The sequence below is a fragment of the Microbacterium sp. cf046 genome (genome assembly GCF_900114345.1).
In the GTDB taxonomy this organism is placed as follows: domain Bacteria; phylum Actinomycetota; class Actinomycetes; order Actinomycetales; family Microbacteriaceae; genus Microbacterium.
This window is the reverse complement of the sequence record NZ_FOZJ01000003.1, coordinates 1-920,892: the sequence shown is the minus strand read 5'-3', so window position 1 is coordinate 920,892 and position 920,892 is coordinate 1. Positions and strand designations below refer to the sequence as shown.

At 68.9% G+C, this 920,892-nt stretch carries 823 protein-coding genes, 10 tRNA genes, 1 other RNA gene, 2 pseudogenes and 1 riboswitch (1 of these 837 only partly in view); of the genes and pseudogenes, 341 read left to right on the top strand and 495 right to left on the bottom strand.

What is annotated here, in order from left to right:
- The 4 genes from BM349_RS16760 to BM349_RS16745 all read left to right on the top strand — a co-directional run.
- Positions 1–125 carry the 3' portion of a thiolase family protein gene (locus tag BM349_RS16760; RefSeq protein ID WP_091708524.1) on the top strand. The gene continues 1,078 nt to the left of window position 1, outside the view, so 125 of the gene's 1,203 nt are visible here — the last part of the coding sequence; the start codon falls outside the window, past its left edge; its stop codon occupies positions 123–125.
- A 14-nt stretch (positions 126–139) separates the two neighbouring features.
- Positions 140–2,308, top strand: coding sequence for a 3-hydroxyacyl-CoA dehydrogenase NAD-binding domain-containing protein (locus BM349_RS16755; RefSeq protein WP_091708522.1), 2,169 nt, complete (start codon positions 140–142; stop codon positions 2,306–2,308).
- Positions 2,305–3,357 (top strand): MBL fold metallo-hydrolase, encoded by a 1,053-nt coding sequence (locus tag BM349_RS16750; protein WP_091708520.1) that lies wholly within the window; start codon positions 2,305–2,307, stop codon positions 3,355–3,357. Before BM349_RS16755 ends, BM349_RS16750 begins: the two co-directional genes overlap by 4 nt.
- 112 nt (positions 3,358–3,469) lie before the next feature.
- Positions 3,470–4,657: a CaiB/BaiF CoA transferase family protein gene (locus BM349_RS16745; RefSeq protein WP_091708518.1), complete on the top strand. Its 1,188-nt coding sequence runs from the start codon at positions 3,470–3,472 to the stop codon at positions 4,655–4,657.
- A gap of 36 nt (positions 4,658–4,693) precedes the next feature.
- Here BM349_RS16745 and BM349_RS16740 read toward each other — a convergent pair whose 3' ends face one another.
- Positions 4,694–5,446, bottom strand: a complete 753-nt coding sequence (locus BM349_RS16740; RefSeq protein ID WP_091708516.1) for an SDR family NAD(P)-dependent oxidoreductase — start codon at positions 5,444–5,446, stop codon at positions 4,694–4,696.
- Between the two features lie 160 nt (positions 5,447–5,606).
- On the opposite strand from BM349_RS16740, the gene BM349_RS16735 reads away from it, so the two are divergent.
- Positions 5,607–6,533, top strand: coding sequence for an N-acyl homoserine lactonase family protein (locus tag BM349_RS16735; RefSeq protein ID WP_091708514.1), 927 nt, complete (start codon positions 5,607–5,609; stop codon positions 6,531–6,533).
- Between the two features lie 225 nt (positions 6,534–6,758).
- Complete coding sequence (locus tag BM349_RS16730) at positions 6,759–8,126, top strand: MFS transporter (RefSeq protein ID WP_217645685.1); 1,368 nt, start codon at positions 6,759–6,761, stop codon at positions 8,124–8,126.
- A 77-nt stretch (positions 8,127–8,203) separates the two neighbouring features.
- Here BM349_RS16730 and BM349_RS16725 read toward each other — a convergent pair whose 3' ends face one another.
- From BM349_RS16725 to BM349_RS16715, 3 genes are all read right to left on the bottom strand, one after another.
- Entirely contained in the window at positions 8,204–8,617 is a 414-nt protein-coding gene (locus BM349_RS16725) for a cupin domain-containing protein (RefSeq protein ID WP_091708510.1), read from the bottom strand.
- Between the two features lie 6 nt (positions 8,618–8,623).
- Positions 8,624–9,379 carry an SDR family NAD(P)-dependent oxidoreductase gene (locus tag BM349_RS16720; RefSeq protein WP_091708508.1) on the bottom strand — a complete coding sequence of 252 codons (756 nt, stop codon included), beginning with the start codon at positions 9,377–9,379 and terminating at the stop codon, positions 8,624–8,626.
- Positions 9,380–9,451: 72 nt separating this feature from the next.
- Complete coding sequence (locus tag BM349_RS16715; protein WP_091708505.1) at positions 9,452–10,486, bottom strand: alcohol dehydrogenase catalytic domain-containing protein; 1,035 nt, start codon at positions 10,484–10,486, stop codon at positions 9,452–9,454.
- 172 nt (positions 10,487–10,658) lie between these two features.
- Here BM349_RS16715 and BM349_RS16710 point away from each other — a divergent pair, with 172 nt between their 5' ends.
- Complete coding sequence (locus tag BM349_RS16710) at positions 10,659–10,991, top strand: hypothetical protein (protein WP_091708503.1); 333 nt, start codon at positions 10,659–10,661, stop codon at positions 10,989–10,991.
- Here BM349_RS16710 and BM349_RS16705 read toward each other — a convergent pair whose 3' ends face one another.
- Both BM349_RS16705 and BM349_RS16700 read right to left on the bottom strand, forming a co-directional pair.
- Positions 10,992–11,786 carry an N-acyl homoserine lactonase family protein gene (locus BM349_RS16705; RefSeq protein ID WP_091708501.1) on the bottom strand — a complete coding sequence of 265 codons (795 nt, stop codon included), beginning with the start codon at positions 11,784–11,786 and terminating at the stop codon, positions 10,992–10,994.
- Positions 11,779–12,522: an alpha/beta fold hydrolase gene (locus BM349_RS16700; RefSeq protein WP_091708498.1), complete on the bottom strand. Its 744-nt coding sequence runs from the start codon at positions 12,520–12,522 to the stop codon at positions 11,779–11,781. Before BM349_RS16700 ends, BM349_RS16705 begins: the two co-directional genes overlap by 8 nt.
- Before the next feature lie 166 nt (positions 12,523–12,688).
- On the opposite strand from BM349_RS16700, the gene BM349_RS16695 reads away from it, so the two are divergent.
- Entirely contained in the window at positions 12,689–12,979 is a 291-nt protein-coding gene (locus BM349_RS16695) for a carboxymuconolactone decarboxylase family protein (protein WP_254773960.1), read from the top strand.
- A gap of 37 nt (positions 12,980–13,016) precedes the next feature.
- Positions 13,017–14,222, top strand: coding sequence for an MFS transporter (locus BM349_RS16690; RefSeq protein ID WP_175525340.1), 1,206 nt, complete (start codon positions 13,017–13,019; stop codon positions 14,220–14,222).
- Between the two features lie 56 nt (positions 14,223–14,278).
- Here BM349_RS16690 and BM349_RS19105 read toward each other — a convergent pair whose 3' ends face one another.
- The 3 genes from BM349_RS19105 to BM349_RS16675 are packed head-to-tail and all read right to left on the bottom strand — an operon-like array spanning position 14,279 to position 15,965.
- Complete coding sequence (locus BM349_RS19105; protein ID WP_091708490.1) at positions 14,279–14,644, bottom strand: DUF2255 family protein; 366 nt, start codon at positions 14,642–14,644, stop codon at positions 14,279–14,281.
- A 17-nt stretch (positions 14,645–14,661) separates the two neighbouring features.
- A complete protein-coding gene (locus tag BM349_RS16680) occupies positions 14,662–15,069 on the bottom strand; it encodes a (R)-mandelonitrile lyase (protein WP_091708488.1) in 408 nt (135 codons plus the stop codon).
- Positions 15,066–15,965, bottom strand: a complete 900-nt coding sequence (locus BM349_RS16675; protein ID WP_091708486.1) for a helix-turn-helix transcriptional regulator — start codon at positions 15,963–15,965, stop codon at positions 15,066–15,068. The genes BM349_RS16680 and BM349_RS16675 overlap by 4 nt, the downstream gene beginning before the upstream one ends.
- A gap of 127 nt (positions 15,966–16,092) precedes the next feature.
- Between BM349_RS16675 and BM349_RS16670 the strand changes: the two genes are divergently transcribed.
- The 9 genes from BM349_RS16670 (at position 16,093) to BM349_RS19060 (ending at position 24,163) form a co-directional block, all read left to right on the top strand.
- The gene (locus tag BM349_RS16670) at positions 16,093–17,142 is read left to right on the top strand and encodes a zinc-binding dehydrogenase (protein WP_175525339.1); all 1,050 of its coding nucleotides are present in this window, start codon (positions 16,093–16,095) and stop codon (positions 17,140–17,142) included.
- A 73-nt stretch (positions 17,143–17,215) separates the two neighbouring features.
- Positions 17,216–18,784 (top strand): Na+/H+ antiporter, encoded by a 1,569-nt coding sequence (locus BM349_RS16665; RefSeq protein ID WP_091708481.1) that lies wholly within the window; start codon positions 17,216–17,218, stop codon positions 18,782–18,784.
- 85 nt (positions 18,785–18,869) lie between these two features.
- Positions 18,870–20,387 (top strand): MFS transporter, encoded by a 1,518-nt coding sequence (locus tag BM349_RS16660; protein ID WP_091708477.1) that lies wholly within the window; start codon positions 18,870–18,872, stop codon positions 20,385–20,387.
- 53 nt (positions 20,388–20,440) lie between these two features.
- The gene (locus BM349_RS16655; RefSeq protein ID WP_091708474.1) at positions 20,441–21,328 is read left to right on the top strand and encodes an aldo/keto reductase; all 888 of its coding nucleotides are present in this window, start codon (positions 20,441–20,443) and stop codon (positions 21,326–21,328) included.
- Between the two features lie 28 nt (positions 21,329–21,356).
- Complete coding sequence (locus BM349_RS16650) at positions 21,357–22,373, top strand: aldo/keto reductase (protein ID WP_091708472.1); 1,017 nt, start codon at positions 21,357–21,359, stop codon at positions 22,371–22,373.
- 132 nt (positions 22,374–22,505) lie between these two features.
- Positions 22,506–22,802, top strand: a complete 297-nt coding sequence (locus tag BM349_RS16645) for a hypothetical protein (RefSeq protein WP_217645684.1) — start codon at positions 22,506–22,508, stop codon at positions 22,800–22,802.
- Between the two features lie 20 nt (positions 22,803–22,822).
- Positions 22,823–23,605: an SDR family oxidoreductase gene (locus tag BM349_RS16640; protein WP_091708468.1), complete on the top strand. Its 783-nt coding sequence runs from the start codon at positions 22,823–22,825 to the stop codon at positions 23,603–23,605.
- Entirely contained in the window at positions 23,602–23,982 is a 381-nt protein-coding gene (locus tag BM349_RS16635) for a nuclear transport factor 2 family protein (RefSeq protein WP_091708467.1), read from the top strand. The genes BM349_RS16640 and BM349_RS16635 overlap by 4 nt, the downstream gene beginning before the upstream one ends.
- A gap of 46 nt (positions 23,983–24,028) precedes the next feature.
- Positions 24,029–24,163, top strand: coding sequence for a hypothetical protein (locus BM349_RS19060; RefSeq protein WP_302848258.1), 135 nt, complete (start codon positions 24,029–24,031; stop codon positions 24,161–24,163).
- A 606-nt stretch (positions 24,164–24,769) separates the two neighbouring features.
- Here BM349_RS19060 and BM349_RS18600 read toward each other — a convergent pair.
- The 8 genes from BM349_RS18600 to BM349_RS16595 all read right to left on the bottom strand — a co-directional run bounded on the left by BM349_RS18600 (position 24,770) and on the right by BM349_RS16595 (position 33,621).
- Positions 24,770–26,056, bottom strand: coding sequence for a hypothetical protein (locus tag BM349_RS18600; protein ID WP_139230956.1), 1,287 nt, complete (start codon positions 26,054–26,056; stop codon positions 24,770–24,772).
- 9 nt (positions 26,057–26,065) lie between these two features.
- The gene (locus BM349_RS16625; RefSeq protein WP_091708463.1) at positions 26,066–26,335 is read right to left on the bottom strand and encodes a hypothetical protein; all 270 of its coding nucleotides are present in this window, start codon (positions 26,333–26,335) and stop codon (positions 26,066–26,068) included.
- Positions 26,336–26,426: 91 nt separating this feature from the next.
- Complete coding sequence (locus BM349_RS16620) at positions 26,427–26,816, bottom strand: sulfate permease (RefSeq protein WP_254773959.1); 390 nt, start codon at positions 26,814–26,816, stop codon at positions 26,427–26,429.
- Between the two features lie 139 nt (positions 26,817–26,955).
- Positions 26,956–30,402, bottom strand: a complete 3,447-nt coding sequence (mobF, locus tag BM349_RS16615; RefSeq protein ID WP_254774012.1) for a MobF family relaxase — start codon at positions 30,400–30,402, stop codon at positions 26,956–26,958.
- 113 nt (positions 30,403–30,515) lie between these two features.
- Positions 30,516–31,661 (bottom strand): alpha/beta hydrolase, encoded by a 1,146-nt coding sequence (locus tag BM349_RS16610; protein WP_254773957.1) that lies wholly within the window; start codon positions 31,659–31,661, stop codon positions 30,516–30,518.
- A 46-nt stretch (positions 31,662–31,707) separates the two neighbouring features.
- On the bottom strand, positions 31,708–32,661 hold the full coding sequence (locus BM349_RS16605) for a DUF6545 domain-containing protein (protein ID WP_254773955.1): 954 nt from the start codon (positions 32,659–32,661) through the stop codon (positions 31,708–31,710).
- 8 nt (positions 32,662–32,669) lie between these two features.
- Positions 32,670–33,134, bottom strand: a complete 465-nt coding sequence (locus BM349_RS16600) for an ImmA/IrrE family metallo-endopeptidase (RefSeq protein ID WP_091708459.1) — start codon at positions 33,132–33,134, stop codon at positions 32,670–32,672.
- Between the two features lie 64 nt (positions 33,135–33,198).
- Entirely contained in the window at positions 33,199–33,621 is a 423-nt protein-coding gene (locus tag BM349_RS16595; protein ID WP_091708456.1) for a hypothetical protein, read from the bottom strand.
- A 331-nt stretch (positions 33,622–33,952) separates the two neighbouring features.
- On the opposite strand from BM349_RS16595, the gene BM349_RS16590 reads away from it, so the two are divergent.
- The 14 genes from BM349_RS16590 (at position 33,953) to BM349_RS16515 (ending at position 49,452) form a co-directional block, all read left to right on the top strand.
- Complete coding sequence (locus BM349_RS16590; RefSeq protein WP_139230955.1) at positions 33,953–35,083, top strand: ArdC-like ssDNA-binding domain-containing protein; 1,131 nt, start codon at positions 33,953–33,955, stop codon at positions 35,081–35,083.
- Positions 35,080–35,970: a bifunctional DNA primase/polymerase gene (locus BM349_RS16585; protein WP_091708451.1), complete on the top strand. Its 891-nt coding sequence runs from the start codon at positions 35,080–35,082 to the stop codon at positions 35,968–35,970. Before BM349_RS16590 ends, BM349_RS16585 begins: the two co-directional genes overlap by 4 nt.
- A 29-nt stretch (positions 35,971–35,999) precedes the next feature.
- The gene (locus tag BM349_RS16580; RefSeq protein ID WP_091708448.1) at positions 36,000–36,644 is read left to right on the top strand and encodes a DUF2637 domain-containing protein; all 645 of its coding nucleotides are present in this window, start codon (positions 36,000–36,002) and stop codon (positions 36,642–36,644) included.
- A gap of 533 nt (positions 36,645–37,177) precedes the next feature.
- Positions 37,178–37,924 (top strand): hypothetical protein, encoded by a 747-nt coding sequence (locus tag BM349_RS16570; RefSeq protein WP_254773954.1) that lies wholly within the window; start codon positions 37,178–37,180, stop codon positions 37,922–37,924.
- The gene (locus BM349_RS16565) at positions 37,921–38,976 is read left to right on the top strand and encodes a ParB/RepB/Spo0J family partition protein (RefSeq protein ID WP_091708438.1); all 1,056 of its coding nucleotides are present in this window, start codon (positions 37,921–37,923) and stop codon (positions 38,974–38,976) included. Before BM349_RS16570 ends, BM349_RS16565 begins: the two co-directional genes overlap by 4 nt.
- A gap of 265 nt (positions 38,977–39,241) precedes the next feature.
- Entirely contained in the window at positions 39,242–39,697 is a 456-nt protein-coding gene (locus BM349_RS16560) for a hypothetical protein (RefSeq protein WP_254773952.1), read from the top strand.
- A gap of 4 nt (positions 39,698–39,701) precedes the next feature.
- Positions 39,702–40,862 (top strand): M23 family metallopeptidase, encoded by a 1,161-nt coding sequence (locus tag BM349_RS16555; protein ID WP_091708432.1) that lies wholly within the window; start codon positions 39,702–39,704, stop codon positions 40,860–40,862.
- Positions 40,859–41,131, top strand: a complete 273-nt coding sequence (locus BM349_RS16550) for a DUF6112 family protein (protein WP_091708430.1) — start codon at positions 40,859–40,861, stop codon at positions 41,129–41,131. The genes BM349_RS16555 and BM349_RS16550 overlap by 4 nt, the downstream gene beginning before the upstream one ends.
- A 73-nt stretch (positions 41,132–41,204) precedes the next feature.
- Positions 41,205–41,474: a DUF6112 family protein gene (locus BM349_RS16545; protein WP_091708428.1), complete on the top strand. Its 270-nt coding sequence runs from the start codon at positions 41,205–41,207 to the stop codon at positions 41,472–41,474.
- Positions 41,475–41,505: 31 nt separating this feature from the next.
- The gene (locus tag BM349_RS16540; RefSeq protein WP_091708426.1) at positions 41,506–42,822 is read left to right on the top strand and encodes a TrbL/VirB6 family protein; all 1,317 of its coding nucleotides are present in this window, start codon (positions 41,506–41,508) and stop codon (positions 42,820–42,822) included.
- The gene (locus BM349_RS16535; protein WP_091708424.1) at positions 42,819–44,282 is read left to right on the top strand and encodes an SCO6880 family protein; all 1,464 of its coding nucleotides are present in this window, start codon (positions 42,819–42,821) and stop codon (positions 44,280–44,282) included. Before BM349_RS16540 ends, BM349_RS16535 begins: the two co-directional genes overlap by 4 nt.
- A 796-nt stretch (positions 44,283–45,078) precedes the next feature.
- Positions 45,079–46,557, top strand: a complete 1,479-nt coding sequence (locus tag BM349_RS16525) for a VirB4 family type IV secretion system protein (protein ID WP_091709454.1) — start codon at positions 45,079–45,081, stop codon at positions 46,555–46,557.
- Between the two features lie 44 nt (positions 46,558–46,601).
- On the top strand, positions 46,602–47,600 hold the full coding sequence (dprA, locus tag BM349_RS16520) for a DNA-processing protein DprA (protein ID WP_175525338.1): 999 nt from the start codon (positions 46,602–46,604) through the stop codon (positions 47,598–47,600).
- A 34-nt stretch (positions 47,601–47,634) separates the two neighbouring features.
- Complete coding sequence (locus tag BM349_RS16515; protein WP_091708419.1) at positions 47,635–49,452, top strand: type IV secretory system conjugative DNA transfer family protein; 1,818 nt, start codon at positions 47,635–47,637, stop codon at positions 49,450–49,452.
- An 84-nt stretch (positions 49,453–49,536) separates the two neighbouring features.
- On the opposite strand, the gene BM349_RS16510 is transcribed toward BM349_RS16515, so the two are convergent.
- Positions 49,537–49,869 carry a hypothetical protein gene (locus tag BM349_RS16510; protein ID WP_254773950.1) on the bottom strand — a complete coding sequence of 111 codons (333 nt, stop codon included), beginning with the start codon at positions 49,867–49,869 and terminating at the stop codon, positions 49,537–49,539.
- 113 nt (positions 49,870–49,982) lie between these two features.
- Here BM349_RS16510 and BM349_RS16505 point away from each other — a divergent pair, with 113 nt between their 5' ends.
- Together BM349_RS16505 and BM349_RS18985 are read left to right on the top strand one after the other, a co-directional pair.
- Positions 49,983–50,426, top strand: coding sequence for a single-stranded DNA-binding protein (locus tag BM349_RS16505; RefSeq protein WP_091708417.1), 444 nt, complete (start codon positions 49,983–49,985; stop codon positions 50,424–50,426).
- Positions 50,427–50,435: 9 nt separating this feature from the next.
- On the top strand, positions 50,436–51,008 hold the full coding sequence (locus BM349_RS18985) for a hypothetical protein (RefSeq protein WP_091708414.1): 573 nt from the start codon (positions 50,436–50,438) through the stop codon (positions 51,006–51,008).
- Between the two features lie 95 nt (positions 51,009–51,103).
- Here BM349_RS18985 and BM349_RS16495 read toward each other — a convergent pair whose 3' ends face one another.
- The 12 genes from BM349_RS16495 to BM349_RS16440 all read right to left on the bottom strand — a co-directional run bounded on the left by BM349_RS16495 (position 51,104) and on the right by BM349_RS16440 (position 62,061).
- Positions 51,104–52,309, bottom strand: a complete 1,206-nt coding sequence (locus tag BM349_RS16495) for a tyrosine-type recombinase/integrase (protein ID WP_175525337.1) — start codon at positions 52,307–52,309, stop codon at positions 51,104–51,106.
- Positions 52,299–52,523, bottom strand: coding sequence for a helix-turn-helix transcriptional regulator (locus BM349_RS16490; protein WP_091708409.1), 225 nt, complete (start codon positions 52,521–52,523; stop codon positions 52,299–52,301). The genes BM349_RS16495 and BM349_RS16490 overlap by 11 nt, the downstream gene beginning before the upstream one ends.
- A gap of 169 nt (positions 52,524–52,692) precedes the next feature.
- Positions 52,693–52,768, bottom strand: a tRNA-Thr gene (locus BM349_RS16485).
- Between the two features lie 83 nt (positions 52,769–52,851).
- Entirely contained in the window at positions 52,852–54,405 is a 1,554-nt protein-coding gene (locus BM349_RS16480; protein WP_091708407.1) for an alpha/beta hydrolase, read from the bottom strand.
- Positions 54,402–55,592 (bottom strand): DNA polymerase III subunit delta', encoded by a 1,191-nt coding sequence (locus tag BM349_RS16475; RefSeq protein ID WP_091708405.1) that lies wholly within the window; start codon positions 55,590–55,592, stop codon positions 54,402–54,404. Before BM349_RS16475 ends, BM349_RS16480 begins: the two co-directional genes overlap by 4 nt.
- A gap of 10 nt (positions 55,593–55,602) precedes the next feature.
- Positions 55,603–56,298, bottom strand: a complete 696-nt coding sequence (gene tmk / locus BM349_RS16470; protein ID WP_091708403.1) for a dTMP kinase — start codon at positions 56,296–56,298, stop codon at positions 55,603–55,605.
- On the bottom strand, positions 56,295–59,048 hold the full coding sequence (gene topA / locus BM349_RS16465; RefSeq protein WP_091708401.1) for a type I DNA topoisomerase: 2,754 nt from the start codon (positions 59,046–59,048) through the stop codon (positions 56,295–56,297). Before topA ends, tmk begins: the two co-directional genes overlap by 4 nt.
- A gap of 63 nt (positions 59,049–59,111) precedes the next feature.
- Positions 59,112–59,432: a helicase gene (locus tag BM349_RS16460; RefSeq protein ID WP_091708400.1), complete on the bottom strand. Its 321-nt coding sequence runs from the start codon at positions 59,430–59,432 to the stop codon at positions 59,112–59,114.
- Positions 59,432–59,767 carry a TadE family type IV pilus minor pilin gene (locus tag BM349_RS16455; protein ID WP_091708397.1) on the bottom strand — a complete coding sequence of 112 codons (336 nt, stop codon included), beginning with the start codon at positions 59,765–59,767 and terminating at the stop codon, positions 59,432–59,434. The genes BM349_RS16460 and BM349_RS16455 overlap by 1 nt, the downstream gene beginning before the upstream one ends.
- Positions 59,764–59,958 (bottom strand): DUF4244 domain-containing protein, encoded by a 195-nt coding sequence (locus BM349_RS16450; protein ID WP_091708395.1) that lies wholly within the window; start codon positions 59,956–59,958, stop codon positions 59,764–59,766. The genes BM349_RS16455 and BM349_RS16450 overlap by 4 nt, the downstream gene beginning before the upstream one ends.
- Positions 59,959–60,019: 61 nt before the next feature.
- Positions 60,020–60,952, bottom strand: a complete 933-nt coding sequence (locus BM349_RS16445; RefSeq protein WP_254773948.1) for a type II secretion system F family protein — start codon at positions 60,950–60,952, stop codon at positions 60,020–60,022.
- Positions 60,937–62,061 (bottom strand): TadA family conjugal transfer-associated ATPase, encoded by a 1,125-nt coding sequence (locus tag BM349_RS16440; RefSeq protein WP_091708393.1) that lies wholly within the window; start codon positions 62,059–62,061, stop codon positions 60,937–60,939. Before BM349_RS16440 ends, BM349_RS16445 begins: the two co-directional genes overlap by 16 nt.
- A 412-nt stretch (positions 62,062–62,473) precedes the next feature.
- Between BM349_RS16440 and acs the strand changes: the two genes are divergently transcribed.
- Positions 62,474–64,441, top strand: a complete 1,968-nt coding sequence (gene acs / locus BM349_RS16435; protein ID WP_091708390.1) for an acetate--CoA ligase — start codon at positions 62,474–62,476, stop codon at positions 64,439–64,441.
- Here acs and BM349_RS16430 read toward each other — a convergent pair.
- Positions 64,438–64,905, bottom strand: coding sequence for a RidA family protein (locus BM349_RS16430; protein ID WP_091708388.1), 468 nt, complete (start codon positions 64,903–64,905; stop codon positions 64,438–64,440). The genes acs and BM349_RS16430 overlap by 4 nt on opposite strands.
- Positions 64,902–65,123: a Sp36 family protein gene (locus tag BM349_RS16425; RefSeq protein WP_091708385.1), complete on the bottom strand. Its 222-nt coding sequence runs from the start codon at positions 65,121–65,123 to the stop codon at positions 64,902–64,904. Before BM349_RS16425 ends, BM349_RS16430 begins: the two co-directional genes overlap by 4 nt.
- A 97-nt stretch (positions 65,124–65,220) precedes the next feature.
- Between BM349_RS16425 and BM349_RS16420 the strand changes: the two genes are divergently transcribed.
- The 4 genes from BM349_RS16420 (at position 65,221) to BM349_RS16405 (ending at position 69,826) form a co-directional block, all read left to right on the top strand.
- Positions 65,221–67,923, top strand: coding sequence for a transglycosylase domain-containing protein (locus BM349_RS16420; protein WP_091708382.1), 2,703 nt, complete (start codon positions 65,221–65,223; stop codon positions 67,921–67,923).
- A complete protein-coding gene (locus BM349_RS16415; RefSeq protein ID WP_091708379.1) occupies positions 67,923–68,861 on the top strand; it encodes a metallophosphoesterase in 939 nt (312 codons plus the stop codon). Before BM349_RS16420 ends, BM349_RS16415 begins: the two co-directional genes overlap by 1 nt.
- A gap of 48 nt (positions 68,862–68,909) precedes the next feature.
- Positions 68,910–68,983: transfer RNA gene (locus BM349_RS16410), tRNA-Pro, on the top strand.
- 75 nt (positions 68,984–69,058) lie between these two features.
- Positions 69,059–69,826 (top strand): HAD-IIB family hydrolase, encoded by a 768-nt coding sequence (locus tag BM349_RS16405; RefSeq protein WP_091708376.1) that lies wholly within the window; start codon positions 69,059–69,061, stop codon positions 69,824–69,826.
- Between the two features lie 7 nt (positions 69,827–69,833).
- On the opposite strand, the gene BM349_RS16400 is transcribed toward BM349_RS16405, so the two are convergent.
- Positions 69,834–71,117 (bottom strand): alpha-hydroxy acid oxidase, encoded by a 1,284-nt coding sequence (locus BM349_RS16400; protein ID WP_091708374.1) that lies wholly within the window; start codon positions 71,115–71,117, stop codon positions 69,834–69,836.
- Between the two features lie 16 nt (positions 71,118–71,133).
- Entirely contained in the window at positions 71,134–71,868 is a 735-nt protein-coding gene (locus BM349_RS16395; protein WP_091708372.1) for a FadR/GntR family transcriptional regulator, read from the bottom strand.
- 79 nt (positions 71,869–71,947) lie between these two features.
- Between BM349_RS16395 and BM349_RS16390 the strand changes: the two genes are divergently transcribed.
- A complete protein-coding gene (locus tag BM349_RS16390) occupies positions 71,948–72,793 on the top strand; it encodes a DUF1295 domain-containing protein (RefSeq protein ID WP_091708370.1) in 846 nt (281 codons plus the stop codon).
- A gap of 4 nt (positions 72,794–72,797) precedes the next feature.
- Here the strand turns inward: BM349_RS16390 and galE are convergent, their stop codons facing one another.
- From galE to BM349_RS16350, 8 genes are all read right to left on the bottom strand, one after another.
- Positions 72,798–73,817 (bottom strand): UDP-glucose 4-epimerase GalE, encoded by a 1,020-nt coding sequence (galE, locus tag BM349_RS16385; protein WP_091708368.1) that lies wholly within the window; start codon positions 73,815–73,817, stop codon positions 72,798–72,800.
- 40 nt (positions 73,818–73,857) lie between these two features.
- A complete protein-coding gene (locus BM349_RS16380) occupies positions 73,858–74,517 on the bottom strand; it encodes a thymidine kinase (RefSeq protein WP_091708366.1) in 660 nt (219 codons plus the stop codon).
- Positions 74,518–74,565: 48 nt separating this feature from the next.
- The gene (locus tag BM349_RS16375; protein WP_091708358.1) at positions 74,566–76,554 is read right to left on the bottom strand and encodes a DUF2207 domain-containing protein; all 1,989 of its coding nucleotides are present in this window, start codon (positions 76,552–76,554) and stop codon (positions 74,566–74,568) included.
- Between the two features lie 46 nt (positions 76,555–76,600).
- Positions 76,601–78,073: a malate:quinone oxidoreductase gene (locus BM349_RS16370; RefSeq protein ID WP_091708356.1), complete on the bottom strand. Its 1,473-nt coding sequence runs from the start codon at positions 78,071–78,073 to the stop codon at positions 76,601–76,603.
- Positions 78,074–78,164: 91 nt separating this feature from the next.
- Positions 78,165–79,235, bottom strand: a complete 1,071-nt coding sequence (locus BM349_RS16365; protein ID WP_091708353.1) for an aspartate-semialdehyde dehydrogenase — start codon at positions 79,233–79,235, stop codon at positions 78,165–78,167.
- Positions 79,236–79,391: 156 nt separating this feature from the next.
- Entirely contained in the window at positions 79,392–79,970 is a 579-nt protein-coding gene (locus tag BM349_RS16360) for a DM13 domain-containing protein (protein ID WP_091708351.1), read from the bottom strand.
- An 80-nt stretch (positions 79,971–80,050) separates the two neighbouring features.
- Complete coding sequence (locus BM349_RS16355) at positions 80,051–81,355, bottom strand: aspartate kinase (RefSeq protein WP_091708349.1); 1,305 nt, start codon at positions 81,353–81,355, stop codon at positions 80,051–80,053.
- Between the two features lie 114 nt (positions 81,356–81,469).
- Positions 81,470–83,548, bottom strand: coding sequence for an elongation factor G (locus BM349_RS16350; RefSeq protein WP_091708347.1), 2,079 nt, complete (start codon positions 83,546–83,548; stop codon positions 81,470–81,472).
- A 144-nt stretch (positions 83,549–83,692) separates the two neighbouring features.
- On the opposite strand from BM349_RS16350, the gene BM349_RS16345 reads away from it, so the two are divergent.
- Entirely contained in the window at positions 83,693–84,184 is a 492-nt protein-coding gene (locus BM349_RS16345; protein WP_091708345.1) for a hypothetical protein, read from the top strand.
- Between the two features lie 6 nt (positions 84,185–84,190).
- On the opposite strand, the gene BM349_RS16340 is transcribed toward BM349_RS16345, so the two are convergent.
- From BM349_RS16340 to pta, 7 genes are all read right to left on the bottom strand, one after another.
- Positions 84,191–85,123: a DMT family transporter gene (locus BM349_RS16340; protein ID WP_091708342.1), complete on the bottom strand. Its 933-nt coding sequence runs from the start codon at positions 85,121–85,123 to the stop codon at positions 84,191–84,193.
- Complete coding sequence (gene recR / locus BM349_RS16335; RefSeq protein WP_091708340.1) at positions 85,123–85,716, bottom strand: recombination mediator RecR; 594 nt, start codon at positions 85,714–85,716, stop codon at positions 85,123–85,125. The genes BM349_RS16340 and recR overlap by 1 nt, the downstream gene beginning before the upstream one ends.
- 3 nt (positions 85,717–85,719) lie before the next feature.
- Entirely contained in the window at positions 85,720–87,828 is a 2,109-nt protein-coding gene (locus BM349_RS16330) for a DNA polymerase III subunit gamma and tau (protein ID WP_091708339.1), read from the bottom strand.
- A 43-nt stretch (positions 87,829–87,871) separates the two neighbouring features.
- A complete protein-coding gene (locus BM349_RS16325; protein ID WP_091708337.1) occupies positions 87,872–90,388 on the bottom strand; it encodes a glycoside hydrolase family 65 protein in 2,517 nt (838 codons plus the stop codon).
- A complete protein-coding gene (locus BM349_RS16320) occupies positions 90,385–91,179 on the bottom strand; it encodes an HAD family hydrolase (RefSeq protein WP_254773946.1) in 795 nt (264 codons plus the stop codon). Before BM349_RS16320 ends, BM349_RS16325 begins: the two co-directional genes overlap by 4 nt.
- Before the next feature lie 112 nt (positions 91,180–91,291).
- Positions 91,292–92,518 (bottom strand): acetate/propionate family kinase, encoded by a 1,227-nt coding sequence (locus BM349_RS16315; protein ID WP_091708332.1) that lies wholly within the window; start codon positions 92,516–92,518, stop codon positions 91,292–91,294.
- Positions 92,515–94,659 carry a phosphate acetyltransferase gene (gene pta / locus BM349_RS16310; protein ID WP_091708330.1) on the bottom strand — a complete coding sequence of 715 codons (2,145 nt, stop codon included), beginning with the start codon at positions 94,657–94,659 and terminating at the stop codon, positions 92,515–92,517. Before pta ends, BM349_RS16315 begins: the two co-directional genes overlap by 4 nt.
- A 94-nt stretch (positions 94,660–94,753) precedes the next feature.
- Between pta and BM349_RS16305 the strand changes: the two genes are divergently transcribed.
- Positions 94,754–95,443: an NUDIX domain-containing protein gene (locus BM349_RS16305; RefSeq protein ID WP_091708328.1), complete on the top strand. Its 690-nt coding sequence runs from the start codon at positions 94,754–94,756 to the stop codon at positions 95,441–95,443.
- Between the two features lie 21 nt (positions 95,444–95,464).
- Here the strand turns inward: BM349_RS16305 and ffs are convergent.
- The 3 genes from ffs to BM349_RS16290 all read right to left on the bottom strand — a co-directional run bounded on the left by ffs (position 95,465) and on the right by BM349_RS16290 (position 97,734).
- Positions 95,465–95,561: signal recognition particle sRNA small type (gene ffs, locus BM349_RS16300), an RNA gene on the bottom strand.
- A 32-nt stretch (positions 95,562–95,593) separates the two neighbouring features.
- Positions 95,594–97,279, bottom strand: coding sequence for a DUF5671 domain-containing protein (locus BM349_RS16295; protein ID WP_091708326.1), 1,686 nt, complete (start codon positions 97,277–97,279; stop codon positions 95,594–95,596).
- A complete protein-coding gene (locus BM349_RS16290; RefSeq protein ID WP_139230953.1) occupies positions 97,276–97,734 on the bottom strand; it encodes an LpqB family beta-propeller domain-containing protein in 459 nt (152 codons plus the stop codon). Before BM349_RS16290 ends, BM349_RS16295 begins: the two co-directional genes overlap by 4 nt.
- Positions 97,735–97,917: 183 nt before the next feature.
- On the opposite strand from BM349_RS16290, the gene BM349_RS16285 reads away from it, so the two are divergent.
- The 4 genes from BM349_RS16285 (at position 97,918) to BM349_RS16270 (ending at position 102,545) form a co-directional block, all read left to right on the top strand.
- The gene (locus BM349_RS16285; protein WP_091708321.1) at positions 97,918–98,919 is read left to right on the top strand and encodes an AAA family ATPase; all 1,002 of its coding nucleotides are present in this window, start codon (positions 97,918–97,920) and stop codon (positions 98,917–98,919) included.
- A gap of 7 nt (positions 98,920–98,926) precedes the next feature.
- Positions 98,927–100,174 (top strand): DUF58 domain-containing protein, encoded by a 1,248-nt coding sequence (locus BM349_RS16280; protein WP_091708319.1) that lies wholly within the window; start codon positions 98,927–98,929, stop codon positions 100,172–100,174.
- Positions 100,161–102,434: a transglutaminase TgpA family protein gene (locus BM349_RS16275; RefSeq protein WP_091708318.1), complete on the top strand. Its 2,274-nt coding sequence runs from the start codon at positions 100,161–100,163 to the stop codon at positions 102,432–102,434. The genes BM349_RS16280 and BM349_RS16275 overlap by 14 nt, the downstream gene beginning before the upstream one ends.
- Positions 102,435–102,460: 26 nt before the next feature.
- Positions 102,461–102,545, top strand: a tRNA-Ser gene (locus BM349_RS16270).
- Positions 102,546–102,787: 242 nt separating this feature from the next.
- Here BM349_RS16270 and BM349_RS16265 read toward each other — a convergent pair.
- The 3 genes from BM349_RS16265 to BM349_RS16255 all read right to left on the bottom strand — a co-directional run bounded on the left by BM349_RS16265 (position 102,788) and on the right by BM349_RS16255 (position 104,954).
- Positions 102,788–103,837 (bottom strand): DMT family transporter, encoded by a 1,050-nt coding sequence (locus BM349_RS16265; RefSeq protein WP_091708315.1) that lies wholly within the window; start codon positions 103,835–103,837, stop codon positions 102,788–102,790.
- A gap of 65 nt (positions 103,838–103,902) precedes the next feature.
- Positions 103,903–104,613, bottom strand: coding sequence for a cation diffusion facilitator family transporter (locus BM349_RS16260; RefSeq protein WP_091708313.1), 711 nt, complete (start codon positions 104,611–104,613; stop codon positions 103,903–103,905).
- A complete protein-coding gene (locus tag BM349_RS16255; RefSeq protein ID WP_091708311.1) occupies positions 104,610–104,954 on the bottom strand; it encodes an ArsR/SmtB family transcription factor in 345 nt (114 codons plus the stop codon). Before BM349_RS16255 ends, BM349_RS16260 begins: the two co-directional genes overlap by 4 nt.
- An 822-nt stretch (positions 104,955–105,776) precedes the next feature.
- Between BM349_RS16255 and BM349_RS18815 the strand changes: the two genes are divergently transcribed.
- Complete coding sequence (locus tag BM349_RS18815; RefSeq protein ID WP_175525335.1) at positions 105,777–105,926, top strand: hypothetical protein; 150 nt, start codon at positions 105,777–105,779, stop codon at positions 105,924–105,926.
- Between the two features lie 104 nt (positions 105,927–106,030).
- Here BM349_RS18815 and BM349_RS16245 read toward each other — a convergent pair whose 3' ends face one another.
- The 3 genes from BM349_RS16245 to BM349_RS16235 are packed head-to-tail and all read right to left on the bottom strand — an operon-like array spanning position 106,031 to position 108,374.
- Positions 106,031–106,852 (bottom strand): MIP/aquaporin family protein, encoded by an 822-nt coding sequence (locus BM349_RS16245; protein ID WP_091708306.1) that lies wholly within the window; start codon positions 106,850–106,852, stop codon positions 106,031–106,033.
- A 50-nt stretch (positions 106,853–106,902) separates the two neighbouring features.
- Positions 106,903–107,541: a hypothetical protein gene (locus BM349_RS16240; protein WP_091708303.1), complete on the bottom strand. Its 639-nt coding sequence runs from the start codon at positions 107,539–107,541 to the stop codon at positions 106,903–106,905.
- Positions 107,538–108,374 (bottom strand): tyrosine-protein phosphatase, encoded by an 837-nt coding sequence (locus BM349_RS16235; protein WP_091708301.1) that lies wholly within the window; start codon positions 108,372–108,374, stop codon positions 107,538–107,540. The genes BM349_RS16240 and BM349_RS16235 overlap by 4 nt, the downstream gene beginning before the upstream one ends.
- Positions 108,375–109,920: 1,546 nt before the next feature.
- On the opposite strand from BM349_RS16235, the gene BM349_RS16230 reads away from it, so the two are divergent.
- Positions 109,921–110,184, top strand: coding sequence for a hypothetical protein (locus tag BM349_RS16230; protein ID WP_139230952.1), 264 nt, complete (start codon positions 109,921–109,923; stop codon positions 110,182–110,184).
- A gap of 180 nt (positions 110,185–110,364) precedes the next feature.
- On the opposite strand, the gene BM349_RS16225 is transcribed toward BM349_RS16230, so the two are convergent.
- Genes BM349_RS16225 through BM349_RS16215 form a run of 3 tightly spaced genes read right to left on the bottom strand, consistent with a single transcriptional unit; the run spans position 110,365 to position 112,503 of the window.
- On the bottom strand, positions 110,365–111,084 hold the full coding sequence (locus tag BM349_RS16225; protein WP_091708297.1) for an aquaporin: 720 nt from the start codon (positions 111,082–111,084) through the stop codon (positions 110,365–110,367).
- A 55-nt stretch (positions 111,085–111,139) separates the two neighbouring features.
- Entirely contained in the window at positions 111,140–111,556 is a 417-nt protein-coding gene (locus tag BM349_RS16220) for an arsenate reductase ArsC (protein WP_091708295.1), read from the bottom strand.
- A gap of 38 nt (positions 111,557–111,594) precedes the next feature.
- The gene (locus tag BM349_RS16215) at positions 111,595–112,503 is read right to left on the bottom strand and encodes a metalloregulator ArsR/SmtB family transcription factor (protein ID WP_091708293.1); all 909 of its coding nucleotides are present in this window, start codon (positions 112,501–112,503) and stop codon (positions 111,595–111,597) included.
- Between the two features lie 160 nt (positions 112,504–112,663).
- On the opposite strand from BM349_RS16215, the gene BM349_RS16210 reads away from it, so the two are divergent.
- The 3 genes from BM349_RS16210 to BM349_RS16200 are packed head-to-tail and all read left to right on the top strand — an operon-like array spanning position 112,664 to position 113,850.
- Positions 112,664–113,086, top strand: coding sequence for an SRPBCC domain-containing protein (locus BM349_RS16210; protein ID WP_091708291.1), 423 nt, complete (start codon positions 112,664–112,666; stop codon positions 113,084–113,086).
- Positions 113,052–113,414, top strand: a complete 363-nt coding sequence (locus BM349_RS16205; protein WP_091708289.1) for an ArsR/SmtB family transcription factor — start codon at positions 113,052–113,054, stop codon at positions 113,412–113,414. The genes BM349_RS16210 and BM349_RS16205 overlap by 35 nt, the downstream gene beginning before the upstream one ends.
- Positions 113,407–113,850 carry an SRPBCC domain-containing protein gene (locus BM349_RS16200; protein ID WP_175525334.1) on the top strand — a complete coding sequence of 148 codons (444 nt, stop codon included), beginning with the start codon at positions 113,407–113,409 and terminating at the stop codon, positions 113,848–113,850. Before BM349_RS16205 ends, BM349_RS16200 begins: the two co-directional genes overlap by 8 nt.
- Before the next feature lie 107 nt (positions 113,851–113,957).
- Here BM349_RS16200 and BM349_RS18810 read toward each other — a convergent pair whose 3' ends face one another.
- Positions 113,958–114,113: a hypothetical protein gene (locus BM349_RS18810; RefSeq protein ID WP_175525333.1), complete on the bottom strand. Its 156-nt coding sequence runs from the start codon at positions 114,111–114,113 to the stop codon at positions 113,958–113,960.
- Positions 114,114–114,242: 129 nt separating this feature from the next.
- A complete protein-coding gene (locus BM349_RS16195; protein WP_139230951.1) occupies positions 114,243–114,548 on the bottom strand; it encodes a hypothetical protein in 306 nt (101 codons plus the stop codon).
- Between the two features lie 292 nt (positions 114,549–114,840).
- On the opposite strand from BM349_RS16195, the gene BM349_RS16190 reads away from it, so the two are divergent.
- The gene (locus tag BM349_RS16190) at positions 114,841–115,332 is read left to right on the top strand and encodes a DUF6194 family protein (protein WP_091708283.1); all 492 of its coding nucleotides are present in this window, start codon (positions 114,841–114,843) and stop codon (positions 115,330–115,332) included.
- A gap of 102 nt (positions 115,333–115,434) precedes the next feature.
- Here the strand turns inward: BM349_RS16190 and BM349_RS16185 are convergent, their stop codons facing one another.
- The 4 genes from BM349_RS16185 to BM349_RS16170 form a co-directional block, all read right to left on the bottom strand.
- Positions 115,435–116,868 (bottom strand): threonine/serine exporter family protein, encoded by a 1,434-nt coding sequence (locus tag BM349_RS16185; RefSeq protein ID WP_139230950.1) that lies wholly within the window; start codon positions 116,866–116,868, stop codon positions 115,435–115,437.
- Positions 116,869–116,955: 87 nt separating this feature from the next.
- Positions 116,956–117,225, bottom strand: coding sequence for a hypothetical protein (locus tag BM349_RS16180; RefSeq protein ID WP_091708279.1), 270 nt, complete (start codon positions 117,223–117,225; stop codon positions 116,956–116,958).
- Between the two features lie 215 nt (positions 117,226–117,440).
- Positions 117,441–118,610: an epoxide hydrolase family protein gene (locus BM349_RS16175; RefSeq protein ID WP_091708277.1), complete on the bottom strand. Its 1,170-nt coding sequence runs from the start codon at positions 118,608–118,610 to the stop codon at positions 117,441–117,443.
- A gap of 26 nt (positions 118,611–118,636) precedes the next feature.
- The gene (locus BM349_RS16170) at positions 118,637–119,029 is read right to left on the bottom strand and encodes a glucose-6-phosphate dehydrogenase (protein ID WP_091708275.1); all 393 of its coding nucleotides are present in this window, start codon (positions 119,027–119,029) and stop codon (positions 118,637–118,639) included.
- 236 nt (positions 119,030–119,265) lie between these two features.
- Between BM349_RS16170 and BM349_RS16165 the strand changes: the two genes are divergently transcribed.
- Entirely contained in the window at positions 119,266–120,600 is a 1,335-nt protein-coding gene (locus BM349_RS16165) for an ion channel protein (protein WP_254773944.1), read from the top strand.
- On the opposite strand, the gene BM349_RS16160 is transcribed toward BM349_RS16165, so the two are convergent.
- The 3 genes from BM349_RS16160 to BM349_RS16150 form a co-directional block, all read right to left on the bottom strand.
- Positions 120,597–121,916, bottom strand: a complete 1,320-nt coding sequence (locus BM349_RS16160; RefSeq protein WP_175525332.1) for a serine/threonine-protein kinase — start codon at positions 121,914–121,916, stop codon at positions 120,597–120,599. The two genes, BM349_RS16165 and BM349_RS16160, sit on opposite strands and share 4 nt — an antisense overlap.
- 66 nt (positions 121,917–121,982) lie before the next feature.
- The gene (locus tag BM349_RS16155; RefSeq protein ID WP_254773943.1) at positions 121,983–123,572 is read right to left on the bottom strand and encodes a molybdopterin-dependent oxidoreductase; all 1,590 of its coding nucleotides are present in this window, start codon (positions 123,570–123,572) and stop codon (positions 121,983–121,985) included.
- Positions 123,573–123,672: 100 nt separating this feature from the next.
- The gene (locus BM349_RS16150; RefSeq protein WP_091708269.1) at positions 123,673–124,518 is read right to left on the bottom strand and encodes a serine protein kinase RIO; all 846 of its coding nucleotides are present in this window, start codon (positions 124,516–124,518) and stop codon (positions 123,673–123,675) included.
- A gap of 182 nt (positions 124,519–124,700) precedes the next feature.
- Between BM349_RS16150 and BM349_RS16145 the strand changes: the two genes are divergently transcribed.
- The 6 genes from BM349_RS16145 (at position 124,701) to cydC (ending at position 131,916) form a co-directional block, all read left to right on the top strand.
- The gene (locus BM349_RS16145) at positions 124,701–125,264 is read left to right on the top strand and encodes a GNAT family N-acetyltransferase (protein WP_091708266.1); all 564 of its coding nucleotides are present in this window, start codon (positions 124,701–124,703) and stop codon (positions 125,262–125,264) included.
- Between the two features lie 20 nt (positions 125,265–125,284).
- On the top strand, positions 125,285–125,905 hold the full coding sequence (locus BM349_RS16140) for an ArsR family transcriptional regulator (RefSeq protein WP_091708264.1): 621 nt from the start codon (positions 125,285–125,287) through the stop codon (positions 125,903–125,905).
- A 98-nt stretch (positions 125,906–126,003) separates the two neighbouring features.
- Entirely contained in the window at positions 126,004–127,449 is a 1,446-nt protein-coding gene (locus BM349_RS16135) for a cytochrome ubiquinol oxidase subunit I (protein ID WP_091708262.1), read from the top strand.
- Between the two features lie 18 nt (positions 127,450–127,467).
- Positions 127,468–128,499 (top strand): cytochrome d ubiquinol oxidase subunit II, encoded by a 1,032-nt coding sequence (cydB, locus tag BM349_RS16130; RefSeq protein ID WP_091708260.1) that lies wholly within the window; start codon positions 127,468–127,470, stop codon positions 128,497–128,499.
- A gap of 58 nt (positions 128,500–128,557) precedes the next feature.
- Positions 128,558–130,228, top strand: a complete 1,671-nt coding sequence (gene cydD, locus BM349_RS16125) for a thiol reductant ABC exporter subunit CydD (protein ID WP_091708259.1) — start codon at positions 128,558–128,560, stop codon at positions 130,226–130,228.
- Positions 130,225–131,916 (top strand): thiol reductant ABC exporter subunit CydC, encoded by a 1,692-nt coding sequence (gene cydC, locus BM349_RS16120; protein ID WP_091708258.1) that lies wholly within the window; start codon positions 130,225–130,227, stop codon positions 131,914–131,916. The genes cydD and cydC overlap by 4 nt, the downstream gene beginning before the upstream one ends.
- A 99-nt stretch (positions 131,917–132,015) precedes the next feature.
- Here cydC and BM349_RS16115 read toward each other — a convergent pair whose 3' ends face one another.
- The 3 genes from BM349_RS16115 to fdhD are packed head-to-tail and all read right to left on the bottom strand — an operon-like array spanning position 132,016 to position 135,151.
- Entirely contained in the window at positions 132,016–133,581 is a 1,566-nt protein-coding gene (locus BM349_RS16115) for an SDR family oxidoreductase (protein ID WP_091708257.1), read from the bottom strand.
- Complete coding sequence (locus tag BM349_RS16110) at positions 133,520–134,221, bottom strand: GNAT family N-acetyltransferase (RefSeq protein WP_091709446.1); 702 nt, start codon at positions 134,219–134,221, stop codon at positions 133,520–133,522. The genes BM349_RS16115 and BM349_RS16110 overlap by 62 nt, the downstream gene beginning before the upstream one ends.
- A 9-nt stretch (positions 134,222–134,230) precedes the next feature.
- Positions 134,231–135,151: a formate dehydrogenase accessory sulfurtransferase FdhD gene (gene fdhD, locus BM349_RS16105; protein WP_091708256.1), complete on the bottom strand. Its 921-nt coding sequence runs from the start codon at positions 135,149–135,151 to the stop codon at positions 134,231–134,233.
- A gap of 108 nt (positions 135,152–135,259) precedes the next feature.
- Between fdhD and glp the strand changes: the two genes are divergently transcribed.
- Genes glp through BM349_RS16090 form a run of 3 tightly spaced genes read left to right on the top strand, consistent with a single transcriptional unit; the run spans position 135,260 to position 137,359 of the window.
- Entirely contained in the window at positions 135,260–136,507 is a 1,248-nt protein-coding gene (gene glp / locus BM349_RS16100; protein WP_254773941.1) for a molybdopterin molybdotransferase MoeA, read from the top strand.
- Between the two features lie 7 nt (positions 136,508–136,514).
- Complete coding sequence (locus BM349_RS16095) at positions 136,515–137,096, top strand: molybdenum cofactor guanylyltransferase (RefSeq protein WP_091708255.1); 582 nt, start codon at positions 136,515–136,517, stop codon at positions 137,094–137,096.
- Positions 137,093–137,359, top strand: coding sequence for a DUF6457 domain-containing protein (locus tag BM349_RS16090; protein WP_091708253.1), 267 nt, complete (start codon positions 137,093–137,095; stop codon positions 137,357–137,359). The genes BM349_RS16095 and BM349_RS16090 overlap by 4 nt, the downstream gene beginning before the upstream one ends.
- On the opposite strand, the gene BM349_RS16085 is transcribed toward BM349_RS16090, so the two are convergent.
- From BM349_RS16085 to BM349_RS16075, 3 genes are all read right to left on the bottom strand, one after another.
- Positions 137,360–139,816, bottom strand: a complete 2,457-nt coding sequence (locus tag BM349_RS16085) for an FdhF/YdeP family oxidoreductase (RefSeq protein ID WP_091708251.1) — start codon at positions 139,814–139,816, stop codon at positions 137,360–137,362. It lies immediately after the preceding gene.
- Positions 139,817–139,883: 67 nt separating this feature from the next.
- The gene (locus BM349_RS16080) at positions 139,884–141,824 is read right to left on the bottom strand and encodes a helicase HerA-like domain-containing protein (protein ID WP_091708248.1); all 1,941 of its coding nucleotides are present in this window, start codon (positions 141,822–141,824) and stop codon (positions 139,884–139,886) included.
- On the bottom strand, positions 141,821–142,495 hold the full coding sequence (locus BM349_RS16075) for a phosphatase PAP2 family protein (RefSeq protein ID WP_091708246.1): 675 nt from the start codon (positions 142,493–142,495) through the stop codon (positions 141,821–141,823). The genes BM349_RS16080 and BM349_RS16075 overlap by 4 nt, the downstream gene beginning before the upstream one ends.
- A gap of 68 nt (positions 142,496–142,563) precedes the next feature.
- Between BM349_RS16075 and BM349_RS16070 the strand changes: the two genes are divergently transcribed.
- Together BM349_RS16070 and BM349_RS16065 are read left to right on the top strand one after the other, a co-directional pair.
- Entirely contained in the window at positions 142,564–143,082 is a 519-nt protein-coding gene (locus tag BM349_RS16070) for a nitroreductase family deazaflavin-dependent oxidoreductase (protein WP_091708244.1), read from the top strand.
- Positions 143,079–143,567 carry a nitroreductase family deazaflavin-dependent oxidoreductase gene (locus BM349_RS16065; protein WP_091708242.1) on the top strand — a complete coding sequence of 163 codons (489 nt, stop codon included), beginning with the start codon at positions 143,079–143,081 and terminating at the stop codon, positions 143,565–143,567. The genes BM349_RS16070 and BM349_RS16065 overlap by 4 nt, the downstream gene beginning before the upstream one ends.
- Before the next feature lie 7 nt (positions 143,568–143,574).
- Here BM349_RS16065 and BM349_RS16060 read toward each other — a convergent pair whose 3' ends face one another.
- On the bottom strand, positions 143,575–144,858 hold the full coding sequence (locus BM349_RS16060) for a multidrug effflux MFS transporter (RefSeq protein ID WP_091708239.1): 1,284 nt from the start codon (positions 144,856–144,858) through the stop codon (positions 143,575–143,577).
- A gap of 389 nt (positions 144,859–145,247) precedes the next feature.
- On the opposite strand from BM349_RS16060, the gene BM349_RS16055 reads away from it, so the two are divergent.
- From BM349_RS16055 to BM349_RS16045, 3 genes are read left to right on the top strand one after another with little or no spacing between them, the layout of a single operon-like run.
- Positions 145,248–145,967: a DUF3105 domain-containing protein gene (locus BM349_RS16055; RefSeq protein ID WP_091708236.1), complete on the top strand. Its 720-nt coding sequence runs from the start codon at positions 145,248–145,250 to the stop codon at positions 145,965–145,967.
- A gap of 6 nt (positions 145,968–145,973) precedes the next feature.
- Positions 145,974–146,645, top strand: a complete 672-nt coding sequence (locus BM349_RS16050; RefSeq protein WP_091708233.1) for a DUF305 domain-containing protein — start codon at positions 145,974–145,976, stop codon at positions 146,643–146,645.
- Between the two features lie 43 nt (positions 146,646–146,688).
- Positions 146,689–147,126 carry a hypothetical protein gene (locus BM349_RS16045; RefSeq protein WP_091708230.1) on the top strand — a complete coding sequence of 146 codons (438 nt, stop codon included), beginning with the start codon at positions 146,689–146,691 and terminating at the stop codon, positions 147,124–147,126.
- On the opposite strand, the gene BM349_RS16040 is transcribed toward BM349_RS16045, so the two are convergent.
- Complete coding sequence (locus BM349_RS16040; protein ID WP_091708228.1) at positions 147,099–149,564, bottom strand: HAD-IC family P-type ATPase; 2,466 nt, start codon at positions 149,562–149,564, stop codon at positions 147,099–147,101. The genes BM349_RS16045 and BM349_RS16040 overlap by 28 nt on opposite strands.
- Positions 149,565–149,628: 64 nt before the next feature.
- Between BM349_RS16040 and BM349_RS16035 the strand changes: the two genes are divergently transcribed.
- Positions 149,629–151,866, top strand: coding sequence for an alpha-galactosidase (locus tag BM349_RS16035; protein ID WP_091708225.1), 2,238 nt, complete (start codon positions 149,629–149,631; stop codon positions 151,864–151,866).
- Positions 151,867–151,942: 76 nt separating this feature from the next.
- Here BM349_RS16035 and BM349_RS16030 read toward each other — a convergent pair whose 3' ends face one another.
- The 3 genes from BM349_RS16030 to BM349_RS16020 form a co-directional block, all read right to left on the bottom strand.
- Positions 151,943–152,896 (bottom strand): carbohydrate ABC transporter permease, encoded by a 954-nt coding sequence (locus BM349_RS16030; RefSeq protein ID WP_091708223.1) that lies wholly within the window; start codon positions 152,894–152,896, stop codon positions 151,943–151,945.
- On the bottom strand, positions 152,893–153,888 hold the full coding sequence (locus BM349_RS16025; protein WP_091708220.1) for a carbohydrate ABC transporter permease: 996 nt from the start codon (positions 153,886–153,888) through the stop codon (positions 152,893–152,895). The genes BM349_RS16030 and BM349_RS16025 overlap by 4 nt, the downstream gene beginning before the upstream one ends.
- 113 nt (positions 153,889–154,001) lie before the next feature.
- Entirely contained in the window at positions 154,002–155,333 is a 1,332-nt protein-coding gene (locus tag BM349_RS16020; RefSeq protein WP_175525331.1) for an ABC transporter substrate-binding protein, read from the bottom strand.
- Positions 155,334–155,586: 253 nt separating this feature from the next.
- Between BM349_RS16020 and BM349_RS16015 the strand changes: the two genes are divergently transcribed.
- Both BM349_RS16015 and BM349_RS16010 read left to right on the top strand, forming a co-directional pair.
- Positions 155,587–156,636, top strand: coding sequence for a LacI family DNA-binding transcriptional regulator (locus BM349_RS16015; protein ID WP_091709442.1), 1,050 nt, complete (start codon positions 155,587–155,589; stop codon positions 156,634–156,636).
- Positions 156,637–156,684: 48 nt separating this feature from the next.
- Positions 156,685–157,641: a glycoside hydrolase family protein gene (locus BM349_RS16010; protein ID WP_091708215.1), complete on the top strand. Its 957-nt coding sequence runs from the start codon at positions 156,685–156,687 to the stop codon at positions 157,639–157,641.
- 76 nt (positions 157,642–157,717) lie between these two features.
- Here BM349_RS16010 and rplL read toward each other — a convergent pair whose 3' ends face one another.
- From rplL to BM349_RS15995, 3 genes are all read right to left on the bottom strand, one after another.
- On the bottom strand, positions 157,718–158,104 hold the full coding sequence (gene rplL / locus BM349_RS16005; RefSeq protein ID WP_091708213.1) for a 50S ribosomal protein L7/L12: 387 nt from the start codon (positions 158,102–158,104) through the stop codon (positions 157,718–157,720).
- A gap of 41 nt (positions 158,105–158,145) precedes the next feature.
- Positions 158,146–158,661, bottom strand: coding sequence for a 50S ribosomal protein L10 (gene rplJ, locus BM349_RS16000; RefSeq protein ID WP_091708211.1), 516 nt, complete (start codon positions 158,659–158,661; stop codon positions 158,146–158,148).
- A 278-nt stretch (positions 158,662–158,939) separates the two neighbouring features.
- Positions 158,940–159,581, bottom strand: coding sequence for a 4a-hydroxytetrahydrobiopterin dehydratase (locus BM349_RS15995; protein ID WP_175525330.1), 642 nt, complete (start codon positions 159,579–159,581; stop codon positions 158,940–158,942).
- Positions 159,582–159,736: 155 nt separating this feature from the next.
- Here BM349_RS15995 and BM349_RS15990 point away from each other — a divergent pair, with 155 nt between their 5' ends.
- The 4 genes from BM349_RS15990 (at position 159,737) to BM349_RS15975 (ending at position 163,885) form a co-directional block, all read left to right on the top strand.
- Positions 159,737–160,402, top strand: coding sequence for a YqaJ viral recombinase family protein (locus BM349_RS15990; protein WP_091708209.1), 666 nt, complete (start codon positions 159,737–159,739; stop codon positions 160,400–160,402).
- Between the two features lie 135 nt (positions 160,403–160,537).
- Entirely contained in the window at positions 160,538–162,241 is a 1,704-nt protein-coding gene (locus BM349_RS15985; RefSeq protein ID WP_091708207.1) for an MDR family MFS transporter, read from the top strand.
- Between the two features lie 9 nt (positions 162,242–162,250).
- On the top strand, positions 162,251–162,706 hold the full coding sequence (locus BM349_RS15980; protein ID WP_091708203.1) for a MarR family winged helix-turn-helix transcriptional regulator: 456 nt from the start codon (positions 162,251–162,253) through the stop codon (positions 162,704–162,706).
- Between the two features lie 147 nt (positions 162,707–162,853).
- Complete coding sequence (locus BM349_RS15975; RefSeq protein ID WP_091708200.1) at positions 162,854–163,885, top strand: NADP-dependent oxidoreductase; 1,032 nt, start codon at positions 162,854–162,856, stop codon at positions 163,883–163,885.
- A 6-nt stretch (positions 163,886–163,891) separates the two neighbouring features.
- Here BM349_RS15975 and BM349_RS15970 read toward each other — a convergent pair whose 3' ends face one another.
- A complete protein-coding gene (locus BM349_RS15970; protein WP_091708197.1) occupies positions 163,892–164,794 on the bottom strand; it encodes a LysR family transcriptional regulator ArgP in 903 nt (300 codons plus the stop codon).
- A gap of 68 nt (positions 164,795–164,862) precedes the next feature.
- Between BM349_RS15970 and BM349_RS15965 the strand changes: the two genes are divergently transcribed.
- On the top strand, positions 164,863–165,552 hold the full coding sequence (locus BM349_RS15965) for a LysE/ArgO family amino acid transporter (RefSeq protein ID WP_091708195.1): 690 nt from the start codon (positions 164,863–164,865) through the stop codon (positions 165,550–165,552).
- Between the two features lie 6 nt (positions 165,553–165,558).
- On the opposite strand, the gene BM349_RS15960 is transcribed toward BM349_RS15965, so the two are convergent.
- Entirely contained in the window at positions 165,559–165,912 is a 354-nt protein-coding gene (locus BM349_RS15960) for an iron chaperone (RefSeq protein ID WP_091708192.1), read from the bottom strand.
- A gap of 59 nt (positions 165,913–165,971) precedes the next feature.
- Here BM349_RS15960 and BM349_RS15955 point away from each other — a divergent pair, with 59 nt between their 5' ends.
- Positions 165,972–166,241, top strand: a complete 270-nt coding sequence (locus tag BM349_RS15955; RefSeq protein ID WP_091708190.1) for an acylphosphatase — start codon at positions 165,972–165,974, stop codon at positions 166,239–166,241.
- A gap of 15 nt (positions 166,242–166,256) precedes the next feature.
- Here the strand turns inward: BM349_RS15955 and BM349_RS15950 are convergent, their stop codons facing one another.
- Positions 166,257–167,399, bottom strand: a complete 1,143-nt coding sequence (locus BM349_RS15950) for an acyl-CoA dehydrogenase family protein (RefSeq protein WP_091708188.1) — start codon at positions 167,397–167,399, stop codon at positions 166,257–166,259.
- A gap of 108 nt (positions 167,400–167,507) precedes the next feature.
- On the opposite strand from BM349_RS15950, the gene BM349_RS15945 reads away from it, so the two are divergent.
- Positions 167,508–168,206: a winged helix-turn-helix transcriptional regulator gene (locus BM349_RS15945; RefSeq protein ID WP_091708186.1), complete on the top strand. Its 699-nt coding sequence runs from the start codon at positions 167,508–167,510 to the stop codon at positions 168,204–168,206.
- Here the strand turns inward: BM349_RS15945 and BM349_RS15940 are convergent.
- From BM349_RS15940 to BM349_RS15905, 8 genes are all read right to left on the bottom strand, one after another.
- A complete protein-coding gene (locus BM349_RS15940) occupies positions 168,203–169,270 on the bottom strand; it encodes an NAD(P)H-dependent flavin oxidoreductase (RefSeq protein WP_091708184.1) in 1,068 nt (355 codons plus the stop codon). The genes BM349_RS15945 and BM349_RS15940 overlap by 4 nt on opposite strands.
- Positions 169,271–169,302: 32 nt before the next feature.
- Positions 169,303–169,635, bottom strand: a complete 333-nt coding sequence (locus tag BM349_RS15935) for a hypothetical protein (RefSeq protein WP_217645683.1) — start codon at positions 169,633–169,635, stop codon at positions 169,303–169,305.
- 142 nt (positions 169,636–169,777) lie between these two features.
- Positions 169,778–171,409 carry a helix-turn-helix transcriptional regulator gene (locus tag BM349_RS15930; protein ID WP_175525329.1) on the bottom strand — a complete coding sequence of 544 codons (1,632 nt, stop codon included), beginning with the start codon at positions 171,407–171,409 and terminating at the stop codon, positions 169,778–169,780.
- Positions 171,410–171,665: 256 nt separating this feature from the next.
- A complete protein-coding gene (gene rplA / locus BM349_RS15925) occupies positions 171,666–172,355 on the bottom strand; it encodes a 50S ribosomal protein L1 (RefSeq protein ID WP_091708180.1) in 690 nt (229 codons plus the stop codon).
- A 14-nt stretch (positions 172,356–172,369) separates the two neighbouring features.
- Positions 172,370–172,801 (bottom strand): 50S ribosomal protein L11, encoded by a 432-nt coding sequence (gene rplK, locus BM349_RS15920; protein WP_036302113.1) that lies wholly within the window; start codon positions 172,799–172,801, stop codon positions 172,370–172,372.
- A 136-nt stretch (positions 172,802–172,937) separates the two neighbouring features.
- Positions 172,938–174,413 carry a class I adenylate-forming enzyme family protein gene (locus tag BM349_RS15915; RefSeq protein ID WP_091708178.1) on the bottom strand — a complete coding sequence of 492 codons (1,476 nt, stop codon included), beginning with the start codon at positions 174,411–174,413 and terminating at the stop codon, positions 172,938–172,940.
- Positions 174,414–174,475: 62 nt separating this feature from the next.
- Positions 174,476–175,594 carry a DUF5938 domain-containing protein gene (locus tag BM349_RS15910; RefSeq protein WP_091708177.1) on the bottom strand — a complete coding sequence of 373 codons (1,119 nt, stop codon included), beginning with the start codon at positions 175,592–175,594 and terminating at the stop codon, positions 174,476–174,478.
- A 10-nt stretch (positions 175,595–175,604) separates the two neighbouring features.
- Positions 175,605–176,405, bottom strand: coding sequence for an SDR family NAD(P)-dependent oxidoreductase (locus BM349_RS15905; RefSeq protein WP_091708175.1), 801 nt, complete (start codon positions 176,403–176,405; stop codon positions 175,605–175,607).
- Positions 176,406–176,569: 164 nt separating this feature from the next.
- Between BM349_RS15905 and BM349_RS15900 the strand changes: the two genes are divergently transcribed.
- The gene (locus BM349_RS15900; RefSeq protein ID WP_091708171.1) at positions 176,570–177,184 is read left to right on the top strand and encodes a TetR/AcrR family transcriptional regulator; all 615 of its coding nucleotides are present in this window, start codon (positions 176,570–176,572) and stop codon (positions 177,182–177,184) included.
- A 58-nt stretch (positions 177,185–177,242) separates the two neighbouring features.
- Here the strand turns inward: BM349_RS15900 and nusG are convergent, their stop codons facing one another.
- The 3 genes from nusG to BM349_RS15885 all read right to left on the bottom strand — a co-directional run bounded on the left by nusG (position 177,243) and on the right by BM349_RS15885 (position 178,833).
- Complete coding sequence (gene nusG, locus BM349_RS15895; protein WP_091708169.1) at positions 177,243–178,385, bottom strand: transcription termination/antitermination protein NusG; 1,143 nt, start codon at positions 178,383–178,385, stop codon at positions 177,243–177,245.
- A 66-nt stretch (positions 178,386–178,451) separates the two neighbouring features.
- Positions 178,452–178,715 carry a preprotein translocase subunit SecE gene (secE, locus tag BM349_RS15890; protein ID WP_091709437.1) on the bottom strand — a complete coding sequence of 88 codons (264 nt, stop codon included), beginning with the start codon at positions 178,713–178,715 and terminating at the stop codon, positions 178,452–178,454.
- Between the two features lie 45 nt (positions 178,716–178,760).
- Positions 178,761–178,833: transfer RNA gene (locus BM349_RS15885), tRNA-Trp, on the bottom strand.
- A 178-nt stretch (positions 178,834–179,011) separates the two neighbouring features.
- Between BM349_RS15885 and BM349_RS15880 the strand changes: the two genes are divergently transcribed.
- Positions 179,012–179,638 carry a hypothetical protein gene (locus BM349_RS15880; protein ID WP_091708167.1) on the top strand — a complete coding sequence of 209 codons (627 nt, stop codon included), beginning with the start codon at positions 179,012–179,014 and terminating at the stop codon, positions 179,636–179,638.
- 64 nt (positions 179,639–179,702) lie between these two features.
- Here BM349_RS15880 and BM349_RS15875 read toward each other — a convergent pair whose 3' ends face one another.
- The 5 genes from BM349_RS15875 to gabT all read right to left on the bottom strand — a co-directional run bounded on the left by BM349_RS15875 (position 179,703) and on the right by gabT (position 186,357).
- A complete protein-coding gene (locus tag BM349_RS15875) occupies positions 179,703–181,067 on the bottom strand; it encodes an NAD-dependent succinate-semialdehyde dehydrogenase (RefSeq protein ID WP_091708165.1) in 1,365 nt (454 codons plus the stop codon).
- A gap of 35 nt (positions 181,068–181,102) precedes the next feature.
- Positions 181,103–182,671 (bottom strand): APC family permease, encoded by a 1,569-nt coding sequence (locus tag BM349_RS15870; RefSeq protein WP_091708163.1) that lies wholly within the window; start codon positions 182,669–182,671, stop codon positions 181,103–181,105.
- The gene (locus BM349_RS15865) at positions 182,668–183,555 is read right to left on the bottom strand and encodes a universal stress protein (protein ID WP_091708161.1); all 888 of its coding nucleotides are present in this window, start codon (positions 183,553–183,555) and stop codon (positions 182,668–182,670) included. Before BM349_RS15865 ends, BM349_RS15870 begins: the two co-directional genes overlap by 4 nt.
- Positions 183,552–184,910 (bottom strand): flavin monoamine oxidase family protein, encoded by a 1,359-nt coding sequence (locus BM349_RS15860; protein WP_091708158.1) that lies wholly within the window; start codon positions 184,908–184,910, stop codon positions 183,552–183,554. Before BM349_RS15860 ends, BM349_RS15865 begins: the two co-directional genes overlap by 4 nt.
- A 79-nt stretch (positions 184,911–184,989) precedes the next feature.
- Entirely contained in the window at positions 184,990–186,357 is a 1,368-nt protein-coding gene (gabT, locus tag BM349_RS15855) for a 4-aminobutyrate--2-oxoglutarate transaminase (protein ID WP_091708155.1), read from the bottom strand.
- Positions 186,358–186,455: 98 nt separating this feature from the next.
- On the opposite strand from gabT, the gene BM349_RS15850 reads away from it, so the two are divergent.
- The 6 genes from BM349_RS15850 (at position 186,456) to BM349_RS15825 (ending at position 193,999) form a co-directional block, all read left to right on the top strand.
- Complete coding sequence (locus tag BM349_RS15850; RefSeq protein ID WP_091708154.1) at positions 186,456–187,988, top strand: PucR family transcriptional regulator; 1,533 nt, start codon at positions 186,456–186,458, stop codon at positions 187,986–187,988.
- 151 nt (positions 187,989–188,139) lie between these two features.
- Entirely contained in the window at positions 188,140–189,513 is a 1,374-nt protein-coding gene (locus BM349_RS15845; RefSeq protein WP_091708152.1) for an NAD(P)/FAD-dependent oxidoreductase, read from the top strand.
- A gap of 155 nt (positions 189,514–189,668) precedes the next feature.
- Positions 189,669–190,967: a sugar ABC transporter substrate-binding protein gene (locus BM349_RS15840; RefSeq protein ID WP_091708149.1), complete on the top strand. Its 1,299-nt coding sequence runs from the start codon at positions 189,669–189,671 to the stop codon at positions 190,965–190,967.
- A 9-nt stretch (positions 190,968–190,976) separates the two neighbouring features.
- Positions 190,977–191,921: a carbohydrate ABC transporter permease gene (locus tag BM349_RS15835; RefSeq protein ID WP_091708146.1), complete on the top strand. Its 945-nt coding sequence runs from the start codon at positions 190,977–190,979 to the stop codon at positions 191,919–191,921.
- A gap of 19 nt (positions 191,922–191,940) precedes the next feature.
- The gene (locus tag BM349_RS15830) at positions 191,941–192,813 is read left to right on the top strand and encodes a carbohydrate ABC transporter permease (protein ID WP_091709435.1); all 873 of its coding nucleotides are present in this window, start codon (positions 191,941–191,943) and stop codon (positions 192,811–192,813) included.
- Positions 192,814–192,838: 25 nt separating this feature from the next.
- Positions 192,839–193,999: a glycoside hydrolase family 1 protein gene (locus BM349_RS15825; RefSeq protein WP_091708144.1), complete on the top strand. Its 1,161-nt coding sequence runs from the start codon at positions 192,839–192,841 to the stop codon at positions 193,997–193,999.
- 36 nt (positions 194,000–194,035) lie between these two features.
- On the opposite strand, the gene BM349_RS15820 is transcribed toward BM349_RS15825, so the two are convergent.
- Positions 194,036–194,728, bottom strand: a complete 693-nt coding sequence (locus BM349_RS15820) for a TetR/AcrR family transcriptional regulator (RefSeq protein WP_091708142.1) — start codon at positions 194,726–194,728, stop codon at positions 194,036–194,038.
- Positions 194,725–196,263 (bottom strand): glucoamylase family protein, encoded by a 1,539-nt coding sequence (locus BM349_RS15815; RefSeq protein ID WP_091708140.1) that lies wholly within the window; start codon positions 196,261–196,263, stop codon positions 194,725–194,727. Before BM349_RS15815 ends, BM349_RS15820 begins: the two co-directional genes overlap by 4 nt.
- 335 nt (positions 196,264–196,598) lie before the next feature.
- Between BM349_RS15815 and BM349_RS15810 the strand changes: the two genes are divergently transcribed.
- Positions 196,599–197,438 (top strand): endonuclease domain-containing protein, encoded by an 840-nt coding sequence (locus BM349_RS15810; protein WP_254773940.1) that lies wholly within the window; start codon positions 196,599–196,601, stop codon positions 197,436–197,438.
- Positions 197,439–197,594: 156 nt separating this feature from the next.
- Here BM349_RS15810 and BM349_RS15805 read toward each other — a convergent pair whose 3' ends face one another.
- Positions 197,595–199,073: a helix-turn-helix transcriptional regulator gene (locus tag BM349_RS15805; protein WP_091708138.1), complete on the bottom strand. Its 1,479-nt coding sequence runs from the start codon at positions 199,071–199,073 to the stop codon at positions 197,595–197,597.
- Positions 199,074–199,305: 232 nt separating this feature from the next.
- Here BM349_RS15805 and aceB point away from each other — a divergent pair, with 232 nt between their 5' ends.
- The 3 genes from aceB to BM349_RS15790 all read left to right on the top strand — a co-directional run bounded on the left by aceB (position 199,306) and on the right by BM349_RS15790 (position 203,067).
- Positions 199,306–200,946 carry a malate synthase A gene (gene aceB, locus BM349_RS15800; RefSeq protein ID WP_091708136.1) on the top strand — a complete coding sequence of 547 codons (1,641 nt, stop codon included), beginning with the start codon at positions 199,306–199,308 and terminating at the stop codon, positions 200,944–200,946.
- Positions 200,947–200,972: 26 nt separating this feature from the next.
- Positions 200,973–202,568 (top strand): isocitrate lyase, encoded by a 1,596-nt coding sequence (locus BM349_RS15795; RefSeq protein ID WP_091708133.1) that lies wholly within the window; start codon positions 200,973–200,975, stop codon positions 202,566–202,568.
- A gap of 160 nt (positions 202,569–202,728) precedes the next feature.
- Complete coding sequence (locus tag BM349_RS15790) at positions 202,729–203,067, top strand: YciI family protein (RefSeq protein ID WP_091708131.1); 339 nt, start codon at positions 202,729–202,731, stop codon at positions 203,065–203,067.
- A 66-nt stretch (positions 203,068–203,133) separates the two neighbouring features.
- Here the strand turns inward: BM349_RS15790 and BM349_RS15785 are convergent, their stop codons facing one another.
- A complete protein-coding gene (locus BM349_RS15785; protein ID WP_091708129.1) occupies positions 203,134–203,451 on the bottom strand; it encodes a hypothetical protein in 318 nt (105 codons plus the stop codon).
- 72 nt (positions 203,452–203,523) lie between these two features.
- Between BM349_RS15785 and BM349_RS15780 the strand changes: the two genes are divergently transcribed.
- Positions 203,524–204,726: a pyridoxal phosphate-dependent aminotransferase gene (locus tag BM349_RS15780; RefSeq protein WP_091708127.1), complete on the top strand. Its 1,203-nt coding sequence runs from the start codon at positions 203,524–203,526 to the stop codon at positions 204,724–204,726.
- A 96-nt stretch (positions 204,727–204,822) separates the two neighbouring features.
- On the opposite strand, the gene BM349_RS15775 is transcribed toward BM349_RS15780, so the two are convergent.
- The 14 genes from BM349_RS15775 to hemE form a co-directional block, all read right to left on the bottom strand.
- Positions 204,823–205,419, bottom strand: a complete 597-nt coding sequence (locus BM349_RS15775) for a PepSY domain-containing protein (protein ID WP_091708125.1) — start codon at positions 205,417–205,419, stop codon at positions 204,823–204,825.
- Between the two features lie 75 nt (positions 205,420–205,494).
- On the bottom strand, positions 205,495–206,835 hold the full coding sequence (locus BM349_RS15770; protein ID WP_091708123.1) for a HAMP domain-containing sensor histidine kinase: 1,341 nt from the start codon (positions 206,833–206,835) through the stop codon (positions 205,495–205,497).
- Positions 206,825–207,502: a response regulator transcription factor gene (locus tag BM349_RS15765; protein ID WP_091708120.1), complete on the bottom strand. Its 678-nt coding sequence runs from the start codon at positions 207,500–207,502 to the stop codon at positions 206,825–206,827. The genes BM349_RS15770 and BM349_RS15765 overlap by 11 nt, the downstream gene beginning before the upstream one ends.
- Before the next feature lie 63 nt (positions 207,503–207,565).
- A complete protein-coding gene (locus BM349_RS15760; RefSeq protein ID WP_091708118.1) occupies positions 207,566–208,702 on the bottom strand; it encodes a UDP-N-acetylmuramate dehydrogenase in 1,137 nt (378 codons plus the stop codon).
- 3 nt (positions 208,703–208,705) lie between these two features.
- A complete protein-coding gene (locus BM349_RS15755) occupies positions 208,706–209,104 on the bottom strand; it encodes a MaoC/PaaZ C-terminal domain-containing protein (RefSeq protein WP_091708116.1) in 399 nt (132 codons plus the stop codon).
- Positions 209,101–209,550, bottom strand: coding sequence for an FAS1-like dehydratase domain-containing protein (locus tag BM349_RS15750; RefSeq protein ID WP_091708114.1), 450 nt, complete (start codon positions 209,548–209,550; stop codon positions 209,101–209,103). Before BM349_RS15750 ends, BM349_RS15755 begins: the two co-directional genes overlap by 4 nt.
- A gap of 38 nt (positions 209,551–209,588) precedes the next feature.
- Complete coding sequence (locus BM349_RS15745) at positions 209,589–210,410, bottom strand: sulfite exporter TauE/SafE family protein (protein ID WP_091708112.1); 822 nt, start codon at positions 210,408–210,410, stop codon at positions 209,589–209,591.
- A gap of 4 nt (positions 210,411–210,414) precedes the next feature.
- Positions 210,415–211,752: a glutamate-1-semialdehyde 2,1-aminomutase gene (gene hemL, locus BM349_RS15740; protein ID WP_091708110.1), complete on the bottom strand. Its 1,338-nt coding sequence runs from the start codon at positions 211,750–211,752 to the stop codon at positions 210,415–210,417.
- Positions 211,749–212,747 carry a porphobilinogen synthase gene (hemB, locus tag BM349_RS15735; protein WP_091709431.1) on the bottom strand — a complete coding sequence of 333 codons (999 nt, stop codon included), beginning with the start codon at positions 212,745–212,747 and terminating at the stop codon, positions 211,749–211,751. Before hemB ends, hemL begins: the two co-directional genes overlap by 4 nt.
- Before the next feature lie 37 nt (positions 212,748–212,784).
- Positions 212,785–213,732, bottom strand: a complete 948-nt coding sequence (gene hemC, locus BM349_RS15730) for a hydroxymethylbilane synthase (protein ID WP_091709429.1) — start codon at positions 213,730–213,732, stop codon at positions 212,785–212,787.
- Positions 213,729–214,919 carry a ferrochelatase gene (locus tag BM349_RS15725; protein ID WP_091708108.1) on the bottom strand — a complete coding sequence of 397 codons (1,191 nt, stop codon included), beginning with the start codon at positions 214,917–214,919 and terminating at the stop codon, positions 213,729–213,731. The genes hemC and BM349_RS15725 overlap by 4 nt, the downstream gene beginning before the upstream one ends.
- The gene (gene hemQ / locus BM349_RS15720; RefSeq protein ID WP_091708106.1) at positions 214,916–215,587 is read right to left on the bottom strand and encodes a hydrogen peroxide-dependent heme synthase; all 672 of its coding nucleotides are present in this window, start codon (positions 215,585–215,587) and stop codon (positions 214,916–214,918) included. Before hemQ ends, BM349_RS15725 begins: the two co-directional genes overlap by 4 nt.
- Positions 215,584–216,921: a protoporphyrinogen/coproporphyrinogen oxidase gene (locus BM349_RS15715; protein ID WP_091709427.1), complete on the bottom strand. Its 1,338-nt coding sequence runs from the start codon at positions 216,919–216,921 to the stop codon at positions 215,584–215,586. The genes hemQ and BM349_RS15715 overlap by 4 nt, the downstream gene beginning before the upstream one ends.
- Positions 216,922–216,940: 19 nt before the next feature.
- Positions 216,941–218,026 (bottom strand): uroporphyrinogen decarboxylase, encoded by a 1,086-nt coding sequence (gene hemE, locus BM349_RS18595; RefSeq protein ID WP_139230947.1) that lies wholly within the window; start codon positions 218,024–218,026, stop codon positions 216,941–216,943.
- Between the two features lie 96 nt (positions 218,027–218,122).
- Between hemE and BM349_RS18590 the strand changes: the two genes are divergently transcribed.
- Entirely contained in the window at positions 218,123–219,403 is a 1,281-nt protein-coding gene (locus tag BM349_RS18590; protein ID WP_175525328.1) for a glutamyl-tRNA reductase, read from the top strand.
- A gap of 7 nt (positions 219,404–219,410) precedes the next feature.
- On the opposite strand, the gene BM349_RS15705 is transcribed toward BM349_RS18590, so the two are convergent.
- Entirely contained in the window at positions 219,411–220,379 is a 969-nt protein-coding gene (locus BM349_RS15705) for a DUF2510 domain-containing protein (protein WP_175525327.1), read from the bottom strand.
- A 131-nt stretch (positions 220,380–220,510) separates the two neighbouring features.
- Between BM349_RS15705 and cls the strand changes: the two genes are divergently transcribed.
- The gene (gene cls, locus BM349_RS15700; RefSeq protein ID WP_091708098.1) at positions 220,511–221,980 is read left to right on the top strand and encodes a cardiolipin synthase; all 1,470 of its coding nucleotides are present in this window, start codon (positions 220,511–220,513) and stop codon (positions 221,978–221,980) included.
- An 18-nt stretch (positions 221,981–221,998) separates the two neighbouring features.
- Here the strand turns inward: cls and BM349_RS15695 are convergent, their stop codons facing one another.
- Complete coding sequence (locus BM349_RS15695; RefSeq protein ID WP_091708096.1) at positions 221,999–224,365, bottom strand: arylsulfatase; 2,367 nt, start codon at positions 224,363–224,365, stop codon at positions 221,999–222,001.
- A 242-nt stretch (positions 224,366–224,607) separates the two neighbouring features.
- On the opposite strand from BM349_RS15695, the gene BM349_RS15690 reads away from it, so the two are divergent.
- Positions 224,608–224,982, top strand: a complete 375-nt coding sequence (locus tag BM349_RS15690; RefSeq protein WP_091708094.1) for an SHOCT domain-containing protein — start codon at positions 224,608–224,610, stop codon at positions 224,980–224,982.
- 54 nt (positions 224,983–225,036) lie between these two features.
- On the opposite strand, the gene BM349_RS15685 is transcribed toward BM349_RS15690, so the two are convergent.
- Both BM349_RS15685 and BM349_RS15680 read right to left on the bottom strand, forming a co-directional pair.
- Positions 225,037–226,392, bottom strand: a complete 1,356-nt coding sequence (locus BM349_RS15685; RefSeq protein WP_091709425.1) for a permease prefix domain 1-containing protein — start codon at positions 226,390–226,392, stop codon at positions 225,037–225,039.
- 2 nt (positions 226,393–226,394) lie between these two features.
- Entirely contained in the window at positions 226,395–226,766 is a 372-nt protein-coding gene (locus tag BM349_RS15680) for a PadR family transcriptional regulator (RefSeq protein ID WP_091708091.1), read from the bottom strand.
- 228 nt (positions 226,767–226,994) lie between these two features.
- On the opposite strand from BM349_RS15680, the gene BM349_RS15675 reads away from it, so the two are divergent.
- Positions 226,995–228,575 (top strand): biotin carboxylase, encoded by a 1,581-nt coding sequence (locus BM349_RS15675; RefSeq protein WP_091708089.1) that lies wholly within the window; start codon positions 226,995–226,997, stop codon positions 228,573–228,575.
- 26 nt (positions 228,576–228,601) lie between these two features.
- The gene (locus tag BM349_RS15670) at positions 228,602–229,813 is read left to right on the top strand and encodes a serine hydrolase domain-containing protein (RefSeq protein ID WP_254773939.1); all 1,212 of its coding nucleotides are present in this window, start codon (positions 228,602–228,604) and stop codon (positions 229,811–229,813) included.
- On the opposite strand, the gene BM349_RS15665 is transcribed toward BM349_RS15670, so the two are convergent.
- The 4 genes from BM349_RS15665 to BM349_RS15650 form a co-directional block, all read right to left on the bottom strand.
- Positions 229,810–230,802 (bottom strand): zinc-dependent alcohol dehydrogenase family protein, encoded by a 993-nt coding sequence (locus tag BM349_RS15665; RefSeq protein WP_254773938.1) that lies wholly within the window; start codon positions 230,800–230,802, stop codon positions 229,810–229,812. The two genes, BM349_RS15670 and BM349_RS15665, sit on opposite strands and share 4 nt — an antisense overlap.
- 99 nt (positions 230,803–230,901) lie before the next feature.
- The gene (locus tag BM349_RS15660; protein WP_091708085.1) at positions 230,902–232,251 is read right to left on the bottom strand and encodes a class I SAM-dependent methyltransferase; all 1,350 of its coding nucleotides are present in this window, start codon (positions 232,249–232,251) and stop codon (positions 230,902–230,904) included.
- A complete protein-coding gene (locus BM349_RS15655) occupies positions 232,248–233,627 on the bottom strand; it encodes an FAD-binding oxidoreductase (RefSeq protein WP_091708083.1) in 1,380 nt (459 codons plus the stop codon). The genes BM349_RS15660 and BM349_RS15655 overlap by 4 nt, the downstream gene beginning before the upstream one ends.
- Positions 233,628–233,736: 109 nt before the next feature.
- A complete protein-coding gene (locus BM349_RS15650; RefSeq protein ID WP_091708081.1) occupies positions 233,737–234,225 on the bottom strand; it encodes an Lrp/AsnC family transcriptional regulator in 489 nt (162 codons plus the stop codon).
- Between the two features lie 118 nt (positions 234,226–234,343).
- Between BM349_RS15650 and BM349_RS15645 the strand changes: the two genes are divergently transcribed.
- Both BM349_RS15645 and BM349_RS15640 read left to right on the top strand, forming a co-directional pair.
- A complete protein-coding gene (locus BM349_RS15645; protein WP_217645682.1) occupies positions 234,344–235,513 on the top strand; it encodes an amidohydrolase in 1,170 nt (389 codons plus the stop codon).
- Positions 235,510–236,580: a pyridoxal-phosphate dependent enzyme gene (locus tag BM349_RS15640; protein ID WP_091708079.1), complete on the top strand. Its 1,071-nt coding sequence runs from the start codon at positions 235,510–235,512 to the stop codon at positions 236,578–236,580. Before BM349_RS15645 ends, BM349_RS15640 begins: the two co-directional genes overlap by 4 nt.
- Before the next feature lie 80 nt (positions 236,581–236,660).
- Here the strand turns inward: BM349_RS15640 and BM349_RS15635 are convergent.
- The 4 genes from BM349_RS15635 to BM349_RS15620 all read right to left on the bottom strand — a co-directional run bounded on the left by BM349_RS15635 (position 236,661) and on the right by BM349_RS15620 (position 239,378).
- Positions 236,661–236,734: transfer RNA gene (locus BM349_RS15635), tRNA-Met, on the bottom strand.
- Positions 236,735–236,768: 34 nt separating this feature from the next.
- A tRNA-Thr gene (locus BM349_RS15630) sits at positions 236,769–236,840 on the bottom strand.
- A gap of 66 nt (positions 236,841–236,906) precedes the next feature.
- Complete coding sequence (locus BM349_RS15625; RefSeq protein ID WP_254773937.1) at positions 236,907–238,226, bottom strand: M23 family metallopeptidase; 1,320 nt, start codon at positions 238,224–238,226, stop codon at positions 236,907–236,909.
- A 351-nt stretch (positions 238,227–238,577) separates the two neighbouring features.
- Entirely contained in the window at positions 238,578–239,378 is an 801-nt protein-coding gene (locus tag BM349_RS15620) for an inositol monophosphatase family protein (RefSeq protein WP_091708075.1), read from the bottom strand.
- A 70-nt stretch (positions 239,379–239,448) separates the two neighbouring features.
- On the opposite strand from BM349_RS15620, the gene BM349_RS15615 reads away from it, so the two are divergent.
- Positions 239,449–241,029 (top strand): phytoene desaturase family protein, encoded by a 1,581-nt coding sequence (locus BM349_RS15615; RefSeq protein WP_091708074.1) that lies wholly within the window; start codon positions 239,449–239,451, stop codon positions 241,027–241,029.
- Between the two features lie 24 nt (positions 241,030–241,053).
- On the opposite strand, the gene BM349_RS15610 is transcribed toward BM349_RS15615, so the two are convergent.
- From BM349_RS15610 to BM349_RS15560, 11 genes are all read right to left on the bottom strand, one after another.
- The gene (locus BM349_RS15610; protein WP_091708072.1) at positions 241,054–241,974 is read right to left on the bottom strand and encodes a hypothetical protein; all 921 of its coding nucleotides are present in this window, start codon (positions 241,972–241,974) and stop codon (positions 241,054–241,056) included.
- A gap of 130 nt (positions 241,975–242,104) precedes the next feature.
- Positions 242,105–242,662, bottom strand: coding sequence for a YbaK/EbsC family protein (locus BM349_RS15605; RefSeq protein WP_091708070.1), 558 nt, complete (start codon positions 242,660–242,662; stop codon positions 242,105–242,107).
- A gap of 73 nt (positions 242,663–242,735) precedes the next feature.
- Positions 242,736–243,233, bottom strand: a complete 498-nt coding sequence (locus BM349_RS15600; RefSeq protein WP_091708068.1) for a hypothetical protein — start codon at positions 243,231–243,233, stop codon at positions 242,736–242,738.
- 204 nt (positions 243,234–243,437) lie between these two features.
- A tRNA-Tyr gene (locus BM349_RS15595) sits at positions 243,438–243,519 on the bottom strand.
- Positions 243,520–243,641: 122 nt separating this feature from the next.
- Positions 243,642–244,559, bottom strand: a complete 918-nt coding sequence (locus tag BM349_RS15590; RefSeq protein WP_091708066.1) for a PfkB family carbohydrate kinase — start codon at positions 244,557–244,559, stop codon at positions 243,642–243,644.
- Entirely contained in the window at positions 244,556–245,056 is a 501-nt protein-coding gene (locus BM349_RS15585; RefSeq protein WP_091708064.1) for an FBP domain-containing protein, read from the bottom strand. Before BM349_RS15585 ends, BM349_RS15590 begins: the two co-directional genes overlap by 4 nt.
- A gap of 156 nt (positions 245,057–245,212) precedes the next feature.
- Positions 245,213–246,004 carry a hypothetical protein gene (locus BM349_RS15580; RefSeq protein ID WP_139230945.1) on the bottom strand — a complete coding sequence of 264 codons (792 nt, stop codon included), beginning with the start codon at positions 246,002–246,004 and terminating at the stop codon, positions 245,213–245,215.
- Complete coding sequence (locus BM349_RS15575) at positions 246,001–247,884, bottom strand: glycoside hydrolase family 13 protein (protein WP_091708061.1); 1,884 nt, start codon at positions 247,882–247,884, stop codon at positions 246,001–246,003. Before BM349_RS15575 ends, BM349_RS15580 begins: the two co-directional genes overlap by 4 nt.
- Positions 247,885–248,015: 131 nt before the next feature.
- Complete coding sequence (locus BM349_RS15570) at positions 248,016–249,029, bottom strand: sugar ABC transporter permease (RefSeq protein ID WP_091708059.1); 1,014 nt, start codon at positions 249,027–249,029, stop codon at positions 248,016–248,018.
- A complete protein-coding gene (locus BM349_RS15565) occupies positions 249,029–250,627 on the bottom strand; it encodes an ABC transporter permease subunit (protein ID WP_175525326.1) in 1,599 nt (532 codons plus the stop codon). Before BM349_RS15565 ends, BM349_RS15570 begins: the two co-directional genes overlap by 1 nt.
- A 93-nt stretch (positions 250,628–250,720) precedes the next feature.
- A complete protein-coding gene (locus BM349_RS15560; RefSeq protein WP_091708055.1) occupies positions 250,721–251,971 on the bottom strand; it encodes a sugar ABC transporter substrate-binding protein in 1,251 nt (416 codons plus the stop codon).
- A 269-nt stretch (positions 251,972–252,240) separates the two neighbouring features.
- On the opposite strand from BM349_RS15560, the gene BM349_RS15555 reads away from it, so the two are divergent.
- On the top strand, positions 252,241–252,729 hold the full coding sequence (locus tag BM349_RS15555) for a YajQ family cyclic di-GMP-binding protein (RefSeq protein ID WP_091708053.1): 489 nt from the start codon (positions 252,241–252,243) through the stop codon (positions 252,727–252,729).
- A 28-nt stretch (positions 252,730–252,757) separates the two neighbouring features.
- Positions 252,758–254,152, top strand: a complete 1,395-nt coding sequence (locus BM349_RS15550; protein ID WP_091708051.1) for an amidohydrolase family protein — start codon at positions 252,758–252,760, stop codon at positions 254,150–254,152.
- A gap of 24 nt (positions 254,153–254,176) precedes the next feature.
- On the opposite strand, the gene BM349_RS15545 is transcribed toward BM349_RS15550, so the two are convergent.
- On the bottom strand, positions 254,177–254,668 hold the full coding sequence (locus tag BM349_RS15545; RefSeq protein WP_091708049.1) for a hypothetical protein: 492 nt from the start codon (positions 254,666–254,668) through the stop codon (positions 254,177–254,179).
- Positions 254,669–254,870: 202 nt separating this feature from the next.
- Between BM349_RS15545 and BM349_RS15540 the strand changes: the two genes are divergently transcribed.
- A complete protein-coding gene (locus tag BM349_RS15540) occupies positions 254,871–256,088 on the top strand; it encodes a hypothetical protein (RefSeq protein WP_091708046.1) in 1,218 nt (405 codons plus the stop codon).
- Positions 256,089–256,197: 109 nt separating this feature from the next.
- Positions 256,198–256,890, top strand: a complete 693-nt coding sequence (locus tag BM349_RS15535; RefSeq protein WP_091708044.1) for a hypothetical protein — start codon at positions 256,198–256,200, stop codon at positions 256,888–256,890.
- Between the two features lie 4 nt (positions 256,891–256,894).
- Here BM349_RS15535 and BM349_RS15530 read toward each other — a convergent pair whose 3' ends face one another.
- Positions 256,895–257,929: an alpha/beta hydrolase gene (locus BM349_RS15530; protein ID WP_091708042.1), complete on the bottom strand. Its 1,035-nt coding sequence runs from the start codon at positions 257,927–257,929 to the stop codon at positions 256,895–256,897.
- A 77-nt stretch (positions 257,930–258,006) separates the two neighbouring features.
- Between BM349_RS15530 and BM349_RS15525 the strand changes: the two genes are divergently transcribed.
- A complete protein-coding gene (locus BM349_RS15525) occupies positions 258,007–259,308 on the top strand; it encodes an MFS transporter (RefSeq protein ID WP_091708040.1) in 1,302 nt (433 codons plus the stop codon).
- 4 nt (positions 259,309–259,312) lie between these two features.
- Here the strand turns inward: BM349_RS15525 and BM349_RS15520 are convergent, their stop codons facing one another.
- From BM349_RS15520 to BM349_RS15505, 4 genes are all read right to left on the bottom strand, one after another.
- Positions 259,313–260,686 carry an FAD-dependent oxidoreductase gene (locus tag BM349_RS15520; RefSeq protein WP_091708038.1) on the bottom strand — a complete coding sequence of 458 codons (1,374 nt, stop codon included), beginning with the start codon at positions 260,684–260,686 and terminating at the stop codon, positions 259,313–259,315.
- A 74-nt stretch (positions 260,687–260,760) separates the two neighbouring features.
- A complete protein-coding gene (locus BM349_RS15515; RefSeq protein ID WP_091708036.1) occupies positions 260,761–261,816 on the bottom strand; it encodes a polyprenyl synthetase family protein in 1,056 nt (351 codons plus the stop codon).
- 28 nt (positions 261,817–261,844) lie between these two features.
- Positions 261,845–262,639, bottom strand: a complete 795-nt coding sequence (locus BM349_RS15510) for a demethylmenaquinone methyltransferase (protein WP_302848257.1) — start codon at positions 262,637–262,639, stop codon at positions 261,845–261,847.
- The gene (locus BM349_RS15505; RefSeq protein ID WP_091708034.1) at positions 262,636–263,226 is read right to left on the bottom strand and encodes a DUF402 domain-containing protein; all 591 of its coding nucleotides are present in this window, start codon (positions 263,224–263,226) and stop codon (positions 262,636–262,638) included. The genes BM349_RS15510 and BM349_RS15505 overlap by 4 nt, the downstream gene beginning before the upstream one ends.
- Positions 263,227–263,282: 56 nt before the next feature.
- Between BM349_RS15505 and BM349_RS15500 the strand changes: the two genes are divergently transcribed.
- Genes BM349_RS15500 through BM349_RS15485 form a run of 4 tightly spaced genes read left to right on the top strand, consistent with a single transcriptional unit; the run spans position 263,283 to position 267,176 of the window.
- Entirely contained in the window at positions 263,283–264,560 is a 1,278-nt protein-coding gene (locus BM349_RS15500; protein WP_254773935.1) for an isochorismate synthase, read from the top strand.
- Positions 264,557–265,804 (top strand): amidohydrolase family protein, encoded by a 1,248-nt coding sequence (locus tag BM349_RS15495; protein ID WP_091708032.1) that lies wholly within the window; start codon positions 264,557–264,559, stop codon positions 265,802–265,804. Before BM349_RS15500 ends, BM349_RS15495 begins: the two co-directional genes overlap by 4 nt.
- Positions 265,801–266,175 (top strand): TIGR04076 family protein, encoded by a 375-nt coding sequence (locus BM349_RS15490; protein ID WP_091708030.1) that lies wholly within the window; start codon positions 265,801–265,803, stop codon positions 266,173–266,175. The genes BM349_RS15495 and BM349_RS15490 overlap by 4 nt, the downstream gene beginning before the upstream one ends.
- Positions 266,172–267,176: an LLM class flavin-dependent oxidoreductase gene (locus BM349_RS15485; RefSeq protein ID WP_091708028.1), complete on the top strand. Its 1,005-nt coding sequence runs from the start codon at positions 266,172–266,174 to the stop codon at positions 267,174–267,176. Before BM349_RS15490 ends, BM349_RS15485 begins: the two co-directional genes overlap by 4 nt.
- A gap of 1 nt (position 267,177) precedes the next feature.
- Here BM349_RS15485 and BM349_RS15480 read toward each other — a convergent pair whose 3' ends face one another.
- The 8 genes from BM349_RS15480 to BM349_RS15445 all read right to left on the bottom strand — a co-directional run bounded on the left by BM349_RS15480 (position 267,178) and on the right by BM349_RS15445 (position 275,584).
- Entirely contained in the window at positions 267,178–268,854 is a 1,677-nt protein-coding gene (locus tag BM349_RS15480; RefSeq protein WP_091708026.1) for a DUF885 domain-containing protein, read from the bottom strand.
- A 30-nt stretch (positions 268,855–268,884) separates the two neighbouring features.
- A complete protein-coding gene (locus BM349_RS15475) occupies positions 268,885–269,700 on the bottom strand; it encodes an ABC transporter permease (protein WP_091708024.1) in 816 nt (271 codons plus the stop codon).
- Entirely contained in the window at positions 269,697–270,734 is a 1,038-nt protein-coding gene (locus BM349_RS15470; protein WP_091708022.1) for an ABC transporter ATP-binding protein, read from the bottom strand. The genes BM349_RS15475 and BM349_RS15470 overlap by 4 nt, the downstream gene beginning before the upstream one ends.
- 74 nt (positions 270,735–270,808) lie before the next feature.
- Positions 270,809–271,699, bottom strand: a complete 891-nt coding sequence (locus BM349_RS15465) for a permease prefix domain 1-containing protein (RefSeq protein WP_091708020.1) — start codon at positions 271,697–271,699, stop codon at positions 270,809–270,811.
- Positions 271,689–272,048, bottom strand: coding sequence for a PadR family transcriptional regulator (locus BM349_RS15460; protein ID WP_091708016.1), 360 nt, complete (start codon positions 272,046–272,048; stop codon positions 271,689–271,691). The genes BM349_RS15465 and BM349_RS15460 overlap by 11 nt, the downstream gene beginning before the upstream one ends.
- A gap of 262 nt (positions 272,049–272,310) precedes the next feature.
- Positions 272,311–273,174 carry a PPK2 family polyphosphate kinase gene (locus BM349_RS15455; protein WP_091709415.1) on the bottom strand — a complete coding sequence of 288 codons (864 nt, stop codon included), beginning with the start codon at positions 273,172–273,174 and terminating at the stop codon, positions 272,311–272,313.
- Between the two features lie 26 nt (positions 273,175–273,200).
- Positions 273,201–274,976 carry a 2-succinyl-5-enolpyruvyl-6-hydroxy-3-cyclohexene-1-carboxylic-acid synthase gene (menD, locus tag BM349_RS15450; protein ID WP_091709412.1) on the bottom strand — a complete coding sequence of 592 codons (1,776 nt, stop codon included), beginning with the start codon at positions 274,974–274,976 and terminating at the stop codon, positions 273,201–273,203.
- A 113-nt stretch (positions 274,977–275,089) separates the two neighbouring features.
- Positions 275,090–275,584 carry a PLD nuclease N-terminal domain-containing protein gene (locus tag BM349_RS15445; RefSeq protein ID WP_091708013.1) on the bottom strand — a complete coding sequence of 165 codons (495 nt, stop codon included), beginning with the start codon at positions 275,582–275,584 and terminating at the stop codon, positions 275,090–275,092.
- A 79-nt stretch (positions 275,585–275,663) separates the two neighbouring features.
- Here BM349_RS15445 and BM349_RS15440 point away from each other — a divergent pair, with 79 nt between their 5' ends.
- On the top strand, positions 275,664–275,960 hold the full coding sequence (locus tag BM349_RS15440) for a DUF4229 domain-containing protein (protein ID WP_091708011.1): 297 nt from the start codon (positions 275,664–275,666) through the stop codon (positions 275,958–275,960).
- 12 nt (positions 275,961–275,972) lie between these two features.
- Here the strand turns inward: BM349_RS15440 and BM349_RS15435 are convergent, their stop codons facing one another.
- Positions 275,973–276,953 (bottom strand): 1,4-dihydroxy-2-naphthoate polyprenyltransferase, encoded by a 981-nt coding sequence (locus BM349_RS15435; RefSeq protein WP_091708000.1) that lies wholly within the window; start codon positions 276,951–276,953, stop codon positions 275,973–275,975.
- A gap of 86 nt (positions 276,954–277,039) precedes the next feature.
- On the opposite strand from BM349_RS15435, the gene BM349_RS15430 reads away from it, so the two are divergent.
- A complete protein-coding gene (locus tag BM349_RS15430; protein WP_091707998.1) occupies positions 277,040–277,423 on the top strand; it encodes a VOC family protein in 384 nt (127 codons plus the stop codon).
- 23 nt (positions 277,424–277,446) lie between these two features.
- On the opposite strand, the gene BM349_RS15425 is transcribed toward BM349_RS15430, so the two are convergent.
- Genes BM349_RS15425 through BM349_RS15405 form a run of 5 tightly spaced genes read right to left on the bottom strand, consistent with a single transcriptional unit; the run spans position 277,447 to position 281,796 of the window.
- A complete protein-coding gene (locus BM349_RS15425) occupies positions 277,447–278,601 on the bottom strand; it encodes an AMP-binding protein (protein ID WP_091707996.1) in 1,155 nt (384 codons plus the stop codon).
- Between the two features lie 58 nt (positions 278,602–278,659).
- Complete coding sequence (locus BM349_RS15420) at positions 278,660–279,619, bottom strand: 1,4-dihydroxy-2-naphthoyl-CoA synthase (RefSeq protein ID WP_091707994.1); 960 nt, start codon at positions 279,617–279,619, stop codon at positions 278,660–278,662.
- A gap of 42 nt (positions 279,620–279,661) precedes the next feature.
- Entirely contained in the window at positions 279,662–280,459 is a 798-nt protein-coding gene (locus BM349_RS15415; RefSeq protein ID WP_091707992.1) for an LLM class F420-dependent oxidoreductase, read from the bottom strand.
- Positions 280,460–280,475: 16 nt separating this feature from the next.
- A complete protein-coding gene (locus tag BM349_RS15410) occupies positions 280,476–281,444 on the bottom strand; it encodes a permease prefix domain 1-containing protein (protein ID WP_091707990.1) in 969 nt (322 codons plus the stop codon).
- A gap of 1 nt (position 281,445) precedes the next feature.
- A complete protein-coding gene (locus BM349_RS15405) occupies positions 281,446–281,796 on the bottom strand; it encodes a PadR family transcriptional regulator (protein WP_091707988.1) in 351 nt (116 codons plus the stop codon).
- 103 nt (positions 281,797–281,899) lie between these two features.
- Between BM349_RS15405 and BM349_RS15400 the strand changes: the two genes are divergently transcribed.
- A complete protein-coding gene (locus tag BM349_RS15400; RefSeq protein WP_254773934.1) occupies positions 281,900–282,910 on the top strand; it encodes an o-succinylbenzoate synthase in 1,011 nt (336 codons plus the stop codon).
- A 30-nt stretch (positions 282,911–282,940) separates the two neighbouring features.
- Here BM349_RS15400 and BM349_RS15395 read toward each other — a convergent pair whose 3' ends face one another.
- Complete coding sequence (locus BM349_RS15395; protein ID WP_091707982.1) at positions 282,941–283,624, bottom strand: TetR/AcrR family transcriptional regulator; 684 nt, start codon at positions 283,622–283,624, stop codon at positions 282,941–282,943.
- A 147-nt stretch (positions 283,625–283,771) separates the two neighbouring features.
- Here BM349_RS15395 and BM349_RS15390 point away from each other — a divergent pair, with 147 nt between their 5' ends.
- Both BM349_RS15390 and BM349_RS15385 read left to right on the top strand, forming a co-directional pair.
- Positions 283,772–286,684, top strand: a complete 2,913-nt coding sequence (locus tag BM349_RS15390; protein ID WP_091707980.1) for an MMPL family transporter — start codon at positions 283,772–283,774, stop codon at positions 286,682–286,684.
- The gene (locus tag BM349_RS15385) at positions 286,681–288,675 is read left to right on the top strand and encodes a YhgE/Pip domain-containing protein (protein WP_091707977.1); all 1,995 of its coding nucleotides are present in this window, start codon (positions 286,681–286,683) and stop codon (positions 288,673–288,675) included. The genes BM349_RS15390 and BM349_RS15385 overlap by 4 nt, the downstream gene beginning before the upstream one ends.
- Positions 288,676–289,064: 389 nt before the next feature.
- On the opposite strand, the gene ccsB is transcribed toward BM349_RS15385, so the two are convergent.
- The 5 genes from ccsB to BM349_RS15355 are packed head-to-tail and all read right to left on the bottom strand — an operon-like array spanning position 289,065 to position 294,017.
- Positions 289,065–290,150, bottom strand: a complete 1,086-nt coding sequence (ccsB, locus tag BM349_RS15375; RefSeq protein WP_091707973.1) for a c-type cytochrome biogenesis protein CcsB — start codon at positions 290,148–290,150, stop codon at positions 289,065–289,067.
- A gap of 4 nt (positions 290,151–290,154) precedes the next feature.
- Positions 290,155–291,960, bottom strand: coding sequence for a cytochrome c biogenesis protein ResB (locus BM349_RS15370; RefSeq protein WP_091707972.1), 1,806 nt, complete (start codon positions 291,958–291,960; stop codon positions 290,155–290,157).
- Entirely contained in the window at positions 291,941–292,777 is an 837-nt protein-coding gene (locus tag BM349_RS15365; protein ID WP_091707970.1) for a cytochrome c biogenesis CcdA family protein, read from the bottom strand. Before BM349_RS15365 ends, BM349_RS15370 begins: the two co-directional genes overlap by 20 nt.
- Positions 292,774–293,349 (bottom strand): TlpA family protein disulfide reductase, encoded by a 576-nt coding sequence (locus tag BM349_RS15360; protein ID WP_368086682.1) that lies wholly within the window; start codon positions 293,347–293,349, stop codon positions 292,774–292,776. Before BM349_RS15360 ends, BM349_RS15365 begins: the two co-directional genes overlap by 4 nt.
- Positions 293,350–293,387: 38 nt before the next feature.
- The gene (locus BM349_RS15355) at positions 293,388–294,017 is read right to left on the bottom strand and encodes a histidine phosphatase family protein (protein WP_091707967.1); all 630 of its coding nucleotides are present in this window, start codon (positions 294,015–294,017) and stop codon (positions 293,388–293,390) included.
- 67 nt (positions 294,018–294,084) lie between these two features.
- Here BM349_RS15355 and BM349_RS15350 point away from each other — a divergent pair, with 67 nt between their 5' ends.
- Positions 294,085–295,074 (top strand): helix-turn-helix domain-containing protein, encoded by a 990-nt coding sequence (locus BM349_RS15350; RefSeq protein ID WP_368086681.1) that lies wholly within the window; start codon positions 294,085–294,087, stop codon positions 295,072–295,074.
- Positions 295,075–295,078: 4 nt separating this feature from the next.
- Here BM349_RS15350 and BM349_RS15345 read toward each other — a convergent pair whose 3' ends face one another.
- The gene (locus tag BM349_RS15345; RefSeq protein WP_091707963.1) at positions 295,079–295,624 is read right to left on the bottom strand and encodes a DUF4287 domain-containing protein; all 546 of its coding nucleotides are present in this window, start codon (positions 295,622–295,624) and stop codon (positions 295,079–295,081) included.
- A gap of 67 nt (positions 295,625–295,691) precedes the next feature.
- Complete coding sequence (locus tag BM349_RS15340; RefSeq protein WP_254773933.1) at positions 295,692–296,129, bottom strand: DUF6264 family protein; 438 nt, start codon at positions 296,127–296,129, stop codon at positions 295,692–295,694.
- A 45-nt stretch (positions 296,130–296,174) separates the two neighbouring features.
- Here BM349_RS15340 and aspS point away from each other — a divergent pair, with 45 nt between their 5' ends.
- The 3 genes from aspS (at position 296,175) to BM349_RS15325 (ending at position 298,599) form a co-directional block, all read left to right on the top strand.
- On the top strand, positions 296,175–297,518 hold the full coding sequence (aspS, locus tag BM349_RS15335; RefSeq protein WP_091707961.1) for an aspartate--tRNA(Asn) ligase: 1,344 nt from the start codon (positions 296,175–296,177) through the stop codon (positions 297,516–297,518).
- On the top strand, positions 297,515–298,336 hold the full coding sequence (locus tag BM349_RS15330) for a tyrosine-protein phosphatase (protein ID WP_091707959.1): 822 nt from the start codon (positions 297,515–297,517) through the stop codon (positions 298,334–298,336). The genes aspS and BM349_RS15330 overlap by 4 nt, the downstream gene beginning before the upstream one ends.
- A gap of 80 nt (positions 298,337–298,416) precedes the next feature.
- A complete protein-coding gene (locus BM349_RS15325; protein ID WP_091707957.1) occupies positions 298,417–298,599 on the top strand; it encodes a YegP family protein in 183 nt (60 codons plus the stop codon).
- Between the two features lies 1 nt (position 298,600).
- Here BM349_RS15325 and BM349_RS15320 read toward each other — a convergent pair whose 3' ends face one another.
- The 5 genes from BM349_RS15320 to BM349_RS15300 all read right to left on the bottom strand — a co-directional run bounded on the left by BM349_RS15320 (position 298,601) and on the right by BM349_RS15300 (position 300,721).
- Positions 298,601–298,864: a glutaredoxin family protein gene (locus tag BM349_RS15320; protein WP_091707953.1), complete on the bottom strand. Its 264-nt coding sequence runs from the start codon at positions 298,862–298,864 to the stop codon at positions 298,601–298,603.
- Positions 298,861–299,154 (bottom strand): rhodanese-like domain-containing protein, encoded by a 294-nt coding sequence (locus BM349_RS15315; RefSeq protein ID WP_091707951.1) that lies wholly within the window; start codon positions 299,152–299,154, stop codon positions 298,861–298,863. The genes BM349_RS15320 and BM349_RS15315 overlap by 4 nt, the downstream gene beginning before the upstream one ends.
- 102 nt (positions 299,155–299,256) lie before the next feature.
- The gene (locus tag BM349_RS15310) at positions 299,257–299,355 is read right to left on the bottom strand and encodes a 30S ribosomal protein bS22 (protein ID WP_003792170.1); all 99 of its coding nucleotides are present in this window, start codon (positions 299,353–299,355) and stop codon (positions 299,257–299,259) included.
- A 140-nt stretch (positions 299,356–299,495) separates the two neighbouring features.
- The gene (locus BM349_RS15305) at positions 299,496–299,687 is read right to left on the bottom strand and encodes a helix-turn-helix domain-containing protein (RefSeq protein ID WP_091707949.1); all 192 of its coding nucleotides are present in this window, start codon (positions 299,685–299,687) and stop codon (positions 299,496–299,498) included.
- Positions 299,688–299,776: 89 nt separating this feature from the next.
- Positions 299,777–300,721 carry a TetR/AcrR family transcriptional regulator gene (locus BM349_RS15300; RefSeq protein ID WP_254773932.1) on the bottom strand — a complete coding sequence of 315 codons (945 nt, stop codon included), beginning with the start codon at positions 300,719–300,721 and terminating at the stop codon, positions 299,777–299,779.
- An 81-nt stretch (positions 300,722–300,802) separates the two neighbouring features.
- Between BM349_RS15300 and BM349_RS15295 the strand changes: the two genes are divergently transcribed.
- The 3 genes from BM349_RS15295 to BM349_RS15285 all read left to right on the top strand — a co-directional run bounded on the left by BM349_RS15295 (position 300,803) and on the right by BM349_RS15285 (position 302,977).
- Positions 300,803–301,726, top strand: coding sequence for an ATP-binding cassette domain-containing protein (locus BM349_RS15295; RefSeq protein WP_091707944.1), 924 nt, complete (start codon positions 300,803–300,805; stop codon positions 301,724–301,726).
- Positions 301,723–302,535: an ABC transporter permease gene (locus tag BM349_RS15290; protein WP_091707942.1), complete on the top strand. Its 813-nt coding sequence runs from the start codon at positions 301,723–301,725 to the stop codon at positions 302,533–302,535. The genes BM349_RS15295 and BM349_RS15290 overlap by 4 nt, the downstream gene beginning before the upstream one ends.
- An 88-nt stretch (positions 302,536–302,623) precedes the next feature.
- Positions 302,624–302,977 (top strand): hypothetical protein, encoded by a 354-nt coding sequence (locus BM349_RS15285; protein WP_091707940.1) that lies wholly within the window; start codon positions 302,624–302,626, stop codon positions 302,975–302,977.
- A gap of 22 nt (positions 302,978–302,999) precedes the next feature.
- On the opposite strand, the gene BM349_RS15280 is transcribed toward BM349_RS15285, so the two are convergent.
- On the bottom strand, positions 303,000–303,410 hold the full coding sequence (locus BM349_RS15280; RefSeq protein ID WP_091707938.1) for an ArsR/SmtB family transcription factor: 411 nt from the start codon (positions 303,408–303,410) through the stop codon (positions 303,000–303,002).
- Positions 303,411–303,486: 76 nt separating this feature from the next.
- On the opposite strand from BM349_RS15280, the gene BM349_RS15275 reads away from it, so the two are divergent.
- Both BM349_RS15275 and BM349_RS15270 read left to right on the top strand, forming a co-directional pair.
- Positions 303,487–304,971, top strand: coding sequence for a TrkH family potassium uptake protein (locus BM349_RS15275; RefSeq protein ID WP_091707936.1), 1,485 nt, complete (start codon positions 303,487–303,489; stop codon positions 304,969–304,971).
- On the top strand, positions 304,964–305,635 hold the full coding sequence (locus tag BM349_RS15270; protein WP_091707934.1) for a potassium channel family protein: 672 nt from the start codon (positions 304,964–304,966) through the stop codon (positions 305,633–305,635). The genes BM349_RS15275 and BM349_RS15270 overlap by 8 nt, the downstream gene beginning before the upstream one ends.
- Before the next feature lie 94 nt (positions 305,636–305,729).
- On the opposite strand, the gene proC is transcribed toward BM349_RS15270, so the two are convergent.
- Complete coding sequence (gene proC / locus BM349_RS15265; protein ID WP_091709406.1) at positions 305,730–306,575, bottom strand: pyrroline-5-carboxylate reductase; 846 nt, start codon at positions 306,573–306,575, stop codon at positions 305,730–305,732.
- 68 nt (positions 306,576–306,643) lie between these two features.
- On the opposite strand from proC, the gene BM349_RS15260 reads away from it, so the two are divergent.
- The 5 genes from BM349_RS15260 to BM349_RS15240 all read left to right on the top strand — a co-directional run bounded on the left by BM349_RS15260 (position 306,644) and on the right by BM349_RS15240 (position 310,940).
- Positions 306,644–307,045, top strand: coding sequence for an ArsR/SmtB family transcription factor (locus tag BM349_RS15260; RefSeq protein ID WP_091707932.1), 402 nt, complete (start codon positions 306,644–306,646; stop codon positions 307,043–307,045).
- 1 nt (position 307,046) lies between these two features.
- On the top strand, positions 307,047–307,721 hold the full coding sequence (locus BM349_RS15255) for an SRPBCC domain-containing protein (protein WP_091707930.1): 675 nt from the start codon (positions 307,047–307,049) through the stop codon (positions 307,719–307,721).
- 128 nt (positions 307,722–307,849) lie between these two features.
- A complete protein-coding gene (locus tag BM349_RS15250; protein ID WP_091707928.1) occupies positions 307,850–308,962 on the top strand; it encodes an alpha/beta fold hydrolase in 1,113 nt (370 codons plus the stop codon).
- Between the two features lie 52 nt (positions 308,963–309,014).
- On the top strand, positions 309,015–309,980 hold the full coding sequence (locus BM349_RS15245) for a cation diffusion facilitator family transporter (RefSeq protein ID WP_091707926.1): 966 nt from the start codon (positions 309,015–309,017) through the stop codon (positions 309,978–309,980).
- Positions 309,981–310,010: 30 nt separating this feature from the next.
- Entirely contained in the window at positions 310,011–310,940 is a 930-nt protein-coding gene (locus BM349_RS15240) for an LLM class F420-dependent oxidoreductase (RefSeq protein ID WP_091707924.1), read from the top strand.
- 9 nt (positions 310,941–310,949) lie between these two features.
- On the opposite strand, the gene BM349_RS15235 is transcribed toward BM349_RS15240, so the two are convergent.
- Positions 310,950–311,696, bottom strand: coding sequence for a DUF2306 domain-containing protein (locus tag BM349_RS15235; RefSeq protein WP_091707921.1), 747 nt, complete (start codon positions 311,694–311,696; stop codon positions 310,950–310,952).
- Positions 311,697–311,778: 82 nt separating this feature from the next.
- On the bottom strand, positions 311,779–312,210 hold the full coding sequence (locus BM349_RS15230) for a nucleoside deaminase (RefSeq protein WP_091709404.1): 432 nt from the start codon (positions 312,208–312,210) through the stop codon (positions 311,779–311,781).
- A gap of 85 nt (positions 312,211–312,295) precedes the next feature.
- Between BM349_RS15230 and upp the strand changes: the two genes are divergently transcribed.
- Entirely contained in the window at positions 312,296–312,928 is a 633-nt protein-coding gene (gene upp / locus BM349_RS15225) for a uracil phosphoribosyltransferase (protein ID WP_091707919.1), read from the top strand.
- Positions 312,929–312,931: 3 nt separating this feature from the next.
- Here the strand turns inward: upp and BM349_RS15220 are convergent, their stop codons facing one another.
- From BM349_RS15220 to BM349_RS15205, 4 genes are all read right to left on the bottom strand, one after another.
- Positions 312,932–314,197: a type III PLP-dependent enzyme gene (locus tag BM349_RS15220; RefSeq protein WP_091707917.1), complete on the bottom strand. Its 1,266-nt coding sequence runs from the start codon at positions 314,195–314,197 to the stop codon at positions 312,932–312,934.
- Entirely contained in the window at positions 314,194–314,730 is a 537-nt protein-coding gene (locus tag BM349_RS15215) for a hypothetical protein (protein ID WP_091707915.1), read from the bottom strand. Before BM349_RS15215 ends, BM349_RS15220 begins: the two co-directional genes overlap by 4 nt.
- Positions 314,731–314,996: 266 nt before the next feature.
- Positions 314,997–315,320: a DUF3467 domain-containing protein gene (locus BM349_RS15210; protein ID WP_091707913.1), complete on the bottom strand. Its 324-nt coding sequence runs from the start codon at positions 315,318–315,320 to the stop codon at positions 314,997–314,999.
- 82 nt (positions 315,321–315,402) lie between these two features.
- The gene (locus tag BM349_RS15205; RefSeq protein ID WP_091707911.1) at positions 315,403–318,924 is read right to left on the bottom strand and encodes a TM0106 family RecB-like putative nuclease; all 3,522 of its coding nucleotides are present in this window, start codon (positions 318,922–318,924) and stop codon (positions 315,403–315,405) included.
- Between the two features lie 77 nt (positions 318,925–319,001).
- Here BM349_RS15205 and BM349_RS15200 point away from each other — a divergent pair, with 77 nt between their 5' ends.
- The 5 genes from BM349_RS15200 (at position 319,002) to BM349_RS15180 (ending at position 325,943) form a co-directional block, all read left to right on the top strand.
- A complete protein-coding gene (locus BM349_RS15200) occupies positions 319,002–321,068 on the top strand; it encodes an NAD(+) synthase (protein ID WP_091707908.1) in 2,067 nt (688 codons plus the stop codon).
- Between the two features lie 50 nt (positions 321,069–321,118).
- Entirely contained in the window at positions 321,119–322,333 is a 1,215-nt protein-coding gene (locus BM349_RS15195; protein ID WP_091707905.1) for a serine hydrolase domain-containing protein, read from the top strand.
- A gap of 82 nt (positions 322,334–322,415) precedes the next feature.
- Positions 322,416–323,879 carry a phytoene desaturase family protein gene (locus BM349_RS15190; RefSeq protein ID WP_091707903.1) on the top strand — a complete coding sequence of 488 codons (1,464 nt, stop codon included), beginning with the start codon at positions 322,416–322,418 and terminating at the stop codon, positions 323,877–323,879.
- 4 nt (positions 323,880–323,883) lie between these two features.
- On the top strand, positions 323,884–325,389 hold the full coding sequence (locus BM349_RS15185; RefSeq protein ID WP_091707901.1) for a lipase maturation factor family protein: 1,506 nt from the start codon (positions 323,884–323,886) through the stop codon (positions 325,387–325,389).
- Positions 325,386–325,943, top strand: coding sequence for a phosphorylase family protein (locus tag BM349_RS15180; RefSeq protein ID WP_091707899.1), 558 nt, complete (start codon positions 325,386–325,388; stop codon positions 325,941–325,943). Before BM349_RS15185 ends, BM349_RS15180 begins: the two co-directional genes overlap by 4 nt.
- Before the next feature lie 33 nt (positions 325,944–325,976).
- Here BM349_RS15180 and BM349_RS15175 read toward each other — a convergent pair whose 3' ends face one another.
- The 5 genes from BM349_RS15175 to BM349_RS15155 form a co-directional block, all read right to left on the bottom strand.
- Entirely contained in the window at positions 325,977–326,165 is a 189-nt protein-coding gene (locus BM349_RS15175; RefSeq protein ID WP_091707896.1) for a hypothetical protein, read from the bottom strand.
- A 30-nt stretch (positions 326,166–326,195) separates the two neighbouring features.
- Positions 326,196–329,195, bottom strand: a complete 3,000-nt coding sequence (locus BM349_RS15170) for an AAA family ATPase (RefSeq protein ID WP_091707893.1) — start codon at positions 329,193–329,195, stop codon at positions 326,196–326,198.
- A 10-nt stretch (positions 329,196–329,205) separates the two neighbouring features.
- Positions 329,206–330,360, bottom strand: coding sequence for an exonuclease SbcCD subunit D (locus BM349_RS15165; protein ID WP_091709402.1), 1,155 nt, complete (start codon positions 330,358–330,360; stop codon positions 329,206–329,208).
- 67 nt (positions 330,361–330,427) lie between these two features.
- Complete coding sequence (locus tag BM349_RS15160; protein WP_175525325.1) at positions 330,428–331,969, bottom strand: MFS transporter; 1,542 nt, start codon at positions 331,967–331,969, stop codon at positions 330,428–330,430.
- A 111-nt stretch (positions 331,970–332,080) separates the two neighbouring features.
- A complete protein-coding gene (locus tag BM349_RS15155; protein WP_091707891.1) occupies positions 332,081–332,494 on the bottom strand; it encodes a PNPOx family protein in 414 nt (137 codons plus the stop codon).
- A 186-nt stretch (positions 332,495–332,680) separates the two neighbouring features.
- Between BM349_RS15155 and BM349_RS15150 the strand changes: the two genes are divergently transcribed.
- The 3 genes from BM349_RS15150 (at position 332,681) to BM349_RS15140 (ending at position 335,927) form a co-directional block, all read left to right on the top strand.
- A complete protein-coding gene (locus BM349_RS15150; RefSeq protein ID WP_175525324.1) occupies positions 332,681–334,129 on the top strand; it encodes an HNH endonuclease signature motif containing protein in 1,449 nt (482 codons plus the stop codon).
- A 183-nt stretch (positions 334,130–334,312) separates the two neighbouring features.
- Complete coding sequence (locus tag BM349_RS18980; RefSeq protein ID WP_254773930.1) at positions 334,313–335,386, top strand: alpha/beta fold hydrolase; 1,074 nt, start codon at positions 334,313–334,315, stop codon at positions 335,384–335,386.
- A 313-nt stretch (positions 335,387–335,699) separates the two neighbouring features.
- Entirely contained in the window at positions 335,700–335,927 is a 228-nt protein-coding gene (locus BM349_RS15140; protein WP_091707887.1) for a hypothetical protein, read from the top strand.
- 175 nt (positions 335,928–336,102) lie between these two features.
- On the opposite strand, the gene BM349_RS15135 is transcribed toward BM349_RS15140, so the two are convergent.
- From BM349_RS15135 to BM349_RS15095, 9 genes are all read right to left on the bottom strand, one after another.
- Positions 336,103–336,423 carry a hypothetical protein gene (locus BM349_RS15135; RefSeq protein ID WP_091707885.1) on the bottom strand — a complete coding sequence of 107 codons (321 nt, stop codon included), beginning with the start codon at positions 336,421–336,423 and terminating at the stop codon, positions 336,103–336,105.
- Positions 336,423–336,695 carry a hypothetical protein gene (locus BM349_RS15130; protein WP_139230943.1) on the bottom strand — a complete coding sequence of 91 codons (273 nt, stop codon included), beginning with the start codon at positions 336,693–336,695 and terminating at the stop codon, positions 336,423–336,425. The genes BM349_RS15135 and BM349_RS15130 overlap by 1 nt, the downstream gene beginning before the upstream one ends.
- 78 nt (positions 336,696–336,773) lie before the next feature.
- Positions 336,774–337,211, bottom strand: a complete 438-nt coding sequence (locus BM349_RS15125) for a DUF1622 domain-containing protein (RefSeq protein WP_091707881.1) — start codon at positions 337,209–337,211, stop codon at positions 336,774–336,776.
- Positions 337,212–337,346: 135 nt separating this feature from the next.
- The gene (locus BM349_RS15120; RefSeq protein ID WP_091707878.1) at positions 337,347–337,637 is read right to left on the bottom strand and encodes a GNAT family N-acetyltransferase; all 291 of its coding nucleotides are present in this window, start codon (positions 337,635–337,637) and stop codon (positions 337,347–337,349) included.
- Between the two features lie 115 nt (positions 337,638–337,752).
- A complete protein-coding gene (yicI, locus tag BM349_RS15115) occupies positions 337,753–339,984 on the bottom strand; it encodes an alpha-xylosidase (protein ID WP_091707876.1) in 2,232 nt (743 codons plus the stop codon).
- Positions 339,984–340,811, bottom strand: a complete 828-nt coding sequence (locus tag BM349_RS15110; RefSeq protein ID WP_091709396.1) for a carbohydrate ABC transporter permease — start codon at positions 340,809–340,811, stop codon at positions 339,984–339,986. Before BM349_RS15110 ends, yicI begins: the two co-directional genes overlap by 1 nt.
- Positions 340,812–340,894: 83 nt before the next feature.
- Complete coding sequence (locus BM349_RS15105) at positions 340,895–341,860, bottom strand: carbohydrate ABC transporter permease (RefSeq protein ID WP_091707873.1); 966 nt, start codon at positions 341,858–341,860, stop codon at positions 340,895–340,897.
- Between the two features lie 61 nt (positions 341,861–341,921).
- Positions 341,922–343,238, bottom strand: a complete 1,317-nt coding sequence (locus BM349_RS15100) for an ABC transporter substrate-binding protein (protein ID WP_091707871.1) — start codon at positions 343,236–343,238, stop codon at positions 341,922–341,924.
- Between the two features lie 114 nt (positions 343,239–343,352).
- Entirely contained in the window at positions 343,353–344,411 is a 1,059-nt protein-coding gene (locus tag BM349_RS15095; RefSeq protein WP_091709393.1) for a LacI family DNA-binding transcriptional regulator, read from the bottom strand.
- Between the two features lie 557 nt (positions 344,412–344,968).
- Between BM349_RS15095 and BM349_RS15090 the strand changes: the two genes are divergently transcribed.
- From BM349_RS15090 to BM349_RS15070, 5 genes are all read left to right on the top strand, one after another.
- Positions 344,969–345,706, top strand: coding sequence for a winged helix-turn-helix domain-containing protein (locus BM349_RS15090; RefSeq protein WP_091707869.1), 738 nt, complete (start codon positions 344,969–344,971; stop codon positions 345,704–345,706).
- A 112-nt stretch (positions 345,707–345,818) separates the two neighbouring features.
- On the top strand, positions 345,819–346,778 hold the full coding sequence (locus tag BM349_RS15085) for a DNA-3-methyladenine glycosylase family protein (protein WP_091707867.1): 960 nt from the start codon (positions 345,819–345,821) through the stop codon (positions 346,776–346,778).
- A 39-nt stretch (positions 346,779–346,817) separates the two neighbouring features.
- A complete protein-coding gene (locus BM349_RS15080; RefSeq protein ID WP_091707864.1) occupies positions 346,818–347,195 on the top strand; it encodes a SpoIIAA family protein in 378 nt (125 codons plus the stop codon).
- A gap of 89 nt (positions 347,196–347,284) precedes the next feature.
- Entirely contained in the window at positions 347,285–347,698 is a 414-nt protein-coding gene (locus BM349_RS15075; protein WP_091707862.1) for a VOC family protein, read from the top strand.
- 43 nt (positions 347,699–347,741) lie between these two features.
- Positions 347,742–348,746 (top strand): sugar-binding transcriptional regulator, encoded by a 1,005-nt coding sequence (locus tag BM349_RS15070; protein ID WP_254773929.1) that lies wholly within the window; start codon positions 347,742–347,744, stop codon positions 348,744–348,746.
- A 64-nt stretch (positions 348,747–348,810) separates the two neighbouring features.
- Here BM349_RS15070 and BM349_RS15065 read toward each other — a convergent pair whose 3' ends face one another.
- Complete coding sequence (locus BM349_RS15065; RefSeq protein ID WP_091707860.1) at positions 348,811–349,473, bottom strand: aspartate/glutamate racemase family protein; 663 nt, start codon at positions 349,471–349,473, stop codon at positions 348,811–348,813.
- A gap of 144 nt (positions 349,474–349,617) precedes the next feature.
- Here BM349_RS15065 and BM349_RS15060 point away from each other — a divergent pair, with 144 nt between their 5' ends.
- From BM349_RS15060 to BM349_RS15035, 6 genes are read left to right on the top strand one after another with little or no spacing between them, the layout of a single operon-like run.
- The gene (locus BM349_RS15060; RefSeq protein WP_091707858.1) at positions 349,618–351,609 is read left to right on the top strand and encodes a glycoside hydrolase family 127 protein; all 1,992 of its coding nucleotides are present in this window, start codon (positions 349,618–349,620) and stop codon (positions 351,607–351,609) included.
- Positions 351,555–352,880, top strand: coding sequence for a RuBisCO large subunit C-terminal-like domain-containing protein (locus BM349_RS15055; protein ID WP_091707856.1), 1,326 nt, complete (start codon positions 351,555–351,557; stop codon positions 352,878–352,880). Before BM349_RS15060 ends, BM349_RS15055 begins: the two co-directional genes overlap by 55 nt.
- Positions 352,881–352,910: 30 nt before the next feature.
- A complete protein-coding gene (locus BM349_RS15050) occupies positions 352,911–354,170 on the top strand; it encodes a four-carbon acid sugar kinase family protein (RefSeq protein WP_091707854.1) in 1,260 nt (419 codons plus the stop codon).
- Positions 354,171–354,201: 31 nt separating this feature from the next.
- Complete coding sequence (locus BM349_RS15045) at positions 354,202–354,426, top strand: hypothetical protein (protein ID WP_091707852.1); 225 nt, start codon at positions 354,202–354,204, stop codon at positions 354,424–354,426.
- 2 nt (positions 354,427–354,428) lie between these two features.
- On the top strand, positions 354,429–355,394 hold the full coding sequence (locus BM349_RS15040) for a DMT family transporter (protein WP_091707850.1): 966 nt from the start codon (positions 354,429–354,431) through the stop codon (positions 355,392–355,394).
- A complete protein-coding gene (locus BM349_RS15035) occupies positions 355,391–356,155 on the top strand; it encodes an SDR family oxidoreductase (RefSeq protein WP_091707848.1) in 765 nt (254 codons plus the stop codon). The genes BM349_RS15040 and BM349_RS15035 overlap by 4 nt, the downstream gene beginning before the upstream one ends.
- On the opposite strand, the gene BM349_RS15030 is transcribed toward BM349_RS15035, so the two are convergent.
- Positions 356,104–357,279, bottom strand: coding sequence for an ABC transporter permease (locus tag BM349_RS15030; protein ID WP_175525323.1), 1,176 nt, complete (start codon positions 357,277–357,279; stop codon positions 356,104–356,106). The genes BM349_RS15035 and BM349_RS15030 overlap by 52 nt on opposite strands.
- A 64-nt stretch (positions 357,280–357,343) precedes the next feature.
- Between BM349_RS15030 and BM349_RS19055 the strand changes: the two genes are divergently transcribed.
- A complete protein-coding gene (locus tag BM349_RS19055) occupies positions 357,344–357,922 on the top strand; it encodes a TetR/AcrR family transcriptional regulator (protein ID WP_091707846.1) in 579 nt (192 codons plus the stop codon).
- A gap of 27 nt (positions 357,923–357,949) precedes the next feature.
- Here BM349_RS19055 and BM349_RS15020 read toward each other — a convergent pair whose 3' ends face one another.
- Positions 357,950–358,783 carry an aldo/keto reductase gene (locus BM349_RS15020; RefSeq protein ID WP_091707844.1) on the bottom strand — a complete coding sequence of 278 codons (834 nt, stop codon included), beginning with the start codon at positions 358,781–358,783 and terminating at the stop codon, positions 357,950–357,952.
- Positions 358,784–358,812: 29 nt separating this feature from the next.
- On the opposite strand from BM349_RS15020, the gene BM349_RS15015 reads away from it, so the two are divergent.
- The 5 genes from BM349_RS15015 to BM349_RS14995 are packed head-to-tail and all read left to right on the top strand — an operon-like array spanning position 358,813 to position 362,793.
- Complete coding sequence (locus BM349_RS15015) at positions 358,813–359,571, top strand: VOC family protein (protein WP_091707841.1); 759 nt, start codon at positions 358,813–358,815, stop codon at positions 359,569–359,571.
- 24 nt (positions 359,572–359,595) lie between these two features.
- Positions 359,596–360,513, top strand: coding sequence for an ROK family protein (locus tag BM349_RS15010; protein ID WP_091707839.1), 918 nt, complete (start codon positions 359,596–359,598; stop codon positions 360,511–360,513).
- A 34-nt stretch (positions 360,514–360,547) separates the two neighbouring features.
- Entirely contained in the window at positions 360,548–361,939 is a 1,392-nt protein-coding gene (locus tag BM349_RS15005) for a DUF2252 domain-containing protein (RefSeq protein ID WP_091707837.1), read from the top strand.
- A 57-nt stretch (positions 361,940–361,996) separates the two neighbouring features.
- The gene (locus BM349_RS15000; protein ID WP_091707834.1) at positions 361,997–362,332 is read left to right on the top strand and encodes an ArsR/SmtB family transcription factor; all 336 of its coding nucleotides are present in this window, start codon (positions 361,997–361,999) and stop codon (positions 362,330–362,332) included.
- On the top strand, positions 362,329–362,793 hold the full coding sequence (locus BM349_RS14995) for an SRPBCC family protein (RefSeq protein WP_091707832.1): 465 nt from the start codon (positions 362,329–362,331) through the stop codon (positions 362,791–362,793). The genes BM349_RS15000 and BM349_RS14995 overlap by 4 nt, the downstream gene beginning before the upstream one ends.
- A 65-nt stretch (positions 362,794–362,858) precedes the next feature.
- Here BM349_RS14995 and BM349_RS14990 read toward each other — a convergent pair whose 3' ends face one another.
- The 9 genes from BM349_RS14990 to BM349_RS14950 all read right to left on the bottom strand — a co-directional run bounded on the left by BM349_RS14990 (position 362,859) and on the right by BM349_RS14950 (position 377,862).
- Positions 362,859–364,604, bottom strand: coding sequence for a DUF5605 domain-containing protein (locus BM349_RS14990; protein WP_091707830.1), 1,746 nt, complete (start codon positions 364,602–364,604; stop codon positions 362,859–362,861).
- Between the two features lie 2 nt (positions 364,605–364,606).
- On the bottom strand, positions 364,607–367,420 hold the full coding sequence (locus tag BM349_RS14985) for an alpha-L-rhamnosidase (RefSeq protein WP_091707827.1): 2,814 nt from the start codon (positions 367,418–367,420) through the stop codon (positions 364,607–364,609).
- Complete coding sequence (locus tag BM349_RS14980; protein ID WP_091707824.1) at positions 367,417–368,931, bottom strand: glycoside hydrolase family 43 protein; 1,515 nt, start codon at positions 368,929–368,931, stop codon at positions 367,417–367,419. Before BM349_RS14980 ends, BM349_RS14985 begins: the two co-directional genes overlap by 4 nt.
- A 29-nt stretch (positions 368,932–368,960) precedes the next feature.
- On the bottom strand, positions 368,961–370,094 hold the full coding sequence (locus BM349_RS14975; protein ID WP_254773928.1) for a serine hydrolase domain-containing protein: 1,134 nt from the start codon (positions 370,092–370,094) through the stop codon (positions 368,961–368,963).
- Complete coding sequence (locus tag BM349_RS14970) at positions 370,091–372,382, bottom strand: beta-glucosidase (RefSeq protein ID WP_254774009.1); 2,292 nt, start codon at positions 372,380–372,382, stop codon at positions 370,091–370,093. Before BM349_RS14970 ends, BM349_RS14975 begins: the two co-directional genes overlap by 4 nt.
- Before the next feature lie 211 nt (positions 372,383–372,593).
- Positions 372,594–373,436: an ATP-binding cassette domain-containing protein gene (locus BM349_RS14965; RefSeq protein WP_091707819.1), complete on the bottom strand. Its 843-nt coding sequence runs from the start codon at positions 373,434–373,436 to the stop codon at positions 372,594–372,596.
- A complete protein-coding gene (locus BM349_RS14960; RefSeq protein ID WP_091707816.1) occupies positions 373,433–375,304 on the bottom strand; it encodes a dipeptide/oligopeptide/nickel ABC transporter permease/ATP-binding protein in 1,872 nt (623 codons plus the stop codon). The genes BM349_RS14965 and BM349_RS14960 overlap by 4 nt, the downstream gene beginning before the upstream one ends.
- Positions 375,301–376,242: an ABC transporter permease gene (locus BM349_RS14955; RefSeq protein ID WP_091707814.1), complete on the bottom strand. Its 942-nt coding sequence runs from the start codon at positions 376,240–376,242 to the stop codon at positions 375,301–375,303. Before BM349_RS14955 ends, BM349_RS14960 begins: the two co-directional genes overlap by 4 nt.
- A gap of 87 nt (positions 376,243–376,329) precedes the next feature.
- A complete protein-coding gene (locus tag BM349_RS14950) occupies positions 376,330–377,862 on the bottom strand; it encodes an ABC transporter substrate-binding protein (RefSeq protein WP_091709386.1) in 1,533 nt (510 codons plus the stop codon).
- Positions 377,863–378,073: 211 nt separating this feature from the next.
- On the opposite strand from BM349_RS14950, the gene BM349_RS14945 reads away from it, so the two are divergent.
- Positions 378,074–378,793 carry a TetR/AcrR family transcriptional regulator gene (locus tag BM349_RS14945; protein WP_254773926.1) on the top strand — a complete coding sequence of 240 codons (720 nt, stop codon included), beginning with the start codon at positions 378,074–378,076 and terminating at the stop codon, positions 378,791–378,793.
- A 1-nt stretch (position 378,794) separates the two neighbouring features.
- On the opposite strand, the gene BM349_RS14940 is transcribed toward BM349_RS14945, so the two are convergent.
- The 6 genes from BM349_RS14940 to BM349_RS14915 all read right to left on the bottom strand — a co-directional run bounded on the left by BM349_RS14940 (position 378,795) and on the right by BM349_RS14915 (position 390,091).
- Positions 378,795–379,811 carry a zinc-binding metallopeptidase family protein gene (locus BM349_RS14940; RefSeq protein WP_091707810.1) on the bottom strand — a complete coding sequence of 339 codons (1,017 nt, stop codon included), beginning with the start codon at positions 379,809–379,811 and terminating at the stop codon, positions 378,795–378,797.
- A gap of 34 nt (positions 379,812–379,845) precedes the next feature.
- Positions 379,846–380,742 (bottom strand): transglutaminase family protein, encoded by an 897-nt coding sequence (locus BM349_RS14935; protein WP_091707808.1) that lies wholly within the window; start codon positions 380,740–380,742, stop codon positions 379,846–379,848.
- Between the two features lie 16 nt (positions 380,743–380,758).
- On the bottom strand, positions 380,759–383,278 hold the full coding sequence (locus BM349_RS14930; RefSeq protein WP_091707807.1) for a circularly permuted type 2 ATP-grasp protein: 2,520 nt from the start codon (positions 383,276–383,278) through the stop codon (positions 380,759–380,761).
- Positions 383,275–386,538: a transglutaminase family protein gene (locus BM349_RS14925; protein ID WP_091707804.1), complete on the bottom strand. Its 3,264-nt coding sequence runs from the start codon at positions 386,536–386,538 to the stop codon at positions 383,275–383,277. The genes BM349_RS14930 and BM349_RS14925 overlap by 4 nt, the downstream gene beginning before the upstream one ends.
- A 144-nt stretch (positions 386,539–386,682) precedes the next feature.
- A complete protein-coding gene (locus BM349_RS14920) occupies positions 386,683–388,788 on the bottom strand; it encodes a S9 family peptidase (RefSeq protein ID WP_091709384.1) in 2,106 nt (701 codons plus the stop codon).
- A 52-nt stretch (positions 388,789–388,840) separates the two neighbouring features.
- Positions 388,841–390,091, bottom strand: coding sequence for a trans-sulfuration enzyme family protein (locus tag BM349_RS14915; RefSeq protein ID WP_091707802.1), 1,251 nt, complete (start codon positions 390,089–390,091; stop codon positions 388,841–388,843).
- A 113-nt stretch (positions 390,092–390,204) separates the two neighbouring features.
- Between BM349_RS14915 and BM349_RS14910 the strand changes: the two genes are divergently transcribed.
- Together BM349_RS14910 and BM349_RS14905 are read left to right on the top strand one after the other, a co-directional pair.
- Positions 390,205–390,678, top strand: coding sequence for an Lrp/AsnC family transcriptional regulator (locus BM349_RS14910; protein WP_091707799.1), 474 nt, complete (start codon positions 390,205–390,207; stop codon positions 390,676–390,678).
- 20 nt (positions 390,679–390,698) lie between these two features.
- Entirely contained in the window at positions 390,699–391,775 is a 1,077-nt protein-coding gene (locus BM349_RS14905; RefSeq protein ID WP_091707797.1) for a methyltransferase domain-containing protein, read from the top strand.
- A gap of 3 nt (positions 391,776–391,778) precedes the next feature.
- Here BM349_RS14905 and BM349_RS14900 read toward each other — a convergent pair whose 3' ends face one another.
- Entirely contained in the window at positions 391,779–392,405 is a 627-nt protein-coding gene (locus tag BM349_RS14900) for a TetR/AcrR family transcriptional regulator (RefSeq protein ID WP_091707795.1), read from the bottom strand.
- Positions 392,406–392,478: 73 nt separating this feature from the next.
- Between BM349_RS14900 and BM349_RS14895 the strand changes: the two genes are divergently transcribed.
- From BM349_RS14895 to BM349_RS14885, 3 genes are read left to right on the top strand one after another with little or no spacing between them, the layout of a single operon-like run.
- Complete coding sequence (locus BM349_RS14895) at positions 392,479–394,017, top strand: purine-cytosine permease family protein (protein ID WP_091707793.1); 1,539 nt, start codon at positions 392,479–392,481, stop codon at positions 394,015–394,017.
- The gene (locus tag BM349_RS14890) at positions 394,014–395,042 is read left to right on the top strand and encodes an agmatine deiminase family protein (RefSeq protein WP_091707791.1); all 1,029 of its coding nucleotides are present in this window, start codon (positions 394,014–394,016) and stop codon (positions 395,040–395,042) included. The genes BM349_RS14895 and BM349_RS14890 overlap by 4 nt, the downstream gene beginning before the upstream one ends.
- A complete protein-coding gene (locus tag BM349_RS14885; protein WP_091707789.1) occupies positions 395,039–396,751 on the top strand; it encodes an amidase in 1,713 nt (570 codons plus the stop codon). The genes BM349_RS14890 and BM349_RS14885 overlap by 4 nt, the downstream gene beginning before the upstream one ends.
- Before the next feature lie 6 nt (positions 396,752–396,757).
- Here the strand turns inward: BM349_RS14885 and BM349_RS14880 are convergent, their stop codons facing one another.
- The 4 genes from BM349_RS14880 to BM349_RS14865 all read right to left on the bottom strand — a co-directional run bounded on the left by BM349_RS14880 (position 396,758) and on the right by BM349_RS14865 (position 401,679).
- Entirely contained in the window at positions 396,758–397,720 is a 963-nt protein-coding gene (locus BM349_RS14880) for an SCO family protein (RefSeq protein WP_139230942.1), read from the bottom strand.
- Positions 397,721–397,725: 5 nt separating this feature from the next.
- Positions 397,726–398,625 carry a hypothetical protein gene (locus BM349_RS14875; protein WP_091707783.1) on the bottom strand — a complete coding sequence of 300 codons (900 nt, stop codon included), beginning with the start codon at positions 398,623–398,625 and terminating at the stop codon, positions 397,726–397,728.
- Positions 398,625–399,878, bottom strand: coding sequence for a tyrosinase family protein (locus BM349_RS14870; protein WP_091707782.1), 1,254 nt, complete (start codon positions 399,876–399,878; stop codon positions 398,625–398,627). Before BM349_RS14870 ends, BM349_RS14875 begins: the two co-directional genes overlap by 1 nt.
- A 97-nt stretch (positions 399,879–399,975) precedes the next feature.
- Positions 399,976–401,679 (bottom strand): long-chain-fatty-acid--CoA ligase, encoded by a 1,704-nt coding sequence (locus tag BM349_RS14865; protein WP_091707779.1) that lies wholly within the window; start codon positions 401,677–401,679, stop codon positions 399,976–399,978.
- A gap of 93 nt (positions 401,680–401,772) precedes the next feature.
- Between BM349_RS14865 and pgi the strand changes: the two genes are divergently transcribed.
- Entirely contained in the window at positions 401,773–403,455 is a 1,683-nt protein-coding gene (pgi, locus tag BM349_RS14860; RefSeq protein ID WP_091707775.1) for a glucose-6-phosphate isomerase, read from the top strand.
- Positions 403,456–403,586: 131 nt separating this feature from the next.
- Here the strand turns inward: pgi and BM349_RS14855 are convergent, their stop codons facing one another.
- From BM349_RS14855 to BM349_RS14845, 3 genes are all read right to left on the bottom strand, one after another.
- Positions 403,587–404,210, bottom strand: coding sequence for a DUF1684 domain-containing protein (locus BM349_RS14855; RefSeq protein WP_091707773.1), 624 nt, complete (start codon positions 404,208–404,210; stop codon positions 403,587–403,589).
- Between the two features lie 9 nt (positions 404,211–404,219).
- Positions 404,220–404,591, bottom strand: coding sequence for an HNH endonuclease (locus BM349_RS14850; RefSeq protein ID WP_091707770.1), 372 nt, complete (start codon positions 404,589–404,591; stop codon positions 404,220–404,222).
- An 85-nt stretch (positions 404,592–404,676) separates the two neighbouring features.
- Positions 404,677–405,009, bottom strand: coding sequence for a cupin domain-containing protein (locus BM349_RS14845; protein ID WP_091707767.1), 333 nt, complete (start codon positions 405,007–405,009; stop codon positions 404,677–404,679).
- Positions 405,010–405,216: 207 nt separating this feature from the next.
- Here BM349_RS14845 and BM349_RS14840 point away from each other — a divergent pair, with 207 nt between their 5' ends.
- On the top strand, positions 405,217–406,137 hold the full coding sequence (locus tag BM349_RS14840) for an aggregation-promoting factor C-terminal-like domain-containing protein (RefSeq protein ID WP_091707765.1): 921 nt from the start codon (positions 405,217–405,219) through the stop codon (positions 406,135–406,137).
- Between the two features lie 94 nt (positions 406,138–406,231).
- Here the strand turns inward: BM349_RS14840 and BM349_RS14835 are convergent, their stop codons facing one another.
- Positions 406,232–407,833 (bottom strand): alpha/beta fold hydrolase, encoded by a 1,602-nt coding sequence (locus BM349_RS14835; protein ID WP_175525322.1) that lies wholly within the window; start codon positions 407,831–407,833, stop codon positions 406,232–406,234.
- 357 nt (positions 407,834–408,190) lie between these two features.
- Entirely contained in the window at positions 408,191–409,999 is a 1,809-nt protein-coding gene (locus BM349_RS14830; RefSeq protein ID WP_091707761.1) for a DUF2207 domain-containing protein, read from the bottom strand.
- An 89-nt stretch (positions 410,000–410,088) separates the two neighbouring features.
- On the opposite strand from BM349_RS14830, the gene BM349_RS14825 reads away from it, so the two are divergent.
- The gene (locus tag BM349_RS14825; RefSeq protein ID WP_091707758.1) at positions 410,089–410,529 is read left to right on the top strand and encodes a MarR family winged helix-turn-helix transcriptional regulator; all 441 of its coding nucleotides are present in this window, start codon (positions 410,089–410,091) and stop codon (positions 410,527–410,529) included.
- A gap of 11 nt (positions 410,530–410,540) precedes the next feature.
- Here the strand turns inward: BM349_RS14825 and BM349_RS14820 are convergent, their stop codons facing one another.
- The 4 genes from BM349_RS14820 to BM349_RS14805 all read right to left on the bottom strand — a co-directional run bounded on the left by BM349_RS14820 (position 410,541) and on the right by BM349_RS14805 (position 413,148).
- A complete protein-coding gene (locus tag BM349_RS14820) occupies positions 410,541–411,275 on the bottom strand; it encodes an ABC transporter permease (RefSeq protein ID WP_091707756.1) in 735 nt (244 codons plus the stop codon).
- Positions 411,272–412,120 carry an ABC transporter ATP-binding protein gene (locus BM349_RS14815; protein WP_091707754.1) on the bottom strand — a complete coding sequence of 283 codons (849 nt, stop codon included), beginning with the start codon at positions 412,118–412,120 and terminating at the stop codon, positions 411,272–411,274. Before BM349_RS14815 ends, BM349_RS14820 begins: the two co-directional genes overlap by 4 nt.
- A 75-nt stretch (positions 412,121–412,195) precedes the next feature.
- Positions 412,196–412,486 carry a DUF4287 domain-containing protein gene (locus BM349_RS14810; protein WP_091707752.1) on the bottom strand — a complete coding sequence of 97 codons (291 nt, stop codon included), beginning with the start codon at positions 412,484–412,486 and terminating at the stop codon, positions 412,196–412,198.
- On the bottom strand, positions 412,483–413,148 hold the full coding sequence (locus BM349_RS14805) for a TetR/AcrR family transcriptional regulator (protein ID WP_091707751.1): 666 nt from the start codon (positions 413,146–413,148) through the stop codon (positions 412,483–412,485). The genes BM349_RS14810 and BM349_RS14805 overlap by 4 nt, the downstream gene beginning before the upstream one ends.
- Before the next feature lie 77 nt (positions 413,149–413,225).
- Between BM349_RS14805 and BM349_RS14800 the strand changes: the two genes are divergently transcribed.
- Positions 413,226–414,410 (top strand): low temperature requirement protein A, encoded by a 1,185-nt coding sequence (locus BM349_RS14800; protein WP_091707748.1) that lies wholly within the window; start codon positions 413,226–413,228, stop codon positions 414,408–414,410.
- A gap of 6 nt (positions 414,411–414,416) precedes the next feature.
- On the opposite strand, the gene BM349_RS14795 is transcribed toward BM349_RS14800, so the two are convergent.
- Both BM349_RS14795 and BM349_RS14790 read right to left on the bottom strand, forming a co-directional pair.
- Complete coding sequence (locus BM349_RS14795; protein WP_091707746.1) at positions 414,417–416,048, bottom strand: L-serine ammonia-lyase, iron-sulfur-dependent, subunit alpha; 1,632 nt, start codon at positions 416,046–416,048, stop codon at positions 414,417–414,419.
- A 36-nt stretch (positions 416,049–416,084) separates the two neighbouring features.
- Positions 416,085–416,450: a VOC family protein gene (locus tag BM349_RS14790; RefSeq protein ID WP_091707743.1), complete on the bottom strand. Its 366-nt coding sequence runs from the start codon at positions 416,448–416,450 to the stop codon at positions 416,085–416,087.
- A 78-nt stretch (positions 416,451–416,528) separates the two neighbouring features.
- Between BM349_RS14790 and BM349_RS14785 the strand changes: the two genes are divergently transcribed.
- Positions 416,529–418,424, top strand: coding sequence for an amylosucrase (locus tag BM349_RS14785; RefSeq protein WP_091707741.1), 1,896 nt, complete (start codon positions 416,529–416,531; stop codon positions 418,422–418,424).
- Positions 418,425–418,463: 39 nt separating this feature from the next.
- On the opposite strand, the gene BM349_RS14780 is transcribed toward BM349_RS14785, so the two are convergent.
- Positions 418,464–419,207: a CDP-alcohol phosphatidyltransferase family protein gene (locus BM349_RS14780; RefSeq protein ID WP_217645680.1), complete on the bottom strand. Its 744-nt coding sequence runs from the start codon at positions 419,205–419,207 to the stop codon at positions 418,464–418,466.
- Between the two features lie 83 nt (positions 419,208–419,290).
- On the opposite strand from BM349_RS14780, the gene BM349_RS14775 reads away from it, so the two are divergent.
- From BM349_RS14775 to BM349_RS14745, 7 genes are read left to right on the top strand one after another with little or no spacing between them, the layout of a single operon-like run.
- Positions 419,291–420,271 carry a zinc-dependent alcohol dehydrogenase gene (locus BM349_RS14775; RefSeq protein WP_217645679.1) on the top strand — a complete coding sequence of 327 codons (981 nt, stop codon included), beginning with the start codon at positions 419,291–419,293 and terminating at the stop codon, positions 420,269–420,271.
- A complete protein-coding gene (locus BM349_RS14770) occupies positions 420,268–420,669 on the top strand; it encodes a 6-pyruvoyl trahydropterin synthase family protein (protein ID WP_091707734.1) in 402 nt (133 codons plus the stop codon). Before BM349_RS14775 ends, BM349_RS14770 begins: the two co-directional genes overlap by 4 nt.
- Positions 420,666–421,706 (top strand): glycosyltransferase family 4 protein, encoded by a 1,041-nt coding sequence (locus tag BM349_RS14765; RefSeq protein ID WP_217645678.1) that lies wholly within the window; start codon positions 420,666–420,668, stop codon positions 421,704–421,706. The genes BM349_RS14770 and BM349_RS14765 overlap by 4 nt, the downstream gene beginning before the upstream one ends.
- Positions 421,703–422,512 (top strand): class I SAM-dependent methyltransferase, encoded by an 810-nt coding sequence (locus BM349_RS14760; protein ID WP_091707730.1) that lies wholly within the window; start codon positions 421,703–421,705, stop codon positions 422,510–422,512. Before BM349_RS14765 ends, BM349_RS14760 begins: the two co-directional genes overlap by 4 nt.
- Positions 422,509–423,489 (top strand): lysylphosphatidylglycerol synthase transmembrane domain-containing protein, encoded by a 981-nt coding sequence (locus BM349_RS14755; protein WP_139230941.1) that lies wholly within the window; start codon positions 422,509–422,511, stop codon positions 423,487–423,489. Before BM349_RS14760 ends, BM349_RS14755 begins: the two co-directional genes overlap by 4 nt.
- Positions 423,486–424,211 (top strand): RibD family protein, encoded by a 726-nt coding sequence (locus BM349_RS14750; RefSeq protein WP_091707724.1) that lies wholly within the window; start codon positions 423,486–423,488, stop codon positions 424,209–424,211. Before BM349_RS14755 ends, BM349_RS14750 begins: the two co-directional genes overlap by 4 nt.
- On the top strand, positions 424,171–425,856 hold the full coding sequence (locus tag BM349_RS14745) for a sulfatase-like hydrolase/transferase (protein ID WP_175525321.1): 1,686 nt from the start codon (positions 424,171–424,173) through the stop codon (positions 425,854–425,856). The genes BM349_RS14750 and BM349_RS14745 overlap by 41 nt, the downstream gene beginning before the upstream one ends.
- Positions 425,857–425,867: 11 nt before the next feature.
- On the opposite strand, the gene BM349_RS14740 is transcribed toward BM349_RS14745, so the two are convergent.
- Positions 425,868–426,278 (bottom strand): hypothetical protein, encoded by a 411-nt coding sequence (locus BM349_RS14740; protein WP_091707718.1) that lies wholly within the window; start codon positions 426,276–426,278, stop codon positions 425,868–425,870.
- A 172-nt stretch (positions 426,279–426,450) separates the two neighbouring features.
- Between BM349_RS14740 and BM349_RS14735 the strand changes: the two genes are divergently transcribed.
- Positions 426,451–427,950 (top strand): carboxylesterase/lipase family protein, encoded by a 1,500-nt coding sequence (locus BM349_RS14735; protein ID WP_091707716.1) that lies wholly within the window; start codon positions 426,451–426,453, stop codon positions 427,948–427,950.
- Positions 427,947–428,873, top strand: coding sequence for an alpha/beta hydrolase (locus BM349_RS14730; protein ID WP_091709381.1), 927 nt, complete (start codon positions 427,947–427,949; stop codon positions 428,871–428,873). The genes BM349_RS14735 and BM349_RS14730 overlap by 4 nt, the downstream gene beginning before the upstream one ends.
- Here the strand turns inward: BM349_RS14730 and BM349_RS14725 are convergent.
- Positions 428,850–429,722 carry an alpha/beta fold hydrolase gene (locus BM349_RS14725; protein WP_091709378.1) on the bottom strand — a complete coding sequence of 291 codons (873 nt, stop codon included), beginning with the start codon at positions 429,720–429,722 and terminating at the stop codon, positions 428,850–428,852. The genes BM349_RS14730 and BM349_RS14725 overlap by 24 nt on opposite strands.
- A gap of 60 nt (positions 429,723–429,782) precedes the next feature.
- Positions 429,783–431,000 (bottom strand): TetR/AcrR family transcriptional regulator, encoded by a 1,218-nt coding sequence (locus tag BM349_RS14720; RefSeq protein ID WP_091707713.1) that lies wholly within the window; start codon positions 430,998–431,000, stop codon positions 429,783–429,785.
- Between the two features lie 146 nt (positions 431,001–431,146).
- Here BM349_RS14720 and BM349_RS14715 point away from each other — a divergent pair, with 146 nt between their 5' ends.
- The 6 genes from BM349_RS14715 to BM349_RS14690 are packed head-to-tail and all read left to right on the top strand — an operon-like array spanning position 431,147 to position 436,323.
- A complete protein-coding gene (locus BM349_RS14715) occupies positions 431,147–431,608 on the top strand; it encodes a MaoC family dehydratase N-terminal domain-containing protein (RefSeq protein ID WP_091707711.1) in 462 nt (153 codons plus the stop codon).
- Positions 431,605–432,006, top strand: coding sequence for a MaoC/PaaZ C-terminal domain-containing protein (locus tag BM349_RS14710; RefSeq protein ID WP_091707709.1), 402 nt, complete (start codon positions 431,605–431,607; stop codon positions 432,004–432,006). The genes BM349_RS14715 and BM349_RS14710 overlap by 4 nt, the downstream gene beginning before the upstream one ends.
- Positions 432,007–432,028: 22 nt before the next feature.
- Positions 432,029–432,853, top strand: a complete 825-nt coding sequence (locus tag BM349_RS14705; RefSeq protein WP_091707706.1) for an SDR family NAD(P)-dependent oxidoreductase — start codon at positions 432,029–432,031, stop codon at positions 432,851–432,853.
- Positions 432,853–433,998: an acyl-CoA dehydrogenase family protein gene (locus BM349_RS14700; RefSeq protein WP_091707704.1), complete on the top strand. Its 1,146-nt coding sequence runs from the start codon at positions 432,853–432,855 to the stop codon at positions 433,996–433,998. The genes BM349_RS14705 and BM349_RS14700 overlap by 1 nt, the downstream gene beginning before the upstream one ends.
- Positions 433,999–434,035: 37 nt before the next feature.
- Positions 434,036–435,574 carry a long-chain-fatty-acid--CoA ligase gene (locus BM349_RS14695; protein WP_091707702.1) on the top strand — a complete coding sequence of 513 codons (1,539 nt, stop codon included), beginning with the start codon at positions 434,036–434,038 and terminating at the stop codon, positions 435,572–435,574.
- On the top strand, positions 435,574–436,323 hold the full coding sequence (locus BM349_RS14690) for an alpha/beta fold hydrolase (RefSeq protein ID WP_091707700.1): 750 nt from the start codon (positions 435,574–435,576) through the stop codon (positions 436,321–436,323). The genes BM349_RS14695 and BM349_RS14690 overlap by 1 nt, the downstream gene beginning before the upstream one ends.
- Here the strand turns inward: BM349_RS14690 and BM349_RS14685 are convergent.
- The gene (locus BM349_RS14685; protein WP_091707697.1) at positions 436,302–437,513 is read right to left on the bottom strand and encodes a lipid-transfer protein; all 1,212 of its coding nucleotides are present in this window, start codon (positions 437,511–437,513) and stop codon (positions 436,302–436,304) included. The two genes, BM349_RS14690 and BM349_RS14685, sit on opposite strands and share 22 nt — an antisense overlap.
- Before the next feature lie 89 nt (positions 437,514–437,602).
- On the opposite strand from BM349_RS14685, the gene BM349_RS14680 reads away from it, so the two are divergent.
- Positions 437,603–438,853 (top strand): MFS transporter, encoded by a 1,251-nt coding sequence (locus BM349_RS14680; protein ID WP_139230940.1) that lies wholly within the window; start codon positions 437,603–437,605, stop codon positions 438,851–438,853.
- The gene (locus tag BM349_RS14675; protein ID WP_091707693.1) at positions 438,850–440,316 is read left to right on the top strand and encodes an AMP-binding protein; all 1,467 of its coding nucleotides are present in this window, start codon (positions 438,850–438,852) and stop codon (positions 440,314–440,316) included. The genes BM349_RS14680 and BM349_RS14675 overlap by 4 nt, the downstream gene beginning before the upstream one ends.
- A 117-nt stretch (positions 440,317–440,433) precedes the next feature.
- Here BM349_RS14675 and BM349_RS14670 read toward each other — a convergent pair whose 3' ends face one another.
- The 9 genes from BM349_RS14670 to BM349_RS14630 all read right to left on the bottom strand — a co-directional run bounded on the left by BM349_RS14670 (position 440,434) and on the right by BM349_RS14630 (position 449,671).
- The gene (locus tag BM349_RS14670) at positions 440,434–441,555 is read right to left on the bottom strand and encodes a peptidoglycan-binding domain-containing protein (RefSeq protein WP_091709377.1); all 1,122 of its coding nucleotides are present in this window, start codon (positions 441,553–441,555) and stop codon (positions 440,434–440,436) included.
- Between the two features lie 23 nt (positions 441,556–441,578).
- Positions 441,579–442,871 carry an APC family permease gene (locus BM349_RS14665; RefSeq protein WP_091709375.1) on the bottom strand — a complete coding sequence of 431 codons (1,293 nt, stop codon included), beginning with the start codon at positions 442,869–442,871 and terminating at the stop codon, positions 441,579–441,581.
- Between the two features lie 25 nt (positions 442,872–442,896).
- On the bottom strand, positions 442,897–444,252 hold the full coding sequence (locus tag BM349_RS14660) for a M20/M25/M40 family metallo-hydrolase (RefSeq protein ID WP_091707691.1): 1,356 nt from the start codon (positions 444,250–444,252) through the stop codon (positions 442,897–442,899).
- Between the two features lie 61 nt (positions 444,253–444,313).
- Positions 444,314–445,765 (bottom strand): SLC13 family permease, encoded by a 1,452-nt coding sequence (locus BM349_RS14655; protein ID WP_091707689.1) that lies wholly within the window; start codon positions 445,763–445,765, stop codon positions 444,314–444,316.
- 522 nt (positions 445,766–446,287) lie between these two features.
- Positions 446,288–447,538, bottom strand: a complete 1,251-nt coding sequence (locus tag BM349_RS14650) for a TolB-like translocation protein (RefSeq protein ID WP_175525320.1) — start codon at positions 447,536–447,538, stop codon at positions 446,288–446,290.
- 165 nt (positions 447,539–447,703) lie between these two features.
- Positions 447,704–448,306: a DUF998 domain-containing protein gene (locus tag BM349_RS14645; protein ID WP_091707683.1), complete on the bottom strand. Its 603-nt coding sequence runs from the start codon at positions 448,304–448,306 to the stop codon at positions 447,704–447,706.
- Between the two features lie 198 nt (positions 448,307–448,504).
- Positions 448,505–448,577, bottom strand: a tRNA-Arg gene (locus BM349_RS14640).
- Between the two features lie 67 nt (positions 448,578–448,644).
- On the bottom strand, positions 448,645–449,046 hold the full coding sequence (locus BM349_RS14635) for an MmcQ/YjbR family DNA-binding protein (RefSeq protein ID WP_091707682.1): 402 nt from the start codon (positions 449,044–449,046) through the stop codon (positions 448,645–448,647).
- A gap of 10 nt (positions 449,047–449,056) precedes the next feature.
- The gene (locus BM349_RS14630) at positions 449,057–449,671 is read right to left on the bottom strand and encodes an asparagine synthase (RefSeq protein ID WP_254773925.1); all 615 of its coding nucleotides are present in this window, start codon (positions 449,669–449,671) and stop codon (positions 449,057–449,059) included.
- A gap of 99 nt (positions 449,672–449,770) precedes the next feature.
- On the opposite strand from BM349_RS14630, the gene BM349_RS14625 reads away from it, so the two are divergent.
- On the top strand, positions 449,771–450,610 hold the full coding sequence (locus BM349_RS14625; RefSeq protein WP_091707678.1) for an SDR family NAD(P)-dependent oxidoreductase: 840 nt from the start codon (positions 449,771–449,773) through the stop codon (positions 450,608–450,610).
- A 40-nt stretch (positions 450,611–450,650) separates the two neighbouring features.
- On the opposite strand, the gene BM349_RS14620 is transcribed toward BM349_RS14625, so the two are convergent.
- Complete coding sequence (locus tag BM349_RS14620; RefSeq protein WP_254773924.1) at positions 450,651–451,748, bottom strand: fatty acid desaturase family protein; 1,098 nt, start codon at positions 451,746–451,748, stop codon at positions 450,651–450,653.
- Positions 451,749–452,109: 361 nt separating this feature from the next.
- Between BM349_RS14620 and BM349_RS14615 the strand changes: the two genes are divergently transcribed.
- Positions 452,110–453,636, top strand: a complete 1,527-nt coding sequence (locus BM349_RS14615) for a DEAD/DEAH box helicase (protein WP_091707675.1) — start codon at positions 452,110–452,112, stop codon at positions 453,634–453,636.
- Positions 453,637–453,700: 64 nt separating this feature from the next.
- Here BM349_RS14615 and BM349_RS14610 read toward each other — a convergent pair whose 3' ends face one another.
- Complete coding sequence (locus BM349_RS14610; RefSeq protein ID WP_091707672.1) at positions 453,701–454,114, bottom strand: DUF5684 domain-containing protein; 414 nt, start codon at positions 454,112–454,114, stop codon at positions 453,701–453,703.
- A 41-nt stretch (positions 454,115–454,155) separates the two neighbouring features.
- Complete coding sequence (locus tag BM349_RS14605; RefSeq protein WP_091707670.1) at positions 454,156–454,587, bottom strand: YdeI/OmpD-associated family protein; 432 nt, start codon at positions 454,585–454,587, stop codon at positions 454,156–454,158.
- A gap of 117 nt (positions 454,588–454,704) precedes the next feature.
- Here BM349_RS14605 and BM349_RS14600 point away from each other — a divergent pair, with 117 nt between their 5' ends.
- From BM349_RS14600 to BM349_RS14590, 3 genes are all read left to right on the top strand, one after another.
- Positions 454,705–454,902, top strand: a complete 198-nt coding sequence (locus BM349_RS14600) for a hypothetical protein (protein WP_091707668.1) — start codon at positions 454,705–454,707, stop codon at positions 454,900–454,902.
- Positions 454,903–455,088: 186 nt separating this feature from the next.
- Positions 455,089–455,508, top strand: a complete 420-nt coding sequence (locus BM349_RS14595; protein WP_091707666.1) for a DUF4383 domain-containing protein — start codon at positions 455,089–455,091, stop codon at positions 455,506–455,508.
- Positions 455,509–455,543: 35 nt separating this feature from the next.
- Positions 455,544–456,095, top strand: a complete 552-nt coding sequence (locus tag BM349_RS14590) for a hypothetical protein (protein WP_139230938.1) — start codon at positions 455,544–455,546, stop codon at positions 456,093–456,095.
- Positions 456,096–456,273: 178 nt separating this feature from the next.
- Here BM349_RS14590 and BM349_RS14585 read toward each other — a convergent pair whose 3' ends face one another.
- The 4 genes from BM349_RS14585 to BM349_RS14570 all read right to left on the bottom strand — a co-directional run bounded on the left by BM349_RS14585 (position 456,274) and on the right by BM349_RS14570 (position 461,545).
- The gene (locus BM349_RS14585; RefSeq protein ID WP_091707662.1) at positions 456,274–457,218 is read right to left on the bottom strand and encodes an aldose 1-epimerase family protein; all 945 of its coding nucleotides are present in this window, start codon (positions 457,216–457,218) and stop codon (positions 456,274–456,276) included.
- 23 nt (positions 457,219–457,241) lie between these two features.
- Positions 457,242–458,753, bottom strand: a complete 1,512-nt coding sequence (araA, locus tag BM349_RS14580) for an L-arabinose isomerase (protein ID WP_091709373.1) — start codon at positions 458,751–458,753, stop codon at positions 457,242–457,244.
- A gap of 43 nt (positions 458,754–458,796) precedes the next feature.
- Positions 458,797–460,416 carry a xylulokinase gene (locus BM349_RS14575; protein ID WP_091707659.1) on the bottom strand — a complete coding sequence of 540 codons (1,620 nt, stop codon included), beginning with the start codon at positions 460,414–460,416 and terminating at the stop codon, positions 458,797–458,799.
- 106 nt (positions 460,417–460,522) lie between these two features.
- A complete protein-coding gene (locus tag BM349_RS14570) occupies positions 460,523–461,545 on the bottom strand; it encodes a LacI family DNA-binding transcriptional regulator (protein WP_091707656.1) in 1,023 nt (340 codons plus the stop codon).
- A 276-nt stretch (positions 461,546–461,821) separates the two neighbouring features.
- On the opposite strand from BM349_RS14570, the gene BM349_RS14565 reads away from it, so the two are divergent.
- The 7 genes from BM349_RS14565 to BM349_RS14535 all read left to right on the top strand — a co-directional run bounded on the left by BM349_RS14565 (position 461,822) and on the right by BM349_RS14535 (position 471,722).
- A complete protein-coding gene (locus BM349_RS14565) occupies positions 461,822–462,808 on the top strand; it encodes an ABC transporter substrate-binding protein (RefSeq protein WP_091707653.1) in 987 nt (328 codons plus the stop codon).
- Positions 462,809–462,894: 86 nt separating this feature from the next.
- Positions 462,895–464,430, top strand: a complete 1,536-nt coding sequence (locus BM349_RS14560) for a sugar ABC transporter ATP-binding protein (RefSeq protein WP_091709371.1) — start codon at positions 462,895–462,897, stop codon at positions 464,428–464,430.
- Entirely contained in the window at positions 464,427–465,467 is a 1,041-nt protein-coding gene (locus BM349_RS14555) for an ABC transporter permease (protein ID WP_091707651.1), read from the top strand. Before BM349_RS14560 ends, BM349_RS14555 begins: the two co-directional genes overlap by 4 nt.
- Positions 465,464–466,486 (top strand): ABC transporter permease subunit, encoded by a 1,023-nt coding sequence (locus BM349_RS14550; RefSeq protein WP_254773923.1) that lies wholly within the window; start codon positions 465,464–465,466, stop codon positions 466,484–466,486. Before BM349_RS14555 ends, BM349_RS14550 begins: the two co-directional genes overlap by 4 nt.
- Before the next feature lie 67 nt (positions 466,487–466,553).
- Entirely contained in the window at positions 466,554–468,140 is a 1,587-nt protein-coding gene (locus BM349_RS14545; protein ID WP_091707648.1) for a sugar ABC transporter ATP-binding protein, read from the top strand.
- A complete protein-coding gene (locus tag BM349_RS14540; protein ID WP_091707646.1) occupies positions 468,137–469,153 on the top strand; it encodes a LacI family DNA-binding transcriptional regulator in 1,017 nt (338 codons plus the stop codon). Before BM349_RS14545 ends, BM349_RS14540 begins: the two co-directional genes overlap by 4 nt.
- A 121-nt stretch (positions 469,154–469,274) precedes the next feature.
- A complete protein-coding gene (locus tag BM349_RS14535; protein WP_091707643.1) occupies positions 469,275–471,722 on the top strand; it encodes a glycoside hydrolase family 2 TIM barrel-domain containing protein in 2,448 nt (815 codons plus the stop codon).
- Positions 471,723–471,741: 19 nt separating this feature from the next.
- On the opposite strand, the gene BM349_RS14530 is transcribed toward BM349_RS14535, so the two are convergent.
- The 7 genes from BM349_RS14530 to BM349_RS14500 form a co-directional block, all read right to left on the bottom strand.
- Positions 471,742–472,203 carry a DUF3237 domain-containing protein gene (locus BM349_RS14530; RefSeq protein ID WP_091709367.1) on the bottom strand — a complete coding sequence of 154 codons (462 nt, stop codon included), beginning with the start codon at positions 472,201–472,203 and terminating at the stop codon, positions 471,742–471,744.
- Entirely contained in the window at positions 472,200–473,879 is a 1,680-nt protein-coding gene (locus BM349_RS14525) for a CocE/NonD family hydrolase (protein WP_091707642.1), read from the bottom strand. Before BM349_RS14525 ends, BM349_RS14530 begins: the two co-directional genes overlap by 4 nt.
- Complete coding sequence (locus BM349_RS14520; protein ID WP_175525318.1) at positions 473,879–474,397, bottom strand: MarR family transcriptional regulator; 519 nt, start codon at positions 474,395–474,397, stop codon at positions 473,879–473,881. The genes BM349_RS14525 and BM349_RS14520 overlap by 1 nt, the downstream gene beginning before the upstream one ends.
- 205 nt (positions 474,398–474,602) lie before the next feature.
- Positions 474,603–475,652, bottom strand: coding sequence for a rhamnose ABC transporter substrate-binding protein (gene rhaS / locus BM349_RS14515; RefSeq protein ID WP_175525317.1), 1,050 nt, complete (start codon positions 475,650–475,652; stop codon positions 474,603–474,605).
- A gap of 49 nt (positions 475,653–475,701) precedes the next feature.
- On the bottom strand, positions 475,702–476,778 hold the full coding sequence (locus tag BM349_RS14510; protein WP_091707636.1) for an ABC transporter permease: 1,077 nt from the start codon (positions 476,776–476,778) through the stop codon (positions 475,702–475,704).
- The gene (locus BM349_RS14505) at positions 476,775–477,761 is read right to left on the bottom strand and encodes an ABC transporter permease (RefSeq protein WP_254774008.1); all 987 of its coding nucleotides are present in this window, start codon (positions 477,759–477,761) and stop codon (positions 476,775–476,777) included. Before BM349_RS14505 ends, BM349_RS14510 begins: the two co-directional genes overlap by 4 nt.
- A gap of 50 nt (positions 477,762–477,811) precedes the next feature.
- A complete protein-coding gene (locus BM349_RS14500) occupies positions 477,812–479,341 on the bottom strand; it encodes a sugar ABC transporter ATP-binding protein (RefSeq protein WP_091707631.1) in 1,530 nt (509 codons plus the stop codon).
- 135 nt (positions 479,342–479,476) lie between these two features.
- On the opposite strand from BM349_RS14500, the gene BM349_RS14495 reads away from it, so the two are divergent.
- A complete protein-coding gene (locus BM349_RS14495; RefSeq protein WP_091707630.1) occupies positions 479,477–480,484 on the top strand; it encodes a LacI family DNA-binding transcriptional regulator in 1,008 nt (335 codons plus the stop codon).
- A gap of 101 nt (positions 480,485–480,585) precedes the next feature.
- Here BM349_RS14495 and BM349_RS14490 read toward each other — a convergent pair whose 3' ends face one another.
- From BM349_RS14490 to BM349_RS14460, 7 genes are all read right to left on the bottom strand, one after another.
- Entirely contained in the window at positions 480,586–480,804 is a 219-nt protein-coding gene (locus BM349_RS14490) for a hypothetical protein (protein WP_091707628.1), read from the bottom strand.
- Between the two features lie 36 nt (positions 480,805–480,840).
- Entirely contained in the window at positions 480,841–481,389 is a 549-nt protein-coding gene (locus tag BM349_RS14485; RefSeq protein ID WP_091709361.1) for a gluconokinase, read from the bottom strand.
- Between the two features lie 64 nt (positions 481,390–481,453).
- On the bottom strand, positions 481,454–481,693 hold the full coding sequence (locus tag BM349_RS14480; protein WP_091707626.1) for a hypothetical protein: 240 nt from the start codon (positions 481,691–481,693) through the stop codon (positions 481,454–481,456).
- Between the two features lie 43 nt (positions 481,694–481,736).
- Complete coding sequence (locus BM349_RS14475; protein WP_091707625.1) at positions 481,737–482,300, bottom strand: Dps family protein; 564 nt, start codon at positions 482,298–482,300, stop codon at positions 481,737–481,739.
- A 64-nt stretch (positions 482,301–482,364) separates the two neighbouring features.
- Positions 482,365–482,745: a DUF2255 family protein gene (locus tag BM349_RS14470; RefSeq protein ID WP_091707624.1), complete on the bottom strand. Its 381-nt coding sequence runs from the start codon at positions 482,743–482,745 to the stop codon at positions 482,365–482,367.
- Between the two features lie 14 nt (positions 482,746–482,759).
- On the bottom strand, positions 482,760–483,728 hold the full coding sequence (locus BM349_RS14465) for an aldo/keto reductase (RefSeq protein WP_091707623.1): 969 nt from the start codon (positions 483,726–483,728) through the stop codon (positions 482,760–482,762).
- A 63-nt stretch (positions 483,729–483,791) separates the two neighbouring features.
- Positions 483,792–484,691 carry a helix-turn-helix transcriptional regulator gene (locus BM349_RS14460; protein ID WP_091707622.1) on the bottom strand — a complete coding sequence of 300 codons (900 nt, stop codon included), beginning with the start codon at positions 484,689–484,691 and terminating at the stop codon, positions 483,792–483,794.
- A 92-nt stretch (positions 484,692–484,783) separates the two neighbouring features.
- On the opposite strand from BM349_RS14460, the gene BM349_RS14455 reads away from it, so the two are divergent.
- Positions 484,784–485,851, top strand: coding sequence for an NAD(P)-dependent alcohol dehydrogenase (locus tag BM349_RS14455; protein ID WP_091707621.1), 1,068 nt, complete (start codon positions 484,784–484,786; stop codon positions 485,849–485,851).
- On the opposite strand, the gene BM349_RS14450 is transcribed toward BM349_RS14455, so the two are convergent.
- The 3 genes from BM349_RS14450 to BM349_RS14440 are packed head-to-tail and all read right to left on the bottom strand — an operon-like array spanning position 485,832 to position 490,669.
- Positions 485,832–486,875 carry a DUF2235 domain-containing protein gene (locus BM349_RS14450; protein ID WP_091707620.1) on the bottom strand — a complete coding sequence of 348 codons (1,044 nt, stop codon included), beginning with the start codon at positions 486,873–486,875 and terminating at the stop codon, positions 485,832–485,834. The genes BM349_RS14455 and BM349_RS14450 overlap by 20 nt on opposite strands.
- Before the next feature lie 39 nt (positions 486,876–486,914).
- Positions 486,915–487,976 carry a ComEC/Rec2 family competence protein gene (locus BM349_RS14445; protein ID WP_091707619.1) on the bottom strand — a complete coding sequence of 354 codons (1,062 nt, stop codon included), beginning with the start codon at positions 487,974–487,976 and terminating at the stop codon, positions 486,915–486,917.
- The gene (locus tag BM349_RS14440) at positions 487,976–490,669 is read right to left on the bottom strand and encodes a hypothetical protein (RefSeq protein ID WP_091707618.1); all 2,694 of its coding nucleotides are present in this window, start codon (positions 490,667–490,669) and stop codon (positions 487,976–487,978) included. The genes BM349_RS14445 and BM349_RS14440 overlap by 1 nt, the downstream gene beginning before the upstream one ends.
- A 260-nt stretch (positions 490,670–490,929) precedes the next feature.
- On the opposite strand from BM349_RS14440, the gene BM349_RS14435 reads away from it, so the two are divergent.
- Positions 490,930–491,409, top strand: a complete 480-nt coding sequence (locus BM349_RS14435; protein ID WP_091707617.1) for a DUF6325 family protein — start codon at positions 490,930–490,932, stop codon at positions 491,407–491,409.
- 34 nt (positions 491,410–491,443) lie between these two features.
- Here BM349_RS14435 and BM349_RS14430 read toward each other — a convergent pair whose 3' ends face one another.
- Complete coding sequence (locus BM349_RS14430; RefSeq protein WP_175525316.1) at positions 491,444–492,142, bottom strand: polyamine aminopropyltransferase; 699 nt, start codon at positions 492,140–492,142, stop codon at positions 491,444–491,446.
- Between the two features lie 94 nt (positions 492,143–492,236).
- Between BM349_RS14430 and BM349_RS14425 the strand changes: the two genes are divergently transcribed.
- From BM349_RS14425 to BM349_RS14415, 3 genes are read left to right on the top strand one after another with little or no spacing between them, the layout of a single operon-like run.
- On the top strand, positions 492,237–493,121 hold the full coding sequence (locus BM349_RS14425; protein ID WP_091707616.1) for a hypothetical protein: 885 nt from the start codon (positions 492,237–492,239) through the stop codon (positions 493,119–493,121).
- Between the two features lie 38 nt (positions 493,122–493,159).
- Positions 493,160–493,750, top strand: a complete 591-nt coding sequence (locus tag BM349_RS14420) for a TetR/AcrR family transcriptional regulator (protein WP_091707615.1) — start codon at positions 493,160–493,162, stop codon at positions 493,748–493,750.
- Positions 493,751–493,776: 26 nt separating this feature from the next.
- Positions 493,777–495,447, top strand: a complete 1,671-nt coding sequence (locus BM349_RS14415) for an MDR family MFS transporter (protein ID WP_091707614.1) — start codon at positions 493,777–493,779, stop codon at positions 495,445–495,447.
- Positions 495,448–495,450: 3 nt separating this feature from the next.
- Here the strand turns inward: BM349_RS14415 and BM349_RS14410 are convergent, their stop codons facing one another.
- Positions 495,451–497,160 carry a glycoside hydrolase family 13 protein gene (locus tag BM349_RS14410; RefSeq protein WP_091707611.1) on the bottom strand — a complete coding sequence of 570 codons (1,710 nt, stop codon included), beginning with the start codon at positions 497,158–497,160 and terminating at the stop codon, positions 495,451–495,453.
- A gap of 104 nt (positions 497,161–497,264) precedes the next feature.
- Here BM349_RS14410 and BM349_RS18805 point away from each other — a divergent pair, with 104 nt between their 5' ends.
- The gene (locus BM349_RS18805; RefSeq protein ID WP_175525315.1) at positions 497,265–497,417 is read left to right on the top strand and encodes a hypothetical protein; all 153 of its coding nucleotides are present in this window, start codon (positions 497,265–497,267) and stop codon (positions 497,415–497,417) included.
- Between the two features lie 41 nt (positions 497,418–497,458).
- On the opposite strand, the gene BM349_RS14405 is transcribed toward BM349_RS18805, so the two are convergent.
- Together BM349_RS14405 and BM349_RS14400 are read right to left on the bottom strand one after the other, a co-directional pair.
- Positions 497,459–497,752 carry a Dabb family protein gene (locus BM349_RS14405; protein WP_091707609.1) on the bottom strand — a complete coding sequence of 98 codons (294 nt, stop codon included), beginning with the start codon at positions 497,750–497,752 and terminating at the stop codon, positions 497,459–497,461.
- Positions 497,753–497,792: 40 nt separating this feature from the next.
- A complete protein-coding gene (locus BM349_RS14400; protein WP_091707607.1) occupies positions 497,793–499,112 on the bottom strand; it encodes an aspartate aminotransferase family protein in 1,320 nt (439 codons plus the stop codon).
- Between the two features lie 60 nt (positions 499,113–499,172).
- Here BM349_RS14400 and BM349_RS14395 point away from each other — a divergent pair, with 60 nt between their 5' ends.
- On the top strand, positions 499,173–500,252 hold the full coding sequence (locus BM349_RS14395) for a DNA polymerase IV (protein WP_175525314.1): 1,080 nt from the start codon (positions 499,173–499,175) through the stop codon (positions 500,250–500,252).
- Positions 500,253–500,270: 18 nt separating this feature from the next.
- Here the strand turns inward: BM349_RS14395 and BM349_RS14390 are convergent, their stop codons facing one another.
- Genes BM349_RS14390 through budA form a run of 3 tightly spaced genes read right to left on the bottom strand, consistent with a single transcriptional unit; the run spans position 500,271 to position 503,315 of the window.
- On the bottom strand, positions 500,271–500,603 hold the full coding sequence (locus tag BM349_RS14390) for a CU044_2847 family protein (RefSeq protein ID WP_091707605.1): 333 nt from the start codon (positions 500,601–500,603) through the stop codon (positions 500,271–500,273).
- Between the two features lie 9 nt (positions 500,604–500,612).
- Positions 500,613–502,535 (bottom strand): CHAT domain-containing protein, encoded by a 1,923-nt coding sequence (locus tag BM349_RS14385; RefSeq protein ID WP_175525313.1) that lies wholly within the window; start codon positions 502,533–502,535, stop codon positions 500,613–500,615.
- 42 nt (positions 502,536–502,577) lie between these two features.
- On the bottom strand, positions 502,578–503,315 hold the full coding sequence (gene budA, locus BM349_RS14380; RefSeq protein WP_091709354.1) for an acetolactate decarboxylase: 738 nt from the start codon (positions 503,313–503,315) through the stop codon (positions 502,578–502,580).
- Positions 503,316–503,458: 143 nt separating this feature from the next.
- On the opposite strand from budA, the gene BM349_RS14375 reads away from it, so the two are divergent.
- Together BM349_RS14375 and BM349_RS14370 are read left to right on the top strand one after the other, a co-directional pair.
- The gene (locus BM349_RS14375) at positions 503,459–504,166 is read left to right on the top strand and encodes a head GIN domain-containing protein (protein WP_091707601.1); all 708 of its coding nucleotides are present in this window, start codon (positions 503,459–503,461) and stop codon (positions 504,164–504,166) included.
- A gap of 165 nt (positions 504,167–504,331) precedes the next feature.
- Positions 504,332–505,255: a patatin-like phospholipase family protein gene (locus BM349_RS14370; protein ID WP_091707599.1), complete on the top strand. Its 924-nt coding sequence runs from the start codon at positions 504,332–504,334 to the stop codon at positions 505,253–505,255.
- A gap of 39 nt (positions 505,256–505,294) precedes the next feature.
- Here BM349_RS14370 and BM349_RS14365 read toward each other — a convergent pair whose 3' ends face one another.
- On the bottom strand, positions 505,295–505,792 hold the full coding sequence (locus BM349_RS14365) for a winged helix-turn-helix transcriptional regulator (protein WP_091707597.1): 498 nt from the start codon (positions 505,790–505,792) through the stop codon (positions 505,295–505,297).
- A 72-nt stretch (positions 505,793–505,864) separates the two neighbouring features.
- On the opposite strand from BM349_RS14365, the gene BM349_RS14360 reads away from it, so the two are divergent.
- From BM349_RS14360 to BM349_RS14350, 3 genes are read left to right on the top strand one after another with little or no spacing between them, the layout of a single operon-like run.
- Positions 505,865–506,452: a dihydrofolate reductase family protein gene (locus BM349_RS14360; RefSeq protein WP_091707595.1), complete on the top strand. Its 588-nt coding sequence runs from the start codon at positions 505,865–505,867 to the stop codon at positions 506,450–506,452.
- Positions 506,449–507,276 (top strand): MBL fold metallo-hydrolase, encoded by an 828-nt coding sequence (locus tag BM349_RS14355; RefSeq protein WP_254773921.1) that lies wholly within the window; start codon positions 506,449–506,451, stop codon positions 507,274–507,276. Before BM349_RS14360 ends, BM349_RS14355 begins: the two co-directional genes overlap by 4 nt.
- Complete coding sequence (locus BM349_RS14350) at positions 507,277–508,317, top strand: aldo/keto reductase (protein ID WP_091707592.1); 1,041 nt, start codon at positions 507,277–507,279, stop codon at positions 508,315–508,317. It begins immediately after the preceding gene.
- Between the two features lie 21 nt (positions 508,318–508,338).
- On the opposite strand, the gene BM349_RS14345 is transcribed toward BM349_RS14350, so the two are convergent.
- Positions 508,339–508,803, bottom strand: coding sequence for a MarR family winged helix-turn-helix transcriptional regulator (locus BM349_RS14345; protein ID WP_091707590.1), 465 nt, complete (start codon positions 508,801–508,803; stop codon positions 508,339–508,341).
- 89 nt (positions 508,804–508,892) lie between these two features.
- Between BM349_RS14345 and BM349_RS14340 the strand changes: the two genes are divergently transcribed.
- From BM349_RS14340 to BM349_RS14325, 4 genes are all read left to right on the top strand, one after another.
- Positions 508,893–509,846 carry an SDR family oxidoreductase gene (locus BM349_RS14340; RefSeq protein ID WP_091707589.1) on the top strand — a complete coding sequence of 318 codons (954 nt, stop codon included), beginning with the start codon at positions 508,893–508,895 and terminating at the stop codon, positions 509,844–509,846.
- A gap of 34 nt (positions 509,847–509,880) precedes the next feature.
- Complete coding sequence (locus BM349_RS14335; RefSeq protein WP_139230991.1) at positions 509,881–510,795, top strand: amidohydrolase family protein; 915 nt, start codon at positions 509,881–509,883, stop codon at positions 510,793–510,795.
- The gene (locus BM349_RS14330) at positions 510,792–511,244 is read left to right on the top strand and encodes a MaoC family dehydratase (RefSeq protein ID WP_091707588.1); all 453 of its coding nucleotides are present in this window, start codon (positions 510,792–510,794) and stop codon (positions 511,242–511,244) included. Before BM349_RS14335 ends, BM349_RS14330 begins: the two co-directional genes overlap by 4 nt.
- A gap of 99 nt (positions 511,245–511,343) precedes the next feature.
- Positions 511,344–512,867, top strand: coding sequence for an acyl-CoA synthetase (locus BM349_RS14325; protein WP_091707586.1), 1,524 nt, complete (start codon positions 511,344–511,346; stop codon positions 512,865–512,867).
- Positions 512,868–512,957: 90 nt separating this feature from the next.
- On the opposite strand, the gene BM349_RS14320 is transcribed toward BM349_RS14325, so the two are convergent.
- From BM349_RS14320 to BM349_RS14295, 6 genes are read right to left on the bottom strand one after another with little or no spacing between them, the layout of a single operon-like run.
- On the bottom strand, positions 512,958–513,422 hold the full coding sequence (locus tag BM349_RS14320) for a DUF3237 domain-containing protein (RefSeq protein ID WP_091707584.1): 465 nt from the start codon (positions 513,420–513,422) through the stop codon (positions 512,958–512,960).
- Complete coding sequence (locus tag BM349_RS14315) at positions 513,419–514,855, bottom strand: amidase (RefSeq protein ID WP_091707583.1); 1,437 nt, start codon at positions 514,853–514,855, stop codon at positions 513,419–513,421. Before BM349_RS14315 ends, BM349_RS14320 begins: the two co-directional genes overlap by 4 nt.
- The gene (nikE, locus tag BM349_RS14310; RefSeq protein WP_091707582.1) at positions 514,852–516,546 is read right to left on the bottom strand and encodes a nickel ABC transporter ATP-binding protein NikE; all 1,695 of its coding nucleotides are present in this window, start codon (positions 516,544–516,546) and stop codon (positions 514,852–514,854) included. The genes BM349_RS14315 and nikE overlap by 4 nt, the downstream gene beginning before the upstream one ends.
- The gene (locus BM349_RS14305) at positions 516,543–517,406 is read right to left on the bottom strand and encodes an ABC transporter permease (RefSeq protein ID WP_091707581.1); all 864 of its coding nucleotides are present in this window, start codon (positions 517,404–517,406) and stop codon (positions 516,543–516,545) included. Before BM349_RS14305 ends, nikE begins: the two co-directional genes overlap by 4 nt.
- Entirely contained in the window at positions 517,403–518,362 is a 960-nt protein-coding gene (locus BM349_RS14300) for an ABC transporter permease (RefSeq protein ID WP_091707580.1), read from the bottom strand. Before BM349_RS14300 ends, BM349_RS14305 begins: the two co-directional genes overlap by 4 nt.
- 48 nt (positions 518,363–518,410) lie before the next feature.
- Complete coding sequence (locus tag BM349_RS14295) at positions 518,411–520,048, bottom strand: ABC transporter substrate-binding protein (RefSeq protein WP_091707579.1); 1,638 nt, start codon at positions 520,046–520,048, stop codon at positions 518,411–518,413.
- 95 nt (positions 520,049–520,143) lie between these two features.
- Here BM349_RS14295 and BM349_RS14290 point away from each other — a divergent pair, with 95 nt between their 5' ends.
- Positions 520,144–520,716, top strand: a complete 573-nt coding sequence (locus tag BM349_RS14290) for a TetR/AcrR family transcriptional regulator (protein ID WP_091707578.1) — start codon at positions 520,144–520,146, stop codon at positions 520,714–520,716.
- Between the two features lie 8 nt (positions 520,717–520,724).
- Here the strand turns inward: BM349_RS14290 and BM349_RS14285 are convergent, their stop codons facing one another.
- Positions 520,725–521,180: a DUF3237 domain-containing protein gene (locus BM349_RS14285; RefSeq protein WP_091707577.1), complete on the bottom strand. Its 456-nt coding sequence runs from the start codon at positions 521,178–521,180 to the stop codon at positions 520,725–520,727.
- Positions 521,177–522,829 (bottom strand): CocE/NonD family hydrolase, encoded by a 1,653-nt coding sequence (locus BM349_RS14280; RefSeq protein ID WP_254773919.1) that lies wholly within the window; start codon positions 522,827–522,829, stop codon positions 521,177–521,179. The genes BM349_RS14285 and BM349_RS14280 overlap by 4 nt, the downstream gene beginning before the upstream one ends.
- Before the next feature lie 164 nt (positions 522,830–522,993).
- Between BM349_RS14280 and BM349_RS14275 the strand changes: the two genes are divergently transcribed.
- The 3 genes from BM349_RS14275 (at position 522,994) to BM349_RS14265 (ending at position 525,069) form a co-directional block, all read left to right on the top strand.
- Entirely contained in the window at positions 522,994–523,584 is a 591-nt protein-coding gene (locus BM349_RS14275) for a TetR/AcrR family transcriptional regulator (protein ID WP_091707576.1), read from the top strand.
- A gap of 89 nt (positions 523,585–523,673) precedes the next feature.
- Positions 523,674–524,657 carry an AraC family transcriptional regulator gene (locus tag BM349_RS14270; RefSeq protein ID WP_091707575.1) on the top strand — a complete coding sequence of 328 codons (984 nt, stop codon included), beginning with the start codon at positions 523,674–523,676 and terminating at the stop codon, positions 524,655–524,657.
- On the top strand, positions 524,635–525,069 hold the full coding sequence (locus tag BM349_RS14265) for an SRPBCC family protein (RefSeq protein WP_091707574.1): 435 nt from the start codon (positions 524,635–524,637) through the stop codon (positions 525,067–525,069). The genes BM349_RS14270 and BM349_RS14265 overlap by 23 nt, the downstream gene beginning before the upstream one ends.
- A 43-nt stretch (positions 525,070–525,112) precedes the next feature.
- Here the strand turns inward: BM349_RS14265 and BM349_RS14260 are convergent, their stop codons facing one another.
- Positions 525,113–526,909 (bottom strand): DUF5605 domain-containing protein, encoded by a 1,797-nt coding sequence (locus BM349_RS14260; protein WP_091707573.1) that lies wholly within the window; start codon positions 526,907–526,909, stop codon positions 525,113–525,115.
- Positions 526,910–527,091: 182 nt separating this feature from the next.
- Between BM349_RS14260 and BM349_RS14255 the strand changes: the two genes are divergently transcribed.
- Together BM349_RS14255 and BM349_RS14250 are read left to right on the top strand one after the other, a co-directional pair.
- Positions 527,092–528,567, top strand: a complete 1,476-nt coding sequence (locus BM349_RS14255) for an APC family permease (protein ID WP_091707572.1) — start codon at positions 527,092–527,094, stop codon at positions 528,565–528,567.
- A complete protein-coding gene (locus tag BM349_RS14250; RefSeq protein WP_091707571.1) occupies positions 528,564–529,460 on the top strand; it encodes a universal stress protein in 897 nt (298 codons plus the stop codon). The genes BM349_RS14255 and BM349_RS14250 overlap by 4 nt, the downstream gene beginning before the upstream one ends.
- A 30-nt stretch (positions 529,461–529,490) precedes the next feature.
- Here BM349_RS14250 and BM349_RS18970 read toward each other — a convergent pair.
- The 4 genes and pseudogenes from BM349_RS18970 to BM349_RS14230 form a co-directional block, all read right to left on the bottom strand.
- A pseudogene (locus BM349_RS18970) lies at positions 529,491–529,683 on the bottom strand (N(G),N(G)-dimethylarginine dimethylaminohydrolase); the annotation flags it as partial.
- A gap of 2 nt (positions 529,684–529,685) precedes the next feature.
- A complete protein-coding gene (locus tag BM349_RS14240; RefSeq protein ID WP_175525312.1) occupies positions 529,686–530,963 on the bottom strand; it encodes a serine hydrolase in 1,278 nt (425 codons plus the stop codon).
- A 79-nt stretch (positions 530,964–531,042) separates the two neighbouring features.
- Positions 531,043–532,671, bottom strand: a complete 1,629-nt coding sequence (locus tag BM349_RS14235; RefSeq protein ID WP_091707569.1) for an amidohydrolase — start codon at positions 532,669–532,671, stop codon at positions 531,043–531,045.
- Entirely contained in the window at positions 532,668–534,098 is a 1,431-nt protein-coding gene (locus tag BM349_RS14230; protein WP_091707568.1) for a purine-cytosine permease family protein, read from the bottom strand. Before BM349_RS14230 ends, BM349_RS14235 begins: the two co-directional genes overlap by 4 nt.
- 72 nt (positions 534,099–534,170) lie before the next feature.
- On the opposite strand from BM349_RS14230, the gene BM349_RS14225 reads away from it, so the two are divergent.
- Both BM349_RS14225 and BM349_RS14220 read left to right on the top strand, forming a co-directional pair.
- Positions 534,171–534,818: a TetR family transcriptional regulator gene (locus BM349_RS14225; protein WP_368086679.1), complete on the top strand. Its 648-nt coding sequence runs from the start codon at positions 534,171–534,173 to the stop codon at positions 534,816–534,818.
- A 96-nt stretch (positions 534,819–534,914) separates the two neighbouring features.
- On the top strand, positions 534,915–535,277 hold the full coding sequence (locus BM349_RS14220) for a cupin domain-containing protein (protein ID WP_091707566.1): 363 nt from the start codon (positions 534,915–534,917) through the stop codon (positions 535,275–535,277).
- A 232-nt stretch (positions 535,278–535,509) separates the two neighbouring features.
- Here BM349_RS14220 and mmsB (BM349_RS14215) read toward each other — a convergent pair whose 3' ends face one another.
- The 5 genes from mmsB (BM349_RS14215) to BM349_RS14195 form a co-directional block, all read right to left on the bottom strand.
- Positions 535,510–536,739 (bottom strand): multiple monosaccharide ABC transporter permease, encoded by a 1,230-nt coding sequence (mmsB, locus tag BM349_RS14215; protein WP_091707565.1) that lies wholly within the window; start codon positions 536,737–536,739, stop codon positions 535,510–535,512.
- A gap of 23 nt (positions 536,740–536,762) precedes the next feature.
- Positions 536,763–538,289: a multiple monosaccharide ABC transporter ATP-binding protein gene (gene mmsA, locus BM349_RS14210; RefSeq protein WP_091707564.1), complete on the bottom strand. Its 1,527-nt coding sequence runs from the start codon at positions 538,287–538,289 to the stop codon at positions 536,763–536,765.
- Between the two features lie 105 nt (positions 538,290–538,394).
- Positions 538,395–539,519 (bottom strand): multiple monosaccharide ABC transporter substrate-binding protein, encoded by a 1,125-nt coding sequence (gene chvE, locus BM349_RS14205; protein WP_091707563.1) that lies wholly within the window; start codon positions 539,517–539,519, stop codon positions 538,395–538,397.
- 66 nt (positions 539,520–539,585) lie between these two features.
- Positions 539,586–540,293 (bottom strand): L-ribulose-5-phosphate 4-epimerase, encoded by a 708-nt coding sequence (locus tag BM349_RS14200; RefSeq protein ID WP_091709345.1) that lies wholly within the window; start codon positions 540,291–540,293, stop codon positions 539,586–539,588.
- 157 nt (positions 540,294–540,450) lie between these two features.
- Positions 540,451–541,470 (bottom strand): LacI family DNA-binding transcriptional regulator, encoded by a 1,020-nt coding sequence (locus BM349_RS14195; protein WP_091707562.1) that lies wholly within the window; start codon positions 541,468–541,470, stop codon positions 540,451–540,453.
- A gap of 192 nt (positions 541,471–541,662) precedes the next feature.
- Between BM349_RS14195 and BM349_RS14190 the strand changes: the two genes are divergently transcribed.
- On the top strand, positions 541,663–542,211 hold the full coding sequence (locus BM349_RS14190; RefSeq protein WP_139230936.1) for a hypothetical protein: 549 nt from the start codon (positions 541,663–541,665) through the stop codon (positions 542,209–542,211).
- Here BM349_RS14190 and BM349_RS19050 read toward each other — a convergent pair.
- From BM349_RS19050 to BM349_RS14175, 4 genes are all read right to left on the bottom strand, one after another.
- A complete protein-coding gene (locus BM349_RS19050; protein WP_302848256.1) occupies positions 542,208–542,336 on the bottom strand; it encodes a hypothetical protein in 129 nt (42 codons plus the stop codon). The two genes, BM349_RS14190 and BM349_RS19050, sit on opposite strands and share 4 nt — an antisense overlap.
- A gap of 49 nt (positions 542,337–542,385) precedes the next feature.
- Positions 542,386–543,120 carry a hypothetical protein gene (locus tag BM349_RS14185; RefSeq protein ID WP_139230935.1) on the bottom strand — a complete coding sequence of 245 codons (735 nt, stop codon included), beginning with the start codon at positions 543,118–543,120 and terminating at the stop codon, positions 542,386–542,388.
- A 79-nt stretch (positions 543,121–543,199) separates the two neighbouring features.
- Positions 543,200–543,715, bottom strand: a complete 516-nt coding sequence (locus BM349_RS14180; protein ID WP_091707559.1) for a heme-degrading domain-containing protein — start codon at positions 543,713–543,715, stop codon at positions 543,200–543,202.
- Positions 543,715–544,629 (bottom strand): TolB family protein, encoded by a 915-nt coding sequence (locus BM349_RS14175; protein ID WP_091707558.1) that lies wholly within the window; start codon positions 544,627–544,629, stop codon positions 543,715–543,717. Before BM349_RS14175 ends, BM349_RS14180 begins: the two co-directional genes overlap by 1 nt.
- A gap of 160 nt (positions 544,630–544,789) precedes the next feature.
- On the opposite strand from BM349_RS14175, the gene BM349_RS14170 reads away from it, so the two are divergent.
- The 9 genes from BM349_RS14170 to BM349_RS14130 all read left to right on the top strand — a co-directional run bounded on the left by BM349_RS14170 (position 544,790) and on the right by BM349_RS14130 (position 568,758).
- The gene (locus BM349_RS14170; RefSeq protein WP_139230934.1) at positions 544,790–547,663 is read left to right on the top strand and encodes a metallophosphoesterase family protein; all 2,874 of its coding nucleotides are present in this window, start codon (positions 544,790–544,792) and stop codon (positions 547,661–547,663) included.
- Positions 547,660–551,214 (top strand): DUF6603 domain-containing protein, encoded by a 3,555-nt coding sequence (locus tag BM349_RS14165; RefSeq protein WP_091707556.1) that lies wholly within the window; start codon positions 547,660–547,662, stop codon positions 551,212–551,214. Before BM349_RS14170 ends, BM349_RS14165 begins: the two co-directional genes overlap by 4 nt.
- Before the next feature lie 19 nt (positions 551,215–551,233).
- Complete coding sequence (locus tag BM349_RS14160; RefSeq protein WP_139230933.1) at positions 551,234–554,122, top strand: hypothetical protein; 2,889 nt, start codon at positions 551,234–551,236, stop codon at positions 554,120–554,122.
- Positions 554,122–558,435 carry a hypothetical protein gene (locus BM349_RS14155; RefSeq protein WP_139230932.1) on the top strand — a complete coding sequence of 1,438 codons (4,314 nt, stop codon included), beginning with the start codon at positions 554,122–554,124 and terminating at the stop codon, positions 558,433–558,435. Before BM349_RS14160 ends, BM349_RS14155 begins: the two co-directional genes overlap by 1 nt.
- Before the next feature lie 9 nt (positions 558,436–558,444).
- Complete coding sequence (locus tag BM349_RS14150; RefSeq protein WP_091707553.1) at positions 558,445–560,199, top strand: hypothetical protein; 1,755 nt, start codon at positions 558,445–558,447, stop codon at positions 560,197–560,199.
- Positions 560,200–560,661: 462 nt separating this feature from the next.
- On the top strand, positions 560,662–562,995 hold the full coding sequence (locus BM349_RS19100) for a WD40 repeat domain-containing protein (RefSeq protein ID WP_091707552.1): 2,334 nt from the start codon (positions 560,662–560,664) through the stop codon (positions 562,993–562,995).
- 249 nt (positions 562,996–563,244) lie between these two features.
- Positions 563,245–565,482, top strand: coding sequence for a WD40 repeat domain-containing protein (locus BM349_RS19095; protein ID WP_368086689.1), 2,238 nt, complete (start codon positions 563,245–563,247; stop codon positions 565,480–565,482).
- 8 nt (positions 565,483–565,490) lie between these two features.
- Positions 565,491–566,894: a lipase/acyltransferase domain-containing protein gene (locus tag BM349_RS14135; RefSeq protein ID WP_175525311.1), complete on the top strand. Its 1,404-nt coding sequence runs from the start codon at positions 565,491–565,493 to the stop codon at positions 566,892–566,894.
- Positions 566,887–568,758, top strand: a complete 1,872-nt coding sequence (locus BM349_RS14130) for a hypothetical protein (protein ID WP_091707549.1) — start codon at positions 566,887–566,889, stop codon at positions 568,756–568,758. Before BM349_RS14135 ends, BM349_RS14130 begins: the two co-directional genes overlap by 8 nt.
- A gap of 255 nt (positions 568,759–569,013) precedes the next feature.
- Here BM349_RS14130 and BM349_RS14125 read toward each other — a convergent pair whose 3' ends face one another.
- The 8 genes and pseudogenes from BM349_RS14125 to serS all read right to left on the bottom strand — a co-directional run bounded on the left by BM349_RS14125 (position 569,014) and on the right by serS (position 577,433).
- Complete coding sequence (locus tag BM349_RS14125) at positions 569,014–571,299, bottom strand: WD40 repeat domain-containing protein (RefSeq protein ID WP_091707548.1); 2,286 nt, start codon at positions 571,297–571,299, stop codon at positions 569,014–569,016.
- 164 nt (positions 571,300–571,463) lie between these two features.
- Positions 571,464–571,577 (bottom strand): annotated as a pseudogene (locus tag BM349_RS19090) (IS3 family transposase); the annotation flags it as partial.
- Between the two features lie 669 nt (positions 571,578–572,246).
- Positions 572,247–572,335 (bottom strand) — tRNA-Ser (locus BM349_RS14115).
- A 72-nt stretch (positions 572,336–572,407) separates the two neighbouring features.
- A complete protein-coding gene (locus BM349_RS14110) occupies positions 572,408–573,682 on the bottom strand; it encodes an LCP family protein (RefSeq protein WP_254773918.1) in 1,275 nt (424 codons plus the stop codon).
- Between the two features lie 6 nt (positions 573,683–573,688).
- A complete protein-coding gene (locus tag BM349_RS14105) occupies positions 573,689–574,960 on the bottom strand; it encodes an LCP family protein (protein WP_254773916.1) in 1,272 nt (423 codons plus the stop codon).
- A 57-nt stretch (positions 574,961–575,017) separates the two neighbouring features.
- A tRNA-Ser gene (locus BM349_RS14100) sits at positions 575,018–575,102 on the bottom strand.
- A 116-nt stretch (positions 575,103–575,218) separates the two neighbouring features.
- Entirely contained in the window at positions 575,219–576,127 is a 909-nt protein-coding gene (locus tag BM349_RS14095; protein WP_091707546.1) for an HAD family hydrolase, read from the bottom strand.
- 25 nt (positions 576,128–576,152) lie between these two features.
- Positions 576,153–577,433 carry a serine--tRNA ligase gene (serS, locus tag BM349_RS14090; protein ID WP_091707545.1) on the bottom strand — a complete coding sequence of 427 codons (1,281 nt, stop codon included), beginning with the start codon at positions 577,431–577,433 and terminating at the stop codon, positions 576,153–576,155.
- A 74-nt stretch (positions 577,434–577,507) separates the two neighbouring features.
- On the opposite strand from serS, the gene BM349_RS14085 reads away from it, so the two are divergent.
- Entirely contained in the window at positions 577,508–578,542 is a 1,035-nt protein-coding gene (locus BM349_RS14085) for a diacylglycerol/lipid kinase family protein (RefSeq protein ID WP_254773915.1), read from the top strand.
- 24 nt (positions 578,543–578,566) lie between these two features.
- Here BM349_RS14085 and BM349_RS14080 read toward each other — a convergent pair whose 3' ends face one another.
- The 5 genes from BM349_RS14080 to BM349_RS14060 all read right to left on the bottom strand — a co-directional run bounded on the left by BM349_RS14080 (position 578,567) and on the right by BM349_RS14060 (position 585,030).
- Entirely contained in the window at positions 578,567–579,550 is a 984-nt protein-coding gene (locus BM349_RS14080) for a carbohydrate ABC transporter permease (protein ID WP_091707543.1), read from the bottom strand.
- Complete coding sequence (locus BM349_RS14075) at positions 579,547–580,518, bottom strand: carbohydrate ABC transporter permease (RefSeq protein ID WP_091709339.1); 972 nt, start codon at positions 580,516–580,518, stop codon at positions 579,547–579,549. Before BM349_RS14075 ends, BM349_RS14080 begins: the two co-directional genes overlap by 4 nt.
- A 113-nt stretch (positions 580,519–580,631) precedes the next feature.
- Positions 580,632–582,002 (bottom strand): ABC transporter substrate-binding protein, encoded by a 1,371-nt coding sequence (locus BM349_RS14070; RefSeq protein WP_091709337.1) that lies wholly within the window; start codon positions 582,000–582,002, stop codon positions 580,632–580,634.
- A 41-nt stretch (positions 582,003–582,043) separates the two neighbouring features.
- A complete protein-coding gene (locus BM349_RS14065; protein WP_091707542.1) occupies positions 582,044–583,786 on the bottom strand; it encodes a glycoside hydrolase family 13 protein in 1,743 nt (580 codons plus the stop codon).
- A 236-nt stretch (positions 583,787–584,022) separates the two neighbouring features.
- Positions 584,023–585,030, bottom strand: coding sequence for a LacI family DNA-binding transcriptional regulator (locus tag BM349_RS14060; protein WP_091707541.1), 1,008 nt, complete (start codon positions 585,028–585,030; stop codon positions 584,023–584,025).
- A gap of 205 nt (positions 585,031–585,235) precedes the next feature.
- Between BM349_RS14060 and BM349_RS14055 the strand changes: the two genes are divergently transcribed.
- From BM349_RS14055 to BM349_RS14045, 3 genes are all read left to right on the top strand, one after another.
- A complete protein-coding gene (locus BM349_RS14055) occupies positions 585,236–586,618 on the top strand; it encodes a cryptochrome/photolyase family protein (protein ID WP_254773914.1) in 1,383 nt (460 codons plus the stop codon).
- 104 nt (positions 586,619–586,722) lie between these two features.
- The gene (locus tag BM349_RS14050; RefSeq protein WP_091707539.1) at positions 586,723–587,025 is read left to right on the top strand and encodes a TM2 domain-containing protein; all 303 of its coding nucleotides are present in this window, start codon (positions 586,723–586,725) and stop codon (positions 587,023–587,025) included.
- 53 nt (positions 587,026–587,078) lie between these two features.
- Positions 587,079–588,137, top strand: coding sequence for an MsnO8 family LLM class oxidoreductase (locus BM349_RS14045; RefSeq protein WP_091707538.1), 1,059 nt, complete (start codon positions 587,079–587,081; stop codon positions 588,135–588,137).
- 6 nt (positions 588,138–588,143) lie between these two features.
- Here BM349_RS14045 and pheA read toward each other — a convergent pair whose 3' ends face one another.
- Positions 588,144–589,097 (bottom strand): prephenate dehydratase, encoded by a 954-nt coding sequence (pheA, locus tag BM349_RS14040; protein WP_091709335.1) that lies wholly within the window; start codon positions 589,095–589,097, stop codon positions 588,144–588,146.
- Between the two features lie 74 nt (positions 589,098–589,171).
- Here pheA and pgm point away from each other — a divergent pair, with 74 nt between their 5' ends.
- Positions 589,172–590,818: a phosphoglucomutase (alpha-D-glucose-1,6-bisphosphate-dependent) gene (pgm, locus tag BM349_RS14035; RefSeq protein ID WP_091707537.1), complete on the top strand. Its 1,647-nt coding sequence runs from the start codon at positions 589,172–589,174 to the stop codon at positions 590,816–590,818.
- Positions 590,819–590,935: 117 nt separating this feature from the next.
- On the opposite strand, the gene BM349_RS14030 is transcribed toward pgm, so the two are convergent.
- The 19 genes from BM349_RS14030 to BM349_RS13940 form a co-directional block, all read right to left on the bottom strand.
- Positions 590,936–592,483: a carboxylesterase/lipase family protein gene (locus tag BM349_RS14030; protein WP_091707536.1), complete on the bottom strand. Its 1,548-nt coding sequence runs from the start codon at positions 592,481–592,483 to the stop codon at positions 590,936–590,938.
- 58 nt (positions 592,484–592,541) lie between these two features.
- Positions 592,542–594,065: an arabinosylfuranosidase ArfA gene (locus tag BM349_RS14025; protein WP_091707535.1), complete on the bottom strand. Its 1,524-nt coding sequence runs from the start codon at positions 594,063–594,065 to the stop codon at positions 592,542–592,544.
- 48 nt (positions 594,066–594,113) lie between these two features.
- Positions 594,114–595,232 (bottom strand): glycerate kinase, encoded by a 1,119-nt coding sequence (locus tag BM349_RS14020; RefSeq protein ID WP_091709333.1) that lies wholly within the window; start codon positions 595,230–595,232, stop codon positions 594,114–594,116.
- A 56-nt stretch (positions 595,233–595,288) separates the two neighbouring features.
- Entirely contained in the window at positions 595,289–596,335 is a 1,047-nt protein-coding gene (locus BM349_RS14015) for a LacI family DNA-binding transcriptional regulator (protein ID WP_091707534.1), read from the bottom strand.
- A complete protein-coding gene (locus BM349_RS14010; RefSeq protein ID WP_091707533.1) occupies positions 596,332–597,219 on the bottom strand; it encodes a sugar phosphate isomerase/epimerase family protein in 888 nt (295 codons plus the stop codon). Before BM349_RS14010 ends, BM349_RS14015 begins: the two co-directional genes overlap by 4 nt.
- Entirely contained in the window at positions 597,216–598,388 is a 1,173-nt protein-coding gene (locus BM349_RS14005) for a dihydrodipicolinate synthase family protein (protein WP_091707532.1), read from the bottom strand. Before BM349_RS14005 ends, BM349_RS14010 begins: the two co-directional genes overlap by 4 nt.
- A gap of 4 nt (positions 598,389–598,392) precedes the next feature.
- The gene (locus BM349_RS14000; RefSeq protein ID WP_175525310.1) at positions 598,393–599,613 is read right to left on the bottom strand and encodes a Gfo/Idh/MocA family protein; all 1,221 of its coding nucleotides are present in this window, start codon (positions 599,611–599,613) and stop codon (positions 598,393–598,395) included.
- Between the two features lie 101 nt (positions 599,614–599,714).
- The gene (locus tag BM349_RS13995; RefSeq protein WP_254773912.1) at positions 599,715–600,374 is read right to left on the bottom strand and encodes a hypothetical protein; all 660 of its coding nucleotides are present in this window, start codon (positions 600,372–600,374) and stop codon (positions 599,715–599,717) included.
- Complete coding sequence (locus BM349_RS13990; RefSeq protein WP_091707531.1) at positions 600,371–601,315, bottom strand: carbohydrate ABC transporter permease; 945 nt, start codon at positions 601,313–601,315, stop codon at positions 600,371–600,373. The genes BM349_RS13995 and BM349_RS13990 overlap by 4 nt, the downstream gene beginning before the upstream one ends.
- The gene (locus BM349_RS13985; protein WP_091707530.1) at positions 601,312–602,307 is read right to left on the bottom strand and encodes a carbohydrate ABC transporter permease; all 996 of its coding nucleotides are present in this window, start codon (positions 602,305–602,307) and stop codon (positions 601,312–601,314) included. Before BM349_RS13985 ends, BM349_RS13990 begins: the two co-directional genes overlap by 4 nt.
- Before the next feature lie 81 nt (positions 602,308–602,388).
- A complete protein-coding gene (locus BM349_RS13980; RefSeq protein WP_091707529.1) occupies positions 602,389–603,693 on the bottom strand; it encodes an ABC transporter substrate-binding protein in 1,305 nt (434 codons plus the stop codon).
- A 233-nt stretch (positions 603,694–603,926) separates the two neighbouring features.
- Complete coding sequence (locus tag BM349_RS13975; RefSeq protein ID WP_091707528.1) at positions 603,927–604,862, bottom strand: family 43 glycosylhydrolase; 936 nt, start codon at positions 604,860–604,862, stop codon at positions 603,927–603,929.
- Positions 604,859–605,953 carry a Gfo/Idh/MocA family protein gene (locus BM349_RS13970; RefSeq protein WP_091707527.1) on the bottom strand — a complete coding sequence of 365 codons (1,095 nt, stop codon included), beginning with the start codon at positions 605,951–605,953 and terminating at the stop codon, positions 604,859–604,861. Before BM349_RS13970 ends, BM349_RS13975 begins: the two co-directional genes overlap by 4 nt.
- A 61-nt stretch (positions 605,954–606,014) precedes the next feature.
- Positions 606,015–608,267 carry a beta-galactosidase gene (locus tag BM349_RS13965; protein WP_175525309.1) on the bottom strand — a complete coding sequence of 751 codons (2,253 nt, stop codon included), beginning with the start codon at positions 608,265–608,267 and terminating at the stop codon, positions 606,015–606,017.
- A gap of 84 nt (positions 608,268–608,351) precedes the next feature.
- Complete coding sequence (locus BM349_RS13960) at positions 608,352–609,260, bottom strand: family 43 glycosylhydrolase (RefSeq protein ID WP_091707525.1); 909 nt, start codon at positions 609,258–609,260, stop codon at positions 608,352–608,354.
- Positions 609,261–609,276: 16 nt separating this feature from the next.
- The gene (locus tag BM349_RS13955) at positions 609,277–609,990 is read right to left on the bottom strand and encodes a cupin domain-containing protein (RefSeq protein WP_091707524.1); all 714 of its coding nucleotides are present in this window, start codon (positions 609,988–609,990) and stop codon (positions 609,277–609,279) included.
- Positions 609,990–610,901 (bottom strand): DUF6807 domain-containing protein, encoded by a 912-nt coding sequence (locus BM349_RS13950; RefSeq protein ID WP_091707523.1) that lies wholly within the window; start codon positions 610,899–610,901, stop codon positions 609,990–609,992. Before BM349_RS13950 ends, BM349_RS13955 begins: the two co-directional genes overlap by 1 nt.
- The gene (locus BM349_RS13945; RefSeq protein WP_091707522.1) at positions 610,898–612,013 is read right to left on the bottom strand and encodes a Gfo/Idh/MocA family protein; all 1,116 of its coding nucleotides are present in this window, start codon (positions 612,011–612,013) and stop codon (positions 610,898–610,900) included. Before BM349_RS13945 ends, BM349_RS13950 begins: the two co-directional genes overlap by 4 nt.
- A 23-nt stretch (positions 612,014–612,036) precedes the next feature.
- A complete protein-coding gene (locus BM349_RS13940; protein WP_091707521.1) occupies positions 612,037–613,818 on the bottom strand; it encodes an ABC transporter ATP-binding protein in 1,782 nt (593 codons plus the stop codon).
- 132 nt (positions 613,819–613,950) lie between these two features.
- Between BM349_RS13940 and BM349_RS13935 the strand changes: the two genes are divergently transcribed.
- The 7 genes from BM349_RS13935 to BM349_RS13905 are packed head-to-tail and all read left to right on the top strand — an operon-like array spanning position 613,951 to position 622,417.
- Entirely contained in the window at positions 613,951–615,285 is a 1,335-nt protein-coding gene (locus tag BM349_RS13935; protein WP_091707520.1) for a Gfo/Idh/MocA family protein, read from the top strand.
- On the top strand, positions 615,285–616,199 hold the full coding sequence (locus BM349_RS13930; protein WP_091707519.1) for an NAD-dependent epimerase/dehydratase family protein: 915 nt from the start codon (positions 615,285–615,287) through the stop codon (positions 616,197–616,199). The genes BM349_RS13935 and BM349_RS13930 overlap by 1 nt, the downstream gene beginning before the upstream one ends.
- Positions 616,196–617,095 (top strand): 5-dehydro-4-deoxyglucarate dehydratase, encoded by a 900-nt coding sequence (locus BM349_RS13925; protein WP_091707518.1) that lies wholly within the window; start codon positions 616,196–616,198, stop codon positions 617,093–617,095. The genes BM349_RS13930 and BM349_RS13925 overlap by 4 nt, the downstream gene beginning before the upstream one ends.
- A gap of 26 nt (positions 617,096–617,121) precedes the next feature.
- The gene (locus BM349_RS13920; protein ID WP_254773911.1) at positions 617,122–618,198 is read left to right on the top strand and encodes a mandelate racemase/muconate lactonizing enzyme family protein; all 1,077 of its coding nucleotides are present in this window, start codon (positions 617,122–617,124) and stop codon (positions 618,196–618,198) included.
- A complete protein-coding gene (locus tag BM349_RS13915; RefSeq protein WP_091707517.1) occupies positions 618,195–619,649 on the top strand; it encodes an aldehyde dehydrogenase (NADP(+)) in 1,455 nt (484 codons plus the stop codon). The genes BM349_RS13920 and BM349_RS13915 overlap by 4 nt, the downstream gene beginning before the upstream one ends.
- Positions 619,646–621,427, top strand: coding sequence for a glycoside hydrolase family 35 protein (locus tag BM349_RS13910; RefSeq protein WP_091707516.1), 1,782 nt, complete (start codon positions 619,646–619,648; stop codon positions 621,425–621,427). Before BM349_RS13915 ends, BM349_RS13910 begins: the two co-directional genes overlap by 4 nt.
- A 12-nt stretch (positions 621,428–621,439) precedes the next feature.
- On the top strand, positions 621,440–622,417 hold the full coding sequence (locus BM349_RS13905) for a serine hydrolase domain-containing protein (protein ID WP_091707515.1): 978 nt from the start codon (positions 621,440–621,442) through the stop codon (positions 622,415–622,417).
- Between the two features lie 92 nt (positions 622,418–622,509).
- On the opposite strand, the gene BM349_RS13900 is transcribed toward BM349_RS13905, so the two are convergent.
- Positions 622,510–623,475, bottom strand: a complete 966-nt coding sequence (locus tag BM349_RS13900) for a LacI family DNA-binding transcriptional regulator (RefSeq protein WP_091709323.1) — start codon at positions 623,473–623,475, stop codon at positions 622,510–622,512.
- A 137-nt stretch (positions 623,476–623,612) separates the two neighbouring features.
- On the opposite strand from BM349_RS13900, the gene galT reads away from it, so the two are divergent.
- The 3 genes from galT (at position 623,613) to BM349_RS13885 (ending at position 626,937) form a co-directional block, all read left to right on the top strand.
- The gene (galT, locus tag BM349_RS13895) at positions 623,613–624,782 is read left to right on the top strand and encodes a galactose-1-phosphate uridylyltransferase (RefSeq protein ID WP_091707514.1); all 1,170 of its coding nucleotides are present in this window, start codon (positions 623,613–623,615) and stop codon (positions 624,780–624,782) included.
- 8 nt (positions 624,783–624,790) lie between these two features.
- On the top strand, positions 624,791–625,969 hold the full coding sequence (galK, locus tag BM349_RS13890) for a galactokinase (RefSeq protein WP_091709321.1): 1,179 nt from the start codon (positions 624,791–624,793) through the stop codon (positions 625,967–625,969).
- A 131-nt stretch (positions 625,970–626,100) separates the two neighbouring features.
- The gene (locus BM349_RS13885) at positions 626,101–626,937 is read left to right on the top strand and encodes an alpha/beta fold hydrolase (protein ID WP_091707513.1); all 837 of its coding nucleotides are present in this window, start codon (positions 626,101–626,103) and stop codon (positions 626,935–626,937) included.
- A gap of 135 nt (positions 626,938–627,072) precedes the next feature.
- Here BM349_RS13885 and BM349_RS13880 read toward each other — a convergent pair whose 3' ends face one another.
- Positions 627,073–627,912: a tryptophan-rich sensory protein gene (locus BM349_RS13880; protein WP_091707512.1), complete on the bottom strand. Its 840-nt coding sequence runs from the start codon at positions 627,910–627,912 to the stop codon at positions 627,073–627,075.
- An 80-nt stretch (positions 627,913–627,992) separates the two neighbouring features.
- Here BM349_RS13880 and BM349_RS13875 point away from each other — a divergent pair, with 80 nt between their 5' ends.
- Positions 627,993–628,334: a DUF2834 domain-containing protein gene (locus BM349_RS13875; RefSeq protein ID WP_091707511.1), complete on the top strand. Its 342-nt coding sequence runs from the start codon at positions 627,993–627,995 to the stop codon at positions 628,332–628,334.
- A gap of 27 nt (positions 628,335–628,361) precedes the next feature.
- On the opposite strand, the gene BM349_RS13870 is transcribed toward BM349_RS13875, so the two are convergent.
- Both BM349_RS13870 and BM349_RS13865 read right to left on the bottom strand, forming a co-directional pair.
- Entirely contained in the window at positions 628,362–630,644 is a 2,283-nt protein-coding gene (locus BM349_RS13870) for a glycoside hydrolase family 3 C-terminal domain-containing protein (protein ID WP_091709318.1), read from the bottom strand.
- Between the two features lie 42 nt (positions 630,645–630,686).
- On the bottom strand, positions 630,687–632,006 hold the full coding sequence (locus tag BM349_RS13865; protein WP_091707510.1) for an MFS transporter: 1,320 nt from the start codon (positions 632,004–632,006) through the stop codon (positions 630,687–630,689).
- Positions 632,007–632,106: 100 nt separating this feature from the next.
- Here BM349_RS13865 and BM349_RS13860 point away from each other — a divergent pair, with 100 nt between their 5' ends.
- Both BM349_RS13860 and BM349_RS13855 read left to right on the top strand, forming a co-directional pair.
- A complete protein-coding gene (locus tag BM349_RS13860) occupies positions 632,107–632,724 on the top strand; it encodes a TetR/AcrR family transcriptional regulator (protein ID WP_091707509.1) in 618 nt (205 codons plus the stop codon).
- Positions 632,721–634,196 carry a carboxylesterase/lipase family protein gene (locus tag BM349_RS13855; RefSeq protein ID WP_091707508.1) on the top strand — a complete coding sequence of 492 codons (1,476 nt, stop codon included), beginning with the start codon at positions 632,721–632,723 and terminating at the stop codon, positions 634,194–634,196. The genes BM349_RS13860 and BM349_RS13855 overlap by 4 nt, the downstream gene beginning before the upstream one ends.
- A gap of 15 nt (positions 634,197–634,211) precedes the next feature.
- Here BM349_RS13855 and BM349_RS13850 read toward each other — a convergent pair whose 3' ends face one another.
- Positions 634,212–635,417 carry an FAD-dependent oxidoreductase gene (locus BM349_RS13850; protein WP_091707507.1) on the bottom strand — a complete coding sequence of 402 codons (1,206 nt, stop codon included), beginning with the start codon at positions 635,415–635,417 and terminating at the stop codon, positions 634,212–634,214.
- Between the two features lie 68 nt (positions 635,418–635,485).
- Here BM349_RS13850 and BM349_RS13845 point away from each other — a divergent pair, with 68 nt between their 5' ends.
- Complete coding sequence (locus tag BM349_RS13845) at positions 635,486–635,959, top strand: MarR family winged helix-turn-helix transcriptional regulator (protein WP_091707506.1); 474 nt, start codon at positions 635,486–635,488, stop codon at positions 635,957–635,959.
- A gap of 10 nt (positions 635,960–635,969) precedes the next feature.
- Positions 635,970–636,692, top strand: a complete 723-nt coding sequence (locus BM349_RS13840; RefSeq protein ID WP_091707505.1) for a hypothetical protein — start codon at positions 635,970–635,972, stop codon at positions 636,690–636,692.
- An 18-nt stretch (positions 636,693–636,710) separates the two neighbouring features.
- Here the strand turns inward: BM349_RS13840 and BM349_RS13835 are convergent, their stop codons facing one another.
- The 5 genes from BM349_RS13835 to BM349_RS13815 form a co-directional block, all read right to left on the bottom strand.
- Positions 636,711–637,592, bottom strand: a complete 882-nt coding sequence (locus tag BM349_RS13835; protein ID WP_091707504.1) for a DNA-methyltransferase — start codon at positions 637,590–637,592, stop codon at positions 636,711–636,713.
- Positions 637,571–638,620: a lipoate-protein ligase LplAB gene (locus tag BM349_RS13830; protein ID WP_091707503.1), complete on the bottom strand. Its 1,050-nt coding sequence runs from the start codon at positions 638,618–638,620 to the stop codon at positions 637,571–637,573. Before BM349_RS13830 ends, BM349_RS13835 begins: the two co-directional genes overlap by 22 nt.
- A gap of 36 nt (positions 638,621–638,656) precedes the next feature.
- Positions 638,657–639,835, bottom strand: a complete 1,179-nt coding sequence (locus tag BM349_RS13825) for an ROK family transcriptional regulator (RefSeq protein ID WP_175525308.1) — start codon at positions 639,833–639,835, stop codon at positions 638,657–638,659.
- Positions 639,836–639,961: 126 nt separating this feature from the next.
- The gene (locus BM349_RS13820; protein WP_254773910.1) at positions 639,962–641,029 is read right to left on the bottom strand and encodes an ABC transporter permease; all 1,068 of its coding nucleotides are present in this window, start codon (positions 641,027–641,029) and stop codon (positions 639,962–639,964) included.
- Positions 641,026–642,501 (bottom strand): sugar ABC transporter ATP-binding protein, encoded by a 1,476-nt coding sequence (locus BM349_RS13815; protein WP_091709313.1) that lies wholly within the window; start codon positions 642,499–642,501, stop codon positions 641,026–641,028. The genes BM349_RS13820 and BM349_RS13815 overlap by 4 nt, the downstream gene beginning before the upstream one ends.
- A gap of 303 nt (positions 642,502–642,804) precedes the next feature.
- On the opposite strand from BM349_RS13815, the gene BM349_RS13810 reads away from it, so the two are divergent.
- The 3 genes from BM349_RS13810 (at position 642,805) to BM349_RS13800 (ending at position 646,230) form a co-directional block, all read left to right on the top strand.
- Positions 642,805–643,857, top strand: a complete 1,053-nt coding sequence (locus BM349_RS13810; RefSeq protein WP_091707501.1) for a substrate-binding domain-containing protein — start codon at positions 642,805–642,807, stop codon at positions 643,855–643,857.
- A 122-nt stretch (positions 643,858–643,979) separates the two neighbouring features.
- Positions 643,980–645,143 (top strand): Gfo/Idh/MocA family protein, encoded by a 1,164-nt coding sequence (locus BM349_RS13805; protein WP_091709311.1) that lies wholly within the window; start codon positions 643,980–643,982, stop codon positions 645,141–645,143.
- An 85-nt stretch (positions 645,144–645,228) separates the two neighbouring features.
- Positions 645,229–646,230, top strand: coding sequence for a sugar phosphate isomerase/epimerase family protein (locus tag BM349_RS13800; RefSeq protein ID WP_091707500.1), 1,002 nt, complete (start codon positions 645,229–645,231; stop codon positions 646,228–646,230).
- A 15-nt stretch (positions 646,231–646,245) separates the two neighbouring features.
- On the opposite strand, the gene BM349_RS13795 is transcribed toward BM349_RS13800, so the two are convergent.
- Positions 646,246–647,109, bottom strand: coding sequence for an alpha/beta hydrolase (locus BM349_RS13795; RefSeq protein WP_091707499.1), 864 nt, complete (start codon positions 647,107–647,109; stop codon positions 646,246–646,248).
- A gap of 111 nt (positions 647,110–647,220) precedes the next feature.
- Between BM349_RS13795 and BM349_RS13790 the strand changes: the two genes are divergently transcribed.
- The 3 genes from BM349_RS13790 to BM349_RS13780 all read left to right on the top strand — a co-directional run bounded on the left by BM349_RS13790 (position 647,221) and on the right by BM349_RS13780 (position 650,297).
- Entirely contained in the window at positions 647,221–647,664 is a 444-nt protein-coding gene (locus BM349_RS13790) for a MarR family winged helix-turn-helix transcriptional regulator (RefSeq protein WP_091707498.1), read from the top strand.
- 5 nt (positions 647,665–647,669) lie between these two features.
- A complete protein-coding gene (locus BM349_RS13785; protein ID WP_091709309.1) occupies positions 647,670–649,013 on the top strand; it encodes an MFS transporter in 1,344 nt (447 codons plus the stop codon).
- Between the two features lie 300 nt (positions 649,014–649,313).
- Positions 649,314–650,297 carry a hypothetical protein gene (locus tag BM349_RS13780; protein ID WP_139230931.1) on the top strand — a complete coding sequence of 328 codons (984 nt, stop codon included), beginning with the start codon at positions 649,314–649,316 and terminating at the stop codon, positions 650,295–650,297.
- A 196-nt stretch (positions 650,298–650,493) separates the two neighbouring features.
- Here the strand turns inward: BM349_RS13780 and BM349_RS13775 are convergent, their stop codons facing one another.
- Positions 650,494–651,744 (bottom strand): D-arabinono-1,4-lactone oxidase, encoded by a 1,251-nt coding sequence (locus BM349_RS13775; protein ID WP_091707496.1) that lies wholly within the window; start codon positions 651,742–651,744, stop codon positions 650,494–650,496.
- A gap of 32 nt (positions 651,745–651,776) precedes the next feature.
- The gene (locus BM349_RS13770) at positions 651,777–652,514 is read right to left on the bottom strand and encodes a FadR/GntR family transcriptional regulator (RefSeq protein WP_091707495.1); all 738 of its coding nucleotides are present in this window, start codon (positions 652,512–652,514) and stop codon (positions 651,777–651,779) included.
- 141 nt (positions 652,515–652,655) lie between these two features.
- Between BM349_RS13770 and BM349_RS13765 the strand changes: the two genes are divergently transcribed.
- The 8 genes from BM349_RS13765 to BM349_RS13730 all read left to right on the top strand — a co-directional run bounded on the left by BM349_RS13765 (position 652,656) and on the right by BM349_RS13730 (position 660,855).
- A complete protein-coding gene (locus BM349_RS13765) occupies positions 652,656–654,377 on the top strand; it encodes a dihydroxyacetone kinase family protein (protein WP_091707494.1) in 1,722 nt (573 codons plus the stop codon).
- A gap of 1 nt (position 654,378) precedes the next feature.
- Positions 654,379–654,849, top strand: coding sequence for a ribose-5-phosphate isomerase (locus tag BM349_RS13760; protein ID WP_091707493.1), 471 nt, complete (start codon positions 654,379–654,381; stop codon positions 654,847–654,849).
- Entirely contained in the window at positions 654,849–655,766 is a 918-nt protein-coding gene (locus BM349_RS13755; RefSeq protein ID WP_091707492.1) for a triose-phosphate isomerase family protein, read from the top strand. The genes BM349_RS13760 and BM349_RS13755 overlap by 1 nt, the downstream gene beginning before the upstream one ends.
- A complete protein-coding gene (locus BM349_RS13750) occupies positions 655,763–656,557 on the top strand; it encodes a sugar phosphate isomerase/epimerase family protein (RefSeq protein WP_091707491.1) in 795 nt (264 codons plus the stop codon). The genes BM349_RS13755 and BM349_RS13750 overlap by 4 nt, the downstream gene beginning before the upstream one ends.
- Positions 656,554–657,417: a phosphogluconate dehydrogenase C-terminal domain-containing protein gene (locus BM349_RS13745; protein ID WP_368086678.1), complete on the top strand. Its 864-nt coding sequence runs from the start codon at positions 656,554–656,556 to the stop codon at positions 657,415–657,417. Before BM349_RS13750 ends, BM349_RS13745 begins: the two co-directional genes overlap by 4 nt.
- Positions 657,418–657,428: 11 nt before the next feature.
- Entirely contained in the window at positions 657,429–658,184 is a 756-nt protein-coding gene (locus BM349_RS13740; RefSeq protein WP_091707490.1) for an SDR family NAD(P)-dependent oxidoreductase, read from the top strand.
- Positions 658,185–658,200: 16 nt separating this feature from the next.
- The gene (locus BM349_RS13735; RefSeq protein WP_091707489.1) at positions 658,201–659,925 is read left to right on the top strand and encodes a D-apionate lactonase family protein; all 1,725 of its coding nucleotides are present in this window, start codon (positions 658,201–658,203) and stop codon (positions 659,923–659,925) included.
- 72 nt (positions 659,926–659,997) lie between these two features.
- On the top strand, positions 659,998–660,855 hold the full coding sequence (locus BM349_RS13730) for a hypothetical protein (RefSeq protein ID WP_091707488.1): 858 nt from the start codon (positions 659,998–660,000) through the stop codon (positions 660,853–660,855).
- A 7-nt stretch (positions 660,856–660,862) separates the two neighbouring features.
- On the opposite strand, the gene BM349_RS13725 is transcribed toward BM349_RS13730, so the two are convergent.
- Entirely contained in the window at positions 660,863–661,666 is an 804-nt protein-coding gene (locus tag BM349_RS13725) for a class I SAM-dependent methyltransferase (RefSeq protein WP_091707487.1), read from the bottom strand.
- A gap of 96 nt (positions 661,667–661,762) precedes the next feature.
- A complete protein-coding gene (locus tag BM349_RS13720; RefSeq protein ID WP_091707486.1) occupies positions 661,763–662,272 on the bottom strand; it encodes a methyltransferase family protein in 510 nt (169 codons plus the stop codon).
- An 81-nt stretch (positions 662,273–662,353) separates the two neighbouring features.
- On the opposite strand from BM349_RS13720, the gene merB reads away from it, so the two are divergent.
- A complete protein-coding gene (gene merB, locus BM349_RS13715) occupies positions 662,354–663,022 on the top strand; it encodes an organomercurial lyase (protein ID WP_091707485.1) in 669 nt (222 codons plus the stop codon).
- Positions 663,023–663,073: 51 nt separating this feature from the next.
- Here the strand turns inward: merB and BM349_RS13710 are convergent, their stop codons facing one another.
- Positions 663,074–663,943: an SAM-dependent methyltransferase gene (locus tag BM349_RS13710; RefSeq protein ID WP_091707484.1), complete on the bottom strand. Its 870-nt coding sequence runs from the start codon at positions 663,941–663,943 to the stop codon at positions 663,074–663,076.
- Positions 663,944–663,958: 15 nt separating this feature from the next.
- The gene (locus BM349_RS13705) at positions 663,959–665,332 is read right to left on the bottom strand and encodes a pyridine nucleotide-disulfide oxidoreductase (RefSeq protein WP_091707483.1); all 1,374 of its coding nucleotides are present in this window, start codon (positions 665,330–665,332) and stop codon (positions 663,959–663,961) included.
- A gap of 15 nt (positions 665,333–665,347) precedes the next feature.
- Between BM349_RS13705 and BM349_RS13700 the strand changes: the two genes are divergently transcribed.
- Complete coding sequence (locus BM349_RS13700) at positions 665,348–665,590, top strand: GNAT family N-acetyltransferase (protein WP_091707482.1); 243 nt, start codon at positions 665,348–665,350, stop codon at positions 665,588–665,590.
- A 27-nt stretch (positions 665,591–665,617) separates the two neighbouring features.
- On the opposite strand, the gene BM349_RS13695 is transcribed toward BM349_RS13700, so the two are convergent.
- Both BM349_RS13695 and BM349_RS13690 read right to left on the bottom strand, forming a co-directional pair.
- Positions 665,618–666,460: a YhjD/YihY/BrkB family envelope integrity protein gene (locus tag BM349_RS13695; protein ID WP_091707481.1), complete on the bottom strand. Its 843-nt coding sequence runs from the start codon at positions 666,458–666,460 to the stop codon at positions 665,618–665,620.
- Between the two features lie 89 nt (positions 666,461–666,549).
- On the bottom strand, positions 666,550–667,347 hold the full coding sequence (locus tag BM349_RS13690; RefSeq protein ID WP_175525307.1) for a bestrophin-like domain: 798 nt from the start codon (positions 667,345–667,347) through the stop codon (positions 666,550–666,552).
- Between the two features lie 213 nt (positions 667,348–667,560).
- On the opposite strand from BM349_RS13690, the gene BM349_RS13685 reads away from it, so the two are divergent.
- A complete protein-coding gene (locus BM349_RS13685; protein WP_091707479.1) occupies positions 667,561–668,016 on the top strand; it encodes a GNAT family N-acetyltransferase in 456 nt (151 codons plus the stop codon).
- A gap of 8 nt (positions 668,017–668,024) precedes the next feature.
- Here the strand turns inward: BM349_RS13685 and BM349_RS13680 are convergent, their stop codons facing one another.
- Positions 668,025–668,591: a dihydrofolate reductase family protein gene (locus tag BM349_RS13680; RefSeq protein ID WP_091709304.1), complete on the bottom strand. Its 567-nt coding sequence runs from the start codon at positions 668,589–668,591 to the stop codon at positions 668,025–668,027.
- 145 nt (positions 668,592–668,736) lie between these two features.
- Between BM349_RS13680 and BM349_RS13675 the strand changes: the two genes are divergently transcribed.
- Positions 668,737–669,129: a DUF5684 domain-containing protein gene (locus tag BM349_RS13675; RefSeq protein ID WP_175525306.1), complete on the top strand. Its 393-nt coding sequence runs from the start codon at positions 668,737–668,739 to the stop codon at positions 669,127–669,129.
- 91 nt (positions 669,130–669,220) lie between these two features.
- On the opposite strand, the gene BM349_RS13670 is transcribed toward BM349_RS13675, so the two are convergent.
- Together BM349_RS13670 and BM349_RS13665 are read right to left on the bottom strand one after the other, a co-directional pair.
- The gene (locus BM349_RS13670) at positions 669,221–670,228 is read right to left on the bottom strand and encodes a LacI family DNA-binding transcriptional regulator (RefSeq protein WP_091707478.1); all 1,008 of its coding nucleotides are present in this window, start codon (positions 670,226–670,228) and stop codon (positions 669,221–669,223) included.
- Positions 670,225–671,274 carry a LacI family DNA-binding transcriptional regulator gene (locus BM349_RS13665; RefSeq protein ID WP_175525305.1) on the bottom strand — a complete coding sequence of 350 codons (1,050 nt, stop codon included), beginning with the start codon at positions 671,272–671,274 and terminating at the stop codon, positions 670,225–670,227. Before BM349_RS13665 ends, BM349_RS13670 begins: the two co-directional genes overlap by 4 nt.
- Positions 671,275–671,375: 101 nt before the next feature.
- On the opposite strand from BM349_RS13665, the gene BM349_RS13660 reads away from it, so the two are divergent.
- The 12 genes from BM349_RS13660 to BM349_RS13605 all read left to right on the top strand — a co-directional run bounded on the left by BM349_RS13660 (position 671,376) and on the right by BM349_RS13605 (position 686,754).
- A complete protein-coding gene (locus BM349_RS13660) occupies positions 671,376–672,641 on the top strand; it encodes an MGH1-like glycoside hydrolase domain-containing protein (protein WP_091707476.1) in 1,266 nt (421 codons plus the stop codon).
- Positions 672,642–672,767: 126 nt separating this feature from the next.
- Positions 672,768–674,087 (top strand): ABC transporter substrate-binding protein, encoded by a 1,320-nt coding sequence (locus BM349_RS13655; RefSeq protein ID WP_091707475.1) that lies wholly within the window; start codon positions 672,768–672,770, stop codon positions 674,085–674,087.
- Positions 674,088–674,183: 96 nt separating this feature from the next.
- Entirely contained in the window at positions 674,184–675,065 is an 882-nt protein-coding gene (locus BM349_RS13650; protein WP_091707474.1) for a carbohydrate ABC transporter permease, read from the top strand.
- A 14-nt stretch (positions 675,066–675,079) separates the two neighbouring features.
- Positions 675,080–675,988 (top strand): carbohydrate ABC transporter permease, encoded by a 909-nt coding sequence (locus BM349_RS13645; RefSeq protein ID WP_091707473.1) that lies wholly within the window; start codon positions 675,080–675,082, stop codon positions 675,986–675,988.
- Positions 675,989–676,043: 55 nt separating this feature from the next.
- Positions 676,044–676,862, top strand: a complete 819-nt coding sequence (locus BM349_RS13640; RefSeq protein ID WP_254773908.1) for an NAD-dependent epimerase/dehydratase family protein — start codon at positions 676,044–676,046, stop codon at positions 676,860–676,862.
- A 94-nt stretch (positions 676,863–676,956) separates the two neighbouring features.
- Positions 676,957–679,563, top strand: a complete 2,607-nt coding sequence (locus BM349_RS13635) for an alpha-L-rhamnosidase (RefSeq protein ID WP_091707472.1) — start codon at positions 676,957–676,959, stop codon at positions 679,561–679,563.
- 102 nt (positions 679,564–679,665) lie between these two features.
- Positions 679,666–680,034, top strand: coding sequence for an L-rhamnose mutarotase (locus BM349_RS13630; protein WP_091709297.1), 369 nt, complete (start codon positions 679,666–679,668; stop codon positions 680,032–680,034).
- Positions 680,031–681,197 (top strand): L-rhamnose isomerase, encoded by a 1,167-nt coding sequence (rhaI, locus tag BM349_RS13625; RefSeq protein WP_091707471.1) that lies wholly within the window; start codon positions 680,031–680,033, stop codon positions 681,195–681,197. The genes BM349_RS13630 and rhaI overlap by 4 nt, the downstream gene beginning before the upstream one ends.
- Positions 681,198–681,267: 70 nt before the next feature.
- Positions 681,268–682,224 carry an alpha/beta hydrolase fold domain-containing protein gene (locus tag BM349_RS13620; protein WP_091707470.1) on the top strand — a complete coding sequence of 319 codons (957 nt, stop codon included), beginning with the start codon at positions 681,268–681,270 and terminating at the stop codon, positions 682,222–682,224.
- Positions 682,224–684,260 (top strand): bifunctional aldolase/short-chain dehydrogenase, encoded by a 2,037-nt coding sequence (locus tag BM349_RS13615; protein ID WP_091707469.1) that lies wholly within the window; start codon positions 682,224–682,226, stop codon positions 684,258–684,260. The genes BM349_RS13620 and BM349_RS13615 overlap by 1 nt, the downstream gene beginning before the upstream one ends.
- A gap of 13 nt (positions 684,261–684,273) precedes the next feature.
- The gene (locus tag BM349_RS13610; protein ID WP_091707468.1) at positions 684,274–685,689 is read left to right on the top strand and encodes a rhamnulokinase; all 1,416 of its coding nucleotides are present in this window, start codon (positions 684,274–684,276) and stop codon (positions 685,687–685,689) included.
- A gap of 75 nt (positions 685,690–685,764) precedes the next feature.
- On the top strand, positions 685,765–686,754 hold the full coding sequence (locus BM349_RS13605; protein ID WP_091707467.1) for a class I mannose-6-phosphate isomerase: 990 nt from the start codon (positions 685,765–685,767) through the stop codon (positions 686,752–686,754).
- 209 nt (positions 686,755–686,963) lie between these two features.
- On the opposite strand, the gene BM349_RS13600 is transcribed toward BM349_RS13605, so the two are convergent.
- Genes BM349_RS13600 through BM349_RS13590 form a run of 3 tightly spaced genes read right to left on the bottom strand, consistent with a single transcriptional unit; the run spans position 686,964 to position 690,575 of the window.
- The gene (locus BM349_RS13600; RefSeq protein ID WP_091707466.1) at positions 686,964–687,809 is read right to left on the bottom strand and encodes a transglutaminase family protein; all 846 of its coding nucleotides are present in this window, start codon (positions 687,807–687,809) and stop codon (positions 686,964–686,966) included.
- 37 nt (positions 687,810–687,846) lie between these two features.
- Positions 687,847–688,779, bottom strand: coding sequence for an alpha-E domain-containing protein (locus tag BM349_RS13595; protein WP_091707465.1), 933 nt, complete (start codon positions 688,777–688,779; stop codon positions 687,847–687,849).
- Entirely contained in the window at positions 688,773–690,575 is a 1,803-nt protein-coding gene (locus BM349_RS13590) for a circularly permuted type 2 ATP-grasp protein (protein ID WP_254773907.1), read from the bottom strand. Before BM349_RS13590 ends, BM349_RS13595 begins: the two co-directional genes overlap by 7 nt.
- 116 nt (positions 690,576–690,691) lie before the next feature.
- Here BM349_RS13590 and BM349_RS13585 point away from each other — a divergent pair, with 116 nt between their 5' ends.
- Positions 690,692–692,323, top strand: a complete 1,632-nt coding sequence (locus BM349_RS13585; RefSeq protein WP_091707464.1) for a molybdopterin-dependent oxidoreductase — start codon at positions 690,692–690,694, stop codon at positions 692,321–692,323.
- A gap of 116 nt (positions 692,324–692,439) precedes the next feature.
- Here the strand turns inward: BM349_RS13585 and rocD are convergent, their stop codons facing one another.
- Together rocD and ddaH are read right to left on the bottom strand one after the other, a co-directional pair.
- Entirely contained in the window at positions 692,440–693,663 is a 1,224-nt protein-coding gene (rocD, locus tag BM349_RS13580) for an ornithine--oxo-acid transaminase (RefSeq protein ID WP_091709295.1), read from the bottom strand.
- A 2-nt stretch (positions 693,664–693,665) separates the two neighbouring features.
- A complete protein-coding gene (gene ddaH, locus BM349_RS13575; RefSeq protein WP_091707463.1) occupies positions 693,666–694,550 on the bottom strand; it encodes a dimethylargininase in 885 nt (294 codons plus the stop codon).
- Between the two features lie 180 nt (positions 694,551–694,730).
- Here ddaH and BM349_RS13570 point away from each other — a divergent pair, with 180 nt between their 5' ends.
- A complete protein-coding gene (locus BM349_RS13570) occupies positions 694,731–696,788 on the top strand; it encodes an MDR family MFS transporter (RefSeq protein ID WP_254773906.1) in 2,058 nt (685 codons plus the stop codon).
- A 1-nt stretch (position 696,789) separates the two neighbouring features.
- Here the strand turns inward: BM349_RS13570 and BM349_RS18580 are convergent, their stop codons facing one another.
- The 4 genes from BM349_RS18580 to BM349_RS13555 all read right to left on the bottom strand — a co-directional run bounded on the left by BM349_RS18580 (position 696,790) and on the right by BM349_RS13555 (position 701,488).
- Positions 696,790–696,921 carry a zinc-binding dehydrogenase gene (locus BM349_RS18580; RefSeq protein WP_139230930.1) on the bottom strand — a complete coding sequence of 44 codons (132 nt, stop codon included), beginning with the start codon at positions 696,919–696,921 and terminating at the stop codon, positions 696,790–696,792.
- Positions 696,918–697,139 (bottom strand): helix-turn-helix transcriptional regulator, encoded by a 222-nt coding sequence (locus tag BM349_RS13565; RefSeq protein WP_091707462.1) that lies wholly within the window; start codon positions 697,137–697,139, stop codon positions 696,918–696,920. The genes BM349_RS18580 and BM349_RS13565 overlap by 4 nt, the downstream gene beginning before the upstream one ends.
- Positions 697,139–697,573, bottom strand: a complete 435-nt coding sequence (locus tag BM349_RS13560; protein WP_091707461.1) for a hypothetical protein — start codon at positions 697,571–697,573, stop codon at positions 697,139–697,141. Before BM349_RS13560 ends, BM349_RS13565 begins: the two co-directional genes overlap by 1 nt.
- Before the next feature lie 177 nt (positions 697,574–697,750).
- Complete coding sequence (locus BM349_RS13555; RefSeq protein ID WP_091707460.1) at positions 697,751–701,488, bottom strand: proline dehydrogenase family protein; 3,738 nt, start codon at positions 701,486–701,488, stop codon at positions 697,751–697,753.
- Positions 701,489–701,591: 103 nt separating this feature from the next.
- Here BM349_RS13555 and BM349_RS13550 point away from each other — a divergent pair, with 103 nt between their 5' ends.
- Positions 701,592–702,503 (top strand): LysR family transcriptional regulator, encoded by a 912-nt coding sequence (locus tag BM349_RS13550; protein WP_091707459.1) that lies wholly within the window; start codon positions 701,592–701,594, stop codon positions 702,501–702,503.
- Between the two features lie 24 nt (positions 702,504–702,527).
- Here the strand turns inward: BM349_RS13550 and BM349_RS13545 are convergent, their stop codons facing one another.
- Positions 702,528–703,181 (bottom strand): hypothetical protein, encoded by a 654-nt coding sequence (locus BM349_RS13545; protein WP_091707458.1) that lies wholly within the window; start codon positions 703,179–703,181, stop codon positions 702,528–702,530.
- A 134-nt stretch (positions 703,182–703,315) separates the two neighbouring features.
- Between BM349_RS13545 and BM349_RS13540 the strand changes: the two genes are divergently transcribed.
- From BM349_RS13540 to BM349_RS13530, 3 genes are read left to right on the top strand one after another with little or no spacing between them, the layout of a single operon-like run.
- Complete coding sequence (locus BM349_RS13540) at positions 703,316–703,960, top strand: hypothetical protein (protein WP_091707457.1); 645 nt, start codon at positions 703,316–703,318, stop codon at positions 703,958–703,960.
- On the top strand, positions 703,957–704,502 hold the full coding sequence (locus BM349_RS13535) for a hypothetical protein (protein ID WP_091707456.1): 546 nt from the start codon (positions 703,957–703,959) through the stop codon (positions 704,500–704,502). The genes BM349_RS13540 and BM349_RS13535 overlap by 4 nt, the downstream gene beginning before the upstream one ends.
- Positions 704,499–705,017 (top strand): hypothetical protein, encoded by a 519-nt coding sequence (locus BM349_RS13530; protein WP_139230929.1) that lies wholly within the window; start codon positions 704,499–704,501, stop codon positions 705,015–705,017. The genes BM349_RS13535 and BM349_RS13530 overlap by 4 nt, the downstream gene beginning before the upstream one ends.
- Positions 705,018–705,024: 7 nt before the next feature.
- Here BM349_RS13530 and BM349_RS13525 read toward each other — a convergent pair whose 3' ends face one another.
- Positions 705,025–706,275 carry a hypothetical protein gene (locus tag BM349_RS13525; protein WP_091707454.1) on the bottom strand — a complete coding sequence of 417 codons (1,251 nt, stop codon included), beginning with the start codon at positions 706,273–706,275 and terminating at the stop codon, positions 705,025–705,027.
- Between the two features lie 16 nt (positions 706,276–706,291).
- Positions 706,292–706,852 carry an acyl-CoA thioesterase gene (locus BM349_RS13520; protein WP_091707453.1) on the bottom strand — a complete coding sequence of 187 codons (561 nt, stop codon included), beginning with the start codon at positions 706,850–706,852 and terminating at the stop codon, positions 706,292–706,294.
- A 151-nt stretch (positions 706,853–707,003) separates the two neighbouring features.
- Here BM349_RS13520 and BM349_RS13515 point away from each other — a divergent pair, with 151 nt between their 5' ends.
- Both BM349_RS13515 and cofE read left to right on the top strand, forming a co-directional pair.
- Positions 707,004–707,510, top strand: a complete 507-nt coding sequence (locus tag BM349_RS13515) for a GNAT family N-acetyltransferase (protein ID WP_091707452.1) — start codon at positions 707,004–707,006, stop codon at positions 707,508–707,510.
- A gap of 31 nt (positions 707,511–707,541) precedes the next feature.
- Positions 707,542–708,309 carry a coenzyme F420-0:L-glutamate ligase gene (gene cofE, locus BM349_RS13510; RefSeq protein ID WP_254773905.1) on the top strand — a complete coding sequence of 256 codons (768 nt, stop codon included), beginning with the start codon at positions 707,542–707,544 and terminating at the stop codon, positions 708,307–708,309.
- A gap of 88 nt (positions 708,310–708,397) precedes the next feature.
- Here cofE and BM349_RS13505 read toward each other — a convergent pair whose 3' ends face one another.
- From BM349_RS13505 to BM349_RS13495, 3 genes are read right to left on the bottom strand one after another with little or no spacing between them, the layout of a single operon-like run.
- Positions 708,398–710,152, bottom strand: a complete 1,755-nt coding sequence (locus BM349_RS13505; protein ID WP_091707451.1) for a cytochrome b/b6 domain-containing protein — start codon at positions 710,150–710,152, stop codon at positions 708,398–708,400.
- A 6-nt stretch (positions 710,153–710,158) separates the two neighbouring features.
- Complete coding sequence (locus BM349_RS13500; RefSeq protein WP_091707450.1) at positions 710,159–711,127, bottom strand: electron transfer flavoprotein subunit alpha/FixB family protein; 969 nt, start codon at positions 711,125–711,127, stop codon at positions 710,159–710,161.
- A gap of 9 nt (positions 711,128–711,136) precedes the next feature.
- On the bottom strand, positions 711,137–711,913 hold the full coding sequence (locus tag BM349_RS13495) for an electron transfer flavoprotein subunit beta/FixA family protein (protein WP_091707449.1): 777 nt from the start codon (positions 711,911–711,913) through the stop codon (positions 711,137–711,139).
- Positions 711,914–712,021: 108 nt separating this feature from the next.
- Here BM349_RS13495 and BM349_RS13490 point away from each other — a divergent pair, with 108 nt between their 5' ends.
- Entirely contained in the window at positions 712,022–712,558 is a 537-nt protein-coding gene (locus tag BM349_RS13490) for a MarR family winged helix-turn-helix transcriptional regulator (protein WP_091707448.1), read from the top strand.
- Positions 712,559–712,579: 21 nt separating this feature from the next.
- Here the strand turns inward: BM349_RS13490 and BM349_RS13485 are convergent, their stop codons facing one another.
- The 3 genes from BM349_RS13485 to BM349_RS13475 form a co-directional block, all read right to left on the bottom strand.
- Positions 712,580–713,356 (bottom strand): enoyl-CoA hydratase, encoded by a 777-nt coding sequence (locus BM349_RS13485; protein WP_091707447.1) that lies wholly within the window; start codon positions 713,354–713,356, stop codon positions 712,580–712,582.
- A 77-nt stretch (positions 713,357–713,433) separates the two neighbouring features.
- A complete protein-coding gene (mmsB, locus tag BM349_RS13480) occupies positions 713,434–714,333 on the bottom strand; it encodes a 3-hydroxyisobutyrate dehydrogenase (protein ID WP_091707446.1) in 900 nt (299 codons plus the stop codon).
- Positions 714,330–715,526, bottom strand: a complete 1,197-nt coding sequence (locus BM349_RS13475) for an acyl-CoA dehydrogenase family protein (RefSeq protein ID WP_254773904.1) — start codon at positions 715,524–715,526, stop codon at positions 714,330–714,332. Before BM349_RS13475 ends, mmsB (BM349_RS13480) begins: the two co-directional genes overlap by 4 nt.
- A 181-nt stretch (positions 715,527–715,707) precedes the next feature.
- Between BM349_RS13475 and BM349_RS13470 the strand changes: the two genes are divergently transcribed.
- The 4 genes from BM349_RS13470 (at position 715,708) to BM349_RS13455 (ending at position 723,643) form a co-directional block, all read left to right on the top strand.
- A complete protein-coding gene (locus BM349_RS13470; protein ID WP_091707445.1) occupies positions 715,708–717,450 on the top strand; it encodes a choice-of-anchor I family protein in 1,743 nt (580 codons plus the stop codon).
- A 162-nt stretch (positions 717,451–717,612) separates the two neighbouring features.
- The gene (locus BM349_RS13465) at positions 717,613–720,606 is read left to right on the top strand and encodes an FtsX-like permease family protein (RefSeq protein ID WP_091707444.1); all 2,994 of its coding nucleotides are present in this window, start codon (positions 717,613–717,615) and stop codon (positions 720,604–720,606) included.
- Between the two features lie 2 nt (positions 720,607–720,608).
- Positions 720,609–722,750: an FtsX-like permease family protein gene (locus BM349_RS13460; RefSeq protein WP_091707443.1), complete on the top strand. Its 2,142-nt coding sequence runs from the start codon at positions 720,609–720,611 to the stop codon at positions 722,748–722,750.
- A complete protein-coding gene (locus BM349_RS13455; RefSeq protein WP_091707442.1) occupies positions 722,747–723,643 on the top strand; it encodes an ABC transporter ATP-binding protein in 897 nt (298 codons plus the stop codon). Before BM349_RS13460 ends, BM349_RS13455 begins: the two co-directional genes overlap by 4 nt.
- Here BM349_RS13455 and pulA read toward each other — a convergent pair.
- Positions 723,637–729,699, bottom strand: coding sequence for a pullulanase-type alpha-1,6-glucosidase (gene pulA / locus BM349_RS13450; protein ID WP_254773903.1), 6,063 nt, complete (start codon positions 729,697–729,699; stop codon positions 723,637–723,639). The genes BM349_RS13455 and pulA overlap by 7 nt on opposite strands.
- A gap of 373 nt (positions 729,700–730,072) precedes the next feature.
- Between pulA and BM349_RS13445 the strand changes: the two genes are divergently transcribed.
- A complete protein-coding gene (locus BM349_RS13445; RefSeq protein ID WP_091707440.1) occupies positions 730,073–731,422 on the top strand; it encodes an HNH endonuclease in 1,350 nt (449 codons plus the stop codon).
- A gap of 216 nt (positions 731,423–731,638) precedes the next feature.
- Here BM349_RS13445 and BM349_RS13440 read toward each other — a convergent pair whose 3' ends face one another.
- The 5 genes from BM349_RS13440 to BM349_RS13420 all read right to left on the bottom strand — a co-directional run bounded on the left by BM349_RS13440 (position 731,639) and on the right by BM349_RS13420 (position 737,219).
- Positions 731,639–732,814: a thiolase family protein gene (locus BM349_RS13440; protein ID WP_091707439.1), complete on the bottom strand. Its 1,176-nt coding sequence runs from the start codon at positions 732,812–732,814 to the stop codon at positions 731,639–731,641.
- A 58-nt stretch (positions 732,815–732,872) separates the two neighbouring features.
- On the bottom strand, positions 732,873–734,042 hold the full coding sequence (locus tag BM349_RS13435) for a bifunctional 2-methylcitrate synthase/citrate synthase (protein WP_091707438.1): 1,170 nt from the start codon (positions 734,040–734,042) through the stop codon (positions 732,873–732,875).
- Between the two features lie 86 nt (positions 734,043–734,128).
- The gene (gene prpB / locus BM349_RS13430) at positions 734,129–735,028 is read right to left on the bottom strand and encodes a methylisocitrate lyase (protein WP_091707437.1); all 900 of its coding nucleotides are present in this window, start codon (positions 735,026–735,028) and stop codon (positions 734,129–734,131) included.
- Complete coding sequence (locus BM349_RS13425; RefSeq protein WP_091707436.1) at positions 735,028–736,569, bottom strand: MmgE/PrpD family protein; 1,542 nt, start codon at positions 736,567–736,569, stop codon at positions 735,028–735,030. Before BM349_RS13425 ends, prpB begins: the two co-directional genes overlap by 1 nt.
- Positions 736,566–737,219 carry a GntR family transcriptional regulator gene (locus BM349_RS13420; protein ID WP_091707435.1) on the bottom strand — a complete coding sequence of 218 codons (654 nt, stop codon included), beginning with the start codon at positions 737,217–737,219 and terminating at the stop codon, positions 736,566–736,568. The genes BM349_RS13425 and BM349_RS13420 overlap by 4 nt, the downstream gene beginning before the upstream one ends.
- A 151-nt stretch (positions 737,220–737,370) precedes the next feature.
- Between BM349_RS13420 and BM349_RS13415 the strand changes: the two genes are divergently transcribed.
- Genes BM349_RS13415 through BM349_RS13400 form a run of 4 tightly spaced genes read left to right on the top strand, consistent with a single transcriptional unit; the run spans position 737,371 to position 741,345 of the window.
- Entirely contained in the window at positions 737,371–738,363 is a 993-nt protein-coding gene (locus tag BM349_RS13415; RefSeq protein ID WP_091707434.1) for an ABC transporter ATP-binding protein, read from the top strand.
- On the top strand, positions 738,360–739,979 hold the full coding sequence (locus BM349_RS13410; protein WP_091707433.1) for an ABC transporter permease: 1,620 nt from the start codon (positions 738,360–738,362) through the stop codon (positions 739,977–739,979). The genes BM349_RS13415 and BM349_RS13410 overlap by 4 nt, the downstream gene beginning before the upstream one ends.
- A gap of 5 nt (positions 739,980–739,984) precedes the next feature.
- A complete protein-coding gene (locus BM349_RS13405) occupies positions 739,985–740,443 on the top strand; it encodes a MarR family transcriptional regulator (protein WP_254773902.1) in 459 nt (152 codons plus the stop codon).
- Between the two features lie 38 nt (positions 740,444–740,481).
- The gene (locus BM349_RS13400; protein ID WP_091707431.1) at positions 740,482–741,345 is read left to right on the top strand and encodes a hypothetical protein; all 864 of its coding nucleotides are present in this window, start codon (positions 740,482–740,484) and stop codon (positions 741,343–741,345) included.
- Between the two features lies 1 nt (position 741,346).
- Here BM349_RS13400 and BM349_RS13395 read toward each other — a convergent pair whose 3' ends face one another.
- From BM349_RS13395 to BM349_RS13385, 3 genes are all read right to left on the bottom strand, one after another.
- Entirely contained in the window at positions 741,347–741,826 is a 480-nt protein-coding gene (locus BM349_RS13395; RefSeq protein ID WP_091707430.1) for an NUDIX hydrolase, read from the bottom strand.
- A 16-nt stretch (positions 741,827–741,842) separates the two neighbouring features.
- A complete protein-coding gene (locus tag BM349_RS13390) occupies positions 741,843–742,853 on the bottom strand; it encodes an aldo/keto reductase family protein (RefSeq protein WP_091707429.1) in 1,011 nt (336 codons plus the stop codon).
- Positions 742,854–742,916: 63 nt separating this feature from the next.
- Entirely contained in the window at positions 742,917–743,846 is a 930-nt protein-coding gene (locus BM349_RS13385; protein ID WP_254773901.1) for an aldo/keto reductase, read from the bottom strand.
- A gap of 102 nt (positions 743,847–743,948) precedes the next feature.
- On the opposite strand from BM349_RS13385, the gene BM349_RS13380 reads away from it, so the two are divergent.
- The gene (locus BM349_RS13380; protein WP_091707427.1) at positions 743,949–744,863 is read left to right on the top strand and encodes a LysR family transcriptional regulator; all 915 of its coding nucleotides are present in this window, start codon (positions 743,949–743,951) and stop codon (positions 744,861–744,863) included.
- Between the two features lie 44 nt (positions 744,864–744,907).
- Here BM349_RS13380 and BM349_RS13375 read toward each other — a convergent pair whose 3' ends face one another.
- The gene (locus BM349_RS13375) at positions 744,908–746,872 is read right to left on the bottom strand and encodes an ABC1 kinase family protein (RefSeq protein WP_091707426.1); all 1,965 of its coding nucleotides are present in this window, start codon (positions 746,870–746,872) and stop codon (positions 744,908–744,910) included.
- An 82-nt stretch (positions 746,873–746,954) separates the two neighbouring features.
- A complete protein-coding gene (rlmN, locus tag BM349_RS13370; RefSeq protein WP_254773900.1) occupies positions 746,955–748,235 on the bottom strand; it encodes a dual-specificity RNA methyltransferase RlmN in 1,281 nt (426 codons plus the stop codon).
- 113 nt (positions 748,236–748,348) lie between these two features.
- On the opposite strand from rlmN, the gene BM349_RS13365 reads away from it, so the two are divergent.
- Both BM349_RS13365 and BM349_RS13360 read left to right on the top strand, forming a co-directional pair.
- Positions 748,349–749,188: a hypothetical protein gene (locus BM349_RS13365; protein ID WP_091707424.1), complete on the top strand. Its 840-nt coding sequence runs from the start codon at positions 748,349–748,351 to the stop codon at positions 749,186–749,188.
- Between the two features lie 50 nt (positions 749,189–749,238).
- A complete protein-coding gene (locus BM349_RS13360) occupies positions 749,239–749,877 on the top strand; it encodes a LysE family translocator (protein WP_091709284.1) in 639 nt (212 codons plus the stop codon).
- Positions 749,878–749,991: 114 nt separating this feature from the next.
- Here the strand turns inward: BM349_RS13360 and BM349_RS13355 are convergent, their stop codons facing one another.
- The 3 genes from BM349_RS13355 to BM349_RS13345 form a co-directional block, all read right to left on the bottom strand.
- Positions 749,992–750,828 (bottom strand): SDR family oxidoreductase, encoded by an 837-nt coding sequence (locus BM349_RS13355; protein ID WP_091707423.1) that lies wholly within the window; start codon positions 750,826–750,828, stop codon positions 749,992–749,994.
- Positions 750,829–750,946: 118 nt separating this feature from the next.
- The gene (locus BM349_RS13350; RefSeq protein WP_091707422.1) at positions 750,947–751,726 is read right to left on the bottom strand and encodes an enoyl-CoA hydratase/isomerase family protein; all 780 of its coding nucleotides are present in this window, start codon (positions 751,724–751,726) and stop codon (positions 750,947–750,949) included.
- Between the two features lie 66 nt (positions 751,727–751,792).
- Positions 751,793–752,557 carry an SDR family NAD(P)-dependent oxidoreductase gene (locus tag BM349_RS13345; protein WP_091707421.1) on the bottom strand — a complete coding sequence of 255 codons (765 nt, stop codon included), beginning with the start codon at positions 752,555–752,557 and terminating at the stop codon, positions 751,793–751,795.
- A 167-nt stretch (positions 752,558–752,724) separates the two neighbouring features.
- Between BM349_RS13345 and BM349_RS13340 the strand changes: the two genes are divergently transcribed.
- Positions 752,725–753,450 (top strand): aminoglycoside 3'-phosphotransferase, encoded by a 726-nt coding sequence (locus tag BM349_RS13340; protein WP_091709282.1) that lies wholly within the window; start codon positions 752,725–752,727, stop codon positions 753,448–753,450.
- An 18-nt stretch (positions 753,451–753,468) separates the two neighbouring features.
- Here BM349_RS13340 and BM349_RS13335 read toward each other — a convergent pair whose 3' ends face one another.
- The 3 genes from BM349_RS13335 to BM349_RS13325 all read right to left on the bottom strand — a co-directional run bounded on the left by BM349_RS13335 (position 753,469) and on the right by BM349_RS13325 (position 756,399).
- Complete coding sequence (locus BM349_RS13335; protein ID WP_091707420.1) at positions 753,469–754,263, bottom strand: energy-coupling factor transporter transmembrane component T family protein; 795 nt, start codon at positions 754,261–754,263, stop codon at positions 753,469–753,471.
- Complete coding sequence (locus BM349_RS13330; RefSeq protein WP_217645676.1) at positions 754,260–755,753, bottom strand: ABC transporter ATP-binding protein; 1,494 nt, start codon at positions 755,751–755,753, stop codon at positions 754,260–754,262. The genes BM349_RS13335 and BM349_RS13330 overlap by 4 nt, the downstream gene beginning before the upstream one ends.
- Positions 755,754–755,766: 13 nt before the next feature.
- Positions 755,767–756,399: an ECF transporter S component gene (locus BM349_RS13325; RefSeq protein WP_091707419.1), complete on the bottom strand. Its 633-nt coding sequence runs from the start codon at positions 756,397–756,399 to the stop codon at positions 755,767–755,769.
- A riboswitch (TPP riboswitch) is annotated at positions 756,394–756,502 on the bottom strand. Its footprint overlaps the gene before it by 6 nt.
- 38 nt (positions 756,503–756,540) lie before the next feature.
- On the opposite strand from BM349_RS13325, the gene BM349_RS13320 reads away from it, so the two are divergent.
- Positions 756,541–758,184 carry a D-alanyl-D-alanine carboxypeptidase family protein gene (locus BM349_RS13320; RefSeq protein ID WP_091707418.1) on the top strand — a complete coding sequence of 548 codons (1,644 nt, stop codon included), beginning with the start codon at positions 756,541–756,543 and terminating at the stop codon, positions 758,182–758,184.
- A 7-nt stretch (positions 758,185–758,191) separates the two neighbouring features.
- Here the strand turns inward: BM349_RS13320 and BM349_RS13315 are convergent, their stop codons facing one another.
- A complete protein-coding gene (locus tag BM349_RS13315; RefSeq protein ID WP_091707417.1) occupies positions 758,192–758,869 on the bottom strand; it encodes a hypothetical protein in 678 nt (225 codons plus the stop codon).
- A 134-nt stretch (positions 758,870–759,003) separates the two neighbouring features.
- Here BM349_RS13315 and BM349_RS13310 point away from each other — a divergent pair, with 134 nt between their 5' ends.
- Positions 759,004–760,449: a DUF2252 domain-containing protein gene (locus tag BM349_RS13310; RefSeq protein WP_091707416.1), complete on the top strand. Its 1,446-nt coding sequence runs from the start codon at positions 759,004–759,006 to the stop codon at positions 760,447–760,449.
- Positions 760,450–760,451: 2 nt separating this feature from the next.
- A complete protein-coding gene (locus BM349_RS13305; protein ID WP_091707415.1) occupies positions 760,452–762,323 on the top strand; it encodes an alkyl/aryl-sulfatase in 1,872 nt (623 codons plus the stop codon).
- A gap of 7 nt (positions 762,324–762,330) precedes the next feature.
- Here BM349_RS13305 and BM349_RS13300 read toward each other — a convergent pair whose 3' ends face one another.
- Positions 762,331–762,957: a hypothetical protein gene (locus BM349_RS13300; protein ID WP_091707414.1), complete on the bottom strand. Its 627-nt coding sequence runs from the start codon at positions 762,955–762,957 to the stop codon at positions 762,331–762,333.
- A gap of 31 nt (positions 762,958–762,988) precedes the next feature.
- Here BM349_RS13300 and BM349_RS13295 point away from each other — a divergent pair, with 31 nt between their 5' ends.
- The 3 genes from BM349_RS13295 (at position 762,989) to BM349_RS13285 (ending at position 766,412) form a co-directional block, all read left to right on the top strand.
- Entirely contained in the window at positions 762,989–764,767 is a 1,779-nt protein-coding gene (locus BM349_RS13295) for a SulP family inorganic anion transporter (protein ID WP_091707413.1), read from the top strand.
- Between the two features lie 14 nt (positions 764,768–764,781).
- Positions 764,782–765,453 carry a GAP family protein gene (locus BM349_RS13290; protein ID WP_091707412.1) on the top strand — a complete coding sequence of 224 codons (672 nt, stop codon included), beginning with the start codon at positions 764,782–764,784 and terminating at the stop codon, positions 765,451–765,453.
- A 74-nt stretch (positions 765,454–765,527) separates the two neighbouring features.
- Positions 765,528–766,412, top strand: a complete 885-nt coding sequence (locus tag BM349_RS13285; protein WP_091709278.1) for a formylglycine-generating enzyme family protein — start codon at positions 765,528–765,530, stop codon at positions 766,410–766,412.
- 10 nt (positions 766,413–766,422) lie between these two features.
- Here BM349_RS13285 and BM349_RS13280 read toward each other — a convergent pair whose 3' ends face one another.
- From BM349_RS13280 to BM349_RS13265, 4 genes are read right to left on the bottom strand one after another with little or no spacing between them, the layout of a single operon-like run.
- A complete protein-coding gene (locus BM349_RS13280) occupies positions 766,423–768,069 on the bottom strand; it encodes a SulP family inorganic anion transporter (RefSeq protein WP_091707411.1) in 1,647 nt (548 codons plus the stop codon).
- Positions 768,070–768,093: 24 nt separating this feature from the next.
- On the bottom strand, positions 768,094–769,035 hold the full coding sequence (locus tag BM349_RS13275; protein ID WP_091707410.1) for an HAD family hydrolase: 942 nt from the start codon (positions 769,033–769,035) through the stop codon (positions 768,094–768,096).
- 34 nt (positions 769,036–769,069) lie between these two features.
- Complete coding sequence (locus BM349_RS13270; RefSeq protein ID WP_091707409.1) at positions 769,070–771,154, bottom strand: ABC transporter ATP-binding protein; 2,085 nt, start codon at positions 771,152–771,154, stop codon at positions 769,070–769,072.
- Positions 771,151–772,878, bottom strand: coding sequence for an ABC transporter ATP-binding protein (locus BM349_RS13265; RefSeq protein ID WP_091709276.1), 1,728 nt, complete (start codon positions 772,876–772,878; stop codon positions 771,151–771,153). Before BM349_RS13265 ends, BM349_RS13270 begins: the two co-directional genes overlap by 4 nt.
- A 145-nt stretch (positions 772,879–773,023) precedes the next feature.
- On the opposite strand from BM349_RS13265, the gene BM349_RS13260 reads away from it, so the two are divergent.
- On the top strand, positions 773,024–773,374 hold the full coding sequence (locus BM349_RS13260; protein ID WP_091707408.1) for a VOC family protein: 351 nt from the start codon (positions 773,024–773,026) through the stop codon (positions 773,372–773,374).
- Positions 773,375–773,377: 3 nt separating this feature from the next.
- On the opposite strand, the gene BM349_RS13255 is transcribed toward BM349_RS13260, so the two are convergent.
- The 6 genes from BM349_RS13255 to BM349_RS13230 all read right to left on the bottom strand — a co-directional run bounded on the left by BM349_RS13255 (position 773,378) and on the right by BM349_RS13230 (position 781,712).
- Positions 773,378–775,732: an arylsulfatase gene (locus BM349_RS13255; RefSeq protein WP_175525304.1), complete on the bottom strand. Its 2,355-nt coding sequence runs from the start codon at positions 775,730–775,732 to the stop codon at positions 773,378–773,380.
- Between the two features lie 85 nt (positions 775,733–775,817).
- Positions 775,818–778,172, bottom strand: coding sequence for an arylsulfatase (locus tag BM349_RS13250; protein ID WP_368086677.1), 2,355 nt, complete (start codon positions 778,170–778,172; stop codon positions 775,818–775,820).
- 105 nt (positions 778,173–778,277) lie between these two features.
- Positions 778,278–779,219, bottom strand: a complete 942-nt coding sequence (locus BM349_RS13245) for a DnaJ domain-containing protein (protein ID WP_091709271.1) — start codon at positions 779,217–779,219, stop codon at positions 778,278–778,280.
- A 53-nt stretch (positions 779,220–779,272) separates the two neighbouring features.
- The gene (locus BM349_RS13240) at positions 779,273–779,806 is read right to left on the bottom strand and encodes a hypothetical protein (protein WP_091707406.1); all 534 of its coding nucleotides are present in this window, start codon (positions 779,804–779,806) and stop codon (positions 779,273–779,275) included.
- Entirely contained in the window at positions 779,803–780,630 is an 828-nt protein-coding gene (locus BM349_RS13235) for an LssY C-terminal domain-containing protein (RefSeq protein ID WP_091707405.1), read from the bottom strand. Before BM349_RS13235 ends, BM349_RS13240 begins: the two co-directional genes overlap by 4 nt.
- Before the next feature lie 11 nt (positions 780,631–780,641).
- Complete coding sequence (locus BM349_RS13230) at positions 780,642–781,712, bottom strand: enoyl-CoA hydratase/isomerase family protein (protein WP_091709268.1); 1,071 nt, start codon at positions 781,710–781,712, stop codon at positions 780,642–780,644.
- Positions 781,713–781,875: 163 nt separating this feature from the next.
- On the opposite strand from BM349_RS13230, the gene BM349_RS13225 reads away from it, so the two are divergent.
- A complete protein-coding gene (locus BM349_RS13225) occupies positions 781,876–783,951 on the top strand; it encodes an ATP-binding cassette domain-containing protein (RefSeq protein WP_091707404.1) in 2,076 nt (691 codons plus the stop codon).
- Complete coding sequence (locus BM349_RS13220; RefSeq protein WP_091707403.1) at positions 783,948–784,769, top strand: ABC transporter permease; 822 nt, start codon at positions 783,948–783,950, stop codon at positions 784,767–784,769. The genes BM349_RS13225 and BM349_RS13220 overlap by 4 nt, the downstream gene beginning before the upstream one ends.
- Positions 784,770–784,788: 19 nt before the next feature.
- Here the strand turns inward: BM349_RS13220 and BM349_RS13215 are convergent, their stop codons facing one another.
- Positions 784,789–785,253, bottom strand: a complete 465-nt coding sequence (locus BM349_RS13215; RefSeq protein WP_091707402.1) for a hypothetical protein — start codon at positions 785,251–785,253, stop codon at positions 784,789–784,791.
- 103 nt (positions 785,254–785,356) lie between these two features.
- Here BM349_RS13215 and cofG point away from each other — a divergent pair, with 103 nt between their 5' ends.
- The 4 genes from cofG to cofC are packed head-to-tail and all read left to right on the top strand — an operon-like array spanning position 785,357 to position 790,948.
- Positions 785,357–787,747, top strand: a complete 2,391-nt coding sequence (gene cofG / locus BM349_RS13210; protein ID WP_254773898.1) for a 7,8-didemethyl-8-hydroxy-5-deazariboflavin synthase CofG — start codon at positions 785,357–785,359, stop codon at positions 787,745–787,747.
- Positions 787,744–789,267, top strand: a complete 1,524-nt coding sequence (locus tag BM349_RS13205; RefSeq protein ID WP_091707401.1) for a flavin-containing monooxygenase — start codon at positions 787,744–787,746, stop codon at positions 789,265–789,267. The genes cofG and BM349_RS13205 overlap by 4 nt, the downstream gene beginning before the upstream one ends.
- Positions 789,264–790,295 (top strand): glucose-6-phosphate dehydrogenase (coenzyme-F420), encoded by a 1,032-nt coding sequence (gene fgd / locus BM349_RS13200; RefSeq protein ID WP_091707400.1) that lies wholly within the window; start codon positions 789,264–789,266, stop codon positions 790,293–790,295. The genes BM349_RS13205 and fgd overlap by 4 nt, the downstream gene beginning before the upstream one ends.
- Entirely contained in the window at positions 790,292–790,948 is a 657-nt protein-coding gene (gene cofC / locus BM349_RS13195; RefSeq protein WP_175525302.1) for a 2-phospho-L-lactate guanylyltransferase, read from the top strand. The genes fgd and cofC overlap by 4 nt, the downstream gene beginning before the upstream one ends.
- Here cofC and BM349_RS13190 read toward each other — a convergent pair.
- From BM349_RS13190 to BM349_RS13140, 11 genes are all read right to left on the bottom strand, one after another.
- Complete coding sequence (locus BM349_RS13190; protein ID WP_091707399.1) at positions 790,933–791,673, bottom strand: sulfite exporter TauE/SafE family protein; 741 nt, start codon at positions 791,671–791,673, stop codon at positions 790,933–790,935. The two genes, cofC and BM349_RS13190, sit on opposite strands and share 16 nt — an antisense overlap.
- 1 nt (position 791,674) lies before the next feature.
- Complete coding sequence (gene cofD, locus BM349_RS13185) at positions 791,675–792,679, bottom strand: 2-phospho-L-lactate transferase (protein WP_254773897.1); 1,005 nt, start codon at positions 792,677–792,679, stop codon at positions 791,675–791,677.
- Positions 792,676–793,473, bottom strand: a complete 798-nt coding sequence (locus BM349_RS13180; protein WP_091707397.1) for a uroporphyrinogen-III synthase — start codon at positions 793,471–793,473, stop codon at positions 792,676–792,678. Before BM349_RS13180 ends, cofD begins: the two co-directional genes overlap by 4 nt.
- A 195-nt stretch (positions 793,474–793,668) precedes the next feature.
- Positions 793,669–793,968 (bottom strand): hypothetical protein, encoded by a 300-nt coding sequence (locus BM349_RS13175; RefSeq protein ID WP_091707396.1) that lies wholly within the window; start codon positions 793,966–793,968, stop codon positions 793,669–793,671.
- On the bottom strand, positions 793,958–794,359 hold the full coding sequence (locus tag BM349_RS13170) for a phage holin family protein (protein WP_091707395.1): 402 nt from the start codon (positions 794,357–794,359) through the stop codon (positions 793,958–793,960). Before BM349_RS13170 ends, BM349_RS13175 begins: the two co-directional genes overlap by 11 nt.
- 1 nt (position 794,360) lies before the next feature.
- Entirely contained in the window at positions 794,361–794,759 is a 399-nt protein-coding gene (locus BM349_RS13165) for a hypothetical protein (RefSeq protein ID WP_091707394.1), read from the bottom strand.
- A 133-nt stretch (positions 794,760–794,892) separates the two neighbouring features.
- Positions 794,893–796,353, bottom strand: a complete 1,461-nt coding sequence (hemG, locus tag BM349_RS13160; RefSeq protein WP_091707393.1) for a protoporphyrinogen oxidase — start codon at positions 796,351–796,353, stop codon at positions 794,893–794,895.
- Positions 796,354–796,457: 104 nt separating this feature from the next.
- A complete protein-coding gene (locus BM349_RS13155; protein ID WP_091707392.1) occupies positions 796,458–797,309 on the bottom strand; it encodes an ABC transporter ATP-binding protein in 852 nt (283 codons plus the stop codon).
- Positions 797,306–798,337: an ABC transporter ATP-binding protein gene (locus BM349_RS13150; RefSeq protein ID WP_254773896.1), complete on the bottom strand. Its 1,032-nt coding sequence runs from the start codon at positions 798,335–798,337 to the stop codon at positions 797,306–797,308. The genes BM349_RS13155 and BM349_RS13150 overlap by 4 nt, the downstream gene beginning before the upstream one ends.
- A 4-nt stretch (positions 798,338–798,341) precedes the next feature.
- Positions 798,342–801,059, bottom strand: a complete 2,718-nt coding sequence (locus BM349_RS13145; protein WP_091707391.1) for an FtsX-like permease family protein — start codon at positions 801,057–801,059, stop codon at positions 798,342–798,344.
- The gene (locus BM349_RS13140) at positions 801,056–803,428 is read right to left on the bottom strand and encodes an FtsX-like permease family protein (RefSeq protein ID WP_091707390.1); all 2,373 of its coding nucleotides are present in this window, start codon (positions 803,426–803,428) and stop codon (positions 801,056–801,058) included. The genes BM349_RS13145 and BM349_RS13140 overlap by 4 nt, the downstream gene beginning before the upstream one ends.
- 125 nt (positions 803,429–803,553) lie before the next feature.
- Here BM349_RS13140 and BM349_RS13135 point away from each other — a divergent pair, with 125 nt between their 5' ends.
- Entirely contained in the window at positions 803,554–804,123 is a 570-nt protein-coding gene (locus BM349_RS13135; protein WP_091707389.1) for an HhH-GPD-type base excision DNA repair protein, read from the top strand.
- A 3-nt stretch (positions 804,124–804,126) separates the two neighbouring features.
- On the opposite strand, the gene BM349_RS13130 is transcribed toward BM349_RS13135, so the two are convergent.
- Positions 804,127–804,912, bottom strand: coding sequence for an SDR family NAD(P)-dependent oxidoreductase (locus BM349_RS13130; protein ID WP_091707388.1), 786 nt, complete (start codon positions 804,910–804,912; stop codon positions 804,127–804,129).
- Positions 804,913–804,973: 61 nt separating this feature from the next.
- On the opposite strand from BM349_RS13130, the gene BM349_RS13125 reads away from it, so the two are divergent.
- Positions 804,974–805,564 carry a TetR/AcrR family transcriptional regulator gene (locus BM349_RS13125; RefSeq protein WP_091707387.1) on the top strand — a complete coding sequence of 197 codons (591 nt, stop codon included), beginning with the start codon at positions 804,974–804,976 and terminating at the stop codon, positions 805,562–805,564.
- Between the two features lie 125 nt (positions 805,565–805,689).
- On the opposite strand, the gene BM349_RS13120 is transcribed toward BM349_RS13125, so the two are convergent.
- From BM349_RS13120 to BM349_RS13080, 10 genes are all read right to left on the bottom strand, one after another.
- Positions 805,690–807,075 carry a glycine--tRNA ligase gene (locus BM349_RS13120; protein ID WP_091707386.1) on the bottom strand — a complete coding sequence of 462 codons (1,386 nt, stop codon included), beginning with the start codon at positions 807,073–807,075 and terminating at the stop codon, positions 805,690–805,692.
- 112 nt (positions 807,076–807,187) lie between these two features.
- Positions 807,188–808,216, bottom strand: a complete 1,029-nt coding sequence (locus tag BM349_RS13115) for a hypothetical protein (RefSeq protein WP_091707385.1) — start codon at positions 808,214–808,216, stop codon at positions 807,188–807,190.
- A 16-nt stretch (positions 808,217–808,232) separates the two neighbouring features.
- Positions 808,233–810,107, bottom strand: coding sequence for a vWA domain-containing protein (locus tag BM349_RS13110; RefSeq protein ID WP_254773894.1), 1,875 nt, complete (start codon positions 810,105–810,107; stop codon positions 808,233–808,235).
- Between the two features lie 120 nt (positions 810,108–810,227).
- A complete protein-coding gene (locus tag BM349_RS13105) occupies positions 810,228–811,562 on the bottom strand; it encodes an alpha-hydroxy-acid oxidizing protein (protein ID WP_091707383.1) in 1,335 nt (444 codons plus the stop codon).
- A gap of 24 nt (positions 811,563–811,586) precedes the next feature.
- Positions 811,587–812,435 (bottom strand): putative periplasmic lipoprotein, encoded by an 849-nt coding sequence (locus tag BM349_RS13100; RefSeq protein WP_091707382.1) that lies wholly within the window; start codon positions 812,433–812,435, stop codon positions 811,587–811,589.
- Between the two features lie 122 nt (positions 812,436–812,557).
- Positions 812,558–813,691, bottom strand: a complete 1,134-nt coding sequence (gene menC, locus BM349_RS13095; protein ID WP_091707381.1) for an o-succinylbenzoate synthase — start codon at positions 813,689–813,691, stop codon at positions 812,558–812,560.
- Between the two features lie 145 nt (positions 813,692–813,836).
- Positions 813,837–813,977 (bottom strand): hypothetical protein, encoded by a 141-nt coding sequence (locus BM349_RS18800; RefSeq protein ID WP_175525301.1) that lies wholly within the window; start codon positions 813,975–813,977, stop codon positions 813,837–813,839.
- Positions 813,978–814,078: 101 nt separating this feature from the next.
- Complete coding sequence (locus tag BM349_RS13090) at positions 814,079–814,474, bottom strand: hypothetical protein (protein ID WP_091707380.1); 396 nt, start codon at positions 814,472–814,474, stop codon at positions 814,079–814,081.
- Between the two features lie 25 nt (positions 814,475–814,499).
- Entirely contained in the window at positions 814,500–815,405 is a 906-nt protein-coding gene (locus BM349_RS13085) for a cyclase family protein (RefSeq protein WP_091707379.1), read from the bottom strand.
- 151 nt (positions 815,406–815,556) lie between these two features.
- Positions 815,557–816,270 (bottom strand): GNAT family N-acetyltransferase, encoded by a 714-nt coding sequence (locus BM349_RS13080; protein ID WP_091707378.1) that lies wholly within the window; start codon positions 816,268–816,270, stop codon positions 815,557–815,559.
- 171 nt (positions 816,271–816,441) lie between these two features.
- On the opposite strand from BM349_RS13080, the gene BM349_RS13075 reads away from it, so the two are divergent.
- The 3 genes from BM349_RS13075 to BM349_RS13060 all read left to right on the top strand — a co-directional run bounded on the left by BM349_RS13075 (position 816,442) and on the right by BM349_RS13060 (position 820,436).
- A complete protein-coding gene (locus BM349_RS13075; RefSeq protein ID WP_091707377.1) occupies positions 816,442–817,845 on the top strand; it encodes an MFS transporter in 1,404 nt (467 codons plus the stop codon).
- Between the two features lie 68 nt (positions 817,846–817,913).
- Entirely contained in the window at positions 817,914–818,756 is an 843-nt protein-coding gene (locus tag BM349_RS13070) for a hypothetical protein (protein WP_091707376.1), read from the top strand.
- A gap of 282 nt (positions 818,757–819,038) precedes the next feature.
- Complete coding sequence (locus BM349_RS13060) at positions 819,039–820,436, top strand: recombinase family protein (protein ID WP_091707374.1); 1,398 nt, start codon at positions 819,039–819,041, stop codon at positions 820,434–820,436.
- A 171-nt stretch (positions 820,437–820,607) separates the two neighbouring features.
- On the opposite strand, the gene BM349_RS13050 is transcribed toward BM349_RS13060, so the two are convergent.
- From BM349_RS13050 to BM349_RS13000, 11 genes are all read right to left on the bottom strand, one after another.
- Positions 820,608–821,384 (bottom strand): rolling circle replication-associated protein, encoded by a 777-nt coding sequence (locus tag BM349_RS13050; RefSeq protein ID WP_254773893.1) that lies wholly within the window; start codon positions 821,382–821,384, stop codon positions 820,608–820,610.
- 332 nt (positions 821,385–821,716) lie between these two features.
- A complete protein-coding gene (locus BM349_RS13045; protein ID WP_091707372.1) occupies positions 821,717–822,364 on the bottom strand; it encodes a DUF3226 domain-containing protein in 648 nt (215 codons plus the stop codon).
- Positions 822,361–823,449 (bottom strand): AAA family ATPase, encoded by a 1,089-nt coding sequence (locus BM349_RS13040; protein WP_175525300.1) that lies wholly within the window; start codon positions 823,447–823,449, stop codon positions 822,361–822,363. Before BM349_RS13040 ends, BM349_RS13045 begins: the two co-directional genes overlap by 4 nt.
- Positions 823,394–824,767, bottom strand: a complete 1,374-nt coding sequence (locus tag BM349_RS13035; RefSeq protein ID WP_091707370.1) for an HNH endonuclease signature motif containing protein — start codon at positions 824,765–824,767, stop codon at positions 823,394–823,396. The genes BM349_RS13040 and BM349_RS13035 overlap by 56 nt, the downstream gene beginning before the upstream one ends.
- Before the next feature lie 167 nt (positions 824,768–824,934).
- The gene (locus tag BM349_RS13030) at positions 824,935–827,661 is read right to left on the bottom strand and encodes an alpha-L-rhamnosidase (protein WP_091707369.1); all 2,727 of its coding nucleotides are present in this window, start codon (positions 827,659–827,661) and stop codon (positions 824,935–824,937) included.
- On the bottom strand, positions 827,658–829,271 hold the full coding sequence (locus BM349_RS13025; RefSeq protein WP_091707368.1) for a glycoside hydrolase family 43 protein: 1,614 nt from the start codon (positions 829,269–829,271) through the stop codon (positions 827,658–827,660). The genes BM349_RS13030 and BM349_RS13025 overlap by 4 nt, the downstream gene beginning before the upstream one ends.
- Before the next feature lie 33 nt (positions 829,272–829,304).
- A complete protein-coding gene (locus tag BM349_RS13020; RefSeq protein ID WP_091707367.1) occupies positions 829,305–830,174 on the bottom strand; it encodes a fumarylacetoacetate hydrolase family protein in 870 nt (289 codons plus the stop codon).
- The gene (locus tag BM349_RS13015; protein ID WP_091707366.1) at positions 830,171–831,046 is read right to left on the bottom strand and encodes a fumarylacetoacetate hydrolase family protein; all 876 of its coding nucleotides are present in this window, start codon (positions 831,044–831,046) and stop codon (positions 830,171–830,173) included. Before BM349_RS13015 ends, BM349_RS13020 begins: the two co-directional genes overlap by 4 nt.
- A gap of 73 nt (positions 831,047–831,119) precedes the next feature.
- Positions 831,120–831,899 carry an SDR family NAD(P)-dependent oxidoreductase gene (locus BM349_RS13010; RefSeq protein WP_091707365.1) on the bottom strand — a complete coding sequence of 260 codons (780 nt, stop codon included), beginning with the start codon at positions 831,897–831,899 and terminating at the stop codon, positions 831,120–831,122.
- A 27-nt stretch (positions 831,900–831,926) separates the two neighbouring features.
- The gene (locus tag BM349_RS13005; protein WP_217645675.1) at positions 831,927–832,730 is read right to left on the bottom strand and encodes an SDR family NAD(P)-dependent oxidoreductase; all 804 of its coding nucleotides are present in this window, start codon (positions 832,728–832,730) and stop codon (positions 831,927–831,929) included.
- 83 nt (positions 832,731–832,813) lie between these two features.
- Positions 832,814–833,698 carry an alpha/beta hydrolase gene (locus tag BM349_RS13000; protein ID WP_091709255.1) on the bottom strand — a complete coding sequence of 295 codons (885 nt, stop codon included), beginning with the start codon at positions 833,696–833,698 and terminating at the stop codon, positions 832,814–832,816.
- 102 nt (positions 833,699–833,800) lie between these two features.
- On the opposite strand from BM349_RS13000, the gene BM349_RS12995 reads away from it, so the two are divergent.
- Both BM349_RS12995 and BM349_RS12990 read left to right on the top strand, forming a co-directional pair.
- Positions 833,801–834,355, top strand: a complete 555-nt coding sequence (locus tag BM349_RS12995; protein ID WP_091707364.1) for a carboxymuconolactone decarboxylase family protein — start codon at positions 833,801–833,803, stop codon at positions 834,353–834,355.
- A 39-nt stretch (positions 834,356–834,394) separates the two neighbouring features.
- Positions 834,395–835,198, top strand: a complete 804-nt coding sequence (locus BM349_RS12990; protein WP_091707363.1) for an IclR family transcriptional regulator — start codon at positions 834,395–834,397, stop codon at positions 835,196–835,198.
- A gap of 104 nt (positions 835,199–835,302) precedes the next feature.
- Here the strand turns inward: BM349_RS12990 and BM349_RS12985 are convergent, their stop codons facing one another.
- The 3 genes from BM349_RS12985 to BM349_RS12975 form a co-directional block, all read right to left on the bottom strand.
- Positions 835,303–837,531: a family 78 glycoside hydrolase catalytic domain gene (locus BM349_RS12985; protein WP_254773892.1), complete on the bottom strand. Its 2,229-nt coding sequence runs from the start codon at positions 837,529–837,531 to the stop codon at positions 835,303–835,305.
- Positions 837,532–837,603: 72 nt separating this feature from the next.
- Entirely contained in the window at positions 837,604–838,374 is a 771-nt protein-coding gene (locus tag BM349_RS12980) for an alpha/beta hydrolase (RefSeq protein WP_217645674.1), read from the bottom strand.
- A 3-nt stretch (positions 838,375–838,377) separates the two neighbouring features.
- Positions 838,378–838,923 carry a quercetin 2,3-dioxygenase gene (locus BM349_RS12975; protein WP_175525299.1) on the bottom strand — a complete coding sequence of 182 codons (546 nt, stop codon included), beginning with the start codon at positions 838,921–838,923 and terminating at the stop codon, positions 838,378–838,380.
- A gap of 155 nt (positions 838,924–839,078) precedes the next feature.
- On the opposite strand from BM349_RS12975, the gene BM349_RS12970 reads away from it, so the two are divergent.
- Positions 839,079–839,990, top strand: coding sequence for a LysR family transcriptional regulator (locus BM349_RS12970; RefSeq protein ID WP_091707361.1), 912 nt, complete (start codon positions 839,079–839,081; stop codon positions 839,988–839,990).
- Between the two features lie 3 nt (positions 839,991–839,993).
- Here BM349_RS12970 and BM349_RS12965 read toward each other — a convergent pair whose 3' ends face one another.
- The 4 genes from BM349_RS12965 to BM349_RS12950 are packed head-to-tail and all read right to left on the bottom strand — an operon-like array spanning position 839,994 to position 845,535.
- Positions 839,994–840,866 carry an ATP-binding cassette domain-containing protein gene (locus BM349_RS12965; RefSeq protein ID WP_091707360.1) on the bottom strand — a complete coding sequence of 291 codons (873 nt, stop codon included), beginning with the start codon at positions 840,864–840,866 and terminating at the stop codon, positions 839,994–839,996.
- On the bottom strand, positions 840,863–842,968 hold the full coding sequence (locus tag BM349_RS12960; RefSeq protein WP_091707359.1) for a dipeptide/oligopeptide/nickel ABC transporter permease/ATP-binding protein: 2,106 nt from the start codon (positions 842,966–842,968) through the stop codon (positions 840,863–840,865). Before BM349_RS12960 ends, BM349_RS12965 begins: the two co-directional genes overlap by 4 nt.
- Positions 842,965–843,909 carry an ABC transporter permease gene (locus tag BM349_RS12955; protein WP_091707358.1) on the bottom strand — a complete coding sequence of 315 codons (945 nt, stop codon included), beginning with the start codon at positions 843,907–843,909 and terminating at the stop codon, positions 842,965–842,967. Before BM349_RS12955 ends, BM349_RS12960 begins: the two co-directional genes overlap by 4 nt.
- A gap of 54 nt (positions 843,910–843,963) precedes the next feature.
- Positions 843,964–845,535 carry an ABC transporter substrate-binding protein gene (locus tag BM349_RS12950; RefSeq protein ID WP_091707357.1) on the bottom strand — a complete coding sequence of 524 codons (1,572 nt, stop codon included), beginning with the start codon at positions 845,533–845,535 and terminating at the stop codon, positions 843,964–843,966.
- A gap of 234 nt (positions 845,536–845,769) precedes the next feature.
- Between BM349_RS12950 and BM349_RS12945 the strand changes: the two genes are divergently transcribed.
- Complete coding sequence (locus BM349_RS12945) at positions 845,770–847,017, top strand: glycoside hydrolase family 1 protein (protein WP_091707356.1); 1,248 nt, start codon at positions 845,770–845,772, stop codon at positions 847,015–847,017.
- Between the two features lie 11 nt (positions 847,018–847,028).
- Complete coding sequence (locus BM349_RS12940; protein ID WP_254773891.1) at positions 847,029–848,027, top strand: alpha/beta hydrolase; 999 nt, start codon at positions 847,029–847,031, stop codon at positions 848,025–848,027.
- A gap of 80 nt (positions 848,028–848,107) precedes the next feature.
- On the opposite strand, the gene BM349_RS12935 is transcribed toward BM349_RS12940, so the two are convergent.
- Positions 848,108–849,307, bottom strand: coding sequence for a cysteine desulfurase-like protein (locus tag BM349_RS12935; RefSeq protein WP_091707355.1), 1,200 nt, complete (start codon positions 849,305–849,307; stop codon positions 848,108–848,110).
- Positions 849,308–849,422: 115 nt separating this feature from the next.
- Complete coding sequence (locus BM349_RS12930) at positions 849,423–850,208, bottom strand: SDR family NAD(P)-dependent oxidoreductase (RefSeq protein WP_091707354.1); 786 nt, start codon at positions 850,206–850,208, stop codon at positions 849,423–849,425.
- 144 nt (positions 850,209–850,352) lie between these two features.
- On the opposite strand from BM349_RS12930, the gene BM349_RS12925 reads away from it, so the two are divergent.
- Entirely contained in the window at positions 850,353–851,120 is a 768-nt protein-coding gene (locus tag BM349_RS12925) for an SDR family NAD(P)-dependent oxidoreductase (protein ID WP_091707353.1), read from the top strand.
- Between the two features lie 83 nt (positions 851,121–851,203).
- Here the strand turns inward: BM349_RS12925 and BM349_RS12920 are convergent, their stop codons facing one another.
- The 10 genes from BM349_RS12920 to BM349_RS12875 all read right to left on the bottom strand — a co-directional run bounded on the left by BM349_RS12920 (position 851,204) and on the right by BM349_RS12875 (position 862,788).
- Complete coding sequence (locus tag BM349_RS12920; RefSeq protein WP_091707352.1) at positions 851,204–852,826, bottom strand: GMC oxidoreductase; 1,623 nt, start codon at positions 852,824–852,826, stop codon at positions 851,204–851,206.
- Between the two features lie 32 nt (positions 852,827–852,858).
- Positions 852,859–854,313: an MFS transporter gene (locus tag BM349_RS12915; protein WP_254773890.1), complete on the bottom strand. Its 1,455-nt coding sequence runs from the start codon at positions 854,311–854,313 to the stop codon at positions 852,859–852,861.
- Between the two features lie 168 nt (positions 854,314–854,481).
- The gene (locus BM349_RS12910) at positions 854,482–855,453 is read right to left on the bottom strand and encodes a fumarylacetoacetate hydrolase family protein (RefSeq protein WP_091707350.1); all 972 of its coding nucleotides are present in this window, start codon (positions 855,451–855,453) and stop codon (positions 854,482–854,484) included.
- The gene (locus BM349_RS12905) at positions 855,450–856,484 is read right to left on the bottom strand and encodes an amidohydrolase family protein (RefSeq protein ID WP_254773888.1); all 1,035 of its coding nucleotides are present in this window, start codon (positions 856,482–856,484) and stop codon (positions 855,450–855,452) included. Before BM349_RS12905 ends, BM349_RS12910 begins: the two co-directional genes overlap by 4 nt.
- Positions 856,481–857,617 carry an FAD-dependent monooxygenase gene (locus BM349_RS12900; RefSeq protein ID WP_091707348.1) on the bottom strand — a complete coding sequence of 379 codons (1,137 nt, stop codon included), beginning with the start codon at positions 857,615–857,617 and terminating at the stop codon, positions 856,481–856,483. The genes BM349_RS12905 and BM349_RS12900 overlap by 4 nt, the downstream gene beginning before the upstream one ends.
- Positions 857,618–857,669: 52 nt before the next feature.
- A complete protein-coding gene (locus BM349_RS12895) occupies positions 857,670–858,662 on the bottom strand; it encodes a cyclase family protein (RefSeq protein WP_091709245.1) in 993 nt (330 codons plus the stop codon).
- Complete coding sequence (locus BM349_RS12890) at positions 858,659–859,615, bottom strand: fumarylacetoacetate hydrolase family protein (protein ID WP_091707347.1); 957 nt, start codon at positions 859,613–859,615, stop codon at positions 858,659–858,661. The genes BM349_RS12895 and BM349_RS12890 overlap by 4 nt, the downstream gene beginning before the upstream one ends.
- Positions 859,616–859,745: 130 nt before the next feature.
- Positions 859,746–860,765: a VOC family protein gene (locus tag BM349_RS12885; RefSeq protein WP_091707346.1), complete on the bottom strand. Its 1,020-nt coding sequence runs from the start codon at positions 860,763–860,765 to the stop codon at positions 859,746–859,748.
- A gap of 227 nt (positions 860,766–860,992) precedes the next feature.
- Positions 860,993–861,754, bottom strand: a complete 762-nt coding sequence (locus tag BM349_RS12880; protein WP_091707345.1) for a hypothetical protein — start codon at positions 861,752–861,754, stop codon at positions 860,993–860,995.
- The gene (locus BM349_RS12875; protein ID WP_091707344.1) at positions 861,751–862,788 is read right to left on the bottom strand and encodes a Gfo/Idh/MocA family protein; all 1,038 of its coding nucleotides are present in this window, start codon (positions 862,786–862,788) and stop codon (positions 861,751–861,753) included. The genes BM349_RS12880 and BM349_RS12875 overlap by 4 nt, the downstream gene beginning before the upstream one ends.
- A gap of 111 nt (positions 862,789–862,899) precedes the next feature.
- Here BM349_RS12875 and BM349_RS12870 point away from each other — a divergent pair, with 111 nt between their 5' ends.
- The 4 genes from BM349_RS12870 (at position 862,900) to BM349_RS12850 (ending at position 868,098) form a co-directional block, all read left to right on the top strand.
- Entirely contained in the window at positions 862,900–864,165 is a 1,266-nt protein-coding gene (locus BM349_RS12870; RefSeq protein WP_091707343.1) for an ROK family protein, read from the top strand.
- Between the two features lie 84 nt (positions 864,166–864,249).
- Positions 864,250–865,668, top strand: coding sequence for a sugar phosphate isomerase/epimerase (locus BM349_RS12860; protein ID WP_254773887.1), 1,419 nt, complete (start codon positions 864,250–864,252; stop codon positions 865,666–865,668).
- Positions 865,665–866,534 (top strand): ThuA domain-containing protein, encoded by an 870-nt coding sequence (locus BM349_RS12855; protein WP_091707342.1) that lies wholly within the window; start codon positions 865,665–865,667, stop codon positions 866,532–866,534. The genes BM349_RS12860 and BM349_RS12855 overlap by 4 nt, the downstream gene beginning before the upstream one ends.
- A gap of 214 nt (positions 866,535–866,748) precedes the next feature.
- Positions 866,749–868,098, top strand: a complete 1,350-nt coding sequence (locus BM349_RS12850) for an HNH endonuclease signature motif containing protein (RefSeq protein ID WP_091707341.1) — start codon at positions 866,749–866,751, stop codon at positions 868,096–868,098.
- Between the two features lie 124 nt (positions 868,099–868,222).
- Here BM349_RS12850 and BM349_RS12845 read toward each other — a convergent pair whose 3' ends face one another.
- The 15 genes from BM349_RS12845 to BM349_RS12775 form a co-directional block, all read right to left on the bottom strand.
- A complete protein-coding gene (locus BM349_RS12845; protein WP_091707340.1) occupies positions 868,223–869,230 on the bottom strand; it encodes a Gfo/Idh/MocA family protein in 1,008 nt (335 codons plus the stop codon).
- Between the two features lie 24 nt (positions 869,231–869,254).
- Positions 869,255–870,049 carry a sugar phosphate isomerase/epimerase family protein gene (locus BM349_RS12840; RefSeq protein ID WP_091707339.1) on the bottom strand — a complete coding sequence of 265 codons (795 nt, stop codon included), beginning with the start codon at positions 870,047–870,049 and terminating at the stop codon, positions 869,255–869,257.
- Between the two features lie 50 nt (positions 870,050–870,099).
- On the bottom strand, positions 870,100–871,101 hold the full coding sequence (locus tag BM349_RS12835) for a sugar phosphate isomerase/epimerase family protein (protein ID WP_091709241.1): 1,002 nt from the start codon (positions 871,099–871,101) through the stop codon (positions 870,100–870,102).
- Positions 871,102–871,201: 100 nt separating this feature from the next.
- Positions 871,202–872,389, bottom strand: coding sequence for a Gfo/Idh/MocA family protein (locus BM349_RS12830; RefSeq protein ID WP_175525298.1), 1,188 nt, complete (start codon positions 872,387–872,389; stop codon positions 871,202–871,204).
- Positions 872,386–872,802 (bottom strand): C-glycoside deglycosidase beta subunit domain-containing protein, encoded by a 417-nt coding sequence (locus tag BM349_RS12825; protein ID WP_091707338.1) that lies wholly within the window; start codon positions 872,800–872,802, stop codon positions 872,386–872,388. The genes BM349_RS12830 and BM349_RS12825 overlap by 4 nt, the downstream gene beginning before the upstream one ends.
- Positions 872,803–872,811: 9 nt before the next feature.
- On the bottom strand, positions 872,812–873,594 hold the full coding sequence (locus BM349_RS12820; RefSeq protein WP_091707337.1) for a nuclear transport factor 2 family protein: 783 nt from the start codon (positions 873,592–873,594) through the stop codon (positions 872,812–872,814).
- The gene (locus BM349_RS12815) at positions 873,587–874,657 is read right to left on the bottom strand and encodes a sugar phosphate isomerase/epimerase family protein (protein ID WP_091707336.1); all 1,071 of its coding nucleotides are present in this window, start codon (positions 874,655–874,657) and stop codon (positions 873,587–873,589) included. The genes BM349_RS12820 and BM349_RS12815 overlap by 8 nt, the downstream gene beginning before the upstream one ends.
- The gene (locus BM349_RS12810) at positions 874,654–875,760 is read right to left on the bottom strand and encodes a sugar phosphate isomerase/epimerase family protein (protein WP_091707335.1); all 1,107 of its coding nucleotides are present in this window, start codon (positions 875,758–875,760) and stop codon (positions 874,654–874,656) included. The genes BM349_RS12815 and BM349_RS12810 overlap by 4 nt, the downstream gene beginning before the upstream one ends.
- A complete protein-coding gene (locus tag BM349_RS12805) occupies positions 875,757–876,152 on the bottom strand; it encodes a C-glycoside deglycosidase beta subunit domain-containing protein (RefSeq protein WP_091707334.1) in 396 nt (131 codons plus the stop codon). Before BM349_RS12805 ends, BM349_RS12810 begins: the two co-directional genes overlap by 4 nt.
- Positions 876,153–876,226: 74 nt before the next feature.
- Positions 876,227–877,762 (bottom strand): GMC oxidoreductase, encoded by a 1,536-nt coding sequence (locus BM349_RS12800; protein ID WP_091707333.1) that lies wholly within the window; start codon positions 877,760–877,762, stop codon positions 876,227–876,229.
- A complete protein-coding gene (locus BM349_RS12795) occupies positions 877,759–878,553 on the bottom strand; it encodes a sugar phosphate isomerase/epimerase family protein (protein WP_091707332.1) in 795 nt (264 codons plus the stop codon). Before BM349_RS12795 ends, BM349_RS12800 begins: the two co-directional genes overlap by 4 nt.
- An 18-nt stretch (positions 878,554–878,571) precedes the next feature.
- Entirely contained in the window at positions 878,572–878,946 is a 375-nt protein-coding gene (locus BM349_RS12790; RefSeq protein ID WP_091707331.1) for a nuclear transport factor 2 family protein, read from the bottom strand.
- Positions 878,947–878,950: 4 nt separating this feature from the next.
- Positions 878,951–879,787 (bottom strand): carbohydrate ABC transporter permease, encoded by an 837-nt coding sequence (locus tag BM349_RS12785; RefSeq protein ID WP_091707330.1) that lies wholly within the window; start codon positions 879,785–879,787, stop codon positions 878,951–878,953.
- A gap of 1 nt (position 879,788) precedes the next feature.
- Positions 879,789–880,748, bottom strand: a complete 960-nt coding sequence (locus tag BM349_RS12780; protein WP_091707329.1) for a carbohydrate ABC transporter permease — start codon at positions 880,746–880,748, stop codon at positions 879,789–879,791.
- Between the two features lie 74 nt (positions 880,749–880,822).
- Entirely contained in the window at positions 880,823–882,124 is a 1,302-nt protein-coding gene (locus BM349_RS12775) for an ABC transporter substrate-binding protein (protein ID WP_091707328.1), read from the bottom strand.
- A 251-nt stretch (positions 882,125–882,375) separates the two neighbouring features.
- On the opposite strand from BM349_RS12775, the gene BM349_RS12770 reads away from it, so the two are divergent.
- Positions 882,376–883,317 carry a LysR family transcriptional regulator gene (locus BM349_RS12770; protein WP_091707327.1) on the top strand — a complete coding sequence of 314 codons (942 nt, stop codon included), beginning with the start codon at positions 882,376–882,378 and terminating at the stop codon, positions 883,315–883,317.
- 16 nt (positions 883,318–883,333) lie between these two features.
- On the opposite strand, the gene BM349_RS12765 is transcribed toward BM349_RS12770, so the two are convergent.
- The 12 genes from BM349_RS12765 to pcaH form a co-directional block, all read right to left on the bottom strand.
- Positions 883,334–884,809, bottom strand: coding sequence for a C-glycoside deglycosidase beta subunit domain-containing protein (locus BM349_RS12765; protein WP_091707326.1), 1,476 nt, complete (start codon positions 884,807–884,809; stop codon positions 883,334–883,336).
- A gap of 38 nt (positions 884,810–884,847) precedes the next feature.
- Positions 884,848–886,149, bottom strand: coding sequence for a C-glycoside deglycosidase beta subunit domain-containing protein (locus tag BM349_RS12760; protein WP_091707325.1), 1,302 nt, complete (start codon positions 886,147–886,149; stop codon positions 884,848–884,850).
- A 314-nt stretch (positions 886,150–886,463) separates the two neighbouring features.
- Positions 886,464–887,237, bottom strand: coding sequence for an IclR family transcriptional regulator domain-containing protein (locus tag BM349_RS12755; protein ID WP_091707324.1), 774 nt, complete (start codon positions 887,235–887,237; stop codon positions 886,464–886,466).
- Between the two features lie 6 nt (positions 887,238–887,243).
- Positions 887,244–888,413 carry a thiolase family protein gene (locus BM349_RS12750; RefSeq protein WP_091707323.1) on the bottom strand — a complete coding sequence of 390 codons (1,170 nt, stop codon included), beginning with the start codon at positions 888,411–888,413 and terminating at the stop codon, positions 887,244–887,246.
- A 1-nt stretch (position 888,414) separates the two neighbouring features.
- On the bottom strand, positions 888,415–889,065 hold the full coding sequence (locus BM349_RS12745) for a 3-oxoacid CoA-transferase subunit B (RefSeq protein WP_091707322.1): 651 nt from the start codon (positions 889,063–889,065) through the stop codon (positions 888,415–888,417).
- Positions 889,062–889,817: a 3-oxoacid CoA-transferase subunit A gene (locus BM349_RS12740; protein WP_091707321.1), complete on the bottom strand. Its 756-nt coding sequence runs from the start codon at positions 889,815–889,817 to the stop codon at positions 889,062–889,064. Before BM349_RS12740 ends, BM349_RS12745 begins: the two co-directional genes overlap by 4 nt.
- A 130-nt stretch (positions 889,818–889,947) precedes the next feature.
- Complete coding sequence (locus BM349_RS12735; RefSeq protein WP_091707320.1) at positions 889,948–890,937, bottom strand: acyl-CoA thioesterase; 990 nt, start codon at positions 890,935–890,937, stop codon at positions 889,948–889,950.
- Positions 890,934–891,344 carry a 4-carboxymuconolactone decarboxylase gene (gene pcaC, locus BM349_RS12730; RefSeq protein WP_175525297.1) on the bottom strand — a complete coding sequence of 137 codons (411 nt, stop codon included), beginning with the start codon at positions 891,342–891,344 and terminating at the stop codon, positions 890,934–890,936. Before pcaC ends, BM349_RS12735 begins: the two co-directional genes overlap by 4 nt.
- Positions 891,337–892,137, bottom strand: coding sequence for an alpha/beta fold hydrolase (locus BM349_RS12725; protein WP_091707319.1), 801 nt, complete (start codon positions 892,135–892,137; stop codon positions 891,337–891,339). The genes pcaC and BM349_RS12725 overlap by 8 nt, the downstream gene beginning before the upstream one ends.
- A complete protein-coding gene (locus tag BM349_RS12720; RefSeq protein WP_091707318.1) occupies positions 892,134–893,471 on the bottom strand; it encodes a lyase family protein in 1,338 nt (445 codons plus the stop codon). The genes BM349_RS12725 and BM349_RS12720 overlap by 4 nt, the downstream gene beginning before the upstream one ends.
- Positions 893,472–893,504: 33 nt before the next feature.
- Positions 893,505–894,065: a protocatechuate 3,4-dioxygenase subunit alpha gene (pcaG, locus tag BM349_RS12715; RefSeq protein WP_091707317.1), complete on the bottom strand. Its 561-nt coding sequence runs from the start codon at positions 894,063–894,065 to the stop codon at positions 893,505–893,507.
- The gene (gene pcaH, locus BM349_RS12710; protein WP_091707316.1) at positions 894,065–894,934 is read right to left on the bottom strand and encodes a protocatechuate 3,4-dioxygenase subunit beta; all 870 of its coding nucleotides are present in this window, start codon (positions 894,932–894,934) and stop codon (positions 894,065–894,067) included. The genes pcaG and pcaH overlap by 1 nt, the downstream gene beginning before the upstream one ends.
- Positions 894,935–895,023: 89 nt before the next feature.
- Between pcaH and BM349_RS12705 the strand changes: the two genes are divergently transcribed.
- On the top strand, positions 895,024–895,791 hold the full coding sequence (locus BM349_RS12705) for an IclR family transcriptional regulator (protein WP_254773885.1): 768 nt from the start codon (positions 895,024–895,026) through the stop codon (positions 895,789–895,791).
- A 115-nt stretch (positions 895,792–895,906) separates the two neighbouring features.
- A complete protein-coding gene (locus BM349_RS12700; RefSeq protein WP_091707314.1) occupies positions 895,907–897,091 on the top strand; it encodes a 4-hydroxybenzoate 3-monooxygenase in 1,185 nt (394 codons plus the stop codon).
- Between the two features lie 274 nt (positions 897,092–897,365).
- On the opposite strand, the gene BM349_RS12695 is transcribed toward BM349_RS12700, so the two are convergent.
- The 5 genes from BM349_RS12695 to BM349_RS12675 are packed head-to-tail and all read right to left on the bottom strand — an operon-like array spanning position 897,366 to position 902,084.
- Positions 897,366–898,649 (bottom strand): ABC transporter substrate-binding protein, encoded by a 1,284-nt coding sequence (locus BM349_RS12695; RefSeq protein WP_254773884.1) that lies wholly within the window; start codon positions 898,647–898,649, stop codon positions 897,366–897,368.
- Positions 898,646–899,722 (bottom strand): branched-chain amino acid ABC transporter permease, encoded by a 1,077-nt coding sequence (locus BM349_RS12690; RefSeq protein WP_091707312.1) that lies wholly within the window; start codon positions 899,720–899,722, stop codon positions 898,646–898,648. Before BM349_RS12690 ends, BM349_RS12695 begins: the two co-directional genes overlap by 4 nt.
- Positions 899,722–900,603: a branched-chain amino acid ABC transporter permease gene (locus tag BM349_RS12685; protein WP_091707311.1), complete on the bottom strand. Its 882-nt coding sequence runs from the start codon at positions 900,601–900,603 to the stop codon at positions 899,722–899,724. The genes BM349_RS12690 and BM349_RS12685 overlap by 1 nt, the downstream gene beginning before the upstream one ends.
- Position 900,604: 1 nt before the next feature.
- Entirely contained in the window at positions 900,605–901,315 is a 711-nt protein-coding gene (locus BM349_RS12680; protein ID WP_091707310.1) for an ABC transporter ATP-binding protein, read from the bottom strand.
- Complete coding sequence (locus BM349_RS12675; RefSeq protein WP_091707309.1) at positions 901,302–902,084, bottom strand: ABC transporter ATP-binding protein; 783 nt, start codon at positions 902,082–902,084, stop codon at positions 901,302–901,304. The genes BM349_RS12680 and BM349_RS12675 overlap by 14 nt, the downstream gene beginning before the upstream one ends.
- 262 nt (positions 902,085–902,346) lie before the next feature.
- On the opposite strand from BM349_RS12675, the gene BM349_RS12670 reads away from it, so the two are divergent.
- Positions 902,347–903,201, top strand: a complete 855-nt coding sequence (locus tag BM349_RS12670; protein ID WP_091709233.1) for an IclR family transcriptional regulator — start codon at positions 902,347–902,349, stop codon at positions 903,199–903,201.
- Between the two features lie 63 nt (positions 903,202–903,264).
- Positions 903,265–904,383, top strand: a complete 1,119-nt coding sequence (locus tag BM349_RS12665; protein WP_091709231.1) for a 5-methyltetrahydropteroyltriglutamate--homocysteine S-methyltransferase — start codon at positions 903,265–903,267, stop codon at positions 904,381–904,383.
- A 63-nt stretch (positions 904,384–904,446) separates the two neighbouring features.
- Here BM349_RS12665 and BM349_RS12660 read toward each other — a convergent pair whose 3' ends face one another.
- From BM349_RS12660 to BM349_RS12650, 3 genes are all read right to left on the bottom strand, one after another.
- Entirely contained in the window at positions 904,447–906,081 is a 1,635-nt protein-coding gene (locus tag BM349_RS12660; protein WP_091707308.1) for a tannase/feruloyl esterase family alpha/beta hydrolase, read from the bottom strand.
- A 128-nt stretch (positions 906,082–906,209) separates the two neighbouring features.
- Entirely contained in the window at positions 906,210–907,058 is an 849-nt protein-coding gene (locus BM349_RS12655; RefSeq protein ID WP_175525296.1) for an IclR family transcriptional regulator, read from the bottom strand.
- A gap of 20 nt (positions 907,059–907,078) precedes the next feature.
- Positions 907,079–907,864, bottom strand: a complete 786-nt coding sequence (locus BM349_RS12650; protein ID WP_091707306.1) for an NAD(P)-dependent oxidoreductase — start codon at positions 907,862–907,864, stop codon at positions 907,079–907,081.
- Between the two features lie 97 nt (positions 907,865–907,961).
- Here BM349_RS12650 and BM349_RS12645 point away from each other — a divergent pair, with 97 nt between their 5' ends.
- Entirely contained in the window at positions 907,962–908,624 is a 663-nt protein-coding gene (locus BM349_RS12645; RefSeq protein ID WP_091707305.1) for a GntR family transcriptional regulator, read from the top strand.
- 98 nt (positions 908,625–908,722) lie between these two features.
- On the top strand, positions 908,723–910,093 hold the full coding sequence (locus BM349_RS12640) for an aminomethyltransferase family protein (protein WP_091707304.1): 1,371 nt from the start codon (positions 908,723–908,725) through the stop codon (positions 910,091–910,093).
- Positions 910,094–910,155: 62 nt separating this feature from the next.
- Here BM349_RS12640 and BM349_RS12635 read toward each other — a convergent pair whose 3' ends face one another.
- Positions 910,156–911,514, bottom strand: a complete 1,359-nt coding sequence (locus BM349_RS12635; protein WP_091707303.1) for an aminomethyltransferase family protein — start codon at positions 911,512–911,514, stop codon at positions 910,156–910,158.
- Positions 911,515–911,594: 80 nt separating this feature from the next.
- Entirely contained in the window at positions 911,595–913,001 is a 1,407-nt protein-coding gene (locus tag BM349_RS12630; RefSeq protein WP_091707302.1) for a vanillate/3-O-methylgallate O-demethylase, read from the bottom strand.
- Between the two features lie 218 nt (positions 913,002–913,219).
- On the opposite strand from BM349_RS12630, the gene BM349_RS12625 reads away from it, so the two are divergent.
- The 7 genes from BM349_RS12625 (at position 913,220) to BM349_RS12595 (ending at position 920,221) form a co-directional block, all read left to right on the top strand.
- The gene (locus tag BM349_RS12625) at positions 913,220–913,975 is read left to right on the top strand and encodes a PIG-L deacetylase family protein (protein ID WP_091707301.1); all 756 of its coding nucleotides are present in this window, start codon (positions 913,220–913,222) and stop codon (positions 913,973–913,975) included.
- Complete coding sequence (locus BM349_RS12620) at positions 913,972–914,676, top strand: 4-carboxy-4-hydroxy-2-oxoadipate aldolase/oxaloacetate decarboxylase (RefSeq protein WP_091707300.1); 705 nt, start codon at positions 913,972–913,974, stop codon at positions 914,674–914,676. Before BM349_RS12625 ends, BM349_RS12620 begins: the two co-directional genes overlap by 4 nt.
- Complete coding sequence (locus BM349_RS12615; protein ID WP_254773883.1) at positions 914,669–915,742, top strand: 4-oxalomesaconate tautomerase; 1,074 nt, start codon at positions 914,669–914,671, stop codon at positions 915,740–915,742. The genes BM349_RS12620 and BM349_RS12615 overlap by 8 nt, the downstream gene beginning before the upstream one ends.
- Positions 915,743–915,769: 27 nt before the next feature.
- Positions 915,770–916,741: a VOC family protein gene (locus tag BM349_RS12610; RefSeq protein WP_091707299.1), complete on the top strand. Its 972-nt coding sequence runs from the start codon at positions 915,770–915,772 to the stop codon at positions 916,739–916,741.
- Between the two features lie 58 nt (positions 916,742–916,799).
- Positions 916,800–918,296: an aldehyde dehydrogenase family protein gene (locus tag BM349_RS12605; protein ID WP_091707298.1), complete on the top strand. Its 1,497-nt coding sequence runs from the start codon at positions 916,800–916,802 to the stop codon at positions 918,294–918,296.
- The gene (locus tag BM349_RS12600; protein ID WP_368086688.1) at positions 918,293–919,507 is read left to right on the top strand and encodes an MFS transporter; all 1,215 of its coding nucleotides are present in this window, start codon (positions 918,293–918,295) and stop codon (positions 919,505–919,507) included. The genes BM349_RS12605 and BM349_RS12600 overlap by 4 nt, the downstream gene beginning before the upstream one ends.
- Before the next feature lie 114 nt (positions 919,508–919,621).
- Entirely contained in the window at positions 919,622–920,221 is a 600-nt protein-coding gene (locus BM349_RS12595) for a recombinase family protein (RefSeq protein ID WP_091707296.1), read from the top strand.
- Positions 920,222–920,632: 411 nt separating this feature from the next.
- On the opposite strand, the gene BM349_RS18795 is transcribed toward BM349_RS12595, so the two are convergent.
- A partial coding sequence (locus tag BM349_RS18795; protein ID WP_175525295.1) for a hypothetical protein occupies positions 920,633–920,892 on the bottom strand: 260 nt, incomplete at its 5' end.

Below are 920,892 nucleotides of genomic sequence, written 5' to 3'. Positions count from 1 at the left end.
AGCTCGCGGCGCAGTTCGCCGAACGCCCCGACGTCCGCTACGGCCTGACCGCGATGTGCGTCGGCCTGGGGCAGGGTGGTTCGGTCATCTGGGAGAACCCGCACTACGACGGAAAGCACGAGTAAGAGGACACTGACGAATGACGAACTACTCCGAGATCGACTTCTCCCCGCTCGACGCCCTCACCGACGACGAAGTGGTCACGCACTCCCCCGTGCGCGACATCCGTCTTCCCTCCGGCAAGGTGCTCGCGCTCATCACGCTCGACAACGGCCGTGACCACACCCGCCCGAACACCCTCGGGCCGACGACGCTCACCGAACTCGGCGCGACCCTCGACGCACTGAGGGCCCGCGCGGCGGCAGGCGAGATCCAGGCCGTGGGCATCACCGGCAAGCAGTACATCCTCGCCGCCGGCGCCGACCTCTCCCAGCTGCGCGGGCTGTCGTCCGGAGCTCAGGCCCTGCTGGTCGGCCAGCTCGGACACCATGTGCTCGGCACGCTCTCCGAGCTCGGCGTGCCCTCGTTCGCCTTCATCAACGGGCTCGCGCTCGGGGGCGGGCTCGAGCTCGCCCTTCACGCCGCCTACCGGACCATCGACGCCTCCGCCCGAGCGATCGGCCTCCCGGAGGTCTCGCTCGGCCTGGTCCCGGGTTGGGGTGGCGCGTATCTGCTGCCGAACCTGATCGGCATCCACAACGCGCTCGAGATCATCGTCGTCAACCCCCTGCGGCAGAACCGCCTGCTCTCGCCGAGTCAGGCTTTCGACTACGGGATCGTCGACACCGTCGTCGGTGCCGTCAACTTCCTCGAAGACTCCCTGCGCTGGGCGGACGGGGTGCTGGACGACGACCGCAGCGTGACGGCCAGGCGATCAGCAACCCCTGCGCTCGACGCATCCGATTGGTCGGCGGCTGTTGCCACCACCAAGGAGTGGGTGAATTCGCGGGTGGGAGTGAGCCCGACCTCGCCGTATGCGGCGCTCGAGTTGCTCGACAAAGCGAGGAGCGGCTCGAAGGAGGAGGGGTTTGAGCGTGAGGATGAGGTTCTTGCCGACCTCGTGACGGGTGATCAGTTCTCGGCATCGATGTATGCGTTCGATCTCGTGCAGAAGCGGGCGAAGCGTCCGGTCGGTGCCCCCGACAAGGCGCTGGCGAAGCGGATGACGAAGGTCGGGATCATCGGGGCGGGGTTGATGGCGAGTCAGTTCGCGTTGCTGTTCGTGCGGAAGCTGCAGGTGCCGGTGCTGATCACCGATCTGGATCAGGCTCGCGTCGACAAGGGTGTCGCGTACATCCATGACGAGATCGACGCGCTCGAGGCGAAGGGTCGCCTGGACGGTGACTCGGCCAACAAGCTGCGTGCGCTGGTGACGGGCACGACCGACAAGAGCCTGTACGCGGACTGCGACTTCGTGATCGAGGCCGTGTTCGAAGAGGTCGGGGTCAAGCAGGCGGTGTTCGGTGAGATCGAGCAGCACGTCGCCGAGGACGCGATCCTGGCCACGAACACGTCATCGCTGTCGGTGGAGGAGATCGGTGAGAAGCTGGTGCACCCCGAGCGGTTGGTCGGGTTCCATTTCTTCAACCCGGCCGCGGTGATGCCGCTGATCGAGATCGTGAAGACTCCGCTGACGACGGATGCCGCGCTCTCGACAGCGTTCGTGGTGGCGAAGGGTCTCGGCAAGAACGCGGTGCTGACGGCTGATGCGCCGGGATTCGTGGTGAACCGGCTGCTCGCGAAGGTGATGGGTGAGGCGGCGCGTGCCGTGTACGAGGGGACGCCGCTGCTCACGGTCGAGAAGGCGTTCGCGCCCATCGGCCTGCCGATGAGCCCGTTCCAGCTCATCGACCTGGTGGGCTGGAAGGTCGCCGCCCACGTGCAGGACACGATGGCGCACGCCTTCCCCGACCGGTTCTACACGAACGAGAACCTCCACCGGCTCGCCGAACTCCCCGATGTCGTCGAGAAAGGCAAGGGCGGGCGCATCACGGGATGGACGGCTGCGGCTGCGGGAGCCCTCGAAGCCGTCCTCGGCTCCGCGCCTGCGAGCGAGGCAGAGATCCTGCAGCGTGTGCAGGACGGGCTCGCGCAGGAGATCAAGATCATGCTCGACGAGGGCGTCGTCCCCGAAGTCGAAGACATCGACCTCTGCCTCATCCTCGGCGCCGGCTGGCCCTTCATCGACGGCGGCGCCTCCCCCTACCTCGACCGCGAAGGCGCCTCCACCCGCGTCTTCGACGACACGTTCCACCACCCCGCCATTAAGGGCATCGCCGGGATCCTCGAGAAGAGTCCCAGCTCATGATCTCGGCCATGATTCCGGCTCAGCTGGCCGACACGACGCAAGGAGTCGATACCGGCCTGTACCGCCTGCGGGACTGGGTATGGTGCTTGGCCATCCCCTACGGCAACGGCGTGCCGACATCGAACGCCTACCTCCTGCGCGGGAACGACGGAGGGGTTCACGTCATCGATCCCGGCTCTGACAGTCCGCGCAATCGCGGGTTGATGATCGACGCGCTCGAGACGCTGGGGGTCACTCCGACGGGCGTGCGCTCGGTGTCGTCGACGCATCTGCACCACGATCACCTCGGGCTTGCCGCGTGGCTCTGCGAGCTCAGCGGCGTACCGCTCGCGCTGCACCCCGCCGACCTCGACGATCTGCGCTCAGGCTCTGCCGACTCCCGCTATTCGGAGCTGACCGACGACCTCGCAGAGAAGTGGGGTGCACCCGGATGGGCGAAAGAGCGTCTGCGACCGACTCGACTGCGGCGATCGACAACGCGGTTGCCGCATGAGCTGACCTCGCTCGGCGACGGATCGCGGATCGTCGTCGACGGGCATTCGGTCACCGTCATCGCGACCCCCGGCCACACGAGTGGGAGCGTGTGCTTCCTCATCGAAGACGAGCAGATCGTCCTCACCGGCGACCACCTGCTCCCCCACATCAACGCCCCCATCGGACGGGATGGGACGGGAGGTGCTACGGCAGTGGCCGACTACCTCGCCTCGTTGGCTGCGCTCGCCGACTTCGACGAGTGGGAGGTCGGACCCGGGCACGGCTATTGCTTCGGCCCCCTCGGCCCACGACGGCTGACCGCACGAGACCATGTCCTCGATCGGGCCCATGAGGTCAGGCGGGAGCTGGATGCCGATCCCGCGGCCACGACTTGGGAGGTGGCGAGCAACCTCACATGGGGACCTGGGTGGGAGAACCTCACGGGCGCCGTCATGCAGTCCGCACTCGCCCAAACCGCCCTCTATCAGCGCTTCGTCACTCACGGCTCCCACACACTCACGGCGTCGCCTTTCCGAACTACCATTCGTAATATCGATCGAAATGGGTCACAATGATGAGCTCATCGAGCCGCTGCACAGTCGCACGGCGACCACTCGTGACGTCGGCGTCTGACACACGACTCGCCCGCGGCCTCCACCACGAACCGCGCGGTGAATCGAGGTCGACATGGGCGCGCTGAGCGGTGTGAAGGTCATCGACCTCGGCCAGTTCTACCTCGCACCGTACTGCGCCATGCTGCTGGCCAGACTCGGCGCGGACGTCATCAAGATCGAGTCGCCGTACGGTGATCCCTACCGCCGGCTTCCCACCACGGACGCAGACGGAGAGCCCCTGCAGTTCGCGTTCCTGAACTCGGGAAAGCGCACGATCCGCCTGGATCTCAAGCACGAGTCCGGTCAAGACGTCCTTCGCAGACTCGCCGTCTGGGGGGATGTGCTGGTTCAGAACCTCTCGCCCGGCGCGATGGAGCGGTTCGGCCTCGGCTACGACGACCTGAGTGCACTCAATCCCCGCCTGATCATGGCATCCGGAACGGGCTTCGGTTCGTTCGGCCCCTACGCCGGGCAGTCCGCCATGGACCTCACGATCCAGGCGAAGACGGCCGTCATGAGCACGACGGGATTCGACACCGGCCCCCCGGTGCGCACGGGCCCATCCGTCGTGGACTTCATGGGCGGCTCGCACCTGGCCGCTGGAGTGCTCGCCGCGCTGGTGCAGCGTGGAACCACCGGCCGCGGACAGCACGTCGAGGTGGCCCTGCAGGATGCGATCCTGCCGGCCCTGACGTCGAACATCGCGGGACTGCTCAGCACTCAGGGCGCCGTGCCGGAGCGCACGGGAAATCGGCACGGGGGCAACGCTGTCGTTCCGTACAACGCCTACGCCGCGGCCGACGGCTGGGTCACGATCCTCTGCCCGACCGACGCCCATTGGGAGCGGCTCTGCGCTCTCATGAACGACCCGGCGACTCAGGATGAGCGCTTCGCCGACATGCACGCGCGATGCGCCAACGTCGATGCCGTCGACGACATCGTCGGACGCTGGGCGAGCACTCTACCCAAGGCCGAGATCGAACAGGCGCTCGTAGCGAGGAAGATCCCGTGCGCGGCTGTCGTCACCCTCGCCGAGTTGCTTGAGGATCCGCACGTCCGGGAGCGACGCGTCCTGCGCACCGTGACCGATGACCTCGGCTCGTTCATGACGCTCGGGAGCCCCCTGTTCCTGTCGGACTCGCCGATCGAAGAGCCTCGGCGCGCGGGTCGACTGGGTCGAGACACCGATGACGTGCTCCTGAACGAGCTCGGGATGTCGGCGACCGAGGTCGAGCAGCTGCGAGCCATGAACACCGTCTGAGCACAGCAATGACCCGTCGGCCCTCGTGCCGGCGAGTCACACGCTCCGGCTCATCCCCCCGTCGACGGCGATCACCTGGCCCGTGATGTAGCCGGCGCCTTCAGACGCGAGGAAGACGATAAGCTCCGCGACATCCTCTGGAGCGCCGAAGGCGCCCGCAGGGATGTCCTTCTCGATGAACTGCGCGCGCGAGTCGGCATCCGGGAAGAGCTTCGCGATCTGCTCGCTTTCCACTCGGCCGGGCGCGACGCAGTTGACCGTCATCCCCCGAGCGGCGACGGATCGCGAGTAGGCCTTCGACCACAGGATGCATGCCGCGACCGCCGCCTGCGAAGCCGAGACGACCTGCGGCTCGAGGATTCCGGCGAGGTTGATCACGCGGCCGCGCGGGCTGTCGAAAAGGAGGGGCTCGAGTGCGGCGGTCAGCCGGCGCTTGGCGTGGAAGTTGATGTCGAAGCGCTCGGTCCACACCTCGTCGGTGAGGGCCACGCCCGGCCGATCGGCGCCCCCCGCGTTGTTCACGAGCACGTCGAGCCTGGCGAACTCCGCGTCGATCGCCTCACGCACTGCGGGCGCAGACTCGGGTGCTGCCAGGTCCGCCGTGATCGTGAGAGGCGACGAGCCGCCGTCGTCGACGATCTCATTCGCGAGCGAGTCCAGCAGCTCAGCGCGGCGTGCGACGATCGCGACCCTCGCACCCCGAGCCGCGAAGCGCTTCGCGGTCTCGCGTCCGATGCCGACGCTCGCACCGGTCACCAGCACGCAGGTGTCTGAGTAATCCTTCTCCACGATTTCTCCGATCCCTATCCGATCGAGCGACCGGATGACGCCTGAAGAGCAACGCGCGAGAATTGACTTCACGACAGCCAGAGCGTACCTTCAAAGACGCACCAATCACAATCACGAAGTAGTGTTCGCATTTCCGAACGAAGTGCGGTTGGAGGATTGAATGTCGAGCAACGACGCTGAGTACGAGGTCTATGCATTGCGCTACGCCTCATGGCTGGACCGGAAGAAGAGCGAACTCTACTTCCGTCATGATCTCTATAAGGTCCCAGATGACTACTTCCAGCTGGACTGCTTCTTCTGGCTGATCCGCAACTCCGACCGCACGATCCTCGTCGACTGCGGATACGACCGCGAGCGCGGCGAGGCGAAGGGACGCCTCCAGGACGCTGATCCGGTGGACCTCCTGGCGAGTCTCGGGGTCACGCCCGCCGACGTCGACCACGTCATCCTGTCGCACATGCACTACGACCACATCGGCAATGTCGGTCTCTTCGAGAACGCCACCTTCAGCATGGCCGGTGCAGAACTCGACTTCTGGACCGGCCCGTATGGGGGCCGCACGGCGATCGCCTTCGCGGCCGAGCCGTGGGAAGTGCAGCAATTGACCCGCCTGCGCGACGAAGGGCGCCTCACGCTGTTCGAGGACGGCGAGGTCACGGCGCCCGGAATCGTCGTCACTCGCGTAGGCGGTCACACGCCCGGCCAGAGCATTGTCGAGGTCTCGAGCCCCAACGGCACGGTGCTGCTGGCGTGCGACGCGGTGCACTTCTACGACGAGCTCGATTTCGACCGCCCCTTCTACAACTTCGCGGACATCCGCGAGATGTATGGCGCCTATGACACCCTGCGCGAGATGGACCGCGATCCGAAGACGTACATGGTCGCCGGACACGACCCCGCCGTCATGACACGCTTCGCGACTATCGCGCCGAACTGCGTCGATCTGACTCGACCCGTCGAGCTGCCCGCCCGGCCCCGCTCTCGCAAGAGCCCGGGCTCCGAGTCGCTGCCGCCGGTCGCCCGACCGCATCACTGTGCCACGTCGCACGACCACGGAGAGAGCATCCTGCTCGAAGCGCGAGCGTAGTCGTCCGCAGAAGTCGGCGATCAAGCACGGGGCGTGCTGGTCGCCGACTTTCGCGCGCCACGACATCGATTCCTTTCAGCGCACGCGAAAACCCATCTGCAATCAGGGGTTCCGCAAACTTCGGTGTGCCCCTACTATGGATCAAGAGTCAGATATGCGATACTGCTGTCGTATATACGAACGCCCCGTAATCCTCTGCTGCGGGGCTGACCGAGGGAGACACTGTTGTCCACCACAAGTAATGCGTCCAATCCACCGCAGGTCGTCAAGACGCCACGACGAGCGATCGTCTCGGGGTTCGTCGGAAGCGCCCTGGAGTACTACGACTTCTTCATCTACGGCACCGCGGCGGCGCTGGTCTTCCCGACCGTGTTCTTCCCGACCGAAGATCCTGTGGTCGGGACGATCGCCTCGATGGCGACCTTCGCCGTCGCCTACCTGATCCGTCCGCTGGGCGCGCTCCTGATGGGCCACCTCGGCGACACCATCGGGCGCAAGGCTGTGCTCCTGTTCACGCTCTTTGGGATGGGGATCTGCACGTTCGCTATCGGAATCCTGCCCACCTACGAGCAGGTGGGAGTCCTCGCACCGATCCTCCTCGTCCTCATCCGTGTCATGCAGGGATTGGCCCTGTCGGGAGAGCATGCGAGCGCCAGCACAACGACGCTCGAGCACGCACGCGAGCACCGTCGTGCCTTCTCGAGCAGCTTCACACTGTCGGGCAGTCAGGCCGGCAATGTCCTGGCGAGCACCGCGTTCCTTCTAGTTGCATTGCTTCCCGATGAAGCGCTCTTCAGTTGGGGCTGGCGGCTCCCGTTCCTCTTCAGCGCCGTGCTGCTCCTCGCGGGATGGGTCATTCGTCGCAAGCTGACCGATCCCCCGGCTTTCATCGCCGCCCGCTCCGCTGAGACTGCCGGGGGCGCCCGACCGCGCCCGCTCGGCCTTCTGTTCGGTCCGTACCGCGTAGACGTCATCCGCGTCGCGCTCGCCGCCCTTGCGATCATCCTGATCATGCTCTTCGGTCAGTTCGCGCTCGCGTTCGGAGTCACGGGAGTGGGCCTCGACCGCAGCATCTTCCTCTGGCTCGCCATCGTGTCGTACTCGATCTCGATGTTCACGGTGCCCCTCTTCGGAGCGCTGGCCGACCGTGTCGGACGCAAGCCCGTGTACATCGCCGCGGTGTCGGGGGGCGCGCTACTCACGTGGCCGTTCCTCTGGGCGATCGGCGAGGCTAACGTCACCCTCATCTGGGTGTTCGGCATCCTCCTCATGTCCGTGTTCTTCAGCGCCTACCTCGGCGCGGCCTCCGCACTGTGGGGCGAGCAGTTCGACACCCGCGTCCGCGTTTCCGGCATCGCCGTAGGATCCCAGTTCGGTTTCGCGATCGCGGGCCTCGGCCCGCTGCTCGCGACCTCTCTGGCTGGACCCACACTCACGAACTGGCTCCCCGTCGCCCTCTTCGCCACGGTAGTCGCGGCGATCGCGATCACCTCCGCATCGTTTATGCGTGAGACATACAAGACCCCCGTCGCCGAACTCGGCCGGACGCCGGCGATGAAGACAGCTCGGGTAAGCGATACCGCTCGTCTGTGACAGACCCGCGAACAAGAGAAGTGGCGGGCCGCGTTCTCGCGGCCCGCCACCTCTCCTTCTGTTTGGAGACTGTCGACTCAGGGAGTCGTCGAACCCTCGATGCCCTGCGTGTACTCGGCGTCGGACACCGGGTCGGACCACTCCACGCCGAGGAGGGACACGGCGGTGTGGAGCATGCAGCGGTCGGCCGCCGCGCCGTGCCAGTGACGCACCCCGGGGGGCGTCCAGACGACATCGCCGGCCACGACACGAGATCCCCCGTGCTGGTCGCCGACGTAACCTTCGCCCGACCGGATGAAGAGGAGCTGTCCGCCCTCGTGCGTGTGCCAGTTAGTCCGCGCGCACGGCGAGAAGTGCACGTCGGCAACGGACATGCCGTCCTGACGTCCGAGGATGCCATCCCTCCACGCCTCACCGGTGAAGGTGCCCGTCGCACGCTCGGAGGGCGTCGTGGACTGGGAGCTCGAGACGACGATTCGCGTGTGCGACATGGCGGCCTACTCGATTCCGGCGGTCATGCCGCCATCGATGGTGAGGATCGCTCCGGTGATGTAGTCGGAGTCGGCCGATGCCAGGAAGACGGCGGCTCCCGTGAGGTCCTCGGGCTCGCCCCGACGCCGCAGCGGGATCGCCGCGGCCTTCTTCGCCTGCGCCTCGGCCGACACCGCCGCGGTCATGACCATCGGCGTCTCGATCGATCCCGGAGCGATCGCGTTGACCTGGATGCCGTCGGGGCCGAGCTCGACGGCAGCCGTCTGCGTTAGCAGGATGATGCCGGCCTTCGAGGCGGCGTACGCCCCCCGCTTGGGCCGTGCGTGGGTTCCGAGGATGGAGGTCGTGTTGATGATCTTGCCGTGACCCTGCTCCTTCATGATGCGGCCGATGCCCTGCAGGCAGAGGAAGGTGCCACGGAGGTTCGTGTTGAGGGTGCGATCCCATTGTTCCAGCGATGTGTCGAGCAGCGCCGCCGCCGTCATGATCCCGGCGACGTTGACGAGAATGTCGACGTGGCCGAACGCGTCGGCAGCTCGCTCGACCATCGCCGTGATCTGCGCGGGGTCGGAGATGTCAGTGCGGATGGCGACACCGCGTCGACCGACGGCAACGATGCGGGCGACGGTTTCGTCAGCACCTTCGAGGTTCTGATCGACGACGACGACGTCTGCGCCTTCAGCGGCATAGGCGAGCGAGATCGCCCGGCCGATGCCGGAACCGCCGCCGGTGACGACGGCGACCTTGTCAGTGAGTTTCATTGGTTGTACTCCTGTCTGCGGCCATGTTCGCAGTGTTGGTGTCGGGTTTGGGACGAAGGGACCGGTCGCCGGTCACACCGTCAGAAGGACTTTGAGTGATTCACGCGCGTCCATCGACCGATAGCCTTCGGCCACCGATTCGAGCGGGAGGGTGCGGTCGAAGACGCGGCCGGGATGAATGCGACCCTCGAGGATGTCGGGGAGGAGCTCCTCGATGTAGGCACGGACGGGAGCCGGCCCGCCGGTCAGGGTCGCGTTCTTGCCGAAGAGGCTCGGGAACCCAATCGAGGCGTGGTCGTACTGTGGTGCGCCGACGCGGCTGATCACCCCGCCGGGCCTGACGACCCCATAGGCCTGCTCGTATGCTGGCAGGTGGCCGACCGCTTCGATGACGATCTGGGAGCCCCCTCTGGTGAGTTCAAGAACGCGCTGCACGCCCTCGACGCCTCGCTCGGTGACCACGTCCGTGGCGCCGAACTCGACGCCGAGGCTCGTCCGGGACTGGTGGCGCCCCATCAGGACGATCTGTTCGGCGCCGATTCGCTTGGCGGCGAGCACCGCGAGCAGACCCACCGCGCCGTCACCGATTACCGTCACTGTGGATCCCTCGCGCACGCCGCCGCGCACCGCGGCGTAGTGGCCGGTGCCGAGCACATCGGAGAGCGTGAGCAGCGACGGGATCAGTTCGTCATCCGGCTCAACGTCGAGCTTCACTAGTGTGCCGTCCGCGAATGGAACGCGCACCGCCTCGCCTTGACCGCCATCGACTCCACCGCGCGCCCAGAATCCGCCGCGCACGCACGACGTGTAGAGACCGCTCCGGCAGAATTCGCAGGTGCCATCCGAGTAGGCGAACGGCGCGACGACGAGATCCCCCTGCGAGACCGTCGTGACGTCGCGGCCGACGGCCTCGACGATTCCGATGAACTCGTGACCGATGCGGGCGACCCCGCTCGAGGCGTCCTTGGATCGGTACGGATGCAGATCGCTTCCGCAGATGCACGAAGCCGTGATACTCACGATCGCATCGGTGGGTTCGTGGAGCGAAGGATCGGGGACATCGGCGACGTGCACGTCACCGGCCTCATAGATGAGCGTTGCACGCATCGCTGACTCCTCATTGCGCGTTCGTTCTCAAATACGAACACTCAATCATATTTACGAACAACAATAATCGCCCGTGCGTTGTCCGTCAAGGCTGACCGGCGTGTTGCGCGAGCTTCTGTCGCATTTACGAACACCTGTTGCCGATCATGAATGCGGGGGCCATCATAACGACATGCCCTTTCTCATCACGACAAGGCGCCCGAAGCGGCCGCTCGACCACCCCACCGAAGCCCTGCTCGCCGACGCCATCGAGGGGCAGATCGTGCCCCGGGCGTCGCAGCATCCGGGGATCATCTCGATGCTGTGGTCGATCTCGGCCGACCGACTCACGCTCACCGTGACTACGGAGTGGCAGACGGATGCCGATCGCGACCGCGCCCTGGCCAGCCAGGCCCACAGTCAGAACGGCGACGTCGTGAATGCGATCCTCGGAGACTTGGTCGAACCGCCACGGTCGGATCCTTGGGATCTCGTGCACCGCGCGGTCTTCACCGCGAATCACTAATCAGAGCGATCGGCAGAGGTCGAAGCACTCGGGCTCGATCTCGGCGTACTTAGCAGCGACGTCCGGATCGTGCCCCGGCACGACCCGGCTTGCGGGCTGGGCGTCAATGCTCCCGAGCAGCTCGAAGCTGCGGAAGACCTCTTGCAGATCGACGAAGGCGGCGAAGGGCCACCCGAGTTCCAGCTGTTCCGAGAAATGCAGAGCGTCGCTGGCCAGCACGACCTGCCCGCAATCCGTCTGCACCGTCGTGATGAGCTGACCGGGAGTGTGGCCTCCGACGCGGGCGACCGTGACGCCTGGCACGACTTCCGCCGAGCCGTCGACGAGCGTCAGTCGTCCATCGCGGTGCAGGCGCTGCACTGCTTCGATCTCTGTCCGCATCGTCGGGTCGGCGACCACCGGGCGCTCACCGTACGGCCCGCCCCAGAAGTCGAGCTCTTCGCGAGCTAGGATAAACCGCGCGTTCGGAAACAGGTGCGTGTTCCCGACGTGGTCGTAGTGCAGGTGCGAGAGGATGATGAGCCCCACGTCTTCGGGTCGCACGTTCATGCGAGCCAGCAAGTCGAGCGGATGAACGTCGATGGGTCGCCCACGCTCCTGTGCCGTCTCGCTGCTCCACCCGCAATCGACGAGGATGACCTCGCCTGCCCGCCGCAGCAGCCAGAAGTAGTAACTCGTCGGCCGCGGACGATCGGGAACGCGGTAGGCGGCGAATCGGAAGTAGATATCCACTGCGGTACGCGTCGATGACGAGGCGTACCGCAGCGCATAGGCCTCGAACGGCCCCTCAGACATGAAGAAAGGCTTCGGCCAGTCCAACCGGATCGGTGAACATGGCCTCGTGGCTTCCGGGTGCGGGCGTCGCTTCGGCGACCCCTGCTCGCGCCATCATCACGCCGTAACTGTGCTCGCCGTCGGCGGGGAGGCAGACGTCCTCGGAGCCGAGGACGAACGCGGTCGGCACTCCTAGCGCTGCCGTGTCGAGAGGGGAAACGTTGTGCGAGAAGTACTGCATCGGATGGGCGACGAGGTATCTGTGAGTGACCTCTTGCACAGCGGCCGGCGCATCGTTGATGAACGCCGCCTGCCACACTTCAAGGGGCACGGAGATCGTGCTATTACCCGAGGCCGCAGATGCGACTTTGAAGAATTCCCGATACCCCTCCGAAGTGTCCTCCGACATGGGCAGACCGGCCGGCACCCACGAAGCCCAATAGATGAGTTTGCTCATCCGGCGCGCGATGCGCGGCGCGACGGCGGAGACCACCGATCCCGCCCAGCTGTGCCCGATCAGTGTGACGTCGCGCAGGTCGTTGCGCTCCGTGAAATCCACGAGATAGTCGAAGACGTCGGGCAGCGTGTACTTCGTAGGGTCGTCGTCGTGCGCGAGGCCCGGCAGGGTTGGGCTGAATGCCCGGTGACCCGCCTCACGCAGGTGTCGGGCTACGGGCTCGGACGGCCATCCGCTGTGCCAGGCGCCGTTGACGATAAGAAAATCGGACACGTTCTCTCCTTTGAGTCGGGTTCTCATCTCATCCGTATATGCGCTTTAGCATTCGTATATAAGGATGGCTATATACTATGGCACGGGGTCGGGATGCGAAAGCATCACCTCGTGAAGCCCGGCACCACGACGACTAACGCTGGCCCGAACTCAGGAGGATCCCATGACTGACGCGCTCACGCCGGCTCAGAAGATGATCGGCGACACCGCACCGAAGCTCGTCGAACTGACCGACGACGTCCTTTTCGGCGATGTCTGGGAGCGCCCGGAGCTCTCAAGACGCGACCGCAGCCTGGTCACCGTCGCGTCCCTCATCGCTATGAACCGTGTTGGTCAGCTTCCTTCACACATGCGACGCGCGATCGCGAACGGCGTCACCCGCGATGAACTCGCCGAGACGATCACACATCTCGCGTTCTACGCTGGCTGGCCGTGCGCCATGGGCGCCATCGGCGTGCTCAAGGAGATCGAGCAGTCGGAGTGATCTCGACCGACCAGCCTCGCTCGCCGAGCGGTCGGGAGTGATCGTGGCGGACGGGTCGCGCGCGCCACGACGGCTGGCTCGAACGGGAGCCTTCGCGGTCGCCACCGCCGCGTTGACCGCGATTTTCGTGTCTTCAGGAATGCCGATCCCGCTCTACAACCTTTACCGATTGGACGACGGAATCACCAACTCCGCCCTGGCGGTGACGACAGTCGGCTACCTCTGCGCCACGGCCGTCGCCCTGCTCGCGTTCGGCCGGTTGTCCAACCACCTCGGTCGTCGCCCGGTCGCGGTCGTATCGATCGTGCTGGCCATCGCGGGAGTCATCGTTCTGAGTCAGGTGCACAGCCTGCCGATCCTTCTGCTCGGCAGGGTGCTCCAAGGCTTCGCCTGCGGTATCGCCTCGAGCACGCTCGGCGCGTACGTCGTGGACACCGCGCCAGCGAAGCCCCGCGCGATCGGCGCGCTCGTCACCGCCAGCGCACCTCCCTTTGGCATCAGCATGGGGGCGATCCTGTCGGGCTTCCTCGTCGAGTCGGGTCCTGCGCCGCGAACGCTGGCATTCCACCTCATCGCGGGCGTACTGATCGTTCTCGCACTTCTGCTCGCGTTGTGCCCCGAGACGATGCAAAGAACCCCGGGCGCACTCCGATCGCTGCGGCCCCGCATTCAGACGCCGCGAGGCTCCCGGCGCATCCTAATCGGCGCCGCAGCCGCTTTCATCGCGACGTGGGCCATCGCCGGCTTCTACCAGGCGTTCGCCCCATCGATGACCGCCGACTACCTCGACACCAACAACGGACTGACCGTCGCGCTCGTATTTTCTTCCGTCGTGATCCTCAACCCGGTGGGCGGCATCGTCGCTGGGTGGGTGGGCAGTCGATGGTCGCTCCGTGTAGGACTGATCGCGTTCGCCCTCGCGTTCTGCGTGGTCGTGGCAGCTATGACTGTCGGCGACATCCGGATCTTCCTCTTGGCGAGCCTCATCGCCAGCATCGGGATGGGGGCAGCAAGTACAAGCGCCATCGACATTCTTATGGATGGCGCCGAGCCCCTCGAGCGCGCCGGCCTGCTCGCCACGGTCTACCTGATCTCTTACGGCGGGGCTGCGACTACCGGACTCTTCAGCACCGCGACGGTGGACACGCTTGGCCTGTCGACGCTCGCCACAATCTTCGCCGCGCTGTGCACCTTTCTATCAATCGTGGCTATTGCGGCTCTACGTGTAACCAAACCTGGTTGAGGGGAACCCTTGGCCTACAACGCCTGTGGCAACGGCACACATCCGTCAGCCGTTAGTCAACGTGGATCGGTTCGCAAGGTGGTCTGCTTCGAGAGGGAGTTCGTTATCGCGCGGGTGGCGGACCCGTTGCCGTACTTTGCCGTGTAGGCGGCGTCAATCGCGGCATCGTGTGTGGAGTCGAGGGTGTAGGTGACCGATCGGGTCTGGTCACCCCAGGCGAGGAATCCCTCGAAGTATCGTGCGACGCCTTTGTACCACTGGCCTTCTGGGCCCTTCACGGATCGTAGGTAGAGGGTTCCGTCTACGACGACTTGCCAGACGATGACGAGTGTGCGTGAAGTGCCGTCGGCTCGGCGTCCCGCGACTCGCACCTCACCGGCCCTATCCAGTTGGCGAAGTTCTTCCGGTGTCCACCCGCTCATCAGTCTTCTCCGCCTTCTTAAACGGTCGCGCCGGCGTACTCGTCGTCGGTGATGTGTTCTTTCCAGGTCGTGGTGGCGGCGGGATCGTCGCCGGCCTCAAGCATCGCGATGTGTTCCATGAAGCAGCCCGCTGCGGCGGCGTGCCAGTGGTCTTCGCCCGGTGGAGTGTAGAGCGTTTGACCGGGGTGCACCTCGATGACTGTGCCGTCACGGTGTCCGAATCGTGCGATGCCTTGCGTGACACGGATGTATTGGCCGCGGGCGTGGGAGTGCCAGGCTGTTCGCGCGCCTGGCGCGAACCGCACCGTTGCGACGGTCATCCGCTGGTCGGGCTGGTGCGGCGCGGCGATCACGTCGACCCACACGTCGCCGGCGAACTGTCCAGGCGGGTTCTTCGCGGTCGCGGGATTCCTTTCGATGTTCATTCGGTCCTCTCGGCTGCTGAGTTCGTGTTTTCTTGCGATGTCGGTGCAGGTGGTGCAGCGGTGGCCGCCCAGCTTGCGAGGACCCGAAGTGCATCGGCAGATGGGCCGCCGGGTTCGGCGGTGTAGGTGGACAGAGTGAGCCCGGGGTCGGCGGGGAGCTCGAAGGCCTCATAGGTGAGCTCGAGGTCCCCGACGACGGGGTGGTGGAGCCGTTTTATGCCGCTGCGGTGGTAGCGGACGTTGTGCGCCGCCCAGAGGGTGCGGAATCGCTCTGATCGGGTGGAAAGTTCGCCGACGAGGTCGGTGAGGCGCTTGTCGTAGGGGTTTCGTCCGGCTTCTCCGCGCATGGTGGCGACGAGCTCTTGGGTGTTCTTGTCCCAGTCGACGTAGAAGTCCGGCGCTACTGGGTTGAGGAACGCGAATCGGGCGCTGTTGGGGGCGGGTTCGGCGAAGACGGGTGAGTAGAGCGCGCGGCCGAGCCGGTTGGCGGCGACGTAGTCGAAGTAGTTGTTGCGGATCATCGCCGGGGCGTCGGTGATCGCGTCCAAGAGCCGGAGGATGCTCGGCCGCAGACCGTCCACGCGTTTGCGCGTTCTACTTGCCGTAGGTGACGCGTTCGCGGTGTGGGCGAGGTCGAACAGGTGGGCCGTTTCGGCATCGTCGAGCTGTAGTGCGCGAGCGAGGGAGCCCAGGACGCTGTCGGACGCGCCGGACAGGTCGCCACGCTCCAGGCGGGTGTAGTAGTCGACGCTGACCCCGGAGAGAAGAGCGACCTCTTCACGGCGCAGCCCCGGAACGCGCCGGTTCCCGCCGTAGGCGGGCAGTCCTGCCTGGTCGGGGGTGATGCGGTCTCTGCGCGTGGAGAGGAACTCGCGCACTTCGCCTCGGTGATCCATGTGCTCGACGGTACGCGCCTGTTGCGGGCCGCGGGAGGGTCTGTCAGTACCGGTGACAGCGGTCACTCCCGCACGCGCGAAGGATGCTGTTCTCTTGAGGCATCCCGACCACTGAGGAGTGTTTCGCATGCTTGCGACTTTCATGTACGGCGCCGGCGACGTGCGCGTCGAGACTGTGCCCGATCCGACCATCAAGAACCCGACCGACGCGATCGTCCGCACCGTGCGGTCCTGCATCTGCGGTTCCGACCTGCACCCGTACCACTCGATGGATGCGTCCAGCGAGGGCAGCCCGATGGGCCACGAGCTCATCGCCGTTGTCGAAGAGGTCGGCGCCGACGTAACGACGGTCAAGCCCGGCGATTTCGTCATCGTGCCTTTCGCGTTCCAGGACAACACCTGCGTGTTCTGCCGAGAAGGGTTCCAGACCTCCTGCATTCATGGTGGCTGGTACGGCTCCGCCGAGACCGGTGGGCTGCAGGCTGATCTTGCCCGGATTCCGCTCGCTGACGGCAGCCTTGTGAAGGTTCCCGATCTGGATCCGGTCACGGCCGATGACGGCGTGCTCGCGTCGCTGCTGACCCTGTCGGACGTGTACCTGACGGGGTATCACGCCGCCCATATGGGGCAGGTGCAGCCCGGCAAGACGGTCACCGTGATCGGTGACGGCGCGGTCGGTCTGTCCGCCGTGCTCGCCGCGAAACAGCTCGGCGCGGAGCGGATCATCCTGATGGGGCGCCATACCGCCCGCACCGACCTGGGTGTGGAGTTCGGCGCGACCGACGTCGTTGCCGAGCGTGGCGACGAGGGTATCGCGAAGGTCATGGATCTCACCGGCGGGGAGGGCTCGCACATCGTGCTCGAAGCCGTGGGGCACATGCCTGCGTACGAGCAGGCGTACGGGCTCGTCCGCCCCGGCGGGATCATCTCCCGCGTGGGCGTCCCGCAGTATGAGGACGCCCCGGTCGGGTTCGGTTCGCTGTTCGGGAAGAACGCCCGCCTGGCGGGTGGCCCGGCCCCCATCCGCGCGTACATCGAAGCGGCGATCCCTCAGGTGCTGTCCGGTCAGATCAACCCGGGACGGGTGTTTGACCGCACGATCTCCCTCACCGAGGTGCCCGCAGGTTACCAGGCGATGGATGACCGTACAGCCCTCAAGGTGATGGTCACTCCGTAGGCGCACTGTTGCTGTCGGAGCCCGGTCGTTCCCCCGCGACCGGGCTTCGACGCCTCCGGAAAGGAGCGGACGGATGAACCCGCTGGAGATCATCGTTCTGGTTGGTGTCCTAGTGCTGCTCGGGTCCTGGCTGGGTCCGCGGGTCAGGGTGCCCGCCCCGTTGCTGCAGCTCGCGTTGGGCCTGCTGGCCGGGTTCGTGCCGATGGTCCGCGAGATCCATCTGCCTTCTGAGGCGGTCTTGGTGCTGTTCCTTCCCGCGCTGCTGTTCTGGGAGTCGCTCACCACGTCCCTGCGGGAGATTCGCCGTGACCTGCGCGGCATCCTGATTCTCTCGACACTGCTCGTCGTTGCCAGCGCGTTCGGGGTCGCGGGCATCGGTGTCGCGCTCGGGTTGGGGTGGAGCGCCGCGCTCATCCTCGGCGCTGCCCTCGCACCCACCGACGCGACCGCGGTCGGTGCGATGGCGCGGTCCCTTCCGCACCGCAATATGACGATCCTTCGGGCGGAAAGTCTCATCAACGACGGCACCGCCCTGGTCGTGTATTCGATCGCGGTAGGGGCGGCGGTCAGCCACCTCGCCTACACCGGGTGGCAGATCACCGGACTGGTCGCCCTCGCCTACCTCGGCGGCGGCGCGATGGGTCTGCTCACCGGATGGGTCGGCACCCTGCTGCTGCGACGCCTGACAGACCCGGTCGTAAATAACACCGCACTTGTCGTGGTCCCGTTCGTCGCGTTCCTCGCCGCTGAGCTCATCCACGCGTCCGGGGTGATCGCCGTCGTCATCGCCGGACTCATGCTCAGCCAGACCGGACCACGCGCAAGCACACCACAATCCCGGCAACAGACTTTCGCGTTCTGGTCACTGACCACCAGCATCCTCAACGGGGCACTGTTCGTGCTGATCGGCATCGAAGCACAATCCGCTGTTCGCGCAGTTCCCACCCCGGAGATCCCCGCACTCCTCGCTCTGACCGTTCTGGCATGGATAGCGATCGTCGTGATCCGGTTCGTGTTCCAGATGATCACCGTCTCGCTCATCCGGCTGCTCGACCGGCGCCCATCGCAACGCACCCGCCGCATGTCGCACCGCGCCCGCGTCGTCTCAGCGATCGCCGGGTTCCGCGGCGCGATCTCCCTCGCGGTGGCGCTGGCCGTCCCCGCGACCCTGTCCGGGCGGGCCGAGATCATCTTTGTCGCCACCGGCGTGGTCATCCTCACCCTCGTCGTCCAAGGCCTTTTGCTGCCCCCCGTCGTCCGGTGGGCAGGCTTCGCACCCGATAGCTCCCTCGAGGACGAGCTCGCCACCGCCCAACGCACCGCCACCGCAGAGGCCGCCCGTGACATCCCCGAACTCGCCGCCCAGCTTCACGTCGCCAACCTCGTTCGTGACCGCATCCTGGGCGAATACGCCGAGCACCTCGACATAATCGACCGCTCCCGTCAGCCCGGCGACCAGGCTGCCGCCGCCGCCCGAGAGGAGGAATACACGACCCTTCGCCTGGCGGTTCTGGAACGCAAGCGGGACGTGATGATCCGGCTGCGCGACGAAGGCACCATCAACGACACCACCCTCCGCACTATGCAGACCCGTCTGGACCGGGAGGCATTACGTCTGAGCCAACCCGAAATCCTCGAATAGCGAGGGGGGTTCCGGCAGTACCTGGGACACCCCGCACTCCCACGGAAACAGGCCCAGTGTTGATATGGAGGTGGGAAGGAAACCGATGACCTCGACCTCCGGTGCGATCCGCACCACACCGCGGCACAGCACCCCGCTCCATAAGGGCGCGATCTTGACGATCATCCTCGTCAGCTACTTCATGATCCTGCTCGACAACTCCGTGATCTTCACCGCGCTACCCAGCCTGCAAGCAGACCTGCATCTGACCGGCACGGAACTCGCCTGGGTGCAGAACGCCTACACTCTCGTCTTCGGAGGCCTGCTACTCCTCGGGGCCCGCGCCGGTGACATCCTCGGCCGCAAACCCGTGTTTATCTTCGGCCTCATCGTGTTCTCCGTCGCGTCACTGCTGATCGCTCTGTCCCCGGCAGGGTGGTGGCTGATCACCGCCCGCGCCATTCAGGGCATCGGCGCTGCGATCGTCGCCCCCTCCGCACTGTCGCTGATCACCGCGACGTTCCAGGGGGCGGAACGGTCCCGCGCGGTCGCGTGGTACTCCGCGACCGCCGGTATCGGTGCCAGCCTCGGGCTGGTCGTCGGCGGAGCGATGGCGTCCTGGATCTCCTGGCGCGCCGGGTTCTTCATCAACGTCCCCATCGGCCTGGCGATGCTGATCCTCGCACCCCGCTTCCTGCCCCGCACCCCCGCCCTCCCCGGCCGGTTCGACATCACCGGAGCCATCACCTCCACGCTCGGTGTCGGATCCTTGGTGTTCGCGATTCTGAACGCGGCCGAGAACGGCTGGACAAGCCCCGCCACCGTCATCGGGTTCATCTCCGCCGCCGGCATCGTGACGGTGTTCATCGTCGCCGAGTCCCGCGCGACGCAGCCGATCATGCCGTTGCGTCTGTTTGCTAGTCGCCTCCGCACCGGCGCCTACCTCACCCGGCTGCTGTATCTCGGCGCGATGATCGGATTCTTCTTCTTCACCAGCCAGTACCTGCAGGAAGCGCTCGGCTTCACCCCCCTGCAAGCCGGTCTCGCATTCCTGCCGATGACACTGGTCAACTTCGCCGTCGCGATCGCCATCCCTCGCCTCACCGCCCGGTTCGGCAACACCCTCCCCCTGATCGTCGGGGTGGCGCTCACCCTGGGCGGGATGTTCTGGCTCAGCCGCATCGCGCCGGATAGCACCTACCTCACCGCCGTCGCGCTTCCGATGCTGCTGATCGGCGCCGGCCAGGGTCTCGCGTTCGCGCCGATGACCACCTTCGGGATCAGCGGGGCCACCGCGACCGACGCCGGCGCCGCGTCCGGCGTGGTCAACACCTTCCACCAGGTCGGCTCATCCCTGGGCCTCGGGATCCTCGTTGCGGTCGCCGGCGCCGCCGTCTCGGGAAGCACGGGCAACGCCGCGGCAACGATCACCGCTGAGGCCGGCGCCGCACTCACCGCCGGGAGCATTTTTCTTGCGGCCAGCCTGGTGATCGTCCTCACTCTCATCGCCCCCGCCTCCGCCGCAGTCGGTCGCAAGCGCGCTGCCGCAAACACCCCCGCAGCGGGAACCACGATGTCCTTCACCGTCGCCAAGACCGTCTTCGCCGACACCACCCCCGCCTGACCACCGGCGCCACACCGACACGACCAACCCGCTCTCACACGAAGAAGGAAATCATGATCGATCTCACGCTCAACAACGGCGTCACTCTCCCCACCGTCGGACTCGGCGTCTTCCAAAGCCCGCCCGAGGAAACTGCCGCAGCCGTCGATACCGCCCTCCGCGTCGGCTACCGGCACCTCGACACCGCGGCCGCGTACGGCAACGAACGCGAGGTCGGCGAAGGCCTTCGCCGGTCCGGGGTCAACCGCGACGAGGTCTTCATCGAAACGAAGGTGTGGGTCACTGACTACGGGTACAACCAGACGCTGCACGCGTTCGAGAAGGCGACCGGCAAGCTCGGCATCGACGCCCTCGACCTGCTGATCCTGCACCAGCCCATCCCCACCCGCTTCGAAAACACCATCGCCGCATACAAAGCGCTCGAGACCCTCCTCGCTGACGGAAAGGTCCGCGCGATCGGCGTCAGCAACTTCATGCCCCACCATCTCGACCGACTCCTCGCCAAAACCAACGTCGTGCCCGCGGTAAACCAGGTGGAGCTGCACCCCTACTTCGCGCAGCCCGACGTGCAGACCGCGAACGCCGCGCACGGCATCCTCACCCAGGCGTGGTCACCGATCGGCGGGATCACGTTCTACCCCGGCCCGTGGGGTGACGAACGTCGCAGCGTCATGCAGGACGCCACGATCGCCGAGATCGCCGCGGCGCACGGGAAAAGCCCCGCACAGGTCATGCTGCGCTGGGGTATCCAGCAGGGCCGGTCGGTCATCCCCAAGTCCACCAACCCGACCCGGATCGCCGAGAACTTCGACGTCTTCGACTTCGAGCTGAGCGAGGAGCATATCGCCCGCATCGACGCGCTCGACACCGGCGTCCGCGGCGGGCCGGATCCGGACAAGCCCAGCGACGCGTTGTTCGCCCGCGAGATCGCCGAAGCGTGACCCCCGAAACCTGGAACGAGATCTTCTGATGGATTACCGCCCGCTCGGACGCACCGGCGTCCAGGTCAGCCCCCTGTGCCTGGGCACCATGATGTTCGGCCCCTGGGGCAACCAGGACGAGGCGGACAGCATCCACATCATCCACCGCGCTCTGGACGCCGGCATCAACTTCATCGACACTGCCGACGTCTACTCCGGAGGCGTCTCCGAAGAAATCACCGGGAAAGCGATCGCCGGCCGCCGCGACGACGTGTTCCTGGCCACGAAGTTCTTCATGCCCATGGGCGAGAACCCGAACCACCGTGGCGGGTCACGTCGCTGGATCATCCAGGAGGTGGAGAACTCGCTGCGACGCCTCGGCACCGACTGGATCGACCTCTATCAGGTGCACCGCCCCGACCCCGCGGTCGACATCGAAGAGACCCTCGGCGCGCTCAGCGACCTCGTCCACCAGGGGAAGGTCCGCTACATCGGATCGTCGTCGTTCTCCGGGTCGCAGATCGTCGAGGCGCAGTGGGCGTCACGCGATCGGAACCTGGAACGATTCGTCACCGAGCAACCGCCGTACTCGATCCTCGTCCGCGGCATCGAGGAAGACATCCTCCCCACCACTCAGCGGAACGGGATGGGCACCCTCACCTACAGTCCCCTCGCCGCCGGGTGGCTGTCCGGGAAATGGCGGAAAGACGCCGCGGGCAAGCCGGCCTCCTCGGCCCGCCCAAGCGCACGCTTCGACATGAGCAGCCCCGCCAACCAGCGCAAGCTCGATGTCGTCGAGAACCTGGCCCAACTGGCCGAGAAGAACGACATGACGCTGATCGAGATGGCGATCGCGTTCGCGATCAACCACCCTGGCGTCACCGCGGCGATCGTCGGCCCGCGCACGATGGAGCAGCTCGAGTCATACCTTCCTGCCACCGAGCTCGCTCTCTCGACGGAGATCCTCGACCAGATCGACGCGCTCGTCGCCCCGGGCGTGACCATCAACCCCGACGACAACAGCTACGGCACCCACGAGCTGCAGCCCGCCGCCCGCCGGCGCTGATCGGCAGTCCACATGTCTTCCATAACGGGTCGGAGCAGCGCAGCAGTGGGGGTGGCGCTTCTTGGCGCGGCCCTCGCCTCGTGCGCCGCCCCCGAAACACCCACCCCCTCGATGACGGGAGAAGCGGACGCGGTGAGCGACTACCAGGACGGCAGCTACGACGCGACCGGATGGTACGGGTCGCTTCCCTCACACCATGACGTGACCCTCACCCTCCGCGACGACACCGTCACCGAGGTGCAGATCACCACCCCCGCCGATGACCCCGTCTCTCTCGAGTATCAACAGCGGTTCGCTGCCGCGCTGCCCGGGGAGATCATCGGACGCGACATCGACACACTCCAGATCGACCGACTCGCGGGCGCATCCGGTTGCTCGGAGGGCTTCATGGACGCCCTCGCGAAAATCAAGAACGCCGCCCAGTCCTGAACCGCCCCGAAAGGCACCCCATGAGCACCACCCCTCTCACCATCCTCCTCGTCGGCGGAACCGGCAGCATCGGCCGGCACGTCACTACCGCCGCCACCCGCGCCGGGCACCGCGTGCGCATCCTCAGCCGCATCCCCGGAGACGCCTCCACCCCCGGGGCGGACGCCGTCACGGGAGACTTGACCGATCCGTCCACCCTCGGCCCCGCTGTCGACGGGATCGACGCGGTCATCTTCACCCACGGCACCCACGGCGGTGAGGCCGGCTACCGTGACGTCGACTACGGCGGCGTCCGCAACGTCCTCACCGCGATCGGAAGCCACCCGGTGCGGGTCGCGCTGATGACCGCCATCGGTGTCACCGTCCGCGACGGCTCCTACAACCGGTCCTCGAAAGCGCACGACTGGAAGCGTCGCGGCGAACGACTCGTCCGAGCCAGCGGGCACCCGTACACGATCGTGCGCCCCGGATGGTTCGACTACAACGACGCCGACCAGCACCAGCTCCACTTCCTGCAAGGAGACACCCGCCGCGCCGGGGACGCGTCGGACGGCGTCATCGCCCGCTCCCAAATCGCCGACGTCCTCGTGGCCGCACTCACCTCACCGGCCGCGGCCGGCAAGACGCTCGAGCTCGTGGCCGAGCACGGGCCCGCGCAGACCGACCTGGAACCGCTGTTCGCCGCGCTCAACCCTGACGTCGAACTGGACGGCCCCGGAGACAAGGACAACCAGCCGGTCGCTGACGAACCCGCCGTGGTCCGCGCGGAGCTGGAGCACCTCACCGGCATCGCCACCGCATGAACAGCCAGGACGCGGAGATCGTCGACGAGATCACCCGCAACTACCGGGAACAGTGCGACGCCATGGTCGGCGCCGACATCGACGAACTCCGCGGCCTGCTGGGCGAAGACTTCACCCTCACCCACATGACCGGGTACCTGCAGCCCAAGGCCGAATGGCTCGACGACATCGCCAGCGGGCAGATGACCTACCACTCGATCCGGAACGTCGACATCAAAACCGACGTTCGCGGAGACGACGTCACCCTCGCCGCCCGGTCTCACACTCACGCGACCATCTGGGGCGCCACCGGAACCTGGCCGCTCCAACTGGACCTCGCCTACGTGCACACACCCACCGGGTGGGTCGCCGCGCGTGCCGTCGCCAGCACCTGGTGACCGCGCACGATACGGAGCTCTACTACGACGACGAAAGGAACTTTTCATGGCTGACCTTGACGGGAAGATCGCCCTCATCATCGGGGTCAGCTCGGGCATAGGCTTCGGGACCGCGAACCGCATGGTGGAAGAGGTTGCGTTCTCTACACAGCAGCTCACCTTCGGCGAACGCGTCAACTGATTCCCACATCCGTCTCCGGACGGCACCCGGCTCGCGTACGTAGCTTTCCTCCTGGCACCGAAGGGCACCCCGCTGACCGCGACGTCATCGTGCGAATCTGCGACTCGGACGGGTCGAACGTGCGCGACCTGCGTCACCTGTTCGACGGTCAAGGCACCATCAACGTCCCAAGCTGGGCGCCGGATAGTACTCGGATCGCGCTCGCAGAGTATCCGGTCGCCGAAGGCAGATCCGAATGGTCCGCGTCAGTATCCTCGACGCCGCGCGCGTCGCGCCAATGGTACGAATTTGATCGGTCAGTGGGCACGCTGACACGGACTTGCGTGGCGATGGGCGCGCGGTCCGTCGAGCGCGCCACGGCATATGCGCAGACGTGTGGATTCCCGCGAGCATTGACCGGGTACGCCGCACTCCTAGCCTCGGAGCCATCGACCCTGTAGACGCGGAAACCCACGAAGCGCGCGGATTGGTCGGCGGCCTCCCTAGCGTCAATAAATCACGCCGGCATCTTCGATGGGTGATCACAGGATTAACCGCTCGTGCATGTGGTCACATCCCAAGAACCAATAGTCGCCAGTTCCGTAAGCAGTGCCCGCGAAGGATTCCCTATCGTCCGAAGGATTCGCGTCCCGATGGCTGCCCGGGCGACAACCTGGCGAGACTTGGAAGGAGCGCACGCTCAACCTGATTCGCCACTCTCTGCGAGACCCCATCTGGGCCGCGCTTGCTTGACGACGTCTCGAGCATCTCATCAAGCGCGCATCGAACAACCAGCAAGTCGGTGAGCAGCTTTGGCGCACCGCGTCGAGCGCGAACGGCGTTCTCAAGGTCAGCGTCAGCTCGAAGTCGAGCGCTGTGACGCTGAATATGAGCCTTTACCGCAGCCTTGATTTCATCCAGTCGGCGCTCCCGAGCGACGATCGCAGCGGCCGATTTCGCACTGCGTATCGCTGCCGCAATTTCGCGGCTTGTCAGAAAATCGACGCGCCGCACCCGTTCCGCGACGACCTGCGCAGCGCGGGCGTACATGACCTGCTCCGCGTCGACGGCTGGCAGCCCTATGCGCACCCGCATTGCGACAAAGGCCTCAGCGAATTCCAGCATCCGGTCGCCATGGGCGATCACCTCGTCCGTCAAAGTCGCGGTGAAAGCCGTGAACTGACGTAGTCGCTCCGGGAGAGCCGGATCCGTGAAGTAGTCCGAGGCTGTCTGGTCGTTTGCTCGCCGCTCGCCCGCCGTTGAGGGATGAACCCGCTTTGGCGGCAGACCAGCTCGGACGAGGCGCTTACGGAGTCGGGCCGCCGCGGCATTCTTGTCCAGATCCGCTCGGTACTTGTCGGGATCACTCCTGCGTTTGCGCTGGATCTCGGCGGTGCGCTCCTTGTTGCGATCGGCCCATGCTTTCCGAGCGTGCTTCATCTTCTCGGGCGCCGAGTCGCGCCACGCAGTCGCGCGGGCGTTGAGCTCTTCACGATGGGCAATGCGATAGCGCCGGTAGTACTCGTCGACCTTGTCGGAATTCGCCGCAGCCCACCGACGGTGGTAGTCGCGGACATGGTCGGGGTGTGCTGCCTTCCAACGCCTCGAGGCGTCGTTTACCCTGCGCCGCTTGTCGGCGAGCTGCCGCTTGCGTGCGGTGGTCCGACGCATGGACTCACGATTGAGCTCTCGGGAGCGCTCGAGGTTCTCAGCCTTCCATCGTCGGTTCAGCTCACGAACGCGCTCAGGATGCGCCTCCTTCCAGCGGCGCGTCGAAGCCGGATGTTGATCCGAGTGGTCTTGACGGTATAGTCGCCGCCTCTCGCGGATCCGCTCTCGGTCATCCAGTTGCCCGTCGCCAGACCGCTCTTTCTGGTCGGCGCGACGCTCACCGTCGTTTGGTGCGTCGGCCACCCCGCTCGCCTACTCTCCGATCGGCTCGGGTGCCAGCCCGATGACCAGTTCGATGAGCTCTGCGCGATGCGCCGAGGGGTTTGTTATCACGCGGCCGACGGCGGCACGCAGTTCCTCGAGGTCGATGGAGTCCATCGCGATCACCGGCTCGAGGCAGTAGTTGAGGTCCTTCTCAAGGCTGTAGTCGCTGTCCTCAACGGCGATCTCGGGGTAGTAGAACAGTGAGGCGAGCGCAGTCCGGTGCAGGAGTTCGTCGAACTGCTCTTGGGGCAGAGTCATGCGGAAACCTCCGAGTTCGAATGCCAGCGCTGCGCACAAGACTGGCCCGAAGATGAGGTGAGCTCATAGCCCCTCGCGGTGCAACCCAGAATCAATGCATGGCCCTGGAGCGGGACCCGGTGACGCGTTCAAGTTCGACTCCCTCGCTCATCACGGGCATGACCATCATTTTCCGGATCTGACTCTCCTGCGTGCGCACACGCACGAGACACACCAGGCTCGTAGGGCCTGCTGCGACGAACTTGAGCGCGTTCCAGAGAAACAGCAAAACGAGGAGGTTCAGCCATCCGGGCGCACCTCGCTCGGCAAGCCCCGCGCAGAGCACGGCGGAGAAGAGGTAGGCGCCCGCGATGAGCATCGCCGGCACTCCCCACTTCAGGCCACGACGTGTGAAGATCGCGGCGAGAAGGATATTGGTCGGCATGAACCGACGCAGGAAACTGCGGAGACGGATGCTGAGCATCCAAATCACTCCGAACATGCGGCTGCCCTCCATGTGTTCGGCAACGAGAACAGGGAGGGACTGACCGAAAGGCCTGTCGTACCGACGCGCTGAGCGGCGGCGCGGATGAGGTTGCCTGAGACCAGGGTAGAACGCCGGACCGACATGGGGAAGACCATCAACGAACGGGGGCATCGAGTTCGCGACCGGTCCCCCGTGTTTCTCGACGCTGGTCACGCGTCGTTCGCGCCAGGCGGTGCGCCATCTCAATCGCTGCCCGTGCCCGTGCGGCATCCCGCTCTTGCGCGGCCGTTGCCGGAGCGGGGCCGAGGGCGTGATGTCCAGCAACCCCGTACCTGTCCCGATACGCCGCCACCACTCGCGCCTGGCGCCTCCACGTCGCCGCGACAGACCCATCGGGCTCGGAGCCGAGTTCGCTTGCCCACGCCTCGTGCCCTGCGAGCGCGTCCTCTGCAAGGTGTTGGGCGCGTCTTTCCATCAGATTTCGGCGTTGGTCTAGAGCCCGGCGCATATCAGGGCTCATCGACCCCAGCGCCTCGGCTATGAGTCCGACGATCAGCCTCGGCGCGTTGCGGCCGAGGCCCCGTGAGGTTTCGCTGTCTGTCAGCATTGAAAGCCGGGACAACAGCACCGCTGCGTAGTCGTCGGCCCCATCCAGCCCGCGCGAGCGCACGACGGCGGAGAACAGCTGGACGACGTCGTGGCGATGGGCCTCGGCACGGCGAAGCTCAGCAGTCAGGGGTCCGAAGGCTTCGGACTCGATCACGGCCGACGCCTCGACGCTCGTCAGTCCGGAGCTCTCGATCAGCGAGACCCACCGTTCGCGTTGCGCGGCGGCCGCGATGGTTTCATACTCTGCGGCGAGCTGAGCAATGGATCCCCATCGGTCTTGCTCCAAGACGATCGTCTCGTGTGCCGACAACTCCGCGCCGACGTGGTGCATGACGCCGTTCAGCACGGTGCGGGCTGTGACATCAAGGGGATCTCCGGGGTGCGGTCCGGAGTGAGCACCTTCGGGAAGGTCTACCGCGACGTACGCGGTGTTGGTCTCGCGTCCTCGCGTCATTGCGACATAGAAGCTCTCGCGCGTCATCCCCGACCGCGCGAGGACATGGGCCGTGTCTGTAGTGATCCCCTGCGCACGGTGCGCGGTGATCGCGTATCCGAGGTCGACGTGCGCAGCGACGTAGGAGGCGTGCAAGCGCACAGTCGCTCCCCATTTCCGACCGGCCCGACGCACCAGCATCCCGCCGTCATTCAAGACCTCGATGACGCTCCATCGATCACCGTTGCGCACCCACGTTCTGCCAGTGCGCAGCGTGCGATCATTGCGCCGCGTGAGAATGATGTCCCCAGCGGCCGCAGCACTTCCTCCATGCAGGTTCACCTCCTTCAACCCTCGAATTTCGCCGTCAAGGATGCGCTCCGCGCGGGCACGGATATTGAGCGCTGCGACAGCGTCGTTCGAGTCCGCAACGAGGATCGTCGACTTGCCCCGACTCAAGTCCTGGCGCCATTGGGCGTACGCTGCGTCGATCATCGCCTCCCCGTCGCCCTCCATCACCCGCCCGTGCTCTGCGTATGCCTCGATCGCGTCGACATCGCCTTCACGAAGCTGGACGGAAGCGTCCTTCTCCCATTCATGTATGAATCTGTAGATGTCGACAAGTTCAGGCACGTCATCCCGATCGTGAACGAGCAGGCCAAACGCCCCTCCTGCATCAACCGCCTGCAACTGGGCTTGGTCGCCGACAAGGAGCACCTTTGCCCCAGCATCCGCTGCGCATGCGCTGATCCGATCCAGCGAGAGCGTGCCGGCGAGAGATGCCTCATCGATGATGACCAGTTGCCCGACAGCGAAGGTTTCGCCGTGGATCAGATGATTCGTCCACCACTTCGCGGTGTTCTCCGTGGGAATGCCGAGATCCTCAGCGAGCACGTGTGCTGCGCCCGCCGAGGGGGCGAGCCCGACCACGGACCCCTGGCCGTAAGCGGACTCCCATGCCTCGCGCAATGCACGCATCGCCGTTGTTTTGCCTGTGCCGGCGGCGCCGACGAGCACATCAACTGTCCGCCCGGATCTCCCTATCAAGTCGAGCGCCGCCTGCTGATCGGCGCCGAGCGCTATACCGTTGCGTCCGCCGCTCCCGGTATTCCGGTGCGTCACCCGAATGCGGGGTGCGCTTCTGTCGTGTGACCGATCGAGCAGTCGGGACTCGGCCTCGAGCATCATCGTTGCGGTGAACAATGCACTTCGACGCGCACGGAAGACCGAGGATCCGTCGGCACGCTGAAACGCGAGCGGGCTCTCAGCGACCTCAGGAGGTGACAGGCGAAGGGACGCGCGCTCGGCGGCATCAGCAATCTGCTCGACGACCATCACGCGATCGGATGCCGACACGAAACGCACCGGCATTGTCTGGCGTGCCGCCTCTGCGACCAAATTCCAACGACGCCATGTCGTACGTTTCTCAGCCACCGCAGTCATTACGTTGGTCCCCATGGCGGCAACAAGATCAGGAGGGAAGTCGACGGCTCGCATCAGTGCCTGCGGCTTGGAGTTGGCACGCAGGGCGTTTGCCCACCCCGTTGCATCTTGTCCAAGTAGCCGGGATGCGCGTTCGCGCCACCCAGCGGTCAGCTCCGCCAGGGATTGCAGTTGCTTTTCTGGACGCGTCGACAGCGTCGCCTGCGCGCGCAGCTTCATGATGGTTGCGGCACCCGGGCGGTGACCGCGCGCTGCAACATAGGTTGCGATGAGTCGATCCGTTTCGTCGTCGATGGCGTGCGCTCGAGTAGAGAACTCAGCGACGAGTTCTTCTGGAACGCCGACGATCGCCCAACTTCTATTTCGGTCACGGCCACGATCGCGCGCTTCCCACGCAACGCCGATTGAGCGTGCAAGTTCGTCACTGAAGATCGCTTCATGCAATTCCGACAGCGCAACCACCGCTGCATGCAGGGGCCTGCCATCCAGCGACCGCCACTTGCCATCGAGTGCCGTCTGCACCTTGTTGCTCATGACCACGTGGGTGTGCAAATGCGGATCACCGGCACGACTGTCGAAATGATCAAACGCTGTTGCAATGATTCCGTTCACCCCGACCTGCGCAACCGCCCCGTCGCCTGTGGCTGCGCCCGTGCGCGTCGATGCAACTTCGCGCTCGATGTAAGCAACGACGTGCGCAACCGCACGATGATGCGCACGCGCGATGGTCGCCTGCGTGTCGGCGTTGGCAACGGCCCAAAGTACGCTCGCCGACTTCGGGATCGAGAACGTGAAGTCGTAGCCGGCCACGGCACGCTGACCTGCTCGCTGCGCGTCGCCAGACCCGTATTGCGGATAGGCGCGGCCGAGCGGCTCGGCGCTAATGGGGTGGCGACCCATTCCGATGAGGAGCTGCAACTGAGCCTCGGTGACGGTGTCTCCTTCACGAATGCCGGAAGCCAGGGTGTTGACACCGGCTCCCATCCACCGCCCTGGCGGAGTTCCTTCGGCGCTGTAGTAGCGGGTCAAGGGCGTGTACAGCGAGCGCGCTCCGTCCCCTGCGGCCACGGTGCGAAGCAGGTACTTGTAGCCGTCGCCGGCACTCATGACCCGCATCGACACCGTCACCGCTCCACCTCCGCTCTTCGGGGAGGAGGTGCGCGCCCTCGATCTGCAAGAGGCGTGTCCGCTCTTGATGCGGTTCCGCCGGCGCCGTCGGAAGTGTGCGGTCAGCCCTTCGGGAGTCGCGTCGATAGCCAGGATGAGACGATCCGTTCCCAGCGCTCAGGGTCGGAATTCCAGGTCATCGTGTGGCCGGCGTCGAATTCTTCGAGGTGAACGCTGTCGGGTCGGATCTCGGCGAGCGCACGAGCGGATTGAAGCGGTGTGGAGTCATCCCGCGTGCCGTGAAGAATCAGGGTCGGCGTCTCGAGCTCGTGCGCGTGGGCCATCCAGGAGAGCACACGAAACGGAATCGGCCCGGGAAGTCCGATTGCGCGGGAGAGCGGGCCGAACGCAAGCCAAGGCACCGCGAGCCATCCTGCAGCCGCGGGCAGCCCGGCACGTACACAGTTGGCTTTCACCGTTGCGACCCAGTCGAGTACCGGTGATTCGAGGACCAGTGCGTCGATGTGCGGCGAGATGGCTGCGTCCAACACGAGCTGCAACGCGATGGCCGCGCCCATGGACCACCCGAAGAGCACGACACGTTGCGCTCCGCGACTAACAGCGAAATGCACGGCTGCGGCGACATCGTCGACTTCCGCAGCCCCGAGCATCGAGCGCCGGCCGCCTACCGAGGGTCCGTCGCCGTCGTTTCTGTAGCTCAAGACGAGCGAGGTGTATCCGAGTTCATCTGCAACGCGCGCGCCGCGCAGCGGCCCCGAACGAGGGCTGCCCATTCCGTGAATGTGAATTGCCCAAGTTGATGCATTTTGACCCGTACCCTCGAGCAACCATGCTGGGGCAATCCCGACGGGCGTCGGCAGGTCCACTTTTTGCGCCTCAATGCCTGCCTCGGCCGGCGTTGCGAAGTAGATACCGCTCCAAGAGGCGCGATCCCCGACCGAGGGCCTCAGCCCGGCCGAGAGTTTCGTAACACGGCGTTCGACTCGTTCCGGCCCGCGATCAGTAACGTCGTCGGCGAGCTGCGCCCATCCGCCGTCCTCGAACAGGAGGGCGTAACTGCCACGTCGGATGGTCTGCCGATTTCGGTCGACGACGACCACCACGGACTCGGGTTCCATCTCGACGTCCCGAATCACGAGTTCGAAGCGTCGGCGAGCGGGAGGAGCGGTGAGCCGGCGGGCTATGACGCCGCCCACGGCCAGCGCAGATGCGGCCACAGCGCCCAGCATCCATCCCAGCATCTTCATCGAACGCAACCTTGATGCTCGCTCCATCGTCCGCGGTAGGACCTGTTCACCGCACATCTGAGCCAAGCAGATGCGCCTCGGCACGTTCCAGTAGGTAACGGTCGTCGCTCGTCGGGTCGAACGCGACCCGTGAATCGATCATCGCGTCGCGGATCTCCACCACCTCGCGGTGCAGCAGCGTTTCCGGATCCTCGAGCCGGATCGCCGTTGCATCTCGCTGGATCAGGCCGGGGCGGAGCCGGGTGGCGGCATTCCACAACGGCGTGAGTTGCTGGACAAGATTCCGCGTGCGGGTCAGCCTTGTGCGCTCGTCGATGAAGCGAAGCGCCGGCTGCCCCGCGAGACCAATGCACAGGAAGAGAAACGTCAGGAGAAACAGCGGGGCGTATGCGGCGCCAACCCCAACCATCAGATCGAGGTCACCCACGAGATGCGCGATGTCCATCACAATGACAACGAAGCTCAGCAGAACGCCGAAGATCGCCCCGACGATCAGCGAACCGGCCGGGATGCGTCGAATACCGCGGCGAAGTCGGAACTGGCGTGTGGCAACTGCGCCCATGGCCGCGACCACGACGCCGTAGTACGTGAACTGGATGACGGAATACCAAGCCGCCGCCGACTGCGCTCCCAGGTCGAGCATGAAGTTCGTCGTCGTGGAGCCCTTGTCGATCAGGACGAACGCGATGACGAGACTCGCAAGCGCCACGACGAGCGTGACGGGGCCGAGCGCGATTCGAACGGGAAGCGGGTGGTACTCGGCTGCCTTCATGATGCCTCGGCCAAGGAAGAAGACACCGACCATCAAAGCGGCGTCAGCGATGAGAGTCCCGATGTTCGCGCCACCCAGGAGTGCATCGACCGGCAGATAGACAGCGTCGACGTTGAGGGTCATGGCAACCGCGATCGTGACTGCGGCGTAGAGGATGCTGCGCTCCGCCCTCCGCCGGCGCAGGATCAACAGACTGACGACGAGCACCCACATCAGCGCCGCGATCACTGTTTGGATCATCCGAAGATCTCCAAGTAGCGGGACTTCGTGAATGCCGACCCTCTGATCGCAGCAGCCAAGCGATCAGCGAGGGACTCCGCAGCGACTTCGCTCTCGGAGTCGAGGTCCTGCCGGGCAAGGAGGCGACGACGGGTGTGGGGCGGGATGTCGGGAAGCAGGAAGTCGTCGACAAAGTAGTCGTCGTCATCGCCGTGGCCGAGAATCATGTGGGCAAACTCATGGAGCACGAACTGCTGGCGGTGAAGCACCGAATCGCTGTGCGCATGGAGGACGAGATCCTCAGAATCGGTGATCAGCCACACGGCGCAGATCCCGTCGTGATCGCCGAGATCGACCAGCTCAATGATTCGAAGTGTTCTGTTGCGACGCTCCTGTAGAGCGCTGACCAGTTCGTCGAAGCTGAACGCACTGCCCAGCGCGAGTTCTTGCACGGCTGTAGACACGGTCTGTTCGATGTTCACGTGTCTCAACTCCCTTCCGCGAGCATGCGCACGGGCGGGTCGGCGAGGACCGGCGGGGCACTGCTCAGGTTTGCGTCATTTCCTCATCCAGGAACTTGCTGATCGCTTGAAGTGCCTTCGGTGACACGTCGCCCAACGTGCGCGCGGCATACGACTTGACTCGCGCCGCACGCATTGCGCGAATGAGGTCTATCTGCGCATTCACCTTCTCGGGCGTCGGCGCTCCCTCCTCGCCGAGAAGGAATGGAGCATCCACGTCGAAGTACGCCGCCAACCCGTCGACGATGACGGGGTCTCTGACGTATCGGTGACCGTTCACCATGTACGTCCATCGTGACCGAGACAGACGCGCCCCGCGCGACTCGAGAAACGCAGCGATCTGCGCGTAGGTCGGCTCGGCTCCGGACTCCGCGATGGACACATCAAGCAAGAGCCTGAGGCGCTTCGCCAGATCCTGTGCAGCTGACCTGTCATCATCTTCTGTCATTTCGCTGGAGCACCCTTCACCCTCGGGCAAGGCAAGGCAATCGTCGTGTCGCACCCATGCTTGGGCATGCTCAATCTACGGGTTGGGCATGCTCAAAGCAATGGTTGCGCATGCTCAAAGGTGGTGGTAAACCAGTGAATGAAGATTTTGAGCATGCTCAAAGGAGGGTCCGTGACGAAGAGCTGATGCACCAGCCGGCGACAGACTGACGCTGCCGACTTTCAAAGACGCCCCTCGGAGAGACGAACTCCGAGCCCTCGAGCTTGCACTTTCGCATTCGAATGACCCCGCTCCGGCGGTGTGGTCTCGCAGAGTGCCTCAACTGCTCCCCATGGAGCACCTCAGTGTCATGGATGCCCTCGTGATGAGGCGCCGTCACTCAGGAGAGGTGATCGTCGTGTCCGACCAGATGCCAAGGCCCGAGTCCGAGTCGAAGCTGAACGAGTTGCACGATCGACTCGTTCGCTCCGTCGAGGTGCTGATCGAGAGCGACGACTGGAAGCGGGCGCTCGAGTTCGCAGCCCACTTCCGCTCTCGGTCCTTCAACAACACCCTCCTCATCTGGGCACAGCACGTCGCTGCTTTCGAGGCAGGCACGGTCACCGAACCCCTGCCGACCTATGTTGCAGGCTTCAAGCAGTGGCAGGCACTTGGCCGCAGCGTGGTCGCGGGCCAGCACGGCTACATGATCTTCGCGCCGCGCACGGCGCGATTCGCGACCACCACCCCCCTAGACGCCTCGTCCTGGCGTCGACTCTCACCTCGCGAGCGTCCACGGTCAGGCGAAGCGGTGCGTGCCGGTATCACCGGCACCCGGCCCGCGTATGTCTGGGACATTGCCCAGACGAATGGTCCTCCCGTCGCGGAGTTCCCGCATCCTCAGCTTCTGCGGGGCTCCGCTCCCACCGGTCTATGGGAGGGACTTGCGATGTTGATGGAGACGGAAGGTTTCACTCTGTCGTTGGTCGCCGACGCGTCGCCCCTGGGCGGGGCCAACGGACGGACGGACTTCTCGATGCGGCACGTCGCGATCCGCGACGATCTCGACGCGGCGGCGCGCACGAAGACCCTGGCGCACGAACTCGCCCACATCCGGTTGCACGGCCCCAACCATGAGGCACTCTCTCACCGCGGCATCGGAGAAGTCGAGGCCGAATCGGTCGCACTCATGGTCGCCGCGGCTCACGGCATGGACACTCAGGAATACACGATCCCCTACGTCGCAGGCTGGGCAACGGCCGTTCCCGATTCGGATGCCGTGGCCATCGTTCAGCGGACCGGTGAGCGTGTCCGACGCACTGCGGTCGCGATCCTCGAGGCGCTTCCCACCGACCAGATCGGAGCGGGTCGTCCTCTCGAACTGGACCGTTCCGGACCGGCGGAGCAGCCGCAACGGTTTGTACCTTCTTCGCCGACTCCCCCGCGGCTCACCGAATTCACCCGGACCCGGAGCATGTCATGACGATCGCCGATGTGCTGCTGCAAGTCCGTACTCTGGGCGCGCGCGACGCGGCGATCCGGTTTGCGACGGCAGGGCTGCCGATCTTTCCCTGCGAGCCGGGCGGGAAGCGGCCGCTGACCGGCGCAGGCTTCCTTGCCGCCACATGCGATCTCAAGCAGATCACGGCATGGTGGCGTCGCTCGCCGCGGGCGAACATCGGGATGCCGACCGGGCAGACGTCGGGCATCGACGTCGTCGACGTGGACATCAAACCTGAGGGATCAGGCTTCCCCATGCTCCGAAGCGCGGTCAGCGCGGGGCTGCTCGATGGCGAGATTGCGCGGGTGCGGACGCCATCGGGCGGGCTGCACATCTACTTCCCTGTGAATACAAGTCCGCAGCGATGCTGGCAGGCAGCTCGTTCACACATCGACTTCCGGGGTGACGGGGGCTACGTCGTCGTTCCGCCCTCCATCGCGCTCCTTGCTAACGGCGCAATGTCGTACCGTCCGTTCTCGCTGTCGTCCGCTCCAGCGCGGCCGATCGATGCCCGAGCACTCCGTGAGTTCGTCGATCCGCAACCAGCACAAGAGACTCGCGCACCCCAGGGCGCTGTCAGCAGCGAAGCGCTCGGCCGCTGGGTCTCGCGGCTGCGCGAGGGGGAACGCAACCACGGACTGTTCTGGGCGGCATGCCGACTGAGCGAAGCAGGAGTGGTCGCCGAGGCCATCGTCGATGTCCTCGGCCCCGCTGCGGAGCAGATCGGGCTGGACGCGCAAGAGATCGAGCGAACGGTGACGTCGGCGTGCCGGCACACCTTGCCGAACCGAGCACACACAGCTGCGCTGAAAATCGCCGACGGACCGCCAGAGCCGCGACTCGCGACCTCAGCACGGAGGTTCCCGTGACTCGGGCGAGAGGCGGCATCCGACTTGCGATGCTGACCGCCGTCGTCGGCACCATCTTCATTGCGGCCGGCGCGTTCTGGCTCTCGTTCACGTCACTCGCCGACCTGGCCCGGCGCTCTGGGTTGGGCGCCGAACAGGCGTGGACCTGGCCGCTGATCGTGGACGGCATCATCGTCGTCGCAACAGTCGCCGTCGTCGTCCTCGCGGGAACGCAAGCGGCATGGTACCCGTGGCTGCTGCTCTTCGCAGGCGCTCTCATCTCCGTGGCAGGCAACGCTCTCCACGCAATCCTGACCGCGACTTCGGAAGTGCCCCTCGTATTGGCAGCGGCCGTCGCGGCCGTCCCCCCGCTCGTGCTGCTTGCCATCACGCATCTCACATCAATCCTGACCCGACACGCATCGAAACCGGCCGCGGTGGAGGCGGACCTCGAAGCCGCGAGCGCGGTCGACATGGTCGCCGATGCGCCCACGCAACTGCAGGTGGTCTTGGACGATGCGCTGACCGAGCCGGTGGAGGCCGGACCAGATGGCGCGGCCGAACTGCGCGCACGCGGATGGTCGAATCGCGCGATCGCGCAAAGCCTCGGCGTTCACCCATCGACAGTCGGTAGATGGCTGCAGGACCACGTGGCCGTAGGCAGACAACAGAACGAACTCACGGAGAGGAATTGAACCATGCACGATTCGCCGAATACGAAGAGGGAAGGCACTCTCAAGCCCCTCACGGAGAGCGCGGCTCTTGAACTAATGGCGGAGGATCACGCTCACGGCGCCCACCTCGACCGTGCCGCGACGGAACAGCGGCTTCGGGCAAGCCTCACTCCCGGACATGGCGTCGCATGGGTTCGCATGTCCGACCTCATCAGCACGGGAGCTGGACGGGTTGCAGGGCGCGGGATCGACTTCGAGGCCGAACTCGCTCGACGACTCCGGCATCCCGCGGAGGCCACGCACCGCGCCATCCTCAATCGCAGCTCGGCGCTTCCTCCGCTTGATGCATTCGGGCGCAGCCGCCCGAGCATCAGACCCGACGCGCTCGGGCGGAGTTGATCGTGGCGGGCTCGAAATCGAGTCGCGCCTATCCAGCGGCCCCCGCGAACGACCTGCGCACCTCCCAGCCAGGAGGTGCAATCATGCCAGAGGCAGTTCACACTGCGAAGAGCGCGTTCAAAGACTCAGAGGGTCTGCGCACAGTGCTCGATCGCATGAGCGATAACGCTGACGGGTGGCAATCGGACCGAGAGGTCGCCGACCTCATGACCTACGCAGCGTCGCGCTACGCCGCGCTCGCTCGCAAGCACGGCCTGGACCCATGGGAGGCGGCGGCCGCCGCGTTCGATGCCATGCGCGCGACCTCCACGCGCCGCGCCGAAGACCCGTGGGCCATCGTGACGCGGGCCGTGCAGGTCACGTGCATCGCGGAAGAACGGGCGCGCGGTCTTCTGTGCTCCGTGCATCAAGCGCGCCGACCCCGCTACTCCGTCTTCCACGATGCCGAGCGCTTCAGCGACCGTGAGAACGCACTGATCGACTACCACCCTGCGTTCAGGGTCCAGCCGTTCGATCGCGATGAGCCGGAGCAGTCCGGAGCAGTCGAGTCTGCGATGGAGGATGCCATCGCGTTGTTCGCGCTGGTCGGCTGGCCCGCCGATACCGCTCGCGCCGGGGTCGAGTACGTGTGCGCTCGACTCGCCGACGCTTCCTCGCGACCTGCTGCATTCGAGCAACTTCGCCGCGATCACGCCGCGCGGGCCTTGCTGGATGTTACACAGACGGCCTGGCGTGCAATGCTACGCACCCTGCTCGGCTCCCCCGACCCCACGCAGGAGCACACGGCGACAGGGCGAGGCATCCTTCTCCGACTGCTTGTTGGCGAGTCGCTGGAATCGCTCCTCCATGACGACCGCGTCCTTGCCTGCCTTCTCGAGAACGTACCGAGAAGACGGCCATGAAGCAGCAGGGGCACATCGAGCTCGAGCGGGCCGTCGATTCCATCCGGGTGGGATCGCGGCACCGCGTCGATCTCGGAGACGTAGAGGCGCTCGCGGAGTCGATCGAGCGCCAAGGTCTCCTGCAGCCCATCACCGTCACGCCGGAAGGGGTCCTCGTATGCGGGGCACGTCGACTCGCCGCACTGCGGCAGCTCGACGTCCGAAAGGTCAGCGTCTGGGTGCGCGCCGGCATCTCGGACCGTCTCACGCAGGTGCTCGCCGAGCAGGATGAGAACTCGCTTCACAAGCCGCTGTCGCCCACGGAGGCGGCGGCTCTGTATCGAGAGTGCAAGGCACTTCTCACAGAGGATGCTGCCCGCCGGCAAATCGCTTCACGCTTCGGAGCTGTGGCGGAGACTGGTGAGCCGGACGGCGCCGTTACGCTAACGGCGCCGGCGGGAAGGAATGAAGGGGACACGCGCACCCAGGCAGCCGTCTTGGTCACCGGGCGACGGTCCTTCACGACGCTGGAACGCATAGGGCGGCTGCAGGACATCGCATCAGATGAGTCCCTCCCACCCGAAGTCCGTCAACACGCACAACGTGAGCTGGACGCGGTAGAGAACGGCGCTCCCGTCCTGCCCGCATTCCGCCGGGTCAGTGAAGATCAGGTCCTCTCGCAGCTCGATACCGTTGCTCGCACGAGCACCGAGAGTATCGAAACCCGCCGCGCTGCAGCCGAGGCGGCGTCGAGGATGCGAGCAGGTGACGAGCCCTCGTGGGGTGAGGACCCGAAGCAAGTTGTCGTGAGAGCGCTGACCCGTCCGAGGTCCTCGAATCCGAACAGCCGAGTGTCTCAGGGTGTCCCGTCGGCTGAACTGAAGCGGTTCGTTTTCACATGGGATGACCTCGCGGACTGGTGGCAGGAGTTCGATCCGTCCGTCATCGCCGCCGGGCTTGCACAGGACGAGTGGGACCGCTTCGAGTCAACTCTCGAGGGCAGTATCCGCTTCGCTGACCGGGTACGCCAGTTACGTGGTGACGGCTCGGCGGCATCGCAACGCGCCAGCTGACCCTTCGTGGTGGAATCCTGCGCGCACCTCTCCGTCGACACCTTCGACACACTCGACGGGAGATCTCATGCATGTTCAGCGGCACCGTCGCAGGCTCATCATTGCGCTGTGCGCGGGTGCGGGCATCCTGGCTCTGCTGATCACGGTCGGCGTGTACGGGATGCTCCGAGGTCCGGCAAACGACCGTGCTCTGCCGGCATCAACGGTTGGCACGACGGCCGCCGACCCTTCGTCACCCATCGCCCACCCTCGAACACTTACCGCCGTGAAGAACCCGGAACTGTTCGCGGAAATCACGGCAAGCGCTCTCTTCGGATGGGACACGCGCGGCACGGCAGGACCCTCTGACTGGTCGCAAGTGCTGATCGACGTCGGAGATCCGGAAGAAGCCGCCGGACTCGCCGCCGACGTCCGCGGCTACCTCCCCACGATCGAGCAGTGGGAGCAGCTCAAGGCCTACGGGACTCGTCAATGGCTCACTATCGAGTCGATCCGTGTACCCGATGCCTGGGCCACGGCCCTGGCCCAGGCCGCGCCCGATCAGCTCCCGCCGGGCGCGATCGCCTACACGGTCAGCGGCATCCGTCATCGAGGCGGCACGTGGAACGACGAACATGCTGTGACCGCGAGCAAGGTGGCGTTCACTCTCTTCATCGCGTGCCCCAGCGGAGGGGACTGCCGTCTCCTCCGACTCTCAGGCGTGAACGAGCCGCTCGAGTGATGCGATGGCAAGGTTCTTCGGCATCCTGCTCGTGCTCGCGCTCACTCTCCCCTCGATCGGGCTCGTCACCGTGGCGACGCTTCTCAGCCCAGCCGCCGTGGCGTGCACGATCAGCGGCCTCAACGTCGGCGAGATCCCCGATTCGCTGACGGCTCGAACGCGCGATGGTCATACGGTCACGCTCAACAGACAGCAGCTGACTCACGCCGCGACGATCATCACGGTGGGCTCGGAGACGGTCGGCGTCGGTCGCCCAGGAGTCCTCATCGCCCTCATGGCAGCCCTGACGGAATCGACATTGCGGATGCTGGCGAACCCGGGTGCATATCCGGAGTCTGTCACCTTCCCCAACGACGGAGATGGCTCTGATCACGACTCACTCGGACTCTTTCAAATGCGACCCATCGCGGGCTGGGGATCGGTCGCCGAGCTCATGGACGCCTCATATCAGGCGCGCGCGTTCTATGGCGGGCCGACCGGACCCAACAGCGGCTCGCCACGAGGACTATTGGATATCGAGGGCTGGCAATCGGCCGACCCGGGCGTTGCCGCCCAATCCGTCGAGGTCAGCGCCTATCCCGATCGATACCAGAACTATCAGACCGTCGCCGAAGCAATCCTGGACGCGCTCACCACTCGACCCTCCAACGCGAGTAATGGCGACCCCCGGGTGCCAGAGACCACGCGCATCGTCTTCCCGCTTCCTCCTGGCACGTACACCGACACCTCGAGCTACGGGTGGCGCACCGACCCCTTCACGGGTGAACGCAGGTTCCACGAGGGCAGCGACTTCGCAGCCGCCGGCGGAACACCGATCCTGGCGATCGCGGACGGCATCGTCACGTTCGCGGGTCCACGCGGCGGCTTCGGCAATCTGATCATCATCGAGCACACCGTCAACGGCGAGCCTGTCGCGTCCTTTTACGCTCATATGTGGGATGCCGGCGTCCATGTGGTCGCAGGCAGCACTGTCGCGGCGGGCCAGCACATTGGGGACGTCGGATCGTCCGGTCGGTCGACAGGCACCCACCTGCACCTCGAGGTCCACCCGGGAGGACCCTCGAGTCCGCCGGTCAACGCCATCGACTGGCTCACCGAGCACGGCGCCCAGGGACTCGGAGTAGGGAGCTTCGTACCCGCCGGCTGCATCGCAACCGCAGCATGACGACGAATGTGTTTCCCGACTTCGGCGCCGTCGGTGGCGCCGACCAGCTGCGCGACATCATCGGCGCCCTGATGATGTTCACACTCATCACGGCCGTGCTCATGCTGCTCGTCTGCGCCGTCACATGGGCCTCGGCGACGAGTCACGGGCATTACCAAATAGCCGCACGGGCACGCCTGGGCGTGTGGCTCGCGTGTGGTGCGGCCGCGCTCGCCGGCGCGAGCGTCGCTCTGGTCAACTTCCTGCTCGGTGTAGGCGCGGGGCTGTAGCCCGGTCTGACCCTGCTGGGAGCTCGGGCGCTCCTTTCATTCGGCACCCATCACGCCATGCGAGGAGAACGCCGTGATCGACATCGACCCGAACGCCACTGGTCTCCCAGGGATCGAACAGCTGCGAGTCATCGTCGGCGCAATGATGACGATCGGCCTCATCTTGAGCGTTCTCACCTTGATCGTCTCCGCAATTGTCTGGGCCGTCGGAGCAAACACCTCCAACCCTCACCTTGCATCGCGAGGCAAGCTCGGCGTTCTCGTGTCGTGCGGCGCCGCACTCATCTGCGGTGCCGCCGTGACGCTGATCAACTTCTTCTGGGGCGTCGGCCAGACGGTGTGAACAGACCATGCGGACTTCAGGGACGGTCGCGATGAGCGTTTGCGAGGTGCCGGTCATCGCCACTGTCTGCGACGCAGTGGGCGCAGGGACTGCGACGCTCATCAGCGCACCCTTCGATTGGCTCGCCTATGCGATGGGGTCGGCGGCCGCGTGGCTGTTCGAGGCCGTATGGCGAGCTTTCGACAGCACTACTCTCGTCGACGTCACGGCCCCGGGGTACATCGACGTATTCAACGTTCTGTTCGGCGTCGCGATCTTCGTCACGCTCGTCTTCTTCTGCTTTCAGCTCATCGCGGGGCTCGTGCGGCGCGACCCCGGCGCGCTTTCGAGAGCTGCGCTGGGGCTTGGCAAGTCGATCCTCGGGTCCTTCGTCATCATCTCGCTCACCGCGATCCTGCTCGAGATCACCGATCAGCTCGCGATCGGCATCGTGCATGCCACCGGTAACACGATGGCCGGCATCGGCGACCGGATTGCGCTGCTCGTCGCCGGTCTTGCGACGATCAATATCGCCACGCCCGGTGTCGGAGCGATCGTCACAATCTTCCTGGCCGGACTGGCGATCAGTGCCGCGGCGATTGTCTGGTTCTCCCTCCTCATTCGCAAGGCGCTTCTTCTCGTGGCGATCGTGTTCGGTCCGATCGCCCTCGCGGGGTCGACCTGGGATGCGACGAAAGGATGGTTCGGCAAGTGGGCGGCGTTCGTCGTCGCGCTGATCCTCTCGAAGCTCGTGCTGGTTGTGATCTTCCTCGTGGCGGTCGCTCAGGTCTCGGCACCCATCGACGCCGATCTGGCATCGATAAGCGATCCCATCGCCGGGATTGTGCTGATGTTCATCGCCGCCTTTGCTCCGTACATCACATACAAGTTCCTCAGCTTCGTGGGCTTCGACATGTACCACGCGATGTCGAGCGAGCAGGAAGCAAAATCATCGCTCAACCGGCCCGTCCCGGTGCCGAGCGCCCCGATGGCTGGCAACGCGGCGAAGATTCTTGGGTCGTCGGCGAATCGAGGTGCGGCGGCGACGGGCAGTGTATCCACCGGGGCGGGTTCCGGGGGATCAGCGCCGGCGGCCACCACAGCGGGTGCTGTCGGTGCCGGGATTGCAGCCGGTGCCGCTGTGGTCCACGGCGCGGCAACGACGGGACCGAAGGCCGGCAGCGCCATCGCCGGGGCCGCGGATGCTCAGACCCAGAACGCAGGCGCCGCGGGTGCGGCTCCCTCGAGCCAGCGCGCAGAGGGCCGCCTCCACGAGGCACCTGTCGGTGTGGCCGCACCTGGACATCACAACTCCGCAGCTCGGCCGCCGGTGAGAGTGCCGCCACGACAGGGAGAGACGCGACCATGACACGATCGGAATCAAACTCGGGCTTTCAGCCGGTGCCCGTGCAGTTCTCACGACTGACCCGTCGCGGCGTCCTGCTCGGTCTATCGCTTCCACAGCTCATCGCCGTCTCGATTGCGCTGCTGACCATCGTCGCCGCGCTCTACACCTCAGGCGCAGAGGCGGTGGCGTGGACAGCACCGATCTGGGGGTCAGCGGTTCTGGTCGCCGGTGTCGGCGTCGGCGGTCGAAAGCTCGTCGAGTGGACCCCGGTCCTGTGGCAATGGTCGCGGCGAACTCTGACCGGACAACTGTCCTACCGCAAGCGGATCGAACGTCCCCGGCCCGCCGGTACGCTGGCGCTCCCCGGCGATGCCGCACGGTTGCGCGAGTGGGTGGACGCCGAGTCGGGCGCTGCGATGGTCCACGACGCCCACGGACAGACCCTCACGGCGGTTCTCACTGTTACACACCCCGCGTTCGTGCTGCTCGATCCCTCGGAACAGCACCGGAGGGTGACCGGATGGGGTCGCGTGCTCGCGGGAGCATGCCGCTCGGGTCGTATCTCACGACTTCAGGTATCCGAGCGGACACTGCTCGACTCGGGAACCGGGCTCGACGAGTGGTGGGGGCGTCAGGGATCGGACGACGGCACCTGGGCGGCCACGACCTACCGAGAACTCATCGAGCGCGCGGGCCCAGCAGGTGAGCGACACGCCACAACCATCAGCATCGCTCTGGATCTGAAGGCCGCCGCGCGACAGATCCGGGCCGGCGGCGGAGGAATGCGCGGATCGGCGGCCGTCCTTCGCCAAGAGATGGCGGCACTCACCGCCGCACTGCGAGCCGCAGACCTCACCGCCGGCGACTGGCTCGGTCCGAGTGAGCTCGCCGCGGTACTACGGTCCGCATACGATCCGGCAGCGAGCCTCGGTCTGGAGCGGCATCCGTCGGCCGGCCGTTCGCTAGCCAACGCAGGCCCCGTGGCCGTCGCGGAGAGCTGGGCCGGATTGCGCAGCGACAGCGCTCACCACGTCGTGCTGTGGATCAGCGAATGGCCGCGGTCGCAGGTGTACCCCGGATTTCTGTCACCGCTTGTGCTGTCGAACGGCGTTCTGCGCAGTGTCGCGCTTCATTACATTCCGGTGCGCTCAGATCACGCCGCGAGGGACATCCGCCGCAAGAAGACCGAGCTGATCAGCGACGCACACCAGCGCCGTCGCATCGGTCAAATCGAGGATGCCGCTGCCACGGCCGAGTACGAGGACGTACTACAGCAAGAAGCCGACCTCACAGCGGGCCACGGCGTGCTGCGGACCGTCGGGCTGATCAGCATTTCGGCTCCCACGCTGACCGAGCTCGATGTCGCGGTTGCGACCGTCGAACAGGCGGCGATCCAAGCCTCCTGCGAGACGCGCCGACTGGTCGGTCAGCAGGCGCAGGCGTTCACCGCCAGCGCGCTCCCTCTGTGCCGGCCGGTATGACCCGGCCACAAAGCTCAGCGAGTGGATTGGAGAATCCCATGGAACCCCACGGAAGCACTCGTCGGATCGGTGCCACTGCCTCGGCGGCGGTGACGGATCTGGCCCACGCGACAACGGCCCTCGACGACCCCACCGATCTGTACCCCTTGATCGGTGAACTCCTGGGCAGTCTTCGTTCGCTCGTTCAGATAGCCGATCAGCTAGCTCACGCCCACATGCGCCACCGTGGTCGGGCGCGCTCCGATGACGGAGACGCCGCGCTCGGGGCTCGAGAAGCAGACGGCGCCGCATGGGCACTCGTCCGAACCCGTGAACTGCTCGACGCAGCCGAGGGCGCCGCCGACCTTGCCTCGCAGGACTCAGGGCGGGTCGCGTGGGCTCCCGTCGAGAAGAGCGAGCGATGGCTCAACGTCATCTTCCTACAGGGCGCTGACGCGGTCATCGCGCTCGACATCCTTCAGCGATCCGGGCCGCGGGCTGCTATTCGGCACCTCGCGCAGCAAGACTACGGAGACGAAACCACCGAATCCGCACTCGTCAACGGATACGTCTACGAAGGCATCCCTGCAGGGCCGACAGATCACATAAGCGATGACCGCGTGTGTGGGTACGCGCTCATCCACAATCCGCGGCTGGGCTACGTCTCGCTTCTGCGCCGCTTCCCGGGTGGCCCGGACGACGAGGAGCCGTCGTCCCCGCGGGCAGACGCGCGCACGACACCATCGCGGACCCCGATCCACCCGGTGTGGACGGGTTCTCGGGGCGCCAAGCGGACACCAGCGAGGAGCGTCGCGCTATGAGGAGCGACGAACAGCTGCACGCGACGGCGCTCGTCAACCCGAGCGGGGAGCATCGCCGTCAGCGCCGCCAACGCGAACGCGCAGCCGCGCGGCTCGAGGCAGACGCACAGAGGGACCACGCGCGGGCGGCGAAAGAGAGGTGGGTCGCGGAGCGTGTCGAAGCCCGCGCCGCGGCGTTTCTGCCTGCTGCGGGCGAACCCGGGCCCGCTGCCCTGCGCATGCCCCGTAGCCTGAGGCTGCCCCAGCATCAGGACACGTCCGCCACGCTCGCAGGCCACTATCCCTTCCTCGCCGAGGCGGGGCTTGGGCCAGCCGGCGTCTTCGTCGGACAAGACTTGTACTCCGGCGGCTCGTTCGTCTACGACCCGTGGGTTCTCTACCAACGCGGGCTCATCACCGCACCGAACGTCGTCCTGGCAGGCATCGTCGGATCTGGCAAGTCTTCGCTCGCCAAGTCCCTCTACTCCCGGTCCCTGCCCTTCGGTCGCCGTGTCTACGTCCCTGGAGATCCGAAGGGAGAGCACACCGCAGTGGCAGAGGCCGTTGGTGGCCGCGCGATCATCCTCGGTCACGGTCTCCGCAACCGTCTGAACCCGCTCGATGAAGGCCACCGCGCGTCGGCGCTGTCCGATTCCGAGTGGACCGCTCAGGTCGCGGCCCGACGGCGCGACCTGATCGGTGCGCTGGCTGAGACGGTATTAGAACGGTCGCTCACGCCCTTGGAGCACACCGCAATTGACCTTGCCCTGACGGATGCCGTCCGCAGTGCGGACGTGCCGATCTTGCCCATGGTCGTTGAGCGCATTCTTTCGCCCAGCGACGCCGACGATCGGGCGCGTCGACTGGCGGAAGACGGCCGGCTCGTCGGTCACGCGCTCCGCAGACTCGTCGCGGGCGATCTTGCCGGCTTGTTCGACGGACCGTCCACCGTCCGCTTCGACCCGTCACTGCCCATGGTGTCTCTCGATCTATCACGCGTTGCGGAGAACTCCACCCTCATCTCCGTTCTGATGACGTGCTCATCGGCGTGGATGGAGGCGGCGCTGGCCGACCCGGCCGGCGGCCAACGGTGGGTCATCTACGACGAGGCCTGGCGCTTGATGGCCTACCCGGCGCTGCTCCGCCGGATGGACGCCCAATGGCGTCTGGCGCGTCACTTCGGCATCGCGAACATGCTCATCTTCCACAAGCTCTCCGACCTGGACAACGTCGGCGACTCCGGCTCGGCAATGCGCGCGCTCGCATCGTCCCTCCTCGCCAACGCGGAAACCCGCATCGTGTACCGGCAGGAGCCGGACCAGCTCGGATCAACGGCCACGGCGCTCGGCCTCACCCGGACGGAGATGAACCTGCTGCCGGCGCTCGGTACTGGTCAGGGGCTATGGCGAGTGAAAGACCGCAGCTTCGTCGTCCAGCACCAACTGCATCCCGAAGAGCTCGCCATCTTCGACACCACCGCGCGAATGACGGCATGACCGCAGGCGCACCCGACGCACCTGCTCAACCAAGGAGGCACCTCATGGGCCACTCGTTCTCCGAAGACCGGCTCGCCCGCATCAGCCTGGCCGCGGCATCCGAACCCGGCGACAACGTCACCGGAACCCTGGTTACCCGGGTGGGCGCCGTCGAGACCCTCGCCCTCGTTGCATCCGACAGTGCTCTGCCGGCGTCGATCGATCCGACGGAAGGGAGCCTGTGGCGGCGAAGGCTGGCGCCCCGCCTCGACCCGGGCCAGGTGGACCGCGTCCGAGACGAGATGGAGCGCCGCGCGTTGACCATGCTGACAACGGAGGATCTGGCCTGGCCTGCCGAGCTCCAGCAGCTCGGCACTCAGGCGCCGCTCGCCCTCTGGCTCAGCGGGCAGCCCAGCCGGCTCGAAGGTGTCGCGGCAAGCCGCATCACCCTTGTCGGCGCCCGAGCCGCGACGAGCTATGGCGAACAGGTCACTACGGAGCTCGCAGCCGACCTCGCCTCACAGGGCCGGATCATCTACTCCGGTGGCGCATACGGGATCGACGGTGCCGCACATCGGGCAGCCACGACGGCCCGTCCGGGGGCAACGGTGGCAGTCCTGGCAACCGGCCTCGACCGTTTCTATCCTGTCGGCAATCAGCAGCTGTTCGAACGTATTCAGGACTCCGGCGGCTTGCTCGTCAGCGAACTGCCTCCCGGGTCCGCGCCGACGCGCTGGCGGTTTCTGCAACGCAACCGACTCCTCGCCGCGCTGAGCGGCGCCACTGTCGTGGTCGAGGCGGGCTACCGCTCCGGATCGCTGAACGTTGCGAGTCAAGCCCATGCGCTCGGAAAGCCCATCGGCGCGGTCCCCGGACCCGTGACCAGCCCCGCCAGCGCCGGCTGCCATCGACTGCTGCAGGAAGGGATTGCGACGATCGTCACCGAGACCCGCGATGCGATAGACCTCCTGGACTCCACGAACAGCGCCGGACTCGACAGGCCCATCGGCTTCGCGACCAACACGCGCCGTCCGCTTCGCCTCGAACCGGACATCAGCCTCTAGTGATCGCCGCACACAACCCCGACCGGGTGCTCCCATGAGCATGCCAGGGGCTTCAAGCAGCCACGGAGACGAGCTGACCAACCTCGGCCTCGGAGTCCTCATCACCGGAGTCGTGATCGCGGCGCTCCTTCGGATAGCCGGGTCCGCAGCCACGTGGCTGAGCGGTCTGGGCCAGCCCGCGGGCGGGGTCGACGCGGGGATCGCCGTGCTCCTCAACCCCGGCGATCCCGCTACCGCGCTGCGAGCGCCTGGGCTCGACCCGGCCGCCTACTGGGTGTGCGCAGGTCTGCTCATGGCTGCGAGCGCAAGCGCCGGTATCCTCGTCTGGCGAATTATCCGCGGCCATCGCCGGGCGGGCCGGCTCGACCCGCACCGCATTGCAGGGATAGCCGCCCGCGAGGACGTTGCGAAAGCCGCCTCACGAAGCGCGTTGATGCGGCGAGCCGCGCACCTGCGACCGTCACTCACCAATGCTGCGCCATGCGACGTCGGGTATCTGATCGGCCACGCGCGATCATCCGCGGTCTGGGCGAGCGTCGAGGACTCGATCCTTGTCATCGGTCCCCCAAGATCCGGCAAGGGCGCACACATCGTCATCAACTCGATCCTTGATGCACCCGGCCCCGTCGTCACCACATCAACTCGCCCGGACAACCTCACCGCCACACTGCGAGCACGCGCTCGCATCGGACCTGTCGCCGTTTTCGACCCGCAACAGTTGACTGAAGGAGTGCCCGCAGGACTGCGATGGTCCCCCATCCGCGGATGCGAGAACCCACTGACGGCGATGATCAGAGCGGCGGGGCTCGCCGCTGGCACGGGCCTGGCCGCCGGCGGTGTTGAGTCTGGCGGATTCTGGGAGTCCAAGACTCGTACCGCGCTCCAGTCTCTGCTCCACGCCGCCGCACTGGCCGGCCGGCCACCCAGCGAGTTGTTCCGCTGGACGCTGGACCCCGCCGCCGCTTCCGATGCCGTTGCCATCCTCGTCAACGACTCACGCGCAGCGACGGGCTGGGCCGATTCCCTGCAAGCCATGCTCGAATCCGATCCCCGAACGCGCGATTCGATATGGCAGGGCGTGTCTCTCGCGCTCGGTGCGCTCGCCGATCCGCGTGTACTCGCCGCCGTGTCTCCGGCCGAGGGCGAGTCGTTCGACCCCGAGTCCTTCCTGCGCAGCAATGGAACATTGTTCCTCCTCGCCACTGGCGCCGGCGCCAACAACTCGGCTGCGCTCGTCGCGGCCTTCGTCGAGGATGTCGTGGAGTCTGCGCGCCGGATCGCGGCGCGCAATCCGGGGGCGCGCCTCGACCCACCGCTGCTGCTCGCTTTGGACGAGATCGGCAACCTCGCTCCGCTTCCGTCTCTGCCGACCCTGATGGCCGAGGGCGGCGGCACTGGGATCACGACGATGCCCGTCCTGCAGTCCCTCACCCAGGCGCGGTCGAAATGGAGCGACAACGCGGCCGGGGCGATCTGGGACGCGTCGATCGTCAAGGTCATCCTCGGCGGTGGGTCGAACTCTCGCGACCTTCAAGACCTTTCCACCCTCGTCGGGGAACGCGACGAGGCTACTGAGTCCACGACGGTCGGCGACCGCGGCGCGCGCTCGTCGCAACGATCGATCCGCCGTGTTGCGATCATGCCCCCGGATGTCATACGCACCCTGCCGTTCGGCACAGGGCTGGTGATGTTTCGCGCGGCCCCGCCCATGGTGACGCGGCTGCGGACCTGGACATCGCGACGCGACGCGAAGCTGCTGCTCACTGATCGATCCGCGCTCGAGTCACTGCTGCGAGAGCGTCCTGATTTCAATCTGGATGGGACGCGCCCCGACGATGATCACGTGGGTTGAGGGCGACCGCTGACACTCAGCGGCCCGCCGTTCAACTCTGGGACCGTCAGGAGCGTCCACAACGTATCCGCAGGGTCTCAGCGTTCATGCCGCCGGAGTGACGGCGTTCGCCCAGACCCAACAGCGCATCTGTTGATCGCCGACGGTGAACTCGATTCCACAGGCGACGTCGTTCCAGACGACCACGAGTCCGTCGACTTGGGTGGCGTGCGGCCCGAACCGGACCCAAGCTCTGCACTTCTTCGGCTGTGGGTCGCGGGTGACGGGGAGGACACTTTCTTGACGTTCCTGCGCAGTCAGTGACTGCAGCGGACTTTCCTCGGCGAGCCGTTGCACGATGCGATCGTTCATGAGTCGGTCGTAGTACTGCGCGTGACGTTTGTTCGTTCCGATGACCGGCATCCCCTTCTCGGCCAACGACGAGCATATTGGTGAGCGCCGACGTGCCGCTCGCTAACCGAGACGGGACGTCGCGCGCACCTCCTCGGTAGAGCGGACACCCCGGTCCGCCTCGACAGAGGATCAGTCCGATGGCACTTCACACCCAGCAATCCATCTCCGGCTTCATCGCTTCAGAGCCCCAGCAGAGCATCACATCGACTGGAGAAAGTCGCCTGTACGTCCGGATCGGGCAGCCACACTTCCGCCGCAACGAGGACGGCAGCTTCACCGAACTCGAACCCAGTTTTCATGACATGGTCGCCTACCGAGCCACCGCCGAGCGAGCTCTGGCTCGACTCGCCAAGGGAGACAGCTTCATCGCCGAGGGATACATCCACACCTTCACCGTCGAGCGCGATGGTCAAGTCGTCGAAGCCCAGGAATTCGTCGCGAAGAAGCTCGGACACGACCTCGCCCGCACCAACTACGAAGTAGATCGCACGCGGAGGACCGTCGCGAATCGGGAGGTACTCACGCGGGAGATGAATCCGACACAGTCCCAGGGCGCCGCTGCCACCGCACTCGGCCTCTGACGGATCCCGATGTCACCCCGACCGACGGGCTATTCCGAGGAAAAACCCCGACCGCATCGGCCCGCCGAGGCCGATGACGACCTTGATGGACCGACCTCCTCCGAACCTCCCCGTCCGGTGAATTGGAACCTTCTCAACGCGGAGCAAGCCGAGACGGAGTGGATCATTCTGAACCGATGGGTCAATTGGTTGCGCCAAACGTACGGGCTCCCTGCGTCTGTCCTACCCCCGCTGTGGCATCGGCATCCTGAATTGGTCTGGGAACTCTCGGCACTGCATCTCCACTGGCTCTGTGCGTACGACCCCGACCAGCACGGATCAGCTCCCTTCGGCTGGCATCACGACTTCGCAGACGCTCGTCAGCGGCTGCGGGAGTGGGCAAGCACCTGCGGCACGCGGCTTGACAAGGATCGGCCGACACGCCAGACGTCGTGGCCGGGAGAACCTCCAGCGGGCGCGACAGACGACGTCGCCATCACGAATCGCGACGAGGACTTCGTCCAGTTCGTCCTCGAGGATGTGGAGCGACGACGCGAAGCGGAGCGAGCCTTCTATGCGACTGTCGGTGCCGGTGCGGTGTGACGTAACGGACCACGCCGCCGCGACCCTCGCCATAGTCTTTGCATAACTACGCCATCTGAGCGACACGAACTGGCAGCCGATGCGGAGATGAGTCCTCACGAAGGGGGCAGCCCGTCGTTGGGCGGCGCGAGCCCCTCAAGTATCCGTGCGGTCTCGGGGTTCGCTTTCTGCTTGCGCTCGATGTAGTGCTCTCTGGTGACCGCGGTATCGGCGTGACCAAGCATCTCGGCGGCCATTTCATCGCTCGCCTCTTCGCTGATGAGCGTCGCAACCGTCTTTCGGAACGAATGCGGCTTGATGCCTTGCCCCGCCAGGCCCGCCTCGCGCAGCACCTGACGGAAGGTTCGCCGCGCGTTGTACGGCGTGATCGGCGTCCCCCGTTTGGTGAAGAACAACAAGTGCTCGGGGTCATTGTCGTCGATCAGCGCGAGGCGATGCCGAATGACCTCAGCCGCGAACTGCGGTATTGCCACGATCCGGTCTGACTTGTGTGTCTTGGGCCAGTCTTGACGCAATACTCCCTGACCCTTCCGAACCACGATCGTGCCGCGAATGTGCGCCGTCGCTGGACTCGCCGTCATGTCGACGTCGCACTTGCGTAGTGCGAGCGCTTCGCCGATGCGGGCCGAGCTGCCGAGCATGACCTCGATGATCTCGCGGAGTTGACCATCGGGCTTCGGGCCCGGGAGGCCACCTCCTGTGCGCCACTCACGAGCCGCCTTGCGGATCCGAGTGATCTCCGCCATCGTCAATGCTTTCGGCGTCGAGGGCGCCTTGTGAAGCGGCGAGGTGCCGGAGACCGGGTTGTGGCGGATTGCATCGTGGCGCATTGCGAACTTCATGATCAGGTTCAACAACACGCGGGATTGCTTGGCCTTCGAAGGGGACGCCGCCTCCTGCGCCCGGAGAAAGCGCTCCAGCCGTCCCGTCGTCATCTCGCGAAGTGTCAGATGCTCCCAGGCGGGCATTAGCAGGGTCCGAACTTCGGTCGCGTAGAGCTGCTTTGTGCCGTCCGACAGCCGCACACTGGCCTCGACTTCGTCCAGCCAGAGCGCGGCCAGCTGGGGAAACGGAGTGTCGGGCGTGACGGGCTGCCCTGCGTCGGGGAAACGATCGCGCTCGACAAGCTTTGCGCGGAGAGCGGCGACAGCCTTTGCCTTCGTCGCCCCTGTGGCCGTCACCGGCCGGAGCCGGCCATCCCAGTCACGGAACCGGCAATGTGCCTGCATCGCACCGGAAGGCAGCTTCGCAACGGAGATCGCACCGAACGTGCCGACCTCGGTCCGCGGTTTACCGGGCATCGACGGCGCCCTCCGATACCGGGTCCGATCGCTGTTCGAGCCAGGCGTTGATCTCCGAGACCGTGTAGCGCAGCTCTTTGCCGACATGAAATCCACGTGGTCCCTGGCCGTTGTGGCGGAGGTCGTAGATCACCTGCCGGGAGACCTTCAAATGCGCCGCGAGCTCGCTCGTGGTGAACACGTCCTCGAGGCCGTTGGGAGTGAGTTCGGTCATACACAAGAGGTGCGCGAGACGACGCCAGGCGAGTCGAGATGCGTCGACGAACGCGACCGGGCCGGACCCGAAACCCTGGTCAGGCGGTGAAATGTGTCCTACAAGTGTCCAATCGGCCACTGCGTGATCCCTTCCGGAATCAATCAAAGCCCACGTGACCAGGTGAATGTGGAGCCACCTGAGAGAATCGAACTCTCGACCTTCTCATTACGAGTGAGATGCTCTGCCGACTGAGCTAAGGTGGCGCGCCGCGCTCGCGCTGCGCACGATCATCGATCTTACAGGGTCGCCGGGGCCCCCGCGAACGCGAGCGGCTCCGGCATCCGCTCTACTCGCAGCGCAGGCCGTCCTCGGGAACCGTCCCCTGCAGCAGGTACGCCTCCACGGCCGCATCCACGCACGCGTTGCCCTTGTTGTAGCCCGTGTGTCCCTCGCCGACGCGCGTGATCAGCACCCCCGACGCGAGCTGGTCGGCGAGGGCGACCGACCATTCGTACGGTGTCGCTGGGTCGTTCGTGGTGCCGACCACCACGATCGGAGCCGCGCCGTCGGCGGTGATCACCCCGCGCGTGCCGGTGGGCGGGTACGGCCAGTTCTCGCAGGAGTCCGGACCCGACCAGTACGGCGCCACGGTCGGCGCCTGGGCGGCGATCTCCGCGTCGCCGGCCGCCTGCGCCTCGTCGGTGATGTCGTCGGGGTAGTCCATGCAGTTGTACGCCCGGAACGCCTCGGTCGAGTTGTCGAGGTACGCGCCGTTCTCGCGGCTGTAGTAGAAGTCCGCGAGCTGGAAGGCGACCTCGGGATCCCCCTGCAGGACGTCGGCCAACGCGATCGTGAGGTATGGCCAGCTCTCCTCGGCGTACAGCGCGGCGATGATGCCGGTCAGGAGCGAGTCGGCTCCGAGGAGGCGGCCGTCGGCGGCCGGCAGCGGCGACTGCTCGACGCTCGCGAGCACCGTTCCGAGGTCTGCCATGCCTTGGTCGACGGTACCGCTGAAGGGGCAGTCCGATGTCCCGAGGCAGTCGGTCATGTAGGCGCGCAGGGCCGACTCGAACCCGATCGCCTGGGTCGTGCTGACATCCACGCCCGACACCGTAGGGTCGATCGCTCCGTCCAGCACGAGCCGGCCGACGCGCTCGGGGTAAAGCTTGGCGTACGTGGCGCCCAGGAACGTACCGTACGAGTAGCCGAGGTAGTTCAGCTGCTTGTCCCCGAGCACGGCGCGCATGAGGTCCATGTCGCGCGCCGCGAACTCGGTGGTGATGAAGGGGAGGATGCCGTCGCTGTTCGCCTCGCACGCGTCGGCGAAGTCCGCGTTCCACTGCGTGCGCTCGGCGGTCCAGCCTTCGGTTCCGCGCGGATCGGCGGGGATGTCGAAGAGGTAGGCGTCCATGTCGGCTGCGTCGTAGCACCGCACCGCAGTCGACTCGCCGACTCCGCGCGGGTCGAATCCGATCACGTCGAACTGTTCCTGAAGGGCCGAGCCGACGGCGAAGTCGATGCTGTCGCGGATGAGGCCGACACCGCTTGCTCCGGGGCCGCCGGGGTTGGTGAGGAGGGAGCCGATCGCCTCACCCGACACGGCCCTCTGGCGGATCACGGACAGTTCGATGTCTCCGGCGCCCGGGTCGTTCCAGTCCAACGGCGCGGTGACGGTCGTGCATTCGAAACCGCCGCATTCCGACCACGACAGGGTCTGCTCGTAGAACGGCAGCAGGTCGGCCGAGACGCCATCGGTGTCGGGGGCGAGACTGGTCGTCGACGACGGCTTCGACTCGGGGATGAGGGAGTACAGGCACCCGGACAGGGCGACGGATGCCGCAGCCAGACCCGCGATGATCGCGACGAGCCTGCGCCCGCGGCGCGATGAGGTGTGCTTCACGGAGTTCTCCCGCTCGCAACGGTGACGAGCATGCTTTCGAGGGCGAGGGTGGGTGCGACGTTCTGTTCGAGATTGCGGCGCGTCTCGGCGATCTGGTCGAGCACGACGAGCGTTCGATCGACGGACCACGCGGATGCGAGCTCTCGCAGCTCCGGCTCGAGCTCTCGGTTGATGAGGTCGCCGTCCGATCGGCCGCCGCGGCCGAACTGGAGCATGATGACATCGCGGAACATGGACTGAAGGTCGGTCAGCACGCGATCGATGCCGTCGCGCAGACTTCGCGTCGCGCGGCGCTTCTGATCGTCTTCGAGGGCGCTCAGCTGCGAGCGCACGGCCGGTGGCACCGCGGCACCCTCCGCGATCCCGAGCGTCCGCAGCAGACCGGAGCGCTCCGCCTCATCGCGCTCGGCGGTGAGCGCCTTCGCGTCGTCGGTGGCGGCGGCCACCACCCGGCCTGCGACCTCAACCGCGTCGCCCACCCCCCGGACGGCCAGGACGCCGCGCAGCATCTGGTCGCGGCGCGTTCGGGCGGCTGTATCTGTTGCGAGTCGCTGCGCCATGCCGATGTGGCGCTGGGCGTGACGCGCGGACTGCTCTGCGACGGCGAGGTCGATGCCGGTGCGCTGCGAGATCAGGCGCGCGACATCGGCGATGTCGGGCTCTCGCAGGCGCAGCGTGCGCACCCGCGATCGGATCGTCGGGAGCAGGTCGGCATCGCTCGGCGCGCACAGCACCCACACAGTGCGCTCTGGCGGCTCTTCGAGCGCCTTGAGCAGGACATTGGAGGTGCGCTCGACCATGCGGTCGGCATCCTCCATCACGATCACCCGGTAGCGGCCCAGCGACGGGCTGAAATACGAGCGCTCGACGAGGGCCCGAGCGTCTTTGATCGAGATGATCACGCCCTCGGTGCGCAGGGCGGTCATGTCGGGGTGGGTGCCGGCGAGCACCTGGCGCATCGCCTGCTCGTCTCCGGGTTCGGCGATGAGGGCCGCCGCGAACGCGTAGGCGAGGGTCGACCGACCGGATCCGGGAGGGCCGGTGATCAGCCACGCGTGCGTCATCGATCCGGGGTCGGATGCCGCGGCCCGCAGCGTCGCGACAGCCTCGTCCTGCCCCCAGACGGCACCCCACGGAACCTCTGCCGCTGCCGCCGCGGGAGCAGCCGCAACCGCCGCGCTGTCCATGTGCTCCAGCCTAATCGGCGCTGCCGACGGCGCCGTCTGCGGCATCGGCATCGAGGATCGACTGGACCCTGCCCTGGATGTCCGTCGCCAGATCGGCCGCGACGCGGGACGCGTCCAGCACGAGGAAGCGATCGGGTTCGGCATCCGCGAGGGCGAGGTACTCGGTGCGCACGCTGTCGTGGAACGCGGACTGCTCCGACTCGAGGCGATCGAACGGCTTGTCGTCGGCGTCGAGCCGCTTGCGCGCCGCAGAGGGGTCGAGATCGAGCAGGACCGTGAGGTCCGGCAGCAGGTGGCCGGTCGCCCACAGTGACAGGTCGCGCACCTCCTCGCGCCCCAGCACGCGTCCGGCGCCCTGGTACGCGACGGACGAGTCGAGATAGCGATCCTGGATGACGACGTCGCCGCGCTCGAGCGCGGGGCGAACGACCGTCTCGATGTGGTGTGCGCGGTCCGCGGCGTACAGCAGGGCTTCGGCTCGGGGCGTCACCTCGCCGCGATGGTGCAGCACGATGTCGCGGATCAGAACCCCGACCTCGCTGCCGCCGGGCTCGCGGGTGCGCACCACGGTGCGCCCGCGGGCGGCGAGCCACTCCTCGAGCAGTGCCGACTGGGTGGTCTTGCCCACGCCGTCGCCGCCCTCGAACGTGATGAACAGCCCGGCCGGGTGCCCGGCGCCCGACGCCTCGGGAGCCTCGGGGGTCACTTCTTCGCCGGCGCCTTGCGGGCGGTCGTCGCCTTCCGCGCCGGAGTGCGCTTGGGCGCGGGCCCCTTGGCGCGCTTGTCGGCGATCATCTGGACCGCGATCTCATAGGTGATGTCGGCAACGGTCTGGCCGCGCGGGATCGTGACGTTGGTCTCGCCGTCGGTCACGTACGCGCCGAAGCGTCCATCGCGCACGCGGATCGGCTTGCCGCTGACCGGGTCGTTGTCGAACTCGGCGAGCGCGGTGGACGCCCGTCGCGCACCGTACTTGGGCAGCGCGTAGATCGCGAGCGCCTGATCGAGGTCGATGTCGAAGATCAGTTGCTCCGCATCGAGCGTGCGAGAGTCGGTGCCCTTCTTCAGGTACGGACCGTAGCGTCCGTTCTGCGCGGTGATCGGCTCGCCCGATTCGGGGTCCGTTCCGACGATGCGCGGTAGGTCGAGAAGGCGCAGCGCCGTCTCGAGGTCGATCGTGTCGACCGACATCGACTTGAACAGCGACGCAGTGCGCGGCTTCGGCGCGGCATCCTTCTTCGCGGCACCGCGCTTCGCTGTGGTCTTCGGCGCCGGTTCGACGATCTCGCCGGTCGCCTCGTCGACGGCCTCGGGGTCTTCGGGCTCGGTCTCTTCGATGTAGGGGCCGAACCGGCCGTCCTTCACGACGACGAGCTTGCCGTTGCCGGGGTTCTCGCCCAGCACGCGGTTGCCCGCGACCGGCGCGTCGATGAGCTCCTGAGCCTTCTCGGGCGTGAGTTCGTCGGGAGCGAGGTCTTCGGGGATATTGACGCGGCGCGGCGGAGCATCGGCGTCGGCGGGGTCGATGATGTCGAGGTAGGGGCCGTACTTTCCGAACCGCAGCGTCGTGGTGTCGCTGATTCGCGTCGCATTCAGCTCCCGCGCATCGATCTCGCCGAGGTTCTCGACGATGTTGCGCAGACCCGGCTGCGCGTTGGAGCCGAAGTAGAAGTCGTGCAGCCAGGCGGTGCGCTGCTGCTCCCCGCGCGCGATCGCATCGAGGTCGTCTTCGAGCGCGGCGGTGAAGTCGTAGTCGACGAGGTCGGCGAAGTGCTCCTCGAGCAGCCGGATCACGCTGAACGCGAGCCAGCTCGGAACGAGCGCCGTTCCGCGCTTGGTGACGTAGCCGCGATCGAGGATCACGTCGATGATGCTCGCGAACGTCGAGGGTCGGCCGATGCCCTTCTCCTCCAGCGCCTTGACGAGGCTCGCCTCGGTGAAGCGCGGCTTCGGAGTCGTGGCGTGCCCTTTGGGCTCGACCTCCTTCATGCGGAGTGTGTCTCCGACGGCCAGCACGGGCAGCGACTGGTCGTCGGCCTTGTCGGCGTCGCTGCGCTTCTCGTCGCGGCCCTCCTCGTACGCCTCCAGGAATCCCTTGAAGGTGTAGACCGTGCCGGATGCCGTGAACTCGGCCCGCTGCACCACGCCGTCGACGGGCGCGTCGACAGCGAGGGTGACGGTCGTCGTCTCGTACTTGGCATCCGACATCTGGCTGGCGATCGTGCGCTTCCAGATCAGGTCGTACATGCGCTGCTCATCGCGATCGAGCTCGCCCGACACCGATGACGGCGTGCGGAACTCCTCGCCGGAGGGGCGGATGGCCTCGTGCGCCTCCTGGGCGTTCTTGCTGTTGCTGCGATACACGCGCGGGTTCAGCGGAACGGCCTTCTCGCCGTACAGCGACACCGCCTGCGCGCGCGCGGCCGTGATCGCCTGAGTGCTGAGTGCGACCGAGTCGGTGCGCATATAGGTGATGAAGCCCTTCTCGTACAGGCGCTGGGCCACGCTCATGGCGTGCTTCGCGCTCATCGAGAGCTTGCGACCCGCCTCCTGCTGGAGCGTCGAGGTCGTGAAGGGGGGCTTCGGGCTGCGCGTACCCGGCTTGGAATCGAGGGCGGTGACGGATGCCTGGCCGACGCCTTCGATCGCGGCCGCGAGCGCACGGGCCTTGGACTCGTCCAGGACGACGACGACCTTCTTCAGCTGACCGCGGTCGTCGAAGTCGGTTCCCCGGGCGAGCGGCGCGCCGTCGACACGCGCCAGGCGGGTCGTGAAGCTCTCCTCCGTCGCATCGGCAGCCCGAAGGGCCACGGCGAGCGCCTCGACGTCCCAGTAGCCGGCCGACACGAACGCCATGCGCTCACGCTCGCGGTCGACGACCATCCGCGTCGCGGCGGACTGCACGCGACCGGCGCTCAGCGCCGCGCCTTCGCGCCCGCTGCCGACCTTGCGCCAGAGCACGGGCGACACGTCCCAGCCGTACAGCCGATCGAGGACGCGGCGGGTCTCCTGGGCGTCGACGAGGGCGAGATCGAGATCGCGCGTGTTGTCAACGGCCGCGCGGATGGCGTCCTTCGTGATCTCGTGGAAGACCATGCGGTGGACGGGGACCTTGGGCTTGAGCACCTCGAGGAGGTGCCATGCGATCGCCTCTCCCTCACGATCCTCATCGGTTGCGAGCAGGACTTCGTCGGCGGTCTTGAGGGCGCGCTTGAGCTCGGCGACCGTCTTGGTCTTGCGATCGTTGACGACGTAGTAGGGGTCGAAGTCGTTGTCGATGTCGATCGAATACTTGCCGTACGCCGTCTTCTTGTCGGCCGGGATGTCCTTCTTGCTCGCGAGATCGCGAATGTGCCCGACCGAGCTCAGCACCTCGTAGTCGTCGCCGAGGTACCCCTGGATCGACTTCATCTTCGTCGGGGACTCGACGATGACGAGCTTCTTGCCTGTTGCCAACGGGGGCGTCCTTTCGTCGAAGCACACCATACACACCAGTCGGCACATGAGCGCTGTGAGCCGTCATCCGCCCGGCGGGCCGGCGCGGGCCGAAACGGTGCAGGGCAGGCGCCCGAACGGGGCGGATACGGTGACGGTCGCCACGAGCCCGTCGAGGTCGCACGCCGTCACCACTGCGCCGGAGACCGCCGCGATCTCAGCGGCCCGCTCGCATGGTTCTCCGCCGATCGACCCTGACGCGGCATCCGCGGCGGCGAGGGCCGCGGCGTCGGCGATCCCGGCGACGCGCTGCGAGAACACGGCGCCCGCCCCTGCCGTGGTGAAGCTGACCGCCAGCGTCGCTGCGCACGCCACGATGCCGACCGACAGGATGGTGCCGGGCATCACAGACCCCCCGCGAGTGCGCAGCTGGTCGCGGTCAGGGTCATCGGAAGCCCGCCCGGTGCCGTCGCCGTCACGCAGACGACATCCCCGCGGCGATCGATCACCGCCGCGCCGCCCGACACTGCTGCGACCACCGCGGCGTGTGCGCGCGCGTCGTCCTCGCCGCGCGCCACCAGCCGGGCCGCGTCGGCGGCGGCATCCTGCAGGCGGACCTGCCGGGCGCACGCGCCCAGCGTGCCCGCACCGAGGAGCAGCACGACCGCGATGGCGGGGAGCGCGACGGCGAACTCGGCGACGACGGATCCGCGATCGTCGCCGAGCCCGCGCCGGATCATGCGACCGTCAGTGCGCGCCGGACGAGGTCCGTCAGGATGCCGCGGACTTCGTCGCTGCGCATGATGACGACCAGGAGTCCGGCGAACGCGACCGCCGCCATCGTCGCGATCGCGTATTCGGCGGTCGCCGCGCCGGTGTCGTCTCCGAAGAGCCGGCCGGCGCGACGGCGCGTGAGTCGTGGCAGTGACATGTGTGTTCCTTCCATTTGTCGGTGGGCACGGTTTCGGTGGGCACAGGTTCCGGTTGCCCGCTCAGATCGGCAGGGGGACGGAGTTCATGACGCTGAGCAGCATCGGAGCGACGCCGAGGAGGAGGAACGCGGGCAGTGTGCACACGCCCAGCGGCAGAAGAAGTCGTGTCGACAAGCGCGCGGCGCGCAGGCGTCCCTCGACGCGCGCCCGGTGCCGAGCCCACGCGGACGACGCGCGAAGGAGCTCCACCGCCGGGACACCCGCGGTGCGTGAGAGCTCGAGCACGGACTCCGTCGCGGGATCGGTCGCGGAGCCGCTCGCCTCGCTCACCAGTCGGCGCGCCCGGTCGATCGAGACTCCGCCGCTCAAGGCGATCGCGAGCAGCTCGGCATCGAGCCCGGGGATGCCGCTTCCGGAGCGAGCGCGACGGACCAGCGCCGAGTTCCAACGCTGGGCCGCGATGATCAGACCCAGTCCGAGCACGAGACACGCGATGCCGATCGGACTCGCGACCAGGGTGCCGAGGGTGTCGAAGCCGAGAGCGAATCCGAGGAGGATCGCCACGAGGGGCAGCCAGCCCATCAGCTTGGCCGTGCCCGCCGGCTCGGCGAGCGCGATGCGGACGTCGTCCGCCGCCTCCTGAGCATCGCGAACTGCGACCGAAAGGGCGCGCAGACTGTCGGCGAGCGGCGCGCCGACCGCGGTCGCCACCTGCCAGGCCGCCGCGACATCCTGCCAGCGACGCGCGTCGCGCTCAGCGGCAGACGCGCCGCCACGTCGGCGGCGCGGCATGGCGTTCGAACCGGCCGCCGTAGCGATCGCCGCGGACAGGGTCATGCCCTGCGCCAGCCCTGCGCTCACCCGCGCGGCTTCCTGATCGCCGCCGTCCGCGACGAACGTCCAGGCTCGCGCGGGAGAAACGCCCGCCTGCAGCAGCACAGCCAGCTTCAACAGCGTCTCGTCGATCGCGGAAGCCTTCACCGCCCGGGCCACGAGAACTCCTCTATCTCGACGCGGCCGGAGGCTCCGATCACCGGTCGGCCCGCCGCCGCGAGACGCCGGGTGCCGTCACCGGCGCGGGCGACGTGCAGCACGAAGCCGATCGCGCTGGCGGCCTGACGCGCGAGCGCACCGTCATCGAGTCCGGCGAGCGCGCCGAGCGCCTCCAGCCGCGCGGGCACGTCCTGCAGGCTGTTGGCGTGGAGGGTGCCGGCGCCCCCGTCATGGCCCGTGTTCAGCGCCGAGAGCAGTTCGCGGATCTCCTCGCCCCGGCACTCGCCCACCACCAGCCGATCCGGCCGCATCCGCAGCGCTTCGCGGACGAGTCGGGCGAGCCCGATCGCGCCGGCGCCCTCGAGGTTCGCCTGGCGCGCCTCGAGGCGAACCTGATGCGGATGCCGAATCCGCAGCTCCGCGACGTCCTCGATCGTGACGATCCGATCGGACGGCGGCGCACACCCCAGCAGCGCCGCGAGCAGCGTCGTCTTGCCGGCTCCCGCCGCGCCGGTGATCAGCAGGTTCTCACGCCGGGCGACCGCATCCTCGAGCACGCCACGGGTATCGGCATCGAACATCCCGCGCGCCTGCAGCGCGGCGAGGTCCGGGCTGTTCAGGCGCGGGATGCGGATCGAGATCGCGGTTCCCTCCGCGGACACCGGCGGCAGGACGGCGTGAACACGGATGCCGCCGTCCAACTGCACATCGACGCATGGGGTGGCGTCGTCGATGTGTCGCCCGCCGAGCCCGATGAGAGCGACGGCGAGATCGCGCACATCCTCCTCGCGAGCACGCCACTCCCTCGCGGGAGACGCTCCCGCGCCGCGGTCGACGAACAGGCCGGTCGCGCCGTTGACGAACAGATCGGTGACATCGGGATCGTCGAGGTACCGCGCGAACGGCTCGAGCACCGGGTGAACCGGTGGTCGCTCGACCGGTTCGGCAGGCAGAACCTCGACGGGAAGCGGCGAAACCGTGAAGCCGGCTGCGGATGACGCCGGCGGACGATCCTGGGAACGCGCCGGCGCCGCACGGGGGCGGCGAGTCGGACCGGACGCCTCCGCACGTACGGCGGTTCGTGGCTGAACGACGAAGCGGTCGGGCATGCGTCGACGTTAGAGAGCGATGCGTTCTGCGACAGGTCGTTCGGAAGGTTCCGTGCAGGGGTCCGCCGTCGACGGCGTTGGGGAGGAGCCGCCCGACGAAAGAAGGCGGCATCCCATGGGGGGAATGGGATGCCGCCACGCGCAACACCACAGTTCGGGGGTGGGTCGGGTGCCGCAATGCCAGAATCGAATGTTCGGCCGGTGATGAGCATACGCAACTTCTGGCAACCTTCCAAACAAACTCATCAGGCCGTTACCGATATATCGATCGAGTCCGGATACTGCCGTCCGGAGAATGGGCCCCCACTATCGGAGGTAGTGGCACGGAGGGGCGCTGGATAGATTGACCCTGTCGTCGCGACGCGGCCCGCAAAGGCCCGCCGCACCGGGAACGGCCCGCGAAGGAGCGAGCATGAGCAGCCAGATCGACCACCTCCTCCACGAGAGCAGGCGCTTCGCACCGTCCACCGCATTCGCGGCGGAGGCTGTTGCGACCGCGGACCTCTACAACGAGGCCGCCGCCGACCGCGACGCATTCTGGGCCGAGCAGGCACGCGCCCTGCACTGGCACACGCCGTTCACCCAGGCGCTCGACTGGTCGAACCCGCCGTTCGCGACGTGGTTCGCCGACGGCGAGCTGAACGTCGCCTACAACTGCCTCGACCGCCACGTCGAGTCGGGCAACGGCGATCGAGTCGCCCTCCTGTGGGAAGGCGAGCTCGGCGATTCCCGCCGCGTCACCTATTCGGAGCTCACCGACGAGGTGAAGCGACTCGCGAACGTCCTGGTGGATCTCGGCATCGGAGAAGGCGATCGCGTGGCCATCTACATGCCGATGATCCCGGAGGCGATCGCCGCGATGCTCGCGGTGGCTCGCCTCGGCGCGATCCACTCGGTCGTGTTCGGCGGATTCTCGGCCGACAGCCTTCGGGCGCGGATCGACGATGCCGGCGCGAAGCTCGTCATCACCGCCGACGGCGGCTACCGCAAGGGCAAGATCTCCCCGCTGAAGCCGGCCGTGGACATGGCGCTGGTGGACCGCAACGGATCAGGCGTGCAGGAGACGGTGGAGCACGTCCTCGTGGTGCGACGCGGAGCCAACGACGTCGAGTGGACCGACGGCCGCGACATCTGGTGGCACGATGTGGTGCCGCAGGCCGCGACCGACCACGAGGCGCAGGCGTTCGCGGCCGAGACGCCCCTCTTCATCCTCTACACGTCGGGCACGACCGGAAAGCCCAAGGGCATCATGCACACCTCTGGCGGCTATCTGACCCAGGCGGCCTTCAGCAACAGGATCGTCCATGACCTGCACCCCGAGAGCGACGTGTTCTGGTGCACCGCCGACATCGGGTGGATCACCGGGCACACCTACGTCACCTACGGCCCGCTCGCCAACGGCGCCACCCAGGTGCTGTACGAAGGGACTCCCGATACGCCGCACCCCGGCCGGTGGTGGGAGATCATCCAGAAGTACGGCGTGACGATCCTCTACACGGCGCCGACCGCGATCCGGTCCTTCATGAAGCTCGGCCGCGCGATCCCGGAGCAGTTCGACCTGTCGTCGCTCCGGCTGCTCGGATCCGTCGGAGAACCCATCAACCCCGAGGCGTGGATGTGGTACCGCAAGATCATCGGCGGCAAGGTCGCCCCGATCGTGGACACGTGGTGGCAGACCGAGACGGGCGCGATCATGATCTCCGCCCTCCCCGGTGTCACCGAGACGAAGCCGGGGAGCGCGCAGGTGCCGCTGCCGGGCATCTCGATCGATGTGGTCGACGATGACGGCGTGCACGTCGGCAACGGGAACGGCGGCCTGCTCGTGGTCACCCAGCCGTGGCCGAGCATGCTTCGCGGCATCTGGGGCGATCCGGAGCGGTACAAGGAGACGTACTGGGACAAGTTCGCCGTGCAGGGGTACTACTTCGCCGGCGACGGCGCGCGCCTCGACGAGGACGGGGACGTGTGGCTGCTCGGCCGCGTGGACGACGTCATGAACGTCTCGGGCCACCGGCTCTCAACGACTGAGATCGAGTCGGCACTCGTCGCCAACGAGGCGGTCGCCGAGGCGGCCGTGGTCGGCGCGTCCGACGAGACGACCGGTCAGGCCGTCGCGGCGTTCGTGATCATCAAGCAGAGCTATCTCGCCGCGCACTCCCCCGACGGGCTCGCACAGTCGCTGCGCGCGTGGGTCGGCGAGCAGATCGGTCCGATCGCCCGGCCGCGCGATGTCTACATCGTCGAGGAGCTGCCCAAGACGCGCTCGGGCAAGATCATGCGGCGGCTGCTGCGAGATGTCGCAGAGGGCCGCGAGGTGGGCGACACCACGACGCTGGCCGACACCGCGGTGATGTCGGTCATCTCGGCTCAGGTCCGCTAGAGGTAGCTGAAGATCACTTCCACTTCGACCGGACTGTCCAGCGGAAGGACCGGCACGCCGACGGCCGAGCGCGCGTGCCGGCCGGACTCGCCGAAGATCTCACCGAGCACTTCGCTCGCCCCGTTGATCACACCGGGCTGACCGGTGAAGTCGGGAACGGACGCGACGAAGCCCACGACCTTGACCACGCCCGTGAGCCGGTCCACACCGCCGACCGCCGCCGCGGCCGCCGCGACCGCGTTCAGCGCGCACTGACGCGCATACCCGTTCGCATCCGAGGCAGGGACGAGACCGTGTCCGTCGCCCACCTTGCCCGTTGCGGGAAGCGCACCCGAGACCATCGGAAGCTGCCCCGCCGTGAAGACGAGGTCTCCATGGGCCTTGGCGGGGACGTACGCCGCGACCGGCGGCACGACCGAGGGCAGCTCGATGCCAAGCTGCGCGAGACGATCCGAGACGCTCATATCTGCGGCTCCTCGAACTGCTGCGCCGCCTGGGCCGCGGCATCCAGCCCCGCATTGGCGCTTCCGCCGCCTGCGGGTCTCTTGAGATAGGCCACCAGACCGCCCTCCGGCCCAGGGACGACCTGCACGAGCTCCCAGCCCTGCTTTCCCCAATTGTTCAGGATGGCCGCGGTGTTGTGGATCAGAAGCGGGGTCGTGAGGTACTCCCACGTGGTCATGAAGTCTCCGAAAAGTCGCAGGCGGACGCCGGGAATGCACCGTGCGCGGGCGGGTCCGTCAAGGGTTCGCCCAGGTAGCTCCCCTACGATCGAGCCTATGCCTGATACGAAACGGACGGCTAGCGGTGTGTTCGGAGGCCTCCTCGGGCTTGTCGGACTCAGCGCTGCCGCGGGTGTGCTCATCACCGCCACCGTCACCCCTGCGATCGCTCTGACGGGTGCTGCTGCGACGAGCGCGATCACGATGTTCGACAACCTGCCGAGTGTGCTCGACATCGACAAGCTGATGCTGCCGACCACCCTTTACGCGAAGAACCCCGACACCGGGGAAGACGTCGAGCTCGCCCAGTTCTACGACCAGAACCGTTCGCCGGTCGACTTCGACGAGGTCAACCCCGTCATGTACGACGCGATCCTCTCCAGCGAGGACCCCCGTTTCTATCAGCACGGCGGTGTCGACCTGATCGGCACCTCGCGCGCCATCGTGCAGAACGTCCAGGGCGGAGGCGAGACCCAGGGTGGCTCGTCGATCAGCCAGCAGTACGTCAAGAACATCCTGATCCAGCGATGCGAGCGGGATGCCGCCACCAGCGAGGAGCTGCTGAACTGCTGGACCGAGGCGACGACCGCGGCCGGCACCGAGGGCATCCAGCGCAAGCTGCAGGAGATGCGCTACGCGATCGCCCTGGAGCAGAAGTATTCCAAGAACGACATCCTTCTCGGGTATCTGAACATCGCCAACTTCGGCGGTCAGACCTATGGCATCGACGCCGCCGCCCGGTACTACTTCGGAGTCGCGGCGAAGGACCTCACGCTCGCGCAGGCCGCAACGCTCGCCGGCATCGTGCAGAACCCCAACACGTATCGCATCGACAAGCCGGCCGGATCGATTTTCGACGCCGACGGCCTGGGCTACAACAAGGCGCCCGATGGTCTCGTCGACGACGTGAACCCCGGTCAGCTCGCCGCCCTGGACACGCTGCTGTCCGACGGCACGATCACGCAGGAGCAGTACCTGGCGGCCGCAGACGGCTACAGCGCCACCAAGGGCCGCCAGCTGTACGTCCTGAGCCGCCTGCTCGATGACGGGAAGATCACGCAGGAGCAGTACACCGCCGCAGCGATCGAGCCGATCACACCGGTGATCACCCCCGCAACGACCGGTTGCGCCGCCGCCGGTGGAGCCGCGTACTTCTGCCAGTACGTCAAGAACATCATCAAGAGCGACCCTGCCTTCGGCGCGACGCCCGAGGACCGCATCCGTGCCCTCCAGCGCGGCGGCCTGAACGTCTACACGACGATGGACTATCGCATCCAGGTCCCGGCCGACCAGGCCATGCACGAGTGGGCGCCGACCTCGGTCGAAGGAATGGTCGACGGGAACACCGGCAAGTTCGGCTCATCCGCCATCAGCATCGAGGCGTCCACCGGCCGCATCCTCGCGATCTCCCAGAACACGATCTTCAGCGAAGACGCGACGCTGGCGAACGACCCGAACTACTCGTCGCTCGTGTACGCGGCCGACTACAAGTACGGCAACTCGACCGGATTCCCGGCCGGCTCGACATTCAAGCTCTTCACCCTCATCGACTGGCTCGAGAAGGGCCACTCGGTCAACGAGGTCCTCAACGGCCGCGTGCGCGTGATCGACCGGATGACCAACAGCTGCACCGGCGACTGGGTGAACACCACGAACGACAAGATCGGGAACTTCGGCGGCGGCGGCGGCTACACCGGCACGCCCATGGAGTTCACCGCCCAGTCCCTGAACTCGGGCTACTTCGCCATGGCCGAGGAACTCGACCTCTGCGACATCCAGAAGGTCGCCACGAAGATGGGCGTCATGCGCGGCGACGGCGTCCCGGTGACCATGGACACCCAGTTCTCGGTGATCGGCTCCAACAACGTCGCCCCGATGGCGATGGCCGGCGCGTACGCCACGGTCGCCAACAACGGCATCTACTGCCAGCCGAAGGCGATCGACCGGGTCACCGACTCCGACGGCAACGAGATCACTCCCCCGCAGACGACATGCACCCAGGTGCTCGACCCCACGGTCGCGGCAACGGCGGCATATGCCCTCCAGGGCGTCATGCGCAGCGGTGGAACGGGCTCGGCGTCCAACCCCGACGACGGCACACCGCTGATCGGCAAGACCGGTACCCACGAGGAGTACCAGACCTGGATGGTCGAGTCGAGCACGAAGGTCGCCACTGCTGTCTGGGTGGGCAACTCGATCGGTGAGGGCGACATCTTCCAGCGGTACTTCAACGACGTCCAGATGTCACAGCTGCGCCACCAGATCGCCCCGCGGATCCAGCGCGCCGCAGACGCCGTGTACGGCGGCGATCAGTTCCCCGAGGCGGACTCCAACCTCACTCGCCAGGTCCTGCGCGACCTGCCCAACGTGATCGGGATGACCGTCGACCAGGCCACCGCCACCCTCGATCAGGCCGGGTTCAACGTCACCGTCGGCGACCCCGTCGACTCGGCCGAGGCCGAAGGGATCGTCGCGGCGCAGAATCCCGGCGCCGGGCTCGTGGGCGGCGGCACCGACGTCACGATCAACCCCAGCAACGGGCAGGGCATCGCCGTGCCGGATGTCGCAGGCAAGCAGCTCGACAAGGCCATCAGCGATCTGCGCGGTGCGGGCTTCGGCAATGTCAAACCCGGAACGTGCACCGAGGACGACGACGCGGGCGCCCAGGGCAAGGCGACCGGCACTTCACCCGGTGCGGGCTCCGTCGTCAATCGCAACTCGGCGATCACCGTCAACTACAGCCGCACGAAGTGCACGTAGTGGCTTCAGGAGCCGCCAAGACCGCCCTCACCGCTCTCGGAGCAGTGGGGGCGGTCGGCGCGAGCGCAGCGATCTGGGGCATCGGCATCGAGCGGTACCTCTTCACGGTCCGTGAGCACGACGCGCGGATCCTCCCCGCCGGCGCTGCGCCGCTGCGTGTCCTGCACCTGTCCGATGCGCACATGGCGCCGTGGCAGCACCGCAAGCAGCGCTGGATGGCCGCGCTCGCGCAGGAGTGGCGTCCCGACCTCGTCGTCAACACCGGCGACAACCTCGGCCACGCCGACGGGCTGCGGGGCCTGCGCGCGGCGCTCGACCCGCTCCGCGGCATCCCGGGCGTGTTCGTCCACGGATCGAACGACCACGCCGCTCCGAGTCCGCGCAATCCGCTGCTGTACTTCACGGGGCCGTCGAACGTGAAGCACACGAGCGAGCCGCTCGACACGGGTTCCCTGGACGACTATCTGGCCGATGAACTCGGCTGGCTCGACCTGAACAACGCCGTCGGCTCCCTCGAGGTCGCAGGCATGCGCATCGATGCCCTGGGTGTCAGCGATGCGCACCGCGGATGGGATCAGCTGGGTGTGCTGCCCGACCTGCTGGAGGATCTGCAGGCGGACGTGGCCCCGGCCGCCGCGACCATCGGCGTCACGCACGCACCGTACCGTCGGGTGCTCGATGACTTCGTCGACCTCGGCGCCGACATGATCTTCGCCGGACACACCCACGGCGGCCAGGTGCGCCTTCCGCTGTTCGGCGCCCTCGTCGCGAACTGCGACATCCCCCTCGATCAGGCGCGCGGCCTGAGCGAGTGGAGCCATGTGCGCCGGACGGTTCCGCTCAACGTCAGCGCCGGGCTCGGCCACTCGATCTACGCGCCGGTCCGCTTCGCATGCCGGCCCGAGGTCTCGCTGATCACCCTGCTGCCCCGCGCCTAGCCGGGTTCGGACCACGACCGGGCATCGGGTAGACTCGGAGGGTTGCCACGGGGTGTGGCGCAGCTTGGTAGCGCGCGTCGTTCGGGACGACGAGGCCGCAGGTTCAAATCCTGTCACCCCGACAGCAGAGAGGCTCTGCCGGATTCCTCACGGAAACGCGGCGGAGCCTTTCGCGTACCTAGGACAGGAGCACTGAGATGACGACTCCCCGCCTCGTGGCATTCGACCTCGACGACACGCTCGCGCCGTCCAAGAGCGCGATCGATCCCCGAATCGGCTCCCTGCTGATCGCGCTCGCAGAGCGCGTCGAGGTGGCGATCATCTCCGGTGGACAGCTCGAGCAGTTCCGCGCTCAGGTCGTGGATCGGCTGCCGGATGCGCCCATCGACACGCTGTCGCACATCCATCTGCTTCCGACGTGCGGCACGCAGTACTACCGCATCGAGGAGGACGGCATCGTGACCGTGTACGCCCATGCGCTGACCGACGACGAGAAGTCGCGTGCGATGACCGCGGTCGAAGGCGAAGCCCGTCGTCTCGGACTCTGGGAGGCGGAGACCTGGGGTGACATCCTCGAGGACCGCGGCTCGCAGATCACCTTCTCCGCGCTCGGACAGCGCGCACCGCTCGCCGCGAAGACGGCCTGGGATCCGACCGGGGCGAAGAAGAGCTCCCTCCGCGAGGCCGTCGCGGCGCAGATTCCCGACCTGGAGGTGCGCTCCGGCGGGTCGACGTCGGTCGACATCACCCACCGCGGAATCGACAAGGCATACGGCATGCGCCGCCTCGCGGAGCAGACCGGCATCCCGCTCGAGGACATGCTGTTCGTGGGCGACCGGCTCGACGCGGACGGCAACGACTACCCGGTGCTCGCGATGGGCGTCGAGTGCCAGGCGGTCGAAGGCTGGGAGGACACCGCCGCCTACCTCGAGGAGCTCGTCCCCGCCCTTCCGGGCCGCGACTGACCCTCGATCAGCCCTTCGCTGCGGTGGCCGGGCGGGGCCTGGCCGCGCGCGCAGCAGGCTGAGCGACCGGCACCAGCCGTGCGAGCTGGGTGACGTGCGCCGGCTCCAGTTCCGCCAGCGACGAGACTCCGAGCAGCTTCATCGTTCGCACGATCTCGTCCCGCAGGATCGCGATCGTGCGGTCGACGCCCTCGCGGCCCCCCGCCATCAGACCGTAGAGGTACGCACGGCCGATCAACGTGAACTTCGCGCCGAGCGCCATGGCCGCCACGATGTCGGCGCCGTTCATGATGCCGGTGTCGATCATGACGGTCGCGTCCTTGCCCACCTCCCGCACGACGTGCGGGAGCAGGTGGAACGGGATGGGCGCGCGGTCGAGCTGGCGCCCGCCGTGGTTGGACAGGATGATGCCGTCGACACCCGAGTCGATCAGCCGCTTCGAGTCGGCGACGTTCTGCACGCCCTTGACCACGATCTTGCCGGGCCACAGATCGCGGATGATCGCCAGGTCGTCGTAGCTGATGGTCGGGTCCATCGCTGCGTTGAGCAGCTCGCCCACGGTGCCGCCGGTCGTGGACAGCGAGGCGAACTCCAGCTTCGGCGTCGTGAGGAAGTCGTACCACCACCACGGACGCGGGATCGCGTTCACGATCGTGCCGAGCGTCAGCTGCGGCGGAATCGCGAATCCGTTGCGCTTGTCGCGCAGGCGGGCACCGGCCACCGGGGTGTCGACCGTGAACTGCAGCGTGTCGAAGCCCGCCTCGGCGGCGCGCCGGACGAGGCCGTAGGAGATGTCGCGATCGCGCATGACGTAGAGCTGGAACCAGTTGCGTCCGTGCGGGTTGGCCCGCTTGACCTCCTCGATCGACGTCGTGCCGAGCGTCGAGAGGGTGAACGGGATGCCGGCCGCTCCGGCTGCGGACGCGCCGGCGATCTCGCCCTCGGTCTGCATCAGCCGAGTGAATCCGGTAGGCGCGATGCCGAACGGCAGGGCACTGGAACCACCCAGGATCTGCACCGTGGTGTCGACCTGGGGTGCGGGGCGGAGGATGCCGGGGTGGAATTCGATGTCCTCGAACGCCTGGCGGGCGCGTGTGAGCGACAGCTCGCCTTCGGCTGCGCCGTCGGTGTAGTCGAACGCCGCCTTGGGCGTGCGGCGCTTCGCGATCGTGCGGAGGTCGTGGATCGTGAGCGCCGAGTCGAGGCGGCGCTTCTTTCCGTTCAGCTCGGGCTTCTTGAACTGCATCAGCTCGAGCAGCTCGGCGGGGTTGGGGAGCTGGCGCTTGACCATCGTGGTCCTTCTCTCGTCAGTCGCGGGCCAGGCCCGCTGCGGCGTAGTAGCCGGTGATGTGGTCATGGATGATGGTGCGTGCGGCGGCGGACTCGCCGGAGTCCACCGCGGCGAGGATCGCGCGATGCTCGCTGCGAAGCTGCCCGGCGGTGGCGTCCCAGTCCGCGATCCGCTCGGCGCCCGCCTGCACGTAGGACTCGATCGAGGTGCGCAGCCCCGCCATCATCGCCGCGATGACGACGTTGCCCGAGGCCTCGGCCAGCGCGAGATGGAACTGCGCGTCCAGGGCCAGGAACTCCCCCGGAGTGAGGTCTTCGGCATCCATCGCGGTGAGCACGTCGTGCGCGGCGGTCGTCGAACGGGCGGCATCCGCGGCCACCGCGTCGACCACCGCCGACTCGAGCACGACGCGCGTGCGCACCACGTCGTCGAGGGGGAAGCCGTGTGCGGCGACCTGGAGCCGGAGCAGGGCGGACATGCCGCCGCGCGGTGTGGCGATGATGATCGCACCCGCGGTCGGACCCGACCCGGTGCCGGTGCGGACGAGTCCGAGCACCTCGAGGACTCGCAGCGCCTCGCGGACGCTCGATCTGCCGACCCCGAGCCGCACCGCGAGCTCGCGCTCCGGAGGCAGCCGGTCGCCCGGCGTCAGGCGCCCTTCGAGCAGGTCGCCTTCGATGTGCTCCAGCACGAGCCGCCACGCGCGCGCAGCGGGCGTGACTGCGGCGCTGTCGGGCGCGGTCGCGTCCATGCGGCTCCTTCTGTGGTCTGACCACACTATCATGTGGTCAGACCACAGGTGCAGGTGTGCGTCCGCGTATCCTGATCGCATGGATCCGCTCGCCCTCGTCCTGATCGTCGCCGCCGTCACCTGCGCCGGATGCTGGATCGCCTCGCTCATCACGAAGGACACGTCCTGGGTCGATCGGATCTGGTCGATCGTTCCCGCCGTGTACGTCTGGATCTTCGCGATCGCCGGCATCGCGGACGGCGCCGACCCCGCCAGGCTCATCCTGATGGCGCTGCTGGTCACCGCGTGGGCCGCGCGGCTGACGTACAACTTCGCCCGCAAGGGCGGCTACACCGGCATGGAGGATTACCGGTGGGCGATCCTGCGCGGACGCATGAAGCCGTGGCAGTTCCAGATCTTCAATCTGCTCTTCATCGTGCTGTACCAGAACGCCCTGCTCGTCCTGATCACTCTTCCGGCTCTGATCGCCTGGCAGAACCCCGCCCCTCTGAACGGCTGGGACGCGGCGTTCGCGGTGCTGTTCGCAGCTTTCCTGGTCGGCGAGTTCGTGGCGGACCAGCAGCAATGGGAGTTCCACAAGGCCAAGGCCGCTGCCGGCGGCCACCTCGAGCCGGGCTTCGCCACGACGGGACTGTTCCGGGTGAGCCGGCACCCCAACTTCTTCTTCGAGCAGGCGCAGTGGTGGGCGTTCTACGCGCTCGGGGCCACGGCGGCGGTGGCGTCGGGCCTCGGCCTCTGGGGCGGCGCGCTGAACTGGACGATCATCGGCGCCGCGCTGCTGACGGTGCTGTTCATCGGCTCGACGATCTTCACCGAATCGATCACCGCGGCGAAGTACCCGGCCTACGCCGACTACCAGCGGGCGACGTCGATGCTCGTCCCGCTGCCGCCGCGGCGGGCCGCCGAGTCTCCGAAGACGGCCTGACCGCTCAGACTGTCGCGTACCCGTCGGGGTTGCGGGACTGCCAGTTCCAGTAGTCGCGGCAGGAGTCGTCGATCGTCAGACGCGCGGTCCACGCGAGATCGCGCTGCGCCTTGGCCGGGTCGCAGTAGGTCGCCGCGACGTCACCAGGGCGGCGAGCGAGGATCTGCTTGGGCAGCTCGCGCCCGACCGCCTTCTCGAACGAGGCGATCAGCTCGAGGACGCTGACGGGCTTGCCGGTGCCGAGGTTGTAGATGACGAAGCCCGGCGCAGTCTGCTCGAGTGCGGTGACGTGCCCTTCGGCGAGGTCGACCACGTGGATGTAGTCGCGCAGCCCGGTGCCGTCGGGGGTGTCGTAGTCGTCGCCGAAGACGCCGATCCTGTCGAGCTTGCCCACCGCGACCCGTGCGACGAACGGCATCAGATTGTTCGGGATGCCGGCCGGGTCCTCCCCGATCAGCCCGCTCGGGTGCGCACCGACCGGGTTGAAGTAGCGGAGCACGGTGACATTCAGCTCGGGATTGACCCGGGCGACATCGGCGAGCACCACCTCGTTGATGCGCTTGGACTTCGAGTAGGCGTTGGAGAGGTCGATGCTCGTGGTCGACTCCTCGGTGAACGGCAGGTCGGCCGGATCGGAGTAGACGGTGCCGGTGCTGGAGAAGACGAACGAGCGGATGCCGTGGGCGATACCGACCCGCAGCAGCGCGAAGGTCGTGTCGACGTTGTTCGAGTAGTACTCGAGCGGCTTCTGCGTCGACTCCCCGACCGCCTTGAAGGCCGCCAGGTGGATGATCGCATCGATCGGGCCGTGCTCGGCGAACACCTGCTCGACGACCTCGTCATCGGCCGCATCGCCCACCACGAGCGGCGCGGAACGGCCGGTGATCGTCTCGACGCGATCGGCGGCGGTCGCGCTCGTGCCGGAGAGATCGTCGAGGAGAACGACCTCGTGGCCGGCATCCAGCAGGGAGACGGCCGTGTGAGCGCCGATGTATCCGGCGCCGCCGGCAAGGAGAACTCGCATGATTCGAGCCTACCGACGCATTGTTACGCGCCGATGTACGTCAGCGACCGTCCAGGCGCCCGCCCGATTCGCGCAGGTAGCACTCCGCGCACATCGACTCGTACGTCACGCGATCCGCGGAGAGCTCGTCGATCGCCACCTGGTCTCCGTCGAAGACGAATCGACCGCCCACCAGCCGCGCGTTGAAGATCGCCTTGCGGCCGCAGCGGCAGATCGTCTTGAGCTCTTCGAGGCTGTGCGCGAGTTCGAGGAGCCTGCGCGACCCGGGGAAGGCCTCGGTGCGGAAGTCGGTGCGGATGCCGTACGCGAGCACCGGCACGCCGTCCAGGACCACGATCCGAAGCAGGTCGTCGACCTGGGCGGGCGTGAGGAACTGCGCCTCGTCGATCAGGAGGCACGCGACATCGACCGGCCGCCCCTGGGGCGTCTGCTCGGCGAAGAGCGCGTCAGCGCCGGACTCCTGCACCCGCGCGCGGTGTGCGGCGAACAGTGAGCGCAGATCGGCATCCGGCTGGATGAGGAAGTCCACCGCTCGGGACATGCCCAGGCGGCTGGAGATCTTGTCGGACTCCTTCGTGTCGATCGCCGGCTTCGCCAGGAGCACGTGCTGCCCGCGCTCCTCGTAGTTGTAGGCCGCCTGCAGCAGGGACGAGGACTTGCCCGAGTTCATCGCACCGTAGCGGAAGTACAGTTTGGCCACGTGCCGAGCGTAGTCGCCGCGGACGCCGCGCTCGATCCGAGCGGCGGGTCAACGACCGCCGAAGCCTCCGCCGCCCCCGCCGCCGCCCGAGGAGCCGCCCCCCGACGAACCGCCCGACGACGACCAGCTCGAGCTCGACGAGCTGCTCGAGGAACTGCCGCTGGAGACCGGGGTGACCGCGAGGCGCCCGATCGACGAGGAGGCGTCCGAGAGCGACCGGGAGGACACCGCGTCGAAGAGGGACACACGCGGAGCGTCCGCCACGACCGGCGACGCGCTTCGGATGACCTCCACCCACTCGCGCTCCATTCCGAACAGCACCGCGTACGGCAGCAGTCGCTCGTAGACGTTCACGATGCTGTCGCCTGGGGCGTTCGGGGTGTCGCCGAACGGACGCCGCCCCGAGGAGACGAGATCCGCGGTGCGCGGCGACTGAGCGGCGCGCAGGCGATCCTCTTCAGCGAGTCGGAGGTACTCGCGGATGCCCTCGAGGTACGTCTTGTGCATACCCCCAGCGAGCGTCAGCGTCGACTTCGGCAGGCTGAAGAACGGAAGGAAGATGAAGGCGAAGAACCCGCTGACGATCGCCGCGATGTAGACGAGACCGCCCATCGGTGCGAGGTCGTTGAGCACGTCGACGGCCGTCCCGGCGAAGAAGATCAGCGTCATCGCGAGGAAGAAGCCGCCGATCTGCGACATCGCGCGCACCATGCCGATCCAGGCGGGCAGCTTGCTGCGATAGCCGCGCTGCACGGTGAATTCGTCGATCCGGCGGACGTAGGTGACCGCCCGGACGGGCGGCGATTTCGCGAAAGCGCCGAGGTCGACGTCGGAGCCGGGCTTGGCGTTCTTCGAGAAGAGCGTGTAGATCACGCGGAGGTCGTCGGAATCGAGACCGTCCTTTGTGCGCAGCACCACCTCGAAGTCCTCCGGATCCTCCCGGTCTCCCGACGCCCGCAGTTCGACCGCATCGCGCACGGCCAGGTCGACGACATGCGCCGCCATGGCCCGCTCGGGCACATCGAGGACGCCCGCCGAGAGCGTGAGCGACTCGTCCTCGGGCGGCGTGTACTGCACGATCACGGGCGAGTCATCGGGGTTTCGCCGCAGGACGACCCGCATCACGAGGATGAAGATCAGACCGCCGAGGCCGGTGAGCAGCCCGAGGACGGGCAGGATCCACTCCCACCACGGGTACGGCGGCGGAGGCGGCGGCGTGGGCGCGGAGAACGTGCCCTGCTCGAAGCCGAGTGCGACGGTGACGTTCTCATCGGGCCCGAGGTCGACATCTCCGGCGGTGAACGAGACCGACCCGTCCGTCACGTTGCCGGCACCCACACCGGCCGCCCATGCGGCGACGTCGGCCGGCCACTCGGTGGCCGCAGCGGGTGCGATCTCGCAGGCGTCGGTGGAGCCCTCCGGACCCGAGTAGCAGAACGCGCGACCGGGCAGGAGGCCGGGCGCGGCATCGCCCGCGACGTGCACATGCGCGGTGACCGACCCGAACGGCTGCGGGTGATCGGTGCCGACGGTGTCCCAGTAGAACTCGTCGGCGTCGGTGTCCTCGTAGCGCAGCACGACATCGCTCATCGTGTACGAGATGACATAGGTCTGCGCTCCGCGGACGTACGAGTCATCGCCGGTCAGGACGTAGATCCAGTCGTCGTCCTCTTCGGTCCACCACGGAATCGGCGCTCCTCCCGCGCCGGTGACGTTCACGACCCGGGTGTCGTGCGCGATCCCGGAGTCCGCCTTCGGGATCCATCGGACGATGCCCTTGTTCTGGTCGAAGTCGGGAAAATGGGCGACGATCTTCTCACTCGTGAACAGGTGACTCTTTCCGCCGGCGCCGCGGACGAGGTAGTAGTCGGCCTCGAACGAGTCGTACACGAAGTTCTGGACCGATGCCGGTGCCGCGTGCGCCGCGACAGGGGCGGATGCCGCAGCGGCCGGTACCGCCATCGTGAACAGCGCGGCGGCGAGCGCGATCATCAGTGCGATCGCGCGCCTCGACCGCCGTCCCCAGAGTCCCGGCATGCCCCCAACAATAGAGGCGCCGCAGAGGCGGCGGTGTCCTCCCCGGCTAAGCCGTCAGAGCGAGTGTGCCGGCGGTCTCGGAGAGGACCTCTTCGGCGAGCGCGGGCTTCGGGTTGAGCTGCTCGCCGTAGCTCGGGATCAGCTCGCGAAGCCGGGGCTCCCACTCCTCGATCCGGTCGGGGAAGCACGTCTGGAGCAGACCGAGCATGATCGAGACGGCGGTGGACGCGCCCGGCGAAGCACCGAGCAGGCCGGCGATCGTGCCGTCCGCACCCGTGACGACCTCGGTGCCGAACTGCAGCACGCCGCCCTTCTTGGGATCCTTCTTCATCACCTGCGCCCGCTGGCCGGCGTTCAGCAGCTCCCAGTCCTGGTCCTTGGCCGTCGGCATGAAGTCGCGGAGGCTGTCGACCTTCTTGGCGTGGTTCTTGAGGAGCTCGCCCACGAGATAGGTGATCAGCGACGGGTTGTCGATCGCGACCTTCATCATCGGCCAGAGGTTGCCTGGACGCACCTGGGCGACGAGGTCGAGCATCGAGCCGTTCTTGAGGAACTTCGGGCTGAATGTGGCGAACGGCCCGAACAGCAGAGAAGTCTCACCGTCGACCACCCTGGTGTCCAGGTGCGGAACCGACATCGGCGGGGCTCCGACGGAGGCCTGCGAGTAGACCTTCGCCTTGTGCTTGGCCACGAGCGCCGGGTTGCTCGTCTTGAGCCACTGACCGCCGATCGGGAACACGCCGTATCCGTTGATCTCGGGGATGCCGGAGCGCTGGAGGAGCTTGATCGCCCAGCCGCCCGCGCCGACGAAGACGAAGCGGGCCTTCGTCCGGCCCGGAGTCCGACCGATCGAATTGCGCCAGGTGATGAGCCAGGTGCCGTCGCTCTGGCGCTTGAGCTTGCGCACCTCGCGGTTGGTGATGATGTCCGCACCGCGCTCGCGCAGGTTGTCGAAGAGCTGATGGGTGAGCGCGCCGAAATCGACGTCGGTACCGGCCGGCACGCGGGTGGCCGCGAACGGCTCCCCGGCGCGGCGCTTCTGCATGAGCAGCGGCGCCCACTGGTTGATGACGCGTGAGTCTTCGCTGTACTGGATGCCGGCGAACAGCGGCTGGTCCTTGAGCGCCTCGTACCGCTTCTTGAGGAATTCGACGTCCTTCTCGCCGCGCACGAACGTCATGTGCGGAGTGGAGTTGATGAATGTCGAGGGCGCGTCCAGCGCGCCCTCCTCCACGAGCGAGGACCAGAACTGACGGCTCTGCTGGAACTGCTCGTTGATCGAGATCGCCTTCGCGGGGTCGACCGTGCCGTCGGGCCCCTCAGGCGTGTAGTTCAGCTCGCACAGGGCGGCATGACCGGTCCCGGCGTTGTTCCACGCGTTGGAGCTCTCCAGCCCCACGTCGTGGAGTCGCTCGTACACGACGATCTTCCAGTCGGGCTGCAGCTCGGAGATCAGCGTGCCCAGGGTGGCGCTCATGATGCCACCACCGATCAGCACGACATCGACGGTTTCTGTCACTCCAGAAGTCTAGTTCTCGCGGGCCGGGCGCCTGGACGGGCCCGATCGCCGGGCGCGAAAACTCCGGCGTTCTTGACGATGGGGCAAGAGCTCAGGCGCTGACGCCGAGACCCGCCGCGACCAGCTCGGCGATCTGGACCGCATTGAGCGCGGCGCCCTTGCGCAGGTTGTCGTTGCTGATGAACAGCACCAGCCCCTTGCCCTCGGGTGCGGACTGATCGGCGCGGATGCGGCCGACGAAGCTCGGGTCCTTGCCTGCCGCCTGCAGCGGGGTGGGGACCTCCTCCAGCAGCACCCCCGGAGCGCTCGAGAGCACCTCGCGAGCGCGTGCCGGGGTGATGTCGCGGGCGAACTCCACGTTGATGCTCAGGGAGTGGCCGGTGAAGACGGGCACGCGAACGCACGTGCCGGCGACGCGGAGGCCGGGCAGCTCGAGGATCTTGCGGCTCTCGTTGCGGAGCTTCTTCTCCTCGTCGGTCTCGTTGTCGCCGTCGTCGACGAGATTTCCGGCGAACGGGATCACGTCGAACGCGATCGGCGCGATGTACTTCTCCGGCTGCGGGAAGTCGATGGCCGAGCCGTCGTGCACGAGCCTGAGGGTGTCGCCCTGAGCGAGCACGCCCTCGACCTGGCCGAGCAGCTCCTCGGCGCCGGCGATGCCGGAGCCGCTGACCGCCTGGTAGGTGCTCACGATGAGCCGCTCGAGGCCCGCCTCGGCGTCGAGCGCCTTGAGCACGGGCATCGCAGCCATCGTCGTGCAGTTGGGGTTCGCGATGATCCCCTTGGCCGCCTCGCGGATCGCATGCGGGTTGACCTCGCTGACCACGAGCGGAACGTCGGGGTCCATCCGCCACGCGCTGGAGTTGTCGATGACCGTCGCCCCCGCCTCCGCGAACCGGGGCGCGTGTGCGCGGCTGCCGGTGGCGCCGGCCGAGAACAGGGCGATGTCGATCCCCGCCGGGTCGGCGGTTTCGACGTCCTCGATGATCACGGTCTGACCGGCGAACTCGACCGCGGTGCCCGCGGAGCGGGCCGTCGCGAAGAGCCGCAGCTCGCGGATCGGGAATGCCCGTTCGGCGAGGATCTCGCGCATGACGGTGCCGACCTGGCCGGTGGCGCCGACGACGGCGACGGAGAGTCCGGAATCGGAGATGCGGGTCATGATGGTTCCTCGGTGCGAAGCGGGCGCGCAGTCACCATCGGTGCGCGGGATGGGGACGATTCTACCGGCCCGGCCCGAGGCGCCGACTGCTGTTACGGTTCGCGCACCGCCCTGGCCCGCCTGATTCCTGCCGTTTCCCGCTGTGCGGCGGCACGATCACGCCAGCGCCGCCGCGCCGAAGGAGACCGAGAACTGGACGCACCACAGGTCCACCGTCGGGAATGCGGCGAGGTCGACGCCCGCCGGGATGTCGTAGAGCTGATTCCCGAGGTTCCCCTTGATGGGCCCGAGATCGACGTACTCGTAGCCCGCCGCGGTGAACCATCCGTCGAAGCCCTCGATCACCGGACCTGCGCTGAGCCAGACATGCACGTCCGGTCCGTTGGTGGTCTCGAGGCCCTCGATCGCGAGCTGGCGCGAGCCGTCGGGGTGCTCGATCACGCGCACCGAGCCGGTGGTGGTGTGCTCGTGGCTGACGAAGGCCCCGGTGAGGATCGTCACCGGCACAGCCGGAGGTTCGGGCGTCGGCGTCACGTCCTCGGCCGGCTCGACACTCGGCTCTGGAGGCGGGGGCGTCGTCTCGACGGCTGCCGGGATCTCGTCGTCGACCCGGACGTCGATCAACAGGAGCCAGGGCTGGAACACGAGACCGGCGACGACGGCGGCGGTCAGGCCGAGTGCCGCACCGATCCCCCACAGCCAGCGCGCCCGACTCGACAGCCTCCTGCGAACCATCGCTCCCCCTCGACGCGGTGAGGCTACCTGGGCACGCTGGAGTCGCGCTGAGAGTCAGCGCCGGGAGTCAGCGCCGGCGATCAGCGGCCGGACCCGGCGTGGACGACGGCTTCGGCATCCCCGTCGAGTCCGTACGCGGTGTGCACGACGCGCGCCGCCTCGGCGAGGTCGTCGCCGCGGACGACGACCGAGATGCGGATCTCGGACGTGGAGATCATCTCGATGTTGATGCCCGACACGCTCAGCGCCTCGAACAGCGTGGCTGAGACGCCCGAGTGCGTGCGCATGCCCGCGCCGACGACCGAGAGCTTGCCGATCTGGTCGTCGTGGACGAGGTTCTCGAACCCCACGTCGGACTGCTCACCAGCGAGCGCGCGCAGGGCGATCGCCGCATCCTCCTTGGGAAGCGTGAACGAGATGTCGGTGCGCCCGGTCGATGCCGCCGACACGTTCTGCACGATCATGTCGACGTTCGCACCGGATTTGGCGACGATCTTGAAGATCTCGGCCGCCTTGCCGGGAACGTCGGGCACACCGGTCACGGTGATCTTCGCCTGGCTGAGGTCGGTCGCGACCCCCGCGACGATCGGCTCTTCCATCTCTTCTCCTTCTGCGACTGTCGGCCCGCCTGCACCCGCCGGGAGCGTCATGCCGTGGCCGAGCACCCAGGTGCCCTCGCCCGAGCTGAATGTGGACCTCGCGTGGATCAGCACCCCGTGCCGGCGGGCGTACTCGACCGCGCGGATGTAGAGCACCTTGGCACCGTTCGCCGCCAGCTCGAGCATCTCCTCGCTCGAGACGTGCGTCAGCTTCTGCGCGCGGGGCACCACACGCGGATCAGCTGTGAAGATGCCGTCGACATCGCTGTAGATCTCGCACACGTCGGCGTCGAGGGCGGCGGCGAGCGCGACCGCTGTCGTGTCCGAGCCGCCTCGGCCAAGCGTGGTGATGTCGCGGGTGTCGCGGTTGAAGCCCTGGAAGCCGGCGACGATGACGATGGCCCCCTCGTCGAGCGCCTCCCGCAGCCGGACCGGGGTCACATCGACGATCCGGGCGGCGCCGTGGGTCGCATCCGTGATCATGCCCGCCTGGGATCCGGTGAACGACCGCGCCTCGAAGCCCATCGAGTGAATCGCCATCGCCAGCAGGGCCATCGAGATGCGCTCGCCGCTGGAGAGGAGCATGTCAAGCTCGCGCGGGGCGGGGATCGGTGCGACCTGGGCGGCGAGGTCGAGCAGCTCGTCGGTGGTGTCGCCCATCGCACTGACGGCGACCACCACGTCGTGACCCGCGCGGCGGGTGTCGACGATCCGCTTCGCGACGCGCTTGATGCTCTCCGCGTCGGCGACCGACGACCCGCCGTACTTCTGCACGAACAACGCCACGATGAGACTCCCGGGGGCGTCACTCCGTGACGCGCGTGTGGTGACGGGCGGCGATCGGATGCCGCGCCCCAACGCACCATCTTACGGATGAGGTCATGCCCCACCCGCCATGCGTCACCCGGTGCCGGGCGCCTTGATCGTGCTCGGCGCCCGCTCGTAGCGGTCGGGTGTGATCGTGAGCTCGGCCTGACCGCCGGTCAGAGAGCGCAGCTCCAGGACATAGCGCCCGAGCTCGGCCTCGGGCACGCTCGCGACGATCCGCATCGCGCCCCCGTCGGCGGCCTCCGTGGCGTTGACGTGGGCCCGGCGCGACGACAGATCTGTGAGGATCGGCCCCTGCAGGGCGGCCGGCACCGTGATCGTGACGATCGACACCGGCTCGAGCACGATCGATCCCGCCTCGGCGAGCGCCGCCTTGACGCCGAGCGAGGCGGCAGTGCGGAAGGCCATCTCAGATGAGTCCACCGAGTGCGCCTTGCCGTCGTAGAGCTCGACGCGGACATCGACCACCGGGTGCCCGTGCGGCCCGCCCGCGGCGAGCGCATCGCGCGCGCCCTTCTCCACAGCGGAGATGTACGACCTCGGCACCGCACCTCCGACGACGGCATCGACGAACTCGAAGCCACCACCGGCGGGAAGCGGTCCGACCCGCAGCTGCACGACCGCGAACTGGCCGTGCCCGCCGGACTGCTTCTTCACCTTGCCTTCGGCCTGCGCCGGTCGTGCGATCGTCTCGCGGTAGGCGACGGGGGCGGGTCCGGTCGTCACGGTCACCCCGAGCACCCGGGCGAGGCGTTCGACCGCGACCGCGAGGTGCGCCTCGCCGAGTCCCCGCAGGATCGTCTCGCCGCCGGTCCGATCGAGTTCGAGCGTGGGATCCTCCGCGAGCAGTCGCGCGATCGACGTCGACAGCTTGGCATCGTCGGACTGCGTCGCGGGGGTCAGGCTGACGGCGTACACGGGCTGCCGACGCGGAAGCGGAGCGGGCCGGGCCGCGCCGTGCGGCCGCGTCCAGAGCACCGAGCCCGAAGGCGATCCGACGAGCTTCGCGACGGCACCCACGTCTCCGGTGCGCAGCGCATCGGTCGGCAGGTGCTGTGCTCCCCGCAGGCGGAAGAGCGCAGGGATCCGCTCCTCCACGCCCGTGGTCGCGTTGCGCAGCCGATCGCTCGGGCGCAGCGTCCCCGACAGCACCTTGAGCATCGCGACCTGGCCCACGAACGGGTCGGCCACGGTGCGGAACACGTGCACGACCGTCTCGCCCTCCGGGTTCGGCGCGACGCGCACGTCCGTGCCGCCATCGCCGTCCGCCCCGCCGAGCACGATGCGACTGTCATGGTCGCGTGACGCCGGCGAGAGCGAGCACAGCAGGTCGGCGATGCGGTCGACGCCGGTCCCGTTCAGGCCTGAGCAGAGCAGCACCGGAACGGCCTCCCCCGAGGCGACCTCGTGCGCGAACCCGCGCTCGAGCTCCGCCGAAGACGGCTCGGTGCCCTCGAGATAGGCCTCGAGCTGCGCGTCGTCGTGCGAGACGATCTCCTCGGTCACGCTCACATGGAGCTCGTGCTCCTCGGACTGGACCGCAGGCGGAATCGGCTCCTCGTGGTGGTGCCCGGTGTCGTCGTAGACGAGCGCGTGCTCGCCGAGGACATCCGCGACGGAGTGGAAGTCCTGCTCTTCGCCGAGCGGCAGCTCGAGCGGCCACAGGTGGTCGCCGAAGGTCGCCCGCAGCTGGCCGAGGACTCCGCGGAAGTCGGCCCGCGCACGGTCCTCCTGGGTGACGATCACGATGCACGGCACCCCGGCCGCCTGTGCCGCGGCCCAGACCGCACGCGTGCCCGCGGTCACACCGTCGACCGCACTGACGACGACCGCTGCGACATCCGCGACGGCGAGCGCGGTGTCGACGCCGCCGATGAAGTCCGGGTGGCCGGGCGTGTCGATCAGCGTGATCGCACTCTCCGTGCCGTCCGGCAGGTTCCACGGCACGACGGCGAGCGAGATCGTCAGCGTGGTCTGGCGCGCGATCTCCTCCGGATCGTGATCGCACACCGTGGTGCCCTGCTCGATCGTCCCCCGGCGCTGGATCGCTCCGGCGCGCAACAGGAGGCTCTCCGCCAGTGTCGTCTTGCCCGAACCGGCCCCGCCTATGAGGGCCACCGTCCGGTGCGTCGGACTCGGGGTCGCATCCATGTGGCCTCCCACGCCGGTGTGAGTTCTCCCCCATCGTGCCCGGTCAGCGGCCCGCTCGCCAGAGGCGATGCGCTGCGGCGGCTCGATCCACGGCCCGCGGATGCCGCCCCCCGTGCCGCGACCGGTCGCGATAGCATCCCGAGCATGGTGGACGAGCTCGAGCAGTGGACCGACTTCAACGTCGCGATGGTGGGCGCGACAGCGGCTCTGGCGGGCCTCGTGATCGTGGCGTCCAGTGTGAACATCGGCGAGATCATCAAGGAGCGGTCGCTCACGGCCCGTCTCGCGGCAGGCATCGCCGCGCTCGTGCTCGCGATCGTCGCGTCGGGGCTCGGTCTGGTGCCGGCGATCCCGGCGCTCTGGTACGGACTCCTGGTGCTCGCGTCGGCCGTGGGCGCCGCGGTGTTCCAGGTGGGTGCGACCCGGGCGATCTTCGCCAACGAGAATCCGGCGGCCCGCGCCAAGTTCACCAAGTCGCTGTTCGGCTTCCTCCCCGTCACCGCGTACGCGCTCGGCGGCATCGCGGTGATGCTCGGGCTCCCGGCAGGTCTGTCGCTCGCCGCGGCAGGCTGCATCCTCGCCATCGTCGCCGGGATCGTCGTGTCCTGGGTCGTGCTGGTCGAAGTGCTCCGCTGAGTCCGGTCAGCCGGCGGCGACCGGCGGCAGCTCACCGGGAGGTTCGCGCGTTCGCACCGTGCCGCCCGTTGCGGCGAGCCAGCAGCCGAGGATCACGAGTGGGAAGCCGACCAGCAGTCCGACCGTGACGTCCTCGTCGAGGATGATCACGCCGAGCAGGATCGCCACGACCGGGTTGACATAGGTGAACAGCGGCGCTCGCGCCGGGCCGACGTGATCGATCAGGGCGAAGAACACGATGAACGCCACCGCGGTGCACAGCACAGCCAGTGCGATCAGCGACACCGTGCTCTGCGTGGTGGGCACCTCGTGCTGGGTGAGGAACGCGATCGGCAGGTAGAAGAGGCCGACCGCGGCCAGGGAGAGGGTCACTGTGCCGAGGGCCGGGACGTCGTTCAGCTTCCGCGCGACGATGAAGGGAGCGATCGCGTAGCAGACCGCGACCAGCAGCACTTCGCCGATCGCGATCAGGCCGGCCGTGCCGCCTGCGGCGAGCCCCGGCCCCGCGACGACGATGCCGACGCCGACGAAGCCCACGATGAGGCCGATCATGCGGACCGGCTTGAGCACCGCCCGATCGCCGCCGGCGAAGGCGATCAGCGCGGCGAACAGGGGCACGGTCGCGACCAGCAGTCCGGTGAGGCCCGATGGAAGCGTCTGCTCGGCGTGGCCCAGCAGCAGGAAGGGACCGGCCATCTCGATCGCGCCGAACGTCAGCACCCAGCCGATCTTGCCGAACGCCGGTCTCAGCGACTTCTGACGCAGCGCGAACGGCAGCAGGAGCAGGGCGCCCAGGAGCGTGCGTCCGGCGACGATGGATGCCGGGGAGTAGGAGTCGACGGCCTGCTTGATGAACAGGTAGGGCATGCCCCACAGCACCGCCATCGCGGCGAACAGCAGCCATCCCCGTGTGCCGAAGCGTTGTGTCGCTGCGATCATCACACTGCGCGGCGGCCCTCGAACGCGCGCCCGAGCGTGACCTCGTCGGCGTACTCCAGGTCGCCGCCGACCGGGAGCCCGGACGCGAGACGGGTCACCGAGATCTCGAGCGTGTGGAGCAGGCGGCTGAGATACGTCGCGGTCGCCTCGCCCTCGAGGTTGGGATTGGTCGCGAGGATGACCTCCTGCACCGTGCCGTCGGCGAGGCGCTGCATGAGCTGCGTGATGCGGAGGTCTTCGGGTCCGATGCCGGCGATCGGGCTGATCGCACCGCCGAGGACGTGGTAGAGCCCGCGGAATTCCCGGGTGCGCTCGATCGCGGCGACGTCCTTGGCGTCCTCGACCACGCAGATCACCGCCGGATTGCGACGTGGGTCGCGGCAGATCCCGCAGCGGTCCTGTTCCGACACGTTGCCGCAGATCTCGCAGAAGCGGACCTTCTCGCGCACCTCGGCGAGCAGCGTCGCGAGGCGCGATACATCGAAGGACGGGGACTGCAGGATGTGGAAGGTGATGCGCTGCGCGGATTTCGGGCCGATGCCCGGAAGCCGCCCGAACTCGTCGATCAGGTCTTGGACGATGCCGTCGTACATGGGCTAGCTGAACCTCGTCGGCGGCTCGTACGGCTCTTCGCGCACGAAACGCGCACCGAGCACCTGACGCACCACGGCCTCGCCGTACCGCTGGGCGCCGTCCGCAGCCGGGCGCGTCGACGCGCTCGGCATCCGCGGCGCGAGGACGGGCGGAACCGGCGCTTCGGTCGCGGCATCCATCTCGTCATCGTCGTCGCCCTCGGGGTCGACCGACGGCTCGACGTCGCCGGCCGGGAGCACGTCCCCCTCGCGCGGCGGAGCGAGCGTGGCGACGTGGGCACGCGCCGGATCAGCGGCGTCTTCGGGCTCGTCATCGACCGCGAACTGGGCCACCGCGGTCGGCGGCTCGGGCGCGTCGGCGGGCGGCGCATCCGCGTCGCTCGGAATCGATGCCACCACCCACTCCGTGACCGGCGCCGCGGATGCGGACGACCTGAACGCGCCCGCGGGCGCCTGGCGCACCGGCGCGGGCTCCGGAGCGGACGTGCCGGAAGGAGGTGACGCGGGCGGTGCGGCGTCGCCGTCGTGCTTCGCGAGGTACTTCACCCGGATGCCGAGCACGCCCAGGATCGCCTGGCGAAGGTCCTCGCTCGGACCGGCACCGGCGGAGAGCTTCTTGAACTGCGCGACATCGGACTGGCTCTGGAACGACAGGGTCAGCACATCGCCGTCCAGGTCGGCCACCCGTGCGCCGGAGGCGATGAGCCAGGAAGGCCGGCTGGTCGACTCGAGCCTGCCGAGCACCTCGGGCCACGCGTCGCGCATGTGCTGGACGGTGACGGGACTCGACGGCTGTGGCGTTTCCTCTCCCTGCGCTCGCTCAACGACCTGAGGTGCCGCCTTCGGCGCGGAGGGTTCGTCTCGCTGCACTCGCTCAGCGACCGGAGGTGATGCCTTCGGCGCGGGGGGTTCGTCTCGCTGCACTCGCTCAGCGACCGGTGGTGCTGCCTTCGACGCGGGGGTTTCGTCCTGCGGCGCTCGCTCCACGACCTGAGGTGCTGTTTCCGCAGCGCCGGTCTGCGCGAGCACGCGGGCGACCATGAGCTCGAGCTGCAGCCGCGGGGACGTGGCGCCGGTCATCTCGTCGAGGGTCGCGATGACCAGATCGGCAGTGCGAGACAGGCGGAGTGAGCCGAACACGTCGGCCTGACGCATCATGCGAGCCAGCTCGTCGGCCGGGACTCCGCGCAGCACCGCCGCGGCATCCTGGCCGGTCGCCGCGACCACGATCAGATCGCGCAGGCGCTCGAGCAGGTCGTCGACGAACCGGCGCGGGTCCTGTCCGGTCTGCACGACGCGGTCGACGGCGGCGAACGCAGCAGCGGCATCGGCAGCCCCGAACGCGTCGATCACCTCGTCGAGGAGCTCGGCGTGGGTGTAGCCCAGCAGGGCGACGGCCCGTGCGTACGTGACGAGCGATCCTTCGGAGCCGGCGATCAGCTGGTCGAGCAGTGACAGCGTGTCGCGCGGCGACCCGCCACCGGCCCGAACGACGAGGGAGAGCACACCCGGCTCGACCGTCACCCCTTCGGCCTCGCACATGCCCTGGACGTATTCCAGCATCGCCGCGGGCGGCACCAGCCGGAACGGATAGTGGTGCGTGCGGGAGCGGATCGTGCCGATGACCTTCTCGGGCTCGGTCGTGGCGAAGATGAACTTGACATGGTCGGGCGGCTCCTCGACGAGCTTGAGCAGGGCGTTGAAGCCCTGCGGCGTGACCATGTGGGCCTCATCGAGGATGAAGATCTTGAACCGGTCGCGGGCCGGGGCGAACACCGCGCGCTCGCGCAGGTCGCGTGCGTCGTCGACGCCGTTGTGGCTTGCGGCGTCGATCTCGACGACATCGAGGGATCCGCCGCCGCCGCGGCCGAGCTCGATGCAGCTGTCGCACACGCCGCAGGGCACGTCGGTCGGCCCCTGCGCGCAGTTCAGGCAGCGAGCGAGCACACGGGCGGAAGTCGTCTTGCCGCAGCCGCGCGGACCGGAGAACAGGTACGCGTGACCCACCCGGTCGCCGCGCAATGCGGTCATCAGGGGCTCGGTCACCTGAGACTGCCCGATCATCTCGCCGAACGTCTCAGGACGGTATCGGCGGTAGAGAGCGGTCGTCACGCCCCCAGCCTACGGCGTGGGTGCGACACCCGGACGGGGCGGTTCACGCGTCCGCGCCGTGCTCGATGTCCGCGCCGGGCCCGATGATCGGGATCGTCGAGGTCACCGTGGGCACGGAGGCCGACAGCAGCGTGCCGTCTTCGCGGCGCACGTCGGCGAACTGCTTCAGCGACGGGCGCCCGGCGATGACCGGGCCCTGGTCCTCCAGCGGGACGACGACCTCCTCGCCCGGACCGAGCGCGAAGGCCGCGCCTCGGACGCTGAAGACGAGCGGGTCGCCCTCGCCGGCCTTCACCCGCAGCTCCGTGCTCGTCACGGTGACCTGCAGCGGGGTGCCGTGCCAGTGCAGCGCGAATTCGAGCTCCGGCCAGTCCGCGGGCAGCCGCGGGTCGAACGTGAGCTCGCCGAAGTGGTCGCGCATGCCGCCGAAGCCGCAGACGAGCGCGGTCCAGACGCCGCCGGCCGACGCCACATGCACCCCGTCCGACGCATTGTGATGAAGGTCTCCGAGGTCGACGAAGATCGACTCGCGGAAGTACTCCAGCGCGAGGTCCTGATAGCCGACCTCGGCGGCGAGGATCGCCTGCACCACGGCTGACAGCGTCGAATCGCCCGTGGTCAGCGGGTCGTAGTACTCGAAGTCGGCGAGCTTGTCCTCGTCCGAGAAGTGGTTCCCCTGCAGGAACAGCGCGAGCACCACATCGGCCTGCTTCAGCACCTGGTAGCGGTAGATCACGAGCGGGTGGAAGTGCAGCAGCAGCGGCCGCTGATCAGCGGGCGTGTGCTCGAGATCCCACACCTCCCGCTCCAGGAAGACGGCATCCTGCGGGTGAATGCCCAGCGCCGGGCTGAACGGGATGTGCATCGCCTCGGCGGCGCGCTCCCAGCCCTCGGACTCGGCCGGGTCCAGCCGCAGGCGGTCGGCCATCAGGCGGTACGCCTCGGGGTCGTCCTGGGCCATCTCCCGCACGGTGCGGGCGGCGAAGCGCAGGTTGAAGCGGGCCATCACGTTCGTGAAGAGGTTGTCGTTGACGACGGTCGTGTACTCGTCGGGCCCCGTGACGCCGTGGATGTGGAAGGACTCCTCGCCGTCGCTGTCACTCGTCCGCCAGAAGCCGAGCGTCGCCCACAGCCGAGCGGTCTCCACGGCGATGTCGACGCCCTCGCGATACAGGAACTCCGTGTCGCCGGTGGCGCGGACGTACTTCGCGAGGGCGAAGCTCACGTCGGCGTTGATGTGGTACTGCGCGGTTCCGGCCGCGTAGTACGCGGACGCCTCCTCGCCGTTGATCGTCCGCCATGGGAACAGCACGCCGTGCTCGTTGAGCTGGTGGGCGCGCCGCCGCGCCGCCGGGAGCATGAGGTACCGCATCCGGATCGCGTTGCGGGCCCACAGGGGCGTCGTGTACGCGAGGAAGGGCAGGACGTAGATCTCGGTGTCCCAGAAGTAGTGGCCGCTGTAGCCGGATCCGGTCACACCCTTCGCGGGAACACCCTGGCCGTCGGCGCGAGCCGCGGCCTGAGCCAGCTGGAACAGGCACCAGCGCGTCGCCTGCTGGAGGTCGTCGTGTCCGCTGATGCGCACGTCCGATCGCTCCCAGAAGCCGTCGAGCCACGCGCGCTGCCGCTCGTACTGGCGTTCGACGCCTTCGATCTCGACGCGGTCCAGCGTGCGTCGGCAGCGATCCACCAGCTCCCGCGGGGGCACGCCGCGCGAGGTGTGGTAGCTCACGAGCTTCGTCACGCGGATCGGCACCCCGGCCTTGGCCTGGACGCGGAAGACGTTCTTCGCGATGTCCGGCTCTACGAGGGTGCGCGCGTTGTACTCGTTCTCGGTCTCGATCAGGTGGTCGGCGACGACGGCGAGCGTCATGCCCGACTCGGTGACCCGGTAGGACAGGGCGGAGCGCCCGCCGTCCTGCCAGTACTCCGCCGGCTGCAGCACGCGCTCCTGGATGCGCTCGGCCTTGCGCGGGTCGAACCCGGCCTTCTTCGATGCGGTCGGCGTGCCGCCGTAGACGTTCTCGCCGTCCTGACGGTTGAGCACCTGGCAGTTGATCGTCACGGGCGCGTCCGCGTTCAGCACGGTGACCTCGAGGCGCAGGATCGCGAGGTGCTTCTCCTCGAAGGACACCAGCCGGTCGTCCTCGATCAGCACGTCCTTGCCGGACGGCGTGGTCCAGCGCACGCGGCGGCGCACCACCCCGGCACGCAGGTCGAGGGTGCGCTCGTACTCGCGCGCGTCGGCGACATCCAGCGACAGCGGCTCGTCGTCGACGTAGACGCGCATGATCTTCGCGTCGGGCGCGTTGATGATCGTCTGCCCGACTTCCGCGAATCCGTAGGCCTGCTCGGCGTGCCGGATCGGGAAGGTCTCGTGGAACCCGTTGATGAAGGTGCCGTGCTCGTGCGCGAACCGGCCCTCGATCTGATTGCCGCGCAGCCCGAGGTAGCCGTTCCCCACGGAGAAGAGGGTCTCGGTGACCCCGACGTCATCGAGCGAGAAGCTGTTCTCGACGAGGCACCAGGGGTCGACGGGGAACCGATCGCGATCCATCATGCGGGCTTCTCCTCGGCGATCTGCGGGGTGGCGGGTTCGGGCAGCGGGCCGGATGCGGGTGGGGTGACCAGTTCGGCCAGATCGTCGACGACGAGGTGCGCGCCGGCGTTGCGCAGCTCGTCGGGGCCGGTGCCGCGGTCGACGCCGATCACGAGGGCGAACCCACCGGCCACGGCGGACTGCACGCCGCTGATCGCATCCTCGACCGCCACGCTGCGCGCGGGGTCGACCCCCAGCATCCGTGCGCCTTCGACGAATACGTCGGGCGCGGGCTTGGAGGCGAGGTGGTCCCGCTCGGCGATCACGCCGTCCATCACGACCGGGAACCGCTCGCGCAGGCCGGCGGTCCGCAGCACCTCCTCGGCGTTCTTCGAGCTCGAGACGACCGCGACGGGGATGCCGGCCGCATCGAGCTGATCCAGCAGCGCGACCGAGCCGAGGTACGGCGCGATGCCCTCGGCGCGCAGCACGCGGGAGAAGACCGCGTTCTTGCGGTTGCCGATGCCGCACACGGTGTCGGCGGACGGGTCGTCGGACGGATCGCCCCAGTGCACCTCCACATCGCGGCTGCGCAGCAGACTCGCGACGCCGTCGTAGCGCTTCTTGCCGTCGAGGTAGTCGAAGTAGTCGCGCTCGGTGTACGGGGGCTGGATGTCCCAGGCGGCGAACAGCTCCTCGAACATCGTCTGCCACGCGTGCATGTGCACTTCCGCGGTCGGGGTGAGCACGCCGTCCAGGTCGAACAGGACGGCGTCGTACGAGGTCAGGTCGGGCAGGGCGTCGACGGCCACGAAACCTCCAGAGCGAGGGACGGATGACGGGCTGCGGCTACTCGGTGCGCCGTCATGCAAGCGTAGTCGGCCGGGGTCCGACGCGGGAACCCGCCCGGACGCGATCCACGGGTCAGGAGGCCGCCGCCTGCAGCGTCTGGCGGGCGATCTCCAGCTCTTCATTCGTCGGCACGACCAGGACGATCACGCGCGAGGAATCGGCGGAGATCACCCGGATGCCGCGATCCGCGGACTCATTGCGGGCCGGGTCGATCTCGACTCCGGCGAAGCCCAGCGTCTCGAGCGCGGCAGCTCGCACCAGGGGGGTGTTCTCCCCCACGCCGGCGGTGAAGGAGATGACATCCACCCCGCCCAGTTGGGCGAGGTACGCGCCGGCATAGCCGCGAAGGCGGTGCACGTAGACCTCGAACGCGAGGATCGCGGCGTCCTCGCCGCGCAGGATCGCCGCCCGGATGTCGCGGTAGTCGGAGTACCCCGACAGGCCGAGGAGCCCGCTGCGCTTGTTGAGCAGGTCGTCGAGGTCGTCGATCGACATGTTCGCGCGACGGGCGAGATGGAACAGCACGGCGGGGTCGATGTCGCCCGAGCGCGTGCCCATGACGAGCCCCTCGAGCGGAGTGAGGCCCATCGACGTCTCGACCGAGCGGCCGCCGTCGATCGCGGTGACCGATGCGCCGTTGCCGAGGTGGAACACGATCTGCTTCAGCTCGGCCAGCGGCCGGCCGACGAACTCGGCGGCCGTCTCGCTCACGAACTTGTGCGACGTGCCGTGGAACCCGTAGCGGCGGATGCGATGGGATGCCGCGAGCTCCGAATCGATCGCGTACGTGTACGCGGCCCGCGGAAGCGTCTGATGGAACGCCGTGTCGAACACCGCGACATGCGGCACGTCCGGAAATGCCTCCTTGGCGGCGACGATGCCGGCGAGGTTGGCCGGATTGTGCAGGGGCGCGAGCACGGACAGCTCGTCGATGTTCATCTCCACCAGCGGAGTGATCACCGTCGGCTCGAAGAAGCGCGCTCCGCCGTGCACCACCCGGTGCCCGACCGCCGTGGGCGGGTGCTCCTCGAGCGAGGGGCCGTTCTGCGCGAACGCCTCGAGCATGACCGCGAATCCGGCGGTGTGGTCCGGGATCGGCAGCTCGCGTTCGTAGGTCGCGTTCGTGAACGTCGCGGCCGGCCCGTCGGCGGGCGGTGCGAACACCGTGTGCGAGGAGCGGCCGTTCCCCTCCCCGATCCGCTCGACGAGGCCCGACGCGAGCACGGTCTCGGTATCCATGTCGATCAGCTGGTACTTGAACGACGACGAGCCGCTGTTGACCACCAGCACGACGCTCATGCGGGACCCTCGCTCTGCGCCTGGATCGCGGTGATCGCGATCGTGTTGACGATGTCATCGACGAGTGCACCTCGTGACAGGTCGTTGATCGGTCTGTTCAGACCCTGCAGGACCGGTCCGATCGCGACGGCACCCGCCGAACGCTGCACGGCCTTGTACGTGTTGTTGCCGGTGTTCAGGTCGGGGAAGATGAACACCGTCGCGCGCCCGGCGACCTCTGATCCGGGCATCTTCGCCGCGGCGACGGCGATGTCGGCTGCCGCGTCGTACTGGATCGGCCCCTCCACCAGGAGCTGCGGTGCACGCTTGCGCACCAGAGCCGTCGCCTCGCGCACCTTCTCCACCTCGGCGCCCGACCCGGACTCGCCCGTCGAATACGAGAGCATCGCGATGCGCGGCTCGATGCCGAACTGCGTCGCGGTGGTCGCCGACGAGACCGCGATGTCGGCCAGCTGCTCGGAGGTCGGGTCGGGGATCACCGCGCAGTCGCCGTAGACGAGCACGCGATCGGCGAGCGCCATGAGGAACACCGATGAGACGACCGACACACCGGGCTTGGTCTTGATGATCTCGAACGCCGGTCGAATCGTCTGCGCGGTCGTGTGCGCCGCGCCGGAGACCATCCCGTCGGCGAAGCCCAGGTGCACCATCAGGGTGCCGAAGTACGACGCGTCCGTGACGGTGTCGGCGGCCTGGCCGAGCGTGACCCCTTTGTGGGCCCGCAGCCGTGCGTACTCCTCGGCGAATTTCGCGACGTGCACCGGGTCGAACGGCGAGAGCACCTCCGCGTGCTTGATGTCGATGCCCAGCTCGATCGCCCGTGCGCGCACCTCGAACGGCTCGCCCAGGATCACGAGGTCGGCGATCCCGCGCTTGAGCACGGTCGCCGCGGCGCGCAGCACGCGGTCGTCGCCTCCCTCGGGCAGCACGATGCGCTTGCGCTCCGCGCGGGCGCGCTCGATCAGCTGGAACTGGAACATGAGCGGAGTCACCACGGTGGGCCGCGCGACGCCGAAGGAGCGCAGCAGCTCATCGGTGTCGACGTTCGTCTCGAACAGACTGAGGGCGCTGTCGTATCGTCGCTGCGAGTCCGCGGCGAGGCGACCGCGCGTGCTCATGATGCGGGCGGCCGTCTGATACGTCCCCAGGTCGGTCGTGATGATCGGGACGTTGGATCCGAGGCCGTCGATCAGCCGCATGATCGGTTCGGGCAGATCGAATCCGCCGTTGAGCACGATGCCCGAGATCGACGGGAATGTGCCGGACGCGTTGGCGAGGAGCGTCGCGAGCAGCACCTCCGAGCGATCAGCGGGGATGATGACGACCGCCCCTTCGAGAAGACGCGGAAGGACGTTGACCATCGACATGCCGGCCACCACCACCCCGAGCGCCTCACGCGTGAGCCGATCGGGATCGCCGGCGAGCAGTTCGCCGTCGACCGAGCGCATGATCCCGCGCATCGAGGGGGCGACGAGATAGCGATCCTCGGGGATCGCCCACACCGGCACCTTCGCGTGCCCCGGGCTCAGCACCGCGGCCAGCGAGTGCTCGATCGCCGCGATCGCCTCCGGCGCGGTGTCGGGATCCGCACGGTTCGCGACGACCGCGAACAGCTCGGCCCGGCCATGGGTGAGCTCGGCGAGCGCGAGATCGGCGATCTGGCCCATCTCCGACGCTGTGCGCGGCGAGGACGAGCCCAGCAGCTCCGGCTGCGTCTCATCGTGGGTCGACCGTCCGCCGAGGACGAGCAGCACCGGCGTGCCGAGGTTCGCGGCGATCCGGGCGTTGTAGGCGAGTTCAGCCGGGCTGCCGACATCCGTGTAGTCACTGCCGACCACCACGACCGCGTCGCACTGACCCTCGACGGCCTTGTATCGTTCGACGATCATCGCGAGGGCGGCATCCGGATCGGTGCGCACGTCGTCGTACGTCACGCCGATGCATTCGTCGTACGGGAGGTCGACGCCGTCGTGGGCGAGCAGCATCTCCAGCACGTAGTCGGGCTCGACCGTCGAGCGCGCGATCGCGCGGAAGACGCCCACGCGCGGGGTCGCATGGCTGAGCGCGTCGAGGACACCGAGCGCCACGGTCGACTTACCCGAATGGCCCTCTGCCGATGTGATGAAGATGCTCTGCGCCACGAGGTCAGCCTAGGCCCGCGCCGGTTCGCTCGCCCGGGGTGTTCGGCGGAGCCGAAAGGGACTCGCGCCGCTCCGCGGCGTTAGGCTCCGATCCATGACCGACGCGGCATCCTCCCCTCGCGCAGCATCGACCCCCGGCGCCGACGTCCCCGATCACCGCGGGCGGACGGGCCTGCACCGGACGGGGCTCGACCTCGACCGCAATCCGCGCGTGCGCGTGGTCGATGTCGAACTGCTCGCCGCTGGCTGGCACGTGCTGCGACGCACGACCCTCGACTACCGGGCAGAGGACGGCACGTGGTCGCGGCAGCAGCGCGAGACCTACGATCGCGGAAACGGGGCCACGGTGCTGCTGTACAACCGCGATCTGCACACCGTGCTGCTGACCCGCCAGTTCCGCTACCCGGTGTACGTCAACGACCACCCCGACGGCATGCTGATCGAGACCGCCGCCGGGCTCCTCGACGACGACGACGCGATGACGGCGATCCGACGCGAGGCGGCCGAGGAGACCGGTGTCCAGATCGGCGAGCTCCGGCACGTGTACGACGTGTACATGAGCCCCGGATCGGTCACCGAGCGGATCCACTTCTTCGCGGCGCCGTACGACGCGTCGTCCCGCACGGGCGTGGGGGGCGGACTCGAGCACGAGGGCGAGGACATCGACGTCATCGAGGTGGACTTCGACGAATCGCTCGGGATGATCCGCGACGGGCGGATCCAGGACGCGAAGACGATCATGCTCCTGCAATGGGCGGCGATCGACGGCCCGTTCATGCGCTGACGGCCTCGTCGCCGCCGGAAAGAGTAAGACTCTCCGCGAACCCGGCAGAGCCTGGTTACCCTTGCTACGTTTCCGTCCTGGGGGAGTTGGCCTGGATGCCGCCTCGCGGAGAGCTGAGACAAGTCTAACCGCACCGCGGGACGGCCTCCGTCAGTCCGCGAGCGGCACGACCCGCACTCCCCCGCCGGCCTCGGGAATGACCAGCACCCGCGGCGCGGTGACGCCGGCGAGCGCCTCCTGCAGTGCGGGCAGGTCCGTCTCGCGCAGGAGCGCCGTGGGGTCGGCCGAGCGCCACACGCTGACCGTGGCGCCGGTCTCGGTGTGCAGTGCGCCCGCGAGGCCGTCGGCATCCCCTGCCGTGACGAGGATCAGCCGCCCGATCGTCTGCCGCCGGGCGATGGTGCCGGCGAGGGAGCGATCGCGGCGCCAGATCGTGAAGTGGTACGCGAAAACGACGGCGGTCGCGGTGAGGACTCCGAGGGGGGCGCGGATGCGCTCCACGAGCCCGCTCGCCCCGCCGGCGTCCAGCCCGAACTCGAAGAGCCGGTACCCGATGATCAGCACCGCGACGATCGCGACGATCGCGCTCGCGCCGAAGACGGCGACCAGGTACACCCGGCGCGCGGGATCGGCCGCCTCATCAGCCGCGACTGCCCGCGTCGGCCGCCATGCCAGCCACCAGGTCGGCGCCCCGACCACGAGCGCGCTGATGCCGCCGAGCAGCAGGGTGCGGGGATCGTCGTCGACGAGGGTGTCGCCGAACGTCGCCAGCAGGGCGTTCACGACCACGCCGAATCCGCTCGCCGCCCCGATGAGCGCGATCGCCGAGACCACGAGGCGACCCGCGCTGCGGACCTGCGCCGACCTCCCGGTGAGCACCTGCGCGTGATATGCCCACACGATCGCGCCGATCAGTCCCGCCGCGATCGCGACATCAAGTTCCGAGAGCACCTCGGCGAGCGGAGCCGAGTCGAACAGCACGCGCAGCACAGCGAACAGGATCGTCGCGATCGCGAAGAGGGTCGTCGCCGCCGCCGCACCGACCACGACGACCAGGATGACCGCGGAGAACGCGCCGGGAGCGTGGCTCGCCCGCTCGCGGAACCAGTGCCACCACCACACGAGCGCGCCGATCGCGCACCAGGCGAGTGCTTGGAGCGCGCTGATCACCCAGGACTGGGAGGACACGAGCACGAGGGCGGGATCGATGAGCGCCCGCGAGACGAGCTGCGCGATCACCGCGATCGCACCGGATGCGGCGACCACGAGGCCGTACAGCGCCGAGAGCTGATCGGGGACGCCGACCAAGCGGGTCGGTGCGGTCGCCGCGCTGCGGCGCATGTGCCGATGCCAGAACCACACCCCGAGCCAGACCACGCCGGTCGCCACATCGGCCGGGCGCCACTGCCCGTCGATGCCCGCGGCCGCCGCGGAGGCGAGGTCGACGGTGGCCACGATGAGCGACGTGAGCGACATCGCGGTCAGGTAGAGCGCCCACACGAGCGACGCGCGCTCGGCCGGATCCGCGAGTCGGCGCCGTTGCCACCACCACAGCAGCCCGGCCAGCGGCCCCGCGATCAGCGTGAACGCGAGCGACCTCGCGAGGCCGGAGTCGTCGACGATGAGCGCGCTGCCCGCCCCGATCACCCGCTCGATCAGACCGCTGAGCCCGATCGCTGCGATGACGACCAGCGCGAACAGGATGACGAACACGATGATCCGTCGCACGACCGTCTGCGCCCGGCCGAGCGAGCCCGGCCCGGTCGATCCGGGCGACCCGGATTCCGCCGGCGTCACGGCGCCGGGGTCTGCCTGCGGCCCATCCGGGATCGTCACTGCGCACCCCCGTCGACGCAGACCGCGAGCGACCATGGGACCGTCTCGATCAGCCAGTCGCCGCCGGCCCTGACGAGCTCGAAGACCTCTTCGCTCTCGTACTCGCTCGACCCCAGCGGGTCGGATCCGTACACAGTGACGACGAGCACCTGCACGCGGGCCGTGTCGTCTCGCTCGGTCGTCTCCAGGAGCGTGATGCGCATGTCGTCGGTCCCCACCGGGATCCGGTCGCACGTGTCCGCGATCTCGGGAACGAGGTAGGTGAGGGCGGTCGAGACGTCCCCGTCGACGACGGCCTGCGAATACCGCTGCACGACGCCCTCAGGGGTGTCCGCCGCGTACTGCGCAGGACCGCCCCGCGCGAACACGGCGATCAGCGCGATCACGACGACCAGGGCGACACCCGCGATCAACGCGATCAGAATGGTCCGGGATCGTCGGGCGCTGTCGCTCATGGTGCCCATCATGCCGTCGCACCGAGGAGTTGCGCACGCTCTGCTGATCCGGGATCCGAGCGGCGGCCACGACGGACAGCGATCTCCCAGACCCATCGCGCGCGAGCGCGGGTTACGATCGAACGGTGGGCGACGACGCCTGCGGACGCCGATTCTGGGGGGTCGCTCTTGGCTGATACGGCAATGACGGATGCTGCGACCGGTGCTTCGGACGCATTGACCGCCGAGGGGTTCGCCCGCGTCACGGACAGCATCCTCGCCTCGGTCGGACGCGTCATCGACGGCAAGCCCGAAGCCGTGCGGAGCGCGCTGGTGTGCCTCCTGGCCGAGGGTCACCTGCTGATCGAGGATGTACCCGGAGTCGGCAAGACGATGCTCGCGCGCGCGCTGGCCGCCTCGGTGGACGCGACCGTGCGCCGCATCCAGTTCACGCCCGATCTGCTTCCGGGCGATGTCACCGGCGTGAGCGTGTTCAACCCGGTGGACCGCGAGTTCGAGTTCAAGCCCGGGGCGATTTTCGCGCACATCGTCATCGCCGATGAGATCAACCGCTCCTCCCCCAAGACCCAGTCCGCGCTCCTCGAGGCGATGGAGGAGGGCCAGGTCACCGTCGACGGCCGCACGCACATGCTGCCCGAGCCGTTCCTGGTCGTCGCGACGCAGAACCCGCTCGAGATGGAGGGCACCTACGCCCTTCCGGAGGCTCAGCGCGATCGCTTCATGATGCGCATCTCGATGGGCTACCCCGACCCGCGCAGCGAGGCGCTCATGCTGCGGCAGCGGGACTCGGTGAACCCGCTGGACGCGATCGCACCGGTGGCGACGTCGGGGCGGATCGCAGAGCTCATCGCCTGGGCGCGTGCCGTGCATGTCGCACCCACGATCGAGGACTACGCGGTCGCCCTGGCCGGAGCGACCCGCGCCCACTCCGACCTCCGCCTCGGCGCAAGCCCGCGTGCCACGCTCCAGCTCGTCCGCGCGGCGAAGGTGTGGGCCGCGCTCGACGGTCGCGGATTCGTCATCCCGGACGACATCACGGCGCTCCTGATCCCCGTGTTCTCGCACCGGCTGATCCCCACGCGATCGGCCGGCGGAGCCCGGGCCCGCAACACCGCCGACGCGATCGCGTCGATCCTGGAACGCATCGCCGGGAGCGTTCGCGTTCCCATCGCCGCCCGGCAGTGAGATCCCGATGAGACGCCTCTGGCCACTGACCGCCCGCGGGACGGGCGCTCTGCTGCTGGCCGTGGCGTGCTTCATCATCGCGAACGAGGTCGGGATCACCGAGCTGATGTACTTCGGCATCCTCCTGATCGCCGTGCTCGGCGCGAGCGTCGCCTCGCTGTACCTGACGCGGCGTTCCGACACGGTGACCCGCTCCCTGTCGCCGGATGTCGCGACCGTCGGACGCGATGCGCTCGTGACCGTGCGGGTCGGGGTCCGCACGGCGCTGCCGACTGCGCCGGGCACTTGGCGCGACACGGTGCCGAAGGGGCTCGCCGCGAAGGCGCACGGCGTCTTTCCGGCGCTCGGCTCGGGCCTGCGGGGCGCGGAGCGCATCGTGCAGCTCTCGTACTCGGTCACGGGCGCACGCCGCGGCATCCATCCCCTCGGTCCGTTGCAGGTGACCTCGACCGACCCGTTCGGCCTGGCGCGCCGCACGACCGTCTTCGGGGAGCGGACGCCGGTGACGGTCGCACCCGCCGTCACGGATCTGCCCGCGCTCAGCAACTTCGCCGGCGAAGCCGGCGGCACGCTGCACACCACGAACAACCAGCTCGGCCAGGGCGCCGACAACCTCATCGCGCGGCCGTATGTCCCGGGCGACTCGATGCGCCGCATCCACTGGCGCGCCACGGCACACCGCGATGAGCTGATGGTGCGGCAGGAGGAGCAGGAGTCCACCCCTGAGGCCACCGTCGTCATCGATCGCGGAGTGCTGCGCTTCTCGCCCGAGGCGATGCAGGCGCCAGGCGCCGACCCCGGGTTCGAGGCCGCGGTGTCGGCCTGCGTGTCGGTGGTCAGCCGACTCGTGCACGACGGGTACGCGGTCGAGGTGATCGATTCGGACGGCACGCTCCTGGCCGAGCGCATCGACGGCGGCGACATGACCGAGGTCGAGGGGCTCGTCAACCAGTTCGCGACGCTGACGGCCCGACGTGACGAGCATCTGGGCAAGCTCGTCCGCGTGTTCGCCGGGGTCATGACCGGCCCGGTCGTGCTGATCGTCGGCCGGTTCGACCCGGCGGATGCCGAGATCATCGCTCCGGTCGCCCACCACAGCACCCTCGCGATGCTGCTCGCCGTCGCCCCGGTCGGCGACTCGCTGGAGCGCGCCGCGGACCTCGGCTGGCACACCTCCGCCGTGGATCCGGACGGGGATCTCGCGGCCGCCTGGTCGGGGGCTGCCGAACGGGGGGTGAGTCATGCCCTCCGATGAGCGGCCCGCCAGGCGCGGCGCGGACCTGACCCTGACGATCGGCGTCCTCGTCGCGGTCTTCGCGTCACTGCTGCCGCTCATGCGCGTGGTCCGGCCCAGCAGCTGGCTGCTGGGAGCGATCGTGCTCGCGGTCGCCGTGCTCGCGGCGGGCTTCATCGCCCGTCGGTACCGGCTCCCGGCGCTTGCGGTGAGCCTGGTGGAGGCATCCGTCTGGGTCGTCTTCATGATGCTGGTGTTCCTGCGCGACACCGCCCTGCTGTGGGTGATCCCCACTCCCGAGACCATCCGCGACCTGCCGGGCCTGCTCACGCTCGCCGGTGAGGAGATCGCGGTCGGAGCCGCCCCGCTCGAGGCGAGCATGGCGCTGTCGATGCTCATCGTCGGCGGCACGGGGCTGCTCACGATCATCGTCGACCATGTCGTGCTGACCGCTCGGATGCCGCTCCTCGCCGCGATCGGACTCATCGCGGTCTCGCTCATCCCTTCGATCGCCGTGCCCGGCGAAGTCGACATCATGGCGTTCGTGCTCCTCGCCGCCGCGATCCTCTTCCTGATGCGCACCGACACGCGCTCCCGCGAGGAGCCGCTCGATCGCGAGGCGACCCGAACGGCCGGCGTGCCGGCCACCGCGATGGGAATCGGTGCGATCGCCGTCATCGTGGCCCTGGTCGCCGTGCCGATGCTGCCGCAGCCAGTGGCGCGCGCCGGGTCGGGAACGATCGGCAACGGCCCCGGCATCGATGCGACGCTGCAGCTCGGAGACGACCTGCGCCGACCCCGCGAGGTCGAGGTGATGCACGTGCGCAGCAGCGGACCCACGGCACCGTACCTGCGCGCCACGACCCTCTCGCAGCTGGAGGGCGACGTGTGGGAGCCCGATCGGGTGCGCACGGTTCCGCTCGAGAGCGAGGAGGGACTCGGCGGCGTCTCGGTCGACAGCGACATCCGCCTCGCCGAGTACGTCACGACCGTCGAGGTGCTCAACCTCGCGTCGCCGTGGCTGCCGATCGCCTACCCGGCCGTGGACGTCAACGGGCTGCAGGGCCAGTGGGCCGCCGCCCCGTACAACCGCACCGTGCTCGCGCAGGCGGGGACGACCCAGGGGCAGAACTACGAGGTCATCACCAACGTGCCGCGGCCCACGCTGGAGCAGATCCGCGCGCATCCCGCAGGAGGTCCCGAGCAGCGCGACGGCACCACGAGCCTCCCTGCCGACATCTCGCCGATCGTCGGTGAGCTCGCCACCGAGGTCACCACGGGTACCACCAACGACTACGACGCGCTCATCGCCCTGCAGACCTGGTTCCGCAGCTCGGAGTTCCGGTACTCGCTCGACGCCCCCGTGGACGAAGGCTTCGACGGGTCGGGCACCGACGCGGTGGCGAAGTTCCTCGAGGTGCGTGAGGGCTACTGCATCCACTTCGCGTCCGCGTTCGCGCTGATGGCCCGCACGCTCGGGATGCCGAGCCGCATCGTCGTCGGCTACCTGCCGGGCAGCGCCACGAGCGACGCCGTCGAGCGCGAAACCATCTACTCCGTATCCAGCGGTCAGCTGCACGCGTGGCCGGAGGTGCTGTTCGAGGGCATCGGATGGGTGCCCTTCGAGCCGACAAACGGCCTCGGCGTGCCGACCAGCTTCACCGCGGCCGGATCGGTCCCGGGCAGCGCAGACGACCCGAACGCCCCGACTCCTGCGCCGAGCTCATCGGCCTCGGGCGCGGCCGGGCTCTCCCCCGACGACCCGAACCTGGGGCAGAACGGCGCAGAAGCCGGCTCCTCGACCGGCGCGGTCAACCCGATGCCCGCCCTGACCGTCGCGCTCGGCATCCTGTTCGCCCTGGCGATCCCCGCGCTCATCCGCGAGCTTCGCCGCCGGCAGATGCTCACCTCCGCCCGCAGCGGCGATGCGGCGGCGGCGTGGCTCGCTGTGCAGGACGCCGCGATCGACCTCGGAATCGACGTGCCGGCAAGCGAGACGCCCCGTACTCTCGGCACCCGGCTCGTCGAGTTCCACGGCGCGCCGCACGCGGAGATGAGCCTGCTGATCAGCGCGATCGAGCGCGCGAGCTATGCGCCGGGGGGCAAGCATGCCTTCTGGCAGGGCGATGCGATCGCGGATGCCGCCATCACGGTGCGCGGCGCGATGCTCGCGGCGGTCGACACGCCTCGACGGCTGCTCGCGCTCCTCGTGCCCCGCTCGCTGATCGTGCGCCCCGGCAGCGTCTACGCCGGTTCGGGAGCGACCACGCGCGCAAGGTAGGATGGTCGGCGGCCCGTGAGGGCCACGGAGGATTCGCCTAGTGGCCTATGGCGCACGCTTGGAAAGCGTGTTGAGTGAAAGCTCTCAGGGGTTCGAATCCCCTATCCTCCGCTCCCCCGATCCCAGTGTTTTCAAGGGATCGCGACCCGATTCTTTTCGCGGGGCACAGTTTGGGGCACAGTTAACGCCGATTTCGGTGCCGTAACTGCCCGGATTTCCTGGAAACCGGTCCACCGCTGACATGAGTCCGTCATGACGTGGAGACGTCATGTCACGTCTGGTGCTGGCGGTTTTCGGACACGATTTGAGCCTGCCGACGTCCTCGGCCGACTTGCGCCTCGGCCGTTTGCGCGTCAGTGGCGATGGCGGTGGTGCGCGTCTGGGTAGTGCACGTGCGTGTGGGTCAGCTCGTCGTGTGAGTGGACGTGTGTGTGCTGCGTGCCGGGTGCCACCGGTTCTGGGTGCTCGTGTTGATGGTGCGCGTCATGCGTGTGGACGTGTTCGTGAATGACGGCGTCATGCGTGTGCTCGTGGCCGTGATGTTCCGTGAGGTGCAGCCAGACCCCGAGGGCCATCAGGAGTCCGGCCACGATCAGCTGCCATGTGACCGGATCGCCGAGCACGATCGCGAGGAGCGCACCGAAGAACGGTGCGATCGAGAAATATGCCCCCGCTCGAGCGGTGCCCAGGTGCCGTATCCCGACGATGAAAAGAGCGAGACTGACGCCGTACGCGAAGAAGCCGACGACCAGCGCTGCGGTGATGCCTCCGACCGAAGGAATGGCGGCGCCGAGAGCGAACGCGAGGATCAAGTTCACGGGTCCGGCGACCAGACCTTTGACGGCGGCGAGCCATGTCGCGTCGTTGAGCGCGATCTTCCGGGTGAGGTTGTTGTCGAGACCCCAGAAGAAGCATGCCCCGAGGACCGCCAGTGCGGGCCATGCACTTCCCAGTTCCGCGCCGTTGGGGATGCTGAGAAGGACGGCCCCGGCGACGATCGCGATCATCCCAAGGGCGACGCGACGGTCGAAGTTCTCGCGGAACACGAACCACGCCAGGAGAGCGGTGAAGACGCCTTCTGCGTTCAGGAGAAGGGAGGCTCCCGAAGCGGGCATGTTGGAGAGTCCGACCATCAGCAGAACCGGTGCGATGATGCCGCCGCTGAGGATCGCTCCGCCGAGGGGCAGGAGTTCCGCCCGCTTGAGTCGGACCCGGGGTGCGCGCCGGATCACGTGCAGGACTCCCAACCCGATCCCCGAGCCGCAGTAGAGCAGTCCAGCCAGCAACCAGGGGTTGACGTCTCCACCGAGCAGGAGTTTGGCCAGCGGTGTCCCGGCGCCGAACAGCAGTGCAGCCAGCATCGCGGCCTGCACGCCCCGGTTGGCGAGAGCTGTCCGACGCATTCTTCAAGTTTCGCACCGACCCCGGGTTCTATCCGAGGTGGTGAGACGCGAGACGCGGGATGCACTCAGACGCGATTACGCGTTGTTCCCACCCGCTGATTCGTGTTGGTCGTGCTCGTGATCGTGTCCTCCTGCTCTTCCTCGAGCACCATACCGACCGAGGTGGCGCACGCGTCCCCTCTCCACGCTTCGACTCCTTCGCGAACGGCGAACCCTGCGATCACCAACCCCGCGACCGCGTCTGCCCACCACCACCCGAAAAGGCTGTTCAGCAGCAGTCCGATCAGAACAGCCGCCGAGAGGTAGGTGCAGATCAGAGTCTGCTTCGAATCGGCGACGGCCGTCGCCGAGCCGAGTTCGCGTCCGGCCCGGCGCTCAGCGAACGAGAGGACGGGCATGACGACCACACTCAACGCGGTGATCGCGATGCCCAGGGCGCTGTGCTCGACCTCAACGCGGGCGAACAGTGCGATCAACGAGGTGATCGTCACATAAGCAGCGAGGGCGAAGAACGCCACTGCGATCAGCCGCAGCGTGCCCTTCTCCCAACGCTCCGGATCGCGCCTCGTGAATTGCCAGGCGATGGCGGCCGCGGACAGAACCTCGATGGTGGAGTCCAGTCCGAACGCGATCAGCGCGGCGGAGGAAGCAATCGTGCCGGCGGTGATCGCCACAACGGCTTCGACGAGGTTGTAGCCGATCGTGGCGGCGACGATCCAGCGGATCCGTCGCTGGAGGACGTGCTTGCGCGCGTCGGGAAGGGCCATCGCGGTCATCCGCAGGCGCAGGTGTCTCCGGCGCAACAGCCGGGCTCCACGTACAGGACGACCTGGAGCAGCTCGTTCAGTGCCGGTGCGAGGTGCGGGTCGGCGAGCCGATATGACGCGCGACGCCCGTCCGGGATCGCCTCGACGAGCCCGCACCCGCGAAGGCACGCCAGCTGATTCGACATGACCTGCCTCGACACACCAAGTGCCTCCGCGAGGTCAGAGGGATACGCCGGAGCCTTGCGCAGCGCGAGCAGGACACCCACCCTGGTCGAATCCGACAGCGCATGACCGAGACGGGCAAGGGCGGCCGAGTGGGTGACGGATGCCGTCACGGCGATCGTGGACACAATTGCGACACTACAGCTTTCTATGAATTAAGCAAACCCTGAATCGACAGGACCGCGACCTCCCTCCGACGGCGAGAGCATAGCGGCCGGCCCCGCCTCCGCGCCCTCGATCGCTATTTGCGGACTGCGCTCTCCGCTGCGCTACGAGCTCCGCTTAGCCAAGGCACAGACGGCGCCGTGCCCGCGCGCTACACGAAGTACCTCCATCCCGACGGCGACGACCAGGAGGCCTTCGAAGAATTGGAAGCCGCGGGCCTGTGGTCGCGGGTCGAGGACGGGTACCTCCTGGCCGGCTGGTCGGATGATCTCCACCAATCCACGGCCGAGGAGATCCAGCGCTATCGAGACGCCAAGCGCCGCCAGCAGGCGTATCGCGACCGTCAGAAGGGGACGAATGCCGAACCGCAACGCGCGACCGTGAGCGAGCCGCGAGCCATGCGTGACGTGACGCATAACGCGACGCGTGACGTAACGGCAAACGTAGGCTCAGGCTCCTTAGGCGAAACAACAAGAAGGAGCGCCTACGTAACGCGTCACGTCACGCGTTACGTGGACGCCCAGTTCTGCTCGAAACATCCCACCGGCACCTCGGATCCCTGCGGCGCCTGTGCGCGCCCAGATCAGCCCACGAAGCCCGCCAGAACACGATTCCCGGCCTGGGTTGGGACTGCGCCGTCGACGGCCACAAGCTCGTCGTCGACGGCACCTGCGCAGTGTGTGCCTATCGTCCCCGGCCGACCGCTGCATGATTGCGCCAACGAGTAAGCCCAGGGAGGACTCTGCGACTGATCGCGGGGCATGATTGCCCTTCTGCCCGACCCGGTGATCGTCGACGACCGCCACGTGATCGTCGATGTCGACGCGATGGGATCCACGGAAGGCGACGCGCCGGATTCGGTGGCCGAGAGCATATTGCGGCAATCGATCGTGGTTTGCCGCAGCGGGCTGATCAAGGTCGTCGACGGCGTCTGACAGGTGCGCGGCCAGTCATCGCGCAGCTGAAGGTCGTAAAGGTCCAGACGGGCCAATCGTGATCGACTACGTGGGCGGGAGCGTCAAACCCGCGGAGCACCGACTCAGGACTTTTCTGGTTGCGCCGTCTCGGTGTAGAGCGCGCCTTGAGCGGCCGCCGATCCGCTGCGTCCTCCGCCATAGCCGCGGAGGACGAATGCGAGAAGAACGGCGACGCCGGCTCCGGCGAGCGGTCCGACGACATACACCCAGTAGTCAGTGAAGTTCAGGCTCACCAGGTCGGGTCCGAAGGTGCGGGCGGGGTTCATCGACGTGCCGGAGATGGGACTGCCCCACAGGCCAGCGAGTGCGATGTACCCGCCGACGCCGATCGCTCCGATGATGCCGATGTTCTGCGCCCCCGAGGCGGTTCCGAGGATCACGCTGACCAGCCCGAGGGTCAGGAGCGCCTCCATCAGGAACGCCTGGAACCCGGAGTAACCGACGGCCGGGTAGTTGGAGCCGTAGGACGCGGAGACGCCGATGATCGCGAAGAGCACCCATGCGGCGAGGGCTGCACCGGCCAACTGCACGATGATGTAGCCGGGCACCCTCCGCCACGGGAAGTCTCCCCGTGCCGCGAACGCGAGCGTCACCGCGGGGTTCAGATGCGCGCCGGAGACTTTGCCCATGAACAGGATGATGCCCATCACCATGAGCCCCGGAGCCACCACGGCAGCCGTGCGGGTGATCGTGTCGGGGAACGCCTGGCTCATCATCCCGCCACCGGCGGCCACGATGACGAGCAGGAAGGTGCCGAAGAACTCCGAGAACAGCCTTCGCCATTCCTGTTTCGGGTTCTTGAAGTCGGCCATGGGCTCGAGGACCTCGACCTCGAACCACCGATCGAAGCGCGGCAGGGCTGGCTGACGTGTCTGCTCGGCCATTTCTCTCCTTGGAGTTTCGGTCTTGACTGCTTGAATCGTGCGGTGCGATGTCAACGGAAGGTCTTGAGCTGCTTCGCGGCGGTGCCGTTGTTTCCGAGTTGATAGATGCTTACTGCTGATGCCGAGAACGTGAGGGGTTCGAACGTCTCCGCTTCGATCCCGGTGAGATCGTCGAGTTTGGCGATGCCGACCGTGACGTGCGCAACGTAGTTCGCCCCGCTGTGGTCGGGAACGTAGTTCTCGATGTAGGTGATGGTCGCGTCGTTGATGTCGGGTTCTGCCTCGGTGCGCACATACGCGTCGGCGGTGCCACCCGAGCCGGTGAACGGCTTGAGCGCTTCGATGAGGCGCGCCTGGAAGTCCAGGACTTCCGGGCCGGGCTTGACGACGACCGCCGCGATCCCCACGGATGGCTGCACTTCCATGTGCTTGATGGCCTCGGCCGTGAAGGTCAGCTTCGAGAGGTCGAGCTGGCCCACGACGCGCTCGATCGCCGCATACATATCCTCCAGGGCGTCGGTGCGGACATAGCGCTGCAGGGTGGTGATGTGTGGCCGGTGGTGTTCGTCGAGATGAAATCCGGGCGGCGAGGGGATGCTGGTCAGCATCCGTCCGTTCTCCGCTTCGGCCCGAGCGAGCATGGACGCATCAGGCTCGAGGAGGATGTCGACCGCAGTGAGTTCGCTCATGACTTCACCACCAGTTCCGTGCGCAGCCTGTCGACCGTCTGCGTGCTCAATCCGAGGCCCTTCGTGAAGTACGTCTCCACGTCGCCGTACTGCGACGTCATCGCCTCCTGCGCCGCCTCGAGGAACTCCTTCTGCACTCCCACGACCGGTTTCAGCAGTTCAGGGTCACCACCGATCGAGGCGAATTTGTCGACCATCGGCTGCAGGGCCGGAACCAGCGACTCGTTCGTGAGCAGGTAGTCCTTCAGCACGTCCTCGTCGCTCACCCCGAGCAGCATGAGCAGCGCCGCGGCCGCCCAGCCGGTGCGGTCCTTCCCGGTGGTGCAGTGGAACACCGCCGGACGATGCTCCTTCTCGGCGATGATCGTGAAGAACTGGCGGTACCCCGTCGTCGCACTGGGGAGTGTCAAGAACTGCCGGTAGCTCTCCTCGAACATCGCCACGGCCTTGCCGTCTCCGAGCAGCTGCTCGGCGGCCTTCGGGTCGCTGAGAACCTGCAGCATCTGCGCAGGGCCAGCGCCGGGTCGGTCGGCGAGGATGTCGAAGATGATGTACTCGGTCCCCGTCGGCACGACGTTGGCGTTGGCATCGCGCTCGCCCATGGTTCGGAGGTCGTACACCGTGCGGATCCCCAACGAGGTGAACTCCTCCGCCGCCGGTCCGCCCAGACCGGAGAACTCGGCCGACCGGTACACCTGACCGGTCACGACTTTCCCATCCGGCGTTGACCACCCACCCAGGTCCCGAAGATTCGGAACCCCCTCGATCCCTATCGCCGAACCCGGGTTCACCCCGGTCGTCACGATCGTGTCGACAGCTACTGCAGCATCCATGTCTTCTCCTCACACGTCGATCGCTGGATACGCCGATCACCACACCCGGAACGCCGCCCCCGCGGCTCGAACACCAGGCGAAAACCACCCTGGCCGAATTCGCGCGCGGCCGCCATCACCCACCGAGAATGAAAGGAGATACGCGCGAAGAATGCTGATCACAGCCGGTTACGGACAGGTGCGTGCCGAGGCTGTGCAGTGGCAGCCTCCGAGTTCGCGTGGCGGCAACAGCGGATCCGTCGATTCGTCAGTTGCCGAGACGGCCACGCTGTGAGCCGGAGAGCCACCGCGCGGCAGAGAAGCAGCCGAGCTGTTTTCGAGCGTGGTGTAAAGCAGCCTTGCCCGAGTCGACTAGCGCTAACAGACGGCTGGACAGTTCCACAACCTCGTCTGGCGGGTTGATGTTGACGCCGCTTGCTGAGCACACGGAACGACGCCGACCGCGCGGATGCAGATCTAACGCGGGGTCAAGGCCGAAGTGGAGGAACTGACGATCAACAAGCTCAGTGTCCCCGAACAGGATTGACCGGTCGCCGAACCCACGAACCACCTGCGCAGAACGAATCATGGTCTGAAGTCCAGCGGCCTGGATTGTGTGCTTCGGCCCCGACGAAGGTCAGTGTCGTCCATCCGCCCCGAGTGCCACTGCCCGGACGGCCGGCTCTGTGCCGAAAAACTAGCCCCGCGATCCAGGTTCATGGGCCCGCCAGTTGGTCCACCGCAACCGCATACTCGAAACTGACGACTGCGGAACGAGAAAGCAATGACCAAGAGAGCAATGCACGCAGGCACTTTGAGTGGCTGGGTCGCGATCCCCTGCAATGTCTCGGATCCCGTGTAAACCAGGTTGCATGGCCAGGAGCAGGAATACGAAGCCGAAAGCTCAACGCGAAGAAGGGTACCGCCGCAGCGAGAAGCCAACGATGCGGCGGCGGCGGCGGCACGTGAGCGAGTAGAAAGCTTGGCGGAGGCGGAGCGCTCGGCCGCAGCTAACCGTGATCAGATTTGACGACGCCCCTACCTATGCCCGGGGGATCGCCCTCCGGAGTTTCGTCGAAGCGAAACTTGCCCCAGACCCCGTGGCACAGTTGAGCGCGACACGCCGTGCATTTAAAGGCAGGGGGATGCTGGTGTGCCACGTTTTCGGACTACCGAAAACCGCGTAATTACGCGGCAAAATGGGGTATTTGCACCCCAGAAAATCGGAGTTCGAATCCCCTATCGTCCGCTCCCCCGATCCCCGTTCTTCAAGGGATCGCGTCCCGTTTTCCCGCGGCAGAGTTGACGCCGATTTTCTCACGCCGACTTTCGATGCTCTCGGACCCGCGATTCGACGCAGGGTGGCCTAGCGCTGCGGTGAGCCCACCACGACGTGGGGTCGTTATGTCACTGCTGGAGCTGACGGATTTCGGACGCGACTCCCATTCCAACCCGAAGACAGCCGGCCGCCGCTGCGGCTGGCGCTATTGGATGAGACTGACGACCCATTGCGAGTAGGCGACTCTTCGAGGATGTGCATCCAAATCCTCTCTGACAGGAGAAGGAGATGGTGTCGGGTGAATACGCACCCGCCGACAGAAGGGAACGTCCAATGAAGCGCATTCTCGCCATCGGAGCCATCACCGCACTCTCCGTCTTCGGCTTCGCAGGCACCGCCAACGCCGCGCCCGCCGACGCCGCCTGCTTCGGCCAGGTGCATAAGACCATCAACACCGTTGGTGCCCTCGGATTCACCAACGTCGGAGACGTCGTCCAAGCGATCGGCGGCCAGGGAAAGAACGCGACGGCCAGGGGCATCTGCGGCGACTGAGCGCCCGACCTCTGACCGCGATCGGCGGCGGCTCGGAACTCTTTCCGAGCCGCCGACTCGTCATCCCGGCAGCGCGACGGGTCGCGATCGCTTCACCATGTGACGCGGAAGGAGTTTGGCCCGCTCTGGTCGCCGAGGGCGCGATGAGCACTCCGACCCCGGCAGACGCGATCCGCCACGCTAGTGGTGTCGGGCCGGCTCCGCTTTGGCGAAGAGGACAACGGCAAGCCCTGTGCCGAGGGCAGCGCCTATGAGCTGTGCGCCGATGAAGGGCAAGACCGAGGCGGGTGCGATTCCCGCGAAGGTGTCGGTGAAGACGCGCCCGACGGCGACTGCGGGGTTCGCGAACGAGGTGGAGCTGGTGAACCAGTAGGCGGCTCCGATGTAGGAGCCGACGGCGGCCGCGATCACGGGGATCGTGCGGCGTATTCGGGTGAGTCCGATGATCAGCAGGACGAGTCCGGCGGTGGCGACGATCTCTGCCAACAAGGTGGCGGGGGTAGCGCGGTCGGTGGTTGAGATGGCTGTGGGTGTGGCGAACATCGTGTTGGCGAGGATCGCGCCGCTGACACCGCCGGCGACCTGCGCGGCGATGTAGACGCCGAGCGCAGCGCCTGTCAGGCCGGTCCGCGATGTGCGGCCGAGGACGAAGTCGGCCAGCGACACGACGGGGTTGAAATCCGCTTCGGAGACCGGCGCGAACAGCAGGATCAGCACACCGAGGCCGAGCGCGGTGGCGATCGAATTCTCGAGGAGCTGCAGGCCGGTGTCGGTCGAGAGGCGTTGCGCGGCGATCCCGGAGCCGACGACAACGGTCACGAGCAGTCCGGTGCCGAGGAACTCAGCGAGGGCTCGCCGCCAGAGCGGTGCGCGTGTGATGGTGGGTGTGTCGACCGTCACGGGGCAGTCGCCGCGGGGGCCGGGGTCAATTCGGGGTCCTGGCCGCGGGCTCCGTTCACGAGTCGGCTCCCGCCGGGGCAAGATCGCCGATGAGCGTCTCCACGCGGCGGCGGATGTCGTTCCGGATGTGGCGGACGGTGTCGGCGTCCTGGCCGGCGGGATCGTCGAGCTCCCAATCTTCGTACCGCTTACCCGGGAAGATGGGGCAGGCGTCCCCGCAGCCCATGGTGATGACGACGTCGGACTCCCTCACGGCGTCGACGGTGAGCAGTTTCGGGGTGTTCCCGGCGATGTCGATGCCCTCTTCGCGCATGGCTTGGACCGCGACGGGATTGATCTGGTCCTTCGGCTCCGATCCGGCCGAGAGCACCTCGATGCGGTCGCCTGCCAGCGACTGCAGGTAGCCGGCGGCCATCTGCGAACGGCCCGCGTTGTGGACGCAGACGAACAGGACGGTGGGCTTGCTGCTCATGTGTGTCTCTTTCTTTCATCAAAAGCATAGACCAGCATCTATGAGTAGGTGACTCGGCGCTCGATGGGTTCGGTGAACAGTTCGTGAAGCAGGGTGCGGACGCGTGTGTCGATGTCGTCGCGGATGCGGCGGACGACGGCGAGGGGTTTGTCGACGGGGTCCTCGAGGTCCCAGTCCAGATATCGGCGGCCGGGGTAGACGGGGCAGGCGTCGCCGCATCCCATGGTGACCACGACGTCGGCGGCCCGGACAGCATCGTCCGTGAGCGGCTTGGGGAACTCGGCCCCGACTGGAACGCCGATCTCGTCGAGCGAGGCGATGATCGTCGGGCGGACCACGGTGGCGGGCGCGGAGCCGGCGGTGCGAACGATCACGCGGTCGCCCGCGAGCTGCCGAAGGATGCCCGCCGCGAGCTGCGACCGCCCGGCGTTCTGTACGCAGACGAACAGCACGGTCGGGACATCACCGTGATGCTCGGTGCGCTCGAGGGCATCCAGCCGGGACGCCGCGAACGCCGCTGCCCGGGATGCCAGCAGCGGCACTTCTCCGCCCGCGGCGAGGAGGTCGCGACTTTCCACGACGTAACGAGCGACCGTTTCACGGTTGAACGTCCCTCGGAAGCGGCCAGCGAGATCATCGATCACTCGCTCCCAGTCCGGATCATGGACGATCGTCGCCGGGGTGCCGAGGAGAGCGCTGACCCGATCCTGCTGGTCCGGGTGGATGGAGTACCAGACCCGGCGGCCGTCCGGCTCCCGCACCACGACGCCTTCCGCGTGCAGTGCCGCCATGTGATGGCTGACTGTCGGCTGGCGAAGCCCGAGCTCGTCGGCAAGTCTGCCCACCAGCGCGCGGCCGTCCGGCGACGTTTCGATGAGCCGCAGGATCCTGGCACGCGTAGGATCTGCGACCACGCTGAGTCCGGGGTTCGCAGCCTGCAAAGTCATAGATGTCAGTCTATGAGTCAGCTCGATGCGGGCGTCGCATACGAGTTCGGCACCGATTGACTCACAGAGGACCTCTTTCGTCGACCGTAACCTGTGTGTTACGGTAACTCGATCGTTACGGTAACTCGATCGTTACGTATACGAGGGGGCGGGCAAACTCATGAAGTTCTACGAGGCCGAGTCGACGATCAACGCGTCGCCTGAGCAGATCTGGCCGGTTCTGATCGATACCGAGCATTGGGCGAGCTGGGACTCCGGCGTGGTTTCGGTCAGCGGGCCGGTCGCGCTCGGTGCGAAGTTCAAGGTCGTTGCCGAGGCTGCGCCCGACCGCGCATTTCCGGTCAAAGTCACAACGGTGGATGCACCGCACAGGCTCGTGATCGTGGGTGGTGCACCTTTGGGCCTCTTCAAGGGCGAGCGCACGTTCACTCTGACCCCCGTGGGCGAGGCGACCGAGTTCACGATCCGCGAGGAATACACCGGACCGTTGCTGGGTGCGATCTGGAAGTCGATCCCTGATCTGGGTCCATCGTTCAAGCAGTTCGCCAATGGGCTCAAGAAACGCGCTGAGTCGGGTGCCTGAAGCCGCTGGAGACCCGTTCGACGCTCTCGCGGACGGGAACCGTCGGGAGATTCTGCGACTTCTCGGAACCCGTGATCTCGCGGTGCACGAACTTGCGGATGCGCTGCCCATCAGCCGCCCGGCGGTGTCGCGCCACCTGCGGTTGCTGAGCGACGCTGGTTTCGTTTCGGAGGAACGCCAGGGTACTCGGCACATCTACCACCTCAGACGCGAAGGACTTGAGGCGGTTCAGGCGTACCTTGAACGGGTGTGGGGGGATGTCGCCGCACGATTTCGACTTGTGGCTGAGAACACCCCAGACGTCGTTGAGAGAGCGCAGGATGATTGAGCCGATCACGATCTCTGTAGAGCTCGCCTGCAGCGCCGACCATGCCTTCGACACCTTCACGGGCAAGGCCAAGCTCTGGTGGCCGCGGGAGCACACGGTCAGTGCCGATCCGAACGCAGACATCGTTCTCGAGCCGAGACTGGGCGGCCGGCTGTTCGAGCGCACCTCGACCGGTGAGACCCACGAGTGGGGCGAGATCACCACGTGGGAACCGAAGCATCGCTTTTGCTACACCTGGCATATCCATTGGGACGCTTCGGATGCCACGGATGTCGAGATCACCTTCACCGACGTCGGTGATGCAGGTTCCCGGGTCGACATCGTGCACTCCGGCTGGGAACGACTCGGCGCGGACGGCGAGCGCTGGGTGCACCGGAACCGCGCTGGGTGGGACGGCATCCTCCCGGAGTTCGCGGCCGCAGCGCAATCTGCATAGGATCGCCTCCGGCTCAGTTGCATTGCTCGGAGCTCCGGATGCTGCACCCGCTGCCGTCCGTCAAGCCATCTCAGAAGAGGTCCGTCGTGCGGCCGGAGCAGACCCGGTCAGCGCTCGCGGGCGCGTTCCTCTTCGATACCGAGTTCGTCGTCGACGTCGTCCAATTCGTTCTCGAAGTCGTCTTCGTCGAAATCGTCGGCGGTGACTGCGTCTGCGTCGTATCCGGTCTGCGTGAGATAGGGATCAGGAGTGTGGTCGCTCATGCCACGAAGCTACTGGGCGCCGATTCGAGTGACGATGGACGGCAAGTGAACATCATCTGGCGCAGGTCGTTGCCTCGTCAGGAGGACTCACGCGTCGATCCATGAGCCGAAGTGCGGCGTGGTGGAACGTCAACGCCGTGTCACGGACGCTCCTTCTACGAGGTCGGCGCGCTGCGGTCCCTCAGGCTGGAGTACGGCATCCACCTCGGCACCGTCAGCGAGCGGAGTGCGGCACCAGGCCGGCCCCAATACGATCACCGGCCCATCGAGCGCAGCCTCGATGACGCCGCGCATGGGCCGGCCCGCGACGGACCCGGCAACGTGATGACGATGCTTGGGACCCCAGGCCTCGTCCGGGTCGAACGGAATCGGCACGTGCGTCCGGCCCTGACGGTCCACGGCGACCACAGTGCGGAACTTCCGCTGCTCAGTCATGAGAACCAGCATCCCGCCTCAGTCGCACCGAATGCCACGCGCGGTCGGTCTCTTGTTCTCGCGTAATGGATTGCGGTTCGCCGCGTCCTAGAGACACGGAGTGTTCACACATACCCGCCACTCCGTGTGGCTGCTCGTTCCAGCACACGGGTCGGCGTCGCACTGGGGAGGTGCGACGCCGACCCATTCCACGTCCCAGACGCGCTCGTCAGCACGCGGGCAGGGATCGACATCGGCGGTCAGCCCGGGCCGAGCTGTATCGCAAGCGCCAGGTCGAGGTCAGACTTGACGCATGAGTTTGGACCAGATCCTCTCCGAGCTGCGGAACTTCGACGGGGTGCTCGAACTGGCGCCGGAGGCGGGAAGCGACCATCCCGAGATCTCCTGGGGCGATCACTTCTTCTACTACGCGCCTGACGGGAGGGTTCCGAGCAACCGTCAGCCCTACGCAACGATCGTCACGAAGAACTACCCCGATGACGCCCAGTCGCTCCTGGATGACGCGGAGCGGTGGCGTCTGAACATTCACGTCGGATCCGAGCAGTTCGCCGATCTTGTCGGGTATCGTCCGGAGTCGATCTCGGAAAGGGACATCGATTTCTCCCAGACGGATTCGTTCCTGCCGCACCCGAGCTACGGCGCATACGGCTGGGTGTGCGTCGTGAATCCGGGTCCGTCGACCACCGCGCGTGCGCTGCAAGCGCTCCACCGAGCGCATCTGGCAGACCAGCGCCGCGTCGAGCGCCGCGGGAACCGACCCGCCGATTTGGGCCAGGGCGGATGACGGCAGCGACTGGGGGATCCTCGTCGACCACGTTGCATCACCGCGCGCAAGCCGATCGTTCGGCGGCCCCTGCGATCCGCCGGGGACCGCCTGCACGGTGCCTCAGAGCGCCGGCCTCCGCATCCGGTTCGAGAGGCTGGATCCTGCCAGGACGCCCAGTGCGATCGCGACCATGGTCGACACCGTCGCGACGAGGGATGCCGACGCCGCGGCGTCTCCTCCGAGCACGTCGGCCACGCCGACGAGTCCGAGAGCTCCCGGGACGAGGAGCCAGAAAGCCGGCGTGAAGCTGACGAGTGCGGCGGGTCCGGATGGCTGCCGCGCCACGAGCGCGGTCACGGGTGTCACGCACAGCGCACCGACGAACGCGGAGAGCACGCCGCCGAGCACCAGATCGGCGAGCACCTGGGCCGCGTACGCGACGTAGAGGACCAGGAGTATCCACGGCACGATGCGAGGCGGGGCGCAGCGATGCACCGAGATCGCGACGCCGTACACCGCGACCGCGATCCATGGCGCGACCTGTCCGAGCATCTCCGGGTGCTCGCTGAAGTCGAAGTCCGGCACACCGACGACCGCGCCCGCGGTGACGATGCCCGCGCTGAGCAGAACGAGTTGCATCGCTCCTGCGGCTGCGCGGCCGGCGCCGGAGATCATGTGACCCGTGGACAGTTCGAGCACCGCCGTGGTCAGCAGCGCGCCGGGCAGCAGCACGACGAGCGGAGCGAGCAGGGCGGCCAGGATTCCGGATCCCCAGCCGGCGCGCAGCAGCAGGAACACCACGAGCGCCACGAGGAACGCGATCGAGACGGTGATCAGCGCACCGTATCGCTGCGGCAGTCGCTCGCTCAGCATGAGCGCTGCGCCGGTGAGCAGTCCGAGCGCTGCGGCGAGCCAGACGCCCGTCCACGACGCACCGAGCAGAACCGACAGCGCGGCGCTGAGGAAGCCGTAGCCGACCACTCGCACGACGCGACCGTATGTGGGCGTCATGTCGCGGATGCGGGCGATCCGCTCGATCGTCGAGCGCGGGTCCAAGACACCGGTCCTCGCGGCATCCACCGTCTGCTGCACCTCGTTGATCTGCGAGAAGAGCAGCTGTCCGTCGGCACTGGTCACCGCACCCGTGCGATGCTGCCCGCTTCCGCGCGCCGAGACCAGGAGCGCGTTCGGAAAGACGAGCACCTCGCTTTCGGGCAGATTGTTGACGCGCGCTATGTCCCCCAGCACATCCTGGACCGTCTCCACCGAGTAGCCGGCCTGGATCATCGCGGCTCCCACAGCCTCCGCCGCAGCGAGAGTCGAAGGCGCGTCGGGGGCACCGGTCGACGCGACCGGCATGGAGCCGGTGATTCTGGCTGAGCGGGCGCTGATCGCGATGTCGCGCTCCGCGCGTCGCCGCACGGCGAGAAGGAGAATGGCCGCCACCAGGAGCACCGCCACCGCAATGAACGCCGAGATCATGTGCTGGGGTACCCGTCTGGAGGTCTTCTGGTGGTGGCCGGCGCGGCGCAGCAATCGCTCGGCCTCGGACACGTGTGGCGTGATTCCGCGAACAATACGCCCGTACACGACGCTGATCCAGATGCCTGAGGTCGGCGTCGCAGTGGCGGAGCGAACGGATCAGACTCCAGTGGTGAGCTTGAGCAGGAGGACCCCGGCAAGGGTCGTGTAGATCGTGAACATGCCCACGAACCACCATTGCCAGCGGCGGAGTCGCTTGGCTCCGCGGTCGTACTGGTCGCGGGCCTCATCGATCTCGGCCCAGGTGGGAGTGATCAGCCGGTCGATCGACGAATCGTCTTCGCTCCGGTGACCCCGGAGTCTCGTGTTTTCAGGTATTGGGCGGAATGCCTCGGGCGCGACGACGTACGTGACTGCGGAATTGGTCATGCTCTCTCCGGTTCGGGATGGCTCACGGGTCGAACCGTTGGTCGGATCTCCACCTCATGCGCAGAGCTGCGCATCATGCTCAGTGGTCGGCCCCAACCGATCCCGCTCAATCGTCTTTCGACCCGGCAAGTGTCACCCGGGATGCGAGAGATCGACCGGGGGTTGACTTCGGAACCGCGGCCGAATAGGAGGTGCGTGCGGACCGGGCGCCCGCGTCAGCTGAACGCCGCACGATACGGGCGGAAGAACTCTCGCAGTTCATGGACGTACAGCTCGGGCTGCTCGAACGGGGCGAAGTGTCCACCGCGCGGGGCATACGTCGCGCGCGCGACGTTCGCGATGCGGTCCAGCCATGCGCGCGGAGGCCGCACGAGGTCGCCGGGGAAGATCGTGAACCCGGACGGGATCTCGACCCGCCGGGAGAGCTGCTCCGCGGAGATGGTGGCGTTCGCGTTGTACATGCGCATGGATGATCCGATCGCGCCGGTCACCCAGAACTGGGTCAGCAGCGTGAGGATCTCGTCCTTCGTGAAGCACCGCTCGATGTCCCCTCCGCAGTCGCTCCAGGAGCGCAGCTTCTCGACGATCCACGCGGCCATGCCCACCGGCGAGTCCGTGAGGCCGAACGCGGCCGTCTGAGGCTTGGTGCGGTGCATCGCAGCGTACGCACCTTCGGCTGCGCCCCACGCCGCGCCGTCGTCGAGGTATTGCCGCTCATCTGGCGTGAGGTCGGATCTGTCGCCCGCGAAGAACGGCAGCCCGGCATCCATCCTGTGGACGGCGACCACGCGATCCGGGTGTTCGAGCGCGAGGAATCGCGCCACCCCGCTGCCGATGTCACCGCCCGCGGTGACGAACCTCTCGTGGCCGAGCGCAGCCATGAGGCTCGCCCAGTGATCGGCGACGTCGATCGAGGTGAACGGATGCGGCGGAGGATCGGAGTACCCGTAGCCGGGCATGTCGGGAACGATCACGTCGAACGCGTCGGCGGGATCGCCGCCGTGGGAGCCCGGATCGGTGAGCAGCGGGATGACCTTCAAATATCGCCAGAAGGAGTCGGGCCATCCGTGGTTGAGCAGAAGCGGGATCGCCGCCACGCGATCATCGGCCGCGCGGGCGTGCACCACATGGATGCCGAGGCCTCCCACCGTCACCCGCAGGTGCGGAAGCCGGCCGATCGCGTCCTCCTGCGCCTGCCAGTCGAACCCGTCGGCCCAGTAGTCCACGAGTCCACGCAGGTACGCGAGGTCGGTGCCGAGCGTCCAGCCCGCGTCCGGCGGGGCGTCGGGCCAGCGCGTCGCGCGGAGCCGGTTGCGTAGATCGTCGATCACCGCGGGGTCCGCACGCAGCTCGAACGGCTGCGTTGCGCTCACATCCGGTGGCATAGCAGCCAGGCTAGCCCTGGGCGGGGTCAGGCGACCTGGAGTCCGCACATTCCGCACACTCCGGTCGCCGAGATCTCGACGAAGCAGTCCGGGCACATCGCCCGTGGCTTCTCGTCGACCGCTGCCGGGCGGCGGACCGCGGCGGTGCGCTCAGCGCGCGCCGCCGAGCGGCGGGTCTCCACCGGAGCCGCCGGCTTCGCGATCACGGGAAGGTGCTCCCGGCAGTAGAACCGCACGTATCCGGCGTGCTGGTTGGGATGCCGGTGCTTGACCGCCCAGAGCTCGGTGCGGGGCCGCAGCTCGGAGTCCCCTCCGCAGACCGAGCACCGGGTCGGATCACCCGGCACGATCTCAGCCACGATCATGGGGGTTTCGAATGCGATCGAGTCGCGCCAGTCGGATGTCGCGGTGATCTTCATGGGTGCCTTCCTGCGGGGTCGACCCGGCGCTCGCAGAAAGCTGCGGCGCCGTCGATCGCGATGCTCGCGATGAGCGACGACCCTCCCTCAGGGTATCGCGACGACCGGTCCGGGCGCGGCGGCGGTCTCGGTCTGACCCCCGGATCCAGGGTCACCCGCGCGGTATGAAGTCGCGCTCACGGCCTCGCACACCCTTTCGGCCGCGTGGTACGTTCCGTCCACCACCATGATCCGCCATGGTCGAGCAGGAGGAACGCGCGCGCATGAGCCTCGCACGGCCGGAGACCGACCCGAACGTCACCCCCCGCAAGCTGCTGCTGCTTTCCATCCCCGCGATCCTCGTCGGGGTGGTCTCGGCGCTGATCCTGTGGCTGCTGGATCGCGCCGCCGACGCCCTGTCGAATGTGCTCTGGGACGCGCTTCCCGACGCCCTGAACGTGGATCCGAACGGCTGGTGGATCATCCTGGTGCTCACCCTCACCGGGCTGGCCGTCGGCATCGCGCTCCAGGTGCTGCCCGGTCATGGCGGCCCCGACTCGGCGACGACCGAGCTCGTCGGCACGCCGCTGCCCCTGCGCACCCTCCCCGGTCTCGCCGTGGTGACCCTGCTCGCGCTCGCCGGCGGCGTGAGCCTCGGCCCCGAGAACCCGATCATCGCGATCAACACCGCGATCATGGTCGCCGTCTTCACCCGATTCATCCCGCAGGTCTCGCCACAAGTCTCCACCCTCCTCGCTGCGTCGGCCACGATCGGCGCCCTGTTCGGCACCCCGGTGGCAGCGGCCCTCGTCTTCACCGGTCTCGTCGCAGCGGTCCGCACCGGGGGATCGCTCTGGGACAAGCTGTTCCTGCCGCTCGCCGCAGCGGGCGCGGCATCCATCACGATGCACCTGCTGGGTGCTCCCCCGTTCGCGTTCGACATGCCCGCGTACGGCCCCCCGCAGGCCTTCGACATCCTCACCGGCGCGCTGGTGGCGTGTGCGGTGACGATCGTCGGCCTCGCCGCGCTCGCCGTCTTCCCGTTGGTGTACCGAGCGCTGCATGCGCTGCGGCATCCGATCATCATCACGACCGTCGGCGGCCTCATCCTCGGCATCCTCGGCTTCATCGGCGGCCCGATCACGATGTTCAAGGGGCTCACCCAGATGGGCGAGCTGCTGAAGGATCCGAGCCAGTACGACGCCGGTCAGCTGGCGGTGATCGCGGGCATCAAGATCGTCGCACTGCTCGTGGCAGCATCCGCTCTGTTCCGCGGTGGCCGGGTCTTCCCCGCGACGTTCATCGGCGTGGCGATCGGACTGCTCATCAGCACGCTCTTCCCCTCGCTCTCCATGAGCCTGGTCGTCGCGTGCGCCGTCCTCGGAATCGTGCTCGTCGTCGCCAGGGACGGGTGGCTCGCACTCTTCATCGCCGTCGCGATACCCGGCGACATCGCGCTGCTGCCGGTGCTGTGCATCGTCGTGCTGCCGGCGTGGCTGCTGGTCTCGCAGGCACCCGAGTTCAGGATTCTGCCGGCACCTGCTCCGGGTTCGGACACCGCCGCGGGCGGGAAGCCGGCCGCCTCGTCCTAGCCGTTCCCGCTGCCGCCGTTTCCGTTCCCGTTCCCATTCCCGTTCCCGTTCCCGTTGCCGTTGTTGTTGCCCGGGCCCGAGTTGTCGTTTCCGCCGCCGTCGTCGACGACTCCCGGATCGGTCGGCTGCACCGGTGTGGGATCGAGCGTCGCGGTGGGCGCCGGCTCGTCGGTGGTCACCGGCTCGCTGGTCTGCGAGACCGCAGGTTCGGGAACGAACCCTGCGGAGATGCCGTTCCAGATGACCAGGGCGAGCACCCCGGCGACGAGCACGCCTGCCACTCCCGCGAGAATCGCGACGACACGGCCCCGTCGCCGGGCGCTCGCGGGAGCTGCACCGGCCTGAACAGGTGATGCCGGCGGGTCGGAGAGGACAGCGGTCGCAGCGGTGGGCGGCGTGACGAGCACCTGGGTCGCGTCCGTGGACTCGATCGCGGGGACGCCGGCAACCAGTGCCGTCACATCCGCCTCCTCGGAATCGAGCGAGCTGCCGCGGACCGACACCTCGAGGGCGGTCGGGCGGTCGGCCGGATCGATCGCGGTCATCGCCGTCAGCAGCGACCGCCACCCGTAGCCCCAATCGGCCGGGACCGCCGGGCTCGCCGCGAGACGTGCGGCGATCGCGTCACCGGGTGCCGGCTGCGGGAATGCGCGCTGCCCGCTGAGCGCCTCCAGGAGGACGAGCCCGAGGCTGTAGATGTCGGACGCGGGCGTCGGTGCATGCCCCCGGACCTGCTCGGGCGAGATGTACGCCGCTGTGCCGATCGCCATTCCCGGGGTCGTCACCCGCGCGGTGTCGATGAGGTAGGCGATGCCGAAGTCGGCCAGCACTGCACGGAATGTGTGCTCCGGCGTCAGCGGCGGCCGCAGGAGCACATTCGCCGGCTTGACGTCGCGATGCACGATCCCCGTGTCGTGGACGACGTGCAGGGCTTCGCCGAGGTCGGCCGCGAGGGATGCAGCATCCAGCGGCGTGATCGGACCGCGTCCGAGTCTCGTCGCGAGCGTTCCCCCGTCGATGTACTCCATGACGAGGTAGGAGCGATCGTCGGTGGACAGCTGCGCATCGAAGAGGGTGACCAGAGAGGGATGACTGAGCGAGGCGAGCAGACGCTTCTCGGATTCGCGGCGCACTGCATCGTCGTCTGCGGTCGCGCCCGCCCAGAAGACCTTCACGGCGACGGTTCGACCGAGAGCCTCGTCGGTGGCGCGCCACACCGAGCCCATGCCGCCCTCGCCGATGAGCTCGTCGAGCCGGTAGCGCCCGTCGAGCAGCTCCCCCGGGCGAGCGGGCCCGGAGGGTCGCAGATCAGTCATCACCGTCATGATCCCACCGGAGGCTGGGCGGCGTCTGGCGGTTGACAGTCCCCCGATCCTCGTGCTCTACGTCACCCGGATGAGCGTGCGCTGCCAGCCGGTCGATCCGTCCGGCGCGATCGGCGCCCGCTCCTCGATCTGGAGGTCGCCGTTCTTGTTGACGGCGCGGACCGCGACGTAGTGGGTTCCTACGGTGGCTTCCCAGTCCACGAACCACTGGACCCAGGTGTCGTCGTTGATCGGGCTGGACAGGGTGGCGGACTGCCACTCACCGTCGTCGATGCTCACTTCGACACGGTCGATGCCCACGGTCTGCGCCCACGCGACACCGGCGACCGGTGTGCGTCCGGCGGGGATGGCCTCGCCCGTCCGCGGCGTGTCCAGGCGGGACGAGAACTTGATCGGCGCCTTCGCGCTGTAGCCGCGCGGCGTCCAGTAGGCCTCGTCGGCCGCGAACGTCGTGACCTTGAGTTCGCTCAGCCACTTCGTCGCCGAGACGTAGCCGTACAAGCCGGGAACGACCATCCGCACCGGGAAGCCGTGCTCGAGCGGCAGCGGCTCGCCGTTCATGCCGACCGCGAGGATCGCATCCAGTCCGTCGTCCGTCAGCGACTCGAGCGGGGTGCCCGCGGTGAAGCCGTCCACGCTCCGCGACAGCACCATGTCGGCATCTGCCGTCGGTCCCGCCAGCTTCAGCACCTCGCGCACCGGAACGCCGAGCCAGATCGCGTTGCCGAGCAGCTCGCCTCCGACTTCGTTCGACACGCACGTCAGGGTGATCGCATACTCGTCGAGCCCCATGGCGATCAGATCGGCGAAGCTCAGCTCCACGCGCTTGTCGACCATGCCGTCGATCACGAGGCGCCATGCATCCGGATCCACCGAGGGCACGGTGAGCGCGGTGTCGACGCGGTAGAAGTCCGCGTTCGGCGTGATCAGCGGCGAGATGCCGGGAACGTCGAGCTCCGCGCCTGCCGGAACCGTGACCTTCGAGGCGGGGGCGGGCAGCTTGAGCGCCTTGCGGACCGCGACGATCGACGACGCCGTCGCGTTGATGAGGGCGCGGGCACCGACCCCGACGATGAGCGCCGAGGCTCCGGCGATCCCCGTGATCCGGAAGAAGGCGCGGCGATCGACGGATGCCGGCGATGCAGCGCCCTTGGGGTGCACGGTCGGTTGCTCCATCGGAGTCGCGTCCGTCGACGCGGCAGCCCATCCGCGCAGCCGGGCGCTCAGGTACCAGAGGATGAACCCGCCGGCGAGGGCTCCGACGATGGGCGGCACCGAAGCGAGCGGGGTCGCGCCCGCGCGGGTCACGATCGCGGCGACCGACAGGGCGCCGGCGATGCCGAGGGCGACCACGCCCAGCGGCGGCTTGACGAACTGGAGGATGCCGGCGATCGCGGACGCGAACAGCACGGCGAGTCCGAGCCCTGCGAGAAGGGCGATCTTGTCGTACTCGCCGAATGTCGCGATCGCGAACTCCTTGAACGGCTGGGGCACGATGTCGATCACGAATCCGCCGACGGCGAGGATCGGACTGCCCTCTCGCGCGACCAGCAGGGCGGTGAGCTCGGCGGCGGCCAGGAACACCGCCGCGCTCACGACGCCCGAGAGGGCCGCCAGGGCCCAGAATCCGAGCGTCGTCCGACGCATCCTCTTCGCCATTTGCCGATCTCCGCATCCGCAGGGGATCCCCCACCTCAGCTCTTGTTCGTCGCGGAGGGGGTTTCGGATCGTTCGGTGCGTGTTCCGGTCACCACAGCTGGGCGAGCAGACCGGCGAAGACCTCCTCGGCGTCGATGTCCGATCCCCGGCGGGCGAACCAGGTGCAGACGTTGACGACGTCGCGATGCAGGAAATCCAGGCCGTGCGGGTTGGCCGCCAGGTCGACGATCTGCGGCAGGTCGATCACCACGACGCGGCCCTCGTCGGTGATGAGCAGGTTGTAGGCCGAGAGATCGCCGTGCGCGTACCCGCTGCGCGCGAAGGATGTGAGGATCGCGATGACCTGCTCAGCCGCCCCCTGAAGCTCGCTCCCGCGCAGTCGCGTCTGCGCGAGCCGTGGCGCAGCCGTGCGGCCTGTGCCGATGAACTCCATCAGCAGCTCGGTGCCGCTCAGCTGCACGGGGTACGGGACCGGGATGCCGGCCTCCCACGCGCTGCACAGTGCATCGAACTCGCTCGTCGCCCAGTGACCGGCCGAGACCAGCCGACCGTACGTCGACTTGCGGGCGGCCGCACGGGCGTCGCGCGAGCGCCGCATCCGCCTTCCCTCCTCGTAACGGCCCTCGCGATGGAAGTCGCTGTGCTGTGAGCTGCGGTAGCGCTTGGCCGCGAGGAAGCAGCCGGCGGTGCCGGGTATCGCCCGCTCGAGGAGGAAGACATCCGCCTCCTTCCCGGTCTTGACGACCCCGAGTTCGGTGTCGTACGCGGCGGCGGCCGTGACGAGCCAGTCGGGACGCGGCAGCGGCCCGCGCTCGGACGGCGTGGTCTGTGGCCAGGTGGACCATCGCTGATCCGGTCCCGGCTCGTCAGGGTCGAGGACGGATTGCGGGTCGAGATCGAGTGCGTGGCGAGGTGCGGGCAGTTCGAAAGACATGAGGTGAGCTCCGGAGTGGGAGGCCACCTCGCGGAATCAGCGGGCGACCTCGGTGAAGGGGTGAGAGAGGCGCGCGACAGCGTCAGCCATGATGATCACTCCCTTCTTCCAGCCGGTCCCGTCCACCATAGTCGGCGGGCTCGGTCGGCGACAGAGTGGATGCACCCGGTAGCGTCGAGGACATGACGGCCACGGTCCGGGTCGCGACCCGCGACGACACGCGTGCGATCGCCACGGTCAGGATCGAGTCGTGGCGTGCCGGGTACGACGGCCTGATCGCCAGAGAGGTGCTCGACCGGATGGATGTCGAGCACGAGGCGCGGCGCAGGGGCGAGCTGTGGGATCAGTACCATTCCGACCCCCGCAGCGTGGAGCTGCTCGCCGAGGTCGACGGCGATCTCGCGGGCTGGGCAGCGGTAGGTCCGTCGATCGACGAAGATCTTCCCGACGACGGGCAGGTGTACGCGATCTACGCCCTGCCGCGATTCTGGTCGGCCGGGGTCGGTCATGCGCTCATGACGGATGCCGAGACGCGCCTCGTCGCCGCCGGCTTCGACCGTGCGCACCTGTGGGTGCTGGAAGGCAACGAGCGTGCCGCCGCGTTCTACGAACGCCACGGCTGGCGGGAGGACGGCGCGATCCAAGACGACGATCAGCTGATCCGGGGCGATCACCCTCAGACCCTTCGCGAGCGCCGGCGCGTGCGGGACCTCCGGGAGGATCTCGGTCGGCGAGCGGCCAACTGACCACCGGGAATAATGGGAGCGTGTCGACGACTCGCACCGGCTACAGCGCGATCTCGAGCTTCTCCCGTGTCGAGATCCTCGCACTCGTCCAGTCGCGGCCCGAGCGCACGATCGCCGAGCTCACCGAGGCGACCGGCCTGCACGCGAACACCGTCCGCGAGCATCTGCAGCGCCTCATCGAGGCCGGTCACGTGATCCAGAGCACCGAGCGTCGGACGACGCGAGGACGACCGCGCACGCTCTATTCCGCTGCGACCGGCGACGACGACGCATCGAGTCCGATCGCCCGCCGCAAGGTGCGCGACGCCGCCGACCGAGGCGACATCATGCGCCGCGTCATGCCGTGGACCGGCGACGCGGTGGAGAGCATCGGGCGCGCTGCGACCCACCAGCTGGATGCGATCGTGGACAATCTGGCCGAGTCGGGGTTCGACCCGCTCGTCGATGAAACCGGGCTCACGATCGACCTCTCGCCGTGCCCGCATGCGACCGCTCAGGCGGGCCATCGGCAGACACTGTGCACCGTCCACCTCGGACTCATGCAGGCGGTGCTCGCCGAGGCCGGCGGACCGCTTCAGGCATCCTGCATCCGCTCGTCCGACCGCCCGTCCGACTGCGTGGTGGAGCTGTCCATGGCCTGAGCGGTCACCGGTCACCATTTTGCACGGCCCGCGGCCTTTCATCGGAACGGAGCGCCTGTGTACCGTGACGAGCAGGGACCGGACGGAAGGGTGCACGGATGGATCTGCTCGACCCGCTGCTCTTGGCGAGATGGCAATTCGGCCTGACGACGCTCTATCACTTCCTGTTCGTCCCGCTCACGCTGGGGATGGCGCTGACCGTCTCGATCTTCCAAACGGCGTGGTACCGCACCGGAAAGCTGAAGTGGCTGCACCTCACGCGGTTCTTCGGCAAGATCTTCCTGATCAACTTCGCGATGGGAGTCGTCACCGGCATCGTGCAGGAGTTCCAGTTCGGGATGAACTGGTCGTCGTACTCCCGGTTCGTCGGCGACGTCTTCGGAGCCCCGCTCGCCTTCGAGGGCCTGATGGCCTTCTTCTTCGAGGCGACATTCATCGGCCTGTGGATCTTCGGATGGGACAAGCTGCCCAAGGGCCTGCATCTGGCGAGCATCTGGATCGCGACGATCGGCGCGTGGTTCTCGGCCTACTTCATCCTCGCCGCGAACGCATTCATGCAGAACCCGGTCGGCTTCAAGATGGCCGAAGACGGCGGCCGCGCGGAGATGACCGACTTCTTCGCCGTGCTGACCAACCCCGTCGCCCTTGCCGCTCTCCCGCACACCCTCTTCGCGGCGTTCATGATGACGATGGGCGTGATCATCTCGATCTCGGCCTGGCACCTCGTGCGCAGGCAGAACATCGACATGATGCGCTCGTCCCTGCGCTACGGCCTCTGGGGCATGATCATCGCCTTCGCCGGCGTCGCCCTCTCGGGCGACCAGCTGGGGCTCGTGATGGTCTCCACGCAGCCGATGAAGATGGCCGCGGCCGAGGCGCTGTTCGACACGGCGTGCGGAGCGGACGCCTCGTTCTCGATCTTCACGCTCGGCACGCCCGACGGCACGAGCGAGCTCTTCTCGATCCGCGTGCCGTACCTGCTCGCGTTCCTGTCGACGCACACGCTCGACGGATGCGTGGAGGGCATCAACGACCTGAATGCGCTGTACGCGACGGAGATGTTCCCGCAGTTCGCCGACCAGGTGGACGGCAACTTCGCTCCGATCCTGTGGATCACCTACTGGTCGTTCCGCTGGATGATCGGTCTCGGTGCGGTCGCAGCCCTCACCGCCGTGGTCGGGCTGTGGCTCACCCGCAGGAAGGCGAAGCGCGATGTGCCGGTGTGGGCGTGGCGCCTCGCGATCTGGGCGTGGCCGGCATCCCTTCTCGCGATCCTCGTGGGGTGGATCTTCACCGAGATGGGGCGCCAGCCCTGGATCGTGTTCAGCCTCATGCTCACCGAGGACGGCGTCTCACCGAGCGTTCCGGGGTGGACTGTGCTGATCTCGCTCGTCGCGTTCACTGCGATCTACGCCATCCTCGCCGTCGTCGAGGTCGGACTGATCATGAAGACGGCCCACGCCGGTCCTGATCCGGTGCCCGAACCGGGGAGCGACGGCGCGGAGCCGCCGGCGCTCGAAGACACCCCGACGACGGTCTACTAGGAACGGGAGGACAACGCCATGGATCTCGCATACCTCTGGTTCTGGATCGTCGGATTCCTCTTCGTCGGGTACTTCGTGCTCGACGGGTTCGACTTCGGTGTCGGCATGTCGCTGCCGTTCCTCGGCAAGGACGACATCAGCCGCCGCCAGATCATCAACACGATCGGGCCCGTGTGGGACCTCAACGAGACGTGGGTCATCGTGGCTGGCGCGTGCCTGTTCGCCGCGTTCCCGGAGTGGTACGCCACGCTCTTCAGCGGTTTCTATCTCGCGCTGCTGCTGATCCTGCTGGCGCTGATCCTGCGCGGAGTCTCATTCGAGTACCGGCACCAGCGAGACGGCCTGCGGTGGAAGCGCGGCTTCGATGCGATGATCGTGATCGGCTCGGCGGTGCCGGCGCTGCTGTGGGGCGTCGCGGTCGCCAATATCGTCCAGGGCGTGCCCCTGGATGCCGACCACGAGTTCACCGGCTCCCTGCTGACGCTGCTGAACCCCTACGGCCTGCTGGGCGGACTCACCACGCTCCTGCTCTTCTTCACGCACGGCGTGTACTTCGTCGCGCTCAAGACCGACGGCCAGGTGCACGACGACGCCCGGCGGCTCGCCCGCCGTTCGGGCATGCTCACCGTCGTCGTGGCCGCCGCGTTCCTGGTATGGACGATCTTCATCGCCGCAGGGCACGGGTCCCCGCTGATGGCACTGGTGATCGCCGGCGCGGGCATCGCAGCGGTCACGCTGATCATGTCGCTCGTGTTCAACATGCGCGACCGTGAGGGCTGGGCGTTCGGATTCGGAGCTGCGACGATCGTCGCAGCGGTGCTGACACTCTGGTTCGCACTGTTCCCCTACGTCATGCCCTCATCGACCGACATCGCGAACAGCCTGACCATCGAGAACGCGTCGAGCACGGACTACACGCTGACGATCATGTCGTGGGCCGCGCTGATCTTCCTGCCGCTGGTGCTGGCCTACCAGGCCTGGACGTACTGGGTGTTCCGCAAGCGGGTGACACGATCCCGGATCGAGAAGGCGGCGGCAGCGGTTCATTGACGCCGCGGCATCCCGCCCGGGCGCCGTTCCGACCACGGGATAGGGTCGAAGCGCTGTGATGAGTGAGACCGTGGACGCGCCGCCGCGTGAGCGCGTGCGTCCCGTCGACCCTCGGCTGCTGCGCTACGCACGCGCATCCCGCACGTTCTTCGTTCTCATCACGATCATCGGAGTCGCCCAGACCGCGGTGATCGTCGCGATCGCCTGGCTGCTCACGATCGCGATCACCGGCGCGATCGACGGGATGCCGCTTCCCGGGCTCGCGACCACCCTGATCTGGCTGACGGCGGCATTCGCCGCACGCGCCGCGCTGCTGTGGGTCCGCGAGTGGGCGAGCGCGCGCGCAGCCGCGCGGGTGCAGCTGCAATTGCGCAGCGCCCTTGTGGACGCGGTCGGAGACCTCGGACCCGGCTGGCTCTCCACGCGGAATTCCGCGCAGCTCGCGGTCACCGCCGGCCGCGGCCTGGACGCGCTGGACGCGTACTTCGGCCGCTACCTGCCCCAGCTCGTGCTCACGGTGATCGCGACGCCGGTGATCGTGCTCGTCATGTGGTCGCAGGACTGGATCAGCGGACTGACCGTCCTGCTGACCCTCCCCCTCATCCCGATCTTCATGGTGCTGATCGGCCTCGCGACCCGAACAGTGCAGAAGCGGCAGTGGCAGACGCTCACGCACCTCGCGGCGCGGTTCTCGGACACCGTGCACGGGCTGAGCACGCTCAAGGTCTTCGGGCGGCAGGGCAGGGCCGCGGCATCCATCGAGCGGGTGACCGACGACTACCGGCGCGAGACGATGAAGGTGCTCCGCGTGTCGTTCATGTCCGGCTTCACCCTCGAGTTCCTGGCGAGCATCTCGGTGGCGATCATCGCCGTGTCGATCGGGTTCCGCCTGCTCGACGGCTCGCTCTCGCTCGTCGTCGGACTGTTCGTGCTCCTGCTGGCTCCGGAGGCGTACCTTCCGCTCCGCAAGGTCGGCGTGCAGTTCCACGCCGCGGCCGAGGGCGTGGCCGCGACCGACGACGTCTTCGGAGTGCTCGATGCCGCGCGCACGTCCGGGACGCGTGCGCCGCGGGGTTCGGGCGCGGCCCCCGCCCACGGCGATCTCGTCGTGCGAGACCTCGTGGTCCGCTACGGCGACGACGTGCTCCCACCGCTCTCGCTGCATGCCCCACCCGGCACCGTGACCCTGATCGAGGGCCCGAGCGGAGCAGGGAAGTCGAGCCTGTTCGCGGCGCTCCGCGGTGCCGCGGCATGGAGCGGCAGGGCATCCTACGGCGGCGTGGACGTCGCGCGATTGTCACCGTCTCAATGGCTCGCATGGTCGGGTCAGCAGCCCGCTCTGATCGCGGGCACGATCGCCTCCAACGTCGCGCTCGGCGACGCGGATGCGGACGGTGCTCTCGTGTCGGCCGCGCTCGGGCTCGCCACAGCCGGCGACCTCGATCCGGCGTTCGTGCTCGGCGTGCAGGGCGCCGGGCTGTCCGGCGGGCAGGCGCAGCGCGTGTCGGTCGCCCGGGCCGTGTACCGCCTGCTCTCCGGTCGCGCCGACGTGATCGCCCTCGATGAGCCGAGCGCGGCCCTGGACGGCTCCACCGAAGTGGTGCTGTGGGCGAATCTGCGCGAGCTGGCCGATCGCGGCGCGACAGTGCTCCTGGTCTCGCACCGCGTCAGCGCCCGATCGATCGCGGACGAGATCGTCCGCGTCGAGGCACGGGAGGTGATGGCATGACGAGCATCGGCAGGGTGCCGACCGCCTCCACGACCGGCGACGTCCTGCGCGGCGCCATGCCGCCGTTGCGCCGGTTCTGGCCCGGAGCCGTCGCGGGACTCCTCTCCGAGGCATCGGCCGTCGCCCTGCTCGCAGTGAGCGCGTGGCTCATCGTCCGCGCGAGCGAGCAGCCGCTCATCCTGTATCTCTCCGCCGCCGTGGTCGGCGTGCGACTGTTCGCGCTCTCCCGAGCATCGTTCCGGTACGTCGAGCGGCTCACGGGCCACGATGCCGCCCTTCGCCAGCTCGCCTCGACCCGTTCGTCGCTGGTCCGGCGGCTCATTCCGCTCTCGCCCGACGGCCTCGGAACGACCCCGCGAGGGTCGATCCTCGGCGCGCTCGTGGACGACGTGGATGAGCTGCAGAACCTGCCGCTGCGCGTCGTCCAGCCCCTCGTCGCCTCGGCGCTCGTGGCCGCGGCATCCGTCGTCTTCATGGCGTTCGTCTCGTGGCCCGCCGCACTCACCCTGCTCGCATGTCTGCTCGCGGCCGGCGCGGCCTCGGCACTCTGGGGCTGGGCGGCGGGCGCACGGGCGGAGCGCGACATCGCGCCGCTGCGGGCGCAGCTGGCGGACGCCGTGCTCGACCACCTGGGCAGTCTCGATGTGCTGATCGCCTTCGGAGCCGAGGATACTGCGCGCGAACGCATCCGCGCCGCCGACGTCGCGGTGCACCGAGCCGTCGTCCGTCGCGCGCTCGGCCAGGCCGGCACTGCCGCGGTCGTGTCGCTCCTGGCCGGCATCGCCTCGATCTCGGCGCTCCTGGTCACCGCCCCCCAGCACGCGGACGGCGGTCTCGCCGCGCCGCTGCTCGCAGTGGCCGTGCTCGTGCCGATGGCGGTCTTCGACGTCTTCGGATCCGTCCCGCTCGCGGCATCCGCGTGGCGTCAGGTGCGCGCGAGCGCGAGCCGGATCGCGGACGCGCTGCCCGCGGAGCTTCCCGCGGGCCTCGTCGACGAAGTCGTCGCGCCGACAGGGATCGCGCCGGCGCTGGGTGACGGCATCCGCCTGCGCGGCGTATCGGCTCGGTGGCCGGGCGCCGACGGCGACTCGCTGCACGAGATCGATCTGGACGTCCGCCCCGGCGAGCGGGTGCTCGTGGTCGGCTCGAGCGGAGCCGGCAAGACCACGCTCGCGCACGCGTTGGTGCGCTTCCTCGAAGTCGACGGTTCGTTCACGATCGGCGGCACGTCGGTTCGGGAGATATCGGGGGACGACGTGCGCCTCACGATCGGCCTGTGCGAACAGCGGCCCATGCTCTTCGACGAGGACATCCGCCAGAACCTGCTGTTCGCGAACGACACGTCGTCGGATGCCGACCTCCTCGCCGTGCTCGAGCGTGTCGGGCTCGGCGCGTGGGTTCGCGCTCGCGGCGGCCTCGACGCGGCGGTCGGCGAGCGCGGCGGGCTGGTCTCGGGAGGTCAGGCTCAGCGGATCGCGCTCGCGCGGGCACTGCTGCGAGGATTCCCGGTGCTCGTGCTGGACGAGCCGACCGCGGGGGTCGACCCGGCGGCATCCGACGCGCTGCTGACCGACCTGCTCTCGGCGGTCGGCGAGGATCAGGCAGTCGTGCTGATCTCGCACGTCGCCGTGCCGGCGGGCCTCATCGACCGGCACGTGCGGCTCGTGCACGGCCGCGTCGTCGGCTGAGCCCTGCCTCCGGCATCCGGGATCGACTTGCCCTGTATGCAGACGACACGCCGAGGCACGCCCTGCATTCAGGGCAAGTCGATGGGCGGGAGCGACGGCTCAGACCGTCGCGGGTTCCGCGGCCTCGGCATCCGCTGCCTCGGCATCCGCGGCTTCGGCCGCCCCAGTGATGCTGTTGACCATGCCCGCGAAGATGAACCCGTGGAACGGCAGGACCGCGAGCCAGTACAGGCGGCCGGCGAGGCCGCGGGGGAAGAACACCGCGCGCTGGTCGTAGCGCGAACCTGCGCCGTCCGGAGCGACGCGCATCTCGAGCCAGGCGAGGCCCGGAACCTTCATCTCGGCGCGAAGTCGCAGCAGGGTCCCTGGCTCGATGGCCTCGACGCGCCAGAAGTCCACGGCATCGCCCACGACCAGCCGGTCGCGGTGCCGACGTCCCCGCCGCAGCCCGACGCCGCCGACGAGCTTGTCGGCCCACCCGCGCACCGCCCACAGCAGCGGATTCGAGTACCACCCGCGTTCGCCGCCGATGCCCTGGACGACGCGCCAGAGCGACGTGGGCGATGCGTCGGTCCTCGCTGTGCGGACGTCGGTGAACACGGTCCTGCCGGCCCAGTCCGGGTCGTTCGGCAGCGGGTCGCTCGGCACGCCGAGCACCTCCCCGTCCTGCCAGCTCGTCTCGATCGCGTCGAGCTTCACCTTGCCGAGCGCGAGGTCGACGGCGCGACGATAGGGCGTCAGCCCCTCCTCGGGCGGCGGGATCAGCGCGTCGACATCGTGGTCCTTGACGATGCACTCGTTCTGCAGCGACTCGACCAGCGGCATCGCCACGCGTCTCGGGATCGGCGTCACGAGATTCACCCAGTGCGAAGCGAGCCTGGGGGTGAGCACCGGCAGCGCCGCGATTCCGCGCTGCTTCAGCCCCGCCTCGACCGCGTAGCCGTTCATCATCTGCCCGTAGCGCAGCACGTCGGGTCCGCCGATGTCGACCGCGCGGCTGACGTCGGCGCTGACCCGGGCGGCACCGAGGAGGTAGTGCAGCACGTCCCTCACGGCGATGGGCTGGATGCGGTTGCGGACCCACTTCGGCGCCGGCATGTACGGCAGCACCTCGGTCAGGTGGCGCACCATCTCGAACGACGCCGAGCCCGACCCGATCACCACGCCGGCCTGCAGCACGAGGGTCGGCACACCGCTGTCCAGGAGGATCCGCCCCACTTCGACCCGGGAGCGCAGGTGCGGCGAGAGCCGGACACCGTCCGGATGGAGCCCGCCGAGGTACACGATGCGACCGACGGCGGCCGCGGCATCCGCAACGGTTGTGGCCGCGGCGCGGTCGGCCCTCTCGAATCCCTTGCCCGCGCCCATCGAGTGGACCAGGTAGTAGAGCACGTCCACATCGCGCACAGCGATTCCGACTGCGGCGGGATCGGCGGCGTCGCCCTCGACGACCTCGACTCCGCTCCCCCAGTCGAACGCCGCCACCCGACGCGCATCGCGTGCGAGCACGCGCACCCGGTAGCCGGCGTTCAGCAGCCGAGGCACGAGGCGGCCGCCGAGGTAGCCGGTGGCGCCCAGTACGAGGGCGAGCGGCGCGCTGCCGTCATCCCGCGGGAGGGCCCGAAGGGCCTCCTCCCGCCCGGTCGGCGCGGTCAGATCGTCCATTCTCCGACGCTACGCCCGGCTGGGAGCCATCGGGCCGTTCGCGCGGAAGTCGCATCCCGAACGCCTGCACGCCCGGGTGCGATGGGATCGCGGTGAAGCCGACGCGCGGGTAGAACGCGAGTGCGCCCGCATTGTCGGAGGATGCCACCAGGTGCAGCCCGGTCACGCCGCGGGCGCTCAGCGTATCCACGAGCGTCTCGATGAGCCGCCGCCCCCACCCCTGACCCTGCAGCTCCGGCAGCAGGTCGATGTGCAGGTGCGCGGGGTACTCGTCTCCGTACGGCTCAGCACCGCCGCGGCGGGAGTATGCGTAGATCAGCGTGCCGTCCTGACGCGAGTCCTCGGCCTCGGGCTCGGCCCATTTCGCGCCGCGCTGCGGCCACCACCGATCGTGGAACCAGTCCTCGAACGAGTTCGTGTCGGGAGTGCCCACGATGTACCCGGCCACGCGCCCGTCGTCGGTCTCGACGACGAACGCCAGATCGGGATGCCGGTGGACGTAGGGCAGCACGAAGACCTCGGCCCAGATCGCGTCGTCGTCGAAGACGCCCGTGGCATCGGCGCCCGCATCCGCGGTCTTCAGGCAGATCTCCGCCAGCGCGGTCTCATCGCCCGGTCGGAAGGGACGGATGTGCGGCATCCGTCGAGCCTACGGCCGTGCGGATCCGCTGTGCGATCCGGCGGCCTCGAGCGCCTGCGTCGTGTCGTCGAGCACTCGGTCATCGCGCGTGTAGATGTTCATGGACTGCCCGCGGAGGAAGCCGATGAGGGTGAGTCCCGACGAGGCGGCCAGCTCGACCGCGAGCGATGACGGCGCCGAGACGGCGGCCAGAATCGGGATGCCGGCCATCACGGCCTTCTGCACGAGCTCGAAGCTCGCGCGGCCCGACACCTGCAGCACGACGCCGCGCAGCGGAAGCCGGTCGCCGAGCACGGCCCACCCGATCACCTTGTCCACCGCGTTATGCCGGCCGACATCCTCGCGGAGCACGAGCAGGTCCCCGGTCACCGCGTCGAACAGCGCCGCGGCATGCAGTCCGCCTGTCTTGTCGAAGACCGCCTGCTGCGCGCGCAGCGCGTCGGGGAAGCCCGTGAGCATCGCGGCGTCCACGGTGATCGCGTCGCCCGCGACGTCGTAGGCGGACACGGTCTCGACGGCGTCGATGGACGCCTTGCCGCACAGCCCGCACGAGCTGGTGGTGTAGAACGCGCGTGCCAGTTCGGGGTCCGGCGGGCGCACGCCTGGCGCCAGGGTGACGTCCAGAACGTTGTAGGTGTTGCCGTCGGCGGGCGCTCCGACCGAGATGCCCGCGATCGGGCCACCGGTACCCGGCCCGCCGCAGTGGATCGCCGATCGGAACTGCTCGCCCCGCGAGATCACGCCCTCCGAGACGAGGAATCCTGCGGCGAGCTCGACATCGTGCCCCGGCGTTCGCATCGTCACCGCCAGAGACAGTCCTCCGACGCGGATCTCGAGCGGCTCCTCGACCGCGAGCGTGTCAGAGCGACGCACTGCATCGGCGCCCACCGTGAGCTTGGTCACAGCGCGCCGGACGGTTATCCGACCCATGGCGCCAGCCTACGCGCGCCGCGTTGGGCGAGCGCCCGAGGTACGACATCGACCCTGACCCGACCTCGCGCCCTGATGGAGCCCGGCTGCGACGGATACCCTAGCCACATGGCCCTGCACCCCCGCGTCGGCGCCGTCGCCGTCGCCGGAAACGCCATGATCACGGTCGAGGAGCACCTGGCCGTCATCCTCGCTGCCGTGCGACCGCTCGAGTTGATCACCGTCCCACTCGAGGACGCCCTCGGAAGCACGCTCCGAACCGCGGTCCTCGCGGCGACGGACCTGCCGGTGTTCGACAACTCCGCGATGGACGGATTCGCGGTGCGCCACGCCGACGTCGCCGGTGCGAGCGCGGCATCCCCCGCCCTGCTTCGCGTCGTCGCCGACCTGCCCGCCGGCAGCGCCCTCGACCCCGCATTCGGCCCCGGAGAGGCGGTGCGCATCATGACCGGCGCTCCGCTTCCGACGGCCGCCGACACCGTCGTCCCGTTCGAGGCGACCGAAGGCGGACTGGCAGACTCGCTCGGCTCCGTGCGCGTGCTCGAGGCGCCTCGAGGAGTCGGCGCGCACATCCGCCGGCGGGGAGAGGACGTCATCGCGAGATCGGAACTCCTCGCCGCAGGCGTCCTGCTCGGGCCGCTGCAGCTCGCTGCCGTCGCGGCCGCGAACGTCGCGACGGTCACCGTCGCGCGGCGTCCGCGCCTGGCCGTCATCTCGACGGGCAGCGAACTCGTGAGCCCCGGCACCGAGCTCGCCAGGGGCGAGATCCCCGAGTCCAACGCCCTCCTGCTCGCCGCGCTCGCCCGTGATGCGGGTGCCGAGGTGCTGATGCTGACGACCGTGCACGACGTCGACGACGACCTGCGCGGGCTCCTCGCGCGCGCACGAGCACTCGGCGTGGACGCAGTGATCACCTCCGGCGGGGTGAGCGCAGGGGCGTACGAGGTCGTGAAGACCGCGGTCGCCGAGATGACCTTCACCCAGGTCGCCATGCAGCCCGGCAAACCTCAGGGCTTCTCCGCCGCGGATCCGCTCGTGTTCGGACTCCCCGGCAATCCGGTGAGCGCGGCCGTCTCGTTCGAGGTGTTCGTCCGACCCGCACTCCTCGCGATGCAGGGTCGTTCGCATCTGCAGCGACGGATGCTGCGCGTTCCTGCCGCGACCGGCTGGCGCTCTCCGCACGATCGGCGGCAGTTCGTTCCGATCACCCTCGGCGAAGGCGGCGCCGCGCCGGCGGCCGCCGCGGGTTCGCACCGTGCCGGCGGCCTGGCCCGCGCCGAGGGCTACGCCGTCATTCCGCCGGACGTCGTCACGGTCTCCGCCGGCGACCTGGTCGACGTCATGCTCGTGACATGAGCGCACCGTGAACGATCTCGCGGCCATCCTCCTCGCCGGCGGCCGCGGCTCGCGGATGGGGGGAGTCCACAAGCCGCTCCTCGAGGTCGGCGGAGCGACGCTGTTGGATGCCGCGATACTGGCCGCGCGATCTGCGGGAGCGGATCCGATCGTGGGAGTCGGCGACCCGGCGATCGCCGTGAGCGCACCCGCGGGTTCGATCGCCTGGGTCCGCGAAGACCCGCCCTTCGGCGGCCCGGTCGCGGCGATCATCGCCGCGCTGCCCCTCATCGCGACCCGGTACAGCCTCGTGCTGGCGTGCGATCTGCCGCGCGTCGGCGACGCCGTACGGGTGCTTCAGGCGTCGCCGATCGAGCGGGACGGCACCTGTCTCGCCGACGCGTCGGGACGACCCCAGTGGCTCACCGGCCTCTACGAGACCGAACGGCTGAGGCTCGCGGCTGACGCACTGCCCGACGCCGGCCGGGATGCATCGATGCGCAGCCTGCTCGGCGGCCTTGCGATCACCGTTGTGGCGGCATCCGATGACATCGCTTTCGACATCGACACGTGGGACGATCTGACCGAGGCACGAAGGAGGAACCCATGAGCGAACGCCTGCCCCCTGAGGCCCTGGACGCGTGGGCGGAGGCGCTCCAGGAGCTTTTCGGCCTCGGCGCGGACGACATCCCGATTCCGCTGATCCTCGATCTCGCTCGCGACGTCGCCGTGGGCGTCGCGCGACCCGCCGCACCCCTGAGTGCGTTCGTCGCCGGACTCGCGGCGGGACGCGCAGGCGGAACACCCGAGCAGGTGCGCGCGACGGTCGCCGAGATCACCTCCCTGGCGGCGGGCTGGCAGGCGGAGGACTGATCAGGCGGTGCGCCGCTCCAGCCGGATGATCACCGACTTCGACGTCGGCGTTCCGCTGTGGTCGGCGACCGAGTCCAACGGCACCAGCACGTTCGTCTCGGGGTAGTACGCCGCCGCGTTGCCGCGCGGAGTCGAATAGGCGACGATGCGGAATTCCTCGGCCCGGCGCTGCACGCCGTCCCGCCACTCCGAGACGAGGTCGACGACGTCCCCGTCGGCGAAGCCGAGAGCCTGGATGTCCTTCGGGTTCACCATGACCACCCGCCGGCCGCCGTGGATGCCGCGGTAGCGGTCGTCCTTGCCGTAGATCGTGGTGTTGTACTGATCGTGCGAGCGCAGGGTCTGCAGCAGCAGCCGTCCGTGCGGGATGAACGGGTACTCGAGGGCGTTCACCGTGAACCGGGCCTTGCCGTCCGCGGTGGCGAAGCGCCGCTCGTCGCGGGGGCCGTTCGGGAGGAACAGCGTCCGACCCTTGTCGATGGATGCCTCGAAGTCGTCGAAGCCCGGGATGACGGCCGCGATGTGCCGGCGGATGAGCGCGTAGTCGTGCTCGAGCGCCGCCCAGTCGGCATGCGGAACCGTGGACGGATGCCGCGTCCCGCCGTGCTCGAGCAGGAGCCGGCCCGGCTCCGGATGCTCCACGGACGGGGCATCCGACTGGATCCCCTCGTGCTCGGGCTGCCCGCGGTCGACATCGACCGCCGTCGTCGCGTCGATCTCCGGACCGAAATGGCTGACGGTGTCGGTGCCGAACAGCAGCGTGCACAGCCGCGCCACGATGGCCACCTCGCTGAGGAGATCCTCGGACGGAGGAACCAGGCGGCCGCGCGACGCGTGGACGGCGCCCATCGAGTCCTCGACGGTGACGCGCTGCTCGCCGGTGCCGCGACGGTCGCGGTCGGTGCGTCCCAGTGTGGGAAGGATGATCGCACGCCGGCCGGTGACCACGTGCGACCGGTTGAGCTTCGTGGACACCTGCACTGTGAGATCCGTGTTCCGCAGCGCGGCCTCGGTCACGAGCGTGTCGGGCGTGGCGCTGACGAAGTTGCCTCCCATGCCCATGAACACCCGCGCATCGCCGTCGCGCATCGCGCGGATGGCTGCAACCGTGTCGTAACCGTGCTCGCGCGGCGGCCGGAAGTCGAACTCGCGGTCGAGGGCATCCAGGAACGCCTGAGACGGCTTCTCGTAGATCCCCATGGTGCGATCGCCCTGCACATTGGAGTGACCCCGAACCGGACACACCCCGGCGCCGGGACGCCCGATGTTCCCCTGCAGCAGGAGCACGTTCACGATATCGCGCAGTGTCGCGACCGAGTGCTTGTGCTGGGTGAGGCCCATCGCCCAGCACACGATCGTCGCCTTCGACACGCGGACGGCCTCGCCCACGCGTCGGAGCGTCTTCTGGGGCAGCCCGGTCGCCGCGACGAGCTCGCGCCACGGCACCTGTGCGATCTCGTCACGGTAGGCCTGGAACCCGCTCGTGTGCGCATCGATGAACTCATGGTCGAGCACGCCGCCGTGCTCGTCCTCGTACTCGAGCAGATGCTTGGCGATCGCCTGGAAGAGCGCCTGGTCACCGCCCAGGCGGATCTGCACGAACTGGTCGGCGAGCTTCGTGCCCCCGAGAATGACGCCCTTCACGTTCTGCGGGTTCTCGAACCGAACGAGCCCGGCTTCCGGAAGCGGGTTCACGGCGATGATGGTCGAGCCGGAGTTCTTCGCTTTCTCGAGGGCCGAGAGCATCCGCGGGTGGTTCGTGCCGGGGTTCTGGCCGGCGATGATGAGCAGGTCGGCCTCGTGGATGTCGGTGATCGAGACCGTGCCCTTGCCGATGCCGATCGTCTCGGTCAGGGCGGTGCCCGAGGACTCGTGGCACATGTTGGAGCAGTCCGGCAGGTTGTTGGTCCCGAACCCGCGCACGAGCAGCTGGTACAGGAACGCGGCCTCGTTCGAGGTGCGGCCCGACGTGTAGAAGATCGCCTCATCGGGATCGTCGAGACCCTTCAGCGCTGTGGCGATCTCGAGCAGCGCGTCGTCCCACGCGATCGGCCGGTAGTGCGTCGCGCCCTCGTCGAGGATCATCGGCTGCGTCAGCCGGCCCTGCTGGCCGAGCCACCAGTCATCGTGCGCACGCAGCTCGTCGATCGAATGCTCCGCGAAGAACTCGGGAGTCACGCGGCGGATGGTCGCCTCCTCGGCGACCGCCTTGGCGCCGTTCTCGCAGAACTCGGCGATGTGGCGCTTGTCCTCCTCCGGCCAGGCACAGCCGGGGCAGTCGAAGCCGTCCTTCTGGTTGACGCGCAGGAGGGTCTCGACGCTGCGCTTGACGCCCATCTGCTCGTTCGAGATCTTCAGCGCGTGCAGCACGGCGGGCACGCCGACTGCGACCTTCTTGCGGCCGCTGACGTGGACTTTCGCCTCGTCGATGTCTGCTCTCGGGGGCTTCGTCGCCATGACCCTATGCTACGCCTCAGCGCGAAGGGATACCTATCTCAATAGGTAAACTCACTTTGCGCGATCGTCAGCGTTTGCCGTTGCCGAAGAGCCCGCGGATGACGCCGTTGAGGATCGTCTGCGTCGACTTCGATCCGAGCACCTGCTCGATCGTCGACTTCTGCGTCCGGGACGAGGTGCGCGACGTGCTGGAGGTCTTCTTCAGCAGCCTGTCGTACTCCGCCTGCGCCTTCTTGTCGGCCGCAGCTTTCGCCTTGTCGATGGCCGCCTGTTGCTTGGCGAACTCGGCATCCGCCTTCGCCTTCGCCAGCGCGGCCTCCTCGGCGGCGGCCGCTTCGTTCGCCGCGTTCATCCGGGCCGTGAGGATCTCGCGCGCCGACTCGCGGTCGATCGCGGCGCCGTACTTCGGCATCAGGGGGGATGCCGCCACCGCCGCGTCGATCGCGGCATCCGGCGTGGGCGACATGAGTCCCTGCGGTGCGCGCAGCCGCGTCCACGCGACCGGGGTGGGGGCGCCCTTCTCGCTCATGACCGTGACGATCGCCTCGCCGGTGCCGAGCTCCTGCAGCACTCGCTCGAGGTCGTACCCCGAGCGCGGGTATGTGCCGACCGTGGCGCGGAGCGCCTTGGCGTCGTCGGGAGTGAACGCGCGGAGCGCGTGCTGCACGCGCGATCCGAGCTGGGCGAGCACGTCGGACGGGACGTCCTTCGGAGTCTGCGTCACGAAGAAGACGCCCACGCCTTTCGAACGGATCAGGCGCACCGTCTGCACGATCGCGGACGTGAAGTCCTTGGAGGCGTCCTTGAAGAGCAGGTGCGCCTCATCGAAGAAGAAGACGAGCTTCGGCTTGTCGAGGTCGCCCACCTCGGGCAGGATCTCGAACAGCTCCGCGAGCAGGTACATCAGGAACGTGGAGAAAAGTGCGGGCTTGTCGGCCACGCCCGGAACCTCGAGCAGGCTGATGATGCCGCGGCCGTCGGGCGCCGAGCGGAGGAACTCGGTGACCTCGAACTCGGGCTCGCCGAAGAACACGTCCGCGCCGCCGTCGGCGAAGGTGATGAGCTCGCGCAGGATCACCCCTGCCGTCGCCGCCGAGAGGCCGCCGAGATCCTTCAGCTCGACCTTGCCTTCGTCACTGGTGAGGTAGCTCAGCACGGCGCGCAGGTCGGACAGGTCGACGAGCGCCAGCCCGTTCGCATCGGCGTAGTGGAACACGAGCCCGAGGCTCGACTCCTGCGTCTCGTTGAGGCCGAGCACCTTGCTCAGCAGGAGCGGACCGAAACCCGACACCGTGGCACGCACCGGCACGCCCTTGCCGATGCCGCCCAGGGCGTAGTACTCGGTGACGGATGCCGCGGGCTGCCAGTCCTGACCGATCGCCTGAGTGCGCGCGAGCAGCTTCTCACTCGACTCGCCGGGTGTGGCCACTCCGGACAGGTCGCCCTTGATGTCGGCGGCGAACACCGGCACGCCCTTCGCCGCGAGCTGCTCCGCGAGTCCCTGCAGCGTGCGGGTCTTGCCGGTGCCGGTGGCCCCGGCAACGAGTCCGTGGCGGTTCATCATGCCGAGGGGGATGCGGATCTGCGCCGCGGGCACCGCGTCGCCGTTCATCAGCGCACCGAGGTCGAGCGTCGTGGCCGCGAACGTGTACCCCGAGATGACGGCCTGCACCTGCTCCGCGTCGAGCGGTCCCGCAACGGTCTCGGTCGCCGAGGTCGTCGGAGGGGTCGACGGCGCTTCGGCCGGCGCGGCGGCGGGGGTGGTTTCGGCATCCGCGGGCTCAGCAGCTGCCGGCGCAGATTCGGCGACCACTGGCTCGGCGGCGGGTACGGCGCCCGCCGGGGCGCCGAGGCGCGCCTTCGCGGCATCCGCTTCGGCGGCCGCGAGGGCTGCCCGTGCCTGCGCCGCCTTCAGCTGCGCTTCCGCAGCATCCGCCTCGGCTCGCAGGCGCGCGAGCTCGGCTTCGGCTGCGGCGACGGACGGATCGGACGTGTCGGGCGCGCTCATTCGCTCAGCTTAGCGAGGGGCGCCGGTTGCGCAGCCGGTCTCTCGCGAGCGAGCATCGGGGCGAAGAATCCCGCGACGATCAGCGCGACGCCGATGCCGATCAGCGCACCCCCGAGGGTGTCGCTGAGCCAGTGGGCGTGCAGTGCCGTGCGACTCAACGCCATCAGGAAGACCCACCCGATGCCGACGAGCAGCACCCACAACTTGGGGAACAGGAGCACGGCCACCGTCGCGATCGTGGCTGCATTCGCCACGTGGCCCGAGGGGAACGAGCCGTAGTCGGTCACCACGATGATCTCCTCCGGACGGACTCGGCCGAACAGGTGCTTGAGCACCTGGACCATCCCCGCGGACGCGGCCTCGGCCGTGAGGAAGAACGCCGCCGACCACGGACGCTTCGCGACGATGAGCGCGATCGCCCCCAGGATCGGGACGGCGAGCACGCCGAACCACGTCCCGCCGAGGACGTTCATCACGCGTGAGTACCCGGTGAGGATCGGCGAGGCGCTCGCGCCCATCAGATCGTTCCACCAGATGTCGATGCCGAACGGCGAGTCCCGGGTGAAGATCACGGCCCCGAGCCCGAAGGCGGCGAGGACGAGCACCGCCCCCAGCGAGAACAGCACCGTGCGCGATGCCCCGGCAACTCTCGGTCTGCTCGAAGGCTCCATCGTCACATTGTGCCGTGCGGGGCCGCATTCACCACGCGCCTGGCCAGGAAGGGCGGGATGATGTAGGCGTGCCCCGTGTCGTCGACGTCGTCAGGGCGGTGATCGCGCCGCTGACCCGCACACGCCTGTTCCGCCGCGTCGGGCCCGTCGCACTGCCCCCCATCGAACGATTCCTCAGCGTCGTGTCCGGCGGCCGCGTCCAGCTGAGCGGCCTGCTCGTGCCCTCGCTCGTCCTGCACACCACCGGCGCGCACTCGGGCGAGCCGCGCGAGGCCGCGCTCATGTACACGCCGGACGGGGCTGGACGCGCAATCGTCGCCGGGACGAACTTCGCGGGCGGCCGGCATCCCGCCTGGACGGCGAACCTGCTCGCACACCCGGATGCGGCGATCACCGTGCGCGGCACGTGGATGCCGGTGCGGGCATCGCTCATCGAGGCGGCCGAGCGCGATGCGATCTGGGCGCGCATCGAGCGGCAATGGCCGGGGTATCGGGCCTACGAACGCGACTCCGGTCGCATCGTGCGCCTCTTCCGACTGCAGCCGGTGCGGGAGGAGACCAGCACCGCGGGCATGGTGGGCGCATGAGCCGTCTCGTCGATGCCTTCCGTGCGGCGGTCGCGCCGATCAGCCGAACCCGGTGGTTCCGGCGCTTCGCGACGACCGTCCTGCCTCGGATCGAGCGCTTCGTCTCGCGGATCACGGGCGGTCGCCTCCAGCTGACCGCTGTCGTGGTGCCCTCGCTCGTGCTCCACACGATCGGCGCGCGCTCCGGCGAACCCCGCGACGCCCCGCTCATGTACACGCCCGACGGATCCGGCCGGGCCATCGTGGCGGGCACGAACTGGGCGGGAGCGAAGCACCCCGCGTGGACCGCGAACCTCCTCGCCCACCCGGATGCCGAGATCACGGTGCGCGGACGACGCATGGCCGTCCACGCGACGCTGATCCCGGATGCCGAGCGCGACGCCACGTGGGCGATCATGGAGGCGCAGTGGCCGGACTACCGCGAATACGAGCGGGACTCGGGTCGCACGGCACGACTGTTCCGGCTCCAGCCGGTCCGCAGGTAGGCCGCCCCTACGGGGTCAGCATCGCGACCGTGCGCGGACGCACGATGAGCCACAGTGCCAGCACGCCGATCATCGCGCAGCCTGCCATCACGGCCGCCATCGTCGTCGCGGTGATGCCCGCGTCCCGCGAGATCCAGCCGACGACGGGCGAGATCACCCCCGCGATGCCGAAGTTCGTCGCGCCGATGAGGGATGCCGCGGTTCCGGCGGCCTTGCCGTGCCGGTCGAGGGCGAGCACCTGCACGCACGGGAACGTGAATCCGCACGCGGTCATGAACACGAACAGCGGGATGACCGTGCCCCACAGGCCGAAGCCCAGCTGGTCGAACAGGATGATCGCGAACGCGGCGATCACCAGCACCGCGGTGGAGTACGCCATGACCCACTGCGGTCCGTAGCGCGCGGCCAGCCGCGACGCGAACTGCACGCCCACGACGACGCCGAGCGAGTTGGCCGCGAACAGGAGCCCGTACTGCTGGGCGTTGAAGCCGAACGACTGCTGGAACAGGAAGGAGGATGCCGACAGGTACGAGAACAGCCCGCTGAAGGTCATCGCGCCGATCACGAGTGCGCCGATGAACACGCGGTCGCTCAGCACGCTCCGGTAGCGCTGCAGCACCGTCGTGCTGCCCTTGTCGCTGCGACGAGCCCGCGGCAGCGTCTCGGGGATCACGAAGATCGTGCACACGAGCATGACCGCGCCGTAGATCGCGAGCACGACGAAGATCCCGCGCCACGGCATGATCGCCAGGAGCGCGGAGCCGATGAGCGGTGCGGCGACCGGAGCGACACCCGACACCAGGGCCAGTCGCGACAGCATCACCACGAGCCGCTTGCCGCCGAACAGGTCGCGGACGATCGCCATCGCCACCACACCGCCCGCGGCGGCACCCATCCCCATTCCGACTCGGGCCACCATCAGCAGCTCGATGGATGGCGCGAGTGCTGCCGCGACGCTCGCGACGACGTGCAGCGCGGTGACCGCGAGCAGCGGCACCCGGCGGCCGACCTTGTCGCTGAGCGGCCCGACGATCAGCTGGCCGAGGGCGAAGCCGACCATGGTGCCGGTCAGGGTCAGCTGGATCACGGCGGCCGTGGTCCGGAAGTCCGTCTCGAGCACCGGGAAGGCCGGCAGATACAGGTCGATCGTGAACGGCCCGAGAGCCGTCAGCGCGCCCAGCAGCACGATGTAGAGGACCCGGCGGCGGTGCGGAATCGCATCGCCGGGGTGCAGCATGATCGGCGCGGTGGCCGGGTTGCTGCCGAGCGTCCGGATCGCGCCGGTGGTCATCGCAGGCGGTCGCGGAGCGGGCGCCGTCGGACGCGGCGTGGGCGCGGCGGGGGTCGGAGTGGTCGCGGCGTCGTCGGAGCGAGAGGTTTTCTGGGTGGGAATGGACGCGGTATCGAGCACAGGATCTTCGTTTCGGCGGCACGGCGGGAAGCGTCGGCACCGGTGGTCCGGCGAGGCGCTCAGAGGAGATCGTCGAAGCGTCCCGAATCGATTCGACAACCCCCATGATACCGGACGCCGCCGCGTCCTCCGACGCGCGGGAGGCGGCACCCGGCGTCGCCCTGTCGGCGGCTTCACAGACCGTGACGCATGCGCTCGAATAGGATGGGAGCACCTTTTGCATCCGAGCCCACTCGTTCCGAACGGGCGCCCGAGCCGAGATCACACACATGACCCCGACACCCCCGCGCCCGACCGAGAAGAAGCAGAGCGGCAACCCCGCCACGCAGGCGCAGATCGCGCAGACCGTCAAGCAGCAGCGTGAGCAGAAGCGCCAGGAGAAGCTCGCCGAATACCAGAAGCAGCTCGCCAAGCGCCGCCGCGGCAAGGTCGTGTGGTGGACGGTCGGGTCCGTGGTCGCCGTCGGCATCGTCGTCGCGATCATCGCGTCGATCGTGTTCGCGCCGACGCCTCCGCCCACGCTCGACCCGGGCGACGGCGACGGCTCGTCGATCCAGGGCCTCGAGACCTTCGAGAACACGGCGAACCACGTCGAGGGACCCGTCGACTACGCGCAGTCACCGCCCGTCGGCGGCGACCACAACGCCATCTGGCTCAACTGCGGGGTCTACGACCAGCCCGTTCCCAACGAGAACGCGGTGCATGCCCTCGAGCACGGCGCGGTGTGGGTCACATACGACGCGGACGCCGTCGACGACGCCGAGCTCGCCACCCTCAAGAGCAAGCTCCCCTCGTCGTACATCGTGCTGTCCCCGTACGAGGGACTGGATTCGCCGATCGTGATGAGCGCGTGGAACGCCCAGCTGAAGCTCGACTCGGCCGACGACGAGCGGGTCACGGAGTTCCTCACCGCGTACTGGCGCAGTCAGAACGCACCCGAGCCGAACGCCTCCTGTTCGGGCGCACTCGACGCGCCGGGCAAGCAGTAGGACGCGATGACCGACCAGGCGCCCGCTGCGCCGCGGCGCTGGACCGTCCTCGTCCTGGCGTGCCTCGCCATCGCGGGGCTGGCGTTCGCGATCGGCCGGTTCTCGACCTTCGGGGCATCGCCCGCCGCCGCACCGGGCACCGACTCGGCCGAGGCCGGATTCGCACGGGACATGCAGGTGCACCACGCGCAGGCGATCGCCATGGCCATGGAGATCTACCGCAAGACGGACGACGACGAGCTGCGAGTGCTCTCGTACGACATCGCCACGGGTCAGGCCGGACAGCGCGGCGAGATGTTCGACTGGCTCGTGCAGTGGGGGCTCCCGCAGGCAGGCGGGCCGATGATGGCATGGATGTCGGGGTCGGATGCCGGACACGACCACGGCTCCGCCGATCCGGCGGAGCCGCTCACCGACCAGGAGGCCCGAGAGGCCATGGGCATGGCGACGGATGCCGAGATGACCGAGCTCGCCGATGCCACCGGCCCGGACGCGGACTGCCTCTTCCTGGAGCTCATGATCCGACATCACGGGGGCGCCATCCCGATGGCGGAGGCGATCATCGAGCTCGGCGCGGAGCCGCGCGTGCTCACCGTCGCGAAGAGCATCCAGGCGGGGCAGACCGCCGAGATCGACGCGATGAAGAGCATGCAGGTGCGCCTGGGCTGCGGCGGCTGAGCGTCTCGCCCGCCGACGTCGCATCGCTCGCTACAGTGAACGGATGACCGCTCCCACCGCTCCCCCGGCACGCCAGCCGGTGCTCGTGCGCATCGCGGTCGTGCTGGTGTACCTCAGTGGCCTGACGAGCATCGCGATCGGCATCCTGGTCCTGCTCAGCAGGTACGACATCGCGCGCGCCGAGGTCCTCCCGGTGTCGCTGCTGGGCTCGGCGGTCATCCTGTTCGGCCTGCTCACGATCGCGATCGCATCCGGCGTCGCGCGCGGGCGACGCCTTGCCCGGCTGCTGCTGACGATCTACCTGGGCGTGCAGTTCGTGCTGCACATCGTCACGATCGTCACGACCGAGACCTGGGACTGGACGTCCATGGCGGAGATGGCAGCGTACGCGTTCATCGGCTTCGCACTGTGGACACCGCCGGGATCACGGTATTTCCGCGACCCTGCCGCCGATCAGACGGACGCCGTCACCGCCGCCTGAGCGCCACGCGGTGCGACCGCGGCGAGCGCCCTGGCCACGTAGCGGCGATGGAAGAAGCGGACGACCTCGATCCCGCCGATCGTCAGCACGGTGACGATCGCGACGAGGTACGCGCACTCCTTTCCGGGGTCGACGAGCTGGAAGAACTCGGTCGACAGCGGGATCGTGAAGATCGCGACCAGCGCGATGAACATCGCCCCGATCACGAGGGCCTTGTAGCGGTTGATGGGGCGCGAGAGCACCGTGAGCACCCAGATCCCGACGATCGCGAGGATGATCGTCGACCCGGTGCGCAGCCGCGCCTGATCGACCTCGAGCGACTTCGCCGCGAGGGTGTAGAGGGTCAGCGCGATCGCGATGATGATGCCCGCCGGGATGGCGAAGCTGAGCGATCGCTTGAGGAATCCGGGCACGTACCGCTGCGAATTCGGCATGAGGGCGAGGAAGAACGCCGGGATGCCGATCGTCAGCCCATCGGTGATCGAGAGCTGCCGGGGCAGGAACGGGAACTCCAGCACCAGGATGCCGAACAGGATGGCCAGCCCGGTCGCGTACGCCGTCTTGGTCAGGAACAGCATCGACACGCGCTCGATGTTCGCGATCACCTGCCGCCCCTCGGCGACGACGTCGGGCAGGTGCGAGAATTGCCCGTCCAGCAGCACCAGCCGTGCGACCGCCTTCGTCGCGGCGGCACCGGAGTTCATCGCGATGCCGATGTCGGCTGTCTTGATCGCCAGCGCATCGTTCACGCCGTCGCCGGTCATCGCCACGACGTGGCCGCGCGCCTGCAGCGCGACGACCATTCGCTTCTTCTGCTCGGGAGTCACCCGCCCGAACACGGTGTGCGTCTCGAGGATGTCGGCGAGCTGCTCGTCGTCCTCCGGCAGCTTCCGCGCGTCGTAGCCCTCGGCGACGTCGAGTCCGACCTCGCGCGCGATCGCCGCGACCGTCCGAGGATTGTCGCCGGAGATGATCCGGATGCCGACGCCCTGCGCCTTGAAGTACGCCAGCGTGTGCGCCGCATCCGGCCGCACCTGCTCGCGGAAGGTCAGCACCACGACCGGTACCACCCCGTCGGGCAGCCGCTCGGCCTCCACATCGGAATCGGTCAGGGCGATCGTCGAATGCCCGAGCACGAGCGTCCGGCGGCCGGTCGAGGCGAGCTGCGTCACCGTGCGGCCGAGCCCGCCGGACGGATCGGACGCGGCATCGCCGAACACCATCTCGGGAGCGCCGAGCACCCACGTGCCCGCCGTTCCCGGGAACGAGACGGCGCTCCACTTCCGCGCGGACGAGAAGGGGATATACGCCTGCGCGCTCATCGGTCCGGTGGCGGGGAAGGGCTCACGCAGGCACCGCGCGGTCGCGTTCGCGTCCGGTGCCGCGCCGTACCAGGACAGCGTGGCCTCCCAGCCTGATCCCGCTCCAGCGAGCGGGTGCGATCCGTCGAACTCGATATCGCCGCCCGTGAGCGTCCCGGTCTTGTCGAGGCAGATCACATCGACCCGGGCCAGTCCCTCGACCGCCGGCAGCTCGTTGACGAGCACCTGACGACCCGCGAGCTTCGCAGCGCCGACCGCGAATGCGATCGAGGTGACGAGCACGAGGCCGAGCGGGATCATCGCCGTCAGCGATGCGATCGTGTTCACGACCGCCTGCACCCAGTCGCCGCTCTCCCAGGCCTGCACCCACCCGCCGGCGACCATCATCTGCGCGTTCAGCACGAGCAGGCCGATCGGGCCGATGCCCCATCCGACCCACTTGAGAACCCGGTCGATCGAGGTCCGCAGCTCCGAGGACACCATCGAGAACCGCTTGGCCTCGCCGGCGAACTTGTTCGCATAGGAGTCCGCACCGACCCGCGTCACCTGCGCGTCGCCCTCGCCCGCGACAACGACGGAACCCGAAAGTGCTTCACCGCCCTTGCTCTTGTCGACCGCGTCCGACTCGCCGGTGAGCATCGACTCGTCGATCTGCAGCGCACGCCCGTCGACGATGACGGCATCCGCGGGCACCTGATCGCCGGCGCGCAGGACGAGGATGTCGTCCAGCACCACCTCCGCGGGGGCGATCTCGACCTCCTCGCCGTCGCGGCGCACCCGCGCCCGAGGCGCGTTGAGCAGGGCGAGCCGGTCGAGCTTCGCCTTCGCGCGGAATTCCTGCACGCAGCCGATGATCGCGTTCGCGAACGCGGCGAGGCCGAACAGCGCGTCCTGCCAGCGGCCGAGCAGCAGCAGGACCAGGAAGCAGCCGCCCACGATCGCGTTGAAGAGCGTGAAGACATTCGCACTGACGATGTTCCAGACGCTGCGGCTGGTGTCGGCCGTGAACGCGTTCGTCCGGCCTGCCGCGATGCGCTCCGCGACCTGGGCCTGCGTCAGTCCGACAGCCGGATCGACCGGCGTGGGAGTGGCGTCGACGGCGGTCACGGAATCCATGGATCACACCCTATGACCGCGCCCGCTATGCGCGCGCGATCGGATGCCGGACAATGGGTCGTCTATGGTTGCTCCGCCCGACCTCATCCTCCATCTGTCCTGCGCAGGCGTCTCGCTCATCGTCGATTCCCGGGCCGGAAAGCTCCCCTCGATCCTGCACTGGGGCGCGCAGCTCGGCGAACTCGACGATGACGCGCTGTTCGGTCTGAGTGCAGCCCGCGTGCCGGTGATCGGCTCGAACAACGTCGAGTCTCCCCCGCGTGTCGCCGTGCTGCCCGAGCACCACACGGGATGGACGGGCCGCCCGGGCATCGCCGGCTCGGCCGACGGACGCGGCTGGTCGCCGCGCTTCACCGTGACCTCGATCGAGCTCGACGGCGAACTCGTCGATGGAGTCGTCGTCTCGGATGCCGGTCGCGCGGTCTTCCACGCCGCCGACGACCAGGGCATCCTGTCGCTGCGCCTCGAACTCGAGCTCCTGCCGAGCGGGCTGGTCCGCACCCGCGCGACGCTGAAGAACGAGCAGGAAGCCGCCTACGCGGTCGACGACGTCTCACTGTGCTTCCCGCTGCCCGCCGAGGCGACCGAGGTGCTCGACTTCACAGGGCAGCACAACTTCGAGCGCCACCCGCAGCGCGGGCCGCTGCGCGCCGGCATCCATCTGCGGGAGAACCGCCGGGGCCGCACCGCCGCCGACAGCGCCTACGTCCTGCACGCGGGCGCTCCGGGCTTCGGCTTCGCAGCGGGTCGCATCTGGGCCGTGCACACCGCATGGAGCGGCAACCACCGCCACTACGCGGAGCGCGTCTACACCGGCGAGCAGGTGCTCGGCGGCGGCGAGGTGCTGCTGCCGGGTGAGGTGATCCTCGAGCACGGCGATGAATACCAGAGCCCCTGGGTCTACGGCTCCTACGGCGACGGCCTCGACGAGATCGCTCACCGGTTCCACGACCACCTGCGGGCGATCGGAGCTTCGCGGCCCGCGGAGCGGCCCGTCACGCTCAACGTCTGGGAGGCCGTCTACTTCCGCCACGACGCCGCCGAGCTGATCGCGCTGGCCGACCAGGCCGCGGCGATCGGCATCGAACGCTTCGTACTGGACGACGGCTGGTTCGGCGCCCGCCGGACCGACCGTGCGGGGCTCGGCGACTGGGTCGTCTCGACCGACGTGTGGCCGGACGGCCTGCACCCCCTCGTGGATCATGTCCGAGCCAAGGGGATGCAGTTCGGCCTGTGGTTCGAGCCCGAGATGGTCAATCTCGACAGCGACCTCGCCCGCCGGCATCCGGAATGGATCATGGCGGCGCGCGACGAGCTGCCGGTCGAATCTCGCGCCCAGCAGGTGCTGAACCTCGCGGCGCCCGGCGCATACGAGCACGTCAAGTCGCAGATGCTCGCGCTCCTGGACGAATACCCGATCGACTACATCAAGTGGGATCACAACCGAGATCTCACCGAAGCCGGTGACCGTGCCCACGGCGGCCGACCGATCGTGCACGAGCAGACGCTGGCGTTCTACCGGCTGCTGCGGGAGCTGCGCGACGCGCACCCGGACCTCGAGATCGAGTCGTGCTCGTCGGGCGGCGGGCGCGTCGATCTCGGCGTCCTGGAGCTGACCGACCGGGTCTGGGTCTCCGACAACAGCGATCCGCACGACCGGCAGGCGATGATGCGCTGGACCGCTCAGCTCGCCCCGCCCGAGTACCTCGGCGCGCACATCGCCTCGGACCGGTCGCACACGACCGGGCGCCGACTGGACCTCTCGTTCCGGGCGAGCACGGCGATCTTCGGTCATCTCGGCATCGAGTGGGACCTCGGTGAGGCGACGGATGCCGAGCTCGCGCTGCTGGCGCGCTGGATCGAGTTCCACAAGGAGCATCGGGCTCTCCTTCTGGGCGGCGAGATCGTGCGGATGGACACACCGGATCCGCGGATCAACCTCCACGGAGTGGTGGCCGCCGACGACTCGGAGGCGATCTTCTCCGCCGCCGTGCTGGACACGACGCACCCCGATCCGCCGGCCCCGCTGAAGCTGCGCGGGCTCGATCCGGATCGCGTCTACCACGTCACGCCCGTCTTCATCGGCACGCTGCCCTCAGGTCTGGTCCCGCCCGCGTGGTGGGGCGAGCCGAGCGACGCCGACGTGCTCGCCACCCAGGAGTACTGGGACCGCGCCGACCGCGTGGACGTCAGCTTCACCGGTGCGCGGTTCCGCGGCGATGTGCTCGCGACTGTCGGGGTCGCATCTCCGCGCGTGCACCCCGATCAGGCGGTGCTGTACCGCGCGGTCGCGCTGGACTGACGGCGAAACGAAGAATCGGCCGGGAACGCAGCGCCCTCGCGGCGCGCGTTCCCAGCCGATCAGCCGCTGCGGTCTGCTACTTCACGGATCCTGCGGTGAGTCCACGGACGAAGAACCGCTGCAGTGCGAAGAAGATCACGAGCGGCACCACCAGCGTGATGAACGAACCCGCCGCCACCCGCTGCCAGCCCTGGCCGTACTGGCCGAGCAGCGTGTACAGGCCCTGTGTCATGACTTGGTTCGGGCCACTCTGGATGAACAGGTACGCGACGAAGAAGTCGTTCCACACCCACAGGAACTGGAAGATCGCGAACGACGCCAGCGCGGGCACCGACATCGGAACGATCAGTCGCCAGAAGATCTGGAAGTGGCTCGCGCCATCCATGCGCGCCGCCTCGATGAGCGAGGTCGGCAGTGTCTGCATGTAGTTGCGCAGGATGTAGATCGCCAGCGGCAGCGCGAAGGTCGCGTGCACGATCCACGCCGCAGGGTACTGACCGATGATCTGAATACCGGTCGTGTTGCCGAACCACACGAACAGCTGCAGGATCGGGATCACCGCGATCTGGACCGGGACGACCATGAGGCCGAGGAGGATCGCGAAGTAGATCTCCTTGCCGCGGAACTCGAAGAACGTGAACGCGTAGGCCGCCATCGCTGCGATCATCACGGGGAGGACCGTGGCAGGGATCGTGACGCCCATCGAGTTCCAGAAGGTCGTTCCGGCATCCAGAGCATTCCACGCGTCTACGAAGGGCTGGAAGGTCCAGGCCTGCTGGAACGGGTTCAGGAGTGCTGTCCACCAACCGGTGGACTCGACATCGGCTCGCGAACGGAAGCTCGTGACGAGCAGACCGATGAGGGGGAAGAGCCACGCGACCGCGATGATCCCCATGATGATGGTGATCAGGACGCGGGGCTTCTCCTTCTCGGTCCCGTCCTTGTTGAACCGCTTCTTCCTCGTCTTGTCGACGTCGATGATCTCGCGGTGACCTTCGTCGTCGACGAGAGGGGTCGGTGTGAAGGTCATCGGAGTTCCTCCTGCGACTTGTAGCTGCGGATCTGGTAGACGATCAGCGGGACGACCGCGATCATGAGGACGATGACGACGGCTGCGGCCTTGCCCGGGTTCTGGAAGCTGAACAGCTGCGAGTAGAACTCGACCACGAGCACGCTCGTATTGAATTGGCCGCCGGTCATCGCGTAGATGATGTCGAAGGTCTTCATGACGAAGATCGTGACGGTGACGAACACCGCGATCACCGTGCCGCGGATCTGCGGGACGATCACGAGGAAGAACGCCTTGCGCTCACTCGCGCCGTCGAGCCGCGCTGCTTCGATCGTCTCCTCGGGGACGCCCTTGATCGCGGCGGAGAGGAGCACCATCGCGAAGCCGACCTGCAGCCAGATAGCGATGAACATGATCAGGAAGCTGTTCAGGCGCCCGGCGTCGATCGTGAGCCACGGTATCGGGTCGTTGCCGGTGACCCCCGTCCAGATCGCGTTCAGCAGGTAGATCTGCGGATTGCCGGGCGGAGCATAGAAGTAGATGAATCGCCAGGTGACGGCGGCGGCGATGCCGCTGATCGCCATCGGCAGGAAGATCATCGCCTTGAATGTCGTCTCCCGGCGCTTGCCCAGCCGGTCGGTGAGGATCGCGACAAGGAGACCCACGAGCACTGCCGCGGCCGGCACGACGATGACCCACAGCAGGTTGTTCAGCAGGACGCCGAGGAAGTTCGGGTCGGTGAACAGCGAGATGTAGTTGTCGAGGCCGACGAACGTCGCACTCTCTCCACGACGCTGGCTCTGCTTCATGAAGCTCTCGATGAACGTGCGAACTGCCGGGTAGAGCAGGAAGAGCACACCGAGCACTAGGACGGGGAAGAGGAACACGTACGGCAGGAGCCGGGCTTTCGCCCTGTCCCCGGTCTTCTCGACCACGAAGTTGAGGAGCCAGAAGATCAAGAACGACACTCCGAGGCCAATCACCACGGAGATTAATGCACTGAAGATGGCCATCGAAACCGCCTGACGTCATTGTGAGGATGATGGTGATGCTAGTGGGGAGCGGCGCCGGTGCGCAGTACACCGGCGCCGCTCGTGCTCCGATCACACGGAGCGATGATGACGGATCAGCGGTCGGGCCAGGAGGCGTCGATCGCCTGGAAGGCCTGCTCCATCGTCTTCTGCCCGGCGAACCAGCTGGTGAGCTCGGTCCACTCGGTGCCGGCACCGACTTCGCCCGGCATCTGGTCGGACGCGTCGAACCCGAAGGTGGTCGATGCGGCGAGCAGCTCCTGCGCGTTCTTCTGGAACTCGGTCGTGTACTGCGACGTGTCGAAGTCGTTGTGCGGAGACAGGAAGATCGCCTGGCTCGCGTACCCGTTCGTGCCGAAGTCCTTGCCGGTGATGTACTCGACGACCTGCTTGGTCGCGTCCGTGTCCGTGAACGCGCCGACGAGGTCGCCGCCGCCGAGCATCGCCTGCTCCGTGCCGTCCGGAGCGGGCAGCTGGAAGAAGTTGATGTTCGTGAGGTCGTTGTCGGCGATCTGCGCCTTGATGTCCTCCGGGAAGAAGTCCGCGATGAACGAACCCTGACGCATCATGAAGCACTGGCCGTTCTCCTTGCCGGAGACGAACAGCTGGTTGCCGGCCGTCTGGAAGGACGTCGTCGCCGCAGCGGGACCGCCGCCGTTGACCTTGCCCTCGGCGAGCAGCTCGTCGGCGACCTTGTCACCCGCCTCGTTGACGAGGTCACTGTCGAACAGGATGTCTCCCGCGATCCACGAGTTGTAATCGTCGAGACCGCCGTACCGGAGCACGTACTCCTCCAGCCAGTCGGTCGCAGGCCAGCCGGTTGCGGCGCCGGACTCGAGTCCGACGCACCACGGGTAGCCGAGGTTCTGCGAGATGATCTGCTCCTGCACGGCGGTCAGCTCGTCGTCGGTGGTCGGGACCGTGAGACCAGCGGCCTCGAACGCTGCCGGGTTGTACCAGACGAGCGACTTGACGTTGATCGAGTACGGCAGGCCGAAGGTCTGGCCGTCGACCTGAGCGATCGTGCCGAGACCGTTCGCCTCGTCGGCGGTGATCGCGTCGACATCGATGCCGATGTCCTCCAGCGGGTACAGCGATGCAGTCTGGCTCTTCAGCACGCCGGGCTGCGGGTAGATGGCGATGTCGGGCGGGTTGCCGGCCGTCGCACGCGCGACGACGGCGGTCTGGAAGTCGGTGTTGCCGTCGTAGGTGACGGTGATCCCGGATGTCTCCGACCACTTGTCGAGGTCGGCCTGGAAGGCATCGGCCTGGGCGTCGGTGAACGCGCCCATGATCGTGACGGAATCGCCGTCCCCTCCACCGCCGTTGTCGCCGCCGCCACCTCCGGTGCAGCCGGCCAATGCGATGCCGACGATGCCGAGCGCGACGATCGGCGCCAGGAGTCGTCTGTGCTGTGACATACCCATGTGTGCTTCTCCTCTTTGAGTCCACGATTGGTTCGCGTAGCGGTCACTTCGGGAACCGCTTCCACACAAGGTATTGGAAGTTGCCACGACGCACAACACTCGGATCTCATTCGACCAAGAATCGTTGCAATTCCGGGGGTCGATCTCGGAGGCGATCGGTGGAACCGTTCCCAGAATCGCCGAAATCTCGTATGCTGGCACGGATCCGCGACGGGATGCGGAAACTCTGACCGACCTCGAGGCGGTGGACACGGTGAGTGGCATTGCTGAAGTCGCGCGTCTCGCGGGTGTGTCCAAATCCACGGCGAGCCGGGCGCTGGGCGGCACGGGCTACGTCTCGGATGACACCCGCCGGCGGGTCGTCGATGCCGCCGCGACGATCGGATACGTCCCCTCGACGAGCGCGGTTAGCCTGGCCACCGGGCGCACCCAGAACATCGGCGTCGTCATGCCGTACGTGAATCGATGGTTCTTCGCCGAGGTGCTGGAGGGCATCCAGCAGGCGCTGCTCGAGCGCGGGCTCGATCTCACGCTGTACGACGCCAAGCCCGGCTCGGATGCGCGCAACCGCATTTTCGAGGACTTCCTCGCGCGGAAGCGGTTCGACGGCCTGATCGCGGTCGGCCTCGAGCCCGATCACGAGGAGATCGATCGACTCGTCCGGATCGGTCGCCCGCTGGTGAGCGTGGTCGGATCCGGCGAGACGACGACCGTCGTCGAGATCGACGATGACTACGTCGCCCGCCGTGCCACCGACCACCTCATCGCGCTGGGCCACCGCGACATCGCGTTCCTCGGAGGCGGCTCGACGACGCACTGGGCGCAGGTCGACCGTCGCCGCCTGGACGGCTACTTCGGTGCGATGGAGAGCGCCGGCCTGGCCGATCACGCGTACCACATCGTCTCGGAGGTGACCCTCCCCGGCGGCTACGCCTCTGCCGTCGACGCACTCGGCGACGTGCGCAGGCGCCCGACCGCGATCGTCGCCACCTGCGACGAAGTGGCGATCGGAGCGATCATCGCCGCACGTCGGCTCGGCGTGCAGGTGCCGAGCGATCTCAGCGTGATCGGCATCGACGATCACGAGTTCGCGGAGATGTTCTCGCTGACGACACTGCGTCAGTCACCGCGCGAGCAGGGGCGCGTCGCCGTGGAACTGCTGACTGCGCACCTCGACGACCCGAGCATGGCGACGAAGGTCGTGCGCATGCAGGCGCAGCTTGTGGTGCGCAATTCCACGACCGCCCTGGACCCGCGGCTCTCTGCGGTCGCCGTCGACGGTCGCGAGCACGGCGGCCGCTGAGCATCCGGCATCCGCCGACGCGGCGGCGCCCCACCGAAGGAGACCTCCGTGTTCGACCTGCCCGATTCCTGGGTGTGGGACTTCTGGTTCGCCGATGACGGCGAGCACTACCACGTCTTCTTCCTCCACGCGTCCCGGGCGCTGCACGACCCTGAGCGCCGGCACCTGCGTGCATCCATCGGCCACGCCGTCTCGGACGACCTCGTGTCGTGGCGGCGCGTCGCGGACGCGCTCGTCCGCGACGACGCGCCCGCGTTCGACGACGTCGCGACGTGGACCGGCAGTGTCGTCAGGCACGACGACGGCACGTGGTACCTGTACTACACGGGAGTGAGCTTCGAGGGCGGCCGCAATGTGCAGCGACTGGGCTATGCGACCTCGGCCGACCTGTCGATCTGGACGAAGGCGGCCGACAATCCCGTCCTGGAGTCCGACTCCCGCTGGTACGAGCGCGCCGCCGACTCGCCCTGGAACGAGGAGACCTGGCGCGACCCGTGGGTGATGCGCGACCCCGGAGGAGCCGGGTGGCACATTCTCGTCACTGCCAGAGCAGTCCGAGGCGACTCCGACACGCGCGGGGTGGTCGGGCATGCGGTCTCGGCCGACCTTCGGACCTGGGAGGCGCGACCGCCGCTGAGCGAGCCCGTCCCAGAGGGTTTCGGCCAGCTCGAGGTGATGCAGGTGGAGGAGGTCGACGGCAGGCCGGTGCTGATCTTCTCGTGCCTGCCTCCGCAGGCGTCCGAGCGGCGGCGTGCGGAGTCTCCGCGCGGCGCGATCTGGGCGGCCCCGGCCGACTCGATCACCGGACCGTTCCGCATCGGCGAGGCGTATGCGCTGACCGAGCAGGACCTCTACGTCGGCCGGCTCCTGCGGCGTCGCGACGACGGGCAGTGGCTGCTGTTCGCGTTCCGCAACTTCGCGGCGGACGGTGCATTCGTGGGAGGGATCACCGACGGGATGCCGATCGGCTGGCGCGGCGATCGACTCGTGGTGGAGCGGACCTGACGCACGATGAAGGCCCCGGATGCAGCATCCGGGGCCTTCATCTGCGGTCGAGCAGCGCGCGAGCGCGCCGAGACGACTACTTCAGGGTGACGGTCGCGCCGGCCTCTTCGAGAGCAGCCTTCGCCTTGTCAGCGGCCTCCTTGGTCGCGCCCTCGAGCACGGCCTTGGGGGCGCCGTCGACGACGGCCTTGGCCTCGCCGAGACCGAGAGCGGTGAGCTCGCGGACGACCTTGATGACCTGGATCTTCTTGTCACCGGCGGCCTCGAGCACGACGTCGAATGCCGTCTGCTCCTCGACCTCTTCGGCGGGTGCCGCACCGGCAGCAGCCGGGCCGGCAACGGCGACGGGCGCCGCGGCGGTGACCTCGAAGGTCTCCTCGAACTTCTTGACGAACTCCGACAGCTCGATGAGCGTGAGCTCCTTGAACGCGTCGAGCAGCTCCTCGGTGGTGAGCTTTGCCATGATTTTCTCCTTGCTTGGGGTTTCTGTCAGCCGCGCCCTTGTCAGGCGGCGGACTCCTGCTTCTCACGCAGCGCGTCGACCGTGCGAACGGCCTTCGACAGCGGTGCGTTGAACAGATATGCGGCGCCGAACAGCGAGGCCTTCATCGCACCGGCGAGCTTCGCCAGCAGGACTTCACGGCTCTCAAGGTCAGCGAGCTTGTTGACCTCATCGGCGGTCAGGGCGGCACCGTCGAAGTACCCGCCCTTGATCACCAGAAGAGGGTGTGCCTTGGCGAAGGCGCGCAGACCCTTCGCGACGGAGACCGGGTCACCGTGCACGAAAGCGATGGCCGAGGGGCCCTTGAGGTCCTCGTCCAGCGTGGAGATCCCGGCCTTGTTGGCAGCGATCTTGGTCAGCGTGTTCTTCACCACGGCGTATTCCGCGTCCTGACGAATGCTGTTGCGCAGCTCCTTGAGCTGGGCAACCGTCAGACCGCGGTACTCGGTCAGCAGAACGGCGGTCGAGTCCTCGAAATGCTTCGTGAGCTCGGCGACCGATGCATCCTTCTGCGCCATGGCCACTCCTTGTGTGTACGAGACGCTCCACGATGGCGGGGCGCCGGCCGACGGCATCCGCTCATCGGATCTCGATCCGCACTGAAAAAGCTCCGGCGCAAGCGCACGGAGCAGGATTCTCGGAGAGATTCGTTTCGCACACCTGCGCGGGCCCCTGCAGTGCAGAGCTTCGATCGTTATGCGCTTGCGCGCACATCGATGACCAGCGGTCTTCGGCTACGGACAAGAATACGGGATGCCGATGGCCTGGCCAAATCGCGGCGCGGAGGACCGCGCGCTCACGACCGGCTCCGCCACGGTGCCAGGTCGACCTTGTGTCCGTCCGCGTCGGCGAGCGTCCACCAGCGCGGCGCGTTCGAGGCGTCCGCGACGGAGCCGCCTACCGCGACCGCAGCCTCGACTCGGGCTTCGAGCAGGTCTCGCGGCCCGTTCACGTCGAGGTGCGACTTCCCGCGCAACGGCGACGCCACGGGCTGGAACCAGATCAGCGGACCACGGCCGTCGGCGTCGTACAGGACGCCCTCCGCGACCTCGTCGAACCCTGTGGCAGCCTTCCAGAACGGGATGATCGCCGTCGGGTCGGCGGTGGCGACGGCGAGCATGAGGTCCTGCATGCGGTCGGTCTGAGCCTCGATCCCCAGGTCGCGTGCGACCGCCGAGATCTGCTGCGCGAGCGCGACATCCTTCGCAGTGAGCCCGTGCGCGGAGTGGGTGAACAGGCGCACTCGGACGGTCCGGTAGCGGATGTCCACGTCGGGGTGGTGGTTCGCGGTCTCGGCGAGCCGGCTGATCTCGCCGAACAGCGTGGTGCCCGTGGCGAAGTCGCGCGTCCGGAACTGCGCGAACGCCCCAGTGACCCGCGGGCGCCAGTCCTCGACGCCCGCGGCGGCGCGGAATTCGGCTGCGGTGATGGTGTCCATGCCTTCGACGATGCCACTCCCGCCCCTCATTGCAAGGGGGTGGCTCAGCCCGCCCCGCACGCCGACGCTCGCCCTCGCCGGGCCGTTGGACGATGGGAAGGTCGCTGCCCGCATGTCGCCGGTCGCGCGTCGTCCGGGCGGCGTAGGGTCGAGGCGTGACCCCTGAACTGGCTGCCCGGATCGTCGCGGACTCGCGCGACCGGGTCGCATGGACGCGTGCACGTTCGCGCGGGATCACGGCGACGGACGTCGCGAGCCTGACATCGCCGAACGCGATCGCGAAGGCCGCCGATGCGAAGCTCATGGGGTCGGGCTTCTCGGGAAACGCGTACACCGCGCACGGCCGGGTCCGTGAGCCCGAGATCGCCCAGTGGGTCGCGGCGACCCACGGGATCCTCCCCTCCAGCGCCCTGTTCCACGCGGTGGTCGAGAAACGGCATCTCGCCACACCCGACGGCGTCGTCGTCGACGGCGCCGGCCGCATCACCCTCTGCGAGATCAAGACCACGAACAAGTCATGGCGCAGCATCCCCCGCTCGTATCTGCGTCAGGTGTGGTGGCAGCAGCACGTCCTCGGCGCGGAGCGCACCCTGGTCGCCTGGGAGGAGCACGACGCGTTCGTGCCGGTCGGCGACGAGCCCCGCTGCGCGTGGGTCGACCGCGATGAGGCCGAGATCGACACCCTCGTCCGGCTCGCGACCGCGCTGATCGACGAGCTTCACCGGCGCACGACTCAGCGCGCCGCACCGGTCGAGACGGAGCAGCGGATGCCGCGGCCCGTCGCCCGGGAGCTGTTCCGCGCCCTCGCCCTCGCCGACTGACCCCCACCAGGGGAATAGTTGACAGAGGTCAACGATTACCTATATCGTTGACATAAGTCAACAGTTGACCTTTGCTCAACTTCTTCGCGCCGACGTCGCCGCCGCATCCCACCCGCACCCTTCCGAAGGATCTCCATGTCCACGCCTTCCCTCGCTCCCGAGGAGCTCGAGAAGCCGAAGATGACGCACCGCCAGGTGCTCGAGGCGCTCTCCGGCCTCCTTCTCGGCATGTTCGTCTCGATGCTCGCCTCGACCGTCGTCTCGACTTCGCTCCCGGTGATCATCCACGACCTGGGCGGAACCCAGGCCTCCTTCACCTGGGTCGTCACCGCCACCCTGCTGACGACGGCCATCTCCACCCCGATCTGGGGGAAGCTCGCCGACCTGTTCAACCGCAAGGTCCTGATCCAGATCGCGATCGCCATCTTCGTGCTCGCGACGGCCGCGGCCGGCTTCTCGCAGAGCCCAGAGATGCTGATCGCGTTCCGTGCGGTGCAGGGCATCGGCGCAGGCGGCCTCGCCGCCCTGAGCCAGGTGATCATGGCCGACATCATCAGCCCCCGCGAACGCGGTCGCTACATGGGCCTGTTCGGCGCTGTCATGGCGGTCGCCACGATCGGCGGACCGCTGCTCGGCGGTGTCATCACCGACACGCTCGGCTGGCGGTGGAACTTCTACGTGGCGCTCCCGTTCGCGATCCTCGCGCTGATCATCCTCCAGCGCACCCTGCACGTCGTGCCGCGCGCGAAGCGCAAGGTCTCGATCGACTACCTCGGCATCGTGTTCCTGTCCGTCGCGGTCGCCCTGCTGCTGATCTGGGTCACGCTCGTCGGCGACTCGTTCGAGTGGTGGAGCACCGAGACCGTCCTGATGGTCGGCGGCGCGATCCTCGGCACGATCCTGTTCATCGTCACGGAGCTGCGGGCCAAGGAGCCGCTCATCCCGCTTTCGATGTTCCGCAACCGCACGTTCACGCTCGCCGTGATCGCCTCCATCGCGACCGGCATTGCGATGTTCGGCGCCTCGGTGTTCCTCAGCCAGTTCATGCAGCTCGCCCGCGGCGCCACGCCGACCGAAGCGGGACTCATGACGATCCCGATGATCGCCGGACTGCTGATCGCCTCGATCGGCGTCGGCGCGCTGATCACCCGGTTCGGCAGGTGGAAGCCGTTCCTGATCGTGGGCGGCGTGTTCCTGATCGCGGGCTCGTACCTGCTCTCGACGATCCACTACGACACGAACTTCGCACTCGTCTCGCTGTACATGTTCCTGCTCGGCGCCGGCGTCGGCATGACGATGCAGAACCTCGTGCTGGTCGTGCAGAACACGTCGGACCCGAGCGAGATCGGGGTGGCGAGCTCCGGTGTCACGTTCTTCCGCAGCCTCGGGGGCACAATCGGCGTCTCGCTGATGGGCGCGGCACTCGCAGCCCGCGTGACCGACCTGGTGACCGCCGGCAAGGACGACATCACGACGGCCATCATGGGACTCGGCGCCGATGCGCAGAAGTGGGCGGACACACTCTCGTCCGGCACCCTCCCCCAGGTCTCGACGATGCCCGAGACACTCCGTGTGATCTTCGAGGACATCTACGCCCAGGGCATCTCGCACTCCTTCCTCATCGCCGTGCCCTTCGCCATCGTGAGCCTGATCGCGATCGTGTTCCTGCCGAACAAGCCGCTGACCCGGATGACGACGACCGAGCGGCTGCAGGCGGCCGAGGCCGACTTCGCCACCGTCTCGGTGCCCGAGGGCATGGAAGCGCTGACGGCGACCGGCTCTGTCCGGATCGCGGATGCCGCGCCTCGAGAGTCCGACCCGTCGGGCTCCAACCGGTAGTCTCCGACCGTGGCAGAGAACACCCGAGAGGCGCGCACGGAGGCCGTGCGCGCCCTCGAGGCCGAGTTCGGTGAGCTCATCAGCCGCATGCGCCGGGTGCTCGCCGACAACGCGCAGCGGGTGAGTCCGGGCATGCTCCCGGGGGCATACAAGGTCTTCACGACGATCGTCCGCCGCGAGAGCGTGACGCTCTCAGCCCTCGCCGAGTCGCTCATGGCCGACAAGGGACAGATCAGCCGCACGGTGCGCGAACTCGAGGAGCTCGGGCTCGTTCGGCGCACGCCCGACCCGGACGACGGCCGCTCCAGCCTGCTCTCCCCCACCGCCGAAGGGCTCGACCGACTGGCGGCCGCGCGAGCGCCGCAGGAGAGCGTCCTGCTCGACACGCTCGAGGCGTGGTCGGTCGAGGAGATCCGCGACCTGGCGCGACTGCTGCACGCGCTGACGGCGGGGGAAACGCCCTGAGGCCACTGGGAACGCACACCGAACACGCGGGTGGGCTTAGCCGACTGGTAGCACCGGCGTAACACGGGCGAGACATAGTCAGGGTTGACTGTGTCCACCAGCAAACGAGTGCTGCCGAAGCCGACATGCACGCGGAAGGAGCGACGGATGAGATTCCGGCCGTTGCGACCAGCATCCGCTCCCGACTCCACCCCGGTCGCGGTCGCGGATCCACCCGAGACGATGCGGGCGGCCGTCATCGACGCCGCCGGCGGCACGGATGCGCTCCACGAAGCGACCATCCCGGTGCCCTCTCCGGTGCTGAGCGAGCTGCTGGTGCGCGTCGTGGCGGCAGGAGTGAACCCGATCGACGCGAAGACGCGCGCCGGCGCAGGCGTCTCCGGCGCGATCACGGGCTATCCGACGAGTCTGGGCTACGACTTCAGCGGCATCGTGGTCCGCTCCCCCTACGAATCGCACCCGCTCCCGCCCGGCACGCAGGTGTTCGGCATGGTGCCGTTTCCGCGCTCGGGCGGCACCTATGCGGAATACGCCGTGGTTCCGTCCCAGTCCGTCGCGCGGAAGCCCGCGTCCTTGTCCCACGTCGAGGCCGCCGGCGTGCCGCTGGCCGCGCTCACCGCGTGGGGTCTGGTCGTCGAGACCGCCCATGCCCACGAGGGCCAGCGCGTGCTGATCCATGCCGGAAGCGGTGGCGTCGGTCATTTCGCCGTGCAGTTCGCGGCATACTTCGGCGCGCATGTCACCGCGACCGGCTCGGCGCGCAACGCATCCTGGCTGCGCGAACTCGGCGCGTCCGTGGTCATCGACTACACGACGACTCGCTTCGAGGATGTGATCGCCGATGTCGACGTCGTGATCGACCTGGTCGGAAACGTGCATGCCCAGACCGGCGACCGATCGCTGAAAGTCGTGCGCCCGGGAGGTCTGTACATCGTCGTCCCGACCGGATCCTTCCCCGGCTACGCGGATGCCGCCGCCGACACGGGCGTGCGGGCGACGGGCTACAAGGTCATCCCGGACGGCAGCGCGCTGGCCACGGTCGGCCGGCTGCTCGAATCCGGCGCCGTGCAGGTGTACATCGATCGGGTCTTCGACCTCGAGGACGCCGCGGCCGCGCATGCCGAGCTCGAGCAGGGCCACACACGCGGCAAGATCGTGCTCCGCGTCAGCGACGACTGACGCGCATCACGCCGAGATCGGGCCGAGGACGCGACGCCCTTCCGCGACGATCTCGCCCGCGATCGCATCGAGCAGCGGCGAGCGCAGATTCCACTGCTGCCAGTACAGCGGCACGTCGATCGGCGGGCCGCCGAGCGGCACCAGCTCGCCGGCGGCAAGCGCGGTCGCCGACTGGAACCGCGGCAGCAGCGCCCAGCCGAGTCCCGCGCGCACGGCGGCCGCGAAGTCGTTCGACGCCGGCACGTAGTGGCGAGGCGGCAGGGACTCGTCGACCCCTCGCTCGTTCAGCCAGCGCGTCTGCAGGTCGTCACGGCGGTCGAAGTCGACCACCGGGGCATTCGCGAGCGCGGCGGACGATGCCCCGTCGGCCATCCACTGCCGCATGAACGCGGGAGTGGCCACCGCCTCGTAGCGCATCGCGCCGAGTGCGCTGACGCGACATCCGGCGACCGGGGTCGAGCGGGAGGTCACCGCCCCCATGACCGTGCCGGATTCGAGGAGGCCCGCAGTGAAGTCCTGGTCGTCGCGGTGCAGTTCGAACACGACCGGATGCCGCAGCGAGAGCCGTGCGAGCGGCTCGAGGAACCAGGTCGCGAGGGAATCGGCGTTCACAGCGAGCGGCACGCTCGTGCGAGACCCCTCAGTGCTGTCGTCTCCGAGCTCGGTCAGGGTGTCGTGCTCGAGGAGGGCGACCTGGCGGGCCATCCGCACGACGGCAGAGCCGGCCTCCGTGAGCCGCGCGGGCTTGGAGCGGACGAGCACTACCCGGCCCAGCTGCTCCTCGAGCGTCTTGATGCGCTGACTGACCGCGGACGGCGTGATGTGCAGGCGACGGGCGGCGGCATCCAGCGTTCCCTCGTCGATGACCACGGCGAGGGTCTCTGCCAGTTCGAACGGCACGCGCATCATCAGTCATGCTAATGCATCTGAAGAATCATCAGCTGGACTCAAGTGGCGTCGAGCCATAGCGTCGAAGCGTGATCTCCCCCCTGCTCGCCGGACTCGGCCTCGGCTTCTCGCTCATCATCGCGATCGGCGCCCAGAACCTCTTCGTCCTGCGGCAGGGCCTGCGCCGCGAGCTTGTGGTGCTCGTCGCCGCGATCTGCGCCGCGTCCGACGCCGCCCTGATCGCACTCGGGGTCTCTGGAGTCGGCCTGGTGCTGCACGCCGTGCCGTGGCTCATCGACGTGGTGCGCTGGGCCGGCGCCGTCTTCCTCGTGGGCTACGGACTGCTTGCCGCGCGCCGGGCGTGGCGACCATCCGGACACACACTCGAGGCCGAAGGATCCGGCGCCGCGTCAGGGGCATCCGACAAGGTCACGGCCTCGGAAGGCGGCACCGGCGCCGACGGCGGGGCGACCGCGATCCGCGTCGGCGCGAAGGCGCTCCCCGTCGTGGCCACGTGCCTCGCCCTCACCTGGCTGAATCCCCACGTCTACCTCGATACCGTCTTCCTCCTGGGCACGGTCGCGAACACGCACGGGGACGCCCGCTGGATCTTCGCCGCGGGGGCGATGGCGGCGAGCGTGATCTGGTTCTTCGCGCTGGCCTTCGGCGCGCGCTACCTCGGCCGCTGGCTCAGCACCCCGCGCGCCTGGCGGATCCTCGACGCCGTCATCGCCGTCGTGATGATCGTGATGGGCGTCGGGCTGGTGCTGCCGCGCTGACCGCGTTCAGCCGTCGATCTGCTCCCGGCGGAACCGAACGAGCGCGAGCACGACCTCGTCAGGGAGCGGATGCGAGGGCTGGAAGCGGATGGTCCCCTTGTCGAGACCGGACTCCTCGACCCGGTTCACCTCGTCGGCGACGGCGCTGACGGCATCCGGGCTGAACGGGTAGATTCCTATGTGCTTCTTCGCACGCATCACCGAGATCAGCGGCTTGCCGCGGTACACCAGCGCGGGCATGCCGTAGCCCTTTCCCTGCTCGGCCTCCGGCACCTCGGTCCGCGCGAGCGCGTACACGCGGTCGATCGCTGCACGGTCCTCCACTTCGAGTTCGCCCAGGTAGTCGTCGACGGTTCCCATGACAGCATCCTGCACCGCACGCCTGGTCCTTGCCCACCTCTGCGCGGCACGATGGAGCGATGAGACGCGTCCACGTCATGGTCCACGGCATGGTTCAGGGTGTCGGGTATCGCTACACGATGCGGATGATCGCCGCCGAGGCGGGTGTGTCCGGGTGGGTGCGCAATCTGCGCGACGGCAGCGTCGAAGCCGAGGTCGAGGGCACGGCCGAGCAGATCGACGAGGTGCTCGCGTGGATGGCGCAGGGTCCTCCCGGCGCGCACGTGGACACGGCCATGGTGACGGATGCCGATCCCACGGGCGAGCGAGGTTTCACCGTCCGCGACTGATCCGCGCCGTGCGCCTCAGGCACTCGGCACGCCGAGCGCGTCCCGCCCGAGGGCGATGAGCGTCGCCTCCGGGGTCAGCGGGTGGAACGCCGCCGCCCGGATGTCGCGATAGCAGCGCTCGATGATCGAGCCCTTGAAGAACGCGCTCCCGCCGGCGATCTGCATCGCGAGGTCGCACACCTCGACTCCCGCTCGGGCGATCTCGGCCTTGGCCGTCATCACCGCCAGGAAGCCGTCGTAGGACGGAGCAGGGTCATCGCCGAGCTGACTCAGCGCCCCCTCCAGCGCCCACTCGGCGACGCGCAGACGCTCGCGCATCAGGCCGATCGTCCGCTGCACGCCGGGGTCGTCGGGGCTGCGGCCGGCGATCCGCAGCGCTTCCGCGTAGGCCGCCTCGGCGACGCCGAGGTAGGCGCCGCAGATGATCGAGAACCCGATGCTCGCGATCACCTGCAGCGGCGGATCGACGACACCGTACGGTCGGTCGGCGAGCACCCGCTCCGCCGGCACGAACACGTCGGTCAGGACGACGTCGTCGCTGGCGGTGCCGCGCATGCCGAGGACGTCCCAGTTGTCGGCGACCTCGACCCCCTCAGACGCCAGCGGGATCGCCATGTTCAGCACGCGCATGCCTCGCTCGGGATCGTCATAGGGGAACATCGTGGACATCACCGTGCCGCTGGAGGACTGACTGACGAATCGCTTCCGGCCGGTCACGCGATACCCGCCGTCGACCGCGACCGCCTCGCCGGCGGGGTGGGTGAAGTCGCCGCCTCCGGTGGAGACCAGCAGGATCTGCTCGTCCGCGATGCGACGCAGGGTCGCTTCGGCGCCGGGCAGGCCCCGTCGGTACCGCCAGGCCGTGAAGCACGTCACGTGCTGGTGCATCGAGCTGGCCAGTGCCGTGGCACCGCAGTGATGGCCGAGCTCGCGCTGCAGGGCGGCGAGCTCGCGGATCGTTGCGCCGTCGCCGCCGAGCTCCGCGGGGACACCTGCCCTGAGGAGGCCGACGTCGCGCAGCGCGTCGTACGCCTCGGAGACGAACGTGCCCTCGCGGTCGTGGCGCTCCGCGTTGGCCGCGAGGATCGGTCCGATCTCGCGCGCGCGGTCCAGCAGGGAGGCGGATGTGGTCTGGGAAGTGGGTTCTGTGATGGTCATGACTCCAGCATCCGCGCGGCGATCGGGCCCATCCAGTGCACGATCGCGACCGGGCCGGTACAGATTCGGGACTACCGCTCCCCCCGCTCGCGGGGGGACCATGGATGCATGGCGGATTACGGGCGGTACTGTCCTGTCGCGATGGCCAGCGAAGTGATGGCCGACCGATGGACTCCCCTCATCGTGCGCGAGCTCGTGCTGGGCAACACGCGATTCAACGACATCGCGCGTGCGCTGCCGGGGATCTCGCGCTCCCTGCTCGTCCAGCGGCTTCGCCACCTGGAGCGCAACGGCGTGCTCGAGACGTGGCCCTCACCGACGGGTCACGGGAACGAGTACCACCTCACTCCGGCGGGACGGGACCTCGAGCGGGTGATCGACAGTCTCGGCCGGTGGGCGATCGAGTGGCTCTTCGACGAGATGGAGCCGCACGAGGTCGAGCCGACCACGCTCATGTGGTGGATGCACCGCCGGATCGACCGTGACCGGTTCCCGCCCCGCCGCGTCGTGATCGAATGGCGGCACACCGCGCCCGCTCCCGAGACGATCTGGTTCGTGCTCGAGCACGGGACGGTCTCGGTGTGCATGCAGCATCCGGGCTTCGACATCGACCTCGTCGTCACGATGGCGACCGCGGATCTGGCCGACGTCTTCCAGGGCTACCGTCGCTGGCAGGAGGCGGTGGATTCCGGGGCGATCTCGGTGAGCGGTCCTCCGCGCCTGGTCAGCGCCCTCCCCACCTGGTTCGTGTGGAGCCCGTGGGTGGATGTGACGAGCGCCCGCGCGCATCGGCCGGTGACGGCCTAGCCGGGCGTGCCGGATCGCCCGCGCGGGATGCCGTCGCGCAGCTCTGCGAAGACGTCACGCGCGTCCTCGCGCGTCGCGAGCGGAGCGGACTGACCCGCCCAGAGCGAGAGCAGCTCGCCGCGGTCCTGCGTGGCGGCCACGCTGCGGAAGGCACCCGTCAGCCAGTTCTGCGCCGGGAACGGCGCGATCATCCCGATGGTCTCGATCTCGCGCATGGCTCGATTCGGGATGCCGCGGGCCAGACGGCCGCTCATCGCCCGGGTCAGCACCGTGCTCGTGTCGGTTGCGTCGGCGATCGCCGCGCGATGGGACTCGGGAACGGCCGACTGGCGCGTGCGAAGGAACGCGGTCCCGACCTGGACGCCGGCCGCGCCGAGGGCGAATGCGGCCGCGACTCCGCGCCGGTCGGCGATGCCTCCGGCGGCGATCACCGGCACGCGGACCGCGTCGACCACCTGCGGGATCAGCGAGATCACCCCGACGAGGGACTGCTCGGCCTGCTGCAGGAAGGAGACGCGATGGCCCGCCGCCTCCGATCCGCTCGCGACGATCGCATCGACTCCCGCGCGGTCGAGCGTCACCGCTTCGGCGACGGTGGTCGCGGTGGCCACCACGAGTGCGCCACTGCGGTGGGCGCGCTCGATCACGGTGTGCGAAGGGACTCCGTAGACGAAGCTGACGACCGAGGGATCGGCATCCAGCACCGCGTCGAGCTGGTCTTCGAAAGGGGGGATGAAATCCGGCGGCGGAGTCGGGTGCTCGACCCCCAGCACGTCGTACAGGGGCGCGAGCGCATCGATGTACGGCGCGAGATCGATGTCTCCGGGCGCCACCTCGTCGCCGGTCGGCATCCACAGGTTGACCGCGAACGGCCGGTCGGTGGCCGCGCGGAGGCTCGCAATCGTGTCCCGGATGCGGTCAGCCGAGTTTCCGTACAGGCCGAACGAGCCGAGGCCGCCTGAGTTGCTCACCAGCGCGGTCAGCGCCACCGACGACGCGCCGCCGAACGGTCCGAGCACGATGGGCTCGTCGATCCCCAGGAGGTTCTCCAGCGTTTCGGGCATGGCGCTTCCCTTCGCGGTCCAGGCATCTGACGCTACGCTCCGGCCGAACGCCCCGCAGGGATGTGACGCCGTGACTGCCTGTGTTGCGCCACCGCTCGGTCGGCGGCCGGGCGCCGCTGGCGCAGGCACAGCACGAGCATGATGGCGCAGGAGACGAGATAGAACGTGTGCAGCGCCCAGATCGGGCCGATCGGCAGGGTGAACACGTACAGCGAGTACACGACGTTGGCTGCGTTGATCATGACCAGGCTGGAGAGGCTGTAGGAGGAGACGTCCCGCGTGCGCAGCGCCTTGCGCAGCATCGGCAGGTTGCTGACCGCGAAGACCACGGTCGAGACCGTGCCTGCCACGATCGGGATGTCCATGTGCGCAACGCTAGGCCGGGGTCGACATCGGTCGCTTCGGCAGAACCGCCCAACTTCGCGCGACAGCGCGGTGGGCAGGATTATGCAGACGCGCCGTCCCGGGCACATATGCAGTCGCCTTCTGCGAGCGGTCGGGAGCCCGTCAGATGAGGCCGTGCTCGTACGCGTATGCGGTCGCCGCCGACCGGGTCGACAGACCGAGCTTGCCGAAGATGTTGCTGAGGTGCCGGGCGACCGTCTTCTCGCTCAGCGACAGCCGCTCCGCGATGCCCCGGTTGGTGAGCCCGGTCGACACGAGTCGCAGCACCTCGACCTCGCGGGCGGTGAGCGTGCCGGCGGGGCGCTCGCCGGTCAGGATGTTCAGCTCCGCGAGGGCCGACCGCGCGCCGAGATCGACGAACACGGCCCGCGCCGCATCGAACTCCGCGGCCGCGGCCTCGGTGTCGCCGAGCGCACTGAGAATCCGCCCTCTGAGCACACCGCACGATGCCATCTCATACGGGGCCTCCAGCGCAGACCAGGAAGCGCGCGCCGCATCCACCGATCCGAGGGCGCGCTCAGCCTGGCCCTCATCGAGCAGCACGCGTGCCTCGCAGGCGGCGACGACAGCCGCAAGCAGTGTTGTGGGGGCGGACCGTTGGAACGCGCTCAGTTCGTCGGCCGCGCGTCGCGCCGCAACGACATCGCGCGCCGCCGTCTCGATCTCGACCACGGCCGGCAGCAGCCGGCGGCGGACGGCGTCGTCGGCTGCCGCGACCCGTTGGCGGATCATCGTCTGGGCGGTTTCGGCATCACCCTCGGCCAGACGCAGCAGCGCGAGTCCCGGCTGCGGATCCCACCCGGTCTCGGCGGCGCGACGATAGCGGTCATCGGCTGCACGGAACTCACCGCGCAGCCGATGCAATTCGGCCAGCTGGTGGTTCGCCACGAATCCGGCGGTGAAGTCCCCCGCCCGCAGGCGCTCCTCGGCGAGATGGGCCGCAGCGGATGCTTCGGCCCAGGAGCCGTGGAGCAGGAGCAGCTGGGCACGGTAGGCGTGCGCCTGCCCGCTGTACGCCACGAGCTGGGGCTGCGCGCCGCACCATTCGGCGAAGTACGCGGTCCATTTCTCGGCTCGGTCCAGGTCGAATCCCTCGTGCCAGACGTCGAGGACGATCCTGAAGAACATGCACGTCGTGATGGGTGACACCTCACCCCGGCGGACAGCGTCCATCGCGGCGTCGAGGCCCGCGAACCCCTCGGCGGTCCGCCCGATCGTCGTCAGGGCCTTGCCGCGGCCGAACGCCGCGTGCGCTGCGAGCTCGAGGTCGCCGGTCCGTTCGGCGATCGCGCCGATCGCGTCGAATCGCCGGATCGCCTCAGGGATGTCCCCGACGAACATCGCGGTGAAGGCTGCGGGGACGAGGGCGACGAACCCGCTCACCGAGCCGGAGTCACCCAGTCGCTCGACCAGACGCAGACCGCGCGCGATCCAGTTCGCGCTCGACGAGACTTCTCCCACCTCGAGCAGCTCGAGCGCGAGCCAGCCTGCGGTGCGGGCGGCGCCGACCGTCTCGTCTGAGGCGAGATACGACTCGTGGGCGCTCGTCAGCGCCTCGAACGCGGTCGTGGGCCGACCTCGGAGGAACGACGCGGTCGCGAACAGCTCCAGATCCGGCGCGGACAGACCGGCGGGGTCAGCCGACCGGGCTTCGGCGAATCGATCACAGGCCTCGCTCCACCGGCGCGCCGCAGCCGCGGATCGGCCCCGCTCGATTGCACCGGACGCGGTCATCACCCTCTCCCAGGCACGACGATCGCCCGCCGGCTCGGCGCTCGCATCGTGTCGGAACGCTAGCGCCGCGGCGATGGCCGCCGCAAGACCCTCGCGGCCATCGCGCAGGCGCGGGCACAACCGCGGGGATCTCCCGGACACGCCGCGGTGCGGCATCGGCGTCGGAGTGTCGGCCGAGATCCCCGCGATCACGCACGGCGTGGCGACGACGAAGGGGCCCCGCCTTCCGGCGGAGCCCCTGGCGTATCGCTGTCGTCTAGAGAGCGTTGACGTCCAGCGGGATGCCGGGACCGAAGGTGGTCGAGACGGCGCCCTTCTGGATGTAACGGCCCTTCGAGCTGGACGGCTTGAGGCGGATGATCTCCTCGAGCGCAGCCTTCAGGTTCTCGTCGAGCTGGTCGGCCGAGAACGACGCCTTGCCCACGACGAAGTGGACGTTGGCGTGCTTGTCGACGCGGAACTCGATCTTTCCGCCCTTGATCTCCTCGACGGCCTTGGCCGGGTTCGGGGTGACCGTGCCGGTCTTCGGGTTCGGCATCAGGCCGCGGGGGCCGAGCACCTTGCCGAGACGACCGACCTGGCCCATGAGCTCGGGGGTCGAGACTGCGGCGTCGAACGACGTGTAGCCGCCGGCGACCTTCTCGATGAGCTCGGCGCCGCCGACCTCGTCCGCACCTGCGGCGATCGCGGCCTCAGCGGCCGGACCGGTCGCGAACACGATGACGCGGGCGGTCTTGCCGGTGCCGTGGGGCAGGATGACGGTGCCGCGCACCATCTGGTCGGCCTTGCGCGGGTCGACCGCGAGCTTGAGCGCGACCTCGACGGTCGAGTCGAACTTCGCCGAGCCGGTCTGCTTCGCGAGCGTGACGGCCTCGGTGGGCGTGTAGAACTTGTCAGCCGCGATCTTCGCAGCAGCTGCCTGGTAAGCCTTGGACTTGGTAGCCATGATCGTTATCCCCCTCAGTCCTCGACCGTGATGCCCATGGAACGAGCGGTGCCGGCGATGATCTTCGAGGCGGCCTCGATGTCATTCGCGTTCAGATCGGGCTGCTTGACCTCGGCGATCTCGCGCACCTGCGCCTTGGTGAGCTTGGCCACCTTGGTCGTGTGCGGGGTCGGCGAGCCCTTGGCGACGCCGGCTGCCTTCTTGATCAGCTCGGCTGCCGGGGGCGTCTTGAGGATGAACGTGAAGCTGCGGTCCTCGTAGACGGTGATCTCGACGGGGATGACGTTGCCACGCTGCGCCTCGGTGGCGGCGTTGTAGGCCTTGCAGAACTCCATGATGTTGACGCCGTGCTGACCGAGCGCGGGGCCGATCGGCGGCGCCGGGTTGGCGGCGCCAGCCTTGATCTGGAGTTTGATCAGGCCGGTCACCTTCTTCTTGGGTGCCATTTCCTTTTCCTTTCAGCGAGCGAGCCGACCCCTCGACGAGCGCAGAGACCGGTTCGTTCTCCCGCACGTCCGGCATCTCCGGACCGCGGTGAGTCGGCGCACGCCCGAAGGCACGCGCAAACCGATCCAGTTTACCTCATCCGCGGGACAGCGCCGTGCGCTCGGACAGACCCCTCCGGAGCGCCGGCTTGTCGATCTTCCCGACCGGGTTCTTCGGGATCTCCTCGACCAGGGTGATCCGCGCGGGCCGCTTGTACGCCGCGAGCGCGTCCGACACGTGGTGTGCGAGGTCATGGGTGGTGACCTCCGAGCCCTCGCGGAGCGCCACGAACGCCACCGGCACCTCGCCCAGCACGTCGTGCGGCGCACCGACGACGGCGACCTCGTGCACGTCGGGATGCGAGTAGAAGGCGTTCTCGATCTCCTTGGGGTACACGTTCTCGCCGCCGCGGATGATCATGTCCTTGATCCGGTCGACGATCTGCAGATAGCCGTCCTCATCGAATCGGCCGATGTCGCCGGTGTGCAGCCACCCGCCGACGATCGTGCGCGCGGTCTCCTCGGGGCGCCCGAGGTATCCGGCCATGACGACGGGCCCGGCGATCACCACCTCCCCCCGTTCCCCTCGGGGCACCGGATCGCCGCTGTCGTCGACGACCTCGACCCGCTGGCCGGGCAGCGGCAGACCGACCGTTCCGGGCTTGCGCATGCCGCGCAGGGGGTTGATCGTCGATGCCGTCGTCGTCTCGGACAGCCCGTAGCCCTCCACGATCTTCACGTCGAAGTGCTGCTCGAAGCGGTGGATGGCCTCGGCCGGCATCGGCGCCGCGCCGCACACGGCGAAGCGCACTGACGACATGTCGGGGTGGACCTCATCCGCCGCGGAGTTGAGCATCGCGTAGATCGCCGGAACCGCGGAGAAGAACGTCGGCCGGAACCGCTCCACGTCCGCGAAGAAGCGGTCGCGCGCGAACCGCCGGGAGATCGTGACCTGCCCGCCCGCGCGCAGCGGCGACAGCGTGCCCAGCACGATCCCGTTCGCGTGGAACAGCGGGAGGATCAGCAGTCCGTGGTCGCGGTCGTCCAGCTCGAACCATTCGATGAAGGAGGCGGTCATGGCGTCGAGGTTCGCGTGGGTGAGCATGACGCCCTTGGGGCTGCCGGTCGTGCCGCTCGTGTAGATCAGCAGCGCCAGGTCACCGTCGGCGAGTCCGTCCGCAACGGGGACGTCGGCTGACGGCGACGCGTTCAGCTCACCCAGGGTCAGCGTGGGGACTCCGAGGTCGTGGCGCACCTCCTCGGCGACGAGCACCTTCGCCGCGGCGTCCTCCACCTGGTACGCGGCCTCGGTCGGGCCGAGGACCGGATTGATCGGCGTGACGACGGCGCCGATCCGCCACGCGGCCAGCAGCACCAGGATGAGCTCCACGCGGTTGGACAGGAAGACGGCGACGACGTCGCCGCGGCCGATCCCGCGGTCGGCGAGCGCACCGGCGACCTGCTGCACACGCGCGCGCAGCTCGGCGTTCGTGAGCGCCACCGCCTCGTCGCGGATCGCGGGCGCCTCGGGCGCGTGATCGGCGCGCGAATCGGGAAGTGTCGAGAAGTGCATGTGTGGATCTCCGTCGGAGAGAGGGATGCCGCCCGCTGGGGTTCGGGCGGCATCCCGAGCCATCAGACCCTGGTGATCACCGGAGCGGAGACGAGCCCGAATCCGCGCAGCTGGCCGAGCAGTTCATTGTGCCCGAACGCCTGACACGCGGAGGCGAATCCGACGCGGTGCGGTGTCTGCTGGATGAGCGAGTAGGCCGCGAACGCCTGCAGGAGTCCGGTCTGCTTGTAGTTGCTGTTGCCGTGGATCACGACGTGCGAGCGGCCGAGCGGGCCGGACGCGTGCACCGAATCCACGGAGCGGTTCATGCGCGGATTCTCGCGGGGCGGCATGTCGGCCTGCAGCGACGCGGCGATGTCGCCGAGCGCCTTCTCCTGCGCGTCGGCGTCCAGCGGTCGCAGCTGCTCCTCGAACATCTGCACCGTCTGCCCGACGCCTTCCATGACCGCGCGATTGAGCACGCCGCCGATCGAGCGCACATTGCTCACGCGCGGATCGTTCTGGAACCAGATCGGGTGCGACATCCCTCCCCAGGGCACCGCGATCGCGAGCTCGTGGTAGCCGGGGACCGGAACGTCGAACGCGGACGTATGATCCCACTCGACGAGCTTGTTCTGCTCGAGGTAGAACCAGTCGGCCTTGAGGATCGTGAAGATCGTCTGGGTCGACGCGTAGGTGGGCAGTCCCTTCCACAGCACGAGGATGTCGAGGGTGTCGTAGCCGCCCGGCTCGAGGGCGATGTTGGCGGCGATCTCGCTCACGGTGTACATGTGGGCGACGCCGGGTGCCAGCAGCAGACCGGCTTCCGCGAACTGATCGCCCCACGTGTCGCGGGCATGCAGCACCCAGTCCTGCTCGCCCGTGGTGTCGGTGTAGTGCGCGCCGATCTTGAGGGCCGCAGCGACCACCTCCGGTCCGAATTTGATGAACGGGCCGGCGGTGTTGCAGATCACCTGGGCGCCCTCGAACGCGGCGGCAAGCGCCTCCGCATCGTTCTCGACGCCGATGATCTCGTAATCCGCGGTCTCGATGCCGGGGATCTTGTCGACGACCGCACGAACGCGATCCGCGTCGCGACCGGCGGCCACGAAGGGAACGCCGAGTTCGCGGAGGTACTCGCAGATCAGTCGACCGGTGTATCCGCTGACGCCGTAGACGACGACGGGCTTGTCTGTGCTCATGCGCTGACCCTCACATTCCCATTGCGCCGTCGATGGACAGCGTGACCCCGTTGATGAACGCCGCGTCCTCGGAGAGGAGGAACGCGACGCCGTTGGCGATGTCGTCCTCGGTCGCGAGCCGCCCCGAGGGCGTGAGCGAGACGACGGCCCCGACCGCGGCATCCACCGACGGGAACAGGCCGAGCTCCTCCATGTCGACGGCGAGCTTCGCGCCCATCGCGTTGGGCACCAGGCCCGGGCAGACCGTGTTGACCCGCACCCCGTAGCCCATCCGCCCCGACTCTGCCGCGGCGACCTTGGTGAGCCGGTCCACCGCGGACTTCGATGCGGAGTACGCGGCGATGCCGGGGAAGGCGATCGTGGCGGCCACGGAGGCGATGTTCACGATCGCGCCGCCGGCGCCCGCGGATCCTTCGGGTCGCATCGCGCGGAAGGCGTGCTTGATGCCGAGCGCGGTGCCGAGGACGTTCACCTCGAGGATCTTGCGGACCCCCTCAGGGTCGAGGTCGACGAACAGGTCGGAGATCTCGATGCCCGCATTGTTGACGACCCCGTTCAGGCCGCCCAAGGCTTCGACGGCCTCGGCGCTCGCCCGCTCCCAGGATGCGTCGTCGGTCACATCGAGTGCGATGAACACCGCCGTGCCCCCGTCCTGGGTGAGCGAAGCCACCGCCTCTGCGCCGGCCCCCTCGTCGATGTCGGCGATGGCGACGGCGCCGCCCCCGGCGAGGATCGCCTGGGCTGTTCGAAGCCCGAGCCCCTTCGCTCCTCCGGTGACGAGCACTCGGGCTCCCGTCAGATCAGCGGTCATGACTGCTCCATTTCTTTCGACTTTGAAAGTGGTGGCCTCAGCACACCAGAAAACTGGACGAGTGACAAGCAGAATTCAGACAGTCGTCCAAAATTCTTCGCGAATGACTGGGTCGGGCGCGATCCGCCGCGTATCATCGACGAAACACGCCGGAAGGAGAAGTCATGAGCACCTCAGCAGAGCGCGCCGAGCGGGCCGCAGCGAACAAGTTCGAAGTGCGACGGCGCGAGCTCGCCGACTCCGCCCTCGCCGCCATCGCGGAACGCGGGTTCGCGAACACCGGCCTGCGGGACGTCGCCGCGCGCAATGAGCTCTCCACCGGCATCCTGCACTACTACTTCGACGGCAAGGACGACCTGATCGCACAGGCGATCTGGCAGTACAAGTCGGAGTGCGCGCGTCGCTACGACCCGATCGTGGAGACGTCCGCGTCCGCCGACGAGCTGGTCGAGCGGTTCGGCGTCGAGATCTCCGCGACCCTGCGCGACGAGTCGGACATGCACCGGCTCTGGTACGACCTGCGCAATCAGGCCCTGTTCGAGGAAGGCTTCCGCGACACGATCATCGCGATCGACGAGCTGCTGACCGACATGGTGTGGGCGGTCGTGGAACGGCACGCGCAGCTTCGCGGCGCCACCCCGAACATCGATCGCGACACGGCGTACGCCCTCTTCGACGGTCTCTTCCTGAACTGCCTGATCAGCTATCTGCGCGGCAATCTCGCTGCGCTCGATCAGGTGCGCTCCCGGACGCAGGCCCTTCTGGCGGCATCCGTCTGAACAGACGACAACGCCCCGCCGGTCGAAGCCGGGCGGGGCGTTGTGCTGACGTCGTGCGTCAGAGCTTGGTGACCTGGTCGAAGCTGAGCTCGACCGGCGTCTCGCGCTCGAACAGCGAGACGAGGACCGTGAGCTTGCCGCTCTCGGGCTTGATCTCGCTGATCGTGCCGGGCAGGCCCGCGAAGGAGCCTTCCTTGATCGTGATGGTCTCGCCGACCTCGAAGTCGACCTCGGCCGGGATGCTGCGCGCAACCGCGTGGCCGCCCTTGGCCGCGGTGCCCTTGGCAGGAGCGACCTCCTTGACCTCGACGAGGGACTTCAGCATGTTGAAGGACTCTTCGAAGCGCAGCGGGGTTGGGTTGTGCGCGTTGCCGACGAAGCCGGTCACGCCGGGCGTGTGACGCACGACCGACCAGGTGTCTTCGTTGAGCTCCATGCGCACGAGCACGTAGCCGGGGATCCGGACGCGCGTGACCATCTTGCGCTGCCCGTTCTTGATCTCGACGACGTCCTCCATCGGGACCTCGATCTGGTAGATGTCCTCTTCGACCTCGAGCGTCGACTTGCGCTGCTCGATGTTGGCCTTCACCTTGCGCTCGAAGCCCGCGTACGAGTGGATGACGTACCACTTGCCGGGCAGGGTGCGCAGTTCGGCACGGAAGGCCTCGTAGGGGTCTTCCTCGGTGTCTTCGCCGTCGTCCTCCGCGTCCGCGGAGTCGAGGTCGCCCTCGACAGTGGCCGCGTCCGCCGCGTCGACGGAGGCCTCGACGTCGTCGACGACGCCGGCGGCGGCATCCACCTCCGCGACGAAGTCCTCATCGAGAACGGGCTCGTCCTCGTCGCCGTTGATGTCGGGACCGTCGTAGGGGGTGACGTCGTCGGCGTGCACGGCGGCGTACGCCGCGACCTCCTCCGCGAGCGAGTCGGTGAGGACCTCCGCCGCAGCCTGGGCCTCGTCGGCCTTGTCGATGTTCAGAGCGTCATTCACGATCGCGTCCGCCTCCGGGTCGTCGATGTCGATGTCGTCGAGATCCTCGAGGTCGTCCTCACCGTCTTCGACGATGTGGACGGCCAGGTGCTCGGCCGGGGTGTTCGCGCGGTCCTCTTCGAGGAGGATGTTGCCCTCCTGGGCCTCGTCGTCCTCCGAAGACTGCTCCGCAGCGGTCGCCCAGTCGGCGTCGTCGACATATCTTTCAGACAATTGCAATCTCTTCCGTTTCGTGGGCGTCGGATTCGAAGATCCGCCCCGCGGTGCACATCACGTGGGTCAGGAGGGAACGCCGAAGACGATCGTGGTCACCCAGACGAACAGCAGATCGAGGCCGTAGACCAGCGCCATCATGACGACGACGAACCCGAGCACGACACCCGTGTACTTGATCAGCTCCTGACGGGTCGGCGTGACGACCTTGCGGAGCTCCGCGAACACCTGACGGATGAACAGAGCGATGCGAGCGAAGACGTTGGGCTTCTTCTCGCGGGGCGCGCCGTTTGCGACGACCTCGCCGCCCTTCGGCTCGTCTTGAACCATCGAACCCACCTGATTACCTTCCATGTGTCAGCTTCGGCTGACGCGCAGGGCGGACAGGAATCGAACCTGCAACCTGCGGTTTTGGAGACCGCTGCTCTGCCAATTGAGCTACCGCCCTAGAGGCCATCGGCCTCGGGATGCCCACAGTCTTCCACCGCAACCTGTATGAGAGGGAGCCTGCCCGAACGGCGGGCACGGCAAAAGAATGCAGACTTCAACTGCATGCTCCAGTGTACGGCATGGGTCGGATGCGGGCGAACCCGCGCCCGCCCGGGCGGCGCCTCTACGATCGACGGATGACCCTCACTCAGGCTCAGCTGGATGCGCTGTGGGACTTCTCGAACCCCGAGGCGACGGAGGTGCGATTGCGCACGGCGGAGCTCGCCGCGGCGGATGCCGAGGAGCGGGCCGAACTGCAGACGCAGGTCGCCCGATCGCTCGGTCTGCACGAGCGGTTCGCCGAGGGGGACGCAGTACTGGACGCGATCGCTTCGGACGATCCGGCGGTTCGAGCGAGGGTCGCACTCGAGCGCGGCCGGCTCCGCAACTCCGCCGGCGACGCCGCAGCGGCCGTGCCGCTGTTCGTCGCTGCGGCCGAGGCAGCGGCATCCGCCGGCCTGCTGTTCCTTCAGGTGGACGCGCTGCACATGCTCGCGATCGCGGATGCCGACGGGTCGGCCGAGTGGACACGACAGGCGCTCAGCCTGCTCGAGCAGACCGACGACCCGCGCACGCTGCGCTGGAACGTCTCGCTCCACAACAACGCGGGCTGGACGCACTTCGACGCCGGCAGGTTCGCTGAGGCCGTCGCGGCGTTCGAGCGCTCGAGGGATGCCGCGGTGCGCTGGGGCACCGCCCAGCAGGTCCAGTGGGCCGACGAGGCGATCGCCGAGGCGCGCGCGGCGCGCGACGACGGTCGCTGAGCGCGCGCAGCCCCTCGCTCAACGACCGGAAACCCCCACTCGGTCGTTGAGCGAGCGCGATGGGTCACCCGACGCGGACGAGCTTCTTGTTCACGAACTCGTCGGCGGCGAGCAGACCCATCTCTCGACCGGTGCCGCTGCGCTTGACTCCGCCGAACGGCAGCTCGGGCGAGTCGGCGAGCACCAGGTTGACGTAGACCATCCCCGCCTCGATCTTGTCGGCGATGCGCTCGGCCTGCGCCTCGTCGGTCGTGAAGACGTACGAGCCGAGCCCGAACGGGCTGGAGTTGGCGACCTTCACGGCTTCGTCCTCGTCGGCGACCCGGTAGACCACACCCACGGGGCCGAAGAACTCCTCGCGATACGCATCCATCTGCGGGGTGACATCGGTCAGCACCGTCGCCGGGTAGAAGGCTCCGTCGCGAGAGCCGCCGGTGACGAGGGTCGCGCCCTGGGCGACCGCTCTGTCGACCTGCTCGGCGAGACGCTCCGCGGCGAGCTCCGACGACAGAGGACCGAGCACGGTGTCGTCGGCGAACGGGTCGCCGAGCTTCGCGCCGCTCATGACCGCCGTGAACTTCTCGAGGAACGGCTGGTAGAGGTCGTCCGCGACGATGAACCGCTTGGCGGCGTTGCAGGACTGGCCGGTGTTGTCCAGACGCGCGTCCGCGGCGGCCTGGACCGCGCCGTCGAGGTCATCCGTCGACAGGAGGATGAACGGGTCGGATCCGCCCAGCTCGAGCACGACCTTCTTGAGGTTGCGCCCTGCGACCTCGGCGACCGCCGCACCCGCGCGCTCCGAACCGGTCACCGAGACGCCCTGCACCCGGGGGTCGGCGATCACCTCGGCGGACTGCTCGTTCGTCAGGTACAGGTTCGTGTAGGCACCCGCGGGGAAGCCCGCATCCCGGTAGATCGTCTCGATCGCCGCAGAGGACTCCGGGCACTGCGGAGCGTGCTTCAGCAGGATCGTGTTGCCGATCAGGAGGTTGGGCGCTGCGAAACGGGCAACCTGGTAGTAGGGGAAGTTCCAGGGCATGATCCCCAGCAGCACGCCCAGCGACGACCGGCGGATCACCGCGGTGCCCTCGGCCAGGATGTCGATCGGCTGATCCTTCATGATCTGCTCGGCGTTGTCCGCGTAGAACTCGGTGATGTCGGCCGCGAAGTCGACTTCGCCCAGCGCCGCCGCCAGGGGCTTGCCCATCTCGCGCACGATGATCGCCGCGAGGTCCTCGCGCCGCTCGCGGTGCAGCTCGGCCGTGCGGCGGATGAGGGCCGCGCGATCGGCGACGCTGGAGGTGCGTCCCCAGCCCTTCGCCGCGGCATCCGCTGTCGCGAGCGCCTCCTCGAGCTCGGCGCTCGTGGTCAGGGGGTACTCGGCGAGGGTCTGGCCGGTTGCCGGGTTGACGACTTTGTAATCACTCATGTGGTCTCCGTTCGCTGGTAGGTGAAGTCTGCCGGTCAGCCGCGCGGGCGGCGAAGGCTGGCAGGGGCGTCGAGCGAGATGGTCTCGCCGCGGAAGAAGGCTGGGCGCTTGATCGCCTGCCAGATCATGATGACGATCCCGACGCCGATGACGACGACGCCGAGGATGAACACCAGGCCCAGTCCGCCGATGTTGGAACCGCTGCCGTAGTCCGGGTCCATGCTGTCGATGAGCGTCTTTCCGAACAGGAACAGCAGGATCACCCCGCCGATGAGCGGGAACAGGAACGTGAAGAACAGGCTGCGCGTCGAGTCGAACCACTGCTTGCGGAAGTACCAGACGCAGGCGAACGCCGTGATCCCGTAGTAGAAGCAGATCATCATGCCGAGCGTGGTGATCGTGTCCCACAACACGTCCTCGCTGATGAAGCGCATGACGGCGTAGAAGACCGATGCGACGATGGCCGACACGATCGTCGCGAAGCCCGGCGTGAAGAACCGCGGGCTGACCTCGGCGAACCGCGGCGGCAGCGCGCCGTAGTGGCCCATTGCGAGGAGGGTGCGCGCGGGCGAGACGAACGTCGACTGCAGCGAGGATGCCGAACTGGTGAGCACCGCGAGCGACACCAGGAACGCGAACGGTCCCAGGATCGGCCCCGAGAGGTAGAAGAACACGTTCGACTGGATGTCCTCGTTGCCGAGCCCGAGGCCCTCCACGCCGGTGCCCGCGAACGCGAGCAGCGACACCGAGATGAGCAGATACAGCGCGAAGATGATCAGCACGGTGAGGGTCGCGGCGCGGCCCGGCGTCTTCTCGGGGTTCTTCGTCTCCTCGTTCATCGTGAGGGTCACGTCCCACCCCCAGAAGATGAAGATCGACAGGGACAGGCCCGCCACCACGGCTGCGAAGTCGCCGACCGCGAACGGGTTGAACCACGAGAGCTCGACCGGGCTCGCGTCGAAGGCGGTCCCCTGCGCGACGTGCACGAACGCGGCGACGGAGAAGATCACGAGCACCAGCACCTGGAAGGTCACCAGCACGTACTGGAGCTTCTGGGTCGTCTGCATGTCGCGGTACGACACCAGCGTCGCGCCGAGCATGAACAGCAGGCACACGGCCACGTTGATGAACGGATTGAATGCCAGCTCGGCGATCGTGCCGGGGCTTCCGGCGATCTGATCGATCAGGAGGAAGAGGAATTCGACCGCTATGCCGGCGAGATTCGACAGCACGAGGATCGTCGCCGCGATCAGTCCCCAGCCGGCCAGCCAGCCGACCCACGGTCCGAAGGCACGGGTGGCCCAGGTGAACGAGGTCCCCGAGTCGGGCATCGCCCGGTTGAGCTCGCGATACCCGAACGCGACGAGCAGCATCGGGATGAAGCCGACGATGATGATCGCGGGCACCTGGAAGCCCACCTCGGACACGGTCGGCCCGAGAGCGGCCGTCAGCGTGTAGGCCGGGGCGATGCACGAGATGCCGATGACGACGGCGCCGATCAGGCCGACCGTGCCGGCGCTCAGGCCCTTCGTCGAGAGTCCGGTGGGCTCTCCCTTCTGCCCGGTGGGGGCAAGCGGCGCAGCGGCGCCAAGGTGATCGCTCATCGCGACTCTCCTTCCGTGGCACGCGTGCGCGGCACCACGATCATGGGAACAGGAAGCTCGTGCAGCATCTTCGCTGCCGTCGAGCCGAGGAAGAGCCTGCGAGGCTGCGCGAGGCGGCTCGAGGCGACGACGGCGATCTCGCCGGGTTCCCAGCTCAGATGCTGGACGGCGTCCTCGATGCTGTCGCCGCGGCCGACGATGACCTCCGCCTCGGTCTCGGCGGAGAGGGTCGCACGAGCCTGCGCCAGCACCTGATCCGCGTGGGCGGCGCCGGCGACCCGGATGATGCCCGTGTCGACGCTCGCGGGAAGATCCACGGTCACCAGCGACAGCAGCCGCAGCTCGGCGCCGGTGGCCTCGGCGAGCGAGGTGGCCTCGTCGAGCAGCGCATCCGCACCCGGACGGGTGCCGATCGCGGCGGTGACACGGGTGACGCCCGTCGAGGTATCGATCCGGCGCGACCCCTCCGGCGCGAGCGCCACGGGCACGTTCGACGAGTGCAGCAGCTCGGTCGCGACCGAGCCGAGGCGGTGCCGGCCGCGGAGTCCGCCGTTGGCGGCGCCGATCACGATGTGCGACGCGTCGAACTCTGCCGCCGCAGCGACCAGGCCCTCGGCGAAGGAATCGGCGAAGCGCACATTCGTGCGGTACTCGACTCCTTCCGGGATGCTCGCGGCTGCGGCTTCGAGCCACGAGCCCGCCTGCCCCTCCAGGTATCGGTCGTAGCCTGCGTCCGGCGGGGTGATCACACTGCGGTCGTCGGCCGGGAGCACGACGACGACTTCGAGCGAGGAACCGGATGCCGCGGCCAGGCGCGCACCGAGCGCGACGGCATCCTCCCCCGCCTCCGTCGCCGTGTAGCCGACGACGATCCGACCGCTCATGCGCGAGCCTCTTCGATGATGTTCGACGCGGCCAGGCGCCCCATGCGGATCGCGCCGTCGACGTGCTGATAGCCGGCGCCGGCGAGATCGCTGCACGCGAAGTGGATCGGACCGACGGGTTCGCGCAGGTCGGCGCCGTACCGGTGCAGACCGCCCATGTCGAAGCTCGCGGCGTAGGCGCCGCGCGTCCACTCCTCGCTGCCCCAGTCGCTTTCGAAGTAGACGATCGGGTTCTTCGCCTCAGGACCGTAGTAGTGCGAGAGCGATTCGAGGATGCGCTCCTTGCGCTCCTCGGCCGAGAGGCGGAACAGTTCATCGGCGGTCCGATCGGACACGAAACCCACCAGGGTGCCGCGCTCGTCGCCGTGGTTCGTGTTGTCGTACGCCTCGTGGGAGAGCTCGTACGGGCTGAAGGCGGTGCCGGACAGGCCATGCTCACGCCAGAACGGCCGGTCGTACACCGCGTGCACCTTGATCACGAAGCCCATCGAGATGTGCTGATGCATCTGGTGCTGCAGCCGCGGAAGCGCGGGGACGAAGGAGATGCGCGGATACAGGTTCGGCGCGAGGGCGAGGATCGCGAAGCGCGCGCGCACGGTCATCCCATCGGCGACCGCGGTGACTCCGGCGTCCCCCCACTCCAGGGTGCGCACGGCCTGCCCGAGGAACACGTCGTCGCCGAGCCGTTCCGCCAGCAGCAGCGGTACCTGCTGGAGTCCGCCGACGACCCGCTTGTCGAGGATGAAGTCAGCGTCGACGAGGTGCGAGTACGACCCGGCGGATGCCGCCATGAGCAGCGACTGCAGGAGCGAGAACGAGTGCGTCGGCTTCGTCAGCATCGCCGAACCGGTCGCGAACGCGAGGTTGCGGACGGCCTCGTCATCGTCGGTCTGCGAGCGCAGCCAGGCGTCCCACGTGATCGTGTCCCACTCGGCGGCCTTCTCATGGGCCCAGGGTCGATCGGGGTCGATCTCGGCGACCATCGCGTCGAGCCGCTCGGTGATCTCCGCGATCACGCGCTCGGTCTCGGGGGCGACCGGGAACATCTCGCCCGTGAAGCGGTGTGTGACGCCGTCGGGGCCGACATACACGCTGTCGCCTTCGCGGTAGCGGCTGAACGTCTCGAGCCCCAGCTCGGCGACCGTCTCGATCAGGGCGTCCTGGTCAGGCGAGACCCACTGGCCGCCGATCTCGAGCATCGCACCGTCGATCACGTCGGTCCACAGTCGCCCTCCCGCGCGATCGCGGGCCTCGAGCACGGCGACGGAGAGGCCGGCCTTCCTGAGCTCGTTGGCGGCGGTGAGCCCGGCGGCTCCCGCCCCCACGATCACGACGTCACGGTTCAGCTCGACCATGTCGGCTCCTTTGCTCGATGAATGGGGAGAAGCGGTCACCGCACCGGATCGGTCCCCCGCCGAATCCGGTGCGGACGTGTCATGCGGCCTTCAGCGCACCGGCCACGACGTCCAGGCCCTCGCGGAGAAGGTTGTCCGAGATCGAGAGCGGGGGCAGGAAGCGGATCACGTTGCCGTACGTGCCGCACGTCAGGACGATGACGCCCTGCGCGATGCACGCCTTCGCGATCGCAGCGGTGAGCGCGGCATCCGGCTCGCCGGTCGTGGGATCGACGAACTCGGCGGCGATCATCGCCCCGCGTCCGCGGACGTCGCCCAGGCGAGGGTCGGCGGCCTGGATCTCGGACAGACGCTCGGTGAGCAGTGCGCCGAGCTCACGGGCGCGCTCGATGAGCCCGTCGTTCTCGAAGGCGTCGATGGCAGCGAGAGCCGCAGCGCAGGCGATCGGATTGCCGCCGTAGGTGCCCCCCAGGCCACCGGCGTGCGAAGCGTCCATGATCTCGGCCCGACCTGTCACGGCCGCGAGCGGGAGCCCCCCGGCGATCCCCTTCGCCGTCGTGATCAGGTCGGGCTCGATCCCGAAGAGCTCGCTCGCGAACATCGCGCCGGTGCGGGCGAACCCGGTCTGGACCTCATCGGCGATGAACACGACGTTGTTCGCGCGACACCATTCCACCAGCGCCGGCAGGAATCCGTCGGCGGGGACGATGAAGCCGCCTTCGCCCTGGATCGGCTCGATGATGACGGCCGCGAGGTTGTCCACGCCGACCTGCTTCTCGATGACCGAGATCGCCTTCTTCGCGGCATCCGCCCCGCTCAGCCCGTCGCGGAACGGGTACGACATCGGTGCGCGGTACACCTCCGAGGCGAACGGGCCGAACCCGTGCTTGTACGGCATGTTCTTCGCGGTGAGCGCCATCGTCAGGTTCGTGCGGCCGTGGTAGCCGTGGTCGAACGCGACGACCGCCTGCTTCTTGGTGTACTTGCGGGCGATCTTGACGGCGTTCTCGACCGCCTCGGCGCCCGAGTTGAACAGCGCGGTCTTCTTCTCGAAGTCGCCGGGCGTGATGCGGTTGAGCGCTTCGGCGACCGCGACGTAGGACTCGTAGGGCGAGATCATGAAGCAGGTGTGGGTGAACTGGGCGACCTGCTCCTGCACGGCCGCCACGACCTTGGGGTGCGCGTTCCCGAGCGTGGTCACTGCGATGCCGGATCCGAGGTCGATCAGGGAGTTGCCGTCGGCATCCACCACGACTCCACCGCCCGCGGCGACGGCCTGGATCGGCACCGTGTGCCCGACGCCTGCGGCGACAGCCGCGGCCTTCCGCGCGAGGAGCTCCTCCGAGCGTGGCCCGGGGATGCTCGTGACCAGGCGGCGCTCCTGCGGCAGGGTGGGTCCGCCGAGGGGGACGGTGGGGCTGACGGTGTCGGGGACAGACGTGCTCATGGTCGCGAGCGTAGGCCGTCGGATGCCGCGACCGCACGCGCCGCGATGTACATTCTGGGGGTAGGAACAGTACACCCCGTATATCAATGGAGACCTGCATGGACACCGCAGCCGATGCACCGACCCTGCGCGCGCTGCTCGGACGCCGCGACCTGCACCTTCGCCTGGAAGGCGAGGCGGACGAGGTCGGTCCGGAGGCCCTGGACCGCCCGATCCGCTGGGTGCACAGCTCGGACCTCGCCGATCCGACTCCGTTCCTCTCGGAGGGCCTCGCGCTCCTGACGACCGGCACCCAGTTCCAGGAGGCGGTCGACGACCCCACCGCATACCGCGCCTATGTCCGCCGCCTCGCAGCGCGCGGCGTGGTCGGACTCGGATTCGGAACCGAGGTGGTGCGCGACGGCATCCCTCCGCTCCTGGCGGAAGCGTGCCGGGCGGAGCGGATGCCGCTATTCGAAGTCCCGTACCGCACCCCCTTCATCGCCGTCGCCCGCGCAGGTGCAGAGGCGATCGCGGCGCAGTCGTACGCCCGGCGCAGCTGGGCGCTCGCGGCCCAGCGCGCGATCTCACTGGCCGCCCTTCGGCCGGACGGCCTCGGCGCGACGCTCGCAGAGCTCGCCCGCCAGCTCGACACATGGGTCGGCATGTACGACGCTGCAGGCACGTTGACGCGCGAGCATCCGTCCCCCCTCGAGCCCTCCGCGGCGGAGGAGCTCGCGGCCGAAGTCGGAGTGGTGCTGCGTCGCGGCGCGCGCGCCGGCTCGTCGCTGCGGATCGGCGGGGTGCAGTTCACCCTGCAGACGCTCGGACGCGGCGGGCACCTCCGCGGCGTGATCGCGATGGCCGCGGGCGACCTCGATCAGGAGGGTCGCGGCGTGGTGACGGCCGTGGTCGCGATGGCCGGCCTGGCGCTGGAGCAGCAGCAGGGCCTGGATCGGGCCCGCACGCTGCTGCGCGCCGGGCTCGTGCATTCGCTCCTCGGCGACGACCCGGCGCTCGCCCGCCGGGTCGCCCGCGATCTGTGGGGTGGACTGCCGGCCGCGCCGATCCTCGTCGCGATGACGGATGCCGCCGCCGGGCGTCGCGACGCGGTCCGCGAATGGCTCGAACTGCGCGCCGACGAACGCCGCGGCGGCCTCTTCTTCGGCCGCGGCGAGGACGGGCTCGTGCTGGTGGTCGCCGCATCGGACGAGGCGCTGCTCGACGAATTCGCCGAGCGCTTCGATGAGCGGGTGGGAGTGTCGGATCCGACCGGCTACGACGCGTTCTCGACCGGTACCGATCAGGCACGGCTCGCGCGCGACCGGGGCGCCGGGCCGGTGAGGCGCTTCGCCGACGCCGCGCACGCCGGGGTGCTCTCGGTTCCGCCGTCCGCGGAGGCGCGCACCGTGGCCGTGGCGGCACTCGCCCCGCTCGCGCAGTACGACCGCGAGCACGGGACGGCGCTGCTCGAGACCGTGCGCGCCTGGCTCGAGAACGACTGCTCCCATGAGGCGACCGCTCGGGCACTCGGCGTGCACCGGCACACGGTGCGCGCGCGTGTCGCGGCGGCCGAGCGGGCGCTCGATGTCGACCTCGGATCGTTCGCGGCACGGGCCGAGCTCTGGGCCGCCCTGCGTCTGGCCTCCTGAACGGCCAAGCGCCGGCGTTCATCCGTCACCTCGGTACACGAAATCCTGCGTGCGCCGTACACAAGTGACGGATGAACCGCAGGTTCGGACGGATCGCGGGCCGCAGGCCGGTGCCGGCATCTGTGCTCGTGCGTAGCCTGGCTGGGTGAGCGTGCGAAACGGCGAGGTCTCGTTCTGGTGGGCGCAGCTGGGCGGCACCCCGACCCCGCGCCCCGCACTGCCCGGCTCGCTCGATGCCGACGTGTGCATCGTCGGGGCCGGGTACACCGGACTGTGGACCGCGTACTACCTGAAGCGGGAGCAGCCCGACCTGCGGATCGTCGTGCTCGAACAGCGCTTCGCCGGGTTCGGCGCATCGGGCCGCAACGGCGGGTGGCTCACGAACTCGGTCACCGGCGGGCGCGAGCAGTATGCGAAGTCGCACGGGCGGGATGCCGCCATCGCACAGCAGCGCGCCCTCAATGAGTCTGTGGACGAGGTCGTATCGGTTGCAGCGCGGGAGGGGATCGAGGCCGACATCGTCAAGGGCGGCGAGCTCAACATCGCCCGCACTCCCGCCCAGCTCGCGCGTCTGCACGCCGCGGCGGCGGACGAGCACGGGTGGCCGCACACCGATGTCGAGGAGTGGGATGCCGCTGTCACCGCGTCGCGGATCGCCGTGCGCGGCACACTGGGCGGATTGTGGCACCCGCATGCCGCGCGCATCCACGCGGCCAAGCTCGCTTCGGGGCTCGCCGCGGTGGTGGAGGCGCTCGGTGTCCCGATCTACGAGGACACGCACGTCACCGAGATCGCCCCCGGACGCGCGGTGACCGGGCGCGGAACGGTTCGAGCGACTCACGTGCTTCGCGCGACCGAGGGGTTCACGCCCGACCTGAAGGGTCAGCACCGCGCGGTGCTGCCGATGAACTCGTCGATGATCGCCACGGAGCCGCTGCCTGAAGCGGTGTGGGAGCAGATCGGCTGGAACGGGCGCGAGGTGCTCGGCGACTTCGCGCACGTGTACATGTACGCCCAGCGGACCGCGGATGACCGGATCGCGTTCGGCGGTCGCGGCGTGCCCTACCGCTACGGGTCGCGGGTCGACACCGACGGGCGCACCCAGGAGCGCACGATGGCCGCGCTCACCGCTCTGCTGCGCTCCTTCTTCCCGGCCGCGTCGGAGGTTCCGATCGCGCACGCGTGGGCGGGCGTGCTGGGTGTGCCGCGGGACTGGGCGGCGACGGTGGGGCTGGATGCCGCGACCGGTCTGGGCTGGGCAGGCGGCTATGTCGGCACCGGGGTGACGGCGACCAACCTGGCCGGACGCACACTGGCGGATCTCGTCCTCGGTCGCGACTCTGACATTGCACGGCTCCCGTGGGTCGGCCATCGCGCCAAGCGATGGGAGATCGAGCCGCTCCGATGGCTCGCGGTGCAGGGGATCTACGCGGCCTACCACGCGGCCGACCGGGCAGAGGCATCCGGCCGCTCGGCGCGCACGTCGGCATTCGCACATGTTGCGGACCTGATCTCCGGGCGCTGAGCCGGCCGTTTCGTAGCGTATCGGCCGCGACGCGTCAATACCTTTCACGTGTCAGGTTTTTGTGTCTACCGTGGGACACATCACCGCGCGACGACCGTGCGGTCCCAGGCAGAGTCGCCGCGCTGGCGCGGCGCCCACACGGAGGCACCAGACCGATGAAGACCCTGACTTCCCGACACACGAAGCGCTGGATCGCCGCGACCGCGGCGGTTGCGCTCGGAACGATCGCCCTCGCCGGCTGCGGCCGCAGCGACAGCGCCGGCGGCACAGGACCAGCCGCAGGTGGGGCCATCGACGACTCCCCCGCGACCGGCACCGTGGAGATCTGGGCGATGGGCAACGAGGGCGAGGTGCTCGAAGAGCTCGCCGCCGCGTTCGAGGAGGAGAACCCCGACGCGAAGATCGACGTCACCGCCGTGCCGTGGGACGGCGCCCATGACCGCATCGCGACAGCGATCGCCGGCGGAGAGGTGCCCGACGTCACGATGCTCGGCACGACGTGGGTCGGTGAATTCGCCGCAACCGGCGCGTTCGAGCCCACCCCGGACGGCCTGGTCGACGATTCGAGCTTCTTCGAGGGCTCGTGGGGCACGGCCGTCGTCGACGACGTGGCGTATGGAGTCCCCTGGTACGTGGACACCCGCGTGCTCTACTACCGCACCGACATGGCTGAGGCCGCCGGTGTCGAGCCCCCCGCGACCTGGGACGAGTACAAGGCTTTCGCGCAGGCGATGAAGGACCAGGGCGCCACCTCAGGCGTCTCCCTTCCGCCCGGCGGCTTCGACTCCTGGCAGTACGTGCTGCCGCTGGTCTGGCAGCAGGGCGGCGACGTCATGACCGAGGACGGCACCGCGTTCGCGTTCGACACCCCCGAATGGCAGGAGGCCTTCGCGTTCTACGCGAGCTTCTTCGAGGAAGGGCTCTCCGAGCCGGTGCGCCTCGAAGGCGGTGAAATCGAGCAGAAGTTCATCTCGGGCGAGGTCGGATCGTTCTACTCCGGTCCGTTCCACGTGAGCCTGCTGCGCGACCAGGGCGGCGCGGAGTTCGAGGATAAGTTCGCCGTGGCGATGGTCCCCGGCGAAGCGTCGCGCACCAGCTTCACGGGTGGTGGCAACCTCGCGGTCTTCAACGACACCGACAACCGGGATGCCGCCTGGAAGTTCGTGCGCTGGCTGAGCCAGCCCGAGACGCAGATCGAGTGGTACGACATCTCCACCGACCTGCCGAGCGTCCAGGCCGCGTTCGAGGATCCGATCTTCGCCGACGACCCGTACCTGAGCGTGTTCGCCGAGCAGCTGGACGACTCGAAGGCTCCGCCGGCGATCCCCACCTGGGCTCAGGTGTCGGCCGTGATCGACCAGCAGCTCGAGGCCGTGACCAGGGGCGAGACCACCGTCGAAGACGCTCTGGCCAGCCTCCAGTCCCAGGCCGAGTCCATCGGCACGGGGCAGTAGCAGTCCGCCATGGTCGCCCTGACCGACGCCCCGCCCGAGCGGAAGTCGCGCCCTCCTCGCCAGGAGGTGCGCGGCTCCCGCCGCCGGAACCGCATGACCCTCATCGCCTGGGGGTTCGCCACGCCGTTCGTGGTGCTGTTCCTCGTGTTCCTCGCGGGGCCGATCGTCGCGAGCTTCGCGATGAGCTTCACCGACTTCACGACGCGAGACCTGCAGACGCCGTTCAACGTCAACCTCGTGGGGCTCGAGAACTACGTCAGCCTGTTCCAGGACCCGCGGTTCCTGCGCAGCCTGCTCAACACGTTCATCTTCGTGTTCGTCGGCGTGCCGCTCACAATGGGCATCGCGCTGCTCGTCGCCCTCGCGCTGAACACCGGCATCGACAGGTTCCGCACCGTGTTCCGGGTCGGGTTCTACGCACCGGTCGTGACCAGCATCGTCGCGATCGCGATCGTCTGGCGCTTCATCCTCCAGCCCGACGGGCTGCTGAACGGATTCCTCGCCCTCTTCGGCATCCAGGGCCCGGCCTGGCTGCAGGATCCCGCGTGGGCGCTCCCGTCGCTCATCTTCATGGCGGTGTGGCGCAACCTCGGCACCCTGATGGTGATCTTCCTCGCCGGCCTGCAGAGCGTGCCGAAGGAGCACCACGAGGCTGCGATGGTCGACGGCGCGAACGTGTTCCAGCGCTTCACGAACATCACGATCCCCGCACTGCGTCCGACGCTCCTGTTCGCCGCGGTGATCACCGGCATCGGCTACCTGCAGTTCTTCGAGGAGCCGTACGTGATGACCCAGGGCGGCCCGCTCGATGCGACGCTGTCGTCCGCGATGTACACCTACGACCAGTTCGGATTCGGCAACTACGCCTTCGCCTCGGCATCCAGCTACGTGCTCTTCCTGGCGATCGTGCTGCTCTCGCTCGTGCAGTTCCGTCTGCTCGGAAGGAAGGACTGACATGGCCCTCGCAACCGAGATGACCGCCTCCATCGAAGAGGACGAGACGCCGAGCGCGCGCAGATCCCGCGCCAGGGGGCCGCGCCCCCGCTGGTGGCTGTATGTCGTGCTGACGGTGGGTGTGATCGCGATGATCATCCCGTTCATCTGGATGATCCTCGGATCCTTCAAGACGACGACCGAGATCCGCCAATACCCGACCGAGTTCCTCCCCCGCGACCCGACGCTGGAGAACTACGTCCAGCTGTTCGGCCGGCTCGATTTCGCGCAGTTCTTCTTCAACAGCTTCGTGGTCGCCGTCTTCGTCACGCTCGGCAACATCGTCTTCTCGTCGATGGTCGGGTACGCCCTGGCGAAGCTGGAGTTCCGCGGCAAGAAGCTGCTGTTCGCGCTCGTGCTGGGCACCCTGATGGTGCCGGGTGTCGTCACCTTCGTGCCGCTCTTCGTACTGACCGCCAACCTCGGCCTGGTCAATTCATATCCGGGGCTGATTCTGCCCTTCCTGATCACCCCGCTCGGCGTGTTCCTGATGCGACAGTTCATGCTGAGCCTGCCCGACGACATCATCGAGGCGGCGCGCATCGACGGCGCGAGCGAATGGCGCATCTTCCTGCGCGTCATCATGCCGCTGTGCGGGCCGGCGGTGGCGACCCTCACGATCCTCACCTTCCTCGGCAGCTGGAACAACTTCCTGTGGCCCCTTGTGGTCGCCACGACCGAGGACATGTACACCCTGCCTGTCGCGCTCGCCCTCTACTCGGTTGGGCAGAACGCCGCGCAGTACGGCCTGATGATGGCCGGTGCCGTCGTGGTCGTCCTGCCGGTGCTGATCGTCTTCGTGGTCCTACAGCGCTACTTCGTGCAGGGCATCGCGCTCACCGGCATCAAATGATCGGCCCCCGAAAGGACCATTGCGCATGACCTTCCCGAGCGGATTCCTCTGGGGCGCCTCCACGGCCGCCCACCAGATCGAGGGCGGCAACGTCAACTCCGACTGGTGGCAGCGCGAGTGGGGCCATCTCCCGGGGGCGTCCGTCGAGTCGCCGTCGGGCGACGCGGCCGACAGCTATCACCGCTACCCCGAAGACATGGCGCTGCTGGCGGCTGCCGGCCTGGACACCTATCGGTTCAGCATCGAGTGGGCGCGCATCGAGCCGGAGGACGGGTGGATCTCCCGAGCCGCGATCGATCACTATCGGCGGATGGTCGCCACCGCGCTGGAGCTCGGCCTGCAGCCGATGATCACGCTGCACCACTTCACGAACCCGGTGTGGTTCGCGCGCGACGGCGGATGGCACTCGGATGCCGCAGCCGAGCGCTTCGCCCGCTATGCGGAAGCCGCCCTGCCGGCGCTGGAGGACGTCGACCTGGTATGCACGATCAACGAGCCCAACATGGTCTCGGTGCTCGCCGACCCCGAGGTGGGATTCCCGTCGATCGGGCTCCCCCCGGGCGTGCCCGCGGTCACGGAGACACTCGTGGATGCGCACCGGCGGGCGGTGCAGATCGTGCGCGGCGCGGGCAAGCGCGCCGGATGGTCGGTCGCGACGCAGGCGTATCAGCCGGTCCCGGGCGCCGAAGCGGTCGCAGCCGCGTACGGCGCATCCCGCGAGGACGTGTTCCTGGATGCCGCCACCGGCGATGACTGGGTCGGCGTCCAGGCCTATACCCGTACGCGCATCGGGCCCGACGGCCCGCTGCCGATCGACGACGCAGCCGAGCGCACGCTCACCGGATGGGAGTACTACCCGTCAGCGGTCGGCGAAGGCATCCGCAACGCGTGGGCGCGGGCCGGGGTTCCCGTCTATGTGACCGAGAACGGCATCGCGACCGCGGACGACGATCGCCGCATCGACTACACGCGCGGGGCGCTCGAGGCGGTCGCGTCGTGCATCGATGACGGAATCGACGTGCGCGGATACCTGCACTGGAGCGCCCTCGACAACTACGAGTGGGGCAGCTATCGGCCGACGTTCGGCCTGGTCGCCTGGGACCGTGACACGTTCGAGCGGCATCCCAAGCCGAGTCTGGCGTGGCTGGGCGAGGTCGCCCGCGCCAACACCCTCGTCCCCGCCTGAGCGGGGACGCGCTCGCGCCGTCGGCCGCTGCGCCGGTCAGTCGGTCTGGTCGGCCTGGTCGGATTGGTCGGGCTGGTCGGGCTGGTCGGGCAGGGGCAGCAGGTACCCCCGCACGAACTCGGCGAACAGCGCGTTCATGTCGACGCTCTCATCGAGGAGCCACTGCTGCTGGATGCCGTCCATCACCGCACTGATGAGTCGAGGGGCCAGCTGCGGGTCGATGTCGGTGCGCACCTCGCCGTCGGCCTGCGCGGCGACCAGGATCGGCGTCGCCGCCGCGGCGGTGTCGCGGTAGCGCCGCGCGAAGTGCTCGTGTGCGGGATGCTCGGAGTCGGTCGACTCGGCCGAGACCGTGGCGTAGAGCGAGGTCAGCCCCCGGTCCTCCTGGTTGTACGCGACGACCTTCGTGGCCTGCTCGATCAGGGTGTGCTCGTGCGGATCACCGGCTGCCTCCCGGATCGCCTCATCGCGCTGGCGGAGCACCTCCGTGAACAGGTCCTCCTTGTTCGCGAAATGGTGCATCAGACCCGTCGGGGTCAGACCGACCCGCTTGGCGATCTCGCGAAGCGACCCGCTGTGGAAGCCGCTCCGGGCGAAGACGACGAGGGCCGCATCGACGATCTGCTGGCGGCGCGCCTGGCCCTTGGCGTAGCTGCCGCGCGGTGCGCGGGCACGCGCGGTCGGGGCATCCGCATCGGATGCCCCGACCCGCTCTGAACCATCGCTCACTCGTGCGCTTTCCACTCGGAGCCGAAGACCTGCGCGGCCATCGCCGGGCGCAGCCGCTTCTCCATCTCCTTGTCGACGAAGTACTGCTTCAGGCTATCGCCGGTCAGTTCGTTGCCGATCGCAGCCATGATCATCGACTGGTCCAGCGACAGGTAGCGCTCTGCGACCGTGCCGCTGCCCACCGCTACCGAGTCGTAGAACCCGCCCGGACCGTATCCAGCCAGATCTTCCTCGATCCCGGCGAGGTTGGCGAGCACCCCGTCGCGGTCGTACGGCAGCGCCAGGAAGCTCGCGTGCGGAGTCACGACGCCGTCACCGAACTGCGGGTCGGGGTTCGCGCCGACCGTGCAGCCGGGGCGATCGATGTCGACATCCGTCTTCTCGGCATCCGACATGTAGCCGTCCGAGCGCATGCCCGCCAGGTCCACGCCGTACTCCGCGTAGCCGCCGAACGGGTTGCTCGCCGGCGAGAAGCCCCAGTAGCCGTATCCGGCGTCATCGAGACCATGCTGCTTCTGCACCTCGACGGTGATGGGATGGTTCAGCCGCCACGAGCGAGCGCCCCACTTCGTCTCCGGGACGAGCAGATCGGGCATCAGCGACTCGAACATGCTCCCGCCCCAGCTGGGCACGAAGCTCATGCCGCGGTAGGTGTACACACCCTCCCAGACGTCGAACCCCTGGTACGTGCGCACCGTGCCGGTGGGCAGCTGCTCCTGCCACGCCCAGTCGCAGCCGGGCGGCATCGTCCGGTGCGTTCCGTAGAGCGCGGTCGGGGGGATGCTGCCGTTCGCGATGCCGAGATACGTCGCGATGCGGCTCTCGCTCACCGTGGTGTCGTAGTGATGGCACGTGTAGAACGCCTCGGCGCCCGACCCGTTGTACATCGGCGCGGCGACGCTGCAGCCGGCCGGCGCGACCTCCCAGAATCCACCGCGATTCGTGCCTGCTGGAAGCCCGGGCGCACCCTCGGGATTGAAGAACGCCGCGAAGTCCATCGACCGGTAGAGCTCGTCCGCCTGGTCGGCCAGGCTCGGCTCCGCCTCGCGGACGATGCGAAGGGCCGCGGCGAGCCAGCCGTTGTCGACCGTGCTCAGGAACGGCTCGACGAGATCGCCGGAGTCCGGCCACGTCGTCAGCTTCGCGCCGGTGGCGGGGTCGTACCAGTTGTAGAACATGCCGCTCGCTGTGTTGCGCTCGAGTGTCCCGAGCGTCGCCAGCGTCGTCGCGATGCGGTCGCGCGCATCGTCTGCGGAGATGATGCCGAGGTCACGCGCGGTGACGGTCGACCAGAGGTAGCCGCCGATGTTGGTGGGCGATGTGTAGGCGGACGCGCCGGTCAGATCGCCCTCGATGTTGTCCGACGGGAGGCCGGTGTCCTCGTCGGTCATCGCGTCGAGCGAAGTCCACGTGTCGCGGGCGTATCGTTCGAGCGTGTCGTCCTTGGGGCCGCCGGCAATGGCCGCGCCGCCGGTGGCGACGGAACCGCCCAGGGCGATTCCGGCGGCGACGATGGTCGCCAAGATGCGCTTCATATGCTGCTCTCCTCGTCGAAAGCGGCTCCGATGGGAACCGTCGTTCCCTAAAACCTTGCATCTGTCAAGTATTGACACAACCCCTTGACAGGCTGTCCTCGCACCGGCATCCGCCCTCGGCGTCCGACCCGCCTGCGGGCGTGCACAACCGCGGGGATCGTCCGTGGCACGCTGGCCCCAGTCGGCCAGTCTCGGCGTGTCACCCGATTCCCCCGCAGACGTGCACAACCCCTTCCCGCAGCGAAGCTTCCTCCACAGATCCTCAACGCCATACCGAAACCCCAGATCTGCCCGGACGTCATTGGGAGTCAGCGCGATGAGTCCACAGTGCGAGAGTGTGCGAGACCTGGGATGCCGTGACCACGTACGGTCGCTTGCGCGCCTCCGGCACGAGCCGGCGGCGGATCTCCGCCCAGGTCGCCTCCGGTGCACTCGTGCCGCTGCGCCGTGGGGTCTATGCCCGTGCCGCGGCGTGCGACACGGTCCGGATGGCGGCGAAGCACGGCGGCGCGCTCTGCTGCACCAGCGCCGCGCGCCACGCCGGGCTGTGGGTTCTGGCTCCCGAGGGCGACGTCCACGTATGGATGGGAGGCCACGGTCATGCCTACGAGCACGACGGATGCTGCTGCATTGAGCACTGGGACGATGCGCAGCGGGCCGACAGCTTCGGACAGCCGTCGATCCCGCGCATGCTGAGGCAGATCCTCCACTGCCATGGCGTTGAGGACTTCTTCGTTGTACTCGAGTCCGCCTTGCGGCAGCGAAGGATCACTGACGCCGGACTGGCTTGGCTTCGGGCGGCGACCAATCCGACCTCCCGCGAGGCGATCGCCTACGCACGCTCCGACGCGGACAGCGGTCTCGAATCCCTCCTGCGCTGGCGTCTTCGCCACCATGGCCTGCGGATCCGCTCGCAGGTGAACGTCGTCGCGGTCGGCGTGGTTGATCTGCTCATCGGCGACCGGCTCATCATCGAGGCGGACGGCGCGTCGAATCACGATGACCTGCCTTCCCGGCACAAGGACAGGATGCGCGACGCCAACGCCGCGATCTGGGGCTATGTCACGCTCCGATTCGACTACGCGATGATCCTGCACGACTGGGAGACGGTCGAGATGGCGATCCTGACCCATGTCGGCCGAGGACTCCACCTGGCGGGTCGAGCCGGCCGATGACGGTTTCGGGCGTACACAACTGCGGAGCGGCGGTCGGGCACGCCGGGATGCCGCATCCGCCGCCCCGCGCGTCGCTCGATCGATCCGCCGTTGTGCACACGGTGGCGTCAGCGCGGAGGCCTCAGCCCTTTCGCGTGCGCGGGCGCCGCGGCGACGTCAGCGCGGCGCGTGCGCTTCGAGGAACTCGTACACGTCGGTGGTGTCGACCCCCGGGAACGCGCCGGTCGGCAGCGTCGCGAGCAGCGTGCGCGGCGTGCGGACGTTGGGCCACGACTGGTCGCGCCAGGTCGCCTCCAGATCGGCGGGTGCGCGGCGGCAGCAGACCTCGACGGAGTGCTTCGACACGCCGCGGTTCGGGGTGTCCCGGCCGATGAACCACTTGGTGTCGTCGAACCGCACCCCCACGCTCACCGAGTGGGCGCCCTCGCTCGAGAACTCCACACGGGCGGTGCACCAGTAGGTTCCGTTGCCGGTGTCGGTGTACTGGTAGTACGGATTGAAGTGGTCGTCCTCGTCGAACACGACTCGCGATGTCCATCGCCGGCAGCACATCTGACCCTCGATCGCCCCGAGGCGGTCGGTCGGGAAGTTCACGTCGTCGTTCTCGTAGGCCTTCGTGATCGTGCCCGACTCGTGCACCTTCAAGAAGTGCACGGGGATGCCGAGGTGCACGGTCGCGAGGTTCGTGAAACGGTGGGCAGCCGTCTCGTACGAGACCGAGTACGCGTCGCGCAGGTCCTCGATCGAGATCGCGCGGCGTCCCTTCGCCTCCTGGAGGAACGGCACCGCATGCTCTTCGGGGATGAGCAGGGCGCCGGTCAGATAGTTGGTCTCGACCCGCTGACGCAGGAACTCGGCATAGCTGGTGGGCTCGCGGTGGCCGAGGATCCGGCTCGACAGGGCCTGCAGCACGGCGGTGCGCGGATCACCCTTCGATGCCAGCCGGCTCGACAGGTAGAGCCGGCCGTTCTTGATGTCGGCGACGCTGCGGGTGGTCTGCGGCAGGTCGGGCACGTAGTGCAGCGTGAAGCCCAGGTGGGCGGCGATGTCGGATGCCGTCCGCTGGGTCAGCGGACCACCGGGGTGATCGACCGACGCGAGCAGGGCACGGGCCTGCTCCTCGAGCTCGGGGAAGTGATTGTTCTGCGTGCGCATCAGGCGCCGCAGCGCGACGTTGGCACGACGGGCCTCTTCCGGTGTCGCGGCGCGCTCGTCACGGAGGCGATCGATCTCGCCCTGCAGCGCGAGCATCGCGGCCAGTGCCTCGTTCGGAACGGCCTTGCCGATGCGGAACGGGGGGATGCCGAGCGCTTGGAACGTCTGCCCGCGCATCGCGCGTTCGAGCGCGATCTCCATGGTCGAGCGCTCATCGAGCGGCTCGGATTCGAGCAGGGCGTCCAGTGTGGTCCCGAGCGCACGCGCGATCGCGCGCAGCAGGGTGAGCTTCGGTTCGCGCCGCCCGTTCTCGATCATCGACAGCTGGCTCGGCGCCCGGTCCACCGCGGACGCGAGCTCGTCGAGCGTCATCGCGCGCTGCGTTCGAAGCTGCCGGATGCGACGGCCGATCGTGAGGGAGTCCACCTCTTCATCGTCGAGCAGATCATCCGTCTGTTCACGGTCCGTCGCCGTCGTCATAGGTCGATTCTGTCACGAAAGCAGAATATTCGGGAATCTTCACACGCTGATCGGTCAAGTACGACTCCGAAGTTCACACAGAGTGGAGCCACACCAACCCAGCCGATCCAGAACGCGGATCGAGGGATGCCGCAATTCGACCCACCCGCCGAGTCGTGAGCATCGCCCGGACTCTCACGAACACGCTCACAGGAAAGACAGGGACATGATGACACCTGCAACCGCCGCTCCGATGCAGACGCGCACCGGGCCGACTCCCACCCAGACCTCTGCACCATCGATCGAAGTCATCGGCCGCATGGGTCCGCGCTACAACGAGATCCTCACGCCTGAGGCGGTCACGTTCCTCACGGAACTGCACCAGCGGTTCGGAGCCCGCCGGTACGACCGGCTCGCCGATCGCATGCGCCGCCGCTTCGAGATCGGCAACGGGCACGACCCGCGGTTCCGCGACGACACCGCCCACATCCGGGAGGACGCCGAATGGCGGGTCGCCGGGGCGGGTCCGGGGCTCGAAGACCGTCGTGTCGAGATCACCGGACCGACCGACCCGAAGATGACGATCAACGCCCTCAACTCCGGCGCGCGGGTATGGCTGGCCGACCAGGAGGACGCCACGAGCCCGACGTGGAAGAACGTGATCGAGGGTCAGCTGTCGCTTCGCGACGCCATCCGCGGACAGCTCTCGTTCACGAGCCCGGACGGCAAGACATACGAGGTCACGGCCGAGCGCACCCCCACCATCGTGATGCGCCCTCGCGGCTGGCACCTGGGCGAGGCCCACCTCCAGTTCACCGACCGTGCCGGTCGCACGATGGCGGCATCCGGTTCGCTCGTCGATTACGGCCTGTACTTCTTCCACAACGCCGCACAGTTGATCGCCAACGGGCGCGGACCGTACTTCTACATCGCCAAGCTCGAATCCAGCGAAGAGGCGAAGCTGTGGGACGACATCTTCACCTTCAGCGAGCGGTACATCGGCATCCCGCACGGCACGATCCGTGCGACGGTGCTCATCGAGACATTGCCGGCTGCGTTCGAGATGGAGGAGATCCTCTTCGAGCTGCGCGACCACATCGCGGGCCTGAACGCCGGACGCTGGGACTACATCTTCTCGATCATCAAGAACTACCGCGGCCGCGGGGCGCGCTTTGTGCTCCCCGACCGCAGCGAGGTCACGATGACAGTGCCCTTCATGCGCGCCTACACCGAACTGCTCGTCAAGACGTGCCACAAGCGCGGGGCATTCGCGATCGGGGGCATGAGCGCGTTCATCCCGAACCGTCGCGACCCCGAAGTGACGCAGCGCGCGTTCGAGAAGGTCGCGGCCGACAAGAAGCGCGAAGCCGGCGACGGATTCGACGGCACGTGGGTGGCGCACCCCGACCTCATTCCGACCGCGCGGGCGGAGTTCGACGCGGTGCTGGGCGATCGGCCGAACCAAGTCGACCGTCAGCGCGACGACGTCGAGGTGAAGGCATCCGATCTTCTCGACGTGCACATCGGCCGCCCGGTGACCGCCGACGGCGTGCACGCGAATGTGTCGGTCGCGATCCGCTACATCGAAGCCTGGCTGCGAGGACTCGGTGCTGTCGCGATCGACAACCTGATGGAGGATGCCGCGACCGCGGAGATCTCGCGCTCGCAGGTGTGGCAGTGGATCCATCAGGACCGCTCAACCGCCGAGGGCGACCCGATCACCCGCGAGTACATCGAGGGTCTGATCGCCGAGGTGCTGGGCGAGGTCGACCGCCGGGATGGTGACCGCTACGAGGACGCCGCGGAGATCTTCCGCGAGGTGGCCCTGGGTCAGGAATTCCCGGCGTTCCTGACACTGCCGGCCTACGCGAAGTTCCTCATCGAGACCGACTGACCCCTCTGACCCACAAAGGAATCGACATGACCCACTACCAGGACGACATCGAAGCCATCCGCGCACTCAAGACGCAGAACGGCTCCAGCTGGGATGCGATCGACCCCGAGTCCGTCGCCCGCATGCGGTCGCAGAACCGCTTCCGGACGGGACTCGAGATCGCCCAGTACACCGCCGACATCATGCGCCGCGACATGGCCGAGTACGACGCCGACTCGTCCGTGTACACCCAGTCACTCGGGGTCTGGCACGGCTTCATCGGGCAGCAGAAGCTCATCTCGATCAAGAAGCACCTGAAGACCACGAACAAGCGCTACCTCTACCTGTCGGGTTGGATGGTCGCCGCGCTCCGCTCGGAGTTCGGCCCCCTTCCCGACCAGTCCATGCATGAGAAGACGGCGGTGCCCGCCCTGATCGAGGAGCTGTACACCTTCCTCCGTCAGGCCGACGCTCGCGAGCTCGACCTGCTGTTCACGAAACTGGACGGCGCCCGGGCGGCCGGCGACGAGACGGCCGTGGAATTCATCCAGTCGCAGATCGACAACTACGAGACCCACGTCGTGCCGATCATCGCCGACATCGACGCGGGCTTCGGCAACCCCGAGGCCACCTACCTGCTCGCCAAGAAGATGATCGAGGCGGGGGCATGCGCGATTCAGATCGAGAACCAGGTGTCCGACGAGAAGCAGTGCGGCCACCAGGACGGCAAGGTCACGGTTCCACACGAGGACTTCATCGCGAAGCTCAACGCCGTGCGCTACGCGTTCCTCGAACTCGGCATCGACAACGGCGTCATCGTCGCCCGCACCGACTCGCTCGGTGCCGGCCTCACACAGAAGCTCGCGGTCACGAGCGAGCCCGGTGACCTCGGAGATCAGTACAACGCATTCCTCGATGTCGAAGAGATCTCGGAAGCGGATCTGGGCAACGGCGACGTCGTCATCAAGCGGGACGGCAGACTGCAGCGCCCGAAGCGCCTGGCAAGCAACCTGTACCAGTTCCGCGCCGGCACGGGCGAGGCCCGTTGCGTGCTCGACTGCATCACTGCGTTGCGCAACGGTGCCGACCTGCTGTGGATCGAGACCGAGAAGCCGCACGTCGAGCAGATCGCCGGCATGGTCGACGAGATCCGCAAGGAGATCCCGAACGCGAAGCTCGTCTACAACAACAGCCCGTCGTTCAACTGGACGCTCAGCTTCCGCCAGCAGGCGTACGACCTGCTCGTGGAGCAGGGTGCGGACGTCTCGGCCTATGACCGCGGCGACCTCATGAACGTCGACTACGACGGCACCGAACTGGCGCGGGTGGCCGACGAGAAGATCCGCTCATTCCAGCGAGAGGGCTCGGCTCGCGCCGGGATCTTCCATCACCTCATCACCCTGCCGACCTATCACACGGCCGCACTCTCCACCGACGATCTGGCCAAGGGCTACTTCGGCGATGAGGGGATGCTCGCCTACGTGAAGGGCGTCCAGCGTCGCGAGATCCGCGAGGGCATCGCCACTGTCAAGCACCAGAACATGGCCGGCAGCGACATCGGTGACAACCACAAGGAGTACTTCGCCGGCGACGCCGCGCTCAAGGCCGGCGGCCAGCACAACACGATGAACCAGTTCAGCTGAGTTGCAGCGGCAGAAGGGGATTCCGGCCTGACCGGTGTCCCCTTCTGCCGACCTTTTGCGGCTTCTCGGCGGTTTTCTCGAAATCTCAGCGCGTTTGTCGATGCGGTCCCGTGGTGTTCGACGCCCTTCACGTAACGTCGCTCCACAGAAAGGACACGCGATGAAGTACTTGATGCTCGTAGTGGTAGACCCGGATCTCGACAGCAAGGAGGAGGGGCCGCTCTCGATCGAGGAGTGGGTCGACGAGACCTACGGAACCGGCAAGGCCACCGACGGCGATCGGCTGCGCCTGCCGGCCGACGCGAAGACGATCCGTCGGCGCAACGGCAAGGTGACGGTGACCGACGGACCGTACGCAGAGACGCACGAATGGATCGCCGGCTTCGACATCCTGGAGTGCGAGAGCCTCGACCAGGCGATCGAGGTCGCGTCGCGGCATCCGATGGCCACCTCCGGGCTGATCGAACTCCGGCCGGTGTGGCCGCTCGACCTGAACTGACCGGCGATGCCGGAGCGCGCGGTCAGGGTCGCGCTCCGGCATCCGCTGCCCGCGGGCGCGCGTCGATCAGCGCATCGACGCCGAGACGACGTCGACGGATCCGTCGGCCACGCGCTCGGCGAGTCGCCGGTTGCGGATGCTGCCCGCGAAGGCCCAGATGAGCAGCCAGACTCCGGCGCCTGCGGTCAGGAGCGCCGCCGCGCGAAGTGACACATCCTGGTCGAGCATAGCGACGAGGCACCCGAGCGAGGCGAGTCCGCCGAGGATCGCCCCCGCGGCGCCGATGATCGTGACGACGCAGCCCCTCGCGATCCACCAGACGATGCCGCCCGCGACAACGACCGCGATCGAGAGCACCACCGCGCTCCACAGCCACCCGTCCATCCCCTCACGGTAGCGGCCGGAAGAGGCGACGACACCCCTCTTGCGCTCACGCGTGCGACTACGCTCGAAGCCGTGACTGAACGCGCCCCACTCTCCCGAAAGCTCTCCGCGATCGCCGAATCGGCGACACTCAAGGTCGACGCCAAGGCGAAGGCCCTGCAGGCCGCGGGCCGACCCGTCGTCAGCTATGCGGCCGGCGAACCCGACTTCGCGACGCCGCAGTTCATCGTGGATGCCGCGGCCGAAGCGCTGCACGACCCCGCGAACTACCGCTACACGCCCGCCGTCGGCCTCCCGGTGCTGCGGGAGGCGATCGCAGCCAAGACGCTGCGCGACTCGGGGCTCGAAGTCGACGCATCCCAGATCGTCGTCACCAACGGCGGCAAGCAGGCGGTGTACCAGGCGTTCCAGGCCGTCGTGAACCCCGGCGACGAGGTTCTGCTGCCGGCGCCCTACTGGACGACCTACCCCGAGGCGATCGCCCTCGCGGACGGAGTCCCCGTCGAAGTGTTCGCGGGCGCCGACCAGGAGTACAAGGTGACGGTGGAGCAGCTCGAGGCGGCGCGCACCCCGCGCACGACCGTGCTGGTCTTCGTGTCGCCCTCGAACCCGACCGGCTCGGTCTACACGCCCGACGAGACGAAGGCGATCGGCGAATGGGCCGTCGAGCACGGCATCTGGATCATCACGGACGAGATCTACCAGAACCTCGTGTACGAAGGCACGCGCGCAGTCTCGATCGTCGAGGCGGTGCCGGCCGCGGCATCCCAGACCATCCTCGTGAACGGCGTCGCGAAGACCTACGCGATGACCGGATGGCGCGTGGGCTGGATGGTCGGCCCGAAGGATGCCATCAAGCTCGCCGCGAATCTTCAATCGCACCTGTCGAGCAACGTGAACAACATCGCGCAGCGCGCGGCGCTGGCCGCGCTGACCGGCCCGCAGACCGAGGCTGAGGAGTTCCGGCTCGCGTTCGACCGGCGCCGCAAGCTCATCGTCGGCGAACTCGCGAAGATCGAGGGCGTCACGGTCCCGAACCCGCTCGGCGCGTTCTACGTGTACCCCGACGTGCACGGCCTGCTTGGTCGCGAGTGGCGCGGGAAGACCCCGACGACCTCCTTGGAGCTGGCCGATCTGATCCTCGAAGAGGTCGAGGTCGCGGTGGTGCCGGGCGAGGCGTTCGGGCCGAGCGGCTACCTGCGACTCTCGTACGCGCTCGGCGACGAGGCGCTGCTGGAGGGCGTGCGACGGCTGCAGGAGCTGTTCGCCTCCTAGCCCTTTCGCGAGACTGCATCCCGACGCCGAGACAGCGGGGCCACCCCTCCGTCTCGGCGTCCCCGTGCAGTCTCGCGGACGATCCCCCCGGCGTGGTCAGTCGGCCTTGACGACGACGAACTGGGCGTCGAGCTCGACGTCGACGTCCTCGCCGTTGCCCAGATCGATCTCGACCTCGTACACGTGGTCCGTGTCGTCGCTGAGCTCGACGCTCGTCACCGTTCCGGAGCCGACGTGCGCCAGCGCCGCCTCGGACGCCTTCGCGGCCGCGCCCGCATCCGGGACGGCGTCGTCGCCGCGGCTGTCATCGGCGGTGTCGTCGCCGCCTCGGTCGTCGTTCTCGGTCGAGACGACGTTCAGCGATGAGTCGAGCTTCACCTCGACGACTCCGCCCGAGTCGAGACGGATGTCGATCTCGTAGGCATACGCGGCATTGTCGTCCGTGTCGGCCTCGATGACCGTGCCGGGGCCGACTGCAGCCAGAGCGGCGGCCTGAGCCGCTTCGAGATCGGCAGACGACGCCGGTGCGGACGGCGATGCCGTCGCGTCGCCGCTCGAGCCGTCCTCGAGCAGCGTCGCCGACGGGGAAGGGCTGGTCGAGGGGGAAGTCGCCGCGAACGCGACGGCCGTGCCGGCGGCGACCAGGCCGACGGCGACGATGGTGCTGGTGATCCAGATGGCGGGTGTGCGCATGGTTCCTCCTGAGTAGGACTCCACGATCCCGCGCCGCGCCTGAAGCCAACCTGAAGCGCCGACGATCCGCCGAGCTCAGCGACCGCCGGGCAGCGTCACCGTGAACCGCGCGCCGCCGCCCGGGCCGGCATCCATCCGAACGTCGCCTCCGTGCGCGCGGACGATCTCACGCACGATCGCCAGTCCGAGCCCGCTGCCGCCGCCATCGCGTGCGCGTGCGTCGTCCAGCCGGACGAACCGCCCGAACACCCGTTCGCGGTCCGGCTCGGCGATTCCCGCGCCGTCGTCCTCGATCGTCAGCAGCGCGCCGTCGGAGGTCTGCGTCAGTCCGAAGGTCACTCTCGATCGTGCATGGCGCGCGGCATTGTCGGCGAGATTGCGGGTGACCTGGCGAAGCAGCGCCAGGTCGCCGCGAACGCGAGCCGGCCGCACCCCGGCCGCATCGACGCTCACGACACCCAGTGCGCGCAGCCGAGTCGCTTCGCCGAGAAGCAGATCATCGAGATCGACGTCGGCGACCGAGAGCGCGAGACCGCCTTCGTCGGCGCGCGTGAGCACCAGCATCCCCTGTACGAGACGTTCCAGACGGGCGCCCTCGTCCAGCACCGCATCGCTCAGCTCCGCGGCGCCGATCCGGTCGGGATGCGCACGTGCGACCTCCGCGTACTGACGCAGCGACGCCAGCGGCGATTTGAGCTCGTGCGAGGCGTCCGAGACGAAGCGGCGCTGCGCGGCCTGCGACTCCTCCAGGCGTCCCAGCATGCCGTTCATGGTGTGCGCGAGGCGCCCGATCTCATCTCGCGTGGGCGGCTCGTCGACGCGCGCGGACAGGTCGGATGCCGACAGCTGCTCGACCTGCCGGCGCATGTGCTCCACGGGGGCGAGGGACCGACCCACCGCCACCCACGTGGTGATCGCGACCAGACCGGTCACAAGCGGGACCGATACCGCGAGCAGGATCGCCACCGTGACGAGGGTCGCATCGACCTCCTCGGTGCTCCGACCCGCGACGACGATCCAATCGCCGCCGACCCGCTCCACCGCGGTCGCGAAGGGCGGGTCATCGGGATCGAGCCGGAGCACCGTCGGGGCGCTCCCCTCGCGGTCGGCGAGCGCGCCGAAATCCTCCGCTGCGTCACTGGCTGCGACCACAGCACCGCTGTCGCGGTCGATGACCTGCCAGAACCGGTCGTCGTCGATGTCGGGAAGGGACTCCGGCCCGCCGGCATCCACCTGCTCGGCGAATGCCGCCGCATCCTGCCGTGCCGCGGCGTCGAGCTGCCCGTACAGAGCGGCGCGCAGGGTGAACCAGAAGCCGACGGCGCCGAGCAGGAGGGCAAGAGCGACGACGGATGCCGCGACCACGGTGATCCGTGCGCGGATGCCGGCGCGCCGGCGCGGGGCGTCACTCGCCATCGGGGCCCAGCCGATATCCGGCTCCGCGGATGGTCCGGATGCTGTCGCGCCCGAACGGCCGGTCGAGCTTCGAGCGCAGGTGACCGATGTACACCTCGACGATGTTCGGGTCGCCGTCGAACGCGAAGTCCCAGACCCCCTCGAGGATCTCGGCTTTCGAGACCACCTCTCCCGGGCGGCGCATCAGGAACTCCAGGACGGCGAACTCGCGAGTGGTGAGGTCGATCGCGGTGCCGCCCCGGCTGACCTCGCGCGAGGCCGGATCGAGCGTGAGGTCACCGACGCGCAGAGTCGCCGGGCGGGCGCCCGCGCCACGGCGGATGAGCGCCCGCAGCCGGGCGAGCAGCACGGCGAACGAGAACGGCTTGGTGAGGTAGTCGTCGGCGCCGGTGTCCAGGCCCTCGACCTGATCCCACTCGCCGTCCTTCGCCGTGAGCATGAGCACCGGCGTCCAGTTCTGCTCATCGCGGAGCGTGCGGCACACGACGTAGCCGTTCATACCGGGCAGCATGATGTCGAGCAGGATCGCGGCGTACTGCTGCTCGCGGGCCAGCCACAGGCCATCGGTGCCGGTGTGGGCGACATCGACCGCGAAGCCCTCGGCCTCGAGGCCGCGCTTGAGCCCCTCCGCCAGCCGCGGCTCGTCGTCCACCACCAGCAGTCGCATGAGTCCATCGTGGCTCATGCGCGCTGAACCGGCGCTGAACCGGTGCTGACGGCTGCCGGGTGGTCAGAGCTCGATGCCCACCAGAACCGGTTCGGGCTGGAGGATCAGACCGAACTCCGCCTGCACACGGCCCTGGATGAAGCGCGCCAGCTGGGCCAGCTCTTCGGCGGACCCACTCCCCCGGTTCGTCAGCGCGAGGGCGTGCTTGGTCGAGAGGGCTGCGCGGGAGCGCGGCAACTTGAACCCCTTTCGCAGGCCGGAGTGCTCGATGAGCCACGCGGCGCTGACCTTGACGTCGGATTCCGCGCTCACCGAAGCCGGGACATAGCCGTCGTATGCCGCCAGGGGAATGACCAGGACCGGGTCGAGGTCGGGTGTCACCGGCCAGCGCGGGCACTCGGCTGGCAGGGTGCGCGCGAAGGATGCCGAGACGATCGCGTTCTGGAAGAACGAGCCCGCGCTGTACGTGTCGGGGTCCTCGGCGTCCAGGACCATGCCCTTGCGGCGGCGGGTCGCGAGCACGTGGTCGCGGACCCAGTCGAGCGAGACCTCCGCACCGGGCTCGAGGCCGAGGGCGGTGCGGAGCTGCTCACCGGGAACCGGGCGATCCCCGTGCCCGACGTCGGCGAGCTCGAGGGTGACCGACAGGATCACGGCCGGCCGGGCGGCGACCGAGCCGTAGTGGTGCTTGAACACGGATGTGCGGAATCCGAGGCCCAGCTGGTCGGCCGGAACGGTCGAGATCTCGACGGTCGGCTCGTCGATGAGCTCGACCTCGACGAGTGTCTGGACGATCTCCTGCCCGTACGCGCCGATGTTCTGGACCGGCGCCGCCCCGACGGTTCCGGGAATCCCGGACATCGCCTCGATTCCGGCGAGTCCCTCCGCCACGGCGAATGCCACGAGGTCGTCCCAGTCGTGCCCAGCCTGCACGCGCAGCCGCACGAATCCGGGCCGGGGGGACGGCATCCGCTCGATGCCGCTCGTCAGCACGCGAACGACGGTCCCCTCGAACGGCTCGTCGCCGATGAACAGATTGGAGCCGCCGCCGAGCACGAGCACCTGTTCGCCGGTCGCCCAGACGTCGCGGAGCGCGGCGACGAGCTCATGGGTCGTGTGCGCATCGATCATGCGCGAAGGGGCGCCGCCGGTGCGCAGAGTGGTCAGCTGCGCGAGGGGGATCGGTTCGACGTCGGGCATCGGCTAGGCGAGTCGGACGCGGACCTGCGCCTTGCCGAGCACGGTGGTCTCGCCGTGGGTCACGGTCAGATCGATGCGCGCCGCTTCGTCGTCGACCGCGCCCACCTTGGCGACGATCGTCAGATCGGCCCCGGTCTCGGGGTCGACGACCACCGGGCGCGTGAAGCGCACGCCGTACTCGAGGATCCGCCCCGCGTCGCCCAGCCAGGGCACGATCGTCTCGACAGCGAGGCCCATGGTGAGCATTCCGTGGGCCAGCACGCCCGGCAGGCCGACGGATGCCGCGACATCGTCGCGGTAGTGGATCGGATTGAAGTCTCCCGACGCCCCGGCGTACCGCACCAGGGACTCGCGGGTGAGGTGCACGGTGCGCTCCGCGACGATGTCGCCGACCGCGGTCACTGCTCGCCCTCCCCGACGAGCAGCACCGATGTCGCGGTCACGACGTGCTCGCCGGCGGCATCCCGGACCTCGGCCTCACTCGTGACCATCGCGTTGCCGCCGATCGCACGAACACCGGTCACCGACAGGGTCCCGGTCAGTTCGTCACCCGCGACGATGGGGCGCGTGTAGCGGAAGCGCTGCTCGGCGTGCAGCACGTTCTGCAGGACGATGCCGGAGTCCGGCTCAGCCAGGAGCTGCTTCAGGGTCTGGTCCTGCACGACCATCGCGAACGTCGGCGGCGCGACGACGTCCGCGTAGCCGAGGGCCTGAGCGGCGGCGGGATCGAGGTGCGGCGGGTCGTCGGCGAAGACGGCGCGGGAAAACTCGCGCACCTTCTCGCGGCCGACAAGGTAGGGCGCCGTCGGGGGGAAGACGCGCCCGACGAGCTCGGGGTTCACTGGCACCGTGCCATCCTACCGAGCGGCGGTCCGCGCCCGGAGGCTCATGCCCGCCGCTCCCGGAGGGTGCGCACGGCGAGCTGCCCTGCGATGAACACGAGGAAGATCGCGAACAGCACGTTGCCCCAGAACGGATCGACGAGCGTCGCGAACCACGCGCCGAGCGCGGTCGTCGTGCATGCGGCGACGCCGATCAGCGCCGCGCCGGGCAGGTCGACGTTTCCCCGACGGAAGTTGCCGATCGTGCCCGAGATCGCGGTGGGGATCATCATCAAGAGCGAGGTGCCCTTCGCGATGAGGTCGCTGGTGCCGAAGAGCAGCATGAGCGCCGGCACCACGATGATGCCGCCGCCGACGCCGATCAGCCCGGCCACGGTGCCCGTGGCGACGCCGAGCACGACGAGTCCGACGATGGTCCACACGGTCAACGGCAGCCCCGCGTCTCGCGACGGCACGACGATGAAGAGGCTGATGATCACCGCGACCAGGAATCCGATGAAGCTCCACCGCAGCACCGTCAGCGGCACGCGGGGCAGCAGCCACGTGCCGATCTGCGCTCCGACGACCGCACCGGCCGCGAGGATGAGCCCCGGTATCCACGCGACGGATCCGTGGATCGCGTATGAGATCACGCCCACCGTGGCCGTCGGCACGATCGCCGCGAGCGAGGTTCCCGCCGCGAGCCGCTGGTTGTATGCGAGCACCAGCACCAGCAGCGGAACGATGACGGTGCCGCCGCCGACTCCGAACAGACCGGACAGGAGCCCGGCGAGCAGCCCGATGCCGAGGCAGGTCAGGATGTACTTCGTCCCGCGCGGTGCAGGCGCGTCGGGCTGCGCGGCGTCCGGCGCATCGAGATCGGGCATGGCCCTATCCTGCCGGTTCGGGACTGGGCTCTTCGGACGCGGCCCGCACCGCGGCAGGCAGCGCCGCGATGATACGGTCGAGCTCGACGTCGGTGTGGGCCGACGAGAGGAACCACGCCTCGAACACGCTCGGCGGAAGGCTGACGCCCTGATCGAGCATCGACGTGAAGAACGCGCGGTAGCGCCACCCGTCCTGGTCCTTCGCGTCGTCGTAGTCGCGCACCGCCCCATCGCGGAACGCGAGCGAGAAGAGACTCCCGGCCCTGGACACGCGGACGCGAAGCCCCGCGGCGGCGAACGCGTCCTCGACGGCGCCCGACAGCCGCGCCGCAGAGTGGTCGATGCGCTCGTACACCGCGGCATCCGCGGCGCGCAGTGTCGCGAGCCCCGCCGCGACGGCGAGCGGATTGCCGCTGAGCGTCCCGGCCTGGTAGACCGGCCCGAGCGGAGCGAGGAGGTCCATGATCTCGGCGCGGCCGGCCACCGCGGCCAGCGGCAGGCCGCCGCCCACGATCTTGCCGAACGTGACGAGGTCGGGCCGCCACAGCACGGATCCGGCACGCTCGGCCTCCAGACCCCACCACCCGGCGGGTCCCACGCGGAACCCGGTGAGCACCTCGTCCAGGATCAGGAGGGCGCCTTCACGGTGGGCGAGCTCGGCGAGCTCCTGGTTGAACCCGTCTGCGGGCACCAGCACTCCGGCATTGGCACCGGCCGCTTCGGTGATGATCGCGGCGATGCGGCCCGGGTGCGCAGCGAAGGTCGCCTCGACGGCAGCCAGATCGTTGTAGGGCAGCACGATCGTGAGCGCCGCGACCTCGGCGGGAACCCCGGCCGACCCGGGCAGGCCGAGCGTCGCGACGCCCGAGCCCGACTCGGCCAGCAGCCCGTCGGAATGGCCGTGGTAGTGCCCGGCGAACTTGATCACGATGTCGCGCCCGGTCGCGCCGCGCGCGAGCCGCACGGCCGTCATGGTCGCCTCGGTGCCGGTGGAGACCAGACGGATGCTGTCGAACAGGCGCGTGCCCAGCACGGTGGTGCGCTCGCGCAGCAGTTCGGCGAGCTCGGCTTCGCCCGGAGTCGTCGCCCCGAACGACAGACCGCGGGCCGCGGCATCCTGCACCGCGGTCACGACGGCCGGATGCGCGTGACCGAGCAGCGCCGGCCCCCAGGAGCACACGAGGTCGATGTACTGCCGGCCCTCGACGTCGGTGACGTAGGGTCCGCGCGCAGACACGAGGAAGCGTGGGGTGCCGCCGACCGACCGGTACGCCCGCACCGGCGAGTTGACCCCGCCGGGGATGACAGCCTGTGCCCGGGCGAACTCCGACTCGTTCGTCACGCGCGGCTCCCGTCGCGGAGCAGGTTCGCGACCTCGACGGCCCAGTAGGTGAGGATCGCATCGGCGCCTGCCCGGCGGATCGAGACGAGCGACTCCAGCACCGCCCGCTCGCGGTCGATCCATCCGTTGGCGGCGGCCGCCTCGATCATCGAGTACTCGCCGCTGACCTGATACACCCACACCGGGACGGGGGATGCCGCTGCCACGCGCGCGAGCACATCGAGGTACAGCGACGCGGGCTTGACCATGACGATGTCGGCGCCCTCCTCCGTGTCGATCGTCGCCTCGCGGACCCCTTCGCGGGCGTTGGCGGGATCGAGCTGGTAGGTGCGGCGGTCGCCCTCGAGCGAGGACTGCACTGCCTCACGGAAGGGGCCGTACAGCGCGGACGCGTACTTGGCGGCGTAGCCGAGGATCGCGGCATCCTGATGTCCGTTCGCGTCCAGCACGTCGCGCACCGCCCGCACCTGGCCGTCCATCATCCCGGACAGACCGAGGAGGGCCGAGCCCGCCTCCGCCTGGGCGAGCGCCATCGCGCGGTAGCGCTCGAGGCTGGCGTCGTTGTCGACGCGACCGGCCGAATCCAGCACGCCGCAGTGGCCGTGGTCGGTGAACTCGTCCAGGCACAGGTCGGTCTGCACGACGAGCGCATCCCCGACTTCTGCCGCGGCGATGCGCGTCGCGACGTTGAGGATGCCGTCCGGGTCGTCGGCGCCGGAGCCGATGGCGTCCTTGCGCTCGGGCACGCCGAACAGCATGATGCCTCCGACGCCGGCATCCGCCGCCTCGTGGAGCGCGCGCTTGAGGGAATCGGGGGTGTGCTGCACGACGCCGGGCATGGACGAGATCGGCACCGGTTCGCTCACGCCCTCGCGCACGAACATCGGCAGGACGAGCTCCGAGGGGTGAAGACGCGTCTGTGCGACCAGCCGACGCCATGCGGGCGTCGCCCGCGTGCGGCGGGGACGGATGTCGGGGATCGGTGACGTGCTCATGGATGCAACCTTCCTGGCCTCATCGTGCACCACTGCCTCAGCGCCCGCCATGCAGCGGTGCGAGTTCGGCCGCGCCGCCCTCGAGCAGCGCCTGCGCCACCCGGTCGGCGAGATCGAGGGCCGATCGGTCGGAGTCGGCACCGCCCGTGTCGGCGATCGTCAATCGGCTGCTGCCGTCGGGCGCGTAGACGGTGGCGCTCAGCGTCAGCACGCCGTCGCCGACAGTCGCGTGGGCGGCGATCGGCGCCGAGCAGCCGGCTTCCAGCCGCACCAGCACGCCGCGCTCGGCTGTCGCTGCGAGCCGTGTGAGGTCATGGTCGACGGCGCCGACGCGATCGACGAGCGCTGCCCCGGCATCCGCCCGGATCTCCAGAGCGAGCGCGCCCTGCGCGGGGGCCGTGGGCCATTCGGTGAGATCGAAAAGCTCGGATGCGTCACCAAGACGGCCGAGGCGCTCGAGCCCCGCCGCCGCCAGAACGAGCCCGTCGACCCGCCGGTCGTCATCCGGGTCGTACAGGCGCCCCAGCCGCGTGTCGACGTTGCCGCGGATGCCGACGACGTCGAGATCCGCTCGCACGGCGAGCAGCTGCGCCCGGCGACGCGGCGAGCCGGTGGCGACCCGTGCGCCCTTCGGCAGCCGGGACAGGGTCACACCGTCACGCGTGGCGAGCGCGTCGCGCGCGTCGGCGCGGATCGGGACCGCGGCCAGCCGGATGCCGTCTGCCGGCGCGGTCGGCAGATCTTTGAACGAATGCACGATCACATCGACCGTGCCTGCGAGCAGCGCGTCCCGCAGTGCCGATACGAACACCCCGGTGCCGCCCATGGAGGCGAGCGGAGCCGACGAGCGATCGCCCTCGGAGGTGATCGTCACCAGCTCGTGCGAGCCGAGCTGCGCGGCGATCGCCGAGGTCTGCGCCACCGCGAGCGCACTCGCGCGCGTCCCGACGCGGATCGGAGCGCCCGGCTTGAACAGGGCCGTCACGGCGCGAGCCCCGACACGGCGGGCCTGAACCCCGCACGGACGTTCTCGCAGCACGCGGGACGACACACATCGAACCACGGGCCGAGCTCGGTCAGATGCGGGCGCTCCTCGACCGCGGTCGCGTCCCGGCGCTCGACGACCAGGTCGACCAGCCCTCGCACGAACGCCGGATCGATGCCCGGCGTCGGGGTGCGCACCGCTCGGATGCCAGCCTTCTCAGCGGCTTCCATCGCCTCGGTGTCGAGATCCCAGAGCACTTCCATGTGGTCGCTCACGAAGCCCAGCGGCACGATCACGACTGCATCGACGCCCCGGGCGGGCAGTTCGCCGATCACGTCGCACACGTCGGGCTCGAGCCACGGCTGCGTCGGCGGGCCGGAGCGGGACTGGTAGACGAGCTCCCACTCCGTCACCGCCGCCTCGGGCACCGCTCGGGCCACCTCGGCCATGATGACCCCTGCGACCGCTTCGTGCTGCGCGGCGTATGCGCCGCCCGGCCCGAAATCACGGTCCCGGGGTCCGGAACGCTGCGCGTCGGATGTCGGGATGCTGTGCGTCGAGAACAGCACGCGGATGCGGCCCGGCGCGATGCCGTCCGCGACGAGGTCGCGCACGGCCGCGGTCACACCTTCGGTGAACGCGTGCACGAATCCGGGGTGGTCGAAGAACTGACGCACCTTGTCGATCGTCACCGTGCTCTCCAGGCCCGTCGCGTCCAGCACGCGCGCGAAGTCCTCGCGATACTGGCGGCAGCTGGAGTACGAGCTGTACGCGCTGGTCGCGATCGCCAGGAGCGTGCTGTCGCCGGCCGCGGCGGCATCCTGCACCGCGTCCTCGAGGAACGGCGCCCAGTTGCGGTTGCCCCAGTACACCGGCAGGTCGATCCCGCGGGCGGCGAGCTCGACCTCGATCGCCGCCTTGAGGGCGCGGTTCTGCGCATTGATCGGGCTGATCCCGCCGAAGTGGCGATAGTGGTGGGCGACCTCTTCGAGGCGCTCGTCGGGGATGCCGCGACCGCGCGTGACATTGCGCAGGAAGGGGATCACGTCGTCCTGGCCCTCCGGACCTCCGAACCCCGCGAGCAGGATGCCGTCGTACGCGGTCGCGGCGAGGACGTGCGGGAGACCGGATGCGGCAGCCGGGCTGGCCGCGAGGACCACTGCGCCGTCGGTCGCGCGCTCGCTCACGAAAGCACCTCGGCCAGCTCGTCGGGTGCGATCAGTCGCCCGGTGAAGAACGGGACCTCCTCGCGCACGTGCCGGCGCGCCTCGGTCGCGCGGAGGTGGCGCATCAGGTCGACCAGGTCGATCGGGTCGTCGGCCTCGAGGGCGAGGATCCATTCGTAGTCGCCGAGCGCGAACGCGGCGACCGTGTTGGGCTGCACCTGCGGGAACTCGCGGCCCATCCGGCCGTGCTCGCCCAGCATGCCGCGGCGCTCGTCCTCGGGGAGGATGTACCAGTCGAGGCTCCGCACGAACGGGTACACCGTGACCCACTGCTTCGGCGGGAGCCCCCGCATGAACGATGGCGCGTGGTCCCGCGTGAACTCGGCGTCACGGTGCACTCCGAGCGCGTTCCACCGGGGCGTCAGTGAGGCCAGCGGGCTTGTGCGGCGCAGGGCGCGCAGCGCGGCCTGCAGCCGCTGCGCGTCATCGCCGGTCAGCCACAGCATGACGTCGGCGTCGGCACGCAGGCCGGACACATCGTAGATCCCGCGCAGGGTGACTCCGGTCGAAGCGAGCTCGCCGATCGCCGCCGGCAGGGATGCGGCATCCGTCGTCGCGGTCGTGGTCTCGGGGCGCGCGAAGACCGCCCAGAGCGCGTATCCGACGGTCTCGTTCGTCTCGTTCGTCATCGTGATCCTTCCGGGTCGCCCGAGTGGGCGCCTGTCGCTTCGGTGCTGATCCGTGCTGCGATCGTGCGCGCCGTCTCTCTCGCGGCCGCGACGATCGATGCAAGTCCGGTGGTCGAGGAGGCCTCGCCGACGGCATCCTGGCCCACGGCCGCAGGGTGCGCCTGCAGCGTGCGGGTCCAGGTCCGGACGTCCAGGTCGATGACCCGGTCGATCCGCGCACCTGTGACCGCGCCGAGGTCTGCGATCACCGTCCGCTCGGGGTCGTCCGGCATCTCATCGTAGGAGAGCCGGACCACGTGCCTTCCGGGAGGCAGCTGGTCCGCGAGCCACTGCCACTTGGCAGTCGAGTGGGTGAACGCGCGAGCCGTGATGCCCGTGGCGCCCTCCGCCACGAGGGCGCCGGTCCCGCGCGGCGCATCGTCCAGCCCGGCGGCATCTACCACGGCGATGGCCACGGTGATGTCGCGGGTGCGAGCTGCGCCGGCCGCCTCGGCCGCCCCCAACACGACGTGCCCGTCGATCCGCTCGCCGGTATCGAGCAGCACGCCGTCGCGGTCGGTGCTCGCGACGCGGGTGCCGAGCCGGATCTGCGCACCCGCCGCCCTCGCATCGCGCTCGAGCTCCCCCGCGAGCCGGTGCACGCCGCCGCGCAGCCCCGCGACCTGAGATCCGGCGGGGCTCGCCGCGCGCAGTCGCTCGACCGCCGCCCCGAGCGACCAGCTCGAGCGCAGGGCGTCGGGCAGCCCTGGTGAGGCGAGTTCCAGCAGGAGCTCGTCCGGCGATGTCGAATAGACCCCGCGGACGACAGGGGCGACCAGTCCGTCCAGCACACGGGCTCCCATGCGGCGCCGCACGAGGTCGCCGAGATTCCCATACGCCTCGGGTCGGCGCAGCGGGACGATCGAATCGAGCCGCGCTCGCCACGCTCCACGCAGGCCGATCGCGGCGGCGACATCGTGGGCGCGGGGATCCCCCGGGATGCCGAGCACGCTGGCGGCGGGCAACGGGTGAGCGGCACCGCGAGCGGCGATCAGCCAGGCGGGCGAGTCCCGTGGGAGAACGAGGTCTGCGGCGAGGCCGAGTTCGGTCGCGAGCGCCGCGACGGTGCCCCCGCGAGTCGCGAACGATTCGGCCGCGGCGTCGATGTCGAGCCCGGCGAGGCGGATCGTGGCCAGCTGGCCGCCGACGTGATCCGACGCTTCGACGAGGGTGACCGCGACGCCGGCGCGGGCGAGATCGCGCGCGACGACCAGGCCCGCCGCGCCCGCGCCGACCACGACCACCCGGCCCGGCGCCGCGGAGGGCGACGAGGGTCTCGGCTGCGATGCGGGCATCGTCGGATGCTGCGACATGTCAGACGGCGACGGCGCCGACCGACGCTTCGTGGACGAGGGTGACGATGCGTGTGAGCACGTCGGGATCGGTGTCGGGCGGGACGCCGTGACCGAGGTTGACGACATGCGCGGGCGCGGCCATGCCCCGCTCGAGCACGTCCAGCACATGGGCCTCGAGCTTCTCCCACGGTGCCGTCAGCCACGCCGGATCGATGTTGCCCTGCACCACCACGTCGCCGCCGAGCCGGCGCGACGCCTCGTCGAGCGGGGTTCGCCAATCGACGCCGACGGCATCGGCCCCGATGCCCGCCATCAGGTCGAGCACCTCGCCGCTGCCGACCCCGAAGTGGATGATCGGAACGTCGAGGCCTCGCAGCGCCGACAGCGTGCGGCGCGAGTGCGGAGCGACCCGGCGCTGATAGTCATGGCGCGACAGCGAGCCGACCCACGAGTCGAACAGCTGCACAGCGCTCGCGCCCGCTTCGACCTGGGCTCGAAGGAACGCGCCCGACACGTCGGCGCACCAGTTCAGCAGCTGCGCCCATGCCTGCGGGTCAGAGACCATGAGGCTGCGCGCACGCAGCTGATCCTTGGACGGACCGCCCTCGACCAGATAGGAGGCCAGCGTGAACGGCGCACCGGCGAAACCGATGAGCGGCGTGCCGCCCAGCTCGGCGACCGTCCGCGCGACGCCCTCCCTGATGGGTGCGAGCGCATCGGGATCGATGGGTCGCAGGCGGAGGATGTCGGACGCGGTTCTGATCGGCGAGTCCAGCACCGGGCCCCGCCCTGCGACGATCTCGACGGGGACGCCGGCCAGACGCAGCGGGATCACGATGTCGCTGAAGAACACGGCCGCGTCGACACCGTGTCGCCGCACGGGCTGCAGGGTGATCTCGCTCGAAAGCTCCGGGTTCAGGCACGCGTCGAGCATCGCGGTGCCGACGCGGAGGGAGCGGTATTCGGGAAGGCTGCGCCCAGCCTGGCGCATGAACCAGACCGGGGTGCGCTCGGGACGCCGACCGCGCAGCGCGGTGATCAGCGCCGAGGAGGTGGTCCGACCGTCACCGAGCGGGTGCGACACGGGAGAAGACATATAGACCATCCTCCCACTGCTCGCGGGGCGTACGGTTCGGCATCCTCCGTGCCGCCGTGTTTCGCTCCGACGCCGGGTGCGGCGACAGTTCCGTACCATGGAACAGTGCTGCTCTGCGTCTCCGTGTCTCATCGGACAGCGGATTTCGACCTTCTCGGTCGCCTCTCCGAGGCTGTGACCGCGAGTTCGCCGACCGCACTTCTGGACGACCGACGCGCGCACGGGGCCGTTCTCGTCGCGACCTGCAACCGCGTCGAGGCCTACCTGGACGTGCCCCCGGGCGCCGACACGAGCATCGCCGAGGCCACTCTGCGCACCCTCGCCGGCGCTGCCCGGCTCCCGAACGACACGCTTCGAGGTCGCGCGGAGGTGCTGGCCGGCGCGCCTGCGCTGCACCATCTCTTCGCTGTGACGTCGGGGCTCGAGTCGATCGCGGTCGGCGAAGAGGAGATCGCGGGTCAGGTACGGCGCGCCTACGAGGCCGCCCGCGAGACCGGATCCACGACGCCCGAGCTCGACACGGCATTCCAGCGCGCGGCGAAGGTCTCGCGCGACGTGCGGGCGGCGACGGCGATCGGCAAGCAGGGCAGGTCGCTCGTGCAGTTCGCCCTCCAGCTCGCGGGCACCCGCGTCACCGACTGGCGCCAGACGCGCGCCCTCATCGTGGGCACCGGAAACTACGCGGCGACCACGGTCGCAGCCCTGCGCACGCTGGGGGTCTCGGAGCTCGCGGTCTATTCGCTCACGGGTCGGGCCGGGCAGTTCTCCGATCGGTACGGCGTGCGCGCGGAGAACGATCTGAGGGAGGCAGTCGCCAAGGCCGAAGTCGTCATCACCTGCACGAACACCTACTCGGTGGGCGTGGACGACATCGCCGACGACTCACGCCGCACGATCATCGATCTGGGACTCCCCCGCAACGTGGATCCCGCGGTCGGCAGGCTGCCGGGGGTCGAGCTCATGGACCTCGAGCTGATCGCGACGCATGCGCGCCTGCCGATGCTGGCGCCCGACGCCACGGCGCGAGAGCTGGTCTCCTCGGCCGCCGGCGCGTTCGCCGCCGAGCAGGTCGCGGCACCCGCGATCGTCGCCCTGCGACGGCACGTCTTCGACGCACTGGACAGCGAGTTGACTCGACTCGCGTCGAAGTCGGTCCCGCCCGAGCAGGCGGCCGCCGTCACCGAGGCACTGCGCCACTTCGCCGGCGCCCTCCTGCACGATCCGACGCAGCGCGCCCGTGATCTCGCCGCAGGCGGCCGCGTCGGTCACTTCGAAGCGGGCCTCGCCGCCGTGTTCGGCATCGATCCCGCTCCGGAGGCAGGCACCGTCACTCCGCTGCGTCCCGCGGTCGGGGAGTCAGGCGCCGCCGAAGCGGGCAGCGCCTGATCCCGACTCAGGGTGCGTTGTCGGCGCCGTCGATGGCCCAGCCGCCGTCGGAGGGCACCACGACGTACGCGTAGTGATCGTCGTACGGGACGGGCTCTTCGGTCGGATTGCCGTCCTCGTCGAACATGCTCGTGTACGTCTCGGAGGTCACGACCGTGATGACGTCGTCATCCGTCGTGACCGACGTGACCGTCAGCTCGTACCCCTCGACCGAGTCGATGAACCCCTGCGAAGCGGCGGTGAACGACGCGCAGTCGGTCAGCTGCAGCACTTCGCGGAACGCCTCGGTCGTCGACTGCTGGAACTTGTCGCAGTCCGCCGTGCCCCACGCGTCGTCGTACAGCTCGACCGCGGCGACAGCCGCCTGCTCATCGCCCGTGCTTCCGCTGCTCGCACCGGTGCTGAACATGCCGATGAAGACCGGGATCAGCACCGCCGCGAGGATCACGAGACCGAGCATGACGACACCGAGCACGACCCACAGGATCCACAGCTTCGACTTCTTCGGCTCTGTCGCGGAGATGAAGGCACCCGAAGGCGCGGACCCGCCCGGGAAGCCACCGGGGTATCCGGGCGGAACAGACGGGGCATATCCGTCGGCGGGTGCGCCGGGCGCCGCCCCGGGGTAAGGGGTGCCGGCATCCAGCGTCGGGGCGGCATAGGGGGCTGCCTCCGCGGTCGGCGCCGGGTCGACGGCCGGAGCGAGGAGGGTGTCCATCGTCTCGGCGGGTTCGGCGGGCTCGGCAGGCTCGGCGGCGGTGGCGGGGCCTTCGGCTGTGAGATCCACGGCGGCCGGTGCCACGGGCGCGGTCTCCGCCGCTGCAGGCTCTCCGGCCGCAGGCTCCTCGGCGATGACCGGCTGATCGACCTCGGGCTCGGGATCGGGCGTCTGCACGTGCTCGGTCCACTGCGCGCCGTCCCACCAGCGCAGCGCGCCGCGTCCGTCGTCGTACCAGCCGGGCGGTGTCGTAGCCATGCGCTCGTCCCTCTCACGCCGTAGCCATCGTGGTCTCCGGTCGCAGACCGAGCCTATCCGAGCCGCACGTCGCGGTTTCGTCCTCATGGGATGACGTCTGCGCTCCCCGGAGCCGATAGCGTGACGCCCAAATGGACACCTCTGCAACGAACCTCGTCTGGCTCATCGCGTTCCTGGTCGACCTCGGGATCAAGATCGCGGCGCTCATCATCATCCCCAGGCGGCGCAAGCCCACGGCCGCCATGGCCTGGCTGCTGGCGATCTTCCTCATACCGTACGTTGGCATCCTGCTGTTCCTGCTGATCGGAAGCTTCCGGCTGCCGAAGAAGCGCCGTGATGCCCAGCAGGAGATCAATGCGCTGATCACCGAGCGGGTCGCCGGCCGCAACGAGCCGGCGGAGGCGGCGACCTGGCCGCTCTGGTTCCAGCGGGTCGTCGATCAGAACCTCGCTCTCACGGCCCTGCCCGCGGTCGGCGGCAACAGCGCCACCCTCTTCGGCGACTACCAGGGCTCGATCGACGCGATGGCCGCCGAGATCGACACCGCCACCACGTTCGTCCACGTCGAGTTCTTCATCGTGGCGTGGGATGACACGACCCGCGGGTTCTTCTCCGCCATGGAGCGCGCGGTGTCTCGCGGCGTCACCGTCCGGCTCCTGGCCGACCACCTGCCCTCCGCAAAGATCCCCGGGAGCAAGGAGACCTTCGCGGAACTGGATCGCATCGGCGTGAAATGGTCATGGATGCTGCCCGTCCAGCCCTTCAAGGGCAAGTATCAGCGTCCCGACCTCCGCAACCACCGCAAGCTCGTCGTCGTCGACGGCCGGGTGGGCTTCATGGGCTCGCAGAACCTGATCGCCCGGACGTACGACTCGCCGAAGAACATCAAGCGCGGACTGCAATGGCAGGAGCTCATGACGAGGCTCACCGGCCCGGTCGTGGCCTCCGTCAACGCCGTCTTCCTCTCCGACTGGATGATCGAGACGGGCGAGTTCCTCGAGAGCGAGCACGTGCCCGCGGACGAGCTGACCCGCAGCACGTCGCCGGACGCGCTGGTCTGCCAGGTCGTGCCGAGCGGTCCGGCCTACCCGACCGAGAACAACCTGCGCATGTTCCTCTCGCTCATCTACGGCGCGACCGACAAGGTCATCATCACCAGCCCCTACTTCGTCCCCGATGAGGCGATGGTCTACGCGATCACCACCGCGTGCCAGCGCGGCCTCGAGGTGCAGCTGTTCGTCTCGGAGATCGGCGACCAGGGGCTGGTGTACCACGCCCAGCGCTCGTACTACAGCGATCTGCTCGAGGCCGGTGTGCGGATCTTCATGTACCCGGCGCCCTACATCCTGCACGCCAAGCACATGTCCATCGACGAAGACATCGCGTTCATCGGGTCGAGCAACATGGACATCCGCTCGTTCAGCCTCAACGCCGAGTCGTCACTGCTCGTGCATGGAAGGACGTTCGTCGCCGCGATGCGGGAGGTCGAGCAGGGCTACCGCGACGCAGGTCGAGAGCTCACTCTCGAGCAATGGCGCAAGGAGCCCTTAAAGTCGACGTTCTTCGACGGCCTGGCACGCCTCACTTCGGCGGTCAACTGACCGCAGAAGCGGCATCCGCTACTGGCGTGCCATCGCGACGCGCATCCGCTCACCCGGATCGATGAGGTGATCGTGGTCGTCATCGCCGAGGTCGATCTGCACCCAGTGGATCCTGCCCCGGAAGCGACTGGTCTGCGGCGTATAGTCCGCGCTGACCGGAGTGCCGGATTCGTAGCCGATGTCGGTCGTCTCGTCGGCCGAGAAGACCATCGCCTGCGTCGCTGCGACCCGTCCGCTGCCGACCGCTTCTCCGTCGTAGTACAGCGTGACATCGCCGCCCTTCGCGAGACCACCGCCGTCGTACGCGAACTCCATGCGAACCTGGTGCGTGCCCACCGGAATCGGAGAGCCGGCTTCGGCCACGAACTCGTGGATGCCCAGCAGGTTGTAGACGAACTTGGCCCTTCCGTCCTTGACGTACAGGCTCCACCCGCCGAAGCGTCCGCCCTGTGCGATGATCACGCCTTCCGACCCGCTCTCGGGCACGTCGAGCTCGGCTGTCACGGAGAACGACTTGTTCTTGATGCTGACCACGCTGTTCTCGGACAGACGGCCCATACCGGCGAAGAACTGCTGCGAGTTGCCGCGGATCAGAGTCGGGCGACCCGCGATCTCGGGGTTCAGCCGCTCGGCACCCCGGTCGTCGATCGGCAGCACGTTGTACTTCGTGGCCTCGATGATCCACAGGCGCTGGAGCTTGGCCAGCATCTCTGGATTGTCGGCGACCAGGTTGTGCGCCTGACTGTAGTCCGAGCTGCCGTCATAGAGCTCCCACACGTCGTCGTCGAAGGCGGGCAGCACGGCACCCACCATCTCCCAGGGCGTGTGGTGCTTGGTCACCGCGCTCCAGCCCTTGTAGTAGATGCCGCGGTTGCCGAACATCTCGAAGTACTGCAGGTCGTGCTTTTCCGGAGTATCGGGCTCGTCGAACGTGTAGAGCATGCTCGTGCCCTCCATCGGCGACTGCTGGACGCCGTTGACCATGGTCGGCTCGGGAAGCCCGGCGGCTTCCAGAATCGTGGGCGCGATGTCGATGACGTGGGTGAACTGCGTACGCAGCCCGCCCTTCTCGCTGATGCCCTTCGGCCAGTGCACGATCGTCCCGTTTCGGGTGCCGCCCCAGTGCGAGGCGACCTGCTTGGTCCACTGGAAAGGTGTGTCCATGGCCCACGCCCAGCCGACGGCGTAGTGGTTGTAGGAGGACGGCGTACCGAGTTCGTCCAACTTGGAGATCATGAACTCGGGGGTCTCCAGTGCGGCCATGCCGTTGAAGTTGGCCATCTCGTTGAACGCTCCGTTGAGGGTGCCTTCGGCAGACGCGCCATTGTCGCCGATGATGTAGTAGATGAGCGTATTCTCGAGCACGCCGAGGTCGTCGATGGCGTCGATCACCCGGCCGACGTGGAAGTCCGTGTGCTCCAGGAAGCCCGCATAGACCTCCATCTCGCGCTCCAGAACCGGCTTCAGCTCGGCGGGCATGTCATCCCAGGCGGGAATCTCATCGTGACGCCGGGTCAGCTGAGCGTCGGCGGGGATGACCCCCATCTCCTTCTGGCGCGCAAAGGTCTTCTCGCGCTGCGCGTCCCACCCGTCGGCGAACTTCCCCTTGTACTTGTCTGCCCACTCGGTCGGCACATGGTGGGGTGCGTGAGTCGCGCCCGGCGCGAAGTACACGAAGAACGGCTTGTCAGGCATCAGCGCCTTCTGGGTGCGGATCCAGGTGACCGCGTGATCGGCGAGATCCTCGGTGAGGTGATAGCCCTCTTCGGGTGTCGCCGGCGGTTCGACCGGGGTCGTGCCGTCGTACAAGGCGGGGTCCCATTGATTGTTCTCACCGCCGATGAACCCGTAGAACTTCTCGAATCCGCCGCCCGCGGAGGGCCAGGCGTCGAAGGGACCCATCGGCGAAGACTGCCAGACGGGGACCTCGTGGCACTTGCCGAACTGCGCAGTGGAGTACCCGTTCAGTTTGAGGGTCATCGCAAGCGGAGCCTTCGTGTTCGGCTTGAGCGAGCTGTTCCCAGGTGCAGAGGTCGCCGTCTCGGTGATGCTGCCCATTCCCACCGAGTGATGGTTGCGACCGGTGAGCATGGCTGCGCGCGTCGGCGCGCACAGAGCAGTGGTGTGGAAGCGGTTGTAGCTCAGACCGCCGGCCGCCAGCTTCTCCGCGTTCGGGGTCTGACACGGTCCGCCGAACGCACTCGAGGCACCGAAGCCGGTGTCATCGATCAGCACGATCAGCACGTTCGGGGCGCCCTCCGGTGGGAGCAGCGGCTCGATCGGCGGGTACGCGGTATCCGGATCCTTGGCGTCATATGTCGTCAGCCCCGGGGCCGGGCGGTCGGGAATCGGCAGCATGGTGCGGGCATGGCGATCGGGATTCATGAGAGCTCCTTCGACGGCGACTCGGCGTTGTGCCAGCCAACCGGGTTCCCGCCGTGTGCGCGTCATTCGAATCGGGTGATGAGCCGCCATCGCCGGGCGGGAACCAGAGGCGCCCACCGGAGCGAGCACGCGCCGTCGCGAAGTCACCCCTTCCGCATGATGCGGCGGCAGGCTGCAGGTCGATACGTTGAGGACATCATCGGCTGCGACCTCGCCGCCCCCGAAAGAAAAGGCTGTGCAAAGTGAATCTCTGGGAATTCCTCGTGTGGATCTTCTGGGTCTACATCCTCATCGCATGCATCTGGATCTTCATCACCGTCATCATCGACATCTTCCGTGACCCGAGCCTGAACGGCTGGGCCAAGGCGCTCTGGGTGATCTTCCTGGTCTTCCTGCCGTTCCTCGCCGCCTTCATCTACCTGATCGCCCGCGGACGCAGCATGACCGAGCGCCGGATGGCCGAGGCCGCGCAGGCCCAGGCGGCCCAGAACAGCTACATCCGCGAAGTGGCGGGCGCCTCGCCCACCTCGGAGATCGAGTCGGCCAAGAAGCTGCTCGACTCCGGCGCGATCACGCAGGCCGAGTACGACGCCCTGAAGGCGAAGGCACTCGCGTAGAGCACCCTGGAAGACCCCGCAGCCGCACTCAGGCTGCGGGGTCTTCCCATGTCTTCAGACGAAGCCGAAGACCGGCGGGAAGACGATCATCACGATGAGCGCCCACGCCAGGTAGACGGGGATGTATCCGGTCTGCCACTTCTCCAGGCGCGCGGGTCGCGTCGTCCCGCGAAGGATGCCGATCAGCAGGTAGGCCGACCACGCGAGGTTCACGAGCAGGATCACGTTGAGCCCGAGCGAGGCGACCTTGTTGGCACTGAACCCGAAGCTGCTGATCCTCGCGACCATCGCGACCAGTACCAGGACGTCGACCACGATCGCACTCGAGACCATGAGCAGCTGCAGTCGCTCGAACCAGCCCGGGCCGCGTTCCGGGTCTCGGGCGGAGAGCGAGTAGAGCAGCAGTCCGAGCACCACGACGAGCACGACATCGAAGATGATCAGCAGGTCTCTGCTGGTGCCGAGCAGGTCGCGCTGGATCAGCGCGGCCACGACGAATGCCAGCAGCATCGCGGTGAACAGCGGCGTGAACACCTTCGTCAGCACCGGAGCGATGTTCTCGATCACGCTCTGCTTCGCCTCGACGAGCCCCGCGGCGACCAGCACGGCGCCCGCGACGCCGCACGGGATGATCCACTCCTCCACGATCGGCCCGGCGTCGAGCCCGATCGCGCCGAAGACCCCCATCGTGAGTGCCACCAGCACACCGCCGCCCAGCGCGATCAGCGTGTAGTACACGACCCATTCCCCCGTGAACCGGATGAAGTCCATGCGCGTGGTGTCCGACCGCCACAGCCCGCCGGCGTAGGAGATGCCCACGGCCAGCCACAGCACGACCAGGGACGCCGCCGCGGCGAGCACGACCGTCATGCCCTGCGGCGCGAACGGATAGATGTTGAGGATCACGGCCGTGACGGCGAACACGGCGGCCACGACGATCATCACGGTCGCCGACGCGCGGCGCGTCCACGCGAAGTATGCGGCGAGGAACGGAAGCACGAGCAGGCCGATGTTCAGTCCGTAGAACTCCGGGTCGCCGGAGAACGTGATGCCGAACAGCGCCGGCACCTTGACGGCCAGCGCCGCCCCGACCGCCAGGCCCGCGACGACATACAGCGGGCGAGGTCGGCGCCCGATGCTCGGTGCATCGTCGACCACGAGCTGCTTCCAGAGCCGGTCGGAGTGCTCGCGCGCATACTGTCGCGAGAGCTCATGGAGACTGCCGATGCGCTTGATGGCGACGAAGAACGCTTCATCGCCGGTCAGACCCGCCCGCACGAGGTCATCGACCTGGTCTCGAAGATGGCCTTCGAGCTCGTCGACGTCCGAACCGGCGACCGCCTGCCTGCGCCGAAGGAACTCTCGCCACTCCGCTATCTGGGACTCGAGCTGCGCATCCTGATCCGCCATGGTCACGCTCCCGCCGGGCTGACGACGACGCGTGCCGTCGAGTCGGATGCCGACTTCCACACCTTTTCCAGAGCGGTGCTCACCGCGTTCCACTGCCTGCGCTGCTCCGCCAGCACCGCGCGACCGTCAGCGCTCAGCAGGTAGTGCTTGCGCCGCCGTCCCGACGGAGCGGCGTGCCATGCCGACTCCACGTACCCGAGCCGCTCGAGCCGGTGCAGCAGCGGGTACAGCATGCCGTCGCTCCAGGTCAGCTCGCCCTCGGAGAGCGCATCCACGCGTTGAAGGATCGCGTACCCGTACGACTCCCCCTCGGCGAGGATGCCGAGTACGAGCGGGGTGGCCGCTGCGGCCACCAGGTCCTTGCCGATGTGCATGGGCTCTCCTCACCGGGTGCATACCTAGAAGTACTAGGTACATAGAACCACAAGGTATACGGAACTCCAAGGCACTCTGCGCCGATGCGACCGGTGACCACCGGGTCGGGTGCGCCTTGTTGACCCCGCCTCGGATGCGAGACCACTATGGATCGAGCCGTTCGCCGCAGGACCGGATCGCGCAGCAGTCGATTCCCCGAGCGAACGCTGAGCGCAACGGAGGGCTCCATGGCACGCATACCGATTCCAGCACCCCGCAAGCCCGCCACCAAGGATCCGGCTCAGGAGATCGCCCCGACTCCCAAGCCGGCACGACGGACCGCGAACGCGCGAACCGCCAAGACCACGGGCGCGCAGCACGCGCTGCGCAACATGTCCGAGATCCGCCATCACTTCCGCACCAGCACGCAGCCGGTGTACTTCGTCGGCGCCACCGCATTCAACCTTCTCGGCCTGGACCGATGGGTGCGCGGATTCTCGTACATCACCTACTACGACGCCTGGAACGGCGCGCATCCGCGCGTGTTCAGCCCCGCCCACAAGCCCTACATCGAATTCGAATCCGGTGAGGAGATCAACAACTGGCTGCTGCGCAACGCGGAGGTGCGTGCGCACATCGCACGGCGCACACCGGTCGGGGTCCGTCCGCAGATCGTGATGGTGTTCTTCGACAACGAGACCGAGCAGATCTGCGACGAGCTCGGCTACGACCTGATCCTGCCGTCCGCCGACCTGCGCGAACGCCTCGACTCGAAGATCGTGACCACGCAGCTCGGCGAAGAGGTCGGCGTGCCCAGCGTGCCGAACGTCCTGACGACGGTCGGTGGGTGGGATGACGTCGCCGCGGCAGCGAAGAAAGCCAAGCTCGGGACCGACCTGGTCATCCAGACCGCGTACGGCGATTCGGGCAAGACGACGTTCTTCGTGACCTCGGAGGAGGAGTTCGACGAGATCGGCGATGATGTCCTCGGTGTCGAGGTCAAGATCATGAAGCGGATCAACAACCGCCCGATCGCGGTGGAGGCCGTCCTGACCAGGCACGGCACCGTCGTCGGGCCGTTCATGACCGAGATCACCGGCCACAAGGCCCTCACGCCGTATCGGGGCGGGTGGTCGGGGAACGAGATGTTCCCCGACGTCCTCGATGAGCAGACGCGGCGGAAGGCGGCATCCCTGGTCGAACGCCTCGGCAACCGGCTGGGCGGCGAGGGGTATCGCGGCTTCTTCGAAGTCGACGTCCTGGTGGACACCGACAGCGGCGAGGTCTACCTCGGGGAGCTGAATCCGCGGGTGAGCGGCGCGTCCGCGACCACCAACGTCACTGCCGGTGCGTATGCCGACGTTCCGCTGTTCGTCTTCCACCTGCTCGAGTACGCGGGCGTGGAGTTCGAGCTGGACGTCGCCGAGATCAACGACCGATGGGAGGAGCTCGCGTCGGAGGACGAGTGGAGCACGATGGTCATCAAGCACACGCGCTCGGACGTCGAGCGGATCGACTCCGCGCCGCAGACCGGTCGCTACGTCGTCGATGAGAGCGGCGCGCTGGTGTTCTCGCACGCCGAGCTGGACTGGCACCTGCTCAACAGCGAAGGCGAGGCGTTCTTCCTGCGCGTCTACGGTGCCGGCGACTATCGGTGGAAGGGTGCGGATCTCGGCATCCTGGTCACGAAGGGCAGGCTGCAGACGAAGGGCGGCGCGCTCACCATCCGCGCGACGCATTTCATCGACTCGATCCGTGCCCTGTACACCGCGACGCCGATCGACCACGCCGCCCCGGAGCGCGGCCCCGCAGCCGCGAAGGGCGTCTGATGGCGCGCATGTGGCACAGTAGCTAGGTGTTCTCGGCAGACGACTCATCCGGACCGATCGGCGGAATCTCCAGCGCGGCGCAGCAGCCGGCGCTCGATCAGTGGCAGTCGCCGCAGCACCTCGCGTGGTCGATGCAGAACATCGCGACCTTCCTGCCCGTCGCGATCATCCCGCGCGGCCCCCGCGCGACCGCCTTCGGGTACGCGCCGCAGGACCTCGGCGCGATCCCGGTCGCCCACCCGTGGGAGGACAGATCCGCCTCGTTCGCGGAGGTGATGGACTCGACCTTCACGGACGGATGGATCTTCACGCGGGACGGCGTCGTCATCGGCGAGCAGTACACCGGCACGATGCTTCCCGAGAGCGTGCACCTGCTCATGTCGGTGAGCAAATCGCTCACCACCGCGACCGCGGGCTGCCTCACCGGCACGGGCGAACTGGATGCCGAGCGGCAGGTCACCGATTACGTCCCGGCGCTCGCCGACTCCGGCTACCGTGGCGCGACCGTTCGGGATCTGCTCGACATGCGCACCGGCATCCGCTTCTCCGAGGACTACCTCGACGAGACGGCGGAGGTGCGTCTGCTCGAGGAGGCGATCGGCTGGGCGCCGCGAACGCACGAGGACGTGCCCGACACGCTGCTCGGATTCCTCGCGTCGCTCGAGCAGGAGCGCGAGCACGGCGGGCGCTTCGACTACAAGTCCTGTGAGACCGACACCCTCGGCTTCGTGATCGCCGGCGCGACCGGCGCCCACCCGGCAGACGTGATGTCGGAGCGCCTGTGGGCGCCGATGGGAGCGGAGTACGACGCGAGCGTCGGACTCGACTCCGTGGGCTCGGGAATGTTCGACGGGGGCTGCTCGGCGACGCTGCGCGACCTCGCCCGATTCGGCTCGCTGTTCCTGCGCGACGGTCACGCTCTGGACGGCGTCTCGGTGCTGCCGCCCGCGTGGGTCGCGGACACGTTCGCCGGAGGGCCCGACTCGCGCGCTGCGTTCGCAGCGGCCAGCGAACCGACGCTCATGACCGGGGGCATGTACCGGAACGGATTCTGGTTCCCCGGCGCGTCCGCCGACGTCGCCCTTGCCCTCGGAATCCACGGCCAGATGGTGTACATCAATCGGGCCACCGGCGTCGTGGCGGCGAAGCTCTCGACGTGGCCGACGCCTCAGGACGGCGAGAAGCTCCTGTGGACGATCCGGGCGTTCGACGCGGCATCCTGGGCGCTGGGCTCCTAGGCCGGTGGCGGCATCCGGATGACCGTCACCCCGGCCGTCGTCGGAGGACGGCTCATCGCGGCGAGCGCGGCCCCGGCATCCTCCAGCTCGATGACGGCGCCGACGAGAAGGTCGGGTCGCACGCGCCCCGAGGCGACGAGGTCGAGCATCGCCGGATAGTCACGCGCGGCCATGCCGTGCGAACCGTAGATCTCCAGCTCGTTCGCAACGACCTGCCCCATCGGCAGCGGAGGTGCCGCGTGATCGCCCAGCAGCAGTCCGATCTGGACGTGCCTGCCCCGCCGGCGCAGCGATGACACCGACGCGACGGCCGTCGCGGTGGAGCCGACGGCGTCGAGGGAGACGCTCGCGCCGCCGCCCGTGATGTCGAGGATCCGGTCGACGACATCGGTCCCCGCCTCGACGGTCGCCTCGGCGCCGAACGTCCGCGCCAGCTCCAGCGCGGGAGCGGACACGTCGACGGCGACGACTCGGGCGCCGAGGGCCGAGGCGATCATCACGGCCGACAGCCCCACTCCCCCGCATCCGTGGACCACCACCCACTCTCCGGCGCTCACCCTGCCGTGAACGGTCAGGGCACGGTACGCGGTGGCGAACCGGCACCCGAGCGACGCGGCCGTGACGAAGTCGAGGTCTTCGGGCAGCGGAACGATGTTCAAGTCGGCCGCCGGCACCGCGACGAGCTCAGCGAACGACCCGGGCATCGTGAACCCGGGCTGCGACTGGTTCGGGCACACCTGCGCCTCGCCGGCGGCGCACCATTCGCATCGCCCGCAGCCGCAGACGAACGGAGCGGTGACCCGCTCGCCCACCCGTCGGGTCAACACCCGCGGCCCGACGGCGGCGATCACCCCGGCGAACTCATGTCCGGGCACGTTCGGGAGGGGCACCGGATCGTGGCCCTGCCAGGCGTGCCAGTCCGAGCGGCAGACTCCGGTCGCTCGGACTTCGACGAGCACGCCGTCGTCCGGACACTGTGGCGCGGGCACGCTCACCAGCGTCGGAGTGTCACCGTAAGCCTCGTATTGGATCGCCCGCACGAAGCGATCGTAGACGGCTGCAAGGCCGGTCGAGCGCAGGAGCAGGGGCTACGGCGTCCACCACGGCCGCAGCGGCAGGTCGTCGCCGCCGCCGAGCGCGTCGGGCTTGACCGCGAGCACCTGGTGCAATTGGATCCCACCGGTCTCGAAGGCGAGCCGGGATCCGGCCATGTACAGACCCCACACCTTCGCGGCAGGGAGCCCGACCTCGTCGACGGCTTCATCCCAGTGCTCGACGAGGTTGGAGCACCAGTCGCGCAGCGTCAGCGCATAGTGCGGGCGGAGGTTCTCCTCGTGCAGCACCTCGAGTCCGGCATCCTGCGCTTCGGTGATGATGCGGCCCGAACCGGTGAGCTCCCCGTCCGGGAAGACATACCTGTCGATGAAACCGCGTGCCGACGGCTCCGTCTTGTTGTCGGAGCGGGTGATGCAGTGATTGAGCAGCAGGGCGCCCGGCCGCATGCGTGACTGCAGGAACCGGAAGTACGAGGGGTAGTTGCGCACTCCGATGTGCTCGAGCAGCCCGATCGACGACACGGCATCGAACCCGCTCTCCGCGATGTCGCGGTAGTCGCCGTAGCGCACCTCGGCGAGGTCGCCGAGTCCCTGCTCTGCGATGGCGTGCTGGGCCCAGACCGTCTGCTCGCGCGAGAGAGTCACGCCGATGGCCCTGACTCCCTGACGGGCGGCATAGCGCACCATGCCGCCCCATCCGCATCCGACATCGAGCAGCCGGTCGCCGGGCCGGAGGCGCAGCTTCTCGAAGACGAGGCGGTACTTGTTCTCCTGGGCCTCCTCGAGCGAAGCGTCCGGGCGCGGATAGCACGCACACGTGTAGGTCATGGACGGTCCCAGCACCCACTCGTAGAACGTGTTCGACACGTCGTAGTGATGGTGGATCGCGTCGGCGTCGCGGGACTTGCTGTGCCGGAGGCCGGCGGCCACGCGCCGCCAGCGCGGCGGAACCTCCTGCGGCGGCGGCGCGATCGGCCGCAGGTGCTCGACACCGATCGAGCGGACGATCTGGGCCATGACCATCGGAGAGGGCCGCTTGAATTCGAGGCTCTCGGCGAGCGCCTTCAGCAGCTCGTACGGATCGCCCGGGTGCACGCCGCGGATGTCGATGTCGCCCGCGATGTACGCGCGCGCGAGCCCCAGATCTCCGAAGCCGGTCGCGAGGTAGGTCGTGCCGCGAGGCGTCTTCAGATCCAGTGCGAACGGCGCGTCCGCAGCTCCTGCCGAACTGCCGTCATAGGCGGTGATCCTCAGCGGCAGGCGCCCGCCGGCGAAGATCTCGAGCACCTGGGCGAGGGTGAGCTTCCCCGTCTCAGTCGATGCGACCGCATCCGCCGGCTCTTCGGCACCCGCATCCGCCGTCGAGCGTTCCTCCGTCGTCATCTCCGTTGCACCGCCTTCGCGTACAGGTCGAGCAGTCGTGAGTCGGGGTCGTACCGGCGCTTCACGTCTCGGTAGGTTGCGCCGCCGTAGAGCGCGTCGAACTCGTCCGGTGCGTAGTACGCATCCGAATACAGCGACTTGTGACCGTCGAGGTCGCTGACCCGCCGCTCGATCCCCCGGTTCGTCTCGCCCTCGGTGGCCCCGATCGGCACCGTGGACCAGAACCCCACGTTCACGTAGGTCCGGTCGGGGCTGATCGGGTACAGCGGCCAGCCGTCCTCGTCACGCAGTCGCAGCGGGCACAGCCAGATCGGCTCGATCGGCACGTTCGCGAGGAACCAGTCGACGAACTCGACGCAACGCTCGATCGGGATCTCGACATCCTGGATCACACGTTCGCGCGGAGGGCGTCCGTGCAGTCTCTCCAGGCGGTCGCCGATGTCGAACCGCCGCTCCAGCCGCATGAGCTTCCAATACGAACTGCTCCTGCGGTACCGGCGCGGCCAGAATCGACGGATCAGCGGATGCTGCGCCCCGAACGCCTCCGAGCACCAGAACCAGTCGGTGTCCCATCGCCACAGATAGTCGTGGATGCTGAGGCGATCGGTCTTCGCGCCGTCGTCGTGCTGGATGGATCGGTAGTAGATCTCCTGCCGCGTGTAGTCGCTGACCGGTCCGGATGCGGCGGTCTGCACGCCGATGCAGAGATAGCTCTCCTCGGCGCTGAAGACCACGCCGTCGAGGTAATCGACCCGGACGTCGTCGAAGCGACCGGTCGTGACGATGCGATCCATCGCTGCGACCAGCTCGGCCAGCGAGTGGAATCGGACGTGCGTGAGCGCAACGTACGGCTCCACCGACTCGAGCTCGATGCGGAGCCGAACCGCGTAGCCGAGGGTGCCATAGGAATTGGGGAAGGCGCGATACAGGTCGGCGTGCTCGGCGGGTGATGCGGTGACGATCTCGCCCGCGCCCGTAAGGATGTCCAGCTCGAGCACCGATTCGTGCGGCAGTCCGTTGCGGAACGACGTCGACTCGATCCCGAGCCCCGTCACGGCACCGCCGAGGGTGATCGTCTTCAGCTGGGGCACGACCAGTGGCGACAGTCCGTGGGGCAGGGTCGCGGCGACGAGATCCTCGTACGTGCACATCCCGGCGACGTCCGCCGTCCTCGCCGCGGGGTCGACCGAGATCACGTGCGTCAGCCCCGATGTATCCAGACCGCCGACCTTCGTGGATTCGCGTGTGCGGAACAGATTGGACGTGCGCTTCGCGAGCCGGATCGGCGCGGTCGCCGGAACGGCCGCATAGCTCTCGAGAAGACGCTCCACGCCCGTGGCGTGAGCGGTCCGTGCGTCGGTTGCGGTAGCGGACACGCCTCCACGGTAGTCCGCCGTCGATTTCAGGTGAAGGGACCGGCCGGCGGGGCCGTCGAGGCCACCGCTTCATGGGCGGCCGGACGTCTGCGACGTGGAGATCGTTCGGTCAGACGGCTGAGCGCCCCAGAGGAGCCGGGGTCACCGCAAGCGACACCTTCGCGCGATCCATGACCACCTGGGTGCTGAATCGGCGAACGTTCGAATCCGCGAAGAAGAGGTCACGTGTGAGTTGCGTGTACTCGGCCATATCGGTGACGATCAGCACGAGCACGAAGTCCCATTCGCCGGCGACGTAGTAGCACTGCTGCACCTGAGCGCAGTCGACGAGCGCGGCACGAACGCGGTCCAGCAGTTCGGGCTGCTCACTCTCGAGGGCGATCTGCGCGATCACGGTCACCGGGCGGCCGACCCGTTCCGGCGCCACCTGGATTGCCGCGCCGGTGATCACTCCTGCGGTCATCAGTCGACGCAGTCGCCTGTTCACGGCCGCGGCCGACAGCCCGACGCGGTCTCCGAGCGCTGACTGCGGGAGGCGTGCATCCTGCTGCAAGGCGATCACGAGCTCCCGGTCGATGTCATCCTGGAGCTCGTTCATGGTTCGATCCTGACCCACGACCCCGCCCAGCGCAATGTCGTTGCGTCAGTGGCAGTTACCGGACACGGATCGTCCAATTCGGTTGACATGATCATTGCGCGAGCTGAGGATTGCAATCGTGACTGACGACCCGACCGCCCAGGCCCGAGCCTGGCGGCGAGAGCTCCATCAACATCCAGGCATCGCCTTCGATGTCGAAGAGACGGCCGACTTTCTTTCCGGCGTCCTTGCAGGGCTCGGCTGGCGAGTGCATCGCGGGATCGGGGGGCACGGCCTCGTGGCGAGCACGCGCCGCGGGTCGTCGATGCGGGCGATCGCTCTGCGGTCCGACATGGACGGGCTCGCCCTCGACGAGGCGACCGGCGCGGGGTACTCCTCGCGCAATGCTGGAGTGATGCACGCCTGCGGTCATGACGGACACATGGCGATGCTGCTCGGCACCGCGGCAGCACTCGTGGCCGCAGACGACGACTTCGACGGCACGGTGCATCTCGTCTTCCAGCCCGCGGAGGAGCCGGGGCTCGGTGCCCTCGCGATGATCGCCGACGGGTTGTTCGACAGATTCCCGGTCGACGCCATCTACGGACTCCACAACCTCCCGGGCATCCCGGCGGGTCACATCCACACTCGCGGCGGGGCGATCATGGCCGCAGAGGACGACTTCGAGATCCGCATCCATGGCCGCGGGGGCCACGCGTCGATGCCGCACCTCGTCATCGACCCTCTGGTCATCGGAGCCGACATCGTGAGTTCGCTGCAGACGATCGTTGCGCGGAGCATCGACGCGTCCCGCAGCGTCGTCGTATCCTGCACCGAGTTCATCACGGACGGTGCACGAAACGCGATACCGGGCGAAGTGATCATCCGCGGCGACACCCGCAGCTTCACGGCAGAGGACAGCAGGCTCGTCGAACGCCGCATCCGCACCCTTGCCGAAAGCGTTGCAGCGGCGCACGGTGCGACCTGCGATGTCGAGTACACGCGCGAGTTCCGTCCGACGGTCAACGACCCCGGCCGCAACCGCGTCGTGGCTGCCGCAGCCAGCGCCGCTCTCGGGGCCTCTGCCGTCGATGCCGACTGCGCGCCGCGGATGGCGAGTGAGGATTTCGGCGAATTCGCGCGCGTGGTTCCCGGCTGTTTCGCGTTCCTCGGCACGGGCACCGTCGTCGGCGAGGGCGGTACCCCGCTCCACAGTCGGGACTACGACTTCAACGATGACGTGCTCGAGGCGGGTATCGCGTTCTACCTGCAGCTCGTGCGGTCCGAGCTCCCCCCGACGGCGCCATGACGGTCGAGGCGGACTGGGTGGTCAACGCCCGCGCCCACGCGTGGTCGTTTGCGGCGTCAAGCGGCACGGCACTCGAGTTCCATCGGTCGCTGCCGGCTTACGCAGCGACCCCGCTCGTCGAGCTTTCAGCTGTCGCCGCAGAGCTGAACGTGGGTCGTGTGTTCGCCAAAGACGAATCGAGTCGACTCGGGCTCCCCGCGTTCAAAGCGCTCGGAGCCTCGTGGGCCGTGGACCGCGCCCTCTCCGCGGCGCCCGCTCGCGCGCGTGTCGTCACGGCGACCGACGGCAACCACGGTCGGGCAGTCGCTCGGTTCTCACTGCTCGCCGGCCGGTCTGCCCGGATCTTCATCCCTCGCGGTGGCGTTCACCCGCATGCGGTACAGGCGATCCTCGACGAGGGCGCCCAGGTCGTCGAGGTGGACGGCACGTACGACGATGCCGTCGCCGCGGCAGCTCGGTCGGCGGCGCGCCACCGGGACGTACTCGTCCAGGACACCGCGTGGGACGGCTACGAGCAGGTTCCGGCATGGATCGTCGAGGGCTACGACACGCTGTTCGCCGAGGTCGACGAGCAGCTGATCGCGCTCGGAGCCGACCGTCCTGACCTTCTCATGGTGCCCACAGGAGTCGGGTCTCTCCTCCAGGCCGCCGTCACGCACTACCGGAGCGGCGGGCGCGGGTTCCGCACTGCGGTCATCGCGGTGGAGCCGACGTCCGCGGCGTGCATCACGGCCAGCATCCGTGCCGGCGAACCGGTCACCGTCGAGACGGGTGCGACCATCATGTCGGGCCTCAACTGCGGTACTCCGTCCACGATCGCCTGGCCGGTCATCCGTGCGGGCCTTGACGCCTCCGTTGCCATCCCCGACCATGCCGCCGTGGATGCAGCGCGGACCCTCGCCGTCAACGGCGTGCACGCCGGCCCATGCGGGGCGGCGTCATTGGCCGGCGCACGTGCAGTACTCGGCGACCCGGAGCGACGGAGTGCCTTCGGCATCGACGAGCACAGTGTCGTGGTGTTGACGATCACCGAAGGGGCTGACGCGAATCCCGTCCGCGCGCACTGAAATGCTGCGACGCGGGGAGCGGGGCTTGTCCCCAACGCCCTTGTACGAGGAAAGCGCCCCACAAGGGGGCGCTTTCTGCGTAGCAGGAGCGGGGCTTGAACCCGCGACCTCACGATTATGAGTCGTGCGCTCTCACCAACTGAGCTACCCTGCCGCACGGCATCCGGGTCACGCGAATGGATGCTGCGAGCCCCGAGTCAGGATTGAACTGACGACCCCTTCCTTACCATGGAAGTGCTCTGCCACTGAGCTATCGGGGCGTGCCCAAGCCTGCCTGGGCAACTAGAAGAGAATACCAGAGCACCGGCATCCTCTTGAATCCTGGGTCAGCCGCCGGCGTGCTCGCGCAGCCACGGGATCGGGTCGATCGGCGTGGTGCCGTTCTGCAGGATCTCGAAGTGCGTGTGGGCGCCGTAGGAGCGTCCGGTGTTGCCGGTGTGGCCGACGATCGTTCCGACCGTGACGTGATCGCCGACCTCGACCTGACGCGACCCGTAGAGCATGTGCGAGTAGCTGCTGGAGACGAGCACCCCGTCGATGATGTGGTCGATCACGATGTGAACACCGAACGCACCGCCCGAGTCGGTCGACTCGCGGACGACGCCGTCGGCGATCGCCTGGATCGGTGAACCCTCGCCCGGAGTGAAGTCGACGCCCTCGTGCATTGTTCCGTCGCGCATGCCGAAGCCGTAGCTGATCGGAACACCGACCGCGAACGGCCACTGGATCGGCGAATTGGGGTTGTTGATGAAGAAGTTCGAGTAGTTGGAGATGCCCGACTCGGATGCGAGCTGCGCCATCGTGAGGGTCGAGTACGTTTCGTTGCGATCGATCGCGGCGCTCTGCATCTCGGCGGGGGTCACGTAGGCCTGGATCTCGTCGGAACCGGGTGCGACGTCTCCGTTCGCGGATGCGACCGCCGCGCTGGTGATGTCCGTGCCGTTCGCGGCGGCGACCGCATCGGCGGGCGTGGTCAGCCCGACGGTGAGCAGCCCCACGATGCCCATCACGCCGACCGAGAACGACGCGGCACTCACACGCTTGAAGGCCGCGCCCCGGCTGCGACGCGTCGCGACGTGCTCGGTCGTCGGCTGCTCGGCGCCTGCGGCGTTCTCCGGCTCGGGTGCCGATTGGATCGGGGTCTCCGCGGTGAAGGAGAAGAGTCGTGCGGCCGCCTCGAACGCATCGATGTGCTCTTCGGGAAGCGCAGATGCCGCGTCCTGAGCATCGACGGCAGGCTCCGTGGACGCGGGCTCGACGACCTCATCCTCGGTCGCGGTGGGGGCCTCGTCGATGACCGGCTCGAGCAGCTCGAACGGCTCGGCGGCCACGAGGACGGTGTCGAGCATCGGCGCAGCCGTCGGCTCGGAGTCGATCGTCGGGGCGTCGGCGGCGGGCTCGGTGGCGGGGCGTCGGCGCCTGCGGCGCAGCGGCGCGGTGCTCGGCGCATCGGCTGCGGCGACCAGCGCCGTGACCACCGCTGCCAACGGCGTGGCGTCGGCAAGCGAGGGGCTCGAGGAGCGCTCCGGCACGTCCGTTGATTCGACTTCGTCCGGGACGGCGTGCGCCTCGGGGGCAGTCAGCGCAACGGGCGCCTCGATCGGCGCGGACACGTCGGCGGCAGCATCCGACGACGGCGCGCTCACGGGCGCCGGGCGGCCCCACACCGGCATCGGCCGGTCGGCGATCGATTCGGCACTCCGCCGGCGAAGCTCTGCGCGCGATGCCCCTGGAGTCTCCGCGGTCGCCGAGGGCGGCGTGGCGGATGACCGGCTGGAACGTCGCGTGGGCGCAGACGCAGCCTGAGGGGCGTCGAAAGGCAAAGCGCAGGGGACTTTCGGATCGTGTCGCTCGGGGGGCAACGGTCGGACTTCGGGCTTCTGATCACCTCACCGTTCGGGCGGCAAAGGTAACGATCAGGTAAAGACTATCCGTTCACGCCTGGGAATGTCGTGTGCGACAGACTGCGACGCGCCGGAAGGTTACACGCAATACTTTCACGGACCGACCGCGGCCGCGAGCAGCCTGTCGAAAACCCCGGGGCCCGACGCCACGAACAGCGGGCGGCCGGGGATGTCGTCGAGTTGGATCTTCGCGAACCGACCCCCGGCCTCTTCCACCAGGAGCGCGCCGGCGGCGTGATCCCACGGTTGCAGGCCGCGTTCGAAGTAACCGTCGAAGCGTCCGGCCGCCACGAATGCCAGATCGAGGGATGCTGCGCCGATGCGGCGGAGATCCCTCGCCATCGGCATCACGCGGCCGACGCGGGCGAGGTCGCTCGCGTGGGTCGCCGGGTCGTAGCCGAACCCGGTCGCGAGCAGTGCGCCGGCAGTCGAGGGCTCCTCGTTGACCGACAGCCGGTGGCCGTCCAGCCATGCGCCCCCGCCCCGCGACGCGTGGAACTGCTCACCGGTCGACGGACTGAAGACGGCTCCGGCCAGCGCCTCCCACGCGTCGGGATTCGGCTCCCCACGCACTGCCGCGATGCTGACGGCGTACGCCGGGATCCCGTAGGCGTAGTTGACCGTCCCGTCGATAGGGTCGACGACCCAGGTGATGTCGGTCGTGCCGCGCTCGGCGCCCGATTCCTCGCCGAGGAACCCGTCGCCCGGTCGTTCGTCGGCCAGTCGCGCACGGATCAGCCTCTCGACCTCGCGGTCGGCTTCGGTGACGATGTCGGCGATCGACGACTTGGTCGCCGCGATTGCGACGCCCTCCGTCCGCCGCTGCTGCGCGAGCGCGCCGGCCTCGCGAGCGATCTCGATCGCGAGCGCTTCGAGCGGCTGTTCGGTTGCCATGCGTCCACGCTATCGTCGCGGCATCCACAGCCCGCACCGCGTGGACAGGTACGCGCATTAGCGTGGAGGGATGCCCCGCACTGACGACGCCACTCACGATGTCGTGATCGTCGGAGGCGGGCACAACGCGCTCGTCGCCGCCGCATACCTCGCTCGCGCCGGGCTCACGGTCGTCGTGCTCGAGCGACTCGGCCACCTCGGCGGCGCCGCGGTATCAGAGAGCCCGTGGGACGGCGTCGCTGCCCGACTGTCGCGATACTCGTACCTCGTCAGCCTGCTGCCGCGGCGGATCATCGACGACCTGGGTCTCAGGATCGACCTGCGGCGTCGCCGCTATTCGTCCTATACGCCCGATCCGGCCGATCCGTCGCGCGGCATCCTCGTCGACACCGGGGACCACGACGCAACGGCCGCGTCGTTCCTTCGCACAACCGGCGACGCCCGGGAGGCCGAGCGGTTCGCCCGGTTCTACGAGCGGATCTCGCCGCTGGCGCGTGAGCTCTTCCCGACGGTGACCGAGCCGTTGCGCTCTCGCGCGCAGGTTCGCGCGAGCATCGGCGACGACGTCCTGTGGGACGAGCTCATCGAACGCCCGCTCGGCGGGGTTCTGCGGGAGTCGTTCGAGACCGACCTGGCGCGCGGGATCGCTCTGACCGACGGCCTCATCGGCACATTCTCGTCGTCGGGCGACGAGAGCCTGCGGCAGAACCGGTGCTTCCTGTACCACGTGATCGGCGGCGGCACCGGCGACTGGGATGTCCCCGTGGGCGGGATGGGCCGCGTCAGCGCCGAGCTCGAACGCGCCGCACGGGATGCTGGAGCGGAACTGCGCACCCGCGCTGAGGTGGTCGCGATCGGTCCCGACGGCGATGTCGAGCTGGGCGGTGAGCGACCGGAGTCGCTGCGCGGCCGGCTGGTGCTGAGCGGGGTCGGTCCGGCGGTGCTGGATCGTCTGCTCGCGGACGGAACCGCGACGGCGGGACCACCGGAAGGGGCGCAGGTCAAGGTCAACATGCTCCTGCGGCGCCTGCCGCGGCTGCGAGACGAGAGCGTCGCGGCGGAGGCCGCGTTCGCCGGGACCTTCCACATCAACGAGGCGATGTCGCAGCTCGATGACGCCTACGCGGTCGCCGCGGGCGGCGGCATCCCGGATCCCCTTCCCGCCGAGATCTATTGCCACTCTCTGACCGATCCGTCGATCCTCGGTCCGCGACTGCAGGCGGAGGGTGCTCAGACGCTGACGCTCTTCGGGCTGCAGCTGCCGCACCGCCTCGTGGCGGGCATGGATCAGGATGCCGCCCGCACCGCGCTTCTGGACGCGGCGCAGCGTTCGCTCGACTCCGTGCTCGCTGAGCCGATATCGGACTGCGTGTACGTGGCGCCGGACGGATCGCCCTGCGTCGAGGCGCGGACCACCGCCGACCTCGAGGAGTCACTGGGGATGGTCGGCGGCGACATCTTCCACGGCCCGCTGTCGTGGCCGTGGGCCGAGGACGACGAGGTGCTCGACTCCCCCGCTGCGCGCTGGGGCGTGGAGACGGCGCATCCTCGAGTGCTCATGTGCGGATCGGGCGCTCGCCGAGGCGGCGCCGTCAGCGGGCTCGGCGGGCACAACGCGGCGATGGCCGCCCTCGAGCTCCTGCGCGGCTGAGGCCTGGCGAGCCCGCCGCCCGGCCTACGGTCGCGGCGGCAGAGGTGGCGGCGGCGGGTAGCCCTCGTAGCCGCTGCGCTGCGGTGCCGGCGATGCACTCGGCGCCTGCGCCTGATCGGGCCACTGCTGTGGCGGCGCGGCCATCGGCGCGACCGGGGCGATCGCCTGGGACACCTGAGACGGATACCCCGTGTAGTAGGCGTTCCAGTCGGGCTGACCATCGGGCATCATCGGCAGGGGCGTGACCCCGTCGGCGAACGTCGGCCACGGCTGCAGCACCGGACCGATCGGCGGCGGGTTCAGGTACGCGGGGCGCGGCTTCCTCGGAGCGAAGAGCGCGTTGACGAGCGGGATCAGGGCCGTGCCGACGGCCGCCAGGATCGTCACCGCCACCACGAACCGCCAGTACAGATCGGCGAACTCGACCCATTCGCTGAGCATGAGCGGCAGGACGAGCATGACCGCCAGTCCGATGACGAGCGTGATGGTGACGATTCCGACGATCTGCGTGAACGTCGTGACGTGGCGCTGCAGGGCTTTCGTGTACAGCCGGATGTGGAGCAGCGCGAGCTGGAGGATCAGCACGATCAGCAGGAACTGCACGAACCGGTTGAACCCGCCCCACGAGTAGCGCTCCGGAAGCCAGATCATGACTGCGCCGATCAGCAGGGTCACCACCCACGTGAGCATGCTCGCGAGCGCGAACCAGGCCGGGCGACGCGATGCGAGGTGCGCATCGATGATCGCCACACCGGCGAATGCGGCGAGCAGGAGGATCGTGAGGAAGGCCCGCCCGATGATGCCGTTCTGCGTGCCGATCAGAACCCAGACGACGCAGACGATCGCCGCGGCGATCAGCGCACCGATCGCGACCCAGATCGCCGCGCGCACGAGCGAGGAACTCGACGAATCAGCGAGGGCCGGTTCGGCGTGGGGATCGGTCATGGGCAGTCCTCTCGTCGGCAGGGCGCGCCTGCACACGCCCATCCTGACATGCAGCGGGGAGGACGGCGGGGCCGTGTTCGCGAGCTGTGCAAAGCGGCCGGCGCGGTGCCTTCGGGGCGCTGCGGCGTGCTCACTCCACCGGTCGGGCGAGACCCTCGATCACCTCGGCGTTCGGCAACGACCCGAGTGCGGAACCGGGCAGGAACAGCTTGCTCCCGCGGATGCCGCTGCCGATCACGACCTCCTCGGCGCGCGCGACCGCAGCGTCGATCAGAATGGGCCACTCGACCGGCAGTCCGATCGGCGTGATGCCGCCGTACTCCATCCCGGACAGCGCGACCGCCTCATCCATCGGCGCGAACGATGCCGTGCGCGCGTCGAGTCGGCGGCGCACCGCCCCGTTCACATCTGCGCGCGTGGTCGCGAGCACCATGCAGGCGGCGAAGCGGGTTTCGCCGCCGCGCTTTCCTCTGATCACGACGCAGTTCGCTGATGCGTCCATGGCCACGCCGTACCGCGCGCAGAACTCCGCGGTGTCGGCGAGTGCGGGATCGATCGACGCCACTCCGACTCGGCCGGCCCACTCGCCGCCGAGCTCATCGAGGGTCCGGCGCACCGACGGCGCGAGCAGCTCAGGATGCTCGATTGCGGGCTGTGCGGTCAGGGATCCGGTTGCGTGCCACTCCATGGAGGGAGCCTATTGGCGGTGCGTCGTTCCGGCCCGCGCGCCGCGAGACAGGAGCGCGGGCCGGAGCGAACGGTCAGCGTCGCGCCAGGCCGCGCACGATCGCCGTGGCGACGACGACGGCACCGGCCGCGGCGGCGATCACGACAGCGGGCCGCTCCCGGTATGCCTGCTTGAGCCGGTCGGTCCACTGACCTGCGACGGTGCGGCCCTGCGCGATGATCTCGTCGAAGTCGACGTCGCCCGCGGCGCTCTTGATCTTGGCGCCGGCCGCCCTGGCAGCATCCGTCGCCGCATCGGCTGCCTTTCCGACCGCGGCCTGGGCGTCGGATGCTGCGCTCTTCGCTCCCGCGGCGACGTCGCCGACCTTCTCGCTGACCTTGTCGGCCATGTCGCCGACGGCGCCTGAGAGATCGGACTTGGCAGTAGTCCCAGCTGAAGCGACCTGATCTGCGATCTCCTCAGCAGTGGCCCCGAGCGATGCTCCTGCATCGTCTGCGGTCGCGCGCACCTTGGCGGCTGCATCACGTGCGGCCTTCGTCGCGGCGTCGATGTCACCCTGTGTTCCGGTCATCGTCCTGTCCCTTCGTCGGTGCGAATCGGGCCATCGTACGCTCGCGGTCGTGGAGGGCGCTGGAATCGGGCGCGGGGTTGCCAGCCCGCCAGGCGAGTGCTAGCGGCTGGGCAGATCAACGCGCCGTGCTGCGCGCGGCTGTTCGAATCCCCTGGGCCGATGAACGACAGAAGCGCCCCACGAGGGGGCGCTTCTGTCGTTTCGTGGCGAGTGAGGGATTCGAACCCCCGAAGGCTACGCCGGCTGATTTACAGTCAGATCCCTTTGGCCGCTTGGGTAACTCGCCAGACGCGCACCCGACCGGCTTGTACAGTCGAGCGGAGGCGCGATCACCCATCTTACGCGTCCGGCGCGCACCACGAAAATCCGGCCAGCATGCCGGGAATCGTCGATCTGGGCATGCCCCGATCAGGTGCCGATGCGGTCCAGGTCGAGGTCGGCGAGCGACTCGGGCAGCCGCAGCAGCGCACCCTCGAAGCGGCAGGTCGCGGCGGCGACGTCCATCGCCCGCTCGAGCGCCTCACCCCAGGCGTCCTCGTCCTTCTCTGCGCCGTCCATCAGCGATGCGACCGCCGCAGCGAAGGCCGCGTCGCCGGCACCCATCGTGTCGACGATGCGACCGGGCAGATTCGAGATCGGCCGGGTCACGACGATGTCGCCCGCCTCGATCGTGGCGCCCGACGACCCCTGGGTCGCGAGCACCACATCGACCCCGAGCTCCACAAGCCGCGCCCGCAGCGCGTCGAGCGGCTCGCCGTACAGCAGGGCGGCGTCGTCCTCGCCGACTTTGACGAGCGTCGCCCAGGCGGCGAGCGTCTCGAAACCTCGCACGAATCCGTCGAGGTCCGACATCATGCCGGAACGCGGGTTCGGATCGATCGCCAGGGTGCCGGGCGTCCCCTCGAGTGCGGCCGCCAGCAGCTCGGTCTGCTCGGCGTTGTCGAACGGATAGCAGCTGACCGCGACGATGTCGGCATCCGCGATCGCGTCGCGCACGTCGTCGCCGAAGACGATCCCGCGCGCCTGCGCGGCGGCGTTGAACTCGTAGACCGGTTCGCCCGCGGCGCTCCGGGTGCTCACGGCCCTCGAAGAGCCCAGCGCCGACGGCGTGGCGATCAGATCCACGCCGTAGTCCGCGAGGTAGGACCTGATGTGCGCCCCCGCCTCGTCGTCGCCGACCATCGCGATCAGCGTGGTCGGAACGCCCAGGCGCGTGAGACCCACCGCCACGTTCAGCGCCGCACCGCCCACGAATTCGCGGACCCCGGTGTCGTCGCGCAACTCGTCGATCAGCGCATCGCCGATGACCACAATCCGACCGCTCATGCTTCCGCCCTCGCTGATTCGAGCACTCTCTCGATGAAGGCCTCTGCCCTCTGCCGTGTTCCGTCGATCCGCGCGTCCACGCTCGCGCGGACCTCGTTCGGGGCGAGCGGTGCGGCGAGGCGCACGTTCTCGTGACATGACAGGTCGGTGCACAGGTACGTGCCCACGGTGTCGCCGCGAAGACCGGCATCCCCCGCCTTGCGGGCGGAGAACAGCGAGACCTGATCGGCCGGCTGCATCGTGTGACAGACATTGCACAGCGCCGAGCTCGCCCGCGAGCTGCCCTCCGACGAGCGCAGCACGACGCCGATGGGCCGGTTGCCCAGCTCTGCGACGAGATAGCCACGGCCCTTCGAGTGCTGATCACGCCACGCCAGGAAATCCAGATGATCCCAGTCGGTCAGGACCAGATCCGGTGGGAATGTCAGGAGCCGCAGCTCGTCGTCGCTCGCGTTGGCGAACGCCCCGCGGATGTCGTCTTCGGACAGCTGGCGCATCGGACCTCCTCGCGTCTTCGCTCAGTCTACGAAGAACCCGACTCCTGCGGACCCTCGGCGCGTCGGCCGCGGATCACGACGCAGCGCTCGACGGCTCCTGCAGCCCGAGCGGATCGCGGAGGGATGCCGCAACCCGGTGTCACCACCTGTGGAGAATCAGCCGCAACGCCAGCCCAGCCTTGCCGCGACGGCGTCCGCGGCACGCGACGGGAAATCGCTCCAGCCCGGCTCGAACACTTCGCGCGTGAGCTGCAGGAGTCCGCACGCGGCGTCCTCCGCGGGACGCTCCAGCAGCTCCGCGATCCGCGCACCCCACTCCGGGAAGTCCGTCTCGAACCGACGCATCGGGTCGATCACGTCGCGCAAGGTCGTGGACCGATCCGCGTAGCGACCGCGGATCGCCCGCACGAGGTGCTGCACCGCCCAGGTGCGGATGAACTGCCCGCCGTTGAGCCGCTCGCCGCGCCGTACCCGCCCGACCCCGATCAGCAGCTTGACGAGGACGAGACGCACGTCGTTCGCGGGATCGAAGCGGTCGGATGCCGCGGCGGTGGCGTGGGCATTCGCGATGAGCGCCGCCACCGAGCCGACCGAATCGTCCAGCACCACGGTGGCATCGCCCGCCATCGCACCGGCCAGTTCGTCCACCTCGGAGAACGCGAACTCGAAGACGTGCCCGTCGTCGTACACCGCGACGAAGCCGATCTCCCCCTCGCGTGCGGTCAGCACGAGCCGATCCTGATCCGGCAGCCACGACAGGTCGGGGCGCACGCCCACACCCCGGCCGGGATCGATCAGCGCGAAGAAGTCGTGATCCGACCACTCGTCTCGTCGCAGTGCGCCGCTGTCGGATGCCGAACCGAGCAGTACGAGCCCGAACACGCCATCCCGCGCACGCACCCCGTTCGCGAGACCTGCGGTGAGCGCCTCGAACCGTTCCGCGCTCACGGCAGGACGACGCCGGGCAGCGCCCACGCTGCGAACACCGGGCCGTCCGCCGTGATCAGGACGGACCCATCGGATGCCGTCGCCAGGGTCGCATCCCCGTACAGGTCGACCGCGTCCGCGGCGCGCGGCACGCTGATCGATGCGAGCTCGACATCGACGTCGCCGCTCGACGCGAGCACGAGGATCGATTCCTCCGCCGATTCGCGGACGAAGATCACCGTGTCGTCGTCGACGTGCACCCATCGCAGACCGCCGGTGCCGAGCACCGGGTGGTCGCGCCGCAGCCGGATGAGGTCGCGGTACAGCGCAAGGCGGGCGGCGACCTCGGGCTCGCTCTCACTCCCCCACGGCATGGGTGTGCGACTCGCCTCGCCGTCCACGCCGATGACGCCGTACTCGTCGCCCGCAAAGACGACCGGCAGTCCCGGGAGGGTCATCGAGAGCCCGACCGCCAGCGGGATGCTGCCGGGTGCGGCATGCGTTGCGAAGCGGGCCGTGTCGTGCGTGTCAAGCGGCTGCATGTTGCCGAGCCGGACGCGCCAGGGGATGCCGGCCGTGAACCGCGTGACCGCCGCTACGAACTGGGCCGCCGTGTAGCGAGGGATGCCGCCGATCGGCTGGCCGAAGAACCAGGGATCGGTCACCTCCTCGCCCTCCGCGCTCACGTAGCGGGTGGCGACGGGCTCGCTCAGCCATCCCCACAACGGGCGGGTGAACGACGGGTAGGTCATCGCGCCGTGCCAGCCGTCCCCCTGCAGGTCGCTCACCGCATCGTTCGTCGACTCGCCGAGCAGGATCGTCTCGGGATTGATGTCGATCATGGTCCGGCGCAGCAGCTGACGCACCTCGGCGTTCAGGTCGACCTCGCCGAGGCGCCCGGTCATGTTCGCCACATCGATGCGCCACCCGTCCGTGCTGTAGGGCGGTTTCAGCCACTTCGCGACGACGGAGTCGGGCCCGTCGATGAAGCGCTCACGCAGCTTCTCCGATGCCCAGTTGAACTTCGGCAGCGTCGGGTAGCCGAGCCACGAGACGTACTCGGTGTTGCCCTCGTCCGTGAAGTAGTAGAACTCCTCCGCCGGCGCAGCGGGGTTGCCCAGTGCGGACAGGAACCACTCGTGGCGATCCCCCGAATGGTTGCTCGTCAGATCGCCGATGATGCGGATGCCGCGCTCATGCGCCGCCTCGATGAGCCGGATGTACGCCTCATCGCCGCCCAGAAGCGGATCGACCGACAGGAAGCTGGAGGCGTCGTAGCGATGGTTCGAGGCGGCAGGGAACACCGGAGTCAGGTACAGCAGATTGACCCCGAGCTCGACCAGGTGGTCGAGCTTGCCGGTGAGCCCGTCCAGGTCTCCCCCGTAGAACTGCTGCGATCGCCCGGGCGCGACCGTGTCGACCGGGTCATCCCACGCCGCCGGGATCGCCCAGTCGGGTGTCTCGTGCTCGTCAGCCTGAGCCGACCTCGCGAATCGGTCGGGGAACACCTGGTACATGACCGCGTCGTACATCCACTCGGGGGGCGGCGGAGAGGCGACCAGCGCGAAGTCCTCGGCATCCAGCGTCTCGAGGGTGTGCAGCCCCGACTGGTTCAGCCAATGCACCCGGCCGTCCTCGTGCTGGAACAGCCACCGGTAGCCGTGACGCGGATTGCCGACGACGACATCCGCCTCCCACCAGTCCCACCCGTCGGCGGAGCCGATGAGGGCGGCATCCGTCCAGGCGGGCTCATGGTCGGGGTTCGAGCGCGTCCGCACTGCGACAAGGGGACCGTAGTCCGCGGGCACGCGGACCCGTACCCGGACCGTCTCCCCGAGCGTCGGACTGAGGTTGTCGACGTGCAGCGGCGAACCGTCGTGGTGCGGGATCGGGAGTTCCATACGATGGGCCTTTCATGCGGGCAGGCGGCAACGCCGCCGAAGAATCGACGTGGTTGCACGGCCGGTCGCCATGGCAGAGCCCTCGGATTGTTGTTCAGTTGTGCAGAACGGATGCCGCCCCGGCAGCCGTTCTACTTGACGCTGCCCGAGACCAGGCCACCTGAGATGTAGCGCTGCGACACCAGGAAGAAGACCATCACCGGAAGGGCGGCCAGCACCGCACCGGCGCAGAAGATGCCCCAGTTCTGCGACTGGAAGCCCGACACCAGCTGGAACAGTCCAACGGCGACCGTCTGCTGGTTCGGGTCAGTCAGGATCACGCTTGCGATCGCGAACTCGCCGATGATTCCGATGAAGGTCAACAGGCCGATGACGACCAGGATCGGCACGACCAGCGGCAGCATGATCGTGAAGAACACACGCGCGTGACCCGCCCCATCGATCTTGGCGGCCTCGTCGATAGCCGTCGGCACGGTGTTGAAGAACCCGTACATGAGGAACGTCTGCACGCCGAGCGCGCCGCCGAGGTAGATCATGATCAGACCGGCGTGGGTGCCGAGGCCGATCGCCGGGAACACGTCGCTGATCTGGATCATGAGCAGGAAGATGGCGGTGATCGCCAGGAGCTGCGGGAACATCTGCAGCACGAGCAACGACATGAGCCCGAAACGACGGCCCTTGAATCGCATCCGCGAGAACGCGTAAGCGCCCATCGCGCACAGCAGCACGGTGAACACACTCGTCACGATCGCGATCAGCAGCGAGTTCGCGTACCAGCGCGGGTAGGGCACGTCGGGATTCGTGAGCAGGTTCGTGTAGTTGTCGAGGGAGAAGGCACGGAACAGCTGGTTCGATCCGGTGAGCGTTCCGATCGGGTTGAACGACACCGACAGGACGTACAGCAGGGGGAACACTGCGAACACGATGGCCGCCCACGCCACGATGTGGCGCCAGCCCTTATCGACGAACCAGTGCCTGAAGGACTGTCGCCGGCGGGGCGGGATGACCGATCGGGGCTCATCGAGGGCCTGTCCGAAGATCTCGCCCTCCTCGATTCCGACCAGGCCCACAGGCGCGACTGGCCCACGAGAGCTGGAGCTGCGATCCCTGCGTGTGCCGGCGGAGCCGGTCTCGTTCTCGGTCATCAGTTCAGATCCTCCAGTGCCTTGGTCTGCCGGAAGCTGACCACCGCGACGATCGTCACGATGATGAAGATCAGGATCGACAGTGCCGACGCGAGACCCAGGTCTCGACCGCCCCCGCCGCCGAAGGCGACCTTGTACACCATCGTGATCATGATGTCGGTGGCGCCGATGTCGAGTGTCGTGTCGGTGAACCGCGGATTGCCTCGCGTGAGCATGTAGATCACGCCGAAGTTGTTGAAGTTGTACGCGAACGTCGCGATCAGCAACGGCGCGACGGCCACGAACAGGAGTGGCAGCTTGACGGATCGGAAGATGCGCCATGCTCCCGCGCCATCCATCTTTCCCGCCTCGATGATGTCATCGGGCAGCGATTGGAGCGCGCCGGTGCAGACCAGGAACATGTACCCGTAGCCGAGCCACATGTTCACGAAGATCACGCTGAGTCTCGCGAGCCACGGATCGGCCAGCCAAGGTATCTGCGCTCCACCGAGGAGCACCTGGTTGATGAATCCGAACTCCTGATTCAGCATGCCCGCCCAGACGAGGCCGGTCAGGTACGCGGGGAATGCATACGGGAGGATGACCAGGATGCGGTAGATCTTCTTGCCGCGAAGCGTCGGATGGTTCAACACGATCGCGAGGAACAGACCCAGGGCGAAGCAGACCAGAGTCGACAGGGCCGCGAAGACGAACGTCCAGATGGTCACGCGGATGAGCGGATCGCGGATCTGCTCGTTCGTGAAGGCGAACGCGAAGTTGTCCCACCCGATCGCGACGCGCCAGCCGGGCGTCAACGTCGTTCCGTCCTCCGCTCGGAAGTTGCCCTCGCCGTCGTCGACGTACACCTGTCCGGATTCCGCGTCGGTGAAGGTGTCGGCCGACTCGTCATAGACGAGGCTCGACACGTACACGTAGGCCTTCTGGCCGTCCGACGTGCGCAGCGTTCCGTCGTTGATGTCGTCCGAGATCGGGACGTTGACCGCCAGCACCTCATCCTGGAAGCGGATGACCTGGCTGAGATTGAGCTCGTTCCACCCGTCCGGCGGGCCGTCGACCGCTTCGAGGGGCTGCTCACTGGTGCCGAACGACAGATCGCCGCCGGGCTCGGCCACGAGCAGGCCGAACTGGTCGCCCTGCTTGAGGACCTGCACGGTGTACTCCGGCGAATCCGGGACGCGGTCCTGCGACGTGCGGATGATCTGGGCGATCGCGTCTTCTTTGGTGCTGTTGTGCGCGTCTCCCGCATTCGTGAACGCGATGAAGCCCGTGTAGATGATCACGAAGACCTGGAAGACGGCCAGGAATGCCAGGCCGGGCGTCAGGTATTTCCCGGGCAGGAGGCCCGGGCGGAGGTAGACGTAGTTCACTCCGGCCACGACGACCGCCAGGATGATGGCGGCGACCCAGTCGCCCTTGCCGATCAGCACCCATACGCCGAACACGGCGAGCGCGTCGATGATGGCGAGAAGGACGACCTTCACGATGAGCGCGAGCAGACCCCCGGAGGTCAGTCGCTTGCTCGGCTTGTGGAACGGATCGTCGCCCCAGGTGGACGTTTTCGCCGCTGTCTTGGGCGCGTTCTGCTTCACGTCGGCCATCGAGGGACGCTCCTTCATCGCAGTGTCTGGCTACAGATTAGACAGGTGGGTGGGGCCGCGGACAGCCCCACCCACCTGATGTACTACTGGGCCTCAGATCTTGCCCTGAATGTTGGTCGCGGCGGTATCCCAAACGGTCACCGGGTCGCCGCCCTCGCCCTTGATGATCTGGAGCTCGGCGTTGCCCCAGTCGGACCACACCGCGCCCATCTCGGGGATGGAGGGCATCGGAGCGCCCTTCTGGCCGATCGCACCGAAGGCAAGAACATCGGGGTCGGACTCAGCAGCCGTCTCGTACGCCGCGATCAGCGCCGGCGGACGACCGCCGACTTCGTACAGCGCGAGCTGAGCGTCCTCAGTGCTGAGGTAGTTGACGATGAAGTTCGTCGCCGCCAGCGCGTTGGTCGACTTGCTCGAGAGGAAGAAGCCGTTGACGCCCACGAACGGACGCGCTTCCTGGCCGCCGGCGCTCGGGAGCGGGTCGACGGCGTAGTTGATGCCGGCCTCGGAGATCGCGGGGATGTTCCACGGTCCGGTCAGGTAGTACGGGGACTGCCCGGCGAGGAAGAACTCGCGCGCCTTGTCACCGTCGATGTTCGCATTGATGACGCCCGTGCCGGTGGCACCCTGCGTGGCGAGCCAGGTGGCGAACGCTTGGCCGGCCGCGTCGCCCAGGACGAGCTGGGAGGCGTCGTAGCTGCCGTCGGCGTTCTGCGCGAACACCTGCGAGCCGAACGAGGTCTGCAGCGGGTACAGGTGGTACGGGTCACCCTGCTCCGGCGACAGGCCGACGAGGAACGGGTACTCGGTGCCGGCGGCGGTGCCGTTCGCGATGACCTCGTCGAACGTCGTTGCCGGCTCTGCGACCAGATCGGTGTTGCGCACGAGCGCCACGTTCTCGATCGAGTACGGCACGCCGTACGTCTGGCCGTCGTATGTCATGGCCTGGATCGACGCCTCAGCGAAGCCGTCGGCGACATCGCCCAGTTCGAGGGGTGCCACGACACCCGCGGCCACGTACGCGCCGAGCTTGTCGTGGGGGCTGACGATGATGTCGGGGCCCTTGCCGGTCGGAACCTGGCTGATGAAGTCCTGGTCGACGGTCGCGAAGTCCTTGGTCACGAGCTTGACCTCGATGCCGGTGTCCTCCGTGAAGGACTTCGCAACCGGCTCAAGCGCGGGCTTGCGCTCGATGTCGACCCATATGGTGATGGGCGTCGTGTCACCGCTGTCACCGCTGTCTCCGCTGTCTCCGCTGCCGCCGGCAGCGCAGCCGCCGAGCAGGATCATGCTTCCGGCGATGAGCGCGCCGACTCCGATCGCGCTCTTCCTGTTCACCTTCATCGGTGTGCCTCTCTCAAGTGCAATAGGGGGTATGACCGGCCCGGGCCGGCGCTGGGCACCGTTGAAGGCCGTTCTTCCGCTCGCAAAACTGCAAGCGCTTACATTGTTACCACGATCGCCCGTCTCCGCAACCTCTGGGATCACTGATCGATACGGGTTCGTGACTTCACGGCAGGTCGTTACCGGTAACAGTGGAGAACGGTTGTGCAAGCGCTTGCATCATTGGCCATTCCGAGTCCGCACTTCGACGCCCGGCTAGACTTCCGCGCATGGCTGATTCATCCTTCGACATCGTGAGCAAGGTCGACCACCAGGAGGCTGACAACGCGTTGCAGCAGGCCCGCAAGGAGGTCGAGCAGCGCTACGACTTCAAGGGGACGGGCGCCTCGATCGAGTGGAGCGGCGAAGCCGTACTGATCAAGGCGAGCACGGAGGAGCGGGCGAAGGCGGTCTTGGATGTCTTCCAGTCCAAGCTCGTCAAGCGCGGTATCTCGCTGAAGAGTCTGGAATCCGGTGAACCGGTCGCGGGGAGCAAGGAGTACCGCATCACTTCGACGATCAAGGACGGCATCTCGCAGGAGAACGCGAAGAAGATCGGCAAGATCATCCGCGACGAGGGGCCCAAGGGCGTGAAGTCGCAGATCCAGGGTGACGAGCTTCGCGTGCAGTCCAAGAGCCGCGACGATCTGCAGGAAGTGCAGCGGCTGCTGAAGGCTGCGGACCTCGACGTCGACCTGCAGTTCATCAACTACCGGTAACGCCGCTACTGACCTGCCGGGCCGACCGATGAGCCTTCGCGATCAGCTTGCAGAGCGAGACAGAGCCGTCGGCAGCCAGGGCGACGCCAGCCGACGGATGCTGCTGACCGGCGCGACGATCGTCACGATGGGTCCGCCCGGAGTGGTGCGGGGCGACCTCCTGCTGAGGAGCAGCACCATCGAGGCCATCGGCCCGGGGCTTGCGGATCAGGTCGGCCAGGACGCGATCGTGATCGACGCGAGCGGCACGATCATCGTGCCGGGGCTCATCGACTCACACCTCCACGCGTGGGAGGGGCAACTGCGCGGAGTGGCACCGGATGCCGACTTCGGCGAATACATGTCGATCACGCACGGCGGCCTCGCGCTGCACTACCGCCCCGAAGACATTGCGATCGCGGAGCTCCTCTCGGCGGCGCAGGCGATCAACGCGGGCACGACGACCTTCATCGACAACAGTCACAACTCGCGCTCGCGCGGGCATTCGGATGCCGCCATCGAGGCGCTGCTGAGCACCGGCATCCGGGCGGTCTACGCGGCGGGCAGCGCGCAGGTCGGCGACCACGAGGGCCAGCTCCCCGCCGACCTGCTCCGCCTGCGCGAAGAGTATTTCTCCAGCGGGCAGGATCTGGTCACTCTGAGGATGTTCAACGTCATGCCCTCGGTCGAGCAGTGGCGATTCGCGGACGAGCACGGCTTCGACCTGTGCGCGGAGATGGGCTTCTGGGTGCCGGACGTCGAGAAGCTCGGCGAGAGCGGGCTGATGCGACCCGGTCACACCTACAACCACTGCTCGGGTTTCAGCGACGCGATGTGGGGCGCGATCGCCGACAGCGGGGCCGCAGTGAACCTCGTTCCCCGTTCGGACTCGCAGTACGGGCTCGGCGGGTTCTCCCCCGTGCTTCAGGCCGACCGGCACGGCATCCAGATCGGCATCAGCTCCGACAATGAGCTCAGCTACGCGCACGACATGTTCGCGGAGATGCGCACCCTCCTGACCGTCCAGCGCGGCCTCTCGTTCGCGGCCGAGTACGGCGGCGAAGCCGACGTCCCACCCCGATACGGAGTCGAAGACGTCCTGCGCGCCGCCACGGTGGGCGGCGCCCTCAACACGGGCCGCCAGGCCGAGATCGGAACGATCGAAGTCGGCAAGAAGGCCGACCTGGTGGTGATCGCCCTCGACCAGGTGACGACCAGGATGTTCGGATCGGACATCGGCGCGGTCGTCAACTGCGGCAGCCCCGCGGTCGTTGACACCGTGATCATCGACGGGAAGATCAGGAAGTGGGGCGGCGAACTCGTCGGCGTCGACTACGACGCACTGGCCCGCAGCGGCGAGGCGTCGCGGAGCCATCTGCTGGAGCGCTACGGCGTCACCGAGGACGACATACGCGCGGGTCTGCGCGTCGCCGCAGAATCGTGACGCCGGAGGGGTCTCTGCGCGCGATCAGATGGCCGCGGTGCGCCACGCCTCGAAGATCGGCGGCATCTTGATCTCGAGGGCGGTGATCCAGGCGCCCGGCTCGGTGGTCCCGCAGAACTGGCCGCTGGGGTACCAGAAACTGCTGGCGGGATCGCTGGTCTCCTCCCCGGGGCGGCCCGTCCGGGCGACCCGGCACCGGTAATAGATCTTCGACCGGAATGCGAGCTGAGTGATGGCACCGGCATCCTCCGGTGGGCAACGCTCTCCCGCGGTGGCCTCCGCCGTGAACACGCCATCGTCGCCGGGGCGTGAATATCGACAGGTGTAGCCCAGTCGCAGCGGCACCCCGGAGGAGATGAGACTCAGCGAGATCCAGCGGAAGGAGCCGCCGTTGCCCGCACGCGCGACCAGGATCCCGTTCCGCGACCGGACGTAGGTCGCGTCCTGTCCCTCGCTGTCGCCGTACCCGAGCTCGAAGATCGGAAACCGGTCGTCCACCGCGTCGAGGCCTGTCATCGTGCACTCCTCCGGGAACGCCGGCTCGCGTAGCCACCGCCGGCCGCCGAACCGCCTCATCGGCCGCGGTCGGCTCCGTCTGGGCGGATCTTCGCGGTGCTAGTGTAGGCCGCGGCGCGCACCGAGGGGGGTGCGCTGCTTCGCGGTTCCGGGTGGCCGGCCCACCCGATCGTGCCGCGCACTCTGCGTGAGGAGAGATCGGATGCCTCCCGAAACGTCGAATCCGAAGCGTCAGGTCCACGTGATCGGCGGAGGTCCGGTCGGCCTGATCCTGACGGCGCTGCTGCAGACGATGGGTGACTACTCGATCCGGCTGTACGAGAAGCGATCCACATACACGCGCACCCGGATGGTGAAGCTCGACACGTACCTGATCGCCGATTCGGTGGAGGACTACTGCATCGACTACATCGACGGCGAGAATGTCGAGGCGGTATTCGATCGCACCGACCTCGACGAAGGCGTCGCGTCGCGGCAGTCGATTCCGGCCGACCTCAGGCTGCTTCTGCTGGATTGGACGCTGGGCTTCTGTCCGCTCAACGCCATCGAGCAGGCCCTCAGCGACCTGATCGACTCACGCGGCACCGGCTCCGTCGAGCGCATCGTGGGCGAACTGACCGCCGAGGACGCTCTGGCGATGGTCGGACTGGACGACATCGTGATCGATTGCACGGGCAGTCGCTCCCTTCTGCGCGATCACATCTCGCCCACGTTCAGCAGTGCCCAGCCCAACCTCTTCAAGGTGCGTCTCGAGTACGCGCTGGTGATCACGTTCCTGTACAGCCAGACCTACGTCTGCGACGAGTACTGCAAGTACTACAAGAACGCCGAGAACGACCACTACAAGTTCATCCCCGCCGTCCACCGGACCTTCTACGACCAGGGCGTGAGCCACGTGACCGGGATCGTGAACATCACGGAGGAGGAGTTCCGGGCCATTCCGTCCCGTTTCGACAGCCAGTGGCTGCGCGACAACCTTCCCGGGGTGACCCTCTCGATGGACAGGTTCATCGAGAGGATCAAGCACGAGACCGGTGGGGAGATCCTCGGCGAGACCGAGATCGTCCGCATTCCGCTGGACCTGTATCACGCCCGCAACGTCACCAGCCGGAAGTGGCGTGGGCTGGACGGCGCGGAGCATCCGTTCGTGAACGCACCCGCGTTCCTGGCGGGCGACTCGGCCATCGGCTCACCGTACTTCCAGTCGATCTCACTGGGGTTCGAGTGCGCGATGTTCCTCGCCGGACTCCTCGGGCAGCAGGACCTGCCGCTGCAGGAGCGCTTCGACCGGTACGAGAACTTCATGTACAAGCAGTGGCTGCGCGTTTACATGCGCAGCAAGATGATCAAGCACAACAAGGACCTCTTCGAGACCCTCGACGACACCTTCGCGCTTCTGGAGAAGCTTCACATCTACTGATCACCCCTGAATGCGGCGCAGCGATTCGTCGAATGGGCCATGGCGCTGCAAACGGAGGACTGAGTCCGAGGGCTCGCGCGCTCGCGCGCTCGGGTGCAGGATGTGACGCATGAGCGAGCCCTCGCCTGTGCCGGAATCGGATGCCGTCCTCGGGCGTCGCGCGCAGATCCTCGCGACCGAGCACTGGGGTCTGCTCGCCGCCAGGAGCACCGCCCAGAGCGAGGTGCTCACGCGCATCACGATCTTCCTCACCCTCGTCTCGGCGGGACTCATCACCATCGGACTGCTCGGTCAGGCATCCGACTTCTCCGACTGGTTCACGCCGGCGATGCTCGCGATCCTCGGTTTCCTCTGCCTGATCGGATTCATGACCGTGGTCCGGGTGATGAACGTGTCGGAGGAGGACATGATGTACGTCGTCGCGATGAACCGGCTGCGGGGCGCGTATGTCGATCTGGATCCGGGGATCGAGCCCTACTTCCTCGCCTCCGCGAACGACGACCAGGACGGGATGAAGCTGACGTATTCGTTCCTGCGCACGCGCAGTGTCAGCATCCTGCTGGGGAGCTCCGCCCTGCTGCTGTTCGTGGTGAACGGGTGCGTGTTCGGGCTCTCCGCAGGCGCGATCGTGGTCTCCTCGGGCGGAGCGATCGGGTGGGCGATCGCGACGGGGGCGCTGGTGGGGATAGCCCTCATCACGAGCCTGTTCCTCTACACGGGCTTGAGCTACCGAGGCACGTGGCAGAGGTATGAGCCGAGGCGGCTGTCGCCGCCCGGTCCCCCGCCGTTCCGGCGGCAGTGATCGCTCACGGGTAGGTTCCCGGCGCGAGCGGCAGCCGTTTCGTGCCGAGGCTCCCCATCACCCAGCGGTCGAGCCGCTCGTAGGCGATGTCTCTCGCGTCCGCACGCGACAGGAAGATGTCGTGCAGAGCGCCGGGGATCCGCTCGACGGTGACCGAGGCGCCGAGGTTCAGCGCCGCACGCGCGATGTCGTCGACGACCAGGACGGTGTCGGCCCGGGTGAGCTCGTCCGACCAGCGCGTCGGCACCGCGGACTTCTCGGAGAGCAGCACGCAGACCGGGGCCTCGATGTGCAGCCCGCTCGCCACGCGGGTGTGCCCTGCGAGGATCGCGTACAGCCACCCGCTGTGCACCGCCATTGTCTGCTCGGGCCGCCACTCCAGATTCACCTCGAGCGGTGCATCGCGCACTTCCCGCTGCGCTCGCGTGTAGAAGCCCATATCGACCTGCGGGAGAGTGTCCATGGGGCGCAGGCGCGCCCGCAGTCCGACCATCGGCGCGACCGCAGTCCGTGTCATCGCGCTCAGCTGGAACTCGAGCCACGGGCTGTTCAGCACGACCGCCACCGCGGCGCCCGGGTGGTCCGAGGCCCACAGGCTGAGGATCAGTCCGCCCGTGGAGTGGCCGACCAGGACGAGCCGGCGCGCGGGAGGCGGGCCGTCCAGCGGCCTCCCCATCGCACCGAGCGCCGCCGCGATGTCTTCGTCGTACGTCGTCAGATCCGTGATGTAGCCGGGCGTCTGACCGGGGCGCAGGCTGCGGCCGTACTTGCGCAGATCGAGCGCGTAGAAGTCCGCGCCCCGATCGGTCCAGTACTTCGCGAGGCTGCGCTGGAAGAAATAGTCCGACCACCCGTGGATGTACAGCACGTCCACGTCGTGCAGCGGCCGCCGGTCGCCGAGCAGGTCCGACAGCACCGAACGATGTGCGAGCGAGCGGACGATCGTCGCGACGACGGGCCCCTCATCGTCGTCGCCGAGCGGGAGCGTCTGCTGCTCGAAGGGCTCCCCCAGCACGTCGGGTTGCCACAGCTCAGCCATGCGCTCAGCCTAGCCAGCGGGCCGGCCAGCACCGGGTGCCGTAGACGGCGTCGGCGGCCGGGGATACTGTCGCCTCGATGAGCACCGCGACATCGTTGCCGAGTCCGCGCAGGGTGCAGGGCACCTACTACACGCTGATGCTGGGCAACACGCTGGCCGCGTCCTTCATCTGGGGCATCAACACGCTGTTCCTGCTCGATGCCGGTCTGTCGAATCTGGAGGCGTTCGCGGCCAACGCGTTCTTCACCGCCGGGATGCTGATCTTCGAGATTCCCACCGGAGTCGTCGCTGACACCGTCGGGCGCCGCGCCTCGTACCTCATCGGCACCGTCACGCTGGCCGTCACGACAGCGATGTACTGGCTGCTGTGGGTCTGGCATTCGCCGTTCTGGGCGTGGGCGATCGTGTCCGTGCTGCTCGGACTCGGGTTCACCTTCTTCTCGGGAGCCGTCGACGCCTGGCTCGTCGATGCGCTCAAAGCCACCGGCTACCAGGGCAGCCTGGAGGCGGTCTTCGGACGCGCCCAGATCGTGGGAGGCGTCGCGATGCTGTCGGGCTCGGTGCTCGGGGGCGTGATCGCGCAGGCGACCAACCTCGGTGTTCCGTTCGTGATCCGCGCGGTCGTGCTCGTGGTCATGTTCGTCGTGGCCGCGCTGCTGATGCACGACATCGGGTTCACACCCGAGCGCGGTGAGAACCCGATCAAAGCCACGCGCACGGTGTTCCGCGCGTCCGTCAAGTACGGCCTCGGCAATCCGCCCGTGCGCTGGCTGATGCTCGCCAGTCCGTTCACCGCGGGCGTCGGGATCTACGTCTTCTACGCGCTGCAGCCCTACCTGCTCGAGCTGTGGGGCGACGAGGAGGCGTACACGGTCGCCGGGCTCGCGGCGGCCCTGCTGTCGGGCGCTGCGATCCTCGGCGGGGCGCTGGCACCCTGGGTGCGCAAGCTCTTCCGCCACCGCACGTCGTCGATCCTGCTGGCCACGATCTCGAGCGCCATCGTCCTGCTCGGACTCGGCCTGGTCCGCAACTTCTGGGTCGCGATCGTCCTCGTCGCGGTGTGGGGCATCGCTTCCGCCATCGACGACCCGGTGCACCGGGCGTACCTCAACGACATGATCCCCTCGAAGCAGCGCGCCACCGTGCTCTCATTCGACTCGCTGATGGGCTCGGGCGGGGGCGTGGTGTTCCAGCCGGTGCTCGGACGCGTCGCGGACGTCGGCGGGTACGGCGCGTCGCTCATCTGGAGCGGCGTCATCTCGGCGGTCGCCATCCCGTTCGTGCTGCTGAGCCGGGCGCAGCACTCGCCCGCCGACACCGCGCACGATGTCAACGAGGACGAGGCGACCGACGAGTCGGAGCCGTCGACGCAGGGCTGACCGGCTATTCGCCCCGCGAGACGTCGATCATCTCGTGCCGTGGCACGACCTTGATGCGTGCGCGCCCGTGCGGAGACCCGAGGCCGATCTCGTGCTCGTCGAGCCGATGCCAGCCGGTCAGGTCCGTCCAGCGGACCCCGCGCGACTCGAGCAGCGCGGGGATCGCATCCTCCGACGGGTCGATCGGCTGCCACCACGAGCCCTGGTCGTTGATGATGTGACGCACGGTCTCCATCGCGTCGGATTTGGTGTGGCCGATCAGGCCGACAGGCCCGCGCTTGATCCATCCGGTCGCGTACACGCCGGGAACGCGGTCGTTCGAGTCCTTGCGGAGCGCCTGCCCCTCGTGGTTCGGGATCACACCGTGACGCTTGTCGAACGGCACACCCGGGAGCGGCGATCCGAAGTACCCCACCGCCCGGTAGATCGCCTGGATCGGGACCTCTCGGATCTCCCCGGTCCCGACCACGCCGCCTTCGCCGTCCGGGCGCGTGCGCTCCCACCGGAATCCGGCCACTCGCCCGTCGTCGCCGGCGACCACGCCGAGCGGCTTCGCGTAGAAGTGCAGGTGCAGGCGACGGGATGCCTCTCCCCCGGCGTTGTTGATGGACGGCCGCTTGCGCCAGGACTGCAGCACGCGGTCGATCACCATGACCTGCTTGTTGCTGGCGATCGCGGCTTTCGAGGCGTCGTCGTAGTCGAAGTCCTCGTCGTACACGACCATGTCGACGTCACGGAGCTCGCCCAGTTCGCGCAGCTCGAGCGGCGTGAACTTGACCTGCGCCGGACCACGGCGGCCGAACACGTGCACATCCGTCACGGCACTGGCCTGGAGGCCGACGTAGACGTTGTCGGGCACCTCGGTCGAGAGCAGGTCCTCGGCATGCTTGGCGAGCATGCGCGACACATCGAGCGCGACGTTGCCGTTGCCGATCACGGCGACGGATTCCGCGTCGAGCGGCCACTCGCGCGGAACGTCGGGGTGTCCGTCGAACCAGCTGACGAAGTCCGCGGCGCCGTACGAGCCGATGGCGTCGATGCCCGGGATGTCCAGGCCCGCGTCGCGCACGGCGCCGGTTGCGAAGATCACGGCGTTGTAGTGGCGCTTGAGGTCCTCGAGCGTGATGTCCTCACCGAATCGGACGTTGCCGAACAGACGGATGTCGCCGCGATCGAGCACCTCCCGCAGTGCGGTGATGATGCCCTTGATGCGCGGGTGGTCAGGCGCGACGCCGTACCGGACAAGGCCGTAGGGTGCCGGAAGCTGCTCGAACAGGTCGATCGACACATCGAACTTCCGCTCCGCTTTGAGCAGGATGTCGGCAGCGTAGATGCCCGCCGGGCCTGCACCGACGATGGCCAGCCTGAGCTTGGTCATGAGGGTCCTTTCGGGAATTGCGAACGTGCCGAGCCGGTCCCAGAGTCAGTCGGAGGGCTGCGACCCGTGAGATGTCAGCTGGATCGGTCCGCGACGGCCTGGGCGAACCGCGTCAGCGCTTCGCGGACCGCGCCGTCGGGGAGGGGCGCGAGCGCCTCGACGGCCTCGTTCGACCACGCGTGCGCGAGGTCGAGAGTCGCCTTGGTCGCCTCGTGCTCGCGCAGCTCGGCGAGCTCGGCATCCAGGATCGCCGGATCGGCGCCCTCGGAGATGCGCTCCACGCCGTCGTCGATTCGCGCGCGAAGGGCCACGGATGCCGCGTCCTCGCGCTGTCCGAGGACGAGGTACGGCATCGTCGGCACGCCGGCGCGCAGATCCGTACCCGGAACCTTGCCGGTCTCATCGGGGTCGTCCGAGAGGTCGATCACGTCGTCGAGCAGCTGGAAGGCCACCCCGACCTTCTCGCCGAACGTGACGAGCGGCTCTTCGTACTCTGCCGGGCCGTTGGAGAAGATGATGCCGGACTGTGCCGCCGCGGCGATGAGCGAGCCGGTCTTGTCCGCGAGCACCTTGAGGTAGAACGCGACGCGATCCTCCCCGTCGGCAGGGCCCACGGTCTCGTGCATCTGGCCGAGGACGAGGCGCTCGAACGTGTCGGCCTGCAGGCGGATCGCGCGATCGCCCTGGCGGGCCATGATCTGGCTCGCGCGCGAGAACAGCAGGTCTCCGGTGAGGATCGCGACGCTGTTGCCCCACACGGCATGCGCGCTGGGGATCCCGCGGCGCTTGTCGGCAGCATCCATCACATCGTCGTGGTAGAGCGTGCCGAGGTGGGTCATCTCCAGCGCGGTCGCGCCCTGGATGACGCTTTCGTTCGCACCGTCGCCGAGCTGAGCGGTGATGAGGGCGAGCATCGGCCGCACCCGCTTGCCGCCCGCGTCGTATAGGTAGCGGCTCGCCGCATCGGCGACCTGATCGGCCACGCGGAGCTCCCGCTCCAGCGCGCTGTCGACCTCGGCGAGGCCGGCTTTGACCGCCGATTGGAGTCTGCGGGACCGCGGCCCCGCGAATGTGCGGTCGGTGAGGCCCAGCTTGCCCGCGACCCGCGAGCCCGACGCTGAGGGAGTCACCCGACCAGCCTACCGGGGTCGGGACCCCTCACCCCTTCGGGGTGCGCGCGGGTCGCCGTGCGGCGGACTTCGTGCTCGGCGCATCCTCGGGCTTGGTCGCCCGGTGGAGTGCGACGATACCCATCGAGAGGTTGCGGTACGCGACGTCGGTCCATCCGGCCTCGCGGATCCAAGCCGAGAGCGTGCGCTGACCCGGCCAGTCCCGGATCGACTCGTTCAGGTAGTCGTACGCGTCGGCGTTGGAACTCACGGTCTTGGCGACCACCGGCAGGATCCGGTCGTTGTAGAAGCGGTACAGGCCGTTGAACGACCGCGACGGCGGATGCGAGAACTCGCACACCACGAGACGACCACCCGGCTTGGTCACTCGGAGCAGCTCTCGCAGAGCCTTCTTCGGGTCGTTCACGTTGCGCAGGCCGAACGACATCGTCACGGTGTCGAACTCGGCGTCCTCGAACGGCAGCGCGGTCGCGTCCGCCTGCACGAACGTCAGATTCGGGATGCCGCCGTCCGGTGAGCCGGAGCCGTGACGGCGCCGGCCCTCCGCGATCATCCCGGGTGAGAAGTCCGCGGCGACCACCTGCGCGCCGCTCCTGGCGAGCGCGACCGAACTGGCACCTGTTCCCGCAGCCAGGTCGAGGATGCGCTGGCCGCTGCGGGGCGCGACGGCGCGCGTCGTCGCAGCCCGCCACATGCGGTCGTTGCCCATGCTCAGCACAGTGTTCGTGCGGTCGTAGTTCTTCGCGACCTGATCGAACATGCCGCTGACCCGAGCCGGGTCCTTGTGCAGGTCGGCGCGGTTGTGCTCGTGGTCTGCGTTCACTCGTCGAGTCTAGGCTCGGGCGGTTCGAGTGCCGCCAGTCGCTCCAGCCAGGCATCCGGCGTCGCGTCGTCGAACGGTGCGATGCCGCCGCGAACACGCCGCTCGAGGTCGATCGCGAGCGATTCGAGCCGGTCGACGATCTCGAGCGGGTAGCCGTATGCGACCCGATGCTCGTCCCACTCATCGCGGTCGTCGATCCAGATTCCGCGACCGTCGACGGCGTGCACGACATCGAGGTCCATGTCGATGCCCGTCGGCTCGAGGCCGCCATCGCTCTCGCCCCACCGCACATCCCAGCCGAGGTCGATGTAGACGCGGTAGGTCGCGGGCGGTGCGACGTTCACAGTCATGGCGTACAGGCCGCTGGGCGGCATGAGGGTCACATTCGGCCCGTCGACCAGATAGTCGCGTTCGGGTCTCGTGCTGCGCCAGCCCGCACGCTGGCCGAACCAGTCGCCCCATTCATCGCTGCCGAGGTATACGCACTCGTGCATCCAATGCGGACTGCCATCCCACTTGCGCCACCGGAACAGCATCCGCGTCCCGGGTTCGGGTCGGATCGGCGGTGTATCGAGGGGATCGCTCATCACGGCTCAGTTTATGTCGCGCCCGCATCGACCCGGCTCGACTCTAGGCTGGATGGGTGACCGACCCGCAGGGACTGCCGACGCCGCGCCTGCGGGCCGTGACACGCGAGGTCGACGCCATCGACGATGTGCTCACGTATGCGACTGCATCGCAGCCGCTGTACTGGAGCCGTCGCGGCGATGCGATCGCCGCGTTCGGAGAAGCCAGTGCCTTCGCCGGCACCGGCGGCATCGCCGGGCTCGGATTCGGTCCGCGCTGGCGGGCCCTCGCGGCCGCCGCCGAGATCGACGATCCGGTCGGGCTGCCCGGCACCGGCCTGGTCGCGTTCGGCGCGTTCGCATTCGATGCGGGCTCGCAGGCGCGCAGCATCCTCCGCGTTCCCTCGGTCATCGTCGGGCGGCGCGGCAGGCGTTCCTGGGTCACCCGCATCTCCCGCATCGATGCACCCGGCGATGCGCCCGACACCCGGCCGGCGCGCACGGAGTACGGACCGTACTGGTCGGCGACGCTCGGCCCGGGCGCACTCGATCCCAGCGCCTATCAGGCCGCGGTCCGCGGCGGCCTCGCGGCGATCGCCGCGGGCGAGGTGAGCAAGGTGGTGCTCTCGCGTGAGCTCGCCGGTTCGGTCCCCGCGGGATCGGATCTGCGCCGACTGGCGCGTGCGCTGGCATCGGGGTACCCGGACTGCTGGACCTTCGCCGTCGACGGCCTGATCGGCGCGAGCCCCGAGACGCTGGTCACGGTCTCGGGAGGCACGGTCACGGCTCGCGTGCTGGCCGGGACCGCGCCGCGTGGCGCCGACGCGGATGCCGACACGGCCGCATCCCTCGGCCTGGCCACGAGCGCGAAGGACCAGGACGAGCACCTCTACGCCGTGCAGAGCGTGCTCGCCTCCCTTCGTCCGCACACCAGCGCGCTGGCCGCGAGCGAGCAGCCCTTCACCCTGAAGCTGCCGAACGTGTTCCACCTCGCGACCGACGTCGAGGGCGAGTTGAGCGACGGATCGTCCGCCCTCGATCTCATCGCAGCGCTCCATCCGACGGCGGCGGTCGCCGGAACGCCGACAGATGCCGCGCTGGAGGTCATCCGCCGTCTCGAGCCGTTCGACCGCGGACGATACGCCGGTCCGGTCGGCTGGGTCGACGCTCACGGCGACGGCGAATGGGCGATCGCGCTGCGCTGCGCCCAGTTCGATCTGGACGGATCGGGCTCCTCGAGTCGGATCCCGCTGCGGGCGCATGCCGGAGCCGGCATCGTCGCCGGGAGTGACCCGGAAGCCGAGCTGCTCGAGACCCGTGTCAAGTTCCGCCCCATCGTGGATGCCCTCGCATGACAGGTCCGATTCCTGTGCTCCCGACCCGCGGCGATGCCGTGCTCACGAACCTGCGACTCGTCGATGGAGTCGACCCGACACCGCAGGACGGTCTCGCGGTCGTGGTGCGTGACGGGGTGATCGCAGACATCGTCGCCGCCCACGACGCGCCGACCGATGGGGTGGGCGGGGTGATCGATCTCGGTGGCGCCCACGTCATGCCGGGGCTGATCAACATGCACACGCATTTCTCGCTGTCACTTCCCGGGGCGGGCGGCGATGCCGTCAGCGCGCTCGACCCGCACGAGCTCGCGCTCTACATGGCCGATGGTGCGCGCCGCACGCTCCTGTCGGGCGCGACGACGGTGCGGTGCGTGGCGGAGAAGGGCGGGGCGGACTTCGCGCTGCGTCGCGCGATCGAGGCCGGACGCGTGCCGGGACCGCGCATCTTCACGGCAGGCCGGGGCCTGTGCTGCACGGGTGGCCACGGGCACGACACCGACGACACCCTGGAGTGCGATGGGGCGGATGCGTTCGCGCGCGGCGTGCGCAGCCAGATCAGAGCGGGCGCCGACCTCATCAAGATCATGATCTCCGGCGGCATCGCCGGGGAGCACGAGCAGATCACGACCCCGCAGCTCACCCGCGACGAGATGGCCGCGGCCATCTCGACCGCCCACTCCTGGGGTCGCAAGGTGACGGCGCACGCAGGACCCGCCGCGATCATCGCCGAGGCCGTCGAGCTCGGGCTGGACTGCGTCGAGCACGGGTACGAACTGACCCCCGACGTCGCCCGATCGATGGCCGAGCGCGGGGTGTCGCTCGTCCCGACGCTGGTCGTGACCCGGGCCGGCGCGTTCTTCGATGATCTCGGCGTGCCGGCCTGGATGCAGGAGCGGTCGCTCGGCGCCGGACCACGGCATATGGAGTCGTACCGGTACGCCCTGGAGGCGGGCGTGGACGTCCTCCTCGGCAGCGACATGCCGCCGTTCTGGGACTTCGAGGGCACGAGTGCCGTCGTGCGCGAGCTCGAGCACATGCAGGCAGGGGGACTCGCAGCGCCCGACGTCGTGCGTGCGGCGACCGCGGCGCCTGCTCGATGGCTCGACGCCGACGACCGCGTCGGCACGGTCCAGACCGGTCGGTTCGCCGATCTCATCGCGATGCCGGGCGATCCGACCGCCGGCGTCGATGCACTGCGCGGCATCGACTTCGTCATGAAGGGCGGGGTTGTGGTGCGCGACGACGAGGGGCGCGCCCGATGAACCGACAACCGGACGACAGCGGTGCTTCCCCGGCGGATGCGGCGGCGACCGCCGACGGGGCCCGCACCGAGCTCTACGACCTCCGCGTGATCGTCGAGCGCATCGAGGGCAGGTCGGTGTGCGGGATGAAGGTCGGCGATCACATCGATCTGGTCGAGAGCAGCAGACTGTGCCTGCCCGACGGCGGTCACTTCTGCATGTACGCCCTCCAGGCCGTGATGCCGCTCCTGCCCGCGAAGCAGCGTCGGCTGCCGCCCGGGGACTGGCTCGAGCGGGACGACCTCGTCGCCTGCCCCGACCCCGACGAGCGGCTCATCATGCGCATCGTGCGCACCGGCTCCCGATCCATCGCCACCGACGAGCTCACGTGAGCAACCCGGTCCGGATCTCGCTCGGGCTGCAGACCGACAAGTCCGTCGGGGAGTACGCACGTCTGGCGGCACTGGCCGAAGGGCTCGGCTTCGACGGGGTGAGCGTCTTCTCCGACCTGCTCTATCAGCCGCCCGTCGCGGCGCTTCTGGAGATGGCGGGTGCCACCTCGCGCATCACCCTGGGCTGTGCGTGCTGGAACCCCTACACCCTGCATCCGTACGAGATCGCAGGCCAGTTCGCAACGGTGGATGCCGCATCCGGAGGGCGGGCGTATCTCGGTCTCGCCAAGGGGTCCTGGCTCGAGGCGATCGGCCTCGAGGCGCCGAAGCCGATCGCGCACCTGCGCGACGCCATCGGCGTGATCCGGACCCTGCTCGACGGCGAGGGCCGCGGGTACGACGGCTCCGTGTTCCGCGTCGAACCCGGCACGCGGTTGCGCTATCCCGTGCGGCGCTCGCAGGTGCCGATCCTGATCGGATCGTGGGGACCGCTCGGGATGGCGCTGGCCGGCGAACTCGCCGACGAGGTGAAGATCGGCGGCAGCGCCAACCCGGCGATGGTCGCCGTCGTCCGCGCGCGAGTGAAGCGGGGCCTCGAGCGCGCGGGCCGTCCGGCGGACGCCGTGGGCGTGGTGCTCGGAGCCGTGACGGTGGTCGATCGGGACGGCGACCTGGCCCGCGCTCATGCGCGTCGCGAGGTTGCGATGTACCTGGACGTGGTGGCCGCCCTGGACCCGACCGTCGTGCTTCCCGATGACCTGCTTCCCGGCATCCGCGCCCGCCTCGCCGACGGCGACTCAGATGCCGCCGGGCGGCTCGTGCCGCGCGACGTGCTCGATCTGTTCGCGTTCTCGGGCACGCCGGCGGATGTCGCGGCGCAGGCGAACCGTCTGATCGAAGCCGGCGCAGACCGGATCGAGTTCGGAACGCCGCACGGCATCGACTCCGGCGAAGGCATCGAGCTGCTCGGCCGTGAGGTGCTCCCCGGGCTCGAGCGCTGAGTCAGCCGCCGAGCAGCTGTGCGCGCAACGGCTCGAGCCCCATCGGCCCCAGCGCGAGCGCGTCGCGGTGGAACTCGCGGAGCGAGAATTTCTCGCCGTCCGCGGCCGCCCGCGCGGCCCGCGCGTCGTTCCACAGCCGGGCGCCGACCTTGAACGCGAGCGCCTGACCGGGCCAGCCAAGGTAGCGGTCGACCTCGAACCCCGCGAGGTGCGGCTCCACGAGGGCGAGATCGACGAGCATGCGCTGCGCGAGTTCCGGTGACCACGTCGCCTCGGAGACGAGCGGGTTCGGAGGGATCGGCCAGTCGGTGTGCAGCCCGATGTCGGCGACGATGCGCACCGACCGCCAGATCTGGCCGAGCACGAGTCCGAGGCGCTCGGCCGGGTCGCGGATCAGTCCGAGCTCGTCGGCGAGCTGCTCGGCGTAATGCGCCCATCCCTCGGCGTATCCGTGGATGTGGCACAGATGGCGCTGCCACGGATGGAGGTCGGGGGAGGAGGCGGTCACGACGAACTGCAGATGGTGGCCGGGCAGCCCCTCGTGGTGGACGCTGGTCACCTCCTGCCAGGTCGCCGCCACCGGTACGCCGCTCGGAATCGTCCACACGATGCGGCTCGGCACCGAGCCGTCGGGCGGAGCCGGGGTGTAGTAGACGACGCCGGTGGACGCCTCGGCGACGACGCAGTCGACGTTGCGGATGCCGGCAGGGAGGTCGAAGGCTGCGTGCAGGGCCTCGGTCGTCTCGTCGACGCGCCGCTCGAGCCACGCGCGGATCGCATCGACCCCGTCCAGCCGGTAGCGCGCATCCTCGTCGAGCAGTCTCGCGGCCGCCCGGACCGGATCACCGTCAGTGCCGCCGCCGAGGCCCGCGGCCAGATTGCGCGCCTCCGTCACAAGGCGCTCGAGCTCGGCCCAGCCGTACGCGTAGGTGTCCATCAGATCGATGCGCGCGCCGAGCATGGCCGCCGCGAGATCGGCATACACCTCGGCGCCGACCCCGTCGACGGTGGGCGCGACCGGTCTGAGCTCGTCGCGCAGGACCCCGATCAGGTCCGCGAGTGCGACGTTGGCGGCATCCGCGGCGCGGCGCACGCGTGCCCGGGTCTGCGCGTCCACGGCCCCGGCGATCGGGACCGAGCCGAACCAGTCCGCGTCCACCCACACCTGCACCTGGTCGGCGAGGGTGTCGAGCTGGCGCACCGGCGCGACGCCCGTGCCGCTGAAGCGATCCGCGGCATCCCGCGACCACCGCAGCGCGTCGATGTACTGTGCCACCCCGCTCGGAACTGCCTCCAGCCGCGCGACGAGCTCGTCCCCGGCGGCGTCGGCGGTCACGGTGAGGCCCTCGATCGCGTAGCGGATCAGATGCACCGGCGTTGCGAGACCGGCCACGAGACGGGGCGTGAAGCCGGTGTCGAACAGCAGCCGCTCCCGCTCGAGCCGCTCGCGCAGCGCCGCCCGCAGGGTCGGGTCACCGGCCTCGGGCGGAAGTGCATCGAGGGCCGAGAGCGCCTCCCCCTGCAGGGCGTACTTCCGCTGCAGCCATTCCGGGCCGATGTCGGCGAGCGGACCGGGCGACGGGAGGCCGGCGGCCTGCGCCGCCTCCGGCTCGTGAGCGGCGAACTCTGCGACGTACAGATCCGCGATGCGGCGGACGGGGTCGGTGGTGCGGATCACCGACCCAGCCTACGCACGCCGCCCTGCCGCTCAGACCGAGCGCTGGTAGGCCCGGATCGACCGCACGGCCCAGACGAACGCGAGCGCCGTGAGCACCGCGAGGCCGCCGGCCTGCCACCAGCCGTACTCGGGGTACACGCCGGTCAGTCCACCGCGGCCGAGCTCCACCGCCCACGTCATGGGGTTCCAGCGCGCGACGTTCTGGACCCACTCGGGCATCAGCGCCGCCGGCATCATCGCGGTCGAGAGGAATGTCGCCGGCAGCACGATCAGCTGCGACAGGCTGATCAGCGCGATCTGGCTGCGCGTGACCAGCGCAACGGCGCTGGATGCGCAGCAGAAGATCGCAGCGAGAAGCGTCGCGACGCCGAGCGCGACCAGCATCCCGCCGATTCCGCCCGGATAGCGCGCGCCGCCGAGCCACCCGATGCCCAGCACCACGAGGGACTGGGCGAGGCTGATGATGAGCTGCTGTGCGAGCTGACCCGAGATGATCGCCGATCGCGAGATCGGCGAGGTCAGGTACTGGTCCATCACCCCGGAGTTGATGTCGTCGATGTACCCGGTGCCGGCCCACGCACCCGAATACAGGACGGTCATCATGAGGATGCCGGGCACCAGGTAGTCGATGTAGCCGTCGCCGCCGACCTGCGGGAGCGCGCCGAGGGACGCGAAGACCTGGCCGAACAGCAGGATCCAGATGATCGGCTGGATCAGCGACATCACCGGCCCCCAGGCCTGCCGCATGCTCGAGATCATCCAGCGACGGAGCACCTGGCCCGCCTGCGTGAACCAGCCGGAGCGGGTCGGCGCGGCCACCGCGCGCGGATGGGCGATCGTGGTCATGCTGCTGCTCCAATCGTCGAGTCGGCGGTGCCCGAGGCTGTCGAGGCGTCGCCGAAGGTGTGACCGACGAAGTGCAGGTACACGTCGTCGAGTGTCGGGTGGGATGCCGATACCTGGCCGAAGCGGATGCCGGCGGCATCCAGCGCTCCGATCACGGCACCGACGGCAGCGGTCGCGTCATCCGTCCGCGCCGCGAGGACGCCGTCGACACCGGCGGCCTCGATGACCACATCGCGCAAGCCGCTGATGCCGTTGACGGCGGCGCGGACTGCGGCGGGGTCGGGTTCGATCAGGCTCACCCGCACGGAATCTCCGTGCAGCTGCGCCTTCAGCTGTTCTGGTGTGCCCTGCACCACCGCGCGACCTCTGTTCACCAGGAGGATCTCGTCGGCGAGCCGATCGGCCTCCTCCATGTAATGCGTCGTGAGCACGACGGTGAGCGCCTCCTCGCCCGACAGCCGGCGGATCTCCGCCCACATCGCCGCCCGCGCCTCGGGGTCCAGGCCCGTGGTCGGCTCGTCGAGGAACAGCACCGAGGGTCGGTGCACCAGCGCGGCCGCGACATCCAGCCGGCGGCGCATCCCTCCCGAATACGTGCTGACACGACGCCGGGATGCGTCGGCGAGGCCGAACTCCGCGAGCAGCCGGGTCGCCCGGGCTCTGGCATCCGTCGCGTTCATGCCGCGCATGCGCCCCGCGATCTCGAGGTTCTCCGCCGCGGTGAGCACCGGATCGGTGCTCGACCCCTGCGAGACGTAGCCGATGGCGGCGCGGACCGCGTCGGCCTCGCGGAGCACATCGTGCCCGGCGACCTGCGCCGTTCCGCCGGTGGGCGTGGACAGGGTGGTGAGGATCTTCGTCGTCGTGGATTTGCCGGCGCCGTTGGGTCCGAGCAGGCCGGACACGCGACCGGCCGGAACGGTGAGGCTCAGTCCGTCCAGCGCGCGGACCTCGGTCTTGCGACCGCGGCCGGTGTAGACCTTGACGAGGTCGGCGGCGACGATGGCGTCACCTGGTGAGCTGTTCGCAGGCATGGCGAACGTCCCTTCTGTTGAATCGATGTGTACGTGCGGGGAGGCCGGTCGGCGGCGGGCGCCGCCGCGAGCGATCAGGTCTTGCGGGAGCCGAACATCATGCGCGCCAGCACGAGCATCATGAGCGCGAAGCCGCCCACGAAGGCGAGCGGGGCCCACCACCATCCGACCGTGAAGACGAGCACGACGATCACGGCGAAGGTCACCGTCCAGATCACCGCGGTGTAGATGCCGAAGCGCGCCGCGGTCTCGGGCTCGTCCTCGAAGCGGTTGCTCGTGTGCAATGCGTCATGCTGCGCCTGACGCACCCAAGCCTTGTGACGATTGGTCTGCGACGCGGCGAGGAACGCGAAGAGGATGATCGAGGCGATAACGCCCAGCGCCGCGAAGACGACGCACCACAACGGCAGGGCGCCCAGCGCCACCATGCCAGCGAATCCGAGTCCATACGAAGCGAGCAAGGTGGCGAGGAAATAGCCGCCCGCCCGGTTGGGCGGCATCGGATGATTCGTCGTGGTCTCCTGCGAGAGAGCGTCACCGACCACCAGGCCCAGCCCGGTCGACGCGAAGCCCATCAGCCCGATGATCGCTCCGATGGGCAGGGGCAGCACGCCAGTCGCTCCGAGGATCGCGAGCGTCATCCCCACGATGAACGCGAGCGACCACACGACCACACGCACCACGAAGCCGACCTTGGGGCGCACGCGGTGACGCAACTGCATCGCGGCGTAGGAGTCGGGGGTCCTTTCTGCCGTCGTTGCGGGTCCGTCGAGCAGTTCGCGCACGTCGCCGAGTTCGGCGATGGCCTGCTGGGCGGCATCCGTCGACGATCGACCGGAGGTCTCCAGCTCGGCGACCCGAGCCACCAGGTTCGCGCGGATCTCCTCCTTCAGGTCCTGCGCGTCGGGCGTCATCTCGACGCCCGCGAACGCCTCGTCCAGGAGGCGGTGGATGTCAGTGCTCATTGGTCTGGTCCTTCACGTCGAGAAGCGAGTCGATGATGCGCTTGGTGGCGATCCACGCGGACACGTTGCCGCTGTAGACGGCTCGACCTGCGTCGGTGATGCGGTAGTACTTGCGCCTGCCGCCCTGCGTCTCGTCGCCCCAGTAGGACTCGACGAGGCCGTCCTTCTCGAGGCGGCGGTAGGTGGCATAGAGCGTGGCTTCCTTGATCTCGTGATCCCCGCCCGTTGCGTCGCGGATCGACTTGTAGATCTCGAAGCCGTAGCGGTCGCCGCGGCGCAGCACCCCGAGCACGATCGTGTCGGTGTGCCCCCGCAGCAGATCGGCTGCGAACGCGTCGTCCTGTGTCATGCCAAGTACTGTATCACATCAAGTACTTGCTCACACAAGAAACGGGGCTCCCGTCGCCGAGCCCATACCTTCCCCGCGAGCCCATGCGCTCAATGGCCCCGGAGCGTATGGGGTCGCGAGCAAGGTGAGGGTTCGCGAGCGGAGGGGGGATGCCGGGCCTAGGTCGCGCGGAGAGCATGGGTTCGCGAGCGGAGGAGGGGGATGCCGGGCCTAGGTCGCGAGGAATGTGATGGTTCGCGAGCGCAGTGGACGGTCGCCGGGCCTAGGTCGCGGCGAGGCGCTTCTTCTCGGCCTCGACGTCGAACGTCGCGATCGGCCACTGCGGGTCGATCTCGCGCAGGGCGCCCAGCAGCAGATGCTGGACGGCCAGCCGCGCGTACCACTTGCGGTTGGCGGGAACCACGAACCACGGCGCGTCCTCGGTCGAGGTGCGCTCGAAAACGGTCTGGTAGGCATCCATGTAGTGCGGCCAGCGAGCGCGCTCGTCGACGTCGCCGGGGTTGTACTTCCAGTGCTTGTCAGGGCGCTCGAGCCGTTCCATGAGCCGGGCGCGCTGCTCGTCGTACGAGATGTGCAGCATGACTTTGACGATGCGCGTCCCGGCATCCGTCAGTCGCTTCTCGAAGTCGTTGATCGCGCCGTAGCGCCGCTCGATCTCCGCGGTCGGAGCGAGCGAGCGCACCTTTCCGATCAGCACGTCCTCGTACTGCGACCTGTCGAACACGCCGATGAAGCCGGGCTGCGGCACGCGCTTCTCGACCCGCCACAGGAAGTCGTGGGCGAGTTCCTCGTCGGTGGGCTTCTTGAACGCCGTGAGCATGATCCCCTGCGGGTCGACGGACCCGACGACGTGGCGGATGACCCCGCCCTTGCCGGCGGAGTCCATCGCCTGCAGCACGAGCAGCACCGACGCGTTCGACGCCGCGTTGCGACTCTGCGCGAACAGGCGTTCCTGCAGTTCGTCCAGGTCGCCGGCCCCAGCGGCGAGGTCTTCGACCCCGGCATCCTTGCCCGCGTCGTACCCGGGGGTCGAGTCCGGATCCACGCCGGAGAGCACGAAGTCCCCGCGCGCACGCAGCAGCTCGGCGACCTCGCCGGTCCAGTTCTTCTCGCTGTTCTGGGTCATGGTGCCCATCATGGCGGATGCCGAACTCAGCGTGGCAGAGGAACCTCGATGAGCTGTCGGCCGCCGACCGGGGCCGTGAGCACCTGATCGAGGGCGGCGCGAGTGGTCACGCGCGTGTACTCCCACCCATAGGCGAGCGCGAGATGCTCGAACCGGGTCGTGTGCGGCGTGAAGAGCACGCGGTCCATCGCCTCGGGGGTCGCGACCTGGGAGACTTCGAGGTCGTCGAAGATCGTGCCACCGCCGTCATTTCCGACGATCACCTGGATCCGCGGTTCGTCCTCGGTCGGCGGGATGAGCATTGCGCCGACGTCGTGCAGCAGGGCGAGGTCGCCGAGCACGACCCTCGTCACGCCGGGCCGGTCGCCCGTCTGAGACGCGAGAGCGATCCCGGTCGCGGTCGCGACGGTGCCGTCGATGCCGGCAAGCCCTCGGTTCGAGTGCACCGGCACCTTCTTGCCGCCCAGCAGCGCATCGGCGACGCGCACGAGCCGCGACGAGCCGAACATCAGGCGATCGTGGGGCCAGGTGGCCCGCCACACGGCGTCCACGAGCGCAGCGCGATCGAGCGGCGCGCGGATCGCGGCGAGTTCGGCCTGGATCGCCCCCAGGCGCTCCGCGGGAACCGCTGAGGCGAGGCCGTCGGCGTCCGGCGCAGGTGGAGCGAGGTCGACGGATGCCGCGCGCGAGGCCTGCATCCACGCTCCGAGCCACTCGCGATCGATCTCTCCGGTATCCACGGCCACGGCATCGAGGGCGGTCGTGACGCCGTTGAGGTTGAGCGGCTCCCCCGGTCCGCGCACGGCGAGCACCTCGACGTCGGGATCCGTCAGCAGCGCGGCTGACTCCCGGCTCAGCGTGGGATGCCCGAGCACGACGGCGCGCTCGACCCGGCCGCCGAGCTCCGCATCGGCCAGCAGACCGCGGTAGCCGTGGACCAGGTTGCGGCCGAATCGGGCGCCGCTCACGATCTCGGCGATCAGAGGCCAGCCGCCGAGGTGCGCCAGCGTCTCGGCATCCGGGCCTGCGTCGGCACCGGCGATCACGACGGTGCGTGGTCCTCGGGCGAGGACGTGCGGCAGCTCATCGGGCTCGATCGGCAGGTCCGCTTCCCCGATGCCACCGCCGCCCTGGTAGAGCGCACCGGACACCTCGTCCTCGACGCTCTCTTCGACCGGAGCCGCATCCGGATCGACATCGGCGACCGCGGAGAGCTCCGCGGTCGGCATGCCCAGCCAGTTCGGCAGGTCACCGCCGAGCGGCTCGCGGAACGGGAGGTTCAGATGCACCGGTCCGGGGGCGCGGGTGCCCTCGCCGAGCGCGGCGGCGAACGAGTCGGCGGCCACCTGTCGCAGCATCAGGCTCTGCTCGCCGTCGCCTTCCGGGTCCGTCGTCTCCGGGACCGGCAGGTCTGCCTCCAGGCGAGTGCTCGGGGTGAACATGCCCAGCTGACGGGTGGTCTGGTTCGCGCCGACGCCGCGCAGCTCGGGCGGACGGTCGGCCGTGAGCAGCAGCAGAGGGACTCCGGCGTGGTGCGCCTCGAGTGCCGCCGGCAGCAGATTCGCCGCCGCCGTTCCGGATGTGCAGATCACGACGGCAGGCGTGCGCGTCTCGCGTCCGATCCCGAGCGCGGTGAAGCCCGCCACCCGCTCATCGATGCGCACGTGCAACCGCACCGCGCCACGGCGCTCGAGCTCTGCCGTCACGAGCGCGAGCGCCTGCGAGCGCGACCCGGGACTGAGGACGATGTGCCGGATGCCGAGATCGACGAGCGCACCGAGGAGGGCGCCCGCCGCGTCCATCGCCGGGGACGCCGCGGCGCGAGGATCGACCGCCGCGCGCGCGGGGTCTGCGGCGCTGAGCGCCGGTCGGTCATCGCCGAGCGCGCCGAAGGAGTCGTCCTCGTCGCCCACGATTAGCCGACGGCGCCGCGCTGACCGCGCGTGTCGTCATCGCCGTCAGCGGGACGGTCCGTGCCTCGAGCGGGTGCATCCGAGGCGGGCCCTCCGGCAGAAGGGGCTCCGGTGGCGGGCGCGCCCGCGGCGGGCGTGCCGGCCACTGCGGCCCCACCGGGAGCGGTCCAGCGCGGGTCCTCGTCCTCGGCATCGAGGAGGGCGAGCTCTTCTTCCAGACGACGGATGCGTTCGTCCTGGTCGCTCAGCGTGCCGATCTTCTCGAGGAACTCCGGATCGTCGTCAGGGGCGCGGCGGGCGATGATGCTCGATCGGCGCACGCGACCGACGGTCAGCCAGAGCAGACCGCCGAGGACGGGCAGCAGGATCACGATGAGGATCCAGATCGGCTTGCTGACACCGCGATGGCGGGTGGCCGGCTGCACGCTGCAGTCGACGATGGTGTAGACCCAGAAAGCGGTCAGGACCAGCGCCAGAATAAGCAGCACTCGCGTCACGGTTCCATCCTAGGCGCGCATTGCGCGCCCGGTCCCGCCTGTGACCGGACCGAGACGCCCGGCGATCTACCATTGAGGAGTGAAAGCCCGCTCCGCCCTCGTCTACACGGTGCTGAGGCTGCTCGCATTCCTCGTGCCGTTCGGCATCCTGATGCTGTTCCCGATCTTCCGCGAGCTCTACTGGCTCGCCGCGATCTTCGCGGCGCTCATCGGCCTCAGCCTGTCGCTGCTGTTCCTGCGCCGGCCCCTGACCGAGGTCACGAACGGGCTCGCACAGCGTCGCGCCGACGCCAAGGCGACGACCAGCGACGAGGACGTGGAGGATGCCGCGGCCACCGCGATCGCCGAGGAGAAGCGGTCCAGCGACCCCTCCTGAACGACGGGGGCTTCAGCCGATGAACGCCCACAGCAGGAAGGCGCCGAACGCGACCGACGTCAGCGACGTGAGACTGAGGGCGACGATGAGCTCCTTGGGCACACGGTAGGTCCACACGATCAGGATCGCCGGCAGCGCGGCCAGCAGCGCCAGCAGCGTGAGCCACGCGATCGGGTAGAACAGCGCCAGGTACGCCGCGATGAGGAACGGTGCGAGCACGAACACGGTGAACAGGATCCGGGTGCCGCGGCGGCCGATCAGCACCGTGAGCGTGCGCTTGTGCGCGGCGCGGTCCTGATCGATGTCGCGGAGGTTGTTCGCCAGCAGCACGGCGCACGCCAGGAGCCCGGCTCCGACGGCGCCGAACCACGCCTCCTGCGGCACGGCGAGCACCATCACGAATGTCGTGCCGGCGGTGGCCACGAGCCCGAAGAACACGAACACGAAGAGCTCGCCCAGCCCGTAGTAGCCGTAGGGGCGCTTGCCGCCGGTGTAGAACCATGCGGCGAGGATGCACACCGCGCCCACGATCAGCAGCCACCACTGCCCGCTCCGGATCACAAGGGCCAGGCCCGCGACCGCGGCGATCCCGAAGAACAGGAGCGCGGCGGTGAGCACCGCCCGCGGGGACGCCTTCCGCGAGGCGGTGAGGCGCGCAGGGCCGACCCGGTGATCGTCCGTGCCCCGGATGCCGTCGCTGTAGTCGTTCGCGAAGTTGACGCCGATCTGCAGGCTCACCGAGACGATCAGGCAGAACAGCGCGATGACCCAGTGGAACAGCCCGTCCACGATCATCGCCGCGCCCGTGCCGATCAGGATCGGCGTCAGGGCGAGGGGCAGGGTCCGCAGCCGGGCGGCACCGATCCAGTCTCGCGCCGTCGCCTTGTCGACGTGCCGGGGGTCGCGCGACTCGCGCACCTTCTGCGGATTGCCGCGCGGGGGCTGCTTGCGAGGACCGGGGTGCTTGCGCTTCTTGCTGGGGGTGCCTGCCACGAGGACACATCCTACGGCGTGAGCAGCGTTCGCCCGCGCCGCGCAACCCCCTGGCCGACATCCTGCGATGAGCCGAGAATGACGTGATGTTGAGCATCGGATCCACTGTGCTGACGGTGGAAGACATCACGCGGGCGGGCGACTTCTGGCGAGCGGCCCTTGGATACGTCAACCGGCGTCCGCCGTCGGAGGACTGGGTGATCCTCGATCCTCCCGAGAAGGAGAACTGGGACGCACCGGGTGCGAGCATCGCGCTGTCGGTGACCGGCTATCCGCAGAGCTATCCGCCCCGCATCCATCTCGACCTCTATGCGTCTGACCAGGCCGCCGAGATCGCACGGCTCAAGTCCCTGGGCGCCCACGATGTCGACTGGGACGGCTACCCCGAGGGCGCCGACTGGGTCGTGCTCGAGGACACCGAGGGCAACCGGTTCTGCGTCGTGGACACCGGTCCGCAGACCTCGGGCTGAGCCGGCGCGCTCGCGAAGCGGCTTCAGTGCAGCGCGGCGACGGCCGCGCGGATCGTCTCGCGGTCGGGCTTGCCGCTCGGAAGCGTCGCGAGATCGTCGACGAGCACGAGCCGCGTCGGACGGGCATGCGCGCCGATCTGCTCGGCGACTGCGGCCCGCGCCTCTTCGAGCTGGACGGATTCGCTGCGCCGGAGGGCTTCGCCGCGCGCGACGACCACGACGGATGCCTCCCCCCAGCGCTCGTCGGGAATGCCGACGATCACCGCGGACTCGAGTCCCGGGATGGTCCGCACGATCCGCTCCACGCGGTCCAGCGACACGTTGATGCCGCCCGAGACGATGACATGGTCGATCCGGCCACGCACACGGAGCAGGTCGTCCTCGATGATGCCGGCGTCGCCGGTGCGGTACCACCTGCTTCCGTCTTCATCGCGGACGAATGCCGCGTCCGTCGCAGCGGTGTCGCCGAGGTAGCCCTCCGCCAGCGTCGGACCCGAGACACGGACCTCGCCGTCGGTGATCCGCACCGCGACGCCGCCCAGGGGCCGCCCGTCGTAGACGCAGCCGCCGCTCGTCTCGGTCGCACCGTACGTTCGCACGACGTGGACGCCCGCATCCAGCGCCTGTTCGAGGGTCGCAGCCGCGATCGCCTGACCGCCGACGAGGATCGTCTCGAACGATCGCAGCGCGGCCAGCACGGTCGAATCGTTGGATGCGGCATCCAGCAGCTTCGCCAGCTGCGCGGGCACGAGCGAGGTGTAGGTCGGAACGCGCTCGCCCCGATCGGTCGAGACCATCGTGAGGGCGGCCGCTGAGAACGCCTGGGGGGTGAAGGCGCCGGTGAGCCAGGCCGGCTCGCGATCGGCGACGATGGACCGCACGAGCACCTGCATCCCGGCCACGTAGGTCGCCGGCAGGGCCAGGAGCCACGTGCCGTCGCCGATGCGGGCGGAGGTCGCGAGTGCGCTCGCGGTGAGGGCGTCGCGACTGAGGATCACGCTCTTGGGCACGCCCGTCGACCCCGACGTCGTCACGACGACGGCGGTGCCTGCCCGAACCTCGGCTGGGAGGTCGTTCACGAGCCCGAGCCCGAGCGCGGGACCAGCGCCGTGCAGTGCACCGCGCAGCCCCCGCAGGATCTCGCGCGGATCGTCGCCGATGACCGGTTCGAGCCTCACCGCTTCTGCATTTCGACTCGCTGCGCGGCGCGCGATCCGCTCGATGTCGATGCGCGCATCAGAAGTGCCACGGGTACGGCGACCAATCCGGGTCGCGCTTCTCGAGGAACGAGTCGCGTCCCTCGACCGCCTCGTCGGTGCCGTAGGCGAGGCGCGTGGCCTCGCCGGCGAACACCTGCTGGCCCACCATGCCGTCGTCGACGGCGTTGAAGGCGAACTTGAGCATGCGGATCGCGGTCGGCGACTTGGTGAGGATGGTGCGCGCCATCGAGATCGCCTCGCGCTCCAGGTCGGCATGCGGCACGACGCGATTTACGGCGCCCATCTCGTACGCGCGCTGCGCGGAGTACTCCTCGGCGAGGAAGAACACCTCGCGTGCGAACTTCTGCCCGATCTGCCGGGCGAAGTAGGCCGACCCGTATCCGGCGTCGAAGGAGCCGACATCTGCATCGGTCTGCTTGAACCGACCGTGCTCGGCGCTGGCGATGCTCAGATCGCACACGACGTGCAGGGAGTGGCCGCCGCCCGCCGCCCACCCCGGGATCACCGCGATGACGACCTTGGGCATGAACCGGATGAGCCGCTGGACCTCGAGGATGTGCAGTCGGCCCATGGCAGATCCGATGAGCTCGTCGTGGCGCGGACCGAAGCCGCTTTCGGGAGCGGACTCCGACGACGCCTCGCCTGGCTCCGCCGCCGCCTTGTCGTACTGATAGCCCGAGCGTCCCCGGATGCGCTGGTCGCCGCCCGAGCAGAACGCCCAGCCGCCGTCCTTCGGACTCGGCCCGTTGCCGGTGAGCAGGACGACGCCGATGCGGGGGTTCTGACGCGCGATGTCGAGGGCTCGGTAGAGCTCGTCGACGGTGTGGGGCCGGAATGCGTTCCGCACCTCGGGTCGATGGAACGCGATCCGTGAGATGCGTCCGTCCGTCGAGACGTGGGCGGTGATGTCGGAATAGGCCTCGGCGCCGGGGGCCGGCATCCACTCGTTCTCATCGAACAGCTCGGAAACGCTCACCCGCACAGCCTACGGCGAGGGCGCGCCCTCTCAGGGCAGACCTCAGCCGTTCTTGGCGTCCCGCCACGCGAGCCACGAGCGCACGCGGTCGTAGTCGTACTCGGGCCCGGGGAACCCGAGGGTGAACAGCCGCACGCCGCCTTCGAACAGCTCGTCCGCCACGTCCTCGCCGCGGCGCTGGAGCTCGTTCGACAGGATGAGCGTCGACGTGTCGCGCTCTTCGCGGTCCGCCCACTTCTGGATCACCTCGAGCTTGTGGGGCAGCTCCTCCGGCCTGACGAAGCTGTGCCAGTAGTCGGCATATCGGGCGACGAGGCGCAGCGTCTTCTGCTCGCCCTTTCCTCCGATCATGACCGGGATCTTGCGGGTCGGAGCCGGATTGAGCACGTCCCAGCGCGCGTGGATGCGGGCGAGCCCCTCGGCCAGGTCGTTCAAGCGGGTGCCGGGCGTTCCGAACTCGTAGCCGTATTCGTCGTAGTCCTTCTCGAACCAGCCAGCGCCGGTGCCGAAGATGAATCGGCCCTCGCCGCCGCCCTTCGCGCTCATATGGTCGATCGTGCGGGCCATGTCGGCCTGCAGGTCGGGATTGCGGTAGCTGTTGCAGTTGACGAGGGCGCCGAACTCGACGCGCTCGGTCTGCTCCGCCCACGCGCCGAGCATCGTCCACGATTCGTAGTGACGGCCGTCCGGATCGCCCGAGAGGGGGAAGAAATGATCCCAGTTGAAGAGGATGTCCACGCCCATGTCCTCGAGGCGCCGCACCGCGTCCCTCATATCCGAATACGACACGTGCTGGGGCTGGAGCTGGACGCCCAGCCGGACGGGGATATCGGTGAGCATCCTTCAAGCCTAGGCGTCAGCGCCGAGCCCGGACGGTCTTCAGGGTCACATCCACGATGTCCCAGATCGCGATCGCGGCGATGCCGAAACCGGTGACGACCGTGACGATCGACGCGACCTGCGCTCCGTCGTCGGGGATGATCGTCGGGAAGTAAGCCGGGTTCAGCAGCATCCCCTGTGCGAGCAGGATGAGCGCCGGGATCGCGACCGCGAGCGCCAGCACCGCGTTCACGACGGCCAGCAGCGGCGTCCACCGCCCGATGAGGTACACGACGATCGCGAGCGTCGCCTCGAGCGCCATCACGATGAATAGGCCGGCGATCCACCACGGCCACAGTGCGGGGTCGAGGAACGACAGCGGCGCATCCGCGCCGGTGACGAAGCCCGGCACGAAGCCGATCGTCAGGTCCCAGATGATCGCTCCGGCCGCGACGGCGAGGAAGACGAGCGTTCCGATCATGTCGGAGAACCCGACCCCGCGCGGGCGCGGCTCGGGCAGCTGGTCGACGGTCCACTCCGTGAACCCCTTGCCCATGCCGGCGCCGGTGCGCTCGACGATCACGAAGACCAGGGTGGTCCAGAAGCACAGGTGCACCGCCACCGCGATCAGCGTGGTGACCACGTTGCCGATGATCGGGCCGAGGGACTGCCCGTCGAGCGTCTGCGCGAGCGCGATGCCGAATGCGGCAGCGGGCAGCACGATCCACAGGAGCAGCTTCAGCAGGCGCCACCAGTCGAGGAAATAGCGCGGGCCGATGAGGTACAGCGGTCGATCGGTGTAGCCCGCGGCGAGCTTGTCGGGGTCGCCCAGCTCGGTGAGCACCGCGCGCTCGGCGGCGTCATGCGGCTCACCGTCGTCGACGCGCGCGTCGATCTGATCGTCGATGGAGGCGCGCAGCTCTGCAGCGAGGTCGTCGCGCTGCTTCTCGGGGACGGTTCGCATCGCGGCGCTCACATAGCGCTCGGTGAGGGTGGTGGTGGTCATGTCAGTCCTCCTGCTCTTGGGTGGCACCGGGGAGTGCGTCGATCGCCGCGGCGATCGCGTGGAAGTCGTGGGTGAGTGCGGCGGCGAGGCGGGAGCCCGCCGTGCTCGTGCGGTAGAACTTGCGCGGCCGAGCCTCGTCGGTATTCCACTCGCTCGTGAGGTGCCCCTGCTTCTCGAGTCGGCGCAGAAGCGGGTAGAGCGTGTTCGCATCGGTCTCGAACCCCCGCGCGCTGAGCTCTTCGAGCAGGCCGTAGCCGTACCCGGGGTTCTCGAGCAGCCGCAGGCAGGCGAGCACGGCCGTGCCGCGTCGCAGCTCCTGCAGATGGGTTTCGAGTGCTTCAGTCTCGCTCATGGATCACACTGTACTGTGTCTCACACACTATAGTCAACCACACATCGAAGTGTGTGCACCGCATCGATCCTGCGGCAGTCGGGCGACGGGGCATGATGGACCCGTGAGCACCGACGCCGCAGCATCCCTCCCGCCCCTCGCCGAACTGCTCGCGACGGCGCGCGTCGTCTCGATTCCCCTCGTGACGCGCTTCCGCGGTATCGACCTCCGCGAAGCCGTGCTTCTGGAGGGCCCCGAAGGCTGGACCGAGTTCTCGCCGTTCCTGGAGTACGACGACGCCGAGGCATCCGCATGGCTGGCGGCTGCGATCGACTTCGGCTGGAGTCCGCTTCCCGCGCCGCATCGCGATGCGATCCCGGTGAATGCGACAGTTCCGGCCGTCGCCGCGGCATCAGTGGCGGCGGTGCTTGCCCGGTTCGACGGCTGTCGCACGGCGAAGGTCAAGGTCGCCGAGGCGGGTCAGCGGCTTCAGGACGACGTGGAACGCGTCCGAGCGGTCCGTGAGGCGATGGGTCCCGAGGGGCGCATCCGCGTGGACGCGAACGGCGCATGGAACCTCGACGAGGCGGAGCACGCGATCCACGCGATGGCCGAGTTCGATCTCGAGTACATCGAGCAGCCATGCGCGTCGGTAGACGAGCTCGCCGAACTGCGGCGACGGGTCAACTATCTCGGCATCCCGATCGCAGCCGACGAGAGCGTGCGCAAGGCGGACGACCCGATCGCGGTCGCCCGAGCCGGTGCTGCCGACCTCATCGTCGTCAAGGCGCAGCCACTGGGCGGTGTGCGGCGGGCGCTCGAGATCGTGGCAGAGACCGGACTGCCTGCCGTCGCCTCAAGCGCACTGGAGACCTCGGTGGGATTGGCGATGGGCGTGGCGCTGGCCGCCGCGCTCCCCCAGCTCGACTACGACTGCGGCCTCGGCACGGCCTCGCTGCTCGCCGCAGACGTGGTCGAGCCGTCGCTGACGCCGAGAGGCGGGATGCTGCCCGTCGGCCGCGTGACGCCGGATTCGACGCTGGTGGACGCGCATGCGGCATCCGAGGACCGACGCGAGTGGTGGTATGCCCGCATCGCGCGCTGTCACTCCGAGCTCGCGCGCGGCGAGCGCTGATCCGTTCGGCCGCCGAGGCTGTGCTCGGCCTCAGACCGGGTCGACCTCGGACTGGTCGATCACGAGGAGCGCCACGCGGGCGAGCTCCTCGCTGGTACGACGGCACGCCGCCTCGTAGTCGAGTCCGGCCATCGTCGCGCGCACCGACTCGCTCTCCCACACCGTGAGCATCAGACGGGCGACCTCGTCGGCGGGGAGCCGGAACCGCAGCGACTTCGCGACGCTGATGTCGGTGATGATCTGCGCGACACTCGAGCGCATCTCGGCATCTTGCGCGAGGTAGGCGGCACCCAGCCGGGCGTCCCGCATCGCATGGATGCGGATCTCGCTCATGAGCAGGATCGCCAGTCGGTCATCGCCCGAGACATCCAGCACTTCCTGCACGACCGCCAGAGCGTCGATCTCATCGACATGCAGGCCGCCGTCCCGCTCGAGCGTCGCGACCCGCTCGCGGACGGATTCGACCCGCGCCCGTGCGACCCGGCCGGCGAGCTCGAGGAACAGCTCGTCCTTCGAGTCGAAGTTCGAATAGAACGCGCCGCGCGTGAACCCCGCACGCTCGCAGATCGCTTCGACGGATGCCGCGTCCAGACCCTCTTCGGCGAACACGAGCGCCGCGGCATCCAGCAGCTTCTGACGCGTCGCCTCCCGGCGCCGCGTCGTCACGGCGCTGGTGGTCGCGCCGCTCGAAGGCGCCTTGATGGTGTCGGTCATCGACGCTCCCTTCGAATCGGCCGTCTCACGTGTCCAAACACACACGCAGTACTCAGGTTGAGTGCTCCCTCGCGCTCTACGATACACTCATGTATCCGATACAGCGCTGTATCCATCCTGTCTGAATCCTGTCAACGCGGAGGCGCTGTGTCCACTCTCCTGTATGCCCTCGGGCGCTGGTCGTACCGACACTCCTGGCGCGTCCTCGTGGCGTGGCTGCTGCTGCTCGGCATCGCGGGGGTCGGGGCGGTCACGCTCGGGCAGGGCACCGACAACTCCTTCTCGATCCCCGGCACCGAGTCGCAGGCGGGCATCGAGCAGCTGAACCGGACATTCCCGCAGGCGAGCGGCACGAGCGCGCAGATGATCGTCGTCGCCGCCGACGGCGCGCAGATCGAAGACGAACCGTACTCCTCGGCGATCGCAGACACGATCTCCGAACTCGAAGACCTCGACGGCATCCTCGCCGTCACCGATCCGTTCAGCGAGATCGTCAACGGCCAGGTCTCCGACGCGGGCGATGCCGCGATCGTGCGCATGCAGTTCGACGGACAGGCGACGGATGTGCCGCCGGGCACCAAGACCGCCCTGCAGGATGTCGCCGCCGAACTGCGCGATGAGCTGCCTGCCGGTTCGGAGGTCGCCCTGGGCGGCGACCTGTTCGCGCTGTCGGTCCCGGGGGTCACCCTGACCGAGGCAGTCGGCCTCATCATCGCGCTGCTCGTGCTGATCGTGACGTTCCGCTCGTTCGTCGTGGCCGGGCTGCCGCTCCTGACCGCCATCATCGGCGTCGGCCTGTCGATCGCGCTGATCTTCCTCTCGACCGCGTTCGCGAGCATCTCCTCGACCACGCCGCTGCTCGCCCTGATGCTCGGCCTCGCCGTCGGCATCGACTACGCGCTGTTCATCGTCGCCCGACATCAGGACCAGGTCCGATCGGGAGTGGACCCCGAGGAGTCCGCCGCGCGCGCCACCGGCACGGCCGGATCCGCCGTCGTGTTCGCCGGCGTGACGGTGCTCATCGCCCTCATCGGACTCTCGTTCGCCGGCATCCCGTTCCTGACGACGATGGGCATCGCCGCGGCGGTCGCCGTCGCGATCGCCGTGCTCGTCGCCCTCACGCTCACCCCCGCGATGCTCGGCTTCCTCAAGGGCCGGGTGGCCGGGCGGCCCAGGCGAGCGAAGCGCGCGCCCACCCGAGGGGGTCTCCGGCGCACCGCGGGGAGCACGGATGCCGCGAGCGGCGTGTCGGCGGCCGGATCCGTCGCTGCGGACGCGGCTCCCCCCACCACGCGCGGGTTCGCGACGCGCTGGGTCGGACTCGTCACGAAGCATCGGATCGTCACGACGGTCGCGGTGGTGGTGACCCTCCTCGTCATGGCGATCCCGGCCGCGAGCCTCGCCCTCGCTCTGCCGAACGCCGGCATGCTCCCCGAGGAGAACGAGGCGCGCCAGAGCTACGACCTCGTCGCGGAGGAATTCGGTCCCGGATTCAACGGCCCCATCATCCTCACCGGCACGATCGTGACCTCGAACGACCCCGTGGGGCTCATGAGCGACCTCTCCGACGACGTCGAGAGCCTCCCCGGTGTCGAGCTGGTCGCGCTGGCGACGCCGAACCAGACGGCAGACACCGGAATCGTCCAGCTCGTCCCCACGACAGCGCCGGATGACCCCGCCACGGCCGAACTCGTGCGCGAGCTGCGCGCGCAGCACGACCGCTGGCTCGACGAGTACGGCATCGACGTCAAGGTCACCGGCTTCACGGCGGTCGCGATCGACATCTCCGATCAGCTCGGCGCGGCGCTCATCCCCTTCGGCATCTTCGTGGTCGGCCTCTCGCTCGTGCTCCTGACGATCGTCTTCCGCTCGATCGCCGTGCCGATCAAGGCGGCGCTCGGGTACCTGCTGTCGGTCGCAGCCGCGTTCGGCGTCGTCGCGGCGGTGTTCGAGTGGGGATGGCTCGCCGAGCTCCTCCACGTCACCCGCACCGGGCCGATCATCAGCTTCATGCCGATCGTGCTGATGGGCGTGCTGTTCGGGCTCGCGATGGACTACGAGGTGTTCCTGGTTTCCCGGATGCGCGAGGACTACGTCCACTCCCGCAGGAGCGGCGCCACGCGGGCGGAGGCTCGGGCCATCGCGCTCGCCGCCATCAGGTCGGGGTTCACCTCGTCGGCGCGCGTCGTGACCGCCGCGGCGCTGATCATGTTCGCCGTGTTCGCGGCCTTCGTCCCCGAAGGCGACGCCTCGCTCAAGCCGATCGCCCTCGGTCTGGCGGTGGGCATCGTGATCGACGCGTTCCTCGTGCGGATGACGCTGACTCCGGCGGTGATGGCGCTGCTCGGCGACCGGGCCTGGTGGCTGCCGAAGTGGCTCGAGCGCACGCTGCCCCACTTCGACATCGAAGGCGAGGCGGTGCAGCGAGAGCTCGCCCTCACCGACTGGCCGGAACCTGACACGACGGCCGCAGTCGTCGCGGAGGGAGTGAACGTGGATGCCGGCGAGGTGCGACTCGTCGAAGACATCGCATTCCGCGTCGAACCGAGCCGGGCGTTGATCCTCACCGCGAAGGATGCGCGCGGGCCGCGCGCGCTGCTGCTCGCGCTGGCGGGCCGCGCGGCGCTGGAGGGGCGTGCACGCGTGGGCGGACACCTCCTTCCGGGTCGCGAGGCCTGGGTCCGCGCGCATGTCGGCGTCGCGCTGCTCGACGGCTCCGCCCAGCCCGTCGGCGACCTGCGCCGCGCCCTGGCCGGCCGTCCGCGCATCGTCATGGTCGATGCACTCGACGCACTCGTGTCCGGCTCAGTCCACGATCAGGCGGCGGCGCTGCTGCGGGATGCCGCGTCCGCGATGCCCGGACTCACCCTGATCGTCGCGTCGACGCACCCCGAAGCCGCGCGCAGCCTGATCGCGGATGCCGGATGGCCGGACTCCCCGATCCTCGATGTCTCCGTTCGCAGGGGTGCCGTCGAGTCCGGTCCTTCGCGTCCAGCCGCCGCGCCCGCGACGGACCTCTCAGACCTGATGCAGAGCGACCCCGAAGGAGTCGACGCATGACCCTCCACATCGAACGCGCCCGCTCGCGGCGCCCCATCACGTGGCTCACGCTCGTGGGCGTGCTCCTGCTGCCCGTGCTGATCGGCGGCATCCTCGTGGCGGCGCTCTACAACCCTGCCGAGCGCCTCGACAACATGAGCGCCGCGATCGTGAACGAGGACGAGCCCGTCACGATCGACGATCAGTACGTGCCGCTCGGCCGCCAGCTGACGGCCGGTCTCGTCGAAGGCTCCGATGAGATCGCGAGCAACCTCGACTGGACGATCTCCAACGCGGACGACGCCGCTGCGGGCCTCGCGGACGGCACGTACCAGGCCGTGGTGACGATTCCGGCGAACTTCTCGGCGGCCGCCACCTCGACCGCGCCCGGCGGAACGCCCGAGCAGGCGACGATCGAGGTCTCGACCCCGCCCGACTCGAAGGTCGTCGACGACGCCATCACGGCGCAGGTGACCGCTGCGGCGGCCTCGATCATGGGGCAGCAGCTGTCGCAGGTCTACCTGGAGAACGTGTTCCTCGGCTTCACGACCCTCGGCGACCAGCTGGGCGAAGCGGCGGACGGCGCCCACCAGCTCGCCGACGGAGCGCAGCAGGCGGCGGACGGCGCTGCCGCCCTGCCCGCCGGTGCGTCCCAGCTCGGCTCGGGCGCCTCGCAGCTCTCGTCGGGCGCCGGCGCGCTCGCCTCCGGACTCGACCAGATCGCTGCCGGCACCGCCGCTTCCGCCGACGGGGCGACCCAGCTCGCCGCCGGCCTCGACACCGCCGCCGCGCAGGTGAACAATCAGCAGCTCGTCGGCGCCGCTCAGGCAAGCGCGACATACGCCGCGACCGCCGCTTCGGAGACGGCCGCCCTCGCCCAGAGTGTCGGGGGCCTCGCCCAGACGCTCGGCGGACTCAGCGCCCAGTGCACGGCGGAGGGCGGTTCGCCGACCTTCTGCGCGGATCTGGCCGCCGCCGCAGGCGGCGCCGGCGCCGCCGCAGGTGACGCCGTGACCGCGGCGACCAGCGCAGGCACCGCCAGCGGCTACGCGGCGCCCACGGCGAGCGGCATCCAGCAGCTCACCTCGCAGACCAGTGCGGGGCTGACCGAGGCGGCCGGCCAGACGCGCGGTCTCGCGTCCGGACTGTCTCAGCTCTCCTCCGGCACGACGCAGTCCGCGACGGGCGCCCGGGGCCTGGAATCCGGAGCGGCTCAGCTCAGCGACGGTGCCACGCAGCTCGCGGACGGCGCCGGCACGCTGGCCACCGGAGTGCAGTCGGTCGCCGACGGCACGACGACCCTGGCGGACGGACTCGACCAGGCCTCAGCCGCTGTTCCCTCATACTCCGATGAGGATGCGACGAGCCTGGCGACCGTCGTCGCCGACCCGGTGACGACGGATGGCATCGGCTCCTCGCTGTTCGGCGCATCGGCCGTGCCCCTGCTGGCCACCCTCGCCCTCTGGTTCGGCGGACTGGGCACCTTCGTCGCACTGCAGGCCGCGTCGCGTCGCGCGCTGACCTCGCGCGCCCCGTCTGCGGTGCTCGCCCTGCGGGGACTCGCGCCGGCCGCTGCGCTCGGTGCCGTGCAGGGCCTGCTCGTCGCAGGTGTCGTGCAGCTCGCGGCATCGTACGACTGGGGTCAGTGGTCGGTCTTCGCCGCGGTGTGCGTGACGGCAGGGGTCGCCTTCGCAGCCGTGAACCAGGCGCTCGTCGCCGTGTTCGGCGGCGCGGGGCGCTGGCTCGCGGCCCTCGTCGGGGTGCTGGCCGTCGCGACCGGCGTGGTCTCGACCGTGCCCGGAGTGCTGTCGGACGCCGCATCGCTGCTTCCGACCGCACCCGCCTACAACGGGATGCTGGCCGCGCTGACGGATGCCGCCGGCCTCGGCGCGGGGATCGCCGGACTGCTGATCTGGTCGGTGCTCGCGTTCATCGGCACCACGATCGCGGTCGCGCGGCGTCGCGTCGCGCACTCGCGGGATCTGCTGGCCGCGTCGCCGGTTCCCGCGTAGCACCGAAGCCGGAGCAGTTGTCGAGGGCGCCCCAACGCCCTCGACAACAGGCTCAGTCCGGAGTGTCGACGACGCCGACGATCACCGCGTATCGGAGGGTGTCCCCAGCGTTCCGGCGCATGCGGATCCGCCTCGAGCGGAGGCTGCGTGTGCGCAGCGGACGCGGCGCCGCGGCACTCATCGAGCGCTCACCGTCGTCTGCCCTGATCATCACGCGCCTGCCACCGAAGTCGAACCTCTGACAAAGCGCCGGCACACCCTCAACCGCGGTTGCGGCTCCCCCGAACCGGCCTACTCTGCGCGACCCCCAAGTCCACGCGTTCATCCGGAACACAAGCTAGACCCGCACCTGCACGGTGTCAATGTCAGGGCGTAACAGTCGAGCGACTTCAGCTGAGGCCGGAGTAGGCGTGCAGACCCTTGAAGAACATGTTGACGATCGTGAAGTTGAACATGACGGCCGTGAAGCCGATGATCGAGAGCCATGCGGACCGCGAGCCGCGCCAGCCTCGGGTGGCCCGCGCGTGGATGTAGCCCGCGTACAGGACCCAGATGACGAACGTCCACACTTCCTTCGTGTCGAAGCCCCAGTAGCGGCCCCACGCGTCGTTCGCCCAGATCGACCCGGCGATCAGGGTGAACGTCCAGAAGATGAAGCCGATGATCGCGAAGCGGTACGCGATCGACTCGAGCGCATCGCTGCCGGGGAGGGTGCGCAGGAAGCGCGGACCGGTCTTGGCCGCCGCGATCGTCGCGCTCGACGCGTCTGCGAGAGCCGCCGTCTTCTGCTCCCGTCGCGCCTGCATGAGCTGGAGCACCGACAATCCGAACGCGAGGGCGAAGATCGCGGTCGCGAGGGAGGCGACGAAGACGTGGATGACGAGCCAGACGCTCTTGAGCGGGTCCATCAGAGGTGAGATCTCGACGTAGAACGCGAGGGCTGCGCCACCCAGCAGCAGGACGACGAGCCCGGTGATGAACGAGCCGAGGAAGCGAAGGTCGTACCGCAGGAGCGATGCCAGGTACACGGCCACGATGAGCAAGGTCCCGGTCAGCGCGAACTCGTACATGTTCGACCACGGCACGCGCCCGGCGGCGATGCCGCGGGTGATGTCGCCGCCGAGGTGGAAGAGGAAGCCGAGGACGGTGAGGGACGTGCCGATCCGCGCCCAGATCAGGCGAGGTCGCTCGCTCGGCGGAGCCTGGAACGCCGCCTCGGCTTCGCGCTCCTGCGCGCGGAGGCGGCTGGTGGCGTCCCGGCCCGCGGCCGTCGATCCGGTGGCCTCGGCAGTCGCTTCGGCCGCTCCGACTGACACGAGCTCGCGCTCGCGGGTGACGGCATCCTGCGCGTCGGCCGCGCGGGCGCCGCGCCGGGAGAGGTCCACCGCGTAGGCGATGAATGCGAGCGCATAGATCGCGATCGCAGTCCACACGAGCAGCACGGAGACCGAATCGAGCGTGAGGGTGCCGGGCATGAGCTCAGTCTACGGGGCGGGGATCGGCCCGACCCGGCTCGGATCCGTCGACATCGTCGCGATCGGGCGCGGTGGGCGGACCCGGCGTCGTGAGCGTCTCGCGCAGCAGCGGCGCGACCGCGTCACCGTGTCGCTCCACGAACTGGTCGAGTGCGGCCGCGATGGCAGGGTCCTCTCCTCTGGCCAGGCCCGCGTACTCGAGACGGACCGTGCGACCGTCCGGGGTCGCCTTGACCCACAGGCGCCGGCGCGGGATGAACAGCGCCGCGAGCAGGCCCAGCACGGCGAGCACCGCGAACAGAAGGACCCACGTGGCGGCGGCATCCCGGTGGATCGAGAGCGACACGAACCGCTTGACCGACTCGTCATAGCCTTCGGCGCCGGCAGGCGACTCGTTCTCGAAGGTGATGGTGCCGAGGCCCGCAGGAAGATCGGCGGTCTCCCCCGGAGCGAGCTCGATCGAGTCGACATCGATCTTGCGGCCCGTCAGCTGAGTCATGTCGGTCGTGTCCAGCGCGTACACCGAGCGGGGGGTGCCGTCGTCGATGCCGAGGTCGCCTTCGTACACGTCGAGGGTGATCACCGGGTTGACCAGCGACGGGTACGCCGACGCGAATGCCCCCGTGGTCAGCGGCGCCTGTGTCGGATAGAAGAAACCGACGAGCCCGAGCTGCTCGGGCATGCCGTCCGGAACCTTGATCACCCCGAGCGAGGTCATGTTCGTGTCCTGCGCGAGGAACGGCACCGACTCCGAGAACACCACGATGCCGTCCGAGTTGCGGATCGTGATCGTCGGGGCGTATCCGTTGCCCATCAGGTAGATGCGGTCTCCGGCCATGTCGAGCGGGTGGTTCACCCGCACCTCGCCCTGTTGCGCGCTCTCCCCCGCGATCTGGGTCGTCAGATGCGCGACGAAGTCGCCCGCCTGCCCGGCACCCTGCGTGCCGGAGGGCTGGTAGGTGACGCTGAAGTCGTCGAGCGTCAGCGAATACGGCGTCAGCGTCTCCTCGTCGACGAAGCGGCCGGGATTGAAGGAGGTGTAGTCCAGCAGGGTGTTCACGAACGTGCCGCCCTCGATGATCACCCCCTGGCCGGTGTAGGTGAATCCGCCGCCGACGCCGACCGCGACCAGCACGCCGATGAGTGCCGTGTGGAAGACGAGGTTTCCCGTCTCGCGCACGTAGCCGCGCTCGGCCGAGACCGACAGCGTGCCGCGCGAGTCGTAGCGCTCGACGCGGTACCCACCGCGCTTGAGCTGGTCGGCGGCCACCTCGATCGCCGTCGCGGCCGCGGTGTCGGGTGCCGCGCCGGCAGGCAGTTCGATGATCGACGAACGGAAGTCGGCGAGGCGCTCGAGCCGTGCCGGCGTGCGAGGCGGCCGTGCACGCAGCGCCTTCCAGTGGTGCCTGGTGCGCGGGATCACGCAGCCGATGAGCGAGATGAACAGCAGGATGTAGATCGCCGAGAACCAGATCGACGTGTAGACGTCGAACAGTTGGAGGCCGTCGAGCACCGGCGCGAGGTCGGGGTTGTCGACGTAGTACTGCGTGACCCCGTTCGGGTCCGCGCTGCGCTGCGGCACGATCGAGCCGGGCACCGCCGCGATCGCCAGCAGCAGCAGGAGGACCAGCGCCGTGCGCATGCTCGTGAGCTGCCTCCAGCCCCAGCGGAGCCAGCCCACCAGCCCGAGCGCGGGCTGCGTGATCTCGCCCGCGCCCGCATCTGTCGTGGAGTCGGCATGGTCGGCCGGTCGCAGTGTTCCCTCGGTCGGCTCGGGCGCGCCGGGGGTCTCAGAGCGGGAGCGGGACACTCAGGAACACCCCCTGCAACTGCGCCATCAGCGCGGTCCAGACGCCCGACACCATGAGGACGCCGAGGACGACCAGGAGCACTCCGCCGATGATGTTCACGATGCGGATGTGGCGACGCAGGAACCCCACCGAGCGGGTCGCCCAGCCGAAGCCCAGCGTGATGAGCACGAACGGGATGCCGAGGCCGAGCGAGTAGGCCAGGCCGAGCAAACCGGCGCGCACCGGGTCGCCGAAGTTCCACGACATCGCGAGGATCGCTCCGAGCGTCGGGCCGATGCACGGGGCCCAGCCGATCCCGAGCGCGACGCCGAGCAGCGGCGCGCCGATGAGGCCGAGATTGCCGCGGACCTGGGGCTTGAACGTCCGCTGCGCGAACCCGAACAGTCCGATGAACACGAGACCGAGGAGGATCACGACGACGCCCATCACCCGCGTGATGGGCTCGGCGTACTCGATGAAGAACCGCCCGACGGTGCCGCCCAGGATGTTGACCGCCATGAACACGACGGTGAAGCCCGCGATGAACAGGAGCACCCCGCCGAGCAGCCGACCGCGGGTCGGCTCTGTATCGAGCGTTCCGTCCTGTCGATGCGCTCCTCGGTCAGCGAGCGGGGCGCCGGTGGTCGAGCCGGGGCCGAGCGATGCGCCCGCACCGACGGATGCCGGCCGTGGCGCGACCGAGCCGCCGATGAAGCCCAGATATCCCGGCACGAGCGGCAGCACGCACGGGGACAGGAACGAGACGAGGCCGGCGAGCACCGCGATCGGGAGAGCGACCCACAGCGCGCCGTCGGCGATGATCGCACCCGGGTTCACGAGGACTCCGCGAGCGTGTCGCGTACGAGCGACGTGAGGATCGAGGCGTCCGGCAGCTGGCCGATGATGCGCGCGGCGACCCGGCCGTCGGCATCCAGGACGAGCGTCGTCGGGGTGGCCTGGATGGGCGTCTTCTCGGCGAACGCGAGCTTGATCGCCGGCGTCTCCGACGCGATCGCGCTCGGATAGGTGATCCCGTACGTCTCGGCGAACGCGGCTGCCGCCTCGGCCGAGTCGATCGTGTTGATGCCGAGGAAGGCGACGTCGTCGCCCTCGAACTCGCCGTACGCCTTCTCGAGGTCGGGGGCCTCGGCACGGCACGGTCCGCATCCGGCGTACCAGAAGTTCACCACGAGGACGTCGCCGAGATAGTCCTCGCTCGACACATCTGCACCGGACTCGGTGGTCGCCGCGAACTGCACCGGCTCGCCGCGCTCATCGGCTGGGATCTCGACGACCGCGAAGTCGCCCGCGATGTATCCCTTGTTGTCACCGGCGCGGTACTGGTCGGCCAGCGGATCGTTCGCGCACGCCGCCAGACCGGCGACCAGCGTGCCGGCCAGGAGAGCCACGGCCGCGCGTCTCACGAAGGCGGGACGGATGCCGAGCATCAGACCGCCCCCACGTCGACGGCACCGGCGGTCGAGGCCGGCTCCGCGTAGTCGGTCTCACGCCACACGTCGCCCACGAGCTCGAAGCTCGTCACGCTCGAGAGCGCGCAGCGGCGCCGACGGGGATCGTGCCGGGTCGGGAGCCCCGCGACGGCCAGGTGGGTGACCCAGATCGGAAGCTGGTGGCTGACGATCACGACGTCGCCCGACTCCGTGCCGTTCCACGCGTCCAGCATCGCCGCCTGCATGCGCTCGACGACCTGGGCGTAGGGCTCGCCCCAGCTCGGGATCTCGGGACGCGAGAGGTGACGCCAGCTCATCGGGTTCATGAGCGCGCGGCTCATCCGCTTGCCCTCGAACACGTTCGTCGGCTCGATGACCCGCTCGTCGATGACCGGCTCGATCCCCAGCAGCTCGGTGAACGGCTCCGCGGACTCGCGGGTGCGCTGAAGCGGCGACGAGATGAGCGCGCCGATCGGACGGCCGAGCCCGTGCACGTATTGGGCGGACTGCCGGGCCATCCGCCGCCCGTCGGCGCTCAGTCCGTAGCCGGGGAGCCTTCCGTAGAGCACACGTCGGGGGTTGTCCACCTCTCCGTGGCGCACGAGATGAAGGCGGTCGGCGGGCACCTCACCAGTCTACGTTGGCCGCCGGTCGGCCAGTCTGGGCGCCCGCCGTGAGCGCTAGCGTGACCGTGTGAGGTACGTGGAACGGTTGATTCCCTCTGGGGCTCCGCCCCAGACCCCCGGCTCGCTGACGCACGCGCCCTCTGGGGCTCCGCCCCAGACCCCCGGCTCGCTGACGCACGCGCCCTCTGGGGCTCCGCCCCAGACCCCCGGCTCGCTGACGCACGCCCCGCCCGGGGCTCCGCCGCCTCCCGCGGGACTGGAGGGGATCGTCTCGAGGCTGTGGATGCTCGAGGCCGCTCGGTTGCGCACCTACGAGAAGATCCTGCCGCAGCCGTCCGTCCACCTGATCGTCAACCTCTCGGAGCCCTACCGGCTCTTCGATCGGCACGGGCAGGCCACCGTCGTCTCCGATGCCTTCGTCTCCGGCGTCCAGTCCGAGTACCTCGTGATCGAGTCGCCGTCGACGATCCACCACGTCGGAGCCGAGATCCTGCCGGCTCGCCTGCCGATGATCACGGATGCCGACCCCGCGCAGCTCGCCGGCCGTGTGCAGGACGCCCGTGCCGTGTGGACCGGGATCGACGAACTGGTAGCGGCCATTCGCCGCTCTGCATCCCCGGACGACGCGCTCGGCGTCCTGACCGCATTCCTGGAATCGCGGCGCACCCCGCGTCCTGCGGACTCCGTGGTGGATGTGGCGGTCGCGGCCATCCAGGCCGATCCGGCTCAGGCGATCGGCGACCTCGCAGTCCGCACGGGAGTCTCGCACCGCACCCTGATCACGCGATTCCGCGCGGCGACCGGGCTCGCACCGAAGGCGTACGCGCAGATCTGGCGGTTCCACACCTTCGTCACTGCTGCGATGAACGGATCGCGCGCGCCGGACTGGGCCGCCCTCGCCGCGGCATCCGGGTTCTCCGATCAGCCGCACGTCATCCGCGCATTCCGCCGCTTCACCGGCTGGACGCCCGCGGAGTACTACCGACGGGTGGTGGAGTTCGGACCCGACTCCGCGAGCTTCGTCCCCCTGGAAGACCTCCCGATCGCGACGGACTGAGCTCTCACGCCTGTTCGTAGGCCTCGTGCAGCCACGCGATGAGCTCGGCGTCGATCTCGGCGTCCGACGCGACATCGACCCGATGGGTGCACATGCCGCCCGCCGCACGAAGGCGGTCGGTGGGGGCGGTGCCGCGCAGATTGATCCCGAGCTGGAGGCGGTTGGCGCTGGGCGCCTCGATCAGAGCGAACTGCTTGCTTCGCCGCAGCGACACGCTCGTCTTCTTCGGAGCGATCTCCACATCGGGTCCGAACGCGGAGACTTCGGCGACGAGGCGGTCGTAGAGGGGACGCAGCGGGGCCTTGCGTCCGTCGTACTGCGCCTCGACGAGATCGTCGCCGGTGGAACTCAGCCCGCGCGAGAGCGCACGCGCGGCGATCAGGTTGGCGAAGCCGTGCGAGACGCGGTACTCCGACTTCAGGTGCGTCATGATCTGGCCGTGCTTGGCGAACCCCGCCGCATCGACCACGACGAACCACTCGTCGAGACTCCTGCCGGTCTTGGCGGGCATGTTGTCGATCATCGTCTGAGTTGCGGCATCCACGTCCATGCGTCGCAGGCTAGCGAACGTCGCAGCCCGATGGATTGTAGGTTCTTGACGCGGCGCCCGCCGGGCCCTACAGGGCTCCCGGCACCCCGGCCGACGCGATGGCCGCGCCGACGAACCACGAGCCGATGATGAGGACACCTCCGACTAGCGGCACCCAGAACGCGATGCGGCGCTTGACCAGCAGCACGATCGAGACGACGGCGATGATGATCAGGAGAAGCCACGGAAGAGCGACCGCCACCATCAGGCCGACCGCGATCAAATCGGCGCTGCAGTCGCGGGCGCCGCACGAATCGCCCGCCATCGCGAGGAAGAATCCGAAGAACGACATGATCGCCGCGAGCACGCCGTCGAGCACGAGCAGGATGATCGTGACGACGAGGTCCCACGTCCGCACCGGTCGCTTGCCCGGAGGCGGTGCCACCGCGTAGCCGTACGGCGACGCGGCCGGAGGCGGCCCGTATGCGGGCGGCGGAGGCTCGTAGGCGGGAGGCGGGGTCGTCACGCGCTCATCCTAGGGGCCGGGGGAACCCACATACACTGGATCCTCGTGAGTACACGCGTTCTTGTGAAGCAGCTGCAGTCCCTTCCCGACGGTCCGGTCTCGGTGTCCGGGTGGGTGGAGACCGTCCGCGATCAGAAGAAGGTGCAGTTCGTCATCCTCCGCGACGAGACCGGCGCGGTGCAGCTGGTGAATCCGGCCACCCGCCTCGACCCCGATGCCGCGGAGCCGCAGAACAGCGATGCGCTTGCCCTCACCGAGTCGATCTCGGCGCTGTCCACCGGCACCTTCCTCACCGTGACCGGCGAACTCAAGCACGATGAGCGCGTCAAGCTCGGCGGCGTGGAGATCAAGGTCGGCGATCTCGACATCGCGGCCGCGGCGCTGCCCGAGACCCCGATCGCCGCCGACAGCGCCCAGGACAAGCGGATGGACTGGCGTTTCCTCGACCTGCGCCAGCGCCGCAACAACCTCATCTTCCGCGTGCAGACGACCCTCGAGCACGCGATGCGCACGTGGTGGATCGAGCGCGACTTCATCGAGATCCACTCGCCGAAGCTCATGGCCTCGGCATCCGAGTCCAACGCCGAACTGTTCGCCCTGGAGTACTTCGGCGAGCAGACCGCGTACCTCGCCCAGAGCCCGCAGTTCTTCAAGCAGATGGCGCAGTCGGCCGGCTTCGGCAAGATCTTCGAGATCGGCGACGTGTACCGCGCCGACCCCTCGTTCACCTCGCGCCACGCGACGGAGTTCACGAGCATCGACGCGGAGATCAGCTGGATCGATTCGCACGAGGATGTCGCCCGCATGCAGGAGGAGCTCCTGGCCTTCGCGATCGGTGCGGTGGCCGACAAGCACGGCGCCGAGATCGAGGAGCTGTTCGGCGTGACCGTCACGGCGCCCACGATCCCGTTCCCGCGCATTCCGCTCGCCGAAGCGCACGAGATCGTCACCGCGCGCGGGTATGAGATCCCCCGCACCGACGGCGACCTCGACCCCGAGGGCGAGCGTCAGATCTCCGCGCACGTCAAGGAGACGTACGGGCACGACTTCGTCTTCATCACCGACTATCCGCACGAGATCCGGGCGTTCTACCACATGCGGGATGCCGAGACCGGGCTGACGAAGAGCTACGACCTCCTCTACAACGGCGTCGAGATCACGACCGGCGCCCAGCGCGAGCACCGCGTCGACATCCTGATCGAGCAGGCGAAGGAGAAGGGACTCGAACCCGAGCACCTCGACTTCTACTTCGACTTCTTCCGGTACGGCGTGCCGCCGCACGGAGGGTTCGGAATGGGCCTCGCGCGCGTGCTGATGCTCATGCTGGGCGAGTCCTCGATCCGAGAGGTCACCTACCTGTTCCGGGGCCCCACCCGACTGGCGCCGTGAGCCGCCCGACGCCCGCTCAGCGTCAGCCGATCTCGATCGACGGCCTCCAGAACTTCCGCGACGTCGGCGGGATGCCCCTCATCGACGGCGGCACCACGCGAGCCGGAGTGCTGTATCGCGCCGAGGGTCTCGGCACGCTCACGCCGCGCGGGATCGACGAGCTCGCGGCGACGGACATCGGCGTGATCGCGGACTTCCGGACGCCGACCGAGCGGATGCTCTCGCCCGACCGTCTCCCGGGCACGCGGTCCTTCCGCACCGTCGAGCTGCCCCTGCTCGAAGGCGCGATGACCGGCTTCGCGCAGCAGGCGCTGTCCGCGACGACGGCTGAGGCTGCGGCCGCGGCGATCCAGAGCGCGCTGTCGCAGCTGCCCGCGCTGGGTGAGCTCTATGTCGAGATGCTCGAGCACGGCGCGGCGTCCTTCGCCGACCTGGCCCGTCTCGTCGGCGCCGCGACCTCCGATCCGCCGACGGCGGTGCTCGTGCACTGCACCGCGGGCAAGGACCGCACGGGTGTCGCGGTCGCGCTGATCCTCGATGCAGTCGGCGTCGATCGCACCGCGATCGTCGCGGACTATGCAGCGTCGGGCGCGAACCTCGCCGGCCCGTGGGCCGACCGGATGCGCTCGATGGTCACGGGGATGGGCGTGCCCCTGACGCCTGCGATCGACGCGCTGCTGACCTCCACCCCGGCCGAGGCGATCGAACAGGCGCTCGCGTGGGTCGATCAGGAGCACGGTGGCTCAGCCGCCTACCTGCGGAGCGGGGGCCTCAGCGACGCAGAGCTGACCTCCCTGCGCGCCCGGCTGGCCGGCTGACACGCCTCTTTCCCCGTACGCCCTCGCCCGATAGCGTGAGCGCAGCGGCGCGGTCGCCGCTCGACGCAAAGGGGTGGAAGATGGCGGGCAAGTTCGAGCTGTGGACCGACAAGGGCGGCGACTGGCGCTTCAATCTCAAGGCATCCAACGGTCAGGTCATCGCGACGAGTCAGGGCTATTCGTCGAAGGCGAGCGCGCTGAACGGCATCGACTCGGTCAAGAACAACGCTCCGGGCGCGGAGGTCGTCGAGATCGAGAAGTAGGTCAGCTCGCGGCGTCGAGCAGTGCGGTGCGCAGTCGGTCCGGCGACACACGCCAGTGTCCGTGCAGCTGCCCGTCGATGAGCACGACCGGGATCTTCTCCCACCACAGCTCGTAGAGCGCCGGATCGTCGGCGATCGACGCCTCGCGCACGTCGACGGCGTCCGCGATGTCGTCGGGCAGATCGGCGAGCACACTCTCGACGACGTCGTGCGCCACATCGCACAGGTGGCAATCGGGCTTGCCGATCAGGGTGAGCTCGGTCATCGCTCGACGGGGAAGCCCGCCGCGATCCAGCCGTTCGTGCCGCCCTCGACGTTGATCGCGTCGTAGCCGCGCGCCTCGAGCGCCTCGACCACGCGGCCCGACCGGCCGCCGATCGCGCAGATCACGTCGAACTCGCCGTCGGGCAGCTCGTCCAGCCGCTCGCCGATGTGCGACATCGGCAGGTTGACAGCGCCGGGCACGCGACCCGCGGCGAATTCATCGGGCTCACGCACATCGATGAGGGGCACTCCCTCACGCGCACGGAGCTGCTCGACGGTGATCGTTCTCATCCGTCTATTCTGACGGCACTTCGCACCCAGGTGGCGCCGCGCGTTCTGCGCGGGCAAACACGAAGCGCCCGTCCATCGGACAGGCGCTCGGTGTCGGTGCCGCTACTTCTTGTTGCGGCGCTGGTGGCGAGTCTTGCGAAGCAGCTTGCGGTGCTTCTTCTTCGCCATGCGCTTGCGGCGCTTCTTGATGACTGAACCCACGGAAAACCTCACTAAGTCGGGGTCTGGGCTACCTGCACATGCGTGCAGTCATGCCCGGGAACGGCAAGAACGGAAAATGCCTCTGGGCAGTCTATCAGGCGCGCCGCCGCGCTTGAACGGCCGCTGGGTCGGCGTCGGCGTCAGCCCACGTCGGCGATCGGGCGCTGCAGGGCCTCGGTGACTGCCGACTCGGGGACGCGATAGCTGCGGCCGAATCGCACCGCGGGCAGCTCGCCGGCGTGCACGAGTCGATACACCGTCATCTTCGATACGCGCATGATGTCGGCGACCTCCGCGACGGTCAGGAAGCGCACATCAGGCAACTCCGCCATGATCTCCCCTTCCCGGATCGTGCTCAGTCCAGACTATGGGGTTGGTGCGACACGTGTAAACCCATGTGACTGCTGGGGAACACAATGATTCAGACGGACGGATGCCGCGCATTGCGCTCCCGCGCGTCGCGGACGGCGATGCGCTCGAGCTTGCGCGCGTCGCGAAGCGCCCTGTCGGCATCCCGCACCGCCTTCTTCGCCTCGCGGACCTTCTTGTCCGCGACCACGTCAGCGTCCTCGAGCACCGTCCAGGGCGCCGGCGTGACGCGCCTTCCTCCCGCCGAGAGGGCGTCCAGATAGGCGGCGACTCCGTCCAGGATCCGGTCGATGCCGAACACGAAGGGATCCGCGTCGGACACGAACACCCCGTCGTCCACCGCCGCCCGAAGCGCGGGGTACCCCTCCGCCGAGATGAGCGCATCGAAGAGCGCCGCTTCTCGCGCGGTGATCTGCTCCGGCGTCAGCCCACTGGTCCGCCCCTGCGTGGCGTAGCCGGCCATCACCGTGCCGTACCAGCGCGCGTGTCCGGTGACCAGGAGCGTCACCGCCACCCGCTCCTCCTGGGTGAGCGGCGTCTCGGCCAGGACCACCAGGCTCGCCTCGATCCAGGCCGAGCTGTTCGGCGTGATCGGCGAACCGGTGATCGGGATGTCGAGCACCCACGGATGCCGCAGATACGAAGCGAGCATGCCGTGGAAGAGCAGCTGGAGACCCGCGCGCCAGCCGTCGTCGCGGACCGGCTCGGGCGGAAGCCCAGTCGCATCCTCCTGCATGAGCAGGAGGAGATCGTCCTTGGCGCTGACGTAGCGATAGAGCGACATCGGCGTGTACCCGAGGCGGGCGGCGACGGCCGCCATCGAAACGGCGCCCAGCCCTTCCGCGTCCGCGAGCTCGACCGCGGCCTCGACGATCTTCTCCACGCTCATCTCGCGCTTCGGGCCGCGCTGCGGGTCGGCGGCCACTCCCCACGCCAGCGCGACGCCTCGCGGCAGCTCGATATCCGCGTCCTCGCTCATGGCGTCGCCTCTCGTCATGCTCCATCCTAGGACTGTTTATTACGTAAACAGTCTGTTACGGTCATAAACAGTTTTCCACGTACACAGTCAGGAGTCGACATGCAGTCAGCCATCGAAGTCACCGGCCTCGGCAAGTCGTTCGGCCGACAGCGGGTGCTGTCGGGCCTGGACTTCACGGTCGCCGCGGGAGAGGTGTTCGCGCTCCTGGGTCCGAACGGAGCCGGAAAGACGACCACGATCAACATCCTCACGACGCTCGTGGTCCCCGACGAGGGCAGGGCGGTCGTGGCCGGGTTCGACGTCGTCAGCGAAGCCGAGCAGGTGAAGCAGCGGATCAGTCTCACCGGCCAGTCGGCTGCCGTCGACGACGTGCTCACCGGGGCCGAGAACCTCGTGATGCTCGGCCGGCTCTCGGGTCTCGGCGCGACGGCTGCGAACCGCCGTTCCGCCGAGCTCCTCGAGCGCTTCGATCTCATGGATGCCGCGCGTCGGCGCGTCGCGACCTACTCCGGGGGCATGCGGCGCCGTCTGGACCTGGCACTCAGTTTCGTCGTCACGCCGGCCGTGCTGTTCCTCGACGAGCCGACCACGGGGCTGGACACCCGGAGCCGGCGCGAGTTGTGGGACGTCATCCGTGGACTCGCGGATGCCGGCACGACCGTGCTGCTGACCACGCAGTACCTCGAAGAGGCCGATCGCCTCGCCGACCGGATCGCCGTGATCGACGGCGGACGCATCGCGGCCACGGGCACCCCCGAGGAGCTCAAGGGGCGCCTCGGCGGAGAGACGGTGGAGCTTCGCTCGCACTCCGGAGCACTGCTGCACGAGGTCCCGACCGACGGGACGGTGTCGGGATTGCGGCGGGCACTCGACGTGCTCGACGAGTCCGGCGCGGAAGGCACCGTCGCGCTCCGACGCCCGAGTCTGGACGACGTGTTCCTCTCCCTCACCACGCCCGGTGCGACCACGGATCCGCCCGAGAAGGCGGACACGCGCACGCAGACCCTCCAGGAGCAGCGATGACCACCGCAACCCTTGACACCCGCACCGGGGCCACCGGCATCCGTCCCCGGATCACGGGATTCACCGCCGAGTCGGTCTTCGTGAAGCGGAGCCTTCTGCACTCCCTCCGGGACGGGGAGTCGCTGCTCATGGCGATCATGCTGCCCGTCGTGCTCATGCTGCTGTTCACCTTCGTGTTCGGCGGTGCGATCGATCCGAACGGGGGCTACGTCGACTACGTGGTGCCCGGCATCATCCTGCTGTGCGCGGGCTTCGGCGCCGCCTCGACGGCGGTCTACGTCGCGAGGGATCTGCAGACCGGCATCATCGACCGATTCCGCACGATGCCGCTGCGCAGCGGCGCCGTGCTGACCGGCCACGTCATCTCGAGCCTGGTGCGCAACCTGCTGGCGACCGGTGTGGTGATCGGCGTCGCACTGCTCGTCGGCTTCCGCCCGACGGCAGGCCTGTGGGGCTGGGTGGCGGCGATCGGCGTGATCGCCCTGTACATCCTGACGATCACGTATCTGTTCGCCGCGATCGGCCTGGCCGCCGGCAGCGCCGAGGCTGCGAGCGGCTACGGGTTCATCATCCTGTTCCTTCCCTACCTCTCGAGCGCGTTCGTCCCCGTCGACACGATGCCGTCCTGGCTGCAGTGGATCGCCGAGAACCAGCCGATCACCCCGATCATCGAGACGATCCGCGGCCTGCTGTTCGGTCTGCCCCTCGGGTCCGAGCCGCTGTGGGCGCTGGGGTGGTGCCTCGGCATCCTGCTCGTCTCCGTCGCGTGGGGCGCGTGGCTGTTCCGGCGCAAGGCCGGGCGACGATAGCGGCCGGGCGCCCCGCCGACGGCGGATTCCCAGCGGATCCACAACCACGGCATACGACATTCCTGAAGTGCGAGGCCACCCTCGGGGCATGTCGAACGACGGGGTGGAACGTGATCCGGGCACTGCGGAACCGGTGGAGGTGCCACGGGACACGCGAGTGTCGCGAGGATGGCTGATCGCAGCGATCGCAGTCGGAGGAGTGCTGGTGCTCGGCCTGACCTTCGGCGGCGGCCTGGCGACCGGGCTGGTCCTGAGTGGCATCCACCGCGGCGGACTGTTCGTCTCGCAGGTCGGTCCGGGCCAGCAGTGGCAGGACGGCGAACGCCAGTGGGGTGGCGAACCTCGTCAGGGACCCGACCGTGGAACTCCGCCGCAGCACCGCGACGGGCCTGACGAGGGCGACGACGACACCGCGACCCCGACACCCACTCCGAACTCGTAGCGGATCCGGGCTCCGGCCCGGCTCAGCGGCCGGGCAGCTTCTTCAGCGCGTTCGCGACCGCATACTTCGCCGATGCCGCGGCCCGACCGACCACATCGGCGGCGTGGGCGGCCGAGTCGGGCAGCGTGGAAGCGCCGGCGAACTCGGAGTCGTCCATCCCGTCGTCGAGGAACGGGATCAGCCAGTCGTCGATCTCATCGAGCGGCGCCGAGGACAGGCTGTAGTAGCGATGCTGACCCTCCTCGCGCACCGACACGAGCTGTGCCTCGCGCAGCACCTTGAGGTGCTTGGAGACCGTGGGCTGACTCACGCCGAGCTGCTGGACGATGTGCGAGACGCTCGTTCCGCGTTCCCCGGCGGAGGAGCGATCGAGCAGGAGCTGCAGGATGTCGCGACGGGTGCCGTCCGCAATCACGTCGAAGATGTCCGCCATGTGCTTAGGTTAGCCGCGCGCCCGCCGGAGTACCATGATGGACGTTCCGCCAGAGGGCCGCAGCAGGGAGAAGTGCATGTCGGACGGCAGGCGCGTCACCGCTGGTCGGGGTCGGCGCGGCGCTTCGTCCTCCGACGAGGACCGGTCGCCGTTCGTTCTGCGGAGCGGTCCGCGACGCGCGTTCGACTACGTGCGCTCACGCACGACCTCCTCCCCCGCACGTTTCGCGGTCGCCGTGTTCGTCACGCTGATCCTCCTGTTCACCGCCCTGCTGTCGCTGCCGGCTGCGACCACCTCGAGCGAGCGCCTGTCGTTCGCGGACGCGCTCTTCACTGCGGTCTCGACGATCTGCGTCACCGGTCTGTCGACCGTGGACGTCGCGACGACGTTCTCACCGCTCGGCAAGGGGATCATCTTCGTCGGCGTGAACATCGGCGGAATGGGCGTGCTCACCCTCGCTTCGATCCTCGGCCTGGTGATCTCCAAGCGCCTCGGCCTGCGGGCCAAGCTCATAGCCGCGAGCGACACCAACCCGCTGCGCTCGCACGGCGGCCCGGTCAACGAGGGGCAGACGGTCCGACTCGGCGAAGTCGGACAGCTGCTTCGCACGGTGGCGCTGTCCACGCTCGTGATCGAGGGGGTCATCGCGCTACTGCTGTACCCCGCGCTGATCCTCGGCGGCATCTCGCCCCTCGATGCACTGTGGGAAGCCCCGTTCTACGCGGCGATGTCGTTCACGAACACGGGCTTCACACCGAATCCGGGTGGACTCGTGCCGTTCGCAGACGACTACCTCATGCTCACGATCCTGATGATGGGCGTCTTCCTCGGATCGATCGGATTCCCGGTCATCTACACACTCTGGAAGCACTACTGGCACGTGCGGCGCTGGACGCTGCACGCGAAGCTCACCCTCATCACGACCGTGCTGCTGTTCGTCGCCGGGGCCGCCGCCTTCCTCATCCTCGAATACAACAACCCGAAGACCTTCGGATCCATGAGCGCATGGGACACGACGTTCCAGGCGTTCTTCCTGTCCGCCATGACGCGGTCGGGCGGATTCTCCGTCGTCGACATCGGCGAACTGCACGGCTCATCACTCGTGGTCGGCTCCATGCTCATGTTCGTCGGAGGAGGCTCGGCCTCGACGGCCGGCGGCATCAAGGTGACCACCCTGGCCGTGCTCGCCCTCGCCGTCATCTCCGAGGCGAAGGGCCGTCAGTCGGTCGAGTCGTTCGGGCGCCGCATCCCGAGCGACGTGCAGCGCGTCGCGCTGTCGGTCGTCGCATGGGGCGCCACGATCTGCGCACTGTCGACGATCACGATCGCGCAGATCAGTCAGGCGGACGTCTCTGACGTGCTCTTCGACGTCATCTCCGCCTTCGGCACGGTGGGCCTGTCGACGGGCCTGACCGCGGAGCTCGCCGACCCCGCGGTGTACGTGATGGCGCTGACCATCTTCATGGGACGCATTGGTACAGTGACACTCGCCGCGGCCGTGGCCGCGACATCCCGTTCGCAGCTCTACTCGCTGCCCGTGGAAAGGCCGATCGTTGGTTGAGCGAATCAGGGGCGATGCTCCTGTCCTGGTGATCGGTCTCGGGCGATTCGGCGCCGCCTGTGCGGGCGAGCTCGACAGGCTCGAGCGCGAGGTGCTCGCGATCGACGAGAGCCTCGACCTCGTGCAGAAGTGGTCGGAGCGGGTGACGCACACGGTGCAGGCCGACGCCAAGAACATCGACGCGCTCAAGCAGGTGGGCGCGGGCGACTTCCAGGTCGCTGTCGTCGCGGTCGGCTCGTCGATCGAGGCGTCCGTCCTGATCACCGCCAACCTCGTCGACCTGAAGGTGCCGCAGATCTGGGCCAAGGCGGTCTCGCAGTCGCACGGCAAGATCCTCGCCCGGGTCGGCGCCAATCACGTGATCTACCCGGAGCGCGAAGCCGGTGAGCGCGTCGCCCACCTCGTGAGCGGACGGATGCTGGATTTCATCCGGTTCGACGACGACTTCGCGATCGCGAAGATGTACCCCCCGAAGTTCATCCGCGGCGTGGGCCTGAACGAGTCGGGCGTCCGATCCAAGTACAACGTGACCGTCGTGGGCGTGAAGAGCCCGGGCAAGCCCTTCCGCTATGCCGAGGCCAACACCATCGTGACCAACCACGACCTGATCATCGTGTCGGGCACGAACAGCGACATCGAGAGGTTCGCCTCGCTCGACCGTTAGTCCGAGCCCCGGCCGCGAGACTGCAGTCGGTGGACGAGACTGCGGGTGGCCGCCGCACTCTCGGCCTCCCGATGCGGTCTCGCGGTGGGCGGGCTCAGCCGCCGGCGGCCATCTCCTTCGCACGCGCGAGCGCGGCATCCGTCGCCTCGGCGAAGACCTCGTCGATGCGGGCCTCCTGCAGCACCGCGATCGCGCGCTCGGTCGTTCCCTTGGGACTCGTGACGCGTCGTCGCAGCTCGGCCGGGTCCTCCCCGGACGCCCGCAGGAGTGCGGCCGCGCCGATGAAGGTCTGCTCGGCCATCACACGCGCGTCCGCTTCGGCGAAGCCCTTGCCGACCGCAGCCTTGGTCAGCTCCTCCACGAGCAGGAAGAAGTAGGCCGGACCCGACCCCGAGATCGTGGAGAGCGCATCGATCTCGGATTCCGGCACCTCGATCACGGTCCCCACCGTTTCGAACAGCGCGCGGACGATCGCGACATCGGCCTGCGACGCGGCGCTCCCGGCGGCGAGACCCGTGACTGCGGCACCGACGACAGCCGGCGTGTTGGGCATGGACCTCAGGACTGCGACGTCGGGCCCGAGGATCGACTCGAACGTGTCGATGGTCACACCGGCCGCCAGGCTGACGACGATCGCGCCGGGGGCGAGGTGCGCCGCGAGTTCGCGCAACAGGTCGGGGACCATCGCGGGCTTGACCCCGATGAGCACGACGCGAGCGGATGCCGCCGCCTCGGCGTTGCCGTCGGCGCGCTCCTCCAACGCGATGCTGGTCACCCCGTCGAGCTCCGCGAGCGCATCCGCTTTCGCCCGGGTGCGATTGGTGACCGTGACGCCGGACCCGGCGAGGCCCGATCGTACGAGCCCCTGGAGGATCGCACCGCCCATGGAACCGGCTCCGATGATCGCGATGGGCGGGAGGGCGACGAAGTCTTCGGGCATGGCGATCATCTTACGATCGTCATTCCTTCAATCTTGACTTATATAAGTGATCACGCAAAGATGATGTTGTGCATGCGTTGGACATCCTCGGAGATCCGGTCCGCCGGCGCATCCTCGAGCTGCTCGCCGACGGCGAGATCAGCGCCGGCGAGGTGGGCGACCAGATCCGGGGAGAGTTCGGCATCTCGCAGCCGGCGGTCTCGCAGCACCTCCGCGTCCTCCGGGAAGCGGGATTCGCGACGGTCCGGGCGCTCGGCACGAAGCGGCTGTACGCCGTGGACCCGGCGCCGCTGGAGGCGGCCGACGCCTGGTTCGATCCGTTCCGCCGTTTCTGGCAGCCGCACCTCGATGCGCTCGGCACGGAGCTCGCCCGCGGCAGGCGCCGGCGACGCATCGATGCGGAGAGCGCAGAGCCGGCCGACCACGAAGACGACCCCACCAGCCCGACCGAGAATCCAGAGGAGAAGTGACATGGTCGATGTGAACGAACAGCTGGACGCAGTCATCCGCGGCGTGCAGGCCGCAGAGAAAGACGGCGAGCTCACCCGCGTCCAGACGCTTGCGCAGGTGTACCCGTCGCCGATCGCGGACGTGTGGGATGCCGCGACCGACGGCGACCGCATCGCACGGTGGTTCCTGCCCGTTGAGGGCGACCTGCGTCTCGGCGGGCGATACCAGCTCGTCGGCAATGCCGGCGGAGTCGTCGAGGAGTGCTCCCCACCCGCCGCCGGTGCGGCAGGCTACCGGGTGACGTGGGAGTACGGCGGCGGGGTGTCGTGGCTCGAGGTGGCGCTGAGCTCGGTCGACACCGACTCGACCCGCTTCGAGCTGACCCACATCGCTCGTGCCGCCGACCTGCCCGAAGGATTCTGGGAGCTGTACGGCCCCGGCGCGACCGGTGTCGGCTGGGACCAGGGCCTGCTCGGCCTCGCACTGCATCTGCGCGGCGACGGGCAGATCCCGCCTGACGCCGCCGAGGCCTGGATGCTCAGCGACGAGGGCATGAGGTTCGCGCGAGGTGCCGCCGACAGCTGGGCGGCGGCGCAGATCGCGGCGGGCGACGACCCCGAGGGTGCCCGGAGCGCGGCCGATGCGACCTACATGTTCTACACCGGCCAGACGCCGACGGAGATGCCCGAACACTGACGGGAACAGGGCCGGATCCGAGCCGCCGAGCCTTCGGGCATCGACCGGTTCGGAGCCTCACAGCCGGGGCTATAGTCGAGGAATCAGGGGCGCCGGCGCCCCCGCGTTGACAGCGAAGGATCCTCCCCATGACCCTCTTCGACGGCATCACCGCACGCGTGATCGAGACGCCCGGGCTGAACGTCAACATCCTCGAGCGAGTGGGCGACGACCCGGAGGCGCCGCCCGAGAGCACGGTCGTGCTCATCCACGGCAACGTGTCCTCCTCCCTGTTCTGGCAGGAGATCATGCAGGACCTCCCCGCCGACCTGCGGGTCATCGCCATCGACCTGCGAGGGTTCGGCGGCACGGAGCATGCGCCCGTCGACGCGACGCGCGGTGTCCGCGACTTCAGCGACGACGTGGCTGCGACCCTGGAGGCCCTCGGCATCCCGGCCGCGCATCTGGTCGGCTGGTCGATGGGTGGCGGCGTCGTCATGCAGTACGCGCTCGACCATCCCGTGCTGAGCCTGACCCTGCAATCCCCCGTCTCGCCGTACGGGTTCGGCGGCACGCGCCGAGACGGATCCCGTCTGACCGACGACGACGCGGGATGCGGCGGCGGAGGCGCGAATCCCGACTTCGTGCAGCGGCTGATCGACCGCGACACGACGGACGACGCGCCGACCTCGCCGCGCAGCGTCTTCTTCTCCGGCTATGTCGCACCCGGGTATTCGAGCGAGCACGAAGACGTCTGGCTCGAGTCGATGCTCACGACTTCGACGGCGACGGGAAACTACCCGGGAGACGCGGTCGCGAGCGAGAACTGGCCGGGCTTCGCTCCGGGCACGGTCGGAGTGCTGAACACGATGGTGCCGCGCAACTTCGACGTGTCGGGCATCGTCGATCTGCCCGAGAAGCCTCCGATCGCCTGGATCCGCGGGACCGTGGACGCGATCGTGTCGGACACCTCCTTCTACGACCTCAACTTCCTCGGCCAGCTCGAGATCGTTCCCGGCTGGCCGGGCGCAGAGGTCGCACCTGCGCAGGAGATGGTGTCGCAGACCCGTGACGTGCTCGATGCGTACGCCGCGGCGGGAGGCGTCGTGACCGAGGTGGCCCTCGCGGGCGTCGGACACTCCCCGCACCTCGAGGCACCGGTGCAGTTCCGTCAGGCGCTGCTCTCCGTGATCGGCTACACCGGCGATCCGCCCGCCCTGTCGCCCGAGACCGAGGCGATCATCATCACCTCGATCGACTGACGACGCTTCAGCGGGCTGAGCGACCGGTCGGCGGGTACCTAGACTTGCCTTCATGAGTGCATCCGGCGGCGGCAGGGCGATCATCGCCGCGTTCCTGGCCAACATGGGCATCGCCCTCGCGAAGTTCGTCGCGTGGTTCTTCTCCGGTTCGGCCTCGATGCTCGCCGAAGCGATCCACTCCGTCGCCGACTCGGGCAACCAGCTGCTGCTGCTGCTCGGCGGCCGCCGCGCGCGCCGCGAGGCCGACAAGGAGCATCCGTTCGGGTACGGTCGCGAACGGTACGTCTACGCGTTCGTCGTCTCGATCATCCTCTTCTCGGTCGGCGGCCTGTTCTCGATCTACGAGGGCATCGACAAGATCACCCACCCGCACGAGCTGGAGAACTTCTGGATCCCGCTGACCGTGCTGGTCATCGCCATCGCGCTCGAGTCCTTCTCGCTGCGCACGGCGATCAAGGAGAGCAACCTCGTCCGGGCCAAGGGCGAATCGTGGGTCGGTTTCATCCGCCACGCCAAGGCACCCGAGCTGCCGGTCGTCCTCCTCGAGGACATCGCCGCGCTCATCGGCCTGGTGTTCGCGCTGCTCGGCGTCGGGCTGACCGCGATCACCGGCAACTCGCTGTTCGATGCGATCGGCACGCTGATGATCGGGACGCTGCTGATCGTCGTGGCGATCACCCTCGGCATCGAGACCAAGAGCCTTCTGGTCGGCGAAGGTGCTACCGATGCGGACCACCGCAAGATCGTCGCGGCGATCACGCAGGGCCCCGAGGTGGAGCACCTGATCCACATCAAGACCCTCTACCTGGGTCCGGATGAGCTGCTGGTCGCCGCGAAGCTGGGCTTCGACGGCCAGAAGCCGCTCGCCGAGGTCGCCGCGGAGATCGACATCCTCGAAGCCCGCGTGCGCAAGGCCGTGCCGGCCGCCCGGGCGATCTACTTCGAGCCGGATGTCTATCAGGCGACCGAGAGCCCCACTCCGCCCACCGAAGAGGTCGTTATCCGCTCGGTCGACTGAGGCATCGCCGCGCACTGGAAGACTGGGGCGATGGAGTACTGCACCTTCACCGAGCCGCAGGGCGGGTTCAGCTACGAGGAGCAGCTGGCGTTCGCCCTCGCCACCGAGCGGGCGGGGTTCGACGGATTCTTCCGATCGGACCACTTCATGCGGATGGGGCCCGGCGACCCGCTGCCCGGGCCGACGGATGCGTGGACCACGCTCGCCGGGCTCGCGCGCGAGACGACCCGTATCCGGCTCGGCACCCTCGTCTCCTCCGCCACGCATCGCCTGCCCGCGGTGCTCGCGATCCAGGTCGCGCAGGTCGATGAGATGTCGGGCGGTCGCATCGAACTCGGGCTGGGCACGGGCTGGTTCGATGCCGAGCACCGCGCGTACGGCATCCCCTTCCCCGCCAAGCGGTTCGGCATGTTCGAGGAGCAGCTCGCGATCGTGACCGGACTGTGGTCGACGCCCATCGGCGAGACGTTCGACTTCGCCGGACAGCACTACACGCTCACCGGCGCGCCGGCCCTGCCGAAGCCGCGGCAGGCTCGCGTGCCGATCATCGTCGGCGGGAACGGACCGCATCGCACCCCCGAGATCGCGGCGCGCTACGCGACCGAGTTCAACATCGGGTTCCGTCCGGAGCCGGACATCGCTGCGGCGTTCGCGCGGGTTCGGGCGGCCTGCGAGCGGATCGACCGCGATCCGGCCACCCTCAAGCTCTCCGTCGCACTGCCGACCATCGCCGCGCCGGACGAGCAGACCCTGCGCCGGCGCGCCGAAGCGACCGGACGCTCCCTCGAGCAGTTCCGGAACGACACGAACGTCTGCGGGGACGCGGATGAGGTCATTGCGAAGGTCGGGCGCCTGATCGCGCTCGGTGCGCAGCGCGTCTACTTCCAGACCGTCGACATGCGCGACCTGGACCAGACGGCGTACCTCGGCGACGAGGTCCTTCCGCGGCTGCCCCGCTGAGGCGCGGATTCATCCAGCCGGGAGCGCTGCGCGTTCGGGAAGGCGGTACGACGGGAGTCCGCGTCGGCGGATGAGCCATTCGGCCACCACGAGGTTGGGCAGCCAGGCCAGGAACGGAACAGCCGCGTACGCGTTCGCGAACGCGGCGTCGAAGTCGAATGGTCCGCCGGTCAGCAGCGGCGCCATGATCATCAGCGGCAGCCAGATCCGCAGGGTGACGGCGGCGTATGTGAGCGCATAGTTGCGGATCATCCAGGCCTGGTGGCTTGCGACATCCCGGCGGCGGATGGCGCGGTAGGCGCGCCATCCGGTGACGAGCCACAGCACGGCCAGCGACCCGAAGCCGAAGAATCCCACCCATCCCGCCTTACTGAAGGGGGCGATCACGAGGCCCGCGGCGCCGCCGAGTGCGACGCCGGCGAGGTACACCCGGCCGAGGGCGCGGTGCACGCGCGGGATACGGTTGCGCAATCCGCGCCAGAACTGCAGCGGGCCGACGACGAGGGCGACGGCGCCGCCTGCGATGTGCACGTACAGCGCCGACTGGATCAGCGGGCCGCGGTCGGCGTAGTTGCCCGCCACGCCGACGCCCTGCTCCGCGAGTGCAGGCAGGGATGCGGTGAAGTACGGAATCGCAGCGTGCGCGGCGATCGCGAGCGCGGACAGCAGGATCCAGGTCCAGCCGATCCGCGAACCGATGCGGCCCGTCCGCCGCGCCGGCGAGGATACGCGAGTGGATTCGGTGAGACCGGTCATGGCTGTCACGGTAGCGACGGCGGCGGCTCCGGCAGGAGGGTGCTGACCCCCCGATGACCAGGCCGGCTGACCCCCGGGACCCTTACCGGCGAACGTCGAAGAAGCGGTGCAGGAGCGCGGACGACTCGTCGGCACCCACACCCGCGACGACCTCGGCTCGATAGGGCAGCCGCCGGTCGCGCACGACGTCGTAGACCGATCCGGCGGCGCCGGCCTTCTCGTCCCAGGCGCCGAAGACGAGTCGCGACACGCGAGCCTGCAGCAGCGCGCCCGCGCACATCACGCAGGGCTCGAGCGTGACGACCAGGGTGCAGCCCTCGAGGTTCCATGACCCACGGGCAGCGGCCGCTTCGCGGAGGGCGACGATCTCTGCATGGGCGGTGGGGTCGTGGGTGAGCTCGCGGAGGTTGCGACCCTCACCGATCGGCGCACCGGCGGCATCGGTCACCACGGCGCCGACTGGAACGTCGCCCGCCTCGCCTGCAGCCTCGGCGAGCTCGAGCGCGCGCGCCATCGCGGAGAGGTCGGCGGGGTCGTGCATCACCCTGCGAGCGTAGCCCGCACCCGCGTGTCGCCGCCCGGTGCCCTAGCCTGAGCGTATGCGCCTGCACGTCGCGGATCACCCGCTCATCACCCACAAGCTCACGGTCCTCCGCGACGAGAACACGCCGTCACCGGTGTTCCGTCAGCTCACCGAAGAGCTCGTCACGCTCCTGGCCTACGAGGCGACGCGCAGCGTCCGCGTGAGCCCCCACGAGATCCGCACGCCGGTCACGACCACCATCGGGGTCAAGATCAGCGAGCCGCGGCCGCTCGTCGTCCCGATCCTGCGCGCCGGGCTGGGCATGCTCGACGGCATGGTCAAGCTCCTGCCCAGCGCAGAGGTGGGATTCCTCGGCATGGCGCGCAACGAGGAGACCCTCGAGCCGACGACGTACGCCGAGCGTCTTCCCGTCGACCTCAGCGACCGTCAGTGCTTCGTGCTCGACCCGATGCTGGCGACCGGCGGATCGCTGGGGGCGGCGATGGACTTCCTGTTCCGGCGCGGTGCGCGCGACGTCACCGCGATCTGCCTGCTCGGCGCGCCCGAGGGTGTTGCCGCGATCGAGAAGCAGGTGGAAGGCCGCGACGTGACGCTGGTGCTCGGGGCGCTCGACGAGCGACTCAACGAGAAGGGGTACATCGTCCCCGGGCTCGGCGACGCAGGCGACCGCCTCTACGGCACGGTCTGAGGCTCACACCAGCAGCGGCACCGGGGTTCGCGGTTCGACCGCGATGAGCTCGCCCGTGCGGGCGCCCTGACCGACGACCGCGATCGGAGTCGCAGAGCGCCCGTTGAACCTCGTCGAGGTGACAGCGGTGTAGGCGCCCATGACCGGGCTGACCAGCAGGTCGCCGACCCCGAGGTCGGGGAGCAGCGCCTCGCGGGCGATGACGTCCGTCGAGTCGCAGGTCGGACCGCCGAGTGTCGCCCAGCGGTGCGTCGCGGCGTCCGAATCGCGACCGGCCAGCTCCCGCTCGGAGAAGATGAGCGGATGCACGTCCTCGGTGAGGACGTTCGAGTACGAGCCGTAGAGTCCGTCGTCGATGTAGTACCAGCGACCGTCTCCGCGTTCGGCGATGCCGACGACGCTCGTGACCAGGGTCATCGCCTCCGCGACCATGATGCGGCCGGGTTCGGCGATGATCTGGATGCGTCGGGCGCGCGGCTCGAGCAGGGGACGGATCACTGCGGCGAGTTCCTCGAGCGACGTGACCGCCGAGTCGTACCCGACCGGGAATCCCCCGCCGATGTCGAGGGTCTCGAAACGGATGTCGAGGGCCGACTCGAGGCTGTCCATCAGCGCAAGGGTCTCGGAGATCGCGGCGGCGAACCGCGCGGGGTCGTCGAGCTGACTGCCGACATGGAAGCTGAAACCGCCGACCCGGATGCCGCGGGCGATCGCCCGTTCGATCAGATGCGCCGCCTCGAACGGTCCGACGCCGAATTTGGAGGACAGATCGCTCTTGGCGCCGGGGCTGCGGTAGGCGAGGCGCACCAGCAGGCGCACGTCGCCGGGGGCGCCGGCGAACTTCTCCAGCTCGACCTCATTGTCGATGACGAAGGTTCGGACGCCCTCGGCGAGCGCCTCGGCGATCTCGGACGGCTTCTTGATCGGATGGGTGTGGATGATGCGCTCACGCCCGACACCGTCGAGCAGGGCGAGCTCTTCGCCGGTCGCGACGTCGAAGCCGCAGCCCTCGTCGGCCAGCGCCGAGATCACGGCGTCATGAGAGAGCGCCTTGACCGCGTAGTGGAAGCGGACGAAGGGAAGCGCAGCGGTCAGCCGGCGGTACTGCCGCCGAACGCGTTCGGGATCCAGCAGCAGCACGGGCGTGCCGTGCAGGGCGATCGCCGCCTGCGCGATGTCGGAGGTCACCATCGCCGCGCTCTCGTCGCGGCGGATGTCGCGGATCGTGCGGGCGGCGCGTGCGTCGCGACGCGTCGGCGGGATGCTCATGGCTTCTGCTCCCGGGATCGCCGGCCGTCACGCAGCCCGGTCTTGGCCGTGATCGTGAATGCGCCCGCCGCGATCGCGTAGAAGATGACGTCGGCGAACACCTTGCCGGCGAGCAGGCCCCACATCGGGTCAGGCAGGAGCCAGACGCCGAGCATGAGTGCCGCAGGCCGGATCAGCAGCGTGTCGAGCAGCTCGGCGGGTCCGAACTCGGCGATCAGGAGCAGGAACGTGCGGACGATCGCCCGACGCCAGTTCGGTGATACGGCTGCCTGCTCGGCGTAGATCGTGATCGCGAGGACGATGTAGAAGCCGACGCTCTCGCCGAGGACGGCGGCGATCGCGATGAGGGCGGGAGCGTCGGTCCAGATCGTGACCGTCATACCGGCGAGCACCATGGCGGCGGTGCCGACGATCTCCGCGGGAAGATACCGGACGATCCAGAAGACGAGTCCGCGGCGCTTTGGCGTCTCGGCCTCGTCGGTCGCGGCGTCCGCGGTGACGGCGATGTCCTGGTCGGCTGCGATTGTGCTCATGTCACACTCCCTCTCCCGATGAGAGAGAGCGGACGGCGCCCGCTGATACGAAAAGTCGGCGGAGAGCGCCCACCGGCTGTCCATCGCACGCGGTCAGTCGAGCGCCTCGGATGCAGACGGCCGCGGCATCCACCCCTCGCCGAACGGATGCCGCGGCCCGCGCCTTTTACTGGGACGCTCCGCCAGGCTATGTCGACGCACGGACAGACCCAACGGGGTTGACACGGCGCGACGAGCCGTCTACGGCTCCCGGGATCGGACCCGAGTCACACCCCTTCGCCGTCGAGGACAGGACTGGTCGGAGGGCGGCGTCCGGTCTCCTGCTCCCAGAACTCGAGCTGCTGCGTGAGCGCCTTCGCGAGTTCGAAGACCTGCTCGGGCGGGATGCGCACCCGGCTCACCACTCGCGCCGGGACGATCGTGCGCCGTTCGCCGGTCTCGGCGTCGACGACTTCGCTGGGCGGCTTGGCCAGCGTCAGGAAGTCCATGATGAACACGGTCGGGGTGTGCCACACGTTCGCGAAGTCGGCGTAGGCACCGGCGATCAGGTCGGGAGGCAGATCGATCTCGAACTGGCGTTCGTCGGACATCAGCTACCTCCTTGATCGTTGGCGCGAGTCTACGCGGCGGCCCGTGCGCCGACCGGGGCGGATTGGAGCGCGTCCCGATCGTTCAGGCCTCGCCCACGAGTCGGGCGAACCCGCTCAGCCGGACCACACCCTCGGGCGTGTACGGCAGGTCGTCGAGCAGGCCAGGGGACGAGATCAGGTATGCGGTGTGCATCGCGCGCGAGATCGCGACGTTGAGCCGGTTGCGCAGCAGCAGGAACTCGAGCCCGCGGGGCGCATCGCGCCCGGACGACGCGGCCAGCGACACGATCGCGACCGCCGCCTCCTGACCCTGGAAGCGGTCGACCGTGCCCACCGGCACGTCCGGGAATCCGGCGTCCGCGAGCGCTTCCTCCACTGCCACCTGCTGTGCATTGTATGGGGTGACGACGATGATGTCGCCCTGCTCGAGCGGCCGCGGCTCCAGACGTGTGGTCTGCCCCTCCTCGCCGATCAGGATGCCGGTCCATTCGCGACCGACCAGGTCGCGGACGAACTCGGCGACGACCGCCGCCTCCTCCGGCGACTGGGTGGCGTTGCCGTGATGGCGGACCGAGACGGGGATCAGCCCAGGTGCGATCCCCGCCAGTTCGCGAAGAGCGGTCGACGGGTGCGCGGCGAGCTCGCCTCGATACGACAGGCGAGAGACCGGCTCCGCGATGCGCGGGTGCATCCGCCACGTGCGGGCGAGGAAATAGCCGTACTCGGGCGGGATCACATCCGCCCCGTCCATGACCCAGCCCAGGGCGGACGTGTCGACCGGCTCCGGATGCGTGCCCTGGCTGACCTGGGGCAGCTGCTGCGGATCGCCGAGCAGCAGCAGCCGTGACGCGGCGAGCGAGACTGCGATCGTGGATGCGAGCGAGAACTGACCGGCCTCGTCGATCACGAGCAGATCGAGACTGCCACGCGGAATGCGCCCCTCATGTGCGAAGTCCCACGCGGTGCCGCCGATCACGTACCCGGTCGCGGCGTTCAGCCCCGTGAACTCCGCGACCCCGTTCTTCGGGATCGGCGTGAACGCGAGATCGGCGGCTGCCGGGTCCTTCGGGGCCTTGGCGACGAGCTCACGCGGAACGCCGGCGGCGACGACGCGATCGAGCATGTTCTCGATCACCGCGTGCGACTGCGCGACGACGCCGACCTTGTATCCGTGCTCGCGCACCAGCCGGGCGATCACATGGGATCCCACGTACGTCTTGCCTGTTCCGGGTGGGCCCTGGACGGCGAGGTAGCTGCGGTCGAGGTCGAGGACGGCGCGCACGATCGCTGCGACGTCATCGCCACGCGACGCTGGCAGTCCCGCCGATGAGGCGATGGTGCGGGGTGGGCGGCGGCGCAGGATGTCGGTCGCGGGATCGGCTGGCAGCTCGGGTGCCGCGACGATCACGGCATCCGCCCACGCGTCGATCGCGACCTGCTGGTTGAGCGCTCGTGGCGGAGGGGCGGGCGTGAGCGCGATCGGCAGCTCGGCCCAGGTCTGACCGTCGACGGCGTTCTCCTCGACGAGTGCGCCGTCGTCCAACACCTCGATCACCGTGACTCGGTGGTCTGCGTGGATCCACCGCGGGGAAGCCTCGAACGGAAAGGGTGCGGGCAGCTCGTACAGTGCGAACGGGTTCGATCCCACGCTGAGCCGTGTTCCGGGGGCGAACTCGCCACGCAGCTCGAGCAGACGGCGATCGGTGCGCGCCCCCTCGGGGCGATTCCAGTCTTCGACGAGGCGGCACCGCGCACGGTCGAGCGAGATGACATCGCGCGTGTCCTCCCAGAGCGACACCGGCTCGCGCAGCCGCAGGAAGTGCGTCGCCCAGAAGGTCTTCGCCTCGCGCGCGTAATAGTCGATGCCCGCCGCCCCCAGCCGCAGCGCCATCGCATCGGACGAGTCCTCATCGAATGCGGTCGCGAGCGCCGACAGCGTGACCGCCCGGGGAGACGGCTCGTAGACGTTCTCCCCCGGCTCGGGATTCGGTGACGGGCGCATGCCTGCGTCCCGGGCCCGCTCGACGAGCCAGTCGCGCAGGCGTCTGGTCGAGATGCAGTCGTAGCGGTTGTAGTCGGCGAGATCGTCGAAGATCTCCTGGGCCGCGGCCTCGTCGCCGTCGTCGCGCAGCGCCCGCGCCTCGACGTAGCGGACGATCGAGTCGTCGCCCTTCTGCACGTCGCTCGTGCGAACGTCCGCGCCCATGTACAGCGGCTCGAGCTTCTTGATCGAATACGAGCGCGATCCGACCCGCATCGCCCGCCGCACGATCGGGTACAGGTCCACGAAGACGCCGTCCCGCAGCAGCCGGTCGACGTCGGCTTCGCGCGTCCCGTGCCGCGCGGCCATGGTCAGCAGGTGCGTCGGCTCGTACGGCGCGTAGTGATAGATGTGGAAATCCGGATGCTGCGCCCGATGCACCGCGATGAAGTCGAGGAACGTCTCCAGCGCCACGCGCTCCTGCGCGAAGGAGTGCGCCCACAGTGCGCTGTACTGCTCGCGCATGTCGATCCAGCCGAACAGGTAGTCGATCCCCCAGACGTCTGCGGCGCCCTCCGTGTACAGGGGATCGCCCTCGAAATCGAAGAACAGGTCACCGAGGTCGGGGCGCGGAAGCGCCTCGAGCGCGGTCGGAGCGACGACCTCGTAGGGCGGGATCGGAGGGGCCTCACCGGGTGCGACCGGCGCGGACTGCCCCGTTCCGGCGGGAGCGCTCAGCTGAAGTCGCGCCTGAGTCTGAAGCAGGGAGAAGGTGTCGGGGTTCATGCCCTTCGGCGTCGCCCCGGCCGCTGCGAGCCGGTCGATCGTCGTGATGCCCGCGGCGCGCAGCCGCTCCCTCTGCACGGGTCGCATTCCGGCGATGAGCAGCAGGTCGCGCGAGGTGACGACCTCGGCGTCGCACGTGGCGCACCGCCCGCAGGCGAGCACGCCGAGCTCTCCCCGCGCATCGCCCCATGCGATCGCGGGCCACTCGAGTCCGCGATCCAGCCGGCGGTCGTCGATGAGCGCCTTCAGGCGTGCGCGACGCAGGCCGAACACCGGGAGCAGCTCGTCCGCGAGATGCACGCTGGTCGTTCCGTCTCCGAGCAGCAGTTCGACGCGATCCGAGCGCGCGACGCCGAGCCGATCGAGCTGGGCGACGTATGCCGACAGCTGCATGAGCGCCGTCACCCGTGCGCGCCGGGCCAGCTTGCTGTCCTGCACGATCCAGCGTCCGGACTCGTCGCGGACGAGGAAGTCGGCGAACCCGACGAAGTCGTCGGTCGCGAATGCCGCCTGGTAGATGACGTCGGCGTCGGAGTCGAGCGCTGCGTTCGTGCGGGCGACCGCCTCGGCCAGAGCCACGGCATCCGAGGATCGCGTCTCGGCGATCTCGACGACACCCTCCCCGAACGCAGCCCGGTAGCCCGCGAGCAGTCGGAGCTCGTGCTCGCCGCCGAGCCGTCCTGCCCGCTCGAGCGTGGGATCCTCCGGCTCCTCGACGGCCGCGATCCGCCCGATTCGGGCGTCGATCGCTCGAAGCCAGGCGAACTCGCACTCCGCGGCGGCCTTGAGGTCGCTCGCGCTCCAGACGATCCGGCCTTCGTCTTCGATGTATCGCATGCCCGCCTCTCCCCGACGACCTTAGCCGGGCCCGCCGACACCCCCAGACCGGGCGCGGATGCTGACAGACTGGTGCCATGAGCCTCCCGTTCGAGAGCGCGTATCGCCACGGATTCGCGCGCATCGCGGCCTGCACGATCCCGGTCGCGATCGCCGATCCGGTGCGCAACGCCGACGCGGTGCTCGCCTCCGCGCGCGAGTGCGATGCCGATGCGGTCGCCGTGGCCGTCTTCCCCGAACTGTGCCTGACCGGTTACGCGATCGACGACCTGGTGATGCAGGATGCGGTCCTCGATGCCGTCGAGGCTGCGCTGCAGCGCCTGGTGGCGGCATCCGAGGAGCTCTTCCCCATGCTCGTCGTCGGCGCGCCGCTTCGCCATCGCAACCGCCTCTACAACTGCGCCGTGGTCATCCACCGCGGCGAGCTGCTCGGCGTGGTTCCGAAGTCGTATCTGCCCACGTACCGGGAGTTCTACGAGCGGCGCTGGTACGCGCCCGGTGACGACCAGGTCGGGCAGGACATCCGGATCGCGCATCTCGAGGCGCCGTTCGGACCCGATCTGCTCTTCGAGGCGCTCGACGTGGAGGGCTTGGTCGTGCACGCCGAGGTGTGCGAGGACGTCTGGGTGCCCATCCCGCCGTCGTCCTCCGCCGCCCTTGCCGGAGCGACCGTCCTGCTGAACCTCTCCGGCAGCCCGATCACCATCGCGCGCGCCGAGGACCGCAAGATCCTCTGCCAGTCGCAGTCGCTGCGCTGCCTCGCCGCCTACGCGTACGCGGCCGCCGGGGCGGGCGAGTCGACCAACGATCTGTCGTGGGACGGCCAGACCTTCGTCTACGAGGGCGGAATGCTGCTCGCCGAGACGGAGCGCTTCCCGCAGGGCGCGCGCCACTCGATCGCCGACGTCGACCTGGACCGCCTGCGCCAGGACCGGCTGCGCCAGGGCACGTTCGACGACAACCGCCGCGCCGAGCACGCCGACGCGATGTTCCGCAGGGTGCACTTCCAGCTCGATCCGCCCGCGCGCGACATCGGCCTGCGCAGGACCCTCGACCGGTTCCCGTTCGTGCCCGACGATCCGGCGCGTCTCGCCCTCGACTGCTACGAGGCCTTCAACATCCAGGTCTCGGGGCTGGTGCAGCGGCTCGAGGCGATCGGCGGCCCGAAGCCCGTCATCGGCGTGAGCGGCGGTCTGGACTCGACGCATGCGCTGCTCGTCGTCGCGCGGGCGATGGACCGGATGGGACGGCCGCGCAGCGACATCCTCGCCTACACGATGCCCGGCTTCGCGACCTCCGAGCACACGAAGTCCAACGCGATCGCGCTGGCAGAATCCATCGGCGCGTCCATCGAGACGATCGACATCCGGGATGCCGCCAACGAGATGTTCGAGAAGATCGGCCACCCCTTCGCCGACGGTGAGCCGGTGCACGACATCACGTTCGAGAACGTGCAGGCCGGCCTGCGCACCGACTTCCTGTTCCGGCTCGCGAACCAGCATGGCGGGATGGTCATCGGCACGTCCGACCTCTCCGAGCTCGCGCTGGGCTGGGCGACCTACGGCGTCGGCGACCAGATGAGCCACTACGCCGTGAACGCCGGAGTTCCCAAGACGCTCATCCAGCACGTGATCCGCTGGGTCATCGCCGACCCCTCGGTCGAGGTGAGCGACCGCGCGAAGGACGTGCTGCAGTCGGTGCTGGACACAGAGATCAGTCCGGAACTCGTCCCTGCCGGGCAGGACGGCACGCTGCAGTCCACGGAGGACCGCGTCGGGCCGTACGCCCTCCACGACTTCACGCTGTTCCACATCGTGCGATACGGGCTGCGCCCGTCGAAGGTCGCCTTCCTCGCCGCACGCGCGTGGGCGAGGGCGGATGCCGGGGCGTGGCCGCCCGGATTCCCCGCCGACGATCGCTATGCGTACGACCTTCCGACGGTGACGAAGTGGCTGCGCGTGTTCCTGCAGCGCTTCTTCGCGTTCGCGCAGTTCAAGCGCTCGGCGATCCCCAACGGGCCGAAGGTGTCGCCGGCCGGCTCCCTCTCGCCGCGAGGCGACTGGCGCGCTCCGTCGGACGGGAACGCGGCGGTCTGGCTCGCCGAACTGGACGCGGCGCTGCCTCATCTCGCACCGAAACGGTAACGCTTTCCACGCAGGCGGGCGGCACTGTGGGGCGCCGATAGCATTCAGCCATGAGAGCCACAGTGCTGTGGGGTGCCGTCGTGATCGCCGCAACCATGACGTCGATCTCCGCCTGTACGGCAGGTCCCCCCGAGGATGCCGCGAGCCCGTCCGAGAGCGCTCCGGCTGCTGATGGCGCGGAGTGTCCGGACGGCACGTCGGAGGCCGAAGCGCTGTGCGTCGCCGACACCGACGAAGCCCGAGCGGCCGCGGACGTCGTGCGCTCCGTCTTCGAATCGGAGTCGCTCGGCTCGGTGATCATCGGTGTCTGGAGAGCGGGCGACCCGCTGCTGGTCGGCGCGCTCGGCGAGACGCTCACCGGTGTGCCCGCGACGGTGGACATGCATCATCGCACGGGCAACGTTGGCCATTCGATGGTCGAGACCGTGCTGCTCCAGCAGGTCGAGAAGGGCACGGTCGCGCTCGACGATCCACTGTCGAAGTACCTGCCGGACCTGCCATCGGCCGATCAGATCACGATCGACATGGTCGCGCACAGCACATCCGGATACCAGCAGTACACGATCGTCCCCGAATTCCAGTCGAAGCTGTATGAGGACCCGTTCGCGCGGTGGGACATCGACGACGTCATCGCCTACGGCGTCGACGGCGGACCGATGTACACGCCGGGGACCGACTGGAACTTCTCGGACACCAACATCCTGATCCTCGCCCAGGTGCTCGAGGTGGCGACCGGCACTCCCATCGCCGACCTCGTCCAGGAGGGCATCTTCGATCCCCTCGGCATGGACGAGACGACGTCGCCTGCGAATGCCTACCTGCCCGACCCGATCCTGCACGCCTACACGGGCGAGCGCGGAGTGTGGGAGGAGGCGACGTTCTGGGAGCCGTCGTGGACGTCGTTCGCCGGCGGGTGGGGCTCCACGCAGGACGACCTGCGCACGTTGATCGAGGCGGTCGGAACGGGCGCCCTTCTCTCGGACGAGAGCCATGAGATGCAGCTCGCCCCGACCAGCGTCGGTCTCGGCACGAACACCGACGAGCGCTACTACGGCATGGGGATCTCGGTCGTGAACGACTGGCTGCTGACGGCTCCCGGGCTTCAGGGCTACCACGCGTCGGTCGGCTATCTGCGTGATCAGGAGCTGACGGTGGTCATCTACTTCACGACCACCCCGGAGTACGACACCTCGAACCGGTCCACACTGCTCTTCGAGCCGCTGAGTGCGATCCTCGCGCCGGAGAACGCGGTGGATCTGGGCTGACCGCTCGCAGCGGGCCCGTAGCGTCGGGCGCGGTTGCTGTACAGCCCCTCGATCGCGCGCGCGGCGGTGGGAGGATGAGGGCATGGCCAGGCGCGCGACTGTCATCGGCAGCGGGCCGAACGGACTCGCCGCCGCCGTCGCCCTCGCCCGAGCGGGATACGACGTGCGCGTGCTGGAGGCCTCCGAGAGCATCGGCGGCGGCGCACGCACCGCCGAGCTGACGCTTCCCGGGTTCCTCCACGACGTCGGCTCGGCGGTCCATCCCGCGGCCCTCAGCTCACCGTTCTTCCGGGCGTTCGGACTGCGGCAGCGCATCGAATGGATCGCGCCGGAGATCTCCTACGCGCAGCCGCTCGACCGCGGCCAGGCCGCGATCTCCTGGCGAGACCTCCAGCGCACCGCGCGCGATCTTGGTCGCGACGCGTCCGCATGGCTGGCGGTCATGCGGCCGCTCAGCTCGCACCTCGACGCGGTGGTGGATTTCACCGGGTCGCAGCTGCTGCGCATGCCGCGGCATCCCCTCACGACGGTCCGGTTCGGGCTCCGGGCGCTGCAGCTCGGCACGGATCTCGGACGCGGCACGTTCAGAACCGAGGAGGCGAACGCCCTGCTGAGCGGAGTGTTCGCGCACGCCAACAGCCGCCTGCCGTCGCTGAGCGCCGCCGCGTCCGGCCTGTTCCTCGCCGCGCACGCCCATGCGGGCGACGGATGGGCGTTCCCCCGCGGTGGAGCCCAGCGGATCGCGGACGCGCTCGTCGACGACCTCAGGGCGCACGGCGGCGAGGTAGTCACTGGGCACCGTGTCACTTCGATCGACGAGCTCGATTGGGGAGACCCGGCCGCCGGCGACCTGCTGCTGCTGGACACGTCCCCGCGCCTGCTGCTGACCCATCCCGCCCTGCCGCCTCGGTACGCGCGCGCCATCGCGCGCTACCGTTACGGTCCTGCCGCGGCCAAGGTCGACTTCGCGCTCGACGGACCCGTGCCGTGGCGGCATCCGGACGTCGCGCACTCCCCCACCGTCCATCTCGGCGGGACGCGTGCGGAAGTCGAGGCGAGCGAGAACGCGGTCGCACGCGGGACCATGACGGACCGCCCCTACGTCCTCGCCGTGCAGCCGTCCGTGCTCGACCCGACAAGAGCCCCGGACGGCAAGCAGGTGCTGTGGGCCTACATTCACGTTCCCGCCGAGTCGGCGCTCGATCCGACCGAACCGGTCATCCGGCAGGTGGAGCGGTTCGCTCCGGGGTTCCGCGACCGGATTCTGGCCTCGCACGCCATGACCGCCGCCAAGCGGGTCGCGTTCAATCCATCCGACATCGGCGGCGACATCCTCGGAGGGTCCTTCACCCTCGCACAGGCGATCCGCCGGCCGATCGTCTCCACGGCACCCTGGCGCACGCCGCTGCGTGGCGTGTACCTCGCGTCGGCGGCGACACCGCCCGGCCCGGGTGTGACGGGCATGCCCGGCTGGTACGCCGCCCGACAGGCGCTTCGCGACACCGCCGGTGTGCGGGTCGACCCCGCGGATCTGTTCCGGACGTGAGGTCGTGGACGGTTTCGCGGCAGTCGACTTCGAGTTCGCTCGGCAGATGCTGCAGCGAGGCATCGCCGCGCTGTACCTGGTCGCCTTCATCTCGACGCTGAACCAGTTCCGCCCGCTCCTCGGCGAGCGCGGCATGCTGCCGGCGCCCGAACTGCTCGACTGGGCGCGCACATCCGAGCGCGCCGCACGACTGCTGCGGCCGACCGTGTTCCGGTGGGTTCGCTACACCGATCGACGCCTGGTCGGGCTGTGCATCGGCGGCATCGTGGTCTCGGCGATCCTGGTGTGCGGCATCCCGCAGCTGGCGCCGCCATGGGTGCCGATGATCGCGTTCCTCATCCTGTGGGGCGCGTACATGTCGATCGTGAGCATCGGGCAGACCTTCTACTCGTTCGGGTGGGAGATGCTGCTGCTCGAAGCCGGCTTCCTCGCCGCATTCCTCGGCTCGGATGCGCAGCCCCCTCCGACGGTGGTCATCGTGCTGTTCTGGTGGCTGCTGTTGCGGCTCGAGTTCGGCGCCGGCATGATCAAGATCCGCGGCGGGAGCGAGTGGCGCGACCTCACCGCGCTCACCTATCACCACGAGACCCAGCCGATGCCGGGGCCGCTCAGCCGGCAGGCGCACCTGCTGCCCCGCTGGTTCCACAAGGGCGAGGTGATCGGCAACCACTTCGCGCAGCTCGTGGTGCCGTGGTTCCTGTTCGCCCCGATCCTCGGGCTGTGGGTTCCCGGCCGGGTGCCGGCGGTCGTCGGCGCCGTCGCTGCGGCGATCGTGATCGCCACCCAGCTCTGGCTCGTGGCGACCGGCAACTTCGCGTGGTTGAACTGGGCGACGATCGTGATCGCGTTCTCGGCGATCGGCATCCCGGGCATCGGAACTCCCGCCCGACCGCCGGAAGCGTCATCGCCGCCTTGGCGGATCGACGGTCTGCCGCTGTACTGGCTCATCGCGACGAGCGCGGTCGGCATGCTCTTCGTCCTGCTGAGCTGGCCGGCGCTGCGCAATCTGTTCGCGCGACGGCAGCTCATGAACGCGAGCTTCAACCGGTGGCAGCTCGCGAACGCCTACGGCGCGTTCGGCACGGTGACCAGGGAGCGCATCGAGATCGTCGTCGAGGGAACAGTGGACGGTGATCCGGATGCCGCGACCTGGGTCGAGTACACCTTCAAGGGCAAGCCGGGCGAGATCCACCGCATCCCCCGTCAATTCGCGCCCTATCACCTCCGGCTGGACTGGCTGATGTGGTTCCTGCCGCTCGGCCACCCGCTGGAGGACTGGTTCACGGTGTTCCTGGTCAGACTGCTCGAGGCCGACCCGCGCACGCTCCGGCTGCTCGCGGCCGATCCGTTCGACGGCGCGCGTCCGCGCTGGGTGCGCGCGGTCTCGTATCGCTACAGGTTCACCACCCGCGCCGAGTTCCGGGAGGACCATGCTCGATGGCGCCGCGACCGCGCGCGACCGGTGATGGGTCCGGTGGCTCTGCGGGAGCCTGGCAGGATGGACCGGTGAAACTCCTCGTCGCGGCCCTCGAAGCCGAGCTCGTCGCCTTTCCGCCCGAGCTGCCCGGTTTCGATCGACTGGTGACCGGACCCGGCAAGCTCCAGGCGACGTATGCGCTCACCCGCGCGCTGGATGCACGCGAATACGACGAGATCGTCGTCGTCGGCACGGCCGGGGCGATCGATGCCCGGCTGGACGGCGTCGTGTACGAGATCGACGCGGCGATCCAGCACGATGTCACCGACATCGACGGGATCGTGGGTCAGCACGTGTCGCTTCCGGCGCGCGTGGACCTCGGTCGAGAGGGCGTCACGATCGCGACCGGTGACCATTTCGTCGACGATGCCGAGGCGGTCGCCGTGATCCGCCCGCTCGGCGCCGGCATGGTCGACATGGAGACCTACGCCTACGCCTGGGTGGCTGCGCAGTTCGACGTGCCGATCCGCGTGATCAAGGCGGTGTCGGATCGCGCGCAGGACGACGCGATCACCGACTGGCGGACGGCCGTCACCGCCTGCAGCGTGCAGCTGCGCGCATGGATGCTCGCCGAGTACGGCGTCTGACCCGGACCGTCGCGAACCGGCGGCCGCGGACTCTCAGGAGTCCGAGTCGCCGCTGTGCGAGAAGATCATGCGCAGCACGAAGAACACGATCACCGCGACGACGGCGACGATCAGGAGCTTGACGAGGAACGCCAGCACCGAGAACAGCACTGTCACCAGGAACCACGCGATCAGCACTGCCACGATGACGCCGACGATGGTCCAGATCGTTCCCTTGTTCACGACTCCAGCCTAGATCGCGGGCGCGGCACGTCAGACCGTCGGGACGAGATCCTGCCGGATGACGCTCGGACCCTGCGGCGTCGCCTCTACGATCAGCTGCGCCGGAAGCTGTTCCTTCATCGCCTGCACGTGGCTGATGAGTCCGACCGTGCGCCCGCCCTGCCGGAGCTCGTCGAGCGTGCGCATGGCGAGGTCGAGCGTGTCGTCGTCGAGCGAGCCGAAGCCCTCGTCGATGAACAGCGTGTCCAGTCTCACGCCGCCGGCGCGCGCGGTGACGACCTCCGCCAGCCCGAGCGCGAGTGACAGGGACGCGAGGAAGGTCTCGCCCCCCGACAGCGACTGCGCCGGCCGCGCGTACCCGGTGTGCGCATCCATGATCTCGAGCCCGAGTCCGGATGCGGCGCCCCGTGCGGCACGTGCGTCGGTGTGCTGCAGCCGGTACCGCCCCGAAGACATGTCGTCGAGGCGGAGGTTCGCCGCCTCGACGATCTCCTCGAGCTCGGCGGCGAGCACGAACGATTCGAGGGTCATGCGATGGGTGTTCGGTGCCTTGCCGGCGACGGTGTTGGCCAGGCGGGAGATGACCGCGTGCTCCTGCACGAGTCCGGAGATCTCCGAATCGGCCTGCGAAGCGCGCATCAGCAGGTCGCGCAAGCGGGTGAGCGTCTGCGCCGCGTGGGCGGCGGCATCCACGGTCCCACTCCAGCGCTCCCGCGCATCGGCGAGTGCGGTCGCGGTGATGGTGAGGTCCACGAGCTCATCAGGAGCACCGGCCAGAGCGAGTTCCAGATCGCGGAGTCGGTCGCGCTCGGCGCGGAGCGCGGCATCGTGCTCGCGGATCCGCTCGTCGAGCGCTGCCCGGGATGGCGCGTCGCGAAGCGCGGCCGTCGCGTCCTCGACGCCGGCGAAGTCGGATGCCGCGACCCGCGCGTCCCGGTCGGTGCGGGCATCCTCCGCCGCAGCTCGGCGCACCGCCGAATCGGCGTGGGCGTCGGCCAAGGTCTGGCCGAGGCGGCGGCGGCGGGTCGCGTCCGCGATGCGCTCGGCGACCGTGCGGAACGGCCCCCGAGCCGCAACGACGGCACGACGGGCACCGGAGACGTGCTCGACCAGTGCGGCGAGCGCCTCGCGCGCGGCCGCGAGCTCGGCCGCGAGCTCCACGCGTTCGGCCGCCGCGGCGGCATCGGCCTCGACGAGCTGCCGGCGCGTGGCGCTCAGTCGCTCGCGTGCCGTCGCCGCCTGCTCGGCCGCGGTGACCGCGGCTTCGGCGAGCGCCAGCGCGGTGCCGAGGGTTTCGGGGTCCTCCCCGCCCGCGCGCGCGGCTGCCGCACCGTGAGCGGCCCGCGCATCGCGGGCCGCCTCGGACGCCGCGCGTTCCGAAACCGCCGCGGCATCCTTGACCAGTTCGGCTTCGGCGAGGTCGCCGTCCGTGACGGGCTCGACTGTCGCCTCGGCCGGGCGAGGGTGCTCGGTCGACCCGCACACGGAGCATGCCTCACCGTCGACGAGCGCGGCGGCGAGCTCGCCCGCATGCCCGGCGAGCCGGCGACGGAGGAGTGCGGTCATCGCAGCCGCCGACTGCTCGAGCTCGACGAGCGTCGCGGCGTGCGCGGTGTCGGCATCCCGCTGGGCGGATGCGAGCCGCGCCGCTTCCTGGGCGGCCGCGAGGCGTGCGGTCAGTTCGGTGAGCTGCGTCCGGGCCGACGCGTGCGTTCCGGCGATTTCGGCCAGGGCGGCGAGCTCCGCATCGATCTCTGCGGCCCGCGCAGGAAACCCCTCGCGGTGCGCATCGATCGCCGCAAGGAGTGCTTCGAACTCTCCGATGCGAGTGCGCGTCTCTCCGATCGCCGACTCCGACGCGTCGAGGTCGCGCTCCTGCGCCGACGCCGCCGTCGCGACGGCGAGGTCGCCGGCCAGTTCGTCGATTCGGATGGCGACGCCTGCGGCATCCGCGATCTCACCCGCCGCGACCCAGGCCGCCAGCGCCGCCGTTTCGACTTCGGCGGCTGCAGCGGAGGCGTCGGCCGCACGCGCCGTCGACTCGATCGGCGCGCGAAGGGCCTCGGCCGCCGTCGCCCGGTCGAGCGTCTCGCGATCCGTCGCCACGGTCGGCGACTTCGCCTCGAGCGCGGCGAGTGCTCCTCGGGACCGGGCGCGCTGCTCCTGCATCTCGCGGAGGGACTTCGCCGCGCTGTGCGAGACATCGGCTGCCCGATGCGCGGCATCCGCGGCATCCCGCTCGCGGACGAGCGTGTCCGCGCGATAGGCGGCCCGCTGCACAGCGCGCTCGCCGGCGGCGAACCGGGCGGGAGTCCCCTCCGCGGAGACGGACCCGTCTTCCCCGTCGCCGCCGAGACCGTCGGCCTCGATGAGGCGCTCCGCTTCGCCGAGGAGCAGGAGCACGCCGTCGCCGGCCGCGGCGAGGGCACGCTCGGCGTCCCTGCGTCGCAGTTCGAGCGCGTTCTGGTAGTCCTCGTACGTGCGGGTCCCGAACAGCTTGCGAAGGAGGCGCTGCCGGTCGTCGTTCTTGGCGAGCAGGAACTCGGCGAACCGGCCCTGGGCGAGCAGGATGACCTGGAGGAACTGCTGCTGATTCAGCCCCAGGATCTCGTCGAGCTCTCGCGCGACATCGACGGGTCGGGCGGCGCGGCCCACCCACGAGCCGCTCACGAGTTCGTCGAGCTGCGCGCGGTGGGGCTCTGTCGTCAGGCCGTTTCCGCGCTGCTTCGGCCGCTCGTACTCGGGCGATCGGGTCACCCGCCACCGGGTGCCGGCGGCGCTGAATTCGACGGTCACGGATGTCGGATCCTCCGGAGCGCAGTGGTCGCTGCGCAGCCGCTTCTCGGCGCCGTCGTACCGCGGTGCGCCGCCGTAGAGGGCGAAGCAGACGCCGTCGAGCACGCTCGACTTGCCCGCTCCGGTGCGTCCGGCGATCAGGAAGATCCCGTCGGCGGCGAACGCGTCGAAGTCCACCACCTGCCGCTCGCGGAACGGACCGAACCCCTCGAGCTCGAGCCGGTGGAGCCTCACGGTGTCACCATCACGATGTCGCCTCCACGAGCGAGCGCTCGTCGATCACATCGCGGATGACCTCCGCCTCGGCATCCGTCGCACCCTCGCCGTCTCGCACGTGAGCCAGGAACGCATCGACGAGCTCGGCGTCGCTGCGCGCCGCGCGGACGCGGCGGGAGTAGGTGAGCCCGTCGGGGCCGCGAACGCCTTCGGGCGTGTGCATCACCGTCGCGCAGAACGCGAATCTGGCCTGCAGGCGCCGCATCGGATCGGGCTGAGGGGTGGGGTCTGTGTACTGGGCGCAGACCCACGCGTCTTCGTGCGCCGCGAATCGCGGGTCACCCAGGAGCTCGTCGAGGGATGCGCGGATCGTCGAGAGCCGGCGCGGGACGGGGAGTTCGATCCACTCGACGGAGGCGAGCCCCTCGGCGTCGAGCTCGACGAGCCACGAGCCCCGCGGCTTGTCGGCCTCGCCGAAGCTGTAGTGCAGCGGTGCGCCGGCATAGCGCACGCGCTCCGAGATCTGCTGTCTGCCGTGGATGTGCCCGAGCGCGACGTAGTCGGGGCCGTCGAAGACCGACAGCGGCACCACGTCGAGGCTCCCCTGCCGGATCTCGCGCTCGACACCGGGAGTGGCCTCCACACCCGCCGCGAAGCAGTGCGAGATCGCAACGGAGCGGCCGCCGCGCTCTGCGAGATCGCTGCGGACCAGTCCCATGGCGTGCTCGACCGCCGCGCGCTGGGAGCGCAGATCGGTCTCGGCCCAGAGATGGCGCACCAGCGCCGGCTCGAGGAACGGGATGCCGTAGAAGTGCACCGGACCGTGCTCGTCGTCGATCGAGATCGGGGTGCCGGCGGAGAGCGGATCGGTCACGACGTGGATGCCGTCTCGCAGCAGCGCGGACTGGAAGCCGAGCCGAGCGGCGGAATCGTGGTTTCCGCTCGTCACGACGATGTGCGCACCGGCATCCGAGATCGCGCGCAGCGTGTCGCTGAGCAGTGTGTAGCACGCGGCTGCCGGAGCCGCTGAGTCGAACACGTCACCGGCCACGATGACCACGTCGACGTCGTTCTCGCGCACCTGCACGGCCAGCGTCTCGAGTACGCCGCGCAGCGCCTCGAGCGTGGAATGCCCGTGGAACGACCGGCCGATGTGCCAGTCGGAGGTGTGCAGGATGCGCATGCTCACACGGTACGTGCGGCGTGCGACATCACCCCCGAGGCGGGCGGGCGGTTCGCCCATCGCGAGGTCAGCTCGAGCGCGCCTTCTTGCGACGGCGCGAGCTCAGGTCGACGACTGAGATCAGGAAGGCGAGGGCGACGAAGATCGCGACGGCGATCATGCCGTAGGCGTAGGCGTCGTGATAGACGACGATGTCGGGCGAGTCGCCTCCGCCTTCGCGATAGATCGTCGCGTAGAACAGCGAGAGTGCGACGGCGGTGCCGACCGAGGTTCCGATCCGCTGACCGAGCTGGCCGATCGAGCCGGCGACGCCGCCCTGCTTGACCGGGATGTCGGCCAGCGTCAGGGTCTGGTTCGGCGACATCACGAGACCGCCGCCGATGCCGCCGATCACCATCACCCCGGCCATCACCCACGCCACCCACTGCGCGGGGACGAACAGCGCGGCCGAGGCGAGCCCGGCGACGCAGGCGAGCACGCCGACCAAGCCCCAGACCACCACGGGGCGACCGTACGTGCCGACGAGGTTGCCGCCGATCCACGAGAACACGGCGCTCGCCAGGGCGAACCCGATCGTGACCATGCCGGCGTAGACCGGCGCGAGCCCCACACCGGTCTGCAGGAACAGGGTCGTCAGGAGGAACAGGGCGGGCAGCGCGGTGAAGTACGCGCCGATCAGCAGCGTCCCGTTGCGGAACGACGAGACGCGGAAGAGCACGAACCTGATCAGCGGCTGCTTACCGGTGCTCTCGTAGTGCCGCTCCCACGCGACGAAGGCACCTGCGAACAGCACGAAGGCGACCAGCAGCCACCAGCGCCGAGGATCATCGTCGGGGGATCCGGTCGTGAACAGGAACGGCCACATGAGCGACAGCACCGCGAGACCGAACAGGAGCACTCCGAACGGGTCGAACGACAGGGCTCTGCGGGACCGCGTGCGCGTCTTCGGAAGCACCCACGCGGCCAGGGCGATCGCGATGATGCACAGCGGCACGTTCATCCAGAAGATCAGTCGCCACCCGTCGGTCGGTCCGCCGATCAGGATCAGCAGACCGCCGATCGTCGGGCCGAAGGCCGTCGCGATGCCGATCGTCGCGCCGAACAGCCCGAAGGCGCGGCCGCGCTCCTTGCCCTGGAAGAGCTGCTGGATCAGGCCGAGCACCTGCGGCATCTGGATGCCGGCCGCGACGCCCTGCAGCAGCCGGGCGACCATGAGCATGAGCGGACTGACGGCCAGGGCGCACGCGAGGCTCGCGACCGTGAACAGAGACAGCCCGACGATGAACAGCGCGCGTCGCGAGCGCTGATCGCCCAGCCGCCCCATCGGCACGAGTACGAGGCCGAAGGTGAGGACGTACCCCGAGACGATCAGCTGAAGCTCGGTCGACCCCGCGCCGAGCGCAGCCTCGATGGACGGAAGTGCGACGTTGACCTTCGACAGGTCGAGGATCGTGATCCCGGCGACCGCCACGCACACCCAGAACGCCCGCCAGCGCTGCGGTGAGGTCAGGACGATCTCGGTCGTGGGCGGATGGGCCTGGGAGCCGGCGTTCGCGCTCGCGCCCCTCGTCGCCGTGGCGGGGGTCTGCGCTGTACTGGAGTCCGACATTCAGCCCAGGCTATCGCCGGAGCGGATGCCGGGGGTCGGGCGTGCGGGTGCTGAGCGTCGGGTCAGCACGTGCTGTCGCTCTTCGACGGTGTGCGCGCTCGCGGCCGCGGCTCAGGGAGCGGCATCCGGGACGAGCTCGACATCGAGCCGACGGAAGTCGTGGCGGCGGAGGAGTCGCAGGATCGCCGAGCGAGGACCGCCGAATGCGCGGAGGCCCTCCTCGGCGGGAATCGTCTCGACGGAGACGATTCTGTAGGTGCGGCCCCGATGGACGATCTGACCGCCCCCGGCGACGACGTTGCGGTACCAGTTGACCTGATCGCCGTAGGTGAGCTCCGCGACGAGGAAGCCGCCGCCGAGCGGATCGCCGGCCAGGATCAGCGGCGTCTCGAATGTGCGACCGCTCTTGCGGCCGACGTGTCGCACGAGCGAGAACGGACCGCGGCCCCGCTTGGCGGCCCGCAGCGTGAGCGGGTTGAGGGTGCGGTTGAGCAGGTCGAGGTATGCCTTCTTGAAGCGACCCATCGCGCGCCCTCCATCGGTCGTCGTCGGTTCCATTGTGCGCGAGCGGGTGGTGAAGGTGGCCGAGGGTCGGAGGCGAGGTGGGGTTCCGATCGCGCATGGGGTCGCGCGAGCGATGTCGGAGGCCCCTCGTACAGTGGAGACATCGCAGGAGACGTGCCCACTCCTCGTCGCGAGAAGGGGATGGGCATGACGTCGACGATCGACCGAGCGGACCGTGCCTTCGCGCGGCTTCGTGCGCTCATCGGTGACCAGGACCCCTCGACCAGTGCGGATGCGCTCGCCGACGATGCGCTGCTGAAGGGGCTCAGTGAACTCGCGGAAGCCCGCCAGGCGCTGGATGTGATCGAAGCCGCGTTGAGCGCCGAGGTCGAGAAGCGATCCGATCGGGCGTTCGGCTACTCCGGGCTCGCGCAGCGCGAGGGTCACCGCACCGCGACCGCGCTCGTACAGGCGTTGACCGGTACGTCGAAGGCCGACGTCGATCGTGCGACCCGCGCCGGGCGCGACCTGGCAGCTGTGCTCGAGGTGCCGCGCATCGACGCGGACGGCGACGTGAGCAAGACCACCGCGACGCCGTGGTTCGCGCCTCTGGCCGACGCGTTGTCCATTGGCACGATCTCACGTGTCCAGTTCTATGCGATCCGGCGCAATCTGGGCGAACCGCCGATCGATCGGTACGACGACCTCGAGGCCGAGGTGCTGCTGGGCACGTGGCGCGAGGCGGCGATGACGCTCATCGAAGAGGTATCCGATCGCTCCGTCGAGGACCTGCGCACCGCCGCTCGCCTCGCCCGGGACACACTCGATCCGATCGGGACGCAGCTTCGCTTCGAGGAGCGGTTCGCGAATCGGTCCTTGACGATGTGGATGGATGAGAACGGCCAGCAGAACGCGCGGATCCGGTTCGACGACGATATGGCGGCATGGGTTCGCACGATTCTGTCGGCCGCGCTGCGACCGCGCAGGGGTCCACGGTTCGTCGATGCTGACCGCGGCGTCGCGGTCCCGGCAGAGGTAGACGTCGACCCGCGCACGAACGAGCAGTTGCAATACGACACGCTCGTCGCGGTGCTGCGCACGGGCGCCCAGGCGGACCCTCGTCAGGCCTTCGGAGATCGCCAGCCCGGCATCCGAGTCGTCGTCACGAGCGGGCAGCTCGGCCGGCTCGGCGCCGGCGTGGCGTTCGGTGTCGGACACCTCGAGGAGACGGGACAGACGATCCCGGGCGCCCTCGTCGAGACATACCTCTGCAACGCTGGCACGAAGACCGTCACTGTGGATGCGTGCGGCAACCCGCTCGATGTCGGGCGCGAGAAGCGGCTCTTCACGAAGAAGCAGCGCGATGCGATGTCGATCCGAGACGGCGGATGCCTCTGGTGCGGTGCCGAACCCTCCCGCTGCGAAGCCCACCACATCGACCATTGGTGGGAGCATCACGGGCGAACGGATGTCGCCGACGGAGTCCTGCTCTGCCGCAGCTGCCACATGCGATTGCACAACAGACGATGGCGGATCACCCGCGACGGTGGAGGCCTGTACTGGTTGAACGGTCCGCCCAGCGAAGGCGGAACCCCGAGCGAACCCGCGAGGGCGTTGCGACCACGCTCGCAACTGCGCTTCGAGCCGGCCGCATGATGCCGACGCCCTGGGTAGCCCGCTCCTTGAGGAATGGGCGACGCGGCCGGCGCTGGAGGAGTGGGCTACCTGGCCTCTCGAGGAGTGGGCGACCCGGCCAACCGTCAGATGCTTGGGCCCAGCCCGCACGATGCCCGAGCGCAGGTAACCGCCAGATGACACAGCTCCGGCTAGCCTCGAGGAGTGGGCGACATCGCGTACTTCACGCACGCGGGTGCGACTCTGATCGCCGAAACGGCATTCTCGGCACCGAGGGCGGACGTCCTCCAGCTCGATGTCTGCTCGCTCGGCACGAGGTCAGGCGCCGAGCGTCAAGGCGGCTCGATCCTCGTCGACGATCGCAGCGACGGCTCGAGAGCCGTGAGTGCCGAGGGTGGCAGGTCGGTCGGCGGGGCAGGCGTCGGCTCCGTGCGCGACAGCTCAGTGGGCATCGAGTCCACGAGCGACGGCCGCGTGGGTGGCAGATCGGTCGGGGCCGCATCAGTGGGCGTTGGAGCCTCGGCAGGCGACCCGCCGGATCCCGGCTCGGCGCCCAAGCCATCCTCGCGTTCGGTGCCGGAGAACGAGGGATACAGACCCACTCCGCCCATGTACATCCTCATCCATGGGATCGGCATGGGCCGCACGATCTTCGCCGACCTCGTGCACCACCTAGGCAAGATCGCACCGACGCGCACGATCACGATCGACCTTCCCGGCTATGGAGAGGCGCCCGAACCCGCTCGAGTGCTGACCATCGAACGGACCGCCGACCTGATCGCGGCGTTTCTGAGGAGTCGCGAGCTGACCGGAGTCGTCCTCATCGGACACTCGATGGGTACCCAGGTCGCCGTGGAGGTCGCGGCGCGGCATCCAGAGTCGGTCGAGAAGCTCGTCCTCGTGGCTCCCACCGTCGACCCGCGGGAGCGGACGGCGGCATGGCAGATCATGCGACTAGCGCAGGATCTGGCAGTAGAGAGCCCCCGAGTCGTGTTCGTCGGCGCCCGCGAATACCTGCGCGCCGGACCGCACCTCCGCGGCAAGTTCCGAGCGATGCTCGTCCACCGACCCGAGACGACCTATCCGCGGGTGGCCGCACCGACACTCGTCCTCCGTGGAGAGAACGACTTCGTGTGCTCGCGCGCGTGGTGCCGCTTCGTCGCCGCGTCATTGGCGGACGGCCGACTCGCGGAAGTCGAGGGCCATGGTCACGAGACGATGATCCGAGATGCCGCCCCCGCCGCCGCGCTCATCGACGAGTTCGCGCGCGCCGGCTGAATTCGAGTCACGACTGAATTCGTGTCACGACTGAAATCGGGTCACGACGGAGTTGGGCACACGACGGAGTTCAGGCCACGACGCAGTTCGACCACGACGGAGTTCAGGCCACGACGCAGTTCGACCACGACGCAGTTCGGGCCACGACGCAGTTCGACCACGACCTACGACCGAGTTCGGGCCACGACTGAATACGCCGGGCTCAGACCGCCCGAAAACGGTCCGCGCTGAGCGGAATCCTGCCATCCCCCGCGGCCTCGGCAATGTCGGAACCCCTCCCTACGTTGGAACCATCGGAACCTACGGAGGAGCCATGCTTTCCACCATCACCGCAGCTGAAACGCAGTTCCGTCACGAGTACGAGACCCGTCAGCGTGAGATCAACCTGCTCGCCTCGATTCGGGAACGACGCGCCGCCGAGACCGACCCAGTCGGGTTCAGCCCGAACCGGGAAGCGACCGCGCGCCCGGCACGCTCTGCACGGGCGCGACCGATCGGCATCACGCCCGTGGCGGCGAGCACCGCCGCCTGCGCCGCCTGACTGACGCACACGCGGACTCGACCAAGCGCCAGCGCGGCTCTACGGCACACACGGACTCCTGCGCCCGCCAGCGCAACTCGTCGCCCCGAGCGCGGCCGGTCCCACATCGTTTCCGCGAACGAGGGCCGGCGGCGGCGGGGTATGTCAGGAGGCCGCCGCCGGCTGTCTGGTCACCTCAGACGCCGCCACCACCAGCGCCGGGTGCCGATCGACGAGCGAGCGAACTCACTTCATCGTCGGTGAGCTGAATGTCGGCATCCGTCAGTCGTTGCCGAAGCACTTCTTCGTAGCGATCCTGTGACTCGTCACCCAGATCGACGCGCGTCTGTGCGGCGATGCCCTCGAGCTTCTCCTCGATCGTCGCGCTGTTCTGCTCGAGGATCGGCTCGTCCTGCACCGCTTCGGCGCCGCCCGCCTTGCCGGGCTCCTGGTGCACCGCACCTCCGACGCCCGCGTCACTCGGACGCTGCTGGCCGTCCTCGGTCGTGCCGGACATCAGGCGTCATCCTTGTCGAGGTCGTCGTCCGTGATCAGATCAGGGTCGGCGTTCCGCCCGGGAGCATCGCTCTCCACGCCGCCCGGCGCATCGGCGGTCGCATCCGTTCCGTCCGGAGCGTTCGGCGGAAGGCCGGATTCGGTCAGCGACGGAGAGTCGATCGCTTCGGCGTTCCGCTCGGCGGTCTCGCGGTCCGCGACCGCGCCGCTCTCCCAGCCTCCTGGCGGGTCGGCGTTCACCGCGGCCTCAGACAAATACCCATCCGTGCTCATGACGTCTCCTCACGACGTCACCACACTCTCCCGGCGGCGCGGATCCCCACAGGGGGTTGACGTCCGGCGACGCCCCGACTACAGGGGCTTGGGCTCGTCGGGAGCACGCGCAGCCGCCGAGGCGCTGCGGTCCTTCGCGATCGCCTGGCCGATCAGCTGTCCACCGCTGGTCATCATCGCGCGGCGCCAGGGAAGCATTCCCTCGATCTCGATCTGGATCGACATCGACAGGATCGTCCGGATGAGCACGATGATCCCGAGGATGACCGCATCCTCGATCGACGGCTTCGAAGTGATCGTGCGGATGAGATCCGCGGCGACGAGCACCTCCAGGCCCAGCAGGATCGCCGCGCCGAGCGTGGTGCGCAGCACGGAGAACGCGGCATTGCCACCCTCGCCGCGACGCAGCGCGCGCCAACCCAGGATGATCGCGATGATGAACCCGATGATCATGGAGAGCGCGCCGATGGCCTCGAAGCCGAGGGCGACGACGGTGAAGACGGGTTCGACGTGCACGGCCCTCAGTGTAGGGGCGCGTGAGCGTGGCGCGCGTGAGCGAGCCCGGGGGTTCGGAGCGCAGCCCCGCTGCCGCGCGGGTCAGCAAGCAGGGGGTCGGCGCGCACGAGCCGCCACGAACTTCCCCGCAGCCGGCTACGCGGTGGCGCGCTGGTGCAGGATGGCGTCGCGCTCCGGGTGCGCCGCGAACCAGTCCGCCACGTACCAGCACACGGGGATCACCTGACGATCGCCCTGGAGCTCGAGCTCGGCGACCGCGCGATCCACGACCTCGCCGGCGTAGCCGTGCCCGCGGAATGAGGGAACGGTGTACGCGCGGGTCATGGCAACGGTGCGTCCGTCGTCGCGATAATCCAGCACGCTCACGAGGTCGCCGCCGCGGTGGAGCGTGTACCGCGACGCGTCTGGTTCGTGCGTGAAAGTCATGGATGTCACCTGGCTAGGCTACGTCCGATCCGAGACACCGGGCGCGAGCGGCGCTGTGCGATTCCCGAGAGGCCCATGCCGCCTCCAGCGAATGACTCGCCGGAAATCCGCCGCGTCAACGCGTCACCGCCGACAGGTCGACGGTGAAGGTCTGCGAGCGACCGTCCGGCGTCGCGACGGTCACCTCGCGCGTCCCCGACCCGCCGGCGAACACTCGAAGCCGAAGACCGTCGAGGTAGTCGTAGTCAGGGCGATCGGTGCGCGCGCCCCACGGGATCACCGCCCCGGAGCGGACGTACAGCGGGATCGAGGTGAACCCGTGACGCTCGCGGCGCCACGATCCGCCGGTGACCTCCTCGCCGGTCAGCAGATTCGTCCAGAGTCCCGCCGGTAGGTAGAACTCAACGTCGCCGCTCGCCGAGAACACCGGCGCGACCAGGATGTCGGCACCGAGCATGTACTGGCGATCGAGGTACGCGACCGCCGGGTCGTCGGGGAACTCCAGCTGCATCGGCCGCATGATCGGCGTTCCCGCAGCGACGGCTTCCAGACTGGCCCCGTAGATGTACGGCATCAGCTGCATCTTGAGGTGGGTGAAGATACGGGTGACCTCGACCGCCTCCTCATCGAAGGCCCACGGCACCCGGTACGAGCCGGAGCCGTGGAACCGGCTGTGCGAGCCGAGCAGGCCGAATGCGGTCCAGCGCTTGAAGACGGCGGCATCCGGAGTGCCTTCGAACCCGCCGATGTCGTGACTCCAATGCGCGAACCCGCTCATGGCGAGCGAGAGTCCGCCGCGCAGCGTCTCAGCCATCGACTCGAACGTCGATGTGGAGTCCCCGCCCCAGTGCACGGGCATCGACTGGCCGCCCGTGGTCGCGGATCGCGCGAACAGCACCGCCTCGCCGGCACCCTTCGCGTCGACGAGCACATCGTGCACCGCCTTGTTGTACAGCTGCGTGTACAGGTTGTGCATGCGCGACGGATCCGACCCGTCGAAGTAGTCCACCTCGAGCGGAATCCGCTCGCCGAAGTCGGTCTTGAAGCAGTCCACGCCCTGATCGACGAGGGCGCGCAGCTTGCCCTGGTACCAGGCCGTCGCGTCCGGGTTCGTGAAGTCCACGAGCCCCATGCCCGCCTGCCAGAGGTCCCACTGCCAGACCGAGCCGTCAGGACGCTTTACGAGATAGCCGGATGCCGCCGCCTCGGCGAACAGCGGAGATCGCTGCGCGATGTACGGGTTGATCCACACGCACACCCTCAGGTCGCGCTCGTGCAGACGCGCGAGCATCCCGGTCGGGTCCGGGAACACTCGCGGATCCCACTCGAAGTCGCACCAGTTGAACTCGCGCATCCAGAAGCAGTCGAAGTGGAAGACCGACACCGGCAGCTCCCGGCGGGCCATCTCGTCGACGAACGACGTGACGGTCGCCTCGTCGTAGTCGGTGGTGAACGACGTCGACAGCCACAGTCCGTACGACCACGCCGGCACGATCGGCGGGCGTCCCGTGAGGGCGGTGTACCGATCGAGCACCTGCTTGGGTGTCGGGCCCGCGATCACGAAGTACTCGAGCACTTCGCCCGCGACCGAGAACTGCACTCGTTCGACCGCCTCCGAGCCGATCTCGTAGGACACGTGACCGGGATCGTTCACGAGCACGCCGTAGCCCCGGTTGGAGAGATGGAACGGGACGTTCTTGTAGGCCTGCTCGCTCGAGGTGCCCCCGTCGGCGTTCCAGACGTCGACCGACTGGCCGTTCTTCACGAGCGGTCCGAACCGCTCGCCGAGGCCGTAGATGAGCTCCCCGACGCCCAGATCGAGCTGCTCGTGCACGAGGGCCTGCGCGTGCGGAGCATCCGTCCCAGATCGTGCGTTCCCGACCACGCCGCAGTCGACCTGCGCGTCGGGGGCGAGCTGGATGTACCCCTGCGCACGACCGCCGCTCCCGGTGACCCGGGTGCCGTCGACCTCGAAGGAGAGGTTCCACGGCGCACCGGGCGTGATCCGGGCCGTGAGCGATCCGGTCTCGAGCACACCGCCCGCGTCGGAGACGGATGCCGTCCCCACGCCGCCGTCGACGGCACCGGGCAGCTCGAACCCGCCGTGCCACTTCCCGCCGGTGTGATGGGCGATGCGCACGCGCACCACGCCCTCGAGCGGCGATGAGAGCGTCACGGTGAGGGTCGGCCGGTTGAGCACGTCGCCGCGCTGGCGGATCACGGTGGTGGGCGCCGTGACGACCAGCGCCGCGCCGTCGCCGTCCACCGGATCGATGTCATAGGCCTCCTGCGCGTACAGCGCGGTGACCCCCGGGCGCAGCTGCCAGAACCCGTCGGTGAACTTCATTACTTGACTGCTCCTGAGGTGATGCCCCTGGTGAGGGTGCGCTGGAAGATGAGGAAGAAGATGAGCGTCGGGATGATGCCCAGCAGCGCCGAAGCGCTCGTGGTCGTGACGTCCATGAGCCGGTCGCCCTGCAGGACGCTGATCGCGACCGGAACCGTCTGGTTCGCGTTGGAGGCGAGGAACGTCAGCGGGATGAGGAACTCGTTCCACGTCCAGATGAAGAAGAAGATGAGCAGCACCGACAGGGTCGGGCGGCTGATCGGGAACACGACCCGCCACAGGATCTGCCATCGGCCGGCGCCGTCCAGCGACGCCGCCTCGAGGATCTCCTTGGGGAACGTGCCGTACACCGACGAGAGCAGGTACGTGCCGAACGCCGCCTGGATCACGGTGAACACGATGATCACCGACCACACGTTGTCGTAGAGACCGACTTCTTTGAACATGTAGTACAGGGGGTACAGCAGCGCCTCCTGCGGCAGCAGGTTCGCGAGCAGGAACAGCAGCACGATCCACGACCGGCCCTTGACCCGACCGATGCCGATCGCGAACGCGTTGAGCATCGAGATGAGCACCGCGAGCACCGCAACGACGCCCGAGATGAAGATGGAGTTCCACACCTTCTCGGGGAAGTTCACCCGGTCCCAGAACTTGATGATGCCGGTGAAGTCGAGTGATTCGGGAAGCGCGAGTGGTCCACCGGTCGCGTAGTCGATCGGCGACTTGAACGAGTTGACCAGCACCAGGTAGAAGGGTGCGATCACGGCGATCGCGCCGACGATCACGAGCGCGAGCAGAAGCCAGTCCACTCCGCGCTTCTTGGTCATGCCGCCCCTGGCCCGCGGCGGGCGAGCGGTCCGGCCGCCGGGTGTCGTGGCGGGCGTGTTGACGAGAACGGTTCCGACAGCCATCACAGACCCGCCCTTTCCTTGAGTTCGATGGAGTTCTGCACGCGGATGAAGATGATCGACACGATCACGACCACGATCGTGAGGACGGTCGCGATCGTCGCGCCGTAGCCGACGTTCCGCTTGGTGAAGAACTCGGTGTACGCGTAGTAAGCGGGAACGAGGGTGGCACCGGCGGGGCCGCCGCGCGTGATGACGTACACGGGCCCGAACACCTTCAGCGCGGCGATCGTGCAGGTCAGGGTCACGACGAAGATCTCGGGGCGGATGATGCTCATCGTGATGGCCGAGAACCGCTGGAACCAGTTCGCGCCGTCGAGCTCGGCCGCTTCGTACAGCTCGGGGTCGACGCGCTGCAGCGCAGCCATGAAGACGACGATCGGGTAGCCCAGCTGCACCCAGATCAGCACCACCATGAGCACGATCAGGGCGGAGGGCATCTGGCCCAGCCAGTCGACGGGCGGGATGCCGAAGAACCCCAGCATCTGGTTGAGGGCGCCGTCGGCGCCCGGGCGCACGATCCAGCCGACGACGATGCCGGCGATCGCGACCGGGAGGATCTGAGGAAGGTAGTAGGTGGCCCGCAGGAAGCTGCCGACCTTGCCGCCGAACTTGCGGCCGACGACGTCGAAGAGCAGCGCCGCGATGATCAGCCCGGCGATCGTCGGGACGACCACCATCGCCACGACCATCCAGATCGAGTTGGTGAACGACGTCCAGAAGTCCTCATCGGTCAGCAGCTTCAGCCAGTTCTCGAGCCCGATGAACTCGGGCGTTCCCACGCCCCGCCACTTCGTGAAGGTGAGGAACACGTTCCAGATGAGCGGGACGATCACGATCACCAGCAGCAGGACGAAGCCGGGCAGCAGGTACATCCAGTACGCCCCGGTCCCCCCCTTGCGCTGAGGGATGGACGGCTGCTCAGGCGGCGGCTTCACGCGGCCCGAGCGGGTGGTGGCAACAGACATGGCTCAACTCCAGGGTGATGGTGGGGGCGGCATCCGCAGGAGTACCGCCCCCACCAGCGGATCAACGGAACTCGGCGGTTCCTTCGTCGTACTGCTCACCGAGGTTCGCGTTCGTCGTCTCGACGTCCTGCACACCGGTGACCAGACCCTGCAGCTCCTGGACGATGACGTCGTAGAAGCCCGGCGCGGGCCAGTCGGGGTAGAACGACAGGCCGTCGTCATCGAGGATGCCGTTGAAGGTCGCGATCAGCTCGGCGCTCTTCTCGTCGGTGATGTCCGCCGGGTCGGCGGCGACGGGGACGCCGCCGTTGTTGCCGATGATCGCCTGGATCTCCGGCCGCATCGTGATGTCGATGAACTCGTAGGCGAGCTCCTTGTTCGAGGCGTTCTCCGGCACGACCCACAGGTTGCCCGACGAGCCGAGCGACAGGTCGGCGCCGGGGAATGCGGTCATCGTCCAGTCGAAGCCGGTCGCCTCACTCACGAAGCGGCCGTACCACCACGAGCCGGAGACGAAGATCGGCGCGGTGCCGTTGATGAAGGCCACACCCGCGTCCTCGGCCTTGATCGAGGACACATCGGAGGCGATGTAGCCCTTGTCGACGTACTCCTGGAGTGTCTCGGTCGCCGAGGTGATCTCATCGCCCTGCCAGTCGACGGGGTTCTCGTAGAGCTGGTAGTCGTTCACGAACTGGCGATCGGCGCTGCTCAGTGCGAGCTGGTACCAGAGCTGTCCCAGCGGATATTCGGCACCGGCCTCCGCGAGCGGCGTGACCCCCTGCGCGACGAACGCGTCGAGCACGTCGACGAACTCGTCGTACGTGGTGGGGATCTCCAGACCGGCTGCCGCGAACGCGTCCTTGTTGTAGTAGACGCCGACGAACTCGCCGTAGTTCGGGATGCCGTACCAGGTGTCGCCGCCCATGACGCCGTCTTCGCTGTACTTCGCCGTGGTCTGCAGCGAGGGGGCGAGCTTGTCGGCCCAGCCGTACTCGTCGACCGCGCCGGAGATGTCGGTGATCAGGCCGGTGCTCGCGAGGAAGCCGGCGGTCGCGTTGCCCTTGTTGAACTCCATGAGATCGGGCGCGGCGTCGGTGTCGAGCACCTGGCTTGCCGTCTTCTGGATCTGCTCGAAGGACTTCTCCTCGAACTCGACCGTCGCGCCGGTCTCCTCTTCGAAGATGTCGATGGCTTCGGCCCAGGCCTTGCCCATCGCGCTGTCGGCGCCTTCGTAGTGCCAGAGCTTGAGGGTGTCTCCGGACTCCTCGCCGCTGTCGCCGGATCCGCCGGCGCAGCCGGCGAGCGCGAGACCGGCGATCGTCAGCGAGCTGACGAGAGCGATCCCCCGCTTCGTGTTGGTGTGAATGGTGCGTGCCATCGGTGGCATTCCTTTCTTGGTGACCCGCATTGGTCGGGGCAGTGGGTGGTCGGTGTTCGGTATTGTCGAAGCGCTTCGATGAGCGGCGAGTGAAAGGGACAGGAGCGAGATGGTTCAGGGGGTCGGACCCTCGCTGCCGGGTGAAGAGTGCACGCCGGCGCCGGGCACGAGGGCCGCGACCGACGCGTTCGACACGTACGTCGGCGCGATCAGGCGCAGGCCGGGCTCGGGCCGGTCCTCGCCGAGGCTGCGGATCGCGAGGTCCACGGCGAGGTCGCACGATGCCTCGGGCACGAGCGGAATCGAGTCGAGCGGTGTCGCGAGAGCTCCGGTGTCGAAGGAAGCGCCGACGGAGACGAGCGAGACGTCATCGGGAACGCGGAGTCCGAGCTCGGCCAGCTCGCCGAGGACGACCGCGTGCGCCTCCTCGGTGCAGTGCAGCACGAACGCGGTGGCTCCGGCATCCCGCAGCTGCCCCACGGCGCGCCGCGTGGCCGTGCGGCTCGTGCGCTTGGTGCCCGTTGTGGCGAACACGTGCGCGAGCCCCCGTGCTTCCGCGCGCTCCTCGAACGAGGCTCGCACCCGAGGCGGGAAGTTCGACTTCTCGTAGCTCACGTCCGGCTGCCCGATGAGCCCCACGATGCGGTGGCCGGCGTCTGCGAGCCGGTCGACGGCGAGCGCCGTCGCTCCCTCGAAGTCGAGGTCGACGCACACCAGGCCTTCGTTGTCGTCGGGGACGCCGATGAAGATCGTGGGCGTCGAGATGGCCCGCGACAGCTTGACGCGCTCGTCGTCGGGGGCGACATCGAGCACGAGGATCGCGTCGACGAGCCCGTTCGCCGCGACGCGGCCCATTCCCGCCTTGGCGTCCTCGTCGGTCAGCAGGAGCACGTCGTAGTCGTTGCGCCGGGCGGCCACGGCCGTGGCGAGCACGAACGCCATGTGCGTGGGTGCGTGCGTGTCCTTGCGCAGCGGCTCGGTCAGCGCGAAGATCTGGGTCCGACTGCCGGCCAGCATCCGTGCACCCGCGTTCGGACTGTAGCCGAGCTCGCGCACCGCATCCTCGATGCGTCGGCGGGTGTCGGGTGAGATCGGGCGCTTGCCGCTGAGGGCGTACGACACGGTGCTGATCGACACGCCGGCGGCCTCAGCCACCTCGTTGATCTTCACCATGCGGACTCCTTTGTACATGATCGCCTGATCGTCGAAACGCTTCGCGGAAGCGCTTCGACTGCGATGGTATGCGCACTCGTCGCGATCGCGCAAGTGTTTTGGTGGATTTGGCAACAAATCTTCGAGAGCGCTCCCATGGCTCGCGACCACAGAGGCCCGGAACCACGCGGCAGACCGAACTGAGCAATGTGTAACATTCGGTCACGAAAGGGAGGCGCCGTCCGTGCGATTTGACGCATTGCGACGCAATCCGTCATAATCGCGTCATGACTGACAACGCACGCTCTCTGTCCGCCCTGGAGGCGAACGGGACTGCCGGCATGATGATGGCCGGCCGCGTCGTCATGTGTTGTCGAATGTGTCGCTGACACGGTGACCCCCGCCGGATTCGCGCGCAGCTTCTGAAACGCCGCGCAGGATCCCCCGAGCTTCCGGCTCGTCGCGTCGATCACGCGCACCCGGATGCCGCACCCCAGGCTCTGCACAGAGGGCCGCACAGCAGCACACCCGAACTCCCGCCGATCCCGGCCAGGGTTCCTTCCGCAAGGACCATCATCATGTCGAACACCGCTCTCCTCGAACGACCGACCACCGCCCGTCATCTTCGCGCCATTCCGTCCCCCGCAGATACCAAGCCCACGGCACCCGCTGCAGAGGCGGCCGGCGCGGGAGCCCGGCACCTCCCCGCCGGCACCGCGCCACGCGGCTTCGCCCTGTACGTCGGCATCGACGAGGCCAAGGCGGCCGCATCCGGTGTCAACCTCGGCGTCCTCGTCGATGCGCTCCGCCGCACGCTCGCGGAGCTTGCACCTGACGCCGAGACGTACGCCACCGTCGCCCTCGCCCCCGTGGGTTCGGGCGGCCGCGACGTCGACGTCGTGCGGCTCGCGCTGCATGAGCCCTCCGCGATCGCCCGCACGAAGCAGGACGAGCCCGAGGACGAGGATCGCGCGCCCGGCGGCGTCGTGGTCGACATCTCGCGCAAGCGCGTGCTGATCGACGGCGAGTCGGCCGCGTTCACGTTCAAGGAGTTCGAGCTTCTGCAGTACCTCGTGCTCCGCGAGGGTCGCACGATCGAGCGCGCCGAACTCGTCGGCTCGCTCTGGAACGGGGCGACCGAGGACGACTCGCCCGGCGAGCGGACGATCGATGTCCACGTGCGGCGCCTGCGGGCCAAGCTCGGCCGGTATGAGGACATCGTGCGGACCGTGCGCGGCGTCGGCTACCGTTTCGACCGTCACGCCGACGTGTCGATCCGCTACGGCCACGGCACGCCTTCGCCGGACCGCTTCTGAGAACATCCGCGGGCGGGCAGGCGCCGTGCGCCGGGTCCGCGATGGGACACGGCGGACGGGCGCTCCCGCCACGGAAGCCGGAATGTCGGAACCCGCCGCGTAGGGTGGGCGCATGACGATCGCGGAGGTCGAGCCGGCGCTGCGCGTCGCCCCAGGCCGTCCGATCGAGACCGAGTATCGCCCGCGGCACCGAGTCGATGTCAGGCGCGCGGTCCTGTACCAGAGGCACGGCGGCGGCGACCCCACGATGGCGGTCGCGGGCTCGGTCATCTGGCGCGCCAGTCGCACGCCTGAAGGCATCGCGACCATCGCGATCCGCGAGACCACTCCCGGCGTGATCCGCGGCGCCGCGTGGGGGCCGGGCGCCGATTGGGCGCTCGGGCAGCTGCCCGCCCTGTGCGGCGCGTTCGATGACGCGAGCGGATTCGATGCCAGCTGTCATCCGCTCATCGCGGCGGCCCACCATCGCAACCCCGGCATCCGCATCGGACGCACCGATCTGTTCTTCGACGCGCTGGCCAGCTCGATCATCGAGCAGAAGGTCACCGGCATGCAGGCGTTCGGCGTATGGCGATCGATCGTGACCTGGCACGGCGAGCGTGCACCCGGGCCGACCCCGCGGCCGATGTACGCGCCGCCGAGCATCGAAGGATGGCGGCGCGTCCCGTCGTGGTCATGGCATCGCGCCGGGCTCGAGCCGCCCCAGGCCCGCACCGTCGTCGAGGCCGCCCGCCGCGGCGAGGCGATCGGCCGCGTCTTCATGACCGCCGCGGACGGCGAGGCTCGCGACCGCGTCATGATCAGCCAGCGCGGCATCGGACCATGGACCTCGGCCGAGACCCGCATCCGCGCCCTGGGCGATGCCGACGCGGTCAGCGTCGGCGACTTCCACCTCGCGCACGAGGTCGGCTACGCCCTCACCGGTACGCGGGTAGACGACGACGGGATGCTGGAGCTTCTGGCGCCCTGGGCGGGTCAGCGTCAGCGCGTCATCCGCCTGATCGAGGCCAGCGGCGTGCATGAGCCGCGCCGCGCACCGCGCCTGCACCCCGAGGACCACCGCGCCCGCTGAGTCGTGGCGCCCTGCTTCCGCTCGCGCAAGGATGGGCGCATGATCGAGCAGCTGCACGACCTCCCCGAAACCGTCATCGGATTCCGCGCCGTCGGCACCGTCGAGGCGGCGGACTATCAGACGGTCGTCGATCCGGCGATCGACGACACGATCGCGGCCGGCCACAAGGTCAACCTGGTCTTCGTCCTCGGCGAGGAGTTCGAGCGCTATTCGATGGGCGCGATGTGGCAGGACGCGCTGCTGGAAGGCAGACCGGAGCGCAGCTGGGGCAGGATCGCCCTCGTGACAGATCACGCGATCATCGGCGAGGTCATCCACGGCATCGCCTTCCTGTTCCCGTGCGACCTGAAGATCTTCCCCGTCGCCGCCGAACCGGATGCCGTCCAGTGGGCCTCCGAAGGTCCGCGAGACCTCTGACCGGCGGAGCCCGTTGCGGATGTCGGAAGCCGCGACGACACTGACAGGTGCCGCGACGACTGCGGCGAACACACACCCCAGGAGCAGCCATGCCCACCCTCAATCCCTACCTCTCGTTCAAGGACGACGCGCGCTCCGCCATGGAGTTCTACCAGAGCGTGTTCGGCGGCGACCTCGAGGTCTCCACGTTCGGCTCGATCGAGGGCATGGCCCAGGATCCGAGCGAGAACGACCTCGTGATGCACTCCCAGCTCACGACTCCCGACGGGTTCATCCTCATGGGGTCCGACACCCCTTCCCGAATGGAATACGTCAAGCCCGCGGGCGTGTCCGTGTCGGTCAGCGGTGACGACGAGCGTCAGCTCGAAGGCTTCTGGAACGGCCTCGCCGACGGCGGCGCGATCACGATGCCGTTCGAGGTTCCGCCGTGGGGCGGTCGGTTCGGGATGCTCCGCGACAAGTTCGGCATCGACTGGATGATCGCGTACAGCCCGGCACCCTGAATATCCGTTCGCGGGCGCAGGAATATACTTGCTCCCGCGGCCGGTGGTCGCGCCCGTGATCGGAGGCGACGTGCCGGGGACGAGCTACACGCCGCCGCTCGACGGACAGCTGCGCCTGATGACGAAGGTGGCGCGGATGTACCACGAGCACGGAGCGCGCCAGGCAGACATCGCGCTCGCGCTCAACATCTCGCAGGCCAAGGTGTCGCGTCTGCTCAAGCGCGCCGCATCCGTCGGCATCGTCCGCACGACCGTCACGGTCGCGCCCGGCCTCTACGCCGAGGTCGAGGAGCAGCTCGAGGAGCGGTACGGGCTCGCCGAGGCCGTCGTCGTCGACGTCGACCCCGACGCCGACGAGCGCGAGACCATCGCGGCGGTGGGCGCGGGGGCGGCCGCCTACCTCGAGGCGACTCTCAGCGGCAGCGATCGCATCGGCGTCTCGTCCTGGAGCCAGACCCTGCTCGCGATGGTCGATCGGATGCGGCCCTCTTCGTCGCCACGTGCTTCCGAAGTCGTCCAGCTCCTCGGAGGGATCGGAGTGCCTGAGGTTCAAGGCCACTCCCACCGGCTCCTCGGCGAGCTCGCGCGGATGCTGGGTGCGGCGCCGATCTACGTCCACGCGCCCGGCATCGTCGCGGGTCGCGACATCCGCGACAGCCTGCTGGAGGGCGCCGGGATGCAGGACGTCGCCAGGCGGTGGCAGCACCTCACGATGGCGGTCATGGGCATCGGCGGAATCGAGCCGTCCGATGTGCTCTCCGAGAGCGGCAATGCATTTCCCGCCGACGAGCGCCGTGTGCTGCTTGACGACGGTGCGGTCGGCGACATCTGCCATCGAGTCTTCCGCGCCGACGGATCGGTCGTACGCGGTGAACTCGACGATCGCATCATCGCGATCCCGGTCGAGGATCTGCTCCGCGTCCCCCGTCGGCTGGGGGTAGCCGGAGGTGACCGCAAGATCGCCGCCATCCGGGGCGCCATGGCCGGCGGGTGGGTGAACGCGCTGGTCACGGACCTGTCGACGGCCGAGCGACTGCTCGCCGGCTGAGGAACTGCATCACGCCCGGGCTCCCCTGGTCCGCTCCCGCGCATCCGGCCGGGCCGGCTGCGGCCTACGCCAGCGCGTCGACCGCGTCGCGCAGACGCCGGATCCCGGGTTCGAGGCTCGTGAGCACCGGCACGTCGACCTGCACAGCGGAAGCCGCGCTGGCCATCGACGCCTGCGCCAGCACGACGACGTCGGCGGTTGCAGCGGCTCGTTCGATCGCCGCCGCCACGAGTCGATCGTGAGTGGTGCGGTCGCCCGCCGACACGGCCGCGAACGCCCCGTCGATGACCTCGCCCGCGATCTCCGGTGACGCCCCTGCGAGCGCGGCGCGTTCCAGGATGAGGTTTCTGGTCGGGGTGAGGGTCGTTGCCAGCGTTGCGAGCACGGCGATGCGGGAGCCTGTCGTGACGGCTTGGTCCGCCATCGCCTCGTCGATGCGCAGCACCGGGATCCCCACGCGCTCTGCGGTCGGCGCGGCCAGGTGCGAGATCGAGGAGCAGGTGAGCATCACCATGTCGGCGCCGGCGCTGCGGGCGGCCTGCACGAGGTCGACGATGCGGTCGGGGACGGATGCCGCGAGCTCCGCGTCACCGAGGTCGGCGACGATCTTGTCGTCGAGGTAGTTGACGGTGGTGGCATCGCCCAGGTGCTCGCGCGCCAGTTCGGCGACCGGGCCGATCACGACGGCTCCGGTGTGCAGGAACGCGATGCGGGGGGTGCGGGTCATGCGGATTACCGTTCTCATCGATCGTGGTGCATATTTATGCGCCGTTGCCGGAACTTGCAGACACAGCCTACCCTGGAACGGCATCCACCGCCGAGTCTCCCGATACTCGCGCGAGGATCATCACACGACCGAAGGACACGACGCATGCCCGCATCCACCGCGCTCCGACCGCACGCGCCGCTGCAGCACCTCGGCGCCGCGAATGCGAGCTGGGTGAGCGGCTTCTGGGGCGACATCACCGCCCGTACACGCGAGGTCACCGTGCCGGGCATGTGGGATTCCCTGCGCGACCCGGCGATCAGCTCCGGCCTTCGCAACTTCCGCATCGCCGCCGGGCTCGAAGAGGGATCGCACACCGGCCCGCCATTCATGGACGGCGACCTGTACAAATGGCTCGAAGCGGCGATCGCCGAGCTGGAGGTCGCACCCGATCCGCAGCTCGCCGAGACGGTCGAAGCGGTTGCTGCGCTCATCGCCTCTGTGCAGCGCGAGGACGGCTACGTCCACACGCCGACGCTCATCGCCGCTCGCAGGAGCGAGAGCGCGCACGCGCTGGCGGATCGCTTCCACTTCGAGACCTACAACCTCGGACACCTCATCACCGCCGGGGTGCGACACTACGAGGTCACCGGCAGCACGACGCTCCTGGATGTCGCGCGGGGCGCGGCGAGGTTCCTCGAGGACCTCGCAACGAACAAGCCCGTCGAGCTCGCACGCAGCGCGATCTGCCCCTCCCACTACATGGCCGTGATCGACCTGTACCGGTCGACCTCCGACGAGCAGTATCTCCGCCTCGCCGAGGCTTTCGTCCGCGTTCGCGACGACTTCGAGGGCGGCGATGACAACCAGGACCGGCTGCCAGTGCGCGACCAGCGGGTCGTCGCCGGTCACGCGGTGCGCGCGAACTACCTGTATGCGGGTCTCGCCGACCTCGTCGCCGAGACCGGCGACGAGCAGCTGCGCGGCGTGCTCGAAGACCTCTGGGGCGACCTCGTCGACACGAAGCTGTACGTCACCGGCGGCTGCGGCGCACTGTACGACGGGGCCTCGCCCGACGGAGATCCGTGGCAGGAGGAGATCAGTCGCATCCACCAGGCGTACGGCCGCGCGTACCAGCTCCCGAACACGACAGCCCATGCGGAGTCGTGCGCGAACGTCGGCATGATCCTGTGGAGCGAGCGGATGCTCGCCCTCACCGGCGAGGCGCGCTACGCCGATGTCATCGAGCAGATCGCGTACAACGCGCTGCTGGCGAGCATCAGCCTCGACGGCACCGAGTACTTCTACACGAACGCCCTGCGCCAGGTGCGAGATCTGCCCTACCCGCTTCGCATGCCCGGCGACACCGGCCTTCACCCGGTCCCGGCACCGCCGGCATCCGACGCCCGGCTGCGTCAGTCATATCTGAGCTGCTTCTGCTGCCCGCCGAACATCGCGCGCACGCTGGCCCGGTTCCACGAGCGTGCGGCGTCGGTCGCATCCGACGGCCTCTACATCCACCAGTACGGCGGCAGCCGGATCGAGGCCGCGCTCCCCGACGGCAGGTCGCTCGCGGTGCGCGAGAGCAGCGACTACCCGTGGCACGGTCGCATCGAGTTCACCGTGGAGGACGCTGCAGGCGGCGGCATCCCGCTTCATCTGCGCGTCCCGGGGTGGTCGCGCGGGGCCGCGCTCTCGGTGAACGGTGCTCCCGTCGATGTCACGGGCGCCGGCAGCTACACGCGGATCGAACGCGAATGGCGCGCGGGCGACGTCGTGGTGCTCGATCTGCCCATGCCGGTGCGGATGCTGCGCGCGCACCGCCTCGCCGAGGAGGCCACGAATCAGGTGGCCGTCCAGCGGGGGCCGGTCGTCTACGCCGTCGAGAGCACGGATCTTCCGGACGGCATCCGCCTCGAGCAGGCGGCGCTGCATCGCGGCGCAACCCTCACGCCGACGGAGGCCGAGATCGGCGGACATCGCATCGTGAGCCTCGAGGGCGAGATCGCCGTGCTGCCGGATGCCGCGCCCGATGCGCTGTACGACGATCTCGGTGATCAGGCCCTCGGCGCCGCATCCGTGCGGCTCATCCCCTACTTCGCATGGGGGAATCGCGGGCCGTCGGAGATGTCGGTGTGGATGCCGGTGGTGTGGTGACTGCGGCGCGGGCGGCTGCGCCCGCCGCAGTCGTTGCGACGTATGTGATCGAGACGTCGCTGCCGCTCGAGCGCGCCGCAGAGGTGCTCGCGGGCGAGCAGTCCACCGGGACGTTCGTGCGCGTGGCGCGCGAGTCCGACGATCTGCGCGCGCGGTTCGCGGCACAGGTCGAACGCATCCAGGAGATCCCACTCACCGGAGCATCGCCTCTGCCCGGAGCCGTCGGCGACCCGGCAGCGCGACGGCGGGCGCTGCTGCGACTGCGATTTCCGCTCGACAACTTCGGCGCGTCCCTGCCGAACCTGCTCGCCGCCGTCGCGGGCAACCTGTTCGAGATCAAGGAGCTCGCCGCGATCAAGCTCATCGACCTCGAGCTTCCGAAGGAGTTCGCGCAGCGGTACCCGGGCCCGGCGTTCGGGGTCGCGGGCACCCGCCGACTGATGGGGCGACCCGATGGTGCGATGGTCGGCACGATCGTGAAGCCGAGCATCGGGCTCTCCCCCGAGGATCTCGGCGCACTCGTCGCAGAGCTCGCCTCCGCGGGCGTCGATTTCATCAAGGACGACGAGCTCCAGGGCAACGGGCCGAGCGCTCCGCTCGCCGAGCGGGTCCGCGCCGTCATGCCCGTGCTGGAGCGCCATGCCGACCGCACCGGCGTCAAGCCGATGTACGCCTTCAACATCACCGACGACATCGACCGCCTCGAGGCGAACCACGATCTCGTCGTCGATGCCGGCGGCACCTGCGTGATGGTGTGCATCAACCTCGTCGGGCTGGCCGGACTGGACTACATCCGTCGTCGAGCGCGGGTGCCGATCCACGGGCATCGCACGATGTTCGGCGCGATCAGCCGATCCGAGCAGGTCGGCTTCTCGTTCCGCGCGTGGCAGAAGCTGGTGCGGCTGTGCGGCGCCGACCACCTGCACACGAACGGCATCAGCAACAAGTTCTACGAATCGGACGCGGAGGTGCTCGACTCGATCGCCGCGGTCCGCGAGCCCCTGCTCGGGCTCACCCCGACCGTGCCCGTCCTCTCGTCCGGCCAGTGGGGCGGCCTCGCGCACGCGACCTACGCGGCGGTGGGGACGACCGATCTGCTGGTGCTCGCCGGGGGCGGCATCCATGGGCATCCCGACGGATCACCGGCGGGCGTCGCGAGCATGCGGGACGCGTGGGAGTCGGCCGCTCGAGGCGAGTCCCCCGCCGACGCGCTCGCCGGCTCCGACGCACTGCGCCGTGCGACCGAGACCTTCGGTCCGGTGCGCGCCTGATGCGCGGGCCGGCGAACTAGGGTCGGAGCCATGCCGAGACTGCGGGCCGCCTTCTACGGCGACGATTTCACCGGCAGCGTCGACGCGCTGCTGCAGTTCGCGCGCCGCGGCTGGACGGGGCGCCTGTTCGTCGGCCTGCCAGACGCCGAGGTGCTCGAGCGCGCTGCGGCGGAGTGCGATGTCGTCGGAGTCGCGGGCGTCGCCCGCTCGCTCGCCACCAGCGAACTGGATGCCGAGCTCCGGCCGGTCCTGCAAGCGCTCACCGCACTCGGTCCGCGCATCGTGCAGTACAAGGCGTGCTCGACCGCGGACTCCTCCCCCACGATCGGCAGCATCGGGCGCGTGATCGAACTCGGCCGCGAGATCGTCGGGACGCAGACCGTTCCGCTCGTGTTCGCACAGCCCGACTTCGGCCGGTACACGCTGCACGGCATCCACTTCGCAGCAGAAGACGGCATCGTCTACCGCCTCGATCGACAGCCGACCATGTCGCACCACCCGTCGACGCCGATGACGGAGCCCGACCTCTCAGTGCACTTCTCGCGTCAGACGAGCCTGCCGATCGGCAGCATTCCGTTCACGGCATATGGTGATGACCTCGCGGATCAGCTGCGCGAAGCCGATTCGGCGGCCGTCGTGATGGATGCAGCACTCGACGAGCACCTCGAGGCGATCGGCCGCGCGCTGACGCACTTGGACCCGCCTGCCTTCGCGGTGGGATCCGGGGGGCTCAGCCTCGCGATCGCCGCGGCGGACGGCGCGCCATCGGCACCGCTCCCGTCGCACGAGAGTCCGCCCGGACCCGTGCTCGCGCTGTCCGGGAGCCGCTCCCCGCAGACGCGCCGGCAGATGGATGCCGCCGTCGAGGCGGACTGGTTCGTGCAGCCGCTCGAACTGGAGCCGGCGAGGGCGGCGGCCCAGCTCGACTGGGTGCTGTCCGCGCTGCGCGCCGGCCGCAGCGTCGGCCTGACCTCGGACGACGTGGACACGGCGACGCTGGAGCGACCCGTGCTCGAAGTGCTCGCGGAGCGGGCGGCCGAGCTTGCCGCCGGTGCGGCGGCGGCAGGGGCGACCCGCCGGATCATCGTGTGCGGCGGCGACACGTCGAGCAGGGTCACGCGCCTCCTCGGCGTCGAGTCGCTCTCGATCGCCGCGAACCCGTGGGGCAACGTCGTGCTGCTGACCGCACACGCGTCCGACCCGGCGATCGAAGGACTCGAACTGCTGCTGAAGGGCGGTCAGGTCGGCGACGTCGGCCTGTTCGAGGCCGTCCGCGCCCTCGGCGACTGAGCTCGAGCGTGCCCGGTCTTAGGCTGGGAACATGTCAGAACCTCGCACCGGCTGGCCGAAAGGCCGCATCCAATGGCTTCTCGGCACGGTCCTGATCTTCGTGCTCGGCGTGCTGTTCGGTCTGATCTGGGGTCAGCTGTGGATCGGCATCATCCTCGCCTTCGCCCTGTCGATCGGCTGGCTGATCGCATACGAGTCGTGGCGGGGCCGTCACGTGGGACTCGAAGACCCCGACGACGACGGCGCGCAGCTGTAGGCATGACGCACCGCTGGTTGCCGCTCGGCGCGATCGGCCTCTCGGTCGTGCTCTGGTCGGCCGCATACGTGGGCTCGAGCTGGGCGCTCGAGACCGGCTCGCCCGCCGTCCTCTCGGTCAGCCGCTTCGCGATCGCCCTCATCGTGCTCATCCCGCTCGCTGCACGTCGACCGGCGTTCCTGCGCACCCTCCGCGAACCCCGGACGATCCTGCTCGGGCTGACCGGGGTGACGCTGTACTACTCGCTGGCCAACATCGGGCTCCTCTTCACGACGCCGGGCACCGCGGCGCTGACAGCGGCCTTCCTGCCCGTCCTCACCGCGGCCGCAGCCGTCGTCATGATCCGCGAGCGACTCTCGCGACGCACCTGGATCGGGCTGGCGCTCGCGACGGCGGGGGTGGCCCTCGTCGCGGCATCCGGCTTCCGCATCGATGTCGGCGTGCTCCTGAACATCGCCGCCCTCGCCTCCTACGCGATCTACACCGTGCTGCTGCGCCGCGACGGCGGTCGCCCGGACTCTCCGGACGCGCTCGTGCTCGCCACCGCGACGGGCGTGTGGGGAACGGCGCTCATGCTGCCGTGGCTCGGATGGGAGGCGGTCACGGGCACGCTGGCCGTGCCGAGCGACGCTCGCGGGCTGATCAGCATCCTCGCACTCGCCCTCGTCGTCACCGCACCGACGCTCGTGCTGTTCAACTACGGCGCGGAGCGCCTGCCCGCCGCCGTCTCGGGAGTCGCGACGGCCGCGATCCCGGCGCTCGGATACGGCTTCGCGCTGCTGCTGGGTGAGCCGCTCGACCCGATCAAGGCCGTCGGCGGCGCGATCGCGCTGGTCGGCGTGCTGATCGCGACCCTGGCGAGCCCCGACGTCGAGCCGAGTCCGCCCGGCTCCGGTCTGCCCGAACCTGCTGAGATCGCAGGCACCCACGCCGTCCACGACCCGCACGCGGAGGAGACCCGACCATGAGAATCGCCGTCGCCGGAGGAACCGGACAGGTCGGCCGCCACGTCGTCGACACAGCCCGGCGGAACGGGCACGATGTCGTGGTCCTGGCTCGGAGCACGGGAGTGGATCTGGTCACCGGGGTCGGCGCGGCCGACGCACTCCACGAGGTGGATGCCGTCATCGACGTGACGAGCGTGACCACACTCGATGCCGCGGAATCGACAGCGTTCTTCGAGGCCACGACCCGGACGCTCCTCGACGCGGAGGCGGTTGCGGGAGTCGGCCACCACATCGCACTGTCGATCGTCGGGATCGACTCCTCTCCCGAGGGCTACTACGCGGGAAAGCTGGCGCAGGAGTCCCTCGTCGAAGCAGGCACGGTGCCCTGGACGATCCTGCGGGCCACGCAGTTCCACGAGTTCGCCGACCAGGTGTACGCGCGGGCGAAGGTCGGCCCGTTCCACGTCGCCCCGAAGATGCGCACGCAGCCGATCGCCGCGCAGGAGGTGGCGGCGCAGCTCGTCGCCCTCGCCGAGGCCGGCCCGTCGCGTCGCGCTCCCGACCTCGCCGGACCGCGGGAGGAGAGCCTGGTCGAGATGGTCCGCGGCGTCGCACGGGCCCGGGGTTCGAGGTCATGGATACCCGCCGTCCCGCTGCCCGGCCCATCGGGGCGCGCACAGCGGGACGGGTCGCTCCTGCCCGGGCCGGACGCCCGGCTCGGAACCCAGACCTACGCGGAGTGGCTCACCGCATTCTCCTCGAGCGCCCCGGCGCGGGACTGATCCTCGGCATCCGGCACCGGCTCGAGCTGGTCGGCCGGCACTGGCAGGTCGGCCTGGTCGCGGTAGTGCCCGATGAGCGTGAGCAGGACTCCGCCCGCGAGCCAGCAGGCCAGGATCGTCCACTGCATCGCCGTCGGAGCGTCCGGGAAGTAGCTCAGTGAACGGATGAGGTTCGATGCGGCTCCCGGCACGAAGAACTGGCCGATCTGCCCCCAGGGCACGGGAAGGAACTGCCACGGCGCTGCCGCCCCCGCGATCGGGTTGGCCAGCAGGATCGTGATGATGGCGGCGATGCCGAGGCCGGCGCGACCGAGGACGGCATTCATGCCGATGATGAACGCCGCGGTCGCGGTCATCCCGAGCCCGAGCGCCGCGGCATTGAGCAGCCAGTCCCCCTGCAGCAGGCCGAACCAGGTCTGCATGACGAGCGCCGCGAACACGCCGGCGGCGACGCCGAACACGAGCAGGCCCACGAGGCGCCGCACGGCTCCCGCGACCAGGAGCGACAGGAGGATTCCCCCCAGCATCCCGCCGATCGTGAGCGGGAAGGCCGCGGCGGCGAGACCGGCGCCGGTCGGGTCGGAATCGGCGAGCGGCACGACATCGGTGACGGTCACCTGCGGGATCTCCGGCGCGCCGCCGGCGCTCGGCGGGGTCGCTGGCGGCTGACCGGACGCGAGCGCCGCACCGAGCTGCTGCAGCTGCGCGATCAGGGCGGCCTGCACGGTCTCGGTGATCTGCGACTGCAGCTGGGTCGCGACCCCGCGCAGCGCCTGCGCAGCGATCGGACTCGCGGCGGTCGCGACCAGCACCTCCGGCCCGTCGAGGAGGATGGCGCCGTACAGCGCACGCGACTCGATCTGCGTGACGGCATCGTCGCGCGAATCCACCGCGACGAGCGTGAACGGCGCCGGATCCTGCTCTTCGAGGGCTGCCTCGAGTGCGGCGACCCGATCGGCCGGTCCGCTGATGCCGATCGGCAGGTTCTGGGGCTTCGAGGTCGCTGCCGGCCAGACGAACGCCATGACGAGCACGGCGATGACAAGGCCGCCGACAAGGCCGTAGAGGGCTGCAACCGACCACTTCGTGCGGCCGGACGGACTGGGTGACGCATCGTGTGCCATGGCGGACTCCTTAAAGAGAATGGTGATTCTGTTTGAAGAATAGCAGAACATGTATTCTCTTTCCATGCCTCGCGTCTCGGACGACTACCGCAGGGCACGGCGCGACGAGATCGCCCGTGCCGCGATCCGCTGCCTCGAGCGCAAGGGCGTCCATGACACCTCGATCGCCGACATCGTGGAGGAGTCGGGCCTGTCCACTGGGGCGATCTACTCGCACTTCACGAGCAAGAGCGAACTGGCCCGCTACATCGTGGCCGAGTTCCTGTTCCCCCGCCTGCACGATCTCGAACTCTCCGCGGATGTCCGAACCCCGCGGGAGGTCCTCGAGTCGATCCTCACCGTCTTCACCGATGACGGCCTTCCACCGCGCATCGTCCTCCAGTTCTGGGGGGAGGCCACCGTGAGCCCCGAACTGAACGCCGAGATGCTCCGCACCGCGGCCGGGCTGCGCGGCACGATCGTACGCGCGCTGCTGCCGTGGGCGCGGCTGCACGCGGCCGACGAGTCGGATGCCGAGACGCTCGCGCTGGAGCGGACTCGATCCGTCATCTCGCTCGCGCAGGGCTACGTCGCCCACACGGCGCTGTTCGGACCGCGAAATCCGCGCGAGTACGTGGATGCCGTGGTCGCCGCGCTGACCTGACGCGAGCACGTCAGACCGGCGTCAGCCCTACATCTCCTCGTGCGTGTCGGGGTGCCCGTCCCACAGTCGCCCGCGCTCCAGGCCGGAGATCGCTTCGACCTCGTCCGCCGTGAGCTCGAACCCGAACACGTCGGCGTTCTCGCGCTGGCGCTCCGGGTCGGCCGACTTGGGGATCGGGGTGCTGCCGAGCTCGACATGCCAGCGCAGCACGACCTGGGTCGGCGTGATGCCCTGGATCTCGGCGATCTCCTGCAGCACCTGCTCCTGGAGCAGTTCGGTGCGGCGTGCGAGCGGGCTCCAGCTCTCCGTCCGGATGCCGTGCTCGGCGTGGAACGCCCGCAGCGCCCCCTGTGGGAAGTACGGGTGCAGCTCGACCTGGTTCACGGCCGGAGCGACACCCGTCTCATCGATCAGGCGCGTCAGCATCGCCTCGGTGAAGTTCGACACGCCGATCGAGCGGACCTGCCCGCTCCCACGCAGATCGATCATCGCGCGCCAGGTGTCGACGTACTTGTCGACGCTGGGATTCGGCCAGTGGATGAGGGAGAGGTCGACGTAGTCGAGCCCCATCACCTCGAGTGAGCCGCTCGTGCTCTGGATCGCATCGTCGTAGCCGTGGTGACGCCCCGGGATCTTCGTCGTCACGAGCAGCTCGCCGCGGTCCAGACCGCTGCGGCGAACGGCCTCGCCGACCTCGCGCTCGTTCTCGTAGTTCACGGCGGTGTCGAGCAGGCGGTATCCGGACTCCACCGCGGCGACGATCGAGGAGATGCCCGCATCGCCGCGCAGGCCGTACGTTCCGAGGCCGAGCTCGGGAAAGGCCTTGCCGTCGTTGAGGGTCACGGTGGGGATGGTCAGCATGCTTCCATCCTGGCGCATCCTTCTCGCGTGTGTCCGCGACCGCCGGTACTGTGACGGCGTGCGGTGCGGATGCACGGCGGCAGGAGGTCGAGCGCGTGGTGGACCAGAACGACGAAGCGGCGGATGCGGTCGAGTGGCTCACCGCGAAGGGGTTCCACGCCGAGCCGGGGGTCGAGGACTGGCACGGTCTCTTCTGGGGAGCGTTCGCGTTCTACGGCGTGAGCTCCTTCGCCGAGGGCGCGCGCTTCGTCGCGGCGATCGCGGATGCGGCAGCAACCGTCGGACACGATCCCGATGTCGATCTGCGCCCGAACGGCGTCACGATCCGCACCTCGTCACGGCCGGACGGCAGGCTCAGCCGAACTGATGCACGCCTCGCGGCCAGGATCTCCGCGGCGGCACGAGAGCTCGGACTCGAGTCGGACCCCTCGCAGCTGCAGATGGTCGGGATCGCCGTCGCGCAGGACACCGGCGTCGACACCCGTCCGTTCTGGGCGGCCGCCCTCGGCTACGAGAACCTGGGCGAGGAGGACGCGATCGACACCAACCGACGCGGCCCGCACCTGTGGTTCCATGAGCTCTCCCCGCCCAAGCCCGGCCGCGGCCGGGTGCACATCGACGTGTCGGTGCCGCGAAGCGTGGCGGAGTCGAGGGTGCGAGCGGCACTCGCCGTCGGAGGCAGGGTCGTCGACTCGCACGACGGCCAGTGGTGGACGCTGGCCTCACCCGACAACCACGGTATCGACATCGCCGCGTGGCCGGACGACTACGACGAGACCTGGGGGTGAGTGCGGGTCTGCGAGGATCGAGCCATGCAACGACGCACGCTCGCGCTCGCGCTCGATCTCGGAGGGACCAAGGTCGATGCGGCTTTGGTCGATTCCGCCGGCGAGGTCATCGCCGGCACGGTCCACCGCGCTCCCACCGGCCGTGACTCCACCCGAGAGAGCGTCGCGGATGCCGTCCGGCACGTCACCGCGGAAGCGCTCGCCGACGTCCTGCCGGATGATCGGCTGATCGGGATCGGAATCGGCTCGGCAGGCCCGGTAGACCTCGCCCGGGGGACGATCTCACCCCTCAATCTCCCCGCGATCGCGGGGCTCCCGATCGTCGCGCTCGTGCAGGAGCTCCGCCCGGGCGTGCCCGTGCGCCTCGCCCTCGACGGCGCCTGCATCGCGCTCGCGGAGCACTGGCTGGGCGCCGCGGCCGGCAGCCGCAACGCCCTGGCCATGGTCGTCTCGACGGGGATCGGCGGCGGAATCATCATCGACGGCGCGCCGGTCAGCGGCCTCAGCGGCAATGCGGGACACATCGGGCAGCTGCGCCTCCGGGAACGGGCCACGGGCGAGCCCGCGACCGACGGAACGCTCGAAGCGCTCGCGTCCGGGCCCTCCGCCGTCGCATGGGCGCGGGCGAACGGATGGGCCGGGAGCACCGGCGAGGAGCTCGCCGTCGCGTACCGCGAAGGCGATGCAGTCGCGGTCGCCGCGGTCCGCCGGTCGGCAGGCGCAGTCGGAGAGGCGATCGCCAGCGTCGCCACGCTGCTCGACCTGGATGTCGCGGTCATCGCGGGCGGATTCTCCCAGGTCGCCGCCGACTATCTCGAACTCGTACGCGCTGCTGCGGCCGAGGCCGCCGTGTTCGAGTACGCGCGACGCGTGCGCGTGGTCGAATCTGGTCTGGACGGGCACGGGCCGCTGATCGGCGCCGCTGCTCTCGTGCTGCGGTGAACATCAGCTCGCGCAAGTGCGGGATGATGTCGGGATGCCGCTCGATGCGCCGGACCTCCTGAAGGAGCGCGCCCACTTCAGTCGCGCCGAATCCCGCGAACTCGGCAAGAGCCTGCGCCGCGTGATCGCCCGATCCGAGCTCGCCGAGCATCGCCCCGTGCAGCGGGACGCGGTGGCCCACCTGCGCGAGCAGAACGCGACCCGGGTTCCCGAGCTCGTGCCGGTCCGCATGGAGCGGATGCTCGCCAGCCCGTTCGCCTTCTACCGGGGAACAGCCGGACTCATGGCGCTGGACCTCGGCAAGGACCCGCATTCCGGCATCCTGGTCGCCGCATGCGGTGACGCGCACATCAGCAACTTCGGCTTCTACGCGTCGCCGGAGCGCCAGCTGGTCTTCGACCTCAACGACTTCGACGAGGCGGCGGTCGCGCCGTGGGAGTGGGACCTCAAGCGGCTCATCACGAGCGTAATCGTCGGGGGCCGGGAGGCCGGGTACCACGAGCCCGACGTCGAGAAGGTCGCCCGCCGCGCGGTCGCCCAGTACATCGCGGTGCTGCGCAGCATGGTCGAGCTGAGCCCCACCGGCCGCTACTTCATGCATCTGAACGTGGACTCGGCTCGCCGCCAGCTCAGCCGCGACGGGCGCCGCGTCCTGAATGCGGCACTGGCCGCCGCCGAGCGCCGGACCTCGGTGCGAGCGATCCGCCGCACGACTGAGCGCGAACCCGACGGGAAGCTCCGATTCGTCGAGAATCCGCCCACGATGGTGCGGTTCCGGCTCGATGATGCGACGCCGCTCCACGCCGGCGAGCCGCCGGAGTCGATCCACGCGCTGTTCGCGCAGTACCGCGACACGGTGAGCATCGACGTCGACACCGTACTCGCGCAGTACGAGCCGACCGACCTCGCGCGCCGCGTCGTCGGGGTCGGAAGCGTGGGGACGCGCTGCTACCTGCAGCTGCTGCAGGGCGCCGACGAGGACGCCCTTCTCCTCCAGGTCAAGGAGGCGGGCGAGTCCGTGCTCTCGCAGTACGGGCACATCCCGCAGCCTGCGCGCATCACCGACGGCGTGGCCGCCAGCGGCGAGGGCTTCCGGGTCGTGGGCATGCAGCGCGTGCTCCAGGCGGTGTCCGATCCGTTCCTCGGCCACCTGCAGGCCAACGGCCGCGCGTTCTACGTCCGGCAGTTCCATGACATGAAGGGCTCGGTGGAACTGGACGGACTCCCGCTCGATGCGTACAGCGATTACGTCATCGCGTGCGCCGGGCTTCTGGGTCGCGCCCACGCGCAGAGTCCGACCGCGGGCCAGGTGCTGGGCTACGTCGGGAGATCGGATGCCGCCACCCGGGCCATCGTGGCCTGGTCTGTGGCCTACGCCGATCAGTCGCTCCGCGACTACGAGACGGCGTCGGCGGCGACCTGGTGACAGGCTGAGGGATCTCCTTGTTGCACCATATGGTTCAGTGTGCGTACAGTGAACCACATGGTTCAACATGCTGTGCTCGACAGGACGTTCGCGGCGCTCGCCGACGCCACTCGGCGAGACATCCTCGCCCGTCTCGGTGAGGGCCCGGCGACGGTGTCGCAGCTGGCGGAGCCTGCCGAGATCACCGTCACCGGCATGGCAAAGCACATCAGGGTGCTCGAAGAGGCCGGACTCGTCACGACCGAGAAGGTCGGCCGCACGCGGCAGTGCCGGCTCGGCACCGAGCGATTGGACGAGGCGATGGCATGGATCAGCTTCTATCAGCGGCTCTGGGAGCGTCGACTCGACGGACTCGAAGCCTTCTTCACCCTCCGGAAAGGAGACGAGAAATGACCGAGACAGTCACTCCCCTCGAGCTGCGGATCACCCGCGTGCTGCCCGCCACCCCCGACGAGGTGTTCGACGCGTACACCGACGCCGAGAAGCAGAAGATCTGGTTCTCGATCTTCGATGAGCGCCCCGGCATCGTCGAGATCGACGTCGACCTTCGGGTCGGAGGCACCCAGACCGCGGTGTGGGGGCCGGATGCCGACAATCTCTTCCGCGAGACGCAGACCTTCCTCGAGATCGACCGGCCGCACCGGCTCGTCACCGAGTCGACCGGCAGCACACCTGACGGCATGACGATGACCACGCGCATCGAGATCACCTTCGCACCGCACGAGGACGACCGCACCATGATGACGATCGTGCAGTCCGGATTCCCGGTGCCGGAGATCCGCGATTTCTTCGTCGACGAGGTCTGGAACGGCGCGCTCGCGCGCATCACCGCGTTCCTCGAGCGCACGGAGTGAGCGAGCCAGCCCGTCCAGGCCCCGAGCCCGGCTCGAGCGCCTCCGCGGACCGCGGGATGCCGCGGTCAGGCCGCCACGCGGCGAGCACGCACTGCCATGAACTGCTGGGCCGGCAGGTCCACGCGGACCAGGCCGGAATGCACTCCCGGCAGGGTGTCGACGGTCATCGCCCACGTGTCGATCACGTCCACCTCGAACGATCCGTCCGGCAGCACGACGTTGCGGAACCGCGGCCGGTTGAACCCGAAGTAGAGGATTACGTACTCGCCCGCGACGCCGCCGAACGGCACGTCCCAATCCGACGGCAGCGGGTCGATCACGCCGGTCGGCGACTCGCCGATGATCCGATCGAGGAACGCCATCCTCGCCGGGCTGTCGCCGACGAGCTCGCCGCCCTTGGACCACCACAGCTCGTGCGCGTCATTGAGGTACGTCTCGCCGTGAGCGACGTATCCGCCGCGTACCGCCCCCTCCCAGCAGCGCCGGACGAGCTCCTCGCCGGTGAGGTTCCCCCACCCCTGGTCGATGTCTCCCTCGTAGCCGCACTCGTCGATCACGATGGGCTTATTCCACTGCACGCGCCAATGATCGGTGTTCTCGGCGGTGCGGTACACGTCGACCCGCTGCACGCTCGCGTGCGTGATCCACGGCCGCGTCTGGTCGTAGAACGGCCGGCAGTTGTGAATCGAGGTGAGATGCCCGTGCGGATCCTCCTCCCCGATGATCTCGGCGATCCGCTCCCAGTCCTCTTCGGACTTCGCCCACAGTAGGTCGTACTCGTTCGCCAGCGCCCACCACACGTTCGCGTAGGCGGCCAGGCGACGCACCACGTAGCGGAGTGCGCGTTCGTCGACCGCGCGGCCCAGGTCGGCGAAGCCCCAGCGGTCGTACGCGTGGAACAGGATCAGGTCCGCCTCGATCCCCAGGTCGCCGAGCTGCGCGATCCGCTGCTCGACGCGACGGAAGTGCACGGTGTCGAAGCGCTCGAGGTCGAACCCCTCTGCCAGCGACCCGACGAAGGGGAAGTCCTCCGGCTCGTTCTCGTTGTACAGGTACGACTTGGGGAAGATGCACATCCGCATCTTGGTGAACCCGGAGCCCTCGAGCGTGCGCAGGGTCCGCTCCTGCAGCTCCTCGGACTGGTGCGTCCACGCGTAGGCAGTCGTTCCGACCGGCCGGTAGCGCGTGCCGTCCGCATGGGCGAAGTGGAAGCCGTCGGCGTGCACCGGACCATGCGTGCCGGGCGCGGGCGCGGTCACGACGACCTCGCCCGCGATCCCGTCGAGCGAGCGAGCGGTGGATGAGGTCGTGAACGTCCACGTGCCCTCCTCCTCGGCAAGGAGTCGCAGAACGTACTGCCCGTCACCGTCGTAGAAGCCGCCGACGCCCAGCGTGCGGGATCCGTTCGTGAAGGAGGCCGAGAACTCGACGTCGACGAAGGGGTTGCCGTGACTCGGACCGGCGAACCGGACCTCGACGACGCCCCATCGCGGGGTCGCACCCGGAAGGGTCACCGCAGCCGAGCCTCGCGGGACATCCGCACTCTCGAACTCGGGATGCGGCTCGATCGCGGGCGCATACGGCGCGCGACCCGGTCCGCCCTCGTCCACCTCGGCCAGCGCTGTCCAGAATCGCTCACGGTCGACCGACTCCGCCAGCCCGGGCACGAGATTGACAAGCTGTCCGAGGCGCACCTCGCGGAACTGCGATGCCATCGGGGACGCCGCGACGCCCGGGAGGAAGACCTCGAGCACCGACCGGGCTGCGGGACTGTCGAGTGCCTCGCCGAACGTGGAACTGCGATCGAACATGTCTAGCCTTCCGAGATTGCCGCGAGCGCCTCTTCGACGTACTCGAGCAGTGAGTGGGGGGTGAACATCAGCGACTGTCGCACCGTCCGCCCATGCGCCCAGACCGTTTCGCGGCGGACTTCATCCGCCTTGGCCGGATCGTGCTGCTCGATCGCGTCGATCAGCGCCCGGTAGGCACGCGGATCGTCGATCACCGCCGCCGTCGACGAGTCGAGGTGGAAGGGGCCGGCGAACGGCCGGGGCGCGCGGTCGGCGGACGTCCACTCGTGGCTGCCCGATCCGACCTCGAACACCTCGCCCCCGGGAAGGTCGACGACGGCTGTGGTGTTCGGCGGCACGTCGGCCGAGACCACGATCGACGAGCCCTCACGGCGCCAGGCAACGGTCGCCGGCCCGTACGGGGTGACGTGGGACGCCGAGGCCCTGGCGAGTTCGCGAAGCGGCCGGGGCGCGATGCGGATGCGGCGGTAGCCGGGCTCGTCGGGTGCGAGCCCGGCCACCGTACGGTGCAGCCAGTCCGCAACCGCACCCAGGGCGTAGTGGTTGAACGAGGTCATCTCGCCGGGGTTGACCGACCCGTCCTCGAGGAGGCTGTCCCAGCGCTCCCAGATCGTGGTGGCCCCCATCGTGACCGGGTACAGCCACGACGGGTTCTCGGTCTGCAGCAGCAGGCGGGCCGCCTCATCGAGGTAGCCCGCGTCGGCCAGCGCGTCGGTCACGAGGGGCGTGCCGACGAAGCCCGTCTGGATGCGGTAGCCGCCACCGCGGACGAGCTCGGCGAGGCGCTGCGCGAGCCGCTCCCGCACGGAGTCGCCGGTGACGAGGCCGAAGTTCAACGCGAGCGCGTAGGCGGTCGGGGCGTCCGACATCATGCGGCCGGCAGGCGTCACGTACTCGGCGACGAATGCGGCCCGGCTGGTCTCGGCCAGTGCCGCGTAGGTATCGGCATCCGCCGTCTCGCCCAGCAGCGAGGCGGTGTCCGCCACGATCCGCAGCGACCGGGCGAGGTAGGCGCTGGCGACGATGTCGGAGTCGACCTTCGCCTGCGCGGGCTTGTCGGGCGGGGCGGACGGGTCGAGCCAGTCGCCGAGCTGGAACGTGTGCGCCCACAGGCCGTCGGTCGAGACGCGGAGGACGGCCTCGACCCAGTCGCGCATGCTCGCGTACTGGTCGCGCAGGATGCCGCGATCGCCGAAGCGCTCGTGGATGACCCATGGGGTCACGGTGGCGGCATCCCCCCACGCCGCGACCGCGGCGGGACCGCCGAAGCCGGGGAGCGCGGCCGGGATCACGAGCGGCACGTTGCCGTCCTGATGGTGCTGCTCGAGCGCCAGATCGCGCAGCCAAGAGGCGAGGAAGCCCTCGCTGTCGTAGAGGAACGACGCCGTCGGCGAGAACACCTGGATGTCACCTGTCCACCCGAGGCGCTCGTCGCGCTGCGGGCAGTCGGTCGGGATCGAGAGGAAGTTGCCGCGCATGCCCCACACGACGTTCTCGTGCAGTCGGTCGAGCTGGGCGTGAGACGACGAGAACCACCCGGTGCGGGTCATGTCGGTGTGCAGCACGACCGCCTCGACGACGCCTGGGTCGAACTCCCCCGGCCAGCCGTCGACCTGCGCGTAGCGGAAGCCATGGAACGTGAAGCGCGACTCGAGGGTCTCGTCGCCGTCGCCGGCGAGCTCGAACACCGCGGTGGATGCCGAGTTGCGCAGCGGCCGGAGCGCGAGCTCGCCCTCGTCGAGCACTTCGGCATGGCGCACCGTGATGCGCGTGCCCGCCTGCCCGGCGACCCGCAGCCGCAGCCGCCCCACGAGATTCTGTCCGAAGTCGAGGATCAGCCCGCCCGTCGGCGAGGTGAGCACCTCTGCGACGGGCAGCGTCTGCGTGCGGCGTACGGGCGGGGCGATGCGCGCCTCGGGCACCGGCACGTTCTCGTAGCCGGGGCGGGCGGCGGCGCCCACGCGCACCGGCGTCCAGTGCGCGTCCTCGTAGCCGGTTGCCGACCATCCGGCATCAGTGCGGCGCAGATCCTGGTGCTCGCCCGCGTAGATCCCCGAGTCGACGACGGGTCCGTCGCCGTCGGCCCGCCAGTCGGGCCCGGTCGCGATCGTCTGTACGGCTCCGTCCGCGAACTCCAGCCGCAGCTGGGCGAGGAACGAGGGCTGATCGCCGTAGACGCGGTCGGCGAAGACGTAGAAACCGTACTTCTCGGTGTACCAGGCACCTGCGACGGTCGCACCGAGGACGTTCTCCCCGGGCCGCACGAGCGCGGTGACATCGACAGTCTCGTGCACGAGGCGATCGCGATAGCTCGTCCAGCCGGGGGCGAGGACGTCGTCCGACACGGCGGCGCCGTTGACTTCGGGTTCGGCGACGCCGAGCGCCGTCCAGTACAGGGTCGCGCGGACGACCGGCGCATCGAGTGTGAACGCCGTGCGCACGCGGAACGGCTGCGCCTCGCGACTGGGCTGAGCCAACCCGACTGGCTGCGCGACCCAGTCGCCGTCGGCGAGGAAGCCGGCGGTCACCGTGAGCGGCGTGCTCCAGTCGGTGGACTCGCCGTCGACGGAGACGGCGCGCACCGAGACTTCGCGGCTGTCTCCCTGGGCGAGCGGCGCGAACGGCCACGCCACCAGGACGGAGTCGCGGCCGGCGAGCGCGACGGACTCATCGCCTGCGCGCAGTTCGGCGCGGGCCTGAACCCACCCGGCGGCATCGGTCGCGACGGTCCAGGTGAGGCGAGGGGTCGGGGTGGCGACGAGCGTCGTGTCGTCTCGGAGCTCTGCGCGGAGGGTGGCGATGCGGGGGGTGGTCACTCGTCGTTCCCTTCGGCGATCCAGGACTGAAACGATACATCGCCGGTCACGGCGTACAGCCCGATCACTCGTCCGGTGAAGGACTCGGTCGTCTCGGACGACAGGAAGCGCCCGTCGACTTCGCCGAGCTCGACCCGTTCTCCGTCGATCGTGGCGGCGAGGTGGAACACGTCGCTCGTGCTCACGAAGCCGATGCCGGCTTCCGGCTTGAGGGAATCGATGTGCAGATCCAGCACATCCCCGCTGTACGGCAGGGTCCACTCCTGGCGCAGGCCGCCGAGCACGGCACGTGCCGTGACGACACCCGCGCCGGCCTCGACCTCGACATGGAATCGCTCGTCGTAGCGCACCCCGATGCCGCCGACACCGGCCGAGGCATCCACGGTGACCGTGACGCGGTTGGTGAGGTGCTCCTGGCGACGTCCGAGGAAGACGGGGTGCGAGTCGTCGAGCGTCGAGCCGTCGCCGTGGAGCGTGAGCCACCCGGGTCGCGCGGCGGGATCGGCGATCTCGGCGATGGGCCGGCGGATCGCGAGCCACTCGCCGTCGAGGTCGCCGTCGGCCGAGAAGTCGACCTCGACGCGCGTGCCCGGTCGCGGGTTCAGCAGCACAGGGTCGATCGTCGGCCAGCCGTCGGCCTGCCAGTGGACGGGGCTGACGAACGTCTCGCGACCGAGGGCCGAGAACGCGCGCGTCATGCTGCGAGGGCGCACGCCGAGCATGATGCAGAACCACTCGCCGTCGGGGCCGACGACGAGGTCGCCGTGGCCGGTGTTCTGCACGGGTCGGATCGTCGAGCGGGCCGAGACCAGGGGGTTCTGCGGCGCGGTCTCGAATGGGCCCTCCGGACTCGCGCTGCGGGCGATGCTGATGCCGTGGCCTCGCTCGGTGCCGCCCTCGGCGATCATCAGGTACCAGGTGCCGTCCACCTCGTAGAGATGCGGGGCTTCGGGGAATTGTCCTCCCGTGCCCGACCACAGTGAGCGCGGCTCCTCGAGGGCGATGTGGTTCTCGAGGTCGACCTTCACCTGCAGGATGCCCAGATGCGTGCCGATGCCGGGGCCGTCCAGGATCAGCCCCGAGTACGTCACGTACGCGTTGCCGGCCGCATCCCACGCGATGTCGGGGTCGATGCCGTTGACGCTGCCCGATCCGTCTACGCTCAGGATGAGGTCGCCGTCGCTCCAGGGTCCCGCGGCATCCGCGGCGGTGAAGTGCAGCATCCCGCGCCCCATGGCGATCGTGATCACGAGGTGGAACACGCCGTCGTGGTGCCGGATCGTCGGCGCCCAGACGCCGCCGGCGGTCGGAACGTCGGCGATGCCGAATGTCTCGGGCAGGGCGCCGACATGTCCGATGAGCTCCCAGGTCTCGAAGTCGCGAGAGCGGTGGATCGGGATGCCGGGCAGGTACTCGAAACTCGAGGTGGCCAGGAACCACTCGTCGCCCACGCGGACGACGCTCGGGTCGGGGTGGAAGCCGTTCAGGACGGGGTTGAAGAGCGTGGTCATGAAAGCGGTTCCTTCGTCGTGGAGCGGGATCAGGAGGCGAACAGGGTGCCGAGGTCGGCGGCGAGCGCGACGGCGCGGGGGTCGCCGCCGCCGGGCCAGGGTCCTCGCGCGATCGTGTACGCGAACGCGACTCCGGTGTCGGGGTCGACGCTCGCGAACGCACCGGCCGCGCCGTCGTGCCCGAAGGCGCGGGGGCCGCCGAAGGCCATCGACGCCGTCGGCTTCTGGAAGACGATCGAGTGCGCGCGACCGGGCTGACCGAGCACCTCGTCGTAGCCCCGCACCTGCTGCTGGCCGATGATCTCGACGGTGTCGGCGCTCAGCACCGGGGCGGCGCCGTCGACCCCTGTGACGGTCGCGGCGAAGAGGCGAGCGAGTCCGCGAGCCGTGCCGGTCCCCGACCCTGCGGGATGGCCGAACCGCCAGCTGACCGGGTCGTTGGCGAAGTCGACGGGGGGTCCCGCCATCGTGAACACCACCGGACCCAGCGCCGAGCCGTAGATCGTGGAGCCGTCGGAGACCGGACGGATCATCGGGAGCACCGGTGCGAGGCGGTGCTCCTGGTCGCGGCGCAGCCCCAGATGGAAGTCGACCTCGAGCGGCGCGCGCAGCTCTCGTTCGTAGTACTCGCGCAGCGTCAGACCCGTGACTCGGAAGACGAGTTCCGTTGCGAGGTTGCCGATCGTGATCGCGTGATACCCGAATGCACTGCCCGGCTGCCAGAACGGTCGGCTCTGCGCGAGGCGCTCGGCGGCCGCATGATCGTCGAGCAGTTCGCCCCAGCTCAGCGACGGCGTCGCCTGAGGCAGACCCGCCTGATGCGACAGAAGCTGACGCACGGTCACGGCGTGCTTGCCCTTCACCGCGAATTCGGGCCAGTACTGCGCGACCGGCGCGTCGAGGTCGAGCAGACCCCGCTCGATCAGCAGGCCGACCGTGAGCCCGATCGTGTTCTTGGTGACCGAGAACGGCACCATCACGGAGTCGGACTCGAGGTGCGGACCCCCCACGGCATCGAGCACGAGCGCGCCGTCGTGGTAGGCGGCGACCTGGAAGGAAAGGTCGGGGTCGCCTCCGAGCATGTCGTCCAGTCGCTCGACGATCCGCGCGAGGCGATCGTCGGCGACCCCGGCGGCGAGGCCGGACAGCGGACTGAGGCTCAAGCGTCCACCGTCCATCCCACGTCGAGGGGCAGGTCTGCCACCGATGCGCCGGCTCGGAGCGTGTACGCGCCCGGCTCCACCACCCATTCGCCGTCCCAGTGCGCCAGCCTCCGGGCCGGGACGGGGATCGAGACCTCGACGGTCTCGCCCGCTTCCGCGCGGACCGCCGCGAATCCGACGAGCCAGCGCACCGGCCGCTCGACGGACGAATCGGCGCGCTCGGCGTAGACCTGGACGACCTGCTTGCCCGCTCGGTCGCCCGTATTCGTCACCGTCACCGTGACGGCATAGCCGTCGGCGTCGGCGACGGCCGAGTCCCACGACCACTGCGTGTAGCCCAGGCCGTGTCCGAAGGCGAAGGCGGGGGCCGTGCCGGCGTTCAGCCACGCGCGGTAGCCGATGTGGATGCCCTCGTCGTAGGTGAGCACGCCGTCGGCAGGCGTCACATCCGTGACCGGCACGTCGCCGAGCGCTTCCGGCCACGTCGTGGGCAGCCGGCCGCCGGGCTCGTTCACGCCGGTGAGGATGTCTGCCATCGCCGTGCCGAACTCCTGGCCGCCGAAGTAGCCGAGCACGATCGCGGCGACCTCGTCCGCCCACGGCAGCGCCACCGGCGAGCCGGCGTTGACGATCACGATGGTGCGGGGGTTGGCCGCGGCGACCGCGCGCACCAGGTCGTCCTGCCGACCAGGCAGGTCGAGGTCCTCGCGGTCGTATCCCTCGGACTCCACCTTCGAGTTGGTGCCGACCACCACGACGGCGATCTCGGATGCCGCGGCCGCGGCAGCGGCGGCGGCGATGAGTCCGTCGGGGTCGGAATCATCGGGCGCGATGCCGAGCGTCGCGCTGAGCACTCCGACCAGGGGCGAGTCGACGCCGCCGAGGGTGAACTCTGCACGGATGTCGATCGGCTCCCCCGCGGTCGCCTCGATGGCGGCCGTGAGCGACGGCGGGTTCAGGAACGCGGCACCGAGATCGGTGCCTTCGATCACGGGCTTGTCATCGACGACCAGCTCGCCGTCCACGAAGAGGCGGCCGTGGTTCGCGCCGGCGAAGCCGAGGAGGATCGTGCCGGTCTCCTCCGGCGTGTACGTGGTGTGCAGCACCAGGCGGTCCGCCGTGGCGACCGGCGCATCGCCGCCGAACCACACGAGCGCACTGGAGCGCCGGTCCTCGCTGAACAGCTCGGCGCCGTCCGCATCGACGAACGTGGAGGTCAGTCCGGGCCGACCGGTGCGCGGATTGGTCATGTGCTCGAGCGGGAGTGGGGCGACCCCGTCCTGCACGACGGCGCCGAGCGAATACGACACCTCGGCGCCGGGCACCGCGTGACGGATCGCGTCCAGCGGGGAGATCACACGCTCGGGGAGCACGGTCGCACTTCCACCGCCCTGGGTGCGGGCTTCGCGGGCGTTGTGGCCGATCATCGCGATGCTCGCGACCGACGCGGCGGCGAGGGGCAGCAGCCCGTCGTTGCTGAGCAGCACGGCCCCCTCGACGGCGGCCTCGTGGGCGAGGGCCACGCCGTCGATCGGGCTGGGGGTCTGCGCGACCGAGTCGCCCAGCGCTCCGACCCGCTCGGCCAGCAGCAGCAGCCGCAGCACCTTGCGATCGATGTCCGCTTCCTGCACGCGCCCGTCACGGACCGCGTCGACGAGCTCCGACCATGCCGGCGCCGGGCCGGGCATCGCAAGGTCCTGCGCGGCAGGGATCGAGCCGAGGCTGCGCACGGCGGTCCAGTCCGAGATCACGACGCCGTCGAAGCCCCACTCCGAGTTCAGCGGGTCTTCGAGCAGGTCGTTCTCGGTCATCGTCACGCCGTCGACCGCGTTGTACGCGCTCATGAGCGCCCAGGCGCCGGCATCCACCGCCCGCTCGAACGGGGCGAGATACAGCTCGCGGAGCGCACGGTCGGTCGGTCGGACATCGACCGTGAACCGGTCGGTCTCGGAGTCGTTGGCGACGTAGTGCTTCGGGGTCGCCGCGACTCCGTTGTCCTGCAGTCCGCCGACGTATGCGGCGGCGAGCTCCGCGCTCAGCTCGGGATCCTCGCTGAAGCACTCGAAGTGACGGCCGCCCAGCGGGGAGCGGTGCAGGTTGATCGTCGGGCCGAGGACGACGTCGACATCCTTGCGACGCGCCTCGGATGCCGCGGCCGCGCCGTACCGGTAGGCGAGCTCGACGTCCCATGACGCACCGAGGGCGGAACCGGACGGCAGGTTCAGCGACGGCTCGCGCTCATCCCACCGGGGACCCCGCACGCCCGCGGGCCCGTCGGAGAGGGTCATCGCACGAAGCCCGATCGAGGGCAGCGGGACCGTCGTCCAGAAGTCGGCGCCCTGGATGAGCGAGACCTTCTCCTCGAGGGTCAGCGTCGCCAGCAGCGGCTGGAGGTGGTCGGTTGCAGAGGTCAACGGAAGAGCCCTTCGTGAGCGTGGCAGAGTGACCGGCGGCAGTGCCGTCGGGAGGTTCGATCGATGCGGATGCGTCAGCGGTGCGTCAGGCTGCGGTGCTTTCGGCGTCCAGGAGCGCACGCCGCTCGATGCGGCGCACCTCCTGCTTGTCGGGGTCGGGCACCGGGGAGGCCATGAACAGCCGCTGGGTGTACGGGTGGACCGGGCGCGAGGTCACCTGGTCGCCGTCGCCGTTCTCGACGATCTCCCCGCGGTACATCACGGCCACGCGGTGGCTGATGTGGCGCACGACGGCGAGGTCGTGGGTGATGAACAGGTATGCGACACCGGTACGCTCCTGGATCTCGATGAACAGGTCCAGGACGCGCTCCTGCGTCGACAGGTCCAGTGCCGAAACGGGCTCGTCGCAGACGATCAGCTTCGGGTCCAGGGCGAGCGCTCGCGCGATCGCGATGCGCTGGCGCTGCCCGCCCGAGAACTCTCGGGGAAGGCGGCTGCGGGCGTCGGCGGGGAGCCCGACCTGATCCAGCAGTTCACGCACCCGGGCCTTGGCGGTCGCGCCGGCAACGCCGCGCGCCTGGAGCGGCTCGGCGAGGATCTGCTCGATCGTCAAGGACGGATTCAGCGACGAGTACGGGTCCTGGAACACGACCTGGATCTCGGAGCTGAGCGCGCGGCGCTCCCTGCGGTGCAGGTGGCTGATGTCCTTGCCGGCGTAGGTGATCTTCCCGTCGGTGACGGGGGCGAGGCCCAGCACCGCGCGACCGAGTGTCGTCTTGCCCGAGCCGGACTCGCCGACCAGGCCGAGGGTCTCGCCGGGCTTGATGTCGATCGAGACCCCCTTCAGGGCCTGGAACGGCTTGGCACGGAAGCCCTTGCCGGGGTACTCGACGACGAGGTCGTCGACGGTCAGCAGCGATTCGGTCATGACAGACCTCCCTTGGTTGCGGCGCCGACCAGCGGCGGGCGTGCGGGGCCCTCATCGAGTATCGACGCGAGCAGCGACTTCGTGTACGGGTGCTCGGGGCGCTGGAAGATCGCCCGCACCGGACCGGTCTCGACGAACAGACCGGACTGCATGACGGTGACCCGATCGCACAGGTCGGCGACGACGCCGAAGTTGTGCGTCACCAGGAGCATCGCCATGTGGCGCTCCGCCTGCAGGTCGCGAAGCAGATCGAGCACCTCTGCCTGCACCGTGACATCGAGCGCGGTTGTGGGCTCGTCGGCGATGATCAGGTCGGGGTCGGTCGAGACCGCCCCCGCGATCAGCACGCGCTGTGCCATACCGCCCGAGACCTCGAACGGGTACGCCTTGAACGTGCGAACCGGGTTCGGGATGCCGACCCGCTCCAGCAGCGAAAGAGCCTTGTCGCGCGCTTCCGCCTTGCTCATGCCCAGCCCGACGCGTAGCGGTTCAGTGAGCTGACTGCCGATCGTGAACGACGGGTCGAGGTTGCTCATCGGCTCCTGGGGAATGTACGAGATCCGCTTGCCGCGGATGCCGCGGTAGTCGGCCTCGGACCCGCCCTCCAGGCGGATGCCTTCGTAGTCGATGGTGCCGCCGGTGACACTGCCGCCCTTGGGCAGCAGGCCGAGCACGGCGAACGCGGTCTGCGACTTGCCCGAACCGGACTCGCCGATCAGGCCGTGGACCTCGCCCTTGCGGATGTCGAGCGAAACTCCGTGCACGACCTCGAGCGTCGACCCGTCGCTCTGGCCGTAGCCGACGCGCAGATCCTTCACGCTGAGCACGACCTCGACCGAGCGGGCAGATGCCTGCTCGTCGTCGTCATGCCGGATCGGCTCACCTTCGAGGGTGACGATGTCGACGTCGTCGCCGAGGTCGGCGACGCTGGTGGCCATGGTGACAGCGGCGACCGAGCCGGTGCGGGTGGTCACCGCGCGGCGGCGCTTGCGACGCACGACGACCGTGCGCTCGAGCACATCTCGCATCGCATTCGCGAGCAGCATCAGCGCGATGCTCGTGAGGCCGATCGCGAGCGAGGGCCACAGCATGAGGAGCGGCGCCTGGTAGATCTTCGAGAACGCGTCATTCAGCATCCCACCCCAGGTGGGTACGGAGGTGTCACCGAGACCCAGGAATTCCAGCCCCGCCTGAATGCCGATCGCGATGATCGCCACAACCGCGGTCTGGATGATGACGGGAGCGCGGACGACCGACAGGATGTGACGGCCGACGATCCGCGCATCACCGAGACCGGAAACCCGGGCGGCATCGACGTAGAGCTCGGATCTGGTGGCTGTGACCATCGTGTAGACGAGCCGGAAATAGGCCGGAGTGAGCAGGATGCCCACGATCACCATGGCGTACCAGACCGATGGGCCGATGACGGTGCGAGCGGCCAGAAGCACGACCATGCCGGGCAGTGCCATCACCAGAGTGATGAACCACGACGACACGTTGTCGAACCAACCCTGGTAGTAGCCGGCGAGCAAGCCCGATCCGACACCCAGGATGAGAGAGACCATCACGGCCAGGATCGCCGCCGCCACGCTCACGCGCGTCGCAAAGAGCAGCCGGGACAGGACGTCGCGGCCGGCACTGTCACCGCCGAGCAGATGCTCGGGGCTGGGCGGCGCGAGGATCAGCTGCAGCGACGCGAGGTTCGGGTCGTATGGGGCGATCAACGGACCGAAGATAGCGATCAACAGCACGAACGCGAGAAAGAGCAGGGAGATGACGGCGAGCGGGCGACGCATCAGTCTGCGGAAGAGGTGATCCGCACGCACCGCCTTGGTGGGGATGCTGGTGGGGACTTCGACAGCGGTCATGACAGTCTCACCTTCGGGTTGAGCGCAGCCTGCGCGAGGTCGATGACAAGGTTGACGACGATCGCGATGATGGCGGTGACCACCACGATTCCCATCACGATCGGGATGTCGCCGGCCAAGGTGGCCGTGACGGTCAGCGACCCGAGGCCGGGGAGAGCGAAGATCGTCTCGACGATCACCGCACCGCTGATCATTCCGATGAACTGGACGGCGAGCAGGGCGAGCGCAGGGCCGCCGGCGTTGCGCAGCACGTGCTTGTACACCGTGCGGTTCGAGCTCAGCCCGCGACTGCGGAGCGTGCGCACGTAGTCCCGCGAGAGGCCGTCGATGACGGACCCCCGCACCTGCTGCGAGATCGTCGCGATGCCGCCGATCGACAGGGCGATGATCGGCAGCGTGACGCTGCTGAGCCAGCCCGTGAACGACGTCGTGAGCGGTATGTAGCCGGTCGCCTTGAACCACCCCAGGTTGATCGCGAAGATCAGCACGAGGAACAGCGCGATCAGGAATCCGGGGATCGCGAACCCGATGATCGAGATGAGCTGAACGGTTCCGTCGATGGCGCCGCCTCGACGGGCGGCGAGGATGCCGAGGATCACCGAGAAGATCGCCGTCACGATGATCGCCCCGACGACCAGGGAGAGGGTCACCGCCAGTCGGCTCGAGAGTTGGACGGTGACGAGCTGACCGTTGAACCAGGAGCGACCGAGGTCGCCGGTCACGGCGGAGCTGAGCCAGTCGCCGAACTGCACGATCAATGGGCGGTCGAGGCCGAGCTCCGCCGACTTCTGAGCGACGAGCTCTTCACTGGCGTTCTGGCCGAGGATGGTGCGGGCGATGTTGCCGCTGCCGAGATACAGCAGCGTGAAGGCGAGGACCGTGATCACGACGATCAAGATCAGGCCCGACAGCAAGCGGCGCAGGATGAATGTGAGCATGGCTCCACTCCTGTGTAGAGGAATACCGGATGGTGCGAGGTGTGTGGGGTCCGGCCCGCCCGATCGCTCGGGCGGGCCGGTGGGCGACTACTGCTTCGGCTGGAAGTCGTAGATCGCGGGGTAGGCGTTCGTCGGGAGCATCTCGACGGTCGTGTTGGCGTCCGTCGCGACGCTGCCCTGCACACGGTAGAACGGGGCGAACCACGCCTGCTCGACGATGTACGTGTTGAGCTCCTTGGCCACCGAGGCCTGGGTGGCCTCGTCGCCGTACTGGATCTCCTTGATGTACTCGTCGACCTGCGGGTCCTGGTACTTGAACGGGTTGAACACCGCGTTCGGTGCGATCATGAACTGGATCAGCTGCCAATCGGGGTTCTGCTCGAGTGCCATGAACGTGGCCGGGTACTTCGGTGCCAGCATGTCGGCGATGAAGTTTCCGACCGGGACGTCTGTCGCCTCGACCGTGATCCCGACGTCGGCGAGCTGCTGCGCGACCAGGGTGTAGGTCGTCGCGCTGAGGACCGAAACGGTCGGCATGCTGATCGACAGCCCGTCGGGGTAGCCCGCCTCGGCGAGCAGCTCCTTGGCCTTCTCCGGGTCGTAGTCGTAGTAGCTGTCCAGCTCGGGGTCGTAGGCATCCGATGTCGCCGGGAACACCTGAGTGGTCACGGTGCCGTGGTCGGTCTGCAGCGCGGTGAGCAGACCGTCGCGGTCGAACGCGTAGTTGATCGCCTGGCGAACCTTGACGTCGGCGAGCGCGGGATCCATCGTTCCTGCACGGTCGAGCAGGAGGAGACCCTGGAAGTCGAGCTCGTTGGCGTTCACCGTCCAGCCGGCCGCCTCGACCTCGGTCAGCGCGTCGTTGTTCGCGAGCTTGACGCCGTTGGCCTCGCCTGCCTTGATCGCGTTGAGTGCCGCGGTCGGATCGCTGAGCACGTTGATCACGAGGTTGTCGTAGTACTGCACATCGGGATTCCAGTAGTCCGGGTTCTTGGTGTACGAGTACGTGGTTCCGGTGACTGTCGCCGCGGTGTCCAGGATGTAGGGCCCGGAGCCGACGGGGTTGGTTGCGGCGTCCGCGCTGTCGAGGGATGCCTCGGCGCCGACCAGACCCGGGTCGCGGGTGAGGTAGTTGAGCATTGCGGGGTCAGGTGCGCTGAGGGTGATCACGACGGTCGTGTCATCCGGGGCCTCGAAGCTCGCGACACCGGCGAAGTAGCCGGCGTCTGGTGAGGTGCCGTCCTTGAAGCGCTGCAGGTTCTTCGCGACGACATCGGCGGTGAGCTTCGAGCCGTCGCTGAACGTGACATCATCACGCAGCGTCAGCGTCAGCACAGTGTTGTCGTCGTTGTACGACCACTCGGTCGCGAGCCATGGCTCGATCGTTCCCTCGGGGGTGGCGAGGAGGAGCGTGTCGAACACCGCCTGGTAGAAGGGCGACAGGTTTCCCCACTGCGAACCCGCAGGGTCGAACGTCGTCGGGGCACCGATCGCGCCGAGCGTCAGCGTTCCCGCACCCTCGCCGCCTCCGTCAGTGCTTCCGCCGGCGCACGCCGTGACGGCCAGTGCGGTGGTGACGGCGATAGCCGCTGCTGCCGCGGCCTTCTTCCATCGGATCATCTTCGAGTCCTCTTGGTAGGGGGCGATTCCACTGCGGATCACCTCGTAGACGAAACGGTAACATCAAATCCGAGTGACCGCTAGGTTTTTGGAATAAATTTCTAGCGATCGCTAGGTTTTTGTTACGGTTGCGCTGAGAATGGCTCAACGAGGGGCCCGAAGACGGGCCCATGGGATGACCGAAGAAGGTCGAGAGGATACGGTGAACACTGTGACCCAGACCCCGTCACCAGTGCGCGCGCGGAAGCCGCGCGGGGAATACGCGAAGACGAGCGCGAAGCGCACGGCGATCCTCGACGCTGCGCTCGAGGTGTTCGCCGAGTCCGGCTACCGGGCCGGGTCGCTGCGCGATGTCGCGCAGAAGGTGGGCATGAGCGAAGCCGGACTCCTGCACCACTTCCCCAACAAGAGCGCCCTGCTGGCGGCCGTGCTCGATCGCCGCGATCAGCACTCCCTGGAGTTCGTCCCGTTCGGCGACCCGGACGGCGCGGTTGCGCTTCGCGGCCTGGTGGAGCTCGCCACCTACAACGCCTCGGTGCCCGGAGTCGTCGAGCTGTACTGCGTGCTGTCCGCCGAGGCCACGGCACCCGACCACCCCGCACATGAGTACTTCATCGGGCGCTACGAGTACACCCGGGGCAGCCTGCGGACTGCGTTCGAATCGCTCGAGCGGGACGGGCGGCTCATGGCCGGAGTCACGCCTCAGCGCGCCGCGGTCGCCACGATCGCGATGATGGACGGCCTGCAGGTGCAGTGGCTGCTCGATCGCGAGGTGATCGACATGGCCGAGGAGCTGAAGCGGTTCTTCGGCGCGTTCGCCGACGTCGACTTCAGCGACCTCCGAGTGCTCACCGACGCTCCGCCGCCGGATGCGGCTGCGGCGGCTGCGGCGGCCGCGGGCGCGGGCGACGGCGAGGAGAAGGCCTCCTGACTCAGGCTCGCCCGTCGCCTCGCAGCGACGCGACGAACTCGAGCTTGTCGAGCACCGGCGCCGGGATCACGAACGGGTAGAGGTCGTCCTTGCCCATCGATCGATTGATCATGTTCAGCGCGATCGACATCGGCACCCACACCCCCGTGACCAGGTCGCGGAAGTGCGAGAACGCGTCGATGCCCGCGACGGCCGTGAGTCCGTACTCGGTCGCCGTCTGGATGGTGTCGCAGATGTGCAGGAAGTGGGCCCACGTCTCGGCGAAGTCCTCGTACGGGTGCATCGTCGCGTAGGTCGTGAGATACGAGCGCTCCCATCCGGCCGGCGCCCCGTGGCTGTAGTGCCGGTCGATCGCGTCCTGATAGTCGACCGTCTCGTCGCCGAACAGTTCGCGGGCGCGCGCGATGCGCTCCGGGTCGCCCGCGACCTCGACAAGCCGCCACTGGTAGTAGTGTCCGACCTCGTGCCGGAAGTGGCCGAGCATCGTGCGGTACGGCTCGTCGAGCTCGCCGCGCAGCCGCTCACGGTACGCAGGGTCGCTCTCCGCGAGATCGATCGTGATCACGCCGTCCTCGTGTCCGATCGTGACGCTGCGATCCGTGCTCGAGAGCAGGTCGAAGCACAGGCCCCCCGCCGGATCGCCGCCGATCGCGGCATCCTTGCCCACCACGGGGAAGCCGAGATCGTCGAGTTCGGCGATGAGGTGTCGCTTCGCGCGCTCAGCCACCGGAAAGTTGCTGACGCCCGCGACGTCCGCGTCGTTCGGGCGCGTGCGCGTCAGGGAGCAGCTGAAGCACTGCCCGCCCTCGAGGGGTGCGAGCCACGTGCAGCCCGAGAGGTTGAGGTTGCGGCAGACGTGCCAGATCAGTCCTGATGAGTCGACATAGCGACCGTCGAGCCCGACCGGCACGATCTCGCGCTCCTCGCGGGAGTAGCCCAGGCCCGCGCCGCACGCGACGCAGATCGAGTTCTCGAAGTAGAGCGGACTGCTGCAGACGCGGCATCGATAGGACTTCACCCGCCCAGGCTCGCACACTCGCCCGCAGCGAAGCTCACCCTTGCGAATACTCCTCGAGTGGTGCAACGTCCACGGCCACGCGCAGCGTCGACTTCTTCGCCTCCGTGAAGATCACGCCCTTCACGGGCGGGACGTCGCCGTAGTCGCGACCCCACGCCACGGTCACATGGCGGTCCGCCACCCACTGATCGTTCGTCGGATCGAACGCGAGCCACTGGTCGGACCCGGGGATCCACGCGGCCACCCACGCGTGCGAGGCATCCGCGCCGACCAGCCGCGGCTTGCCGGCCGGTGGGCGGGTCGCCAAATAGCCGCTGACGTACCGCGCGGCCATGCCGTGGCTGCGCAGGCACGCCAGGGCGAGGTGCGCGAAGTCCTGACACACGCCCGCGCGCTTCTCGATCACGTCGGCGACCGTGCTCGTGACCGTGGTCGCGGTCTTGTCGTAGTGGAAGTCGGTCTTGATCCGGTGCATCAGATCGGTGACGGCCTCGCCGATCGGGCGCCCCGGAGTGAGGGATGCCGCGGCATACTCCCGCGCAGCATCCACGTGTCGCGCCTTGGGCGATTCGAGTGCGAACTCCGTCGCCGCCCATGCGCCGCGGGAGATGCCCGGATGCAGGATCGGCCGCGCGCGCTCCCACGGCTCGAGCAGGGCATCGGCGTCGTACTCGGTCGGCGTCACCGTCACATCGCTGAGCGCATTGATCGTGAGACGCATGTGCGGCTCGGTGACGTGGAAGTACGACACGATGTTGCCGTAGCAGTCGACGTCGTCGGCGATGTCGCTGGGCACCGGATCGATCGACACCTCGCGCGAGGCCACGTGCTGCCAGGGCAGCTCGCGGGGCCGGCAGTGGGCGAGGCCGAAGCTGCTGGACACATCGTCGTCGTACGAGTACGTGGTGCGGTGCGAGACGCGGTACCTCATCGGACGGGGCCGTACGTCATGGGCGCTCCACCCCCATCACCTCGGTCAGTGTGAGCGACGAGATCGGCTGCGGCAGGGGGCCGCTCTCGAAGTGCAGGTGCACGATCGCATCGCCGAGGCGGTGCAGGTGCGCGTGCGTCTCCGCGAGGAACTCCTCCAGGCGCGGGCGGCGCCCGTCCACCGGCGCCGTCAGCGCCGGGATATCGACGGCCTCCAGGGAGTCCTCGAGGTGCTCGAGCAGGCGCTCGGGTCTGGTCGAGCCGGTCGAGGCGGCGAGCTGCGAAAGGTGGAACCGCAGCCGGGCGAGCGAGAACGCGATCGAGCGGGGGTTCTCGGCGTCGATCAGCAGGAGCTCCAGAACGTCCGCCGCGCGCACGCTGCCCCGGAACCGGCGTCGGTGGGTGACCGAGCTCTCGGCCGCCATGAGCACCCCGCCCAGCACCGCCCGCTCCACGCCGACACCCAGCGAGACAGTCGTGGTCGCGGCCAGCAGCGTCGTCACCTGCAGCGAGCGCTCGAGGTAGCGACCGGCCTCGATCGCGTGCCAGCCGTCGTCGCGCATCATGTTCGCGGTCACGCCCTGCAGCGAGAGGATGCCGCCCAGCATGCGGCTGGCCGATTCGGCGATCTGCAGCCGGCGCGACGCGCGCAGCGCCTTCATCGCACGGTCCGTGCTCCCGAACGCGCGCCAGGTGTCGCCGGACAGCTGATCGCGCACGCCCTCGAGCGCATCGCGGAGCCGCTCGAGCGAGTGGGCGGCCGAACCCGGGCGGTCGGCATCCAGCAGGAGGGAGCGCTGCTCCAGATCGGGGTCGAGCCAGCGCGTGCCGCACAGTCGCTGAAGCACTCCGATGAGCGCGCGAAGCGCCGCACCGCCCTCGGTGCTGGAGCTGTAGTCGAGCTGCTCGGCGTACGCGCTCGAGGTGATCACGAGCCGGACGAGGTCTTCGGCGCGCTCCGTGTAGCGACCCGACCAGAACATGTCCTCCACGGCGCGGGGCGAGAGCACCGGCACCGCGCGCGCGAGCGGCAGGGGCGCCACCTCGACGATGCCCTGATCGGGATCCCCGTGAGCGCCCTTGAGCACCCACACGTCCTTGGTGCTCGGAGCGGCCTTGCGGTCATCGACCAGGGTCGCGAGTCCGCCGACGAGCGGGCGGTAGATCGCACCGTCGCGCACGGTGAACGCACGCAGCACGATCGGGTTGGGGTTGGCGCGACCCGATGCGCGGCCCGCCTCACCCCAGGAAGGAGCCTGCGAGAGCGGCAGCCGCTCCTGGCCCACGAACCGATGCGGCGCCGAGAGGATCCGATCGCGCAGCCCGTTCGCACCCAGCTCCGCGAGCTCGGCGGCGCGCCCGTCGATCTGGCGCACGATGATCGACGCCGGGTCCTTCTTCACGGCGGTCAGCACCTGCGCGAGACCCTCGGGATCGCCGCACCAGAGGGTCGGCACCGACGGCAGGCGCAGCTGTTCACCGAGGAGCCGCTCGCACACGGCGGGCATGAACGGCATCAGCCCGGGGTTCTCCAGCACCCCGGCGCCCAGTCCGTTCACCAGACGCACCCGGCCGCGTCGCACCGCTTCGGTGAGGCCGGCGACGCCCAGCTGGGAGCCGGCACGCAGCTCGAGCGGGTCGCACCACTCGGCATCCACGCGCCGGAGGATGACGTCGACCCGCTCGTGCGGCTCGTGCTGCGGAAAGCCTGTGGGCTTCATCCAGACCCAACCGTCGCGGACCACGAGGTCTTCGCCCTGCACGAGCGGGAAGCCGAGGATGTTCGCGATGAAGGCCTGGTCGTACGCGGTCTCGGAGTGCGTTCCGGGCGAGAGCACCACGACACGCGGATCGGCGACCTCGGCGGGCGCGGCCTGCAGGAGGGCGGAGCGCAGTGCGGAGAAGTACGGCTCCATGCGGTGGAGCCCGGCCTCCTCGTACAGCTCGGGCAGCACGCGCGAGAGCACGCGGCGGTTCTCCATCGCGTAGCCCAGGCCCGAGGGTGCCTGCACGCGGTCGGTCAGCACGTGCCACTCCCCCGCCGCATCCCTGCCGAGATCGGTGCTGGAGAGGATCAGCGGGTTGGGATCGAAGCCGCGCGAGCGGGCGATCGGGCGGATGTAACCGGAGTGGCCGAAGACGACCGCGGGAGGAATGACCCCGTCGGCGAGAAGCCGCTGCTCGCCGTAGATGTCGGCAAGCAGCGCGTTCAGCAGCTCGGTGCGCTGAGCGAGCCCGACGCCGAGTCGTGCCCAGTTCGCGGCATCCAGCACGAGCGGCATCGGATCCAGCAGCCAGGGCTGCGAGCCCGCCTCGAGACTGCCGTACGTGGCGCCGTCGTCGGCGAGGAGCGTCGTGATCTCGACATCGATGCGTCCGACCTCGGACGAGGTCAGATCGACCGCGATCGAGGCCATCCCCTTCCACGCCGCGCGCAGCGCGCCGTCCGGGCCGACGACCTCGTCGAATCGCGCGCCGGGGCCGAGGGGCAGCGTCGGCTGGGCGATCGACGCCGCGTATTCACGCAGGAGGCTCACGCGGTCGGAACCCTCCGCAGATCGAGGGTGTGCGGATAATCGGGGCTGAACGCGCGACGCGCGGCCTCGCGCATCGCGGGAACGTCGAGCCGGCCGCCGGTGTGCCCGTGCGGTTCGAACCGGCTGGCCCGGCGCGCTTCGGCCTCGTTGGAGTTGATCGGCGGGTGATCGTATGACCGGCCGCCTGGATGCACGACGTGATAGGTCGCGCCCCCGACGCTCACACCCGAGGCGATGTCGACGACGTCGAACGCGAGCGGCGCGTGCACCGGAATGGACGGATGCAGGGCCGACCACGGCTGCCAGGCGCGGTAGCGCACGCCGGCGAAGTACTCGCCGGCGTGACCGGTGGACGTCAGTGGCACGGGAACACTCTGGCACGTCACGAGGTGCATGCGCGGATCCAGGCCGGTCACCTTCACCTGGACGCGTTCGACTGAGGAGTCGACGTAGCGCGCGGTGCCGCCCTCGGTGACCTCTTCGCCGAGCACGTTCCACGGCTCGATCGCCTGGCGCAGCTCAAGCTCGATGCCGCCGGAGAGACGCGTCATCCCGATCCGCGGGAAGCGGAACTCGGTGAAGGAGTTCAGCCAGTCCGCTTCGAACGCGATCCCGTGATCGCGCAGGTCCGCCACGACCTCCGCGATGTCGGCGGTGGCGCCCTCGGGCAGCAGGAAGTCCTCGTGCAGTCGCGTTCCCCAGCGCACGAGGGGCGCGGTGTACGGCGTCTCCCAGAACATCGCGACGAGGCTGCGCACCAGCAGCGCCTGCACGAGCGCGAGCTGCGGATGCGGCGGCATCTCGAAGCCGCGCAGCTCGAGCAGGCCGAGCCGTCCGCGGCTCGAATCGGGGCTGTAGAGCTTGTCGATGCAGAACTCGGCGCGATGGGTGTTGCCGGTGAGGTCGGTGAGCAGGTGACGAAGCGCCCGGTCGACGAGCCAGGGCGAGGACTCCTCGTCGAGTTCACGCGCGGAGGCGGTGAGCCGGCGGATCTCCTGCAGCGCGATCTCCATCTCGTACACCGCCTCCGGCCGGCCCTCGTCGAACCGGGGAGCCTGGCTCGTCGGCCCGATGAATCGCCCCGAGAACAGGTAGGAGAGGCTCGGATGGCGCTGCCAGTAGGTGATCAGGCTGGCCAGCAGCTCGGGCCGGCGCAGCAGCGGCGAATCGACCGGCTGCGAACCACCGAGCGTGATGTGGTTGCCGCCGCCGGTGCCGGTGTGCAGGCCGTCGAGGTCGAACTTCTCCGTCGCGAGGCGGCTCTGACGAGCATCCTCGTACAGGGTCACGGTGAGATCGCGCAGCTCCCGCCACGTCGAGGTCGGCTGCACGTTGACCTCGATCACACCGGGGTCGGGGGTCACGATCAGCTGGGTGAGCCGTGCGTCCGGCGGCGGTCCGTACCCCTCGAGCACCAGCCGGCAGCGGGTGAGGCCCGCGGCCCTCTCGATCACAGCGAGCAGATCGGCGTAGGCCTCGAGGGTCAGCGTCGGCGGGAGGAAGACGTGCACATGGCCGTCCCGAGCCTCGAACGTGAGCGCGGTCGTGCGCGCATCCTTCGGGTCGACGACGGTCACCTTCCGGATTCCCGGGGTCAGCGGCGGCCCGGCCTCGAGGTAGGACGGCTCGCCCGGATGCTCCGGGTCCTCCCAGGAGATCGACTCCAGTGGCAGTCGCAGACCGACTGCGCTCGAGCCGGGCGTGAGCACGAGCCGGCCGCGGCGGAACGTCCACGCCGGGCTCGTCCACTCGTCTTCGGTCGTGAGCGGCAGCACCCATCCGGTCTCGGTGGAGACGGTGCGATCCAGCTCCGCGATCTCGACCTCGGCCGTCTCGTCCACGCCGGGCCGAGGGCCCTCGGGCTGGCGGATCTCGGCGGCCAGCTCCGCGAACGGGTCTTCGTATGCGGGCAGGAGCCGTCGGTCCGGGATGCCGAGCAGTGCCGTCACCGCGCGCGCGAGCGCCTCGGCATTGGAGCGGGCATCGGGGTCGGCATCCGTCCCCCACGGGTCGGCGAACAGCGCCGGGTCGCCCCACAGATGCACGCCGTCGGTGCGCCACTGCAGGGCGATGTTCCACCGTGGCAGCGGTTCGCCCGGATACCACTTGCCCTGACCACGGTGCACGACCCCACCGAGGGCGTAGGTCGCGCGCAGACGCTCGGCGAGGATGCCGGCAAGCTCCCGCTTGTGCTCGCCGTCGGCATCCGTGTTCCACTCCGCGCTCGTGGCATCGTCGAGGGCGACGAACGTCGGCTCGCCCCCCATCGTCAGACGCACGTCACCCGCGGTCAGCCGCTCGTCCACCTGAGCGCCGAGCGCGTCGATGCTCGCCCACTGCGTGTCGGTGTAGGGCTTGGTCGTGCGCGGATCCTCGTGGATGCGCACCACTTCGTTGCGGAACTCGAACGTCACCTCCACCGGCTCGGTCGCGCCCTGGATCGGCGCGGCGCTGGAGGGATGCGGCGTGGCGCTCAGCGGAATGTGCCCCTCGCCGGCGAACAGGGCGCTCGTCGGGTCCATCCCGACCCATCCGGCGCCCGGGATGTAGACCTCGGTCCACGCGTGCAGGTCGGTGAAATCGACCTCGGTGCCGCTCGGTCCGTCCAGGGCCTTCTGGTCGGCTGCGAGCTGCACGAGGTACCCCGAGACGAACCGCGCGGCGAGGCCGTACTTGCGCAGCAGGCTCACCAGCAGCCACGCGCTGTCGCGGCAGGAGCCGATCGCCCGGCTGAGGGTCTCGTCGGGTGACTGGACGCCCTCCTCCATACGGACGTCGTAGGCCACGTCGCGGTTCACAGCCGAGTTCAGTCCCGCGAGGAACTGCACGGTCGGCACGCCGCCCTCCGGAAGTGCGGGGAGGGACTCCTTCCAGACGCCCGCCTGGTCGCTCTCCTCGACCGGTCGGAGGTACGGCGCGAGGTCGGCCTTCAGGCTCGGGTCGTAGTCGAACGGGAAGTACTCCGCGTACTCCTCGATGAAGAAGTCGAACGGGTTGATCACCATCAGATCGGCCACGAGGCTCACGGTGATCGAGAGATGATCGATCTTCTCCGGGAACACCAGGCGTGCGACCCAGTTGCCGAACGGATCCTGCTGCCAGTTGATGAAGTGCTCTTTCGGACTCACTTCGAGCGAGTACGCCTCGATGGGCGTGCGGGAGTGCGGAGCAGGCCTCAACCGCACCACGTGCGGGGTGACATTCACCGGTCGGGCGAACGTGTACCCGGTGTAGTGCGTGAGCGAGACCTTTGTGGACATTCCCACAGTGTCGCCCAAATCTGTTGCGTCCGCGTTTCGTGACCGCGCACATCCCCGCCGCGAGACCGCATCCGAACGCCGAAACGGAGGGTGATGCCCGGCATCTGGTCGCCCGGATGCAGTCTCGCGGAAAGACCGCGAGGGTCAGCCGAGCAGCTCCGGGCGCTTCCAGTCGGACCCGTGGACGTGCTGGTCCAGGAACGCGAACACCGTCTGGTACCAGACGACCGCGTGCTGGGGCTTGAGGACCCAGTGGTTCTCATCGGGGTAGAACAGGAACCGGTGCATGGTCGAGCCGTCCGGCTCGGCATGGTGCTCGGCGAGCTCGGACCACAGCCGCAGGCTCTCGCCGATCGGCACGCGGTAGTCGCGGTCGCCGTGGATCACCAGCAGCGGAGTGCGGATGTCCTGCACGAAGCGGTGCGGCGAGTGCTCGATCATCGCCTCCGGTGTGAAGATTCGCTGCCAGTAGTCCGAGCTGTCGGTCGTGCCGCTGAACTGGTCGAGCGCCCACAGGCTCGCATGGGTCACGATCGCCCGGAAGCGGTCGGTGTGCCCGGCCACCCAGTTGGCCATGTACCCGCCGAACGATCCGCCCATCGCCGCGGTGCGGGTCTCGTCGATGTCGTCGCGCGCGATCACGGCGTCGGTGATGGCCATGAGGTCGGTGTACGGCTTGCCGCCCCAGCTGTTCCAGCCGCGGGCGATGAACTCCAGGCCGTATCCCGTCGACAGGGCCGGGTCGGGCAGCAGCACCGCGTAGCCGCGCGCGACGGCCAGCAGCGGCGCCCAGCGCCAGCTCCACGCGTTCCAGCTGTTGAGCGGTCCGCCGTGGATCCACAGCAGCAGCGGAGCGGGCGCCGCATCCGATGCCCCGTCCGGGAGCAGCAGCCAGCCGCGCACCCGGGCACCGTCCTCGGCCGTCGTCTCCACCTCGGTGATCGTGCCCGGGGCTTGCGGGATCGCTGCCGGGGTGACCAGCGCAGTGACGCCGCCGTCGCGCGAGATCCGCACGGGGTGGGACGGTGAGACCCAGTTCGAGCGGAGGGCGACGAGATCACCCGACGCGCGATCCACCGCGACGTGCGTGTACGTGTAGTCGTCTGCCGTCAGCTGCTCTGGTGTCGAGCCGTCGAGCGGGATGCGGTAGACCGGGCCTCGTCCGTCGGAATCGGCGGTCGCGATCAGCGCCACGTCGCCGGCGTCGAAGACGAAGCTCGACGCCCAGCGGTCCCATCCCCCGCCGATCCGCTGCGGGTCCGCACCGTCGATGCCGGCGACCCACAGCTCGAGATCGGTCGGACCGGTCGGCGAGCTCCGCTCGACGCGGAGGAACGCGAGCCGCGTGCCGTCGTGGCTGATCGTCGGCGACTCGAAATCGACCTCGGGCTCGTCGAACAGCGTGGTGCGCTCCCCGGTCGTGGTGTCGATCGCGACGAGCACGAACCTCCCGTCACGTGTCTCGGCGACGCGGAGCGACGCGACCAGCGTGCGGCCGTCGGGCGTCAGCGCGGCGCCGGCGATGTCGGCGCTGCGGCCCGGATGCGGAGTCAGGTCTGCCGGGCGCGGCAGCGTGGCGGGGTACGGGGTCCCGGCATCCCCGCCCTCCTCGACGGCTTCGTCCGGCGCGCGGTCGTCCGATTCGGCCGTGACCGCCGCGATCGTGTCGACGAGCCCGGACAGGTCCAGACCGAGCAGGTGCGGCTCGGCCGGTCCCAGGTCGTGGTCCCAGAACCGCACCGGATAGCTCTCGTGGAGGATCGCCGCGACCTTCTTCTTCTTGCGCAGCGCGCGCAGCTTCGCCTCCGCCTCGAGGCTCTCAGCGGCGGGAAGCAGCTCGGCGCTCAGCACCACACGATCCGATGCCTCGGCCACTGCTGCGATCGCCGCGACGCCGCCGGCCAGGCGGGTGATCGGTCGCGCCTCGCCTCCGGCGGCCGGGAGGAGCCACAGCTGGCCGGCGTCCTGGTCGTCGTCGGCCTCGGCGTCGGGCCTGGCCGAGACGAAGAGGACGTCACCGCTCGAGGTGAACGCCGCGCTCGACTCGCCCTTGGCCGACCGGGTCAGGCGCGTCGGCGACCCCGACCCGTCGGTCGGCACCGACCAGAGCGACCGCTCGTACGCGGTGGCGTCCTTCTTCAGCGTCGCGACGGTGAGGACGGCGCGAGTGCCGTCGGGCGAGAGCGCGAGCGCTTCCACGCGCGGGAGGCCGATGTAGTCGTCGAGGGAGGTGAAGGGTGTCGATGCCATGCGCTCCACGCTAACCCCGACCTCGCGGATCTTCACCGCGAGGTCGGCAGGCTCACCGCGCGTCGGCGAACCGGGCAGCGTGGGCGGCGTCGGTCGGCATGGCCGCGGCATCCACGGACGTGAGCGCGTCTGCGGCGGCGAGCGCCACGAGGATGTCGTCGGTCAGGTCGTCGACGTGCTCGAGGCCGATCGAGAGGCGCACGATGCCGGCGCCCGGCTTGGCGGGGCCGGATACCGGCCGATGCGTGAGCGAGGCCGGATGCTGCACCAGGGAGTCGATGCCGCCGAGTGAGACCGCGTGCTCGATCAGCTCGCACGACTCGGTGAACCGCGCGGCCGCGTCGTACCCTCCGGCCAGCTCCACGGCGATGATCGAACCGGGGCCGTCGAGCTGCGTGCCCAGGAGACCCTTCGGATCCTGACCCGGAAGCCCCGGGTAGAACACCCGCGCGACCGCGTGGTGGGCGCTGATCCGCTCGGCGAGCACCTGTGCGGTCTGCTGCTGAGCACGCACGCGGAGCGGCAGGGTCCGCAGTCCGCGGTGCAGCAGGTAGGCCGCCATCGGATGCAGGAGACCACCCGTGAGCGCGCGCACCTGGCGAAGTCGCTGGACCCACTCCTGAGTCGTCGCCACCACGCCGCCCATCACGTCTCCGTGGCCCCCGAGGTACTTCGTCGCGCTGTGCAGGACGAGCGTCGCACCATGACGGGCAGGCTGCTGCAGCACCGGGGTGGCGAACGTGTTGTCGACCAGCACGGGAACATCACCCGCCGCGGCGACCACCTCGGCGAGGTCCAGCAGCTCGAGCGTGGGATTGGCCGGGGTCTCGACGACGACGAGTCCGGTGTCGGGGCGGATCGCGGCGGCGATCTCGTCGGCTGCCGCCCAGGTGACGGTCGTGCCGAGCAGTCCCTTCTCCAGGACATGGTCCGTGCCGCCGTAGAGCGGACGGACGGCCACGACGTGCGGCTTGCCCGCGGTCGCCGTCGCGATGAGGCACGCGGCGAGCGCGGCCATCCCGCTCGCGAACGCCACGGCACCCTCGGTGGCCTCGAGATCGGCGAGCGCGTCCTCGAACCGTGCGACCCCCGGCTGCCAGAGTCGCTGATACACGGCGCTGCGCCCCGGGCCGAGGTCATGTCCGGTCGCGAGCTCCTCGTAGGCCTGACCCCCGTTGTCCACATCCGGCAGCGGATACGTGGTCGAGAAGTCGATCGGCGGGACGTGCGCCCCGCTCTCGCGCAGACCCGACATGCCCGCGTGCACAGCGCGTGTCTCGAACCGGTGGTGCCTCTTGTCCATACCTCGAGAACAGCAGAAACTTCGCCTGTCGGCAATCGACCTTGAAGGATGCGATCACACCGGTACGATTGGCCGCAGATGCTTCATTCTCAGCGCGGCGAAGGAGCCCTCTCGTGCAGGTCCTTAAGCTAGATCGAACCGACCGTGCGCTGCTGCGGGCCCTGACCGCGAACGCCCGCGCGTCGGGGGCCTCGCTCGCCTCGACGCTCGGCATCGCGGAGTCGACGGTCTCCCTCCGGCTGCGACGACTGCAGACCAGCGGCGTGATCCGCCGGTACCGTGTCGATCTGAACCCGATCGCGCTCGGGGCGACGGTGCAGGCGCTCATCGCGATCCGCCTCGTCAAGCACGCCCGCGAGGAGATCGAGGCGTTCCGTCGCGCCGCGCCGAGCCTGCCAGGTGTCATCAGCCTGTTCCACATGGCCGGCGCCGATGACTTCCTCCTCCACGTGATCGCCCGCGATGCCGCCGAGCTGCGAGAGTTCGTCCTCGCCCACCTCACCGGGCACCCCGCTGTGGCGCACACCGAGACGAACCTGATCTTCGAGCACGCAGACGGCGACGGATGGGAGCAGCTCATCCGCTGAGCGGCCCGGAAAGGAGAATCATGTCCGCAGACGACCCCACCGCTGAGGAGTTCGCAGAACGGATGCTGGCCTCTGCGCTCGGCTTCGCCGACATCCTCGCGGCGCATCTGGGCGATCGGCTCGGCTGGTACCGGAGCCTGGCCGCGCACGGCCCGACCACCGCGGACGAGCTCGCCGAGCGCACCGGCACAGACCGGCGGTACGCGCGCGAGTGGCTCGAGCAGCAGGCCGTCACCGGGGTGCTGCAGGTGGAGCCCGGCGGGGATGACGATGGTCGTCGATTCCGGCTGCCGGCCGGCGCCGCCGAGGTTCTGACCGACGATGCGAGCCTGAACTATCTCGCCCCCGTCGCCCGCATGTTCGGGGCGGTCGGTCCGGCGCTGCCCGACCTGCTGGACGCATATCGCACGGGCGGTGGCGTGAGCTGGGCCGACTTCGGCGCCGATGCGCGAGAAGGCCAGGCGGATCTGAACCGGCCGTGGTTCCGCGAGCTGCCGAAGGCGTTCGCGGAGGTGGACGACATCCAGTCGGTGCTCACGCGACCTGGTGCGCGGATCGCCGACATCGGCACCGGGGCGGGGTGGTCCTCGATCGCCCTCGCGCAGGCGTACCCCGAGCTGAGGGTGGACGGCTTCGACATCGATGACCCGTCGATCGAACTCGCGCGGGCGAACGCGCAGGACGCGGGGGTCTCCGATCGCGTCCGCTTCCACAATGCCGACGGAGACGGCCTGTCGAACTTCGGCCGCTTCGACGCCGCATTCGCATTCGAGTGCATCCACGACATGCCCCGGCCCGTCGAGGTGCTCGCGGCGATGCGACTCGCGGTCCGCGACGACGGACCGGTGATCGTGATGGACGAGGCGGTCGCCGAGACCTTCACCGCCCCCGGCGATGACCTCGAGCGGATCATGTACGCGTACAGCCTGTTCGTGTGCCTGCCCGACAGCCTCTCGCACCGGCCGAGCGTCGGCACCGGCACCGTGATGCGCCCTGAGACGCTCCGCGGCTACGCGCGCGAGGCGGGCTTCGCCGACCTCGAGATCCTCCCGATCGAGGACTTCGCGTTCTTCCGCTTCTACTCGCTCACGCGCTGAGGCTCAGCGGGCGTCGATCGAACCGGCCGGCGCGCCGAGCAGGATCTCGGCTGCGCGCGCCATCTTGACGGAGTAGCCCTCGCCCTCGATGCCCCGGGCGAGCGACTGGGCGTTCAGTCCGTCGATCATCCCGAGCAGCTGCCACGCGGCATCCGACGGGCTCGACGTCGTGAATGCACCCGACTCGCATCCGTCCTCGATCGCCGCCGCGACCATTCGGTGCCATGCGTCCATCTGCTCGCGCACCGCCACGGCGAGCGCGGCGTTGCGGCGCCCGAGCGCCCACGCCTCCACCCACACCACGGTCAGGTCCTCCCGCGTGCCGTCCAGCAGCGTCTCGATGAGCGCGGCCATGCGCACCCCGGCGTCCTCGTGCGCGGCCATGAGGGCATCGACCTCACCGATCTCGGCCGCGACGAGGTCGCTGTAGACCCGCGCGACGAGGTCGTCCATCGACGGGTGATAGTGCGCGATGAGGCCGGATGCGACCCCCGCCCGCTCCGCGACGGCGCGCAGTGTCAGCGCGCTCAGTCCCTGCTCACGTGCGAGGTCCGTGGCCGCCTCGAGGATCTCCGCCGAGCGCTCGGCCGGAGACTTCCGGGTGCGGACCTTCGTCGAAATGCTTGACATGTCACCGCCGTTGTAGGTATCTTCACGTCTATTGATCGCTTGATCAATACTAGGTGAAACGGAAGCGGATGACATGACCATCACCGCACAACACGCCGCAGAGTCATCACAGCCCGGCGACGTCGCCGGTCACATCGAGACGCGCGGCATCGACTACATCCCGTCGGGAGAGCGGCACGGCCGGCCCAGCGCCCTGTTCGGCATCTGGGCCGCCGCCAACGTGCTGTACCTCAACTTCGTCTTCGGTGGCATCCTCATCCTCCTCGGGCTCGGGCTGTGGGAGTCGCTCGTGATCTGCGTGCTCGGCAACCTCTGGTGGTTCGTGATCGGCTGGATCGCGATCAGCGGACCGGCCTCCGGCACGCCGAGCGTCATGATCATGCGCGCGATGTTCGGCGTGCGCGGCAATGCGCTGTTCGGCTCCGGCCTCGGCGTGCTGATCGGGCTCTTCTACATCGTCCTGAACGTCGCGTTCACGACGCTGGCGAGCGAGGCGCTGCTGGCGAGCGTCGGGATCACGCTGCCCGACGGCTTCAGCATCCTTCTGCTGGTGGCGGTCTCGGCGCTGAGCCTGCTGGTGAGCGTCTTCGGTCACGCGACGATCGAGAAGCTCTCGACCTACCTGTCAATCGCGGTGGGCGCGTGCTTCGCGGCCGTCGGCGTGTTCGTGCTCGCGGCCGCCGACTGGTCGTACTCGCCGGCCGCCCTGCCCGCCGGAGAGAACATCGCGCTGCTGCTGCTCGGTCTGACCGTGGTCGCATCCGGGCCGCTGTCGTGGGGCACAAGCGCCGACTACTCGCGCTACCTGCCGACGCGCACGTCCAAGCGGAGCATCATCCTGTTCACGGCCCTGGGCGGTTTCGTGCCGTCGGTGCTGATCGCCGGTCTCGGCGTGATCGCCGGGACGTCGATCGACATGACCGACCCGCAGACCGCGATCGCCGAGATCCTGCCGTCGTGGCTGTACCCGGTCTTCCTGCTCGCGATCATCGTCGGCACGCTCGCCAACAACGTGCTGTGCTCGTACTCGACCGGTCTGTACGCGCAGGCGTTCATCCCGCGCGTCCGCCGTGCGGTCTCGGTCATGATCGTCGGCGTCGTCGCCGCGGTGCTCGCCGCCTACCTGCTGTACGGCGCGCCGCGGTTCCTCGACACGCTCAGCTACGCGATCGAGATCGCCGTCGCCGTGATGGGCCCGCTCGTCGCGATCTACGCGATCGACATCGTGCTGCGTCGTGGCCGCTACGACGGTCTGACGCTGAACGACACGAGCCGGCGCAGCCCGTTCTGGTACACCGGCGGGTGGTTCCTGCCCGGCACCGTCGCGATGGTCGTCGCGACGACGGTCGCCGTGCTCATGGTCAACACGACCCTGTACACCGGGCCGATCTCCGCGGCCCTCGGCGGCGCGGATCTGTCCTCGCTGGTCGGACCGGCGCTGGCCGCCGGCCTCTACGCGCTGCTGTGGCGGACCACCAGGCCCTATCGCGATCCGGCGGCCCGACCGTCGCTGGACTGGACCACTGCGCAGGACACAGGTGCGCCCGTGCACCGCACGCACCAGGATGAGAGCATCGCCGCGTTCGGCGAAGCCATGAGGAGTGGACGATGACCTGGAACATGCCCGCTGAATTCGCGCCGCAGGAGCGCGTGTGGATGGCGTTCCCCCGCGTGGGCAACACACTCGGAGACGACGTGGCGTCAGCCGACCTGGCCCGTGACACCTGGGCCGCCGTCGCGAACGCCGCGGCCGGATTCGAGCCGGTGACGATGGTCGTGGACCCGTCGGCCGTCGCGGAGGCGACCAGGCGCCTGTCGTCCGAGATCGAGATCGTCGAGGCGCCGCTGGATGACTACTGGATGCGCGACATCGGACCGACGTTCGTGCTCGATGAGACCGGCGCGCTCGGCGGTGTGGACTGGACCTTCAACGGCTGGGGCGCGAACGCCTGGGCGACGTGGGAGCGCGATGACCGCATCGCGAGCACCGTCGTGGGGCTCGCCGGCGCGACCCACCTGCCATCCACGCTCGTGAACGAGGGCGGCGGCATCCACGTCGACGGCGAGGGCACCGTCCTGCTGACCGAGACGGTCCAGCTCGACCCGCGCCGCAACCCGTACACCGACAAGCGCCGCGTCGAGTGGGAGCTGCAGCGCACGATCGGCGCCACGAGCTTCATCTGGCTCCCCCGCGGCCTCACCCGCGACTACGAGTCCTCGGGAACACGCGGCCATGTCGACATGGTGGCCACCTTCGCCGAACCGGGTCGGGTGCTGCTGCACTGGCAGGACGACCCGTCGCACCCCGACTACGCGGTCGTGCGCCAGATTCGCGCCGTGCTCGAACAGGCGACGGATGCCGCCGGCCGAAGCCTCGAGATCATCGAGCTGCCCGCTCCCGACACGCTGCGCGACGAGGACGGCTTCGTCGACTGGAACTACGCGAACCACCTGGTCGTCAACGGCGGCGTGATCGCGTGCGGCTACGGCGAGCCCGAAGCCGACGCCCGCGCCGCCGGCATCCTCGGCGACGCGTACGGACGCGAGGTCGTGACGATCGACGCCCGTCCGATCCTGGAGCGGGGTGGCGGCATCCACTGCATCACCCAGCAGCAGCCGGCCTCGAGCGCACGATGAGCACGCCGTACCCGGTCGTCGAGGCCTCGCTCGGTGATCTGCGCGCGGCACTGGAGTCCGGCGCGACCACGAGCGTAGAGCTCGTGCGCGCGTACCTCGCCCGGATCGAGGCGTATGACCAGGGCGGCATACGGCTCAACGCACTCGTCGAACTGAATCCCGAGGCGCTCGCCGATGCCGAGGCATCCGACCGGCGCCGCTCGGAGGGCACGACCCTCAGCCCGCTCGACGGGATCCCGTACACCGCCAAGGACAGCTACATGGTGCGAGGGCTGACAGTCGCCTCGGGCTCCCCGGCGTTCGCGGATCTCGTCGCGCGCCGCGACGCGTTCTCGATCGAGCGGCTCCGCGATGCGGGGTGCGTCCTGATCGGCCTGACGAACATGCCGCCGATGGCGAACGGCGGGATGCAGCGCGGGCTCTACGGCCGCGCCGAGAGTCCTTACAACGCGGACTACCTCACGTCCGCGTTCGGCTCGGGATCCTCCAACGGCTCGGGCACCGCCACCGCGGCGAGCTTCGGAGCGTTCGGACTGGGCGAGGAGACCTGGTCGTCGGGGCGCGCCCCGGCATCGAACAACGCACTGTGCGCGTACACGCCCTCGCGCGGCGTCATCTCGGTCCGCGGCAACTGGCCGCTCGTGCCCACGATGGATGTCGTGGTGCCGCACACGCGATCGATGGCGGATCTGCTCGAGGTGCTCGATCTCATGGTCGCCGACGACACCGTCAGCCGCGGCGACTTCTGGCGCACCCAGCCCTGGGTCGCCATACCCCGCGCTTCCGAGGTGCGTCCGGAGTCGTATCCGGCGCTCGCCGCGGATGCCGCCGCATCCCTGTCCGGGAAGCGGTTCGGCATCCCGGCGATGTATCTCGGCGAGGATCCGGATGCCGGAACCGGGCCGGGCATCGGCGCGTCGACCGGTCAGCGCATCGAGCCTCGGCCGTCCGTGCTGGACCTGTGGGCGCAGGCGCGGGCCGATCTCGAGGCTGCCGGCGCAGAGGTCGTGGTCGTCGACTTCCCCGTGGTGAGCAACTACGAGGCCGACCGTGCCGGCGCCCGCTCGATCTTCGATCGCGGAATCGTTCCCGCCGCCTACTTCGACGTCGAGATCTGGGACATGTCGATGTGGTCGTGGCACGACTTCCTGGCGGCGAACGGGCAGCCGGGGCTCTCGTCGCTCGCCGAGGTCGACGGGCCGCAGATCTTCCCGCATCCCGAGGGCGCGCTGCCCGACCGCTACGGCTCGTTCGACCTCGACATCTCCGAGTACGTCACGCGTGCACGGGCGAACGGCATGACCGATCCGCTCGGCGGCGGGCGAGCCGACCTGATCCGCGCTGGGCTGGAGGGGCTCGAGCGGACCCGGCGCGTCGACCTCGAGGAGTGGATGTCGCGGCTCGGCCTGGACGCGGTGGTGTTCCCCGCGGTCGCCGACGTGGGACCGGCAGACGCGGACGTGAACGAGGAGTCGGCGGTCGCCGCCTGGCGAAACGGCGTGTGGGTGGCCAACGGCAATCTGGCGATCCGTCATCTCGGGATCCCGACGGTCACCGTGCCGATGGGCACGATGGCCGACATCGGCATGCCGGTCGGGCTCACCTTCGCGGGCGTCGCGTATTCGGACTCGGATCTGCTGCGCTGGGCGGCCGGGTTCGAGTCGCTCCGACCTCGACGCACGTCGCCGCCGCGCACGCCCGAACTCTGAGCCGGATCAGCGGAGCGAGGCCACCGGCACCAGGTGCGGCTCGGCGATCGCGTCGGGGTCGAGACCTCGCGCGACGAGCGCTCCCGTGATCGGGTCGGCGCCCACCAGGAACAGCTCGCGCGCGTGCTCGTTCACGGTGACCGGGCCGTAGCCCACGCGGAGGCCGAACATCGCCCGCGTCTCCTGCCAGCCGGCGGTCGCGCGCGCCAGCCGAGCGTGCTCCCCGAACGGGAAGCCGCGCTCCGCGCCGTAGCGGTGCAGGCGGTCGGCGGTGTCGAAGTCGGGGTCGTAGCTGATCGCGAGGATCCCGAAGTCCCCCGGACGATACCTCGCAACGGCGGCGAGCCGCGTGATGGTGAGCGAGCACTTGGCCGGGTTCATGCACCGCGTGTAGAAGAACGCGACGATCGTCGGATGCCGCGCCAGCGCGTCTGCGAGCGCCGGAGTCGCCGCATCCTGGTCCTCGAGGCGCACGGCGCGCACGGCCTCGGCATCGAGCGCGAACTCGGGACCGGGCTCGTGCGAGATCTCCGCGACCGCCGCCGATCGGTCGGCCCGCTCGGCAAGCAACGCGAGGATCTCGCCGCGCGCGGTGCGCATCCATCCAGGAGGGACGACGCGCGCCTGCCAGCGCACGAAGACATCCGTCGTCTCGATGCGTGTCGCCGCATCGCGCAGGAGCGGTTCCCATTCGACGTCCTCCGGGGACCCGGGCTGAACACCTCGCACCGCTCGTGCCGCACCGGCGAGCACCACAGGGCTCGCCGCGGTGCGCAGCTCCTCGGCCACGACCGGCACGGCGCCCTCCGGGATGCCGGTCGCCTCGAACGACGCCAGCAGATGCGCGCGAACCCGCTCCGCATCGACGGTGGACAGTCCGGCCAGATGCGCGGCGTCCTGACGCAGCCCTGCGGCCGTCACCGGCACCGCGAGCAGTTGCGCGATCAGCCCGTCGACATCGCGAGACATGCCCGTCACTCCGGCGGCGGTGCCTGGGACTCGGTGAATCGGTCGATCGAGGCCTGGAGCGAACGGGACTTCGTGGCGGTCTTCACGTCCTCCAGCTCCGCGCCGAAGGTATCCGCGTCCAGCGCGTCGACCGCCTCGGGCGTCAACGTGATCGCCGAGAGGGCCGTCGTGCGCAGCCGGTCGTCCTCGCTCTCATCCAGCACCATGTCGCGGGCGACGTCGGCGAAGCGCTCCGGCGAGGCGGCCTTCAGACTCATCGCCGCGAGCTCGCGCACCGCCGAGCGTTCGGTCTTATCCGATGAGATCGTCGCCAGCAGCTCCACCGACTCGGGGTCGACCGCGAGCGCGCGCAGCGCCTGCTCGCGCACGCGCGGCGCGCCGGTGCGGGCGAGCTCGCGAAGGAGAGGTGCCGCATCGCCGTGCTCGTCGCGGGCGAGCATCCGCGCCGCGGATGCCGCGGGAAGGAGCGGCTTGCGGGTTCCTTCCAGACTCTCCTTGACCAGTCGCTGCCCGACCTCGTCGTGCATGAGCGTCAGCTGGTCCAGGGCTGTCGCGCGGAGGTCCTTGTCGTCGCTGACCGCGAGTTCCCGCAGGCGTTCCACATACTCGGCATGGAACGGCGCGAACTTCACGGGCTGGAACGCGGCACCGCCGATGCGCTGCAGCGCGGTCAGGCGCAGGGCGGCGGGGGCCTCCTCGTCGGCGAGGATGTCCAGCAGCAGGCGGGCGGCGATCTCGAACGTCGCCACCTCGACCAGCATCCGATCGAGTTCGGCCTCGGTCATCTCGGCGGGCTTTGCCGTGAGCGCGCGGCGCGCTGCAGCACTCAGCTTGGGCTGTGCCCGCCGCTCCTGCGTCACCTCGGCGAGATAGTCCTTGCGGAGGGCTTCGATGTCGTCGCTCATCAGTTCGCTCCGGTCAGCTGGAAGGGGACGTCGTCGTAGGCGAAGCCCAGATGCGCCGCCGAGACCGTGCCGAGGTAGTCGATGGTGTCGCGGATGCGAGGACTCGTCCCGGGGGCATCCGTCATCGGTGAGGCCGACAGCCCGCCGCCGGGCGCCGTCGTGGGGCGCGGCGCCGCCAGCGGTCCGCCCCACGGCCACAGTCGGTCCCCGAGCCGGTGCCCCGGCAGGGTCGAACCCGGAACGAATGCCCGGCCGACGCCCGGGTCGTGGCGCCGGAAGGCCCATTGCCACTTCGCCCACAGGCGGTCGACGTTGCAGTGCAGCAGGAAGAAGAGCGGATCGCGCGGCGCCGTGCCCGGGTTCGTGATCACGCCGCTGAGGTGCGACATGTGCGCACGGCCGTGCGGGTTGCCCTGCATCACCGCGAACGGGGCGAAGTCGGCGGTCGGCGAGCCGCCGAGCGCGAGGGTCTGCTGCTCGGAGCGCACATCGGCGGGGATCGTCTGCGGGCCGACGCCCGGACCGCGCTCGACACCCGGCAGCTGGCCGCCCACCCAGCCGGTGAGCGGATTGGTCGCGGTGAACTGCACGCGATCCTGCGCGCCGGGCACGCCCATGAACGAGCGCGTGAACACGTTGGGTGCGGATTGGTCGAAGCGCCAGTACGGCAGGGCGACCTCGTCGTCGATCGCCTGCAGCTCGCGCTCGAGATCGAGCAGATACATCCGGTGCCACGGGAGGAATCCCGCACCGCCGTGCGCCTCGCGATCGGGTGGCCCTGCGACGTGCATGTCGCGGAAGTCGCGATAGCGCCCGGCGCCGGAGCCGTTGAGGGCCGCGAGCGCGCGGAGGAATCGATCCCGCTCGGCGGTCGTCAGCCGGTTGGCGTTCTTGCGGACCCGCACCATGGTCGGGTGGGTGCCCAGGAGCGCAGACGTCGCACGATCGCGCACCTCGAGCGAGACATCGCCGAACCGTGCGCTGGCATTCGGGAACGCGCCGCCCACCCAGACGGTGACGGCGCTGCCGTTCGCGGGAACGTCGACATCCAGTGTGGGCGTGCCCGCGTGCGTGAGCTTCGTGGCGAACACGAGCCGACCCCCGCCGACGAGCGTCTTGGATGAGACCCTGACCGCCACGGGGGCGCCGCCGGGCACCGGAGGCGACAGGGTGAGCGCGACCGGAACGGGCCGCCACGTCACGAACGCCCGACCGCGCAGGTCGTACTTCGGAAATGCGATGCTGACGCTCATCAGGCCCCCGATGCGCCGTTCCCCCGCGATCAGGGTAGCGCCGGGTCAGGCCCGGGTCGAGGGGTCTCGCGCGCCGCGCAGCAGCGACGGGGCGGTCTCAGCCGGCGTCGCGCAGCAGCTGCTCGCGCACCTGGCGGCGTAGCACCTTGCCGATCAGCGAGCGGGGCAGCTCGTCGACGGCGAAGAACCGGCGCGGCACCTTGTATGCCGCGAGGTGCTGCTTGCAGTAGTCCCGCAGCGCTTCGGGATCCAGCTCCACACCCTCCCGCAGCACGACCGCGGCGACGACCTCCTCGCCGCCCTTGCGCGGCAGGGCCACGACCGCGGCATCGACGACGTCCGGGTGGCCGCTCAGGGCCTCCTCCACCTCGGTCGGCGCGACGTTGAAACCGCCGGTGATGATGATCTCCTTGATCCGGTCGACCACGGTGACGAAGCCGTCCGGCGAGACGACCACGATGTCTCCGGTGCGCACCCATCCGCCTGGCAGCAGCGACTCGGCGGTCTCGCTGGGCCGCCGCCAGTAGCCCTGGAACACCTGCGGCCCGCGGATCAGCAGCTCGCCGGATTCGCCGAACGGGCGGTCGACGTTCGGGTCGGCCGGGTCGACGACGCGGATCTCGGTGCTGGGGAACGGCACGCCCACAGTGCCGGGTCGCCGGGACGGGCCGATCGGGTTGCCGAGCGCGACCGGGGAGGTCTCGGTCATCCCGTACCCCTCGACCAGCAGCCCGCCGGTCGCAGCCTCCCACCGCGTGACGGTGTCGACCGGCAGGCTCATCGCCCCCGAGATCGCGAACCGCGCGCTCGTGAGGTCGATCTCGCCCTGCTCGGCCGAGCGCGCGAGCTGGTCGTAGATCGGAGGCACCGCGGGCAGGAAGGTCGGCGGACTCTTCGCGGCGGCATCCGCGACGAGCGCCGCGTCGTATTTCGGGAACAGCACGAGCTTCGCCCCGATGCTCATCGCGAACGTCAGGCACAGCGTCATCCCGTAGGCGTGGAACAGCGGCAGCACGCCGTAGAAGGTCTCCTCGCCCTCCTTGAGGCCCGGCACCCAGGCCCGCCCCTGCATCGCGTTCGCCCGAAGGTTGCGGTGCGTGAGGATCGCGCCCTTGGGCGTCCCGGTCGTCCCGCTCGTGTACTGCAGCAGGGCGGTGTCGTCGACGACGGGGCGCGGATGCCGCCTGCTCAGTCGCCGGCCGTCGACGAGCTTCCGCCATGTGAGCACCTTGCGGCCCTTCGGCGTGCTCGTCAGCTGTGCGCGCGCCGCCCGCGCCTTCGGAATCGGCAGGCGAAGCGCCATGCGCGTGCTCCAGGGCATCGCGTCGGTGATGTCGACGCTGACGATGCGCTCGACTTTCAGGTCGGCGGGGAAGCCGTCGATCGTGTCGTAGACCTTGTCCCAGACGATCGCGAACCGCGCCTGATGGTCTTCGAACTGATGACGCAGTTCGCGGGCGGTGTAGAGCGGGTTGTGCTCCACGACGATCGCACCGAGCCGCAGGACGGCGTAGAACGCGACGACGTGCTGCGGGCAGTTCGGCAGCACGATCGCCACCCGGTCGCCGTGGCCGACCCCCAGCCGGCGGAGCCCCTCTGCGGCTCGCTCGATCTGCTCGCCGAGGTCTCGATAGGTCGTGGTGGCACCGAAGAACTCCAGCGCCGTGGCCTTCCGGTAGCGGGCGATGCTCGCCTCGATCATGTCGGAGAGCGTCTGGGTGACCTCGTCGATGACGTCGGGCACCCCGGGCGCATAGGCCGTCAGCCAGGGGCGGGCGGCGTACGGGTTCTGCGAGTCCATCCCGCGAGCCTGACACACCCCCGCCGGTGAGGCGAGAGTCTCGCGCCGATGCGAAACCCTCCGGCCATCGCGCTCCGACGCTAGCGTGGACGCATGAGCGCTCCGATCGATCCCACCACCACCGCGGCCTGGGCTGAACTGGCCTCGCAGAAAGCCTCGTTCACCCCCGATCTTCGCGGGTGGTTCGCGAGCGATCCGGGGCGCGTCGATCGCTTGAGCTTCCCCCTCGCCGACCTGCATGTCGACCTGTCGAAGAACCTCGTGACCGACGAGATCCTCGCCTCGCTCGTCGCGCTCGCCGAGCAGACGTGTGTGGCCGATCGGTACGCCCGGATGCTCGCCGGCGAGCATCTGAACACCACGGAGGACCGCGCGGTCCTGCACACAGCGTTGCGCCGCCCGGCGGATGCCGAGCCGAGTCTCGTCGTCGACGGGCAGGACATCGACCACGACGTGCACGAGGTGCTCGATGCGCTGTCGGCGTTCGCCGAGCGCGTCCGCTCGGGCGACTGGCTCGGTGTGACCGGCAAGAAGGTCACCCACGTCGTGAACATCGGCATCGGCGGGTCCGACCTCGGCCCGGTGATGATCTACGAAGCCCTCAAGCCGTACGCGGATGCCGGCATCCGCGCCCTCTTCGTCTCCAACATCGACCCGACCGACCTGGCGCAGAAGACGGCGGACCTCGATCCCGAGACGACGCTGTTCATCGTGGCGTCCAAGACGTTCACGACGCTGGAGACGCTGACGAACGCGCGGCTGGCGCGCGATTGGCTGTGGTCGGGCCTGAGCGCCGCAGGGGCGATCGACGGATCGGAGGCGCAGAAGACGGATGCCGTCGCCCACCACTTCGTGGCCGTCTCGACCGCGCTCGACAAGGTCGCCGCGTTCGGCATCGACCCGGCCAACGCATTCGGATTCTGGGACTGGGTCGGCGGTCGCTACTCAGTCGACTCGGCGATCGGTTTGTCTCTGGCGATCGCCCTCGGTCCCGAGGTCTTCCGCGAGCTGCTGGCCGGATTCCACGACGTCGACGAGCACGTCCGCACGACGCCGCTCGCCGCGAACGTCCCCGTCCTGATGGGGCTGCTGAACGTCTGGTACGTCAACTTCCTTGGCGCGCAGTCGCACGCGGTGCTGCCGTACGCGCAGCAGCTCAGCCGGTTCGCCGCCTACCTGCAGCAGCTCACGATGGAGTCCAACGGCAAGTCGGTGCGCTGGGACGGCACGCCGGTCACCACCGACACCGGCGAGGTGTTCTGGGGCGAGCCCGGCACGAACGGCCAGCACGCGTTCTACCAGCTCATCCATCAGGGCACGCGGCTGATCCCGGCCGACTTCATCGGCTTCGTCAACCCGGTGTATCCCCTGAAGGACGACGGGCGCGACGTGCACGGTCTGTTCCTGGCGAACTTCCTGGCGCAGACGAAGGCGCTCGCGTTCGGCAAGACCGCGGAGGAGGTCGAGGCCGAAGGAACGACCGGGCCCCTCGTGGCCGCGCGGACCTTCGCCGGCAACCGGCCGACGACCTCGATCTTCGCGGACGCGCTCACCCCGCGTGTGCTCGGCCAGCTCGTCGCCCTCTACGAGCACATCACCTTCACGCAGGGCACGATCTGGGGCATCAACTCCTTCGACCAGTGGGGCGTGGAGCTCGGCAAGCAGCTCGCCCTGCAGATCGCCCCCGCGATCGAGGGCGATGCGGATGCGCTCGCAGCACAGGATGCCTCGACGCGCGCGCTGCTGGAGTACTACGCCGCCCACCGCAGGATCTGAGCTCGCGGCCCTCGCCCCTCGCCTACGCGCTTCGCCGAGCCCACATCTTCGCACCCAGCCCATGCGCTCCCGTCGTGCGGAGCGCGTGGGTTCGCGAGAGAGGTGTGGGTTCGGCGGCGGAATCGACGCGCTCAGCCGTACAGCTCACCCACGGGAACAGCGACCGGGAGCACATTGCCGGGCTGAGCGAGCGGGCATGCCCAGGCCGGGTCGTAGGCGCACGACGGGTTGTAGGCGAAGTTGAAGTCGAACACCATCGTCTTCGCACCGGCGTCCGATCCGAGGTCGGCGCCCTTGATCGTGTCGATCAGATAGCGCCCGCCGCCATACGTGCCGCCTGGCCGCCCGGCGAGCGCATCGCGCACCGGGACGAAGATCCCGCCGCCGTATGTGGTCAGCCTCCACACATCGAGGGTTCCGGCATCCGGGATCTCGACCAGCCCGACCCGCTCGAACGGCACGATCCCGTCCGTGCCGGTCGCGAACTCGAATCCGCCGGGCTCGGCCGGGAGGATCGGCAGCTCGAACCGCCAGTTCGGGTCGTACGGCGCGATCGGCAGCCCCTCGAACAGCAGACGCTCGGGTCCGAGCATCGGGGTGGCGGGATGCCGGGCGATCAGATCGTCTCGTTCGATGCGCCAGAGCTCGTGCGCGTCCTCCGGGTCCTCCTGCGCGCGGACCGCGTCGTACAGCGCGAAGACGCGCCGCCGCCAATCGGCGACATCGAGGGCGGTGCGGGCGGAGTCGGTGGCCATCAGGCCAGGCTACGCGGGCTCCTCCACGGCGAGGTCGGGTGCAGCGGTGAGACCCCGGAGGAACTCGACATGCCGCAGGAGGAACGCGCGCTCGTCGAGCCTTTTGCGCCGCATCCAGCTCGTGACCTCGTCGTTGGACTTGCTCGCGTTGCACGAGCGGCACGCCGGCACGATGTTCTGCACCGTGTAGCGTCCGCCGCGCGAGAGCGGCAGCACGCAGTCGCGCTGCAGCGCCACGTCGACGGCGCCGCAGTACGCGCACCCGCCCCAGGCGGTTCGGATCTCGGCCCATTCGAGAGTGGTCAGGTCGTTTTCCGCGGCATCCATCCGTCGCTTGCGCTTGCGCGAGGCGCGCGCGCGGCGAGACTGACTGACGGCCATGCCCGTCAGCGTACGACCGAGGGATGCCGCCACCCGGGCGGCGCGTCGGTCAGCGCGACTTCACAGGGAGTTCAGAGGTGCAGGCTCACCGCGGCTTCACGACCGTGAACAGGATCACGGAATCCTCGACCGCCTCCAGGGAATGCAGGCCGTCGGGGATCGTGAGCAGGTCGCCGACGGACCCGTTCCACGACGCGTCGCCGAACCTGAGCAGGACGCGACCGGTCAGCACCTGCACGGTGGCCTCACCCGGACTGTCATGGTCTGCGAGCCCTTCACCGGCGCGCAGGGCCATGACGGTCTGACGCAGCTGCCGCTCGTGACCGCCGACGACGGTCTTGGCGCTGCGGCCGTTCGAGGCGTCTCTGGCGTGGCCGAGTTCGTGCCGGGCGAGAGCGATCAACGAGGTCTTCTGCATGGGCGGACCCTTCTCGATTAGCCCCACGGTAGTCCTTCGCCGTGGTCCTGATCAGGGCTTTCCCGCGAGGGCTCTCCCACGGTTCTGCCAGCAACCACATGGGGTTCGTCCAGACGCAGCGCCCAGACTCAGTGTTTTGCGTCCGACCCGAGGGCGCACACCGCCGCACCCGTCGGCGTCAGAGACCTCAGGAAGACTCCCCCCTCCATGCTCGAAGCTCCCCTCACTCGTCGTGCGCTCCGCGCCCGGCGCGAAAGTCGCACCCCGTTCGCCCACCGCGCCGCCACCTTCGGCGTCGCCCTCGGTCTTGCCGGCCTCACCGCCCTCGGCGCGGTGACCCCCGCGATCGCGGCCCAGTCCCCCGTGTCGCCGACCGTCTCGGCAGCGAAGGGGTCGGCGACCGACACCCTGCTCGCGATCTCCGAGCAGGCGCAGGCGACGTTGGATGCCGCCCACACGGCACTGGGCGTCGCATCGACAGTCGAGGCGGACATCGCCGCATCCGGTCTCGATGTCGGTGTCGTCGACACGTCGATCGACACCGACGCCCTGCAGGGCGCGATCGACCAGCTCTCCGCGCTCGACCTGCTGCCGGCGCTCATGCTGCCCGACATCACGGACGCCACCGCGACCGAGACGAAGCAGGTGCTCGCGCGCTCCGCCGTGCTGCGCGACCGGCTCGACGCCGCCGAGGCGAAGAAGGCCGCCGAGGAGGCGGCCGCGAAGGCGGCGGCCGAAGCACAGAAGGCCGCCGAGGAGGCTGCCGCCAAGGCGGCTGCCGACGCCGCGGCGGTCGCCGCCGCCCTGGCGATCACGAACACCCCCGAGGGTGCGCAGGCCACGGCCGCGCAGCTGGCGTCGGCGAACTACGGCTGGGGCTCGGACGAGTTCTCGTGCCTCGTGTCGCTGTGGAACAAGGAATCCGGCTGGAACTACCAGGCCTACAACGACTCCAGCGGTGCCACCGGCATCCCCCAGGCGCTTCCCGGCAGCAAGATGGCCAGCGCCGGCTCGGACTGGGAGTCCAACGCCACGACCCAGATCGTCTGGGGCCTCGGCTACATCGCCTCGGTCTACGGCTCGCCGTGCAGCGCGTGGTCGCACTCCGAGGCGACGAGCTGGTACTGATCACCTCGTGAAGGACACGCACCCCGGCCGCTGCTCAGCGGCCGGGGTGCTGTCCTTCCTGCTCGCGGATCAGACCAACGACGATCCCTCCCCCTCACCCCGTCGTGAAGACCAGTTCGGTCTCCGCCGCGCACGACCCGTCGACGGGAGCCGACGGATCGTCGAGGAACGCGGACATGACGTCTTTCGCGCACTGCGATTTGCCCAGCACATCGTGTCCGGTGAAGGGGAACTCCACCACCTGCACGTTCGACAGGTGCGGGGTCACCTCTTCGATCCACACGGGCGCGGTCGCGGCGTCGAACATGCCCTCCATGATCAGGACGTTCAGATCGCTGACGGCGGGCTCGCTGAGGTCCGGCCGATCGGGCACGTCCCACACGGGGCACTGCTGGAACAGGCGCGCCTGCTTGGGCTGCACCGCGAACACCGCGTCGGGGAATTCGGGCAGCAGCTCCTTCGACCGCGCACGGTATGCCGCTTCGGTCGTGATGTTCGCACTCTCGCCGCAGAAGACGGTCATCGCGAGACCCCAGCCACCCAGTCCGAGGAAGAAGTCGGGTGTCTGAAGCGCCAACAGGGCCTCGACAGTGGACGCCGTATCGCCCTTCGCCATGTCGTCGATCATCTTGGGCACGCCCGACGCATCGCCCCGCTCGCTCGCCATGATGATGGCGTACAGGAACGGGAAGGCGTCGATGTTGACCGTGATCGGCTGTCCCGCGGCATCCGTCGCCTGAACCACCTCGGGCGCCGCGACCAGCCGGTTCACCGTCGCGAAGAAGTCGGCCTCGAGGTCGGGATAGGCCGCAGCACACGAAGGCTGAGCGGCGCAGGCCGCGAATATCGCGCGGAACGAGCTCGCCGGGGCGGACCACCAGTCTTCGGCGATGTTCACATTCGGGGGCGACACCGAATCGAGCACGACGCTGCGGATGCCTTCCGGGTGGTCGCGCAGATACGACAGCGCGAGCCGCGATCCGTAGGAGACGCCGTAGACGTTCCATTCGTCGATGCCCAGTGCGACGCGCAGGTCGGCGAAGTCAGCGGCGTTCTCGGCGGTGTTGTATGCCGCCGGGTCGAAGCCTTCGTCCCGTATGCGCCTGATGCACGCCTCATTGGCCGCGACCGTGGCTGCGGTCGCCTCCGACGACAGGAATGGGATGCTGATCGAATCGTTGTCGGCCTGTTCAGCTTCGGGGCAACTGAGCAGCGGATCGGCGAAGTGCGTGCCGCGCTGGTCGACGAAGATCACCTCGCGGTCGGCGTTGAGTCCGGCGGCGATCTTGCCGGTGATCTCGAACGACCCCGCACCGCCGGGCCCCCCGGCGAGCATCACGATCGGGTCGGGCTCGGGGTCGTCCGATGTTGCGGGCGAACGAATCACGAAGATGCGGATCTGCTTCCCCTCGGGGTCGCCCCTGTTCTCGGGCACCGTGAGGTAGCCGCACCGCACCTCCGGTGGGAACTCGAGTGCTGCGACGCCCTCGATGTTGGGCGACGGACAGTCGACGTACTCGAAGTTGGACGCCGTCGTTCCATCGGGGGCCGGCGCGGTGTCGTCGCTCGAGTCGTCGCTCGACGCCGTGCACCCGGCGAGCAGCAGAACGAGCAGAGAAACCGACGCCGCGAGCCCGCGGACCGGACGTCGGATCGAATGATCCGAGTACATCCGCGTCGTGTGGTTCGTGCGCATGGGTGCGTGCTGTCGCGCTGTCAAGATGCGTGGCATACAGCGCTCGAAGCCCGATGCGCCGCCCGCAGCGCGTATGACGCCTCACCCCCTTTGGCGCGGACGATACTCCCCTCCCGCACGCCGGTCGAGAGCGTCGGATGCAGGCGTCGCAGCGGACAGACCTCTGCCTCGGAAAAGAATCACGGAAAGATAACGGAAACCTCTTCCCTTCCGTTACCTGGTCGTTATAGAGTTCAAGCACGGAAGTTGTTTTGCTGTGGCAACGACCGCATGTGATTGCAGGACACTCTTGGTGCAAGGGACAAGGGCCGGTCGGGAGCCTCTCCGACCGGCCCTGACTTGTGCCGCCTGCGGTCTCTAGACCCCGCCACCACCGCCCCCACCGCCACCGCCGCCCGACGATCCCCCGCCGCCCGAACCCCCGGAACTCGAGGACGAGGACGCGGAACTGGCCGACAGCGTGCTGATCCCCGACGAGAACGAGCCGGCGCTGAATCCGTGCGATCCCGCGTACCAGCCGGGTGAGTTCTCCGGACCGTAGAGCACCGCGAGCTGCTCGGCCCATTGCTTCTCCTGCCCGAACACGACCGCGTACGGGAGCAGGTACTCGTAGAGCTTGAGCATCTGCGCCGGGTCGTTCGGATTGATCCGCACCCGCTCCGCACCCGACGGCGACTGCAGCATGCGGATGCGGTCGGCCTCCGCCCACTCGATGAACTCCTGGAGCCCTTTCAGGTGGTCGCGCACCTCGGCGCCCGCCGCGGTGAGCGGCTTGCGCGAGATCAGCCCGATCACGATGAACAGCACCAGACCTGACGCGACGATCAGCAGGATGGGGATCACCGCGTCGACGTCGGCGGCGAAGGCGAACATGCCGGTGAAGAACACGAGCGCGCCCGCAGCGATCGCCGCCAGCACGGGCAGGGCGCGAGCGCTCGTGGGCACGTTGCGACGCAGCCCCCGCCGGACGAGCTCCTCGCTCGCGAGCTTGAGGATGTTCTGCGCCGCGGAGGAGAACCGCGTGTCGGTGCTGCCGAACTCGTACTCCTCGCCGGGGTTCAGGAACGGGAACAGCCCCGCCAGCAGCAGCCGTCCGTCGCCGTCCGCGCGCGACGGATCGATCAGCTGCGCCTTGAGCTTCACGCCGCCGAAGAACTTGCGGCCGCCCTCCACGATCCGGATGCTGCCCACCACCGCCTGCTCGAGCACTTCGGCGGGGATCGCCTTCGTCGTCCTGCCGAGCAGAACGGCGCTCTCGAGCGCATCGACCTCGCGCGGCGGCGTGTACTCCGCGATGATCGTCGGCCTGCCTGGATCATCGCGCAGATGTCGGACCCGCACGATGATCGCGTAGATGAGTGCGGCGAGGAGACCGAGCCCCGCGACGCCGTTCAGCCACCCCCACGGCGACGCGAGGTATGACGAGTCGAACGGGACGAACGTGCCCTCCTCGAATGCGACGGCGATCGTGACGGTCTGGTACGGGTACACCGGGGACGAGGATGCCGCGAACGTCGCGCCGCCGTCGGATGCCGCTTCGCGCACCAGATCGCACGTCTGGTCGCCGCCCTGGTAACCGACATAGCAGGCCTGGTTGCCCGTCAGCGAGCCGGCCAGGTCGGCGGGCACCACGAGCCGCACCGAGACGCGCCCGAATTCCTGCTGCCACTCGGTGCCGTTGACGTCCCAGTAGAACTCGTCGACGCCGGTGTCTTCGAAGTACCGCGCGACGTTCTCGAGCGTGTAGGTGAACACGTAGGTCTGGGCGCCGTGCACGTAGTCGCCCGCCCGCGAGGTCATGTAGTAGTAGCCGTCCTCCGACAACGTTTCGGACTCCCGAGGATTGCCGTCGCCGTCGGTGATCGAGACCAGCTCGGGGTTGAGCGGCGCGCCCAGATACGAATCGGGGATGCTGCGACGCATGCCCATGTTCTGGTCGTAGTCCGGGAACAGTGCCACGAACCGCTCCTCGACCAGGAGCGTGCTGGTGCCGTCATCCGCCCTGCCGAGCGTGTACTGCACGTCCATGCTCTCGAACGTGAAGTCGTTCAGATTCGGCGACGCGGCCGCTGCGGTGTCAGCGCTCGACCACGCCGACAGCAGCGCGACCGGCAGCCCCAGAGCCACCAGAGCGACGACGAACACCCGCAGCAGCTTTGCCCCCATGGCGAACAGCCTAGGGGCCCGCGGAATCGGCCAGCGCCCCACCTGGGCGCTGGATGTCACCACGCGCCGATTCGCCTAATGTTGTCGCTATGACCGACCGGCGGCTGGCAATCGATGCCTGGGAGAGCCTGTTCCGCGCCCAGCACGAGGTCTTCGACGAGATCAGCTGCGACTTCGACGAGACCACGCTCACCCAGGCGGAATACGACGTGCTGCTCACGGTGACCCGCGGCGAGGGCATGACCGCGCGCCTGCGCGATGTGACTGCGAACATGCTGATCAGTCAGCCCAGCGTCTCGCGTCTCGTCGACCGGATGGCCTCGCGCGGCCTGATCTCCAAGTGCGCCGACCCCGACGATGGTCGCGGGGCCCTGGTGCGCGCAACCGTCGAGGGTGCCGCGGCCTTCCGCAAGGTGGCATCGACTCACGGGCGCTCGATCGCGGACCGCATGTCGCTGCTGGATGATGACGAACTCGCGCAGCTGAGGGACCTCACCGCGAAGCTGCGCACACGGCAGGAGAGCTGCTAGCCCGCTCCGCCCTAGGGGGTCCGTCGACGCAGCGTGAGCGACGCGAGCACGAGCGCACCGACGAGGAACGCCCCGACGATCAGCAGCGGTCCGTAAACGTCCCATCCCTCGTCGCCTGCGGTGACGGCGTTGATCGCGTCGATCGCGTAGCTCAGCGGCAGGAAGTTGCTGATGACGTAGAGCGCTTCGGGCATCTCGTCGCGCGGCATGAACAGGCCGCCGAGCAGGATCTGCGGGAACACGATCAGCGGCATGAACTGCACGGCCTGGAACTCGGTGCGTGCGAAGGCGCTCGCGAGCAGTCCGAGTGCCATGCCCAGCACGGCGTCGGTCACGGCGACGAGACCGAGCTGCCACACCGGTCCGTCCGTGTCGAGCCCGCACACCCACACCGCGAACGAGACCGTCACGATCGCCTGCACCATGGCCATCAGGCCGAAGGCCAGCGCGTATCCGAGGATGAAGTCCGCCTTGCCGAGCGGGGTGGTCATCAGCCGCTCCAGCGTGCCGGAGCGACGCTCCCGCAGCGTGGTGATCGACGTGATCAGGAACATGATGATGAAGGGGAACAGCGCCAGGATCGGCGGTCCGTAGATGTCGAAGACGCCGTCCTGATCGCTGAACAGCCAGGCGAACAGCCCCACGAGCAGGCTCGGCGCGATCAGCATGAGGGCGATCGAGCGGTGGTCGTGGCTGAGCTGGCGCAGCACGCGCCCTGCGGTGGCGAACGTGCGCGTCCCGTTCATCGTTCCCCCTCCGGTCCGGTCGGAGGATGGCGCAGCTCATGTCTGGTGAGCGGATGATCCCCATCGGTCCCGGCATCGGTCGAAGGGTCGCGACCCGCGGTCACATCGCGCTCTATGAGCGCGAGGAACGCGGCATCCGGATCCGGCGCGCCGGTGTCGGCCAGAAGCCGGTCGGGCGTCGTATCGGCGATGATCCGCCCCGCTCGCATGAGCAGGATCCGATCGCAGCGCAGCGCCTCGTCCATGACGTGACTGCTCACGAGGATCGTCGTGCCCCGATCGGCGAGCGCGCGGAACACCGACCACAGCTCGCCGCGCAGCAGCGGGTCCAGCCCCACGGTCGGCTCGTCCAGCACCATCAGCTCGGGGGCGCCGAGCATCGCCACTGCGAGCGAGACGCGGCTCTCCTGACCGCCGCTGAGCGACTCGACGGTCTGCTTCGCGTGGTCCTCCAGTCCGGTCTCCGCGATGACCCGATCCACATCCGTGCGCGGCGCGCCGATCAGGCGCGCGAAGTACGACAGGTTCTGCCGGATGGTGAGGTCCGCGTACACGGACGCGGCCTGGGTGTCGTAGGCGACGCTGTGCCGCAGCTGCGAAGAGCCGGCGGGTGCGTCCAACACGGTCACGGTGCCCCCGGCGACCTTCTGCACGCCGACGATCGAGCGCATCAGCGTGGTCTTGCCGCATCCCGACGGACCGAGCAGGCCGGTGATCTGCCCACGGGGGATGTCGAGCTGCAGCCCGTCGAAGACGACGTTCTTTCCGCGTTTGACGTGCAGCCCGCGCACCTCGACGGCGTTGGCACCCGCGGCGACCGGCGTGCTCCCCTGGGACTTATTCATCACGTGATGAATTATCCACTCGGCGCACCTGCCGCGTCAAGGCCCGGCGTGACGCCGATGCCCGTCCCCGACCGGTCAGCCGGCCGGGTTTGTCGCCTTGCCCTCGAGCCAGAGCGTGTCGGACGGATCGCTGTGGGCGGTGCCGGTGTTCACGTGCTTGGCGCTGATCTTGTCGCCTTTCGTGATTACGTGCACCAGCGCCATCGCGTGGCCGCGGCCGAGGTCGTAGTCCTCGGCGAGCCAGGCGACGATCTCGCTCGACTTCGTGCCCGGGCCGAAGCCCTTCTCGGTCGCCAGATCGATGAACTGCCGAGGGGTGAGACCCGTCTTGTCCTCGATGTTGTCCAGGTACGCCTGAAACGTCATTCCGTGCTCTTCCTCTCTGCCGCCCCTGCGGCACTGGTCTGCGCCGGCACGGCGGGATCCGTCATGTAATGCTGGACCGTCGGCCCGACGCGCGCCACGATGTCATCGACGCTCGCCCCCGCGATCGCCGGCAGCTGCAGCACGTAGCGGGCCAGCAGCATCCCGGCGATCTGGCTGGCGACCAGCGACGCGCGGAACGCGGCATCCGGCGCGTCGATCCGGGCCGCGATGCGCCCGATCAGCTCGCGCTGCAGGAAGCCGGCCAGCAGCGGCGTGGTCAGTCGGTTCCCCACACCGGTGCGGAGCAGTGTGACGCCACGCTTGCGCGTCTCGGGGCGCTCCCACGCATCCAGCACGTACCGCACGATGCGCTCGCCGAGTGCGTCCTGGGGTCCTTCGAGCAGCGCCGGGATGTCGAGGTCGGGGCGCATCGGCGCCCCCACCGTCTGGGCGAACAGGTCGGCCTTCGTGCCGAAGTAGTGGTGCACGAGGGCGGAGTCCACACCGGCCCGAGCCGCGATTGCGCGCATCGTCGCGCCGTCGTATCCCAGCTCGCCGAACTCGTCGACGGCTGCAGCGATGATCCGCTGCTGGGCGTCGGACTCACCACCCCTGGGCCGACCGCGTCGCCGCTTCGGCGTCGGCACCGCGTACTCGGGCATGCGGTCAGCCTAGACCTGGGGCAGGACGACCCCGGCGGGATGCGGGGCGCCCACGGCCTGCGATGTCAGGATGAGGCATGGTCTTCGGGATGCGGCGCAACGTGCTGCGGCCCGCCGACTCGCCGCGCGCCGACCGGGTCACGTATGTCGAGCTGTTCTTCGACCTCGTCTTCGTCTTCGCGCTGACGCAGCTGTCTGCGTACCTGTACGAGAACCAGACGCCGCTCGGCGCCCTCGAGGGCGTGATCATGGTCTGCGCGCTCTGGTGGGCGTGGGTCTCGACGACCTGGGTGACGAACTGGCTCGACCCCGTCAAGCTCCCGGTGCGCGGGGCGGTTCTGGCCCTCGCGTTCGTGTCGTTCGTGATGAGCGTCGCGATCGCCGAGGCGTTCGGCGACCGCGCGTGGACCTTCGCGATCGCCTTCGTCGTGCTGCAGGTCGGACGCACGGCGTTCATCGTCTGGGCAACCGCGCGGCACGATCCGGCCGTCTCCCGGGACTTCCTCCGGATCCTGGTCTGGACCGGCGCCGGCGCGGTGCTGTGGATCACCGGCGCGGTGCTTCCGCTCTCGCTGCAGCTGCCCCTGTGGGCTGCGGCGCTGGTGCTGGAACTCGTCGGCACGGTACTGGGGTACCCCGTCCCCGGGCTCGGTCGTGTGAACATCGCGTCATGGGATGTGTCGGGCCCGCACATCGCCGAGCGCTCCGCGCTGTTCGTGCTGATCGCGCTGGGTGAGGGTCTGCTCGTGACGGGCTTCGCGTTCGTCGCGACGGAGTCATCCGCCGAGAGCATCGTCGCGATGACGGCCGCGTTCGTCGCTGCGGCCTCCGCCTGGTGGATCTACTTCGACCACGGCGAGCGCATCGGAGCCGAGGCGATCGAAGCCGCGGCGGAGCCCGGGCGCCTGGTGCGCACGGCGTACACCTGGACGCATCTGCTGATCATCGCGGGGATCGTGCTGCTCAGCGTGGGCGACAAGGAGGCGCTCGGACACCCCCACGCGCACAGTCTCGCCGCCACGGTGGTCACACTCGGCGGTCCGCTGCTCTTCCTGGTCGGCACTGTGCTGTTCCGCCGCGTGCTCGAACGCCGATGGGCGACGGCGCACGTGATCGGCGTGGTCGGCATCCTGCTGCTCGCCGCCCTCACCCCGGTGCTCGACGCGCTCGGCGAGTCGGTCGCGGTCACGCTGCTGCTGGTCGCCGTCGCGATCGGCGAGACCATCGGACGCGTGCGGCTAGGTCGCCGCAGCGGAGGCTGAGCCGCCTCAGCACTCGATGACGTTGACCGCGAGGCCGCCCTCGCTGGTCTCCTTGTACTTGTGCGACATGTCGATGCCGGTCTGCCGCATCGTCTCGACCACCGCGTCGAGCGAGACGTAATGGCTGCCGTCGCCGCGCAGCGCCAGCCGCGCCGCTGTCACGGCGGTCGAGGCCGCGATCGCGTTGCGCTCGATGCACGGGATCTGCACGAGCCCGCCCACGGGGTCGCACGTCAGTCCGAGATGGTGCTCCATCGCGATCTCGGCGGCGTTCTCGATCTGCCGGTTCGTGCCGCCCATGACGGCCGTCAGGCCGCCCGCGGCCATCGCGCACGCCGACCCGACCTCGGCCTGACAGCCGCCCTCGGCGCCTGAGATCGAGGCGTTCGCCTTGAACAGCGACCCCAGCGCGGTCGCCGTGAGCAGGAAGCGCCGGATGCCGCGACGCCGGTTGGCGTCGGCGATGAGCTCCTCGTCGATCACGTCGGGCACGATCGGTCCGAGCTGCTGGCGGCCCGCGAAGCCGAGCAGCGCGCTGCCCACGAGCTCCCCGTAGGGCGTGACGGCGTTGCCCGCTCCGAGACCGGAGTCGGCCAGGAACCGCCACCAGTACATCGCGACGGCGGGAAGGATGCCGGCCGCGCCGTTCGTGGGGGCGGTGACCACCCGCCCGCCGGCGGCGTTCTCCTCGTTCACGGCGAGCGCGAAGGCTCCGAGCCACTCCCCCGGCAGCTCGCGATGCCCGGCGTGCTCCGATTCCTCCAGCTGCGCCCGGATGGCGCCCGCGCGGCGCTTGACCTGCAGCATCCCCGGCAGCACGCCGTCGGCGTGGAGTCCGGCCTCCACGCATGCCGACATCGCCTGCCAGATCCGGTCGAGTCCGTCCGCGATCTCCTCGTCGGTCCGCAGCGCCTGCTCGTTGATGCGCGCGGCCTCGGCGATCGTGATCCCGCGCTCGTCGCAGAGGTTCAGCAGCTCCTCGGCGCTGTCGAACGAGAGCGGGAGGGCCCGCTCGGTCACCCGTGGCGGCTCGCCTTCACGGCGGATGAACCCCCCGCCGATCGAGTAGTACGTCTCGCGCAGCACGAGACCGCGATCGTCCTTGTCCTCGCGAGGCCCCGGAACCGCCTCGGCGGCGGCCGATGCTGCGCCGGTCGAGCGGATGCCGGCCGCGGCGAGCCGCGCCGCGACATCGACCCCGTTCGCTGAGCCGCCCTGCCCCACGGCGTCCGCGATCCACGCCTCGAGCGTCATCGCATTGGGATGCGCGGGCAGCCTCGTCCGCGGTGCGAACACCACGTCGGACTTCTCGAACGGGATACCGTGGGTGCCGTCCAGCTCGAGGTGCTGCCCGGGCGGCCATGCGGTCCATGCCGCCCGCACCACCGCCGGATCGACGGTCTCGGGCGAGAGTCCCTGCAGCCCCGCGACGACGGCGTCCGGTGTTCCGTGGCCGATCCCGGTCGCGCCGAGCGAGCCGTACAGCGTGCAGGTGACCCGGGCGACGCGATCGAGCAGTCCTTCCTCGCGCAGACGGATCGCGAAATCACGGGCCGCCCGCATGGGTCCGACCGTGTGGGAGCTCGAGGGTCCTACTCCGATGGAGAACAGCTCGAACGCCGAGACGTATGCGCTCACACGCTCCAGGCTACGCCCCGGGCGGGCGCCGCCGACTCAGGGCCGCTGGAACGCGACGAGGCCCACGGTGTTGCCTTCGGAGTCCTTGATGAACGCCTGCCACTCGTCGTGCCCGGCGGGTCCGAGCGTGTCGTCATGGTGGTGGAAGATCACGTGCGGGTGCGCGACGATGTCGGCGAGGCCGTCGAGGCGTTCGACCGCCTCGTGCACGTTGTCGACGTGCAGGTACAGCAGCGACGCCGGGGCGTTGCGATCCAGCAGCAGCCGCACGCCATCGAGGTCGAAGAACAGCAGCCCCGGCTCGTCGAAGCGTGCTGTCGGGGTGGACTCGAGCAGCACCGTGTAGAAGTCCGCCGCGCGTCCGAGGTCGTCCGCGTGCAGCGCCACCTGAACAAGTCTCATCGAGACCTCCCGTGTCGAGTGCTGACAGTCTGCCAGCCCTATTGTGAGACCAGGCAACCGGACGCACAAAGGAGTGTCATGCCGAGACTCACTGCTGAGTGGACAGGCGACATCGAAGAGATCCGGCGCCTGGCCTCGCAGCGCGCCGGCACGTTCGATGCCGCCTTCGCCCGGCGCTTCACCGCGCACTTCCCCACCCTGCATCCGCTGTTCGTGACGCTCTACGGCGAGCGCGACGACGGTCTCGAGCAGCTCGCGGCGGTCATCGCGGAGGCGGCGGCGTCCTGGAACGAGCGCCCGCTCGAACTGAAGGCGCGCGACGATCTGCGAGAGCAGGAGCCGGACTGGTACCTCTCGAATCAGATGCTCGGCGGCGTCTGCTACGTCGATCGCTACGCGGGCGATCTGCGTGGCGTCCGCGACAGCATCCCCTACTTCGAAGAGCTCGGCCTGACCTACCTGCACCTCATGCCGCTGTTCGAAAGCCCGGAGGGCAACTCCGACGGCGGGTACGCGGTGTCCAGCTATCGGCACGTGAACCCGGCGCTGGGCACGATGCAGGACCTGAGCGCCCTCGCCGCCGACCTGCGCCTGGCCGGCATCTCGCTCGTCGTGGACTTCATCTTCAACCACACCAGCAGCGAGCACGAGTGGGCGCGCAAGGCGGTCGCAGGCGAGCCCGGCTACGAGGACTTCTACCTGATCTTCCCCGATCGCACGATGCCCGACGCGTACGAGCAGACCGTGCGCGAGATCTTCCCCGACGACCACCCGGGCTCTTTCGTCCAGCTGCCGGACGGCCGCTGGATCTGGGCGACCTTCTACCACTTCCAGTGGGACCTGAACTATGCCAACCCGGCCGTGTTCCGGGCGATGGCCGGTGAGATGCTCTTCCTGGCGAACCAGGGCGTCGAGATCCTGCGGATGGATGCGGTCGCGTTCATCTGGAAGCAGCTGGGCACCCCGTCCGAGTCGCTGCCCGAAGCGCATCTGCTGCTGCGCGCGTTCAACGCCGTGCTGCGGATGGCTGCGCCGAGCCTGCTGTTCAAGTCCGAAGCGATCGTGCATCCGGACGAGGTGATCGAGTACGTCTCGCTCGAGGAGTGCCAGCTCTCGTACAACCCGCTGCAGATGGCCCTCACGTGGGAGGCGCTCGCGACCCGCGACCCGCGCCTGCTGCAGCAGGCGCTCGAGCGCCGCCACGCACTGCCCGCCGGCACCGCCTGGGTCAACTACGTGCGCAGTCACGACGACATCGGATGGACGTTCGCCGATGAGGATGCCGCCGAACTGGGCATCGACGCGTACTCGCATCGCCGCTTCCTCAACGACTTCTACGTCACGCGGTTCCCGGGCAGCTTCGCGCGCGGAGTGCCGTTCCAGGAGAACCCGAAGACCGGCGACGCGCGCATCGCGGGCACGACGGCATCCCTCGCAGGAGTCGAGGCGGGCGACCCCGCAGGCGTCGACCGGGTGCTCCTGGCGCACGCGATCGCCATGTCGACCGGCGGCGTGGCGCTGCTCTATCTCGGCGACGAGGTGGCGCAGCTCAACGACTACTCCTACGTCGACGACGAGACGACCGCGGGCGACAGCCGCTGGGTGCATCGGCCCCGACGGCCGGCCGAGCGCTACGACCAGCGGACGGATGCCGCGACCGACGCGGGTCGCGTCTACAGCGGGCTGACCGCGCTGATCCGCGCACGACAGGGCACGCCCGAGTTCGCCGGCGGAGAGCTGATCGGATTCGATGCCCGGCATCCATCGGTCCTGGCCTACCAGCGGCCCGGTGCGGATGCCGTCATCCTCGTCCTGGCGAACGTCGGCGACGACCCCGCGCTGATCGACCCGCTGACCCTGAGCGGGTTCTCCTCAGCCGCGACGGACGTCCTCAGCGGCGACGAGATCGACCTGGCGCGCGGGCTCGCCCTGCTTCCGCACGGCTTCGTGTGGCTGCGGGCGACACCGCGCTGAGGGGCACCGTCCGGGTTTCGGCCCGCTCGCCGAGCTCACTCACAGCGAGCGATCCTCGTGCTCGCGCTGCTCCGCCACGACCGGGTCGACTCGCTCAGCGCGGCGCCGGAACAGCCAGATGACATCGCGCCCGAAAGACTCGACCAGCAGCCCCAGGGCCGCGAGCGTCAGAACGATGTCCGCCCACACGGGCATGAGCCCGGACGCGACGACCGTCATACCGATCCCCACCAGCGCAGCGACCACCTTGCGCCAGTACCTCGGCGGCAGGGTGGCCGTCATCCACGGCAGGACCCAGCCGACGGCGACGAATGCGTAGCGCATGCCTCCGATCGCGAGCACCCACCACCCCAGACTCTGTGCGACATACGCACTGAGGACCAGGATCAGGAAGGCGTCCACCTCCATGTCGAACCGGGCGCCGAGCGCGGAGGCGGTCTGCGTGCGGCGGGCGATCCATCCGTCGACGGCGTCTCCGACGAGCGCGACGGCCGTCAATCCGACCAGCAGCGGCACCGAGACAGATGCCGTGAACGAGGTCGCCACGAGCGCGGTGACGAGCCCGACGAGCGTCGAGCGCGCGGCCGTGACGGCGTTCGCGGGTCCGAAGTGGAGTGTTCCGTGTCGACGCAACCCCCTGGTGAGCAGGACGTTCGAGCAGACAAGGTAGAGGAGTCCGGCACACCAGCCGACGACCGAGAGCGCACTGAACCAGCCGATCACGGCCAGCCCGACGGCGCCGGCGAGGATCGACCAGAGCGGAGCGATATGAACCTTTTGCACTGTGCGACTCGTTCTCTCTTCATGGGTACCACTCATGACACGTGTGCCGCGTGCCGAAAGGTTCACTTCCGGAGCAGGCCGTGGTGACGACGGCGACCGCGTTCTGGGTGGAGTCACCCGGTGTCGGGGTGCTGCGGACCGAGGAGGTCCCCGACCCCCGAGCGGGCGAGGTGCTGGTGCGCACGGCGTTCACCGGCATCAGCCGCGGGACCGAGTCGACGGTCTTCCGCGGCGAGGTTCCTCGCGGCGAGCACGAGCGGATGCGCGCGCCGTTCCAGGAGGGCGACTTCCCCGACACGGTCAAGTACGGGTATCTGAACGTCGGCGTCGTCGAGAGCGGGCCGCCCGAGCTCCGCGGTCTCGCGGTGTTCACCCTGTATCCGCACCAGTCGGCATTCGTGGTGCCCGAGTCGGCCGTTCAGGTGATCCCCGACGGCGTGCCCGCTCGCCGGGCCGTGCTCGCGGGTGCGGTCGAGACCGCGGTGAACGTGCTGTGGGATGCCGCGCCACTCGTGGGCGACCGCATCACCGTCGTCGGCGCGGGGATGATCGGCTGCGCCGTTGCGCGGCTCGCGCAGGCCATTCCCGGAGTCGACGTCGTCGTCGTCGACGTCGACCGGTCGAAGGCTCGCGTATGCGAGCTCCTCGGGGTCTCGTATGCACACCCCGAGGATGCGCCGTTCGAGCGTGACATCGTGGTCGAGGCGAGCGGTTCCGAGGCCGGGCTGCAGTCCGCCCTGGAGTCCGCCGCGACCGAGGGCGAGATCGTCGTCGCGAGCTGGTACGGCGATCGACCGGTCCGGCTCGAGCTGGGAGGCGACTTCCACTCGCAGCGCCTGACGATCCGCTCCAGCCAGGTCGGCATGATCTCGCCGCGACGCCGCGGGAGCCGGCGCAGCAGCGACCGGCTCGCGCTCGCTCTGCGACTGCTGCGGGATCCCGCGTTCGACGCCCTGCTGACGGGCGATTCGTCGTGGCGGGACCTGCCCGGCGTCATGGCCGCCGTCGCAGACGGATCCGCGCCGGGGCTCTGCCACACGATCGACTGGAGGGATGCCGGATGACCTACTCCGTCACCGTGCGGGATCACATCATGATCGCCCACAGCCTGTCCGGCGAGATCTTCGGCCCGGCTCAGCGGCTGCACGGCGCGACCTATGTGGTCGACGCGACCTTCCGCGCGGCCGACCTCGACGACGACGGAGTCGTGGTGGACATCGGGCGCGCCTCGGATGCATTGCGCGGCATCCTCGCGTCGCTGTCGTACCGCAATCTCGACGAGCTGGCGGAGTTCGCCGGGCTCAACACGACGACGGAGCGGCTGTGCAGCGTGATCGCCGATCGCCTGGTCGCTGCCGCGCGTGACGGGGGAATCGGGCCGGGCGCGGCGCGACTGCACGCGATCGCGGTCACGCTGCACGAATCGCACATCGCATGGGCCTCCTACGAGGTGACGCTGTGACGGCCTCCGAGGGGCGCACCGTGCATTTCGTCGTGCCGGAGGGCATCGACGACCCCACCCGCGCCAGCGGCGGCAATGTCTTCGATCGCCGCGTCCGAGACGGACTGGCGTCGCTCGGGTGGACCGTGCGGATGCGGCCGGTCGGCGCGGACGCGCCCATTCGCGCGGCAGACTTGCTCGCGAGCGTGCCCGAGGACGAGGTGGTGCTCATCGACGGCCTGATCGCGGGTCGGGCACCCGACGCGATCGAGGACGCGGTCGGGCGCCTCCAGATCGTCACGCTCGCGCACATGGTGTCTGCGGCCTTCCCCGGAGCGGATCCGCGGGTCGTTGCCGGAGAGACCCGCGCTCTGCGGAGCACCCGCCGCGTGATCACGACCAGCGAATGGACCCGGTCCGAGCTCGAGCGACGCGGCACGGTCGCCCCCGGTCGGATCGTCGTGGCGCGCCCGGGCTCGGACGACGCACCCGCAGCCGGCGGAACGTCGGGCGGAGGCGCGTTCCTGTGCGTCGGAGTCGTCGCGCCGCACAAGGGGCAGGACATCCTGATCGAAGCCCTGGCCGGACTCCGCGACGAGCACACGTGGACCTGCACGGTCGCCGGATCGCTGGATGCGGATCCCCGGTTCGCGGATCGCCTCGCGGCCCTCGCCGCGGCGGCGGGCATCGACGACCGCATCACGATGACCGGAGTCCTCGGTCAGGACGAACTGGACGACGCGTACGACCGCGCGGACCTCGTCGTGGCGCCCTCGCGCGTGGAGAGCTACGGCATGGCGATCGCGGACGCGCTTCGGCGCGGCATCCCGGTCCTCGCCAGCGCGGTCGGCGGGATCCCGCAGACCGTCGAGTCGCATGCCGCGACCCTCGTGCCCCCAGGTCGTCCGGACGCCCTCACCGATGCACTGCGGCGGTGGCTGGCGGATCCGGCCCTGCGGGCGGATTCGAAGGACGCGGCGGGCCGCGGCCGGTCGCGCCTTCCGCGATGGAGCGACACCGCAGACCGCGTCGCGGCGACGTTGGCGAGCGTGCGATGAGCGACGTCATCCCGATCTCGGTGGAGTGGCTGAGCCTGCGCGAAGACGCCGACGCGAGGTCGCGGTCGCGGCCGCTTGCGCGGAAGGCGGCGCGCATGACCCGCGTCCCGGTCGTCGTGCACGACCTGGGCAGCGGCACCGGGTCGATGATGCGGTGGCTCGCGCCGCTGCTGCCCGGACCGCAGACCTGGGTGCTCCACGACTGGAACGATGTGCTCCTCGATCGCGCGGCGCACGGCGCCTCCGATTCGACCGGACATCCGCCGGTGATCCGCACGAGGGTGAGGGATGTCGGCGAGCTGAGCGACGCAGACCTGGTCGGAGCGTCGCTGGTGACGATGTCGGCGCTTCTGGATGTGCTCACGCGCGAGGAGGCGGAGACCATCGTCCGGGCGTGCGTGGCCGCAGGCGCCCCTGCGCTCGTCGCGCTGAGCGTGACCGGACGGGTCGAGATCGAGCCCTTCGATCCCGGCGACCGGGTCTTCGAGTCCGCGTTCAACGACCACCAGCGACGCACGACCGCCGGACGCGCACTGCTCGGCCCGGATGCCGCCGCGACGGTGACCGAGCTGTTCACGGCCGCGGGGTGGCGGGTGCGCGCCGATGACTCACCGTGGCGGCTGGACTCCTCCGAGACCGCACTCGTGCGCGAGTGGCTCGAGGGCTGGGTCGGCGCGGCGGTCGAGGAGCGTCCGACGCTGGAGGAGTGGGCCGAGGAGTACCTGCGAACGCGCGGCGCTCAACTCGCCGCGGGCGCACTGCGGGTGACGGTGCACCATCTGGATCTGCTCGCGTGGCCGCCATGACCTCGACGGCGGCCGGGCAGCCGACGCGGCGGGGTCGCCTCTCGCCGCGCACCCGCGCTGTCGCGCGCGCCGGAGTCGGGGCGCTCATCCTCGTCGCGATCGTCTTCACCGTCGGAGCCGAGCCCTTCCTCCGAGGTCTGGCGTCCGTGTCGCCCGTGCCGATCGCGATCGCGCTCGCGCTGGGCGTTGTGACCACCGCGGCGGCAGCCTGGAGGTGGCGGATCGTCGCCCGGAGACTCGGACTCTCGCTCGGGTGGCGCGAGTCGGTGTCGGGGTACTACCGGTCCCAGTTCCTGAACACGATCCTTCCCGGCGGGGTGATCGGCGACATCCATCGCGCGGTCGCCCACGGACGCAGCGCGAACCGGATTCCGCAGGCCGCGCGGGCGGTGGTCGCCGAGCGCGCGGTGGGCCAGGTGGTGCAGTTCACCCTCGCCGTGGTGGTGCTGGTGTCGCTCGGCATGTCGGGTTACGCTCCCGCTGTGGGCACCGTGCTCCTTGCGGTGAGCGTCGCCTGCGCCGGGGTCGTCGTCGCAGCGGCTGTCAGCGAGCGTGCCCGCCGGGCGATCGCCCGGGAGCTGACCACACTTCGATCGGCGTTCGGTTCGGCGCGCACCGTCATCGGCGTCGCCGCCGCATCCGTGATCGTCCTGATGGGGCTCACCGGCACCTTCATCGTCGCGTGCATCGCCGTCGGTGTCGCCGCCCCGCCCGAACGGCTGGCGGCCGTCGCGCTCATCGTGATGCTCGCCGGTGCGATTCCCCTGAACATCGGCGGGTGGGGTCCGCGGGAGGGTGCTGCCGCGTGGGCGTTCGCCGCGGTGGGACTCGGTGCGTCCGCGGGCATCGCAGCCTCCACCGCGTTCGGAGTGCTCGCCATGATCGCAGCCGTTCCGGGGGCGGCCGTGGTCGCGGCATCCGCTCTCCGCCGACGTCATGATCTGCGCGACGCACGGCAGGCGGTGTCCGCACCGTGAAACGCCCGTACGTCATCCTCAGCTGCGCGATGTCGCTCGACGGCTATCTCGACAGCGCCGCACCCCGCAAACTCGCGATGTCCAACGCGGCCGACTTCGACCGCGTCGATCAGCTGCGCGCCGAGAGCGATGCGATCATGGTCGGCGCATCGACGGTCCGGCGGGATTGTCCGCGGCTGATGGTGCGCGGCGACGAACGGCGGCTGCTCCGCCTCGCCGCCGGAAAGCCCGTCTCACCGATCAAGGTGACGGTGACCGCGAGCGGCGACCTGCCGCCGGATTCGGCCTTCTTCACCGAGGGCGATGTCGAGAAGATCGTCTACTGCCCGACCCCGTCGCTCGACCGCGTCCGCAACAGGATAGGCCGCGTTGCGACGGTGGTCGGACTCGGTGCGAAGGTGACGATGGCCGATGTCGTCGAGGACCTCGCCGCGCGGGGCGTGCAACGCCTGATGGTCGAAGGCGGCGGCAAGCTCCACACGCAGTTCCTCGTCGACGACCTGGCCGACGAGCTGCAGCTCGCGATCGCCCCGCTCTTCGTCGGCGAATCGCGCGCACCGCGCTTCGTCGAGCCCGGCCCGTTCCCGTGGACCGCGTCGCGGCGGGCCACCTTGGCCGACACCTGCCGGATCGGCGACGTGGTGCTCATGCGCTACGCCCTGTCCGATAGGTTCCAGGCCGATGAGCGAACGTCGGTCGGGGAGCTCTCCGCTCGATCGTGAAGGCGCTCCTGTGAACGGCGGATTCGAGGACCAGCACCGCCCGCGGCGAGGTGCGCGAGCAGCCACGGTCGCCGCGTTCGCGACGCTGCTGATCGCCCCGCTCGTCGCCGGGGCGCTCACGATGGGCACGCCCGCTGCGCTGCTCAGCCTGCCGGCGGAGTCGATCGCGGTCGTGCTGCTCCTGCTCGCGATCCCGAGTCGACGGCTGCGCTGGCTCATCGCGGCCGCCTTCGGAGTGGTCATCGTGGTCGCGATGCTCGTCGCGGCGCTCGACCTCGGCTTCGAGGCGACGATCGATCGCGCGTTCAGCCTCACCCAGGACTGGCCTGCGATCGTGAGCGCCTACGGCGTCATGCGGGACGCGACAGGTACCGGCAACGCGATCCTGATCGTTGCGCTGATCGTCGCGCTGGCGGTGGCCGCTGTCATCGCAGTCGCGCGCGCCGCGCTGCGGACCGAGCGCATCGCCTCGCGCTCCGGCCGTACCGGACGCATCGTCGCTGCGACGGCGGCGACGTCGTGGATCCTGTGCGCGCTCGTCGGCGCGCAGATCTGGCCAGGTGTGCCGCTCGCCTCAGCCGATTCGGCACGCGCGCTCGCCGCGACGTCGGCGCAGACCGCCTCGAGCATCCGCGAGCAGGCCGCGTTCGAGCGCGCTCTGAGCTCGGATCCGCTCAGCGTGCCCGCCGCCGGCATGCTGTCGCGGCTCCAGGGGAAGGACGTCGTCGTCGCGTTCCTGGAGAGCTACGGCGCGGTCGCGGTGCAGGACTCGACCTTCACGGAGGGAATCGCCCGAGTGCTCGCCGAGGGTGGCAGTCAACTGAGTCGGGACGGGTACTCGGCACAGAGCGCCTTCCTCACATCGCCCACCTTCGGCGGAGTCAGCTGGCTGGCGCACTCCACCCTGCAGGGCGGCGTGTGGGTCGACTCGCAGCAGAAGTACGACACGCTGCTCGCGAGCGACCGGATGACCCTCACCCGGGCATTCAAGGATGCCGGCTGGCGAACGGTCTCCGTCGTCCCCTCCAACACCGAGCCGTGGCAGCAGGGCCGCGCGTTCTACGGGTACGACACGATGCTCGATGCGAGCAACATGGGTTATCGGGGTCCGACCTTCAGTTACGCCCGGATCCCCGACCAGTACACCTGGAGTCATTTCTACGAGCAGGAGCTCGCCGCACCGCACGAGCCGATCATGGCGGAGGTCGACTTCGTGTCTTCGCACACGCCGTGGACGCCGCTGCCGCGGCTCGTGCCGTGGGCGGAGGTCGGCGACGGCTCGGTGTTCGACCCCCAGCCGGCGGAAGGCCTCGCGCCGACCCAGGTGTGGCCGGACCAGCAGCGGGTGCGGAACGTGTACGGGCAGTCGGTGGAGTACACGCTGAGCGCCATGTTCTCGTTCCTGCACACGCATGATCAGCAGGATCTGGTCCTGATCGTGCTGGGCGACCACCAGCCCGCACGGATCGTGAGCGGCGAGGGCGCGGATCACGAGGTGCCCATCACGATCATCGCCAGGGACCCGGCCGTGTTCGAACAGATCGCGTCGTGGCGATGGCAGACCGGCGTGCGCCCGTCATCGGAGGCCCCGATCTGGCGGATGGATCAGTTCCGCGACCGTTTCCTGCAGGCGTTCAGCGGCTGAGGCGTTCTCCGTCAGCCTTCGGCTCGGGCAGCGGGCTGCGGCTGACGGAGAACGACGGCAGTGGTGATCGCGAGCACGACGATGCCGATCGACTCGACGATCACCGTCTCGGGGACGAGCATGAAGTCCCATGTCTCGGTGATGCCGAAGAGGCCCACGGTGAGTGCGAGGACGAGGGCGCCCAGCGTCGCGATCAGGAAGAGCAGGCTCAGCACGGTCGCCAGCTGCAGGAGGCGGCCGCGCAGGATGAGCATCGCGATCCCGAGCACGACCCCCGCCACGGCGTTGAGGACGAACGCCACGCCCAGGATGCCGCCGACGCCGGCGAACACGAGGTACAGATGGATCCCGCCCGTCGCGAGAAGGAAGAGCGCGCTGAGGATGCGCATCACCCTCAGAACGCGCTGATTGTTGTCGGCCATTGACTCACCCGTTCCGATCGGTGGCCTCCTCGCTGAGGCCTTCTTCAATACACACGATTCTGAGGGGCGCGGGGTTCATTGCGGTATGGGCAGTCGCTCGAGTCGATCCGTAAGTGAACAACCGTTAGTAAGCGTGCTACCCTGAGTCGCCGACCATGTCGAGGAGGACCGGGTGCTCGCACAAACCACCGTCACAACCGAGTTCGGCGCGGTCTCGGGCCTCGATCACTCGGGCCTGCACCACTTCCGGAACATCCCGTTCGCGGCTGCGCCGTTCGGCGAGAACCGCTTCCTTCCGCCGAAGCCGCCCGAGCGCTGGGAAGGCACGCGAGACGGCACCAGGCCGGGTCCCTCCGCTCCCCAGCCCGAGGGCGGGGATGAGCTCGCCGAGCTGTACTCGCCCAAGCAGACCGGCGAGGACTGCCTGACGCTCGAGGTCTGGAGCCCCGACCCGAGCCCTGCAGCTCGGCTGCCCGTCGTCGTGCACATCCACGGCGGGGGGTACTCCTTCGGCGGCGGGTCGTTCCCGGGCTACTCCGGAAGGAACTTCGCTCGCGACGGCGTCGTGCACGTCGGCATCAACTACCGGCTCGGCATCGACGGCTTCCTCTACCTCGGCGAGGGGCACGACAACCTTGGCCTGCGGGACCAGACGGCAGCGCTGGAATGGGTGCAGCGCAATATCTCGCAGTTCGGGGGCGATCCGTCTCGCGTCACGATCTTCGGGCAGTCCGGCGGTGGCGTATCGGTCATGTTCCAGCTGGCGCTGCCCGCAAGCCGAGGACTGTTCCACCGCGCGATCGCGCAGAGCGGCTGCTCGATGGCGTCGGTGGATGCCGATGAGGCGATGCGCATCACCCGTCAGGTTGCCAAGGGCCTCGGCGTCAAGCCGACCGTGGAGGGCCTCCGAAGCGTCCCGCTCGATCGCACGACGAAAGCCACCTTCAAGGCGCTCACGCGCTTCGCCGCCATCGGTCTCACTCTCGGCGATCGACGCTCGCTGCTGCTCAGCCCGTTCCGCGGAGTCCACGACACCGCCGTGCTCCCCCGCAACCCGGTCGACTCGGCCGGCACATACCCCGGCGTGCCGCTCATGACGGGCACGACCACCAACGAGATGGCGTCGCTGATCAACGGCATCACGACCGCGGCGCCGGCCGTCGCGCCGTTCGTGCGCAGGGGCTTGAAGCGGGCTCTTCGCATGAACCGCGAGATCGTCGACGCCTACGAGAACGGCCGGCGCAGCATCCGGGGTCTGGACGCCCTCGTCGAGGCCGGATGGACGGACTGGGGGTTCCGCATCCCGACGATCCGCCTGGTCGAGGCGCGACCCGAGACGAGCTGGCTGTACGAATTCCGCTGGCAGCGCGAGGACCTGCCGCCCTTCACCGCGTCGCACCACGCGATCGACCTGCCGTTCGCCCGTGACGACCTCGCCGCGATCAGGGAGCTCGGCGGCGAACCCGGCGAGCGCGTGTTCGGCAAGAACCCGCCGGAGTCGCTGGCGCAGGAGTTCCATCGAGCCTTCGTCGATTTCGCGACGACCGGCGAGCCCGGATGGGCGCCGTACGACAGATCCAGCGGCCGAATCACGAAGATCTTCGATACCGAGAGCTCGGTCGTCAGCGACGCCGCAGGCGCGGAGCGACAGGCATGGGTGGGCAGCCGATGACCAAGCTGCACCCCGAGCTGCGCGCCGCACGATTCATCCCGAAGATCCCCGCCGATTCGTGGCTCATCCGGGTGATACCCGACATCCTGCCGAAAGCGCCACCGCTCCCCGACACGCTCACGGTCGAGGACGTCACGGTCCCCGGGCTCGAGGGAGAGCCCGACGTCGGCCTGCGGATCTACCGGCCGACCGCCGTCGCCACGAAGTCCCCGGCCCTCTTCTGGATCCACGGCGGCGGCTTCGTCAGCGGCACCCCCGAGAACGACGAATCGGTCAGTCGCGCGTTCGCCCTCGAGCTCGGGATGACCGTCGTCGCGCTGCGCTATCGGCTGGCGCCGCAGCATCCCTCCCCCGCCGCCGTTCACGACGCATACGCCGGCCTGCGCTGGGTGTTCGAGCACGCGGACGAACGCGGGATCGACACGGAGCGCATCGCGATCGGCGGCGCCAGCGCGGGGGGCGGCCTCGCCGCGACCCTCGCGCTGTTCGCCCACGACCGCGGTGAGGTGCGTCCAGCGTTCCAACTGCTCGTCTATCCGATGCTCGATGACCGCACCGTCACGCGCACCGACCATGACACTCGCGGCGTACTCATCTGGATCCCGCGCAGCAACCACTACGGCTGGACGTCCTACCTCGGCACCGCACCGGGCAGTGCCGGCGTCTCGCCCTACGCGGCGGCGGCACGTCGAGAGGATCTGAGCGGACTCCCGCCGGCGTGGATCGGCGTGGGCACGCTCGACCTCTTCCACGACGAAGACCTCGCGTACGCGCGACGCCTGAACGACGCCGGAGTGCCGTGCGAGCTGGTGGTCGTGCCGGGCGCGTTCCACGGCTTCGACCGGCTGTTCACCAAGAAGCCCGTGGCGCAGGCTTTCTGGGCATCCCAGCTCGGTGCGCTACGCGGCGCGCTGGGGCTCTGACAGCTCGAACTCGGCGAGCGCGCCGCGCAGGGTTTCGCTGAGCGGGAGCGGCTGATCCAGCATCATGGCGTGCCCCGCGTCGCGGATCTCGAGGACGGGCACCTCGGAAGACGCCTCGAGCAGGGCGCGTGCACCGGGGCTGAGGATGCCGTGCTCACCCGCGATGTAGACGGCAGGGCATGTCAGTCCGTCCATCGTGTGCGGCAGGTCGCCGGTCATGCCGACGAAGCCGGGGTCGAACTTCCAGCTCCACCCGCCCTCGACTTCGCGCACCGAGGTCGAAGCGATGTGCGCCGCGGTGTAGGGCAGCGACGCCTGCGGCGGGATCGGGCGGAAGCGCTCGACCGCAGCAGCGCGCGTCGCATACACGCGGGCTCTGCCGAACGTGTTGTCCGCCTCGGTGCGGGGCCACGGACCCTGCGGCTCGATCGGGGAATCCACGACGATGAGGCCCCCGAGTTCGGGTTCCGCTAGCTGAGCGAGGACCGTCGCGATCATGCCTCCGAGACTGTGCCCGACGATGACGGGACGCGCCCGCAACCCTGCCCCGCCGACCGCGGCGGCCAGCTCCCGCGCCCACAGATCCATCGAGTACGCGGCGCGATGCCCGCTGTCGCCGTGGCCCGACAGGTCGATCGCGACGACGCGCCGGCCTGTTGCGAGCATCGGGGCGATGAAGTCCCACCAGCCCGCGTGAGCTGCCCCGCCGTGCACGAGCAGCAGATCGTGCCGGGCGTCGCCGGCCTCTCCCCAGGCTCGATAGGCGATGGACGCGCCCTCCACGTCGATGGATCCGAGCTCGGGCTCGGCAGCAAGCGCGTCGGTGAACCAGGCTGGTGCGTCGGTCATCTGTCCATGCGTCGTCTCGAGGATGGATCCGGCGCCGAAACGCACCGAACCGCGATTCACTTACGCTAGCACGACGCCGGACTGGAGAGGCTGGATGCCGAGCAGGGTCTTCGACATCCGCGACAGCGTCTGCTCGAACCCAGGTCGCGTCCGCAGATGCGGCGTCTGCACGGCGTCGTTGACGATCAGTAGCACCGCCTGCACCCGGATCCGCGCGGTCGTCGTGTCGGCGTCGCTGAACTCGCGATACAGATCGACCCACGCGTCGATGTAGTCACGCTGCAGCTTGCGGGCCGCTTCGCGGTCGGCATCGGGCAGGTTCATGAGTTCGGAGAGCAGGATGCGGATGACGGCGCGGTCGCTGTTCGCGACCCGCACGTACGAGTCGATCAGGCGCGCGAGCTTCTGCATCGGGGCAAGATCGCTCCCCAGGATCTCGTCACGGTCGACGCGCAGCATGACGTGCGCGCGCTCGATCGCCGCGACGAGGATCGCAGCCTTGTTCTCGAAGTGGCTGTACACACTCGGCCCTGCGATGCCGGCGGCCTCGCCGATCTCATCGATGCCCGTCGCGGCGAAGCCGTGCTCCGCGAACAGCTCGGTTGCGACGGTGATGATCGAGTCGCGGCGCGACTCGGCTGGGGCGGGGTCGACACCGCCGGGTTCCGCACGCTCGGCGGCCGGCATGGGCAGTGAGGTGATCGTCGTGACCAGGTCGACCATCACTTCGACGAACTGCGACCGTGGGAGCGTCGCCGAGTGGAAGCTCGGACTGACGAGCGCACCCATCGCGCACCACGCGAGCAGGTCGGCGCGGCGTGCGTCGAGGTCGGACCGCGTGGCGAGGATGAGCTCGGCCACGCGTCGAGTGTGACTCGTGAGCTCGTCGCGCAGGACGCGCTGCTCGGAGTCTTCGAGATTGCGCGCCTCCCGCTGCCACAGCACACCGAGCGCGCGGTGATCGAGGGAGGTCTCGGCGAGTCGTTCGATGACGAAGGAGAGGCGATCCTGCGGGTCATCCCGCGAGTCCGCGTCATCCAGCACGGCAGCGTAGCCTGCGAGGCCGGCGTGCACGGCCGCGACGAGCAGCTCGGACTTGCTCGGGAAGTGCCGGTACAGCGCGGACGCTCCGACGTTGGTCGCATCGGCGATGTCGCTCATGCTGACGGCGGCATAGCCGCGCCTCCAGAACAGCTCGGTCGCGGCCTCGATCGTGATCGCCCGACGGTTGCGCGGGCGCGTCCCCCGGGGCGGGGTCTCGGGCACGACGGAGGTCATGAATCCATGATTGCAGAGGCGACGCGGCCACGATCGTTCGCCGCGCAACTTTGCTAACCGGAATTCACATCTTCCTGTTCGAGAGCGCGTTTCCGTGTTACAGTCAGCGCTAAGTGAATTCCGGTTAGTTTGACGAAGGAGACCCGGTGACGTCAGCGAAGGATGCCGTGGGCAGAGTGCTGGCTCCGCAGACCGCGCTCATCGAGCGCGGAAGACTCCAGTTCTTCGCCGAGGCGATCGGCGAGACCGACCCGCGATACAGCGAGATCGACGCGGCCGTCGAGGCGGGCTATCCCGACCTTCCGGTCCCGCCGACCTTCCTCTTCGGCCTCAAGCTCGAGAAGCCGGATCCGATGGCGTGGCTGGTCGAGCTCGGAATCGACCCACGCCTCGTGCTGCACGGCCAGCAGCGCTTCGAGTACGCGACGATGGCCTTCGCCGGCGACGAGCTGCTCCTCGAACCGCGCATCACGGACGTCTACGAGAAGCGCGGTGGCGCGCTCGAGTTCATCGTCGTCGACACCGAGGTCACTCGGCAGGGCGAGCGGATCGCCACGCTCACCGACACGGTCGTGGCGCGGCATCCCGAGCGGGAGGTGGCGCGATGATCGAGCTTCAGGAACTCGCGGTCGGCACCGAGCTGCCCGCCCTCGAGGTCGCACCCATCAGCCGCACGACGCTCGCGCTGTTCGCGGGCGCATCCGGCGACCACAACCCGGTGCATCTCGACAGCGACCTGGCGAAGTCTGCGGGCCTGGACGACGTCTTCGCGCAGGGCATGCTCTCGATGGCCTACCTCGGCCGACTGCTGACCGGCTGGGTCCCTCAGGAACGGATCCGGTCGTTCCAGGTGCGCTTCGCCGCGATCACCCCTGTCCACGCGCGGCCGACGTGCACCGGAGTCGTGTCCGCGGTCCACGATGGACTCGCGAGCCTCGATCTCTCCGTGACGCTGGCCGACGGCACCGTCACCCTGACCGGCAGCGCCGTCGTCGCCCTCGACTGAACTCGACTGATCAAGGAACTCCATGGGAACCCTCGAAGGAAAGGTCGCCCTCGTCTCCGGCTCCGGCCGCGGGATCGGGCGCGAGATCGCCCTCAAACTCGCGAGCGAGGGGGCGAGCGTCGTCGTCAACGACCTCGACGTAGACCCCGCGAACCAGACCATCGCCGAGATCCTCGCCGCCGGGGGGCGGGCCGTCGGCTGCGTCGGCAGCGTGACCGACGCCGACTTCGGCGAGCGATTCGTGCAGACGGCGGTCGACGCGTTCGATGGCGTGGACATCATCGTCAACAACGCGGGCTACACGTGGGACACCGTCATCCAGAAGATGAGCGACGATCAGTGGGATGCGATCCTCGACGTGCACCTCAAAGCGCCGTTCCGCATCCTGCGCGCCGCGCAGCCGGTCATCTCGGCGGCCGCCAAGGGCGAGATCGCCGCGCACGGCGTCGCGAACGCGCGCAAGGTCGTCAACATCTCGTCGCTGGCCGGACTGGGCGGCAACGCCGGCCAGTCGAATTACTCGACTGCGAAAGCCGGCATCGTCGGTCTGACCAAGACGCTCGCGAAGGAGTGGGGACGCTACAACGTCACGGTGAATGCGGTGGCGTTCGGCCTCATCGAGACGCGGCTCACCGCGACCGACGGTGCGGACCACATCGACGTGGCCGGCAACACGATCAAGGTGGGCATCAGCGACCAGCTGAAGACCATGACCGAGCAGCTGATCCCGCTCGGCCGCGCCGGCACGCCGAAGGACGCGGCCGGCGCGGTCTACCTGTTCTGCCTGCCCGAATCGGACTACATCAGCGCACAGGTCGTCGTCTGCGGCGGAGGGTTCTTCATCTGATGAAGCGGCACCTCTACGAACCCGCGCACGAGGCCTATCGCGCCCGCGTGCGCGAGTTCCTCGAGCGCGTGGTCGTGCCGGCGCACCCGACGTGGATCGAGAACCGCATCGTCGGCCCAGAGCTGTACACGGGTCTTGCCGAGATCGGGGCGCTCGCGCACGGGATGCCCGCCGAATACGGCGGCACGGGCGTGAACGACTTCCGGTACAACCTGATCCTGACCGAGGAGGCGACACGCCTCCACGTGTTCCCGCCGATCGTCGGACCGAGCCTCGTCGTCGACATCATCGCGCCGTACATCGTCGACATGGGCACCGAGGAGCAGAAGGCGCGCTGGCTGCCCGGAGTCATCCGCGGCGAGACGGTGCTGGGCATCGCGATGACCGAGCCCGGCACGGGTTCGGATCTCGCCGGTATCCAGACCACCGCGGTGCGCGACGGCGATCACTGGGCGCTCGACGGAACGAAGAAGTTCATCGGTAACGGGCTCAATGCCGGCCTGGTGATCGTGGCGGCCAGGACGAGTGAGGACCGTCATCGCGGACTCACCCTCCTCGTGGTCGACACGCGCACGCCGGGCTATTCCGCGCGCAACCTCGACAAGGTCGGGATGCACGCGCACAACACGACCGAGATCACCCTCGAGGGCGTCCGCGTGCCGATCGCGGACACGCTCGGTGCGGAGGGCGACGGCTTCCGCGGGCTCACGCGCAACCTGGCGCAGGAGCGGGTGACCGCATCCGCCCATGCCCTGGCCACCGCGCGTGCAGGACTCGATCTGACGATCGATCATGTGCGCGAGCGCGAGACGTTCGGCCGGCCGATCGGGGCGAACCAGACCGTGCGGTTCACGATCGCCGAACTCGCCACCGAGCTCGATATCGCGCAGTCGTTCGTCGACGACTGCGTGCGCGCACTCAACGCCCGCGACCTGACCCCGGTGGACGCCGCGAAGGCGAAATGGTGGACCACCGAATTCATGTGGAAGGTGCTCGACACCGGTGTGCAGCTGCACGGCGGCGACGGCTACCTGCCCGAGCACCCCATCACCCAGCTCTGGCTCGATTCCCGCGCACAGCGGATCTATGCCGGCAGCACCGAGATCATGAAAGACCTCATCGGCAAATCGATGAGGCTCGCCTGACGCTTCCCGACCACGCCGTCTCAAAGGAGAGAACACGATGGAAGTCACCCAGCCCCTGCACCGCGCACTGCAGCTCACGCCCGACCGGGAGTACACGGTCGCGGGAGATCGCGTCCGCACCGTCGCCGAGTCGGCGGATCGCGTCGCGCGCCTCGCCGGTGTTCTGCAGAGATCCGGCGTCGCCGATGGCGACAGGGTCGCGATCGTGTCGCTCAACTCCGACATCTTCCACGAGTCGCTGCTCGGTATCCCGTGGGCGGGCGGCGTCGTCGTGCCGGTCAACTACCGGTGGAGCGCAGCCGAGATCGCCCACTCGTTCGCCGAATGCGATATCGCCACGCTCATCGTCGATGACACCTGGCTCGACCTGGTCGAGTCGGTGCGTCCGCTCGCACCGGGCCTTCGGACGCTGATCCACTTCGGCGAGAAGCCCACACCCGACGGGATGCTGCGTTACGAAGACCTGATCGCGTCGGCGGCCCCGGCGGAGGACGCCCGTCGCGGCGGGGCCGACATCTTCGGCATCTTCTACACGGGCGGCACGACCGGAGTTCCCAAGGGCGTCGTGCTGACGCACGACAACATGATGACGTCCGGATTCGGCTGCGTCGCCTCGGGCGAGTTCCTGACGCCGGAGGGCCGCCTGCTGCACGTCGCGCCGATGTTCCATCTGGCCGACATCGCCTCGTGGATCGGCGGGCTCATTCTGAACTCCACGCATGTCTTCGTGCCTGCCTTCACCCCCGCAGGCGTGCTCGACACGATGGAGAAGCAGCGTGGCACCGATGTGCTCGTCGTGCCGACGATGCTGCAGATGATGGTCGACCTGCCCGGCGCCGGTGACCGCGACCTGTCATCGATGAAGCACATCGTGTACGGGGCATCCCCCATCTCCGAAGCGCTGCTCGACCGCGCCGCGCTGCTGTTCCCGCAAGCCACCTTCCTGCAGGCGTACGGCATGAGCGAGCTCGCACCAGTCGCGACCATGCTCCTGTCGGTCGATCACCACCATCCCGTCCGTCGACGTTCTGCAGGACGCGCTGGCTGGCACACCGAAGTGCGCGTCGTCGACGAGAACGACGTCGAGCTGCCGCGGGGCTCCGTCGGCGAGATCGTCGCGCGCGGCGGGGCGACGATGGTCGGGTACTGGAAGAAGCCCGCCGAGACTGCAGAGGCGCTGCGCGGCGGATGGATGCACACCGGCGACGGCGGCTACATGGACGAGGACGGCTACGTGTACGTCGTCGACCGAATCAAGGACATGATCATCACCGGCGGCGAGAACGTGTACTCGGTCGAGGTCGAGAACGTCGTCGCCAAGCATCCGGCTGTCGCCGCCGTGGCGATCATCGGGCTGCCCGACGAGCGTTGGGGCGAGCGGGTCCACGCGGTGATCGTGCTGCAGCCCGGGCAGGAGGTGACCCTCGAGGAGATCCAGGCCGTCGCGCGCGAGCACATCGCCGGATACAAGATCCCCCGCAGCATGAGCTTCCTCGATGCACTGCCGCTCTCGGCCCAGGGCAAGGTGCTCAAGCGCGAGCTGCGCCTGCGCGAGTACGAGCCTGTGGGCGCCTGATGAAGCTCAACACCGTCACGGTCGGCTCCGGATCACGCACGGCCGCGCTCGTGCACGGGGCCTCGCGCAGCACCGATGTGTGGAAGGAGTTCGTGCCGTACCTGCTCGAGCACGACCTGACGCTCATCCTCGTCGACCAGCGCGGGCACGGAGACAGCCCGCGCGGCGACAGCTACCGCGTCCAGGATTTCGCCGGCGACCTCGTCGACACGCTGCCGAATGGTCTCGACCTGCTCATCGGCCAGTCACTCGGTGGTCTCACGACGGCGTGGGCGGCTGAGGAACTGCAGCCGAAGCGGCTCATCGGCGTGGATCCGGCGCTGGCGATGGCCCCGTTCCAGTTCTGGCTCATCCCCGTCCTCGGGCCGAAGCAGAAGAAGTTCCCCGATTGGCTCGTCCGCGCCCTCATGGCCAAGCCATCGCCGCCCGACGGCCTCGAGCGCCTGCGCGCCGAATGGGCGAAGTGGGACGAGACGTGCCTCATCGACATCAAGGCGTCATACCTGGCGAGTCCGTTCCCGATGTCCCCGCCCGCCGTGCCGTCGACGCTCGTGCTGGCGGAGAAGAGCTTCGCCGTCCGCCCCGACGCAGCCCGCGATCTTGCGGCCGCGGGGTGGGACGTCCGCTACATGAAGGGCGGCCACGACCTCCACACCGAGGACCCGGCCGGCCTGGCCGAGGTGCTCCGGGACGTCCTGACGCCGGTGCGGGCCTCCGAGCCGGACGGCTACCGCTCGGCGGGCCTGTAGGCGGTGACCACGGCTGCGCCGCCCAAGCCGATGTTGTGCTGCAGCGCGACCTTCGCGCCCGCCACCTGACGCTTGTCGGCGGTGCCGCGCAGCTGCCAGGTCAGCTCGGAGCACTGGGCAAGGCCGGTCGCTCCCAGGGGGTGCCCCTTCGAGATGAGGCCGCCCGACGGGTTGATGACCCACTTGCCACCGTAGGTGGTGTCACCCGAGTCGACGAGGTGGTGCCCTTCCCCCTCAGCTGCCAGCCCGAGAGCCTCATAGGTCAGCAGCTCGTTGGCCGAGAAGCAGTCATGCAGCTCGATCACATCGACGTCGCCGGGGGCGATCTGCGCCTGCCGGTAGACGGCCTCAGCGGCCTTGCGGCTCATGTCCGCGCCGACGAGGTCGCGTGCGGTGCGCGAGTCGAACGTCGAGCGCATGTCGGTGACCATCGCCTGCCCGACGATCTCGACCGCCTGGCCTGCGAGTCCGTGCTTCTCGACGAAGTCCTCGCTCACCACGATCGCCGCACCGGAGCCGTCGGAGGTCGGCGAGCACTGGAGCCTGGTCAGCCCCATCGGCTCGTAGATCATCTTGTCGCCCTGGATCTGCGCGAGCGAGTACTCGTCCTGGAACTGCGCGTACGGATTGTTGGTCGAGTGCCGGTGATTCTTCTGCGCGATCTTCGCGAAGTGCTCGGCAGTCGACCCGTACCTGCGCATGTGCTCCGCGCCGGCCGAGCCGAACATCCAGGCCGCCGGCGGGCCGCTCATCGGCGACGACTGCTCGAGGGCCCGCATGTGGCGGGAGAGCGGCGCCTCGCGGTCGCCGTAGGTGTCGAGCGCGAGCGACCCGGGCTGCATCTTCTCGAAGCCGAGCGCGAGCACGCAGTCGGCAAGACCACCGCGCACGGCCCGCGCCGCGAGGTACAGCGCGGTGGAGCCGGTCGAGCAGTTGTTGTTCACGTTGGTGATCGGGATGCCGGTCATCCCCAGCTCGTACACGGCCCGCTCGCCCGCGGTCGACTCGCCGTAGACGTAACCGACGTAGGCCTCCTCGATCGCGTCGAAGTCGAGACCAGCGTCTTCGAGCGCCTTCGTGCCCGACTCGCGCGCCATGTCGGGATAGTCCCAGCCCTCGCGTCGTCCCGGCTTCTCGAACTTCGTCATACCGACGCCGACGACGAACACACGTGCACCAGTTGTGGTCATGGAACTCATACTAACCGCAATTCACTTAATGGTGCTACTCTGGCTCGAGCCGAGCGCAGCGCAGCACCGGCGAGAGAGGCAGCCAACCCGTGTCCACGACAGACAGCATGGCCGCGTCCGTGACGATCAAGGCCCAGAAGCTGGGTCCGTACATCGCGGGGTTCCTCGGCATCCAGCTGTTCATCAGTGCCGCCAACAGCGGCATCGGCGGCCTGCTGATCCCGAACCGCATCGCGATCCTCGACGACGCGAACAAGGTCGCGCTGCTCGGCGTGACGGCGGGCGCCGTGGCGGCGGTGAGCCTCATCGCCGCGCCGGTGTGGGGCATGCTCTCCGACCGCACGCGCGGACGATTCGGGCGCCGGATGCCGTGGATCCTTGCCGGCGTCATCGGAGTGAGCGTGTTCGCGGCCTCGCTCGCCTTCGCGAACGACATCCTCGCGACCATCATCCTCTTCGCGATCTTCGGCATGTTCGTCGCGATGGTCACGAGCCCCATCAGCGCGACGATGCCGGACCGCACGCCCGTCAGCAAACGCGGACTGTTCTCGGCCATCGCGGGCATCGGAGTGTTCGTCGGCGGCATCATCGGCAACATCATCGCGTCGGTGTTCACGAGCAACCTCTTCGCCGGCTTCATCGCCTTCGCGATCATCGCCCTCGCAGGTTCCCTGCCGCTCATCGGCACGATGCGCGAAGACACGTCGGATCGTGCAGCCGCGCCGAAGACCACATTCGTGGAGATGCTGCGCGCGTTCTGGGTGAGCCCGCGCAAGTACCCGGACTTCTTCTGGGCCTTCGTCGCACGCCTGGTGATCGTCATCGGCTTCCAGTCGGTGATCTCGTTCCAGCTGTACATCCTGACCGACTACGTGGGCCTCGACCTGGCGGAGGCGAACTCGGTCTATCCGATCGCGGTGATCCTGGCGACCGTCGCCCTCGTACTCGCCCTCGTGCCGGCCGGGATCATCTCCGACCGGATCGGCCGTCGCAAGCCGATCGTCATCGTCTCGGCGATCATCGTCGCGGCGAGCACCATCCCGCCCCTCATCGCGCCGACCATTCCGGTCGCGATCATCTCGCTCACAATCGCGGGCATCGGCATCGGCGGCTACCTCGCCGTCGACCAGGCGCTGATGACCCAGGTGCTGCCCAGCAACGACGATGCCGGCAAGGACCTCGGCATCCTCAACATCGCCCAGCAGGGCGGTGCGGTTCTCGCACCGGTCTTCGCGGCCATCATGATCTCGATCGCGGGCTATCAGGGCCTGTACATCTTCGCCGGAGTTCTGTCGGCGCTGTCGGCGCTGGCCGTCCTCCCGATCAGGTCGGTGCGATGACCGCGTCGACGACCCAGGAATCCATCGTCGGCAATCTGCACCGCCTCGCCGAGACGGCACCCGACGCGATCGCCATCACGTGCGGCGACGAGTCGATCACCCGCGGCGAACTGGATCGCCGGTCGAGCCGGCTCGCGCGCGCCTACCAGGAGCGTGGCGTCACGCCCGGCTCGATCGTCGGCATCCTCCTTCCGAACTCGATCGAGTTCCTCGCCGCTGAGATCGCGGTCTGGAAATGCGGGGCCAGCCCATTGCCGCTCTCGGTGCAGCAGCCCCCGCGCGAACGCGACGCGATCATCGCCCTCGCCGAGCCGAGCCTCGTCGTCGGCGCGACAGAGGAGCAGTCCGCAGGCTTCCCGTCGGTGCCGCCGGGGTTCGAGCCGGAATCCGCGCTGAGCGACGATTTCGTGGATGCCGGGGCCGCCGCCGTCTGGAAGGTCACGATGTCCGGCGGCAGCACGGGTCGTCCCAAGCTCATCGTGGCCGAGCAGCCTGCGCTGCGGCCGACGACGGAAGGGTTCGCGCGCCTGCTCGGCATGAGCGACGACGGCACCGCCGTGATCACGGGGCCGCTGTTCCACAACGCGCCGTTCCTCAGCTCGATCTGCGCGCTGACGGTCGGCGCACGCGTGGTGCTCATGCCGAGGTTCGAGGCTGAGGAGACGCTGCGCCTCATCGACCGCTACCGGGCCGACTGGCTGTACGTCGTGCCCACGATGATGTCGCGCATCGCGCGTCTGCCCGAAGAGGTGCGCGCGAGGTACGACATCGACTCGCTCAATGTCGTCATGCACATGGCGGCGCCGTGCCCCGAGTGGCTCAAGCGCGAGTGGATCTCATGGCTCGGCGACCGGATCTGGGAGGTATACGCGGCGACCGAGGTGCAGGCTGTCACCCTCGTCACGGGCGAGCAATGGCTCGAGAAGCCGGGCACGGTCGGCAGGCCGATCATCGGCGAATTGCGGATCCTCGACGGCGACGGACGGGCGGTGGAGGCGGGCGAGGTGGGCGAGCTGTGGATGCGACGCGGCCCTGGGCTGTCCGCCCCGTATCGCTACATCGGCGCCGAAGCGAAGATCGGCGACGACGGCTGGGAGTCGGTCGGCGACCTCGGCCGCATCGACGAGGACGGATACCTCTTCCTCGCCGATCGCGAGTCCGACATGTTCGTCGTGGGCGGAGCGAACGTGTACCCGGCCGAGATCGAGAACGCGCTGAGCGAGCACCCGCTCGTGCGGTCGGCGGTCGTCATCGGGCTGCCGCACGAGGACCTCGGCTCGGTGCCCCACGCGCTCGTCGAGCTCGCGGACGAGGTGTCGGACGACGAACTCAGAGAATTCCTGGGAGAGCGGCTGACCCGGTACAAGATCCCCCGGACGTTCGAGCGGGTGGACGGGCAGATCCGTGACGACGCCGGGAAGGTGCGGCGAGCGCAACTGCGGGCCGAGCGGGTCGGCGGCTAGCGCCGCGCCGGAACACCGGCATCCGCCGGGGGTGAGACTCGGCTTCGCCGCCTCGGCCGGCGCAGTCGGGCGTACCCGACGACCTGATCGCAGCGGGTCTTCGGCGACAGGTCCGCACTAACCCTCTGTGGCCTCCGGAGTCGGGGTGGGAGACGAGCCGGCCTGCAGATCCGCGAGCGCCTTCTCGAGCGCGGCGATGGTGGCGGCATCCACGGTGCCGGTCGGCTCCACGCCGAGGGCGGTCTGGAATTCCTTCAGCGCCTCGGTCAGTTCCGGGGTCCACGTGCCGTCCACCGGTCCGTCCCAGATCCCGAAGAGCTTCAACGTCTGCTGCACGGCGGCGGTTGCGGCGACCGCGTCCTCGGCAGCGGCGCCGCCCAGCGCGTCCAGGTCGGCTTGAAGAGCATCCGCGGTGGCCTTGTCGACGGTTCCGGTGACGGGCAGCCCGTTCGTCTCCTGCAGCGCTTCGACTGCGGCAACGGTCTCCGGTCCGTAGATTCCGTCCACGGCACCGGCGTAGTAGCCGGCGTCGGCGAGGTTCTGCTGCAGAGCGGAGGTGTACGCGGCAGCCGCGGCCTGAGCCTGCTGCTGCTCGTCGTCGGGGATGCATCCGGCATCGGCGAACAGGCGCAGCCACGCCATCTCCAGTGCGACGGCGGCGCTGTTGAAGACCTCGGACGCCTCCGCGAGCGGCGTCTGATCGGTGATCGCGCCCAGCGCGGCGGTGAACTCGGATTCCGCCTGGTGGACTCGGTCGACGGTTGCGGCCGGCGCCAGGGGCGAGCTCGTCACGGCAGGCTCGGCCGGAGCCTCGGTGGCGCCGGTCGTGGCAGCCGCCATGGCCGCCTGGGCCGCTGCCAGCTCTTGCTCGGCATCCGTCACCGCTTGCTGAGCCTGCACGGCGGCTTCGGCGCCTTCGAATGCGTCGTCGCGCGGTGCGCTGAGGTCGGCGCCCGCCACCCTGACGTCTCCGACAGTCGGCGCAGTGTCGTGGAGAACGTCACCGTACCGGTCGAGCGCGACGATGTAGGTTTCGCTCGCATCGCAGACCTGGGTCGATGCGGCCGCCAGATCGGCCTCCGCCTCGGTGAGAGCCTTCTGCTTTGCGTTGACCTGCGCCTGAGCGCGATCGACATCGCTGACCTCAGCGGCGCAGCCGGCCAATCCCATCGCGATGATCGCGACCGCCGCAACCAAGGTGGTCCGTGCCCGCGCGGGCTTTCGCACCATGATGTTCATGCGTGTACTCCCGTCCGCCGCGCTCAGGGCGAGCTCCGTTGCCCGCGCCTGGCCGCCGCCTTCCACCCGAAATCCAAGATCACCGCGATCGCGATGATCGCGACGAGCGCGATCGCGGTGGCCGGCTCGTCGACGAGCGTCGTCGTGCAGAACACGACGAAGGTGCCGAGTGTCGCCACCAGGCCGATCACGAGGACGATCACGCTCGCTCCGGTCTTCGTGAAGAGCCGGAGATGCGCGACCGAGACCGCCGAGAACACGAGCAGGGCCACCGCGCTGCCGATGGAAGCGATCTTGTTCAGGTCGAATCCGATCACGAGGACGGTGGCCAACGCCGCCATGACGATCAGGCCGACCGGGAATCGGCCCACCGACCGACCGAAGACCGGAGGGAACTGCCCCACCGACGCGAGATGAGCCGACATCCCGATCGACGGGTAGAGACCGGCATTCACCGCACCCGTCGTGGAGAACAGCGCCGTGATCACCATGAGGACGTACCCGGCCTGACCGAGCGTGGGCTTGGCGGCCTCCGCCAGCGCTGTGGTGCCGTATTCGACCACCTGATCTGCGGTGAGGGTGCCGAAGACGCCGAGCGACACTGCCACGTAGATCGTCGTGGCGATCGCGAGCGCGAAGTAGATGGCCTTGGGCAGCTGTCGTGCCGGATTCGGGAGATCCTTCGCGGTGAACGTGATGACGCCGAACCCGAGGAAGGCGAAGAACGTGAGTGCGACGCTCGCGATGATCTCCTGAACGCCGGGATAGCCCGCGGGTGAGAGGAGGCTGAGATCCCAGTTGGCGATCGTGACGACGGCGAACACCACGAGGATCACCAGCACGATGACCACGATGACGGACTGCACTCGGGCGACGGCAGTCGACCCGATCGTGTTCAACCCCGACATCACGAGGATGAGGGCGACTGCGAACACCTTCGCCCAGACCGCGTCGTTCTGGGTGAGCACGGCGCTGGCGTAGCCGCCGAAGGACGTGGCGATCATCGCGACGACGATCGACCCCGCCGTGAAGAAGAGCCACGAGCCGATGCCGGCGAGGTGCCCCTCACCGAAACCACGCGACAGGAACGTGAGGATGCCGCCCCCCGACGGGTAGGTCGCTCCGAGTTTCGCGAATGAATACCCCTGGAGGGCGGCGATGATGCCGGCAATGAGGAACGAGACCCAGACCGCGGAACCCGCCACCGCACCGGCTGCGCCCAGGAGGGCGAAGATGCCGGCACCGACCATGGACCCGACGCCGATGAAGGTCGCCTGCAGCACCGTCATGCTCTTCACGGGCTGAGGTGCGGACATCGCAGCCTCCCTCTCGGTCATCCGATCAGTGACCTACGGCCTCGGCGAGGTTGCGGATGAAGAGCGTCTGGGCGACGATCATCCGCTCGATCTCGGCGGGGTCGACTGATTCGTCGGAGGCGTGGATGCGGGACTGCGCGGTGTCTTCAGCCCCCCAGAGCAGGATCGCCGCATCGGGCGAGACCTTCTTCAAGGAGGCCACGAGCGGGATGGACGCACCGCTGCCGATGTTCTCGACGGGCGCGCCGTACGCCTCTTCGAGCGCTGCCTCCGCCGCGACGATGGCGGGGTGCGAGGCATCGACCGCGAACGCGTGTCCGACTTTGACCTTCGCGACATCCACTTCGCAGTTCCACGGCCGCTGCGCGCGCAGGTGCGCCATCAGCGCCTCGAGCTGCGCGTCGCCGTCAGCACCGGGAACGATCCGCATCGAGAGCTTCGCGGTCACTTCAGGAAGGAGCACATTCGACGCCTCTGCGACGTTCGGCAGGTCCATCCCCAGCACGGTCACGGATGGCTTGGCCCAGATCCGATCGGAGAGCGAACCGGTTCCGAGGAAATCCACGCCGGGAAGGATCGCCGATCCCTCTCGGTAGACAGCCTCGTCCATGTCTGCGCCGTCCCACTGGGAACTGTCGACCCCGGCGATCGCCGTGTCTCCGTTCTCGTCGTGCAGCGTGTCGAGGATGCGGATCATCGCGGTCAGCGCGTCCGGGGCGGCGCCGCCGAACATGCCCGAGTGCACCGGGTTGGCGAGGGTGCGCACCGTCACCGTGCAGGCGACGTCGCCTCGGAGCGCGGTGGTCAGACCGGGGCGGCCGACGCGCTGCGGTCCGATATCAGCGATGACGTACGCATCGGCCTTGAAGAGGTCGGGGTTGGCTTCGACGAAGGCCTCGAGGTGCGAGATCGTCTCCTCCTCGCCCTCCACGAGGATCTTCAGGTTGCATGGCCGATCGGCGCCGAGGATCTTCAGCGTGCCGTAGTGGATCACAAGACCGGACTTGTCATCCGCGGCTCCCCGACCGTAGATCCGGCCATCGTCCTTGGTCACCGGCTCGAACGGCTCGCTGGACCAGTTCTGACTCTCAGGCGCCGGCTGGACGTCGTAGTGCGCGTACAGGAGCACCGTCGGCGAGCCCTCCGGACCGGGAATGTCCGCATAGACGCATGGGTAGCCGTCCGGGACGTCGAGAAGCTTCACCCCGACGACACCGGCCGCCTCGAAGAGGTCGACGACCGCCGCCCCCATGTCGTGCACCGGCGCCGGGTCGAATCCCGGGAAGGCGATCGATGGGATGCGCACGAGTGCGTCGAGCCTCTGGAGGACATCCGGCATCAGTCCGGCCGCGGAGTCCTTGAGGTCTGTGGAGTCGGTCATGATTCCCCTTCTCTTGACGTTCGCAATGTCGGTGACGCGTTCGCACGAGTCGGGCGTTGCCTCATGCGGGAATGAGGAGTTGAACCAGCAGCCCCGCCACCACGACCGCAACCCACGACACGAGCATCGGGATCGTGAACGAGTGCCAGATCGGAACCTGCGTCAGCTTTGTCGACCCGGTGAGGTCGGTCTCGACGGCCGCGATCTGCGAGCCGTTCGCCGGGAACAGCCACACGCCGACGAGCGAGGGCCACATCGCAACGACGACGCCCGGCGCGAGACCTGCCGCCAACGCGATGGGAATCAGCGTGTTGGTGGTGGCGGACTGGCTGGTCGTGAGACCCGCCACGATGAAGAGTGCGACGGCCAGCCAGAGCGGGTTGTTCTTGATCAACTCGCCGAGCGGCTCGATGATCGTCTCCTCGTTCGCGGAGATGAAGGTGTCGGCCATCCATGCGATGCCGAACAGTGCCACCGCCGCGGTGAAGCCGGCTCGGAGCAGGGGCTGCTCCACGACGACAGCCGGCTTGACTCGGCGCACCAGGATGATGACGAGGGCCGCCGAGAACATGACCATCTCGATGATCGTCGTCATCCCGATCGGCTCGAGATCACCGTTCTCGTCGGGGAACGCCGGTCGCAGCCCGGGGAACAGTCCGAGCAGCACGATGAGGAACGTACCGGCGACGAAGATCAGCGCCGCGGTCTTTCCGCCCTTCGGTACGGGGTGCTCGATCATGACCGGCTTCGCGACCCGAGCGGCAGGGTCATCCGAGCTGCTGCCTTCCGCCGAGGGGGTCGTCGCTGCGGAGTCGACGGAACCGGCCGCGCCCACCATCGCGGCGTACTTGGCCTTGAGCACCTCGGGAACCTCGACTGTTCCCTCCTCGACCCGCTTCAGGAACTTCGGGTCGTCGAGCAGGTCTTTGCCGATGCGCTGCTGGACGAAGGAAGCCACGATGCAGGCCACGATGGCGGCCGGAATCGTGATGAGCAGGATCTGCGGAAGGCCGTAACCGGTGCCCTCCATCAGCACGAGGAACGCCGCCATGGCCGCCGACACCGGGCTCGAGGTGATACCCAGCGCTGAGGTGACCGTGGATGCTGCCAGAGCCCGCTCAGGGCGCTGGCCGTTGCGGTACGCCGTCTCGTAGATGACGGGAATCAGTGCGAGGTAGATGTTCGACGTCCCCGCGAGCAGCGTGAAGACGAACGCCACCAGAGGGGCGACGTAGGTGAGCCGCTTCGGGTTCCGCTGGATGATCTTGGACGCGATCGAGACGAGGTAGTCGATGCCGCCCGCCGCCTGCATCGCGGAAGACGCGGTGATCACCGCGATGATGATGAAGAAGGCGTCCACTGGGATCGACCCGGGGGGAAGGTGGAAGGCGAACACCAGAACCACGGTGCCGACGACCCCCCAGAGGCCGAGACCAAGGCCACCGGTCCGCACGCCCATTACGATCGCGCCGATCACGACCGCCCCTTGAAGAGCGACGATGAAGTACTCCATGACTAGCCCTCCCCGACGGCGAAGTGCCCGAATGGTGCGTAGGATCCGCGGTGGCCGCCTTGCGGGGCAGTGCGCGACCGGCATGATCGAACGTCGAGGGGAACCCATTCAGGCGCCGTCATGGCGTGTGGCCCGGCGACCATTGAACCGACTGACTTCCCCGCGCGCGCCCAGAGGCGCGTGCTCGTCCGAGACGGTGCTGTCGACATTGACGCAACCATGGTCACCGCTCCACTTGGCGAGAATCGAGCTCGATATCGCTGACTATACGACCGTTCAGTCGCCCTAGCGAGAGGTTCCGCCCGACCGAGCACATCGGGCGATGCCCCAGCGCGTCGCGCGAGAGTTCGGCGCATCAAACCCGTGTCGGTTTTACGGGAGTACGGGCTTCACCGCGCGCTGCCCGCGGCGTTCACGACGGTGAGCTCGAGACCGCGATTGATGATCGTGTCCATCCTGCACCGCTCGACGTTTCGGCCGCCGTCAGCCCGACAGTGAGCGTGGACCCACGCAGACGCGAGTTCATCGACTCCAGCTTTGGAAGTCATTCTGCGGGATGCTGGTGGCCGGGCCGGCGGCAGGGCCCTCCCACAGAATGCTGGCTGCCGTGCCGTCGACGGGCACAGTGAGCAATGCGGAGCTGGCCGGACCACCGGCTTCCGACAGCTCCCAGCCGACGAAGCGCAGGGCAGCGCTGTCCGGCGACCAGCTGACGGTGGCGGGGAGCCAGTGTCGGGTCCCTCCACCTTCCTTGGTCTCGATTGGGGCGAGCACCGTCTGCGTTCCGGCCGGTCCCAGCGGATCATCGTCGCCCACCGTCACGATGATGGCCTCGTCCTTCTCGCCGTCGGTGAAGGTTTCGCCATAACTGAAGACCAGCGGAGCGCCTCCGCCACCTTGGAAGACGATCCGCCTCCCGTCCGGTGACCACACCGGACCGATCCCACGATTGTGCGCGTAATCCTCGACGAGAACGCGCCGGTCTGTGCCGTCGGCGTCCATCAGCAGCAGCTCGAAGTGGTCGGTCAGTCCGACGCGCCCATCGATTCGTCGCTCCACGGCGAGCGAGCCGCCGTCCGGCGACGCGCTGAGGGCAACGGCCCCCCAGCTGTCGTCCAGCGTGCGGGTCTCATCGTCGGCGATCGAGTAGACCTCGATCCCGTTCCTGGCTGCCATGTACAGCTGGGAGCTGTCGGCCGACCATTCGATGTCGGTCGCCGACAGCCCTCGCAAACGGCGGACCTCTCTCGTCTCAGCGCTGAATGCCCAGACCTCGAGGGCGGCTGGGTAGGCCCATGTGTGCGAACTCGCGCCCGATCCGACACCGAACGCAACCCACCGGCCGTCGGGCGACCAGATCGGGCATGGCTGCTGACGCAACCCGTCGAGCGGGATCACCTCGGAGGTCGAGACCTCACCGTCCGCCGTGAGTTCGGAGATCACCAGAGCCCCATCCTGCGGCAATTGCTGCCCGTAGCCGCCTTCGCCGGAAGCGAGACGGGCGCCGTCGAGAGAGAACGCGGGGCACACCTGACCGTGGGACGCTCCGTCGGCTTCGAGAACCAGGTGCGGAGCGGAACCTGCGATGACGAAGTAGATCTCCTCTTCCGGCCCATACGTGTTGTACGCGACCCAGCCTCCGCCCGCGACGTACGTCGGACCTGGGCCACGTGTGGGGTCCGAGTCGGACGGCCGATCTTCACCGGGGGAAGCCGTGGGCAGACAGCCGGTGTTCGCTCCGACCAGGACGAGCCAAACGCCGACAGGGGCCAACCGAGCGCCGGCACCTCGCCAAGTCGCGCGGATATCGCATTGACCACTCATCGTCGGCTCCAATTCTGGAATCGTTCTACTGAGGATCGGTATCAGGCCGATATCGCGCCGTGCCGTTCACGGGTAGAGCCGCAAAGCGCCGACTGCGTGGCCGATGCTGGCCCGTCACATCGCGGACAGCACGCCGACAGCGGCGAGCACCACCCAGGCCAAGTAGGCGAGGAGGCAGAACCTGTCCGGCCATCCGATCCGGATCTCAGGCGAGCCGCCGTGCCCGTGAGCAGGACGGAGGGCCATGAGGAACCACACCAGACCGGCGAACGGGACGACGGATGCGATCGCCAGTGTCCAGCCGAGTACGGGCGCCACCCCGATCCCCGCCAACAGCGCGGCGGGGGGAAAGCCGGCGAGCAACGCGCCACCCATCACCGTGTGCGCCCTGCCCACCGGCGTGGCGTCCGCGCGGGTAGTCATGATCGGGTCGGCGTCGAGGAACGCGGCGCCGAGCGCGCCCAGCGCGACGGTCGCCAGGCCGATCGTCCACGCGCCACCGAACTGCCACAAGGCGACGCACGTCGCCGCGAGGCCGATGGTCATCGTGACGAACGCGAGACGCATGACCCACCCGTATCGCCCGAGCGAGTACTCGCTGATCATCCGCCATGACGGGTCGTACTCCGGCTCGAGGCGATGAAGGATCGCGATCAGCCCCACCGTGATCCCCCCGGCGATGAGCGCGGTGATGGCAGCGATGACTGCGACGCTCAACGTCGGACAGCCCCACGTTCAGCGATCACGAGCATCCCCTCCGCGGCAACCCTACGGGACGCCCAGGGACCGGATCCGCGCGCAACGCGTGGGCGGGATGTGGATCACCGCCACGCAGCTTGTCCCGAACCAGGAAGCCCAGCAACGAAAAAAGGGCCGATAACCGACCCTTTTCCCATTCACTGTCTCAACACAGTGTGCGCCCGAAGAGACTCGAACTCCCAACCTTCTGATCCGTAGTCAGATGCTCTATCCATTGAGCTACGGGCGCATGGTCGCTCCTGCGAGCAAACCAGCGTCCAGAATACCCCACGCCGGTGCTCGCGCCGAATCGAGGCTCATTCGACGACCGGAACGACGGGATCGGCATCCAGTGCGCGAAGCTGGCGAACGAGCGCGACACGGCGATACGACGCGTCGAGCAGCTCCTCGACGAGATCCCACGGGCCGGATGCGGAGTCCACGCTGATCGCAAGCCACCCGTAGGCGCCCTCGTACGGCGGCACGAAGACGTCGTCGCGCTCCAGGAGGGCGTCGCGCTCGAGCGGATCGGGGATGAACACGATCGCACCCTGGTCGTAGACGCCGACCAGGGCGAACTGCCGTTTGCCGGCCCTGAAGGTGCAGCGGCCGTGCGAGATCACCTCGGCGGCCTCCGGGTACCGCATGCACAGCGCCCGCACTCGCTCGACCAACGGGTGGTCGGCAGGGAACATCATCGGGTGCGGTTCGGGCTCCATGCGCGCGTGGTCACATCGGCTCGGCTTCAGTCCGCGACTCGGCCGCGCGCTCGTCCTGCTCGGCGGCCTGCAGCGCCTCGCCCTCGGCGAGCCTGCGCCGGTGCGCGGAGAGCTTCGGCAGATCCACGAGCCGCAGGGCCTGCATGCGCGCGCCGCGCATCGTGTCGTAATCGGGGTCCACGTCCGCTCGCATGCCCTCGACGCGAAGCCGTCGCTGCAGGTTGGCTTCGACATCGCCCCACGCGGCATCCCGCGCCTGGTCGACGAGATCGCTGACCGCCTCGGCGTCGGCCGCCCGATTGCGCAGCTCCTTGGCGACTCCGCGATACTGCCGCTCGCGCTTGCGCAGGTTGCGCATGTCGCGGTCGCGGTAGTCGTGTGTTCCGTCGGAGTCGGTGAACTTCCCCCAGGCGTGCTTGCGCTGCTTGCGAGCGAGCGCGGCAGCCTCCTCCTGCTCCTCGGCGAGCGCGATCAGGGTCGCCTGCGCGAAGGGCGTGACCTCCGCCGTGTCGAACGACTCGTCGTGCGCGATCGTCTCGACCAGGATGTGGTTGCGCACGGCAAGTCGCGCCGCCGCGGATGCGATCGAGACACCCTCGGCGACGGCATCCGAGGTCTTCCCCATCCGCCTACCTTCCCTGCTACGAGGCTACCGTCCGCGGGCCGCCCGCGAGTCGGCGAGAATCGTACGACGGCGACGGTGCGGAGGAACGACGTGGGCAGGATGCAGCGGCTCGATGTGCGCGGGAAGACGAGCGTCATCACCGGAGCGGCGAGCGGGATGGGCGCCGAGATCGCACGCGAACTCGCCCGCCGCGGGGCTCGACTCGCGCTGATCGATCGCAACGCGGACGGACTGGCGACGCTCACGGCCGACCTCGTCGGAGCCGGTCACACGACGCACTCGGTCGACCTGACCGACGACGTCGCGGTCTTCGAGCTCGCGTCCGAGATCGAGGCCGCCCACCCGCACGTGCAGACCCTGATCACCTGCGCCGGATCGTCGATGCTCGGGGACATCTCCCAGGTCACGATGGAGGAGATGCGCTGGCTGATGGACGTCAACCTCTGGGGCACCGTGAACATCACCCAGGCCCTCCTGCCGGCCATGCGGCGCGAACGTGCCGCGCACATCACCCACCTCGTCAGCATCTACGGGCTCGCGGCGCCGGCCGGCCGAATCCCCTACGCGATGAGCAAGTTCGCGGTCCGCGGGTTCACGGAGTCGCTCCGCCACGAGCTCGAGCGATCGAGCGTCACGGTCGGGGCGGTCTACCCCGCCGGAGTGAAGACCGGGATCATCCTGCACGGGCGCTACGCGGCCGCGATCGATCCCGCGGTCGCCCAGCGGGCCGCGGCGGCGCAGGCGCAGATGTACCACACCGAGCCGGCCGATGCCGCGAAGCGGATCGTCGAGGCGACGCTGCGGCGCAAGACGCGGACGATGGTCGGACGCGAGGCGCGCCTGGTCGACATCCTGACCCGACTGACGCCGACGCACTACTGGGGGCCGATGCGGCGTCCCCTGCGCGAGGCGATAGACACGACGACGCCGATCGCGTAGCTGCGATCGGCGTCGGTGGTGCGCCTTCGGGCGCGAGTGGTCAGATGCCCTTGGTGCGGAACTTCGAGACGATGCCGCACTCGAACGGGTCGCGCGCGGCGAGCCCGACCTCGTTGAGGTAGCGGATGACGATGCCGTAGGACTTGAGCAGCGTGGTCTCCGCGTAGGGCACGTCGAGCGTCTTGCAGTAGTCCTTGACGATCTCGCGCGCCTGCGCGAGGTGGACACGCGGCATGCTCGGGAACAGGTGGTGCTCGATCTGGTAGTTGAGCCCGCCCATGAGCCAGGTGGCCCACCATCCGCCGGAGACGTTGCGCGACGTGCGGACCTGCTTGGTGAAGAAGTCGAGTTTCGCGTCGGGGTCGATGATCGGCATGCCCTTGTGGTTGGGCGCGAACGCCGCACCCATGTAGATGCCGAAGACGGCCATCTGCACACCGAGGAAGGCGAAGGCCATGCCCAGCGGGAGGAACAGGAAGATCGGGGTGAGCAGGAGGGCGAAGCGCAGCGCGATCAGGCCCAGTTCGAGCCAGCGGCCCTTGATCGGCTGACGGAAATCGAGCAGGTGGCGCAGGCCGATGTAGTGGAGGTTCAGGCCTTCGAGGGTCAGCAGCGGAAAGAAGAGCCAGCCCTGACGACGCGTGATGAAGCCCATCGGTCCACTGACCTGGGCGGCATCGGTCTCGAGGAACCGGATGGTGTCGACCTCGATGTCGGGGTCCTTGCCGACGCGGTTCGGGTTGGCGTGGTGGCGCGTGTGCTTCGAGCTCCACCAGTCGCGGCTCATGCCGACGATGCCGTTGCCGATGATCAGCGCGACGCGGTCGTTCATCTTGCCTGACGCGAAGATGGTGCGGTGCGCGGCCTCGTGCGAGAGGAAGGCGACCTGCGTGAACAGGATGCCGAGGGCGGCGGCGATCAGGAGCTGGAACCAGCTGTCACCCAACAGGATGAATCCGGTGATCGCTCCGCCGAAGCCGATGACGATCGCGGTGGCGACGAGGGCGTAGAACCAGCGCGCCCGCTCCAGGAGGCCGGTCTCGCGGATGACCTGCGACAGATTCGTGTACGCCTGCGTGATCGGCGGGAAGCTGTCCTTGCGCGCATACGTCTGGCGTACGGCACCGAGGGTGGACACGGGTGCGGAGACTGTAGTGATTGCGACACCTGCCTGATCGGGGCATCCCACGGGGAAGGGACGGGCGAAAGAGAAAGGCGGGTGCCGATCGCTTGTGCCCACACTACGGGGTGGCGCATGCATGCTCGGGAATGTGATAGCACTCTCACCAGGTGTCGGGCGGATACCCAGGCTGGGGCCGCACAGCCGACGCCCAACCTGACGTGCTAGCGTTTGACGTGGCGGGTCCCACCGCCCAGCGTCGTTGTCACGCTTCGCGGCCTTCTCGCCGCGGCTCTTTTCATACGGCGAACCGATGCGCGAACCCGCGCCGTCGCCCTCTCAACGCCCATCTTGCGGCGTGCCATCCGAAAGCATCCCTATGCCTACCTTCCTTGACCTCGGCGTGCCCGCGCCGCTGGCCAACGTCCTCGCCCGCGACGGCAAGACCGAGGCCTTCCCCATCCAGCGCGACACGCTGCCCGACTCGCTCGCGGGTCACGACGTGCTCGGCCGCGGCCGCACCGGCAGCGGAAAGACCATCGCGTTCGCACTCCCCCTCGTTGCGCGCCTGTCCGGGGCGTTCGCCTCGGGCCGCACCACCGGTCGCCCCCGTGGCCTGGTGCTCGCACCGACCCGCGAGCTCGCGACTCAGATCGCCGCGACGATCCAGCCGCTCGCGGCGGCATCCGGTCTCACCGTCACGACCGTGTTCGGCGGCGTCAGCCAGAAGCCGCAGGAGACGGCGCTGCGCTCCGGCGTCGACATCGTCGTGGCCTGCCCCGGCCGCCTCGAGGACCTCATGAAGCAGGGGGTCGTGCGCCTCGACCGCGTGGAGATCACGGTCCTCGACGAGGCCGACCACATGGCCGACCTCGGCTTCCTCCCCGGCGTGACGCGCATCCTCGCGGCCACGCCGCAGGGCGGTCAGCGGATGCTGTTCAGCGCGACACTCGACCGCGGCGTCGACGGGCTGGTCCGCAAGTTCCTGCGCGACGAGGTGCGCCACGAGATCGACGACCAGAGCGTGCCGCAGGGCGAGATGACCCACCGCGTCTTCATGGTCAGCGACGAGAACAAGTCCGACCTGGTCAAGCACCTCGCGTCCGGTCGCGGCCGCCGCATCCTCTTCACGCGCACCAAGCACCAGGCCAAGAAGCTCGCGAAGGTGCTCACCGCGGCCGGCATCCCGTCCGTCGACCTGCACGGCAACCTCTCGCAGGCGGCCCGTGAGCGCAACCTCGCCGCGTTCAGCGCCGATCCCGCCAAGGGCGGAGTGCGCGTGCTGGTGGCGACCGACGTCGCCGCGCGCGGCGTCCACGTCGACGAGGTAGAGCTCGTCGTGCATGTCGACCCCCCGATGGAGCACAAGGCGTACCTGCACCGCTCGGGCCGCACGGCTCGGGCCGGCGCCGCCGGCACCGTGGTCACGGTCACCATCCCCTCGCAGCGGCGTGACGTCGCCGACCTCCTGCGCAAGGCGGGCATCACCGCTCCGCTCGAGCAGGTCGGGGCCGAGTCCGCACCGATCACCGAGCTCGTCGGCGAGCGCGCCGAGTATGTGAAGCCCGCACCCGTGCAGGCACCGCAGCAGCAGCGCGCGTCCAAGCCCAAGTCGTCCGGTCAGGGCAACGGCCGGGGCGGTCAGGGCGGCGGGCGCGGTCAGGGCAACGGGCGCGGCGGAAACGCGGGCTCGAACCCGCAGAGCCAGGGGCGCAACGCGTCGGGCTCCGCGCAGGGCCGCGACCGCAGCGCCTCCGGCGCGGGCACTGCTCGTCCGGTCTACTCGACCGGTACCGGCCAGCCCTCGCAGGCCGCGTACACGCCGCGCGCCGGCGGATCGGCTCGTCCCACCGGGTCGCGTCGCGCACAGCACAGCGGCACGCGCTCCGGCGCTCCCCGCGGCTGAGTCACAGCATCCGACAGAACGGCCCGAGGCGACTGCCCCGGGCCGTTCGGCATTTCTGCGCCGATCAGGCCTTGACCGGCTTGGTGTACTTCGCGTCGCCCAGGCCGAGCATGAGGTAGCCGACGAACGCGATGAGCCAGAGCAGGAAGAACGACCATGCTCCGCCCTTGCCGAACGTCGCGCCGACCTTGATCGCGACGATGATCGAGAAGACGATGTTCACGATCGGGATCAGGTACAGCAGCGCCATCCAGCCCGAGTAGCCGGCGATCTTCACGAGGATCACGATGTTCACGATCGGGATCAGGGCGAGGATGCCGGGCCACCCCGCCTTCGCGAAGACGAGCCACATCGCGAGCGCGATCAGCAGGTACCAGAGGAGCCCGATGACGCCGGTCCAGATGTTGAACAGAGACGTGTTCACCGCGTTGGTCACCGGCGTGACGTCGGCGAGGAGGATGCTGAGGGCGAGGTTCATGCCGCTCATACTAGGGGCGCGCGACGACGACGCCCAGGGCCCTAGGAAAGCTTCTCGACGACCGCCGCGACGCGCCGCGCGCGCGTCTCGGTGGCCTTGGCTCCTTCGACGCTCGTGACGTGGGCCTTCTGGTGACTCGGTGCGAGCTTGTCGAACGACTCGCGCAGTCCTGCGTCCGCCAGTGCCGCGGCGAGGTCGTCGGGAACCTCGACCGTGCGCGGCTCGGTGTCGAGGGTCAGGTCGACCGTGATCGTCTCGCCGCCCTGCAGACCGGTGGCGGCCCGCTTGTCGGAGCTGAACGAGATGAGGAACCGGCCGGCCATCGGCGCGATCGCGCTGCGGTACGAAAAGTCGTCGTTGACCGTCACGTTCACGAGCGGGCGCTTGCCTCCGCCGAGCTGCTCGAGCACCTCGGGCGGCACGTCGATCCCTGTGTTGTTGCCGACGCGGAAGAGTGTCGTCTCGAATCGCATGTCTGAGAGTTTCGCACACCGACGCCTAGCAACCCGATGGCTCCCGCGCAAGCCCCCCGCGCGTGAGGGGAGGTGGACGTAACGTCATCGCAGTCACCTTCACGAAAGGAGCGCAACATGGGAATCATGGATGACGCCAAGGAAACGGCAGACACCGCAGGGCGCAAGATCAAGGACAAGTGGGAGGACACCACTGACGCCTTCGGCGACAAGGTCGACGAAGTGAAAGCGGACGCCGACGTGAAGAAGGCAGAAGCCGAACGTGACTCGGTCCAGACGCGCAACGATCTCAAAGAGAAGATGCGCGACAGCTGATCGCACCCTGATCCGTCCCCGGCGCCTGGCCGCGGGCATACGTACGGAGGGCCTCGGAGAATACTCCGGGGCCTTTCGTCGTCCCTGCCCCCGACCGGATCCGTGGGTGCGGCCCAAACCATTCCGCCGCCGTCTCCGAAGACCTTGCAGACGCGGCACCGGCCGCGCACAAACAGGAGGTCGCACATGCGCTCGTCACCGAACCGCCTCGTCGCCACGATCTTCGGCGCGGTCTACATCCTCGTCGGACTTCTCGGCTTCGCCGTCACCGGCGGGGTCGGATTCCTCGCCACGGAGGGAGGGCTGCTGCTGGGGATCTTCATGGTGAACCCGCTGCACAACATCGCCCACCTCCTGATCGGCGCCGCACTGCTCATCGCAGGACTCGCGTCGGCCCGCGCGGCCAAGACCGTCAACATCATCGTCGGAGCGACCTATCTTCTGCTCGGTATCGTCGGCTTCTTCCTCGTCGGCACCGCGCTGAACATCCTCGCTCTGAACACGTTCGACCACTTCCTGCACCTCGCGAGCGCACTCGTGCTCCTGGGCGTCGGACTCGCGGCCGAACGCGGAGTCAGCTCCAACCTGTCAAGCCGCACGGCCTGACAGCAGAGCGACCGAAACGAGCCGAGATGGACACCATGACAGCACCACGAGCGACGGAGGTCGGCGCCCAGGGGGGCATCGCCGCAGCGCCGTCGTGGCCCGCTCTTGCAGCGTGGGGTGCAGGTCTGGTCCAGCTCGCGCTCGGCGCCGGCGCGATCACAGGGGACGGAGGGCCGGCCATTCGGATGGCCGGCATCCTCCTCCTCGTGGTCGGCGCCGCCGCAATCGGCTGGGGAGCCGTGGCGCTCGCCCGAGGACGCATCGTCGTCCCTCGGGCGGGCGTCGCCGGCTCCCTGGCCGTCATCCTCATCTCCGTCGCGGCGATGGCGCTGGATCCGACCCGGGTCAGCGTGTTCGCCGTGGCGGCATCGCTCGTGCTGTCGATCGCGACGGCCCTCGGGTGCGCGCTCGCGCTGCGCGCCGCGGCGCGCGCGTCACGGACGAAGGATGCCGGGGCTCGGCGAGTCGTCGGACTCGTCGTCGGCGCCTTCCTGGTGGCCGCACTGGTGACTCCCGCGCTCGCCGCGACCGAAGCCGGTCAGCACGCCGTGCCGCACGGCGAGATGGTCGAGCCCGGGCACCACTGAGCGAACCCCGGTCGTCGAGCGAGCGAAGTGAGAAGAGCCCGGCCACCACTGAGCGAACCCTCGGTCGTCGAGCGAGCGAAGCGAGACGAGCCCGCACACCACCGAGCGAACCCCGGTCGTTGAGCGAGCGAAGCGAGACGAAACGCCCGGGCACCACCGAGCCGAATCGCTGGACCGCTTACTGGATCGCGGAGATGCGCCAGGATGCCGCGCTCGACGCCCCCGGCTCGAGCACGATCAGACCCGCGTCGTAGTCGTAGGCGTCGGCGTTGAACGCATCCGGCGCGCACGTCATGGGCTCGACCGCGAGCCCGGTGCGGTGACCCGGCTTGCCCACCCCCTTGTCGGAGGTGTGCACCTGCACCCACGGGCACGCTCCGCCCCACGCCATCTCGACGCCCGAACCTGCGGCGTCCGTCACCCGGACGACCGCGAATCCCTCTGCATCGCGCGTGAGCGACGTGTACGCGTGATCGAGCTCGACCGTGCGGATCTGCCGGGCCGTCCGGAAGTCGAACCGGTCGGGGTCGTCGGCATCCACCGCGCGCAGCCCGATCGGGCTCAGGCGGTCGGGGGTGACGGCGAGCACGTCCGCGGCCGGCAGCTCGAGGGTCCAGTCGTCGACGTGACCGGGCCCGGCCACGAGATACGGGTGCGGGCCGGTGCCCCAGGGGGCGGTATCCGGACTCTCGTTGGTCGCGGTGACCGTCTGAGTGAGGCCGTCCGCATCGAGCGCGAACGTGGTCTCGATGAGGATCCGCCACGGGTAGCCCGTCTGCGGCTCGATCGCGGCGGCCAGGGTGACGTGGCTCGGTCCCTTGTCGATCGCCTCGTAGTCGAGCCAGCTCCCGAGCCCATGCAGGGCGTGGTGGCGGGCCGGTTCGGTGAGGGCGACCTGACGCTCGACACCCGCGAAGGTGTACCGGCCGTCGACCACGCGGTTGGGCCAGGGCGCCAGCGTCGCTCCGCGGTACGACGGGCGGACCTCGTCCGCGTCGAACGGCACGGTGAGGTCGCGGCCGTCGAACGTGAGGGAGCGGAGGGTGGCCCCCACGCTCGCGATGACGGCTTCGTAGTCGCCCGCGCGCAGCGCGTGCTGGGTACCGGAGAGAAGTGTGCGCATAGGAGAGGAGTGCCCCGGGAGGGTCAGAAGCCCTGGGCCAGTCGATAGTATGCCTGGTTCCAGCGCAGCTCGCTCTGGAAGCCGCGGACCGTGGTCGTCTCGTCGATCACGACGAGTTCGGTCTTCGCGATCTCGGCGAAGTCGCGGAACACCTCGATGCCGACCGCGGTGGTCATGACCGTGTGGTGGGCCGCACCGGCCGCGAGCCAGCACGCGGCGCTCGTGGCGAAGTCGGGCGCGGGCTTCCAGACGGCGCGGCCGACCGGGAGCTTGGGCAGGTCGGGCGCATCCACGTTCTCGACGACGTTCGCGACCAGGCGGAACCTGTCGCGCATGTCGCTCATGGCGACGACCAGCGCGGGGCCGGGGTCGGCGGTGAACACGAGGCGCACCGGGTCGTCCTTGCCGCCGATGCCGAGCGCGTGCACTTCGAGCCGGGGCTTCGCGGTCGTGAGCGACGGCGAGACCTCGAGCATGTGCGCACCGAGGATGCGTTCGCTTCCGGGCACGAGGTCGTACGTGTAGTCCTCCATCAGGCTCGCACCGCCGGGCAGGCCCGCACCCATAACGTTCGCGACCCGCACCAGGATCGCGGTCTTCCAGTCGCCCTCGGCGCCGAACCCGTAGCCCTCGGCCATCAGCCGCTGCACCGCGAGACCGGGCAGCTGCTTCAGCGCGCCGAGGTCTTCGAAGCTCGTCGTGAAGGCGCCGAATCCGCCCTCCTCGAGGAATGAGCGCAGACCCAGCTCGATCGCGGCGCCGTCGCGCAGCGACTGGTGCCGGGCGCCGCCCGCGCGCAACTCGTCGGCGACGTCGTAGAGCTCCTCGTACTCGGCGACCAGGGCATCGACATCGGCCTCGGATGCGGCATCCACCGCCTCGACGAGCTCGTTCACGCCCCACGTGTTCACCTGCACGCCGAAGCGCAGCTCGGCCTCGGTCTTGTCCCCCTCGGTGACGGCGACGTAGCGCATGTTGTCGCCGAAGCGGGCGAGCTTGAGGGTGCGGGATGCCGTCCACCCGGCGGCCGCGCGCTGCCAGTCCTCGACCTGCTGGAGCACGGTCGGATTCGACACGTGACCGACGACGGTCTTGCGGGCGACGCCGAGGCGGGTCTGGATGTACCCGAACTCGCGGTCGCCGTGCGCGGCCTGGTTGAGGTTCATGAAGTCGAAGTCGATGTCGGCCCAGGGCAGCTCGACGTTGGCCTGCGTGTGCAGGTGCAGGAGCGGCTTCTGCAGCGCATCCAGCCCGGCGATCCACATCTTGGCGGGGCTGAAGGTGTGCATCCAGGCGATCACGCCGATGACGTCGTCGCGCGCGTTCACCTCGAGGGCGAGGCGGCGGATGCTGTCGGAATCCTTCAGCACCGGCTTCCACACGACCTTGACCGGCAGTGCGCCGAGGCCGTCTGCGACCGCCTGCGACTGCTCCGCGACCTGGCGCAGCGTCTCTTCGCCGTACAGGTTCTGGCTGCCCGTGACGAACCAGACCTCGTAGCCGTCGAGCGTGGTGGGAAGGGGGGTGCGGGTCATGCCGGTTCCTTTCATTCGGTCATCGAGCGAGGGTGCTTCGCGCTCAACGATCGGGGCTCAGCTGTGCGACGGCCGCCGCTTCGACGGCGAGGCCGTCGCGGTAGCGGTCCAGGTACGCCGAGAAGCCGGCGACGTCGTCGACGCGGGGTTCGACGACGTCGATCTCGGCGTCCGCGAAGACGTGATCGTTCAGGTAGGCCGACAGATCGGTGTCGGCTGCATGCGAGAGGTAGGACGCGAGCACCGCGATCCCCCACGCCCCGCCCTCCGACGCCGTCGATCCGACCGCGACCGGGGCATCCAGGGCCCCGGCGAGGAATCGCTGCGCGACGCCCGCGGTGCGGAACATGCCTCCGTGGGCGAACATGCGGTCGATCTCGACGCCCTCCGCCTCCAGCACACGCATTCCGAGGCTCAGGGTGGCGAAGACGCCGTAGAGCTGAGCGCGCATGAAGTTCGCGAGCGTGAGGCTGCTGTCGGGCGTGCGCACGAAGAGCGGACGCCCCTCTTCGAGTCCCGCGATCGGCTCTCCGGCGAGGTGGTTGTAGGCGAGCAGTCCTCCGGCATCCGCTTCGCCTTCGAGTGCCTCCCGAAGCAGCACGTCGAACACGGCATCGGAGTCGATCGGCGTCCCGGCGGCCTCCGCGAACCTGCCGAACATGGCCGCCCAGGCGGCGAGCTCGCTCGCGCCGTTGTTGCAGTGCACCATCGCGACGAGGTCGCCGGCGGGTGTCGTGACCAGATCGAGTTCGTGGTGCACGCGCTCCAGTGGGCGCTCGAGCACGACCATCGCGAAGATGCTCGTGCCGGCGCTCACGTTCCCGGTGCGCGGGGCGACCGCATTCGTCGCGACCATGCCGGTGCCGGCGTCGCCCTCGGGCGGACAGAACGGGATGCCGGGGCGCAGTGCGCCGGACGGGTCGAGCAGAGCCACCCCTTCGGTGGTCAGCGCGCCGGCCGGCGCGCCGGCCGGGAGAACATCGGGAAGCAGATCGCGCAGCTGCAGGCCGGGCGCACTTCCTGCGACGAGCGCATCGAAGCGGCTCAGCAGCTCCGCGTCGTAGTCCTTGGTCGCCGGGTCGATCGGGAACATCCCCGACGCGTCGCCGATGCCGAGCGCCTTGCGGCCGGTGAGCTTCTCGTGCACATAGCCGGCCAGCGTCGTGACGTGTCGCACGTGGCGGAGGTGCGGCTCGTCATCGAGCACCGCCTGGTGCAAGTGGGCCACAGACCACCGCAGCGGGATGTTCGTGCCGAGCAGCTCGGTCAGCTCCGTCGCAGCCGGGCCGGTCGTCGTGTTCCGCCAGGTGCGGAACGGCACCAGCAGCTCGTCGTCGGCGTCGAATGCGAGGTAGCCGTGCATCATCGCCGAGACGCCGATCGCGCCGACGGTCTCGAGGCGCACGTCGTACCGGCGCTCGACGTCGGCGATCAGCTCGCCGTACGCCGATCGGATGCCGGCCCAGACGTCATCGAGCGAGTAGGTCCAGACCCTGTCGACGAACCGGTTCTCCCACGCATGGCTGCCGACCGCGAGCACTGCGGCGCCGTCGTCCGAGATCAGACACGCCTTGATGCGCGTCGAGCCCAGCTCGATGCCCAGCGACGTCCGTCCGGCGAGGATCGCCTCCCGGCCGGCGCTGCCGGCGGTGGAACTGTTCACGGTTGTCTCCTCGTCGAGTGACGTGTCCGGATTATGTTACCGGTAACATGCCTGTGCTGCCAACCCGGCCTGCTTCCGCGCGGAGGCAGTGGCCTCACGCGCACGTTCAGCCCGATGCGCGCGGGCGCGGCGCCGACGATGCACGCGGAATCAGCAGGGGCGCGGTGGGCGCGTCGGATGCCGCGGGCCGTTCGATGCCCAGCACCTCGGCGATGCAGTGCGCAGCCTCCCCCGCCACGTCGAGGCGCACGGTCGTGAGCGCTGGGCGGTAGTACGCGGCATCCGGATTGTCGTCGACCCCGACCACGCTCAGATCCGCGGGAACGGCGACACCGGCATCGGCGAGCCCGGCGATCACACCGAGCGCCATCTGATCGTTCGCGACGAACAGCGCCGTCGGTCCGTCGCCGGATCGGACCGCCCGGGCGATGTCGCTCGATACGGCCAGACCGGATGCCGCACTCCAGTCCCCGCGCCACACGCTCGCCGGCGTGAGCGACCGCGCGGCGAGCGCCGCCTCGAATCCTTCGGCTCGAGCGACCGCCTCGAGCCAGTCCTCCGGCCCCGCGAGATGGCCGATCCGCGAATGGCCGAGCTCGGCCAGATGGGCGACCGCGATCTCGGCGGCCTCCCGCTGCACGGCGGACGAGTCCGGCCCGTGCAGCGCGACCACCGCGAGCCCGAGCCGGGCTCCCTCGATCGCCGAGAGCGTGCGCGCGTGCGGTGCGACCACGACGATGCCGTCCACACCCTGCGCGGAGAGGTGGCGAGCAGCCTCGACGACCGACTCCGCATCGCCCGCGTCCGCATACGCCGCCGTGACCCAGCGACCCGCCGCGCGGGCTGCGGCCTCAAGTGCCAGGATGCCCACCGCCGGTCCGTACATGCTCGCGTCGGAAGCCAGGATGCCGATCGTGCGCGTGCGGCTGGTGCCGAGCGCGCGTGCCGCGTTGTTCACCCGGTAGTCCAGCGCCACCATCGCATCGAGCACGCGCTGGCGCGTCTCATCGCGGATTCCCGGGTGGTCGTTGATCACCCGGGACACGGTCTGCGTCGACACTCCCGCGGCGCGGGCCACCTCACGGACGCCGACCCGACCGGTCGGGCGTGCCGGCGACGGTTCGCTCATGCGCCCAGGCTAGTGGTCGCCCGACAGGTGACGGCACCGCCCGGCCCGTCGGCGGCCTATCGGATCGCCGAATGTGATCGCTCACGTCTTCCGCACCTCTCTCGATGACGCCCGTCCGTGCGAACGACAGTCAGGGGGGTCGCGTTACAGAAATGTTACCGCTAACATCTTGCGCAGGACCAGAATGTGAAGGCTAACATTCAGTCACACCGCGGACCGGATCCGCGGAGACAGTTGCCGGCAGTGCTGCCGGAACCCGAACGAGGAGGTTTGGTCATGAACAAGAAGATTCTCGGTGGCGGCGCCCTGCTGGCTGCGCTGGCGCTGGTCGTCACCGGATGCGCCGGCACCAGCGGCGACAGCGGTGACAGCGGGGGTGGAACCGACGACGGACCGATCAGCGTCGGCTTCGCGCAGACGGGCTCGGAGTCGGGATGGCGCAGTGCGAACACCGAGTCCATGAAGACGGCGTTCTCGGAGGAGAACGGCTTCGATCTCACGTTCAACGCGGCCGACAACGACCCGGCCGCACAGATCGCCGCAGTGCGGAGCTTCATCAACCAGGGTGTCGATGCGATCGTGATCGCACCCATCGTCGAGGACGGCTGGGACGATGTCCTCCAAGAAGCAGCGGATGCCGGCATCCCGGTGATCCTCGAGGATCGCACGGTCACCTCTTCCGACGAGCTGTTCGCGAGCTGGGTCGGCCTCGACTTCAAGAAGGAAGGCGTCACCGCCGGCGAGTGGGCGGCCGAGACGTTCGGCGACACGCCCACGAACATGGTCGTGCTCGAGGGCACGACAGGATCGGCCCCCGCCAACGATCGCGCCGAGGGCTTCGCCGAGGCGATCGAGGGCACCGCCATCACGACGCTCGACTCGCAGACGGGCAACTTCACGCGGGCCGACGGCAAGACCGTGATGGAGGGCTTCCTGCAGAAGTACGGCTCGGACATCGACCTGCTCTACGCCCACAATGACGACATGGCGCTCGGCGCCATCGACGCGATCGAAGCGGCCGGCCTGGTTCCGGGCGTCGACATCAAGATCGTCTCGATCGACGCGGTCAAAGACGGCATGCAGGCGCTCGTCGACGGCAAGATCAACTACATCGTCGAGTGCAACCCCCTGCTGGGCGAGCTCGCAGCCGGGCTCGTGACCGATGTGCTGGCCGGCACCGACGTCGACAAGGCCTACTACGTCGAGGACCAGTCCTTCACGCAGGAGCAGGCCGCCGAGGTCATCGACTCGCGCCTGTACTGATCGATCTGCCCGACCACAGGCCGATGATCGCGCCGGGAACCGCACGCACGGTTCCCGGCGCGATCCAGCCGGAAGGTGTTGCACCCATGCCCTCGGACCCTGAAGCCCCCGCACTCGTCGAGATGCGCGACATCACGATCCGCTTCCCCGGCGTCCTCGCCCTCGATGCCGTCGACTTCGTGCTGCGGGCCGGCGAGATCCACTCCCTGATGGGAGAGAACGGCGCCGGCAAGTCCACCCTGATCAAGGCGCTGACCGGCGTCTACCCGATCGACAGCGGATCGATCACGGTGGCCGGGGAGGCTCGCGTGTTCGGAAGCACCGCCGATGCCCAGTCGGCCGGCATCTCGACGGTGTACCAGGAGGTCAACCTGTGCGCGAACCTCTCCGTCGGCGAGAACGTGATGCTCGGCCATGAGCCGCGCGCACGCGGCGGAATCGACTGGAAGGGCGTGCACCGCGACGCCGCGCGTCACCTCGACAGCCTCGGCCTCCGCATCGACACGCGCTCGATCCTCTCCAGCCACTCGATCGCGATCCAGCAGCTCGTCGCGATCAGCAGAGCGATGGTGCTGGATGCGAAGGTGCTCATCCTCGACGAGCCGACCTCCAGCCTGGACCGCGGCGAGGTCGAGCAGCTGTTCGCGGTGATCCGCGACCTGCGCGACGCGGGCGTGGCGGTGCTGTTCGTCAGCCACTTCCTCGATCAGGTGTACGAGATCTCCGACCGCATCACGGTGCTGCGCAACGGCCAGCTCGTGGGTGAATACCTCATCGGCGACCTCCCCCGCGGTGACCTGGTCACCAAGATGATCGGCCGCGAGCTCGATGAGCTCGCCGCGATCTCGCGGGCAGCCGATCGCACGATCGACCGCAGCGCAGCCCCGGTGCTGCGGGCGACCGGCATCGGTCGCCGTGGACTGCTGGAGCCTACGGACCTCGACGTCTACGAAGGAGAGGTCGTCGGCCTTGCGGGGCTGCTCGGGTCCGGACGCACCGAGCTCGTCCGCCTCCTGTACGGGGCGGACCGCGCGGATTCGGGGACCGTCGAAGTGGGCGGGACTCCGGTGCGGATGTCCTCGCCGCGCCACGCGATCGCCGAGCGCATCGCCTACTCCTCCGAAGACCGTCGGGCGGAGGGACTGATCGCCGACCTGACGGTCGCCGAGAACATCGTGATGGGCATCCAGGCGCAGCGCGGCTGGATGCGCAGGGTCGGGCGCGCGGAGCGCGAGGCCATCGTCTCGGAGTACATGACCGCGCTCGGCATCCGCCCGGCCGACCCCGACCAGCTGGTGCGGAACCTCTCCGGCGGCAATCAGCAGAAGGTGCTCCTGGCACGCTGGCTCGCGACCGCACCGGAGCTGCTGGTCCTGGACGAACCCACGCGAGGCATCGACATCGGTGCGAAGGCCGACATCCAGCGCAAGGTCGCCGAGCTGTCGGAGCAGGGACTCTCCGTCATCTTCATCTCCTCCGAACTCGAAGAAGTGCTTCGATTGGCGCAGCGCGTCGTGGTGATGCGCGACCGGCGCCGGATCGGGGAGCTCGAATCCCACACCGTCGACCTCGACGGTCTCATCGACTACATCGCCAACGCCGGCGAGGGGAGTGCAGCGTGAAGAAGATCCTGCGGCACCGGCTGTTCTGGCCGACAGCGGCGCTCATCGCGCTCATCGCGCTCAACACGGCTTCACGGCCGTCGTTCCTCAGCATCACCGTCCGCGACGGCGAGCTCTACGGCTCGCTGATCGACATCCTCCGCAACAGCGCTCCACTCATGCTCGTGGCACTCGGAATGACGATCGTGATCGCCACACGGGGCATCGACCTGTCGGTCGGCGCGATCATGGCGGTCTCCGGGGCGGTGGCGCTGACCATCATCGACACCTCGGACTCCCCCAACAGCCTCGGGACCGTGGCCGTCGCGATCGGGGTCGGCGTCCTGGTCTCGCTCGTCCTCGGAGTCTGGAACGGATTCCTCGTCGCCGTGCTCGGCATCCAGCCGATCATCGCGACCCTCGTGCTCATGCTCGCCGGGCGAGGGATCGCACTCCTGATCACCGAGGGCTTCATCACCACCGTCAACAGCGATCCGTACAAGTTCATGTCGCAGGGGTACGTGATCGGGCTGCCGTTCGCGTTCTTCGTCTCCGTCGCCGCGATCGTGATCATCGCGATCATCGAACGGCGGACCGCGCTCGGGGTGCTCACCGAGTCGGTGGGGATCAACCCCGTCGCGAGCCGGCTCGCCGGCGTGCGGTCGCGCGGAATCATCTGGGGCGCGTACGTCGCGAGCGGCGTCCTGGCCGGCATCGCCGGGATCCTCTACAGCTCGAACATCATGGCGGCTGATGCGAATGCGGCCGGCCTGTACATCGAGCTCTACGCGATCCTCGCGGTGGTGCTCGGAGGCACCGCGCTCACCGGCGGTAAATTCACGATCGCGGGCACCGTGATCGGCGTGTTCACGATCCAGACCCTCACCTCGACCATCACGTTCCTGGGAGTGCCGCCCGCCGCGAGCCCGGTCTTCATGGCCAGCGTGGTGATCATCGTGGTCCTGATCCAATCGCCGCGGGTGCACCGCCTCGCGCGCAACGTCGGACGATCGCTGCGCTCGCGCAGCACGCCACGGAATGCGGAGGTGGCATCGTGACCACGAGTCTCGAGACCCCGACCCGGCGAACGGTTGCCGGCGCGTCGCGCTACCGCACGTTCATGAACCGGCACTCCTCCCTGCTGCCGACATTCGCCGCGCTCGTGATCCTGATCGTGCTGCTCGTCGGTGCCCAGATCGCGTTCGGCAACTTCATCACCCCTCGCAACCTGTCCTCGCTCCTGCTGGACAACGCGTATCTGGTGATCCTCGCCGTCGGCATGACCTTCGTGATCCTCACGGGCGGCATCGACCTGTCAGTGGGCTCCGTGATGGCGTTCACCGGGATCCTGTGCGCGAAGCTGCTGGCCGATGGCCTGCCCGCGGCGGTGGTGATCCCGCTGATGATCCTGGGCGGTGCGGCCATCGGACTGCTGATCGGCGTGCTCGTGCAGTACTTCGACGTGCAGCCGTTCATCGCCTCCCTCGCGGGGCTCTTCCTGGCGCGCGGGCTGGCTTTCGTCGTGAGCCTCTCCTCGATCAAGGTCGAGGACCCCGCGATCCTCTGGCTCCAGTCGACGCGCTTCCAGCTCGCGGGCTGGTACATCACCCCGACCGGGATCATCGCGCTGCTGGTGGTCGCGATCGGTGTGTACGTGCTGCAGTGGACCCGGTTCGGACGCACGATCTACGCGATCGGCGGCAGCGAGCAGTCGGCGCGGCTGATGGGCCTGCCTGTCGCTCGCACGAAGGTGCTGGTGTACGTCATCAGCGGCGTGTGCGGCGGCCTCGCCGGTCTGGTGCTGACCGCGTACTCGGGCGCCGGCTACCCGCTCAACGGCGTCGGCACCGAACTCGACACGATCGCCGCGGTCGTGATCGGCGGGACGATCCTGACGGGCGGGAGCGGATATGTGCTCGGCTCGCTGGTCGGCGTGCTCGTCTACGCGACGATCACGTCGGTGATCTCCTTCATGGGCGCCGAGCAGTCCTGGACGCGGATCATCATCGGCGCCCTGCTGCTGCTGTTCATCGTCGTCCAGCGTGTGATCGTCTCGCGCGCCGACAGGCGGCGGTAGTCCGGGCGGGCCCGTGAGCGGCGGCGCGGTGAGGGGCGGCGCTCGGACGACGCGACATAATGGCGGAATGGACGAGCCGCCGCCGCTCCTGGAGCTCACGGGAGTGACGGTCCGGTTCGGTGCCGAGACCGCGTTGGACGGCGTCGACTTCCGGATGTTCCCCGGCGAGGTCCATTCGCTCATGGGTGAGAACGGCGCCGGCAAGTCGACACTCATCAAGGCGCTCACCGGTGCCCAGCGACTGGATGCCGGGGAGGTGCGCCTCGGTGGCGAGCGCGTGCATTTCGCCGCGCCGATCGACGCGCTGCGAGCGGGAATCAGCACGGTGTACCAGGAGATCGACCTGCTGCCGAATCTGACGGTCGCGGAGAACATCTGCCTCGGGCGGGAGCCGCGCCGGCTCGGTGTGATCGACTGGCGGGCCATGCGCGTGCGGGCGCGAGCGGTGCTGGCGGATCTCGGGCTCGAGATCGACCCGGCCTCGATCCTGGGCACCCACTCCCTCGCCGTGCAGCAGCTCGTCGCGATCGCGCGGGCGATCTCGACCGACGTCCGCGTGCTCGTCCTCGACGAGCCCACCTCGAGCCTCGACGTCGACGAGGTCGCCGAGCTGTTCCGGGTGATGCGCGATCTGACGCAGCGCGGCGTCGCGATCCTTTTCGTTTCGCACTTCCTCGAGCAGGTCTACGAGATCTGCGACCGGATCACCGTGCTGCGCGGCGGCCGGCTCGTCGGCGAATACGTGCCGTCGGAGCTGCTGCGCATCGATCTCGTGCAGAAGATGCTCGGCCGCAGTGCCGCTGAGCTCGGCACGCGGGCGCGCGTGGAGCCCGCGCCGCCCGAGGCCGTGCCGGTCATCCGGAGTGAAGGAGTCACTCGGGCGCCCGGCATCACCGGCGCTGCGATCGAGCTCGCCGAAGGCGAGGTGCTCGGCCTGGCCGGGCTGCTCGGATCGGGAAGAACGGAGCTCGCGCGCGCCGTGACGGGGATCGACAGGCTGGATGCTGGGATCATCACGATCAGCGGACAGCCGGTCGATCTGACCAGCCCGCGCAAGGCGATCTCGCTCGGCGTCGTGTACTCGTCGGAGAACCGTCGCAGCGAGGGCATCATCAGCGAGCTCAGCGTGCAGGAGAACATCACGCTCGCCCTGCAGTCCGAGCGCGGCATCCTTCGACGCATGCGACCCCAGCGTCGCCGCGAGCTGGCGATGAGCTGGATCGAGGCGCTGGACATCCGGCCGGCCGACCCCGACCGACCGGCGGGCACGCTCTCCGGCGGCAACCAGCAGAAGGTGCTGCTGGCACGGCTGCTCGCCCTGTCGCCGCGGGTAATCGTCCTGGACGAACCGACTCGCGGGATCGATGTCGGCGCCAAGGTCGAGATCCAGAATCTGGTCGGCGAACTCGCCGACAACGGTCTGTCCGTCGTGTTCATCTCGGCCGAGCTCGAAGAGGTCCTCCGCGTCGCGAGCCGCGTGGCAGTCCTCCGCGCCGGGCGCATCGTCGAGACGCTTCCCTCCGAGGACCTCACCGTCGAATCCCTCATGGCCCTGGTCGCCCAGCCCGATGAGCTCAGCGAGAGCGTGCTCGCCGCGGCACCTCCTGACGCCGCCGCACCCCGTGACGCCGCGACGAGCGGAGGGCCGGAGTGACGGACGACAAGTCCGCCCGTGCCGCCAACATCTTCGATGTGGCGCGTCTCGCGGGGGTCTCGCACCAGACCGTCTCGCGCGTGCTCAACGACCTGCCGAATGTGCGGCCGGCGACGCGCGAGCGCGTGCAGAGCGCGATCGCCCAGTTGCGCTACAGCCCTTCGCCCGCGGCCCGGGCGCTGGTCACACGACGCACTCGCACGATCGGGCTCGTCGCGCCCGGCGTCTCCGATTACGGCCCCACCTCGATCGCGATGAGCTTCAACTTCGCCGCGCGAGCGGAGCGCTACAACGTCGAGACCGTGAGCGCGCTGGATCCCGATCCCGACGGCGTGCGCGGTGTGATCGAGGGGCTTCTTCGACAGCGGGTCGACGCGATCGTCCTGATCGTCGTGGATGTCGGCGTCCTGGAGGTGGTACGCGGACTCGACCTCAGCATCCCCGTGGTCGCGGCCGCCTCAACGGGTCGCCGCAGCCCGCTGATCGTGTCGATCGACCAGTACCGGGGCGCGCGGGCCGCGGTGCGTCACCTCGCCGAGCTCGGGCACACCCGCATCCTGCATGTCGCCGGGGCCAGTCGCGCACCGGACGCGCTCGAGCGCGTCCGGGGGTGGCGCGACGAACTCGCCTCCCGCCGGCTCGAGACCGTCGACCCCGTCTACGGCGACTGGTCCGCGGCCAGTGGCCACCGCATCGGCGCGGAGCTGGACGTGGGGCCCGGCACGGCGATCTTCGCCGCGAACGACCTCATGGCGATCGGTCTGCTGTCGGCACTGCGCGAACGCGGACTCCGGGTTCCCGAGGACGTGAGCGTCGTCGGATTCGACGACGTGCCCGAAGCGGCGTACCTCTATCCACCGCTCACGACCGTGCGGCAGGACTTCGCCGCCCTCGGCGAGCTCATCATGCAGAAGGTGCTGGTCGCGGTCGAGGAACCAGACAGTGTGACCGAGGACACGCCGCTGCCGACCCACCTCATCGTGCGGGAGTCCACCCGGTCGCCGAGCGCCTGAGCACAGCATGCGGCCGCGACGTGACCGGTAACATCCGCAGCTGGATCTGACAAGCTTGTGGCAGCGCGCGACCGGATTCGGTCGATCCGGCGCCCCGCGAACCCGCTCGAGGAGACGGCACATGATCCGCGTACCCTTCACCGACGGCTGGACGGTCGGCCCCAAACTGGGCGCGTTCGAGTCCGCCGATGCCGCGACCGCCCCGCGCGCCGTCACCCTCCCGCACGATGCGCAGCGCGACCAGCCCCGGTCCCCAGACAGCGACCAGGGTGTGCACGCGGCGTACCACGCCGGTGGTGTGTTCGAGTACGCGAAGAGCTTCGAGGTGCCGGCCGAGTGGCGCGAGAAGACCGTCATCGTCGAGTTCGAAGGCGTGTACCGCGACGCCGTGGTGTTCGTGAACGGCGAGTTCGCGGCGCACCAGGCGGGCGGGTACGCCGCGTTCGCAGTGACCCTCGACCCGTTCCTGCGCTTCGGCGAGGCGAACCGCATCACCGTCGAGGCGCGCGTGCACAAGGACAGCCGTTGGTATACCGGCGCGGGCATATACCGGCCGGTGCACCTCCTGGTCGCCGAGCCGACCCACATCGCCCTCGGCGGCACGCGCGTGACCACACCGGACATCGATGACGACCGCGCCGTGATCTCCATCGCCACGACGGTCGAGAATGTCGCGCGGCACACCTCGACGAGCCGCATCTCTTGGTCGGTGACCGGGCCGGACGGCGCCGAGGTGGCCGCGGGTTCGTCGCCCCTGACTGTCCTGCCCGGCGAGGTCGCCACAGCGCGGGCTCGCCTGAGCGTCGCCGAACCGAGCCTCTGGCACCCCGACTCCCCCGACCTCTACAGCGTACGCGCCGTCCTGACCGACCTCGACGGCGGCCCTGTCGACGAGGAGACGACGCGGTTCGGCATCCGTCGTCTGCAGTTGGACCCGGCGAACGGCCTGCGCATCAACGGGCAGACCGTGAAGATGCGCGGCGCGTGCGTGCACCACGACAACGGCCCGCTCGGCGCGGCCACGATCGGGGCCGCCGAGGACCGTCGTGTCCGGCTGCTGAAGGCTGCCGGCTTCAATGCGCTGCGCAGCGCGCACAACCCGATGAGCCGGGCGATGCTCGATGCGTGCGACCGCCACGGCGTGCTCGTGATGGACGAGCTGAGCGACGTCTGGACGCGCTCGAAGACGGCGTTCGACTCATCGCTGACGTTCTCGGAGCGCTGGCAGGACGATGTCGCGGCGCTGGTGGCGAAGGACTTCAACCACCCGAGCGTGGTCATGTACTCGATCGGCAACGAGATCCTCGAGCTCGCGACGCCCATCGGGTCAGCCTGGAGCCGGCGCCTCGCCGAGGGTGTGCGCGCACTCGATGACACGCGCTTCGTCACGAACGGCATCAACGGGATCATCGCGAATCTCGACCGCATGCAGGAGGCGATGGCGGCGGCTGCGGCGGCGGACGGGGAAGGCGAGGCGTCCGACCCCAACACGATGATGGCGAACATGGGCGAGCAGATGTCGCTCATGAACGCGTCGTCGCTGATCACCGACTCGACCGAGGAGTCGGCGGCGGTGCTCGACATCGTGGGGTTCAATTACGCGGACTCGCGCTACGAGCTGGACGCCGGGCTCTTCCCGAACCGGGTGATCGTGGGCTCGGAGACGTTCCCCGAGCGCATCGACCGCATGTGGGATCTCGTCACGCGGCTTCCGCACGTGATCGGGGACTTCACCTGGACGGGGTGGGACTACATCGGCGAGGCCGGCATCGGGCGCGTCGACTACACCGATGCCGACGGCTATGTCGCCACCGGCACGTCGGGGCCGTACCCCTACCTCCTCGCCGAGTGCGGCGACATCGACATCACGGGCTACCGGCGCACCGTGTCGTACTACCGCGAGATCGTCTACGGGCTGCGCTCGGCCCCCTACATCGCGGTGCACCGCCCGCAGCATCACGGGCGCCCGACCTTCCTGACGCCGTGGTCGTGGGACGACGCGATCGCGCGCTGGACCTGGGCCGTCGAGCCCGGCTCCCCCGTCCGGGTGGATGTGTACAGCGACGCGGACGAGGTCGAGCTCCAGCTCGACGGCGCGACCGTGGGGACGGCGCGTGTCGGGGCGGAGAAGGCCTTCGTCGCGCGCTTCGAAACCGAGTACCGCCCGGGCGAGCTCGTGGCGATCGCGCGCACCGGAGGTGCCGAGACCGGCAGACACACGCTGCGCACCGCGACCGGCGAGACCTTCCTGACGGTGACCGCCGAGCGCTCGTCGATCGCAGCGAGCTCCGACGACCTCGCGTACGTCGAGATCGCGCTGACGGATGCCGCGGGCACGACCGTCGGCGACGCGGACCGTGTCGTGAGCGTGAGCGTCGATGGGCCTGCCGTGCTCGCCGGGATCGGCACCGGTCGAGCGCGCACCGAGGAATCGTTCGGCGCGACAGAGGTGACGACCTACGACGGGCGGGCCCTGGCGATCGTGCGACCTACCGGCGCAGGAACGATCACGGTGACGGTGTCTGCGGCCGGGATGGCCCCTGCCACCCTCACACTCACCGCCGGCTGAGGCATCCGCAGTCCGGCGCTCAGGTCACCCGGTACGCCGTGTAGGTGACCCGCTCGGCCTCGCGCACGGCGGCGGCAAGGAACAGGGCGTGCTGCAGGGGCGCTAGCGTCGCATCCGAGGTCTCGATGCGCACGACCGTGCGGAAGTAGTACTCCGACGAATCGACCGACTCCCCGCGCAGCAGGGCCGCCAGAACGTCGGGCGGGCCAGTGCGCACGCCCGTCGCGTGCAGCAGGACCAGTGCGCCGGATGGCGTCCGGGCCGAGTACTGCGCGTCGACCTCGATGGATCCGTCGGCGCGAACAATCTGCCAGTCCGCACCCCCGGGCAGGATCTCAGCCTCGAACGCGCCGCTGACCGACCCGCCGACGATCGGGACGACCCGACGATGACCGGCGCGCGTCATGCCGTGATCCTGGAGCGGGCCGAGATGCACGACGACCCGGAACGCGCGCTCGAGGTCGGGCACGGGCGCGCTCATGCCGACCACACCGGCAGCGCGATGCGCGACGCGCGCGGGCCTTCGTGCGAGATCTCCTGCCGCCCGGTCACGATGTCTTGGGCGAAGGATGCCGGCTCCCCCGACCCCGGGTTGCGTGCGTAGCGCGGGTGCGCGCCGGAGCTGATCTGGATGCCGACCCGATGCCCGGCGGCGAATCGGTGGAATGTCGGCCAGAGTCGCACCTCGACCTCCCGGAACCCATCCGCATCGGGCTCCGGGTCGGTCGCGGTGGTGCCGATCGAGCCGATGCGGCGGATGGCGTCGCACACGGTCATCGAGCGACCGTCGGGGTGCACGTCTGTGATGCGGACGAACACGTCGTAGCTCGGCGCGCTCGAACGGAACCGGATGCGTGCCACCGGCTCACCGGCCAGCGTGAGTGAATCGGTGAGCGGTTCTCCTCGGAACACAGCGACGTCCGACCGCTTCTCATGCTCGGCGTTGTCGACCGGTTCGGTCTTCGGAAGCAGGCTCGGTCCGCCGATCGCGGGCGTCGGATCGTTCGGATCGTACGTGTATCGAGTGACGCCCGTGGTCGCAGCATCCGTCGTCAGCCCGCCGTCCGCACTCGGGAACCAGTCCTGCACGACGGAGTCAGCAGGCGGCCACGAGGGCAGGTCGTGCCACTCGTCTGCGCCCGTGAGATAGGCGCGCACCGGCGCAGCGCGTGTCGAGGCGTCCGCGGCGAAGTGCTCGCGGTAGAACTCGATAGTCTCGGTGTGCGCCGGGGCGGCCATCCCTCGCGACGTGTGTCCCCATGGCCCGATCGTGAGCCGCGGCGCCCGCCCGACCGCGGCGAGCTGGGCGTAGTTGCGCAGCTGCCAGGGCAGGAAGATGTCATACCATCCCGTGATCATGTAGATCGGTGCAGTCACATCGGGCACGGACGCCGTGTGCGACTGCTGCGTCCAGTACTCGTCGCCCAGGTCCTCGTGCTCGATCCAGTCCTGGTACCAGTGGATCGGCTCCCCCGTCGCGGCCGAGTCACCCTTGCTCAGCGGCAGCACGCCGAAGGCCTTATCGAGCTTGGGATCGGGAAACGCGATGCCGATGAGCGCCAGCCCGCCCCTGCGCATGCGATGCATCATGCGCGACCACCCGAGCGCGTTGCGCAGGGCCAGCGCGCCGTTGTCCCAGGTGATCGCGCCGAAGTCCGGCATGGTGGTGATGAGCACGAGCGCGTCCGGAGCGATCGCCGGATCGTCCCGCTGCAGCTTGCCCGCGACCGCCCACTGGGTGAAGCCCATGTAGCTCTGTCCATACGTCACGAGGGTGCCGGTGAACCACGGTTGGCGGCGCACCCATCGATGGGTGGCGATGCCGTCGCGTTGGTCGTCGATCTGCGGGGTGAAGGTTCCTGCCGAACCCCAGGTTCCGCGGCAGCTCTGGAAGAGCACCGTGAAGCCCTCGTACGCCAGGGCCCGCGCAGACCCTGCAAGCGGTCCGCGGCGGCCGTAGGGTCCACGGATGAGCACGGTCGGCATGTCCGGGTCACCACCGCCTACCGGCCGGATGAGGTCGGCGAGCAGCTCGACGCCGTCGTCCATGGGAACCCGCAGGTCTCGCTGGATCTCGATTTCGTGCGGGCCCAGGTCTACGCCCTTGTATGTGCGGGCATCGAGCGCCCTGGTGAGGCGCTGGCGCAGAGAGGTCATCAGTTTCTGGACTCCTTCGTCAAGAGGGTGGACGCGGTTGCCGTATTGCGAGGGCCGGCGACGTTCTGGTCGTACTCGTCGACGAGGGCGTCGCGGAGTCGCTCGAGCGCGGGCACTGCTGCCGCGAGTGCCGCCTGATCCTCCGGCGAGAGGCGCGCGGCGGCACCGGCGACGAGCGCGGCGGATGCGCGATCGAAGCGCTCGAACAGGCTGAGCGCGCGCTCGGTGGCTATCACGTCGACCTGGCGGCGGTCTTCCTCGCGCGGTCGACGCACGATCAGGTCACGTTCCTCCATCGCGCCGAGCAGGTTGCTGACAGCGGAGCGGCTGAGTCCGAGACGCTCGGCGAGCTCACCCGGGCCGGAGGTGGTGCCGCGAGGCAGCGACCGGACGATCTCGACCTGAGAGTCGGGGATCTCGGGCAGCTTCTGTGCGCTTCGGGCCGCAGTGAGCAGCGTGCGTCGAAGTGGCGAGATGATCGCGGCGAGCCGCACCGCGTCGACCTGGCCGTTTCCCACCTCAGCCCCCAATGCAGTCCGACTCCTTCGTCCATTTATAGTTTTGTATCTGAACTATTGAGAGTCAAGCCCGGGCGCGAAACTTCACAGCTGCAGGGTGACACGCCGGGCGGACGGTGCGTCTCTGAGGTCTCGACGGAACACCTGAGCACAGCGCGGCGCGCCCGACCCCCGGAGGGATCGGGCGCGCCGCCGGCTGTCCGGCTTAGAAGTCGAAGTCGCCGATGTTGTCCGCGTCGAACACGTACGGGTCGCCGAGCAGGACTGCCGCGTCGGGTCCGACCTCGAACGAGCCGAGCTTGCCGGCCTCGAACGAGTCGCCCTCTGCCCCGGTGATCTCACCCGTGATCAGCGCCTGGGTCGCGTACGCGGCCAGGTAGCCGAGGTCCGCCGGGTTCCACAGCGCGAACGCGGTGACGGTGCCGTCCTCGACGTACTCGCGCATCTGGTTCGGGGTGCCCAGGCCGGTCAGTGCGACCTTGCCCTTGTACTCCGAGGTCGACAGGTACCGTGCCGCAGCCGAGATGCCGACGGTGGTGGGCGAGATGATGCCCTTCAGCTCCGGGTAGGTCTGCAGCAGCGCCGCGGTCTTGTCGAACGAGGTCTGGTCATCGTCGTCGCCATAGACGACCTCGACGAGCTCGATGTCGGGGTGATCCGAGGCGAGCAGCTCCTTCATCGTGTCGATCCACGCGTTCTGGTTCGTCGCGTTGGCGGATGCCGAGAGGATCGCGATCTGACCGGCGTCGCCGATCTGCTCCGCGATCAGGTCGACCTGGATCTTCGCGATGCCCTCCGCGGTGGCCTGGTTGATGAACAGGTCGCGGCAGTCCGGGTTCGTGTCCGAGTCGAACGTGACGACCTTGACGCCGGCATCCCGGGCCTCGTTCAGTGCGTCGCAGATCGCCTCCGGGTCGTTGGCCGAGACGATCAGCCCGCCGGCACCCTGCTGGGCCGCGGTCTGGATGTACTCCACCTGCGAGGTGGGCGACGCCTCGCTCGGGCCGACCTCCTCGAACGTGCCGCCGAACTCCTCGGTGGCCTCCTGGGCGCCACCGGTCGACGTGTCGAAGTACGGGTTGCCGAGGTTCTTCGGCAGCATCGTGATCGACAGGTTGGCGTCCTCCCCGCCGGAGCCGCCGCTTTCGGTGCCGCCCCCCGAGCCGGAGCATCCGGTCACGAAGAGCGTCACGCCGACCGCGAGGGCGGCTGCGGTGGTGGCGATGCGCCGCTTGCGCTGCATTGCGAACATCATTGTTTCCTTCCTGGTGCAGTTGGTTCGAAGGTTGTTTGGTGCGGGCAGGTCAGGTCGCGTCCGTTGACGCGCCGGCTCGTCCCTTCCTCTTGCCGATCGCTGCAGTCCTTCGTTTCTGCAGCCATCCGAGGAGGCTTGCCGAGACCACGGAGGCGATGAGCAGCACGCCGGTGATCACGTTGATGATGTCGCTGGTCACTCCGGCGAGGCGCAGTGCGCTCCCGAGCGTTCCGATCAGGAGCACGCCGGCGATGACGCCGTGCAGAGCTCCACGGCCGCCGAAGATCGACACGCCGCCGAGGAGGACGGCGGCGATGATCTGCAGCTCCATGCCCATCGCGTTGTCGCCGCGGGCGTTGCTGTACAGGAGGGTGAAGTACACGCCGGCGAAGCCGGAGACCGCACCGCTGAGCACGAAGAGGATGAACTTCGTGCGGCCCACATCGATGCCGGAGAACTGCGCGGCCTCCTTGTTCAGGCCGATCGCGTACAGCGTGCGGCCGAACGGGGTGAAGTGCAGGAGCACGGCGAAGATGATCGCGAGGACGACGAACGGGATCATGATCACCGGGATCGGCGTACCGGGGATGTTCGCCTTGGCCAGATCCGTCCAGAACTCCGGGAAGTCGGTGATCGCCGTCGTGCCGAGGAGGCCCACCGCGATGCCGCGGAACAGCGCGAGCGTGCCGATCGTGACGGCGAGCGAAGGGAGCCCGACGACCGTGACGAGGAAGCCGTTGACCGCTCCGCACACGACCCCGACGAGGATCGCCGTGAGGGCGGCGAACGCGAACGGCCATCCGGCGTTGGTGAGGATGCCGGTCATCACGCTCGTCAGGCCGACGATGCTCGCGACCGACAGGTCGATCTCCTCGGTGATGATGATGAGCGTCATCGGCAGCGCGATCAGGAGGATCGGCGCGACGCTGCGCAGCAGGTAGGTGACCGTCAGCGGGCTGTCGAAGTTCCGCACGGTCGCCGAGGCGACGACGATCACGAGGATCAGCAGTGCGATGATCGCCGCCTCGCGGGTCAGCAGGATGCGGCGCCACGCGGGGCGGGTGTGCAGCTTGTACACGCGCGCCGGCGCGACGCGCTCACTCGAACTGGCAGTCGCGGCGGTCATCGGTCCACCTCCCGTTGAGCGATGAGTCGTCGATGCTGGCGCACCGCGAGGACGCGGTCCAGCACGATCGAGCCGATGATGAGCACGCCGACCACGGCGCGCTGCCAGAAGTCGTCGATCCCGAGGATCGGGAGGGCGCGGTTGATCGTGAGCAGCAGGTACGCACCGATCGCGGCGCCCCATACGGTGCCGACACCGCCCGAGATCGCCACGCCGCCGATCACCGCGGCACCGATCGCCTGCAGCTCCCAGCCGAAGCCGGCGGCCGAGCTGACCGTGCCGTAGCGCGCCGCGTAGAGCACGCCGGCCAGGCCCGACAGCGCACCGGAGACCACGAAGGCGCCGATGATGCGGCGGGTCACGCGCAGACCGTAGAGGTGCGCGGCGGCCGGATCGGACCCGATCGCGTAGAGCTCGCGGCCCGAGCGGAGGTTGCGCAGGTACCAGGCGGCGGCGATCAGGACGACCGCGGCGATGATCGTCAGGATCGGGATGCCGAGGATGCGGTCGGTGCCGAGCGCGCGGAAGTCCTTCGGCAGATCCGATGCGTTGATCCGGTTGCCGCCTGCCCACGCGACGTTGATGCCGCGGTAGATGTAGAGCGTTCCGAGGGTGATCACCAGCGCCGGAACGCGGGCGAACGCGACGAGTGCGCCGTTGATCAGACCCAGGAAGCCGCCCAGCAGCACACCGGCCACGAACACGCCGATCAGCGGGATGCCGGGGATGTCGATGAACATCCGGCCGGTGAGATAGGCAGTCAGGCCCACGATCGAGCCGACCGACAGATCGACGTTGCGGGTGATGATGACGATCGCCGAGCCCACCGCGACCAGGAGCAGCAGCGACGGCGTGAGCAGCAGATCGCGGAAGCCGTCGTTGGAGAAGAGGAACGAGGGATTGCTGATCGTCGCGACCACGATCACGACGAGCAGGGCGATCAGGATGCCGGTCTCTCGCGCCGTCGCGATCTTCCGCACGATCGCCGTCGCGGCGCTCGATCCCGGCTGCACCGGGCGGGTCTCGACGGCGGTCACTGGGCCACCTCCGCATCCGCGGTCGCCGCGAACATGACGGCTTCAGGCGTCGCCTGAGCGCGGGAGAATTCGCCGGTCAGGCGACCCTCCCTCATGACGAGCACGCGGTCGGCCATTCCCAGCACCTCCGGCAGCTCGGACGAGATCATGAGGATCGCGAGGCCCTGCTGGGCCAGCTCGCTGAGGAGCCGGTGCACCTCGGCCTTCGTGCCGACATCGATGCCGCGGGTCGGCTCGTCGACGAACAGCACAGTCGGCTCGGTGGCGAGCCACTTGCCGAGCACGACCTTCTGCTGGTTTCCGCCGCTCAGCGTGCCGGTCTCGGCATCCAGCGCGGCCGTCTTGACCTCGAGCCGGCTCGCCCACTCCTGCGCGGCGCGGTTTTCGGCGCCTCCCCACAGCAGGCCCCATTTCGCGAGCTTGGTGCGGATCGCGAGGGTCACGTTGCGGGTCACGCTCTCATCCAGCACGAGGCCCTGCTTGCGGCGGTCCTCGGGAACAAGGGCCAGGCCGCGTGCGGTCGCGGCGCGCGGGCTCGACTTGGGCAGCGGCTTGCCGTGCAGGCGGACGGAGCCGCTCTCGTAGGGGTCGACGCCGAAGATCGCGCGTGCGACCTCGCTTCGCCCGGCACCGACGAGGCCCGCGAGACCGACGATCTCACCGGCACGGAGGGTGAAGGTGATGTCGCGGAAGACACCGACGCGCGTCAGCCCGTTCACCTCGAGCACGACGTCGCCGACGTCGGCGGGCAGTTTCGGGTACAGGTCCGTCACGTCGCGGCCGACCATCTGCCGCACGAGCTCGTCGACACTGGTCTCTGAGATCGGGGTCGTGTCGACGTACGAGCCGTCGCGCATGACGGTGACCGTGTCGCACAGCGCGAACACCTCGTCGAAGCGGTGCGAGATGAACAGCAGCGCGCGGCCCTCGTCGCGGAGGCTGCGGGCGACGGCGAAGAGCCGCTCGACCTCCACGCCGGACAGCGCCGCGGTCGGCTCGTCCATGATCAGCACCCGGGCATCGAGCGAGATGGCCTTGGCGATCTCGATGATCTGCTGATCGGCGATCGAGAGGCCCTCGGTGATCCGCTCCGGATCGAGGGCGACGCCGAGCCGGGCGAAGATCTGCGTCGCCTCGTCGCGCATCGCGCGGCGGTCGATGCGACCGATCCGGTTGGTCGGCTGGCGACCCATGAAGATGTTCTCGGTGACCGACAGGTCGGGGAACAGCGTCGGCTCCTGGTAGATCACGGCGATGCCGGCGGCCTTGGACTGGGCGGTGCTGGAGAAGTCCACCGGTTCGCCGTCGAGCAGGAACTCACCCGAGTCGCGCCGATAGAGCCCCGCGATGACCTTGACGAGCGTGGACTTGCCTGCGCCGTTCTCCCCGATCAGCGCGTGGATGGACCCGCGGTCGAGCGTGAGACTGCCCGAACGGAGGGCGACCACGGGACCGAACGACTTGACCACACGTCGCAATTCGAGCGCGTGCCCGGATGCGGTCGCATCGGCGTCGGCATCTGCCACAGCGGCCTCCTCGTCGAGGTGAAAAGTTCCTGAATCGATTCAGGTTGATTTCAGATACTCTATGGAGACCGAGTGAAACGGTCAAGTCCGCAGGGAACCTTGACCGAATCGTGACCGATGAAGGGCGGGACGCCAGTGCCGGCGAGTATCCGAGATGTTGCGCAGCGCGCAGGCGTCTCCGTCGGCACCGTTTCGAACGTGCTCAACCGGCCCGAAGAGGTGTCCCTCGACTCGGTCGACCGCGTCAATCGCGCGATCGAGGAGCTCGGCTACGTGCGCAACGACGCGGCCCGGAAGCTGCGCGGCGGCGTGAGCTCCACCGTGGGCTTCGTGGTGCTGGACGGGCAGAACCCGTTCTACACGGATGTCGTGCGCGGAGCCGAAGACGAGGGCACCCGCCACAACATCGCGATCCTGTACGGCAACACCGACGAGGATCACGCCCGCGAGAAGGTCTATCTCGACCTGTTCGAGGAGCAGCAGGTGCGCGGCGTGCTGATCGCGCCGTACGGCGACATCACTGCTCGGCTGCAGCGGCTGCGGGCGCGGGGCATCGCCGCGGTGCTGGTGGACCGCTTCAGCGGCGACGGACGGTTCTCATCCGTCTCGGTGGACAGTGTGATGGGCGGACGGATGGCCGTCGAGCACCTGATCGAGACCGGCAGGCGGCGGATCGCGTTCGTCGGCGGCCCGTTCGACATCCGGCAGGTGAACGACCGGCTCGCCGGGGCCCGGGTCGCCGCCGAGAACGCCGCGAGACCGGTCGAGATCGAGGTGATCGCGACGGAGGCGATGACCGTCGAGGAGGGAGCGGCCGCTGGGGCCCGCATCCTCGCCCGTCCGCGTCGCGACTGGCCGGACGCGCTCTTCGCGGCCAACGACCTGCTCGCGCTCGGTCTGCTGCAGTCGCTCATCGTCGACGGACGGATGCTGGTCCCTCAGGAGATCGCGATCATCGGCTTCGACGACATCCCGTTCGCCGCGGCAGCGGCGGTGCCGCTCTCCTCGATGCGCCAGCCCAGCCGGATGATCGGCCGGACGGCGCTGCGGATCCTGCTCGAGGAGGCGGCCGATCCCGAGAGCATCGCGCGGCAGACGGTGTTCCAGCCCGAACTGATCGTGCGGCGCTCGACTGGGGGCTGACCCCCGCCCCCGCCTCTGCCCGCGAAACTTCGCAGATGCATGGCTAGACGCCCCGCGCACCCGCCGACTGTGAAGTTTCGCGCGCCGGGACGGGCAGCGACTTACAGCGCGGTGATGCGCTCCTTGAGCAGCGCGGCCGTGTCGGCGGGCAGCTGTCCCGCCGCCATCGCCAGCACGGTGTTCGCCGGCATCCCCTTGACCATCCCGATCATGGGGTGATCCGGCAGTTCGGGGACGATCTCCACGATGATCTCCCGAGCCTGGGGGTCATCGAGCAGTTCGCCGAGTGTGGTCACATCGAGGTCGTACTTGCCGGCCATGAGCTCTCCTTCGTGCGTGGGCGTGGACTCAGAATGTCATGTCTCGCGTGACCGGCGGGCCGCGAGCTCGGCCACGTCGCGCCAGCACGCCACGACGGTGTCGGCGATCCGGTCGGGTGTCTGCGCCACGTCGACCGAGAAGCCGGTCTCGTCCGGCTGCAGTCTCTCGAGGGCGACGAGCTGCGACCCGAGCAGGGTGGCGGGCATGAAGTGCCCCGCTCGTGCGCCGATGCGGTCGGCGAGCAGCTCGGGCGAGCCGTCCAGCAGGGCGAAGCAGACATCGCCGCCGCGCTCGCGGAGCACGTCCCGATAGGCGCGCTTCAAAGCCGAGCACGCCAACACGACCTGTGCGCCCGATGCAGTCCGACGCGCGAGCTCGTCACCGACGGCCGCCAGCCATGGTGCGCGATCGGCGTCGGTCAGGGGCGTTCCGGCGGCCATCTTGGCGGTGTTGGATGCCGGATGGAAGTCGTCCGCGTCGAGGAAGAGCGCCCCGACGCGCTCCGCGACTGCCGCCGCCACGGTCGTCTTGCCCGACCCCGAAACACCCATCACGACGAGCGCCGAGAATTGCGGTCCACTCACGATCTCCTCCTGTCCCGACACGTGGTTCGAGCGTAGCCAGGACCGTGGACCATCGGGGTGGGTCTCAGCCCATGGCCTTGACCGCGCGACGGTGCAGCCGGTCGGCCTCCTTCGTCGCCTTCTTGGTCGCCTGCTTCGCGCTCTTCACGGCGCGCACGCGTGCCTTCTGCACGAGCGGGTCGTTCAGGAACGTGCGGGACGCGTGCACGATCTCGCGGTAGCGGGAGCGGCCCGCTTTGGCACCGAAGACATATGCTGCGGCCGCCGCGGCCGCGATGAGGATCAGGACGGTGAACGCGCGCATGGGCGGTCCTTTCTTCCGGGGAGGGTCGAACTGCGAGGGTTGCTCAGGCGCGGGCGGGAGACCGGTTCTCGGCGCTGACCATCCACGCGAACTGCTCGAGCTTCTCGATGCAGGCGTGCAGGATGTCGGCGCTGGTCGGGTCCTCCTCGTCGACCGCGTCGTGGACGTCGCGCATCGTCGAGACGGTGTTCTCGAGTCGCACGGTGATCAGGTCGACGGTCTCGGAGGTGCCGATCTCACCGTGCGGGTACTCCGGCAGCGTCGTGGTGGCGGCGACGATGTCGCTGCGGCCATCCGGAACCGCGTGCAGCGCCCGCATCCGCTCCGCGACCGTGTCGCTGAACTCCCGCGCGGCCTCGATGATCTCGTCGAGGATGCGATGCGTGTCCCGGAAGTTCCGGCCGACGACGTTCCAATGGGCCTGCTTGCCCTGCATCTGCAGCTCGAGGAGGTCGACGAGCACCGCCTGGAGGTTCGCGCCGAGCTCCTTCGAGGCGACGAACCCCTTCTCCGCGTTCTGGCGGCGCGTGGACTTCGCGCCGGTTCCGCCACGTGCGGATCGCTTCGTCGCACGGGCGGGGGACGGTGACTTCTGAGTCGTGGCCATGTCGGGTGACGCTACTTGGCCGACCCCCGCGGGAGGAGGGCCTTGACAAGGAGCGTGCGGGACGTCACTCGGTGCGGGAGACGAGCCGCAGCGTCGTGGGCCACGCCTCGGGCCCGACCACGGTCCCGACGATGCGGGCGCCGTACTTGTCGTACTTCGCGTGATAGGCGGCGTCGACGGCATCGTTCACCTCGTCGCCGACCTGCTCGAACGACACCGCCGACTCGAGGCCGCCGGCCTTCACCCTGCCGGCGCCGCTGGCGACCGCTCGCCGGAACCAGGGGTTGTCGCTTCCGTACGCGGATCGCACATAGAGGCCCTCGCCCGCCCGCACGACCCAGACGATCACATACGGGCGCTGGGTGCCGTCGCGTCGGATGGAGGCGACGCGCAGCTCCTCCGCGCCGCCGATCCGGGTCAGCTCGCTCTCGGTCCAGTCGCTCATGGCGCCCCCGCGAGTCAGTATCCGACCGGCATCCGAGGCACATACGGGGCCTCGAGCGTCGCGATCTCGTCGTCGGTGAGGGTCACATCCAGCGCCGCCGCGGCATCCGCGAGGTGATGCGACTTCGTGGCGCCGACGATCGGCGCGGACACCACCGGATTGTGCAGCACCCACGCGAGCGCGACCTGCGCCATCGGGATGCCGCGCGCCTGTGCGACGGCCGACACCGCGTCGATGATGCCCTTGTCGCCGTCGCCGAAATGCGCGCGGCCGACGGGGTCGCTGTCGAACCGCTTCGTGTGCTCACCGAATGGGCGGGCCACGCGTCCCTTGGCGAGGGGGCTGTACGGGATGCTGCCCACTCCCTGATCGGCGAGCAGCCCGAACATCTCGCGCTCCTCTTCGCGGTACATGAGGCTGTACTGATCCTGCATCGAGACGAACCGCGTCCATCCGTGCGCGTCGGCCGCGTGCTGCATCTTGGCGAACTGCCATGCCCACATCGCCGAGGCTCCGATGTAGCGGGCCTTGCCGGCCTTGACCACATCGTGCAGCGCCTCCATGGTCTCCTCGACCGGCACTGTCGGGTCGAACCGATGGATCTGGTACAGGTCGACGTAGTCCGTGCCCAAGCGGGTCAGCGAGGCGTCGATCTGCTCCATGATCGCCTTGCGCGACAGGCCCGATCCGCCCGGCCCGGTGTGCATCGGGAAATGCACCTTGGTCGCGAGAACGATCTGCTCGCGCGTCGAATACCGGTTGATCGCCCTGCCGACGATCTCCTCGGACGTGCCGAGGCCGTACACGTTCGCGGTGTCCCAGAACGTGATGCCGAGATCGAGCGCCTGGCGGAAGAGCGGCTCGGCGCCCTTGTCGTCGAGCGCCCAGTCGTTGAACCCCTTCGACGTGTCGCCGAAGCTCATGCAGCCCAGCGCGATGCGGCTGATCTTCAGTCCCGAAGTCCCGAGTCGTGTGTATTCCATGTCTTGACGCTAGGGTCCCGGACGCCGACGCGGGAGGCCCTGTCAATGCCTGCATGCAGCGGGCTATCCAGCTTCCGCTTCCGCCGTTGCCGGCCGGTCCACGGCCAGAGCCGCGGCATCGCGACTCGACGCCCAACTCGCCAGCAGGCGGAGCGCATCCGCCGAGCTCGAGCCGGGTTCGGCGCCGTAGACGGTCAGCGACAGCCCCGGGTCGGCGGGCAGTTCCATCGCCTCGTATGTGAGGGTCAGGTCGCCCACGACCGGGTGGTGGAGATTCTTCACACCGGAGTTGTGAAAGCGGACATTGTGCGCGGCCCAGCGTCTGCGGAACTCTTCACTGCGCACCGACAGCTCACCGACGAGGTCCGTAAGACCCTTGTCGTACGGATCACGACCGGCTTCGTGGCGAAGGTTCGCGACCATGTCGCCGGCCGCCTTGGACCAGTCGGGGAAGAACGCCTTCGAGCGCTCGCTGAGGAACACGTACCGGGCGAGGTTGACCGGGCGCTCGGCCTGCTCGAGATACACATCGCTGTAGAGCGCCCCGCCCAGCGCGTTGGAGGCGAGCAGGTCGCGCCGGGTGTTGCGCACCATCGCAGGGGCGTCGGTTATCGCGTCGAGGATGCGCTGCACGGTCGGGCGGACGAGCGAGGTGCCGGACCGCCGCCGCGGCCGCGGCGAAGAGTTCGCCTGAGCCAGATGCAGCAGGTGCTCGCGCTCGGCTTCGTCCAGCTGCAGTGCGCGGGCGATGGCCTCCCAGATGCCCGGCGAGACATCGCCGAAGTTGCCGCGCTCCAGCCGCGTGTAGTAGTCGACGCTCACGCCGGCGAGCATCGCGACCTCTTCGCGCCGCAATCCGGGAAGTCGCCGATTGCCACCGAAGGCGGGCAGTCCCGCCTGTGCCGGGGTGATCTTCGCGCGCCGCGACGCGAGGTACTCGCGGATCTCGCTGCGATTGTCCATGCGCCCGACATTACGCCGCGCGACCACACGGACCCAGGCCCTGTCAGGGCCTCTCGGCCCGAGCCTCGTCCGCGCCGTGAAATGATCCTGAGATGCCCATCTCGACTCCTGCCCTCGTCGTGCTCACTCCCGGTCAAGCCTTCGAGCGCGGCACGATCGATCGCCGCGACGTCGGCCCGAACGACGTGCTGATCGACATCGCGTACGCGGGCATCTGCCACTCCGACATCCACCAGGCGCGCGAGGAATGGGGCCGCGCGATCTTCCCGATGGTCCCCGGCCACGAGATCGCCGGGATCGTGCGCGAGGTCGGCGCGAAGGTCACCAAGCACGCGGTCGGAGACCGCGTCGGGATCGGATGCTTCGTCGATTCGTGCCGCGAGTGCGAGAACTGCCTCGCCGGCGAGGAGCAGTTCTGCCTCAAGGGGAACGTCGCCACCTACAACGGCCGCCAGTACGACGGCAGCGAGACGTACGGCGGGTACAGCACCCTGATCGTCGCGGACGAGAACTACGTGCTGCGCATCCCCGACGGCATCCCGCTCGATGCCGCCGCTCCCCTGCTGTGCGCGGGCATCACGACGTACTCGCCGCTGAGGCACTGGAACGCCGGCCCGGGTACGCGCGTCGCCGTCATCGGCATGGGCGGCCTCGGGCACATGGCGGTGCAGATCGCGCACGCCATGGGAGCGCACGTGACCGTGCTCTCCCGCACGCTCGCCAAGCAGGACGAGGGCCTCGCACTCGGCGCGGACGAGTACTTCGCCACCGCGGATCCCTCGACGCTGAAGTCGCTGCGAAACCGCTTCGACCTGATCATCAACACAGTCTCCGCCGACATCGATGTCGATCGCTATCTGTCGACGCTCCGACTGGACGGCGCGCTCGTGTTCGTCGGGCTGCCCGAGAAGCCCCAGCGGTTCCGGGTGTTCTCACTCACCGGTGCGCGCCGGTCGATCGCAGGCTCGAACATCGGCGGCATCCGCGAGACGCAGGAGATGCTCGACTTCTGCGCGGACCACCGCATCGCCTCGGTGATCGAGACGATCACCGCGGACGATGTCACCGGCGCCTACGACCGCGTCGTGCGCGGAGACGTGCGCTACCGCTTCGTGATCGACACGGGCACGATTCCCGCGGCTACGGTTCCCGCGGTTTAGCCCAGCCCTCGTCGGCCCACGTGACGTCGGTGAGGACGGGTTTGTAGTCCGGCAGCGCGGCCATTCGCTCGCGCACGCTCGCGTGCACGACCGCACCGCGAGGCACCGGACGCGTCCGCGGGAACAGCAGCGACCACGCCCAGCCGTTGCGGTGCGCCGTGGCGGCGGCGTCCGTCGCGGCGACCTTTCCGACCGCCCTGCGCACCGCGCGCTCGTCGATGAGGAGTCCGGACTCCACGGCCCCCTCCAGCATCCAGGCGAGGGCGATCGTCGACAGTCGCGGGTCGTCGGGGTAGGTTCCACCCACGTCGGAGTGCACACCTGCGAACCAGACCTCTTCGAGTCGGCTCCGCTCCTCGATCTCGCAGAGATACTCGCGGAACGGCCGGCGGCGCTCGTCGATCGAGACGGCATGGCGGATGCGGAGCGCATTCGGGGTCGTGCGGGTGAACGGCCACTTCGGCGCGGAGCGCAGCAGCCCCATCGCCTTCACCGTGTCCCAGACGCCGAGATACTCCACCGGGATCGTGCTCCGGCCGTCGATCTGCCGTGCGAACAGCCCGGAGAACCGGTGGATCTCATCCCACGGGATCGACTTCTCCCCGCCCTTTCGCGCGTATTCCGACACCGCGTACTGCAGCTGATTCTCCGACCCCGGTCGCATCAGTCCGATCAGCCGCAGCATGCCGGTGACCGCTCGCGCCGTGAACGCCCCTCTACTGAACCCGAAGATGTAGATGCGGTCGCCCGGCTGCCAGGTGCGCATGAGCCACAGGTAGGCGTCGCCGAGGTTCTCCCGCAGTCCGGCGCCCCAGATCAGACCGCCCATCCGCGAGAACCACCGGGCGAACGGAGTCCATGCGCCGGGAGAGGAGAACGTGCCCACACCGGGGTCGTAGTAGGCGACCTGCTTCGTCTCATCGGTCAGGTCGAGCAGCTCATACAGCCGCACGCTGTTCGAGTCTCCTTTGCCGCGCACCTGCCCGGCGGTGCCGTCGAGGCACATCACCAGATTCCGGGTCATCTCAGCTCCGCTCGTTCGCTGATCCGCTCGTCGGGTTCATCACACCGACACCGTGATGCCCTCGCGGAATCCCTCGCCGGACCGGCGCGGGAGTTTCACCTTGTAGCGCTCGCCCGCGCCGTCGACGATGTCGGTGATGTGCTCGGTGGCGTAGTTGAACGAGAACTCGGGAACCCGCTTCTGACTCACGATGATGCGCGCCAGGCACTCGGGGTCGGGGTGGCCGAACACCGCGCCGTCGGTGGAGACGAGCCACTTCTTCGCCTGCACCGCCTGGGCGAATTCAAGGCTCGTGTTGCGGCGGGAGCCGTGATGGGAGACCTTGACCGCGTCGAATCGGTGCGGCCTCGGCTCGAGGCGGTCCAGCGAGCGCAGGAGCAGCTTCACCGGCGAATCGGCCAGCAGCAGCGCGCGCTTGCCGCCGAATTCCGCGATGAAGGCGATCCCTGCGCCGTTCGGTGCGCTCGGGTCGGACGAGAACTTGGAAGAGGCGAGCAGGTCGGGCTCGAACCCGCCCAGCAGCTGGTCCCGCAGGACGGACTTCTTCACGATCGGCGCACCGCCGCCCGGCGCGATCCCGGCTTTGCGGCATGTCTCCTCCCACTCGGGGATGAGCTTGACCATCGCCTCCCGGTCGGGCGCGAGCAGCGTGAGCCGCATCCCACCGGCGAGTTCCACCACGGGCAGCGGACCATCGTCGGGGACCCGCACGGCATGACCGCCGAATGCCGCGTTCCAATGATCCGGATGCTGCTCCAAGACGGCGCTGAGCTGCTCCGCGTCGAGGGCGCCCAGCACCTCCGAGTGATGCTTGAACCCGTTGAACCACACGTCGCGGAACAGCGGCACGCGCTTCGGATCCGACAGGAGTGACACGATCCCCTGGATGTGATCGGCGTCGATATGGGTCACCACGAGCAGTTCGATGCGATTCTTCCTGCCCGGAATCGCCTTGACCCGTCGCTCCAGCTCGGGCACGAGCGTGTCCAGCGTGTTGGAGGGGCCCGCGTCGATCAGGACGTGGTGCTGGTCGTCCGGCGTGCCGTAGGTGATCCATATGGAATCTCCGCGCTGCGCGGGGAGCATCTCGATCGTGAACATCACAGACTCCAATCCGAGTCGCCGTACGCGGTGACCGCGAGGGCGCTGATCATGCCGGACCGCACCGATTCGCGTCGGAAGTCGCTGACCAGCTCGCCGAGCGACTGCGCCTTGCGGTCGGGGTCGCGCAGCATGCCGGCGAGCCCCTGCGACATCGTCGCCGCGTGGCCGGCCAGGAGCATGGTGAGCGTCGAGAAGACGACGGCGGCACCCTTCTTCAGGAAGATCGTCGCGAAACCCGCCGGGTCCTCCTGCGATCCGGCCGTGTCGCAGCCGAGCAGCATGACGATCGGGTTCACGTCCGCAGCCGAGCGCACGTGCTTCTTCTCCTGGATGCGCCCTCGCCGCAGGGTCGCACCCGAGATCTCGAGCGTGCTCGCCTTGGGATCGGTGTGCGGCATGAGCACGAGCAGGTCGGCGGCCGTCGCCGCCAGCTCCGTCGACCACTGCGTCCAGGTGGTCGCCTTCGGCGCGTTGCCGAGGGAGGTGACCGTGCGGCCCACGTCGGCGGTCGAGACCTTCTCGCTCGCCGCGATGAGCGGATGCGCGCAGGTGAGGCGCCGTCCCTTGCGTGAGGGTGAGCTCGACACCACGAACGCATTGCCGTCGTCGTCGGTCTCATCGCCGCGCTGACGCTCGATCACGCGGCTGAGCCCCCAGAACACGGAGGGGCAGATGATGGTCGTGTCCTCCTCATCGGCGAAGCAGTGGTCACCGCAGGGCTTGCCGGCGATCCAGTTCTCGCACATCGCGGCATCCTCGTCTGGAGCCGGGCGCTCGTAGATGAGCTCGAGCGGAAGGAATCGCGCCGACCGCGTGCTCACGATCTGGATGCGTTGCGCGTCGGCGAACCGATCGAGCTTGCCCGAGAGCGTCTCGTACATGTCGTGGCCCTCGACGGCCACGTCGATGAGGATCTGCTTTGCATCCGCCTGCGCCTTGGCGCCTTTCGAACGCAGCTGCGTGGCCTTGAGGAGGAAGTCGCGGATGCTGTCGGTCGCGGCTTCGATCTCGACCATCGATTCGATCGTCGTCTGCCCGTCGGAGTGGCTGACCACCCTCGACCGGCCGTCGGCCGCATGGTTGAGCACGAACGTCCGGTCGAACGGCTGGCGCTCGTCCAGCCTCCCGATCTGGTCCCACAGGACGATGCGATCGGTGACGCGTGCCGCGGAGCCCACCCGGCCGGTGATGCGGACGGTCTGCAGGACTCGGTTGCGGTGCAGCACGATCAGGCGCGCCTGCACGAGACCCTTGTCGGGCAGCGTCCATTCGAGTCGAGCGTTCTGCGATCGCCCGAAGCGCGGCACGTCGAGTTCGGCCCGCACGGCCTCGCCCATCGGCATCAGGGGGGCGAGCACCACGGTCAGACGTGCCGAGGTGAGCGTCGGATCGTCGAATCCGAGCAGGGAGTTGGGGATCTCGAGGCCCTGCAGGGCCCCGGCCTCGATCGGTCCCACGAACACGTCCACGGCGTTCGTGCCCGGCCTCAGGATGTGATCGGGCACCTCGGCATCGGGTGCCCCGAGGTACGCCTGGAGCAGGCGCGGCACGGCGGCCGCGGCGTCATCAAGCGCGGCATCCATCGTCTCCTGCACCTCGAAGGCCCGCGACGCCTCCGCGGATTCGCTGTCGAACGCGCCCCCGGAGAGCGCGTCCAGCTCATCGGCTGCGGACTCGACCACCCGCGCATCGAAGGACATCTCCGCCGTGGGCGGGGGCTCGTGCAACGGTGGAGGCTCGGCCGCGGGCAGGGCAGGCGGCTCGATCGGCGCGAGATCGATCGGGGGTGGCGCCATCCGGCGGAGCACGCGGCTCTCCAGGCGTGCGCGGCTGGCGCGGGCGCGGATGAGCTCGGGAAGCGCGACGTTCGCGAGCGCGTCGGGCTCGGCGGCGATCAGGATGCTGCGTTCGAACCCCACCGTCAGCGCGATGTCGACGGGATGCGCGTGGGACAGGTAGCGCACCATCTGGAGGATGCGGCGCGCGGTGTCATCGGCGTTCGCGGCGGGGGTGAGCGCGGTGAGGACCGCCGCGGATGCCGCGCGCACGAGTGCGAAATGCGCGTCGATGATCGGCCAGCTGACGGTCGAATCGGCGACGCACACGACGGCGTTCGCGACCTGCCGTCGCGCGGCGACGAACGCCGCCGCCTCGGCGGGCGCCGAGCGCAGCACGAGGAGGTTCACCGCTCCCGGTGTCGTCCGCACGTCGGTCAGGTCGACCAGTCGTTCTGGCACGATGCCGGCACCGGCAAGGGCTCCGAGCGCTGCGAGCAGCTCGTCGTCGGCGACCCCGATCCGCAGCGGCCATGACCAGTCGCGGCGCATGAGCGCCCCGGGCGCCCGGTCGACGGGAAGGATCGCCGAGCCGACGGCCGGGTCTGCGAGCAGACGAGGTATCACCTCGGTCGGCAGCAGCGATCCGCGGACCTCGAGGCGGAGCGGCGAGGCGATCTGGCGCGCGGGCTGCTCGGGATGCCAACTCTCCCGCAGCCGTGCGTCCAGATCTGGCGCCGTCGTCGGTGGCGCGGCCGCAGGCGCGGTCCAGGCGATGAATCCCTCGGCGCCGGCCCATGCCGGATCGATTCCGGCGCCGACTGCCGTCACTGCTGCGGTGAGCGGGTCGGCGGCATCGGCCGCCCACAGGTCCATCTCAGCGCCGGTGAGCGGCGCCCGTTCTGCCTCGGTCATCTCTGCACCCCCTGCAACGGGATCGTTGGAGCACACCTCGGTTGAGCACAAGATAGCGCGTCGTCCATGGCGGCGACACCGTGCCGTGATGCGGCCGGGTGCTCCGTGAAGAGGAGGAACGGACCGCCCCGTCTGATACACGCGCCGCTGCCTCGGGGCGCGGGTCGCGATATCACCCCATGCGCATGACGCCCCGGGGATGCGGCATCCCTAGCGTGGGGGTCGAGTCGCAGAGGCTCATCCATAGAGGAAGGTGTTCCATGGCCGACAACGAACTGGACGGATACGGGCCCGTCGACTATCTGGTCGTCGAGTTTCCCGCCGGCACGTCCAACTTCACGGGCGAGATCGCCGAAGAGATCGTGCGCCTGGTGGACGCCGGGACGATCCAGGTGATCGACATGATCGTGATCGCGAAGGATGCCGATGGCAGCCTCGACGCCGTCGAGATCTCGGACTCCGAAGACCTCGGCCCGCTCTCCGCCATCGAAGCGGGACTGGCCGGCCTTCTCGCCGAGGACGACGTCGCGTTCCTGGCGGAGACCATGGCTCCGGGCAGTGTCGCGGGCGTGCTGGTCTACAAGAACCTGTGGGCCGCTCCGTTCGCCGCTGCGGCACGCCGCGCCGGCGGTGTCGTGATCGCGGACGGACGTGTCACCCCCGAAGATGTCGCCGCGGCGCTGACCGCAGCGGCCCTGATCGAGGCCGAGCTCGAGGCGGAAGAAGCCGAAGCGGAGTAGCCGGGCGCACCCCGGGGCGACGGCTCCGGGGTGATCAGCGTGGGCTGATGCCGACGTACACGGTGTTGGACGACGTTCCACCCGTGAGCGGATTGTCGAAGTCGACGATGTGCGCGGCCGGCAGATCGAAGACGGCGCCGAGCACTGCCATGAATTCGTCGTCGGGCGGATCGTCGGACCACAGTGCGAAGACGCCTCCGGGATGCAGATGACGGGTCAGGGCCACCAGGCCGTCCGCCGTGTAGAGGTCGGCGTGCGTCGGGTCGAGCTGGTGCCGGGGAGAGTGATCGACGTCGAGCAGGATCACGTGGTACCGCGCGCCGGGCGCACGCCGGACGACGGCGAAGAAGTCGTCGTGCACCAGGGTCGTCCGCGGGTCTCCGACGAGCTCGCCTGAAACCGGCAGCAGCTGCCGCTCGTGCCACCCGATCACAGCGGGCAGCGCGTCGATCACCGCGAGCGAGCGCACGCGCTCGTCCCGCAGCGCCGCGACCGCCGTGTAGCCCAGACCCAGTCCACCGACCAGGACATCGAGGTCGACTTCCGGGGTCGCAACCAGACCGAAGGTCGCGAGTTCCTCTTCGGCGACCGTGAACAGACTCGACATCAGGTATTCGTCGCCGAGCTTCACCTCGTAGATCAGGTCTCCGGTCGCCGGCTCGGTGCGACGCCGAAGCGTCAGATCGCCCATCCGGGTGGGCTGCCAGTCGAGCTCTTCGAATCGAGCGATCACGCGGCCGCCTTCCGTCCAGGCTCACACTACTGATGCGCACGCGCGCCGGACTCCCTAGCGTGGATGCGGAAGCATCGCCGAGAACGGAGACCGCATGACCGACTCCACCTCGACGCAGCGCACTCACCGCTACCTGAGGATCGCGATCGGCGGAACGGTGGTGGTCATCCTCGTCGCGATGCTCTTCGCGGTGCCGACGGTCGGCTGGCTCGCATCGATCAGCGACTACTTCTACACCCCGGCACGCAACGCGTTCGTCGGGGCCCTGATCGCGGCATCCCTCGCACTGCTCGCCCTCTCCGGACGGGGTGCCGAGCGGACCATCCTGGACGCGGCGGCCCTGTTCGCGCCGCTGATCGCCCTCGTGCCCACCGTCGTGCGCAGCGGCTCGATCCCGGGAGTCGACGTCGAGTGCGGCACGTGCGTTCCGCTCGCATTCCGGCCGGATGTCGCGAACGGGGTCGCGACCTATCTCGTGATCCTCGCCGGCGTGCTGATGCTCGCGATCTGGCTCTCGATCGCCGGGCAGGTGCAGGGTGCCCGGTTCTCGATCATCCTCGGGGCGAGTGTGCTGGTGGTGGTCCTGATCGCCGGGCTCGCCCTGCCCGACCTCTTCCTGGACTGGACCCACTTCCTCGCGACGATCCTCTTCTTCGGGCTCATCGCGGCCGATGCGATCCTGAACGCGTTCTGGCGCACCACGAGCCAGACGCCGCTGCGCTGGCTGCGGATCGTCTACATCGTGATCGCCGTCGTGCTGGTCGTGGACATCGTCGTGCTGATCGCCGCCACGATCGCGACGTGGGATGCCGACGGCCAAAGCGTCCCGTGGATCCTCGTCGGTGAGGCGGTGGCCCTGCTCGCGTTCCTGGCCTTCTGGTGGCTGCAGACCTGGCAGCGGTGGAACGAGACCGATCCCGCCTCGCTCGTTCCGATGCCCGGGCGTCTGCCGCCCCTGCGGCAGACCTCGCCACACTGATTTTGCACAAATGATCACAGAGTGCAATAATGCACTCTATGGGTAATAGTGCATCCAGCCTTCGAGAGCGCCGAGCCGCCGCGACCTCGCTCGGCCTGCAGACCGAAGCCCGGCGACTCACCGCCGAACGCGGACTCTCCGGGTTCACGATCGAGGAGCTGTGCTCCGAGGTCGGCGTGTCCCGCCGCACGTTCTTCAACTATTTCGCGTCGAAGGAGAACGCGGTGCTCGGCATCCCGGTCCACTCCGACACGACCGACCTCGAAGACGCCTTCGTCGCCGGCACCGGTGCACTGGTCGACGACTTCGCTGAGCTGCACATCGCGAAGTGGGAGCGGCTCGACCTGAAATCAACGGATGCCGAGGCCCTCGGCCGGGCCTTCGATCGCGAGCCGCGCCTGTTCGCGCACTTCGTGAGCCTCGCGGCCGAAGGCGAGCAGCACGACATCGCCCTGGTCCGGCGCCGCCCCGATGCGCCCGACGACGACCTGCGGACCGAGGCCGTGGTGCGGGTGTTCAGCGCCGTCGTGCGGCCGGCCATCTTCGCCTACTTCGCCGACGACAGCCAGGACTTCCGCACCCTCCTGCTCAGCCGCCTCGACGCCGCCCGCAGCGTCTTCTCCCTCTGATCTCTCCCCACCCGAACGGACCCCGCATGACCACGATCGCCCAACCCGCGCCGCTGCTGCTGACCAAGCGGCGCATCTGGATCATCTTCAGCGCCCTCATCGCCGGGATGCTGCTCTCGAGCCTCGACCAGACGATCGTCTCGACCGCGATGCCGACGATCGTCGGCCAGCTCGGCGGCGTCGAGCACCAGGTCTGGATCACGAGCGCATACCTGCTCGCGACGACGATCGTGATGCCGATCTACGGCAAGCTCGGCGACGTGCTCGGCCGGCGACGGCTGTTCCTGATCGCGATCGCGCTGTTCACACTCGCCTCGGTCGGCTGCGCCTTCGCGGGCGACTTCTGGATGTTCGTGGTGTTCCGTGCCATGCAGGGCCTCGGGGCCGGCGGCCTCATGATCCTCTCGCAGGCGATCATCGCCGACATCGTCCCCGCATCCGAACGCGGCAAGTATCTCGGCCCCCTGGGTGCGATCTTCGGGCTCTCCGCCATCGCCGGCCCGCTGCTCGGCGGCTTCTTCGTGGACAACCTCACCTGGCAGTGGGCGTTCTACATCAACATCCCGGTCGGCATCGCCGCATTCGTGATCGCGCTGTTCGCCCTGACGCTGCCGAACAAGAAGGCCACGAAGCCGATCGACATCCTCGGCGTCATCTTCCTGTCGGCTGCCACGACGTGCCTGATCTTCTTCACCGACTTCGGCGGCGACAAGGACTTCGGGTGGAGCTCTCCCGCCACCTGGGCGTGGGGCGTCGGGCTGCTGGCCGCGGTCGCCGCGTTCATCTTCACCGAGTCGAGGGCCAAGGACCCGATCATCCCGCTCAGCCTGTTCCGCAACCCCGTGTTCGTGAACGCCACAGCGATCGGTCTCACGCTCGGCCTCGGCATGTTCGCCGCGATCGGCTTCGTGCCGACGTTCCTGCAGATGTCGTCGGGCACATCGGCCGCGGCATCCGGCCTGCTCATGATCCCGATGATGGTGGGGCTGATCGGCACGTCGATCACGTCCGGCATCCTGATCACCCGCACGGGCCGCTACAAGATCTTCCCGATCCTCGGCACGGTGATCACGGCCATCGCGATGATCGCCATGACCACGCTCACTGCTGCCACGCCGATCTGGCTCATCTGCGTCTTCCTGTTCTTCTTCGGCGCCGGGCTCGGCCTGATCATGCAGGTCGTCGTGCTGGTCGTGCAGAACGCCGTCCCCTCCGCGGAGGTCGGCACGGCGACGAGCACGAACAACTACTTCCGCGAGGTCGGCGCGGCGCTGGGCACCGCCGTGTTCGGCACGATCTTCACGACCCGCCTCACCGAGAACCTGCAGGAGGTCTTCGCCTCGGCCGGCGCCTCGCCGACCGATGCCGCGAACGCCACCTCCACGCTCGACCCGCAGACCCTCAGCCAGCTGCCGGAGGCCGTTCGCGACGGGATCGTGAACGCCTACGCGGACGCCCTGGCACCGGTCTTCTGGTACCTGGTCCCGTTCATCGCCCTCGCGTTCATCCTGGCGCTGTTCCTCAAGCAGATCCCGCTGTCCGACGTCGCCGGGCTCGTCGCCCGCGGCGAGGCGATCAGCGGTGAGGAAGCGGAACTCCTCGAGGCCGCGCAGCGAGCCGGCGGCAAGGAGCATGCCGAACTCGTCTCGACGGGAGCCGTACGCACCCGGACCGACGACCGCGAGGCAGTCGACTGAGGTTCAGCGGCGGGCGAGTCGGTAGACGCGCGCGTCCCAAGGGGCCAGCACAGCGGATGCCGCGCCCTCGGGCAGATTTCCCAGCACGAGGTCCGCTGCGCTGAGGTCGTCGTCGAGCAGTTCGCACGGCGTCGGTTCGTCGGAGAGGTTGGCCACCACGAGCAGGCGGGCGCCGTCGAGCTCGCGGGTGAATGCGTACACGGACGGGTCATCCGGCAGGAGCATCGTGAAGTCGCCGTGGACGACGACCGGATCGGCGTGGCGCAGCGCGATCAGGCGCTGGTAGTGCGCGTAGATCGAACGCGGATCGCCGACCTGCGCAGCGGCATTGACGAGCGCGTGGTTCGGGTTGACACCGATCCACGGCGTGCCGCTGGTGAAGCCGGCGCCCGGGCCGTCGCTCCACTGCATCGGCGTGCGGGCATTGTCGCGGCTCATCGTCCGGAGCGCGTCCAGCACGGTGTCGGGGTCATGCCCGAGCAGGTTCACCGCGGCGGCATAGTGGTTCAGGGACTCGATGTCGCGGAGCGCGCTGATGTCGTCGAACGGGACGTTCGTCATGCCGAGCTCTTCACCCTGGTAGATGTAGGGCGTGCCGCGGTGCAGGTGGAGCACCGTCGCCAGCGCGGTCGCCGACGCGTACCAGTGCTGCCGATCGCTGCCCCACCGCGAGACGATCCGCGGCTGATCGTGATTGTTCCAGTAGAGGCTGTTCCAGCCGCGGTCCGCGAGCGCGCTCTGCCAGCGGCCGAACGACTTCTTCAGGTCGCGGATGTCGAGCCTGCCGGCATTCCACTTGTCTCCGTCGTGATCCAGGCCCACGTGCTCGAACTGGAAGATCATGCTGAGCTGCCCGTTCGCGCCATCGGTGAGGAGCGCAGCCAGCTCCGGCGTCGCATCCGGCATCTCCCCCACCGTGAGGTAGTCGCCCGACCGCGCCGCGAACACCGCGGACTTCATCTCGGCGAGGAACTCCTGCAGGCGAGGGCCGTTCGCGAAGTACGGCATCCCGTCGCCGAGCCCGGTCGGCAGGACCGCACCGTCGGGAAGCGCGGGGTCCTTCGAGATGAAGTTGATGACGTCCATTCGGAACCCGTCCACACCGCGGTCGAGCCAGCGGTTCATCATCGCGAAGACCGTATCCCGCACCGCAGGGTTCTCCCAGTTCAGATCGGGCTGCTTCCGCGAGAACAGGTGCAGGTAGTACTGGCCCCGCCTCGGCTCCCACTCCCACACCGACCCCGAGAAGAACGAGCCCCAGTTGTTCGGCTCGGCCCCCGGCTCGCCGCCGACGGTCCCCGGGCGCGGGTCGCGCCACATGTACCAGTCGGCGTGCACCGAGTCGCGAGCGGAGCGGGAGTCGATGAACCACTCATGCTCGTCGGAGGTGTGATTCACGACCAGGTCCATCACCAGGCGCATCCCGCGCGCGTGCAGCTGCGCGATCAGCTCGTCGACGTCGGCGAGGGTGCCGAACATCGGGTCGATGTCCTCATAGTCGCTGATGTCGTAGCCGTTGTCGTCATGCGGCGATCGGTAGACCGGTGACAGCCACACCACGTCGACGCCGAGCCCGTGGAGATAGTCCAGCCTGGCGATGATGCCGGGGATGTCTCCGACGCCGTCTCCGTCCGAGTCCTGGAAACTGCGCGGGTACACCTGATAGACGACGGCGGACCGCCACCATTCCCGACCGGTATCGCTTGTGGGCATGCCGTCCAGCCTGTCACGCGCGGCGCGGATCCGGCGCCGCGGCGGGTGTCCCGTGACGCTCGATCTGCCGATACGATCGAGCAGACGAGTGGATTGAGGTCGCGATGTTCGTTCTGTACATACTGCTGTTCCTCGGCGGGTTCTACCTGTTCGGCGCGGCCTTCGCCGTCGACTCCTGGCAGGGCCTGATCTTCACGGCCGGCATCCTGTCGGTCTCACTCGCCGTCGCGATCCTCTTCCACACGCGCAAGTCCTGACGAGGGCATCGGCGCTCCCACTGCAGCCGCGACGCGGGCCGTCAGACCGCTGTGAAGTCGTACTCCTGGAACTCGGCGACCTCGGGCAGCCACCGTTCAGCGACGAAGCGGACGTGCTGCGGATGGTCGTTGTACGCCTGATAGGCCTCATCGTCGGCGAACCGCATGGAGAACTGGTGGCGCAGATCGCTCTTCGGGCTGACCTGCCGATTCACGGCGAAGTCCGCCACGCCGGGAATCGCGGTCAGCGTCGCGCGGGCAGTGTCGAGGAACGCGGACTCGCCGGCGCTCCCGGCCTCGTGGACGAGGCGGAAGACCACCGTGTGTTCGATCATGCATGCACCGCTTCCGTATCGGGTGTTCGTGATGTGAAGGTCAGGAGAGCGTGGTCACGTGTTCCCGGGCAAGGACCGCGCCGATCGACTCGCCGAGGATGTCCATGCCCTGATGCAGCTCGTCTTCGCTGACCGTCAGGGGCGGCGCCAGCCGGAACACGCCGCCCATGCCCGGGAGCTGCACGATGTTCAGGTGCAGACCTCGTGCGAGGCACTCCACGGTGACCGCCTTGCCGAGAGCGTCGGCGGGAGCCTTGGTGTCGCGATCGGTCACGAGCTCGACACCCTGCAGCAGCCCGCGGCCACGGACATCGCCGATCACCTCGTACCGCTCGCGCATGGCCTCGAGGCGCTCCGAGAGCTGCCCGCCGAGCACGCCGGCGCGCTCGGCGAGGCGGTCGCGCTGCACGACGTTCAGGACGGTGAGCGCGACGGCGCCCGCGAGCGGATCGTTGACGTGCGTGGTGAAGAACAGGAATCCGCGGTCTCGGCAGACTGAATCGATCTCTGCGCTGGTGATGACGGCGGCGACCGGCAGCCCGGCGCCGAGGGTCTTGGACAGGGTGAGGATGTCGGGCGCGACGCCGTCGCGCTCGAACGCGTAGAGGTCTCCCGTGCGGCCCAGCCCGGTCTGGGCCTCATCGAGGATCAGCAGCATGCCGCGTTCTTCGCACAGCTGCTTGAGCCGGGCGAGGTAGCCGATCGGCAACTCGATGATGCCGCCGGACGAGAGGATCGGCTCGATGATGCACGCGGCGAGCGACCCGGTCGACTGCTGGTCGATCGAGGCGAAGCCGTAGTCCAGCTCCGACTCCCAGTCGTAAGAGCCGTCCGGTCGGCGGAACGGGGAACGGTACGCGTTCGGGGTGGGAAGCGTCAGGTTCCCGGGGATCACCGGTCCGTATCCGCGACGTCCGGCGGAGAACGTCGCGGATGCCGCACCCGAGGTCATGCCGTGCCACGAGCGATCGAACGACACGATCTCGTAGCGGCCCGTGTAGAGCTTGGCCATCTTGATCGCGGCCTCGTTCGACTCCGCACCCGTGGTCAGCAGGAGCACTCTGCTGAGACTCGCCGGCAGGGTCGCCGCGACCGCTTTCGCGAAGTCGACGACCGGCCGGCTGAGCATGCCGCTGAAGAGGTGATCCAGGGTCGCGACCGACTCCGACACCGTGCGCACGATCTCGGGGTGCCCGTGGCCGAGCACTGCGCTCATCTGCCCGGACGTGAAATCGAGGATCGCGGCGCCGGTCGAGTCGTAGACGTACGAGCCGGCGGCCCGCTCGATGATGCGCGGCGTGAAGGTCGCACCGAAACCGGCGATGTGGCGGTCGACGTCTTCCCAGAACGTGTCGGTCATCCGAGCAGTATGGCTCAAACGAGCATCGCGCCGCCGATCCGGAGGGCGCAGACTGTCGGAATGAGCGGGGATGATCGCCGATGGGTGCTGCACGTCGATCTCGACCAGTTCATCGCGGCGGTCGAGGTGCTGCGGCGTCCCGAGCTCGCCGGCAGGCCGGTCATCGTGGGCGGACGCGGGGATCCCACCGAGCGGGCCGTCGTCTCCACGGCGTCGTACGAAGCCCGTGAGTTCGGTGTCGGGTCGGGGATGCCGCTTCGGATCGCAGCGCGGAAGGTGCCCGATGCGGTGATCCTCCCCGTCGACCACGAGGCCTACAACGCCGCATCCGCCGAGGTCATGTCGACGCTGCGCGCGCAGCCGGGAGCCGTCGTGCAGGTCCTCGGCTGGGATGAGGCCTTCATCGGGATCACGACCGATGACCCCGAGGCGTACGCACGGCGTGCGCAGGCCGCGGTGCTCGACCGAACGGCGCTGCACTGCAGCGTCGGCATCGGCGACACGCTCGTGCGGGCGAAAGTGGCGACCGCGTTCGGCAAGCCGCGGGGGGTCTTCCGCTTGACGGCCGACAACTGGTTCGACGTCATGGGCGCGAAACCGACGATCGAGCTGTGGGGTGTGGGGAGCAAGATCTCGAAACGCCTGGCCGGTCTCGGCATCCTGACGGTGGCTGAACTCGCGTCGGCGGACGAGGGCGCGATGACCGCGGAGTTCGGGCCGCGGATGGGGCTGTGGTACGCACAGCTCGGCCGGGGCGATGGCGCCAGTGTGGTGGACGACACCCCCTGGGTGCCGCGCGGGCATGGCCGGGAGACCACGTTCCAGCAGAACATCGTCGAACGCGCCGAGATCGAGGCGGTGGCGCAGGACCTGCTCGCCCAGGTGCTCGGGGACGTGGCGAAGGAGGGCCGGCCGGTCGTCGGCCTCGGACTCAAGGTCCGATACGCGCCGTTCTTCACGAAGACCTTCACGAAGAAGATCGCTTCCACGTTCGACCGCGATGTCGTGCTCGCCAAGACGATGGAGCTGGTGGCGAAGATCGAACCGGATCGCCCGATCCGGCTCCTGGGCGTGCGGGCCGAGATGGCCATGCCCGACGACGCGCGCGAGGGTCACTCCCCGACCCGCAGCGGGTGGTGACTCTCCCCCGATGCGGAGCTACTCGCTCCGTGCGCGCCAGGTCATCATCACGCGGAAGTTCGCCGCTGAGCCGGCCGAGATGAAGGCGCCGACGCCCATGCTCAACTGGATTCCGAACTCGACCTGCAGCTCGTCGGGCTGATCCGGATACGACCGCAGCTGTCGCACCATCGACCCGACCGCGGGCTGTACCCGAGCCAGGGCGTCCTCCAGCGCATCCTCGGCACGACGAACGGTCTCGCCCGGATTCCAGGCGCCGCGGGTGAGGATGTCGGGGGTCGCCGCGACGTCATCGGTGACTTGGATCGTGACCTCTTCCCCGTCACTGGTCGTGTATGTCACGAGCTGCATGCGCACTCCTCAGTCCAGTGGCGGATTGTCTGTCTTCACGATCGTGACGTCCCAGGCGCCGCTGTTGCCCTCCAGGCCGATGTCGTTGATGCCGAGGAAGAACTCGCCGACGCGAGGGCACGTGTAGGTGAGGTTCGGACCCACGAAGAACGGCTCCGCCTTGTCGAGGCTCCCGATCAGACTCGCGGTCGCAGCATCGGGCAGTCCGGGGACATTCCACTGCTGGAAGTACGGCTCGGGCAGCCCCTCGGCGGTCAGGATCCCCTCGGGCGGCACGGTCGAGTTGGGGTTGTCCTCGTGCAGGATCGTCCCCGTGGCGGTGATCGCCAGCAGATCGCCCTGGCCGCACGACAGCCCCGTGTCCGTCCAGTCCGCAGCCGCTGGAATGGCGAGCTGCACAGCGGGGTGCACCGTCGGCACGGGCGTGGGAGTCGGCGTCGGCGTCGGCGTCGGTGACGATGAGGCGGCGGTGTCAGTCACGAAGAGCCCGCCCCAGAGTGCGGCGGCCGCCCACACCACGCCGCCGACCAGCACCACCGCTGTCACGATCCCCGCGACCACCGGCCAGCGCCGCCGCCGGCCCCTCGGGGGCGGTGCGCCCGCCTCTTCGGCGACCAGGTCCTCGATCTGCGATGGCGGTCCTGGGACGACGGCGGTCGCGGCTGCGCCGGACTCGGCAGGCGTGCCGATCGCCGACCGCGAGGGCGCGTCGGGCCCAGGCAGTTCGGGTTCGGTCTGGACGGCGGGCTCCGGCTCGGCCGGCGGGTCGGGCAGGGGCTCCGGATCGGTGAGCGGGGCGACGACGGGCACCGGCACGCGGTGCGCCGGCTCGATCATCTCGAGCAGTCGCGCGTCCTCCCCGCGGAGGTACAGCACCGGTGTGATCCATTCGAGCGTGTCTCGAGCGGTGCCGAGGATGCCGATCCGCCCGCTGCGCACCGCTTCGCCGATGCGTCGTCCGCTCGCGAGCGCCACGTAGAAGCTGCGCGCGAAGGCGAGCGCCGCATAGTCGGTGACCGCGAACTGCATCGCCACGACCGCGTGGATGCCGCTGCGCACCAGCGTGGCGGCGGTGCCGGCGAACAGATCCGATGAGCCTGTCGCCCCGGATTGGCACGAGTTCAGCACCACGAGACGAGGCGCCGATCCCGCCTCCATCAGCAGATCCGCGAGACTGCTCGCCGCGACGAAATCGGCTCGACCGTCTCGCCCCACCAGCGCGACGAGCCCCTCGTCCGCCTGGACGTCGTAGCCGCCGTGGCCGATGAAGTGGAGCACGTGCCAGGGCTCTCGCAGCAGCCTGCTGTGGATCCCGCCCCAGGTGACGTCGTCCAGCCAGTCGAGTTCGACCCGGCCTTCGGCGAGATGCTGTTCCAGGGCGGATTCGAGACGCTCCTTCTCGGCCTCGACGTCCAGCACGGGAAGGCCGCGCGGAGCCGAGACCATGCCCAGGATCCGGAGGGGCGCGGTGACCGGTGGAGGCTCAGCCGAGTACGGCGCGGAGACCCGGCGCACCAAGGGCTCCTTCCTGCTGACGTAGCGGCCTGCTTCCGAGTCGTAGAGCGCCTCCCACGGCAGCGCGGCCAGGTCGGGCTCGGTCAGGCGGAGGGTCATCTGCGCGACGAGTCCGCGTTCGGCGGCGACCGCAGCACTCGCGCGATACGCCTCACCGACCTTTCCCGCGAAGACCGTGTCGAACAGACGCACGCCGATGGTCTGGATCGCCGACTCGCCGGTGGTCATGACGCGGCGGGCGGAGACGGACGAGGCGAGGATGCTGGACTCGAGCTGCGGGAGCCCGGCGATCATCGCATCGACATCGAGCTCGATCACGCTCGAAGGCTCGCCGCCGGCGAGCGAGCGCACGACATGGACCGCATACGACCCGCTCGAGGGCCCGGCGCCTATCTCCAACTCGATGACCGTATCCACACGACACCTCACCAAGATGATGACATAGCGGGCCAGGCCGGGTCAGGGCTCCTTCGCGCCGCCCTCGACCGCCACGATGCGGTGGTCTTCGTTGTGGGTCAGCTCGGTCCGCAGGAAATGCCGGTCTGTCGGCAGCCGCAGGTCCAGCCGCGCGAACGCGGCGAGCATCAGCTCCGCCGCGTCGATCGAGACATCGAGCACGTGTCCGCCTACGCTGCGGTCATCGGCGATGAAGTGGATGTGCAGGCCGGCGACGGTGATGCCCTGGTAGATCGCGGGCGCCCAGAATCCCACCAGCGTCCCGCGGACGCCGTCGATGACGGTCTCGATCTGCCCGCTCGTGACGTCCGCGAGCGGGCGGAACGGGTGCTCCTGGCGGGGGGTGATCCGAACCCGCACCGTGCTGAACGTGCCGTCGACGCGGACCGCGTGGAAGAGGTTCCGGCTCACCAGCCCCGCTTCGACCCGACGGGTGAACGCACTCAGCCCGAGGCCTGTGATCGGCTGTCGTGCGACCGTGTGGAGCCGGCACACATCGACGAACGGGAGCGTCTGGTCGCCGGTCATCCGATCCGGAGGCGCGCCGACCGTACATTCGAACACGTCGCCGTCGAGGATCACGACCTCTCCACCGAGGTGATCGCAGCACCCGATGCCGAAATCTCCGAGTTCGCGGACGGCATCGACCGTGATCCCGGACTCGTATGCGCCGGCGAGCAGGGCGTCGAGCACGGCGAACTGCGTGACCGCGGCATCCGCAAGGGCGCTGTCAGTGGTCATGCCTGCGAGGCTATCGGTCCGGATGCCGCTCTTCGCGAACTGCGGACGATCGCGCCCGTGCGGCTGCCACTCGGGGGTCAGCCCCCTGTCGAGACCGCTCGCCGGTTCGTACGCTGAGGACAACACATCGCAGGGGGGTCGCCATGCGCACTGTCCGAACGATCGCCGCCGTCGTCATCGCGGCATCCGTCCTCGTCGTCGCCGGCTGCATGCCTTTGGTCGCGTCCGGTCCGATGACCTCCGAAGAGCGAGAGATCGACGCGGTCGCCAAGGTGGTCCTCGACACGTCGGGCGACCTCTCCATCAAGGAGGGCGAGCCGCGGCTGGTGATCCGCGCCTCGGAGAGCGCGCTGGAGCGGCTCACCTCCGAGGTGAGCGGCGACACCCTCGTGCTCGGCACGACGCCCGGACCCGTGATCAGCCTCGGCGATGTGAGCTACGAGCTCACCCTGCCCGACCTGGAGTCGATCGAGGTGAACGGGTCAGGCGACATCGACTCCGCAGTGTCGGCTGAGGGCACGATCCGCCTGGACATCGACGGCTCGGGTGATCTCCAGTGGTCGGGCCTGGACGCCGAGCGCGTCGAGATCCGGGTTGCGGGCTCGGGTGAGGTGGAGATGAGCGGCAGGACGGCTGAGCTCGCCATCGAGCTGGACGGCAGTGGGAGCATCGATGTGGAAGCGCTGAAGGCGCAGGACGCCGTCGTGTCGATCAGCGGGTCAGGCGACATCGACGTCTCGGCGAGCGACAGTCTGGCCGCCGAGATCTCCGGCAGCGGTCGGATCACCTACTCCGGTGATCCGACGGTGGATGCCGACATCTCGGGCTCCGGCGAGGTCGTCAGCGGCTGACGCGGCGTGCCGGGCGTGCTAGCGTGTCGGCGATCGATCCATCGACAGGAGGTGAGTCCCATGAACGCAGTATCCGAATGGGTGCTCCCCCGCACCGGGCGATCGCGCGGCTGAGCCGGCCGCCCCGGGAGCACCCGCCCACGCATTTCGCGAAAGGCGACTCCCATGAACACAACACCTCACTCACACGATCGCGCCCTGGTTCTCGCAGGTGCCGGAGCGGCCGGAAACGCCTGGCAGCTCGGCCTCATCGCCGGCCTGTCCGACGTCGGCATCGACCTCACTGCGGCCGATGTCGTCATCGGGACCTCGGCAGGGTCGACCGTCGCCGCGCAGATCACGAGCGGCACCCCACCGCAGGAGCTGTACGCCGCGATCATCGCAGGATCTCCGCGACCGGCATCCGCCGACCCGGCGTCCGGCGCGATCAGCAGCACGCATCGGCCGACACCGGGCCACCTGTCCGGGCCGAGCTATATGGAGTGGTCCGACCGGATCATCGACGCGTCCGCGGACGCCGCCGACTGGCGTCGCCGGATGTGCGCAGCCGCGCTCGAGAGGGATGCGCCCGACGGCTCGGGTCAGAACCGCTGGCGCGAGATCGTCGCCGCTCGGCTGCCCCGGCACGACTGGCCGGGTCAGTCAGTGCTCATCACCGCGGTCGATGTCGTCACCGCAGAGCCGGTCGTGTTCGACCGCCTCAGCGGAGTCGACCTCGTGGACGCCGTCGCGGCGAGCACGAGCAACGGCTTCGGGGGCACCTATGCGATCGGCGCCAAGCGGTACGTCAACGGCGCCTATCGTCGCAGCTCGAACGCCGACCTCGCGGCCGGGTGCGCTCGGGTCCTGGTGCTCGAGCCGTTCAGCGGAAGGTCGCGATCACCCAGGGAGTGGGGCATGGATCTGGCGACCCAGGTCGAAGAGCTCCGGGCAGGCGGAAGCGCGGTCGAGACCGTCTTCCCGGATGCCGGCGCGGGCGACGTGTTCAACGCCAACGCCCTGGATCCCGCGACCCGCCTGCCGGCCGCGCGAGGCGGCCACGAGCAGGGGCGGGCTCTGGCGGCGCGACTCTCGGAGTTCTGGAACTGAGCTCGGGCGACACGCCGAGCACTGTGCGTAGAGGAAGGTTCAGGGCGATGGCTCGCCGGATGCCGCCGCCTGCGCCGCATGAAGTCGCTCCAGGGGGCTCGGGCCGGCGCGCGCCCGGGGCGGCGCGTCGAGATGGAGGGCCCGCAGTTCGTCCATGAGCTCGTGGACGAATGCGGGACCCTCATCCCGGATGAGCTGCTGACGGGCCCGCAGCGCCGGGTCACCCGGACGCCGGTCGAGGCCCCACTCTCCGAGCGCGCAGAGGATCGGAACGGTCTGGATGCCGGCCTCCGTGAGGCTGAACCGAGCGCGCTGCCCTCGGACCGCCGTGCCGCCGCGCGCGAGGAGCCCTCCGTCGAGGAGCCGCTTGATGCGGTCGGCGAGGATGTTCGAGGCGATGCCCTCGGCCGATCCGGTGAGCAGGGCGCGAAAGTACCGGCGGTCGTCGAAGATCACATCACGCAGCACGAGCAGCGTCCAGCGATCGCCGAGCACCTCGACGGCGGCGTTGATCGGACAGCCCGAGCGTGGTTGCACGATTCCTCCTTGACAGCGCTTCGCTTCTCAATATAGTAGTTGCAAACCGCAATCACTTATCAAGGAGAGCCGATGGGTCGCTTCGTGTACGCGATGAACGTCTCCCTCGATCTGCGGATCGAGCAGGTCGCCGGCGACGACGGCGCGGGCGAATGGCTCCACATCAGCGAAGGCCTCCACCGCGAGTTCAACGCACGGACGGCGGAGCTCGTGCTCATCGTCCACGGCCGGGTCTACTACGAGATCATGGAGGAGTACTGGCCTCGCGCGGACGAGGATGCGTCAGCTCCCGACTTCATCCGCGAGTACGGCAGGATCTGGACCGCAAAGCCCAAGCTGCTCGTCTCGAACACGCGTGACCGTGCAGATCACAACACGCGGGTCATCGGAGGAGACGACGTGATCGCCCAGCTCGCCGCGCTGCGAGCCGAGACCGACGGCACGATCGGCGTCGGGGGCGCGACGCTGGCGACGCAGCTGCTCCGGGCGGGCCTCCTGGACGAGCTGCTGCTGGCCACCCATCCCTCGATCCTCGGATTCGGCCGTCCGCTGTTCGACGACTACGAGGTCCCGATCGACCTCGACCTGCTCGATCAGCGATCGTTCGAGCACGGCGTCACGATGAACCACTATGCGATCCGCAATGCGGTGGAGGCATGATGATGCTGCGCGAGGTCGCCGAGGGCGTGCGGGTCCACGAGAGCGAGTGCATCCAGAGCAACGCCGTGATCGTGGACGGCGACGCAGGGGTGCTCCTGATCGACCCGGGTATCACGCGCGAGGAGATGGCGAGCATCGCAGCCGACCTGCGCGAGCTGGGCACAGCGGTCGCTGCCGGATTCGCCACGCACCCCGACTGGGATCACGTCCTCTGGCACCCGTCTCTCGGCGACGCGCCGCGCTATGGCACGGCGCTCTGCGCGGCATCCATCAGAGATGTGCTCGCCCGGCCGGACTGGAAGGAACAGGTCGCGGAGGGTCTGCCGCCGGAGGTCGCCGATGACGTCCCGATGGAGCTGTTCGGCCTGATCAGCGGTCTGCCGGCAGGAGCGTCGCAGGTCCCCTGGGACGGTCCGCGGGCTCGGGTCATCGAGCACCGCGCGCATGCTCAGGGGCATGCAGCGCTGCTGGTCGAGGACCGCCGCGTCCTCGTCGCCGGCGACATGCTCTCCGACGTCCTGGTCCCAATGCTCGATCTGCAGGCCGCCGATCCGATCGAGGACTATCTGGCCGCGCTCGAGCTGCTCGAGGCTGTGGCGCACGACGTCGATGTCGTCATCCCTGGCCACGGGTCCGCCGGCGATGCGGCGCAGCTGCGTGCGCGGATCGAGCAGGATCGGGCCTATGTCAGGGGCTTGCGGAGCGGACGGATGATCGAGGATCCACGAATCGGCTCATCCGCGAAGCCGGGCTGGGAGTGGGTGAGCGACGTTCACGAGTGGCAGGTGGAGCGGCTCACCGGTGGCGGCGGAACGGAGACCTGAATGGAATATCGTCAGCTCGGCAGGTCGGGGCTCACGGTGCCGGTGCTGTCATTCGGAACCGCGACGTTCGCCGGAGGCGAGCACACCGGCGCCTGGGGCGACATCCACGACGACGAAGCACGGCGGATGGTCGACCTGGCCCTGGAGGCGGGGATCAACTTCTTCGACACGGCCGACATCTATTCCGACGGCCGTTCGGAGGAGATCCTGGGCCGTGCGGTCGCCGGCCGTCGAGACGAAGTGCTCATCGGCACCAAGGCGAATGGGCGCACGGGACCCGGCGCCGACGACGTCGGCAGCTCGAGGTACCACCTCACGCGCGCGCTCGAGTCGAGCCTTCGACGACTCGACACCGATCACGTCGACGTCTACTACCTGCACGGCTTCGACGCGCTCACGCCGGTGGACGAGGTGCTGAGCACCCTCGACGGGTTCGTGCAGAGCGGGAAGGTCCGTTACATCGGATGCTCGAACTTCTCGGGTTGGCAGCTCATGAAGTCGCTCGCGGTCTCGGAGCGCCACGGATGGGCCCGCCACGTCGCCCATCAGGCCTTCTACTCGCTCGCCGCCCGCGAGTACGAATGGGAGCTGATGCCCCTCGCCGTCGACCAGGGAGTCGGCACCGTGGTGTGGAGTCCGCTCGCCCAGGCACGACTGACCGGAAAGCTCCGGCGCGGAATGCCGGTCCCCGACGACAGTCGACTCGCCGTGCCGGGCGAGACCGAGGCATCGGGTGACCGCGAAACCCTCTTCCGGATCATCGACGTGCTCGACGAGCTGGCCGCGGAGACAGGCAAGACCATCCCGCAGGTCGCGCTCAACTGGGTGCTCAGCCGGCCGACGGTCTGCTCCGTCATCTTCGGGGCCCGCAACGAGGCCCAGTTCACGGAGAACCTCGGAGCGGTCGGATGGTCGCTCGATTCAGACCAGATCGCGCGGCTGGATGCGGCGAGCTCGAGGACGCCGATCTACCCGTACTGGCACCAGATCGTCAACAATTCGGAGCGACTCCCGTTTCCGACCCGGCTGAGCGTCGACTGACCGACGGGAGCGGCGAGTTCGTCACGGCAGGAACGCGAGCCGACGCAGGAGGACGATCAGCAGTTCGCGCTCCTCCTCCGTCAGGCTCTCGTGCAGCCGGCGCTCGGCGGCGCGCGCCGAGGACTCGGCTGCGGCGAAGAGCGTGCGCCCCGCTGCGGTGGCGGTGACCACGTTCGCGCGCCGGTCCGCCGGGTCGGGCTCCCTGATCACGAGACCTCGCGCCTGCAGGTCGTCGACGAGCGCGACCACCTGACTCGGATCCAGACGCAGGACCTCGGCGAGCTCGCGCTGGGATGGCCGCGCCTCGCTGACGGCCAGCGCGAGCACCGAGTACGACCGCACCTTGAGGCCGTGCGGGGCCATTGCGGCATTCCCCGCCGAGATGGAGAGGGCGTTCGCGCGTGCGAGAAGGAAGCTCATGTCGTCGGTGAGGCCGGCAGTCGCCATGCGCGATGAGAGCGCCTGTGGTCCCGCATCCGTCTCCATGAGGTGATGCTACCAAAGATGCTGAACGTCAATCATTGACAAGTTCAACTATGTTCGGTAGAACAGTCGGAGACACGAAGGAGTTCTGCATGTCCTCGAACGGAACAGCACTGGCCGGCAAGGTCGCGATCGTCACCGGCTCCGGACGAGGCCTCGGTCTCGCCTACGCCGCCGAGCTCGCACGGCAGGGCGCATCCGTCGTGGTCAACGACGTGGATGCCGCCACCGCGGCCGCAGCCGTCGCGTCGATCGAAGCCGAAGGCGGCAAGGCAGTCGCCGTGGTCGCTCCCGTCGGTCCCACCGAGACCGCCCAGAAGCTCGTCGCCGCTGCGGTGGAGAGTTTCGGCGGACTCGACATCCTCGTCACCAACGCCGGCGTCCTGCGCGACACCGTCCTCTGGAAGATGAGCGACGACGACTTCGACACCGTCATCAACGTGCACCTTCGCGGGACGTTCACCTGCGTCCGCGAGGCCGCGACGTACATGCGCGAGAACCAGGTCGCGGGCCGGATAATCTGCATCGGCTCCCCCACCGGGCAGCGCGGCAACTTCGGTCAGACGAACTATGCGGCCGCCAAGGCGGGCATCGTCGGGATGGTGCGCACCTGGGCCCTCGAGCTCAAGCGCGCCGGAATCACCACGAATGCCGTGATCCCGGTTGCGGCCACCGCGATGACCGCGACGGTGCCGTACTTCGCGGCAGCCGTCGAAGCCGAGTCGGCCGGCGAGCCGATGCCGGCGTTCTTCCGCCACGATCTGGGGTTCGGAACCTCGGACGATGTCGCGGGCCTCATCGCCTACCTGGCCTCGGATGCCGCGGCCGACGTGACCGGCCAGGCGATCGGCATCGGCGGCGACCGCCTGCAGCTGTGGTCGCACCCCGAAGCGGTGGTCACGGCGTACCGCGAGGGCGGGTGGTCCTTTGACGCACTCGAGGCGGACTTCGCCACCGAGATCGGCGGACAGCAGCAGTCGGTCGGCGAGCGGTTCCCGCCGCTGCCCGAAGAGCTGCAGCGCCCGACGGCGGAAGTCGGTCGTTGAGCGCGTCCCTCGCACCACGATCGGTGGAATGGCGATGACCCGATACGAATGCGCGATCGACCTCGATGCGATCGAGGCGATCGATGTGCACGTCCACATCGAGGTCGACGACCACGGGCACTCCTCCCTTCCCGCCGACCTCGTCGAAGCCGTCAGCGCGTACTTCACCACTGACATCGACCGTCCGGATCTCGACTCGATCGCGACGTACTACCGCGAGCGGCGCATGGCCGCTGTCGTGTTCACCGTCGACGCGACGACCCAGCTCGGCCACCCCGCGCTCTCGAGCGAGGAGATCGCCGCGGGCGCCGCCCGCAACAACGACGTCCTGATCCCCTTCGGCTCGGTCGACCCGCGGGGTGGGGCGGCGGCGGTCGGTCGCGCGCGGCGGCTCATCGAGGACCACGGCGTTCGCGGCTTCAAGTTCCACCCGACCGTCCAGGGGTTCGATCCGAGCGACGAAACGTACTACCCGCTCTACGCCGCCCTGCAGGATGCCGGCGTCGTCGCGCTGTTCCACACCGGGCAGACCGGCATCGGCGCCGGCATGCGGGGCGGACGCGGCTTCCGACTGGCTCTGTCCAACCCGATGCTGCTGGACGGCGTGGCCGCAGACTTCCCCGATCTGCAGATCATCATGGCCCACCCATCAGTGCCTTGGCAGGACGAAGCCCTCGCGGTGGCGACCCACAAGCACAACACCTGGATCGATCTGTCCGGCTGGAGCCCGAAGTACTTTCCCGACGCACTCGTGCGGGCCGCGAACTCGTACCTCAAGGGCCGCGTGCTCTTCGGCTCGGATTTCCCACTGCTCACGCCGGACCGCTGGATCCGCGATGTCGAGCACACTGCGCTCAAGCCCGAGGCGCTGCCCGGGATCATGAAGGACAATGCGGCCCGGCTGCTCGGACTCTCCGACCCTCGAACCTCACCACAAGGAGCATCATGACCACCACCGTCGCATACGCCGACGTCGCAGGCCTGGCCGGAACCGATCTCGGCTGGTCGGACTGGCTGGAAGTCACGCAGGACCGCATCCAGCTGTTCGCCGACGCCACCGACGACCAGCAGTGGATCCACGTCGATCCCGAGCGCGCCGCAGACGGTCCGTTCGGCGCAGCCATCGCCCACGGATTCCTGACGCTCTCGCTCGCCGTGAAGTTCTGGACCGAGCTGCTCGACGTCGATGGCGTCACCACCAAGGTCAACTACGGCCTCGACAAGGTTCGCTTCATCTCGCCCGTGAAGGTCGGTTCGCGCGTGCGCATGAACGCCGTCGTCGCCGAAGTGACCGAAGTGCCCGGCGGCCATCAGCTCGCCGTCGACCAGACGATCGAGATCGAGGGCGGCACGAAGCCCGCCGTCGTCGCGCGCGGGCTTTATCGTTTCTATGCGTAGCAGACGCTCCCACTGACCCGCGAGACTGCAACGGGATGCCGAGACGGCGGGTTTCACGCTCAGTCTTGGCGTCTGGTTGCAGTCTCGACGAGGAGAACCATGCACTACCCCGGGCTTGACACCTGGATGCGCACGCGCCGTGCGAAGTCCCCCGACAAGGCCGCGCTGATCACTGGCGATGGCGAGATCGTCACCTACCGGCGGCTGGCGGACGCGGCCGACCGGGTCTCGGCTCTGCTGTGCGCCCGTGCGATCGGCCGGGGCGACAGCGTCGCCTATCTGGGCGAGAACAGCCCCGAGTTCCTCGCGACGCTGTTCGGCTGCGCGCAGCTGGGCGCGGTGTTCGTGCCCGTTAACACGCGGCTCGCCCCTCCCGAGATCCTGCACGTCCTCGCCGACTCCCGCGCGCGCGTGCTCGTCCACGATCGCGGGTTCGCCGATCGCCTCGCACCTCTCGTCTCCGCCGTGGGCATCGCGCACGTCATCGAGACCGGTGACCTGTCAGGCGTCGAGACCGGCGACCTGTCAGTCGTAGAGGTGGGCTCCGAACAGCGCGAGTTCGCCGCCGGACCCGACGATCCGGCGGCGATCATCTACACCTCGGGTACCACCGGCCGCGCCAAGGGTGCGGTGCTCACGCACGGCAACCTCACCTGGGTCGCGATCAATTCGCTCGTGGACTACGACATCGTCTCCACCGACGTCGCGCTGATGATCTCCCCCCTGTTCCACGTCGCCTCGCTCGGCATGGGCGCGCTCCCCGTCCTCCTCAAGGGCGGCACGATCGTGCTCGAGAAGGGCTTCGACCCGGGTCGCGCGCTGCGCCTCATCGCCGAGCACGGCGTCACGATGCTGAGCGGCGTGCCCACGACGTACCAGCTGATGGCGGACCACCCCGACTGGCCGAGCACCGACCTGTCCACCCTCACCAAGCTGACCTGCGGCGGATCGGCCGTGCCCACCAGGATCCTCAACGCGTACGAGGATCGGGGCCTGCACTTCTCCCAGGGCTACGGCATGACCGAGACCTCGCCGGGGGCGACCTCGCTGTCCCCTGCGATGACGCGGGAGAAGCAGGGAAGCGTCGGCCTGCCTCACTTCTTCACGGAAGTCCGGGTCGCCGCCGAGGACGGGCCGGGCGTCGGCCCGGGCAGCGTGGGCGAGATCCAGATCACCGGCCCCAACGTGTTCGCGGGCTACCTCCACCAGCCCGAGGCCACGGCGTCGGCCTTCACACCGGACGGCTGGTTCCGCTCCGGAGATCTCGGATTCGTCGACGCCGACGGGTATCTCTTCATCTCCGACCGGCTCAAGGACATGATCATCTCGGGCGGAGAGAACATCTATCCCGCGGAGGTCGAGAACCTGATCAGCGATCTCGACGGGGTGACGGGCGTGGCGGTGATCGGCGTCCCCGACGGGCAGTGGGGCGAAGTGCCGTGGGCGATCGTCACGGTGCGGGAGGGCGCGTCCGTCGACACCGCTTCGGTACGCGGCCACCTCGATGGCAGGCTCGCCCGCTACAAGGTCCCGAAGCACGTCGTGGTCGTGGGCGAGCTGCCTCGTACCGCGACCGGCAAAGTCAAGAAGGCCGAGCTGCGATCTCGATTCGGACGATCCTGACGTGCATCGCCGTCGTCGGCTCCGAGTCCATGGGAGGCGGAAAAGCGCCGGTGTTCGCGCTCCCGGGGCGCGACCGCCGCTGACCCGTCGCTACTCGATCCGGAAGACGCGGATGCACACCGCATCCGCTTCGGCGCGAGCCATCCCGATGAACTGCGACTCGGTGAGCCAGCGGTGGGACGCCGCATCGGTCTGGAACGTGAACGCCGTGCGGTAGTACAGCTGGGCCTCGGTCACCGGCTCGCCGGCGAAGACGCGGTCCTCGGCATCCGGCTCCGGTCGCCAGTAGCCGCGGTTCACCACATCGATCACGGCGCCGTCCTCCGCCGCGACGAGGTAGCGCGCATCGAGCTGGCACATCGCGCCGCGGCCGACCCACCAGTCGCCGCCCCCCGCGAGCACCGTCCCGGTCAGTCTCGGACCGCTGACGGTGCCTCCGGTGATCGGTGTGAGGTGCAGCTCCTCGGCGACGCTCCTGCCGATCCGCAGAGGAGGCGCGACCTCCGCCCGGATCTCGAACACGTACTCGAGCGAAGGCACGAGCAGTTCGGTCATCGCGACGCACCCTGGGCTACGCGTGCCAGGACGGGCGTGAGCGTTCCGAGCGCGGCCTCGATCGCACGGCCCGCGGCCAGGGCGATGTGGTCGCCATTGCGGGGACCGATCACCTGCACCCCGGTGGGGATGCCGTCCTCGTCGAGTCCGGTCGGCAGGGCGACCGAAGGCAGTCCCAGGAAATTGACCGCGACGAGCAGTCGGTGCGCACGCCAGAGCTCGGTCGTCGCGGCGGGGCCGGACAGGTCGTATCCGATCGGGGGCATTCGGCGCGCCGACACGGGGCCGAGGATGATCGGGTGCTGCGCCTGGAACGACTCCCATGCCGCGGCGATGACCACACGCCGCGCCCAGGCGCCCGAGTACGACTCCACCGTGTCGAGGAGGTCGACGCCTTTCGCGTTGTCGGTGAAGTAGTCGGTCGATCCGCTGCTGAGCGGAACCGGGAACACGCCGGGCGCGAATGCGCCGATCATCTCGGTGGTCGACAGCCGACGCCACAGCACGGCCGCCTCCTCGAGCAGCGGAGGCTCGGCATCCTCGATCTCCCAGCCCGCGTCGGCGAGCGCTCCGGCCGCCCGCTCGACGGCGGCGGACACCTGCGGATCGACACCCCACCCCAGCGGATCGCGCACGACCGCGGCTCGTCGCGGACCGTCGTACCCCGACGGATGCGGGATGCTGACCGCGAGCGGATCGCGACCGTCGGCGCCCTGCATCAGGCCGAAAGCGGTGTCGAGGTCGTCCACCCGGCGCGCGATCGGACCGTTGACCGCGAAGTGCTGCAGCGACAGCGTAACCGGCTCCGAGGTCGAGACGACCGGTGCCGGGATCCTGCCTGCCGAGGGACGCAGTGCGCAGACGCCCGCAGCGTATGCGGGCAGCCGGAGCGAGCCGCCGTAGTCGTTGCCGAGCCCGAGCGGCACCATGCCTGTCGCGACGGCGACCGCGTCGCCGCCACTCGATCCTCCAGGCACCCGGTCGGGATCCCACGGGTTCAGCGTTCGGCCGAACAGGTCATTGTCGGTGTCCCAGCGGAGGCCGAGGTCGGGCATGTTCCCGCGGGCGATCGGGATCGCGCCGGCATCCATCAGGCGCTGCACCATCGTCGCGTTGCCCGAGGGGACGGCATCCGCCAGCAGCGGCCACCCGTTCGTGGTCGCCGACCATTCCAGGTCGATGTTCTCCTTGACGCTGAACGGCACGCCCGCGAGCGGCCCCACCGCTTCGCCGGCAGCGAGCCGGGCGTCGATCTCGGCGGCGAGCGCCCGAGCCCGGTCGCCGAACACCACTGTGACGGCGTTCACGACGGGATTCATCTCGGCGATGCGGGCCAGGTGTGCGTCGACGATCTCCGTCGCGGTCGCCCGCCCGGCGCGGACGGCGTCGGCGATCTCGGTCATGCTCTGCTGCCAGAACGGCTGGTCGGTCATGTGTCTCCTCCAGGCGGGACGATGCGGGTGTTCGTGGTCGCCACGGTGGGCAGGGCGGTCGTCCGCGCGGGGACACGCCGGCGCGGAACCCAGCCGTCGTGCGGGATCGAGTCGAGCAGCATCCGGGTGTACTCAGCGCGCGGTGCGTCCAGCACGTCGGCGATCGATCCCTGCTCGACGATCACTCCCGATCGCATCACGACGACGTGGTCGCACAGCCGCCGAACCACGGTGAGATCGTGCGAGATCATCAGCAGCGCGACGCCGGTGTCGCGACGGATGCCGTCGAGGAGGGTGAGGATCTCGACCTGGGTCGTGACGTCGAGCGCCGAGACGGCCTCGTCCAGCACGAGGATCTCGGGATCCGCAGCCAGCGCGCGCGCGATCGCGACGCGCTGACGCTGTCCGCCGGAGAGTGATCGGGGCTTGCGGTCAGCGAGGCCGCCGTCGAGGCGCACCGCGGCGAGCAGCTCGTCGACCCGTGCGTCCAGCTCGCCACGTGAGTCCTTCGGCCGGTGCACCGCAACCGCTTCACGCAGGCACGCCCGCACGGTCTGCCGGCGATCGAGGGACTGGTACGGATCCTGGAAGACCATCTGGGCGATGCGCGCGCGGCGACGCCGCGCCGACGTGCCTCGGGCCGCCGTCGTCCAGTCCTCGCCCTTGACCGTGACGGTGCCGTCATCGGTCGTCTCGAGCCCGCAGATGATCCGCGCGGTCGTCGACTTGCCCGACCCGGACTCCCCCACGATGCCGAGCGACCCACCCGGGGCGAGGGTGAATCCCACGCCGTCGACCGCGATGAACTCCTCGCGGCCACCCTTCGGCGAGCGCACCTGGAAGGTCTTGCGCAGCGCTTCGACGACGAGCACGGGTTCGGCGGGTGCGACGCCGTCGGTCATGAGGTCCGCAGGCAGCGTCGCCGACAGAAGTCGCCGGGTGTACGGCTCGACGGCATCCTGGCGCATCGTCGACGCCCGCAGCGTCTCGACGGTGCGACCGTTCTGCATGACCGCGATGCGGTCGCACACGGCGCCGGCGAGCGCGAGGTCGTGCGTGATGAAGAGCATCGCCAGATCCCGGTGCCGACGCAGGTCGGCGATGACGGCCATCACCTCCTCCTGGGTGGTGACGTCGAGCGCGGTGGTGATCTCGTCCGCGAGCAGGATCGGCGGGTCCATCGCGAGTGTCGCCGCGATCATGACGCGCTGCAGCAATCCGCCCGACAGGTCGCCGGGGCGCTGTTTCATCCGCCGGTCGGGATCGGGGATGCCGACCTCGGCGAGCAGCTCGATCGCCCGGCGCTCCGCGGCATCCGGCCGCTCGCCTGCGACGGTGATCAGGGCCTCGGTCATGAAATCGCCGATGCTGCGCAGCGGGTTCAGGTGCGCGCGCGGCGTCTGGAAGACCATGCCGAGCCGACGTGCGCGGATGTCGCGCAGGCGCCTGGCCGGCAGGGTAGCGATGTCCTCGCCGTCGATGCGGATCGCGCCGCCGACGTCGAAGCCGTCCGGCAGCAGGCCGGCGACGGCGCGAGCCGACAGCGTCTTGCCGGAGCCCGATTCTCCGACGAGGCCGAGCGCCTCACCGGCTCGCACCTGCAGCGTGCAGTCCTCGACGAGGAGACGCGGCCCATCGGCAGCGGGTGCGGCGATCGAGACATGGTCGAGCTCGAGGACGAAGGCGCTCATCGGTCGGCCCCTTCCGCCCAGGTGGTGACGCGTGCGCCGAGGACGTTGACCGCGAGCACCGTGACGACCACCAGCGCGGCCGGGAACATCGACTGCTCGGGGGCACCGTTGAGAAGGGAGGGCTGCCCGGCCGAGATCATCACGCCCCAGTCCGAGGACGGGGGCTGCGCGCCCAGGCCGAGGAACGAGATCGCGGCCAGATCGAGCATCGCGTAGCCGAAGCCGACGGTCGACTGCGCGAAGATCGGCGGCAGCACGGCCGGCACCAGATGCCGGAAGCAGATCGCCCACGAGCTCACGCCCTGGATGCGCAGCGCGGCGATGTACGGCTTGCCGAGCTCGGCGCGAGCGGAGGTGCGCACCAGACGCGACACGATCGGGATGTAGGCGATCGAGAGCGCAACGATCGGGGCGATCAGCCCCTTGCCGAACATCGACACCGCGAGGACGGCGAGCACCAGGCCGGGGATCGCGAAGATCACCTCGATCACCCGCGTGCTGATGCCGTCGACGAGTCCGCCGAACCATGCGGACGAGATCCCGATCGCGGCACCGAGCGCCGTCGAGAGGATCACCACGAAGAACGGGGCGATCACACTCGGTGCGGCACCGAAAAGCACCCGCGAGTAGATGTCGCGGCCCAGATCATCGGTGCCCATGTAGTGCTCCAGGCTGGGCGGCGACAGCACCGGACCGACGTAGAGCTGGTTCGGGTCGTACGGGGCGATCATCGGTCCGAACGCCGCCATGAGGATGATGACCAGCATCAGGACGCCCGCGGCGATCACAAGCGGGTCGCGCGCGGAGGCGCGGCGGGCCAGGCGGGGCACGCGGCCGCCGGCGAGCTGGGCGACGCTCATGCGAGGCTCCTCGGCTTCGTGGAGTCGGGATCGATGACCGCGATCGCGACATCGACGACGGCGTTGAGGACGACGAACACGGTCACGAGCAGCAGCGATATCACCTGCACGACCGGCACATCCTTGCGCGCGGCGGCCTCGGTCAGCAGCGATCCGAGTCCGCCGATGCCGAATGCCTGCTCGGCGATCGCGGACACGGCGAAGAGTCCCGCAACCGTGGCACCCGATACCGACAGGATCTGCGGCGACGCGTTCAGGAAGACGTGACGGCGGAAGATCGTCGACCGGGGGGTTCCGCGCACGAGCGCTGTCTCGACGTGCTCCGAGTGCTGCTGCGCGACGATCGCACCACGGGTGATTCGGCTGATGTAGGCGATGTACAGGACCGCAAGCGAGATGGCCGGAAGGGTCAGGTGGTAGAGGTTGTCGAGCAGGCCGGTGCCGGTGCCGTACACCGGAAACCACCCGAGCACCCGCCCGAAGACCCAGATGAGCAGGATCGCGACCACGAAGGTCGGCAGCGCCATGCCGAACGACGTGGTGACCAGGACCGTGCGGTCGACCCTCCGACCGCGCGTGGCGGCGAGGATGCCGGAACCCAGCCCGAAGACGACGATCAGGACGAGCGTGTAGAGGACGAGCAGCACCGTGATGCCGATGCGGGGCGCGATGAGCTCGACGACCGGGGTCTTGTAGACGAACGACGTGCCGAAGTCACCCGAGAGGACGCCCCCGATCCAGTTCAGGTACTGCACCCACACAGGCTGATCGAGGTGGTACTGCTCTCGGATCGCCGCGACCATCTCGGGGGTCGGCCGCACGCTGCCCGCGATGGTCGAGACCGGGTCGCCCGGAGTGAGCAGCATGGCCGAGAAGATCACGACGCTGGCCAGGAAGAGGGTGAGCAGAAGTCCGCCGAGCTTGCCCAGCAGCTGCCGGATCACGCGTGCGTTCATCCCTGTCCCCCTCTCCTGGCCGGCGTCGTGTGTCAAGACCAGCCGAGGCTAGCTTCCGCCCAGGTGCAGCGCCCAGGGGCTGGAGTAGGCGGCCACCGAGGTCACCGCGCCGGTCAGATCGTTGCTCAGGAACGTCGTGTGGTACGACCCGGCGAGCGTCACCTGCAGCATGTCAGGCGCGAAGATCTCCTGCGCCGAAACGTACGTCTCGGCCGCAGCCTGCGCGTCCGTCGACGTGCGCGACTGCTGCAGCAGGGCGGTCACCTCGTCGTTCGAGTAGCCGCTCCAGTTGAAGATGCCGCCGAGCTCCGCGGGGAGGAGGAACAGCTGCGGGTAGGCCAGCACTCCCGGCGTCTCGGTGTAGCCGGTGGTGGCGACGAAGTCGATGGTCTCGCGCGCGGCAGGATCGAGGAAGATCGCGGCGAAGTCGGCGGCCTGCCGCTCGTCGATCTCGACGGTGAGCCCGATCTGCTCCGCCGCGCTCTGGATAATCGCGGCGGTCTGGGACAGCTCCTTCGAACCGGCGGGGATCGCGATGCGCAGCGGCACCGAGGTGTCCTCGCCCGATTCCTCGACGAGCTTCTTCGCCGCGTCGATGTCGACCGTCGGCGTCGCCAGGGCGTCATAGCCCGCCTGGTAGGTGTCGGCCGCCGGCGAACCGGACCACGAGAACGGTGCGACGAACGTGCTCTGCACCTGCCCGAGCCCGTTCAGGACGGTCTGCAGGTACTGGTCGCGGTCGATCGCCATGCTGAGGGCCTGACGGATCATCGGGTTCGCGCCCGCACCGGTCGACTTGGTCGGGCCGAAGGAGAGCGATGCCGTCGACGGCCCCACGACCAGGCGACCGGCATCCGATGTCTCGAACGCGCTGCGGCTTGCCGGCGGGACGGTGAAGGCACCGTCCACCTCGCCTTCGAGGAGCGCATTGGTCAGCGTCGTGCCGTCCGGGATGAACTTGTACGTCAGCGTCTTCACGAGCGGCGCGCCGTCCCAGTAGTCCTCGTTCGCGACGGTCACGATCTCGCCACCCGGCGTCCAGCTGTCGAGCTTGTACGGACCTGCGCACAGCAGACCGCCGCCGGACGTCCCGAGCGCGTCTCCGGCGGTCTCGCCGTACGCCTTGCTGAGCACGGCACCGGCACCGCTCGCGATCGCGTTGCGGAAGTCCGAGTCGGGTGCGTTGAAGCGCACGGTCACCTGGCTGTCGCTGGTCGCCTCGATCGACGCCACCAGGACGAAGGCGCCGTAGTAGGAGTCCGTGACGTCGTTGCGGTGTCGCTCGAGGCTGTAGATCACGTCATCGGGCGTGACCGGTGTGCCGTCCCAGAACATGACGCCGTCGCGCAGATCGATGACGAAGGTGACGGGATCGGTCCAGTCCGCCTTCGTCGCGATTCCCTCGCCGATCGAGAAGTCGGGCTCGACGCGCAGAAGGCTGTCGCAGAGATTCGGCGCGACGAAGTTGTAGTCCGCGCCGGGGATGAGCGAGCGCGGCTCGCCTTCGACGAGCGCCCAGGTCACCTGATCGACCTCGGTGGTGGCGTCGGGCAGCGATGCCACGAGCTGCGTCGGGTCGACGGTCGCCGACGCGGTGGGCGATGCGGTGTCGCGGTCGGTGCAGCCGGTCAGCAGGAGCAGCGCTGCTCCCGCGAGGGCCACCGCGGTGATGGCGGGCTTTCTCATTTCGCTTCCTTTCGAAGGTGTGAAGACGACTGTAGTACAACAGTGTTATACATCAATGTTGCATTTGTGTTACGGCCGTGGGTAGGCTGGCCGCCATGCCTCGTGACGTAGACCCCGACAAACGCCTCGCCGACGTCGCCGCCGCGACCGTGCAGGTCGCGCGCACGTCGGGGGCCCACTCGGTGACGATTCGGGCCGTGGCCACGCAGCTCGGCGGCTCGACCACGCTCGTGACGAACTACCTGCCCTCGCGCGCGGCGCTCATCCTCAATGCCCTCGACCATGGCCGCGACCGCTGGCGCGAAGAGCTGGCCGCCGCGCTGACCGGCGTTTCCGACGAGGACCGGCTCGCGACGGTCATCGAGTGGTCGCTCACTTCGACCAGCGACGACCCGGTGCTGCGCACCCTGATCATGGAGATCGTGGCCAACGCCGCGGTCGAGCCCGATATGGCCGCCTCGCTGCACCGCGAATCGACCGAATTCCGCGAGTTGCTGCGCTCCGCGGCGGCCGAGTCCGGATTCGCCGATCCCGACGACGTCGCCGGACTCGCCTACCTGCTCGTGCGCGGCGCATACATCGCGGCGACAGAAGACCCGGAGCACTGGACGGACGCGCGCATCCGCGATGTCATCCAGGGGACGGTGTCGGCGCAGCCGCGCTCCTGACCCGGTCATCACCGCACCGCGAAGACCCGGACGCAGACCTGGCCGTCCTCGTCGCGCGCGAGGCCGAGGAACTGGTGCTCGGCGAGCCAGCGGTGGGCGGGTGCATCCGTCTGGAAGACCGGAGCCGTCCTGAAGTAGTACTCCTCCTCCGGCACCGCCTCGCCGGCCTCCACACGGGCCATGACCTCCGCGCTCGCACGGTAGTAGCCCCGGTTCAGGATGTCGATGACCGCACCGTCGTCCGCCTGGAGCAGGTAGCGCGCCTCGAGCTGCGCCGTGCCGGATCGTTCGACGGCCCAGTCTCCGCCGCCCGGCAGCACGACTCCGTTCAGCAGCGGTCCGGCGACCGTGCCGCCGGTGATCGGCGTGAACGTGAGCTCCTCGTCGGCGCTCCGACCGATCCTGATGTGGGGAGCGATGTCGACGCGCACCTCGAATGCGAACTCCAGGACGGGCTCGATCATGCTTCCTCCTCCAGAACGCTCACCTTGACCGCGAGCCCGTCGGCGCCGCCGACCGTGATGCGATGCGTGTTGGACTGCGTCCCGACGGCTCCCCACGGCTCCTCGCCGGTACCGGGGAGTGGGATGAACTCGGGCGCGTCGCTCCCGGAGATGTGCACGCGCAGCGAGTGGCCCTCTGCGAGTCGGTAGCCCAGCTGGCCCATGTCGATCTCGACCTCGACGGGCGAGGAGGCATCCACGACGTGCACCTGCCCCCGCGCGATCCGCAGCGCGGTGCCGTCAGGTGCGAGATCGAGGAGTCGGACGAACACGTCCATGCACGCTCCATCCGAAGACACCGTCGCCGAGGCGCACACCGGACCGACGAGGTCGATCGTGCGAGCGACGGGCGACGAGGTGAAGACGAGCACGTCCGCGCGGTCGCCGATCGGCGCTTCATCGGGACGCTCCTGCAGGAACGCGAACGCGTTTCCGGCGCTCGACGGCACCGGGTCCGAGGGGTCGTGAGTCCAGGTGACCTCGGTGGCGGCATCCCGCGATTCGGCCGCCAGCGATCCTGCTGCGGTCGCGACGAGGATCCGAGGGCGCGCACCCGGAGGCGGCCACGCCTCGGCCGTCCGCATCCCCTCGGTGCCGGCGAGGTTCCATGCGACGCGCGGGATGTCACCTGGCCGGCCATTGCCCCGAACGAACACTTCGAAGAACTCGAGCGTGGGCTCCAGCATCCGCGGCAGCTCGTCGCGCAGCTGCTGCTCCGTGCGCTCGAGCCCACGGTGCTCGGGCGGGTCGGAGAGATAGTACGACTCGTGGTCCATCGACTCGATGCGCAGCCAGTGATTCGCCGCCCACGCCGGGCGCGCCTCCAGGTCGGCGACGTCCGCCCACGAGAGCGGTGCGCAGTTGTCCCACCAGCCGATGGTCTGCAGGGTGGGCACCGGCGGCGCGTCGAAGGGGTGCCCCGCGGGGAACCTGCGCAGGTGCACGGCGCGCGGGTACCACTGGTCGTAGGAGATCGAACGGCCGCCGGCCTCGGCGAAGAACGCCTCCACCTGGGCGCTGAAGGGCCTCGTCGTCCAGTCGAGGTCCCAGAAGTACGCGTCCTGCGCGTGGAAGTAGGTGACCGCGTAGAGGTAGGTCACTGCCCACTCGACCGGCGTGACCGCGGCATCGGCGGAGCGATGTACCGGCTCGCCGAGTCGGGTCCCCGTCACTCGCGGGGCGATCGCACGCAGGGCCGGATGCCGCGACGACACCGCGGCCCATTGCGTGTAGCCGTAATAGGAGTCACCCCACATGGCGACCCGGCCATTGGACCAGCGCTGGTTCACGATCCAGTCGATCGTGTCGTAGCCGTCGTACGCCTCGTTGACGAAGAGCAGCGTCTCACCCTCGGAGCGGAACTTGCCGCGCACGTCCTGCGCGACGACTCGGTAGCCCCGCGCCATGAAGTACTCGGCGATGAGCGGGATGAAGGTGTATTCGCCGGACTTGTCGTAGGGCAGCCGGATCAGGATCGTGTCACCGGGCGACGCATCGCCACCCGGCAGATACACATCGGTCGCCAGCCGCACACCGTCGCGCATCCGCACGAACTCTTCGACGGCGAGCGGGCTGATCGGCGCGGGGCCGATCTGCTGGATGTCGGGCACGAGGGCTGCTCTCGGGTCGGGTGCCGGGTGAACCCCGGCGAGGTTGCGTTCACGATAGGTCGGCGCGCTATTGTTAGTCAAGTCCGACTAGACAATCAATTCGTCCGCCTCGACCACGCGCTCCGGACGCACCGCCCGATATCCTGCGAGCGAAGGAGAACCAGATGGCCCGACCCTCGGTCGCGGAAGAGCGCCGTCAGCAGATCATCGACGCGGCGATCCGCACGATCGGAACGCACGGCATCACCGGGGCGACCCTCGACCGGATCGCCGAAGAAGCCGGCATGTCACGCGGTCACGTGCGCCATTTCGTGGGCAACCGCGATGAGCTGCTGGTCGAGACCGCACGACGGTTCTACTTCGACGGACCTGACGAGGACTCGATCCTGCCGTCCGGAACGAACTCCGTCGCCGGGGCGATCGACTTCCTCTTCGGGGATGAGTTCACCGAGCCGGGCAACGCGAATGCCGTCGTGTTCGGGCTCATCGAGGCCTCCCGGACGAACCCCGCGATCGCTCAGATCCTGGTGCGCGCGTACTCGGGTGTCGAGACGAAGCTGGGCGAACTCATCGCCGAGGAGCATCCCGCCGTCAGCGATCTGGAGCGGAAGCAAGCGGCGTACGCCATCGTGTCCATGGCGCTGCACAACGTCTTCATGAACGACATCGAGCAGTCAGACGACCGCACGGACGCGGCGAGGGATGCTGCGCTCGCGCTGTGGGGTGCGCTGGCGCGTTCCTCAGAAGGAGCCTGATCGCCGGTCGCCGGACAGCGAGCAAGGGCTCTGCCCGACGTCGCAAGAAAAGTCGAGAGCGACTTCGGGCCCGCCGATAGGTTCGAGGTGTGTTCAGCCCGGTCCGCGCCGAGACAAGCAGTGACTACGAGCAGCGCCTGCTGCCGGTCCTCCTCCATTGCGAGCAGCATCTCGATGAGCGGCTGACTCTCCGTGAGCTGGCGGCGATCGCCGGATTCGCACCGCACCACTTCCATCGGATCTTCCGCCATGTGACCGGGGAGGCTCCGAAGGAATACCTGCGCAGGCTGCGCCTCGAGCGCGCCGTGTATCGGCTGAAGGGCAGCCCGGACAACGTGCTGCGGATCGCCCTCGAGTCGGGCTACGCGACCCACGAGACATTCACCAGGGCATTCGTCCGCCAGTTCGACATGAGCCCATCGGAGTTCCGCAGCGTGCTGCGGGAGTACCGGGAGTGCGTGGACGATGCGATGGGGAGCGTCACCTTCGAGGGGTTCACCGAGCACACCCCGCTCACGCTGCGTTTCGATCTGCGCAAGGATCCGGTGACCGTGGAGAGGACCCCGGCTCGGCATCTCCTCTTCGTCCGGCACCACGGCTATGAGGACCTCGTCGCCCCAGGCAGACCGTTCCTCAGTCTCTGGGATGGGCTGTTCGCGTATGCGGATGCGAATCGGATCGCGTACTCACCCGATGTTCTCGTCGGAATCGCCCATGACGATCCCTACGTGACCGAGGAGCGCCGCATCCGTTTCGATGCATGCCTCCAGGTCGGCGAGCCGATGACTGCGCAGCATCCCGTCGACTACCGCTTCATGCCGGCCGGCCTCTGCGTCGCCCGTCGGCACTGCGGAGGGCTGGAAGAGATCGCGAAGACCTTCTCGTACATCGGAGTGGAGTGGCTGCCCTCCGGCGATTGCGGTCTGAGCGCCGCGCCGCCGTTCGAGGTCTACCACTGCACCCGGGCGGCTGACGGACGACTCGAACGGGTCTGCACGGACGCATACGTCCCACTCGAACCGGCACTGCGAACCCAGGAGGACCGAATCGATGAACGGCTTCGAGTTCAGTGAGCACATCGCGCGCCCACCGGAGGAGGTGTTCGCCGTGATCTCCGACCCGACCCGGGCAACGGCGTTCCTCGACAACATCACGGAGAGCAGGAAGCTCACCGAGGGACCGATCGGTGTCGGCACGACGTTCCGCGAGACCCGGGTCGTGAGCGGCAAGGAGGCCAGCGCGGACCTTCTTGTCACCGCGCACGAGCCGAACTCGCATGTGGGCATCAGCACCGAGGCCGAGGGCATCACCGTCCTGTATGACTACCGCCTGACACCGGAGTCGGAGGGCACGCGGATCACCTGGACGTGCAGTCTGGGGGCGCGTGGCCTTCGCCGGATGATGTTGCCCATGGTGGCGGCGATCATGAAGAAGGAGGATGGGGATCACCTGCAGCGGCTGAAGATCCACATCGAAAGCAGCTGAGTCGGCGGCGCGGCGGACGCGCGGCGGACGAAGCGCCAGAGGTCTACCGGGCGGGCTCCGTCGGCGGCGCGGACTTCTCCCACGTGATGCGCAGCGCCATGAACGGGCGGCTCGGGAGGTCGACTCGCACCGCACCGGTGTGGATGCCCGGGACCTCAGAGACGCTCATACCCCACGTGTCGATCACATCGATCCGCGCCGCCGCATCCTTCGGAATCCGGACGGTGCGATACGCGGGTCGGCTCGAGTCCAGGTACTGGAAGAGCACCTCCCCGGGCACTCCCCCGCACAACACGTCGACAGCATCCCGGATGGGCGAGATGCGACCTGGCGAGGTGTCGGCGACGAGCGCGCGGAGGAACGCGATGCGCGCCGGGCTCTTGCCGCGCAGGTCGCCGCCCTTGGCCCAGAAGATGATCTCCTCGTCGTTCAGGAGAGTCTCGCCGTGCGTGAAGTAGGCCCCGCGAAGCGTCACCTGCCAGGCTCGCCGGACCACCTCCTCGGCGGTCAGACTGCCCCACACCTGTTCCAGGTTGCCGTCGTACCCGAACTCGTCCAAGGAAACGGGCTTCGAGTACTCCGCCCTCAGCTGGTCGACGAGCTCGCCGACCTCGTACGCGTTCTTCTGCGCACTGACGTGGGTCACCCAGTCCTGGGAGTGGTCGAACTGCCGCTCGATGTTGTGGATCGAGCGCGGATGTCCGACGTGATCCTCTGCACGCACCAGCTCGCCGAGCCGGTTCCAGTCCGCTTCCCGCTTTCCGGCGAGCAGGTCGTACTCGTTCGCGAGCGACCACCAGATCGTCGGGGAGGCCGCCAACCGCCGCACGACGTACGTGACGTATCTGTCCTCGACTGCCGCTCCCATGTCGGCGAAGCCCCAGCGGTCGTACGGGTGGAAGAGGATCACCTCTGCGTCGATCCCCCGGTCCGCCAGCTGCCCGATCCGCCGCTCGAGGCGTGCGAAGAAGCCGGTGTCGAATCGGGTGAAATCGAACGCGCCGTCCTCGGTTCGAGCGAACACGAAGTCGTCCGGTTCGTTGTGGTTGTAGACGTAGTCCTTCGGGAACAGGCACATCCGCAGCTTGTTGAAGGGAGCCTGCGCCAGGGCGCGGAGCGTCCGCTCCTGCAGATCCTCGGGCTGGTGGATCCAGGCGTACGCCGTGGTTCCGACGGCATGGAATGCGGAGCCGTCAGCGGTCTCGAAGTGCGATCGCCCGACGACGCGCACGGGACCCCGCGCCGATGACGCAGAGACGGTGAACGATCCTCGGACCCCGTCGAGGGATCGGGCCGTCGACGTGACCACGAAGGACCAGAGCCCTGGCGCCGGCGGCAGGAATCGCACGACGTACCGGCCGCCGCCGTCGTAGAAGCCGCCGACCTCGAACTCCGCCTCTGTCGATGTGAAGCGCGCAGCGAACTCCACGTCGACGAACGGATTCCCGTGCTGGGGGCCGGCCAGCGCCAGCTCCACCGTTCTGTTCTGCGCCGGCGCCTCGGAGATCGAGAAGGCGGCGGAGCCGCGTGGGACCGAGTGGTCTTCGTAGTCCGGGTCAGCGTGGATGACCGGCTCCTCGCGGCGGGCCGGCACCGGATTGACGATCGTGCTCAGCTGTTCGAGCAGTTCGGCCACCGCAGCCTCATCGTTCTCGAGCTCGAATCGCAGCACGGAGCTCAACGGGAACGCGGAGATGTTGATGGGGAAGTCCTCGACGCTGCCGGCCAGATGGGGCAGTCGTCGCGCAATGATCGCCTGCGCTTCGGCGCTCGCGAGGACCTCCGCAAGAGGAGTGTCCTCGTCGATGAGCCGCGGCGCGGCGGCTGAGGGATCGGTCATTCCGAGCCTTTCACGCTGTTCGCCCGTCGAGATCTGCCGTCAAACGGTATCGTGAAAGCTACTTTTATTCAACAAAAGTACACTTCATGACAGTCGCCTTCGTCTTGCCCTGAAGCGGAGTGCGCACCAGACTTGGGCAACCCCGTTCGCGGTGGAGCGGGCACGACCCTCTGGAGTCCGACATGTCCGCTCTCGGGAAGCAGCTGCTTCGTCGCAAGCCCATCATCTTCCAGCTCAAGCACCACCCGGGCGAGGAACTCAAACGCAACCTGGGTACCTTCCAGCTGATGATGTTCGGCGTCGGCGCCACCATCGGCACCGGCATCTTCTTCGTGCTCAGCGAGTCCATCCCGCTCGCGGGCCCCGCCGTCATCATCTCGTTCCTCCTCGCAGCCCTCGCCGCCGGACTGGCCGCCCTCTGCTACGCGGAGCTCTCCTCGTCGATCCCGGTGAGCGGTTCCAGCTATTCGTTCACCTACCACGCACTCGGCGAGGGCGCCGCGATCCTCGTCGGCGGATGCGTCCTGCTCGAGTACGGCGTGGCCGTCTCTGCGGTCGCCGTCGGGTGGAGCGGCTACTTCAACGAACTGCTGCACCACCTGTTCGGATGGCAGCTGCCTCAGGCGCTGTCGGCGTCCTTCGTGCCGGGGGACGACGGCGCCGCGACCGGTGGCATCATCAACCTGCCCGCGGTCGTGCTGGTGATCCTCTGCATGCTCCTCCTGATCCGAGGCGCCTCGGAGTCCGCGACGATCAACGCGATCATGGTGTGCATCAAGCTCGGCGTGCTGGCGATGTTCATCGTGATCGGGTTCTCGGCGTTCAACGCCGACCACTTCTCCAACTTCTTCACGCAGGCAGCCGGCATCAGCGGGGCGGCCGGCGTCATCTTCTTCTCCTACATAGGCCTGGATGCGGTCGCCACAGCCAGTGAGGAGGTGCGGAATCCGCAGAAGGCGATCCCGCGCGCGATCATCGGCGCGCTGCTCATCGTCACCACCTTCTACGTGCTGGTGGCGATCGCCGGGCTCGCGGCCGAGCCTGTGGAGTGGTTCTCGACACCGGAGGCGGGTGAGGCCGGGCTCGCCAAGATCATGGAGCTCGTGACCGGCGTCCCGATCTGGGCGACGATCCTCGCCGCCGGCGCCGTCATCTCGGTCTTCTCCGTGACCCTCGTGACGCTGTACGGCCAGACCCGCATCCTGTTCTCCATCGCCCGTGACGGCATGGTCTCCAAGAAGTTCCTGCACGTCAGCCCGAAGACCGGCACGCCGGTCTTCAACACCGTGGTCGTCGCGACCCTCGTCGCGCTGGTCGCGGGCTTCGTGCCCTCCGACTACCTCTGGGACAGCGTCTCGTTCGGAACGCTGGTCGCGTTCAGTGTGGTTGCGATCTCACTGATGGTGCTGCGGCGCCGGCGCCCTGATCTGGAACGTCCGTTCAAGGTGCCGCTCTACCCGGTGGTGCCGATCCTCACGGTCCTCGTGTGCGTCTACGTGCTCGCGAGCCTGCGGCCGATCACGTGGATCATCTGCGTGAGCTGGCTCGCGCTGGTCTTCATCTTCTATCTGTTCTACGGACGCAAGAACGCCACGCTCAGCCATTACACCTCCGACGAAGAGATCTCGGAGCCGATCCATCCCGAGGCTGAAGTATGACCTACGTCGTCGGCTACGCCCCGCACAAGCACGATCGCAGCGCGATCGAGCTCGCGTGCCAACTGGCGCGCTCCCTCCCCGAACTGGTGGTCGCCGTCTCGGTCGTCCCGCGAGGATGGGGAACACCCGTCGCCGCGGGCACCGACCGAGAGTACGAGATCTGGGCAGCCGGCGAGGGCGCGGACAGCGCCGAGCTCGCCGCTGCCGACCTGGCGCAGCATCCGGCGATCGACGGCTCTGCCGTCTGGGTGGCCGGCAGGTCAGTGCCCCAGGCCCTCATCGAGCAGGCGACCGAACGGGATGCCGCGATCCTCGTGGTGGGATCGGGTGACGACGCCGAACCCGGGCGTGTGCGCCTGACGTCCAAGACCGACCGGCTGGTGCACTCGTCGACGGTGCCGGTGGCCATCGCACCACGCGGATACCGCACGTCGAGTGGAGTGAGCAGGATCACTGTCGCCTTCCGGGACGACGATGCGAGCTGGTCGCTGCTCACCCGTGTGGCGGAGATCAGCCTGCGCGCATCAGCACAGCTGCGCGTGGTCACCTTCCTGGTGAGACCGTCGCGGCGCCCGGTCACCAGCGACGTCAGTCATGCCGAGACCCAGGTCATCGATCTGTGGGCGGTGCAGGCCGCAGCCGCTCAGGCCGAAGCGCAGACCTATCTGAACTCGGTGGGCTTCAGCGGCGACAGCGTTCACCTGCACATCGCGGAGGGAGACGACTGGAGCGCGGCGGTCGCCTCCGTCGACTGGACCGACGGCGACGTGCTGGTGATCGGATCATCGTCGACGCATCGACTCGCACAGGTCTTCCTCGGTTCGAGCGCGTCGAAGATCGTCCGGCACGCGCCGGTGCCGGTCGTCATCGTCCCGGGCACGGCGACGGACTAGGCGGCGGCATCCCACCGCGCTCGGCTGGATTCAGTCGCGGACGCGCACGGACAGGCAGGTCACGCAGCCCTCGAGCATGTCGGGCGGACGTCAGCACGGTGCCGGAGTCGAGCACCACGACCACCGTGCCGTGCTCCTCCGGCACCGGCAGAGACTCGGCCTCCGCGCCGGTGTCGTCCACGAGCGGCTCGTAGCCCACGACGGTCCCGTCAGGCAGCGCGGTCCTCATGCAGCAGGCGCCACGTGAGCCTTGACGGCGGCCATCACCACGCTCATCAGGCTGACCGGCGCTGGTGTCGGCGCTCCGTTCACGAGGGCGGAATTGACCAGGACCGCGAACGGGAGCTCGCCGGGCAGGAGTCCGGCGACGGCCTGGACCACCTGGTTCGTCCCGCCTTCCCACCAGCCGCCCTTGAGGAAGTAGGGCCCGGCTCGGGTCATGCCGGCCTGGTCGATTCCCCAACCTCCGTCGAGCATCCGGTGCATGCGTTTGCGACCCACGACCGACCCGTCGGCGAATGCCTGGAGCACCCGCCCCAGCTCGTTCGCGCTCAGGTGCCAGGCGATGGTCGCCGAATACCCGCTGAGGTCGCCGGAATCCCGTCCGCCCGCGGGAGTCGGCCATCGGTAGGACAGAGCGTCCCCGGCGCCGCTGGCGGTGCGTGCGTCGACGACAGCGGCCGGTGCGAACACGTTGTCGCGAACGTAGTCGCCGTACGCCTGGATGGTGAGTGCGTCCCACAGTCTGTCCGTCTCTTCCTCGCCGCCGCCGGGGGCCGTCATCGAAGGCTTGATTGCTCCGGTGAGGACCGGAATGAGGATGCGGAAGAGCGAGAAGTTGACGTTCTGGTACTTTTCGTCGCCCAGCGGGACACCGAGGAGGGCGCCGCGATACACGTTGGCTTTGACCTCGTCGAAGTCGATCTCGTCGGAGGTGGCATGCCACAGTCCCGACTCGTGGGTCAGCAGCATCTCGAATGTCACGCGCTCGATGTTGGGTCCACGCGGCTGCCAGTACAGCGGCAGCCAGGGCCAGATCGCCGTCCGCATCGGAACGGCGGCGTCGGACAAGGCTTTCACCGCGGCCATGGCGGTGATCATCTTGCTGACGCTCGCCACATGCATGCGCACGTCCGGGTGCCAACGCACGTCGCCCTCCGCAGGGTCGCGCGCCCATCCGCTCTGCACGGTCAGGCCTGGCGCGCCCTTCACCAGCAGCCGGTAGACGAATCCGTGACAGCGCCCGCTGAGCGTGGACAAGAGCTCGGCGTTGAAACCATCGACGTCGAGACGGAACGCGGGGCTCAGGACGCCGACCCGGTCGACGTCGATGGATGGCGGCGGGCCGAGGAGTCGCTCCCCGACCGCCTGCTCGATCTGTGCGCGCTCGGGTCCTCGTCGACCGACCTTGGTCGCCAGCTCGTCGAAATTCAGGGATGCGGCGAGTTCGTCGCTGATTCCTTCGCGCAACCCTGCTTTGAGGCTCTGCCCCGGTCCAGGCATGATCGCCCCTCCCACTCCCATGAGACGGTCTTCTCATGGTGCAGCATTCCAGGCTCACGCGCCAGATGACCGGTTCGCATCAGGACTCAGCCGGAACACGTCGGGCGTAGCGCGAGCGCCCTGCAACGATCGTCTCGACGACCCGGGCTTCGAGCAGCGAGCTCGATCCGTCCGTGAACGGGTCTGTGTCGAGCACGACGAGGTCGGCACTGAAGCCGCGCGCAATCCGTCCGCGCCAGTCGGCGTCTCCTACCGAAGCGGCCGCGTCGCGCGTCGCGTGCCCGATCGCTCGCTCGAGGGGCAGTGCGAATTGCGGATGGGTGGCGGGCACCGAACGGTCGAGGGCGGAGGCCCGCGTCGATGCGATGTACATGTTCGCGAGTGCACTGTGCGGCGCCGTCGGCGCGTCTGTCGAGAATGCGAGCAGTGCGCCGGCGTCCTCGTACTCGGGCCATGGAAACGCTCGCTCGACACGCTCATCCCCGAGCATCTCCGCCCAGTTGGCGAAGATCGCCGGGTCGGAGTGCACCGGCTGCATGGACGCGGTCACTCCGAGGCGTGCCATCCGCACTGCCGTGCCCGGTGCGGCGTACTCGAGGTGCTCGATGCGATGGCGCCGTGGCCGGTCGCCGTTTCGGGCGATCGCGTGCTCGATCGCGTCGAGGGCGATCTCGCTCGCGTAGTCGCCGATGGCGTGCTGGGCGATCTGGAGTCCGGCGGCGTCCGCGGCGACGACGACCGGCTTCAACTGCGCGAGCGGCCAGATGGGTTCGGCGTTCGAGCCGTTCGCGTAGGGATGCCGCATCGCCGCCGTGCAGGCGTCGATCACCCCGTCGAGGATGAGTTTGATGCCGACCACGCGCAGCCACGGTGTCGAGGCGCCGTCAGCGAGTTCCGCCGCGCGAGCGACCTGTGCGAGGTTCGCGGCGTCGTCGCCGGTGTTGTTGATGATCCAGTGCGCGGCGACACGGATCGGCAGTTCGCCGCCGTATCGCTGCTGCGCACGCTCGAATGCGGCGAGACCGAACTCGTCGAAGGCCATGTCGACGACACCCGTGACGCCGCTGGCGAGGTAGGCGTCGATGGCGCGCTGCACGTCGTCGTCGCGGTCGGCGTCGGTCGTCGTCGCGTCGCGATGCGCCCACGCGTACTGGGTGGCTGCAGTCTCGTAGAGCAGCCCGGTCGGCCGGCCCTCGGCATCCCGAGCGATCTGGCCCCCCAGGGGGTCAGGCGTATCACGGGTGATGCCGAGCGCGGCGAGCGCGGCGCTGTTGACCCAGCAGGAGTGATAGTCGTTCGCGTCGAGGTAGACGGGGATGTCGGCGACCACTGCGTCGATCATGGCCGCCGTCGGCGCTCTGCCGGGGATCGAGTCGAAGAGCCATCCGCGGCCGCGCAGCACAGTCGCATCCGGGTTCTGGGCGCGGGCGTCGCGGAGCAGACTCTGGATCTCGTCGAGCGTGCGGGCGTCGGTGAGGTGCACCTGCCCGAGAGCCGCGCCCATCATGAGCAGATGCGTGTGGGCGTCGGTGAAGCCCGGCAGCACGAGGCGACCCTGGAGATCGACGGTCGTGTCGGCGTCGGGTGCGCGATCGTCGTCACCGACGAACACAAGGGTGTCGTCGTCGATCGCGAACGCCCCCGCCCACGCGTTCGCCGGATCGGGGTCGGCGGTGAAGACGCGGCCGTTGATGTATCTGCGGATCACGGCCGGCCCGCCTTCCCGAGCGGCGTCCGCTGCAAGCCGGCATAGAGCGCCCCGGCGACGAGCATGCCCACGGGCACCGACAGGTCTACGTAGCCGATCGACTGTGCGACCGGGCCGACCCACACACTCGTGGAGAGGCAGAGGGCGGTCGCGATTCCGCCTGCAAGGAGTGCCGTGACGCCGGGGATGCTCCACCCGCCTGAGTACCAGAATCGACCGCCCGCGCGATCGTCGAAGAGCTCCAGACCGTCGTAGGCATAGCGGCGCCGGATGACGTCGACGACGAAGATCGCCATGGCAGGACCGGAGACGATGACGAGGAACTGCAGCATGAGGTTGGCGGCCTCGAGCAGGCTCGATGACAGCACGAGGTAGATCGTCAAGGCCGTGCCCACCAGCCCCACGATGACGGTCGCCGGGATGCGTCGCAGGCGGAATCCGATCGCCTGCAACGCCATGCTCGAGGTGTAGGCGGTCATCGCGTTGAGCGCGATCGTGTTGATCACGACCCCCAGCACCAGGATCGGACCGAGCCAGACCGGCAGAAGATCGAGCAGCGCGACGTCGATGCCGCTGTCGAATGCGGCGCTGCTGAGCCCGGTGGCCAGGAGCACGCCGACGATCGTGAAGACGATGAACGGCACCGCGCCGCCGAGTGCCGTGGCCGCCGCGATGTGCGACGGCTTCGTGGATCGCGGCAGGTAACGGGCGATGTCGGGGCTGTTGATGAACGACAGCGGGGTCGAGGCGAGGATCGTGAAGCCGATCGTCATCGACGACCACAGCGCGGCGCCGCTCAGCGGCTCGGGCGCCGCATACTGCCAGTCGACGGTCGGCAGGATGAACGCGGTGACGAGCAGGAAGATCACGAACAGCGCGGCGGCCATGTAGGAGTAGGCGCGCAGGATCAGCCCATGACCGTAGATCGCGACCAGGATCGTGATCGCGGCGACCACGATCGTCACTCCGATCGGCACCCACACCCCGTCATCCATCCCCATTCGACGCAGCAGGTCGGCGCCCATGAACGAGGACGCCAGCCAGGTCAGCGACAGGAACACCGCACCGATGAACCAACCGACGAAGGCAACGAAGAGCCGGTTGCCGAGGATGCCGTACATCGCGCGCGTCACGACCGAGCCCGACGTTCCCGACGCCGGTCCGCTCCCCGCGATCAGACCTGGAAAGATCCACAGCAGCGAGGCTGCGACGATCACGACGACCGCCTGCCACACCTCGAGCCCGAGCAGGATGAGCGTCGCGCCGATCGTCAGATTGAGGATGCTGACGTTCGGCGCCGCCCAGATGAGGAACAGATCTCGCGCTCTCCCGTGCCGATCTGCGTCGCCGATCAGCTCGATGCCGCGGGTTTCGGGACGGGATGCGGTGTCGACGAAGTCGACATCCAGAGACTGCGTTTGGGTCACGATGTTCCTTTCCAGGAGCGTCTTTGCTATTGGTCACATGCCCAATGGACTATTGGCCACGTATTCAATAGCATGTGTGGCGTGACGTCAAGTGCAACTTCCGTGCGAATTCGCAAACGCCCCGAGGAGCGGCGCGAGGAGATCCTGTCCAACGCCGCGGCCATCGCCCTTGATGAGGGGCTGGAGCGCATCACCCTCCGCGCCGTCGCCGATCGCCTCGGAGTACGTCCCGGTCTCATCACGCACTATTTCCCCGCAGCCGAAGACCTCGTCGTCGAGGCGTTCGCTCGCGCGGCGGTGCTCGAGCGTGAGCAGTTCTTCCCCACGGAGGGCACCCCGATGCAGCGCCTGGCCAACTTCGTCGGGCACATCGAACGAGGCGAGTCGCTCGCGCTCGCCCGACTGTGGCTCAACGCGCGGCACTTGTCGCGCTTCAGCCCTGCCCTGGACACTGTCCTTCAGGAGCAGGACCTCCTCGACCGCGCACGCCTGATCGAGATCATCGAAGCAGGCATCGCTTCGGGCGACTTCGCCGATGTGGATGCCGAAGTCGCCTGCATCCGGATCTTCATCGCCGTCGACGGCGGCGGTTCGTACGTGAACAGTGCCGTCGAGCTCGATCACCCCGCGCACCGACACGTCGTGGCCGACGTCGCCGAGTGGGCCCTCGGGATCGAGGCGGGGAGACTGCGAGCACTCATCGACGGCGGGAACACCTGAGCGGTTTGGACCGGCCACCGCACCCATGCGCCTGCGCCGCTCAGACTGACGTATGAAGCGAGCGTGTTGGGCGCGGCGCGGAGTAATCTCGCGATCATGGTCGAGGAAGATCCGGTGACGACCAACCCGATCCATTACCGCACGGTTTTCGAGAATGAGTTCGTTCGTGTCTTGGAGTACCGCGACGAGCCCGGCGAACGCACAACCGCTCATGTGCACCCCAACAGCGTGATGGTGACTCTGTCCGACTTCCAGCGGCGACTGCGCACCGATGCAGGCGAACGTGACGTCGACATTCCCGCCCATCAAGCGATGTGGCTGCCGGCTCAGCGACACGCGGGCGAGAACATCGGCACGTCCACGACGCACACTATTTTCGTCGAACTCAAAGGAGCCGCGGCGGGCGTCGTCGACGGGCGGGTTCTGGGGCCCGCCGGCGAGCACCCCGGTGCTCAGTGAGACACCACGCCGTGCGCGGCTGAGGTGCGCCGCCGAGCAGACCGCCAAGCGCTTCGTCGATGCGACTACGCGGTCCCCGCGCTGAAGCCATCGCACAGGCACTTGGCCCAGCTGCGATCGACGAACATCTCAGTCCGGCAGACCCCGGCGTGTTCGCCGACCTCATGATCACAACTCGCGCAGCGCTCCGCGCTCAGAACTCCGATCCCGTCAGAGTCCGAAGTCGGCACGGTCACACACCCGATCGACGCTTGTTGTAGACGTCGAAGGCGACGGCGAACAGCAGCACGAGGCCCTTCACGGCCTGCTGCCACTCGATGCCGATGCCCATGATCGACATGCCGTTGTTCAGCACACCGATGATCAGACCGCCGATGATCGCGCCGCCGATGGTGCCGACGCCGCCCTGGACAGCAGCGCCGCCGATGAATGCCGCCGAGATGGCTTCGAGCTCGAAGCCGTCACCCGCCTTGGGCCCCGCGAGGTTCAGCCGAGCCGTGAAGATGAGTCCTGCAAGGCCCGCCAGGAAGCCCATGTTCACGAACAGCCAGAAGTCGACGCGCCTGGTCTTGATCCCGGAGAGGTCGGCGGCGTGACGGTTGCCGCCGATCGCGTAGATGTGGCGACCGAACACGGTGCGATTCATCACGAGGCCGTAGATCAGGATCAGCACGGCAAGGATGATCAGGGTGACGGGGATCCCCTTGTACGACGCCAGCGCCCACGCGAACAGGCCGATCACGGCGGCGACAGCGACGAGCTTGATGATGAACCACGTCAGCGGCTCGACCTCCTGGCCGTACTTCTGGCGTCCCATCCGGGTGCGAACCTGCTGCACCACAAGTGCCACGATGGCGACGGCTCCGATCGCGAGGGTGAACAGATCCGGATCCGTCTCACCGAACACGCCCGACACGAACCCGTTGCCAAGCGCTCGGTACTCCGTCGGGAACGAACCGATGTTCGCATTTCCGAGCACGACGAGGGCGAGGCCTCGGAAGATGAGCATGCCCGCGAGCGTCACGATGAAGGCGGGGATGCCGACGAACGCGACCCAGAAACCCTGCCACGCCCCGACGAGCGCCGCGATGGCGAGGGAGATGATGACGGCGAGCCACCACGGGTACTCCATCTTCACCGCGAGGACGCCCGAGATCGCACCGATGAAGGCCGCGACCGAGCCGACCGAGAGGTCGATGTGACCCGCGATGATCACCATGACCATGCCGATGGCCAGCACCAGGATGTAGCCGTTCTGCACCACGAGGTTCGAGATGTTCTGCGGGCGCAGCAGGATGCCGTTGGTGAGGATCGTGAATAGTGCGATGACCGCGATCAGGGCGATGAAGATGCCGTTCTTGCCCAGGTCCGCCAGGACGTGGCTGAGCCAGTCCGTGAACTTGTTCTCCGTCGGGTTGACGGACGCGCCGACGGCGGTGCTGGTGTTGGGATTGTCTGACATGTGCGTTTTCTCCTGGCGCCGCGTCAGCGCGGCTTCTCCATGGTCATCAGCTTGAGGACGGATTCGGGGGTTGCTTCTTCGACCGGCAGCTCACCGGTGATACGCCCTTCGGAGAGCGCATACACCCGGTCGGAGATGCCCAGAAGCTCGGGCAGCTCCGACGAGATCACGATGATCCCCTTGCCGGATGCCGCGAGCCTGTTGATGATCGTGTAGATCTCGTACTTGGCGCCGACGTCGATGCCACGGGTCGGCTCATCGAGGATCAGCACGTCGGGGTCGGAGTAGATCCACTTCGACAGCACGACCTTCTGCTGGTTGCCGCCCGAGAGCTTTCCGGTCTTCACCAGCACGTTCGGCGCCTTGATGTTGAGGTCGCGGCGGTACTCGTTGGCGACCTTGTACTCCTCGTTGTCGTCGACCAGTCCGCCCTTGGTGAGCTTCTCCAGCGAGGCCATCGAGATGTTGCGCTTGATGTCCTCGATGAGGTTGAGCCCGAAGGTCTTGCGGTCCTCGGTCGCGTAGGCGATGCCGTTCTCGATCGCCTCCGCGACGGTCCGGGTCTTGATCTCCTTGCCGCGCATGAAGACCTTCCCCGAGATGCGCGAGCCGTAGCTGTGGCCGAACAGGCTCATGGCGAACTCGGTGCGGCCGGCGCCCATGAGGCCCGCGATGCCGACGATCTCGCCGGCTCGGACATTGATCGACACGTTGTCGACCATGACCCGGGATGCGTCCTGAGGGTGATGGGCCGTCCAGTCCTCGACGCGCAGAAGCTCCTCGCCGATGTGGGGCTCGTGGTCGGGGTAGCGATGCTCGAGATCGCGTCCGACCATGTCCTTGATGATCCGGTCCTCGGTCACGTCGGACTTCGCGATCGTCTCGATGGTCTTGCCGTCGCGGATGACCGTCACCGTGTCGGCGACCTTCTTGATCTCGTTGAGCTTGTGACTGATGATGATCGACGTGATCCCTTCGGCCTTCAGGCTGAGGATCAGATCGAGCAGGTGGTCGGAGTCCTCGTCGTTGAGCGCAGCGGTCGGCTCGTCGAGGATCAGCAGCTTCACTTCCTTCGACAGCGCCTTGGCGATCTCGACGAGCTGCTGCTTGCCGACGCCGAGCTGGTTGATGACTGTCGTGGGGTTCTCTTTGAGCCCGACACGCTTGAGCAGCGATGCCGCCTCGAAGTTCGTCTTGTTCCAGTCGATCAGACCGCCACGCGTGCGCTCGTTGTTGAGGAAGATGTTCTCGGCGATCGAGAGATAAGGACTGAGGGCCAGTTCCTGATGGATGATGACGATGCCTTTGGCCTCGCTGTCGCGCAGGCTCTTGAAGGCGACCTCCTCGCCCTCGAAGACGATGTCGCCGTCATACGTGCCGTGCGGGTAGACGCCCGAGAGCACCTTCATCAGCGTCGACTTGCCGGCGCCGTTCTCGCCGCAGATGGCGTGGATCTGGCCGCGCTCGACCTCGAAGTTGACGTTCGCCAGCGCCTTCACGCCGGGAAAGGTCTTGGTGATGCCGCGCATCTCGAGAATGTTGTTCGTCACGTTCCGACTTCCTCGTGGGCTGACAGGGGGAGCGTACTGGAACGATGACGGCGGGGGTTGTCGCCCCCGCCGCCATCGTCGGATCAGCGGGTGTTGCCGTACGACCTAGAGGCCGAGCTCGTCTGCGGTCCAGTAGCCGGTGTCGACGAGGGCCGACTCGACGTTGTCCTTGATGACCGGCACGGGTGCCAGCAGGTAGGACGGAACGACCTTCACGTCGTTGTCGTACGTGTCGGTGTCGTTGACTTCCACCTCATCGCCGTTCAGGAGCGCGATCGCCATTCCGGCCGCGACCTTCGCGAGCTCACGCGTGTCCTTGAAGATCGTCGCGAACTGCTCGCCCGAGAGGATCGCCTTGACCGAGTCGACCTCGGCGTCCTGGCCCGAGATGATCGGCCACTCGTCGCCGACGGAGTAGCCCGCGTCGGTGAGTGCCGAGATGATGCCGCGCGAGATGCCGTCGTACGGGCTCAGCACCGCGTCGACCTGCGTGCCGTCGGAGTAGTTCGCCGTGAGGAGATCTTCCATGCGGCTCTGGGCGGTCTCGCCGTCCCAGCGCAGCGTGGCGGCCTGCTCGATGTCGGTCTGACCCGACTTGACGACCAGCGTGCCGTCGTCGATCAGCGGCTGGAGCACGTCCATGGCGCCGTTGAAGAAGAAGAACGCGTTGTTGTCGTCGAGCGAGCCGGCGAACAGCTCGATGTTGAACGGACCCTCAGGAGCGTCCGCGATCGGCGTGCCGTCGAGCTCCGTGAGGCCGAGGCCGTTCAGGAGGGTCCACGCCTGCTGCTGGCCGACGAGGAAGTTGTCGAACGTCGCGTAGTAGTCGACGTTCTCGGTGCCCTTGATCAGGCGGTCGTAGGCGATGACCGGGATGTCGGCATCCGCGGCGGTCTGCAGGACCTCCGACAGCGTGGTGCCGTCGATCGAGGCGATGATGAGCGCCTCGGCGCCCTTGGTGATCATGTTCTCGATCTGCGAGACCTGGGTGGGGATGTCGTCCTCCGCGTACTGCAGGTCGACGGTGTACCCGGCAGCCTCGAGCTCGGCCTTGACGGCGTCGCCGTCCTGGATCCAGCGCTCGGAGCTCTTGGTGGGCATCGCGACGCCGATGAGGCCGCCGTCTCCGCCACCGTCGCCCGAGCCGGAGTCGCCGGTCCCCCCCGAGCATGCTGAAAGCATCAGCGCGCCCGCCGCGATCGCGGCGAGAACGAACTTCTTGCCTTTCACTGTGTGTCCTTTCCTGGGACGTCGTTGTCTGGTGATGCAGCGATATTCAGTTGTAGGAACCAGCCGTCAGGTGTCTCGACGGCCACCCACGGTTTGTCCGTAGGAGTTCTGGTACCGGCTGTGCAGCCGGTCGATCGCATCTGCCGCGATCGGGATGAGTGGTCCGCCCTGCTTCGCGATGTGGACGGTGCGCGCGACGTCCTCGAGCATGACCGCCGATTTCACGGCATCCTTGGCCGTCGCACCGATCGTGAACGGACCGTGATTCTGCATCAGCACGGCAGGCGAGCGGTGCCCGGTCAGCGTCTCGACGATCCCACGACCGATCGAGTCGTCCCCGCTGGTCGCGAATGGACCGACGGGCACAGGACCGCCGAACTCGTCGGCCATCGCGGTGATGACGCAGGGGATCTCCTCGCCCCGCGCTGCCCATGCCACCGCGTAGGTCGAGTGGGTGTGCACGACGCCGCCGACCTCGGGCATGTTGCGATACACGTAAGCGTGCGCAACGGCGTCGCTCGACGGTGCGCGTTCGCTTCCCGGAGTGTCGGAGACGACATTGCCGTCGAGGTCGCACAGGATCATGTTCTCGGGAGCGAGCTCGTCGTAGGACACACCCGAAGGCTTGATGACGAAGAGGTCGGCGCCACCGACACGCCCTGACACGTTGCCGCCGGTCCAGGTCACCAGACCGAAGCGGACCAGGTCGGCGTGCAGAGCGGCGACATCGGCGCGGACGCGGGCGACCGCCACCTCGGTCTTGACCCCGGTCACATACCGCTCGCGGACCTCGCCATCCCTGCCCTGCACCACTGCAGCTGCCCTTCGTCGGAAACCGCGTGACGGCGTGTGACCGTTCACATCGCATCACTATAGCCAGGCGGTGGACGTGAGTGTCAACCTCGAATGGTCTCGGCTTGGTAACGGACGGTCAGGCCCAGCGAACGACCCCCGTCGATCCACGTACGACGAGTTGGGGCTCGATGGTCGCCGCGGCTCGGATGCCGCCGGCGTCATCGTGACCGAGGAGGAGCTCGACGCAGCGCCGACCCAGCTCCGAGAAGTCCTGACGAACGGTCGTGAGCGGCGGCCAGAAGTGCGCAGCTTCGGGAATGTCGTCGAAGCCGACGATGCTGATGTCGCGGGGGACGTCCAGCCCCTCGTCGCGGATCGCGTGCATCAGGCCGAGCGCCATCTGATCGTTCGACGCGAAGATCGCCGTGAAGTCCGGAACTCCGAGCAGCTCGCGTCCTGCGTAGTATCCGAACTCGGCGGTCCAGTCGCCCAGGATGGGAGCGGTCGTCGGGATGTCGCTCGCCCCCATCTCGTCGAGAAAGCCTCTCATGCGGGCCTCGGCCTCGATCCAGTCCTGGGGACCGGCCAGGTGGTAGATCTGTCGGTGTCCGAGGCTGATCAGGTGTTTTGTCGCCAGTCGAGCGCCTGCGATCTGATCGACCGACAGCGTGTGGCCGGGGTCGAGGTCGGTCGACTGCAGTGTGACGTAGGGGATGTCCAACGCCAGCGATGCGAGCACCCGGAATACCCGCACCTGCGGTGCGATGACGACCAGCCCCTCGATCGACTGTGCCATCAGATGCGCAAGGCCGGCGGGAATCGACTCCGGATCCGAAGGGTCGATGTTGGCCGTGCTCACCCAGTATCCCCGCGAGCGGGCCGCCTCCTCGATCGCGGCGATGCTCGACGCCGGCCCGTACATCGAACTGCCCGCGGCCAGGATTCCTATCGTCTGCGATCGGCTCGTGACCAATGCGCGAGCGGCGAGATTCGGGCGGTACTGCAACTGCTCCATGACTTCGACGATGCGCCGGCGAGTTTCGGGCCGCACGCTCGGGTGGTTGTTGAGCACTCGCGAAACGGTCTGATACGAGACATCTGCGAGTCGCGCCACATCGCGGATGCTCGGCCTGCGGTTCGTCGGCTCGTCGTCCATCCCCGTTGTTTCCCTACGTGGGATGTGTACGGTCACATCCGCTCGGGTCAATTATGCACGTCCCTCCGCCCTGTTTCACGGCGCCCGGATGTGACAGTCACACGCGATCGAACATCGATCGACCGCGCGCACGGTTGTCACACGTTGTCACATGCCTAGACTCGCATGGTGGACTACGCGAGGTTCCTACCCTTGAGCAACAGACCGCGCGACGACGAATCGGCGGTGACGAGCGATCGTCGCCTCGCGACCGCCGCGGTGATCGATGAAGCGGCGCGATTGACCGCCGCCGCCGGTTCGGAGCGAGCAGACCGCCTCGCGGCGGACTTCGTCCGCGATGCCCGCCTGGGGACAGAGATCGGCTCTGAGTTCGTCGTCGCCGATCTGATGGACTTGGCTTCTGCGGTGCGCACCGGGAAGCGCCGCCGAACCAGCGCGCTCGTCCATGCGACCCGCGCCGTCATCGTGCTGGCGGATCGACTGGGTGAAGCGCCACGACTTGCCGACCTCACGCTGGGCGCCGTCGCGCTGTACATGGCCACCTCTGCCCCGCTCGAACGCAGGGCCGTGGTCGCCGGACACGCGATACGCGCGACGGACGCCGATTGGGAATTCGGACGAGGACCGGTTCTCGAGGGTCCACAGCTGGAGATCGTGCGCTTTCTGCTCGGCCTGTCCGACCTCGCACCCGGGCCGGCACGGGGCGAAGCTCGCCCGACCGCAGACGGAAAAGCGGGCTAGGCGCCGCCGGAAAAGACGCCGATCAGCCCGGACACGACCATGTAGAGCCCCACCGCTGACACGACCACCCAGATCCCGACTCGTGTCGGAGATACACGTTCGCGGCGGGTCTCAGGATCAGTCATACGTCGAGGGTAACCCGCGCTGCGTGTCAGCAGTGCCCCTATCGATGTCTCAACGTCGGTACGCCGTGACACTCTCGGAGAGCCGGAGCGCATCACCGTCGGGCGGCGGCGATTCGAGATCGCCGATGGCGACATCCAGATTCCTCGTCACCGGGGCGAGCAGTCCGCCGCCACTGCCGCTGCCGCACGTGGTGCTCAAGAATGCCTGGTTCGTTCCGGCCAGGTAGCTGACGACGCACACACCTTGCCCGCCGTCCTGTCGCGCCAGGAACACGTCGAAGCCATCGACGCGCGCGACGAAGCGACTGGATGCGGGGATGACCCCAGCGGTCGCAGCCACAGGCAGTCGGTCTTCGCCGGTCTGCGCTCGGTCGAACTCCGGCAGCGGTCCGCTGATGTGGGGCACCGTGGCGGTCGCTCCCCATGCATAACCAATGATGACGAGCAGGACGCCACCCGCGACGACGATCGAGCGCGCGCGCCACGCGCGCCGCGGTGGTTCTGGGGCTTGCCGCTCACGTACCGACGGACGGTGTGGATCGGCCGCTTGCCGGGCACTGTCGGCCGAGTGCGCCGTGCTCACCGCATCGGGAACGTCTTCCTCTGAGGAGAGCGACGACACGATCCGTTCCCGCTCGAGCTGACGCAGCCGCTCCAGATCGACGTGGCTCGCGGGGAGTGAGGACGCCGGCCCGTAGACGCGTTCGCGCAAGGACCTCAGCTCCCGGTCATCCGCATCCAGGTCGCGCACTCCACCAGTATGCACAGCCGGTCGCCAGGTCATGCACGAGCTTCTCGCTCGCTGATCCGAGAGTGACGGGTTAAGGCGTTCCGGTAGTGGAGCTGATGGCGACACGTACCTTCTATCTCTTTTCTCGCACTGCAGTTACGAACGACTCAGACTCTTTCTCAAGGAAGCGACGGATGCCGGCGACGACCAGATCATGATCTTGCTTGGACGAGAGACCCGACGCGGTGGCGGCGGCCACCACGCCGACTCCTCGCACGCGAATCGGGAAGGAGCCTCCGGTGACCGCGTACTCTTGCCCGAGCCACCCGATTGCGGAGGGATCGATGCCGGCAGCACTCAGCCGTGCATCGACGAGCGCGCTGCTGGCCTCCATCCGCAGCACCAGTGCCGCTTTACGGGTGATCCATGTCTCCTGGTCGGGCGTGATGCCTGGAAGGGCGGACCGGAAGAGGATGAGGCCGGGTCGGCGGATGTCAATGCCGACGGCGTGACCGGCATCCCGCGCCAGTTCGGTGATCGTCGACCCGAGTCGCCATGCGTCGCCGTGGTCAAACCTGTCGAATATCAGCTCCTGCTCTTCGCGTTCGAGGTCCGCGATGAGCGGCGCGGATTGGGGGTTGGCGGTCATCAGGTGGCCTCCGTTGTGCGGCTTGGCATCGGGTAGTCGACGTAGGCGAAATGCTCTCCGTTCGGCGACCAGCTGTTCACGTTGATCGTGCCCTGGCCGCCGAACAGTTCGGCGACAGTGGATGCCGACGACCATGCGCCGATGTCGGCGTCGAGGTCGACAAGCCGAAGCTCGACGTTCAGGTCGGCGGGGTGGCCGATCGTTCCGGTGGGGAAACTGAGGTAGACCGCGCGTGTGCCGGTGGGGTCGAAGTGCGGGAACCAGTTGACCCGGTCGTCGAACGTGAGCTGCTCGAGACCGGTTCCATCGGGACGCATGCGGGCGATCTGCGCGTGGCCGGGCAGGGACGAGAATCGTTCGGTGTTGAAGTACAGCCACCGGCCGTCGGGAGAGTACTCCGGACCGTCATCGGTTCCCCGGCCGTGGGTGATCGCGGCGTCGTGGTCCCCGTCGATGCCGACGGTGTGCACGGTGCCACTGTCCCACCCGTCATCCGGGTTCAGGGCGACGTAGGCGAGCTGTGCGCCGTCGGGGCTGACGCCGTGGAGGAAGTGCCAGTGACCGGCGCCGTCGCGAGTCACCCGGCGGGTAGTTCCGCCGGCGAGGGGCGCCGTGTAGAGGTGCCCGTCGTTGGCCGACACGTAGATCGTGGTTCCGTCGGGCGCGAGAACGTGGTCGTTGTTCAGTTCGGGGAGTCCGTCGTGCACGATCTGGGTCGGCGGCCGCGAGCCGTCGGCCGGCATCCGCCACAGCACTCCGTCGCCGTTGAGGATGAGCTCGTTGCCGGCGTTCCAGTTGGGGGCCTCGAAGAGAACGCTCGCGTCCTCGTGAACGGTTCTCGTTTCTCCCGTCGAGGCTGCCACCACGCGCACCCGGCAGGTCTGTCCGGCGGCAAGGGTCCGCGCGAAGCCCATCAGAGCGCCCCGAGCTGGCGACGGCGTCTGCGCGTACTCGCCCCCGGACCATCCACGGCTCTGTTGAGGTCTGGATTCCGCGGCCGATGCGCCGTATTGTGTTGGCCACCGTTGCCGACGGGTAAAGCGACCTGCCGGCCTCCACTCGTCGGAGGCCATCTTGGATTTGCCACTCTTGCTCGCGGGGCCGATTCTCCGCCGGGTCGAGCCAAACCTCGTCGCGGTATGGGTCGCGCTCAGCGAAATGGCTTCCGTCAGACTCTCCGTGTGGGAGGGCCTCGTCGCGGCGGGCACACCCGGTTCCTTCGCGAACAGCGTTGACGACGCGGGTGAACGACTGATCGGGGACGACGGCGAGGAAACCTTGCGGGTTGGCGACCGGTTGTACCTCACCGTCGCGACCATCCGTCTCGCTGAGACGTCGGGTAAACAATTCGCTTCTGACTCACTCTATTCGTACGACCTCACCTTCAAGGTTTCGAACGGCCCGCGGGCTGGAGTCCACACACTCAAGTCCCTCGGGTTGCTCGAACCCAAAACGGAAGCCCGAGAGGCGCTGATTGCACCACTCGGCTATAAGCCCAACCAGCTCCCAAGCTTCGCGCCGTGTCCGTCGGCTATGGGAGATCTCAGGGTTGTGTACGGCTCGTGCCGCAAGCCCGGCCACGGCGACCCCGACGCGATGGTATGGATCGATGATCTGCTCGCGAAGGACGATACGTGGCGGGACCCCCGGGCCCGGCCGCACGAGTTGTTCCTCGGCGGTGACCAAATCTACGCCGACGACGTTGAGACCCTCCAAATGTTGCGGATCATCGAGCTGGGCCGCGAACTCATCGGGACAATGAAGACGTTGTCCGACGGACGCGAAATTGACACCTCGCGCGAACGGATTCCGGTGGATCACATCCGTAGCCGCAGGGCCGACGTCGACTTCAACGCTGAGCACCCATTGGCCGCCTACGAGGAGCCGGTTGCAGGACGCCGATTACTCCCCATAGATCGAGAGCATTTCCCGGCACTCTGGCGACTTGACTTAGTACAGCGCGCTGCGCAATTGACCACGACGGACGGCGTCAACCACCTCCTCTCGGTCGGTGAGTTCGCCGCCACGTATCTCTTGAGCTGGAGTCCCGCGTGCTGGGGCGACGAGATCCCGGACGCGACGCTCCAGGATGGCGAGACGGCAGATAAGCACCAACTGCTTTGGACCGATGAGGTCAGACCTGGCTCAGTGATCACCCTTCCTCCGCTCGCCGCCCCCGCCGAGATAGCTGGCGACTTGTTCGTAGAGGAGACGGACGAAAAGCCGGAGACCGAGGAACAGAAGCAGAAGGATGAAGCGAAGAGGCAGAAGGGTCTGCGCAGGAGCCACCGGATCCTGAAAGAGTTCCGAGCGGGCCTAGCGAAGGTCCAGCGAGTACTTGCGAATGTGCCTACATACATGATCCTTGACGACCATGACGTCACCGACGACCTCTTCCTGAACCCCTTATGGCGTGAACGAGTGCTCAAGACGGCGCTAGGCCACGCCGTGATGACCAACGCGATGATCGCATATGCGTTGTTCCAAGACTGGGGAAACGATCCACGGCGGTACGACCGAGGGCTCCGCGCAGAGCTACTTGGCGTGATGGAGGCGCTGTTCCCAGATGGTCCTGATCTTCGCGGCCCGAAGACTGGACCATACGATCGTTGCGCGGAGCTATTCGGTCACGATCAGTTAAACGTCGAACGGCTCGACGGACGCTACAGCCCCGTAACGCCTCCCATCCGCTGGGACTTCATGGTCGACGGGCCGAAGCACCGCGTACTGGTGCTCGATAACCGCACCCGGCGAAGTTACGGGTCGCGGCTGGGTCCGCCCGGCAACGTCTCGATCGAAGCCATGCTCGACCAAATTCCGCCGCCCCCCTTGCGCGCCGGGCAGGAAATTCTTGTCGTAGTCGCTCCGCTCGTGGTGCTCGGCCCACCCGTACTTGATGACGTGATTGCGCCGTTGACCTACCGGGCATACGACCTCAAGGACAGCCTCAGCTCCAAATCAGTGGTGACGCCGAACAGCCGAACGGGTCATCGGGGGATGATCGGCACTGACCCGGACGCGATCGAGTCTTGGGCGGCGGACCCTGTGACATTTGAAGCGCTGTTGGCTCGGCTCGCGACCTACCAGCGGGTTGTCCTTCTGTCGGGAGACGTCCACAACGCATCCGGAACTTTGATGAGCTATTGGTCGGGCGCAACAAACCAACCCGCACGTATCGCCCAGTTCGTTTCAAGCGGGTTCAAGAACGTGATGCCCTCCAACATCGCTGCCGCCTCTCAAAGCCTCGGGTTCGCGCAGCAACTACTCCGGGCCAACCTGGGCACCGAGCGGCTGGCCTGGGCAGAACCGAAGGACGATATGGTCGTCCTGCCTGATGGCCTCGGCACCGATGCCCTGACGCCGGGGCTTCGCGCGAAGTTGGCGCGCACTCCGGTGCTCGTGCCATCCTGGGGATGGCCCGATGAAACCCCAGAGAACCAGCCGGCCGTCGATGCAACAGAGACGACGCGGCTTAATCCAGCGCAACTGCCAGATTGGCGATGGCGGCTGACACCGCTCCTCGATCAGCGGCCGGATGAATTGCGACCTGAGCCGATGCGACCGCTGGCGCTGGACGAGGAGCAGATCGAGGCCCAACTTTCCGATCCCGAACGGCTGATCGACGCCTATCAGGCGATTGCGGTGCGCCACCAGCACGCCCTTGGCCACCTACGAAACGCGCGCCAGATCCTATTTCGTAGCAACTTCGGGCTCTGCCGATTCGAACCCCATCCCGACGGCACCATGGACGCGGTCCATGAGGTGTACACCGCGTTTGTCGACCCGGACGACCCAACCGCTACAGACGACCCCGAGCCAGCGCCGTACCTAGTCCAGCGAGCACCGTTGGGCCCAGAAGATGAACCCCCGCCCGATCGGCTCCGCGCCCGCGTCATCGACCGTCGAGCAAGGCTAGGCAAGATCGAACAGCCGGGCGGCCCGGCATGAGCGAGCGCTCGTGGTTCCAGGCTCTGGTTGCGAAGGTCGTCGATTTCCTAGCCTTCGCGGCTGAGTCGTTGAGTGAGGACGTCACGCGTTCGGCGCTGATCAGCGATCTGGGCGGGGACCCCGGCCGAGCGAACGGGAGCATCCAGTTACCGGAGGGCACGGTCAAGAAGCTACGTGAGTACTCCGAGGGCCCCGAGCCTGATGCGGAGGCGGATTACGAGGCGCTCACCGATGTCGTGACGCTGCTGGATGCGATCGCCAGCAACGTTGAGGTGTGGTGGGGGGGCTCGGACGATCAGCTTGACCAGATCGGTCAGTCCCTGCTCGATCTGCTGGCCACCAACTACGTGCGTCAGCGCCACTTCCGAGTGTTTGTGTTAGCGGAACTTCTGTCCGTCGTCCATGAGGTCTCGTCGTCGTATGGGGCTGGGACCAATGATGCTGTCCGGCTATGGGACGCCGCGCTTGCAGCGCTCCACTTCCTGATCGATCCAGGCAAGACGCTGAGAGATCTCGCCCCCACGGGATCCGATCCTGCAGGGACCGGCGGTGACCTCACGACAACGGGAGGCATCCCGGTCGACGCGGCGGTCAACGGGCTCGCCCGGCTCGGGGCTGCAGTGTTGGCCATTCTTGACGCGAAGGAAGACTACGCGCTGATTGGGGATGTCCTCGCCGGGTGGGACGCACCGGGTATGGGCAACGCCTCGGTCGGCGAGCCAGAGGTCCTTCCCACCCGAGCCGACGTGATCTCGGGCCAGATGACGTCAATCTCCATCGTTCACGATGTAGAGCAGCCCGAAGGCGAACCGGACCTGTCGTCCCGAGCTCAAGCCACGTTCGCTCTTGTGCCGGTCGACGATCAAGGGCTGAGGGTCTTCCTCGCATTCGGCGGGTCGCAGGACCTCGACGCGAAGATTACCGAGCGCTGGCGATTTGCGTTCCGGTTACGCAGTGACGGAACCACGGCGGTCGTGATCGGGTTGGACCCGTTATCCTTCGCGGCGAGCGGACCCGCCGGCGCAGCCAGTTTCGAACTCGCAATGGGCTGGACCTCTCAGCCGGATCCGGCGACGGGACGGTCCTTCGTCTTGCCGCGCACGACCGGCATCCGGCTGGAGATCGCGCGGATGGGCTTCTCATTCCGGCTTGGTACGGCCGGGGCGGAGATGCGGGCCGAACTCGCCAACGCCGCGCTGATAGTCGACCCGAAGGATGCTGACGGACTTATCGCCCGCCTGCTCGGTGGGACCCCGATCCGACTGCCGTTTTCGGTGACGTTCGGCCTCTCCACCGGCCGCGGCCGCTTCATCGAGGGTGGCATTCCGAAGTCGACGTCATCCGCGGATGGCACCGAGAATTCCCCACTCGGCGGCGACGGCGGGAGCACCCTGCTGGCGGCGACGGTCCCGCTCAGCCGGCGGATCGGACCGGTGACGATTCATGAGGTCAGTCTGCGAATAGCCGAGGCGCCCTCGGGGGCCAGCGCGAGCGCCGACATCTACACCGCCGAGACAGTCATCTCCTTCAGCGCCCAAATCGGACCGGTCTACTTCCGCCTCGACCAACTCGGCCTGGCCCTCCTGATCGACAACAGCGTTCCGCGCTCCGAACGCAACCTGCGGTTCCTCGATGCACACCTCGACGTCGCCTTCCCGCGCGCGGTCACCATCAACGTGGACACGGACATCGTGTCAGGAGGCGGCGTTCTCTTCCACGACCCACGTACAGGAACCTACTTCGGGGTCTTTGCAGTGCGGCTCTGGAAGCGACTTATACTGAAGGCGATCGCACTCATCGCCACCCGCGACCCCGACGGAGCGAAGGCGTCCTCATTCATCGTCATCGCCACCGTCGAGGGGCTGAACTGGCAGGTCGGCCCGGTCACCATCGACGGGCTGGGTGTTCTGTACGCCTCGGATCGCACCTTCGACGAGAACGCTGTGCGTGCCGCCCTACCGACCGGTCAACTCAAGCACCTGCTGTTTCCCGCCGATCCGGTGCGTCACGCACCTGAGATCCTCGCTCCACTGGCGAGCTTCTTCCCCGCGCGGCGGGATAGCTACCTGATCGGCGTACTCGTCCGCATGACCTTCGGACGGCCACCCAAGATCACTCTCGATCTGGCGCTCATCTTCCAGGGTGGCGGCGCCGTCTCTAACCGACTGATCGTGCTAGGCCGGGTCAGCTCGATCCTGCCCGACGACCGGATCCGCGCGATTCAGCTCAACCTCGACGCGGTCGGCGTCTTCGACCCGAGCGAAGGCACTGCCTCACTGGATGCCGTGCTGGTCGACTCGAAGCTCTGCGGCCGCTTCCCCCTGACCGGGTCGGCCGCGCTGCGCCGAGTCCGGGGTTCAGTTGGCTTTGCCTTGGCTGTCGGCGGATTCCACCCGGACTTCCGAATACCGGCGGGCTTCCCTGCGCTCAAGCCGATCACGGTCGCGCTCACGGCGGGCGACAATCCGAAGCTCATCTGCCAGGCCTACCTTGGGGTCACAGCCAACACCGTCCAATTCGGCGCCGAAGCCTCCCTCTACGCCGCTGCGTGCGGCTTCAGCATCTCCGGCGCCGTCGGGTTCGACGTACTGATCCACTTGTTCCCGCCTCACTTCCTGGCCGAGTTCCGCGCGAAGGTGCAACTGAAGCGCGGCTCCCGCAACCTCTTCTCCGTCACGGTCAACGGCGAAGTCGAAGGACCGTTGCCGTTGCGGATCCAGGGCAAGGCGACCTTTGAGATCCTCTGGTGCGACTTCAGCGTCAGCTTCGAGAAGACGCTGGTCGACACCGAGGGCACGATCACCATGCCGCAAGTCGACGCGATCGGCGAGCTCCGGAGAACCCTGAACGATCCGACCAATTGGCAGTCGGAGCCTCCGCGCGCCGGACAGCTAATGGTGACCGTGCGACGGGATGATCGCCCTGGCGAGGTGCTGCTCCATCCTCTCGGGACGCTCTCCGTTCGCCAAGGTGTCGTGCCGCTCAATCTCGAGCGGGATATCGACCGCCTCGGCGGATCCGTCCCGTCGGGAGACCGCCGCTTCGCCATCACCTCAGCCACTATCGGCCCGAACGCCCAGGATGCGACGCCTGTTCGTGAGCAGTTCGCGCCGGCGCAGTTCTTCGATCTCACCGACGACGAGGCCCTCGCCGCGCCCTCATTCGAAGAGATGGACGCAGGAGTGTCCTTCGGCGCCGAGGGCTACGCATTCCCCTTCGACGCGCGCGTGAACGCCCCCTTCGACTACACCGAGATCACTATCGGACCGGACGGCGAGCCTACCGAGGAATCCGAACCGCAGCTCCTGCAAGGAACGCTGGTGATCGCTCTCGCCGCCTTTGGGGCAGCCGCACTCGCACCCGGCCGAGCTGAATCGGCTACTCGGTTCACGAGTGTCGTGCGGGGCGATGCGCCACGAGTGCGGTCCGGCGGCTGGGCCGTCGCGGATGACACAGGGCCGACGGACGCAGGGCAGAGACTCACCTGGGTGGAGGCTCGCCGACGGCGAACCAAAGCACAGGTGCTGGTTCCGGCGACGAGCAGAGCTTGAACCGGCCGGAGATTCGATCGTGAGTGAAGCAGACCTGATCTTCGTGCCCTGGGTACGTCGCGGTGGAGCGGCAGCCTTCGACAGGCCGGACACTCTGGGAGCAGGGCAGCCGGGGACCACCTCGTCGACGGTCACGCTCGAGGTCAACGGTCGGCCGGGCGCTGCGTTGCCCGTCCGGTTGATGGGACCGAGCCATGTGACCGCACTGCAACCCCGGCAGGTGATCCGCACCGATCCCACCCCCGGTGCACGCACGTTCGAATCGAACTTCTTCCCACTCATCGAGTTCGATGAGCCCAGCCTGCCCTGGCTGTTCACCCCCGCCTCGGCAGACGCGCGCGAACGGCTCCGCCCCTGGCTCTGCCTGATCGTCGTGAAGGTCCAGCCCGGCGTCCGCCTCGACCCGCCCACCCGGGGCTCCCTTCCGGTCGTAGCTATCGACGCTCCAGCCGTCCCCTCCGCAGAGCTGCCCGACTTGGCCGTCTCATGGGCATGGGCGCACGCGCAACTCACCGAGAACGCGGGTGCTGACCGGAAGAAGCTGACCGGACTGCTGGAGGACCGACCCGAGCGGTCGCTGTCCAGGCTCATCTGCGGTCGCATACTCGAACCGAAGACGGAGTATCTGGCCTGCGTCGTCCCCACTTTCGCACTCGGCGTCAAAGCCGGCCTCGGCGTGGACATCGGCGCCGACGACGAAAAGCGGCTCGATCCGGCATGGGCGCTCGGCCCGGACCTGCGGTCGGTGGCCCTGCCGGTGTACTACCACTGGAACTTCTCGACGGGCGAAGGCGGTGACTTCCGGTCACTTGCCTTGTTACTGAAGGCCCGCCCACTCCCCGAGACGGTGGGGCTGCGTCCATTCGAGATCACGGACAGTCTCCCCGAAGCGGGACTTCCGGATCCGACTGTGCTCGATCTCGGTGGCGCGCTCCAGCCGCTGCGGCCGGCGCCCGACCGCTGGCCGAGCGCCATCGCCCGCAAGCAATTCCATACCGAACTCGCGGATCTGCTGAATCTCGTCGACGACGTACCCGCAACCCGGCCTCTGCTTGCGCCTCCTCGGTACGGCGAAGTGCAGTCCGGGAGAGCGTCAGTAGATGCCGGACGCGACGATTGGTACGCGCAACTCAACCTCGACCCCGCCGCACGCATTGTCGCAGCGTTCGGCACACGGGTGGTCCAGGACTTGCAGGAGCCCCTGATGGCCGCCGCGTGGGACCAGGCGCCCGATCTCGGGCGGGTCAACGAACTGCTGCGGCACGCAGGTCTGGGCCGGGCGGTGGCGAGCAGCCTCCACCGCAGATTCTTCACCACCATGGAGCCGGACATGGGCTTACAGGTGCTTGGCCCCGCCCAGCCCAGACTCGGACTCACGGCCGCAGCGCGCCAACCAGGCGGCGGCCTGATGGCTCGGCTGGCGGCGACCGGGCTGACCAGCGGGGCATACAGCATGGCGATCCGCCGGATCACCCGGGCGCAGGGCGCAGTCGGCCGGCGTGTACGTCGCGCCCCGGTCGATCCTGAGCGACCCGTGATTCGCACAGGCATCCTGCGCAACCAGCAGCCAATAGTCTTCGCCAGTCGGCTCGCCACCAAGCCGGTCGCCGATCGCTTCGGCCTGGCGACGATCGAGCGAGTTGCCACGCTGATGGAACGACCGGACCTGCGCTGGCCGCTGGGCTCGGTGAAGCGTGTGACCGAGCGACAGCCGCAACCGAAGTTCAGGGTCGTCGCCTTCGGTTGGCCGCGTGGCGATGCCGGCCCACTCGGCCCCGGGCGACCGGGATCATCGGAAGGAGTCGTGGACACGGTTGCGCCCGTCGTGTCAGCTGGCTCGCCGGGCGCAACCTTTGAGGCTCGCCCTAGGGCGAGGGAGCGACGAGGTCCGTCCGATCCGCTTGACCCATTCGAGGCGGGTGAACCCGGTCCGGTAGATCCCGTCGACCCGGTCGATCCTGGAGATCCTGTTCTCAAGCTCGACAGCCCCGGCTCCGCCACTTTCCGGGCGGCTGCTCGCGCACACCTCGAGGCGTTCCTCCCGTTCCGGCCGCTCATCGCCCGCCCAGTGTTCCCGACCGGCACGCTGGCCGACCTGTGGGCCGAGACAAAACTGCGCATCCACCCGTTCGAGACCTACGCGCTGCAAGTGATCACGCTGATCGAGCGGCCCGGGCCACCCCCCGCCGATGAGCACGCTCTCGACGAGGCACGCTTCACCCCGCGGTTCACCACACCCATGGCCACTTCGCTGACCGAACTCGGCCAGGACCTGCTGCTGCCCGGTCTCGACGGCGTGCCGCCGAACACCGTCGTCCCTCTTCGCACCAACACCCCCTTCGTCGAGGCCTACATGGTCGGCCTCAACACCGAGATGGGCCGCGAACTGGTATGGCGCGAGTTTCCAACACCGGCGCGGGCGACATACTTCGACCGGTTCTGGGACTCGGGCCCAGCATCCGACCCTCCTTCCGACATTCCTCCGCTGGCAGAGTGGGGAGATCGGATCCTAGGCGGCCCGCGGGCCACCGGTGAGCGTTTCGTGATGCTCATCCGCAGCGAACTCCTCCGTCGCTACCCCCACGCCGTGGTGTACGCGATCCGGCCGGGAGCGGACGGCGGGCCGCAGGTCGCCGATCCGATCTTCACCGGCGCGATGGAGCCGGATGTGCGCTTCTACGGATTCGACATCCCCGCAGACGATATCGCCGCCTGGTCTCTGGTGATCGCGGAGCAGCCCACCGCCCCACGATTCGGAGTCAAGGTCGGAACCGCGCCCTCGGATGTGACCCACCTGCCGCCCGGACCGGGACACGCCGCCGCCGTCTCCCGCCGGTTGAGGCAGACACCGGTGCGGATCACGATCCCGGCGACTGTGCTTCTCCGATCGGATGAGGAGAGGGACTAGTGAGCCTCGCCATCGCAGACATCGGGGCGCTTCTCGCCCTGGATCCGGCTGGGACACCGGCGCTGAGGACGCCGGTGGGGTCGTCCGCCGTCCCAGTGGCGTTGCTACCGGTGCGGTTGGAGGCACGGTTTGTCGCGACTCTGGACGGCAGTGCAGAGCTGCTGGTCCGGGTCTACCCCGACAAGATCCATCTCGATGCCCACGATCCGCGGTTGAGCGCGACGGAGGTTGAGGCTGGCCGTGGATATTGGCGTGCCCAGTGGCGAGCAGGCGCCGACGAAAGCAGATTGCGCGCGTGCTGGCGGGGGCTGGTCGATCGATTCGGCCCCGGCCGAGCTGCCTTCCTCGCACGACGCCTGACCCCGACGAACCCGGAGGCGCGGCCCAGCCAGCCCCTCGGTCCCGAGGAAGCACTGGATGTGGAACCGGACTTCCCGGAGGCCGGCCCGCTGGCCGAGCGAACGTCTACTCCTGTGGCGAGGCTCCTCCCGGAGAAGTGGACCGCGTGTGTCTACAGCTCGGGTGCGCTGGTAACTTCCGTCACCGGTGCCGACATCCCGTCAGACCTTCCCGTGGGACCCGACCTTGACGCGGCTGTTGTCGCGAACGACGACGGTCCGGCTGTGGACAGTGGGATGGCCTGGATGGTCGACTTCGACGAAGCGGAACGCCAAGGAATGGGCCTGCGCGTGCCCCTGCCAGGTACCGCCCTCGTCGATGCACGGGTCGACGTGCTCATTGTGAGCGGAATCCGGTCAGGCGATCCGCTCGCGGGAGCGGCCGCGTGTGCGGATCTGGTTTCGGCGCAGCGGTTCACGGACGGCGCGGCCTTCCTTGCGCCGGGCACGCCGTCCAACAACTCTGCTGATGATCGGTCGGGGTTCGTCAGCCGAGACCTCCGCGGCGAGCAGAGCTTCGCGGCCGAGTGGCGGTCGACCGCCTTGACGTCGACTGGCAACGCCGGTCGCACTGCGACCGCGTTGGGTCTGGCCGACTCCGCGCTCGGGCACCTGCCGGGCGCCGACGACGACACTGAGCGGCTCGCCGGTGCTGTCCAAGCCGCGCTATGGCCGAGCACGTGGGGCTACTATCTCACCCAGTTCGTGGGGCTGCGGGCGGGCAGGCTATCGGTCGAAGATCTCGAGTGGGTGCGAGGATTCTCGCTGCGCTGGGTGCGACCGGGGGGACCACTGCCCGCGATCCGGATCGGTCGCCAGCCGTACGGCGTGCTACCCGTGACCTCCCTTCACCGGCTGGCTGCGACCGACGACGCCGATGAGGCACGCAGCGCGAGGCTCCGAACGCTCCTCGTCGACCTGCGGGAGTCCGTGTGGCGGCCGGCACTCGGCGACGTGCCCCGGATCGGCCGCGGCACCGACCCGAACGCCGAAGTCATCGACATCCTTCGCACGGATGCACCGGGAAACGACTTCGCAATCCGTCGCGCGATGGGGCCGCAATACCTCCAGCACTTGAGCAAGTTCCTCGGTCGGGACCTCGAGGCGATCGGCTTCTGGCGCCGGCTGCAGCAGATGACCTCGCGGTTGCCCGCGGACGCGAGGCTCGGATTCACGCCTGCGAACGGCGGACTGGTGTGGGAGGACGAGACCCACCGCCTCGCCAAGCCCCTCGTCCCGGAAAATCACGCAGCGATGATTGCTGAGCTCCTGAAAGCGGACCTCGATGCGCTCGCAGAAAGGCCCCCCGCATCGGGGTTGGAAGCACTGCTGCGACACAGCCTGTTGCGCGATTACGCCATGGCCGCCGCCCGGATGCTCGAAAGTGACGACCATCCGCTTGGACAACTCCTCCGCGATTCTGAACTGGTCGACTTCGCACCTGATCAGGGATCGACGCCGGGCTGGAAGCGGCAGCTCTCGCAGCCGGTGTCAGGCTCAACGGACACTGTTCGCATTCGCCTGTCCGTGAATCCACCGGGCGAGCGATCCGCACTCGAAGAACTGAGGACGACCGACCCGTCGCAGCTGGAAATGGCGCTGCGCGATGCGCTGGGTGCGAGTTCGCATCGGCTCGATGCGTGGGCGACCGCGTTCGCGACCGCTCGACTGGCCGAACTGCGCAACGCCCAGCCGACCGGCCTCCTCGTGGGCGGTTACGGCTGGCTGGAGAACCTCCGCTTTGAGCCCAGCACGACGGTCGACCCCCTGCCGGACGAGCCTGGTCCACTGCGTCTCGCCCCGGACGATCCCGGTTTCATCCACGCACCGTCGCTAGGGCAGGCGAGCGCCGCTGCTCTGGTGCGGAATGCCCACCTGGCCCACGGCGCGACCGCCGACGGCGCGTACGCGGTCAGCCTCACATCGGAGCGAGTGCGGCGGGCGCAGCGGCTGTTCGACGGCGTTCGTCAGGGGCAGTCGCTCGGCGCCCTGCTGGGCTACGACGTCGAACGGGCGCTGCACGAGTCTGGTCTTGACCGCCTGCTCGACGACCTGCGCCGCATTGCCCCGCCAGCCGCAGCCGAGAGCGGCGAGGAAGCCGTGCGCCGACGCATCCTGCTCGACGGCATCGTGCTGCATCGTCGCTGGAGTGACGATCCTCAGGATCTGCTCTCCGAGGTACCGAACCTCGGAGTACGCGACCGGCCCAAGCTGATCAGGATTCTGCAAGGGCTGGACGCGGCAGTCGACGCGGCCGCGGATGCGGTGACGGCGGAGAACATCTTCCAGTTCGCTCGCGGCAATCTGGCACGCAGCGGCGGATCCCTGGACGAGATCGCGAGCGGCAAGGCCCCGCCGCCGTCCCTCGAGTTCGCCCGAACGCCGCGCACTGGAACGACGATCACCCATCGCGTGCTGATCGCCGCCAACCCAGACGCGGCGCGTACTTCTGCCTGGTCCACAAGCACGCCCCGGGCGCTGGTCGAGCCGACTCTCGACCGCTGGCTATCGCAACTGATCGGTCCCGCGACCGGGGTCGACGTTGCCGTGGAGGTGCTCGACGAAGGCGGCGCGGTGTTAGATCGTCACGTCGTGCCGCTCACTGACCTCGGGCTGTCGGCCCTGGACCTCGTGTGGATCGCGGGCGCGGATGCCGCGACGATGCTCGCGCGCCGGGCGTATGCGTCGGCCATGGCGGACCGCGAGATCCCCGTTCGTGCTGCCCGGGCGGGCGGTGGCGAGGAACCTGCGCTGCGGCTTGACCTTTCCCCGAGCTCGGATCGGTCTCGCCGGAGCCTCGCCGATCTGCTCGAACTCGCCGAGCGGGCGCGCAACTTGGTCAGTGGAACGCGGCCCCTGGATGGGGCGGACCTGCAACCCGCGCACGCCGCCCCGGACAGGCGGATGAACCTCGACGAATTCGAGGCCCGCGCCGACGCGGCAGTTACCGCCCTGGACGGGCTCCATGCCCAACTGAACGGATTGCTGGGCGCGGACCCCCCACCGGCGATCGGCGATGTTCGGCCCGTCCTCGCAGGCATCGCCGAGTTCGGTGTGACCGGGGCACTGACATCCATTCCCGGGGCACACGATGACCGACTCACCGTCGGATCGGCCTCGACAGCCTCTGTCGCCGCCGTGCTCAGCGAGGCACAGAGGCGCCTCACCGAAGCGGCTGGGCACGCTCGTGATCCGGACGTCGATGAGCCCGACGAGGCACGTCGTGACAGGGTTGTCCGCCGAGTCCGGGCCGCATTCGGATCGGGCTTCGTCGCCTGCCCTATCTTCCGAGTTCCGACCACCGCTGACCTCGCCGCGTCCGAAGCAGATCCCGGCCTGCTGGGCGGCGACAGCCTGGCCGCCTACACCTGGATCACCCGCATGGAGCGGATCCGACCCTCCCTCTCACGTCTCGGTCTGACGCTGCGCGAGGCCGAGATCCTCGACAGCACAATCGGGCTCGATCTGAGAATTGCCCAGGTGCCACACCGGCCTGGCCAGGCCTGGCTCGGTGCACGCATAGCGACAGAAGAAGAGGGGCAGGACGGCCAAGTCTCGCTCGTGCTGGCCGGATCCAGCGGCGTCGACCTCACTGAGCAACTCGCCGGACTGCTCATCGACGAATGGACGGAGGTTGTCCCGAACAGAACGGAGACCACTGCAATTGCGTTTCGATACGACCCACCCGACGCCGCCGCACCACACGCGATTCTTCTTGCCGTGCCCCCCGTGATGCGAGAGGACTGGAGCGTCGGAACGCTCACGCAAGTACTGCTGGAAACGCTCGATCTGGCGCATCTGCGCACAATCGGCCCCGATCAGCTCGCCGCCGCCGCGCAGTTCCTCCCCGCCGCACTACTCCCGTTCAACGTCGCGGGCGACGTTCCCTCCACCGACCCCAATCTCTTGATCTGAGGCACTCCCATGCCCTCCATCACCACATGGTCCCGGCTGGAGCCGCTCCCCCGAAGGGGCGACGACACCCCGGGAGTGGCCGCCCGCATCTGGGACCCGCTGTGGCTGCTGGGTCGCCAATGGCAGGTCGGTGAATTCCAGGGAGAGGATGGCGGCACTCCGATCATCGCCCGCTGGCGCGGCCAGGTCGCGCCACTGAGCCGCTACGTGCTCGGCCCGCTCCCGGACGGGACCCAAACCTCGGCGCCGTCCCTCGACTTGGGCCTGCTGCCGCTGGAAGCGCTCGTCGAACGTCAGCCCGTCTCCGTCTCAGACTCCGAATTCACAGGTCTCGAGGGGCTGCGCCTAGCAGTCGAGGCCGGACAACACTTCCTGCGTGTGCTGGCCGCGCAGAGTACTGGTACGGACTATCGAGCAGCATTCATGTCGGCGTTCGCGGTGGAGCGGCCGGATCCCGCCGCACCTGCCGGATCGGATGCCGCGACCCTCCGCTACCTCGACCTAGTCGCCGGACGAGCGCTCGACGGTAGACGGCTACGCGCAGAGCTCGCCACCCGCGACTTGCCCGATCTGAACCCGCCAGTCGATGCAGCAGATCAAGCCGAAGTGCGTGCCGCCTGCGCGGACTGGCTGAAGTGGACGGCCGCACTGTTCAGCCATCCGACGCCTACTGAATCGCAGGCCTGGCAGCGTGACCGAATGGAACATGCCTTCTCCGTCGCCGCCCGACTCTCTGACGACCCGCTCGACGAATACACGCTGACGGCCCGTGAGTACCCCGGCGGAGACTTCGACTGGTACAGCGTGGACCGCGATGCGAGGATCAACCTCGGAACCAGCCCAGCCGAGGCCGGATCGATCGTGACCCAGACCGTGATCCCGGCACCACTGACCGTTCGCGGAGTCCCCGCGCCGCGCTTCTTCGAGTTCGAGGACGGCCTCCTCGACCTCGGCGCACTCCAACCCGGGCCAGCTGAGCTGCCGATGCTCCTCATGCTCGAAGCAATGAGCGGATACGGCAACGACTGGTACCTGATCCCGATCGACCTGCCCGTAGGAACCATCACCGCGACTCGGTCGCTCGTAGTCACCGACACCTTCGGGATCCAGACACTCCTCCGACCTAACGGCGACCCCGAGTTGGCCGATCGAGCGGGATTCGACATGTTCGTGCTTGCTACGCCGCAAAAGGACGTCGACGGCCGACCGCTGATCAACGCCCTGTTCCTCCCACCAAGCATCATGCAACCGCTTGAGGGCCCCGCTCTGGAGGAGGTGCTCTTGGCCCGGGATGAGACGGCCAACCTCGCCTGGGCCATCGAGCGGCGGCTCGCGAGCCCCTTGCTCGAAGCAGTTGACGGAGCCTCAGACGCACTGAACTTCCCCATCGAGGAAAAGGTCTCCGAGGATGGGGAGGTGCCGGAATACCGGCTCGCATCTTCCGTGCCGACCGGGTGGATACCTCTCCTTCCCGTTCGTGTTGACCCGGAAAGCCCGGAGATCAGGTTGGCTCGTGGCGCCGTCCTCGATCTCGACGGCGTACGGCGCGTGGTCACAAGCCGCGCGGACCTGCTGGGCAATCCGGACTCGGACCTGCTGATCCCAGAGGAGGAAATACCACGATCGGGCGCGGTCGTCCGGCGCTACTTCCAGGCAGCTCGCGACAGCGACGGTCACCTGTATGTGTGGTTCACGAACCGCAAATCCGTCGGCCGCGGGGAGTCGTCCAGCGGGCTCCGTTTTGACACCCTCACCGAGGACTAGGGAGCCTGCCATGACGAAAGGTCCGGTGGGTTCACCGGGGAGAACCCATGGTCGAAGCCGCCGCCGACACGCTCACAATCCACCAACCTTGGATGTCCGGCGGCCCGCGAGGTTCAGCACCCCTGTGAGCGCGGTACTCGGGTCACGCTGTCTCGGTGGGCAGACAAGTAATCCCTCTTGCCCCATGAACAGCACACGATCAGCACAACGCTGTTCGCAAGCCCCATGGCGCTCTGCCGAGCAAAGCCCATGGAGGAGACCACGTGAACGGACGACCGATGTCGTCACCTCTTGTACCGACCTTCGCCCCGAGCCCTTGCTACGCCGGGCAGGGCTTCCTCTCGGCCTCCTGCCGGTCCCGCTTGGTCCCCGTGTAGATGGGATCTCAAGAAAAGACCCTTGCCTGGCGACCGTCGCCCCAGCAATCGCGCGATTTTCGGACGCCCCAGTTGGTAGGGCACGATGAACCACCTCGAGCTATTGATCGCTGTCCAACTCCTAGCTCAGGCGAGATCAACGGCGCGGGATCAAGAGAATGTCGCGGCATATCTCTGCGACTACCTGCCCGAGCATGTCGCAGCGGGACCAGGTTGGGGCCTACTTGAAGACAATCCGGACGTCCTCGACTACATCAACGTCAATGCCGTCTTTGCCGAAGTTGCTCGGCGCGGGTTCTGGAGCCTGAACTCCGCTGCAATTCAGGCGACGGTGTGGGACGCGGCGCGACTGTCGGCGCTGGCACCGTCCGAGCGGCGCGTGATGCGGGATCTCGCGGCGCGCCTACTTGGTCACCCGCCCACGAATGACTCCCCCATAACTTGGGCGCGGCCGCACTTTCCGATGAGCGTTCCACTTGCGGGCCATACGGATGTGGTTTCCGCCTGCTGCACCGTATCCCTTCCCGACGGGACCCGGTTGGTAGCCACTGGAAGCTGGGACTCGACGGCACGCTTGTGGGACCCCGCCACTGGGGGCCTCCACGGGTGGCCCTTGCTGGGTCACAAATACGCGGTAACCGCGTGCTGTGAGGTTCCGCTCCAGGACGGCACAAGCTTGCTAGCGACCACCAGCGTCGATGGAGAAGTGCGACTCTGGGATCCGGTCACTTGCCGCCTCTTTAGCAAACCCTTCCGCGCTCATCGTGAACGGATCACGGGATGCTGCGTTGTCTTCCTCGCGGACGGTACAGCACTGTTGGCAACGACCAGCGACGATGGGACGGGGCAGTTGTGGGACCCGACGACGGGGAAACGACGTGGCGATGCGCTCACAGGACATACCGGACCGGTGACCGGTTGCTGGCCATTTGCCTTGAGGGGGGCGAGTGTACTGGCCACTTCGGCCCATGATGGCGTCCGATTATGGAACCCAGATACTTGGGCGGCTCAATCGGAGCCGTTTACAGATCAGTTGGGTCCAGTGGCGGGATGCTGTCCAATCACCCTTCGCGATGGCCGCACTCTGCTAGCGGTCGCCAACGGGGGCGGAGCGACACTCCTGAACGGCGACAGCGGTGCGGTCCACGGATACCCCCTCGAGCGCCTTCGGTCCCAGGCCGACGTGGTCACGTCATGCTGCTCGGTTTCGCTGCCTGACGGCGGGAGCCTACTTGCCACAAGCTTCGAGGACGGTTCGATTCAACTGTGGGATCCCAACACCTGCGAGCCCTACGGCAATCCACTGGAAGGACACACGGGTGCGGTGACCGCGTGTGGCTCGGTGACACTGCCGGATGGTGCACAGTTGCTCATTACGACAAGCCGGGATGGAACTGCACGGCTGTGGGATCCCTCGACAGCCCCAGCGAGCGGGACTCCCGGCGGGAATTACCACACGGGGAGGGTTACAGCATGCTGCCAGGTACCTCTAGCTGACGGGACCGCCTTGATAGCGACCACTAGCTGGGACATGACAGTTCGCGTATGGAATGCAACCGGCGTCGTCTCGCAAGTAAGTGAACCTCAATACCCGATCGGCTTTCACGGTGGCCCGGTGACCGGATGTTGCGCGGTGCCGCTTCCCGATGGTCCGACCCTGATCGCCACTACGAGCTGGGACCACCAGGCGCGACTATGGGACCCCGTCGCGGGTACTCAGTATGGCGGCCCCCTGGACGGTCATACGGATCGGGCCAACGGATGCTGCGCCTTGCCGCAGCCCGGCGGCGGCACTGCACTCGTCACTACGAGCGACGACCGCACAATTCGGCTCTGGAATCCCCTCACCTGTGAACCCTTGGGAGACCCCTTTGATGGCCCGCGCCCCGTGACGAAGTGCTGTGCCATCCCGCGCAAAGACGGGACCGCCCTGCTGGTCACCACCGCTAGTCATGACGGTAGGGTCCGGGTCTGGGACTTCTCCCGACGGGACCCCCTGGTGCGCATCCTGACGGGCCACACCCGAGCAGTGACCGGGTGTTGCGCGGTGGACGTTCAGGGAGATGGCGCGACGATCCTAGTTACATGCAGTGACGATGGGAGCGTCCGCGTCTGTGATCCTGACACGGGCATTCTTCACTGTGACCCATGGGTGGGCCATGCCGGCGGGGTGAAGGATTGCTGCGTGATTTCGATGCCTGGCCAAACGCCGCTGGTTGCCACGATAGATCGCGATGACACGATGCGGGTGTGGGACTTCGCGAGCGGCAGCTCCCTCGCGATTCCGACGTCTTCGGTGTCATGCATGACGTTCGTACCGAGCAGTGCGTCTCTCGTACTGGCCGGTGATCGGGCAATCTACGCAGTTGATGCGAACTGGGTTTGTGCCAAACTCCACCCGGAAGGATTCCGAGAGTGAACTTCAATGCTGCGCCGACTGGTCAGAGTGATGTTGTGACGAGACTCTGGGGGCATCAACACGTGGACCGACTCTTGCTCCCTTGCCCTGTGACCGGGGCGTCAGCGAGCGGTATCATCAGCATCACTCCAGCCGGCGCCGCACTGACTATAGCGGTGCATTTCAGTGGCCAAGGGGGAACATGTGGTTCAGACTTTGTCGCAGATTGCCACGGTAGAACGCAGCGTCGCGCGGGCGCTGCTCATCACTATGGACGAGAGCGCGGCATCCACGAGCGAGTACGTCGAGTACTACGCGGCGTCGCATGTCGCTGAGTCCGAGCTCTGGGCGGAGCTCACGGCGAAGATCGTCGATCGGCTCGACCCGCACGCCGTGTCACTGGAAGTGACGCGGCACCAGGTCGACCCTGGCGAGTTGACCCCTGCCGGGTGGGCCACGGCCGTGGGATGGGCTGATCTCCTGGACGTTGAACCGTCTGGGCGATGCCTTTCGCGCGAGCTCTGGCAGGTGCGGCTGCGCCGCGACGAGGCTGCACGACAGTCACAGCTGAGCTGGGCGGCACTCGCCGCCGTGACGCCGCACTCGGTGATTGCGCGATCAGTCTGGACTACCAGTTGTGCGGCGATTCCGGTGCCTGGAGGCAACGTCCTCCTCGCCACTACCATCAGCGACGGTACCGTGCGACTGTGGAACCCAGTCACCGGCAGCCCCCAAGGCGAGCCCCTGACTGGCCACAGTGACTTCGCGACCGGATGTTGCGCCGTACCCCTCCCCGGCGGACGCACCCTGCTCTGCACCACCAGCCAGGACGGCACCGCGCGCCTATGGGACCCCACCACAGGTGCCCCGCACGGCGAACCCCTCGCCGGTCATGCGAGCTCGGTGAGCGCATGCTGCGCCATCCCCCTCTCTGATGGCACCACCCTGCTGGCCACTACCGGCCTGGACGGCACCGCGCGATTGTGGGACCCCGTCACCGGCACCCCGCACGGGGACCCGCTCGCCGGTCACACCGCACCGGTGAACGGTTGCTGCATCATCCCTATCCCTGACGGCCGTACGCTGCTTGCCACCGTGAGCTCCGACCGCACCGTGCGACTGTGGGACCCCACCACAGGCGCACCCCACGGCCATCCGCTCAACGGTCACAGCCGCGCCGTTCATGGATGTTGCGCCGTTCCTCTCCCCGACGGGACTACACTCCTGGCCTCCACGAGCGAGGATGGAACCGTGCGGCTGTGGGATCCAGCCACGGGTGCGCCGTACGGCGCCCCCCTCACCGGCCACACCAGTTTTGTATGGCGATGCTGTGCCGTCCCCCTCCTGGATGGCACCTCCCTGCTCGCCACCATCAGTGAGGACACCACCGTGCGCCTATGGGAGCCTGCCACCGGCATGCCCCACGGCGATCCTCTCACTGGGCACACTCAAGGGGTGACCGGATGTTGCGCCATCCCACTGCCTGACGGCACCACCCTTCTCGCGACCGGCGGCTCGGACGGAACAATCCGACTATGGAACCCGGCATTCGAAACCTCCCGCCGCGGCGAACCTCTTGTAGTCCATACCGGCCCAGTGACGGCGTGCTGCGCGGTGCCCATTCCTGACGGCGCTACCCTCCTGGCCACCACTAGCGAGGACCACACCGTGCGACTGTGGGACCCAGCCACCGGCGCCCCCCACGGCCACCCGCTCACCGGCCACACCGACACCGTGAGAGCATGCTGCGTGATCCTTCTCGCCGATGGCACCACCCTCCTCAGCACCACCAGCGAGGATCACACCGTGCGACTGTGGGACCCAGCCACCGGCGCCCCCCACGGCGACCCTCTCATAGGCCACGCCCTCGGGGTAAGCGGTTGCTGCGCCATATGCCCCTCCGAGGGAACAACCCTTCTGGCAACTACCAGCTGGGACGGCACGCTCCGACTATGGGACCCAGTCACCGGCGCCCCGCACGGCGACCCTCTCATAGGCCACACTTCCCAGGTGACCGGATGCTGCGCCATCCCACTCCGCGACGGCACCGCCATGCTGGCCACCGTCAGTACCGACACGACGGCCCGGTTATGGGATCTGACAACCGGGACGCTCCACCGTAACGCCCTTAAGGGACACACCCTCGCGGTGAGGGCATGTTGCGCCGTCCCCCTCACTGACGGAACCACTCTCTTGGCCACCACCAGCTGGGACCGGACCGTGCGCCTGTGGGATCCGGTGACCGGCACCCCGTATCGCGCTCCCCTAACCGGCCATACCAGCTCCGTGGGAGGATGCTGCGCCGTCCCCCTGCGCGGCGGCACCACCCTCCTCGCCACCACGAGCGAAGACCGCACAGTTCGCCTGTGGGACCCGGGAACGGGTCGACAAGTAGAGCAGTTCGCAATCTCGCCGTCAATCCCTCACAGTCTCGTCACAATCGGCGCGTCGCTGTTCGTGGCCTGCTCCGACGGGGTGATCGCACTATCGCTCGCCAATCTCGAATAGGAGTTCCGATGAGTGACATCGATCGATCGAAGAAGCCACAAGCGTCCGTCCTGGATGCGATAGTGATCGTGCCCGGCATTATGGGGAGTGAACTCGTCGACGGGGATGGGCACCAGATCTGGGGCCTTCAGCCTGCCGATGCGATCTCGGCATATTTCGGCGACCTCCTCGACCGACTCCGCGTCACAGATGAGGATCTCGCGGGTACCAGGGGCGTAAAAGCAACCCGACTCGTGCGCTACCCCGGGATTATCGGGTGGTTCAAAGGCGCTGAAAGCTATAGCGGGCTCGCCGCAAAGGTACGTGACACGGCCATCGATCCCCGAGCGGTGATCGAGTTCCCGTATGACTGGCGCCTGTCGGTGGCGTCGAATGGCGGGCGACTCGCGAGGGCCGCTGTCGACCACTGGGAGCGATGGCGCGAAGTAGTAATGGAAGAAAAGCTGGGCGATTCGTCCGCAGTCTCATTGACCGTCGTCGCTCACTCGATGGGCGGCCTCGTCACTCGGGCGGCGCAGAAGCTTCACGGACTCGACCAGATTCCACTGAATGTTCTCACACTTGGCACACCCTTTTACGGATCAGCGAAGGCGCTACGACTCCTGACGACCGGCAAGGGTGCGCCCCTTCCAGGCCTCAACGCGAGGAAGCTCCAGGCATTCGCAGTGAGCAGCCCCGGGCTTCACGACTTGTTGCCGCAGTACAGGTGCGTAACTAACGGTGAAGACGTGCGAACTCTCGCTCCTTCCGATCTCGCCACACTCGGAGGACGGGCTGACGCGGCCGTCGCGGCTAGGGAACGCTGGGAGCTGCTTGACCTTGCCTCCGGTCCGGGTGATGCGCAGTGGCGAAGCGCTGTCGGAGTGAATCAGCCAACGCTGCAGTCGGTGACGATAGACGCTGGCGAAGCAACGTTCCATGAGCATCTTCTCGGCCATGATCATGCTGGGGACGGTACGGTTTATCGCGGTGCAGCCGGGCCTGGATGGACTGGCTACTCGTCGACTCCTGTGACTCAGACGCATCCCGCCCTCATCGCGACGGCCGAATCGTTCGCCTTCGTGCACGACAAGCTGCTCCGTCGAGACGCCCGCCCTCCGCTCGGCACGTCGCACGTATCGTTGAGAACTCCGGATGTGGCACAGCCGGGCCACCCAGTCACCGTACGCGCCGCCCGGCTCGTGAGCGACGATGATGGACTGGATTGCGTCGCAGACAGTCACTACCTCACAGTCGAGTCTGAGAACACCGCAACTGGCCAACGCACGTCGTGGCAAGGCGCACAAGTGGTCGGGGATGGCTGGCTCGAGGCATCCCACCCGGGGCTCGCGCCAGGAATCCACCGCGTGCTGGTGTCAGGAGGCGGCGCCTCGCCGGTGGCGGACCTACTTTGGGTGGCTGCGGATGCCTAGCCTCGAGGCTCGCATCGTCGCCCACCACACGTACCCAAAGTCCAGCTGGTGGGATGTGCCGGAAGTCGAGGATGGCTCCAGAGTCGTCTCACAAGCCCTGACGCGCATCTCGGGCGTGACTGCGCGTGACGACAGCGCGCGAGCAACCTTCGTGGATCATCCGAATTGGCTCATCGAGCTGGCATCTCATCGCGATGGACCGTTGCTGGTCTACTGGGGCGGGCACGCCGAGATGCTCGGCAACAGTTACGCCGTGGCGTTTCCTGAAAGTGGACCACAATTATCTGAGCTCACGTCACTTACCTTCGAGAAGCTGGCCGCGGTCGTCGCCGCTCGGCAGTCGGCGCCTCCGGCAGACGGCCATGCTGACTGGTTGCTATTGATCCTCGACACATGCCAGTCCGTCGCGGGTGCCGAACAGATCTGGCATGCAACGCAGGGGAAAAGGCGCGACACCGCCATCGTCGCGACGTCGACCGAGGTCGGGTCCGCCTTTGCAGGGAGGTTTCCGATCCTCTTCGCGCAGTTCCTGGACGAGTATGGGCAGAACGACGCGCAGGTCGATCTGCTTGAGCTACTTCGTCGCATCGGCGACGCCCTCGACGAGGAGCAGCAAACTAGTGGCGGCGCGCACCTGCATACCTCGATTCGTGCTCATGCCGCGGTCTGGCCACGCCGAGATCACGCGCCGCTCGTCGGCCTGCGTTCGGATGTAAAAGAACTCGTTGAGGTCCTGGCAGCCTCACCCGACGTCATTCGCAATCACTTCTACGCGAAAGCGGCAAGCGTGGGACTCAATCAGCTGGACTGGGAGTTCACGGGCCGAATACCCGAACGCACACGAATCGCGCGATGGATGGACGAAGTGGAATCCGAGATTCAGATGCTGACAGTTACCGGCCCAGCCGGGTCAGGCAAGTCCGCCCTGTTAGGGATGGTGCTCGCATCCACGTCACCTGAGCTCGTCGTTGCATTGTCGCAATTGGGCGTCGACATTCCCACCGACACAGTGCCCACAAACACGAGCTTCACCGCCACCCTGCACTTGAGCAACCGTACGATCGACGAGGTGGTCGCCGAGGCCGCCAGCCAAGAAGGCTTCGACAACGTCCAATCCAGCGAGGATCTTATTGGCAGGTATCAGAAGGCGAGCGGACCCCGGCTGGTCTTAGCTGACGCGCTCGACGAGTCGCGCGACCCGATTCGTCTCGCCCGCCTCATGCACCAGATCGCGGAGCAACCCGGGTGCCGCGTCCTCGTCGGCACACGCCGGTCGCTCACTGAGACACCGGACAACCCGATTCCGCTCGACCACGCGCTCACGGACGCTCTCGTTCCTGATGAGATGCTCACAGTCGATGCCAGTAAGCCAAGTTTCCGCAACTATGTCCGGCGCCGTTTACAGCGTGCCATGGGCGAGCGACCCGACGACCAGGTGCGCGAGCTCGCCGACACTATCGCCGAGAAGGCAACCACGTTCCTGTACGCGCGCGTCGCTGTGGAAGAGATCATCGCGGACCCAGGATGGACGGCAACCAAGACAGCTCTCGCCATGCTGCTGACCCCCACTCACACGGGCATCTTCGAGAAGACCGTGAGCCGGCTGCAACGAACCGAACCGAACACCGAGCACCTCCTCCACGCCCTTGCATACGCCCGGGGAAACGGATTCCCGCGCACTGGCCGTATCTGGGAGGTCGCCGGATCAGCTGTGGCTGGAGTCACCTTGAGAGACCCCGACATTAGGCGTGCCCTTAAGACGGCCGCACCGTACATCACACAGGACACGGAGTTCGGAAACGAGGTGTATCGCCTCGGCCACCGCACCTTTGTCGAGTACTACCACGGCCGTGATGCTCGATGAACAGAGATGACGTCGACCGAACGATGGCGCGACCTCCTTCGACCTGGCGGGATACGCTCTCGGCGACGGTACGCGCAGAGACTTACCGTATTGAGTGATTTGTGCCTGTACCCGGCGATCGGGCTTGCTGATACCAATCAGGCGGTGCTCGAGAGCCGGTCAGTAGCTCCGATAAACATTCAGAGCTCACGCGGCACCGGCGGGCCTGATGTGCCGCTGTTACCCAAGGATGCAGGTTCAATCTCCGCACCATCATCACTCTGTCGCCGCACTTACGCTGATCCCGCAGATTCCTCGGCCCACTCCTACGAAGAGAGTCGAAGCAGTTGCTGCCACGGCCATCGTGGGTTCAGGAAATGTGATAACCGAGAGCGGCTCGAGCTGAGTCGGGTCCCACAGCCGGAGCGTGCCGTCCCGACTGGTGCTGGCCAGCACGGTGGTGCCGTGCGGCACAGGCACGGCGCAGCACCCGGTCACCGTATCTGTGTGGCCGGTCATTGGGTCGCCGTGTGGGTCGCCAGTCGATGGGTCCCAGAGCCGCACGGTGCTGTCCGCACTGGTGGTGGCCAGCAGGGTAGTGCCGTCTGGGAGCGGGATCGCGCAGCACCCGGTTACCCAGTCCGTGTGGCCGATGAGCGGGTCGCCGTGCGGATAGCCGGTCGAGGGGTCCCATAGGCGTACACTGCAGTCCACACTGACGGTGGCCAGTACGGTGTTGCCGTCCGACAGTGGCACCGCGCAGCAACCAGTTACCCAGTCCGTGTGGCCGACGAGTGGGTCGCCGTACGGGCGGCCGGTCCCCGGGTCCCATAGACGCACCGTCTCATCCTCGCTGGCGGTGGCCACGATCGTAGTGCCGTCCGGCAGTGGCACTGCGCAGCACCCGGTTACCCTGTCAGTGTGGCCGGTAAGCCAGTCACTCCTAGGGCGGCCGGTCCCCGGGTCCCATAGACGCACCGTCTCGTCCCAGCTCGTGGTGACCAGTACGATGGTGCCGTCCGCCAGAGGCGCTGCGCAGCACCCGGTTACCGAACTGGTGTGACCGGTCAGTGGGTCACCCCGCGGGGCTCCGGTTCCCGGATCCCACAGCCGCATCGTGCCATCCCGACTGGTGGTGGCCAGCACCTTGGTGCCGTCCGCCAGCGGCACCACGCAGCACCCGGTCACGTCGTCGCTGTGGCCCGTCAACGGCTCGCCGCGTGCGCCGCCAGCCTCGGGGTACCACAGGCGCGTCGTCTCATCCCGACTAGTGGTGGCCAGCACGCTGATGCCACCCGCCACCGGCACCGCGCAGCACCCCGTCACTTCGGCGGTGTGCCCGGTCAGCGGATTACCGTACTGGCGGCCAGTCCGAGGATCCCAAAGGCGTACGGTGCGGTCCCAACTCGTGGTTGCCAGCACGGTGGTACCGCCTGCAAGCTGGACGGTGCAGCACCCGCTCACGGCGGCGGTGTGGCCGGTCAGCGGCTCACCGTGCGGCGTCCCGGACAGCGGGTCCCACAATCGCACGGTGCCGTCCAAGTTCGTGGTGGCCAGCACCGTGGTGCCGTCCGGTAGCGGCACCGCGTAGCATCTGATAGACGAGTCTGTGTGGGCGAAGAGCGGGTCGCCCCGTGGGTGAATGGTCGACGGGTCCCAGAGAAAGACACTGCCGTCCCTACCGGCGGTGGCCAAGATGGTGGTGCCGTCCGGCAGAGGCACGACGCAGCACGCGGTCACGGCGTCGGTGTGGCCGGTGAGCGGCTCGCCATGCGGGAGACCGGTGAGCGGGTCCCATAAGCGCACTGTTTCGTCCCAGCTGGTAGTGGCCAGCAGCGAACTGCCGTCCGGCAGTTGTATCGCACAGCACCCGGTCAGGCCAGCGGTGTGACCGGTGAGCGGCTCGCCATGCGGGAGGCCGGTGCGCGGGTCCCACAGACGCACAGTTTCGTCCCAACTCGTGGTGGCGAGAAGCGAAGTGCCGTCGGACAGCGGCACCGCGCAACAGGCGGTCACCCTGCCGGCATGACCAGTCAGCGGCTCGCCGTGTGGGACGCCGGTACCGGGGTCCCACAATCGCACGGTGCCGTCTTCGCTGGTAGTGGCCAAGACGGTGCTGCCGTCGGACAGCGGCACCGCACAGCACCCCGTTACCTCGGCGGTATGGCCCAGAATGGGAGCGCTGTACGGGAAAGTGGGCGCGGCCCACAACACAATTGAATTGGGCTCCGGGGCGTGTCCGAGTTTACGTGCGGCAAGATCGCGGATTGTGCGTCGCTGGGAGGCCGGGAAGTGGACAAGGAGATCGGCAGCCCACACTGTCGCTTGGATAGTCGCTGGAAGTGGCTGCCAAAATCCGGTTCGCGCAACCTCGGAGTGGACGGCGGCCACGTCCATCTGATCCAGAAGAGCCTGTGTCGCCGCCAGATACCGCCAGCCGATGCTCTGGACATGAGCAGGCAAATAGCGCTCGAGGTACGGCTCGATGCTTTGCTTGGCGACAGCGGTCGACTCGGCAAGGCGTGTGAGCGCCAGCGCAATGGCTTCTCCGGCGACTGTCATGCGGAATCCTGTGCGACGTATAGTTCGACGATTGCGCGGTGTCCCAGGCGATAGAGTTGATGGCCGAACTCTGAGCCCTCGATCATCTGTTCGACGGCGCCGCTAGGAGCACGGAGCCTGACCCGGTTTCCCGCACGATTCTTGTGTGTTGATCATGCCGCGATCTAGGCGGCGGTGTGAAGAGCTTCGTAGGCGGCGGGACTGAGGTTGCCGAGGCTGGTGTGTCGTCGGCGCGGGTTGTAGAACCCTTCGATCCACTCGAATATGGCCGACGCGAGCTGCGGTCGAGTGTCTCAGCTGGTGCGGTCCAGCAGCCCGCGTTGCATCGTCCACCAGAACGACTCGATAAGCGCGTTGTCCACGGACGACACCACCCTGCCCATCGATCCGAGGAGCTCGGCCTGGCAGAGCCGGTGCACGAACAGCCAGTTGGTGCATTGCGCTCCGCGGTCCGCGTGGACGACGTTGCCCGGTTCGGGGCGGCGTCGTCAGCGAGCCATGCCGAGCGCGTCGACGCCGATCTCCGCGGTGATTCGGTCCGAGATCGACCAGCCTACGATCCGGCGGGAGTAGGCGTCGATGACGGCCCGCGCAGTAGACCCAGCCGTCTTTCACGCGGTGTTGCGTGATGTCGCAGAACCAGAACCGGTCCGGGCGTCGGCGCGGAACTGTCCTTTCACGAGGTCGTCGTGGAGCCGTGCCGGGCCATCTTGGGGGGACACCACCTGTGAAGGGGTGGTGCACCCCAAGCGCTTGAGTCGGCGACCTGCGCGGAATCACGCGGCAGAACGGGTCAACGTTCCCCATCGTCGATGGTTCCGCTGACCCCCAAGTGACCCCGAAGTGACCCCCAAAGGGGTCACTTCGGGGTCACTCGCACCCGCCGGGAACGTCGAATGAACTCCTCCGTCCAACACAAAACCCCCGCTTTACCAGGGGTTTTTCTGCGGAGACGGAGGGATTTGAACCCTCGGACCCCGTGAGGGGTCTCCACCTTAGCAGGGTGGTGCACTAGGCCGGACTATGCGACGTCTCCAGGCATCCAGGGCCGAAACCACTGGATGCGCCCAGCAATCATAACCGCTCGACCGGATGCGGAACGAACCGGCTACTGGCCGGGGCGCGTGCAGGTCACCTGTGCCGCGGTGGTGCCGGCGATCTCGGACGGCAGATCCACACGCACCTCGGGGGCGGCCGAGTCGGACGGCGTGGGAGTCGCTCCGTCTGCCGTCGGGTCGGTCGCTTCGCCGGTCACGTCGACACCGGAGCCCTGGCTGGCCTCGCCGGTCAGATGCAGGGGTTGATTCGCCTGGAGCGCGGCGAACAGCTGATCCGCGAAGTCCCGCAACGGCAGGACATTGATGTAGTCGTCGGTGTACTCCGTGGGGTACTGCACGAAGAGGATGTCCTCGTAGGGCACGTCTTTCGCGGCCATCGCGATCTGCACCATGCGCGTGGGGTTTGCCAGCTGCGAGCTCAGCACGAGCTGCGGTGGGTCGGAGCGGGTGAGCCCGATCGCCGTCGTGGCGAAGCGGAACAGCACCTCGGGGTTGGAAAGCACCGCATCGGATTTCAGTTTGCGCACCATCGAGGACATGAACTGCTGCTGGTTCGAGATGCGGCCGAGGTCCGAGCCGTCGCCGATGCCGTGCCGGATGCGGAGGAACTGCAGCGCTTCGACACCCTGCAGCGTGTGCGTGCCCGCCGTGAGGTTGAGGCCGGTGTGTGCGTCGCTGATGTCGCCGCTCACGCAGACGTCGACGCCGCCGATCGCGTCGGACATGTCGATCACGCCGGTCCAGCGGATCGCGCCGGCGAAGTGGATCTCCTCGCCCGTGAGCTGCTCGATCGTCATCACCGTGCAGGGCAGACCGCCGTACTGGTACGACGCGTTCAGCGGCTGGGAGCTCATCGCCGAGTACTCGCCGCCGCTGCCGTCGGGGCATGCCGGGATCGGCACGAGCATGTCGCGCGGGAACGAGACCACGGTGATGCGCCGCGGCTCGTCACTGATGTGCACCAGCATCGTGACGTCGTTGCGCTCGCCGGGGGCGTCCTCCTCGTCGGCGCAGCGCGGGAAAAGTGCGACGTCCTGCCCCTCGCACGAGTCCGAACCGACCAGCAGGACATTGACGCCTCCCTCGATCTCGCCGATCGACGGCGGCAGCGCACTGTCACCCGCGAGTTCCACCGAGTTCTCACCGAGCGCGGAGACGGTGTCCCACACGGCGTAGGCGGCGACCCCGACGGCGCTCACGGCGAGCACGGCCAGGACGACGCCCAGCATCGAGAGCGCCCGCAGGAGGGGATGCCGCTCCCGCAGCACTGCGTGCCGCGCAAGCGGAGTGCCGGCTCCCTTCGCGGGAGCCTTCTCGGACGCCACTGTGCGTCAGCCGCTGACGTTCCCGGCCGAGCAGGTGCTCTGCGCGGCGGTCGTGCCTGCGATCGAGTCGGGCAGTTCGACCGCCACTTCGGCCGGCGGCTCGGTCGCACCGGGCGTCGCCGAGGGGTCGGGCGTCGCGGGATCGGTCGGGGCCGGGTCGACGGTGATGACACCGCCGCCGAGGTTCGGGTCACTCGTCAGCACGATGGGCTGGTTCGCGGCGAGCGCCGCCCACAGCTGGTCGGCGGCCTCGTAGTCCGGTGCCACGCGGTTCGGGTCGTCCGGGTCTTCCACGACGGGGTACTGGACGAAGACGATCTCGTCGAACGGCACGCTCTTCACAGCGAGGGCGATCTGCACCAGCGTCAGCGGGTTGGTGAGGCTCTTGCTGGGCGTGACGTTGTTCACGGCGGTCGTCGCGAGCTTCAGCAGCGTCGCCGGGTTCGTCAGCACTTCCTCGCTGACGAGCTTGCGTGCCAGCCGCGACATGTACTGCTGCTGGTTGCTGATGCGGGCGAGGTCGCTGCCGTTCTCCAGGCCATGGCGGGTGCGCAGGAACTGCAGCGCCTCGATACCGGCGACCGTGCGGTTGCCGGCCGGCCAGTCGATGCCGGTGTAGTAGTCGCGGATTCCGCCGTTGCCGATGCAGACCTCGACGCCGCCGATCGCGTCGGTGATGTTGATCACGCCGCCGAAGTTGACCTTCGCCGCGAACGGGATGCTCATGCCGCTCAGTTGCGAGATGGTCTTCACGACGCAGTTGAGCCCACCGTCCATGAACACCGAGTTGATCTGCTGCTTGCTCGATCCGGAGGTCTCGGAGCCGTCATCGCGCGTGCACGACGGTGTCGGCGCCATCAGGTCGCGGGGGAACGAGATGACGGTGACTCGTCGGGGCGAATCGGAGATGTGCACGAGGAGGTTGACGTCGTTGAGCTCGCCCTCGGCGTCAGCACCCGTGCATCGGTCCCCGAAGTAGCCGGCGAACTCCGGCAGGCACTCGTCGGTGCCGGCGACGACGAGGTTGACGCCGCCCTCGATCGCTCCGATGTCGGGCGGAACGGCCTCCTGGCCCTCGAGGTCGACCGAGTTCTCAGTGAAGCTCGCGGTGATGTCGTAAGCGGCATATGCCGCGACGCCCGCGCTCGAGACCAGACCGACCGCGACGATGATCCCGAGGACCTTCATGATCATCGCGAACGGATGCGGCGACTTCAGCTCACCGTGGCGCGCAATCGTGCGGCGGCCACGCGTGGCGGGCTTGGTCGGCTGGCTCACTCGGGTCCTCTCGGGGGGCTTCGGGGTGCGGGGCTCGAGAGCACACCCACGACGAAGCGGAGGGTGTGGGATTCGAACCCACGGGACATTGCTGCCCACTGGTTTTCAAGACCAGGTCCATCGGCCGCTCGGACAACCCTCCCGATGAACGACACCTCGCGGCGCATCCCTCGAACAGGCGTCGAGTCTAGCCGACGGCACTGTTCACCCATTGTTCCAGGGGCTCCTGGGCAGGTGCTGTACGGGCGCGCCGAACGCTCAGAGCTTGCGGAGGACCTCGGCCACGCCGCCGTCCTGCACAGACGAGGTCGTCTCACCCGCGGCATCCCGGACTTCCTGGGGACCCTGCTCCATCGCGACCGCGCGGCCGCCGTTCTCGCGCGCCCAGCGGAACATGCCGACATCGTTACGTCCGTCGCCCATCACCAGCACATGGGCGGGGTCGATCCCGAGCCACTCGCGCACCCGGTTCAGCGCGGTGCCCTTGTCGACGCCCTGCGGGGCGATGTCGAGCCAGGCTGTCCACCCGACCGCGTACGAGACCTCATTCAGACCGATCCGCTCGACGAGCTCGACGAAGTCCTGCTCGGTGTCGCCGGGCGAGACCACGACGATGCGGCACACCGGGCGGGCGCTCAGCTGCTCGAACGGCACACGGGTCGCACGAGCGAGGTTCCAGTCGCCGAGGTGCTCCGTGTAGAGCCGATGACCGTCCGGCAGTTCCACCATGTACTTCGCGTCCGGCAGATGCTCCCGCAGCAGCGTGAGCACCTCGGTTGGGTCGAACGTCTCTGTGTAGAACCGGTCGTATTCGAGCGGGGTCCGTTCGGACTTGCGAAGGATGACAGCGCCGTTGGAGCAGACGACGAACTCGGGCTCGATCTTCAGCGCCCGCAGGATGTCCTCGGTGCCCTCCCAGCTGCGTCCGGTCGCCAGCATCACTTCGTGTCCGGCGCGATGGGCATGCTCCACCGCCTCGACGACACCGGGGCTGAGGGTCTCGTCCTCGAGCAGGATCGTGCCGTCGATGTCGAGCACGATGAGCAGGTGCTCGGTGGGAACCGCGGGATCCTCGGTGTCGCGGGCGACCTGCTCGACGAGCTTCGCCGCCTTCTTCTGCTTGACGACCTTGACGCTGCCGGTGGCCGGAAGGTGGGCGTCACTCATCCGATCGCACCCTCTGCACGCGTCCTCACGCGACGGGCTCCAGGATCTCGAGCCCGCCGAGGTACGGGCGCAGCACCTCGGGGACAACGACCGATCCGTCGGCGCGCTGATGCGTCTCGAGCATCGCGACGATCCAGCGCGTGGTCGCAAGCGTGCCGTTCAGGGTCGCGACGTGCTGCGTCTTGCCGGTGCCCCCGCCCTCCACCGCAGGACGGTGGCGGATGTCGAGCCTGCGCGCCTGGAACGTCGTGCAGTTGCTGGTGCTTGTCAGCTCGCGATACGCGCCCTGGGTCGGCACCCATGCCTCGACGTCGTACTTGCGCGCCGCGCTGGAACCCAGGTCGCCCGCGGCCACGTCGATCACACGGTAGGAGAGGCCGAGGTCCTGCAGCATCCCCTCCTGCATCGCGACGAGCCGCAGGTGCTCGGCCTCGGCATCCTCGGGGGTCGTGTAGACGAACATCTCGAGCTTGTTGAACTGGTGCACGCGGATGATGCCGCGCGTGTCCTTCCCGTACGAGCCCGCCTCGCGGCGATAGCACGTCGACCAGCCGGCATACCGCTTGGCCCCCTGGGACAGGTCGAGGATCTCGTCCATGTGATACCCGGCGAGCGGGACCTCGCTCGTGCCGACGAGATAGAGGTCATCCTCCTCGAGGTGGTACACCTCGTCGGAGTGCTGTCCGAGGAATCCGGTGCCCCGCATGACCTCGGGCCGCACCAGCGTGGGCGGGATGAGGGGCACGAACCCGGCCTGCAGAGCGCGGTCGAGCGCGAGCATCATGAGCCCGATCTCGAGCCGGGCCCCGATCCCCTTCAGGAAGTAGAAACGGCTCCCCGACACCTTGGTGCCGCGCTCCATGTCGATCGCATCGAGCAGCTCGCCGAGTTCGAGGTGGTCGCGCGGCTCGAAATCGAACACGGGCACGTCGCCGTGGGTGCGCAGCGTGATGAAGTTGTCCTCGCCGCCTGCCGGAACGCCCTCGATCACGATGTTCTCGATCTTGGCGAGCGCGGCGTCGGCGACCTCCTCGGCCGCCGTCACGGCGTGCTGGGCGGCCTTCACCTGCTCGCTCAGGGCCTTCGCCTCCGCGACCAGCGCGGCCTTCTCCTCCTTGGGAGCCTGTGCCACGCGCTTGCCGTGCGCATTCTGCGCCGCGCGAAGCTCTTCGAACGACGTGATCGCCGCGCGCCGTTCGCGATCGGCGGCGAGTGCATCATCGACCGTGCTCGTCGACTCCCCGCGCGACTCCTGCGAGCGCTTGACCAGCTCGGGATTCTCGCGGAGGAATGTCAGATCGATCACCTCACAAGTCTAGTCAGCGGGTCCCGGCGGGCATCCCGGTCTCGTGCATCGGCATCCCGGACTATCGTGTGACCATGACAGAGCCGGCAGCCAGTTCGCAGCCGGCTGAGCAGTCTCCGGCATCCGATCGGTCCCGCCGGGCCGCGCTCGTCTACAACCCGACCAAGGTGGTCCCGCGCACCCTGCGTGCGACCGTCACCCGCCTGTCGGCCGCCGCCGGCTGGGGCAAGCCGATGTTCTACGAGACGACGACCGACGACCTCGGCGACGGGGTCACTCGCGACGCGCTCGACGCCGGTGCGGCTGCCCTCCTCGTGGCGGGCGGCGACGGCACGGTCCGTGCGGTCGCCGAGGCGATGAGCGGATCGGGGGTTCCGCTGACGATCATCCCGAGCGGGACGGGCAATCTCCTCGCGCGCAACATGCTGCTGCCGCTGACGGATGCCGCGGCCATGGTGCAGGCGACCTTCGACGGCGACCGCCATCCCGTCGACGTGGGCTTCGCGACGATCCGCCACGCGGACGGTTCGACCCAGGAGCGCGCGTTCGTCGTGATGGGCGGCATGGGCCTGGATGCCGCGATGATCGCGAACACGAGCGGCGACCTCAAGAAGAAGGTCGGCTGGATCGCCTACGTCGACGGTGCGGCGCGATCGCTCGCGAACGCGAAGCCGTTCCGGATCGCCTATCAGGTGCACGGCCGGCGACTGCACTCGGCGAAGGTGCAGAGCATCCTGATCGCCAACTGCGGGTCGCTGCCGGCCGGCCTCGAGCTGATCCCTCAAGCATCCGTCTCGGACGGGGAGCTCGACATCGCGATCTTCCAGCCCAAGAACGCGCTCGGCTGGGTCCTGGTGTGGCGCAGGGTCGCCTGGGACAACAGCTTCCTGCGCCGCTTCCGCGCCGGGCGTCAGGTGCTCGCGCTGCGCACCGAGGACAACTCGGTGCTCTACGCGAAGGGCAAGGGCCTGGACGTTGCGACCGATCCTCCGCAGCCGGTGCAGCTGGACGGCGACGAGTTCGGGGAGGCGATCCGGATGCGCTGCAGGATCGTCGAAGGCGGGGTCATCGCCATGGTGCCGAAGGGGCACGACACGACGAGGATCTGAGTTCGGACGGTCGCCCGCGGACGGTCAGCCCTTGACCGCTCCCCCGAGGCCGGCTGAGCGCAGGAACACGGATTGGAACACGAGGAACATCGCGATCGGGATGAGAGTGGCGATCGCGAGCGCCGCGAGGAACACGTCGAGCTCGGTCTGCGACTGCACATCCGGGAGGCGCACCGACAGCGGCTGCACGGCGGGGTCGGGCAGGACGAGCTTCGGCCAGAGGTAGTCCTTCCAGGCCGCGATGATCGCGAACACCGACACGACGCCGAGGATCGGCTTGCTCATGGGCAGCACGATCGACCAGAACAGCCGGAACGGGCCGGCGCCGTCCGTCTTCGCGGCTTCGAAGATCTCGCGGGGCAGATTGTCGAAGAAGCGTTTGACCAGCAGGATGTTGAATGCGTTGGCCGCCATCGGCAACCACACGGCGAGGTAATTGTTCAGCAGGGTCGCATCGCCCAGCAGCGGCGGATTGACGATCGTGAGGTACAGCGGCACCAGCAGCACGATGCCCGGGATGAAGAGGGTGGCCAGCACGAGTGCGTTGAGCACCGGCGCGTACTTCGGCCGCAGCACCGAGAGCGCGTAGCCGGCGGTCGTCGCGATGAACAGCTGCGAGAACCACGCCCCGCCCGCGATCACGATCGTGTTCCAGAAGTACAGGTCGATGTGGATGTCGTTCCACGCCGTGGACAGGTTCGCCCAGTCCACCCCGTTCGGCCAGAGTGCGAACGGCTGCGACAGGGTGTCCTGGGTGGGGGTGATCGCCGACTTCGCCAGCCACAGGATCGGTCCCAGCCCGGCGACCACCAGGCTGATGAACAGGAACGCGTGGGTCACGGACATCCCGAAGCGGGTCGAGCGACGCCGCCGCTCGCTGTCCGACACGATCGAGCGCTCGCTCAGATCGTCGAGCGAATCGCGCTTGCGCCCGCCGCCCAGGCCGCGTCGCGACAGGAATCCGCGGATGCCCTCCCTGCCCTCGGCCGTGGAGATCGTGGTGGTCATGTCGTGCTCCAGCGGTTGGTGAGCTTGAAGTAGAGCCACGACAGGATCGCGAGCACGATCGCGAGCAGCACCGACACGGCCGTCGCCTCGCCGTAGTCACCGCCCAGGCTGTTGCGGAACGCCTTGTTGTAGATGTACAGCAACACCGTCGTCGTCGAGCCGACCGGGCCGCCCCCGGTGAACAGGAAGGGCTCGAGGAACACCTGCGCGGTCGCGATCACCTGCAGGATCAGCATGATGAAGAGGATGCCGCGCAGCTGCGGCAGCGTCACATGCCAGACCTTCTGCCAGATGCCCGCGCCGTCGACCTCGGCCGCGTCATAGAGCTCGGGCGGGACGGACAGCAGGGCGGCCAGATAGATGATGATGCTCCCGCCGGCTGCGGCCCAGGTCGCCTCGAGCACGAGCGACGGCATCGCCTGCACCGCGCTCTGGATCCACGGCTGCGGCGGGATGCCGAACCATCCCAGGATCGTGTTGAACACGCCGTTCGCGTCGGCGCCGTAGAAGACCTTCCACAGCAGCACGGCGACCACCGGCGGGATGACCACCGGCAGATACGCGAGCGCCGAGTACAGACCCTTGCCGCGCTTGACCTCGCTCATGAGCACCGCCATGAACAGCGGCAGCGGGAACCCGAACAGGAGTGCCAGGAGCGCGAAGTAGACGGTGTTGACGACCGCCCGGCCCAGATCGGGATCGCTCAGGATCGCGACGTAGTTGTCGAGTCCCACCCACTCCGAGACGATCATGTTCGTCTTCTGGAAGCTCATGATCACCGACTGGACGATCGGCGACCACGAGAAGAAGAAGAACACGAAGATCATCGGCAGCAGGAACAGCAGATTCCACAGCCCCCCGCCGCGGTACCAGGTCACCGGGCTGCGCCGCGGCCTGCGTCGCGTCGCGGCCCGGGACGCGGGAGGGGAGTCGGCGGGGGCCGCGCTCTCCTGGGTCATCGTCGTCATCGTCGACTTTCTGCTGTCGGTGCGGGTGCGGGCGGCGTTCCGTCTCGCTTCGCTCACTCGACGACCGGGCGAGGGGTCCGGTCGTCGAGGAGGAGCGAAGCGAGACGGAGCGATTACTCGTCGAGCTTGGACTGCGCCTCTTCCTGTGCCGTTGCGAGCAGGGCGTCGATGTCGGCGTTCTGATCCGTCAGGACGGCCTGCACGAGCTCGTCGAGAAGAGAGTAGATCTCCTGCGTCTTCTTCTTCGGCTCGCCCACCGGGGTCTGGTCCCAGATCGCGTCGGTGAACGGCGTCATCTGGTCGCGCGGCACATTGATGTACGGCTCGATCCACACGAGGGACTCCTCGTACAGCTCACGGCTGAGCACCGGCAGCACCGGCGTTCCGACGGCCTGGTCGGACTCGGCCAACGTCTTGGCGTCCAGCACCGCGGCGTCCTCGTTGAGCAGCTTCTGCATGTAGTACCAGTCGATCCACATCACGGCCGCGGCCTTCGTCGTGTCATCGACCGTGGGGCTGATCACCGCGATGTCGCCGCCGCCGAGGGTGCCGGGGTCCTCGCCCTCAACCGGAACGACTGCGAGGCCGTAGACCGCCGGGTCGAGCCCGAAGTCGCGCACCAGGGCGGTGTAGACATCCGACCCGGACGTGTACATGCCGATGTTGCCCGCCGCGAACTCCTGGTTGATCGTGCCCCAGTCGAGGTCGAACTTCGACCCGAACGAGTCGTCCTCCCAGCGGAGGGCCTTGAGGAACTCGAGCGTGGCACGGGTGCCGTCGTTGTCGATCGTCGACTCGGCCGAGCCGTCCTGGTTGTCGACCTGGGTGCGACCGCCGCGGGCGACGGTCTGCGCGGTCAGCTGCCATCCGCCGGTGTTGTTGATCGCCATCTGGGCGTAGCCGGCCTTGCCGGTCGCGTCGTGGATCTGCTTGGCGTACTCGCGGACCTCGTCCCAGGTGGTCGGCGGCTGGTCGGGGTCGAGTCCCGCCTGCTCGAACAGGTCGCGGTTGTAGTGCAGGCCCATGGCGTACGCCTGGCGCGGGAACCCGTAGATCCGGCCGTCGTCGCCGGTCACCCCGTCGAGGATGATCGGGTTGAAGCTGTCGGTGTAGCCGAGCTCGTCCATCGCGTCGGTGACGTCCATAAGCTGGTCGTTCTCGAGGAGCGTCTTCGCGTCCGTGAACGGGACCGTGAACACGTCGGGGAGGCTGCCGCCCGCGAGCTGCACCGCGAACGTCGGGCCTTCCCATTCGTACTCGACACCGATGATGTCGATGTCGGGGTTCTCCTCCTCGAACTGCGCCTCCTGGGCGGCGAACGCCTCGTACGCCGCGGCGTCGGCTCCCGGCGGGAACGTGGCGACCCGCAGCTCCGTCTTGCCGCTGCCGTCGTCACCCCCTCCGCCGGTCGAGCAGCCGACGAGTGCGCCGACCGTCGCCAACGTGGCGACACCGGCGAGCAGGACCCGTGCTGGTGACTTCATCGTCATTTCCTTTCGTGTGCGGGATGCCGCGTGCCGACGCGTCATCCCGCGGGGTGGGTTGTGGTGGTGAGGGAGGTGAGGCGAAGCCACGCGGTGGAATCGCCGGGGAGCGAGGCACCCTCCAAGGGGGAGCTCGCGAGGAGGATCTGTCCGCCGGCGCCGATCAGGGGGCCGAGGGAGACAGGGTCTTCGCCGGTGTTCACGATGCAGGCGAAGTCGTCGCCGCGCCGGAAGGCCAGGACGTCATCTGCTCCGGGAAGGGCGTCATCCCACCAGTCGAGGTCGCCGTCGCCCAGTGCGGGCAGGTCACGGCGCAGGGCGAGCGCATCGCGGTACAGCGAGAACGTCGAATGCGGATCCGATCGCTGGGCCTCGACCGTGAGCGCGCGCCACTGGGGCGGCTGCGGCAGCCAGGTGCGGGACCCGTCGGGGCTGAAGGCGAACGGAGGCTCATCGCCGGCCCAGGGCAGCGGGACGCGGCATCCGTCACGGCCGGGGTCCACCCCGCCGGAGCGGTAGTGCATCGGGTCTTCGATCAGGTCCCGGGGCAGGTCCTCGACCTCGGGCAGACCGAGTTCGTCGCCCTGGTAGATGTAGAGGCTGCCCGGCAGCGCGGCGACCAGGAGGGCCGCTGCTCGTGCGCGGTTGCGGCCCAGCTCGGGATCGGTGGGCACGCCGAACCGCTTCTTGAGGAACGCGAAGGTCGTGTCGGCGCGTCCATAGCGCGTCACCGGACGGGTGACGTCGTGGTTGGAGAGCACCCAGGTGCTCGGTGCGCCGACCGGCGCGTGCGCGGCGAGGGTCTGCCGGATCGACTCCCTGAAGGAGGCCGCGCCCCACGGACGCGCGAGGAAGTCGAAGTTGAACGCGGTGTGCATCTCGTCATCGCGCAGGTACGCGGCGAACCGGTCGATGTCGGGCACCCAGATCTCCCCGACCAGCACCCGGGTGCCGGCGTACGAGTCGGCGATCGCGCGCCACGAGCGGTACACGTCGTGGAGCTCGTCGCGGTCTTCGGTGGGGTGCTGTCCGGGGCCCTGCTTCTCGCCGACCTCGGGCAGGTCGGCATCCTTGATCAGCAGGGCCGCGGAGTCGATGCGCACGCCTGCGACGCCGCGGTCGAACCAGAACCTCAGGATCTCCTCGTGCTCCCGGCGGACGTCGGGGTGGTTCCAGTTCAGGTCGGGCTGCTCGGGCGTGAACATGTGCAGGTACCACTCCCCCGGCGTGCCGTCCGGGTTCGTCGTGCGCGTCCAGGTCTCGCCCTGGAAGCTCGAGACCCAGTGCGTCGGGATCTCATCGCCGTTCTCGCCCTTTCCGGGGTGGAACCAGAACCGCTCGCGCGCCGGGCTGCCGGGTTCGGCGGCGAGCGCCTCCTGGAACCACGGGTGCTGGTCGCTGATGTGATTCGGCACCACGTCGATGATCGTGCGGATGCCGAGCGCGAGCGCCTCGCGGATGAGCGCCTCCGCGTCGGCGAGTGTGCCGAACTGCGGGTGGATGTCGCGGTAGTCGACGACGTCGTACCCGCCATCGGCCATCGGGCTCGGGTACCAGGGGTTGAACCAGATCGCATCGACACCGAGGTCCTTGAGGTAGCCCAGGTGCGCGCGGACCCCCGCGAGATCCCCGGTTCCGTCCCCGTCGGCGTCCGCGAAGCTGCGGACGTAGACCTGATAGATCACGGCCGAGCGCCACCACAGGGGGTCGTGCGTGGGGGGCTGAGCGGTCGCCGCTCGGGCCGTTCGGGTCAGGACGTCGCTGTCCACGGAACTCCTCGTCATCGATGGAAGGACTCGATGGAGCGAATGTATTCTGCTCGCGCGAATTACGCAAGTCTTGGACAGATTGACGCAAGATTACGATTTTGCAACGACACCTGTCCAGAGCGATCCGCCACAGCCTTCCGTGTCCCACTTCTGCACCCATGGCGCGGTGTGTCGCATGCAGAAGTGGGACACGGATAGCGGGGCCGGGGATGCTGCACCCAGCGCGCGGCAGGCGAGCGGTCCGAGCGGGGTCAGGCGGGGGCGGGACCCGTCGAGGAGCGGAGGACCAGTTCGGGCTCGAAGAGCAGCTCGTCGCCCGCCTCGGTCGTGCCGGCGATCTGCGAGAGGAGCAGGTCGATCACGGTCCGACCCATCGACTCGATCGGCTGGCGCACCGTCGTCAGCGGAGGCTCGGTGCAGCTCATCAGCGCGGAGTCGTCGTAGCCGACCACGCTCACGTCGTTCGGCACCGCGAGCCCCGCGCGGCGTGCGGCGCGGACCGCCCCGAGGGCCAGAAGATCGCTCGCGCAGACGATCGCCGTCGCGCCTGCGGCGAACAGCCGGGTCGCACCCGCCTGCCCGGACTCGAGGGAGTACAGCCCGCGCACGATGAGCGCCTCGTCCAGCGGCGTGCCGAGCCGCTCGAGGAGCGGGCGAGCGGCCGCGAGCTTGCGCTGGGAGGGGATGTGGTCGATCGGCCCGAGCAGCATCCCGATCCGCCGATGGCCGAGCTGGTGCAGGTGCAGGATCGCCTGCTCGGCGGCTGCGGCGTCGTCCGTCGACACGGTCGCGAAGTCGAGCGTGGCGATGCGCGCGTTCACGAGCACCGTCGGAAGGTTGACCTGGCGCAGGCGCAGGTAGTGCTCGTGCGGCGAGTCCGCCTGACTGTAGTTGCCGCCGAGGAAGATCACGCCCGAGACCTGCTGCTGCAGGAGCAGGTCGACGTAATCGGATTCCGTGATGCCGCCGGTGTTCTGCGTGCACAGCAGCGGCGTGTAGCCGTTCTGCGTGAGCCCTCCGCCGACGATCTCGGCGAGCGCCGGGAAGATCGGGTTGGTGAGCTCCGGGAGCACCAGTCCGACGAGGCGGGCTCGCTCGCCGCGCAGCTTGGTCGGGCGCTCGTATCCGAGCACGTCGAGCGCGGTCAGCACCGCCTGGCGGGTCGCCTCGGACACCCCGGGCTTGCCGTTGAGCACGCGACTGACGGTCGCTTCGCTCACACCGACCTTGCGTGCCACCTCTGCCAGTCGCTTCGACATGGCGTCAGTGTACGCAAGAACTTGCATGGTTGCGCAAGTCCTTGCGTTATCGCCTGCAGAGGCGATCTGCCCCTTGCCGGGCTTCGACCCTGCGGAAAGCAGGTCGGGCGTCCTCGATCGCGGTGGTCTGCCCCGCAGCGCTGGCAGACCCGGCGGCGTGCGTCAACCCGCCGACCTGAAGGCCCGGCGCAGATACGATCCGAGGGTGAGCAAGCCGTCGATCGTGTGGTTCCGAGATGACCTGCGCATCGCCGACAACCCCGCTCTGCGTGCGGCCGTCGACCTGGGCGTACCGGTCATCGGCGTGTACGTCCTCGACGAGGAGTCCGACGGCATCCGTCCGCTCGGCGGAGCAGCCAGGTGGTGGCTGCACGGCAGCCTCCGCTCGCTGGCCGAGCGCCTCGCCGAGCGGGGCGGGCGACTCGTGCTGCGTCGAGGACCCGCGGGTCATGTCGTGCGGGAGATCGTCGCGGATGCCCACGCCGGAGCGGTCTTCTGGAACAGGCGATACGGAGCGCCCGAGCGGGAGGTCGACACCGAGCTGAAAGACGGTCTGCGCGCAGACGGGCTGACGGTCGAGTCCTTCGCGGCATCCGTCCTGTTCGAACCGTGGACCGTCCGGACGGGGGCGGGCACGCCCTTTTCCGTGTTCACCCCGTTCTGGCGCGCATGCCAGGGGCTGCCGCCGCCGCGCGCGCCCCTGCCCGAGCCGCGGCAGATCTCGTCACCGCGCGCCGCGATCGCCGGCGACGACCTCGACGACTGGATGCTGCTGCCCACCGCCCCCGACTGGGCGGGCGGCCTGCGCGAGACGTGGGAGCCCGGCGAGCCCGCCGCACGGTCCCGGCTGCGCACCTTCCTCGACGAGGATCTGGGTTCGTACGACCACTCCCGCGACGAACCGGCCACCGGCTCGACCTCGCGCCTGTCGCCGCATCTGCGCTGGGGGGAGATCAGCCCCAATACGGTATGGCACGAGACCGTCGCGGCACGCGGGACCGGCGCGCACGCGGCATCCGCGGCGCGATTCCTCTCCGAGCTCGGCTGGCGCGACTTCGCGTGGCACACGCTGTTCCACTCCCCCGAGCTCGCCACCCGCAACTGGCGGCCGGAGTTCGACGCCTTCCCATGGCCGCGACTGAAGCCGACCCAGCTCGAGGCGTGGCAGCAGGGCCGCACCGGAGTGCCGCTCGTGGATGCCGGAATGCGCGAACTCTGGCATACGGGCTTCATGCACAACCGCGTCCGCATGGTCGTCGGATCCTTCCTCGTGAAGAACCTCCTGATCGACTGGCGCCGCGGCGAGCAGTGGTTCTGGGACACGCTCGTGGACGCGGACGCAGCATCCAACCCCTTCAACTGGCAGTGGGTGGCAGGTTCGGGGGCGGATGCCGCGCCGTACTTCCGCGTGTTCAACCCGGAGCTGCAGGCGAAGAAGTTCGACTCGCACGGCGAGTACATCCGGCAATGGGCGCCCGAGCACCTCGGCGCCGCCGAGGATCTCGCACCGCAGCCGATCGTCGACCTGACCGAGACGCGCAAGGCCGCGCTCGCCGCCTACGAGCAGATGCGCCGCGCGTCGCGATGACCTGCGGCCGCGACCGCCGCAGTTCGACACATTCGGGTTGACCCCCGTGTGCTCCGCGCCGAGGCGTCGTACTCTCAAGACGACCTCGAGAGACAGGAGCCCTCATGTCCCAGCCCGTTCAGCCCGGCCCGCAGGACCCGGCCGCCCCGCCGCAGTACCCGGTCGTGCAGCAGAACGCCGCTCCCGCACCGGCACAGCTGAGCCCGAAGTCGTGGCTCGCGACCCTGCTCCTGTCGATCTTCCTCGGCGAGCTCGGCATCGACCGCTTCTACCTCGGCAAGGTGGGCACCGGCATCCTCAAGCTCATCACGCTCGGCGGATTCGGAATCTGGTGGATCATCGACATCATCCTCACGATCGCGGGTGCGGCGACCGACAAGCAGGGTCGCGTCGTCAAGAACACGTAGGCGGGGCGCCCGGAGCGGAATAGAGCAGTCGCCTTCCGCGGTTGGCACTGGAGATGTCCAGCTCCGCGCCGTTCCCCGCCCTCTCCGTCCTCGACCTCGTCCCGGTGCGCACCGGGCAGACCAGCGCGCAGGCGGTCGCCGCATCGCTGGGCCTTGTTGCGCGGGCCGACGAGCTCGGCTACCGCCGATACTGGTTCGCCGAGCATCACAACATGCCGGCGGTCGCCTCGACCACACCGCCGGTGCTCATCGCGGCGGCCGCGGCGCGCAGCAGTCGCATCCGCGTGGGCTCCGGCGGGGTCATGCTGCCGAATCACTCTCCGCTCGTGGTCGCCGAGCAGTTCGCCGCGCTGGAGGCTCTGGCTCCGGGACGCATCGACCTCGGCATCGGCCGGGCACCCGGCAGCGACCCGGTGATCACGCAGCTGCTGCGCATGTCGGGGACGACCTCGGACGTCGAGCGCTTCCCTGAGCACGTCCGCGACATCCTGTCGCTCGTCTCGGCCGAGGGCGCAACGGTGCGGTACACGAGCGGCGGGACGTACGACGTCCACTCGACACCGGCTGCTGAGGGCACCCCCGAGGTGTGGCTGCTGGGCTCGAGCGACTACTCGGCGCAGCTCGCGGCATCCCTCGGTCTTCCGTACGTGTTCGCGAACCACTTCTCGGGCGAGGGCCTCGAGCGCGCGCTCGACCTCTACCGCGGCGGATACCGTGCGACCGAGTCGAACCCCGAACCGCGCACCTTCCTCACGATCAACGCGGTCGCCGCGGCCACAGCCGAGGAGGCAGATGCGCGCGCACTGCCGCAGCTGCGGATGATGGCGCGCCTTCGGACCGGCAAGGCCCTCACCGCACTCGAGACCGTCGAAGAGGCCCGCGTGGCACTCGCGGCGGAGGCGGACGCTCCGGCGGAGGCGATCATGGCTGCCGCGCGACGGCGCTGGCTGGTCGGCACCGGCCCCGATGTCCGCACCCAGGTCGCCGAGTTCGCAGCGCGCTACGAGGTCGACGAGGTGATGATCTCGCCCGTCGCAGGCGCGTTCGAAGGCGAGCCGATGGATGCTGCGACCGCACGCCTGCAGACCGTGGAGCTGCTCGCGGCCGCGTGAGTACGATCAGGCTTCGGGTTCGCCGCTGACGAGGCCGCGCAGCCAGTCCCGTGCTTCCACGAACACGTCGTCGGAATAGCGCTCGGGGTAGTGCACGATCGCGCGATCGGCGCGCGGATACGACCCGAGGAAGATGACCTTGGGGCTGAAGCGGCGCAGGCCCAGCAGCGCGTCGGCCATGCGCTCATCCTCGATGTGGCCGTCGGCGTCGATCACGAAGCGGTACCGGCCGAGTGCGTCGCCGATGGGCCTCGATGCCAGCAGCGACAGGTTGATGCCGCGGGTCGCGAACTGCTCGAGCATCTCCAGCAGCGCACCGGGGTGGTCATCGGGCAGCTCCACGATGAGGGAGGTCTTGTCGGCGCCGGTGGGCGCGGGCGGGGCGACCGTCTTGCCGACCAGCACGAACCGGGTCACCGCGTTCGGGTTGTCGCCGATCTTCTCGGCGAGCAGGTCGAGCTCGTGATGCTCCAGGATGCCGGGCGGCGAGATCGCCGCATCCGCATCGCTCGTGCCGTCGAGCAGTCCGACGGCGCTGGCCACATTGCTGGACGCTGGGATGTGGGCGTGGGCGGGAAGCGCACGCGTGAGCCACTGCAGGCACTGCGCGTACGCGACCGGGTGTGCCGCGATGAGCGAGACGTCCTCGAGCTTCGTGCCGGGCCGTGCCACGAGCACGAAGTCCACCGGGACGAGGTACTCCCCCACGATCCGCAGACCGGGCATCGTGGCGAGCGCGTCCTGCGCGGTGGAGACGCCGCCGTCGATCGAGTTCTCGATCGCGATCATCGCGGCATCCGACCGACCGTCGACGACGTCCGCGAGCGCCTCGCCAACGTTGCGCACCGACCGCCAGGAGTGACCCCGTGCCTCGGGCACCTGCGCCAGCGCCGCCTCGGTGAACGTGCCGGCCGGGCCCAGGTAGCTGTACGTGCGGCGCGCATCAGGCTCGGAGGTCATCCGCATAGCCTAGCCACCGCCGCGAGAGTGCAGCGGGAGTTCCCGCAGAGCGCCGCACCAGGCAGACTGAGCACATGAGCACGCGTGCAGGACTTCCCGCCGAAGCATCCGATCTGATCGACATCGATGAGCTGATCAACGCCTACTACGACCGAAAGCCGGATCCCGCCGTCGCGGAGCAGCGCGTCGCGTTCGGCACGAGCGGCCACCGCGGATCGTCGCTGAGCACGAGCTTCAACGAGGACCACATCCTCGCCACGACCCAGGCGATCGTGGACTACCGAAACGCGCAGGGGATCGCCGGTCCGCTCTTCCTCGGTCGCGACACGCACGGGCTGTCGCTGCCGGCGGAGCGCAGCGCGATCGAGGTGCTCGTCGCGAACGGGATCGACGTTCGCGTCGACTCCCGCGACTCTTGGGTACCGACACCCGCGCTCAGCCACGCGATCCTCGCGTACAACCGCGGCCGGGCTCTGGATGACCCGGGTCGCGCGGACGGGATCGTCGTCACCCCGTCGCACAACCCTCCGCGCGACGGCGGCTTCAAGTACAACCCGCCGAACGGCGGACCGGCCGACACCGATGCGACCGGCTGGATCGCCGACCGTGCCAATTACTTCATCGGAGAAGGCCTCGACGGCGTCCGCCGCACGCGCTTCGCCGACATCGACGGCGACGCGCTCGGCGAGTACGACTTCCGCGAGGGCTATGTCCGCGACCTCGAGAACATCATCGACATCGACGCGATCAAGAAGGCCGGGGTGCGGATCGGCGCGGACCCGCTCGGCGGGGCGTCGGTCGAATACTGGGCGCTGATCGGCGAGCACTACGGGCTCGACCTCACGGTCGTCAATCCCGATGTGGATCCGACGTGGCGGTTCATGACGCTGGACTGGGACGAGAAGATCCGCATGGATCCCTCCTCGCCGTCGGCGATGGCCTCGCTGGTCGCCAAGCGGCACGACTACGACATCCTCACCGGCAACGATGCGGATGCCGACCGCCACGGCATCGTCACCCCCGACGCCGGGCTGATGAACCCCAACCACTACCTCGCGGTGGCGATCGACTACCTGTACGCGCACCGACCGGGCTGGCCGTCGGACTCGGCGGTCGGCAAGACCCTCGTCTCGTCGATGATCATCGACCGGGTCGCCGAGTCGCTCGGCCGCGCCCTGCTCGAAGTCCCCGTCGGATTCAAGTGGTTCGTGCCGGGTCTGCTCGACGGCTCCGTCGCGTTCGGGGGCGAGGAGTCGGCCGGAGCGTCGTTCCTGCGCACCGACGGCACCGTCTGGACCACGGACAAGGACGGCATCCTGCTGTGCCTCCTCGCCGCCGAGATCCTCGCCGTCACCGGGAAGACCCCGTCGCAGCGGTATGCCGAACTCGAGGAGACCTTCGGCTCGTCGGCCTACCAGCGCGTGGACGCACCTGCGACGCCGGCGCAGAAGGCGCAGCTGGCCAAGCTGTCGCCCGAGGCCGTCTCGGCCACCGAGCTTGCCGGCGAGCCGATCATCGCGAAGCTGTCCCACGCGCCGGGCAACGGCGCCGCGATCGGCGGGCTCAAGGTCGTCACCGAGCACGCGTGGTTCGCGGCCCGACCGTCCGGCACCGAGGACGTCTACAAGCTGTACGCCGAGTCGCTCCGCGGCGAGGAGCACCTCCGCGAAGTGCAGGAGGAGGCGCGCGCTGTCGTGGCCGAGGCCCTCGGCGGGGCGTAGGTCCCGGCATCCCTGCCTTCATCGGCGAAACCACCTCTTCTCGACGAACCCACCCCGTTTGGTCGGTCGATCATGGGTGGACTCGGCGAGAAGGGGTGGTTTGGCGGTGAGAGCTGGTCAGCCCAGCGGGAGCAGGGCGCTCCAGGCCAGACGGCGATCCGCGCGCGGGTCGGACTCGACTCGGTCGCGGTCGTCGATGATCAGTGTCAGTCGGTCGGGTTCGCTGTAGCGCGGCCACCCCAGTGGCGGTGCGCCCGTCGCAGCGAAGTGCAGCCACGCGTCCCGCATCCGCTCGCCTGCTCTGCTGAACACCTTGCGGCCGCCGAGCGAAGTCATCGTGCGGGTGATGGGTGCGTCAGCCTGCTCGAAGAGCGCGAACATCTCGACCCCGTGAGTGGCGTCCAGCCCCGCCCACCGCAGCAGCCGCGGTGCCACGTCGAAGCGGTAGAAATACACCGGCGCGAAGCGGGAGTGGCGCTCGGCCAGCGCGACGGACGGATACCAGAACGCATAGTCTCCGCCGAAGTCGGCCGCATGCGCTCCGCCCGGCAGCCCGGGGTATGCCAGCGCGATCGGGCCGCGATCGTCGGGCGCTCCCTGCGCGAGGACCGCCTCGATGCGGGGCGCAGACCGAGGAAGGATGTCGAGTCGTCCGCGGAAGATCGTGCCCTCCCGGTCGTTCGTGCCGATGATGAGCGGGACGCGGTGCGCCAGGCCGCTGCGGAACGTCGCCATCGGATGCCGCGGCACGAAGCGCCCGTCGACCACGGGTGCCAGGCAGAAGACTCCGGGAGTCTCTTCGGGCGTCCGCGCCTGCAGCACGAGGGCGGCATCCACCAGTTCGGACGCCTCCGCGCCGGTCAGCAGCGACACCGCCCGGGTGACGGGGAGCGGCGATCGACGCGCATCTCCGCTGCGTCGGCGCAGGATCTCGACGAACTGCTCGGCCCAGACGGCCGCCATCGAGCGGGAATACACCGCGTTCGGCGGGGCGCTCTGCGCGATCGCACGCGAGAACAGGCCCCGGGCGGCGGGTGTGGCCATGAGCGTCGTGACCGAGTTGGCGCCGGCGGACTCGCCGAACACGGTCACCCGCTCGGGGTCGCCTCCGAACGCGCTGATGTTGCGGCGCACCCAGAGCAGTGCGGCCACCTGATCACGCAGGCCGAGGTTCGAGTCGATCGGTCGCCGCGGCGTCGAGTAGCGCGAGAAGTCCAGGTAGCCCAGCGCGCCGAGACGATAGTTGAAGCTGACGTACACGACCTTGCCGGTGCGCACGAAGTTGCGTCCCTGGCCGCTGAAGTCCCGGGACGACCCGGTGCTGTAGCCGCCGCCGTGGATGAAGACGATGACGGGCATCGCCGGCGCGTCGGCCAGAGCAGACTCGGGCGCGATCACGTTGACGGTGAGGCAGTCCTCGCCCGAGGGCACGTCCGGGGAGACGCCCGTGAACTGCCCCTTGTGCGCCTGCGGGGCGACGAGCCCGAACATCGTGGCGTCCCGCGATCCGGGCCACGGCACGACCCGCCGAGGCGCGCGGAAGCGCAGCCGGCCGATCGGCGGCGCCGCATACGGGATGCCGCGCCACGCGATCGTTCCGTCTTCCCGGACACCGCGAACGAGCCCACCCGTCACGCGCACGTCCAATGAACGTGTGTTCCCCACGACTCCGGTCTACGCCAGTCGGCGTCCGCCGAACAGGGGGGTGACTCCCCTCCGCGGCTCAGGCTCGCAGGGAGATGGCCGTCCACGACACCGGCGGCAGCGTCACGCGGAGGCGGCCGAGCTCGATCACAGCGGAGTCGTTCGCGACGGTTCCGACACGCGTCTGGTCCGCGAGGGTGTTGGCGGCATACAGGTCGTCGTCGTGGAGCAGGTGCGACTCGACGATCCTCACGTCGTGCCCCAGCGCCTCCGTGAGCCGGGCGAGATCGATCTCCACAGTCTCGGCATCCTTCAACGAGCGGTTCACCACGAACACGCTGGCGCCTTCGGAACCCACTGTCGCGACAGCATTGACCGAAGCGACTTCGCCGAAGCGCGCACTGTGGAACGTGCCCGACTCGATCGGCAGACGAACCGCGCGCTCACCCGCGAGGCGCGACGTGATCGAGAACGGGAAGAAGGTCGTCTGCCTCCACGTCGGTCCGCCGGGCTCGGTCATGATCGGCGCGATCACGTTCACCAGCTGTGCGAGGGATGCCGAGCGCACGCGATCGGAGTGCTGGAGGAGCGTGATCAGCAGGTCGCCGAACACCACCGCATCCAGCACGTGGTACTGGTCCTCGAGCTGGCGGGGAGCGATCGGCCACTCGTCGGGGCCGTACCTCACCGCCTGCTCCTCCCAATCCGTGAGGTACCAGATGTTCCATTCGTCGAACGAGAGCTGGACGCGCTTGTCGCCCTTCTTCACCGCGGCGACATGGTCGACGGTCGCCACCACGCTCTCGATGAACTTCTGCATGTCGACGGCCGAGGCGAGGAACTCCTGCGCGTCACCGTCGCGCTCCTGGTAGTACGCGTGGCAGGAGATGAAGTCGACGTCATCGAACGTGTGCTCGAGGACCTCCCGCTCCCATGCGCCGAAGGTCGGCATCGAGCGACCCGATGAGCCGCAGACGACGAGCTCGATCGAGGGGTCGAGCTGCCGCATCCCCTTCGCGGTGCGTGAGGCGAGCTTGCCGTAGTCGGCCGCGTTGCGGTGGCCGAGCTGCCACCACCCGTCCATCTCATTGCCGAGGCACCACACCTTCACGCCGAACGGCTCGGGATGCCCGTTCGCGGCGCGCTCGTCGGTGCGCGCGGTCTTGACCGATGTGTTCGCGTACTCGAGAAGATCGAGGGCCTCCTGCGTGCCACGCGTGCCGAGATTGACCGCGAGCATGAGTTCGCTGCCGACCTTGTCGAGCCAGGACTGGAACTCGTGCAGCCCGACCTCGTTGGTCTCGGTCGCGTGCCAAGCGAGGTCGAGGCGCCGCGGACGCCGGTCGACCGGGCCGATGCCGTCCTCCCAGCGGTAGCCGGAGACGAAATTGCCGCCCGGGTAGCGGATGGTCGAGACCCCCAGCTCCTTGACGAGCTCGATCACGTCGGTGCGGAAGCCCTCGGCGTCAGCAGACGGGTGGCCCGGCTCGAAGATGCCGTCGTAGATGTGCCGCCCGAGGTGCTCGACGAAGCCGCCGAAGATGCGTCGGTCGATCACCGCGATCTCGTCGCGGGGATCGAGGCGGGTGCGTGCGGTGTTCATGGAACTCCTTCGAGCGAGGCGGCCGGTCGTGCCGACGGACTGTTCGGATCAGGGTCGAGGCGCCGAGGCGCGGGCCAGCTCAGCGCCTGCGTCGCGCAGCCAGCGCGTCGGATCGGCCATCGCGGCTGCGCCGCCTCCGGCGAGGTCGCTCAGTGAGACGGACGCGGCGAAGCCCGAAGTGGCGGCATCCGGTGCGATGCGTCCTGCGACGAGGGCGACCGGCACGCCCTCCGCCGCCGCCAGCGCGGCGACGTGGGTGGGCGCCTTGCCCGCGGCCGACTGACCGTCGAACGAGCCCTCACCGGTGATGACGACGGATGCCGCGGCGAGCGCCCCGCGCAGGTCGATGAGTTCGGCGACTTCGGCCGCGCCGGGGACGAGCCGTGCTCCCCATGCGAGCAGCCCGTAGCCCGCGCCGCCGGCGGCACCGGCGCCCGGGCTGTCCGGATCGGCGGGCAAGACGGCCGCCAGGCGCGACAGGCCGGCATCGGCCTGTGCCACTTCCGCGGGGGTGAGGCCCTTCTGCGGTCCGAAGACCGCCGCGGAGCCGGACGCGCCGATCAGGGGGTTTGTCACATCGGTCAGCACGATGACCCCACCGGGAGGCAGCGGCCGGAGCCGCGACAGGTCCGCGGCCGCGACGGCGTCCAGACCCCGCGCGCCGAGCGGGATCGGCGCACCGGTGTCATCGGCGAACCGTGCACCCAGGCTCGTGAGCAGCCCGGTACCGCCGTCGGTGGACGAGCTGCTGCCGATGCCGAGCACGAGCCGCGAGACGCCGTGGTCGAGCGCGGCGACGATCGCTTCGCCGAATCCGCCCGTGTGGGCATCGAGCGGCTGGAGGTCGACCCCGAGCAGCTCGATGCCCGACGTCGACGCGAGCTCGACGACCCCGGTGCCGGCCGGAGCATCGGCGGACGGCGGGAGGAGGAGCCAGGATGCCGAAACCGGGCGCCCGTGCGGACCGGTCACCGTGATCGGCATCCGGATGCTGCCCGTGATCGCCGCGGCGAACGCGTCGAGGGTGCCCTCGCCGCCGTCGGCCATCGGCCGTGCCACCAGCTCCGCGTCGGGGGCGACCCTGCGCCAGCCGGCGGCGAGCGCTTCGGCGGCGTCCGCGGCGCCGATCGATCCCTTGAAGCTGTCGGGGGCGAGAACGACCGTCATCGCTGCCTTTCGCTCGGTGCCGTCATCGGGCATCGTCTCTCCACGCGTGGCGCCCGCTAGGCCGAGGGCACGAGAGGCGTGCTCTCGCGCACGACCACCTCGAGCGGCAGGGGGCCGGCATCGGCATCCCACTCGTCGTCGACGGCCGCGCGCAGCGCGAGGTAGCCGACGTCTTCGAGCGGAACCTTGACCGTGGTCAACCCGGGTGTGACGTCGCGCCCGGCGGGGATGTCATCGAAGCCGCACAGGGCGATGTCGGACCCGACGACTCGTCCGGCCTCGCGTACGGCCGACATCGCGCCGATCGCGACGACGTCGCTGATCGCGAAGACGAGGGTGCCCGGCTCGACGCCGTCGGCTATTGCCCGAGTCATCAGGTCGGAACCGGACTCGCGCGTGAAGCCGCCGCGGTACACCCGAGACACCGAGCCGCCGGCTGCGGCGAACCCCTCGGTGAAGCCGCTCGTGCGGTCATCGGACGTGAGCACCCCTTCGCCGGCCGCGAGCACGATGGCGTCGCGGTAGCCGCGCGCGCCCAGCTCGAGACCGAGGGCACGCGCGCCGCTGGCATTGTCGACGATCACGGACCGGACTTCACCGGCTCCGGGCCCCAGCGCGACGACGCGGCCCCCTGTCGACGCCAGCGCGTCGAGCTCCGCCTGGACCACGGGATCGGACGACTCGGTCGTGCGCGATGCGGCCAGGATGAGCCCGCGCGGCCTCTGTCCGCGGAGAGCCCGGACGAGCCGCGCTTCGCGTTCGGGGTCGCGCTCCGTGATCGCGATCGTCACGACCAGTCCCGCTTCGTCGGCACCGCGGGCCACGCCGGCTGCGATCTGCCCGAAATACGGGTCGGCGATGTCGGCGACCAGCAGCGCGATGATCGCGGAGGTGCCACGGGCCGTGGCCTGCGCAGAGAGGTTCGCGGTGTAGCCGAGCTCGGCGGCGGCCGCCTCGACCCGCTCGCGATACGTTTCGGCGACTTTGCGCGTCGAGCCGTTCAGCACTCGGGATGCGGTCGCGAGGGAGACCCCGGCAGCGCGGGCGACATCATGCAGCGTCGGCGCCGAGGCGCGAGCCCGCTCCGTCGTCGTGTCGCTCACGAGGCAGAGTCTACGGGTGCGGCCAAGTGGGGCGAGATCGCCGAGCCGAAGGTCTCGGCGGTGCGCCGGACGACGTTCTCCGGGGTGTCGGCCCAGATCTGCTCGTTGAAGATCTCGACCTCGATGTCGCCCCGATAGCCGGCGTCGAGCACGGCCGAGGTCAGGGATTCGAAGTCGATGACGCCGTCGCCGGGGTAATGCCGGCCGAGCAGCACGTCGGCCGGAAGCGGGGTTCTCCAGTCGCACACCTGGTAGGTTGCGATGCGGCCCTCGCGCCCGGCGCGGGCGATCTGGTTCAGCACGTCGGGATCCCACCAGATGTGGAAGGTGTCCACGGTCGCGCCGACCACGGTCGGGTCGAAATCCGCCGCGATGTCGAGCGCTTGACGGAGTGTCGAGACGACGGCCCGGTCCGAGGCGTACATCGGATGCAGGGGCTCGAGTGCGAGCGTGACACCCGCGGCTGCGGCATCCGGAACGAGTTCGCCGATCGCATCGCGCACGCGCTCCCGCGCGCCGATGAGGTCGCGGGATCCCTCTGGGAGGCCGCCGGCGACCAGCACGAGGATCGGGGTGGACCCTTCGGCGCCGGCGGCTGCGAGCGTTGCGGCCTCCTCGATCGCGGCGCGGTTGTCGTCGATCGCTGCTCGGCGCGCCGGCCCTTCGGGGAGGGTGAAGAATCCGCCGCGGCAGTGCGTCGTGAAGCGGAGGCCGGAGTCGGTGAGCAGGCGCGCCGCGGTCGCGAGACCGACTTCCTGCACGGGTTCACGCCACAGTCCGATCGCCTGCACCCCTGCCGCCGCGGTGACGCGCAGCGCGGTCGCGAGGTCGGCGTGCTTGATCGTGGCCTGGTTGATCGAAAGGCGCGGATCGGGGGTGATCATGCATCCACTCCGTTCAGGCGCAGCATTCCGTGCCAGCGCTCGGCAGCCAGTTCGGGCTGCTCGAGAGCGTGGGACGCGTTCGCGAGTTCCACGATGCGGCTGAGGTGCGGCAGGCTGCGCGCCGAGTGCAGTCCGCCCACCATCTGGAACGCGGACTGGTGGCCGTTGAGCCACGCCAGGAACGCGACACCGGTCTTGTAGTAGAAGGTCGGCGCAGCGAAGACCTGCCGGCTGAGCTCCTCGGTCGGACCGAGCAGCGCGAGGTAGCGGTCGGGGTCGCCCGCGTCCAACGCCTGGATCGCCGCCGAGGCGACGGGCGTGATCGCGGCGAAGGCGCCCAGCAGGGCATCGGAATGCCCGTCGCCCTGCCCGACCGTATCGCCGCCGATCAGGCCGACGTAGTTGAAGTCGTCCCCGGTGAACATCCGCACACCCTCGGGAAGACGCTCGCGCACCGAGACCTCGGCGTCGGCATCCAGCAGGCTCATCTTGACGCCGGCGATCTTGTCGGGGTGCTCCCCGATGATGTCGAGCAGGACGTCGGATGCCGCGGCCTGATCGGTCGAGCCGAAATAGCCCGCGAGCGACGGGTCGAACGCGGTGCCGAGCCAGTGCAGGACCACTGGTGTGGTCGCGCTGGAGAGCACCTCGCGGTAGACGCGGCGATAGTCGTCGGCGGTCGCCGCCGCGCGGGCGAGGTGCCTGCTGGCCATGAGCACAGGCCCGGCGCCCTGCTCCTCGGTGAAGTGCAGCTGCTCCTTGTAGGCGTCGATGATCGCGTCGAGCTCGATCCACTCCTGATCGATGTGGTCGGTGTTGACGCCGACCACGACCGATCCGCCCTCTTCGCGGGCGACCTCGGCGCTGCGGGCGATCAGTTCGCGGGTGGCGACGGCATCCAGCCCCATGTTGCGCTGAGCGGTGTCCATCGCATCGGCGACGCCGAGACCCCACGAATAGACCGAGCGGCGGAACGCCAGAGTGGAGTCCCAGTCGATCTCGGCCGGCTGACCGGGGGTGTTGTCGGCCCAGACCTTCGGCACGACGTGCGCGGCGGCATACGCGACACGGCTGCGCAGCGGTTCGGCCGGGCGGGTGAACGCGGGCGCCTCGGCCAGCTCGGCCGTCGAGGTCGTGCCCTCGGGGTCCAGGAGGGTCAGCAGGGGCATCGGGTCACTCCAGCGTCAGGGTGCGCAGGGCGACCTTGCGACCTTCGCGGCTGGACTCGAGACCCGCTTCGGCCAGCAGCACGCCGCGGGCGCCGGAGAGCAGGTCGAACTCGTACGGGGTTCCCTCGACGTAGGAGACCAGGAACTCCTCCCACTGCTGCCGGAACCCGTTCTGGAACACGTCGTTCACGGGCAGCTCGGCCCAGTCGGCGTCGTAGTCGTGGTCGTCGGCGAGGTCAGGGTTCCAGACGGGCTTGGGCGTTGCGTTCCGATGCTGGATCTTCGCGCCGAACAGCCCGACGACCGCGGAGCCGTGGGTGCCGTCGACGTGGAACTCGACGAGCTCGTCCCGGTTCACGCGGACGGTCCACGAGGAGTTGATCTGCGCGACGATCGGCCCGTTCTCGGGGCCGCCGTCGAGCTCGAAGACGCCGTACGCCGCGTCTTCGGCGGTGGCCGCGTAGGGCTCGCCGTTCTCGTCCCAGCGGGTGGGGATGTGGGTGGATGCCTGCGCGTACACGGTCTCGACCTTGCCGAACAGGTTCTCGAGCACGTAGTTCCAGTGCGGGAACATGTCGACGATGATGCCGCCGCCGTCTTCGACCCGGTAGTTCCAGCTGGGGCGCTGCGCGGGCTGCCAGTCGCCCTCGAAGACCCAGTAGCCGAACTCGCCGCGCACCGAGAGGATGCGGCCGAAGAAGCCCGACTCGATCAGCCGCTTGAGCTTCTGCAGCCCCGGAAGATACAGCTTGTCGTGCACCACGCCGGTCTTCACGCCGGCAGCGGCCGCGAGGTTGGCGAGCTCGAGCGCTTCCGCGGCGGTCTCGGCCGTGGGCTTCTCGGTGTAGATCGTCTTGCCGGCGGCGATCGCCTTGCGGAGGGCAGAGGAACGGGCCTTCGTCACCAGGAAGTCGGCGTAGATCTCCCAGCGCGGGTCGGCGAGGGCGGCATCCAGATCGGCCGTGTAGTCCTCGATGCCGTGCTTGGCCGCCAGCTCCGCGAGCTTGGCCTCGCTGCGGCCGACCAGAATCGGCTTCACGGTGACGCGCGTGCCGTCGGGCAGCTCGATGCCGCCCTGGTCGCGGATCGCGAGGATCGAGCGCACCAGGTGCTGGCGGTACCCCATGCGGCCCGAGACGCCGTTCATGATGATGCCGATCTCACGGACGGCGGGACGGGCGTCGGGCGTCGCGGCGGGAGCCGGGGCGAGGGAGGTGTCAGTCACGGGATCCTGCTTTCGTGGATGGATCGGTCAACATCGGAAGACTTTGGGTAAACGCTTTCCAGCAGTTTGGCATGCCGAACGAAGCAGACGCAAATGCGCCGTCAGCGGCGCCTTCGGCGTGCCGGGATCGCGACGACGGCCAGGGCGACGCAGCCCAGGGCCGGAATGACGAGGGGCACGAGCATCCAGGTCGCAACACACACGAAGGCAGCAGTGGCGACGAGGAACAGCACGCCGGTGACATCGGCGCGGAGTGCGGCGGGAACGCCGCGCATCGCCCCACTCCAGCCGGCGTCCGGGCCCCAGGCGCCTGCGGCGGCGAGAAGGGTGACGGCCACGGCCGCGAGACCGAGCCAGCCGACGGCCGCGACAGCGACGCCTCCCGGCAGGGCACCGGATGCGGCGAGGTCGATGTCGAGCACGAGGAGCAGCACGAGGACAAGCCCCAGCGCGCCGACGACGAGCCCACCGGGCAGCGCCTTCAGGTAGTCCTGCCAGAACCGACGCTGCGGAGAGGCCTCGGCATTCAGGTAGCGGCGCAGGTGACGGATGCCGGCGGCCAGGGCCGCGGGCAGGGTGACCAGCAGCAGCCCGCCCACCGCGATGAGCAGTCCGGTCAGCAGCACCTCGCCGAACAGGGCGAACGCACCGGTGGCTCCGGGGAAGCGCATCGGGGCACGCTCCTCGAGCACCGGTCCGGCGCCCGAGAGGTCGGCCCGACGGGCCGCCTTCTGCTCGCGCCGGCTCATGACCACGGTCATCCCTTCAGCCCCTGCGTCGCGACGCCGTCGACCAGGAACCGTTGGAACACGAGGAAGAACAGCAGCACCGGAAGCAGCGCGATGAACGATGCGGTGACGGTCGCCCCGAAGTCGCTCGAGGAGCTCTGGTCGTTGTACAGCCGCAGCGCGATCGGGAGCGGGTAGTTCTCCGGGCTGGTGAGGTACAGCAGGGGTCCGAGGAAGTCGTTCCAGGCCCAGATGAACGAGAAGATCGCGCAGGTGATCAGGGCGGGGCGGATCAGCGGCAGGATGATCGACCAGAAGATGCGGAGGTGTCCGGCGCCGTCGATGCGGGCGGCTTCGTCCATGTCGCGGGGCATCTGGCGGATGAACTGCACGAGCAGGAACACGAAGAACGCTTCGGTGGCGAGGAATTTCGGCAGCAGAAGCGGGACGAATGTGTCCACCAGGCCCAGATTGTTGAACAGGATGTACTGGGGGATGATCAGCACGTGGAACGGCAGCAGCAGCGTTCCGATCATCGCAGCGAACAGGATGCCGAGTCCCTTGAACTGGATGCGGGCGAACGCATACGCGGCCAGCGCCGAGGACAGCACGGTTCCTATCACCGAGCCGACGGCGATGATGAAGGAATTCAGGAAGAACTTCGCCATGGGAACGCCCGCGATGCCTTCGGAGACCTTGGCGTAGTTCTCCAGGGTGGGGTTGTCCGGGAGCAAGCCCATGTTCACGCCGAACTCGCCGTTGGGCTTGAACGTCGACAGGAACAGCCAGACCAGCGGGTAGAGCACGACCGCGGTGAGAGCGATCAGCACGACGAACCAGACGACGGTCTGCCAGGTCTTGCGCTTCACGCGGCGGCGCGGCGGACCAGGGGTGGGGGCACCGGTCTGGTCGGCGCCGTCGAGCTGGTTCTCGACCATCGCCAGTGCGGGTTCGGAGAAGGATGCAGTGGTCATTTGCTGTCTCCCGAGTAGTGGACCCAGGATCGCTGGGTGCGGAAGAGGATGAAGGCGATGATCGCGACGACGATCAGCAGCACCCAGGCGATCGCGGAGGCGTAGCCCATCTGTCCGTCGGAGAAGCCGCGCTTGTACAGATACAGCGTGATGAAGTTCGTCATGCCTGCGGGTCCGCCGGAGCCGTTGCTGATGATGTAGGCGGACGCGAACACCTGGAAGGCGCCGATCAGGCCGAGCAGCAGGTTGAAGAAGATCACCGGGGACAGCAGCGGGATCGTCACCGCCCGGAAGCGGTGGAAGGGACCGGCGCCGTCCATCTCGGCCGCCTCGTACAGCTCTTTGGGGATCTGCTTCAGCCCGGCGAGGAAGATCACCATCGTGGCGCCGAACATCCACACCGACAGCAGGATCATCATCGGCAGCACGAGGTCGGGGTTGCCGACCCAGCCGCCCAGGTTGATGCCGAACAGGCTCAGCCCGTTGTCCACCGGGCCGTCGGCGGCGAACATCGCACGCCACACGATCGCGACCGACACCGAGCCGCCGATGAGCGAGGGAGCGTAGAACGACGAGCGGAAGAATCCCGCTCCCTTGTCGCGGAAGTTCAGCAGCATCGCCACCAGCAGCGCCGCGATCAAGGTGATCGGCGTTCCCACCAGCACGTAGATCAGGGTGATCTGCGCCGACTGGATGAAGGCGGGGTCATCCGTGAACATCCGGATGTAGTTGTCCAGGCCGATCCACTTCGGCGGCTGGAAGATGTTGTAACTCGTGAACGAGAGATAGAGCGAGTACGCCATCGGGATGATCGTGAGACCGAGGAACCCGATCAGCCACGGAAGCAGGAACGTGTAGCCGGCGAGAGATTCCCTGCGCAGCCGCGCCTTCTGGCCGGGGCGGTTCAGGTGCTCCGGTCGCTCCCGACGCAGCAGCGCCCGCCGTGACGACTTCTGGCCGGTCACGATAACTCTGGTCGAAGTAGTGGTCATCGTCGACTCTCCCGGTTCGCTCTTGCGGATGGATGGATTGGGTTCCGGGGCCTGGACATTCCGTCCAGACCCCGGACGTTTCTACTGGTTGAGGACCACGTCCATCTCGGAGAAGAACTGGGCGACAGCGTCTTCGACGGTGATGGTTCCGAAGTTCAGCTCGGTGCCCAGCTGGCGGAACTTCTCCTCCAGCGTGCCGTAGCCGACGATCGGGACCGGCGGGGCATCGCCCAGGCGGTCGGCGATGGATGCCTCGTAATCCTTGACCTGCTGGCTCAGCGGGTCGAGTTCAGCCGCGGCAAGCGCCGTCTCAGAGGCCGGGAGGCCGCGGTTCGTGCCGAAGATCTCTCCCGACTCAGGCGAGTTGACCAGGAAGTTCACCAGGGTCGCCGCCGCCTCAGGGTGATCGGTCTTCGCCGAGATCGCGTGCAGCATGGACGGCTTCAGGTACAGATCCTTCGCACCCTCCTTCGTCACCGGAGGAGCGATCAGTCCGAGCTCGGTGTAGCCCGCGCCGAGGCCGGCGAGGTAGCCGGCACCGAAGTTGTCCCAGGTGAGCTCGGCCGCGGTCAGCGCGGTGTCGAAGCCGCCCTTGGGGAGGACCTCTTCGAGGCGCTGCTGCGGGATGCCGATGCCGTCGCGGATGTCCGCGCCGGACTCCCAGAACTCGGTGAGGCGCTCTTCGTCGAAGCCGGGCTCGCCGTCTTCGCTGAACAGGTAGGAGCCCTCGGAGCGCAGCTGGAGCTCGAAGTTCTGGATGCGGCCGGAGAAGTCGGTGCCGCCCCAGAACGCGCCGTCGGCGCCGGCGGTGATGTCACCGAGCCAGTCGGTGTAGTCCTCCCAGTCGCCGCCCTCGAACTCGTCCACACCGGCGGTCTCGAGCAGGACCGGGTTGGTGAACAGGCCCCACGCGTTCGTCGAGGTCGGGATGCCGGTGGTCACGCCGCCGACGACCCCGATGTCGAGGATGTTCTGCGGGAGCGGGTCGGTCTCGATGATGTTTCCGAGGTACGGGTCCAGGGGCAGCAACAGGTTGTTCTCGGAGTACTGCCGCAGGTACGAGTAGTCGAACTGCATGACGTCCGGCAGATTGCCGCCGGCCGCTTCGGTCTGACGCTTCTCCCAGAACTCCGGGAATCCGAGGAACGTCGCGTTGACCGTGATGTTCGGGTATTCCTCGTTGAACGCGGCGATCGCCTCGTTGTAGAGCTCAGCGCGAATGTCGTTGCCCCAGAACGCGAGGTCGAGGGTGACCTTCTCGTCCGGGTCGAACGTCGGGGCGGCGTCTGGGGCCGCGCTGCCGCTGCCACCTGCGCATCCGGCGAGGGCGATCGCTGCGCCGGCCGCAATGGCGACGGCTGCGAGGGTCCGCTTCCTATTGAACATCCTTGTCCTCTCATTTCGAACGTCCGCGTTCCTTGTGCTCCGCTGAACGTTCGTCGTCCTGTGTGGCGGTGGGTGTGCTTTCCTCGGTGCATGGGAAAGCGCTTGCCGGTTACCGTACTACGCGATGAATCGATTCGCAAGAACTTTGTGGAAATCGCTTTCCCGGAGTGCTCCGAACGGGAATCTCGACGTCGGTCCCATCCCGCAGCCCCCCGCGAGGGGTGTGGCCGGCGTCATGGGGCGCACCGCAGCTCGCCGTCGACAACGGTCAAACGGGCGCGGTACACGGCGCAGCGTCGGTCATCGATCACGTCCTGCTCCGGGGGCGGAACAGCCGCGCGCCGGGGATGTCCGAAGTAGTAGAACCAGACGTCCTCGCCGTCGCGCACTGCCGCGCCGTGGTGACCGAAGCCGGTGGCGGGCACGTCGGCGGCGCCGAGGATGACGGCATCCGGTCCGCCCTGCCGCGTCCACGCGACCGCATCGGCCGACCGGTAGACGCCCATTCCCCGCCACTCGTCGACGATCATCCACCAGCTGCCGCCGAGTTCGAGAACGTATGGCCCCTCGTGGGCACGGCCGCCGATGGCCGTCCCCTCGACGCGCCACGTCTCCAGATCCGTGGATGCGGCGACCTTCGTCACGGAGTCGGCGGCCTCGTCCTTGAACCAGAGCCTCCACCGGCCATCGGGGCAGCGCGCAACCGCCGCATCGATGACGCGGTCACTGCTCAGCGAGATCGGCCCGCGCCGTCTCCACCCGCGCAGGTCGTCGGACACATACTCGACGATCGTGCGCGCGAATCCCGGCCAGCGATCGGGGATGCCGTCGATCTCGGTGAGATACATGCGCCAGCGCTCGCCGTCGTGGATCACCTCGGGCGCCCAGTGCGTCACGTCGACCTCACCGGGAGGTGGTCCTGCGCGCAGCGTGAGGCCGGCGGCATACGGTTCGAGCGTGCCCGCATAGGTCCACGCGACGCCGTCGGGCGACTGCGCGACGCCGATGCGGCTGCCGTGCACCCAGGCCACGCCCGGGCCCGCATCGGGGTGGGTGGCCCGGCGCTGCGTGTAGAACATCCACCAGACGCCGTCGGTGATGACCACGGTGGGATCGGTCGCGCCGTCGTAGACCGGGTCGCGGTACAGCTCCACCGGTTGCGGAGTCATGTCCGGATGGCGCGCATGTCGCTGACCGGGCTCGCGAAGCCGCTGCGGTGCGTCGGGTGCGTCGCGAGATCGACAGGGGTGATCACCGCGCCGTCCGCCGCGGCGGAGGCGTAGATCGCCGCGACGATCTCGAACGAGCGCGCCGGGTCTGTCGCCGTCGGCGGCAGCCGGTCACCCGCGAGCAGCGCGTCGAACACGTCGCGCAGCAGCGGCTCGTGGTCGCTGCGCTCCTCGTGATCGGGCAGTGCCCACGCTGCCGCCTCGCGTTCGAGACCCGGCACCGGCGTGATCGCCCAGTTCTGATGGCCATGGCCGTACAGGTGCTCGACCGTGATCGTCGCCTTCTGCGTGTCGATGCGGATCGAGCTCACCTCTCGCGGTGACACGGCGCTCGTGACGACCTGCGCGACGACACCGCTCTCGAACGTGATCGTGGCGGTCGAGGCATCCTCCGTCTGCGTCTGGCGATCGAGCCGCCAGAGGCGCCCCTGCACGCCCGCCCAGTCGCCGAGGAGGAACGCCAGCAGATCGAGCTGATGGATGCCGTGGCCCAGCGTCGTGCCGCCGCCCTCGGTCTCCCACCTCCCGCGCCAGGGAACGGCGAAGTAGGCCGCGTCGCGGTACCAGAGCGTCTGGCACACCGCGATCAGCGGGCGGCCGAGCGCGCCGGCCTGAAGGAGCCGGCGAACGTGCGCGGCGGCGGTGCCGGTGCGCTGCTGGAACACGACAGCGAGCTGCCGATCGGCTGCGGCGGCGGCGGCGCGCATCTCGTCGAGTTCGTCGAGCGAGGACGCCGGCGGCTTCTCGACCACGACGTGAGCACCTGCGGCGAACGCCTGAAGGGTCTGTCCGTGGTGCGCGCCGGGCGGGGTGCAGATGAGCACGACGTCGGGGTGCTCGGCGGCGAGCAGTTCGTCGAGGTCGTCGTAGACGGCCGGTACGTCCCACTGCGCGGCGAAGTCATCGGCGACGGTCCGGTGCAGATTCGTCACCGCCACGAGTCGGGCGTGCGGGTGCGCGGCGACCGCGCGTGCGTGCAGGTGGGCGACCGCCCCCGTGCCGACGAGGGCGCAGCGCAGCGAGGTTGTCATGGGAGTCTCCGCATCGGGGGAAAAGCGTCAGGTCCACCCTAGAAGATCACGCGGGAAAGCGCTATCCCACTCCGACGATCTCAAACTCCCCGGCAGCAGCGTCATCGCGCGTCGCGGCCCGGGTCCACCGCGTAGAGATCACGCGCGTGATGTTCCGCACCCCGCACAGGAGGCTGTCCGCCGCCACCCGCGCACGAGCCTCGCCGTCGAGATCGATCAGGCTCTCGGGCGTGATCGGAACGATGTGCAAAGTGAGTTCAGCATGCGGGGGAAGGTCAGTGAGGTCGATGCGCCACGGCAGTCCGTCCCAGAACCGATCCCGGATCACGACGCCGCCCGCGCGAAGCTGCGCGACATCGCCCTCCCACTCGATGACGAGTTCGGCACGATCACCATCGGCGGTTGTGTCGATCGAAGGCGCATCGATCCTCCACACCGCCGCGACCTCGTCGATCTGAGCGTCGGTGGGCGCGGTCGATCGTCCCATGAACTCCCCGAAGCGAACAGGCGGCCGCTCACCGGCGCGAATCGGCTGCGCCGTCACCCGAACCGAGCCGGGCGTGGACGACGTGACGAAATGGACTGGTTCGAACCGGATCCCCGTCCACCGCGCCGCGTCGGGCTGATGCGCCGCCCGGACAACGAGACCCTCCCCCTCCAGCCACACCGGATCGAGGGAGTCGATGAGCTCCTCGCCCAGGTACCAAAGGCGCTCGGCCTGGCGCTCGTCGACGACGAGAATCCGAAGCGCTCCGTTCGCCACCACCGACGTGCCGGGCTCGATGTCCACAGCCTCCTCTGCGAAGACATCGTCGCCGGCACTGTTGCGCAGGCTGGTGCCGGCGGCGAACCGAACGCGCGGGGCGATACCGTCGTGCGCGCGCAGCACCACGGTCGGAATCGCGCCTCCGGCCACGCCCGCGACGGACGCCGTCGCCCACTCGAAGCGCACGCCCGCGAAGTCGAGGCGGAGCGGCCAGCGCGCGATGACGCCGCTCGGAATGCCGACGGGCCGGTCGGGCACGATGACATCTCCCCCGCTCAGAGCGATCTGAAACTGCACGTCCGGCGAACCGGACAGCGGTTCGTGCGGCTGATGGGTGTTGATGAAGAGGAATCCGCTTTCACCGTCGGTGCGCACGGCCCAGCGCAGAGAGGTGAGGTCGTGCACGTCGACGGGGGCGTCATCGGGCAGCGAGCTGTGCATCTGCACCAGCCGGTCGCCGAAGGCGTCGAGGAAGGCGTTGTGGTCGCGCAGCAGGCCGAGGCTCGAGCCGGGATGCCCGGTCGCGCCGAACGCCGCCTGGAAGTCGTAGTCGAAGCGGGGAAGGTCGTTCGGGTACCCGCTCGCGTGGCTCTCCTGGATGTGGTCGGCGGGATTCGTGCCGCCGACGTACATGTAGAAGCCCTGCCATGCCGACCCGTTGCCGATCTTGACGTTGGCCACCGCGGCGATGTCGCGACCACGCGCGATCGGGCGGCGGTGATAGGCCGTCGCCATGCCGCCGCCGAGCTCGCACGTCGCCGGCGGGAACTCCGGATCGATGTCGCGAACGACGATCTCGACACCCTCTTCGCGGAAGTCCCCGCCCACGCCCGGGTCGTCCCAGACGTGCGTGAACCGGAAGTGGTCGCGGAAGCTGTCGTCCCATGTCGAGCCCTGACCCGCCCAGAACCCGTCCGCGTATCCGCTGTACAGCGGGAAGACCTCGTGCGGGGGAAGGATCGCGCCGCCCCACCCCGTCGCCGTCCACAGCGGGGCGGAAAGCCCCGCGTCGCGGGCGAGCTGCTTGAGGGTGGCGATGTGCTCAGGCTGGTCGTAGAGCTCGTTCTCGATCTGGATGCCGATCACGCGGCGGTCGGGACCGCAGAAGGGTGCGACCTGCGCCGCCACCTGCTCGTACCACGCCTTCGCGAGCTCGAGGTAGACGGGATCGTTCGTGCGCGCGTCCGGCGCGGCCTCGACGACCCAATCCGGATGACCGCCGTTGCGCACCTCCCCGTGGCACCACGGGCCGATCCGCACGATCACATCCACACCGACCCGCTCGGCCGTCTCCAGGAACGCCGCAATGTCCAGGTCGCCCTCGAAGCTGACTTCGCCCCGCACCGGCTCGTGGTGGATCCAGAACACGTAGGTCGACACCGAGGTGAGCCCTGATGCGACCATCAGCCGGAGGGTCTCTTCCCATCGACCTCTCGGGATGCGGCTGAAATGCAGCTCCCCGGTCACGGGAAGCGCCGGCTTGCCGTCGATCTCGATCCATCTGCTGGTCAGGCGCACCCGCGAGTGCGGATTGGTCGCATTGCTCATCGCGGGTTCCCTCAGCGGCGGCCGCGAATCGATCAGTCGAATCGAGCGCGTGCCAGGGGTGGTCGTCACCATGGATGTTCCTCGTCAGCCGCCGTCGGCGCTCAGCAATTCGTCGATGCTCCACCGCTCGCGCCACTCGAGTTCGGCTCGATCATCAGTGATGCGCAGCGGCAGTACGACGAGGGGTGATGACTCCAGGTCGTGCTCGGTCCAGCGGTCGCCGACGTATGCGAAGCCTGCTCCGACGGGCAGCACGACGCTCACCTGCGACTCGAACGTGTTCGTCCCAGGCGGTGCGAGGTCGCGCCAGGCCGACCATGGCCCGGCGAGCGCGGGGGCAACCGCGTACTTGTTGTCGTTCATGTTCCAGTACGTGAGATCGGACCCGAACAGGAAGTAGCGCGCCCCATGCTTCACGAGCGTCGGGGACTCGTAGCCCAGTTCGGGGCGATCCTGTTGGCGAAGTGTCGCAACGATGCTGTCGACCCCGAGGTAGTCGTCTCGCAGCCGGTAGATGTGCAGCCCGTTGTCGCGGTCTTCGGAGAGCAGGTAGCCGGCCTCGCCCTCCTGGAAGACGCCGATGTCGCGTGACTGATTGCCGAGCGGCAGCTCGCTGCGTACGAATTCGTACGGTCCGACCGGATCGTCTGCGATGGCGTAGCCGACTCGTGCGGTGGTGTAGTCGGCCGTATCGAGGTGGACGAGCATGACCCAGCGCCCGTCGGGATGCTGCAGAACCTTCGGGCGTTCGACGATGCGATCGGTCGCCAGCTCACCCGCGCCGGCGACGAGAGAATCACCCTCGTACCGCCACGTGGCGAGGTCGTCCGATGAGTAGCACGAGACCGCCGTGAAGCGATCCCCTGCGGCCTTGTCTTCGCCCCACGCGTACCAGCGGTCGCCGATGCGCTGCAGTCCGATTCCGTGCAATTGCGCGACGCGCCCCCGGTCGTCGATGAAGGCCTCGCCGGGGACGATGTCTTTCGCGTTCATGTTCCGCGCCCTCCGGTCAACACGGCCACTGCCAGGTGGTCAGGCGCCCGCACATGCCGAACGCCGGGTCACCGCCGACGGGCGTAGCGCGGTGGACGGAAGCTGCGCTCAGCGCACCGGGCAGGCCTTCGCTCAGTGCATTCAGCTGGCGGCGGGTGCGCTCGACCTCGGCCGCCACCGTCGCATCCCAGGTCGCGCGCCACTCCGCGACCCGCGGCTGCACGAGGCGCGCGGCACGTGCGTGCAGCGCGGCGAGCGCGCTCGGACCGCCCGAGGCGACGGCATCCCGAAGCTCGAGATAGCCCTCCATCGCGAGGTCGCGGCGCGCCTTGACCGCGGTCTCTCGTCCCGGGCCTGCCGGAAGAGCCGCCGCTGCGGCGTACGCCTCCGGATCATCGAGCACACGTGCAGGAAAGGTCAGCACGGCATCGCCGGCTTCGGGCAGCCCGGAATTCTGCATCACGACGATCAGCCGCAGGCCGCCGTCGTTCACGAGCCGGTGCACGGTCCCCGGCGAGAACCACACGACCTCGCCCGGCGAGAGCGCGTGCTCTGCGACCCCGTCCGCGCTCAGGGTGTGGACCGACCCCGATCCGGCGACGACGACATATCCTTCGCTCGACGCGGTGTGCAGGTGCGGAGACCCGCCGCACATTCCGTCGGCTGCCTCCCAGTCGTACACGGCGAGGTCCGACACGGCGACGCCGCCCGGAAACAGCGGGGTGGTCATCACCGCGCCCTCAGAACATCGCGCACGGCATCCGCGAGCTCGCCGGCGTCGTCGGCGTCGGCATCCGCGATCCCCACGCCATAGCGGAACACCACGACCTCTCCCGCCGCCACGACGAGCTCTTCGCTGAAGAACGGCGCGGGGTTCAGGCCGGCGAACTCCTCCGAGCGCGCGAACCACTGCGGCGGATGGTGCGGGTTCTGCGCATCGTCGACCATCACGATGAGCGACGACGCGTCTACCTCGTCGTGCTGCCCCGCGAATCCCATCCACTCGTGCCGCTGGCCGCGGACGTCACTGCCTGTCCCGGTGCCGTCGGTGGTCACAAGGGTTCCGCCGGTGAACGAGCGCGGGCCCCTCCAGAAGAGTCCGCCGTAGCCTGCGTTCTCGCGGCCCTTCGTGGTCGGCGAGCCGAATGCGATCTCGGATGCCGAGACGTTCGTCATCGCCGTCTCGAACGTCAGCACCCAGCTGTCGCCGTCGAGGACGCGCGCGCCGATCGTGCGGCGCTCGGTGAACAGGCGCGCCCCCGCCTGGGTGATCCACTCGAGGTCGTGGACGAACCGCGCGGAACCGTGGGCGTCGACGCCGGAAGCCTCCACCCGCAGGTGGACCTGCGCGCCGTCGTTGGGCAGCTGGACGTACCCCTGGTCGCGCACGTAGGTCGGTCCGCCCCAGAAGTTCTCGTCGCCGACCACAGGCAGCGACCACACGATGCCCTTGTGCCACACGTGGTCGTGTGGCCGGAAGAGGCTCACGAGGTGGCCCGAGCGCGTGCGGATCGGATGCAGGTACGGCTTCGGCGATTCGAGCTGCACGGTGTCGGGCACGTAGGTGTAGCGGAACAGTTCGACGTCGTCGTCGTGCACGGCGAAAGCGGTGGGGTCGTCAGAGCTCATCGAAAGGGTCATAGCACCTCCTTGAGGGGCGGCCAGGGGACGGCTCCGCCGTCCATGCTCGTCAGGAACGGGTCCGGGTCGACGATATCGCCGGCGCTCACCGGCACACCGCGGAAGGCGGACGCGTAGGTGGCGGCGGCGAACTCGAGGGTGCGGCGGGCTTCTTCGGCCCCGACTGCGGGTTCGGTTCCCGCGGCGAGGGCGTCGATGATGGCTGAGATCTGCAGCCGGTGACTGCTCACCTCGTCGGATGCGTCGGCCGCCCACTCGGCGGAAAGGTGCTCGTGGCCCTTGGCCGGCGTGAAGGCCCAGTCGGCGTCGGAGTAGCCATAGAGGTGTTCGACCTCGACGGTCGCGCGCTCGAAGTCGAAGCGCAGGCGGGACGATTCGCGCGGGGAGACGAGCGAGTTGACGACGGTCGCCAGCGCGCCGCTCTCGAACTCGACGACGGCCATCGACACGTCTTCGGTGTCGGTGGGCAGCGCCTGCCGCGCAGCGAAGGCCGAAAGGCGCCGCCACGGGCCGAGCACGGCGAGCAGCAGATCGAACTGATGGATGCCGTGACCCATCGTCGGTCCGCCGCCTTCGACCTCCCATCGCCCTCGCCACGGCACGTCGAAATACTCCGCGGGCCGGTACCAGAGCGTCTCGCATGTGGCGACGAGGGACCGGCCGAGAACGCCGTCGCGGAGCAGACGGATGAGCCGCTGGGCGCCGTGGCCGAAGCGATGCTGGAAGACGGTGAGAGCCGGCACGCCGGTCTCGCGCGACACCGCCACGAGTCTGTCCATCTCGGTGAGGCTGAGCGCGGTGGGCTTCTCGACGAGCACGGGAACTCCGGCGCGTAGAGACTCGATGGCCAGGGGCACATGCGTCTGCGGCGGTGTGCAGATGTGCACGAGATCGATCTGCTCCGCAGCGAGCAGGAGGCTCAGGCTCGGGTGGACGGCGGCCGCCGGCGCAAAGCCGTCGGCGAATGCACGAGCTCGCTCGATGTCGACGTCGGCTACCGCGGCGAGCTCGATGCGCGGCGCGAGATCAGCGATGGCCTGCGCATGCGCATGCGCAATGCCTCCGGTTCCGACGATCGCCGCTCTGAGCGGCCGAGGTGCGGCATCCGTCATCTGATTCTCCTGAGGATCGAAAGTCATCGCCCGGCGAGACCCGCCTGGGTGAGGTGGAGGTGGGCATACCGTCCATCGCGTTCGAGCAGAGCGTCATGGCTGCCCTGCTCCACGATGCGTCCGCGCTCGAGGACGACGATGCGGTCGGCCTGGCGGATCGTGGAGAGCCGGTGCGCGACGACGAGGGTCGTGCGGCCGCGCATGAGGCGGCCGAGAGCCTCCTTCACGAGCTCCTCCGATTCCGGGTCGAGCGCGGAGGTCGCCTCATCGAGCAGCAGGATCCGCGGATCGCGGACGAGCGCGCGGGCGATCGCAAGCCTCTGGCGCTGACCGCCGGACAGACGTGCCCCGCGCTCCCCCACCACGGTGTCCCAGCCCTGCGGCTGGTCCTGCACGAAATCGAGCGCGTTCGCATCGCGCAGCGCCTGGATGATGCGGGCGTCGTCGGCCTGCGGCATCCCGTACGCGATGTTCTCGCGGATCGTGCCCTCGAACAGCACCGATTCCTGCGGCACCACCGAGACGAACCGGCGGGCGGTGCGCATGTCGAGCTGCTGCATGTCGACGCCGTCGAGAAGGATGTGCCCGGCGGTGGGCCGTACGAACCCGAGCACGAGGTTCAGCAGGGTCGACTTGCCCGAGCCGGATGAGCCCACCAGCGCGACGGTCTCGCCGGCGGTGATGTCGAGGTCGATCTCGTGCAGTGCGTCGGCATCGGCGCCCGGATAGCGGTGCGAGGCATGCGCGAGACGGATGCCGCCGCTCACGCGATCGACGACGCGCTTGCCCGCGTTGAGCTCGAGGTCGGGCTCCTGCATGACCTCCGCGATCGAGCGGACGGATTCGAGCCCGCGCGCCCCGACTGGAATGAGCATGAGCAGCTGGGTGAGACCGCCGGTCAGCAGCGTGAAGTAGGTCGCCAGCAGCACGACCTCGCCGGGCGTGATCGGAAGGATGCCGGTCAGCGAGAAGATCGCCGCCAGGCCGAGGCATCCGACGGCCAGCAGCTGCATGGCCACCCACGAGATCGATGCCACGTGGCCGTTCAGCATGTCGAGGTGCAGCCCCGCGCGGCGCACTCCTTCCGCCCCGTGACCGACGCGGGTGACCGCGGTCTCTTCGAGACCGTGGGCTCGCGTCACCGGAATGAGCGAGGCCATCTCACCGACGCGAGCCGAGAGCGTCTCGACCTCGCGGCGGAAGTCCTCGTTGCGGGCCTTCGAGCGGTTGCGCATGCCGTACCGGATGCCGATCGCAATCGGCACCGCGAGCGCATAGACCGGCAGGAACGCGGGAACGGCGATCGCCGTCATCGCCAGGGCGCCGATCATGACCATGGTCGCCGACAGCAGCGGATGAGTGACCTGCTGAAGCATCAGCTCGACGTTCTCGACGTCGCGCACGACCTTGGTCTGCACGATCGAGGAGCTCACCCGCGTGTGGTAGCCGATCGACAGGCTCTGCAGCCGGGCCGCAAGGGCGTTGCGCAGGTCGGCACCGGTGTCGCGCACGACAGTCATGAAGCTGCGTGTGTACAGGATGTGGTTCGGGTAGTTCTGCAGCAGGAGCACGACCGCGAGCGCGAGCCACCACAGCACGGCCGTCACTTCTCCCCCGTCGGCGACGATGTCGATGATCGCCGCGGTGATGACCGGGAGGAACCACAGCGGGATCTCCTTCATAGCGAAGGCGAACAGCGCGAGCGACATCCGCCCTGGGCGGCGCGCGAGCAAGCGCAGCACCGACCGCGTCGGATGGGCGCCGTCGATGAGCTCGCCGGTTCGGGAAAGCGCTTTCTTGGCCACGGCTCCATGGTAGTCACACCTTGCGGCCGTTCACCAGCGAATCCGATCTCGCATCATTCCCCTCACGAGAGGGCCTGTGCTACCGTGGGCGCGAGAGGCGGGAAAACGCTTCCCCGATTCGAGGAGTCCCGAATGAGCAGGCGTCGTTATGCCGTCGTCGGAGCCGGCAGCCGTTCGCAGATGTACGTCGATGCCATCGCAGGCGCGTACGCCGACCACGCTGAGCTCGTCGCGATCTGCGAGCCGAACCCCGTCCGCGCCGCGCTCGCAGTGCAGCGCGCGGTCGGGGCCGGCATCGTCGCGCCTTCGACGTGGCACCCCGACCGGCTCGACGAGCTCATCGCGACCGAGAAGATCGACCGGGTCGTCATCACGGCCCGCGACGACCAGCACGCGCCCCTGATCATCCGCGCACTCGAGGCGGGCGCAGACGTGGTCGTCGAGAAGCCCCTCACGATCGACGCCGACAGCGCGGCCGCGATCGAAGACGCCGTCGAGCGCACCGGCGGCGACGTGCTGCTCACGTTCAACTACCGGTACTCGCCTCGCAACAGCACGCTGCGCCAGGTCATCCAGGACGGCGTCATCGGCGAGGTCACCTCGATCGACTTCCAGTGGATGCTCGACACCAAGCACGGCGCCGACTACTTCCGCCGCTGGCATCGCGAGAAGAAGAACTCGGGCGGACTGCTCGTGCACAAGGCCAGCCACCACTTCGATCTCGTGAACTGGTGGATCCATTCCACTCCGCGGCGCGTCTTCGCCTCGGGAGGGCTGCGCTTCTACGGTGCCGACAATGCCGCCATGCGCGGACTCGGCGATCGACCCGCCCGTGGCACCCGTGACGGTGCACACGACGGGTTCGACCTCGACCTGCGCGATCACCCGAACCTGAAGGCGCTCTACCTCGACGCCGAAGGCCACGACGGGTACGTGCGCGACCGGGATGTGTTCGGCGAGGGCATCACGATCGAGGACAACCTCGCGCTCGTGGTCGACTACGCGAACGGGGCGACGCTCAGCTACTCGCTCAATGCGCACGCACCGTGGGAGGGCTACCGCGTCGCAGTGAACGGAACGCTCGGCCGCGTCGAACTCGACGTCGTCGAGCGCGGCGCGGTGGTCGAAGCCGAAGGCCTCACTCCGGCGCTCGACCCGAGCGCGGTCGATGCCGGCACTTCAGTGTCGCTGCGCCCCGAATCCGAGCGTCTGCTGCTGCAGCGCCACTGGGAGGCGCCCGTCGAGATCGCCATCCTCGGCGGCGATGGCGGCCACGGCGGTGGTGACGCAATCCTGCTGTCCGACGTCTTCATCGGTCCCGGCGAGGACCCGCTCGCCCGCCCGGCGAACTGGCGCGACGGCGTGCAGTCGATCGCCGTCGGAATCGCGGGCAACCGATCGCTGTCGACCGGCATGCCCGTCGAAGTCGCCGATCTCGGCATCCGCCTGCTCGCCCAGCGCGTCTGATGAGCCGCATCGTCGTCACGGGCGGCGCCGGCCGGCTGGGGCGCAGCCTGGTCGCGGGTCTCGCCGAGCGCGGGCACGAGGTGGTTTCCTTCGACCGGGCTCCAGCGGAGAACCTGCAGGTCGCGCACGTCTCGCTGGATCTGACGGATGCCGCGGCTACGGCACACGCCCTCACCGATGCGCAGGCCGACGCGGTGATCCACCTCGCCGCGATCGCCGTGCCGTTCAGCGCGCCGGAGGACGTCATCCTGCGCACGAACGCCGCGCTGGCGATGTCGGTGCTCGGCGGCGCGGTGCAGGCCGGCATCCCCAAGATCGTCGCCGCGTCGAGCCCGACCGTGATCGGATACGGAGCGCCGACCGGCTGGACGCCCGACCGACTGCCCCTCGACGAGGTGTCGCCCACGCTCCCCTGGAACGCCTACGCCCTGTCGAAGCTGCTGATCGAGCAGTCCATCGCGATGCTGCAGCGCCAGACCGGCGACGCCGTGCGCTTCGCCGCCTTCCGGCCCTGCTACGTGATCGCTCCCGAGGAGTGGGGTGGCGCACCGACCCAGCAGGGTCACACGGTGCGCGAGCGGCTCGACGACCCCGCGCTTTCCGCGCCGGCCCTGTTCAACTACGTCGACGCCCGCGATGTCGCCACCTTCGCCGACACGCTGCTCGCCGCCCTCGGCGACATCCCGAGCGGCGAGGTCTTCTTCGTCGGCGCCGACGATGCCCTCGCCCGCGAGCCACTCGCGGACCTGCTCCCCCGGTTCCACCCGGGCACCGCAGCCGCCGCAGCAGAGCTCACCGGCACGACGCCCGCCTTCTCGAACGCCAAGGCGCGAGCGCTGCTCGGCTGGACCCCCGCACACGACTGGCGCACCGAGCTGGCCGCCGCTGACGACCGATCGGACGTGCACGCATGAACTTCGATGGCATCCTCTTCTTCCCGGTGACCCCGTTCGACTCATCCGACCGGGTCGACACCGATCTTCTCTCCACCCACATCGCGCGCACCCTGGAGCATGCCCCAGGCGCGGTGTTCCCCGCGTGCGGCACCGGCGAGTACCACGCCCTGTCGGCGACCGAGGCGGCCACGGTCGTCCAGGTCGCCGTCGACACCGTCGCCGGCTCGGTGCCGGTGATCGCCGGGGCGGGCGGGCAGCTCGGTCACGCGACCGAGGTCGCACGAGCGGCCGCCGACGCCGGCGCAGACGGACTGCTCGTGCTGCCGCCGTACCTCGTGGGAGGCACACAGGCGGGACTCATCGCGTACGTCGAGGCGATCGCCGCGGCATCCGATCTTCCCGTCGCGATCTACCACCGCGGGACCGCGCAGTACACGGTCGACTCCGTGGTTCGACTCTCGCAGAACCCGAAGGTCGTCGGCTTCAAGGACGGGGTCGGAGACATCGGCACCGCCCAGCTCATCGTCCGCGCGGTCGCCGCCACCGGACGCACAGACTTCGTGTTCTTCAACGGCCTGCTCACCGCCGAGCTCACCCAGGGCGCATACCGGGGCATCGGCATCCCGCTGTATTCGTCCGCGGCTTTCGCGATGGCTCCCGAGATCGCGAACGCGTACTACCGCGCCTACGTCGACGGCGACGAGGACCGGCGACTGGCTCTGCTCGACGGATTCTATGCGCCGCTCGTCGCACTGCGCGATGAGACCCCCGGCTTCGGGGTCTCGCTCATCAAGGCCGGCCTGCGCCGCAGCGGCCTCGCCGTCGGCGGCGTGCGCGCGCCGCTCGTCGACCCCACGCCCGCGCAGGAGGAGCGCCTCGCCGCGATCCTCGGAGCGGGCCGCGCGCTGCTGTGACTGCGTTGATCCCGAGCGCGCGGGGGGTGACGGTCGCGGAGTTCGACGCGCGTCTGCTGCGGGTGCCCCTCGCCCGGGCCTGGGCGGGGGATGTCACGTCGGTCGGTGTGATCGCGACCCACGTCGTGCGCTCGGACGGCGTCGAGGGCTGGGGCTTCTCATGGACCCCGCAGATCGGCGCCCAGGCGGTACACGAGCTGCTGGTGCACGACATCGCTCCAGCCGCTCTGGGGCGGGATGCCGACCCCGAGACTCTGTGGGACCCGCTGTGGCGGCACCTCCACGAGGCGGGCGGCGGAGGGCTGACGACGATCGCGCTCGCCGGCCTCGATCTCGCGCTGTGGGATGCCGAGGCCCGGCGCCGCGGGATATCGGCGGTGGATCTGCTCGGTCGCGCGCGCGCCTCGGTGCGCGCCTACGGCAGCGGGGTCAACCTCCACTACTCGCTCGACGAGCTGCTGGCCCAGGTCGGTCGCTGGATAGACGCGGGCTTCGACGCGGTCAAGATCAAGGTCGGAAAACCCGACCTTGCCGAAGACGTCGACCGCGTCGCGGCGGTGCGAGAGCTGCTCGGACCCGACTGCGACTTGATGATCGACGCCAACCAGCGGTGGGATCTCGATCGCGCGACGCGGTCGGTCCGGGCTCTTGGGGCGTTCGCCCCGGCGTGGATCGAAGAGCCCCTGCGCGCGGATGACCTCGCCTCCCACGCCGAACTCGCGCGGCGGATCGACGTACCGATCGCGGTCGGCGAGAACCTGCATACCGCGTTCCGATTCGACGAGTACCTGCGTGCCGGAGCCGCGCAGATCGTACAGCCGAACATCGTCCGGGTCGGGGGCATCACTCCGTTCCGGCGCATCGCCGCGCTCGCCGCCGAGCACGGCGTGCCTCTGCATCCGCATCTTCTTCCCGAGCTCTCTGGCCAGCTCGCGCTCACGCTCACGAACGGCGAGCCTATGGTGGAGGACGTCGAGGACGCCGGCTTCGGCGCGCTCGGTGCTCTCATCGACCCGAGCCCGGTGGCGATCGCCGACGGATGCCTCACGGACCTCCCCCACCTCGGCCTCGGACTCCGCTTCGCCCGAAAGGACCTCTCGTGACCACCACCTCGGAAGAACTCGAGGCCATCGTCGCGTCGGCCGCTGCTGCGGCCCCGATCTGGGCCGGCTCGAGCGCTGCCGACCGGGCCGCCTGGTTGCGCGCGGCGGCTGATGCGCTCGATGCCGCCGCCGATGAACTCGTGCCGATCGCCGACCGCGAGACCCGTCTGGGTGAAACCCGCCTCCGCGGCGAGGTCGGTCGCACGTCGGGTCAGCTGCGCCTGTTCGCCGCGGTCGTCGAAGAGGGCTCGTACCTCGAGCTCACCGTGGACGACGCGGATGCCACCGCCACTCCGCCGCGTCCGGAGCTGAGGCGCCTGCTCGTGCCGGTCGGGCCGGTCGCGGTCTTCTCGGCCTCGAACTTCCCCTTCGCATTCTCGGTCGCCGGCGGAGACACGGCCTCGGCGCTGGCTGCGGGCAGCCCTGTGATCGTGAAGGCCCACTCGGGGCATCCGGAGCTGTCACGGCGGACGGCCGCGATCGTGGCGGCGGCACTCGAGGCCGCCGGGGCGCCTGCCGGATCGCTCGGCCTCGTCGAGGGCAGGGAAGCCGGGAACGCGCTGGTGCAGCATCCGGTGATCCAGGCCGCCGGATTCACCGGCTCGCTCTCCGGTGGGCGCGCTCTGTACGACCTTGCCACCAGGCGCCCCGACCCGATCCCGTTTTACGGCGAGCTGGGCAGCGTGAACCCCGTCGTGATCACGGCTGCGGCCGCCGGCTCTCGCGGCGAGGAGCTCGCCCAGGGTCTCGTCGGCTCGTTCACGCTGGGTGTCGGGCAGTTCTGCACCAAGCCCGGCGTCGTGTTCGTCCCGGCGGGTGCAGGTTTCGAGTCGCTGGTCGGGGCTCTCGTGCCCGACACGACCGGTGGGGCACTGCTCACCGACCGCATCACCGCCGCCTTCCCGTCGGGCATCGACGCGCTGGCCGCAGACCCCTCGGTCGAGGTGCTCGCGCGGGGCACCGTGGCCGGCGACGGCGCCCAGCCGATCGTGCTGACGACGGATGCCGCGGCCGTTGCTGAGCGACCCGAGGTGCTGCTCGAGGAGTGCTTCGGACCCGTCAGTCTGCTCGTGCGGTACTCCTCGCCGGAGGAGCTGCACGCGGCGCTGCGCACCGTGCCGGGAAGCCTCAGCGCGACCCTGCACTCCGACCCGGGCGACGATGTCGCCGAGACCCTGGCCCTGCTGGAGGCGCGAGCCGGGCGGGTGCTCTTCGCGGGCTGGCCGACCGGCGTGGCCGTGACGTGGTCGCAGCAGCATGGCGGTCCGTGGCCTGCGACGACCTCGCTGCACACCTCGGTCGGCGCGTCGGCGATCCGCCGGTTCCTCCGGCCGGTCGCGTACCAGTCCGCCCCGCAGGCCCTCCTTCCGGCAGTGCTTCGCGACGACGCACTCGCGACCCTTCCGCACCGCCGCAACGGTGTGCTGCAGGCACCCGTGAGGACGCGATGACCCGCCCCTCCCGTTTTCAGATCGGCGATGCCGACTTCCTGCTCGACGGCGAGCCGCATCGCATCATCTCGGGGGCGATCCACTACCCGCGAGTGCATCCTGACCAGTGGCGCGACCGCATCCGCAAGGCCCGACTGATGGGCCTGAACGCGATCGAGACGTATGTGCACTGGAATGCGCATGAACCGGTGCGCGGGCAGTGGTCGCAGACCGGTGGCGTCGACCTCGGCCGGTTTCTCGACCTGATCGCCGAGGAGGGCCTGCACGCCATCGTGCGGCCCGGTCCGTATGTGTGCGCCGAGTGGCACAACGGGGGTCTGCCCACCTGGCTCACCGCAGACCCGGCGATGAAGCTCCGCAGCTCGGACCCGCGCTACCTCTCGGCCGTCAGCGACTACCTCGCACGCGTCAACGAGATCCTCGTGCCTCGGCAGATCGACCAGGGCGGCTCGGTCATCCTGGTGCAGATCGAGAACGAGTACGGCGCGTACGGCTCCGACAAGGCCTACCTCGCGGAGCTCATCCGGCTGACGCGGGATGCAGGCATCACGGTGCCGCTCACCCAGGTCGACCAGCCCATCGCGCAGATGCTCGAGAACGGGTCGCACGTGGGACTGCACATGACGGGCTCGTTCGGCTCCCGCATCCATGAGCGTCTCGCGACCCTGCGCGAGCACCAGCGCACCGGGCCACTGATGTGCATGGAGTTCTGGTGCGGCTGGTTCGACCACTGGGGCGAGACGCACCACACCACGAACTTCGCCGACAGCGCCGCCGACCTCGACGCGCTGCTGGCCGCCGGCGCGTCGGTCAACATCTACATGGTGCACGGCGGCACCAACTTCGCCCTCACCGCCGGCGCGAACGACTCCGGTCGCTACCTGCCGATGGTCACCTCGTACGACTACGACTCGCCGATCAGCGAGTCCGGCGACCTCACCGACAAGTTCCACGCATTCCGCGATGTGATCTCCAGGCATGCTCCAGTGCCTGACGAGCCACTGCCCGAGCCGGTCGACGCACCCGTGTTCGAGGTCGCACTCGAAGGCGTCGATGACCCTCTGCACCTGGTCGCGACCGACCGCGGCACCTTTGCCGCGCCGCCGACGATGGACGAACTCGGCGCCGATGTCGTGCTCGTCCAGTACGCGGCATCCCTCCACGGCACTCCCGCAACCGACCGCGCAACCGTGCTGGAGTTCGACGAGGTGCGCGACCACGCGTGGGTGCAGGTGGACGAGCGGCCCGCCGGCACGCTACAGCGCACCCTCCGAGAGCGTGGCTGGACCATCCCCGCCGGCAGCGAGGTGCGCCTTCTCGTCGAAGAGACCGGCCGCGTCAACTACGACACGAAGATCGGCGAGCCCAAGGGGCTCATCGGCCCAGCGCGTGTCGACGGTGCCCCGATCCCGGGGCCGTGGCATGTGCGGTCGTTCGATGTCGCCGCCCTCGGGCAGGCGGTGGCGGATGCGCCGGCCTCGGCCACCGCAGTCGTCGACAGTCGCGCCACCGGACCGGTCGGCCTGCGGGGCACGTTCTCGCTCGATGCTCAGGCTGATCTGTTCCTCGACACCCGCGGCTGGGGCAAGGGCTACGCCTGGATCAACGGATTCTTCCTCGGGCGCTACTGGCGCCGCGGTCCGCAGCGCACGCTGTTCGTCCCCGCACCGGTCACCCGCGCCGGCGACAACCTCGTCACCATCGTCGAACTCGAGGCGGTGACCGACGCCACTGCGCGCTTCCTCGCACGCCCCGATCTCGGACACACGAGTGAGTAGGCGGGTGGAGTGATGTCCCAGCAGTTCTCGCACGCCTTCGACTGGGCCGAGCGCCAGGTCACCGAGGGGGTCCTCCCGACGGCGGTGCTGGGCATCGCAACCGCAGAGGGCACGGTCGCCCTCGACGCGTTCGGCGCGAGCCCGGGGCGCACCGCGCGCGTCGATGACCACTACCGCCTGTTCTCGGTCACCAAGCCGCTCGTCGGGCTCACCGCTGCGCGGGCGATCGAGCGCGGGCTGCTCACCGCCGAGACCCCGCTGACCGATGCGCTGCCCGCATTCGGCGCGAACCGCGATGACGTGGTCCGGCTGCGCCACCTCGCGAGTCACACCTCGGGCATCTCCGAGCCCCTGATGGACAGCTCGACGCCGCTGCGCGAGGAGCTTCTGGCGGTCGGTCGGGACTTCCGCGCGGGCACCGTGTCGCGCTACTCGACGATCGCGTACGAGGGCATCGCGGCTCTGGTGGCGCACGCGACGGGCCGGGAGTGGGATGCCGAACTCGCGGCATGGGCGACGCCGCTGGGCGCTGGCGGCCTCACGATCGACGAGGCCGCCGACCCGCATCCGGTGATCGGCGCAGCCGAAGAAGGACTCGACGTCGAGAGGTTCGCCCGCAAGCGCAATCCGGGAGCGGGCCTGATCGGACGCGCCCAGGATCTGCTCGCCATCGGGTCCGCACTCCTCCGTGCCGGTGAAGGAATCGTGCGTCCCGCGACGCTCGCGATGACCCTGCGACCGCTGACCGGTGACATCCCCCGCCTCGACCCCTACCCCGCCGAGCGCGGCCAGGACTGGGGCTTCACCTGGAATCTGCCCACCCGCGCGCCCGGACTGATCGACCGCGACGCCTATGGACACGGCGGATGGGCCGGCGCGGAGTACTGGATCCATCCGTCGGCCGGCATCGCCTACGTGCTTCTCGCGAACGCGTCTCTGCCCGCCCTCGACACCGACCGGCTCGACAATGCGATCATCGGTGCCGTCTGACCGCTGCAACGGTCGTTGAGTGCATGCGCCATGCGCGGGTTCGGGAGGGATGCCGCTGTGCGACCCTCCGCATCGCGCGTCTCTTCGAACGCTCAGTCAGGAGTCGAGCTCTCCCGCACCACCAGCCGTGTCGGCACCAGCTCGGTCCGGGGCGCACCGCCGTCGATCGCTCCGATCAGCGCCTCCACCGCGCGCTCGCCGAGGTCGTCGAAGTCCTGGCGGACGGTCGTGAGTGGCGGCAGATAGTCGGCCGCATCCGCGATGTCGTCGAAGCCGACCACGGCGACCTCCGCGGGCACCGGTCGCCCCGCCTCCGCGAGCGCGCGAAGCAGACCGAGCGCCATCTGATCGTTCGCCGCGAACACCGCTGAGACGTCCGGACGCTCAGCGAGGGCCACTCCTTCGGCGTGACCGGATGCCGCCGTCCAATCCCCGCGGACGACGGGAGGTGCGACGAGCCCCGCTCCCTCCAGAGCGCCGCGCCATCCGCGCTCACGTTCGGCGGCCGCGTACGAGTCCTCAGGTCCGCCGAGATGCCACACCGTCGCGTGTCCGAGATCGATCAGGTGCTCGGTCGCCGCTCGCGCCCCCGCCTCGTGGTCGGACTGCACGACGCCGAACCGCTCGTCCGGCGGCGAATCGACGACGACCAGTGCGAGACCGGTCGGCGCATCCGCCCTCCGTGCGGCGGCCGTCGCCTCGTTCAGCACGATCGCGCCGTCGACGCCCTGGTCGCGCAGGTGCTCGAACGCGCCGGCCAGCGCGTCGGCCTCGGCTGCGGTGACCACGGTGAGGGCATAGCCGCGATGGGATGCGGCATCCGCGACCGCCTGCAGCATGCGCGAGTTCCCCACCGATGCGAGTGTCGACACCACCAGGCCGATGGTGTGCGTGCGGCCGGTGCGCAGAGCCCGCGCCGCACGGTGCGGACGGTAGCCCAGCTGCGCCATGGCCCTCTCGACACGCTCACGGGTCGCCGGATCGACCCGCGGGCTGTCGTTGACCACGCGCGACACCGTCTGGCCCGAGACTCCCGCAAGGGATGCGACGTCGCGCATCGACACCCGGCGCGTGCGATCGGCATCCGTCATGAGCTCCCCTTCCGACCGGGCTTCAGAGGCGGCTCGGCGAAACTCCACCGATCCGCACCATGTTGACGTTACCATGCCTCTCCTGTTACCGTGTTGACGTGAACATGCAGGAGTTTCGAGCAGAGCCTCTCGGTGCCGGCGTCGTCAAGCGAAGGTCCCGCCTCGCCGACGGGCGGGAGCTGATGTACTTCGACGACCCGGACACGACGCTGGGCCACGAGCGCAGCATCGACACCCGCGCACTCGATGCCAGGGCGGAGACGGCGACCATGCGCCGCGACGTGCTCACCGGCGACTGGATCTCGGTCGCCGCCGCCCGGCAGAACCGCGCCTTCCTGCCCCCGGCGGAGCTCGATCCTCTGGCGCCGCAGACGCCGACCAACCCGTCGGAGATCCCCTCCCGCTACGACGTCGCGGTCTTCGAGAACCGCTCCCCCTCCTTCGGCCCCGCGCTGGCACGGGCCACCGACGACGCACCCGCGGCCGTCGACCCGCCGCTCGGCCTGGACGACCTCGAGACGCCCGGCCTCGGACGCACCCGCACCTCGGTCGGCCGCTGCGAGGTCGTGTGCTTCAGCCCGGAGCATGAGGGGTCCTTCGGCACGCTCACCCCGACTCGCGCCCGCACCGTGATCGAGGCCTGGGCCGACCGATCCGCGGCGCTGTCCGAGCTCCCCGGCATCGAGCAGGTGTTCCCGTTCGAGAACCGCGGCGAGGCGATCGGCGTGACGCTCGCCCACCCGCACGGCCAGATCTACGCGTACCCGTACATCCCGCCGCGCACGCGACGGCTGCTCGAAGCCGCCGAGCGGGAGGGGCCCGACCTGTTCGCGCGGATCCTCGCGTTCGAGCAGGACTCCGAGCGAGTGCTCCTGCGCGGCGAGCACTGGACCGCGTTCGTGCCGTTCGCCGCACGCTGGCCGCTCGAGGTGCACCTGATGCCGCACCGGCACGTCACCGACATCGCAGGGACGACCGATGCCGAGCGCGATGAGCTGGCGCCCCTCTACCTCCGGCTCCTTCGCGGCGTGGATGCGCTCTACGACTCCCCCACCCCGTACATCGCGGCGTGGCACCAGGCGCCGGTGCACGTCGGCCGGGAGGCGGTCCGGCTCCGGCTCGAGCTCACCTCGCCTCGGCGCGCGGCTGACAAGCTGAAGTACCTCGCCGGCTCCGAGGCCGCGATGGGCGCGTGGATCGGCGATGTGCCGCCCGAGTCCGCTGCGGCGCGGCTCCGCGCGGCGATCGAGTCCGTGCCGGAGGTGAAGCTGTGACCGGGGTCGTGGGCAGTGCGACCGCCGCGCGTGCCCTGCTGACCGAGGTCGCCGGGATCGAACCCGTCGGCACCTGGTCGGCACCGGGACGCGTGAACCTGATCGGCGAGCACACCGACTACAACGACGGCTTCGTGCTCCCGTTCGCGATCCAGCAGCGCACCCACGTCGCGCTCGGCACGCGTGCCGATGGCCGGATCCGTGTCGTCTCGACCTTCGATGGGGATGCCGTCGAGGTCGACCTGGCCGCGCTCGATGAGCTGTTCCCGGCGAACCGCGGCGAGGTGCCCGAGTGGGCCGCCTACCCGCTGGGCGTGGCATGGGCGCTCCTGCGGAGGACCGGGAGGTCGGCGGTGAGCGTGACGGGTGTCGACCTCGCCATCGCATCCGACGTGCCGATCGGGGCGGGGCTCTCCTCCTCTGCGGCGATCGAAGGAGCGGTCGCGACCACGCTCAACGACGCGTGGGGCCTCGGTCTGGACCGTGTCGCCCTTGCGCAGGTCGGCCGCACCGCGGAGAACGAGGCGGTCGGCGCTCCCACCGGCATCATGGACCAGATGGCGTCGATGCTCGGGCGCGCCGATGCCGCGATCTTCCTCGACTGCCGCTCGCTCGCGGCATCCGTCGTCGATCTCGGGTTCGCCGATGCCGGGCTCCAGCTGGTCGTGATCGACACCGGAGTGAAGCACTCGCACGCGACCGGAGGCTACGGCGAGCGCCGCGCGGCGTGCGAGCGCGGGGCCGAGATCATGGGAGTCCGCGCCCTGCGGGACGTGTCGGTCGACGATCTCGCCCGGGCCGCCGAGCTCATGGACGACGTGACCTTCCGGCGCGTCCGCCACATCGTCACCGAGAACCAGCGCGTCCTCGACACGGTCGCGGTGCTGCGCGATCACGGCCCCAGGGCGATCGGCGCGCTCCTGCTCGCCTCGCACGCCTCGATGCGGGACGACTTCGAGATCTCGGTCCCCGAGCTCGACACCGCCGTCGAGGCCGCGATGAGCGCCGGCGCGATCGGCGCCCGCATGACCGGCGGTGGCTTCGGCGGCGCCGCCATCGCGCTCGTCGAGCACGACCGGGTGCAGACGGTGATGGATGCCGCGGCATCCGCCTTCGCGGCATCCGGGTTCGCGGCCCCCACGATGTTCACGGTCGTCCCGTCCGTCGGAGCGGGTCGGGATGCGTGAACCCGGAGTCACCCCGGACCGCGCCGTAACGGTCCGACTCTTCGGCCGCAACCCCCTGGCGGGCATGGCCGGCGCGCGCCTAGCGTCGAAGAGTGCCGGGCATCCGACGCCTCGGCCGGAGGGAGTGACCGTTGGCCTACATCACCGTCGGCATCGAGAACTCGGCCGACATCAAGCTCTTCTACACCGACCAGGGTTCGGGCCAGGCGGTCGTGCTGATCCACGGATTTCCGCTGAACGCTGAGTCCTGGGGCAAGCAGCAGGCCGCACTCCTGGAGGCCGGCTATCGCGTGATCGCATACGACCGGCGCGGGTTCGGCGCATCGAGCAAGACGTACGGCGGATCGGACTACGACACGTTCACCGACGACCTCGGCGCCCTGATGCACACACTCGACCTCGAGAAGGTGGTGCTCGTCGGCTTCTCGATGGGAACGGGCGAGGTCGCTCGATACTTCACCAAGTACGGAAGCGAGCGGGTCGCGAAGGCTGTCTTCCTCGCCTCGATCGTGCCGAATCTCCTGAAGGCAGACGACAACCCGACCGGCGCCGCCCCACAGGAGTTCTTCGACGGCGTCGCCGGTGCTGTGGCCGATGACCGATACGCGTTCCTCACCGGATTCTTCAAGGATTTCTACAACCTCGACGTGAACCTGGGTTCGCGCATCTCCCAGGAGGCGCTCGACGCGAGCGTCGAGACGGCCAACCATGCCGGCAACGCGGCCATCGCCGCCGCACCGCTCACCTGGCCGACCGACTTCCGCGCGGACATCGACAAGATCGACGTGCCCATGCTCATCGTCCACGGTACCGCCGACAACATCGTTCCGATCGATTCGACCGGGCGGGCGCTGGCCGAGCGGCTTCCCGGCGCCACCTACGTCGAGATCGAGGGAGCACCGCACGGACTGCTGTGGACCCACGGCGACGAGGTGAACGAGGCGCTGCTCGCCTTCCTCCGCACCTGACGGCGCCCGCCCGCGAGACCGCATCGGCCCCTCCGTCGAGACCGCATCGGCGCGCCGAGACTGCGGTCGAGCCCCGCAGTCTCGGCCTCCGGATGCCGTCTCGCGGGGAGGCGGGAGCCCGCGGGAGGGGGAGGGTCAGTCGTGCTCGGGCTGCAGCGCGCGCAGGCCGGCGACCGCGACGGGCACCACCAGGACGAGCACGGCCACCACGATCGCAGTGACTCCGATCGCCTGATTCGCCGGCTCGCCCGAGAGCCGCCCGACGGCGAGCCACGACAGGCCCCACGCCAGCGCGAGGCCGGGCGCGACCCGCCAGCCGCTCGCCCACGCGATCCCGAGCCCGATGACGGCGACGACGCAGAGCACCGCAACGCCCCACGCGGATGCGGCATCCGCCCATGAATCCGGCACGACGCCGGTGAGCCAGGCGGCGATGTTGGCGACGGCCGCCAGGGTGACCCAGCCGAGGTGAAGCCCGGTCACGCCGTCGATCAGCAGCGCGTCGGCCCATCCGGCACGCGGTGTGCGGGTCACCACCGAGATCCGGAACGTGACGCAGAGCGCGATCAGCAGCAGCACGATCACGATGACCGTCCACTCGATCGTGAGCAGCTGAGCCGCCACGAGCCACAGTCCGTTGAGCACGATCGTGAGGGCTACCCACCAGCCGATCGCGCGCTGCCGGTCCGACGCGCGCTGTCCTGGCAGCGCCTGCCAGACGGCATACGCGATCAGCCCGAGGTAGATCACCGACCAGATGCTGAACGCGGGGCCCGCCGGGGCGAGGAAGGACCCCTCCGCCGAGAGCGCCCCGCCCTGCGAGTTCTCCACCTCGGTGCCCCCGAGGCCGCCCACGCCGACCAGCACGGCCACGAGCGTGAACCCGAGCGAGGAGATCACCGTGATCTGACGCGCGAGATCGAGGCCGGTGGATGCTGATGCGTCGGTCCGTCGATGGCGCAGGGTGTCGGTCATGCCGCCACGCTACGTCGCGCGACCGCGGCGGCGAAGGGGTTGACAGCCCCGCCGCGTGCGGCGGATGGCATCATGGCGCCATGACCCGCGACTGGACTCCCCTGGCCTTCGTCTACCTGCTGCTGGCAGTGGCCGGACTCATCGGCACATGGTGGTTCAACGTGTTCGCGATCGTGCAGACGGCCGACTTCATCGGCGATCTGGTCACCAGCGGCCCGGCGGTGTCGTCGATCACGGTGGATCTGCTCGTCGCCGCGACAGCCGGAAGCGTCTTCATGATCGTCGAGGCGCGGCGCCTGCGCATGCGGTTCGGCTGGCTCTACGTGGCCGGCGCCGCGCTGACCGCCTTCGCGTTCACGTTCCCGCTGTTCCTGGCGATGCGCCAGCGCCGCATGACGCGAATCGCCCGCGCGACCTCGTGAGGGCGCGCGGGCGATTCGGCGGGTGGGCTACGCCTGCGGCTGGGAGGCGTTCGCCATCGCGAGAAGCTGGTCGACCATCTCGGGCGAGAACCCCTCGCCGGCCATCATGCCGATGCGGCCGATGGGGAACGAGTCCATCATCTTCATCATGTCTACGCCCTCGGGCATGATCGAGACCGCGCCGTCGAGCATGTCGGCCATTCCGGCCATCGCATGCTGCACGATCGGGCCGGCCACCGGGTGTGCGAGCACCTCGCCCATCGACGATTCGCGCGTGAGCGGGAGCGACACCGCGTCGCCTTCGACCTCGATGGTCGCCGACCCGCGCAGATCGCGGCTCGACGCGGCGACGTCCACGACGTAGGAGCCGCCCTCGACGACCCAGCGCTGGGCGCGCACGCTCCAGTAGGCCAGATCCTGCCGGCGCACCGGCAGCACGACCTCACGGCTCTCGCGGGCCGCGAGCGCGACGCTCGCGAACGCCTTCAGCTCGCGCACCGGGCGCTGCACGGACGATCCGGGCAGCGAGGTGTAGACCTGCACGACCTCGCGGCCATCGCGATCGCCGGTGTTGGTGACGGTGACGCGCACGTCGATGTCCCCGTTCGCGGTGACGGATGCCGCGGCATCCGCGTACGCGAACGTCGTGTACGAGAGGCCGTGGCCGAACGGGAACGCCACCTCGAGGTCGCGGGCATCGAACCAGCGGTATCCGACGAAGATGCCCTCGCCGTAGCGCACGTGCCCATCGGTTCCGCCGAAGGCGAGGAACGCCGACGTGTCCTGCAGGCGGACCGGGATCGTCTCGGTGAGCTTGCCGGACGGGTTCACATCGCCGTAGAGCACGTCGGCGATCGCGCCGCCGCCGGCCTGGCCGAGCAGCCAGCCCTCGACGATCGCGGGCACCCGGTCGCGGAACGGAAGCGCCACGACGCTGCCGTTTGAGAGCATCACCACGGTGTTCGGATTGACCTCCAGCACCGCGTCGAGCAGCTCGAGCTGGACCTCGGGCAGGTCGATGTGGTCACGGTCGTAGCCCTCCGACTCGGCTGCGGCTGGCAGCCCGAGGAAGACCACCGCGACATCCTTCTGCGCGGCCAGTGCGACGGCATCCGCTCGCAGCTCTGCCGCATCGCCGGATCCGTTGAGCGTGAATCCCGGCGCCTGGAAGACGAAATCCTCGCCCGCCTTCGCGACGATCTCGAGCGCGACCTGGTCGACGCGGGTCGGGTTGATCATCGACGACCCGGCGCCCTGGAAGCGCGGCTGGTCCACGAACGCGCCGATCAGGGCGACGGATCGCTGCGACCGCAGCGGCAGCAGATCGCCGTCGTTCTTCAGCAGCACGATCGCCCGGCCGGCCGCCTCGCGGGCCAGCGCGTGGTGCGCGTCCACGTCGAGGGGTCCGCTGATCGAGCCGGCCCCGGCCTGCGACTTGCGGATCAGGTCGAGCACGCGGCCTGCGGCTGTGTCCACGACGCTCTCATCGAGCGAGCCGTCCTGCACGGCCGCCACCAGCTCGACGTCCGTGTGCCCACCCGAGGACGGCATCTCGAGATCCATTCCCGCGGAGACCGACGGGATGCGCTCGTTGACGGCGCCCCAGTCCGAGACCACCAGGCCGTCGAAGCCCCACTCATCGCGGAGCACCTTCGTGAGCAGCCACGGGTCTTCCGACGCGTAGACGCCGTTGATGCGGTTGTACGCGCACATCACGGTCCACGGCTGCGCACCTTCGACGACACGCTGGAATCCGCGCAGGTAGATCTCGCGCAGCGGCCGCTCGTCGACATCGCTCGAGGAGCGCATGCGGTCGTTCTCCTGGTTGTTGGCCGCGAAGTGCTTGAGCGAGGATCCGACGCCCTTCGACTGGATGCCGCGCACCACAGCCGCGCCGAGCACGCCCGAGACGATCGGGTCCTCGGAGAAGTACTCGAAGTTGCGGCCGCAGAGCGGCGAGCGCTTGATGTTGACGCCGGGGCCAAGGAGGACCGCGACGTTCTCGATCGCCGACTCCACGCCGAGCGCCGCACCGACGCGCTCGGCGAGCTCGGCATCCCACGACGAGCCCAGTCCGACCGCCGGAGGGAAGCACGTGGCCGGCACGCTCTCGGCCAGGCCGAGGTGATCGCTCGCGCCGGCCTGCTTGCGCAGGCCGTGCGGACCGTCGGTCAGCATGATCGCCGGGATGCCGGCCCGTTCGATCGGCTTCGTGGTCCAGAAGCTGCCGCCGCTGGTGAGCGACGCCTTCTCCTCGAGGGTGAGATCGGCGATTCCCGCCGCCGTTTCGGTGAGGGTCGTATCGGTCATGATCACTCCGGTTTCGTGTGGGTCAGGTGAGGTGGTCGAGGATCAGCGGCTGGCCTTGATGGGCCAGACCGCGAAGGCGCCGAGGATGCTGAGGACAATGCCGACGGGGAAGAGCCCGATGTAGCCGAACGTGAGGACGATCCCTCCCGCGACCGCTGGGGCGAGGGTCTGGGGCAGTGTGGCCGCGATGTTGACGACGCCGAGGTCCTTCGCGAACGACTTCGCCGACGGCAGCACCTGGCTCATCAGGGCGGTGTCGACGGCCTGGAACATGCCGAAGCCGAAGCCCGAGATGAAGGTCATCAGCATCCACGCCTCAATCGTCGGCGAGACGATCGGGATCACCATCGCGAGACCGACGAACACCGACGAGCCGAAGATGAAGGGCTTGCGACGGCCGATCCGGTCGGACAGCGGGCCGGAGATGATCGTCGAGATCAGGATGCCGACCAGGCTCAGCAGCCCGAGGATCGGGATGACCGTCGCCGGGTCTTCGACGCCGAGGTAGTCCGTGAGGATGAAGAACTGGTAGCCGGTGACCGCGAAGTAGCCGGTGTACAGGAGCAGTCGCCCCGTGAACGCCCAGAAGAAGTCGGGGTGCTTGACCGGGTTGACCCAGAACGTGCGCAGGAAGTCGGCGAGCTTGAACGGGTCGGGCTCGATGTCCTTGCTGGAGTAGTCGGGGTTGAAGATCACGAACAGCGAGAGCACGACGAGCGAGATGATCGCGAAGATCACGTAGCCGGCCGCGATGCTGTGCAGGAACAGCGAGCCGACGATCGAGCCGCCGAGCGCGCCGACCATCAGGCCGATGCCCGACAGCGCGGCGAAGGTTCCACGGCGCGCGAGGGGGACGCGGTCGGGCATGACTGCGCTCAGCGGTCCCTGGGCGAAGTTGTACGAGATCTGCACGAGGGTCCACGCGATCACGATCCCGATGAGCGAATCCGCGAAGGCGAGACCGGTGAGCGCGAGGCCGCCGGCGAGCGATCCGATGATGATCCACGGTGCGCGGCGGCCGAAGCGCGAGCGCGTGCGGTCCGAGATCTGGCCGGCGATGGGCTGCGCGAGGATCGACGCGAAGGAGCCGATCGTCGTGACGATCAGCAGGTTCACGATCTTGTTCGCCGAATCGAACTCGGTCACCTGAGCGGGCAGCAGGATGCCGGGCACGGCGCCCCAGATGAGGAAGATGCCCAGGTTGGCGGGGATGATCCACCAGAGCAGCCGACGGACGCCCTTGATGGGCGCGGGCGGGTCGTCATTGCCGGCGGCAGTGGCGACGAACGTGTTCTCCGTCATGGGTGAGACGGGCTCGTTCGGGTCGAGGGCCGAGGTGGATGATTCGGACGGCAGTGTCATTGATGATCCTTGGGGAGTTCGGACGGCTCTGCTCTGAGCCAGCAAAACCTTATGACACTAGGTTTTGAAAATCAAGCGTTGTTCGGTTTACGCTGAGGACATGGCACGAAGAGGTTCCTACGCCAAGGGCGTCGCCAAGCGCGAAGAGATCCTGGAGCGCGCCCTCGAGGTCATCGCCCGCGAAGGCTACCGAGGGGCTTCCGTGAAGGAGCTCGCCGAAGCGGTCGGTCTGAGCCAGGCCGGACTCCTGCACTACTTCGACAGCAAGGAAGAGCTCTTCACCGAGATCCTCCGCAAGCGCGACGAGGTGGACATGGTCCACTACGGACCGCTTCCCCCGGTCGACCCGGGTGAGCTGGACCTGCGCAAGGGCTACCTCGAGGTGATCCGGCACAACAGCGACGTGCCGGGCCTCGTCCAGCTCTTCTCGCGGCTGTCCGTCGACGCGGCCGACCCCGACCACCCCGCGCACAAGTACTTCATCGAGCGCAACGACAATCTGCGGCAGGTGTTCGCTGCAGCGCTCGCCGAACGTCAGGCGGCGGGCCAGGTCACCGATCGCATCGACGCGCAGACGCTTTCCCGCATCTTCCAGGCCGTCGCCGACGGCCTGCAGATCCAGTGGATGCTGGATCCCCGAGTCGACATGGCGGCCACGGTCGATGCGCTCTTCGACGCGCTCACCCCCGCACCACCCGAGAAGGACGACAGCAAGTGACGCAGCATCCCGACCCGATCGTGACCATCGCACCCGGCCGCGTGCGCGGATTCTGGCGGGGCGACTCCGCGGCGTTCCTCGGCATCCCCTTCGCGCAGGCTCCCGTCGGAGACCTGCGATTCGCCGCACCCGTGCCCCCGGAGCCGTGGGACGACGTCCGCGACGCGCTCGACTACGGCGCCACCGCCAAGCGCGAGAAGCCGGGCGAGCAGACGCTGATCCCGGAGCCCGCGGTGCCCGGCGACGCGACCCTCAACGTCAACGTGTTCACGCCGGCTCCCGGCGAACCCGCGGCCGCGCTTCCGGTGCTCGTCTACATCCACGGCGGCGGATTCACCGAAGGCTCGCCCGCGAGCCCCTGGTACGACGGCGCCGGGTTCAACCGCGACGGGGTGGTGACCGTCTCGATCTCGTATCGGCTCGGGTTCGACGGCTTCGGCCACATCGCGGGCGCACCCGGCAACCGCGGCGTGCGCGACTGGCTGGCAGCACTCGAATGGGTGCGCGAGAACATCGCGGCGTTCGGCGGCGATCCGTCCCGCGTGACGATCGCCGGCCAGTCCGCCGGCGGCGGGGCGGTGCTGACGCTGCTCGGGATGCCGGCTGCCCAGGGGCTCTTCCACGCGGTGTGGGCGCTCTCGCCCGCGCTCGCGGATGTCGCAGCCGAACGCGCGCGCACGCTGTCGGCCAAGCTGGCGAACCTCGCCGGAGTCGCCCCGACGCGGGACGGCTTCGCCACGGTCCCCGAGGCGAAGCTCTTCGAGCTGCAGGAGACCGCGGCCTCCCCGGACTCGAAGGACCCCCTCGCGGGGATCCTCGTCCTGCTCCAGGACGGGCTGAGCTGGGGGCCGATGGTCGACGGCGACCTGATCGGGCAGCCGACGCTCGACTCGCTGCGCGCGGGTGTCGGCGCGGATGTGCCGCTGGTGCTGGGAGCGACCGACGACGAGTTCACCATGGCCACCGACGGCGCGAAGAACAAGCTGCGTCTCATCCCCGCGTCGGTCGCACTCGCAAAGCTCAAGCTCGATGCGCCGAGGCGGAAGGAGTACCTCGCCGCCAACGGCCCGCAGCGACGCAAGGGCACCGCTGCGGTCCTCGGTCGCTACGTCACCGACGAGGTCTTCCGGGCCGGGGTCGTGCGCATCGCGGAGGCTCGCCGGGATGCCGCCACCTGGGTGTACAGGTTCGCCTGGTCATCGCCGACGATCGGCTGGGCATGCCACTGCCTCGACGTGCCGTTCTGGTTCGACTGCCTCGACGCCGACGGTGTCACGGCGATCGCCGGCGACGAGCCCCCGCGCGCCCTGGCGGCGGGCCTGCACGGCTCTGCGGTCTCGTTCGTGCGGGACGGCGAGCCCGGGTGGACGCCGTGGTCTTCGGCATCCGGATCCACGAGGGTCTTCGGCGGCACAGCATCCCGCCCCGACGTCGAGGCCGACGGGTACGCGAGCGTGCGCGCCCTGGTCTGAGCCGCGGCTGCGAGGCTACGGCCGCGGCGACGGAACGGGACTCTCCCAGGCGATCCGGTGGTTGTAGAGCCAGTCGTTGCGGGTGTCGTCGGCAGCGTTCTTCAGGAATTTCGGCATCATCCAGTCGCGGATCGCGATGCCGATCCTCGACTTCGTCACGCGCTTCTGCGAGTCGATCACGCGCGCGTACTTCACCACTGCCTCAGCCCGCGGCCGGCGCTCGCGCTGGTACTCGGCGAACGCGTCCGCCCGATCGGGAACGTCGCGGAGGCACTTCGCGAGCGTGATCGCGTCCTCCAGCGCGAGGGATGCACCCTGACCCGCGCTCGGCGAGGTGGCGTGCACTGCGTCGCCGATCGCGACGACGCGACCTCGGCTCCACGACGTGACGCCGACCAGGTCGAAGATCGGGTATGCGCCGACCTCTCCGGTGACGTTCGCAAGGATCTGCGGCACCGGAAACGGGTCGTCGCTGTGCAGGTCGCGCAGCCGCGCGAGCCACTGCGCGCTGGGCACCTCGCGGAGCGACCCTCTGGCCGGTTCCGGCGTCGTCATGTTCGCGAACCAGTAGACCGTGCCGTCCGCGCGAACCAGATAGCCGAAGAACGAGCGGGCGCCGAACACGAAGTACTGGGTGTCGGGGGTCGGCTCGAGCCCGTGCACTCGCGCATACCCACCCGTGCCGACCAGCCCGCTGTACCGAGGTTCGGGCGCGGACGGGTCGATCCAGCGGCGCGTCGGCGATCCGATCCCGTCTGCCCCGATCAGGATGTCGCCCTCGGCGATGCGTCCGTCCGCGAAGGTCGCGCGGACGAGCGTCGGGGTCTCCTCGATCGACACGAGTCGCGCGCCGAAGGTGAACGGAACCCCCGCTGCGATCGCGCCCTCGCGGATGACCTGGTGCAGCCAGCCGCGCCGCACGATCACGCTCCCCCGCCCGGGGTCGCCGGCCGGCCCGTTGGGGACCGCCCCCAGCTCCCGGCCGGTCCCGCTGCGCATCACCATCTTCGGGGCCCGGTGACCATCCGAGCCGAGCCGATCTCGGAGACCGAGCTGATCGAGCACGGCGAGTCCGTTCGTGGCGACATTGAGGAACAGCCCTTCGAACGGGTCGGGCTCTTGGTCGGCCTCGAAGACCTCGACGTCCCAGCCTGCTCGCTGGAGGAACATGGCGGCTGCCGGGCCGGCGACTCCGCCACCGATGACGAGTGCTCTGGGCATTTGCTATCCTTGAATCAGGCGAGACTCTCTCTTCTAGAGTCTCTCGTATTTAGAGAGAATACTGACGGATGCCGAAGAAGTCAAAGCGCGAGGCCTCGATCGAGCGCATGGGCGAGGTCATGCGCGAGTTCATGGCACGCGCCGTGCTCTTCCAGGACGCGGTGGCGCGGCACGGCGGCATCAACAGCACCGACATGCAGGCGGTCAGCCTGCTGATGAGTGAGGGGCCGGCCACGCCCGGCGAGCTCGCCGAGCGCACCGGACTCACTGCGGGGGGCGCGATCACGGCGGTCGTGGACCGCCTCGAGCGCGCGGGCTACGTCACGCGCGAGCGCGACGCGAAGGACCGCCGCAAGGTCATCGTCACCGCACGCGTCGAGACCGTGCTCGAGAAGGTCGGCCCGATCTACGGCCGCGTCGGGCAGCGATGGGCGGACTACCTGGCGACGCTCGACGACGAGCAGATCGAGTTCGCGAACGAGCTGTTCGCCCGCGCCGCCGAGGTCAACCGCGAGGAGATCGAGCTGCTCCGCGAGTCCTAGGCTGTGGCGCATGGGCGACGAGGCGCACGATGCTCGGGCGATGTGGCTCTGGGACGACGCCCTCGCTCCGGAAGCGGTCGTCGACTTCGCGCACCGCGAGCGAGTCGGGGAGGTGTTCCTCACGGTGCCGTGGGCCGGCCCGAGCGCCGCGACGCGAACGCTGTCGCGCAGCCTGCGCCGCCGCGGCACCCGGGTCGCATGCCTGGGCAGCGGAGCCGATTGGGCCGATGCTCCGCCGAACGCCGCCGCGTGGGCGAACCGAGCGCTGGCCGACGGCGACTTCGACGCCGTGCATCTCGACGTCGAGCCCTGGGCGGCCGACGACTGGCCGGCGCACAACGAGCGGCGCCTGGGGGGTCTGGCCGACGCGGTCCGTGCTGTGCGCGCGACCACGAGACTGCCGGTCGAGGTCGATGTTCCCGCGGCGCTGGTCAATGAGTTCCCCTTGCTGTTCGCCGCCTCGGCGGTCACGATCATGTCGTACCGCGACCGCGCGCCGGCGATCCTCGACCTTTCGAACGCGGCCCGCGAGGTCGCAGCATCCGTCGGCAGCCGGTACCGGATCGGAGTCGACACCACGCCGTCCGCGCAACCTCACACCACGTTCGCCGATGATGGCCGGCGAGTCCTCGAGCGCGAGACCGCAGCCGCCGTCAGCGCACTGCGATCGGACCCCCTCTTCGCAGGGATCGCGATGCACGACTACGCCGGCTGGAGCCGGCTCGCCCCGTGAACCGCCGGCGCTGGGGGTTCAGTCGATGACCTCGGCGTGCGGCATCCGCCTGCGCATGACCTCGACTGCCTCGGGATTCGCGTCGACGAGCACGGCGTCACGGCCGAGCGCCGATGCGACGGCCCCGGTCGTCCCACTGCCGGCGAAGAAGTCCAGGACGCGGTCGCCCGGACGACTGGATGCCTGCACGATGCGTCGGAGGATCCCCTCCGGCTTCTGCGTCGGATAGCCCGTCTTCTCCCTGCCCGTCGTCGGGACGATCGTGTGCCACCACACGTCCGTGGGCAGCTTGCCGCGGGCCGCCTTCTCTGCGGTCACGAGCCCGGGGGCCATGTACGGCTCGCGGTCCACGGCATCCGAGTCGAACCAGTACCGGTCCGGATCCTTGACGTAGACGAGGATCGTGTCGTGCTTGGTCGGCCAGCGCCTGCGGGTCTTCGCGCCGTAGTCGTACGCCCAGATGAGCTCGTTGAGGAAGCGCTCGCGACCGAACAGCGCATCCATCAGCACCTTGGCGTAGTGCGCCTCGCGGTAATCGAGATGCACGTAGAGCGTCCCGTCGTCGGCGAGCAGCCGCCATGCCTCGACGAGCCGGGGTTCGAGGAAGCCCCAGTAGTCGTCGAACCGGTCGTCGTACGTGCGCAGATCACCGCGCAGCCGCTCGTACTCACGGCCGTGGAATCCGCGTCTGCCCGGAGGGCCATCGGCTGTCCGCGACTGAGCGGTCTCGACCGCTTTGCCCTGCACGCGCCCGGTGTTGAACGGCGGATCCAGATAGATCAGCGTGAACGACCCGTCGGCGAGGCCCGCCGCGACGACGAGGTTGTCGCCCAGATGGATCTCGACCGCGCCGCGCTCGACCGGTTCGACGGCCTCGCTCACGGCACGCGGTACAGCCACGGATCCGTGGCGAACTTGGATTCGACCAGGGCTTCGGCTTCGGCGTACTCCTCGTCGCTGATGCCGCCCTGTACGGCTCCGTACAGGGCCGCGAACGTCTCGATGAAGCGCTCGATGATCGCCTCGCGCGGCAGACCGGTCTGACGGCGAAGCGGGTCGACCCGCTTCGCCGCGGAGACCGTGCCCTTGTCGCTCAGCTTCTCGCGGCCGATGCGGAGCACCTCGGTCATGACCTGGCCGTCCATGTCGTAGCTCAGCGTCGCGTGGTGCAGCACTCCCCCGTTCGCCAGCCGCTTCTGCGCGGCCCCGCCGATCTTGCCCTGCGGCGAGGCGATGTCGTTGAGCGGCTGGTAGGTCGCGTCGATGCCGAGCGAGCGCAGCGCCTGCAGCACCCAGTCGTCCAGGAACGCGTACGAGTCGGCGAAGGTCATGCCGGCGACGAGGGATGCGGGGACGTACAGCGAATACGTCACGATCGAGTTCGCGCCCATCATCATCGCGCCGCCGCCCGAGATGCGGCGCACGACGTCGTACCCGTGTCGGGCCGCGCCCTTTGGGTCGACCTCGTTCCGATACGACTGGAACGAGCCGATCACGACGGCGGATTCGTCCCACTCCCACACCCGCAGGGTCGGGCGGCGCCGGCCGTCGCCCACCCGAGTCGTGAGCACCTCGTCGAGCGCGAGGTTCATCCTCGGCGAGACGGGCCGCTCGTGCACGATCTCCCAGTCGAAATCGCGCCATCCGGGGGCGGTGACCAGGGCACGGCGAACTGCGGTTCCGACAGCCTCGGGTGTGAAGCCGAGCAGCTGCGCGCCGTCGGGCAGCGCGGACCGCACGGCGGCGGCGATGGCCGCGGCATCCGCTTCGATGGGCAGTCCGTTCACGGCGGCGTCGATGTCGTCGAGCGCGCTGTCGGGCTCGAGGAAGAAGTCGCCCGCGAGCCGGAATTCGGCGATCCTGCCGTCCCGCTCTTCGAGGTCGACGACGACCAGCTTGCCTCCGGGCACCTTGTATTCGCCGTGCATGACTTCAGCGTAGGGGCCGGGGCCGCCGCCGACCGCTCAGGCGGTGACGAGCATGTGCAGCGCAGCCGGCGAGAGGGCGTGCTCGATCGCGAGCATGCTCGCGCCGCTGACGCCGGCGTTCTCCGCGGCCGAGGACTGCACGATCGACAGATGCTCGGTCGCGAGCGGCGTGGACCGCGTGTACACGACTTCGCGAACACCGGCGATCAGGTGCTCGCCGACGCGCGCCATCGAGCCTCCGATCGCGATCACCGATGGGTTCATCAGACTCACGCAGGCCGTGAGCACCTCGCCGATGTCGCGTCCGGCCTGACGGACGGCCTGGATCGCGTCGATGTTGCCGTGCTTGACGAGGTCGACGACGTCGTTGCCGTTCTGGGCGTCCACGCCCTGCCCGCGCAGTTCGCGAGCGATCGCCGGTCCCGAGGCGAGCGCCTCGAGGCACCCGCGGTTGCCGCAGCTGCAGGGCACGTCGGATCCGCGGGCCACGCGCACGTGGCCGATGTCGCCTGCGACGCCCTGGGCGCCACGGAGGAGCTGGCCTCCCGAGATGACCCCGGCGCCGATGCCCGTTGCGATCTTGACGAACATCAGATGCTCGGTCCCCGGCCATGCGGTCGCCCGCTCGCCGAGCGCCATGATGTTCACGTCGTTGTCCACGAGCACCGGGGCATCGAGGTGCTGTCGCACCCACCCCGGGATGTCGAAGCGATCCCAGCCGGGCATGATCGGCGGGTTCACCGGCCGGCCGGTGGAGAACTCGACCGGCCCGGGCACGCCGATCCCGATCGCGGCGATGTCGCGCGCCGGGCGGCCGGCTTCGGCGAGGAGTGCGAGCGCCGTCTCGAGAGTCCACGTCAGCACGGGGACCGGCCCGAGCGTGATGTCGAGCGGCTCGGTGCGCTCGGCGAGGATCGTGGCGCCGAGATCCGTGATCGCCACGGTGGCGTGGGATGCTCCGATGTCGGCGGCGACCACGACGCGGGCGCCGGGGTTCAGCGCGAACTGCGACGGCGGCCGGCCGCCGGTCGAGGCAGCCTCGGCGACGGGGGTCACGAGCCCCATCCGCATCAGCTCGTCCACGCGGACGGCGATCGTCGACCGCGCGAGTCCTGTCGATTTCGCCAGCTGCGCTCGCGTGCGCGGAACTCCGTCACGGAGCAGCTGGAAGAGCTCCGTCACGCCCATTCCCGCGGAAGCGGCTTCCCCACCCATTGCACGATCCACTCGCTCATTCGGCCGAATCGGCCGAAGTCCGGCTAGTTCTGTACGTCGTCATGCCTGCTTTGCGCCGCCTGTCTGGTCGTCAGGCTACACACTCGGCAGAAGTCCCGGTGGCGGCTACGATTCTCGACCGCCGGGCTTCGCGAACCGCTGCTGCAGCAGTACCGCGATCACGATGATCACGCCCTTTGCGACGGCCTGCACCGACGAGGACAGGTTGTTCTGAACGAAGACGTTCGTCAGGGTCGCGAAGATCAGGACGCCGAAGACGGTGCCCGTGATCGTGCCGCGGCCGCCGACGAGGAGCGTGCCGCCGACGACGACCGCTGCGATCGCGTCGAGTTCGTAGAGCTGACCGTGGGTCGAGCTTCCAGCCGTTGTGCGGCCGAGGATCATGACCGCGGCGATGCCCGCGCTCAGGCCCGAGATCGCGTACAGCCACATCGTGTGGCGCTTCACGTTGATGCCCGCGAGGCGGGCGGCCTCGCGGTTGCCGCCGATCGCGACCGTGCGCCGCCCGAAGGTCGTGCGGTTCAGCAGAACCCACCCCAGCGCTGCGACGATCGCGAAGATCCAGATCAGGATGTCGACGCCGATGAAGTCGGAGTTCATGAAGCTGATGAAGCCGCGATCCTCGACGATCAGGGTCCGACGCTCGGCGAGGATCTCGGCGAGGCCGCGCGCCGCGACGAGCATCGCGAGCGTGGCCATGAACGCGACGACGTTGCCGTAGGCGATCACGACGCCGTTGATCAGCCCGGCGCCGAGGCCGACGGCGAGGGCGATCACGACCATCACGATCCAGTGGGTCTGATCGGCCAGGTCCTGGATCGCCGCCAGGGTCGCCACGATGGAGGCGAGCCCCATCACGGATCCGACGGAGAGGTCGATGCCGCCCGCGATGATGACGAGGGTCATGCCGATGCTGATCACGCCGATGATCGACGCCTGGCGCAGGATGACGAGGGCGTTGCTGAAGGTGGTGAAGCTGTCGCCCGCCGTGACCGCGCCGACGATCACGAGCAGCAGCAGCGCGAGGACGAGTCCGAGATTGCGCCCGACCGAGCCGGACATGATCTTCTGCAGGCCGGTCTTGTCCTTGCCGCGCCCGGATGGAGCCCCGTTCGGGGCGTCCGCTGAGGGGGGCGGACCGACCAGGTCCCCGGTGGTTACTGGCTCGCTCACGCGGCTGTTCCTTTCATGACGAGGTCGAGCACGCCGTGCTCGTCGATCTGCGATGCGGGAAGGGTTTGGATGACGCGCCCGTCGGAGACGATCAGCACGGTGTCGGCGAGGCCGAGCACCTCCTCGATCTCGCTCGAGACGATGACCAGGGCGTTCCCCGCTGCGGCGAGCCGCCGGATGAGGGCGTAGATCTCGGCTCGGGCGCCGACGTCGACGCCGCGGGTCGGCTCGTCCAGGAGCAGCACGCGGGTACCGTGCACGAGCCACCGCGCGAGCAGGATCTTCTGCTGGTTTCCGCCCGACAGTGTGCGCGCCGGTCGATCGGGGTTCGCCGGCCGCAGCTCGAGCGCCTCGATCTGCTCGCTCGCGACCTTGCGTTCCGCGCGCTCGTCGAGGAAACCGGCCTTGGCGAACCGGGAGACCGAGGAGAGGGTCACGTTCACGAAGATGGGCTCATCCAGGACGAGTCCCTGACTCTTGCGCTCCTCCGGTGACAGTCCGACGCCCGCATCGACCGCCGCGACGACAGATCCACGGCGGAGCTTCTTGGCACTGACGCGAACCGTGCCGGCAGTCGCCTTGCGGGCGCCGTAGATGGTCTCGATGATCTCGGAGCGTCCCGACCCGACCAGCCCGGCGAGCCCGACGATCTCACCCGCACGCACTGTGAACGAGACGTCGGAGAACACTCCGGCCAGCCCGAGTCCGTCGACGTCGAGCACCACGGGCGACTCATCGGGCACGGGAACGGCCGGGGGGAAGACGTTCGCGACTTCGCGCCCCGTCATGAGGCGGATCAGCTCAGCCGTCGGCGTCTCGGCGACCGGGATCCCCGACGCCATCGACCGTCCGTCCTTGAGGACCGTGATCCTGTCGCCGATCTGGCGGATCTCCTCGAGTCGGTGGGTGATGTAGACCACGGCGATGCCTTCGGAGGTCAGCTCCTTCACGACGTGGAAGAGGTTCTTCACCTCTTCGGTGTCCAGGACCGCGGAGGGCTCATCCATGATGATGAGCTTGATGTCGTGCGAGAGGGCCCGCGCCATGCTCACGATCTGCTTGTTCGCGGCGCTGAGCTGCCCGACCTCGGTATGCGGCGACAGGTTGTCGTGGCCGAGCCTGCGCAGCAGCTCTCTGGTCTGCCGGGCGGCCTCCGAACGCTTGGTGAAGCCTCCCCGGGAGAGCTCGTGGCCCAGGAAGATGTTCTCGGCGATCGTCAGTCCGTCGACGACGTCCAGCTCCTGGTACATCGTCGCGATGCCGAGCTCCAGGGCCGCTTCGGGTGTCGGGATCTCCACGACATCGCCGAGCCACGCGATCGTGCCCTCGTCCGGACGATGGACGCCGGCGAGCGTCTTGATGAGCGTCGACTTGCCGGCGCCGTTCTGTCCGAGCACGCAGTGCACTTCTCCTGCACGGACGTCGAGATCGACTCCCCGCAGCGCATGGACGCCGGCGAAGCTCTTCGTGATGCCGCGTACCTCGAGTAACGCCGAATCCTGGTCACCTTTGATCACATGGCGACCATAACATGACGCGCCAGCCGCGATCGAGGGATTCCTACGCGATCGCGCGCTCGGCGCGAGTCCGCCCGATCAGCCCTGCAGACCGAAATTTTCGGACCATAACGGCTTCTGCTCGTGTCCAATCAAAAGGTGTCGCGCCGATGATGTGTTCTGCTACGTTGATCTCGGTCAGCCCTGGGGACCGTCGCGCGAACGCGTTTCGTGGCCCCCACAGCACCCGACCCTGCATTCACATTCAAGGAGGAATACATGCGTACAACACGAAGCGCGCGCATCCGGACGATCGGCGCCGGCGTCGCCGCGATGACGGCGATCGCACTGCTCGCGGGCTGCACCGCCGGATCTCCCGAAGGGGAGGAGGACGTGGTCGACCAGGGCACGAGCTCTGAGGAGAACGAGGCCAGCGGCGACACCGTCGTCATCGGCTTCTCGGGTCCCGCCGCCGACCACGGCTGGCTCGGCGCCATCAACTCGGGCGCGGTCGCCGCGGCCGAGAGCTTCCCCGATGTCGAGCTGCAGCTCGCGGAGGGCACGAACGACGTCAACGCCCAGATCGCGGCGGTCGAGACCTTCATCAACGACGGTGTCGATGCGATCGTCCTGCTCCCCAGCGACGGCGCCGCCCTGACCGAGGTCGCGATCAAGGCGATGGAGGCTGGCATCCCGGTCATCAACGTCGACCGCGAGTTCTCCAGCCCGTTCGCCGCCCGCACCACGGTGCTCGGCGACAACTACGGCATGGGCGTCAGCGCCGGCACGTACATCTGCGAGCAGGTCGGGGACAACCCCGACGCGATCATCGCGGAGATCCCCGGCATCGACTCGCTCCCGCTCACGCAGGACCGTTCGGCCGGCTTCGCCGACGCGCTCAGCGACTGCGGACTCGAGGTCTCGGCACGTGTGGCCGCGGACTTCACCGTCCAGGGCGGCGAGGCCGCGGCATCCCAGCTGCTGTCCGCCAACCCGCAGATCGACGCGCTGTGGAACCACGATGACGACCAGGGCGTCGGCGTCCTCGCCGCCATCGAGGCCGCGGGCCGCGACGAGATGCTCATGGTCGGCGGCGCCGGCTCGAAGAACGCGATGGATGCCATCGCAGCCGATGACACGGTGCTGAAGGCGACGATCATCTACCCGTCGACGCAGGCGGCCGACGGCATCGCGCTCGCGCGACTGATCGCCCAGGGCAAGACGATGAGCGACCTGATCACGCCGGGCGTGCCGAACCGGATCGTGCTCGACGCGCCGGTCGTCACGAAGGACAACGTCGACCAGTACATCGGACTGGCCTTCGCATCCTGACCCGCTCGGAGTGAGAACACGGTGAGGGGGCGTCCGCCGCACGCGGGCGCCCCCTTCACGTTCCAATCCAGTCCCTTCGACCCACCGACGGAGTACCAGTGACCGAGAACCTTCGCGTCGCCATGATCGGCTACGGCTTCATGGGCGCCGCACACTCGCAGGGGTGGCGCGTCGCCCCCCGCTTCTTCGATCTGCCCGCCGAGCCTTCGATGTCCGTCGTGGTCGGTCGCAACCCCGCCGCGGTCTCCGCAGCCGCTGAGAAGTGGGGATGGGCTGAGGCGGCCACCGACTGGCGCGAGGTGATCACCCGCGACGACATCGACGTCGTCGACATCGTGACCCCCGGCGACACGCACGCCGAGATCGCCATCGCCGCCCTCGAGGCAGGCAAGCACGTGCTGTGCGAGAAGCCCCTGGCCAACACGGTCGCCGAAGCGGAGGCGATGACGGATGCCGCCGCGCGCGCCGCTGAGCGCGGCGTGCACGCGATGGTGGGCTTCACCTACCGGCGCGTTCCCGCCGCCACGTTCGCGCGCGACCTCATCGCCGCCGGCCGAGTCGGCGAGATCCGACAGGTGCGCGCGTCGTACCGGCAGGACTGGCTGATGGACGCCGAGGCGCCGCTCACCTGGCGGATGCAGAAGGATCGCGCCGGCTCCGGCGCCCTGGGCGACATCGGCGCACACGCGGTCGACCTGTCCGAATACATCACCGGCCTGCACCTGGAGAGCGTGTCGGGCGTGATCGACACGATCGTGGCCGAGCGCCCGCTGCTCGCCGAGGGCGTCGGACTGTCGGGGACGGCCTCCACCGAGCGGGGCCAGGTCACGGTGGACGACATCGCGCTCTTCTCGGGCCGGTACTCGAACCCCGGAGGCGGCGGCTACGCGCCGCTTGGCATCTTCGAGGCCACGCGGTTCGCGACCGGTCGCAAGAATGCGCTCACGATCGAGGTGTCGGGCTCGCTCGGCGCCATCTCGTTCGATCTCGAGCGGATGAACGAACTCGACTTCTACGACGCGACGCTGCCGCCGACGGAGCAGGGATTCCGAAAGATCCTGGTGACCGAGCACGATCACCCCTATCTGGCGCCCTGGTGGCCCGCAGGTCACATGCTCGGCTACGAGCACGGGTTCTCCCACCAGGTGGTCGACTTCGTGAACGCCATCGTCGAGGGCAGGCAGCCGCGTCCGTCGTTCGCGGACGGCCTGCACGTGCAGCGCGTGCTGGATGCCGTCGAGCGCAGCTCCGCCGAAGGCAGCCGCTGGATCTCCACCTCGGCCTGACCCGGTGCGCCGCCGCGGCGCGGCCTGCAAGATTGAGAAGACAGCCTCCGCGTGAGCGGCGGAGAACTCGGAAGGGAACACAGCAATGGCGCGACCCATCACCCTCTTCACCGGCCAGTGGGCCGACCTCCCCCTCGAGGAGGTCGCGCGCCTCGCTTCGGAGTGGGGCTACGACGGCCTCGAGATCGCATGCTGGGGCGATCATCTCGATCCGTACCGCTGGAACGAGGAGGACTACGTCCAGGGCAAGCTCGATCTGCTGGCCAAGTACGACCTGAAGGTGTGGGCGATCTCGAATCACCTCACCGGCCAGGCCGTCTGCGACGACCCGATCGATCAGCGGCACCGCGACATCCTCTCCGACAAGGTGTGGGGCGACGGCGACCCGGAAGGCGTCCGTCAGCGCGCTGCTGATCAGATGAAGGACACCGCCCGGCTCGCAGCCAAGCTCGGAGTCGAGACGGTCATCGGGTTCACCGGCTCGAGCATCTGGAAGTACATCGCGATGTTCCCGCCCGTCTCGCAGGAGATGGTGGATGCCGGCTACAAGGACTTCGCCGACCGGTGGAACCCGATCCTCGACGTGTTCGACGAGGTCGGCGTCCGGTTCGCGCACGAGGTGCACCCGAGCGAGATCGCGTACGACTACTGGACGACGGTCCGCACGCTGGAGGCGATCGGACACCGCAAGACGTTCGGACTGAACTGGGACCCGTCGCACTTCATCTGGCAGGAGCTGAACCCGGTGGATTTCATCCTCGAGTTCAAGGACCTGATCTACCACGTCGACTGCAAGGACGTGAAGCTCAACCTCGGCAACGGCCGCAACGGCCGGCTCGGCTCGCACCTCGCGTGGGCCGACCTGCGCCGCGGCTGGGACTTCGTGTCGACGGGCCGCGGCGACGTGCCGTGGGAGGCGGCGTTCCGCGCGCTCAACAGCATCGGCTACGACGGCCCGATCTCGGTCGAGTGGGAGGACGCCGGAATGGACCGGCTCCTGGGCGCGCCCGAGGCGCTCGAATTCGTCAGGCGCAACGCGTTCGCTGCGCCTGAGGCGGCGTTCGACGCGGCGTTCAGCTCGCGCTGAGCAGGTCGCGGCAGTTCAATCGCGTGCCGGCAGGCGCGCGTCCAGCCACGCGAGGAGATCGGCGCGCACCTTCTCCTGCCCGACCTCGTTGAAGATCTCGTGCCGCGCGTCGGGGTACACGTAGGTGGTCACGTCGGTGAGCCCGGAACGGGTGCGGTACGCGTCGGCGAGTCGATGCACGCTGCGCGGCCCGCCCACAGGGTCGTCGCGGCCCACCATGAGCAGGATCGGGACGTCGTGACCCGCGGCCTCCCGGAGCTTGCGCCTCGGCTTGCCGAGCATCTGCAGCTGTCCGAACAGCCCGATCGTCTGGCCCATGGGAACCGTGGTGCACAGCGGGTCGTCGATGAAATCGTGCACCACGTGGTCGTCGCTCGCCAGCCACTCCATCCCGGTCGCGCCCGGTGCGTTCCATTGCTTGTTGAGATCGCCCAGGTTGCCGGAACCGAGCTGCCTGTACACGGTGCCGCTCAGGATGACCAGATCGTACGCATCGGGGTGCCGGTTCACGAGCATCTGCGCCATGAACGAACCCCACGAGTGCGCGAGCAGAACCAGCGGCAGGTCCGGGTGCTCACCACGGATGATCTCAGTGAAATCCCAGAGCGCGTCGACCGCAGCGGGCACGCCACCTCGCCCGAGGGTGCCCAGTCGTGAGGCGTCCTTCCCGTGCTGCAGCATGCCTGTGCGTCCGTGGCCGAGATGGTCGTCCGCGTACACGATGTAGCCGCCGCTCTTCAGCGCCTCGATGAGTCGACCGTAGCGCCCGGAGTGCTCGCCGTAGCCGTGGGCCAACTGGACCACGGCCCGTGGCGTGCCGTGCGCCGGATAGACGTCATAGATGATCGGCACGCCTCGGGCATCGGTGAACTGGGGCATGCGCTGAGTCTAGACACGAGACGCACGGCGGAGCCTTCGGACGAGCAGCCGCAGGTCACTCCAGACTGTCCGAATTTACTTAACATGGATAATGAACTATGCTAAGGATCTATGGCTGACTCCCCAGACTCGACGCACGACCTCTCTCGTGAGGCGTCCGATCTGCGAATCGCCACCTTCCGGCTCGCTCGACGCATGCGCACGCAGCGCGCGGTCGACTCCATGAGCGACGGGCAGTTCGCCGTCCTCGCCGGCTTGTTCGTCCACGGATCCCACACGCTGTCCGAGCTGGCTGACCGCGAGCGCGTGTCGTCCCCCGCGATGAATCGCACGGTCAACTGCCTCCAGGATGCCGGGTACATCACCCGCAGCGCCGACGAGAGCGACGGCCGCAAGGTCGTCATCGATCTGACCGATGCCGGGCGGGCGGTCGTGGATGAGACTGCGCGCCGCCGCGATGCGTGGGTCGAGGAGGCGCTGGCCGACATCGATCCGGACGAGCGCGAGATCCTCGCGAAGGCCGCCGCGATCATGCAGCGGATGGTCGCCCTGTGAGCGCGATGTTCCGCTCGTTCTCGGTGTTCAACTACCGGGTCTGGTTCATCGGCGCGCTCGTGTCGAACATCGGCGCGTGGATGCAGGCGACCGCTCAGAACTGGGTCGTGCTGACCGAGCTGACCGACAACGACGCCGCCGCGATGGGGATCACCATGGCGCTCCAGTTCGCGCCGCCGCTGCTGCTGGTGGGGGTCACCGGGTGGGTCGCCGACCGTTTCGAGCGGCGCAAGCTGCTGATGGTGACGCAGGGCGTGCTGTTCATGCTCGCCGTCGCACTCGGTGTGATGATCCTCACCGGGCAGATGACGCTCATGATGATGTACGGGTTCGCCCTCGCGCTCGGAGTCGTGACGGCCTTCGACAATCCCGCCCGTCAGGCATTCGTCTCCGATGTGGTGACGCGCGAGAACGCGTCGAATGCGGTCGCGTTGAACGCGGCATCCTTCAACGGCGCACGCATGATCGGACCCGCTGTCGCCGGCGTGGTCATCGTCGCGGTCGGCACCGGGTGGGTGTTCCTCCTGAACGCGGTGACGTTCTTCGGCATGATCATCGCGCTGATCCTGATCCGACCGCACGAGCTGATCCCCCGCGCGAGCACGAACGGCGCTTCTCGCCTGGCCGACGGCTTCCGGTACGTCGCCCGCCGCCCCGACCTCATCGTGACGTTCTCGATGGTGTTCCTGGTGGGCGCGTTCGGCATGAACTTCCCGATCTTCGCATCGACGATGGCCCTCGAGTTCGGTCAGGAGGCCGACGGGTTCGGACTCCTGAGCTCGATCCTCGCGATCGGCTCGCTGGCCGGGGCACTCCTGGCTGCGCGTCGCGATCGCGCCCGCATCCGCGTGGTGATCGCGGGCACGCTGCTGTTCGCCGTCGCCGCGGCCGTGTCCGCGGTCATGCCCGGCTACTGGGCATATGCCGTCACGCTCATGTTCACGGGCTTCGCGGTGGTCACGATGCTGACGACGGCCAACGGATACGTGCAGACGACGACCGATCCGGCGCTGCGCGGCCGCGTTCTGGCCCTCTACATGGCGATCCTGATGGGCGGCACCCCGATCGGCGCGCCGATCGTCGGATGGGTCGCAGCGACCTACGGGCCCCGCATGGCGATCCTGCTCGGCGCCGCGGCCGCCCTGGTCGCGTTCGGGATCGGCGCGACATGGCTCCTGGTGTCCGGCCGACTGCGCCGGCACGAATCACGGCGCTTCCGCCTCACGATCGACGAGACCCTGCCGATCCGGGTGGTCGAGCCCGTGCCCGAGGAGTTCAGCGAAGAGGTCGCTGCGACGACTCCGATCCCCATCCCCCAGAGCACCGAGCCCCTGCGCCGCGCCGGCTGATCGGTCTCGCACCGGCTGATCGGTCTCGCACCGGCTGATCGGTCTCGCACCGGCTGATCGGTCTCGCGCCCTCTGCGGCCTGACTCTGTGGCGTCGCGCTGTGCCCTCGCCTCCTCCGCCGAGCCCACACTCTCAGCGCGAGCCCATATGGTCTCGGGCGTTGGAGCACATGGGTTCGCGGCGAACGTATGGGTTCGCGGGCGAAGCGGATTCCTCCCCTGGTGCTCGAGCTCGGGGAGGTTTCCACAGAGGGTGCTCGAGGCTCAAGTGGCCGGACACCGCGGGGGCACGCTCGCTGCCATGACTCCCGATGAGGCACGGTCCCTGCTCCTCACGACGGCATCTCTCGAGCGCGAGGGGATTCCCGCGTCGCGGGTGCGCTCGATGGCATCCGGCGGTGAGATCGTCGCCGTCCATCGCGGCCGGTACGTCCGCAGCGATCGGTGGGATGCCGCCTACCGGGAGTCTCGGCACCTGCTCTCCGTCGTCGCGGCCGATGCGTTCCGGCGATCCGACGACGCGGTCTTCGCGTTCGCGTCGGCCGCCGTCGTGCACGGCTTGCCGCTCTATCGGCATCAGGCCGGCGCTCCGCACATCTGCACGCCGCACGCCGACGGAATCGTAAGGCGCGGCCGAGCCCTGCGGAGGCACGAGATCGCGATCGCTGACGCCGACAGGGTGGTCGTGGGCGGCATCCCGGTCACGTCACTGCAGAGAACGGTCTACGACCTCATCCGCACCACATCGCGGGAGACCGCGCTGGCATGCGCCGATGCAGCGCTGCGCTCCGTCGCATGGGACGACGGGCGGTTGACCTACGACGACGCAGCCGCTGAGACGTGGCGATCCGGGTTGAAGGGACGCATCGCCCGGAACGCCGGAGCCCGAGGGATCCGCCAGGCGCGCTGGATCGCAGACTTCGCCGAAGGACGTGCGCAGCTGCCCGGCGAGAGCACGAGTCGCCTCTATCTCGCCGACCTCGGGTTCGCCAGACCTCGTCTGCAGGTGCCGTTCCCCGGCCCGAACGGCGCCGTCTATCGGATCGACTTCGGCCTCGACGATGTGCGTGCGTGGGGTGAGTTCGACGGAATGGGCAAGTACTTGGATACGGAGATGCTCGGGACCACGTCCTCCCGGAAGGCGCTGCAGGACGAGAAGGAGCGGGAGGACTGGATCCGAGGGCGCAGTCAGTGGCGCTTCGCCCGCTGGGGCTCCGCGCACATCGCGACGGCGCGGGCCCTCGGCTCCCGGCTCGCATCCTTCGGCATCGCTCCCGCGCGCTGACGGATTCTTCAGCCCGGGCGCCGAACCCATGCCCTACGCGCGAGCCCTTGCGTTCGTACGCCCGCGAACGCAAGGGTTCGCGAGGAGCTTATGGGTTCGGCGCAGAAGGCTGCGCGGGCTGAGCGGCGTAGCACTGCGCGGCTCAGGCCTTGCGAGGCTCAGGCAGTGAGCGGCTCAGGAACTGAGAGGCGCAGAGTCAGCCGCGCGGCGCGCGCAGACCAACCCGCTCGAGGTGCGCGTTGACGAAGCGGCCCTCTGGATCCAGCCGCTCGAAGACGGCCCTCGCGTCGGCGAGCCGCGGGTGCACCCGAGCGATCGCGGCCGCATCGAACAGGTGCAGCTTGCCCCAGTGCGGTCGTGCGAGGAACGGCGCCAGCGCCTCCTCGACGAGGGGCAGCACGGCCCGCACGCCGGCATCGTCGTTGTGCCAGGTGAAGTGGATCGCGAGGAAGTCGCGCTGGTATGCGCCGCTCAGCCAGAGATCGTCGGATGCCGCCGTCCGCAGCTCGCTGACGAACAGCACGGGCTGGATCCTCGGTGCGAGCTCGCGCACCGCTCGCAGCGCCGCCGGCGCGTCCGACCGCGGCACGAAGTACTCGCTCTGGATCTCGTCTCCGAATGATGGCTTGCCCTCGAGCCGGAAGTGCGGCAGCCGAGCCAGCCAGGGTCCGGGCACGCCGCCCAGTTCGGTGAGATCGGGGAGCCCCTCGAGCGGGTTCGCGTCCACGACACGACTCCCATTCAGGAGCACATCCGGCACCGGATCGTCGTCCGCCTCGAGGCGGGTCTTGACCCACACGTCGCCGAGCAGGTCCGGCTCCCATCGCGTGAACACCGACACGCTGTAGCCGGCGCCGGTGATCTCGTCGAACCGATCGAGCGCGGCATCCCACGAGACCCGGGTGTAGACGTCCTGACGCGCGCGGTAGGTGGGCTGCACGGCGAGGGTGAGCGACACGACCACGCCGAACCCGCCGACGCCGACGGCGAGCGCGGCGAAATCGGGATCGCCCTGCCGCACCTCGTGCACGTCGCCGTCGGCGCCGACGTAGCGGATGCCGCGCACCGCGCTCGTGAGCACGCCGTTGGCGTTGCCCGAGCCGTGCGTGGCCGTCGCGGTCGCACCGCCGACCGAGATGTGCGGCAGCGAACCGAGGTTGTGCAGCGCGTAGCCGCGCGCATCGAGCCACAGCGCGAGTTCGCCGTACCGCGTGCCCGCAGCGACATCGACGGTCGAGGCGCCCTCGTCGAGCGCGAAACCGCCCGTCAGCCCGGCGAGGTCGATCAGCGTCCCCGTGGTGTCGGGCAGGTCGGTGAACGAGTGACGCGTGCCGAGCGCGTGCACGCGGCCGCCTCCGGCGACTGCGCGCTGCACCTCCTCGACGGACGATGCGGTGACGATGCGCGGTGACGCGTAGTCGTAGGTCCCTGCCCAATTGCCGGTCATGCGGTTCCTTCCGAGCGAGCTTTCGGCCGACGCTACCGTGCGGCGTCGGCGGACAGACGCCGGGATGCCGTCGCCATGTGCACGGCCATCGCGGATGCCGCCGCATCCTCGTCTCCGCGAACGACCGCCTGGTACACGGCGTCGTGCTCGTCGATGGCGACCGCCGCCGCCGCCTGGTCGTGCACCGCCCGGTCGGCATAGACCTGCAGCAGCGACCGGACCACCTGCAGGAGGTCGACCAGCATGTCATTGCCCGCCGCCCGCCCGAGGGCGAGGTGGAACTCGAGGTCGGCGCGGGCGAATGCCTTGAGATTGTCGATGTTCGCCGACATGCGCTCGAGCTGCGTCGATACCTTCTGCAGTTCGGCGGCGTCGCCGCGACCTGCCGCCAGGCGGGCGACGTAGATCTCCAGCCCGGAGCGCAGTTCGAGCAGCTGCGCGGTGTTGCGCTCGCCGATCAGGAGGCCCCACCGAAGTGTCTGCGGCAGAAGCTCGCTCGCGTTGCCCCGCAGGTAGGTGCCCGACCCGGGCCGCACGTCCACGATTCCGAGGATCTCGAGCGCGGCGAGCGCTTCGCGCACCGCCGAGCGACCCACTCCGAGCGTGCTGGCGAGCTGTCGCTCGGGAGGAAGCCTCGTGCCCGGGGCGATCGAGCCGCTGGTGAACAGGTCGAGCAGACGGCGGGCCACCTCGGAGACGGGCGTACCGCTCGGCAGCGCGCTGAGCGCGGCCGAGATCTCGTCCGATCGATCTCCGGGGTAGGCGGGCATGGGGACAACCTACCGCTCCGCGCCCGGAATTGCACTTGCAATTGGTCAACCGGTTTGTCACAATAGGCGGACGAGCACCATGGCTCGCCATCAGTGCGAGCGACACACCGCCGTCTGCGGCGAGCGAAACCAGGAGACACGATGACGAGACTCTGGAACGACCCGGCGGACTTCGCCGACGAGATGATCGCAGGCTTCGTCGCGGCGAACGAGCGCTACGTCCGCCGCGTCACGGGCGGGGTCGTGCGCAGCACCGTCGTCCCGCAGGGCCAGGTCGCGGTCGTGGTCGGCGGAGGGTCGGGGCACTACCCGGCGTTCGGCGGACTGGTCGGTCAGGGCCTCGCACACGGGGCCGCGATGGGCAACCTCTTCGCGTCGCCGTCGACGCAGCAGATCCACGCGGTCGCGTCCGCGGCCGAGCGCGGGGGCGGCGTCTTCTTCTCCTACGGAAACTACGCCGGCGACGTGCTCAACTTCGATGCCGCGCAGGAGCGCCTGCGCGCCGACGGCATCCCGTGCGACACGGTCGCGGTGACCGACGACATCTTCAGCGCGTCCCCCGCCGAGAAGCACAAGAGGCGCGGCATCGCCGGCGACCTCACAGTCTTCCGGGTCGCGGCGGCTGCCGCCGAGGCCGGCTACGACCTTGCGGGTGTGACCCGGGTCGCCGGGCTCGCGAACGAGCGCACGCGCTCCTTCGGCGTCGCCTTCACCGGCTGCACGCTGCCCGGCGCGGAGCAGCCGCTGTTCTCGGTGCCGGACGGGCGCATGGCGATCGGTCTCGGCATCCACGGCGAACCCGGAATCGACGAGACCGGCATCCCCACCGCCGACGGTCTCGCGGAGCTGCTCGTCTCCCGCCTGCTGGACGAGGTGCCCGAGGGCGTCGACGTGTCGGGCGCACGCGTGGTGCCGATCCTCAACGGCCTCGGCTCGCTCAAGTACGAGGAGATGTTCGTCGTGTACCGGCGCATCGCCGAGCTCCTCGGCGCGGCGGGCGTGGAGATCATCGATCCGCACGTCGGCGAGTACTGCACGAGCTTCGACATGGCAGGCACCTCGCTGACCCTCTTCTGGCCGGATGCCGAGCTCGAGGCCCTGTGGGACACGCCGGTGGACACCCCGGCGTATCGTCGCGGCTCGGTGGTCGCGGCGGCACAGGCGGATGCCTCGGCCGATGCGGACCTCGCCGCCGAGGCGATCCCCCCGTCCGACGAGGCATCGCGCGCGATCGCCGCGACTGTCGCGCAGGCCGTCGAGACCATCGCCGCGACGGTCGATGCGCATGTGGACGAGCTCGGCCGCCTGGACTCGATCGCGGGCGACGGCGACCACGGCATCGGCATGCAGCGCGGATCGCACGCCGCGCGCGACGCGGCGATCGCCGCACGGGATGCCGGAGCCGGCGCCCAGACCGTCCTGGCCCGCGCCGCCGATGCCTGGTCGGACCGCGCCGGCGGCACCTCGGGTGCGCTGTGGGGGCTCATCCTGGCGAGCCTCGCCGGCAAGCTCGGCGACGTGGGCTCGCCGTCCTCCGCCGATGTGGCGAGCGGCGTCGCCGCCGGCGTGCAGTCGGTCATGACCTACGGCAAGGCGGAAGTCGGCGACAAGACCCTCGTCGACGCGCTCGTCCCGTTCAGCGTCGAGCTCACGCACGGCATCGACTCCGGCGCCTCCCTCGCCGCGGCCTGGGCCACCGCGGCGGACGCGGCGACCCGTGCCGCCGCATCCACCGCGGACCTGCTCCCCCGGATGGGCCGCGCCCGTCCGCACGCCGAGAAGTCGCTCGGCACCCCGGACCCGGGCGCTCACTCGCTCGCCCTCATCGCGACGGCCGTCGGCGCCGTCCTCGAAAGGAACTGACATGACGGAAGCACTGCGGATCGTGATCGGCAGCGACGACGCCGGATTCGACTACAAGGAGATCCTCAAGCGGGACCTCGAGGGCGACCCAGGAGTCGCATCGCTCGTCGATGTGGGCGTGGATGCCGACGGACACACCGCGTACCCGCGCGTCGCGATCGCCGCGGCCGAGCTCGTCGCATCCGGCGAAGCGGACCGCGCGCTGCTGATCTGCGGCACCGGCCTGGGCGTCGCGATCGCCGCGAACAAGGTCGCCGGCATCCGCGCGGTCACCGCGCACGACAGCTATTCGGTGGAGCGGGGCGTCCTCTCCAACGACGCGCAGGTGCTCACGATGGGTCAGCGCGTCGTCGGCATCGAGCTCGCCCGCCGCCTCGTGCGCGAGTGGCTGACCTACCGGTTCGACCCGACATCGGCATCCGCCGAGAAGGTCGCCGTCATCGGCGAATACGAGAGCACCGGCAGCTGCTGATGCCGCACGCACTGGTGGGCGTGAGCCTCAAGATGTACTTCGGTCATCGCGAGGCTCTGGAGTGGTTCGAGCGGGTCGCCGGACTCGTGCGCGAACACCCCGCCGTCAGCTCGGGCGAGGTCGGCTTCTTCGTGATCCCGACCTACCCCCAGCTGCTGCCCGCCATCGCCGCATTCGCCGGCACCCCCGTGCGGATCGGCGCACAGGACGTCGCCACCGAGGACAGCGGGCCGTACACCGGTGAGGTGAGTGCCGTCGAACTCGCCGAGATCGGCGTGACCGTCGCCGAGATCGGCCACGCCGAGCGCCGGAGGCTGTTCGGCGAGACCGATGAGGTGACCGCCGCGAAAGCGGCAGCCGCCCTGCGCAACGGCATCACGCCGGTCCTCTGCATCGGCGAGGCTGAGCGGCTCGACGCGCAGGATGCCGCCGCGGCGACCGTCGCGCAGCTCGAGCGCGATCTCATCGGCGCGCCCACCGGCGCGGTGATCGTGGCGTACGAGCCCGTCTGGGCGATCGGAGCTCCGGCCCCGGCGCCGGGCGCGCACATCAGCGAAGTCACGCTGGCCCTTCGCGCGGCGCTGAACGCCGACCCGGCCCGCTCCGGAAGCTCCGTGATCTACGGCGGCTCCGCGGGACCCGGCCTGCTCACCGAGCTCGGCCACACGGTGGACGGTCTGTTCCTCGGTCGGTTCGCCCACGATCCCGACGCGCTGGCCGCTGTCCTCGACGAGGCCGCGGCTCTGGCCGCCTCGCACCCTCGCCGAACCCACATGCTCGCCGCGAACCCATCCGCTCCTGGCCCTGGGAACGCAGGGGTTCGCGGCGAGAGCATGGGTTCGGCGGAGGACGCCAAGGCGGACGGCACCGAGGCGGAGGACACCCACGCGGCGGACACCCGAGAGGACAGCGCGTGATCGGGCTCGGAACGTACGCGTTCTTCTGGCAGCACTCCGACCGGGTCGATGATCCCCTGTCGCTCATCGGCGCGCTCGAGGCCACGCGCGCGCTCGATGTCGACCTGTTCCAGATCTGCGACTACGCGCCCCTCGAACTCATGAGCGATGCAGAGCTGCAGGATGCCGCATCCGCCGCACGCGATCTCGGCCTCACGGTCGAACTCGGCACGAAGGGCATCGACCCCGAGCACCTCAGGCGGTTCCTCGTGCTCGCCGAGGTGTTCGACGCGCGGCTGGTCCGCAGCATGCTCTACGGCCCCGACTCGCGCCCGACGCTCGCGGAAGCGGAGGATCAGCTCCGCGCCGCACTCCCGGGGTTCGAGGCCGCCGACGTCACCCTCGCCCTGGAGACCTACGAGCAGATCGCGACGGCCGACCTCGTGAGCCTCGTGGACTCCTTCGGCAGCCCGCAGCTGGGCATCTGCCTCGACCCCGGCAATGTCGTCGCGCGGCTCGAGCGTCCGCGCGACGCCGTCGAGCTCACCGCCCCGCTCGTCGCGAACGTGCACGTGAAGGACTTCGCGTTCGCACGCCAGGACGGCTGGGTCGGCTTCACCTACTCCGGCGCCCCGATGGGCACCGGCCTGCACGACTACCCCCACCTGCTCGAGACCGTCCGCCCGCGTGAGCGCGCCGTCAACGAGATCGTCGAGCACTGGCTGCCCTGGCAGGGCGATGCCGAGACCACCATCCGAACCGAGCGGGACTGGACCCGCACCACCATCGAATACCTCAGGAGCACACTGTGACCGACGCCACTCAGACCTACAAGATCGCCGTCATCGGCGCGGGCGGAAAGATGGGCATGCGGGTGTCCGACAACCTCGTCAAGACCGCGCATGAGGCCTTCTTCGTCGAGAACTCGCCCGCCGGCCAGCAGCGCACCCGCGATGCCGGGCGCGAGCTGACGGATGCCGCGACCGCGGTCGGCGACGCCGACATCGTGGTCTTCGCGGTGCCCGACCTGGCGCTCGGCCCGGTGACCGCCGACCTGGTGCCGCAGATGAAGCCCGGCTCGATCGCGCTGACGCTCGATCCTGCCGCGGCCTACGCGGGGCTGCTGACCGACCGCGACGACGTCATCCGCGCCGTGGCCCACCCGTGCCACCCGTCCATCTTCCTGCAGCGCACGACGCCCGAGGAGTACGCCGACACGTTCGGCGGCATCGCCGCTGCGCAGGACGCGATCGCCGCCGTCGAGTCCGACGACCCGGCTAAGGCCGCGATCGTCGAGGCGACGGTCCGTGCGATCTACGCCCCCGTGATCGACGTGCACTTCGTCACGATCAAGCAGCTCGCCCAGCTCGAGCCCACCCTCGTTGAGACGGTCGCGTGCATGATCGGCGCGCTGCTGAACGAGGCCTTGGACGAGGCCATCCACACGATGGGAGTGCCGGAAGCGGCGGCCCGCAGCATCCTGTACGGTCACACGCAGGTGGCACTGGCCAACGGACTGCGCGGCGACAACCCGTTCAGCGACGCCTGCCTGATCGCGATGGACTATGGGCGCGAGAGCATCATCAAGGAAGACTGGAAGAAGATCTTCCGCGACGACGAGCTCGACAAGAATCTCGCGCGGATGCTGCACCTCGATCACATCGAGCGCTGAGAGGATCCCGCATGAGCAGGCTCGAAGGAAAGACGGCGCTCATCACCGGCGCCGGCACCGGGATCGGCCGAGCCGTCGCCGAGCGGTTCGCCCGCGAGGGCGCGCGGGTCGTGATCGCCGACCGCGATGCCGCTGCGGCTTCTGACGCGGTGGCCGCGATCGGCGGGAACGCCCGCGCGGCCATCATGGACATCTCCGATGAGGCCTCGGTGGAGGCGGCGTTCGGCCTGCTGAGCGCTGAGGGCTGGGCTCCGGACGTCGTCGTGGCCAACGCCGGTGTGCAGCTGTTCGGGCACGATGCCGCCGCCGCCGACCTCGATCTGGAGGTCTGGAAGCGCACGATCGACATCAACCTCACCGGCACCTTCCTCACGGTGAAGCACGCTGTGCGCAGCATGCTCGCCACGGGCGGCGGGTCGATCATCCTGACCGGAAGCCCCACAGGTCTGAACGGCGAGGGCAGGGACTTCACGGCGTACAGCGCCTCGAAGGCCGGCATCCACGGTCTCGCACGCACCGTCGCGTCGGCATATGCCGATCGCGGCATCCGTGTGAACACCGTCGTCCCGGGCTACACCGAGACGTCGCTGGTCACGGCGATCTCATCGGATCCCGACTCGCGCGCGGCGATCATCGGCCGCATCCCGCTCGGGCGAGCGGGATCCCCAGCGGACGTCGAGGGCATCATGGTGTTCCTCGCGAGCGACGACGCCGGATTCGCCACCGGCTCGCTGTTCGCGGTCGACGGCGGGATGACGACCCTGTGAACCGCTTCGGCTGATCATGGCGTGGTCCACCGAGTCCCGCACGTGGCGGAGCGGCCCCTGGTCGCTCCAGCTGCGCGATGACGAGTTCGCCGACATCGCGTTCGAGGGCCGTGTCGTGCTGCGCTCGGTGCGCGCCGTCGTGCGCGATCGCAACTGGGACACGGCCCGCCTCGTCCTCGACCGCGTGAAGGATTCGGGCGCCACGCTGACGCTCCACGTCCGATCGGACGGCCTCGGGTCGAGTTTCAGCGGGATCGTGCGAGTGGAGGCGCGGGGTGCGGCGCGCCTGGTCGTCCTCACCGATCTCGAGGCCGAGGGCCCGTTCTCGACGAACCGGACTGGTCTCGTCGTGCTGCATCCGCCCCGCCTCGCGGGCACGGCGCTGCGCGTCACGCACTCCGACGGTTCGGTCGAGGAGTCGTCGTTCCCACGCGCGATCAGTCCGCATCAGCCGGTCTTGGACATCGCGGGCCTGGCGTGGCTCGACGAGGGATCCGAAGTCGCAGTCGGCTTCGACGGCGACGTGTTCGAGATGGAGGATCAGCGCAACTGGTCGGATGCGTCGTACAAGACCTACAGCCGGCCGCTCGGACTGCCGTTCCCCTACGACGTCGCCGCCGCCGAACGCGTGCGTCAGAGCGTACGGATCGACGTGCGCGAGGTCGCGGCATCCGCTTCGTCCGCCGACTCGGACCTGATCCACCTGCACGCGGCCGGCCCGGTGTTCGAACTCGCCATCGGCGCCGCGACCGCACCGGGCCCGGACCCGACCGGCGCGACCACGGCCGGCGCCGTGCTCGTCGAGGTCGATCTGCGGACACCGAACTGGCGCGCCGCCCTGTCGCGCGCGGCCGGCTCCGGCTCTCCACTGGATGTGCGCGTGGTCGCATCGGCCGATGCTCCCTACGACGCACTGGCCGAGGCGGTGCGCGCGCTCGCCAGCACACCGGGAGTCAAGCGCATCGGCGTCTTCGAAGCCGACCTGCACGTCACCGATGCAGCGGTGCTGAGTGCCCTGCGCCAGGCGCTGGATCGCGCGGGCGTCACGACTTCGGTCATCGGCGGTTCTCGTGCCCACTTCACCGAGCTCAATCGTGAATGGGCGATCGTCCCGCGCGAGCTCGACGGCATCGCCTTCAGCACCACTCCTCTGTTCCACTCGCTCGGCACCGAGCAGCTGGTCGAATCGGTCGCGGTGCAGCGCACCATCGCGCTGCAGGCGGTCGAGCTGGCGGGCGGGATGCCGGTGCACATCGGGCCGGTCACCCTGCGTCCGCGCTACAACGACGTCGCGACCACTCCCCAGCCGCTGCCCACCGGAACAGATCTGTCGGGCGGCTACGGCGCGGAGTACACCGGCGCTGCGGACCCGCGCCAGTCCGCGCCCGAGCTCGCGGCGTGGACGATCGCAAGCGCGGCAGCTCTCGCGGTGCCGGGGGTGGCGAGCATCGCCTACTTCGAACAGTGGGGCGAACGCGGCATCCGCTCCTCGGCGGGTGAGCCGTTCGACGTCGCGGAGGCGATCGAGGCGCTCGCAGCGCTCGGGGGGCCTGGGGCGGAGCTGCTCTGGGGCGACAGCCCGGACGGCCTGCTGTGGGCCGTCGGCTCACGACGCCAGGGCGGCGATGCGGTCCTGGTCGCGAATCTCGACATCCGCCCGCGCGAGGTGACGCTCGTGATCGATGGCGGATCCGCACCGGTGGTCGTCCCGCTGGAGCCTTTCTCCTTCGCGCGGCGCTGACGATCGGAGCAGCCCTGCCGTCGCGGGCCGACCGGTCGTATGCTGACCACGACGTCGAGAGGGGATGCTGCGATGGAGGTCGTGATCGCTGAGGAGCGCATCCTCGTGCTCGCCGACCGCTTCAGTCTCGATCACGCCGAGGGGCGCGCGTGGTCACGGCGAGCTGATGCGTTCGGCACCGGCGCGAAGCTCGGAGGCCTGCTCAATCGCGCCACGTCCGAGGATTACGAGTGCATCTATCGCGAACGCCGACTGCAGCCGTTCTGGCGTCTGCATGTCACGACGGTCGCCGAATACGAGCGCACCCGCAATTACGCCGTGCCGGTCGCCCCGAGCGTGCGCAGCGTGCAGATCGGCGAGCAGACCCTGCCCGTCGACCAGGGTCGCATCGTGCTGTCGGGCCTGGAGACCTGCCTCGATGAGACTGCGCGGGATGTTCTGTTCGACGGCCTGACCCGCGCCGAGACCCCCGCACTGAACGTGTACGACAGCTTCGCGAGTTCGCTTGCGGATGCCGCCACCCTGGCCGCGGAGACCGAATCCGGCACCGTCGTGGTTCCGCCGGACGCGAAGGCGTCGATGCTCGTCCGCGAGGTGATGGCGAGCGCGATCGGGAGGATCGACGCAGACCGCGTGCTCGAGGAACGGGTAACGGTCGATCTCGTCGACCTGGTCTATCGGCCGGTGTACGCGTTTCGCTATCGTCACGGCGGCAAGGAGGCCGTGATCGAGTTCGACGGACTGACCGGGAACACCCGGCCCGACGGCGCCACCTTCGAGCAGTACCTGGGCAAGATCCTCGAGCCGAAGTTCCTCCTCGATGTGGGCGTCGAGGCGGTGAACATCTTCGTGCCTGGCACGCAGCTCGTCCGCATCGTCGTCGAGCAGGGCGCGAAGCACATCGCGGCGCAGCGGAGTCCGGAAGCCTGAGCCGTCGTCAGCGCCGTACGGTGCCGGTCAGGACGCTGACGCACACGTGCTCTTCGACGTTCGTGCGCGGTGCGAGCGCGGCCCGCACCCGGCTCTCGAAGGAGCGACGTCGAACCGGATCAGCGACGTCGACATTCGACATCGCGGAGAACAGGCTGCCGACGAGGGCTTCCATCTCCAGCATTGCGTCGTATTCGACGACGATGTCGCGGGTGGTATGGCCGGCGGTCTCCATCGCACGCCGGTATCCGCTCCGCGCGTCCGCGTCGGTGCCGCAGGACGAGACAAGCGGGCGGCCGGTCCACTCCTCGAGCACCGACCGGAGTGTGCGCGACCAGTCGGAGTCCTGCAGCCACAGCGGGGCGCCGTTGGTCACCACGGCCACGCCTCCGCCGTCCCTCACGATACGACGCGCCGTTGCGAACAGCGCCCCATGGTCCATCCAGTGAATGGCGGTCGCAGCGGTGACCGCGGCGATGGGTCCGTCCTCGATCTGCGCCGCGATCGCGGCCAGGTCGCTGTCGAACCCCTGCATCCACGACACGTTGCCCACGCCCTGCAGATGCGCGGCCTCGGCCGCGAGCTCCAGCATGTCGGGTTCGGGATCGACCCCGATCGCCGTGCGCACTCGCGCTGCCAGAGGCAGAGTGAGCTGACCGGTGCCGCATCCGAGGTCGACGACGACATCAGAGGCATCCAGTCCGAACGCCTCCGTCAGGGCGTCGAAGACGGCGGGCGGATAGCCCCGCCGGAACCGCGAATAGAACTCCGCGACCTCGCCGGAGAAGCCCCGCAGCTCGTTCCCCGACATGTCACCATCGTGGGACGCGCGGCCGCATCGCGCCACCGCTTCTGCTGACGGCGGATCCCGCGATCAGCGGTCGCCGACCTCGTCGGGGCGCGACGCTCAGTCGGGGGCCGTCCAGGGACGCACTCTGGGGATCCATCCGCGCACGTTCCGCCGGTACTCGCGGTACTCGTCGCCGTACTCGAGTTCGAGCGTCGGCTCCTCGTAGGTGCGCACGAACAGCAGCACGGCGCCGAAGACGAGCGCGGCGTAGAAGACCGTCGCCCAGCTCGCGAACAGCAGCGCCTGCCCGAGGATGATCGCGAGCACCGCGAGATACATCGGATTCCGCACGTATCGGTACGGGCCGACGACCACGAGGTGGGCCGTGGGCGCCGGAGGTGCGGGGGTGCCGTCGGCGCGGGCGAAGCGGATGAACGCGTTCAGCAGCACGACGATCCCGCTCAGGATCATCACGGACGCGACGATCACGACCGGCCACACCGCTTCGCCGGTCCACGGGATCAGCCAGCGCGTGATCAACCAGGGGATCAGCCCGGCCACGACTCCGGGCGCGAGAAGCAGGAAGCCGATCGTGCCGAGCCAGGCTCGCAGGCGTACGTGACTCATGCGCAGAGCGTAGCGCCGTGGTCCGGGCGGCGGCTCGACGGTACCGTGGACGCGGACGACGCATGCCGAAGGAGGACGCTCATGGCAGTCTCGAGCGCGGCCGAGCTGGTCAGGGTGAGCCTGTACCGGCATCTCGCCGAAACCGGATCATCCCTCTCCGCCGCTGAACTCGCAGAACTCCTGGACATGTCCGAGTCTGATGTGCTCGCCGCGATGGCGGAGCTCGCCCAGGCGCACCACCTCGTCCTCGACGGCGCGGAGGTGGTTCTGGCGCACCCGTTCGCCACGCGGTCCTTCCGGTTCTCGGTCATGGGACCGCGGACGCTCTGGTGGGGCGGGTGCGCGTGGGATGCCTTCGCCATCCCGAACCTCGTGCCCGATGCACCCTCGGTCCTGGTGGCGACGACCTGTCCGGCATGCGGCACGCCGCACGCGTGGACCGTCACGAACGAAGGCCCTCCCGACGGCGATCAGGTCGCCCACTTCCTCGTCCCGACGAGCAAGATCTGGCCCGACGCGGCTCACGCGTGCCAGAACCAGCAGATCTTCTGCTCCGAGGCGTGCGTCGAGGACTGGCTCGCCCGCACCGGGAACGATCGCGGGTATGTGATGTCCCTGACGACGCTCTGGAACCTCGCCGCGCACTGGTACGAGGGCCGTCTGGACACTCCCTACGAGCGCCGGGAACCCGTGCTCGCGGCCGACTACTTCCGCAGTGTCGGACTCTCCGGACCGTTCTGGGGCCCCTGACGCTGGGGAGCGATCAGAGCCGCCCTGATTCCGGGATCATCGGTGGCGCCCTCAGTCTCTCGGCGGCCGTTGCGCGATCACGAACCCGCCTCGGCCCTTCGAATCTGCCGGCGAACCGGCGCTGAGCGGTCGCCGATATCGACGCTCCAGGTCGGCGACGGTCAGGTCCGAAACGACCCAACCCGCCGCGCTGAGCATTGCGGCGGGATCGGGCGGGCTCGTGAGCGCGAGGACCTCGTCCATCGGCATCCCGGTCGCGAGTGCGAGCTCCCGGAGTCGCTCGCGGGTCTCGGGCGTGTCCTCGAGGGCCGGCGCACGCTCGATCACGGCGGCGGAACCCGGTGCGGAGAGGTGGATGACGTCATCGAGCACCGACGCCTGATCGTGTGCGCTCAGATACGGCAGAAGCCCTTCGAGCACCCAGTGCGTCGGCTGGGACGGGATGAAGCCCTGGGCGACGATCGTCGCGGCCCACGGAGCCGTCACGTCCGCTGCGACGGCGACACGCCGGCAGCCGAGCCGGGCGTCGCAGGAGGCGAGCACCGAGTCGACCAGAGCGATGACCTCGGCCGAGTCGAGTTCGAAGACCGTGGTCCCCTCCGGCCAGTCCAGCCGCCACGCGCGTGTGTCCAGCCCGCTGCCGAGAGTGACGACCTGCGGCAGCGGATCGGCGAGCAGCCGGTCGTCGATGAACCTCGTGCGCAGCCCGATGTACGACGCCCCAAGCAGCATCGACCGGTCCCAGGCTGGGAGCGAGGCAGGCTCGGACGGCCACTCGGTCGGGAAGGGCGTCTGCACTCCCGATCGCTCGACGAGCGCCGCAGCCCACGGGTCGGTCACCAGCGAATCGGGCCGGCTCGCCTCCAGCGCCCGGGCGGCGGCGACCGCGACCGAGGTCACACCCACGCCCTCGACAGCCACCCGGTCATTCTCGCATCACGTGCGGCCGGCGAACTCGGCGAGGCGGGCACGCCCGGCGCCGATCGACTCCCTCAGGCGCGCCGTCGCTGTCAGTACCGCGGGATCGTCGACGCGATCGAGCGGGATGCGGGCCGGATTGAGCGTCGTGCTGTTCGACCAGTCGCGCAGGTCGGTCTCCTTCGACATCGCGATGGACGCATCCCCGCCGATCGTCTGCATGCTCGCCCAATCGGCCGGGGTGTTCGCATACGGCGACGGCCGGCAGACCCGGTTCTTCTCGGCATCGTCATCGCGTACGGCTTCGACGTGGCCCGCGAGGGCTGCACCGAAGCACGGGAACCCGACGCGGACGGGTTGCGGAGTGATCGCCTCGGGGGTCCAGATCGGCCGCAGGCCGGGATACTTGAGGCCCTCGGCCGCGCAGTGCACGACGAGCGCGTCTGCGGGGATGCGCACGTCGCCGTCCGCGAAGACGAGCCGGCTGCCCGCCACGGCGAGCAGGTGTCCCCGGCGGATGACGTCGTCGATCGTGCGGACGAGCTCGAGCTCCCACGTCGCGAGCGTGGGGGTCTTCGCCATGGTCGGCGTCACCGCTCGATCGATCCGCAGCATGATGCCGGCATCCTCCATCCGGAGGAAGGCGTCGTCGGGGCTGGTCGCTCCGGCGGCCGCGACCATCGTGTCGGCTGCCATCCCGAGGAAGATCGCGGGGTCGGGCTGCACCACCGCGCGGTTGAGCAGCCACGCGTCGCGCGGTCGCACCCAGGTGATCGCGTTCGGCGAGACGCCGTTCTGCAGCAGCCACACGCACGTGTCGATCGCCGTCTTGCCCGCGCCGACGATGACATACCGCTCCGGGGCGTTGGTGATGCGGACGAGCTCGTTGACCGGCAGGACTCTGGCCGCGTCCTCGATCACGAACGGCGGGGGCGTGAGGGCGGGGATGTCGGGCGACAGGTATCGCGCGTCGACCACGCGCGCCCGCGGCGCGTGGAACCGGATGCCGCTCAGTGTCGACACGAATCGTCGATCGCCGAGATACTCGCACCGGCCGTGGAACACGACCCGACCTGTCGAGGTGAGCCGCGCGAGGACGCGGGCGTAGTAGTCGCACACCTCGGCCGCGGGAGCCCGCTCGTGGAGCCCGCGCTCGGGTCCGTCGGTCTGGATCCGTCCACCGCCGAGCAGCGTCGAGGCGACCCCGTAGAAGGCGGAGGCCTGGTGAAGGCGCACGAATCCATAGGCGTCGAGCCAGTGGCCGCCCGCGCCGTAGCGCCGGTCGACGATGGCCACGGACACGTCCGCCGCCGCCGTGAGCGCGTCGACGAACGCCATGCCCATCGCGCCCGCCCCGACGACCAGATAGTCGACGTCTGCGATCGCCTCCATGCGCTCATCAGAGCAGTGGCCGTCGTCCGCGTCAATGGTCCTTCGCGCGCGACTATCAGCATCCGGGCAGCGCAGACGGCACGCGCGATCGTGGAATGGGCGACCGACGCGGGATGCCCACGACTGTGGGCGCAGGTCTGGGACTGGAATGTCTCCTCGCGTCGGGTGCTCGCGAAGCTCGGGTTCCGCGAGCTGCGCCCGATCGGGCCCGGCTCGACCCATGGCCGGAGCCTGCTCACCGTGCGCGATGCCCGTTGACATCGCCGCAGGCCGGGTCGACCGAGCTCAGGCCCGGACATCCGCGGGGTGACGACGCCATGCCTGCCCGGTGTAGGTGAGGTAGACGACTCGACCGATCGTCGTCGCGATGAGCAGGATGCAGGCGAGTACGAGCAGCCAGCCGATGTAGGTGAACGCCATGCCGAGAACGCCGAACCGGGTCGCCGAGTCGGCGAGCAGGGGAGGAAGGAAGGACTTGCCGACCAGGCCCGCCACCGAGAACCCGATTCCGGCGAGCACGCAGCCGGGAAGCAGCTGCTGCAGACTGACGCGGCGGTTGACGACGATCCACGACGTCAGCCACCACAGCCCGCTCCAGAGCACGACCTCGATGATGAACTCCACCACCGCAACCAGGCCCCCGCCGACCACGAGAATGCGAGCCGACACGACGAGTCCGAGACCGGCGACGACCGCCGCGAGGGCCACGAGCCAGCGCCACGCGAACTTGATGCTCACCGACGGCGTGCGCCAGATCGTGCGAAGGCTGCGCTCCAGGGCACGCGCGAAGGACGTCGCCGCGATGACGAGGAGGATCAGGCCGATCACTCCCGTAGCCCTCAGTTCCTGCGCTCCCCCCGGCAGTGACTTCTCGAGGATGTCGGCAGTGGGAACATCCAGTCCGAGGTGCTCGGCGAAGATCGGTCCGGTCTGAGGATCGAGTCGCGAACGCAGCGCGCCCGCGACGATGAGGATCGGCAGAATCGAGGTGAACACGTGCGCCGCGATCGTCATGCCGCGGTCGATCAGCGAGATGCTGGCGAGATCTCGGGCGACGCGCAACGCGAACCGGCCGGGCGCGGACGAGACACCGGCCCTCACCAGGCTGTTCGCCGTCCAACGAGTCATGGCGCACCTCACGCGAACGTGATCGGACCGGACGACGCCGCCCGATTCAGTGCGAGGCTAACACCCGCAGAATCGCCGCCGGCGGCGATTCACGGGCCGCCGTCCATCAGGTCGATCTGATCCGTGACGCGCTCGAACGCGCCTGGACCGATGAAGATCGATCCCTGATAGGGCAGGTCCATGTCTGCGGTGGCGAACATCACGAGTCCGATGAACAGCGCGAGCATGCCGGCCATGACCAGATGCAATCGACGGCTCTTCACGATGATGAGCCCGATCAGCACTGCATTCACCGCTGCCCCGACCCAGATCGCGACCCAGAACAGCAGGGGCAGCTCGAGCGTTGTCGCGTCGATGCGGACGCGACGGGTCTCGACGAAGTCGTCGAAGGTGGCCAGGAGCTGCTGGAACTCGGCGAGCTGCTGCAACCCTTCGGGCTCGTAATCGTGGATCTCCTCTTCGAGCTGGTTCACGAGCAGGAGGCTGCCGTCGGGGAGATCCCCCCGTCGCTGATCCGGCCAGTCCTCCTCGATCACGACCCGCAGGTACTCCTTGATCGTCTCCTGCACCGGTTCCGCGACCTCCTCGGGCAGGCCGGTGGTGCCGCGGTAGAGCGCGGTGATCTGCCCCGCCTCGTGAAGCGCCGCCTCCCGGGTGTCCGCATAGTTCTCGTACACCGACACGGCCACCAGTGCGAGCAGGATTCCGAAGAACACACCGAAGGTCCCGATGACATGGCCGAGCACCCTGTCCCACTGCTCCGTGTCATCGACGATCCTGCGGACGACCGGCCGCAGGCCCACCACGATGAGGCACGACGCGAGCACGAAGCCACCGACGAACAGGGGCAGCGAGACCGCCAACGGGAGACCGGTGAACCAGAGCACGTGAGATCCCTCCTGATCGATGGGCGGCAACGGCGAACTGCGCGATCGCGAGCATCAGCCTAGGGATCGGGCGGGTGCAAGGAGAAGCCGTAACAAGAAATTCACGAGCTGATCCGCGAAAACCGGCCCACCTTGGCGAAAACGGCCGGGTGTGCAGCGATGGTTCGGCCCACCCCGGGCGATGTCGTGGTGCCGATTGCTACCCTTCCCGGCATGGAGATCCGCCAGGCCCGCGTGGACGACCTGGCCGATGTGGCCGTCGTGTGCGACGCGAGCGCCCGGGCGCGCTGGACCGAGCGGATGCTCAGTCCGAACGAGGATCGCGTGGCCCTCGTGGCGGTCACGGGAGGTGTCGTCGTCGGCGCCGCGAAGACCCACTTCCACGGCGAGCCCGATGGCGAGGCCCCCGCGGGTCACTATCTGGGCGGGCTCGTCGTGGCACCGGGCTTCCGCCGACGCGGCGTCGGGAGCAGCCTGACGATCGCGAGACTGGACTGGATCTGGGCGCGAGCCGGCCGGGTCTGCTACTTCACAGACGAGACCAACGTCGCGTCGATCCGGATGCATGAAGCGCTGGGGTTCCGGCTCCTGGGCAGGTTCCCACAGATCCGCGGAGTGACCGCGGACGAGCCGGATGCCGCGATGCTCCTCTTCGAGGCGGTTCGCTGACGCGCCACTCAGCGGATCCGGTAGCGGAGGTGGGTCACACCGCCCTCGCCCGGCAGGACCCGCAGGCGTTCGAGCTGGCGCTGCTCCGCGCCGAGGTGCTCGAACAGTCGGCGTCCCTCGCCGAGCAGAACGGGGATGAGGTGGATCTCGAGCTCGTCGAGCAGCCCCGCCGAGATCGCGCGCTGCGCCGTGCTCGCGCCGTGCACGAGCACGTCCTTCTCGCCGGCGGCGCTGCGGGCGTCCCGGAACGCCGCGTGGATGTCGTTCGTGTAGGTGACCGAGTGCATGCTGCCCGCCCACTCGGGGGCGGGCCGACGGCTGAGCACCCAGATCGGCACGCCGTCGTGATGGTCGCCGTGCCATCCGTCGGCGGGCTCGAACGTGCCGCGACCGGCGACGACGGCTCCGGTGGACATGAACTCGTCGATGACCCGGTTGTTCACGCCCCCCTCCGGCGGGAACACCCACTCGTGGAGCCGGTCACCACCGTCGCCGAGGCCGTTCTCATCGGTCTCGTTCGGGCCCGCGATGAAGCCGTCGACCGACATCGACATGTACAGGACCGTGCTGCCCATGTGCCGTTCCACCTCCTCGAATCGCGCATGCGAGCGGCCGCCCGCCTGCACGCGCCGCCGTGGCGGCAATCGGAAGGATCTGCAACCGCCGCGCGCCGCGTCATCATGTCAACTCAACCACGCACCCCACCCCTATGCTGAGCGCATGATCGCACTCACTTCCATCACCGACCAGGCAAGCGTCTCGTCGCTCTCGACGACGTACAGCGTCATCGGGCTCATCGTCTACATCATCACCGTCATCGCCCTGTGGCGGGTCTTCTCGAAGGCCGGCTACCCCGGGTGGCTGGCCATCATCCCGATCGTCAACCTCTTCGTGCTCGTCAAGATCGGCGGTTACTCCGCCTGGATGGGCCTGCTCTACCTCATCCCGATCGTCAACGTCATCTTCCACATCTTCGTCTCGCTGCGCGTGGGCAAGGGATTCGGCAAGGGCGCCGGATTCTCGATCTTCCTGCTGTGGCTCTTCTCGTTCATCGGCTACCTCATCCTCGGATTCGGCTCGGCTGACTACGACAAGGCGCGCATCACGGCGTAATTCCGTCTCAGGGCGCGCACGGTCGAGGCCGTGCGCGCCCTTTTCCATGCGCGAGGCGATCTCGCAGACGACACCGGTCCGAGTGGACGTGCTACACGGCCGGCGCGGTGGAGGCGCGAACCACGAGCTCAGGCTCGAAGACCACCTGCTGAGCATCGCCGTCCGGGTCGTCGATCTCCGACAGCAGGATCCGCAGCGCCGTCTCGCCCATCAGTTGGCTCGGCTGACGAATCGAGGACAGCGGCACGACCGCCGCGGATGCGAAGTCGATGTCGTCGAAGCCGATGATCGCGATCTCCTCCGGCACGCGGATGCCGTGACCGGCGAGCCCCTGCAGCACGCCCATCGCGACGAGGTCGTTCGCCGCGAAGATCGCATCCGGCCGGTCCTCTGGTGCTCGTGCGGCGATCAGCTCTCCGGTCGCTCGTCCGTCGGCGACGCTCGCGGCCGGGGTCGGCACGGTCTCCCACGTGACACCCGCCGCCGCCTCGACGGCGCGGCGCGCGCCCGCCTCACGGTCGACGATCTGACGGATGTCGAAGGGGCCCCCGGTGAACAGGATCCACCGCCGGCCGGTCTGGATCAGGTGCTCCGCCGCCAGCCTGCCGCCCATCTCGTCGTCGAGGCTCACCGAGCTGAAGAGCTCGTCCTCGCTGCGACGGTCCACCAGCACCGCCGGCGTGCCGCGCTCGCGGAGGCGTCGCAGTTGGGGGCCGACCTCGCGGTACGGGGAGATCAGGATGCCGCGCACGCGCTGCTCTTCGAACAGGTCGAGGTACCCGGCCTCGCGCTCGACATCCTCGTCGCTGTTGCCCAGGATGACCGACAGACCGTGCCTGGCCGCCTCGCTCTCGGCGCCGCGCGCGAGATCGGTGAAGAACGGGTTCCTGACATCGAGCACCACGAGCCCCACCGTCGAGCTGCGGCCGACGCGAAGCTGACGAGCGGCGTCGTTGCGCACATAGCCCAGTTCCTCGATCGCCTCTCGCACCCTCCGGACCGCATCCGGCGACACCTTCTCGCGATGGTTCAGCACGTTCGAGACGGTGCCGACCGACACGCCTGCGCGCTCGGCGACATCGCGGATGTTCGCCGTCATCGGGCGACGAACCCGAGCGTGCTGGACCGTGCGACGAGCTCGGGTTTGAAGACCCGGTGGCGCGCGGTTGAGGACTTGTCCTCGATGACGTCGAACAGCAGGTCGACCACCGCGACTCCGAACCCCTCGTGGCGACCGCGGACCGTGCTGAGCGGGATGATCGACGCCTCCGCGAACTCGTTGTCGTCGTACCCGACCAGCGCGAGCTCCTCGGGGACCCGCACCCCGCCTGCCACCAGGGTCTGCAGCATCCCGAGCGCGAGCAGGTCGTTCACGGCGAACACACCGTCCGGTCGCTGATCTGCGGGACGGGCCAGCAGCGCCGCGGCCACCTCTCGACCGCCGCGGATCGTGCGGTCCGGCTCGTTGATCACCTCGAGGGTGACTGCGCCGCCGGCGGCGCTGACCGCTTCACTGGCACCGGCCAGACGGTCGGCCACCTGCGGAATGCCCAGCGGACCTCCGACGAAGGCGATGCGGCGGCATCCGACGCTCAGCAGATGATCCATCGCCTGGCGGCCGCCGTCGACATCATCCAGCGAGACGGAGGCCTGCTCGTGCGAGCGGGCCGCCTGCCCGACCAGCACGGAGGGCGTGCCGCGACTGCGCACCGCCGCCAGACGGTCTTCGATCGGAAGGTGGGACGAGACGATGAGCCCGCGCACCTGGTGCTGCTCGAAGACCCGGAGGTAGGCATCCTCGCGTTCCCTGCTGCGGTGCGAGTTGGCCAGGAACACGCTCACCCCGAAGTCGGAGGCGCGCCGCTCCACGCTCTCGGCGATCTCGGCGAAGTACGGGTTGCTCACGTCGGGGGCGATGTAGCCGATCACCGTGCTGATTCCCATCCGCAGCTGCCGACCCGCGTTGCTGGGGATGAAGCCGAGGGTCTCGATCGAGACGCGGATGCGGTCGGCCTTCTCGGAGGAGACCTTGTCGGGATGGTTCAGGTAGTGCGAGACCGTGCCGACCGCGACGCCGGCGTGCGCGGCGACCTCGCGAATCCCGACCCTGGCCATCCCCATGCCTTCCCGCGCAGCGATGCGCATTGAACATGACTGTACAACAGGACCGGATGCCGCACGGTGGCGCATCGGAACGTTTCAATGCCAGACTGTGATCGCCGTCCCGTCCCACCAGAGGAGCAAAGATGCTGGAGCGCTGGAAGCGCCTGCTCGAAGATGACATCCGCCAGTCCTGCGAGCAGATGATGCGCGAGCCGGCTGGAATCCTGACCCATCCGTACACGGTGCCGAGCACGCCGGACTCGCCCTACTACTCGTCCGCGCTGTGGGACTGGGACTCGTGGTTCATCAGCGCGGTGCTCGGTCAGGTCGAAGCGGACACGGACCGCAGAGGCAGGTTCTTCGCGTACGAAGAGGGCTGCATCCTGAACTTCCTCGATCACACCGACGCCGACGGGGTCATGCCGATCCAGCTGAAGCCGGACGGACCGCTGACGCATCGCGATGCCGGCAGGACGGGCGACTTCTCCGAGAACATGCACAAGCCGGTGCTCGCGCAGCACGCAGCGATGATCGCGCAGCGCCGCGGCGATGTGGAGTGGCTCGCCGCCCACATCGACACGCTCGGCCTGTTCCTCAGCCGCTACCTCGAGAGCCATGTGCACGACGAGACCGGCCTGGCGTACTGGCAGACCGACTTCGCCGTGGGGGTCGACAACGACCCGTCGGTCTACTACCGGCCCGAGAAGAGCACCGCCTCGATCTACCTCAACTGCCTGCTCTACCGCGAGCTGCTCGCCTACGGCTACCTGCTCGAGGAGTCGGGCCGCCAGGTGGAGGCGAACCGCTGGCGCGGCCGCACGCAGAACCTCGCCGATGCCGTGAACACGTACTGCTGGGACGAGCGGGACGGCACGTTCTACAGCGTCGATCTGAATCTGCGCCCGATCGACGAGGACGACTGGCTGCACAGCGGGGCGCCGCGCCGCTGGTCGTCGCTGCTGCTGCGCATCGACAACTGGTCGAGCTTCCTGCCGCTGTGGGCGGGCTTCGCCTCTCAGGAGCAGGCCGAGCGGATGCGGCAGCGGTACCTGGATCCGCGAACCTTCAACGCGACCTACGGCGTGCGCACGCTGTCCCGCCTCGAGAAGATGTACGACCTGCGGGCATCGAACAACCCGTCGAACTGGCTCGGGCCGATCTGGGGGATCAGCAACTACCTCGTCTTCCGGGGGCTGCTCAAGTACGGTTTCGCCGACGACGCGAGGGAGCTCGCCGAGAAGACCGTGCGGCTGTTCGGGCAGGACATGGACGCCAACGGCTGTCTCCACGAGTACTACCACCCGGACAGCGGGGAGCCGATCATGACCAAGGGCTTCCAGAACTGGAACTTCCTCGTGCTGAACATGATCGCCCACCTGGACGGCCGACCCATGGTCACGGAGTTCTGACATCCGAGCGCGCGCTCGTGCGTTACCGAATTGTGACGTTTCAAATCACTTGACAGCCGCAGAGCGTCTGACCTAACATCCCAATTGAAACGTCTCAACGCAGACGCCACATTTCAAGGAGGAAACGTGTCCACAGCAACATCGCGGCGTCTTCGGAAGCCGCTCCTCAGCACCCTCGCCCTTGCCGGCGCCGGTGTGCTCATCCTCGCCGGCTGCTCCGGCGGCGGCAGTGACGGCGGCGGCTCGGCCGAAGACCCGGCGACGCTCGAGTTCCTCAAGAACGCCGAGAACACCACGACCGAGCCGATTCTCCAGGCGCTCGCAGACGGCGTCTGCTCCGACCAGGAGGAGGCCATGCCGCTCGAGATCAACTCGATCCCCCAGGCCGACCTCGACGCCCAGGTGCAGCTGCTGGCCACGCAGGACGGCCTGCCCCCCATGTTCTCGGCCGGCGGCAACCCGGCGGAGGGCGCGAAGCTCTGGGATGCCGGGTACCTGCTCGACTTCGACAAGGCGCTCACCGACCTCGACGTGCGCGACAAGGTCTCCGACGGCGCGGTCTCGACGATCGAGAAGCTGTACGGCGGCGCGTTCAACTTCCTGCCCTTCCAGTACAACATCGAGGGCATCTTCTACAACAAGGCGATCTTCGAGGAGAACGGCTGGGCCGTTCCCGAGACGTGGGACGACCTGCTGACCGTGGCGGCCGAGGCGAAGGCCGCCGGCCTCACCCCGTTCGCCGCATCCGGCGAGCAGGGCTGGCCCCTGACGCGCCTCGTCAGCGGCTACCTGTTCCGCACCCTCGGCGCCGACGCGCTGCAGAAGGTCGCCGACGGTGACGCGAAGCTCACCGACCCCGACTACGTCGCAGCCGCTCAGGCGATCGCCGACCTCGGTGCTCAGGGCTACTTCGGTGACAACGTCGCATCCCTGGACTACGACGCCGCCAGCAACGAGTTCCTCACCGGCAAGGCCGCGATGATCTACATGGGCAGCTGGCTGCTCGGCAACATCAACAGCGACGCGAACCAGATCGGCGCCGACAACGTCGGCTTCATGCCCTTCCCCGCCGTCGACGGCGGTGCGGGCTCGATCGAGGAGTACCCGTCCAACGTCGGTCTGCCCGCCACCTTCGGCGCGAAGACCTACAGCCCGGGTGTCGGCGACTGGCTGAAGTGCATCACCGAGAACTACGGCAACGAGGCGCTCAAGCAGGGCCAGATCACCGGGTTCGTCGCGGATGACACGAGCATCGCGCTGCCCGCGATCTCGCAGACGATCAAGGACACGATCGACACGTCGACCGACAGCGTGCTGTGGTTCGAGGCGCTGTTCAACGCCAAGGCGAGCAGCATCTCATCGACGAACGCGGCGCTGCTGGTGACCGGTCAGATGACTCCCGAGGAGTTCATGACCGCCGTCCAGGACGCGCTCGACGAAGGCTGATCCGCAGACGCCCCGGTGCACCTGGACACGGGTGCACCGGGGCGTCATCCTTCTGTCCAGAGACCCCACCGCTCACGCTCTCGAAAGGGCGCCCTCATGAAGTCCGTCCTCGGCGACCGCAAGGCGATCACCCTCCTGCTGACACCCGCGCTGGTGGTCTACACCCTCATCATCCTCGTGCCGGTCGCGTGGTCGTTCGGATTGACCTTCTTCAGCGGCAGCGCGCTCGAGGGGTTCGAGTTCGTCGGCCTGGAGAACTTCACTCGTCTGTTCTCGGACCCCTACGTGTGGGACGCCTTCTGGTTCACGATCAAGTACGCGCTCCTGGTCACCCTCTTCCAGGTCGTGCTCGGCTACGGCCTCGCGCTCCTCTACAACTTCGTCCTGCGCAAGTCGTCGGTGCTCGTGCGGACGCTCGTGTTCTTCCCGGTCGTCCTTCCGACAGTGGCGATCGCCCTGCTGTACCAGAAGCTCTTCCAGTCGGCGCCTGTCGACGGCCTCGTCAACGAGCTCCTCGTCAACGTCGGCCTCTCGTCGGTGGACTGGCTCGGGGCCGGCACGACCGCGTTCGTGGTGATCGTGATCATGGACGTGTGGCGGTCCGTCGGGTTCTACGGCGTGCTCGTCTTCTCGGGACTGCTCGACATCCCCGACGAGATCATCGAGTCCGCGCGGATCGACGGTGCGAAGTCCTTCAAGCTCCTCCGCCACATCGTGCTGCCGATGTCACTGCCGATCCTGTTCGCGTCGTTCATCTTCAGCATCAACGGGACGATCAAGGTGTTCGACTCGGTCTTCGCCCTCACCGGCGGCGGCCCCGGCAACTCGACCACGCCGCTCACGCTGTACATGTACCGCACAGCGTTCCAATTCAGTGACTACGGATACGGGTCGACGATCGCACTCCTGCTGACCGTCATGTGCTTGGTCGTCACACTCGTCATCTTCCGATCGTCGCGTCGCGACCTGAGCGTCTGAAAGGGGGGAACGACATGACCACGACACTCGAGACCACAGCTGTCCACTCCCCGCGCGCCGTCGTCCCGCACTCGGGCGGGCCGGGCGCGGCATTCGTCCGGTTCCTCAAGCGGATTCCGGCGTGGCTCACGATCGCCTTCCTGATCACTGTAACGGCGTACCCGCTGTTCTGGATGTTCATCAACTCGCTCAAGTCCAACAGCGACTTCCTGAACAATCCGTCCTACGCGTTCCCCGAGGTCTGGCAGTGGTCCAACTACCCGCTCGCGTGGGAGACCGGCAACCTCGCCACGACGATCTCGAACTCGATCATCGTGACCGTGCCGTCGCTGGCCCTGATCGTGATCCTGGGCACCGCGGCCGGCTTCGCGCTCGAGATCCTCGTCTTCAAGGGTCGTGCCGGGATCCTGCTGCTCTTCCTCGCCGGAATCATGATCCCCGGCCAGATGATCGTGCTCCCGCTGTTCACCGCGTTCTTCCAGATCGGCATCACCGGCACGTACCTCCCGATGATCCTGATCTACACGGCCGGCGGTCTCCCGCTCACGGTGTTCATGATGGCCACGTACTTCCGCGCGATCCCGCGGGAGATCTTCGAGGCCTCGACACTCGACGGCGCCTCGATGATCCGGGCGTTCTTCTCGATCGGTCTGCCGATGATGCGCAACGCGGTGCTGACCGTCGCGATCGTGCAGTTCTTCCTCATCTGGAACGACCTGCTCATCGCGCTCATCTTCGGTGGGAAGAAGTCGCTCAACACGATCCAGGTGGGACTGCTCAACTTCTCCGGCGAGTACGGTGCGATCAACTACGGACCGCTGTTCGCCGCGATCTGCATAACGTCCGGCGGAATCCTGATCCTCTACCTGTTCCTGAACCAGCAGATCATGAAGGGCCTCGCGGCCGGAGCGGTCAAGGGCTGATGCGGCTGTGCGACATCGCGATGCCGGAAGGCGACGCGAGATCATGATCGTCGGAGTGACCGGCAGCGACGGCAAGCTCGGCCGGGCGACGGTGCAGCGCCTGCGCGCCGGCGGCCACACCGTCACGGGCTTCGACCTGCAGGGCCCCGCCGGGGTGGGGTTCACGCGCGTCGATCTGGCCGACTACGGACAGACGCTCGACGCATTCCTCGGCGTGACAGCTCGCCACGGCGGACTGGACGCCATCGTGCACCTCGCCGCAGTGCCGGTCAACGGACTCGTCCCCGACGTGACCACGTTCGAGAACAACGTGACCGCTTCGTTCCACGTGCTCTTCGCCGCGCATCGCGCGGGCATCCGCACGATCGTCAGCGCGAGCAGCATCACCGCGATGGGCTTCCCCTTCGACGTCGCGCCGCCGTTCCTGCCGCTGGATGAGACCCACACCGCCGCGTACAACACGTACGGCCTCGGGAAGGTCGTCGAGGAGGCGATGGCCGCTCAGCTGGCAGGCTGGACGCCAGGGTCCTCGATCACCGCCCTCCGGTTCACGAACGTGGTCGCCGAGGACGAGTACGCGACGTTCGACCGCGCGAGCGAGCCCGACTACCGCCGTGACCTGCTCGGGTCGTGGATCGACGCCCGCGACGGTGCGGAGGCGGTGGCCCTCGCGCTCGAGCACGCGCGCCCGGGCTTCGAGGTCTACAACGTGGCGGCACCCGATTCGGGCAACGCGGCGCCGTCGCGCGAGGTCGCGAACCGCTGGTTTCCGGACACGCCCCTCGCGGACGATCTCGGCGAGCACGAGTCGCTGATCTCGACCCACAAGATCCGGCAGCGGCTGGGATTCAGCGCCCGCCACAGTTGGTGCTGAGGCGCACCATGACCCGCCACCGCCCGACCGACTCCATCGATTCCGACTTGAAACGTAACAATCTGTCCCTCGTGGGCGAGAGAGGAACCACGCGATGACCGTCCGGATCGCCGCTCCCCGAATCGAGCATCACCGCGTCGCCATCGGCATCGGAGAGCCCTCGCCCCGACTGTCATGGATCGTCGAGCAGGCGACGTCCGGCTGGACGCAGCGCGCCTACAAGCTCGAGGTCCGGCGCGCGGCCTCCACCGAGACCGCGGTGGCGGCATCCGGCGAGCAGGTGCTCGTGGACTGGCCGGTCGCGCCGCTCGCCTCTCGCGAACGCGCGACGGTGCGGGTACGGCTCGCCGGCGACGACGGCGCGTGGTCGGACTGGAGCCCGGAGACGATCGTCGAGGCCGGCCTGCTGCACCCGGAGGACTGGAGCGCCCGACCCGTCGGCGCGGCATGGCCGGAGGAGCGGGAGTCGGACGACCGCCGACCCTCCCTGGTCCGCACCGACTTCCAGGTGGGCGACGGACTCGTCTCGGCGCGCCTGTACGCGACGGCCCACGGCCTGTACGAGGCGGAGCTCAACGGCACGCGGGTCGGCGACGACGTGCTCTCGCCCGGCTGGACCGTCTACGGTCAGCGGCTGCGCTACTACACGTACGACGTGACCGGACTCGTCGAGCCCGGCGCGAATGCGATCGGGGCGTGGCTCGGCGACGGCTGGTACCGCGGGCGGCTCGGCTGGCGCGGCGGCTTCCGCAACCTGTTCGGCGACGACCTGTCCTTCCTCGCTCAGCTCGAGCTGACCTACGCGGACGGCCGCCGCGAGACGATCGCAACCGATGCCGGATGGAAGGCGGCGCCGTCGCCGATCATCCGCACCGGAATCTACGACGGCGAGGACTACGACGCCCGGCTCGAGCACGACGGATGGTCGCGGCCCGGCTTCGCCGACGGCGAATGGGGTGCCGTCGCCGTGCGCGACCGCGACCCGCGCACCCTCGTCGCACCGACCGCGCCACCGGTGCGCTGCACCGAAGAGGTCCGCCCGGTCGAGGTGCTCACCTCGCCGACCGGCGCCCGCATCCTCGATTTCGGCCAGAACCTCGTCGGCCGCATCCGATTCCGGGTCACCGGCCCGGAAGGCGCCACGATCCGCATCCGCACCGCCGAGGTGCTGCAAGACGGAGACGTGTACACGCGACCGCTGCGCGAGGCACGCTCCACCGATCACTACACACTCGCCGGCCGCGAAGGCGGCGAGGAGTGGGAGCCGCGGTTCACGTTCCACGGCTTCCGGTATGCCGAGGTTGACGGGTGGCCCGGCGACATCGAGGCGGCGGTCGCGGCCGGCGACCTCATCGCGCGGGTGTACCACACCGATCTCGAGCGCACCGGGTGGTTCGACTCCTCCGACCCGCTCGTGAATCGGCTGCACGAGAACGTCGTGTGGGGCATGCGCGGCAACTTCGTCGACATCCCCACCGACTGCCCGCAGCGCGACGAGCGCGTCGGCTGGACCGGAGACATCCAGGTCTTCGCGCCGACCGCGTCGTTCCTGTTCGATGCCTCCGGGATGCTGACCGGGTGGCTGCGGGACGTGGCCGCGGAGCAGCTGCCGGACGGGACGATCCCCTGGTACGTGCCGGTGATCCCCGCCCACGAGATGTGGACGCCGATCCGCCCAGGTGCCGCGTGGGGGGACGTCGCGACCCTGACGCCGTGGACGCTGTACGAGCGGTTCGCGGATGCCGGCATCCTGGACGGGCAGTTCGACAGCGCTCGGCGCTGGGTCGATCTGATCGCCTCGATCGCGGGACCGGACCGTCTGTGGAACACCGGCTTCCAGCTGGGCGACTGGCTCGACCCGGCCGCGCCGCCGCAGGACCCCGCGGACGCCGCCACCGACCGGTATCTGGTCGCCACCGCCTACTTCGCCAAGTCGGCGCGGACCGTCGCCCAGATGGCGGCAGTGCTCGGCCGCACCGACGACGAGGCGCGGTACCTGCAGCTCGCCGACGAGGTCGATGCCGCATTCGCCGCGGAGTACGTTCTGGCGGACGGACGGATGACCAGCGACGCGCAGACGGCGTACGCGCTCGCGATCTCGTTCGACCTGATTCCGGATGCCGCACGGCGAGAGGCGGCCGGAGACCGGCTCGCCGAGCTCGTGCGCGAGGCGGAGAACCGGATCGCCACAGGATTCGTCGGAACGCCGCTCGTCTCCGATGCGCTCACGCGCACCGGCCACCTCGACAAGGCGTACGACCTGCTGCTCGAGCAGGGCTGCCCGTCATGGCTGTACCAGGTCGTCATGGGGGCGACGACCGTGTGGGAGCGCTGGGACAGCCTCCTGCCCGATGGTGCCGTCAACCCGGGCACGATGACCTCGTTCAACCACTACGCGCTCGGCGCGGTCGCCGATTGGCTGCACCGGGTCGTCGGCGGGCTCGCTCCGGGCGCGCCCGGCTACCGCGTCGTGCGGTTCGCGCCGCAGCCGGGCGGCGGCCTCACTTCGGCATCCGCCCGGCATCGCACGCCGTACGGCGTGGCGTCGATCTCGTGGCGGGTCGAGGACGACCGCCTCGTCGTGGACGCCCTCGTTCCGGTCGGCGCCACCGGCGTGCTCGAGCTTCCGGGCCAGCCCGCAGAGACCCTCGGTCACGGCATCCACCATCGCGAGACGGCCGCGGCGATCACCGTCGGGTGATCCGTCGCGGGTCCCCGGCGCGCGCGTCTTGACGTCGCGCGCGTCGTGGCCTACAGTGAATTGAATCGATTCATCGACACCGACACCTCAACGAAGAGCACCATGACAACGCCGACCCGCATCTGCTTCCAGCTCCAGGTTGCACCTGAGCTGCTCGACGAGTACATCGCGCGTCATACGCCGGTGTGGCCCGAGATGCTCGCTGAGATCGCCGCGTCGGGGCGTCGCAACTACTCGCTCTACCTCGCCGCGGGCGGCCGGCTCATCGGCTATTACGAGACCGACGACGACGCGGCCGCGCAGGCCTACCTCGCCGGGTCCGCCGTCGCGGCGCGCTGGGAGGCGGAGATGGGACGCTTCTTCGTCGGCCTCGACGGCCGGCCCGACCAGGCCGCGACCCCCCTCACCGAGATCTTCCACCTCGAAGACCAATTGGCTGCATCCATCAACGACGAAAGCGACGCATCGTGAGCATCCTCTCCCCCGACATTCAGCAGACCCTGGCGGGTCAGGCCATCGAGCTGCCCTCGTGGGCATTCGGCAACTCCGGCACGAGATTCCGGGTGTGGACCACCGAAGGCACCCCGCGCACTCCGTTCGAGAAGATCGCGGATGCCGCGGAGGTCAACCGGGTGACCGCGCTCGCGCCCAGCGTCGCGCTGCACATCCCGTGGGACAAGGTCGAGGACTACGGCGTGCTCCGCCGTCACGCCGAAGACCTGGGCGTCTCGCTGGGCACGATCAACTCGAACACCTTCCAGGATGAGGACTACAAGTTCGGCGCCCTCACCCACGAGGACGACCGGATCCGCCGCAAGGCGATCGATCACCACCTCGAGTGCATCGACGTCATGGATGCGACGGGCTCGCGCGATCTCAAGATCTGGCTGGCCGAGGGCTCGAACTACCCCGGCCAGACCGACATGCGCGCCCGCCAGGATCGCCTCAACGACTCGCTGCGTCAGGTCTACGACCGCCTCACCGGTGAGCAGCGCCTCGTGCTCGAGTACAAGTTCTTCGAGCCGTCGTTCTACCACACCGACGTTCCCGACTGGGGAACCTCATACGCGCAGGTCGCGACCCTGGGCGACCGGGCGATGGTGTGCCTCGACACGGGTCACCACGCACCCGGGACGAACATCGAGTTCATCGTGATGCAGCTGCTGCGCCTCGGCAAGCTCGGCTCGTTCGACTTCAACTCGCGCTTCTACGCGGACGATGACCTCATCGTCGGCGCTGCCGACCCGTTCCAGCTGTTCCGCATCCTGGTCGAGGTCATCCGCGGCGGTGGCCTGAACAACCCCGATGTCGCGTTCATGCTCGACCAGTGCCACAACATCGAGGCGAAGATCCCCGGCCAGATCCGCTCCGTGCTCAACGTGCAGGAGATGACGGCGCGCGCCCTGCTCATCGACCAGAGCGCGCTCGCCGCCGCACAGTCGGCGAACGACGTGCTCGCTGCGAGCGGGGTCTTCATGGACGCGTTCTACACCGATGTGCGCCCGGCGCTCGCCGAGTGGCGTGAGTCCCGGGGACTGCCGGCCGACCCGATGGCCGCATTCGCGGCATCCGGCTATCAGCAGAAGATCGAGGCGGAGCGCGTCGGCGGCACCCAGGCCGGCTGGGGCGCCTGACTCGCAACCGCTCACAGCACACCCGCACCGATCGCAGATCCGCGACAGCCGAACCGAGGAAGGATCCGAGATGACCGAACCGTATGCAGCGGCCGGCGGACTCGTGCGGGTGTACCCGCCGACGACTCCTCCGGGCATGATCCCGAACGGCGCGGGTCTCGTGTGGGCGCACGGCGGCGGCTTCGCCGGCGGCGACCTCGACATGCCGGAAGCCGACGGGGTCGCACGCGCGCTCGCAGCGCGTGGCGTCACCGTGGTGTCGGTCGACTACGCGCTGGCGCCCACGCCGCCCGAGTGGGCCGAGTCGCTCGGCGTACCGGCCAAAGACGGCGTGCACTACCCGGCGGCCTCGGACGAAGTGATCGGCGCGTTCCGGTGGGCCCTCGACTCGGAGCTCTCGCCCGGCCCGTGGGCGCTCGGAGGCGCGAGCGCGGGGGCCAACCTCGCGGCAGGGGCAGCCCTGCGCATGCTCGCCGACGGCGGCCTGACCCCTGCGCTGATCGTCCTCGCCTATCCCACCCTCCTGGCCGTGCAGCCGGAACCGGATGCTGCACTCCGCGCCGCGCTGGACGCAGACCCGGAGGCGGACACCTTCGGACCCGACGCCGTGCGCGGGATGTACGAGAACTACCTCGGCGGTCCCGTCGACGACGCCCCGCTCCCCGCGATCCCGGGACTCGCGACCGCCGCCGACCTCGCGCTCTTCCCACCGACCCTCATGATCAACGGGGATGCCGACGAACTCCGCGTCTCGGGCGAGCACTTCGCCCGCACCCTCGCCGCAGCCGGGCGAGACATCGTCGCGGTCACCGAGCCCGGCACACGGCACGGGCACCTGAATCGTCCCGAAGAGCCCGCCTGTGCGGCATCCCTCGATCGCATCGCCGCCAGGATCGCGGCGCTCCCTCCTGACTCGAACCCACGCATCGCCGCCCGACTCAAGATGTCCGGCGCACCCGAAGCTGTGGATTCAAACGCCGATGCGTCGGCTCACGCCCCGAACCTCCCCACCGAAGGATCACTCTGATGACCAATCCCGCTGCCGCCGATCTGATCGCGCGCTCCAATCGTCTCGGGGCCGACCCGAGGAACACGAACTACGCCGGGGGCAACACCTCGGCGAAGGGCACCGAGACCGACCCGGTGACCGGGCAGCCGGTCGAGCTGCTGTGGGTGAAGGGCTCGGGCGGCGACCTGGGCACGCTGACCGAGTCGGGCCTGGCGGTGCTGCGCCTGGACCGCATGCGCGCGCTGGTCGACGTCTACCCGGGCCTGGACCGCGAGGACGAGATGGTCGCGGCCTTCGACTACTGCCTGCACGGCAAGGGCGGCGCTGCGCCGTCCATCGACACGGCGATGCACGGGCTCGTGGATGCCGCGCACGTGGACCATCTGCACCCCGATTCCGGGATCGCGATCGCCACGTCGAAGGACGGAGCCAAGCTCACGAAGAAGATCTTCGGGTCGAAGGTCGTGTGGGTGCCGTGGCGCCGCCCCGGGTTCCAGCTCGGACTGGACATCGCCGCGATCAAGGCGAAGAGTCCCGACGCCATCGGCTGCATCCTCGGCGGCCACGGCATCACCGCGTGGGGGGACACCTCCGACGAGGCCGAGGCGAACTCGCTGTGGATCATCGAGACCGCACAGGCGTACATCGACGCGAACGGAAAGAAGGAGCCCTTCGGCAAGGAGCGCAAGAAGTTCGTCGCGCTGCCCGAGGACGAGCGTCGCGCCAAGGCGGCTGCGCTGGCCCCCACGATCCGCGGACTCGCCTCGCACGACAAGCCCATGGTCGGCCACTTCACCGACGATGAGCGGGTGCTCGAGTTCCTCGCCTCTGCGAAGGCCCCCAAGCTCGCCGCGCTGGGCACCAGCTGCCCCGATCACTTCCTGCGCACCAAGGTCAAGCCGATGCTGCTCGACCTCCCGTCCGACGCACCCGTGGAGAAGCAGCTCGCCCGCCTGAAGGAGCTGCACGAGGCCTACCGCGCCGACTACACCGCGTACTACGAGAAGCACGCGACGCCTGAGTCTCCCGCGATCCGCGGCGCGGACCCGCTCATCGTCCTGGTGCCCGGCGTCGGCATGTTCAGCTTCGGCGCGAACAAGCAGACCGCCCGGGTGGCCGGTGAGTTCTACCTCAACGCGATCAACGTGATGCGCGGCGCGGAGTCGCTCTCGACCTACACCCCGATCTCGGATGCCGAGAAGTTCCGCATCGAGTACTGGGCCCTCGAAGAGGCCAAGCTCCAGCGGATGCCGAAGCCGAAGACGCACCAGGGCCGCATCGCGTTCGTCACCGGCGCGGCATCCGGCATCGGCAAGGCGATCGCGACGCGACTCGCCGCAGAAGGCGCGTGCGTCGTCGTTGCCGACCTCGATCTGGAGAAGGCACAGGCGGCCGCCGCCGAGCTCGGCGGCACCGACGTCGCGATCGGCGTGGCGGCGAACGTCGCCGATGCAGAAGGCGTGCAGGCGGCGATCGACGCGACCGTGCTCGCGTTCGGCGGCATCGACCTCGTCGTGAACAACGCCGGCCTGTCACTGAGCAAGCCGCTGCTGGAGACCACCGAGAAGGACTGGGATCTGCAGCACGACGTGATGGCGAAGGGCTCGTTCCTGGTCTCCAAGGCCGCAGCCAAGGCGCTCATCGACCAGGGAATGGGCGGCGACGTCATCTACATCTCCTCGAAGAACTCGGTCTTCGCCGGTCCGAACAACATCGCCTACTCCGCCACGAAGGCCGACCAGGCCCACCAGGTCCGCCTGCTCGCCGTCGAGCTCGGCGAGTACGGCGTCCGCGTCAACGGCATCAACCCCGACGGCGTCGTCCGCGGCTCCGGCATCTTCGCCTCCGGCTGGGGCGCGAACCGCGCCGCGACCTACGGCGTGGACGAGCAGGACCTCGGCAAGTTCTACGCGCAGCGCACCATCCTCAAGCGCGAGGTCGTGCCCGAGAACGTCGCGGATGCCGTCTACGTCCTCACCGGCCCGGAATTGACCCGCACCACCGGCCTGCACATCCCGGTCGACTCCGGCGTCGCCGCCGCGTTCCTGCGATGACACGGCCCGCCCGATGAGCACCGCTGCGGTCGCCGCCGTCGACCTCGGCGCCACGAGCGGGCGCGTCATGATCGGCCACGTCGGCCCGGACACGCTCGAGGCGACCGCGGTCGCGCGCTTCCCGAACGATCCGGTCCAGACCTCGGACGGCCTGCACTGGAACATCCTCGGGCTGTACGGCGCCGCCGTGAACGGGCTTCGCGAGGCCTTCCGGGTGGAACCGGGCATTCGCAGCATCGGCGTGGACTCCTGGGCGGTCGACTACGGCCTGCTGCACGAGGGGCGCCTCATCGGCAACCCGTTCCACTACCGGGATGCCCGCACCGAGCGCGGCGTCGAGATCGTGCACGAGCGGATGCCGCACGCGGACCTCTACGCGAGGAACGGTCTGCAGTTCCTTCCGTTCAACACGCTCTACCAGTACGCGGCCGAGCCGAGCGAGCTGCTCGCGTTCGCCGACACCGCTCTCCTGATCCCCGATCTGTTCGGGTACTGGCTGACCGGCCAGGCACGCGCCGAGCAGACCAACGCGTCCACGACCGGGCTGCTGCGCCCCGGCGGAGGCTGGGACGAAGAACTCATCGCCACGCTCGGGCTGCCGCGGGGCATCCTGCCCCTGCTGATCGCACCCGGTGAGCGCCTCGGCGCGCTGCTGCCCGCAGTCGCGGGGTCGATCGGAGCGGGCACCGAGGTCGGCGTGACGGCGGTCGGCTCCCACGACACCGCATCGGCGGTCGTCGCCGTGCCGATGCGACCGGATGCCGCGGCGTACATCTCGTGCGGCACGTGGGGGCTCGTGGGGGTCGAGGTCGAGCGCCCGGTGCTCAGCGCCGAAGCGCTCGCGGCGAACTTCACGAACGAAGGCGGCGTGGACGGACGCGTCCGGCTGCTGCACAACATCATGGGCCTCTGGGTGCTCAGCGAGGCCGTGCGCGCGTGGGAGCGCGCGGGGCATCCGATCGACCTGCCGACCCTTCTGGACTCGGCGGAAGAGGTGCGCACGCCGGTGCCGGTCTTCGACGTCAACGACCCCCGCTTCCTGCCGCCCGGCGACATGCCGAGTCGCATCGACGCGTGGTGCGCCGAGCACGGCATCGCTCCGCCGCGCACGCGCGCCGAGTATGCACGCAGCATCGTGGAATCTCTCGCGCAGGCGTTCGCGGATGCCGCGCATGAGGCGGGCCGCATCGGCGGAGTCGACGTGCGCACCATCCACATCGTGGGTGGAGGATCGCTGAACGAGCTGCTGTGCCAGCGGACAGCCGACCGCGCGGGTCTGCCGGTCCTCGCCGGCCCGGTCGAGGCGACTGCGCTCGGCAACGTGCTGATCCAGGCACGCGCGCTCGGATCCGTGACGGGGTCGCTCGAGGCGCTCCGCGATCTGGTCGCCCGCACGCACTCGCCCCGGCGATTCGAGCCGCGCGCCTGAGCACGGCGCACGTTCCCGCGAACCTCCGTCCAGACGTTCCACGCCTGCGGGTTTCACGGGAAGTAGGGTGTGCCAATGGGGCTCGAACAGCTGGATGCGAATCAGCCGCCGGAGCGCTTCTACCGCGGCGGCGTGAGGATCGATCGCTTTCGCGGCACCGCCAAGGGCCCCGACTTCCGCCCTGAGGACTGGGTCGGCTCGACCACGACACTGGCCGGGGAAACCCGGCTCGGACTGAGCCGACTCCGCGACGGACGCCTCGTCGCCGACGCGATCGCGGCCGACCCGGTCACCTGGCTGGGCGACGCGCACGTCGCCCGCTACGGTCCGTCGACCATGCTGCTGGTCAAGCTGCTCGATGCCGGACAGCGCCTGCCGGTGCACGCGCACCCTGACGACGCGTTCAGCTCCGCGCACCTGCACCGCCCGTTCGGGAAGGCCGAGGCGTGGTACATCCTCGACGGCGGCACGATCCATCTCGGCCTGCGGCACGATGTCGACCCGCACACTCTCGCCGAACTCGTTTCGTGGCAGGACACCACTGCGCTGCTCGGGCTGCTGCACGAGCGCGAGGTCGAAGCCGGCGATGTCGTCTACGTGCCACCCGGTGAGCTGCACGCCGTCGGCAAGGGTGTGTTCCTGCTCGAGCTGCAGCAGCCCGAGGACCTCTCGATCCTGCTCGAATGGCACGGGTTCGCGATCGACGGCAGCCTCGACGGGCACCTCGGGCTGGGGTTCGACCTCGCCCTGCAGGCGGTGACGACGCAGGGGCGATCCCCCGATGACATCGACCGCTGGGTCCGGCCGCCGAGCGAGGGTCAGAGCGTCCTGCCCGCCGACTCCGAGCCGTTCTTCCGACTGGAACGCCACGTGGTCGACCGGAAGGTGGTCATCGAGCCGGGTTTCGCGATCGTTGTCGTGGAAGACGGCGAGCTGAAGCTCAAGAGCGCCGGCGGCTCGGCCCACGTCGCGCGCGGCGGCACCCTCGCGATCCCGCACGCAGCAGGCGCGCTCACGATCTCGGGCTCTGGCACCGTGCTGGTCTGCCGCCCCCCACGCGCTTGAGGGGGACGCCTCCCGGCGATCCGCGATGCCCAGGCGCGCCGCGGATCACCGGGATGCGGTGGTTCCGACAGTTGTTCGGTGCCCGCGGCGATTCGGATGGGTGGGGCTCACGCCTCTCTCGTGATCGTCCCTCGATACGGCGCTGCGCGCCCGGTTGTCGAGTAGCGAGCGTCAGCGAGCGTGTCGAGACACGGGAACCGCCGACGTTCTCACGCTTCGCGTGTGATCGTCACCTTCACGTGCAGCTGCGACTTGAACGGCCCGGCGTACACACCCCGCAGCGGCGGCACGTCGTTGTAGTCGCGTCCACGGCCGACAAGGACGTGGCGGTCGCCGATGTCGATGTTGTTCGTGGGGTCGAAGCCCTGCCACTCCCCCGCGAACCACTCCACCCACGCGTGCGACTCGCCCGTCACCGGCACGCCGACATCGGCATCCGATCGCGGGTGGAAATAGCCCGACACGTACCGGGCCGGGATGCCGACCTCGCGGAGCGCGCCGAGGGTGATGTGCGCGATGTCCTGGCACACGCCCTTGCGCGCCTCCCAGGCCTCGGCCGCCGTCGAATGCACGCCGGTGATGCCGTGCATGTACTCCACGGCGTTTCCGATCGCCATCGAGATCTCGTGCGCCGCGACGCCCGGCTGATCGTGCTGCGAGGCGATCGCACGCGCGATCTCGGCGACCTCGGGGTGCGGGCGGGTGCGCGCGCTGTTCCCCAGCTGCTCCACGGTCTCGATCGAGCGAGCCACCTCGGTGCTCAGCTGATCCCAGTTCATGTCCGTGTGCGCCATCGGGCGCGGGCGCACCTCCACCAGCGACCGGGCCGAGATCGTGAGCGACGCGTGCGGCGAGAGCACGTCGAACGCGGCGACTCGGGTGCCGAAGTAGTCCACGTACTGATTGACCGAGGTCGACGGGTCGATGTCCAGCGCCGAGCTGAGGACGAACTGACTGTCAGTGGAGCTCGGCAGCATCCGGGCCTCGTTGTACGACGCTGACACGTCGCCCTGGTACGAGAAGCCGGTCTGGTGCTCGATGCGCAGTCGCTTCATGCGTGCCGCCTCCCCGATCGGTGAGCCTGTCGGACCATCACGAGATCTCTCCGATCCAGCTCGGCTCGGCCTGCGTCGGGAAGAAGCGCGCCTTGATCGCCTCGGATGCCTCTCGCGTGACCTTCTGCACGGCCTGCATGTGCTGCGGCAGCTCCCCGAGGATCTCGCCGATCGGACGGTACTCGAGGTCGTTTCGGATCTGCCCGAGCGCGCGCAGCACGGTGTTGGAGTGGCCGACACGGTCAGCACGAGGGTCGATCGCGCTCATGCAGGCCTCGGCGGTCTGGATCGAGTAGATGATCGACCGGGGGAAGAGCCGGTCCAGCAGCAGGAACTCAGCCGCATTTCGAGCGCTCGGCATCCCGCGGTACGTGCGCAGGTACGCCTCGTACGCGCCGCACGACCGCAGGATCGTCGTCCACGACGGCCCTGATGCCTCCGTCAGCGACCGGGTCGCCAGGAGCCGCGCGGTCATGTCGGCGCGTTCGATGCTGCGACCGAGGGTGAAGAACTGCCACGCCTCGTCCCTGCTCGTGGACGAGTCCACCGTGCCGACAGCGAGCGCAGAGCGCTCTCGCACCCACTTGAAGAACTCGTGCACCTTGTCGGTCTGCAGGCGTCGCGGCATCCGCGCACTCGTCGTGTTCAGCGTCTCCCACAGCTCGGTCGAGACGATCTCGCGCGCGCGGCGGGCGTTCTCGCGAGCCGCGGTGAGGGCGTAGGCGATGGATGCCGGATTCGTGCGGTCGACCGCGAGCCTGGCCAGCACATCCTCGCGGCGGACGATCTCTCCCGGCGCCGGGGGGATCGATCCCATCACGAGCAGGAGTGACCGGCAGGCGGTGTCCTCGTCGATCCAGGGGTCCTCGAGGAGCAGCTGGAGGTGGACATCGAGGATGCGGGCGGTTCCGTCGCTGCGCTCGATGTAGCGTCCGATCCAGAACAGGCTCTCGGCGATGCGGCTCAGCATGTCGGGTCGCCGTTCGCGTTCGGCACCGACGTTTCGTCTCGCTTCGCTCGCTCAACGACCGCACTCGCGGTGGTCGTGTCTCGATACGCGCCTTCGGCGCTCCCCGACAACCGGCCGCGAGGAGACGAAACGTCCGCAGCCTGCTGCTGTTGCTGCTCCTGCTGCTCGTTCCGCGTCCTCGGGCGGTCCTGCGGTGAGTGCGTCGGAGCAGGCTGGCCGTCGTAGATGATCGGGATCGCGGCCGTGATCGTCGCTGCCTGATCGGCGACGAGGCCGGCCAGGCCGCTGCCCTGCCCGTACTCGACGTGCGACGGGGCGGATCCGCCGACGATCCAGGTGTCCTTCGACCCGCCACCCTGACTGGAGTTGACCACGAGCTGCCCCTCGGGCAGCGCCACACGGGTGAGTCCGCCGGGCAGCACCCAGACGTCCTCGCCGTCGTTCACCGCGAAGGGGCGCAGGTCGGCGTGCCGCGGCCGCATCCCGTCCTCGACGAGGGTGGGGATCGTGGAGAGCATCACGACGGGCTGGGCGATCCATCCTCGCGGGTCTGCCAGCAGCCGTTCCTTGAGCTGGTCGAGTTCGGCGGGCGAGGCATCCGGACCCACGACCAGGCCCTTGCCGCCCGAGCCGTCGACCGGCTTCACCACGAGCTCGTCCAGCCGGTCGAGCACCTCTTCGAGCGCGCCCGGGTCCTCGAGCCGCCAGGTGTCGACGTTCTTGAGGATGGGCTCCTCCGCGAGGTAGTAGCGGATGAGGTCGGGCACGTAGGTGTACAGCAGCTTGTCGTCGGCAACGCCGTTGCCGACCGCATTCGCGATCGTGACGTTGCCCAGCCGCGCCGCGAGCATGAGACCGGGCGCCCCCAGCATCGAGTCCGCGCGGAACTGGAGCGGATCCAGGAACTCGTCGTCCACGCGGCGATAGATCACGTCGACCCGCTTGGGTCCGCGCGTGGTGCGCATGAAGACCTTGCCCCCGACGCACAGCAGGTCGCGGCCCTCGACGAGCTCGACGCCCATGAGGCGCGCGAGCAGCGTGTGCTCGAAGTACGCGGAGTTGTAGACGCCCGGGGTCAGCACCACGACGTTCGGATCCTCGATTCCCGCCGGCGCGGACGCCCGCAGGGCCGCGAGGAGCTTGTTCGGATAGTCGCCGACCGGGCGCACGCGCATCGAGACGAACAGCTCGGGGAGGGTCTGGGCCATCACGCGACGGTTGGAGATCACGTAGCTGACGCCCGACGGCACCCGCACGTTGTCCTCGAGCACGCGCATCTCGCCGTTCTCATCGCGGATCAGGTCGATCCCCGACACCTGGATGCGGACGCCGTTCGCGCTGTGGATGCCCGCCGCCTGGCGGTAGAAGTACTGCGACGACGCGATCAGCCCGGCAGGGAGCACGCCGTCCCGCACGCAGTGCTGGCGGCCATACGCATCGTCCAGGAAGGCCTCGAGCGCGCGAACACGCTGCTTGACGCCCGATTCCACCCGCGACCACTCGTCGAACGTGATCACCCGGGGGACGGCATCCAGCGGAAACGGCCGTTCCTCGCCCGCGAAATCGAACGTGACACCCTGAGCGAGATACGAGCTGGCGAGCGACTCGGTGCGGCCGCGGAGCTCCTCCTGGGTCATCTGCGCAAGGGCCTGATACAGCTCGCGATACGCCTCGCGGGACTCCGCCGGATCACCCGGATGCGACGGAACTCCGAACATCTCGTCGAACGCGGGGATGCCGGACGCGGTCTTGCGAGGCGCCAGCGTGGAGCCGTAGCCGTCGAAGAGATCACCCATGCGACGACTCTAGTCCGGGGTGTGTTGCCCGCATGTTTCGGCATCCACCGGGCGCCGGCCCGCGATTCGTCACGTCTTCCAGCCCACGCCTCCTCCGACGGACGTAGGCTCGACCCGTGGCGAGCACGACGAGGGGTCAGCGGTTCGCGGCGGCAGGGGCCGGTGTGGCCGCGGCCGTCCTCGGCGCCGGACTCGGCGAGCTCACCGCCGCGTTCATCGCCCCCGGAGCGAGCCCGTTCGCGGTCATCGGCTCGGCCCTGATCGACTTCGCACCCCCGTGGGCGAAAGAGATCGCGATCCAGCTGTTCGGCACCAACGACAAGATCGCCCTCCTCATCGGAATCGGGATCGTGCTGGTCGGCATCGCCGCACTGGCCGGCCTGGCGGAGCTGAAGTGGCCGCCCCTCGGCCTCGCGATCATGATCGCGTTCGGCGGTGTCGGCGTCCTCGCGGCGATGACCCGTGCGAATGCGGGGATGCTCGACTGGGTCCCCTCGGTCGTCGCGGGCGTGATGGGCGCCGTCGCCCTGGGGCTGCTGATGGCGAGGATGCCCGGTCGCGCACCGGTCTCGGCGGCCCCCGCCGCGCTCGTGCCCGTCGCCGTGGGGGCCGGCCAGGCTGCGGATGCCGAGGCAGCGGCATCCGATCCTCCGCAGGTGCAGGTGCAGTCGCAGGCGATCCAGCGCCGGACGTTCCTGGTCTGGACGGCGGGGACCGCCGCGGTCGGCCTGCTCGCGGCGCTCGGCTCCACGCTCGCTCGCGCCGGGAGCCAGGCCGTGACCGTGGTGCGCGATGCGCTGAAGCTGCCGACGCCTGCCGTCGCGGCCGCCGCGGTGCCCGCGACCGCGGAGCTCGACATCCCGGGACTCGCCACGGTGATCACGCCGAACGCGTCGTTCTACCGGATCGACACGGCGCTCATCGTCCCCCAGGTCACTCCGGCTGACTGGAGCCTGCGCATCCACGGCATGGTCGCGAATGAGGTGACGATCACGTGGGACGAACTGCTCGCACTCCCGCTGGAGGAGAGTGTGACGACGCTGACCTGCGTCTCGAACAACGTGGGCGGCGACCTGATCGGCAACGCGCTGTGGCTGGGCTATCCGATCCGCGAGCTGCTCGCCCGTGCGGCGCCGACAGCGGACGCCGACATGGTCCTCTCCCGGTCGATCGACGGGTTCACGGCCAGTTCGCCGATCGAGGCGCTCACCGACGATCGCAACGCCATCCTCGCGGTCGGCATGAACGGCGAACCGCTGCCGGCCGAGCACGGCTTCCCGGTGCGGATGGTGGTCCCGGGACTGTACGGGTACGTGTCGGCGACCAAGTGGGTCACCGAGCTCGAGGTGACGCGGTTCGACAAGGCGACCGCCTACTGGACGACGCGCGGGTGGTCCGAACGGGGTCCGATCAAGCTGCAGTCGCGCATCGACGTTCCGCGCCGGCAGCAGGGACTCAAGGCCGGCGAGACGGTGATAGCGGGCGTCGCATGGCAGCAGCACGTCGGCGTCGCGGGCGTGGAGGTGCAGCTCGACGAGGGCGAGTGGCAGCAGGCGACCCTCGCGACCTCGATCTCGGACGACACCTGGGTGCAGTGGAGCCTCGCATGGACGGCGACCGAGGGCGACCACCTGATCCGGTGCCGCGCGACCAGTCGCACTGGCGAGGTTCAGACCCAGGAGGTCTCGCGCACCGACCCCGATGGCGCGACCGGCTGGCACGAGCGCTTCATCACCGTCTTCGCCTGACCGGACTCCGAACCTTCACGCCCTCGCGAACCCACGCATTCCTCGCGAAGCCATGTGCTCCGGCGCACGCGAGCGCATGGGTTCGCCGTGGAGGTGTGGGTTCGCGACGAAGAGGGTCAGTCCGAGAGGACGAGCTTGAGCTGCTCGACGGCCCAGTCCAGCTCGGTCGCGCGGATCACGAGCGGCGGCGCGATGCGGATCGTCTGCCCATGCGTGTCCTTGACGAGCACGCCGCGACCCAGGAGCCTCTCGGCGATCTCGCGGCCCGTGCCCTTCGCGGGATCGATGTCCACGCCCGCCCACAGGCCGGCGATGCGCACCGCGGTGACGCCGTGCCCGATGAACTCCACGAGCTTCGCCTCGAGGTGCTCGCCGAGCGCTGCCGCCCGACGCTGGAACTCCCCGGTCGAGAGCATCTCGACGACACGCGTTCCGACCGCGGCGGCCAGGGGGTTGCCGCCGAAGGTCGAGCCGTGCTCGCCTGGGCGGATCACACCGAGCACGTCACGGTTCGCGACGACGGCCGACACGGGCAGGATGCCGCCGCCGAGCGCCTTGCCGAGCAGATAGACGTCCGGCACCACGCCTTCGCGGTCGCAGGCGAACGTCTCGCCGACCCGGCCGAGGCCGGACTGGATCTCATCGGCGATGAACAGCACATTGTGGCGTTCGGTGATCTCGCGCACGGCCCGCAGGTACCCGTCGGCCGGGATGACCACGCCCGCCTCGCCCTGGATCGGCTCGATGAGCACGGCTGCGGTGTTCTCGTCGATCGCGGCTTCGATGGCCGCGGCATCCCCGAACGGCACCGTCACGAATCCGGGCGCGTAGGGGCCGAAGTCGTCGCGCGCCTGCGGATCGTCGCTGAAGCCGACGATCGTGGTCGTGCGTCCGTGGAAGTTGCCGCCCGCGACGATCACCGTCGCGCGATCGGGCGTGATGCCCTTGACGCGGTAGCCCCACGCCCTGGCCACCTTGATGCCGGTCTCGACCGCCTCGGCGCCGGTGTTCATCGGCAGCACGACGTCCTTGCCGCACAGCTCGGCCAGCGCCGCGGCGAAGACGCCCAGCTGGTCGTTGTGGTACGCCCGGCTGGTGAGCGTCAGCCGCCCCAGCTGCTCCTGCGCCGCGGCCAGGATCGCGGGATGCCCGTGGCCGAAGTTCAGGGCGGAGTACGCGGCGAGCAGGTCGAGATACCGCTTGCCCTCGACGTCGGTCACCCATGCGCCCTCGCCCCGGGCGATCACGACGGGCAGCGGGTGGTAGTTGTGCGCGACGTGCTCCGCTTCGGCGGCGATGATCGCCGACGTGCTCGCGTCCAGCACCTGCGGGGCGGTCACGATCAGGCTCCGCGCAGCTCGAGCGTGCAGCACTTGATGCCGCCGCCGCCGAGGAGCAGCTCGGACAGGTCGACCAGGATCGGGTTGTACCCGCGCTCGCGCAGCTGCTGCTCGAAGCCCTTCGCCCGCGGCGAGATGATCACGTTGTAGCCGTCGCTCGCGGAGTTCAGCCCGAAGACCGATCCGTCCTCATCGGAGACGTGGATCGCGTCGGGGAAGCGCTCGGCGAGGATCGCCTGGCTGCGCTCGTCGAAGGCGGACGGGAGGTAGGCGATGTTGGCCCGCTCGGGTCCGCCGTTCTCGACGCCCTGGACCGGATCGAGCACCGCGAGCGCGGTGTCGAGGTGGTAGAAGCGCGGGTCGGTCAGCGTCAGCGAGATGACCTCGCGGCCGAAGACCTCGCCGATCTCACGATGGCTGTCGCCCGTGGAGCGGAAGCCGGTGCCGGCCAGGATCACGTCGCCGACGAGCAGGAAGTCGCCCTCGCCCTCGTTGACCTCGACGGGCTCGCGGGTGTCGAATCCCGCCGCGCGGAACCAGTCGATGAACGGCCCCGCTTCGCCGGCGCGCTCCTGGAAGCGGAACTTCGGTCCGTACGCGATGCCGTCGATCAGGAAGCCGCCGTTGGCGGTGTAGACCATGTCGGGCAGACCCTCGACCGGGTCGATGAGCTCGATCTCATGGCCCAGCGCGAGGTACGTGTCGTGCAGCTCCTGCCACTGGCGCACCGCGACGGCGGTGTCGGTCGGGTTCGCCGGCACCATCCACGGGTTGATCGTGTAGCTGACCGTGAAGTGCTCGGGACGGCACATCAGGTAGCGGCGGTGGTGGGCCTTGCGGGTCGGCAGGCTGGTGGCTTCGGGGGCCGGCGCGGTGTTCTGCGTCATGGTGTGCTCCTGTGGAGAGGGGCGGCGGACGCTGTCCTAGGGGCCCGGCGGGGCTTCGGAAGCCGGCGACTCGGGCACGCCGCATCCATTCTCGCACAGGCACTTCCGCGCTAACGTAGTTGACCTGCGACAACAACCGTCGGTCGCGCCGCGCTCCACTCCTTCTTTGTCGAGGTTCCGATGTCAGACGCAGCCACGGCAACAGGCCGGATCCGCACGCAGGCGCCCGAGCCCGTCATGACGCACCGCATGATCATGTTCGTGATCTTCGGCCTGATGGCCGGCATGTTCCTCTCGGCGCTCGATCAGACCGTGGTCGGCACCGCCATCCGCACGATCGGCGACGACTTGCACGGCCTGAGCCAGCAGGCGTGGGTGACCACCGCGTACCTGATCGTCTCGACGATCTCCACGCCCATCTACGGCAAGCTCTCCGACATCTTCGGCCGGCGACCGCTGTTCATCTTCGCGATCGTCGTGTTCATGATCGGCTCCATCCTCGCGAGCTTCTCGACCTCGATGATCCAGCTCGCGGCGTTCCGCGCCATCCAGGGCCTCGGCGCCGGCGGCCTGATGTCGATGCCGCTCGCGATCATGGGCGACATCCTCGCCCCGCGCGAGCGCGCGAAGTATCAGGGGTACTTCCTCGCCGTGTTCGGGGTCTCCAGCGTCATCGGACCGCTCGTGGGCGGCCTGTTCGCGGGCGCCGACACGATCCTCGGGATCGCCGGGTGGCGCTGGGTGTTCCTCATCAACGTGCCGATCGGACTGATCGCGCTCGGCATCGTCCTGAAGTTCCTGCACATCCCGCGCCATCCCGGACATTCGGTGCGCATCGACTGGTGGGGCGCATCGCTCGTCGTGGTCGCGCTCGTCCCGCTGCTGCTCGTCGCCGAGCTCGGCCGCGAGTGGGGCTGGGGCTCGCCGCTCGCGATCGGCTGCTACGTGATCGGCGCGCTCGGCGTCATCGGCTTCATCATCGCCGAGACGCTCATGAAGGACGACGCCCTGATCCCGCTCAAGCTGTTCCGCTCGTCGACCTTCTCGATGGCGACCGTGATCGGGGTGTTCGTCGGATTCGGGATGTTCGGGGCGATGCTCACGCTGCCGCTCTACCTGCAGCTCGTCCTCGGCTCGACGCCGACCGAGAGCGGCTTCCAGATGCTGCCGATGATCCTCGGGCTCATGATCGCGTCGATCGGAAGCGGGCAGATCATCGCGCGCACCGGCCGGTATCGGATGTTCCCGATCCTCGGCACCGCGTTCCTGACGCTGGGGTTCTTCTGGCTCACCTTCCTGCAGTACGACCGGTCGTTCTGGTTCATCGCCGGCGCGATGCTGCTGATCGGCCTCGGTCTCGGCCAGCTCATGCAGACCCTCACGATCGCGAGCCAGAACTCCGTCGGCATCCGCGACATGGGTGTCGCCACCAGCTCATCGACGTTCTTCCGGCAGATCGGCGGCACGCTCGGCACTGCGGTGCTGCTGTCGCTCATGTTCACGGTGCTGCCGTCCAACGTGCAGACCTCGTTCGCCGATGAGGAGACGCTCACGAGCGCGCTCGACGCCGCGCTGGACCCCGCTGTCGCCGGCGCGCCGGAGAACGCCGAGATCATGGATCAGATCTACGACCCGATCGTCACGCAGCTCACCGCCGCGACGACGACTCAGATCGAAGACGGCCTCACCCAGGCAGCGGATGCCGCCACCCAGGCGGTCGCCGACAAGGTGGCGGCCGGCGAGATCCCCGCAAGCGCGCAGGAAGCGGCGACCACCGCGGCCGTCGCCGAGGCGCAGGCGGCTGCGGCGACCCAGATCGAGCAGGAGATCCCTGTGGCGCAGATCGCGGCCGACGGGACGGTCACGCTGGACTTCTCCGACCCCGCCGCGCGCGCGTCCTACGTCGCGACCGTGGTGCCGGCGATCGAGGAGCAGTTCGCCTCGGGCGACGGCACCTCGTCGATGGACAGCGGCGCTCTGGATGACACGTCGTTCCTGACCGGCGCCGACCCGCGACTGACCAAGCCGATCCTGGTGGCGTTCAACGCGTCGGCCGTGCTGGTCTACTGGGTCGCGATGTGGGTCGTGCTCGTCGCCTTCGTGCTGTCCCTGTTCTTCAAGACCCCGCCGCTGCGGGCCAAGTCGGCGCTGCAGGAGGCCGCCGACAACGCCGCGGACGACGAGCTGATCCGCGCCACGAAAGCAGCCGACACGGCAGGGGTGCTCGTTCAGCCCTAGCTCAGGCGACCGCGACGACGACCCTTCCCACGGTGTCGCCCGCCTCGACGTGCGCGAGCGCATCGCGGGCCTCGGCGAGCGGGAAGATGCGCTCGATCACGGGCGGAACCGCAGGCGCGACGCAATCCGTCATGACTCCCCCTGCGGGTATTGGAAGACATCGTCCAGCCCCACGCCGAAGACCCCGGCGATCTGGAACGCGAGCTCGAGCGTCGGCGAGTACCTGCCCTGCTCGATCGCGATCAGCGTCTGCCTGGTCACGCCGATGCGCTTGGCGAGCTCGACCTGCGTCAGCCCGGCGCTCTCGCGCAGCGCGCGGATCGAGTTCGTGACCTTCGTGGGCTTGACCATCAGATCATCCCGCGGCGGTACGCGATGACGCTGGCGATGCCGCCGAGGAAGGCCGTCAGGAAGAAGCCGAAGAACATGGTGTTCGCGATCCAGAACCAGTCGGCCTCGAACGCGCACAGCACGAGCACCCCGAGGCCGGCGATCACCATGAACGCCTGGCCCACCCGGCTGCCCAGGCGGGCGATGTCGCGATCCCGGATGTCCGACTTTCCGACGCCGTCAGGGTCTCGCATCCCGGCGAGGATCCCCCACACGATGCTGAGCACGATCGAGGCCACGATGCTCCCGAGGATGACCCACAGCATGATCGGCCACCAGACCACGTCGGTGAGCGGCCCGCCGCCCGCCTGATTCAGCACGACCACGACGTAGACCACCATGCCGATCGCACTGACGATCAGCCCGACCCAGGTGTTGCGCTCCTCGTAGACCATTGCCCCGCTCCGATGTCTAGAATGTTTGACACCTCGACCGTATCCGCGGCGCACTCCAATGTCAAATATTCTTTACGTTGGCTCGGTCTGATCGCCGTCGACTTGCGCCATTCGGCCGCCTACGCGAGTGCGTCACCGGCCGAATGCCGCAAGTCACCGGATGCTGATGTCAGTGAGTCAGATCACCGACTCGCTCCACGCATCGGGGTTGCCGAAGCGGTGCGCGGTGATCGTGATCGACTGCTCATGCAGGAACGGCAGCAGTTCGAGTCTCCCGGCGGTGGTCACCTCGTTCGCGTAGATCGCGAGGTCGGGGTCGCCTCCGACCGCCGCTGACAGGGCGCGGTGAAGCGCCGCGACGGACTCCGGAGGCCCGACCAGTCGGGCCCGGGGCGGACGTGCCGGAGAATCGGCATCGGCCGCGGTCATCCGCTCGAGCCACTCCTGCTCGGTCTCCACGAACACCGCGACACCCTGGTCGCTGAGCGATCGGCGCACCGCGGCAGGAAGACCCACCGGCGCGCTGACGGTGAAGTCCGACCCGGAGCGGATGCCGGCGACCACGGCGCGCAGGAGCGCCTGCCACGAGGCGTCGGCGGTCGCGCGGATCGCGACCGAGACCGGGCGGTAGCGGAACAGGTTTCGCTCCACGCCGAGGTGCGAGACATCGCGCACCTGCCCGAACTCGCGATCCCAGGAGAGCGCGTCGGAGAGGGCGCTGCGGCGCAGCCACTCGAACGCGTCGTAGTCCAGCGACGGCTGGGCGGCCTCGATGACCCCGCTGATGCGTGAGTCGAGGCCGCGCAGGTGCAGTGTCGCCGAGGCCGCCGCGCCACTCGTCGAGCGCCACGAGCCCAGCCCGACGAGGTAGTTCGGCCCGCCCGCCTTCGTGCCGGCGCCGACCGAAGACCGCTTCCAGCCGCCGAACGGCTGCCGCTGCACGATCGCTCCGGTGATCCCGCGGTTGACATACAGATTGCCGGCCTCCACGCCGTCGAGCCAGACTGCGAGGTCGTCGGGGTTCTGCGTGTACAGACCAGCGGTGAGACCGTAGGCCACTGCGTTCTGCAGCTCGATCGCGTGTGCGAGGGAGTGGGCGTGCATCACGCCGAGGACCGGGCCGAAGAACTCCTCGCGGTGGAAGCGCGAGCCCGGCTGGACCCCGATGCGGATGCCGGGACTCCACAGCCGCCCCGCGTACTCGGGATGCGCTTCGGTGCCCAGTGCCTGGTGGACAGCCGGTTCGACGAGCCACTGCTCGCCGTCGTCGAGGGTCGTCAGCGCCCAGGCGAGCTTGCCCTGCGGCGGCTCGATCACGGGTCCCACCTCGGCCGTCGGATCGCTCGGCGGGCCGACCCGGAGCGAGGTGGCGGCATCTACGAGCTGGCGCGCGAAGCGCTTGGATCGCCCGACCGGTCCGACCAGGATCGCCAGCGACGCCGCCGAGCACTTCTGGCCGGCGTGCCCGAACGCGCTCTTGACGAGGTCGGAGGCGGCCAGATCGAGATCGGCGGACGGCATCACGATCATCGCGTTCTTGCCGCTCGTCTCCGCGAGCAGCGGCAGCTCGGGTCGCCAGGAGCGGAACAGCGCGGCCGTCTCCCACGATCCGGTCAGGATCACCCGGTCGACGTCGGGGTGCGAGACGAGGCGCTGGCCCAGGGACCCCTCGTCGATGTCGACGAGCGCGAGCACGTCGCGCGGAACGCCGGCCTCCCACAGCGCCTCTGCGAGCACGGCCGCGCAGCGCCGGGCCTGCGGTGCAGGCTTGAACACCACGCCCGAGCCCGCGGCCAGCGCGGCCAGGACTCCCCCGGCCGCAATCGCGACCGGGAAGTTCCACGGCGGGGTGACGACCGTGAGCCGCGAGGGGACGAACACCGCTCCGCTGACCCGGTCGAGCTCCCGTGCGGTGGATGCGTAGTAGTTCGCGAAGTCGACAGCCTCGCTCACCTCGACATCTGCTTCGGCGAAGACCTTGCCGGTCTCCGATGCCGCGACCTCGATGAGCTCTCCGCGACGCGCCTCGAGGGCGCGGGCCGCGGCCTGCAGCACGGCGGCGCGCTCGCTCGCGGGCAGCGCGCCCCAGGCTTCTGCGGCGTCCCGCACTCGGGCGACCGTGGCCTCGAGGGCCTCCGGGTCGGTGACGCGAGCGGCGGCGATCGTCGCGTCGCCGGCCGTCGACACGTCGATGCGGTCCAGGATGCCGCGGCTCCACTCCCGGTTCGCGGGAAGCGACGGGTCGGTGTCGGCGGCGTTGCGGAAGCCCGGCGCGCCGAGGGCGCGTTCGTCGGCTTCACGGGATGCGAACACGGCGGTCTCGACGAAGGCGTCGCCCCCGAACACCATCTCCGCGCCGAGGGGCTCCAGGGGCGCGGTGTCCCCGGCGGCGTCGCCCGCCGCCGCGGTGCGGGCGATCCCCAGCACGGCCTGCGTCAGGCCGGCGTCGGCAGCGTCCTCGTCGGCGCCGCCGCGCACCAGCCGGCGAGTCGAGCGCGGTCCGGGCTCCGCCTGAGGCTGGGTGCGGTCCTGCCCACGGTTCGGTCCGGTGCGCAGCGCGGCATCCTTCGCACGCTCGATCGACGCGAGGAACCGGTCGCGCTCGCGATCGAACATCGCAGGCTCGTCGGCGAGCTCGAAGGCAGCGGAGAGGAAGTTCTCGCTGGACGCATTCTCCTCGAGACGGCGCACCAGGTAGCTGATCGCGACGTCGAACTCGTCGGGTCGCACCACCGGGACGTAGAGCAGGACGTGCCCGACCTCGCGGGTCACCGCCTCGACCTGGCCCTGCGCCATCCCGAGCAGCATCTCGAACTCGACGGCGTCACGCACACCGCGCTCGCCGGCCAGCAGCCAGGCGTATGCGATGTCGAACAGGTTGTGGCCGGCGACGCCGATCCGCACAGCCGCGGCGTGCTCCGGCTGGAGCGCGAAGTCCAGGCAGCGGAGATAGTTCGCATCCGAGTCGAGCTTGCTGCCGTACGTCGCGAGCGACCAGTCATTCATCACGGCATCCACCCGCTCCATCGCGAGGTTCGCGCCCTTGACGAGCCGGACCTTGATGGGCGCTCCGCCTGCCTCCACCCGGGCGAGCGCCCACTGCGTGAGCTGCCCGAGCGCGGGCAGCGCGTCGGGCAGGTACGCCTGCAGCACGATCCCTGCTTCCAGCTCCTGGAGCCGGGGATCCTCGAGGATTCGCGTGAAGACCGCGATGGTCAGGTCGAGATCGCGATACTCCTCCATGTCGAGGTTGATGAACGTCCGATCCCCGGCGGCGGTCAGGTAGAGCGGCATCAGCCGTCCGACCACCTTGTCGACGACATCGTCGAACGCCCACATCGAGATGTGGCTCGCGATCGCGGACACCTTGACCGAGACGTAGTCGACGTCCGGACGCCGGATCAGCTCATGGATGCCGTCGAGCCGGCGCAGTGCCTCCTGCTCGCCGAGCACGGCCTCGCCCAGCAGATTCAGGTTCAGCCGCGCGCCGTTCTCGCGGATCTTCGCGATCGCCGGGCCGAGCTTCTCGGGACGCGCATCGACGACGAGATGTCCGACCATCTCGCGCAGCACGCGCCGCGCGATCGGCACGACGGGCGACGGCAGCACGGGCGCGACGGCGCCGCCGAGCTGAACGGCGCTGCGCAGGTACCACGGCAGGAACTTCGGCACGAGCGGGGCGACGCGACTCAGGTTGGATGCCGCGGCGGACAGGCTCTCGGGGCGCATCACACCGTCGACGAAGCCGATCGTGAAGGGCAGTCCGCTCGGGTCCTTCAGCACGCCGGCCAGTCGGGCCGCGGAGGCATCGACGTCGACGTCGGCGCTCTCGGTCACCCAGCGCCTGGCGAGCTCGATCGCCTGGTCGGCGAGGGTGTCGGTGGGCGCGGTGGGAGGCATCGGTGTCGACGGCATGCCTCCAGCATGCGCCATTCGATCGTTCAGGAAAAGCGACCATCTATGATCGATACCATTCGAATCCATCGATGAATGGATGCCGTCACGGGAGAGGAAGCCGATGTTCGAGCTGCGGCGCCTCCGGCTGCTGCACGAGCTCGCCCTGCGCGGGACGCTCGCGGCCGTCGCGGAGGCGCTCTCCTACAGCCCGTCGACCATCTCGCAGCAGCTCGCGCAGCTGGAGAAGGACGCCGGAGTTCCGCTGCTGATCCCCGACGGCAGGCGGGTACGGCTCACCGAGCACGGTGTCGCCCTGGCCGCCCACGCTGCCCGGGCCCTCGAGCTCGAAGAGCAGATCCGCGGGGAGCTCGAATCGCTGCAACCGGGAATCGCACCTGTGCGCGTGGCCGTCCTGCAGACCGCGGCGCAGGCGATCCTGCCGAGCGCGCTCACGCTGCTCGCGGAGCGCGAGCCGGGGCTTCGCGTGGAGATCGCCGAGGTTCCCCCCGAGGAGGGGCTGTTCGAGCTGTCTGCGCGGGGGTTCGATCTCGTGATCGCCGAACAGTATCCGGGGCACACGCGTGCGCACCGCGCCGGACTGGAGCGCGAGACGCTCGGGAGCGATCCGATCCGGCTCGCCCTGCCGCCGGATGACGCCGCGGTCGATCTCGCGAGCCTGCGCGATCGCGCGTGGGTGATGGAGCCGGCCGGTACGGCGGCTCGTCAGTGGGCGGTCCAGCAGTGCAGGGCCGCCGGCTTCGAGCCCGACATCAGGTTCGAGATCGCCGACCTCACCGCGCAGGTGCGATTGATCGCCGCCGGACGGGCAGTGGGCGTCCTGCCGGACCTCGTGTGGGCGGACCTCGACCCGCCGGTGCGCCTGCGGGATCTCCCCGGCGATCCGGTGCGCGAGATCTTCACGGCTGCCCGGCGCTCGTCGATGTCACGGACCGGCATCCGCGCGGTCCGCGGTGCGCTCAGCGATGCGTTCGCAGCGCGCTCGGACACGCACCGACGGCGCCCCGCGAACTGATCGCGAGGCGCCGTCGGTGATCGCTCAGGCGCGGTCCGTCGGTCGCACCTCCGAGCGGATGTTGCCGTTCTCGTCGCGGATCACATCGGAGTCGGCGCGCACGGCATCGCGGTCGGCCGCCGCGGCCTCGCGGTCTGCACGCTCCGCGTCGCGCTCGGCCGCGACGGCGTCGGGGTTCTCGCGCACGATCCGCCGGTCGTCGGCCGGATCGGTGCGCTCGCGCGCTCCCGGCGCCGGGGTGTAGCCGGCCGGAGCGGCCCGGTCCTCGCCCACCACGCGACCGCCGGCCGCGTTCGTGGTGACGGCAGGATCGATCTCGTCCGCCTTGCGGAGCTTGTCGGCCTGCTCGGCGCGCAGCTTCTCGGCATCCGCCTGGTGGTCGTCGATCGTGGCCGCCACACGCTCGGACTCGATGCTCGCCTGCGCCGCACGGGCCTTGGCCTGCTCGGCTTCCGCCGCGGCCGTGGCCGAGTCGGCGCGTGCCTGCGCAGCCTCCGCCTCGCGCTCGCGGGCGGCCATCTCGGAGCGGTGCGCGTCCTCGCGCAGGCTCTCCGCCTTGGCGTGCTGCGCCTCGAGCCGCTTCGCCGAGTTGCGGCGTGACACCATCACCGCGACCACGATGATGATCGCGACCACGATGATGCCGATGATGATCCAGATGAGTGTGGGTGTGTCCACGAGCTCACTCCTTCGCTAGTCGGATCGCCCCAGGGGACGGGCGATCACACCTGACGAGGCAACAGCACGGTGACCGCTCAGGCAACGCCTTGCGCGCGAGGACCAGGTGGGCTACGCGCACGTAGGGTGAAGGAGTGACGACGGCGGGCGCAGACGGGGGGCGCGGCGCACGACGTCGGTTCGGATGGCTGAGGGCGGCATCCGATCGCGTGCCCACGAAGTGGTTCGCCGCGATCGCCACCGGCCTCTTCCTGGCGGCGACCGCGGCATTCGGCGGGCTGGCGACGGCCGCCGCTCCTGAGGTCACCGCGCTCGATCCGGGCGAGGAGCACCGCAACGAGCAGCTTGCGATGACGATCGAGCGAGCCGTGCTCATGGACGAGTTCGCGGATGCCGGCGTCTCAGTCGACGACGGGCAGCGCGTGCTGGCCGTGCTGATCGACGTCGAGAACAGGTGGACCGAGCCGCTGCCCGCCTACCCGAACAGCAGTCTCACCGAATCCCTGGCGATCGACGGGCTGGCGGAGTCGCCCGACTCGGTCGCCCGATATGACGATGCGACGCTCAGCCCGTGGCTGCAGCCGGGCGTTCCGGCACGGCTCGTGCTCGCGTGGGCGGTGGACGCCGATGTGTTCGAGGACGCGCAGGAGCTGCAGATCACCCTCAACGACATGACCCTGTACACCGGTTCGTTCGTCGCAGACGGACAGTGGTGGACGGATCCGGTCGCCGCTGCGACGGTGACCGTCGCGGTGGAAGACCTCGGAGCCGGCCGATGACGCGGTGGGCGAGCTGGGCGATCGGCGCGGCACTGGTCACCGCGGCCTGGGGCGTCGCGGTGATCACGCCACCCGAGGAAGCATCCGAGCTGCCGTTCCCGGTCGCAGTCGAGATCGGCGAGCGCGGCACGGGCCGCAACGTCGCCATCACGGTGTCGGACATCCGCCGCGCACAGGAGGTACGCGCGGGAGAGTGGGCGGCCGAGGGCAATTGGGTCGTCGTCGACCTCGATGCGGAGGCCGTGGTCTCGGAGTTCGGAACGCTCCTCACGCTCGCGACGCTCGAGATCGACGGCCGCACCTTCGGCGCGAGCGAGCGGCCGGAATCGCTCCTCCGCGCGTCGCTCGCGGTCGGCATCCCGCGGTCGGGCAGTGTCGCGTTCGAACTGCCCGCCGATGTGCAGGGAGGCCACGGCGTACTCACCTTCGGCCTCGACACCGATCCCCGGTTGGATTCGATCATCGTGCTCGACATCGATCTGGACGACATCGACATCGACGCGGATGCCGAGCTGCGGCCGACCGGATGGAGCGAACGATGAGCCGTGGCTGGTGGCGGCGCAATGCTGTGGCGCTCGTGGCCATCGCCGTGCTGCTGCCCGCCACAGTGGGTGTCATCGCGGTGAACGAGTGGTCGGAGTGGGACCTCGGCCACCCGACCAAGCCGATCCTGGTGCAACCCGGCGACGCAGTCACGTACGGTGGTGCACGCCTCGGGCCGGCGAAGGCGGAGTTCACCGACGACTCCGCTGCACCGGCGGGGACAAGAGTGGTCAGCGCCACCGTCCTCGTCACCCCCGGCGCCGAGCCGATCAGCTGCCTCTCGCCGCTGCTGCGCGAGACGACCGGAGCCTTTCGACAATGGGACGAGGCGTCGTACGAGCTCGACCGTGACTTCGACTCGACCCGCATGACCTCGTGCGACTCGGAGCTGCCGATCCGGTACTCGCTGACGCTCGTCTACATCGTGCCGGACGACGCCGCCGGGCCGTTCGCGATCGAGGTGTCCACTGCCGAGTCGCTGCCCGGCTACGTCCGGCTGAGGGTCGAGCCCTGAGCCGCGATCAGGTGGCGGGAACCCCTGTGACCGCATCGACCGGCGCCACCGCAGGGGTGAGCCTGCCGATCACGGCGTCATAGGCGCTCGCCACCAGCACGACTCGCAGCGGTTCGATCACCAGAGGCACCGCCAGGAACACCAGCGGGGCGTTCACCATCCAGAACGAGCCGAGCTCTTCGGGGCCGACGATCCGCGTCACGCCGACCTCGAGTCCGGCATCCAGGGCCAGGACGACCGTGAACAGCAGGATGTACGACCCCACGAGCACCGGTCCTGCCCGCCACATCAGCAGCAGCGCGCGGCCGATCGGCTGGAATCGAGCGACCAGATCCGACCAGACGTCGCGCAGCCGTGCCCGCAGCCGCGAAGGCAGGGTGTTGTAGCGGGCCTGCGCTCGTGCGATGGCCACGCCGCCGAGTCGGGCTGACTGGGGCGCCACGGCCTGACCGTAGATGACGCCCGCGATCGTGAGCCAGGCGATCGGGAGCAGCACGATGCCGCCCACTTCGCCGAGCAGCCATTCGACGGCGTCCCACACCACCGCCACCGGCGCGAGCTGAGCACTCACCCACTCCCGCACATCGCCGAGCCACACCATGGCCTGACGCGACTGCGCCCAGGCGGCGACGGCGTTCAGCGCGTCCGCGATGAGCGTCACGGACAGATAGACCCAGAGCACCTCGAGGTACACCGCCACCGCGGCGAGCCCCTTCGGCAGGCGGCTGCGATACCGCTTCCAGAGCCATCTTCCGGCGAAGGCCGCGACCATGATCGCGACGGTCACCGGCCCGAAGGCGAGCTCGCCTGCCGCGCCGTCACCTGCCCGCTCCGCGCCGCCGAGGATCTCGTCGGCGATCAGTCCGGTGTTCACCTCGAGCACGCGGCTGAAGTACGCCGCGGCGTCCTCGCGCAGGTAGCCCCATGCCGCGTAGAACGCGACGAAGGGCAGGATGCCCGCAAGCAGGGCATCGACGAACGCACGGCGCCGCTCGGAGCGCTCCGCGGGGACGGGTGCGATCACACCCAGCTGAACCATCCCACCGCGGAGCACGAGCAGCATCGCGACGAGCGCCACCAGGCGGGACAGGATCGCGAGGGGGAACAGCAGCGCTCCGCCGATCGCGCTGTACGCGCCTACGAAGCCCGCCGCCTCGAGCGCGATATAGCGCCCCAGAGTCCCAGCGAGGTACAGCGCGAGGAGGGCGGGCCAGTGTCTCCACAGGAGCTGCCCGGCAACCCGCAGGACGGCGATCACCCGTCCACGCTATCGGTCACATCCAGACGCTCGGCGCCGGCACCCTCGTCGACGGAAGAGCCGACGCGGCGGCCCATTCGGTCACCCAGGGCGCGAGCTCAGGCAGGTTGTCCGGTCGGTGCAGCGCCTGGAAGAGCTCCTCATGCGGCACGAGCCCGCCGGATCGGCGCAGGAACCGCGCCCGCACGATCATCTCGGCGTAGACCTCGCCGTCGACGACCGCGCGGTGCATCAGATACGCCGACTTGTCGTCGTGGCCGAGCAGGCGGGACTCGACCGTGAAGCGCTGCCACAGCTCCAGCGACTTGCGGAAGGTGATCGTCTCGTTCGCGACGACCGCGTACCAGCCCTGCTTCTGGAAGACGTCCCAGATGCCGGTGCGGATCAGCAGATCGAACCGTCCGAGGTCGAAGAGGGACCCGTAGCGGCCGTTGTTCATGTGCCCGAGCAGATCGATGTCGGTGGGAAGGGTGCGCACCCGCACGCGACCGATCGCGGTGGGCTCGAGCGTCCCGTTGCGGCGCAGCTGCAGCTTCGCGCGCCAGATCGTCAGGAGGGTTCGCCAGATCACGTTCATGAGGAGCGATCGTAGCCATGCGTGTGTCATCCGGCGATTCCGTTGTGGAACTCCGACAGAGCCGATGGTCGGCATCGGGCCGGTATCTGCGCGTGAAGTCAAGGCCGGGCGTCGATTTCCCTCCCCGCAGAGCCGAGCGTAGAGTCACCCCATGGAAGCCGAACTGCAGACCGACATCGTCGTCCGTCCGGTCAGGGACGTCGACGCCGAAGCCCTCGGCCGCGTGCACGCGACCTGCTGGCACGAGACCTACGACCACCTGATCAGCAAGGCAGCGCTCGAGAAGATCTCCCCGAGGCGCATGGCCGAACTGTGGACCCACTGGGCCGTGCAGGGTCCCGAGTTCAAGATGTTCGCGGCGCTCGCCGACGGTGAGATCGTCGGATTCGCCGGCTCCGGCCCGGCGCGCGACAAGGATGCGCCGCGATTCCGCGAGCTGTATTTCATCTACCTGCTCGACGCGTTCCACGGCACCGGCATCGGCCAGCGGCTGTTCGACGCGGTGATCGACGGGCAGGAGCAGGTCTACCTCTGGGTCGCCGAGGACAACCCCCGTGCGCACCGCTTCTACGTCCGCAACGGCTTCGAGCTCGACGGCGCCTCGCACACCGAGCCCTTCCTCGGCGAGACGCTCACCGAGGTGCGGTTCGTCCGCTGACGCGGCCGCGCTGATTCCCCGCCGACCTGAGGTGCTTCAGATCTGGGCCCTCGAGGGCATCGCCGAGATCGCCGCAGGTGCCGACCTCGTCGGCGTGATCGCGGATGCCGCCGACGGTGCTCTGCGCGACGGCGACATCCTGGTGGTGACCTCGAAGATCGTCTCCAAGGCCGAGGGCCGCACGATCTCGGCCGACGATCGCGAGGACGCGATCACCGCCGAGACCGTCCGCGTCGTCGCGACCAGGCCCACTCCTACCGGCGGTCTGACGCGCATCGTGCAGAACCGGCTCGGCATCGTCTCGGCAGCCGCCGGTGTCGATGCATCCAACACGCCGCACGGCACCGTGCTGCTGCTGCCGGTCGATCCGGATGCGTCGGCCCGTGAGCTCGCTTCGGGGCTGCGCATGCGCCTCGGGATCTCGGTGGGCGTGATCGTCTCCGACACGCTCGGCCGGGCATGGCGCGAGGGACAGACCGACACCGCGATCGGCGCGGGCGGCGTGCACGTGTTCGAGGATCTCCGCGGCGGGACGGATGCCGAGGGGCGCCCGCTCGTGGTCACGATGCCGTGCGTGGCCGATGAGCTCGCCGCTGCCGCGGACCTGGTCAAGGGCAAGGCAGCCCGGCTGCCGGTCGCCGTCGTCCGCGGGCGCGCGGACCTCGTCGGCGAGCTGGACCTGCCCGGCGCGCGGTCGATCGTGCGGTCGCTCGAGCGCGACATGTTCCGCCGCGGGGCCGACGAGGCCTACGCCGACGGGTACGCCGACGGAGCGGCATCCGTCACGCCCGCTCGCTGACCGTCGTTCGGCGAGGTCAGCGTCCGCTGACCTTGCCGCATCTCGATACGTCGCTGCGCGCCTACTCGATGACCGTTGTTCGGCGAGGTCAGCGTCCGCTGACCTTGCCGAACACTCTCGCGATGGGGGCGAGGACGAGGGGTCGCGCGGCGATCCAGCCTGCGATGATCACGACCATCGAGGCGGTGAAGATCCAGAAGCCGACCCAGTTGATCACGTCCTGCGAGGCGTACATGTGGTTCAGGTTGCGCAGTGCTCCGGTGGCGAAGACCAGCGCGACGTGGACGATGATGAACGCGACGAAGTAGAGCATCACGGGGAAGTGGATCGCCCGCGCGATCTCGATCGGGTAGATCCGGTTCAGGGTCTTCGCGTTCTTGGGCCAGATGCCGCTCATCCGCACGCCGGTGGCGATCGCGAGCGGCGCGGCCAGGAACACGGTCGCGAAGTACGCGAGCTGCTGCAGTGAGTTGTAGTTGACCCAGCCGTTCTCGGTCGGCCAGTCCAGCGACACGTACTGCAGGGCCGCGCTGATCGCGTTCGGGAACACCGCCCAACTCGTCGGCACGAGCTTCATCCACTGTCCGGTGGCGAACAGCAGCACGATGAAGATCACTCCGTTGACGATCCAGAGGATGTCCAGGGACTGGTGGAACCACAGGTTCAGGCTGATCTTGCGCTTCTCATTGCCGCGCGGCGACCAGAACGCGGTCGGCCGCTTCTCGGTGCGCACCTGCAGCCCCGACCGGATGATCAGCACCATCAGGAACACGTTGAAGAAGTGCTGCCAGCCCAGCCACGGCGGGATGCCGACCGGCGCGCCCTCCGGCAGCGGATACTCCCCCGGGTATGCGGTGAGGAACTCCTGGAACGGCTCCAGGCTCAGCAGGAACCGAACCGCGAGCACCGCCATGCCGGCCGCGAACAGGAGGCCGGCGCCGCCGACGATCACCAGCCCGGCCCACTGCAGGCGGGTGAGCGGTCCGTACTTCTTCGGCTCCGGCGCGGTGATCAGGGTGCCGGCGAGCCGCTCCCGCTCGAACACGACGGCCGCCCGACCCGGGAACACCGTGCGGGTGAACGGCAGCGGGGTCGACACGTCGGCCGTTGCAGGCACCAGTGCGGTCTCCACGACCGCCGGCTCCTGCCGCGTCGCAGGCTCGACCGCCGTGACGTCGATGAAGGGAGCGGTGACATCGGTCGGTGCCGCCGCGACGCCGAGAGGTGCAGCGGCGGGGGCGGGGCCGGCGGGCGGCCATGGGTCACCGCCGGGAACGCGCGGCAGGCCGCGTCGGAGGGGCTTGGCTCCATCGGACGGTGGCGACGCCTGCGCGGAGTCCGCCACGGCGGACTGGCGCGAAGGAGGCGCGGCGGCCGCGGACGCTTCGACGGGCGCGACCGGTGCTGCGGGCGGCGCGGAGGAGGAGGCGACGGTCGCGGCTGCGGCCACCGCCCCGACTGCGGCCTCCGTCGACGGCTCGACGTGCACCGCACCGGTGGTGGACTCGGCGCGGGGCCAGGGCTCCCCGCCCGCCACGCGCGGGAGGCCGCGGCGGATCACCCGTGCACCGCCCACGGCCGCGGGTGACGCCGGCGCGGACGGCACCGTACCCGTCGGCGCCGTTCGCTCAGCGGTCGGCGCGATGACCTCGGAGGTCGCCAGGCCTTCGGCGGACGCCTCGGTGACCGCGGCGGGAAGCACGCTCGCAGTCACTCCCGCAGGCACTGCCTCGTCGACCGGCTCGGCGACCGTCGCAGTGGGTGAGGCTCCGGCCGGAGGCCAGGGCTCGCCGCCTGGCCGCCGCGGCAGCCCGCGTCGGACCGTCTGGCCGTAGGTCCCCATGCCGGGTCAGGCCTTCCGCGCCTCGAGGGCTGCGATCAGCTGTGGCACGACCGTGAACAGGTCGCCCACGACGCCGAAGTCGGCGATCTCGAAGATCGGCGCATCGGCGTCCTTGTTGATCGCGACGATCGTCTTCGCGGTCTGCATGCCGGCCTTGTGCTGGATCGCCCCCGAGATGCCCAGGGCGATGTACAGCTGCGGCGCCACGGACACGCCCGTCTGCCCGACCTGGTACGACTGCGGCACATAGCCCGCGTCAACCGCCGCGCGCGACGCGCCGACCGCAGCGCCGAGCGCGTCGGCCAGCTGATCGACCAGCGCGAACTTCTCCGCGGACCCGAGACCACGGCCGCCGGAGACGACCTTGGTCGCACCCCTGAGCTCGGGTCGCGAGGAGGTCACTTCGGCTGCGTCGACCGCGCCGACCGTCGCCGCCCTGCGGCCGGACGGGCTGACCGTGAGGGTCTCGACCACCGGTGAGGGGACGGCATCCGCCCGCGCCTCGACCGCACCCTGGCGCACCGTGATCACCGGCGCACCCCACGTCACAGCGGCATCGACGTTGTACGCGCCGCCGTAGACCGAGTGGTGCGCGACGACGCCCTCGGCATCCCGGGAAATGCCGACGGCGTCCACGCACAGGCCCGAGCGAGTGCGGGCGGCATACCGCCCGGCGACATCGCGGCCCTCGATCGAGTTCGAGATCAGGATCGCGTCCGGCCGCACCAGATCCGCAGCCGACGCGAGCGCATCGGCGACCGGCACCGTCAACAGGTGTTCATCGGGAGCCGCGGTCAGCACGAACGCCGCACCCAGGGCGGCGGCATCCGTCGCCAGCTTCTCGTCGCCGACCACGAGCGCCACCGGCGTGCCCGCCTGGGACGCTGCGCCGAGCAGCCCGGCCGAGCTCTTGGCGAGCTCGCCGGCGGGGGTCACGTCCAGCAGGACGAGGATCGAGTCATCAGGAAAAGTCACGTCGTCACCTCACACGAGCCGGTTCTGGACCAGGTACTCCGCGAGCTTCTCACCCGCGTCGCCCTCGTCGACGATCTTGGTGCCGGCATGGCGCGGCGGCTTCTCGGACAGCGCGAGCACGATCGACCGGGACGCGGCCGGGTCCTCCGGCTCGATGCCCAGGTCCTCGATGCTCAGCGTCTCGAACGGCTTCTTCTTCGCCGCCATGATGCCCTTGAAGTTCGGGAACCGAGCGTCGGGCAGCGCCTCGGTGATCGAGATCACCGCGGGCAGATCGGCCGAGACCTGCATGGTCGCCCCGTCGCTCGCGCGCTCCCCCGAGACCGTGCCGTCGCCGATCACGACCTTGTTCAGCGCGGTCACGTTCGGCACATCCAGCAGCTCCGCGACCATCGCCGCCATCACGCCGCCCGAACCATCAGTGGACAGGTTCCCGGTGATGACCAGATCGAAGCCGGTGCGCGTGATCGCGGCGGCCAGAACCTCGGCGGTCAGACCGAGGTCCGCGCCCACCAGGCCCTCGTCGGCGATGTGCACCGCAGAGGCCGCGCCCATCGACAGGCCCTTGCGGACTGTGGCCGCAGACCCGGACGGCGCCATCGAGAGCACGACGACCTCGGCATCCGGATTCTTGTCGGCGTAGCTCAGCGCCACCTCGAGGGACCGCTCGCCGATCTCATCGAGCACCGTCTCGCTCGCCGCCCGATCGGCCAGACCGGTCTCGAGACTGAGCTTGCGATCCCCGTAGGTGTCCGGGACCTCTTTGACCAAGACGACGATCTTCATTGCGCTCCGCTCCTTCGTCGCATCGAGTCTATGGCGCACATCCGCGTGCGAATGCGCCGCCCGGTCGCCGACCGGCTACCGTGGACAGCGCCGGAAGGGAGGCCGACGATGGCGAAGACAGGACCGCTCCCCGTCGACCCGATCGCCGAGGCGAAGCGCCAGTGGATCGCGCACGGATGGACGGATGCCGCCACCGGTGTGTCGGTCGTCACCTCGATCATCCGCGCCCAGCAGCTGATGCTCGCGCGCATCGACGCGACCCTCAAGCCCTTCAAGCTGTCGTTCGCCCGGTACGAGATGCTGCGCCTGCTCGGCTTCACCCGTGAGGGACGGATGCCGATGGCGAGTGCCATCGCGCGCCTGCAGGTGCACCCCACGAGCGTGACGAACACCGTCGATCGGCTCGTGCGCGACGGTCTGGTCGAGCGGGAGCCGCATCCGGGAGACGGACGTGCGGCGATGCTCGTGCTCACGCCATCGGGGCGCGAACTGGTCGAGCGCGCGACCGACGCGCTGAACACGGCCGTCTTCGCCGATCCCGGGCTCTCCGGCGACGACACCGTCGAGCTCGTGCGGATCCTGGCGCGGTTCCGCAAGGATGCCGGCGACTTCGCCGACCCGCGGCCGCTCCCCGACCCGCTCTGACCCACGGAGGCGCCGACCGGGTCAGCGGTTCCGGAAGTCGGGGGCGCGCTTCTCACGGAAGGCCGCCATCCCTTCCTTCTGATCGGCGGTGTCGAACAGCGCCGCGAAGGTGTGCTTCTCGAAGCGGAGGCCTTCGGCGAGCGTGGTCTCCAGCGCGGCATCCATCGCAGCCTTGGCCGCGTACACCGAAGGCAGCGACTTCGACGCGATCGTGTCGGCGACCTTGCCGGCTTCATCGAGCAGGTCGGCCGCGGGAACGACACGTGAGACGAGACCGGCGCGCTCCGCCTCGGCGGCATCCATCATCCGGCCGGTCAGGACGAGCTCGGCGGCCTTGTAGTACCCGACCGCGCGCACGAGACGCTGCGAGCCCCCCATCCCGGGGATCACGCCGAGGTTGATCTCGGGCTGCCCGAACTTCGCGGTGTCGGCGGCGAGGATGATGTCGCACATCATGGCCAGCTCGCACCCGCCACCGAGCGCGTAGCCCGACACCGCGGCGATCACCGGCGTGCGGACCGCCGCGAACTGCGTCCAGCCCCCGAAGTGATCGTCCATCACCATGTCGAGCCCCGACTTGGACTCCATCTCCTTGATGTCGGCGCCGGCGGCGAACGCCCGCTCCGACCCGGTGAGCACGATCGCGCCGATGCCCTGATCCGCATCGAATGCGGATGCCGCAGCGACGATGTCGTGCATGACCTGCGAGTTCAGCGCGTTGAGCGCTTCGGGGCGGTTCAGGGTGATCCACCCGACGCGCCCGCGCGTCTCGACCAGGATCGTCTCGTACTCGGTCATAGCTCTCCTCGGACGTGCACTCTTCGCCTGTCACCTCCTGCGACCGCGGTCGTCGGGTCGGACAGCCGAGCGGAAGGTCAGGCGCTCTCGGCGCGGATCGTGTTGATGATCCCGGAGAAATCCTGCCCGGCTCCGGCGCCGGCCGCGAACTCCTTGTAGATCTCGCGCGCCAGGCGCCCCAGCTTCGCGTCGACACCGGTCAGGTCGATCGCCTGCTCGGCGAGCCCGAGGTCCTTGGACATCAGGGCTCCGGCGAAGCCGGGCCGGTAGTCGCGGTTGGCGGGGCTGGTGGGCACCGGGCCGGGAACCGGACAGTTGGTGGTCAGCGCCCAGCACTGCCCCGATGCGTTGGAGGCCACATCGAACAGCGCCTGGTGGCTGAGTCCGAGCCGCTCCCCCAGCACGAACGCCTCGGCGACGGCGATCTGCGAGATGCCCAGGATCATGTTGTTGCAGACCTTGGCCGCCTGGCCGAGACCGGCGCCGCCGCAGTGCACGACGCGGCGGCCCATCTGCTCGAGGATCGGGCGAGCCGCTTCGAAGTCCTCGTCCGAGCCGCCGACCATAAACGCGAGCGTCGCATTCTCCGCCCCCACGACGCCGCCCGAGACGGGTGCGTCCAGCGAACGGTGCCCCGCCTCCTCGGCGAGCGCGTGCGCCTCGCGCGCCTCATCGACCGCGATCGTGGACGAGTCGATGAACAGGGTCCCTGCGGGCGCCACCGCGAGGAGGCCGGGCACCTGGTCCGAACCGCGATACGCGTCGATCACATGACGGCCGCTCGGGAACATCGTGATGACGACCTCGGCGGATGCCGCGGCATCCTGCCCCGAATCGACGACCGGGATGCCGGCCGCACGCGCCGCGTCGATCGCCGCGGGAACCACATCGAACCCGACGATCTCGTGCCCGGCCGCGACCAGGTTCTGCGCCATGGGCAGCCCCATGTGGCCGAGGCCCAGAAAGGAGATCCTCACCGCCCCGCTCCCAGCAGCTCGCGCCCGATGATCACGCGCATGATCTCGTTCGTTCCCTCGAGGATCTGATGCACGCGCAGATCGCGGACCACCTTCTCGATGCCGTACTCGTGCAGGTAGCCGTAGCCGCCGTGCAGCTGAAGTGCCTCGTTCGCGATCCGCGAGCCCGCGTCGGTCGCGAAGCGCTTGGCCATCGCGCACTGCATCGCGACATCCGGGGCCTTCTCGTCGAGGGCGCGCGCGGCGTCCCGCACGAGGGCGCGCGCGGCGCGCAGCTCGGTCGCCATGTCGGCGAGCGTGAAGACGACGGACTGCTTCTCGGCGAGCGGCTCGCCGAACGTGAAGCGCTCGTGCACGTACTGCACCGCGCGATCCAGCGCCCACTGGGCACCGCCGAGCGAGCACGCGGCGATGTTGATCCGGCCGCCGTTCAGGGCCGACATGGCGATCTTGAAGCCCTGTCCCTCCACGCCGAGGATCGCGGATGCCGGAACCCGGACGGCGTCGAGGATCACCTGCCGCGTGGGCTGCGCGTTCCAGCCCATCTTCTTCTCGTTCTGGCCGAACGACAGACCCTCCGTGTCGCCGGGGACGAGGAACGCGGTGATGCCGCGGGCGCCCGGCTCCCCGGTCCGCGCCATGACGACGTAGACGGATGCTTCGCCGCCGCCCGAGATGAACTGCTTGACGCCGGTCAGGACGTAGTCATCGCCGTCCCTGATCGCGCTCGTCGTGATGGCGGCGGCATCCGATCCCGCGCCCGGCTCGGTGAGGCAGTAGCTGCCGAAGTCGGTCATCGCCGTGAGCCGCGGCAGCCAGGTCATGCGCTGATCCGGCGAGCCGTAGGAGTCGATCATCCAGGCGACCATGTTGTGGATCGTGATGTAGGCCGCGATCGACGGGTCGGCCTTCGCGAGCTCCTCGACGATCGCCACGGCGTCCGAACGCGAGAGGGCGGAGCCGCCGACGTCTGCGCGAACGTAGATGCCGCCGAGCCCGAGTGCTCCGGCATGACCGAGGACGTCGCGAGGAAAGTGCTTCTGCTCGTCCCATTCGAGCGCGTGCGGCGCGAGCTCGGTCTGCGCGAAGTCGCGCACCGCCTCGATGATCGCGGCGCGTTCGTCCGGGCTGAGGGGCATCACCTGCTCGTCCGACTGCGCTTCGCTCAGCATGTAGGCCGTATCCTGCGTCATTGTGCGGGCTCCTCTCGCGCCGTCATTGGCACGATGATCATTTTACCTGGTCTTCCAAGTATATGCGAGGAATCCCACGAGTTCGACCGTTCGAATGGTGTTCACCCCGTCTTCACCCTGGCTCGGTACGAAAGGATCGCGCGCGCGACCGCGCGCATCCTTCCCCCCACAGAGGACACCGATGCCTTCGCTCTTCCCCGCACGGCGCACAACGCGTCGCCGTGCCGTTCCGATCGCCGCCGCCACCGCCGCCGCCTGCGCCCTCGCGATCGCACCGCTCGGTGCTGCATCCGCCGCCGTCGTCTCCGACCCGATCACCTACTCCGCCTCCGACGCGGCACTCGCGCTCAGCCCGCTCGGCACGTTCGAGACAGGCGTCTTCGACGAATCGGCCGCCGAGATCGTCGCCGCCTATCAGGACCGGCTGTTCGTCGTGAACGCCCTCGCCGGCTCGGTGAGCGTCCTCGACTCCTCCGACCCCGCAGCGATCGCGCAGGAGTTCGCCATCAGGTCGGACGGCGTCGCGAACTCGGTCGCGGTGCGCGCGGACGGCCTGGGCATCATCGCGTTCGAGGCGCCGGTCAAGACCGATGCAGGACACCTGGTGTTCTTCGACGCGAACGCGGCGGATGCGGGTTCCGCGGTGCTCGGCGAGGTCACGGTGGGTGCGCTGCCGGACATGGTCTCGATCTCCGCCGACGGGGCATACGCCGTCGTCGCGAACGAGGGCGAGCCGGCCGACGATTTCTCGGTCGACCCCGAAGGATCGATCTCCATCGTGAACCTGCCCAAGAAGGCGAAACTCGACAAGAAGCCGAAGATCCCGACGCAGAAGGAGGTCCGCACGGCCGACTTCCACGCGTTCGAAGCGGGCGGCTCGAAAACCCTCGCAGCGGACGTCCGCGTCTTCGGACCCGCGCCGCACGGCGCCGACCTCCCGGTGAGCCGCAATCTCGAGCCGGAGTACATCGCGATCGACGGCGGGACCGCCTACGCAGCACTCCAGGAGGCGAACGCGATCGCGGTCATCGACCTGAAGAAGGCGACCGTCACCGCGATCAACCCCCTCGGATTCAAGGACCTGAGCGTCGCCAGCAACGGGATCGACGCGAGTGACCGGGACCCGAACGGCGCACCGACGTTCCAGATCCGCACCTACCCGGATCTGCACGGCGTGTACATGCCCGATGGGATCAATGCGTACACGGCCGGCGACAAGACCTATCTCGTCACGGCGAATGAGGGCGACGCGAGGGAGTGGGGCGACTACGTCGAGCCCGTGCGGGTGAAGGATCTCGGCAAGAGCGGGGTCGCCCCGATCTGCGCCGACAGCCCGCTCGCCGCGCTCACGAAGGACGGCGACCTCGGTCGCCTGAACGTCACCCGCGAGCTCGGTCTGGACGAGACGCGCGGCTGCTACGACGAGCTCTACGCGTTCGGCGGGCGCTCATTCTCGATCTGGACGACCGGCGGAGTGCAGGTGTTCGACTCGGGCGATGCGTTCGAGCAGATCACCCATGCGGCCGAGCCCGCCTTCTTCAACTCGAACCACACCGCGTCGGGCCCGGAAGGGCGCAGCGACGACAAGGGTCCCGAACCGGAGAACCTCACGATCGGGCAGATCGAGGGACGCACCTACGCATTCATCGGGTTCGAGCGCGTGGGCGGTGTGGCCGTCTTCGACATCACCGAACCGACCGCGTCCCGCTTCGTCACCTACATCAACAACCGCGACTTCTCGGTCTCTGTCGAGGATGCCGATGACCCGGAGGCGGTCCTGTCGGGGGCCGGCGACCTGGGACCGGAAGGGCTCGCGTTCATTCCCGCGGCCTCATCGCCGACCGGGGCGCCGCTGCTGGCCGTGGCGAACGAAGTGTCGGGGACGACGACGCTGTTCTCGATCACGACGGCACTCGCGCCGTAGCGCAAAGCCCGCGGCGTTCCGCCGCGACGAGAGCGGCCTCCACCGGGATCTGGTCCGGGTGGGGGCCGCTCCTTGTTTCCCCGGATCGCGGGCATATTGTCATTACACCGCGCGAAGCCGCGCGTCCGCCGAGGGGAGGCTGACCTGTTCACCCTCCTGCGCATGCGGCAGCGTGCCGGGCTCTTCGCGGGGCTCATGATCGTCGCCACGGTGGCGGTGGGCACGGCAGCGGGCATCGTCGGGCTGCTGTCCTCGGCAGCCACGACCGGGGTCCGGACCGTGCTCGAGGCCGTGCCCGGTGCCGAACTCGCCCTTCGTGCAGCGCTGCCGCTCGCCGCCGGATCCGAGACCGGCGCGGCGGCCGAGCAGGATCGGGCCGCGACCGCGACGATCCAGGACTCGTTCCGCGATGGCTCCGGGCGCAGCATCCCGCTCTCGATCGTGCGCACGGTCGAATCGGTGAGCGCGGTCGCGAGCGACGGTGGCCGCACATCGGTCGGCATCGCCGAAGCGGCCGACATCGACTCGGCGGCGACGCTCGCAGACGGTGAGTGGGCGAGCGACGCGTCGCAGGCGACGATGCAGGCGGATGCCGCGGCAGCGCTCGGCGTCGGGATCGGCGACACGGTGGTGCTCGACGATGAGGTCGAGCTCACGATCGTGGGGACGTGGCGCGTCAATGATCCGGACTCGCCCCACTGGATGGGCGATCCGCTCTGGACCACCGGGAGCAGCGACCGCTCGATCGGGCCGATCATCGTCGACACCGCGGTGTGGAACGAACTCGGCATCACGCCACAGGTCAAATGGACGATCATCCCCGAGATCGGCCGGCTGGCCCCGGCGGATCTCGCAGCCGCCGATGCCGCGTGGGACACGATGCCGGCGGCCTTCCGCGCTGCCGGGCTCGGCGTTCCGAGTCTCACCGGCCGATTCCTCCTGGCCGCCCGCGAGAGCCAGACGCTCGTGGCCGCGCTGCAGATCGCGAGCCCGCTCGCCCTGGTCGTGCTCGGAGCGATCGCCGCGCTCGCGATCTGGGAGCTGGCCGGCCTGCTCGCTCGAACCCGCGCCGCGGAGACCTCGCTGCTGTGGGCGCGCGGTGCGACGCCGGGCAGACTCGCCGCCACCACCGCAGGCGAGGCTGCAGCCGTCGTGGCGGTCGGCGCAGCACTCGGCACGCTGGTGACCGTCGTCGCGCTCGGGCAGTTGCCCGATGCCTCGCGAGCCGCGCTCATCGCGGGCGCCGGCGCGGGGCTGGTCGCGGTCGCGATCTCGGCGGGCGCATTCGCCCTGCGCACGGCTGGGTCGGCAGGCTCGGTCGCCGCGACGTCCGCACGCGGGCAGCGGCGCGAACGCGCCGCACGCTCCACGGCGGCCGGCGTGCTCGCGCTCGTCGCGGCCGCAGCGATCGTCTGCACATGGCAGCTGCTCACGAGCGGACCGATCACGACAGACCGAACCGGGCGCGCCGGGATCGACCCGATCACGCTGGTCGCCCCTGCACTGATCCTCGCCGCGATCGTGCTGGCCGCACTGTTCGTGTTCCCGCTGCTCGCCCAGGCCGCGGAGGCACCCGCCGCCAGGGGCGCGGGACCCGTGACCGTGCTCGCGGTGCGCGGGGTGGCGCGCCGCGCCGAATCGGCAGCGGTCCCCATCGTGATGGTCGGACTCGCCGTCGGGCAGCTCATCGTCGCGGCCGGCTTCGGCGCGACCTGGGCGGGCGCGTTCAGCCAGTCGCAGGAGCTGCGCTTCGGTGCGGCGCTCAGCCTGTCCGGCCCCTCGGGCGGGTTGACCGACGCAGATCTGGACGCCGTGGCGGCGCAGAACAGGCTCGTCGCTCCGATCCGACTGGATGACGTCCTGATCGGCGGCGAGCACGCCCGCCTCGTCGGAGCTGCCGCCGGTGCCGTCGCCGAGCTCGGGCTGACCGGCGACGGCACCGTCGACCCCGCCGCCCTCGCGACGGCGATCGCCCCGGACCAGGATTCGCTGCTGCCGGAGGATGCGACATCGATCTCCGTGTCGCTGGCCGGGGCGGACTCGGCCGCGATCTCGGTGTGGCTTTCGGACGCAGCCGGACGCCTCCGCGACGTGAGTCTGGAGACCACGCCCACCTCGGACGGACTGGTCGGCACCGCACCGCTCCCCGCGGGGACGGCACCGTGGCGTCTCGCCGCGGTGGACGTCACCCCCGCATCGACGGATGCCGACATCCCGGGCCGTCTGATCGTCACATCGATCGAGACGGATGCCGGAGCGCTCGGCATGCTTCCCGACTCGACCGCGGTGTTCCGCAACGGTCTGCCGGTGACGCCGCCGGGCACGCGCGGCGGGCCGGCGACGGCGGCCGAGGCGGGCACACTCGCGCGCTTCCTGCCGCCTCCGCCGGTCGGTGCGGTCGTCCTGTCCGAACCGCTCGCCGAGCGACTCGGCACCCGGGTCGGCGCACCACTGACCCTCGAGGTCGACGACATGCCGATCCAGACCTCCGTCGCGGACATCGTCGCCGCGATCCCCGGGGCTGACGAGTCCTCTGGAATCCTGATCGATGCGGCACTCGTGGACGCCGCGCACCTCGCGGGCGACGCGCAGCCGCGAGCGGACTCCGTGGTGTGGGTGGGTGCTCGCGGCGACCTCGAGGCCGCCGCGAGCGCGGTGCGCGGCATCCTTCCTGCTTCGGTCACCGTCCACGCGGTGGGCGAGGGGCCGGATCGCGCGATGCTCGCCGCCGGCCCGATGGCTCTGTGGCTTGCCGCGCTGGCCTGTGCGGCGCTCGCCATCGCGGGACTCATCGCGGCGTGCGCGATGCAGCTGCGGGAGCGGCGCCCAGAGGTCGCGGTTCTGCGCGCACTGGGTCTGCCGCCCCGCGCGCAGTCTGCGCTGCGTCGCCGCGAGCTCGCGATCGTCGAGGTGTGGGCGATCGCCGCCGGAGCGATCGCCGGTCTCGCCGTGGTCCTGCTGGTCGTCGCGACCTTGGCGCGAGCGGCCGTGCCCAGGCCGAACTCCGCCGTCACGACGGCTGTGCACCTCGATCTGGCGGGGGCCGCGGCGGCGACCGCACTCCTGGGCGTCATCCTGTTCGCGATCATCGCGGGCTACAGCGCGGTCGTGGCCCGCTCGGCCGCCCGCGGCATCGCGCCGGAGGGGTCGACGTGAGGATGCGGGAGCGCCGGAGCGCCGCGGGCCTGATGGTGCGGCAGGCTCGAGCGGACGCACCCCTGATCGCGCTCGCGGCCTTCGTCATCGCGATGGCCTCCCTCCTCGTGACCGCGGCACCGGCGGCTCTGGCGAGCCTTGCGACTGCGGAGCTCCGGCATACCCTCGACGGTTTCCCCGCCGTCCGCCGAGACCTGACCGCGAGCGGGACGTTCGGCCATCCGTCGGCGCGCCGCGGCTCGACCGGCGACGCCCTCGCCACGATCACCGATACGATCGAGCGGGCACCTGCCGCCCTGGGTCCGCCTCTGACCACCCTGCTCGAGACGCCGCAGTGGGCGGCGCTGACCGATCGCGAGTCGGCGCAGATCCGAGGGTCGACCCCGGGCGTGGTGGGGCTGGAACTGGGCCTCGCGGTGAGTCCGGAGTGGCGGGATCTGATCGAGATCACCGACGGGAGCCCGCCCGCCGCCTGGACCGGTGACGACGACGTCGCGCAGCCGTCGTCCGACGCGATCGAGATCGCCCTCTCGGCGGCAGCGGCCCAGGAGATGGGCATCGCGGTCGGCGACGTCCTGGACTTCGGCGTCGCGCCGGTGCGCGTCGCGGCGCTGTATGAGCCAACCGACGCCGACGACCCCTTCTGGCAGCACGAGGCCACGCTCGCCGGTGCGGTGGAGCGTCGCGCGGATGACGGACGGAAGCTGCTCGCCGCCGACGGGCTCGTCGACCCCGGTTCGATCGCGGGCCTCGCCGAGACCTTCGCCGGAGCCCGCATAGAGGCGTGGTACCCGCTCAAGACGGCGGAGCTGACGGCCGCCGACGCACCCGAGCTCGCCCAGCAGGTTCGTCAGATCAGCGCCACCGGCGAGGTTCTGCCGACCGGGGAGTTCGTCGTGTTCTCATCGATCCTCGCCTCCGACCTCGATGCGATCCGGCAGCGCGTCGAGGTAGCGACCGCGCTCATGGCGCTGCTCGTCGCCGGGCCGCTCGGCGTGGTGCTGGCCGTGCTCGCCCTGGCGGCACGCACGATCGCCCAGCGCCGGGCGGTGACCCTCGGTCTCGCGCGCGTGCGCGGCGCCACCGGCACTCAGCTGCGAGTCGCCATGCTTCTGGAGGGCCTCCTCATCGCGATTCCCTCCGCTGCGATCGGTGCGGGCGTCGCGGTCGCCCTCTTCGCCGGAGCGTACGGCGGACGATCGCCCATCGAGATCTGGCCTGCAGTGGTCGTGGTGCTGGCGGCGTTCCCTCTGCTGCTCGCAGCGTCCGCGCCTCGACCGCAGTTCGCCGGGCGCTCCCCCGCAGCAGCGTACCGGTGGGTCCTCGAGCTGATCGTGGTCGGTGCCGCCGCGGCATCCGTCGTCCTCCTGGCGCGCCGCGGTGTCGTCGCCTCCGGCTCCGGGCTCGACCCCCTGCTCGCCGCGGCCCCGCTGCTGGTCGCGGCCGCAGGGACCCTCGGAGTCCTGCGGATCTATCCGCTCCTGATGCGAGCGGTCCAGCGGTCGTCGCGTCGGAGTCGCAGCGCCGTGTCCTCGGTGGGCAGCGCGAGAGCGGCGCGGGCGCCGACCCTGGGATTCGCAACCGCATTCGCGCTGATCGTGGGGATCTCGGTCGCGGTGTTCTCGCTCGGGACCGCGAGCACGCTCCGCCGCGCCCTTTCCCAGTCGGTGGAGGCGACCCGGCGGGAGATCCCGCCGCTGGATGCCGGCCACCCCCTGGTGGCGGCCGTCTTCGCGCTGCTCGGGCTGGCCGTCGTGGTCACGCTCGTCCTCTGCCTGACCGCGGTGGTCCTCGGCGTCGTGGCGACCACTCGGCAGCGCGACGGCGTGATCGGCATCCTCCGCGTGCTCGGGTTCTCGACCGCGCAGCTGCGCGGCGTGGTCGCGTGGGAGCTGGCACCCGTCGCCCTCGTCGCGACCGTGGCGGCTGTGGCGCTCGGGCTCGTGGAGGTGTTCGTCGTGGTCGCGGCGATCGATCTGCCCGCGTTCGTGGGTGCCGAGCCTTCGGTTCCACGCGTCGACGCGCTCGCGACGACGGCGATCGTCCTGGTCACCGCCGCCGCAGTGACCGTCGCTGCGCTCGTCGCTGCGGCGATCGCCCGGCGCCGATCGCCGGCGGCATCCCTCAGAATGGGGCTGGAATGACCGCTCAGATCACCTGCACCGACCTCGTGCGCATCTTCTCCTCGGAGGGCGTGGAGGTCCAGGCGCTGCAGGGGCTGAACCTCGAGATCGACGCGGGTGAACTCACCGCGATCGTCGGCGCGTCCGGCTCCGGCAAGTCCACGCTGCTGACGATCCTGTCGGGTCTGGACACGCCCACCGCCGGTTCGGCGACCGTCGACGGCCACGATCTGCTCACGATGCGCGGCCGCGAGCGCACGCAGTACCGGCGCGAGACCGTCGGCTTCGTCTTCCAGCAGACCGAGCGCAATCTCGTCCCGTTCCTCACGGTCGCGGAGAACATCACGATGGCGCTGTCGGTCGCAGGCGCGCCACGCGCGCAGCGGGCGCAGCGCGTCGACGGGCTCCTGGATGTGCTCGGCCTCGCGGAGCTGCGCACCCGCACCCCCGCCGAGCTGTCCGGCGGTCAGCGCCAGCGCGCGGCGATCGCCGTCGCGCTTGCGAACGCGCCCCGCGTGCTGCTCGCCGACGAGCCCACGGGCGAGCTCGACGACGAGTCGTCCGCCGAGATCCTCGAAGTGCTCCGCGAAGTGAACGAGAACATCGGCGTCACGGTGCTGATCGTCACCCACGACGAGACCGTCTCGGGGCACGTTCGTCGCACGGTGCAGATCCGCGACGGACGCACATCGACCGAGGTGCTGCGCTCCGTGCACACCGACGACGACGGCGTGCAGCGTCACATCGCCCGCGAGTACGCAGTGCTGGACCGTGTCGGCCGGCTGCAGCTGCCGCAGGATTACCTCACCCGGCTGCGGATGAGCGGCCTCGTGCGGCTGGAGCTGGAGTCGGATCACGTCGAGGTGCACCGCGCCCAGGAGCACGGTGCACCGCGAGGCGATTCCGGTCAGTAGATCACGACGGGCACCGGGTACTGCGAGCGCGAGTCCTTCCACCCGTCGGCGCCCTCGAACGAGGTGCGGAGCAGGTGGATGCCGCGCGAGAGCTTCGGCAGCACGATGTCGATCCTGCCGTTCGCCGAGGCGTCGACCTCGATCGTCGCGAGCACGGTGCGGCCGTCGGTCACCGTGACGGTGCCGACCGGGGCGCTGCCGTCGGCCGCGGTCACGCGACCGGCGACCTTCACGGTGGTCCCGGCCTTCGCCAGCACCTTGTTCGGCGCCGCCGCGACCGACGTGTCGACGTCCTGGACATCGACGAGCACCGCGACCGACCGAGCCGGGACCGTCACGGCGCCGGTCGCGGCATCCCAGGTCGTCGTCTTCACGACCGGGTCGGATCCGTTCGCCAGAGCAGGCGTCAGCGCGAACGCACGATCGGCGAGACCCGCGACGGTCTGCGTCGTCGGCTCCGGCGACGCGTTGAAGACGACCAGGGCGCCCTCGAGTGCCGGGTCCACGTCCTCGCCGATCAGGTCGTCGATCACCATGACGATCACGCCGGGGTCGGCATCCGTCCCGCCGTTCGGGAACGACACCTTCTGCTCGATCAGGTCCGCCGAGCCGAGCCTCAAGAGGTCGACCTCGGAACGCACCCGCAGCAGGTCCAGCGCAGAGGACTCGGCCGACGAGATGTCGGATGCACCCGGCTTGAGCGCCGGATCCGCCAGCAGCGGCGCCATGATCGGCCATTTCACGCCGTTGTCCGCCTGCATCGGCAGGCCGGAGCCGAAGGTCGACTCCTGGCCGGTCCAGTCGATGCGGTTGAACCAGTCGCCGGAGTTGTAGCTGTTGCGGTCGAGCGACTTCGAGCGCAGCAGCTCGGTGCCCGCGTGCCAGAACGAGACCGACTGCGACAGCGTCACCGTCGCGAGCGAGACCGTGTTCATGCGGACGCGATCTGCCATCGACGTGTCGGTCGGGAGCTTGAAGACCGACAGGTCGTAGAGCGTCTCGTTGTCGTGCGCGTCGACGTAGTTGATCACCTCGTCGGGCTGGTCTGCGTACCCGGCGGGCGAGCCGTTGTAGTCGACCTCCGCCCCGCTCTTGAGCGTCCCGTCGGATGCTTCGAACTCGAAGTCGCGGAGGTTGCCGGCCAGCCCGAGCTTGACCAGGTCGGTCTGCTCGCCGAGCGTGCGGTCCGCGGGGTCGACCGCAGAGCCGTTCGGATCGGTGCCGAGACCGGTGCCGAAGCCCTGCTCGAACGTCGACGAGCCGTCGACCGGGCTGCCGCCGTGCACGCCGTCGCGCAGCCGGTCGTTGAACGTGCCGATGCCCGTGCCGCCGAGCTGCCCCTGCGTCGCCTGCTCGAACAGCGCGTTGTTCGCGACCTCGCCGAAGTTCCAGCCCTCGCCGTACAGGGAGATCGCCGAGCCGTCCACGCCGTCCTTCTTGACGGTCAGCGCGTCCAGCGCCGCCCGGATGGCCAGCATGTTCTCCTTCGAGTGGTGTCCCATCAGGTCGAAGCGGAACCCGTCGACCTTGTAGCCGCGCGCCCACGTCACCACCGAGTCGACCATGAGCTTCTGGGCGGCGGCGTGCTCGGTCGCGACGTTCTGGCAGCAGGTCGAGGTCTCGACGGCGCCCGCCGCGTTCAGCCGCTGGTAGTAGCCGGGCACGACCTTGTCGAGCACGGAGCGCTCACCCTGGCCCGATTCGGCGGTGTGGTTGAACACCTCGTCGAGCACGACCTGCAGACCCGTCTGGTGAAGTGCGCCGACCATCGACCGGAATTCGGCGACGCGAGCTCCGCCGTTCGCGTCGACCGCGTAGGACCCCTCCGGCACCGAGAAGTGGAACGGGTCGTAGCCCCAGTTGAATCCGTCGGCGTCACGGATCGCATTGATGCACGCCTGCTGCTCGGCCGATGCCGGGCCGGACGAGGCGAGATCGCACCCCGGCACCGCCTGCGCCGCCCGGTTCTCCTCGATCGTGGCGATGTCGAACGACGGCAGCAGGTGCACGGTGTTGATTCCGGCGTCAGCCAGCTGTGCGAGCTGGCGCATTCCGGCGCTGCCGGTTCGGGTGAACGCCGTGTACGTGCCGCGCTCGGCCTCGGGCACCGTCTCGTCGGTGATCGAGAAGTCGCGGATGTGCAGTTCGTAGATCGCCCGGTCGACCTGCTGGTCGATCACCGGCGCCCCGGTCTTCTCCCACGCCTTGGGCCTGAAGGCCTTGTCGGCGAGATCGATCGCCACCGACCGTTCCGAGTTCGGGGTCAGCGCGATCGAGTACGGATCGGTCACCGAATTCGTCTCGATCTCTCCGGTGCTCGGCGCGTACACGACGACCTCCCACCGATACTCGTCGCCCTTGAGCGCGGCCTTGCCCGCCACGGACCACGTGCCGGATGCCGCATCCCATGTCGCCTCGTGGCGCTGAGCGGCGCCGGTGGCTCCTGCATCCCACGTCAGCAGCGTGGCCGCCCGCGCGGTCGGCGCCCAGAGACGGAAGGTCGGCTTTGAACCCTTGAAGGCGACGCCGAGCGTCAGGTCCTCAAGCGCCGCGGCATAGAGGTCGTCGAGCACGCCAGGGAGCTGCACCCCCGTGAACCCGGTGAGCGTGTCGCCGTTGCGCTGGGCGACGGCCAGCTGTGCCTTCACGAGCGCGGCGGTGTCCTGTCCTTCGACGCGCAGCGCGATGTACGACGCGAGCGCGGGGAAGGCCTCTTTCTGCGCGGCGGTCAGCCCGCCGTCGATGACGCTGAGGTCGATCGGGTCGGCACCGGTCACCGCGCCGTCGGCGACCGCGAGCGACGCGTCGGGCGAGGCGTAGAGCTGCCATGAGACTCCCGCCGAGCTCGAGCCGAGGTCGGCGGGCCACGCGATGGTGTCGGCGTCGATCCAGTGCGCGCGCAACTCGCCGATGCCCGACAGCGGCGGGTCGCTCGCCTGCACGGTGAGGACGTGCGTCTCGATGTCGTAGAGGAACGCGACCACCGTGCCGGCGCTGGCGGTGAAGGAGATGTTCGGACCGTTGGGCGCTCCCCCGGCACCGTAGTTCTCATCCCAGCTCCGACCGTGGGTGACCTTCACCTCGTACGAGCCGGACGGAAGGTCGTCGGTCGTGAACTGGAAGACCCCGTCGGCGTTGCGGTCGAACATCATGGCGGCGAGGCACGACGGCAGCCAGTCGCCGTCGTTGTCGCCGCCCGTGCAGCCCAGTTCGCTCTGGAAAGAGCCGGCGAGGGTGATGACCGGCCCGTCGGCGGTGGAGCGGATGTTCTTGGTGCGCGGGTCGAAGAAGAACGTGATCGGGCCGCCGTCGTGCACGAGCACGATGTTCGGGCCGTTCAGCACCCCTCCGGCACCGTAGTTCTCGTCCCACTTCTTCTCGGTGGCGATCTTGTACTCGTACGACCCGGCCGCGAGGTCGTCCAGGGTCATCGTCCAGATCCCGTCGATCTGGGCCATCTGCACGGCGGCGCAACCGGGCTGCCAGTCATCCGGGCACCCGGCCTCCTGGTTGAAGCTGCCGGGAACGCTCACGAACTCATACGGCGTCGTCTCCTGCGGCTCGGGCTCGACGGGGTCTTCCGGCACCTCGGGGACGTTCACGTTCACTCGGTTGCCGACCGACGCGTAGGTGGATGCCGCCGAACGATGGCCCGCGGCATCCGTCGACACGGCCCGGTATTCGATCAGCGTGCCCGCCGCGAGATCGGTGACGTCGTGGAACACGCGGGGCGTCGTGTCCTCGGCCGTGCCGAGCGCCGTCCACTCGTCGTCGCCCACGACGCGGAACGCGAAGCTCGTCTCGGCCCACGAGTTCGCGATCTCGGCCTCGACGGGTGCGAGTCCGCTGAGTCCGGCGCCCTCCTCGGGCAGCGTGAGCGACGGGGCGCCCGCCTCCGCCGGCGCGGTGACCGGCCCGTCGGCCGTGAACACGACGGAGGAGAGCGCGGGCACCGTCACCGAGCCCAGGCCCGCCGCATCCGTCGTGAATGCCTGACCGTCGCCGTACAGGGGTGCGAACGCCGCATCGTCGGTCAACGTCGGAATTGACACGGTCTTGTCAGTGGTCGCGTTGTTCGTCGCGACGAGGTACTCGATGCGCTCGTCGCGGTCCACGCGGCTGAAGGCGTACACCCCGGGGCCGTCGTCGACGTACCGCTCGATCTGCGCGCCGGTCCGCAGCGCCGGGTGCGACGCACGGAGGTCGGAGAGGTCCGCGATGTGCTCGTACAGCGGCGCAGAAGTGTCGTAGCGGTCGACGCTGTCCAGCTGCTCGCCGGTGACGAGGGGCTGGTTCGCATACTCCGCGGTCTGCGTCGCGAACATCGACTGCCGGGCGTCCTTGTCGCCGCCCGAGCCGGCGAAGCCCTGCTCGTCGCCGTAGTAGACGACGGGCTGGCCGCGCGTGAGGTACATCAGCTCATGCGCGAGCTCATCGCGCTGCAGCGAATCGGCGCCCGCAAGGAAATAGCCGATGCGACCCATGTCGTGGTTGCCGAGGAAAGTCGGCAGCGCCGTCGCCGACGAGTCGGGCGTCGTGTACATCTCGTCGCCCGCGAACAGGGCCTGCAGCTGCTCCGCCGACCCACCCTTCGCGTACGCGGTGGCCTGGGACTGGAAGGTGAAATCGAGCACAGAGTTCATGTCGGTGTCGCGGACGTAGGGCGAGAGCTTGGCCGGGTCGGCGTCGTAGACCTCGCCGAACATGAAGAAGTCCGGCTTGTCGTGCGAGTGGGCGTAGTCGAGCACCTCGGTGGACCACTGCTCCCAGAACTCGAAGTTGACGTGCTTGGCCGTGTCGATGCGGAACCCGTCGATGCCGAGGTCGACCCAGTCCTCGTACACGTCGACGAACCCGTCCACGACGGTCGGGTGCTCGGTCATCAGGTCGTCGAGTCCGACGAAGTCGCCGTAGGTGACAGACTCACCCGCCCAGGTCGAGTCCCCGCGGTTGTGGTACAGCGTCGGGTCGTTGAGCCATGCAGGGACTTTCAGGTCGGCATCCGCGTCGGCGATCACCGGCGTATAGGGGAAGCTCGTCGCGGGGTCCAGCGTGGGGAAGGTCCCCGTGCCCGCGTACTCGGCGGGGTCGAACGGGGTGCCGCTCGCATCGGTGTACGGGCTCGTCGCCTGATCGACGTAGGTGTATTGGTCTTCCGCGTAGTCGATGACGTCGGCCGTGTGATTGGTGATGATGTCGAAGTAGACCTTGATGCCGCGTGCGTGCGCGTCGGCGATCAGCGCCTCGAGCTCCGCGTTCGTCCCGAGGTGGGGGTCGATCTGCGTGAAGTCGGTGATCCAGTAGCCGTGGTAGCCGGCGCTCGCATTCTCGCCTTCGCCCTGGACCGGACGGTTCTTGAAACTCGGAGTGAGCCAGATCGCAGTGGTGCCGAGGCCCTCGATGTAATCCAGCTGCGAGCGCAGGCCGGCGAGGTCGCCGCCCTGGTAGAAGCCCTTGTCGGTCGGGTCGAGGCCCGTGACCATCCGGTCGCCGATGAGGCCGCCGCTGTCGTTGGCCGTGTCGCCGTTCGCGAACCGGTCGGTCATGACGAAGTAGAACTGCTCGGCGCTCCCCGGCTGGCGCACGGGAGCGGCGACGAGCGCGTCGTCTTCCGCTGTATAGCCCTCGGCCAGTTCGGTCGCCTCGAGCCCGACCCGCTTGGTGTTGTCGTCGAAGACGAACCGGAGCGTCGCCGGTCCGGCGATCGTGAGCGGGATGTTCAGGCCGTCAAGCACCCCGTCCGCGCCGTAGTTCTCCGCCCAGCTGTCGTTGACGGCCACCTTGTACTCGTACGTGCCCGCGGGGACGGTGAACTCCTTGGCGTACACACCGGCGATGTCGGTGGCGGCGAGCTCGGTCTCAGCGCATTCCGGCTTCCAGTCATCGGCGCAGCCGAGTTCATTCTGAAGGTTTCCGACCAGCGCGAAGGTGCGATCGGCGGCGATGGCCGGCTGCGGAGTGAGCGCCGGAAGCGCGACGGCGCCTGCGAGCACGAGTGCTGCGGAGACGAGGCTGGCGATGACGCGGCGTGCGCGTGCAGGGGTCGACTTCGACACTGATGCTCCCGGGGGGTGGAGGGGCACGGCAACGTGCCCGGCGCGATTCAGCGACGGTAACAGCCGATCCATAGGAATGCAAGCGCTTACATGGTCGGAATGCGTGAGGTATCGTGCGGGTGGGGAGTCGGTTTAGCGCGCGCGATTTCGGGCGAAGCAAGCGCTTGCAGGCGGGTCAGTAGGTGACTTGTGAGCGACCGGGGAGACGGCCGACGTCGGACCATCTTCAGCGATTCACAGTTCACCGATTGATCGCCCGCAGCGGCCACTTCGACGAGAGGGCCGAGCCGAGACGGTCGAGTCGGTCGGAGCATCCACAGCGTGCACCTCCGTCGGACGAGCCGATGTCGGAGGTCATTAGTACATTTGTTCTATGACCAGAGCGCTTGATCTGCTTCCCGCGGAGGTCAATGCCGTGCGGTCGGTGTGGTCGGGGGCGGATGCCGGGTCGCTGAGTGACAGCGATCTGATCGCGGTGCATGAGCGGTATTGCCGGATGCGGCGGATGCTGGACGCGGATCAGACGGTGTTGGCGGCGGAGATCGCCCGCCGGTCCCGCCCCGAGCTGGGGTCCGAGGGGTTGGCGAAGACGCAGGGGTACCGCAACCCGACCGCGCTGATCGCCGCGACCGGCGGCACCTCGACGGGGGACGCGGCACGCCTGGTGAAGGTCGGGGAAGCGACCGTGCCGCGGCGGCTGTTGTCCGGGGCGACTGCGCCGGCACGGCACCCGCATGCCGCGGAGGCGTTGGATGCCGCGCGGTTGACCACGCAGGCCGCGGCGGCGATCATCGCCGTGCTGGACCGGGTCGCGTTCCGCGCCGGGGCTGAGGCGGTGGACGCGGCGGAGCGGACGCTGGTCGAACAGGCGCCCGGGTTGACGATGGATCACCTGAACCGGGTGCTGGTCCGGGCGGAGGCGTGGCTGGACCCGGACGGCGTCGGTCCACGCGAGGATGAGAGGCGCGGCCTGGAACGGTTCACGATGCGGGAGGTGGACGGGATGTTCGAGCTGTCCGGCCGGCTCACCCCGGAACACGCCGCACCCGTGAAGACCGCGATCGAAGCGCTCGTCTCCGACCAGATGCGCACCACCAAGGATGCGCAACGGGACGGCACCGCCGACCTGGACGTTCCGCGCCGATCCGTGGTGCAGATGCAAGCCGACGCGCTCGTCCGGCTCTGCGAACACGCGCTCGGCTGCGCGGACACCGATCTACCCCTGGCCGGCGCGACGGTCGTGGTGCGGATCGACCACGAGGACCTGGTCGACGGCACCGGGTACGCCACCGTCGATGGGATCACCACCCCGGTCTCAATCTCGACAGCCCGGCGGATGGCCGCCGGCGGGCAGATCATCTCCTGCGTCCTCGGCGGAGCCTCCCAAATCCTGGACTGGGGACGCACCAGACGACTGTTCACCCCGACCCAGCGGCTCGCGCTGGTCGAACGCGACGGCGGCTGCACCATGTGCGGGGCACCACCCGGCCACACCAAAGCCCACCACATCCGATGGTGGGCCAGAGACGCCGGACCCACCGACCTGAACAACGGCATCCTCCTCTGCGAATCCTGCCACCACCGCATCCACGACAACAGATGGGACATCCGCATCGACGGCGTCGGCATTCGCGCGAAAGCCTGGTTCATCCCACCACCCCACATCGACCCCGCACGCACCCCCAGACTCGGCGGACGAGCCAGATACGACTACGCCGCCTGACCCGCCTCGCGGCCGCCGGAACGCCGCGACGCTGCCGGAGGCTCATCGATCGATCACGTAGCGACTGAGCGGCTCACCAACCGCGTGGGCTCACCGCCCCGCGCTCCGATCCGCACCGGCCGCGTCGCTCACCGGCCCACGCCCCGATCCGCACGGCCGCGTGGCTTCACCGGCCCACGCTCCGACCCGCAGCGTCCGACGTTCGCAGCGCCCTGGCTACAGCCGCTCGATGATCGTCGCGTTCGCCATCCCGCCGCCTTCGCACATCGTCTGCAGGCCGTATCGGCCGCCGGTTGCCTCGAGGGTGGCCAGCAGCGTGCCGAGCAGACGCGTGCCCGACGATCCGAGCGCATGGCCGAGCGCGATCGCCCCTCCCCATGCATTGAGCTTGTCGGGATCGGCTCGGAGGTCGTGCGCCCAGGCGAGAGGCACGGGCGCGAACGCCTCGTTGACCTCGTAGGCGTCCAGGTCGTGGATGCTCAGTCCGCTGCGCTCGAGGATGCGCCGGGTCGCCGGAATCGGGCCCGTGAGCATGAAGAGCGGGTCATCGCCGACGACCGAGAATGCGTGGAACCGCGCGCGCGGGGTCAGCCCGAGCTCGTTCGCCTTGGCCTCGCTCATGATCAGGGCGGCCGAGGCGCCGTCGGTGAGCGGTGACGAGTTGCCGGGCGTGATCCGCCAGTCGACATCGGGGAACCGTGCGGCCAGCTCGTCGGTGCGGAACGCCGGATTCAGACCCGAGAGGCCCTCGATCGTCGTGCCAGCACGCACGGTCTCGTCGGCGGTCACCTCGCCGCCGTCGACCTCGACGGCGAGCAGCTGAGAGTCGAAGAGGCCGCGGGATGCCGCATCCGCCGCCCTCCGATGCGACTCGGCCGAGTACGCGTCGAGCACGTCGTGCGACAGGCCCCACCTCTGCGCGATCAGCTCGGCCGAGACGCCCTGGTTGACGAGGCCCTCCGGGTACCGGGCATCGAGGAGTGGCGAGCGGGACCCGCCCGCTCGCGATGAGCCGAGCGGAACACGGCTCATGGACTCCACGCCGCCGGCGATCACGATGTCGTACGCGCCGGCGATCACGCCCTGCGCGGCGAAATGCGCCGCCTGCTGGCTCGATCCGCACTGGCGGTCGATCGTCGTGGCGGGAATCGACTCGTCGAAGCCTGCCGCGAGCACGGCCTGGCGGGCGATGTTCATCGACTGATCGCCGACCTGGCTCACGCAGCCGAGCAGCACGTCGTCGATCTGGCGCGATTCGAGTCCGTTGCGCTCGAGCACCGCCTGCAGGACGCCGGCGGCGAGATCCACGGGATGGACACCGGACAGCGCTCCCCCGGGCTTGCCGCGACCCGAAGGCGTGCGGACGACGTCGACGATGACGGCGGTGCTCATGTCAGCTCCTCTGAGGTTCCATCCACGAGCGCGGCGGCGCGTCCGTGGATCCGTGGGGTCAGCCCGCTGCTTCCTCCGGGCGGTCCACCGTGGCCTCGGCATCCGGCACGTAGCCGTCGATGTGTCGTTCGTCGGGGCCGTTGTACGCCGAGAGCGGGCGAATGAGTGCGTTGGATGCCGCCTGCTCGATGATGTGCGCCGTCCAGCCCGTGACACGCGAGGCGACGAACAGCGGCGTGAAGGTGAGCGTGTCGAAGCCCATCAGGTTGTACGACGGACCCGACGGGTAGTCGAGGTTGGGGTAGATGCCCTTGCGCGAGACGAACTCGGACTCGAGGGTGTCGTACAGCGCCGCGAGTTCGCGCGCGTCGTAGTGCTCGACGAGGGTGTCCAGTGCGGCCTTCATCGTCGGCACACGCGAATCGCCGTGCTTGTAGACGCGGTGGCCGAAGCCCATGATCTTGCGCTTCTCGGCGAGCGCGGTGTCCAGCCACGGCCCGACGTTCTCGGCCGAGCCGATCTCGTCGAAGATGTGCATGACGGCTTCGTTCGCACCGCCGTGCAGCGGCCCCTTGAGGGCACCGATGGCGCCCACGACGGCCGAGTACAGGTCGGCCATCGTCGAGGTGATCACGCGTGCCGTGAAGGTCGATGCGTTGAACGAGTGCTCCGCGTACAGGATCATCGACACGTTGAAGGCGCGTGCGACGACCGGATCGGGCTCCTCGCCGAAGGCCATCCAGAGGAAGTTCTGCGAGTAGTCGAGGTCCGCACGCGGGTCGACGAGCTCCTGGCCGCGACGGCGGCGCTGGTCGTAGGCGACCATGGCGGGCAGCTTCGCGAACAGCCGCTTCGACTTCGCGAGATCCGACTCGCGCGAGTTGTCGAATGCGGCCGGATCCGACGCCCCGGCCAGCGACACGGCAGTCCGGATGACATCCATCGGATGCGCATCCAGGGGCACCAGGTCGATCGCCTGCTTGACGTTCTCATCGAGCGTGCGGTTCGCGCGCTCCTCCGCCACGAACTCGGCGAGCTGCTCGTCGGTGGGCAGCTCGCCGTACCAGAGCAGGTATGCGACGGCCTCGAAGGGCTGCGTGGCGGCCAGCTCCTGCACCGGATACCCGCGGTAGAGCAGGCTGTTGGTCTCGGGATTGACCTTGGAGACCGCGGTGTAGTCGACGGTGACGCCGGCGAGGCCCTTCTTGATCTCGATCGTTTCGGTCATGCTCTGATCCTCTTCTGTCTCGCTCCCCTGTCACAACACGCGGGTCGGGTGACCGATTCCGCGCAGTCGGCGACAGGTGAACGGGGTTAGCGGTTGACGTTGAAGTTGAACACCGAAGTGTCGAAGTGGTTGTAGGCCTCGTACTCGATCAGGTCGTACAGGTCCGCGCGGTGCTGCATCTCGCCGAGCTTGGAGGTGAGATGCCCCTCGTCGTTCAGAGTATCCAGCCCGCGGCCGGCAGCACCCATCGCGAGCCGCAGCAGCGACACCGGCCAGATCACCAGGTTGAGACCGACGTCGCGCAGCTGGTCGACCGAGAACAGGTCGCTCTTGCCGAACTCCGTCATGTTGGCCAGGATCGGCACGTCGATCGCGGCGCGGACGGCCGCGAACTCCTCGAGCGAGCGCATCGCCTCGGGGAAGATCGCGTCGGCCCCGGCATCCACCAGCGCCTTCGCGCGATCGATCGCGGCGTCCAGACCCTCGACGGCGCGGATGTCGGTGCGCGCCATGATCAGGAAGTTCGGGTCGCGTCGCGCGTCGACGGCAGCCCGGATGCGCTTGATCGCGGTGTCCTGATCGACGACAGACTTGCCGTCGAGGTGGCCGCAGCGCTTCGGGTTGATCTGATCCTCGATGTGCAGCCCGGAGAGGCCCGCATCCTCGAGCGTCTGGATCGTCCGCGCCACGTTCATCGGCTCGCCGAAGCCGGTGTCCGCGTCGATGATCGCGGGCAGCTCGGTCATCCGCGCGATCTGCTGGCCCCGTCCCGCGACCTCGGTGAGGGTCGTGAGCCCGATGTCGGGGAGTCCCAGATCCGCCGCGAGCACCGCGCCGGAGATGTACACCCCGTCGAAGCCCTTCTGCTCGATGAGCTTCGCGCTCAGCGGGTTGAAGGCTCCCGGGAACCTCAGCAGCTCGCCCGAGGCGAGGCGCTCGCGGAAGAGTCGCCGCTTCTCCGACGCGGGGGTCGTCGAATACAGCATCAGAACAGCCCCTTCGGCGCGGGGGCGCCGGCGAGCACGCCGTGCTCGGCGACGATCGTGAGCCGGCCGACCTCGTCGGCGGTGAGCTCGGGCAGCCGCTGAGCCAGATCGAGGAACCGCTCGATCTCCTCGGGCGCGAGCACCGGCTCGGCGAGGATGCGGAACTTGCGGACGTAGTCCTCGCGGGCGAACGGCCGGGCTCCGAGCGGATGGGCGTCGGCCGTCGCGATCTCGTCGACGATCTCGCTGCCGTCCGCGAAGCGGATCTCCACGCGTCCGCCGAAGGCCTTCTCGTCCGGGTCCTCCGAGTGGTACCGGCGCGTCCACTCGTCATCCTCGGCCGTGGTGACCTTCTTCCACAGCGCGACGGTGTCTTCGCGCGCCGCGCGCTCGGGGGCGTAGGAGTCCTCGTGGTGCCACGTCCCGTCCTGCAGCGCGACCGTGAAGATGTACGGGATCGAGTGGTCGAGCGTCTCGCGGGACGCGGTGGGGTCGTACTTCTGCGGATCGCCGGCGCCCGAGCCGATGACGTAGTGGGTGTGGTGGCTCGTGTGCAGGACGATCGACTCGATCTCCTCGCCGTCGGGGCGCTTCCCGTCCCGCAGCGAGGGGTACTCGGTGCCGAGCTTGCGGGCGAGGTCGATCCATGCCTGCGCCTGGTACTCGGCCGAGTGCTCCTTCGTGTACGAATCCAGGATGCCGCGCTTGGACTCCCCGTCGGCCGGCAGCGGCACCTCGTACGACGCGTCGGGTCCATCGAGCAGCCAGGCGATCACGCCGTCTTCGCCCTCGTAGATCGGCGACGGGCTGGTCTCGCCGCGCATGGCACGGTCGACGGCCTCGACCGCCATCTTCCCGGCGAATGCGGGGGCGTGCGCCTTCCACGTCGAGATCTCGCCCTTACGCGACTGCCGCGTGGCGGTCGTGGTGTGGAGCGCCTGACCGACCGCCTGGTAGATCGTCTCGACGTCGAGGCCGAGCAGCGTGCCGATTCCGGCCGCGGCCGACGGGCCGAGGTGGGCCACATGGTCGATCTTGTGCTTGTGCAGCGAGATTCCGCGCACCAGGTCGATCTGGATCTCGTAGCCGGTCGCCAGCCCGCGCACGAGCGCGCGCCCGTCCGATCCGACGTGCTGGGCCACAGCGACGATCGGCGGGATGTTGTCTCCGGGGTGCGAGTACTCGGCCGCCAGGAACGTGTCGTGGTAGTCGAGCTCGCGCACCGCGACGCCGTTCGCCCATGCCGCCCACTCGGGGCTGGTGCGCCGCTCGATCGCGCAGCCGAAGACGGTCGCGCCCTTGCCGCTCACCGAGACGGCGTGGTCGAGCGCCTGCTGGCGCGCCGAGCTGACCGGTGCGCGGGTGAGGGATGCCGCGGCCACGGCCGCGTTGTCGATGACGCGGTTGATGATCATGTCGACGACGTCGGCATCGACCTCGACGGGGTCGGCCGCGACTTCGGCGATGCGCCACGCGAGCTGGCCCTCGCGCGGGAGGTGCTCGTCGCTGCGGTGCACGCGGAGGTGGTGGTTGACGGTCATGCTGCTCCCTGTTCGGTGTGCGCGCCCTCGAGGGACGCGAGGATCGTGGCGAGCGCGTTGTGCAGGTGCACGTGCGTCGCATGGGCGGCGAGGTCGGCATCCCGCGCCGCGATCGCTTCGGCGATGAGCCGGTGCTCCGCGACCGAGGCGGTGAGCCGCTCGGGGATGTCGCGCGCGAGGCGACGCACGCGGACCAGATGCGTGCGAACGGTGCGCAGCGCAGAGGTCAGGTAGTCGTTGCCGACCGAGGCGTCCAGCTGCGCGTCGAATCGCGCGATGAGCGCGTAGTACGCGTCGCGCCCGTCGGCACCCCGCAGGCTCGAGTGGGCGAATTCTTCGGCGAGCTCGGCGAACGCCGCAGCGTCACCGCGCTCGGCGGCCACGCGCGCCGCGGTCTCCTCCAGCGCACGCCGCAGTTCGAAGAGCGCGCGGATGTCGTGGACGTCGATGTCGGTCACGACGGTCACCCGCGCGGACTGCTGCACGACGAGTCCGTCGGCGGCGAGACGACCGAGTGCTTCGCGCAGCGGCGTGCGGCTCACTCCGATGCGGGCGGCCTGCTCGACCTCTCCGAGCACGGTGCCGGGGGCAAGGGCTCCGGACTGGATCTCGTCCAGCAGAGTCCGATACGCGCGATCACTCGCTCTCACACGCACCTCCTGCCCTCGTCGACGTCGCTATTGTATACATAAATCGTCCCAAGCGGAGAAATGTTTCTTGAACGGGCCGATTTCGTATACATACCACTGATCGTCATTCGCAGTATTCACAACTTCCTGAAACAGGCGTACCGTGTGCGCCATGAGCACAGTCATCGCCACGAACGGCCTCACCAAGCACTACGGCCACGTGCACGCACTCGACGGACTCGACCTGACGGTCGAGTCCGGTCAGGTGCACGGATTCCTGGGACCCAACGGGGCAGGGAAGTCCACGACGATCCGCATCCTCCTGGGGCTGGCGCGCGCCACGGCCGGCGAGGCGTCGGTCTTCGGAGAGGACCCCTGGCGCTCTGCGGTCCCGCTGCATCGGCGCATCGCCTATGTGCCGGGCGATGTCAGCATCTGGCCGAATCTGTCGGGCGGCGAGTCGATCGACGTTCTGGCCCGCCTGCGAGGCGCCTCGAAGCACGACGACCGCTACCGGGGTGAGAAGGAGCGCCTGATGCGGGAGTTCCAGTTCGACCCGCGCACGAAGGGCCGCGCGTACTCGAAGGGCAACCGTCAGAAGGTCGCGCTCATCGCCGCACTGTCCGTGCCGGCCGATCTGTACATCTTCGATGAGCCGACGAGCGGCCTCGACCCGCTCATGGAGGTCGTGTTCCGGCGCGAGATGGCGCGCATGAAGGATGCCGGGGCCACGGTGCTGCTCTCCAGCCACATCCTCTCCGAGGTCGAACTGCTGTGCGACCGGGTCAGCATCATCCGTGCCGGCCGTGTCGTCGAGTCCGGCACGCTTGCAGAACTGCGGCACCTCACGCGCACCGAGATCTCGTTCGAGGCGACGGATGCCGGCGCGGCGGCGGGAATCCCGGGCGCGCACGAGCCCAGCATCGCGGAGGGGCGCGCGCGGTTCACGATCGACAGCGATCAGGTTGCGGCGGCCCTGCCCGAGCTGGCACGACGCGACGTGACGGGGCTGCGCGTCGAACCGCCGTCGCTCGAGGAGCTCTTCCTGCGCCACTACGGCGACGACCTCTTGGCCGATTCACCTTCGAACGACACGGACGACGGAGCGCACCACGACGACGTGACCGGCTCGCGACGGGATCGCCGGGCGGCAGCGGGACGATGAGCGTCTTCACGACCCTGCTGCGGGAGCGGATCCGGCGCGACCGCTGGCAGCTGTTGATGTGGATCGTCGGCACCGCTCTGCTGGCCTACACCACGTACGTCGGGGTGACCGGTGCATACGGAACGGAGCAGGACCGTCAGGCGCTGCTGGCGACGGCGATCGCCAATCCCGTCATCATGCTGTTCCGCGGTCTGCCCTCCGGTGCAGCTGAGGGCGCCTTCATGCTCTTCCTGATCTTTCCGTACCTGGCGATGCTCGCCGCGTTCATGAGCACTTTCCTCGCCGTGCGCCACACCCGCATGGACGAGGAGCAGGGACGTGCAGAGCTCGTCGCGGCCACCCCGGCGGGCCGCACGCTGCCGTTTCTGGCCACGCTGACCCACGGCATCCTCGCGAACCTCGCCCTGGCGCTGCTGACCGCACTCGCACTCATCGCGACCGGACTCGCGCCCGCCGGCTCGTTCGTGGCCGGCTTCGGAGCCGGCGCGGTCGGCATCTCCTTCCTCGGGATCGGACTTCTCGCCGGCCAGCTGATGCGCACCTCCCGAGGTGCGAACTCGCTCGCCGTCTGGGTGCTGCTGCTCACGTTCCTGATCGGGGGCATCGGCAACGCGGTGGGCACGCCGACGGCGGATCTGCAGCGCATCGAGAGCTCATGGCTGACCTGGCTCTCGCCGTTCGGCTGGGGGGAGAACTCGAGGCCGTTCGCCGACGACGAAGTCTGGCCGCTGCTGCTGTGCGCGGCGTTCGGGCTCGCGCTCGCAGCGGTGTCGCTCGCACTCCAGCAGTCCCGCGACCTCGGCGCAAGCCTCGTTCCCGAACGCAGAGGGCGCGTGGATGCGAGTGGAGCATTGGCCGGTCCCACCACGCTGGTGTGGCGACTGACCCGCGGTTCCATCATCGGCTGGTGCGTGGGAGGTCTGCTCACCGGCCTCCTGGCGACGAGCCTCGCCGGGGTGCTCAGCGATGTCGTGACGGAGCTGCCATCCGTGGAGGCGATCCTCAGCGCGATCAGCGCGAACGGCAGCATCGAGCAGGGCGCGATCGTGATCTTCTTCGAAGTGCTGGGGATCCTCGCCGCGTGCGCGGCCGTGCAGACCGTGTGTCGCGCTCGGCAGGACGAGGCGAACGGCACGGCCGAGCCGGTGCTTGCGACGCCGGTCGACCGCGTGCGGTGGCTGGCCGGATACGTGTCCGTCGGGTTCGCCGCGATCGTGCTCGTGGTCGCGTCGGCCGCGATCGGCGCCGCTCTCGGCATCGCGGGGCGCGACGGCGACTGGTCGCTCATGGGCGACGTGTCGGTCGTCGGCGCGGGCCAGGTGGTCGCAGCATCCGTCTTCCTCGTCCTGACTGCACTGGTCTTCGTCGTGGCTCCCCGGCTGACGATCCCGCTGGGGTGGACGCTCGTGATGCTGGCGATGATCCTGGGACTGTTCGGTCCGCTGTTCGGCTTCCCCGATTGGCTCGTCCACGTCGCTCCCATCGCGATCGCCCCGACCGTGACCGGCGACGGAATCGACCTGCAGGGCCTCTGGTGGCTGCTGCTGGCCATCGTCGCGCTCGGCGGTGCCGCGACGGTGCTCATGCGCCGGCGCGAGCTCGCTCCGGCAGGATGACGACCGTGGACCACCCGGGGATGGAGCCGGCCGAGCAGGCCGCGGCGATGATGACGGCGGCCGGGATGCCGCGCATGCCGGCCCGGGTGATGATGGCACTGGTCGGCTCACCCGACGCCGGCTACACCGCGGCCGAACTCGCCGAGCGCCTCGGCGTCTCCCCCGCCGCGGTCTCGGGCGCGGTCCGGTACCTGCAGTCCATCCACATCATCCACCGCCTCCCGCACCGCGGCGACCGGCGCGATCGCTATGACATCCGCGACCAGGGGTGGCACGTCGTGCTGACCGCGAACATGCCGCTCTACGAACGACTGGCCGATTTCGTCGACCGGGTCGCGGACGAGAACACGGACGCGCCCCTGTCGGTGGAGCGCGCGCGCGACATGTCGGAGTTCTTCCGGTTTCTGGCCAGACGCATGCCGCAGCTGCTCGAGGAGTGGGACGCCGAGCGGGGCGCCGACTGACGACCCGTGCCGGCGGGGCGCGGCGTAGCCTGGGAACTGTGGGAGACGTTCCGTCCGGCGACGTCACGCACGCCGAGCAGCGCGAGCTCGACGCGCTGCGCGCCCGCGCCTACGGGCCGGATGCCGACATCTCGGCTGATCCGGTCGCCGTCGCCCGGCTCATGGAACTCGAGGAGCGCGTGCGAGTCGCGCGCCTCGACGCCCTGCCCCAGCCGACCGCCGCGTCGAGTCCCGGCGACGACAGCGTCGCGTCTGAAGCGACCGCGGGGGCGGTGTCCGTGCTCGTCCTCGAGTCCGCTCCACCGGGGTCGTCGCGAACGCCCCGCTGGCACACCGGATTGATCGCCGTGACGGCCGTGGTCGCGGTGCTCATGGGTGGCGCGGCGTGGAGCGAGAACCGCGCCGGCCCGCAGCAGACGGCGGCCCTGCACGCCAAGACGGCCGCCGTCGCGAGCGAGCGCCGCGCGGCCGGCTACGAGGTCGGCTACGAGCTGTACATGGACGGCCTGCGCGACGAGGTGCTCGCGCTCCCCGGCGGCGAAGTCGTCGCGGACACGATGATCCACGATCAGCTCAAGCCGTACGGGATCCTGTACGGCCGCACGGTGGGTGCCGGGCCGACCGTCGACCACAAGTTCTGCATGATCATCGCCGATCTGCCGGTGTCATCGATCACGTGCATCCCGGTCGAGAACGCGTACGCGAATCCGGTGTCGGTCATGCTCCCGGCGTGGTACTCCGACGCCGACAGCGACCTGTTCACGGGGCTCGGCGAACTCGTGACCTACACGCTGATGCCCGGAGGAAGCGTGGTCGCAGAGCCCTCCGACTCGACTGATGCGGCCGTCGCCACGACCGCCTACGGCGAACCGACTGCCAGTCCGCCGCCGGGCTGGCAGTGAATCACGCGCCTGCCTCCGCGAGGTGCTTCTCGAGCGCGTCGAGCGCGGGCCGCTGACCCTTCACGAGCCGCTCGCGAGCGGCATCCGTCCTCACCCACTCGGCGCGGTCCACCTCGGGGAACGACTGGGTCCGCCCGGAGCGCGGCGGCCACTCCAGCTCGAACTCGCCGAACTCGAGCCTGTCCAGGGAGAAGCCGGATCCGTCGGCGACGAACACCGTGACGCGCTTGCCGGACGAGTATGCGAACGTTCCGAGTTCGGCGTACGGGGCGTCCGGAGCCGGCACGCCGAGCTCTTCCGAGAACTCACGGAGCGCGGCATCCAGAGCGGCCTCGGAGTCGGGGTCGTACTCGCCCTTCGGGAGAGACCATGCCCCTTCGTCCTTGGCCGCCCAATACGGACCGCCCATGTGCGCGATGAGCACCTCCGGCTCCCCCTCCGCCAGCCGGTAGAGGAGGATGCCGGCGCTGGTCACCGCCATGAGCCGGTCCGCATGTTCAGGGCCGCGACTTCGGCGAGACGCTGTACGTATGCTCGGGGTCGGTGACCGCGACACCTCCGACGGCGGCATCGATCGCGGCCATCGTGTCCGCGTCGAGGGTGACGCCCGAGGCGGCGACGTTCGAGGCGATCTGCTCGGGGCGGGAAGCGCCGACCAGCGCGGCGGCGACGTTCGGGTTCTGCAGCACCCAGGCGATCGCGAGCTGCGGCATCGACAGGCCCGCCTCGTCGGCGATGGGCTTGAGGCGCTGCACGGCCGTGAGCACGTCGTCCTCGAGGAAGCGCTTGATGAACATCGCGCCGCTCTTCTCGTCGGTCGCACGCGACCCCTCGGGGTGCGGCTGGCCGGGCAGGTACTTGCCGCTGAGCACGCCCTGCGCCATCGGCGACCAGACGATCTGCGAGATGCCGAGCTCTTCCGAGGTCGGCACGACCTTGCCCTCGATCACGCGCCACAGGAGGGAGTACTGCGGCTGGTTCGAGATCAGCTGGATGCCGAGATCCTTCGCGAGTGCGTGACCCTCGCGCAGCTGTTCTGCGGTCCACTCCGAGACGCCGATGTACAGCGCCTTGCCCTGGCGGACGACGTCCGCGAACGCCTGGAAGGTCTCCTCGATCGGAGTCTCGTAGTCGTAGCGGTGCGCCTGATACAGCTCGACGTAGTCGGTGCCCAGTCGCGTGAGCGACCCGTTGATCGCCTCCATGATGTGCTTGCGCGAGAGTCCGCCGTCGTTCGGCCCCTTCGGGCCGGTGGGCCAGTACACCTTCGTGAAGATCTCGAGCGACTCGCGACGCTGCCCGGCGAGTGCCTTGCCCAGGACGGTCTCGGCGCCGGTGTTCGCGTACGTGTCAGCGGTGTCGAACGTCGTGATGCCTGCATCCAGCGCGGCGTGCACCGTGGCGATCGCGGCGGAGTCGTCGACCTGCGACGCATGTGTCACCCAGTTGCCGTAGGTGATCTCCGAGACCTTGAGGCCACTGTTTCCGAGATATCGATGGTTGACCAAGGGTTCTGCTCCTTCATGGCGCGCCAGGCGCCCGTGATTTTCGGGGTGATCGTCGAACGGTACTCAGGGAACCTTGTGGCCGGCCGCGCGGAACAGCTCGTACCACTCGCTCCGCGAGAGCGGGATGTCGGAACCGAGCGCAGCACCGGCGACACGCTCCGGGCTGGTCGTGCCCAGCACGACCTGCATCTCGGCGGGGTGACGGGTGATCCAGGCCGTCGCTATCGCGATCGCCGGCACGTCGTACGCGGCGGCCAGCCGATCGATGACCGCGTTGAGTTCGGGATAGTCGTCCGACCCCAGGAACGTCCCGGTGAAGAACCCGGCCTGGAAGGGCGACCATGCCTGAACGGTGATGCCCTTGATACGGCAGTAGTCGAGGATGCCGCCGCCGTCGATCGTCAGCGACTGATCCGTGCCGACCATGTTGCTCGCCACGCCCTGCGCGATGATCGGCGCGTGCGTGATCGACAGCTGCAGCTGATTGGCGACGAGCGGCTGGGAGACGGCGGTTGCAAGCAGGTCGATCTGCCGCGGGGTGTGATTCGAGACCCCGAACGCGCGGACCTTGCCCGAAGCCTCCAGCTCGTCGAACGCGCGGGCGACCTCTTCCGGCTCGACGAGGGCGTCGGGACGATGCAGCAGCAGGATGTCGATGTAGTCGGTCTGGAGGGCTCGGAGAGAACCCTCCACCGACTCGATGAGGTGCTCGTAGGAGAAGTCGAAGTACGGTCCGTCACCGACGATGCCGGCCTTGGTCTGGATCGTGATCTCGGCGCGTTCGGACGGGGAGAGCTGCATCGCCTCGGCGAAGCGCGACTCGCACCCGTGCAGCGCGCGGCCGTAGACGTCGGCGTGATCGAAGAAGTCGATGCCGGCGTCCCGCGCGGTCGCCACGAGATGACGGATCTCGTCGTCGGTCTTGTCGGCGATGCGCATCAATCCGAGCACCACGTTCGGCGCCTCGGTCTGACCGAGCGGGATTCTCTTCACGTGCGTCCTTCCAGCGGGGGTGGGTTGCGTTCCCACCATAGAGACCGGCACGATAGAAGTCCAACAACTGGATTCAATGCTTTTCAGAAACAGGAGTGCTGAATGGAACTGCGTCAGATGGAGTACTTCGTCGCCCTCGCCGACGAGCAGCAGTTCACACGGGCGGCAGCGGTGTGCGGTGTCAGCCAGTCGGGTCTGTCCGCGGGGATCCGGGCCCTCGAGGAGGAGCTCGGGGCGTCGATGTTCGTCCGCTCCACGCGGCGCGTCTCGCCGACCGACGCCGGCACCGCGTTCCTCCCGTTCGCGCGGGAGATGCTCGCGCAGTCCGCGAAGGCGCGCGATGCCGTCGTGCGCGCGACGCACCAGCTGTCCGGCGCGCTGCGGATCGGCGCCGAGCAGTGCCTCGGCGTGGTCGACGTGCCTCCGCTGCTCGAGCGGTTCCATCGCCGGCATCCGCTCATCGACATCCACTTCACGCAGGCCGGCTCGCACGAGCTGGCCGCGAGCGTCCGCGCCGGGGACCTCGACGTCGCGTTCGTCGCGACCACCGAGCACCTCGGCGCGCTGCAGCGGGTCGAGCTGGGGCGCCGCAGCCTGGTGCTGCTGGCACCCGCCGACGACCCGCTCGCCACGGGCCGGCGCGTGAGCTGGGACGACCTCAACGACCGCGAGTTCATCGACTTCCGTGCAGCGTGGGGTGTGCGCACGCTCAACGATTCGCTCTTCGCGGCGCGCGGCATCCGTCGTCGGGTCCGGTGCACGGTCGATGACATCCACACGCTCCTCGATCTGGTCGACCGGGGCCTGGGCATCGCGATCGTCCCGCAGCACGTCGCCGGCAAGCGGGAAGCGGCCAGGCTCGCGACGATCGCGCTGCCCGCCGACTCGACGCCCGACTGGACGGTGAGCGCGGTCGTGGCGGCCGCGGCCGATCCGTCGTCGCAGCATCTGCTCGAACTCATCGACGCCGACCGACGCACCCGCGAGGCTGCCGAGCAGGAGCTGATCACAGGATGAGCTGACCGCCCGCGGCCCAGCGTCGGCGGCTCAGTGTCGGCGGCTCAGCGTCGGCGGCGGAAGGCCGTGCGGAGGCTGCGCAGGAGCAGGAGCATGCCGGCCAGGCCCATCACGCTGCCGAGGAATGCGAACGCGGGGACGTTTCCGGTCAGCATCGGTCCGCCTTCGGCGACGCCGAGCATGATGCCGGTGACCACCAGGGTGATGCCGATCACGGTCGTGGTGACGCGCCCCAGGATGCCGTCGATCCAGTTGCGCTCCTCATCGCTCTCGAACGAGCGCAGGCGCACCGACAGCGTGCCCTCATCGAGCGAGCGGGTCACGCTCTCGATGCGCCGCGGCATCCGGCGCACCTGCTCCAGCACGAGTGACGACCAGGTCTGCGCGGTCAGGAGGGCGCCCTTCGGCGAGAAGAGCGTGCGCGCCATCCCGGGGGCGACTTCGAGCGCCCGACCGACCATGTCATAGTCCGGCACGAGCTTGCGGAGCGTGCCTTCGAGGGATGCGAGCGTGCGGAAGACCAGCAGCAGGGACGGCGGGAGCGCCATGCGGTTGCGTCGCAGCGCGTCCAGGAACAGGCGGAAGACGTTCTCGTCGGCGCGGGAGTTGTGCACCCGTGTCAGGATGACGCCGATGTCGCGCTGCAGCGCGACCGAATCGATCGGCGCGCCCGTCGGCGGCGTGCACATCAGCAGGGCGACGTCGGTGACTGCGATGTCGTCGTCGTTCGCCATCGCGACCAGCATCGGCAGCAGGAGCCGGCGCATGCTGCTCTCGAGCACCCCGACCGCCCCGAAGTCGATCAGCGTGACGGTCCCCTCATCGTTGTCGTCGAGGATCACGTTGCCGGGATGCAGGTCCGCATGGAAGACGCCTCGGACGGCGATCTGGTCGAAGACGGCATCGAGCATCGAATTCGCGATCTCGAGCGCCTCCTCGGGGGGCAGCGCGCCCACCCGCAGCCGGCTGAGCGGTGTGCCCGTCGCCCGCTCCTGCACGATCATCTGCGAGGTCGAGTACTCCGCGTACACCTTCGGCACGCGCAGCCGCGAGGGTGTGGCCGCGATGGCACCGCGCAGCATCTCGGTGTTGCCCGCCTCGATCCGGTAGTCCAGCTCCTCGCGCAGCGCACGCGCGAACTCCTCAGCGAGCGCGCGGGCGCCGTAGTCCTTCGCCCAGTCGGTGCGCCGTTCGGCCTCGATGGAGAGCCGCTCGAGGATGTCCAGGTCGGTGGTGACTTCGGCGCGGGCGCGTGGCCGTTGGATCTTCACCACGACTTCTTCACCGGTCAGCAGTCGCGCCGCGTGGACCTGCGCGACGGATGCGGCTGCGAGCGGCACCGGATCGATCTCGGCGAACACGTCGTCGATCGGGCGGCCCAGCTGCTGCAGGATCGCCGCTTCGGCCTCCGTCCAGGGGATCGGCGTCGAATCCATCTGCAGCGTCGAGAACGCGTCGATCAGGGCCGGAGGGAGCACATCCTCCCGCGAGGAGAGCACCTGGCCGAGCTTGACGAACGTCACGCCCGCCTCGTTCATCGCCGAGACGAGCGCGGTCGGCAGCTGATCCGTCTCGCCACCCCGGCGTCGGCTCTCGTAGAGCGTGAGTCCGTGCCGTGACCCGATCGCGATGATCTGCGCGTAGCGGCGGGTCCGGTCTCGGCGGCGGATGGCCTCGCGCACCACCGTGATCGGGTTGCGGAACGGCCGAGACGGCCAGAGGAACTCCAGCGCGAGCACGGCGATCACGACCGCGGCGAACATCCATCCCGCAGTGAGCGCGATGAACGACACCGCGACGAGTCCGCTGACGACGATCTTGCCGTCGACGAGCACGTCGGCCTCGCCCAGCGACCAGAGCGCGATCGGCAGCGTGAGCAGGAAGACGATGAGCGCGGTCACGAGCGCGCGCAGCCAACCGACCTGCACGTCCAGCAGCCGACGCACGACCCACGCGGCGGCGAACGCGAAGACGATGGCGACGATCGTGATCAGGAGCCAGTCGGGCATGGGCCGATTCTGTCAGTACGCCGCCGACCGGCGCGAGGACCCTGGAGAACGGAGCGATCGGCCGATGAGCGGCCGCGGTGGATCAGTCCTCGTTCGGGGTGGCGGCCGCGGCGGCCTCGTCCTCGGTCGTGGCGACCAGCTGGCCGCAGGCGCCGTCGATCTCCTTGCCGCGGGTGTCGCGGAGCGTGGTCGGGATGCCGGCATCGTTCAGCCGACGGACGAACTCGTTCTGCACGCTCACCTCTGATGCGGTCCAGATCGATCCGGGCGTCGGGTTCAGCGGAATCGGATTGACGTGCACCCAGCCGCGTCCGCGCGCGTTGAGCTTGTCGGCCAGCAGGTCGGCCCGCCAGCCGTGGTCGTTCATGTCCTTGATCAGCGCGTACTCGATCGAGACGCGGCGACCGGTCTTGTCGAAGTAGTTCCGCGCGGCATCCAGTGCCTCGTCGACCTTCCATCGCGAGTTGACCGGGATGAGCTCGTCGCGCAGCTTGTCATCGGGGGCGTGCAGCGACAGCGCGAAGGTCACCGGGATGTCCTCGTTCGCGAGCTTGGTGATCGCGGGCACGAGGCCGACCGTCGAGACCGTGATGCCGCGCGCGCTCATGCCGAGGCCGTGCTTCTTGTCGGTCATGACCCGCACCGCCTGCATCACTCGGGCGTAGTTGGCCAGCGGCTCGCCCATGCCCATGAAGACGATGTTGCTCACCCGCTCGGCCGAGTGGTCGTCGCGCTTCTTGCCACCGAGACCGCCGTCCGCGATCAGGCGGTTCGCCTTCACGATCTGCTCGACGATCTCGGCGGCCGACATGTTGCGGGTGAGCCCCGCCTGGCCGGTCGCGCAGAACGGGCAGTTCATCCCGCAGCCCGCCTGCGACGAGACGCACAGCGTGATGCGACCTGGGTAGCGCATCAGCACCGACTCGACGAGCGCACCGTCGTGCAGCTTCCAGAGGAACTTGATCGTGTCGCCGCGGTCGGTCTCGAGCCGGCGCACCTCGGTCAGCAGCGGGGGCAGCATGCCGTGCACGAACTCCTCGCGCCCGGCCGCCGGCAGGTCGCTCATCGCGGCGGGGTCGTGGGTCCAGTGCGTGAAGTAGTGGGTCTCGAGCTGCTTCGCGCGGAAGCCCGGCATGCCGAGCTCCTTGACCTTCGCGACGCGCTCGTCGGGCGCGAGGTCGGCCAGGTGCACCGGCGGCTTGCCGCGCTTCGGGCTCGCGAACTGCAGCAGCGGCCTGCCCTCGGCATCCTTCTTCTGCTGCCAGCCCTCCGTCTTGGGCCGCACCTGCGGCGCGCCGGAGGCCGCGAGCGCCGACTTCGGCCGCACCTGTCGGACGGGCGTTCCTTCGGGCCGGGAGGTCATGCTCACAGGGTACGGGACGCACCTGCACGAAGCCTGGCGTGCGCGTCGCCCGACCCACCGCGACGCGGGACGGGAGGGGTAGCGTGAAGACGAGGGGAACATGACGGTGAGCGATGGATGCCGCAGCCCGCGCTGAGCTGGACGCGCTGCGTCTGCGCGCGTACGGGCCGTCGCCCGACATCGCGGACGACTGCCGAGCGGTCGAGCGGCTCGTCGAGCTGGAGGAGCTCGCCCTGCCCGCCGCCCGGATGCCGGAGCCGGGCATTCTCGCGTCGGCACCAGCCTCCGGTCTCCCGCCGGACGGGGCTGTCGTCGACGGCCCGCGGGATGCCGCCCCGAGCGACGCGCGAGTCGTGGGCGTCCTCCCCGCAGGCGAATCGCCACGGCGGCGGCGCTCTCGGTGGCATATCGCACTGGTGGCCGCCGTGGCGATCGTCGCGCTGCCACTCGGGGTCGCGGCCGCCGCGCGAACGTCGGCCCAGCCCGCGGTCTCGTCAGCCGCCGCCGGCGCGATCCCGGCGGGCGTCCGGGAGGCGCTCGCGTTCGTGCGCCACCCGCAGGCCGACAAGCTGATCGAAGTGCGGATCGACGGATCGTTCGGCGACTACGTCGACCTCCCGATCGGCGACGACGTGCCGGTCTTCCCGGTCGAGGGGCTGATGACCTGGGTGGAGCCGCTGGGCGACTACTACGGCTGGAAGCTGTGGATCGCCGGGGCCCGCGGCGCGATCGAGAACGAGAACTGCATGCTGCTGGACGGCGACGGCACGATGCGCGCGGACTGCGTCTCCACCGCCCTGAAGACGCAGGGCGGTCTGCTGCTGTCCGTGCCGTATGCCGAGCTGGCACCCGAGGACCGGCCGGAGGTCATGACCGCCGATCAGAGCCTCGGCTTCTGGTGGGGGCCGGACGGCGTGGTCACGATCCTGCTCAGCCCCACCCCGCCGGACTGACCCGACGGGCGGAATCGGCGGCTGCGGCATCCCGCCACTATCGTGTGGATGTGGTTCCGCCGGAGAGTCTGCTCGCGTTCACCGTGGCCGCGGTCGTGCTGATCGTGATCCCCGGGCCGAGCGTGCTGTTCACGATCGGCCGCGCGCTCGCCCTGGGGCGAATGGGCGGCCTGTTGAGCGTGCTCGGCAACGCGCTCGGACTGCTGCCGATCATCGGCCTGGTCGCACTCGGCGTCGGGGGCATCGTGGCGCAGTCGATCGTGCTCTTCACGATCGTGAAGGTCGCGGGTGCGCTGTACCTGATGTTCCTCGGGGTCCAGGCGATCCGGCACCGCAATCGTGCCGCCGAGGCCGCCGTCTCGGGCGCGCTGCCCCGTTCGCACTGGCGTCAGCTGGGCGAGGGGTTCATCGTCGGCATCACCAACCCGAAGACGATCGCGTTCTTCGTCGCCGTGCTGCCGCAGTTCGTCGACCTCTCCTCGGGCTCGGTGCCCCTGCAGATGATCGAGCTCGGCCTGGTCTTCTTCGTGATCGCCCTGATCTCCGACGCCGTCTGGGCGCTGGTCGCCGCGAGCGCGCGCACCTGGTTCGGCAAGTCGCCGAAGCGCATCGCCGCACTGTCGGCGACCGGGGGCGGACTCATGATCGGACTCGGCGGAATCCTGCTATTCACCGGCAATAGGCACTGATCCTCGGCCGCGCCGCCCCGTCACGAACCGCGAGACTGCAGCGGCACCCCGAGACGGTGGGTGTGGCCCGCAGTCTCGGCGTGCGGTTGCAGTCTCGGCGTGAAGAGGGACCGGCTACAGGAAGATGTCCGGGAACAGGCGATCGTCCGGGGTGCCGGGCACCGCGGCGTAGCGCGAGAAGTCGGTGACGCCGGCATCCGTCAGCACGTCCTCCACGATCAGCGTCTGGCCGGTGTACTCGCGCGATGGGCGGGTCAGCACCTCGTACGCGGCATGCGCGTAGATCTCAGGCGTGCGGCTCGCCGCCATCACCGCGTCGCCGCCGAGGAGGTTCTGCACGGCCGCCGTCGCGATGGTGGTGCGCGGCCAGAGCGTGTTGGCGGCGATCCCGTCCTTCGCGAACTCCGCGGCGAATCCGAGCGTCACCATCGTCATGCCGTACTTCGCGAGCGTGTAGCCGGTGTGCGCGCCGAGCCACTTCGGATCGAGATTGAGCGGGGGCGAGAGCGAGAGGATGTGCGGGTTGGCGGCCTCTCGCAGGATGGGCACGGCCGCCTGGGACAGCATGAACGTGCCGCGCACGTTGACATCCTGCATGAGGTCGTACTTCTTTGCCGCGAGCTGCAGCGATCGAGACAGGTCGATCACGCTCGCGTTGTTCACGACGATGTCGATGCCGCCGAACTCGCCCTGCGTCTTGAGCACGGCCTCGGTGATGTCGTCGTCATTGCGCACGTCGCCGACGATCGGCAGCGCGTTGCCGCCCGCGGCCCGGATCTGCTCGGCCGCGGAGTGCACGGTTCCCTCGAGCCTCGGATGCGGCGAATCGGTCTTCGCCAGCAGGGCGATGTTCGCGCCGTCGGCTGCCGCGCGCAGCGCGATCGCGAGTCCGATGCCGCGGCTGCCGCCCGACATCAGGATGGTCTTGCCGGCCAGCGGCTTGTCGGTCATCGGAGGTCCTTCCGGTCGAGCGGGTGGGGTCGTTTCGTGCGGCACCAGGGTTCGATGTCCCGATTTTCGTCGGCAAGAGTGCCCTGAAGCATGGACGAGTGGGACACCGAGGTGCGGGTCAGCGGGCGGACTGCTTGCGGGATGCCGCGGCGAAGGCCGCGACGCGAAGCCTGGACTCTTCCGTGTCGAAGCGCGCGCCGATCGTCGCGGCCTCGTCGGCGAGGTTGTCCTCGAACGTGCGATGCGCCCCGACGCGGACGAGGCGCTTGGCCTGGCCGAACGCGGCTGTCGCGTTCTCGAGCCAGAACCGGGCGACCTGCTCGGCCCTGCCCGCCACGTCTGCGACTGGGACGACTTCGGCGACGAGTCCCCAGTCCAGCGCCTCGGCGGCATTCAGCGTGCGGTCCTGCAGCAGGAGCTGCAGCGCGCGGCGCTGGCCGATCGCGGCCGGCAGCAGTGTCGAGACGCCGAGGTCGGGCGTGAGCCCGATGTTCGCGTACTTGCTGACGAACTTCGCGGCATCCGAGGCGACGATGTAATCGGCCGAGAGCATCAGGCCGATCCCTCCGCCCGCGACCGCGCCCTGCACGGCGGCGACGATCGGCTTGTCGGAGAGGGCCCACGTGCGGATGCCGTCGTGGATGACGTGCGCGGTGGCGGTGACGGCCTCGCCTCCTGCGCCGGATGTGGCCATCGCGACGACGTCGCCGCCCGCGCAGAACGCAGGGCCGGCGGCATCCAGGATCACCGCTCCGACCGACGCGTCGGAGGTGACCTCGTGCGCGATGTCGCGCCACCGCGTCCCCATCTCGAAGTCCATCGCGTTCAGGTACGCCGGACGGTTGAACGTCACCCGCGCGAGTGCGCCGTCGCGGGTCAGCAGGATCGAGTCGCTCATGAGTCTCCTATTTCGGGGCCATGCGGCACGTGTTCAGCCTCGTACGGATCACCTTCCGCAGAGGAGTCACCGTGGGGCCATGCGGATTGCGCCGTCGAGACGGATCGTCTCGCCGTTGAGGTAGCCGTTCTCGACGATGGACATCACCAGCTGCGCGTACTCGTCGGGGCGGCCCAGCCTGGCCGGGTAGGGCACCTGCTCGCCGAGCGAGTCCTGCGCGGCCTGCGGCAGACCGGCGAGCATCGGGGTCTCCATGATCCCTGGGGCGATGGTCAGGACGCGGATGCGGTAGCGGGCGAGCTCGCGCGCGATCGGGAGGGTCATCGCGTGCACTCCGCCCTTGCTCGCGGAGTACGCGGGCTGGCCGATCTGCCCGTCGAATGCTGCGACGCTCGCCGTGCTGACGATGACCCCGCGGTCACCGCTGCCCGCGTCGGGTTCGGTGCGCGACATGACGGCGGCCGCCTGGGAGATCACGTTGTAGGTGCCGATCAGGTTGACGCGAATGATGCGCTCGAACGCGTCGAGCGGCGAGGGGGCGCCCTCGCGGTCGAGCACCTTCGCCGGCGGCGCAATCCCCGCACAGTTCACGACGACCCGCAGGGGGCCGGATGCAGCAGCCGTCTGCACTGCGGCGGCGACCTGCTCAGGGCTCGTGACATCAGCAGCGGCGAACGCGCCGCCGAGCTCCGCGGCCCGTTCCGGGCCGGCCGAATTCGGCAGATCGATGATGGTGACCGCCGCACCGGCCGCCGCGAGGCGTCGGGCGGTCGCGAGCCCGAGACCGCTCGCACCGCCGGTCACGAGGGCAGAGGCGCCCCTGATGTCCATGTGCTCTCCTTCGAACGTCCCGCGCCTGGGTCCGGGCGGCATTGCGTCTCAGCATACGTGGCACCGAGTGTCACGCTCGGCGCCCGCCGGATCCGTCGCGCGGCCGATCGCGTCCAAACTGGATGCCGAACTCAGGCTACTCGCGCCGCGGAAGCGAGAATGGGCTCATGTCAATCCCGAGCGAGCCGATCGAGGCACCCGAGCGCGTGCGCGCGCTCGCGCGCGGCGCGGAGGTGACCCCGGTGTGGGTCAACGGGATCGGCGGCCTCACCTTCCGCACGGCGGACGGGCGCTTCATCAAGTACGGGCCGTGCAATGCCGAGACCTCGTTCTCCGCCGAGGCGGAGCGGCTCGCTTGGACGGTCGGCTTCACCCCCGTGCCGCGCGTGCTCGAGGTGGGCGCCGACGCCACGCATGAGTGGCTCGTGACGACGGCGGCCCGCGGCGAGAGCGCGGTGGCTCCGCGCTGGGTGGCGGAGCCTGCAACCGCCGTCCGCGCCGTCGGGGCGGGTCTGCGAGCGCTCCACGAAGCGCTCCCCGCACAGGCGTGTCCGTTCGAATGGAGCGTGCCCTCACGGCTCGCGAACGCCGCGGGACGCGGCATCCGCATCCCAGGGGCACTGCGCGAGCCGCCGCCCGTCGATCGTCTGGTCGTGTGCCACGGCGACGCATGCTGCCCGAACACGCTGATCGGCGACGACGGGCGCTGGAGCGCGCACGTCGACCTCGGGGCACTCGGCGTGGGCGACCGCTGGGCCGACATCGCGGTGGCCGCGATGAGCACCGAGTGGAACTACGGGCCGGGTTGGGAGGAACTCCTCATCGAGGCGTACGGCGTCGAACCCGACGGCGAGCGCCTCGAGTACTACCGAGAGCTCTGGAACGCGACCTGATGGTCTCGTGGAGCACGCCTACGCCGTGCCGCCGAGGATGAAGTTCCAGGATCCGGTGGCCACCGCGACCGTGATCGCGATCGCGGAGATCGCCGCGCCGACGGCCAGCAGCATCCATTCCCGCCAGCCGAAGTGCGACTCGCGCGCCCACGTGCGCACGCCGGTGCCCCCGAACCCGCGCGCCTCCATCGCCGTGGCCAGCGTCGAGCCCCGCCGGATGGACAGGACGAACAGCGCGAAGGCCATTCCGAGCACCCGGCGGACTTGTCCCGTGTCGGCCACGCCGCGGGCGCGTCGGGCGAGCGCCAGCGCCCGCCAGTCGTCGGTCAGCAGGCTCAGCAGACGCATGCCTGCGAGCGCGCCGAGGACGAAGCGCGCAGGCAGCCTGAGCAGCTGCGCGAGTCCGTCGGCGAGATCGGTCGGGTCGACGGTGACGAACAGCACGACCGCGGGCAGGGCGATCGCCAGAACGCGGAAGAAGGTCGCCAGGGCGAGGCTGATCGATCCTTCGCTGATGCGCACGACGAACCACTCGACATACACCTCGCCGCTGGTGGCACCGTAGAGGGCGATCGTCAGGCCGGCGAGCGGGGCCGCGATCCAGATCGGGAGCGTGCGGACCCAGAACTCGCGCCAGCCCAGTCCTGCGGCCGCCAGCAGCGGGATCTCCAGGACAAGCGCGACCGCGGCCGAGACCGGGTCGATCGTCAGGATGAGCGGCAGCGCGATGAGCAGCGCGGCACCGAGCTTCGCCACCGGGTTCAGCCCGGCGATCGGCCCGCGGCGGGGCACGGCCCCGGCGAGAGCGGTCACGGCGAGCCTCCGACCTGCACGACGCGGGCACGGAGCGCCTCGAGGACGGTCTCGTCGTGGGTCATCGCGACGATCGCCGCGCCGTCCTCGCCGCCGGCGCCGTCACGCAGTCGTGCGATGATCGCGACGAGCTCAGCCCAGGTCGCGGAATCCTGCCCGAAGGTCGGCTCGTCGAGCACCATCACCCGCGGGCGGGTCGCGAGCATCGCCGCGACCGTCAGGCGCCGTTTCTCCCCGCCGGAGAGCGTGTACGGGTTCGCTTCGGCGAGCGCGGCCAGCCGAAGCCGCTCGAGCAGCTCGTCGACGCGCGCCGCGATCTCGGCGGCGGGAATCCCGAGCGCCCGCGGTCCGACTTCGAGTTCGGCGCGGACGGAGGTGGTCAGCAGCTGATGCTCCGGGTCCTGGAAGACCGTGCCGATGCGGGTCAGGAGCGCCCGCGACGGCCACGTGATCGGATCCCCCTTCACCCCGGCCGACAGCGGGGCTCGTGCTGCGACTCGCCCCGAGTGGGGAGGGATCAGTCCCGCGAGCGTCAGCCCGAGCGTGGACTTGCCCGCCCCGTTCGGCCCGATCACGCCCAGCACCTCGCCGGGGTTCACCGCGAGATCGAACGGACCGGCGACGGCGACGCCGCGGACACGCGAGACCACGAGCGACTCCGCGCGCAGGAGGGCGGCACCGGGAGGTCGAGACGGCGGCGGCGGGAACGCGGGACGGATGCCGGGCACCCAGACCCCGCCGGCGGCGAGCTCGCGGCCACGGTCGCGCAGCACCGCCTGTGGCGACCCGTCCGCGATGATGCCCGCACCGCGCGACCCGTCGGATCCGAGCACCAGCACGCGGTCGACCAGCGGCAGCCAGACATCCAGTCGATGCTCGACGACCACGAGCGTGGCACCCGTGGTCTCGACGATCCGCCCGACCGCGTCGCGCACCTCGGCGACACCCTCGGGATCGAGGTTGGCCGTCGGCTCGTCGAGCAGGATCAGGCCTGGTCTCATCGCGATGATCCCCGCGAGCGCGAGACGCTGCTTCTGCCCCCCGGACAGCGTCGACGTGGAGCGATCCAGCGCGACGTCCAGGCCCACGGCCTCGAGTGCGTCGCGGACCCGCGGCCAGATCTCGTCGCGCGGCACGCCGAGGTTCTCACAGCCGAAGGCGACATCGTCTCCGACCCGAGCGAGGATCGCCTGGCTATCGGGGTCCTGCAGCACCATGCCGGCGCGGCCGCGCGCCCGGCCCGCGGGCTCGCCGCCGATGGTCAGCTCGCCGGTCTGCTCGCCCTCGTCATCGCCGCCGAGCACTCCGGCGAGTCCGTGCAGCAGCGTCGACTTGCCCGATCCCGAGGCGCCGAGCAGGAGCACCCGCTCCCCCGGGGCGATCCGGAACGATGCGTCCTGAACCGCCCACCGGCGGCGGGTCGCATAGCGCCAGCCCCACCCCCGCGCCTCGACGGCGGCGGGCCGGATCGAACCGACCTCGGTCGCCACCGACAGCGCCCCGCTAGACGCGCCGCGCCGCTTCGCGGCCCGAGGCGAAGCGATTCAGCGCACCCGTCGCCGCGAGGCCGCGCGCGACGAACCAGGAACCCGCCCCGGCGATGAGCGCGCCGGAGATCGTCGTCGAGACGATGTACACGATCGTGAAGGTCGTGTCGGCACCGGCGTACCAGAGGATCCGATCGTTGATCCCGCATGCGAGGCCGGCGCCGGCGCCGGCGAGGATGGCGACGGGCAGACGCCAGACGGCGTAGGCGAACGCGAGGAAGACGAGCTCCGCGCCGAGACCTTGGACGAGTCCCGAGACGATCGTCAACGGCCCCCACTGGTTCCCGATCAGCGCCGAGATGATCGCTGCCACGAGCTCCGTGTACAGCGCCGCTCCGGGCTTGCGGATGATGAGCCCGCCCAGCACTCCTGCGACCAGCCAGGGACCGGCGAGCAGTCCCTGCAGGCCCGGAAGCAGCGGCGCCAGGAGCGCGCTCGGCGCTTGGTAGCCGACATTCCACAACAGGAATACGACGGAGCAGGCGACGGCGATGACGCTGGCCACGACGATGTCGACGACCCGCCACCGCCACACGACATTCGAGAATCCCCGACGGGCGCGAGTGGACGTAGATGTGGAATCGGACACTTCTGATCTCCTTCCTGCGCTGGCATGACCCAGATCAGGTTCGACGGTCGAAGCGTTTTCGCTTCCTCTCAGCCCGGCACACCGGACTCCCGTGTTGACCCAATGATTATAGCGCCGTCCGCGAGGAGGTAATTTGGGCAGGTGACACCGGAAGACGCCTCTACGCCGACGCGACGCTCGCGCAGTCGGAGCGCGTCCTCGACGGTCGCGGCCGACCCGTTCGGCCGCGGAGATGCCCTGGGCTCCGAGGCCGCCGCGCAGACCGCCACGATCGACGCGGCGGACGCCTTCGCTCCGGCATCCGATCAGGAAGCGTCCAGTTCCGTGACCCCGGCCCCGGCCGTCGGCGCCTCCACCGTGGGCGTCGTGGATGCCGTCGCCCAGCCGCACTCGGCGGGAGGGACCAGCACGCTCCCGATCGACCGCCCGGCCGACTCGGTCGCGCCGGCACGCATCGCGATCGCCTGGGTCGACGAGGACGCGATCGCCCACGCGCAGCCCGCCGCCGCGACCCTCGACGGCGCGGGATCGCCGTACCTGCCGGTCGGTCCCGAGCTGCTCTCCAACCCGCCGCGTCGGTCGCCGCTGCGCGCAGGCGTCCTGGTGCCGATCGCGATCGCCGCGCTCGTGGTCGGCGCCTACTCGGCCACCACCCTGCTCTGGCCGCTCCACGCCATCCCGCCGACGGTGGAGGCCGTGCAGGTCGACCCGATCGTCTCGGCACCCGCCGCCCTCACGTTCCCCGGCGCCGGCAGCGCTTCGGTCTCGGTGGCGGGCATCAACGGCGTGGTGGCATCCGCCGGCGACGCCGTGCAGATCGCGAGCATCACGAAGATCGTCACGGCGCTGCTCGTGCTCGATCAGATGCCACTCGCCCTCGGCGAGCAGGGACCCGAGTTCCGCTTCACCTACGAGGATCAGCTCGAATACTGGGACTACCTCGCGAACAACGAGTCCGCGCTGGATGTGCCGGTCGACGGCTCGCTGACCGAGTACCAGCTGCTGCAGGGCATGCTGATCGGCTCGGCCAACAACTACGCGGATCGGCTTGCCGGCAACCTGTGGCCGACCGACGCCGTGTTCGCCAACGCCGCGAACACCTGGCTCGCCGCGCACGGCGTCCCGGGCGTGACCGTCGTCGAGCCGACGGGCCTCGACCCCCGCAATGCGGCGAGCCCCGAAGCGCTGATCACCTTGGCCAAGAAGGCGATGGCCGATCCCGTCATCGCGCAGATCGTCGGGATGCCGACGGTGGAACTGCCCGGCGCGGGCCTGGTGACCAACACGAACGGCCTGCTCGCCGATCCGGGAGTCGTCGGCATCAAGACGGGTTCGCTCGACTCGTACAACCTGCTCTCCGCGAAGGACATCCTCGTGGGCGAGACCACCGTGCGGGTCTACAGCGCTGTGCTCGGGCAGCCCGACGACGCTTCCCGGCTCGCAGCATCCCGCACCCTGTACGCCGAAGTCGAGGCCGGCCTGCAGCCGCTGCCGTCGGTGACCAAGGGCACGGTCGCCGGACACGTCACGACGGTCTGGGGCGAGGACGTCGCGGTCGTCACGACAGAGGACGCCGACGTGATCCTCTGGAACGGGGGCTCGGGGGTCGTCTCGACGACCTTCTCGCTCGGCGACGCGGTCGAGAAGGGCGCGGAGGTCGGCACGCTGTCAGTGCAGGGGCCGCTCGATTCCACGAGCACGACGCTCGCACTCGCGGCCGACATCGAGCCTCCGACTGCTTGGTGGCGCCTGACCCACCCGCTGGAGCTGTTCGGCCTCAGCTAGACCCCGGTCATGCGGCGGCAGGCTGCTCGTGCGTCCGGCGATAGTTCTGCACAAGGATCAGCAGGCTCACCACGAGCACCCACGCCGGGAAGATCAGCGTCACCCACAGGCTGAGCGTGGTGACCACGAGCAGTACGAGTGCGACCGCGTACGTCACGAACGCGAGCCATCGCGGCATCACCCCGGTGCGCAGCCACATCGTGCCGAGCGAGATGAGCAGGACCCCTGCCATCCGCAGCGCGTAGACGTTGCTGACCTGCAGCATGATCGCGCGACCGAAGCTGACGACCACGCTTCGGTCATCGGCATTCGTGATGATCTGCGCAGCTGCGATGATGCCCCCCGCCAGCGCCGACGAGACGAACACCATCGCCAGGAACAGCAGGCCGCTGCCGATGAAGACGGAGGAGAAGAGCTGGTCCTCGGCGTCCTTGAAACCGTCGCGGACGACCCCCATGAACCAGAGGAACGCGATGCCGGCGAACGGGACGATGCCGAGAGCGACGGTGATGCGGGCCGTGGCGCCCTCGTCGAGCCAGCCGATGGTCGCCGTGAGGCCGTCGGGAAAGGATGAGCGCAGCAGCACCAGCGAGGTCGTGAACAGCACGGCGAAGAGCACTCCCGCCAGGGCTGCCGCACGCGGCGAGTTCAGCGGTCGTCGGACGATCGCGGCGGGCTCGGTCATGGACGCCTCCTTGCAGCCACCACGCGGTGTCGTGAGGTCGACAGTATTCCCCCGCGCATGCAAGTGACAGACTGTGGCCAGCAGTCGCGCGGTGCCCAGTCCCGCGCGTCCGGGGGAACACCAGGAGGAACCTCATGAACGATGAGACTCAGACCAGCACCATGACGACACCCGCTCCGTCCGACTTCGAGGGCAGACGTGCCTTCGGTCGTGCCGCGCGCGCGAGAACCCCCCGATCGAGCCACGCTGCGTGGTCCGCCCCGGAGGACCGGATCGACCCGGTGTCGCTGCTGGAGGAGCAGGCGACGTCGCGGGTGACGGACCTGGTGCCTGTGCGCCACGGCCGCATGATGGTCTCGCCGTTCACGTTCTACCGGGGCGCTGCCCTGCTGATGGCCGCCGACCTCGCCCGCACGCCCAGCAGCGGGCTGATCGTCCAGCTGTGCGGCGACGCGCACCTGTCGAACTTCGGCCTGTTCGGGTCTGCGGAGCGTCGCCTCGTGTTCGACATCAACGACTTCGATGAGACCCACCCGGGGCCTTTCGAGTGGGACGTGAAGAGGCTCGTCGCGAGCTTCGAGATCGCCGGGCGGCACCGCGGCTTCACCGACGAGGAGCGCCGGCAGATCATCCTCGCCGCCGCGCGAGGCTATCGCGAGCGGATGCTGGCCGCCGCCGAATCGACGGTCCTGGATGCCTGGTACGACCACCTCGACGCGGAGACCGTCCAGGGCTGGCTGAAGGAGCAGAAGGAGAGCGACAACGCCGAGAAGCGCCAGATCCGCACCTTCGATGCCGTCGTCGCGAAGGCGCGCACGAAGGATCGCATGCTCGCGTTCTCGAAGCTCGTCTCCACCGAGGGTGGGCGGATGCGGATCATCGCGGATCCGCCGTTGATCGTCCCGGTCGAGGACCTCATCGATGAGAGTTCGGACATCTTCAACGCCGAGGAGTCGATGCGCGACATCCTGGCCGCCTACCAGACCACTCTGCTCGCCGCCGCGCGGCATCCGCTGGCCGAGTACCGGTACGTGCACATGGCCCGCAAGGTCGTCGGTGTCGGCAGCGTCGGAACCCGCGCGTGGATCGTGCTGTTGCGCGGGCGCGACGACGCGGATCCGCTGTTCCTGCAGGCGAAGGAAGCTCAGGCGTCGGTCCTCGAGCGCTTCACCGAGCCCTGCGAGTACGAGAACCAGGGCGAGCGCGTGGTGCGCGGGCAGCGCCTGATGCAGGCCTCGAGCGACATCTTCCTGGGATGGCAGCGCGTGCGAGGCGAGGGCGGGCTCGAACGGGACTTCTACGTCCGGCAGCTGCACGACTGGAAGGGATCGCTCGACGCCGAGAAGGCGGTCCCGAAGGGAACGCTGCTGTACGCGCGGATCTGCGGCGAGACGCTCGCCCGTGCGCACGGCCGGTCGGGCGACCGCGTCGAGATCGCCGCCTACTTGGGCAAGTCCGACACGTTCGACGAGGCGATCGCCGACTTCGCCGAGGCCTACGCCGATCAGAACGATGCCGACTACCGCGCGTTCACAGATGCCATCGCTGGCGGCCGGCTGGAGGCCGTGCAAGGGTTGTGACCATGCCCAACAAGCCGGTCACTCCCGCCATCGCCGCCCAGAACACCGCACTGCTCACCGCCCTGCCGTTCCAGGACACGCAGGACTTCCAGGACGCCGACCGCGGGTTCATCGCCGCACTCGAGCCCGGGATCGTCCGCAACGCCGACGGCAGAGTCGTGTGGGACAACGACAGCTACGCCTTCCTGCAGGGCGATGCGCCGGCATCGGTCAACCCGAGCCTGTGGCGGCAGTCGCAGCTGGCCGCCCGGCAGGGACTGTACGAGGTCGTCGAGGGCATCTATCAGGTGCGCGGACTCGACCTGTCGAACATCACGTTCGTCGAGGGCGACACCGGTGTGATCGTGATCGATCCGCTGATCTCCACCGAGACGGCCGCGGCCGCGCTGGGGCTGTATCGGGCTCATCGCGGCGAACGCGAGGTCCGAGCCGTCATCTACACGCACAGTCACGTCGACCACTTCGGCGGTGTCTTCGGCGTCGCGAGCCCGGAGGATGCGGCATCCGGCAAGGTGGAGATCATCGCACCCGAAGGGTTCGTCGAGCACGCCGTATCGGAGAACGTCTACGCGGGAACGGCGATGGGCCGGCGCGCCGGGTACATGTACGGCGCCGCGCTCGCGCGCGGCCCGCAGGGTCAGGTCGGAGCCGGGCTCGGGCAGACGACGTCATCGGGACAGTTGGGGCTGATCGTGCCGACCCGCGAGGTGCGCACGACCGGCGAGACCCACACCGTGGACGGGGTTGAGATCGAGTTCCAGATGGCGCCCGGCACCGAGGCGCCCGCCGAGATGCACTTCTACTTCCCGAAGTTCCGGGCGCTGTGCATGGCGGAGAACGCGACGCACAACCTGCACAACCTGCTCACGCTGCGCGGGGCGCTCGTACGCGACCCGCACGTGTGGTCGACGTACCTGACCGAGGCCATCGACACGTTCGGGGATCGGACGGACGTCGCGTTCGCCTCGCACCACTGGCCGACCTGGACCGGCGAGCGCGTCGTGGAGTTCCTCGGCATCCAGCGCGACCTGTACGCCTACCTGCACGATCAGACGCTCCGCCTGCTGAACCAGGGCTACCAGGGTGCCGAGATCGCGGAGATGATCGAACTGCCGCCCGCACTTGAGAAGGCGTGGAGCACGCACGGCTACTACGGGTCGGTCAGCCACAACGTGAAGGCGATCTACCAGCGCTACATGGGCTGGTTCGACGCGAATCCCGCGCGTCTGTGGCCGCATCCGCCGGCCGAGCAGGCGCAGCGCTATGTCGCGGCGATCGGCGGGATCGACCGGGTGGTCGAACTCGCCCAGGCCGCGTTCGACGACGGCGACTTTCGGTGGGCTGCGACCCTGCTGGACCACGCGATCTTCACCGACGAGCACCACTCCGCCGCGCGTGAGCTGTACGCCGACACCCTCGAGCAGCTCGGCTACGGCGCGGAGAACGGGACGTGGCGCAATTTCTACCTCTCCGGCGCCACGGAACTGCGCGAGGGCAACTTCGGCACACCGACCAGCACTGACGCACCGGCGATCCTCGCCCAGCTCACACCCGAGCAGCTGCTGGACGCGATCGCCATCTCGGTGGACGGCCCGAAGGCGTGGGATCTCGATCTGTCGATCAACCTCACCTTCACCGACCTCGACCAGAACTATCGCGTCACGCTGCGCAACGGCGTGCTCGTCTACCGCAAGGCTGACGCGGATCCGGATGCCGCGGCATCCGTGTCGGTCGCGAAGATGCGGCTTCTGGCCCTGATGGGTGGCGACCATGACTCTCCGGGCATCGAGACCACCGGAGATGCGTCGCAGCTGGCGAAGCTGCTGAGCGTGCTCGAGACGGGCGACCCCGCCTTCAACATCGTGACGCCCTGATCCGGCACTAGAAGCGCACCGGGAACGTGAACAGCACGATGAGCCCGACGACCGCGATCGCGCCGCCCAGACCGAGCACGATCCGCGAGCCGAGCAGCGAGATGCCGCGCTGCGCGATCGCGGCGAGGAAGAGCACCAGCGCGAACAGGACGGTCATCAGCGAGTAGGCGTCCCCCTTGTCGTTGAACTCGAGCGCCTGAGCCTGCAGGTCGTTCGCGCGCTTGGTCGCCTTCGCTCCCTCTTCAGTGCCGGGGGGCACGTACTCCTTCATCGCGAACGGCCCGCGCTCCTGCATCCCGTCCGCCTGCCACGCATCGAACGCGACCGTCAGCTCGGGCGAGAACCGCTCCTGGATGTAATCGGCCAGCGTCGGATCGTCGTCGGCGCCCGCGATGACCCACTGCGTGTAGACCGCGATGTCGGTCATCCGCGCGTCGCGCGCCTGACTCTCGAAGTCCGATGCCTCGATGCGCGCGGACGAGGCCTCGCTGAAGGAGACCGACGAGTCACCGCCCCATTTGGTCGACTGGAAGCCGCACCAGGCTGTCAGCACCGCGACGAGCGAGAGCAGGATCACAGCCACCAGTTCATGTGCCTCGCTGTGCTTGCGCGCGGGTCGGGCGGGTTGCTCCATGATGGCTAGGGTATGCGCAGGGAGTGTCATCATGCAGAAGCCGCTTGCCGGGCTTACACGGAAGAACGTCGTGCGCGAGGCGATCGCGGGCGTGACGCTGCTCGCCATCGCGATCCCGCTCAACATCGGCTACGCGCAGATCGCCGGCCTTCCGCCGACCGCGGGGCTGTACGCCCTGATCGTCCCGACGATCATCTACGCGCTCGTGGTGTCCTCGCGCCAGCTCGTCGCGTCGCCGGATGCCGCAGCTGCGGCGCTGGTCGCCTCGTCGATCGGCGGGCTCGCCGTCGCGGGGTCGGCCGACTACGCCACGCTCGCCCTTGCCCAGGCGATCCTGTCGGGCGCGATGTTCCTCCTTCTGGCGTTCTTCAAGCTGGGGTTCCTGGCGAACTTCCTGTCCAAGCCGATCCTGGTCGGCTTCGTCGGCGGCCTGGCGCTGGACATCCTGGTCAGCCAGATCGCCAAGATGCTCGGCGTGCCGATCGACTCGGGTGGCGAGTTCGTCGACAAGGTGGTCGGCCTGGTCACCGGACTGGGCACCGCAAACCTGATCTCAGTGATCATCTCGATCGTCTCGGTCGCGATCCTGCTCCTCGGCAAGCGCTACCTCGGCGCCGTGCCGTGGGCGCTCGTGGTGCTGGTGCTGGGCACGATCGTGGTCATGGTGGCCGATCTGGATGACGCCGGCGTCGACGTGCTGGGTGCCGTGCCGGCGGGTCCGCCGACCCTGACCTGGCCCGTCATCGAGTGGACGACCTGGCTCGCGCTGATCCCCTCCGCGATCGCACTCACGCTCGTCACGACGGCGGAGGGACTGCTCGTGTCGCGCTCGTACAGCGAGAAGCGCGGCTACGCGGTCAGCCCCAACCGCGACCTGATCGCATTCGGCCTGGGCAACGTCGCCGCCGGTGCGAGCGGCAGCTTCGCGATGGGATCGTCGACATCGCGCACCGCGGCGATGGACCAGGCGGGATCCCGGACCCAGCTCCCCTCGCTCGTGCTCGCCGTGGGAACGCTGCTCCTCCTCCTGTTCGGCACGGCGCTCCTGGCGGACATCCCCTCCCCCGCGATCGGGGCGATCGTCGCGGTCGCGATCCTGCCGCTGCTGGGCGTCCGCGAGTTCATCGCCCTGTGGAAGCTCGACCGGTTCGAGTTCGCGATCGGAGCGGCCTGCTTCCTGGTGACCCTGTTCGTCGGCGCGATCCCCGGCATCCTGGTGGCGTTCGTGCTCGCCCTGATCAATCTGGCCAAGCGCGCGGCCAACCCCGCGATCGACGTGCTCGCGACGAACGACTCGCCCACCGACTCGCTGCTCGACGAGGCCCCCGCCGGATCCATGACCGCTCCCGGCATCATCGTGATCCGCTTGGCCGCCCCGCTGTTCTTCGCGAACGGGGTCGTCTTCAATCAGGCGGTCCAGCGCGCAGTGAAGGCCGCACCTGAGGGCGAGGTGCACAGTCTCGTGGTCGACATGGAGGCCGTGACCGATGTCGACGTCACAGGCGCCGAGGCGTTCACCGCGCTCAAGCAGTGGCTCGCGGCTCACGACATCGCGCTGTCCTTCAGCCGGGTGCGTTCCGACGCCCGGGAGCGCCTGGTGACCTTCGGCCTGCTCGAGGGCGAGCCGGTCTTCCCGACCAATCGCGCTGCGATCGAGGCCCTGACGCCGCCGGTCGGCTGGGTCGAGCGACTTCGCGACCGGTTCTTCCCGCACGCGCCGAACGCGGACCAGCGCGGACACGCGGATGCCGCGTCCGAGGCGAGCGGCCCGCCGACCGAGCCCATCCAGATCACCCGCAGCAGCAACTGACCGAGAGGACCGCAGTGGGCAGCGTCATCGGAGACATCCTCCCGCTCGCGATCGGCATCGCGATCAGCCCGATCCCGATCATCGCGGCGATCCTCATGCTCCTGTCGCCGAGGGCGAAGGGGACGAGCATCGGGTTCCTCTTCGGCTGGATCGTCGGCATCGTGGCTGCGGTCACCGTGTTCACGCTGCTCTCATCGGTGATCCCGGAAAGCGATCCCGACGAGTCGGATCCGGTCCACGGCGTGATCCAGATCCTGCTCGGCGTCGCGCTGCTGTTCCTCGCGCTGCGCCAGTGGAGGTCGCGGCCGAAGGAGGGCGAGTCCGCAGCGCTGCCGAAGTGGATGTCGGCGATCGACACGATGAACGCCGGCAAGGGATTCGGGCTCGGATTCCTGCTCGCCGCCGTGAATCCGAAGAACCTGTTGATGGGCGCCGGCGCAGGGGTCACGATCGGAAGCGCGGGGCTCGCGGCCGGCTCCATCGTGATCGTCATCATCGTGTTCACCCTGATCGCCGCGGCATCCGTCGCGATCCCGGTGATCGCGTACCTGGTCGCCTCCAAGCAGATGGCGAGGCCGCTCGAGTCGCTTCGGAGGTGGCTCGTCCAGAACAACGCGACGGTCATGGCGGTGCTGCTCCTGGTCATCGGCGCCGTGCTGATCGGCAAGGGCATCGGAAGCTTCTGAGCCCGCTGCTTCGTCGCGCGATTCGCGACGACGAGCGCGGCATCCGGGACGGCTAGCGTGGGAGGGTGCCCGAGATGATCGCGATCCCCGCTGGGACGCTGCTGATCGGCTCCGCCGAGTTCTACGCGGACGAGGGCCCGGTGCACGAACGTTACGTCGCCGCGTTCGAGCTCGATGCGCACCCGGTGACGAACGAGGAGTTCGCGCAGTTCGTGGCGTCCACGGGCTACGTGACCGTCGCCGAGCGCGAACTCGATCCCGCCGATTTCGAAGGTGCCGACCCCGCCGACCTGGTCCCCGGTTCGATGGTGTTCACCCCGACGACGGGACCAGTCGATCTGCGCGACTGGCGTCAATGGTGGCGATGGGTGCCTGGTGCCCGCTGGAGCGAGCCGACAGGACCCGGATCATCGTTCGACGACCGGATGCGGCATCCTGTCGTGCACGTCTCGTTCGAGGACGCGACCTCGTACGCGACCTGGGCGGGCAAGCGACTGCCGACCGAGTCCGAGTGGGAGTGGGCGGCCCGAGGAGGCCTGGTGGGGGCGCGATTCGCGTGGGGCGACGATGAGCGTCCGGGCGGGCGCCTCATGGTCAATCGCTGGCAGGGGTCGTTCCCGTACCGCAACGCCGGGGCCGACGGATGGGCGGGCACGTCGCCGGTCGGCACGTTCGCGCCGAACGGCTACGGTCTGTTCGACATGACGGGCAACACCTGGGAGTGGACGACCGACTTCTACACGCCACGCCACGTGGTCGCAGGGGTCGTGCCCGCCGTCGACGCCGGAGCCCGCACGAGTCTGCTCGGCACCACGCCTGCCGGCGACACGCGCCGCGTGCTCAAGGGCGGGTCGCACCTGTGCTCGCCGGACTACTGCCTGCGCTACCGGCCCGCTGCACGCTCGCCCCAGTCGGAGGACACGGCGATGACCCACATCGGGTTCCGCTGCGCACGCTGACAGGCCCGGACTAGACCTGCGGAGCGGATGCCGCGGCGACCGCTCCGGCGACCGTCGTATGGGCGCGGCGATCCGCCTCGAGATCCCGGTACCACTCGATCTTCCGCGCGACGGTATGGGCTGATTTGGGCAGTGCAGCCAGGTACAGCACGATTCCGAGCTGGGCGAACTCGCGGTCGAGATCCGTGAGGGCGTCCAGCACGGTGATCGAGATGGCCTCGAGCCGCTGCAGGTCGAGCACCACCGCATCCACCGGGCGCTCCTGGCTGGTCGCCAGCGCGATGATCGCTCGTTCGTTGGCGAGCGCGTTCGCGGTATACAGCGCCCGTCCGAGATGGATCACGATCGCGTCGCCGACCCGATCGGTGATCGTCAGCTTCGGGATGTTGAGCTCACGGAGCACCAGCACCAGCGTGACCACGACCCCGACTGCGACGGCGGCCAGGAGGCCGGCCGTGAGCCCGATGAGGGCGACGGCGAGCGCGATCCAGAAGTCGGTCGGACTGATGCGCGCCCACCGGATCAGCTCGGGGATGTCGATGAGCCCGATCACCGCGACGAAGACCATGGCGGCGAGCGTCGCCTGCGGGAGCAGGCTCAGCACCGGGCCGAGGAAGAGCGCGACGAGGATCGCCAGCGCGACCGTGACGAGGGTCGCGAGCTGCGACTTCGCTCCCGCACTCTGATTGACCGCGCTCTGCGAGAACCCGCCGGCGGCGGGCATTGTCGTGAAGAACGCCCCTGCCACGTTCGCCGCACCGGTCGCGAGCAGCTCCTGGTCGCTGTCGATCTGCGGCTCATCCGCCTTGCGGATGCCGCGGGCCACGGCCGCGGACTCGAGGAATGCCATGACGGCGATCGCCAGCGCGCCCGGGATCAGTGCGGGGATCTGCGAGAAGTCCGGCAGTCCGGGCAGCGGCAGGCCCGAGGGGACCGGCTCGATGAGGTCGACACCCGCAGCGACGAGGCCGGTGGACGCGACCAGCACGATGCCGCCGACGACGACGATCAACGAGCCGGGAACCTTCGGCGCGAACCGCTTGAGCAGCACCAGCGTGAGGATCGAACCGACCGAGAGCGCGACCGTCGGCCAGTTGACGCTCCCGAAGGCCTCGCCGACAGCGACGAGCGAGCGGATGAAGCCGTGCCCGGAGAAGTTGTAGGTCTCGCCGAGCAGCTTCGGAAGCTGGCCGACCGCGACCGTCGCGCCGACGCCGATCTTGAGTCCGAGCACGGTCGCGGCGCTGATGTTCTCGACCAGCGCACCGAGCCGGAACAGACGCGCCAGGAGCAGGATCACCCCGACCAGGAGCGTGAGCGCCATGAGCGAGCCGAGCGCATCGTCAGCGCCGGCCGCGACGCCCGCCGAGACGAGGGTCGTGGCCGTGAGGGTCGCGATCGTGGAGGTCGTCGAAACGCTCATCGCGCGGGACCCGCCCAGCAGTGCGTAGACGAGCATCGGGACGATGCACGTGTACAGTCCCACCTCCACGGGCAGATTCGCGATCGTGGCGTACGCCATCGCCTGCGGCACGACGACCGCGCCTGCCGAGATCCCGCCGACGATGTCGGCGCTGATCCAGGAGCGCTGGTATCGCGCGAACGTGGGCAGCAGCCACGACGCGCGCGGACGCGGCGTCGGCGTGGGGGTCCTCACCCCCGAAGACTATCGAGGTCGGCGTCAGGCATCCGCGACCGGCGGGAACACGTCGGCCCAATCGTCCCTGACGCTGATCACGGCGATCGAACCGTCGGATGCTGCGGCCAGCGCCTCTTCGGCGCCCTTCTCGTACGGGGCATCACCCCGGCCGGTGTCGTCGTCGTGGTGGACGAGCAGGCTCAGCCCACGATGCGCGCCGCCCTGCGCGAACCGCAGCATCGGGAGGTCGCCGTTGGAGTTCCCGACGGCAAGGATCGGACGGCGCCCGATGCGCGACCAGATCCTGACCGGCTTCTCGGTGCCGTCGTCCATGAACGCGAACGATGCCTCGTACTTCACCGCGTTCGAGTCGGCGTCGTAGCGCAGGCCGGCGGCCGAGCCGACCACGCGCTCCGGAGGGATGCCGTAGTACTCCTCGGTCATCGGAAGGATGAAGTCCCGATCGCCTCCCGAGACGAGGTAGCAGGTGAAGCCGTTGACTTCGAGGTAGCGCAGCAGCTCGACCATCGGCTGGTACACCGAGCCCGAGTACCCGCGCTTGAGGGTGGGATGCCTCGCGTCGCGGTAGAACGCGGCGACCTCCGCCGCGTAGGTGTCGACATCGACGTCCGCGGTCAGGCCCAGGAGGGCGCCGATCATGACCTGCAGATCGGAGTCGTCTCCTGCGTAGTGCTTGTCGAGGGCGCTTCCGAGCCAGCCCAGGTCGCCCGTGACGACGGCCTTGTAGGGCTGCCGATCGGCGAGGGCGGGGTCCGCCGCCGCCTTCGCCGCCCACTGCTTCACGATGTACGCGAGCTGCGTGGGCATGGGCTTCTCGGTCCAGAGCGTTCCGTCATTGTCGAACACCGCGATTCGCTCTGTCACAGGGACGGTCGCGGGCCCATCGCCTGACACCGACGCCACGAACTCGATGATCCGATCGCGCGTCTGCGTGCGACGCCACGAAGGCAGCACCTCTGTCATGACGGGCTGCTCTCTCTGCAGGTGGGTCGTGCCGCTATGACGAGATCTCGGCGGAGTCCGTCGTCAACGGGAGGGAGGTCGCGGCATCCGTCGTGACGGGCACGACGCCGGTCGCGTCCGGCTGTTCATCGAAATCGCTCGCCGCCTGCTCGAACTGCGACTGGTACAGCCGCCAGTACGCGCCCTTCGCCGCGATGAGCTCCTCGTGGGTGCCCTTCTCGACGATGTCGCCATGCTCCATGACGAGGATGAGGTCGGCATCCCGGATCGTCGACAACCGGTGCGCGATGACGAAGGACGTGCGCCCTTCGCGCAGCGCCGCCATCGCGTGCTGGAGCAGCAGCTCGGTGCGGGTGTCGACCGAGGACGTGGCCTCGTCGAGGATCAGCACCGACGGCTGGGCCACGAACGCCCGGGCGATCGTGATGAGCTGCTTCTCACCGGCCGAGACGTTCGAGGCGTCCTCGTCGAGCACCGTCTCGTAGCCCTCGGGAAGCGAGTGCACGAACCGGTCGACGCGAGTGGCGGTCGCGGCGGCCACGATCTCCTCGTCCGACGCGGACTCGCGGCCGTACCGGATGTTCTCGCGGATCGTGCCGGCGAACAGCCACGGGTCCTGGAGCACCATGCCGGTGCGCGAGCGGACGTCGTCACGCGTGAGCTCGGCGATGTCCTGTCCGTCGAGGAGGATGCGGCCGCCGTCGAGTTCGTAGAACCGCATGATCAGGTTCACGAGCGTCGTCTTGCCGGCGCCCGTGGGGCCGACGATCGCGACGGTCTGTCCGGGCTCGACGCGGAACGACAGGTCGGTGATGAGCGGCCGATCGGGCGTGTACGAGAAGCGGACATGATCGAACTCGATGACGCCCTCGCCGTCGACCGGCTTCGGTGCGTCCACCGCGTCGGGCTCCTGCTCATCGGCATCCAGCAGCTCGAACACGCGCTCGGCAGATGCGGTGCCCGACTGGATGACCGCGGCCATGCCGCCCAGCTGCGAGAGCGGCTGGGTGAACTGCTGCGAGTACTGGATGAACGCCTGCACGTCGCCGAGGCGGAGCTGGCCGTTGGCGACCATGAGTCCGCCGAGGACGGCGATGCCGACGTACGTCAGGTTCCCGACGAACATCATGCCCGGCATGATGATGCCCGACAGGTACTGCGCCTTGAAGCTCGCTTCGTAGAGCTCCTCGTTCTCGATCTGGAACTTCTCGCGGGAGTCGACCTCGCGGCCGAAGACCTTGACGAGCGCGTGCCCGGAGAACGACTCCTCGACACGGGCGTTCAGCCGCCCGACCTTCTTCCACTGCGTGCCGAACGCCTTCTGCGAGCGGGGGCCGATCACACCGAAGATGACCGCCATGAGCGGCAGCGAGACGAGCGCGACGAGCGCGAGCTGCCACGAGATCGAGAACATCATGATCAGCACGCCGATCACGGTCAGCACCGACGTCACGACGCTGGAGAGCGACTGCTGCATCGTCTGCGTGATGTTGTCGATGTCGTTCGTCACGCGCGAGATCAGCTCGCCGCGCTGCACCTTGTCGAAGTACGACAGGGGCAGGCGGTTGATCTTGGTCTCGACCGACTCACGCAGGCGCCACATCGTGCGCACCATGATGATGTTGATCACGTAGCCCTGGATCCAGCTCAGGAACGACGATGCGACGTAGATCGCGAGCACCAGCACCACGACCGCTCGCAGTGCTTCGAAGTCGACGCCGGTGCCGACCGTGAAGTCGTTCATCGCGCCGATCATGTTCGCCAGATCGGTCTGTCCGGCGGCGTTGAGCGCTTCCACGACGACGGCCTGCGAGGTGCCGTCGGGGAACTGCGCCGCGAGCGCGTTCGAGGCGACGCCCTCGAAGATGATGTTGGTCGCCTCGCCGAGGATCTTCGGCGCGATGACGGCGAGGAACACGCCGATCGCACCCAGGATCGAGACGAACACGAATGCCACGGCGTGCGGCTTCAGCAGGCCGATCAGCCGACCGAAGCTTTTGCCGAAGTCATCGGCCTTGCCCGGCTTGACGCTGTCCCAGTCGCCCGAGGTCTGACGTGCCTGCTCGGCGAGCTCGAGCTCGAGGCGCTCCTCCTCGGTGAGGGTGTCGGGAGTGCTCATGCTTCCACCCCCAGCTGCGACTCGACGATCTCTCGATACGTCTCGCTCTCGTCCAAGAGCTCCTGATGCGTTCCAACGCCGACGATGCGCCCGTCCTCGAGCACCACGATGCGGTCGGCATCGGTGATCGTCGACACGCGCTGGGCGACGACGATCTTGGTGACGTCGGGCAGTTCGCGCCACAGCGCCTGCCTGAGCCTCGCATCGGTCGACAGGTCGAGCGCGGAGAACGAGTCGTCGAACACGAGGATGTCGGGCTGGTGCACGATCGCCCGCGCGATCGCGAGCCGCTGGCGCTGGCCGCCCGAGACGTTCGTGCCGCCCTGCGCGATGCGCGCTCCGAGCTGGCCTTCCATCTCCTCGACGAAGTCCTTGCCCTGGGCGATCTCGAGGGCCTTCCAGAGCTCTTCGTCCGTCGCCTCCTCACGCCCGAACCGCAGGTTCGAGGCCACGGTGCCCGAGAACAGGAACGGGCGCTGCGGGACGAGCCCGATGCCCTTCCACAGGTAGTCCAGGTCGGCCTCGCGCACATCGACGCCGCCGACGCGCACGGCACCGCCGGTCACATCGAACAGCCGCGGGATCAGTGAGATCAGGGTGGTCTTGCCCGAGCCGGTCGACCCGACGATCGCGACGGTCTCGCCGCGCTTCGCCTCGAACGTGATGCCCTGCAGCACCGGTGACTCGGCCCCGGGGTAGGTGAACTCGGCATCGTCGAACGTGACGGTTCCCGGGGCGGCGAAGTCGCTGACCGGGTTCTCGGCTCGCGTCAGCGTCGACTCGCTGGCCAGCACTTCGCCGATGCGCTCGGCCGAGACCGCGGCGCGCGGGATCATGATCGTCATGAAGCTCGCCATCAGGACGCCCATCAGGATCTGACCGACGTACGCCATGAAGGCGAATAGGGTGCCGATCTCGACCGTGCCCGCGTCGACCTGGATCGCGCCGAACCAGATGACGCCCACGACCGTGACGTTCAGCACGAGCATCGCCACCGGGAACAGCAGGACGAACAGCGAGCCGACCTTGCGGCCGACGACCATGATGTCCGTGTTGGCGACCGCGAAGCGCTCCTCCTCGATGTCCTCCCGGACGAAGGCGCGCACGACGCGCACGCCGGTGAGCTGCTCGCGCATGACCCGGTTGACGGCATCCAGCTTCTTCTGGAAGCTGCGGAACAGCGGCACCATGCGGCTGATGATGAGCAGCACGAACAGCAGCAGCAGGGGCACGGCGACGGCGATCAGCCAGCTCAGGCCGACATCCTGCTGCAGCGCCATGTAGATGCCGCCGATCGCGAGCAGCGGCGCGGTGACGAGCATCGTGGCGCCCATCATCGCGAGCATCTGCACCTGCTGGACGTCGTTCGTGTTGCGGGTGATCAGCGAGCCCGGGCCGAACTTCGACACTTCGCGCTCGGAGAACCCGCTGACCTTCTCGTAGATGTCCCGGCGCATGTCACGGCCGGCGGCCATCGACGAGCGCGCCGCGAAGTAGGTCGCGATGATCGCCGCGGTGATCTGGGCGAGCGAGATCGCGAGCATCACCATGCCGGTCGACCAGATGTAGGCGGTGTCGCCCTTGGCGACGCCGTTGTCGATGATGTCGGCATTCAGTCGCGGGAGATAGAGCGACGCCATCGCCGAGATGAACTGGAAGACCAGCACGCCCAGCAGAAGCCAGCGATACTGCTTCAGGTAGCGGAAGAGGATTTTGCCGAGCACGAGGTCTCCGAAGAAGGTCGAGCGAGAGGGCGCGACGGCGCCACCGCTCCACCCTGCCACGATCCTCCGACAGCCTCACCCGATATCCGGGTCCGTACGCTGACGGCGAAACCACGCTGTCGGCGCGCGGTGGTACACCTGTGGCATGCCGACCCACAATCAGATCGACCTCGTCGAGTTCCCCGTCGCCGACGACCGCGGGCTCCGCGGCGCCCGGGCCTTCTACGAGTCCGCCTTCGACTGGACGTTCACCGATTACGGCGAGTACCTCGACACGAGCGACAGCGGAACCGTCGCCGGCTTCAACGCCGTCGCCGACGACCATCGGCAGACCATGCCGATGGTGGTCATCTACGTCGACGATCTCGAGGCCGCTCGGTCGCGGGTGACGGATGCCGGCGGCACGGTGCTGCACGACATCTACGCCTTCCCCGGGGGCCGGCGATTCCATTTCGCCGACCCGGCCGGCAACGAGCTGGCGGTGTGGTCGGCGTAGTGCCTACTGCTTGGTCATCGCGATCGTCATGAGGTGCTCGGGGTCGGCGAGGTGCGAGTGGTCGTCGTCGCCGACGTCCAACCGCACCCACGAGATCTCGCCCGCGAACTCGTTGCCGGTCGGACCGTAGTCGGGTGAGACGGGTGAGGCGACATCCATCCCGATGTCGACGGTCTCGTCGAGCGAGAACGTGAACGGGATGGTGCGCTCCACTCGTCCCGCACCGACCTCGGTGTCGCCGTCGTACAGCGTGACGGTGCCGCCCTTGCCGAGCCCGCCACCGTCGTAGGCGAACTCCGCTCGCACCTCGTGCTCGCCAGGGGTCAGGGCGGGATCGGAGTGGATCACCGCGACTTCGATCGCCAGCGTGTTGTAGCAGAAGGCCAGTGCGCCCTCGTGGATGTAGAAGCTCCAGCCCCCGTAGGTGCCGCCCTGGGCGATGATCACGCCGGCGGCTCCGGCCCCCGCCACGGTCAGCTTCGCCGTCACCGTGAAGGACTTGTTCTTCACGCCGATCACGCAGTTCTCGTTCAAGCGCTTCATGCCGGGATAGAGCGTCTGCGTGTCGCCGTCGAGGATCTTCGGCCGGCCGACCAGGTCGGCGTTGAACCGCTCGGCAGTGCGGATGTCGAGAGGAAGCACGTTGAACCGCGCCGCCTGGATGAGGAACAGCCGCTGCAGGTGCGCGAGTCGCTCAGGCTCTTCTGCCGCCAGATCGTGGGACTGGGTCCAGTCCTCCTCCACGTTGTAGAGCTCCCACACGTCGTCGGCGAGAGAGTGATCGGAGCTGAGCCACGGGTACTTGTGCTTGGCGACGGCGGTCCAGCCCTTGTGGAAGATCGCCCGGTTGCCGACCATCTCGAAGTACTGGGTCGTGTGCTGCTCCTCGGCATCCGCGTCGTCGAACGAGTAGTTCATGGGCGTGCCCTCGTAGGGACGCTGCGTCACGCCGTTGACCGTGGACGGCTCGGGGATGCCGGCGGCCTCGAGCACCGTCGGCGCGACATCGATCACGTGCGCGAACTGGTTGCGGATCTCGCCGCGCGCCGCGATGCCGTTCGGCCAGGAGACGATCGTGCCATTGCGGGTCCCGCCCCAGTGGCTGGCGACCTGCTTGGTCCACTGGTACGGGGTGTCCATCGCGTGCGCCCAGCCGATCGCGTAATGGTTGTACGAGCGGGGCGTGCCGAGATCGTCCTTGTGCGCGATCATGTAGGCGTCATCCTCCATGTCGTTCATGTGGTTCAGGGTGAACGCCTCATTCGTCGTGCCCTTCATCGTGCCCTCGGCGGATGCGCCGTTGTCGCCGATGATGACGTAGATGAGGGTGTCATCGAGCACGCCCAGCTCGTCCAGCGCGTCGATGAGCCGGCCGGTGTGGTGGTCGGCGAACGCGAGGAACCCTGCGTATACCTCCATCTCGCGCGCGAGAACGGGGTAGAGGTCGGGGTTCATGTCATCCCAGGCCGGGATGCCGTCGCTGCGCTCGGTGAGCACCGCGTCCTGCGGGATGACTCCAAGCGCCTTCTGACGTGCGAAGGTCTCCTTCCGCACTTCGTCCCAGCCCTGGTCGAACGCGCCCTTGTACATGTCCGCCCACTCCTCGGGCACGTGGTGCGGGGCGTGCGTGGCGCCGGGAGCGAAGTAGGTGAAGAACGGCTTGTCGGGTGCGAGCGACTTCTGCTGCCTTGTCCAGGCGATGGCCTTGTCGGTCATGTCGCCCATGAAGTGGTAGCCCTCCTCGGGCGTGCCCCACGGCTCGACCGCGTTTGTGCCCTCATAGAGGGCGGGGTACCACTGGTTGGTCTCGCCGCCGATGAAGCCGTAGAAGTACTCGAACCCGCCGCCGGGGCTCGGCCAGCCGTCGAAGGGGCCGACCGGGCTCGCCGTCCACACCGGCACCTCGTGGCACTTGCCGAACTGCGCAGTGCTGTAGCCGTTGAGCTTGAGCGTCTCGGCGAGCGGGGCGCAGCTGTTCGGCCGGATCGAGTTGTATCCGGGAGCCGACGTCGCGATCTCGGTGATGCCGCCCATGCCGACCGTGTGGTGATTGCGCCCACTCAGGAGCGCGGCGCGCGTCGGCGAGCACAGCGCCGTCGTGTGGAAGCGGGTGTATTTCAGCCCCTGCGCGGCGATCCGCTCGAAGGTGGGCGTCTGCACCGGACCTCCGAACGCACTCGATGCCCCGAAGCCCGTGTCGTCGATCAGGATGACGAGCACGTTCGGCGCGCCCTCCGGCGCGCGGACCGGCCTGATCGGCGGGTAGTGCGTGTCAGGATCCTCCGCGTCGAAGGTCACCGTCCCGGTGTACGCGAGATCCGGGATGGGCAGGGCACCGCGCGGGAATTCGTCGGACATCATTGCTCCTCGTCTCCGATCGCTCATCATGGGTGTGGTGCGTGCCGGCCGGCCGGCGCCGACCGGGCGGGCCGTCGCATTCCCATCACTGATGCCGCATGGCGGCCTGCAGCCACTCTTCGGGGTCGATCAGGTGACTGTGGTCGTCGAGGCCGAGCTGGATCTCGGCCCACTCGATGCGGCCCGAGAAACGCCCGTGCGGCGTCGTGTACCCCTCATATGCGGGCATGCCCGTGTCGCAGCCGACATCGAGCCCCTCATCGAACGAGAAGTACATCGGGTGGGTGCGAACGACGTCCGCAGTTCCGGATGCTGCGCCGTCCACGTACAGGGTCACGGTTCCGCCGCGGCCGATGCCCCCGCCTGCGTAAGCGAACTCCGCCCTCACCTGATGACTGCCCGAGCCGACGGCGTCCGTCGACAGCGCGGTGCTGCGCAGCAGCCCGCAGTAGTTGTAGTGGAAGCCGAGCTTGCCGGCCTCGCCGAAGAACGACCAGCCACCGGTGCGGCCGCCCTGTGCGACGATCGCGCCGTCGAGCGAGCCGTCATCGGGCACGACGATCTCGGCCGTGACGGACCACGACCGGTTCTTGACGTTGATCGCGACGTTCTCGTTGAGCCGCCTCATGCCTTCGAACAGGCGCAGGGTGTCGCCCTGCACGATGGTCGGCCGGCCGGCGAACTCGGGGTTCATCCGCTGGGCGGCCCGGTCATCGAGGGGGATCACGTTGTAGCGGGTCGCCTCGATGAGGAACAGCTGCTGCAGCTCGGCGAGCTTGGCGGGGTTCTCCTTGGCGAGGTTGTTCGACTGCGTCCAGTCCACGCTCGTGTCGTACAGCTCCCACACGTCGTCGGAGAAGTCGGGCGCGGCGCTGACGACATCCCACGGCGTGCGGTGGCGGGTCTGCGCCGTCCAGCCGCGATGGTAGATGCCGCGGTTGCCCATGATCTCGAAGTACTGCGTGTGATGGCGCTCATCGGCTGCCTTCTCGTTGAACGAGTAAGCGAACGACGTGCCGTGCATCGGGATCTGCGTGACGCCGTTGACGGTGTGCGGCTGTGCCAGGCCGGCCAGCTCGAGGATCGTCGGGGCGACGTCGATCACGTGGTGCCACTGATCGCGCACCTCGCCCTTCGCCTCGATCTGCGACGGCCAGTGCACGATCGTCCCGTTGCGGGTGCCGCCGTAGTGGCTCGCGACCTGCTTGGTCCACTGGTAGGGCGTGCACATCGCGTGCGCCCAGCCGACCGCGTAGTGGTTGTACGCCTCGGGTCCGCCGATCTTGTCGAGGTTCTCCTGCCAGAACTCGACGGTCTCGTACTCGGCGCCGCCGTTGGCTGCCGTCGAGAGCATGAACGCCCCGTTGAGGCCTCCCTCGGCCGAGGCGCCGTTGTCTCCGATGATGTACAGCACGAGCGTGTCATCGAGCAGGTCGAGCTTGTCGATGGCATCGATCACCCGGCCGGTGTGGAAGTCGGCGTACTCGAGGAACGCGCCGTACACCTCCATCTGGTGCGCGAGGATCGGGCGGCGCTCCTCGGGGGTGTCGTCCCAGGCCGGGATGCCCTCACTGCGCTCCGTGAGGACGGCATCCGGCGGAATCACCCCGAGCTCCTTCTGCCGCGCGAACGTCTGCTCGCGCAGCTGATCCCAACCCTGGTCGTACCTGCCCTTGTGCTTGTCGATCCATTCGGTCGGCACGTGATGGGGGGCGTGCGTCGCACCGGGCGCGAAATAGATGAAGAAGGGCTTGTCGGGCGTGAGCGCCTTCTGCTGATTGATGTACTCGATCGTCTTGTCGGCGAGATCGGGCATCAGATGGTAGTCCGGGTCGTCGGGCGGCTCGAGGAACCCGACGCCGTCGATCAGAGCCGGTGTCCACTGGTTGGTCTCGCCGCCGATGAAGCCGTAGAACTTCTCGAATCCGCTGAACGCCGGCCAGTGGTCGAACGGGCCGGTCGGACCCGATTCCCACACCGGAACCTCATGGCACTTGCCGAACTGCGCGGTGTTGTAACCGGACTGACGCAGGATCTCGGGCAGCGGCACACACGAGTTCGGACGCGTCGACCGGTAGCCCGGCGAGGGGGTCGCGGTCTCGGTGATCTGCCCCATGCCCACCTGGTGGTGGTTGCGGCCGGAGAGCATCGCGGCGCGCGTGGGCGAGCAGATCGCCGTGGTGTGGAAGCGGCTGTAACGAAGCCCGCCGCCGGCGAGGCGCTCGGCCGTCGGCATCGGCACGGGTCCGCCGAACGCGCTCGAGGCGCCGAATCCCACATCGTCCAGCAGCACCAGCAGAACATTCGGCGCCTTCGCGGGCGGGCGCTTCATCTCGATGGGCGGAAGCTTCTCCTCCATCTTCTTCGCGTCCATGACCATGGGGCCGGAATAGACCTGGTCGGGGATCGGGAGCACGCTGCCGGGGAGTTGTTCGGTCACGGAGGACCCTTCTGCGCCGGGGTCTGGAGGATGACCCGTCTTTCACTCTAAGAGGGCCGCAGGCGCCTTGTCAGCCATCCTGGGGTCGGGAGAAGGAACCGCCCCTCAGACGAAGCGCACGGCCTGCTGCAGGCGCGTGCGGATGTCGAAGATCTCGTTGCCGCCGATCGAGCGCGCGCCCGGAACCCCCTGACGAAGTACGTTGCCGAGCGCGCCGCGGGCCACGAGCACCACCGGGACGCCGCGCACCTTGCCCAGGTCCGTCACGGCCTGCACGAGATCCTCGTCGGGCAGCACGACGATCACGCCGCCGAAGCGGACGCCGGCCGCACGGGAGATGAGGCGCACGCGAGCGAGCAGATCGGCGACCGGCGTGCCAGGCACGGCATCCCCGGTGAGCTCGCCGCGCCGCACGCCGACCGGTCCGCCGAAGTCCTCGGACAGGACGGCATACAGCCCGGAGGGGCTCAGGACGATGTGATCGAGCTTGTCGTCTCCGGTTCCGCCGCGCACCGGGGCCGCGACGTCGTGCCACACCGTGTACCCGATGCCGAGGTCTGAGACGACGCGTGCCGTGGCCTCCTCGGCGAGCGCGTCGGCCAGCATCCGTCGCAGTTCCCGCGGCGCCGAGCGCACGAGAGCCGGGTCGTACGGGTCCTCCACCGTCACTCCGCGTCCGGCCCACTCGCGGATGAGCATGAGGTATCGCTCGCGGCGCCATCCGCCGGGCTGCCCGAACGACCGCGCCTTCGGGCGCGTGTCGGCCGGCCGGGTCGGCGTGCGCCATCCGGGCGTCGAAGGTCCATCGGCGCCGGGACCGAACGCATCGGCGAAGCCGTGTCCTCGGTCGTAGGCGGTTCGCGCATCGACCGTGCCGACGAGCTCCCACGCGCGCTGCACCTGGATGAACACGGCGGCGTCCCCGCCGGTGTCGGGATGAGTCTGCCGCAGGCGGAGGCGGTAGGCCTTGCGCAGCGAGTCCTCGTCGGCGGCAGGGTCGACGCCGAGCACGTCGTAGGCCGACGCGGACAGCGGACTGTCGAACACGCGCACCCCTCCCCGGTCGCAGCCGATCCCGCACGGCCGCGGCGCGATCCAGGCTAATCGGTGGGCGCAGGCTCGCGGCGCTCGTTGCGCCTCGCGTAAGCGGCTGCGCTGCGGCTGGACAGCGCGAGCAGGATCAGGATGTCGAGGCCGAGCGTCAGGAGCGAGCCGGTGATCGAGATCTCCTGCCCCTCCGACCACCACTGGATGAAGGAGCCTGTGATCGAGATCGCGGAGAACGTCATCACGAGCACCCGCGCCCAGTTATGGCCGGTCAGAATGAAGATCGCGAGCCCGGCGTCCACGAGCAGGACGACGACGAGGAACACGATGACGGCGATGAGCACGGCCTGTGCGACCTCCGGGGTGCTCTCCGCCCCCTCGACCGTGATGTCTATCTCCCGCACGGTCGCGCGCCAGTTCAGGATGATGATCACGAGGACGATCAGCCCTGAGAGAACGCGCAGGAACACCAGCGTCACACCGGCCACCGTCGAGGTCGGCCGCTTCATGTTCGGATCGGCCTCGGGCCGTCTGAGAAGCTCCGATGCCGGCTCGAAGGCCGGCCGCTTGTCGGGGGCGTTCGTCATGGCGTACCCACCGCCACCGGCCGCACGTCGATGATCGGCAGGTCGCCGTCGGTGCGGATCGTGTCGCCGCCGCCGTTGCGGGCGTGGTAGCCGGTGGAGAAGTCCTCGAGGACCTCCACCTGAACGCGCGGATCGGCGCCGGTGACGGTGCGCACGATGTGATCGCGCTCGATGTCGGTGTCCGCGTCGATCCGGTGCGTGACCTGGAGCGTGAACAGCGACAGCCCGACGGCGGTGTCGAACGTGCCAGCCGCGAGCCAGTCCACCCGGGTCCCTCCGGGCAGGAGCCACGCGTCGGGACACCTCCAGAACCGGACGTGGTGGCGCTGGGCGGGGTTGCCGTCGACCTCCTGCTGATAGGCGAAGTCCTGCTGCCTGCTGAAGAGGAAGAGCGGGCTCACCGGCGCCTCGCCGTAACTGCGCCGGGTGAGCGTCGACGCGATGATTCGCCACGAGGAGCCCAGGGTGACATCGTCGGCCCTCGTCCACCCGGCCGCCGCCATCGCCGCATGGATCTGCTCGGCCTCGCCGCGCAGCGCGAGGTTGACGGGGTCGCCGAGAAGGCCGTCGCTCGTGCGGGCGCGCCCGATGAAGTAGTCGGGGACGTAGATCGTCGTGAGGATCCGGTGCAGGCGCGGCAGCACCAGGTACGCCAGCAGCACCCAGAACGCGAGGACGAAGAGAAACCCCCACCATCCCACCCGGAACGTGTCGGTGAGGCTCAGGTACGCCAGCCACACCGCTGCGAGCCCCGCGAAGACGAAGAAGAACCAGTCGATTGCGACGCCGATCGAATATCGACGTCTGCGCGGCTGGTCGGTCATCGGCTCGCCTCTCAGACCCAGAGCGGGATCGACGGTTGATATGCGAAGGCGGATGCCGCGGCATCCGGTGTCAGCTCGGCGATCGACGCCGGCCGCCATCGGGGGCTGCGGTCCTTCTCCACGACCTGCGCGCGGATCCCCTCGACGAGGTCGGGCTGCGTGGCCGCGAACCAGAGCACCAGCCCGTACTCCTGCGCGAGGGCCGCGCGCAGATCGGGCAGCTCCCGGGCGCGGCGCACCGCCTCGAGCGTGACGGCGAGTCCGGTGGGCGAGAGCTCGCCGAGCAGATCGGCGGCAGCAGCCGCGGCGGCCTCCGGCCGGGCGCGGAGGCGGTCGACGATCTCGGCGACGGTGTCGGCCGCGAACGCATCGTCGATCCAGATCCGATCCGCGATGAGGGCCGAGGGCACGGGGGTCTCGTCGAAGAGGAGGACGAGCTCGGTCGGGCTCGTCGGATCGGCGCGGGTCTCGAGCGCGTCGCGCAGCCCGTCGAGGTTCGCGGACGGGACGAAATGGTCGGCGAGGCCCGCGTAGATCGCATCGGAGGCGTCCATCACTGTGCCGGTGAGCGCCAGGTATTCGCCCAGGCGCCCCGGTGCATGGGCGAGGAGCCACGTCCCTCCGACGTCGGGCGTGAAGCCGATGCGCGTCTCGGGCATCGCGAGCTTCGAGCGCTCGGTGACGACCCGGATCGCCGCGTGGCCGGCCAGCCCGATGCCACCGCCCATCGTGATGCCGTCGGCGAGCACCACGATCGGCTTCGGGTACTCGGCGATGCGCGCGTTCAGCGCGTACTCGTTGCGGAAGAAGGCTCCGGCGCCGTCCGGGTCGCCACCGGTGATCTGCTCGTAGAGGCCGCGCACGTCGCCGCCCGCGCAGAACCCGCGGTCGCCGGTGCCGTCGAGGAGCACGATGTCGATGTCGGTGTCGTGCTCCCACGCGTCCAGAGCGTCGGCGAGCAGTCCGATCATGCCGAGGTCGAGCGCGTTGAGCGCGCGCGGGCGATTGAGCGTCAGGCACCCGAGCCCGCCCGCGGACCGCACGAGGACACTCGGCTCGACGGACTCGGCGGGTTCACTCACGAGCGCAAGATTACCGGGAGCAGGCCCGCTGACGGTGGGAGGTTCGCCGCGCGGTCGCGCGAAGCCCCGCATCTGCGCGCCGAGCGGAGACCTTCCTGCACGGACCGCCCACTTTCCGCCAGGATATGGAGAACGGTTCAACGATGACGACGAGAGGTTCGGCATGCCCGAAGGACAGGTGCTGGAGTTCTCCGGAATCACCAAGCGGTTCGGTGCCGTCACCGCCGTCTCAGACTTCTCCGCACGTGTCGAGCCGGGTCTGGTGACCGGGTTCCTCGGCCCGAACGGGGCCGGGAAGACCACCACTCTTCGCGTGCTACTGGGGCTGGTGCGCGCCTCCGACGGCACCGCCACGATCGGCGGTTCGCCGTACGCGTCCCTCGACGCACCGCTGCAGACGGTCGGGGCCGTTCTGGAGGCTTCGAGCTTCCACCCGGGCCGCACCGCCGCGAACCATCTGAAGGTCTACGCGCAGGCAGCCGGACTGCCGCTCACGCGGGTGGCGGAGACCCTCGGACTCGTCGGGCTCGCCGACGTCGGCGGTCGCAAGGTGGGCGGCTTCTCGCTCGGCATGAGGCAGCGACTCGGCCTCGCGTATGCGCTGCTCGGCGACCCGGGAGTCCTGGTGCTCGACGAGCCCGCCAACGGGCTCGACCCCGAGGGCATCAAGTGGATGCGCGGCTTCCTCCGGCAGCTCGCGCGCGAGGGCCGCACCGTCTTCGTCTCGTCCCACCTCCTCGCCGAAGTGCAGCAGACCGTCGACTCGGTGCTGATCATCTCTCAGGGACGCCTCGTGTTCCAGGGCACCCTCGAGGACCTCGCCGACCCGTCGGAGTTCGCGACGGTCGTCGATTCCCCCGACCGCGCCGGCCTCGCCGGTGCGCTCACGGCGGCCGATGTCCCGTTCGAACTGCTCCGCTCCGGTCTGACCGTGCGGGGGCTCGACCCTGCGGCGGTCGGCGCTGTGGCCGCATCCGCCGGGGTGGCCCTGTCGTCGCTGCAGCGGCGCGGTCCGGCGCTCGAGGAGGTCTTCCTCGACCTGGTCAGCGGGGCGCGCGTGCACCCCACCGCGGGCGCCGCGCCGATGGGTGCGGTCGCGGCAGTCGGGGCGGTCGCCGCGGCAGGGACGGGTGCCGGCGACGGGGCCGAGCCGACTGGGGCCGCGGAGAGCGCGGATGCCGAGGCCGGCGCAGCGGAGACGGCCGCAGTGGCGGCGGATCTGGACGCGGAGAGCGGCAGCGCTCCCGGTGCAGCGGTCGCTGCCGGAGCCGCCGCGGGAGCTGTCGCATGGGCGGCATCGGATGCGGACGAAACCGACGCGGATGCCGGCGCCGATACGGGCGGCGATGCCGATGCGGATGCCGACATCGACCTGGATGCCGATGGGGACTCGGATGCCGAGCCTCCGCTCGAGGCCGCGGTCGATCCCTCGCCGACCGCGCTGTACGCGGTCGCCAGCACCGGAGTGATCGACATCATCTCGTCCGCGGGCGATCCCGAGACCGATGCCTACCAGGACGGTCTCGCGCTCGACGCGGATCCGGACGTCGAGGCGCTCGGCGCGATCGACGCGGAGCTCTCCGGCGCGGAGGAGCCGCTCGACGCGGACCCGGGCGAGCCGGTCTCCGAAGACCGCCCGTGGGAGCGGTACGTGAAGACGGAAGCCGACGTCGAGGCGGACGCGTTCTTCGCGTCCTTCACGGCCGCGCAGGCCGCAGAGGCCGCGGCCGACGCCGAAGGCGCCGCCGGCGAGGGGGACGGCGGGCAGGATGCCGATGGCGACCCTGAACCGGACGCCGATGGCGGCGGCGAGTCGGATGCCGAGGGCGGGGAGTCCGGCGACACGCCGGAGGGCTGGGTGAGCGAGGATGCTCCGGTCGTCGACGACGATCCCGGGGATCAGACCGACGACGACCTCGGCGCGCAGGCGGAACCGGTCGCAGACGCATCCGAGCCGGAGCCGGAGCCAGAGCCCGAACCGGAACCCGAGCCGGAGCCTGAGCCTGAGCCTGAACCGGAACCGGAACCCGAACCCGAGCCGGATCCCGAGCCCGAACCAGAGCCCGAACCCGAGCCCGAACCCGAGCCCGAACCTGAGCACGAACCCGAGGACGCAGCATCCGAATCGGAGCCGTCCGATGACACGAGCGAGCTCGGCACGCTGTCGGATCTCTCGCCCGACTGGGTCGAGGACGATGTCCATCGGCGCTCGGATGACGAGGGGGGTGAGCAGCGATGAGCCTCGCGAACGCCACCCGCTCGGAGGCGACCAAGCAGTTCACGACGTCGATGTGGTGGATCCTCGCGATCGTGCTGTTCGCCTACATCGGGTTCACGGCCGCCGTCCTGGGATTCGTGTTCTCCGCCGCGGCGACCGGCTCGCTGCCCGGGGATGCTCCGCAGATCCCCGCTGAAGGTCTGCCGGCGACGCTGTACAGCACCGCGACCGCGGTGGGCTATGTCTTTCCGCTGCTGATCGGCACCCTCATGGTGACGACCGAGTTCCGCCACAAGACGCTGACGCCGACGTTCCTCGCGACGCCGCGGCGCGGAGTCGTGCTGGGCGGCAAGATCGCGATCGGCGTGCTCCTCGGGGTGCTCTTCGGCGTGGTCGGCGTCGTGGCGTCGGTCGCCCCTTCGGCTGCACTCCTGGCCGGCTACGGACTCGAGACCGACCTCGGCTCGGGCGACACCTGGGCCCTGTTCGGACGGATGATCCTCGCGTTCGTGCTCTGGGTGCTCGTGGGCATCGGCGTCGGCGCGCTCGTCCGCAACCAGGTCGGCGCGATCGTCGGCGTGCTCGTCTTCACCCAGTTCCTCGAGCCGGTCGGCCGCACCGCAGCCGGGTTCGTCGAGGGCCTGACGAACATCACGCGATTCCTCCCGGGCGCGGCCAGCGATGCGCTCGTCGGAGCGAGCCTGTTCAGCACCGCAGCGCCGGGGCTGCCCGCAGAGGACCCGCTGCAGTGGTGGATCGGCGGCCTCGTGCTGCTCGGCTACGCCGTGGTCCTCCTGGTGCTCGGCCACCTGCTCAGCTGGCGGCGCGACGTCACCTGACCGCCTCGCGGGCCGCTGCTCAGGTCGCGGTGACCGGCTTCGGCCTGCGGGCGCGCGCCTTCTTGGCGGGTGGCAGGTCTGCGACGGGGATCGTGCCGGTCGCGATGTCGACCACGTCCTCGGCCGTGCCGGTCACGTCGAGCTTGAGCGATTGGACCAGCGCCAGGCCGTGGCGTGTCGTGAGGATGACGCGCTGGTAGTCGGGGTGACCATCGAGGTCGATCACGACGCTCGCGCGATGCCGGCGGATGATCGCGAAGTCATCGCCGCCGGAGGACTTCCATGTTCCCATCGCGATGACGCCGCGAAGGTGTGTGCCGGGGCTCGGAACGCCGCGCAGCCACGTCCACGCGTCGTCGGTCAGCTGGACCTTCGTGATCGTCGAGCGCTCGATCGCCACATTCCCCTTGTGGAATGCAAGGGCCCGCTCGGCGCCCGACAGCACGATCTCGAGCTGCGTCGAGTCGAGCAGGAGCGTGACCATGGCACCAGTCTGCCAGGGGGTTTGGACGCCCACCTGGTGATTTGCTTACGGACGGACAACGATCCCGGAGCCGCCGCAGCCCTCGCGGTGCAAGACTGGAACGGTGACCCTGCTCGAACCCGCGCGAGCCGTCGGCGGATCCACGATCGCCGACGTCCTCGATCGAGCCGCCCACGGCGGGCGCCTGAGCGCCGACGATGCCGAGTCGCTGCTGCGCGCCGAGGGCGCCGATTTCGACCGCATGCTGCAGATCGCCGGCGCCACGCGCGACGCGGGGCTGGCGGCATCCGGTCGACCCGGAGTCATCACCTACTCGCGCAAGGTGTTCATCCCGCTCACCACGCTGTGCCGTGACCGCTGCCACTACTGCATCTTCGTGGACACCCCTGCGCAGCTGCGCAAGCTGCGCAAGCCGACCTACATGTCGCCCGAACAGGTGCACACGGTCGCACGTCAGGGCGCCGCGCTGGGGTGCAAGGAGGCGCTGCTCACCCTCGGCGATCGCCCCGAGGACCGCTGGCCCGAGGCCCGCGCGTGGCTCGACGAACACGGCTACGCCTCGACCCTCGACTACGTCGGAGCCATGGCCCGGTTCATCACCGCCGAGACCGGACTGCTCGCCCACCTCAACCCCGGCGTCATGTCGGCTGACGAACTGCGGATGCTGCGACCCACCGCGCCGTCCATGGGCATGATGCTCGAGACGACATCGCGCCGGCTGTTCGAGGAGCCCGGACAGGTGCACTACGGCTCCCCCGACAAGGATCCCGAGCTGCGTCTGAGTGTGATCGACGACGCCGGGCGCGAGCGCGTGCCGTTCACGACCGGCATCCTGGTCGGCATCGGCGAGACCCTTCGCGACCGCGCCGAGTCCCTCGTCGCCATCCGAGCCGCGCACGAGCAGCACGCGCACGTGCAGGAGGTGATCGTGCAGAACTTCCGCGCGAAGCGGCGCACGGCCATGCAGGATGCGCCCGACGCGTCGGCGCTCGAGTACGTCGCCGCTGTCGCGGTCGCGCGGCTCGTGATGGGGCCGAGCATGCGCATTCAGGTGCCGCCGAACCTGTCGGACACGGCCGAGTTCGAGCTGCTGCTTCGCGCCGGCGCCGACGACTGGGGCGGCGTGTCACCACTGACCGCAGACCACGTGAACCCCGAGCGTCCGTGGCCGCATCTGTCCGAACTCGCCGATCGCACCGCTGAGCTCGGATTCGAGCTGCGCGAGCGCCTGACCGCGCACCCCGAGTACGTTCGGGACGCCGACACCTGGATCGATCCGGCGCTGCACCCGGCGGTCTCCGCCCTCGCGGACCCTGCGTCAGGGTTGGCCTCGACCACAGCTGCGTCCGCGAACCCACAGGTTCGCCGCGAACCCATCCGTTCCGGCGCCACAGATCGTATGGGGTCGCACGGAGGGCATGGGTTCGGCGAACGGGGCGGAGTCGGGGGGCTCGCGGAGCGCGCGGCGGCGGACCCGCTGAGCCTCGACGACGCGGAGTGGTCCGACCTGCTGCGCGCGACGGGTCCGGACCTCGACGCCCTGGCGGCGACCGCGGACGACGTGCGCCGCTACACGGTCGGCGAGGCCGTGAGCCTCGTGGTCAACCGCAACCTCACTTCGAGCGGGTTCGGATCGACACCGACGGGCGAACCCGGGACGTTCACGCTCGACGACGTCGCGGCGATCGCGGCGGATGCGTGGGACCTCGGAGCCACCGAGATCTGCGTGCAGGGTCGGCTGCCGGAGGCGGAAGACCCGCGCGCCTATCTCGACATCGCACGCGCGATCAAGGCGGCAACTCCCGAGGTGCACCTGCACGCCTACCGGCCACAGGACGTTCGGGATCTCGCCGAGCGCGGGGGCCTCGGACTCGACGCGGCCCTGGAGGCCCTGCGCGACGCCGGAGTGGACACGGTCCCGGGGACGGGCGTCAAGGTGCTGAGCGAGCGCGTCCGCGCGCTCGTGGCGCCCGGAGACCTGGAGATCGAGCGCTGGGTCGAGGGGATCTCGGCGGCGCATCGCGCCGGATTCCGCTCCACGAGCGTCATCTTCTACGGGCACGTCGAGACCGCCGAGGAGCGGATCGCGCACCTGCGCCGCCTGCGGGCGATTCAAGCCGACACCGGCGGCTTCACCGAGTTCGTGCCGATCCCGCTGCCGGGCCCGGGCGGCGGTGTGCCGCTGGTCGGCGACCGGGCCACGATCGACGAGCACCGTGCGATGGTCGCCGTCTCGCGGCTCATGCTGAGCGGCAGCATCCCGCACATCCAGATCCCGTGGACCCGCGTCGGCCGCGACGCCGCCGCGATCCTCCTGCAATCGGGAGGGGATGACCTCGGCGGCACCCTGCTGGACGGGCGCGTGCTGCCCGAGGCCGGCATCGAACACGGCCTCGAGCTGCCGATGAAGGACGCCGCGCGCATCGCCGCGGGCCTGTTCCGTCCGTTCCGTCAGCGCACGACCGATTACCGGGAGCCGGAGGCACGACGATGACGCGCATGCAGGTCGCGATCGTCGGCGCCGGCTTCGCGGGCCTCGGCATGGCGATCGCGCTGCGCCGCGCCGGGCGGGAGGACTTCCTGATCCTCGAGCGGGCGGCATCGGTCGGCGGAACGTGGCGGGACAACACCTACCCCGGCGTCGCGTGCGATGTGCCGTCGCACCTGTACGGCTTCGCGACCCACCCGAACCCGGACTGGTCGGGGGTGTTCGCCCGCGGCGACGAGATCCGCCGCTACCTCGAAGGCGTCGCCGACCGCGAGCGCCTCGGCGACCGGCTGCGGCTTCGCACGCCCGTACTGTCCGCCGAATGGGATGCCGCGGCCTCCGTCTGGCGCATCGAGACCGGGGGCGATGCACCCGGCGCGATCGAGGCCGACGCCCTCGTGCTCGCGTGCGGACGCCTGACCGAGCCGGCGATCCCCGACATCGAGGGTCTGGAGACGTTCCCGGGGCCTCTGTTCCACTCATCCCGCTGGGACCACGATGCCGGGCTCGCCGGCGCCCGGGTCGCGCTCGTGGGCACCGGTGCGAGCGCCGTGCAGCTGCTCCCGGAGCTGGCACGCGTCGCCGAGCACGTCACGCTCTTCCAGCGCACACCGGCCTGGATCGTCCCGCGCGGCGGTGCGGCCTACGACGACGCGGATCGTCGTCGCTTCGCCGCATACCCGGGTGAGCTCGCCCGCCTTCGCGGGGAGCTGTATCTGGAGGGCGAGGCGCGATTCGCGTCGCGATCGGGGGATGCCGATGCGGCGGCGACTGCTCGCGGGATCGCGCTCGAGCACCTGTATGCGCAGATCGCCGACCCGGCACTGCGCACCGCGCTCACGCCCGACTACGCGTTCGGGTGCAAGCGCGTGCTCCTCTCGGATGAGTTCTACCCCGCTGTGGCCGGCCGCCGGGTGACGCTGGAGCCCTCGGCCCTCGCGACCGTGGAGGGCAGCACGCTCACCTCGGCCGACGGGTCCGTCTTCGACGCCGACGTCCTCGTGCTCGCCACCGGGTTCGCTTCCACGCAGCAGCCCTATGCCGACCTCGTTCGCGGCGAAGCGGGCATCACGCTCGCCGAGCACTGGTCGGAGGGCATGACCTCATTCGGCTCCACCGTTGTCGGCGGCTTCCCGAACATGTTCGTCCTGAACGGACCGAACGCCTCGCTCGGGCACAACTCATCCGTGCTCATGATCGAGGAACAGGCCGCGTACGCCGTCCGCGCACTCGGGCACGGGGACGCGGCGGGCACCGTGCTGCGCGTGGACCCGGTCGCCGAGCAGCGCTACACCGACGAGATCGCGACGGCGTCGGCATCCACCCCCTGGATCGCAGGCGGATGCCGCAACTGGTACGTCGACGAGCGCTCGGGGCGCCTGACCCTGCTGTGGCCGGGAACGGTCGACGCGTTCCGCGCGCGACTGGCGGCAGCCGACGGCTCGGAGTTCGAATCGCTCGCCGAACCGCGCAGCGCACCGACGAAGGGCGCGTCCACCGACGGCGTGCCGAGAGGAGCATCATGAACGTTCCACCGCCATCGGAGCCGAAGATCCGGTTCGGCTACAAGGCGTCGGCCGAGCAGTTCGGACCCAACGAGCTGTGCGAGTTCTCGGTCCTCGCCGAGGAGATGGGCTTCGATTCGGTGTTCGTCTCCGACCACCTGCAGCCGTGGCTGCACGAAGGCGGTCACGCTCCGGCATCCATCCCCTGGCTCGGCGCGCTCGGCGCGCGCACGTCGCGCGTGCTGATCGGAACGTCGGTGCTCACTCCGACGTTCCGCTACAACCCGACGGTGATCGCGCAGGACTTCGCGACGCTCGGGGTGATGTACCCGGGCCGTGTGATCCTCGGGGTCGGCACCGGTGAGGCGCTGAACGAGGCCAACCTCGGCTTCGCGTGGCCAGACCCGCCCGAGCGCTTCCAGCGCCTCAAGGAGGCCATCACGCTGATCGAGCGGCTCTGGTCGGATGAGCGCGTCACCTTCGACGGGACGTACTACCAGACCCGCAACATCACGATCTACGACAAGCTCGACCAGCCGGTGCCGATCTACATCGGCGCCGCCGGGCCGGCCGCGACCCGCCTCGCAGGGCGCATCGCGGACGGCTTCATCACGACCTCGGGTAAGGCGCAGAGCCTGTACACCGAGACCCTCCTGCCAGCCCTGCACGAAGGGCTGGAGAAGGCCGGGCGCAGCCCTGACTCGATCGACACGCTGATGGAGGTCAAGGTCTCCTACCACCCCGACCCCGCGGTCGCCCTGGAGAAGACGCGGTTCTGGGCCCCGCTCGCGCTCAGCCCCGAGGAGAAGATGGGCATCGACGACCCGCTCGAGATGCAGCGGCTCGGAGAGCAGCTGCCGATCGAGCGCGCGGCATCCCGCTTCATCGTCTCGACCGACCCCGATGAGCACGTCGAGCAGATCGCGCGATACGTCGACATGGGCTTCCGCCACCTCGTCTTCCACGACCCCGGCCACGACCAGGAGGAGTTCCTGCGCATGTACGGAGCCGAGATCCTGCCGCGGCTGCGCGCACGGTTCGGAGAGTGACAGCGCACCGGAGCGCAGGACAGGGCTGGGCGGTCATCATCCCGGTGAAGCCCGCTGCGGTCGGAAAGTCGCGGCTGTGGATCCCGACCGTCGACCGGGTGACGCTGGCGCGCGCGATCGCACTCGACACGATCGCGGCGGCCGCGGCCTGCGCGGAGGTCGCCCAGGTGATCGTGGTGACCGACGACGGCGCGCTCGTCGCGGTGGCGTTCGACATCCCGGGGCTCAGGTTCGTGCCTGAGGACGACGGCACCGGCAGGGCCCTCGGCATCGACGCGGCGGTCGCGGTCGGCGCCCGCGCCGCGGGCGAGCGGATGCCGCGCGCCGCACTGCTCGGAGATCTCCCGGCGCTGCGTCCGGACGACCTCGCGGCCGCTCTGGCCGCGGCCGCCGGCGAGGAGCGCGCTGCCGTGGCCGATGCGGAAGGCACGGGGACGACCCTCGTCACGGCGAGGGGCGGCCTCCCGCTGCTGACGTCGTTCGGCGCGGGGTCGTACTCCCGGCACCTCGCGCTCGGGTGCACGCCGCTCGCGATCGCGGACGACTCGAGCCTGCGGCGCGACGTCGACACCGCCGAGCAGCTCGATGTCGCCGCCGAGCTCGGCGTCGGCGCGCACACCGCCCGCGTGCTGAGGACTCAGACCAGCAGGTAGAGAGCGCCGACCACGGTGAAGATGACCACCAGCCGTTCGAACAGCGTCTGGTTCATCCGCCCGGCGAGCCATCGACCCAGCAGGGCGCCGCCGACGACGAGCGGCACCAGCACGAGGTCGATCAGCAGGCCGGGGACGGTGATCAGGCCCAGACCGATCGAGAACGGGACCTTGCTGATGTTGACGATCGCGAAGAACCAGGCCGCGGTTCCGAGGAACTCCTTGACCGGGAACCTCATCGCGAGGAAGTACATCGACATCACCGGACCCGCCGCATTCGCGACCATCGTGGTGAAGCCGCCGAGTGTGCCGTACGTCGCTGCCGCCAGTCGGTGCGGCCCTTCGTCGGCGACCGGGCCGCCCATGCGCCTGCGGAAGAGCGTCACCGCGATCACCACGAGGAGGATGACCCCGATCGACTTCTTGACCCACACGTCGTCGGCGAAGAAGAGGAAGAGGACGCCGACGAGGATGCCGGCGATCACGGCGGGTGCCAGCCCCAGAAGGGCCTTCCAATTCGCATTCCGCCGGTAGGCCAGCACCGCGAAGATGTCCGCGACGATCAGCAGCAGCAGGATCGTCCCGGTGGACTGCTTGGCGGGCAGCACCGCGGCGAAGATCGCAACGGCCACCGTTCCCGCGCCCGGAACCGCGGTCTTGGACAGCCCGACGATGACGGCGGCGAGGCCGAGCAGCGCCCAGCCGAACCACAGCAGCTCCGGCACGTCAGCGACCCGCTGCGCCGAGCGCTGCCTCGACGAGCGCCGCGGATGCTCCGGTGTCGCGCATCCACAGCGGTGCGACGACGCTCCGGATGCCGAGACGGTCCACGTCGCCCGCGGCCGCGGCATCCTCCTCCGCCATGACCCACGCATCGAGCAGCCCGTCCGCCGTGCGCGCGCCGTAGTGCCCGGCGACTGCGGCCGAAGAGGTCTCGACGCCGATGGCAGCGAGGCACACATCGGCCATGCCGCGCACGATGCGGCCGCCGATGATCGGCGAGACCCCGACGACAGTGCCGGGAGCCGCGCGAAGCGCATCACGGATGCCGGGCACGGCCAGGATCGGGCCGATCGAGACGACCGGGTTGGACGGAGCGATCAGCACGACGTCGGCGCCGGCGATCGCGTCGAGGACTCCCGGCGCCGGCGCAGCCGCGGCGATCCCGGGATTCTCGAAGCGCACCGGCGTGAGCGATGCGCGGTACCGGGTCCACCACTCCTGGAAATGCAGCGGCCGCTCGGCGCCGGCGTCGCTGACGGTGACGACCGTGTCGACCTCGGCATCGGTCATCGGCAGCAGACGCGCGCCCAGCGGCCAGCGCTGTTCCATCCGGCCGATCACCTCGGTCGGCGTGAGCCCGTCGCGAAGCCAGCCGGTGCGCGCGAGGTGCGTGCCGAGGTCGAGGTCGCCGAGCGTGAACCACGGCCAGCCCGCACCCCACTCCTGCAGCTCGTGATTGACGCGCTCGCTGTCCCCCGCGCGACCCCAGCCGCGCTCGGTGTCGTTCACGCCCGCGAGCGCGTACACGATGGAATCGACGTCGGGCTGCAGGCGCACCCCTGAGAGCCACAGGTCGTCGCCGGTGTTCACGACGATCGTGATGGCGGATGCGGCGGCCTCGGCATCCGCTCGCCGCGTCAGCGCCGCGCGCACGCCCAGCGAGAACTTCGATCCGCCGACCCCTCCGGCTAGCACGACGACGCGCGGGAGCACAGTTCCGCGCGTCAAGGGGCGAATTCGTCCGCAGCGTGCGGCAGTGTGAAGCGGGCGACGGCGTCGATGAGCGCGTCGACCGTCTGCGTCGAGGCGATGACGTCGACGGTGAGCCCGGCACGGCGCGCATCCTTCGCCGTCCGCGGACCGATCGCCGCGATGACAGTGGTGTCCGGGATGTCGGGGAACTGCTGCTGGACCTGTTCGGCGACGGATCCGCTCGTCACGAGGATCGCGTTGATCCGTCCGTTGCGGACGTCCTCGGCGATCCGGTCGGTCACGGGCACACCCACCGTCCGGTAGGCGACGACGCTGCGGACGCGGTGGCCGGCCTCGACCAGCAGACGCGTGAGCACCGGCTTGGCGATCTCGCTGCGGAGAGTGAGGATGTCGCGCGGCTCAGGCTCGAGGGCGATCATCTGCTCGGCCATGCCGGCGGCCGAGTTGTCGCGCTCGGGCACGAGGTCGACCCGATAGCCGACCGCCTGCAGCGCTGCGGCGGTGGTCTCGCCCACGGCCGCGACCTTCGTCGCCGCGGGAATGGTCGCCCGGTGCGCGAAGAGCACGTCGACCGTGGTCGCGCTCGTCACCGTGAGCCAGTCGAAGGCTCCGGCCTCGAGATCCGCCAGTGCCTGGTCCAGGGTCGCCTGATCGTTCGTCGGAGCGAAGTTGATGAGCGGCGCGACGACCGGGATCGCTCCCTGGTGACGCAGATTCGCGGCCACGCCGTCGCCCCACGGCCCGCCGCGGGGTACGAGCACGCGCCAGCCCGCGAGGGGCTTGGACGAATGCTGTGGGGCGTGGTTCATGGGGTTGGCTCTCGTGGTGCGCAGTCAGCCGCCCCAAGAGATCGAGCAGCCGACAGGGCGGTTCCGAAAATCGGGGAAGGGTCGCGCCGTCGGCAGCTTTCGCACCATCGCGCTGCCTGAGTACCGAGCATACTCCCGGCGCGCGCGCTCGCGCGCGCATCCCCTTCGCCTGGGATCACCGCGCATCCGGCGCGGTCAGCGCGTGTACAGCCGAACGGCTCCCCACACGATCGCGCCGATGAGCGCGGCGCCCGCGATCACGGCCGCTGTCGCGGCGGTCGGGTTCCTGCGCGAGAACGCCCGCGCCTTGGCCACTGTCCGGTCTGTGGCGTCCGTCAGACGCTTCGGGACGTTGGCCTTCTGCTCGATCGCGGCCAGCGCGGCCTTCAACTCGGCGCGCGCCTGCTCCACCGGGTCGACGATGCCGAGCGGCACCGCGGTTCGGGGAACCGGCACGGGGGTGCGCGACGCGGGAACCGGTGAGTTAGAGCTCATCGCGGACCTCCTTGACATCCTGGACGATCGACTGCACCGGGTTCTGGGCGCGAGCCACCTTGCGGAAGCGGAGCACCCCGAGCAGGGCGAGGACCCCGGCGGTGAGGACCATCACGACGAACACGACCAGCGCGGAGACCCACGCCGGCCACCACGACGACAGCCCGATGATGGCAAAGGCCAGCAGCGCCGCGATCGACCAGAAGAGGAAGAACAGCGCCGCGACGATCCAGCCCGCACCGATCCCGGCATCTTTGGAGGTCTTCCGCAGCCAGGCCTTGGCCGCGTCGACCTCGGCGATGACGAGGTTGCGCACGAGCTCCGGGATCTCGCCGACGAGCGTGAGAAGGCCGTCGTCGGAGCGGTCGCGGAAACCCCGCGGAGTGGTCACGTCAGGCTCCGTTGCGATTCTGGTCTGCCGCGTCCGCGATGTCGTCGAGCGCCTCGTCTGCGGCGTCCTTGACGGCGCGCGCCGACTTCTGCGCTGCCGCGCTCACATCGTCGGCCTGGTCCTTGCCGGTCTTGATGGCGGCATCCAGCTTCTGACCGGGAGTGCCCTTGCTGCCGGCGGCCTTGGTGACCTTCACCGCACTGTCCCACAGGGTGCTCGGAAGGGCCATCGCGGTGGACTTCGCGAAGTCCTTGGCTTTGGCGACCTGCTCCTGCACAGGGTCGAGGTTCCATACCTTCTGGACCTGCGCCTTGATCTGCTCGTACCGCTCGCGGCCCGCGCGGGTGCCGAGCACGTAGCCCGCCGCGAGTCCGATGACGAGCCCTACTTTGCCCCTCATGGGGTCTCCTCACGCTCGAATGTCCTTGAATGTCTGCACCCAGGGTAGCCCCGTATGCCGATTCCGGCATCCGCTGGCCTCACCGGAGACGCTGTGCTACCGTCGGCGCGCCGATGACGACCTTCGACGGCCGCTACACGCGTTCATCGGGGCTTCCCCACAGCACTGTGCGGCGGACGCGCTCGGCCTCCTCGAGGGCATCGGGGACGACCTGGGCGATGCCCGTTCCGGCGACCCACGCGCCGACGACAGCGAGTCCTGGCACCGCGTGGATCGCCTCGCGGGCTGCCTCGGCGGACTCGCGGTGGCCGATCGCGGACACCGGAGGCGGCTGCTCGTAGCGAGCCCGATGCGACCCGCGGACCCGGCCCGGGTCGATCGTGACTCCCCGCAGCGCGGAAGCCTCGGCGACGGCGAGCGATTCCGCGCCGGCGTCGTCGAGCGGCGCGGTTGCGGGTTCCGCGCCCGGCCCGCCGAAGGTCACCTTGAGCACGTGGGCACCGGGACCGGCAGCACGACGCAGCCACGGCCAGCGCGCCGTCGAATCGGTGAGGGATGCCGCGGCCGAGCTGCCGGAAACCGGGTAGACCTCGGTGCGGTCGGGCTCGGCATCCAGCTCGGGAGCGTCCACCACGAGGGTCACGACCTCCAGGGCGGTGACGGGAGTCGGTTCGAGCGCGGGCACCGCGGCAGTGAGCAGGCGGTGGGCGTCGGCCGCGCCCGTGGCGACGATCACGTGGTCGGCGGGATCGACGCCGAGCCCTCCCTCCGCCGTGATGACGCTCCAGCGCCCGTTGCCGCCTCGTTCGAGTGCGGTCACAGCGCTTCCGACGACGACTTCAGCGCCCAGTTCGACGAGACGGTCGTGGAGGGCGGCGATCACGCGCGACATCCCGCCCTCGATCCCTTCGAGACCCGCGGCCGCGGATGCGCCGGCCGATGCGGCCCGGAGTTGGGAGACCCCGCCCGACAGGGAGCCCGTGCGGGTGAGTGCGGCGCTGAGTCCCGGAGCGACGGCCTCGACGTCGACGTCGTCGGGGTGGATCGAGAACGCCCCGAGGCTCAGCGGCGCGACGAGCCGTTCCAGCACGAGCTCGCCCATCCGAGTGCGCACGAGCCTGCCGAGGCTGCGCTCCTGGCCGATGGTGAGCGGCGGGCGGATCCGGTCGATGTACGCGCGCCACGCGCCGCGCCAGCCGATGAAGCGGCGGATGCGCTCGTCCCACGGATTCTCCGGGATGCCCCGGATCGTTCCGTCCGGCAGCGGCTGGGCTCCGCCTGGAATGCCCGAGATCCACACCGTGCGCGGTGCGGGCGGGACGACCGCAGCAGTGAGCCCGAGTTCCTCGATCAGCGCGCGCACGGTGCCGCCGCGGGTCGCATAGCCTTCGGCACCGAGATCGACGGCGAGCCCCGCCACCTCGTGCGTCCACACGGCTCCGCCGAGGCGGTCGTAGGCCTCGATCAGCGTCACCCGGATGCCGATCTTCGCGCATGCCAGCGCCGCGACGAGCCCCCCGATCCCGCCGCCGACGACCGTCACGCGGGCGTCATGCGCGTGCGCCGCGAGGTCGTCGAGCGGACCGTTCTGCATCCACCCATCCTGGCATCGCGACGCCGGTCGGCCGGGAGACTGCAACGGGTGCTCGAGACGTCGGGGTCACCCCGCCGTCGCGGCTCCCGGATGCAGTCTCGCGGTCAGGGGGCGGGTCGCTGAGCCCGAGCCTCGGCGCGAGTGCGGGGGCGGTCGGGGTCGGCCGGAGCCGGTTCGAAGGCGGATGCCGCGCCCTCGCCGTCGCGGGATACCTCCGGGCCGGCCACGGGAGCCGACGGGTCGTCGGCCGCGGGGTCGGATGCCGAGGCGGCAGCCCCGGTCGACTCCGACGTGATCCGCCCGTCGTGCAGCTCGATCACCCGGTCGGCGCGCTGCACCAGCAGCGGATCGTGGGTGGAGACGACGGCCGCGATCCCCTGGGTGTGCACGAGCTCGCCGATGAGGTCCATGACCGTTGCGGCCGTTCGGGAATCGAGCTGACCGGTGGGCTCGTCGGCGATGAGCACCTGCGGGCGGGCCACGATCGCGCGGGCGATGCCGACGCGCTGCTGCTGGCCGCCGGAGAGCTCACCCGGGCGCTGGGCGGCGTGATCGGCGAGCCCGACGAGGCGCAGCGCCTCGGCGACGCGCTCGTCGCGCTCGGCCGGAGCCGTGCGGGCGATGCGGAGAGGCAGCTCGACGTTCTCCGCCGCCGACAGCACCGGGATGAGTCCGAACGACTGGAACACGAAGCCCAGCTGCTCGCGCCGCAGCCGCGCAAGCGCCTCCTCGTCGAGCGAGGTCGCTTCGACGTCGCCGATCCACACCCGGCCGGAGGTGGGGCGATCCAGAACTCCGAGCAGGTTCAGGAGCGTGGTCTTGCCGGCGCCGGATGCGCCGCGCACGACGACGAGCTCACCCGGGTGCACCTCGATGTCGATGTCGACGCACGCGTGCACGTCGCCCGCCGACGATGAGAACGTGCGGGTGAGCTTCTCTGCTCGCAAGGCCGTCATGATGTCCCATCCTCGCCGGTCTCCCGTCGATCCGCGCTCAGGTCGACCTGCGGAGGCGAGGAATCGGCGGCCCGGGGCGACGCATGGGCCGGTTCGGCAGGTGACGCGGCATCCGCGGACCGGCCCGGCCACACCCCGACGTGATCGGGCTCGAGTGCGAGACGCACGCGCTCGTGCAGGTCGAGCGCGGTCACGAACTCGTCGGGCAGCTGGAGCCGGCCGACGCGGTCGACGACCGCGTACTCCTCCGCGACGTGCTGCTCGGCGCCGTGCTCGTCGAGCCGGGTCGAGCGCAGCACCTCGGTCGAGGTGCGCCCGTCGCGGATCTGCACGGTGCGCGCGACGTGCTCCGAGACGCTCGGGTCGTGGGTCACGATCAGCGTGGTGACGCCGAGCTCGCGGTTGACCGACCGCATCGCCTCGAGCACGTGCGCACTGGTCGTGTCGTCGAGTTCGCCGGTCGGCTCGTCGGCCAGGAGCACCCGCGGGCTGTTGGCGATGCCGACGGCGATCGCGACGCGCTGCTGCTCGCCGCCCGACATCTCGGCCGGGCGCCGCTCGGCGCAGTGCGAGACCTCGAGCAGGTCGAGCAGCTCGGTGACACGTGCCCGTCGCGCGGCAGCGCCTTTGGGCGCACCGGTGATCGCGAGCGCAGCGGCGACGTTCTCGCTCGCGGTCAGGTACGGCAGGAGGTTGCGCGAGGTCTGCTGCCAGACGAATCCGACACTGCGGCGGCGGAACGCCACGCGCTCCTTCTCCTTCATCGTGAGGAGGTCGCGGCCGGCGACCCACGCGACCCCGGCGGTGGGCTGGTCGAGACTCGAGAGGATCGACAGGAGCGTCGACTTGCCCGACCCCGAAGCGCCGATCACCGCGACGAGCTCGCCGGGGTCGATGCGCAGGTTGAGCCCTTGAAGGGCCTGCACCTCGACACCCTGGCCGCCGCTGGCGACGACCTTGAAGATGCGCACGAGATCCACGCACAGGATGTCGGCTCCTGAGTCGGGGCCGAGAACGGCTGTTGCCATGGTCCTATCCTTCCTCCACGGTGCGCAGCGCGCTCGCGGCGCGCACGCGCCGTGAAACGAGCAGGGCGATCGCGGTCAGCAGCACCGCGAGCAGGACGAATCCGCCCAGGGTGAGCGCGAGGGTCGCGGCATCCACCCGGTAGCCGGGCTGGATCGTCGAACCGGTGAACGAGCGCAGGTCGACTCCCGCGAGCACGACCAGGGGCACCAGCGCGCCGAAGACGGTTCCGGCGATCACGGCCGCGATCGCCGGCGGCCCGACCTCCCACAGCGCGAGCGAGGTGCCGATGCGGGGGCGCGCACCGAGGGTGCGCAGCAGTGCGAGCACCCGCGCCCTCGGCCCGGCGGCGAGGGTGAGCGTCATCACGATCGCGAGCGCACTCAGCAGCGCCGCGACCGCCGTCGCGGCCAGCAGGGCGTACCGCACCCCCTGGACGGCGGGGCCGGATTCGATGCCGGCCCGGATCTCGTCGGGTGTGTCGACGCGGATGCCGGAGCCGAGCAGGGTCCGCAGCGATGCCTCCACATCGGGGGCCGCCGCGGTTCCGTCGAGGCTCAGCAGGAGGGTGCGGTCGGACGGATCGCGGCCGAGGACGTCCTCGGCGTAGGACGAGTCGATCGCCACCCAGTTCTCGCGGCTCCCGATCGGACTCGGACCGGTCGAGACGCCCGCGACCCGCGCGTCGACGGCGTTGACACGGATCTCATCGGAGCCGTCGATGAACTCGGCGGTCGCTGCGGCGACCGCGATCGGCATCGGACCGTCGGTCGGCTCGAGCGAGGCGCCCGGCGGCAGCATCCCCGGTCCGTCGCCCTGGACGGCACGCAGGTCGGCGGCATCGACGACGAAGACCGAGGTGGCGCGCTTCACGCCGTTCACGTCCAGCGACGCGTTCTCGGCGCCCGAGATCCCGGTCGCGGCGGCGACGCCGTCGATGGCGCGCACCTGGTCGAGCTGCTCGAGCGTGAACGATCCTCCTGTGACGCGCATGTCCGCGCCGATCTGAGCCTGGGCCGCCTCGGCGACACCGCCCTGCAGCGCGGAGAGCAGGACTCCGGACGACACGGCGACCGAGACGCCGACGACGAGGGCCAGCACCGGGGTGAGGCCGATCGAGGGCTCCCGCAGCGCCCGCGCCGAACCGAGGAAGTCGGTGATGCCGGCGGATCTGCGCGCACGCGTGAAGATCCAGCGCAGGGGAATCGGGTACACGCGCAGGGTCACCAGGCAGGCGACGAGCGCGAGCAGCAGCGGGGTCGCCGCCCTCAGCGGGTCGATCCCGCCCACGCCGTAGCCGCGCAGGAACAGCAGGGCGACGGCGGCGGCCGCCAGCACGAGCACGACGCCCTCCGTGATCGCACGCGATCGGGATCCGCGGCGCCCGAGGTCGGCCCGCGCCTGCCGCTCCGCCGCCGACGGCGCGAACACGGCGAGGATGACCGGCGGAGCCAGGCCGATGATGAGCGCGGGGACGACGGAGACGACCCCGATCGACGAGCCGAACAGCAGCATCCCGCCGACGGCCGCGATCGCCGCGCCCAGGACGGCCGGCACGATCCCGACGAAGACGCCCTCCAGCCCCAGCATCCCGCGCAGCTGCCCGGTCGACGAGCCGCGCGCCGACAGGAGGCGGAGGCTCGGTCTCCGCCGCTCGAGGATGAGCCGGCAGCCGAGGATGAGCACGGCCGCGGCGACGCCGACCGGACCGGCGATCACCATCGCGATCACTCCCGCGGTCGCTGCCTCCTGGGCGAGCGCGAGTTCGATCGTCGCGGTCACGTCGGCGCTGAAGCGGATGCTCAGGATCCCGATGCCGCCCGCCGAGGTTCCCACCGGCTGCGACACGGCCGTGAACTTGCGAAGGGCCGCGGCAGTCTCGGCAGCCGAGTCCGCATCGATCCGCGCGGTGTCGAGCGGGTACCAGACCAGGGTCGACTGCGTGCCCAGGAGCGCAGACGCGTACGGCAGCGATGCCGCGTTCGCGTAGGCGGTGCCGGTGACCTTCCTGGGGGCGTTGCCGTCGTCGAAGATGTTCGGCTCGAGCACCGACGGCACGTGCTGCCAGTAGCCGTCCGCCGGATCGATCGCGTCGAAGGTGCCGGTCAGGACCATGTCGGCAGGGAAGTCGGGGATGCCGATCGTGCGCGACTCGCCGATCGGCCACGCCATCTGCTCAGCGGATGCCGCCGACATCACGACCTCGATGCGCACGCCGGTCTCCGCACCCGAGTCGTCCTGCACGGGCGTCGCCGGCTCCGGCATCCGTCCGTCGACGAGCTGCACCTGGCGGTCGACGTCGGGATCGAACGCGAGGCTCAGCGCGAGGGTGCGCGGATCCTCGGCGACGACGTTGTCCTTGTCGAGCGCGACCGTCCGCGCCGGCGCGAGGAGCTCCTCGAGGGCGGGCTCGGCCGATGCGCGCACCGCTTCGACCGCCTCGACGAACCCACCCCACACCTCCTGGGTGGCTGGCGGGAGGTCGGCGTCACCCGGTCCGATCTGCGGGAAGCCGGCCGTGGCCGACTCGACGTCGCGATCGAGGGCGCCCAACGAGGCGAGCCGGTCGCGCAGCGCCGCATCGGCCAGCACGCCGAGCGCGATCGGGGCAGCGGTCGCCAGGAGCGAGAGCACCAGCACGAGCGCAGCGACCGTGAGGCCGCCGCCCGACCGGGAGCGGAGGTGGTGGGCCACCAGCGCGGGAGTCGTCACACGGCGGGTCATCGCGCGTCCTCCCCCACCGTCGAATCGCCGGCCGCCCGGCGCACACTTGCCGCGGCGGCGACGACGATCGCAGCGAGGCCGATCACGAGAAAGCCGATGGCCACGACCGGGCCCGGCCAGGCGAATGTGACCGGAGTGCCGAGGGGAAGGATGCCGGGGGTGACCGCGCGGACGAGTTCGGGCACCAGCAGCCACGCGACCAGCAGGCCCGCCAGCGCGCCCAGCGCGACGGATGAACCCAGCACGCCGGCAAGCTCGGCGGCGCGCATCCGAGCCTGCGCCGCCGGCGCGACGCCGAGGGCGCGCAGGACGCCGAGTTCGCGCCGACGGGCGAGGGCGAGGGTCTGCACGATCGCGAACGCCGCGATGAGCGAGAGCACTGCCGAGCCCGCCGTCGCGATCCACCACCCCGGAACGAGCGCCCCGACGATCGTCGCGGTGACGCCGGGCGACGACGTCTCGACCGGCCGATCGTCGAGGGCCGCGCTGAGCGCCGCGTCGGCCGACGGATCGCCCGACGCCCACAGGGAGGCGGGCGGAACGATGGATGTTCCCCGCTGCAGCATCGACACCTGGAGGACCTCGAGCGGTGCGAACACGGCCAGCGCCGTCGCGGCGCCGGGGATCGCCGGCACGATGTCGGCGACCGCGAACTCGCCGCGACGGCCGGTGCCGGCGTAGCGGAACTCGAACGCATCGCCGACTTCGAGCCCGAGCCGGGTCGCGAGGGCGGAGCCGATGACCGCGCGGACCGCGGCGGGCTCGGCGGCTTCGGGATCGGCATCCGCGAGCCACGCCACCTGTTCACGGGCGTTCTCGTCGAGGGCGACCTCGCCGTCGAGCGGGAGGGGGTCGCCGCCGATCGCCTCGGCCGCGACGATGCCGACCAGCACGCTCGCGGTCGCGAAATTTGCGGGGATGGATGCCGTGACCGCCAGCAGCCGCCACGGCGCGGTCCCGGCGGGAAGGCCCGCTTCCCCGGTGAGCGTCGCCGTCCCGTCGTCCTGCTCGACGACCGGACCTTCGAGCCGGAGCTGGGCCGCCGCTCCAGTCGCGTCGAGCACGGTCGCGACGATCACCACCGAGCTCGCCGCATTCGCACGAGTCGCGTCGATCGATGCCGTGATGCGCAGTCCCGTCGCGTCCGCTCCGAGGGCGAGCGGCTCCGATGCGACGCTGCCGTCAGCGGGCTGCACAGCCGCGCTGAGCGCGTCGAGGTCGACGATCCCGCCCGCCGAGGAGACGACCGTGCCGATCGCGGCCGTCGGCACCGAGACCAGCTGTGCATCCGTGCTGCCGATCTCGACCGGCACGACCAGCGCGGGGGCGGCGGCATCCACTCCCTCGATCGCCGCCGCGTCGGCGATGATCGCGGGCGTCGCCTCAGCGGGCTCGAGGTCGACACGCAGATCTGCGCCGACGCGGAGTGCGGCGGAGTCGGTGGCCATCGCGGTCCAGGTCGAGCTGTAGGCGGAGGCGAACACCGCTTGCGCGACGGTGAGGCCGACCAGCAGCACTGCGACCGCGTACACGGGCAGGCGGCGCGCCACCTGCCGGGCCGGATACGCCGGCACGAACGGGGGGCGGGCGGCGGCCCCAATCGCCCACGCTGCCGATGCCGCGCCGAAGACCGCGAGGACCACGAGCGCGCCGGCCAGGAGGACGACCGTCGGCGCGAGGGCGGCGATCGGATCGAACCCGGTCGGCCGGGCGAGCCGGAGCTGCCAGAGCACGAACGCCGCCGCGAGCAGAACGATCACCACGCCGGCGGCCGTGGTCGCGCGGGCTCCCCGCGGCCGCGTCTCAGCACGCGGTCGCGCCGCGACCACCAGGACGATCGCCAGAACGAGGGCGGTCACCGCCGCCACCCACCACAGCGAAACGAGCGTGAGCGGCCACTGCGGTGCCCCGGTGACGGCGAGCACGATCGCCGCGAGCGCGAGTCCGCCGATCGCGCCGACGGATGACGCCGCGGCCGACTCCACCGCGTTCGCCACGGTCGCCTGCCGACGCGACAGACCGCGAGCGCGCACGTTCGCCGTCTCCTGCTCCCGCGCAGCCGCGAGCAGGCGGCCGAGCAGGGCGGCCGCGGTCCCGGCGAGGATCACGACCAGGAGAATGAGCGCGGGCGCAGCCGAGACGAGGGCGATCACCCCATCGGCGACCTGCGCGGCCACCTCGTCCTCGGGGACTCCTGGAGGCGCCGCATCCCCCGCCCTGCCGACCTCCGCCGTCAGCCAGGCGAGCAGGGCGACCACCGTTGCGACCGCGACCGACACCGTGGCCGTCGCGCTCGCCAGCAGGCCGCGGCGGGCGCTCGCGCGGGCACGCAGCAGGCGTGCCGTCGACAGCGCGCGAGCGTGGGCCATGTGATCGTCCTCCGTGGGTCTTCGGGCGAGAGCGCTCGCATCGCGCTCCCTTCAACCTAATCGACGCCTTGGTCGAAGGCCTCGGCACCTGGCCGCGCCGCCCCGGGCGGTGCGAGACTGGCCGCATGACGCTCAACATCACGGGTGACGATGCCGCCGACCGACTGCTGACCGACGACCCGCTCGCCCTGCTGATCGGAATGCTGCTGGATCAGCAGGTCGCGATGGAGACCGCGTTCTCCGGTCCGCTGAAGATCCAAGAGCGAGTGGGGGCTGTGGATGCCGCGACGCTGGCCGCGTACGACCCGGACGCACTCGTCGAGGTGTTCAAGCGGACGCCGGCCGTGCACCGCTTCCCGGGATCGATGGCGGCTCGCGTGCAGTCGCTGTGCGCGGCGATCGAGCAGGACTGGGGAGGGGATGCCGCCGCCATCTGGACGCAGGGCGACCCGGACGGCGCGACCGTGCTGAAGCGCCTGAAGGCGCTGCCCGGATTCGGAGAGCAGAAGGCGCGGATCTTCCTCGCGCTGCTCGGCAAGCAGTACGGCTACACGGGCGCGGGATGGCGCGAGGCTGCCGGCGGGTACGGCGAGGAGGGGTCGTTCCGCTCGGTCGCCGACATCGTGTCGCCGGAGTCGCTCACCCGGGTGCGCGAGCACAAGCGCGCGATGAAGGCCGCGGCGAAGGAGGCGTGAGCCTCAGGCGAGCACCCGACCGCTGATCGCGAGGGCCATGCGCCGCGGGATCAGACCGACGAGGGCGGCGCTGATCGCGTTCGCCCTCCCCGAGACGATGCTCGGGGGCGTGTCGTGCCGGTCCAGCTCGCGCAGCGCGAGGCGCACGACCTGCTCGGGCGTCTGGAAGCGTCCGACGGCGGCATCCGCAGTGCCGACGACATCGAAGAACTCGGTGCGCGTCGCGCCGGGGCTGAGGGCGAGCACGCCGAGCCCCGAATCCTTCGTCTCGTACGCGAGCGCCTCGGTGAAGCTCAGCACGAAGGCCTTGGTCGCTCCGTAGACGGCCATGTTCGGGCACGGCTGGTAGGCGCCGGTGCTTGCCACACTCACCAGCGCTCCGCGGCCGTCGGCGACGAGGTCGGGCAGGAACTCGCGCGTGATGGCGACGAGCGCCGAGACGTTGAGCTGGACCATCTCGCCGATGCGCGCGGCATCCGCTTCTGCGAAGCCGCCCTTCATGCCGAACCCTGCGTTGTTCACCAGCGTCTGGACGCGGATGCCGCGGGTGTCGAGTTCACGACGCAGCTCGGTGGCGGCATCCGGCCCGGCGAGGTCCATCGCGATCACAGTCGCGGTGATGGCGTACTCGCGCTCGAGACGTTCGGCGAGGGCGACCAGTCGATCCTCGCGCCGCGCGACGAGCACGACATCAGCGCCGCGGGCCGCGAACTGGGAGGCGAACTCCATGCCGAGTCCGGCGCTCGCGCCGGTGATGAGTGCGGTGGTGCCGCGATACGTCCTGGTCATGCATCTAATGTAGACAGTGACAGCATTGTTGTCAATGCCAACACTGCGCTAGCCTGAGCGGGTGACATCCGAGCGCGCATACCACCACGGCAATCTGCGCTCCGCACTGCTCGAGCGCGCGTGGGAGGTCGTCGATGCCGACGGCGCCGACTCGCTGTCGCTCCGACAGCTCGCCCGCGACGTCGGCGTCAGCCACGGCGCCTCGGCTCGCCACTTCCGCGACAAGCAGGCGCTCCTGGACGCGATCGCCATCGAGGGCTTCGTGCGTCTGAACAGCGCGCTTGCGGATGCCGCCGCCGAACCGGGCTCGTTCTCCGAGCGGTTCGGCTCGGCCGGGGGTGCGTATGTCGGCTTCGCGGTCGCCCACCCCGCGATCCTGAGCGTGATGTACACCGCGAAGCATCACCCCGATGCGTCCGCAGAGCTCGTCGGGCTGAGCCACGTCAGCATGGCGGCGCTGGTCGCTCTGGTCGAGACGGGCCAGGAGGCCGGCGAGATCCGGCCGGGATCAGCGGAGGAGCAGGCGCTCGTGGCCTTCGCCGCCGTGCACGGGGTTGCGACGCTCGCGACGGACGATCTGCTGAACGGCGTGCCGTGGCAGGATGCCGCGCACGCGACGATCTCGTTCGTGTGGCGCGGCCTGTCGGCCTGACTGCGAGCCGGTCTGACCCCCGGCTCTCCATCGCGAACCCACACTCCGCCCGCGAGCCCACACGGCCGATGGCCATTCTGCGTGTGGGTTCGCGCTGCGTATGTGGGTTCGCGGGAGTGCTGCCGCTACGCCCCGCGCAGGCGCTCTGCGAGGTGGGCGTGCAGGCGTTCGAGCGGGACGCGCTCCTGCGCCATCGTGTCGCGGTCGCGCACGGTGACGGCGCGATCCTCGAGCGAGTCGAAGTCGATCGTGACGCAGAACGGCGTGCCGATCTCGTCCTGGCGGCGGTAGCGGCGGCCGATCGCGCCGGCGTCGTCGAAGTCGACGTTCCACTCGCCGCGGAGGTCTTCTGCCACCTCGCGCGCGATCGGCGAGAGCTGCTCGTTGCGCGACAGCGGCAGCACCGCGACCTTCACCGGCGCGAGGCGGGGGTCCAGCTTGAGCACCGTGCGGGTGTCGGTGCCGCCCTTGGCGTTGGGCACCTCCTCCTCGCGGTAGGCGTCGACCAGGAACGCCATCATCGCGCGCGTCAGGCCGAACGACGGCTCGATCACATACGGGGTGTACCGCTCACCGCTGGCCTGATCGAAGTACGACAGGCTCTGGCCGGATGCCTCGGCATGGCTGGTCAGGTCGTAGTCGGTGCGGTTCGCGATGCCCATGAGCTCGCCCCACTGCTTGCCCGGGAAGCCGAACTCGTACTCGACATCGATCGTGCCTGCCGAGTAGTGCGCCCGGTCCTCCTTGGGGACGTCGTAGCGACGCATGTGGGCCGGGTCGACGCCGAGATCGACGAACCAGTTCCAGCACGCCTCGACCCAGTGCTCGAACCACTCCTGTGCATCGGCGGGAGGGACGAAGAACTCGATCTCCATCTGCTCGAACTCACGCGTGCGGAAGATGAAGTTGCCGGGCGTGATCTCGTTGCGGAACGCCTTGCCGACCTGGCCGACGCCGAACGGCGGCTTCTTGCGGGCGGCGGTGAGCACGTTCCCGAAGTTCACGAAGATGCCCTGCGCGGTCTCGGGGCGCAGGTAGTGCAGGCCGGACTCGTCGTCGACGACACCGAGGTAGGTCTTCATCAGACCCGAGAAGGCCTTCGGCTCGGTGTACTGGCCCTTGACCCCGCAGTTCGGACACGGCACGTCGGCGAGCCCGTTCTCGGCGGGGCGGCCCTTGCGTGCCTCGAAGTCCTCGATCAGGTTGTCGGCGCGGAACCGGCGGTGGCAGTTCAGGCACTCCACGAGCGGGTCGGTGAAGGTCGCGACGTGGCCCGACGCCTCCCAAACGCGCTTGGGCAGGATGATCGAGGAGTCCAGGCCCACCATGTCGCCGCGCCCGCGCACGAACGTCTGCCACCACTGGCGGCGGATGTTCTCCTTGAGCTCGGTGCCGAGTGGGCCGTAGTCCCACGCAGAGCGGGATCCGCCGTAGATCTCGCCCGCCTGGAAGACGAACCCGCGGTGGCGGGCGAGGGCGATGACTTTGTCGAGGCGGGACTGCTCGGCCACGGTGGCTCCAATGGTCGGGTGGGGGTGTGCGAAGTCGCGGATGCCGCACGCAGCGGCATCCGTCGATTCTAGCCGGGGACGGATGCCGCACCCGGGCGCTGCCGGTCGGCGTTCAGGCCGAGGGGAGCTCGCCGGCGCCGTCCGCCCGCCGGAACTCCCGGTCCCAGTCGCGCAGCTCCTTGCGGCGCCCGCTCAGGGTGTCGAGCGAGACCTGGAAGTGCAGGCCCCGGCGCGCGTTGACCTGCTTGATGTTGTCGACGAGCTGCTCGGAGACCGCATCGACGGCGTCGCGCACCTCGACTACGCGTTCGTCGGGGTCGTCCCACAGGTGCGGGTTGACCAGGATGTCGAGCAGATAGCGGCGGTCCAGCGCGGCGCTGAGCTTTCCGAGCTTGTCGCCGTACTCGATCTCGGCGAGCTGGAACTGGTCCTCGGCGCCCTTCTCGGCCAGTCGCGCGAACAGCTGCGCGGCGTTCGCGGTGATGGCGTCGATCTCGCGCGCGGTCTCGGCGGCGGTCTGATTGCCCGCGCCGCCCAGCGCGGCGTACTCGCCGCTCAGCGCGCGCAGCGCGTCCACCGGCCCCCGTACGCTGTCGGGGAGCTCCTGCCCGGTCTGGCTGCGACGCGTGCGGGCGCGCCGCGCACGGACGGCCGCGATCGCCGCGATGACACCTGCGACCACGACCGCGGCCGCGATCGCGAGTGCGATCACGACCCCGCCCGCGCCGCCCCCGGTTTCGGCGGGCGCCGGCGCCGACTCCTGCACGATCGTCTGCACGGTCTGCGAGAGCGACTCCTCGAGCGTGCCTCCCGCCGACTCGGCCTGATTGGCGATGCGCATCGCCTCGCCGGACTCGAGCACGCGCGACCCTGCGGACAGGTCGTCGCCGACCGCCACGATGATCGTGTCGAAGCCGGTGCGATCCGCGAGCTCGGAGACGATGTCGGGTCCGGACGCCTCGAGTGCCGCGTTGTCGGAGAACACCGCGATGCCGATCGACGCGTCGCCGACCTGGGCCTGCAGCTGATCGGCGAGCGCGGTCGAGCCGTCCACCTCGCGGGAGACGTAGACCGAGCCACTCGAGAGCGCGTCGACGGCGTCATCGACATACCCGGCCGACCCGGCGAGCTGGACGTGCATCCGCGGTCCCGTCGCCTCAGAAGTTGTTGATCACGGACGCGAACACGAGGTCGATCTTCGCCGCATCCGATGCATCGAACCACTGGCCGCCGGTCGCCTCGGCGATCCGCTGCAGGTCGGCGGTGTTGGCGCCCTCGCCGTATGCGATCGGGAAGATCCGCACCGGCGCATCGTCTCCTCCTTCTCGGGTCGCCTGCGAGATCTTGGCGATCAGCGAGTCGAGCGACATCGTCGAGTCGGTGTCCTGACCGTCCGAGAGGACGACGATCGCGTTGATGCGCCCGGGCTCGGCGCGCTCCTTCATGTCGTCGTACGCGATCGCGATCGCGTCGTACAGCGGCGTTCCCTCGCGGGTGGCGTAGCGGAGGTCATCGAGCGAGGAATCGAGCGACTCGCGATCGGATCCGAGCGGCTCGACGTTGCGCAGCACCGCGATGTTCTTGCCCGCCTCCGACTCGATGTCGGTGGTGAAGGCCCAGACGCCGACCTCGTCGGTCGAGCGGAAGTGCGTGAGCGTCGCCTGCGCCCCTTCGATCGCGCCGTCCAGCTTCGAGCGGCCGTCGCCGATCGGGTCGTCCATCGATCCGGAGATGTCGATCAGCTCCAGCACCGAGGAGGGCTTGCGGATCTGGGTCCACTGGTCGATCGCGGCCGAGACGACATCGACCGCCGGGCGGGGCAGCGTGACAGCGGGACCGGCAGGGTCTACGCCGTAATCCTCGGTGAACAGCTTGCCCAGGGCCACCGACTCGTCCAGCGGACGGAAGCCGAACTGGGGCAGGATCTGCTGCGCCGGCTCGGTCTGCAGGAACGCCGCGAACGCCGCGCCGGCCTCGGCCTGCACGGGTGTGACCCATTCGGCGCCCAGGACGGTGATGGGGTTGTCCGACCACATCGATCCGCCCTCGGGGTAGATCGCGACGAGCTTCTCCTTGGGCGGTGTCAGGGTCTCGCCCGGCTGCACGGTGTGCGAATCGGGGTTGCCCTGGTTGTAGTTCAGCAGCGAGGTCTCCTCCACGGCGACGGCCGAGACGTAGCCCGAGCCGGCGGCGCCGTTCTGCGTCTCGTCGTACAGGGTCGTCAGGACCTTGCCGGTCGTATCGCCGTAGTGGATGACGCATTCCTCGAAGACCCTCGAGAAGTCGCTCGCCGCCGCGACATCGTCGGCGGTGAGGTCGGAGGTCTTCCCCGACGCCTCGTACGACTGCATCAGGATCGCCGACAGCCCGGTCGTGGAGGTGTTGGGGTTGGTCTTGGAGATCTTGAACGATCCCCAGATGTCCTTGCCGACACTTCCCCAGCCGTCGGGATTCGAGCAGAGCTGCTCGAGATCGGTGATGCTGATCGGCGACTGCGGGTATCCCAGAGCCTTGGCCATGGCGGCGGGCATGCCGAAGACCACGGGCGTGCGGGTGAACGACTCGGGCTCGCCGACCAGTGCCGGGGATCCCGCCGCGGCGACGCGCTCGGTCCAGACGGTGGATGCCGGCGACCACAGCGTCGGCCACATCTCCTGGTTCTCGCTGGGCCAGACCTCGTCGCTCGCCGTCAGGAAGCGGGTCGCGTCGCCCGATGAGACGTTGATAGGGCGGACCGTCGCGCACGTGTCGAGCGCCTTCATCTCCGGCGAGTCCTTGAACGCCTTCGCGAGGGCGTCCAGCATGTTCACCTTCTCGGACGAGGTGGCCACGACGATGTGCGTGCAGCCGTCGTCGGCGAAATCCCCTCCGTCGCCGCCGTCCTCCGAGCCGCCGCCGAAGCACCCGCTGAGCGCGATCGCGGTGCTGAGGATCACCAGTCCGGCGAGCCCTGAGCGCAGGGAGGCTCGGCGGTACCGCGCCGACGAGGAACCTCGAGAATGAGCGACGACCCGCCCGGATCCGCCTGACATGCGCTCAGCCTACGTCCCGGCGGGGCCTCGCGTATGCACGTATTCCGGACGCATCGAGAAGGGGCACCATCGTGCCGGGCGCATCGGGCCGACAGGCGGGATCCGGTAGGCTGAGCGCGCTCAGACCTCCCGCAGCGCGTCCAGGCCCACGTCGGCGATCGCGGTGTGACCGGACAGGCCGAGGGTGATGTCGAGCTCGGCGAGCATGTTGCGCACGACCTCTCGGACGCCGACCTCGCCGGCGATGCCGAGCCCGTACGCGTAGGGCCGGCCGATCGCGGCAGCCGTCGCCCCGAGTGCCAGCGCGATGAACGCGTCGGCGCCGCCGCGGATGCCGGAGTCGAACACGACCGGGATGCGCCCCTGCACGCGCTCGACGACGCCTGGCAGCGCGTCCAGTGTCGGAACCGACTGGTCGATCTGACGACCGCCGTGGTTGGAGACCCACACCCCGTCCACTCCCTCATCGATCGCCCGCGCCGCGTCATCGGCGTGGACGATCCCCTTGAGGATGATCGGCAGGCCGGTCCATTCGCGGGCCTTCGCGAGGTGGTCCCATGTGAGTGCCGGCGTCGAGAACACGTCGAGGAACGTCTCGACCGCGGCGCGCGGAAGCGGTGAGCGCAGGCTCTCGCGCAGTCCCGCACCGGTCAGCGCCGAGCCCTTCCGCGCGATCTTCACCCCGGCAGCGATCGCCTTCGGGGTGATCCTGACCGCCGGAGCATCGGGAGCGGCATCCGTCGAGGTCGCCGATGCGCGCACGCGCTCGCGGACCAGCTGCTGGAAGACCGGATCGCTCGTGTACTGCGCGATGCCCATGCCGCGCGTGAACGGCAGGTACGCGAGGTCGAGATCGCGCGTGCGCCAGCCGAGCAGATGGGTGTCGAGGGTCACCACGATCGCCTCGCAGCCGGACGCCTCCGCCCGCCGCAGCAGGGAGGCGTTCAGCTCGTCCGAGGCCGACCAGTAGAGCTGGAAGAGCCGCGCACCCGATGGCGCCGCGGAGGCGACCTCCTCCATCGGGAACGATGCCTGATTGCTCAACGTGTAGGGGACGCCGAGGGATGCCGCCGCCCTGGCGACTGCGAGGTCGGCATCGTCGTGCGCCATCTCCATGACCCCGAGCGGGGCGAGCAGGAACGGGGTCGGCCGGCGGCGACCGAGGAACTCGATCGACAGGTCGCGGACGGAGACGTCGCGCAGCGGTCGCGGCCACACCTGCCGGCGCCCGAACGCCGCCCGATTGGCGGCGACGGTGCGCTCGGCGCCCGCGCCACCGGCGATGTACGCGAACGCCTCGGCGCTGAGCGCCCGGCGCGCGGCCGCCTCGAGCGCGTCGGAGTCGATCGGGACGGCGGGCTTGGTGCCGCTGATACCGGCCCGGTAGATCTCGGACTGGGTTCGGCGCGCGATGCCGCGCGCGGCCGCGGGATCCTGAGGAGCGACGGTGCTCATGCGCTCCACCCTACGGGCGCGCCGTCAGCCCGCGCCGAACCCGCACCAGTCTGAGACCCAGGTCAGGATGCTGCCGCGCATGTCTTCGGATGCGGCGAGCTCGATCTCTCCGGGCTCGCCGTCCAGTGCGACCTCGAGGGTGAAGATCGTTCCCCGCTTGTCCTCCTGGACCGCGTGCGGGTCGCATCGCAGCGGAACCAATGGCAGGTGGACTGTGGCGGTCTCGGTGTCGCCCCCTGCGACGGAGACGTCGATCGGGAACGTGTCGGCCGTGTCGCCCGGCGTCATTCCGAACGTCAGCAGATTCGTCGTCTGGATGCCGACGATCTCGACCGCCCCGTCGCCCGTCGGGGCGATCTCGAGCACCAGATCCGCCGGCTCGCCCGGAGGTGACGGCGTGAATGAGGCGAGGCTGACGGCCGCGGCATCCGCCACCGCGGCAGCGCGGCACTCCCGGTCGTGAAGCGGCGCCAGGAAGTCGAGCGGATCATCGATCGGGGCCTCGACCTGTGCCTCGGCTCCGGCATCCGCGAACGTGATGAGGACCGTGCTGTCCGCCTCGTCGGGCACGTCGCAGTCCATCGCGGGGAGCTGGATGCGGATGTCGACCGTGCCGCCCGCCCGCACGAGCGACTCCCGGTCCAGCACGCGGCCCGCCGGCTCGGCGAACCGCGGATCGGCCACGGACAGCGCGCCGATCGTGAGGTCGTCTCCGGTGTCGTTCTGGATCTGCACCTGCGCCTGCCGAGCGGCGACATCGGAGCGCAGCTGCACGAGCTGCACGGTCACGCCGTCCGGAAGCCCGGTCGATTCCGGGATCGGGTCGGCGGTCGGAGCGCAGCCGGCGAGCACGAGTGCCGTCGCCGCGGCCACGGCGAGGACGACTGCCCGGCCGGGTGCAGCGGGTCCTGATGCCGCTCGCTCGATCGGACGAGCGGCGTGGCGTGAAGATCGCCGCGGCGACTGACTGGATCGCGAACGCACGGCGCTTCCCGCTACCGCCGCACGGTCTCGAGCAGGACGGTGAAGTCATCGAGCGCGACGGGGTCGATCTCGACGCCGATCCCCGGTCCGGTCGGTACGCGGACGTGCCCGTCTTCGAGCACCGCGGGCTCGGTCACGATGTCGCGGACGTAGAAGCGGTTCGACCCCGATACGTCGCCCGGCAGCGTGAAGCCCGGCAGCGCCGCCAGCGCCGCGTTCGCGGCCCGGCCGATCCCCGTCTCGACCATGCCGCCGCACCACACCGGAATGCCCTCGCCCTCGCAGAGATCGTGGATGCGGACAGCCTCGAGGTACCCGCCGATGCGGCCCGCCTTGATGTTGATGATGGACGCCGCACCCAGCGCGAGTGCGTCCACGGCCGCCTTCTCCGACACGATCGATTCGTCGAGGCACACCGGCGTCTTCAGGCGTCGCGCAAGTGTCGCGTGGTCGACGAGGTCGTCCTCCTGCAGCGGCTGCTCGATCAGGAGGAGGTCGAACCGGTCCAGCTCCGCGAGGGTGTCGATGTCGGCGAGCGTGTAGGCCGAGTTCGCATCGACCTGCAGCGGGATGCCGCCGAATGCGTGTCTGACCGCAGCAGTGTCGGCGATGTCGCGCCCGGGCTTGATCTTGATCTTGATGCGGACGTATCCCTCGTCGAGGTAGCCGCGGACCGCATCGACCATGGCCGCGGGATCGCGCTGGATGCCGACGCTCACGCCGCTGGGGACGCGGTCGTGCACTGCGCCGAGGTATTCGCCGAGCGGTCGGCCCTGCGCGCGCAGCGCCGCGTCGAGCACGGCGAGCTCGAGTCCGGCCTTCGCCATGCGGTGGCCGACGAACGGGGTGAGCACCTCGGCCACCGCCTCCGGGGCGAGGGTGTGGCGATCGAGCAGTGCCGGCATGAGCCAGCGCATCGCGACATCCCACGCGCCCTGGGTGTACTCGCTCGAGTACAGCGGCGACGCGCCGGTGACGATCTCGCCCCAGCCGTCGCCGTCTGCGGTCAGGGCCCGGGCGATGATCACCTCGCGGACCGTCTCCGTGCCGAACGACGTCGTGAAGGGTGAGACGAGCGGGATCTGCAGCACGCGGAGCTCGAAACCCTCGAGCGTGACGGGTGCCGCCGGGCGGGCGATTGGCATGCGTTCAGGGTAGCCCCGCGCGCAGGGGAGCCCGAGGACGCAGGATGCGGATTCAGGGCGCGAACGCTGCGCGGGTCACTGAGCGAACGCGGCGGCCGGGGTCAATGCGCGAACGCTGCGCGGGTCAGCGCGCGGTCGCTGCCGGTCAGTACGCGAGCGCCGCGTCCCGCCCCACGGGGACGAACGTGGAGCGTGCGCGGCGCGGACGCTGCCGGCGCGGGGTGCTGGTCCGCTGCTGCGGGGCGCGGTGGATCACGGATGCGACCCGGTCGAGGTATGCACGCATGATGATCTCCTGGCTGTCGTGCTCGCGTCCTCCGACGCGACGTCACCTGCAAGGAGTCCGGGATTCCCGCTCAGATACATGCCGTCGCGCTGCGTGCGCGCTCAGCCGTACGGCGAGGAACCCGATTCACCGGGGCGGCGGGGGCGCAGCGTCGGCGGCGAGGGCCAGGGCAGTTCGAACCGTTCCACCGGCGCGTCGATCGCGCCGAAGTCGTCGGTCTGCACGACCACGCGGCCGGCTTCGCCCACGCGGCCGGGAGTGACCTCGACGAGCCGGACGCCAAGCGGGTCGGTGTCGTCGCCCTCCAGCATCCAGATCTCGGCGAGCCAGGACAGGCCCCGCGACTCGAGGGTCTCCTCGGCGTCGAGCCACTCGCCGGGGCCGGATGCCGGATGCCCGAGCAGATCGACCGGCACCCACTGCTCGCCGTCCGGGCGGATCCAGCCCACGAGCTCGCCGTCGTCGCGGCGGTGCGGGGTCCAGTCGGCGGGGATCACGCCGACAAGGCTACCGACCGCCGGATCAGAGCTCGGCGAACGCACGCACCGGGAAGGTTCCGAATCCTTCGACTGCGGGCGGAGCCGCGGTGAAGCGAGCGCCGCGGGGCGGGAGGTCTGCGAGCCGGGTCAGGTGCTCCACGACATGCACACTCGCGGCGAGCAGCAGCGAGTGCGCGGGCCGCTCGCCACCCGACTCCGCGTCGTCGATGTTGAGCGAGTCGATGCCGACGAGCACCGCACCCGCCTCGATGAGCCACTGCGCGCCTTCGCGCGTCAGGAAGGGCGCGCCGTGGCCGTACTCCGGCGCGCCGAACCAGCGGTCCCATCCGGTGTGCAGCAGCACCGCCGCACCGCGCACGTCCCGATCGGCGAGCACATCGGGACGGATGCCGCGGCTGGTGGCGTCCCACGCGTCCTCGAGGTGGAAGACCTCGGCGCGCAGCCCGACGAGGGTGGACAGGTCGAGACCTGCCAGATCCGGTCCTTCGGCGTAGCGGTGGAACGGGCTGTCGAGGTAGGTGCCCGTGTTGCCGATCATGGTGAGGATGTCCATGGCGAACTCGGTGCCGGGGGCGTACTTCGCGCGTGAGTCCTCGCGCGTGAGGTGCGGCGTGATCGTCGGCGCGGGCAGGCCGGGGTAGGTGATCAGTCCGGCGCGGATCGGGTGACTGAGGTCGATCACGCGGCGGTCGCCCGAGGTGGCGGCATCCACCCCCCGACTGCCGCGATGCGGCTCCTCCACGATCTCGAGACCGGTGATCGCGACGGAGCCGACCAGCGTGAGTCCGAGGTGGCCGACGAGCAGCAACTCGAGGTCGCGCTGGGAGATGTCGGCCGATGGCACGTCGAGGCGGAAGGCCTCGCCGGTCAGGCCGCCGCCGTTGGCGAAGCGGATGTCGAAGTCGAAGTGGGCGCGGTAGTCGGGCATGGGCGCCAGCCTAGGAGCCCCGGACCCGCCGGCTCGGCCATCCCTCGGATGATTCCCGCCGAACCCACGCGCTCGCCGCCAGCCCACATGGTCATGTGCCCCGGGGCGCGTGGGTTCGCGGGGAGGATGTGGGTTCGCGAGGAGTGAGTGGTCACGGCCGGACGAACAGGTACCCGCGGTCGTCGTCGAAGCCGCCGACCACGAGTCCTTCGGCGAGCCGGGCGAGGAACTCTTCGCGCACGCGGATGCGCCAGGCTGCGGCATCCGTCGGCGATTCGCGCCTGATGCTCTCGATGTCGTGCGGAATCGCGACCGAGGCGACCACCTCGTCATCAGCCGGAGTCGGAGCCGGCGGGGCGGCGAGCGCCCACGTGACCATGAGTCGGTCGGTCTCGTCGCCGCGGTTGACGCCGTCGTCCATCGGCCCGTAGTGATCGACGAGGTATTCGGTGACCCGAGTTCCGAGCACGCGGAGGTTGAAGTGGGCGTTGCGGGCCACGAGCGGATCGAAGGTCCACGTGATGTGGCCCACGTCGCGGGCGAACGCCCAGTCGCGCTGGTGCCGCTTCAGCACGCGGCCGAGGCCGTGGCTCTGCAGGCCCGGCAGCACCCCGGTGATGTGGGAGTGCATCGAGCGCGCGGCAGGCGGGGCGAAGAAGGCGATGGATGCTCCGACCATGCGGTCGTCCTCGTACAGCCCGACGACGTAGTTGCCGGCATGCGCGAGCGCGCGCATGAGGTTCGGCGGCAGGGCGTCGTTGTCGCCCACCCAGACTTCACGCAGGACGGCGGCCGCTTCGTGGATCTGCTCGATCGTCTCCAGCGGGCGGATCTCGATGCGGCTCTCGGAGGCGGGTGCGGCCATGCGACCACGCTACTCGCGCGAGCCGCGGAAGGGGTTCTGTCAGAGCCACCCTCACCCGCTCTGCGCGCCGATCCATCTGGGGCTCCGCCCCAGACCCCTGCCCCGCTGACGCGGCACTAGCCTCGAAGGATGGGATCACGGGACGAGGACGCACGAAAACGCCTCACCCGGATGCCGAGCCAGGGCGCGATCATCGCCGTGCTGGCGACCGCCGGCCTGTGCTCGTCGTTCATGTTCACGCTCATGGTGCCGATCCAGTCGAAGCTGCCCGAGCTGCTGAACGCGAGCCGCGAAGACACCGCGTGGGTGGTCACCTCCACGCTGCTCGCAGCGGCGGTGATCACGCCGATCTCGGGCCGGCTAGGCGACATGTACGGCAAACGCCGCATCGTGCTGGTGCTGGTCGCAGTCATGGTCGTCGGCTCGGTCATCGCGGCGCTCTCGCCCGGGATCATCGGGATCATCGTGGGGCGCACGCTGCAGGGGGCGATCGTGGGCGTCGTGCCGCTCGGCATCTCGATCATGCGCGACGTGCTGCACGAGGACCGTGTGGATTCGGCGATCGCCTTCATGAGCGCGACGCTCGGCGTGGGCGGCGCACTCGGGCTGCCTATCAGCGCGCTGGTCACGGAGCGCAGCGACTGGCATGTGCTGTTCTGGATGGCCGCGGCGCTTGGCGTCGTGGTGTTCGGTCTCGTGCTCTGGATCGTCCCGGTGAGCGTCCTTCGCACGGCCGGTCGCTTCGACTACGTCGGCGCGATCGGGCTGGCGATCGGGTTGATCGGCATCCTGCTCGCGATCTCCCGTGGCAACGAGTGGGGCTGGGGATCACCTCCGGTGCTCGCATTCGGGCTCGGCGGACTCGTCGTGCTGCTGCTGTGGGGCTGGTTCGAGCTGCGCATCCCCGAGCCCCTCCTGGATCTCCGGGTCGCCGCGCGGCCCGCGGTGCTGCTGACCAACATCGCCTCGATCGCGATGGGGTTCTCGCTGTTCGCGTCGAACGTCGTCTATCCGCAGATGCTCGAACTGCCGGTCGCGACCGGTGCCGGCTTCGGCCTGTCACTGCTGGCCGCGAGCCTGATCGTCATGCCGTCGGGGCTGGTCATGATGGTGCTCTCCCCCGTCGCCGGGCGCATCGCGAGCCGCACCGGCCCCAAGCTCCTGCTGCTGCTCGGTGCGATCTCGCTGATCGCCGCGTACGGGTTCACGCTGCTGTTCTCATCCGAGGTGTGGCACATCCTCGTCGCGAACATCCTCATCGGAGCCGGCATCGGCTTCGGCTACGCCTCGATGCCGATGCTCATCATGCGGTCGGTTCCGCAGAGCGAGACGGGTGCGTCGAACGGGCTGAACGCGCTGTTCCGCTCGCTCGGCACCAGCACCGCGGCCGCCGTGATCGGCGCAGTGCTGGCGACCTACTCGGTGACGTACGAGGGCCTCCAGGTGCCGACCACGACCGGCTTCACGCTCTCGCTGATCCTCGGTGGGGCTGCCGCGCTCATCGCGCTCGTCGTGGCGCTGTTCATTCCGGCGAAGCGGGCACCGCAGGAGCTGCATCCGTCGCTGCCGGAGTAGACCGACAGCGGGGAGGGTCGCCGCAGTAGGGTTCGTGTGGGCCGTCGGACGTGGCGAAACGGGGTCGGATGCCGCTGATCATCGTGTGCGTCGTCCTGCTCGCCCTTGCCATGACCGCGGTCGTGCTCTGGGGAGGCGAGCGTCTGGTCGCGCCCGAGTCGCCGGCCTCGGCATCCGGCGGCCGACGCCATCTGGAGGGGCTCAGGTACTACCTCTGGTGGGCGACGGTGTTCGTCGTGATCGGGACCGCGACGGGCGTGTTCGTGACCGGGGCGGGCGGGCGGCTCGTGATGCGACTGCTCGCCGTCACATCGCCCGACGCGACCGGCCGACTCACCGAGGCGCAGGCGATCGTCGGCGACATCACGCCGATGGGCACGCTGGCGTACCTGATCTTCGGAGCGCTGCCGTTCGCGTTCGCGTCGGCTGCGCTCTATCTGCTGGTCGCACCGTGGCTCCCGCGTGGGCGGCTCGGGGGTCCGACATTCGGTGTGGTCCTCCTGGTCACGGTGTCGCCGTTCATCGACCCGCTCCGAGTCGACAACATCGACTTCGACCGCGTCGGGCCGGGCTGGCTGTCGGTCCTTCTGTTCTCCGCGCTGGCCGTGCTTCAGGGCGCCGCTCTCGCCGCTCTCGCGGCGCGGCTGAGCCGGAGCCTGCCGCTCATGAGTCGCCGGAACTGGCCGGCCACCGGTGCGCTGCTGCTGCCCGCGGTGGTGCTGTTCCCGATCGGCGTCGTGGTCGCGTTCGGGGCGCTGGTGACGGCGGTCTTCCCGCGCCTGCTTCCATGGTTCCTGGCGCTTGTGGGCTTCCGCGGCGGAGTCATCGTCGGGCGGGTTCTGCTCATCGTGGCGGTGCTGGCCGCGCTGCCGGCCTTCGTGGTCGCGGTGGTGTCGATCTGGAACCGGTGAGACGGCAGCGAGAACCGGCGGGTTCGCGTTGCGCCAGGCTAGCCCTCGACCTGCATGAGACCTAGGACCGCGTCGGGTCACGTTCGGAGCACCATCGCATCGCGTCTGCGCGTCGGCGACTTCGTCGCCGGTCGCCACCTCGCGCTCGCGTCCCACCAGGAGGGGCCTCGCACATACGGGATGCCGTCGACCATCCGTATCCGCCACCCGCCTGAGTCGATCGTGCGGTGATGGAACCAGCAGAGGAGGACGCCGTTGCTCACACGTTCGTAATATGACCGTATGAACACACCCCGCTCAGCGGCGATCTATGCGCGGATCTCTTCGGACCCTACCGGCCAGGCTCTTGGTGTGCAGCGGCAGCTGGAGGACTGTCGGAAGCTTGCCGCGGAGCGCGGCTGGCAGGTAGGCGCGGAGTACGTCGATAACGACGTGTCCGCCTACTCAGGCAAGAAGCGACCCGAGTACACGCGCATGATGGCCGATATCCGGGACGGATTGAGGGATGCCGTTGTCGTGTACAACATGGACCGGCTCACGCGCCGTCCGATTGAGCTCGAGGAGTTCGCGGCGACATGCGAGGCGGCGGGTGTGCGCCAGGTTGCGACCGTGACGGCGGACGTAGACCTAGGAAACGATGACGGATTGTTCATGGCGCGGATCTTCGCAGCGTTCGCGGCGAAGGAGTCGGGCCGGAAGTCCGAGCGGCTGCGGCGGAAAGCACGTCAGAACGCGGAGCTTGGCCAGCCGGGCGGCGGCGCGAACCGACCGTTCGGGTACGAGGCAGACAAGATCACGGTGAACCCGGTGGAGGCGGAGATCATCCGCGAGATCGCGGGCCGATACATCGCCGGTGAATCGGCGCGCTCGATCGCCGCCAAGCTTGCGGAGCGCGAGATCCCGACCTCGAGCGGGTCCGCGTGGCGTTCGACGACTGTTCGCGGGATCTTGCGCGCGCCCAGGATCGCGGGGCTACGGTCTCACCACGGTGTGGCGGTCGCGACCGCCGTGTGGAAGCCGATCATCACGCTCGAGCAGCATCAGCAGATCTTGAGTGTGTCCGCGACCAAGCAGGCAGCGGGGCGGAGAGCGCCGCGCCGCTACCTCTTGTCGGGGATGCTGCGGTGCGGCAAATGCCAAGGACGCCTGTACTCATCGGCGCGCGGTGCGGAGCGCCGGTACGTTTGCATGTCGGGAGCCGACCACCGCGGATGCGGCGGAGTAACCGTCACGGCCCCGCCGGTCGAGGAGTTGCTTACTGCCGCCGTGCTGTTCCGACTTGATACACCCGACATGGAGGCGGTGCTCACGGATCAGCGTGACGACGATGCGGAGCACGGCGAGTTGTCCAGCAAGCGCGACAAGCTGCAAGCGCGCATGAAGGATCTCAGCGAGATGTTCGCCGCGGGTGAGATCTCGCGGATGGAGTGGAAGGCCGCACGCGACCCCCTCGAGCACCAGATCACCGCGACCGAACAGCAGCTCGCCCGAGTGTCGGGCTCGAGCACGCTTGAGCAGATCGTCGGCCAGGGTGCGGCGCTGCGAGACGCGTGGGCGGGTATGAATCTGGAACGTCAGCACGCGATCATGAGGGCGGTCGTGGACTACGCGACGATCATGCCCGCGACGCGACTGGGTCGATTCGATCCCGACCGGGTTATCCCGGAGTGGGTGCTGTAGGGGCCGCCGCCCGGCGGACGCCCCGGCGGGGCCCCGCCGCCGGCTCGCCGGCCCCTATCAGCGCCCGCACCTGCGATAAGAGGTTCGGATCCGACACGAACACAGGCACGCCCTGAGCCTCACACGACCGCACCACCCACGCGGCGAGAGCCGAAGGATCCAGAGCGCCCATCACCGCCCCCACTGCGCCCAGACCGTCTGCGGTCCCTGCCAATCCGCGGACTCGGACGAGTCCCAGATCACGGCAGGCGCAGCGTGCAGGTGTTCCGACGCTTGATTTAGCACGTCACCGCGACTGGTGCCGGTGAAGCGGATCTCGGCGGGTTGGAACCCCTCGGCGACGTCGTACCGGTGCGCCCCGAGTTCCCGGACGACAGAGTCACCGAAAGACTTCGAGACGTACTTCGCAAGGTAGCCACCCGCGATACGAGCCTCAGTGAGCGAGGTCGAGCCCACCGGCAGGTTGCTCAGCAGCTTGATCGACACGAACCCGTGCGGCCACGCCGCCTCGATCGTGCCGCGCTTAATGAAGCGACCGACAGCGAAATGCGCGTGCAGCCCGTGGTCGGTGTTGTGCCACTCGGGAACCCACGCATACGGGAGAGGGTTGCCGCCGAGCCGACCCCGGAGATCCCGGAAGAACTGCCCAAGGTGCTCACGGATCAGCGCCTCGTCACGGTTGCCGTCGCCACGGTAGGTGAGCGTCCCCAGACGATTCAGGACGTTCGCGGCGCAATACCGCCGCAGGCGCGTGCGCGCACGACGAGCCGCCTCTGATGCGGCGCGGTCCGGGTCCGCCGCCTCACCCCGCGCAACGTACTCGGGAACACGCCGAACGGATGCGCGGAAGGAGCCGCCACCCTCTGCTGCAGCGGGGACGAGTGTGAATGACCACCCCGCGTCCAGCCGGGTGAGCGGTGCGAGATACGAAGGATCCTGAGGAGCCACGTTTGACCTGTTCTGAGGGCATGCCGACAAGGGCGGCCCAACAGGTCATGTAGTTTCGCGCGATTGTTTCCAGACACCGGCCGATGGTGCCGCGCAGCCCTCCCAAGCAAGGGCTTCCTCAGATTTTGTTCGCACTCGCTAGGACTTGGGTACGGTTTCCATCAAACGCGAGTTCTCGATCAGTAAAGCAGAATGATCAGCAGTCAGTCAACAGATGCGGCGTATTGCTCAGCGCCAACCTTCGATGCTGCCGCGGAATCGCTCCGCGATTCCTTGCCACCGCCAGGCGTGGGGAGTCCCGAGTTATGTTGCAGATTCAAGTCAAGCAGCGGCTACGCCGCCAGGTCCTTAAGGAACTGCTGGAAGCTGGAGAATACTTCGTGCTCTCGGGGGATCACGGTTTGCTTTTGCACGGCGACCGGTATCGACTTCACATGGTCGCGCTGCCCCGCGAAATATGCTTGCACAACGCCCTTAACACGATTCTTCGGCGGTTCATACTGATCGGCCACATCACCGATGTAGCTCTGTGCGAGTGCGAGCCGCCCCTCGTCAAAACTGCCTATCAGCAACTCCTCGAGCGCCCCGGTTGCAGTACCATCGGGCATTACAAAGAACCCCGATTTCACGCCGGAGCCAACTATCTCGCCGTGCTTGGCGGGGGCTGATAACCCGGCCCTCTTGAGCATGGAAGATGCCTTCGTGGCCACCGACGCCGCACTGGTGTCGGCGTCGAGCACGATGCCGATGGCACGGCCGACATCGTCGAATTGATCGCTGTCTAGGGCAAGCGTGATGAAGTCGACCCAATCCGTGCTGTTCCCAGTCATGAAGTGGACATGCCATTCCAGGCCGTCCGAGAACCTCATGATCTGCTGCACCGCGAACGCTTGGTCGTCGGGGCCCTCAACGAGGAGCAGTAATGCGCGATCAAAGACGATCGTCGGCTCCAGGATCGACGGCGTCTGTTTTACCGTCATCGAAGGTCCACATTCACGTCGAGGGCCGTGCTCAGCTTGCTGCCTCTATACGTCGCGACGCGGGTTTCGCCCATCACTTCTTCGGAACGGCGAAGACGGTAGACCACCAAGTCACTCTCGCTCGCGATGGAGTCTTGCGCTGCCGTGAGGAGTTCCTGGCTGTGCGTCGTCGCGATGATCTGCACATTTTGAGTACGTGCTGCTCGGCTGAGCGTCTTCCACATCGGGCCCAGCACAGTGTGGTGCACGCCATTGCCAATTTCGTCAATGAGGAGCACGCCATCGCGCGCATTTGACATCGCAACGAGATACTGCGCAACTGTGTTTGGCCCGTCGCCAAGAAGCTCGAATGGCACGAGCGTGCCACCGACTCGTGCGTGCAACTTTGGCCGCCCATTGGAAACGAGAATCTCCAGCGCTGCGATCCTCGGGTCGAGATCGTTGAGTGCCTCTACCAAGAAGGCCTCCACACCTCGTTTCCTCATATCGGAGAAGCCAGTGGCGAGGTCGGCCCCTGTGGTTCCAGGTTTGATCAATGCCGCAGCGAACAACGGCTCGTTGACTGGAGGATCGATGGTCAATTGCACGCCAACCTCGCCAGATTGCGGACCCGCTGACGGAGTTTGGAGAATGGCTTCCTGGTGATAGCGGACGGCATCTTTCGCCGGGCTCCGAACAGTTATCTCGATCGAACTACTTGGCGGTCGGTTACCGCCTCCGAGCCTTCGACCGAAAGAGCTGTGCCGGAGCTCGTTGACGTTCTCGCTGAGTTCGACCCCGAAGGAGCCACGAGCGGTCACTGCCCGGAGCTCGATGGCCTGGGCCATGTTGAACTGATAGAACAACCCGACCCAAGGGTTCTCGCCGTCCGCACCAAAGGAGAAGTCTTCCTGATGGCGCATCGCCCGAATCGTCTGTATCGAGAACAGTCCCGCTAGCGGGCCGCACGCATGCATAAAGATTGCTTCGAGGACACTGGTCTTCCCGGCATCGTTCAGCCCGGTGAGAAGGTTTATGTCCCCAAACTTCTCAAGCGATAGCTTGCGATGGCCACGGAAGTTCCGAATTTCGATCGATCGGTACACAACCACAGACTATGGGGGTAACGCGGCGGCGAGGCTGCGTATTCTTAGGGTCGTATTGCCAACTTGCCCCGTTGTCCGTATGGGTTTGCCCTCCACGTGAATGCTCTTGGACGTGATGGATCTCGCACCACTGCGGCGGCACGTCGCATCCAGGGATGATGCATCCGCCGTCCCGGATGGTGATGCCGCGGCGCTGATGGTGATTGAACACACGGTCGAGCGTCGTGATCGACACCATGCGACCATTCGCGCTCGAAACGACCCGTTGCACCGCACCCGCGCACGCGATCTGACGGGCGGCTGCGAGCGAAATGGGCTCGGCATCGCCCGGGAGGTGAGCGTGCCCGCGGCCCGTCGCGAGATCCTCCTCGCGCACCGACACAACGAGAGTGGGCGGCGCACCGCCGAGGGTCGGCAGAGCGCCGGATGCCGCAGCGGCCGCGAGCAGCGCGGCGAGTGCGTCGTGCTGCTTCTGTCCGTACGTGCGCGGATCCGCCACGTGCTCGACCGGTTCGTCACGATCGACGCGCTCGATTTCTGTGAAGCAGGGACCCACGACGTCGTCGACCTTCGGATTGAGAACGCTGTCGAACCCGAGCCGCAGCTGGGCGGCCACCTCCGGCAGCAGATTGCCGCGCAGCGGGACGAGCCCGTCCGCGCCGCGACGTCCGATCGTCACGCCCCGCTTGCGCAGCGCTCGCGCCTCGGCGGGCTCTGCGCCGTCCTGGTCAAGATAGGCCGCCCACACCTGCGCGATTGCCCGAAGCTCGTCGGCCGAGGCGGGTGGCGCGGCGTCCTGCCCGTCTCCCCGCGCGGCCGCCGCCAGCTCCTCATCGGCCGCAAGGAGTCCGGCGCGCCCTGCCATGCATCCGCGAAATGCGCCGGTCACCGCGGTCATCCCGTCGATGCCGACGTCACCGCCGCGAAGGGCCTCCCGCATGCGCGGGAACTCCGCCGGCAGCACCTCACCCGATGAGATCGCCATGCGCCGCCCAATGGCCTCGGCCGTCGCGACCACATCCGATGCTGTGCGACTCGAGACCCGCGTCGCGCGCTGAACGAGCTCCACGTGACTGCGGCATCCGTGCCGAGTTGTGAGCCGGTCTGGATGCGCAAGATGGTCATCTCGGTCCAGCATGTGCGCGACCACTTCGCCCAAGATCGCTTCCGCGTGACGCCGGACCCGCCCAGCCTCCGCGAGGGCCGCGAGCAGCTCGTCATCGTCGCAGGATCTCAGCCCATCGTCGTCGAATGCTGCTGCGACCGCGCGAGCAAGCGCGTCACCGAGGTTCTCGAGGGAGTCGGTGAGGTTCGCCATGCCGCCATTCTGGCGAGGGCCTCCGACATTCAAAGGCCCAGATCAGAAGCCTTTTATAGCTGTGCACAACCGACTCTCACGGCCACGTGGGGAGGAATCGACGTGCAAGCGGAGGCGTGTCCGACGCCCGCTCTACCGTGTCGCCATGCGGATGGTCCGAGGGGTGCTCACGCCGATGATGTCGATGCCGTCGCGGAACGCCCGAGCACCACGTCGTGCACGCTCCGACCCACCTCCAGCACGATCTCTCGATCACCCGCGACCAGCGTCGCGGCAATCCCGAAGGGCACATCGACGACGACGGATGCCGCATCCCCGGCCCTGGTCCACTCCACACCCAGCCGGCCGTACGGTGTGCCCACGTGCGCCGCCGCGTGTTCGATGCCGATCTCGAAGTCCGGCTCGATCGCTGCAGTGCGATAGCCAGGCGATGTCGAACGGATGCCCGCGACCCGCCGGTACAGCCAGTCGTCGACGCTTCCGGGCGCGTAGTGGTTGAAGGACATCGGGCGGATCGCGCCGTCGGGCGAGATCGCATCCCAGGTCTCCCAGAACGTCGTCGCGCCGTGGTCGACCTCGTAGAGCCAGGACGGCATCTCCGACTGCCACAGCAGGGTGCGTGCAACCTGCGGATACCCGTGGTCGCACAGCACGTCGAGCAGATACGGCGTCGAGAGGAATCCGGTGTCGAGCCGGTCGCCGCGCGCGTGCACGAGCTCGACCAGCTGCGCGGCAGTCGCAGGGCGAAGCGCGACCGGCACCATGTCGAACGCGAGCGCGAGCACGTACACGCCCTGCAGCCGCACCGGCAGGTCACCGTTCGCGTCGACGTACTCCGACGCGAAGGCGTCGCGTACGGCCGAAGCCCGCACGGCGAAGTCGTCGGCATCCGACTCCCGACCGAGCACGGACGCGATGCGCGACGCGAGCGTCAGGGTCTGCGCCTGGAACATCGGCGCGAGGTACTCGCCGGTGAGCGTGGGGGCGATCATGATCGCCTCGTGCAGTGGTCCCGACTCCATCGTGCTCGGGGTGAGCCAGTCGCCGAAGTGCAGACCGCTGTTGTACAGCAGCGATTGGGCGGCGGCGCAGTCGGCTGACAGTGATGCCTCCCGCAGCCTGTCAGGCACCTCAGCGGCCGCGCTCGCCCGCTGGAACTCGATCCACCGCACCATCGCGTCGTAGTTCTCCTCGAGCACGCGCCGATCGCCGGTGCGCTCGTAGAGCGTCCACGGAACGGTCGCGATCGCATCGCTCCAGCCGGCCGCGGCCACGATCGACCCGACGCCCTGCGCGATCGCGGCGGCGTCGGCATCGAACGGCGAGCGCGGCGAGAAGATCGGGATCCGGCCGTCGGGCAGCTGATCGGCGCGCAGGTTGTCGAGCCACCGCGACAGGAACGGCACGACCTGCGCGTTGTTGCTCGCCGCGCCGACGAACGCCTGGATGTCGCCGGTCCACCCTGCTCGCTCACGCTGGGGGCAGTCGGTGGGGACGGAGAGGAAGTTGCCGCGCTGACTCCACACGACGTTCTGATGCAGCCGGTCGAGGCGGGCGTCGGATGCGGCGAACGAGCCGGTCTGCTCGAGGTCGCTCGCGATCACAACGGCGACGATGTCGTCCGGTGACAGCGCCGATCCGAGCCCGCGGACCCGTGCGTAGCGAAACCCGTGGAACGTGAACTCGGGCTCCCACTCGTCGTCGCCGCCTGCCGCCACGAAGACGTCGGTCTGCTCCTTGTTGATGCCGACGATGTTGTCGAACCACGTCCCGTCGGCGGCGAGCGTCTCGGTGTGCTCGATCACGACGCGCTGCCCGGGCGTGGTGTCGCGCAGCCGCAGTCGAACGCGACCGGCGATCACCTGACCGAAGTCGACGATCGAGCCGTCCGGGGTCTCGACGACCTCGACCGCCCGAAGTTCGAGCACGCGCCGGATCGGCTCGCCGGTGAACGGACGCAGCACCCCGTGGTCGCGACCCACATCGGCCACCGGCATCCACTCGCCGTCGTCGAACCGCGCCAGGTTCCATCCCGCAGGCACCGCGCGCCGGTCGAAGTGCTCGCCGACGAACAGGTCGGCGTAGGCCCATGGTCCTGGGGCGCTGCGCACGTCGGCACCCGAGCCGACGACCTCGGTGCCGCCGTCGGCGTACTCGAGGTGCAGCTGCCAGATCGCCGAGGTGCGGGTGCCGTACTGGGCGCTCGAGCCGGTGAGGCCGAGCCGACCCGCCCACCACCCGTCCGCGAGGGCGATGCCCAGCACGTTCTCGCCCTCGACCAGTGCGTCGGCGACGTCGTAGGACTGCACGGAGATGCGGTGCTCGTATGCGTCGGAGCCCGGCGCGAGCACCTGATCGTCGGCGCGACCGCCGTTCACGAAGGCCGAGTACACCCCGCGGGCACTCGCGTAGAGCCGTGCTCGGGTGATCCCCCCACCCACGACGAACCGCTGCCGAAGCAGCTGCGGCGGACGCAGCCGATCCTCGGGAGGGGTCTCGGGGCCGAGTCCGCGGATCCAGTCGAAGATGCTCCAGCGCTCGACGACCGCGTCCTGCTGCACCGGCTCGACCCACGCGGCGACCCAGTCGGCGGCATCCAGCAGGGACGTGCCGAACCCGGATGCCGCCCACTCGGTCCACGCGTCTCCCGAGCGGCTGCGCACACGCCACCGGTAGTCGGTATCGGAGGCGAGGGGCGCGCCGGCGTACTCGATCAGCGACGTCTCGATGCTCTCGACGATGCCAGTGGCCCAGACCACGCGATCGTCGGCGGACACCTCCAGCTCGTACGCGTCTTGGGCGTGGTCGACGATCCACGAGAACCGCGGCACACGTGTGCCGATGCCGATCGGGGCGTGCAGGTACTCGACGCGGAGATCGCGGGGACCGCTCACGCCCGGCCCCGGTAGGTCACATCCGCGAAGGTCACCACGCCGTCGATCGCATACAACCCCAGCACGCGGCCGGTGAAGGACTCGGTCGTCTCGTATGCCCAGTAGCGCCCGTCGAGCTCGGCGAGCACGACCTCTGCGTGGTCAGCGCCCGTCAGCGAGCCAGGGGTCTGGGGCGGAGCCCCGGTGGGAATCGCCCCGGCAGCTACGAGCTGTATCCGATCGCCGCCGACCTCGAGCTTGCCGAGGTCGCCGCTGGTGCCACGCGATCGGATGCTGAGCTTCACCCCGCCCGATGGCAGCTTGGCGCGCCACTCGTGCGTGAAGCCGGCCAGCGCGGCGCGGGCGGTCACCGTGGTCACGGCTCCGTCGTCGTGCGCATCGACACCGAACCAGTGCTGCTCGGAGTGCCGTGCGGCGATTCCGCCCACGCCGGCCACGGCATCCACCACCGCCGAGAAGCTCATGTCGATGTGCGACTGGCGGCGGCCGACGAAGCTCGGCAGCGGATCGGCCAGATCCGTGCCGTGCCCGGTGAGGACGAGGCGGCCTTCACCGTCGACGGTCGCGATCTCGGCCGGCGTCTGCCGCACGGCGATCCATCCCGACTGCTCGAGCGGCACGGCGGTGTCGAGCACCTCGACCTCCTCGCCCGCACGGGGTTCGACCACGATCGGCTCGGCCTGCGGCCAGCCGTCGACCCAATCGACGCGAGTGAGGAAGGTCTCCCGGCCGAGCGGCGAGAACGAGCGGGTGAACCCGCAGGGGCGCACGCCCAGGGCGACGAGGGCGGTGCCGCCGCCGGGTGCATCGACGAGATCGGCGTGGCCGACGTTCTGCACGGGGCTCGACGTGCTGCGCGCGGTCAGGATCGGGTTGCCCGCGAATCCTTCGAAGGGGCCCTCCGGTGAAGTGCCACGGGCGATGGCGACGGTGTGCCCGCGCTCGGTGCCGCCCTCGGCGATCAACAGGTACCAGTCGTCACCGCGGCGGTAGAGGTGCGGGCCTTCTGGGGCGTGGCTCGCAGAGCCGGGGGTTTGGGGCGGAGCCCCATCGGCGTGCGTCAGCGAGCCGGGGGTGTGGGGCGGAGCCCCACTGGGCGCCGCGTGTCCGGTGCCCGACCACAGCGCGCGGGGCTCCGTGAGCGCCTCGCCGGTCTCGAGGTCGACGCGCAGCTGGCGGATGCCCTGGCCCATCACCGCGTAGGTCACATATGCGTTTCCCTCGTCGTCCCAGGCGAGATCGGGGTCGATCCCGTCGACCGCGGGGATCTGGACGCCGTCCGACCACGGACCCTCGGGGCGATCCGCAGTGAAGACCACGCAGCCGCGCGCGTTGAACATCACGCTGACGATCACGTGGAATCGTCCGTCGTGGAAACGGATGGTCGGCGCGAACACTCCGCCAGGGGTGGGCGAGTGACGGATCCCGATCTGCTCCTCGCGGGTCGCGACATGGCCGATCAGGGTCCAGTCCTCGAGGTCGTCGCTGCGGTAGACCGGCATCCCGGGCAGGTACTCGAACGTCGAGGTGACGAGGTAGTACACGTCGTCCACGAGCACGACGCTCGGGTCGGGGTTGAAGCCGGGCAGGATCGGGTTCACCGAGGTCATGGCGTGTCCGTCTCGTCGTGGTGGATGCGAGCGTCAGCCGCCGGCGACGAACCGGGTCGTCAGCGTGCCGATGCCCTCGATTTCGCTGACCAGCACGTCGTCGGGGCCGATGAACCGCTGCGGCGTGCGACGGTTGCCGATGCCGGACGGCGTGCCCGAGAAGATGATGTCACCCGGCAGCAATGGGCAGACCGCCGAGAGCCGCACCAGCAGCTCGGGGACGTCGTAGAGCATCATCGACGTGCGCGAGGACTGCATCCCTTCGCCCGACAGAGCGCAGGAGATCGCGAGGTCGTCCTTGTCGGCGAACTCATCGGGGGTGACGAGCCAGGGGCCGGTCGGGCCGAACCCGGGAAACGACTTGCCGAGGCTGAACTGCGGGGCAGAGCCCTGCATCTGCGTAATGCGCTCCGAGAGGTCCTGGCCGATCGTGAGGCCGGCGACGTGATCCCAGGCGCTTTCCCGGTCGACCTTGTGCGCCTCGCGGCCGATCACCACGACGAGCTCGACCTCCCAGTCGACATGACCCTCAGGCAGTGCGACGACGGCATCCGGCCCGACGATCGACGACGGGAACTTCGTGAACGTCACGGGCATCGAGTCGGGCGGGTAGCCGGCCTCGGCCGCGTGCTCGGCGTAGTTCAGGCCGATCGCGAACACCTGGCGGGGGCGCGGGACGGGCGCGCCCAGGTCGGTGACGTCAATGTCTCGATACGCGGCTTCGCCGCTGCTCGACAACCGGCTCAGCGCGTCGAGTGCGGAGGCCCACTCTGCAAAGGCCGCCCAGTCGTCGAACAGCGCCTGCGGGTCGGGCCCGAAACGGCCGTCCGACGCACCGGCGATGTCGATCGCACCCTCGCCGACGACGAGGACGGCTCGGCCGCCGAGGTTCGCGATCCTCACCAGTCGACCCGCTGCGGGGCGGGCTCGCCGTAGCGGTCCTCCCACGAGATGACCTTGTTGCGGAGCGTGCCGATGCCGGTGATCTCGGCTTCGATCTCGTCGCCCGGCTTCAGGTAGAAGTCGAACGGGTTCGGCTGCACCGCCGCCACGCCTGAGATCGTGCCGGTCGTGATGATGTCTCCCGCGCTGTAGATCTGCGGGGAGTGGTACGCGACCAGGTGCGGGAACTTGATCCGCGTCTGGTTGGTGTTGCCCTGCTGGCGCACCTCGCCGTTGACCCGCAGCTGCATCGGCAGCTCGTGCATGTCGGGCACCTCGTCGCGCGTGACGATCCATGGGCCGATCGGGCAGAACGTGTCGATGCCCTTCGAGAAGGAGAAGACGCCAGACTCCATCTCCTTGCGCTGGATGTCGCGCGCGGTGATGTCGTTGAACACCGTGAAGCCGGCGATGTAGTCGTCGGCCTCGTCGGGTCCGAAGAACTTGCCCGCCTTGCCGATGATGATGCCGAGCTCGAGCTCGTAGTCGAGCTCCTTCGTGAGGCCCTCGGGATAGACGATCTCGTCATCCGGGCCGATGATCGCGTCGACGTTCTGGAAGAACACGATGCCCTTGTGCACCGGGTGCGACCAGTCCACCGCCGTGAGCTCGTTGTGGTGATCGGCGAAGTTGCCGGCGGTGTGGAAGAACTTCTTCGGGCGGATCGGCGCCTCGAGCTTCACGTCGGCGTACGCCAGGCGCTCGCCGGTCTCGCGGACGTCGCCGCCGCGCTCGAAGAACTCGCGGGTCGAGGGCACGTCGAGCTCGATGACGGTGCCTTCTTCGAGCTCGAGGCGGCCGACCCGGCCGCCGTCGAAGGTGATGAGCTTCATGGGTTTCTCCTTGGTAGAGGCGTTTCGTCTCGCGGCTGCGCCGCTCGCTCAACGACCGGGGTAGTGGGACGCGCTACGCGCCGACCATGTTGAAGCCGCCGTCGGCGAGCATGTAGCCGCCGGTCAGGTGCGCGGCCTCGTCGGTGGCGAGCCAGAGGCACGCGCCGGTGACGAACTCCGGCGGCGGGATGACGCCCATCGGCGTCTGAGAGATGAGCACCTCACGGCGACCGCTCTTCCAGTCCTCGCGGTTCAGCAGCCGCTCGGTCTCCATGAAGCCGGGCGCGAACGTGTTCACGCGCACTGCCGGGGCGAACGCCTTGGCGTACGACTTGGTGATGCCGAGGATCGCATACTTCGCCGCGGCATACTGCGGGGCGCGCGCGGAGCCGCGCACGATCACCGTGGAGCCGACCTGCACGATGCTGCCGTGCCCCTGCTTCAGCATCCGCTCGCCGAATTCGTGGGTCATCAGCAGCGTGCCCTTCACGTCGATGTCGATCACCGCGTCGAGCGCCTCCTGGGTCAGTTCGTCCCAGTTCATCTGCTCGCTCGAGACGTCGCCGACGTTGTTGATCAGCACGTCGAGCGTGCCGAACGCCGCCCAGACCTCGTCGGCCATCCGCTTGATCTGGTCCCACGAGCCGATATCGGCCTGCACCAGGATGCCGTCGCTGCCGGCCTCGCGGATGCGCTCGAGCGTCGCCTCGGCGCCGGCCTTCGACGAGCGGTAGTGGACGGCGACCTTGGCGCCCTCCTGCGCGGCGCGCACCGCGATCTCGGCGCCGAAGCCGGTGCCTGCGCCCGTGACGAGCACGGTCTTTCCGGCGAACCGGGGGAAGATCTGGGTCATTTCGCTCTCCTGTCGTCTCTGCAAGTCTCAGACCAGCGTGCGTCCGCCGTCGATGTACATCACGTGACCGGTGATGAAGCCGGCGTGACGCGACGACAGGAACAGCGCGGGGCCCGTCAGTTCGTCGGGGGTGCCGAGGCGTCCGGCCGGAACCAGGCTCTCGAGATCGGCGCGCTTGCCGGGCTTGGCGAGCTCGCCCGCGGTGAGCGGTGTCTCGATGTACCCCGGGGCCAGCGCGTTGACTGTGACTCCGGATGCCGCCCATTCGCGCGCCATCACCCGCAGGAGCTGGTTGATGCCGCCCTTCGACGCGGCGTAAGGGCCGTGCGAGTGGTGCGCCAGCAGACCCGAGACGCTCGAGAGCGCCAGCACCCGGCCATGGCCCTGGTCGACCATGTGGCGTCCGGCGGCCTGCGCGAGCCCGAAGACCGACGACAGGTTCACGCGGAGGATGTGGTCCCACTCGTCTTCGGTGAACTCGAGGATCGGGCGGCGGTCGTTGATGCCGACCGCGTGCAGCAGGACATCGAGCCCCCCGAGACGATCGAGCACGTCTGCGACCACGCGCTGTCCGGCGCCGTGCTCGGTCAGGTCTGCCTGGATCAGTTCGTGCTTCGCACCCAGGGCGGCCAGCTCAGCGCCGAGCGCGTCGAGCGAGCGCTGGTCGCGATCCACGACGGCGACGGATGCTCCGGCTCGGGCGTATGCGAGCGCACAGGCTCCGCCGATTCCGCCTGCGCCGGCGATCAGCACCCGCGCACCGTGGAGCCCGAGCCAGTCGGCGTTCACGCCGACTTCGGGAGAGGTTGCCATCACAGGCGTGACCGACATCGACGCCTCCTTGCCATTCGATCAAAGTTCATCCAGCAAAAGTTGCTTTCGCTGTATGAATGTATCCGACCTGCCGTCGACTGTCAATCCGAGAGGACGTCGGCCATCAGCGCAAGGGTGTGCTCGGCCGCGTCGTCACCGACTTCGTTGAGGTACCCGTGCAATGCGCCGCGCTCCTTGAACAGGGCCACATCCACACCGCCGAGCGCCAGATCGGCCGCGAACGCCTCGGCGGACGTACGGAGCTGGTCGCGTTCGGCCGTCACGATCAGCGTGCGCGGCATCCCCCGCATGTCGTGACCGCCCGGGAAGGCGTACACGTCGTCGGGCGACGCACCGCCGAGGTAGCTCGCGTTGATCGCCCGCATCGCCTTGGGCGGGAAGGTCAGCGCGGCGGGCAGCTCGTTCAGGAACCCGACCAGTTCGGGGTCGGCCGCGGGCAGTTCGGAGTGCAGCACGGGGTATACGAGGAGGAGGGATGCCGGAGCGTCACCGCCGGCATCCCGCAGGCGCACGGCGGCGCCCGCCGAGAGATTGCCACCCGCGCTCGCGCCGCCGAGTGACACCCGCGTCGGGTCCGCGCCCCACGTGTGCGCGTTCGCTCGCGCCCACTCGAATGCCGCGACGGTCTGCAGCGAGGCGGTCGGATACGGCGAACGCGGGCCCGCCGCGGCGAGCTCGGCGGCGAACTGCTCCGGGCTCGGGCCGGGTGCGCCCTCCTCGGGCCCCGGGAGGCCGGCGAGCGCGTCGAGGGGACCGAGCGTGTAGTCGACCGAGACCACGGTCGTGCCCGCCTCGCTCAGCCGTCGGCCTACCTGGTCGGCTTCGGGCATGTCCAGCGTGCCGAACATGAACGCTCCGCCGTGCAGCCAGACGAGCACCGAGCCGTTCGGGTCGGGCGCGGGATACACCCGCACCCTGAAGTCGAAGCCGCCTGCGTGCAGGGTGTGATCGGTGGTGTCCGGCATGAACTCTCCTTCGAACTCAGTCATTTACTAAACGAAAGTGACTTTTGCTGGTTGAATATACCGTGGCTGTCCATCCGTTGCACCACACCGGAGAGGAATCGCATGGCACCACGAATCCGCCCGCTCGCACCGGGCGAACTCACCGCCGAGCAGCGCGCGCTCTACGCGGCGATCACCGGCGGCCCTCGCGCTCAGGGGCCCCAGCATTTCGCCCTCACCGCCGCCGACGGTTCGCTGCGGGGCCCGTTCGACGTGATGCTCCGCTCTCCCGCCGTCGGCACCGCGCAGCAGGAGCTCGGCGCGGCGATCCGCTACCGCACGGTGTTCACCGACCGGATGCGGGAACTCGCGATCCTGCTCGTGGCCGCCCGCTGGGAGAGTGCCTTCGAGCGCGAGTCGCACGAGGCCATCGCGCGGGCGATCGGGTTCGGCGAGCCCGAGCTCGAGGCGATCCGCGCGCTGGAGGTCTCCGGCTTCGACGGCGACGAAGGCGTGATCGGCCGCGTGACCGTGGCGCTCCTGGACGGCGACCTGCCTGAGGAGCTGTGGGAAGCGGCATCCGCAGTTCTCGGCGTCGGCGCGGTCTTCGAACTCACCGCGCTGGTCGGCTACTACTCGACCCTCGCTCTGCAGCTGCGGGTGTTCCGTGTGGAGTGAGATTGCACGCGCAGGTACGAGCAGATACGGTTTCACTCTATGAAAGCTGATGAGTCGTCCGAGGCGGAGAAGGCGCCGAGTCGCTACCGCATCGAGGCCCTCGCGAAGGGGCTCGACGTGCTGCGGCTGTTCGACGAGTCGGTGACCTCGCTCAAGCTGCGCGAGATCTGCGACCGCACCGGCATCCCGATGCCGACCGCCTTCCGGGTCGTCGCGACCCTGGAGGAGGGCGGCTATCTCGAGCGGCTGCCCGACGGCGGCATCCGGCCCGGCGTTGCGGTGCTGCTGCTCGGATCGGCCGCGCTGCGCGGCTCGAGCCTCGTGCAGCTGAGCGAGCAGCCGTTGCGTCACCTCGCCGAGGAGTCGGGCGAGACCGTCAACCTCGGCGTGCTGGTCGGCGACCAGGTGCTGTACCTTGCACGGCTGCGCAACTCCGACCTCGTCACCGCGAACATCCAGGTCGGCTCCACGCTTCCCGCGGCGTACACCTCGATGGGCAAGCTCCTGCTCGCATACCTCAGCGATGCGGAGCTCGCCGCGACCCTCGCCAACCACGACTTCGGGGCGGACGCCGGCCCCAACGCCGCGAAATCCCTCGACGAGCTGCGAGAGCGGCTGGCCGTCATCCGCGAGCAGGGCTACTCGCTGCAGGACCAGGAGGTCGCCGCGGGTCTGCGATCGGTGTCGGTGCCGGTCTTCGGGCGCGACACGACGAAGCCGGCCGCCGCGATCAACATCGCCGTGGCCTCTTCGCGGCACGATGTCGCCTCGCTCCGGGGTCCGCTGCTGACCCGCCTTCGCGCGACGGCGGATGACATCTCCCGCCTGCTGCGATCGACCTGAGGGTCGGGCGCGCGCCAGGACGGCCGTCCGCTCTGTCCACTTGCCCTGTATGCGGGCGACACGCCGTGGTCGCTCTGCATACAGGGCAAGTCGAGAGGAGGCGGTCAGCGTACGTGAGTGCCGGCGCCGACCGTCTCGTCGGCACGGCCGGGCAGCCGCAGCACCGCCTCCGTGCCCTCGGGCACAGTGACCTCGACCCGCAGCGCGGAACCGTCGAGCTCCCACCTGACGGCGGCGCTGCCGTGGGGCGTCTCCAGACTCGCCTCCGCCCACGTCAGGCCGCCGCCGAGCTGCGGGGCGACCAGGATGCGGCGATAGCCGGGTTCGAGTGGCGCGAGGCCCCCGATGGTGCGGTGCATCCAGTCGGCGACCGCGCCGAACGCGTAGTGATTGAACGACGTCATCTCCCCGGGGTTGATCGACCCGTCGGGCAGCATCGAGTCCCACCGCTCCCAGATCGTCGTGGCGCCCATCGTGACCGCGTAGAGCCAGGACGGGGCCTCGCGCTGCAGGAGCAGGGCATACGCGTCGTCGAGGTGGCCGGTCGCGGTGAGCGCGTCGCTCACGAACGGAGTGCCGGCGAATCCGGTGCTGATGCGGTGGTCTGCCGCGCGCACGAGCTCGGCGAGCCGATCTCCGGCCGCCTGCCGGTCGGCCCCGTCCAGCAGCCCGAACTCGATGGCGAGCGCGTAGCCGGTCGCGCTGTCGCCGTGCACCCGTCCGCCCTCGACGTAGTGCGCGCGGAAGCTCGCGCCGATGCGGTCGCGCAGTCCGGCGAATTCCCCGGCGTCCGCGTGCTCGCCGAGCACGCCCGCTGCCTGCACCATGAGCGCCGCGGTGCGATACGCGCTGGCCGTGGCGACGACCTCGGCGGGCGCCTTCGACTTGCCCGGGTCTTCGGCAGGCGCGTCCGGATCGAGCCAGTCACCGAACTGGAACCCGGTGTCCCACAGCCCGTCGGTTGACAGCTGTGCGGCGACCGAGCGGGTGTGGGCCGTCATGAGCGGATACGCGTCGCGCAGCGTCTGCTCGTGGCCGTAGGCGGTCCACAGCGCCCACGGCACCCAGACCGCCGCATCCCCCCACACCGCCGTGGCACCGGGCTCGGGAAAGCCGGTGTTCAGGTACTTCATGACGTTCGGAACGACGACCGGTACCGACCCCTCCGAGGTGGCCCGACGCTCGAGCTCGGTGTCGACCAGCCAGTCGTCCAAGAAGGACTCGACGTCGCCGAGGAAGGCGGCAGTCGGAGCGAAGACGGCGAGGTCGCCGGTCCAACCGAGCCGCTCGTCGCGCTGCGGGCAGTCGGTCGGCACACTCAGGAAGTTGCCGCGCATGCCCCACACGACATTGCTGTGCAGCTGGTTCAGGAGCGGATCGGAGCAGGCGAACGAGCCGATCTGCCGGATGTCGGTGCCGACCACGACGGCGGTGAGCGCAGCGGGGTCGAACTCTCCCGGCCAGCCGGTGACCTCGACGAAGCGGAACCCGTGAAAGGTCAAGGTCGGCTCGAACACGTCGTCCGAGCCGCTGAGGAGGAAGCGGTCGGTCGCCTCGGCTCGGCGCAGCGGGCGCACACCGAGCTCTCCGTCCTCGATGACCTCGGCGTGCCGCAGTACGACCTCGGTGCCGGCCGGGCCGCTGACGCGCACCCGCACGAAGCCGACCAGGTTCTGCCCGAAATCGACGAGCATCCTGCCCGCCGGCGACGTCCAGACGCGCTCCACCGCGCGTTCCCCGAGCCGGCGCACCGGCGGTGACGTCCTGGGAGTGAGCAGACTTTCGTCGAAGTCGACCGCGGTCACGGCATCCCACCCCGAGTCGTCGAATCCCGGATGCAGCCACGCATCATCGTGGAGCCGGGCGTCGATCGTCTCGCCGTTGTAGAGGTCATCGGCGCGCACCGCCCCTGAGCCAGCGCGCCACGACTCGTCGGTGCCGACCGTCTGGACGTGCCCGTCCGCGAACTGCACCTCGAGCTCCGCGTATCCCGCGCGCTCGTCGCCGTACACCGCGCGCTGCCCGGTGAACCCGAGCCAGCCGCGGTACCAGCCGTTGCCCAGCCGCAGGCCGATGACAGTGCGCTCGGCGACGGCATCCAACACGTCGTGCTCGACCAGACGCACACGCCATTCGTAGCTGGTCCAGCCCGGCGCGAGCAGCTCATCCGAGCTCGGGATGCCGCCCACCCAGGCCTCGACCACGCCCAGGGCGCTCGTGCGCAGGGTCGCGCGCACGACCGCACCATGGCCCTGCGCGAGGGCGAACTCACGTCGCAGCAGCGGGGCAGCGTCGGTCGGGTTCGCAGGCGCGATCATCTTTGCGTCGGACATGGCTTCCTCGTATCAGTTCGTCACGCGGACCGTGAAGTCGTATCAGTTCGTCACACGGAGCGTGAAGTCGTATCAGTTCGTCACGCGGACCGTGAAGTCGATCGCCCGGTCGAAGACCGGCGCCGTGTCGGCGAGCCCCTGCCAGAAGTGCCTGCCGCCCTCCACGGGGTGGAACTCCACCTCGGCGCCGGCCGCGGACAGGGCCGCGGCGAGCGCCTCGCTCTGCGCGAAGGGCACGTGCTGGTCGTCGGTGCCGTGCGAGATGTGGAACGGAGGGGCGCCGGCGTGCACCTGCAGTGCAGCACTCGCCAGGCGCGCCGCATCCGGCAGCTCGATCGCGGGCGCGCCGAGCCAGCGCGCCTCGCGGGTCTCGGCGGGCGGGTCACCCATGTCGTGCTCGGCCATCGTGAACAGATCGGCCGGGCCGAACCAGTCCACGACGCCACGGATGTCGCTTCGCCGCAGCGCGGTGAGCGCGGCGAGCGTCGCGCCGGCAGACACCCCCCAGACCACGATCCGCGAGGCATCCACCCCGTGCTCGGCCCCGTGAGTCTGCAGCCACGCGAGCGCGGCGTCCACGTCGTCGAGCTGCGCCGGGAATCGCGCCTCGCCGCTCAGCCGGTACTCGCACGACGCGATCGCGATGCCGGCGGCCACGATGCGGTCGAACGAATCGGCGTCGGAGATCCCCGGCGTGAACACCTTGCGGCTGCCGCGCAGCCAGCCTCCGCCGTGCAGGAACACCACGAGCGGTGCGTCCGCGTTTTCAGGGGTGCGCAGGTCGAGCGACAGCGGACGGAATCCGGCCGGCTGGGCGAAGTCGATCTCGCGGATCGAGGGCACGGCTCAGTCGCGGAACTGGAACTCGGGCATGAACTGCGTCCAGTACTTCTCGCCGGCGGCACGCATCGTCGGGTAGTCGGGGACGTAGACGCCCTGCGGCTCGGTGAGGTCGGTCTTCTGGCCCATCGCGTGGAAGAACCGCTCGAAGCCGGCGGTGCCGACGCCGAACACCTTCGTGGTGTTGTGGATCTGGAATGCGTGCACGACGTTCGCCGGGATGAACGCGAAGTCGCCCGTCGTCAGCGTGGTCTTTGTGTGGTAGTCGGCCTGGTCATCCATCCAGATGCTGATCTCGCCGTCCACGACGTAGAAGATCTCGTGGGTCTTGAAATGCTTGTGAGCGGGGATGCGGTCGCCCTTGGGCCCCACCATCGTGAACGCGCCGTACTGGTCGTCGGTCTCGTCGGCCGACAGCAGGATCGAGAACAGCTGGTCGAAGACGAGAGACTTCTCGCCCTCGCCGTTGCCGAGCACGAACGGCTTGGCCGCAGCCGGAAGGATGCCGGCGAAGGGGACCTTGTCGGGGTCGTCTGCGGGGAAAGTGGTCATGCTTACCTCCTTGTAAGTGCACGGTGCCGTTAGGCAGTGGGGCATCGGGTCATTCCGATGGCTCGCTCCGGGTGTCCCTCAAGTCTCGCCAGGATCCGCGGGGGAAGGAAGTTCGAGCTTCCTACTCGGCGTTAGCCTGCGGCTAAGATCCGACCATGGATGTTCCTATCCACGTGATCCGCTATTTCTGCGTGCTCGCCGAAGAGCTGCACTTCGGCCGCGCTGCGGAGCGGCTGAGCATCACGCCGCCCTCGCTGAGCCAGCAGATCAGCAGGCTCGAGCAGCAGCTCGACGTCAAGCTGTTCGATCGGAGCCCCCGGAAGGTCGAGCTCACGACCTACGGTCGCGAGTTGCTTCCCCTTGCCCGTCGCGTACAGGACGACCACGACCAGCTGCTGAGCTGGGGCCGGTCCATCAAGCGCGACCGCGATGCGCCCGTTCTGCGGGTCGGGGTGGTGGCTGCGGGCGCGGGCACACTCACGACGGCTGCGATCGCCGCCACGATGCAGGCGATCCCGCAGGCGCGCATCGAGATGCGGAGGCTGGGCTTCTTCGACGTCGCCGACGACCTCGAGTCAGGGCGCGTCGACGTGGTCTTCGCTCCGTGGCCCATGCGTCTGCCTCCCAGGGTGCGGGCGGAGCCGCTCTGGCGCGAAGCGAGGGTGCTCGTCGTGCGAGCGGACCATCTGCTCGCAGAGCGCGATTCGGTCTCGATCCTGGAGACGAACGACGAGGTGTTCGTCGCCGTGGCCAAGGGCGTGCCCGAGGTCGTGGACTGGTGGATCGTGGATCCGCGTCCCGACGGATCGCGCCCCAAGCGCGGTCCGACCGCGGACAGCGTCGAGGGACTGCTTGAACTGGTCGCCGCCGGCGCGGGCGTGAACATCGCCGGGCAGTCGGCGAGCAAGCACTACCGCCGCGAGGAGCTGGCGTTCATCCCGATCGCAGACATCGAACCTGCGACGATCGTGCTGTGCAGCCTGACCGACAGCCGCAATCCGATGGTGAACACATTCCGCGAGACAGCGCAGGCCCTCTCACCGCTCGTCGACGCGACCTTCCACTGATACTCAGTCGGCGGCAGCGGCCTTCGCCTCGGCTCGCAGCCGCTTCCACTCCTCGCGGCGACGCGCCTGCTCATCAGGGTCCGGAACGGGCGAGGCCGCCATCAGCGTGCGGGTGTAGTGGTGCTGGGGGTTGCGGATCACGTCCACCGTCCGCCCCTCCTCCACGAGCCGGCCGCGGTTGAGCACGATGACGCGCTGCGCCAGGAATTCCACGACGGCCATGTCGTGCGCGATGAAGAGGTACCCGAGGTCCTTCCCCGCACGGAGGTCTGACAGCAGGTTCAGCACCTGAGCCTGCGTCGACAGGTCGAGCGCGCTCACCGCTTCGTCGCACACGACCAGTCGCGGGTCGGTGACCAGTGCGCGTGCGATCGCGATGCGCTGGCGCTGCCCGCCCGAGAACTGGCGCGGGTAGCGCGCCTCGGATCCGGGGGCGAGCCCGACGGCATCCAGCACGTCCTTCGCCCGCTTGTCGCGTTCTTCACGCGGCACGCTGGCCACCCGCAACGGCTCGGTGATCGCATCACCGATCGGACGACGGGGGTTCAGCGAGGAGAACGGATCCTGGAACACCGCGCGGAGGTCGCCCTGCAGCGAGCGGCGCTGCGAGGCGCTGGTCTTCGTGATGTCGCGGCCCTCGAAGAGGATCTGGCCGCTCGTCACCGGCTGCAGGCCGAGGATCGCGCGTCCGATCGTCGTCTTGCCCGAGCCGGACTCGCCGACGAGTCCGAGCGTCTCTCCGCGCGCGATGGTGAACGACACGTCGTCGACTGCAGGCGCACCCTTCTTGTTGAAGCGCACGGTGAGGTTGCGCACCTCCAGCAGCGGCGTCGCGGCGGCATCCGCGTGGTCGCCTGCGGACTGCACGATGGTCACAGGTCCACACCTCCGATGGTGACGGGCTGTCGCCACTCCTCTTGACGTCCGCGCACCTCGTCGCGGCGGATGCAGCGCACACCGCCGACGCCCTCGGCACGGGGGGCCAGCGGGATCGCAGTGAGGCACTCGTCCTGCGCGAAGCGGCAGCGCTGGGCGAAGCGGCATCCGGTCGTCCACGATCCGGGCAGTGGCACCTGGCCGGGAATCGAGGCGAGTCTGGTCGTGCCTTCGAAGTCGATGATCGCGTGCGGATCCGCGGCGAGCAGGGCCATCGTGTACGGGTGCTCCGGCCGGACCAGCACGTCGCGCACCGAGCCGGTTTCGACGATCTGACCGGCGTACATGACCGACACGTCGTCGCACAGATCGGCGACGACACCGAGGTCGTGCGTCACGAGGATGATCGACATTCCGCGATCGGCGATCAGGCCGCGCAGCAGCCCGAGGATCTCGGCCTGGATGGTGACGTCAAGAGCGGTGGTCGGCTCATCGGCGACAAGCAGGCGTGGCGACCCCGACAGGGCAAGGGCGATCGCTACGCGCTGGGCCATGCCGCCGGAGATCTGGTGCGGGTAGCTCTTGAGCACGCGGGGCGCATCGACGATTCCGACATCGACGAGCAGCTGGGCGGCGATGCGCTTGGCCTCGCCCGAGCCCACTCCGCGCAGGCGCTTGACGGTCGCGGCAAGCTGCCATCCGATCGTGAACATCGGGTCGAGGGCACGGCTCGGCTCTTGCGAGATGAACGCGATGTCGTGCCCGCGCACCTTCGACAGCGTCTGCTCATCGGCCTGCGCCAGGTCGGTGGCACCCCATTGGATGCGTCCGGAGCGCACCGACAGGCCGGGCGAGAGCAGGCCGAGGATCGCGTACGACGTGACACTCTTGCCGCAGCCCGACTCGCCGACCAGGCCCATGACCCTCCCGGGCGGCACGCGCAATGACACACCGGTCACCAGGGCGGGGCCTCCGTCCACCCCGAGGACGAGATCTTCGACGATGAGTTCACCGTCGGCAGCCGGTCCGCCATGCGGAGTGAGATCCGGCGCGCTCGTGTCCGGCGTGTCGGAGGGGATCCTCGCGATGACCTCGTCGAAGTCCGCGGTGGTCTCGACCGGGAAGAGTGCGGTGGCCTCACGGGGAAGGGATGCGCCGCCCGATGCCGGCGCGAGGGCCACGACGTACTCGGCATCCGTCGTCGACTTCTTCGCGCGCTTGCGTCGCAGCGCGACCAGCGGCGGAGGTGTCGCGGCACCGCCGGAGAGGACATCGGCGAGCGAGTTGGCCGCGATGATCGTGAGGGCGAGGACTGCGCCGGTGGGCACCATCATCCAGGGCTGCTGGAAGATGAAGCGAGAGGCCGTCTGGATCATCCCACCCCACGTCGGCTCCGGAGGCTGCGGCCCCAGGCCGATGAATGCGAGACCGGCCTGCATCATGATGCCGACACCGAAGAAGAGCACGAACTGCACGATCACCGTGGTGGACATGTTGGGGAGCACGTGCCGGAAGCTTGCGACGGTCGGGCGCACGCCGTCGACGGCGGCCGCCTCGACGTACAGCTGCTTCTGCAGGTTCTTCGCCTGGCCGAAGAGGATGCGGTACAGCGCGCCGAACAGCAGGACACCGAACAGAGCCATCACCAGCGGCATGTTCGTCCCCACCGCGGCGATGAAGGCCAGGATGATCACGGTGCCGGGCAGAGACATGACGATCTCGCTCACGCGGTTCATCACGCCCTCGGCGCGCAGGCTCCGGACGGCCCACAGTGTGACGGGCACGGTGATCGCGACCGCGACGATCGGCGGAATCGTGGCGATCGCGAGCGTCGACGCCGCGGCGGTCACGATGCGCGAGAGCAGGTCACGACCCAGCTCATCGGTGCCGAGCAGGTGCGCCGCCGACGGACCTTGCAGTACCGCGGTGAGGTCCTGTTCGAGCGGACCGTATCGCAGCCAGAGGGGCGAGGTCAGCGAAGCGATGACGAGGCCGATGATCCAGATCAGCGAGATCACGGCGATCGGCGAACGGAGCAGGCGGTTGCCGCGCCTCTTCTCGGAGCGGCGGATCGTCAGGATCGAGGTGGTCGAGACGGTCATGATGTACGCAGTTTCGGGTCGAGGGTGCGGTTGAGGGTCTCGAGCAGCACGTTGACGACCACGACCACGAGGGTCGCAACGAGCACGAGCGCCTGGACGAAGGGCAGGTCGGCCGACCCGACAGCGGACTGCATCGCCTGACCGATTCCCGGAAGGGCGAACAGGAGCTCGATCATGACCGAGCCGCCGAACAGGACGATGAACTGGATGGCGACGGTGGCGAGGATCGGAAGGCTCGCACCGCGCAGTGCGTGCACGTAGACGACGCGCCACGTCGGTGTGCCGACGGCGCGGAGGGTGCGGATGTGCTCCTGAGCGAGTGCCTCGGCCATCGACGCGCGAGTCTGTCGCGCGATGAAACCGGCAGAGGTCAGCGCGATCGTGAGCACCGGGAGAACAAGGGATTTGAACCACTTGTCGGGGCTCACCTCGAACGGGACGAAGCCGGTGGCGGGCAGCAGACGCATCTGCACGGCGAAGACGTAGACCAGCAGGATGCCGACCCAGAATGCCGGCAGCGACAGCATGATGCCGGTGAGGATCGTGATGAAGCGGTCGACAGCGCCGCCTCGGACGGCTGCGATGACGCCGAGCGTGATGCCGATGACGGCGCTCAGGATGGTACCGCCGAGGGCGAGGGCTGCCGTGACAGGCAGCCGCTTCGCGATGTCGGGGCCGATGGGACGGCCGTCGATGAGGGAGACTCCGAGGTTGCCCTGGAGCACCTGCCAGACCCAGGCGAAGTACTGCTGGATCCAGGGGTTGTACCAGCCGACCGACTCGTTGTAGGCGATGACCTGCTCGGGCGTGGCCGATTGGCCGAGGGCGACGCCGCCCGGCGTCGAGCCGGACAGGTGGACCAGTACGAATGCGATCCACGACGCGATCAGCAGCGTCAGGATCGCCCAGGCGACCCGTTTGAGTACGAAGAAGAGCATCATCACTCCCTGCGACGTCGGTGCCGGCGGCGAGTGGCCGCCGGCACCGACATCAGGTTAGGACGCGGGCTGGATGGTGGCGAGGATCGGGAACGCCTCGGCGCCCGGGAACGTCAGCTCGGCGACCTTCTCCGTGTTGTATGCCCACGGTGCGAGCTGCTCGTAGAGCGGGATGAGCCATCCCGAGTCGACGATCGCCGTGTTCAGGTCCTGCAGCGCTGTGGCCTGCGCGTCTGCGTCGCCCGCACCCTGAGCGGCACCGAACGCGCCGGCGGCCGCCTGGATCTGGTCATTCGTGGCGCCGTGGAAGTTCGCGAAGCCGAACAGCACGCCGAAGACGTTGCCGAGGGGGTTCGTCCACGTCAGCGGGATCGGTCCGCCGAGCGGCTCCGTCTGCACGACCGCGAACAGCTCCTCCGTCGATGCGGCGTTCTTCAGGTTCACAGTGACCCCGATCGCCGCCCAGTACGGCTGAAGCGCCTCGAGGTCGCGCTGGCTGCCCTGGTTGATCGTGAAGTCGAACGTGAAGCCGTTCGGGTACCCGGCGTCGGCCAGCAGCGCCTTGGCGCCCTCGGGGTCGTAGGCGTACTGCTCGTCGAGCTCGGGCAGGAACCCGGGGCTGTCGGCGGGCATGGCGTTGGCCGTCGGGATCTCTCCCGGGTGCACCGCGTTGACGTAGGTCTCACGATCGATGGCCATCGAGAGCGCCTGGTATACCCGCGGGTCCGCCCACTGCGGACCGAGCGCCCCGACCTTGTCGAACGCGATGATGTTCTGCACGGTGCCGCCGTTGGCGACGAGGCCCGTGCCGGCCGACTCGACCTGCGCCTGCGTGTCAGCCGTGATGTTGGCGATGTCCACCTCACCCGAGATGGCTGCGTTGACACGAGCCTGCGGGTCGAGGATCGGCTTGAACTCGTACGAGTCGAAGGGATAGTCGGCCGCGGCGGGGTTGTCGTCCTTCTTGACCAGAAGGTAGGAGTTGCCCTTGACCGTCGCGTCAGCGTCGAGTGCGAGCGGGCCGGAACCATCCGGCGTCGAGTCGAGCGTCGAGCGGTCCGCGGCGCCGGTGGGTCCGACGATCGCACCGGCTGGAAGCACGAGGTTCGACTCGAATCCAGGCTGCGGCGCCGCGAAGGTGAGCGTGACCGTGTCTTCGTCGACCACGGCGACATCGGTGATCTCGTTCTGACCACCGGTGGCGAATCCGCTGTACGCAGAAAGGTCGGGGTTGCCGCGCGCGTCGAGGTTCTCCTTGACGAGATCGGCGGTGAGCGTGGATCCGTCGTCGAAAGTCGCGCTGGTGTCCAGGTCGAGCGTCAGCTGCGTCTGGTCGGCGTTGTACTCGAAGTTGGTCACGAGGTCGGGAACGACGGCACCGTCCTCGTCCAGGACGAACAGGGAGTCGTAGATGCCCTCGAAGAAGAACCGCTGTCCGGCGGCATAGCGAACGGGGTCGTAACCCAGGGCGGCCTGGTCGGAATCGAGGCCGATGACCAGCTTCGACGTGTCGGCCGCTCCGCCGCTGGCGGAGCCTCCCCCGGAGCCGGTGCACGCGCTGAGCGCCAGGGCTGTTGCGGCGACGGCCGCAAGGACGGCGGCGCCGCGGGCTGTGGTGATTCGAGACATCCTGATCTCCTGTGATCGATGGGCTGTGTTGGACTTCGGTGTCGCGGATCGCAATCGGGCGGCGATCCTTGGGTACAGGTTGACCCGCTGCGGCCGCTTTGGCCATTCGGATTCACTCTGCGGTGCGTTAGCGACGGCCTAACATGGCGTTGCTATTCAGTGTTCCTAGTGAAACATGCTTTCACAGAATGAACAAGTGTGCGACGATGGGAGCGAGTTCAGAGAGGACCACTCATGCCCGCAGCATCCTTCCCCGCCGACTTCCTCTGGGGCGTCGCCACCGCCGGACATCAGAACGAGGGGGACAACGTCGACAGCGACACGTGGTTCCTGGAGAACGTCACCCCGACGGTCTTCCAAGAGCGTTCCGGCAAGGCCGCGAACGGCTGGGAGCTGTGGGAGTCCGACCTCGACCTGGTCGCCGGCATGAACCTCAACGCATACCGCTTCTCGGTCGAGTGGGCCCGCATCGAGCCGGTCGAGGGCGAGTTCTCCGAGGAGGCGCTCGCGCATTACGAAGCGCTCGTCGACGGATGCATCGCCCGTGGTCTCGCGCCGCTCGTGACCTTCAATCACTTCACCTCGCCGCACTGGTTCGCCGCGCGGGGCGCCTGGCTCGACCCCGAAGCGCCCGAGCTGTTCGCCCGGTACTGCGGTGTCGTGATGGACCGCTTCGGTGACCGCATCCGTCTGGCGGTCACGTTCAACGAGCCCGACCTGCCCGAGATGCTGACGTGGGCGGGCCTGCCCGACTTCATCGTGGACCTCGAGCGGGCGACGCTGGAGGCCGCACAGCGGAGTGCGGGCGTCGAGCGCTACCGCGCCGGCAACGTCATGCTGCGTGAGGACTTCGCCGGGATGCGGGCGGGCATGACGGCCGCGCACCTCGCCGGCAAGGCTGCGATCAAGGCGCGCCGCGCGGATCTGCCCGTCGGCCTCTCGCTCGCCATGTGCGACGACGTGGCGGCGCCCGGGGGCGAAGAGCTCGTGGCGCGCAAGCGCGCGGAGGTCTACGACTACTGGCTGCGCCTCGCCGCGGACGACGACTTCGTCGGCGTGCAGAACTACGAGCGCCTGCACTACGGACCCGACGGACTGTTGCCGGCGGACGGGGGCGCCGTGCTCAACGGAATGGGCACGCCCGTCGATCCCGACTCGCTGCGCGGCGCCGTCGAGTACGCCTACGCGGTGAGCGGTGTGTCGATCCTGGTGAGCGAGCACGGCGTCAGCACCCCGGATGACGGCATCCGGGCCGGGTTCATCGAGCCGTCGCTCGAGGGCCTCGCCCAGGCGATCGCCGATGGTGTGCCCGTGCTCGGGTACTGCCACTGGACCCTGATGGACAACTTCGAGTGGATCTTCGGCTACGGCCCGAAGCTCGGCCTGCATTCCGTCGATCGGGAGACCTTCGAACGCACGGCCAAGCCGAGCGCCGGAGCGTACGCCCAGCTGGTGCGGCAGGCGCGCGGACTCTCGGACTGAGCGGCCTGAGCGTGACGAACGTGGACGCCGCCGCCGAGGTCGGTCCCCCGCCGCCGTACGACGAAGAATGTGCGGCCGTGCTCGCGGGGATGCCCGTGTTCCCGCCGCTGACACCGGAGTCGATCCCGCACATGCGGGCGGCGGCCGATCAGTTCATGCCCCGCCCCACGGATGCCGATCTCGAGAGAGACGGCCAGTACGTCGTGGATGAGCGCGTCGTCGCCGGACCGGAAGGTGCGCCGGACATCCGGCTGCTCATCTGCCGCCCCGCGGCGGTCGTTCTGCCGACGGCCGCGCTGTTCTCCATCCATGGCGGCGGCATGATCTCAGGATCACCGCGCGATGCCCTGGGCGAGATCCTCGCTCTGGCTGCGCGGGTGGGCGCCGCGGTCGTCTCGGTCGAGTATCGGCTCGCTCCGGAGACGCCACACCCCGGCCCGGTCGAGGACTGCTTCGCGGGACTGCAGTGGGTCTTCGCGCACGCGACCGAGCTCGACATCGATCCCACTCGAGTCGTGATCATCGGCGGCAGCGCCGGAGCAGGACTCGCCGCCGGCGTGACGCTGCTCACCCGCGATCGGGGCGGGCCCGCGCTGCGCGGCCAGCTGCTGATGTGCCCCATGCTCGACGATCGAAACGACACCGTGTCTGCGCGTCAGATGGCCTCGCTGCGCATGTGGAACCGATCCGACAACGAGCTGGGTTGGTCGGCGCTGCTCGGCGCGGACCGGAGCGGGAGCATCTCGCCGTACGCGGCACCCGCTCGCGCCACCGATCTGTCGGGTCTTCCCCCCACCTTCATCGACGTCGGCTCGGCCGACACCTTCCGTGACGAGGATGTGGCGTACGCCAGTCGCATCTGGGCCGCGGGGGGCGTGGCGGAGCTGCACGTCTGGCCGGGCGGCTATCACGGATTCGACGGGATCGCACCGCAGGCCGCGCTCTCCCAGGCCGCGGTGCGCGCACGGGAGGACTGGCTGGAACGGCTGCTGGGTGCTCGCGACGTCTAGCCGTGTCCCCTCGGAATGCGGCCGCGACCTGGTCGTGTGCCCGACATGGTCGGGAGGGCACCACCCGCGGTGGGTAGGCCTCAGAGGAACTCGGTGAGCGCGTCGAGGAGTCGGTCCACGTCGCTGCCGTCGTTGTACGGCGCGAGACCGACGCGCATCCCGCTCTCGACCGGCAGGTTCAGTGCGCGGAATGGCTCGTACGCGTAGAACGTGCCGGCCGGAGCGAGGATCCCGCGCTGAGCGAGGTGTCGGGACGCATCGGCCGCGTCGTGCGAAGGGAACGTGAAGAACAGCGTGGGGGTGCGATCGACGGCACGGGAGTGTACGACCACGCGGTCGCCGAGCGCCTCGAGACCGGCTTCGATCCGCCGACGCAGCCCGAGCTCGTATTCGTCGATGAGCTCGTTGGCGGCGACGAGTCGATCACGCCTCGAGCCGCCGTCAGGTGCGAGCGCGGCGATGAAGTCGACGGCCGCCGTGACGCCCGCCATGATCTCGTAGGGCAGGGTGCCGAGCTCGAACCTCTCGGGGACCTCGTCGGTCGACGGCAGGAGCTTGTCGGGCGCCATCGATTCCAGCAGCGCCGGTGCCGCGACGAGCGCGGCGCAGTGCGGTCCGAAGAATTTGTAGGGCGAGCACACGAAGAAGTCGGCGCCCAGCGCTCCGACGTCGACGGCCGCGTGTGCGGTGCAGTGGACCCCGTCGACGTAGACCAGCGCACCCACCTCGTGGGCTCGCCGTGCGATCTCGGCGACGGGTGGCTTCGTGCCGAGCAGGTTGGATGCGCCAGTCACCGCGACGAGTCGGGTGCGGTGGTTGACGACCTCGTCGAGCCCGCTGAGGTCGAGCTCTGCCGTGTCCGGGTTCAGGCGGAGCCAGCGCACCACGGCGCCCGTGGCCCGCGCCGCCTGGACCCATGGCCGCACGTTGCAGTCGTGATCGAGCTGCGTGACCACGATCTCGTCGCCCTCGGACCAGGTCTTGGCGAGGGTGCGCGAGAAGTCGTAGGTGAGCTGCGTCGCGCTGCGGCCGTAGACGACGCCTCGGGGATCGGCGCCGAGCAGATCGGCGATCGCATCGCGGAACTCGGCGACCGCCTGCTCGGCGTTCCGCTCGCTCGCGATCGAGGTGCCGCGATTCGACAGTGGTCCCGTCAGGGTGCGGGCGACCGCTTCGCCCACGACGGCGGGGGTCTGGGTGCCGCCCGGTCCGTCGAAATGCGCGATTCCGGATGCGAGCGAGGGGAAGCTCGCTCGCAGGGCTGCGACGTCCAGGCTCACGGGTACCTGCTTTCGGTTGGAGTGCGGCGTTCATCCGTCACCCGGGTACGGGTTCAGGCCGTTCTCGCGTGCGCGGGTGACGGATGAACGCCGGCGTCCGCTCGCCCGTCGCCCCTCAGTCGGAGATGAGCGTACCGCCGTCGATCACGATGTTCTGACCCGTCACGAACGCACCCGCCGGTGACGCCAGCCAGACCACCGCTCCGGCGACCTCGGCGGGGGTTCCGAAGCGGCCGAGCGGAGTCTTCGCGAGTCTCACCGCGGCGGCATCCGGGTCGGCGGTGATCGGTGCGGCGAACTCGGTGGCGATCACGCCCGGCGAGATCGCGTTGGCGCGCACTCCGCGCGCCCCCCACTGCACGGCGATGTTGCGGGCCAGCTGCGCGTTGGCCGCCTTCGTCACGCCGTATCCCGACAGCACTCGGTTGCCGCGCAGGCCCGACAGGCTGGACATGATCAGGAATGCTCCCCCGCCTCCATCCGCGACGATCGGCAGCGCCAGCTCAGCCAGCGCGGCGACGGCCCGAACGTGCAGCGCGTACATCCGGTCCATGCGATCGAGCGCGTCGGCGGCGGCGGGCACATCGAATGCGGCGCCGGCGTTCGCGAGCACGGTGTCGATGCGGCCCCATCGCTGCACGGTCGCGACCACGAGCCGGCTCAGCTGCGCGGCATCCGTCACATCGCACTCCACGCCCACGGCCTCGTAGCCCTGGCCACTCAGCTCGGCGGCCGCGCGCTCCGGCTCGGAGTCGGGCAGCCCGGCGAGCACCACGCGCGCACCGGCTGCGGCGAGCGCCTCGGCGCACGCGCGCCCGATGCCGGTGCCGGCGCCCGTCACGATGGCCACCTGCCCGGCGCACGAGAACAGCGTCGCCGGCGCGAGCGGGGAGCGGTCCATACGCCCATCCTCCCGCGCCCGGCCGGGCTGCGCCCTCGGGAGTTCTGATGCGCGGCATCACCGAACCTCGATTCCCTCGGGCCGGCACCCCGGCTAGCGTCGAAGCGCGGGCGACGCGGCCCGCGCGAACCGCGGGAGCAGCCCATGAGCCACGAAGGACTCGCCGGCCGGACCATCGTCGTCACGGGCGCCGCCGGCGGTCAGGGACTGGCCGCGGCGCTGCTGCTCGACGAGGCCGGCGCCCGCGTGATCGCGACCGACATCGCGGATGCCGCCCCCGCGCTCACCGGCACGCGCATCGCGTATCGGCAGCTCGACGTGTCGGACGAGGCGCACTGGCAGGCGCTCGCCGCCGACCTCGCCACCCGGTTGGACGGCGAACCCCTCCGGGGCCTCGTCAACAACGCAGGCATCACGCACCGCACGCGCCTCGGCGCGACCGACCGCGCGGACTGGGACCGCGTGCTCGCGGTCAACCTGACGGGTCCGATGCTCGGCATCCAGGCCCTCGCCCCGCTCATGGCCGAGGGATCGTCGATCGTCAACATCGGCTCTTCGGCGGCGCTCAACGCGCACTACCCGGTTGCGTACACGTCGAGCAAGTGGGGGCTGCGCGGGCTGACCCACGTCGCCGCGACCGAGCTCGGCTCCCGCGGCATCCGGGTCAACATCGTGCACCCGGGCTTCATCGAGACGCCGATGACCGCGAACGCCCCCTCGGCCATGCGCGATGCGCAGCTCGCCCTCACGCCCCTGGAGCGCTTCGGGAATCCCGACGAGGTCGCGCGGGTGGTGGTGTTCCTGCTTTCGGATGCCGCAGCGTATGTCACCGGGGCGGAGATCCCGGTGGACGGCGGAGCGACCTCGTCAGCGGGCGTGAAGTTCATGTCCGACCGCATCGCCGAAGGCTGATGCCGGCTCCCCCGTGTCCCAGTTGTGCATGCGACGCTCGGCGTGTCGCATGCACAAGTGGGACACCGACGGTCTGCGGGGTGTCAGGAGCCGATCGGGGTGCGACTCTGGGCTGTCTCCTGCGCGAGGTCCTCGACCGCCTTGCGCGCCCCGCGCACTGCGACCGCCACACTCATGAGCGTCGGGTTCATCGCGTTCGCCGTGGGGATGACACCGTTTCCGCCCACGACCAGCCCGTCGACGCCCCACACCCGCGACCACGGGTCGGCGACGGAGGTGCCGTCGTCGGACTCGCCGATGCGGGTCGTGCCCATGTAGTGCAGGCTCGATCCGTTCGGCAGCAGCCGCGGCTCGGCGACGAACTCGCCCAGCGCGTTCCCCGCACGGCGCAGGCGCTCGGTGGCCGCCGCGATCTCCGCATGCTCGGCATCGGTCAGCGCGTACTCGATCGTCATGTTCGGGAAGCCCCGATAGTCCAGCTCGTCATCGGAGAAGGTGACGCCGTCTTCGAAGCGCGGGCGCTTGCGCATCCCGTAGCCCATGTTCACGTAGCCCCAGCGGTTGCCCGCGGCCGGGTGCGACGGATCGAGCTGGAACGGCGGGTTCTCGGCGTACATCACCTGCAGCGAGAACGGGTGGTCGGGCTCCGAGAACGGGATGCGGTTGACCGCGGCGACCGGATCCGCCGGGTTGACCGAGCGGCGCGCGATCTCGGCATCCAGATCGTCCTCGGTCGCGAAGCGGCCGATCCGGGCGGCGTCGACGGCGACCGTCGAGATCACCACAGGGTGCTCGGTCAGATAGTGGCCGAGAGCATGCGGACGGATGCCGGATGCCCATAGCAGCTGCGGTGAGCGGAATGCGTCCGCGGCGACGACCACGAGGTCGGCCGGCACGAACCGCGTCTCGCGCGTGCGCAGGTCTTCGACGGTCACGCCGGTCGCGCGCCCGCCTTCGACCTCGACGCGGCGGACGAGCGACAGGTCGTGCAGCTCGAACCGCTCGCTGAGCGTCGAGGCGGCGTCCACGAGCGGCCCCAGCACGACATCGGCTCCAGCCCAGCGCATCGTGCCGTCCGGTTGCGGGTCGCCGGCAACCGGAAGGGTGCTCGGCCGGAAGCCCTCGGGCAGCTCGCCGGCGAACTCCTCCTCCAGCAGCGAGCGGATGCCCTCGCCGACGGCGGAGTCGGCGAAGGCCGCACTCTGCACGTGCAGGAGGTCCTTCGCCACCGCGAGGAGGTCGTCCCACTCGTCGTCGGCGATGAACGGGATCTTCTCGCTGAACGCCGGCGACGGCGTCGCACAGGTCCAGTGCGCGCCCATCCCTCCGACGTTCGTCGACGCCGCGGCAGCCGGAAAGGTCGGCGCGTGGCCGGAGCCTTCGCCGCCGAAGTCGATCAGGTGCGTCCCCTGCCGTGCGGTGAACATGCCCTCGACCACGACGCTGCCGGGGATGCCGAGCGACTCGCGCAGCGCGCCGGCCTGCGGGCCCTGCGACAGCTCGCGGGCGTGCTCCTTCTCGTCAGGATCGGCGATGTTGCGCACGCTGGCCCCGGGGACCTCGGTCACCTGCGGACCGGCCTCGAACATCACCACCTGCGCGTCCGGGATGCCCTCGACGAGCACGCGGGCGTAGGCGGAGCCGATCGGGCCACTGCCGACGACGACGATCGTGGGGCCGGCTGACTGGGATGGATGCTGTGACATGGCGTCTCCTCTTCGAGTGCGGGGTCGGGTGCTCAGGCGATGGCCGCTTCGGCCGCGTCGCGAGCGGGATGTTCGATCTCGTCGGACAGTCGCCCGTCGGGCAGCAGCAGCGCTGCGACGACGCCGAGCGCGTAGACGATCGCGAGGCCGACGAAGATCGGCGCCAGCACGCTCGAGTACAGCTCGGCCACCTGCAGCTGCACCGCGACCGGGGCCTCGCGCACGGCATGCGGAGTCAGCGTCGCAAGGCCGGCCGGCAGCCCGGCGGCCACTCCGGCGCCGATGAGCCCGCCGACGATCGCGGTGGCCGTGGTCGAGCCGACCTGGCGCACCAGGCTCAGTGTCGCGGTGATGCTGCCGGTGTCGCTGCGCGTCGCGGCACTCTGCGCGACCGCGACGATGATGTTCATGAACGAGCCAGTGCCGATGCCGACCAGGCACATGGCGGCCATCGGCACCCACAGCGGCATGCCTGCAGGCAGCAGGGCCATGATCAGAAGGCCGACGGCGGCCACGGAAGTGCCGAAGATCGGGAACGCGCGGTAGCGCCCGGTCCTGCTCGAGAGCCAGCCGGTCAGGAGCGTGGAGACCAGCATCCCGAACACGGTCGCGATCGGCACGAGTCCCGACACCGTCGCGGACGTGCGATACGCCATCTGGATGTAGGTCGGTACGTATGAGACGACCGAGAAAAGGCCCACGCCGATCACGGTCGACAGGATGATCGTGATGAGCACCGTGCGGTTCGCGAAATGGCGGAGCGGTACGAGCGGCTCGGCGACGCGGAGCTCGATCGCGATGAACGCGGCGAGCCCGAGGATCGCGATCAGCGCCGCGACGATCACTGTCGTGCCTGCGGTGCCAGCGCTCGCCCATCCGGCGGCGAGCACGAGGGCCGTCACGGTGAAACCGAGCGTGACTGCTCCCGCGATGTCGAAGCGGCGGCCCGACCGGCCGGCGATGTGCGGCACGGCGACGACGGCGAGGCCGAGCGCGATGAGGCCGACCGGGATGTTGATCCAGAAGACCCAGCGCCACCCCCACGCGTCGGTGATCAGCCCGCCGGCGAGGGGCCCGACCAGGATCGCGACCGGGAACGCCGTTCCGATGATCGACAGGACCCGGGGCCGCTGGCGCGGCGAGGTGACCTCGCCGATGATCGTCTGCGGCATGAGGTGCAGCCCCGCGGAGCCCACCCCCTGCGCGATGCGGCCGAGGGCGAGCTGCGTCATGTCCTGCGCGAAGCCGCACAGGAGCGACGCGACGATGAACAGCACGAGGCTCGCGAGGAAGATGAAACGGGCTCCGACGAGGTCGGCCAGTTTGCCGAGCACCGGCAGCACGACGGTGCTCGCGAGCGTGTAAGCGACGATCACCCAGCTCATCTGCTGGACGGCGCCGAGGTCGCCGGCGATCGTGGCGAGCGAAGTGGCCACCACCGTGTGGTCGAGCGCACCGAGGAACGAGACGGTGAACAGGGAGATCATGAGGAGACGGAGTCTCCACGGAGAAAGAGGCATACGTGATCTGCCCGAACGATCGGGTCGTCGACGCGACGGGGTGTGCCTCCTGCGCGGCATCACGCGGAGAACGGATCTGAAGGATCCCGGCGCCATGTCCATTCTAGGCGACCTTTAGTCTGAAAGCAACCTAAGTCAGCCGTGCGATCGTGCCCGCGTCCGCGCGCGCGCGGCGTGCACCGCAGGCGCGGCGACAGCCGCACCGACGCGAGCGGTCAGCTCGCCGATGCCCTCGATCACCATGCGCACCTCGTCGCCCTCGGCCAGCGGCGGAGGCGTGAGTCCGCCCGCCCTGCCCCAGAGCTCCCCGAGGCAGCCGCCGTTGCCGACGGTGCCCGAACCGAGCACGTCACCGGGGACCACACGGGAGTTGCGCGCGGCGTAGGCGATCAGCTCGGGAAACGGCCAGCCCATGTTCGAGACCAGGTCTTCGCCGATCAGCTCGCCGTTGACGAACACCTCCGCCCGCACCGAGAGGAAGCCGTCGTCGTCGAGGAACGGCGCGAGCTCGTCGGCCGTGACGATCCACGGCCCGAGGCTCAGGCCGAAGTCCTTGCCCTTCGCCGGCCCCAGGCGCACTTTCATCTCTCTGGCCTGCAGGTCCCGCGCCGACCAGTCGTTCATGATCGTGTAGCCGAAGACATGGGATGCCGCGGCTTCAGGTGTGAGGTTCCTGCCGTCGGACCCCTCGACACCCCCGATCACGACAGCGAGCTCGAGTTCGAAGTCGAGGCGCTGGGTCTCTGGCGGGCTCACCGGCTCGCCGGGCCCGAGCACGGTGTGCGGGTTGGTGAAGTAGAAGGTGGGCGCCTGGTACCACTCGGGCACGACCTCGCTCTTGCCCTCGACACCGGCACTCACGCCCTCGACGTGCTCCTCGAACGTGACGAAGTCCCGAATCGCTGCCGGCACGACTGGGGCGAGCAGCTGGACATCGGCGAGCGGTGTACCCCCTGCATCGACGCGCGCGAGCAGGCCGTGCGCGGCATCCAGCCCCTGAGCCAGCACCTCGGCGACCGTCAGGCCGTCGGGGAACGGCACCACTCGGTCGTCGATCACGAAGCCCTCACCGGTATCGGCGCCGTCACGCCAGCGCGCGACCCTCATGCGCGCACCCGGGTTTCCAGCAGGGAGTCGGCGTTGCCGCCGAGGATGCGCTGTTCGAGTTCGGCGGGCAGACCTGCACCGCGCACGAGCGAGACCGGGTCGTCGAGTCCCATGTCGAAGGGGTAGTCGCTGCCGAGCACCACCTGCGATCCGCCGGCCACCTCGACCAGCGTGCGCAGTGCGTGCGGGTCGTGCACGACTGTGTCGAACCAGATCCTGCGCAGGTAGGTCGACGGTGCGTGCTCGCAGCGGCGCGCTTCGGGTCGCACCTTCCAGGCGCGGTCGGAGCGGCCGATCGCCGTCGGCAGGTACCCACCGCCGTGTGCGGCGACGATCTTCAGATCGGGATGCCGGTCCAGCACGCCCGCGAAGATGAGGTGCGAGAGGGCGACGGCATTCTCGGCGGGCTGACCCACGGTGTTGGCCAGGTAGAAGCGGTCGAGCCGCTCGTCGAGGCTGCAGCCGAACGGGTGCAGGAAGACGACCGCACGCAGCTCGGCGGCCCGCGCCCAGAAGGGCTCGAGGCGCGGGTCGGACAGCTCGACGTCGCCGGCGAACGACGAGATCTCGACCCCCGCCAGACCACGGCCGAGCACGGCGTCGTCGAGGCACTCCACGATGCGCTCGGGATGCTGCAGCGGGACGAGACCGAGTCCGGTCAGGCGATCGGGCTCTTGCGCGACGTGCGCGGCGACCAGACGGTTGGCCTCGTTCGCGGCCCAGACGGCAAGGCCCTCGGGAGCCCAGGGGTAGAAGTGGTTGGGCGATGCGCTGACCCACTGCCGGTCGACGCCCTGCGCATCCATCTCGGCCAGCCGCACCGTCACATCGGTGAGCTTCGGGATGCGCGCGCCGACCATCGCCCCCGACACGGCGAGGCTCTCGGCGCCGTTGCGCTTCAGCTCGAGGGCGGCCGCCTCGCGGACGGCGTCGGGCACCCGGCGCTCGACCTCGGCCTGCAGTGCGGGCAGCAGCACGTGCGCATGGACGTCGGTGACCGTGACACCGTTCATGGCGTGCTGGTCACTCATGCGGGCTCAGCCATCTTCTGGGCGATCCCGAAGATCAGTCCGCCGGCGTCCGCGTCGCGGTTGCCGTCGATCTGCCACTGGCCGAGCTGCACGGAGGCCTCGACGACGGCCTGCGCGCGCGGGAGGCGCCGCCCGTGGAACTCGTCCCAGAGCTCCTGGTCGACGGCATCCCGCTGCACGAGCAGCTCGGTGAGGACGAGGGCGTCTTCGAGACCCTGCGCGGCGCCCTGCGCGATCGTCGGAGGGCAGCTGTGCGCGGCATCCCCGATGATGACGACCCGGCCGCGGTTCCACGGCGCGTCGACGATGTGCTTCGTGAACCAGGTGTAGTTCGCGTGCGCCCCCGCTGCGAGGTCTGCGCGGATCGAGTTCCACGGCCCGTCGTAGGCGCGCGACTCCTCGAGCATGATCCGAGTGGCGTCCTCGTCGGAGGTGCCGAACCGGTCCTCGGCCTTCTCGACGAGGTAGGCGTACATGCTGTCCTCCCCGGTGGGTGTATAGCCGGCGATGTAGACCGGGCCGCCGTAGTACAGCTCGGCCCGCTCGACCTCGGCCGGACGGGAGACGAATGTGCGCCAGATCCCCATGCCGGTGGGCTCGGGCTTGGTCTGGATGCCGATGAGGTCGCGGACGGTCGAGTTGAGGCCGTCGGCGCCGATCAGCAGGTCGTACTCCCCGGCCGACTCGTCGTCGACGAAGACCTCGACGGCGTCGTCGGCGCGGGCGTCGACACCGGTGACCTTCGCACCGAAGCGCACGTTCGCTCCCGCGCGCTGTGCGTGGTCGAGCAGGATGCGGGCGAGGTCCGCTCGCGGCATGCCCATCGCGGCCGGGTAGTCCGGCCCACCCGACTTGACGTCGGGCAGCTGGGCGACAACCGGGGCGCCGGGGCCGGGCGCGCGCAGATTGAGCCCCTCGAAGTGGAAGCCGGCCGCGCGGATGTCGTCCCATGCGCCGAGCGCGTCGAACACGCGCAGCGCGTTGCCCTGCAGCGAGATTCCCGAGCCGGCCGTGCTGAGCTCGGGCTTGGCATCGAACACGTCGACGGCGACGCCCGCCTTGGCGAGCTGGATGGCGGCGGCGAGTCCCGCGACGCCGCTGCCGACGATGGCGACCTTCTGGACTGCGGTCATGTCAGAACCTCTCTGTTCTTCTCGGGTGCTGTTGTGGTGTGGAGAGCCGGATCTACAGGATCGCGACGGGGTTGATGGGAGAGCCGACCGCGCCGGTGATCGGCAGCGGAGCGGCGGAGAGGAGGAAGTCGTATCGACCGGATGCCGCGCAGACCTCGCCGAGCGTCTCGAGGTCCCACATCTCGCCGATCGTCAGGCCGAGGTTCGGGATGACCACCTGGTGCAGCGGTTGGAACGCCGGCGCGTCGAACTCGTTGGGGCGCACCTCGAAGCCCCACGAGTCGGTCGCGATCGCGGCGATCTCGGTGCGATGCAGCCAGCCCGCCGTGGTGAGCGAGAGTCCGGGGGCGGGGCCGCCGGCGTAGTCGCCCCAGCCGTCGCGTCGCGCACGCGCGAGCTGGCCGGTGCGCACCAGGACGATGTCGCCGCGGCCGACCGTCACACCCTGCGCGGCAGCGGCAGAGTCGAGGTCGCCCGCGGTGATGGCGTAGCCGTCGGCGAGTTCGCCCGTCTCGGGTGCGAGATGCCGACCGAGATCGAGCAGCACGCCGCGGGAGACGATCACGGATGCGGCATGCTCGATGCCCGTGATCAGGTCGCCTTCGCTCGTGACCACGTCGCCCGCGCGCCGACCGTTCCACGCGTTGCCGTGGTCGAAGATGTGGCCGAGGCCGTCCCATTGGGTCGAGCACTGGAGGGGCATCGAGATGACGTCGTCAGCCCCGCCGATGCCGTGCGGGAAGCCCTGGTTGCCGCGCTCGGCGTCGACGCCGGTGTCGGTCATGGTGTGCACCGGATTCGTGCGCCTGCGCCAGCCCTTCTGCGGGCCGTTCGTGTCGAACGACTGCGACAGCGACACGACCCTTCCCTCGCGCACGAGGGCGGCCGCTTCGATCCGCTTTGCCGGATCGATGAAGTTCAGGGTGCCGAGCACGTCGTCCTCGCCCCAGCGTCCCCAGTTGCGGTACGCCTCCGCGCGCGCGCCGATCTCGCCTTCGGGGTCGGCGCGGTCGAGGTCGGCGGGGTTCTCGGACGGGGTCGTCATGATGCCGCCACGCACCGCACCACCTGGGTGCCGAGCCCCGAGATCGAGCCGGTCATCACGTCGCCGTCGCGGAGGAACCGCTTCCAGTGCTGACCGTTGCCGGCCGGGCTGCCCGTGAGCAGGATGTCGCCCGGCAGCAGCGGCATGGTCTGCGAGGCGCCGGAGACGAGCGACGGGATGTCGAAGAGCAGATCGTCGGTCGATCCGTCCTGCATGACCTGGCCGTTGAGCTCGAGGCGCACGTTCAGATCGCCGCCGTCGACGAAGGGCGCGGGGACCAGGAACGGGCCGGTGGGCAGGAACCCGGGTGCGTTCTTGGAGCGGTACCAGTCGGTGCCGATCTCCTTCATGTCCTTGCGGAACACCAGATCGCGCGTCGTGATGTCGTTGACGATCGTGTAGCCGGCCACGTGGGTGAGGGCATCCTCGCGCGAGACCTGGAACGCCTCGCGGCCGATCACGATCGCGAGTTCGAGCTCCCAGTCGTGCACCTCGCTGTAGGCGGGCAGCGCGAGCGGAACGTCATCGCCGACGACGCACGCCGGCAGGCCGATGAAGAAGTACGGCTCGCCGTTCGCGGCGCGGTCATCCATCATCTTGGCAGCGAACTCGCGCGCCTCTTCGGGCGTGCGGTCGCTGTTGTTCGTGAGTCCCGCCGCGACGAGCTCGATCACGTGCTGGCGGTAGTTCGCGCCGGCCTGCAGCACCTGGCGCGGCTCGACCGGAGCCGTCAGGGTGACCTCGGCCAGCGGCATCCATCCGTCCTCCGCATCGACCAGAGCGCCGAGGCGATCCCAATCGGGTGCGGCCAGGAACGCGTTCAGGCTCGCGGCGCCGAGCTCGTCCGTGGTGAGGCGCCGGATGCGGTCGCCGGCGACGAGCCCGAGGGTGACGGCATCCCCCTCGCGGAAGCGGGCGAGCGCGAACGGCGCATCGAGTCGGTCGGTCGTCATTGTGCGTTGTTCCGTTCGTCGCTCATCGTCGTGCGAGTGGTGTTCTGGGCGGCCCGGCATTCACGGCGGGCCGCCCAGAGTTCATTCTGGGCCTTCGCCCCAGACCCCTGGCCTGCTGGCGCGCAGCTTGTCAGCCCTGGCCGTGCTTGGCGTAGGGGTTGAGGAGAGCGTCCTTGATCTCGTCGGGCACGCCCTCTTCGGTCGCGCTGGGGCCGTCGGCAGCGGGGAAGGACTCCGTCATCGACATCGGCATCGCGCCGTTGCGGTAGAAGTTGTTCGAGCCCTGCGACGGCTTCCAGGTGTTCGCCACCCAGTCCGGCACGTAGTTGCGGTACCCGCCGGTGTTCAGCTCGATTCGCAGGCCGGAGGGCTCGCGGTAGTAGAGGAACGTCTGCTCGCCGATGCCGTGGATGTTCGGCCCGTACTCCATCGGGGTGCCGTTCTCCATGAGCGTGTCGGCCGCGATCAGCAGCTCCTCGCGGGTGTCGACCCAGAACGCGTAGTGGTTGATGCGACCGGCGCGGCTCGAGCCGTCGAGCACGACACCGAGGTCGTGCGACTTCTCGTTGGTGGTCAGCACGGAGAAGACCGAGATGGGCGCCTCGTCCAAGACGGTGCGCGCCATGAACCGGAAGCCGAGCACGTCGACGTACCACTGCACGAACTCGTCGACGTTGCTCGCGGCGACGGTGACGTGGTCGAGCTGGCGCGGAGCGCCGGCGATCTTGCTGCGCTTCTCGGGGCGGTCGGGGTAGATGGATGCGACATGCCCGGGTGCGTCGTGGCGGGTGACATCCCAGTGCAGGGTCATCGAGTGACCGAACGGGCCGGTGAAGCGGTACGCGCGACCGATCTTGTGAGCGTCGTCGATCCACTCGCCCTGCACGCCGGCAGCCTCGATGCGCTTGGCGGCCTCCTCGAGCGCCTCGGGGCTCGAGGTGCGCCAGGCCATGGTGGCGAGGCTGGGCTCGTGGCCGGGCAGGATGACGAGCGAGTAGGCGTAGTAGTCGCCCCAGCAGCGCAGGTACACGGCGCCGTCCACGCGATCCACGACGGTGAGTCCGACCTGGTCTTCGTAGAACTTCACGGACGCCTCGACATCCGGCGCGGTGATCGCGACGTAGGAGAGGTGAGAGAGGAGCTTGATCATCTTCGATCCTTTCGACAAGACAAGCGGGTGATCCCAAAACCACTTTCGCCCGACTCAGGCATATCCGGGAATCCCATATCGCCTATGTCGAGAATCAGCCGCGTCTATGTCGGGCGGGTATCGCTCCCCAGGTGTCGCGAGCCCATGCATTCGCCGCGAACCCTCGCGCTCCGCCGTACGCGGGCGCATGGGTTCGCGCGGAAGATATGGGTTCGGCAGCCGATTCTTTAGCGAGCGGGCCGCAAGATCTGCTCGACCAGCTCGGTGTCGGCGACGAGGTCGGACAGATCGGTGGGCGTGGTCTGCGCGGCGAGAGCCTCGACGGCGCGGCGCACCGCGAGTCGCTCCGAGGACTCAAATCGCGGGGGCGAGATGAGGCGTCCAGCCGGACTCGCGGTGGCCAGTCGGGCTGCGCGCCCCTCGACCGCGACGTCGGTGATGACCTCGCCGAGCGCCTGCACCCGGATGCGTCCGGCATGAGATCGCGCCGTGACGACGGCGGTCAATGTCGCCGCGGTACCGGTGCTCGTCTCGAGCAGAGCCAGACCTCCGTCGGCGGCGACGAGCGTGAGTGACTCCCCGGCGAGGACGCGCAGCCATCCGACCGCGTCCCGCGTTGCGGCGCTGAGCCCCGCGCGCGATGCTGCGACGTCGGCCACGAGCACCCGAGGCGGCATGCCGCCGAGCGTCGCCGCTCGCGCGCCGACGGCATCCGCGCTCACATCGGCCCGCAGCAGCACACGTTCGAGGACGATCGGGATGCGGGTCCCCGCGAGGCGGCGCAGGTGGGCTGCGGGGGCGGCAGCGGGGCCGGCGATCACGAGAGCGATCGCGCCAGCCGACACGGCCGCGAGGGCATCGTCGACCCACGCCCCCCGGCCCGGCACGACGACGATCGCTCCTTCCGGCCGCGCAGCATGGCGAGCGCTCAGGGGAAGTTCGGCGAGGGCCTCGCGATAGCGGCCGGCGGGAGCATCGACGTCGATCATCGGGCGCTCCCGATCAGCTCGGATGCGGCATCCGCCAGAGTGATCGCGTAGCGCGCATCGTCGAGCAGCTCGTCGTACTCGACCACACTCGAGCCGTTCAGCACGTCGGCGAGCGCTCGCCACTCGGCAAGGTAGCCGTCGGTGTCGTCGATCGGATAGGTGGTGCGCTTACCGGTCTCGGTGACGACGCGCACCTCGGCGCTGCCGACGTGGACGAAGGCGGGCGGGAACGACACCGTGAGCACATCGGTGTCGGTGATGATCTCGAGGTTCCACAGCGCGTCGGCTCCGTCGGGCAGCATCACGGTGGCCATCCGCACCGGGATCCCCGATGCCCGGTAGCCGAGCACGTAGCCGATCGGGGCGATCGCCCGCGCGAACACCACCCGCTCGATCGTCGGCGCGAGATCGCGCAGCATCGGCAGTTCGTGGACTGCGAGTCCTGTGATCAGTTGGCGGACCACGGATGCCGCGACCTGCGGCAGATGCAAGGGCGCGCCGCCGCGCCCCGGAGCCGCAGCGGGCGCCGACAGTTCGGTGACGACGTCGTGGTATCGAGCGTTGGGCGGGAGCGCCAGAGTGACGCAGATCGCGCGCACCCGGTGCCCACCGGCCAGCAGGTGATGCTTCGCGCGGCCCCAGGCGGGATCGTACAGATGGTTGGTGCCGATCAGCAGCGCGGTGCCCGCCACACGGCATGCGGTGATCACCTCATCGGCATCCTCGAGAGTGGTCGCCAGCGGCTTTTCGCACAGGATCGCGCGCTTGCCGGCGGCGACGGCCGCAAGGATCTGGCGCGCGTGCTCGGCGGGCGGGCTGGCGAGCACGACGACCTCCACCCGGGGATCGGCCAGCAGCTCGGCGATGCCGGATGACCAGCGCGCGCCCATCCGTTCGGCGAGTTCCTGCGCGCGGCCACTCCCCCCGTCGGAGATGTGCATGACGTCGAATTCGCCGCTCAGCCGCGCCAGGGTCGGCAGGTGCAGCGCAGACACGCCGGGGCCTGCGCCGACGATTCCGACACCGTGGGGCATCGTTGCTCCTTCGTTCACGGTTTTGCATGAAGCGTACCTAAGTTTTGAGAAAGTTGACCATAGATGTCATCAGATGCTCCGAAGCAGACCCATCTTGTGTGAAAATCGACCATGGCCAAGGAGTCCACGCTGCGCTTCGGCGCTCAGACCGACGAAGTGACGAGCCTTCTGCGGATCGTCAACATGGTGCGCGCGGGCGAGGCGTCCACCCGCCCCGAGATCGGACGGGTCACGGGCCTCGGACGCGGAGTCGTCACGCAGCGCGTCGACCAGGCGATCGAGATGGGCTACCTCGAGGACGGCGAGTTCGGCCCGTCCTCCGGCGGGCGAGCTCCCCGAACCCTGCGCTTCCGCAGCGGACGCGGCCGCATCATCGTCTGCGCTCTGGGCGCTCTGCACATCCACGTCGGAGTCGCGATGCTCGAGGGCGACATCCTCGAACAGACCCACCGCACGTGGGACATCGCTCGCGGGCCGGCCGAGACACTCGACACGGCGCTCGCGATGATCGACGAAGTGCTCTCGCGGACGCCTGATGTGCCGGTATGGGGCATCTCCGTCGGCATCCCTGGTCCGGTCGACTTCGCATCCGGCCGGCCGGTCGCGCCGCCCATCATGCCGGGATGGAACGGGTTCGACATCCGTCGCCGGTTCGAAGAGCGCTATGACGCGCCCGTCTGGGTCGACAACGATGTGAATCTCCTCGCACTCAACGAACGCTCGCGCCGCCGCGACGAGCACCTCGACTTGATCTACTGCAAGGTCGGCTCCGGCATCGGCGCCGGACTGCTATCGCAGGGCCGCATCCACCGCGGAGCGAACGGTGCCGCCGGCGACATCGGGCACGTCCGGGTCGCCGGGTCGGAAGCCACATGCCGGTGCGGCAAGATCGGATGTCTCGAAGCGGTCGCGGGGGGCTGGGCGCTCGTGCGCGACGCAGAGCTCGCCGTCGCCGAAGGTGCGACCGGCGCGTTGGCCCAGCACACGCGCGATGGGGAGCCACTCACTCCGGAAGCGATCGCCCGGGCCGCCGAGAACGGCGACGCGCTCGCGATCTCGCTCATCCAGCGATGCGCGCGCGTGGTCGGCGAGTCGATTGCGGCGCTGGTCAACATGTTCAATCCCGGCACGATCGTGATCGGCGGGGCTGTCGTCGGGGCGGGCGAGGTCTTCCTGGCCGAGGTGCGTCAGCGGGTCTACGAGCTGTCGCTGCCGCTCGCGACCAGAGACCTGAACATCGTGCAATCGCAGAACGACCTCCGCGAGCCCCTGCGCGGCGGCGCCGAGATGGTGCGCGAGCAGCTGTTCGACGTCACCTTCCCTCGGTGGTTCGCGGACGGGCAGCCGACGATCCATGCGGTGCACGGGACCATCTGACACTTATTTCGCTTTTCTACTAAAGCGTGTAGATTCTCGTCGTAAGCCGCACTGCCCTGCGGTCGACCACACGAGGATGTGCCCATGACGCTGCCGTTGCTGCGCGACGATTCGCTGATCTCGATCACCGGTGGAGCTGCCGTGCGCGTCTCCTTGCCGTGGATCCGCTCGCTGCCCCTGACCTCTCTCCAGGAGCCGATCGTGACGGTCGACGGAGCCCCGATCGAGGACATCACGGTGGTGCTCGGCGACCGGCGGGTGCCACCGACGGAGCTGACCGAGGGCGACGGGTGGTGGTTCCAGCAGGATCGGGTCGCACTCGCCCTGCCGCGCGAGCTCAGTCCCGGAACCCACGACGTCGTGGTCGAGTTCGGGCTCCGCATCCCGTACCTCCAGGTGGGCCCGGACGGCCCGCTCACACTGCCCTTCCGCGCCGAGCGGCCGCTCGTGCTCGACGCGCCGCACGTTCCGGCGGCGACGCTGAGCAATGCCGCGCCGTTCGTGAGCGATGGCTCGCTCCCGGCAGGCTGGGTGCTCAGCGCGTCGGCCTTCAACTGGACTCCCGAGATGATCGACGGCGAGCGGGATGCCGTCGACATCGCGGTCGGGATCGTGCAGGCCGGCCTCACTCGCGAGATCGAAGCGGAGCCGGGACAGCTGTGGCGGTCGTTCCCCGGACGGAGCGAGGCGGATGCCGCGGCGTTCGGCGACCGCTTGGCCGCGGCCGGCGGGCGCATCAGCATCCTCGGCGCGAGCATCGACGACTGGTCGCCGCAGGGCACGCGCCGGTCGGACGACGAGCGGTTCGACTTCCTCCTGCCGCAGATCGAGATCGCGCACCAGCTCGGCGCGCGAGGTCTGCGCCTGCCGATCGGACAGGCCGGACGGCCGCTGCTCGAGCGCGTGCTGCCGATCCTGCACGAGACCGGTCTCACGCTGTTCGAGGAGATCCAGGGCTCGCAGACACCCGGCTCGCCGCAGGCGGGAGCTGCGATCGACCAGATCGTGGGCATCGACGACCCGCACGTGCGACTGCTGGTGGACATCTCGATGTTCATGCCCGCGGTTCCCGAGAGCTATCTTGTGCGGCTCGAGGCGGGGGGCGTGCCGGGAGAACTCATCGACACCCTGCGGCATCAGTGGCGCGACCCGGCGACCGTGGGTGCAATTGTCGGCCTCCTCCGGTCCGGCGGAGTGCCGGCATCCGTGCACACGCTGTACATGGACATGCTCGTGCGGTTCGGGCGATCGGATGCGACGGTGATCGCAGATGTGCTGCCGTGGATCGGCGCGTTCCACCTCAAGTTCTGGGATCTCGACGACGCCGATGACCGCGTGAGCCAGCCGATCCGCGACCTCGGGGCCCTGCTGCTGGGGACGGACTTCGCCGGTACGTTCTGCAGCGAATGGGGCGGCCACGAATGGCTCGACGACGACCCCACCACCATGACCAGAGACCACCTCGCGCTGGCTCGCCGCGCACTGAACGGAGCGAACGCATGACTGTTCTGAACGTCCTTATCCTCTCGGGACACATGACGATTGAGCACGACAACGAGCACCGCAGCTTCCGTCTGCACAACCAGTGGCTGACCACGCTCCTCGAAGACACCGGCCGCTTCAAGGTGCGGGTCGTGGAGGACCCCCGCGGCCTCGGCGCGGAGATCATCGACAAGTACGACGTGCTCATCGTGGTGTTCGAGGGCCGGGACGGCTTCTTCGAAAAGGCGGTCGGGTTCGGAGCGGAGACGGATGCCGCGATCCTGCGCTTCGTGCACGACGACGGCAAGGGCATCGTCTGGTTCCACGGGTCTGCCGCGCAGGAGGACCGCTGGGGGTACCCCGAGGAGTACAACGTCATGCGCGGGGCCAAGCTGAGCGCGTACGAGACGGGCCTGCGCCCCCGGCCCTGGGGCGAGGCGCTTCTGAAGACCGTAGAGCCGCGGCATCCGATCACCGAAGGCATCACCGCGACGTGGACCGTCACGGGTGATGACATCCTCACCGGCGTCGACATGTACGAGGGTGCGCAGGTGCTGCTGACGACGTTCGATGACCTCGAGGCGTACGAGAACGCGCCCGTGTGGCCGATGTCGCACTATCCGGTGGTCATCCCCGAGGGCGGCATCGCAGCACTCAACGGCATGAACACCGATCAGCCGATCGCCTGGATCAACGAGTACGGCAAGGGCCGATCGTTCACGATCACGATCGGGCACGACATCGACACGTTCCGGCGCATTGAGTTCATCCGCATGTTCCCGCGGGGCGTGGAGTGGGCCGCGACCGGCGAGGTGGCCCTCGAGGGACCGGACCGCCGTGGCGAACGCCGCTTCCTCCCCTGGCCGTACTACAACCACGAGGGCTGATTGCTGCGCGCGGCGCGTGTCCGGCAGAGTGCAGGCGCGTGTCCGGCGGGCGGTCGCCGATCCGCAGCAGAACGACATTCTGCCGGACACGCGTTCCGGTCCGGCGGGCCAGCGGCTACGGCTGGGCGCGGGGGTGATTACGCTCGGCCCGTTTCGTTCGTTGATCGGGTGAAACCCCGACCGCGATGTCGGAACCCCTCGACACAATTGGTAGATGAGCACCTCCGCCCTCGCCGCCGCGAAGAGGGCTGACGCGCGGTTGGCGACGCTTCTGCCGGAGCTGGTCGGGACCCGGCGTGAGATGGCCCGCCTGCAGGCTCACGAGGCGCAGCTCCTCGCCGAAGCCCGCGTGATCGCCGACGATTGGGCGGCCGAAGCCGATCCCGACGCGACCAGCACAGCCGAGTTTCCGCATCGATCCGTCGCAGCCGAGATCGCCGCCGCCTGGCGCGTGAGCGACCGCACGGTGCAGCGGCAGATCGACGACGCCGCAGCGCTCGTGGGTGACTTCCCCGAGACGCATGCTGCTCTCGCCGCGGGCCAGATATCGGCGGCGCATGCTCGCGTGATCCTCGCCGCGGGCATCGTGATCGACAGGTCCGAGCTGCGAGCGGAATTCGAGGCCTCCGTCCTGGACTACGCGAGAGCGGAGTCGGCATCTCGGCTCGCCCCGATCGCGAAGAGACGTGCGGAATGGTTCGGCGATACCTCGTTCGATGACCGTCACTCCCGGGCCCGCCACGGCCGCCGTGTCTGGGTGGACGACCTCGACGACGGCATGAGCGAACTGCATCTGGTCGGCCCGACCGTTCTCGTACGCGCCTCGCACGACCGGCTCACCCGGCTCGCCCACGCGGTCGCGAAGCAGAGGCCGACAGATGCCGGGTCCACCGCCGACAGCGCGGAAACCGCCGCCACCTTCGCACCCGTCGACGGTCTTCGCGAAGACTCCCGCACGCTGGATCAGCTGCGCGCCGACGTCACGCTCGACCTGATCCTCACCGCCGATCCCGTCGCCCACGACACTGGGCCAACGGAGATCCACGCCACCGTGAGCGTCACCGTGCCCGTGCTCGCCCTCATCGACGACCGAGTTCGCGACCCGTTCGAGGCGGTCATGCTCGACGGGCACGGTCCGATCGACGCCGACACCGCGCGGATGCTCGCCGCGGACGCACCCGGATGGGATCGGATCCTCACCCATCCGATCACCGGCGCAGTCCTGGCGGTGGATCGCTATCGCCCAAGCGAAGAGATGCGCCGGCACCTCCGTGTGCGCGACCAGCACTGCAGATTCCCCGGGTGCCGCATGCCCACCCGAACATGCGACGCCGACCATACACTCGACTTCGCCCGCGGCGGGAAGACTACGGCCGACAACCTCGCGAACCTCTGCCGACGACACCACACCCTCAAACATCAGACCTCCTGGACCGCCGTGCAGGGCGGAGGAGGAGTGCTCGAATGGACGAGTCCGACGGGGTCGACCTACATCGACCGACCCGTCAGCACCATCGCGTTCGCACCCGACTCGGAGTCCGAGTACGCGACCGCACCCTTCTGAGGCCGCGCGGCGGTCAGCCCGCGAGGAGACCACGGTTCCGCGACCACCAGCGCCTTAGACCGCCACGGGGGTCGCGCAGCACATCAGCAACGGCATCCCCGCCTTACGCACTCGGCGCATCGCTTCAGTGCGGCTGGAGGCCCGCCGCCCGGTACACCTCATCCACGACGCGCATCGTGCCGACGCCGAGTGACGCCTCCAGCGGGCTGGGCGACCCGTCGCGCAGCACAGCGACCAGGTGCTCGAGCTGACGCGAATAGCTGTTCTCGCCCTCCGCCGCCTTCTCCTCGACCAGAAGCTCCTCACCCGCGGAGACGCGCAGCACCGCGCCCCACTGGGGCACGATCACGCTCGTCGCCGCGAGGTCGGCAGCCGATCCTGTGACCCGCAGCGACATGCTGCCCTGATCGTCGCCGATGAACGAGGAGCGCACCAGCGCGGGAATGCCGCCCGGAAGCTCCAGCACGGCATCCGTCTGCATGTCCACACGCGGGTCGGCGTCGTACCGCACTGCCTCCGCCGAAATCACCGACGGCTCTCCCCAGGCGGCTCGCATGAGGTCGACGGCGTAGCAGCCGACATCCATGAACGAGCCTCCGCCCAGGTCGCCGTCGAGGCGGATGTTGCCGGGCTTGGCGACGAAGTGAGGGATGCTGAAATCGAACTCGACGCGCTGGATCTGCCCCAGAACCCCAGAGTCAAGTACCTCCAGCAGCCGACGGGTGAAGCCGTGCAGCCGATAGTGGAAGCCCACGAAGGCACGCCGACCCGCGGCATCCGCGGCATGGACGATCTGCTCTGCGGTGGAGGCGTTCGCCGACAGCGGCTTCTCGCACAGCACGTGCTTGCCGGCCCGCAGCGCCCGCAGCGCCCACTCCGCCTGCACGGTCGAAGGCAGCGGGAGGTAGACGAGATCGATGTCGGGATCGTGCAGAACCGACTCGTAGTCACCCGCCTCCGGGACGCCCAGGCGGTCGCCCAGCGAGCGCGCCCGTTCCGGGTCACGTGCGCCGATCGCGACCACGCGGACGCCCTCGAGCTCGCGCGCCGGCTCGATCATCGCCCGTTCGGCGATTCCGGCTGCCCCGAGGATGCCGATGCCCAGGCGGGGTTCGGTCGTGGGAGTGGTCATCGATGACTCTTTCTCGTGAGCGGGCTACGAGGCGGCTGCGACCAGATCTCGAATGAAGTCGAGCGAATCCTGTGATTCCGACGGGAGCGACTCGAGACCGATGGGTCCGTCATAGCCGGCGCGTCGAAGCGAGGTGAGCACCTGGAACCAATCGATCGTTCCCGTGCCTGGAGCGCCTCTGCCGGGCGCGTCAGCGAACTGCACGTATCGGATGAGAGAGCCTGCATCCGCGATCTCCACGGGTGGATGCTCTCCCTCCACAGAAGAGTGATACACGTCGTAGAGCACCCCGAAAAAGTGGGAATCGACCTGACGTGCCACGTAGACGGCTTCCCGCGTTCGATCGATGAGCATTCCCGGATGATCGACTCGCGTGTTGACCGCCTCGAGCACGAGAGTGACATTCGAACCCTCGATCTGCGTCGTCGCCTTTCGGAACACCTCGGCGAGAAGGTCAAGCTGCGTCTGTCGGGGTGTCTCTGTGTGCGCTGTTCCACAACTGACGACGATTCGGGGACAACCCAGAAGATGGGCGACCTCGACTCCGTCATCCAGACCGGAGTAGAAGGCCGAATGATCCATCGGAGGAATCATGAAGTGGGTCCGAGGTTCGCTGGTCAGCAGCGTCAGGCGTGCGCCGGTGTCGTCGAGCGCTGCCTTCAACGCCGGAAGGTCCTTGGGTCGCGAGGGGTAGTCGTGCCCGCGCGGCCCCCACATCTCGACGGCCGTGAATCCCGCCGCTGCGGCCGCACGCACGCGGTCGCTGTAGTCGTCGGACTCCGCGAAGAGGACCTCGATGTTGGGGGCGAGCTCATACATGCGCGACCCTTGCGGGAGCTTCCCGCAGTGCGAAAGGCATGCGGCCGCTTTTACTTCGTCGAGAACGCGGCGTCGAACGCCGCAGCGGGCTGAGCGATCTCCGCCAGCCTGCGCACGAACGCGAGAGCCTCGGGCGCTCCGATCAGCCTGTCCATCCCGGCGTCCTCCCACTCGACGCTCGTCGGCCCGTCGTAGCCGATCGCGTTCAGCGCGCGGAACAGCGGCTCCCAGCGCACGGCTCCGTGCCCGGTCGAGACGAAGGTCCAGCCGCGCCGCGGGTCGGCCCACGGCCGGTGCGAGCCGAGCACGCCGTTGCGGCCGTCGAGGTTGGTGATCGACTCCTTCACGTGCACGTGGAAGATGTGCTCGGCGAAGTCGAGCACGAACGCCACATAATCCAGCTGCTGCCAGACGAAGTGCGACGGATCGAAGTTGAACCCGAAGCTCTTGCGATGGCCGATCGCCTCGAGGGTGTCCTTCGCGGTCCAGTAGTCGTACGCGATCTCGGACGGGTGCACCTCGAGCGCGAAGCGCACCCCGACCTCTTCGAACACGTCGAGGATCGGGTTCCAGCGGGCGGCGAAGTCCTGGTAGCCGCGCGCGATGAACTCCTCGGACGCCGGCGGGAACATCGCGACGGCCTTCCAGATCGCGGAGCCCGTGAATCCGACAACCGTCTTCACGCCGAGCTTGGCAGCGAACCGTGCGGTGTTCTTCATGTCCTCGGCGGCGCGCTGCCGCACACCCTCGGGGTCACCGTCGCCCCACACGCGATCCGAGAGGATGTCGCGGTGCCGCTCGTCGATCGGGTCGTCGCACACCGCCTGGCCGGTGAGGTGATTGGAGATCGTGTAGACCTTCAGGCCGTTGCGCTCCAGGATGTCCAGCCGTGACTGCACGTACTCGGCGTCGTCCCACCGCGACACGTCGAGGTGGTCGCCCCAGCAGGCGATCTCGAGGCCGTCGTAGCCCCATTCGCCCGCAAGGCGCGCGACCTCTTCGAACGGCAGATCGGCCCACTGGCCGGTGAACAGGGTGATCGGGCGTGGCATCATTGCTCCTTTACTGAGTCCGGTCGTTGAGCGAGCGAAGCGAGACGAAACGCCTCGAGTCTGCGAGCGACGTTTCGTCTCGGTCGCTTCGCTCCCTCGCTCAACGACCGATGGTGGTGGTGACGGGGGCGGCGATGCGGACCCAGGCGGATTCGTTGTCGCTCGAGCGCTCGACCGCGTCGAGTACACGCTGCACCGAAAGACCCTCGGCGAACGAGGGGTGCGGATCGGTTCCCTCGGCGATCGCGGTGACCAGGTCCACCACCTGGTGGCTGAACCCGTGCTCGTAGCCGAGCATGTGGCCGGCGGGCCACCAGGCGCCGACGTAAGGATGCTGCGCCTCGGTGACCAGGATCTTGGTGAAGCCCTGCCGGTCGTCGGGGGCGGTGCGGTCGTAGAACTGGAGGCTGTTGAGGTCTTCGAGATCGAACGCGAGCGCGCCCTTGTCGCCGGACACCTCGATCGTGAGCGCGTTCTTGCGGCCGGTCGCGAAACGGGTCGCCTCGAACGAGACCAGCGCACCGTTGGAGAGGCGGCCGGTGAAGATCGCTACGTCGTCGACGGTGACCTCGCCGAAGCCTTCGGCTGCGATACCTGTCAGGCCCGAACCCGCGCCCAGAAGCGGGCGCTCCTTCACGATCGTGTCGATCGTGCCCGAGATGGCCTCGACGTTCAGGCCGGTCGCGAACTGGGTCATGTCGATGATGTGCGCGCCGATGTCTCCCAGCGCACCCGAGCCGGCGTGCTCCTTCTGCAGGCGCCACGCGAGCGGCATCGCCGGGTCGACGAGCCAGTCCTGCCGGTACGCGGCGCGCACCTGCTGCACCGTGCCTACGACTCCCTGAGCGATCAGGTCGCGCAGGAAGGTGACGGCAGGAACGCGACGGTACGTGAAGCCGACCATCGACCGGATGCCGCGCTCGGCGGCACGGGCGGCGGCATCCGCCATCGCCTCGGCTTCGTCGACCGTGTTCGCAAGCGGTTTCTCGACGAGGACGTGCTTGCCGGCCTCGAGAGCCGCGATGGCGATCTCGGCGTGCGAGTCGCCCGGCGTGACGATGTCGACGATGTCGACGTCGTCGCGCGCGATCACTTCGCGCCAGTCGGTCGCCGACTCGGTCCAGCCCCACTTCTGGGCGGCCGCGGCGACGGCATCCGCGTTCCGGCCGACGACCACGGACATCTCGACGTCCACCGGAAGGTCGAACATGCGGGGAGCCTGCCGCCATCCCACCGAATGGGTGGCACCCATGAACCCATAGCCGATCAGGGCCACCTTGAGCGTCATGCCAGCACGACCTCGCGCTCGACCGGCACGCGGTTCGTGACGTAGCGGCCGGGGCCGCCGTCGACGCCGGGCATGATCTGCATGTACAGCAGGCGCATCGTCAGCACGACCTCGACGGTCAGCTTCTCGCCCGCCGCGGGGGCGTGATCGAGCGGAATCACGACCTCGGGCTTGTCGGCGACGAACCAGAGCGTCTCGGACTGCTCGGGCAGCTCCTCGATGCGGTAGCTCGTGTCATTCAGCACGAAGCGCAGCTCATCCTTGGGCACCTCGACGCCGTTGATGGATGCTGCGACATCGTCGACCGCCGACAGCCAGAGGCTGCGGTACCAGGGAAGCTGCACCGAGACGGCGATGCCGTCCCCGGTCCGGCGGACGTCCTTCTCGGAGAAGAGCGAGTTGTGCGTTGCCATGATCGGTCCCTACTTGAAGGTGTCTTCGAAAGTGTCGTGAGCGACCGGCGGTGCCGGCTCGAGCTTCTGCACCGTCGTGGGGCTGTACGGATGGTTCGTGCTGGGCACGGGTTCGTCGGCGGGGGGCATGAACACGGGCTTGCCGTCGTCGCCGAAGTACATGAGGTCGAGGTCGAAAGCGCCCTGGTTCTTCAGGCCGAAGCTGATCCAGTTCTCCTCGAACGGAGCGCGGGCCAGCTCGTAGCAGCGGAACTTCCAGAACTTCCACTCCCCGTCCTGCTTGAGGAAGTCCACGGCGTACTTGCACCACACCCAATGCGCCCAGACCTTCTTGCCGAGCACCTCGTCGGGCGAGTACATATCGGGGAACGCCTCGGCGACCTTCGGGTCGGTCAGCCCCGACTCGGTTCCTGCCATGAGCCAGACGCCCTTGGCGGTCTTGCCGTCGGCCGCGACTTCGATCACCGGGGTCGTGGTCGCGTGCAGGATGAGCTTGCCCTCGGGAGACGGACGGTCGCGGTGGTACCGGGTCACGCTCTCCCACGTGGTGTACTGCCCGGCGTTGGTGTACCGGGCGCGGATGCCCTCCGTGCCCTCCTTCACCCACAGCGGGATGATCTGCTCGTCCTGGAACGCGTTGTGCAGGAACATGTAGCGGTTGAAGAGGTTCTCGACTTGACCGCGGTCCTCCGCGCGCTGCGCGAGCGCACGCACGGCGACGACCTCCTCGCGGAGGCTCGCGAGCTCGGACTGGAGTTCGGCGATCGACGCAGTGGCGATGGTGTCAGACATTGGCGTTCTCCTTCGCAGCGACGGTGTCTTCGATGGCCTTGCGCATGAGCGCGTGCTGCTTCTTGACGAGGTCGATCGGGTCGGACTCCCCGAGGTCGGAGAACGCGTGGCCCTCCCACTCACTGGACAGGTAGCCCTGGTACCCGCCCTCGACGAACTGGCGGACGATCCGAGGGATGTCCATCGCGGGCTCCTCGCCGTCGGCCCCGATGTCGTAGAACTTCGCGTGCACGTGGAAGATCTGCGGCATGATGTCGAGCCACTCCTCCGGCGGCACCAGACCGTGCATGTTGAACGCGAGGCGCGTGAACGGGCCGAATTGCAGGAAGTCGACACCCTCGCCCGACAGGTAGTCCTCGAACTTCTGGTTGCGCACGTGCATCGGCGTCGGCTCGTGCCAGATCTCGTCCATCACCGCGAAGTGCTTCTCATCCATGCCCATGTTGCCGAGCGTGCGCAGCAGCGTCGGCGAGAGCGAGTGCATCGTCGACGAGAAGTCGGCGGTGAAGCCGAGGCGGTCGGACTGCAGTTCGTCGTACATCTCGCGCATCTGCAGCACCTGCGGGTTGTTCGGCCCCGACGGCGCGTGGATCTCGTAGCCGAGCTTCTGGTCGTACTTCTCCGCGAGCGGAAGGAGGCTGCGCAGCAGCTCCTTACCGTGCGAGCGGATGACGACCTTCTTGAAGCCGAGCGTGTGCGCGGTCTTGAGCTGCCGGGCGAGGAAGTCGTGCTCCTCGTCGGGCGTCATGTCGCGGTCCTTGCGGCGCCCCATATCGAGGTTCGTTCCCACCGCGCTCGCCTCGAGGCCGTACTTCTCGAGCGAGTCGAACCACAGCTTCACGAAGGCGTCGTCGACATCGGGATACGTGCGCAGCAGCTGGGCGATGTTGAACTCGACGCCCGGGCCGATGCCCTCTTCCGCGACGGCGGCGATCAGGGTCTCGGGCGTGTACAGCCCCGCCGCGAACTCACTCGTCATCGAATAGAGGGTCGTCCCCAGCTTGATGCCGGTTCCGGCGATTCCGTCGTTCTCGGCGCCGTCCTGGGCCTGTCCAAGGGTCATGCTCCTGCTCCTTGCGTCGTGGGCAGCCAGGCGCCGAGCTGTGCGCGCGCCTCCGCCAGATCGGTGATCATGCGCGAGCCGGCGTCGGCGGCGGCGGAGCGCTGCACGGCCTGCTCGGCGCGGATGATGTCGAACGGCGACTCCCAGTTGTTCCAGTGCCAGCCCTCGTACTCGCTCGAGATCGCGCCGTTGTAGCCGATCTCGACCAGCAGCCGGATGAGGTCGCGCACGGGAACGGAGGGTTCCTCGCCGTTCTGGTCGATCCCGAAGAACTTGCCGTGCACGTGCTTGATCCACGGCGCGATCGCGAGCCAGTCGTCCACGCGCGCCGGGCCGAACAGGCCGGTGCCGTTGATGCCGAAGTCGATGCCGAGGTCGGGACGCCCATTGCGCGAGGCCAGCCCGATGAACGACCCGAACCGCTGGCCGTGCTCGGCCTGATCGGCCGGCGGCCCCTGCTCGTAGTACGTGTTCCACAGGTCGACGACCTGCCCGAGCAGCTCTTCCGACGCGCCGCGGCGACGGTAGGACTCGATCAGCGACGGGGCGAACCCGCTGACCGTGGCACCCCAGTCCATCGTGAAGCCGAGGAACGGGGATCCGACCTTCTCGTACCGGTCGCGCAGAGCGAGGATGCGCGGATGCGAGGCGAACTGGTCGGCGTGCACCTCGAGTGCGAGCGTGACGCCGTGCGCTTCGGCGATCGGGGCGAGCGCTTCCATCGAGTCCGGCTCGATCGAGATCTGCACGCGTGCGATCGGGAACCCGAGCTTCGCGGCAGCTTTGATCTGCCGCGTCATGTACGCGATGAGCTCGTCCTGGTTCAGCAGGCGATCACGGTGGATGCCGATATCGGCGTTCACGGCGAGCGAGGTCTGCGTGAGCCCGACCTCGTCGACGAGGTCGCGGAACCAGCCCGCGTACTGGTCGTCGATCTCGGGGAACCCGCGGAAGCTCGAGAAGCCGATGATCTCCAGGCCCGGGCCGAAGCCCTCGGCGGCCGTCTTGCGGATCAGCCCTTCGAGGTCGTACTCGCGCCCGTGGAACGCGCGGGTGAAGCTGTAGAGCGTGACGCCCTGGATGGGTGTACCGAGGGCGCTCATGCCGCCACCGCCTTCATGGTCTTGGTGTTGGTCTCGTCGATGTGCAGCGTCTCGGTGTCGGAGATGATGATGTACGGGATGTAGAGGGTCAGCCCGACGGTCACCTCGTGCTCGGCATCCGTATCGATCGGCAGTTCGCCCGACAGAACGGCGGAGTCGGTCGGGAACCACCACTCCGCGGTGTTGGTGCGCAGTTCGTCGAACGAGAACTCGCGGCCGTTCATGCTCCAGCGGAGCGAGTCGGCCGGAGCGTCGACGCCGTCGATGGTGAGCTTCGCGCCGGCGATGCACGAGCCCGGCAGCGCGCGGTACCACGGCAGACGGACCTCGACGGCGCTGCGCGCACCGTGGGTCGTGAGCGTTCCCTGCTCGATGATGCGATCGGGGATCACGAGAACCTCCTGGTTCTGGGCCGACGCGGTCGGCCGGACATCTTTGTCATTGTTTCTACACTCTAATGTCTGAATTAGACAGAAGCAAGCGCGGCGGCGATACGGCGCGCACCGCGCACGGCGAGAGCCACCCCCGTGAGCGTCGGGTTGCACGCGGTCGATGTCGGAATCACTCCGTTGCCCGCGACGAACAGACCCGGCACTCCCCAGACCTGGCTGTCGGGGTCGCAGACGCTCTCACCGTCGTCGGTCTCACCCATGCGCGTGGTGCCCTGATAGTGCAGCGAGGCACCGAGGGGCATCATGAACGGGCGGTCGTCGAGAGGCTCGCCGACCGCCTTCCCGAGTCGGACGATCTCGGCCATCGCCCGCTCGATCACCTCGTGATCGTGCGCGCTGAGGGTGTAGTGCACCGTCATGGCCGGCATCCCGTACCCGTCGACCGCCCGGTCGGAGAACTCCAGCCGGTCCGAGGCCTGCAGGTCCTTCGCGCAGAACAGACCGAGCCCTACGATCGATCCGGGCGCCGCCGGATCGTCCTCGGCGAGCTTCACCGGCGACGCATCGAGCTGCATGACCTGGCCGTGGAACGGGCTCTCGTCGGTGAACGGCACCCACGTGACGCCGCTGTACTCGCTGAGGCCTGTCTGCGGAGCGCCGTCGGCAAGCGCGGCGGGCTCGAAGTCGCGGATGCGCACCGCGAACACGATCTGCGCCTGGTCGTTGAGGTACCGCCCGAGAGCCCCAGGACGGATGCCGGAAGCCCAGAGCACCTGCGGGGTGCGGAGGGCGTCTGCCGCCACGACGACGTGGCGGGCGCGCACCTCGTGACTCTCGCCCGTGCGCTCGTCGGTGACCGCGACTCCGGCCGCGTGACCGTCTTCGATGAGCACCCTGGTCACGAGCGACTCGTCGTACAGCGTGAAGTTCGCGTTGCCGCGTGCCTCATCGCCGAGCACGACGTCCGACCCCGACCACACGAGTGCACCGTCGTCACGACGATGCACGGCGAGCGGCATCCGCTGGACGCGTTCGTACTCATCGCGGCCATCGTCGGCTGCGGCAGCCAGCCGACCGCGAACGAGCGGGGCATGTGGAGACGCCTCGAACGCGTCGGTCGTCACCCCGAGCAGACGCTCCGCCTCGGTCAGCAGCTCGTCGAGCTCACCGCTGTCGTCGAGGAAGCCGATGCGCTCGCTGTCGTTGGGTCGCGGGCACGCGCCGGTCCAGTGCGCCGACATGCCGCCGACATTGCTCGAGAACGCCGCGACCGGCAGGCCGTCCTCGCCCTCGACCTGGTACCCCGATTCGAGCAGGAACGTACCCGGGCGCGCGCGGCGCTGAGCAGTTTTCACGATTCCGCCGACACGATCGCCGTCGTCGTGGGCATTCGGTCCCTCCGACCGCAGCTGTGCGCGAGCGCGTTCATCGGGGTCGGCGATGTTCTTCACGTGTGCGCCTGGCGGATCGGAGACGGTCGGACCGACCTCGAACATGGCGATCGTCGCTGCCGGGGCATTCTCGCTCAGGATGCGCGCGTAGGTCGCACCGGCCGGCCCGCTTCCGACGATGGCGACGTCGACGACCTCCGGGTACTCGCGCGTACTCACGCCTGAGCCGCCAGATCTCGGATGTACTGCACCGACTCGGCCGACGCGGTCTTCGGGTAGTACTCGAGCCCGACGGGTCCGTCGTAACCCGACGAGCGAAGGGTCGCGAGGGTCGCGGGCCAGTCGATTGAACCCGTACCCGGCTCCCCGCGGCCTTCGGTGTCGGCCAGCTGCACGTACTTCACGATCGATCCGGCGTTCGCCAGCTCGGCTGCCATGTCCTCGCCCTCGACGGCCGAGTGGTAGATGTCGTACAGGACGCCGAAGTACGGCGAGTCCACGCCTCGAGCGACGTACACGCCTTCGGCGGTGCGGTCCAGGAGCGAACCGGGGTGGTCGACGCGCACGTTGACCGGCTCGAGGACGAGCGTGATGCCGGAGCCCTCGATCTGCGCGATCGCCTTCTGGTAGATCTCGATGAGCTTGTCCAGCTGCACCTGGCGCTTCCAGCCGCCGAACCCGGTCCCGCTGCCGACCACTATGCGGGGAGTTCCGAGGAAGTGCGCGATCTCGACGCCCTCGTCGAGCTTGCGGTAGAACTCCGAGTGGTCCCAGGGCGGGATCATGAACTGCGTGCGCGGCTCCGAGAGCTGTGCCGTCATCTGGGTGCCGGTCTCGTCGAGCGCGGCCTTGAGCGCGGGCAGATCTTTCGGCGTCGAGGGCGCGTCGACGCCGGTCGGACCCCACATCTCGACCGCGGTGAATCCGGATGCCGCGGCCGCGCGCACGCGGTCGTGATAGTCGCCGGCCTCGGTGAAGAGCAGTTCGATGTTGGGTGCGAGCTGGTACATGGGTTCGTCCTTCGGTGGTCAGAACATCGGATGGTCGTGGGCGGCATGCGCCGGGACTTGCTGAAGCACGTCCCAGTGCTCGACGATCCGGCCGCTCTCGAATCGGTAGATGTCCGCGACCGCGGCGTCGGGTGCGCCGGGACGGGAGGCCTTGACGTGCACCATCGCGAGGTCGCCGTCCACGAGGATCCGCTGGATCTCGAAGACCGCCTCGGGTGAGCCGTCGAATTTGGGGTTCAGCATCTCGATCGCGGCGGCGGGGCCGTCGACGATCGTCGGGTTGTGCTGGCGATAGTCGTCGGCGACGAGGAATGCGAAGGCATCCGCCACCCGCTTCTGGACGTAGAAGAGATCCGCGAACCGCTCGAAAGCGACCCGGTTGTCGTCCGTCATCGGATCAGCCCTTCAGCCCACCGGCGAACCCTTGGATGAAGCGCTTCTGCGCGAACAGGTAGAACGCCAGGATCGGGATCATCGACACGATCACGATCGCGAAGATCTTGTTCCACGCCGAGACCAGCGAGCCGATGTAGTAGTACATCGCGACGGGGAGGGTCTGGTTCGCGGATCCGCCGAGGAAGATCAGCGACGTGAAGAAGTCGTTCCAGACGATCAGTCCGCACAGGATCGCGACGGTTCCGGTCGCGGGCGACATGAGCGGAAGCACGATCCGGAAGAAGATCTGCGTCCGGCTGGCCCCGTCGATCGTGGCGGCTTCCTCGTACTCGGTCCCGAGTCCTCGGAAGAAGCCGGCGTACAGGAAGATCGACAGGGGAAGCAGCATCCCGGTGTAGAGGATGATCATGCCCCAGATCGATCCGGTCAGCCCGACGGTGCGTGCGCCGATGTACAGCGGCACGGTGCCGAGCTGGGTCGGGAGGATGATCGCCACGAGGAAGAGGAAGTAGACACCGCGACTCCACCGTCGCGTGCTGCGGGCGATGACGTAGCCGGTCAACGCGCCGAGCAGCACGAGAAGCAGAATGCTGCCGGTCGTGATCAGGATGCTGTTGATCAGGCCCATGATCACGTTCGAATTGCCGGTCGCGGTCAGCACGTCGATGAAATTACTGAAGTCGATGGACGACGGGGGCGTCAGCGCCGTCGTAGTGAGGGTCTCCTGGTCGGATTTCAGCGACGTCGCCAACAGGAAATAGAACGGGGCCAGGAACACGATGGCGATGATCCAGAAGGCGACCTCGCGGAGTGCCGTGAACTTCGTGTAGCGGAACATGTCAGCTCTCCTCCGGGCGGCCATTGGTGACGCGCTGCTGGACGAGTGCGAAGGCCAGGATGATCAGGGTCAGCAGCAGGGCGAGTGCCGCCCCGTAGCCGAAATTGCCGAGCGAGAAGGACTGCTTGTAGACCTGCGTCGCCAGCGTCTCGGTGGCGCCGGCCGGTCCACCGGCCGTGAGGGCCATGATCTGGTCGAAGACGCGCAGCCCGTTGACGATGCCGAGTGTCGTCGCAATCGCCACTGCGGGGCGGATCGAGGGCAGCGTGACGTGCCAGAAGCGCTGCCAGAGGTTGGCGCCGTCGATCGCGGCTGCTTCTTCGATCTCAACCGGCACGGCCGCGAGACCGGCCATGTAGATGACCATCGCGAATCCGGTGTTCTGCCAGACGATCACGATCAGCACCGTCCAGATCGCCCACGTCGGGTCCGCAACCCAGGGCTTGATGAAGTCCCCGAGACCGACCGCCGTCAGCGCCGCGTTCAGCGGGCCGTTGTAGTCGAAGATGAACTTCCAGATATATGAGACGGCGAGTGGGCTGAGCACGACCGGCATGAAGAACAGCACGCGCAGCACGTACCGGGACTTCAGCCCACGGTTGAGTCCGAGCGCGATGGCCAGACCGGCGATGTTGCTCAGGACGACCGAGGCGAACGCAAGGAAGAGGGTGTTGCCGAGGGCGCCGATCTTGGTCGGATCCTGGAAGATCTTGACGAAGTTCTCGAGGCCGATGAAGTTGAAGTCGCCGATGCCCGACCAGTCCGTGAAGGCGAAGAACCCTCCGACTGCAGTCGCGACGTAGTGGATCGCGATGACGAGGACGATCCCGGGCAGTGCCCACCACCAGTAGCCGAACTTCAGCAGGCCCGGTCGGCGCGGCTGCTGCGCCTCGGCGCGGCGACGGCCACTTTTCTTGGGAAGGACGACGAGCTCCGTCTCCGATTCCACTGTTCCGGTCATGATTCGTCGTGTCCTCACGTCATCGTGCACAAAGTGCGACCGCCCGGGAGATGATCTCCCGGGCGGTCAGATTGTCACTGATCCCAGGCGGTGTCCATGTCGGCGAGCACCTGGTCGATCGTCTTCTGACCGGTCAGGAGGCCTTGAACGCCGACCGAAAGCGCGTCGTAAACCGACGGGTTGGGCCAGACGTTGGACGGCAGGGAGGTGTACGAGCTGGACGCGAGCAGATCGACCACGGGTTCGTAGATCGTGCCGGTGAGGTCCATGTCCTTGTAGGCGGACACGGGCAGCTCGCCCGAGAGCTCGTAGTACTTCTGCTGCTGGGCGTCTTCGGACATCCACTCGAGGAAGGCAGCGGAGGCGTCCTTGGCTTTGGAGGCGGCGTTGATCGACAGCGTGTAGTTCGAGCTGGCCATGATGTACGGCGTTCCGCCATCGCCGGCCGGGAACGGCTCGACCGCGAACGCGGCCTCGGGCGGTGCAGCCTTCGCGATCTCGATCGCGGCGCCCGACGGGATGAATCCGCCGATCGAGGTTCCGCCGGAGAGACCGTTGGTGATGGCGTCGAAGCCACCGCCTTCTGACCCTGCCTGGAAGCATCCGCCGTCGTTCAGATCGATGATCGTCTGAAGTGTGTCCTTCCAGCCATCGCTGTCGGCGAAGGTCGTGTCGCCGTCCGCGCGCTGCTGGTTCCAGTCGGGTTCTTCGGCGTACACGCGCGTGGCAGAGATCGCCTGGGCCATCAGACCCGTGTTCGGCGGGGCCGCGCCGGCGAGGGCGAACAGCGAGCCGCCCGTGGCGGCCGCGGCGTCGCACGCGGCGTAGAGGTCGTCCATCGACTCGGGCCAAACGAAGTCCGCGATACCCATGCGTCCCGCATTTCCGAAGCTCGCAACGACGGATCCGATGGTGAAGTCGAGCGGCTGTCCGTAGACCTTGCCGTCGATCTCGAAGAGCGACTCACTGCCCTCCGGCACCAGGCTCTGGGCGGTGTCGCCGAGGGGCTCGAGGAAGCCGGCGTCGGCGAGGCCGATCAGACCACGGGCGTCACCGCTTCCAGGTGTGGTCTGGATCACGTCTGCACCGTTGCCTGCCTGCAGCTGGGTGCGGATCGTCTCGCCGTACTTGTCGTTGGGCGTCGGGTTGGTCGTGATGGTGACGTCGGGGTTCTCCTCCATGTAGAGGTCGGCCAGCGTCTGGTACGGGCTCTCGAGGTTGTTGGAGGTTGCGAACGTGAACGAGAACGCCTGCGCGCCTCCGGCCGACTCTTCGGGGGTGGCCGAGGAGGAGCAGCCGGCAAGGATGAGGGCACCTGCGGCCGTGACGGCGAAGATGCCGTGACCGAGGACGCGAGAGCGACTGTGCTGTGTCATGTCCAGCCTTTCTGACTTCGTTGTCTGCAGAACACACGGGCTGCGTTCCGCTGTATTGCCATCTTGACCTAGATGTGTCGAAAACACACATTAGTTTGATCGATGGAGGACATAAGCCGCGGTGGGATGCCGACACCTGAGGCCGGGCCGTCTCCGCCCGATCGTTATCGATGTGCGTGATGCAAACCCCGACGGGAATAGGGCCGAACGATACAATCGGACCTGCATCTCGAACGAAGGATCACACCGTCGTGACCGACAACTCGCCGCTCTCCCGCCTCGATCTGAACCTCCTGGTGTCCTTGGACGCACTGCTGACCGAGCGCAGCGTGACGCGCGCCGCGGAGCGCCTGCACCTGAGTCAGCCCGCCCTGAGCGCCTCCCTCTCGCGCCTGCGCACGCATTTCGGCGACCCCATCCTCGCGCGGCGCGGAAACTCGTACGAACTCACGCCCTTCGCGGTGAGACTCACCGAACACACGACAACGGCACTCGAGTCGGCAAGGCGCGTCTTCGAGAGCCAGGCGAACTGGTCTCCGGCCGAGTCGGTCCGGGAGTTCTCGGTTTACGGGTCGGACTACGGGTTCGTCACGATCGGAAAGGTCGTGTCGGAGCTCGCCGCCGAGCGCGCCCCCGGCGTGCGCTTCCGGTTCATGCTGCACAACCCTTCGATCGTCGAAGACGCCGCCACACGACTGCGGTCGGTGGACGGGATGGTGATCCCCCACGGCTATCTGACCGACCTGCCTTACGCGGATCTGTGGCACGACGACTGGCTCGCCGTAGTCTCGGAATCGAACTCGACAGTCGGCGATGCGCTCACAATGGATGACATCGCCACGCTGCCCTGGGTCATGACCTACCAGTCGCGCACCGCCTTCACCTCGGCGACACGGCAAGTGCAGCAGCTCGGGGTGGAACCCCATATCGAGGTGATCGTCGAGAGCTTCCTCTCGATGCCGTACTTCATCGCAGGAACGAACCGCCTCGGAATCATTCAGGCGGCTTTGGCGCCGATTGCCCGGCAAGTCGCGGGCATCCGGGTGGTGGGTCTCCCCTTCGCCGCCACACCGCTGGTCAACGCCCTGTGGTGGCATCCCGTCCACGGCCGCGATCCCGAACACAGCTGGATGCGAGCACTGTTCGAGGAGGCTGGCCGCCTGGTCGAAGAGGGCGCGCACGCCCTCGCCTGACGCGCCGCCCCCACGCTCATGCCGGCTGCAGCTCCCGCATCGATCGGCGGATCAGGTCGTGCTGCTTGCGCACGAGCACGAGCGGGTCGACCTCGCCGAGCTCGGCGAACGCATGGCCCTCCCATTCGCTCGACCAGTAGCCGCGGTAGCCGTTCTCCACGAAGACGCGCACGAGTTCGGGGTAGTCGATCGCCGGCTCGAGTCCGCTCTCGTCGATGTCGTAGAACTTCGCGTGCACGTGCAGGATCTGCGGCATGATGTCGGCCCACTCCTGCGGGGCGACATGGCCGTGCATGTTGAAGGCGAGGTGCGCGAACGATCCGAGCCGGCCCGGATCGAAGTCGCGACCCTTGAGGTAGCCGATGAACTCCTGCTGGCGCTCCTGCATCGTCGCGTCGGTGGCCCAGATCGCCTGCAGCTTCGCGAGCGCCTCGTCATCGAGCCCGGCGCGCTGAACGGCCCTCAGCAGCGTCGGCGACATGCTGTGCATCGTCGAGGAGAAGTCGGCGACGAAGCCGAGAAGCGGCGAGTCGAGCTCGGCATACGTGTCGCGCACCTTGAGCACGGCGTCGGCGTTCGGCCCCATCGGCGCGTGGATCTCATACGCGAGCTTGAGGTTCAGCTTCTCGGCGACCGGCAGCAGGCGTCGCAGCAGCTCGGGCTTCGCGCTCTGGATGCGCACGAGCGGGAACCCGAGCTTCTTCGCGCCCTGGAACATCACCTCGCTGAACTCGAACTCCTCGTCCGGAGTCATGTCGCGATCGCGACGGCGGCCCATGTCGAGGTTCGCGCCGAACGAGCTCGCGTCGAACCCGTGCTTGTCGAACGCGGCCCGCCAGCCGGCGACGAACTCGTCCGAGACGATCGGGTAGGTGGGCAGAACCTGCGAGGCCACGATCTCGATGCCCGGGCCGATGCCGAGCTCGGCGACCCGGTCGAGCAGCCCGTCGAAGTCGAACCAGCCGGCGCGGAACTCCGCGCTGGCCGAGTACAGGGTCAGGCCGAGCTTGAACGGGTCTTCGTCGGTCGCCGCCGGCGGCGGGGGCACGTCCGACACGAGGGCCGGGGGTGCGGCATCCCGATCCGTCGCCGTGAGGGTGAACGACTGCCGCACGAAGTTCGGCACGTACATGCCGGGGCCGCCGTCCTTGCCGGGTGCGATCTGCATGTACGGCAGGCGCAGCTCGCCGAAGATCTCGACCCGGTGCGTCCCGCCGAGTGCGATCGGCGCCTCGCGGCGCACGATCAGCTGCGGGTGCTCCTGCAGGTACCAGAGCACATCGCTCTGGTCGGGCAACTGGTCGAGCGTGTACCGCACTCCCTTGAGCTCGAACGCGATGTCGTCGGCCGGCACCTCGGTGCCGTCGATCGTCACTCTCAAGCTGCCGACCGACGACAGCCAGAGGCTTCTGTACCAGGGCAGGGTCAGCGAGAGCGCGAGACCCTCCGGGTGCACGCGCAGGCTGTCTTCGGCGATGAGTCCGTTGGGCATTTTCGTGTTCCTTCGATTTCGATTCGGGATGCCGCGGCTCAGAGCGCGTCGGTGACCTGGCGCATGAGCGAGTGGTGGCGGCGGACCTGTTCGATCGAGCGCCACGGTTCGCGCTCGCCCTCGTACTCACTGGAGAGGTATCCGGTGTACCCGGCGTCGCGGATGGCGCGCAGCACCGGCTCCCACGGGATCTGCTGGTCCTCGAGGTTCTCGTCGATGTCGTGGAACTTCGCCTGGATGAACACGACGTGCTCGGCGACGTCGGCGAAGTCGGCCGGGTCGACCCCGATGCCATCCAGGAACGCCGGCCGCCGGCCGGGCAGCTCGCCGGGCCGCAGCGGGATCGGGCGGTCCTGGAAGATGCCGGTGTCGATGAGGATGCCGAAGTGCTTGGTCCCGGTTCTCTTGATGAACTCGATGTACTCGTCGACGACCTCGTGCTTGATCGGGGTGGGCGAGTGGATCTCTGGGCAGATGATCACGTCGAGCTCCTCGGCCAGCGGGAGACTCCGCTCGACGACCTCGGTCCAGATCGGGTGTGGAACCAGGTCGCTCGAGACGACGCCGATCTTCGGCCGCACGAACCGGAACCCGAGCCGCTTGGCGAGGCGCAGGTCGCGCTGCAGTGCGGCCGCGCCCTCCTCGACGGTCATGTCCCGGCCGTTCGCTCCGCTGGAGTGCAGGCGGGAGTCGATCCACGAGCCGTAGTTCGTGGGCTCGAGGCCGTACTTCTCGAGCAGGCGGAACCAGTCGTCGACCCACTCCTGCGATGGGTTCGGGTAGTTCGGGATGTGACCTTCGCCCAGGATCTCGATCCCGGTCGCGCCGATGTCGGCGATGCCGGCCATCGCGGTCTCGAGGTCGAGGACCGTGCCGAAATCGGTCATGAAGCTGTAGAGGGAGACGCCGTACTTGAACGGCGCGCCTGCGGCCTCGGGTGCAAGGGTGACGTGCTTGGTGACGTTGTAGGTCGATGGCTGGTGCTCGACGGGGATGTACGACATGCGCAGGCGCAGCTCGATCGAGACCTCGTGCACGCCGTCGGGCAGGCCGCCCTCGAAGGGGACTGTGATGATCGCGGCGTCTTCGAGCGGCCAGCGGACGCCGTCGCCGTCCCACAGCTGCTGAAGTGTGTAGGTCTGGCCCTGCAGGGTCCACAGCGGCACGTCGGCGGGAACGTCGACCAGGTCGCCGACGCGCACCGCGACGCCGTCGATCAGGGATGCCGCCATCCCGCGGTACGACGGCATGCGCAGACGCAGCTGGAATCCGGTGACGCGGCCGTTCTCCCGCACGTTGCGGAATCCGACGGACTGGATGAGGTCTCGCTCGAGGAGCATGGAGGGCGCGCTCTCTGCAGAAGGGCGACCGCCATGGGATGCGGCGGTCAGACGACGCATCGTCACGCCGCACTCCCACGTTATCGCAATTAGTCGCTTTTACGCATAAGTGTGCGTGATGCGCGCTTAAGCAGTTCGGATACGGCGTCTCAATGTGTGGGAGGTGGGCCGCCGGGTGTCGGCGTCGCTTCGCCGGGAGGCGCATTGAACTTCCGGCTCACACGGCCGGTGAGGCTGTGTGAACCGGAAGTTCAATGCGCTCCACCGCGAACTGCGCGCGCGATCGCCGATTGCGAACGACGAAGCGCCCGCGATCAGACGAGTCTCAGCTCGGCATCGATCCCGGCCGCCGTCTTCAGAAGCGGCGCCAGGTACGCGTCGCGGACATGCGCGACCGAGTCGCGCGTCGCGCTGGTCGAGACGTTGAGCGCAGCGACGACCCGGCCGTCGCGCGCGCGCAGTGGAGCCGCGATCGAGCGCAGGCCCGGCTCGAGCTCGCCGTCGACGAGCGACCACCCCTGCGCACGCACGAGGGCGAGCTCGTCGCGCAGCGCCCCGGCGTCCGTGAGCGTTCGATCAGTGAGGTGCGCGAGATCGGATGCCGCGAGCGCAGCATCCGCCGCCTCGTCGGGGAGCCCCGCCAGCAGCACCCGGCCCATGCTCGTGGCGAAGGCAGGGAACCGCGTGCCGATCGTGATGCGCACGCTCATGATCCGCCGTGTCGGAACTCGCGCGATGTAGACGATGTCGGCGCCGTCGAGCACGGCGGCCGACACGCTCTCGTCCACTTCCCGCGAAAGGACCTCGAGATGCGGCTGCACGATCTCGGGCAGGGAGAGCGAGGAGAGGTAGCTGAACCCCAGTTCGAGCACGCGAGGCGTCAGCCGGAACGCGCGGGCATCGGAGGCGACGTACCCGAGCGACTCGAGGGTCAGCAGGAACCGGCGCGCTGCGGCGCGGGTGATGCCCGCGCGGCGGGCCACGTCGCTGAGGGTCAGCTCGGCGTGGTCGGCGTCGAACGCGCGGATGACCGACAGTCCCCGCGCGAGCGACTGCACGAAGTCTCCGGATGCATCGGGGGTGGTCACCGGCCCTCAGCGCTCCAGGACGACCGCGAGGCCCTGGCCGACGCCGATGCAGATCGCGGCGACCGCGACTCCGCCCCCGCGGCGGGCGAGCTCGTGCGCGGCGTGCCCGATGATCCGACCGCCCGACGCGCCGAGCGGATGCCCGATCGCGATCGCGCCGCCGTGGATGTTGACCTTCTCCGGGTCGAGGTCTGGCCACAGCTGCAGGCACGCCAGGCTCTGCGATGCGAACGCCTCGTTGAGCTCGACCACATCGACATCCGCCCACGTCCTGCCCGCACGGGCCAGAGCGCGGTTGGCGGCTTCGACCGGCGCGACACCGAACACGTGCGGGTCGTTGCCGAACGCGGCACGCCCCGCGATGCGGGCCAGCGGCTCGCCCTCGAGCACACCCTCGCCGGCGAGCAGCAGCGCGGCCGCGCCGTCGTTGATCGACGACGAGTTGCCCGCGGTCACGGACCCGTCCGCCGCGAACAGCGACCTCAGACCGCCCAGCTTCTCGATCGTGGTGTCGACGCGGATGCCCTCATCCAGCTCGAGCTCGTGCCCCGGGACCTGGACGATCTCGTCGTCGTACGCGCCCTCGTCCCATCCGAGGGCGGCGAGCACGTGGCTTCGCAGTGCGAACGCGTCCTGAGCATCGCGGGAGATGCCGTAGATCTCGGCGAGCTTCTCGGCGGATGCGCCATTGGAGATCGTCCAATCCTTGCGAAGCGCCGGGTTGGTCATCCGCCAGCCGATCGACGTGTTCCACATCGTCTGGTTGCCGACAGCCGGGAACGGCTTCGGCGACTTCTCCACGACATACGGCGCGCGGCTCATCGACTCGACGCCGCCGGCGAGGATGACGTCGGCGTCCCCGGCCTCGATCGCACGCGATCCCTGGATCACGGCCTCCACGGCCGATCCGCACAGACGGTTCACGGTGACGCCGGGGACCGACGAGGGGAAGCCGGCCAGCAGAGCGCCGAAGCGCGCCACGTTGCGGTTGTCTTCGCCGGCCTGATTCGCGTCTCCGAAGATCACGTCCTCGATACGGGCGGGATCGATGCCCGTGCGATCGACGATCGAGCGCATCACGACGGCCGCCAGGTCGTCGGGTCGCACGCTGGACAGGGCGCCGCCGGCACGCCCGAACGGAGTGCGGACCGCGTCGTACACGAAGCTTGCGGGCATGTCAGTTCTCCTTCGCGGCAGCGAGCGTCAGCCCGGTCAGCTCGGAGAGCGACTCGAGCGTGTTGTCGCCGAAGGCCTCGCGCAGCGCGAAGCCGTCGGGGGTCACATCGAACACGGCGTGATCGGTGTAGACGCGAGTGACGCAGCCGACGCCTGTCAGGGGATAGGAGCACTCGACGACGAGCTTCGACTCCCCCGTCTTGGTCAGCAGGTCGGTCATGACGTAGACGGCCTTCGCCCCGATCGCCAGGTCCATCGCCCCGCCGACGGCGGGGATCGAACCGGGCGCACCGGTGGACCAGTTCGCGAGGTCGCCGGTCTGCGACACCTGGAACGCGCCGAGCACGCAGACGTCGAGGTGCCCGCCGCGCATCATGCCGAACGAGTCGGCGTGATGGAAGTATGCGGCACCCGGCAGCGCGGTGACCGCCTGCTTGCCGGCGTTGATCAGGTCGGGGTCGACATGGTCGGCATCCGGTGCCTGTCCCATGCCGAGCAGCCCGTTCTCGGTGTGCAGGATGATCTCCTGGTCTTCCGGCAGGAAGTTAGCCACGAGGGTCGGAGCGCCGATGCCGAGGTTCACGTACGACCCCTCGCGGATGTCGGCGGCGATCCTGCGGGCGAGTTCGTCACGGCTGATGCGGGTGCTCACCGGGCTGACCCTTCCGAGAGGGCGGATTCGACAGGACGACCCTCGAGATCGACACCGCCGATGAACGTGCCGTCGTCGAGCCAGATGCGCTCGCCCACTGCGACGACCCGATCCACGAAGATGCCGGGCGTCACCACGGTCTCCGGATCGAGGGAACCGAGCGGCACGATCTCGTCGACCTGCACGATCGTGGTGGTGGCGGCAGAAGCCATGATCGGTCCGAAGTTGCGTGCCGTCTCGCGGTAGACCAGGTTGCCCCAGCGGTCGCCCTTGAGCGCGCTGACCAGGGCGAAGTCCGCGCGGATCGGGTACTCGAGCACGTAGTCGCGGCCCTCGATCGTCCGCGCCTCTTTGCCCTCCGCCAGCTCGGTGCCGACCCCGGTCGGCGAGAAGAATGCTCCGATGCCGGCGCCTGCGGCCCGGATCCGCTCGGCGAGGTTGCCCTGCGGGACGATCTCGAGCTCGATCTCTCCCGCCCGGTACAGCCCGTCGAACACCCAGGAGTCGTGCTGGCGCGGGAACGAGCAGATGATCTTCCGCACCCGCTTGGCGGCCAGCAGTGCCGCGAGTCCGGTGTCGCCGTTGCCGGCGTTGTTCGCGACGATCGTGAGGTCGCCGGCACCCTGTGCGATGAGCGCGTCGATCAGCTCGACAGGCTGGCCCGCGCGCCCGAAGCCGCCCATCATCACGGTCGAGCCGTCGGGGATGCCGGAGACCGCGGTCTCGGCATCCGGAACCGTCTTGTCGATCACATTCGCCCCTTCGCGTGTTCGCTATGCGCACACTCATGCGTTATACGCACAGAATAGCAGAGACGGACCACGGGCCGCCAGCGCGCGAGTGGATCTCGGTCCGCGGTCGCGCAGAGACCCTCCCCCGGAACTACGGCTCGAGCGTGAGTGACGCCGCCAGCGGCACGATGGTCTCGCGGAGCCGCACGATCTCGCGGGCGTGCTCGTGCAGGCGAACGTCCTCGGGGAGCGTCGGCTGCCACTGCGGCACAGCCATCGCCACGCCGCCGTCATCGGGCACGACGAACACGCTCAGGCACTGCGTGGTGAGGGTCAGATCGTCAGGACGGCGCGGGTCGGCGGTCGAGACGCGGGTGCTGATGTGCATGCTGTGCGGACTCGTGAGGATGATGCGCGCGTCGACTTCGACCAGTTCGCCGATCCGCACGGGAGCGAGGAAGTGGATGCCGCCCGAATAGACCCCGATCGCGTGGTCGGCGAGGGGGTCGGCGCCCGCCCACCCCACAGCGCACGCGTACGCCGCTTCGTCGATCCAGCGCATCACGGTGCCGCCGTGGGCCTTGCCGCCGAAGTTCACCACGCCCGGCGGCACCAGGAAGCGCAGCGTCGTGCGCGGAGCGGCGGACTCCTCGGAGTACGCCTCGTCGAGCATGAGTCGCTTGATCTGGGCTCGCGAATCCATGCGCTCGATCGCGGCGTCGGCGAGCTTGCGGTCGGAGCGCGTGACCGGGATCCACGGCGGCACGGGCGCCGGCCGGCCATCGGCGTCCTTCGCCACGAAGATCAGCACGCACGTGGTCGCCGGCGTATACCTCCGCGTGCTGACATCGGCCGATGAGACGGTGACCACGACATGCATGCTCGTGCGCCCGGTGTGGATGATGCGCGCCTGCACCTCGATCAGACTGCTCGGCGGGATCGGGCGGCGATGACGCACATTGCCGACGTACGCCGTGACGCAATACGCTCCCGACCACCCGACCGCGCAGGCGTACCCCGCCTTGTCGATCCATTCCATGACGCTGCCGGCGGCGACCGAGCGGCCACCGGCAGCGGTGTCGGCGGGCGTCGCGAGGAACCGCAGGACGACGCGGTCATCGAGCGCGGCTGAGGTGCTCATTCCTCGTTCAAGACCTCGCTCGCGATGCGGAAGGCCGTGTTCGCAGCTGGGACGCCCGAGTAGATCGCGGACTGCAGGATGACCTCGCGGATCTCGTCGACCGTGAGTCCGTTGCGTAGGGCTGCGCGCAGGTGCATCGCGAGCTCCTCATGGTGGCCGTGAGCGATGAGCGACGTGAGCACCGCGACCGAGCGTGACCGCCTGTCCAGACCGGGTCGCGACCAGATGTCGCCCCACGCGTAGCGGGTGATCAGGTCCTGGAAGTCGGCCGTGACCGGCGTCGTGTTCGCGATCGCGCGGTCGACGTGCCCGTCGCTGAGCACCTCGCGTCGGGCCTTCATGCCTTGGGCGTAGCGCTCGGCGTCGGTCAGACCTTCGCCGTCGGGGCGGGGTGGGGACTCAGCCATGCGGGTACTCCTTCGGCGCGGAGATGGATTCGAAGAATGCGATGAGCGACGCTGCGGTCGCGGCCGGCCGCTCGGCGGGTGGCAGGTGTGCGACATCCGCGAGCATCTCCGCGCGCCGATTGCCCACCCCGCCCGCGATCTCGACGGCTTTCGCCTCAGGCGCGACCGCATCATGCTCTCCCCACAGCGCGAGCACCGGCATCCGGAGTTCGCCGAGCCGGGCGCGCACGTCGTACGCGGCGAGCGCTTCGCAACACAGCGAGTAGCTCTCGGAATCCGCGTCGCGCAGTGCGTGCAGCAGACGGCCGGACAGGTCGGGTTCGCGCTCGATGGAGCCGGGCGCGAACCACCGCTGGGCGGACGGGACGATCAGCACCGACGTCGACTGGGCGCGGACCGTCGCTGCGCGCTCGCGCCACCCGCTCGGCTCGCCCAGCTGCGCGCCGGACGCGACGATCGCGAGGGCGGAGACGAGTTCGGGATGCCGCAGCCCGAGCTCGAGGCCCGTCGCGCCGCCGAGCGAGACGCCCGCGTACAGGATGCGGTCGGCGCCGAGGGCGCGGGCGGCTCCCGCAACTGCATCCGCCAGGTCGGCGACCGTGAACGGCTCGGTCGTCGCCGGTGACGCTCCGTGTCCGGGCAGATCCCACGCGACCACCCGGTATCTCTCGGCGAGGGCGGGGATCGCGTTCTCCCAGAGGATCGTCGAGGTGCCGAGCGACGGGCCGAGCACGAGGAGCGGCGCGTCTTCGGGTCCGACCGGAGCGGTCAGCGTGATCTGCGGGATGCTCAAGACTCGTCCCCCGACACGGCTTCATCGACGAGAGCGCCGGCGAGGCCCGTGTAGCCGGCGGGGTCCAGCAGCGCATCGATGTCGAGTCCGGCCAGCGCCGGCTCGGCATGCAGCAGTGCGGCGAGGTCGCCGCCACGACCGGCGTGGGCGACGATCTGCGAGACCCGTGCCTTGCCGATGATCGGGGTCAGCACGAGCGAGAGCCGTTCGGCCACGATGAGCCCGCGGGTCTGTGCGAGGTTGCGCGCGACCGCGTCGGCGTCGACCTGGAGTCCGGAGACCAGGCGGGCCGCGGTGCCGGTGGCCCCGAGCGCGAGCCGCAGCAGTTCGCGCAGCGTCGGCCACTCGGCGTGCCACGCACCGTCGGGTCGCTCGTCCACTGCCAGCGCGGCCGCCAGATGCAGTGTCGCGCCCAGCTGCGGCGCGCGCAGCGCCGCGGAGCGGATGAGGACGGATGCCGCCGGATTCTGCTTCTGCGGCATCGCGGAGGAGCCGCCCCCTGCGCCCTCCGACAGCTCGGCGATCTCGGTGCGGCTCAGGGTCGCGACATCGGCCGCGATCACGCCGACCGCGTCGATCGCCTGCACGAGCGCATCCCCGAGTTCGGTCACGGGCCAGCGTGTCGTGTGCCACGGGGCATCGGGCGCGGCGAGGGAGAGCTCGGCGGCGTAGGCCGCGGGAAGCTTCGCGGCCTCGGACGGCCCGTGCAGCTCGACGAAGGAGGCGAGCGTTCCGCCCGCGCCGCCCAGCTGCGCCGGGAGCGCCTCGGTCGCGGCATCCACTCGCGCGACCGCGCGCTGCACTCCGCGCAGCCAGTTCGCCGCACGCAGTCCGATCGTCGTGGGCACCGCGTGCTGGGTGAGGGTTCGGGCTGCCGCGACCTCGCCACGGTGTTCGGCGGCGAACCCGCGCAGTGCGCCGGCCGTCGAGGTCAGCGATGCGGAGACCTCACGCCCGGCGTGCGCAGCGACGAACATGAGGGCCGAATCCATGATGTCCTGGCTCGTTGCCCCGCGATGGATCTGCGCGTCGGCTCCGGCAGCGTCGGTCAGCAGCGACAGAAGCGGGATGACCGGGTTCCCCCCGGCGACGGATGCTGCGGCCAGTGCCGCCGCGTCGATCGCGTGGCCTCGGCACGGGCTGCCCGCGCCCGTCCAGCCGAACGCATCGGACACGCGCGCGACGAGGTCGGGCTCGGCGAGCCCGAGCGCTCCGCGTGCCCGCACGAGCGCGACCTCCGCGGTCACGAGCGCGTCGAGGATCGCGGCATCCGATACCGCGTCATCGAACCCCACCGTCACCGGCGAGAGCAGGCCGAGGTCGAACGCGGTCATGGGCGATCCTGCGACGAGCTCAGGAGCCCAAGGTCAGAACACAAGGAAGACGGTCTCCTTCTCGCCCTGCAGTCGGAAGTCGAAGTGGAGTCCGCCGTCGGGCGTGCGCGTTGCGATGAGGCTATCGCGCTCCTCCGGCTCGAGCGAGGAAAGCAGCGGGTCAGCAGCCAGCAGTTCCGCGTTCTCGGGCAGATAGATGCGGGTGTGCAGCTTGTCGGGCAGTCCGCGCGCGAACACGATGGCCGCGAAGAACGGCGCCTCGCCGCCGACGGAGCCCGGATTGCGCGTCCAGAACTCGTAGTGGCCGTCGTCTGTGGTGGATGCCCGGCCGAAGCCGGTGAAGCTGTGGTCGTCGCGACGCAGCGATCCCCGCGCACGCGGAACGCTGCCATCGGAGTCGGCGCCGAAGATCTCGATCACGGCGTCGGGGATCGGCGCTCCGGCGCCGTCGTAGACGGTGCCGCCGAGCACGATCGCGCCGGGGCTGTGCGGGAAGACGACCTCGTGCTTCTTCGCGTAGTCCAATCCGAACGCGAAGAACGGGCCGACGGTCTGCCCCGGGCTGGCCAGGTGGGTCTTCACGGGAACCGACATCAGTGCTCTCCCTCTTCCGGCTCGAACCAGGTGGCATCGGGCCCGTCGACCACGATGTCCCAGCGGTAGCCCATCGAGAACTCGGGAACGGTCAGGTCGTGGTCGTACTGCCCGATCAGCCGGTCGCGGTCGGCCTGGCGGCGGATGGTGTTGTAGATCGGGTCGAGGGGGAACAGCGGGTCGCCGGGGAAGTACATCTGCGTGACGATGCGCTGGGTGAAGCTCGTGCCGAAGACCGAGAAGTGGATGTGCGCGGGCCGCCATGCGTTCACGTGGTTCTTCCACGGGTAGGCGCCGGGCTTGATCGTCGTGAACTTGTACTCGCCGTCGTCGTTCGTGACGATGCGTCCGGCGCCGGTGAAGTTCGGGTCGAGGGGGGCCGGGTGCTGGTCGCGCTGATGGATGTACCGGCCGGCGGCATTCGCCTGCCACAGCTCGATGAGCTGGTTGGCCAGCGGCCGGCCCCACGAGTCGAGCAGCCGGCCCTGCACCGTGATCCGCTCGCCCTGCGGCTCGCCGGTGTGCTGCAGCGTGAGGTCGGCTTCGATCGCGGCGACATCGCGCTGACCGAACGCCGGCGACCAGAGCTCGATCGTCTCCGGATCGACCAGCTTCGGGTTCTTGGTCGGGTGGCGGAGGATGCTGGAGCGATACGGCGGGAAGTCGTGCAGCGTCATCGCGACACGCTCGCCGGCGGCCTCGCGGGCGTCGGCCGCGGCGTGGTAGTCGATGATCTCCTGGGTGATCTCGGCCTGCGAGAGCTGGTCGGGCGAGGCGAGCAGGCTCTCCGGCGCTGCGGCCGCCTGCTCGATGACCACGGAAGACGAGAACGCTTCCTGGTCGGTGTGGTCCGAATCGACGGTGGTCATCGGGCGTCTCCTTCGACACGATCTTGGGCTCATCCATGCTCCCCCGGACGGGATGCCGTGCGCAGGTGCATTCCCATCCAATGAGAGTCGTGTCATTCTTGCTCATGGCCAACTCGACCTCGGGCGACTCCGTCACCGATCGGCTCGTGCGCGTGCTCGAGACCTTCACCCCGACCCGCACGGTGCAGACCGCGGCCGAGATCGGACGACGGGCCGGGCTGCCTGGCTCGAGCGCGCACCGCATCGTGGGTGAACTCGTCGACGCGGGGCTCCTGGAGCGCGACGACGATCGCCGCATCCGCATCGGCATGCGACTGTGGGAGCTCGCGACGCGCTCATCGCAGGCGCTGCGCCTGCGCCAGGCCGCCATGCCGGCGATGGAGCGGGTGCAGGCTCGCGTCCGCGAGCACACGCAGCTCGCGATCCTCGAGCAGGACGAGGCCCTCTTCCTGGAACGGCTCAGCGGCCCGGACTCGGGCTCCAACGTGACGCGTATCGCCGGGCGGCTGCCGCTGCATGCCTCGTCTTCGGGCCTGGTGCTGCTCGCGTTCGGCGACCGCGACCTGCAGGAGCGCATCCTCGCCTCGCCCCTGCCGCCGCTCACGCGGGAGACGATCACGGACCCGGCCGCGCTTCGCAGAAAGCTCGCAGAGGTGCGGGCGCTCGGCCATGCGGTCGCGCGCGGGTTCATCGAGTCGGTCTCCACCGGGGTCGCGGTGCCGGTGCGCGACGAAACCGGCGCGGTCGCCGCGGCCCTCTCGGTCGTGCTCCGCCGAGACGATCCTGTCGAGCCGGCGCTCGTCGAACTCCACGCCGGCAAGCGCGACATCGAGCGGTCGCTGGGCTTCCGCGGGTGAGAGCGGTTTCCCGTTCAATGGGAAGCCGCTGGCCGTTCGTGCTCCGTCGGCCGCACACTGGGCCGAGGCATCCGCACCGCTTCTGAGCCCCGAGCGCACCGTCGAAGGAGACGTCATGACCGCCACCGTCCGCACCAGGGTCGCCATCGTCGGCGCCGGCCCCGCCGGTCTGCTCCTGTCCCACCTGCTGGCCGGAGCGGGGATCGAGTCGGTCGTCGTGGACCAGCGCACGCGGGAGCAGATCGAGAGCACCATCCGCGCCGGCATCCTCGAGCAGGGCACCGTGGAGCTGCTCGACACCCTGGGCGAGTTCAGCCGGGCCCGCACGGTGGGCAGCCGCCACGACGGCATCGAGCTGCGCTTCGCCGGCCACGGGCACCGCATCGACTTCGCGGAGCTCGTCGGGCGCGGAGTGTGGCTGTACCCGCAGCACGAGGCGCTGAAGGACCTCATCGCCGCGCGGCTGGCAGGCGGCCAGGATCTGCGCTTCGGAGTCACCGTCGAACGAGTCGAAGACGCCGACGGCGCACTGCCGAGGGTCGTCGCAGTCGACGCCGACCGAGAAGAGCTCGTCATCGAGGCCGACTTCGTGGTCGGCGCCGACGGGTCTCGCAGCGTCGTCCGCGCGGCGGTCACCGGCTCCTCCACGGGCGGCTACTTCCGCGAGTACCCGTTCGCGTGGTTCGGCATCCTGACCGAGGCGCCGCCGAGCGCGCACGAGCTGATCTACAGCAACTCGCCCGACGGGTTCGCCCTGGTCAGCCAGCGCAGCCCGACGGTGCAGCGCATGTACTTCCAGTGCGATCCCGAGGCCGACCCGAACGCGCTCACAGAAGAAGAGGTGTGGTCCGCGCTGCAGGCACGGGTGCCGGGTACGACCCTCGTGGAGGGACCGATCTTCCAGCGCGACGTGCTGCGCTTCCGCAGCTTCGTCGCCCACGAGCTGCGCAAGGGCCGTGTCGCGATCGTCGGGGATGCCGCGCACACCGTGCCGCCGACCGGTGCCAAGGGCATGAACCTCGCGGTCGCCGACGTGCTGCTGCTGAACCGCGCACTGCAGGCTCTCCTGCTCGAGGACGATGAGCGGCTCATCGACGGATTCGCGGATGCCGCCCTCAAGCGCATCTGGAAGGCGCAGCACTTCTCCTGGTGGATGACGAGCATGCTGCACGTCGCACCCGACGCCTCAGACTTCGACCGGCTGCGCCAGCTCGGCGAGCTGCGCTCTGTCGTGGAGTCCGAGGCCGGCCGCACCTACCTGGCCGAGGCCTACACGGGCTGGCCCTTCCCCGCGCCCTGACCCCGGCCGCCCGGCTCGCCGAACCCACGCCTTCTGCGCGAACCCACGTTCGTGCGCACACACTCCTTCGCGCGAACCCACGCCTTCCGCGCGAACCCGAACTCACCGATTCCACGCGAACCCATGCCTTCCGCGCGGACCCACACGTAAAGCGCATGCGCAACGCGTGGGTTCGCCGAAGACATGTGGGTTCGGGGCGCGGAGGCCGGCGCATGCAAAGAGGCCGGGACGCCCGCTTCGCGGAACGCCCCGGCCTCTGTCGGCTCAGGTCGGCTCAGCCGCCGTACGTCTCGGCGGGGGCGTAGCCCTTGCCGTTGTACTTCTGCACCTGGACTGCCGACACCGCCGGCTTGCCGTCCTGCGTCGTGTCGATCGTCGAGCCCTCGAGCATGAACGGAGCCGCGTAGCCCTCGATGCTCATGAGCGCATCCATGAAGCTCTCGCGCGTGGGCTCCTCCATCTTCATGAAGGCCTGCTCGAGGGTCGCCGCGGCGATCCAGCTCCACACGCAGTGCGGGAACGCGGGCACGCCCTCCTGGTTGGTGTACTCGGCGATCGCGTCGAGGAACGCCTGACCCTCTTCGCTCTCGGCGAAGGTCGGGCTTGCGGCCGACTGCGAGAATGCGACCGTGTAGATGCCGGGGAACACGTCAGCGTGCACGTCGGGCTGCTGCAGGATGCCGCCCGGGCTCGAGGTGTTGGACGGCAGGAACCAGCTGGGCAGCCAGCCGAGCTCCTCGGTCTTCTTGAGCGACGAGATCACGAGCGGCGTGATCGACATGGCGTTGACGAAGACGTCGGCGCCGGTGGCTGCGAGCTCGGTGAGCTGCGCGTCGACGGACGTGTCGGTCGCCTCGTACGTGAGCGCCTTCACGACCTCGATGTTGTCGGCACCCTCGATGGCGTCCATGAAGCCCTCGACATAGCCGTTGCCGTAGTCGTCGTTCTGACTCAGGATCGCGACCTTGTGCTCGTCGGTCGAGCTGGCCAGGAGCTCGCCGAACGCGCCGCCCTCCTGCTGGTAGATCGGCACGAGGCCGATCTGCTCCGGGCTCTCGGCGCGGTCGCTGAAGATCGGGTCGCCCGTCATGACGAGCACCTGCGGAACGCCCTCGTCGATCGCCGCTTCGCGCCAGGCGCGGTTGGTCGGCGTGCCGAGGCCGATGCCGGCCGCGAAGACCCCGTCGGAGACCATCTGCTGGAAGTTCGTCAGCGCCTTCTGCGGGTCGTACGCGTCGTCGTAGGCCTTGATCTCGATCGTACGGGTCTTGCCGTCTCCGAACTCGATGCCGCCCTCGGCGTTCTTGACGCCGAAGTACGCGAGCGCTCCGTCGACGGTGCAGTTGCCCGGTCCGGCCGTGGCGCCCGTGAGCGGGCTCGTGATGCCGAACGTGAGGGTCGTGTCGGTGATGCCGGGACTGGCCTCGACCGGTCCCTCGGTCGCGTCGCCGCCGCTGTCGGCGTCGCCTCCGCGGGCGCATCCGGCGACGAGGACGGCGACGATGCCGATGCCCGCGACGACCGAGGTGATCCGCATTCTCCTGCGCATTGTGCTCATGTGTCCTGCCTCTTCTCTTCTGACTGTGTGGGTGGGTTGGGTTCGGGCGGTGATGTCGATGATGCGGATGCCGCGGCCGGTACGGCGACCCGCGGGGGCGGCATCCCGCGATCCTCGCGCTTGCGACGCCGGAACAGTCGCGGCAGCGAGACGAGACCGCCGGGCAGCACGAACAGGATCGCGAGGAGGATGATGCCCTGCAGCACGGCGGTGAGGCTGGGGTCGATCGCGTTCGTGATCTGCGGGGCCAGGACGTAGTACGCCCCGCCGAGCAGCGAGCCGATGATGCTGCCTGCGCCGCCGATCACCATCGCCGCGAGCAGGGTGATCGAGTGCCCGAAGCTCATGGTCTCGGGCGAGGTGTACTGCACGACCACCATGTAGAGGAATCCGCTGACCCCGCCGATCAGCGACGCGATCGTGAACGCGAGCACCTTGTAGCGATAGGGCGAGATGCCCATCGACGATGCGACGGCCTCGTTGCCTTTGACGATCGCGAATGCGCGGCCGTACTTGCCGCGCACGAGATTGCGGGTCAGCAGGAAGACGATGCCGGCGATGGCGATCACGATGTACAGCTGCCACTGGTCGTTGTACAGGCCGGTCCACTCGGGCGCGGCCGAGAAGCGCGCCGACGAGCCCTGCGATCCGCCGGTGAACTCCGACAGCCGCTTCGCGAGCGGCACGCCGATGATCGGCAGGGCGATCGTCACCATCGCGATCGCGAGCCCGCCCAACCGTGCCGCGGCCAGCGAGACGAGCAGTCCGATGACGCCGGGAATCAGCACCGCGAGGATGAAGACGAGCGCGATGTTCCAGTCGGCGTTCACCCCGTACGCGGTCACGTAGGCGCCGACGCCCACGAAGAAGATCTGCCCGAGCGACACCTGCCCCGTGTAGCCCATGACGACGTTCAGGCCGAGCACGGCGACCGCGAACACGCCGATGCGGGCGAGGGTCTGATTCGCGAATTCGGGCAGGACCAGGGGCAGCACGATCAGCAGCACGACGACGACGCCGACGGCCGCCCACCGCACCCACGGTCGGCTCCAGAATCCTGCTGCCGCGGCCATCACACTCGCACCACTTCTTTCCGGCCGAACAGACCCTGCGGCCGCACGATCAGCACCACGAAGATCAGGATGAACGGCACCGCGATCTTCAGGTCGTAGCCGATGAAGGGCACGTAGACGGCCGCGAGGTTCTCCAGAACGCCGATCATCCACGCCGCGACGACGACGCCGATCGGGCTGGAGAGTCCGCCGAGGATGACGGCGGCGAGCGCGTAGACCAGCGCGGCATCCATCATCCCGGGCGTGAGGGTGAGGGAGGGGGCGATCAGCGCTCCGGCGATCGCGCCCAGGGCGGCGGCGAGGCCCCAGCCCACCATGAGCAGCCGCCCGACCGGCAGCCCCGAGAACGCGGCGGACTGCGGATTGACCGCGACCGCCCGCAGCGCCAGACCGAGCTTGGTTCCGATGAAGAGCAGCTGCAGCAGCACCATGATGCCGACGATCACGAGCGTCGTGCCGATCGAGCGGACGCTCACCACCGCGCCCAGGATGTTGACGCTCTGGAGGGGGAACAGCGACGGGAACTGCAGGTTGTTGAAGCTCCAGATCCAGCCGCACAGGCCGGTGATGAGCGTGAGGAGGCCGATCGTGACCACGACCGCCGTGTCGGGGTCGCCGCGCTCGAACCGTCGCATCAGGAAGCGCTCGATCAGTGCGCCGAGCACGAAGGAGGCGAGCATCGACAGCAGGATCGCGAGGATCAGCGGCACACCCCACTGGATGAACGAGTACGCGAAGTACGCGGCGAGCACGGCCATCCCGCCCTGCGCGAAGTTGATCAGCCCCGTCGCCTGGTTCACGAGCACGATCGCGAGTGCAAGCGCGGCGTAGATCGACCCTGCGGAGAGTCCGTCGATGACGAGCTGGATGAAGGTGCCCATCTCAGCCCCCCAGGTAGGCGCGTCGGATCTCGTCCATGCCCTTGAGCTCGGCCGAGGTGCCGGTAAGCGCATTGCGCCCGGTCTCGAGCACGGTCGCGGTGTCGACGAGGGTGAAGGCGAGATTGGCGTTCTGCTCGACCACGAGCATCGCGATGCCGGACTCCTTCCGCAGGCGGCCGATCGCCTGGTAGACGTTCTTCGCGGTACTCGGGGCGAGCCCGAGGGATGCCTCATCCAGCAGCATCAGCCGGGGCTTCGCCATCACGGCGCGGGCGACCGCGAGCATCTGCTGCTCGCCGCCGGACAGTGCTGAGCCGTGGGACTTGATCCGCTCCTTGAGGTTGGGGAAGAGGTCCAGGCAGTACTCGATGTCGGACTCGATGCCCTTGCGGTCCTTGCGCAGGTACGCGCCGACCCTGAGGTTCTCGCGCACCGTCAGCCCCGCGAGCGTCCCGCGCCCCTCCGGCACGTGCGCGATGCCGAGGGCGGCGACCCTGTCCGGCCGCATCCCTCGGATGTCGGTGCCGTCGAACACGATCTTCCCGCCCGCGCGGACCGTGCCGCTGATGGCACGGAGAGTGGTCGTCTTGCCTGCGCCGTTCGCACCCAGGATGCCGACCGCACCACCGTCGGGAACGGAGAGCGTCACGCCCTCCAGCACCTGCACCGGCCCGTAGAAGGCGGTGACATCGCTGAGCTCAAGCAGCGTCATCGGCGGCCTCCTTGCCGATGTACGCCTCGATCACGCGGGGATCGGACTGCGCCTCGGCGGCTGTGCCCTCCATGAGCTTGCGGCCGTGGTCGAGCACGACGACGCGGTCGGTGAGGGCCGCGATCAGTCCCATGTGGTGCTCGACGATCACGACCGTGATGTCCTCCTCGTCGCGGAGGCGCTTGATCGTGGCGATGAACTGCTCCACCTCCGAGTGCGGGAGGCCGGCCGCGGGCTCGTCGAGCAGCAGCAGCCGAGGCTTGGAGATGAGCGCCCGGCACAGTTCGATGCCCTTGTGCAGGCCGTGCGACAACTCGTCGGCGTGCACATCGGCCGCCCAGCCCAGCCCGTTGCGATCGAGGAGATCGCGGGCCTCGGCGCGCAGGGCCTTCTCAGCGCGGGTCGTGCGCGGCAGTCGGAGCGACCATTCGATCGGTCCGCCGGGCAGTCGGGTGTGCGCCCCGAGCAGGACGTTCTCGAGCACCGTCGAGTGCAGCTGGAGGGCCGGATGCTGGAACGTGCGGGCGAGCCCGTGCCGTGACAGGGCTGAGGGCTGCGACCCCTGGACCTCGGTCTCGTCGATCCTGATCGAGCCGGATGTCGGCTTGTAATGGCCGCTGATGCAGTTGAAGAGGGAGGTCTTGCCTGCGCCGTTGGGGCCCACGAGTCCGAAGATCGCGCCGGGCTCGACCTCGAAGCTCACCTCTTCGAGCACCTTGATGCCTCCGAAGCGCAGCGACACATCGGTCAGATTCAGCCGCGCGGCCATGTGTCACCTTTCCCAGATCGCATCGTTGCTCGGGGGTGCAGCGGCGCCGATCCCTACCGCTCTAGGGAAACGCTAAAGATCGAGGACGAGATTGTCAACGATTTTGGAACGAATTCTGACTTCGTGACGATCACGTGATCCGGAGCACTCACACGCTACGTCCAGGCGCCCTCCGGCCACGACGCCCTTTCCGTTCAACGGAACCGCGCGTATGATCACCGCAGCCGTCGAGGACGGCCCGCCCCGCTCGATGAGGAGACCCGTGGCACGTGCATCCGATGGCGAATCCGTCCTCCACAAGCATCTGCGGGTGCTCGGCGCCTTCGACGCCGACGTCCCCTTCCTGACCCTGAGCGAGATCGCCGACAGGGCTGCGCTGGCTCCGTCCACCGCGCACCGGATCGTCGCGGAGCTCGAGCGCGAGGGACTCCTCGAGCGTCTGCCCGATCGCACGTATCGGCTCGGCGTGCGCCTGTGGGAGCTCGCGTGCCGCACGCCCGGGGCACTGGGACTGCGCGAGCTCGCCCGGCCCCACCTGCAGGCCGTTCAAGCACGGGTGCGCCAGCACGCGCAGCTCGGCGTCCTCAGCGACAACGAGGTGCTGTTCCTCGATCGGCTGTCTGCTCGCGACGCCGTCGTGAACGCGACACTGATCGGCGGCCGCATCCCGCTGCATGCGTCCTCGAGCGGGCTGGTCCTGCTGGCCCACTCCGGTCAATCCGTCGTCGATGCCGTGCTGGCCGGCCCGATGCGGCGGTACACGCCGCACACGATCCACACCGAGGCCGGGCTGCGCTCCACCCTCCGCCGCATCCGCGCGGACGGCTGGGTCGTCTGCGACGGTCACATCCACGAGGAGTCGCGGGGCATCGCCGTTCCCGTCTTCGGCGCGCATCAGGACGTGATCGCGGCGATCGGCGTCGTGGTGCCGAACGACGACGCGCCGACCCTGGGACACGTCGAGCTGCTCACGCACGCGGCCCACGAGATCAGCGCGGCGATGCGGGCCGCGTACCTGCCCACCGGTCACCCCGCGGCGACCCCCGGCGGCCGGTTCCGCCCGCTGGTCAACTCGTCGGTGCGCTCGATGGAGTACCTCGAGGCGACCGGTTCGTGACGCCTCAGGTCACGCACCGCAACGAAGTCCGACGCCCCGGGGTGCTCCCGTAATGTGGTCGGCATGTCTGTCAACCCGCCCTTCCGCGCCGACATCGTCGGCAGTTTCCTGCGTCCCGAGGCGGTGAAGACCGCGCGCGCCGCCCATGCCGCCGGCGAGCTCGACGCCGACGGGCTGCGCCGGGTCGAAGACGAAGCGATCACCGCGCTGGTCGCCCGTGAAGCGGCAGCCGGGCTGAGGGTCGCGACCGACGGCGAGTTCCGACGCTCGTGGTGGCATTTCGACTTCTTCGGGATGCTGGACGGCGTCAACGTCGTCGAGCTCGACCACGGCATCCAGTTCCAGGGCGTGCAGACGCGCCCGCTCGGGCTGCACATCGACGGCCCCGTGGGCTTCCCCGCCGACCATCCGATGCTCGAGCACTTCCGCTTCCTCAAGCCCGTCGCCGAGGCGGCCGGCGTCACCCCGAAGTTCAGCATCCCGGCCCCGACCGTGCTCGACTTCCGTCTCGAGCGCGACGCGCTGGAGGGGTCCGCCTACCGCGGGCACGACGACATCTTCGACGACCTCGCCGCGACCTACCGCGCCGCGGTCCAGGCGTTCTACGACGCCGGATGCCGCTACCTGCAGTTCGACGACACGGCGTGGGCGTACCTGTGCTCGGACGTCGAACTGGCCAAGGCCGCCGAGCGCGGCATCCGCACCGACCACCTCGCGGAGAGGTACGCGGCGCTGATCAACGCGTCGCTGCGCGACAAGCCGGCCGACATGGTGATCACGACGCACGTGTGCCGCGGCAACTTCCGTTCGACTTGGATCTCGTCGGGAGGGTACGAGCCGGTGGCCGAGCAGCTGCTGGGTGAGACCGCGTTCGACGGGTACTTCCTCGAGTACGACAGCGAGCGCGCCGGCGGCTTCGAGCCGCTGCGGTTCCTGCCGAAGGGCGCGAAGGTCGTCGAGCTGGGTCTGGTGACGACGAAGTCGGGAGCACTCGAAGACGTCGACGGCCTCAAGCGCCGCATCGACGAGGCAGCGGCGATCGCCCCGCTCGATCAGCTCGCACTGAGCCCGCAGTGCGGGTTCGCCTCGACCGAGGAGGGGAACGTCCTCACCGAGGCCGAGCAGTGGGCCAAGATCGAGGAGACCGTCGCGGTCGCCGCAGACGTCTGGGCCGACGCCTGAGCCCACGCCGATCACACAAGCGAGGGGGGCCGGAACGGAATCCGGCCCCCCTCGCTCGGGTCATCAGTCAGTCACGCAGGTGAAGCTGGACGCGCTCGCGGGGTCGCCCCCGTCGAATCGCGGCCACGTCGGGTATTCGCAGAGCGGACGCGTCCGCCCCGCGGTGGCGGCGTTCGTGTCGGTGACCGTCAGCTGCCCCGGCTCGACACCATTCTCGACCCATGCCCGGAGCACGCTGAGCGAGTCGAAGCTGGCGCTGAACGGGCCGAATCCGTGGCTGAATCCGGGGACCGTGTAGAACCGCAGGAACTTGTCCACCTTCTTCTGCCCGAGGTCCGCGACGAGCCGGTCGTAGAACTGGATCGTGTTGTACGGCGAGACACCGTCGTCGGCCATGCCGGTGTACATGAGCACCTTGACCTTCTTCGCGTACGCCTGCTGGAAGCTGACGTCGGTCGCGTCCATGATCTGACCGACCTCCTGGATGCGCGGGATCCACCCGTCGAGCTGCCAGTTCGGGGTGTCGAGCGTCGGGTCGCGCGTGATGATGTACTTCGAGACGGCATCCAGCACGGTGTACTGGAAGGCCTCGGTGCCGTTCATCGGGTTGTGCGGCTGGGGCTCGGTGCCCAATCCGAACCGGTCGTACGTGCCGCCGGTGAGGATCGGTCCGGGAGCGGCGTAGCTGTTCCCCGCGATCTCGAACCCGAGGTCCTTGCCCGCCGCGATGAGATCCACTGTCTCGATCTGGGCGTCCGACAGGCAGGTGTCGCCGGTGTCGGCGCCGTCCGCGCAGCGCAGGGCCTGGATGTCGAAGGCATCCAGGCAGCCCTCGGTGTCGGAGATGATGCCGTCGGCGACACCGTCGATCGGGTCGCACGCCGCATACACGCTGCTGACGATCAGCGCCCGCTCGGTCGGATTGATCCAGCCCACCCCTCCATCGCGGTAGAGCGCGTCGCGATACATCGAGCCGATTCCGGCGTGCATCATCGTCACGTTGTACGTCGGGGTTCCCGCGACGACGCCGTCATAGTCCTTCGAGTAGCGACCGGCGGCATCCAATGCCTCATGGCCACCCTGCGAGAAGCCGACGAAGTAGAAGTAGGCGGGATTCTTGCCGTACGCGAGATCGATGAGGACCATCGCCGCGTCGTGGGTCTTCTTGATCGACTGCTGGCCGTAGTTCAGCAGCGCCTCGTCATTGAGTCCGAACGAGGCGTCGAATCCGACGCCCTTGTGCCCGCCATCGGAGCCGAGGGTCACGAATCCCTGCTGCAGGGGCGTGGGCTGGCTGGCCGGCTGCTGCGGGAATCGCCCGAGTCCTGTGACGAGCGAGCCGTCGTATCCGCCGCCGCCGAACTGAAGAGCCCGGGCATTCCAGTTCTGCGGCAGGTTGACCTGGAACTCGATCGCGGGCGCCGTCGGATCGACCGGGTGGATGTCGCCGACCACGCGGCACTGACCACCGCCGGCCTCGGTCGCCCAGGTCGCGGTCTTGATCGTGGCGCCGGTCGTCGGCAGCGCGATCCGGGCGGCGTCCACCTGGGTCCCGACGAGCGCCGCGCAGCGCTCCGCCGTCAGTGGCGGAGCACCCTGCTTCGCCTGGGCCGCCATTGCGGGCGTCGCCGCGAGGGCCGTCGTCGCGAGTGCGAGCCCGAGGATCATGGCCCCGAGCCTCACGTGCATCTTCTTCATCGTCGCTCCTTTGCAATCGATGAGGTGCCTCGCAGAGCTCCCTCCCGTTTTTCCGCGACACGCCTCGGCGACATACGTCGCGGTCCAAGTACACGGGCGAGTGCTCGTCAGATGGAAGACAATTCTGTTTACAGAATTTCATCCTTGACGGGTGAGCGAGCCGGTGGTATTCCTCCGACGGGTCGCGCCTGTCCGCGTGGCGGGTCGAACACGCCGCGACGCACAGGGTGCGGAACGGGCTCTTCCGTGGACTCGCGCATCACGGCACTGATCCGGTTCGCGGTCGAGCGGAGACGGTCTGCGAACTGCCGCGGGTCGGCCGAACCGGTGGTCCAGACGATCGTCACCGCGCCGTAGAGCTCTCCCCGGTGGCCGAAGACGGGCGCGGACGTCGAGCTCGTCGTGGCGATGAGGGCCCCCTCGCTCACGGCGATGCCGGCGTGGCGCACGCGGTCGACGACCGCGCCGAGCGCCGCAGGATCGACCACGGTTCGGGACGTGTAGCGACGCAGCGGGTGCCGTGCGATGGCACGCCTGACGCCGGCAGGACCGTAGGCGAGCAGGATGAGACCGGGCGAGGACGCGTGCAGCGGCAGCCGCTCGCCGAGTCCGGCGGAGTTGTCTCCGTCCCGCCAGCCGAGGTGCTGCTCCACGACCACGCTGCCGTCCGGGTGGAAGGCGGACAAGGCGACGGGCAGTCGCGTGTCCAGGAAGAGCCGCTCCAGGAACGGCAGCACGAGCGCGCGCTGCTCGAACGCCCGCGGCGCGAGTGTTCCGAGCTGCCAGAGCCGCTGCCCGATCACGTAGCGGTTGTGCGGGTCCTTCTCGAGCGCTCCCCAGATCACCAGCGAGCTGATCACTCGATGGACGGTCGACGGAGCCAGGCCGGTCGCTCGCGCGAGCTCGGACAGGGTCATGCTCGGTCGCTCGATGCTGAAGGCGCCGAGGACGACCAGTGTCTTGTCCGGGACGGCCATCGTCCGGGAGACCTCCCTTCTCAGTGGCGCGGAGCGGTGGATTGGTTCGCCGCGATCGCCCGGAGCCATTCGATCGTCGCGTCGGTCATCGGGTGCTCGGCCCCGAGGCTGGCGAGGTAGTCACGCGCCTCGACCATCTCGATCTCACGCCGAACGGCGTGCCGCGTCGTGCCCTGGATGAGATGGTCGACCGCCGATCGGCCCGACGCCCCGAGCTCCGACGCGATCTGCTCGGTCACCCACTCCTCGGCGCCGACCGCCTTCGCGGCCGCGACGCTCTCGACGACCACGGCGGCGAGCCCTTTCATGAACACGCTGCGCAGCAGCTTGAGACGCGCCGATGCGCCGGCATCCGGTCCGACGTCCGTCGACGGGACGCCGAGCCGTTCGAGCATCGGCTGGATTCGCGCGACCCCCGTCCCGCTCAGCAGCAGGGGTGTGTCGATCCGCGCACGAGGCACGGGGGCGAGGATCGCCACATCCACGAACGGGATGCCGCGATCGCGCGCCACCGCCGCGAGACGCATCTTCTCGTCGGGTCCGCTGGTGTTCATGTCGGCGTAGACGGTGGCCGTGCCCATGGCCGGCAGCGCCTCGTCGAGGACGGATGCTGCAGAGCTTCCGCCGACCAGGCTGAGCACCAGATCCGCCCCGTGGACGGTGGATGCGATGTCGACCGCGAGTTCGACATCGGCGGGCTCGGTCGTGACGTGCAGGTCGGTTCCGGCGACCGACGCGCCGCGGGCCGCGAGGTCGGCCGCGTAGATGCTTCCGGCTTCACCCAGGCCCAGTACTGCGACGCGCATGGCCACCTCCCGACGACGACGGTTTCACGTCTATATTGTTGACAATAGTGGTTGAAGGTCGGAGCGGATGCTCCGTTCGCGAGCCGAAGGAGACTCGATGTCGACGATCGTGCAGGATGCGGACACCGCCGCTGAGGAATCCGAGCAGAAGGTGACCGACCTCATCCGCGGCGCGATCGTCCGCGGCGAGTACGCCCCGAATCAGCGGCTGATCGAAGCGGACCTCAGCGACACGTTCGCCGCCAGCCGCGCCACGGTGCGCACGGCCCTGCTCGAGCTCGCGAACGAGGGGCTGGTCGAGCGCCTCCCGAACAAGGGGTCCCGCGTGCGGGCGATCTCCCTCGACGAGGCGATCGAGATCCTCGAGGTGCGCATCGGCGTGGAGGGTCTGTGCGCCGCGAAGACCGCGGCATCCGTCACGGACGAGGACATCGCCGAGTTCATGGACCTGCGGCAGGGCATGATCGACGCCGTCGCCGAAGGAGACCTCGTCGAGTACTCCCGTCTGAACCAGCTCCTTGACCAGCGCGTCCGGACGCTGAGTCACCACACCACCGCGGCAGAGGTGCTCGCGCGGCTGCACGCGCAGAGTGTGCGCCACCAGTTCAAGCTGTCATCGCGACCGCAGCGGGCCAAGGTCTCGGTGCTCGAGCACGTCGCGATCATCGACGCGATCGCTGCGCGCGACCCTGATGCTGCAGAGCTCGCGGTCCGCGAGCATCTGCTCCGAGTGATCGACGCGCTCCGCGACCTGCCCTGAGCTCCTGGCCATCCGAGCGAATTCTGTTCAACGGAATTCGCGACGCCGCCGACCCTGCAGGCTCCTACCGTGGAGGAAACCGCACTGAAAGGTCGACGATGACAACCGAATCCCTCGCGCAGGCGATCGAGCGCGCAGGCAGCCCCGTGGAGCTGCTGCGCAATCAGGACTGGCCCGCGTTCACCTTTCCGGTGGCTCCGGAGTTCACGAACTGGCGCGACGAGCAGCGCGCGTGGAACACGACTGTCGCGCTCATGGACCAGTCGCACCACATGACGCAGCTGTTCCTCGACGGCGAGGACCTCATTCCCGTGCTGCAGGCGATCTCGCCGAACACATTCGCGACGTTCCGCCCCGGCGTCGCGAAGCAGCTCATCTCGGTGAACCAGGACGGGTACCTCATCGGCGACGGCATCCTGTTCTACAACGGCGAGGGCCCGGAGGGGCTCGTGCTGATCGGACACCATCTGCTCATCGACTGGGTGCGCTTCAACGCCGAGAAGGCCGAGGCTGCCGGCAAGGATGTGCACCACCGGCTCGAGGCGAACTCGCACATGCGCCAGGGACCCCCGACCTTCTATCGCTACGAGCTGCAGGGGCCGCACGCCAACGCGGTCATGGAGAAGGTCTTCGGCGGGCCGGTGCCCGAGGTGAAGTTCTTCCACATCGGCGATTTCCGCATCGCAGGCAAGGACGTCAAGGCCCTGCGCCACGGCATGGCCGGCCAGCCCGGCTTCGAGTTCTTCGGGCCGTGGGCCGACAGCGACCACGTGCTCCAGACGCTGCTGGAGGCGGGCGCCGAGTTCGGCATCCGTCGCGTCGGCGCCAAGGCCTACTCGGCCACTCCGCTCGAGGCCGGATGGGTGCCGACGCCCTTCCCCGCGATCTTCGACGACGACTTCGCGGAGTACCGGGCGTGGCTCCCCGCCGCCCGGGCCGGGTCGATCGGGGGGTCGCTGTACTCCGGCGACATCCACGACTACTACATGACCCCGTACGACCTCGGCCTGGGCAAGTCGGTGCGCTTCGATCACGACTTCCACGGACGCGAGGCGCTGGAGCGCCACGCCGCCGACCAGCGGCGCCGCAAAGTGACGCTGCTGTGGAATGCGGATGACGTCGCCGCGGTCGTCCGATCGCAGCTGGAGCCGGGCACCCCCGCGAAGTTCCTGGATTTCCCGAAGGCGCGCTACGGCCTGTTCCAGATGGACGAGGTGCGGCAGGGCGACCGTCTGGTCGGCATCTCGACGGATGCCGGCTACGTCGCATTCGACCAGCTCTACATGTCGCTCGCGACGCTCGAGAACGACGTGCCCGAAGGGGCGGAGGTCGATGTGGTCTGGGGCGAGGATCCGATCTCCCGCAAGCCCCAGGCCGATGCCGCGCACCGGCAGGTGCGCATCCGGGCGACGGTCGCCCCGGCCCCCTTCCACGACTACGCACGCACGGTCTACCGCGCGGACGACTGACCGCTCTCTCGCGCGCTGGCGGGGGCGGATGCTGCGGCATCCGCCCCCGCCCCGCTTACGGCTCAGTTCTTGCGGTAGTTCTCCCGCGCGAACGACGAGTAGGGCGCGGGGTAGACGGTGGCGCGGATGCGCACCTGCCGGTGCGGCTCGACGGCGGGCTTGGTCGAGTTGGGGTCCTCGCCCCAGATGACTTCGACGTCGGTTCCGGGCTCCGCGTGCTCGGCGTCCACGCTGGCGAGCGAGACGAACACCTGCTCGCCCGTGATGTACCCGACATCGTGGGAGATGCCCACGTCGCGCCCGTCGGCGAGGACCCGGTCGACCTGGTACACGCCGTAACGGGCCTTCGGGAACTCGATGTACTTCGCCGGGGTGCCCGGTTCATACAGGGAGCGCTGCGCGGCCGCGACGTCCTCCGGGTTCCACACCAGGGTGACCTTGGTCCGGAGCGGGCCTGCGGCGTGCTCCTCGAGTGCGGCGCGGCCGATGAAGTCGTGGTCGAACGCGACGCTGCGGCCGTAGCCGAGGTCGTACGGGGTCAGGTAGTAGTCCTCGATGTCGTCCGAGACGAACGAGCCGGCGAGCGACCCGGCACGGTTCGCCGGCAGCCACTCGAGATACGCCTCCGAGCCTTCGCCCGTGAAGATCGCCGGCAGCGGCGACGGCACCCATGCCGACTCGAGGTTCGCCGACGAGTACGCCTTGGCCCCGACCAGGGTGAGGCCGAACTCCTCCCCCGCGGCGACGATGGCGCTGCGCACCCTGTCGCCCTCCTCCCACGGCCCGAACAGCTCGAACCCGGGCTGCCCCGCCATGCCGTGACGCAGCGACCGCACCTGCAGCCCGTCGATGGTGAACGTCGCCATATGGAAGAACTTCGTCGGCGGCACGGGTGCCCTTGTGAGCTTCTCCATCAGCGCCAGTGCGTGCGGCCCCTGCAGCTCATAGCGATACAGCTTGGGCGGAACACCCGGTTCGCGCATGAGCGAGTTCGCGTCCCGCTCGAACGTGACGTCGTAGTCACCGGTCTCGCCGATGTACTGCACCCAGTCCAGCACCATGAACCAGCCGACGAGGTCGAACGAGTCCTCGCCGAGATGGAACAGGATCGCGTCGCCGATCAGGTAGCCCTCGTGGTTCACCGCGATGAACTGCTTCGCCTTGTCGACCTCGAAGTTCGCGAAGCTGTTCACGCCGGTGTCGCTGAGCAGCTTCAGCGCGTCAGGGCCCGAGATGAACAGATCCGTCATGTGATGCGACTGATCCAGGAGCGCGACCGAGTTGCGCCACGACAGCTGCTCCGACCGCCAGTTCGTGAACTCCGGTGTCACCGGGAAGATCGTCGGCCGGGACTGCGCGTTGCGCAGCACCTCCACGGCGCCGCCCACGCGGGCGATCGCTTGGGAAACGGACTCTGGCATGGGGAACTCCTTCGTTCGCAGGCAGGATGCCGCGGCATCCCGTCAGGTCGTTGCGTGCGGGTGTCGATCGGGTGTGCGGGTCAGACCGACACTGCGGCGGTGCGCCAGCCTCCGTGATACTCGGTGCGCGCGGTGACGGCGTAGGGAACGGGGCTCACGACCGCACGGACGGCCAGCTGCTCGTGCGGCTCGACCGTGGTCTTCTTCGAGCCGCCGTTCGGCTCGCCCCACACAACGCGCACCTCGGCGCCGATCGGCACCTCGGCGTCGACAGTGGCGAGCGACAGGCCCCGCTTCTCGTTGGCGGTCACGCCGGTGAACAGCGACAGGCCGACCGTGTCGCCGTTCGCGTCGATCACGGCGTCGTAGTTCGACGAGCCGTAGTTCGCGTTGGGCAGGTCGAACACCTGGTAGCCGGTGCCGTCGCGGTCGATCGGCGTGGTCAGCAGCTTCGCGAGGTCTTCGTCGTTCCAGGCCAGCGTCACCTTCTTGCGCTGAGCAGCCGGGTCGATCTGCTCGAGCGCCTCGCGGCCGATGAAGTCGTGGTCGAATTTGACGAACGAGCCGTAGCCGAGCTCCCACGGGTTGAGGTAGTAGTCCTCGATGTCGTCCGAGACGAACGAGCCGGCGAGGGCGTTGATCGCCTCGTAGCTGTTCGCCGGCAGCCATTCACGGTAGGCCCGCTCGGCCTCGCTGGAGTAGATCGCCGGCAGCGGCGAGGGGATCCAGCCCGACTCGAGTGTGTTCGACGAGTAGGCCCGTGACCCGCAGGGCTCGATGCCGAACTCGCTTCCGGCCTCGAGGATCGCGTCGCGGATCCTGCCGTGCTGCTCGTACGGGCCCCACAGCTCGAGGCCGGGGGCACCGGCCATGCCGTGGCGCAGCGTGCGCACGTGCTCGCCGGCGACGTTCATCTCTCCCATGTGGAAGAAGCGCACCTTCTCGAGCTCGCCGCCGTTGAGCTTCTCGATGATCTGCCACGCGTTCGGACCCTGGATCTGGAAGCGGTAGTACTCGCGGTTCACCGCGGCGCCGTACGGGCGCGAAGGCGAACGGTCGTCGTACCGGGTCTCCACGTCGTACCCGCCGGTCTCGGCGTGGAACTGCAGCCAGTTCGCGCCGGGCGCGCGGCCGACGTAGACGTACTCGTCCTCACCCTCGTGGAACAGGATGCCGTCGCCGATGACTCCGCCGTTCGAAGCGGTCGGCACGAACTGCTTCGCGGTGTTCACCGGGAAGTTCGCGAAGCTGTTGATGCCGGTGTCCGACAGCAGCTTCAGCGCGTCGGGTCCGGACATGAAGAAGTTGACCATGTGGTGGGTCTGGTCGAAGAGCACCGCGCTCTCGCGCCACGACTTCTGCTCGCGCCGCCAGTTCGTGAACTCCGCAGGCACCACAGGGTAGATGTACGTTCCGAGCTGCGAATTGCGCAGGTGCTCGACGGTGTTCCCCGCCTGATCGAGCACTTCCTGCAGGTTGCCGGCCATGTCGTTCCCTTCAACATCTTCGTCGTGTGGTCCTGACCGCGATGGTACGTTCGACATTTCCCTATGTCGAGAGTGATTCAGGGTCGCCAGAATTGTAACCAAAATCTTGACCATTGCGCTAGGGGTGTGGTTCGCTGTGATCAACGAGACCGGTCGCGCTCGACGCCGAGCCGCACGTCTCGTACCGCCCCGGCGGCATCGTGGAGACAGGAGTCCCCTTGGCTGAGACAACCCCGTCGCTGCTCGTGGTCAGCGCCCACGCGGGCGACTTCGTGTGGCGCGCAGGAGGGGCGATCGCCGCGGCGACGATGCGCGGCGAGCGGGCCACCGTGGTCTGCGTGAGCTACGGAGAGCGCGGCGAGTCGGCCAGCCAGTGGCTGCAGGGCAAGTCGCTCGAGGAGATCAAGAGCATCCGCCGCGACGAGGCCACCGCCGCCGCATCCGCTCTCGGTGCTGAGATCGAGTTCCTCGACGCCGGCGATTACCCGCTCGTCGAATCGACCGAGACGATCGCGGCGCTGGTCGATGTGTTCCGCCGCGTGCAGCCGACGGTCGTGCTGACCCACCCGCTGGCCGACCCGTACAACGGCGACCACCCCGCCGCCGCGCGGATGGCGCTGCAGGCGCGCGTGCTCGCGCAGGCGATCGGCGTCGCGAACTCCGACGGCACCTACCCGAGCACCGACCAGATCATCGGCGCTCCCCCGGTCTTCTTCTTCGAGCCGCATCAGCCCGAGCAGTCCGACTTCAAGCCCAACGTCCTGCTCGACATCACCGCCGCGTTTCCGCTGAAGCAGCAGGCGATGGAATGTCTCCCCGCCCAGAAGCACATGTGGGAGTACTACACCTCCCTCGCGGTCCGCCGCGGTGTGCAGGTCAAGCGCAACGCCGGACCGAACCTCGGCCTGCCGGTCGACACGATGGGCGAGGCCTACATGCGCTACTACCCGCAGGTCACGGACGTCCTGGCATGACCTCTGGACCGGTGGTCGTCACCGACATCGCGCGGGCGGATCCCGCGACCGTCGACGCTCTTGCGGCTCTGGGCTCGGCAACGGTGCACGAGGCGATGGGTCGGGTCGGGTACGCCGGGGCCCGGATCCGGCCGATCCAGCAGGATGCCGCGATCTCGGGTTCCGCCATCACCGTTCTGGCCGCTCCCGGCGACAACCTCATGGTCCATGCAGCGATCGAACAGGCCCGGGCCGGCGATGTGATCGTCGTCGTGCCGGTCACCGACTCGCCGTACGGGTTCATCGGTGAACTCATGGCGACCCAGATGCAGGTCCGCGGTGTCCGCGGATATGTCACGTCCGGCGGCGTCCGCGACACCGCCGAACTCCGGTCGATGGGGTTCCCCGTTTGGACCGCGTACGTCAGCGCGCAGGGCACGGTGAAAGACACCGCCGGCTCCGTCAACATCCCCGTCGTCCTCGACGGCGTGCTGGTGAACCCGGGCGACATCGTGATCGCCGACGACGACGGCGTCACCATCGTCCCCCGCCACCTCGCCACCGACACCCTCGAAGCCGCACAGGCCCGTGCAGACAGAGAGGCCGCCAACCGGCTCCGCTATCAGGCGGGCGAGATCTCCATGGACCTCAACGACCTCCGGCCCATCCTCTCCGACCTCGGCGTGAACTATATCCCCCAGGCGGAATACAACGGTGGCTGACTCCGAGCGCGACGGCATCCGCTGCATGCTGATGCGCGGCGGCACGTCGAAGGGCGCCTACTTCCTCGCCGGCGACATGCCGGCCGATCCGTCGGAGCGCGACGACCTGCTGCTGCGCGTGATGGGCAGCCCCGACCCGACGCAGATCGACGGGCTCGGCGGCGCGCACCCGCTCACCAGCAAGGTTGCGATCGTGTCGCGTTCCACCGAGGCGGACGTCGACCTGGACTACCTGTTCCTCCAGGTCGTGGTCGATCAGCCGTCGGTGACCGACGCCCAGACCTGCGGCAATCTCCTCGCCGGCATCGGTCCTTTCGCGGTTGAGCGCGAGCTGATCACGCCCGGCGCCGAGACCACGACAGTCCGCATCCGGCTCATCAACACCGGCGACCTGGCCACGCAGACGTTCCCGACCCCCGACGGCATCGTCGAGTACGACGGCGGAACCGCCATCGACGGAGTACCGGGCACCGCTGCGAAGATCGACATCGAGATGGCCCCCGCCGCCGACGCGCTCCTGCTGCCCTCTGGCAACGTCGTCGATGACCTCGACGGGCACCGGGTCACGATGATCGACAACGGGATGCCGGTCGTGCTGCTGCGCGCCGATGAGTTCGGCGTCGCGGGCGATGAGACTCCCGCCGAACTCGAGGAGCGGTCAGACCTGAAGGCAGAGGTCGAGCGCATCCGGCTCCTCGCCGGCCCGCTGATGGGGCTCGGCGATGTAACGCGCGCGACCGTTCCGAAGATGTTCCTGCTGTCCGCTCCGCGCCACGGCGGCGCGATCTCCACGCGCGCGTTCATCCCTGCCCGCGTCCACCCGTCGATCGGCGTGCTGATGGCGGCATCCGTCGCCGCAGGCGTGTGCATCCCCGGTACGGTCGGCGCCGACATCGCGAACCCGACCAGTGACGGACCGGTCGAGATCGAGCACCCGAGCGGCATCTTCGCCTCGCGCGTGAGTGTCGGCCGCAGCGACGACGGCGTCTGGTCGGCCACGTCCACGTCGGTGCGCACCGCCCGAAAGATCTTCGATGGCGTCGTCTTCCCGCGACCCCGCCTCTGACCCACACTCCGCCCGAGAGGACCGCACATGACCGAGTACACCGCTTTCGACGTCGCACACATCGGCAACATCGAGCTGCTGACCCCCAAGTTCGACGAGAGCCTGTGGTTCTTCCGCGATCTGCTCGCGATGCGCGTAGTCGAGGAGGCGGAGGGGTCGGTGTACCTGCGCACCTGGGACGAGTACCAGCGGTACACGATCAAGCTCACCGCGTCGGATGCCGCCGGCGTCGGCCGTACCAACTTCCGCACGACGAGCCAGGATGCGCTCGAACGCCGGGTCGCCGCGATCGAGGCGACCGGGCTCGGTGAGGGCTGGGGCGACGGCGAAGTCGGCACCGGCCCGACGTACCTGTTCCGCGACCCCGACGGACACTCGATGGGCGTCTACTACGAGTCCGAGCGGTACGTCGCCACCGATGACAAGCCGGCGCTGAAGAACCAGGCATCCGCGTTCCCCGGTCGCGGAGTGAACGCGCGACGCCTCGACCACATCAACTACCTCGCCAAGGACGTCGTCGCCAACGGCGAATTCATCGCGACGGCCCTCGGCGGGCGTGAGAGCGAGAGAATCAAACTGGATGCCGGGGGCTACGCGGCCTGGTGGTTCCACTTCAACAACAAGTCCTACGACGTGGTGTACTCCGATGACTGGACCAAGCACGGCAACCGCCTGCACCACATCGCGTTCGCGCCCGACACCCGCGAGGACATCCTCAAGGCGGCCGACATCTTCCTCGAGAACGGCATCTACATCGAGTCCGGCCCGCACAAGCACGCGATCAACCAGACCTTCTTCCTGTACGTGTGGGAGCCCGGCGGCAACCGCATCGAACTGGCCAACGCCGGCGCGCGCCTGCTGCTGGACCCTGACTCCCCTGTCGTGGAGTGGACGCAGGAGGAGCGCAAGAAGGGTCAGGCGTGGGGCATGAAGACGATCGAGAGCTTCCACACGCACGGCACTCCGGTGGTCGATCAGAGCCAGACGCAGCAGGTGTGACTCACACGGAACACGTACCCGCAACCCAACCCGAGCGAACGCAAGAGAGGTGTGACCGATGACGGACACAATGGCAACAACGGCAGAAGTGCGGACCGGCCTGTACATCGGAGGCGAGGAGCGCCAGACCGACGCCACCCTCGATGTCGCCGACCCGGGCAAGCCCGGCCGGATCGTCGGGCGCGCGGCCGCCGCATCCGCACAGGACGTCGACGACGCGGTCGCCGCAGCGAGGGGCGCCTTCCCAGCGTGGTCGGCGCTCAGCGCGACCGAGCGCGCCGAGCAGATGCGCACCGCGCTGGAGGGCATCGCCGAAGCGCGCGATGACGACGCCGCGATCCTCTCCCAGGAGAACGGCAAGATCCGCTTCGAGTCCTGGATCGACTCACTCGTGTTCGAGATCCGATGGAACCTGGCGCTCATGCTGGCCGACGAGGTGGACACCGGAAAGGTGCTGGGCGTGGTGCCCGGCATCCCGGTGGAAACGACAGTGTCGTACCAGCCGCTCGGCGTGGTCACCCTCATCGTGCCGTTCAACTGGCCGATCGCGATCCTTGGTGCCGCCCTGCCGCACGCGCTGCTGGCCGGCAACACGGCGATCGTCAAGCCGCCGCCCTCGACACCGCTCGCCCTCACCCGGGTCGTGCAGCGCATCGCCGAGAAGCTGCCCGCCGGGGTGCTGAACGTGGTCACCGGCAAGGACGAGAACATGTCGGGCCTGATCCAGAACACCGAGATTGCGAAGGTATGCTTCACCGGCAGCGTCAACGGCGGCAAGCGCATCATGGAGATGGCCTCGAAGAGCCTCACGCGGGTCACGCTCGAGCTCGGTGGCAACGACGCGGCGATCTTCCTCGAAGACGCGATCCTCGATGACGCCCACCTCGACCGCGTCTACGCCGCCGTGTTCGACACGACCGGGCAGATCTGCATGAACGCGAAGCGCCTGTACGTGCACCGGTCGCGGATGGACGAGCTCGTCGCCGGCCTGTCCGCACGTCTCGACAAAGCGGTCATCGGCTACGGGCTCGACGAGGGCGTCACGATGGGGCCGCTGCATCAGGGCGCACAGAAGGCGTTCGTGCAGGACATCATCCAAGAGGCGAAGGATGCCGGAGCCGACGTCCGCGAGTTCGGGGAGCTTCCGGGCGGCGAACTCGAGGGCGGCAACTTCCTGCGGCCCGCGATCGTGGTCGACCCCGACCCGTCCCTGCGGGTCGTCACCCAGGAGCAGTTCGGCCCGGTCATCCCGATCCTGCCGTTCGACACCGAAGACGAAGCTGTCGCCGCGGCCAACGACACCTGGGCGGGCCTGTGCGGCTCGGTCTGGACGGCCGACGTCGACGCTGCGAACCGGGTCGGCGGCAAGCTGCAGTGCGGCTACGTCTGGGTCAACGACCACGGCGCGACCCGGCTCGACCTGCGTGCGCCGTTCGGCGGCATGAAGCAGTCCGGCTTCGGACGCGAGCAGGGCATCGAGGGCATCCGGGCGTTCCAGGACACACGCTCGATCGCCCACATCGATGCTGAGGCGCTGGCGGCTCAGGCTCACTGATCATCGAAGAAGCAGGCGCGACGGACACCCGACGTTCGTCGCGCCTGCTTCTGCTCGTCGCCGTCCTGCTGATCGCCGCCAACCTGCGCGCGACGATCACCGGAGTCGGACCCCTCCTCACCCAAATCGCCGACGACCTGGGCACGAGCGAAGCCGCCCTCGGGGCGCTGGCCGCCGTGCCGCTGATCGCGTTCGCCGTCGTCTCGCCGTTCGCGCACGGACTGAGCGCTCGATTCGGGATGCCGCGGGTCGTGCTCTGGTCGCTCGTGCTGATGGCCGTCGGCACGATCTGGCGTTCGGTGCCCGGCTCGTCGGTCAATCTGTGGCTCGGCACCGCATTGATCGGCGCCTCGATCGCGATCGCGAACGTTCTGATGCCTGCCGTCATCAAGCGCGACTTCGGCGAGCGCATCACCACCGTCACCGCGGCCTTCACCGCCCTCCTGGCGGGCATGGGAGCGGTGGCCTCAGGGGTCGTCGTGCCGATCTCGCACGTGCCGACGAGCGGCGGCGACCTCGGCTGGCAGGGCGCGCTGCTGTGGACCGGCATCCTGCTGCCGTTCGCGATCCTCGCGTGGGTGCTGGCGATCCGGCGGATGCCGCGGGCTCCGCTCTCCGCCTCGCGCCGCCGGCGCACGGGCATCTGGGCCGACCCGATCGCCTGGCAGGTACTCCTCTATATGGGGCTGCAGTCGAGCATCTTCTACATGCTGGTCACCTGGTTCGCGCCGATGGCGCACTCGCTCGGCCGTTCCGAGGTCGTCGCGGGCGTCGACGTGATGGTCTACCAGTTGTGCGCGATCGCCGGCTCGCTCACGATCCCGCTGCTGCTGCGCGGACGGATGCAGCGCGTCGGCCCCGCTCTCATCCCGGTTCTGTCGCTGATCGGAGTGGTCGGGCTCATCGTGTGGCCGCCGGCGTTCCTGCTGTGGGTGATCCTGTGCGGTCTCGCCTCCGGGGCTTCGCTCGGCGTCTCGCTGAGTCTGTTCAGCCTGCGCGCGCGCACGCACGAGGGCGCGAGCGCGCTGTCGGGCATGGCACAGTCGGGCGGCTACCTGATCGCCGCCGCTGGCCCGATCGCCTTCGGCGCACTGCTCAGTGTCAGCGGCGGCTGGCTTGCGCCCCTGGTGCTCGTCGCGCTGGTGCTCGTCGGGCAGCTGGTGGTGGGACTGCTCGTCGGGCGGGATCGGTACGTGCTCGAGCGGGGGTGATTCGGCCCGTTCGGATGTGGTGCGGTCAGTGAGAATCGTCACCGGGCGGGTCTTACGAGACGTGTGCCTGATCGGTGTCTTGCAGGCTGGCCGAGCACGGACGAGATTGCGGTCATGGATGCACTACTCATCGGATACGCGCGGGTATCCACATACGAACAAGACCTGACCGCGCAACGGAACGCGCTCGAGAAGCTCGGAGTCGAGCCGAGATACATCTACGTCGATCACGGTCTCACCGGCACCAACCGCGAACGACCGGGTCTCCGCATCGCCTTGGAGGCCTGCCGCGAGGGCGACACCCTCGTTGTCGCCAAACTCGACCGCCTTGCGCGATCGTTGCGCGACGCGAGCGACATCGTCGACGAGCTGACGGCCAAGGGCGTCAAGCTCAACATCGGCGGATCACTCCACGACCCGCTCGACCCCGTCGGACGACTCCTCTTCAACGTTCTCGCGCTGGTGGCAGAGTTCGAGTCCGATCTCATTCGATCGCGAACGCGCGAGGGGATGCAGGTGGCGAAAGCCAAGGGAAGACTCCGCGGCAAGCCGCCCAAGCTGTCCGTTCCGCAACAGCGGCACCTGATGGAGCTTCACCAGGCAGGTCGGCACACGACTGCGGAGCTCGCCGAACTCTTCAACGTCGCGCGGGCGACCGTCTATCGCACGGTCCGACGTCAGGAGGGCCTGATGGGGCCGAAGTACGGGCGTTGAGAGCAGCGCGCCGGGAGGAGTTTCCTGTGAGAAGACGAGCAGAGGAGTAGTCGTGACCGACAGGCATCCGTCTGCACGCGTCTGCGACTGTTCCTCTGGCCCGGCGCGGCAGACATACGGCACAGTCGGCCGTGCGGCGCCGAGCCCGGAACATCCCGCACCCGCAGACGTGTGAGGCAACCGACTCCCGTCGGCACGGCGGGACGAACGCGATCGGAGGAAATGCGCCGGCACCGATCTGACGAATTGGCGTCGAATGCGTGTTTCGGACGGCCGGTGAGGGACCGGTAAGCGAACGCGCTCGGGCCCGGGCGCGACCTGCGCTAAACGCGCACTGCACTGAGGCGGACCGGCGATCGTGCCTTCAGAACGCCTTTGGCTTGTCTCTCTGGATGAGCGGGGCGTGGTCGGTCACGACACTGCTCCCACGTTCCATTCGATGAAGTTCATCACCACGGCAGCCAAAGTGATCACCAGAGCGAGGGAGAAGAGAACCCAGCGCTCCGCGATCACTCCGAGTACGCAGCACACGATGGATGCCACGAGGAGTATCCGCGCAATGGTGACCCACACGGCGACTTCGCTCGGGTAGGGGACTCCGCCGAATGCGCCGTGGAGGAGGAACCCGAATGCATTCATCACCTGCCACCCGGTCGCGAGCAGCAGGATCA

What these genes read in the sequence shown, in the direction of transcription:
- BM349_RS16755 (WP_091708522.1), top strand. Translation starts at nt 140, where the DNA reads ATGACGAACTACTCCGAGATCGACTTCTCCCCGCTCGACGCCCTCACC.
- BM349_RS16750 (WP_091708520.1), top strand. Translation starts at nt 2,305, where the DNA reads ATGATCTCGGCCATGATTCCGGCTCAGCTGGCCGACACGACGCAAGGA.
- BM349_RS16745 (WP_091708518.1), top strand. Translation starts at nt 3,470, where the DNA reads ATGGGCGCGCTGAGCGGTGTGAAGGTCATCGACCTCGGCCAGTTCTAC.
- BM349_RS16735 (WP_091708514.1), top strand. Translation starts at nt 5,607, where the DNA reads ATGTCGAGCAACGACGCTGAGTACGAGGTCTATGCATTGCGCTACGCC.
- BM349_RS16725 (WP_091708510.1), bottom strand. Translation starts at nt 8,617, where the DNA reads ATGTCGCACACGCGAATCGTCGTCTCGAGCTCCCAGTCCACGACGCCC.
- BM349_RS16720 (WP_091708508.1), bottom strand. Translation starts at nt 9,379, where the DNA reads ATGAAACTCACTGACAAGGTCGCCGTCGTCACCGGCGGCGGTTCCGGC.
- BM349_RS16715 (WP_091708505.1), bottom strand. Translation starts at nt 10,486, where the DNA reads ATGCGTGCAACGCTCATCTATGAGGCCGGTGACGTGCACGTCGCCGAT.
- BM349_RS16710 (WP_091708503.1), top strand. Translation starts at nt 10,659, where the DNA reads ATGCCCTTTCTCATCACGACAAGGCGCCCGAAGCGGCCGCTCGACCAC.
- BM349_RS16705 (WP_091708501.1), bottom strand. Translation starts at nt 11,786, where the DNA reads ATGTCTGAGGGGCCGTTCGAGGCCTATGCGCTGCGGTACGCCTCGTCA.
- BM349_RS16700 (WP_091708498.1), bottom strand. Translation starts at nt 12,522, where the DNA reads ATGAGAACCCGACTCAAAGGAGAGAACGTGTCCGATTTTCTTATCGTC.
- BM349_RS16695 (WP_254773960.1), top strand. Translation starts at nt 12,689, where the DNA reads ATGATCGGCGACACCGCACCGAAGCTCGTCGAACTGACCGACGACGTC.
- BM349_RS19105 (WP_091708490.1), bottom strand. Translation starts at nt 14,644, where the DNA reads ATGAGCGGGTGGACACCGGAAGAACTTCGCCAACTGGATAGGGCCGGT.
- BM349_RS16680 (WP_091708488.1), bottom strand. Translation starts at nt 15,069, where the DNA reads ATGAACATCGAAAGGAATCCCGCGACCGCGAAGAACCCGCCTGGACAG.
- BM349_RS16675 (WP_091708486.1), bottom strand. Translation starts at nt 15,965, where the DNA reads ATGGATCACCGAGGCGAAGTGCGCGAGTTCCTCTCCACGCGCAGAGAC.
- BM349_RS16670 (WP_175525339.1), top strand. Translation starts at nt 16,093, where the DNA reads ATGCTTGCGACTTTCATGTACGGCGCCGGCGACGTGCGCGTCGAGACT.
- BM349_RS16665 (WP_091708481.1), top strand. Translation starts at nt 17,216, where the DNA reads ATGAACCCGCTGGAGATCATCGTTCTGGTTGGTGTCCTAGTGCTGCTC.
- BM349_RS16660 (WP_091708477.1), top strand. Translation starts at nt 18,870, where the DNA reads ATGACCTCGACCTCCGGTGCGATCCGCACCACACCGCGGCACAGCACC.
- BM349_RS16655 (WP_091708474.1), top strand. Translation starts at nt 20,441, where the DNA reads ATGATCGATCTCACGCTCAACAACGGCGTCACTCTCCCCACCGTCGGA.
- BM349_RS16650 (WP_091708472.1), top strand. Translation starts at nt 21,357, where the DNA reads ATGGATTACCGCCCGCTCGGACGCACCGGCGTCCAGGTCAGCCCCCTG.
- BM349_RS16640 (WP_091708468.1), top strand. Translation starts at nt 22,823, where the DNA reads ATGAGCACCACCCCTCTCACCATCCTCCTCGTCGGCGGAACCGGCAGC.
- BM349_RS16635 (WP_091708467.1), top strand. Translation starts at nt 23,602, where the DNA reads ATGAACAGCCAGGACGCGGAGATCGTCGACGAGATCACCCGCAACTAC.
- BM349_RS19060 (WP_302848258.1), top strand. Translation starts at nt 24,029, where the DNA reads ATGGCTGACCTTGACGGGAAGATCGCCCTCATCATCGGGGTCAGCTCG.
- BM349_RS16625 (WP_091708463.1), bottom strand. Translation starts at nt 26,335, where the DNA reads ATGACTCTGCCCCAAGAGCAGTTCGACGAACTCCTGCACCGGACTGCG.
- BM349_RS16620 (WP_254773959.1), bottom strand. Translation starts at nt 26,816, where the DNA reads ATGTTCGGAGTGATTTGGATGCTCAGCATCCGTCTCCGCAGTTTCCTG.
- mobF (WP_254774012.1), bottom strand. Translation starts at nt 30,402, where the DNA reads ATGCGGGTCATGAGTGCCGGCGACGGCTACAAGTACCTGCTTCGCACC.
- BM349_RS16610 (WP_254773957.1), bottom strand. Translation starts at nt 31,661, where the DNA reads ATGAAGATGCTGGGATGGATGCTGGGCGCTGTGGCCGCATCTGCGCTG.
- BM349_RS16595 (WP_091708456.1), bottom strand. Translation starts at nt 33,621, where the DNA reads ATGACAGAAGATGATGACAGGTCAGCTGCACAGGATCTGGCGAAGCGC.
- BM349_RS16590 (WP_139230955.1), top strand. Translation starts at nt 33,953, where the DNA reads ATGGAGCACCTCAGTGTCATGGATGCCCTCGTGATGAGGCGCCGTCAC.
- BM349_RS16585 (WP_091708451.1), top strand. Translation starts at nt 35,080, where the DNA reads ATGACGATCGCCGATGTGCTGCTGCAAGTCCGTACTCTGGGCGCGCGC.
- BM349_RS16580 (WP_091708448.1), top strand. Translation starts at nt 36,000, where the DNA reads ATGCTGACCGCCGTCGTCGGCACCATCTTCATTGCGGCCGGCGCGTTC.
- BM349_RS16570 (WP_254773954.1), top strand. Translation starts at nt 37,178, where the DNA reads ATGAGCGATAACGCTGACGGGTGGCAATCGGACCGAGAGGTCGCCGAC.
- BM349_RS16565 (WP_091708438.1), top strand. Translation starts at nt 37,921, where the DNA reads ATGAAGCAGCAGGGGCACATCGAGCTCGAGCGGGCCGTCGATTCCATC.
- BM349_RS16555 (WP_091708432.1), top strand. Translation starts at nt 39,702, where the DNA reads ATGGCAAGGTTCTTCGGCATCCTGCTCGTGCTCGCGCTCACTCTCCCC.
- BM349_RS16550 (WP_091708430.1), top strand. Translation starts at nt 40,859, where the DNA reads ATGACGACGAATGTGTTTCCCGACTTCGGCGCCGTCGGTGGCGCCGAC.
- BM349_RS16540 (WP_091708426.1), top strand. Translation starts at nt 41,506, where the DNA reads ATGAGCGTTTGCGAGGTGCCGGTCATCGCCACTGTCTGCGACGCAGTG.
- BM349_RS16535 (WP_091708424.1), top strand. Translation starts at nt 42,819, where the DNA reads ATGACACGATCGGAATCAAACTCGGGCTTTCAGCCGGTGCCCGTGCAG.
- BM349_RS16525 (WP_091709454.1), top strand. Translation starts at nt 45,079, where the DNA reads ATGAGGAGCGACGAACAGCTGCACGCGACGGCGCTCGTCAACCCGAGC.
- dprA (WP_175525338.1), top strand. Translation starts at nt 46,602, where the DNA reads ATGGGCCACTCGTTCTCCGAAGACCGGCTCGCCCGCATCAGCCTGGCC.
- BM349_RS16515 (WP_091708419.1), top strand. Translation starts at nt 47,635, where the DNA reads ATGAGCATGCCAGGGGCTTCAAGCAGCCACGGAGACGAGCTGACCAAC.
- BM349_RS16505 (WP_091708417.1), top strand. Translation starts at nt 49,983, where the DNA reads ATGGCACTTCACACCCAGCAATCCATCTCCGGCTTCATCGCTTCAGAG.
- BM349_RS18985 (WP_091708414.1), top strand. Translation starts at nt 50,436, where the DNA reads ATGTCACCCCGACCGACGGGCTATTCCGAGGAAAAACCCCGACCGCAT.
- BM349_RS16495 (WP_175525337.1), bottom strand. Translation starts at nt 52,309, where the DNA reads ATGCCCGGTAAACCGCGGACCGAGGTCGGCACGTTCGGTGCGATCTCC.
- BM349_RS16490 (WP_091708409.1), bottom strand. Translation starts at nt 52,523, where the DNA reads ATGACCGAACTCACTCCCAACGGCCTCGAGGACGTGTTCACCACGAGC.
- BM349_RS16475 (WP_091708405.1), bottom strand. Translation starts at nt 55,592, where the DNA reads ATGGACAGCGCGGCGGTTGCGGCTGCTCCCGCGGCGGCAGCGGCAGAG.
- BM349_RS16460 (WP_091708400.1), bottom strand. Translation starts at nt 59,432, where the DNA reads ATGCCCGGCACCATCCTGTCGGTCGGCATCGTGGCGTGCGCAGCGACG.
- BM349_RS16455 (WP_091708397.1), bottom strand. Translation starts at nt 59,767, where the DNA reads ATGATCCGGCGCGGGCTCGGCGACGATCGCGGATCCGTCGTCGCCGAG.
- BM349_RS16450 (WP_091708395.1), bottom strand. Translation starts at nt 59,958, where the DNA reads ATGTCACTGCCACGACTCACGCGCCGTCGCGCCGGCCGGCTCTTCGGA.
- BM349_RS16440 (WP_091708393.1), bottom strand. Translation starts at nt 62,061, where the DNA reads ATGCCCGACCGCTTCGTCGTTCAGCCACGAACCGCCGTACGTGCGGAG.
- acs (WP_091708390.1), top strand. Translation starts at nt 62,474, where the DNA reads ATGAGCAGCCAGATCGACCACCTCCTCCACGAGAGCAGGCGCTTCGCA.
- BM349_RS16430 (WP_091708388.1), bottom strand. Translation starts at nt 64,905, where the DNA reads ATGAGCGTCTCGGATCGTCTCGCGCAGCTTGGCATCGAGCTGCCCTCG.
- BM349_RS16425 (WP_091708385.1), bottom strand. Translation starts at nt 65,123, where the DNA reads ATGACCACGTGGGAGTACCTCACGACCCCGCTTCTGATCCACAACACC.
- BM349_RS16420 (WP_091708382.1), top strand. Translation starts at nt 65,221, where the DNA reads ATGCCTGATACGAAACGGACGGCTAGCGGTGTGTTCGGAGGCCTCCTC.
- BM349_RS16405 (WP_091708376.1), top strand. Translation starts at nt 69,059, where the DNA reads ATGACGACTCCCCGCCTCGTGGCATTCGACCTCGACGACACGCTCGCG.
- BM349_RS16400 (WP_091708374.1), bottom strand. Translation starts at nt 71,117, where the DNA reads ATGGTCAAGCGCCAGCTCCCCAACCCCGCCGAGCTGCTCGAGCTGATG.
- BM349_RS16395 (WP_091708372.1), bottom strand. Translation starts at nt 71,868, where the DNA reads ATGGACGCGACCGCGCCCGACAGCGCCGCAGTCACGCCCGCTGCGCGC.
- BM349_RS16390 (WP_091708370.1), top strand. Translation starts at nt 71,948, where the DNA reads ATGGATCCGCTCGCCCTCGTCCTGATCGTCGCCGCCGTCACCTGCGCC.
- galE (WP_091708368.1), bottom strand. Translation starts at nt 73,817, where the DNA reads ATGCGAGTTCTCCTTGCCGGCGGCGCCGGATACATCGGCGCTCACACG.
- BM349_RS16375 (WP_091708358.1), bottom strand. Translation starts at nt 76,554, where the DNA reads ATGCCGGGACTCTGGGGACGGCGGTCGAGGCGCGCGATCGCACTGATG.
- BM349_RS16365 (WP_091708353.1), bottom strand. Translation starts at nt 79,235, where the DNA reads ATGACCCGCATCTCCGATTCCGGACTCTCCGTCGCCGTCGTCGGCGCC.
- BM349_RS16360 (WP_091708351.1), bottom strand. Translation starts at nt 79,970, where the DNA reads ATGGTTCGCAGGAGGCTGTCGAGTCGGGCGCGCTGGCTGTGGGGGATC.
- BM349_RS16350 (WP_091708347.1), bottom strand. Translation starts at nt 83,548, where the DNA reads ATGGATGCGACCCCGAGTCCGACGCACCGGACGGTGGCCCTCATAGGC.
- BM349_RS16345 (WP_091708345.1), top strand. Translation starts at nt 83,693, where the DNA reads ATGGTGGACGAGCTCGAGCAGTGGACCGACTTCAACGTCGCGATGGTG.
- BM349_RS16340 (WP_091708342.1), bottom strand. Translation starts at nt 85,123, where the DNA reads ATGATCGCAGCGACACAACGCTTCGGCACACGGGGATGGCTGCTGTTC.
- recR (WP_091708340.1), bottom strand. Translation starts at nt 85,716, where the DNA reads ATGTACGACGGCATCGTCCAAGACCTGATCGACGAGTTCGGGCGGCTT.
- BM349_RS16325 (WP_091708337.1), bottom strand. Translation starts at nt 90,388, where the DNA reads ATGATGGATCGCGATCGGTTCCCCGTCGACCCCTGGTGCCTCGTCGAG.
- BM349_RS16315 (WP_091708332.1), bottom strand. Translation starts at nt 92,518, where the DNA reads ATGAGCGTCGTGCTGGTGGTCAACAGCGGCTCGTCGTCGTTCAAGTAC.
- BM349_RS16305 (WP_091708328.1), top strand. Translation starts at nt 94,754, where the DNA reads ATGACCGACGCGGCATCCTCCCCTCGCGCAGCATCGACCCCCGGCGCC.
- BM349_RS16290 (WP_139230953.1), bottom strand. Translation starts at nt 97,734, where the DNA reads ATGAGCGACAGCGCCCGACGATCCCGGACCATTCTGATCGCGTTGATC.
- BM349_RS16285 (WP_091708321.1), top strand. Translation starts at nt 97,918, where the DNA reads ATGACGGATGCTGCGACCGGTGCTTCGGACGCATTGACCGCCGAGGGG.
- BM349_RS16280 (WP_091708319.1), top strand. Translation starts at nt 98,927, where the DNA reads ATGAGACGCCTCTGGCCACTGACCGCCCGCGGGACGGGCGCTCTGCTG.
- BM349_RS16275 (WP_091708318.1), top strand. Translation starts at nt 100,161, where the DNA reads ATGCCCTCCGATGAGCGGCCCGCCAGGCGCGGCGCGGACCTGACCCTG.
- BM349_RS16265 (WP_091708315.1), bottom strand. Translation starts at nt 103,837, where the DNA reads ATGCGTCGGACAGCTCTCGCCAACCGGGGCGTGCAGGCCGCGATGCTG.
- BM349_RS16260 (WP_091708313.1), bottom strand. Translation starts at nt 104,613, where the DNA reads ATGACCGCGATGGCCCTTCCCGACGCGCGCAAGCACGTCCTCCAGCGA.
- BM349_RS16245 (WP_091708306.1), bottom strand. Translation starts at nt 106,852, where the DNA reads ATGGCCGAGCAGACACGTCAGCCAGCCCTGCCGCGCTTCGATCGGTGG.
- BM349_RS16240 (WP_091708303.1), bottom strand. Translation starts at nt 107,541, where the DNA reads ATGAGCGAACTCACTGCGGTCGACATCCTCCTCGAGCCTGATGCGTCC.
- BM349_RS16235 (WP_091708301.1), bottom strand. Translation starts at nt 108,374, where the DNA reads ATGGATGCTGCAGTAGCTGTCGACACGATCGTGACGACCGGGGTGAAC.
- BM349_RS16230 (WP_139230952.1), top strand. Translation starts at nt 109,921, where the DNA reads ATGGTGTCGGGTGAATACGCACCCGCCGACAGAAGGGAACGTCCAATG.
- BM349_RS16220 (WP_091708295.1), bottom strand. Translation starts at nt 111,556, where the DNA reads ATGAGCAGCAAGCCCACCGTCCTGTTCGTCTGCGTCCACAACGCGGGC.
- BM349_RS16215 (WP_091708293.1), bottom strand. Translation starts at nt 112,503, where the DNA reads ATGACTTTGCAGGCTGCGAACCCCGGACTCAGCGTGGTCGCAGATCCT.
- BM349_RS16210 (WP_091708291.1), top strand. Translation starts at nt 112,664, where the DNA reads ATGAAGTTCTACGAGGCCGAGTCGACGATCAACGCGTCGCCTGAGCAG.
- BM349_RS16205 (WP_091708289.1), top strand. Translation starts at nt 113,052, where the DNA reads ATGGGCTCAAGAAACGCGCTGAGTCGGGTGCCTGAAGCCGCTGGAGAC.
- BM349_RS16200 (WP_175525334.1), top strand. Translation starts at nt 113,407, where the DNA reads ATGATTGAGCCGATCACGATCTCTGTAGAGCTCGCCTGCAGCGCCGAC.
- BM349_RS18810 (WP_175525333.1), bottom strand. Translation starts at nt 114,113, where the DNA reads ATGAGCGACCACACTCCTGATCCCTATCTCACGCAGACCGGATACGAC.
- BM349_RS16195 (WP_139230951.1), bottom strand. Translation starts at nt 114,548, where the DNA reads ATGACTGAGCAGCGGAAGTTCCGCACTGTGGTCGCCGTGGACCGTCAG.
- BM349_RS16190 (WP_091708283.1), top strand. Translation starts at nt 114,841, where the DNA reads ATGAGTTTGGACCAGATCCTCTCCGAGCTGCGGAACTTCGACGGGGTG.
- BM349_RS16180 (WP_091708279.1), bottom strand. Translation starts at nt 117,225, where the DNA reads ATGACCAATTCCGCAGTCACGTACGTCGTCGCGCCCGAGGCATTCCGC.
- BM349_RS16175 (WP_091708277.1), bottom strand. Translation starts at nt 118,610, where the DNA reads ATGCCACCGGATGTGAGCGCAACGCAGCCGTTCGAGCTGCGTGCGGAC.
- BM349_RS16170 (WP_091708275.1), bottom strand. Translation starts at nt 119,029, where the DNA reads ATGAAGATCACCGCGACATCCGACTGGCGCGACTCGATCGCATTCGAA.
- BM349_RS16165 (WP_254773944.1), top strand. Translation starts at nt 119,266, where the DNA reads ATGGTCGAGCAGGAGGAACGCGCGCGCATGAGCCTCGCACGGCCGGAG.
- BM349_RS16160 (WP_175525332.1), bottom strand. Translation starts at nt 121,916, where the DNA reads ATGACTGATCTGCGACCCTCCGGGCCCGCTCGCCCGGGGGAGCTGCTC.
- BM349_RS16155 (WP_254773943.1), bottom strand. Translation starts at nt 123,572, where the DNA reads ATGCGTCGGACGACGCTCGGATTCTGGGCCCTGGCGGCCCTCTCGGGC.
- BM349_RS16150 (WP_091708269.1), bottom strand. Translation starts at nt 124,518, where the DNA reads ATGTCTTTCGAACTGCCCGCACCTCGCCACGCACTCGATCTCGACCCG.
- BM349_RS16145 (WP_091708266.1), top strand. Translation starts at nt 124,701, where the DNA reads ATGACGGCCACGGTCCGGGTCGCGACCCGCGACGACACGCGTGCGATC.
- BM349_RS16135 (WP_091708262.1), top strand. Translation starts at nt 126,004, where the DNA reads ATGGATCTGCTCGACCCGCTGCTCTTGGCGAGATGGCAATTCGGCCTG.
- cydB (WP_091708260.1), top strand. Translation starts at nt 127,468, where the DNA reads ATGGATCTCGCATACCTCTGGTTCTGGATCGTCGGATTCCTCTTCGTC.
- cydD (WP_091708259.1), top strand. Translation starts at nt 128,558, where the DNA reads ATGAGTGAGACCGTGGACGCGCCGCCGCGTGAGCGCGTGCGTCCCGTC.
- cydC (WP_091708258.1), top strand. Translation starts at nt 130,225, where the DNA reads ATGACGAGCATCGGCAGGGTGCCGACCGCCTCCACGACCGGCGACGTC.
- BM349_RS16115 (WP_091708257.1), bottom strand. Translation starts at nt 133,581, where the DNA reads ATGGACGATCTGACCGCGCCGACCGGGCGGGAGGAGGCCCTTCGGGCC.
- BM349_RS16110 (WP_091709446.1), bottom strand. Translation starts at nt 134,221, where the DNA reads ATGCCGCACATCCGTCCCTTCCGACCGGGCGATGAGACCGCGCTGGCG.
- fdhD (WP_091708256.1), bottom strand. Translation starts at nt 135,151, where the DNA reads ATGGGTCGGATAACCGTCCGGCGCGCTGTGACCAAGCTCACGGTGGGC.
- glp (WP_254773941.1), top strand. Translation starts at nt 135,260, where the DNA reads ATGGCCCTGCACCCCCGCGTCGGCGCCGTCGCCGTCGCCGGAAACGCC.
- BM349_RS16090 (WP_091708253.1), top strand. Translation starts at nt 137,093, where the DNA reads ATGAGCGAACGCCTGCCCCCTGAGGCCCTGGACGCGTGGGCGGAGGCG.
- BM349_RS16085 (WP_091708251.1), bottom strand. Translation starts at nt 139,816, where the DNA reads ATGGCGACGAAGCCCCCGAGAGCAGACATCGACGAGGCGAAAGTCCAC.
- BM349_RS16080 (WP_091708248.1), bottom strand. Translation starts at nt 141,824, where the DNA reads ATGAGCGCGCCCGACACGTCCGATCCGTCCGTCGCCGCAGCCGAAGCC.
- BM349_RS16075 (WP_091708246.1), bottom strand. Translation starts at nt 142,495, where the DNA reads ATGGAGCCTTCGAGCAGACCGAGAGTTGCCGGGGCATCGCGCACGGTG.
- BM349_RS16065 (WP_091708242.1), top strand. Translation starts at nt 143,079, where the DNA reads ATGAGCCGTCTCGTCGATGCCTTCCGTGCGGCGGTCGCGCCGATCAGC.
- BM349_RS16060 (WP_091708239.1), bottom strand. Translation starts at nt 144,858, where the DNA reads ATGACCACCGGCGCGATCCGGACGCTCGGCAGCAACCCGGCCACCGCG.
- BM349_RS16055 (WP_091708236.1), top strand. Translation starts at nt 145,248, where the DNA reads ATGACCCCGACACCCCCGCGCCCGACCGAGAAGAAGCAGAGCGGCAAC.
- BM349_RS16050 (WP_091708233.1), top strand. Translation starts at nt 145,974, where the DNA reads ATGACCGACCAGGCGCCCGCTGCGCCGCGGCGCTGGACCGTCCTCGTC.
- BM349_RS16045 (WP_091708230.1), top strand. Translation starts at nt 146,689, where the DNA reads ATGACCGCTCCCACCGCTCCCCCGGCACGCCAGCCGGTGCTCGTGCGC.
- BM349_RS16040 (WP_091708228.1), bottom strand. Translation starts at nt 149,564, where the DNA reads ATGGATTCCGTGACCGCCGTCGACGCCACTCCCACGCCGGTCGATCCG.
- BM349_RS16035 (WP_091708225.1), top strand. Translation starts at nt 149,629, where the DNA reads ATGGTTGCTCCGCCCGACCTCATCCTCCATCTGTCCTGCGCAGGCGTC.
- BM349_RS16030 (WP_091708223.1), bottom strand. Translation starts at nt 152,896, where the DNA reads ATGACCTTCACACCGACCCCTCTCGTCGACGACGAAGGTCACCGCGAG.
- BM349_RS16025 (WP_091708220.1), bottom strand. Translation starts at nt 153,888, where the DNA reads ATGGCCATCTTCAGTGCATTAATCTCCGTGGTGATTGGCCTCGGAGTG.
- BM349_RS16020 (WP_175525331.1), bottom strand. Translation starts at nt 155,333, where the DNA reads ATGGGTATGTCACAGCACAGACGACTCCTGGCGCCGATCGTCGCGCTC.
- rplL (WP_091708213.1), bottom strand. Translation starts at nt 158,104, where the DNA reads ATGGCAAAGCTCACCACCGAGGAGCTGCTCGACGCGTTCAAGGAGCTC.
- rplJ (WP_091708211.1), bottom strand. Translation starts at nt 158,661, where the DNA reads ATGGCGCAGAAGGATGCATCGGTCGCCGAGCTCACGAAGCATTTCGAG.
- BM349_RS15995 (WP_175525330.1), bottom strand. Translation starts at nt 159,581, where the DNA reads ATGGACACCATCACCGCAGCCGAATTCCGCGCCGCCGCGGGCGTCGAG.
- BM349_RS15985 (WP_091708207.1), top strand. Translation starts at nt 160,538, where the DNA reads ATGTCCACGCCTTCCCTCGCTCCCGAGGAGCTCGAGAAGCCGAAGATG.
- BM349_RS15975 (WP_091708200.1), top strand. Translation starts at nt 162,854, where the DNA reads ATGAGATTCCGGCCGTTGCGACCAGCATCCGCTCCCGACTCCACCCCG.
- BM349_RS15970 (WP_091708197.1), bottom strand. Translation starts at nt 164,794, where the DNA reads ATGATGCGCGTGCCGTTCGAACTGGCAGAGACCCTCGCCGTGGTCATC.
- BM349_RS15960 (WP_091708192.1), bottom strand. Translation starts at nt 165,912, where the DNA reads ATGGGAACCGTCGACGACTACCTGGGCGAACTCGAAGTGGAGGACCGT.
- BM349_RS15955 (WP_091708190.1), top strand. Translation starts at nt 165,972, where the DNA reads ATGAGACGCGTCCACGTCATGGTCCACGGCATGGTTCAGGGTGTCGGG.
- BM349_RS15950 (WP_091708188.1), bottom strand. Translation starts at nt 167,399, where the DNA reads ATGACCATCACAGAACCCACTTCCCAGACCACATCCGCCTCCCTGCTG.
- BM349_RS15945 (WP_091708186.1), top strand. Translation starts at nt 167,508, where the DNA reads ATGGCGGATTACGGGCGGTACTGTCCTGTCGCGATGGCCAGCGAAGTG.
- BM349_RS15940 (WP_091708184.1), bottom strand. Translation starts at nt 169,270, where the DNA reads ATGCCCGAAACGCTGGAGAACCTCCTGGGGATCGACGAGCCCATCGTG.
- BM349_RS15935 (WP_217645683.1), bottom strand. Translation starts at nt 169,635, where the DNA reads ATGGACATCCCGATCGTGGCAGGCACGGTCTCGACCGTGGTCTTCGCG.
- BM349_RS15930 (WP_175525329.1), bottom strand. Translation starts at nt 171,409, where the DNA reads ATGACCGCGTCCGGTGCAATCGAGCGGGGCCGATCCGCGGCTGCGGCG.
- rplA (WP_091708180.1), bottom strand. Translation starts at nt 172,355, where the DNA reads ATGGCTACCAAGTCCAAGGCTTACCAGGCAGCTGCTGCGAAGATCGCG.
- rplK (WP_036302113.1), bottom strand. Translation starts at nt 172,801, where the DNA reads ATGGCACCCAAGAAGAAGGTGACCGGCCTGATCAAACTCCAGATCAAG.
- BM349_RS15915 (WP_091708178.1), bottom strand. Translation starts at nt 174,413, where the DNA reads ATGCACTTCTCGACACTTCCCGATTCGCGCGCCGATCACGCGCCCGAG.
- BM349_RS15910 (WP_091708177.1), bottom strand. Translation starts at nt 175,594, where the DNA reads ATGAGCACAGACAAGCCCGTCGTCGTCTACGGCGTCAGCGGATACACC.
- BM349_RS15905 (WP_091708175.1), bottom strand. Translation starts at nt 176,405, where the DNA reads ATGACCGCTGATCTGACGGGAGCCCGAGTGCTCGTCACCGGAGGAGCG.
- BM349_RS15900 (WP_091708171.1), top strand. Translation starts at nt 176,570, where the DNA reads ATGAGCACCTCAGCAGAGCGCGCCGAGCGGGCCGCAGCGAACAAGTTC.
- secE (WP_091709437.1), bottom strand. Translation starts at nt 178,715, where the DNA reads ATGGTTCAAGACGAGCCGAAGGGCGGCGAGGTCGTCGCAAACGGCGCG.
- BM349_RS15880 (WP_091708167.1), top strand. Translation starts at nt 179,012, where the DNA reads ATGACCCTCACTCAGGCTCAGCTGGATGCGCTGTGGGACTTCTCGAAC.
- BM349_RS15875 (WP_091708165.1), bottom strand. Translation starts at nt 181,067, where the DNA reads ATGAGTGATTACAAAGTCGTCAACCCGGCAACCGGCCAGACCCTCGCC.
- BM349_RS15870 (WP_091708163.1), bottom strand. Translation starts at nt 182,671, where the DNA reads ATGAGCGATCACCTTGGCGCCGCTGCGCCGCTTGCCCCCACCGGGCAG.
- BM349_RS15865 (WP_091708161.1), bottom strand. Translation starts at nt 183,555, where the DNA reads ATGAGCGGTCGGATCGTCGTCGGCTACACGGCGACGGAGGCGGGGGAG.
- BM349_RS15860 (WP_091708158.1), bottom strand. Translation starts at nt 184,910, where the DNA reads ATGGTCGAGCTGAACCGTGACGTCGTGATCGTGGGGGCGGGAGCCGCC.
- gabT (WP_091708155.1), bottom strand. Translation starts at nt 186,357, where the DNA reads ATGAGCACGTCTGTCCCCGACACCGTCAGCCCCACCGTCCCCCTCGGC.
- BM349_RS15850 (WP_091708154.1), top strand. Translation starts at nt 186,456, where the DNA reads ATGGACACCGCAGCCGATGCACCGACCCTGCGCGCGCTGCTCGGACGC.
- BM349_RS15840 (WP_091708149.1), top strand. Translation starts at nt 189,669, where the DNA reads ATGAAGACCCTGACTTCCCGACACACGAAGCGCTGGATCGCCGCGACC.
- BM349_RS15835 (WP_091708146.1), top strand. Translation starts at nt 190,977, where the DNA reads ATGGTCGCCCTGACCGACGCCCCGCCCGAGCGGAAGTCGCGCCCTCCT.
- BM349_RS15830 (WP_091709435.1), top strand. Translation starts at nt 191,941, where the DNA reads ATGACCGCCTCCATCGAAGAGGACGAGACGCCGAGCGCGCGCAGATCC.
- BM349_RS15825 (WP_091708144.1), top strand. Translation starts at nt 192,839, where the DNA reads ATGACCTTCCCGAGCGGATTCCTCTGGGGCGCCTCCACGGCCGCCCAC.
- BM349_RS15815 (WP_091708140.1), bottom strand. Translation starts at nt 196,263, where the DNA reads ATGAAGCGCATCTTGGCGACCATCGTCGCCGCCGGAATCGCCCTGGGC.
- BM349_RS15805 (WP_091708138.1), bottom strand. Translation starts at nt 199,073, where the DNA reads ATGACGACGGCGACGGACCGTGAACAGACGGATGATCTGCTCGACGAT.
- aceB (WP_091708136.1), top strand. Translation starts at nt 199,306, where the DNA reads ATGCAGACGCGCACCGGGCCGACTCCCACCCAGACCTCTGCACCATCG.
- BM349_RS15795 (WP_091708133.1), top strand. Translation starts at nt 200,973, where the DNA reads ATGACCCACTACCAGGACGACATCGAAGCCATCCGCGCACTCAAGACG.
- BM349_RS15790 (WP_091708131.1), top strand. Translation starts at nt 202,729, where the DNA reads ATGAAGTACTTGATGCTCGTAGTGGTAGACCCGGATCTCGACAGCAAG.
- BM349_RS15785 (WP_091708129.1), bottom strand. Translation starts at nt 203,451, where the DNA reads ATGGACGGGTGGCTGTGGAGCGCGGTGGTGCTCTCGATCGCGGTCGTT.
- BM349_RS15775 (WP_091708125.1), bottom strand. Translation starts at nt 205,419, where the DNA reads ATGCGCACACCCGCCATCTGGATCACCAGCACCATCGTCGCCGTCGGC.
- BM349_RS15770 (WP_091708123.1), bottom strand. Translation starts at nt 206,835, where the DNA reads ATGGCGAGTGACGCCCCGCGCCGGCGCGCCGGCATCCGCGCACGGATC.
- BM349_RS15765 (WP_091708120.1), bottom strand. Translation starts at nt 207,502, where the DNA reads ATGCGACTGCTGGTGGTGGACGACGAGCCGCGGCTGGCGGAGGGGCTC.
- BM349_RS15760 (WP_091708118.1), bottom strand. Translation starts at nt 208,702, where the DNA reads ATGCCCGACGTCGAACCGATCCCCCTCGCGCAGCTGACCACTCTGCGC.
- BM349_RS15745 (WP_091708112.1), bottom strand. Translation starts at nt 210,410, where the DNA reads ATGCCCGATCTCGATGCGCCGGACGCCGCGCAGCCCGACGCGCCTGCA.
- hemB (WP_091709431.1), bottom strand. Translation starts at nt 212,747, where the DNA reads ATGAGCACGTCACCGATCCCCGACATCCGTCCCCGCCGCACGCGGGCG.
- hemQ (WP_091708106.1), bottom strand. Translation starts at nt 215,587, where the DNA reads ATGACGAACGAGACGAACGAGACCGTCGGATACGCGCTCTGGGCGGTC.
- BM349_RS15715 (WP_091709427.1), bottom strand. Translation starts at nt 216,921, where the DNA reads ATGCCCGCATCGCAGCCGAGACCCTCGTCGCCCTCCGCGGCGCCGGGC.
- hemE (WP_139230947.1), bottom strand. Translation starts at nt 218,026, where the DNA reads ATGGTCTATATGTCTTCTCCCGTGTCGCACCCGCTCGGTGACGGTCGG.
- BM349_RS15705 (WP_175525327.1), bottom strand. Translation starts at nt 220,379, where the DNA reads ATGGCTACGACACCGCCCGGCTGGTACGACGACGGACGCGGCGCGCTG.
- cls (WP_091708098.1), top strand. Translation starts at nt 220,511, where the DNA reads ATGGACACCTCTGCAACGAACCTCGTCTGGCTCATCGCGTTCCTGGTC.
- BM349_RS15695 (WP_091708096.1), bottom strand. Translation starts at nt 224,365, where the DNA reads ATGAATCCCGATCGCCATGCCCGCACCATGCTGCCGATTCCCGACCGC.
- BM349_RS15685 (WP_091709425.1), bottom strand. Translation starts at nt 226,392, where the DNA reads ATGGCGGATCAGGATGCGCAGCTCGAGTCCCAGATAGCGGAGTGGCGA.
- BM349_RS15680 (WP_091708091.1), bottom strand. Translation starts at nt 226,766, where the DNA reads ATGCACATCGGCAAGGACCTGGTGGCCGCAGCGGCCACCCCGCTCGTA.
- BM349_RS15675 (WP_091708089.1), top strand. Translation starts at nt 226,995, where the DNA reads ATGGCACGCATACCGATTCCAGCACCCCGCAAGCCCGCCACCAAGGAT.
- BM349_RS15660 (WP_091708085.1), bottom strand. Translation starts at nt 232,251, where the DNA reads ATGACGACGGAGGAACGCTCGACGGCGGATGCGGGTGCCGAAGAGCCG.
- BM349_RS15650 (WP_091708081.1), bottom strand. Translation starts at nt 234,225, where the DNA reads ATGAACGAGCTCCAGGATGACATCGACCGGGAGCTCGTGATCGCCTTG.
- BM349_RS15640 (WP_091708079.1), top strand. Translation starts at nt 235,510, where the DNA reads ATGACGGTCGAGGCGGACTGGGTGGTCAACGCCCGCGCCCACGCGTGG.
- BM349_RS15620 (WP_091708075.1), bottom strand. Translation starts at nt 239,378, where the DNA reads ATGGCAACCGAACAGCCGCTCGAAGCGCTCGCGATCGAGATCGCTCGC.
- BM349_RS15615 (WP_091708074.1), top strand. Translation starts at nt 239,449, where the DNA reads ATGCCCCGCACTGACGACGCCACTCACGATGTCGTGATCGTCGGAGGC.
- BM349_RS15610 (WP_091708072.1), bottom strand. Translation starts at nt 241,974, where the DNA reads ATGACCGATCCCCACGCCGAACCGGCCCTCGCTGATTCGTCGAGTTCC.
- BM349_RS15605 (WP_091708070.1), bottom strand. Translation starts at nt 242,662, where the DNA reads ATGGAGTGGCACGCAACCGGATCCCTGACCGCACAGCCCGCAATCGAG.
- BM349_RS15600 (WP_091708068.1), bottom strand. Translation starts at nt 243,233, where the DNA reads ATGACCGGAACACAGGGTGACATCGACGCCGCGACGAAGGCCGCACGT.
- BM349_RS15590 (WP_091708066.1), bottom strand. Translation starts at nt 244,559, where the DNA reads ATGAGCGGTCGGATTGTGGTCATCGGCGATGCGCTGATCGACGAGTTG.
- BM349_RS15585 (WP_091708064.1), bottom strand. Translation starts at nt 245,056, where the DNA reads ATGCGCCAGCTGTCCGAAGACGACATCCGCGGGGCGTTCGCCAACGCG.
- BM349_RS15575 (WP_091708061.1), bottom strand. Translation starts at nt 247,884, where the DNA reads ATGGAACTCCCGATCCCGCACCACGACGGTTCGCCGCTGCACGTCGAC.
- BM349_RS15570 (WP_091708059.1), bottom strand. Translation starts at nt 249,029, where the DNA reads ATGACCGAGAACGAGACCGGCTCCGCCGGCACACGCAGGGATCGCAGC.
- BM349_RS15565 (WP_175525326.1), bottom strand. Translation starts at nt 250,627, where the DNA reads ATGGCCGACGTGAAGCAGAACGCGCCCAAGACAGCGGCGAAAACGTCC.
- BM349_RS15560 (WP_091708055.1), bottom strand. Translation starts at nt 251,971, where the DNA reads ATGAAGGTGAACAGGAAGAGCGCGATCGGAGTCGGCGCGCTCATCGCC.
- BM349_RS15555 (WP_091708053.1), top strand. Translation starts at nt 252,241, where the DNA reads ATGGCTGATTCATCCTTCGACATCGTGAGCAAGGTCGACCACCAGGAG.
- BM349_RS15550 (WP_091708051.1), top strand. Translation starts at nt 252,758, where the DNA reads ATGAGCCTTCGCGATCAGCTTGCAGAGCGAGACAGAGCCGTCGGCAGC.
- BM349_RS15545 (WP_091708049.1), bottom strand. Translation starts at nt 254,668, where the DNA reads ATGACAGGCCTCGACGCGGTGGACGACCGGTTTCCGATCTTCGAGCTC.
- BM349_RS15540 (WP_091708046.1), top strand. Translation starts at nt 254,871, where the DNA reads ATGCCTCCCGAAACGTCGAATCCGAAGCGTCAGGTCCACGTGATCGGC.
- BM349_RS15535 (WP_091708044.1), top strand. Translation starts at nt 256,198, where the DNA reads ATGAGCGAGCCCTCGCCTGTGCCGGAATCGGATGCCGTCCTCGGGCGT.
- BM349_RS15530 (WP_091708042.1), bottom strand. Translation starts at nt 257,929, where the DNA reads ATGGCTGAGCTGTGGCAACCCGACGTGCTGGGGGAGCCCTTCGAGCAG.
- BM349_RS15525 (WP_091708040.1), top strand. Translation starts at nt 258,007, where the DNA reads ATGAGCACCGCGACATCGTTGCCGAGTCCGCGCAGGGTGCAGGGCACC.
- BM349_RS15520 (WP_091708038.1), bottom strand. Translation starts at nt 260,686, where the DNA reads ATGACCAAGCTCAGGCTGGCCATCGTCGGTGCAGGCCCGGCGGGCATC.
- BM349_RS15505 (WP_091708034.1), bottom strand. Translation starts at nt 263,226, where the DNA reads ATGAGCGATCCCCTCGATACACCGCCGATCCGACCCGAACCCGGGACG.
- BM349_RS15495 (WP_091708032.1), top strand. Translation starts at nt 264,557, where the DNA reads ATGACAGGTCCGATTCCTGTGCTCCCGACCCGCGGCGATGCCGTGCTC.
- BM349_RS15490 (WP_091708030.1), top strand. Translation starts at nt 265,801, where the DNA reads ATGAACCGACAACCGGACGACAGCGGTGCTTCCCCGGCGGATGCGGCG.
- BM349_RS15475 (WP_091708024.1), bottom strand. Translation starts at nt 269,700, where the DNA reads ATGACCACGATCGCCCATCCGCGCGCGGTGGCCGCGCCGACCCGCTCC.
- BM349_RS15470 (WP_091708022.1), bottom strand. Translation starts at nt 270,734, where the DNA reads ATGCCTGCGAACAGCTCACCAGGTGACGCCATCGTCGCCGCCGACCTC.
- BM349_RS15465 (WP_091708020.1), bottom strand. Translation starts at nt 271,699, where the DNA reads ATGAGCACTGACATCCACCGCCTCCTGGACGAGGCGTTCGCGGGCGTC.
- BM349_RS15460 (WP_091708016.1), bottom strand. Translation starts at nt 272,048, where the DNA reads ATGACACAGGACGACGCGTTCGCAGCCGATCTGCTGCGGGGGCACACC.
- BM349_RS15455 (WP_091709415.1), bottom strand. Translation starts at nt 273,174, where the DNA reads ATGACCCAGAACAGCGAGAAGAACTGGACCGGCGAGGTCGCCGAGCTG.
- menD (WP_091709412.1), bottom strand. Translation starts at nt 274,976, where the DNA reads ATGGACGCGGCGGGCGCCCTCCTCGGTGCGCTCGTCGATCTCGGCATC.
- BM349_RS15430 (WP_091707998.1), top strand. Translation starts at nt 277,040, where the DNA reads ATGTTGAGCATCGGATCCACTGTGCTGACGGTGGAAGACATCACGCGG.
- BM349_RS15415 (WP_091707992.1), bottom strand. Translation starts at nt 280,459, where the DNA reads ATGCTCACCGATATCCCCGTCCGGCTGGGCGTCCAGCTCCAGCCCCAG.
- BM349_RS15410 (WP_091707990.1), bottom strand. Translation starts at nt 281,444, where the DNA reads ATGACCACCACCACCCTCACCGAGCGCTATGTGAGCGCCGCGATGCGA.
- BM349_RS15405 (WP_091707988.1), bottom strand. Translation starts at nt 281,796, where the DNA reads ATGAGCGAGACTGAAGCACTCGAAACCCATCTGCAGGAGCTGCGACGC.
- BM349_RS15395 (WP_091707982.1), bottom strand. Translation starts at nt 283,624, where the DNA reads ATGACCGACACCATCAAGGCGCCTTCGAGCGGCGCGACCACCAGCGCC.
- BM349_RS15385 (WP_091707977.1), top strand. Translation starts at nt 286,681, where the DNA reads ATGACCCTCCACATCGAACGCGCCCGCTCGCGGCGCCCCATCACGTGG.
- ccsB (WP_091707973.1), bottom strand. Translation starts at nt 290,150, where the DNA reads ATGCCCGGCACCCTCACGCTCGATTCGGTCTCCGTGCTGCTCGTGTGG.
- BM349_RS15345 (WP_091707963.1), bottom strand. Translation starts at nt 295,624, where the DNA reads ATGGACGTGGATGCCGCAACTCAGACGATGATCGACAACATGCCCGCC.
- BM349_RS15325 (WP_091707957.1), top strand. Translation starts at nt 298,417, where the DNA reads ATGGCGGGCAAGTTCGAGCTGTGGACCGACAAGGGCGGCGACTGGCGC.
- BM349_RS15320 (WP_091707953.1), bottom strand. Translation starts at nt 298,864, where the DNA reads ATGACCGAGCTCACCCTGATCGGCAAGCCCGATTGCCACCTGTGCGAT.
- BM349_RS15315 (WP_091707951.1), bottom strand. Translation starts at nt 299,154, where the DNA reads ATGAGAACGATCACCGTCGAGCAGCTCCGTGCGCGTGAGGGAGTGCCC.
- BM349_RS15305 (WP_091707949.1), bottom strand. Translation starts at nt 299,687, where the DNA reads ATGGCGGAGTTGCCTGATGTGCGCTTCCTGACCGTCGCGGAGGTCGCC.
- BM349_RS15300 (WP_254773932.1), bottom strand. Translation starts at nt 300,721, where the DNA reads ATGACGAGAGGCGACGCCATGAGCGAGGACGCGGATATCGAGCTGCCG.
- BM349_RS15295 (WP_091707944.1), top strand. Translation starts at nt 300,803, where the DNA reads ATGCAGTCAGCCATCGAAGTCACCGGCCTCGGCAAGTCGTTCGGCCGA.
- BM349_RS15290 (WP_091707942.1), top strand. Translation starts at nt 301,723, where the DNA reads ATGACCACCGCAACCCTTGACACCCGCACCGGGGCCACCGGCATCCGT.
- BM349_RS15285 (WP_091707940.1), top strand. Translation starts at nt 302,624, where the DNA reads ATGTCGAACGACGGGGTGGAACGTGATCCGGGCACTGCGGAACCGGTG.
- BM349_RS15280 (WP_091707938.1), bottom strand. Translation starts at nt 303,410, where the DNA reads ATGGCGGACATCTTCGACGTGATTGCGGACGGCACCCGTCGCGACATC.
- BM349_RS15275 (WP_091707936.1), top strand. Translation starts at nt 303,487, where the DNA reads ATGTCGGACGGCAGGCGCGTCACCGCTGGTCGGGGTCGGCGCGGCGCT.
- proC (WP_091709406.1), bottom strand. Translation starts at nt 306,575, where the DNA reads ATGCCCGAAGACTTCGTCGCCCTCCCGCCCATCGCGATCATCGGAGCC.
- BM349_RS15255 (WP_091707930.1), top strand. Translation starts at nt 307,047, where the DNA reads ATGGTCGATGTGAACGAACAGCTGGACGCAGTCATCCGCGGCGTGCAG.
- BM349_RS15250 (WP_091707928.1), top strand. Translation starts at nt 307,850, where the DNA reads ATGACCCTCTTCGACGGCATCACCGCACGCGTGATCGAGACGCCCGGG.
- BM349_RS15245 (WP_091707926.1), top strand. Translation starts at nt 309,015, where the DNA reads ATGAGTGCATCCGGCGGCGGCAGGGCGATCATCGCCGCGTTCCTGGCC.
- BM349_RS15240 (WP_091707924.1), top strand. Translation starts at nt 310,011, where the DNA reads ATGGAGTACTGCACCTTCACCGAGCCGCAGGGCGGGTTCAGCTACGAG.
- BM349_RS15235 (WP_091707921.1), bottom strand. Translation starts at nt 311,696, where the DNA reads ATGACCGGTCTCACCGAATCCACTCGCGTATCCTCGCCGGCGCGGCGG.
- BM349_RS15230 (WP_091709404.1), bottom strand. Translation starts at nt 312,210, where the DNA reads ATGGCGCGCGCGCTCGAGCTCGCCGAGGCTGCAGGCGAGGCGGGCGAC.
- upp (WP_091707919.1), top strand. Translation starts at nt 312,296, where the DNA reads ATGCGCCTGCACGTCGCGGATCACCCGCTCATCACCCACAAGCTCACG.
- BM349_RS15220 (WP_091707917.1), bottom strand. Translation starts at nt 314,197, where the DNA reads ATGAGCATCCCGCCGACGCGTCGCGACGCACGCGCCGCCCGCACGATC.
- BM349_RS15215 (WP_091707915.1), bottom strand. Translation starts at nt 314,730, where the DNA reads ATGAGCACAATCGCAGCCGACCAGGACATCGCCGTCACCGCGGACGCC.
- BM349_RS15210 (WP_091707913.1), bottom strand. Translation starts at nt 315,320, where the DNA reads ATGTCCGACGAACGCCAGTTCGAGATCGATCTGCCTCCCGACCTGATC.
- BM349_RS15205 (WP_091707911.1), bottom strand. Translation starts at nt 318,924, where the DNA reads ATGCGATACATCGAAGACGAAGGCCGGATCGTCTGGAGCGCGAGCGAC.
- BM349_RS15200 (WP_091707908.1), top strand. Translation starts at nt 319,002, where the DNA reads ATGAGCCTCCCGTTCGAGAGCGCGTATCGCCACGGATTCGCGCGCATC.
- BM349_RS15195 (WP_091707905.1), top strand. Translation starts at nt 321,119, where the DNA reads ATGAGAGCCACAGTGCTGTGGGGTGCCGTCGTGATCGCCGCAACCATG.
- BM349_RS15190 (WP_091707903.1), top strand. Translation starts at nt 322,416, where the DNA reads ATGGCCAGGCGCGCGACTGTCATCGGCAGCGGGCCGAACGGACTCGCC.
- BM349_RS15165 (WP_091709402.1), bottom strand. Translation starts at nt 330,360, where the DNA reads ATGCGCATCCTGCACACCTCCGACTGGCACATCGGCCGGTCGTTCCAC.
- BM349_RS15160 (WP_175525325.1), bottom strand. Translation starts at nt 331,969, where the DNA reads ATGTCGGACTCCAGTACAGCGCAGACCCCCGCCACGGCGACGAGGGGC.
- BM349_RS15155 (WP_091707891.1), bottom strand. Translation starts at nt 332,494, where the DNA reads ATGGGTCGCTTCAAGAAGGCATACCTCGACCTGCTCAACCGCACCCTC.
- BM349_RS15150 (WP_175525324.1), top strand. Translation starts at nt 332,681, where the DNA reads ATGACGTCGACGATCGACCGAGCGGACCGTGCCTTCGCGCGGCTTCGT.
- BM349_RS15140 (WP_091707887.1), top strand. Translation starts at nt 335,700, where the DNA reads ATGCTTTCCACCATCACCGCAGCTGAAACGCAGTTCCGTCACGAGTAC.
- BM349_RS15135 (WP_091707885.1), bottom strand. Translation starts at nt 336,423, where the DNA reads ATGTCCGGCACGACCGAGGACGGCCAGCAGCGTCCGAGTGACGCGGGC.
- BM349_RS15130 (WP_139230943.1), bottom strand. Translation starts at nt 336,695, where the DNA reads ATGAGCACGGATGGGTATTTGTCTGAGGCCGCGGTGAACGCCGACCCG.
- BM349_RS15120 (WP_091707878.1), bottom strand. Translation starts at nt 337,637, where the DNA reads ATGACTTTCACGCACGAACCAGACGCGTCGCGGTACACGCTCCACCGC.
- yicI (WP_091707876.1), bottom strand. Translation starts at nt 339,984, where the DNA reads ATGAAGTTCACCGACGGGTTCTGGCAGCTGCGCCCGGGGGTCACCGCG.
- BM349_RS15110 (WP_091709396.1), bottom strand. Translation starts at nt 340,811, where the DNA reads ATGACCAAGAAGCGCGGAGTGGACTGGCTTCTGCTCGCGCTCGTGATC.
- BM349_RS15105 (WP_091707873.1), bottom strand. Translation starts at nt 341,860, where the DNA reads ATGTCTGTTGCCACCACCCGCTCGGGCCGCGTGAAGCCGCCGCCTGAG.
- BM349_RS15100 (WP_091707871.1), bottom strand. Translation starts at nt 343,238, where the DNA reads ATGGCACGCACCATTCACACCAACACGAAGCGGGGGATCGCTCTCGTC.
- BM349_RS15095 (WP_091709393.1), bottom strand. Translation starts at nt 344,411, where the DNA reads ATGGTGAAGATCAACGAGGTGGCTGAGGCCGCCGGCGTGTCGATCAGC.
- BM349_RS15090 (WP_091707869.1), top strand. Translation starts at nt 344,969, where the DNA reads ATGTCGAACACCGCTCTCCTCGAACGACCGACCACCGCCCGTCATCTT.
- BM349_RS15085 (WP_091707867.1), top strand. Translation starts at nt 345,819, where the DNA reads ATGACGATCGCGGAGGTCGAGCCGGCGCTGCGCGTCGCCCCAGGCCGT.
- BM349_RS15080 (WP_091707864.1), top strand. Translation starts at nt 346,818, where the DNA reads ATGATCGAGCAGCTGCACGACCTCCCCGAAACCGTCATCGGATTCCGC.
- BM349_RS15075 (WP_091707862.1), top strand. Translation starts at nt 347,285, where the DNA reads ATGCCCACCCTCAATCCCTACCTCTCGTTCAAGGACGACGCGCGCTCC.
- BM349_RS15065 (WP_091707860.1), bottom strand. Translation starts at nt 349,473, where the DNA reads ATGACCCGCACCCCCCGCATCGCGTTCCTGCACACCGGAGCCGTCGTG.
- BM349_RS15060 (WP_091707858.1), top strand. Translation starts at nt 349,618, where the DNA reads ATGCCCGCATCCACCGCGCTCCGACCGCACGCGCCGCTGCAGCACCTC.
- BM349_RS15055 (WP_091707856.1), top strand. Translation starts at nt 351,555, where the DNA reads ATGGGGGAATCGCGGGCCGTCGGAGATGTCGGTGTGGATGCCGGTGGT.
- BM349_RS15050 (WP_091707854.1), top strand. Translation starts at nt 352,911, where the DNA reads ATGCCGAGACTGCGGGCCGCCTTCTACGGCGACGATTTCACCGGCAGC.
- BM349_RS15045 (WP_091707852.1), top strand. Translation starts at nt 354,202, where the DNA reads ATGTCAGAACCTCGCACCGGCTGGCCGAAAGGCCGCATCCAATGGCTT.
- BM349_RS15040 (WP_091707850.1), top strand. Translation starts at nt 354,429, where the DNA reads ATGACGCACCGCTGGTTGCCGCTCGGCGCGATCGGCCTCTCGGTCGTG.
- BM349_RS15035 (WP_091707848.1), top strand. Translation starts at nt 355,391, where the DNA reads ATGAGAATCGCCGTCGCCGGAGGAACCGGACAGGTCGGCCGCCACGTC.
- BM349_RS15030 (WP_175525323.1), bottom strand. Translation starts at nt 357,279, where the DNA reads ATGGCACACGATGCGTCACCCAGTCCGTCCGGCCGCACGAAGTGGTCG.
- BM349_RS19055 (WP_091707846.1), top strand. Translation starts at nt 357,344, where the DNA reads ATGCCTCGCGTCTCGGACGACTACCGCAGGGCACGGCGCGACGAGATC.
- BM349_RS15020 (WP_091707844.1), bottom strand. Translation starts at nt 358,783, where the DNA reads ATGCTGACCATCCCCACCGTGACCCTCAACGACGGCAAGGCCTTTCCC.
- BM349_RS15010 (WP_091707839.1), top strand. Translation starts at nt 359,596, where the DNA reads ATGCAACGACGCACGCTCGCGCTCGCGCTCGATCTCGGAGGGACCAAG.
- BM349_RS15005 (WP_091707837.1), top strand. Translation starts at nt 360,548, where the DNA reads ATGCCGCTCGATGCGCCGGACCTCCTGAAGGAGCGCGCCCACTTCAGT.
- BM349_RS15000 (WP_091707834.1), top strand. Translation starts at nt 361,997, where the DNA reads ATGGTTCAACATGCTGTGCTCGACAGGACGTTCGCGGCGCTCGCCGAC.
- BM349_RS14995 (WP_091707832.1), top strand. Translation starts at nt 362,329, where the DNA reads ATGACCGAGACAGTCACTCCCCTCGAGCTGCGGATCACCCGCGTGCTG.
- BM349_RS14990 (WP_091707830.1), bottom strand. Translation starts at nt 364,604, where the DNA reads ATGTTCGATCGCAGTTCCACGTTCGGCGAGGCACTCGACAGTCCCGCA.
- BM349_RS14980 (WP_091707824.1), bottom strand. Translation starts at nt 368,931, where the DNA reads ATGACCACGCTCTTCAACCCCGTCCTGAACGGCTTCCACCCCGACCCG.
- BM349_RS14970 (WP_254774009.1), bottom strand. Translation starts at nt 372,382, where the DNA reads ATGACCCTCTCCGACGGGCCCGCGGGCGTGCGGGGTCCCCGGTGGGAT.
- BM349_RS14965 (WP_091707819.1), bottom strand. Translation starts at nt 373,436, where the DNA reads ATGACCGAATCGCTGCTGACCGTCGACGACCTCGTCGTCGAGTACCCC.
- BM349_RS14960 (WP_091707816.1), bottom strand. Translation starts at nt 375,304, where the DNA reads ATGACCGCTGTCGAAGTCCCCACCAGCATCCCCACCAAGGCGGTGCGT.
- BM349_RS14955 (WP_091707814.1), bottom strand. Translation starts at nt 376,242, where the DNA reads ATGCTCACATTCATCCTGCGCCGCTTGCTGTCGGGCCTGATCTTGATC.
- BM349_RS14950 (WP_091709386.1), bottom strand. Translation starts at nt 377,862, where the DNA reads ATGATCCGATGGAAGAAGGCCGCGGCAGCAGCGGCTATCGCCGTCACC.
- BM349_RS14935 (WP_091707808.1), bottom strand. Translation starts at nt 380,742, where the DNA reads ATGAGGTACCGCGTCTCGCACCGCACCACGTACTCGTACGACGACGAT.
- BM349_RS14925 (WP_091707804.1), bottom strand. Translation starts at nt 386,538, where the DNA reads ATGTCCACAAAGGTCTCGCTCACGCACTACACCGGGTACACGTTCGCC.
- BM349_RS14920 (WP_091709384.1), bottom strand. Translation starts at nt 388,788, where the DNA reads ATGGCATCGACACCCTTCACCTCCCTCGACGACTACATCGGCCTCCCG.
- BM349_RS14915 (WP_091707802.1), bottom strand. Translation starts at nt 390,091, where the DNA reads ATGGACAAGAGGCACCACCGGTTCGAGACACGCGCTGTGCACGCGGGC.
- BM349_RS14905 (WP_091707797.1), top strand. Translation starts at nt 390,699, where the DNA reads ATGTCCGCAGACGACCCCACCGCTGAGGAGTTCGCAGAACGGATGCTG.
- BM349_RS14900 (WP_091707795.1), bottom strand. Translation starts at nt 392,405, where the DNA reads ATGTCAAGCATTTCGACGAAGGTCCGCACCCGGAAGTCTCCGGCCGAG.
- BM349_RS14895 (WP_091707793.1), top strand. Translation starts at nt 392,479, where the DNA reads ATGACCATCACCGCACAACACGCCGCAGAGTCATCACAGCCCGGCGAC.
- BM349_RS14890 (WP_091707791.1), top strand. Translation starts at nt 394,014, where the DNA reads ATGACCTGGAACATGCCCGCTGAATTCGCGCCGCAGGAGCGCGTGTGG.
- BM349_RS14885 (WP_091707789.1), top strand. Translation starts at nt 395,039, where the DNA reads ATGAGCACGCCGTACCCGGTCGTCGAGGCCTCGCTCGGTGATCTGCGC.
- BM349_RS14880 (WP_139230942.1), bottom strand. Translation starts at nt 397,720, where the DNA reads ATGTCTCGCGATGTCGACGGGCTGATCGCGCAACTGCTCGCGGTGCCG.
- BM349_RS14875 (WP_091707783.1), bottom strand. Translation starts at nt 398,625, where the DNA reads ATGAGCGACGACATCGAAGCCCTCCGCAAGGACTATCTCGCCGAGGTG.
- BM349_RS14870 (WP_091707782.1), bottom strand. Translation starts at nt 399,878, where the DNA reads ATGAGCGTCAGCATCGCATTTCCGAAGTACGACCTGCGCGGTCGGGCG.
- BM349_RS14865 (WP_091707779.1), bottom strand. Translation starts at nt 401,679, where the DNA reads ATGGACTCGCAGAACCCGTACGCCGCCCGCCCCTGGCTGACGGCCTAT.
- pgi (WP_091707775.1), top strand. Translation starts at nt 401,773, where the DNA reads ATGAGCGCTCCGATCGATCCCACCACCACCGCGGCCTGGGCTGAACTG.
- BM349_RS14855 (WP_091707773.1), bottom strand. Translation starts at nt 404,210, where the DNA reads ATGGCCACCGACTCCGCCCGCACCGCCCTCGATGTCGCCGATTGGCGG.
- BM349_RS14850 (WP_091707770.1), bottom strand. Translation starts at nt 404,591, where the DNA reads ATGGCCGTCAGTCAGTCTCGCCGCGCGCGCGCCTCGCGCAAGCGCAAG.
- BM349_RS14845 (WP_091707767.1), bottom strand. Translation starts at nt 405,009, where the DNA reads ATGCAGAAGACCTCGTTGATCGCTCTCGCCCGGCACGAACTCGGCCAC.
- BM349_RS14840 (WP_091707765.1), top strand. Translation starts at nt 405,217, where the DNA reads ATGCTCGAAGCTCCCCTCACTCGTCGTGCGCTCCGCGCCCGGCGCGAA.
- BM349_RS14835 (WP_175525322.1), bottom strand. Translation starts at nt 407,833, where the DNA reads ATGCGCACGAACCACACGACGCGGATGTACTCGGATCATTCGATCCGA.
- BM349_RS14830 (WP_091707761.1), bottom strand. Translation starts at nt 409,999, where the DNA reads ATGGGGGCAAAGCTGCTGCGGGTGTTCGTCGTCGCTCTGGTGGCTCTG.
- BM349_RS14825 (WP_091707758.1), top strand. Translation starts at nt 410,089, where the DNA reads ATGACCGACCGGCGGCTGGCAATCGATGCCTGGGAGAGCCTGTTCCGC.
- BM349_RS14820 (WP_091707756.1), bottom strand. Translation starts at nt 411,275, where the DNA reads ATGAACGGGACGCGCACGTTCGCCACCGCAGGGCGCGTGCTGCGCCAG.
- BM349_RS14815 (WP_091707754.1), bottom strand. Translation starts at nt 412,120, where the DNA reads ATGAATAAGTCCCAGGGGAGCACGCCGGTCGCCGCGGGTGCCAACGCC.
- BM349_RS14810 (WP_091707752.1), bottom strand. Translation starts at nt 412,486, where the DNA reads ATGACGTTTCAGGCGTACCTGGACAACATCGAGGACAAGACGGGTCTC.
- BM349_RS14805 (WP_091707751.1), bottom strand. Translation starts at nt 413,148, where the DNA reads ATGCCCGAGTACGCGGTGCCGACGCCGAAGCGGCGACGCGGTCGGCCC.
- BM349_RS14800 (WP_091707748.1), top strand. Translation starts at nt 413,226, where the DNA reads ATGGTCTTCGGGATGCGGCGCAACGTGCTGCGGCCCGCCGACTCGCCG.
- BM349_RS14790 (WP_091707743.1), bottom strand. Translation starts at nt 416,450, where the DNA reads ATGAGACTTGTTCAGGTGGCGCTGCACGCGGACGACCTCGGACGCGCG.
- BM349_RS14785 (WP_091707741.1), top strand. Translation starts at nt 416,529, where the DNA reads ATGCCGAGACTCACTGCTGAGTGGACAGGCGACATCGAAGAGATCCGG.
- BM349_RS14770 (WP_091707734.1), top strand. Translation starts at nt 420,268, where the DNA reads ATGACCTACTCCGTCACCGTGCGGGATCACATCATGATCGCCCACAGC.
- BM349_RS14760 (WP_091707730.1), top strand. Translation starts at nt 421,703, where the DNA reads ATGAGCGACGTCATCCCGATCTCGGTGGAGTGGCTGAGCCTGCGCGAA.
- BM349_RS14755 (WP_139230941.1), top strand. Translation starts at nt 422,509, where the DNA reads ATGACCTCGACGGCGGCCGGGCAGCCGACGCGGCGGGGTCGCCTCTCG.
- BM349_RS14745 (WP_175525321.1), top strand. Translation starts at nt 424,171, where the DNA reads ATGAGCGAACGTCGGTCGGGGAGCTCTCCGCTCGATCGTGAAGGCGCT.
- BM349_RS14740 (WP_091707718.1), bottom strand. Translation starts at nt 426,278, where the DNA reads ATGGCCGACAACAATCAGCGCGTTCTGAGGGTGATGCGCATCCTCAGC.
- BM349_RS14730 (WP_091709381.1), top strand. Translation starts at nt 427,947, where the DNA reads ATGACCAAGCTGCACCCCGAGCTGCGCGCCGCACGATTCATCCCGAAG.
- BM349_RS14725 (WP_091709378.1), bottom strand. Translation starts at nt 429,722, where the DNA reads ATGACCGACGCACCAGCCTGGTTCACCGACGCGCTTGCTGCCGAGCCC.
- BM349_RS14720 (WP_091707713.1), bottom strand. Translation starts at nt 431,000, where the DNA reads ATGACCTCCGTCGTGCCCGAGACCCCGCCCCGGGGGACGCGCCCGCGC.
- BM349_RS14710 (WP_091707709.1), top strand. Translation starts at nt 431,605, where the DNA reads ATGATCGAGCTTCAGGAACTCGCGGTCGGCACCGAGCTGCCCGCCCTC.
- BM349_RS14705 (WP_091707706.1), top strand. Translation starts at nt 432,029, where the DNA reads ATGGGAACCCTCGAAGGAAAGGTCGCCCTCGTCTCCGGCTCCGGCCGC.
- BM349_RS14700 (WP_091707704.1), top strand. Translation starts at nt 432,853, where the DNA reads ATGAAGCGGCACCTCTACGAACCCGCGCACGAGGCCTATCGCGCCCGC.
- BM349_RS14695 (WP_091707702.1), top strand. Translation starts at nt 434,036, where the DNA reads ATGGAAGTCACCCAGCCCCTGCACCGCGCACTGCAGCTCACGCCCGAC.
- BM349_RS14690 (WP_091707700.1), top strand. Translation starts at nt 435,574, where the DNA reads ATGAAGCTCAACACCGTCACGGTCGGCTCCGGATCACGCACGGCCGCG.
- BM349_RS14685 (WP_091707697.1), bottom strand. Translation starts at nt 437,513, where the DNA reads ATGACCACAACTGGTGCACGTGTGTTCGTCGTCGGCGTCGGTATGACG.
- BM349_RS14675 (WP_091707693.1), top strand. Translation starts at nt 438,850, where the DNA reads ATGACCGCGTCGACGACCCAGGAATCCATCGTCGGCAATCTGCACCGC.
- BM349_RS14670 (WP_091709377.1), bottom strand. Translation starts at nt 441,555, where the DNA reads ATGAACATCATGGTGCGAAAGCCCGCGCGGGCACGGACCACCTTGGTT.
- BM349_RS14665 (WP_091709375.1), bottom strand. Translation starts at nt 442,871, where the DNA reads ATGTCCGCACCTCAGCCCGTGAAGAGCATGACGGTGCTGCAGGCGACC.
- BM349_RS14660 (WP_091707691.1), bottom strand. Translation starts at nt 444,252, where the DNA reads ATGACCGACTCCACAGACCTCAAGGACTCCGCGGCCGGACTGATGCCG.
- BM349_RS14655 (WP_091707689.1), bottom strand. Translation starts at nt 445,765, where the DNA reads ATGGAGTACTTCATCGTCGCTCTTCAAGGGGCGGTCGTGATCGGCGCG.
- BM349_RS14635 (WP_091707682.1), bottom strand. Translation starts at nt 449,046, where the DNA reads ATGGAGCCCGAACCGCACCCGATGATGTTCCCTGCCGACCACCCGTTG.
- BM349_RS14630 (WP_254773925.1), bottom strand. Translation starts at nt 449,671, where the DNA reads ATGGGGAAGACCTCGGATGCCGTCGCCGAGGGTGTCTCGATCGCATCC.
- BM349_RS14625 (WP_091707678.1), top strand. Translation starts at nt 449,771, where the DNA reads ATGCAGCGGCTCGATGTGCGCGGGAAGACGAGCGTCATCACCGGAGCG.
- BM349_RS14615 (WP_091707675.1), top strand. Translation starts at nt 452,110, where the DNA reads ATGCCTACCTTCCTTGACCTCGGCGTGCCCGCGCCGCTGGCCAACGTC.
- BM349_RS14610 (WP_091707672.1), bottom strand. Translation starts at nt 454,114, where the DNA reads ATGAACCTCGCCCTCAGCATCCTCCTCGCCGACGTCACGCCGGTGACC.
- BM349_RS14605 (WP_091707670.1), bottom strand. Translation starts at nt 454,587, where the DNA reads ATGCGATTCGAGACGACACTCTTCCGCGTCGGCAACAACACAGGGATC.
- BM349_RS14600 (WP_091707668.1), top strand. Translation starts at nt 454,705, where the DNA reads ATGGGAATCATGGATGACGCCAAGGAAACGGCAGACACCGCAGGGCGC.
- BM349_RS14595 (WP_091707666.1), top strand. Translation starts at nt 455,089, where the DNA reads ATGCGCTCGTCACCGAACCGCCTCGTCGCCACGATCTTCGGCGCGGTC.
- BM349_RS14590 (WP_139230938.1), top strand. Translation starts at nt 455,544, where the DNA reads ATGACAGCACCACGAGCGACGGAGGTCGGCGCCCAGGGGGGCATCGCC.
- BM349_RS14585 (WP_091707662.1), bottom strand. Translation starts at nt 457,218, where the DNA reads ATGCGCACACTTCTCTCCGGTACCCAGCACGCGCTGCGCGCGGGCGAC.
- araA (WP_091709373.1), bottom strand. Translation starts at nt 458,753, where the DNA reads ATGACCCGCACCCCCCTTCCCACCACGCTCGACGGCTACGAGGTCTGG.
- BM349_RS14570 (WP_091707656.1), bottom strand. Translation starts at nt 461,545, where the DNA reads ATGAGCGAACCGTCGCCGGCACGCCCGACCGGTCGGGTCGGCGTCCGT.
- BM349_RS14565 (WP_091707653.1), top strand. Translation starts at nt 461,822, where the DNA reads ATGAACAAGAAGATTCTCGGTGGCGGCGCCCTGCTGGCTGCGCTGGCG.
- BM349_RS14560 (WP_091709371.1), top strand. Translation starts at nt 462,895, where the DNA reads ATGCCCTCGGACCCTGAAGCCCCCGCACTCGTCGAGATGCGCGACATC.
- BM349_RS14545 (WP_091707648.1), top strand. Translation starts at nt 466,554, where the DNA reads ATGGACGAGCCGCCGCCGCTCCTGGAGCTCACGGGAGTGACGGTCCGG.
- BM349_RS14535 (WP_091707643.1), top strand. Translation starts at nt 469,275, where the DNA reads ATGATCCGCGTACCCTTCACCGACGGCTGGACGGTCGGCCCCAAACTG.
- BM349_RS14530 (WP_091709367.1), bottom strand. Translation starts at nt 472,203, where the DNA reads ATGAGCGCGCCCGTGCCCGACCTCGAGCGCGCGTTCCGGGTCGTCGTG.
- BM349_RS14525 (WP_091707642.1), bottom strand. Translation starts at nt 473,879, where the DNA reads ATGACCTCTCTGCGCCAGCGCCTCACCAGGGCGCTCGATGCCCGCACA.
- rhaS (WP_175525317.1), bottom strand. Translation starts at nt 475,652, where the DNA reads ATGATGTTCGCAATGCAGCGCAAGCGGCGCATCGCCACCACCGCAGCC.
- BM349_RS14510 (WP_091707636.1), bottom strand. Translation starts at nt 476,778, where the DNA reads ATGACCGCCGCGACTGCCAGTTCGAGTGAGCGCGTCGCGCCGGCGCGC.
- BM349_RS14490 (WP_091707628.1), bottom strand. Translation starts at nt 480,804, where the DNA reads ATGGCCGGCAAGTACGACCTCGATGTGACCACACTCGGCGAACTGCTC.
- BM349_RS14480 (WP_091707626.1), bottom strand. Translation starts at nt 481,693, where the DNA reads ATGCGCGCGTTCACCGTCCTGATCCTCATCGCGGCCGCGGCGGCCGCA.
- BM349_RS14475 (WP_091707625.1), bottom strand. Translation starts at nt 482,300, where the DNA reads ATGGCCACGACTCAGAAGTCACCGTCCCCCGCCCGTGCGACGAAGCGA.
- BM349_RS14470 (WP_091707624.1), bottom strand. Translation starts at nt 482,745, where the DNA reads ATGAGCGACTGGACCGAGAGCGAGCTGACCCGGATCGGCGGCGCGGAG.
- BM349_RS14465 (WP_091707623.1), bottom strand. Translation starts at nt 483,728, where the DNA reads ATGGAATACACACGACTCGGGACTTCGGGACTGAAGATCAGCCGCATC.
- BM349_RS14460 (WP_091707622.1), bottom strand. Translation starts at nt 484,691, where the DNA reads ATGGACAATCGCAGCGAGATCCGCGAGTACCTCGCGTCGCGGCGCGCG.
- BM349_RS14455 (WP_091707621.1), top strand. Translation starts at nt 484,784, where the DNA reads ATGCCCATCTCGACTCCTGCCCTCGTCGTGCTCACTCCCGGTCAAGCC.
- BM349_RS14450 (WP_091707620.1), bottom strand. Translation starts at nt 486,875, where the DNA reads ATGACCCGGAATCTGGTGATGTGCCTCGACGGCACCGCCGGGCAGGTG.
- BM349_RS14445 (WP_091707619.1), bottom strand. Translation starts at nt 487,976, where the DNA reads ATGTTCACGATCGAGATGCTCCCCGCGCAGCGCGGAGATTCCATATGG.
- BM349_RS14440 (WP_091707618.1), bottom strand. Translation starts at nt 490,669, where the DNA reads ATGACCGAGGCAGAACGGGCGCCGCTCACCGGCGCTGAGATGGACCTG.
- BM349_RS14435 (WP_091707617.1), top strand. Translation starts at nt 490,930, where the DNA reads ATGGCCGACAACGAACTGGACGGATACGGGCCCGTCGACTATCTGGTC.
- BM349_RS14425 (WP_091707616.1), top strand. Translation starts at nt 492,237, where the DNA reads ATGACCGACTCCACCTCGACGCAGCGCACTCACCGCTACCTGAGGATC.
- BM349_RS14420 (WP_091707615.1), top strand. Translation starts at nt 493,160, where the DNA reads ATGGGTAATAGTGCATCCAGCCTTCGAGAGCGCCGAGCCGCCGCGACC.
- BM349_RS14415 (WP_091707614.1), top strand. Translation starts at nt 493,777, where the DNA reads ATGACCACGATCGCCCAACCCGCGCCGCTGCTGCTGACCAAGCGGCGC.
- BM349_RS14410 (WP_091707611.1), bottom strand. Translation starts at nt 497,160, where the DNA reads ATGCCCACAAGCGATACCGGTCGGGAATGGTGGCGGTCCGCCGTCGTC.
- BM349_RS18805 (WP_175525315.1), top strand. Translation starts at nt 497,265, where the DNA reads ATGTTCGTTCTGTACATACTGCTGTTCCTCGGCGGGTTCTACCTGTTC.
- BM349_RS14405 (WP_091707609.1), bottom strand. Translation starts at nt 497,752, where the DNA reads ATGATCGAACACACGGTGGTCTTCCGCCTCGTCCACGAGGCCGGGAGC.
- BM349_RS14400 (WP_091707607.1), bottom strand. Translation starts at nt 499,112, where the DNA reads ATGACCGACACGTTCTGGGAAGACGTCGACCGCCACATCGCCGGTTTC.
- BM349_RS14395 (WP_175525314.1), top strand. Translation starts at nt 499,173, where the DNA reads ATGAGCGGGGATGATCGCCGATGGGTGCTGCACGTCGATCTCGACCAG.
- BM349_RS14390 (WP_091707605.1), bottom strand. Translation starts at nt 500,603, where the DNA reads ATGCAGCTCGTGACATACACGACCAGTGACGGGGAAGAGGTCACGATC.
- budA (WP_091709354.1), bottom strand. Translation starts at nt 503,315, where the DNA reads ATGACCACTGACAGCGCCCTTGCGGATGCCGCGGTCACGCAGTTCGCC.
- BM349_RS14375 (WP_091707601.1), top strand. Translation starts at nt 503,459, where the DNA reads ATGCGCACTGTCCGAACGATCGCCGCCGTCGTCATCGCGGCATCCGTC.
- BM349_RS14370 (WP_091707599.1), top strand. Translation starts at nt 504,332, where the DNA reads ATGAACACAACACCTCACTCACACGATCGCGCCCTGGTTCTCGCAGGT.
- BM349_RS14360 (WP_091707595.1), top strand. Translation starts at nt 505,865, where the DNA reads ATGGGTCGCTTCGTGTACGCGATGAACGTCTCCCTCGATCTGCGGATC.
- BM349_RS14355 (WP_254773921.1), top strand. Translation starts at nt 506,449, where the DNA reads ATGATGATGCTGCGCGAGGTCGCCGAGGGCGTGCGGGTCCACGAGAGC.
- BM349_RS14350 (WP_091707592.1), top strand. Translation starts at nt 507,277, where the DNA reads ATGGAATATCGTCAGCTCGGCAGGTCGGGGCTCACGGTGCCGGTGCTG.
- BM349_RS14345 (WP_091707590.1), bottom strand. Translation starts at nt 508,803, where the DNA reads ATGGAGACGGATGCGGGACCACAGGCGCTCTCATCGCGCATGGCGACT.
- BM349_RS14340 (WP_091707589.1), top strand. Translation starts at nt 508,893, where the DNA reads ATGTCCTCGAACGGAACAGCACTGGCCGGCAAGGTCGCGATCGTCACC.
- BM349_RS14335 (WP_139230991.1), top strand. Translation starts at nt 509,881, where the DNA reads ATGACCCGATACGAATGCGCGATCGACCTCGATGCGATCGAGGCGATC.
- BM349_RS14330 (WP_091707588.1), top strand. Translation starts at nt 510,792, where the DNA reads ATGACCACCACCGTCGCATACGCCGACGTCGCAGGCCTGGCCGGAACC.
- BM349_RS14325 (WP_091707586.1), top strand. Translation starts at nt 511,344, where the DNA reads ATGCACTACCCCGGGCTTGACACCTGGATGCGCACGCGCCGTGCGAAG.
- BM349_RS14320 (WP_091707584.1), bottom strand. Translation starts at nt 513,422, where the DNA reads ATGACCGAACTGCTCGTGCCTTCGCTCGAGTACGTGTTCGAGATCCGG.
- BM349_RS14315 (WP_091707583.1), bottom strand. Translation starts at nt 514,855, where the DNA reads ATGACCGACCAGCCGTTCTGGCAGCAGAGCATGACCGAGATCGCCGAC.
- nikE (WP_091707582.1), bottom strand. Translation starts at nt 516,546, where the DNA reads ATGAGCGCCTTCGTCCTCGAGCTCGACCATGTCTCGATCGCCGCACCC.
- BM349_RS14305 (WP_091707581.1), bottom strand. Translation starts at nt 517,406, where the DNA reads ATGAGCGTCGCCCAGCTCGCCGGCGGCCGCGTGCCCCGCCTGGCCCGC.
- BM349_RS14300 (WP_091707580.1), bottom strand. Translation starts at nt 518,362, where the DNA reads ATGAACGCACGCGTGATCCGGCAGCTGCTGGGCAAGCTCGGCGGACTT.
- BM349_RS14295 (WP_091707579.1), bottom strand. Translation starts at nt 520,048, where the DNA reads ATGAGAAAGCCCGCCATCACCGCGGTGGCCCTCGCGGGAGCAGCGCTG.
- BM349_RS14290 (WP_091707578.1), top strand. Translation starts at nt 520,144, where the DNA reads ATGCCTCGTGACGTAGACCCCGACAAACGCCTCGCCGACGTCGCCGCC.
- BM349_RS14285 (WP_091707577.1), bottom strand. Translation starts at nt 521,180, where the DNA reads ATGATCGAGCCCGTCCTGGAGTTCGCATTCGAGGTGCGCGTCGACATC.
- BM349_RS14275 (WP_091707576.1), top strand. Translation starts at nt 522,994, where the DNA reads ATGGCCCGACCCTCGGTCGCGGAAGAGCGCCGTCAGCAGATCATCGAC.
- BM349_RS14265 (WP_091707574.1), top strand. Translation starts at nt 524,635, where the DNA reads ATGAACGGCTTCGAGTTCAGTGAGCACATCGCGCGCCCACCGGAGGAG.
- BM349_RS14260 (WP_091707573.1), bottom strand. Translation starts at nt 526,909, where the DNA reads ATGACCGATCCCTCAGCCGCCGCGCCGCGGCTCATCGACGAGGACACT.
- BM349_RS14255 (WP_091707572.1), top strand. Translation starts at nt 527,092, where the DNA reads ATGTCCGCTCTCGGGAAGCAGCTGCTTCGTCGCAAGCCCATCATCTTC.
- BM349_RS14250 (WP_091707571.1), top strand. Translation starts at nt 528,564, where the DNA reads ATGACCTACGTCGTCGGCTACGCCCCGCACAAGCACGATCGCAGCGCG.
- BM349_RS14240 (WP_175525312.1), bottom strand. Translation starts at nt 530,963, where the DNA reads ATGCCTGGACCGGGGCAGAGCCTCAAAGCAGGGTTGCGCGAAGGAATC.
- BM349_RS14225 (WP_368086679.1), top strand. Translation starts at nt 534,171, where the DNA reads ATGTGTGGCGTGACGTCAAGTGCAACTTCCGTGCGAATTCGCAAACGC.
- BM349_RS14220 (WP_091707566.1), top strand. Translation starts at nt 534,915, where the DNA reads ATGGTCGAGGAAGATCCGGTGACGACCAACCCGATCCATTACCGCACG.
- mmsB (WP_091707565.1), bottom strand. Translation starts at nt 536,739, where the DNA reads ATGTCAGACAATCCCAACACCAGCACCGCCGTCGGCGCGTCCGTCAAC.
- BM349_RS14195 (WP_091707562.1), bottom strand. Translation starts at nt 541,470, where the DNA reads ATGGACGACGAGCCGACGAACCGCAGGCCGAGCATCCGCGATGTGGCG.
- BM349_RS19050 (WP_302848256.1), bottom strand. Translation starts at nt 542,336, where the DNA reads ATGACTGATCCTGAGACCCGCCGCGAACGTGTATCTCCGACACGAGTC.
- BM349_RS14185 (WP_139230935.1), bottom strand. Translation starts at nt 543,120, where the DNA reads ATGACCTGGCGACCGGCTGTGCATACTGGTGGAGTGCGCGACCTGGAT.
- BM349_RS14180 (WP_091707559.1), bottom strand. Translation starts at nt 543,715, where the DNA reads ATGACCGCCAACCCCCAATCCGCGCCGCTCATCGCGGACCTCGAACGC.
- BM349_RS14175 (WP_091707558.1), bottom strand. Translation starts at nt 544,629, where the DNA reads ATGGGCTTCGCGCGGACCCTTGCCGCCGGACAGACCTGCCGGGTGCGC.
- BM349_RS14165 (WP_091707556.1), top strand. Translation starts at nt 547,660, where the DNA reads ATGAGCGAGCGCTCGTGGTTCCAGGCTCTGGTTGCGAAGGTCGTCGAT.
- BM349_RS14150 (WP_091707553.1), top strand. Translation starts at nt 558,445, where the DNA reads ATGCCCTCCATCACCACATGGTCCCGGCTGGAGCCGCTCCCCCGAAGG.
- BM349_RS19100 (WP_091707552.1), top strand. Translation starts at nt 560,662, where the DNA reads ATGAACCACCTCGAGCTATTGATCGCTGTCCAACTCCTAGCTCAGGCG.
- BM349_RS19095 (WP_368086689.1), top strand. Translation starts at nt 563,245, where the DNA reads ATGGACGAGAGCGCGGCATCCACGAGCGAGTACGTCGAGTACTACGCG.
- BM349_RS14135 (WP_175525311.1), top strand. Translation starts at nt 565,491, where the DNA reads ATGAGTGACATCGATCGATCGAAGAAGCCACAAGCGTCCGTCCTGGAT.
- BM349_RS14130 (WP_091707549.1), top strand. Translation starts at nt 566,887, where the DNA reads ATGCCTAGCCTCGAGGCTCGCATCGTCGCCCACCACACGTACCCAAAG.
- BM349_RS14125 (WP_091707548.1), bottom strand. Translation starts at nt 571,299, where the DNA reads ATGACAGTCGCCGGAGAAGCCATTGCGCTGGCGCTCACACGCCTTGCC.
- BM349_RS14095 (WP_091707546.1), bottom strand. Translation starts at nt 576,127, where the DNA reads ATGAGTGACGCCCACCTTCCGGCCACCGGCAGCGTCAAGGTCGTCAAG.
- BM349_RS14085 (WP_254773915.1), top strand. Translation starts at nt 577,508, where the DNA reads ATGACAGAGCCGGCAGCCAGTTCGCAGCCGGCTGAGCAGTCTCCGGCA.
- BM349_RS14080 (WP_091707543.1), bottom strand. Translation starts at nt 579,550, where the DNA reads ATGACCACCACGATCTCCACGGCCGAGGGCAGGGAGGGCATCCGCGGA.
- BM349_RS14075 (WP_091709339.1), bottom strand. Translation starts at nt 580,518, where the DNA reads ATGACGACGATGACCCAGGAGAGCGCGGCCCCCGCCGACTCCCCTCCC.
- BM349_RS14070 (WP_091709337.1), bottom strand. Translation starts at nt 582,002, where the DNA reads ATGAAGTCACCAGCACGGGTCCTGCTCGCCGGTGTCGCCACGTTGGCG.
- BM349_RS14065 (WP_091707542.1), bottom strand. Translation starts at nt 583,786, where the DNA reads ATGACGAGGAGTTCCGTGGACAGCGACGTCCTGACCCGAACGGCCCGA.
- BM349_RS14060 (WP_091707541.1), bottom strand. Translation starts at nt 585,030, where the DNA reads ATGTCGAAGCGACTGGCAGAGGTGGCACGCAAGGTCGGTGTGAGCGAA.
- BM349_RS14050 (WP_091707539.1), top strand. Translation starts at nt 586,723, where the DNA reads ATGTCCCAGCCCGTTCAGCCCGGCCCGCAGGACCCGGCCGCCCCGCCG.
- BM349_RS14045 (WP_091707538.1), top strand. Translation starts at nt 587,079, where the DNA reads ATGTCCAGCTCCGCGCCGTTCCCCGCCCTCTCCGTCCTCGACCTCGTC.
- pheA (WP_091709335.1), bottom strand. Translation starts at nt 589,097, where the DNA reads ATGACCTCCGAGCCTGATGCGCGCCGCACGTACAGCTACCTGGGCCCG.
- pgm (WP_091707537.1), top strand. Translation starts at nt 589,172, where the DNA reads ATGAGCACGCGTGCAGGACTTCCCGCCGAAGCATCCGATCTGATCGAC.
- BM349_RS14025 (WP_091707535.1), bottom strand. Translation starts at nt 594,065, where the DNA reads ATGAACACCGCACGCACCCGCCTCGATCCCCGCGACGAGATCGCGGTG.
- BM349_RS14020 (WP_091709333.1), bottom strand. Translation starts at nt 595,232, where the DNA reads ATGACGGTCGTTCTCGCCCCCGACAGCTTCAAGGGATCGATCGGCGCC.
- BM349_RS14010 (WP_091707533.1), bottom strand. Translation starts at nt 597,219, where the DNA reads ATGATCACCCCCGATCCGCGCCTTTCGATCAACCAGGCCACGATCAAG.
- BM349_RS14005 (WP_091707532.1), bottom strand. Translation starts at nt 598,388, where the DNA reads ATGCCCCTGCTGACCCTCCTGGACCCCGAGGGCACGACCTCGACGGCC.
- BM349_RS13995 (WP_254773912.1), bottom strand. Translation starts at nt 600,374, where the DNA reads ATGACCGTGGTCATGAGCCGGCGCGAGCAGAAGGCGGCCCGTCGGGCC.
- BM349_RS13990 (WP_091707531.1), bottom strand. Translation starts at nt 601,315, where the DNA reads ATGACCACTGCATCCTTCTCCGAACCCGCACTGGCGATGGTCGAGAAC.
- BM349_RS13985 (WP_091707530.1), bottom strand. Translation starts at nt 602,307, where the DNA reads ATGACCACTACTTCGACCAGAGTTATCGTGACCGGCCAGAAGTCGTCA.
- BM349_RS13980 (WP_091707529.1), bottom strand. Translation starts at nt 603,693, where the DNA reads ATGTTCAATAGGAAGCGGACCCTCGCAGCCGTCGCCATTGCGGCCGGC.
- BM349_RS13975 (WP_091707528.1), bottom strand. Translation starts at nt 604,862, where the DNA reads ATGACTCCGCAACCGGTGGAGCTGTACCGCGACCCGGTCTACGACGGC.
- BM349_RS13970 (WP_091707527.1), bottom strand. Translation starts at nt 605,953, where the DNA reads ATGACAACCTCGCTGCGCTGCGCCCTCGTCGGCACGGGGGCGGTCGCC.
- BM349_RS13965 (WP_175525309.1), bottom strand. Translation starts at nt 608,267, where the DNA reads ATGAGCAATGCGACCAATCCGCACTCGCGGGTGCGCCTGACCAGCAGA.
- BM349_RS13960 (WP_091707525.1), bottom strand. Translation starts at nt 609,260, where the DNA reads ATGAACGCGAAAGACATCGTCCCCGGCGAGGCCTTCATCGACGACCGG.
- BM349_RS13955 (WP_091707524.1), bottom strand. Translation starts at nt 609,990, where the DNA reads ATGACCACCCCGCTGTTTCCGGGCGGCGTCGCCGTGTCGGACCTCGCC.
- BM349_RS13950 (WP_091707523.1), bottom strand. Translation starts at nt 610,901, where the DNA reads ATGACCCTTTCGATGAGCTCTGACGACCCCACCGCTTTCGCCGTGCAC.
- BM349_RS13945 (WP_091707522.1), bottom strand. Translation starts at nt 612,013, where the DNA reads ATGACGGATGCCGCACCTCGGCCGCTCAGAGCGGCGATCGTCGGAACC.
- BM349_RS13935 (WP_091707520.1), top strand. Translation starts at nt 613,951, where the DNA reads ATGAGCAGGCGTCGTTATGCCGTCGTCGGAGCCGGCAGCCGTTCGCAG.
- BM349_RS13930 (WP_091707519.1), top strand. Translation starts at nt 615,285, where the DNA reads ATGAGCCGCATCGTCGTCACGGGCGGCGCCGGCCGGCTGGGGCGCAGC.
- BM349_RS13925 (WP_091707518.1), top strand. Translation starts at nt 616,196, where the DNA reads ATGAACTTCGATGGCATCCTCTTCTTCCCGGTGACCCCGTTCGACTCA.
- BM349_RS13910 (WP_091707516.1), top strand. Translation starts at nt 619,646, where the DNA reads ATGACCCGCCCCTCCCGTTTTCAGATCGGCGATGCCGACTTCCTGCTC.
- BM349_RS13905 (WP_091707515.1), top strand. Translation starts at nt 621,440, where the DNA reads ATGTCCCAGCAGTTCTCGCACGCCTTCGACTGGGCCGAGCGCCAGGTC.
- BM349_RS13900 (WP_091709323.1), bottom strand. Translation starts at nt 623,475, where the DNA reads ATGCGCGACGTCGCATCCCTTGCGGGAGTCTCGGGCCAGACGGTGTCG.
- galT (WP_091707514.1), top strand. Translation starts at nt 623,613, where the DNA reads ATGCAGGAGTTTCGAGCAGAGCCTCTCGGTGCCGGCGTCGTCAAGCGA.
- BM349_RS13880 (WP_091707512.1), bottom strand. Translation starts at nt 627,912, where the DNA reads ATGACCGACACCCTGCGCCATCGACGGACCGACGCATCAGCATCCACC.
- BM349_RS13875 (WP_091707511.1), top strand. Translation starts at nt 627,993, where the DNA reads ATGACCCGCGACTGGACTCCCCTGGCCTTCGTCTACCTGCTGCTGGCA.
- BM349_RS13870 (WP_091709318.1), bottom strand. Translation starts at nt 630,644, where the DNA reads ATGACCGATACGACCCTCACCGAAACGGCGGCGGGAATCGCCGATCTC.
- BM349_RS13865 (WP_091707510.1), bottom strand. Translation starts at nt 632,006, where the DNA reads ATGACACTGCCGTCCGAATCATCCACCTCGGCCCTCGACCCGAACGAG.
- BM349_RS13860 (WP_091707509.1), top strand. Translation starts at nt 632,107, where the DNA reads ATGGCACGAAGAGGTTCCTACGCCAAGGGCGTCGCCAAGCGCGAAGAG.
- BM349_RS13850 (WP_091707507.1), bottom strand. Translation starts at nt 635,417, where the DNA reads ATGCCCAGAGCACTCGTCATCGGTGGCGGAGTCGCCGGCCCGGCAGCC.
- BM349_RS13845 (WP_091707506.1), top strand. Translation starts at nt 635,486, where the DNA reads ATGCCGAAGAAGTCAAAGCGCGAGGCCTCGATCGAGCGCATGGGCGAG.
- BM349_RS13840 (WP_091707505.1), top strand. Translation starts at nt 635,970, where the DNA reads ATGGGCGACGAGGCGCACGATGCTCGGGCGATGTGGCTCTGGGACGAC.
- BM349_RS13830 (WP_091707503.1), bottom strand. Translation starts at nt 638,620, where the DNA reads ATGCACGGCGAATACAAGGTGCCCGGAGGCAAGCTGGTCGTCGTCGAC.
- BM349_RS13825 (WP_175525308.1), bottom strand. Translation starts at nt 639,835, where the DNA reads ATGGGTGGGGAAGCCGCTTCCGCGGGAATGGGCGTGACGGAGCTCTTC.
- BM349_RS13810 (WP_091707501.1), top strand. Translation starts at nt 642,805, where the DNA reads ATGCGTACAACACGAAGCGCGCGCATCCGGACGATCGGCGCCGGCGTC.
- BM349_RS13805 (WP_091709311.1), top strand. Translation starts at nt 643,980, where the DNA reads ATGATCGGCTACGGCTTCATGGGCGCCGCACACTCGCAGGGGTGGCGC.
- BM349_RS13800 (WP_091707500.1), top strand. Translation starts at nt 645,229, where the DNA reads ATGGCGCGACCCATCACCCTCTTCACCGGCCAGTGGGCCGACCTCCCC.
- BM349_RS13795 (WP_091707499.1), bottom strand. Translation starts at nt 647,109, where the DNA reads ATGCCCCAGTTCACCGATGCCCGAGGCGTGCCGATCATCTATGACGTC.
- BM349_RS13790 (WP_091707498.1), top strand. Translation starts at nt 647,221, where the DNA reads ATGGCTGACTCCCCAGACTCGACGCACGACCTCTCTCGTGAGGCGTCC.
- BM349_RS13785 (WP_091709309.1), top strand. Translation starts at nt 647,670, where the DNA reads ATGTTCCGCTCGTTCTCGGTGTTCAACTACCGGGTCTGGTTCATCGGC.
- BM349_RS13780 (WP_139230931.1), top strand. Translation starts at nt 649,314, where the DNA reads ATGACTCCCGATGAGGCACGGTCCCTGCTCCTCACGACGGCATCTCTC.
- BM349_RS13775 (WP_091707496.1), bottom strand. Translation starts at nt 651,744, where the DNA reads ATGACCGGCAATTGGGCAGGGACCTACGACTACGCGTCACCGCGCATC.
- BM349_RS13770 (WP_091707495.1), bottom strand. Translation starts at nt 652,514, where the DNA reads ATGCCCGCCTACCCCGGAGATCGATCGGACGAGATCTCGGCCGCGCTC.
- BM349_RS13765 (WP_091707494.1), top strand. Translation starts at nt 652,656, where the DNA reads ATGACGAGACTCTGGAACGACCCGGCGGACTTCGCCGACGAGATGATC.
- BM349_RS13760 (WP_091707493.1), top strand. Translation starts at nt 654,379, where the DNA reads ATGACGGAAGCACTGCGGATCGTGATCGGCAGCGACGACGCCGGATTC.
- BM349_RS13755 (WP_091707492.1), top strand. Translation starts at nt 654,849, where the DNA reads ATGCCGCACGCACTGGTGGGCGTGAGCCTCAAGATGTACTTCGGTCAT.
- BM349_RS13740 (WP_091707490.1), top strand. Translation starts at nt 657,429, where the DNA reads ATGAGCAGGCTCGAAGGAAAGACGGCGCTCATCACCGGCGCCGGCACC.
- BM349_RS13735 (WP_091707489.1), top strand. Translation starts at nt 658,201, where the DNA reads ATGGCGTGGTCCACCGAGTCCCGCACGTGGCGGAGCGGCCCCTGGTCG.
- BM349_RS13730 (WP_091707488.1), top strand. Translation starts at nt 659,998, where the DNA reads ATGGAGGTCGTGATCGCTGAGGAGCGCATCCTCGTGCTCGCCGACCGC.
- BM349_RS13725 (WP_091707487.1), bottom strand. Translation starts at nt 661,666, where the DNA reads ATGTCGGGGAACGAGCTGCGGGGCTTCTCCGGCGAGGTCGCGGAGTTC.
- BM349_RS13720 (WP_091707486.1), bottom strand. Translation starts at nt 662,272, where the DNA reads ATGAGTCACGTACGCCTGCGAGCCTGGCTCGGCACGATCGGCTTCCTG.
- merB (WP_091707485.1), top strand. Translation starts at nt 662,354, where the DNA reads ATGGCAGTCTCGAGCGCGGCCGAGCTGGTCAGGGTGAGCCTGTACCGG.
- BM349_RS13705 (WP_091707483.1), bottom strand. Translation starts at nt 665,332, where the DNA reads ATGGAGGCGATCGCAGACGTCGACTATCTGGTCGTCGGGGCGGGCGCG.
- BM349_RS13695 (WP_091707481.1), bottom strand. Translation starts at nt 666,460, where the DNA reads ATGACTCGTTGGACGGCGAACAGCCTGGTGAGGGCCGGTGTCTCGTCC.
- BM349_RS13685 (WP_091707479.1), top strand. Translation starts at nt 667,561, where the DNA reads ATGGAGATCCGCCAGGCCCGCGTGGACGACCTGGCCGATGTGGCCGTC.
- BM349_RS13680 (WP_091709304.1), bottom strand. Translation starts at nt 668,591, where the DNA reads ATGGGCAGCACGGTCCTGTACATGTCGATGTCGGTCGACGGCTTCATC.
- BM349_RS13675 (WP_175525306.1), top strand. Translation starts at nt 668,737, where the DNA reads ATGATCGCACTCACTTCCATCACCGACCAGGCAAGCGTCTCGTCGCTC.
- BM349_RS13670 (WP_091707478.1), bottom strand. Translation starts at nt 670,228, where the DNA reads ATGACGGCGAACATCCGCGATGTCGCCGAGCGCGCAGGCGTGTCGGTC.
- BM349_RS13665 (WP_175525305.1), bottom strand. Translation starts at nt 671,274, where the DNA reads ATGCGCATCGCTGCGCGGGAAGGCATGGGGATGGCCAGGGTCGGGATT.
- BM349_RS13660 (WP_091707476.1), top strand. Translation starts at nt 671,376, where the DNA reads ATGCTGGAGCGCTGGAAGCGCCTGCTCGAAGATGACATCCGCCAGTCC.
- BM349_RS13650 (WP_091707474.1), top strand. Translation starts at nt 674,184, where the DNA reads ATGAAGTCCGTCCTCGGCGACCGCAAGGCGATCACCCTCCTGCTGACA.
- BM349_RS13645 (WP_091707473.1), top strand. Translation starts at nt 675,080, where the DNA reads ATGACCACGACACTCGAGACCACAGCTGTCCACTCCCCGCGCGCCGTC.
- BM349_RS13635 (WP_091707472.1), top strand. Translation starts at nt 676,957, where the DNA reads ATGACCGTCCGGATCGCCGCTCCCCGAATCGAGCATCACCGCGTCGCC.
- BM349_RS13630 (WP_091709297.1), top strand. Translation starts at nt 679,666, where the DNA reads ATGACAACGCCGACCCGCATCTGCTTCCAGCTCCAGGTTGCACCTGAG.
- BM349_RS13620 (WP_091707470.1), top strand. Translation starts at nt 681,268, where the DNA reads ATGACCGAACCGTATGCAGCGGCCGGCGGACTCGTGCGGGTGTACCCG.
- BM349_RS13615 (WP_091707469.1), top strand. Translation starts at nt 682,224, where the DNA reads ATGACCAATCCCGCTGCCGCCGATCTGATCGCGCGCTCCAATCGTCTC.
- BM349_RS13610 (WP_091707468.1), top strand. Translation starts at nt 684,274, where the DNA reads ATGAGCACCGCTGCGGTCGCCGCCGTCGACCTCGGCGCCACGAGCGGG.
- BM349_RS13605 (WP_091707467.1), top strand. Translation starts at nt 685,765, where the DNA reads ATGGGGCTCGAACAGCTGGATGCGAATCAGCCGCCGGAGCGCTTCTAC.
- BM349_RS13600 (WP_091707466.1), bottom strand. Translation starts at nt 687,809, where the DNA reads ATGAAGCGACTGCGCATCGAGCACCAGACCGGCTTCTCGTACCAGGGC.
- BM349_RS13595 (WP_091707465.1), bottom strand. Translation starts at nt 688,779, where the DNA reads ATGCTGAGCCGCATCGCCGAGAGCCTGTTCTGGATCGGACGCTACATC.
- BM349_RS13590 (WP_254773907.1), bottom strand. Translation starts at nt 690,575, where the DNA reads ATGGGTGATCTCTTCGACGGCTACGGCTCCACGCTGGCGCCTCGCAAG.
- ddaH (WP_091707463.1), bottom strand. Translation starts at nt 694,550, where the DNA reads ATGACGCAGAACACCGCGCCGGCCCCCGAAGCCACCAGCCTGCCGACC.
- BM349_RS13570 (WP_254773906.1), top strand. Translation starts at nt 694,731, where the DNA reads ATGTCAGACGCAGCCACGGCAACAGGCCGGATCCGCACGCAGGCGCCC.
- BM349_RS18580 (WP_139230930.1), bottom strand. Translation starts at nt 696,921, where the DNA reads ATGACGGATTGCGTCGCGCCTGCGGTTCCGCCCGTGATCGAGCGCATC.
- BM349_RS13565 (WP_091707462.1), bottom strand. Translation starts at nt 697,139, where the DNA reads ATGGTCAAGCCCACGAAGGTCACGAACTCGATCCGCGCGCTGCGCGAG.
- BM349_RS13560 (WP_091707461.1), bottom strand. Translation starts at nt 697,573, where the DNA reads ATGGTCTACGAGGAGCGCAACACCTGGGTCGGGCTGATCGTCAGTGCG.
- BM349_RS13555 (WP_091707460.1), bottom strand. Translation starts at nt 701,488, where the DNA reads ATGCCGTCGACACCGATGCCTCCCACCGCGCCCACCGACACCCTCGCC.
- BM349_RS13550 (WP_091707459.1), top strand. Translation starts at nt 701,592, where the DNA reads ATGTTCGAGCTGCGGCGCCTCCGGCTGCTGCACGAGCTCGCCCTGCGC.
- BM349_RS13535 (WP_091707456.1), top strand. Translation starts at nt 703,957, where the DNA reads ATGACGCGGTGGGCGAGCTGGGCGATCGGCGCGGCACTGGTCACCGCG.
- BM349_RS13530 (WP_139230929.1), top strand. Translation starts at nt 704,499, where the DNA reads ATGAGCCGTGGCTGGTGGCGGCGCAATGCTGTGGCGCTCGTGGCCATC.
- BM349_RS13520 (WP_091707453.1), bottom strand. Translation starts at nt 706,852, where the DNA reads ATGAACGTGATCTGGCGAACCCTCCTGACGATCTGGCGCGCGAAGCTG.
- BM349_RS13515 (WP_091707452.1), top strand. Translation starts at nt 707,004, where the DNA reads ATGGAAGCCGAACTGCAGACCGACATCGTCGTCCGTCCGGTCAGGGAC.
- BM349_RS13505 (WP_091707451.1), bottom strand. Translation starts at nt 710,152, where the DNA reads ATGGGGACCTACGGCCAGACGGTCCGACGCGGGCTGCCGCGGCGGCCA.
- BM349_RS13495 (WP_091707449.1), bottom strand. Translation starts at nt 711,913, where the DNA reads ATGAAGATCGTCGTCTTGGTCAAAGAGGTCCCGGACACCTACGGGGAT.
- BM349_RS13490 (WP_091707448.1), top strand. Translation starts at nt 712,022, where the DNA reads ATGGCGAAGACAGGACCGCTCCCCGTCGACCCGATCGCCGAGGCGAAG.
- BM349_RS13485 (WP_091707447.1), bottom strand. Translation starts at nt 713,356, where the DNA reads ATGACCGAGTACGAGACGATCCTGGTCGAGACGCGCGGGCGCGTCGGG.
- BM349_RS13475 (WP_254773904.1), bottom strand. Translation starts at nt 715,526, where the DNA reads ATGACGCAGGATACGGCCTACATGCTGAGCGAAGCGCAGTCGGACGAG.
- BM349_RS13470 (WP_091707445.1), top strand. Translation starts at nt 715,708, where the DNA reads ATGCCTTCGCTCTTCCCCGCACGGCGCACAACGCGTCGCCGTGCCGTT.
- BM349_RS13465 (WP_091707444.1), top strand. Translation starts at nt 717,613, where the DNA reads ATGCGGCAGCGTGCCGGGCTCTTCGCGGGGCTCATGATCGTCGCCACG.
- BM349_RS13460 (WP_091707443.1), top strand. Translation starts at nt 720,609, where the DNA reads ATGCGGGAGCGCCGGAGCGCCGCGGGCCTGATGGTGCGGCAGGCTCGA.
- BM349_RS13455 (WP_091707442.1), top strand. Translation starts at nt 722,747, where the DNA reads ATGACCGCTCAGATCACCTGCACCGACCTCGTGCGCATCTTCTCCTCG.
- BM349_RS13445 (WP_091707440.1), top strand. Translation starts at nt 730,073, where the DNA reads ATGACCAGAGCGCTTGATCTGCTTCCCGCGGAGGTCAATGCCGTGCGG.
- BM349_RS13440 (WP_091707439.1), bottom strand. Translation starts at nt 732,814, where the DNA reads ATGAGCACCGCCGTCATCGTCGACGTCGTCCGCACGCCTTCGGGTCGC.
- BM349_RS13435 (WP_091707438.1), bottom strand. Translation starts at nt 734,042, where the DNA reads ATGACCGAAACGATCGAGATCAAGAAGGGCCTCGCCGGCGTCACCGTC.
- prpB (WP_091707437.1), bottom strand. Translation starts at nt 735,028, where the DNA reads ATGCTGTATTCGACGACCCCCGCGTCGGAGAAGCGGCGACTCTTCCGC.
- BM349_RS13425 (WP_091707436.1), bottom strand. Translation starts at nt 736,569, where the DNA reads ATGACCGTCAACCACCACCTCCGCGTGCACCGCAGCGACGAGCACCTC.
- BM349_RS13415 (WP_091707434.1), top strand. Translation starts at nt 737,371, where the DNA reads ATGAGCACAGTCATCGCCACGAACGGCCTCACCAAGCACTACGGCCAC.
- BM349_RS13410 (WP_091707433.1), top strand. Translation starts at nt 738,360, where the DNA reads ATGAGCGTCTTCACGACCCTGCTGCGGGAGCGGATCCGGCGCGACCGC.
- BM349_RS13395 (WP_091707430.1), bottom strand. Translation starts at nt 741,826, where the DNA reads ATGGCGGTGACCAGCGCCGGCATCCTCCTCTACCGGCTGGCGGAGGGG.
- BM349_RS13380 (WP_091707427.1), top strand. Translation starts at nt 743,949, where the DNA reads ATGGAACTGCGTCAGATGGAGTACTTCGTCGCCCTCGCCGACGAGCAG.
- BM349_RS13375 (WP_091707426.1), bottom strand. Translation starts at nt 746,872, where the DNA reads ATGCCCGACTGGCTCCTGATCACGATCGTCGCCATCGTCTTCGCGTTC.
- rlmN (WP_254773900.1), bottom strand. Translation starts at nt 748,235, where the DNA reads ATGACCTCCCGGCCCGAAGGAACGCCCGTCCGACAGGTGCGGCCGAAG.
- BM349_RS13365 (WP_091707424.1), top strand. Translation starts at nt 748,349, where the DNA reads ATGGATGCCGCAGCCCGCGCTGAGCTGGACGCGCTGCGTCTGCGCGCG.
- BM349_RS13355 (WP_091707423.1), bottom strand. Translation starts at nt 750,828, where the DNA reads ATGACCGACAAGCCGCTGGCCGGCAAGACCATCCTGATGTCGGGCGGC.
- BM349_RS13350 (WP_091707422.1), bottom strand. Translation starts at nt 751,726, where the DNA reads ATGAGCGACTCGATCCTGCTGACCCGCGACGGCGCACTCGCGCGGGTG.
- BM349_RS13345 (WP_091707421.1), bottom strand. Translation starts at nt 752,557, where the DNA reads ATGGACATCAGGGGCGCCTCTGCCCTCGTGACCGGCGGTGCGAGCGGT.
- BM349_RS13340 (WP_091709282.1), top strand. Translation starts at nt 752,725, where the DNA reads ATGTCAATCCCGAGCGAGCCGATCGAGGCACCCGAGCGCGTGCGCGCG.
- BM349_RS13315 (WP_091707417.1), bottom strand. Translation starts at nt 758,869, where the DNA reads ATGACCGAGCCCGCCGCGATCGTCCGACGACCGCTGAACTCGCCGCGT.
- BM349_RS13310 (WP_091707416.1), top strand. Translation starts at nt 759,004, where the DNA reads ATGAACGATGAGACTCAGACCAGCACCATGACGACACCCGCTCCGTCC.
- BM349_RS13305 (WP_091707415.1), top strand. Translation starts at nt 760,452, where the DNA reads ATGCCCAACAAGCCGGTCACTCCCGCCATCGCCGCCCAGAACACCGCA.
- BM349_RS13300 (WP_091707414.1), bottom strand. Translation starts at nt 762,957, where the DNA reads ATGGAGCAACCCGCCCGACCCGCGCGCAAGCACAGCGAGGCACATGAA.
- BM349_RS13295 (WP_091707413.1), top strand. Translation starts at nt 762,989, where the DNA reads ATGCAGAAGCCGCTTGCCGGGCTTACACGGAAGAACGTCGTGCGCGAG.
- BM349_RS13285 (WP_091709278.1), top strand. Translation starts at nt 765,528, where the DNA reads ATGATCGCGATCCCCGCTGGGACGCTGCTGATCGGCTCCGCCGAGTTC.
- BM349_RS13275 (WP_091707410.1), bottom strand. Translation starts at nt 769,035, where the DNA reads ATGACAGAGGTGCTGCCTTCGTGGCGTCGCACGCAGACGCGCGATCGG.
- BM349_RS13270 (WP_091707409.1), bottom strand. Translation starts at nt 771,154, where the DNA reads ATGAGCACTCCCGACACCCTCACCGAGGAGGAGCGCCTCGAGCTCGAG.
- BM349_RS13260 (WP_091707408.1), top strand. Translation starts at nt 773,024, where the DNA reads ATGCCGACCCACAATCAGATCGACCTCGTCGAGTTCCCCGTCGCCGAC.
- BM349_RS13255 (WP_175525304.1), bottom strand. Translation starts at nt 775,732, where the DNA reads ATGTCCGACGAATTCCCGCGCGGTGCCCTGCCCATCCCGGATCTCGCG.
- BM349_RS13240 (WP_091707406.1), bottom strand. Translation starts at nt 779,806, where the DNA reads ATGACGAACGCCCCCGACAAGCGGCCGGCCTTCGAGCCGGCATCGGAG.
- BM349_RS13235 (WP_091707405.1), bottom strand. Translation starts at nt 780,630, where the DNA reads ATGACCGACCAGCCGCGCAGACGTCGATATTCGATCGGCGTCGCAATC.
- BM349_RS13225 (WP_091707404.1), top strand. Translation starts at nt 781,876, where the DNA reads ATGCCCGAAGGACAGGTGCTGGAGTTCTCCGGAATCACCAAGCGGTTC.
- BM349_RS13220 (WP_091707403.1), top strand. Translation starts at nt 783,948, where the DNA reads ATGAGCCTCGCGAACGCCACCCGCTCGGAGGCGACCAAGCAGTTCACG.
- BM349_RS13215 (WP_091707402.1), bottom strand. Translation starts at nt 785,253, where the DNA reads ATGGTCACGCTCCTGCTCGACTCGACGCAGCTCGAGATCGTGCTGTCG.
- BM349_RS13205 (WP_091707401.1), top strand. Translation starts at nt 787,744, where the DNA reads ATGACGCGCATGCAGGTCGCGATCGTCGGCGCCGGCTTCGCGGGCCTC.
- fgd (WP_091707400.1), top strand. Translation starts at nt 789,264, where the DNA reads ATGAACGTTCCACCGCCATCGGAGCCGAAGATCCGGTTCGGCTACAAG.
- BM349_RS13180 (WP_091707397.1), bottom strand. Translation starts at nt 793,473, where the DNA reads ATGAACCACGCCCCACAGCATTCGTCCAAGCCCCTCGCGGGCTGGCGC.
- BM349_RS13175 (WP_091707396.1), bottom strand. Translation starts at nt 793,968, where the DNA reads ATGAGCTCTAACTCACCGGTTCCCGCGTCGCGCACCCCCGTGCCGGTT.
- BM349_RS13165 (WP_091707394.1), bottom strand. Translation starts at nt 794,759, where the DNA reads ATGAGGGGCAAAGTAGGGCTCGTCATCGGACTCGCGGCGGGCTACGTG.
- hemG (WP_091707393.1), bottom strand. Translation starts at nt 796,353, where the DNA reads ATGCAGAACGGTCCGCTCGACGACCTCGCGGCGCACGCGCATGACGCC.
- BM349_RS13155 (WP_091707392.1), bottom strand. Translation starts at nt 797,309, where the DNA reads ATGACGGCCTTGCGAGCAGAGAAGCTCACCCGCACGTTCTCATCGTCG.
- BM349_RS13150 (WP_254773896.1), bottom strand. Translation starts at nt 798,337, where the DNA reads ATGGCAACAGCCGTTCTCGGCCCCGACTCAGGAGCCGACATCCTGTGC.
- BM349_RS13145 (WP_091707391.1), bottom strand. Translation starts at nt 801,059, where the DNA reads ATGACCCGCCGTGTGACGACTCCCGCGCTGGTGGCCCACCACCTCCGC.
- BM349_RS13140 (WP_091707390.1), bottom strand. Translation starts at nt 803,428, where the DNA reads ATGGCCCACGCTCGCGCGCTGTCGACGGCACGCCTGCTGCGTGCCCGC.
- BM349_RS13135 (WP_091707389.1), top strand. Translation starts at nt 803,554, where the DNA reads ATGACGCTCAACATCACGGGTGACGATGCCGCCGACCGACTGCTGACC.
- BM349_RS13130 (WP_091707388.1), bottom strand. Translation starts at nt 804,912, where the DNA reads ATGACCAGGACGTATCGCGGCACCACCGCACTCATCACCGGCGCGAGC.
- BM349_RS13115 (WP_091707385.1), bottom strand. Translation starts at nt 808,216, where the DNA reads ATGCACGTCCAGCTCGCCGGGTCGGCCGGGTATGTCGATGACGCCGTC.
- BM349_RS13110 (WP_254773894.1), bottom strand. Translation starts at nt 810,107, where the DNA reads ATGTCAGGCGGATCCGGGCGGGTCGTCGCTCATTCTCGAGGTTCCTCG.
- BM349_RS13105 (WP_091707383.1), bottom strand. Translation starts at nt 811,562, where the DNA reads ATGAGCACCGTCGCTCCTCAGGATCCCGCGGCCGCGCGCGGCATCGCG.
- menC (WP_091707381.1), bottom strand. Translation starts at nt 813,691, where the DNA reads ATGCCAATCGCCCGCCCGGCGGCACCCGTCACGCTCGAGGGTTTCGAG.
- BM349_RS18800 (WP_175525301.1), bottom strand. Translation starts at nt 813,977, where the DNA reads ATGCGTGCATACCTCGACCGGGTCGCATCCGTGATCCACCGCGCCCCG.
- BM349_RS13085 (WP_091707379.1), bottom strand. Translation starts at nt 815,405, where the DNA reads ATGCCCGACTACCGCGCCCACTTCGACTTCGACATCCGCTTCGCCAAC.
- BM349_RS13080 (WP_091707378.1), bottom strand. Translation starts at nt 816,270, where the DNA reads ATGGCCGCACCCGCCTCCGAGAGCCGCATCGAGATCCGCCCGCTGGAG.
- BM349_RS13075 (WP_091707377.1), top strand. Translation starts at nt 816,442, where the DNA reads ATGCCGAGCCAGGGCGCGATCATCGCCGTGCTGGCGACCGCCGGCCTG.
- BM349_RS13070 (WP_091707376.1), top strand. Translation starts at nt 817,914, where the DNA reads ATGCCGCTGATCATCGTGTGCGTCGTCCTGCTCGCCCTTGCCATGACC.
- BM349_RS13060 (WP_091707374.1), top strand. Translation starts at nt 819,039, where the DNA reads ATGAACACACCCCGCTCAGCGGCGATCTATGCGCGGATCTCTTCGGAC.
- BM349_RS13045 (WP_091707372.1), bottom strand. Translation starts at nt 822,364, where the DNA reads ATGACGGTAAAACAGACGCCGTCGATCCTGGAGCCGACGATCGTCTTT.
- BM349_RS13035 (WP_091707370.1), bottom strand. Translation starts at nt 824,767, where the DNA reads ATGGCGAACCTCACCGACTCCCTCGAGAACCTCGGTGACGCGCTTGCT.
- BM349_RS13025 (WP_091707368.1), bottom strand. Translation starts at nt 829,271, where the DNA reads ATGACCTCGGTGAACCCGATCCTGCCCGGCTTCAACCCCGACCCGAGC.
- BM349_RS13015 (WP_091707366.1), bottom strand. Translation starts at nt 831,046, where the DNA reads ATGAAGCTCATCACCTTCGACGGCGGCCGGGTCGGCCGCCTCGAGCTC.
- BM349_RS13010 (WP_091707365.1), bottom strand. Translation starts at nt 831,899, where the DNA reads ATGACCCAGATCTTCCCCCGGTTCGCCGGAAAGACCGTGCTCGTCACG.
- BM349_RS13005 (WP_217645675.1), bottom strand. Translation starts at nt 832,730, where the DNA reads ATGTCGGTCACGCCTGTGATGGCAACCTCTCCCGAAGTCGGCGTGAAC.
- BM349_RS13000 (WP_091709255.1), bottom strand. Translation starts at nt 833,698, where the DNA reads ATGCCGGACACCACCGATCACACCCTGCACGCAGGCGGCTTCGACTTC.
- BM349_RS12995 (WP_091707364.1), top strand. Translation starts at nt 833,801, where the DNA reads ATGGCACCACGAATCCGCCCGCTCGCACCGGGCGAACTCACCGCCGAG.
- BM349_RS12990 (WP_091707363.1), top strand. Translation starts at nt 834,395, where the DNA reads ATGAAAGCTGATGAGTCGTCCGAGGCGGAGAAGGCGCCGAGTCGCTAC.
- BM349_RS12985 (WP_254773892.1), bottom strand. Translation starts at nt 837,531, where the DNA reads ATGTCCGACGCAAAGATGATCGCGCCTGCGAACCCGACCGACGCTGCC.
- BM349_RS12975 (WP_175525299.1), bottom strand. Translation starts at nt 838,923, where the DNA reads ATGACCACTTTCCCCGCAGACGACCCCGACAAGGTCCCCTTCGCCGGC.
- BM349_RS12970 (WP_091707361.1), top strand. Translation starts at nt 839,079, where the DNA reads ATGGATGTTCCTATCCACGTGATCCGCTATTTCTGCGTGCTCGCCGAA.
- BM349_RS12960 (WP_091707359.1), bottom strand. Translation starts at nt 842,968, where the DNA reads ATGACCGTCTCGACCACCTCGATCCTGACGATCCGCCGCTCCGAGAAG.
- BM349_RS12955 (WP_091707358.1), bottom strand. Translation starts at nt 843,909, where the DNA reads ATGATGCTCTTCTTCGTACTCAAACGGGTCGCCTGGGCGATCCTGACG.
- BM349_RS12950 (WP_091707357.1), bottom strand. Translation starts at nt 845,535, where the DNA reads ATGTCTCGAATCACCACAGCCCGCGGCGCCGCCGTCCTTGCGGCCGTC.
- BM349_RS12945 (WP_091707356.1), top strand. Translation starts at nt 845,770, where the DNA reads ATGCCCGCAGCATCCTTCCCCGCCGACTTCCTCTGGGGCGTCGCCACC.
- BM349_RS12930 (WP_091707354.1), bottom strand. Translation starts at nt 850,208, where the DNA reads ATGGACCGCTCCCCGCTCGCGCCGGCGACGCTGTTCTCGTGCGCCGGG.
- BM349_RS12925 (WP_091707353.1), top strand. Translation starts at nt 850,353, where the DNA reads ATGAGCCACGAAGGACTCGCCGGCCGGACCATCGTCGTCACGGGCGCC.
- BM349_RS12920 (WP_091707352.1), bottom strand. Translation starts at nt 852,826, where the DNA reads ATGTCACAGCATCCATCCCAGTCAGCCGGCCCCACGATCGTCGTCGTC.
- BM349_RS12915 (WP_254773890.1), bottom strand. Translation starts at nt 854,313, where the DNA reads ATGATCTCCCTGTTCACCGTCTCGTTCCTCGGTGCGCTCGACCACACG.
- BM349_RS12910 (WP_091707350.1), bottom strand. Translation starts at nt 855,453, where the DNA reads ATGAGGGTCGCGCGCTGGCGTGACGGCGCCGATACCGGTGAGGGCTTC.
- BM349_RS12905 (WP_254773888.1), bottom strand. Translation starts at nt 856,484, where the DNA reads ATGAGTGACCAGCACGCCATGAACGGTGTCACGGTCACCGACGTCCAT.
- BM349_RS12900 (WP_091707348.1), bottom strand. Translation starts at nt 857,617, where the DNA reads ATGACCGCAGTCCAGAAGGTCGCCATCGTCGGCAGCGGCGTCGCGGGA.
- BM349_RS12895 (WP_091709245.1), bottom strand. Translation starts at nt 858,662, where the DNA reads ATGACGACCCCGTCCGAGAACCCCGCCGACCTCGACCGCGCCGACCCC.
- BM349_RS12890 (WP_091707347.1), bottom strand. Translation starts at nt 859,615, where the DNA reads ATGACGACCGACCGACTCGATGCGCCGTTCGCGCTCGCCCGCTTCCGC.
- BM349_RS12885 (WP_091707346.1), bottom strand. Translation starts at nt 860,765, where the DNA reads ATGATCAAGCTCCTCTCTCACCTCTCCTACGTCGCGATCACCGCGCCG.
- BM349_RS12880 (WP_091707345.1), bottom strand. Translation starts at nt 861,754, where the DNA reads ATGATCGACGTCGATGCTCCCGCCGGCCGCTATCGCGAGGCCCTCGCC.
- BM349_RS12875 (WP_091707344.1), bottom strand. Translation starts at nt 862,788, where the DNA reads ATGCCCCACGGTGTCGGAATCGTCGGCGCAGGCCCCGGCGTGTCTGCG.
- BM349_RS12870 (WP_091707343.1), top strand. Translation starts at nt 862,900, where the DNA reads ATGGCCAAGGAGTCCACGCTGCGCTTCGGCGCTCAGACCGACGAAGTG.
- BM349_RS12860 (WP_254773887.1), top strand. Translation starts at nt 864,250, where the DNA reads ATGACGCTGCCGTTGCTGCGCGACGATTCGCTGATCTCGATCACCGGT.
- BM349_RS12855 (WP_091707342.1), top strand. Translation starts at nt 865,665, where the DNA reads ATGACTGTTCTGAACGTCCTTATCCTCTCGGGACACATGACGATTGAG.
- BM349_RS12850 (WP_091707341.1), top strand. Translation starts at nt 866,749, where the DNA reads ATGAGCACCTCCGCCCTCGCCGCCGCGAAGAGGGCTGACGCGCGGTTG.
- BM349_RS12845 (WP_091707340.1), bottom strand. Translation starts at nt 869,230, where the DNA reads ATGACCACTCCCACGACCGAACCCCGCCTGGGCATCGGCATCCTCGGG.
- BM349_RS12840 (WP_091707339.1), bottom strand. Translation starts at nt 870,049, where the DNA reads ATGTATGAGCTCGCCCCCAACATCGAGGTCCTCTTCGCGGAGTCCGAC.
- BM349_RS12835 (WP_091709241.1), bottom strand. Translation starts at nt 871,101, where the DNA reads ATGCCACGCCCGATCACCCTGTTCACCGGCCAGTGGGCCGATCTGCCG.
- BM349_RS12830 (WP_175525298.1), bottom strand. Translation starts at nt 872,389, where the DNA reads ATGACGCTCAAGGTGGCCCTGATCGGCTATGGGTTCATGGGTGCCACC.
- BM349_RS12825 (WP_091707338.1), bottom strand. Translation starts at nt 872,802, where the DNA reads ATGGCAACGCACAACTCGCTCTTCTCCGAGAAGGACGTCCGCCGGACC.
- BM349_RS12820 (WP_091707337.1), bottom strand. Translation starts at nt 873,594, where the DNA reads ATGTCTGACACCATCGCCACTGCGTCGATCGCCGAACTCCAGTCCGAG.
- BM349_RS12815 (WP_091707336.1), bottom strand. Translation starts at nt 874,657, where the DNA reads ATGACCCTTGGACAGGCCCAGGACGGCGCCGAGAACGACGGAATCGCC.
- BM349_RS12810 (WP_091707335.1), bottom strand. Translation starts at nt 875,760, where the DNA reads ATGAGCGCCCTCGGTACACCCATCCAGGGCGTCACGCTCTACAGCTTC.
- BM349_RS12795 (WP_091707332.1), bottom strand. Translation starts at nt 878,553, where the DNA reads ATGTACCAGCTCGCACCCAACATCGAACTGCTCTTCACCGAGGCCGGC.
- BM349_RS12790 (WP_091707331.1), bottom strand. Translation starts at nt 878,946, where the DNA reads ATGACGGACGACAACCGGGTCGCTTTCGAGCGGTTCGCGGATCTCTTC.
- BM349_RS12785 (WP_091707330.1), bottom strand. Translation starts at nt 879,787, where the DNA reads ATGTTCCGCTACACGAAGTTCACGGCACTCCGCGAGGTCGCCTTCTGG.
- BM349_RS12780 (WP_091707329.1), bottom strand. Translation starts at nt 880,748, where the DNA reads ATGACCGGAACAGTGGAATCGGAGACGGAGCTCGTCGTCCTTCCCAAG.
- BM349_RS12775 (WP_091707328.1), bottom strand. Translation starts at nt 882,124, where the DNA reads ATGACACAGCACAGTCGCTCTCGCGTCCTCGGTCACGGCATCTTCGCC.
- BM349_RS12765 (WP_091707326.1), bottom strand. Translation starts at nt 884,809, where the DNA reads ATGCCCAACGGACTCATCGCCGAAGACAGCCTGCGCGTGCACCCGGAG.
- BM349_RS12760 (WP_091707325.1), bottom strand. Translation starts at nt 886,149, where the DNA reads ATGCTCCTCGAGCGAGACCTCATCCAGTCCGTCGGATTCCGCAACGTG.
- BM349_RS12750 (WP_091707323.1), bottom strand. Translation starts at nt 888,413, where the DNA reads ATGCCCGCAAGCTTCGTGTACGACGCGGTCCGCACTCCGTTCGGGCGT.
- BM349_RS12735 (WP_091707320.1), bottom strand. Translation starts at nt 890,937, where the DNA reads ATGAGCACCTCAGCCGCGCTCGATGACCGCGTCGTCCTGCGGTTCCTC.
- pcaC (WP_175525297.1), bottom strand. Translation starts at nt 891,344, where the DNA reads ATGGCTGAGTCCCCACCCCGCCCCGACGGCGAAGGTCTGACCGACGCC.
- BM349_RS12720 (WP_091707318.1), bottom strand. Translation starts at nt 893,471, where the DNA reads ATGACCGCGTTCGACCTCGGCCTGCTCTCGCCGGTGACGGTGGGGTTC.
- pcaG (WP_091707317.1), bottom strand. Translation starts at nt 894,065, where the DNA reads ATGTCGGTTCCCGTGAAGACCCACCTGGCCAGCCCGGGGCAGACCGTC.
- pcaH (WP_091707316.1), bottom strand. Translation starts at nt 894,934, where the DNA reads ATGACCACCGTCGATTCGGACCACACCGACCAGGAAGCGTTCTCGTCT.
- BM349_RS12700 (WP_091707314.1), top strand. Translation starts at nt 895,907, where the DNA reads ATGACCGCCACCGTCCGCACCAGGGTCGCCATCGTCGGCGCCGGCCCC.
- BM349_RS12695 (WP_254773884.1), bottom strand. Translation starts at nt 898,649, where the DNA reads ATGAGCACAATGCGCAGGAGAATGCGGATCACCTCGGTCGTCGCGGGC.
- BM349_RS12690 (WP_091707312.1), bottom strand. Translation starts at nt 899,722, where the DNA reads ATGGCCGCGGCAGCAGGATTCTGGAGCCGACCGTGGGTGCGGTGGGCG.
- BM349_RS12685 (WP_091707311.1), bottom strand. Translation starts at nt 900,603, where the DNA reads ATGGGCACCTTCATCCAGCTCGTCATCGACGGACTCTCCGCAGGGTCG.
- BM349_RS12680 (WP_091707310.1), bottom strand. Translation starts at nt 901,315, where the DNA reads ATGACGCTGCTTGAGCTCAGCGATGTCACCGCCTTCTACGGGCCGGTG.
- BM349_RS12675 (WP_091707309.1), bottom strand. Translation starts at nt 902,084, where the DNA reads ATGGCCGCGCGGCTGAATCTGACCGATGTGTCGCTGCGCTTCGGAGGC.
- BM349_RS12665 (WP_091709231.1), top strand. Translation starts at nt 903,265, where the DNA reads ATGTCTGTCAACCCGCCCTTCCGCGCCGACATCGTCGGCAGTTTCCTG.
- BM349_RS12660 (WP_091707308.1), bottom strand. Translation starts at nt 906,081, where the DNA reads ATGAAGAAGATGCACGTGAGGCTCGGGGCCATGATCCTCGGGCTCGCA.
- BM349_RS12655 (WP_175525296.1), bottom strand. Translation starts at nt 907,058, where the DNA reads ATGGCCGTCCCGGACAAGACACTGGTCGTCCTCGGCGCCTTCAGCATC.
- BM349_RS12650 (WP_091707306.1), bottom strand. Translation starts at nt 907,864, where the DNA reads ATGCGCGTCGCAGTACTGGGCCTGGGTGAAGCCGGAAGCATCTACGCG.
- BM349_RS12645 (WP_091707305.1), top strand. Translation starts at nt 907,962, where the DNA reads ATGTCGACGATCGTGCAGGATGCGGACACCGCCGCTGAGGAATCCGAG.
- BM349_RS12640 (WP_091707304.1), top strand. Translation starts at nt 908,723, where the DNA reads ATGACAACCGAATCCCTCGCGCAGGCGATCGAGCGCGCAGGCAGCCCC.
- BM349_RS12635 (WP_091707303.1), bottom strand. Translation starts at nt 911,514, where the DNA reads ATGCCAGAGTCCGTTTCCCAAGCGATCGCCCGCGTGGGCGGCGCCGTG.
- BM349_RS12630 (WP_091707302.1), bottom strand. Translation starts at nt 913,001, where the DNA reads ATGGCCGGCAACCTGCAGGAAGTGCTCGATCAGGCGGGGAACACCGTC.
- BM349_RS12620 (WP_091707300.1), top strand. Translation starts at nt 913,972, where the DNA reads ATGACCTCTGGACCGGTGGTCGTCACCGACATCGCGCGGGCGGATCCC.
- BM349_RS12610 (WP_091707299.1), top strand. Translation starts at nt 915,770, where the DNA reads ATGACCGAGTACACCGCTTTCGACGTCGCACACATCGGCAACATCGAG.
- BM349_RS12605 (WP_091707298.1), top strand. Translation starts at nt 916,800, where the DNA reads ATGACGGACACAATGGCAACAACGGCAGAAGTGCGGACCGGCCTGTAC.
- BM349_RS12595 (WP_091707296.1), top strand. Translation starts at nt 919,622, where the DNA reads ATGGATGCACTACTCATCGGATACGCGCGGGTATCCACATACGAACAA.